Genomic DNA, 823,632 nt, shown 5'->3' with positions numbered 1-823,632 from the left:
CTATCGCTTCCGCTCGTGAAAACCGAATCTACGCGTGGTTCAGCAGTTGGGCCGTCTTAAATGAAACGGATTCCGACCTGGCCCAGGCCGCTTCCATGCCACCCCTTTCCCCCCGCTGCCGAGCAGCGCTGCTCGCCCCCGCCGCGTTGCTGTTGGTGGGATGCGGCCAGGGGCTGCCCGGCCTGCCAGGTCGCTCCAGCGCCCAGACCCCCATCAGTGACGCGGCCCCCAGCCCGCCCCTGCAGCAGGGCAGCACCCTGATCGTGGATGCGGTGGCCAAGGTGGGCCCAGCGGTGGTGCGGATCGACACCGTCAAGCGGATGGTGAACCCCCTGGGCGGTCTATTTGGGCGGGGCCCCACGATTGAGCAACAGCAGGGCCAGGGATCGGGCTTCATCACCCGCTCAGACGGGGTGCTGCTGACCAATGCCCATGTGGTGGAGGGGGCCAGCGAGGTGACCGTGACCCTGCCCGATGGCCGCAGCTTCAACGGCAAGGTGCTCGGCAGTGATCCCCTTACCGATGTGGCCGTGGTCAAAGTGGTGGCCTCGAAACTGCCGGTGGCCCCCCTGGGGGATTCCACCAGGGTGCGCCCTGGCGAAGTGGCGATCGCCATCGGCAATCCCCTCGGCCTGGACAACACGGTTACCGCTGGGATCATCAGTGCCATCCAGCGCACCAATGCGGTGGGTGAGGGCCAGCGGGTGCCCTACATCCAAACCGACGCCGCCGTGAATCCAGGCAACAGCGGCGGCCCGCTGATCAATGATCGCGGCCAGGTAATCGGCATCAACACCGCAATCCGCCAGGCACCGGGGGCGGGCCTCAGTTTTGCGATCCCGATCAATGTGGCCCGCCAGATCGCCGCCCAGATCCTGGAGCGCGGTTCGGCCAGCCATCCCTACATCGGCGTTCGCCTGCAGGCCCTCACTCCCCAACTTGCCCGGGAGATCAACGCCAGCACAGATGAATGCCGCCTGCCGGAGGTGAACGGGGTGGTGGTGGTCGAGGTGATGGCGGGCAGCCCCGCCGCCAGCGGTGGTCTCAAGCCCTGCGACCTGATCGAGCAGGTTGGTGGCAAGGCGGTGCGGAACCCCTCCGAGGTGCAGCTGGCGGTGGACCAGGGCAAGGTGGGCCACCCCCTGGCTGTGGCGCTGCGGCGCGGAGAGCAGCGCCTCAACCTGGAGCTCAAGCCCAAGGAACTGCCGCACCGCGGTTGAGCCGCTCGGATGCAAGCCAGCTGGTGGTGCTGGCCCGCTGGTCGGCTCCGGGGCGCTGCAAGCGGCGGTTGGCCTCCAGCCTCGGGGCGGAGGCGGCGGCACGGATCCAGGCCCGGCTCACCGGCCACACCCTGGCGGTGGCCCGCCAGCTGACCCGCCAGCTGGGCATTGAGCTGGTGCTGGCGGTCGATGGGCTCTCCCCCCGGGCCGCCAGGCGCCTGGGCGACCAGCTTGGGGTGGGCCGCATCGTGCTGCAGGGGGGAGGGGGGCTCGGGGTGCGCATGCAGCGCCAGTTCCAGCGGGCGGCCACCGAACGGGCCAGGCGGGTGGTGTTGATCGGCAGTGACCTGCCCCAGCTGGAGCGGGCCGATCTGGCCTCGGCCTTTGCCGCGTTGGATCACCAGCAAGCGGTGCTCGGCCCCGCCTGTGACGGGGGCTACTGGCTGATCGGTTTGCGCAGGCCCGAGCCGGCCCTGATGGAGGGGATTGCCTGGGGCAGCGAGCAGGTGCTGGAGCAAACCCTCGCCGCCCTGGCGCGCAGGGGTCTGGAGCCGGCCCTGCTGCCTCGGCGCAGGGACCTGGATAGGGGGGAGGACCTGGGGCCATGGCGCTGAGCCCGGCTGGGATTTCGGTGGTGATCGCGGCCCGCAATGAGGCGGCGCGGCTGCCGCTGCTGCTGGCCGATCTGGCGACGGCGCCCCAGCTGGTGGCCGAGGTGCTGGTGGTGGATGGGGCCAGTGGCGATGGCACACCTCGGCTGGCGGCCTTGGCGGGCGCACGGGTGCTGGCCTGCAGCCCGGGCCGGGGTGGGCAGCTGGCCCTAGGGGTATCCCGCAGCAGTGGGGCCTGGCTGCTGCTGCTCCACGCCGATGCCCGCCTGGGGGCCGGCTGGCAGGCAGCCCTGGCCACCGCCCTGGGGCGCGCGCCGGCGGCCTGGTATTTCAACCTGGCGATCGACGCCCCCAGCCCCGCCCTGCGGCTGGTGGAGCTGGGGGTGGCGCTGCGCAGCCGCTGGCGCCAGCTTCCCTATGGCGACCAGGGGTTGCTGCTGCCCCGCAGCCTGCTGGCCCTCGCCGGGGGTGTGGCACCCATCCCCCTGATGGAAGACCTGGAACTGGTGCAGCGCCTGCGCCAGTACACCCGCCTGCGCTCCCTGGGGGCAACGCTGCGGGTGGATGGGCGCCGCTGGCGGTCCCTGGGCATTTGGCAGACCACCCTGGCCAATGCCCGCCTGCGGCGTGCCTGGCGGCGGGGCTCCAGCGCCGAGCAGCTGGCTGCGGCCTATTACGGCATCGAGCAGACTCGCCGCCATGGTTCCTGCTTCCTTGCCCCCTCGCCTGGCCCGGCGTCAGATCCCTCGCGTTCTGAGCCAGCTGGTGCTGCGCATGAAGCTGGATCTGCTGCTTGTCGCCCTCACGTGCGCCATCACCCTTACCCTTGAACCGCAGGGGTTGATCAAGCGGATCGACATCATCGATGTGGGAGGGTTGGCAATCATGGGCACGGCCGTATCCATCCTGCTGGCCTTCCGCAATACCCAGGCGATCAGCCGCTGGTGGGAGGCCCGCACCCTCTGGGGAGCAGTTACCAATGTGAGCCGTCACTGGCGCGATTGTCTGCACACCCTGCTCTGCAGTGACAGTGTCTGGCGGGGAGAGGAAAACCGTCTGGTGGCACTGCAGGTGTTGCAGGTTTGGCTGCTGAATTTTGAGCTGCGTGGCTATTGGCGCCAGGATGCCCGCGAAGCGGTTAACCGCCTCTGCGCAAGCCTTGGTTTGCCAGCGGAGACCACCCTGAATCATTCCTACCGAGCTCGGGCTGCTGCCATCGGCCGCCTGCGCCAGCGGCGGGCCATCAGCCCCTGGGGCCGGGATGTGCTGCTGCGCTGCGCCGAATCCTTCACCGATGCAGTTGGGGGTTTGGAGAAGGTTCGCAATACACCACTGCCTCCGGTTTATGATGTCTTCATCAGGCTGATTAGTTGGCTATTTGGTTATGCCATCTTTCTGGATTTCAGCTCCAACCACTCGGCGATTACGGGAATTCTGTTGTTCCTTGCCTTTTTGGTAGCTGAACGCGTCGGTGCCTACGTGGAGGGACCATTTGATCGTGACGGCAGCAGTTTCAGCTTGCCGTTGGACCTGATCTGCTCTCGTATCAGCTCCGATCTGCTGGGCCCTGACCATCCCTTGGCCCGCCTGCCGCTCTCCCAGGATCCCAGCCTCTGGACCTAGGGCGCATACCAGAAGGCGCAGCGCCGCTGTTGGGGTTCGAGCTCCCAGCCCTGGGCTGCGTAGAACTTCACCACTTCGGGGTCGGCGAACAGGCTCACCCGATCCACCTCCATGGCCCGCAGTTGGTCGAGCACGTAGACCATCAGCTGTTTGCCCAGTCCCCCCCCCTGGTAAAGGGGATGGACTGCCACATCCCAGACGGTGGCCTCCACAATGCCGTCGCCGGTGCAGCGGGCGAAGCCCACCAGCTTGGGCAGGCGTGGGTCGTGGCGCCACAGGCCCACCCGCAGCAGGCTGTGCTCCAGTGCCTTGCGCACCCGGCGCAGGGGCCGGCGGCTCCAGCCCACCGCATCGCAGAGCTGCTCGAGTTCGATCAGGTCGATGGCCCGGTCGCAGCTGAGCACCAGGCTGAGCTGGGGATTGGGCGTCGGGCAAAGCCGGTGCCGTTCCCCGTAGAGGCTGGTGAGGAGCTCGGCGGAGGCCACGAGTGCCGCGTGCGACGCAATCAACGATCCTGCCCGATGGCCGCTTCGTGCTGGCTCAGAGGGCCGCCAGCCCCCGCTCCTGCAGGTCGGCCAGCTGGGCGTAGACACCCCCCTGCTGACGCAGCTGGCTGTGGGTGCCCTGCTCGATCAGGTGACCCTTGCGCAACACCAGGATGCGGTCGGAGGCCTCCACCGTTGCCAGGCGGTGGGCAATCACGATCGCGGTGCGGCCGTGCAGCAGCTTGTCGAGGTCGCGTTGCAGGGTGGCTTCGGTGGAGGGATCCATGAAGGCGGTGGCCTCATCCATCACCAGCACCGACGGATCGCGGATTGCCACCCGCGCCACTGAGAGCAACTGGCGCTCGCCGGAGGAGAGGTTGCCGCCCCGCTCCCGCAGCTCGGTGGCCAGGCCATCGGGCAGGCGGCGCAGCAGGGGATCGAGGCCCAGCTCGGCGCAGAGCCCTTGCAGCTGGTCGCTGCTGATCGGCGCATCGAGGCGCATGTTGTCGGCCACGTTGCCGCTGAACAGGAAGGTGTCCTGCAGCACCACGCCCAGGCGTTGCCGCAGGGTGGGAATGGGCAGTTGGCGGATGTCGATGCCATCCAGCAGGATGCGCCCCTGCTGGGGTTCATAGAGCCGGCAGAGCAGACGGATCACGGTGGTTTTGCCAGAGCCGGTCGGCCCGACCAGGGCCACGTGCTCGCCCGGGGCGATGCGGAAGGAGAGGTCGCTGAGGATCGGGTCGTCCGGGCGGTAGGAGAAACTGACCTGCTCAAAAATCACCTCGCCGGCGCTGGCTCGCTCGCCGCCGCTGCAGATGGCGGCGGCTGTGCGATCACTGGCGGGCAGGTCTGCGATTTCGATCGGCTGCTCGAGCAGTTCGCCGATGCGCTCAACGGCGGTGAGGCCGCCCTGGATCTGGGTGAAGCGTTCAGCCAGTTGGCGCAGTGGGTCGAATAGCCGCTGGGAATAGAGGATGAAGGTGGTGAGGGTGCCGAGCCCCATGGTGCTGCCGAGCACCATCCAGCCGCCTAGGGCCAGCACCACGGCGATGGCGCTGAGGGCAACCCACTCGATCAAGGCCGAGATCGAGCTTTCGTAGAGGATCGTGCCGGTCACGGCCTCCCGGTAGGCATTGGTTACTTGGGCGAAGCGGGCACTGTTTGTAGCCTCGCGCCGGAACATCTGCACCACCTCCAGCCCCTGGAGGTTCTCCTGGAGGTCGGCGTTGAGCTGGCTGAGTTCTTCCCTCACCCGGTAGTTGGCCTTGCGATAGCGCCCCTGCAGCCAGAGGATGCCGAACACCACCGGCACCTGGCTCACCAGCAGCAGCAGGCCCAGGCGCCACTCGATCGAGATCATTGTGACCGCGATCACCAGCAGGGTCACCAGGTCGGCCAGCACCCCCACGGCCCCACTGCCGAAGACCTCGGCCAGGGCATCGACATCGCTGGTCAGCCGGGTGAGCAGCTTGCCCACGGGGGTGCGGTCATGGAAGCGCAGCGACAGGGCCATCGCATGGGCGAAGAGGTCGTTGCGGATGCGGGCGGTGAGCCGTTGGCCGACGGCCTGGACGTTGAAGGTCTGGATGCCCTGCAGTCCAAGCCGCAGCATTACGGCCAGCAGCAGCAGCAGCACCAGCAAGCGCAGGGCGGCGGCCACGGGCATGCCGTCGAGCCAGCCCAGGGTCGGCTCGCGCCGCAGCACCGAGATCGCCTGGCCCACCAGCATGGGTTGCACAGCCGCGGCGAAGGCCACCGGGATCAGCAGCAGCAGGGTGAGGCCGAGGCGGCGGCGGTCCCTGCCCAGGTAGGGCAGCAGGCGGGCTAAGCGTTGCCGGTCGAGGCGGGCCATCAGCGGCCCCGCTGGGGCACGGCTACCCCGAGGCGATCGACTGTCCTCTGAAGTGAACCGTCGTCGAGCCGCAGGGCCAGGGGGTGACCCACCAGCCGGGCGGTGCTCAGAAAAAGATCCTCGATGGCAACCAGGCCGTTTTCTTCCAGGGTGCGGCCGGTGGCTACCAGGTCCACGATCGCCTCACTCATGCCGGTGATCGGCCCCAGCTCCACCGAGCCGGCCAGATGGATCAGCTCCACAGGTAGGTCCAGAGCATTGAAAAAGGCCTGGGCGCAGCCGGTGAACTTGCTTGCCACCCGGCAGTGGGCAGGCAGGTCAGTCGCCCGCCGGTAGCCGCTGCTGGCCTTGACGGCCACGCTCATGCGGCAGCTGCCGAAGCCGAGATCCAGCAACTGGGCCACCGGCAACTGGTGCTCGCGGATCACGTCGTAGCCCACCACACCCAGCTGGGCCTGCCCATAGGCCACGTACACCGGCACATCGGCATTGCGCACCAGCAGTGCCCTGGCCTGGCCACAGGCACTGGGCACCATCAGCTGGCGGTTGTCGGGGTCCAGCAGGGCTGAAAAGTCGAAACCGGCGGCGGCGAAGCGGGCCACCGAATCCTTCAGGAGCGCGCCTTTGGCCAGGGCGACGGTGATCATGGTTGTGCGCCTCAAGCTGGACTTTAACGATGCAGCAACTCAGCGTTGAACTGGTTCCGCTCCTGCGGGATAACTACGTCTTTGTGTTGCACCGCCAGGGCCTGGCGGCGGTGGTGGATCCGGCCCTTGCCGAGCCGGTGATCGCGGCGCTGGAGCGGCAGGGGCTGGAGCTGGTGGCGATCCTGCACACCCACCACCACAGCGACCACATCGGTGGTACGCCGGGCCTGCTGGCCCGTTGGCCCGGTGCCGCGGTGCTGGCCAGCCGCGAGGACCGGGCGCGCATTCCCCTGCAAACCAGGGGCGTTACCGGTGACGATCGCTTTGAGCTGCTGGGGGAGACGGTGCAGGTGATCGATGTGCCGGGCCACACCCGCGCCCACATCGCCTACTACCTGCCGGCTTCGGGGCACCTCTTCTGTGGCGACACGATGTTTGCCGGGGGCTGCGGACGCCTGTTTGAGGGCAGTGCGGCCCAGATGCGGGCTTCGCTGCAGCGGCTGGCCGAGCTGCCTCCTGCCACCCAGGTGTGGTGCGCCCACGAATACACCGAGGCAAACCTGCGCTGGGCTGCCGCCACCGTGGATGCCGAGGATGGCGCCGCTGGGCCGATTCGGGAGCGACTCGCGGCTGTGATCTCCACCCGCGCCCGGGGTGCCGCCACGATTCCCAGCACGGTTGGGATGGAGCGGGCCACCAACCTGTTTGTGCGTGCGACGAGTCCGGAGCAGCTGGCGGTGCTGCGCCGCAGTAAGGACCATTGGCAGGGCTAGCTGGATCAGTGCAGGGGACTGTTGGCAGGAGGCAGGATGCAGGGGGCAGGGGACCTCAGCCCAGGGCTTGGAGTGGTTGGCGGGATGGGAAGAGCATCGCCGGGGTTCCGGGCCGCAGCTGCAGCTGGCAGCGCTGACCCCGGCCGTATTCGGCTTCCAGTGGTAGGCGCAGTCGCAACTTGAGTTCGCCCAGCTGCACCTGGTAGAGCCACTCCCGACCCAGAAATTCCCGGCCCTGGAGCCAGGCTTCCCCCTGGGGATCAAGCTGGAGCTCGATCCCATCCGGGCTCACCAGCACCTCCAGGGGCTCGCTGTCGGCTGGGCTCGGGGGGTTAGGTGGGGCAGCGTTGGCATCGTCGGCAGGCGGAGCTGCTAGGCAGTCCAGGCTGCCGAGCGGGGTTTCGATCCGGTTGCCCTTGCGTTGGGCTGGCAACAGGTTGCCCTGCAAAACGAAGCGTCCCACAAAGGCGGTGGCGGGCTGCTGCACTAACTGGCGCGGGCTGGCGCACTGGTGCAGCACCCCCTGCCGCAAAACAGCTACCCGGTCGCAGATTGCCAGGGCCTCCTCGGGGTCGTGGGTGACGATCAGGCCGCTGGCGCCGCAGCGGGAGAGGACCGCCGGCAGCTCGCTGCGCAGGCGCAGGCGGACCTCCACATCGAGGTTGGAGAAGGGTTCATCCAGCAGTACTACCGAGGGGCCGGGGGCCAGGGCCCGGGCCAGGGCGAGGCGCTGGCGCTGGCCGCCTGAGAGTTCATGGGGGTAACGGCGTTCGAGGCCCTTCAGCCCGAGCAGCTCCAGCAACCAGCTTGCCCGACTGGTGTCCTGTCCCCTCCCCAGCCCGAAGCAGGTGTTTTGCCAGGCATTGAGGTGGGGGAACAGGGCGTAGTCCTGGAACACCATGCCCACGCCCCGGCGTTCTGGTTCCAGCCAGCGGCCCTCGCCGGCCACCAGGCGTCCGTCGATCAACACCGAGCCCCGCTCGGGCCGCTCAAAGCCGGCGATCAGGCGCAGCAGGGTGGTTTTGCCGCAGCCGGAGGGGCCGAGGAGCCCCACCAGCTCGCCCTGGTGCAGGGCCAGATCGATTCCTTCCAGGGTCCATTCGCCTGGCGCGGCGTTGGCGTAACGGTGCCAGAGGCCCCTGAGCTGAACGTGCTCGCGCAGCGGCAACTCGGCAGGCAATAGCTGGGTAAGGGTGCTGGCGATTGGCAAGGGCCATAAGCTCAACCCCCATCCTGACCTGATAAGAGTCGAGCAATGCAGCTGGAAGCCGTTATCACCGTCGCCGCTCCGGCTCCCGTGGGGCCCTACAGCCAGGCTGTGAAGGCTGGCGGGGTGCTCTATTGCTCCGGACAGATCGCCCTGGATCCGCAGACGGGGGCCATGGTCGGAGCCGGCGATGTGGAGGCCGAAACCCGCCAGGTGCTCAGCAATCTCAAGGCGGTTCTGGAGGCTGGTGGCAGCAGCCCCAGCCAAGTGCTGCGCACCACGGTTTTCCTGGCCGACCTGGGCGATTTCGCCCTGGTCAATGGGATCTACGCAGAGGTATTTGGCCAGGGGGTCTCGCCGGCCCGGGCCTGCGTGGAGGTGGCGGCCCTTCCCAAGGGGGCGCGGGTGGAGATCGACTGCATTGCGCTGGCGGCTGAGGCTTAGTCCAGCGGCAGGGACTGGAACAGGTCGCCCTGCACCAGGGTGCGGGCGCGCAGCTTTTTGCCGGCCGCAGGCTTGGTGGCGGGCATGGCTGCGATGGGCATGACGGATAGGGAGATGGCTTTGATGGGCATGGCGCTTATTGGTAGCCATTCTTCAGCTCGGAAGACGGCGTAGGGAGAGGAGACGGGCATCGGGCACAACCGAGTCGCTTGGCGTACGCCTGTACTAATTGAGAAAGTTGGTGGCGTCAAGTCTTTGGCAGCGGCCCTCGCCCGCTGGCGGAGTGCGCCGGTGCCAGCTGCCCCTTAAAGTCCTAATGACGGGGCGTGGCGCAGCTTGGTAGCGCGGGTGCTTTGGGAGTCCCGAATGCAGCAAGCCAAAACCCATTCATAGCCTTGATTTGGTACCCGCAACGCCTCCAGGAAAGTGACGGCGAGTGATAGAAGCCAAGGGTTGCCCAAGGTTGCCCGGCTCACACCTCCCCCTTGAGTCACTCCTCCAGCAGCTTGTGGCGGTCCTGGCCGTCGAGCAGCTCAGCCGGCACTGCCGACAACCTTCCCTGCGGGTGCTGGGCGCGGGCGATGTCCTGAGCATGGGCAGCGTCCAGCGCCTGCACCATCTCGATGCCAAAGCCGGCACCGTCAGCGAAGAACACGGCGAATTTGGGCATGGCGGTTAGGGCTGGCACCGTGATCCTGCCTCTGGGCCCGCAGCTAACCCTTGGGGTTATAGAACTCCAAGCCCTCGATGCCCTTGGCGTCGTTTTCGCTCATGCGTGCCCGCAATTCCAGCGTGGTGCGGTCCGGGTCGCGCACAAACACCGAGACATGCCCGTCGCCGAACGTCACCGGCCCCTGCGTAATGGTGATAATGTTTTCACGCAGTGCGGCAATGGTCTCCCGAATGTCTTTGACCCGCAGCGCCACGTGTGTCAGGCCAGGATGTTTTTCCGGCACGTCCATCAGCACGTTCTTCCCGCCGGTGGTGTCGACACCGTTGATGATCAGGTTGATCTCGACGCCAGCAGGGTTCTTGAGGATGGTCACCGGCTCGAAATCGGATTCGGCCTCGACCTTGAAGCCAAGAAGTGCGTAAAAGCGCAGCGCACATGCCTTATCGGTGACGCGTATACCGATATGGTCGACCTGTTCGATGCTGATCATGGTTTGGCTTCGATGCTGCTCATTCAACCTTGATTTCGGCCACTCCACCCCCAGCGCCCCTAACGCCACGATCTGCAGCCGCGCCCGCGCTGCTCAGGGCGTTGCTAGCCGTGTTGGGGCTGTGCAACGGTCAATCACAAGCTGCTCGTCCGGGGAACCAAATGGCCTGCAACCGGGTCGTGGCTTGCCAATTGGCAGACCTCGCGTCTAGGTGGCGAAACGTCCCACCCCTGCTTCGCCTTACCTTCCGAACAGCTCACCCCCGAGCTCATCGGCTTCCTGCTGGTGAAGCACCAACCCGATGGCGATCTTCTGTGGCTGGCGTGATCGTGGAAGCGGAGGCGTATTTCCAGGAGGACCGCGACACGCGGCCACCTCTGCTGTGCGCTTATGGCCCCTGCCGGGCTAGATCATGCAACCAGCTCCAGGTGGAACCAAATGGCTAGCAACCTGGCAAAACCGCCCTACGCACCTCCACCACGAGAGCCCGACTTCCCACCGCCAGCTCGGCCACCACGGCCAGACAGCCGAGGCACGGCTAGCGCCTATAGGGCTGACGATCTGGCGGATGCGAGCAGCCTGCGGCTGGGATGACCGGCGCAACGCTGATTACGGCAAACTGCCTAGGAACATGTAGATCAGCTCTTGAAGTTATTCAGGTTGATTGGGGGAGGGGAGGCCATCTCCAACCGAGTGCTGCGTCGCGTGTGTGTGAATACGGCGGCGCAATTTGCGGCTCCAGGCAAACGCGGCACCGAGCCCGAGTAAGGGCAAGGGGCCAGGTACCGACTGAGACAGAGTTGATGAACCGGAACTGTTGCTGGCGTAGAGATAGGCAGAGTCAACGCCTGTAATAGAGTTAGTTCCTCCGGTACCAATCAGAATGCTATTACCGCTAAGCGCTACCGAAGAGCCGAAATACTCGTAAGACGCGGGAGTGGGACTTGCAAAGGACTGCAGCAGATTGCCAGTTGTGGCATCAAAGAGATAGGCAACGCCTCTATATGTGTTATCACCTTCAGCACCAATCAGAGCGATATTATCGCTAAGCGCTACCGAAGAGCCGAAATTGTCGTAAGGCCCCGGAGTGGGATTTGCAAAGGACTGCTGCAGGTTGCCGGTGGTGACATCAAAGAGATAAGCAGCGCCGCTATATCTGTTATCCCCGCTTTTTTCCCCGTAGGCACCGACTAGAGCGCTATTGCCGCTAAGCGCTACCGAAGAGCCGAAAAAGTCGCCCGGAGCTGGAGCAGGACTTGTAAAGGTCTGCAGCAGGTTACCGGTTGCGACATCGAAGAGATAGGCAGCGGGGATACTGCCGTTAGCCCCGTAGGCACCAATCAGAGCGGTATTACCACTAAGTGCTACGGAAGCGCCGAACCTGGAGCGAGCGAAAGTGGGAGCTGCAAAGGACTGCAGAAGGTTGCCGGTGGTGGTATCAAAGAGATAGGCAGCGCCGGTAATGCTATCTGCGTAGGCACCAATCAGTGCGCTATTGCCGCTAAGCGCTACGGACGAGCCGAACCGACCAGCAACTGTGGGAGTGGGACTTGCAAATGACTGCAACAGGTTGCCGGTGGTGGCATCAAAGAGATAAGCAGCGCCGGTAGAGCCGGTATCTCCTTCAGCACCAATCAGGGCGCTATTACCGCTAAGTGCAACGGAACGACCAAATAAGTCGCCCCAAGTGGGAGTGGGATTTGCAAAGGACTGCTGCAGATTGCCAGTGGTGACATCAAAGAGATAAGAAACGCCGCTGTAGCCGTTCTTTCCGTAGTCACCAATTAGAGCGCTATTGCCGCTAAGTGCTACGGAAAAGGCGAAACCGTCGTAAGACGCCGGAGTGGGATTTGCGAAGGACCAGGCAGGTATCGGCGCGAATGTACTCGCGCGGGTAGGCAATACCCACAGGAGCGTAGCTATTGCTAAAGAACCAAGGAAAGTAGTTATAGGCAGCAAGCACTCTCGCCCTTGGTTGGCCGAAGAGTAGAAATTAACAGCATTCACTTCCCTGTGCTAGCAGAGCAGTCAGTCCTGCTGGAATATAACATAACTGTAGCTGCCTCTTGGAATTACTTGATTACCCAGCTCACTCCGCGACGGCCAACCAGGCCCTATATAGTGGTACACAAATACCAGCCCGGCCATGGCGCGCAGCGGCATCCAATTCCAGAAAGGCCTCTCGCTGCCTGAGTTCCAGCGGCTCTACAGCACTGAGGAGCAATGTGAGGCTGCTCTGGAGCAGGCGCGCTGGCCCGATGGGTTCCGCTGTCCCCGCTGCAATGGCCATGAGCATGGGCTCGTCTACGGCCGCCGCCTCAAGCGTTATCAGTGCCGCACCTGCAGCCATCAGGCCACACTCACGGCTGGCACGATCATGCAGGCCACAAAACTGCCGCTGACCACCTGGTTCCTGGCCTCCTATCTGATCGGCCAGGCCAAGACTGGCATCTCCTCTCTGGAGCTCAGCCGCCACCTGGGCGTGAAATACGACACGGCCTGGCTGCTGCACAACAAGATCCTGCGGGCATTGACTGAGCGGGAGGAGGCCTACCTGCTGCGGGGAAAGATCCAGATCGATGACTCCTACCTCGGCGGAGAACTCCTGGGTGGCAAGGCAGGTCGGGGATCAGAGAACAAGATCCCGATCGTTGCGGCCGTTTCCTTGAACGAGGCTGGCCATCCAATTCACGTCAGGATCACCGCCGTAAGTGGCTTCAGCTCAGAAGCGATCTCTGACTGGGCCAAACACCATCTGGCACCAGGCAGCCAGGTGCTCTCCGATGGCCTGGCCTGCTTCCGCGCCGTGACCACGGCCAACTGCCACCACAAGGCGGTTGTTACCGGTGGCAAGCACCCCAACGAGCTACCGCAGTTCCGTTGGATCAACACTGTGCTGGGCAACCTCAAGACCAGCTTCAACGGCACCTTCCATGCTTTCAACTTTGACAAGTACGCTCGGCGCTACCTGGGCGGCTTCTGCTTCCGCTTCAACCGACGCTTTGCAATGGCTGCGATGACAGAACGCATTGCCAATGCTGTTTGCTGCTGCAAGCCAGTCACAGAGGGGGCTCTCAGGATTGCGGAGGCTTATGGGTAATCAGGACACCTATTGAGGCACGGTGCCAGGTATTGGATTAGGCGCCGGGTGATGTAGGGACAGCGCTGATGCCTTTATGGAGCTTGATGCGCTTCCTTAGCTTGCGGCTGAAGCCGAAGGCAGCAGCAAGGCCAAGGATGGGGAGCGGGCCGGGGACGTTGGCTGTTCCGCCACCACCGCTAGGGCCAATTAATGTGGCTTGAGCCCAAGTGGATACGTCGTAGTTCGCGCGGACAGGAACGTAACCAAGTCCAGTTGGATAAGGATCGAAAGTGATAAAGACACCATCAGAACCAGAGGCACCGCCCCAAATTTGGTATCCAAAAAATGGCCCGCAATTGATCACGCCGGCCCAGCCACAATTGTTGGGAGTTCCAAGCGACGTTCCCACCACGTCGCGAAACGTCTCAGCATCGGCCAACGACCCGAACCAGGGCATTGCGCCACCGTTATCCAGAGTGTTGAATTTATTGACATTATCGTTGTACGAGCCGATAAAAGTAGTCACGTCATAATCAAAGCCACCTGCAGTCACGACAAGAGCTTTAGCTTGGCCGCCCGTAAGCGCCAACCCAGCCACTACCGTGCCGAGTGCAGCACCGAGGGCTTTTCTATAAAAGCGGGGATTAAATGTATTGACCGCTACCGAAATGCGAGGCTGACTTCTGGGGGGGTCACGACAGCCATCGCTTTCCATGCAGTGGCTAATGGTAGCAGCAAGTTTGCCGATCAGAACTATGCAGTTTCTGCATAGCCGCCTAACCCGGCGCCGCTGGCCTGTCGTTGTCCGCCTGGCGGCCCTGCTGCTGCGGGCACTAGGTACCAGGCTCTCCTTCCTTCAGCACCACCGTGACCCGATGGCCGGGGAACAGCTCTTTGCCGGCCTCCAGGGCCTCGGCCTTATCAGCAGCGAAGACCGGCACCACCGTGATGCCCTCGGGCAAGTCAACGATCACATCGAGCAGCAGGGCCATGCCTTGGCGGTCGGCTGATGGTGGTTTAGCCGGCAAGTTCCTACAAAGCTATCGCTTTGTGGGTATTTAATCAGGGGATTCAGCCACCAGGCTTAGCCATCGAATGCCACTGCTGGCTGTTCATACCTTTGTTTGTAGAGGGGTTGTGAAATCTCTGGGACGGCGGGCCCGCGGGCACCGACCCAGAGGCGGGCTCCTTACGGTTCACCCCAACCCCTCGCCAAGTTAAAGCCTGCTCACCTGACCCACCGGGAAGCTGGTGGCAGTCCCGTCCAGGATCACCCACGCACAGCTGCGCTGCCCCCTCTCAATGCGGTGGAGGGTCCCATGCCGGTGGTCCCAGCGGGTGCGCGGGGCATCGACCAGGACGACATCCCCAATCTGCAGCTCCGGATTATGCAGTTCCTGCATAGTCACCACACCCGGAAGTCGGTGCCGCCCGGCTGGAAGCTGTAGCGCCTGTCGTGGGTGGCCATCAGCAGATATCGACAGGAATCTGCTACATGATCTGGCTGGGTGGTGTCCAGGTCTTCTGGGTCGTGCTGGGCGTATTGCAGCCCCGGCACCGTCGCCCAGAACGACTCCACCTTGGGGGTTGCGTACAGACCCGGCGCAGTGGGGTCACCAGCAGCCTCCATCATCCGGGCCATGAGTTGCCAGCCTGGGGCACGTTTCCCTTTTGGCCCTGCCACAAAGCCGGCCCCGTGCCGCTTGAGCTGGGCACCGATGGATCCGCTGTCACCACCAATCTCAGCACCAATTGCCGCATCAGCCACTCGGTGCTTCTCTGCCACCCGCTCGATCGTGATGCCATTGCGCTGGCATAGCTCCCGGGCCGCCTTCGCCATCTTGCTGGTGGTCAACTCCCGATCACCCGTGCCCCACTGACGGGTGCCATCGGGGCTTGTCAGACATGTGTAGTGCTCGTCCACCAGCACCACCGAGCCGGCGCCAAGTCGCTTCCCCTTCCACCATGTGGCTATGGGGCAGCGGTAAGCCAGCAGCAGGGAACTGGGGGAGCGGGTGCCCCAGTCCAAACCCATCCAAACGTTCCAGTCGCTGTAGCCCTCTGCCCAGGTTGGTATTCCATCCCAGTCGGCGACCATGATCCGGTTCTTGTCCCAGACGTGAGAGAAGAACGACCCGCTGACCGCCCCCCAGCTGCCGTAGACCTCCGACTGGATTTTGGCCGCGTCGTAGTTGCAGCTGGCCTTGAGGTTGGCGATGTAGGCATCGCGGTTGGCCAGGTGCACGTTGTCGAACAAGGTGCTGTGCACCAGGACGCACTCCTTCTGGAACAGCTCGATGTGGGTGGGCTGCCAGGGCACCATCCGCCGGATGAAATTCTCGTAGTGCCAGTAGGAGCCTGCGTTGTTGGGGTTACAGGTCAGGATCATTCGCGGCGTGACACCTTCTGCTGTGCTGCGCATCGAGCTGCGCAACCTCAACAGCGGGGCAGGGTCAGCGATCTGGCCGCTCTCATCGACGTAGACGTGGCTCAGGTCTGTGCCTTGGAATCTGTTGAAACTGGCTTCGTCTTTTAGGTAGTGCAGATACAGGATTGCCCCGTTGGAGAAGCGGAACTCCTTGGCGCCAGTCAGATAGTTGCTGCCGGCCAGCTCGGGGCAACAAGCGATCTGATCGGTGATCTCTCGTTCGAGCTTGCGCAGCCCTGCCAGGTCACGCCGTACCAGTGCGCCGCAAAAGCCCCGGCCGAACCGGAGCACATCCCGCAGCAGCAGCAGCACCAGCCCTGTGGATTTGCCACCACCGCGGCCACCGCTTAGCAGGACGTCGTACTGGTCTGGGATTGATAGCAGGGCCCTCTGCCAGGGAAGTGGTTCGAGCCGCTTGGGGCCAGTTGGTGCCGGTATTTTTGCCTTGTTCTCCCGGTAGCGGCGATCATCTGGTTTCAGCGGACTGCGCTTCCTCACCAAAGTGCTGCCCTGCCGGGGCGCGGGTGCGGCTGTCATCGCACCCCCACCAGGTCCTGCCAGGCCAGCTCGGTGGATTTGCTGCGTCCAGCTCGCTCTGGGGGGCGAGTCAGCAGGCATTGCCGGGCCTGGCTGAACATGGCGTGCCAGTGCTTCAACTCTCTGCTCCCCTGCCATGAGGGATTGAGTTCGATGCTCCTGATCGTTGCGGTGATGGTGCCACTAAGGCTGTTGGCGGTTGTTTTTGCCGCACTGGCCAGAGTGTCGCAGGTGGGTTTGCCGGTAAATGCTCGGGTCATTGCTGCAGGCCCCGGTAGGCAAGATCACGACTGAGCGATATCTGCCTTTGCATTTCCGCGGGTGAGGGAGTCCTGGCCGCCCGGGCGGCACGTTCTGCTTCGTGGTTGGCGGCCATCGCTTCCAGGGCTGAATCCATTTCGGCCTGCATGCGCTCGGCGTGGTTATGGGGACGCTTGATCGCCAGCTCCGCCTGGAGATCCCCGGTCCAAGGGGTGGCTCCTTCCATGGCTGCCGCTAGCTCCAAGCTAATGGCTGAACCCCAGTGGATCTCTGCGTCCTGTGCCAGCACGGGTGAAAGCTGCCGGAGGGCTGACTGCCAGCTCCTGGCCCGCTGATCGTCCCAGGTCCAAGGATTGACGCTGGAGGGGATATCGCGTACGGCGATGCCGGCCATTGCTGCTGCCTTGAGTAATAAGCCAATCTCGAACTTGGGCTCCTGTCCTTGTGCTGCCATGTTTAATCACTGGTGAATACATCTATTATCGCCTACCGTGTCAAATCTAGTAGACAAGACGCATTAGCCAGGCAAGGAAAAAATCGGGCGCAAGTAGTTGCATCGCCGGCAAATCAAACCACTGCCCCAGGGGCTGTGTAACAGTAACAGCAGGGCGGGGCTGGAATGGTAGAGAGGACGTGTATATGCGGAGGGGCTAGGAATGCAGTCATGCCAACGGATCTTGAACCCTGCCCCCTTGCTTGGGCGTCGCAAGTTGTCGTTAATGTGATAGAGTAATGAGTGCAGGGGCTGAAATACCTGCACACCATTGCCTGTAAAACCAATGCAAACAGTCGCCGCATCCGCGGGTGAGCTGGTGGCCGCTGATCCCCGTTATTGGGATTGCCCATCTCTCAACACCGCTGAGCACATTGCCGCCTCACTGGGCAAGCCGATCGCCCTGCCGCCTCATCTGGCGGATGCCCTAACAACCGATTGGGCAAAAGATCACGAACCAGCGCTGCTGCGGTGGTTCGCCCGCATCAGCCACCAGGACTTTGAGCAAGTTCACCGCGACAACACCTACAACCAGGAGAACGACTTCTCGGAGAACTTCGTGTTCTCGATCTTCTCGCCAGTTGGCTGCTCCGATTGGTGTTGGGCGGATGATGTCTTCGTAGTTGTTGAGACTCACCTCGGTGGAGATGTCCGCGGTAACTACGGTCCCGCGGGTGTGTATCGCATCGATTCAATAGCCGACTCTGGATTCCTGGATTGGGTTTGCGGGTGGTTCGCCTCGCCCATCAGAACCGATTCGATCAACTATCTGGCTGACTGTGAGCACCCGGAATTGCAGGCGGCCAATGATCGACTCAGCATCGGTTACAGCAGCCATCCAACCAACGAGCTGCGGAATCTGTTGTGGCATGGGTGTGAGCCGATTTGGTCTGATCAGCTGAATTGCCACGTCGCCCGGTTGGCAGATGTGCCATTCGCCGTGCGGCTTGAGCCGACCGGGCCCAGCTATTGCTGAGTTGTCGTTTTTGCGTTGGGGGTGTTGCAGGCGCAGCGCCCCAGTTATTGCAGGCCAGTTGCCATTCGAGATGGAACGTCATTTCACCCACGCTAAAAGCAATGCCTAAAACCAACGGATCAGGACAGGCTCAGACACTCACACCAGCCCAACTTGACGATTTATTGGATGCAGCGCCAGGGCCGGATCATCGGGCGCTCTGGTCGATCATGCGCTTTACAGGCAGCCGGGTGAGTGAAACTCTGGCCCTGCGCTGGGGTGCCATCCACCAGGAACGGGTCGTGTTTATCAAGGCCACCACCAAAACCAAATCGACCCGGGAGGTATTGATTGCCCCGCGGCTACATCTGGAGCTGGGGACATATCGAGTTGAATGGGCAGGCCGCCACGGCAAGCAACCTGGCAACCGTGATTGGTTGTTCCCAGGGCGCTGGCCGAATGAGCCGTTAACCCGCCAGTCGGCCGATAAGGCGCTGAGACTGGCGATGAATGACCTGGCTATGCCAAGCGGGTGCTCTCTCCACACCTTCAGGCGATCACTGGCGACGACCATGGCCCGGAGCGGCACGAATCTCAAAGTGGTGGCCGCGTTCACTGGCCATCGCAGCCTGCAGCAGTTGGCCGGCTACATCGACGTCAACCAGGCCGATGAGCTGTGCGCCCTGGCCGCCCTGGGAGGTGGGGTATGACAGCCGCTAAGAGGTCCCGCAGCCGATCCAGCGTCACGGACCTCCAGAAGCGCCAAGGGGAGGCCGCTGATCTGTTGGCCGCCGGTTTTGCCTCCGCTGAGGTCAGCAGCCAGCTGGCCGCAAAACACCAGGTCTCACGGCGCACTGCCCAGCGGTGGGTGCTTGAGGGCCACAAGGCCCTAAGCCTGGCTGGCAATGGTGACAGTGCCTGGGATTGCTTCGAGCTTGCCCAGCTGCGGTTGCTGGCGATGCGGCTTTACCGGCAGTCGGTTGATGCCGGCAACTTCAACGCGGGTGTGGGTGCTCTCAAGGAGTTGCGCGAATTGGCAAAGCTGTCTGGCTACCAGTTCGGCCCCCAGCTATGGGATAAGGCCCTGGGCAGCGCAATGACCTCAGATCTACCAGTGGATTGGCCCGAATAGGGCCTTTTTTTTGGGCCCGATTGTGGCTATGTCGCTGCAAGGGAGTGAGGGGCCAAATTGCCCCAGTGGGGGAGAGGGTTCTCGGGTGCTATGTCGCGGTTATGGCGCGGTTATGGCGCGCCATACTCAGGTCAGTTGGTAGCTTGATGGCTGTGGGGAAGACTGCTAAAGGCGTTGGGTACGTCAGCGTCTGGGTGCTGATCTGGGGGACGGCGGCCTCGTTAGTTGATTACATCTTGCTCAAGCGAGAGGTTTACGCCTCCTTCTCCATCGGGCAAGGCTTCACGTTCGTGGGTTACGGAGTTGCTGCGGCGTACCTAGCTGTGAAGTTTGCTCCAAGGTTTCTCAAGCAGGAAGAACCTCCGGCTGCCGACTGACGGGTGGGACAGCGTTCAGTTCGCCCAGGCTGCCGCTTGCCAGCATCTCGGCATAATCAGCGACATCCAAGGGGGCCAGTGCAGCAGCGGTTGAGCTGCTGGCCCCGATGGCAATGTTGGTTTGGTTCAAGGTGAGATCGATTTGGAGGCCAAGCAGCTTGGTGAGGGTCTCAAGGTTGCGCCCTGCGGTGTCCAAGAGGCGGGGATTGGGCCGCCCACTTTTTTTGCTGGTTTCCCAAGCCTGGAATGCCTCTTTGAAAAGCAACTCGAACCGCTGAACCACTAGGGGGCGCCACCGCTCGGAGTGATCTCTGGCCTCCTCGTTCCAGATCTCAAACACGGCTTGAATGTCCTTCCCCGCCATTGCCCGACAGTAGTTGAGCGCCTCTGAGACCTCATCACAGGTAGCTCCACGCGCAACTAGCGGGGCCACTTCTGTGACGATCCTCAGACGCCGCTTTTTGGCCATCACACCGCGTTCCATTTCCTTATTGCGAAAGGTTCTCAATAAGAGTGTAGGGTCTATTTCACCGCATGAATGGCCACCAGGGCCTGCCAGGAACGGTTAAAAGCAGAGTCAGGCAAGCGCAGGCGGCTGAACGGGTGAAAGGCCGCTCTAGGCCCTCCTGCTGGCCCTGCAGCCTCCTTTCAGGGGGCACTCAGGGGCCGCTGTGGTCCGGATCATGCCGAACACGCTGGGCTGGCCGCCCGCTTGGGCTCGATCACCACGGTCAGTCGCCAGGGGGATGGTGGCGGCAGTTCATCGCCGGGTTGCACCATCAGCATCGACAGCGCCGGGGGGGCTTGAAGGATCGCGACGCGATTGGCCCTGCGGGGGAGACTGGCTAGTTCACGTGAGTTGTCCATGGCGGTTAGGCGTTTGCCTACAGGATGGCGGATTTCTGATGGGTCGATTTTTTAACTACAGCTTCGACCCTGCCAGGCTTACGTGGAACAAAAAATTTATGTCTTTTCTGTCTTTTCTGTCTTTCCAGTAAGTGCCTCTGCAGGGCTGAAAAGACAGAAAGGACAGGAAAGACACGCCTACGCCAGCGCAGCACGTACCTCCATGGCCCCCGAATCGGTGAGTGACCACACCAGTTGGTTGGCCGCTCCCGAGAAGCCGCCCGTCAACAAGTCGCACTTGATGACACCTTCTGTCCCGCGTCAACCCCCTTGGCCGATTGGCGTCAATCAAGTTGGCCGGTGAGGGGAACTGATCGCCCCCCAGTTGTCGCCGGCGACAACTGGGGGGCGATGACGCTGGAGGCGACACGAAAACTGAGCCACACATCAGTCCGAGCCATTGCCAGCACTGACTTCCTCTGATCGGCACCAGGCGACAACCACGTTGGCCGGTTAGGCGCCGAGACCTCTGCTGAGCCTTGCCCTGGAGCGCACGAGCCGGCGGACCGCACAGTCCGCCGGCAGCGCGGAGCTCCCCGCCGGGGTCTGGCACCATCGGCACCAGGTTGTCGCCGGACGACAATCTCCCGGGCTGTTCTCCGCTTCTCTACGGCTGCTGTGGCTATTTGCTGCCGCTGCGCCGGCTTGCTTGGGCGCGGCGGTGGCTGTCGCCGCTGATCTCGACGATGTGGCAGTGGTGCACCAGCCGGTCCACCGCCGCCACGGTCATTGAGCTGCTGGGGAAGATCTCATCCCAGGCGGTGAACGGCTGATTGGCGGTGATCAGCAGCGATCGGCGCTCGTAGCGGTGGCAGATCAGCTCAAACAGCACGCTGCTCTCCTGTTCATCCCGCCGCACATAGCCAATGTCATCGATCAGCAGCAGCGGGTAGCGATCCAGCCGCTCCAGCGCTGCCGGCAGGTTGTATTCGGCGCGGGCCTTCTGCAGCTCCTGCACCAGGCTCGTGGCGGGATAGAAGCGGCAGGCCTGATCCAGGCCGATCTGCGCCAAGGCGATGCCGACCGCCAGGTGCGTCTTGCCCACACCGCTGGGGCCGAACAGCAGCACGTTCTCGCCCCGCTGCAGCCACTCGCTCTGGCGGCTCAAGGCCTCCAGTTCCTGCCATCGGTGCGCCTCGATCCGGCCGCCATGGTCGTAGTCCGCCAGCGCTTTGCTCCAGGGCAGCTGGGCCGCGCGCAGCAGCCGGTGCTGGCGGGCCTGCTGGCGTTGCTCCATTTCCTGCTCGCACAGGGCATAGAGAAACTGACTGGGGCTCCAGCCCTCGCCCTCAGCCTGCGAGGCGATGCTCTGCCAGTGGCAGCGGATCCATGCCAACCGCAGCTGTCGCAGCAGGATCGGCAGGGCGGCTTCCGCCGCCTGGGGCCGCGGGATGGAGGGCAAGGAGGTCGTCATAGCTCTGCAGCGTGTGTTGGGAAATGCGTTGCGGCGGGTGGGGGCGATGGGGCGGCAGCCGGAAGCGTTGCTGCAGCGCCGCCAGCGACAGCCCCTGCCGTTGATGGGCCTTCTCGAGCCAACCCAGCACTGGCTCGTAGCCCGCCAGGCGGCAGCCCACATACAGCGCCTCGACCATCAATCGGGCGGCGGCGTCACGGTCACCGCCATTGCGCAGCTGCTGCCACAGCTGCCACCAGCGCTCATCGGGGAACAGCTCCCGCTGGTAACTGCAGTGCAGCAATGCCCGGGGTTTTCGCCTGAGCGCATCGATCAGGTGCTCCAGATCGATGCTCCACGCCCGCCCATGACGCTCGACACCGCCGTGGCGCCGCTCCAGTTCGCAGGCGATCTGCCGGCCCAGAAGCAGCTGCAGCCGGTCGTGGAAGATCCGCACCGTCAGCCGCTGGTCGATCAGCCGCGGCGGCACCGAATACACGACTCTGCGTACCTCGATCGTGCTGGTGCGCCGCACCGTGAGCTGTTCAATGTCGTAGTCGGCAAAACGAAACCGCGGTAGTGGCCGCAGCGCCGCCTGCTCCTGCTCCAGCCGGATCAGGCGCGGCCTGTTGTACTGGTCAATCACCGCGGCCAGAAAAGCCTGGTATTCAGCCAGCGACTCGAAATCACTGCTGCCGCGCAGCAGCAACGCCTGCTCGATCCGCCGCTTGAGATGGCCATGGGGACTCTCCACACGGCCGTTCTCATGCGCCACCCCCAGGTTGTTGCGGCTGTAGGCCAGGCTGTAGTGGCTGCAGAGGGCGTGATAACGGCGGGTGATGTCGGAGCTGAAACTGCCGTTGCGGTTACGGCACGCTGCTGATAACCGGTCGGTGCGCAGTTCACCTGGCACCCCGCCGCAGGCAGCCAGAGCGTTCTGCAGACCCTCGGAGAGGGCTGCAAAACTCTCGCCGCCCTGGACCACCTGCGCATAGCTCCAGCCGCTCCAGGCCAGGCGGTAGTGGAACAGCAGATGGGGGAACACCTGGCCGGCGATCGTCACCTCCACCCCCTTGAGCTGGGTGAAGTCACAGAAGGCAATTTCGCCAGGCTCATAGCTCAAAGGGAAGATCACCTCCGGCGCCGGGCCGTGCAGTGCCTTCCACTCCCGCACCCGGCGCTGCAGGGTGCGCTGTAGCGGAATCCAGTCCACATCAGGTTTCTGCTGCTGCAGATGCTCCAGGAGCGTGATCGGCGTCAGCGCGGGTGAGCGCTGCAGCAACGGCACCAGCTCCTCCTCCCATACCCCTACCAGCGGATCGGGGCGGGTGCGGCCACGGGGCTGGTTCGCCCGCGGCTGCAGCTGATTGCATTCAATCCGGCGAGCACTGCGCACTGAGATGCCCGCCGCCGCGGCAGCAGCCTCCTGGCTGCTGCCGCCTCGTCGTTTCGTCATGAACAGATTGCGTTGGTGGCTTGTCAGTGGTGCCGGCATCACCTGGTCCCTGCGCATCGGCACCAGGGTCTCCAGCACTCACCCCACCGGCCAACGAGCTTGTCGCCGACCGGCCAACTTCATTGTCGGCGGACAACCTTCCTTCTCGAAGGCCTTGAGTCTCCGTTCCAGGTGCTTGTGCTTGCTGTCGTTACCCAGGTCTGCCTTGATGCGAACCGACTCGTCGCACCCACCAGCCAGCCTGAGCAACTCCAAGGTGCCAATGGCCGGAAGGCGCTGGTCGCGCCTCTCCAGCAACTTGCAAAGCGCGTCCTGAACCAGCTGGCTCTGATCCGATAAACGCTTAGACCGGCTTACCTCTTCCTGTTTCCCGAGAAAGTCCTCATACGTCTGAATCCTTGTGAACTGCCCCGCAGGGCCGATCCTCACGACCAGATCGGGCGTCTCACTGCCTGAGCGACCTTCCCGAAACAGTCGACGCTCAGGGATGTCCTTCTGAACACTTTTACCGTCCTTGGCAGGCAGGTAGTGCAGGGTGACGACTGAGTTTCCGGCGCCTGGGATGGAGCTGTGACCGCTGAGTGCCTCCACACCCACCTCATTACTAGTTTTGGAGGCGTGGTGGATCATGAGCAGCGACCCACCTGCCGCCATAACTGCACTTTTCAGGTCGTAAAGAAGGACTCCGAGCGCAGCGTCGTTTTCGTTGGTGGTCAGACCACGGCTAATGCTGCGGAGGCTGTCGACCACAACAACTGCCCCGGGATTCGCCTTGATGTCATCCAGCAACTGATCGAGCTGTTGCTCGTCTAGCCGAAAGCTGCTCGACCACAACAGCCGCTCGTGATCCCAAAGGCCCTGCCGTGTCAACATCGCCTTGGTATCGCGATCACCCTGGTCATCAGTCACAAAGATGACCGCGTGTTTGACGCCGGTACTGGGAAAGCCCAGCCAACCTTCCCCGTTCAACAAGCACCGAATCAGATCGACAACCAACAAGGTCTTGCCGACCTTGGGGCGACCACCGACGAACGTCAGATCACCAGCTGGGATAACGCCGGGCACAAGCCACACCACTTCCGACAACTGCAGTGCTCTCCTCTGCTCAGCAGTCAACGCCTGGTAGCGCCCGCCCATCCGCTGAGACATCGCCGCAACTACCCGCTCGGGTAGGTCCTTCTCCTTCACGACCTGCCCAAGGTCAAGCTGCTTGACCACTGCACGCAGAAAGACCATCCGCCTGAACGGGTTGCGGTGCCGCCTCAGTGAACGCCGTAAGAACCGTTCGAACAGGTCCAGCCGGCTGTGCAACGGCAAGTGCTTACGGTCTTTGGGCCCAGTTCTGTCCCTGGAGACGTCAGCAGTTTTCTGCGAGGCAAACCCGCGTCCAGGACTCCACGTCGGCTTCCAACGCCATTGACCGGTTTCCTCCGCCCACGTCGCGATTGAGCGCTCCAGGGCCGACTTACTGAGTTGTCCGGTACCTACCTCATCTGGCCCTGCGAAGTGGCGCTCTACACAGAAGTCAAACCCTTCGTATCCACACCAGTCGCTGTTGCGGCAATAGACCTCGAACAGTTCGATCGGGTCTTCTTCTACCCGATAACCAAGGAACTCGATCATCGCCTTGGATTCCTGAAGGGACCGCGCGATGTCATAGGCAGATTTCGCGCGTACCCCCTCTTTGTCTCCGCGATGGATTCGTTCGTACGTCGCTCGGCTGAGCCCAAGGCGTAGTGGTATCGGCAGCGTCAGTTCGTCCGGCTCTGGGTACTCACCGGGTTTTGCTGGCTTCCCTTCTTCTGCCCTAAACAGCCCGCCATCGTCTTTGGCGGCCCTGGCTTTGACCGTAATTTCGGGGCACAGGCTCAGGATCTCCGACGCTTCGTACCAACGACCATCGGCGGCGTAGATGGTGCTCCTCTGCCGTGTTCCGGGATGGATGCCACCCGCCAACCGCATCGGCTGCGCAGGGCTCTCCATCTTTGGATCGAGCTTGACGCCCGGCGTGGCCTGCCGAATTGCCTCCTGTAACCGCTTCAACGCCACGATCCCTTCATCCAATGGCAGCGGTGTCTTCAGCCGCCACCAAAAGTGCAGCGACTTGCCGCCGGTGAAAAGCACCAACGTCGGCGGTGGCAGCCCTGCTCGACGCCACGTCTCGAACTGCTCCTCAAGGCTCATCGACGCATCGTCGATCTCGTATTTCAGAAACCGGACTTCGGTGATCTCTTTGCGTTTGTCATAAGCGATCCCTCCTCGCTCAGGCACAAACCCAAAGCTGTCGATCCCTGGCCGAAATTCAGCGGCAACAGCTTCATAGAACCGTTCGACCTGCAGGGCCGCCCAGTCGTACCCGTCCCCTGCGTTCTTTCGCGGGTAGTGGTTCATGTTTAGCCTGTCGCCGTCCTTCCACCAACGGCTGAGGATCACTGGCTCATCACGCGGCAATCCCAGGACGTCAAGCATGCGCTGGGCCTGCTCAACGTCGATCAACACAGGCTGCTCGGCAGCTTCCACCAGCGCCTGTAGCTCCTCTCCAAGTCTCAGCATCACTCCCCCAACGCCAGCAGTTTCTTGATCTGAGCGGTGATCCGCTCCCGCCGCTTGGCGTACATATCGGCTCGATGGCAGACCTCTGCCCAGCTCTCACTTCCCCAAAACGCCATCGGCGGATTGAAGAGCGCAAACGCCACGGCCCGGACCTGCCAGGTGGTGGGGTGTTCAGTCGTCTCCCCAAAAAGTCGCTTGAAAGTCCCCTGTAGGAGCTTCTCCGGCAGGGCCAACGTCCCCACCATCAGCCGCGATTCCGCAGTGATCGAGCGGTAGGGGTGCTGGTCGCGGTAACCAAATTCGGAGCGGGCGTAGCTCTCAGCGCGTTGGCGGATCTCCTCCCACGATTCGCAACGCCCCTGCATGGGCTCGGGCGGCATGACGTCTCGGAGATTCACCCCATCTGCCGGTAGGCGTGGATTGAGGTTTCCGAGCTTGAATGGACCTAGAACCAGGTCAAAGTCGATCGGTTCTGCCCAATCTTCCAGTAAGTCCGCAGTGGCGAGACTAGTAATCCTTTTCACGGTAAACTCCTAAGTGGTGGTGCTTGGTGGTGCCGCAACCTTTGGAGAGCCGCCTGTCACGGGGCGGCTTTCCTGTTTTCAGATGCCTGAGCGTGAATAACCCTGCGTGCTTGCCCACTCCTCGCAGGCGTACCGAATCAATGTCGACTCGGTAACGCCTTCGACCATGGCCGCAGACTTCAGGAAGACAGCAAGTGTCTTCGGAAATCTGGCGTGAAGCATCGTGTTTAACGGCGCTCCTCGGTATTCCATCTGGGCAAAATTGCGCAGGTTCATTGCACTCCGGTCTCTGGTGGCGTCACACATAGTATAGGCAAAAGTAGGGAATTGTAGGCATGGCTTGATAAGCGGTGCCTGCAAGTTTTTCTACTGTTTTACAGTAATTGCAGGTGGATGGATTCCTGTCCATCCAGCCATTGCGACCCGCACGGCAGCTATTGACCACAAGCGTGGACTGGTGCGATGTGGCCCTGCGGAGATGAAGTGTTCACCACCCCGGAGATACCCATCACGGCTACGGCGTAACAGCGTGTCGCGGCTAATGCCTAGCTCCGTGACTGCATCAGCAGTTCGAAGCCATGGTCCTCCAGCAAGGCATTGCTGCTGTAGCCACTCAAAATTAGTAGGGGGCATAGGTGCATTCCCAAAGAACGAGGGTCTGCTGCGTATGCCTGCTATGTGTGCACGCCTGATCAAAGGATCAGACATGTGGCATTGGCCCCGGCCATATCGGGTGTGCTGACTGCGGACGCCATCAGCAATTTAACTATACAGAAGCTTGCGCTTGCGTCAACTTGCGGTACTGCATGGCCGCTTCCAGCGCACTGTCGATGGTCGCTTCATCGGTCCACCTGCCGTAATGCCGAGAGTGGGTTTCGACCGAATGCCCCATCAGTGCTGCCGCCACCCGCGGGCTTAGGCCGTATGTCTGGTGCGCACGTAGGGCATACCCGTGCCGGAATCCGTAGCAGGTAGCTCCTGAGGTGGCCAGATCCATCCATGCCTGTTGCCGGCTTAGGTAACGACGAGCGGCATCAGCCACCCCGCCTCCGAACGGTGGCAACGGCTCACCCGCCTCGATTCGTTCGCGCAACCTCCATTCGACTTCCCACTCAGGGTGCAGGGCCCGGAGCTGGCGTGGCCTCGTCGATCCCCCGCCACTTCGTTTTATGTAGTCGCACCACAGGCCTCCGGCCGGTTCCATGCGCAGGTGCAGCAATTCGACTGGCCGTAGGCCGTAGGCAGCCATCAGCTGAATGGCGTAATTCCACCTCTGCCCTGCCGTGTCCTGCGGCAGACCATTGAGCAGGCCAAGGATCTGATCGTCGTTAAGGGGAATTCCATCCACTCGCCCGGCTCGTTTTTCACCGACGTAGCTCTTCAGGCTGGGGGGTGGGGTCCAGCGATCAGCCTGCAAGAGGTCGTTTTCGACTCCCCAGCGGCACATTGCGGCGAGATGCTGCAAAACCACCTGGCGACGGCGGGACCCCGGCGGCCAAGCCTCTCCGGCCAGGGTCAACAGTGACTTGGCGTCAACTGCCTTGCCAGCGACAACCTGAAGACGTTTAGCCGACTTGCCGTAGTCGACAATCCATGTGCTGGCTTTGATTTGGCCGGTCCGATGGACCTTGTGGACCCCGAAGGCTTCCCACGCGGCCAACAACTCCATACCTACGGGGGCGATGCCACGTTCAGGTGGGGGCACGGCCTTGCCACGGATCACCTCTAGTGCCTGGCGCAGGGTGAGGCCCATAGCAAGCTGTTGGGCTACGCGCTCCACAACCTCCTGTATGTGGCGAGCCTGGCCCGGCACCCACAAGACGGGAAGAACCGCTGTTCCTCTGGTGCCGTCGGCGTATCGGACGTCAAGCTTCGCCTTGCCGCTTTGTTCCCCCAATCGGTACGCAGGGCCAACGGTGCTCTTCAGCTGTGCCCTTAAGCCCTGCACCCATGGTGGGGCGTCGGATCGACGGGTCATGGGGCCCCTGCGGCGCTAGTGACAGAAAAGTGACGGGCTAGTGATATCCAAGTGATATCCAGCCACTACATGCTGCCATTTGCCCCTACCCGCTACAAGCCCCAAACCCGTTGGCACAGCAAGAATCCAGTGCTGGCCTGCACTCCACTACTATGACGAAGGAACGGGGCGTGGCGCAGCTTGGTAGCGCGGGTGCTTTGGGAGCACTAGGTCGCAGGTTCGAATCCTGTCGCCCCGATTGACTTTTTAGGGAATGGCCTAACACCCCGGTTGGACAGGGGTTGGACAGCAGCGGCTTGATTGGCGCTTGGCCAGGGATGCAGCGGCCTCGATAACTCCATGCAATTCGTGCTGAAGCGACTGGGCGTGGAATGAGCGGCAGTAGGCCCAGCGCCACCGCCTTGCCAAATCCGTTCACAATCCGTTACATTGCCCTTAACACTTCGTCACGCACATGACTGAGTCCACTCCCCGCTTCGGGTTCGTTGCCTTCGCCGAGACCTGGAATGGCCGTCTGGCCATGCTCGGCTTCGTAATCGGCCTGGGCACCGAGCTCCTTACCGGCCAGGGCATCCTTTCCCAAATCGGGCTGGGTTGAGCGCCATGCAAACCGACTACACCGCCGCAGTTACGGCCGTTGTCCTGATCACTGCCGTGCTTTCGGCAATGACGGTCTATGTGCTGAGCCGCCCCAGTGACCTGGCTAAGAGGGTTGGATGATTTCAGCCCTCACCTTCTTCCTGATCGGAGCCTGGCTGATCGGGTCTCTAAACCAACCCGATCTTGCTGATTGACACTGGCCTTCTTATCAATCAAGCGTTTCAAGAATTGCTCATCGCCCCAAATCCATGACGAACACTCCTGCAAACGACAAGTGGTTCCAGCATCGTGCTGAGCAACTGATCCACATGGAGCAGCTCAAGCGAGCTGAACTGTTTAACGGCCGCGCCGCCATGCTCGGCATTGTGATCGGCATCGTGGTGGAAGGCCTCACCGGCTTTGGCATCGCCCACCAGATCGGCCTCGGCGCATTGGTGGATGGGTATGCCGCCTGCCGCACCCAGTTTCTTCCCTTCTGCTTCTAAACTTCTCGAGGAATCTTGATCTCTGCCCCCTAGGCAATGCCTGGGGGTTTGCATAGCTCGACTTCTAGCTCATGGCTATCGGCCCCAAGTCAGATCTTTCTTTAACGCGGCTTATTGAGGTGATGCACCGCATGGACCACTACCCCAAACAGCCCTGAGCGATCAAAGACCTCCAGGTCCAAAGGAATTGCTACTTCTCCTGGCCGCACCGGCTCAAGCAGCCACTGCTCCCCCTGGCGCAGCAGCGGCCGCAGCAGGAAGCTGCCCTGATGGGCTACGACAACGACATGGCCGGAGCAGGGTTCAACACTGCGGTCGATCACCATCAGGTCGCCGTCGTTGATCCCGTGCTGGCGCAGGCGATTGCCGCTGACCCGCATGTAAAAGGTGCAGACCGGGTTGGGAACCAGAGCAGCATGGAGATCTAGGTCTTCACCTAATGAGTCCTGGCGGTAGGGGACAGGTTCGCCAATGGGCAGGTCGGCCAACATCCAAGCTTCGGCAGCAGTACGGCTGTTCTACTGCTGGTGCGGGTCGACATGGTGCTGATCTCGAGCCGCTAGAAAGCAGCGCGGACTGATATGCATTCCCGGAGCTTGCGCTGGTGCTATCGATGGCCGCGGTTGTGCCATTGGTTGCGCCGCCCTGTCGCCTTCTGCGCTGGCGGAGCGGGCCGGTCCGGTCAGGCTGGCGGGCAGCACTTTCAGCCAACGCCATGCTCCGCATCCACGGCGACCGCAATAGCCCCCCACTGGGTCGACCAGCAACTGCAGATCCCGCCGCAGCTCTAGCCGCAGGTGCGGCCGATCCGCCGCCTGCCATGGCCGCTGCGCTGAACTGCCCTGGCAGCATAGATGGATAGGGCCACACTCCACCCCGTTCAGCTGCTGGCGCAGCGACGGGACCGAACCCAGCGGAGGTCCGACGTCAGGAGGGCCTCAAAATGGAGAGGACCGGAGCAAGTCCCTTCATAGGCGAGTGATTCAGCTCAAGCCGCTGCACCGGTCGTGTCCGACTCGCTCAGCTGGCGGCGTTCGGCATAGCCAGCAGCCCACACTGCCGGGGCAATGCCCTCGGGTACACAGGGCAGATACGCTGCGCTGTTCAGGATCTCCTGAACCGACTCCCCCAGCAGCGCAACCGAGCGACTGCCGGCAAGGCGAGAAGAGAAGGTCTGCTGCAACCGCAGCAGGTACCAGGTCGAGCCCTCCAGACCCGCATTGAACTTGCTCCACATCGCGGGATCCCTGCGGGCATCGAGCACCATGTCGCGGGCGTTGTGGGCCTTGTCGGCCGCGCTCACCAGCAGTGAATCCAGCTGGGCGGTCTGCAGATGGTAGATGTAGCGGGTCTTGCGCACCAGCCAGGGTTCCTTCTCGCCACCGGCCTCCACCGCACCGCTGGTATCCGTGCAGTCGACGACGATCTGGGCAACACGCTTGCCAAAACGGGCGGCGATCTCCTCGGCCGTGATGCCGGCATCCTCGATCGCGTCATGGAGCAGACCGGCAATGGCCTGGTCTTCGTCGCCGCCGTCTTCCCAGATCAGGGCGCTGACGGCAATCAGGTGGGAGATGTAGGGCACAGGTTTGCCCTTGCGCTGCTGCCGCTGGTGCAGATCAGCGGCCCAACCAAGAGCATCGATATAGCTCTGGCTATGGGTGATAAGGCGGGATTCAGTGGTCATGGCCGCGGCGCATCAGCAGTAGGAGAGGACCAGGGCATGTGCCACGGCGCCAGAGTGGAGTATCGCGTCAGACGCTTTGCAGGATGTCCAGTCATAAGCACATCGGCTCCTGCATCGAAGAAGATCAAGGGGTTCTGGTCTTCTGGTCGCCGGAGGAGGACTTGCGGCGGCCAAGCGCCCGCGTTCAGATCATCGATGTCTTTGCGTTGCAGGTGGTCAGCGGTCATGGCCGTGATGGGCACGGCCAGGTGCGGCTGGCGGCACAGCCGGCAATGGCCGCGGGCCGGAGCTGGAAGCTCACCCGGGCGGCGCACCTGATTCGCAACGACGCCAATCCGCATCGCTGGGTGGCACTGCAGCTCGACCGGCGCGCATGGGGGCTGTTCTGGGCGGGTGGCGGGCTGCAGGAGTGCCGGCAACGACTGGCGGATCTGAGCCGAGAAGCGGAATCCACCCCAGCCGCGTTGCCGGCAACGCCGGAAGCCTTGCTGCGTTGGATCCTGGAAGGAGATCCGCAGCAGGGTTGGCTGTCGGCGACAGGGGATAAGACATGGCGCGTAGCGGCCTGGACCTCGCTGATCTGGTTGGGGCTACTTGGACTCACCATTGGGATTTTTCTCGGAATGCTCCAGCGCCAGGACCAGAAGCTGGAGGAGCTGGTGGAGCGAACCGCTCCAGCTACCCCTCAGGTAATGACGGACAGGTGACGCCGCCTCTGCCTAGCAAGTAGTGACTGACTAGGCTTCCTCCTATAGATCTGCAGAGCTGATGTCCGGCTCATTCACCCTGCTGCCCGGCGAGGAGGTCTACCTCGAGAGCTCGAAAGTGCCCCTGACCCTCACCAATTTCCGGGTCTGCCACCGTTACATCTTCTATCCCGATCCCCAGTACGACAGTATCACCCTGGAGGCCATCGCCTCCACTGGGCTGCGCACGATCTCCAGGCTGTGGCTGCTGATCAGCTCGGGGGTGCTGTTCCTGCTTGCTCTGGCGGCTGGCCAGCAGCCCTTCGGCACGGGCAACTCCGCTGCTGGTTTTCTGACGTTCGTTGCGGTGGTGCTGGTGTTGATCTACTTCCTTACCCGACGGCGCACCATCGTTGTTGAATCTGCAGGGGGCTTTCTGATGCAGGTGCCAGCGCGCGAACTGAGCCTCGATGAGTGCTACTTCATGCTCCAGGCGATCGATCGCGCCAAGCTGGAGTTTCTGGCGAAGTTGCCTCAGCAGCCATGACGTTCCCTGGCAACACTGGCTCGGGCCAACATTTCCGCGGTCGCTATTCGCCCGCGACGCCCCAGCCGGCTCCGGCACCACAGGAGTCGCCGCCGCCTGAATACAGCGTTGCCCAACCGGCGCCAGCCGTATGCCCTCAGCCGCTGCCGGAGCCCCCACCTCGGAGCACTGGCCAACCGTCCACCCCCGCTGCCCTGCTGGCGGTGGGGCTGCTGGCCGGCATGGTTGCCATCGTGTCCGTTCTGGTCACAAAGCAATCTTCCACGCCAACCCCTCTGAGCTGGCAATCCAGCTGCGGTTCAGCCCCTGTGAGTGGCAGCCGCTGGTGGCCCGTTCTCGGCCCGGCGGAAGCGGTGGACACGATCCGCAGCCGCTTCTGCGGTGATGCCTTCGTGACGGAGTATGGCTACGCCCAGGTGGCTAGCTTCTCGAGCTTTGAGGAGGCAACAGCCTTCGCCCAGCGGCTGTCCGGCGCCAGCGGATACAGCTTCCGTGTGGGCGAGCCCCGCACCCCCTGATTCCAGACCCTGCCCAACCCTGCGATGACCACTTACCTGATGAACACCACAATCGTCCCCTGTCCTGGGATGTGGGAGGTAACGCTGGTTGACAGCGACCAGCGCAGAGCGCTGGAGCAGGTGGTGAACGAAGACCTCTACGAACCGCCGGTTGATGGTGAGCCACGGCGCTTGCGGGCCGCCATGATCTCCGCCATCGGCCATGCCGACACCACCAACCTGATCAACCGGTTGATCCAGGAGCTGCCGGGGATGGCCGGGGGATTCGAGCCAGTGATCACCAACCGGATGGTGGTGGAGCCGGGTGGCCGGGGATCGCTTTGTGTGCATCAAGCTGCGCGGGCGTTTCCCTGAGGGGGTGCTGCTCAACGAAGAGCAGATCGAGCAGATCGGCTACGAGTGGATGCGGTTGGAACTGCTCAGCACCCCCGAGGCCTGAGCAGTCATCGCCCAGGCTGTTCGGAGACCAAGGACGCCTGCTGCGGACCGTTAGGGCCGCTGCGCTGCAGCGCGGCCATCAGGACGGCGCCGCCGATGCCACCCACGCTGAAGGTGAGGGCAGTGGTGACCACCAGCCGGCGGCACAGCTGGCTGTGCTGGAGCAGGCGATGCCGCTGGTTGTCAGCGAGTTGCTGCTCGAGCTGGCTGCACGCGAGCTGCCCCTGGCGCAGCTGCTGTTCCAGCCCCTGCTGGCGCTCGACCAGGGAGGTCTAATGCAAGGACAGCTGCTCCTTCTCCTGCAACGCTTCGCGCAGGTGAGTGTCCCGCTGGGCCAGGGTTTGCTCCAGTTTGTCGAGCTGGTGGCGACAGCCCTGGCGCCGCCGCAGCACCACTACCGAGCGGGGCGTGTTGGCGAAGCCGATCACCTGGCGGCGTGGATTGCCAAGGTGGTGCTGATGTGGATCACGGAACCCCTTGGTGGCCTGCTGCACCTTGGCGATGAACAGCACGGTGTCGCCGACGCGGATTCCGGCCTGGGTCCAGACCTCACGGAGCTGGAACCACCAGTGATCAGGCTCCACTGGCCAGCCGGTGTCGGCCAGGCGCAGGTAGCGCAGGCAGACGGTCTGCGCCGAATCCACCTTGGTGGGGCGGCTGCCGAAACGATCTACCACGCCGGTGAAGCGATGCACCTCGTTGTGCCGGCTGGCGAGGGGAGTGGGACGAATGATCATGGCGGTTTCCTTAACGAGACCTCATGGTCTGGTGACGAGAGCGCCTGGAAGCATCAGCTCGTGGGAACGACCAACTGCAGGCTGGCGCGGAGATGAGCGTGAGCTGCTGCTGCAGCGCCTGGTGGCACTCAAGCAGGGCGGCATATTGACAGCCCAGCTGCTCGTGATCGCGGCTGGATTCGGCCAGGTGCAACCTGCACTGGGCAAGCTCGTGCTGCAGAGCATTGAACTGCTGGCGGCTGCCCTCATGCCGCCTGAGCACCAGCACGGAGCGTGGTGCCGCCGCAAAGCCGATCACCTGCCTGCGGGGGTTGGCGTCGAACGACTGATCGGGGTCGTGCCAACCCTTGGTGACCCGCTGCACCTTGGCGGTGAACAACACGGTGTCGCCGATCTGGATGCTGGCCTGAAGCCAGATCTCGCGCAGCGGAAACCACCAGTGGCCCGGCTCGAGGCTCTGCCGGCAGGAGGCCTGGCAGAGGTCGCGCACGCAGACGGTGTGGATTGTGTCGCCGTTAACCACAAAGCTGCCGAAGCGATCGATCACACCGGTGAACCGATGTACCTTCTGCTGGAGTGCGATCAGCGGGGTGGGGCGTGACATGGCCACAAAAACGACGAGGCCCCATGGTGTGCCCAGTTGCCGATGGCCAGATTGAATCCCGTGGGACTGAGCAATCAGATCTGGTTGTACGGCTGGATTGTTTCCTTGTAGGCAAAAGCAGGCTCGGCAGCCTGCATCAGGGAGATTTGGGTCATCAGCAATTCCAGCCCATCCAGTAGATCGAGGATTTCAGTGATTTTCTTTGACCTCGCAACATCATTGGCCATGGCCTGAATCAAGTTGTCCTTGATTGCGTCTTGATCAAGCTGTGAATAAGTGGGCAAAAAGCCAAGGATCTGCTCGATAGCCAAGAGAGCCACATCAATCTTTTTTTGCATATCGGCCGACAAGTGCTTGTCCTGTTTAGTGGCATACTTCAAATTGCAGGACAGATCTTGCAGTTCCAGTTGAATCTCATGTAAAGTAGTCATGGAAACAAGAGCTGTGGAGTAGAGCTACGACAGAGGGAAGGAGAAAAAGATGATGCGAGCATCAACAACCAATAAATGACCGGCTCTTGGTAATCGATGTCAGCAGCAGGGACATCCACAACCATTTCGGTCACGGCATGGCTGTGGTGGCGGCTGATCGTAAAATCAATAGGTGTCACCAACGAGTGGTGACATTATTGTAAACATCGCCCTTAAGGGAATGATCATGTTTCCACTCAATAGGTGTCACCAACAAGTGGTGACTATATTTGTTTTCGTGAATCAATTTATGGAGTTCGTTCTCAGTTTCCAATCAATAGGTGTCACTAGCGAGTGGTGACGACAAGATAAATCTTGCAGCTGAAGCTGAATTGCCTCTAGATTTTCCATCATAAGGGTTAGGAAGGGATAGGTGTGTTGAGTAGCTTGGAATACTCTTCGGGGAACTTATGGATTAGTTCCTTATACACAACTCTCACATTAACTCTGACGACGTCTATCTCTAGAGCTCGTCTGACGAGTTCAGTTCTCGTCATGGGTTCTTTTTGACTGGTAAAAATAGCAGTCAATTCATCCAAGGTGATTTTTGTTGTGATCAGGATTTGGATTAATTCATCCATCCCCCGACCATGAATATCGGACATGTGTTCCAATCAATAGGTGTCACCAACGAGTGGTGACTGCACCGTACCCCTTTGTTATTACGGCATGTCCGGATGGGTTTCCAATTAATAGGTGTCGCCAACGAGTGGTGACTCTGCGGGACTCGTCCTGATTTGGACTGGACTCTTTGGTTTCCAATTAATAGGTGTCACCAACGAGTGGTGACGACCAGGTAATCACCATAGGTAACTCCCAATTGGCGTTTCCAATCAATAGGTGTCACCAACGAGTGATGACCATGTGCTCCGGGTCCAAACGGAGCCGCGGCTCCCGTCGTTTCCAATCAATAGGTGTCACCGACGAGTGGTGACCACTGTCAGTCAACCTTCACAGGAGTGACAGGTCAGTTTCCAATCAATAGGTGTCACCAACGAGTGGTGACAACTGGTGGGGTTCACATCCAGGGTGGAGGAAACTCCACGTTTCCAATCAATAGGTGTCACCAACGAGTGGTGACCCAGCAATACCACCAACCAACTCATCTCCTTCCCTGGAGGGTTTCCAATCAATAGGTGTCACCAACGAGTGGTGACTAAACTTTTCCTTTTCATGATGGCGGTAGCCATCAGTTTCCAATCAATAGGTGTCACCAACGAGTGGTGACAGCGGCCCCCGAGAGGGCCTGCGCGGCAGGCGATCCGGAGACCGTTTGCGCACCTCCCTACTTTGGCCGCGGCTGGCCGTGGCGTCAAGCCTGTGGAAAACGCTGAGATCCCCTGCGCCGCAGGGCAGCGCGCAGGAGGACACAAACACTGGGGTTTCGGCCGATCGCCGGGGGGTGCGCGGCGGATCGAAAGGGACCAAGCCTCTGAAGCCAGTCGTTCTGCACTGAAGGTCCTACGCGCACCCCCAGAGCGACACCGCGAGACAACGCTCGGGAACCTGGTCAGATCACCTTGTCCTGCCAGACCGTCACCTCCACATCCCGGCCCATCTGCTCAGCTGCCACAGCCCGCTGCGGCAGCGACCAGAGCCTGATGCTGTCGGCCGGCTCGGCGATGCGCTCCAGGCCATGCCTGAGGCGCTGCATCTGGTGGGGCCGCAGCCGGCACTCGAACACGCTCCACTGCATGCGCACCCCATAGCCCTCCAGCAACTTGGCCAGCTTGCGGCGTCGCTTGTTGCTGGGGCTGTCGTAGGCGATCACCCAGAGTTGCTCCTGGTTCATCGCCTCAGGGGCACCAGCAGGGGTTGCTCGGGATCGTCCACGAAACGGGCGAAGCTCTGTACCAGCTGATCGAGCACTTCCCAACGCGGCCCGGTGTTGCCATCACAGAGGATGATCGGCTCGGCCATGAAGGCCGACCAGGCCTGCAGCCACAGGCGCCGGCCGGTCTCGGAGAGGTACACACCGCCAGCGTTGGGCTCGAAGTGCTCCTCGGCCCGCAACTGACCGCTGCGAATCAGTTGTCCGTGGAAGGGATCAACCAGGTAGGTCCGCAGCGGTTCGATCAAATCCGACACCAACGCTGCATGGCGAGCCGAGCCCACATGCAGCACACCGACATAAGGATCAAGCCCACGCAGCTCCACTCGCAGCAGCAGCGCATTCCACAGCACCCCATAGCCGAAACCGCAGAGGGCATCGAATGGGGTGCCTGGCGGCCGCCGGCTGCGTACCGCGAAGCCGAAACCATCTCCTTCCAGCAGGTTGCCGAAGCTGCGGAAGTAGAGAGCTGCTGCAGCTCCCTCCAGCCCCCGCAGATGGTTGGAGCAGGGTGCCTTCGCCGTGAGCGCCTGCAGCTGAGCCAGCCGCCGCAACGCGGATTCCACAGCAGGCCGGCCGCCTCGGCGCGTGAACCGCTGCAGCACCACCCGGCTATTGGCGATCTTGCCAGCCACCAACCTGCGGGCCACCGCCAGCCTCTGGGCCGCGGACAGCTCCGCCTGACGGCGGGACCGGTGCCGGTAGCCGCTCTCCAAGGGCTGCAGGCGTCCCAGGCACTGGCCACCGCTGGTTAGGTAGGCGATCGGAATGCCGCGCCGCAGGCAGGCGCGGATCAGTTGGGTGGTGAGCTGTAAGTGGCCCAGCACCAGGATCTGGTCGAGCAGGGGCAGGGACATGCGGTCGAGCTCCTGCTCGCCGCTGCTCACCACCAGCTGCTCGCCCTCGATGCCGGCGGTGCCGTGGGGGCGCAGGAGATAAAGGGAGCGCATGGGGCATTGGTGAGGTCGACATCAGGATTGCCACGTTCATGGCCATGGCCAACGCCCTACGGGCAGCCAGCCCTGATGTGTTGCTCAATCCCACGAGAAACCAGTGCGTGTTGCAGGAAATCAATACGCTGAATCCAGTTCAGATTTGGAGAATTAAAAAATGGGCTGCTAATCAACGATCAGATCTCCAGCCCAAGCGCTGCTTGACTCTGGGTGGACGCGCTTAAACGTTGGATTGATTGATCCTAACGTTACAATGCCTACATCACTCCCCTGAGTTCATTGCCCGTCACGCTGGAGATCTATCAACAAGTAAGCCAGGCTGGTAGCTTTGCCAGCCGAGCCGGCCGGGGCACCATGGCGGTGGTGCGGGAGCTTGACGACGGCGTGGTGGAGAAATCCGACCGCCGCGACGAGCTACCGCTGGTGGCCAGGGAGTTCATCATCACCGAACATCTGCGCAGCACCGGTATGGTGCCGCTGATCAACGTGGATGAGGGGCTCTACGGCTACCCCTTGAGCTTCCAGATGGAGAAAATCAACAACGGCGGCACCCTACAGGATTGGCTTGAGTTTCACAGCCGCACCCCAATCTCCAGGGATGTGTGGGCAGAGATCTTCCAAGGCGTCAGCAAAGGCATACGGGCCGTGTGGGCGGCTGGAGTGTTGCAGGGAGACCTGCACGTCCGCAATGTGGTGGTCGGCACTGATTCGAGTGGCTGCCAACTCAAGCCCCACATCATCGACTTCGGTGTGGCCGTCATGGACGAGGAACCGTTCGAGGCCTTGGCCCATGGCCTCGGGCTACCCGATGTTGTGGCCGAATCACAGCAGTGGTTTGAGCGCCAGATCCAGCCCCGCTACGACGACCCGACGGATGAAAAGGCCTTCCTGATCAGCGATATCCAGGAGTGGATCAACACCCTCAATATCCAGGATCTCGATGGCCTGCTGGAGGACTTTCGGCGCGGCCTGCGCACCTGAGGTTTCTTTGAGCAGGCCAAGTTGCCTGCCCATTGCCATCACTCTATCGGCAGCGCAGCAGATGAGTCGTCTAACTCCTGTTGCTGTTCCAGTTGCTGCAGGCGATCCTGAAGCGCGCGCTTAGCGTTGGCGAGTTCATCGATCGTGCGCCTCGCTTCGTGAAGCAGTTTCCGCATACGGTTTGCATTTTGCACAGCCACTGTTTCCTTGGTCAGCAACAGCTCATTCCGGGCGATGAGTTCCTCGATTTCCGAGCGCAGGTCAAACCAGCTAAAGCTGTGGTAAGGATCACCCACATCTAACTGGCTGTTGGAATCGTTCGCAGGTGTGTAGTCCTTGAATTCGTCGAGGGGAAAGGCCCCTCTCTGCCGGTCGCGTTGTGGAATCAGACGGTCATAGGTGCTGTGCTGGGCAAACCAGCACAGATGAAACACTCCCGAGTCAGTGAAGCCACCAAAACGCCAAGTCGTAGTATGACCTTTTGGGTAGAATTCTAGATTGCTCGTCTTCTTGGTTGTCCCACGATGCTGGCTTCGCCACAGAGCACTTCTTAGCTTAGGCAGGTAGGGTTCGACTTCCCGACGCTCCGCTGGACTGAGATTGGTTAAATCGCGAAGCGCAGTCTCTGAGAGACGGAGCTGTGCGCCGCCATGTTCACGTTCAGCAAGCACGGCGGCCAATGGTGTCAATGATCCAAGCCTGCTTCCGTCTGCATCTGGCGTGATTTCAAGGAAGCTATCAAACAATGGAGCTTCATTTGGATTGAAGCCAGGGATTTTGCGGTAGAATTCATTGACGTCAAACACCTCCTCTTTGCTGGCCCAGTCCATCGCCGGAAAGGCACGGTCAAACAAATCAGCCGCGAACCCGATCGGCAGTGGTGGCAGCGAAATCACGGCCTCAGCGAATTCAAAGACGTACACCACCGGCGCACGGAAAATCATTCCCAGCACGGTCATGAAAGGCACCACGCCCTTGAATCCGCCGTTCGGGCACAGCACACAGCCTCCCGAGTATTGGCGCTGCGGGTCGTCGAGATAGCTGATAAGCAGGCGTGAGAGGTTGGTGAGTCCGGTGCTCCTGAGCATCGTGGCGTCACGCACCTGCAACCCTTGAACCCTCTCCACCTTTACCTTCACAACGCCCAGTTCACTCTCAATCACACGCCTGAGTTCCTCGGCGCAACAGCGCCCATCAGCGGTGTCTGTAGTGAAAAGCACCACCTCATCATCTGCATTTACGGGCAGCCTGTGCATGATATTGAGCTCTGCACTGGCGAGCACTCGACCAGATTCGCTGGTGAGGTCGAATGTCTGCAGTCGCTCGCGGATCTGTTGCTGCAGCTCTGCAGTGTCGTCGTCCCAGGCGGTGGCCCGTGCCTGATAGCTCCTCAGCGCAGCGGTGCCGTTAGCGATGGATGTGCCGGCGGTGAGAAGCAGGGTGCGGGGCATGGCGACAGGGCATGTGTAGAGGCGTCATTCACCAACGTATCCAAGGGCGGCCAGGGCCTTTCTGGAATAGTGTTGCCGCCGCCATGGGCATGGCAGCCCGGCGGCGGTTCGTTCGGCATGCGTAACGAGCGGTAAAGCATGCGGGTCACAGCGGTGCCCTGCAGCACCACCTGAGGGATCGCGTGCGCCTCGTGCGAGTGCCCAGGCAGGTCCACGAAGCAGGTGATTGCCCCTGTGCCACAGCAGCCTCGATGCCAGCACCAATGGCGACCCTTGCCTGCTCGGTCAGCTGGCCAGCCAAGAGCAAGAAGCAGACGGGCCCGCTGATGATCTGGCGCTGGAGCAGTTAGTAGATCAGCTGCCTGCAGCTCAAGCCGCGGCTCTGCGGCTCACTGTCCTCGAGGGTCTCTCGCTGAGGCTGCGGCAGAGCAGCTGCAAATCAGCGCCATGTGCGTACAGCGGGCCCTAACGAAAGCGCTTGAGGCTCTGCGGCAGCAGCTGGCGGGCGGGGGGTGAGGCCCTCCTCCCCAGTCACTGCTGCCAGGCGTGGTTTGCTCCAAGCCTATACAGACACCATCAAGCCGCTGACTTCCGAGGAGGCCTGCTGTTTCCTCGCGTGCATGGTGGTCGAGACCGGAGAGCCAGAGCTCGAGAACCTCGATGTGATCGGGGTGCAGGCAGTGGCCCCGGCCGCGGGGCAATCCAGTACACCGGCGTGCGGCGGACCGCCTACTAGGCAACCCTTGAGCAGGCGATCGCTGAGGGGATTGATCCCAACAGCAACCCCTGGCAGGAGCAGTACTTCGCCGATGAGTAGGTCGGTCTGCATGACCCGGCTTAGGGCTCGCTGATCGGCTGGACCCGCGTCTTTGAAGACCAGCCGCTTGGCATGGATCCAGCCGCGGCAGCTGCCTACTGGACCGGTCGGCTGCAGCGGCCGAGGGTTATTTCAGGCGCGGCACACTGTCAGGCGACATCGAAAGCTGAGCCAGAGGCGACACGAAAACTGAGCCACCTGGAGCTCGAGGAAGGGAGAGCAGCAACCGCAAGCCAGGGGCTATTGGTCCTGGCCGAGACGGCTGCGTCGACACGATCAACAGCCGGCGTCGGCTTTGGCGCGGGCCGTACCGGCCGATCTGGAGCACCACGGGGTCTGACAGCGCTGGAGGGCGCGATGCAGACACCGGAGGAGGTGCTGGTGATGCGCCAGCTGCTGGAGCGGGGCTGGAGCCGCCGGCGGATCGCGGCGGAGCTGGGGATCTCGCGCAACACGCTGGATCGCTACCTGCGGCTGGGTGAGTGGCAGACGTACTGCAGCGCCAATCGCTCCGGGCAGCTGGATGGGCACCGGGAGTGGCTGCAGCAGCAGTTCGAGCAGCACCACGGCAATGCCGAGGTGCTGCGGCAGGAGCTGCTGAAACAGAAGGGGATCCGAGTGAGTCTGCGGACGGTGGAGCGTGCGGTGCAGACCTGGCGGGAGGCGCTGCGGCAAAGCCGCCAGGCGACAGTGCGCTACGAGACACCACCGGGCAAGCAGCTGCAGGCCGATTTCGGTGAGCTGTGGGTGCCGATCGGCGGGGTGCGCACCAAGGTGCACATCTGCGTCCTGACCCTTGGGTACTCGAGGCGTCAGCTGATCCGGGTGTACCGGCACCAGCGGCAACGCCACTGGCTGCAGGCCCTGGAGGAGGCGTTCCGCGTCTGGGACGGCGTGCCTGAGCAGGTGCTGGTGGATAACGCCAAGGCGCTGATCACACACCACAACCCCCGGGCAGGGGAGCTGGTGATCAACCCCGTGTTCGCCGCCTTTGCCCGGCACTGGGGATTCACCGCCAAGGCCTGCTGGCCCAGCAGGCCCCAGACCAAGGGGAAGGATGAGCGCGGCGTGGGCTACGTGAAACGCAGCGGCATTGCTGGCCACGCTTTTGACACCTGGGGCCAGATGGAGAGCCATCTGGATTGGTGGAACCGCGAGATCGCCGATCTGCGCATCCACGGCACCACGGGCGAACGACCACTGGAGCGGTTCGAGCGTGCGGAGGCAGGAGCGCTGATGGCGTTGAACGACAGGCCGTCGTACCTGGCGGAGCAGGAGTTCAGTCGCCGTGTCGCCAAGGACTGCTGCGTGCAGGTGGAGGGCAACTGGTGCAGCGTCCCGGCGGCGATGGTGCGCCAGAACGTCACGGTTCAGATCCGTGACCAACAGGTGCTGATCCGCCAGGGCGGCCGGATCGTAGCGCGCCATACCCGCCAGGCGGCAAATCAGCGCAGCCGCCAGGTGATCGCAGGCCACTGGGCTGGGTTGGTACCGCAGCGGGCGATCGAGGCCGCCCAAGCAGGCAACGGCCCTGGTGCTGCGGTGGTGGAGCTGGAGTCGGTACGGCGCTCCTCACTGGCCCGGCCGCTGAGTGACTACGCGGCCGTGGTGGCGGAGGTGGGCTGATGGCACGCCAGAAGCAACCGGCAACAGCGACCGCAGGCACCACTTTTCCCGCCGCTGAGACTGTCGACATCGCGCAGCTGGTGGAGGATCTCGACGCCATGCTCACCCGCCTGCGGCTGGGGGCGATCCGCGAGCAGCTCGACGCTCTGCTGGAAGAGGCGGCCAGACGACAGCTGAATCTGCGCGAGGCCCTGGCCTGGCTCTGCGCCGCGGAGGTGGAGAGCAAGGAGCAGCGGCGGCTGTCGATGGCGATGACCATCGCCCACTTCCCGTTCGTGCGCACGCTGGAGGGATTCGAGTTCGAGGCGCAGCCCTCGATCGACCCGGGGAAGATCCGTGATCTGGCCACCTGTCGTTGGGTCGCCAACGGCGACAACGTCGTGCTGCTGGGCCCGCCCGGTGTAGGCAAAACGCACCTGGAGGTGGCGCTGGGCCGTGAGGCGGTCGCCCGTGGCTACACCGTGCAGTTCACCACGGCGATGGAGCTGCTCGGCTCACTGGTGAAAGGCCAGCAGCAGGGGACGCTGGAGGTGCGGCTGGCGCAGTACAGCAAGCCGAAACTGCTGATCATCGATGAGCTGGGCTACCTGCCGCTCGAACCCCAGGCGGGGCACCTGTTCTTCCAGCTGATCTCCCGCCGCTACGAACAGGGCAGCGTCCTGATCAGCTCCAACCGCCCCGTGGAGGAGTGGGACGAGGTGTTCGGCGACCAGGTGGTGGCGGCGGCGATCCTCGATCGGCTGCTGCACCACAGCCATGTGGTGACGATCCGCGGCGACAGCTACCGGCTGAGGGAGAAGCGCAGATCCGGGCTGTTCCGCCCGCCTGCGGGCGGTTCCTCCTCGGCTGGCATCGGCGGCGCGGGGCCACCGACGCCAACCAAGGAGGCCTGAGGGGAATAGCCAGAAGAGGCACAGCCCCAGCAACGACAGACAACAACCAACCCGACCGATCACGAAAACCATGGGCAAGCACCGATCCATCCGCCGGCCAAGCCAAGGCGGAACGACTCCGAGAACAGCCGCACCTCAGGCGTCAGGGGTGGCTCAGTTTTCGATGTCGGAAGTGGCTCAGTTTTCAGTGTCGCTTGACACACACCGAGCATCGAGCGGCGCCAGGGTGCACGGCAACAATTAGCTAGGCGCCCGCCTACGTAGTTGACACCGGGCAGCCAGGGGGTGGCGCGGTGGGTCTGGGGGTTGCTATAGGGCGGCGCGCTGGTGCTGTCGCAGAAGGGGGGGGAATGAAGAAGGGCTGTGGATCCACGACCACCGGCTGAAGCTCCAGAGCCAAAGCAGCAGCCCAAAGCGGCGTTTGACCTCGAGCGGTTTGTCCATAAAACCCTGTCGATGGTGATCGGCACCCAGCTGCTGATCTATTCCCTCGCCGCTGGGGTCTGCGGCGGCGGCCAGCGGGCACTGGCGGGCTCGCAGGCTGGCCAGATCTGTCCCGGCACGCTGGAGCAACTGCAGGGTGGCTTTTATTCGACCCTCAACCTGCTGCTGGCGCTGCTGGGTGGAGCGGCGTTGACGTGGATGGACAGGTAGCGATCCGAGCAATTGTGAGGGTGTATTGATTACCAGCATGCAAAGTGTGTGCACGCAATGCATTCCCCACTAAAGCCCAGGAAACCTATCGGAAATGTGCTGCCATTAAAAAGCAGGAATCAGGCGCCTCGGCACTTAATTGGATCACGCAATTAGGTCGTTATTCCAGGATAAGTTGTAGAGAGAAAGCCTGGTGCTGCAAGGGTATTGGGTGGGTAGAAACGTCCGGTCCCTTGAAGTGGATGAACTAGTTCCTCATCACAAGAAGAGAGATGACAATGATAAAACGATGGCCGAAACCAGGACTATTGGGTATAAGGTTATCAAAAGAAGGCGAGTGCTGGATCGATCGCTGTGATCCCCGCCGAACTAATCGCAAGCAATGGTGTTGATGTGGGTCATGGCGGGAGTAGCTGAATCGGAGGGCACCGGCTGCACCCCACAACCTAGATGATCAAGTGGATACACTTTGGTCGGGCCTACGGGTGAATCGATCGCGGAAGCTTAGTCCGGCCATGGTGATGGATCTTCAGCAAGCGGACCATGTATTCCCTTCTGTCAACCAACGAGACTTTCGCTCTGGTGCTACGACTGCTTTTTTTGGATTGCCATGGTATTCAGAAGCCTGCCTTTCTTAGTGCAAATGCACTGCTGCTGGCATGGGGTGTTCCTTGCCAGTGAATTCGCGCAGGAATGTCGTCGTCGGAGCAGGATTGCCTGCGCGAATTCCCGGCAGTAAGCCGGGGTGAAACCAGATCCAGAACCTCCAGCCTTTATCGCATCGTTTAGGTAGAAAAACTCATGTCACCACTCCGCTGTCACCTGCTGATCGGCCCACCTGCAAGCGGCAAAAGCACTCTGGCTATGACCCTCCAGGAATTGCTGAGCGGGTCTGGCTCGCAGCCAGTTGTGCTCTCTACCGATGCAATCCGCAAAGAGTTGTACGGTAATCCTGCCGCACAAGGCTCCTGGAATGAGATTGGCGTTGTTTTGTTTGATCGACTTAAGCGCGCTGTAGAGAGCGATATGCCGGCTATCATCGATGCCACCCATGCTCGTCGTCCTTGGCGACTGGGGATCACTCAGCAGCTTGAACTTCCCAGGCCGGTGGAATGGGTGGGCTGGTGGCTGAGGACCCCGCTAGAGATCTGCCAGAAGTGGAACAAGAACAATGATCGAGCACTCCAGGTATCTGATGATCAACTTAAACAATATTACGATGACTTGAAAGCTGGGGATTTTGGGCCATCGGATCACGAAGGCTTCGCCACACTTATAGAGCTCGACCCCAGTTCTTTTTCATCAGACTCATTGATGCATGAGATTTCCGAGATATTAAGCGGCCTTCCGAAAAGGATAAGTGGCGACCGAAATCATACGTCGAAATACAAGCTGCACCGCTACTCACGCCTGCTGGATCTGGAGCGACTGTTCTATCTGATTCGTTTGTTGAGCCGATTCCCAGGGCTGAAGGCTACAGATGATCAATCAGCTCAGGAGTTGCGCGAGCTCTACGGCACTTTTCCCCTCAGTGAAGATCCTGCCGAGCGAGCTGCCGGTCTACTGCGCCATCACGGGGTCTGCTACGCGGACGTGGAGCACCTACGCGAGGATCTGGCATGGCTGCAGCAGCAAGGCTTCATGGAGAGTATATCTATACGTTCAGAGGTGATTCCTCCGGAAGCAGATGAAAAAGTCAAAGCATGTCTTGGATGCAGGCCACCATCAGCAAATAGCAAGGTCTTCGTAAGGATTATGACTTTAATTCGTCATGTTCTTCAAAACCCACTAGACCATGATCGAGATGCTGCTCATGTAGAGCAGATTTATATAGGTGGCAAGCAGATTGGCGAGCGGGGCACCAGAATGCCACTCAACGTGCATCTTGTACAGCAATTGAAGGATGTCAAAGGTAGCTATGAGGCAGGGCGTATTCTGCGCGGAAAAGATAGAAGATGGGCGTCTGGGGAGAGCCAGACATTGCTTAAAGATCTTGCAAAGCTAAAGCCTTATGGCCTTTTCCCAGTCCGGCCAGCCCGCAATGGCTACGCGCTTGGAACAGCTCTACTCACCATGCCACGACTGTTGGAACTGCATGCACTCGTTAAACAGGTGGCGGATCGGCTGGCAGATCCTTCGGCTCAAGATCTGCTGAAGGATTTCACCACGCGCCTGCAGTGGGCAGGCTACGAGATTGACGATGAAACTCCACCGGTTCGTGCCTATGCTAACCGTTCGATCGTTGGACGTGACTATGCACCGCCAGGTTCGCTGGGAGTTGCACAGCACGCGGAACGACTGGAAGAAGCAATCTTGAAAGGGTATCGGGTGGAGTTGCAGCAGTATGAGGATGCCGCACTCTTTGAAGGCCAGTCTCAAGCAATCAATACCATCACCGCATGGCCTCTACAGCTGCTGTTTCATAATATTGGCTGGTACCTGGCGTATGAAGAGTATTGGCCGGATGATAAACCAGGCCTTATTACTACACAACGGCTTGATCGGTTGCATTTGCGAAAAGTGGTCACTCAAGTGGCTCCTCTTGGCAAGGAGCATCGCCAACAGTCGTGGAAACGGCTTGAGAGGTTGCTCGATTATTGTGGTGGCATCTTTTTTGGTCGTGACCGAGATGCGCAGCTCACTTTATGCAGTGACGACGAAGATACTCGCCGAAGTCAGCTGGTCAAACTTCGTTTCCGTTGTGAGGGCTGGGTATTCAAGTTTCTCAGGGAAGGAGTGGATCGTTTTCCTCTGGAATGCACCCGCTTTTCCAAGCCCCTGCCATCAGACACTTGGACACACCGCAAAATGATTAATGCCACACTGGAGCCTATTGAAGGTGATAGCCATCCCTATCCAGTGGAGTTTGATTTACCTGGATGGACGATTGGCACTGGCTTAAAGGATGGGGATGTGGACCTCAAGCGATGGTTGTTCGGTTTCGATGACGGTATCGTGATTGAGGAACCAAGGGCATTTCTGGAGCGCCGTCTTCGGTCAGCTCAAGAGGTACTCAGAGTTCATGGAGCCTACCACTGAGCTCAGGAGTTGGAGCCTCGGGCTTAGGCGACCTGGCGGGAAAAGGAGGTAGGTGCTGATGAGCCAGTGTCCAGTCGCACCAGGAACAGAATCAGGTGAATTGTTGACACTTTCAGCTGCGGTTGAGGTTTTCCCCAATGCCATTGCATTGGTAACAGAAGGATTAGGGCGCCTAATGACGCAGCAGCTCCAGGGTATGTTGGTTGAGCAACGTCGGGATATGGAGACATCTGTAAGCCCCGTCTGCGCCCAACCGCCCAATCGACTGAAGTTTGAATTCTGGCAGTGGGGAGCTGGGAGGATTTGCTGGTGGTGCGCGTTGTCAAATTTCCCAGCGCAATGGACGTGATTTACAGGATCTTGCTCTCCTTGAGGCTGGAGCAGGCAGGCAATAATCCAATCCGTTCCACTATGCGGTAGACACGATGCTTGCGCTAGGAGCGTGTCGCACATAACCACACCACCCGCTTCTCCACAGACGCCCTGAAATCTGCCCAGATCGCAGTGACAGCAATGGATCTGGGCGATATCATGGGGCATGAGAAAAGCCAAAACCTTCCGCCCCTGGAACCCGGAGCAGACGCTGCTGCTGCCGCCCTCGCCTGTGGATTGGCTGCCTGAGCACCACCTGGTGTTCTTCCTGCTGGACATGGCCGCCGAGCTGGATCTCTCGGCCATCTATGCGGTCTACGAGGCCAGAGATCCTCGCGGGGTCAAGGCCTATGAGCCGCGGATGATGGTGGTGCTGCTCTTGTACGCCTACTGCGTCGGCATCCCCTCCTCGCGCCGGATCGAGAGGGCCTGCTGGGAGGATGCTGCCTTCCGGGTGCTCACCGGCAACCAGCAGCCCGACCACAGCCGGATCAGTGATTTCCGCCTCGTCCATCTCGATGCATTGGCGGGCCTTTTTGTGCAGGTGCTGCGGCTGTGCCAGAAGGCGGGCCTGGTGAGCCTGGGCAACGTCGCCCTTGACGGCACCAAGGTCAAAGCCAATGCCTCCAAACACAAGGCCATGAGCCATGAGCGGATGCTCAAATCCGAGGCCCAGCTGGAAGCGGAGATTGCAGCACTGCTGCGTAAGGCCGAGCTGATCGATGCCCAGGAGGACGCGCGCTATGGCAAGGGCGAGCGTGGTGATGAACTACCCAAGGAACTGCAGCGCCGTCAGGATCGACTCGACGCCCTGCGCAAGGCCAAAGCGGAGCTGGAGGCGGAGGCCGCCGCCGACCACGCCCGCCGCCGCGAGCAGCATGCTCGCGCTGCAGAGGAGCAGGCTGCTGAGGCTGCTGCCCAGGCTGCCGCTGATACCGAGAGCGAGGTCGCTGCTCGGGCCCTTGCCAAAGAGGCTCAGCAGGCGGAGCGCAGGGCCCGCAGTGCCCGAAGGCGGGCGGAGCTGGCCAGCAAACTGGCGATCGACAAGGCCCAGGCCGCAGACCTCTCAACCCCGGATCCACTGATCAGCGTGGATCCTCTGGCGATGCCCAGCCGCAACCTGCCCACCACTGCCGCCGGTGATCCAAAAGGCAACGCCCAACGCAATTTCACCGATCCAGACAGCCACATCCTCAAAGGTGGGGACGGCTGGATTCAGGGCTACAACTGCCAGGCGGCGGTCGATGGTGACCACCAGATCATCGTGGCGGTAGGGGTAAGCAACCAGGCCTCGGACCAGCACCACTTCGTTCCGATGCTGGAGCGGATCGTGGCCAACACCGGCCAGCTGCCCGCGAACATGATCGCCGACGCGGGCTACTGCAGCACAAGCAACATCCAGGCGAGCGAGCAGCGCGGGTTGGATGCCTACCTCTCCACCAGCCGCCAGGAGCACGGCAAGCGGCCCCGGCCCGCGCGCGGGCCAGCTCCAAGAGATCTGGATGCACGGGGCCGGATGGATCGCAAACTCAGATCCAAGGCCGGCCAGGCGATCTACGCCCTGCGCAAGATCATCGCCGAACCGGTCTTTGGTCAGATCAAAGGGGCACGGGGCCTGGATCGCTTCCTATTACGGGGGCTGGAGAAGGTCGACGGTGAATGGACCCTGATGGCCATCACCCACAACATCGGCAAGCTGCATCGGGCGGCCCTGGCAGCTGCCTGAGGGGGGCCACTCCTCAGGGCCGCTCAGGCCCGGGGTCGAGAGCAGCTCTCCAATCTCACCCCCAAGCAACGGGGGAAGGGGAGGCTCTGCCTGCGGAAATGCGCGACAGGCTCCTAGGTATAATCAAGGGTTGGGAATTAGACTTGGTTGCCTGCCTAGGTATTTAGCTGAACATCGCACAGCGTCAGGTTGGTTTTACCCTGAGCTTCGGTAGCACTCTGGAGTTACCCCGATTCGGTGGTCAGGTTTCAAGGCTCCGCGGGTGAAAGTGTACGGGTGTTGATGGTCTGCTGCTCGTAGTCGCTCGGGCTGAGGTAGCCAATCGTTGAGTGACGACGCTCGCGGTTGTAGTAACCTTCGATCCAGAAGGTCATTTGCCTGATCAGTTGCTGGGGGCTGTTCAGTATCTCGGCATCTTCATCGAGAACCATCTCGTGTTTGAGGGTGGAGAAGAAGCTCTCCACCACGGCGTTGTCCCAGCAGCAGCCTTTGGCCGACATGATGCAGTTGATCTTGCGGCCTTCGAGCAGCTGCTGGTAGGCCGTTGCCCGGTACTGGCTGCCCTGATCGGTGTGGATCAGGAGCTGATCGGGTGCGATCTGGCGGTGTCCCAGAGCCCGGTTGAGGGCTTCCAGCACCAATGTGGTCTCCATGGTGGCGCCCATGGCCCAGCCGACCACGCGGCGGCTGTACAGGTCGATCAAGACCGCCAGGTACCGCCAGCCCGCTGTGGTGCGGATGTAGGTGATGTCACCGGCCCAGCAGCGGTTGGGTGCTGCTGGGCTGAACTCCTGCTGCAGCAGGTTCTCGGCTACACCACTGGCCCGTGCCCGGTGTCAACTACTTAGGGCTTGCTGAGGAACCAATATCCATTGCGCTGCAGTTGATTCCAGGGATGGTCTCACGTTAAAATGAGCCAAATGTAGCCATTCCTGGCTTAGAATAATCTGCTGACACGCCAATGTACGTTTTTCAGCACGCAGGTCAGCTATCGATCGAGGAGTTTTACACGCCCTTCGGCGGCAAGCTGGATGCCAATAATCGCTGGGTTCTGCTTCGTAACCTGATTCCATGGATGCCGCTGGAAGGCCAGTATGCACCCCAATTCAGTGCCAAGACAGGAGCACCGGCCAAGCCGTTTCAGATGGCGTTCGGTGCGCTGTACATCCAGCAACGCCTGGGAGTGACAGACCGCGAAACGGTTCAGCTGATCACGGAATCACCGTATCTACAATTTTTCATTGGCTTGAGTGCGTACCAGGCAATGCCACCGTTTGATCCATCGATGATGGTGCATTTTCGTAAGCGCATTGGCCCTGATCTGTTCAAGATCTGCAATGACATGACCAAGGCCAATGGCATTGCGATGATTAAAGAGATGCTGGTTTCGGCGGAGGAGGATGATAGCGAACAAGAAGAGGAGCAACAGCTTGCTGCCATCGACGAAGCGCTAGGGGTGAAGCCTGCAACGTTGGATCCTGAATGTAACTGGGGTACTCTGATTCTCGATGCAACCTGCGTGCCTGATGACATTCCCTACCCAGTAGATCTGAGGTTGCTGAACGAAGCGAGAGAGGCGACTGAGAAGATCATCGACGAACTGTTCAAGCAGTTGCAGGGAAAGATCAATCGTAAACCCCGCTGCAACCGGGATAAAGCTCGGAATCGGTTTCTGGCCATCATCAAGAAGAAAAGGCCCAAATGCGCAGAGATCCGGGAGGTCAAGCGCTTTCAGCTCAACGAGATCCGGAGAAACCTCAGAGCAATTGATCAGATGATCCATTGCGGTGCCATGCTTTTGGAGCTTGGAACCCAGCTCTACCGCAAGCTGCTGATCACCAGTGAACTGTACCAGCAGCAGCAGGAGATGTATGACGCTGATAGCCGGCGCATCGACGATCGGATTGTCAATTTGTCAAAACCACACGTGCGGCCGATCGTGAGGGGCAAGGCAGGAAGGCGAACAGAGTTCGGTGCGAAGATCTCAATATCAGATGATAATGGTTTTGTAGATGTGGATCGAATCAGCTGGGACAACTACAATGAAGCCAACGACCTGATCACACGTGCCAAGCAATACAAGGAAGAGCGAGGGTACTATCCAGCACGAATCTGTGCCGATTCAATCTATATGACATTAGGCAACAAGAAGTTCTGCGCAGAAAATAACATCAGGCTCAGTGGCCGTCCACGCAAGAAGCAGGTAGAGGCCGAGGTGCAGACAGCAGAGCAACAAGAGCTTTTTAAATCAGACTTGAGAAAGCGTTCCGTGATCGAAGGAAGAATCGGAACGAGCAAACGGAAATATGGACTGGATCGGATCATGACCAAGCTGATTGAAACATCAAGAACGGTGATCACGATGGCGTTCTTTGTGATGAATGCCGAGAAGGTTCTCAGGCTACTGCGCCTCTTATTCTCTATTCTTGTCTCTGTGTACATCCTGATGCTCTATTTGCTCGCCTCCTGGCGCCGTCCAGCGCTTCTGTGGGCTGCTTAGTCAGCTTCTAGGAGTAAAATTGAGGTCACCAGCGCTTGGCGCTGCAGGCTGAGATCGCGGCCCTTGACGCGGACGAAAAACCCGCGAATGAAATTCAGCAAGCCCTACTTAGGCGGGCGCTTAGCTAATTGTCGCCGCGCAGCCTGGCTCACCCACTTGGCCAGGCTGCTGACGGGGATGCCAATTCGCTGGGCTACAGCCGTGCAGCTGAGCCCCTCACTAAGGCAAAGCGCTACGGCCTCCTGCTTTTGCTGCACCGTGAACCGGCGCCTTGTCTTGGTCGGGTTGTTCCTTTGATGGACAGTCTGAGGGTCACGGGGTGACTCCTATCGACCTGTCCACGAAACCGTGGCAACCCCACTTTTCCTCGTTCCCACGGCAGGGAGTCGTGCATCGATGAAAGTAAGCCATGGTGTTTCTGTCCCGCTTCGGCTATCGCCATGCGCTCTTTTCTTCACTGTTCCAGCCGCCCTTCGGCACTCTGGGCAATGCCTTTTCTCCTTCTCTCGACTGTGATCAGCAGCCCCCAGCCTGCCCTGGCATACCGTCAGGTACACCTGGATGTGAATCGCTACTGTCGCGATACTTTCAGGTCCGGCAAGTTGGCTGACGGCCGTCTGTTCGTGCGGGATGGCCGCCACATCTACCGCGACGGTCTGCATGGCTGCCAGGTGCAGTTCCAGACGCGGATCAAGGGAGTGATGCCCGTTGAACGGATTGAATTCTGGGAGGTGTGGGCCAACAAAGCCTGCCGCGAGCAGAACAATAACTCTCGCGCTCTCAGCCGTTATGACGGCCCTGTGATCTGGTGCATGCTGCCCTGATCGCAGTGACATTTGGAATGGGGGCCGAAGGGCCCCCTCGCAAGTTTTTCAGGTCAAGCATGTCTCCGAAAGCGGTTTTCCATCCAAAAAAGCTCTCGTTCCAGTTCGATTACCAGCAGGAACAGACAGCCCATCAAGCTGGCAGTTCTGTTTTTGAATGAACAAGACGCGGATATGCGTGAAAGCTAGAAGCGCTCTGTGACTGCAGGGTGCCAAGGTAAAAGAGGGCCAGGGCAGTCGATTTTTACCGTTCAAGCACTAGACATCCGTTCAACAGAGCGCGTGCAATTGTCGACTCAATATTCATGCGTGGATCTAATAAGATTTACTGCTTAATGGTGTGACGACCTTCGCCATCATCGGCATAGTGCCTTCTCTTTGCCTGGTTAGGAACGTCATCGAGCTCACTTGCCCTCCCAGACCTTCAACTTCGCGTTGTTTTCAGCTTCGGCCTTCTTTCTGGTCATCTGAATTAGTCCATTGGCCAGGTTGATTTGCATCAACCGCAGCTCTTCTGGCTCTTCAATGTAAATGGCATTGCCAAAACCGAAAAGCCACCGCCGGAAATCGTAGTCTTCTTTTAAAGTCCACGGAGGAAGTTTGATTACAACGGGATAGGGATGGTCGTTGTCGTAGCCATTCGGCGCAAGCTGATGCAACCTTCTGGCATTAGCGCGATGGCGCCATGGATCATCGCTACGACGTTTCGATAGTCTCATCTGGCCCGCCGGAAACCTCGCGGAGCCCGCAGTGAAGAAGGGAAACACCTGAGCATTACAATGAAACCGAAGGGTCTCCATCTTCTTAAGTGCCGCTTGCGCACTCGATCCTCCAATCACGCCCTGCAGCTTGGCATCTCTACCAAAGTGGATGCCACCGCTACGTTCGATCAGCCTCTCCAACCGCATCACGCTGATTTTCTGGGTTTTGAAGTCTCGGTGAGATTTCAGAGCTCCTGGGGTTTTGCGCCATTCCAACCAATCGAGGCGATCCACCTTGATTAGGCCAAGTTTCTGACCCGGTTCGGGTTCCTTTTCATAGGCGAGATACCAGGCAATGTTGTGGAACATCAACTGCAATGGCCACACCTTCCAAGGCCCTCGATCTTCAGTGGTTCCTTGATTAGGATGGATGTCTTCAAACCTGCCTGCATGAATCAGCTTGGCGATCGTAATCTGCTCACGATTAACAATCGCCTGCTCTAGTTTTTTGGCATGCTTTGTGAGTGAGGTGTCAGCGACCAGTTCCGGATCAACGATGGATCGATTGGCGACGGCTCGCACGGCGAGCTGTTCATCAATAGCAAATCCGGCACGAGGCAGGTAGTCTCGCAGTTTTTTATACAGTCCTATGCCAGCTGGCGAGGGATCATTCTTTCGTGTTATGGCATCTAAAACGATTTTGTGCATCTCGATCACCTCAGGGCCTGTCAAGATAGCCGTTCCAATTGTAAACCCCTTGCGGGCATGGCCTATGGACAGGTTGTAGGGGCTAATCACGTCGGTGACAGCATTGTGCAGCTGATCGGCCACTCCACGCAAGCTAAATAGCTTTGGATATTGCAAGGCTAGTTGATTCGCTAGATGTTCATAAAGTATTTTTGGCTTATCTTTGGTTATTTGATCTGATTTTGGTCTGGTCTTTTGATTAATTTTTTGATTGGGCTCTGCAGGCTTGAATGTGGTCTGCGCAACTCCACTGTCCTCCGAAGGATACTCGAATGGATGGTGGAGGAGATAGCGGATAAAAGTGATGAGTTTGAGGAAGCTTTCTTTTTTTCCATAGGCACACCAAGCTCCTCTGTGTAGTTCGGCTACTCTGCAGTCGGGCAGCATGATCGGCGTGTATACCGGCATCGCACTGCAAAAACCATTAGCTTCCAACCAGATCAGATCAGATTTGATCGATCGCTGGTCGCCGTAACAGCGACCATGTCGTTCCTCCAGTATCTGAGCGGCTTCATCAACAGCTGGACCGCGGCCCTCGCTAAGCAACTGGAGAAGGTGCATCAACCGCTCAAAGTCAAGCAGTCTGGAGTAGCCGTGGAGATCCTCTGCTCTAGGCCAATTTGGGTTTTTTCTGGATTGTGAAATCGACAGATCAAGACCATTCAGCTTGGCCGCAACTACCTGGCCTAACTCCTCTTCTTCGTATTCGGAGGGATCGATCAGAACCAGAACGGTGAACCCCTCATATCGGCTGGGCGGAAACTCCTTAGGGCTGTTGAAAGCCTGGTGATGAGTGCTCAGCACATCTGCGGATATGGCCAGCTTGCCGCGCTTCTGATTCCAGCTGAGGCATGTTTTCAGTGGTGTGGTGAGCTTCCAGCCGATCCACTCCACCGGTGCGGGCAGATCGAGCGCTTGGATCAGTGCCAGACGCGAGGATCTTCGCACGTGAGTGCCATCCACGATCACCGGCTGGCCGCTTGCTACCGCTTGCCTTAGAAGATCATTCAATTGGGCTTCACTCGTCGGCAAGTCGACGTCAGTAGGTGTCTCTGGCTCCCTAAGCTCGCGGCGAGAGGTTTCGGTTGATATGACTAAGGGAGCTGGCTTATTAGGGGTGCTGATCAGGGCAGCAAGTTCATTGGCCAAACGACTCTTTCCACTGCCGGGCGGCCCCATCAACAAGTGACAGCGAAGTGGAGCATTGGTGCTTGTCTTTGTCATGGATATCGTGTTCGGCTAGGATTGCTATGGGAGAGGTTGGGAAATCCCTGTTGCGGAGATGGTTGGTTTTAAACCACCATCGAACAGAAACTCAATTGTGGCGTCATGGCTCTGAATTTTCAGGTCGTTCATGCGTTGCACCGAATGTCTGCTACGATTACAAATTCCTGATCTGCTTGGATCACGATCTTGAACCCTTGTCATTGAGGACTAGCTCCCTAACCCTCCGCCCTGGGGAAGGTACCAAGATGAGGAGCTCCATGTTCGCATTGCGCTTACATACTTCGGCGTTCGGCATCGATGGTTCTTCCTGGATGATCAGCATCTCGACAGCATCACCTTCGCCGCCGCTGCCTCGAGTAGGTGCGCACCTATTCTAAGCCAGCCAGGCTTTCTGCTCGCCCCAGCCGTTTTGATGGGGGTTGCCAATGTGGCTGCCAGCCTCCCTTCAGTGCATGAGAAGGCTAAGATGATCGTTAATTCCTAGTTCTGCGAAGACGTGCATGCCACGGCGGATGGGACTATCCAGGTAGCCAATTCCTCAAGCGAGGGTTGTGCGATTGATTTCGCTCTACGGCTTAGGGCTGCCAGCGGCTACCCCTTTGGAGTGGGGCAGCCGCATTTGCCATGAGCTGAGCTGATATGGACGCAAGGCTACTGTCCCTGGGCCAACGACGGATTGCCGGACCTGTCGTTGCGGTTGGGCCCTAATACCTCTTCGGCCGCGGGTGAGCCGCCCGGCGCCGCGCCGACACTGCCACTTCCAGCTAATCGCCAGCTGAGCACGCCGCCACCGGTGAAACCAATTCCCAGTGCACAGGCCATTGCAACCAAAGCCCTCCGTTTCTGGCGGCTGAGATCATGGGCCATATGGCCTATTCGCCGCTCCAGGCTACGGTACATCCGCTCTACTTCACAGATCCACTGCTCCTGCTCTTGGAGGTCCTGGTTCATCTGCAGCTCCCGCCTCTTGAGTTCCTGAGTCATTTGCCTCTCCTGCACATTCAGGCCCCGGATAAACTCCAGTTCACGCTTGCTGAGTTGCTGACTCAGCTGTTGCTCCCGCTCCTTGAGTTCCTTGCTCATTTGGAGCTCCCGCTCCTTGAGTTTGTGGCGTAGCTCCAGTTCTCGATCCAGTGGGCGTTGGGCGCGACGGATCAGCGCGACGCTGCGCAGGTTGCCGCCAAAGCCGGTCACCTTTTGCCGCACGCGACCCTCGTACTTTTTGCTGAGCACCTGATCAACGAAACCCTTGGTGCGGTGGTGCACTTTTGCCGTGAACAGAACCTCGTCGCCGGGTTGTAAGCCAAGCTCACTCCACTCCTGGCTGAGGCGGAACCACCAGTGGTCAGGGTCCACCGCTCGGCCAGTGGCGGCATGGCACAGCGAGCGTATGCAGAGCGTCGGCATGATCCCGCTTTGACCTTGCTTGCCGCCGAAGCGATCCACGAACCCACGGAACTGGTGCACCTGGCCATGGATACTGGACAGCTCCAAAGCTTCCTTTGATGGAAGCACCGCCGCTTTGTTGCGGGAGCGCCTGCTGCCGGGCTCCTCTTTGTGCCGGCGTTGTTGAGGCAGAGGCATCGCCGTCGGTGCGGACCGAGGTTCTGCGGGCCAAGGGGTTGACGTTGGTTGTGGTGTGGCCAGTGGTGTTGGTGTTGCTGCTTCCGCCAGACGGTGCCGGATGAGCGGATGTTTAGGCCGTGCGGACCGGCTAATCGGCTGCTTGGCTGCAGCGGCGCGGGGCTGGCTGGTTTGGGGCTGGTTGTTGCGGTTGAAGTCCGTCATGGTGGCTCCGGCATTGGGTACCCGCACACCATCTCGGTTTCCGTCCAAAAGATCCGCAATCTGGTGCGATGGACCTGCCGGGGATTTCATGCGCTCCACCGGGCGCTTTTTGGGTTGGCAGCTAAGACACACCACTACACCCACCAACCTGCCTGAACAAGCGGCGAGGCCAGTGGGTTGATTGTCGTGTTGGCAGATGGGCGCCGATGCATCGAATCCATCGCGATGCATACGGAGCCATTCAGCCTTTGGTGGCCGCCCGGTTGTTCTCGCTGGCCTTGATCCCAAGCCAGTGGCGTTCCACCTGGTTGGCGACGTAGGCGTAATCGATGTCGCCCGTTGCGTTGCTGCGGATGATGTAAAGATCAATCAGATGCTCCCAGTACTGCTCCTGCGCCTTTCGCCTCACCTCGCCATCCCCGGTTTTCATCAGGTGAGCTAACGTCTGGAAATCGGGCTTCAGCTGGGAAATCTGAGCGGCGGCGATGCCCTCTTCCGCTTCAGCGCCAAGGTGCGGTTGGGCCGATCTCAGGTGGCGGAACCAGGCATCGGCGTCTTCCGGCAGGCGCTCGCGAATGATGGCCAGCACCCCGCTGCGATGCTGGCCGCAGGCGCCGGAGAATGACATCTTCGTCTTGTCCGATCGTGCGAGGGCCAGCAGCGAGAGGAAGGCGGCGCTGCTGGTGAGGATGGAAAGACCCATGATCACGTAGCTGAGCAGCAGGTTGTTGCGCGCTCCCGGTGGCGGCGAGGAGAAGTACTCCACCGCTGCCCCGAAGGCCTCGGTCGCGCTTCTCATGGCCACGGAGCCATTGGGTTCCATCACGAAGTGCTGTTCGAACACCTTGGGCTGCTCCTGGCGCAGGAACGCCACCTTGTTGGGGGTGTTTTGCAGCTTCTTCTCGAGGCTCTCCAGCTCTCTCACCTCGGTGCTCAGCTGGGCCTGAATGGCACCCTCCTTGGCGGCGGCACGGGAACAGATCGGCCAGCGATCCAGGGGCGTCTGCTGCAGCACCCAACGCGGCTTGTTGGTGGGCGTCACCCGGCGATCGTCCCAGCGGCCGAACGTCTCCACCGACAGTTGCTGGTAGGCAGGGTTGCGCGACCCCATAGCCGAAAGACGAGCCGTGTTGGCTTCACAGGCCTTGGCATCGGCATGGAAAGCCGGATTCGTCGGATTCTGCAGTCCTTCGATCAGACGCCGCCGCCGATCCAGATCGCCATTGATCACCTGCTCCGCCTTGTGGTTCACCACCTGGTCCTGGCCACTGAATAGAAACACCCCCACCCCGGACAGGCCCATCTGGAACGCCGCCACCGACGCAAACACCACCGTCGCGACATTGGCCATCTTCTTGTTGTTGTGGCGATCGACCATGGCCCGGCCGGACTTGTTGCTCATGAGCAGCAAGATGCCAGCAGTGAACGGACCCCACAGCAAGGCACCACCTGGGGCCAGTCGGAACAGGAAGAAAAACAACCCCATTGAGGCTGTGCAATCAATCCAGGAGCTCAAGGTCAGCAGGACAGCCGTAATCCTGGAGCTACCCCGCAGGGACTCACTGACCGCATGCTTACCACGCACATCCTCCGGCAGTACGCCGACCAGGCCGTACACCTTTTTCCACGGCTTCTCCTGCTTCTGTACCGTGGTGGGCTGAAGGAAGTGGTGTTCACTGGCCTGCGACACAAGGTCCTGGCTGGATCCATGGGACTCCAGATACTGAACCAAAGCTAGGGCGCTCTCGGAGGCGAGATCATTCTCCAGGCTGCCGTTGCCTTGCCCATAAATAGTGTATTTCTGCTCAATCGAGCCACTGCCGGCCTGTAGGCCGGTAAAACGCTCCGCAAGGACTTCGGCCTGGTGAGCCGCCTGATCCGAGCGAGCATTGTTGGTGCCGAGGTTGATGTGGTTGGAAGCAGTCATGGGGTGGACCTGGTTGAGTGACCAAGCCAGTGTCAACACGGGGAGCATTGATGTGCGGGCATTTCATGCGAAGCACCGATCCTCAATTTCATGCGTTCAACCGAGGATGAAAACAACATCCCTTGGCAAGCCCTGTCACAAGCCGGACAACGAGGCTGTGAACAGGCAGCTCTGATGGATCAGAAGAGGAGTGGGATCAAGGATCCATGCTTGGCCGTTAGGCCGCATTGATGCGCAAGTAGGCCGTCACTGCCGTCCAGTCGGGAAAGCGCTCTGACCCGAATAGGATGTGTTCACCAGTGAATCTATCGGCACCATTCTTGGTTCGGTCGTCGACAAGATAATGACCAACATTGAGGTGTTTGTGATGGCTAAGAATCAGGCGTTTGTATGCCGGCTTTCCCAGGTGCATTTTCACCCAAAGCAACTTATCAGACCATGCTGATGGGTTGTCCCATGGTGATGTGGAAAGGATGTAGGTGTCGAAAATTATGGCCAGTTCTTCAAAGGCCTCAACCGCAGTCTCCACAGGCTTCATAAGGCTGAAGATTCCCGGAATGTCATAGAGATGTCCCTCAAACTCCCTCAGCTGTTTTGCTTCGATGAATTGGAAAGCGGATGGGAAATCAACAAGCACGTTGTCGAGATCGATGTAGAGCGTCTTTGCCATGGCGAAGAGGGGTTGTGATGTGGCCTTGCCTGCAGCCTCCGCGGCTCGGCCAGGAGGTGATTCAACAGTATGTATTAGGAGCCCTATTCATGGTTGCCACCTGCTGCTATGGGGGGGGGTAGAGGGACCTGGTCAGCTTGCTCACTGACCGCGGCCAGCTAGATTCAGCATCCATCTCTGCACCTGTGCGTCTCGTTGTGGCAGCGTTGGCTACGACCTACGGCCCTCTGAAATCCATGCGAGCCCACTGGTAGCCGATCGCCTCCAACTGCGCACAGGAAAGAATGGCTCCTTCTGGAGGCCGCTGTTTCAAGGAGAAGCAAAAGAAAGTATCACCCACCTTGGGCCTGACCGTGATGCGATTCGCGGTGATGGATTGGTTGGTGAGAGTGTTGATTATCTTTGCAGTATCACTATGGCCCACTGCCGAGATGGCACCGTCGGCGATGGCAGTCGCCACTTCTTCGATGGTGGCGGGAGCCATGGACCAGGTTCCCCAACTGCCGCTGGGGATGATGGTGGTAGACATGATGTAGAGCGTCATTGGAGTTGTCCTCTTTTGGGTTGAGCCATTCCGTCAATCAACTAACAGTCTGAGAGATTCTGCCGGCATGGGCTTCTGTTGTAACCAGCAACAGGGCAGATCCTCGTAACCGTTCAGGGGTCGGGACTGCTCAGTGCGAACATTGTCTCTGCTGAACCCTTGACGGCAGCTTTATTCCCGGTTGCATCTCGGGCAGAGACTGCTTGTGATGAGCACACCTCCGGCCGGAATTTCAGAAGCTGACTGGGAGACCTGGCCGGCTGGTGCAAGAGAGCTGATCCTTTCCCAGCATGAGGAGATTGAGCTGCTCCGCAGCCAACTCACCGCCCTGGCGAGCGAGCTGGCCAGCCTGCGGGAGCGGATTGGTCGCAGCTCCCGCAACTCCTCCAAACCTCCCTCCAGTGATGGTCTGGGTTTTAAGCCGCCAGAGCGGCGCAAGGGCAGTGGCCGCAAGCGGGGCGGCCAGCCGGGCCATCCCGGATCGGGGCCGGAGCTGCTGCCGATCGAGCGGGTGGATGAGGTGGTGGAACACCACCCCGATGCCTGCCGCCGCTGTGGCACGTTGCTGCAGGGAGTGGGGGAGGATCCAGATCCCTTGTGCCATCAGGTGATCGAGATCCCGCCGATCACCCCGCTGGTGATCGAGCATCGGCTGCATCGCCTGGTCTGCCCCTGCGGTTCCACCAGCACCTGCGCCTCGTTGCCGGCGGATGTGGAGGCCAGTCACTACGGCCCAAGGCTCAGTGCCCTGGTGGGCTTGCTGGGCAGTGCCTTTCCGTTGAGTTTCAGCAAGACCCAGGCCCTGCTCCAGCAGCTGGTAGGAGTGGAGATGAGCCGCGGCGCGATTGCACGGGTCCGCCAGCGCCTGAGTGCAGCATTGTCGGAACCGATGGACCAGGCGCTGGCGGCGGCCCGTCTGCAGCCGGTGGCCTACGTCGACGAAACTGGCGCTCCCACCGGCAATGCCGACGGCAACAATCCCACTGGAAAGCGGGGCTGGCAGTGGGTCATGGTCACACCGCTGGTGACGGTGTTTCTGCAGGGGCTGAGCCGTTCTACGGCCGCTGCGATTGAGCTGCTCGGCAGTGCCTTTGGCGGGATTGTCGTGAGCGATCGCTTCTCGGCCTACAACCACCTGCCGGTGATGCAAAGGCAGCTGTGTTGGGCGCACCTGATCCGCGATTTAACGGCCATCGCCGAACGCCCGGGCGCCAGCACTGAATTTGGAGCAAAGCTGCTGGGCCTGCAGCAGCAGCTGTTTGACCACTGGCACAACTACAAGCAGGGAAAGATTGACTGGCCCGCCTTGCAGCAAAGCTGCCTGCCGATTCGCCAGGCATTCGAGACCACGCTGCAGCGGGTAGTGGAGCTGGGCTACCAGCGCGGCGAGCGAACGCCGTGGGCCAGCACGGTGCGCACCTGCCAGCAGCTCCAGAAGGTGGCAGGTGGGTTGTGGACCTTCCTAGGAGTTTGCTGAAAAACCAAGCCTGCGCGAAAATGGACCAGCTGCCCAGTCCAGATGCGAGGTCACCGGGAGCGCAGCGGCTCCCTGTTCTCCTACGTGTCGATTGAGGAGCGGATCCCGGCCAGTCATCCGCTGCGGCGGATCCGGAAACTGGCGGATCAGGCCCTCGATCGGCTCAATCCCACCTTTTGCGCGCTCTACGCCGCAGAAGGCCGGCCCTCGGTGCCGCCAGAACAGCTGCTGCTGGCCTCGTTGCTGCAGGCGTTCTACGGGATTCGCTCGGAGCGGCTTTTGCTGGAGCAGCTGCACTACAACCTGCTGTACCGCTGGTTTGTGGGCCTGAGCCCGGATGATCCGATCTGGCACCCCACCACATTCACCAAAAATCGGGAGCGGTTGCTGAACGAGCAGGTCATGGGGCGCTTCCTGGAGAAGCTGATGGGTGCTCCGGAGGTCAAGCCGCTGCTCAGCGACGAACACTTCTCAGTGGATGGCACCCTGCTGCAGGCCTGGGCCTCCCATGCCTCACTGGAGCGGATTGATGGGCAGGACGATCCGCCACCGCCGCCATCCGGTCCTGGCGAGGGGTTTGGCGCTCCAAAGCCCGGCAGGAAGCGGGCCAAGGGTGATTTCCGCGGCGTCAAGCTCAGCAACAAGACCCATCGCTCCGGCAGTGATCCGGATGCGTTGCTGGCCCGCAAGTCCAACGCCCACCCGGCCCAACCGAGCTATCGGGGCCATGTGCTGATGGACAACCGCCATGCGCTGATCGTGGACTGCCGCGTCACCCAAGCAGTGGGTACCGGGGAGCGGGATGCCGCCAAAGCGATGGCGGCTGACATCCCCGGTGCCCACCAAAAAACCATCGGTGCCGACAAGAACTACGACACCAAGGGCTTTGTCGCCGAGATGCGTCGCATCGCCGTGACGCCGCACGTCGCTCAGAACACCGCCCGCTCTGGTGGCTCCGCCATCGATGGCCGCACCACCCGCCACGAGGGCTACGCCAAGTCGATCAATGCCCGCCGCGGCATCGAGAAGGTGTTTGGCTGGATCAAGCAGTGGGGCGGTCTGCGCCAGTTCAAGCTGCGCGGCACCGACAAGCTGAGTGCGGTGTTTGGCCTGCACGTGATCGCCTACAACCTGATCCGGCTGGGCAACCTGCTCAAACCGGCGATGGCGGCGGCATGAACAGGTGGTTGCCCAGAGGTGTGCCAATGAGGCGGCCTCCAGGAAGCCCCAACGGGGCAAAACGCCTGAAATCGGGCGTTCTGAACCGCTGAAACGCATCATTTCAGCCCGAACGGAGCACAATCAGCTCTCTGGAGGGAAAAACGCGGCCTTTCAGGCAGTTTTTCCGCAAACTCCTAGAAATCGAGGGAATCGAGCCCACCAACAACGCCGCAGAGCGTGCCCTGCGGCAGTCGGTGATTCAGCGCAAGATCAGTCAAGGAGTCCAATCCCGCCAAGGTGCGATCTGCCGCAGCCGCCTGCTCACGGTCACCACTACCCTGCGGCAACAGGGGCGGGATGTCTGGGAGTTCCTCGAGCAGGCCTGGATCGCCCATCACCGCGGTGGGGTGATGCCGTCACTGCTGAGCGATCCCTGAGGGAAGAACAACGAGCAAGGAAGAGTCTCTGATCGCTCAGCGGTGAGCGATCAGGCTTGCATTCGTGCGGCCGGGCGTCCCGACCCCTGAACGCATACAGATCCTCGGGCCTCTGCGGGTTGCTCGGGGGTCGCCGATCTGTGGTTGTCGTCACGAGGCCTCTGGACCCATCCAGCCACTCGAGGCCACCCGGCTGTTCTTGGTCGCCTTGAAGTCGTGCCAGAAACGCTCCAAACGGTTGGAGAGGTAGCCGTAGTCGATGTCGCCAGTTTCGCTGCTGCGCATGATGTACAAGTCAATCAGATGCTCCCAGTACTGCTCCTGCGCTTCGCACCTCACCTCCTCATTCCCGGTTTTGAGGAGACTGGCCAGCGTCTGAAACTCCGGGTTGAGGTTGCTGACCTGTGCAGCGGTATAGCCCTCCTTCTGAGCGGCACCACGCCGGCGCTGAACAGAACGCTGGCGCTGGAACCAGACATCGGCGTCCTCCGGCAAGCGTTCGCGGATCCTGGACAGCAGGAGACTGCGTTGTTGCCCACAGGCTGCCTCAAAGGACATCTTGGTCTTATCCGACCGCGCCTGGGTCAGCAGAGAGAAAAAGGCGGCGCTGCTGGTGAGGATGGACAGGCCCATGATCACGTAGCTGAGCAGCAGGTTGTTGCGTGCTCCCTCCGGCGGCCAGATGAAATAGACCACCGCTGCCCCGAAGGCCTCGGTCGCGCTTCTCATGGCCACAGAGCCATTGGGTTCCATCACGAAGTGCTGTTCGAACACCTTGGGCTGCTCCTGGCGCAGGAACGCCACCTTGTTGGGGGTGTTTTGCAGCTTCTTCTCGAGGCTCGCCAGCTCTCTCACCTCGGTGCTCAGCTGGGCCTGAATGGCACCCTCCTTGGCGGCGGCACGGGAACAGATCGGCCAGCGATCCAGGGGCGTCTGCTGCAGCACCCAACGCGGCTTGTTGGTGGGCGCCACCCGGCGATCGTCCCAGCGGCCGAACGTCTCCACCGACAGTTGCTGGTAGGCAGGGTTGCGCGACCCCATAGCCGAAAGACGAGCCGTGTTGGCTTCACAGGCCTTGGCATCGGCATGGAAAGCCGGATTCGTCGGATTCTGCAGTCCTTCGATCAGACGCCGCCGCCGGTCCAGATCGCCATTGATCACCTGCTCCGCCTTGTGGTTCACCACCTGGTCTTGGCCACTGAATAGGAACACCCCCACCCCGGACAGGCCCGTCTGGAACGCCGCCACCGACGCAAATACCACCGTCGCGACATTGGCCATCTTCTTGTTGTTGTGGCGATCGACCATGGCCCGGCCGGACTTGTTGCTCATGAGCAGCAAGATGCCGGCAGTGAACGGACCCCACAGCAAGGCACCACCTGGGGCCAGTCGGAACACGAAGGAAAACAACCCGACCGACGAGGTCAGATCGATCCAGGAGCTCAGGGTCAGCAGGACAGCCGTAATCCTGGAGCTACCCCGCAGGGACTCACTGACCGCATGCTTACCACGCACATCCTCCGGCAGTACGCCGACCAGGCCGTACACCTTTTTCCACGGCTTTTCCTGCTTCTGCACCGTGGTGGGCTGGCGGAAGTAGTGCTGACTGGCCTGCATTACCAGATCCTCGCTGGGGCCATGGGATTCCAGGAACTGCACCAATGCCAGAGCGTTCTCTGATGCGAGGTTGTCTTCTTTCCGATCCCCAGGACCGGGGCTCGCCGCCTGCGGGGGCTGGCCATTGCCGTTGACACCACCTCCCAATCCTGAAGGTGTCTGCCTGGTGGTGGTTGGGGCCTTGCCCAAACCCGAGCCGGCCTTCTGACCATCCAGACTCTTTAACAGGCTTTCTGCCTGACGGCTGGCTTGCTGCGAGCGCCCGTTGAGGTTGCCGAGGTTGATGTTGTTGGAAGCAGTCATGGGGTGGACCTGGTTGAGTGACCAAGCCAGTGTCAACAAGGGGAGCATTGATGTGCGGGTATTTCATGCGAAGCACCGATCCTCGATTTCATGCGTTCAACCGGCGCTTGCGGTTCCTATCAGCGAGCGAGGGGTTCGGCTCGAGTGGCAGCAAGGCTGGAGGGCAACTTCGGCAGTGGATCGAGGCCTTTCTGATCGCGAATTTCAGCAATGGCTTCCTGTACGAACAACCCGCAAGTGGACCACAGCGTCTGCCAACCGATTTAGCCGATCGCCTCAAAGCCATGGGCAAACTGGCTGGCATTGCGGAGCTTGAGGGCCCGTCTCAGATTTTCATCCCGTTGCTTCCAACGCAGGCCAACAGGATGGAGAAGTGCAGCGAGCAGTTCGTAACTCTCCACCAAGCCAAGTTTCAATGGTTGATCAACTCCCTTGCGCTCATGAAGGGATCGGTAGGTAGGTTGCAGGATCTCGGGCAGCCGCTCAGTGGCCACATCGCTTGTATCAATTCCTTCCTCGCCTACATAACCCGCAACTCCCGTACGCAACAACAGCTGTGCCGTGAGCTCCACCGCTCGGTAGAGACGCCCCACCGCATCGTCATAGCGATGCTGAGCAGCACGGCGTTCGGCGTTGCGCAGGAGATCTTCCGCCAGCTCCAGCCCATGGCCGGGCATCGAGGGCCAATCCTCCCCACGGGCCCTGGCATCCACCAATTTGCGGGAGGACACCACCCGCTTGAGCGGTAGCAGAAGGGCCAGAATCGCCGGTTCACGCCCCCTTCCATTGAGGAGCTGCACAGCTGTCCTGTGGTCAAAACGATCCCAGGCGTCGAGGGCCACCATCAGCGTTTCAAGCCGCGTAAGCGTTCGGAACGCCTCGCTTTCGGGCTGCAGACCACGCCGCACACGGCCAATGGCGCCTTCAGCAGCCGCGTAGTCAAAGCGTTGCAACAGGGTGGGGAGCTCCAACGACAACAGCCGGTGGGCATGGATCGCCTCTGTAGGCACGGGGACCGGGAAGCTGTGGCCTGTGATCACGGTCGATCCAGGCACACGCTGCTCAAGGGTGGTGAGCTGCAGGTTCGCCACCGGATCATCGATGGCCGCCATCGCCAGGCCCGCACCCATGGATTTGGTGCCACCGGTGTAGTCCACGGTGAGCCTGCAGCCAGGGTGTTCCTGGCCTAAGCGTTCCAACAACGCACTGGCCTGAACATAGACAGAATCGAGACGATCGAGCTCATTGGATGCCTCAGGGCTACTGCCAGGGCGTCGGTGCTGCAACACCATGACATCACGGTCCGCATCGAAATCGGGCACGGGCACCCGGGCCTGAATGGACCGGATCAGGTCTTGGCTTTCCTGGCTGCAGATAAACACCACCCGGTCGGGCCGCACGCCACGGATGGTCTGGATCGGGCCGTCTGGTTGCTTGCCGATAGACAGCACAAGAATGTGAATCATCCCGCCATGCCCAGCAGCACTTGGGACTCAGGGAGCTGCAGGAGGGCGGTGCCGGGAAGCTGCTGGGGAGGTGGTCCCTGGGAGAAGCCAGGTGAGTGGAGCACTGCATCAACCAGTTGTTCCACCCCATCTTGAAACGAGAGCCATTGAGCCCTCCTCACAGGAATGAGGCCATGTGCCATCAAGGACTGATTGCGCGCGTGCCGCAGCTGGGAGAGCCGATCTCGCTGGCGCAGATACTGCGGAGCAAGTATATTTTTGGTGTCGTTCCGCTCTAACCAGTCGTACAGCTCCTTCAGGCTCCCAGTTGGCACCTGCTCACCCGTCTTTAGGAAACATTGTCCTCGATTCCAGGTACTATTTTCCGTTATTCCCAATTCAAATTGCACGTAACTTTGCCCAAGAAGCTCAAGAGCTCGATAGATTCTGGCCACTGCATCGTCATACAAACCTCGGCTTCCTTTTCTGTCTGCATTGAGAAGAAGATCCTGTACCAGCTCATAGCCCGTTGCGACCCCAATATCAATGGATGATGTCTTGAGCCACGAGCGGGATACCCACACCCGCTCCCACCACTCGATCAGCTCAGGAAAGCAGGTGGCCAGTGTGGTTCGCTTGGCACGCACAAGAGCATCGTTCCAACGAAATCGCTCCCAGGTATCCATGATGTTCAGGCTCTCCAGCAACTGATCTGCAGCATCCGCCGCCCATGGAGGCAAGGATTCACCGAGACTCGTGCGCAGAATACCTATCGAGAGTGCTGCCTGATCGTAGGCATGGACGGCCAGCAGTTCAGGCAATCGCTCCTGAAGCACTCGGACTGCGCGAAGGGGGCCGATGTCGATCGCTCGCGTGCCTTCACTTTGATTGGTGACCTTGGAAAGATTGTCCCGTGGTCCCGTCACTAGGCTTAGCTCCGCATCAAGCTCCACGCAGGCCATCACCAGTGCCGTGCTCATTGTTTTGGTGCCTCCGGTGTAGTCGCCTATCAGGTGATGCCGGCCGCCAGATTCCTGAAGGTTCCGGCAGGCGCTGCGGATTCGCCTATAGCAATCACCCAGGTTGTCCGGATCAGGGATACCGATCAGATGTCGGTCCGGATCAAAACGCTCCTGCAAACCCAGCTGCACAACCAGATTCTTCCGGATCTCCACCACACCATTGGGGAGTTCATGCCTGCAGGGTATGCCTTCTCCTATCACCTGATCCAGGCTCGGCCTCAGGGTGGGCTTCACGCTGGGGATGAAGATTACCTCGTCGGGGTTGTGATTGCGAACCGTGTGAAGAACCGGTTCAGGACTCCCTCCCACAGTTACCAGCAGCATCTTGCTCATGGATTGGTGAATGGGATGCGGTGGAAATCGGCCCAGACGCCCTCAATCAGCTGTCGCAGCAAAGTGAGGCCGAGGCAATGGTGCGCGGAGCAGCCAAAAAATCAACCGATTCCAGAGAACACTCACGCCAGTCGATAATAGAATCGAGTGCTGCAAGTGGCTGTTCACAGGCGAGTAGCTGCATCATAGGAGCAGAACCTTACATTTAGTGTAACACACCTAGGGTGAGGCTAGAGGCGCTTTTACGTCCAGACCAACTTGCGCAAAAACTGCCGGAACAGCTACAAAAATGCAAATTATTGCAAAAAATACCTAGACGCCGCTCGCATCAATATCAATCACCCGCATCCATGCGCGTTGCACCACCCCGGTTTGCTGTCGGCTTTCTGCTTGGCGGATTGGTGGCGGCTAGCCCTGTGCGGCCGTTGGCCGCACAGCTGGATCCGACCCGGGTGCCCGGCATCGTGCCGTCAGATCGGGGCTTCGCGGTGAGCTATCTGCGGCAGGCGCCCTCAGGCTGGAGCTCACTCACACCCTGGGGAGAGGCGATCACCACGGGCGGCAGCGAGGGCTTCGTATATCTCCGGAACTGACGTACCATCTATTTGGTGGACGGCCAGCGCCGAACCGTGACCGATGGCTTGGCGGACATCGGTGGGGGTTATTAACGCTTCAACCCCTGGTATAATTCAACATAAGGTCGTCAATGGCGCCCTACGCCTACCCATCAGCCCGGAACGGGCGACCTCTGGTGGCTCACCCGTCGACCTTTGATCAGCGGGTCGGCCCAGTGAAAAGACACGGTGGAGGTGCGCTTCAGCACCGGTGTGCTGGTGTCGATCGGCTGGGACTATTTGATCAACCCAACAGCGCCCTACGCGGGCGAAATGGTGAACAACCGCTACCTGGGTCGTTCCGCGAGGTATGACCATAACGGAGGCGATCAGGTGATCGTGTTTCGCTGATGGCGCTCGCACACCACTCCCCACAAACCTTCCCACGCTCCTGGAGATGAGTATGCAACTAAATGATGTGCGCCAATCCTGCTTTTCAGCAGCCACGAAGTCACAGATGCTACTGGACTTGTGGAGTCAGCTTTATTACCAGGCCGACAGGCCTGAGAGCTCCGAGCACGACGTGGAAGAACTAAATGTGTACTTCAAGTACTATCGGGTACTGGGTATCGTTGAGAATCTAGATCGCATGGGTCAGAGAATCAGCCCAGAAATAGCCAAAGAGAAGGAGCTTTACCTCTATCGCAGTTTTCCCTTCACCGCCTGGCTGATCGGAGGCCGCTTCAATCAACCCCTGGATGATCCGGAGATGATCGTTCAGATGGATGACTTCAGTGTGGAAATCCTCCTGGACCCCGCAATACCGCCGCATCATTATGTCACCGACAAGCGCTTCGGAAGGTGGTGGGTGTATCCACGCAATCTCATCAACGATCAGAAGCCTCCAGAGCCCATCACTGAGGACTTTCTGATGAACCTCATGCCAAGTCCTGTGATGTTTGATCCAGATACCTTGCTGAGCATCCTGGCAGCCAGTAGCTGCGCAAAGTGGCTGTCCCGTGAAACGGATTACTGGTTGATGATGGAGATCGAAAACAATGCCATCAACCCCAGGCCACGGATCTCTTGGTGAGCGGCAAGTGCTCCCGCTATTCGGACGGCGGCACTGGGTACGCATCAATCGATCAAACTACTTGAGGAGGTGTCACTAACAGCCGCCCCCCCCCCATAACATCATGCCTGGCTAGACGCGAGTGCTGGGCCCAGCACGAATGGCCAGTGCCGGCATTCCCCTCATGTGCGCAGCCCGCGACGAAAATCATCCAGCAGGCCATCGAGATCCTGGATATTGAGGGTGTTGATCCACTCCTGGATATCGCTGATCAGGAAGGCCTTTTCATCCGTCGGGTCGTCGTAGCGGGGCTGGATCTGGCGCTCAAACCACTGCTGTGATTCGGCCACAACATCGGGTAGCCCGAGGCCATGGGCCAAGGCCTCGAACGGTTCCTCGTCCATGACGGCCACACCGAAGTCGATGATGTGGGGCTTGAGTTGGCAGCCACTCGAATCAGTGCCGACCACCACATTGCGGACGTGCAGGTCTCCCTGCAACACTCCAGCCGCCCACACGGCCCGTATGCCTTTGCTGACGCCTTGGAAGATCTCTGCCCACACATCCCTGGAGATTGGGGTGCGGCTGTGAAACTCAAGCCAATCCTGTAGGGTGCCGCCGTTGTTGATTTTCTCCATCTGGAAGCTCAAGGGGTAGCCGTAGAGCCCCTCATCCACGTTGATCAGCGGCACCATACCGGTGCTGCGCAGATGTTCGGTGATGATGAACTCCCTGGCCACCAGCGGTAGCTCGTCGCGGCGGTCGGATTTCTCCACCACGCCGTCGTCAAGCTCCCGCACCACCGCCATGGTGCCCCGGCCGGCTCGGCTGGCAAAGCTACCAGCCTGGCTTACTTGTTGATAGATCTCCAGCGTGACGGGCAATGAACTCAGGGGAGTGATGTAGGCATTGTAACGTTAGGATCAATCAATCCAACGTTTAAGCGCGTCCACCCAGAGTCAAGCAGCGCTTGGGCTGGAGATCTGATCGTTGATTAGCAGCCCATTTTTTAATTCTCCAAATCTGAACTGGATTCAGCGTATTGATTTCCTGCAACACGCACTGGTTTCTCGTGGGATTGAGCAACACATCAGGGCTGGCTGCCCGTAGGGCGTTGGCCATGGCCATGAACGTGGCAATCCTGATGTCGACCTCACCAATGCCCCATGCGCTCCCTTTATCTCCTGCGCCCCCACGGCACCGCCGGCATCGAGGGCGAGCAGCTGGTGGTGAGCAGCGGCGAGCAGGAGCTCGACCGCATGTCCCTGCCCCTGCTCGACCAGATCCTGGTGCTGGGCCACTTACAGCTCACCACCCAACTGATCCGCGCCTGCCTGCGGCGCGGCATTCCGATCGCCTACCTAACCAGCGGTGGCCAGTGCCTGGGACGCCTGCAGCCCTTGGAGAGCGGCTACCGGCACCGGTCCCGCCGTCAGGCGGAGCTGTCCGCGGCCCAGAGGCTGGCGGTGGCCCGCAGGTTGGTGGCTGGCAAGATCGCCAATAGCCGGGTGGTGCTGCAGCGGTTCACGCGCCGAGGCGGCCGGCCTGCTGTGGAATCCGCGTTGCGGCGGCTGGCTCAGCTGCAGGCGCTCACGGCGAAGGCACCCTGCTCCAACCATCTGCGGGGGCTGGAGGGAGCTGCAGCAGCTCTCTACTTCCGCAGCTTCGGCAACCTGCTGGAAGGAGATGGTTTCGGCTTCGCGGTACGCAGCCGGCGGCCGCCAGGCACCCCATTCGATGCCCTCTGCGGTTTCGGCTATGGGGTGCTGTGGAATGCGCTGCTGCTGCGAGTGGAGCTGCGTGGGCTTGATCCTTATGTCGGTGTGCTGCATGTGGGCTCGGCTCGCCATGCAGCGTTGGTGTCGGATTTGATCGAACCGCTGCGGACCTACCTGGTTGATCCCTTCCACGGACAACTGATTCGCAGCGGTCAGTTGCGGGCCGAGGAGCACTTCGAGCCCAACGCTGGCGGTGTGTACCTCTCCGAGACCGGCCGGCGCCTGTGGCTGCAGGCCTGGTCGGCCTTCATGGCCGAGCCGATCATCCTCTGTGATGGCAACACCGGGCCGCGTTGGGAAGTGCTCGATCAGCTGGTACAGAGCTTCGCCCGTTTCGTGGACGATCCCGAGCAACCCCTGCTGGTGCCCCTGAGGCGATGAACCAGGAGCAACTCTGGGTGATCGCCTACGACAGCCCCAGCAACAAGCGACGCCGCAAGCTGGCCAAGTTGCTGGAGGGCTATGGGGTGCGCATGCAGTGGAGCGTGTTCGAGTGCCGGCTGCGGCCCCACCAGATGCAGCGCCTCAGGCATGGCCTGGAGCGCATCGCCGAGCCGGCCGACAGCATCAGGCTCTGGTCGCTGCCGCAGCGGGCTGTGGCAGCTGAGCAGATGGGCCGGGATGTGGAGGTGACGGTCTGGCAGGACAAGGTGATCTGACCAGGTTCCCGAGCGTTGTCTCGCGGTGTCGCTCTGGGGGTGCGCGTAGGACCTTCAGTGCAGAACGACTGGCTTCAGAGGCTTGGTCCCTTTCGATCCGCCGCGCACCCCCCGGCGATCGGCCGAAACCCCAGTGTTTGTGTCCTCCTGCGCGCTGCCCTGCGGCGCAGGGGATCTCAGCGTTTTCCACAGGCTTGACGCCACGGCCAGCCGCGGCCAAAGTAGGGAGGTGCGCAAACGGTCTCCGGATCGCCTGCCGCGCAGGCCCTCTCGGGGGCCGCTGTCACCACTCGTTGGTGACACCTATTGATTGGAAACGCCGCCATCATGAGGAGAAGACTATTTTTCATCTTCCGGTCACCACTCGTTGGTGACACCTATTGATTGGAAACGCCCCCATCATGAGGAGAAGACTATTTTTCATCTTCCGGTCACCACTCGTTGGTGACACCTATTGATTGGAAACTAGCCTCCTTCGAAACCGTAGCCACCATGGGCCCCCGGTCACCACTCGTTGGTGACACCTATTGATTGGAAACTGGGCTCACAAGGGATTCATAAGCACTTAAGGGAACCTCGAAAAACCAAGAATCATACACCTACAGAAGCTTACAAAAAAACGCCTTGCGGCGCCAAATGGTCTAATAAATTGTACATCAAAATGACTGAATTGACTCAGGCGGCTACGTACTAATTATTACTCATGCGAGTGCAAGCCCACGATCCGCTCTTAGAAGATATCGCAGGAAGTTGAATGTCAGGTTCTTGAGAAGCACCGCCAGCTTTCGGGGTCGCTTACTGCAAGGGGTGTCGTAAGCCACCACCCACCGCATCACTCCACCCTCCTCAGCGTCGCTGTGGCACCGTGAGACCGCTGGCGGGGTCGTACACAAAGCGCACATAGGAGCGCACCAGCGCATCGAGCAATTCCCAGCGTGGTCCGCAGCGATCGTTCGCCAGTTGCACCTCCTCCGCCATATGCACCGCCCATGCCCCCATCCATTGGCGGCGCGTGACCGCGTTGAGAAAGACACCTCCTTTGCGCCGTTCAAATCCCGCCTCCGCGTTGATGCGGCCGGTGCGGATCATCCACACATTGAACGGGTCCACCAGCAGCGTTCGGAAAGGCTCAATCAGGTCTGAAACCAGTGCGGGGTGGCGTGCGGATCCCACATGCAGCACACCCTCGTAGGGGTCGAGGCCATGCAGCTCCAGCCGCGTTTGCATCGAGCTCGCCAGCACGCCATAGCCATAACTGCTGAGCGCATCGAACGGACTCGTTGGCGGCCGGAATTGTCGCCCCATCACTGGAAACCCGCTTTCTGCTAACAGCAGGCCCAGGGCCTGCTGTTATTCCAGCGCCGCATTGCCCTCCAGCCCCTGGATCCGCTCGGGCGGGTCACTGTTGCTCAGCTTGTTCAACAGCCAACTGAGCCTCTCCAGCGAGGCATTGATTTCCTGGCGGCGCTGGCGGCGAGTTAGCCGCAGCAAAAGCACCCGCCCATTGGCAATCTTGCCGCGGATCAGGCTCACCGCCGCCGTCTGACGCTCCTGCGTGCTGAGCATCTGCTGATGGCGCATCCGATGGCGATAGCCCTTGTCGATCGGCAGAAGACGCCCCTGGCACCAGCCAGACGAACTGAAATAGGCAATGCTCACCTGCCGCTCAAGGCAAGCGCGGATCAAGGGGGTGGTGAGCTGCAGGTTGCCATGCACCAGAATCTGATCGAGCTGAGGTAACGGAACCCTCTCCAGCTCTTCTTCGCCTTCGCGAACCACAACCTGTTCGCCCTCAAGGCCCACCTGGCCATGGCTGCGCAGCAGGTACAAACTTCTCATGGGTGCCTCCTGATCACTGAATCACACTCTTTCCGCGGTGTTATGGCAGAGCTCCATGCGCGGAACCTATGCATCTTGGGCGGATCGCCCGTCCAACAGCAGTTGCCTTGTGCGAACAACAGGACTTTGGCCTTGTTTTGCAAAAAGTGGGTCGCTGTCGCCCCAGGCTCGCATCAATTCGAGTGCTCACAGCAGGTGCGACCTGATGGTGCTCAGCCCACCAGGGATCCCAGATGCCGCTCATCGCGATGACTCTGGTGCGTTTCCGTGAATCGCATGAAAAGGATGACAGCAGGGGCCATAGCGCCCACAGTGACTCCGTAACCCACTAGCTGATCGTGCTTGTCCGCCCCAAAGCAATGCATCATGAAACGATGCAGTTCCTGCATAGGCCTGGGCTTCAACGTTCACCAGTATTTCTTGAAGCGTGTCAGCGGCGGCCAGAAAAGCCTTCTTGCCGCTACCAATAGGAGATGACCTACACAGCCGTCACCTTCGCGCCGGTGCAATCGTTCATCCAGGCGTCGCGGAAATTGCGGGATCTCTACGGCAGCTCCCTGCTCCTCTCTCACCTCGCCCGTGCCCTGGCGGACGACGCCCAGGGCCGCGGCCTCACTGTGATCAGTCCAGCCGAGGTGAGCAGTTCCCGCGGCGTGCCCAACGTGCTGGTGATCAAGGGCGACTACCGCAAGGGCCATGCTCGTGACACTTTGCTGGCCACCTGGAAGCAGCTGCTCCAGGAATGCCGCAGCTGGCTGGAGTGCAACCTGGCGGGTACCGCCCTGGAGCCGCTCGATTGGGAACGCAGCTGGGGAACGAGCTGGAAGGCCTGCGGTCAGCACAGTTGGGAGGTGTTCCATGGGGAGGGCGCCACGATCCAGGACGCCCGCCGCGCTCTGGCGGTGAACAAGCTGCAGCGCGACTGGAGCGCTCCCAACTGGACCGGAGAGAGCTCCACCCTCTCCTCGGCAGAAGCGGTGGTGCGCCCGGGAATGGGCCTGGTGCTCGACCCCCGCGAGCTCGATCCAGGCGCAGCCCGCGAAGAGACCCGCGCCTTTCTCGTGGTTCTGCGAGACAAGCTCGGCGAGGCCTTCGCTGGCGAGAACGAGGAGCTGTCGCTCAGCGAGCTGGTGAAGCGGTTGGTCACCTATGCCGATGTGGCCACTCGTGCTTTCGCCACCGCTGCCGACCCCACCCCGAACGTCACCGAACTGATCCCGGAGCGTTTCGCTCTCCTCAGTACCCGCGGGTCAGAGGAAGACAAGCCTGAATCAATCATCTGGTTCATGGCCGACGGAGATGGCATCGGCGACCATCTCCAGAGCCTCGGAACACGGCTGGGAGAAGAGCAGGCCCTGCAGTCGTTCAGCCGGCAGATGCGCCAATGGGCCGCCGGTCTTTACCAGAAGGTGCCACGACTCCTGAATAACAAGGCGATGGTGGTCTATGCAGGTGGGGACGATGTGTTCGGCGCCCTGCACGAAAGCAGTCCCGGTATGGGAGATCTGGTGCGAGCGGATCTGTGGCAATGGCTGAGGATATTTCCGGAGCTCTGGCAAGGCTGCGGCCAGCCTGCTCTCACGGTGTCGATGGGGCTGGTGTGGGCGGATTCCTCCGTACCCCAGCGGGAGGCACTGCAACATGCCCGCGATGCGGAAGCCAGCGCCAAGTTCCGCGGCAAGAACCGCTTTGCGCTGCGCCTTCTCTATGCCAGTGGCAACCACCTGGAGTGGACCTGCCCGTGGGAGTGGCTCACTCCGATCCTTGAACACTACCGCGATCGGGAGGGCCGCACGTTGCAGACCTCTCGAGATGGCAAGCCACCAAGCTGGCGCCATCTGGCCGACGATTTGGCCTGGCTGCGCGGTCGTCGCGCAATCGGTGACGGCAGCACCGGAGCCACTGCCATCGCTGAGACGCTGCTGCTTGCCTACTTCCCCGATTGGAAGCTGCCGGCGCCTCCTGAGCCCGAGCGCTCCCTCGACCAATGGCTCCTGGATCTTGGCCGGGTGATGGCCGGCCTGGAGAAAAGCAAGGGCGGCAAGCTTCAGGAGGTCAGCGCATGACAGCCATTCCCTTCCAGCATCTGATCTTGCTGGAGCCCCTCGGCCTGCTCTACGGCTCAAGCGGCCGGATGCTTTCGCCCCAGGCCCTCACCGGCCGTGCCGCCGAACACTTCCCACCCGATTCACCGGCGCTCGCTGGCCTGCTCGCCGGCCAGCTGGAGTCCGGCAGTCTGCGCGAACTTTTCACCGCTGGGCCGTTCTGGTTCGATTCTACAAGCGATCAGCTGATGTTGCCTGCGCCGTTAACCCTTTTGCAGGAGCGGGATGCCGAGCAGAAGCGCCAGAGCCGCCGGCGCCTGGCCTGGCGGGAGGGTGATGGTGCGTTGAGCCCGGCGGGCTGGTCCCCCCGTGATGGTGAGGATCCTCCGCGCAAGGCCCCCACCGGTGGCTGGGTTGCCCTGGCTCACTGGCCCCGGTTGATAGAAGACGTGGCGGTGCCGATCCACGAGAACCCCTGGCAAGCGCTACCGCACCTGCATCCGCGTCTACGCGACGACGAACGCGTCAGCGACGGCGATGGGGCCCTGTTTCTGGAATACGGGATCGCCCTGAAGGCTGGGGCCTGCCTCGCTTACCTGAGCAGCCACCAGGTGCCCGATGGCCTCTACCGCTTCGGAGGAGAAGGCCACCTCGTGGAGCTGCGAAGCAGCCCCCTGCCGTCGGAGCTACTTCGCTTGCTGCAACTGCCGCTCACGCCTCCCTTCGCGCTGATCACCCCTGGCCTGTGGGGCGGGCCGAAGCTGTCGCTGCGCGAACCGCTCGACACCACCTCAAGGCAGGGCGTGCATCCCTGGCACCGGAACGGCCAGCCCCCGGGGATTCTCACCGACAAGCCAAGGCCCTGGCGCCATCGCCTCGGTGCTGGCACGACCCGGGCTGATGGCACGCAGCCGGGCCGCCGGCGCCTCTCGCGTGGCCGCTGGGCCGTGCCCGCTGGCACCTGCTACTTGGTAACCGGAGAGCCGCTGCCGCCATGGGCGGTCTGGCCCGAAAGCTGGTTCCCGAGGGAGGGCTTCAGCTTCCGCCAGCTGGGCACCGCCCTGGCCCTGCCGCTCAAGGCTCCACCCCCCGGCTGAGCGTCACCAAGCAGTTCTCCCAGGCCTGCCACCACCCGCCGATCTTCCGCTCCTGCTTCCACGATGTACAAACGCCGATACGGCTTGATCCGCACCCTCGCCCCCCTGCATGTCGGCGCCTCCGCTGGCGAAGAGGCAGGCAACCTCAACCTGATTTTCCGCGACGCCTTCAGCCGCACCGGGATCATCCCAGGCAGCTCGATCCGTGGGCGGTTTCGAGCAGAGATGCGCCGCCAGGACAACAGCTCCTGTGAGGACTGGTATGGCAGTGCCGCTGGCAGCAGCGAGATCAGCGAAGCCAGGGTGAAATTCGAATACGCCTCGCTGGTGTGGCTGCCGGTGTTCTGCCCCGGCCAGCCGGTGGTGTGGGTGAGCTGCCCCCGCTTGCTGCGTCGTTACGCGTCAATCGTGGATGCCACCCTCACCCGCCGGATCCCCACGCCTTACAGCTGCAGCCCCAATCTTCGCGGCCGACAGGGGGACAAGGGGATAACCCTGTTCTTCAATCTCGGCTTCATGGAAGTAACTCCCGTGGATGGGCTCGCTGAACTGATCCCGGCCACCTTGGAGGACGAAATCCCAGCGGATCGGCTGGTAGTGGTGGATGACGCTGACATCGGCCTGATTCACGACATGGCCCTGTATCGGCAAAGCCGGGTGAAACTTGCCGACACCGAGAAGAAGGTCGATGGCGGTGCCTTCTTCAACGTGGAGGCATTGCCAGAGGGCAGTGTGCTGGTGTTCCCCTTGGCGATTAAACCTGAAGGTGCTGCTGACTGGAAGCCATTCGGCAGCACCGACAGTCAAGAGCTCTATTTCGGCGGCCTGGAGAGTGTGGGTTTCGGACGTTGTGACGTCACCCTCGCCTCCCCCTCTACCCAAGAGGCGGGCTGATGGGTTGGCATCCCTACAACCTGGATCACCTGGCCCAGGAAATCGTGCTCAAGGCGCGTCATCGCGATCCCGGCAGCCTCAATCAGTCGCACAAGATGCGCGCCAGTTGTGCCTATGGCCTAGAGCGCTTCTGGGGTGAACATCTGCGGCTCAAAGATAAAGAACCCGAGAAGGCTGCATTTGTGGGCGATGTCTGGAAGGCGCTCGTGGGCACCCTCAAGCAGGGAGGCGTGACACTACCGGCCACGCTGCTGTCCAGCTCAGACGCGGAAGCGACGATTCAGGGCGTGGCTGCACAGATCTGGAGCCTCAAACCTCAGGAGCAGCAGGTGGCTCTGGCGGTACTCAGAGCCTTGTGTGATGCCGTTGTGTGGTGGACCCAGCGGCTTAAGGCCGGTGTAACCGGAGACAACTGATGGGCAGGAAAGGCAAGAGACCCAGATTTCCAGGCGGTGCGGGTGGCCCGAACCAAAAACCTAAGCCGCCAAGCCAGGTGCAGCCACCCCCTAGTTCTCGTGCTGCAGCAGCTGTTGCAGGCCCTGTAACCTCGCCCCCCCTATCGGGGGGCCGCCCGGCAACACCGTTGCTGGATTCCATTTCCAAGGCTGATCAGGTTGCAGTGATTCAGCCGGTGGCTGCGGGCGATGCTGCTCGTGTACCGATGGAGTACCGGGCCCAGTTGCCGGGGCGCTGCCAGCGGCAGTACATCAACAAACCCAAGGACGCACCACCTGGCTGGCGTGCCCCGATTCAGGAGTGGATTGATCAGTGGGTGGAGCGCGTTGATCGAACGTCGCCCTTCACAACTGCAGGCCTTCACATCACAGAAGCCCAGATCGACTGGAGACTGATCAGTAACAGCGGTGTTGATGAAGGAGTGATCCGCCCTGTGATTGGGGCCGGTGGCTGGCCTCTTATTCCTGGCAGCGGAATCAAGGGGTTGTTCCGCCGCGCCTGCCCTTCAGCGCAACTTGAGCGCTGGTGCGGCAGCCCATGTGCCCCGGGGGAGCTGAGTCCAGGAATCCTGCGCTTTCATGGCGCCTGGCCTGTCGACGCAGGCTGGATGGGTGGCCTGCTCGATGTGGCTCACCCGCAACAGAATTGGCAGCTGGGCTTCAACAACGGCCACGAAAGCCATTCAGCCTTTGGCGTGGTCAGTCTCCACAGACCCAAGCTTCAGATCGCGCTCAGCTGCACTGATCCCGCTATTTCAGAAGCCGAATGGCAGGACATTGTAGCCACGCTGCGCACAGCCCTACAGCAGGGCATCGGCGGGCGCACTTGTGTGGGCTACGGCAGCAGCGGCACAATCAGCTGCACTGATCCCGCTATTTCAGAAGCCGAATGGCAGGACATTGTAGCCACGCTGCGCACAGCCCTACAGCAGGGCATCGGCGGGCGCACTTGTGTGGGCTACGGCAGCAGCGGCACAATCAGCGGTGATCTGCTTTTTCAATGCGAGCTGGCTGGCCAGGGGCCTGCCGCCAAGTTGCTCGATGGCACCGCCGAATTTCGCCCCACAATGTTTCGTGCGGCCATCCGTGGCATGGCCCTGCGTCTCTTTGGTGGGCTCTGCGATGACGTCACCGCACGTCAGGTGGTGGGGCGCCTGTTCGGCTCACTCAGCCGGGAGGAAGGGCAGAACGTGGGCCTGCTCGCTACCGCCTACACCGATGCCAACACTGAACTTGGCTCCTACGGAAGGGGGAGCTGGCAGCAGCCGACCTACGCCACCACTGGGCGCCTGCAGTGGCGCCTGATGCGACGCTTTCGTAATAACGAAAGCGAAACGCTGCTGACGGATCTGCTTGCAGCCCTGCACGGCCTCACCATGAGCCTGGGTGGATTTGGGAAAGGCTGGAGGCGGCCAGATCACAGCATCTTCTACAGCTCATACGGCAAAACGCCAATCGGTTGCCACTGGCAATGGTCAGCTCCTGAACAACTGCCCACTTGGGTTCATGTGCAGTCCTCCGCTGATCTGACGCAACTGCTGCAGCATGCCCGTGATCTGTCACGCCGATGGCTGGAGGCCACCGGTGTTCGCTCTGGCGGTCCGGCCCGCTGGCGGGAAGTGCTTCATCCCCAGACCATGCGGATCTGGGCCCGTCGGGCCAGTGACCCAGATAACGCTGAAGCCATTCTCTGGTTTCACAGGGATCTCAAAGGCACTGCCCTGGGTGGCAAGGTGAACCAGGTTGGGCGCCTCTGGAACCGCCTCCTGCCCCTGCTGGATGGACAGGGCTCAGGCTCTGCACCAGCTAATGCTCACCAGGCATCACCCATGGCCAGGCCAGCGGCCAATCCATTCACACGTCCCTCCGCAATGGCCCGGCCGACAGCGATGGCCCGCCCAGGGGCATCCAGGCAACTGCCGCCAGTTCCGCAGGGAGCTGTGTCGATTGCCGTACATCCCGGGCCCTTCCTTGAATCGCTTGTGCTGTTCCCTGAGCAGCGTGAATCAGCTGCCTTCATCAAGCAGATGGAGGAAGGCAACGGCGCGGAAGCCGGCTTCCGGCCGGTGACCTTCTGAGCCAAGCATGACCCGCGTGCTCCTGGTCACAGTGGGCGGCAGCCCCGAGCCGATTCTTCAGGCTTATCGCGCCCACCAACCGGACGAACTGATCTTCATCTGCAGCGGCCCACCCTGCCAGGCGCCCGGCCTGGAGCAGGTGATCGGGATAGGCAGCCCCTGCCTCCATCAAGGCGTCGATGACCTACAGGAAAGCAGACCCAATCTGGTGGTACAGCTTGGCCTGCAGGGTTTCCGGCCCGACCTGCAGATCGTTGTCCTGCCAGACCCGGATGACCTGACTGCGATATATCAACAGCTCCAGACCTTCTGCCGCAGCCTTGTGGCCCGCTTCAGCAATCTGGAGCTGATCGGTGATTACAGCGGGGGTACCAAATCGATGAGTGCTGCGCTGGCGATGGCCCTTGTGGATCAAGGGGCAGCCTTGAGCCTGGTGCAGGGAGAGCGCTCAAACCTGGTGCGCATCGAGCGCAGTGCAGGCACCCGCACCATGCCTGCTGGGGTGCTGCGCCTCAACCGCCTGCTGAAGGATCAACTGCCCCACCTGCTTCAGGGTCACTTTTACGACCGTGCCGGATTGGTGCTGCGCGAGTTGCGCGTCCTCCACCAAGACAGTTTTGATGACACCGATCTGGAGGCGATCACAGAGCTGGAATCCTGCCTGGAGGTGTTGATGCTGTGGGATCAATTCCGTTGGCAAACGGCGCTTGATCGTTCTGCTCACTGCCAGCTCAGCAGCCACTGCCCGGAGTTGATCGCCTGGTGGCAGCGGGTAGCGAAGGCTCGCCAATGGCTAGAGGATGGCAAACCTCAGCAAGGAGTGACGGGCTATGAGCTGATTCAGGATCTCCTCCTCAACGCCGCACGACGCGGCAGTCGTGGTTGGTGTGATGATGCCGTTGCACGCCTCTATCGAGCTCTGGAGTTATTAGCTCAGACCTATATCCAGCTGGAGAAGGAGTTTGATCACCGCAGCTTCTGGGATGATGACCAGATTCGTCGGGATTGCCGTAACTGGTCGATTCGTAGAGGTGTGGGAGGGCTCTATTGGTGGCTCAGACAAACGGAAGGCGATCAGGGACTGGGGGGGTCAGCTGGAAAGCAGTGGTATGAACTGCGAGAGCTGCTGAATGCGCGCAATCAATCCCTCCTGGGCCACGGCTTGCGGCCGGTGCAACAGTCCGAGTGGCAAAGCCTGCAGGAGCGTGTCAACAATTTGGTGACAATCACCCTCCATGAGGCGGGCTGCCAGCAGGGCCCCCTTCCTCAACAGCTTCCGGGCATCACCCTGCTGGAGTTGCCTGCTGCTCAGCACTTTCTCTCTGTCTCACGATGACCCACATTCTGATCGTCAGCTTAGGCAACAGTCCGGAGCCGATAGTGAACTGCATCAATAGCCTGCGCCCAGATCGAGTAATCTTCTTTTGCTCAGAATTGAGCAGGGAAAACGTTTCAGCAGTACTTGACAGGGTTCCACTACCTGATTACCAGGAAGCAGCGGATGTTGTCGTCTTGCAGCAGAGGCTTCACCGCAAGCAGAGCGATGATGTCATCAATGAACTCGACAAATTGGACCGTGTCTACATCCGTGCTTGCGAATTAATTTCCGCGGTGCGCATTCAGCACCCTGGCTGCAACATCACTGTCGATTACACCGGAGGCACCAAAACCATGACCACTGGACTGGCAATGGCAGCAATCGATGATGGTATTGCTCAGCTGAGTGTGACCATCACAGACCGTTCAAGCCAGATGGCACATGAATCGGGCTACAGCGTACCAGTCCTGGTCAGCACAGCTGTGATCCAATCTCGCCGGCTATTCGAGCAGGATCTTCCATCTTTGCTCAAGCGTTTTGATTACGAAGCAGCCCGCCAGGCTGTTCGTCGGATTTTACAGCTGCCCTCCCAGGACATGGAATCAAGTCTCCAGCTACGACGGCTAGAAGACCTCCTGGTGGTGGCCGATGCCTGGGACCGTTTTGACCATCGCAGGGCCTTGGAGGTGCTTGAGCGAATGGGTGATCGCAGCCTGGATCAACGCCTGTTATTTCCACTCAAGCGCGTGGTCGGCTCCAGGCGAATACTTGACACGGTTGCCGAGATTGAAAAGTGGTCTTACATGCCAGGTCACAACCTAGAAGCTGTGGAAGACCTGTTGCGCAATGCCGAACGCCGTGCCGCCCAGGATCGCTACGACGACGCGGTTGGTCGCTTATATCGGGCCATGGAGCTAACAGCACAAATTCTGCTCAAGAAAACAGCAGATATTGACACGGCAGATGTGGATATTAAGAAGCTTCCCGAGCACATTCAAGAGGTCTACCGGAGCAAGAAACAGGCCAGTGCAGATAGCGATAAACTCAAGCTGGCGCTGAGCAATGCCTACGATCTTCTCGCTGATCTGCAACATCCCGTCGGCTTGCACTGGCGGCAACAACGCTCCCGCATTCAGGACAGTCTCAAGACTCGAAACCATAGCCTTTTTGCCCATGGTTTTAGCCCAATCAGCTATAGTGATTGGAGGATTCTTGCAGGCACCCTGGTGCCATTTCTGCAACAAGCGATTGACGACACAATCCAGCAGACAAAGTTTTCACCACTAGCGCAGCTGCCTTCTTCAATTGCCGAACTTCTGCCCTAGTTACCGCTTCAGATTGCTTAATGAGGGAGCTGAGCGATCAGCTTGATCCGCTCTCGCCTGCTGGATTGGCCACACGCAGAACCCCTACTGCAGCAATCCCGCGCAACAGCGATCGATACCTCACGCTGCCGCTGACGGCGAGCAACACCAATGCCGGGAGCAGCAAGTGGAAAATCCCCAAGGCCGAACCGACCTCTATCTGTACCCTGGCCTTGATCAGCAGGGTGAACGGAAGCAGCACAGTTGCCCCTCAAGGCCAAAACCTTTGGAGTGCTGCATGGTCAGAAGGGATTCAGAAGCAAGGGGTGAACACGAGTATTCCCATGCTGGCGGGCCGATCCGGTAACGGCGGATTCACTTAAGCCCGGGGGGGGGGGGGGGGGGCCGTGGTCGGGTCTACTGAGATGGACAGCCTGTCAACCATGCTGCCGCATCTGGCTCCAGAGCTTGATGGCCTGTTCCCCAGGGATCAGCTCCCCCAGCGTCACCTCCAGCGCCTGGCTCCAGCAGTCGTAGTGCTGCGGCTGGATGTGCAGCACCTAGCTGCCGTCGCTGCCAGCCCTCCCGAGGCGAGAGGGGTGGGCGCTTCCTTTCCGATCACGCCACTCCAGTGCGAATAGGGCTTCTGGAGGTGGGGTGGCTCAGTTTTGGTGTCGCCGGCCAACTTCATTGAAGCCAAATGCCAAGTGGACAGTACGTCCTCATCGAGATAGGACCGACCACTCTTCAACTGGGATCTCAAGCCGGGTGACCAGGGCCGCTGGCCGAGGAAGGGGGACGCCCATGAACCACTCCTAATGCGTACACATGGACGGTCTCAAGGTGATGGCTGTCGCGGTCCTGGGGGCTGGATACGGTTCAAGCAAAGGAGGGAGACCGATGCTCTGCGAACTCGTACTGGCTATTGCCATTCCCCTGCTGGTGCTGCTGCTGGCAGTGCTGGCACTGGAGCAGTGGCGCGATCAGCTGCCGGGTTGGCTGCTGCGATTGAGGTTGGCTCAGAAGAGCGCCGACTGCATCCGGCAGGCGCATAACTTCCTTGCGGGAAGCCCCCGCCGGAGTCGTGCGCCGTTAACCATCAACCCATAAAAAAACCCCTCGCAAGAGGGGGCTTGGGGGGATTCCGTTAAGGCGTCAAGCTCAGCCGAGGTTGTTGGCCTTAGCCGATTGCCGGGGCGCTCAGCGCCACGGGGGTGGCAGTAGCAGCAGCCAGGTCAAGCGGGAAGTTGTGAGCATTGCGCTCGTGCATCACTTCCATACCCAGACCAGCGCGGTTCAGCACGTCTGCCCAGGTGTTCACCACACGGCCTTGGCCGTCGAGGATCGACTGGTTGAAGTTGAAACCGTTCAGGTTGAAGGCCATCGTGCTCACGCCCAGGCCCTCTCCCCATCCTTGGCCTTGCTGCTGCCTTCGGCTTCAGCCGCAAGCTAAGGAAGCGCATCAAGCTCCATCAAGGCACCAGCGCTATCTCTACCTCAGCCGGCGCCTGATCCAACACCTGGCACCTCGCCGTAACAAGTGTTGTGCTGGTCAATCTTGACGCAAGCTGCTCACATCCACTGGATTCGCGGCGCAATAGGCGCTAGCCGTGCCTCGGCTGTCTGGCCGTGGTGGCCGAGCTGGTGGTGGAAAGTCAGGCTCTCGTGGCGGGGGTGCGTAGGGCGGCTTTGCCAAGTATTTACCCATTTGATCTCCCCTTTAGCGGGGTGGCCATGATCTAGCCCGGCAGGGTCCACAAGCGCATAGCAGTAGAGGTAGCCGCGTGTGGCGGCCCTCCTGGGAATACGCCGTTTCCACTGCGCGGCGACAATTAGGTAGGCGGACGCCTACGTAGTTGACACCGGGCAGTTTCCACGATCACGCCAGCCGCAGTGGCTCGCCATCGGGTTGGTGCTTCACCAGCAGGCAGCCGATGAGCCCTGGGGTGACCTGCTCGGCGGGTCGGGCGAAGGAGGATTGGGAGAGGTGCTGGAGCTTGGTGGCTATGGGAGTGGCTTGGCGAGGAAGTTGTGAGAGGCGCTGGTTAATGGGCGATAATGGGGGCATCCACACTTCACAACTCAGGCGATGTCAGAAGAGAAATTCAAAGCCTTGGTGGAAGCTCTCAAGGCTGATGAGGGTCTTCAGGAGCAGATCAAGGCAGCAGCGGATCCTGATTTTTTAGAGCAAATCAGAGACTATGTGATATATGTCATGACTGATGAGGGTTGTATGAAGCAGATCAAGGCAGCAGCGGATGCTGATGCTGCAAAGGATGTCAATGCCTTTGTGGAAGCTCTCAATGCTAATGAGGGTCTTCAGGAGCAGGTCAAGGCAGCAGCGGATGCTGATGCTGTTGTGGCGATTGCCAAGGCATGGGTGTTTGCTAACAAATAGTTTAGCACCAACAATCGTGAGCCATGAGGAGGGCGAATAAGCTGGCACACTGTAACCAGAAGCGGGGCTGATCACGGAACGATCACACGAGATTCAACCAATCCAACCCTAAACGTTGGTGTTCGTGGCAGCGTGTTGGCCCGATGTCATTAGCGATGCGACAATGAGTGTTTTACGCCATTGCGGCGATAAGCAATTCAGAAACTGCCTTGCATCCCTAACCTGATTGTTGCTTAAGCAGCCGATCCATTTGCCCCTTGTGTTGCCGGCAGGTGGCCGGTGCACGCTGTCGGGCGGGTTGCACAGCCAGCTGCCGGCTCGATAGCTGCCAACCTCGTCGTGTAACACCCCTTCGGGCACCAGGATTTCCTCGCCGCCCGGATGGCCGTGGCGCCTAATGCGGCGGCCAAGGGCGGCGGTGAGTGTGCTCACTCCTTAGCTGGTGCCTGGGGCGGTCGCCACTGTGCCTTTGTGGGCTGCCAACCCTCTTTGCGCCTTTCGCTCCAGAGCTTGAGGGCCTCCTCGCGGCTGAGCTCCAGCCGCCGCTTGAGCAGCGGCACCGGTTGATCCGGCAACAGCTCACCGACCGTGACCTCCAATTGCTGACACCAACGGTCCCAGCGGGTCGGCCGGAAGTGCAGCACCTGTCGGCCATCGCTCAGCCAGGCCTCCTGGGGTGAGAGCGGCGGGCGATGCCGGTTACCTAAGTGCATGGGTGCCCGGCTTAGGCCACCTCTGGCGCCCAACCCCGTTGCCTCACCATGTCCTCGGTCCAGCCCTGGCAACGGTTGGTGAGGTGCTCGCCGTGGGTGATCAGGCCGTGATGCAGGTGGCAGGTGAGCAGCGGTATGTACTCGGGCCCTGGGTGGTGGCGGAAGAAGTGGCAGGTCATGCAGACCTGGCGGCTGCGGCTGGGGCGGAGCACCGCCTTATCAAGCCAGGGCCAGTCTTCGATCTCCTCCTTGCGGGAGGGCTCTAAGCGGGAGAGGAGGAGCGGCACCATGGCGACTGTTTCATGCGTACTCCTGTACTAGCACGGTATGGAACTTGGCGCCAGGGGCTCTGCTCTGGCCGCCACCCCTTGATGGGTGCCCTTGATGGGTGGCCTTGCGGGGCGACTGGGCCGGTCACCTCAGGCTGGCTCTTATCGGAAACACGCCGACCATTTCGCACCTGCCAATTAACAGAGGACGCACCACTGCAATAGGCCCTTAGTACTGAGTCGAAACAGGCTGCACTTATAGCAGTCGACCTAACTAATTCCCCCTCAATTTAGCCGCCAAATTATGGTTCATTTGCTTAATGGGTCCTTCCTGGGTGTATAGCATGCGAGGTAATTAGAACCGCACCTGCAGGCCAGGTACAGGGTAGATGTTTTGGGATGTCCACTCAAATCGGCTAGTATGGGTATAGAAAGTCCTACCCGCCTCCCCTGCGCCAGGAGCCCCCCTCATTTCTTATCAGGAGTACCCAATGGAAGTGAGCATCACAGAAGCATCGATAGCGCTTGGCTTTCGGAGCCGCAGCACGCTCTACAGGCTGCTCAAGAATGGATCGTTGAGTGCTTTTGAGCGCCCCAGCCCATCCGGTGCACGCTGCCTTGAACTCGACGGACTGGCGGACACGGTGAGACGATTGCTGAGGAGGCAGGTCAATAGCGCTACCCCGATGCCCAGCGCGGCTCCTGCTATGGACTGGTGGGGTGATGTGGCGTCTAGCTGTAACCGCTACCTCGATGTTGACTGCTGGGGCCCACCGCCATGGAGCCCTCTGCAGTGGTCAGTGCTGGTGGGGGTAGCCCAAATGGCTATTGAGGAGTTGGGCAATGCAGGCTGAAGTTCTCGGCCGCTCCAGGGCCCAGGGGTCCCTCCGCCTCCGCACCGCCCTACGCGCTGCCGATGCCGCCTACCGGGCGGGCCAGGCGTACCTCAGCGACGTTGAATTTGACGGGCTGGTGGCAGAGCTGCAGCAGCTCGACCCCAGTGCACCTGAGCTGCTTACTCCCGGCGGTGGTAGCAAGATGCTGAGCCTGGACAAACAGGAATTGAGCGAGTGGCTGGCGGGTCTTGGTACGGCCGCTGCTGGCCGCTTCTCGGTGACCCCCAAGCTCGACGGGTGCGCCATTGCGCTGGAGTACCGCCTTGGCCTGCTCACGGCCGCGTGGACACGCAGCGGCGCGGATGCCATGCACCTGTTGCCCCTGGTTGACACCGTGCCGCCCACGCTCAACGCACCGATAAGTGTGCAGATCCGTGGTGAGCTGTACGGCCTCGATGGACGCCAGAGCACACCCGCTGCCTCCCTGCGCCGCAAGGTGCCCAGCGGTGAGGGCCTGGTGTTTGCTGCATTTGAGGTGATGCAGAGTGCGGCCGATCACGCCACCCAGCTGTTGGCGCTGGAGCGCTGGGGTCTGCCCATCCCCCCATACCTGCTTTGTGGCGCCCCACAGCTGGCCCACCACCACCGCTCATGGCTGCAGGGCCAATTGTGGAGCGAATTGCCCACCGATGGGCTGGTAGTGCAGCTGGATGACGGCCAGCAGCGCCGTCGATTGGGTGTCACCACGGTGGCGCCGCGCTACGCCCTGGCTATGAAGCGCTGAGTCGGCCACCTTTTCAGGGGTAGGGGCCTAATTCAGGCGATCACGAGAATGCACCTCTAATCGCCAGATCCATTCTGGTGCGTGGGTTTTGCCCCGATCACGTCTCGACGTGGGGCGAGGCTGGTGGGATCGCCAACGCACCAGGTAAGAGATGTCCGGTATGTGTTGAGGTGCGGTCTTCTGGCTGTGGCCAATCCTCTCCAGTGCGTCGGCCTGGGACTCGCTGCCGGTTTCCACCCTTTGTCCACCAACATCTCCCGCCTGGTGACCACCCAACATCTTTGTCACTCCAGTGCATCTAAGCGAATCAGGTGGACCAATCGGTGTATAGCAGTGTGGTGCGCGTGCCAGCCTGCTTGATCGCTCCAGGTCGATGGAAGAAGGAGAGCAGAGGGGGGGGTGTCTCTTTGACCACCTCTGTACCTAAGAATCCAGTCCCTCACAGGTATGTAAGGGGGGATTATGAGGTGGACAACCGGGTGGTCCGAGAGTGGACAAGGGGGGGACAGCGTCACCGCACCACCCTGAGTTCCTTGCCGCCATCGAGCAGTTGAACCAACCCGCGGCTTTGCAGCATCGTTGCAATCTGCTTCAGCTCCTCCAATGTCGGACGGCTGCGGGATGGCCACCCCTTTCGGAGACTCGAGAGCGTAACCCCTTTCCCTCCAGCCTTCCCTTGAAGTTTTCTCGCGATCTCCATCATCCGATCAGCCCTGTCCAGCATTGGGTTGGCGGCCCGTTCATGTAGTTCAACCGCCCTTGTCTTACCAGCCATCACCAAATTGGCAGCCAGCTGGAGCGATCGGCTGCAGACCACCGTGGCCTTGTTCACGAGTCCGCGTTCAACTAAATCTTCCTGGCCGGTCGCCACTCGGATGAAGTGCACAGCTGCTGCCACTCTGAGCACCTGACCTGGTCCCTTTGCCCACAACGCCTCCACCTCTTCGCTGTTCGCCTGGAGCGATAGCTCCTCTAACTGATTGAACAGAGCCAGGAAAGTCTCCTCAGCTTCGCCCGACAGGACATAGAGAGGATTGCTATCTTCTAGTGCCGCCAGGTACAATTCACCAAGCTGATCAGTCAGTCTTTCACTCTGCTCATCCGGCTGTATCAATTCACGCTTATGGCGGGGCAAGTGAACAAACAGCGGCCTGCTGTTGAAGCCATTGGCATTCCCTGCTTCCAATTGCTCTAGGAACACCTTAGGCTGGATCCCACCAATCACTGCAAGTTTCCCATTACGCACCTCGCGTGATTTCTTGGCGTCGGCGAACACGTCGTTTGAATAAGCGCCGTCATAGCTCGATAGCCAGAACTCGACGTCGCCAACACTGGCACCGTCTTCCTTGGCCATCTGCTTCAACCATCCGCTTAACTCATCCCGAACTAAAAGCCCTGGCACTTCTTCACCGTGCTCTGCAAGATCTGCCCGAATCCCCTGAGTAGTTGGAGCAGTATAAATTAGGTTCCTCTTGCGGTACTGAGGCAATTCATCTCCAGCCTCACTAGCAGTTTGTCGGCGCTCCTTTTCTCGATCATTCCAGCTGTCTATCATAGCCATTGGCTTGGCCATCGGCTTGTTGATCAGCATGCTTAACAGGACCGATTTGGCGGTTCCGCTGGTCCCGATATGAAATAACCACACGATTGTAATTTCCACCATCGACCACCCTCTGATGCGGACACAAGGTGGCAACATTGCGGCCACCCCAGCCATCACTGTCATCACGATTGCTTCATCACTGAACTTTAGGCCTTTCCGGAGTATCCGAAACATTGGCAACCAATTTGCTGGTACGTAATCCGCAAGATTGATTGCAGGTGGTGCTCCACGAAGAAGAAGATCTTCCAGAGCATTGAGGAGGTCCTGGCGACGCTCGAGCTCAAGACGGCACTGGTCTGCGAACTTCGCCAAACCAGTTTGGTTATATCCACTAGCCTGCTGATTGATCAGCTCCTGGATTTCCGTCGCACTTGCGCCCACCTCAACCTTCGCGCGAATCTTGGTGTGCGGATCGTTTTGGTAAGCTTTCAGAGCCTCTGTTGTGCTAGCGTAACCAGACGCACTTAACCCTACGCGGATAAGCTCAATTCTATCAAGAAACTCTTGTAAAGATTCGTCATAGTTTCTACGGTTGTAGGGTCTTATTATTTTTGCCCATTCTTCTTTGCTGCATTTTTTGGGACGTACCCACTGGTCTTTAGGTAGCAACCAGAGGTCTGCGTGGTAGTGGTCCCCCTTCTTGCGTAGCTCGTTGGATCTCCTAATGTTCCGTTTTTTTACCCTGTCGTTGTGGAAGGCTCCATCAGGATCGATGTGACTCTCCAATTCAGCCCAAAGAAAGCGTACCTCCCAATAACGACTTCTATGAATTAAAGGATCGAGGCAAATGTAATCTCCCCATAGGGAGTTGCCTTCTGATGCTAGATCGCCGTCAATGTCTTTTCTTTTGGCAGCTTCGACGTACCCGAACTGGAAGCGGTCGAATTGCTGCCATCCTTCTATCAAAATATTAGTGACTTTGATGACCCACTCATTTACGTTTACTATCAGCGATTTTGGTATCGTATGCCTCTCAACCCATGGCCAAGTCTGCACCTTGCGATGTGGGTAAACCTGATCCCAAAGCCACACCCCGCGAGGATCGAATATCCCGATAGGATTGAGCTCTGGCGGCAGATTATCCTCAGGTAATATAATCGGGAGTTTTTCCCACTCCTTCGCTAGCTGTTCTGCTTCGGCGCGCTGGTCGATCCAATTTTCAATGTCCCCAAGCTGCTGGAGCTTCTCAATGGCAGCATAAATCTCTTCAGCAGATCGAGCCCCCTCATTGGGGGGTAAAATTTGTTGGTTCATGAGCGGCTTCCTCTTGGGAAATTGTTTGTGAAGGGCGGAAGCAGGGCTGAAGTTCTCTAGGCCCAAGCCCTGCTTCCGTGTGAGTAGCTGTCAGCAGACTGAATCAATATCTCCCCAGCCGAGTTCATTTGCCCCAGTTGAGATCATCAAGTGAACCCGGATAAGCTCCAGCAATCTCCCCCTGCATACCCCACAGGATTTCGTAACCCATCCCGCTTTGGCTAAGCGCATACGCCGGCCCAACGGGTAGAGAACGGACAAGCTTGGACAGTTCAGTGCTGGAGCTCATGGTCTGTGTTTGCGAATGATCGTGTGGATTTCTCCCCATTGACGCGATGGGGTCTTCGATTTTTTTCTGCATCACTTCAGCCCTCCTCTTTATCGAGGCCCTTGCGAACCAATGCGCGCATTTGGTTCAGCTGCTCGGCTACCTCATCGAGCAAGACGGCCAGCGCCTCAGCCCGAAGTAGCAATTGGTTGTGATTAGACCAAGCTTGTGGCCCTATTCCCAATCGAAAATTGACGGTCACTTTGACAGCTCCCCGTAGGTCTCGCCTTGCTGTGCTTCATGGCGCAACCGGGAATACCCGCGAAGCGCCTGCTCAGTGGCAGTGGGATCCCAAACGGTTCGACGACCTTGGGTGATGTAGTGAACGCCTGGCTCGAGAACACCGTTGTGGCGTAGCTCAATCAAACGATTTCGGCTGAACCTGAACCGCCGAGCGATCTCGGTGGAGGTAAGCCATTCTGTGATAGTGGACATAGAAGCTGAGGGATTCTCTGCCAGACATAAGGTCTGCAGTTGGATTGATCGCTCTCAGTGCCTATTGGGGTGTTTGCTCGGCTGGAAGGCCGGCTTGCATCGCGGTGCAAGCTCCGTATCGCGGCGAATTATCAGTGGCTGACCCACGTGGAGAACTTCCATTCACCAGTGCAGGTTTAGGGCGACTAGAGGAAGTCGCCTTATTGGAGCATCCTAGAGCATCTAGGTCACTTCTTGAGCTCTCCTTCGGTTATTACCCCACCAAATGCCGCATTAAAGGCTGCGGCCGCCGCTCCGTGACTTACGAACCGTGCGTACCGGCGCAGATGGGTCTCCAAGCTATGGCCCATTGCTTCAGCGATGAACTTTGGTGGAACGTTGTTGCGATGACAGGTGGCGGAGTAGCGGTGACGCAGGGAATAGGGCACCAGTTCCTCCCCAAGCTGCTGCGCTTCGGCGCTCAGCTCCTGCCAGATCGCCTGACGTCTTAGGAAGCGGCCCATACGGTCGCCGGCCAGACTTGGGTCAACAACCTGCGGTAGGGGCTCACCAGCTTGAAGTCGCTGCTCCAGTCGCCAATCCGTTGGTGCCCCGCCCATATCCAGCAGGGGAGCTGCAAGCAGTCGTCGCGGCTTTGTAGTGCCCCCTCCTGACTTCTTGCAATACATGCACCAGAGCTGTTCACCCTTGAACCGAAGGTGGAACAGCTCCGTTGGGCGTAGTCCATATTCCGCGCAAAGTTGGACCGCAAAAGCCCAACGCGATGCCTCCTCGCTGCCGATCACCTGGAGGCCCTCTACCAATCGGATTACTTGGGCGTTGCTGAGGGCGAACTGTTCGCGAGTAGGGGCGCGTCGCCCGACGACGTTTGCCAAGCTGTGCGGTGGCTCCCAAGTGCGTGAGCTCACCCCATGGCGCTCAACCGCGTACCTGAGGAAGGCGGCGCCGTTTTGAGTAGCGATTTGCCGACTCCTGCTGCCTAGGTCCCATTGACGGACTGCTGCTTCGAGAAGGTTCGGCCCGTTCATCGGCGCCCCTTGCCCCGACATCAGCTCGATCATTCGCGTCACCACTGGAGCGTACTTACTAGCCCAGGTGTTGGAGTTAATGCCCGCGCCGTGCTCTCGCTTGTGTTTCTCAAACGCCTCAGCGATGGCCGTCCAGTTGTGGCGGGAGACATCACTACTTGCTCCATTAGCGAGGTTTGCTGCTGCACGCAGATCCTCCCCCTGAACCATGAAATTCGCGATAACGCGTATTCGCTGAATCAGATCGTGCTCGTAACCCTCTGACCAGCTGTAGGGCAAGGCGACAGAAGCGCTGCTGATAGATCCATCAGCCTGCGCAAATCGCTGTTGCACTCGTGCACGGCCGGTCTTGTCGGGGCCGATGTTGCAACGCGACGGAAGGTGCTGGCGGAGATGCGCCCTCACCCGCTGTTCCCAGGTGGTTGAAGCATGGGAGCGGTTGGTCACCGGTTGGACAGCGGTTGGACAGGGGTTGGACAGGGCGGAGCAGAGGAGAGCACCGCGGATCATTCCAACCTTGAGATTGAAGCCCAAGAAGTGCTGATATGACAAGAGTTAGAGCAGTAGAGCGCGTTTTAGAGCAGAAGGGAGCTGACCAGTGCGCATAGGTTTCTGTCGCTTTGGGAGCACTAGGTCGCAGGTTCGAATCCTGTCGCCCCGATTGACTTTTCAGGGATTGGCTGAAACCAGGGCACCCAAAAGGCACCCAAGCCAATCCCTCCGCCAAGCCATACGCAGCGCAGACGGCGCCTACAGGGCCGGCCAGGCCGTGATGACCGATGCCGAGTTCGATGCGCTGGTGGTCGAGCTGCAGCGAGTTAGTCCCGATGCGCCTGAGCTCCATGCACCCGGCGGGGGCAGCAAGCTGCTGAGCCTGGACAAACAGGAATTGAGCGAGTGGCTTGCGGGTCTTGGTGCGGCCGCTGCTGGCCGCTTCTCGGTGACCCCGAAGCTCGACGGGTGCGCCATTGCGCTGGAGTACCGCCAGGGCCTGCTCACGGCCGCGTGGACACGCAGCGGCGCGGACGCGATGCACCTGCTGCCCCTGGTTGCCACCGTGCCGTCCAGGCTCAAGGCACCGATAAGTGTGCAGATCCGTGGTGAGCTGTACGGCCTCGATGGACGCCAGAGCACACCCGCTGCCGCCCTGCGCCGCAAGGTGCCCAGTGGTAAGGGCCTGGCCTTCCTGGCGTTTGAGGTGATGCAGAGTGCGGCCGATCACGCCACCCAGCTGTTGGCGCTGGATCGCTGGGGTCTGCCCATCCCCCCATACCTGCTTTGTCGCGCCCCACAGCTGGCACGCCACCACCGCTTATGGCTGCAGGGCCAGCTGTGGATCGAGTTGCCCACCGATGGGTTGGTAGTGCAGCTGGATGACGGCCAGCAGCGCCGGCGATTGGGTGTCACCACGGTGGCGCCGCGCTACGCCCTGGCTATGAAGCGCTGAGTCGGCCGGCTGTTCAGGGGTAGGGCCCCAACCGGCCAAGGGGCTTGACCCCGTTCACGTAATCGGCTTGGGTGAGACTGGTGGCGCCTTGCTCGCAGTCTCAAATTAGCCGAGGCCGAGATTGCCCCTTACAGGCACAAGATCCGTTGCACTACATGGGTTTTGCCCCGATGCCGCCGCAGTCTCAGTTCAGCCGTTGACGAGAATGCTCTCCCATGCGCCAGATCGCTTCTGCTGCAGAGGTTTAGCCCCGTTGACGTCTCGACGTTGGGTGAGACAGCTAGCGCCCCGAGCGCAGTCTCTAACCTGCTGCGGACGTGAATGCTCTTCCATGCCCCAGATCCTTTGTGGCACAAGTGTTTTACCCCGCGGACGTGAAAGGCTGAGTTGAGATGACTGGGTGCCCCGACCTCTCCAGGTACGAGGCCCAGGATGTGGTGGTGGGAAATCTCTTTGGTACCTGCCACCGGAGTTTTTGGTTTCCCCGGCCGCGACCTCCTCCGGCAATGCCAGCTGCTCTGCCTGGTGACTCAGCGGCTCCTCTGCGAGCCCCCCCCCCCCCCCCCCTTTTTTTTCTGAAGCAGTTGGCAACATGCTTAGGGGAGAACTTCGAGTTCGACCGGTCACAGTTCAAAATCCAGCCGGATGGCACCTTCCGCATCACCATCCGCGCCATGGCCGCAATGGCGGGGGTGGACCAAAGCGCTCTCACTCGCAGTCTCAAATCTGCTGAGGCCGAGAATGCCCTTCCATGCGCCAGATCGCTTGTGTTGCAAGGGTTTAGCCCCGAGGCCGTCTCGAGGTGGGGTGAGACGGGTGGGATTCCTGAGGATGCTGCCCCGTTCATCCTCGAGCACTACGGCATCCATGCCTCGACTCCGTCCAAAACAGCCAGGGGGGTGCTATTGGCACTCTGCCGAGTGGGCATCAACGCTTATCTGAAGGAGAAGCTGGGGTTGGGCCAGCAGCCGCAGGCCGGGCAGTTGGGTGGAGGGGATTTGATTGCCCTTGCCGATCGCACGGTGAATTTGCTCGAGCGCCTGGGTGGGGTCGATGCACGGGCCCAGCACCAGCTGCGTGACATGGCCTTGAACTACGTCGCCCGGCAGGCCGGTGGCGGTATTCTTGCTCGGTGTCAACTATGTACGCGCCCGCGTACCTAGTTGTCGCCGCGCAGTATTTTCTCCGGCCTCAGATCGAAATGCTGTCGCTGCAGGAGGGCTTCAGGGATCTGTTAAGGGCTCGGGGCTTCGTCACCGAGCTTTGTTGTGCAACCCAGAGCCATGGCTGACCTCTCCCGGATTCACCAGGCCCTGGTCGAGGACTATCGCGAGTCCTTTGTTCTTGCCGCCGGCCAGCTGCTCGCCCAGCCCAGCTGGAACTTGGAGGCCACCGTGGTGCTGATGCACCTGAACAGCGGAGCGGTCACGATCGGGCCGGTATGCAACCTTCCCCTATGGCTGGAGCACCTCCCGACTGAGCTCGATGTCTTCGTGCGGCTACAGGAGCAAGGTGTGAGCTTTGAGGAGGCCTATGCCCAATGCCTGGCCGAGCAGGGGCAGGAGTTTGTCGATGCTTGCGAAACCGCCAAACAGAAGAAGCCCCTGGTCACCCACGACAACCTGGCCGAGCTCACGGCCCTCTCCCAGAAGGGGTTTGTCCGGGAGCCCCGCGAGCTGCTGGCGCTAGCCCAATGGTCCGACCATGTCAGCGGCTTTTTGGTGTCTTGCGAGCCTTACCTGTAACCAAACAGTTAAAGCCCAGCAGGTATCAGGCTCACTCCTCTTCTGAGCTGCCAAGGGGAATAAACTTGATCTGCTTGCGGCCGAGCTTGATCTCGAACTCATCGCCGCTGGGCTGTAGCTAGGGCTAGGGCTGCTCCTTCTGCTGGCGGTGAGCTGCAGCTCGGCAGGCAGTGGAGCAGAACCTGGCGGTGGATCGCTGGGGAGTGAAGCTCGCTGAGCAGTGTTCGCAGGAGGCCTGGCGTTCAACCCGGTGGCGGCCCCTGTATCGCTTCTGGCGGGTGTTCTTCTGTTGCCGCAGGTATTCAGGCAGGCAGTCGCTGCAGCGGGATTGCTGCTTCCACTGGTAGCGGCCTGGGGTGCCAATGGCGTTGGTCTGCCTGGTGCCTGAGATGAAGTTGCGGCTGCAGGTAGGGCAGGTGCTGCAGCGTGCCTCCTTGTTGGTTGAGCCGCTTTGGCCACACCAGGCCCAGGGCTCGGAGATCCAACGCACCCGTCTGGGAACTGGATCACCCAGCGAGTAAGCAGCGGCCATGGTCAAGGTCAATACGCAAACCCAGGATAAGCGCAGCACCACGCCTTAGCGTTTATCTCAATGCAGCAATGGCCTGGTGAGTAAGTACTCAGCCAGAACTCCTCACCACGCTTTAGCGTTCACGATGCCATGGTGTCGGGGTCAGCAGCGATGGGCCCGGCCCACCAGCTGGCAACCACGACCGCCATCACGGCAATGCCTTCCCCAATAAGCCCTTCACGGCTCCTAGCCGCGGCCATTGCTGCGCCCATCCCCGCCCTGGCCCAGACCGAGCAGTAGCAGCGGCAACCGATGCAGTGGCAGCGCGTCACCACCCTTTGGTCGCTGGAAGTGGCTGGCGGACCTCCTATCCCCTGCGTGAAAACAGGGGGACCCGTGCCGCCCACGCCGCGACAGCAGGCATTGGCACCACCATGGTATGGGTTGGCAGCGTGATGCTGGCTTGTGGGCGAGCATTCTCCAAAGTGGGTTGACTAAACGGCGTAAGGCCCACAACCGCGCCCAATGCATTGTTGGTTGAGGTTTCATGGGCCATGGCGGGCTTGTCCGCAGTCTCAGGTCAGCCTCCTTGTGCACCCCAGGTGACAGCCTTGAGCTCGACCGGTCGCAGTTCAAGCTCCAACCAGACGGCACCTTCCGCATCTCGATAAGGGCCATAGCGGCAATGGCGGGGGTGGATCAAGGCGGTCTCACTCGCGGTCTTAAATCAGCCGATGACGAAAATCCCCTTCCATGCGCCAGATCGCTTGTGGCGTAAGGGTTTTGCCCCGATGGCGTCTCGAAGTGGGGCGAGACTGGTGGGATTCCCGACGATGCCGCTCCTTTCATCCTCGAGCACTACGGCATCCATGCCACGAAACCGTCGAGCACGGCCAGGGGTGTGCTTGTCCGGCGTCATGGCTTGTCTGGCGGGGGAGCGCCCAGTTGGCCTCTGCTGCAGTCTCAAATCAGCCGATGACCTGCCGCGTCCTCCTCCGGCAATGCCAGCTGGCTCAGCTGCTCCTCTGCGAGGGCAAACCACCAGCCTCCTTCTGAAGCGGAGGGTCCCTTGTCCAGCTGGATTTCGTAACGGCAGCCATCGGGGGACGGCGGAGACCCCACCCCCACCGACCGGCCGCAGCGCCGTGGCAAGGACGCCCCGCAGGGGCGCATGGCCTGATCCTTGACGCGGCGCGAGGACTGGCCGAGGGATTCAGGTGGCTGTTTGACGGCCTGGTGGCAAGCCAATCGCCGATAATGCTGCGGGGCAAACCAACCTTGAGCAGGCATCCCTCGGCTACAGCAGGGCAGAGCCGTGCTTGCGAGCCAACACGGCCGGGAACATGCGCTGCTCGTCGTAGTGCACGCTGATCACCTCCAAGCCGGCCTCGGCCAGCTGTCCACGGGTGGTGGCCTCATCCCGGTGGCACATCCAGCGCACCGGCACAACATCTTGGAATAGCAGGCGCTGCTGCTCTAGGTCGGCCCGCGAGTAGGGCTTCCAATGATCGGGCGGGGTGATGAAACTGACGATGAACACCCCCTCTGGTCGCAGGGCCTCGGCCACCTGGCGGTAAAAGGCTGTGCAGAGCTGGTCGTCGTCGACGTAGATGTTCAGGCCGTTGCTGGTGATCAGATCCCAGCGCCCCTGGCAGCTCAGTTGCCAGGCATCCCGTTGTTCGCACGCCATGGCCACGGGGGTGTGACGCTCGCTGTGGTTGCGCAGCGCAGCATCCAGCGCCTTGGCATCGAGATCAATGGCGGTGAGGCTGACGTCATGGCATGCCGCGTAGTCCAGTGTCAGCAGGTCGTCCATCAGCCCTGATGGCAGGGAGGCGAGTTGCATGCCGGATCGCAGCAACGGCTGGGTCAGCCCACGCATGAGAGAGAAGCGCTGCTGCGTCGCCAGCAGGAGCGGACAGCGCTCCAGCAACCAAGTCTCCAGCTCACCCAGGGGCGATCCATCACTGCTGAGCCGGGTTTGTGAGCCGCGTTCGGGGTACAGCAGCACGTAGGAGGTCCACTGACCGTTCAAGCCCAGATTGTTGAGCAGGTACCGGCCCAGCTCAAACTCGCTGAGCTCCGCCCGCAGCCGGGCCACGTCCGAGGGAGTCTCCCCGGCCGTCGAGGTGATGCTGTGACCGTGGGAAAGGATGTCCATGCGTACTGAGGCCTTGTCCAGCTGGAGGATGGAGGGTGGCTCCTGGCCATCAGAGCATTGAGCGCGCCCTCGGCGCCCGTGCTCGAGGCGGCGATTGTTCGCCTGGGCTACAACAGGTCAAACCCCAGCCACCATTGATGGCCTACTGGTGGGTCAACCACAAACAGACCTACCGGCAGGAAACCGACGGCGGCTATATCTGGTCGCCCAAGACCAATGCCAACGGCGCCCGAAATGTGAGCTACGACAACCTCACGCGCTGCGAGGGTGGGGATGTGGTGTTCAGCTACGCCAACGGCAGGATCAGCCAGATCGGGTTGGTGGAAACGGCGGCGATCACGGCACAGAAGCCGCCTGAATTTGGATCTGCAGGCGACAACTGGAGCCAGGATGGTTGGCTGGTGCGGGTGAACTGGCAGCCGCTGCAACAGCCGCTGGTGCCGCAGACATTTTTTGAGCTACTGCAACCGCTGCTGCCCGAGCGCCATAGCCCAATCAGCACCAGCTCAGGCCGGGGCAACCAGGGGGTGTATCTGGCGGGGCTTGGCGAAACCCTGGGTCTGCTGCTGCTCAAGCTGATAGAAGACCACGCCGATGCAGCGGTGCGGGTGCACCTGGTTGTGCTGGCGGAAGAAGGTGAGTACACCGCCGCGCTGCTCGATGACATGCAGCTGCTGCGCGACGTTCCAAGCAGCACCGAGCGGGATGCCCTCACCAAGGCACGGCTGGGGCAGGGGTTGTTCCGCCATCGGGTGTCGGAATTGGAGCCGGCCTGCCGGGTCACGGGGCTGGCGCGGCAGCAGTTTCTGGTGGCGAGCCATATCAAACCCTGGAGAGACTGCGACAACAGCGAACGGCTGAGCGGCGCCAATGGCCTGCTGCTTTCCCCCCATGTGGACAAGCTGTTTGACCGCCATTGGATCAGCTTTGATTCCGGTGGGCAGCTGATCTGGCAGCACGAGGCCGCTGGAGAGGCCCTGCGCTGCTGGGGTATTGGAGGGGCGAATCTGATCCGGCCGTTCAGCCGCGAGCAGGAGGCTTTCCTTGGTGCCCATCGGGAAGCCCTGCGAAGCTGACATGGCTCGACCCTTGACGCGGCGAGAGGGCTGGCCGAGGGATGCGGTGGGTGTGCGCCGGCCCGGAGGGACCCTGCTCCCCCATCCCTGCCCCCGATGCAGCAGCCCCTGCTCAGCCGCTGAGACACTGGGCCTGCCGCGCCCGATCGCTTGATGACCCCTTACCGCATCGTCCGCGATGACGGCCAGCCGGACACCATCGCCGGCCAGTCGTATCAGACGTACGACGCGGCCTACGCGGTGCTGGAGCGCTACTACAGCGACCTGTGCTGCTCGGATGAGCGGGAGTACTACAGCATCGAGGAAGAGAGCACCGGAGGGGTCAACGCCGCGGAGGACCTGGCCGATGGCCGGAGCGGCTGAGAGCAGGCAGCCGAACGGCAGCAGCGGAGCACTGGGCGCCGGCCAGCCCACCGAAGTGCTGGCCGGCTCAATCGAGCGCGTCACCTTCCACAACGCTGAAAACGGCTTCTGCGTGCTGCGCATCAAGGCCCGCGGCCATCGCGATCTGGTCACAGTGGTGGGCCATGCCGCCGAGATCAGTGCCGGCGAATGGGTCACCGTCTCCGGCACCTGGGTGAACAGCAGGGAGCACGGCCAGCAGTTCAAGGCCGCCTTCCTGCGTTCCTCCGCTCCGACCACTGCCGAGGGGATCGAGAAATACCTGGGCTCGGGGATGATCCGCGGCATCGGCCCGATCTACGCCAGCAAGCTCGTTGCCTCCTTTGGCTCTGAGGTGTTCGAGGTGATCGAGCAGGCCCCCGAACGCCTGCGAGAGGTGCCAGGCATCGGCAAGGTACGCGCCGGCCGCATCGCCCAGGCCTGGGCGGATCAGAAGGTGGTGCGCGAAATCATGGTGTTCCTGCACAGCCATGGCGTCGGCACCGCCCGGGCGGTGCGGATCTTCAAGACGTATGGGAACGACGCTGTGCAGGTGATGGCGGAGAACCCCTACCGCCTGGCCCGCGACATCCGCGGCATCGGCTTCCGCACCGCCGATGCCATCGCGGCGCGACTTGGCATCGAGCCCACCGCCACGATCCGCCTGCGGGCTGGGATCAACTACGCCCTGCTGGAGGCCAGCGGTGATGGCCACTGCGGCCTGCCCACCGCCGAACTGCTCAAGCTGGCCGGGGCGCTCTTGGCGGTGGAGCGGCCGGAGGAAACCGGCGCCACCACTCGCGTGCCGCTGGAGCCCGAGCAGATCCAGGCGGCCCTGGACCTGGAGCTCAGCGAGTGCTCCGTGGTGGCCGACAGCCTGGCCGGCGAGCCGGCCATCTTCCTGAGCCATCTGTACAAGGCCGAGCGCCAGATCGCCGAGGCGCTGCTGGAGCAGCTGCAGGGGTCACCACCCTGGGGCGTGATCGACGCGCTGCGGGCGATCGGTTGGGTGGAGCAGCGCCTGGGTCTGGAGCTGGCAGCAAGCCAGCGGGCGGCAGTGCAGCTGGCCCTGGCCAGCAAGGTGCTGGTGATCACCGGCGGACCGGGGGTGGGCAAAACCACCCTAATCAACGCCATCCTGCAGATCCTGGCGGCCAAGAAGCTGCGCATCCAGCTCTGCGCCCCCACCGGCCGTGCCGCCAAGCGCATGACTGAGGCCTCGGGGCTGGAGGCCAAGACCATCCACCGGCTGCTGGAGTTCGACCCAGCCAGCTACGGCTTCCGGCGTGGCGCCGACCTGCCGTTGGAATGCGACCTGCTGGTGGTGGATGAGACCTCGATGGTGGATGTGCCGTTGATGGCCTCCCTGCTGGCGGCGATTCCACCGGAGGCAGCGCTGCTGCTGGTGGGGGATGTGGACCAGCTGCCATCAGTGGGGCCCGGTCAGGTGCTGGCCGATGTGATCGCCAGCGGCGCAGTGCCGGTCACCCGTCTCACCGAGGTATTCCGTCAGGCAGCTTCCAGCCGGATCATCACCACCGCCCATGCCATCAACTCCGGCACCATCCCCGATCTGCGCTCCCCACCCGAGGGCAAGAGCAGCGACTTCTACTTCCTGTCGGCCGAGACGCCTGAGCAGGCGGTGGCCCTGATCCTCAAGGTGGTGGGCGAGCGTATCCCGACCCGCTTTGGCTTCGATCCGATCAGCCAGGTGCAGGTGCTCTGCCCGATGGCACGCGGTGGCTGTGGCTCAAGATCGCTGAACGTGGAGCTGCAGCAGCTGCTCAATCCCGATCCAGTCGAGCAGGTGGAGCGCTTTGGCTGGCGCTTTGCACCCGGCGACAAGGTGATGCAGATCGCCAACGACTACGAGAAGGAGGTGTTCAACGGCGATGTGGGCACGATCGATGCGATCGACTCAGACAACAGTGAACTGAGCGTGCTGTTCCCCACCAGCGAGGCAGGTGGCAATGCCGCTGCGGCCGGGAGCCGGGTGGTGGTCTACGGCTGGGGGGAGCTCGATCATCTGGTACCCGCCTATGCCTGCACGATCCACAAGAGCCAGGGCAGCGAATACCCGGCGGTGGTGATCCCATTGCTCACCCAGCACTACGCGATGCTGCAGCGCAACCTGGTATACACGGGCCTCACCCGCGGCAAGCAGCTGGTGGTGGTGGTGGGCCAGAAGAAGGCCCTGGCCATGGCGGTCAAGAACCACCTGGGCCGCAGGCGCTGCACCAAGTTGGCCGAGTGGCTCAGCTCACCATGACCCCTGAAAAGCCCATCACAACCGGTGGCTGGTAGGGCCGCAGCTGCTGGGCCATGGCCTCCAGAAACGCCACTAGAATCGTGATCAGAAGGATGTAATCGCGCAGGGCGGGATCCAGCATGCCGTGGGGTGTGGGTGGCTGGGTAGCAAGGACAGTTTCCAGTGGATCCCAGAGGGGATTGCTACGGGCCTGGGAGACCACTTCGGCCAGGCGAGCGCTGTGGGCGGGATCGGCTAGGGAGGCGGAATCAGCCGAGTGGGCGAAGGCGTTGCGCAGCTTGCGCAGCACCGCAAGCGCCTGCGCCACTGGGGCATCGATCAGACCCAGCCGGCTGGCCAGGGCCGCCTTGGCGCCCAGGGAACCCAGGGGGCGATCGGGCAGAAATAGGCCATCACCCTGGACGGGGCCCGGACCCATCACGGCCTGCAGCAGGTGCTCCAGGGCGGTGTCCACGCGAGCCACTCCTACCAGCACGGCGCCGCGGCCACGCTCTTCCAGCATCTGCAGGGCAATGGTCCTGGCCCCGTCAACAGCTGTCTTGCTCGAGTTGTCCGGGGAACCTGAAGCCATGGCTAAGGGGGCTGGGCTCAGCTCCGGCCGAGAAAAGGTGAAGCCTTGCCGCTGTAGCTCACCACCACCCGCTTCTTGGCTCGCGTGGCCGCCACATGCAGCAGTGAGCGCTCCTGCTGCTCGAAAAGCTCCCTGGAGAGGGCATCAGGCCGTTTGTTGACTTCCACCTGCAGGGGCATCTGGGAGGCATCGAGGCCCGGCAGAAAGACCTGGTCGAACTCCAGACCCTTGACCCGGTGCATGGTGGCGAGCCGCAGGGCTGGATCGCTGGGGTCGTCGGACTCCTCGGCGTTGATCACCCGGGTGGCAAAACCCTCGCCCTTGAGCAGGGCTTCGAGCTTCTCCACGGCCTTGTTGGTGCGGGCCGCCACGCAGGTGGAGGCCAGGGACTGTTGCTCGTCGCGCAGCTGCCGCAGGGTGCTCACCAGGAAACGCTGCTCCTCTGCGGGATCCTCGAAGCCCTGCACCAAGGGATGGTCACCATGGAGCAGAGAGCGATAGTCGCTGGCGGGATCGCTGCCCCCATCGAGATCATCGAAATCGAGGCCGTGGAGCACGGCGGTGGCCCAGGCGCGGGTTTCCTCAGTGGTGCGGTAATTGATGCGCAGCTTGCGGGCGCGGCCACGGATGTCGATGCCGCAGCGGCTGAGCACCACCGGCTTGCCGTAGATGCGCTGGTGGGGATCGCCGACGATGAACAGATCATTGGCGCGGGGCTCACCGACAAGGGCCCGCAGCAGCGAGAAGGAGGCCACGTCGAGATCCTGGGCCTCATCCACCACCACGGCGGCAAATAGCGGGGAGCCTGCTGACTTGTGGATCAGGTCGGCGGCGATCTGTTTGGCCTCCTCCGGCTCCCACAGGCCCCGCTGGCGGAATTCGGCGCGCACCGCGTCGAACACCGGCCAGATCTGGGCGCGCTGCGGGCGGCTGAGGCGGGTGCCGCGTCCGACGCGGCGGGCCATCAGGTACTCATCGCGGCTGCGGCAGCCCTGGGCGAGCACCACGTCTTTCCACTCCTCGCGGTAGAAGCGCTCATCAAGGCCGAGTGACGTGTCGGCCACATCCATGGCCAGGCTCCAGCAGCTGTCACGCGCCTCGTCGTTGAACACGCGCACCTGCAGGCCCTGAGCCTTGAGGAACGTCATCACCCAGCCATCAAGGTGAATCACCTCGATCCGCTGCAGCTCCTCAGGGCTGCAGATCTTGGTGAGGTTGGCGCGGATGTCGGTGGCCAGGTTGCGGGTGAAGGTGGTGAACAGCACCCGGCCGGGGGCGTCGGCTTTGATCAGCTCCTTGGCCAGCCAGCGGGCCCGGTGCATGGCCACCACGGTCTTGCCGGTCCCGGCTCCGCCCAGCACCCGCACAGCGCCACTCCACTGGCGCTCCACCAGACGGCGCTGGCTGGGGTGGAGAAACACGCGCCAGCGCTCCAGCGGTGCCGAAAGCATCGCTTCGAGCACGTCGTCGTCGGTGATCACCAGGAACTCGGCCTTGCTCTCGGGCGTCTCCAGTGCCGCCGCCACATCGGTGGGATCGATCGCGGCGGGGCGCTGCCGCTCCAGCTCCTCGATCACCACCTCAATCGGTTTGCCATCAGCCAGCAGGATCAGGCCATCGACGCAGTCCTGCGGCACCCATTCGATCAGGCGACTCAGTGCCTCCTCACTGCTGACGGCGCGTACGGCGGGCAGCAAGGCCTCGGGGACGCCGAGCAACATCAGCTGGTCGTCGCTGCAATGGGCAAACAGTGAGCCGACCTGGGTTTGGGCCGGAGCCGGCTGGGGTACGGGGGGCTGATTGGCCAGAGCCTCGCTCACAGCCGCAGCGATCGCGTCTCCTACGGCGAGCTCGGCGGCTTCCACATCCACCACCTGCAGGGCTCCAGATACCCGGTTCACATGGCAGGTGCGGCGACGGGCCCATTGGTAGGCATCGTCGTGCTTGTCGATCCAGAGCAGCACGTAGGTATCGCCTTCATCAGGGGCGCGCACGATGCAGCGGATGTCCTGATCCACCCGGATCGAGCGGATGAAGGGGTCCTTGCCGCCTTCGATGCGCTCGTAGTTCAGCCCCGGACTGCGGGGGTTGGCACGGAACTTGGAGATGAAGGTGGCCACCTTGCCGCGCGACTTCTCCGGCAACCGCCCGAACGCTTTGAAGAAATCGTTGGAGAGGGCAACGGTGAGGCGGGGCTCGCTCATGTCAGGTGCGGGGCGGGGTCGGTGATGGCTGAGGGGTCAGGCGGTGGCGGAGTGGATTGGACGTGGATCAGGACGGTGGAAGGGCCTCCATCAGGGCGGCGGCTGTGGCGGCAGGAGGATCCTCTACCGACCAGCAGCGCCAGCCCGCGGCAGTGAAGGCTTCCGCATCAACAGACTCGATCACCACCGCCAGCCGCTGATCCGGCCAGGCGAGTTCAGCCTGGGCGATCACATCACCCTTCGGCCCTTCCAGCTCAAAGGCCTGCTCAGGCAAGGGCCGATCGGTGCCTTGCCAGGCTGCCTCCAATGCCTGCAGCAGCGGCTGCACGTCGGCTGGCGCAAAGCGGCTGAGGGCCTGCCAGGCCTGTTGCGACGCAGCAACAGCGGTTTCTGGGGCGCCTGGGCCTTCCGGAGCTGCCTTGGCTGGCTCGGCCTCCACCCACACCTGGGGTGGGTCCACGGCGGCGGGTTGCTCGCTCCCACCCCAGCCCGGCGTGGAGATCAGCAGATGGGGCAGGAACTGGAAGAGGTTTCCCTGGCGTAACCATTCGCGCCAGGCCAGCTGCTGTTGTCGCTCAGAGCTGGAACGATCAGGTTCAAAATGAATGGCCCGAAAACTGGCGCAAGGATGCAGCCTGTCAGTTTTATGCAGACCCAGATCGACGAGATTGAGAATCTGCAGTTCTGGCACAGGAGCGAGGTGTTGACCCACTCGGGGAGATTCACCGCCCTGCCTCCACTCCTCGACATGTGAATTGAGATTCAGAGCCTCTCGTGGTGCCATTAAAGATGGATCATGGATCTGCACTGGAGGCATGGGCGGGCGCTGGGCAAGGCAAAACATTTGCGCGAGACCCTGCCAAAGTGCTTCGGAAGGATTGGCCAGGTAGGCCATCAGCAATTGCAGACTGTTAGCCAGCTGAACTTCGCGAGGAATTGGGACTGGTCGTTGTGAAAGGTCGTCTAAGACGCTTTGGGGCCACCAACGTTCAAGATAGTTTTCGCGATTTTTGGAAGCAAAGTCTGGCATCATCCCCACTGCAAGCCCGTTGGGCTCCAGTGGTGCCTGCGCCGTGGGAGGTGCCTCCACAACGTCATCCCAGCTGAGGGCCCAGAAGAGGTAGCGACAGCTGCGCTGCAAGGCCATGCGCTGTTCGGCATCTGTGGCCAGCCGGCCGCGGTGGTATTCCCAGCCATCGGTGTAGACAGCGATCGGTTTGCCGCCAGCCGTTGGTGTGAGCAGGAAATCGGCACGAGAAAAGGCGCGAACACCCTCGGCCTCACCGATCGGAACCTGCTGCTCCACCTTCCAGCTCACCACGCTGGAGCCACTGTTGAAGGTCAGCAGGTAGCCCTTGTTGCCCTTGATGAAGTCCTCGCGCAGGGTGACGGTGACCCCAGGTGGCTTGCCTTTGCCTTCTCGCAGCTTTTCGATGAAGCGCAGCTCCAGTTCGCTTTCGGCGCGGGTGTTGATCACCACCTCCGAGAGGCTGCGCTCTGAGGGCTGCAGTTCCTCCCAGCGGCTCAGGATCGTCTGCAATTGCTCGATCGCCCGCCGTTTGCTGGTGCGCTCGCGATCAAAGCGCTGCCGGTACATGAAGATGCAGCGGTAGCAGCCATCGCTGCAGCGGCAGGCCTGCAGATGCTGCAGCGACTGCTCGAACACGGCTCGTAGATCCTTGCCGCCCGCTTCGATCAGTTGGCGCACATAGCCCGTCCCACCGGGAACGGAATCAAAGAGATAGAGGAAGGTTTTGCGCTGCTGGCTGCCGGGCTGGGGTTCCTCGCCGAGGGCGGATTGCAGGTGGTCCACCTTGCCGCCGAAGCGCTGACGCAGGCCCAGGTGCAGGGCGCCGATAAAGGACGGCTGGCCCGCCTCATCCCAGAAGTTGGCGCCGGGCAGCAGGAAGCGCAGGGCCTCGGAGTTGAACTCCCGATACATGAACAGCAGCTGGCGCAGCTGGGCGTCGTCGGGCTTGTCGCGATACCGGCAGCCCCAGGTGTGGTTGCTGGCCTTGGCGAGGCCGCGCTGCACCTTGCCGCAGCTGCGGCAGAGCTCAAAACCCTTCACCTTGAGGGCCTTGCCGGCGATGGCGTGGCTGGCGCCGACCACGGCCTGCTCGCCGAAGTTGATCTCACGGAAGGTGGTGCTGGCCAGGTATTCAGCACCGAAGGGGAACTCCTCATCGGCGATCGCCAGCGAAATCTCGCGGCGGCTGTGGTCGGGCACGATCAGCAGCTCGCGGTGGAAGAACAGCGGATTGCGTTCGTCGCTGTCATCCCCGAAGCGGCTGCGGGCGTCCTCGGTGGTGGCCTGCACCTGGCGCAGGCGGGCCATCTCCTTCACCTGACCGTGGTCGGCATAGCCGCTGCTGCCGCAGCGGGGGCATTCCTTGCGGCCGAAGTCGTCGTCGGTCTCGCGGCTGGCGTAGGAGCAGGAGGGGCAGAAGCGCCAGCGCTCGGGTTGGTTGAGGTTGGGATCGACCTGATCAACCTTGACGCGGCGGCCCTGGGCATAGAACTGGCCATCGGGCACCAGCTCGCGGATGGCCACGTTGGCCGGGCGCTCGTAGCTCAGGGGCGGCAGTTCCTCGCTGCGGCGGCCATCGCCGGAGCGGCCTGGCAGCTTGCGCCAGAGCACCGACTTGAGCGTGACGCCCGCTTCCGGGAAGGCGTAGTTCGGCAGGAAGCCCTCGTCGGTGAGCATCGCCAGCAGTGGCCGAGCGTCGAGGTCTTTGCGCAGCTGGTTGTAGGCGAACTGCTCGCGGCGGATGGAGTCTTTGGCCTCCCGCTCTTCGGGGGTGAGGCCGTCGTCGGGCCGCTCGCAGAGCTTGTTGTAGCGCTCGCGCAGTTTGCGGGCCTCTGCACCCAACCGCTTCCGTTCAGCCACCAGATCGCGCAGGCGGGCCAGCAGTTCCTGCGCGAAGGGCGCATCGAAGGCGCCATCCCCACCGCTATCGGCGGGGGTGAGCAGGAACGCACGCAGATCAGCGGCACTGGCCGCCTGCAGCTCTTCTCCGAACAAGCCGCAGAAGCGCTCCAGCAGATCGGCCTGATGGGCCTGCACCCAGCCCAGCCAGGTGTAGGGGAACTCCTGGGGGATGCTGCCGCCGGCTGCCTTCTCCACGCCATCGAGCACCGGTTTGAGCTTGCGCGGCAACGCCTGTGGATCAAGCCCACCCGCGACCCAGCGATCGAGGCTGTAGGCGAGCAGCTGGCGACGCAGGATGGCGGCCGCATCGAGATAGCAGCCAGGGGGATTCACCTGCCCCTGCAGCATCTCGCGCGGGTCGGAGAAGAAATAGAGGTCGTGGGCTGTGCCCGTCACGAGCGTTCCCACCATGGCGTTGCCGTCGCGGCGGCCGGCGCGGCCGATGCGTTGCAGGTAGTTGGCCGGCTCCGGTGGCACCGACGCCAGCAGCACCGTGGAGAGATCGCCGATGTTGATGCCCATCTCCAGGGTGGAGGTGGCCGAGAGCAGGTTGGGGTCGCTGCGGTACTCGCCGCGGATGAACTGGGTTTCGAGCCGCTCGCGATCGGCCCGCTCCAGCAGGCCGGTGTGTTCGCGGGCGACGATGCGATGCACCTCGCCGCGTTGGTAGAGCCGCCGATAGAGCGGTAGCCCGCCGCGGGGATCAGAGCGGTAGCTGCCGGAGCAATGGCGCACCTGACAGGGCAGGCCATCCCAGAGGCTGAGCTGGTCGGTGGGCACGCTGTGCATGTCGCCGCAGTGCTCACAGCGCACGGGGTGTGCCTCATGGCTCACGCTCACCGCTGCGGGCGGGATCGCCCAGATGCGCTCACCCCGGCCGCCGCTGAGCTGCACCAACAGACCGGCCTGGCACAAGGCGTCGATGACGGCGTTCAGGGTTTCCTTCTGCTGTTCCGCATCTAGGGGGCTTGCAGCGATCGCCGTGCGCTGCAGCCAGTGCTGTGCCCAGGTGGGGCGGCCGAAGTCGCGCACCAGCTGCTCGAATCGCCCCTTGCCGCGGTAGCTGGTGAGAAAGATCGGTCGACTGGCGGTGCGTCCGAACTTCGGCGTGTGGGGGATCTGGTTGAAGGGATAGGTGTCTTCACCGCCGCTCTCCAGGTAGCGGCTGCCCTTGCCGTCTCGACCCACCAGCTCGCTCAGGGCCAGAGCGCCGCGTTGGCGCAGGTGCTGCAGCAGGCCCACCACGAGCTGCTGCAGTTGGCCGAGGCGCAGGCCGCGCAGGGGCTCCACCTCGTTCTGCAGCTGGCTGAGCAGGCCTGGCAGCAGCTTGTTCACCGCGGCAGGATCCACAGCGGCCGCCAACGCACCGGCTTGCTCCACCGAGGAGCCCAGGCGTGAGCGGTAGCCGAATTCGGCGGCCACCTCAAAGCGCAGCCGATCGCACACGAAGCGCATCAGGGTGCTGGTGGCCTCCAGGCTTGGTGTGAGCTGCTGCTGGAGGGCATCCCATTCGCGCAGCCACTCCAGGTCGTGGGGGATAAAGGTGGCGGCGAAGTCGACCGGGTTAGGCAAGCGCTGCTGCCACTCGCTGATCAGGCGCTCCTGCAGCTGATCGAGTGGCAGTGGCGCGTTCGCTTCTTGGACTGTTGTGGTGAGGGCGGTGCGGAAGGAGGTGCGATAAGCGCGGGCCGCGATGTAGCCGGCGCGGTGGGCAGCGTCCTGAACCGAATCGGAGAAGGCCAGCAGCTTCTTGTCGCCGTTGAAGGCGGAGGCAAACAGGGAGGCGCTCCAGGTACTGGTGAGGTTGGCGGCAGAAGAACCGATCAACAGCAAACTCTGCTGGGCGTTGCAGTAAGGACAGTCGCGGCTGACCCGCGGGTGGTTGTTGTCGTCAACGATGCTGCAGTCAGGAATATCGACCGGCACCAGCTCTCGGCTCTGGCAGGTGGGGCAGACGGGCACAGCGCCGGATGGCGTGGCGTCGGCTAGCTCCTTGGCGGGATGAAACGACAGGCAGCTGGCACACAGCTGGTGGCTGCAGGCTCCCTCATTGGAAGGGCCGCCTTGGGGGAAGAGGTAGCGGAGCTCCGGAGCACCGGAGAAGAAGGCTTTGTAGAAGTTGCGGAGGTTGTTGGCGCGGTCCAGCGTGTTGCTGGTGGAGTTGAGGGCTGTGGAGGTCCAGGCGGTGGCGCCGCAATCGCGGCAATGCACCACGGGGAGGTGGACGCTGTTGTCGCTGCCGGCCAGATCATCGGAATGGCGCAGCTGGGGTGTGGCCTCCACGGAAGCCACCATGCGTTTGAGCTCGCGCAACCAAAGCTGCACGCGCAGGTTGAGCCAGGGCACCACCACGGGGCTGCCATCGAGCTTGGTGGTGCGGCGGCGGGCGTGGGCGATGAGCGCGAGCAGGCTCTCGAGCAGCAGCACGCGGTAACGGCGTGGGTACTGATCGCCCAGGCCCAGCTGACGCGAGAAGCGTTCCAGCAACTCCTCGATCGAGCAGGTGCCTGCGGCCTGGCGCACCAGGTTGTGCACAGCCGGCAGGGTGCCGAGCTGGTTGCCCAATGCAAGACGCCAGCTGTCGTTTTGAACGTTGCCCTCAGGCGGTAGTGGCAGCGAATCCCCCAGCCAGAGCGATGCCTGGGCCGCGAGGTAGGTCTCCGCGCTGGCGGCGTGTTCAGGATCGAGTTGATCCAGGGCTTCAAGCCCGGGCAAGGGCAAGAGGCGGAGCCCCTCCTCGCCAAAGGCGGTGTGATCCCGGAAGAACTCCTCGGGGCTGAGGCGCTCTTCTTCAATGAGCGAGGCGGGCTCAAAGCTGCTGGCAAAGATCTGCCCCGCATAGCTGCGCATCGCCTCACGCGATTCCGGGCCGCCGAGGGTGGCGGAGGTGCCCACGCACACCAGTTCATCACCAGGGCACTGGAGACGATCGCGCAGGCGGCGGATCAGACAGGCCAGGTCGGTGCCCTGGGCGCCATCAAAGGTGTGGAACTCATCCACCACCAGATAACGCAACACACTGGTGCCATCGCTCAGACGGCCGTTGTGCTCCCACAGCCCCTGCACCTGGGGTTGGATCAGCAGGTAGTCGAGCTGCTTGTAGTTGGTGAGCAGGATGTCGGGCGGAGCCTTCTGCAGCGCCTCTTTGTTGGTGATCACGCTGGTGGCGGTCATCGCCACCGTTTGCTCCTCATCGCTGGAGCCGATGTAAAGGCCTGCTCGCAGGCCCGAAAGCGCAGGAATGGTGTGGATCAGATCAGCAATGCGCCTGGCCTGGTCTGTGGCCAGGGCATTCATCGGATAGATCAGGATCGCTTTGATGCCGCGGGTGCCCTGGGCCTGCTGCTGGCGGCAGTGCTCCAGGAGCGGCAGTAGGAAGCACTCCGTTTTGCCCGAACCGGTGCCGGTCGCCACCAGGGTGTTTCGGGGTGTGCCAGGCAATAGCCGATCAAAGGCTTTTTCCTGATGCCGATAGGGCGGGAAGGGCAGTGGGATCTGCGGGAACCAGTTGCGCCTTGTGCCCTGGTGAAAGGGCAGGGCCACCGACACGTAGGGGCCCTTGAGCAGCTGCTCGCGATCGGCCAGAAAGCGATCGATCAGCCCCGAGAAGCCCGGCGTGGTGGGGTGAAAAGCGGTGCGGATGGCATCAGCGGCCACCTGCTCCAGCTCGCTCGCAACAACGGAGGGGAGCAAGGGATACCGCGATTCTGCTGCTCCAGGCTAATCGAGATCCCAGTGCTGCCAATGGTTCTGATCCATGCATTCCATGCATAACCACCAGCCACTCGACAGCAGGCCCTTTCCTCCCATAATGGGAGGAGCTGCCATTTCAAGTGCGCGTCATCGCCAAGAAAGCCTTGGTGCAGTTCTGGGAGTCAGGCCATGGCGATGCTGAACAACCCCTCAAGGCCTGGCATGCCCTGGCCAAGGCGGCCAGCTGGAGCAATCCCCAGGAGATCAAAGACAAGTTTGCAAGTGCCAGTTTTCTTGCGAACAACAGGGTTGTCTTCAACATCAGCGGCAACAAATATCGCCTCGTCGTCAAGGTGGACTACGACTTCAAAGCGATCTTTATTCGATTCATTGGCAGCCACGCCGAGTACGACAAGATCGACGCTTCAATCATCTGAGACACTTCATGCAACCCATCAAGCCCATTCGCAACGAAGCCGATTACGAGCTTGCCCTTCAAGAGATTGATCGCTGCCTGGATGCATCATCAGGCAGTCCTGAACGGGATCGGCTTGAAGTGCTGACAGTTTTGGTTGATGACTATGAGGCCAAGCATCATCCCATCAGCCCACCTGAGCCTATTGCCGCGATTGAATTCGTACTGGAGCAACGCGGCCTGTCGCGCAAAGACCTGGAAGGCGTCATCGGGAGCAGCGGGCGTATCTCAGAGGTGATGAACAACCAGCGCTCGCTGACGTTGGCCATGATCCGAAAGCTGGTGGAGAAGTTTGACCTGCCAGCTGATGTGTTGATTCGTCGCACAGGCAGCACAGCGGCTCAGAGCTCCACAGCCCGCGTGGCGGTGTAGGCGTCGATAGGGCACAGACTCTGCGGGAACCAATCCCGCCCGGTGCCCTGATGACTGGCGTGGTGGGGTGGAACGCGGCGCTGAGGCATCAGCGCAGTCCTTCTTCCTGCTGAAAACAGGCCTCAAGCCCCTGCAGCTGTTCTGCGCGCTTGGCACCCTTCAGCTTTGCCAGGTTCTGAAGTTTCCAGCGGATGGCCGGAAGCTCCTTCAGATGGGCAAACGGCATGCACTCCCAGCGGGGTTGGTTCTGCACCAGCGAAAGCAGGAAAGTGCGGTGCTGATCGGTGAGGGCGCGGGGCAGGTCCTGCACCAGACCTTCTCGGGTCTGCTCCAGTGTGTCCAGGCTGATCTCAGCGCGGGTCATGCCATCGAACTGATTGGCGAACGTGGCTTCCAACGGATGCAGACGGGGCTTCAGCACCTCATGCACCGGCCTGTTATGGCTGGCCAGATAGACCACGAAGCAATCCACGATCTCTGGGGTCAGGCCCATGTCGTTGTAGAGAACATGAACATCAAAGAGATCGCCGGGATGCTGCCGGTCCATGGCGGCCACAAGCTTGCTGCCATAGAGCTCAGCGGTGGCGAGCAAGGGCAGGGTGACCGCCTGGGCAAATTCCTCCTCCGTGGCTGGTGAGAGGGATCGTTGCTGCAACGGGAGCAGGGTGCCGCGAAACACCTCATTTACCTCCACCTTCACTTCGGCCAGCGGGCTCATGACCTTCAACTTGCTTTCGTTGTTGGCGCTGTTTCTGTGCAGCAGCACCTCGTGGCCCATGGCCTCAAGCTTGTCGCTGATCACCCGCAATTCACTGGAGATGGCTTGCAACGCGGTTGCTCGATCAAGGGTGTGGTCGGTGAACACCACATCGATATCGACCGACAAACGGGGCAGGTCGTGCAGGAACAGGTTGAGGGCGGTGCCACCTTTGATGGCGAAGTTGGGTGACTCGAACACCACGGGTGCGATGTCCAGCAACTGGCGAACCGTGGCGGTGTAGACGCCGTTCATGGGGTTGCGGCCAGATCCAGCCGTTCACCCGTACGACCCACAGAAACCCAGCGGCGACCTCCGCCGAGGCGGCGGCTGTGCTGCTGGGCCAACGCTGCCCAGGGCAATTCCAGCTCGGTTGCAAGAAGAGCTGCGAGGCGCACAACTTTGATGCGGGTGAGGTAGCCAAGAAGCTCATCCAACAGCGGGAGCCGCAGGTTGCGCGTGCTCTCCACCAGGTGGCGAACCTCCTCCAGGCCTTCGGTGCTGCCGGTCTCGCTGAGCAGCTCCAGCAAAGCCCGCTCAGGAGTGGACACGGGCAGTTCGGGATGGCCGCCGGTCAGGGGTGCCAAGCCCAGACCCGCCGGCAGCTCCGGAGCAAAGATGTGGGCCACGCGGTAGCGCACACGCACGACGTCATCAAGCCAATCCGGAAGGCGCGCCGGCTGATCACCCCAGAGCACCACGGTTTCCCTGTAGGCCAGGTTGTGACGGACACCACGCCAGGCCAGGGCCGTTTTGCCGGCGACATGCAGGCCAGGCACCTGCTTCGCCAGGAAGGCCAGGCACTCATCCCGCTGGAGGGTGTCGCCGGGAAGCGCGTAGGCACCGCGGCCGAGGCGCAACAGCCAGCCCGAGTGCACCAGAGCGGAGGCCCGCTTGGCCGTGATGCCGTGGGCGGCCAGCAGATCCAGCCCCAAGGGGCCGCCGCGGGGAAGGTGTGCCAGGGCCTCCTTGAATGAATATCGCACCACACTTCGCATCATGACAGAACTGCAGCCTTTTTCCCATCCAGCTTCTGTAGGCATCCGCCCTGGGCCGCGTCAGGACATGCGCAGCACAGTGTATGAGTTTTAAGCGTCAATTCGCTTAGTAAAAGAACTGGTGCATGATTTTCATGCACAGGTCGTGGCCTGTGGTGGCGCACAAGAGGGGCTCGGCCGTGAATGGCTTAGCCGAACGCGTAAGCGAATGCGACCGATTGAACGGGATTGTGAGTAGACATCCCCCACTACCACCTCCCCCCTGTGGCCAACTCCAACCCAGCCGGCAATGGTGATGGCGGCTATGACCCTGAGGCGATAAAGGCCGGGATCCTGCAGGAATTCGCGGATCTGAAGCACACCGTCCAGTCCTTCGGGGTTCAGGCGATCAAGGACGGCACCTGGTTCAACAAGTTCCTCATGAGCTGCCTGGGCAGCTACGAGCGCAAGGTGATGGAACAGGGCGGGGCCGCCTACCTGCGGGGCAAGTACCCCGGCCTCCCCACCGATGCGATTGCCGGCAAGCTCTGCGAACTGGCAGAAAAAAACGCAGCCATTGCCGGTGGGCTCTCAGGGGCCACGGCCAGTGCAGCGGTGCTCACCGCCGGAGTGGGCTTGCCGGCCGCGATTACGGCGGTGATGGCGGAGGTGTTCTACACCGTGCGCCTGCAGCTGCGTTTGGCGTTTGACCTCCACCTTGTGTACGACATCCCCTTGGCTGCCGACGACCCGGAGGAGCTCACCAGGCTCTTCGCCGTGGTCTACGGGGTGAAGGTGGCTGAAGTGGGGGGCCTGTGTCTCAAGGCCTTGGGGCCGGAGGTGGCGCGGGCCCAGCTGTTTCGCCTGATCCACGGCAACACTCCGCTGATCCAGGCCGCAGCGGGCACGGTGCTCGGCCCCAGGATCGCCAAGCAGGTGACCCAGAAGGCGATCCTCAAGACGGCCGTGCCGATCGTGGGCGTGGGGATCTCAGCGGGTTGGAACTACGCCACCACACGGGTGATGGGAGCGCGGGTGCGCCATGGCGTGCGCGTGTCGGCTGCGTTGCGGGAGGAGACCCGGCGGCTGCAGGGGCAGATCGGCCGTAATGAACAGGCGGAGGTGGCGGTGCTCGAGGGCCTGATGGCCCTGGCTCTGGCCGACAGGAACTTCGATGACAAGGAACGGGAGGTGTATCTCACCTTCCTCAAGCAGCTGGCCCTGCCGGAGGAGGAGCTGCAGCGGCTGGCGGAGAAGGTCAACGCCGATCTCGATGGGGCCTGCGCGTCGTTGCGTTCGATACAGGTACCTGCCAACCGGGAATCCGTGGCGCGCTGCTTTTGCCTGATCGCGGCGGCCGATGGCGAGCTGCAGGCCGCTGAAGAGGGGGTACTGGCTCGGCTGTTGGAGGCCCTCGGCCATGAGCAGCTGCTGGAGGAACAGCCCGAGTTGGCCAAGCGGTTCCGCAGGGAGGATGGCACCTTTGATCAGGCGCTGTTTGCTGCCGGGGATTTTGCCAGTCGAGCCGGAGCGAAGGTGGGAGAAGCTCTGGGCTGGGCGGGCAAGCTCTTCAACAAGGACAAGCCAGCGGAGGCGGACGCCGCAGCGGTGGTCTTCGAGGCGACGGTGGAGGAGAAAACCAATGAGGTGATCCTGGCCGGGATGGAGCGGCTCACACAGCGGTTTGCGGCTGGGGAGCTGAGCCAGGATGAGTACAAGGTTCAATTCGCGGTGCTGGTGGAGCAGCTGAAGAAATGAAGTACGAACCGATCATCAAACTCTCACTCAAGAGCCACTCGGAGCTAACCGAGCGATGGGTCCAGGACCGCATTGCCGAAAACCCTCAGATCCTTGGGCTGGGGGATGTGGTGCTCAAGGACAAGGAGCGCATCCAGCCCAGGGCGGGCCGACTGGATTTGCTTCTCCAGGACGCGGAGGCCAGCCACCGCTACGAGGTGGAGGTACAGCTCGGGAAGACCGATGAATCTCACATCATCCGCACGATCGAATACTGGGACATCGAGCGAAAGCGCTATCCCCAGTACGAGCACACGGCGGTGATCGTGGCAGAGGAGATTACGGCCAGATTCCTCAATGTGATTTCCCTGTTCAACGGCACCATTCCCCTGATCGCGATCCAGATGAGTGCGGTGCAGCTCTCAGGCACAGTGTCTCTGCTGTTCACCACCGTGCTGGATGAGGCTCGCTTCGGGCTGGTGGATGAAGACGAAGAATTGCAGGAAGTGACCGATCGCGCTTACTGGGAAGCAAGAGGTTCAAAAGCAACAGTAGCAATGGCCGATGAAGTGTTGAAATTGGTAGCTGAGTTCGCTCCAGGGCTAGGAGTGTGTCGCTCGTAGCGCCGCCGCTCACGCCATCCAGCGCAGCTCGGCACTTCTTTCTTTACCGTCTTCCTTTGAATTTCGGACGCGGTTCGCTGACTTCTGCTCAGCCGTGGGGGTCTGCCCCCCTATCCCGTTGCCATCGCCTCCTGCAGCCTCTGTTTCTTCAGGTGGCGCCACAGCTTGTTGAGGTTGTGGGTTGTTCCCCAGAGCATCCATTCCCCATTCACCTTGGCCAGCCCGCGCAGCAGGAAGCGCCGCAGCCCTCGCACTTCTTTGGTTTGACCAAACACCGGCTCCACGATCGTTTTGCGCTTGGCGTAGATCTCTCGGCCTTCTTTCTTGCGTAGCTTGCGGGCCATCTTGCCTTTGGCATCCAGCCCCTTGGGGATCGGGCCATAGATCGGTGGTAATGGCTGACCGTGCGGCAGCCTGCCCGTCGCGATGTGGGGGTCGGTGCCTCGCTTTTCGCAGGCAGAAACGTTGTCCTCACTCCAGTAGCCCGCATCAGCAATGAACGTCCTGGGCACCTGGGTGGTGTTGGCCATGGTGCGCTCCAGCATGGGCACCAGGTGCTCTGGATCCGGCGGTTGGTTGCTGACGCCCATCGCCACGATCACCTGGTGATCGCCATCGACGGCCGCTTGGCAGTTGTAGCCCTGCAGCAGGTTGCCGTCGCTTTTCATGATGTGGCTGTCTGGATCCGTGTAGTTCCGCTGCGCAGCGGCTGTGGGGCTGCCATCGGCCCGATGGGCCAGGCCGCGATAAGGCATGGCGTCAGCCGGCTGAGGATCCAATCCTTCCGGCTCAAGGCCTGCCTCCTGGGCCTTCTCGATCGCTAGCTCCTTGGCGGCCTCTGCTTTCTCCTGCGCCTTGGCTGCTTTGCCAGCCAGCTTCTGCTGTTCGCTGGCATCCGCTACTGCGGCATCGGCAGCAGCAGCAGCATCCGCCACCGCAGCTTCTGCCTCTGCTGCCTGCTTGGCGCGATCACGGGCAGCGGCGGCCGCTGCTTCTGCCTCCAACGCTTGTCGGGCATGGCGGATCTTCTTCAGCCGGTCCTCGCGCCGCCGCAGCTCCTTGGGCAGATCACTGCCCAGCTTGCCTTTGCCGTACTTGCCGTCTTCCTGCGCATCAAGGATCTCGGCCCGGCGCATCAGCTCCTTGATCTCCTTCTCGAGCTGCGCCTCGGCTTTGAGCATCCGCTCGTGGCTCATCGCTTTGTGTTTGGAGGCATTGGCCTGCACCTTGGTGCCGTCCAGCGCCACATGGCCCAGGCTGACCATGCCGGCCGCCTGACAGAGGCGCAGGATCTGAACGAACAGCTCGCTCAGGGCCTCAAGGTTGCGGCGCCGGAACTCACTGATCCGGCTGTGGTCCGGCTGCTGGTTGCCGGTAAGCACCCGGAAGGCCAGATCCTCGTAGCAGGCCCGCTCAATCTTCCGGGAGGAGACCGTGCCCACGCAGTAGGCGTAAAGCAGCAATAGCGTCATCATCCTGGGGTCGAAACCCTTCTCGCCACGGGGATCTTTGCTCTGGGCAGGGATCACGATCGCCGACAGATCCAGCTCATCGACCAGATCGAGCAGGAAATACACCTGATGGTCAGCGGTCAGCCAGTCACTCGGTGAGGCCGGCAGCAAGGAGGTCTGCTCCGGCTGCCAGGGACGAAAGGTCTTGCGCTTCTGCATGCCCCATTTTATCGCCCAGATCCACTGCTGTCACTGGGATCAGGGCAGATTTGGATACGTCTGTGGAGTGTCGCTGGGTGATCTACGCGCAACAGCCTCCTAGAGCTGAAATACAACAAGTTTTATATCGGTTTGGCCACAAATGGTCAGCCCAATAACTTCGTCCAGTTCAGGCCACAGAAGAACGCCTTGAGAGTGGAGGTGCGATTGCCACAATCCCAGGAAACGGAAGCCGCTATCGAGGCCTCTGAGTTAGACGTGATGGACTATGACAAGCGGTGGGGGCGATACCGATTGCGGCTCAGTAAGGGAGAGATAGTCACATACTCTGAGGTTCTCAGCGAACTAGTTAAGAAGGCTTATCTCGCCGCGGGCAAAGCTGATGAGTAGCAGCCAGGTCGGACATTGCTCTGGCGAGGAACTAAGGCAAACCCATCGCTTCTTGAAAATCCAGCTAGTGACTCTGCACTCTCGTTGGCACGAGTACAAGAGTTTATTTGGACACTCCAAGGAGCGAGTTGACCTCCTTAATCAGTGCGCTGGTGGCTTTTTTCATGCTGTGCAGTTTGCCTTGCTCCAGCAGATCGAGCTATCCATAGTGCGACTGCTAGATCCTGCAAGGCAAGGCTATAGCAATATGAACATGACTTTTTCTCGGCTAGTTCAGTTGGCCGAAGCGATGTTCCAGGAGAATCAGACGATTCACCTGTATGGGAAGCTCCAACTTGCCCATGACTGCTCCAAGCGACTTAAGAGCCGCAGGAACAAAGCGGTTGCCCATCTTGATGTTGATGCAATCCAGAAAGAGGACCAATCAGTTCTTGAATGGCCTCGCATTGAGGAGGTTGATGCCTCCCTTAACGCATTAACCGGACTGGCTAATGCTTACGAGCAGCTGGCCGGTTTGCCAATCATGATTTACGACGCCGCAGACATTCGCGCTGGATCTGAGGCTTTGGTCGGTCACCTCGACAATTCACTTCGGCTTAAAGAGCTTGTTCGCGATGGGTTCCTAAGTCAGGAGCTGGCCTATCCGACGCGATTCCGTTCAAAGAACTCCCAAGCCACCCGATAGTCCTGCACCCGATCACAGAGATCAAACGGTGCCTCATAGGTGATCGTGCGCTCCACAGGCCCACCAGGCAGCGTGTCATCAACGATCGTGCGGGAAACCGTGCCGGTCTTCATGTCGGCGATGTCCTCCCAGCCGGTCGTTTTGTTGGCGCCACGGCCTGAACCCTTGCGGGGAAAACCGACGCCGGTGAGTCCCTTGCTGGCGGTGAACACGATGCGGCCATTGCGGTCGTACCAGGTGTCGCGTTCGTATTGCTGCATCACCGGAAACTGCACGCGATAGATGGTGATCAGTTCATCGAGCGTGAGCTTGAGGGCCTGGGCCACCAGCACATCGATCTCCACCAAGGCTTGGCGGCGGGCGTAATCGGTGCGCAGGGCACAATCACGCTGCCAGATGGGAGTGAGATTGCTGAAGAAGCTGTTAAGCAGGCGTGGATCGTCTTTGGCCCAGCGTTGCTGGCGGAAGAATTCGACCCAGCACTCGCTCCAGAGATCGGCGTAGTGGGTGGTGAGGCAGTTCAGAGTTAACATCCTGGCGTGCAATGCACTATCGCTAACCAATTCAAACTCGGGCATGGGTATCTGCCTGGCCAGTTCATTTCTGATATCACTCTTGCCGGTAGTCTTCACAAAGAAATCGACTGGAACTGATGCAGATACAGATGCAAGTCGTATTGACTGATTCACTCTGCACGTGGTCACGCTCAGTGCACCCGCGATGTGTGCAGCGCCACGGGGTATGAGTGTAGGGATCAGGGTCCTTTCCCCTGACTGGCTGAGTTGCCTCCGAAAAAAGATTCTTGGGTATTCCGTCACCGGCTTCTTCTCCCCCCACGGCACCCGAGGAGTGCGGGCGCGGTATTCAGCAGGCGAAACATCCCGCAAGTAGTTGGTGCGTGGGAGATAGTTGTCGGGCAGGGCAGCAAGATCAAGACAATCAAATGCTTGATTACTAGAGCAAACTGTCCTAGGTGTCTTGTACAGTGGAGAAGCCACATAAAATTGTGGGCCACACAAGATCAGCTCGGAAATAGTGTCGGGGAAGTTGGTGTCTCGCCGGATAGTGCCTTCTTTCTGAGCATTGGTTTCATGCCACATCTCCAGCGCGATGTATTCCCCATGGAGATCGCCAAGCCGCCTGGGTACACTTGCAAACTTTTCCAGCACGCTTATGAGCTGATGCGTATGAATTGACGGTAGTCGAGCCTCGTAAGCAGAAGTCCCAGCCTCATCATACAATTGGGCAAAAAGTTGAAGCTCGGCAATGCCGACAGAAACTGCACGCGATGGATGGCCACTTAGGATCCATTTGCCGCTCTCATCTTTGATTCCCGGAACGGACAAACCTGTCACCCCCTCTTGCATGCAGGCCTGAAGAGTCTTCGGATGCAATAGATTTGCAATTGTAATAAACTTACGGCTCTCATCAGCGCCTGAGCGCTTTTGATAAATGTTGATACTATAGCGAGTTTCATCATGCACTTCGGAAAATAAGAATAGCTTATTCTGAAATTGAAAATGCCAACGGAGCGATCGCAAAAGAGTGGCTCGAAGTGCTTTGCCTTTTGGGTCGTCATACACCCCCTCCGGATGCAAAAACCCCTGAACCCCCTGTTCGGAGGCCGCCCGCCAGGCTTGCGGCAGAAAGCACTTATAGAGATTCGTCTGGCTGCCCTTCAATAGCGGATAATTGCCCACCGCATTTAGAAATGCCTGACTACCGTTCTGCCCCTCAAACTCTTCCAGATAGGCCGCCCGCAGATCTGGATGGACGGCAAATGCGTCATTCCTCCGCTTCGCCAGTTCGCTGGCACTCACCTTGCGGATCAGCACCATCGGGTCGGCATCACCGATCACGCCTTTCTCCTCCCACTCCACCTTCAGCCAGGGTGGGTTGCCCACGATCAGATCAAAGCCACCGCCCTTGAGCAGATCGGCGAATTCCAGATCCCAGTGCAGCGGCCGGATGCGCTCGCGCACCGCTTCCACCTGGCGCAGGCGCTCAAACTCGGCCTTGAGCTTCTCCACATCCACAAAGCCGTGGCGGTCGGAAAAGTCCACCGCAAGTTGCCTGGGTTGCGTGTCGGCAAATAAATTCCCCTGGCCCAGCTCGGGCGTCACGCCCTGCTCTAGATCACCCAGGATCATGCTCAGCTCCAGCAGCCAGGTATCGCGGCTGGGTAATGAACCTGCCTCGTTGATTGGCCAGAACCAAAGCGCACTCCAGTAGTCCATCGCCCACTTCAGCCGCAGGCGGGCATTGGTGTTAGCCACATCACGGCCATTTACCTCCTGCTCTTGGATGCGGTCTTTGAGTTCCAGCGATGTCCAGGCAACGTCGTTTGCTCCAGTTGTTTCGCTCTCTGGCCATACCGGCAGCGGATCGGTAGTGCGCAGGCGTAACTGTTTCTGCTGCTCGGCCCAGGCCTTCCATAGGTCATCCACCAGCTTGCTAAGCCGCAGCAAGTGGGAAATCTGGGACTCACTGAACGCCTCACCCACAAACGCCTTGTTCCAGCGCTGGCAGCGCTCGATGGCCTCTGGCTCCAGCTCCTTAATCACCTTGCCTTTGTAGGCAGCCATGCCCGGATCGGGCAGCAGGAAGTGGAAGATTGCACCTTCCGGCAGTTCCACATCCCAGGCCAGCTCCTCTGGAGCGTGTTCATGCCAGAGCTTGCTGGGCTTCGCCTTCCGACCACTACCCGTGGGTAGCTGGTTCACCCGGTAGATCTGGCGCCTGGCACCGATCAACGAGTTGCCGCACACCAGCTGCTGGCTGAACCAAGGCACAAACGCACGCCCGTTCTCTGGCGTAAAGATGCTGTTGAGCCAGAGGCTCACCTCAGCCAGCTCAACCGCTACCGGGTTGAGGTCAATGCCGAAAACGTTCTGATCGGCCAGGCGCATCTTCACCTTTTGGAGTTCGGTGGCGAACTGCTCGTGGGGGATACTCCGTCCGGTTTCCTGCTGGCGCAGCTCTAGGTAGGCCTGGGCCAGCTGGTTCACCACTTCGTTCAAGAACGCGGCTGAACCCATTGCTGGCTCACATACCTTGAGCTGCAGAATCTCGGCTGCTGTTTTACCTGGCAGCAGCTCTTTGAGCGCATATTTCACCAGGCACTGGGTGAGCGATTCGGGCGTGTAGTAGCTGGCGCTTTTTTCGCGGTCGCGCCCGGCCAACCTGTAGATGAAGCTGCCCTTGGGGTGACACCTGGGTTTACCGGTGTCTTTCTCGGCCACTATCTCTTCTGCCATATAGGCCTTGAGCTGCTCGGCCGTTACGAAGTGACCCACTTCCAGCTCGTTGTGCTCCTGGCCGCTGGCAATGGCGCTGTCTGTGTCATCGCCTCCTTCTTCGTTGCTGTTTCCTGGTTCGTCGTCGTCATCGCTGGCGGCTGCTTTGTCCTTCTTGGGGGCGGGTTGCACTTCAAACAGGTCTTCTTCTGCAAAGAAGCCCCGAAAGCTCAGCAGCGCCTCATACACAGCACCCAATTGGTTGATGCCCAGCTGGGAGTAACTCACCCGGCCGCGCCTTTTGCCCTTGCCTTCCTTGGTGAGCGACATCAGCTCGATCACCTCGCGAAGCACCACGTTGCGGAAACGCACGCGGGTGAGCGCAGGCATGCGCTCGGGGTCAAACAGGTGCGCCTTCAGGGGTGTGAGGCGGAAGCTGTCGTGAAAGGGGTCGCCGGCATCGGCTATCGGCAGCTGGGCTGTGGCGTCCTCACGTTTGGGGTAGCCCTCCCAGATCATCTGGAACAGCCGATCCAGTGAGTCGCTGATGTAGGTGCCTTCTTTGTCTTCCTCGCTGCCGAGCTCGGCGGTGTCCATCTCGCGCAGGCTTTCGAGGCTGTAGCCGAGGCGATACACGTCACTGCCCATCGGCGCATAGCCCAGATCGGGCCGGCTCTCGATATAAAAGAGAAACAGCAGCCGGTACATGTACCGCAGGCACTCCAGCGTCAGCTGGTCGGCGTCGGTCTTGCCCTTGAACACGCCTTCGCTTTTGCTGCGGCGCCAGTGGATCGCCTCATTACCGAGCAGCTCGATCGATTTGCGCAGGGCGTACTTGAGATCGCCGCTTACCTCATAGGCGTGCTTATGGCTGTTCTCGTCCAGCTCATCAAGCAACGGTGTGCCGCCGCCTGTGGGGCAGGTGTGCTCGCGGTGCAGCAACGTGGCCGCCGCCAGCACCGCATCGGGGTTGTTCTCGCCCAGCAGCGTATCGAGCTCAAAGCGCAGCAGCCGTGAGGCCGCCCATTTCTGCCGGTCGATCAGCAGCAGCTGGTCGCGGCTCACCGCTAACACCCAGCGCGGCGGAATGTCCTGCGCGAAGATTCGCTCGGAGATCAGTTCCTCCCAGGTTTCCCCCTCCAGGACCATTCCGAGGGATGGGTCGTTGATCTGGCAGGCCCAGTTCGTCGCGATCGTGAGCTCGAGCGGGTCTGCGGGCTCATCGCTGGGGTTGAAGCACTCCACCACCCACAGCCAAGGCTCGCCCTTGGCGTTGTTCACCTCCGCCAGAAGAGGGATCTGGTAGGGCTCACCACCGATCAACACCGGTTCGGGCTTGGGGGCGTAGGGGTAGCCCAGGGCCTGCATCAGAGGCTGGAAGAACAGCTCACGCTGGAGCCGCAGGCGCTCGGCTGGGTCGTTTGCAATTCCCAGCTCGGCCTCGCGCAGTTTCTGCCAGGGTTTGCGCAGCCCCTTGAACAGCACCTCCGGTGTGGAGACATCTGAGGTGGGATCGGCCTGGAGCTGGGCCGTGGCCTCTTCAGCCCAGCGCTCGCGCACCTTCTTGATGTCGTTCGTCAGAACGCTCTCGAGGTAGTGGGCGGAATAGAACTCGTTGGCGTTGCTGATGCCTGGTAGTGCCATGGATCAAGCCTCCCGATGCAGCACGGCCACTACCTTCAGGTAGGGCGCGGGTTCGATGGTCATCACTTCATTCACAAAGCGTTCGTGGTCGTCGAAACGCACGTCGATCGCCTTCTGCTGGGCCAGGCGCCGCTTCTCCTTGATCTGCTGCGGGCGCTGATCATTGGCGTAGCTCAGCTCCAGCTGCTCCACCTGGCGGCCTCGCAATCGCTTCAGGCGTTCACGCTGGGCCTGAAGCTCCGGTTGCATGCGGGCGGTCCAGCGTTCGGCGCAGCGCATCAGATAGTCGTTGGCCTTGCCAACGGCATATGGCAACTGCTTGCGCAGATGCTCGGGGATGGCGTCATTGGGGTTGGCATAGGGCTTGCGGCCCAACTGCAACCGCTCGGCCACCGCCTCGAACGCCTCCACGTCCACCACGTTCAGGCCCGTTCCGGCGAAGCGCACCGCCACCCACTCCTGAACAACCGGCACCCCCTTCTGGTTGGGGATCGTGCCCTGAAACACCATCACCACCTCACCGGGCTCTAGGAGTGTGTCGCTCGTAGCGCCGCCGCTCACGCCATCCAGCGCAGCTCGGCACTTCTTTCTTTACCGTCTTCCTTTGAATTTCGGACGCGGTTCGCTGACTTCTGCTCAGCCGTGGGGGTCTGCCCCCCTATCCCGTTGCCATCGCCTCCTGCAGCCTCTGTTTCTTCAGGTGGCGCCACAGCTTGTTGAGGTTGTGGGTTGTTCCCCAGAGCATCCATTCCCCATTCACCTTGGCCAGCCCGCGCAGCAGGAAGCGCCGCAGCCCTCGCACTTCTTTGGTTTGACCAAACACCGGCTCCACGATCGTTTTGCGCTTGGCGTAGATCTCTCGGCCTTCTTTCTTGCGTAGCTTGCGGGCCATCTTGCCTTTGGCATCCAGCCCCTTGGGGATCGGGCCATAGATCGGTGGTAATGGCTGACCGTGCGGCAGCCTGCCCGTCGCGATGTGGGGGTCGGTGCCTCGCTTTTCGCAGGCAGAAACGTTGTCCTCACTCCAGTAGCCCGCATCAGCAATGAACGTCCTGGGCACCTGGGTGGTGTTGGCCATGGTGCGCTCCAGCATGGGCACCAGGTGCTCTGGATCCGGCGGTTGGTTGCTGACGCCCATCGCCACGATCACCTGGTGATCGCCATCGACGGCCGCTTGGCAGTTGTAGCCCTGCAGCAGGTTGCCGTCGCTTTTCATGATGTGGCTGTCTGGATCCGTGTAGTTCCGCTGCGCAGCGGCTGTGGGGCTGCCATCGGCCCGATGGGCCAGGCCGCGATAAGGCATGGCGTCAGCCGGCTGAGGATCCAATCCTTCCGGCTCAAGGCCTGCCTCCTGGGCCTTCTCGATCGCTAGCTCCTTGGCGGCCTCTGCTTTCTCCTGCGCCTTGGCTGCTTTGCCAGCCAGCTTCTGCTGTTCGCTGGCATCCGCTACTGCGGCATCGGCAGCAGCAGCAGCATCCGCCACCGCAGCTTCTGCCTCTGCTGCCTGCTTGGCGCGATCACGGGCAGCGGCGGCCGCTGCTTCTGCCTCCAACGCTTGTCGGGCATGGCGGATCTTCTTCAGCCGGTCCTCGCGCCGCCGCAGCTCCTTGGGCAGATCACTGCCCAGCTTGCCTTTGCCGTACTTGCCGTCTTCCTGCGCATCAAGGATCTCGGCCCGGCGCATCAGCTCCTTGATCTCCTTCTCGAGCTGCGCCTCGGCTTTGAGCATCCGCTCGTGGCTCATCGCTTTGTGTTTGGAGGCATTGGCCTGCACCTTGGTGCCGTCCAGCGCCACATGGCCCAGGCTGACCATGCCGGCCGCCTGACAGAGGCGCAGGATCTGAACGAACAGCTCGCTCAGGGCCTCAAGGTTGCGGCGCCGGAACTCACTGATCCGGCTGTGGTCCGGCTGCTGGTTGCCGGTAAGCACCCGGAAGGCCAGATCCTCGTAGCAGGCCCGCTCAATCTTCCGGGAGGAGACCGTGCCCACGCAGTAGGCGTAAAGCAGCAATAGCGTCATCATCCTGGGGTCGAAACCCTTCTCGCCACGGGGATCTTTGCTCTGGGCAGGGATCACGATCGCCGACAGATCCAGCTCATCGACCAGATCGAGCAGGAAATACACCTGATGGTCAGCGGTCAGCCAGTCACTCGGTGAGGCCGGCAGCAAGGAGGTCTGCTCCGGCTGCCAGGGACGAAAGGTCTTGCGCTTCTGCATGCCCCATTTTATCGCCCAGATCCACTGCTGTCACTGGGATCAGGGCAGATTTGGATACGTCTGTGGAGTGTCGCTGGGTGATCTACGCGCAACAGCCTCCTAGACCATCGCTCAGCTGGAGCACGGGTGCGCAGTGTCGCTGGAAGCTGATCTGGCCGCGGTCGGCGAGCCAATCCACCAGCGGGTGCAGATCCCAGAGATATTCCAGCTCCGGGCGGCTGGAATCCTGGCGGCGGCTCTGCTCGAGGGCTCGCTGCAGGGCGGCCACCTCCGTGGAGAGCACCAGGCGCTGGCCCCGGGGCGGCTGCAGCTCCCGTGGATAGCGGTCGTAGCGGCGCTGCAGATCGCTGGGCGGGGTGATCTCCAGACGCTGTTGATCGGCGTCGGCGCGGAGATCCAGCTTCTCGCCGCGGCGCTCCATCTGCTCGGCCACCGCCTCCAGTGCCGCATCCACGTAGTTCCACAGGCTGGAGAACAGGCTGAAGGGTTGGCGCTGCTGCACCTGGATGTCCGTGGAATCAGACTCGGAGTCCTGCCCATCCGTTCCATAGAACTCGTCGAAAATGCTGTCAGCGCTGCTCTTTGTCAGGAAGCGCTTCGCCTTCTCATCCATCCGCTGCTCAAGCGCATCCAGGGAGCCGCTCTCATACGCCCGGCTGATCTCCTCCTCCTCGCCAACAGGGTCGTAGACGCCCAGAAACACCGCCGGATCGCCGATGTTCTGCTGGGCCTGCTCGTCTTTGCGCTTGAGCAGGCGCAGCACCTTCTCGGCATCACCCATGCCCTCGCTGCGGGAGCAGCTGAGCAGGTAGCGGATCTGGGGTTGCTGAGTCTGCCCGTAGCGGTCGATGCGGCCATTGCGCTGTTGCAGCGTCATCAGCGACCAGGGGATATCCACGTGCACCAGCCGGTGGCTGAGGTAGTGCAGGTTGAGGCCCTCGGAAGCCACCTCGGTGGCCACCAGGATCCGCACGGCCTCTTTCTCCTGGGCGAACTGCTCGACCACACGCGTCTGCTCCACATCGGGCATGGCGCCATCGAGCCCCACCACCGCGCCGGTGGGCAGGCCCAGGTCGTCAGCCAGGTGCTCCACCAGGAAGCGCTGGGTTTCGCGCCTGCCGGTGAACAGCACGATCCGGTCCCTGGGGTCCTTGCCGCTCCACTTCCAGTCGGTGCGGATCAGCAGAAGCAGGCGCTGGTATTTGGAGAAGTCAGCCGGGCCGATCGCAGCCAGCAGGGGCTCCAACTCTTCCAGGGCCGCCTGGTCGGCAGGGGCCGGGCTGGCGGCGGCCGCCAGGCGCTTGAGCCGGTTGCGCACCGTCTCCAGGGCTGCCATCGGGCTGGAGAGCAAGCTCTTGGCCAGGGTGGTCTTGAAAAGCTGGCCGGCCTTGGCCTTGGCATCGCTGTCAGGGAGCTTGAGGTCTTTGAGCAGGGCGAACACCCGCTCCTCCCGCTCGCTTGCCGCACACTCCACATCGGCGGTGTCGCGCTCCTTGACGCTGCTGCGCAGGTCAGCGATCACGTCTTTGCGGAAGCGCCGCACATACAGATCCTTGATGTCGTCCTTGGTGTACTTGCTCGGATCAGCGATGGCCGTTGGATCGAGCATGTTCATCAGGCTCGCGAAGCTCTCCGGCTTGCCGTCATGGGGGGTCGCTGACAGCAGGATCAGGGTTTCCGATCGTGTCGCCAGCCGCTCCGCCAGCCGCGCCCGCTGGCTCTTCTGGGCGCCGCGGGCCCGCTCGGCCACGTTCTGACATTCATCGATGACGATGATGTCCCAGCTGGCGTTGTCGAGATAGAAGCGGTAGTCCCGGTCGTTCTTGAGCGTGTCGACCGAAACAATCGCCTTGTCGTAGTAGTGAAACGGATTCTGGTTCGTCGGGATCTGCTCGCGGATCCGCTGGATCCCCACCGAATCGAGCCGCACCAGTGGGATCGAGAAGCGCGTCCAGAATTCCTTCTGGAACTGCACCAGCATGCTCTTGGTGGTCACCACCAGCAACCGCTTGCCCCTCCCGCGCCGGATGAGCTCGCTGCAGAGAATGCCGCACTCCAGCGTCTTGCCCAGTCCCACTGCATCAGCAATCAGCAGCCGCCTGCGCGGCATGGCCAGGGCCTTGGCGGCCGGCTCCAGCTGGTAGGGCAATGCATCCATCGCTGCCCGCTGGCCCACCACCAGGGCGTTGTCGGTAGGGACGGAGCGCCGCAGGTGGGCCTCTATAAACAGAAGGCTGTCGCGGTAGCGGGGCGACGGGTCGCTCACCAGGGCCGTGTCTTCCGGCTGCAGCACTTTGAAGCTGCCGGCCGCCTTCTCAACCTCGACCAGAAAGCGGGCTTCCTTTTCGCGCAGGAACGGCGAGACCCCCACCACGTCCACCACCTGTTGGCCATCGGAGCTGCGGCCGAGACTGCGCACCAGCCACTCGGCGCTGCGGCACTCGATGCGGGCACCGGGAGCGAGGACGGCGTCGGGCATCAGTGGCAATGTGCAGCTGTGTGCATGACTTCAGCTGGCGAAACCGCTAGCGAGGCAGCATGAGAGCCCCAGTCTGCGTCGCCTTGACGGCATTCGCTGTTGTTCTGCTGCGTCTGAAACCCTCATCACGACTGGCTTCCATGCAGATCCTGCATGGTTTGTGCCCTGGCGATCTGAACCCGCAGCAACCGCAGGCACTGCCGGGCCGCCCTGCTGTTCACGGCCCCTTGGGGCAGCAGCAACCAGAGCTGCTCAATCAAGGCTGGCTGGTCGGCCAGGGGCGTCAGGCTATGGGCCTCGATCCACCCAGACCCCAGCAGCTCCCTGCACACCGGCAGCGCCAGCGCCCGATCCCGCGCCCGCTTGATCCAGGCGGCCGGTTCCTGGCAGGCCCTCGGTTGCCGTTGCACCGAGAAGCCATGCCACTCCACGGCTTGGTGCAGCAGGGGTAGGGCGTCCTTGCCCGGAAGCAACACTCGCTTCGTGGTGGGTGTGGTGGTCACCAACTGCAGCGCTAGCTGCCCCAGCGGCAGCGCTGCGACCCCGTCCCATTGGGGTATCGACCCCGTGGGCAGCCGCCGCTCCAGGCAGAAGGAGCTAACGATCGCCCCATCCAGCAGCCCATGGCGCACCAGCTCGGCCCAGTGCCTGCCGCCGCGAAATCGCGCCGGCACCTGCTGCACCCCATCGATGCCCACCAACAGGGCCTGGTGGAGCAGGTCGGTGCCGATGCGCAGCAAACCTCCCATCAGCCGGTGGGCCCGATAGGCCAACCGCAGGTGCTTTAAGCATTCGTTGTGGCCAAAGCGGCAGACCTTTCTGCCCGGATCAGGCAACAGCTGGAACTGCTGCTGCATCAACTGCACGCTGCGGCACACGGTGCTCTGATGCACGGCAAGAGCGGCACCGGCCTTGGCCTGGGAACCGCAGAGCTCAAGAAAATCGAGGTTGTGCAGATCTTGCAAGGGAGTGGGCGGGGCATAGGCGCCCGTTGCCCTCCGGGGGGAGGAGCGGGCTGCGCTGCTGCAGGAGTGGGCCACGGGCTGCATGGATGTTGCTGAATGCAGCGTCAACGCAGCGGAGCCTGACAGGAGTGTTTTACGTGCGAAATAGTGGAGGGTCTCGCCCTGCTGCTGGTTGCCCATGGCGTTGCGCTGCCACCTGCTGATCGGCCAGCCCGCCAGCGGCAAAACCACCCTCGCCAACGCGTTGGCGCCCTTGCTCACCGGCCCGGGCGATCCGCCGGCCCAGGTGCTCTCCACCGACGTGATCCGCGCCGAAGTCTTTGGTGATGCAGCAGTGCAGGGCCCCTGGACCGACATCCAGCAGCGGCTGCACCAGCGCATTCAAGAGGCCGTGGCTGCGGGCACTCCGGTGATCGTCGATGCCACCCATGCCCGCCGCCCCTGGCGCCTGGCCATCACCCAGGCATTGCCGCTACCTGCGTCAGTGGAGTGGATCGGCTGGTGGCTCTACACCGATCTGCCCACCTCGCTGGAGTGGAACGGCCGGCGCGAGCGGGCCGTGCCGGTGCCAGTGATCCAGGAGATGGCCGCTGCCCTTGCCGATCCCTATTTCGGGCCGTGCCGGGCGGAGGGTTTCGCGGCGATCTGCGCCGTGGTGCCCACCCATCACGACGACCTGACGCCGGTGCTGCAGGCCGAACTTGCCGGGCTGGACCGGCGCATCCGCTCCGCCACCAACCGCGAACGCAAGTTGCAGCGCCACGGCTACTCGCGCCTGCTTGATCTCGAGCGGTTGCTTTATCTGATCAAGCTGCTGAGCACCTGGCCCGATCTGGCCGCCACCGACCCCGCCAACGCAGAGGAGCTCGAGGCAATCCTCTCGCCCCTGCCAGAAGGAGACCTGGCGGATCGCGCTGCTGCCTTTCTGGGCCGCATCCATGGCGCCTGCTACGCCGATGCTGCTGCCATCAGGGCTGACCTGGCCTGGCTGGAGGCCAATGGCTTCTGCAGTGCGGTGCCCAGTGCGGCGCCGATTCAGCTGGCGCCGATCCCCACAGCTCAGCGCGCAGGGGGCGCCATCCATGGCGGTCTGCCGCCGATGGGTGATGGGCCGGTGTTTCTACGGGTGATGACCCTGCTGCGTCATCTGCTGCAGGTGCCCTTTGATCGGCCGGCAGAGCGCGGCGCCAACCTGCACCAGCACCTGATCGCTGCCACCGAAACCATCCCCGGCGCCTACCTGCCCGGTGAAACGGCATCCCTGCGCAAGGACCTCGAGAAGATCCTCACCCCCTACGGCTTTCGCAACCGCAACGACAACGTGCGCCACGGCTACTGCCTGGGCACCGCCGTGCTCTCCCCGGCCAGGCTGCGGGAGGTGCACAACGTGGTGCAGCAGGCGGCCGGCCGCCTGGCCGATCCATCGGCGCAGGACCTGTTGGCCGAGCTGGATGAACGGCTGGGCTGGGCCGGCATCAGCGCCGATGGGCTGCCGCCTGTGCGCAGCTACGCCCGCCATGCCGTGGTGGATGCGGCCCTGGTGCGCCGGGATTCCCTGGCCGCACCGCGGCGGGCAGAAGCCATTGAGGCGGCGATTGTGGAACACCGCCGCGTGCTGCTGCAGCGCTACCCCGGCGTTGGCAGCTTTGCCGATAGCCCTGCTGGTGAGCTGCGGGTGTGGCCGCTGCAGCTGATCTTCCACAACGTCGGCTGGTATCTCCTCTACGAGGAAGACCAGGTGGGCCATGGGCAGGGGCTGATCCGCAGCGAGCGGCTCGATCGCCTGGCTTTGCGCAGCGGCGATGGTGGCTTTCGTCGCAGCAGCGAGGAGCATTCCGCCGCCTTGGGCCGGCTGGAGCGGTTACTGCACCAGAGCGGCGGCATTTATTTCGGCGCTGATCTGGAGCAGCAGCTGGCGATTGCTAGCCCCTCGGCCCAGCGCCGCAGCCAGGCGCTGATCACCCTGCGATTTTGCTGCGCCCCCTGGGCGTTTGCCTTTATCCGCGAGGGGCTGCAGCGCTACCCGATCGAGCACATCCGCTTCTCCAAGCCGCTGCCTGGTGATAGCTGGTGGCAACACCCCAAGGCACCGCACCTGCTGGAGCCCGGCCCTACCGACTCCAGCCATCCCTATCCGGTGGAGCTGGATTTACCGCCGTGGACCGTGGCCGCCGACATCGACCTGCGCAGCTGGCTATTTGCCTTTGGCGGCGGCATCCGCATTGAAAGACCAGATGCGCTCAGGCAGGAGCTGCTGCAGCGTTGCCGGGAGGCGATTGGGGCCAATGGCGACGGGCCTGCCGATCAATCCCCAGAAGCACAGCAGATCAGCGGCAACCGCCGCTTCTTCCCGAGCCGACTGCGCCGCGACTGAAGAGTCGCTGTAACGACAGATCAATAGGTTCCGCCCGATACAGCCAGCCGTCCCTGGTTCTGGCCATGGTGCTGGGGACAGCAAGGGAAATATGCAGGCAACCGGATCCCCTACTCGGCGTAGCAACGCAAACCAGGCCATCGAGCGCAAATACCGCCTGATCGATGGCAGTTGCGAGCCCCACCGGCAGCTTGACGGCCAATACAGCTCCCTGGATGAAGCCATTGCCGATGCCATTGCCTGGATCGGCGATCTCAGTGAGCCCGACCATCCCGCCAGCCTGATCGGCGTGGAGGTAACCAGCGGCAATGGCGACTGGCGCACCTGCCGCGTGCCGGGCCCGTTGCTCTGTCCGCTGCACCGCTGAGCCACCGAGCCCCTGCTCAAGTCCCTAACGGCTTCCAACAGAAACCCCCCGGCATGTGCGGGGGGTCTCCGGAGCGGCCGGGCATGGGGAGGCTGGCGCTCATGCCGGCACCTGCATCGCTTGTGCCTTGAATTCACTTTGAAAGCAACACTGGGGCAAGGCTGCTGCTGCGCAACAAATGCACACAACCCTTGGCTGTGCTTTTCAGCTCACTCCTCTTCGTCGCTGCCACCAACCGGCACCAGGCGGATCTGCTTTTTACCCAGCTTGATCTCAAACTCATCGCCGGGCTTGAGATCCAGCATGGCCGTGTAGGCCTTGCCCACCAGCAGGTTGCCGTTGAACTGGATCTTGGTGGTGTAACTCAGCTTGCGGCCGCCTTTGCCCGTGCCTCGCCCCGAGCCATCGGTGCCCAGGCTGACGCCCTTGGCGCCGAGCAGGGCTTCATAGAACGCCGTGAAGTTAAGGCGTTCAGAGCCATCCTTCTTGGTGCTCACATAGCCGCACTCACGCACGAGCTCTGATTTGGAGACATCACCAAGCTCTTTGACTTTGGCGAGCAGGTCGGGTCCGGTCAGCATGATGAATCTCTTAAGTAGGTAGACCAACTCTAATTACCAGGCAGGCTCATGCCTCTGAAGTTTCCCAACCGCCAGTCGACTCAAATCAGCCGATCCACCCACGCGGTGCGGTATTCCGAACCCAGGTGATGAGGCCCGAATCGATCAGTACGGCTCGCCCCTCTCTGGTTCCTTGCAATAGCGGCAATAGTCATTGCACCGGGGGCGAGTAAGGCCCATGCCCTACACACCCCGCCAATGCAACCGTCGCGATCAAAACCATGTTGAACCTCCGCTCTTCCTCCGCCTTTGATCTGGCAAGTCGCCTCGAGCAGCAGCTCAGCCAACAACTCCACAACGCTGAACGTGTGCCCGCCGCCGAGGTGCATGAAACCGCCGAGGCCTACGAAGTGGTGCTCGAGCTCCCCGGCGTCGACAAGGCCGCCATTGATGTGAAAGCCACCGACCGCAACCTCGTCATCAGTGCCGAGCGCCTCAGCCAGCGCCAGCTGCCTGAGCAGTCCGCCGAGGGTGGAGAGGCTCCCGCCCAGGCTGAGAAGGCCCACGCTCCGCTGTTAAGCGAATTCCGCTACGGCACTTGGAGCCGCAGCTTCCGCTTCCCACAGCCCATTGAGCGCGAGCAGCTCCAGGCCAGCTACCGCGATGGCCTTCTTACCGTCACCGCCCCTAAGGCCAACAAGGTGAGCACCGTCACCGTGAAGGTGGAAGGCTGAGGCCCGACTCGTGACCACCCCTGCCCCTGGCTCCTGCCGGGGGCTTTTGCTGGCAAGCAATCAGGTCAGGGTCAGTGGCGCAAGCTTTCACAGGCTTCCCCATCGCTGTTGCTGTCCAGGTAGCTGTGCCCCTGGCGCAGCAGCTCCTGGGCACGGGCATAGGAGCCGATCTCGTTGCAGCGGTAGCGGCGCCCGCCGGGGGTGGTCCCATCGGGGATGGCGGCGGAGCGGCGACCACGGCGGAAGTCCCAGGGGCGTGTGATCCCGCCTTCCACCTGCCAGACGCCAAAACGGCGCCGGCTCGCCCGGTGCTCGGCTTCCAGGTACTCCTTGGCATCACAGCCGCCCAGGTACTGGCGGTAAGCAAAGGCCTGGCCGTCTTCCACCATCGCCAGGTTGATGTTGATGTCCGAGATCACCTCGGCCACCGAGCGGCTGTAGCGATCGGTGGTCTTGACGTCGAGCCTCACCTCGCGCCCGACAGGCAGCCGCTGCTGGAGGTAGCTGCGAGCCTGCTGGCCATGGGGGCTCTGGGCGGTTTCAGGGGCATCGATACAGGCCAGTCGCACGGTGATGGCCTTGCCCGCCTGGCGGACGCGGATGGTGTCGCCATCACCAATGGAGAGCACCGTGGCCGTAACTCCCTCGGCAGCCACACCAGCCGGCCAGGCTAGGGCCGTCAACGCTGCCACAATCAGCAGGAAACCTATGCTCATAGCTGAAGCTTGCCTGAGCAGCTCTTTTATGCAGCTGCTGCATGGAATGGGAACTGCTCCTACTGGTTTCCGCCTCCGACTTTGATGATCAAAGGCACCGCAGCTTCGGGCATGCACCCTTACCTACATCCCTGCACCACAGGACCACTGCCCCCTCAAAACCCATGAGGCCCGATTCAGACCTGAAGAAGACAGGTTGATTTAGTGGTTCACTAGGCAGGTCGGTTTAGAAACTGAATCAAAGGCTTTTCTCACTTGGCGCCGATCCTTCTTTTCGTTACCGGAGTTCTTGCTGGCCTAATCGCAGGTTTCGTACTGGCACGAACGGTCTTTCGTACACATAGTGGCGATGGTCATGCCGAGCGAAAGCTACTGGAGGAGCGTCTGTTGAAGGCTGACCAAGGATTGGAAAAGTTTGCTGATGAGCTCCAGTCGCAGAGGCAGGAAGCTAAGAGCTTGCAACTCGAGATCGTTGAAGCTCGAGAGAATGCTGTCGAGAGTCGTACACAGCTAGAGGCTGTGCAGCGAGAGCGTGATCAGCTCAAGAGCGAGTTTGTGGAATCTCAGCAATCACTTGAGCAGATCCGCTCTGATCGCGAGCAATTGGGCAAGCAGATGGCTGAGACAAAGGAGCAATTGCGTTCACAGGAAAGTCAGACCACTTTTTTAGAGCAAGCCCGAGTTGATCTACTTACCCAGTTTCGTTCGCTGAGTGGCCAGATGCTGGATAGCTCCCGAGATGCTTTACTCAAAACCACCAAGGAAACAGTGAGCGAACCGGTTAGCAAGCAATTCGAGCAGCTGCGAAACCAAGTAGAGGCATTACAGAAGGACTCCGCCGAGAAGTTGACGGTTTTGGCACAAACCACAATGGATCTTAGGCAGCGCAGCGAAGATGTTCAGGGTGCTGCGCAACAGCTGACAGCAGCCTTGCGCTCCCCCAATGTTAAAGGGCAATGGGGGGAGGTGAATCTGCGTCGCATCCTTGAATTTGTTGGCCTGATCAGCTACTGCGATTTCGATCAGCAGTTACATGTTGGGACAGACGAAGGCGCCTATCGACCTGACTGCGTGATCACTATCCCTGGTTCACGTCGATTAATCGTGGACTCTAAGGCTCCGATCGAAAGCTATTTGGATGCTCTAAAGGTTACAGACGAGACTTTGCGAGAGGCAGCGCTTAATGAGCATCTCCGCAAGGTGCGAAGCCACATAGATCTACTTAGCAAGAAGGACTACGCTAGCAAACTTGGCGCTCTTGGACAGATTGTCGACGCTGTTGTCCTTTTCATCCCGGTTGAAGGCGCTCTCTCCATGGCTCTTGAGCGTGATCCGCAGTTACTTGAATATGCCTTTAGCAAAAATATCATTCTAACCTTCCCTACTAGCTTGCTGGCAATCCTCAAGGGACTAGCAATGACAATCCAGCAAGCAGAGATCTCCAAGAACATAGAAGAGATTCAGAGCAATGCCATAGAGCTCCACAAGCGATTTCTTACATTTACTGATAAGTTCAATGCCATTGGCTCCAACCTCACACGCCTGAACAAGAGCTTCAACGACGCAGTGGGATCAGCGCAGAGTCGTTTGCTCCCTCAAGGTCGTCGCTTTTCAGAAATGGCTGGCCAACAGAGCGAGCCTCAATTCCCTGCAACTATCGAGGAGACCGTTCGAGAACTGATTTCGGGAGAGGAGTGACAAATGGCTTTCTTCTGGGGCGCCCACAATGATGCGTTCTGGCACGAAATTGGTAGTGGTTTCATCTGTTCGCTTAATGCCAAAGGGGGCGCATCTTGAGTTATTAACCCCTATCTACTGGCTCAGTGGTTAGCAGCAATTTTTTTGATAGACAATAAATAAATAAATGAGGACAAAGTTGATCACCCCCAGCAAGCTCTCCCTCTTCTCCCGCAGCCCGGTGATCGGCGCCTGGTGGGAGGAACTGGAAGCACGCAGCCTGTTTGAGGAGAGCAAGCCCGAGCCCAACGCGCTGGATCAGCAGCTGTTTGCTGATGGTCTCCGCCATGAGCAGGTGCTGCTCACCAAGCTGGAAGCCCAGGGCTATCGGATTGCCCGTCTGCCTGGCAAACAGAACGACGCCGACTACGCCGCCACCAAGGCCGCGATGGCAGATGGCTTTGATTTCATCCACCAGGCCTCGCTCTGCAACGACGAACTGCGGGGCTCGGCCGATCTGCTGCGCCGCATCGAGCAATCCTCATCCCTGGGGGCCTGGAGCTACATCCCGATCGAGTGCAAGCTCGCCTCCAAGCCCAAAACCACCTTCTTGGTGCAGGCTTCTGCCTACTGCGAGCTGCTGACGCCGCTGCTTGGCCAGCGACCCGATCACTTCGAGCTCTACCTCGGTGGTGGCCGCTTCCAGCGCTACGCCACCGACCAGTTCTGGGCCTGGTATCAACTGCTGCGCCAGCGCCACCGCACCTTCCGAGCAGCCTTTGACCCACAGGCCATCCCGGAGGACATGCCCGGCGACCACGGTGGCTGGACTGCCTTTATCGAGCAGCGGCTTGTCAATCAGCGCGACCTGATGCTGGTGGCGAACATGCGCCAGAGCCAGCGGCAGAAGCTGCGCGCTGCTGGCATCACCACCATTGATGCCCTTGGGGCATTTCCCGGCGGCATATCGGTACCCGGGTTGAACCCTGAAACGCTGCATGAACTGCGGCAACAGGCCGAACTGCAGCTCACCCCAGCTGGACCCGATGGCCGGCCGGCGTATCGCCTGCGGCCCGTCATCAACGGCAAAGGCCTGGCGGCACTGCCAGCGGCCGATGACGGTGACATCTGGTTCGACATGGAGGGCGTCCAGGACTCGGTGGCCGGCACCAAGCTCGAATACCTCTTTGGCGCCTGCTACCGCGACGCGCCTGGTGGCGAGCCGCAGTTCAAAGCCTGGTGGGCCCACAGCCCTGTGGAGGAGAAGCAGGCCTTTGAGCAGTGGGTGGACTGGGTGGAAGCGCGGCGTGCGCGTCATCCGGGCCTGCGGGTGTACCACTACGCCAGCTACGAGAAGACGGCGATGCGCCGTCTGGCCCAGCAGCACTGCACCCGAGAAGCGGTGATCGATGAGTGGCTGCGCTCTGGCCTGCTGGTGGACCTGCTGCCGGTGTTGACCAGCTCGATCGTGCTGGGTGAGCCCAGCTACTCGATCAAGAAGGTGGAGCACCTCTACATGGAGAAGCGCGAGGCAGAAGTGACCAATGCCGGCGACTCGGTGGTGGCCTACCTCAACTGGCAGAACTCTGGCGAACCCGATCGCCCCGGTCCGTTGCCCGAGGGCAGCCCCCTGCTCAAAGACATCGAGAACTACAACCGGGAGGACTGCGAGTCGACCGTCTTCCTGCATGACTGGATGCGCAATCTCAAGCGCGAGCAGGGGCTGCCGGAGGAACCCCTGCAGCTGAGCAGCGAGGGCCAGGAGCCCAAGGAACCCTGGCCGCTGGAGCAACTCAGCGCCCAGCTCCTGGCTGAACTGCCGGAGGAGCTGCAAAGCGATCCGCCGGCTAACGCCACAGATGCGCTCCTCGCCGCCCAGGAAGAAGGCGGACGCAGGGGAATGAGTTGGCGGGTGCAGCGCTTGCTGGCCCAGCTGCTGCCCTTCCACCACCGCGAGGCCAAGGTGGCCTGGTGGGCCTATTTCGACCGGCGCAACAGGGCCGAACTCAGCCCGGGTGATCTGGTTGACGACGGAGAAGCGATCGCCGAGGCCCGCTGGAAAAGTGTGGAACCGCGCGAAAGCAAGCTCACTGGGGCCGATTACCACACCTTTTCGTTTGATCCGGCCCAGCCGCTCAAGCTGCGGGCCGATAGCGGTGATCGGGGCCTCCAGCTGGAGATCCCCGAAACCGGCCTGAAGGTGAGTGTCGAGTCGCTCGATGCCGAACGCGGCCGTGTCACCTTGAAGCTGCCTTGGAAAAAGCGCGATCAGCGCCGCGCTGATGGGCTGGGCGATGGCATTCCCGATCGGCTCACCTCGCTGATCAAGGTGCCGGCCGACATCAGCGAGAAGCTGCGAGAGAGCCTGCTGGAGCAGGCCAATGCCTGGCTGGACGGCAACCAAGCGCTGCCGCCGGCGATGCTGCAGCTGCTGGAGCGCCAGCCCATTGCCGAGCTGGAGGCCCTCAATAGCGCCATTGCGGCTGAGCCAGGCTCTGTTGCAACCCGGCTGGCGAGCTTCCTTGCCAACTCCAGCGGCGTCACCCTGGCGCTGCAGGGCCCGCCAGGGACGGGCAAATCAACGGTGACAGGCCAGGTGATCGCCCAGCTGGTGGCCGACGGCAAGCGGGTAGCGATCAGCTCGAATAGCCATGCCGCCATCAACAACCTGCTGATCAAGGCACACACCACCTGCCAGGAGCAGGGCCTTGGGGATCAGGTGGTGAAGTGCAGCAGCAGCAGCAAGAAGGAGGAGGTTCTCGCTCGTGAGGGCATCCCCCTGGTGCATCCCGACGAGATCACAGAGGAGCAGGCTGTAGTGGGCGGTACTACCTGGATGTTCTGCCGAGATGAGCTCTCTGAGCAGTTCGACCTGCTGGTGATCGACGAGGCGGGGCAGATGTCGCTGGCCAACCTGCTGGTGATGGCGCGTTGCGCCAAAACAATCCTGCTGGTGGGCGATCAGCAGCAGCTGGCCCAGCCCACCCAGGCCGATCATCCAGGGGATTCCGGACTCTCCTGCCTGGAGTATTTGATGCAGGGGGCCCACGTGGTGCCAGACGATCGCGGCGTGTTCCTGGCCACCAGCTGGCGCATGGAACCCTCGCTCACGGCGATGGTGTCGCAGCTCTTCTATGACGGCCGGCTCAAGGCCAATCCGGCCAACGCCGTCAACGCGATCAGCTGGCACCAGCGCTATCTGGCGGCGACGGGTGAGCCGTTGCCAGAGCAGGGGTTGGTGTTTGAGCCCGTGGCCCACAGCGGCTGCAGCGTTGTCTGCGAAGCCGAGATCGATCGCATCGAGCAGATCGTTGATGCCCTGCTCAACGGCAGCTACTGCCATGCGCGTGCTGGCGGAGAGCAACGGGGCGTGCTCGGGCCGGAGCAGATCCTGGTGACCGCTCCCTACAACGTGCAGGTGAACCGGCTGCAGCTGCGCCTCGGCAAGCGGGCGCGGGTGGGCACGGTGGACAAATTCCAGGGCCAGGAAGCCCCAGTGGCCATCCACTCGCTCACCGCCAGTGATGGTGATGCCGCACCGCGGGGCCTGGGCTTTCTGCTGGAGCCCAACCGGCTCAACGTGGCGATCAGCCGCGCCCAGTGCCTATCGATCGTGGTGGGCTCACCCGGCCTGACCACCGGGATTGCCAACACGGTGGAGGAGGTCGAGCAGATCAATCGGCTGTGCCGAATCACCCAATCAGCCACGACCTGATCTCTGATGACAACCATGCCGAAATCAATCTGGCTTTCAGTTGCTGCTGCCCTGTCGTTGCTGTCTGTCATGGGCAGCACCGCCCTGGCCCAGCAACCTGTTCAGCCCTTGCCCAGGTCAGGTGGCTGTCCCCTCGGCTACTACAGCTCCGGCGGCTACTGCGTGCCCAGCTCCGGCGGCAACAACCGTGGCGCCATTGAAAAGGTGGGCGGTGGCTGCCCCCTGGGCTTTTATTCCTCTGGCAACTACTGCGTCAGCAGCCCCAGCAACGATCGCGAGGTGATTCAGAAGACGGGCAAGGGATGCCCGCTGGGTTGGTATTCATCAGGTGGGTACTGCGTCAAAAGCCGGTGAAATTTGCCCTGCCGGCAGTCCTATGTTGCAGGTTTTGCTGAGTGCCGTGTCCCAAAGTGAGTTGTTGCGGTTTCTGGCCCATGTGAGGGCTGATCCTGCCCTGCGGCAAATGATGGCGGATGCCCTTACGGCTGATCAGGTGTCGCTGCTTGCCCAGGAGAGGGGATTTCTGGTCTCTGGTAGCGACATCCTGCGCTTCCACGGCCAGTCGGCCTCAGGGATCCGCATCAGCCGCATCGACCACCCTGGCGAATATCCCGGCCGTTACTACTAAGTTCACTTTTGACCGCAATCAGCACTTGCAAAATAAAACCCCTGAGGTAACCCTCAGGGGCACTGGCCAAGAACATTCAATTGGCGGCCGATAGAAGCTGCTGGCGTTGGCGCCTGGGGCCATGCATTCCAGGTATGGGGCGGATGGTCCTCCTGTGGGCACCTGTGGCGGTGCGGCTGGAGTGTCGATCAGTCAGGCGCACAAGGTGAGCTGCAGTGGGGAATGCTGCTCTATTGCCCGGCTGAACGACCCGCCCACGAATAGGTAAAGACTGTTGGAGCAGGGGCCGGCAGTCAGCGTGCTTCTTGAACCTGGCCGGGTGGCGTGTCGTCCATCTTGGGCGCCTCCTGGGTTGATGAGCACAGCATCGCTGGGCCAGCGGCTCAGCACAATCGGCCTTTACACGCATTGCCTCTGGTTGCAGATCGGAGCAGGATGAAAGTGCTTTGTGCTCTGCAGCGGCTCAGGGCCTGCGCAATGGTGGCGGCTTCCACTAAGGCGTGCAGACCTGCCAGCCCGATCTGCGCTTCTTGGCCCAGAGCTTGATCGCCTCATCTCGCATCAGTTTCCTGCGATGTTTGAGCAGCGGTGGCTCCCCGCCGGGCATCACTTCCCCCAGCGACACCTCCAGCGCCTGACTCCAGCGGTCGTAGCGGCATGGCTTGAAATAGAGCACCTGGCGACCGCTGCTCAGCCAGCCCTCAGATCTTCACCGCAGATGGGATGTGGCCAAAGACTGGTGAGCACTTACCTCCCTACGTGGTCATGCATCTGAAACGCTCTTGGGCTGGGCATGGGCCCGTGCTGATCGCTGCTGTCGAACCGGATTGGCCACCGCGGCGATCAACGACTCGGGAATGTGGAGCCGGTCGGGCCACCATGGTCAGAACGACCTGAGGGCTACGGCATGGATCCAGCCACGGCCCTCGGCTGGGCGCTGCTGTCACTGGCCGCCGCCGCCGCCCTTGGCCTGCTGACCCTGATCGCCGGCCTGGCGCGGGTGTTTGCGCAGGCGCCCAGGCTGATGGAGCAGCCAGAGCCGGGAACTGAAGCGTCAGAGGCCCTGGCCAGCACCTCGCTCACGGTGGTGGTGCCCACCTACAACGAAGCGGCCAACATCGCCGCCTGCCTCACCAGCATGCTGCGCAGCGAGGCCCCCTGCGGCGACTGGCGGGTGTTGCTGGTGGACGATCGCTCCAGCGATGCCACGGTGGCGATCGCCGAGGAGTCGGCAGGAGCCTGCGGTGCCACGGAGCCCCGCTTCTCACTGCTCGACGCCGGGGCCCGGCCGGAGGACGAGCGCTGGGTGGGCAAGAACTGGGCCTGCAGCCGTGCCATGGAGCAGGTGAGCAGTGACTGGGTGCTGTTCGTCGATGCCGATGTGCGCCTGCAGCCAGCAACCCTGCGGCGCGCCCTGGCCCAGGCGAGCGCTGACGGGGCGGACCTGCTAAGCCTCGCGCCGCGACTGAGCTGCGGCTGCCTGGCGGAGTGGATGGTGCAGCCAATCATGGTCAGCCTGTTGGGGCTCGGCTTTTCGATTGAGGCCGCCAATGATCCCGCCAGTCCGGTGGCGTTCGCCGCCGGGCCGTTCATGCTGTTCCGACGCAGCGCCTACGCGGCTATCGGCGGCCACAGGGCCCTGGCGGCGGAGGTGGTGGAGGACCTGGCTCTGGCGCGGCGGATCAAGCAAGGCGGCCATCGCCTGCGTTACCTGCTGGGGTTAGATGCGCTCGAGCTGCGCATGTACAGCGATTTCGCCTCCCTGTGGGAGGGCTGGACCAAAAACTGGCTGCTGGGCCTCGATGGCGATGTGGCCAGAGCCCTGGCGGCCTCCTCGGTGGTGCTGCTGATGTTCAGCGGCCCCTGGCTAATGACCCCGGCTGCGGCCTTCGCCGCAGTGCTGCTGCCGGATCAGCGGCTGGTGCTGCTGGCCGCCCTGGCCTTCGCCCTGACGGGCATCTGCCTACAGCTGGTCCTGCGCCTGTGGACCCGCCGCCACTTCCAGGTGCCGCTGACCCTTTGGTGGCTTATGGGAGCCGGTGCCCTGGTGGTGGCCGCGATCGGCCCGGTGTCGGTATGGCGCACCCTCAGCGGCCGCGGTTGGACCTGGAAGGGGCGGCCGTTGGCGTGAACGGCGACTGGAAATCCAGTGTCGGCAAATCGGGCGGCAGGTGATGCCGTTGCCCAGGTGCTCGGCGGCGAGCGGTTCATGAACAGCCGCCCGCTTTGGCCCCTTCCCCCACCGCAATGCCGCCCTGAGGTGGGTGTCAAGCACTCAGGAGCTGGCCTTCATGCAGACGCCGGCCTCCCGGCCCACTCCTCCAGCGGCGCCATCGCTGCACGGAAGGCTGCGTCAACAACAGCGGCACCGGTTGATCCGGCAGCCATTCGCCGCTGGTGACCTCCAAGTGTTGGCTCCAGCAATGCCACATGGGGTCCAGGACTGGCGATGTCACTGATCAGCGGCTCTGATCAACCTTCATGCACCAAGGGTTGTCGCACCGATCCCAGTTGGAACGCCATGACGGCGGCACCTCTGGCTCAGGCCTTGCAGAAGCGGAAGGGCCTGGCGGGTTCACCACAGAGCAGGCCCGTCTACTGGCTGGTCTCAGCTGCCGATGAAATCGTGCAGCATCACGCGACAGCAACGGCTTCCCGCATGGCCAAGGTCCGGTTGATCTCCGTCGGTTCCAGGGGAGACCTGCAGCCCTACCTGGCGATCCTGCTGGAACTGCAGCGCCGCGGACATCAGGTGAGCCTGATCGGCAGCGTCAACTTCCAGGCCATGGCGGAAGCCCATGCGCTGCCGTTCGTGCCCCTGCCGGGTGACTTCACCTCGCTGCTGAGCTCGGAGGCGGGCCTGGCGTTGATGCAGGGCAAGCCCGTGCGCCTGATCTGCGATGCACTGCTGGGTGAGCTGCTGGAGACGGCTCGCGCCGCCATGGAGGGCACGGATTTGCTTTTGGTGTCGCCGCTGTGCCTGTGGGGTTACCACCTGGCAGAGGCCGCCGGCTGTCCCCTGGTGGTACTGAGCCCCATGCCGATCATGGCCACCGGGGATTTCCCCTTTCTGGGCTTCCCCGCCTCACCAACCAGCCGCAATGCCGGCAGCACAAGGCATCGAATCCGGCGCCGGCTCAACCGCAGCAGCTACCGGCTGGTCAGCCTGCTCAAGTGGCGTCAGGACGCCCGGGTGATCCAGGCCTTTCGCCGCGATCGCCTGGACCTGCAGCCCCTCCCCTGGGGCGGCGCCGAGAGCCGCCGCACCCCACCGGCCTATCTGGTGGATCCGCCGGTGCTGCATCTGATCAGTCCTCAGGTGTTGCCGCACCCGGCTGACTGGAAGGCGAGCGCCTCGCTCACCGGCTTCTGCTTCCTCGAGCCCCGCACGGCCGCTGGGGCCATCCTGCCTACGCCCTACAGCCCGGATCGGGAGCTGAGCGCCTTCCTTGAGGGCGGCCCTGCTCCCTTCTATGCCGGTTTCGGCAGCATGATTAGCCGCGATCCAGAAGCGCTGGCGGCTGCGGTAGTGGAAGCAGCGCAGCTGGCTGGCGTTCGACTGATCCTCTCGCCCGGTTGGGGCCGGGTTGTGCCCCGAGCGGCCCTGCCCGCTGATGTGCTTCTGCTGGAAGAGTGCCCGCACAGCTGGCTGTTTCCCAGGGTGCAGGCCGCGATTCATCACGGCGGTGCCGGCACCACCGCCACCACGCTGCGCTGCGGCATCCCGTCGACGGTGGTGGCGTTCTTTGCGGACCAGCCCGCCTGGGGACGCACGCTGGAGCAGCTCGGGGTCAGCCCGGCCACACACCGGTTGAGCAGTCTCAGCGCCGAGGCCCTGGCTGCCAGCATCCGAGCCCTGGCAGGCGAACCACGCTTCCGCCAGCGAGCCCGGGAGTTGCAGCAGTTGCTGGCCCGCGAGGACGGGGTGGCCTGCACCGCCAGTGCTATCGAAGCCCGCCTCGCCGGCATGGGGTAATCCTCAGCGCCTGCTTTCGCACCCCTGTACAGGCCCAACACGATCTTCCACTCGCCGAGCTGTTGACTTTGCTCGCGCAGAGCGCTCTATGCGGCTGCTGATCAATGGGCGCAGAAGCCCCAGCGATCGCCAACAGTCACCTGCTTAGCCCTCCAACTCCTTGATAGATCGGTCCGTCGCGGTCGGAGCGGAATTGCACCTGGGCACGGGGTACCTGCTCTAAGAGCTCCCTCAGCAATTGATCGAGAAGCTTTTTGCTTTGGGGTGCCCCGGCGCCCATCCCCTCCCGGCTGGAGACCAGAACCCCCAGGACATCGCCGCGCCGCAGCTCCAGCAGAAGCTTCACTGGCAGACCACCTGAAACAAGGTCCATCGAGGCGTTGCGGCGATCCAGCCAGGTGAGGGCCGCACCCCAGCTCTGGGCGATCTGCTCGAGTGCAGCGCGCAGCGCCTGGCCATCAGCTACCGGTGTAATCAGTGCCTCAAAGCGGGCCATGGCTACTTCCCTTCCCATCCACTCTGGCGGTTCACCGTAGTGATCAGGAGCCGGGCGTCACCCTCGAAATGGCTGCTCCTCCCAAGAGCGCCTGCAGCAGGTTGAGTGGGCTGCCAACCTTCTTTGCGTTTCTCGCTCCAGAGCTTGAGGGCCTCCTCGCGGCTGAGCTCCAGCCGCCGCTTGAGCAGCGGCACCGGTTGATCCGGCAACAGCTCACCGACCGTGACTTCTAGCTGCTGACACCAACGGTCCCAGCGGGTCGGCCGGAAGTGCAGCACCTGTCGGCCATCGCTCAGCCAGGCCTCCTGGGGTGAGAGCGGCGGGCGCTGCCGGCTACCTAAGTGCATGGGTGCCCGGCTTAGGCCGCCTCTGGCGCCCAGCCCCGCTGTCGATGCAGGTCTTCGGTCCAGCCCTGGCAACGGTAAGTGAGGTGCTCGCCGTGGGCGATAAGGCCCTGATGCAGGTGGCAGGTGAGCAGTGGGATGCACTCTGGCCCCGGGTGGTGGCGGAAGAAGTGGCAGGTCATGCAGACCTGGCGGCTGCGGCTGGAGCGGAGCACCGCCTGATCAAGCCAGGGCCAGTCTTCGATCTCCTCCTTGCGGGAGGGCTCTAAGCGGGAGAGGGGGATAGGCACCCTGGCGACTGTTGCATGCGTACGCCTGTACTAGCACGGTATGGGTCTTGGTGCCAGGGGTTCTGCTCTGGCCGCCGCCCTTGGTGGGTGTCCTTGATGGGGCCCCTTGCGGGGCGGCTGGGCTGGTCACCTCGGGCTGGCGCTTATTGGAAACATGCCGACCATTACGCGCCCACCCCTGAACAGCGAACGCACCACCGCAGCAGGCCTAAGTACTGCATAGAGACAGGGTCCACCCATGGTAGTTACTCTAGCTAATTGCCACCTAATTTTGCTGTCTAATTATGGCCAACCTGCTTAATGGGTCCTTCCTGGGTGTATGGCATGCGAGGTAATTAGAACCGCACCGGCAGGCCAGGTACAGGGTAGATGTTTTGGGACGTCCACCTAAATCGGCTAATGTGGCTATAGCAACCACTACCCGCCTCCCCCGCGCCAGGAGCACCCCTCATCGCTTATCAGGAGCACCCAATGGAAGTGAGCATCACAGAAGCATCGATAGCGCTTGGCTTTCGGAGCCGCAGCACGATCTACAGGCTGCTCAAGAACGGATTATTGACTGCTTTTGAGCGCACCAGCCCATCCGGTGCACGCTGCCTTGAACTCAACGGACTGGCGGACACGGTGAGACGATTGCTGAGGAGGCAGGTCAATAGCGCCACCCCGGTGCCAAGCGCGGCTCCTGCTCTGGACTGGTGGGGTGATGTGGCATCTAGCTGTAACCGCTACCTCGATGTTGACTGCTGGGGCCCACCGCCATGGAGCCCTCTGCAGTGGTCTGTGCTGGTGGGAGTAGCCCAAATGGCTATTGAGGAGTTGGGCAATTTCAAAGAATCAGGTTGAGCTCACAGGAACTTCGCTTTTGCTGCAGCATATTCATCACTAGATAGCAAACCCTATTACAAGTCACAACCAAAAGACTGCAGCCACCAGTGGACGATAGGATTCTTACTTCCAGTTGTGTAGGCCAAGCAAATCCCAAGAGGCTGGGCTTCTTGGTAGTGGTTCTGGCAAGGCCTGCATCATGTAAGGATTACTATAGGAAAGTGGATTCGTAGGTTCGCCGATCAAACGGGGCGGACGCCTGGCCCTTTTTGCGATGTTGGCCCCTTTTCTTGCGCTGAGGTGTCTTAACCCCCTCAGGTGTCACAACCTCTTCTAAGGGGGGTTGTGACACTGAAACCGACTGCGCCTCAATTGATTTGGGCGGGTGAAGGGGGGTGCCACAACCCCCCTCAGAAAAAAGCTGATTCGTATGTTCACCAGCGCCCCCTGTAGCGCTCTCCTCTACCTCCTCCCTTTTTCCTGAAATAGGTTGTGGCGGTTGGGACAAGGTGGACAGACCCGTTCCAGTGCAGTCAGTCTGGGGTGTCACAACCCCGGCGCCTTGTGGTTGTGGCGGTTGTGGCGGTTGGGACAGCTCCCACCGGCGGACCTTCCGCCCCCCTACCCGTTCTTGCTTGCGCTTCTGAAAGCTCATTTTCTTCAGCACAGCCGCGATCCTGTTTTCGTCGTATCTCTGGATTTGGTCTGGGCGTCGCAGGCCGGCTGAGTACAGCACCTCCGCGCTGGTGAAGGGCTGTTCTGGGTCGTAGCGCAGAGGGGCGGGGTCGCGTTCCCTGTCCCACCGCGCCAACGGATCGCCGTCCATCCAGGCGCGGACCATCTCGACCCATGGGTCCTGCTGGTTGAAGTCCTCGTTTTGTGTGGCGCTCAGGGTTTCCATGGTCGTGGAGAGTATGGGGAGCTCACCCGAGCGGTAGGCGATCACAGCCGCTTTCCAGATCGAATCCCTGGCGGCAGCGATGCCCGCCGGATCCAATGGGCGAGCACCCTCAACCGGAACGACCCAGTACCGGCGGTTGCCGGTGTCATCCCGCAGGAAAGTGTCCTCGTTGACAGTGGCGGCGAAAACCGACTGACGGGGAAGCCGTTCCGCTGTGCGCCCATACGGTGGACGCATGTTGTCGATACTGGTGGTTATTAGATTCTTCAATCGCCCGGATTCTTTGCGGTTGGTGACGCTCTCCAGCTCCGCCAGCTCATAGATCCAAGTGCTGTGAACATTCAGTATTAGATCCTTTTCGTTTTCGGGCACGCTGCAGCAATGCAAATCCTTTGAGGCGAGGGCCTCAATTGATCGAGACTTCTGCTGGCCTTGTCCGCCCTGTAGCACCAAGCAGTAGTCCATCTGGCAGCCGGGATGGAGCGCCCGCGCAACAGCACCAATCAGCCACTTGCGGATCATCTCAACGTGAAGCGGGTTGGTAGCGCGAAAGAAGCGCGGCCCGACCTGATCGAGATCAAACGGGGTGATGCTGGGGTTTACCTCGATCTGCTCCAGGTAATCGCGGACCGGGTGATGGGGGCATTGCCTAGCGGCATGGAGCACCGCCTTCACGACGGGCTCCGCCGTGATGCGCCAGCCCTTGGCGGTGAGCAGCACATAAGCGGAATCAAGGCAGGCGTCAGTGATCCGCTGCCACCGGCTGCTGGTCTGAATCTCAGCCCGTAGATCAAGCTCGTTGAATCTCAGCCAGTTGAGTGGAAGCATCTCGGCCAACTGGCCGGGACTCAGGGTTTGATGGTTGCCCTTCTCGCTCCAGCCATCTGGCAGCAGCTGGATCAATGCCTGGAACGATGCGGGTGGTGGTGACTGGTCGTCAAAACCGTTGACGATCCCGCCTGCATCATTTTGCCGGCCCGCGGGCCGTAAGTCCCGCTTGAGGTCGTGGCGCTGGATGTCGATGCCGTAGTGCTCGCGCAGAAATGGGTAAAGCGAGCCTGGGCTGATGCGGTCTGGTCCTTTGCGGAAATAGCCTGCAAGGTCTGTGACGGTGGGCGAATGCTGGGCCATCAACTCATGTGCCCGCTCGGTGCCCAGCTCAACCGACAGACGAAGCGCTAGCCCTAGCAACTCATCACGGCGGCCCTGGTCATGCTTGAACTCAGGCACCTGCCTCAAGGCATCAATCACAGAGCTTTCTGGCCGTGGTGGCAGGTCTGCTGCTGCCTTGCGAGCGCTACTGGCAAAGGGCCCTGACTGCTTGACGTTGAGCAACTGGGGCTCGGGCTCCGGCAGGCAGTCCAGGATCTGCTGGAGGGTGTAGCGGCTGCCGGTGTCGTGGATCAACTCAGCCCGCTGGCCGTTGGGCTTGCCTGTCTTTTTGTCGATATAGTCAAAGCCAGGCAGACGCATCAGCCTTGATGGGTTGCTGCAATGCTTGTCGCTGTCGCAATGCTTGATCAGGCGTTGGGTCACAACTCGCCATTCATCAGGCGACAGGGGCTCGGTTAGGGCCCAGTAGCAATGCACCGACTTGCCGCCGGTCTTGACCATGGCTGAGGGCTCAGGTAGGCCTAGCTCGCGCCATGCCCGCGACTGCCACTCGATGGGCTTGCAATCCCACTCGACAAACAGAGCCCGGCAGGCATGTACGTCGTGGTCTTCGACTGCGCCTGTTGGTTTGCCGTTCTTGTACTTGCCGGTTGCTTGATCTGCATCACCAGTGATGAAGTAAATCGACGCTCCCGCTTTGTTGTCCGTCTCAAGCGTGGCCAGGTCGAATCCCTGCAGGTCTGTACCGTTGAGGTGCCTTATTGGCCCCTGGTCAGGCAGGAGGCAGCGGTACCAAGTTTTGGCGGGGTCTTTGCCGAGTCGCTGTAGGAAGCGCTCTGCCTCGGTAGGTAGGCTGGTTTCAGGATTTAATCCACCAGCCACCGCTCCAACGGTGGCTTTTTCTTTCATCTGTCCCGCGTCAACCCCCTTGGCCGATTGGCGTCAATCAAGTTGGCCGGTGAGGGGAACTGATCGCCCCCCAGTTGTCGCCGGCGACAACTGGGGGGCGATGACGCTGGAGGCGACACGAAAACTGAGCCACACATCAGTCCGAGCCATTGCCAGCACTGACTTCCTCTGATCGGCACCAGGCGACAACCACGTTGGCCGGTTAGGCGCCGAGACCTCTGCTGAGCCTTGCCCTGGAGCGCACGAGCCGGCGGACCGCACAGTCCGCCGGCAGCGCGGAGCTCCCCGCCGGGGTCTGGCACCATCGGCACCAGGTTGTCGCCGGACGACAATCTCCCGGGCTGTTCTCCGCTTCTCTACGGCTGCTGTGGCTATTTGCTGCCGCTGCGCCGGCTTGCTTGGGCGCGGCGGTGGCTGTCGCCGCTGATCTCGACGATGTGGCAGTGGTGCACCAGCCGGTCCACCGCCGCCACGGTCATTGAGCTGCTGGGGAAGATCTCATCCCAGGCGGTGAACGGCTGATTGGCGGTGATCAGCAGCGATCGGCGCTCGTAGCGGTGGCAGATCAGCTCAAACAGCACGCTGCTCTCCTGTTCATCCCGCCGCACATAGCCAATGTCATCGATCAGCAGCAGCGGGTAGCGATCCAGCCGCTCCAGCGCTGCCGGCAGGTTGTATTCGGCGCGGGCCTTCTGCAGCTCCTGCACCAGGCTCGTGGCGGGATAGAAGCGGCAGGCCTGATCCAGGCCGATCTGCGCCAAGGCGATGCCGACCGCCAGGTGCGTCTTGCCCACACCGCTGGGGCCGAACAGCAGCACGTTCTCGCCCCGCTGCAGCCACTCGCTCTGGCGGCTCAAGGCCTCCAGTTCCTGCCATCGGTGCGCCTCGATCCGGCCGCCATGGTCGTAGTCCGCCAGCGCTTTGCTCCAGGGCAGCTGGGCCGCGCGCAGCAGCCGGTGCTGGCGGGCCTGCTGGCGTTGCTCCATTTCCTGCTCGCACAGGGCATAGAGAAACTGACTGGGGCTCCAGCCCTCGCCCTCAGCCTGCGAGGCGATGCTCTGCCAGTGGCAGCGGATCCATGCCAACCGCAGCTGTCGCAGCAGGATCGGCAGGGCGGCTTCCGCCGCCTGGGGCCGCGGGATGGAGGGCAAGGAGGTCGTCATAGCTCTGCAGCGTGTGTTGGGAAATGCGTTGCGGCGGGTGGGGGCGATGGGGCGGCAGCCGGAAGCGTTGCTGCAGCGCCGCCAGCGACAGCCCCTGCCGTTGATGGGCCTTCTCGAGCCAAACCAGCACTGGCTCGTAGCCCGCCAGGCGGCAGCCCACATACAGCGCCTCGACCATCAATCGGGCGGCGGCGTCACGGTCACCGCCATTGCGCAGCTGCTGCCACAGCTGCCACCAGCGCTCATCGGGGAACAGCTCCCGCTGGTAACTGCAGTGCAGCAATGCCCGGGGTTTTCGCCTGAGCGCATCGATCAGGTGCTCCAGATCGATGCTCCACGCCCGCCCATGACGCTCGACACCGCCGTGGCGCCGCTCCAGTTCGCAGGCGATCTGCCGGCCCAGAAGCAGCTGCAGCCGGTCGTGGAAGATCCGCACCGTCAGCCGCTGGTCGATCAGCCGCGGCGGCACCGAATACACGACTCTGCGTACCTCGATCGTGCTGGTGCGCCGCACCGTGAGCTGTTCAATGTCGTAGTCGGCAAAACGAAACCGCGGTAGTGGCCGCAGCGCCGCCTGCTCCTGCTCCAGCCGGATCAGGCGCGGCCTGTTGTACTGGTCAATCACCGCGGCCAGAAAAGCCTGGTATTCAGCCAGCGACTCGAAATCACTGCTGCCGCGCAGCAGCAACGCCTGCTCGATCCGCCGCTTGAGATGGCCATGGGGACTCTCCACACGGCCGTTCTCATGCGCCACCCCCAGGTTGTTGCGGCTGTAGGCCAGGCTGTAGTGGCTGCAGAGGGCGTGATAACGGCGGGTGATGTCGGAGCTGAAACTGCCGTTGCGGTTACGGCACGCTGCTGATAACCGGTCGGTGCGCAGTTCACCTGGCACCCCGCCGCAGGCAGCCAGAGCGTTCTGCAGACCCTCGGAGAGGGCTGCAAAACTCTCGCCGCCCTGGACCACCTGCGCATAGCTCCAGCCGCTCCAGGCCAGGCGGTAGTGGAACAGCAGATGGGGGAACACCTGGCCGGCGATCGTCACCTCCACCCCCTTGAGCTGGGTGAAGTCACAGAAGGCAATTTCGCCAGGCTCATAGCTCAAAGGGAAGATCACCTCCGGCGCCGGGCCGTGCAGTGCCTTCCACTCCCGCACCCGGCGCTGCAGGGTGCGCTGTAGCGGAATCCAGTCCACATCAGGTTTCTGCTGCTGCAGATGCTCCAGGAGCGTGATCGGCGTCAGCGCGGGTGAGCGCTGCAGCAACGGCACCAGCTCCTCCTCCCATACCCCTACCAGCGGATCGGGGCGGGTGCGGCCACGGGGCTGGTTCGCCCGCGGCTGCAGCTGATTGCATTCAATCCGGCGAGCACTGCGCACTGAGATGCCCGCCGCCGCGGCAGCAGCCTCCTGGCTGCTGCCGCCTCGTCGTTTCGTCATGAACAGATTGCGTTGGTGGCTTGTCAGTGGTGCCGGCATCACCTGGTCCCTGCGCATCGGCACCAGGGTCTCCAGCACTCACCCCACCGGCCAACGAGCTTGTCGCCGACCGGCCAACTTCATTGTCGGCGGACATTCATCGCTCAAGCCCCCACCAGTTCAAGGGTCCGGGCATCGCGTGCACAGGCTTGAATCATTGCCCGCTCACATAGCTCCAGCTGATAGAGCAGCGGGCTGTTCGGAGCGGGGAACTTGCGGCGATAGTGAACGCCGAGCTTTAGGAAACCAGCAGTACGCCAGCGCAGGAGGGTGCGCTCACTGATACCAAGTTGATCAGCGGCGGCACGTTGCGCCACCCATTTGGGATTGAGAGGGGTCAAGGTAGGGATTCTCATGAATCCCCATCGCGCTGAGGGCAGTGGCAACCGCTTTGCCTGCTAGCACCTTGCAATCCTGAGCCAGGACTGCTTGACCATCCAGGGATTCGCGCAGGATCTCTGGGGAGATTGCCCGCGCGAATGCGATGGCTTTGGGTGCGTTTGTGCCTCGCAGTTTTTGGCCTGAGAGGTAGCGGGATCGGGGTTGTCTCGCCATCAAACGATGAGGGGTTTGTGAATCACCGCTCCTTAGAGCCCTAACCCTTGTTCCAGCAGTTGGTGACACTGCGGCCCAGCAACCTTGAGAGGCAGTCAACGGCCTACCTTTCGGGCGCCCGTTGAATCAGTTGTCAGATACTAGCAGACTTAACGCGACAGTCATTGCCAACTGATTGGGGCCTTGTTGTAGCACAAAGTTAGTGCTCAGAGCTGCTTGGCTGTCACTTAAGGAACCGCCGCCCGTTCAAACGCAGCCGCCGCACCCGCCTCAGTTGCCCATGGGTAGCTACGGCAATGCACCTCGATGCTGTGCCCCATCGCCAGCGCCATAGAGCCGTTGTCGATGCCGCGCTGGTGACCGCGCACGCTGTAGCTGTGCCGGAAGCTGTAGCAGCTCAGCCGCTGGCTCTGGGCCTCAAGCTGGGCCCGCAGCGACTTCCACCCAGTGCGGCGGTTCAGATAGGTGGCGATGGCATCCGCTGCACCGTTGCCCGATCGCAGCGAGGGCAGCTCAATGGGCCACCGCTCCAGCAGGTGCCATTGCTGGGCGGCGCCTTCGGCGTCAACCAGTGGTAGCGGAAACAGCCGCCGCGGTTTGGTAATGCCGCCACCTGCTCTCTTTTCGTAGCTGCACCACCAGTAGCGCTCACCCGTTTTCGGATCTGCCTTGACGCTGAGGTGTAGTAGCTCGATTGGGCGCAAGCCGAGTTCACTCAACAGCCGCAGAACATCAGCCCAGCGCTGCCCTGCTGCGTCATCAGGCAGTGATGCGATCAGGTCGATGATCTGCTGATCGGTGATCGGGTCGCTGGCCTTGCTGGTGGCGGTGGGCGGGCGCCGGCCGATGTGTTCCTTGAGATCGGTTGGTGGTGCCCAGACCACCGGCACCTGCTCACGGGCAACGCAGTAGCGCATGAACTGGGCCAGGTTGCGGGCCCGCTCCTGCCGAGTGCGGCTCCCTGGCGGCCAGCTGCGGATGCAACGGTCGAGCAGGTCTGCTGGCGTGGTGGGTGGCTTGCGGCTGGTGAGCAGCTCCACCGCCTCAGTGAGCACTGGCTGGTATTTGGTGGCCCAGGTGCCGGGCTTGATCGCAGTGCCGTGCTCCAGTTTTTGCGCCTTGAACCGCTCAAGGGCCCCCGGCCAGTCGCGCTGCTCGGTCAGCTTGGGCGCCTTGCCTGCCGCGATCTCGGCGGCCTGGCGGAGGGTATTCCCCTCCTGCGTTAGTGCGTAGACGTTTCGGATGCGGATGTAGGCGTCGCCTGATTCAGATTTGGCCCAAGCGAAGGGCAAAGTGATCGCCTGCTCTGCCTCACCCCTGACCTTGAGCATGACTCGCCCGGATTTGGGTGACTCGCGCACCGTCCACCCCTCGCAGAGCTCGCGGACGTGCTCGCGGAAGGCAATGGCCCAGGGCTCCTGATTCCTGACGCGGGGCATCAAAGGCACCCAAAAGGCACCCAAAACTAGCGTAAGCTGACAGGACAAGGTCAGACAAATGTCGCCAAAACTGGGATTACAGCTGAAACCCCGCTCAGGCAGTGGCGCTGAAGAAGGCTTTGGGAGCACTAGGTCGCAGGTTCGAATCCTGTCGCCCCGACTGACTTTTCACCGATTAGCTAAGGGAGAGGGGAGAGATTTGGGGAGAGATTCCCAGTCACTCCGCTCTCCATGGCCTGGCCTGCTTAATGAGCCATTGCTGGAGTCAAGCCTCTTATTCGGCTTTGCGTTTTCAGTTCAGTACTGGTGTCCCGGCTCTTGATCCAAGGAGATTCCGTAAAAAGAGCAGTCGCCCATTGCGACGGATCTGGGCTTGAGCGACAAATTTCCATTGATCGATGCCGGATCTGCAAGCAGCCAAGAGCAGGCCATGGAAGGCGCCCAATACCCGGGAGATCTCTCCCCAGCGGGAGAGGTCTGACGAGGCGGTAAAGACTGGTTGGCAGCAACGACAAGGCTGGTCGAGGTTGTTGCCAAGCTACTCAGCACTTCGCTGACAGTTGCTCCGGTCGACGACGGCCGTCCTTGAGCGTGCCACGGCTGCGCCGTGGCCTGCATCGGCCAGCCGCCGCCGCCCTCCGCTCTGGGGCCGGTGATTTGGGGGTGGAAGGCAGGGCCACTTCCCCGCGGCTGCGGTGGCCGGGCACTCGCCCGCATTGATGGGGAAGGAGAAGGTTCCAAATTTCCTCGCGCGGCTGCGCGGCCTGTTAGCTATTCAGAGCTGAATCTGGTGGGCCTGCTTATCAATTGCAGATCCCTCCGAGCATGGCCAGGTTTTGCGTAGAGCCATTGCACTGCAGTGACTCAAGCAGTCCATAAGTGCACTTGTACTGCTAGAATAAGGGCTGCGCCAAAGGCCCTAAGCCCATCGCCTGCGGTAATCCGATTCCCTGATCTCGCCAGCACTGCCGCTCTTCTATTTGCGGTGTGTTGCCCCGATCAGTTGTCACTTCTGGCAGCTGATTCATGGATCTTTGTATTCCTTGTGGGCCCGCAGTGGCCCCATCCCACTCGCTTGTGATCGTGGCAGGCGGTGGCCGCGATCTGCTTTGGTTGCCCGCGCAGATCGCCGCTGTTCTTCTGGCCCGCAGCAGCGGTCAGCTCGTGCATGGGCTGCTCCATGGCGGAGCCCGCGGCGCTGATCGCACCATCGGTCGCGCCGCTTTTCAGCTGGGCTGGCCGGTTGAGGTGCTCCCCGCCGATTGGCGCCGCCATGGCCGCGCTGCCGGGCCAATCCGTAATCGGGAGCTACTCGAGCTGGCGATCAGCCGGGCCGATGCGCTCAGCTCCGCTGCTGCCCCGGTCTCGGTGCTGGTGGTGGCGTTCCCCGGTGGCGCTGGCACCGCCTCGCTGGTGAGAGAAGCCCGCCGCTTGGCAGCCCATGCGCCAGTGCCGCTCTCTGTGGCGCAGATCAGCCACGCCCCCAGCCTCAATTGATTCCTGGGCATTGCCCCCTCTTTTCCTATTCCCCCTTTCTCCTCATTGGTGCCATGGCTGTTCTCACTCCCATCCCCACCTGCTCCCTGCAGCGCTCTGGTTCCCTCTGGCAGCTGGGCATCGAGGCCCAGGAGCTCACCACCGCTATCTCCCAGCTGGCCGAGCAGCTGGAAGCCGACGACCCCGAGCAGCGCGCTTTGGCCCTCGCCGAGCTCGAGGCCGCCTTGCTCGCAGAAGAAGGCAATAAAGCTGCCCTCTTTGCCAAGGCCGATGCCACCTGCTGGGTGATCGAGCACCTGCGCGGTCAGGCCACCTACCGGAGCCAGCAGGCCAAGCGGCTCGCCGATCTGGCCCGCTCTGATGCCGGCCGGGCCGATGCCCTTGAGGAGTCGCTGGTCTTTGTCCTCACCCAGCTGCAGCCAGCTGCTACGCGCTTCTCCTTCCCCAATCACGAGCTGTCAAGCCGCAAGTCCCAGGCCGTGGTGATCGACGACGAAGAGGCCCTCGATTCCGAGTGGCTCACCTTCTCCACCACCAGCAAGCCGGACAAGAACGCCATCAAAGAGGCACTCAAAGCAGGGAGGGAGATCCCCGGCGCTCAGCTGCTCAACCGCCGCTCCTGGCGCATCCACTGAAAGGGGGGGGCAGAGGCCCCCTCGGCATGGCCCGCTGCAGTGGCGGGCCGCTTCTTACTGACCCGATTTCGCTCCTTTTTTCTTCTCGCTCCATTGCTTCCCATCGCCATGTGTCCCGCCGCTCCTTCCGCCAATGGGTCCAGCACCAGCAATCGTCCCGCAGCTCCTCGTCCGGCCCAGCGGCCGCCCTCCGCTCTGGAGGTGATCCGCTCCGCTGAGCGGTCCGATACGGAGACCTCAGCAAGCCCACCATCAGCCGCAGTGCCGCAAGTTCTCCAGACTCAGCACCTTGGCTTCTCCCCCGAGCAGCTCGCCGCTCTCTCCGCCCCGCTGGATCGGGCCAACGTCCGCCAGCGGGAGCAGGGCCGCAGCCGCGTGAGCTATTTGGAGGGTTGGCAGGTGATCGCAGAAGCAAACCGCATCTTTGGCTTTGATGGCTGGCAGCGCCAAACCATCGCCGTCCGCTGCGTTGCCCAGGCAGAACGAACCATCGGCAGAGATCAGAAGCCCGGCTGGGGCGTCACCTACACCGCCCGCGTCCGCATCACCGTCACAGCCGGAGGTCTTACGCCTCTGCTTCGGGAAGGCACTGGCGCCGGCCATGGCATCGACGTGGACCTGGGGCAGGCCCATGAGTCCGCCATCAAGGAGGCCGAAACCGATGCGATGAAGCGAGCGCTGATGACCTTTGGGAACCCATTTGGCCTCGCCCTGTACGACAAGGCGCAGCGGCAGGTCAGCAGCGCAGCGGGCCAGGGTGATGGAGCCCAGCGGCCTCCCGTGATTCGGCCGGCGGCTGGCGCACCCTCTTCCGCCGCAGCACCCCCGGCCCAAGCCCACCCCCAGGTCACGGCCTCGACGCCAGCGCCATCAGCTCCGGTCGATCCCGGCCAGGTGCCCCTCGATGCCCAGACCATCCAGCACCTCCACAGCAGCCTGCGGACCCTGCCCCGGCCCCTGCTGGAGAGCCTCACCAGTGCCTTCCGCAAACGATTTCAGGTGCCAGATGAGGCGGTGACGATCGCCGATCGGATCAACCAGAAGTGCCACCACGACTGGATTGAAGCGTTTCTGGTGCAGCACCAGCCGGGCGCCGACTGAGGCCCTGGCGCCAAGATCCATACCGTGCTAGTACAGGTGTACGCATGTTGTGTTTGCCATGGTGCCGGTCCCTCTCTCCCGCCTGGAGCCCTCCCGCAAGGAGGAGATAGAAGACTGGCCCTGGCTGGATCAGGCGGTGCTCTGCTCCAGCCGCAGCCGCCGTGTCTGCATGACCTGCCACTTCTTCCGCCACCACCCGGGGCCCGAGTGCATACCGCTGCTCACCTGCCACCTGCATCAGGGCCTCATCGCTCATGGCGAGCACCTGACAAGCCGCTGCAGCGGCTGGACCGAGGACGTTCATCGCCAGCGGGGCTGGGCGCCTGAGGTGGCCTGAGCGGTGCTGCTCTCTTGCAGCACTTCCTGATGTCGTGCCTTCACCAGCCGAGCTGTTTCGGCAGGGCCCCGATGCCGCTGATGACGGCGCAGCCCCTGGGCAACTGAGCTTCGTCGCCTGGGCGGTACTTGCCGGTCTGAACGAGCCAGGCCCTGAGACCTGCGGCCGCGGCGCCGCACACATCGGCCTCCACGTCGTCGCCCACCATCAGGCAGGCATCGGCCGGCAGCCCCAGTGAGCGCACCACCTCGGAGAAGAACTCCGCCGAGGGCTTGCCCATCACCAGAGCGGTGCAATCGGCGCCGTACTCCAGGGCCTGTAGGAAGGCCCCGGCATCCAACATCCAGCGCCCCGCCTCCCGGAAGCGGCGGTTGCGGCCGATGCCGATCAGCGGCGCCCCCTGCATCAGCAGCTCCAGAGCTCTGTTGAGGTTGGCGTAGCTGAGCAGATCACGGCCATCCCCCAGCAGAACGCAATCCGGCGGCTCGCCACTGCTGCCGGCGAACAGCGGCGCAATCGCCGGATGCACCAGGGCCAGGGGGTGACGGTGTTCTCGCTCCAGCCAGCTTCTGGCCGCCAGGGGAGCGGTGGCCAGTTCGGAGGGCTCCGCCGCCAAGCCCAGCTGCTGCAGATCCTGCAACAGGTCGTCGTGATGGCGGGTGGCGGTGTTGGTCACAAAGCGGATGGCGACCCCCCTGCGGCGGGCCAGGTTCACCGTGTCAACCGCCCCCGGCAGGGCGCGCTGATCCTCGATCAGAACCCCCTGCAGATCCAGGAGCAGGGCCGAGGGCCAGGCCTTGTCTGGAGCCATGGGGAGCCCTGATCAGAGTGCTGCAGACACCTTGATGGTCCTGGAGGGTTCGCTTCTGCTGCTGGTGAACAGCTCGATCGCCTCGCCGTAGCACCGTCACCCCATGGAGATCACCGTGAGCGAGGTCAGCTTCTCTTGAGGATCAGCGGCTCGTACGACCGCTCCGCGATCTGCTCAGTCAACTGAATCTGCTCGGTCACCTGATAGTGGACGTCCTCGCTTCGCTGACACAGCGACAGCACCTCCTGGCATGGAATCCCGCCAATCAGGTTGGTCTCCTGGGGGGTGACACCTTCCCCCCGATCAGGCTCCCTGGAGGCCTGGCTCGCCGCCATCGAGGAAGCGGCGCAGGTTGACGCCGGCCTCCATGGCGGCAGCCAGCAGCTCAGCGCGTTGCAGTTCATCGAGGCCATCCCAGAAGGCATGGAACAGATCCAGCGACGCCTTGCCCATTCCCACCAGCCCCAGCAGTGACAGCGGCATTGCCAGCCATGGGAACACCAGCAGCACCACCGCCAGCACCAGGCTCACGGCCGCCCCCTGCTTCACGGAGGCCCACACGGTGCTGCCGATCATCTGGATCTGCACCGCACGGTTGATCTCGCCCCGCTTGCGCAGCGCCTCGGTGCGCAGGCCGGTGAGTAGGGACTGGTAGATGGCAAACACCACAACGCCACCAAGGGTGGATTCGGTGATGAACTCCCCGCCGGTGAGGCTGCCGCCATTGAGGTTCACATCGATCGAGGCCAGACCCGCCAGTGGTGCCGCCTCGATGCCGGCCTGGGGAATACGGAAGGGGTCGCGCTCGCGGGTCATCGCTATACAGCAGCCTTCCATCAGCCTGGCAGCGGGATCAGCGCAATGGAAGGTTCAGTTCTCCGTACAGCACCGGATTGACGTCATACCCACGTCTCGGCGCCCTAAGCAGCAGCAGCTCAGGCAGCAGGTTGGATTGAGATCCCCGCGCTGTTCTCCCCTTCCACCCGATCGCAGAGTTCGCGGAACTGGCAGTTGCGGCAGTAGCCGAGGTTCTCCGTCAGCGGGAACGACTCCTTGGCCAGAGGGATATTCCGTTCACGGTCGCGGCAGAGGCTTTCCATCTCCTTGATCTCGGCGGCCACTTCCGCTGCCAGACCCTGCAGATCAGTGGCCGTGGGACGTTTCTCAATCTCCGCGTAGCTGTTCTGGAGGTAGGCCGCCACGCAGCGGATCTGCGTAGCCGGCAGCTTGAGGTGGTCTTCCGCCCAGGCCGCGTATCCCAGCAGCTGGCGCAGATGCTTGGCCGGATCCTGGCGGCCACTCTTCCAATCGAGGATCACCACCTCCCCGTCCACCTCAAAGAGGCAGTCGACCTTGGCGTAGATCTTCATTCCCTGCAGCCGGGCTTCCCCGTAGCCCGGTGGCTCGATCAGATAGCGCGGATCACCCTGGAGCACCTCCTGCAGCCAGGCGTAGCGCTCACTGGCCAGCAGCTGCTCCAGGCAGACCATCACCGGTTCAAGCAATTCAGCTGGCTCAGGCGCTGGGCGCTGGCGGTAGTGCACCTCCATCAGCTCGGTGCCGGCGAGCAGGCCGGTGATGGTCTGCTGCACATGGCGGGTGAACCGCTCGCGATCGATCGCTGCCGTGGTGCGCAGCAGCCGTGTGAGCAGGGCTGCCAGCACCTGGTGCACGGCATCCCCGGTCGTCATCGGGATGCTGCTGAGCCCCTTCAGCCGCTGGATCAACGCTGGCGGCAGTTCGTGGTCGTAGCGGCCGTAGTACTGGAAGAAGTAGCGCCGGCGGCAGCTGCGGAAGGTTTCCGAGCGCGTCGACGACCAGCCCAGCTGCGGCGTGTAGGGGTAATCCGGCAGGGTGATCGCAGGCATCGACCTTGGGCTCACCGCAGCTCTGGGCGCAGTCTGCACCGCATCTCGCCACGCCCTGTGGGATCCGCCTGGGCTGATGTCGATCCCCAGCGGCGTCGCGGCACTGAAGTGGCTGAGGGACGTTCACGCCAGGGGGGAGGATCAGATTGATCCCGAGCTTCTGCCTGTCGCAAGCCACCCTTTAGAGGCGGCCAACCGCGAGGCCTCCTGCATGGCCTCGATGCAGCGCTGGGTGCGGCGTTTGGCGTCGTCCTGGCTTTGGGCCCGCATGAGATAGCCCTCCATCGCCTCCGGTGTTTCGATCAGCGCCAGCAGCCCAGCGGTTCGTGGGCTCAAGGAGCCATCGCCCAGCAAACGACTCACGCTGCCGTTCTCCCAGAGCTGGGCACCTTCTGATCCCGCAGCGAACAACTCCTGTTGCAGCACCCCAAGCAGGGACTGCTTAAACGCATCGAGCTGGCCAGGCCGTAAGCGCCGGCTGTTGGGCAGCCCTGCTGCACTCCCTGCAGGGATCACAGCTGGCCGATCAGGCGAGTGCTCCACACTCCAGCTCAGCCCAGTTCCGGGTATTCCCACCGTGGTGCGCGGGCTGCCACTGCGGGCGACGGGGATATTGAACGAGGCGCCCCGCCCGCCCACCGAGATCGAGCTCAAGCCCCCCTTGGCGAAATTGAAGCGCAGGGGCCCGAGGCGGGCGGAGCGGCGGAATCGGAAACCCATGGTTCAGCGACTTTTGACGCAGTAGCCGCTCGAGCTGTACCAGCCCAGCGGGCAGGAGTTGCCGGTCTTCGGGATCGCCTCCTGGTCGTTGCTGGGGCTGCTGACGCAGTAGTTGCCAGACGAATAAAAGCCCAGCGGGCAGCCCCCGCCCACCTTTTCAATGGCGCCGCGGGTGTTACCACCAGAGCTCGGAACGCAGTAGCCGCCGGAGCTGTAGTAGCCGAGGGGGCAGCCACCTACCTTTGGCAGCGGTTCCACAGACTGCTGGGCCAGGGCCGATGCGCTGGCCACGGTGAATACCAGCATCAGCCATAGCTGAGGTGGCTGTATCGACACTCCGATACGACTGTCATTTTCTGAAGCCTTTTTAGGGAAGGAATCACTCGGCCGGGGTTGAAACGAGACGCTCAATGCAATGCGCTGATGATGGGCTGATGGCTTCCCGAGACGCGCTGGAATTAACGGCAAGGGCAACGGTGTCAGCCACCATCAGCCTCTTGCACGGTGCCGAGATGCTTTTCGGCGGCGGCAGGGCTCATGCCAACGAGGTTGCAGCAGCAATGTTTTGCGGCCGGATCCGTCACCTAGTGGTGGATCCGATCTACATGGGCCGCACGATCACGGGCCTGGAGCAGTGGGCGTGCGCCAGTTCCAGCGGGGTGAACGTGCGGCAGGCTCCCTATCCGGTAGTGGTCTGCAATGGCATCGGCCAGTGCTGGCAGGTGGCCTGGACGTATTAAAGGCAGTTTCGCGGCGAACGGAATCAGCCACCAGAACCTGAAACGAGAAGTGCCTGTGCACCAGTGCCGCGGTGCAGCCCCACCTCACGTCTGATTCCCATGGGCTACAAAACCAGTTACCTCGTCTCCGCTGCGATGCGCCTCGCCGTTGAGAGCGTGGTGATCCCCGCCCTCCAGCAGGTCCCCGCGGTCGTCGGTCGGGCAATGGCCAACCAACGCTGGACCGTCCACCTCTACGGGCTATGCCGGGCGAATCCCACTGAAAGCTTCTGCTGCGTTACGCCAGTGACAGAAAGCGGGAACCCCTTTGGCGGTGCTGATTGCAGCCTGGCTCCGTCGCTGCCCGTGCTGGTGGTTCCCAGCCGTTTTGTGGCCGACCCGATGGCAGTCGTGGGCATCAGGCCCAGCAGCACCGCCGCCGCCATCAGCTTTCAGGAGAGCTGGATGGGTTCAACATCCCAGCTGGTGGTGGATGGTGCCGACCAGTCAGCTGGCGTAACCCTGATCCGGTTTCACCGGCAATCCGATGGGATGGAGTTTCTCGGTGCTCGCTCCCTGGCTGCTGCTCAGGCAGCGGCTGCAGCCCTGGCCCAGACCATGCCCCTCTGGCATCAATTGGTGCATCAGCCCCAGGGGCTGAACAGGATGCTGGCCCAGCTCGCATTCTGAGCCTCAACCGTCTCTGCTTACAGCGCTACAGAGTGATTCTTCCCGATGACGACAATGAATTCAACAGACGATCAAACAAGAAGGGTGAGTTTTGAGCTGAGCATTCCTTTGCTCTCGGCAATCGAGGCTGCCCGAGAGAAGTGGGGGTTCGACAGCAGCGCAGCGGTGGTTGATCTCATCCTCAGCGAAATCCTGCTAAGGGGCATTACAGACGATAAAAAAAGAAGGCTGAGTATTGAGCTGAGCATTCCTTTGCTCTCGGCAATCGAGGGTGCCCGAGAGGAGATGGGGTTCGACAGCCGCGCAGCGGTGGTTGATTACATCCTCAGCGAAATCCTGCTAACGGGCATGGATGATGCCCCTGAAGCCTCGATGCCATTACCTACGGATCAAGGAGGAGGAGAAGTTGTTTGATCACCGCAGCCAAGGCCCCCACGCAGATCCGCTGGTGCATCCGGGCTGCTGAGCAGGGCGGCAGCCAAAGCACCTTGGCGGGGTGAAAGCTGAGCCAGAGCCCGGTCCCAGGCGGCCGGATCCGAACCAAGGGCGGCGATCTGCCGCTGGTTGGCGGCCAGCACCTCGGCACTGGCGACCTTGAACGGGAATGCCGCAAAATCGCCACCCGCGGCACCCCGGGGGCGGACCCTGATGGTGAATGCCTCTCCAGGGTTCAGCGGTTCGATGGGCCAGGCCACAGGCCCTTCGATCGGCTGGGTAGAGCTGGCCCGTTGCCGCCAGACGATCACACCAGCGCGCTCGATCCGCAGTTCATTGAGCGGGCCAACGGCCTGAAGCACCGGCCTGCTCAGCCCGACCGTTGCACCGGGCCAGGGGCTCACCAGACAGATCGGCGCCCCATCACAACTGCGGCTGCCGCCGACGGCCACCGGCGGGTTGAGGCCGAGAAAGGCACGCAACTTCTGGATCAAGCTCAGCGACGGAGGCTGGCGCTTGCTGGCAGGCGGGTTGGCCTGCGCCTGCACGGAACCCTGCCAGGGCGATGCCAGGGCCATGGCAACGGTGGCGGCGATGGAGAGAACGATCGAGCGGTTCATGGTGAGAGGGCGACGTTCAGTCATCACGGCAGGAGGCGGTGGCACTGAGGGCCAGCAGGGGCAGCAGCAACGGCACCAACCAGAGCTGCCAGATCGCCAGGCTCCAGGCCAGCGGGGAGCACACCAGCACGAGCAGAGCGACCGCAGTCCAGCGATGCTGACGCTTCTCCAGCAGCGCTGCCAACACCACCCCCAGGGCAGCGGCAGCTGCGGTGCACAGGGTCTGCGAGAGCGGGGTCAGCCAGTGCTGCAAGTTGAGCGATTGGATCAGCACCGCTTGCACCAGCACCCCTGGCACTTCGCGGGCATTTCCGTTCCATAGCGGTTGGTCGCCGCGCAACAGAGCGTCCTGCACTGTGGCGGGCGCTTCAAAGAGGTCTTCTGACTGGTTGCCGAGCCGGCCGCTGGTGCCCACCAACAGCACAGGTGCCTTGAGCTGTGGCAGCTCGGCCGGTTGCACCAGGCGGATCTGCTCGGCCCAGTTGAGCGACCAGTCGATCACCCGATCAGCCGGCAACACAGGGACGCTCTGCTTGCTCAAGGCACCGGCGAAGTTGTCGCTGGTGATCGCATACAGCAGATGCAGGGGCAGCGATTTGAGCACCCCGCAAGAGCCAGCCGTACCGACCGCCAGGCTCTTTCCGATCAACCCTGCCGCCGCCAGCGGTGAGCTCTCCAACCAGAAGTTGCCGCTCTGGCCCTGGCAGGGCGCACCCAGCTGGGGCACAAAACCTCCCACCACCTTGCGGCCAGGTTGACGGCGCAAAACAGCAGCCAGCAGATCAGTGCCGGGGCGGGGCTGATCGAACACCACATCCAGACCCACCACAGGCACTTGCGCTGGCGGGGTTTTATGGAGCACCTCAGCCAGAGCAACCCTTGAGGTGTGATCCACCACAGCTCCACCTCCCAGTTCCGGGAGAGTGGTGGCGGGATCCAGCAGCAGCACCGTGATGGGGCTGGCGGCCCCTGGCCCAGGCTGCCGGGTGAGCTGGCGCCAGAGCCGCTGCACCTCCAGCCGCCGATCCAGCAGGTAGCTATTGAGCGGGTTGGCGGGGGTGAACTCCATCACCAGGGCTGCCGCCACAAATGCTCCTGCGGCAATCGCCTGCTTCCGCTTGGTGCTGGCCAATCGCAGCAGCAGCTGCCGTCGCCGCTGCAGGGGCAGCTGGAAGGGCTTGGCGATGGGCGTGGCGACTGCCGCCAGCAGCAGCTCGCAGCCCTCACAACCCTTGCGTTCAGCCAGCATCTGCCGGGTGTGAATCACGGCGGCCTGCAGATCGCTGCCCGCCTCCAGCCGCTTCAGGAGCTGGGCAAAGGCCAACGCTGCTGCTGCTGATGGCACGGGCTCCAGGAAACACACCGCCCAGTCGATGCCTGCCCGGGCCGCGTGCTGAGCGAGCTGCAGACCGCTGCAGCTGTTGAACAGCAACACGCGCAGCCCATGGCTGGCCGCTACCGCCAGATCAGCTTCCAGGGCTTGGCCATCGAGCTGGCTGCCATCACCCAGGTGCAATACCCCTCCATTGGGCCCGCCGCTGCTGTGGCCCAGGTAGAGCAGCGCATCCCAGCCGGCACCCTGGGCCAATGCCGTCCGCAGGGCTGCTGGGTTAAAGCCCTGACCCCGCAGCACGCTGAGATGAATCCGGCCGCTGCGTTGCTGCGCCTGCAGCCGCCCCACTTCGCCATCGAGGTGGAGTCCGGCCTCTGACCCCACCAACAACAGGATGCGCGGCTTGCGGGCCCGTACCGGAGCCGAACTGCCCGCGACAGGAGCGTCGCCATCGAGCCGCCAAATAGGTCGCCCCAGCGCCAAGCTCTCCCAGGGCAGGCTGCCGAACGTCTCATCGACGCCCTCCAGCCGCAGGGACAACGGCAGATCCGGCAGATCCTTCAACAGCCGTTGCAAGGGCAGCCAGGCGGAGCTGTCGATCCACTGCTGCAGACCCTGGCGCAACTGTTCGCTGTAGCTGCGAACCACCGCCGCGCCTTCCGGCCAGGCAAAGGCCGGGTCATGGTGCTTCAAGAAGCGCTGCCGCCACACCCGCTGCAGGGTGAGCAACTCCCTGGGGATGGGCACGACAAAAGCATCCTGCCGGCCGGGAGCCGCCAGAAACACCTGCAATTGGCCGCTGCCATCCACCGCCTGGCGAATCAGCAGATCGATGCGGGCGCCCATCAGCCCGGAAGCTGCAGGGGGGGCAGCGCCAGATCGCTGCTGCCGGGGTAGCTCAGGCGCACCGTGATCAGCTCCGCTCCCCCGCCGAACACCAGCTCGATCTGGGTGCTGCTGTCGGCGCACTGGCGTTGCTCGTGGCTGCCTTGGTGCGCCGTGATCACCAGGCCATCGGGCAGCAGGTCGCCAGCCATCGCGGCGGTGAGCCGCAGCACCAAGCCATCGGGGCGGGCTGGATCAGCACCGGTGGCCACCATCTGCAGCACAAAACGCTCCACGCAACCTTCGGCCGCCTGCCCGCACACCAGCTGGCCGCCATCGAGCCCCAACGGAATCGCAACCAGCGCCAGGGCATCTGTTTCGGCCGCTGCGGCACCACCACTGAAAAAAGCACCCTGGGTGAGGGGTTGCCACTGGGCGCCGAACACCTGCTGCAGGGCTCCATCGAGCTGCCCGCCGAGCCAGTCGGCCACGGCCACCACCTGACGCTGCAGACTCGGCAAGGCCACCCGGGGTAGGGCCGCTGGTTCGAGCAGCTGCACCAGCGTCAGCAGTCGCTCCACCCCTCCCTTGAAGGCATCAGCATCGAGCCACAGCTGATCACCGCTGCGCTCGGCCTGGCGGGCCAACGCCACAAACTCGCAGCCGGTGAGCACCCCAGCAAAGGCCACCACGGCGTTTTCCTCATCAACCTGGGCCGCCAGCAACAGCTGTGGTGCTGTGCCCTCCTCCCCCCAGGGCTTGGCATCCACTGCAATCTGATCAGCCGCGATGCCGCTGGTGGCCAGCTGCAGCGCAAAGCGGTTCAGACTCAGCAGCCGGCCGTCGTCTTCTGCAGCGGTTTCCGGCCCCAACGGCAATGCCTTGGCCTGGCTTGCCAGCACCTGCCGGAGCGCCTCCACCGCCAGGGCCCGCTCGCTGGGCCAGGGCTCATCCACGGGCAGCTCGATCGCCCCTGCGGGCATCGGCAGCACGTCCATCGGAGGGGTCGGTTCGGTCATGACTGGCTCAGGTGGTGTTGCACCCAACGGCGCAGAGGAGCGATGTCTCCTTCTCGTTCTGGCTCAAGCAGGTGATTCCGCAAGGCACCCGCCAGCCGCTCGGCGGCCTCCACGCTCTGGCCGCAGCTGGCAAAGGCCGGGTGACGCTTGAGCTCCATGGCGGCTGCGGTGGCGATGGCTGATGCGTGCTCCGACGGGCGGAGCTTCTTGCTCACAGTTCCGCAACTTGTATTGCAGCGATCGGCAAGGGGGCGGTTGGTCAGGCCCTCTGCCCAGCCAGCCCACAGGCAGCGCAGCAGTTTTGCGTTCTTGCCCGCGGTGGCAAGCACCTGGGGCATGTGCTGATCCATGGCTCGCTGCAGGGCGGCATCGATCAGGGCTTTGAGCTCGCCCCCTGAGGGCCCTTGCTCCTGTTCAGAAGCAGCCAGATAACTGGGATCGATCGCTTCAAAACCCGCAGCGGCGGCTTCATCGAGGCTTTTGCTGGCCCTGATCGTCAACAGCTGCCGAATGGCCAGGGCGATCGCCTTGAGCTGATCGCTGGTGGTGAAGGGATCTTGATCCGGTGCAAGCGCCCGCAGAAAGGCCAGATCTGGCTGCCAGCCCGATGCCTTGCCCGTTGCCTGCTTGTAGCTGAGCTTGGCTGCTTCATAGGGCAGGCCGTAGCGGCCGTGCAGGGCGCACAGGGCTTCAATCGTTGCGCGGCTTCTGACGTGCTGCGCGCAGGCCTGCCGCACCCGGGTGGGGCTGCTGTTGCTCAGCAGGGCCCAATCGGAAATCAGCAGTAGGCCGTGCTGCCTGAAGTACGCCTTGAGCTCGTTGTGGGCCTGGATCTTGAGCCGTGACCAGTGGGGCAGCCCGCATAGAGCAGAGTCGTAGCTGCGCAGCACCTCGGCCGAAAACGGGCTGATCAGCCCCGCCGGCATTGAGGCGATCTGGGCATAGGTAAACGGCGCCGTCTCTGACGGGCCGGTACGGATGGTCAGCTCGCCGTCGTCGTCGAGGGCATAGCTGGCCATCACCTCCACCTCGATGCCATGCAAAGCCTTGTGGACCTTGTAGGTGGCCAGCAACCAGCCATGCAAGGCATGGCTGATACGGCAACGGAGGCAGAGAAGCGGCAGTGGATCGGCTTTGACCTGGCTGGCCTCAAGTAGGTCCAGATCCAGGCTGCGGCAGGGTTCAGCCGTCTCACATCCCAGCGCCGCCAGGGTGGACATCACCAGGGGCTGCTCACGGGAGCGGATGCCCTCCGGGGTCAGCTGTATGAGTTCCTGGTACTCGCCCATGGCAGTGCCGGCCAGCTGGGGTGCGCGGTGCGGCCAGTCTGTACTGCTCAGGCATGAATCAAGCCACCTCGGCTAGAACAAGTTGAGAACCGAGAAAGGAGTGGAGCATGCACACCAGCCTGGGGTTCGGACGATGAGAGTCAATCCGTTGAGCCCTATGAGCAGGTGGCTGGTCATCATGTTCTTGATGGCCGCAGGCTTGGGGTCAACGCAAGTTGGCTTTGCAGGACCAGTGCTGGCTTCTGAGGCTACCTCTAATCTTAACAGCAATCAACCAGACATCAAAGCGATATTTGAACAGGCTGAAAAACTAAGAACAGAAGGCAAATATGGAGCCGCAGTTAATATCTGGCGGCAGCTGATGCCGATAATAGAGAAAAACTTTGGCATCGAGTCACCAACGGCATCGGAGGCCCTTTACATGATTGCCAGTCTGCTTGACAAGTCCGGGAGAACAACAGACGCCGAAACCTACTATCGGCGCCATCTAAAGCTTCAAAAAAAACTTTTAGGATCTATACACCCCGAGGTCTCTAAGGCGCTGTTGATTTTGTCTTTTAATTTGGAAGATCAGTTAAAATATACGGCCGCAGAAAATGCTCGCCGCGAAGCTCTTTTTATTGACGAGAGCCTGCTGGGCAGCAATGACCTAGGCGTGGCAACAACCTTAACACTTTTGGCATACAACCTAAATAATCAGGGAAGATATAACGATGCAGAGCAAGTCTTTCGAAGGGCCTTGGCCATAGAAGATCTAGCACTCGGGCAAGACAGTCAAAAGTACGCCACAAGCCTCAATTATTTAGCTGGTCTGCTTAAGAGACAGGGAAGGCTAGACGAGGCAGATTATTATTACAGTCGCTCCCTCTCGACCAGGGAAAAGCTTCTTGGCCCAAGTCATCCTGATACCGCAACTACGCTTAATGATCTAACGTTAGTCAAGATTGGCAGGGGGCGGCATCTATTGGCGGAAGAGCTACTTCTTCAATCTCTTGAAATATTCCGCAAAGAGATAGGTGCGGAAAGCCAGCAGTTTGCAAATGCTCTTAGCAACCTGGCAGTTGTTAGTAATTACCTAGGGAAATATGCTGAGGCCGAAAAGATGCTGCGTCAATCTCTTTTAATAAATGAAAAAAACTTAGGCCCCGAGAACGCTGGCCTCGCCGCAACTATCAATAATTTGGGATTATTGATGCAGGAGCTTGGGCGATACCCTGAGGCAGAATCTCTCCTGAAGCGCTCCCTTATTATTAATGAAAAAAATCGAGGACCTAATCATCCAGAAACCGCTAATAGCCTTAATAACTTGGGCGTTCTTTTGAGCGACCAAGGTCGGCATGCGGCTGCTAACTTGCTCTACCGCAGGTCTCTAGCGATAGAAAGCAAGAGCTCGAATAATGATTATTTAAGAATGGGCTCGCTTTACGCCAATATGTCGCGCGAGCACGCCATAGCAGGGCAATATTCAGAAGCTCTGATGCTGATAACCAAGTCTCTAGCTATGGAGTTCACGTGGCTCACGCGTGAAGCGCCACCATTACCATCAGAGCTACGTTCGAAATTTCTTGATCAGCTCTCTCAAAACTGGCAAATTCCTTTTGGATGGATTGAAAGCCATCCACCCGCTGCCGAGCTTGCGCTAAATACCCGCCTCAACCGCCAGGGGCTGCTTCTGGAGATCGAGCAGCGTCAGGGCTTGCTTCTCAATTCACCCGGCGTCGATCAAGCCAAAGTGGAGCAGCTGCAGGCACTGACGCAGCAACTGGCCTCTGTTTCATTACCCCCTGAACACCGCGCTGCGGCACGCGACCAACGGGATCGCCTGCAGAGCGAGCTGTACCGCCAGATCCCAGAGCTCCAGATCCAGCTTGTCACTCCGCTTGAGGTGGCCAAGGCATTGCCTGCCGATGGTGTGCTGGTGGAGTTTCAGCGCTACCGGTCTTGGGACGGCCGCAAGCCGAAAAATCAACGCTGGGGTGAAGCCCAGTACATCGCCTTGGTGCTTAAGCCCAGCGGCAGCATCAGCTCAATGCCTCTGGGGCCAGCGGCGGCCATTGAAGCCACGGTTCACAAGGGGCTCAGTGCTTCAGCAGAGGATCTCACCGACGCGGAAGCGGTCTGGGCGCAGCTAAGCAACCAGGTGCTCAAGCCGCTGCTGCCCCAGCTCAGCGGCAGCCGGCAGTGGTTTCTCTCTCCAGACGGTGAACTGAACCGGGTGCCATTTGCGGCGCTGCCAGCTCCGCAGCAGCCCAGCACCCCCTTGGCCAAGGTCGTGCAGTTGCGGCTGCTCACGACGGGCCGGGAATTGGTGCGTCTACAGCAACCAGCGCCGCCGAGCACTGCGGCGCTGGTGATGGCCAACCCCAGCTACGACCGCGCCAACGCCAAACCAACTCCAGCAACAAGGCCTGATACGGACACCAATGGGGCCCAGCGGCGTTCGGCTGAACTAGGCAGCAGCCGGTGGAACCCCCTTCCTGCCACCCAACGGGAGGGCCAGCAAGTGGCCAGCCTGCTGGGCAGCGGATTGATCAGCGGAGCAGCTGCCACCACCACAAGCCTGCAGCGGCAGAAGGGGCCCGCGCTGCTCCATATCGCCAGCCATGGCTTCTTTGTGGCCGATAGCGAGAAGGAACCCGCCAGACCATTGCTGGCCTTGCAGGATCAATCCACCCTGTTGTGGCCTTTACGCGGTGAGGATCCCCAGCTGCGCAGCGGTCTCGTGTTTGCGGGTGCCAACCAGCCGGATGCCGATCCCAACGACGACGGCTATCTGACTGCTGCAGAAGCCGTGAATCTCAACCTCAAAGGCACCCAGCTGGTGGTGCTCTCCGCCTGCTCCACCGGCCAGGGCGATGTGCGCACCGGAGAAGGGGTCTACGGGCTGCAGCGTTCCCTCACCGTGGCTGGTGCTCGCAGCACCCTGCTGTCGCTCTGGAAGGTGGACGACGCCGCCACTGCCGAATTCATGAGCCGCTTCTACAAACGGCTCAAAGCAGGGGAAGGCCGTGCTGATGCCCTGGCGGCCGTGCAATCTGAGTTTCGCAGTGGCGCCGTCCGCGGCCCCGGCGGAGAAGACTGGAGCCCCCCCTACTACTGGGCCGCCTGGCAGCTGGTGGGCGACTGGAGGCCAATTCAGGGGCTTTGAGCTGCCCAGAGGTGCTGGCTTGGCATGACTCGGAATCAGCCTCTCCCGCCCAAAACGAGCAGGGGGTGTTCCGAGGCCCAGAAGCCTCTCCAATCCACCAAGCGTCATGCGTCGCCTCCTACTCGCTCTGCTTGCTGCAGCCCCGCTCGCCGCCCTCGGCAGTGCCCCTGCAGCCCAGGCCTATCCCTGGAGCTACTACGGCTACAGCTCCCCCTCCAGCAGCTACTACATGCTCAACGGTCCCAGTGGCTATTCGGGCTACGGCTGGGGCACCCGCAACATGAGCACCTACTCAGACAACTACGGCTCCACCACCTGCATGGCGATGGGCTCCAGCATCATGTGCTTCTGAGTCACCGATGGGCAGTTCGATGGGGACCCAGTCCAGTCACGGTGATCAAGTTCATGGTTCAAGCAATCCGCAGTGCAGAACGCCAGCGACAGCTGCTGAACTTGCCAGTATCCAGCGTAATGATGAAGCACGTCTTTGCTATGGGCTTGATCTGTCGACGAAAGCTCGTGCTGCGGTTTTCTACGCCGAAGAGCTTGAGCTCTCGATCTACGATCTGACCTGTGTGGCATACGCAGCACTGAGCAGTGCCGAGGGCGGCCTTGATGTGCTCGTCAAGCAGCAAGGCTCTGCTGCATCCGGACGCTGCGACATCGAAGCGCTTTACTTCTGGAGCGTGGCCACTGGTGGCCTGACGGGAGCACGCTTGACGCTTTGGGCGATGTTGGAGACGCCAACGGATCCTGGACTCTGGAAAACAGCTGCTCCCTGGGGGCACAATGCCACGCGCAAAGCGGCTGAATCTGCGGGGAGCCTTGAGCAGCGCCTGGTTGATCTGCAGAGATTAAAAGCTGAAAATCTCATCACGAATGAGGAGTATCGAAAACCGCGTTGCAGGGTCATCGATTCTATTTGAGTCCTGATCCTTGGCGATTTGTATGCCACAGGGTTTGGGAGATCCTTGAGAACCGCCTGGAATCAGCCGAGTGGTTCCAGAACGAGGAGCAGGGGACTTCTGCTTCCCGGCGCCATGCGTGTTTCGCCCCTATTGCTCCTTTCCCTTCTAATCACCAGTCCAGCATCAGCCTCATCCTATGACGCACTCTGTGGGAATGTTTCCTGCACGATAAGCCTCGATGCCAGTGGCATTTCCTCCCCAGCTGGCTTCATCCCCACACCCCGAATCGCGCAATGGTTCACCGGCGGCGATGAGAGCTTCAACGTTGGCAAAGGCACCGCCGGCGCACTTGGGGCGGCCACCCTGGGAGCCATCGGCGGAGGATTGCTGCTGGGCCCCATCGGGTTGATCGGTGGGTTGATCGGCGGCGGCATCGCCAGCTCCAAAGCAGGTCGCACGGCCGATCTCTTTTTCAACGTGGTGGGCTACGACCAGAGCGGTAAGAAGACAACCCTCAGCTTTCGCTTCGTGAATCCGAAGCCTGCCAACCGATTGAAGATGGAGTTGCCCATGTTCACCGGGCTGGCGATGGGGCAGAGCCGCTCCATCGAGGAGCTGCGAACCGCCGTGGCGGTTGGCTCCCAGGCCGGCTCGACGGCACCCTTGCCCGAAACTCTTGGCCCGAGCTCCGCGCCACAGCAAACCAAGGCAGGCATCCCTCTGCCGGAGTCGCTGAAACCTGAGGGGCCCGAACTCGTGCTTGTCGGATCGACCCGCGAAGATCAATGGCAGGCCTACCTCAAGCAAAGGGGCCTGGAGCAATGGGCCAGGAACAACCCCCAGCTTGCCCAGCAGCTCAAGCAACGTCTCTATCCGAATCCATGAGGCCTGAGGCCTTTTGGAATCACTTCTCACCAACCGGAACGAGAAGGGATCGAACACCACGCGGTCCAGAGCCGCCAGATCCATGAAAACCCTCCTCACCCTCCTCGCTGCTACCGCCACCATCGCCACCAGCACTGCCACTCTCGTTGAGCCCGCGGCTGCCCAGTGGAACTACTACGGTCCTAGCCAGCAGCAGCTGCGCCAACAGCGCAACAACGGCTGGAGCAGCGGCGACTACTTCGGTGCTCCCCAGCAGCCACGGATCCAGCAAAATCCATATGGTGGCTACACCCCCGGTCTCCAGCACAACACTCGCTACCGCCAGGGCAGCTGCGCCACGTACCTCAACTGCTGATTCTCATGAACAGCAACACGCCCCTGCGCACCACTGGAACACTTTTTGGCAGCCCAGCCGCCAACAGACCGTGGCCCCTGGGACCAAGCCCTGCGCGACTACATCCTGCTGGTCACGATCCTGGTTGCATTCCTGGAGGCCACCGCCCAGGATCTCAAGCCATTCCAGTCACCAGTACTGATGAGCAGCTAGTGGCAGCGGCCGTCTGCCACCTGGATGGGCTGCTCTCCTTCGCCTACCTAATTGTCGCCGTGCACCCAGGTCGGTGGTACCACCATCCTTTCGATCGGCGACGGCGACACCATTCGCGTCCGCCAGGCGGGCAAGGCCATCACCGTGCGACTGGCCTGTGTCGATGCCCCAGAAACAGCCCAGGGCCCCTATGGCCAGCAGGCCAGGGGCTACTTGCAGCAGCGGCTGCCTGTCGGGCGCGAGGTGAGGCTCGAGGTCAAGACCACCGATCGCTACGGCCGCTCGGTGGCCGAGGTGACCTCAGAGATCAACATCAACCTGGCGATGGTGGAAGACGGCCAGGCCTTTTCCTACCGCCAGTACTTGGGCGGCTGCGATGCCAAGGAGTACCTGGATGCCGAACACCGCGCCAGCAGGCGCCGCTATGGCGTCTGGCAGGTGCCGGGAGGCATCACTCGGCCCTGAGACTTCCGCCGCGGACGCGGCTCTGCGTCTATTCCCGATGGCACCACACCCGATGGGCGCCGCTACCTCTGCAACGAAATCGGCTCCTATGCCCGAGCCCAGGAGCTGCTGCGCCAGGGGCATAGCTACCTGGACAGCAACAGTGATAGGGAAGCCTGCGAATCCCTGCGCTGACTGAAGTTCAGGGGGTACGGGAACAGGAACCTCAGTCAGCCTCCACCACGGGCCAGAAGGCGTACTTTGAACTTGAGGGGAGGCGCGGTAGCCAACCCGTCCCTCACCCTCCAGAAGAGTCCGGCCCGGTCGATCGGAGCCGGTGCACACAACGGAGGTGCGATTGGATGAACCCACTCCAGTGAACTCGCTGGCGCTGCGTGAACGTCAGCCCGTAGCCGCAGACAGCCATATGCCACTTCTGATTTCCGCGTGTTGCCTCCCCGGGCTACATAAACCGGGCCGGGATCACATCCGAGAAGGTCAAGCCCCGAGCATCTCTTCTCCCAGACGTGATCTCCTTTCCTTCCCTGCCAGGCCCAAGACAGGTCATGCGTGAACCCACAGACACCTGACCGGCAGACCTTGTGTGAGGAGGTGACCGCCGCAACCGGTGCTAATGCGACCCCCACGGGGCGCCTTCTAAATGCTCTGCTGCTGAGATCTGCACTATGGCCTCATCGAACTGGGACCAGCGCTACCTCGAGGGCAGTGATCGCTGGGAGCTGGGCAGGCCGGCACCGCCGCTGGAAGCCTTTCTACGCACCGGCCGCCAAGCGCCCCAACCACCGGGCCGGGTGATGGTGCCCGGCTGCGGCCGGGGCCATGAGGCGGCCATGCTCGCTGAACTGGGCTACGAGGTGATCGGGCTGGACTTCAGCAGTGAGGCCATCCAGCGCGCCCAGGCGCTGCACGGTTCCGATCGCGCCCAGTTGCGCTGGCTACAGGCCGATCTCTTCGATGGGGGAGCGCTGGCGGCAGCCGGCATCACCACCGGCAGCCTGCAGGGCTTGCTGGAGCACACCTGCTTCTGCGCGATTGATCCAGCCCAGCGCGGCGCCTATCTCGACACCGCGCGGCGGTTGCTCGCCCCCGGTGGCTGGTTGCTGGGCCTGTTCTGGTGCCACGGGCGGCCGGATGGCCCCCCGTGGGGCAGCGACCCAGCGCTGCTGGAGCAGCAGCTAACGGCGGCCGGATTTTGCCAGGAGCTCTGGGAGCCGGCCCTGGGCTCGGCCCCCGAGCGCGACAACGAATGGCTGGGGCTCTGGCGATGCTGAGCTGCCGTACCAGCAGACCCTGCACACCAAAGCCGAAGGGGTAGCCCTGATGGCACCAAACGGGAAGACCTGCTGGTCAAGCGAGCAAGGAGTATGAGCAGCCCGCAATGACTATGGGACCTCAAATGTCAGACACTCTGAGTGTCGCTACATTGAACTCGTAAAGGATTTGAACCAACTTCCCATGCTCACCGGTACAGAGTTGCTCGCCAAAGTCAAAGAGCTTGGTGATGTCTCCAAATCAGAGCTCGTGCGTGAGTGCGGCTATGTGAGCACCAAGAAGGATGGCTCTGAACGCCTTAACTTCACGGCGTTCTATGAAGCCCTGCTCGGCGCCAAGGGCGTCAGCCTGGGCACCGATGGCTCGGGGCGAGGCACGGGCAAAGGCGGCCGCAAGCTGAGTTACACCACCAAGATCCAGTTCAACGGCAACCTGCTGGTGGGCAAGGCCTACACGGCCATGCTGGATCTCAAGCCCGGCGATGAGTTTGAGATCCAGCTGGGCAAAAAGCAGATCCGCCTGGTGCCGGTTGGTGGCCACGACGAAGAGGAGTGAGCTGAAAAGCACAGCTAAGGGTTGTGTGCATTTGTTGCGCAGCAGCAGCCTTGCCCCAGTGTTGCTTTCAAAGTGAAATCAAGGCACAAGCGATGCAGGTGCCGGCATGAGCGCCAGCCTCCCCATGCCCGGCCGCTCCGGAGACCCCCCGCACATGCCGGGGGGTTTTCTGTTGGGAGCCGTTAGGGACTTGAGCAGGGGCTCGGTGGCTCAGCGGTGCAGCGGACAGAGCAATGGCGCCGGCACGCGGCAGGTGCGCCAGTCGCCATTGCCGCTGGTTACCTCCACGCCGATCAGGCTGGCGGGATGGTCGGGCTCACTGAGATCGCCGATCCAGGCAATGGCATCGGCAATGGCTTCATCCAGGGAGCTGTATTGGCCGTCAAGCTGCCGGTGGGGCTCGCAACTGCCATCGATGAGGCGGTAACTGCGCTCGATGGGCTGGTTTGCGTTGCTACGCCGAGTAGGGGATCCGGTTGCCTGCATATTTCCCTTGCTGTCCCCAGCACCATGGCCAGAACCAGGGACGGCTGGCTGTATCGGGCGGAACCTATTGATCTGTCGTTACAGCGACTCTTCAGTCGCGGCGCAGTCGGCTCGGGAAGAAGCGGCGGTTGCCGCTGATCTGCTGTGCTTCTGGGGATTGATCGGCAGGCCCGTCGCCATTGGCCCCAATCGCCTCCCGGCAACGCTGCAGCAGCTCCTGCCTGAGCGCATCAGGGCTTTCAATGCGGATGCCGCCGCCAAAGGCAAACAGCCAGCTGCGTAGATCGATGTCGGCAGCCACGGTCCAGCTGGGTAGATCCAGCTCCACCGGGTAGGGATGGGTGTCGCTGGGGCTGCCAGGTTCGAGCACATGCGGTGCCTTGGGGTGGTGCCACCAGCTATCGCCGGCCAGCGGTTTGGAGAAGCGGGTGTGCTCGATCGGGTAGCGCTGCAGGCCCTCACGGATGAAGGAAAACGCCCAGGGAGCGCAGCTAAAGCGCAGGGTCACCAATGCCTGGGTGCGGCGCTGGGCTGAGCTGCTGGCCACCGCCAGCTGTTGGTCCAAATCGCCCCCGAAGAAGATGCCGCCGCAGTGGTGCAGCAAGCGCTCCAGCCGGTTCACCGCAGCAACATGCTCGTCACTGCTGCGGCGCAGGTCGCTATGGCTGTTGCGCAGGGCCAGGCGATCCAGCCGTTCGCTGCGGAGCAGCCCCTGCCCATAGCCCACCTGGTCTTCCTCGTAGAGGAGATACCAGCCCACGTTGTGGAAGATCAGCTGCAGCGGCCACACCCGCAGCTCGCCATCGGGGCTGCCTTCAAAGCTGCCCACGCCGGGGTAGCGCTGCAGCAGCACCCGCCGGTGTTCCACAATCGCCGCCTCAATGGCTTCTGCCCGCCTAGGTGCCGCCAGCGAATCGCGCCGCACCAGTTTGGTGTCGACCACCGCATGGCGGGCGTAGCTGCGCACCGGCGGCAGCCCGTCGGCGCTGATCCCCGACCAGCCCAACCGTTCGTCGAGTTCGGCCAGCAGGTTCTGGGCCGAGGGATCCGCCAGCCGGCCGGCGCTCTGGCGCACCACGTTGTATAGCTCCCGTAGACGGGTTGGTGAGAGCACGGCCGTGCCGAGGCAGTAGCCGTGGCGCACGTTGTCATTGCGGTTGCGGAAGCCGTATGGGGTGAGGATCTTTTCGAGGTCCTTACGCAACGTCGCCGTTTCGCCAGGTAGGTAGGCGCCGGGGATGGATTCGGTGGCGGCGATCAGGTGCTGGTGCAGGTTGGCGCCACGCCCTGCGGGTCGATCAAAGGGCACCTGCAGCAGGTGGCGCAGCAGGGTCATCACCCGCAGGAACACCGGCCCATCACCCATCGGCGGCAGGCCGCCATGGATGGCGCCCCCTGCGCGCTGAGCTGTGGGGATCGGCGCCAGCTGAATCGGCGCCGCACTGGGCACCGCACTGCAGAAGCCATTGGCCTCCAGCCAGGCCAGATCGCCACGGATGGCGGTGGCATCGGCGTAGCAGGCGCCATGGATGCGGCCCAGAAAGGCAGCAGCGCGATCCGCCAGGTCTCCTTCTGGCAGGGGCGAGAGGATCGCCTCCAGCTCCTCGGCGCTGGCCGGATCAGTGGCGGCCAGATCGGGCCAGGTGCTCAGCAGCTTGATCAGGAACAGCAGCCGCTCGAGATCGAGCAGGCGCGAGTAGCCATGGCGCTGCAGCTTGCGTTCGCGGTTGGTGGCGGAGCGGATGCGCCTATCCAGCCCGGCCAGTTCGGCCTGCAGCACCGGCATCAGCTCGCCGTGATGGGTTGGCACCACAGCGCAGATCGCCGCAAACCCCTCCGCCCGGCACGGCCCGAAATGGGGATCGGCAAGGGCAGCGGCCATCTCCTGGATCACTGGCACCGGCACGGCCCTCTGGCGCTGGCTGTTCCACTCCAAGGAGGTGGGCAGGTCGGTGTAGAGCCACCAGCCAATCCATTCCACTGGCGCAGGCAGCGGCAATGCTTGGGTGATCGCCAGCCGCCAGGGGCGGCGGGCATGGGTGGCATCGACGATCACCGGAGTGCGCGCAGCCACAGCCTCTTGAATGCGCTGATGCAGCCTCTGCTGGATGTCAAGCCAGGGACCCTGCACCGCCGCATCACCAAAGACTTCGGCGCGGATCACGTCGGTGGAGAGCACCAGCGCAGGGGCCTCACCGGGGCCAGTGAGCAAGGGCGCCAGGGCCTTGGCGAGGGTGGTTTTGCCGCTGGCGGGCTGGCCGATCAGCAGGTGGCAGCGCAGCGCCATGGGCAACCAGCAGCAGGGCGAGATCCTCCACTCTTTCGCACGAAAAACACTCTTACCAGGGTCCTGTGCGCTGACGCTGCATTCAGCAACATCCATACAGCCCGTGGCCCACTCCTGCAGCAGCGCAGCCCGCTCTTCCCCCCGGAGGGCAACGGGCACCTATGCCCCGCCCACTCCCTTGCAAGATCTGCACAACCTCGATTTTCTTGAGCTCTGCGGTTCCCAGGCCAAGGCCGGTGCCGCTCTTGCCGTGCATCAGAGCACCGTGTGCCGCAGCGTGCAGTTGATGCAGCAGCAGTTCCAGCTGTTGCCTGATCCGGGCAGAAAGGTATGCCGGCACGGGCACAGCGAGTGCCTCGACTACCTGCGGTTGGCCTATCGGGCCCACCGGCTGATGGGAGGTTTGCTGCGCATCGGCACCGACCTGCTCCACCAGGCCCTGTTGGTGGGCATCGATGGGGTGCAGCAGGTGCCGGCGCGATTTCGCAGCGGCGGGCACTGGGCCGAGCTGCTGCGCCATGGGCTGCTGGATGGGGCGATCGTGAGCTCCTTCTGCCTGGAGCGGCGGCTGCCCACGGGGGCGATACCCCAATGGGACGGGGTCGCAGCGCTGCCGCTGGGGCAGCTAGCGCTGCAGTTGCTCACCGCCAGCCCAGACACCCAGCGGGTGTTGCTGCCACGCCGCATGAGCATGCCCCTGCTGCACGAGGCAATCGAATGGCATGGCTACGGGGTAGACCAGCAGCCGGCGGCCTGCCCTGAACCTGCCGCCTGGCTGAAGCGAGCCCGGGACCGGAAGTTGGCGCTACCGGTATGCCCGGAGCTGTTGGGTGCTGGGTGGATTGACGCCCATGGCCTGACGCCCCTGGCCGACCAGCCAGCCTTGATTGAGCAGCTCTGGTTGTTGCTGCCCCAAGGGGCGGTGAACGGCTCAGCCCCGCGAAAATGTCTCAGGCGGCTGCGGAGTCAGATCGCCATGGCACAAACGCTGCAGGCGTGACAATCTCAAGTTCGTGGAACCTCCGTCGAGGGAGATTAACCGGCCATCAGGCCGTGAGCCAGATGGTCTCTTCGAGGATGTGGTTGCCGAAGCGATCCAGCGCCATGGCCACGCGGTGGAACGCCAGGTGGGTGCGGCGAACTGCTTCATTGATCTCGCGATCCGCCATCACGACAAGCCAGATGCCAAGCTCCTCGGCGTGAAGTGTGACGGTTCCACCAATTACTCAGCCGGGGGCAGCAAGAGGCTCGTCGCACACTTGAAGAGCAACGAGGCGTCGCTATTCCCCTCCCGAGAAGAAGTCAGCGTCAAGCATTGGAAATGCGGATGATTTCTTTGGTCTGCACGCCAACTCCGTGCTCAATCATGAGCTCTGCGAGTCGCTCGCCATCCACCAAGACAAGACGTGGATCCCTGATGCCCTCCGCAATCTTGATCGCATCAGCTGTAAAGCGGCTGGTTGTGACAAACACTCCTTTTCTGCAGCCGCCAGAGGTCATCGCCCCAACAAAGGCCTGAACCTTTTCACTTGAGACAGAGTTCTCCGCGTAGCGCTTGGCCTGCATGTAAATCTGATCAAGGCCAAGCTTGTCCTCATTGATTTTGCCGTCGATCCCGCCATCTGGGCCTCTTGGAACACCTTGCATGGCGATCCGAGAGCCACCTCCATAGCCCATGGCAGCCAGGACATCGAGGACAAGGCTCTCAAAGTCATGTGGGTCCATCTTGCGCATCTGTTCAAGAAGGTCAGACACCAGCTGCTCCTTGATCATCCGGACTCCGGCCTCGATTAAGTCTTCTGGAGTGCTGTCTTCAGTATTGATTTCACTGCTGACTTCTTGCTGCGCTTGGGATTTGGTTAGCTTTTCAACATGGTGTTCCTTCCATTGCTCAAAGCCGGTTAAGTCAGATTGCTTGAGTGGTCTTGCAAGATCCAGCAATTGCTTGGCATTGGGTCCTAAGGCGGTGACTTTCAGGAAAGTTGTCACTCCTTGGCTGCCATTCAGGCGGCCTTGATTAAGGGTAGCGCCAGGACCGGATCGGGCTCTTCTGTTGGCTTGTTTATCCACACTTCTGCCGGTTGACTCCAGCAGCGGGTGGCACCGCTCCAGCGCGTTGGATTGGCACGGCGGGCGGCCTCGTAGACATCAGTGCGCTGCTGGCAAATGGCCTTGGCAGCTCCACTGTGGCGCTGGTGGGGCGTCACGAATTTGATCGCGCTGTGGTGGTGCCGGTGGTTGTACCAATCCACAAATGCTGCCACCCATTCACAGGCCTCCTCTTTGTTGGCGAATGGCCGGCTGGGGTAGTCGGGGCGGTATTTGACCGTACGGAAAAGGGATTCCGAGTATGGGTTGTCGTTTGAGACCCTTGGCCGGGAGAAGGATCTGAGCACGCCCATCTCCTCGAGCCGTGATTCCAGCGTCGCCCCGCGCATTGCATTGCCGTTGTCGGCGTGGAGGATTAGTGGCTGCTGCTGGCACTGGCGGCGGCCAAAGCCGTTGGGGCGGTGGTAGCGCTCCTTGAGGCAGGCCCGCTGCACCAGATCCGCGGCGATCTGAGCCGACTCCACCTCGGCCACATCCCAGGCCACCACTTTGCGGCTCCAGACGTCGATCACCAGGTAGAGGTAGAGCCACACACCCCGCACCGTGGTCGGCAGGAAGCTGATGTCCCAGCTCCAAACCTGGTTCGGGCCATCCGCCCTGAGGCGCGGCACCGAGCGCGGTTCTTGAGGCAGCCTGGCCCTCCCCCGGCGGTGGCACTGACCCGCCTGGTGCAGCACCCGATAGAAGCTGCTCTCTGAACCAATAAAGAGCTTTTGATCGGACAGTGCCGGCACGATCTGCCCTGGCGGCAGCGCGGCGTACTCCGGCTGGTTGCACGTCAGCAGGATTCGCTGGCGCTCTTCCTCGCTCAGGCGGTGACCCACCAGCCGAGCACTGCCTTTACGGCGATCCACGCCGTCCCCATCACCCAGGAAGGCCTTCCGCCAGCGTTTGAGGGTGCGCAGGCAGATGCCGATCACACCACAGGCCCTCACCAGGCCGGCGCCCGCAGCATTGGCCTCCCCGATCAGCTCGATCACCTTCCGCCGGTGCACGGCGCTGGTCAGCCTTCCTCTTCCTCCGAACAGAAGGCATCCCACTTTTTTTGCAGCACCAGCAAAGCCGCCATCTCCGCCATGGCCTTCTCCTTGCGCTGCAGCTCCTTTCTGAGGGCTTTGATCTCCCGCTGGTCCTGGGCGCGGAGCTTCTCGAGCTCCTTCTGTTCGGCCATCGTCAGCACCGGCTTGGCGTTGGCATCCTGGGCCGCCTGCCGCCAACGGCTCACCTGCTCAGGGAACAGGCCCCGCTCGCGGCAGTAGGCGCTGAGTTCGGTGGCATTGAGCCCGGCGCTTTCCAGCACCACCGTGAACTTGTCGGCGGCGTTCCAGCCCTCTGGTTCCTTCTCGGATGCCGGCACCACCTCTCCCTGCAACCGCCAGGCCTTCCTCCATTTGTAGAGGGTCATCACGTGAATGCCCAGCTCCTCTGAAATCCGGGCCACGCTCTGCCTGTGGGGCGGGTGCATCCGTCTCCTCACATCAGCCTTAACGGCCTCGCTGTATCGGCGCATTGGTCATGTCCTCAAGCCCCCGGATGGATGGATCAAAGGGGTGACATCTTTCCTGAAACCGGGGGAGGCAAAGAATCCTCGCTTGGGACCCACAAGGGCCCCGGCAACCCGTAGGTAGGATGATGCCCAGCCGATTCGGCCTCGCACGAGAGGCTTGCCATTGCTCTCTTGTGTAATAGACATCTGTTCATCTGTGATGCCCATTTTTTCAATGACAGCTTCAATTGCATCAATGCGGGACAACTCTCCTTGCTCTTGAAGCACCTCAAGCAAAGGTCGCATGAACTCGTGAAATTTGGGAATTTCAGGCATAGCTAGCTATTCTATGGCTTTCGCCTTGGCGTACATCTGGTTGATGAACATCATGACTTCAGATGCCACTGGCGAAGAGTTGATGTCGGGGTGCCAACGCTTGCATAGGCTTCGCCATTCGGCGCGAATCTCATCTGGATTACTGACGCCTGCAGAAACGAAGACCCCTCGAGGAGGATTCGTTGGGTCAGGACATGTAGCCAAAAAGTCATCCAGACATGAGATCAGCTTTTCTTCTGGAACATTGTCCATTCGATCGCGCGGGAACATCGCGAAGACCTTGGCGTGTAGTGTATTGAGATTGATGGCGATCACGATATTCCCGTCACGCGAAACCACCTGATAGAGCCGGACGCCATGTTGGAATTGATGCCCTGGCACAAAGCGAACAAAGCTCGATTCCCACATGAATAGTGGAACGGCATCACGTGCAGCTCCGCTGACAAAGTTGACATCAGCACAAGCAGCCAAGAGGCGCTCGGACGCTTCTTGGACCTGCTCAGAATTGACAACCCGCTGCCTGGTCGCCAGCGGAACACCGGCTGACGTTGCCGGGCTTAGGACTAGATCGTAAAGGTAGAGCTTGTCCTTTGCCCTAGTAATAGCAACATAGACAAGATTCAGCTCTTGTTCAAACTCCCAGTCTTGTTGACCCGGCCAAACCAAAGGGAGAAGGCTAAAGTCAACTATCAGGACGTTATTGAATTCGGCACCCTTCTGCTTGTGAATTGTGCTGAGTAGCGGCCCCTCACTGGTTCCCTTGCAAACCTGATGCAACTGCTGACGCAGGCCAGAGAAGTCGCGAATACCCGGAAAGGCCTCTGATAGACCTTTTAAGGCAACCGAGAGGTCATAGAGTTCTACCTTCTCTGCTGAGCAGCCATTGAGATCAATGTCGGTTTCGATGACAATCGCAACCCTGCTTAATCGTTCGGGAACATTCAGCGCATCGTTTTGCTCTTCATAGATACGCTGCAGCAAGTCTAGGATATTTTCATCAAGAAGATTGTCAAATCCCTGGAACTTGCAGCCACCTCGGATCAGTCGAATCGCAATATTGATGAGCCCAGACTTGAGCCGGCTCAAGACGGCATCGCCTGCCTTCAGTTCAGGAAGGGGACCACCATTGGGATACTTGAGCACCTCACCCTTGAGGTTGCCCTCAAAGGGAGTGATCTTGGGAACATATTTCTGTGCCAACTCAGTAACGGCGAGGGAGCAACGAAAAGTTGATGTGAGCTCAAAGGTGGATGGCGAGAACTCGCTCTTGATCCTGTCAAAGCAGCGAGGATCCGCACCTGTCCATCCATAGATGCTCTGATCGTTATCTCCTACAAAGAGAAAGCGAGTCGTTGGAATGCTGAGCCGCCTAAGCAGGTCAATCCTTAGCGGGCTCAAGTCTTGGCATTCATCAACAAAGATCCAGTCCCACGGGAAGGGATCATGCAGATCCAAGGCCCAAGGCATGTAGATCTGCTCATCGAGCGTGATCTGATGGCTCTCGTTAAAGCGTGCAACTGTTTTGGTTTCGATCCTTTGCAAAGCCTGTACGGCCCAGTCGAGATCCAGCTGTACGTTGATCTCGATTCCGTAGAAAGCAATGATCTCTTTGAGGTCACTTCCGGGTTTGAGGTCACTTCCGGGTGGCTGCGTTGGCCGATAGAGACTGGCGCGGCTCAGGCGCAATAAACCAGTGACCGCTGAGTAACAGGGCCTGCGCTTGGGCTTGACGGGCGGCGTACCAAGCGGATAAAGCGCCGATCTCTTATATGCATCGAGCTGCTCAAGATACCGCTGAGTCCTCCGATCAAAGAGCTCATCGGTCAAGGCAGCAATGACGTCATCTATCTTCTCTTTGTTTTCATTGATGTCGCGAGGCGGGTTAATGCGGTACTTGTAGTGGTTGGCAATCAATCGCACACCGACACTGTTTAGCGTAGCGGCTTGCGTATGTTTCCAGTCGTTCTGATCTCCCGGAAAACGGTTGGGAATCCTGGTCTTCAGCTTCGATTTCATCTCCTGAGCAATCTTCTTGTTGAAGGAGAGAATTATCACCTTCTGGCTCAGTGGAATCTGGTTGGCGCACTGCGTGATCAGGGTCGACTTGCCCGATCCCGCAACGGATGAGACCAAAGCGTTGCCTTGGCCTTGAGCCACCCAATCAATAACCCTTTGTTGTTCTGGTGTAGCGGTTGGCATGGCTCATTAGACCTCCGTCCTCAACTGCCGAATAAAACTCACCTCACACCCCTTCGTCATTCGCGCCTCCTGAAGTGTGGTGGCGGCATTGAAGGCTGAGCTTTCGAACCACTGGAAGATGTCGAGCCCGCGGTCGAGTGTGATCTTCCAGCCGGTGTCGGTGCGAATGCTGCGGGCGTGGAAGTTTGGGCTGGCTGAAAACTCAAAGCTGAACGGCGTGGCCGTCTCCGCGAAGGAATCCTGCACCTGGCCTAAATTCTCCATCTGCTTCTCCAGCTTCTCCTTGCTTTCAGACTCGGCAGCCGTGATGAGGTGAACGGCCACCTCGTCACCTTCTGGGGTGAGCTCGTTCACCATCCGGAGAAACTCCACCAGGTTGCGGATCTGGTGGAAGGCGCGGATGTAGGGATCCACCACGGTGATCTGCGTGGCACCGACCAGGTAATCGCCAAAGAGACGCCGGTAGCTCCAGCCCTTGGCGTTTTCGGGCACCACCAGATGTCGCTCCTGCAGCAGTGGTTTCAATGGGGGTTCACTGAAGGCTGGTACCGGTGTGGCGTCGGCTTCAGCGGGGTGCGCAGCCTGCTGAGCGAAATCTGCCGCCACTGCGGGATCTGAAGCCTCCGGCTCAGCCGGCTGAGTCGCAGCTGTTGGGGGTCGATGCCCCGCGAACTGGGGATATTGGCGCTCCTCGGGCGTAAGCACGGTGACGGCTTCGCCGCCGGCAACAGGACGATAGGCAAAGTCGTTGGCCTTGAAGGTGTCGTCGATGCGCAGGATCTGCTCCCGCACCCGGCGGCGGCACTCCATGGCGAACTCCAGCAGCTCAGCGATCTCCTCGGGTGCGGCCTTGCCATCGGGGTGGATGATCTTCATCAGGCCGGAGAACGTCTTCTCAAAGCCCGTTAGATCGCGGGTTGATACCTCCGAGCTGATCTCGAAGTGGGCTTTGTAGAGGCCGGTGTAGTCCTCGGTGCGCAGGTGCTTGAGCACTTCGGCGATGTAATCCACCACAAAGCCATAGCCGGTGCAGAACAGCTCATGGCGCACCGGCTGCACCTCCCAGCCTGGATTGAAGGCGTGGATGCGATCGAGGAAGGCCGAATCGATGTACTTATCGGGCAGGGGCTCGTAGAAGTGGGAGTGCTTGAGCATGTAGGCAACCGACTTCTGGGTGTTGCCCATGAACACCATCGAGGCTTCCGCTGTGAGCTGCTCGATGCCCCGCGAGAAGGTGCGGTTGGCCATGTAGTTCTTCATGATGTCGACCAGCGTCTTGTCGACCTTCTTGTCCTTGCCGGCAAACTCGTCGAAACAGATGCAGTCCCAATAGCCCACCAGGCCAATCTTGCCGTTGGCATTGCTCACAAACAGCTTGGGGGCGGTGACCTCTGAGCCAGAGATCAACATGCCGTGGGGCGAGAACTCGGCGTAAACGTGCGACTTACCCGTGCCCTTCGGGCCCAGCTCCAGCAGGTTGTAGTTGCGCTCGCAGAAGGGGATCAGCCGGATCAAGGTGAGCAGCTTGCCCCGCCTCGTGAAGGGCTCGGGGTTGAAGCCCACGCTTTGCATTAGCACGTCCATCCACTCGTCGGTGCTGAACTTCGCTCTGGCGGCTAAGAATTCCTCTTGATCTACGCCGGCCACCTGGATCGGCTTGACCGATGAGATCTGCCAGGGGCTGGCCTTGGGGTCGGCCGGAAGCTCGTACTCCACATCGGTGATGGCCCAGATACCACCCACCAGCAACTTGGGGTAGCGCTTGATGAAGTCAACGTCGATTGGGACTTTCTTGAGCCCGAGGTTTGTGAACTCCACCTCGTAGAAGCCGCCCTTCTCGTTGAGCTCCACGGTGAGCTTGTCGATCACCTTGTGGGTACCGCGCTCTTTGATCGTGGATTTCACCAGTTCCGCCTGGTTGCGGTGCACGTAGTGCTTAGCGAGGATGCGTCGGACCGACTCCAGCCCTTCGCTGATCTGGGCCGGATCGTCGGTCGCGCAGTGCTGCCCAAGCAAGTACTCGAGCACGTAGGTGGGCACCACGGCGTTCTGCTTGAGCTCGGTGGTGAGGTCCTTGCGCACCACCAGGCCAGGGAAATGCTCAAGGATCTTCTGGTCCAGGGGGCTGGGTGCTTCAGGCGCCATCGGATCTCACCAGAGGGTTTGGCAGGGAAATTTGGAAAGCTGGGGATCGGCGCTGAGCAGCACCAGTCGATCTAGTTCGGCCTGGGCCGCCAGCATGCGATCAAAGGGATCGCGGTGGGGCTGGCTGTAACCGCCTGCCCGCAGCCCATGGGCCAGGGAGATCGGCAGCGCTTCAAAGCCATCGGCTTGCAGCAAGCCAGGTAGATCGGCGATCACACCGTTGAGCTCGGGCAGCTTGCCCTGGTGGTGTTTGAGGCTGAGCTCCCACACAGAAGCCGCACTCACCAGCACGGGAGTAGCTGGGTCGCTGAGCAGCTCGCGCACAGCGCCGGAAAGGCGATCGGGATCAAACCACCACCACAGCAAAGCGTGGCTGTCCAGTAGGTAGGCCTCCCCACTGCTCATCGCTGCGGCGCCTCAGCCAGCAGGGCGCCGGACTCCCATCTCTCCAGTTCACTGGGGTCCATGGGTTCAAGCAGCAGGTCGGGCTGGCTGAGGGGGCCCCGGCTGCGCAACCGGCCTGGGATGCGCTGGGGAACGGGCGGCGCCAGGGGCATCAGCCGCGCCCAGGGCTTGCCGGCCTTGGCCAGCACGATGGTTTCGCCCGCATGGGCCTCATCGATCAGGCGCGATAGGTGGGTTTTGGCCTGGTGGACGTTCACCATTCGCGTGGGATCACCTCCGCACGACGATTCCCGCATCGCGGCCTCTGCCAGTGACCTGATTAGTTTAGCCATGGACTAAGGCCATCAGAAGTCGTCGAAGTCGCTGCCAAAGGGCCGCTGCAGCTTCAGCTCCACAGTCTTGTAGGGAACCGGCGTGGCGACACCCGGTAGGAGTTGCTCCAAGCGCAGCTCCAGGGTCTTGTTGTTGTAGTCGCCAGCAGCGTTGGAGAGCTCCAGCACCACCTGCTGCTCCCGTTCGCGGGCCTCGCTGGCTGCGGAATCCAGCAACACGGTGCGGTGGGCGCAGAGCAGGGCGCCATCGGCCTTTGCGTAAAGGCCAATGCGCAGCTGCAAGGGCAGGCGCTTTTTGGGCTCCACCGCCTCCAGCTGGAAAAGACCAAATGAGAGCTTGCCGGTGGTGATCTTGGCGGGCACCCGCAGCAGCTCGGCCTCCACAACCCGGCTCTCGTCCTTACGTTCGCGCTTTAGCCGGATCACCGGCACCACCACCTCCTGCAAGGAGGTGCCGCCATGCACAAAGCGTGAACCTGAGCCTGAGCGGGGGAAGCGATCGAGCCCCAGGGGGAAGACTGCCTCCCAGCTGCCGCTCAAGCCCAACTCGCCAGCTGTGAAGACCTTTTGGCCAGCACTGGCCTTGATGCCGCTGCCCAGGGCAAAGCGCCGGTTCTTGAAACTGAGCTCGCTGGCAGGCGGGAACTCGGCGCGGTCGTTTGCATCGACTGGCTCCTGCTGAAACAGGAAGCCGTGGTCGGCGGTGATCACCGCCTGGCTGCCCTTGAGGCTGGCGATCTTGCGCAGGATCAGCTCCAGCTCATCAAAGGTCTGCTCCACTGCCTGGCAGGTGTCGGCCTCGCTTTCGCGCTTGTCGCCGATCCGGTCGATGCAGTTGTGGTAGATCACGATCAAGTCGTAGTCGCGGGTGAGTTCGGCACCCTCCTTGCTGGTGGCGAGGCTCAGGAAATCCTCCGCTTTGATCGCCGTGGCGCGGCCCTTGGCGTAGGCCTTGAGCAGCTTGTCGCGGTTCTCAGTGCCGGCGGCGCTTTGACCATCCACCAGGGCGTTGGAATCGCTGGGGTTGAGGCCCAGCTGAACACCGGGCAGCAGCGCGGCCATGCCCAACTGGGTGAAGCTGGGCAGCACGCCCAAAAGGGCCTCCACCTCGGCCTGCCAGCCCTTGCCAGCCTGGCTATTGAGGCGATCAGCGAAGTCGCGCGCTGCCTCGTAGCGCAGGGCATCGGAGATCACCACAAACAGGCGCTTGAGTCCTTTGGAGGAGAGCGGCGCATGGACGTAGCGCATGTGGAACTCCTTCTGCCTCGGCAGGGTGCTCGATCCCCAGTTACTGAGGCCAGCCACCCGATCGCTCCAGCGGTTGGTGAGCGGCAGCAGCACGTTGTTGACGTACTGGGCCTCGAGCCAGTCGCGCAGCGGTTTGAGCAGCCCGGGCTGCTGGTAGGTGCGGGCGTGGAAAATGCAGCGGCGGTAGGCCTGATCCAGGCGCCACCAGCCGTTGCAGTAGCGCTGCAGACCCTCCTCAAAGCTGGGCACCTGCAGATCAGCCTTGGCCAGCAAGCCGCGGAAGGTGATCGCCTGCTCCAAGGCGCGGTAGCCGTGCTGGTGCTTCTCAAACCAGCAGGAGCTGCTGCGGTTGCGGATCGTCTCCAGCAGCTCCGTATCTGAAGCGTCACCCTGAAAACGCTGCAGCAGGCGGCTGAGCACAAAGCGCTCGATCAGTTCATAGCTGTCGTCGTCATCTGGCTCGTAGCTCTCTGGCGCGTCGTTGAGCTGCTCCTCTACGCGCAGTACACCGGCCAGATGATCACTCCACTGCTCAAAGGCTGGCCGGGAGCTGAGGCTGTCTTTCCAGATGCTCAGGAACACCCGGGCGTGGGGCAGCAGCTCGCCAGAGGGGCCAATGCTGCTGACGCTGTTAAACAGACCAACAGCGAAGTCGCGCAGGTTGGGCTCCGGGCTGGCGTAGCCAAACTTCTCGCCCACTGCTTTCCAGAAGTGGCCGCTCAGCTGCTGGCTGCCATAAAGGGCCTCCACCGGGTCGTCGCCATCGGGGTTGGCCGGCTCCAGCTGACTGAAGACATGCAGCAGCAGCTTGTCGATATCGGGCGGCTGCTTGGCCAGCACCGCCAGCATCTTGAGCCGCACTGCCGCTTCGTTGTCGTTGGGACGCAGCAACTCCTTGAGCTTGGTGGTGCGCACCGGTGAGCGGAAAAAGGCCTTGTGCTGCTGGGCCAGCTCCTTGAACTCCAGCGTGAGCCCCGCTTCCTGGATGTCGAGCGAGGCACGATCGGCGGTGAACTCATGGCCCGCCAGCAGCAGGTCCAGCAGCCAGTTGTCCGGCTCTGGTGGTTTGGCTGTGGGTAGGTAGAGCAGGAAGCGCTTATCCAGGGGGGCGCGGCTGATCGCCACCTTCACGGAGAACTCGTTGCGCTCCACCCGCAGCTTCTCGGCCGCAGCGGGCTGGTAGTCGTCGAACTCAGAAGCCCACTCGCCATTGGGGTCGAACCAGAGCACCACCCGCTTGCGAGCAAGAGCGCTATCGAGGCTCTCGTGGATGCGGCTGGTGGTGACGGGGGTGGCTGGCATCACTGGAGTTGGCGCTGGAGCAGTTGGAGCTGAAGCTGGCTGGCGGAAGCTTGCAGTCCGGTTAATACCGGTTCGGCGACGGTCTGCGGAAATCCAGCAGGCAGCTGGGTCTGCACTGAACTAATTACAGCTGGAGTCTGGGCGATTAGATCATCGAGGATGGGTTGAGCCTCGCCCAGGCCAAGCCGTTTTGCGGTGAGCAGCATGCGGCGGCTGGTGATCTCCAGGGGTTTGGTATAGCGCCCTTTTTCACCATGCCAGGCCATCGCCATCCTGAGCTTTTGCTGGGGCCACTGGCCGCTGGCCCGTCCGATCACCGGCCAGGCCGAAAGCACGTCGTAGAGCGGGGTGAGCTGAAAGCGGCCGCCAGGATTGAGGAAAAGGCTGAAGTTTTTGGCGTGGCCATCAATGGCGCGCAGCATCCAAAAGAGCACCTGCGCCTTGAAAAAGCTGGGAAGGTCGCTGCGCTCTGAGGATTGGGCCAGCAGTGCGGCAATGGCCCCCATGCCGGGGCCGCCGTTGTTTTCGTATTTGCTTGCGGCTGGTATGGAGGTGGCCTGGCAAAAGTCTTCTGTGGGCAGGCGCAGCCAGTAGGCACCACTTGCATGCAGGCGGCGATCAAAACGCTGCACGATTAGGCAGCGCTCACCGTCGAAACTTGCCATCTCCGTGGAGGCCACAGGCAGGCCATAGGCCTTGAGCACCTGGCTGCAGAGCCACTCGTTTTCCACCGAGGAGCTGAAATCAATCTGCCCCTCGCCGATTACCCCCATCGGCAACTTGAAGAGGTGGGTGGTGGGGGTACTGCCCAGCGGCAGACACCATTGGTTCTTGTGCCAGAGGAAGGCGGTTTTCTCCTGGGCACCGGCCACCGAGAGCCGCAGCGCATCGGATTCGGGGTCCAGGGAGCCTGGAGCTGGCGCAGCGGTGACGGCGCGCAGGCGCTGGCCGATGTCCTGGTCTGTGAGAGGCCTGGCTTCAATGCGATCGATGCCGCTGGGCAGCTGATCTGGCGGCAGCAGCTGCACGGCACCGGCGCAATCGCGGCCGATGGCGGCGAGCAGATCAAAGGCGCTGGTGCTGGCGGTCTGAAAACGGGCCTGCGCTCGGCGCCGGATGGCGTCGCTATCGGGCAGGAGGTTGTCGAACCAACTCTCCACTGCGCTGCCTCGCAGCGCTGCGCTCCCGAGGCCGGTGGGCAGCGACAGCGATAGCGGCCGGTACTGGCTGGAGTGCAGCCAGGTTTCGGCGTAAGTGAAGGTCTGTGGCCCCCGAGCCGGCAAGCTCCAGTTGCCGACCTGTTCGCCATTCATCCAGACCGTCAGTTCCCGCGATTGCCTGGGCCGTCCCATCACCATTCCGCCACTGGCGCAGGTGCGCATCTGGGGCGGACCACCAGCTCGAGGTCGAGGGCGGCGGTGATCAGCAGCAGTCGATCCAAGGTGAGGCGCTCGGGGTGAAGCTCAAGGGCTGACATCCGCGCCTGGCTAATGCCGCCAGCGATCTGGGCCAACTCCCTTTGACTTAGGCACCGCTGACGCCTAAGGGCCTGCACCAGTTGACCCAGCTGAGCCGGCGAACGGATGACCGCTTCTTCCCCGCCCATGCCCACTCGGATTGCGAATAAACGCACGTTACTCGGTTTGCGAGTATTGGCTGAATACTTGCTTTCAGAGTGCCGAAGAGTCGGGGCTGGGTTGCTCATAAAGCTCACCCAGGCAACTCTTGAGCTCGGAGCGGTAACCGGAGAGGCCTTCCACTAGCTCCTTATTGCTGGCTTCACGGGCGAGAACCTCGTCGCGGGCTGCGTTGAGGCGCTCCACGATGACCCCGATCACTGGGAGGTCGTACTCCTGCTGATAGATCTCCTGGACTTGGGCAGCCATGGCCTCGGCAAGCTTGCGGATCTGCAACCGGGCCTCACTGAGCTGCTGATCTGCCTGGCGCTGCCGCTCCTCGGCCTTGGACTCCTCATTGACATGGTCATAAACCGAATAAGCAGCCATGGCGATGCTGAGAATCCCAACCACCTGTCCAAGACCCTTGGCGATGTTCACCGCTTCCCACGGCCGGAAATCTTTACCAAGAAACTTGCCAACGGTGTAAACAAGCTGATGTCCTGAACTGCCTGCGACCTGACTTGAAGTGGACATGATTCCACCAGGAAAAGAAAATTTTTCGGCTCCCTTACCAAGGAGGTCCTTTGCAATATCTTTGATGGGATTACCTTTCTCGCCAGTCTCTTTGCCTGGTTTAGGGGCAGACCCTGCCATCCCGGCTTCAACGCTGGCGAAATACTCGGCCACAAAAGATTCCCGGGCGAAGTCATCGAGCTTGGTCTGGAGTTGTTCATAGGCTTCTTGAAGAGTGCCATTAAGATCGTCAAACGCTGACTTATTGATCTCTTCACATCTGGTCTGGAAGCTAGATTCTGCTTGTTTCTCCTCTTCTCCCAGCTCACCACTGAGAAGCTGCTCGCCTAGCAACTGCACATGCTGCACCACACCAGTGGAGATTCTGCGCACTTCGGCGGCGGTGCGTCGTTGCTGACTCTGCACGATGCGCAGCTGCTGATTGAGTAGAAAGAGTTCCGGGTTCTGCTCAAAAGTTCCATCCGGCAGAGTGGCAAGAGCCTCGTCAATGGTGGATAGACCAAGGCGGATGGGTGGGTCCAATCGCGCCAGCAGGCCCTGCTGTTTCACCCAGCCATTGAGCTGCTGGATGAATCCCTCGAAACGGCTGAAGCGCAGCAAACTCTCGTCTCCATCTGCATCCCCCTCACGGAAGTCCTGGGCATCAATGAAGGCATGGTTAAAGCCACTGAGGCTGTGGGGGGCGAGGGTACGGTCGATGGAGATCGTGAGGTTGGTGATGTAGGCATCGATGTCCTCCACATCCACCATCGAAAGTTTGTTGACCACCAGGAAGATCTTGGGCGCAAAGCCATTCTCAAAGGCAAGCCGCCGAAAGTCGGCAGCGGTCACGGTGTCGAACAGGTTGGTGGTGAGGCAATAGACGATCAGATCAGCATCACGCAGTGCTTTTTCAGCCTTGGCGGTGTGATCTGGACGATCAGCAAACAGGCCTGGAGTGTCCCAGAGCTCGATGTCTCGCCAGCGATAGGCCTGCACCTCATCGGTGGCCACATCGGCGGAAATGTGGATGTCGCTACGGCCGGTGAGGGCCGAGATGATGGTGGATTTGCCGGAGCTGTACTGCCCGCCGAAGGCAAGGCTGAGCAGCGCCCTCTCGCCCAAGGTGCGGCGTTGGTGTTGCAGGGCGTTGGCCTTCTCTAGAAGAGCAACTTCGCCACGGGCTAGCAAAAAGCCTTGAAGGCCATCGAGGCCGAATTGGATCCGGCCTTGCAGTTCCGGCAGTTGGAAGGTGGCCATGGGAGAACAAGAGAAGGAAGAGTGGTCAGTCGAGAGAGGTGAGGCTCTGCAACAGCTCGGCTTGTGTGGTCAGAAGCTGATCACGAAAGGCCAGGAGGGCAGTTCTGCTGCCACCAAGCCCTTGAGCAATGGCTGCAGCCACCTGATCGCGCTGGCTCCTGATGGCATCATCAAACTGCTGGGCCATATTGAGCCTGGTGTTCTGGAGGCTTTCGAGGAGTTTTTCTTTCAGACCTTTCTGGGCCTCCCTCCGGCGTTGATCGCCGCCAGGAATGAGCCAATCAATCAGCATCGGCGCGAAGCCAGCCAGCAGACTGCCCAGCCATGCAAATGGCTGAATCGGGCTTGGGACAAACATGAAGACGGCAAAGATTCCGGTCAGAATCTTGAAACCCAGTTTGACGTTGCTGCGCAGGGCTTCTTCGAAGCCAATATCCAGATCAAACTCCAGGCGGCTGTGGAGAGTTGCCGCACCCACCTGAAACTGCAACCGGTCACGGATGTCGTCTTGAAGGGCATCGAGGCGAATGGCCAGTTCCTCTTTGAGCCAGGCCGCCAGATCATCCACCTGGCTGGCAAGGCCGAAGTGTTCCAGTTCTGCTTTCCAGAGGCGCTCGATTTCCTTGCCGTTACGGCGGTAGTTGTCGGCACTGAAGCTCGTGGCGCACACGTCGAGCGCCTGGAAGATGGCTTCGATGCGGTTGCGCACCTCACGCTGGAGGTCAGCAAAGATTTCTTGAACCTGCTTGGCCGTGCTGTTCTGGGTCTCCTGGAAAACTCGCGCCTGGTTCGCGAGGGACGCCTCCAATGCTCCAAGGTCCTGGGCAATGCGTTCCAGCTCGTGGCGCGGGTTGGCGCGAAGGGTTCGGCGCCGTAGCTCCGGTGCCTGTTGGGTGATTAACCCATCGAGGTGTTCGAGCACCTGATCGACACGGCTGAGCTCCCGCCAGGTCTCCGCTTGGATGGGGTCTGCGGTCTGACTGGCCTTTAAGGCCGCCTTGGCATGGATGGGAAGGATCGCAACCCTGGTGGCCTCTTCCTCCCCGATCGCCTGGGCGAGATCCCGCCGGATGGCGGCGATGTTTCCGCTGATCGACTGCTGACCTTCCTTGGCGAATTTGGCCTCCAGGCGGCTGCGCAACCGATCGATTCCCCCCTGAAGGCTCACCTTCACATTGAGCAGCACGAGAAAAGCCTTGCCGCGTCGATGGAGCTGCTGCATCAGCTCCCTGGTGCAGGGCACGGTGGAATCACTGTCGATCACGAAGCAGACGAGATCGGTTTCGGGAAAAATCGCCCTGGCCACCTCCGTATCGCGGAGGGCGGCTTGCTCGAAGTTTGCACCTTGGCCGCCGGCTGCACCGATGCCTGGCGTATCGATCAGACGGAGGCCATGGAAGTTGTAGGCGCGGTTGTAGCGGGTGAAGCCCTGCTGACCGTTGCCGATGGCTCCCTGATCCCGTCCCGTGAGGGAGGCGATCAGGGTGCTCTTGCCTGCCATGGTGCGACCGATGGTGGCCATGCAGAACTGTTTGAGGCTGCGCTGCTTGGCGAGAAGGTCGTTGCGGAGGACGTCGAGATCCTGCTGAACGATGCGCTCCAGGCGTTCCCGCACCGTGGTGAGCAAGGCTTCCAGTTGCTCCTGGCTGTCTTTCGGCAGCTCAGAGGCGAACAGAGCGCTGGTGATGTCCGCGAAACTCTCCTGCAGCGACTGCAGGGATTGCGCGGCGCTCTCCAGAGTTGTTTGGGTCTGGGGCATCAGCTCGGAGGTGAGCTGGCGCATCTGCTTCAGGCTGGCTGTGTAGCTGTGATGATTGAAAAGGGTCTGGCGGCGCCAGAGCTTCACCCGTTGCCCCTGGCCGGCCCTGGACGTGAGGGCATCCACAGCGGACAGGCCCAAAGCTCGATCCGCAAAACGGAGTAGTCGCACCCGTTTCCTCGGTAGAGGTTTGGGAAGGTTGAGCTTCTCCCGTAAAGCTGTGGTGCGGTTGCGCGCTTCGCTCAGCCGGGTTGCCACCGAGGGGGGGAGGCGCTGCAAGCCCTGGGCCAGGTGGGCAAGCACCCGCTCTTCGCGGGGATCAGTGTGGTCATCGATGGCGGCAAGGTCGGCCAACAGACACAGCAGGGATTCCTGCTCATCGCTGGTGAGGCGGCGCAGGGCCTCCAGTTCCACGGCGGGATCGTCGTGGGCCGTCATCAGCCGAGCGCTGAAAGCCTCGGGGGCGAGTTCGCGCTGCAGCTGGTAACTGCGGAACCAGGGGTGCTCTGTGAGGACTTCAAGCTCATGGACATCCACCAATTGATCGGCAAACACCATCTCGGCGATGGCTTCTTGTACGGGATCCGTTATGGCCTCAGTCCTCCTTCGCTGCCAGCCCCGGTGACTTTCAGGAAAGTTGTCACTCCTTGGCTGCCATTCAGGCGGCCTTGATTAAGGGTAGCGCCAGGACCGGATCGGGCTCTTCTGTTGGCTTGTTTATCCACACTTCTGCCGGTTGACTCCAGCAGCGGGTGGCACCGCTCCAGCGCGTTGGATTGGCACGGCGGGCGGCCTCGTAGACATCAGTGCGCTGCTGGCAAATGGCCTTGGCAGCTCCACTGTGGCGCTGGTGGGGCGTCACGAATTTGATCGCGCTGTGGTGGTGCCGGTGGTTGTACCAATCCACAAATGCTGCCACCCATTCACAGGCCTCCTCTTTGTTGGCGAATGGCCGGCTGGGGTAGTCGGGGCGGTATTTGACCGTACGGAAAAGGGATTCCGAGTACGGGTTGTCGTTTGAGACCCTTGGCCTGGAGAAGGATCTGAGCACGCCCATCTCCTCGAGCCGTGATTCCAGCGTCGCCCCGCGCATTGCATTGCCGTTGTCGGCGTGGAGGATTAGTGGCTGCTGCTGGCACTGGCGGCGGCCAAAGCCGTTGGGGCGGTGGTAGCGCTCCTTGAGGCAGGCCCGCTGCACCAGATCCGCGGCGATCTGAGCCGACTCCACCTCGGCCACATCCCAGGCCACCACTTTGCGGCTCCAGACGTCGATCACCAGGTAGAGGTAGAGCCACACACCCCGCACCGTGGTCGGCAGGAAGCTGATGTCCCAGCTCCAAACCTGGTTCGGGCCATCCGCCCTGAGGCGCGGCACCGAGCGCGGTTCTTGAGGCAGCCTGGCCCTCCCCCGGCGGTGGCACTGACCCGCCTGGTGCAGCACCCGATAGAAGCTGCTCTCTGAACCAATAAAGAGCTTTTGATCGGACAGTGCCGGCACGATCTGCCCTGGCGGCAGCGCGGCGTACTCCGGCTGGTTGCACGTCAGCAGGATTCGCTGGCGCTCTTCCTCGCTCAGGCGGTGACCCACCAGCCGAGCACTGCCTTTACGGCGATCCACGCCGTCCCCATCACCCAGGAAGGCCTTCCGCCAGCGTTTGAGGGTGCGCAGGCAGATGCCGATCACACCACAGGCCCTCACCAGGCCGGCGCCCGCAGCATTGGCCTCCCCGATCAGCTCGATCACCTTCCGCCGGTGCACGGCGCTGGTCAGCCTTCCTCTTCCTCCGAACAGAAGGCATCCCACTTTTTTTGCAGCACCAGCAAAGCCGCCATCTCCGCCATGGCCTTCTCCTTGCGCTGCAGCTCCTTTCTGAGGGCTTTGATCTCCCGCTGGTCCTGGGCGCGGAGCTTCTCGAGCTCCTTCTGTTCGGCCATCGTCAGCACCGGCTTGGCGTTGGCATCCTGGGCCGCCTGCCGCCAACGGCTCACCTGCTCAGGGAACAGGCCCCGCTCGCGGCAGTAGGCGCTGAGTTCGGTGGCATTGAGCCCGGCGCTTTCCAGCACCACCGTGAACTTGTCGGCGGCGTTCCAGCCCTCTGGTTCCTTCTCGGATGCCGGCACCACCTCTCCCTGCAACCGCCAGGCCTTCCTCCATTTGTAGAGGGTCATCACGTGAATGCCCAGCTCCTCTGAAATCCGGGCCACGCTCTGCCTGTGGGGCGGGTGCATCCGTCTCCTCACATCAGCCTTAACGGCCTCGCTGTATCGGCGCATTGGTCATGTCCTCAAGCCCCCGGATGGATGGATCAAAGGGGTGACATCTTTCCTGAAACCGGGGGCCCAGGAATCGGTGCCAGCACGTCCTGGAGCTTGAGGTAGTTCACCTTCACCCCGTCATCAAGGTCGAGCTCGATGCGCTGCTGGGCCAGGGGCAGCAGGGCGTCCTGCTCCCAGGCCTGACATTCCTTGAGGACCTTGGTGATTTTCTCAGCTTCCTTACGTGCGGCGGTTCGTTCGCGGGTGGGGAGGGAATCGTTGAGCTGATCGAGGCCGAGCTGGGCCAGGGGGGCTTCCAGCTTCTGCAGGTAGGGCCGGAAGTAGTTGTTGAGCACCTGGTTGAGGGTGTCTTTGGTGTAGCGGTGCAGGTAGATCAGGCAGGAGAAGCCCTTCTTGGGGCTCTGCACCAGCCAGTAGATCGGACGTTTTTTATATGTCTGCAGGTGATCCTTGTAGAACTCGCTACAGAAGTATTTGCGGATGTCTTTGCCTAGAGATTCTTCGATGAAGCGCAGATTTTCGCCGACGCTGCTCCCGGGAAAGGTGACGGTTAGGAACTCGCGGGTGCGGGCGACGATGTCGTCTTCGAACCACTCGCCGTCGAGGACGGGGATGATGCCGTCGCTGTCGGGCTTGAACTGGACTTCGCTTAGGGGCTTGCAGACTTTGTCATCATAGGCGGCAAGTTGTTCAGCCTGGCTGTTGCGGGAGTCAGCCAGAATCAGCCCAGGCTGATCGAGGCTGTACCGGCCCATCATGCAGCCGACGGCATAGGAGAGGAAGGCGGCCACATCCGTGTGGGCGTCGGCACGAGCGAGGGTAATTTGCTCCTCTGGCACTTCGGGCTGCAATTCGCCGTCGAGGCCGTAGGCTGAGATGAAGAGCTGATTATTCTCGGTCTCTAGCTGCTGCATACGGTGGATGGCGGCGGTGCTCTGTGCCTCCCAATTCCGCCAGCTCACCTTCAACTCAAGGCCCTTCAGCCCCGGCCGCAACAACGGCTGGTCTCGGAAGTCCCACGAGGTCTCGAAATTGTCCCAGTCGGTGCGGGATAGTGAAATGGCTTCGCCTACTAGATCCTTAATCTGGTGCTTGGACTCAAGAAGTAGCGATCTGCAAAGAGGCAAGCGGGCAATATCACTGGACTGGATGTTTAACGTTGGATTCTGAGCCTTTGAAAACAACCGAGTTAGAGTCGAACACAAGAATCCCAAAACCAACTCATAATCTCCTACCTCGGGAAACACAGACGATCCTGCAACATCGAACAGGAATCCCTCGCTCGCAGCACGAGCACCAAATTCCGCCGATGTAATCTTGGTGTAGCTAATTAACTTCTTGAAGTAGAGGCCGCGGTCTTTTACGACGTAATCGATATTTCCATTCAGATAGGGATACTTCTCGGTCACATACCTCTTGATTCGTCTTCCGTCGTCCTCCCAGTCAACGACTTGAGCCTGATTGCCATACCACTTTCTGAAGTCGCCACCCTTAAGATATGGATACCAGCGCATCTGTGCTTCACGAGCGCATTCGCTACTGGGGAAGCCGAACCCAATCCGACCAAGGCTTACCTCGGACCAATTCCGAACAAACAATGCATTGTTATTTGTCTGCAGTCCGGGCTGTCCATGGCAGTTATCACCCAACGATTCTCCTCGGGCATAAGCGTCAATCGCCTTTTGGGGAAGCCAGTATGCAATTGGCTGCCCGGGGATAACCTTGAAGCGTTCGGAGGATGCTCTGTAGAACCACCCGCAGCTTGGGTTATGAATCGCCTCAAGAGTTCTGGGTGCCTGTTGATCAGCCCCTCTAAAGTCGGACAGTCTTATGTATGCTCCAGAAAACCCTATTTCCTTCGCGTTCTTCAGGGTGAATGTGCAGATGGGAACCGTCGCGCCGTCAAACCCGGAATACTCAAGCTGAACGAGCGACGTGATGGTGCATTTGCCAAGAAGCTCTTGTCTCAATGCCTCGTAAGTTCCAATAAACATCCAGACAAAAGGAGACATGAAGCCCAAGTAGCCGTGGCGTAGTGCCAAGGATTGGGAGCGAGCAATAAAGGCCGAGAATAGGTCGGCTTTGAATTCCGCGAAGTTCTCTGCGAGATATAGCTTTAGTGTGCCGGTAAAACTCTTCGCGCCCATATACGGCGGATTGGCGACGACAATGTGATAACGCTTGGTGAGCGCCTCGGCTTGTTCGAGCACGCGCAGGACTTTAAGGTGGGTCTCGCGAAGAAGCATCTGGCCGGCAAGGTCCTTCGCCTCGATGGCTCGGCAGGCGGCGGCGATGCGCCGTTCGTCGAGGCACGGCTTAATCAGCGAGCCGAAGTTCTTCGCTTCCTCAAACTGGTGGAGCAACTTGAAAAGGTTTTGATCGAATAACTCTCCGAGATCCAGGGCCTCGATGTATTCATCGAGCTCGTCCCCATCAAACCGCACATTCCGCAGCTCGACGATGCTGGGTCGGAACAGCTGCTCCGGCTGAAAGAATCGACGGGACTTTTCCCTGGCCTTAAAGACGAGAGCCAGTTCGGCGAGCTGAGTGGCGCGAGGGCATATCTCCAGACCATGCAGATTCTGCTGGAGGATCAGTCCAGGGATTTCACTGGGCGCATAGCCTTCCTCCTCGTAGATGAGGGTGAGTAAGTCGAAGGCGTAGGTGAGCATGTGGCCGCTGCCGCAGGCCGGATCCAGTATCTTGATCTCTTCTGGCTTGTTGATCGTCAGAAAGTCTGTCTCGGCTTCGCCCTCGATGTAGTAGGGCATGTGCTCGCGCAGCCTTGATCCAGGTCTATTCAGCAGCCAGAGACGGCCCAGAGAGTTCTCCACCAGATAGCGCACAATCCAGTGGGGCGTGAACAGCTGCGTGACAGCCGGGATGTCTTCGGTGGGCACCGCCTTCTTGCGGGCCATCACCTCATCTTTCTTCTCGGCAATATAAAACTGATAGAGCCAGCCAAGGATCTCCACATCCTGGCAGTCGTCATCGCTGATCTCACGGCGGAAACCGCCTGCAATCGAGCCCTCACTCAATAGGTCGTCAGGCAACAACAACTCGCTGGCATCATCGAGACCCTCAAACAGGTTGGGCAGCAGCTCGTGATAGAAGCGACACGTCGCAAGCACCAGTTCGCGGTAGACCTCGCCCTGGGGATCAGCACCAAGGATCGCTGTTTGGATCTGACCATCGAGCAGCCCATGCAGCCGACTTTCATTGGTGTCGCCTTTCAGAGCCGCAGGCATACTCCCCGCCCGCATCAGCTTGAGCAGTTCCGGTTGGGTTTCACTCTCAGCCCCCGGCATCAACACCTTGCAGCCAAACGGGTGCCAGCCTGTCCCGCGTCAACCCCCTTGGCCGATTGGCGTCAATCAAGTTGGCCGGTGAGGGGAACTGATTTCCCCCCGGTTGTCGCCGGCGACAACCGGGGGGAAATGGCGCTGGAGGCGACACGAATACTGAGCCATCCATCGCTCAGAGCCATTGCCAGCACTGACTTCCTCTGATCGGCACCAGGCGACAACCACGTTGGCCGGTTAGGCGCCGAGACCTCCGCTGAACCTTGCCCTGGAGCGCACGAGCCGGCGGACCGCACAGTCCGCCGGCAGCGCGGAGCTCCCCGCCGGGGTCTGGCACCATCGGCACCAGGTTGTCGCCGGACGACAATCTCCCGGGCTGTTCTCCGCTTCTCTACGGCTGCTGTGGCTATTTGCTGCCGCTGCGCCGGCTTGCTTGGGCGCGGCGGTGGCTGTCGCCGCTGATCTCGACGATGTGGCAGTGGTGCACCAGCCGGTCCACCGCCGCCACGGTCATTGAGCTGCTGGGGAAGATCTCATCCCAGGCGGTGAACGGCTGATTGGCGGTGATCAGCAGCGATCGGCGCTCGTAGCGGTGGCAGATCAGCTCAAACAGCACGCTGCTCTCCTGTTCATCCCGCCGCACATAGCCAATGTCATCGATCAGCAGCAGCGGGTAGCGATCCAGCCGCTCCAGCGCTGCCGGCAAGTTGTAGTCGGCGCGGGCCTTCTGCAGCTCCTGCACCAGGCTCGTGGCGGGATAGAAGCGGCAGGCCTGATCCAGGCCGATCTGCGCCAGGGCGATGCCGATGGCCAGATGGGTTTTGCCCACACCGCTGGGGCCGAACAGAAGCACGTTCTCGCCCCGCTGCAGCCAATCGCTCTGGCGGCTCAGAGCCTCCAGCTCCTGCCATCGGCCGGCCTCGATTCGGCCGCTGTGGTCGTAATCCGCCAGCGCCTTGCTCCAGGGCAGCTGGGCTGATCGCAGCAACCGTTGCTGGCGGGCCTGCTGGCGCTGCTCCACCTCCTGCTCACAGAGGGCATAGAGAAACTGGCTGTGGCTCCAGCCCTCGGCCTCAGCCTGTAAGGCGAGGCTCTGCCAGTGGGAGCGGAATCGCGCCAGCCGTAGCTGCCGCAGCAGCATCGGCAGGGCCGCCTCCACCGCCTGGGGTCTGGGCACTGAGGACGAGGAGGTCGTCATAGCTCTGCAGGCTGTGTTGGGGAATGCGTTGCGGTGGGTGGGGGCGATGGGGCGGCAGCCGGAAGCGTTGCTGCAGCGCCGCCAGCGACAGCCCTTGCCGTTGATGGGCCTTCTCGAGCCAAACCAGCACTGGCTCGTAGCCCGCCAGGCGGCAGCCCACATACAGCGCCTCGACCATCAATCGGGCGGCGGCGTCACGGTCACCGCCATTGCGCAGCTGCTGCCACAGCTGCCACCAGCGCTCATCGGGGAACAGCTCCCGCTGGTAACTGCAGTGCAGCAATGCCCGGGGTTTGCGCCTGAGCGCATCGATCAGATGTTCCAGATCGATGCTCCATGCCCGCCCATGGCGCTCGACACCGCCGTGGCGCCGCTCCAGTTCGCAGGCGATCTGCCGGCCCAGAAGCAGCTGCAGCCGGTCGTGGAAGATCCGCACCGTCAGCCGCTGGTCGATCAGCCGCGGCGGCACCGAATACACGACTCTGCGTACCTCGATCGTGCTGGTGCGCCGCACCGTGAGCTGTTCAATGTCGTAGTCGGCAAAACGAAACCGCGGTAGTGGCCGCAGCGCCGCCTGCTCCTGCTCCAGCCGGATCAGGCGCGGCCTGTTGTACTGGTCAATCACCGCGGCCAGAAAAGCCTGGTATTCAGCCAGCGTCTCGAAATCACTGCTGCCGCGCAGCAGCAACGCCTGCTCGATCCGCCGTTTGAGATGGCCATGAGGACTCTCCACACGGCCGTTCTCATGCGCCACCCCCAGGTTGTTGCGGCTGTAGGCCAGGCTGTAGTGGCTGCAGAGGGCGTGATAACGGCGGGTGATGTCGGAGCTGAAACTGCCGTTGCGGTTACGGCACGCTGCTGATAACCGGTCGGTGCGCAGTTCACCTGGCACCCCGCCGCAGGCAGCCAGAGCGTTCTGCAGACCCTCGGAGAGGGCGGCAAAACTCTCGCCGCCCTGGACCACCTGCGCGTAGCTCCAGCCGCTCCAGGCCAGGCGGTAGTGGAACAGCAGATGGGGGAACACCTGGCCGGCGATCGTCACCTCCACCCCCTTGAGCTGGGTGAAGTCACAGAAGGCAATTTCGCCAGGCTCATAGCTCAAAGGGAAGATCACCTCCGGCGCCGGGCCGTGCAGTGCCTTCCACTCCCGCACCCGGCGCTGCAGGGTGCGCTGTAGCGGAATCCAGTCCACATCAGGTTTCTGCTGCTGCAGATGCTCCAGGAGCGTGATCGGCGTCAGCGCGGGTGAGCGCTGCAGCAACGGCACCAGCTCCTCCTCCCATACCCCTACCAGCGGATCGGGGCGGGTGCGGCCACGGGGCTGGTTCGCCCGCGGCTGCAGCTGATTGCATTCAATCCGGCGAGCACTGCGCACTGAGATGCCCGCCGCCGCGGCAGCAGCCTCCTGGCTGCTGCCGCCTCGTCGTTTCGTCATGAACAGATTGCGTTGGTGGCTTGTCAGTGGTGCCGGCATCACCTGGTCCCTGCGCATCGGCACCAGGGTCTCCAGCACTCACCCCACCGGCCAACGAGCTTGTCGCCGACCGGCCAACTTCATTGTCGGCGGACAAGCCTGGACAAACAGGAATTGAGCGAGTGGCTGGCGGGTCTTGGTACGGCCGCTGCTGGCCGCTTCTCGGTGACCCCCAAGCTCGACGGGTGCGCCATTGCGCTGGAGTACCGCCTTGGCCTGCTCACGGCCGCGTGGACACGCAGCGGCGCGGATGCCATGCACCTGTTGCCCCTGGTTGACACCGTGCCGCCCACGCTCAACGCACCGATAAGTGTGCAGATCCGTGGTGAGCTGTACGGCCTCGATGGACGCCAGAGCACACCCGCTGCCTCCCTGCGCCGCAAGGTGCCCAGCGGTGAGGGCCTGGTGTTTGCTGCATTTGAGGTGATGCAGAGTGCGGCCGATCACGCCACCCAGCTGTTGGCGCTGGAGCGCTGGGGTCTGCCCATCCCCCCATACCTGCTTTGTGGCGCCCCACAGCTGGCCCACCACCACCGCTCATGGCTGCAGGGCCAATTGTGGAGCGAATTGCCCACCGATGGGCTGGTAGTGCAGTTGGATGACGGCCAGCAGCGCCGTCGATTGGGTGTCACCACGGTGGCACCGCGCTACGCCCTGGCCCTGAAGCGCTGAGTCGGCGGCCTTTTTTTTGGCTAGGGCCTCAATCGGCCAAGGGGCTTGACGCCGGACAGAGGGCTGCGGGTCAGCCTCAAATTGGGTGTTCACGAAAAAGCCCTTCCAGTCGCCAGATCCCCTCTGGCGCATGGGTTTAACCCCGTTCACGTAAACGGCTGGGGTGAGACTGGTGGCGCTTTGCTCGCAGTCTCAAATTAGCCGAGGTCGAGATTGCCCTTACAGGCGCAAGATCCGCTGCACTACATGGGTTTTGTCCCGATGCCGCCGCAGTCTCAAATCAGCCGATGACGAGAATGCCCTTCCATGCGCCAGATCGCCTCTGGCACAGGGGTTTAGACCCGATGACGTGTCGACGTGGGGTGAGACAGCTAGCGCCCCATGCGCAGTCTCTATTCGGCTGCGGACGTGAATGCTCTTCCATGCCCCAGATCCTTTGTGGCACAAGTGTTTTACCCCGCGGACGTGAAAGGCTGAGTTGAGATGACTGAGTGCCCCGACCTCTCCAGGTACGAGGCCCAGGATGTGGTGGTGGGAAATCTCTTTGGTACCTGCCACCGGAGTTTTTGGCTTCCCCGGCCGCGACCTCCTCCGGCAATGCCAGCTGCTCTGCCTGGTGACTCAGCGGCTCCTCTGCGAGCCCCCCCCTTTTTTTCTGAAGCAGTTGGCAACATGCTTAGGGGAGAACTTCGAGTTCGACCGCTCGCAGTTCCGAATTCAGCCGGATGGCACCTTCCGCATCACCATCCGCGCCATGGCCGCAATGGCTGGGGTAGATCAGAGCGGCTTGACGCGCAGTCTCAATTCAGCCGAGGACGAGAATGCCCTTCCATGCGCCAGATCGCTTCTGGCACAAGGGTTTAGCCCCGAGGACGTCTCGAGGTGGGGTGAGACGGGTGGGATTCCTGAGGATGCTGCCCCGTTCATCCTCGAGCACTACGGCATCCATGCCACGAAACCGTCGAGCACGGCCAGGAGTGTGCTTGTCCGGCGTCATGGCTTGTCTGGCGGGGGAGCGCCCAGTTGGCCTTTGCTTCAGTCTCAAATCTGCCGATGACCTGGCCGCGTCCTCCTCCTCCCCCCGGTTTCAGGAAAGATGTCACCCCTTTGATCCATCCATCCGGGGGCTTGAGGACATGACCAATGCGCCGATACAGCGAGGCCGTTAAGGCTGATGTGAGGAGACGGATGCACCCGCCCCACAGGCAGAGCGTGGCCCGGATTTCAGAGGAGCTGGGCATTCACGTGATGACCCTCTACAAATGGAGGAAGGCCTGGCGGTTGCAGGGAGAGGTGGTGCCGGCATCCGAGAAGGAACCAGAGGGCTGGAACGCCGCCGACAAGTTCACGGTGGTGCTGGAAAGCGCCGGGCTCAATGCCACCGAACTCAGCGCCTACTGCCGCGAGCGGGGCCTGTTCCCTGAGCAGGTGAGCCGTTGGCGGCAGGCGGCCCAGGATGCCAACGCCAAGCCGGTGCTGACGATGGCCGAACAGAAGGAGCTCGAGAAGCTCCGCGCCCAGGACCAGCGGGAGATCAAAGCCCTCAGAAAGGAGCTGCAGCGCAAGGAGAAGGCCATGGCGGAGATGGCGGCTTTGCTGGTGCTGCAAAAAAAGTGGGATGCCTTCTGTTCGGAGGAAGAGGAAGGCTGACCAGCGCCGTGCACCGGCGGAAGGTGATCGAGCTGATCGGGGAGGCCAATGCTGCGGGCGCCGGCCTGGTGAGGGCCTGTGGTGTGATCGGCATCTGCCTGCGCACCCTCAAACGCTGGCGGAAGGCCTTCCTGGGTGATGGGGACGGCGTGGATCGCCGTAAAGGCAGTGCTCGGCTGGTGGGTCACCGCCTGAGCGAGGAAGAGCGCCAGCGAATCCTGCTGACGTGCAACCAGCCGGAGTACGCCGCGCTGCCGCCAGGGCAGATCGTGCCGGCACTGTCCGATCAAAAGCTCTTTATTGGTTCAGAGAGCAGCTTCTATCGGGTGCTGCACCAGGCGGGTCAGTGCCACCGCCGGGGGAGGGCCAGGCTGCCTCAAGAACCGCGCTCGGTGCCGCGCCTCAGGGCGGATGGCCCGAACCAGGTTTGGAGCTGGGACATCAGCTTCCTGCCGACCACGGTGCGGGGTGTGTGGCTCTACCTCTACCTGGTGATCGACGTCTGGAGCCGCAAAGTGGTGGCCTGGGATGTGGCCGAGGTGGAGTCGGCTCAGATCGCCGCGGATCTGGTGCAGCGGGCCTGCCTCAAGGAGCGCTACCACCGCCCCAACGGCTTTGGCCGCCGCCAGTGCCAGCAGCAGCCACTAATCCTCCACGCCGACAACGGCAATGCAATGCGCGGGGCGACGCTGGAATCACGGCTCGAGGAGATGGGCGTGCTCAGATCCTTCTCCAGGCCAAGGGTCTCAAACGACAACCCATACTCGGAATCCCTTTTCCGTACGGTCAAATACCGCCCCGACTACCCCAGCCGGCCATTCGCCAACAAAGAGGAGGCCTGTGAATGGGTGGCAGCATTTGTGGATTGGTACAACCACCGGCACCACCACAGCGCGATCAAATTCGTGACGCCCCACCAGCGCCACAGTGGAGCTGCCAAGGCCATTTGCCAGCAGCGCACTGATGTCTACGAGGCCGCCCGCCGTGCCAATCCAACGCGCTGGAGCGGTGCCACCCGCTGCTGGAGTCAACCGGCAGAAGTGTGGATAAACAAGCCAACAGAAGAGCCCGATCCGGTCCTGGCGCTACCCTTAATCAAGGCCGCCTGAATGGCAGCCAAGGAGTGACAACTTTCCTGAAAGTCACCGCTGCAGAACGGCGAGCGCGGCGGAAGTCCCACGGCCGGGTGATGCCGCCCGGCACCTGCCACACCCCTAGGCGAGCGCGAGAGGCCCGCTCTTCTGCTTCTAGATAGGGCTTGCTGAATTTCATTCGCGGGTTTTTCGTCCGCGTCAAGGGCCGCGATCTCAGCCTGCAGCGCCAAGCGCTGGTGACCTCAATTTTACTCCTAGAAGCTGACTAAGCAGCCCACAGAAGCGCTGGACGGCGCCAGGAGGCGAGCAAATAGAGCATCAGGATGTACACAGAGACAAGAATAGAGAATAAGAGGCGCAGTAGCCTGAGAACCTTCTCGGCATTCATCACAAAGAACGCCATCGTGATCACCGTTCTTGATGTTTCAATCAGCTTGGTCATGATCCGATCCAGTCCATATTTCCGTTTGCTCGTTCCGATTCTTCCTTCGATCACGGAACGCTTTCTCAAGTCTGATTTAAAAAGCTCTTGTTGCTCTGCTGTCTGCACCTCGGCCTCTACCTGCTTCTTGCGTGGACGGCCACTGAGCCTGATGTTATTTTCTGCGCAGAACTTCTTGTTGCCTAATGTCATATAGATTGAATCGGCACAGATTCGTGCTGGATAGTACCCTCGCTCTTCCTTGTATTGCTTGGTACGTGCGATCAGGTCGTTGGCTTCATTGTAGTTGTCCCAGCTGATTCGATCCACATCGACAAAGCCATTATCATCTGATATTGAGATCTTCGCACCGAACTCTGTTCGCCTTCCCGCCTTGCCCCTCACGATCGGCCGCACGTGTGGTTTTGACAAATTGACAATCCGATCGTCGATGCGCCGGCTATCAGCGTCATACATCTCCTGCTGCTGCCGGTACAGTTCACTGGTGATCAGCAGCTTGCGGTAGAGCTGGGTTCCAAGCTCCAAAAGCATGGCACCGCAATGGATCATCTGATCAATTGCTCTGAGGTTTCTCCGGATCTCGTTGAGCTGAAAGCGCTTGACTTCACGGATCTCGGCGCATTTGGGCTTTTTCTTCTTGATGATCGCCAGAAACCGATTCCGAGCTTTATCCCGGTTGCAGCGGGGTTTACGATTGATCTTTCCCTGCAACTGCTTGAACAGTTCGTCGATGATCTTCTCAGTGGCCTCTCTCGCTTCGTTGAGCAACCTCAGATCTACTGGGTAGGGAATGTCATCAGGCACGCAGGTTGCATCAAGAATCAGAGTACCCCAGTTACTTTCAGGATCCAACGTTGCAGGCTTCACCCCTAGCGCTTCGTCGATGGCAGCAAGCTGTTGCTCCTCTTCTTGTTCGCTATCATCCTCCTCCGCCGAAACCAGCATCTCTTTAATCATCGCAATGCCATTGGCCTTGGTCATGTCATTGCAGATCTTGATCAGATCAGGGCCAATGCGCTTACGAAAATGCACCATCATCGATGGATCAAACGGGGGCATTGCCTGGTATGCACTCAAGCCAATGAAAAATTGTAGATACGGTGATTCCGTGATCAGCTGAACTGTTTCGCGGTCTGTCACTCCCAGGCGTTGCTGGATGTACAGCGCACCGAACGCCATCTGAAACGGCTTGGCCGGTGCTCCTGTCTTGGCACTGAATTGGGGTGCATACTGGCTTTCCAGCGGCATCCATGGAATCAGGTTACGAAGCAGAAGCCAGCGATTATTAGGATCTAGTTTGCCGCCGAAGGGCGTGTAAAACTCCTCGATCGATAGCTGACCTGCGTGCTGAAAAACGTACATTGGCGTGTCAGCAGATTGTTCTAAGCCAGGAATGGCTCCATTAGGCTCATTTTAACGTGAGACCATCCCTGGAATCAACTGCGGCGCAATGGATATCGGTTCCTCAGCAAGCCCTAGATATGCCTTGGCATCACATCCGCGCAGGTATTGGCGGTAAGCAAAGGCCTGCCCGTCTTCCACCAGCGCCAGGTTGATATTCACGCCACTAACCACCTCTGCGACGCTGCGCCCGTAGCGATCGGTGGTCTTGACCTCAAGCGACACCTCGCGGCCAATCGGCAGCCGCTGCTGCAGGTAGGCGCGGGCATGCTGGCCATAGGGACTTTGGGCTGTCTCGGGAGCATCGATGCAGGCCAGCCGCACGGTGAGCATCTTGCCGCCCTGGCGGACGCGGATGGTGTCGCCATCGCCGATCGAGAGGATGGTGGTGCCAACCTGGGCGACTGCTAGGTCGGGCCACGACAGCGCCACCAATACGGCCGCAGCCAATAGAAACCGTCTAGCCATCGACGGAGTTTGCATCGGCAGCGCCAATCTGTGCATTCACATCAAAAGACGATGGCCCGAAACCTTCCGCTCTTTGGCTTTGCAGTCGCAGCTGCCTTGACTGCAGGCAATGCCCTGGCCCAGCAGCCGGTCCAACCCCTGCCCAAAGTGGGTAGCTGCCCGCTGGGCTACTACAGCTCCGGCGGCTACTGCGTGCCGAGTTCTGGTGGTAACAGCCGCGGCGCCATTGAAAAAAGGGAAGCTGGCTGCCCGCTGGGCTTCTACTCCTCCGGCAGCTACTGCGTCAGCAGTCCGAGTAACGACCGTGAGGCAATTCAAAAAACTGGCAAGGGATGCCCGCTGGGTTGGTATTCATCAAGTGGCTATTGCGTCAAGAGCCGGTGAAATCTGTCCTGCGGGCAGTCCTATGTTGCAGGTATTGCTGAACTGCCGTGCCCCATAGTGAGTTGTTGCGGTTTCTGGCCCATGTGCGGGCTGATCCAGCCCTGCGGCAAATGATGGCCGATGCTCTTACGGCTGATGAGGTGTCGCTGCTTGCCCAAGAGCGGGGATTTCTGGTCTCTGGCAGCGACATCCTGCGCTTCCACGGCCAGTCGGCCTCAGGGATCCGCATCAGTCGTATCGACCACCCTGGCGAATATCCCGGCCGTTACTACTAAGTTCACTTTTGACCGCAATCAGCACTTGCAAAATAAAACCCCTGAGGAAGACCCCAGGGGCGCTGGCTAAGAAATTCAATTGACGGCCGATAGAAGCTGCTGGCGTTGGCGCCTGGGGCCATGCATTCCAGGTGTGGGGCGGATGGTCCTCCTGAGGGCACCTGTGGCGGTGCGGCTGGAGTGTCGATCAGTCAGGCGCACAAGGTGAGCTGCAGTGGGGAATGCTGCTCTCTTGCCCGGCTGAACGACCCGCCTACAGATAAATAGGGCTTGCTGAATTTCATTCGCGGGTTTTTCGTCCGCGCCAAGGGCCGCGACTCAGCCTGCAGCGCCAAGCGCTGGTGACCTCAATTTTACTCCTAGAAGCTGACTAAGCAGCCCACAGAAGCGCTGGACGGCGCCAGGAGGCGAGCAAATAGAGCATCAGGATGTACACAGAGACAAGAATAGATAATAAGAGGCGCAGTAGCCTGAGAACCTTCTCGGCATTCATCACAAAGAACGCCATCGTGATCACCGTTCTTGATGTTTCAATCAGCTTGGTCATGATCCGATCCAGTCCATATTTCCGTTTGCTCGTTCCGATTCTTCCCTCGATCACGGAACGCTTTCTCAAGTCTGATTTAAAAAGCTCTTGTTGCTCTGCTGTCTGCACCTCGGCCTCTACCTGCTTCTTGCGTGGACGGCCACTGAGTCTGATGTTATTTTCTGCGCAGAACTTCTTGTTGCCTAATGTCATATAGATTGAATCGGCACAGATTCGTGCTGGATAGTACCCTCGCTCTTCCTTGTATTGCTTGGTACGTGCGATCAGGTCGTTGGCTTCATTGTAGTTGTCCCAGCTGATTCGATCCACATCGACAAAGCCATTATCATCTGATATTGAGATCTTCGCACCGAACTCTGTTCGCCTTCCCTCCTTGCCCCTCACGATCGGCCGCACGTGTGGTTTTGACAAATTGACAATCCGATCGTCGATGCGCCGGCTATCAGCGTCATACATCTCCTGCTGCTGCCGGTACAGTTCACTGGTGATCAGCAGCTTGCGGTAGAGCTGGGTTCCAAGCTCCAAAAGCATGGCACCGCAATGGATCATCTGATCAATTGCTCTGAGGTTTCTCCGGATCTCGTTGAGCTGAAAGCGCTTGACTTCACGGATCTCGGCGCATTTGGGCTTTTTCTTCTTGATGATCGCCAGAAACCGATTCCGAGCTTTATCCCGGTTGCAGCGGGGTTTACGATTGATCTTTCCCTGCAACTGCTTGAACAGTTCGTCGATGATCTTCTCAGTGGCCTCTCTCGCTTCGTTGAGCAACCTCAGATCTACTGGGTAGGGAATGTCATCAGGCACGCAGGTTGCATCAAGAATCAGAGTACCCCAGTTACTTTCAGGATCCAACGTTGCAGGCTTCACCCCTAGCGCTTCGTCGATGGCAGCAAGCTGTTGCTCCTCTTCTTGTTCGCTATCATCCTCCTCCGCCGAAACCAGCATCTCTTTAATCATCGCAATGCCATTGGCCTTGGTCATGTCATTGCAGATCTTGATCAGATCAGGGCCAATGCGCTTACGAAAATGCACCATCATCGATGGATCAAACGGGGGCATTGCCTGGTATGCACTCAAGCCAATGAAAAATTGTAGATACGGTGATTCCGTGATCAGCTGAACTGTTTCGCGGTCTGTCACTCCCAGGCGTTGCTGGATGTACAGCGCACCGAACGCCATCTGAAACGGCTTGGCCGGTGCTCCTGTCTTGGCACTGAATTGGGGTGCATACTGGCTTTCCAGCGGCATCCATGGAATCAGGTTACGAAGCAGAAGCCAGCGATTATTAGGATCTAGTTTGCCGCCGAAGGGCGTGTAAAACTCCTCGATCGATAGCTGACCTGCGTGCTGAAAAACGTACATTGGCGTGTCAGCAGATTGTTCTAAGCCAGGAATGGCTCCATTAGGCTCATTTTAACGTGAGACCATCCCTGGAATCAACTGCGGCGCAATGGATATCGGTTCCTCAGCAAGCCCTAAATAAAGACTGTTGGAGCAGGGGCCGGCAGTCAGCGTGCTTCTTGAACCTGGCGGGGTGGCGTGTCGTCCATGTTGGGCGCCTCCTGGGTTGATGAGCACAACATCGCTGCTCCAGCGGCTCAGCACAATCGGCCTTTACACGCATTGCCTCTGGCTGCAGATCGGACCAAGATGAAATTGCTTTGTGCTCTGCAGCGGCTCAGAGCCTGCGCAATGGTGGCAGGGTCCACAGCCTGTAGATAACCCTTGGCTTTGCTCGCGCCGAGCGCTCTTTGCGGCTGCTGATCAATGGGCGCGGAAGCCCCAGCGATCGCGATCAGTCACTTGCTTAGCCCTCAAACTCCTTGAAAAATCGGTCCGTCGCGGTCGGAGCGGAATTGCACCTGGGCACGGGGAACGTGCGCTAAGAGCTCCCGTAGCAATTGATCGAGAAGCTTTTTGCTTTGGGGTGCCCCGGCGCCCATCCCTTCCCGGCTGGAGACCAGAACGCCCAGGACATCGCCGCGCCGCAGCTCCAGCAGAAGCTTCACTGGCAGACCACCTGAAACAAGGTCCAACGAGGCATTGCGGCGATCCAGCCAGGTGAGGGCCGCACCCCAGCTCTGGGCGATCTGCTCAAGCGCAGCGCACAGCGCCTGGCCATCAGCGACCGGTGTGATCAGTGCCTCAAAGCGGGCCATGGCTACTTCCCCTCTCATCCACTCTGGCTGTTCACCGTAGTGATCAGGAGCCCGGAGTCACCCTTGAAATGGCTGCTCCCCCCAGGAGCGCCAGCAGCAGGTTGAGGGTCGAATCAAAGCCGCCCTGTAGTTGCTCCAGCGTGCCTGGGCAGATCTGACCAACTGGCCGGCCCGCCAGTGCCCGCTGGCCGCAGACCCCAGCAGCGAGCGCATAGATCAGCAGCTGGGTGCCGATCACCACCGCCAGGGTCTGGAAGACAAACCGCTGCCGATCAAAGGGCGGCTTGGGCACGTGGGGCGCACCTTGAGATGGGCCTGGCGTTACCGGCGGCAGTGCATCGCTCATGGTCTTTGCTCCTGTGGGTCAGTCTTCTGCCTGCTCAGGGGTGGCAGCTGAGCAGCCAGCCGGTCCCTGGACCATCGGCCTCCCAGCGGGGTTGCCAGTTTTTCCAGCTGTAGTGCTGGCCAGCGCCGTTGGCGTTGGCGGTGTAACCACCTGCCACCAGATCGGCTTCCCCATTGGGGTCGTTGTGAATGGCGACCGCCTCGGTGAAACCGATCACCACACTCCAATGGCCGCCGCCGGAGGGTGCTGACACTGGACCGTGATGCAGCCAGCCCACGGCCACTGGCCGGCCCAGGTTGATCTGCTGCTTCAGAGCTGCTCGATCACCATTGGTCGCGAAGTTGGCCGTAAGCCCCAGGGACCTCAAGGCCGAGAGCTGGGCCTCTGCACTGGTGCTGTCGCCGTATTTGGCACGGATGGCGTTGTACTCGTCGTCGGAGCCGACCTTGCCCCAAAAGCGGGCGAGCATGGCGCAGCTGCTGGAGAAGCACTCCCGGTAGCCAGTGCCAGAAGTGTTGTCGTTCTGGTTCTCCCAGGCCACCGCCAGGGGATTGGCATGGGCCGGGGCCTCAGGAGCCGGCGGAGACGACGAGAAGGTTTGCCGCCAGGGTGTCGCCTCGGTGAGGACCGCCGGGTCAGCGCTGATCACGGCGAGCCGCAACTGCTCGATGCCCTCCAGCTGCTGGGGCTGAGCCTTCCAGTTGTCCCAGAACTGACGCCAGCGCTCAGCGCTGAACGGCGCCTGTGCAGCAGGGGTGGCCGATCCGGTGGTGTTGGTCATTGCAGAAGAGCATTCTTCTGCTGTTGCCGCAGCAGGGCGTGCCTGGCGCCCCATGACCTCCCAGCAACGCCGCCCACCTGCAGCGTCCCCTGGCCCTGGAGAAGACCAAACGCGGAGGCACAGGATCCATCCACTGATCCAGGCCTGCCTGCCCGGCCTGCGTGTCACCTGTCAGGCTGCTGAAGGGCGCCGCGCTCGTGATCCTTGCGGTTCAGATTGCTTAGCCTGGGGCCATGACCAATCCCCAGCTCACTGAGAACCTGCTCGCCGTGATCCGTAGCCTGCCGGCTGACGATCGCCGCTGGCTGCTCAGGCAGCTGGAGCAGGACACCAGCGACCTGAGTCACGGTGCCCTGGCTGAGATGGCAATGGCCGGGGGAGCCTTTGACGACCTGGCCGCTGAATCTGACCTCTACAGCTTCTCCGACGGAGAAGCGATCGTTGCCGGCTGATGCTCAGTCGCTACGACATCGTGCTGGTCGCCTTCCCTTTCACGGATGGGCCGGCGGCTAAGCCTCGGCCGGCTTTGGTGATCACCACCAGTGATCGCCATGGGGATGTGCTGCTGGCCTTCATCAGCTCCAACATCAGCGGCCCAACTGCCAGCGATGAGCTCGACATCCCAGCCGAATATCCAGGCTTCTCAGGCACCGGCCTGAAGGTGAGCTCAAGGCTGCGGCTCAGCCGCATGACAACGCTGGCTTTGCCATTGGTGAAACGGCGCATCGGACAGCTTCCGCTGGCCTTGCAGACGACCTGCCAGCAGGTGCTGCAGCGGGTGATCGGCGGCCAAGGCTGAACGCTCTCCTGTGGGGCAGTTCGTCGCGCCTCGGCAATAGCCCCTGACCTCCTTGGGGCTGCGCCCCCTGTGCCATGGGCCTCACCCTGATCGAGGCAGCCAAATACGAAAACCGGCTCGAGCACCTCGCTGTGCTCAAGACGTTTTCAGAGGGCGAACTGCTCGCCCGGCTGCCGTTCATGAATATTGCCGGCAGCGGCCTGTTCTATTCCGCTGAGCAGGAGCTCCCCTCGGTGGGCTTCCGCGCCGTCAATGAGGGCTACACCCAGAGCTATGGCGTGGTGGACCAGCGCGCAGAAGCGGTGCACCTCTTTGGCGGTGACGTGGATGTGGACCGCTCGATCGTGGATCTGATGGGCCCTGAGGCCCGTGCCAGCCAGATCGAGATGAAGGTGCGCTCCATGCGGCTCACTTTGGAGGCAACGGTGATCAACGGCGACACCAGCGCCAACCCAAGGGCCTTTGACGGGCTGAGCAAGCGCCTGCAGCCAGGCGATGCGATGGCAATCGACAACGCCGGCAGTGGCAGCAGCAGCGGTGGCGGCACTGCTCCTGGTGCACCGCTTGATTTTGATCGCCTCGATGAGCTGATCGATTCGGTTAACGCCTACGGCGGCAGCAAGGTGCTGGTGATGAGTAAGGCAATGCGCCGCCAGCTCAATGCCCTGGCCCGCGCCTCTATTGGCGGCGGGGTCTATCAGACCAGCACCAACTCCTTTGGGATGACAGTGCACCGCTACCAGGACTGCGACCTTGTCACGGTCGACCGCGATGCCCAGGGCATTGAGGTGATGGGTTACGACGAGGCGGGCGGCACCAGCTCGATCTACTGCTGCACCTTTGGTGATCAGGGTGTCACCGGCCTGCAGGGCCCCTTCCAGGGTCGCTATGGCATCTCGGTGCGGGATCTGGGCGAGGTGCCTGATGCCCCGGTGTTTCGCACCCGCGTCGATTGGTACGTGGGCTTTGCCGTGCTGCAGAGCCGCGCTGCTGGCCGCCTCTTCAACATCACCCCTGCTAACTGAGCCATGAACGGCAATCCCTTGCTGGATGCGGAGACCACCCTGGTGGGTTGGACCAACCGCAGCGCAATTCGCAACCACGAGCGCACCTTCCTCTCTGGAGAAGAGGTGCTGCTCACCACCAAACTCGATGCGGCGTCACGCTTCTCGGTGGTGGCAAATAATCCTGGCTCTGCTGCTGCAGTTGAGATACAGGTTTCCTTTGCCCCAGTGCTGCGCGATGGCACGATTGGCAGCTGGGTTGTTGCAGCCACCGTTGCGCTGCCAGCAGAAGGCGGGCGGGTGGAGGCCTTCATCAGTGGACGGGACATCCAGCTCAATGCCGCTGATCTAGCCGATGTGGACCTGCCGGCGGTCTGCTTTGCCAAAGCGGAGGTGAGCCCCGAGACCCCTGAGGGGATGCACGTGGGCCTTACCGCCACCATTGCGGCTTGATGATGACCTCTGTGCGTCATGACCTGGGTGATCCGGCCATTCCTGAGGGGATGGTGCGGATCAGTGCTGGAGCAGAGCACCGCTACATCTGGCCGGTGCACCTAGGCGGCTGGCAAAGCCTGGGCTGGCAGCTGCAACCAGCTGCTGGTCTACCGGCGCCGGAACCAAAGCTGCCGGAGCTCGAGCTGGAACCCGAACTCGACCCAGAGCTGCCCCTAGACCCAGAGCCAGACCCAGAACTGGAGATGGCAGAGCTGGGTCGGCAGACATCACCTGCCGGGGTTGAGAGCGACCCCAGTTCTGAACCTGATTTGGCGGAGCCCGAACCGCTCCCAGCGAGCACCGACTTCCAGTCGATGACCAAGGCCCAGATCATTGAGCACTGCTCAAGCGTCTATGGGGTCGAGCTCGATGGCAGCCAGACTAAGGCGGAGCTGGTGGAGCAGGCCACCGCCCTGGAATACCAGGGCGTGACAGAGATCGATGGGCCACTCCCGGATGCGCTGGTGGATGACCCCTTGATCTGAGTTGCTCTTACACGATGACTGCTCAGGGGCACTGGTTCTTGGTGTGGCAGGGGCTCCCTAGAGTTGACGGGATGGTTCTCTGCTCCAGGGCCGCGTCATGGCTGACAGCACGCAACAGTTGATCAGTCGCATCCGCGAGCACAGCCCTCACTTGCAGGAACAATTTGGGGTGCGCCAGCTGCGGTTGTTTGGCTCCTGGGCGCGGGGTGCTGCTGGCATGGCGAGTGATGTGGATGTGCTGGTCGCCTTTGAGGGCCCTGCCAGCGCCAAGCGTTTTTACGGGCTGCAGTTCTTTCTGGAGGATCTGCTCGGCTGCTCCGTGGATCTCGTGAGTGAGAAGGCTCTGCGGGAGGAGTTGCGTCCCGCTGTGGAAGCCGATGCCATCACCATCTGAGCGGGGCCCCCAGAGGGACTGGCAGCTGTATCTCCACGATATGGAGACATTTGCGGCCCGTGCCATCAGCTATTGCGCTGATCTCAGCCTGGATGTCTTTGCAGCTGATCAGCTCCTGCAAGACGGGGTCCTTCGCAACATCGAGCTGATCGGAGAAGCGGCCACCCGTATTCCGCAGGAGGTGCGTGATGCCAACCCAGCTATCGCTTGGCGGCAGATCGTAGCCATGCGTAACCAGCTAATCCACGGTTACCTCGGCATTGACCTGGAGATTGTCTGGGATGTGGTGCAGGTGGAGCTTCCGGCTCTGCTGGAACAATGCGCGCAGGTGCGTGGCGATCGGCAATAGCGGTTGAGCTGGGGCACCGCGCACCGGCTCGCTGCCCATCCATGACCTCCTCGCTGACACAGCAGAGCGCACCTTTCGGTGCGACGCCACAGAGCGCACCTCTCGGTGCGACACGCACCCCAGCAATCAGCAGCAGTGGCATCAGCGCCCAGCTGGTCCGCCTGCTGCCGCCCAGCGGTTGCCCGGGTCAGCCGCTCTGGGTGCCGCCCAATGAGGTGCAGCGTTGGGAGCAGCTGGGGTTTGGCCGTGCGCCGATCCCTGCTGCCGACCTCGAGCTGAGCTGGCAGCCGGCTGTCCAGGAGTCAGGCGGCCTGATCCCGATCGAGCTGCTGCTCAACCCGCGCCTGACTCCCCCCAATGCGGTGACGCTGGACTGGGGTGATGGCCGTACGGAAACCCTGCCCTGGCCTGCAGCCGCTGACGGCAATGCTCGCTTGCAGCACAGCTACGCAGGCCGCAGCGATTACACGGTCCAGGTTGAACTCAGCGGCAATGGCATCACGGCGTCCTTGCTGGTGAGCCTGGCGGGCTGCCCGATCTGGCAGCCCGAACCCATCCCACCACCCCCAACAGGTGGTGGTGGCAGCCGCTGGTTCAACGGTGATGGCCCACCCGGGACCATCGCCGCAGCGGCCCCCGGTGACTACTACCTCGATGGGATCAGCGGCGCCTTCTACCTGCTGGAGGACTGAGCAATGCCCTGGAGCAAGACCCAGAACATCAGGGGACCTGCCGGTCCCCAAGGGGCGCCAGGTCCAACGACCCCTTCTACTGACGCCGGCAACATCACCGGTGCCGGCAGCGATGGCCTGCTCTACACCCCTGCCGCCTGGTTGCTGATAGCCGATCTCACCCTGCATGTCGCCACAACAGGCAGTGACACAACCGGTGATGGCAGCCAGACCGCTCCTTGGGCCAGCCCCCATCGGGCCATGGCCTTCCTCAGAGGGCTGCTGCTGGCCGATGGTGTCTTTGTCACCATCTCAATCGCCGATGGGGCCTACACCTTCTCCAAGGAGCTGAATCTCAACCATCCCCAGGGAACGCAGATCAGCATCGAGGGCACCAGCACCAGCGGCACCCGGCCAACCGGCACGAGCCTCAATGGCGGTGGTGGCAAGGGCTATTCCACAAGCTCCGAATCCTTCAATGACGCGAAACTCAAGGCGTATTACCGGAGCCAATGGCAGTTCAACGGCTGTGATGGGTTGCGCTGTGACCTCGGTGGCGGTGTCACCGTCGACAAGCTTTTGATCCGCGGCGATGGAACGGCCTACACCGATGGGGTGCTGGCCGGTGGTAAGGACCCACTGCGCATCCAGCAGAGCCTCTATATCGACAAAGCATCAAGCGGCTCAATCAATCTGGGCCAGACAGTGGCGGTCCATAACTTCGGGAGGCTTGGTATCGCCACCGGCTATGGCGGCTCCATCTGCGCAGAAGCCGTAACGGTGACCAATACCAAAAGCGATGGGATCAGGACCTATTTCGGCGGTTCGATCCAGGCCTACCAGGCCACGATTTCCAATTGCAATGGTGATGGCATTGCCAACTGCCATGGCGGCTCGATCAACGCCATGGATGCGATGGCAGCCAATAACTTCAACAATGGCATCATCTGCTTCTACGGCGGCTCGATTCTGGCTAAAGGAGCAACGGCAGCAAACAATCTCCAGAGCGGTGTGATCATCAGACACGGCGGAACGATTTTCGCCTCTGCCGCTAACGCCTCCAGTAATAACCAGAACGGCTTCTCGACAAATTATGGCGGCTCCATCTATGGCGGTGATCTGACGGCCGCCAACAACCAGAGAAATGGGATCTATATCGGTTACGGCGGCAACATCCTGGCCAGTGCTGCCACCTTGACAGGCAATGGGGAAAGCGCTGCCAAAGCAGAAGGTGATGGCTTTATGCGGTTGAATGGCGCGATCTATGACGGCATCCTCTCGCCGGCTGCCAACACGCTGGGCAACGGCAAGGCCTATATCCAGACCATTTGATTGGCAGGATCGTCATCACCAACCCATCAGCTGCTGTGATGCACTGCAGCGAAAGCCAGTGGCTACCGGCTGCCGCCGGCCAGCATCACGGCTCCGGTGCTGGGTAGCTCCAGCTATGGGCCAACCCCTCCTGATCGGCAATAGATCTGAGAATTCGCCGGGCCGCTGGCTCGCTTGACCATGGCCTGGGCAGCTGCCGGCTCCCTCAAGGGACCACAGGGCATTGAGGGTTCACAGGGTGTCGCTGGTCCGGCCGGCCCTGCTGGAGCCGATGGCCTCCAGGGCATTCAGGGCGCGCAGGGCATCCCCGGCCCGGAGGGTCCCCAGGGCATCCAGGGCCTCGAGGGTGCGGCCGGCACCGGCATCAACTTCCGCGGCCAGGTCGCAACGGTCGCTGAGCTGCCAGCAGGTGCGGCCCAGGGCGATGCCTACATCGTCCAGGCCGACGACAGCCTGCAGGTGTGGGACGCGCCCAGCAGCAGCTGGGTGAGTGGCGGCTCGATCCAGGGACCCCAGGGGATCGCCGGTGCCCAGGGCAGCCAGGGCCTGCAGGGGGAGATCGGTCCGGCCGGCCCCCAGGGCCAGCAGGGAATCGATGGGCCGGCCGGCAGTGCGGGCGAGCGGGGAACCGGCTGGTTCAACAGCACGGGTGCTCCTGCAGCTGACATCCCAGGTGCGATTACAGGTGATCTGTATCTGGACAACGCCACCGGCGATGTGTACACCCTGAGCTGAGCTCAGGAGCAGAGCGGTGGCGCAGGGGCGCATCGACAAGCGCGCTGGTGCGTGCTTCAGCGAACCACACGTTGCGGACAGATCTGCCACTGTGCCCCCCAGCCAATCGCAGCCAGATGAGTCGGTCCGATCTCGAGCGCTTGGTGGCTGATGCAGAAACCAGCCAGGAGCTCCAGCAGACCCTGAGCCAGTGCCGCAGCCGCGAGGAGCTGCTGCACACCGCCCGTTGCCTGGGCTATCGCGTCACCAGAAACGACCTGCAGAACGCCTGGCTGGAGCACCGCAATGCACCAGCCGCCCACAGAGCTGATCGTGCTGATCGATGGGCAGCAGGCGGCAGCTGAGCTGCCTGCTGCCAGGCCAACGGCCCCCGAGCAGAACGGTTCAGAGACGCAGTCCGGGTGCCAATTACTGAGCGCATGAGACCTTCTTCCTCCGGGCATGGTTTTACAAAAGCGAGGTTCGTTGGTGCACCAGCGGCCGGCTCGACTGGCAGGAGCTGAGCAACCTGCCTCCTAGTAGCCTCACGGCTCTGGGCCCCTCCGCCCTGGCGACTGGGGTAGCGGCGCTCGACAAGCTCAGTGTCGTCTTGATCGGGGTGTTGGCCTTGGTGTTTTTGGGCGAGCCGCTGGACCTCATGGCATGGCTCGGGGTGGTGTTAACGGCTGCCGGTGCCGCTTTGGTGGCCTGGGTCTGGCAAAGGGCTGTTGCAGCGGGGGAGCCTTTCCAGAAGGGACTGGATACAGTGACCCCAGGCTTGGGAAGCCCAATGCAACTCGCTGAACTCAAGGCCCTCGCACCTCAGATCGATGCTCTGCTGGCCCAGTACGGAGCCAGCAACCTGGCCGTCTTTGGCTCGGTGGCTCGTGACCTGGCCTGTGCCGGCAGCGATGTGGATTTGCTGGTGGACCTGCCCCAGGGCACCAGCCTGCTGGATCACTCCGCCCTGAAGCTGGAACTGGAGGAACTGCTGCAACAGAAGGTGGATCTGATACGCCGCCGCAACCTCAAGCCGTCCCTGCGACAGCGGGTGGAAGCGGAAGCCGTCGCACTGGGATGAGCGAGCGCGACCACGAGGCTCTCGGAGATATCCTTGGGGTGCTGGATCGAGCCTTGGGTTTTCCGATCACCGATCTGCAGACCCTGGAAGACACCGACTATCTGCAGGATGCCCTGATTCGCTGTCTGGAGGTGCTAGGCGAAGCAACCAAGCGCCTGAGCCAGGACTGCCGCGACCGCCATCCTGAGGTTCCCTGGCGGGCAATGGCAGGCATGCGTGACCTGTTGATCCACGCCTATGACCGAGTGGATCTGGAAGAGGTATGGGAGGCCTATCGCCAGTTCGCCTGGTTGCGGGACCAGATCGCTGCGATGGTTGATACCCCCACGGAGTGAGAGTGCCTGGGGGGGACTGCTGCCATCGCGGCACCGTGGAAAGCTCGGCCCGGCGGAGCCGGGCCGGCATATAAGCCTCAGGCCAAAGCAGGCCGCAGATCGCTCAAGGCGCTGCGCCCGGCTTCCAGCTCACATCGCAGCACTAGCAACTCCTGCTGGGCCTGCAGCCGCTCATCTAACTCATCCACCCGGGCCAGGCACTGGCGGATGGCGGGCAGCACCTCTTCTTCCAGGCGGGTGATCTCCTCCTCTCCATAGGGCTGCTCGCTCCAGGTGCGGCGCAGCGGCAGATCACGCCGCAGCAGCTGCTCGATGGAGCGTGAGGCGCGCTCTAGCAGTAGGAAGGGATCTTCTTCTGGCCGGCAGAACTTGGACTGGGCAGCTAGTGATGCCATGACTTTCGGCGCCAGGTGTGGCGCAGCGATGGGACCGATCCCAGCGGAGGTCCGACGTCAGGAGGGCCTCAAACTGGAGAGGACCCGGAGCAAGCACCACAGGGCTAGGCCCAGTCAGGGCAGGGCTTCTGCAAAAGTCAGGTCAAGGCAGGAGCGATCAAATCTTTCGCAAGCGCGGCTTGTTGAGGTGATGCACCGCATGCAACACCACGCCAAATAGCCCTGAGCGATCAAAGACATCCAGGTCCAAAGGAATTGCTACTTCTCCTGGCCGCACCGGCTCAAGCAACCACTGCTCCCCCTGGCGCAGCAGCGGCCGCATTAAGAAGCTGCCCTGGTGGGCAACGACGACGACATGGCCGGAGCAGGGTTCGACACTGCGGTCGATCACCATCAGGTCGCCGTCCTGAATCCCATGCTGGCGCAGGCGATTGCCGCTGACCCGCATGTAAAAAGTGCAGACCGGGTTGGGAACCAAAGCAGCATGGAGATCTAAGTCCTCACCTAAGAGTTTGCTGAAAAACCAAGCCTGCGCGAAAATGGATTAACCGCCCAGCCCAGATGCGAGGTCACCGGGAGCGCAGCGGCTCCCTGTTCTCCTACGTGTCGATTGAGGAGCGGATCCCGGCCAGTCATCCGCTGCGGCGGATCCGGAAACTGGCGGATCAGGCCCTCGATCGGCTCAATCCCACCTTTTGCGCGCTCTACGCCGCAGAAGGCCGGCCCTCGGTGCCGCCAGAACAGCTGCTGCTGGCCTCGTTGCTGCAGGCGTTCTACGGGATTCGCTCGGAGCGGCTGTTGCTGGAGCAGCTCCACTACAACCTGCTGTACCGCTGGTTTGTGGGCCTGAGCCCGGATGATCCGATCTGGCACCCCACCACATTCACCAAAAATCGGGAGCGGTTGCTGAACGAGCAGGTCATGGGGCGCTTCCTGGAGAAGCTGATGGGTGCTCCGGAGGTCAAGCCGCTACTCAGCGACGAACACTTCTCAGTGGATGGCACCCTGCTGCAGGCCTGGGCGTCCCATGCCTCACTGGAGCGGACCGATGGTCAGCAGGACCCACCGCCACCGTCGTCAGGCCCTGGCGAGGGCTTTGGCGCTCCAAAGCCCGGTAAGAAGCGGGCCAAGGGTGACTTCCGCGGCATCAAGCTCAGCAACAAGACCCACCGCTCCAGCGTCGATCCAGACGCCTTGCTGGCCCGCAAGTCCAATTCCCACCCGGCCCAACCCAGCTACCGGGGCCACGTGCTCATGGACAACCGCCATGCCCTGATCGTCGATTGCCGCGTTACCCAAGCAGTGGGTACCGGGGAGCGGGATGCCGCCAAAGCGATGGCGGCTGACATCCCCGGTGCCCACCAAAAAACCATCGGTGCCGACAAGAACTACGACACCAAGGGCTTTGTCGCCGAGATGCGTCGCATCGCCGTGACGCCGCACGTCGCTCAGAACACCGCCCGCTCTGGTGGCTCCGCCATTGATGGCCGCACCACGCGCCACGAGGGCTACGCCAAGTCGATCAATGCCCGCCGCGGTATCGAGAAGGTGTTTGGTTGGATCAAACAGTGGGGCGGTCTGCGCCAATTCAAACTGCGCGGCACCGACAAGGTGAGTGCGGTGTTTGGCCTGCACGTGATCGCCTACAACCTGATCCGGCTGGGCAACCTGCTCAAACCGGCGATGGCGGCGGCATGAACAGGTGGTTGCCCAGAGGTGTGCCAATGAGGCGGCCTCCAGGAAGCCCCAACGGGGCAAAACGCCTGAAATCGGGCGTTCTGAACCGCTGAAACGCATCATTTCAGCCCGAACGGAGCACAATCAGCTCTCTGGAGGGAAAAACGCGGCCTTTCAGGCAGTTTTTCCGCAAACTCCTAATGAGCCCTGGCGGTAGGGGACAGGTTCGCCAATGGGCAGGTCGGCGAGCATCTAAGCCTCAGCAGCAGTACGGCTGTTCTACTCCTGGTGAGGGTCGGCATGGCGCTGATCTGGAGCCGCTAGGAAGCAGCGCGGACTGACATACATTCCCGGAGCTTGCGCTGGTGCCATTGCTGGCCGCGGTTGTGCCATTGGTTGCGCGGCCCTGTCGCCTTCTGCGCTGGCGGAGGGGGCCGGCCCGATCAGGCTGGTGGGCAGCACCTTCAGCCAACGCCATGCTCCGCATCCACGGCGATCGCAACAGCCTGCTGGCAGCCCTTGCTGCCCACTGGGTCGACCAGCAACTGCAGATCCCGCCGCCGCTCAAGCCGCAGCTGCGGCCGATCCGCCGCCTGCCAGGGCCGCTGCGCTGAACGGCTCTTGCAGCAATAGACCGATAAGGCCTCAGCCCACCCCCGCCAGCTGCTGCCGCAGAGCCTCAAGCGCCTTCTTCTGGGCCCGCTGCACCAACATGGCGCTGATTTGCAGCTGCTCTGCTGCAGCCCGCAGGGACAGGCCCTCAAGGACGGTGAGCCGCAGGGCGGTGGCTTGAGCTGCAGGCAGCTGATCAACTAGCTGCTCCAGCGCCAGATCATCAGCGGGCCCGGCTACTTCTTGCTCGGGGCTGGCCAGCTGATCGAGCAGGCACGGCTCGCCAGCGGCGTGGCCATCAAGGCTGATATGACCCAGGGGGCACTGGCCCTGCTCATGCAGCCGGCGTGGAATGCGCACCAGCCGCACCCGATCGCGCAGGTGATGCTGCAGGGCACCGGAGATGCAGCGGCGCAGATACGGCTCTGCCGGCTGTCCCGCGTCAACCCCCTTGGCCGATTGGCGTCAATCAAGTTGGCCGGTGAGGGGAACTGATCGCCCCCCAGTTGTCGCCGGCGACAACTGGGGGGCGATGACGCTGGAGGCGACACGAAAACTGAGCCACACATCAGTCCGAGCCATTGCCAGCACTGACTTCCTCTGATCGGCACCAGGCGACAACCACGTTGGCCGGTTAGGCGCCGAGACCTCTGCTGAGCCTTGCCCTGGAGCGCACGAGCCGGCGGACCGCACAGTCCGCCGGCAGCGCGGAGCTCCCCGCCGGGGTCTGGCACCATCGGCACCAGGTTGTCGCCGGACGACAATCTCCCGGGCTGTTCTCCGCTTCTCTACGGCTGCTGTGGCTATTTGCTGCCGCTGCGCCGGCTTGCTTGGGCGCGGCGGTGGCTGTCGCCGCTGATCTCGACGATGTGGCAGTGGTGCACCAGCCGGTCCACCGCCGCCACGGTCATTGAGCTGCTGGGGAAGATCTCATCCCAGGCGGTGAACGGCTGATTGGCGGTGATCAGCAGCGATCGGCGCTCGTAGCGGTGGCAGATCAGCTCAAACAGCACGCTGCTCTCCTGTTCATCCCGCCGCACATAGCCAATGTCATCGATCAGCAGCAGCGGGTAGCGATCCAGCCGCTCCAGCGCTGCCGGCAGGTTGTATTCGGCGCGGGCCTTCTGCAGCTCCTGCACCAGGCTCGTGGCGGGATAGAAGCGGCAGGCCTGATCCAGGCCGATCTGCGCCAAGGCGATGCCGACCGCCAGGTGCGTCTTGCCCACACCGCTGGGGCCGAACAGCAGCACGTTCTCGCCCCGCTGCAGCCACTCGCTCTGGCGGCTCAAGGCCTCCAGTTCCTGCCATCGGTGCGCCTCGATCCGGCCGCCATGGTCGTAGTCCGCCAGCGCTTTGCTCCAGGGCAGCTGGGCCGCGCGCAGCAGCCGGTGCTGGCGGGCCTGCTGGCGTTGCTCCATTTCCTGCTCGCACAGGGCATAGAGAAACTGACTGGGGCTCCAGCCCTCGCCCTCAGCCTGCGAGGCGATGCTCTGCCAGTGGCAGCGGATCCATGCCAACCGCAGCTGTCGCAGCAGGATCGGCAGGGCGGCTTCCGCCGCCTGGGGCCGCGGGATGGAGGGCAAGGAGGTCGTCATAGCTCTGCAGGCTGTGTTGGGGAATGCGTTGCGGTGGGTGGGGGCGATGGGGCGGCAGCCGGAAGCGTTGCTGCAGCGCCGCCAGCGACAGCCCTTGCCGTTGATGGGCCTTCTCGAGCCAACCCAGCACTGGCTCGTAGCCCGCCAGGCGGCAGCCCACATACAGCGCCTCGACCATCAATCGGGCGGCGGCGTCACGGTCACCGCCATTGCGCAGCTGCTGCCACAGCTGCCACCAGCGCTCATCGGGGAACAGCTCCCGCTGGTAACTGCAGTGCAGCAATGCCCGGGGTTTTCGCCTGAGCGCATCGATCAGGTGCTCCAGATCGATGCTCCACGCCCGCCCATGACGCTCGACACCGCCGTGGCGCCGCTCCAGTTCGCAGGCGATCTGCCGGCCCAGAAGCAGCTGCAGCCGGTCGTGGAAGATCCGCACCGTCAGCCGCTGGTCGATCAGCCGCGGCGGCACCGAATACACGACTCTGCGTACCTCGATCGTGCTGGTGCGCCGCACCGTGAGCTGTTCAATGTCGTAGTCGGCAAAACGAAACCGCGGTAGTGGCCGCAGCGCCGCCTGCTCCTGCTCCAGCCGGATCAGGCGCGGCCTGTTGTACTGGTCAATCACCGCGGCCAGAAAAGCCTGGTATTCAGCCAGCGACTCGAAATCACTGCTGCCGCGCAGCAGCAACGCCTGCTCGATCCGCCGCTTGAGATGGCCATGGGGACTCTCCACACGGCCGTTCTCATGCGCCACCCCCAGGTTGTTGCGGCTGTAGGCCAGGCTGTAGTGGCTGCAGAGGGCGTGATAACGGCGGGTGATGTCGGAGCTGAAACTGCCGTTGCGGTTACGGCACGCTGCTGATAACCGGTCGGTGCGCAGTTCACCTGGCACCCCGCCGCAGGCAGCCAGAGCGTTCTGCAGACCCTCGGAGAGGGCTGCAAAACTCTCGCCGCCCTGGACCACCTGCGCATAGCTCCAGCCGCTCCAGGCCAGGCGGTAGTGGAACAGCAGATGGGGGAACACCTGGCCGGCGATCGTCACCTCCACCCCCTTGAGCTGGGTGAAGTCACAGAAGGCAATTTCGCCAGGCTCATAGCTCAAAGGGAAGATCACCTCCGGCGCCGGGCCGTGCAGTGCCTTCCACTCCCGCACCCGGCGCTGCAGGGTGCGCTGTAGCGGAATCCAGTCCACATCAGGTTTCTGCTGCTGCAGATGCTCCAGGAGCGTGATCGGCGTCAGCGCGGGTGAGCGCTGCAGCAACGGCACCAGCTCCTCCTCCCATACCCCTACCAGCGGATCGGGGCGGGTGCGGCCACGGGGCTGGTTCGCCCGCGGCTGCAGCTGATTGCATTCAATCCGGCGAGCACTGCGCACTGAGATGCCCGCCGCCGCGGCAGCAGCCTCCTGGCTGCTGCCGCCTCGTCGTTTCGTCATGAACAGATTGCGTTGGTGGCTTGTCAGTGGTGCCGGCATCACCTGGTCCCTGCGCATCGGCACCAGGGTCTCCAGCACTCACCCCACCGGCCAACGAGCTTGTCGCCGACCGGCCAACTTCATTGTCGGCGGACAGCCGGCTCACCTGCTTTGCAGCGCATCACAGTGCGGAGCAAGGCTTCTCTGGCTACCTGGATCAGATCCTCCCGCTCGACCAAAGGGAAGAAGCGGCGGGCTACAGCTGAGGCAACGGCATCAGCCAGGGAGAGGTGCTGGAGCACCAGGGCATCGCGGGCACGGAGGGCAGAGCGGGAAAGCGGGGCAGCCATCTGGGGACGGCAGAGAACCCCACCCCCAACGGCCAGCCGCAGGGATGTGACAAGGACGCCCCAACGGGGCGCATGGCCTGATCCTTGACGCGGCGCGAGGACTGGCCGAGGGATGAAGGTGGCTGTTTGACGGCCTGGTGGCAAGCCAATCGCCGCTAATGCTGCGGGGCAAACCAACCTTGAGCAGGCATCCCTCGGCTACAGCAGGGCAGAGCCGTGCTTGCGAGCCAACACGGCCGGGAACATGCGCTGCTCGTCGTAGTGCACGCTGATCACCTCCAAGCCGGCCTCGGCCAGCTGTGCACGGGTGGTGGTCTCATCCCGGTGGCACATCCAGCGCACCGGCACAACATCTTGGAACAGCAGGCGCTGCTGCTCTAGGTCGGCCCGCGAGTAGGGCTTCCAATGATCGGGCGGGGTGATGAAACTGACGATGAACACCCCCTCTGGCCGCAGGGCCTCGGCCACCTGGCGGTAAAAGGCTGTGCAGAGCTGGTCGTCGTCGACGTAGATGTTCAGGCCGTTGCTGGTGATCAGATCCCAGCGCCCCTGGCAGCCCAGTTGCCAGGCATCCCGCTGTTCGCACGCCATGGCCACGGGGGTGTGACGCTCGCTGTGGTTGCGCAGCGCAGCGTCCAGCGCCTTGGCATCGAGATCAATGGCGGTGAGGCTGACGTCATGGCATGCCGCGTAGTCCAGTGTCAGCAGGTCGTCCATCAGCCCCGATGGCAAGGAGGCGAGTTGCATGCCGGATCGCAGCAACGGCTGGGTCAGCCCACCCATGAGAGAGAAGCGCTGCTGCGTCGCCAGCAGGAGCGGACAGCGCTCCAGCAACCAAGTCTCCAGGTCACCCAGGGGCGATCCATCACTGCTGAGCCGGGTTTGTGAGCCGCGTTCGGGGTACAGCAGCACGTAGGAGGTCCACTGACCGTTCAGGCCCAGATTGTTGAGCAGGTACCGGCCCAGCTCAAACTCGCTGAGCTCCGCCCGCAGCCGGGCCACGTTCGAGGGAGTCTCCCCGGCCGTCGAGGTGATGCTGTGACCGTGGGAAAGGATGTCCATGCGTACTGAGGCCTTATCCAGCTGGAGGATGGAGGGTGGCTCCTGGCCATCAGAGCATTGAGCGCGCCCTCGGCGCCCGTGCTCGAGGCGGCGATTGTTCGCCTGGGCTACAACAGGTCAAACCCCAGCCACCATTGATGGCCTACTGGTGGGTCAACCACAAACAGACCTACCGGCAGGAAACCGACGGCGGCTATATCTGGTCGCCCAAGACCAATGCCAACGGCGCCCGCAATGTGAGCTACGACAACCTCACGCGCTGCGAGGGTGGGGATGTGGTGTTCAGCTACGCCAACGGCAGGATCAGCCAGATCGGGTTGGTGGAAACGGCGGCGATCACGGCACAGAAGCCGCCTGAATTTGGATCTGCAGGCGACAACTGGAGCCAGGATGGTTGGCTGGTGCGGGTGAACTGGCAGCCGCTGCAACAGCCGCTGGTGCCGCAGACATTTTTTGAGCTACTGCAACCGCTGCTGCCCGAGCGCCATAGCCCAATCAGCACCAGCTCAGGCCGGGGCAACCAGGGGGTGTATCTGGCGGGGCTTGGCGAAACCCTGGGTCTGCTGCTTCTCAAGCTGATAGAAGACCACGCCGATGCAGCGGTGCGGGTGCACCTGGTTGTGCTGGCGGAAGAAGGTGAGTACACCGCCGCGCTGCTCGATGACATGCAGCTGCTGCGCGACGTTCCAAGCAGCACCGAGCGGGATGCCCTCACCAAGGCACGGCTGGGGCAGGGGTTGTTCCGCCATCGGGTGTCGGAATTGGAGCCGGCCTGCCGGGTCACGGGGCTGGCGCGGCAGCAGTTTCTGGTGGCGAGCCATATCAAACCCTGGAGAGACTGCGACAACAGCGAACGGCTGAGCGGCGCCAATGGCCTGCTGCTTTCCCCCCATGTGGACAAGCTGTTTGACCGCCACTGGATCAGCTTTGATTCCGGTGGGCAGCTGATCTGGCAGCACGAGGCCGCTGGAGAGGCCCTGCGCTGCTGGGGTATTGGAGGGGCGAATCTGATCCGGCCGTTCAACCGCGAGCAGGAGGCTTTCCTTGGTGCCCATCGGGAAGCCCTGCGCAGCTGACATGGCTCGACCCTTGACGCGGCGAGAGGGCTGGCCGAGGGATGCGGTGGGTGTGCGCCGGCCCGGAGGGACCCTGCTCCCCCATCCCTGCCCCCGATGCAGCAGCCCCTGCTCAGCCGTTGAGACACTGGGCCTGCCGCGCCCAATCGCTTGATGACCCGTTACCGCATCGTCCGCGATGACGGCCAGCTGGACACCATCGCCGGCCAGTCGTATCAGACGTACGACGCGGCCTACGCGGTGCTGGAGCGCTACTACAGCGACCTGTGCTGCTCGGATGAGCGGGAGTACTACAGCATCGAGGAGGAGAGCACCGGAGGGGTCAACGCCGCGGAGGACCTGGCCGATGGCCGGAGCGGCTGAGAGCAGGCAGCCGAACGGCAGCAGCGGAGCACTGGGCGCCGGCCAGCCCACCGAAGTGCTGGCCGGCTCGATTGAGCGGGTCACCTTCCACAACTCCAGCAACGGCTTCTGCGTGCTGCGCATCAAGGCCCGCGGCCATCGCGATCTGGTCACAGTGGTGGGCCATGCCGCCGAGATCAGTGCCGGCGAATGGGTCACCGTCTCCGGCACCTGGGTGAACAGCAGGGAGCACGGCCAGCAGTTCAAGGCCGCCTTCCTGCGTTCCTCCGCTCCGACCACTGCCGAGGGGATCGAGAAATACCTGGGCTCGGGGATGATCCGCGGCATCGGCCCGATCTACGCCAGCAAGCTCGTTGCCTCCTTTGGCTCTGAGGTGTTCGAGGTGATCGAGCAGGCCCCCGAACGCCTGCGAGAGGTGCCAGGCATCGGCAAGGTACGCGCCGGCCGCATCGCCCAGGCCTGGGCGGATCAGAAGGTGGTGCGCGAAATCATGGTGTTCCTGCACAGCCATGGCGTCGGCACCGCCCGGGCGGTGCGGATCTTCAAGACGTATGGGAACGACGCCGTGCAGGTGATGGCGGAGAACCCCTACCGCCTGGCCCGCGACATCCGCGGCATCGGCTTCCGCACCGCCGATGCCATCGCGGCGCGACTTGGCATCGAGCCCACCGCCACGATCCGCCTGCGGGCGGGGATCAACTACGCCCTGCTGGAGGCCAGCGGTGAGGGGCATTGCGGCCTGCCCACCGCCGAACTGCTCAAGCTGGCCGGGGCGCTCTTGGCGGTGGAGCGGCCGGAGGAAACCGGCGCCACCACTCGCGTGCCGCTGGAGCCCGAGCAGATCCAGGCGGCCCTGGAGCTGGAGCTGGCCGAGGGTGCCGTGGTGGCCGACAGCCTGGCCGGCGAGCCGGCCATCTTCCTGAGCCATCTGTACAAGGCCGAGCGCCAGATCGCCGAGGCGCTGCTGGAGCAGCTGCAGGGGTCACCACCCTGGGGCGTGATCGACGCGCTGCGGGCGATCGGTTGGGTGGAGCAGCGCCTGGGTCTGGAGCTGGCAGCCAGCCAAAAGGCAGCGGTGGAGCAGGCCCTGTCCAGCAAGGTGCTGGTGATCACCGGCGGACCGGGGGTGGGCAAAACCTACCTGATCAACGCCATCCTGCAGATCCTGGCGGCCAAGAAGCTGCGCATCCTGCTCTGCGCCCCCACCGGCCGTGCCGCCAAGCGCATGACTGAGGCCACGGGGCTGGAGGCCAAGACCATCCACCGGCTGTTGGAGTTCGACCCCACCAGCTACGGCTTCCGGCGCAACAGCGACCTGCCGTTGGAATGCGACCTGCTGGTGGTGGATGAGACCTCGATGGTGGATGTGCCGTTGATGGCCTCCCTGCTGGCGGCGATTCCACCGGAGGCGGCGCTGCTGCTGGTGGGGGATGTGGACCAGCTGCCATCAGTGGGGCCCGGCCAGGTGCTGGCCGATGTGATCGCCAGCGGCGCAGTGCCGGTGACGCGGCTTACGGAGGTGTTCCGTCAGGCAGCTTCCAGCCGGATCATCACCACCGCCCATGCCATCAACGGCGGCACGATCCCCGATCTGCGCTCCCCACCCGAGGGCAAGAGCAGCGACTTCTACTTCCTGCCGGCCGAAACACCCGAGCAGGCGGTAGCCCTGATCCTCAAGGTGGTGGGCGAGCGTATCCCGGCCCGCTTTGGCTTCGATCCGATCAGCCAGGTGCAGGTGCTCTGCCCGATGGCACGCGGTGGCTGTGGCTCAAGATCGCTGAACGTGGAGCTGCAGCAGCTGCTCAATCCCGATCCAGTCGAGCAGGTGGAGCGCTTTGGCTGGCGCTTTGCACCCGGCGACAAGGTGATGCAGATCGCCAACGACTACGAGAAGGAGGTGTTCAACGGCGATGTGGGCACGATCGATGCGATCGACTCAGACAACAGTGAACTGAGCGTGCTGTTCCCCACCAGCGAGGCAGGTGGCAATGCCGCTGCGGCCGGGAGCCGGGTGGTGGTCTACGGCTGGGGGGAGCTCGATCATCTGGTACCCGCCTATGCCTGCACGATCCACAAGAGCCAGGGCAGCGAATACCCGGCGGTGGTGATCCCATTGCTCACCCAGCACTACGCGATGCTGCAGCGCAACCTGGTATACACGGGCCTCACCCGCGGCAAGCAGCTGGTGGTGGTGGTGGGCCAGAAGAAGGCCCTGGCCATGGCGGTCAAGAACCACCTGGGCCGCAGGCGCTGCACCAAGTTGGCCGAGTGGCTCAGCTCACCATGACCCCTGAAAAGCCCATCACAACCGGTGGCTGGTAGGGCCGCAGCTGCTGGGCCATGGCCTCCAGAAACGCCACTAGAATCGTGATCAGAAGGATGTAATCGCGCAGGGCGGGATCCAGCATGCCGTGGGGTGTGGGTGGCTGGGTAGCAAGGACAGTTTCCAGTGGATCCCAGAGGGGATTGCTACGGGCCTGGGAGACCACTTCGGCCAGGCGAGCGCTGTGGGCGGGATCGGCTAGGGAGGCGGAATCAGCCGAGTGGGCGAAGGCGTTGCGCAGCTTGCGCAGCACCGCAAGCGCCTGCGCCACTGGGGCATCGATCAGACCCAGCCGGCTGGCCAGGGCCGCCTTGGCGCCCAGGGAACCCAGGGGGCGATCGGGCAGAAATAGGCCATCACCCTGGACGGGGCCCGGACCCATCACGGCCTGCAGCAGGTGCTCCAGGGCGGTGTCCACGCGAGCCACTCCTACCAGCACGGCGCCGCGGCCACGCTCTTCCAGCATCTGCAGGGCAATGGTCCTGGCCCCGTCAACAGCTGTCTTGCTCGAGTTGTCCGGGGAACCTGAAGCCATGGCTAAGGGGGCTGGGCTCAGCTCCGGCCGAGAAAAGGTGAAGCCTTGCCGCTGTAGCTCACCACCACCCGCTTCTTGGCTCGCGTGGCCGCCACATGCAGCAGTGAGCGCTCCTGCTGCTCGAAAAGCTCCCTGGAGAGGGCATCAGGCCGTTTGTTGACTTCCACCTGCAGGGGCATCTGGGAGGCATCGAGGCCCGGCAGAAAGACCTGGTCGAACTCCAGACCCTTGACCCGGTGCATGGTGGCGAGCCGCAGGGCTGGATCGCTGGGGTCGTCGGACTCCTCGGCGTTGATCACCCGGGTGGCAAAACCCTCGCCCTTGAGCAGGGCTTCGAGCTTCTCCACGGCCTTGTTGGTGCGGGCCGCCACGCAGGTGGAGGCCAGGGACTGTTGCTCGTCGCGCAGCTGCCGCAGGGTGCTCACCAGGAAACGCTGCTCCTCTGCGGGATCCTCGAAGCCCTGCACCAAGGGATGGTCACCATGGAGCAGAGAGCGATAGTCGCTGGCGGGATCGCTGCCCCCATCGAGATCATCGAAATCGAGGCCGTGGAGCACGGCGGTGGCCCAGGCGCGGGTTTCCTCAGTGGTGCGGTAATTGATGCGCAGCTTGCGGGCGCGGCCACGGATGTCGATGCCGCAGCGGCTGAGCACCACCGGCTTGCCGTAGATGCGCTGGTGGGGATCGCCGACGATGAACAGATCATTGGCGCGGGGCTCACCGACAAGGGCCCGCAGCAGCGAGAAGGAGGCCACGTCGAGATCCTGGGCCTCATCCACCACCACGGCGGCAAATAGCGGGGAGCCTGCTGACTTGTGGATCAGGTCGGCGGCGATCTGTTTGGCCTCCTCCGGCTCCCACAGGCCCCGCTGGCGGAATTCGGCGCGCACCGCGTCGAACACCGGCCAGATCTGGGCGCGCTGCGGGCGGCTGAGGCGGGTGCCGCGTCCGACGCGGCGGGCCATCAGGTACTCATCGCGGCTGCGGCAGCCCTGGGCGAGCACCACGTCTTTCCACTCCTCGCGGTAGAAGCGCTCATCAAGGCCGAGTGACGTGTCGGCCACATCCATGGCCAGGCTCCAGCAGCTGTCACGCGCCTCGTCGTTGAACACGCGCACCTGCAGGCCCTGAGCCTTGAGGAACGTCATCACCCAGCCATCAAGGTGAATCACCTCGATCCGCTGCAGCTCCTCAGGGCTGCAGATCTTGGTGAGGTTGGCGCGGATGTCGGTGGCCAGGTTGCGGGTGAAGGTGGTGAACAGCACCCGGCCGGGGGCGTCGGCTTTGATCAGCTCCTTGGCCAGCCAGCGGGCCCGGTGCATGGCCACCACGGTCTTGCCGGTCCCGGCTCCGCCCAGCACCCGCACAGCGCCACTCCACTGGCGCTCCACCAGACGGCGCTGGCTGGGGTGGAGAAACACGCGCCAGCGCTCCAGCGGTGCCGAAAGCATCGCTTCGAGCACGTCGTCGTCGGTGATCACCAGGAACTCGGCCTTGCTCTCGGGCGTCTCCAGTGCCGCCGCCACATCGGTGGGATCGATCGCGGCGGGGCGCTGCCGCTCCAGCTCCTCGATCACCACCTCAATCGGTTTGCCATCAGCCAGCAGGATCAGGCCATCGACGCAGTCCTGCGGCACCCATTCGATCAGGCGACTCAGTGCCTCCTCACTGCTGACGGCGCGTACGGCGGGCAGCAAGGCCTCGGGGACGCCGAGCAACATCAGCTGGTCGTCGCTGCAATGGGCAAACAGTGAGCCGACCTGGGTTTGGGCCGGAGCCGGCTGGGGTACGGGGGGCTGATTGGCCAGAGCCTCGCTCACAGCCGCAGCGATCGCGTCTCCTACGGCGAGCTCGGCGGCTTCCACATCCACCACCTGCAGGGCTCCAGAGACCCGGTTCACATGGCAGGTGCGGCGACGGGCCCATTGGTAGGCATCGTCGTGCTTGTCGATCCAGAGCAGCACGTAGGTATCGCCTTCATCAGGGGCGCGCACGATGCAGCGGATGTCCTGATCCACCCGGATCGAGCGGATGAAGGGGTCCTTGCCGCCTTCGATGCGCTCGTAGTTCAGCCCCGGACTGCGGGGGTTGGCACGGAACTTGGAGATGAAGGTGGCCACCTTGCCGCGCGACTTCTCCGGCAACCGCCCGAACGCTTTGAAAAAGTCGTTGGAGAGGGCAACGGTGAGGCGGGACTCGCTCATGTCAGGTGCGGGGCGGGACGTGGATCAGGACGGTGGAAGGGCCTCCATCAGGGCGGCGGCTGTGGCGGCAGGAGGATCCTCCACCGACCAGCAGCGCCAGCCCGCGGCAGTGAAGGCTTCCGCATCAACGGGTTCGCTCACCAGCGCCAGACGCTGATCCGGCCATGCGAGTTCAGCCTGGGCGATCACATCACCCTTCGGCCCTTCCAGCTCAAAGGCCTGCTCAGGCAAGGGCCGATCGGTGCCTTGCCAGGCTGCCTCCAATGCCTGCAGCAGCGGCTGCACGTCGGCTGGCGCAAAGCGGCTGAGGGCCTGCCAGGCCTGTTGCGACGCAGCAACAGCGGTTTCTGGGGCGCCTGGGCCTTCCGGAGCTGCCTTGGCTGGCTCGGCCTCCACCCACACCTGGGGTGGGTCCACGGCGGCGGGTTGCTCGCTCCCACCCCAGCCCGGCGTGGAGATCAGCAGATGGGGCAGGAACTGGAAGAGGTTTCCCTGGCGTAACCATTCGCGCCAGGCCAGCTGCTGTTGTCGCTCAGAGCTGGAACGATCAGGTTCAAAATGAATGGCACGAAAACTCGCGCAGGGATGCAGTCTGTCAGTTTTATGCAGAGCCAGATCAACGAGATTGAGAATCTGCAGTCCTGGAACAGGAGCGAGGTGTTGACCCACTCGGGGAGATTCACCACCTTGCGTCCACTCCTCGACGTGTGAATTGAGATTCAGAGCCTCTCGTGGTGCCATTAGAGATGGATCATCGATCTGCACTGGAGGCATGGGCGGGCGCTGGGCAAGGCAAAACATTTGCGCCAGACCCTGCCAAAGTGCTCCCGAAGGATTGGCCAGGTAGGCCATCAGCAATTGCAGACTGTTAGCCAGCTGAACTTCGCGAGGAGTTGGAACTGGTCGCTGCGAAAGGTCGTCTAAAAAGCTCTTGGGCCACCAACGTTCAAGATAGTTTTCGCGATTTTTGGAAGCAAAATCTGGCATCATGCCCACTGCAAGCCCGTTGGGCTCCAGTGGTGCCTGCGCTGTGGGAGGAGCCTCCACAACGTCATCCCAGCTCAGGGCCCAGAAGAGGTAGCGACAGCTGCGCTGCAAGGCCATGCGCTGTTCGGCATCTGTGGCCAGCCGGCCGCGGTGGTATTCCCAGCCATCGGTGTAGACGGCGATTGGTTTGCCGCCAGCCGTGGGTGTGAGCAGGAAATCGGCGCGGGAAAAGGCGCCTACGCCCTCGGCCTCGCCGATCGGCACCTGCTGCTCCACCTTCCAGCTCACCATGCTGGAGCCGCTGTTGAAGGTGAGCAGATAGCCCTTGTTGCCCTTGATGAAGTCCTCGCGCAGGGTGACGGCGACTCCGGGCGGGGCTCCTTTGCCTACGCGCAGCTTTTCGATGAAGCGCAGCTCCAGTTCGCTTTCGGCGCGGGTGTTGATCACCACCTCCGAGAGGCTGCGCTCTGAGGGCTGCAGTTCCTCCCAGCGGCTCAGGATCGTCTGCAATTGCTCGATCGCCCGCCGTTTGCTGGTGCGTTCGCGATCGAAGCGCTGCCGATACATGAAGATGCAGCGGTAGCAGCCATCGCTGCAGCGGCAGGCCTGCAGATGCTGCAGCGACTGCTCGAACACGGCTCGTAGATCCTTGCCGCCCGCTTCGATCAGTTGGCGCACATAGCCCGTCCCACCGGGAACGGAATCAAAGAGATAGAGGAAGGTTTTGCGCTGCTGGCTGCCGGGCTGGGGTTCCTCGCCGAGGGCGGATTGCAGGTGGTCCACCTTGCCGCCGAAGCGCTGACGCAGGCCCAGGTGCAGGGCGCCGATAAAGGACGGCTGGCCCGCCTCATCCCAGAAGTTGGCGCCGGGCAGCAGGAAGCGCAGGGCCTCGGAGTTGAACTCCCGATACATGAACAGCAGCTGGCGCAGCTGGGCGTCGTCGGGCTTGTCGCGATACCGGCAGCCCCAGGTGTGGTTGCTGGCCTTGGCGAGGCCGCGCTGCACCTTGCCGCAGCTGCGGCAGAGCTCAAAACCCTTCACCTTGAGGGCCTTGCCGGCGATGGCGTGGCTGGCGCCGACCACGGCCTGCTCGCCGAAGTTGATCTCACGGAAGGTGGTGCTGGCCAGGTATTCAGCACCGAAGGGGAACTCCTCATCGGCGATCGCCAGCGAAATCTCGCGGCGGCTGTGGTCGGGCACGATCAGCAGCTCGCGGTGGAAAAACAGCGGGTTGCGTTCGTCGCTGTCATCCCCGAAGCGGCTGCGGGCGTCCTCCGTGGTGGCCTGCACCTGGCGCAGGCGAGCCATCTCCTTCACCTGACCGTGGTCGGCATAGCCGCTTGTCCGCCGACAATGAAGTTGGCCGGTCGGCGACAAGCTCGTTGGCCGGTGGGGTGAGTGCTGGAGACCCTGGTGCCGATGCGCAGGGACCAGGTGATGCCGGCACCACTGACAAGCCACCAACGCAATCTGTTCATGACGAAACGACGAGGCGGCAGCAGCCAGGAGGCTGCTGCCGCGGCGGCGGGCATCTCAGTGCGCAGTGCTCGCCGGATTGAATGCAATCAGCTGCAGCCGCGGGCGAACCAGCCCCGTGGCCGCACCCGCCCCGATCCGCTGGTAGGGGTATGGGAGGAGGAGCTGGTGCCGTTGCTGCAGCGCTCACCCGCGCTGACGCCGATCACGCTCCTGGAGCATCTGCAGCAGCAGAAACCTGATGTGGACTGGATTCCGCTACAGCGCACCCTGCAGCGCCGGGTGCGGGAGTGGAAGGCACTGCACGGCCCGGCGCCGGAGGTGATCTTCCCTTTGAGCTATGAGCCTGGCGAAATTGCCTTCTGTGACTTCACCCAGCTCAAGGGGGTGGAGGTGACGATCGCCGGCCAGGTGTTCCCCCATCTGCTGTTCCACTACCGCCTGGCCTGGAGCGGCTGGAGCTATGCGCAGGTGGTCCAGGGCGGCGAGAGTTTTGCAGCCCTCTCCGAGGGTCTGCAGAACGCTCTGGCTGCCTGCGGCGGGGTGCCAGGTGAACTGCGCACCGACCGGTTATCAGCAGCGTGCCGTAACCGCAACGGCAGTTTCAGCTCCGACATCACCCGCCGTTATCACGCCCTCTGCAGCCACTACAGCCTGGCCTACAGCCGCAACAACCTGGGGGTGGCGCATGAGAACGGCCGTGTGGAGAGTCCCCATGGCCATCTCAAGCGGCGGATCGAGCAGGCGTTGCTGCTGCGCGGCAGCAGTGATTTCGAGTCGCTGGCTGAATACCAGGCTTTTCTGGCCGCGGTGATTGACCAGTACAACAGGCCGCGCCTGATCCGGCTGGAGCAGGAGCAGGCGGCGCTGCGGCCACTACCGCGGTTTCGTTTTGCCGACTACGACATTGAACAGCTCACGGTGCGGCGCACCAGCACGATCGAGGTACGCAGAGTCGTGTATTCGGTGCCGCCGCGGCTGATCGACCAGCGGCTGACGGTGCGGATCTTCCACGACCGGCTGCAGCTGCTTCTGGGCCGGCAGATCGCCTGCGAACTGGAGCGGCGCCACGGCGGTGTCGAGCGTCATGGGCGGGCGTGGAGCATCGATCTGGAGCACCTGATCGATGCGCTCAGGCGAAAACCCCGGGCATTGCTGCACTGCAGTTACCAGCGGGAGCTGTTCCCCGATGAGCGCTGGTGGCAGCTGTGGCAGCAGCTGCGCAATGGCGGTGACCGTGACGCCGCCGCCCGATTGATGGTCGAGGCGCTGTATGTGGGCTGCCGCCTGGCGGGCTACGAGCCAGTGCTGGGTTGGCTCGAGAAGGCCCATCAACGGCAAGGGCTGTCGCTGGCGGCGCTGCAGCAACGCTTCCGGCTGCCGCCCCATCGCCCCCACCCACCGCAACGCATTCCCCAACACAGCCTGCAGAGCTATGACGACCTCCTTGCCCTCCATCCCGCGGCCCCAGGCGGCGGAAGCCGCCCTGCCGATCCTGCTGCGACAGCTGCGGTTGGCATGGATCCGCTGCCACTGGCAGAGCATCGCCTCGCAGGCTGAGGGCGAGGGCTGGAGCCCCAGTCAGTTTCTCTATGCCCTGTGCGAGCAGGAAATGGAGCAACGCCAGCAGGCCCGCCAGCACCGGCTGCTGCGCGCGGCCCAGCTGCCCTGGAGCAAAGCGCTGGCGGACTACGACCATGGCGGCCGGATCGAGGCGCACCGATGGCAGGAACTGGAGGCCTTGAGCCGCCAGAGCGAGTGGCTGCAGCGGGGCGAGAACGTGCTGCTGTTCGGCCCCAGCGGTGTGGGCAAGACGCACCTGGCGGTCGGCATCGCCTTGGCGCAGATCGGCCTGGATCAGGCCTGCCGCTTCTATCCCGCCACGAGCCTGGTGCAGGAGCTGCAGAAGGCCCGCGCCGAATACAACCTGCCGGCAGCGCTGGAGCGGCTGGATCGCTACCCGCTGCTGCTGATCGATGACATTGGCTATGTGCGGCGGGATGAACAGGAGAGCAGCGTGCTGTTTGAGCTGATCTGCCACCGCTACGAGCGCCGATCGCTGCTGATCACCGCCAATCAGCCGTTCACCGCCTGGGATGAGATCTTCCCCAGCAGCTCAATGACCGTGGCGGCGGTGGACCGGCTGGTGCACCACTGCCACATCGTCGAGATCAGCGGCGACAGCCACCGCCGCGCCCAAGCAAGCCGGCGCAGCGGCAGCAAATAGCCACAGCAGCCGTAGAGAAGCGGAGAACAGCCCGGGAGATTGTCGTCCGGCGACAACCTGGTGCCGATGGTGCCAGACCCCGGCGGGGAGCTCCGCGCTGCCGGCGGACTGTGCGGTCCGCCGGCTCGTGCGCTCCAGGGCAAGGCTCAGCAGAGGTCTCGGCGCCTAACCGGCCAACGTGGTTGTCGCCTGGTGCCGATCAGAGGAAGTCAGTGCTGGCAATGGCTCGGACTGATGTGTGGCTCAGTTTTCGTGTCGCCTCCAGCGTCATCGCCCCCCAGTTGTCGCCGGCGACAACTGGGGGGCGATCAGTTCCCCTCACCGGCCAACTTGATTGACGCCAATCGGCCAAGGGGGTTGACGCGGGACACAGGCTCAGCAGCTTGCTACCACCGCCGGGAGTAAGCAGCTCAGGTGCACTGGGGTCGAGCTGCTGCAGCTCTGCCACCAGCCCGTCAAATTCAACGTCGCTGAGGTACGCCTGGCCCGCCCGGTAGGCGGCATCTGCAGCGCGTATGGAACTGCGGAGGGACCCATTTGGGCGCGTTTTGGGCGCGCCCTGGGAGGCCAATCCCTGAAAAGTCAATCGGGGCGACAGGATTCGAACCTGCGACCTAGTGCTCCCAAAGCTCGTGACATTGGGTCCTTCAGACCAGTTGCAATAACTGGATTTACTGCCTCAAAACCATTGTTGTCACTGGCTTTTGCCCTGCCAGCCGATGGCGGGGAGTGGCGGAGCGTGCCAAGCTTAAAAGGTGATTCTCTTGCAGATTCTCTTGCAAGGGGTGTCGTGCGTGCCTGATTTCCTAGAGCTGTGCCAAAAGCCACCACTGCCTCTCGCCCAGCACGGGCAGCCAAAGACCGTGGCTGGGTAGCAGCGCTGCGCTTGTCGCTCACCTCTGATCTGGGACCTCGCAGTGGCTGGACTGTTTCTGAGATGCGTGGGCGGGTTCTGCTGAACGTCTCAGCTTCTGCCGCAGGTGGTGCACGCCAGCAGCGGGTTTTGCCATTTGATTGGGCAGCTTCTGAGCGGCAGGCCATCCATGCAGCCATTCTTGCTATTCATGCCGATTACAGCGATGGCGTACCCCTTGATCTAGCCATCGAAACACACGCGCGAATTCCTACGGAGGAATCGAGCCATGTCGGAATGACGGTTAGCGAAGCAATCAACTGGCCTCAATTAATTCAAGGATTCAAAGATCACAAGCTCAGCAGTGGGGCAATCAAGCAGAGCACCTGGGATCAGCTCTATTTGCGGCGAATGGGTGTGATCCTCGAGGCCGTTGGCGGAAAGCGTCGACCCATTTCACCTAAACAATTACTGGAGGGCGTGATTGAGTCCTGGAAGGACAGGCCCGGATCGCGTGGCCGTCAGTTACAGGTTCAATTCACGGCAGCACTTTTACGTTGGGGCGTCGATTCAGAACGCTTACCTTCATCCTGGGCACCGCCGCTTGATCTCTCTATCTATGTGGGCCGCAAGCGAGAAGAACGGGGGATTACAACACCCATTGAGGCCAGCCATGTGCTGGATTTGGCAGAGGCCATACCTGATCCGCGCTGGCGATTGGCGTTTCAGTTAATGGCTGCCTACGGTCTGCGGCCGGAAGAATTGCAACACCTGGAGATCCAGAAAGGGCAGCTCTGGACCACCTACCAGAAGGTTTCCAGTCGAGGTCGCACCCGATCAAGGGTTTTGCGACTGCTGCCATGTGACGAATGGGCCAAGCCCTGGCAGCTCGAGAAAGCATTTCGAGCTGACCGCATGCCGCCGATGCGACCAGGTCATGGCGCTGAGGACCTTGGCACCTATATACGGCGGCGTCCTCTCTGGCAACAGCTACGGCGCGAGTATGAAGAAAAGGGCGAAAAGCTGGTTCTCTATTCCTGCCGTCACGGCTATGCCCACCGCGCTCACATCACTTGCGAGCTACCGCCCAAGGTGGTTGCAGCAGCCATGGGCCACTCCGTGGAAACCCATCTTGCTGCTTACAGCCGCTGGTGCGGGGATGACGTGGTGGATGATGCCTTTGCGAAAGCAGCGCGCCGCTTAAGCGATGAAGCATTTTGACGCAGGTTGAGATGGGCAGGATCCTTGCATTGACCTAGAGGCCTAAAGCTTTTTGCCTGAGCCGGTTGTATTCCTGCTCATCAATCAGACCCTTCTCTCGCAGCTTCATGAGCTCGTTAAGCCTTTCTTCCACTGATTGAATAGATGAATCAATCATGCGTGGCGGTTCGATTTCATCATTTCGGTTGAGCACCGCGCCTAGCAGCTTCCGAGATTCATCCCCAACCCTATAATTGCGATACTTATCCCATGTCGTCTTAATAGTGACAGGGATGCCGTCACTAGCCACCATCGCCTGCCTTAGCGCAAGTGGCAAATAATATCGATACCGGCTCTCGTCGGTCATTACCACATCAAACTCTTGGCTCCCGACGCTGATCTTTATACGAGAGTCAGGCTTTGGGAAGGTGATTGTATTGCAGCCGCCAGCCAGTGCAAAACATGTGCTCTCGTATGGCTGTAGCTCCAAGTAATAACTACTCCACTTTGAAGTGTAGCCGTCATAGAAATGACAAGAGATGAAGCAAAGCCTGCCCCTGTAAGCCTGATCAAACAGCACCTTTTCGATGCCACCTTGACTCGCCGAGAGTACTTTTGAAAAAGGTAGAGCCTTTGCCTTGTAGTCCCTGATGTTCAAATCAAGGGGACCTCGAAAAATCAAGAATTTCACACCTACAGCCGCTTGCAAAAAAAACGCCTTGCGGCGCCAAACGATCTAATAATTTGCACAACAAAACGACTAAATTGAATCAGGCAGCCTCATGAAAATTATTACTCATGCGAGTGCAAATGCACGATTTGCTCTTAGAAGATATCGCAAGAAGTTAAATGTCAGATTCTTGAGACCCCACCATGCTTTGTTTTTCTCAAGCCCAATCTTTCTAGTCATCTTGCCACCCATAGACATGGTCATGCAGCCAAAAACATGTTCCACACAAGCTCTAATTGCTGATTTAATACGGTTACGCTCTTTGGCTGCGTCGCTTAGCGGGTGATTGCGGCTGCCTTTTTCGTGAATGCAACTTTCAAAACCGCCAAGATCCAGTAGGTCTTCAAAGCGCTCGCCTGCAAAGGCAGAATCTGCCCAAACATAATCATCTGTGTTCTCAGGATCGAGGAGCATCGGCAGCATCTGACTGTCATGGATATTGGCCGGTGTCACGGCATAGCGTCTGATAAATCCATGTTCAACGTCGATACAGATACTGTTCTTGTAGCCATAGTGATTGATGCCGTTCTTTTTAACCCATCGCGCATCTAAGTCCTTTTGCTGCAATCGATTTGGGTTTTCGTCCCATCCTTCAGGCATGCGATTCTCTTTAATCTCCTTGTTGTCTTCTCTGCTATTCCGCTGCCGTGGCACTGGAACCAACGTTGCATCAATTATCTGCCCGCCACGGGCTTCGAGGCCTTGGGACCGGAGATAGGCCTCAAACTTTTCAAACAGCTCTTCGATTACCCCAGCCTTACGAAGCCTTTCTCTAAAAAAGGCGATAGTAGTAGCATCGGGAATATCGTTCATTACGCCTAAGCCAACAAACTCTTCAAAAGAACGGCGATCATTTACCTGGAACTCAGTGTCATCATCGCTCAAATTGAAAAGCTGTTGGAGCACCAGCATTTTGAAGAGGATCAGAGGATCAATTCTCCGCCGACCAGCATTGCTTTTCCGCTCTTGCGCATAACCTCTTTCGAGCAGTGGGCGAAATGATTCCCAAGGAATCGACTGGGAAAGTCGCTCAAGAACAGGTTTTTTAGTTTTGAGCTTTTCAACCCTCTGCTGCTCGTCCCAGAAGCCTCTCTGGCCCATACCAGGTATGCAATTAACTATCCAAATTATAAGCTATTGTCGCCTCAACGCAAGGGCTGGTCGTATTTTTCGAGGTGCCCTCAAGGTAGTTGACAACTTCATTGCTGCTGGAAGGCCTGTTCTCGACCGCTATCCCAGGCAGTGCAATGTGAAAGCAGACGAGAGTTGCTATCAAGGCACTTCTTCTTATCCTCATCGGAGGGCCTAGCGCAACCCACTCCTAGCCGCTGCCGGCACGAGGGGATTCATTGCAGTGCATGAATCTTTGCGTAGAGAAACTCGGATCAGCGCTGGCCATTTGCTACATGATCTCTCCTGTAGCTGCAACTTCCTGGCTTGAGCTGCAAGACAAGCCACTCTTCGGTAGGAGCGTGAGCCTCTATTGAGGCTGCGCTTGCTGGCCATCGGGCTACGGGAGGGCGGACATTAGGCCCAGGGTCTGTGCCGCTTGCTGCATCCGAATATCGAAGCTGGCCAGCTGGGTGCAGCGGCTGTGCAGCGCCACAGCCAGATGCAGGGCATCACCGGCGCGCAGGCCGAGGGCAGGATCCTGGAGCAGCTCGGCCGCCTGGCGAAAGCGGCCCCGGTCCAGCGGACGCAGTTCAACGCCGCCCTGCAGCAATCTCTCGAACTGCTCCCCAGCGGCCAGTCGTGCCTCAGCACTGAGGCCGTGAAGACGCTGCTTCATCCCGAGGGCGCTGTGGGTTTCGGTGATCAGCCAGTCGCTGCTGATCAAGGGTTCACGAGACTGCGCAAACCAGTCGAGGGCGCGCGAGCTGCTCTGTTCTGGGGTCAGCAGAGCCACCACGACGCTGGTGTCGAGATAGATCATCGATGGGTCAGCGTCACCAGCGTTCACCGCCACGGCATTCCTCAATCACCGAAGGAGTGAGTGGCATGGTGGCCTGAAGTTGACGCAAATCACTGGCCAGGGCAGAGCGATCCAGCTTGCGCAGAGGCTCCAGGCTCAGGCGGCCGTCTGGTCCAATGACGATGTCGATCTCATCGCCTTCCTGCAGCCCGGCCTGACGCAAGCAATCCGCCGGGAGCCTGACCGCCAGGCTGTTCCCCCAGCGACGGATCGCCTGGGGGAAGTGCTGGCTGGCGTCGGCTGAACGACCTTGCGGCTTGGACTGTGTCAAGGAACGCCTTGGGCCGTTCCCGGCCACCTGTAGAGACATGACTCTACGTCCAGTTTATGGTTTTCAGTGCTGCAGATGCCGACGGCTCCACCCAGTGATGGTGGCCTCAACGTTTTCCAGGTGCCACTGCAGTGGTCCCCGGCCCTGGGTGCAGCCCCAACGCCTGTAGTGCTTGCCGGGGGTGAGCACCCCGCGTAGCCGCAGCCGGCGAAGGGTCTCCCGGCTCATCCCCAGGGCAGTGCAGGCCTCTGCCGTCGTGACCCAGACCCGCTGGCGAGTGGTCGTTACTTGGGTTTCCATCAGTTCCCTGCCACTTGGGCGCGGTAGCGCTTGAGGGTGTTGGCCAGCAAGAAGTGGCGATAGCTCTTGACCTGGCGGGACTCGACCAGGTCAAACATCCGAATTACGGAGGTTTCAGCCAAGGTGTCGAGATAGCTCTGGCAGAGGACGCTTTCCCGGTACTTCGGGCATTGCTTGCCGTTGGCTTTGCACATGGCTGTGGCATTGACATAGCCATCGCTGGCGCGCCGAGAAATTGATGTGCCGTTGCTTGAACGGGACACCAGGGTGTGCGTATTCATGGCAACTCCTCCCGCAGCACGGTCATCACCGCGGGATTCCAGAGGATTTGCTGGCAGCGTTGACCCCGCGTCCAGCTGGGCACGGTGTGGCCCCAGTCGCGGCCGACTGCAGTGAGCTGCCAGTCATCGAGGTCATTGCGCACCTGCAGGCCGCAGGCCGCCAACCGGCGGTTCATATCCCTGATCGTGCGGCCTAGCCGCTCGGCTAATTGCTCTGCATCCAGGCGTGCCTCGACTGACGCACCAACCGGCTGAGCGGGCCGATGAGCTGAGGCCGCAGAGTAGCTGTCGCGCAGAACCTGTTGCACTGGGGCCAGGCTGAGGCCGGTGCTGGCCTCGATGCCCTCAATGGCAGCGAGGAGCGCATCGGAGTACCCGACGCCGGTGAGCTCGATGATCTCCTCAGCAAGCCGCAGCACTGCTTGCACCGTCTGGGTCTTTTCCCCAGCCGGCCCTGATAAGTGGACCCTTGGTTTGACCTGGTGGGGTCGCAGGGCGGGCAGCAGCTCATGGGTGAGCCAGCGCCGCATTCGCCAGGCCGTCTGGCTTTTGCCCAACAGCAGAAGCCTCAGCAGGCCGCCTTCACTGATCAGGGCCAGAGTGCAGCCCTCGCTGCCGGGGCCTTCCTGGGAATAGAGGCAGTGCTCCTCCTCCCGCATGTTGGCCAGCCCCCTGGCGATCGGCTGCTGGCCAAGGGCGGCCGCGACATCAGCGGCGGCGAACCAGGCCTCACCGTGCTCATCGGTGCTCACCAGGATGCGGTGCCCCTCAAACCGATAGGGCACCAGAGCGGACGTGTTGCTCATGGCTGGGAAGGTGAGGGGACAGTGGGCGCAGCTGCGCCAGTTCGAGACGCGATCGCTTTATGGGCGAATCCCCCAAGGGGCGATTCCCCAGTGGCCGCGAAGGCCGCTCCTGCCTGCGGTCTCCGAGGAGCTGGCACCGGGCCGGAGAGCAGCAGGAGCAGGGTGCTCAGCTGAATGGCCAGCAGCAGCCACAGCAACCACTGCAGCTGCTGCAGGCTGCTCACCCGCACGTTGGTGGTGATCGTCCGGCGGCTGCGGCAGAAGGCTGGCAGCTGGGGGCTGCTTCCCCTTGCGCTGAGACGGATGTTGGTGTGGTGGGCCATCAGAAGGGCACCTCTTCAGCAGCGAACTCATCGCCGTAGTCCTCTGCATCGGCCAGGGGGATTGCCTGCTGCTGGCGGGCTGCCGCCTCATCGGCTCGGTAGGCCTGCTCGGCTGCTTCGATCCAGGCTGGATCTGTGCCCTCGCGGATGCTCAGCGGGCCATAAAAGCCGATCGTGACGTTGCGGGGCACCGCATCGGCAGACGCCTGGTCTTCGATCTTGGGGCCCTTGGGGTTGCCGTCCTGGTCGTACTGCTGCGCCCAGCGGGTCTCCAGCGTCAGCACATCCCCCACATTCAGCCGCCCGCGACGGTGCTGGCGCCGTGCCTCGATCCACTCGCCAAAACCCTTGGCCTTGAGGATCAACCGCACCCGATCGCCCGCTGCCGGCACGCCGCCCTCGTCACCGATGCGGGCCTCCATCGTTGTGCCCGGCATGGCGATCGCATGGACGACCATCTCCTGCTTCACCTTGGGCCGGCCCTGACGGTCGCTGCCGTTGGGGATCGGCTCCATCGCCCCGGTGCCTTGGTTTTTGCGTAGCCGGTCGCGCTGCTCGGGGCGCACGATCGCCAGATAAGCCACCTCAGCGAGGCGTTGCTGCCGAATCACCGGCGCCGCGTTGCGGCTGCCGTCGTTGAGTTCAATCGCCATGGGTGTCGCTCGATTTGCTGGAGGGGGAACAAGAGAGAGGCAGCAGGGGATCCAGCCCGGCGCCTAGCCGCAGCAGGTGATGGGCGGCGCCAGAGAGGCTCAGGTGGTGCTGGGCCGCCAGCTGCTGCACCTGCCGGTAGATATCGCTGTGCACGCAGACGCACAGGGTGTGGCGGCCGTGCTGCACCCGCGGCTGGGGCTTGGCGTAAGCGCGGCGGCAGACGCTCATGGCGTCACCCCCGCCAGCTCGCGCTCGAACACGTCGATGAAGGCCTTGTGGCGCTGCTGGGTGATGCGGTCCTTGATTGTCCGCGCCTCCTTGGGCACCTGAAAGTGATGGCGGAACTCGATCGTGAACCGCTTGCGGACCTCTGGCGGCATCGCCGCTAGGAACTTGTGCAAGGTGGCGACCTCCTCCTCCGTCAGGGGCTCGAGGTCTTGAGCAAGCGCAACTGGCTGCACTTCCAGCGGATTGGACCACTCGTCATCGGCGCTCTGCGGCAGCTCTGTTGCGGCAGGAGCGCCAGCAGAGCTGCTGTTGTCAAAAAGCGCAGTATTTTGCAATTCAGGCTCGTTAGCCTGAACAAGGGTGGTCACGGGAATGCCCAGCAGTCCCACCAGCAACGAGGCGGTCAGTGCCTGCCAGGCCTGACTCCCATCCACGGGCGCAAGCGCTTCGCTGAACTCCTCGGCCCCGCCGCGATGGCGCAGGGTCACCCGCAACAGCTGCTGATCCTCCTGAATCAGCTTCTGGGCACTGAATGAGAAGCCCAGGGCAAAGGCAGGCGCCGCCGCCAGGACGACCTCGGCCAGAGAAGGCTCCTGGATAGCGAGCATCTGGGCCTGGAACTGGGCCAGGCTTCCGGCCCACTGGGCACGGGCCTGATCCCGGCTTTGCAGCAGGGCGTGGTTGAAATCAAGGGCGGTTGTGGGACCTGGCGTCGGCTCCATCCGCCCGCTTTGGGTGGTGGTCATCGAAGGCACTGCGGGACCGGCGCCCGCTTGCACGAGATATTACTGACTCGCTAATCCGAATCTGTATCTCAGAACACGGGTCTATGGGTTATGCCGAATTCGCATTGCTTTGAGCGGTTCAGCTGGCGCTGGCCTTGCTTGCCCAGCTCTGGAGCCAGCGCTGCGGCAGCCACGCTTCACCGTCCCACAGCCCCTTCAGTTGCTCTGGTGCATAGCTCTCAAAGCCTGCCAGTACGGCCTGGAAGGCCTGCCGCTGCTTGGCCGGCGCCGCCTTAGCCGCCGAGCTGAGGGCATCCATAACGCCTATGCCGTTCTGCTTGGCGATCTGCACCAGCTGGGCTCGCCACTGCTCGCTCAAGCGTTGGGCTTCTGCCCCATCGAGCTCAGGCTGGGCCGGCAGCTCCGGCGTCTGGTATGCGCTTGGCACGGGCAGCAGACCCAGATGGCAGCTCCAAAACTCGGCCGGACCCCACATCAGACCTGCGTCATCCAGCAGCGGCTCGGCCTGGCTGATCAGCTCCTTGAGGTCGCTGGTGCGCACACCGCTGAAATCCTTGGCCGCCAGGCGGCGATTTACTTCGGCGAGTGCAAAGAAGCTCTCCGGCCGGGGCTTGGGCGCCTTGCCGTTCTCAAACACGCTGAGGGTGCTCGGGGCCATCATTTCAAAGCCGGCCTCCTTGGCCCACTTGTACGCCGTGTACTGGGTCCAGTGGTTCAGCTCCCGCCAGCGCCGCAGCATTCGCCCGAACTGCTGACCGGCTTCGAGCTGCTTGGCTTCGATGTACCGGTACTCAGACGGCATCAAGGCTGAAATCTGGCCATTAGCGAGAGGCTAAGCCAAGGTTGCACATGTGTAATCCAATCGCTGTCAGTGCAAAAATGGATTGGCATAAATCTGGCTTGGCGGTCGCCTCTGCTGCCGTTGCCGATGCGAGCACAGGCGACCTTCGGGTGGGATCAGCCAATCGCTTTTAACCAGAGGTGGCGGCCAGCAGCAGGCATGACGCAGCAAGCCTTCTAGCTCCAGACGTTGCGCTGCTGTCAGCAGCCCCAGCGGCTCCACAATGCGGCTGTCTGGCCCCAGGCTCCAGTCGTCCCGCTGACAGCCGTAGAGCCAATCACGGCCATCGGGAGCCAGTGCCCACAGCAAGGCACCGAGCTGATCGCGCTCGATTTCAATAGCCAGCTGCCAGCCGCTGGCCAGATCGAGGTGCAGGCGCCCCCACCAGATCTCCTGCCAGCTGCGCCTGGCCAGGAAGGCCTCGCGAGCCAGCAAGGCCAGCAGGGCAATTTTGATTTCGGCGGCGCAGCAGCGAGTCAACAGTGGCAGAGCAATTGCCCTAAGCCCTTGCCGCACAAGCAAAGCGACGACTCCTGCTAAAGGGCACTGGGCTCCGTCCTGCTCTGCCGCGCCGCAGCCCAGCCACCTTGCACTTTACGATTCGCCCTAGCGAGCCTGTGCCAGGCTCAATAGGATGGTTCGATATGCCGAGGCTTCATGGCCCCGATGATGACCCCGCTCTCCGTCCAGTTCACGCTTGAGCAGCAGGCCTGGTTGGACCAGCTCACCCGCGGCGGTCTGCTGTCTCGCTCCTCGGTGATTCGGCTGATCGTGGCCGAGGCGATGGAACGCGACCAATTCACCAGCAAGCCCCGTAAGCGCCAGGGGCTCGATGGCCAGCGCTGAACCGGCTGCTCCTCCGGCGCAGGCCTGCATCGACCGCGCCGCCGCCCAGCAGTTTCTCTCCCTGCTGGGCAAAGATTCCGCCAGCGCCCGGCTACGGGCCTTTCCCCATCGCGCCAACCCCGCCAAGGGGGTGATCGGCGCCCGCAAGGGTCCGTTCGATCTGGCCGTTGCCGAGCAATGGCAGCGGGAGGGGAGGGGTGTCTACCTGGTGATCAACGACGGCGGTGACCGCAAAAGCGAGATCACGGCCTGCCGGGCGTTCTTCGTGGAGTGGGACGACCGACCCATCGCCTGGCAGCTGACGGCCTGGCGGGAGCTGGGGCTGCCGGAGCCCTCGCTGATCGTGCTCAGCGGCGGCAAGTCGGCGCACTGCTACTGGCTGCTGGAGCAGCCCATCCCACCGCAGGAGTGGGCGCCGCTGCAGGCCGAGCTGATCGCCTATGCCGGCGGCGATCCCCACTGCAAGGACGCCTCGCGGGTGATGCGGTTGCCGGGCTGCTGGTACATCGATGCAGGCGGTGAGCCCACCGCTCTGGTGGAGCTGGTGCATGTGAGCGGTCAGCGCTACTCGGCAGAGGACATTGCCCTGGCGCTGCTCCCTGATGAGTTCGCCGAACCCGTTGCAGACCCCGCGCCGCAACCAGGAATCCCCCTAGAGCATCAAGGACTGGACTCGGCCACCGGCATCCCGCTGCCGAACCTTTACGACGAGGACTTCGGGCCGCCCCGCCCGCTGGAGGAGATCCGCAACGCCCTGGCTGCCATCCCCAGGCGCGTTGCTGGCAGCAACACCTACGGCGATTACCGCAACATCCTCTGGGGCCTGATGCCGGCCTGCGAGCAGGCCGGCCATGACCGCGAGCTAGCGATCGCTTTGATGGAGGCCCACAGCCCCTCAGCCAGCTGCGGCTGGGACATCCGCCAGGTGGCCAGCTCCGGCGGCGAGCAGATCAGCGCCGCCACCTTCTGGTTCCATGCCCGCCAGCACGGCTGGCTGCCGCCGGCACCTGTCCACAACCCCAGGCCTCCCGGAGTGCAGAGCTCATGCAGCCACCGGAGCCAGGGCGACGCCAGCGGGCGCCATCCCGGCGGCAAGAGCAGCGACCGCAACAACAGCAGCAGCAGTAACCCCAGGGGGACCAAGGCATCTGCGCCTGGAGCTGGTCCTCAGCGCTTCTCGCCTCGGCCCGACAGCCGGGTGCGCTGGGGAAAGGTGCACCTGCCGATCCCACGGCGGCTGCAGGCGCTGGAGCACTGCATCCGCTCCTTGGTGGCCCGGGAGCGCAACAGCCTTTGGCGTTACGCCCGCGTGCGCGAGGCCCATGCCGCCCTGCAACTCAAGACCGCCCTGCGGCTGCAGGAAATCAGCCAGCTCACCCTCGAGGCCCTCGACATGCGCAACGGCAACCGCTTCCGCGCCCTTACAGAAGACGAACGCTCTGCCATGCCCCCACCGGCGGTGCAGTGGGAAATCCCGCTCTGCATCCCAAAGCAGGACCTGACGATCGTGGGCGGTCGGGCCAAGGTGGGCAAGACCAGGCTGGTGCACGCCCTCGCCCGCTGCCTGCTCTGCGCTGAGGACTTTCTTGGTTTCGGGGCGCCGGAGTTGCCAAGGCCGGTGATCCTGGTGACAGATGACCAGGGCGACGGCGACACCGCCCAGATGCTGCAGCAGCTGGGGATCTGGGATCACCCGTTGCTGCTCTGGTCACGCAGGTTCAGGGTCACCGAGGCCAACCTCGATGCCCTGCTGGCCTGCCTGGCCGAACACCCTGGCGCGGTGGTGATCCTCGACTCGTTGCGCTCGATCACCCGCAGCTGCTGCTTTGGCGAGAACGACCCGGAGATGGGCTCGCTGATCTACGACCTCAAGCACCAGGTCATCGACGCCGGCGGCACCCTGCTGCTCATCCACCACTGCAACAAGGCCAACGACACCACCGGCACCGAGGCCCTCTCGGGCCACAACGCCATCGCCGGTGCGGCCAACACGATCCTCACCCTGCACTACCTGGCCAAGGGCAACCGGCTGATCAAGGACTCGCCCCAGCGACGCCTGGTGCGCGAGGCCCGTTCCGGTCCGCCAGCGGATCTGGTGATGGCGATTGACGGCAACAGCGGAACCTTCTCAAGGCTCGGCACCTACGACGACCTGCAGGTGCAGCAGGAGCAGGAGAGCGATCTTGATCGCGCCAGCCAGCGGGTCCGTAAAGCGAATGAGAAGCAGCAAGAGGCCTTGCGTTACCTCCAGGCACTGCATGCCAATGGACTTGCTGGTGTGGGACTGCTGGAGCTGGTGCAGGCGATCGGCGCAGCGCCTGCAGAAGCGCGCCTTAAACGGGATCTGGAGGGAGAGACGCTGAGCACCTACAACGCCCTCGGCCGTTTCCTCAGCCACCTGGACGGCCTGGTCATGGCCACCCGGGTGGGCACCAGCGGCCAGAGCTACTACCTGCGCTACGGACTAAGCGACGCAGGCGCGGAATGGCTGGCGCGTGAGTTCGATCTGTAGGGGTGCTTCTTTGAATTCTTTGCACTCTCCTGCCCCGCAACCGATCTGGCCGGTTCTGCGGCGTGAGATCGCCCCTGCATGCTTTCGATTCTTTGCTGCCATCCCACGGCCTGAGCAACGCAGCGCCTTTTGTCCCGACGCTCACCAGAACAGGGCTGAATTCATCGTTTTCTTTTCCCTCCACTGCGCTGCAGGCGGTCTCAGTGATTTTTGGGGTGTGATTTCTTGGCCATTCTTTGTGTTCTTTCAGGGGCTTGGTCTGTGGCCTCCTGGGGGCCAAAGAATGTCCAAGAATCGAAAGAATGCGCCGAGCCCAGACCACCCCAGATCCACTGCGCCAGAAGCGAATACAAAGAAAAGAACGAATTTAGTGTTTCATGTGAGGCTGTGGTGATCTGGTGTCCTCTCACCACAACCAGCTCTGCCATCGCTGCCCCCAGCGATTGGCTGCCACCGATCCGAGGCCTGCGGCGTACAGATCCAGAGCACCGCTACTGGCTGGGGGACCATCTGTTTCCGGTGTCGATCACCAGCGTTATCGGCTCGGCTAAGAGCGAGTGGGCGATGGCCCGCATCGAGGCCACCCGCCACCAGTGGGAACCCCGCGGTCACACCGTGCATCAGGCCCTGGAGTCCCTGCTCAAGGCCTGCTTTCATCCTCTGCCCCAGCTTCGCCACCAGGCCGGCCAGCACCTGCAGGATCTGCGGGCCTCTGACTACGGCGACTGGATCGAGCCGTTGCTGGCCCACCCCCATTGGCAGGAGGTGACGGTGATCGCCTCGGAGCGGCCCACCTGCTGCCTGATCCGCAACCTGGCCGGCATGTCCGCCGACAATGAAGTTGGCCGGTCGGCGACAAGCTCGTTGGCCGGTGGGGTGAGTGCTGGAGACCCTGGTGCCGATGCGCAGGGACCAGGTGATGCCGGCACCACTGACAAGCCACCAACGCAATCTGTTCATGACGAAACGACGAGGCGGCAGCAGCCAGGAGGCTGCTGCCGCGGCGGCGGGCATCTCAGTGCGCAGTGCTCGCCGGATTGAATGCAATCAGCTGCAGCCGCGGGCGAACCAGCCCCGTGGCCGCACCCGCCCCGATCCGCTGGTAGGGGTATGGGAGGAGGAGCTGGTGCCGTTGCTGCAGCGCTCACCCGCGCTGACGCCGATCACGCTCCTGGAGCATCTGCAGCAGCAGAAACCTGATGTGGACTGGATTCCGCTACAGCGCACCCTGCAGCGCCGGGTGCGGGAGTGGAAGGCACTGCACGGCCCGGCGCCGGAGGTGATCTTCCCTTTGAGCTATGAGCCTGGCGAAATTGCCTTCTGTGACTTCACCCAGCTCAAGGGGGTGGAGGTGACGATCGCCGGCCAGGTGTTCCCCCATCTGCTGTTCCACTACCGCCTGGCCTGGAGCGGCTGGAGCTATGCGCAGGTGGTCCAGGGCGGCGAGAGTTTTGCAGCCCTCTCCGAGGGTCTGCAGAACGCTCTGGCTGCCTGCGGCGGGGTGCCAGGTGAACTGCGCATCGACCGGTTATCAGCAGCGTGCCGTAACCGCAACGGCAGTTTCAGCTCCGACATCACCCGCCGTTATCACGCCCTCTGCAGCCACTACAGCCTGGCCTACAGCCGCAACAACCTGGGGGTGGCGCATGAGAACGGCCGTGTGGAGAGTCCCCATGGCCATCTCAAGCGGCGGATCGAGCAGGCGTTGCTGCTGCGCGGCAGCAGTGATTTCGAGTCGCTGGCTGAATACCAGGCTTTTCTGGCCGCGGTGATTGACCAGTACAACAGGCCGCGCCTGATCCGGCTGGAGCAGGAGCAGGCGGCGCTGCGGCCACTACCGCGGTTTCGTTTTGCCGACTACGACATTGAACAGCTCACGGTGCGGCGCACCAGCACGATCGAGGTACGCAGAGTCGTGTATTCGGTGCCGCCGCGGCTGATCGACCAGCGGCTGACGGTGCGGATCTTCCACGACCGGCTGCAGCTGCTTCTGGGCCGGCAGATCGCCTGCGAACTGGAGCGGCGCCACGGCGGTGTCGAGCGTCATGGGCGGGCGTGGAGCATCGATCTGGAGCACCTGATCGATGCGCTCAGGCGAAAACCCCGGGCATTGCTGCACTGCAGTTACCAGCGGGAGCTGTTCCCCGATGAGCGCTGGTGGCAGCTGTGGCAGCAGCTGCGCAATGGCGGTGACCGTGACGCCGCCGCCCGATTGATGGTCGAGGCGCTGTATGTGGGCTGCCGCCTGGCGGGCTACGAGCCAGTGCTGGGTTGGCTCGAGAAGGCCCATCAACGGCAAGGGCTGTCGCTGGCGGCGCTGCAGCAACGCTTCCGGCTGCCGCCCCATCGCCCCCACCCACCGCAACGCATTCCCCAACACAGCCTGCAGAGCTATGACGACCTCCTTGCCCTCCATCCCGCGGCCCCAGGCGGCGGAAGCCGCCCTGCCGATCCTGCTGCGACAGCTGCGGTTGGCATGGATCCGCTGCCACTGGCAGAGCATCGCCTCGCAGGCTGAGGGCGAGGGCTGGAGCCCCAGTCAGTTTCTCTATGCCCTGTGCGAGCAGGAAATGGAGCAACGCCAGCAGGCCCGCCAGCACCGGCTGCTGCGCGCGGCCCAGCTGCCCTGGAGCAAAGCGCTGGCGGACTACGACCATGGCGGCCGGATCGAGGCGCACCGATGGCAGGAACTGGAGGCCTTGAGCCGCCAGAGCGAGTGGCTGCAGCGGGGCGAGAACGTGCTGCTGTTCGGCCCCAGCGGTGTGGGCAAGACGCACCTGGCGGTCGGCATCGCCTTGGCGCAGATCGGCCTGGATCAGGCCTGCCGCTTCTATCCCGCCACGAGCCTGGTGCAGGAGCTGCAGAAGGCCCGCGCCGAATACAACCTGCCGGCAGCGCTGGAGCGGCTGGATCGCTACCCGCTGCTGCTGATCGATGACATTGGCTATGTGCGGCGGGATGAACAGGAGAGCAGCGTGCTGTTTGAGCTGATCTGCCACCGCTACGAGCGCCGATCGCTGCTGATCACCGCCAATCAGCCGTTCACCGCCTGGGATGAGATCTTCCCCAGCAGCTCAATGACCGTGGCGGCGGTGGACCGGCTGGTGCACCACTGCCACATCGTCGAGATCAGCGGCGACAGCCACCGCCGCGCCCAAGCAAGCCGGCGCAGCGGCAGCAAATAGCCACAGCAGCCGTAGAGAAGCGGAGAACAGCCCGGGAGATTGTCGTCCGGCGACAACCTGGTGCCGATGGTGCCAGACCCCGGCGGGGAGCTCCGCGCTGCCGGCGGACTGTGCGGTCCGCCGGCTCGTGCGCTCCAGGGCAAGGTTCAGCGGAGGTCTCGGCGCCTAACCGGCCAACGTGGTTGTCGCCTGGTGCCGATCAGAGGAAGTCAGTGCTGGCAATGGCTCTGAGCGATGGATGGCTCAGTATTCGTGTCGCCTCCAGCGTCATCGCCCCCCAGTTGTCGCCGGCGACAACTGGGGGGCGATCAGTTCCCCTCACCGGCCAACTTGATTGACGCCAATCGGCCAAGGGGGTTGACGCGGGACACCTGATTCACCAACCAGCCCATGGCGCTGCGCTCATCGCTCGTACCCTTCGCCAACAGCAGTTGCAGATGTTGGCGCTCCAATCCCCCCCTCTGCCAAGTAGACGGGGCGATCACGGCGGCCAGATCAGGCCGCAGCCCGGCTACGGTGAAACCCAGGCAGTAGCGAGACGCCCTCTGGGCTGCTTTCGCCAATGGACTGACCCTGCTTCCCTGCAGGGATCCAGGAACCGGCAGCGCTAATGGGGAACGGCAAACCAGAGTCTTCACGGGCATTCTCCCAAAAAAATCTCCCGAGAAGAACCGGAATCTATGCACTCACTCAATAGATCGAGAGGGCTTCATTCGCCACCTCCGCCCTGGCAGCGGAGCCTATGCTGGGTAATTGGGAATTTAGGAAAGTGAATAAGGAAGAAATCTTGCACGATTACAAGCAAAAGCCTGGTGCGTTCATCCCTGAATTTGTCGCCTTGGATGATCTCGCGGAGATTTATCTAAACAACCCTGGCTTCCACTCAAGCTTCGAGGACTTTATGGATGAATGGCAAGAAGAGGACAATGCTGTAGAATGCGAGTTCTAAGCGAGAATTGATTCCATTTGGATATCCCTCCTCAAGAACTTAGCCCAAAGTGGTTTAAAAGTCACCTGCTTGACCGCTCGGTTGAGCTCCAAGAGCTTTATGAGTTGCCTCAAGGGCAGCTAGATCTTGTAATGGCAGAGGCTGCCGAGGTCAGGACTGATGTAGTCAATCGCGACCGCAACCATGGCAGGTGGTGTACCGCTGGCTATTTCCTGGAACTTGCGAAGATCATTAGTGAACGGCGATTCGCTCAGCTTGATCGCAAGTAAGGCTGCACGGCAGAAGAAAAAAGATCACACAGTCTTTTTTGACTATGGATGCCATCGAGTTGGCAGTTGTGCATGTGTGCCCTGAATTGTCGCTAGCGCTGGCAGCATCACTAATTAGCAAAGGCTCTGCATCGATCGCCAGCAGAGCCGCCTCGGCAACAGGTATTGGCAGCGCCGCGACGGGCTGCCACTCCCACTGACAGCCGAGACGGGTCATGGCCACAAGCACCACATCCTCCAGCACCAACATCAACACTTCCCGCAGCGCGGGTGAAGGCAACGAGCTGCTGGACCTCCGCGACACGGACGCCAATGAGCAGGACAGTTCTTCTGATGACAACGGTGGCAGCACCGACGACCCTGCTCCCAGCGGCCACGACCTAGCCGCCCAAGGCAAGGACGGCCTCAGCGAGGCCCTCAAGGCCGAACGGCGCCGCACCAACCACCTTGAAAAAGAACTGCGTGGCGTACGGCAGCAGCTGACCCGCTTCTCCGAGATCAACCCGGAGGAATACTCCCGCCTGCAGGAGGCAGAACGGCAGAAGCAACTGCTGGAGCAGCAGGTGGAGCTACGCGAACGCCAGATGGAAGAAGCCTCTGCCAAGAAGGTGGCAACCGTTGCGGCTGAGCGCGATGGTGCCCAGGCATTGGTGCTGGCCTTGCGCAAGGAACGGCTGCTGGAGCGCGCTTTCTCAGAAGCCGAGGGCCGCACCGGCGGCGACGGGCGCGGCACCTTCTTTGATGTCTTTAAGGGGCAGCTGGGCGAGAGCTTTCGTCTCAGTGCCGGCAAGGACGGCATCGATGTGCTGGAACCACTGGACAGCCAGGGCCAGCCTCTGCTGGGCGATGACGGGCGGCCATTGAGCACCGCTGACTTCCTCGATCAGCTGCGCATTCATCCCGTCTACGGCTTCTTGTTCCAACAGCGCGGCGCCATGGGCGCAAGTGCCATCACCAGCACCCCGGGGCTGGGAACCGCTGCAACGGCCGGTGCCTTTGGCGAGGTGCTCAACCCCCAGGCGATGAGCGCCAGTGAGCTCTACCGGGCTGGTTTTGTGACCAACGGCCGCAGCCCACGCCGCTGAGCACAGCAGTCCAGCCGATGGCCAGCCGCTACTACCTGGTGTTCTGGAGCCGCCGCTCGACAGCCACCGTGGTGCCGGCGGCCACAGCTGCCCAGGCCCGTACTAGAGCCCGTGGCCGCCATAAAGCGGGCTACGGCACCCTGCTCTCAGCCCGTCACGCCAACGAAGCTGACAGTCGCTTGATTCGTAAAGGAGTATGGGTGCAGCGCCGCAAGGACGGCAGTAGCCCCCAGTTCGGCAGCGCTGCTGCACGAACAGCGGCCAGACGCCAGCGCAGCCGCTACCGCCACTGGTTGTGAGCACGCTTATCGGTGCGACGCTGCGACGACACCCCGCAATCCCGAGCAGGCGGGAGTGGGTGGAGAGGAGTCGGAAGCAGGAGACCTGGAACTGCCTGCCCCTATGGCTAGGCCGTTGACCAGTAGTGCCGAGACTTGTGTTTTTCAACCAGGCCGCGTCATCCTGAGGGTCGAGGTATTGCCATGACCACAGCTCCAGCCGCAACGATCAGCGAAATCCAGCTGCAGCAGATGGCAGCTGAAATCCGGGATGAGATTCCTGGCGCTGAAGTGCGGTTGTTTGGCTCCCACGCCCGGGGTGATGCGCGCCCTGATTCCGACATCGACCTGCTGATCACCGCCAGCGACAGCTGGCTACAGCAGCACAACCGCTTTGACACCCTCGGCAAGCTCTGGCGCCGGCTCGCCCACAACCGCATCCCCATTGACCTCTTGCTTTATTCCCAGAGCCAGGTGGCCGAGCGGCGCCAATGGCTCAGCCACGTGATCTCGAGGGCCTACCGAGAAGGACGGCTGCTGCATGACCAACCCTGAGGCCCAGGCCCTGCTGCGTATCGCTCGCCGCGATCTCAAAGCAGCCGAGGTTCTGCAGATCCCGTCCATCGATGAATCCAGCTGGGGCTTTCAGATTCAGCAGGCGGTGGAAAAGGCCCTGAAGGCCTGGTTGTTTAGCCTTGGCGAGGAGCCACCGCTGATCCATAACCTCACGGCCCTGCTGCAGCGGGTCGCCGATGCTGGCGGTGATGTTGAGCCCTTCCTGGCCCTGGAAGCGTTCACCGTCTTTGCCGTCCAGTTCCGTTACGACGCTGAGCCAGAGCCGATGGAACTGGACCGCAGGGACTGGCAACAGCGGGCTGTGGAGCTGGTCGATCACGTCGAGCTGATTGTGCGCAGAGGCTGCTGATTCACCAGCTGGGCGCTGCCAGTGGGTGATGAAAAGGGGGCCGATCAGGCCCCCTATGGGGCATCAGATCACCGAGACGGTGCAGCCCTTGGTGCCTTGCATCGCCTTGGCGATCGAGAAGGCCTTTTCAGCCGGAACAAAGCGCATCTTTTTGACGGGCTTGCCGCGACGACCAAAGAACTGCTGCTCGCAGGGATGGGCACCGCCTTTGATGCCTTCTGGATAGAAGTGCACCACCACGCGGCGGATTTCACAGCAGGGGAAAGAAATGACGGCCATGGGATTGGCGCGAGGGACCCAACCGATCCGCCCGACGTGCGCTGGGGAAGGCAGGGGCGGCGGCACGCCGCTTGCGTAGCCCTTGCCAATACAAGCCGTTCGGGCACGGTGCTGGGGTCCCTCGCTCCAACCCATCCGGTCAGCTCGGCACTGCTACTGAGCGCCTGCAGTGGTGCCTCTGCCGTTGGCTGGCATCAAAAAAGCTTGTTCGCCGACAATGAAGTTGGCCGGTCACAGCGAAACGCCTCAGGGCAGGCACGTAGATCTGGGCACCGTTACGCCTGTGGCTCGATCCGCTGGGGCTTTTGGGCGGTGTCGATCAGCAAGCTGTGCAGCAGCTCCTTGCTGCAGATCAGCAGGTGGGCCATCCAGCTTCCCGTCAGCTTTGGTTCGGCTACCGGGTCACCGCTGCAGCGGCGGATGACCTGCTTGATCTCGAGCAGTTCGCGGTCGATGTGGCGCACCATCGCTTCTGTGCTCTCACTTGGTGTTGCTGGCGGTGGCATCTCCATTCCGGCCACTCTGCTGCAGAAGTCGGGTGCCGGTGGGGCTGTCAAGCTCTCAACTGGAGGTCCTCTGGCGCTCCCAGGACAACCGTTGGGCTGCTGCTCAGCTGTTCTTGCTGCCTACCCCCGGGACACGGCGGAAGATTCCATCGAGATAGTGGCGCACAACCACTGGCTGCTTGCAGCCCTGCTGAAACAGGAAGCTCGCAACGGCTGCCTGCATCAATCGGTACTGGTCCATATCCTGCCGAGACCTGATGAACATCAGCATCGCCTCATAGAGATCCTCAGGAAACTGGTTTTCCACACTCACGTGGGCCGCCATCGCATCCGGGATCTCAGCCATGGCGTCGTCAACCTTCTCAACCCATCCATCACCCCACGGCATCCTCCCGCCCGTCAAAGGCAGGTCCTATTGCGGGACTCTGTCGGGTAATTGCAAGACCCATTGCTATGACGGGCAAGGCGTTCATGGTGAACACGCTGAGCCTGGAGCGACTGCCGCAGCCCTGCTGCTGTCAAGGCTCGCTGCGTTTTCCCACGGCAGGTGCTGGGAGCTTGCGCTCGGCATGAGTCTTGGCTGAAACGACTGGGGAATAGCTGGGGAGAACTCCTGCTCCAGGCAGCGAAACTCGCTCTTTACTGCTGCTGATCAATCGGCGCTACTAGCCCCAATAATCGCGATGTGTCGCTTGATAGCCCCTTCCTTGACTTGACGGATCGGGCCATCGCGGTCCGAGCGAAATGCCACCTGCGCCTTGGGCATGCGCTCAAGCAGCGCCTTCAGCAATTGATCCAGGAGCTTCTGGCTCTGGGGTGCTCCAGCACCCATCCCTTCCCGGCTGGTGACCAAGATGCCCAGGGCATCGCCGCCTTGAAGCTCCAGCAGCAATTTCACTGGCATTCCTGCCGAGACAAGGTCTATCGAGACATTGCGCCGATCCAGCCAGGTCAGCGCCCCGCCCCATAGCTGGGCAATCTGCTCAAGCTCACCGCGCAGCTCACTGCCAGCAGCAACAGGGGTGATCAGCGCCTCAAAGCGGGCCATGGCTACATCTGTTCCCCGCCACTTTGGCGGGGAGTGGCGGCACTGATGCCGATCGCAAGGCCATCGCCATCAGTTGATAAGTGCCGTGGCTCCCAGCTGGCTGATTGCACCAAACAAGGCCAGCAGAAGCCGCTTTCGTTGCGGCAGGCTGAACCCATGCCCTGGACGCCCCACGCCGACTGGATTTTCACGGTGGTGAGCACCAGCAGCATCCTGCTGATTGTTTGGCTGGTGCTGCGTCCCAGGCCGTAACGGTTGGCTGGGGTGGGGTCTGAGCTGCTCTGGCTCAAGACGGCGGCCCCACCCTGGAAATGGCCGCTCCCCCCAACAGCGCCAGCAGCAGGTTGAGGGTGGAATCAAAGCCGCTCTGCAGCTGCTGCAAAGTGCCTGGGCACACTTGGCCGACGGCCCGGCCAGCCATGGATCGCTGGCCGCAGATTCCGGCAGCCAGCCCGTAGACCAGCAGCTGCGCTGCGATCACCACCGCCAGGGTCTTCAAGACAAAACGCTCACGATCAAACGGTTGCTTGGGACCTTGCGGCCCTGGCGGCAGGGGTGTGAGCGGCTGCGGTGCTTCTGCCATGGTCAGCAGCTCAGGGATGACAGCTGAGCAGCCAGCCGGTGCCGGGGCCATCGGCCTCCCAGCGGGGTAGCCAGTTTTTCCAGCTGTAGTGTTGGCCGGCGCCGTTGGTGTTGCTCGTGTAGCCACCAGGCACGAGGTCGGCTTCCCCATTGGGGTCGTTGTGGATCGCGACCGCCTCGGTGAAACCGATCACCACACTCCAGTGGCCGCCACCAGAAGGTGCCGAGACCGAACCGTGATGCAGCCAGCCCACCGCCACCGGTCGGCCCAGGTTGATCTGCTCCTCCAGATCGCTGCGGTCGCCATTGGTGGCGAAATTCGCCGTCAGCCCCAGGGAGCGCAATGCGGCCAGTTGGGCCTGGGCATCGGTGCTGTCGCCATAACGGGCACGGATGACGTTGTAGGCGTCGTCGCCTGTGACCTTGCCCCAGTAGCGGGCGAGCATGGCGCAGCTGCTGGAGAAGCACTCGCGGTAGCCGGTGCCTGAGGCGTTGTCGTTCTGGTTCTCCCAGGCCACCGGCAGGGGATTGGCATGCGCCGCTGCTGGGGGAGCCGGTGGGGCCGAGGAGAAGGTCTGCCGCCAGGGTGTCGCCTCGGTGAGGACCTCCGGGTCAGCGCTGATCACGGCGAGCCGCAACTGCTCGATGCCCTCCAGCTGCTGGGGCTGAGCCTTCCAGTTGTCCCAGAACTGACGCCAGCGCTCAGCTGTGAACGGCGCCTGGGCGGCGGGGGAAGAGTCAGTCCCTACAGCTGGGGTGGTGGACATGGCAACAGGGCAGACATCTGCTGTTGCCGAACTGGTTGATCAGCGAAACGGACCAGTCCCATTCAGTGCTGGCAATCAAGCCGTGCCGAGCCTGAGCAACGCGCCTGAAGTGAATACACAAACCATGCATAATCTGCATAGACATCACAACTGTCCATCCATGAGTAGGATCCGCAAATTGGATAACGCCTATGAGATCAAGGGACCTTGCCACTAGCTTTTTGGCGACCGTGCTGAGCCTCACCGCAGCACAAGCCCAGAGTTTTCGCTCAACAAGCCTTGATTACAATATTGTCGCGCTGAAAGAATCCCGCAGCTTGGCTGCGCTTTGCGTTAAAGATCCTCAGATAAAGGAGTGTCACTTCGCGATTGGGGAATGGAAGCCAGAGGAACTTGAGCGGGTCAAGCTTGAGGTTCCAATATGCTTTGATCAATGCATGCTTGATGTGTTTGGATTTTACAAGGATCCGGAGACATCACGCGAGATACCAGCTGTTCGAACCAAGGATTTTGATAGCTCTGCACCCAGCCGAGGCTTTGAAGCCGTCTTCTATCCCGTTGCCCTCCGGCTCTTTCGCTACGAGGGTTGTGCTGGTTGTGCATTGATCTACCAATATCCCACCAAAGTCACAGCGCAGATCAACGGCCAGTCCTATGGACTGCCAATTCTTGCTCGAGGTGGTTATTATATTCCAAGCGGCCTGAGGAGGGCCATTATCAACGCACCCTCATCTCCACTCACCTTGCGGGCAACAACCAGCGAGGGTGACTTCATGGTCAACATTTCAACCAAAGCCGTGGGTGAATACGCCAAGATGCTTCGCCTGCTTCAGTATGATCAAGTTCTCTAAATCATGAAAAACGCATTTACTAAAATTGCTATCGGCCTTGCCCTGTCAGCTGTTGGCGGGCCAAGTCTTGCTCAAATCGGCAATGTAGGCAACGCGACAGGCACACCTGCCCAGAATGTCTTCTGTGAGAAAAGTCTCAAGTCAACAGTCACTCGTGTCAGCAAGACTGTGTTGCCAAGTGGCTACAGTGATCTTAAAGACGTCCAGCTGAACTCTGACTTTCGGTTCCCCAAAAACGACCTCCCCTTTTCGCAGGCGCTTGCCCTGAATGATCCGGTAACTGGTCAGTCAGTTGGGGTTTATGATCAGAACTTTGTGCCGGGTGGCTCTAAGGTATTTTCATCATGGGGTCGCTTTGGGATAACCATATGGGGGTATTGGCTGCTGAGTACGGGCGGCGGGTTTAGCGAAAAAGTTGCCACATTTGTGCCTTTCGAGGCAGACATTCTTTGGATCTCTGATGGCGATAGCTTTCTGATCATCAAAGGTTGCAATGGTCGATTTACGGTGACAAGCGAAGTCGCCGCTGCCCTGCGTAACTACCCGGCAGGCAAGAACGGCTACATCCGCTTCTCCACTGAGGGAACAGGGAGTGCGGTGCTCTCTGAGATTGGCAAAGACACCGTAGCGGCATGGAAAAAGGTCTACGCAAACTGGTCTCCAGAAGCCCCCCCGAAGATTGAATCTCTAGGCTTCTAGCAGTTGCGATCCAGTCCTGTCCTTGCTCTCAATCACTGAGCAGGGGCGGGTACTTACTATTGAACGTCCACCCCTGCTGCCATGGGAATCCTGCTGCTGGTCGTTGGTTTTGCCTGGTGCGGCAGTTGCCTGCTCAAGGCTTTGCTCGCGTCCAGCCAGCCAGTGACCAGGGCTGCTCTACCTGCCGGCAAGACGCGCCAGATCGATGGGGTAACCACTGAGAACGTCGTCCAGAAGCTTTCGGCCGACGCCGATTCCCTATCAGCGACTGAGCGGTTGGCGATTGATCGGGCACTGCTGCTCAGTGACGCCATCAACCAGTCCTTCCTGGTGCTGGATCAGTGCCGTGATCTCGATGGCCGTATCGCCCAGTTGGGGATGATCCGCGACAACCTCCAGCAGCTACGCGAGCTCTGCAAGCAGAACGCCTGCCTGACAGTGAACCTCGACCAGATCCAGAGTGAATTCGAACGTCGGATTCGTAGCGGCCTGCCGCCCCAGCTGACCAACAGCTGAGCCAGCCGCTATCGGCCCCGATGGCCCAGCTCGGCAATAGCCCCTGACCTCCCTGGGGCGCTGCCCCCTGAGCCATGGGCCTCACCCTGATCGAGGCAGCCAAATACGAAAACCGGCTCGAGCACCTCGCTGTGCTCAAGACGTTTTCAGAGGGCGAACTGCTCGCCCGGTTGCCGTTCATGAACATCGCCGGCAGCGGCCTCTTCTATTCCGCTGAGCAGGAACTGCCCTCGGTGGGCTTCCGCGCCGTCAATGAGGGCTACACCCAGAGCTACGGCGTTGTGGACCAGCGCGCAGAAGCGGTGCACCTCTTTGGCGGTGACGTGGATGTGGACCGCTCGATCGTGGATCTGATGGGCCCTGAGGCCCGTGCCAGCCAGATCGAGATGAAGGTGCGCTCCATGCGGCTCACCTTGGAGGCGACCGTGATCAACGGTGACACCGCTGCCAACCCGCGGGCCTTTGACGGTCTGAGCAAGCGCCTGCCGCCCGGTGACACCATGGCGATCGACAACAGCGCTGGCGCCGGATCTGCTGGTGCTCCGCTCGATTTCGATCGGCTCGATGAGCTGATCGATTCGGTGAATGCCTACGGCGGCAGCAAGGTGCTGGTGATGAGCAAGGCGATGCGCCGCCAGCTCAATGCCCTGGCCCGCAGCACCATGGGCGGCGGCGTGTACCAGACCAGCACCAACTCCTACGGGATGACGGTGCACCGTTACCAGGACTGCGACATCCTCACGGTGGACCGCGATGCCCAGGGCGTCGAGGTGATGGGTTACGACGAGGCGGCCGGCACCAGCTCGATCTACTGCTGCACCTTTGGTGATCAGGGCGTCACCGGTCTGCAGGGCCCGTTCCAGGGCCGGTATGGGATTTCGGTGCGGGACCTCGGTGAGGTGCCTGATGCACCTGTTTTCCGCACCCGCGTCGATTGGTACGTGGGCTTTGCCGTGCTGCATCCGCGTGCAAGCGGCCGTCTGTTCAACATCACCCCCGCTGGAGCCTGAGGAGGACAACCATGACCTACGGAAACGGCAACCCGTTGCTGGATGCGGAGACCACCCTGGTGGGCTGGACCAACCGCAGCGCTATCCGCAATAGCGAGCACACCTTCCTCTCAGGGGAGGAGGTGCTGCTGAACACCAAGCTCGATGCTGCATCGCGGTTCTCGCTGGTGGTGTCCCACCCTGGCGCCGATAGCCCGGTGGAGGTGGAGCTACTGCTGGCCCCGGTGCTGCGTGATGGCACCACCGGCAACTGGATCAGCGCTGCCACCGTCGCCCTGCCGGCAGAGGGCGGCCGGGTGGAGGCCTTCCTCAGCGGTCGTGACCTGCAGCTCAATGCCGCTGATCTGGCGGATGTGGATCTGCCGGCGGTCTGCTTTGCCAAGGCACTCGTCTCCCCCGCCACACCGGAGGGGATGCACGTGGGCCTGACCGCCACCATCCCCGCCTGATGGCCATGACGACTCTTGTTCGCCATGACCTCAGTGACCCCGCCACTCCCGAGGGGATGGTGCGGATCGTGCTGGGGGGCAGCTACCGGTTCATCTGGCCGGTGCATCTGGGCGGCTGGCAGAGCCTGGGCTGGCAACTGCAGGCGGCTGCTGGTCTACCGGCGCCGGAACCACGGCTGCCTGAGCTGGAGCTGGACCTCGAACTCGACCCAAATTTGCCTTCAGACCCAGACCCAGACCCAGATCCAGCCCCTGACCCAGAACTGGATATGGCAGTGCTGGACGTTCAGACATCACCTGCAGTGGACGAGAGCGACCCCAGTTCTGAACTTGACCCAGCCTTTGAACCGCAGGTGGGCCCTGACGCTGAAACAGCAGAGGTATTACCGGTGGAGAAGGCAAGCGACTTCCAGGCGATGACCAAGGCCCAGATCACTGAGTACTGCTCAAGTGTCTATGGGGTCGAGCTCGATGGCAGCCAGACCAAGGCGGAGCTGGTGGAGCAGGCCACCTCCCTGGAACTTCAGGCCGTGACAGCGATCGATGGGCCACACCCGGATGCGCTGTTGGATGACCCCCTGATCTGAGGAGGAGCACCGCATGTCGCTGACACAGCAGAGCGCACCGAAAGGTGCGACACGCACCCCAGCAATCAGCAGCAGCGGCATCAGCGCCCAGCTGGTCCGCCTGCTGCCGCCCTTGGGTTGCCCGGGTCAGCCGCTCTGGGTGCCGCCCAATGAGGTGCAGCGTTGGGAGCAGCTGGGTTTTGGCCGTGCGCCGATCCCCGCTGCCGACCTCGAGCTGAGCTGGCAGCCGGCTGGCCAGGAGTCAGGCGGCCTGATCCCGATTGAGCTGCTGCTCAACCCGCGCCTGACTCCCCCCAATGCGGTGACGCTGGACTGGGGTGATGGCCTTACCGAAACCCTGCCCTGGCCGGCAGCCGCTGACGGCAATGCTCGCTTGCGACACAGCTACGCAGGCCGCAGCGATTACACGCTCCAGGTTGAACTCAGCGGCAATGGCATCACGGCGTCCTTGCTGCTCAGCCTGGCGGGCTGTGTCCCGCGTCAACCCCCTTGGCCGATTGGCGTCAATCAAGTTGGCCGGTGAGGGGAACTGATCGCCCCCCAGTTGTCGCCGGCGACAACTGGGGGGCGATGACGCTGGAGGCGACACGAAAACTGAGCCACACATCAGTCCGAGCCATTGCCAGCACTGACTTCCTCTGATCGGCACCAGGCGACAACCACGTTGGCCGGTTAGGCGCCGAGACCTCTGCTGAGCCTTGCCCTGGAGCGCACGAGCCGGCGGACCGCACAGTCCGCCGGCAGCGCGGAGCTCCCCGCCGGGGTCTGGCACCATCGGCACCAGGTTGTCGCCGGACGACAATCTCCCGGGCTGTTCTCCGCTTCTCTACGGCTGCTGTGGCTATTTGCTGCCGCTGCGCCGGCTTGCTTGGGCGCGGCGGTGGCTGTCGCCGCTGATCTCGACGATGTGGCAGTGGTGCACCAGCCGGTCCACCGCCGCCACGGTCATTGAGCTGCTGGGGAAGATCTCATCCCAGGCGGTGAACGGCTGATTGGCGGTGATCAGCAGCGATCGGCGCTCGTAGCGGTGGCAGATCAGCTCAAACAGCACGCTGCTCTCCTGTTCATCCCGCCGCACATAGCCAATGTCATCGATCAGCAGCAGCGGGTAGCGATCCAGCCGCTCCAGCGCTGCCGGCAGGTTGTATTCGGCGCGGGCCTTCTGCAGCTCCTGCACCAGGCTCGTGGCGGGATAGAAGCGGCAGGCCTGATCCAGGCCGATCTGCGCCAAGGCGATGCCGACCGCCAGGTGCGTCTTGCCCACACCGCTGGGGCCGAACAGCAGCACGTTCTCGCCCCGCTGCAGCCACTCGCTCTGGCGGCTCAAGGCCTCCAGTTCCTGCCATCGGTGCGCCTCGATCCGGCCGCCATGGTCGTAGTCCGCCAGCGCTTTGCTCCAGGGCAGCTGGGCCGCGCGCAGCAGCCGGTGCTGGCGGGCCTGCTGGCGTTGCTCCATTTCCTGCTCGCACAGGGCATAGAGAAACTGACTGGGGCTCCAGCCCTCGCCCTCAGCCTGCGAGGCGATGCTCTGCCAGTGGCAGCGGATCCATGCCAACCGCAGCTGTCGCAGCAGGATCGGCAGGGCGGCTTCCGCCGCCTGGGGCCGCGGGATGGAGGGCAAGGAGGTCGTCATAGCTCTGCAGGCTGTGTTGGGGAATGCGTTGCGGTGGGTGGGGGCGATGGGGCGGCAGCCGGAAGCGTTGCTGCAGCGCCGCCAGCGACAGCCCTTGCCGTTGATGGGCCTTCTCGAGCCAACCCAGCACTGGCTCGTAGCCCGCCAGGCGGCAGCCCACATACAGCGCCTCGACCATCAATCGGGCGGCGGCGTCACGGTCACCGCCATTGCGCAGCTGCTGCCACAGCTGCCACCAGCGCTCATCGGGGAACAGCTCCCGCTGGTAACTGCAGTGCAGCAATGCCCGGGGTTTTCGCCTGAGCGCATCGATCAGGTGCTCCAGATCGATGCTCCACGCCCGCCCATGACGCTCGACACCGCCGTGGCGCCGCTCCAGTTCGCAGGCGATCTGCCGGCCCAGAAGCAGCTGCAGCCGGTCGTGGAAGATCCGCACCGTCAGCCGCTGGTCGATCAGCCGCGGCGGCACCGAATACACGACTCTGCGTACCTCGATCGTGCTGGTGCGCCGCACCGTGAGCTGTTCAATGTCGTAGTCGGCAAAACGAAACCGCGGTAGTGGCCGCAGCGCCGCCTGCTCCTGCTCCAGCCGGATCAGGCGCGGCCTGTTGTACTGGTCAATCACCGCGGCCAGAAAAGCCTGGTATTCAGCCAGCGACTCGAAATCACTGCTGCCGCGCAGCAGCAACGCCTGCTCGATCCGCCGCTTGAGATGGCCATGGGGACTCTCCACACGGCCGTTCTCATGCGCCACCCCCAGGTTGTTGCGGCTGTAGGCCAGGCTGTAGTGGCTGCAGAGGGCGTGATAACGGCGGGTGATGTCGGAGCTGAAACTGCCGTTGCGGTTACGGCACGCTGCTGATAACCGGTCGATGCGCAGTTCACCTGGCACCCCGCCGCAGGCAGCCAGAGCGTTCTGCAGACCCTCGGAGAGGGCTGCAAAACTCTCGCCGCCCTGGACCACCTGCGCATAGCTCCAGCCGCTCCAGGCCAGGCGGTAGTGGAACAGCAGATGGGGGAACACCTGGCCGGCGATCGTCACCTCCACCCCCTTGAGCTGGGTGAAGTCACAGAAGGCAATTTCGCCAGGCTCATAGCTCAAAGGGAAGATCACCTCCGGCGCCGGGCCGTGCAGTGCCTTCCACTCCCGCACCCGGCGCTGCAGGGTGCGCTGTAGCGGAATCCAGTCCACATCAGGTTTCTGCTGCTGCAGATGCTCCAGGAGCGTGATCGGCGTCAGCGCGGGTGAGCGCTGCAGCAACGGCACCAGCTCCTCCTCCCATACCCCTACCAGCGGATCGGGGCGGGTGCGGCCACGGGGCTGGTTCGCCCGCGGCTGCAGCTGATTGCATTCAATCCGGCGAGCACTGCGCACTGAGATGCCCGCCGCCGCGGCAGCAGCCTCCTGGCTGCTGCCGCCTCGTCGTTTCGTCATGAACAGATTGCGTTGGTGGCTTGTCAGTGGTGCCGGCATCACCTGGTCCCTGCGCATCGGCACCAGGGTCTCCAGCACTCACCCCACCGGCCAACGAGCTTGTCGCCGACCGGCCAACTTCATTGTCGGCGGACAGCTGACCTCGCTCACGGTGATCTCCATGGGGTGACGGTGCTACGGCGAGGCGATCGAGCTGTTCACCAGCAGCAGAAGCGAACCCTCCAGGACCATCAAGGTGTCTGCAGCACTCTGATCAGGGCTCCCCATGGCTCCAGACAAGGCCTGGCCCTCGGCCCTGCTCCTGGATCTGCAGGGGGTTCTGATCGAGGATCAGCGCGCCCTGCCGGGGGCGGTTGACACGGTGAACCTGGCCCGCCGCAGGGGGGTCGCCATCCGCTTTGTGACCAACACCGCCACCCGCCATCACGACGACCTGTTGCAGGATCTGCAGCAGCTGGGCTTGGCGGCGGAGCCCTCCGAACTGGCCACCGCTCCCCTGGCGGCCAGAAGCTGGCTGGAGCGAGAACACCGTCACCCCCTGGCCCTGGTGCATCCGGCGATTGCGCCGCTGTTCGCCGGCAGCAGTGGCGAGCCGCCGGATTGCGTTCTGCTGGGGGATGGCCGTGATCTGCTCAGCTACGCCAACCTCAACAGAGCTCTGGAGCTGCTGATGCAGGGGGCGCCGCTGATCGGCATCGGCCGCAACCGCCGCTTCCGGGAGGCGGGGCGCTGGATGTTGGATGCCGGGGCCTTCCTACAGGCCCTGGAGTACGGCGCCGATTGCACCGCTCTGGTGATGGGCAAGCCCTCGGCGGAGTTCTTCTCCGAGGTGGTGCGCTCACTGGGGCTGCCGGCCGATGCCTGCCTGATGGTGGGCGACGACGTGGAGGCCGATGTGTGCGGCGCCGCGGCCGCAGGTCTCAGGGCCTGGCTCGTTCAGACCGGCAAGTACCGCCCAGGCGACGAAGCTCAGTTGCCCAGGGGCTGCGCCGTCATCAGCGGCATCGGGGCCCTGCCGAAACAGCTCGGCTGGTGAAGGCACGACATCAGGAAGTGCTGCAAGAGAGCAGCACCGCTCAGGCCACCTCAGGCGCCCAGCCCTTCTGGCGGACCATGTCATTGGTCCAACCTTGGCAGCGGCTCGCTAGGTGCTCGCCGTGGACAATCAGGCCCTGGTGCAGCTGACAGGTCATCGCCGAGATGCAGTTCAACCCCGCGTGGTGGGGAAACTGTGACAGGTAATGCAGACCTCCTTGCGGCAGTATTTCCTGAGCAGCACGCTCTCATCGAGAAACGGCCACTCTTCAACTGGGGGTTCCAGTCGGGGCGCCAAGACCGCCGACAGGGGCAACGGGACACACATGAACCACTCCAGATGCGTACGCCTTTACTAGTACGGCTTCATTGGTCTGGTCACGGCTGCGCTTGGGGGTGGCCAGGCTGGCGCTGGCTGTGCTGACGACTCAGGCCAGTCGGTTTTCTGAGAGCTGGCGGAAGGCATCGTTCAGCAACACCACCTCGGACAACGACTGCTCCAGGACCGAGAAGCGCTGGGGATCGAACAGCTGATCGACATCGAAGTTGAGGATCGGCCGGATTCCCTCCGGGACGCTGAGGAAATCGTGCAGCTTGCGCAGCATCTCGCCGGCATTGTGGTTGGCCAACTGCAGCTTCTCCCGCTCCCCATTGAAGGCATCCAAGGCCTGCTGTAGCTGGGGGATGGCTCCTTCCAGCAACTCATTGCCCTTGGCTTTGGCCAGGGTGTCGATCACCGAGGAGCGCAGCCCATCGATCTTGCCCAGGGCTTTGTTGGTCCACGACCGCTCCCGCAGGCACTCCATCGCCACCTTGACGGCCTTGAACTCCACGGAGAGATCTTCCAACTGGGCGATGCCACCGCCGCTCAGCCAGTTGGCTACACCGCTGGCGGAGCGGAGCTGCATCCGCTCGGCCGGTGGGCTGAGGCTGATAAACACCTCCTCGGTGGTCAGCTTCTTGCTGTTGGAGGTAAGCGTGCGGCAGCGCACGTCAATCCGCGGGGTCTGCAAGTTGCCGGACAACTTGACCGACTGGATCACGCCAAAGCTTTCCTTGATGTGGCAAGGGGCCTGTCGAACGCGCCGATCCGCGGCTTCCACCAAGGCCTGGAGTTGCCGGTGGTTCTGCTGCAGCAGTGCATAGACCACAGCAACGGTGGCCAGGATCAAGAGCCCCGCCATCAGGAAGGCCTGCCAGTAGGCGAGCACAAAGCCCAGGGCCACCAGAGCCAGCAAGGTGCCGCAGCCTGTGGCGCATCCGTTGTTCTGCTGGGCCATCGACGAGCAGCATTGCGTTGGCGTTGCCGCCACTGCCATCAGCATCAGTCAGCCGCCATGCAGGCGCCACCGCCGCAGGTGCCAGCCATGCGGAACTCGCATGCCCAGCCGTTTTGGTGTTGCTTCCTGGCCCTCCGGTGGCTTTTGCTGGAGTGCCCGACCAGCCGCCATGAATCCGACTGAGGTTGTGGATGACCTCCCGGCGAGCTCTGACTCGGCCCTGGTGGCTGCTTCGCCGGAGTGCAAGGGAATCCGTGCCACCAGCGATTTTCCGCGCGATCTCAGTGGCCTTTCCCCGGAGCAAATCGCGCACACCTACAGCGCGATGCGCAACAGCCATGCCTCGCTGGCACGTGCCCGCGGCCAGCTGCAGCGCCGCTCCCGCGAGCTGCGCGAGGCCCGTGATCGCTTCCTGGCCACCCTCTATGGCTATGAGGAGCGACTGGTGGCCATCGGCAAGGAAAAAGCCGAGGCCCTTTCCCTGGCGCAGGAGCTGAACCGGGAACTGGAGCTCTTTGAAGGCAAGCAAGAGGCCCTCGATCGATTGCTCACCGACCTCGATGAGGCCAAGGAGCAGGCGGGCTTCTGGAGCATCCTGCGCATCACCGAACTGATCGCCAAGATGCGGGACCTGCTCCGCGGAGGAGCCTCCAGCAATGGCTGAATTAAGCGAGCGCTTTGCCGAGTTGATGGCCCGGCTGTCCAAAAGCGACGCCGAGTTGTTCCGCACCCTCGGAGAGCAGAACGCCAGCGTGCGACAGATAGTGGAGGACCTTACCGGCCCTGCGGCCGCTGCTGCGGGCACGGTCCCGCTAGCTACCACCGCGCTCGCGCCCCAGGCCCTGCTGGCTCCAGAGGCGTGCTCCCTCCACGCCTTGAAGACCCGATTCCGTCGGGTGGCCGATGCGCAGGTCTGGGCAGAAGAGCGCCTGGGCCCCGCTCCCAAGAAGCCCACCTGGGCGGAGCTGGAGCAGACTTTCCGCACCGGTGCCTGGCCCGTGAAGGCCAGCCGGCGCGCTTCCAGCACAGCAGGGCTCCAAGCCGCGCAGCTCGAAGAGCGGCTGCTACAGCGACTGAATCTGATGGAGCAAAAGTTGGTGCAGCGCATTGAAGGGCTCCAAGAGCTGATCCGTTCGCTGTTGGTCGGCTGATGACGGGGGCCGAGTCCTCACGCTTGGAGGTGCTGGGCCGTTTCCTGTTGCGCGGCCTGCGCGTTGGCGTCAGCACGGCGGCAATAGTGGAACTGCTGCGCAATGACTGGACCAGCGGCATCAGTGCAGGCGTGGCCTGGCTGGTGTTTCTGCAGGTGGAGCGGCGGCTGCCGCAACTCACCCCAGATCCCGAGGATGAATCCGCAGTTCGGCATAGCCGGTGGCCGGATCCAGCTGCCGGCAGAAGCGCCACTCCGGCAGCAGGCCAACCACGAGCTCAGCGGTGGTGCGCACCAGCGAGCCGGCGCAGAGATGGCCACCGATCACGGTGCCGCGGCTGTCGGCCACTGCCACATGTAGGTGAACCCCATCGGGCGAGAGCGTGCCCGCGAGGCTGAGGATCTCCAGGTCGCCCGTGATCGTGGTGCTCTTCTGCTGGCCGGCCAGCCGCAGCTGGAGCACCGACAAGCTGCCAACGGCGCTGATCACGCAGCCAGCCTGCTCCTGCTGCTGAGCCATCCAGGTTTCCAGCGCCAGGCGCAGGTCGTCGCCGGGGCTGAAGCGCATTGGCACCACCCTCATCGATTGGGCCCCTCCAGCAGGGACTGCACCATCACGAGGGCATCCACGTAACCCAACTGTCTGTGCCGGAACGCCCCCGGCAGGGTGCCGACCACCTGGAAGCCGTTGCGCTGCCAGCAGTGGATGGCTGCTGCGTTGGTGCTCACTACCAGGTTGAACTGCATTGAGCGAAAGCCCAGCCGCCGCGCCGCCTTAAGAGAGTGCTGGCAGAGCCGGCTACCGATGCCCTGGCGGCGGCAGTGCTCGGCCACCACGTAGCCCGCGTTGGCGACATGAGCGCCGAGGGCCAGGGAGTTAGGCCTCAGGTAGTAGGTGCCTACCAGGCTTCCAGCTGCATCGGCGGCCACCATCACCGCCTGGCTCTGCTCCACCCACGCCACCCGGGCTGCGGCCTCGGTGATGGCTGGGTCGTGGGGGAAGGTTTCACCGGCGCGGAACACCGGCTCCAGCAGCGTCCACACCGCTGGCCAGTCGGCCGCCTCATAGGGGCGGATCTGCAGGGGGGATGCCACTGGGGCCCAGCTGGACGAAGGTGCCGCTGCATCCTGGCGTCAGCCATGAAGCCCCCTTCATGAAGGCCCATTGCCTCCCGTGAAGAGCGGTGTCGATCGCCTTTCAGCCCTTGCTCAGCCCTGCCGCCAGATCCATGCTGATTGCAACGGGATTCGGAGGCTCCACAGATGAAAGACACCCCCCTGAGCAGCAGATAGGAGCGCGCTGACGATCCGGCCCCTGCTCCAACACTCTCAACGGATCTCTGATGTTCCTGGCTTGAACGGCCGTCCACTGCATCGCCTTAGGTGCCCCGGACCCAGTGGAACGTCACCCTCGACACCTGGCCCCAGGTGCCAGCGCCGGCAGCTCCGCCCACAACTGAAAAACACCTGATCTGACGATCAACCGACCGCACAGCTGAGCCCGCACCCCTTGGGACGGCACCACGGCTGAGCAGGCAAACGCCCGGGGCCAACGCTCCGGGCTTTGTTGTGGGGATAGAGCCAGTTCAGAGCATCCCACCAAGCCGGATCAGGGCACCCACCACCACAAAGGCGATCGCCAGGGCGGTGATGCTGCGGATGTGCCAGGCCAGGCTGCTCAGGTTGGCGTCGGTGAGGTGGGGGATCAGCCTCAGCCGGGCGTGAATGGCCAGGGCAGCTGTGGCGGCCAGCAGCAGCAGCTTGACGCCCACCAGCAGCCCGATCGAATTGGCCGGGTTGAACAGGCCCTGGAAGCCTGGCAGGTAGATCCAGCCCATCCACAGCCCGGTGACCACCTGGATGGCCAGGGCCGTGAGACCGAGCGGCTCAAACACCTCCTCGAAGGCGCGGACCTGGGCCGCGCTCTGTGCTCGCAAGGCCCCGGGGAGCACCCCCAGATCCAGCACCAAATGCCCGCCGGTCCACACCGTGGCGGCCAGGGCATGAACAATCACCAGCAGCGGGAACACAGGCACGGCAGCACCCGGGCATCTGCTTCCACGATGGGTGCAATCGAGCGGGCTGTGCTGTGAAGGTGATCGTGGATCTGTGCGTGGTGCCGATCGGGGTGGGCGTGCACCTGGCTCCCTACATCGCCGCCTGCGAGACGGTGCTCACAGAAGCAGGCCTCAAGATCCAGCTGCATCCCAACGGCACGGCGATCGAGGGCGAGTGGCAGCCGGTGTTCCAGGCGATTGATGCCTGCAACCAGGCGGTATACGGCATGGGCTGCCCTCGGATTTACACAACGGTGAAAGTCAACCCCCGCACGGACAAGGAGCAGATACTGGAAGACAAGGTGGCCAGCGTGCGGGCACTGCTTTGAGCGCGGGGTCGCCGTGATCTGGCGACATCGAAAAGTGAGCCAGTCGGTCGCTTTCTCATTGTCAATCCCTTGAACTCAGGGGCGGCGGCGGGTTCCACTGCGGCGTGCAGACCTGCCAGCCGGATCTGCGCTTCTTGGCCCAGAGCTTGATCGCCTCATCTCGCATCAGCTCCCTGCGATGTTTGAGCAGTGGTGGCTCCCCGCCGGGCATCACCTCTCCAAAAGTCCCTTCCAGGCTCTGACTCCAGCGGTCGTAGCGGCAGGGCTGGAAATGGAGCACCTGACGGCCATCGTTGAGCCAGCCCCCCTGCGGAGAGAGCGGCGGATGCTGCTTCCTGTCACTGACGTGCATGGGGAGCATTGGGGAGGGCTTTGCGATACGCCTGGATGAAGGCTTCGAGGAACAGCTCACGCCACTGGTCTCGCTTCAGTGCTCCAGGGCGAGATCGCCACCGCGGCCGCCCGCTTCTTCGGCCACGCCGATGCGGGCGAAGAGATCGGTACTATCTCGGTTGAGGTTCAGCACCTCCACGGCGCTGCCGCCGAGCTTGAGCCGGCGGATCACCTGGTCGAGGGCCGTGACGCCGCTCTGGTCCCAGATATGGGCCTCGGCCATATCGATCGTGACCCGGGCCGGGTGTTCGTGGAGCTCGAAACCCTGACGGAAATAGATGCTGCTCACGAAGAAAAGCTGGCCGCGCACCCGATAAAGGCGGTGATCAGGCGCCAGCTCCTCGCTGGACACCGCAATCACCTTGGCCACCTTGCGGCTGAACATGATTCCGGCCAGGGCCACGCCCGCCAGCAGACCCACCGCCAGGTTGTGGGTGAGCACGGTGACTACCACCGTCAGCAGCATCACGGCTGTGTCGCTCTTGGGAATGCGGCGGATGGCGCGGATCGAACTCCAGTTGGCGGTGTTGATGGCGATCATCACCATCACCCCCACCAGGGTGGCCATCGGAATCTGATTCACCCAGCGGCTGGCCAGCAGGATCATCGCCAGCAAGGCCACCCCGGAGCTGAGGGTCGAGAGGCGGGTGCGGCCGCCGTAGCCCACGTTCATCACCGACTGGCCCACCAGGGCGCAGCCGGCCATGCCGCCGAACAGAGAGCTGACGATGTTGCCGATGCCCTGGCCGCGCGCCTCGGAGTTCTTGGAGCTGGAGCTGTCGGTGAGGTCGTCGAGGATGTCCTGGGTGAGGAAGGTCTCCATCAGACCCACCAGCGAGATCGCCAGTGCCGTGGGCAGGATCAGCCCCAGGGTCTGCAGGTTGAATGGCACCTGGGGCAGGCCCAGTTGCGGCAGGCCTTCAGGGAGGGTGCCGAGGCTAGCCACAGTGGGGATCTTGAGCCCCAGCTGAATGGAGAGTCCGGTGGTGATCAGGATGGCCACCAGGGCCGAGGGTACGGCGGTGGTGAGCCGCGGCAGCAGATAGATGATCGCCAGGGTGAGCGCCATCAGGCCCCACACCACTGGCAGCTGACCAGCGATCAGCGTCACCGCCTCGGGATGAAACACATCGAGGCCCAGCTGCGGCAGCTGCGCCAGGATGATGAGGATTGCCAGCGCATTCACGAAGCCCGCCATCACTGGCTGGGGCACGAAGCGCATCTGATGGGCGAGGCGTAGGTAGCCCCAGGCGATCTGAAAGAGGCCGGTGAGGATGCCTGCGGCCAGCAGGTATTGCAACCCCAGACCCTGGCCGAGGGCATTGCCCTGCTGCACCAGCCCGGTCATCAGCAGGGCCGTGGAGCCGGTGGCCGACGTGATCATGGCCGTGCGACCACCCACCACAGCAAGGGTGACTGAGAGCAGAAAGGCCCCGAACAGGCCCACGCGCGGATCGACGCCGGCGATGCCGGAGAAGGCGATCGCCTCCGGAATCATCGCGAAGGCCACCACCAGGCCAGAGAGGATGTCGCGGTGGGGTCGGCCCCACCACTCCTTGAGGGAGAACGTCATCAGTTGGTACAGATCAGTCGTGGCGCCCACTTCAAGGGCGAAGTAGGGCAAGAAGACATCGGCCGGCCCGCTGGCCAGCACCAGAGCTCGACTGCCTTACGGGGGGCTGATCACCATCATCGAAATGTATGCCAGCGCGTCCGTGGCAGCCAGAACAGACCAGCTGCTCCTGAATCTTCAGGCCGCCTCCGGCGCCCAGCCCCGCTGGCGATGAACGTCCTCGGTCCAGCCGCTGCAGCTGCTGATGAGGTGCTCGCCGTGGGCGATTAGGCCCTGATTTAGGTGGCAGGTGAGCAGTGGGATGCACTCGGGCCCTGGGTGGTGGCGGAAGAAGTGGCAGGTCATGCAGACCTGGCGGCTGCGGCTGGAGCGGAGCACCGCCTGGTCCAGCCAGGGCCAGTCCTCGATCTCCTCCTTGCGGAAGGGCTCTAAGCGGGAGAGGGGGAGTGGCACCCTGGCGACTGCTGCATGCGTACGCCTGTACTAGCACGGTATGGGTCTTGGTGCCAGGGGTTCTGCTCTGGCCGCCGCCCTTGGTGGGTGCCCTTGATGGGGCCCCTTGCGGGGCGACTGGGCTGGTCGCCTCAAGCTGCCGCCTATCGGAACCACACTGACCATTACGCACCAACCCCTGAATAGAGAACGCACCCCTGAACTGGCGGCGCTACTCGATGGCAGCAGCGCCGGTGAGCTGATCCCCGAGCTGGCCCGCTACGGCCTGCAGCAGCTGATCGAACTGGAGGCCTCCGCTGTGGTCGGTGCCGATCGCCATGAGCGCAGCGAGGAGCGGGTCAACCAACGCAATGGCTACCGGCCTCGCACCCTGACCACCCAGGTGGGGGATCTCGCCCTGCAGATCCCCAAACTGCGAGCCGGCAGCTTCCTGCCCACGATCCTCGAGCCCCGCCGCAGGGTCGATCAGGCCCTGTACGCGGTGATCATGGAGGCCTACATCAGTGGCGTCTCGACCCGCAAGGTGGATTCCCTAGTGGCGGCGCTGGGTTCCCAGAGCGGCATCTCCAAGTCGCAGGTGAGCCGCATCTGTCAGGACATCGACCAGCAGGTGCAGGCGTTCCTGGGCCGGCCGCTGGAGAGCAGCAGCTACGCCTACGTCTACCTGGATGCCACCTACCTCAAGGGGCGCCTGGGCAAGGCCCAGCAGGTCTGCTCCCGCGCTGTCGTCGTCGCCATGGGGGTCAACGAGGACGGGCGCCGGGAGTTGCTGGGCCTCAAGGTGGGTAACAGTGAGAGCGAGCCCTTCTGGGCGGAGTTCATCTCCCACCTCAAAGAGCGGGGTCTGGGTGGCGTCAAGCTGGTGATCTCTGACGCCCACAGCGGCCTCACCAAGGCGATCCGCAGGCAATTGCAGGGCTGCGTCTGGCAGCGCTGCCGGGTGCATTTTGCCCGCAACCTGCTGCAGTGTGTTCCCAGGGCTCACCAAGGCATGGTCACCGCTGCCCTGCGCAGCGTGTTCGCCCAAGAAACCGCTGAGGAGATCGAGTCGCGCTGGGATGATCTGGCGGCCTCGCTGGCGGAGCGCTTCCCCAAGGCCGCTGCGCTCATGCACGAGGCCAAGGAGGACGTGCTGGCTTTCCGCCACTTCCCCAAGGACCACTGGCGCAAGATCTGGAGCACCAACCTGCTGGAGCGGGTGAACGAGGAGATCAAGCGCCGCACCAGGGTCGTGGGCATTTTTCCCAACGACCCTGCGATCATCCGCCTAGTCGGGGCGGTGTTGCTGGAGCAACACGAGCACTGGCAGCTGGAGGGCCGCCGCATGTTCTCCGCCGAGAGCATGGCGACCATCCCCGAACTGGGCGACACCCCTACCCTCCAGGCCGCCGGCGCCTGAGAGCTGCAGGAAACAGGCCCCAGGTGATCGAGGCTGCAGCGCCTCTACAGGGCGCAGCGGTCTTGATCGCCGCCCGGGGGCCGGGGCAACAACCTGTGGCTGGTGCCAGCCACTCCAGAACACAACACATCCGCGATCGGGCGAAAGACTTGACAAGTCAATCGCCCTTGATTCAAGGTGAAAAAACGAGGTGCATCTGCGCCTCCGGAATGACAGCCCGTCATTCCACCCTGTTCACCCTCTGATCAGGGCATTCGGGCCTCGGGTTTTACACCACGCAAAGGGACGCGGTCCACGCCCCAAATGGGTGCGCTTCCTCTTCCCCCTGCTGGCCGCTCTGCTGGCGACCCAGTTGCTGTTGGCGGCCCCCCTGAGCCGGGCGGATGAGGCCCCGACCCCGGCCTACATCGAACTTGATGGCCGCCGGGTACTTGAGATCCGTATCGCTGCCGGCGCCCAGAACCCAGCGCAGGTGGCGAGGATGGGCAGCCAGCGGCTGGCCGAGCTGGCCGCCAACTATTCGATCAAGCCCGAGCAGATCGTTCTGCAAGAGGACCCGCCATACACCTCCATCGGCGTAATGCGGGACGGCAAGTTTGAGCCCCGCCTCTCAGTGGATGACCGCAACGCGGCCCGCTTTCAGCTCAGCCGCCAGCAGCTGGCCCAGCGCTACCTAGAGCAGATCCGCGCGGCGATCGTGCGCCACCGCCAAACCCACCGGCGGTCGGACTGGTTGCGGGGAACCGCCCTGGCCCTGCTCGCTCTGGTTTTCTACATCCTTTGGCTGCGCGGCCAGATCGCCCTTAACCGGCGCCTGGAACGCTGGATCAACGATCCCACCAATGGCCGGATCCGGGGGCTGCAGGTGGGGGGTAACCAGTGGCTCACCGCCGATCAGGAGCGCAGCCTCCTCGACCCCTTGCGTCGGATCGTTCACGGAGCCTTGCTGCTGCTGGTCAGTTACCTCTCCATTCCCCTATTCCTTGGGCTGTTTCCCCCCACCCAGGCGCTGTCCGAAACCCTGCGGCGCCAGATCACTGACCTGGTGGTAGGCGGCGCCCAGGCCTTTTCGAGGGCCATTCCTGACCTCATCTCCGTGGTGGCGATCCTGGCCCTCAGCGTGCTGCTGATGCGGGCCAGCAACGCCTGGTTCCGGGCGGTGGAGTTGGGCAACCTGCGCCTGAGCTGGTTTTATCCGGAATGGGCCCGGCCCACGGCCCGGCTGGTGGGGATCGGCATTCTGCTGCTCGGCGTTGTGTTGGCCTACCCCTACATCCCAGGGGCCAACAGCAAGGCCTTCCAGGGCGCTGGTCTCTTCGTGGGGCTGCTGGCGGCCCTGGGCTCCAGTGCCGTGGCGGCCAACCTGATCGGGGGGTTGATGCTCACCTACACCCGGGCCTACCAGGAGGGCGACCGGGTCAGCATCAACGGCACCGTAGGCATCGTTCACGACTCCGCCCTGCTGGTGACCCGACTGCGCACACCTCGCAACGAGGTGGTGAGCATCCCCAACGCCACCGTGCTGGGGGCCTCGATCATCAATTACAGCCTGGCCCGCCGGGAGATCGCGGAGCCCGTGGTGATCGCCACCACCGTCACCATCGGCTACGACGTGCCCTGGCGCCAGGTTCACCGGCTGATGCTGGATGCGGCCGGCGCTACAGCAGGCATCAGCCAGGAGAGGCCCCCGTTCGTGCTCCAGACCTCACTGAACGACTTCCACATCAGCTACGAGCTCAACGCCTACGTGGAGGATGTGGACACCTACCGCAGCACCCTCTCAGATCTGCTGGGGGTCATCCAGGATCAGTTCGCCGGCGCTGGCGTCGAGATCCTCTCTCCCGGCTACCACGCCATGCGCAACGGCAACGGGAGCACGGTGCCCCCCTGGCCTGCCGAGTCCTTTGGCACCCCGCCCCCCACTCCGCCCCGCTGCTGAACAGCACCAGACTGGGCCTAATACCTAATGGGGGAGAGAACCCGTCATGCCCGAGCCTGCAGCGCCCACCCCTGGCCCCGAGCCGTTGGACCTGCCGGCTGGCGTGCACCAGCTCTGCAGCTGCGGCCGCAGCCATCACGGCTGGTTTTGCGATGGCACCCACCTGGGCACCGGCCGTGTCTCCTACGAGCTGCGGCTGAACAAGCCCGCCACGGTACCGATGTGCAGTTGCGGCCACTCCCGCCGCTACCCCCTCTGCGACGGCAGCCATGGGGCACCAGCACCCAGGCCCTGGTGGCGGCCATGGGGATGAGCGGCTCGAAGACCTCCGCTACGACCGCTGGATCCAGGCACAGGAGGTGATCCTCGGAGAGCTCATGCACGGCACGGAGCGCTGCAGGGAAGTGATGAGCGAGCAGGCGATCAAGCTCGGCACTCAGAAGCCCATGGCCTGAGCTACAGCAGGCCACAAAACATTTCCATTCTCCTCCGATCTGCAGCCAGAGGCAATGCGTGTAAAGGCCGATTGTGCTGAGCCGCTGGCCCAGCGATGCTGTGCTCATCAACCCAGGAGGCGCCCAACATGGACGACACGCCACCCCGCCAGGTTCAAGAAGCACGCTGACTGCCGGCCCCTGCTCCAACAGTCTTTATTTATCTTTGGGCGGGTCGTTCAGCCGGGCAAGAGAGCAGCATTCCCCACTGCAGCTCAACCTTGTGCGCCTGACTGATCGACACTCCAGCCGCACCGCCGCAGGTGCCCACAGGAGGAGCATCCGCCGCACACCTGGAATGCATGGCCCCAGGTGCCAACGCCAGCAGCTTCTATCGGCCGCCAATTGAATTTTCTTACCCAGCGCCCCTGAGGATTACCTCAGGGGTTTTGTTTTGTAGGTCGTCATAGGCCGGGTTGCCAGGTGTCAACTAGGCAACCGCCGCCGCGTACATAATTCTCGCCGCTGCGCCAGGGGGAACCAAATGACTAGACAAGTGGCAAAACCGCCCTACGCACCTCCACCACGAGAGCCCGGCTTCCCACCACCAGCTCGACCACCACGGCCAGATAGCCGAGGCATGGCCAGCGCCCTGTGTGGTCACAGATTCAACCGACGACATCAGCTTTAGGCTCTGGGCCCCCCGGCGCAACACCGATTACGGCAAGGTGCCAGGAATGGATCAGGCGGCAGGGGAGTTAGAGACAGCCCTGGCCCCACTGTGGCGCTTGATGAGTTTCTTAGGCTTGCGGCTGTATCAGAAGGCAGACGTGATGCAGAGAATGGGGAGAGGGGCCGGGACTGACTCCACGCTGTCAGCTCAGCTCCATTGGCTGCGGGTCAGTGAAAGGGCAGGATAGAAAACAAACAAGATCTTCCGTTAACGAAAACCAAGGGGCAACAATGTATCAGCCAAAGACCACTCGCCTGCTTAGCTGCACATCGCTCGTTGCAGCCTTTGGGCTGCTGCCAGCATTGATTCCGATTGCCCACGCCCAGGAAGTCGGGATCAAGAGGGTGATGCTGACACCGAGCGAGATGGAATGGAAGGCATTGCCAGCCCCAGCTGGCGCAAAAGCCTCAGACCTGATCGGTAGCAGAACACAGCCAGGGTTTTATGTCCAGAGAGTCAGCTATCCCGCCAACTTCATCAACTATCCACACTCCCATCCAGAGAATAGGACTTACACCGTGATCTCCGGAACCCTTTATGTGGGCTTCGGAAGTCACCTCGCCCCCTCTTAGCTGAAGGCCCTGCCGCCTGGCAGCTTCTGGACTGAGCCCGCCAATCTCAACCACTTTCTTGTAACCAGAGATGAACCGGTGGTCTTTCAGATCACAGGCATCGCCCCATCGGGTATAACCTATGGGGACCTCGAAAAATCAAGAATTTCACACCTACAGCCGCTTGCAAAAAAAAACGCCTTGCGGCGCCAAACGATCTAATAATTTGCACAACAAAACGACTAAATTGAATCAGGCAGCCTCATGAAAATTATTACTCATGCGAGTGCAAATGCACGATTTGCTCTTAGAATATATCGCAAGAAGTTAAATGTCAGATTCTTGAGACCCCACCATGCTTTGTTTTTCTCAAGCCCAATCTTTCTAGTCATCTTGCCACCCATAGACATGGTCATGCAGCCAAAAACATGTTCCACACAAGCTCTAATTGCTGATTTAATACGGTTACGCTCTTTGGCTGCGTCGCTTAGCGGGTGATTGCGGCTGCCTTTTTCGTGAATGCAACTTTCAAAACCGCCAAGATCCAGTAGGTCTTCAAAGCGCTCGCCTGCAAAGGCAGAATCTGCCCAAACATAATCATCTGTGTTCTCAGGATCGAGGAGCATCGGCAGCATCTGACTGTCATGGATATTGGCCGGTGTCACGGCATAGCGTCTGATAAATCCATGTTCAACGTCGATACAGATACTGTTCTTGTAGCCATAGTGATTGATGCCGTTCTTTTTAACCCATCGCGCATCTAAGTCCTTTTGCTGCAATCGATTTGGGTTTTCGTCCCATCCTTCAGGCATGCGATTCTCTTTAATCTCCTTGTTGTCTTCTCTGCTATTCCGCTGCCGTGGCACTGGAACCAACGTTGCATCAATTATCTGCCCGCCACGGGCTTCGAGGCCTTGGGACCGGAGATAGGCCTCAAACTTTTCAAACAGCTCTTCGATTACCCCAGCCTTACGAAGCCTTTCTCTAAAAAAGGCGATAGTAGTAGCATCGGGAATATCGTTCATTACGCCTAAGCCAACAAACTCTTCAAAAGAACGGCGATCATTTACCTGGAACTCAGTGTCATCATCGCTCAAATTGAAAAGCTGTTGGAGCACCAGCATTTTGAAGAGGATCAGAGGATCAATTCTCCGCCGACCAGCATTGCTTTTCCGCTCTTGCGCATAACCTCTTTCGAGCAGTGGGCGAAATGATTCCCAAGGAATCGACTGGGAAAGTCGCTCAAGAACAGGTTTTTTAGTTTTGAGCTTTTCAACCCTCTGCTGCTCGTCCCAGAAGCCTCTCTGGCCCATACCAGGTATGCAATTAACTATCCAAATTATAAGCTATTGTCGCCTCAACGCAAGGGCTGGTCGTATTTTTCGAGGTGCCCCTATGTAAGTCCAGCCCACGATCCTCGATTGACGCAGTCTTAGAACGAGCGAGGAGGGAAAAATATTGGCAATTTTAGTCACTAAGTCAAGTCATTTTTTGCCTTCTTATATCCAGCTTTAATCCCTATTGAGGTCACCCCTTAGAGCTCAGTCGGTGGGACATCACTGCCCAGCGGGAGCGGGTTCTGGCGGTAGCGCGGGCGAGGCATGGCACTCGCCGTATGACTACTGAGCATTGTCCAATGAGGGACTCCTGAAAAGTCGAACGGCCCGCAGGATCCGATTGCAGCCGAATAGCAGGTCGTAGTCGGCTCAAATGCACGGTTATCCAGTGGCCAGTGATCCGTTTGTTTCAAGCCGCCAAATGTTCCCGAGCCCCTCAAGAGGCAACTGGCCATTTCCAGGTGCATAACCAGGCAAAAATAGTGATAAAAAAATAGGCGGAGGGGCCTCCGGATCTTCTCTGCCCACATCACCACAAAAGCCATGGAGATGGAGTTCTCTGCAACTTTGCTCAGCCAAGCCATAATTAAACTTAGTGAATACTTTCTCTTCCCTGATCCAAAGCATCATTCCACTTCGTTTCGCCTCCGCTAGTCTGCGCTTAGCTGTAGCTTTTGAGGAGCGCTGTTCTCTCGCATCAAGGAGGAGAAGATCACCCAGCGGTTGTCCGTGTCCAGCGTGCCGCCAAAAGGCACATGAAAATCCTTGATTGAGAGCTGGCCGTTATGGAGTTTCCGGTACATCTGCATTGCTCAGCAACTTAGCAATCGTCGATTGCCTTCTCAAGGCAAGTTAATCGGGCCTTGATCGCTGAAACAAGCCGCGCTGCAGTCGATCTGGCTTTTTCAGGAGTCCCTAGCTGATTGTCGCCGCGCAGGTGCAGGTGGCCAATTGGCTCGGCGTGACTGAAGCGAGCGTGAAGCAGACCGAGCTCACCCCGGTTGTTGATGCAGTCACCATCGGACGGTCTCGGGGGCAGGCAAGCTTCTCCTCCCAGGCGGCCACCGCTTGTGATCTGCGGCTAAGGCTCTTCATGAACCGCTCGCCGCCGAGCACCTGGGCAACGGCATCACCTGCCGCCCGATTTGCCGACACTGGATTTCCAGTGGCCGTTCACGCCAACGGCCGCCCCTTCCAGGTCCAACCGCGGCCGCTGAGGGTGCGCCATACCGACACCGGGCCGATCGCGGCCACCACCAGGGCACCGGCTCCAATCAGCCACCAGAGGGTCAGCGGCACCTGGAAGTGGCGGCGGGTCCACAGGCGCAGGACCAGCTGTAGGCCGATTCCCGTCAGGGCGAGGGCCAGGGCGGCCAGCAGCACCAGCCGCTGATTCGGCAGCAGCACTGCGGCGAAGGCCGCAGCCGGTGTCATGAGCCAAGGGCCGCTGAACATCAGCAGCACCACCGAGGAGGCCGCCAGGGCTCTGGCCACATCACCATCGAGGCCCAGCAGCCAGTTCTTGGTCCAGCCCTCCCACAGGGAGGTGAAATCGCTGTACATGCGCAGCTCGAGCGCATCCAACCCCAGCAGGTAACGCAGGCGATGGCCGCCTTGCTTGATCCGCCGCGCCAGAGCCAGGTCCTCCACCACCTCCGCCGCCAGGGCCCTGTGGCCGCCGATAGCCGCGTAGGCGCTGCGGCGGAACAGCATGAACGGCCCGGCGGCGAACGCCACCGGACTGGCGGGATCATTGGCGGCCTCAATCGGAAAGCCGAGCCCCAACAGGCTGACCATGATTGGCTGCACCATCCACTCCGCCAGGCAGCCGCAGCTCAGTCGCGGCGCGAGGCTCAGCAGGTCCGCCCCGTCAGCACTCGCCTGGGCTAGGGCGCGCCGCAGGGTGGCTGGCTGCAGGCTCACATCGGCATCTACGAACAGCACCCAGTCACTGCTCACCTGCTCAATGGCACGGCTGCAGGCCCAGTTCTTGCCCACCCAGCGCTCGTCCTCCGGCCGGGCCCCGGCGTCGAGCAGTGAGAAGCGGGGCTCCGTGGCACCGCAGGCTCCTGCCGCCGCCTCGGCGATCGCCACCGTGGCATCGCTGGAGCGATCGTCCACCAGCAACACCCGCCAGTCGCCGCAGGGGTTCTCGCTGCGCAGTAGGCTGGTGAGGCAGGCGGCGATGTTGGTCGCTTCGTTGTAGGTGGGCACCACCACAGTGAGCGAGGTGCTGGCCAGGGCCTCTGACGCTTCAGTTCCCGGCTCTGGCTGCTCCATCAGCCTGGGCGCCTGCTCAAACCCCCGCGCCAGGCCGGCGATCAGAGTCAGCAGGCCAAGGGCGGCGGCGGCGGCTAGTGACAGCAGCGCCCAGGCGAGGGCCGTGGCTGGATCCATGCCATAGCCCTCAAGTCGTTCTGACCATGGTGGCCCGACCGGCTCCACATTTACGAGTCTTTGATCGCCGCCGTGGCCAATCTGGAATGTCAGCAGCGATCAGCACGGGCACATGCCCAGCCCAGAAGCATTTCAGAGGCATGACCACGTAGGGATATAAATGCTTACCAGTCTCTGGCCACATCCCATCTGCGGTGAAGATCTGAGGGCTTCTGGGCCCGTTCGCAGCGGCCATGGATTTCCCACCAAACCATCAGTGCTGCAGGAGCTTCTTAAGGGGACCTCGAAAAATCAAGAATTTCACACCTACAGCCGCTTGCAAAAAAAACGCCTTGCGGCGCCAAACGATCTAATAATTTGCACAACAAAACGACTAAATTGAATCAGGCAGCCTCATGAAAATTATTACTCATGCGAGTGCAAATGCACGATTTGCCTGCGTCCCCCGCAGTGGTGTAATTCCCCTGGGCCTCAGCCCCGGCGTAGCCGGGGCTGAGCGTCCGCACCTCAAGCGATCGGCTCAGCGGCTGGCGTTGCAAGGGGCGGGGCACCCCGCGAATTCAGCGCCTCGGGCGCTGGATTCGTGGGGACCCCGGGTGGGCAGGCCCGTTTCCCTGGTTCGAGTACCACCTCAACCAGACGAACCATGCCCAAGCACCATGCTGCCGTGCCTGAACTGGCGGCGCTACTCGATGGCAGCAGCGCCGGTGAGCTGATCCCCGAGCTGGCCCGCTACGGCCTGCAGCAGCTGATCGAACTGGAGGCCTCCGCTGTGGTCGGTGCCGATCGCCATGAGCGCAGCGAGGAGCGGGTCAACCAACGCAATGGCTACCGGCCTCGCACCCTGACCACCCAGGTGGGGGATCTCGCCCTGCAGATCCCCAAACTGCGAGCCGGCAGCTTCCTGCCCACGATCCTCGAGCCCCGCCGCAGGGTCGATCAGGCCCTGTACGCGGTGATCATGGAGGCCTACATCAGTGGCGTCTCGACCCGCAAGGTGGATTCCCTAGTGGCGGCGCTGGGTTCCCAGAGCGGCATCTCCAAGTCGCAGGTGAGCCGCATCTGTCAGGACATCGACCAGCAGGTGCAGGCGTTCCTGGGCCGGCCGCTGGAGAGCAGCAGCTACGCCTACGTCTACCTGGATGCCACCTACCTCAAGGGGCGCCTGGGCAAGGCCCAGCAGGTCTGCTCCCGCGCTGTCGTCGTCGCCATGGGGGTCAACGAGGACGGGCGCCGGGAGTTGCTGGGCCTCAAGGTGGGTAACAGTGAGAGCGAGCCCTTCTGGGCGGAGTTCATCTCCCACCTCAAAGAGCGGGGTCTGGGTGGCGTCAAGCTGGTGATCTCTGACGCCCACAGCGGCCTCACCAAGGCGATCCGCAGGCAATTGCAGGGCTGCGTCTGGCAGCGCTGCCGGGTGCATTTTGCCCGCAACCTGCTGCAGTGTGTTCCCAGGGCTCACCAAGGCATGGTCACCGCTGCCCTGCGCAGCGTGTTCGCCCAAGAAACCGCTGAGGAGATCGAGTCGCGCTGGGATGATCTGGCGGCCTCGCTGGCGGAGCGCTTCCCCAAGGCCGCTGCGCTCATGCACGAGGCCAAGGAGGACGTGCTGGCTTTCCGCCACTTCCCCAAGGACCACTGGCGCAAGATCTGGAGCACCAACCTGCTGGAGCGGGTGAACGAGGAGATCAAGCGCCGCACCAGGGTCGTGGGCATTTTTCCCAACGACCCTGCGATCATCCGCCTAGTCGGGGCGGTGTTGCTGGAGCAACACGAGCACTGGCAGCTGGAGGGCCGCCGCATGTTCTCCGCCGAGAGCATGGCGACCATCCCCGAACTGGGCGACACCCCTACCCTCCAGGCCGCCGGCGCCTGAGAGCTGCAGGAAACAGGCCCCAGGTGATCGAGGCTGCAGCGCCTCTACAGGGCGCAGCGGTCTTGATCGCCGCCCGGGGGCCGGGGCAACAACCTGTGGCTGGTGCCAGCCACTCCAGAACACAACACATCCGCGATCGGGCGAAAGACTTGACAAGTCAATCGCCCTTGATTCAAGGTGAAAAAACGAGGTGCATCTGCGCCTCCGGAATGACAGCCCGTCATTCCACCCTGTTCACCCTCTGATCAGGGCATTCGGGCCTCGGGTTTTACACCACGCAAAGGGACGCGGTCCACGATTTGCTCTTAGAAGATATCGCAAGAAGTTAAATGTCAGATTCTTGAGACCCCACCATGCTTTGTTTTTCTCAAGCCCAATCTTTCTAGTCATCTTGCCACCCATAGACATGGTCATGCAGCCAAAAACATGTTCCACACAAGCTCTAATTGCTGATTTAATACGGTTACGCTCTTTGGCTGCGTCGCTTAGCGGGTGATTGCGGCTGCCTTTTTCGTGAATGCAACTTTCAAAACCGCCAAGATCCAGTAGGTCTTCAAAGCGCTCGCCTGCAAAGGCAGAATCTGCCCAAACATAATCATCTGTGTTCTCAGGATCGAGGAGCATCGGCAGCATCTGACTGTCATGGATATTGGCCGGTGTCACGGCATAGCGTCTGATAAATCCATGTTCAACGTCGATACAGATACTGTTCTTGTAGCCATAGTGATTGATGCCGTTCTTTTTAACCCATCGCGCATCTAAGTCCTTTTGCTGCAATCGATTTGGGTTTTCGTCCCATCCTTCAGGCATGCGATTCTCTTTAATCTCCTTGTTGTCTTCTCTGCTATTCCGCTGCCGTGGCACTGGAACCAACGTTGCATCAATTATCTGCCCGCCACGGGCTTCGAGGCCTTGGGACCGGAGATAGGCCTCAAACTTTTCAAACAGCTCTTCGATTACCCCAGCCTTACGAAGCCTTTCTCTAAAAAAGGCGATAGTAGTAGCATCGGGAATATCGTTCATTACGCCTAAGCCAACAAACTCTTCAAAAGAACGGCGATCATTTACCTGGAACTCAGTGTCATCATCGCTCAAATTGAAAAGCTGTTGGAGCACCAGCATTTTGAAGAAGATCAGAGGATCAATTCTCCGCCGACCAGCATTGCTTTTCCGCTCTTGCGCATAACCTCTTTCGAGCAGTGGGCGAAATGATTCCCAAGGAATCGACTGGGAAAGTCGCTCAAGAACAGGTTTTTTAGTTTTGAGCTTTTCAACCCTCTGCTGCTCGTCCCAGAAGCCTCTCTGGCCCATACCAGGTATGCAATTAACTATCCAAATTATAAGCTATTGTCGCCTCAACGCAAGGGCTGGTCGTATTTTTCGAGGTGCCCTTAATGTCAGCTGGACCACTCACTCCCTGGCGGAAGCGAGTACAACTTCGATCGCATCCACCGCTCCATGGGCTCCACCGGCTTCAGTAGCTTCCTGGGCGAGAGCTGCGGCCGAGATACGAAACGATGGCTGCTCCAAAACTCTTCTGACAGCAGACCTAATGGCCGATGGTTCCGGAGTTGCCGTTCCCAGATCAATCGATGCACCGGTCAGCTGCAATCGCGCACAGACCTCAGGCTTGTCCTCGCTCTCACCAGCGGTGACCATCGGAATCCCATGGTGCAGTGCCGCCTGCACACCCTGAAACCCACCGTTGGTCACAACCACGGAGACTTTCGGCAGCAGTACGCCATAGGGGATGTAACCCGCCGCCCTGGCATTGGGCGGCAGTGGACCGAGGGCATCAAGTCCCCCATCAAGGCGGCCTGTGCTGGCCACAACCAGCACGGGCTCATCCGCAAGTGCCTCAAGCGTGGGGCGCAGGAGCTGAGCTGGATCATTGCTGATGGTGCCCTGACTGACATGAACCACCGTGGCGTGATCGAGTTCACCCCACCACGGCGGAGGTGTGAACGCCTCCTCATGGTTCTCCAGCAGAGGTCCTACAAAGAGCACCTGGCGTGGACAGTCTGCCCTTGGATACTCAAAGCTCCGCACCGTGCAGCTGAGAACGAGGTGCGGTGAGACAACATCAAACAGCCAGGGCCGCCTCGGTGGCAGCGACAGAGCTGCCCTGGCTTGATCAGCGCGGCGGCGCAGCGATCGGAACAGCACGTTGCGGACCAGACCCTGCAGCAGTCGGTTGCGGATCCGGCCCAGCCAGGAATCATTCGGAGGCAATGAAAGCCCGAACGGTGCCAGCGCGCGACTGGGCAACGTCAAGACCGTGCAACACAACTGAACCCAGGGACGCCCGGTGCATTCCGACCACCAGGCACCCGCCATCAGAAAGCTGTCGCACACCAGAAGGTCAACTGGAGACTCCTCGTGCAGGTGGATCAGATCCCTGCAGAAGCCCTCGGAGGGACCGATGAAGAACGCCCCTAAATCAAAGCGCAACTTGGCAAGACCGCGCAGTCGATCACGATCAGCCTGCAGGTTTTCGGGCACAAGATCAGGGCGGGAGTAATCAAAGCCCTGCTGGAAACCACAAAATTCAGCACCCGTACTCTCAACGCGGTCCCGAAAGGCCGCGCCAGCCAGCCAGCGCACTCGATGACCACGGCTAACAAGCTCCCGGGCAAGGGCCAGCATCGGCTTGACATGGCCTAATACAGGGACAGACAGAAGAAGGATTTCGGCCACAGGCTGTTCAGATCACGTCTTTGAATGATGGTTAATCGCTTCTTCCACCGCAGTAGTGGCATCTCGCTGCCGAACTCCAGCCGCTACCAAGCTGGATCAACTCGGCGCAGCCATGCACATCACCAATGGCCACCACGGGAACCGTGGTGATGGTGGGCAGAGTGGAATAAGCAGCGAGAGGCCGATGATCAGCCAGATGCCGGCGTTCCTCAGCCAGAACGGATGCTCGGCCAACCACTGCAGCCAACCCGGTAGTTGATCGCGCCACTGCTCCAGCATCGCCAGTTGCAGCAAAACCAGAAGGCGCTGATGGGCGCACAGGACCAAGGGCACACGTTCAACTACCACCGGATAGGGAGTGATCAGCCGGGCTTATCGGTGCCATCAGCCCTGCTGCTGGCCAATTGTGGCCCGGAAATGACTTGAAAGTGTGAACAGGTGTTAAGTTCAGATGAGCGGGCGGTTTCCTGCTCCGCACCTACCTACCGCTTTCCTGCTGAGCCTTCCGGCCCAGATCTGGCGAGCACTTCCCCATCCGTTCTCATGACAACCACTATTCAGCAGCGCCAAGGCGCTTCTGCGTGGAACCAGTTTTGCGACTGGGTCACCTCCACCAACAACCGCCTCTACGTGGGCTGGTTCGGTGTGCTGATGATCCCCTGCCTGCTGGCTGCCACCATCTGCTTCATCGTGGCCTTCATCGCCGCACCCCCTGTCGACATCGACGGCATCCGTGAGCCCGTAGCTGGCTCCCTGATGTATGGCAACAACATCATCTCCGGTGCCGTTGTGCCCTCCAGCAACGCCATCGGCCTGCACTTCTACCCCATCTGGGAAGCCGCCAGCCTCGATGAGTGGCTGTACAACGGTGGGCCTTTCCAGCTGGTGGTCTTCCACTTCCTGATCGGCATCTACGCCTACATGGGCCGCGAGTGGGAACTCTCCTACCGCTTGGGCATGCGCCCCTGGATCTGCGTTGCCTACAGCGCCCCTGTGGCAGCAGCGTCTGCTGTGTTCCTGGTGTATCCCTTCGGTCAGGGCTCCTTCTCGGATGCCATGCCCCTGGGTATCTCCGGCACCTTCAACTACATGTTGGTGTTCCAGGCTGAGCACAACATCCTGATGCACCCCTTCCACATGCTGGGTGTGGCTGGTGTCTTCGGTGGCAGCCTGTTCTCTGCCATGCACGGTTCGCTGGTTACTTCTTCGCTGGTTCGTGAGACCACCGAGAGCGAGAGCCAGAACTACGGCTACAAGTTTGGCCAAGAGGAAGAGACCTACAATATCGTGGCTGCCCACGGTTACTTCGGTCGCCTGATCTTCCAATACGCCTCGTTCAACAACAGCCGCAGCCTCCACTTCTTCCTGGCTGCCTGGCCCGTGGTTGGCATCTGGTTCACCGCCCTGGGCGTGAGCACGATGGCCTTCAACCTGAACGGTTTCAACTTCAACCAGTCGATCCTCGACGGCCAAGGCCGCGTGGTGAACACCTGGGCAGACGTGCTGAACCGCGCTGGTCTGGGTATGGAAGTGATGCACGAGCGCAACGCTCACAACTTCCCGCTTGACCTGGCTGCTGCCACCGCCACCCCCGTGGCACTGACCGCACCGGCTATTGGCTGAGGCTTTACAACCTGGCTAACGCCAACCCATAAACGGAATCCCCTCGGCCCCCTCGCAAGAAGGGGCTTTTTTATTGGCGGCCCTTTTTATAGCGGCCCTTTGATATTCCCACCAACAGATGGGCTACCGCCGCATAAGCAATGCCGCTTCAACAGTGAGGCCCGGCCCGAAGCCCAAGGCAAGACATGGTCCATGGCCGGCCGTGGCGCGTAGTCGCTCCAGAATGAACAGAATCGTGGCCGATGACATGTTGCCGAATTGGCGCAACACCGCGGCGGAAAGATCGATTTGAGCCGGTTCCAACCCGGCGCTCTTGAGCACCGCCCTGAGAATGCGGGGGCCGCCGGGATGCACGGCCCAGGTTTCCACCTGAGGCAAGGCCAGGCCCTGGGTCGCCAGCCAGCACTCCAGCCATGGAATCAGATCGGCCGCGATGCGACTGGGCACTTTGGGCGAGAGCACCATTGAAAAACCATGATCCCCAATGACCCATCCCATCAGCTCTTCGCTGCCAGGAAGCACCGTCGAGGCAGAGCTGACCAGCTGCAATCCCTTGTTCCTGCTCGAGCCGCCGCCACCGCCTGCCGAACCCACCGCCACCACAGCACCGGCCCCATCGGCGAACAGGGCATTGGCCACGATGTGGTCCGGGTCCCAGCCCTCCTGCAGGTGAAGGCTGCACAGTTCCACCGCACACAGCAGCACGCAGGCACTGGGATCGGCCTCTACAAAGGCCCGCGCCACCCTCAGTCCGTTGAACGCCCCGTGGCAGCCCATAAAACCCACATGGGTTCGGGCCACATCCATCGCCAGCGGCAGGCTGGCTATTAGGGCCAGGTCGAAACCAGGGGCGCCGAAGCCCGTGCACGACACGGTGATCAGGTGAGTGATCGCCCTTGGCTCGATGCCGGCATCCTCAAGGGCCAGGCGGGAAGCTCCCAGGGCCAGCTCCAGCGCCGCGGGCTGGTAGCGCCTCATTCGCTCGGCTGTGGAGGGGTTGGTGGCATCAGGCAGGGGGATGCAGTGGCGATGCGCCACGCCCGAGCGCTGGTAGATCCGCTCCAGCAGGAGTTGTTGGCGGGGGCTGGCATCGCGCATTTGCGGTGCCAGTTCCAGCGTTTCCCGCTGGCTGAGGCGCCTCTGCGGCACCGCTGTGCCAAGACCAATCAAGGACAGGGGCATGGGCGATCAGGCCGTCGAGCAGGGCAGGGCGGGCCTTTGCAGAAGCCCAATCATGGAGCCGGCGATCGAGGGAAAGGTCCCAGCCAGCCTGTGCAGCCCCCAGCTGGCTCCGGGGTGCCGCAACAGCTGCGCCAGAGCTCGGCAGAAGGTCTGCCGCTGCGTCACCCAGCGGTGGTGAAGGCGGCGCCAGTCTGACTCGATGGAGCTATCCCAGTGCTCCATTGCGCGCAGCACTAGGGGCAGTGCTGCCAGGGAGCAGGTCAGGGCCCAGCCCATGCCTTCGCCCGTAAAGGGCTCCACGTAGCCGGCGGCATCCCCCAGCAGCAGCAGGCGGTGGCTTGCGAGGGGGCGTGTGCGCCGGCTGAGCGCTGCGGTGAGCTGCCAGGCCGCTTCCTCCAGGGCGGGCAGTGGCGCAAAGCCCGCCTCCGCCAGGATCTGCTGGCAGGCCCCGGCCGCCCCGCCGCTGCGCTGCAGCAAGGCCCGATCGAAGGCACAGGCCAGGTTGATCGCGCCGCCCTCCACCCGCACCAGGCCCACATAGCCGCCCCGGCCCACGGCCATCTGCAGCACACCGCGCGTAAGGGCGGCAGCTTCCCCGGGCAGCTCACACCCGGCCCCCATCCGACTATGGGGTTCGATCTTGGTGTTTATCTCCGCCTCGCCCCCCAGGGCGCGGTGGGTGAGACCCGCCGCAATCAACACCACCTTGGCGTTGACACTCCGGCGAGCGTTGCCTTTTTGCAGCACCACCTCCCGCCATGGCCCTAAGCCAGCGGCTGGCGCGCCCAGCATGGCCCGGGTGCCCGTCAGCACCGTGGCGCCGGCAGCTTTAGCCGCTTGCAGCAGCGCCAGATCCAGGCGTGCGCGGGACAGAACCCGGCCTCCTCCTAGGGCGATCGGGTTCACCAGGCCAGCCAACCCCAACTGCAGTTGCTGCAGATGAATGCCCCCCTCTGCTGCCACCAGCTCGGCCAGGCCAGCGGCCCTAAGGGCAGCCAGGGCCTGGGGGCTGAGGCAGGCCCCACAGACCTTCCAGCGGGGGAAATTCCGCTGCTCCACCAGCAGTACCCTTACGCCGAGACTGGCCAGGCCATGGGCCGCCAGGGCGCCGGCCGGTCCAGCACCCACCACCACCACATCCCAGCAGGGCGCGATCTGCTCCAGCAGTGGCTCAGGAGCTGGGTGCATTGCGGCTCCAGGAGAGCAGGAAGCGCTCCGGCCAGAAACGGCTGATCCGCGCGTCAGTTAGTCCAGCTGCCCTCGCCAGCTGGGCCACTTCCTCGAGCTCAAAGGCCCCACCTACAGAGAGTGGTCCATCGATCCGCACGATCGGCGAGCGACTCAGCAGCCGGGTGCCGGCCCAGGTGAGCAGCAGGTCTAAATGGCTGCGGATTAGGTCGTGCACCAACAGCTGATCGAGCGTGGCTGCTGCCATGGAGCGCAGTAGGGCTTCCGCATCGGCCTCCCTGAGGTGATGCAGAAACAGGGACGTGGTGATTAGGTGATACCCGCCTGGGAGTGGGGCCCCGATCGCATCGGCCTGGAAGAAATGGGCCTCGAGGCCCTCCGCCTCGGCCGCTGCGCTGGCGAGGGCGACGGCTTCGGCGCTGATGTCGCAGCCGTGTACCTCCAGATCGAGACCCTCCCTGCGCCCCAGGCGAGCGATGGCCCGCACCGTGTCGCCCCCACCGCAGGCCACATCCAGGAGGCGCAACCGCTTCGATGGCAGCTGGCTCGCCAGGCGCCGGATGGCGGGGAAGAAGCAGGCGGCACTGCGGGTGAGTGCATTGATGCGGGCCAGGCCAAGCAGGGCTGCCTGATGGGCCTGGGGATCGAGGCCAGGCTGATCCATCAGCTCAGGCCTCAGCTGCCGTTGGCCCAGGCCACCCCACAACTGGGGCAGTGGCACCGCCAGGGCCGACTGGAGATCAGGGGACTTGCGCTCCAAACTCTCCAGGTGGGTTCCTGTCACGACCCAAGCCTATGAGCGCTGGCGCTGCAGGCGGTTCCGCCGATGGGGCAGCTGGGGATCAGGCGAGGTAAGGATCCAGGAAGCTGAGCGGCCTGGCCATGGTTGCCGAAAAGCCGAGGATGCCGCGGTCTTTAAAGCTGTAGAGCAAGGTGTCGTCCTTTTCCAGCAGGAAGGTGCCGCCGCGCTGGGTGAGGAAGTCGTCGCATGGCACGTAGGTGCGCCAGTGGCCCAGCACTTCGCCCATGTTGCGCAGTCGCACTGTGGCCAGCTCGAATGGGCGCTGGAATCCTGTCCCGCCCGCCCTGGCGAAAAACGAGCCCTTGATCGGCGGCAGGGGGCCGGCCTGGATGGTCTCATCGTCGGCGATTCGCTGGGGAGCTGCTCGATCGCCCGTGTAGCCGCGCAGCACCTCGGCCAGGGTGCCGGGGGAGCCGATGCCGGCGCACATCAACAGAAGGTTCGGCCAGGGGCCGCCGATCTGCTGCAGGCCTTCGTAGAGGCCCAGGGCACGGTGCAACTGCGGGTCTGCGTCTACCAGCAAGCGCTCGCGGGGAAAGCCTGTGAACTGGCAAAAGCGATCGGCTCCGGCGGCCTGGCCGATGCCGATCGCCAGCACGGTGATGGCGGCAGACGCCAGCTGTGGCAAGGCGGGGACCAGGGCCTGGGCGTATTCGATGCTGTCGAAATCCCCCAACTGGGGTAGTAGCACCACCAGGCGGCGCTGGCCCGGCCCCATCCCCGCCACGCCAGCCAGGCGCTCCAGCAGCTCTGCGGCAGCCCTGGGTCTTGCCTCGACGCCAGGCGTACTAGGGCTTGATTCGGTGCTGGTCACGGGGATTGGGGCGTTCAAGGAGCGTCCATCGTGGCGCGATGCCGGCTGCGATCCGACAACCTGGAGTTCCCCCTGGAGAAGCCTGGTTGTCGCCCGATCCCGCCGTCCTGCGGCCCTTGCCAACCACGCCTGCCGTGAGCGGAGTGCTCGAAACCCTCTCCTTCCTGCGTGATCCCGATTTCGCCCGCTCCCGCTTCGAGCGCTATGGCGATGTCTACGGCACCACCCTGCTGGGGCAGCGCACCGTATTCATCCGGGGGCAGAGGGCGATCAACGACCTGTTCGCCCAGGGAGATGCCCTTGAGGGCTGGTGGCCGGAGAGTGTGCGCAAGCTGCTGGGCCCCCTGTCCCTGGCAAACCGCAACGGTGCCGATCACAAAGCTCGTCGGCGGGTGGTGGGCCAGCTGTTCGCCGCAGCTGCCTTGAAGCGCTACAGCCCGGCGATCGTTGAGCTGGTCGATGATCTCAATCGGGAGCTGCTGGCTGAGCCAGCGCCCGTGGCCCTGGTGCCAAAGCTGAGACGCTTTGCCTTCAGCGTGATTGCCAGCACGGTGCTGGGGCTCGATGGTGTCGATCGCGAGGTTTTATTTGACGATTTCGAAACCTGGTGCCGGGGCCTCTTCTCCTTGCCCTTTGCCCTGCCTGGCAGCCCCTACGCGCGAGCTCTTCAGGCCCGCCAAGGCCTGCTGCGCCGCCTGGGTGCCGTGCTCGAGAAGGCCCAGGGCGCCGCGGCAGCCGGAGTACCCCTGGCAGCTGGCGGGCTCGATCTGCTATCTGGTGGCCTGGATGAAGCCGGTCTGCCCCTGGAAGACGACGACGTAGCCGAGCAGCTGCTCCTGCTGCTGTTCGCCGGCTACGAAACCACCGCATCTTCCCTGAGTTGTCTGCTGCTGAGCCTGCTGCAAAATCCCTCTGACTTGGTCTGGCTGCAGCAGGAGCTCGACGGCCTGGCTTGGCCCCCGGCCCAGGGGGAGGAACTAACCGCCTACGACGCCAGCCGCGCACCGCGTCTCGATGCGGTGCTCAAAGAAGTGATGCGTCTGGCTCCGCCGGTGGGTGGCTTCTTTCGTCGCACCCGGGAGCCGATTGTGCTGGCGGATGTGCAGATTCCGGCCGATCTGGTGGTGCAGGTGAGCATCACCGCCAGCCACCGCTATGGCAGCAAAGAAGAGGATCTGGAGGCCTTCCGGCCCCAGCGCCATCTCGGCGGAGAAAGCACAGCCGCCCTGCTGCCCTTCGGCGGTGGGGAGCGGGTTTGCCTGGGCAAGGCTCTGGCCGAGCTGGAGATACGCCTGCTGGCGGTGGGACTGCTCAAACAGCTGACCCTGGTGCTGGAGCCGGATCAAGACATGACGCTCAAGGTCATTCCCAGCCCATCCCCGCAGGATGGTCTTCTGGTGCGGCCGTGTCTGCGCTGAGCGAGTTGCTGGGCCAACAGCTGGGTCAACAAAATGAGATGGTGCCGGGAACAGGAGCCATGGCGGACAAGGAGCCCAGTGCCGAAGCGAGCCGCCACATCCTGCTCACCGGTGGCAGCTCCGGGATTGGTTTTCAGGCAGCGGCCCTGCTGCTTCAGGCCGGTCACCGCCTCACCTTGCCCTGCCGGGATGGGAGCAGCGCCTCAGGTCTGCGCGAGCGTCTGAGCGGCCCGATTGATACCCCCATCTGCGATCTGGCTGATCTGTCCAGCATCGAGCTCTGCGCCCAATCCCTGCTGGCAGCCGGGGAGCCGATCGACACATTGGTGCTCAACGCCGGCCTGCAGTACAGCGGCGAAGCCAAGCCCCGCTGGTCGGCCCAGGGGTTTGAACTCACCATCGCCGTGAACCACCTGGGCCACCAGGCTCTGCTGCAGCTGCTCTTGCCTTTGCTGCTGCGGGGCACAGCACCTCGGCTGGTGGTCACCTCCTCAGAGGTGCATGACCCCACTAGCGCCGGAGGGAAGGTGGGGCTGCCGGCCGGCCTAGGGGATCTTGCTGGTTTGCGCCAGGGCCCTGGCGCGCTGATGCTCGATGGCAGCAGCAGCTTTAATGCCGAGAAGGCCTACAAAGACAGCAAACTCTGCAACCTTCTGATGGCAAGGGAGGCGGAGCGGCTGCTCAGGGAGCAGGGCATGCTGCTGCCGGTGCTCGCCTGGAGCCCCGGGCTGGTGATCCCACGTAGCGACGGAGGCTTCTTTCGCTATAGCCGCAGCCACAACCCCTTTGGCCAGGCTCTCTTTGCCATGGTTGCCCGCGACCTGCTGCGGCTCACCGAAACCCCCCAGAGGGCCGGAGCCCTGCTGGCTGGGTTGGCCAGCAGGGTTCCACAGGCGAGTGGCTTCGAATATTGGAGCAACCGGGTGTTGGGCCCCGGTCGGCTGCGTTTTGAGGTAACTAAACCCAGTGCCGATGCCTGCTCAGACAGCCTGGCCCGGCAGCTATGGGATCTCAGCGCCCAGTGGACTCAGCCCCCAGTAAGACTCAGCGCATACCGCCACGGTTAGCCGGTCCGCCCATGTTTGGCCCGGCACCAAGGCCTGCCGCTGGCCGCATCCCAGCACCTGGGGCGCCCACACCTGGGGTGACGGCTCTAACCGCCGGCCTGCCCACGCAGCCCACTGGCACTCCAGGGGCCGTGCAGTAGATCCCTGCCGCTGGAACGGCTTGGGCCGGTGCAACAGCGGTTCCAGCGGCCAGGGCTCCGCCGCAACAGATGGCCAGCGCAGCCCATGCACCCGAGAGACGTGACATCAGAAAGGGAGCATCAATACTCCGCCATGTTGGCGGATCGATACCGTAAGAACAGCGATGCGGCAGCTTCCACCTGACCGTCATCTTGGCCATCATCCTGGTTGTCATCCTTTTCCTTGACCCACCGCTCCGTCGCCCGACTGCCAGCATGGGCTCAACAGAACACCTCCCCCGTGAAATTGATCCCCTTCTGTCCCTTCTGCGTCGCCAAGCTGCTAGCTCTCAAGGCCACGGTTCTGCTGCTGCTCACCCTCTTGATCAAGGCCCGGGTGCAGATCGTCGCCGGCTCGACCCTGGGTATCTTCCTGTTGCTGTTGCAAACCTTGGCCTTCCTTGCCGTTGGGGGTGGGCTGGTGCTCGCAGCCGCAGGAACAGCGATCTACAAAAACCAGCAGCGCCGCTCTTCAGTGGCTTGATCGTCAGATGGGTGATCACAACAGTCAACAGCTCACTGCCCGAGAGATGGTGCGGGCCCATGCTTATCCTGCACTGGCAGCGATTAGCAGCCTGAGCTTGGTTTGCATCGCTGTTCTACAGATTCCCGCAGCGGTCAAACACCATCGTTACAACCTATGCATTGATGAGCAGGTTAGCCTCAGACATACAAGCAACCTCGCTGGGCAGGGCGGCCCTGGCAAGTTGATCTACTTAAAAGCTGTCCAGCACTGCGAGGGCCGCTGATTCCCCTCTGTGGGCGCGCTAATTGCGTTGAGAAATTAAGGAACAGAAATTAAGAAACAGAAGGGCAGAAATTGGGTGCGGCAGGAGGTATTTAGGGCTTGCTGAATTTCATTCGCGGGTTTTTCGTCCGCGCCAAGGGCCGCGATCTCAGCCTGCAGCGCCAAGCGCTGGTGACCTCAATTTTCTCCTAGAAGCTGACTAAGCAGCCCACAGAAGCGCTGGACGGCGCCAGGAGGCGAGCAAATAGAGCATCAGGATGTACACAGAGACAAGAATAGAGAATAAGAGGCGCAGTAGCCTGAGAACCTTCTCGGCATTCATCACAAAGAACGCCATCGTGATCACCGTTCTTGATGTTTCAATCAGCTTGGTCATGATCCGATCCAGTCCATATTTCCGTTTGCTCGTTCCGATTCTTCCCTCGATCACGGAACGCTTTCTCAAGTCTGATTTAAAAAGCTCTTGTTGCTCTGCTGTCTGCACCTCGGCCTCTACCTGCTTCTTGCGTGGACGGCCACTGAGTCTGATGTTATTTTCTGCGCAGAACTTCTTGTTGCCTAATGTCATATAGATTGAATCGGCACAGATTCGTGCTGGATAGTACCCTCGCTCTTCCTTGTATTGCTTGGTACGTGCGATCAGGTCGTTGGCTTCATTGTAGTTGTCCCAGCTGATTCGATCCACATCGACAAAGCCATTATCATCTGATATTGAGATCTTCGCACCGAACTCTGTTCGCCTTCCCGCCTTGCCCCTCACGATCGGCCGCACGTGTGGTTTTGACAAATTGACAATCCGATCGTCGATGCGCCGGCTATCAGCGTCATACATCTCCTGCTGCTGCCGGTACAGTTCACTGGTGATCAGCAGCTTGCGGTAGAGCTGGGTTCCAAGCTCCAAAAGCATGGCACCGCAATGGATCATCTGATCAATTGCTCTGAGGTTTCTCCGGATCTCGTTGAGCTGAAAGCGCTTGACTTCACGGATCTCGGCGCATTTGGGCTTTTTCTTCTTGATGATCGCCAGAAACCGATTCCGAGCTTTATCCCGGTTGCAGCGGGGTTTACGATTGATCTTTCCCTGCAACTGCTTGAACAGTTCGTCGATGATCTTCTCAGTGGCCTCTCTCGCTTCGTTGAGCAACCTCAGATCTACTGGGTAGGGAATGTCATCAGGCACGCAGGTTGCATCAAGAATCAGAGTACCCCAGTTACTTTCAGGATCCAACGTTGCAGGCTTCACCCCTAGCGCTTCGTCGATGGCAGCAAGCTGTTGCTCCTCTTCTTGTTCGCTATCATCCTCCTCCGCCGAAACCAGCATCTCTTTAATCATCGCAACGCCATTGGCCTTGGTCATGTCATTGCAGATCTTGATCAGATCAGGGCCAATGCGCTTACGAAAATGCACCATCATCGATGGATCAAACGGGGGCATTGCCTGGTATGCACTCAAGCCAATGAAAAATTGTAGATACGGTGATTCCGTGATCAGCTGAACTGTTTCGCGGTCTGTCACTCCCAGGCGTTGCTGGATGTACAGCGCACCGAACGCCATCTGAAACGGCTTGGCCGGTGCTCCTGTCTTGGCACTGAATTGGGGTGCATACTGGCTTTCCAGCGGTATCCATGGAATCAGGTTACGAAGCAGAACCCAGCGATTATTAGGATCTAGTTTGCCGCCGAAGGGCGTGTAAAACTCCTCGATCGATAGCTGACCTGCGTGCTGAAAAACGTACATTGGCGTGTCAGCAGATTGTTCTAAGCCAGGAATGGCTCCATTAGGCTCATTTTAACGTGAGACCATCCCTGGAATCAACTGCGGCGCAATGGATATCGGTTCCTCAGCAAGCCCTATTTACCATCCACTAGGGCGCCAAGACCAATTTGATGGGCAGTACCAAAGCCGGTAAGGCCTTCAACTACGACGCCGCTTACGACCCCAACCATCGCGGCACGACCATTGAAGTGTTCAGCAGGCTTCTGAAATTGACCGTTGATGGCAGGCGTGTTGGTCAGCCCAGGCCAATTTGGGAGAGGATGCCCCCAGGCGGCCGTTCCAGTTCTCAGCGAATGCGACGAAACCGAAGCAAGAAGAGGAGTCAACCATCAATGTTTCGAAGTGTTACGGGAGATGCAACAGGATGTGAACAGTTTTGGCGGGGCCCGGGGTTGTGTGTTCCGCAGCCTCCCTAAGGAATCTGGGTCAAGGGCGCTCACCTTCCTGCACAGCTGGATCCGCGGAGTTGGGTGGCAATCGCCGCTCTACCTGTAGAAACACCAGCCAGGCCAGGGCGGCACTGATCCCACCGGTCCAGTCGTTCCGAACAAGCTCGACGATCGCAATAGTGCTGGCGCCGATGCGCAGGCCGCGCAGCAGAAAACGACCTAGCTTCTCCATGCGTATGGCTTAATTCATCAACCCTACCAGCGACTTTTGATGCTGCCGATCCGGCCAACCTTCTGCATGTCCCAAATCCAGAACGAAGACGATGACGAGCTCCCGGTCGATCGAGGCCGTGGCCTGGGGCTGCGTTTGTTGGCGCTATTAGGAGCTTTGTCGTTCCTCATGCTCGGAATCAGCAGCATCGCCCCGCTGCTGATTCCGGCTCCGCCGCCTGAGATGCCGGATCAGCGACCTAAATCGATGGGCTGAACAGCTGGTTCACTTTTGATTGAGCAGGATGGATGGATTAATTTCGCTTGCCTGGGTAGGCCGTTTCAATACCCCGACCCGTTTCAATAACCCGACCCGTACTGATATCAGATCAATTCAACTGGCGCCCAGGGTATGGCTAGCTTTTGATCGCAACAGGTTCGAATGGGCACCTTGTTCAATTCCCTCGCACCCAGCAAAGTCGTCAGCCAACCAATCATCATTGCTGGGAAGCTCGGCCTTCCCTTGCCGCGTGCTTCAGCTTCAGGATGACCAGCTGGCCCCGTGTTCCTCTGGCTGCTCTAGGGGGCCATTGAGCCGCTGGGGCTGGCGGTTAGCCGGTTCCAGGGTCGCCAGAGCTGCTGCTGTTGCCACTACAGCCAGTGCTACTAGGCGCCATGGGCTTCGCCGCCGTGATGGCAGGTTTTTACCCCCCTTGATGGGGGTACCGCAGCGGCCACAAACCATTCGACCTGCCAGGCTGCGGTCGGCGCGAATGGTCCAGCTGCCGCATTGGGAACAGGCCATGGTTTTGGCAATACTGATCTTCCCAGCTTGGCTTGGCCGCGCAGGGGCCGAAAGTGCTATGTCGCCCACTTTGCCCCTTGTGATTTTCCCCCTTGTGATTTGCCCCCTCCCAGGCCGTGATCCAACTGCTTAGCAAGCTTGGTTTTTTCGCCATCATTTTGGTGATGTTGGTGTCGGTTCCTACCGCGCTGGCCAGCAACGATCGAGCTAAGCACTACCTCTGTGGCGGTGAACCGCTGGAGGCAATCGCCTTCAATGGGCCGGTCGATGCGGAGGACATCCCTAACAGCAGCGGCGGCACCCTGCCCGGGGCCTTTCTGGTGCTTCGCTGGCGCAATCGGACCCTGCAGCTGCCGCGCACCAACAACGCCGGCGTACCCAGCTACACCGATGGCCGCTGGTGGTGGCAGGCCCTCGACCCCGATCACCCCGAATTCGCCCAGCTGCGCGGTGATGTGCAGCAATACCGCTGCGAGCCTGAGCCATGGGCCTGAGTGGCCCAACCCCGGGCGCCTTGCCCCCCTGGCGCCCCCTGCTCAAGGCGGCTCAAAGGCGCGAGGGTCGCTCCCCCCATGCCCGCTGGCTACAGCTCGCCAGCCTGGGCCTGGATGGGGCTCCACGGGTGCGCACCCTGGTTTTTCGCTGCTGGGTAGATGCCCACAGCCTGGATCTATTCACCGATGGCCGCAGCAATAAGGCCGCTGAACTACAGGCAGAACCACGGCTGGAGCTGTGTTGGTTGCTGCCCAAGGCCCGCTGCCAGTTTCGGCTGCGGGGCGATCGGCTCAGGCTGAATGCCGAGGCCGAAGCCCAGCAACGCCGGCGTCACTGGCACCAACTCAGCCCCGGAGCCCGGGCCCTTTGGGGTTGGCCCCCGCCAGGAGCTCCCTTCGAACCAGCAGCGGCCTTCCCCTCCGAACTGGCAGATGGCTCGCACCTACCGGAGTGCTTCGAACTGCTGAGGATCCAGATCAGCCAGGTGGAGCTGCTGGAACTCAAAGGCCATCCCCATCAGCGCCGCCGCTGGCGGGCCGATCAAGGCTGGGCAGAGCATTGGCTCAACCCTTGAGCTGATGACGCTTTCGGGGCTGGTTGTCCCTAGCCTGGACTTACCGAAGTAGCGGGCAGCGACATCGTCACATGCATCAGCAGCTTCATCAGCACTTGTATCGGCATATTCCAGGCCCCACCCAACCCTCGCCTTGGGCTTGAGGGGCCAGGGCACTTGTGGCTGGGCCATTCCTTTGGAGCCGACAGCCTCGCCCTATTTCTGATCATTCTGGCCCGCTATTTTCTTGCCGCCGGCGGATGTTGGTGGCTCGTACGTGTCTGTTGGCCCCACGCGAAAACGGGGTCTGCTGCGCGACAAGGCCAGCAGATTCGCGACGGGATACGCCATGACATTCGCCTGTCGGTGTTTTCGGCGGCGGTGTTTGCCCTGGCGGCCGCAGCGGTGCTGTGGCTGCAGGCCCACGGCATAACCCGGCTGTACACCGGAGCGGATGCAAACACCTGGTGGTATTTGGCTGTCAGTTATTTCTCGGTGCTGATCCTGCAGGACGGGATGTTCTACGCCACCCATCGCCTTTTCCATCACCCAGCCCTGTACGCCGCCTTCCACCGGGGCCACCACCGCTCCCTCCGGCCCACACCCTGGACCTCCTTCGCATTCGATCCGCTCGAGGCCCTGGTACAGGCGCTTTTTCTGGTGGGAATTGTGATGTTGATCCCCCTGCATCTGGCCACCCTGGTGGCCGTGCTCAGCACCATGACCGTATGGGCGATCGTCAACCACCTAGACCTCGAATGTCTGCCGCGCCAGTTTCCCCACCGCCTGTTGGGCCGCTGGGTGATCGGACCGTCTCACCACTCCCTGCATCACCGCCGAGTTTCGGTGCACTTCGGCCTCTACTTCACCTTCTGGGATAGGGTTTGCGGCACGCAAGATGGCGGCTATGCCAGTGGGCTCAAGTAATCGCCCTCGATCCGCAGCCAGGTTATTTCATTAGCGACCCGTAATAAATGTTCCTGCATGTTCATCACGATTGGCTTTGGCATCGGCGACTCTTTGATCTTCAGCCTTCAGCAATACGGGATGCCCGTCGGGCTAATTCATCATTATCCAATAGGGGAGCTCAGCTTGGCTTGAGGATTCGTTTGTAGGGCCCTTGTCGTGCTTCGCATGTCCCTAGCCTTGGATTCCCCCAGTCCAACGCATTAGGTCCCGTGCAGAACTGGCAGCTTTGGGCTTCGGCGGCGGCCTTTTTCGCGGCCCTCACTGCCTTGTTGATCAAGGTTGGGGTGCAGGGGGTTGATGCAGGTATGGCGACCCTATTCCGCACTCTGGCGGTGGCGATTGTGCTTGCCCTGGTGTTGCTGGCCACCGGCCGGCTGGACTGGCAGGAGCTGCGGCAACTGTCGCTCCCAGGCCTCGGCGCCCTCGCCCTCTCCGGTGTGGCCACCGGCTTGTCGTGGTTTTGCTATAGCCGTGCCTTGCAGCTGGGTCCGGTGGCAGGGGTTGCGGCTCTTGACAAGCTCAGCGTGGTGGTGATTGCCCTGCTAGCTCTTGTGCTGTTAGGCGAGCAGCTCGATCTCAGGGCCTGGCTGGGGGTGCTGTTAATGGCATTAGGCGCTGCCTTAGTTGCGTGGGTGTAGGCCCCATGCAGGTTTCCTGGGCATACCCTGGAGAAGAGCCCGAAGTTCCCTTTTGCTTGAAAAAGATCACCGCGCCCCTGCGCAGGGCCTTGATTTACGCAGCTGCCAGCTACGGGGGTCTTGTTCTGATCAACAATTCAGAGCTCAATCTCCCCAACATGTGGGTTGCCTACCTGCCCATGTTCATCGGGGTCTATGTGTTGACCCAGTGGCTGGATCGAAAAATTGGGGGCTGAATCCGCGCCTCTCCAGCGAGCGAGCGGCCACGGTTAACAGTTCTTCACACTAAGGTTGACAAAAGCGTTTCCACCCTTGGATGACCTCCTGGCTGCTATCTATCTGATCTGTTTTGCGGCCATCGCTGGTGGAGCCTTCGCCTTGATGACCCAAAACCTGCGTGGTGCCGCTGCCCTTGCCCCCGTACCGGTTCGTGGCTCCAGCCCCAAGCCCCATCCAGAAGCCCCAGATCCCGGCGAGGAGGTGCTTTACATCGATCTGAGCCGCGAGCGGCTAGAAGAGCTGTACAAGCAGGCCTCCTAATGCCCCTGGATGGGGTCTAGGTCGGCTAAACAGGGGCGACTCTGTTGGCCCTCCAGTCCCAGTTCATGACCCTGAAGCTCTATGGCGGCGCCCGCAGCCGCGCCTCAATTCCCCGTTGGTATCTGGAGGAAAGGGATATCCCCTACGAGTGGGTACAGCTCGATATGCAGGCTGGAGAGCACAAAACCGATGCTTTTGCCGCAATCAATCCCTTCGCCAAGGTGCCGGCCCTTGTTGATCAAACACTGAGGGCTCCAGGCGGAGAACCACTGCAGCTATTTGAAAGTGGCGCCATCCTGCTGCATCTGGCCGACCACCACGCCCACGAATTCACTGGCACTGCAGACCAGGTAGCTGCCCAGCGCGCGCTGGCAACCCAGTGGGTTCTATTTGCCAATTCCACTCTGGCTGTCGCCCTGTTTGTGCCGGCCAACCGGGAGAGGGAATTCCCCCAATTGATGACTGTGCTCGATGGCCTTCTGGCTGGTGGGAGTTCCTTGTTGGCAGGTCCCTGGGGAGATCCGCTCTGGAGCGTCGCCGATTGCGCCGTAAACGCCTATCTGGCCTATCTGCCGGTCTTCTTCCCCCAGATCGATCTCACCCCATACCCAAACGTGCAGGCTACGATCGCGGCCACCCAGGCAAGGGATGCCTATCAACGCGGCATGGGCAAAATTTGATGCCTGTCGCCACGGGTGGTGCCGTCCCAAGTGCCACCTTCGACTGGCAGGGCCACCCCCTCGAGCTGTTGGCTGCCAAGGCGGTGTGGGATCCCCAGCGCCAGGTTTTGTTCGTCGCCGATCTCCATCTGGGTAAGGCGGAAACCTTCCAGGTCCACGGCATTCCCATGCCCAGTGATGGCGATGCAGCCACCCTTAACGGCCTCCTGGACCTGGCCCATCAGCTGCTGCCCCAGCAGGTTGTCGTGCTAGGCGACCTGATCCACAGTCGCCTGGGGTTAACCGCTGAACTTCGCTCCAAGCTGGCGGCCCTGCCGGAGCTGCTGGGCTGCCAGCTGCGCCTGATCGGCGGGAACCACGAACAGGGCAGCTGGATCGAAGGACTGCCCCATGAACCCTCCCAGGAGCTGGGCCCTTGGTGGCTGAGCCACATGCCCGAGCCCCGGGCCGGCCTCCTCAACCTTTGCGGCCACCTCCATCCAGTGGCCCAGGTGGGGCGTGGGGCTGATCGGTTGCGCCTGCCCTGCTTCAGCTACTGCCAAACCAGCGGCCGGCTCGCCCTGCCCGCCTTCGGCCGCCTGACCGGAGGTCATCCCTGCTCCCGGCGGGAACGGCTCTGGCTGGTGGCCGAAGGGGCCGTGATTGCTTGGGCTGCGGGACGCCTGCCCGGTTTCTCTCAGCCAGACTGCTGCCATGGCCCTACCCCCCGGCAGCCTGCTTGAGCACACCCCCCAGGGGCTCTACTGCCGGGCGGCGGCAGCCTGGATCGACCCCGTGCGGCCCGTGCCCCGGGCTCTGATCACCCACGCCCACGCCGACCACGCCCGGCCCGGCTGCGGCGAATATTGGGCGGTGGGCGCCAGCGAGGCAATCCTGCGCCAGCGCCTGGGGGCCACGATCAACCTGATCCCGGTCGATTACGGCACCCTGCACCGCATCGGCGAGGCCCGCGTGTCTTTCCACAGCGCCGGTCACGTGCTCGGCAGCGCCCAGATCCGGCTGGAGGCCGGCGGCGAGAGCTGGCTGGTGAGCGGCGATTACAAACGCTGCGCCGACCCGAGTTGCGCTCCGTTTGAGCCGGTGCAGGCAGACGTATTTATCACTGAAGCCACCTTCGGCCTGCCGATCTACCGCTGGCAGAGCGGCGCCGAGGTGGCGCGGGAAATCCTGCAGTGGTGGCAGGCGGCGCCGGAGCGGCCCTCGCTCCTGTTTGCCTATGCCTTCGGCAAGGCCCAGCGGCTGCTGGCCGAACTCGCCGCCATCGGCGTGACCAACGAGGTGTTGCTGCACGGCGCCGTGGAAGCGCTGATGCCGGCCTACCGGGAGGCGGGGGTGCGGCTGCCGCCCACCCTGCCGGTGAGCGCCATTGCCAAGGGGGAATCGCTGGCAGGCCGCCTCGTGATCGCGCCGCCCTCAGCCCACCGCTCGCTGTGGATGAAGCGCTTCAAGCTGCCGCAAACGGCCTTCGTGAGCGGCTGGATGGCGGTGCGCGGCGCCCGCCGCCGCCGGGGCTATGAGCGCGGCTTTGTGATGAGCGACCACGCGGACTGGCCTGGCCTTATCCGCAGCGTCCAGCAGAGTGGCGCCCGCCAGGTGTATGTAACCCACGGCAACAGCGACGGTCTGGCCCGCTACCTGAACGAGGTGGAAGGGATCTGCGCCGAGCCGCTGGAGGGGCAAAGGGGGCCATGATCAGCGGCGAGCGCCCAATCCCCAACCGTGCTGCCGCAACTCCAAACAACAACAGCTCAGGGGCGAACTCTCAACCTCTGCAGCGGCCTCGGCTTCGCTTTGCTGACGCTGCTGGCCCCTGCCCCCGCCGCCCTGGCCCAGCCAGCCAGAACCATTCCCCTGCCGGAGCGCGAGGGCCAGGCCCTGCTGTTGCAGAGCGTCGACCGGGCCGACTACGGCCCCTTGGCCGAGCAGTTCCTCACCCAGGCCAACCTGGCCTACTGCGGCGTGGCCAGCATGGTGATGGTGCTCAACAGCCTGGCGGTGCCGGCCCCGGCGGCGGCGGGTTACGGCAGCTATCGCTTCTGGACCCAGCAGAACGTGTTCGAATCCGCCAGCACTCGGGCAGTGCTGGCTCCCCAGCTTGTAGCCCGCCAGGGCATGACCCTGGAGCAGCTGCGGGCCCTGCTGGCCAGCCATGGGCTACAGGCCCGGGCCATCCACGGCGACCGGCTCAGCCAGGCCCAGTTCCGCCTGCTGTTGCGCAGCAACCTCAGTGATCCATCGGATCGACTTTTAGTGAACTACGACCGCCAGTCCCTGGGGCAGGCCGGCGGCGGTCACATTTCGCCGATAGCCGCTTATCACGCGGCCACGGATCGGGTGCTGATCCTCGATGTAGCCCGCTATCGCTATCCCTCGGTGTGGGTGCCCCTGGCCGATCTCTGGCAGGCCATTCGAAGCACCGACAGCAGCTCCGGCCGCAGCCGCGGCTTGGTGGTGGTTAGACGCATCTGAGAGCCATGCGCCGTTTTGCCGCCCTCTACACAGCACTGGATGGCAGCAGCGGCTCCAACGCCAGGGTGCAGGCCCTTGTTGCTTACTTCAGCGAGGTGGATGCCCCCGATGCCGCCTGGGCCCTGCATGTGCTGCTGGGGAAGCAGGGCAAGCGCCTGATCACTGGCCGCCGCCTGCGACAGATCTGCCTGGAGGGCTCCCCCCTGCCGGAGTGGCTCTTCGACGACTGCTATGCCCAGGTGGGCGATTCGGCCGAAACCATCGCCCTGCTCTGGCGGCAGCTGGCGCCAGAGGCAGCGGAGGCCCCAGGGGGGAGTGATGTCGCCGCCGCTCCGCTGCACAGCTGGATGGAGCAGCTGCTACCCGCCGCCGCCGCCCTCGAAGGCGATGCCCAGGCCGATGCGGTGCGCCACCTCTGGCGGGGCCTGAGCCCGGCCGAACTGCTGGTGGCCAACAAGTTGCTCACCGGCGGCCTGCGGGTGGGGGTGGGACAGGGGCTGGTGCTGCGGGCCCTGGCCCAGTTCAGCGGGCTGGAGCAAGCGCTGCTGCAGCACCGGCTGATGGGTGGGTTCACCCCCAGCCCCTTTGCCTATGGGGCTTTGTTGGCCCCCGCCGACCAGGCCGCCACCGTGCCCAGCCGGCCCTATCCCTTCTTTTTGGCCTCACCCCTGGAGCAGCAACCGGCCGGCCCCGCCAGCGACTGGCAAGCGGAGTGGAAGTTCGACGGCATCCGCGGCCAGCTGATCCGCCGCGCCAACGAGTTTTATTTGTGGAGCCGCGGCGAAGAGTTGATAGGTGCAGCCTTCCCCGAATTGCTTGATGCGGCAAGGTGCCTGGCAAACGGCACCGTGCTCGACGGCGAGATCCTGGTGTGGCCAGCCGGTTCCGACCAGCCGGCCCCCTTCGCCCAGCTGCAGCGCCGCCTTGGCCGCAAGGCACCAGGGCGCAAGCTGCTGGCCGAGTGTCCGGCGACCTTTGTGGCCTACGACTTGCTCGAACTGGGGGGCGACGACCTGCGCCAACGACCCCTGAGCCAGCGCCGTTCAGCCCTGGAGGAGCTGCTCCAGTCACTGCCCCAGGCGGCTTCCGCTCCCGCAGCCGGGCTCCTGCGCCTTTCCCCCCGCCTGCACCTAACGGCCTGGGAGCAGCTGGAGCCGCTGCGCCAGCAGGCCGCCAGCGCCGCCGCCGAAGGGCTGATGCTCAAGGCCCTCGCTTCGCCCTACCTGGCGGGCCGCAGGCGGGGCCACTGGTGGAAGCACAAACGCGATCCATTTACGCTCGATGCGGTGCTGCTCTACGCCCAGGCCGGCAGTGGCCGCCGCGCAAACCTGTTCACCGATTACACCTTTGGGCTCTGGAATGCGGAGGGCGAGTTGGTGAGTTTCGCCAAGGCCTACTCCGGCCTCAACGATGGCGAGATCACGGCGCTGGATCGCTGGATCCGCAGCCACACCTCTGAGCGCTTCGGGCCGGTGCGGGCCGTGCAGCCCCTGCAGGTATTTGAGCTGGCCTTTGAGGGGCTGCAGCGCTCCAGCCGCCACAAGAGCGGCATCGCCGTGCGCTTCCCCCGCATCGCCCGATGGCGCCAGGACAAACCAGCCGCAGAGGCGGACACCCTGGCCAGCGCGCTGGAGTTACTGGAGCAGTAATTGGGGCAGGCTTGGCACTCGCAATATGTATAGCAATATGCAAGCTAATTGGGTCGGCGTCTGCCGCACCAAGACGTGTGTGCTTCAAGAATCAGGTGGTCATCGGATCCCTATAAGATCTGAGCATTCAGGAGCGAGCGGCTCTAAACCTGTAGACCAACAAAACTCACGGAGCCGGGGCCTGGATAGGAGTAGGCGTTGTGCGGATAAAACAGACTCCCAAAAATGGTTAACGGACCCGCCCAATAAGCGTTGGGCAGACCAAACGGCCGTTGCCTGCGCGTATCTCTTAGGATACAATGAGGCATGATCGAAATTCGGGAGGCGTCTGCCTATGCCGCGTGGTTCACTGGCCTGCGTGATCGGACTGCCAAAGCTCGCATCGATATTCGGCTTAGACGTCTCTCCTTGGGCAACTCAGGCGATATCCGCTCTGTCGGAGAGGGCGTATCAGAGCTGCAGATCTATTACGGCCCCGGTTATCGGATCTATCTGACAAGACAAGGAGATACCGTAGTCATTCTGCTCTCAGGTGGCGATAAGAATTCTCAAGACCAGGACATTCGTCTCGCCAAGGAACTTGCTCGAAATCTCTAGGAGAAGCCAATGACTAAAACCACCACGACAATCTGGGATCCAGCCGCACACCTCACCACGTCTGATGATGTCGCAGCTTATTTGGAGGCTGCACTTCAGGATGGCGATCCTCAGCTGGTTGCAGCTGCCTTAGGTGATATAGCCAGGGCCAAAGGTATGAGCCAAGTTGCACGTGATGCTGGCCTAGGCAGGGAGAGTCTGTATAAGTCTTTATCGCCTTCGGGAAATCCTGAGCTGGCAACAATATTGAAGGTGATCTCGGCGTTGGGTTTGGAACTGCATGTGACTGCTACTGACAAGGCGAAGATGGCTGTCTAACCGGCCCCTTGAGTGGACAGGCCCCCACTTGCAACTTTGCTTCGCCACCTCAAATTCCCTGCCTGCCACTCAAGGGCAGCGTTAGCTGGCGCGGAGTGAATGGATAGCTCCCCATGGCCTGAGCACAATGTAGATCTGCTTGCAGGAGGTAACTCCAGTGCGAGCCAAGCTTTTCAAAAATGGGGAATTCGCATGGCATCCGCCTCCCCAAGCTGCTGCTTGAGGTTGGGGGTCTGGCAGATGAGGTTGAAAGAGATGCTGCACCGGGCGTACTGATAATCAGACCTTCCATTCACCCAAGGGCAGGCTGGGCAGATGCAGCAGCAGCCTGCGACGCAAATGATCTTCTCGATGAAATGCCAGCCTGAGAACCCGCGTATCTCGTGACCATGCAAACCACCGCACCGGCGGACCATCCAGCCTCCACCGCCGCCGCCGGGCCGGAGGAGGCGCTGGCCCTGTTCGACCGGCTGCCGGCGGTGGAGCTCACCGAGCTGCTGGGTCGCTGGCTTGGCGGCAGCTTCGCCACGGGCCATCCCCTCGATGGGGTGCTGGAGACCTTTCACTGGTATGGCAAGGCCTTCCGCGGCCCCGATGACGTGGATCCGCTGCTGTTTCGCACCGCCGGTGGCGCCGTGGTGCCGCTGCGGGCCACGCTGCTGCCGGATCCTCGCTGGCTAGAGCGCTGGCCCTGGTTGGGCACCGCCGCCGCCGGGAACCTATTCCAGCGGCTGGCGCTGCCTCTGTGGATCACCCACCACCCGCAGGCCCGCCTGCGGGTGGTGAAGCACCGTGGCGTGGCCAGCGCGGCGATGCTGTATGACCACCTGCCGATTGTCGATGTCTTCCGCCGCCTCGATGAGCACACCCTGCTAGGGGTGATGGACGCGCGGGGAATATCCCAGCCCTTCTTCTTCATCCTGCGGCGCGAGGGCAGCGACGTCGCCTCGCGGTCGTGATCGCTCCAGCAGCTACGCGGCAGCAGCGAGGAGTTTGTTGTATCTAGATATATGCATACTTGGCCCAACCTTCTAGTCTCTATAGCCAAACAAGCTCCTCGAGTGGACAGGCCACCACCAGCTCGCTGCCTCGGCACCTCAAGTTCTTGCCTGCCTGTTGATGGCAAGCTTTCGACAAGTCACACTTGCGGCTGCCAGAACTAATCCCGTTTGGTATCCATTTGCAAGTAGATACTTCTGTCGTCCATTCTTTGTTGTCCCAATGCCCATCACTAACTTGCCGATCATTTCGCAATCCAAGCCTCAGCGCTTTGGTTCGCAGTGGGCAGCCCAACAGGCAAAGATCTCAATCGCGTTGCTCCCGTAATACCGGAGCAACTTATCATTTATTGGTCCAACTGGATTGCTTGCTGCTTTCATGTCGCGAGGCGAGTTGCTCTAAAGGCATACGCATTGAGCGGATACACCCCCTCGATTCCCAACTCATTCGCAGACTTAACGCAACGTTGAATGGCTGGGTCTTTGATTGATTTATCTGCGCATGATGGATTCAGTCCAGCGAATACGCCCATGTCGCGGCTTAGCCCAGCACTCCATCGACGTCAGTCTATTTCTGGCTTCAAATGCGCCCATCGTGCCTGCATATCCCTATGAGGCCACGCCAATCAGCAGCGAGTCACTCACCTTGCGACTCACCTCCATCATGGGGTGCACAAGAGCCGCAGCGGCAAGCAATCCCCCGCGCCAAGGGCGGCCCTCCCTGCGCCATCACCCCCCGGTGATTAGGTTTAGCGTGTGCATTGATGATTCCGGTGGGCCAGGTCAGGCGATCGGATCTCCCCGGCACGCTGCTCGCCCCGATCGAAGCCTGGTTTGAGCGTCAGGGCTGGACGCCCCTGCCGTTCCAACGCCAGTGCTGGCAGGCCTACCTGGCCGGCGAGAGCGGCCTGATCCAGGTGCCCACTGGCTCGGGCAAAACCTATGCCGCCGTGATGGGTCCGATTGCCGAGTTCCTGGCCGAGCCCAGCCCCGCCCTGCGGCTGCTCTATCTCACCCCCCTGCGGGCCCTGAGCAGGGATCTGGCCCTGGCGATCCAGCAGCCGATCGCGGCGATGGGCTGGCCGCTGCGGGTGGGTATCCGCAATGGCGACACCTCCAGCTACGAGCGCGGCAAGCAACTGCGCAGCCCGCCCGAAATCCTCATCACCACGCCGGAATCGCTCAGCCTGCTGCTGGCAAACCCCAAGGCGCCTGCCCTCTTTGCCGGCCTACGGGCGGTGGTGATAGATGAGTGGCACGAGTTGATGGGCAGCAAGCGGGGCAGCCAAACCGAGCTCTGCCTGAGCTGGCTGCGCAGCCAGCGGCCCGGTCTGCGCACCTGGGCGATCAGCGCCACCATCGGCAATCTCGACGAGGCGGCCCGCAGCGCCCTTGGCGCCGCCAGCGAACCCCGCCTGATCACCGCACCGATTGCCCGGGCCACGGAGATCCGCAGCCTGCTACCCGAGACGATCGATGGCTTTCCTTGGGCCGGCCACCTCGGGTTGCGCCGCTATGAGGATCTGGTGGCGGCCCTGGAGCCCGCCGTCTCGACCCTGCTGTTCACCAACACCCGCAACCAGGCCGAGCGCTGGCACCAGTGCCTTCGCTACGCCTGCCCTGAGATGGAGGGCGCCCTGGCCCTTCACCACAGCGCCATCGACCGGGCTGAGCGCGAGGCGATCGAAGCCGGGGTGAAAGCAGGCGATCTGCGTTGGGTGGTGTGCACCAGCTCCCTCGATCTAGGCGTGGATTTCCAGCCGGTGGAGCGGGTGGTGCAGATCGGCTCAGCTAAAAATGTGGCCCGGCTGCTGCAGCGAGCTGGCCGCAGCGCCCACATCCCCGGCGGCACCTCCCAGGTGCTGTTTATGCCCACCCATGCCCTCGAATTGCTGGAGCTCAGTGCCCTGCGGCGCGGCCTGGCGGCTGGCTTGGTGGAGGAAAGGCGCCAGCCGAACGCCCCGATCGACGTTCTGCTCCAGCACCTCACTAGCCTGGCCTGCGGGCCCGGCTTCCAGGCCGAAAGCGAACTGGCGGCGGTGCGCAGCGCCTGGAGTTACCGCCAGCTCAGCGATAGCGACTGGCAATGGTGCCTGCGCTTCCTCGAGCACGGCGGCGACTGCCTCGGCGCCTATCCGCGCTACCGCAAGCTCGAGCGTGAAGACGGCCGCCTGCTGGTGAAGGAAAAGGCGATCGCCCGGATGCATCGCCTGCACATCGGCACCATCACCGCCGACCGGGCCGTAACCGTGCGCTTTGTGCGCGGCGCCGTGCTCGGCCATGTGGAAGAGGCCTTCATCGGCCGGCTGAAGGCCGGCGATGTGTTTTTCTTCGCGGGCCGGCAGTTGGAGTTTGTGCGCCTGCGGGAAATGACGGCCCAGGTGAAGGCCAGCTCCAAAAAAAGCAACACCGTGCCCGCCTGGGCAGGCGGCCAGATGGCCCTCTCCGACCTGCTCAGCCGCCACCTGCGCGCCGAGGTGGATTGTTGTGCCCGCGCCCTGGCGGGGCAGGCCACACTCGACAGCCCCGAGCTTGTGGCGCTCGAGCCCCTGCTGCAGCGCCAGGTGCAGCTCTCCCGGCTGCCAAGGGAGCATGAATTGCTGGTGGAGGTTTGCAACAGCCGCGAGGGCAGCCACCTCTATGCCTATCCATTTGAAGGGCGCTTTGTGCACGAAGGGCTGGGTTTTCTCTGGGCCTGGCGCCTGGCCCGGCACCAAGCCAGCACGATCACGGTGTCGGTAAACGACTACGGCTTTGAACTGCTAGCCCCGAAAAACTACCCATTTGAAGAGTTGTTTGAACTGCACGCCGCAGAACTGCTCGCCGGCGCCGATCTCAAGGACGACCTGGAGCAGGCAATCAATCTTTCAGAACTCTGCCGGAGGCGTTTCCGCGCCATTGCCCAGATCAGTGGCTTGGTGCTGAACGGCTTTCCCGGCCAGGCCAAATCGGGCGGCCAACTCCAGATCAGTGCCGCCCTGCTCTACGACGTATTCAGTCGCCACGAACCCTCAAACCGCCTCTTGGCCCAGGCCAGATCGGAAGTGCTCAGCGAACAGCTGGATCTGCCCCGGATCACCGTCGCCCTGCAGCGCCTGCGGCGGTGCACCCTGCAGCTGGAGCGTACCCCCCGGCCTGGGCCCCTGGCCTTTCCCTTGCTGGCCGAGCGCCTCAACAACCGGATGAGCAATGAGTCCCTGCTGCAGCGCCTGGAGCGCCTGCGCCAGGAAGCTGAACGCGCCGAAGGGGGCCCTCCTGGCTCCTAGGAGGCTGTTGCGCGTAGATCACCCAGCGACACTCCACAGACGTATCCAAATCTGCCCTGATCCCAGTGACAGCAGTGGATCTGGGCGATAAAATGGGGCATGCAGAAGCGCAAGACCTTTCGTCCCTGGCAGCCGGAGCAGACCTCCTTGCTGCCGGCCTCACCGAGTGACTGGCTGACCGCTGACCATCAGGTGTATTTCCTGCTCGATCTGGTCGATGAGCTGGATCTGTCGGCGATCGTGATCCCTGCCCAGAGCAAAGATCCCCGTGGCGAGAAGGGTTTCGACCCCAGGATGATGACGCTATTGCTGCTTTACGCCTACTGCGTGGGCACGGTCTCCTCCCGGAAGATTGAGCGGGCCTGCTACGAGGATCTGGCCTTCCGGGTGCTTACCGGCAACCAGCAGCCGGACCACAGCCGGATCAGTGAGTTCCGGCGCCGCAACCTTGAGGCCCTGAGCGAGCTGTTCGTTCAGATCCTGCGCCTCTGTCAGGCGGCCGGCATGGTCAGCCTGGGCCATGTGGCGCTGGACGGCACCAAGGTGCAGGCCAATGCCTCCAAACACAAAGCGATGAGCCACGAGCGGATGCTCAAAGCCGAGGCGCAGCTCGAGAAGGAGATCAAGGAGCTGATGCGCCGGGCCGAGATCCTTGATGCGCAGGAAGACGGCAAGTACGGCAAAGGCAAGCTGGGCAGTGATCTGCCCAAGGAGCTGCGGCGGCGCGAGGACCGGCTGAAGAAGATCCGCCATGCCCGACAAGCGTTGGAGGCAGAAGCAGCGGCCGCCGCTGCCCGTGATCGCGCCAAGCAGGCAGCAGAGGCAGAAGCTGCGGTGGCGGATGCTGCTGCTGCTGCCGATGCCGCAGTAGCGGATGCCAGCGAACAGCAGAAGCTGGCTGGCAAAGCAGCCAAGGCGCAGGAGAAAGCAGAGGCCGCCAAGGAGCTAGCGATCGAGAAGGCCCAGGAGGCAGGCCTTGAGCCGGAAGGATTGGATCCTCAGCCGGCTGACGCCATGCCTTATCGCGGCCTGGCCCATCGGGCCGATGGCAGCCCCACAGCCGCTGCGCAGCGGAACTACACGGATCCAGACAGCCACATCATGAAAAGCGACGGCAACCTGCTGCAGGGCTACAACTGCCAAGCGGCCGTCGATGGCGATCACCAGGTGATCGTGGCGATGGGCGTCAGCAACCAACCGCCGGATCCAGAGCACCTGGTGCCCATGCTGGAGCGCACCATGGCCAACACCACCCAGGTGCCCAGGACGTTCATTGCTGATGCGGGCTACTGGAGTGAGGACAACGTTTCTGCCTGCGAAAAGCGAGGCACCGACCCCCACATCGCGACGGGCAGGCTGCCGCACGGTCAGCCATTACCACCGATCTATGGCCCGATCCCCAAGGGGCTGGATGCCAAAGGCAAGATGGCCCGCAAGCTACGCAAGAAAGAAGGCCGAGAGATCTACGCCAAGCGCAAAACGATCGTGGAGCCGGTGTTTGGTCAAACCAAAGAAGTGCGAGGGCTGCGGCGCTTCCTGCTGCGCGGGCTGGCCAAGGTGAATGGGGAATGGATGCTCTGGGGAACAACCCACAACCTCAACAAGCTGTGGCGCCACCTGAAGAAACAGAGGCTGCAGGAGGCGATGGCAACGGGATAGGGGGGCAGACCCCCACGGCTGAGCAGAAGTCAGCGAACCGCGTCCGAAATTCAAAGGAAGACGGTAAAGAAAGAAGTGCCGAGCTGCGCTGGATGGCGTGAGCGGCGGCGCTACGAGCGACACACTCCTAGCTAGGGAAACTCAGCCCCAACCAGCACCAGCAGGATCGCCAAATGGCGTTCTGGCGGCGGTCGACTAACGGGGTAGCGGGCAGAGCAGGGGGCCGGGTATGCGGCAGGTGCGCCATTCCCCTCTGGTGGTTGATACTTCCACGCCGATCAGCGGTCCCTGGTGATTGTTTTGAGCGATTGGTTCAACCCAGGCAATGGCATCTGCGATGGCCTCGTCAAGACTGCTGTAATAGGCATCGAGTTCCCGGTGCGGCTCACAGCTGCCATCAATCAGGCGGTAGCAGCGCCCAACCTGCAGGTCAGCGCCCAGGCTGGTTGAAATCTGCATCCACATAGCCGGCTATCTTTTGGATTCACCATGGCTAGCCCTTGGGCTGCTTGTCTGTAATGCGGCACACATATTAATTAGTCGTAATGGTCATTTCTGCGGCGCCCCCGGCGCCCTTGCGTCGGGGCGGGGTTAGGATGGATTATCGAATTTATCAACCAAGCCCATGTCTGAGATTGAAGAGATTAATAAGCTTGTGACTTTTGGCCTTGTGGATGGAAAACTGCGGATTTTGCAAGTCAATGCAAATGTATGGGGCGACGTTAAGGGGAATATCCAGGGCAGTGTTCAAGGTGATATCTACGGAGATGTGGAGGGGAGTGTGGAGGGTTATGTGGGTCGCGACGTCGGCGCCAACGTAGGACGCCACGTTTTAGGGAATGTCAATGGCAATATTGAGGGCAGTGTTTGGGGAGATGTAAAGGGCGACATATGGGGCCATGTCTTCGGCAAAGTGGAGGGCAGTGCCCAGGGCAGCGTTGATGAAAACGCCTGAGCTCATACCAATCCAGTCAACCAATCAATCCAGCCATTTGCTTTATTGCTGATAATCCAGCCGATCTTCCCTGCTGATGGCCAGACTCAGCGGCCCGGTGTTGCCACTGAGAAGTCTTTCCCCGCCACGCAGGCCCTGGGCAATTTCTACCCGGCCGCCCGACTGCTTGCCGATTACCACTGGCATCGGCTCTGCGCCGCCTCGCTGGTAACGGAACACCACCGGGGTGCCCTTGACCATCTGCACAGCCTCGGCCGGAACCGTGAAGCGCTGCTCTGCTGAAGCAACCAGCAAAAAGGCGGTTACCGCTGTTCCTGCCGGTGGCATGGGACCATCCACCGACTGGGCGCGCACCACGGTGAACCGCCTGCCGCCATCACCGTCGGCCGCCACTGCGACCACCCGGGCCCGCAGCTCCTGCGCACCTGCTTTCACCCGCAGCAACTGGCCGCTCTTCAGATTGGCGGCCAGCAGGGGAGACACCAGGAAACGCATTTCACTGCCACGGGCATCGCTGATCTGGGCCACTTCCTCCCCCTCCCGCAACACGGCGCCTGGGTAGGCCTTCACCACGGTGACCTGCCCGCTGCTGGGGCTCCTGATCAGCAGCCCTCCCCTGGCATCCGGTTGACCGATCGCTGCTGCCTTTGCCGCCGTCGCCCGGGCACTGCTGGCAGCAGTCACACTGGCAAGGCGGCGGCTCTCCAGTTCCTGCGCCGAGAGGGCACCCTGGCGGGCCATTGGTATTGCCAGGCGGTATTGATAGGCCAGCGATTGGGCCGTTGCCTGAGCCGCCCCAGCCTCCGCCTGCACCACAGCAGCTTCCGGGCTTCGCACCTCAGCGATCACCTCACCGGCGCGCACGGCCATCCCGGGAGCCACCAGCAGCCGCACCAACCTTCCCGCCACGGGTATGGCCACGCTCGAGCGGGCCCCAACAGCAGCTTCGACAAAGCCCGAAATCGGCCGTTCGGTTCCCGTGCTGAGTTCGGGGCGAATGATGCTTAGCCCGGAGCGCCGCAATTGCTCCTCACTGAGTGTGATCCTGTCTTTGGCTTCGATCCGCCCTGGGGGCACTTCAGGGGGAGCTGGCGAAAGCCGGCCGCTGAGGCGCCCCAGGCCAAGTCCCAGCAGCAAAGATCCGGCAATTGCCATACCAAGTAGCACTTTCATGGCTGGGACACGGCAGGGAAAGGGGCGTGGGTACTGACAGGGGGCAATAGCCAGCGGCCAAAGCGGGCGTACAGCGCCGGGATCACCAGCAGGGTGAGCGCGGTGGAGGTGATCAGGCCGCCGAGCACGACGATCGCCAGGGGTTGGAGGATTTCGTTGCCCGCCCCAAAAGCCAGTGCCAGGGGCAACGCCCCCAGGGCCGAGGAAAGGGCGGTCATCAGGATGGCGTTCAGGCGCTCCAGGCTTCCCTCGCGGATCACCTCGTCTAACGGCTGACCAGCGGCATGGCGGCGGTTGTAGTTGTCCACCAGCAGCAGACCGTTGCGCACGGCGATGCCGAACAGGGTGATGAAGCCGATCAGCGAGGCGATCGAGAGCACCCCGCCGGTGAGCAGCACCGCCACCACCCCGCCGATCAGGGCCAGCGGCAGGTTGAGCATGATCGCCACCGTGGCCGGCAGCGATTTGACGGAGGCCACCATCAGCACGCTGATCACGGCGGCGGCCACCAGGCTGTAAAACACGAGACTGGCGGTGGCCCGCTCCTCCGATTCGAACTGACCGCCGTAGCGAATCGTGTATCCCTGGGGCAGGCGCACCTGGCGGGCAATGGTGCGTTGGATGTCCTTCACCACGCTGCCGAGGGCCCGGCCGCTGACGTTGCTCGACACCACGATCAAGCGGGATACGTCTTCCCGATTGACGACATTGGAGCCCAGCCCTTCCTCGATCCAGGCGACGCTCCCCAGCGGCACCGTCATGCCGTCGGCAAAGGCCACCGGCACCGATCGAATTGCATCGAGGTTCTGGCGGGCGTTCTCTTGGAGCTGCACCAGCACATCGCTGCGCACTCCGCCGTCCACCACGTGGCCCACCACCTTGCCGTTGAGGGCGATTTCCACCGCCTCCGACAGCTCTTCCACCGTCAGCCCCAGGGCGGCCGCCAGAGGACGGTCGATTTGGATCTGCACCTGGGGGATGGGCAGCTGGGGCTCGAGCTGCAGATCCACCACCCCCTCGATCGGCTTGATCGCCCTCTCAACGGCCTCGCCGATGCGGCGCAATTCCCCCAGATCGGTGCCATAGATCTTGATGGCGATGGCGCTGCGCACACCCGAGAGCACCTCATCCATGCGGTGCGAGATGAATCCACCGATGTTGGGAGCCACCCCAGGCAGCTTGGCAAAGGCCTGGCGCAGTTCGGCAATGGCGGCGGGGCGATTGGCAAGAGCCAGTTCGCTCAGTTCCACATCCACGTGGGCCAGGTTCACGCCGGCCCCATCGGCGTCGCCGGGAGCGCGCCCGCTGCGCACCTGTACCCAGCTGAACAGGGGATTGTTCTGGAGCTCCCGGGTGAGCGCCAGGCCGGCCCGATTGGTCATCTCCAAGGACACCCCCGGGTAGAGCACCATCGAGTTGACCAGTGACTTTTCGCGGAATTCAGGCAGGAAGACCCGCCCCAACGCCGGCAGGATCAAACTGGTGGCCACCACCATGGCCAGAGCGATGACCAGCACACGCCGCGGTGCGTCCAGCGCAAGGTCGAGAATCGGCCGGTAAATGCGCTCGGCCTGATTGGTCAGCCAGGTGCTCTCCTCGGGCAGCTGCACCGGCGCCAACAAGATGGCGCAAAGAGCTGGAATCAGCGTGAGAGCAACCAGTGAAGAGGCTGCAATCGAAAATAGGTAGGCCAGCCCCATTGGCGCAAATATGCGCCCCTCTACGCCGGTAAGCGAAAAGATCGGTGCAAATACTACAATGATAATCAAGCTTGAAAAGAGCACCGGCTGGCGCACTTCCACGGAGGTTTCAAAGACAATCTGCAAAGGATTCCTTGGATTACCGGAGGCCTGGTTTTCGCGCAGGCCCCGATAGCAGTTCTCCATATCTACGATCGCATCGTCAACTACTGAGCCGATCGCCACCACCAGCCCTCCCAAGGTCATGGTGTTGATGCCGAGGCCCAAGGCATTCATCAGCATCAGGCCTATCAGGATTGACAGGGGAATCGCGCTGAGGCTGATCGCAGCTCCACGCCAGTTCATCAAAAACAGCACGATCACGGCCGAGACGATTACCACGCCTTCAACCATGGCTGAGCTGACATTGCGGATCGCGCTGTCGATGAAGTTGCTTTGGCGAAAGGTCTGCTGGATCTGCACATCAGTCGGCAGGGTGCGGTTGAGTTCGGCCAGGCGGTGCTCCACCGCCCGGGTCACCGTTGGGGTGTCGACATCCGGCTGTTTAGTCACCATCAGCACCACGGCCGGCATTCCGTTGAAGCTGGCGTCGCCCCGCTTAAGCGCCGCACCGAGCCTCACCTCGCCCAGCGTTGAGAGCAGCACCGGTTGACCCTGCTGATTGCGCACGGCCGCCTCGGCCAGATCTTTCACCTGCGTGATCTGGGTCAGGGGGCGAATCAGCCGTTCCTGGCCCCCACCGATCAGGAAGCCGCCTGGGCTGGTGGCCATGGCCGAACCAACGCCCTCCATCACCGCTTGGAGTGAAACGTTCTGAACCTGCAACTCCTGTGGGTCGAGCAGCACCTGAAATTGCTGCTCATCGCCGCCATAGATCGTTACCTGGGCCACCCCCGGCACCGCGAGGATTGACTGGCGGTAGGAGCGCAGCACCAACTGCTGCAGATCCATCAGCGAAGTGACGCCATCGCCGTTCACGGTGAAGGCGACCTGAAGGATCGTGCCCAGGGGGGAGACCAGCGGCGAGAGTTCGGGAGCACCAGCATTGGCGGGCAGCTGGGCACTGACCTGCTGGATCCGTTCGGCCACTATTTGGCGGGCGCGATAGATGTCGGCGTTCTGGTGGAACACCACCTGCACCATCGATAGGCCTGCCTTCGAGGAGGAGCGCACGGTCTCCACCCCCGGGATGCCATTCACGGCCGATTCGATCGGCAAGGTGATTCGGGTCTCTACCTCCTCGGGGGAAAGGCCGGGGGCGCTGGTCTGCACATCCACCTGGGGCGGGGCGAACGACGGAAACACATCCAGCGGCATCTGGCTCACTGCCAGCACACCCCAGAGGCTGATGACGATCGCTGCGGCCACGATCAGCCAGCGGCGGGCGATCGAGAAGCGGAGCGTGGTGTTGAGCAGCCGCTCAAGCATCTCTCTTTTGGCGGCGAGCCAGCCAGATGGCCCCGCCGCCAAGCAGCACTACAGCTCCAGCCGCCAGGGCTGGCACGGGCAGGCCGCCGCCTGCTTTCGAATTAGTTACTGCAACCGCCGCCGGGGTTTTGGTTTCAGCTGCCTGCTCGGCCGGCTGGGTTTTCAGCGACTCGGCGTAGAGCGAAAGGGCGCCGGAGATCACCACCTCATCGGTGGGATCGATTCCCTTGGTCACCACAACCCGGTCGCCCTGGCTGGCGCCGGTCTGCACAAATACAGGGTCGTAGGTCTTCTCCATCTGCACGAACAGCAGGGGCTTGCCGTTGGCATCCACCAGCGCCGTTGACGGCACCGTGAGGCCGTCGGAGCCCTGGGCGGGCCTGGCCGTTGCCACCCCCAGCAGTCCATCGCTCTCGGCCTGGCGCCGCACCTGGCGGGCATCCCCCTGGGGCTTGAACTCATCGCCGTGACCGGCGTGGCCCAGGGCCGCCGGAGCCGCCGTGGCGATGGCCAGCAGGGTTGCCGCCGAGAGGCTGACACGGGCGGTAAGTCGCAGGATTCGCACGGGCAAGATCTACAGGATCAACGGATGGGCGCAGGATGGCCCAACCGGGATGAAAACCAGGTGAAATCCCATGCCATTGCGGATCCTGCTGGTGGAAGACGAGGTACCCCTGGCCGCAGCCATCCAGGAGGTGCTGCAGCGTCAGGGCCATGTGGTGGATCACTGCCCAGGGGGCCAGGAGGGCTGGACACTATTGAGCGGTGAGCTGGCCAACTACGACCTGGCGATCCTCGATTGGATGCTGCCGGATCTGAGCGGCATCGAAATCTGCCGGCGTGCCCGGGCCGCTGGACTGGGCCTGCCCCTGCTGTTGCTCAGCGCCCGCTTTGCAACGACCGATCGGGTAGAGGGCCTCGATGCCGGTGCCGATGACTACCTCAGCAAACCCTTTGCCATGGAGGAGCTGCTGGCGCGGATCCGGGCCCTGCGGCGCCGTCCCCCGGGTTATCGCGAGCCCCAGCTGGAGGCCGGCTGTTACCGCCTCGACCCCGCCACTGGCAGCTTGCGGGTCCACACCGCAAGCGGTGACGTTTGGGTGGTGCTCTCGGCCAAGGAGCGCCAGTTGCTGGCCTATTTCCTTGAACACCCCGGTCAGATCATTCCGGGTTCGCGGCTGCGCAACCAACTCTGGAACCTGCATCAGGATCCGGTGAGCAATGTGGTGGCGGCCCAGGTGCGGCTGTTGCGGCGCAAGTTGGCAGCCCATGGCCTGCCCTCACCAATCGAAACCTTGCCGACCCGGGGCTATCGATTCGCGCATCCTCCAGCGAGCCAGCCAGCTCAGCAGCAAGCCCAGCAAACGTGATGCCTGAGCGTTCCCCAGTGCCCGGGTTGCTCTGGCGCGCGCGCCTGCGCTTGGCCGGCCTGTCACTGCTGGTGATGGGCAGCTTGCTCTACGGCGCTGGCTGGGCCATGGGGCGGCTGCTGCTGCAAACCAAGCAGGGGGCAATCCAGCGGGAGTTGGAGGCCATCGCCGGCACCCTGCATGACAGCCTCAGACCCTCCCTGCCCGAATACGGACCGGCCTCCCTCAACATCGCTGCGGTGCTGCCCGGCCTCTGTCCGGTGCGGGAGCCCTGCCGTCCACCGGCGGATCTGATCCATCGCCATGGCATCAGCGCCTCCGATCCAGATCGATTCAAGCTGCGGGTGCTGGATCTCCACGGCGGCCTTATTGCCCGCTCCCCCGGCACCCTGCCCCTGGAAACGACACCGGGCCAGACGGGCTGGGTTCTGGCCGGCGACCGGGCCGCCGGGCGCTGGGGCACCTACACGATCCATCTTCACCACGCCCAAGCTCCTGGTGAAGCGATCTGGGGCTATCTGCAGGTCTCTCGCAGCCTGGCCGAGCTCGATGCTGAGGCAGATCGGTTGTGGTTGCTTGGCCACGCTGTTTTCTCCCTGGCGATGCTGGTGATGGCCCTGGCCAGCTGGTGGCTGGCGGGGTTGGCCATGGCTCCGCTGGTAGAGGCCTACCGGCGCCAGGAGCAATTCAGTGCCGATGTGGCCCATGAGTTGCGCACTCCCCTCGCCAACCTGCTGGCCCTGGTGGAGGTCGAACGCAGCACCATCGCCGAGCTACCCCCGAGCCGAATAGCAAAAAGCCTGGATCGGGTCCTGGGCCAGGGCCGGCGCCTCCAACAGCTGATCGCTGACCTGCTTTTGCTGGCCAACCTGGAGCGACCCATTCCCCAGAGCCAGAAGCAGGTGTGCAGCCTGGCCGAAATCAGTGCCGACGTGCTGGAGGAGTGCGGCGAGGCGGCTGCCGCAGCCCAGGTAAGCCTGGAGCAGAACCGGTGGATTACCCCTGCCAGGGTGCACGGCAACGAGGCGGAATTGGGCCGTTTGCTGATCAACCTGGTCAGCAACGCGATTCAACACAGTCCGGTAGGCGGCCGAATCGAAGTAAGCCTGGAGCAACGGGGCCGGGAGATCAAGCTCTCCATCCACGACAGCGGCCCAGGTATTCCAGCGGCCCAGAGGCAACGCATTTTTGATCGTTTTACCCGCCTGGATCCAGCCCGCTCCCGCAGCCAGGGGGGGACGGGCCTGGGATTGGCGATTGCCCAGGCCATTGCTCGTCGCCACGGCGGTGGGATCAGTGTGCAATCCAAACCCGGGGCTGGGAGCTGCTTCTGTGTGACGCTGCCATGCGCTGATTGATTTGAGCTGGCTTGGCATCGGCTGTTAAACAGGTAAAAAAACCTGGCAAAAAGGCGTCAAAAAATGAATCAAGAAGACACCGGCCTTCCCCGTACAAGCGTACAGGCTTGGTCATAATTGGGCTTTGGTTACTGCCCGGCCCTATTGATTGGGGCTGTGCAGGTCGGCGATCAAATTGGCGCTATTGGCAAGCGCATCTCTTCTGCTAGGGCTAGCAGGATGCCAGTAATTTTTAAGGTCATAGCCTACGAGCCCGTCAGTTGACCTAGTTCACGATTATTTCAGGCGGCTTCAGGTCTGCCTATGAAATTGGTGTCAGTAACCGATCGGCCAACCCTCGCCCCGCCAGGCTGGGAAGACCTGCCACAAAATTGATGGTTGCCGCTCTGTTGATCCTTGTGGTGATGGTCGGGGTGGGACTGGTAATCAACCCCAGCAGGCAGCAGTTCGATTGGTTTCTGCGGCTAAGGCGCCCAGCCTGGCTCACTTTTGAGGGTTTGATCCCACTGATCTGGATCAGCATCTATGCATGTTTTTATGCTTCGGCCCTGTTGTGCTGGAACGCCAGCTGGAGCTGGGGTCTGATGGGGGGCTACCTGGGCCTGCTGCTGCTGGTTCAGAGCTACACCTGGTTGATCTGCTCCACCCGCTGCTTGGCCAATGGCACCGCCGTTGGCCTTATGGGCTGGGTCTGGGGGGTGGCACTGGCCGTGGTGATCTGGCCCCATTCAGTTGTCGCGGTGGGGTTGTTGATTCCCTATCTGCTCTGGAGTCCGGTTGGCACCCTGGTGACCTGGCAGATGCAGCGAATCAACCGCTGAATCCAGGAAACTTTCCCACTCCTTAACTAGACAGCTTTAACTGAAAAGCGTCAGCTGAGCAGGGGTTTGCCATCGAGACGTCGGATGGCGACAACCCCCGGCCTCGGTGGCCTGCCAGGCACGCCCGAGGGCCAGTTGGAGCCGATCGGCACCCAGCGCAACTGCTCAAAGCGCTGACCGCTGCGGTCTACCAGGCTGTGGGCCTGGGCTTCCATCGCCTTGCCCAGGCGCACTCCCTGGCCCTCGCCGGGGTGCTGCACCGCCAGAAACAACGTGTGGCCCCCGGCATCGAAGCAGGGCCCGCACAGCTCACACTCCATCGGCCCGATCGCAAAGCAGAGTGCCTGGCCGGCCTCCGGGCCGGCGCGGGGCAGTAGCCAGCAACTGTTGTTGCCGAACACATCCCCGCCAGAGCGATCGGTCACCAGCCACAGGTTGCCAGCCGGGTCAAAGGCCAGGTTGTCTGGGTTGCTGAAGCCCAGACCCCCCTCCCAAGGAGCGCCCCCAAGGGCCACCATGCGCCAGCGGAAACGGGCCCCCCGGCTGGCATCGCCATCGCTCAGTCGCATCACCCAGCCGTGGGGCCAGAGGGGCTGGCCCTTAGGACCGCTGAAGATCGCCGGATCGCTGCTGCCGCCGTCATCGCGGCCCGCCGCCGTGAAGGCGATCACCAGGTCACCATTGATTGGATCGATATCGGTGTCTTCGGGCCGAGGGCAGCCGCTGGCGCCCGCCGCGTTGGCAGCGAGGTGGGCATCGATCAAAATCGCCCCCTGCTGGCGTAGCCGCGCGGCTGCATCCTGGCCGCTGCTGGGGTAGAGATCGGCCAGCTTCTGGTAGCGCTTGCAATAGGCCTGCAGCTCGGCATCGCTGGCGAGCGCTTCACTGCCGCTGCGCTGGCGGTCGCTGTGGGGCAGCACGGTTGGTTGCTGCCAGCCAAAGCGCTCGAAGTCACTGGGGGGTTTGGGCTGCACCGGAGTGGCGGCCTCCAGCGCAATCCAGCGGCCGCTGCCATCGGCTTCAAGGCGGGCAGCCTCCAGCCGCCCAGTTTCAAAAAGCTTTGAATTGGCAGGGTCGCCTGGGTCGCGCACCAAACCCGCGCTGACGAATCGGTAAAGGTGGCCGCCGTGGCGATCGCAGCCGGAATACACCACCAGTGGTTCCCCCGGCCGCGCCACAACGGCGACGGCTTCGTGGCGAAAGCGGCCCAGCAGGCTGTGCTTGACCGCGGCCCGATGGGGCTGACGGGGATCGAATTCCACCATCCAGCCGTATTTGTTGCCGGCCAAGCCGAAGGGATTGCCGAGCCCATCGAGGCGGGAGCCATCCCAGCGGAACGGTCGCGCTGCTGGAGCGCTCGCCGACCCATCGGCAAATACGGCTTCGGGCACCTGGGATTGGAAGTTTTCCTCGGCGCTCAGCACCGTGCCCCAAGGGGTGGTGCCGCCACCGCAGTTGGCAAAGGTGCCAACGATTTGCTCACCCAGGCCATCGCGGTAGCCGAGCGGCTGGCTGTGGCTAAACACCGCCGCCGCCGGGCCGCTGCAGCGCAGGGCCTGACCTGGCTGGCTGAGCCCGCTGAGGCCATCAATGCGCCGCTCAAAGCGGCTGCCGCGGAGCTGCCGCCAGCCTTCGCTGCCCCGCTCGAGCTCGATTACGCCGATGCCCAAATCGGCCATCGCGGCCCGGGCCACGGCCTCGATCAGCTGGCGTAGCGGATCATCCGCCGCCAAGTTGGCAACATCGATACTGCCCCCGCGGCTCGCCAGGGCCTGCTGAAGGGGGTCCAGGGGCAGGGCCGTGCCGACCGCTTCGCCGTAGCCAGCCGCCCAGCTGCGCGGGCTGATGTATTCGAAGTTGACGCTCAGCAGGGCCCTGGTGTTGGTCAGCGGCAGCAAGGCCAGGTAATCGTTGTTGAAACCGAAGCGCCCTGCGGGGAGACGATCCCCCCAGCTGGCGATCAGGTCGGCCCGGTAGCCGTCGGGAACCAGCAGTTTGTCTTCGACGCTGAGTTCCCGATATACCTGCCTCTGCTCGGCCCCCCCCAGCTGGCGATCAGGTCGGCCCGGTAGCCGTCGGGAACCAGCAGTTTGTCTTCGACGCTGAGTTCCCGATATACCTGCCTCTGCTCGGCGGCGCTGAGGCCATCGCTTGGCAAAGGCAGGGGGGGCCCGTACAGGCACGAAAGGCAGGGCAGCCTTCCCTGCGCTGCCGCTGGCATGGGCCCCAAGCAGGGGGGAGATCAGGGCGGCGGCGCCACCGCCTGCCCCGATCCCCAGCAGCTGCAGCAACTTGCGACGCTTGAGCGAGGAGCGGTTCATGGTTCGCTTTTGAAACTGCGTTGGCCAGTGGAACGGCAGCCCGCAATCTGGCGTGGCACCAGCCGTGCCACCAGTGAACGTTGCCGGGGATTGAAGTTGTCATCAGTCGCCAGAAGTACGCTTGGGCGGCCATCGGGCATGGGGGGCGTTGCCAGCACCACCTCCCAGTTGTCGGCGGGCAGGCCGAGTTGCAGCAGATTCCAGCTGACCAGCGGCGTCACCGGTCTGCCAGCGGGGTCGCTGCTGGGCCCAGCGGCCATGGCTTCCGCGGGGTAGAGCACTAGGCGCGCCTGCCACTGATCTGGAGCTGTGAAGCGGCGCCACAGCCCGAGTAATTCCTGCTCGCTGGCCAGCAGATCGGTAAGCCCCCAGCCCTCTGCCGGCAGGGCCAGAGGGCGCAGGCTCCGGGGCTGCAGCGTGCCCCGGTCATCCCTCTGCCAACGCAGCAGTCGGACACGCTCAGGCGGATCCTGCAGCAGGGGCATCTCTGCCGCCATCAGCAGGTCGCCGCCAGTGGCCTAGGCGCGTGAGCGACTCGGGCCCGCCGTTGCTGCGCAGGCCCCGATTGGTCTGCAGCTGCCAGGCCGGCGGAAGGGCCTGGCTCTGCCTGAGCATCCCCGTACCGATGTCGTAGCGCAGCAGGCCCGCGGCATGGGCCGGCTGTAGTCGCCCCTCGCTTGCCACCCAGATGTTGGGCCCATCAAGCACGAGGCCTTCGCCATCCATCGGCTGGGGTTGATTCAGGCGGAGCGGCGGCAACGGCTCAAGCCCGCCGAGGCCGCGATCACGTAAGCCACGCCACCGGCTGATGCTGCCGCTGGTCGCATCGCTCAGCAGCCACAATTCATCGAGTTCTGGTCGGTAAGCTCCGGCCGAAAAGCCGCCCCCCTGGCTCGGCTCGATCTGCCGCTGCTCAACAACCTCCCAGCCGGCAGAAAGTGGGCAGGGAAGGATGTTGGCGGAAGGTAACTCCATGGTTAGTTATCAAATCGATTCAATGTCTACGCCGGTGGCCTTGACCCTGTAGAAACAGGTGATTACTTCTCCAGCACTCTGAAGCAAATCGAAGGCCCTTTGGTTAAGAAATAGCCAAAGGGGCTGTTCGCTGTGAGGTCCCCTGCTGACTGCTGTTTACTTGCCTAAAAGTTGATTTTTATCGGAGTTGGCAAGCTGTCTGCGGGTCCAACCCAACCGGTTTGATTTCCTGCTTGGATGCCTGTCTCTTGGGCTGGGGTGCCGGGCTCAAGCTCGGAGAGCATCTCCCCAGCCATGCCGGCGTCAAAGGAGAAACGCCCAGGACCATTGAGTAATAGCGCCAGGCTGCCGCCGAGATAGAGCACAACTAGCTCGAGAACGTAAATGTTGAGGCCAGCGGTGAGGATGTGTTGATAGGCCGCCGTGGCCATGGTGCCGGTCAGAGCTAGGGCTCCCAGGGGTGTGAACAGCCCGAAGATCACCAGCCAACTGCCGATCAGTTCGGAAAAGCCAGCTGCGTAGGCAAAGAAGAGGGGGAAGGGCAGGTGCAGGGACACAACGTAGGTATCGGCAAACTGCTGGGGATCGGCCAACTTCTCCTGGCCGTGGTGAATCATCATCACGCCGATGCTCAGGCGCAGCAGTAGCAGCCCAGCCGAAGCAACCACCCCTGGCCTCCGCAGATAGGCCAGCAGGAGGGGCTTAAGCCGCTGCAAGGGGGCGAGTATGGAGAAATTTGGGGAGGGCAGGCTCTGGGTTGCCAGCCAGAGCGCGAAGCATGCGCCTGCGAAGCCACCGAACAGCTCAAGCAGGAGGGGAGAGGTCATGGCGGAAGAGCCTTTATGAGATTTTGGCAGGCTGGATTAAGAAACGTGAAGCCAGGGGCGCAACCAGGCCTGGGCTGTTGCTCCAGGGACTCTCGGGCGGCGTGCCACGGAAGGTGGCTCGCGACAGGGGCGCCAGGGGTGCGGAATGTAACAATTTCGTTACATGCGTCATGGTGCCAGGCGAGCTTTTCCTTGAGGTTCTCAGTTCTGGAGTAATTACCCAGAACGAAATTGACTGGGTGCTGGCTGAGCAGGGCCACCTCCTCGATCAAGGAGGAATCAGGCTGGGCTGCCGCATCTAGCCCTCGCCTCCTAGAAAACCCATATTTGGGGAGCCAGGTGATGGCCAGTAAGCGCACCCTCAACCCCCAAAACCTTGCAGCCCTAGGCCCGGAGGTATTGGCCGAGCTGCTGATCGAGGTGAGTGCAGGCAACGCCGTGATCCAGCGACGGTTGCGCCTCGCCCTGGCCGCGGCGGAAGGGGTTGGCAGTGCCGCCCAGGAAGTGCGCAAACGGCTGGCAGCGATTGACCGCTCCAGCACTTTTTTGGATGCGGCCAAGCGCAAGGCGTTGCTCAGCGATCTCGAGGCCCAGCTGCAGGCCATCTCAGGCCCAATTGCAGCCGCTGATCCCAGCCAGGCCTGCGAGCTTTTGCTGCGCTTGCTCGAATTGTCAGAGGGGGTGCTGGGCCGCTGTTTTGACAGCAGTGGTGCACTGCTGGCCTTCTTTGGTCGCGCCGCCCAGGGCTGGGGCCCGATTTGCCAGGCTGCCCAGCTGGGGCCTGAAACCCTGGCCGAGCAGGCAGCCGAACTGCTGGCTGAGAACAGCTATGGGCAGTTTGATGGGCTGGTGCCAGCCCTTAAGGACGCCCTTGGGGATTGGGGATTGAAGTTGCTGGGTAGCTACATCCGCCAGCACGGCGCCGCCGATGGCAGCACCTATCTGTTGCAGGTTGCTGTCGCCCGGGGGGATGTGGATGGTTATCTGGCCCAGTTCAGTGCGGAAGACCTGCGCTGGCGCGAAACTGCCGCCAGCGTGGCCACGCACCTGCTGGCCTCTGGGCGGGCCGAGCAGGCCCTGGAGATCCTCGATGGAGCCACAGAAGACACGGACGGTTGGCCCCAGATCGATTCGCTTGACTGCCGCATTGCCGTGCTCGATGCCCTCAATCGCACCAGCGAGGCCCAGCAGCTGCGCTGGCAGTGGTTCAGCAAAAGCCTTTCCATTCCCCACCTGCGCGACTACCTAAAGCGTCTCGCTGCCTTTGAAGACGCAGAAGCTGAGGAGCGCGCCCTGCAGCAGGCCGAAGGCCATCCAGTCACACTGCTGGGGCTGCACTTTCTGGTGGGATGGCCTGCTTTGGCCAGAGCCGCAAGCCATGTGCTCGCCCATTGGCAGGAGTGGGATGGAGATGCTTTTGAAATCCACACGGCCGCAGCCGATCGCCTCAGCGCCAAATTCCCCCTGGCGGCGACGCTGCTGCTGCGGCCGATGGTCTTCTTTGCCCTATGGACTGGCAACGCCAGGCGCTATCGCCATGCGGCAGACCATCTGCGCAGTTGCGACCAATTGGCTTGCCGCATTGACGACTGGCAGGGCCATCAAGACCATGACGCCTTCGTGTTGCGCCTGGTCGAACTGTTTGGCACTAAGTGGGGGTTCTGGAAATTGGTAGATCATTGATTTGCTGGTATCCCTTTGATGGCCTTGTCATGCCAGCCCCTGCCCTCCCCTATTTCGACCAGGTGCTGCGGCGACTTGCGGCCGGCGATGCCCAGCTTGAGCGCTGCTTCGGCAACCATGTGCACTGGGGATACTGGCAAGATCCCCACACCTGCGCCCGCCGTGCCCGGCAGGAATTTCCCCAGGCCGCCGAAGCCCTGACCCATTTGCTCCTGGATCAGGCCCATCTCCAGGCCGGCCAGAGCGTGCTGGATGTGGGTTGTGGCTTCGGGGGAACCATTGCCAGCCTCAACCAGAACTGGGATGGCCTTGCCCTTACGGGCCTCAATCTCGATGGCCGCCAGATCGAGCGGGCTCGCCAGCTTGTGCAGCCGCGAGCGGCAAACACGATTGACTGGATAGTGGCTGACGCCTGTGCCCTGCCCCTGGCCCCAGCCAGTGTGGACCTGGTGCTGGCGGTGGAGTGCATCTTTCACTTCCCAAGCCGTCAGGCCTTTCTGCAGGAAGTCCAGCGGGTGCTGCGGCCGGGGGGGCGCCTGGTGCTGAGTGATTTTGTGCCTTGCCGTCCGCTGGCAATCCTGCTGCGGGTGCTGCAGAGCCTGCGGGGGGCGCCGTTTAGCAATGGCACCTACGGACCGATCGACTGCCGCTGGGATCAACGCCGCTATACCTCTCAAGCCAGGCTCCACGGCCTGGAGCTCCGCAAAGATGCGGATATCACCTCCCACACCCTGCCCACCTATGCGGTGGTGCGGGAACTGTTTGATGCCATGGGTGCGGCGAGTGCGGTGCGCGATACGGCCCGGATCGAGCAGCTGAGCCGCTGGGGCTGGCTGCGCTACAGGATTCTTAGCTTCAGCAAGCCGATTGCTGCTGGTCGCTGACACTGCGCCGGCGGCGGCAGCGTTCCGAGCAGTAGCGCACCTCCTGCCAGACGTCTTTCCACTTTTTGCGCCATTCAAAACGCCGCCCGCAGACGGCGCACAGCTTGCTGTCTCGATCGGCGTGGTGGGGCATGGCGGATAGGCTGGCTCAAGCGGACTGCAAAAGCTGCAGCTGTTGCTCCAGGCGTTGCCTGAGGCTCGTCTGCACCAGATTGCACAGTTGGGGCACCAGCGGATCTGCCACTGCGTAGGTGAGCCGCACCCCTTCCCGCTGGTTCCGCACCAGACCGGCACGCTGCAGCTGCCCCAACTGGCGGCTGATGTGGGACTGACTGAAGCCTGTGGCCTCGATCAGGGCTGCCACATCCATGGGCCCCTGATGCTCCAACTGGCACAACAGCTGCAGCCTGGCCGGCTCACTCAGCAACCGGAAGAACTGGCTGAGCTCATCGAGAAGCTCAGGGGTTGGTGGGGAGCCAGGTGTGGGGTAGTCCATTAAAAAACCTTATGACGTTAAAAGCATTCTGCCTGGTCGGAGTTGGCCTCCGCCAGGCCCATAGGGCTCGCCTTGCCTTTTATGCGCGTAAGCTCATAGTAGAAAGTAATCGGTTGCCATGCAGTCCGCCGCCCCATCTCACTTTTGCTTGGCTGCTGCCGCTGGGGGCGGCCCGCTTCTGTTTCGCCAGCTGTTCGATGGCGAGACAGGCACCTTCACCTATCTGCTCGCCGATGTCGCCAGCCGTTCAGGGGTGCTGATTGATTCGGTCTTCGAGCAGCACGGCCGCGACCTCTCCTTGATCCGCGAGCTGGGTATCGAACTGGTGGCCTCGATCGACACCCATGCCCACGCCGACCACGTCACCGGCAGCTGGCTGATGCACGAGGCCACAGGCTGCGCCATCGCTCTGGCCGCCGCCGCCGGCGCCGTCAACGTCAGCCTGCCCCTGCACCACGGCGATCGGTTGAACTTCGGTGCCCGCCACCTGGAAGTGCGCAGTACCCCTGGCCACACCAACGGCTGCCTCACCTTCGTGCTGGACGATCTGTCAATGGCCTTCACCGGGGACGCCCTGTTGGTGCGGGGCTGTGGCCGCTGTGACTTCCAGCAGGGCGATGCCCACACGCTTTGGACATCGATCACCGAGCAGATCTACTCCCTGCCTGGGCCCTGCCTGCTCTATCCCGGCCACGACTACTCGGGCCGCAACATCACCTCAGTTGCCGAGGAGCTCGCCTTCAATCCCCGTCTCGGCGCTGCTGCCACCGAGCGCGATTTTGTCGGCTACATGCAGAACATGAAGCTTCCCCACCCCCACAGAATTGCCGAGGCCCTGCCCGGCAACATGCGCTCCGGCAAGCCCCGATCAACCCAGGCGACGCCCTCCTGGGCTCCGGTGGAGCTCAGTTATGCCGGCCTGCCCGAGCTCGATCCGGCCTGGGTGGCCGCCCATGGCGGGGAGGTCACTCTCCTGGATGTGCGCTCCGCCGAGGAATACCAGGGCCCGGATGGTCGGCTGGCCGGCAGCCTGCTGATCCCCCTGCCCGAGTTGGAGGCCCGCTCCGGCGAGATACCCCTCGATCGCCCGCTGGTATTGGTGTGCCATTCCGGCAGTCGTTCGGCCCTGGCCACCCAGCAACTGCTCAAGGCGGGCCACTTACGCGTGGCCAATTTGCGCGGCGGGCTGAGTCAGTGGGCATCTGCCGGCTACCCGCTGGAGGGAGTAGCCGCAGCATGAAGGCCCCAGCTGGGCCCATGACCTGGAACAAGGTGGCCAAGTGATCGTCTCGCTGGTGTTGCTGCTGTGGGCAGGCGGGGCCCTGATCGGTTTTCTGCTCGCCGTACTCGGTGCCGGCGGCTCGATCCTGCTGATGCCCCTGTTGATCAGCGGCGCAGCCCTGTCGGTGCGGGAGGCCGTACCCCTTTCGTTGCTGGTGGTCACCCTGATGGCCCTGGGCAACCTGGGCCCCTACCTGCGGCGTGGCCAGGTGGCTGCCAAACCGGCCCTGATCCTCGGCTTGCCTGCCCTGGCCGGCAGCTGGATCGGCGGCAGTTTTGTCAAGGCAGGCCACCTGAGCGAACCGGTGCAGCTTGGGGTGTTCACCATTGCGGCGCTGCTGGCCGCCTGGCTGCTCACCCGGCCCGTCTCCAGCCACAAACCAGTGGTAAGGCACGGTGGGGTGTTACTCGGCGGCCAGGGGATACTGATTGGCCTACTTACGGGTATTGCCGGGGTGGGCGGCGGCTTTGCGATCGTGCCTGCCCTGGTGCTCCTGGCTGGTCTGCCCATGCAGCTGGCCAGCGGCACCAGCCTGCTGCTGATCGCCCTCAACAGTCTTGTGGCCATGGCAGCCCTGGGCAGCTGGCCCGCCGCCGGCCTGCCGCTGCTGTTCCCCCTGTTGATCGGGGGCTTCATGGGTGCCCTAATAGGCCAGCGGCTGGCACCAAAACTTTCCGACCGCCTGCTGCGTCGGGGCTTTGCGGCGCTGCTGATGGGATCGGCCCTGCTCACCGCCGGGGAAGCCTGGCGCCGCCACTCAGGCCTTGCCAATCATGCCGCTCAGCAGGCAGAAGACACCGATCAGCAAGAACAGCCAAGGGCTGAAACCCAGCACGAAGCCAAGGGCTACCCCGGCCAGGATCAGTAGCCAGGGGCAGCAGCGGGGCCAGGGGAGCAACATGCCAGATCCGAGCCAGGGGGATTTAGCTCCTAGCGCCTTGGCTTGATCGGCTGGATCGGGTCTATCTAGCGGCAAGAAATTGAAAGGCGAGAAATTGACAGGCGAGGAATCCTTCTTGGCCCATGGCGATTCTGGCGCAGTTCTGGGCTTATCAAAAACCAATGATCAAAAACCGAGCATCAGCCCAGCTCAAACAGCAGTAGGTCGGCTCCGCTGGACCCAGCCCTGAAGGCTTCCACGGTTCCGGCGCCGAAGCCGAGACCATCGCCCCGCTGGAGTGCCTGGCCATCGGCTAGTCCCGAGCCGTTGATCAGCTGAATCCAGCCCTGGCTGCCGGCAGCGATTGCCAGGCCCAGCTTGTCGCCAGCTTCTGGCTGGGCCCTCCATAGCCGCACCGGTCGGTGAATCGCCATGGCACCATCAACTCTGAGCGGATCGAGCAGGGCAGTCCAGGCCTTGCCAATTGGGTAGGGCCTCTGCTCGTAGGCCGGGGCGATGCCAGTGCTGCTGGGCTCAATCCAGATCTGTAACAACCGGCAGGGAACCCTGCCCCCATTTACTTCGCTGTGCCTCACCCCGCTGCCGGCGCTCATGCACTGCACCTCACCGGCCCGCAGCACCTCGGCATGGCCCAGGGAGTCGCGATGGTGGAGTTGGCCTTCCACCAGCACGGTGATGATTTCCATGTCGCTGTGGGGATGCATCCCAAAGCCGCGCCCAGCGGCAATCGTGTCGTCGTTGATCACCCGCAGGGGCCCAAACCCCAGCCAGGCCGGGTCGTAGTGGCTTGAGAAAGAGAAGGTGTGCCAGCTGTCGAGCCAGTCGAGCTGGCTGTGGAAACGCTCGGCGGCTGGCCGGAACACCCTGCCGCTCATGGCATTGGGGGCAAGTGATTTGCTCATGCTGAACCTCCAATTGGCTCGCCCTTGTCAATCGGTGCTGCCACCAACAGCAGCAGCCGATTGCCCTCCGGGTCCAGCAACCAGGCCTCCGCGCCAAAGGGTTCCAGTCGCGCTGGCGTCAGCAGGGTGGCGCCCAAGCCCAGGGTTGAAGCAATCCAGGCTTCGAGACTTGCCAGCGGCCCGGTGCCATCGCATTCGCGTTTTAGACAGAGGGCCAGCCTTCCCTGCTGGCGGGGTTGGGGCCGATTCCGGGCTGGGGCGTAGAGCTCAAGCCAACCGCCCCCAGGCCAGGCCACCAGCCAGTGGTTCCCAGCCAGCCCAGGCCGCGGCTCCACTGCCAGCAAGTTGCCATAGAACCGGGCCAGGCTCTCCGGGGCATCTGCAGCCAGCACGATCGAGCTGCCCATTGCCACCTGTGCCATCAATCCCCCAGAGGCCATTGCCATTTTGGCCCGGCGCCCAGGCGAGCGGAGCAGCAAGGAGCTCTTCACAATGTGTTATTGTATTTGAAACAAACCGCAACACCCATGGCTGAAACTACACCCCGCTTCGGTTTTGTCGCCTTCGCTGAAACCTGGAATGGCCGCTTGGCCATGCTCGGCTTTGTGATCGGGCTTGGTACCGAGTTGCTGACCGGCCAGGGCATCCTCTCCCAAATTGGCCTCGGTTGATCCATGGGTACCGACTACACCCTTGCCATTTCGGCCGTGATTGGTCTTGTTGTGCTGCTAACCGGCATGACTGCCTACGTCTTCAGTCGTCCGACTGATCTCTCCTCACCAAGCAACCGATAACCGCTTCCCCTTAATCGATGACGGGTAATCTTCAAGCAATCGGTTTTTTGATTACCTGGGTGCTCGGTTGGGGAATCCTTGGCTCCCTAATTGATGCTGGTTTTATCCGGGCTGGCCTCTATACCCTCGAGGATGGCCAGCTTGGAACCGCAATGACTTTTGTGATTTGGACCTTACTCTGGGGCGCTGGAGGTCTTCGCCTTTTCCAGCTCTGGATCAAAGCTGACAAGCCCAGTTGACCCCGCTGACCTCCTGAGCGCTCGTAGAAGGGTCGGGCTTGGATCCCACCAGTTCGGGTTGTTGGCAAATTTCGATTGAGTGCCTCAAAACTGCGTATCGCTGTACCATGGCAGCGTATTGGGGTGAGTGGTGGTACTTCTGCTCAAGTTGGCGGTAGTGCCTGTCCGCCGGCTGGCAGTCTTGCTGCTCACCAAATACCAAGCCTTGCTCAGGCTTCCCCAGCAGGTGGCTGTTGAAGGGTCTCTTAGGCATGGTGGGATCTCAAAGCAGGCAATTGCCCCGCAAACCTGCACTCTCTCTAGGTGCGGGCAGATTTGCAGCATCTGTCAGCGACAGCAGACGAAACTCCCCTCAGACATCAGCTCAATCCTGGGTTTTAATGAGCCTTTCTGGTGGGATCCCCTTTTGAAACGGCAACCAAAACGGATTTCACGTTGGCTGGGTCTCGGTTTTGCGATTTGTGCCGGCGCCATTGTCAACCTGATAGCCACGGCCCCTGCCCTGGCGGATTTAGTGCAGTGGAAAACCAATGGCCATTACTACGAGGTGGTCGTGGCTCCAGAGGGAATCACCTGGATAGATGCTCGGCTTGCTGCCCAAGCCAAGGGCGGTTATTTGGCCACTCTCACCTCCAGGCCTGAAAACCTGTTTGTGTGGTCATTAATTTCAGGCAGGCCCAACTTCTGGACGACTTCGAGCCACGCTGGCAAAACGGACGCGGTGGGCCCCTGGATCGGCCTCGTACAAGTGCGCCACCAGATCTAGGAGCCCGGTGGCGGTTGGGGTTGGGTGAGTGGTGAGCCCTTTTCCTACAGCAACTGGGCCCCGGGTAAACCCAACAATCTCGAGGAGATTGAAGATTATGGGCAGTATTTCATCGTCCAAGGCTCGAACGTTGAAGCCACCTGGAATGATCTGCCAAATGACTCCTTGCGTCTAACTAAGGTTCGGGCCAAGCGTCCCGTTGCCTACATTGTTGAGTACGACACCAAGCCAAAGCGCTAAGACCTCACCAGATCAACTGGCCTGGCGCGCCTTTTTCACCGCCAGGCCTGCCTCGGTGGCCGTCACCGCTGCCAGCGCCAGCAGACCGGCCAGGCCCACAAGCTGGTTCTGAGCTTCTGCGGCTGCTTCCGCTTGCTGGCCCAACACTGCTCCGGCCACAAACCAGGAAGTAGCAAGGGCTGAGGTGATCCAGTAAGCCCTCCAGCGCCGTTGATAGAGATAGCCGCTGCCCAGGCCAGGCACCAGGTTCAGCACCACCGCTACCCAACCGGCTGAAGCGGCAAGGATCTGCTCACGGGTAGTTGTCATGGCTGGGGGGATGGGTTTTTCAGTCTGGCGCCCCGGTTCGGCAACCCGCCCGCCAGACCCCCGCCTGATTGCGTAAAGTTTTATTGCTTCTCATGATTACCTGTGGCCGACCTCACCCTTAGCCGTCAGTTCAGCCTGGAATCCCACTCAAGGGCGATCGATTCCTGCGATGACGTGGCCGAACTGCGCCGCGTCGCCAAGACCCTTCTTTCCGCCTGGCACCTCCAGGCAGACATGACCCGCCACTACGGCGCCCAAGCTATGGGCATCGCTAGAGCAGCCCTGTGAATCCGCGTATTAGCTAAGACTTGTTAATTTTTTACATATAATATAGAAAATTCTTCTCCCTCCAGCTTAGAGTTGGTCTGCATGTTAGTTAACTGCTTTGCACTTCAGCTCAGATAGTCTGCCTCTTGCCTTTGCCTTTGGGCTCTTATCGTGAGCAAAAATCGATTGCCCCTCGGTGGGATCAGGCTGATCCGGCGCATCGGCAGGGTGTTATTTGCTGTATTTGTTTTTGCCGTTGTTTTCAACTTACTTCCCCTCAATCTAGGCTCACCGGATTGGGGTCTTGGCATATCCAACACCATTGTCAGCTCTGCCAGCCTGGCACTCGTTGGAGTGGCCCTGTTGCGAGTGTCAGGCTACCTGCAGCTTCAGGTCCATAGCCAGGAGGCTCCCAACCCTAAGGGTCAACGGTTGATCGCTCTTAAGAAATCAGAGCTGGGGATTCGCCGTCTGGCCCTGGCCGGCACCATCAGCTTGCTGCTGCTGGCTGGCTGGCAGGCCATTCTCTTTGCCAAGGGCATGGAGCTGATTACCGCCAAGGGCGCAGCAACCAGTAGCCAGGCCCAGGAGCAAATAAAGGCAGTCGAAACAAGAATAAAAAGTGCCCCCGATGCGGTAATTGAAGCCGAATGGACGAAGTCGCAAGCTAGCTTGCCTCCTGCTTTCTTCAAGCCTGAGCTAGATGCGCCGGCCAGACGAAAGGAGCTGCTGTCCTCGGTGGAAGCACGCAGTGCCCAGTTTCGTGTTGATCTAAACCGTCAAACTTCTGCTGCTGCCTGGAACCTCGGCCGCAATGCCCTCCGCATCTGCTTGATGGCAATTGCCTACGCCTGGGGATTTTATGGCCTTCACAAGCTCTAGTTATATGTTGATCCCGCGCGCCAACTGCCATGTTTGAGCTGCAGCATTGGGTATCTAGGCTATGCAATCGAAGGACCCTTTTTCTTCTACTGGCCGCTTTGATGTTCTGCTGGAATACCAGCATGCTTTGGCTCAGCGAGATAGACCTTAGTCTGCAGATCTTTCAGCTGTTGCTTTGGCTTGGTATCGCCATCTCCATAGAGGATAAATTGGCCAATCTCTGGCCAAAACCAAGCCGTTTCAGCTTCTTTGCTGGAGCAATCTTAATCGCCCTGCTTTTAACTCTATCGCCAGCACTGATCAGCTTCCAGGCTGGTTATATCAAGTATTTGCTCTTACCTGGATCTATCTGCGCCCTGGCCCTGCTCAGTCGGCCACTCCAGCAATGGCATCTCTTTGCGGCCCCCCTTCTCATTTCAATGCTGCTTTCTATTGGTGGTGCATTTGCGGTGTTGTCATCCCCCATCCAAAATCGGCTCACAGCCCTGCTCACCTGGGCCTTTCTCTACGGGCTCGGCTTTCAGGCGGGCCTCAGTGGCAAGGAGATCTCGATTGGCTCTGCCGGGGTAATAGTTCAGACAAATTGCAATGGCAACGAACAGCTGATCTTTTCGATCGGCATGGTAGTTATCTTCCAGCTCATTTTTCCGCTGAAGCAGCGCGGACACATCCTTGCAGCATTCGGCGGCGCCATAGTTTCTGCCTATGCAATCAATACAGTTCGCATTGCCCTTCTGGCCTACTTCACCACCTGGGAAGATCGCAGCGGCATGGCAGCTTTTGATTTCTTCCATGGCCACGGTGGCCTTATCTTCTCCCTGATTGCTGCCACCGTTGCCGGCTGGATTTTTTACAGGTTGCTCGATCAAGAGTTAACCGCATGAGCAATAGCAACCCTGCCCAGCTAGAGCGCGCTCAGCAGCGGTTCTGGTTGGCAGCCCTAGCTGCAGGTGTCGGCCTCGCCACCCTTCACCTGGTGGTTTTTCCCCAGTCACCGCCCCTTCCTCTGCCTCCCGCTTCTGCGCTCCTGCCACAGCCCTGGCAAGCCGCTGCCGCCTCGCTTGGACCCGCCACCAAGCACACCAGCTTGCTGCAGCGCAATGTTGCCATCGGCCCGAGTAAACGCTTTACCCATGGAAGGGATTGGTTGCTTCTCACACCACTTGCCTCTTGGCAGGAGGCTGCCCTGGATCCAGCAGCCATCACCACAACCATCCCCGCACTCCATCTACAGCAGGCACAGCTTCAGACCCTCTCCCAAGCCAAGCAGCAGATTGCCAGGGGCCGCATTCAGGGCCAAACCAGTTATCAAACCTGTCTGACCCGCACCGGCGCCTTCGCCTACACGGCTGCCGGGCTCGGCGGCACCAGCGGGGCCCCGAACCTAGATTTTTTGCGAACCCTGCTGCGGGGCCGCCTACCCCCTCTCCCCAGGCCCTCCTACTCCTGCCTGCTCGTCACCACAAACTCCCTCCAGACGCTGGCTGGGGGCGCCAACTCCAATCCTCTTCTCTTGGCCCTGGCAAGCCACACCCAGTGGCCCCGGTGATTTGCTAGAGCACGCCTCCGAGGGCGGCGATCACTTCACAGGAGCGGCAACTCGCATGGTGCAGGGCGCCGGCGCAGTCGTGGTCCGAGCGCAGGCCGGCTGCCGTTATCAAACGGAGGTGGCGTAGGGAGCTGGAGGTCCGTCAGGCTCCCCGGCGCATGGATGTACGATTTGTACAGGAGCTGGGCAGCCATGGGAGAAATCGCTGTGAGCCAGGCCCGTGAGAACCTCGCGGAGGTCATCGAATCCACGCAGCGCAGCGGGGAGCCCATCGTGCTCACCCGACACGGCCGGCCGGTGGCGGTGTTGCTGGAGCATGCGGCGTTTGAGCGTCTTGTGGCGGCAGCTGATGAGGCCAGCGACCGCGCAGCCCTGGCCCAGGCGCGCGCAGACGATGACAGCGTGCCGTGGGAGCAGGTCAAGGTTGACCTTGGCCTGGTTTGAACCCGGGTTCTGATCAGCCACTTCGGCGCTATGGGGTCCTCCTGTCTCGCCGTGCTGTGCGCTCCCTGGCGGACTTGCAACGGCGCGATCAGCAACGCATGCGCGCAGCCATTGATCTGCTGGCCGAGAATCCCCGACCTCCCAACTGCGTTGCTCTTCAGGGAGAAACCGGGGTCTACAGGGTGCGTGTGGGGGACTACCGGATCGTTTATGAGGTGTTTGATCGGGTACTTGTGGTGCAGGTGGTCCGAATTGGCCATCGGCGGGAGGTCTACCGCTGATCTGTTGCTTCCTCAGCCCAGCAACTTGATCTGGTAAAGCACGTCTTCGAGCGCGGCGGCGGCGCTGATGCCGCAATAGCGCTGGGGGTTGTCGGGGGTGCAGCAGCTTGCCAGGGGGGCCAGGCTTGTCCAGGGCCGGGCATGGCAGAACTGCACCACGCTCAGGCGCTCCTGCTGGCTGCCCGCCGGTGCCACCACCCGGTGCCAGCCCACCGGGATCAGGCCATTGCTGAGGCGCTCCAGCATGATGCCGGTGTTGAGGATCACCCGCCCCTCCGGCGGCTGGGCATCTAGCCATTTGCCTTCCACCTGCACCTGCAGGCCCGGCCCACTGGCCCGGGGCAGGGCCGTGATCAGGTTGATGTCGCCGTGGGCTTCAGCCCAAATGTGGCCACCATCCGGCGCCTCGGCCATGGGTGGGTAGCGGATCGCCCGGGTGAGGGTGGGTGCATCGCTGGTCATCTCGTCAAAGAAGGATTCGGCGCAGCCCAGACCCAGGGCAATGATCCGCAGGAAACGGCGCTGTAGATCGGCAATGGCGTTGTGAAAGGTTTCGAGAACGGCGCTGATCCCCGGCACCAAATGCTCAGGCAGCACCTGCTCGGGGTAGAGCAGGGGGTATCTGCGCCGCAAGGGGTGATTGGCCGGCAGGGGCAGGCCCCAATTGAGCATTTCCTTCCAATCGGCCTGGCTGCTGCCGGCGGCCGTTTCCACCAGCAGGCCGGTGTAGCCCGTTTGGCCGCCGCTGCCGGGTGCCACGCAGCCCTGCTTGCTCTCTGGGGCGAGGGCGAAGAATTCAGCCAGCAGGCCATAGGCCGTGTCCAGCAGGTCGGGCGAGAGATCGCTGCTGGTGTACACAAAGCCCGTTTCCAGGCTGCGTCTTACCCCATCCACCACCGCGGCCCGGGCCTGGTGGCTGCCCCGCTCAAAGGCCAGCAGATCAACGTCGCGAATCGCCTGACCCATCAAAGCGAGCCTAGTTGGCGGCTCCAGGAGCAGCCATCACCAGGCTCTTTTCATCCGGGTCGAGGGGCTCAAGCCACTGGTGTTGGCTCTGCAGCACTTCAACGGTGGCATCGGAGGGATCGCTGCCGGCGGTGGCTCGCTCGAGCAGTCTTTGGCGCAGCACCGGCTCCGGCGCCGTACAAACCACGATCTGAACCTGGATGCCGAGCTTTGCGGCAAGGGCGACCATGCGCTGGCGCTCGCTGCGCCTGAGGAAGCAGGCATCCACAATCACGGCCAGGCCCCCGGCGCTCGCCGCCTCCACCAGGGCCGGCAGGGTGGTTCCGTAGAGATGCTTGCTGGCTGCTGGGCCGTAGAGCTCCCCCTCCAGTTGCCGGGTGGGCCTGACGCCCCAGAGCCCGAACAGCCGTTTCCTCTCCACGTCGGAGCGAAATACCACGGCCCCGAGCTGCTGGCTGAGTGCCACCGCCACGGTCGACTTGCCACTGCCTGCCAGACCGTGCATCAGCACCAGGGGCTGGCTCTGGCGTTGGACCCAATCCATGGCCAGGCCCAGATAGCTGGCCAGCTCGGTCTGGATGCGGCTGCTCTCGGCTACTGCCAGGCCGCTTTGCTTCAGCCGCAGCCAGCTCACCTTGGCGCGCACCAGGGCTCGATAGACGCTGTACCAGGCCAAGCCGCGCAGGCCCTCCCCATCTCCGCTGGCCTCCACCCAACTGTTGAGCAGCAGCGTGCCGAGATCTGCCCGGCCCCTCACCGCCAGATCCATCACCAGGAAGGCCAGCTCACTGATCGGATCGATCCAGCGCAGGGTCTCGCTGAATTCGAGGGCGTCGAACACCTCGATGCCGGAAGCGCCCAGCAGCATGTTGCCCAGGTGCAGATCACCGTGGCACTCACGGATATGGCCCCCCCGTTGCCGCTGGCTAAACCAGGGCTGCAGGGCCCCTTCCTGGTGCCTCACCCAGGCTGTCAAAGGGCCCAGATGGGCCTGGGCCCCGGGGCAATCCGCCAGGGCGGTGAGGTTGTCGAGCACCGGTTGCAGCACTGCCTCGCTCTGGCCCCAAGGTGTCTCCGGGCCGGCGGTTGCGGCGTCCCGATGGAAACGGGCCAAGCGTTCAGCCAGCTCCCTGATCGCCCCTTCCCCCACCTGGCCTGCGGCAAGGGCGGCCGGCAGCAGTTGCTCTTGATCGAACTGCACCATCCGCACCGCCCAGGCCAATACCGCCGTCGGGGCTTTGGCACTTGCGGTGGCGGTGGCAGGCGGGATGAAACTGGCCGCTTCCAGGGGGCCATAGACCGGCACCACATCCAGGTAGCGCTCCGGGGAAAGGCGGCGGTTGAGGCGCAGCTCGTCCCTGCAGGCCTCCTCGCGCAGTTCAGCGGTGGAGAAATCAACAAAGCCGAAGGCCACCGGCTTTTTGAGCTTGTAGGCATAGGGTCCGCTCAGCAGCACCCAGGAGAGGTGGGTTTCAAGCAGCTGGGGGCCTCCAGCAGCAACCGGGTGTCCATAGGCCTCCGGACGCAGCAGTTGCCGGATCATCAGATCCCCTGCTGCAGGGTGAGTGGTTAGCTTCTGATCAGCTGGACCCGGCTCAATCATCAGAGCCAAGCAGGGAAACTCGATCGCCACGCTGGATGGCATCTGGCACCCCATCGCCATCAAAATCGATCAATATGGGCTCGGAATCTGGTAGCAAATCATTCGAAATGTGGCCGTAATCAGCCTGCGCAGCGAGCAGATCTGGGCCGTCAACACCCATCCCGGCAGCACGGGCAATTTTTATGGCTATGTCACAGAGACTGGGAGCTAACAGGGCTTTTTGGAGCTGGCTGTCTGCATGAATAATGGCCAGGAAGTTTTCCTTTAAAACTGGTGTCATTGTTGCGCTTAGGTGAGAATGGATGGAATTAATCATAATATTGATAGCTTTTATGTTTTATTGATTTTTTGTTTTATTCTCTCTTTTATTTTATTACTCTGCCGCTTGTCTGCCTAGTTCGCCAGTTCTGGCTCCTGGGTGCCCAGCAGCTCCTGCAGGTTGAGGTCTGGGCGACGCAGCAGGGCAAATAGGCTGCCGGCATTTCCACGGCACACCCTCAGCTCCCCATCGAGCACGGTGATATCAAGCCAGGCAGGAAAGGGTTGCTGCACACTGCGTAGCAGCTGGAGACGGCGGCTGCCGATGGATGGGCCCAGCCAGCCGCCGCGGCGGAAGCGCACCTGCACCCGCTGCAGCGGGGGGCCAGGCTCGCTAGCTGGGCTGTCCACAGAAACGCTCGCCTCCACCACGATGCTGGCCACGGGCGCCAGGGGGCCCGTTAGCCGCAGCAGGTTCATTCCCCGCCCCTGGGAGGGCGCCAGGAGTTGGAGGTTTTCCAGCCAGGGGGTCACAGCCAGATAGGGCTGGCTGCTGCTACTCCAGCGCAGTTCCCATACCCCCTCCAATTGGGCTAGGGCCGCCGGGTCGGCAAGATCGGCTGGTCTGGAGCGCTCCAGCTCCAGGATCAGCTTTTCCACCAGGGGGCTCTCTGCTTTGGCCGCGCCGCGGGGTTGCCTGCGTAGCAGGCCCAACAGGGCTTGGCGCCGCTGCTCGGGGGGCTGGGAACTCACCTGGGAGGAACTGGTTTCGATCAAAAGGGCGTCCCGGGGCGTTTAGTTCTGTTGAATCGGCAGGGGCATGGGCCCCTCACTGCGCAGGCCGGTGCGCAGTGAGCAACGGCCTGCCGAAGTCAGCCCCTCTTGGTCTAAGCAGGCCGAAAGGATCCTGGCGGCAAGCGCTTCCGGCTTGGTTCCCTCAACTGCGGCCTGGGCTGCGATGCACTCCACAAGCGACTGGGGGAGCTCCCAGTTCACCTGCTGCAGGGTCTGGGTTGGTTTGGGCATGGGACCACCCCTCAGGCGGAACGACATCGATCTCAAAATTAGTCCAGTTCCGGCTGCGGTAAGGGCGGCAGTGGCGGCGGCGGCAGCACCTCCAGATCGGCAGGATTTGGAGCTGTGGGGGGGCCGATCAGGTCTACGGCGGTGCGCTGCACCACCAAGCGGAAGCGCAGGGGTGCCTGGTCCGTATTGATGAAGGTCTGCACCTCTGCTACCTGGCGGGCACTGGGCAGCTCCGGATCTGTCACCCGCACCCGGGCGTTGATCAGAGGAGGGTTCTTTTGCCAGTCGATCGATAGGCCCACCAGATCAATGGCCGGATCGCTGCCCAGGGTGATCGTGCTGCTGCGCAGTCTCTGTTCAATCAGGCTCTCCAACTGAACTGCCTTGTTTTCCCTGATGGCTCGGCCCAGCAACTGCACAAAACTGCTGCCGAGCGGAATCACTAGCAGGCTGGTGAGCCCCAGGCTGGTGAGCCCTAATTTGCTGCGCAAAAGGCGGCTGCGGTAAACCGGCTCAAGGGCCGCCAGAGTTGCCATTGCACCCACCAGGATTCCGAGCAGGTTGGTGGTGAAGAGCAGCAGGGCCCCATAGGCCTGGCTCCAGTAGGCGGAGGCGAGCAGGATCCCCATCACGCAGATCGGCGGCACCAGGGCGACGGCGATCGCCAGCCCGGCCAGGGCCGAGAGGGCACCCTTCCTCAACTTGGCAAACATGGCCACCGCCCCAGCCACCAGGGCGATCCCCAGATCCAGCAGGTTCGGGCTGGTGCGGTTCATCACCTCGCTGCCGAAGCTGGGAAATGCCACCAGATGGCCCACCGCCATCGCCAGCAGCACGCAGATCGCCACCCCCACCAGGAGGGTGCGCAGGGCCCGACCAACCATGGCCAGGCGCCCCTGGGCGATCTCGAAGGCCATCGCCTGGAGGGGCATGATCCAGGGGGCCACCACCATGGCGCCGATCACCACACCGGGGCTGTTGGCCAGCAGGCCCAGAGTTGCAATCAGCGTGGCCCCCACGGTGAGCACCAGGAACACCTGATTGCAGCTGGCATCTCGCTCGAACTCCTCCTGCAGGGCCTCGAGCCGCCTCGCCTCGGGGGTGGCGCTGAAGGATGTCATGCCGGTAGCTAAGCGGAACCTCACCCCAGAATGGGGCCAACGGCGGCTCTGGAGCGCGAACCATGTCCCTCGACCAGCTGAAGGCCTTTCTGGGCGTCATGCAAAACAAAGCATCCCTGCGTGAAGCGGTGCTCGCCGCAGCCAAGGCCGACGATGTCGCCCAGATCGGCGCCTCCCTGGGCTATGAGTTCTCCGGCGATGAGCTGTTGCGGCTATCTGGCAAAAAGGTCGGTCGCGTCACGGTGACCAAGCAGGATATCCCCGGCGAATACAACTGATCTGTTGTTCTCCCTGCCAGCCCTTTGCCCCTGGGGTGACTTTATATGGTGACTTTATATTTTTACCCTGCCTCCTTGAATAATACGTTGAAACATGTAGCCCTTGCCCCGTGCCGTAAGAATTAGCTCCGGATTTTCCACGTCCACTTCCAGTTTTGCCCGCAGCCGGGAGATGTGCACGTCCACTACCCGGCTGTCGTTGGAACGGGTAGGCCGATAACCCCAGACCTGCTCGAGAATATCTAGCCGACTGACCGACTCACCCGCCTGGTTGATCAGTAATTCCAGCAGGCTGAATTCCATACCTGTTAAGCGGATGCGCTCTTCGTCTCGGTATGCTTTGCGCCGAGTTAAATCCACCCGCAGATTGCCAACAATTACCCAACTACAGCCTGAGCCATTTGTACTATCGCCTGGGTTATCGCCTTGTCCGCCGCGACGGGATGGGGCATTCCTGCGCATGACGCAGTGGATTCGCAGCTCAAGCTCTTTTGGGCTGAAGGGCTTGAGAATATAGTCATCGGCTCCGAGTTTTAGGCCTGTGATGCGGTCCTCCACATCACCCAGAGAAGTCAGCAGGATGATTGGCACCTCCGATTGGGCCCGGACTCGCTCCGTCACCGTGAAGCCATCTAGGCCTGGCATCATCACGTCTAGAACCAAAGCATCTGGCTCAAAGCTGCGAAATAGCTCAAGGGCTTGATTGCCGTCTACTGCCGCGGCCACTTCAAATCCCGCCATGCGCAGCCGTGTCTAAAGAATGCGCCGGATGCTCGCCTCGTCATCAGCGATCAGGATCCGTATTGGTTTAATGCCAGATTCCTGAGTCAAGACAATGCAACCACCGCAATATTTGCCAATGCATAGTCGGATAGGTGGTTGAGTTCGCCCCGCCGGAATGATTCTTTACAGAGGCGGTGACTTTCAGGAAAGTTGTCACTCCTTGGCTGCCATTCAGGCGGCCTTGATTAAGGGTAGCGCCAGGACCGGATCGGGCTCTTCTGTTGGCTTGTTTATCCACACTTCTGCCGGTTGATTCCAGCAGCGGGTGGCACCGCTCCAGCGCGTTGGATTGGCACGGCGGGCGGCCTCGTAGACATCAGTGCGCTGCTGGCAAATGGCCTTGGCAGCTCCACTGTGGCGCTGGTGGGGCGTCACGAATTTGATCGCGCTGTGGTGGTGCCGGTGGTTGTACCAATCCACAAATGCTGCCACCCATTCACAGGCCTCCTCTTTGTTGGCGAATGGCCGGCTGGGGTAGTCGGGGCGGTATTTGACCGTACGGAAAAGGGATTCCGAGTACGGGTTGTCGTTTGAGACCCTTGGCCGGGAGAAGGATCTGAGCACGCCCATCTCCTCGAGCCGTGATTCCAGCGTGGCCCCACGCATTGCATTGCCGTTGTCGGCGTGGAGGATTAGGGGCTGCTGCTGGCACTGGCGGCTGCCAAAGCCGCTGGGGCGGTGGTAGCGCTCCTTGAGGCAGGCCCGCTGCACCAGATCCGCGGCGATCTGAGCCGACTCCACCTCGGCCACATCCCAGGCCACCACTTTGCGGCTCCAGACATCGACCACCAGGTAGAGGTAGAGCCACACACCCCGCACCGTGGTCGGCAGGAAGCTGATGTCCCAGCTCCAAACCTGGTTCGGGCCATCTGCCCTGAGGCGCGGCACCGAGCGCGGTTCTTGAGGCAGCCTGGCCCTCCCCCGACGGTGGCACTGACCCGCCTGGTGCAGCACCCGATAGAAGCTGCTCTCTGAACCAATAAAGAGCTTTTGATCGGACAGTGCCGGCACGATCTGCCCTGGCGGCAGCGCGGCGTACTCCGGCTGGTTGCACGTCAGCAGGATTCGCTGGCGCTCTTCCTCGCTCAGGCGGTGACCCACCAGCCGAGCACTGCCTTTACGGCGATCCACGCCGTCCCCATCACCCAGGAAGGCCTTCCGCCAGCGTTTGAGGGTGCGCAGGCAGATGCCGATCACACCACAGGCCCTCACCAGGCCGGCGCCCGCAGCATTGGCCTCCCCGATCAGCTCGATCACCTTCCGCCGGTGCACGGCGCTGGTCAGCCTTCCTCTTCCTCCGAACAGAAGGCATCCCACTTTTTTTGCAGCACCAGCAAAGCCGCCATCTCCGCCATGGCCTTCTCCTTGCGCTGCAGCTCCTTTCTGAGGGCTTTGATCTCCCGCTGGTCCTGGGCGCGGAGCTTCTCGAGCTCCTTCTGTTCGGCCATCGTCAGCACCGGCTTGGCGTTGGCATCCTGGGCCGCCTGCCGCCAACGGCTCACCTGCTCAGGGAACAGGCCCCGCTCGCGGCAGTAGGCGCTGAGTTCGGTGGCATTGAGCCCGGCGCTTTCCAGCACCACCGTGAACTTGTCGGCGGCGTTCCAGCCCTCTGGTTCCTTCTCGGATGCCGGCACCACCTCTCCCTGCAACCGCCAGGCCTTCCTCCATTTGTAGAGGGTCATCACGTGAATGCCCAGCTCCTCTGAAATCCGGGCCACGCTCTGCCTGTGGGGCGGGTGCATCCGTCTCCTCACATCAGCCTTAACGGCCTCGCTGTATCGGCGCATTGGTCATGTCCTCAAGCCCCCGGATGGATGGATCAAAGGGGTGACATCTTTCCTGAAACCGGGGGGGTGCGCAAGCTCCATGCCCGCATCGGTCGTGCCCATCACCAAGCCGAGGGCATGCCATTTGCCAAAGCCTTGCTCGATGACCAGGTCAGCCCCTTGCAGTTGGCGGCGTTGGTTCGGGCCCTGGGGGCGCCCTATGCATTTTTAGAGCAACAGCTGCCTGAGGCGGCTGCGGCCCTCGGGGCCAGCGCAGCGCCTTGGCCGCACCTGGCCAGAACCGCAGTTTTGGCCCACGATTGTGCCCAGCTGGCGACGCTGCCAGCCACGCCTCCTTCGGCGGCGGCTGCCATCTGGCTGGAGCAGCTGCGGGTTCTGGCCCAGCAGGCCCCCCATCGCCTGATGGCCCATGTCTATGTGCGCTACGGCGGCGACCTCTCGGGCGGGCAACAGTTGGCCGCCCATGCCAACGCCATTCTTGAACGCCATCAGCTGCCCGCTCTGGACTTCTGGTGTTTTGATCGTTCCACAGCTGAACTCAAGCAATCCCTGCACGACGCTTTTGAGCAGCTCGATCTTTCGACAGCTGAAGAGGAGGAATTGTTGAGTGAAGCCGAATTGGCTTTCGCTGCTACTCAGCGCCTGTTGGCAGAACTGGCCGATTTGCCCCAACCCTGAATCTACGGGCTGCTGCGTCCTTCCAATCCTGGCTTGTATTTACAAATGTTGCCGCCCGCTCCTGACACCACGACGTCAACGCGGCTTACGCCGATTGAGTTACTTCTCAAGTACGACAAACCCGTTCCTCGCTACACCAGTTATCCCACAGCTGGAGCCTTCAGTTCAGCGGTGGGCAACGTTCAGCTAAAGGCACAGTTGGCAGAGCCCTGTAGCGAGCCCCTGTCGCTATATGTGCATGTGCCCTTCTGTCGCCACGCTTGCTGGTATTGCGGCTGCAATCGCGTCACCACCCAACTGGGTTCGAAGGTGGCCCCCGGTTTCAGGAAAGATGTCACCCCTTTGATCCATCCATCCGGGGGCTTGAGGACATGACCAATGCGCCGATACAGCGAGGCCGTTAAGGCTGATGTGAGGAGACGGATGCACCCGCCCCACAGGCAGAGCGTGGCCCGGATTTCAGAGGAGCTGGGCATTCACGTGATGACCCTCTACAAATGGAGGAAGGCCTGGCGGTTGCAGGGAGAGGTGGTGCCGGCATCCGAGAAGGAACCAGAGGGCTGGAACGCCGCCGACAAGTTCACGGTGGTGCTGGAAAGCGCCGGGCTCAATGCCACCGAACTCAGCGCCTACTGCCGCGAGCGGGGCCTGTTCCCTGAGCAGGTGAGCCGTTGGCGGCAGGCGGCCCAGGATGCCAACGCCAAGCCGGTGCTGACGATGGCCGAACAGAAGGAGCTCGAGAAGCTCCGCGCCCAGGACCAGCGGGAGATCAAAGCCCTCAGAAAGGAGCTGCAGCGCAAGGAGAAGGCCATGGCGGAGATGGCGGCTTTGCTGGTGCTGCAAAAAAAGTGGGATGCCTTCTGTTCGGAGGAAGAGGAAGGCTGACCAGCGCCGTGCACCGGCGGAAGGTGATCGAGCTGATCGGGGAGGCCAATGCTGCGGGCGCCGGCCTGGTGAGGGCCTGTGGTGTGATCGGCATCTGCCTGCGCACCCTCAAACGCTGGCGGAAGGCCTTCCTGGGTGATGGGGACGGCGTGGATCGCCGTAAAGGCAGTGCTCGGCTGGTGGGTCACCGCCTGAGCGAGGAAGAGCGCCAGCGAATCCTGCTGACGTGCAACCAGCCGGAGTACGCCGCGCTGCCGCCAGGGCAGATCGTGCCGGCACTGTCCGATCAAAAGCTCTTTATTGGTTCAGAGAGCAGCTTCTATCGGGTGCTGCACCAGGCGGGTCAGTGCCACCGCCGGGGGAGGGCCAGGCTGCCTCAAGAACCGCGCTCGGTGCCGCGCCTCAGGGCGGATGGCCCGAACCAGGTTTGGAGCTGGGACATCAGCTTCCTGCCGACCACGGTGCGGGGTGTGTGGCTCTACCTCTACCTGGTGATCGACGTCTGGAGCCGCAAAGTGGTGGCCTGGGATGTGGCCGAGGTGGAGTCGGCTCAGATCGCCGCGGATCTGGTGCAGCGGGCCTGCCTCAAGGAGCGCTACCACCGCCCCAACGGCTTTGGCCGCCGCCAGTGCCAGCAGCAGCCACTAATCCTCCACGCCGACAACGGCAATGCAATGCGCGGGGCGACGCTGGAATCACGGCTCGAGGAGATGGGCGTGCTCAGATCCTTCTCCAGGCCAAGGGTCTCAAACGACAACCCATACTCGGAATCCCTTTTCCGTACGGTCAAATACCGCCCCGACTACCCCAGCCGGCCATTCGCCAACAAAGAGGAGGCCTGTGAATGGGTGGCAGCATTTGTGGATTGGTACAACCACCGGCACCACCACAGCGCGATCAAATTCGTGACGCCCCACCAGCGCCACAGTGGAGCTGCCAAGGCCATTTGCCAGCAGCGCACTGATGTCTACGAGGCCGCCCGCCGTGCCAATCCAACGCGCTGGAGCGGTGCCACCCGCTGCTGGAGTCAACCGGCAGAAGTGTGGATAAACAAGCCAACAGAAGAGCCCGATCCGGTCCTGGCGCTACCCTTAATCAAGGCCGCCTGAATGGCAGCCAAGGAGTGACAACTTTCCTGAAAGTCACCGGTGGTTGCTCCCTATCTGGCGGCACTGGCCCAGGAGCTCCAGCTGGTGACTGCCGCCATGCCCCAGCGCCGAGCCCTGGCCCAGTTGCACCTAGGCGGGGGCACTCCCAATTACCTCAATGACGCGGAAATGGCGACGTTGTGGAGTTTGATTGAGCAGCACTTTGATCTCGCGCCCCAGCTGGAGGCATCGATCGAACTGAACCCCGAGTTAGTCTCTCGTGATCAGGCCATGGAGTTGCATAGGCTGGGCTTTAACCGCATCAGCTTTGGCATCCAGGATGCAGATCCAGAAGTTCAGAAGGCGGTCAATCGGGTGGTGCCAGTTGACCAGTTATGTCGGGTCATGGCCTGGTTGCGGGAGGCTGACTTTGACAGCATAAACGTAGATCTGATTTGTGGTTTGCCCTTGCAGACAATTAGCAGATTCCAGGCCACCCTGGATTTGGTTTGCAAGTTGGGGGCCGATCGGATTTCGATGTTTTCCTTTGCCTATTTACCGGAGCAGTTACCGCTCCAACGCAAAATAGAAGCGGCCGATCTGCCTAGCCCCCGGGAACGACTTGCCATGCTTCAGGTAGCCAGAGATCAGTTTTGCGCCAATGGCTATGAAGCGATTGCTCTGGACCATTACGCCCTTCGTGGCGACAGCTTGGCGGAGGCAGCCCGTGCAGGAACGTTGCATCGCAATTTTCAGGGCTACACAACAGGTGGTGACCTAGACCTTTTGGGGGTAGGACCTACAGCAATCAGTCAGTTTCCAGGTCTTTTTTCACAGAATCATCGCGACCTCAAGGCCTACTACTATCAAGCCTTAGGCTCGGGTTGCCTGCCTACGGAGCGGGGCCTGGTGGTGGATGATCCCGATCTACTTGAGCGTCGCTCATTGATCAAGCAGGTGATGTGTCAATTCCAGGTTGACCTCCCCTTACATCGCTATCCCCAGGAATGGCTAGACCTCCAGGCCCTGGCCCGCGATGGCTTGGTCAACCTGAGGGAATCCAAGGGGATTGGTACGGCTTCTGTGACCCCCGAAGGCCGCTGGCTCCTGCGCAGTATTGCTGCAGTGCTGGATCCGCTTCAGCGGCAGCAGGCCCGCGGCTCACGCCTGATCTGAAGCCCCATAAGGGCCAGCCCAGCCAGAAGAGACACTTTCAATTGGGCATTTTAATTGGGCATTTTAATTAGACATTGTCACGAATTCCTCTGCCACTGAGGGATGCAGGGCCATGGTGCGGTCGAAGTCGGCCTTGGTGGCTCCCATGCCAATGGCGATCGCTGCCATCTGGATAATTTCAGCGGCGTGTTCGCCCACCATGTGGCAGCCAAGCACCTTGTTGCTGGCGGTCTCCACGATCAGCTTGAGCAACACCTTGGGACCTCTGGCCGGCAGGGCCTGACTCATCGGGCGGAAGCGGGCACGGTGCAGCTTGATTCCATCGATGCCGCAGCGCTCGATTGCCTGTTCTTCGCTAAGCCCCACGCTGGCCAACTCCGGCTGGGCAAATACCGCGCTGGCCACCAGGCTGTGGTCCACCTGGCGTGGCCTGTGGCCGTATACCGTGTCGGCAAAGGCGCGGCCCTCATCCACCGCAACTGGGGTCAGGTTGATGCGGTCTGTGACATCTCCAACCGCATAGATGCCGGCCACGTTGGTGCACTGGTCGCCATCTACAGGGATGCGGTTGCCCTCCACTGCCACGCCGGCAGCCTCCAGATTGAGCCCATGCAGAAAAGGCCTGCGGCCGGTGGCCAGCAGCACGCCCCCACAGGCGATCGACTCGCCGCTCTGGGTGGTGACGCTGAGTTCCCCGGGGGCGCACTGGCCGGTGATCGCCGCTGGGGAGTGGGCGAAGCGGATCTCGACGCCCTCTGCCTCCATACCGGCGCGCACCGCTTCGCTGGCCTCGCGGTCGAAGCCGCGCAGCAGGTGATCGCCGCGCACCAGCTGGGTTACCTGCACGCCTAGGCCATTGAGGATGCCGGCGAATTCGCAGGCGATGAAGCCCGCACCCACCACAACCACCCGCTCGGGGAAGCGCTCAAGTTCAAATATATCGTCGCTGAGCCAGGCCAGTTCGGCGCCGGGAATCTCGGGGCGATGGGGCCGGCCGCCCACAGCAATCAGAATCCGCTTGGAGTGGAGCTCCTGCTCACTGCCATCGGCCGCCGTCACCACCAGGCTCGTGGGTCCGCTGAAACGTCCCCAGCCCCGCAGCAGTTCCACGCCGGCCTTCTCCAGCAAGCCGATGTGCAGTGTGTTGAGCCGATCCACCTCAGCTCGCACGTTGGCCAGGAGGGTGGCGCTATCAGGTTGCACCGCGTTGATTTTCCAGCCGTAGCTGGGTGCGTCAGCCAGCAGGTGCCTGTAGGACGAGCCGTACACGAGCAATTTCTTCGGCACACAGCCGCGGATTACGCAGGTGCCGCCCACCCGGTCACCCTCCACGATCGCCACCCGCGCACCGTGGAGCGCGGCGCGTTTGGCTGCCGCCAGGCCGCCGGAGCCGGCGCCGAGCACGATCAGGTCAAAAGGGACTTGCATGAATCAGGCCAGCGCGGAGCTCACGATCTATTCGCTGTAGGGGGATCTGCCTCTTATGGGCATTGGCATAAAGGTAGACGTACTGGCGGATCACCAGTGAAATTAAATAGAGCCGAAAGCCCGCTTGAGGCAAGGAATTCCACCACCAGGTTGCTGGTTTGGTATTCAGCAGCCATGGCGGCAATCGACAGGGTTGGTGGATGGGCAGGGCGGCTAGTTCTGTTTCTAGGCCCCTATCCGGTTCCATGGCATCACCGCCAGGAGCCTGGCCATGCCCCAGAAGCCGCTTACACCGGCAAATACCAGCCCTGCCCCCACGAACCAGCTGAGCAGGATCCAGGCCGGGGCAAGGGCATGGCTGAGAACCAGCCCCAGCAGCACCAGGGACCCGGCTGCGATCTGCACCTGGCGCATCAGGGGCAGGGGGGCGTTTTGGAGTTTTCGCACCGGCAGCCCGGCCTGCTGCCAGGCCGAAACTCCGCCTTCCAGGTCGACCAAGGGGTGGGGATAGCCCTGCTGCAGAAGCTGGGTCAGGGCCTTGGTGCTGCGGTTGCCGCTTTGGCACACCAGCACCAAGGGGCCCTGGGGCAGGTTGGCCTGGGTGATGCGCGAGAGGGGCACGTTCAGGCTGCCGGCGATATGGCCACCGGCGTATTCCATTGGTTCGCGCACGTCGACCACCTTCACCCGCTGCTCAGCCAACTGCTGGGCCAGGTCGTGAACGGTGATGCGCTGGCTGGTTGCTTGGGCCAAGGCTTGCTACTGCTCGCACTTATATGACTATAAGCGCATAAAGGGCAGAAATGCCCAAATGGGGCCTGGCGCGCCCAATTTATAGCTTGCGATGGTAGGTTGATTGATTCTGTCGCTTGAGAAATTGAAATTCTCGAATCTGGGATTGCTTGCGGATTCCTTGAACGCCGGTGCCGGAATGAGCGCCCATGCGCAACAAGTAAATCTCATGACCGCATATAGGGCACCTCGAAAAATACGACCAGCCCTTGCGTTGAGGCGACAATAGCTTATAATTTGGATAGTTAATTGCATACCTGGTATGGGTCAGAGAGGCTTCTGGGACGAGCAGCAGAGGGTTGAAAAGCTCAAAACTAAAAAACCTGTTCTTGAGCGACTTTCCCAGTCGATTCCTTGGGAATCATTTCGCCCACTGCTCGAAAGAGGTTATGCGCAAGAGCGGAAAAGCAATGCTGGTCGGCGGAGAATTGATCCTCTGATCCTCTTCAAAATGCTGGTGCTCCAACAGCTTTTCAATTTGAGCGATGATGACACTGAGTTCCAGGTAAATGATCGCCGTTCTTTTGAAGAGTTTGTTGGCTTAGGCGTAATGAACGATATTCCCGATGCTACTACTATCGCCTTTTTTAGAGAAAGGCTTCGTAAGGCTGGGGTAATCGAAGAGCTGTTTGAAAAGTTTGAGGCCTATCTCCGGTCCCAAGGCCTCGAAGCCCGTGGCGGGCAGATAATTGATGCAACGTTGGTTCCAGTGCCACGGCAGCGGAATAGCAGAGAAGACAACAAGGAGATTAAAGAGAATCGCATGCCTGAAGGATGGGACGAAAACCCAAATCGATTGCAGCAAAAGGACTTAGATGCGCGATGGGTTAAAAAGAACGGCATCAATCACTATGGCTACAAGAACAGTATCTGTATCGACGTTGAACATGGATTTATCAGACGCTATGCCGTGACACCGGCCAATATCCATGACAGTCAGATGCTGCCGATGCTCCTCGATCCTGAGAACACAGATGATTATGTTTGGGCAGATTCTGCCTTTGCAGGCGAGCGCTTTGAAGACCTACTGGATCTTGGCGGTTTTGAAAGTTGCATTCACGAAAAAGGCAGCCGCAATCACCCGCTAAGCGACGCAGCCAAAGAGCGTAACCGTATTAAATCAGCAATTAGAGCTTGTGTGGAACATGTTTTTGGCTGCATGACCATGTCTATGGGTGGCAAGATGACTAGAAAGATTGGGCTTGAGAAAAACAAAGCATGGTGGGGTCTCAAGAATCTGACATTTAACTTCTTGCGATATCTTCTAAGAGCAAATCGTGCATTTGCACTCGCATGAGTAATAATTTTCATGAGGCTGCCTGATTCAATTTAGTCGTTTTGTTGTGCAAATTATTAGATCGTTTGGCGCCGCAAGGCGTTTTTTTTGCAAGCGGCTGTAGGTGTGAAATTCTTGATTTTTCGAGGTCCCCTATAATCTTCAGCAGCTTACGCGTGCTGTTTGTATGGATGCTGGCACCACCAGCAAGATCATCATTGCCCCAATAAACCTTCTGAAAAGTACGCCATATGTGGAGTGTCCCAGCGGCAATGCAGCCATACGTTTCTCCGAAGACCCTAAAGACCCTGGACACGCGCTGGTAAATATTGACCCCCCAAAAGGAAGTACAAAAGGCTTGGACTGTGATTCCAAGGCGGACACTGGCCTGAGCTTTGTTGCCTTGAACTGCCTGGAAGCCAGCATGGAAGCCAAGCAGCACAAGAAGAATTACTGAGGATCCTTTTCGGGCGCTAGCCTTAGGACCTTTGAAAAATAGGAGTGGTCGAGGGCTGTTGCGCGAGCAGGCCAAGCTGCATTGCGGATCAACAACGGTTCTGCCACGATTCAGCAGGTAGCGGCGTGAATCGGCAAGCCCTTTCAAGTGTCCCAATTCACGACGCGAGATTCGCTCAGCCAAGCAGCACCAGGCGGTTGCTTATGGAAAAAATCAACCAAGTTGCACTCACATGCTGGGCATGGAAAGCTTGTGCTGGCTGTCCAGCTTCCGCAACTGCTTCACCATCCCTTAGCAGGTATCGGTGCCTTGGGACCCGGGAATTTGCCTGCTCAGCTGTGGTTTAGTCACAAGGGGTAGGGCCCAAGGGGTGGGGTGCAGCTGCGTTTGGGTTTTGCTTGGTGATCAGATCGTGGAATCTGAAGGCTGCAGTTGTGGTCGGAGCTGCCGGCGCCAGCACCTGGGGCCAGGTGTCTGAGGGTGACGTTCCGACCGTACAGGGCTGGATCGTCAGCGCGCTCCTGATGACTGCTCAGGGGGGGGGTGTCTTCCATCTGTGGAGTCTCCGAATCCCGTTGGAGCCACGATGGATCTGCCAGCACGGGCCGGCAATGGGTCTTCATGAAGGGAGCTTCATCGTGCCAGTCAGTCCGCTGGTGCGTAAGCATGTCCGTACTCCGCTGGCATCCCCATGCTCAGGCGGACCTGAATTGCCTGATCGAGCAAAGTCACAGCCGCAAAGGCAGGAGCTAGATTATTGAGAAGCCACCTACCTACAAGTAACCGCTATTATTGAAATAATGTTCTATTTTAAAGCAATCGGCTCTTGCCTTTCTGGGAATAAAATCGAATATCCACCTCCAGCTGCTGCTATTTGGCCTCCGCCCACTGTTCCGCAGCGGGGTTGGCCTCGCCTCCAAGCGCCACTGGGTCTGTTATGCCAACTAGCATTGGCGGCAATTTTTTCAGTTGGCCACCTGTTGCTGGCTGAACAACCCGCAGTGGCCTCCAGTTGTGTGGGCAAAGTCGGAGCACCCCGCTGGCGCGTAGGCGTGGTGCCCCAGCTGCCGCCACGCCAGACCATTGCTGCCTGGCAGCCCGTCCTCACCGCGGTGGGCCGGCGTTCGGGCCAGTGCTTTGAGCTGGTGGTAGCCGGTACGATTCCGGCCTTTGAGCAGCAGCTCCGCAGCGGCGCCCTGGATTTTGCCTTCCTGAACCCCTACCACCAGGTGTTGGCCAACCAGTGGCTGGGCTTTCTGCCTCTCGTGAGGGATCGCAAGGGTCTGGAGGGGTTGCTGATGGTGCGCCGCGATAGTCCCATCAGACGGATCAGTGAACTCCAGGGAGCGGTGGTGGCTTTCCCTTCACCAAACTCCTTTGCTGCCTCCCTGTTGCCCCGGGCGCTGTTGGCGCGCGATGGCATCACGATCAATCCCCGCTACGTGGAGACCCACTCCAATGTTTATCGGTCTGTCGTACTTGGCAGCAGCAAGGCCGGTGGGGGCGTCAACAACACCCTTGTCAGGGAGCGGAAGGAAGTGAAACAGCAGCTGCGTGTGCTCTGGCGCACGCCTGTCTTCCCTGCCCACCCTTTCTCTGCCGCCAGGCGCGTGCCGTTGGCGGTCCAGGCCAAGGTGCGAGCGGCTTTCCTGCAGCTGGCCTCTAATCCCGAGGGACGCACACTGCTGGAGACTGTGCAGATGCCCAATCCTGTTCGTGCAGACCACGCCAGGGATTACGCCCCGTTGAACCGGCTTGGATTGGGCCGTTTTGTGGTGCTGGGCGGTGACGGTGACTTTCAGGAAAGTTGTCACTCCTTGGCTGCCATTCAGGCGGCCTTGATTAAGGGTAGCGCCAGGACCGGATCGGGCTCTTCTGTTGGCTTGTTTATCCACACTTCTGCCGGTTGATTCCAGCAGCGGGTGGCACCGCTCCAGCGCGTTGGATTGGCACGGCGGGCGGCCTCGTAGACATCAGTGCGCTGCTGGCAAATTGCCGCGGCAGCCCCACTGTGGCGCTGGTGGGGCGTCACGAATTTGATCGCGCTGTGGTGGTGCCGGTGGTTGTACCAATCCACAAATGCTGCCACCCATTCACAGGCCTCGCCCTTGCTGGCAAAGGGCCGGCTCGGGTAATCAGGCCGGTATTTGACCGTACGGAACAGGGATTCCGAGTACGGGTTGTCGTTTGAGACCCTTGGCCGGGAGAAGGATCTGAGCACGCCCATCTCCTCGAGCCGTGATTCCAGCGTCGCCCCGCGCATTGCATTGCCGTTGTCGGCGTGGAGGATTAGTGGCTGCTGCTGGCACTGGCGGCGGCCAAAGCCGTTGGGGCGGTGGTAGCGCTCCTTGAGGCAGGCCCGCTGCACCAGATCCGCTGCGATCTGGGCCGACTCCACCTCGGCCACATCCCATGCCACCACTTTGCGGCTCCAGACGTCGATCACCAGGTAGAGGTAGAGCCACACACCCCGCACCGTGGTCGGCAGGAAGCTGATGTCCCAGCTCCAAACCTGGTTCGGGCCATCCGCCCTGAGGCGCGGCACCGAGCGCGGTTCTTGAGGCAGCCTGGCCCTCCCCCGGCGGTGGCACTGACCCGCCTGGTGCAGCACCCGATAGAAGCTGCTCTCTGAACCAATAAAGAGCTTTTGATCGGACAGTGCCGGCACGATCTGCCCTGGCGGCAGCGCGGCGTACTCCGGCTGGTTGCACGTCAGCAGGATTCGCTGGCGCTCTTCCTCGCTCAGGCGGTGACCCACCAGCCGAGCACTGCCTTTACGGCGATCCACGCCGTCCCCATCACCCAGGAAGGCCTTCCGCCAGCGTTTGAGGGTGCGCAGGCAGATGCCGATCACACCACAGGCCCTCACCAGGCCGGCGCCCGCAGCATTGGCCTCCCCGATCAGCTCGATCACCTTCCGCCGGTGCACGGCGCTGGTCAGCCTTCCTCTTCCTCCGAACAGAAGGCATCCCACTTTTTTTGCAGCACCAGCAAAGCCGCCATCTCCGCCATGGCCTTCTCCTTGCGCTGCAGCTCCTTTTTTAGGGCTTTGATCTCCCGCTGGTCCTGGGCGCGGAGCTTCTCGAGCTCCTTCTGTTCGGCCATCGTCAGCACCGGCTTGGCGTTGGCATCCTGGGCCGCCTGCCGCCAACGGCTCACCTGCTCAGGGAACAGGCCCCGCTCGCGGCAGTAGGCGCTGAGTTCGGTGGCATTGAGCCCGGCGCTTTCCAGCACCACCGTGAACTTGTCGGCGGCGTTCCAGCCCTCTGGTTCCTTCTCGGATGCCGGCACCACCTCTCCCTGCAACCGCCAGGCCTTCCTCCATTTGTAGAGGGTCATCACGTGGATGCCCAGCTCCTCTGAAATCCGGGCAACGCTCTGCCTGTGGGGCGGGTGCATCCGTCTCCTCACATCAGCCTTAACGGCCTCGCTGTATCGGCGCATTGGTCATGTCCTCAAGCCCCCGGATGGATGGATCAAAGGGGTGACATCTTTCCTGAAACCGGGGGTGACTGAGCATTCAGTTGTTGCCGGGGCGCATCCCCCACCGCTCCCGCGCTGGGGGATGCAGCGATCGCTGGTGGCCTTGGTGAGCGTGGGCCTTGTCACCGGAGGGGTGCTTGGCTGGATCTCTTACCAGGAGTCACGGAGCTTGATCGAACAGGCTCAGGAGCGGGCCCGCATGGCCCTGGCCCGTGGGCTGGCATTAGGTCTGGCTGATCAGTTGGCAATTGATGACTATGCGGGGATGGAATCCCGCCTCGAGCAGGCCATGACTGATGAAACAATCGCATCCGCCCTGGTTGTCGATACCGAAGGCAAGGTGTTGGTGCATCTGCAGCGCCGCAGACCTTCTGATGTTCCTGAATTGGTTTTTGTCCCCCAGCGAATCCTGCCGCCACGTTCTGGGCTGGAATCCCCTGTTACGACAAACGGGATCACCACCCGCTGGAGTCCAATAGTAGCCGGCTTGCCTGTTGGCTGGTTGAAGCTGCGCACTTGGTCCTCGAGCACCGATGCGGTGCTCAGACTGCTTGCCCAGCAATATCTTGTGCTGGGCAGCTTGACGGCCGCTCTGGTAGGGACCCTGCTGGTATCAGGAAACCGTCAGATGCGGCGCCAAGCTCAGCTGCGGGAGCAACAACTGAATGATGAGAAGGTCGATCTCGAGCGCATCGCCCTTACGGATCCACTCACAGGCCTTTACAACCGACGCGGCATTGAGCGAGCTCTGCTCGAGACCATGCAGAACCCGGCCAGCCGGGCTACCGCAGCCCTGGCGGTCTGCATGATCGATCTCGACGATTTCAAGACAGTGAACGACGTCCACGGCCATGGCATTGGCGACCTGTTGCTGACAGCCGTCGCCCAAAGGTTGAGGAGTTATCTCCGCGAGGGTGACTGCGTGGGGCGCATCGGCGGTGATGAGTTTATTGCGGTGTTTCGCGGCTGCTCGGAGCGGGAGCTGGCCTTAACCCTGGCTCAGCGCATCAGTGATGGCCTCAACCAACCCTTTCGGCTCGGCGATCATTTGATACGTATCGGTGCCAGTATCGGCGTTGTGCTGGATGCAGAGCAGTCTCTTGTGCCCAACCTCTGCGAGCACCCAAGTGACGCCGCTAGCAATGCCTCCTCGTGCCTGGAGAGCCTGGTGAAGCTGGCAGACCGCGCGATGTATCTGGTGAAGCAAAATGGAAAGCGCCAGGTGGCAATCGCACCCAAAGGATTCTGATGGCACAGGTTGGTTTCGTGCAGCGCTAGATCATGCGAAGTACCCCCAAGCGAGCAGAGCGGCGAAAGCAGAGAGCAATACGCCATTTGTGTTTCCCGTGTTCTTAAATTTTGGGCTCCATAACCCGAGTCAAGATCACCGCCGAGAAGCTCAAGTCTTGAGCAAATCTTCTCCCAGAAGAAATCCCTAACCCTTGCCTGCCAGGCCCCGGACAGGTGATCCGTGGAACCACAGACACCCGTTGGAGAGACAATCATCAGGGTCCGTTTGCCAACCACTCTGACAAACTCCCGACCACCCCTGGAGATCCGCCCCTTCGAGGCGGCCGGCTGGCCGGCGCTATGGGCTCTGCTGGAGCCGGTGTTCCGCTACGCCCTGGAGTGGCCTGGATCCTGTGGGTCTTGCCTTGGGCTTGCTCAGCGTTTTGGCCTTTTCTGCTTCCGGGGTTCTGAATCGGGTCGTGGTGGATAAGGGGTGGGGTGCAGGCCTGACCATTGGCCTGACAAATCTTTTGGCAGCGTTGGTCTTTGGGACGATTACACTTGTTTTTTACGGTCCAGAGCAGTTTCTCCACATGCGCTGGTGGTGGTTATTTGGTCTGCTTTTGGTGTACACCGCTTGTATTAATCTTGGCGGTGAACTGTTGCTTTTGATGAGTTACCGCGGGCCAGGGGCGATCACGGTAGCCCTTTGGGGTAACGGTGACTTTCAGGAAAGTTGTCACTCCTTGGCTGCCATTCAGGCGGCCTTGATTAAGGGTAGCGCCAGGACCGGATCGGGCTCTTCTGTTGGCTTGTTTATCCACACTTCTGCCGGTTGACTCCAGCAGCGGGTGGCACCGCTCCAGCGCGTTGGATTGGCACGGCGGGCGGCCTCGTAGACATCAGTGCGCTGCTGGCAAATGGCCTTGGCAGCTCCACTGTGGCGCTGGTGGGGCGTCACGAATTTGATCGCGCTGTGGTGGTGCCGGTGGTTGTACCAATCCACAAATGCTGCCACCCATTCACAGGCCTCCTCTTTGTTGGCGAATGGCCGGCTGGGGTAGTCGGGGCGGTATTTGACCGTACGGAAAAGGGATTCCGAGTGTCCCGCGTCAACCCCCTTGGCCGATTGGCGTCAATCAAGTTGGCCGGTGAGGGGAACTGATCGCCCCCCAGTTGTCGCCGGCGACAACTGGGGGGCGATGACGCTGGAGGCGACACGAAAACTGAGCCACACATCAGTCCGAGCCATTGCCAGCACTGACTTCCTCTGATCGGCACCAGGCGACAACCACGTTGGCCGGTTAGGCGCCGAGACCTCTGCTGAGCCTTGCCCTGGAGCGCACGAGCCGGCGGACCGCACAGTCCGCCGGCAGCGCGGAGCTCCCCGCCGGGGTCTGGCACCATCGGCACCAGGTTGTCGCCGGACGACAATCTCCCGGGCTGTTCTCCGCTTCTCTACGGCTGCTGTGGCTATTTGCTGCCGCTGCGCCGGCTTGCTTGGGCGCGGCGGTGGCTGTCGCCGCTGATCTCGACGATGTGGCAGTGGTGCACCAGCCGGTCCACCGCCGCCACGGTCATTGAGCTGCTGGGGAAGATCTCATCCCAGGCGGTGAACGGCTGATTGGCGGTGATCAGCAGCGATCGGCGCTCGTAGCGGTGGCAGATCAGCTCAAACAGCACGCTGCTCTCCTGTTCATCCCGCCGCACATAGCCAATGTCATCGATCAGCAGCAGCGGGTAGCGATCCAGCCGCTCCAGCGCTGCCGGCAGGTTGTATTCGGCGCGGGCCTTCTGCAGCTCCTGCACCAGGCTCGTGGCGGGATAGAAGCGGCAGGCCTGATCCAGGCCGATCTGCGCCAGGGCGATGCCGATGGCCAGATGGGTTTTGCCCACACCGCTGGGGCCGAACAAGAGCACGTTTTCACTCCGCTGCAGCCACTCGCTCTGGCGGCTCAAGGCCTCCAGCTCCTGCCATCGGTGCGCCTCGATTCGGCCGCCATGGTCGTAATCCGCCAGCACCTTGCTCCAGGGCAGCTGGGCTGATCGCAGCAACCGTTGCTGGCGGGCCTGCTGGCGCTGCTCCACCTCCTGCTCACAGAGGGCATAGAGAAACTGGCTGGGGCTCCAGCCCTCGCCCTCAGCCTGCGAGGCGATGCTCTGCCAGTGGCAGCGGATCCATGCCAACCGCAGCTGTCGCAGCAGGATCGGCAGGGCGGCTTCCGCCGCCTGGGGCCGCGGGATGGAGGGCAAGGAGGTCGTCATAGCTCTGCAGGCTGTGTTGGGGAATGCGTTGCGGTGGGTGGGGGCGATGGGGCGGCAGCCGGAAGCGTTGCTGCAGCGCCGCCAGCGACAGCCCTTGCCGTTGATGGGCCTTCTCGAGCCAACCCAGCACTGGCTCGTAGCCCGCCAGGCGGCAGCCCACATACAGCGCCTCGACCATCAATCGGGCGGCGGCGTCACGGTCACCGCCATTGCGCAGCTGCTGCCACAGCTGCCACCAGCGCTCATCGGGGAACAGCTCCCGCTGGTAACTGCAGTGCAGCAATGCCCGGGGTTTTCGCCTGAGCGCATCGATCAGGTGCTCCAGATCGATGCTCCACGCCCGCCCATGACGCTCGACACCGCCGTGGCGCCGCTCCAGTTCGCAGGCGATCTGCCGGCCCAGAAGCAGCTGCAGCCGGTCGTGGAAGATCCGCACCGTCAGCCGCTGGTCGATCAGCCGCGGCGGCACCGAATACACGACTCTGCGTACCTCGATCGTGCTGGTGCGCCGCACCGTGAGCTGTTCAATGTCGTAGTCGGCAAAACGAAACCGCGGTAGTGGCCGCAGCGCCGCCTGCTCCTGCTCCAGCCGGATCAGGCGCGGCCTGTTGTACTGGTCAATCACCGCGGCCAGAAAAGCCTGGTATTCAGCCAGCGACTCGAAATCACTGCTGCCGCGCAGCAGCAACGCCTGCTCGATCCGCCGCTTGAGATGGCCATGGGGACTCTCCACACGGCCGTTCTCATGCGCCACCCCCAGGTTGTTGCGGCTGTAGGCCAGGCTGTAGTGGCTGCAGAGGGCGTGATAACGGCGGGTGATGTCGGAGCTGAAACTGCCGTTGCGGTTACGGCACGCTGCTGATAACCGGTCGGTGCGCAGTTCACCTGGCACCCCGCCGCAGGCAGCCAGAGCGTTCTGCAGACCCTCGGAGAGGGCTGCAAAACTCTCGCCGCCCTGGACCACCTGCGCATAGCTCCAGCCGCTCCAGGCCAGGCGGTAGTGGAACAGCAGATGGGGGAACACCTGGCCGGCGATCGTCACCTCCACCCCCTTGAGCTGGGTGAAGTCACAGAAGGCAATTTCGCCAGGCTCATAGCTCAAAGGGAAGATCACCTCCGGCGCCGGGCCGTGCAGTGCCTTCCACTCCCGCACCCGGCGCTGCAGGGTGCGCTGTAGCGGAATCCAGTCCACATCAGGTTTCTGCTGCTGCAGATGCTCCAGGAGCGTGATCGGCGTCAGCGCGGGTGAGCGCTGCAGCAACGGCACCAGCTCCTCCTCCCATACCCCTACCAGCGGATCGGGGCGGGTGCGGCCACGGGGCTGGTTCGCCCGCGGCTGCAGCTGATTGCATTCAATCCGGCGAGCACTGCGCACTGAGATGCCCGCCGCCGCGGCAGCAGCCTCCTGGCTGCTGCCGCCTCGTCGTTTCGTCATGAACAGATTGCGTTGGTGGCTTGTCAGTGGTGCCGGCATCACCTGGTCCCTGCGCATCGGCACCAGGGTCTCCAGCACTCACCCCACCGGCCAACGAGCTTGTCGCCGACCGGCCAACTTCATTGTCGGCGGACATCCGAGTATGGGTTGTCGTTTGAGACCCTTGGCCGGGAGAAGGATCTGAGCACGCCCATCTCCTCGAGCCGTGATTCCAGCGTCGCCCCGCGCATTGCATTGCCGTTGTCGGCGTGGAGGATTAGTGGCTGCTGCTGGCACTGGCGGCGGCCAAAGCCGTTGGGGCGGTGGTAGCGCTCCTTGAGGCAGGCCCGCTGCACCAGATCCGCGGCGATCTGAGCCGACTCCACCTCGGCCACATCCCAGGCCACCACTTTGCGGCTCCAGACGTCGATCACCAGGTAGAGGTAGAGCCACACACCCCGCACCGTGGTCGGCAGGAAGCTGATGTCCCAGCTCCAAACCTGGTTCGGGCCATCCGCCCTGAGGCGCGGCACCGAGCGCGGTTCTTGAGGCAGCCTGGCCCTCCCCCGGCGGTGGCACTGACCCGCCTGGTGCAGCACCCGATAGAAGCTGCTCTCTGAACCAATAAAGAGCTTTTGATCGGACAGTGCCGGCACGATCTGCCCTGGCGGCAGCGCGGCGTACTCCGGCTGGTTGCACGTCAGCAGGATTCGCTGGCGCTCTTCCTCGCTCAGGCGGTGACCCACCAGCCGAGCACTGCCTTTACGGCGATCCACGCCGTCCCCATCACCCAGGAAGGCCTTCCGCCAGCGTTTGAGGGTGCGCAGGCAGATGCCGATCACACCACAGGCCCTCACCAGGCCGGCGCCCGCAGCATTGGCCTCCCCGATCAGCTCGATCACCTTCCGCCGGTGCACGGCGCTGGTCAGCCTTCCTCTTCCTCCGAACAGAAGGCATCCCACTTTTTTTGCAGCACCAGCAAAGCCGCCATCTCCGCCATGGCCTTCTCCTTGCGCTGCAGCTCCTTTCTGAGGGCTTTGATCTCCCGCTGGTCCTGGGCGCGGAGCTTCTCGAGCTCCTTCTGTTCGGCCATCGTCAGCACCGGCTTGGCGTTGGCATCCTGGGCCGCCTGCCGCCAACGGCTCACCTGCTCAGGGAACAGGCCCCGCTCGCGGCAGTAGGCGCTGAGTTCGGTGGCATTGAGCCCGGCGCTTTCCAGCACCACCGTGAACTTGTCGGCGGCGTTCCAGCCCTCTGGTTCCTTCTCGGATGCCGGCACCACCTCTCCCTGCAACCGCCAGGCCTTCCTCCATTTGTAGAGGGTCATCACGTGAATGCCCAGCTCCTCTGAAATCCGGGCCACGCTCTGCCTGTGGGGCGGGTGCATCCGTCTCCTCACATCAGCCTTAACGGCCTCGCTGTATCGGCGCATTGGTCATGTCCTCAAGCCCCCGGATGGATGGATCAAAGGGGTGACATCTTTCCTGAAACCGGGGGTAATGGCGGAATATTTGTGTCGTTTGTGAGTGCCTATCTGCTGCTTGGCGAAGCGCTCAGAGTGCACACATTGATAGCGGCTTTGTTGATCTTGGCGGCATTGCTGCTAGCTGGCGCGAAGCCAGTTAGCAATCTTGAGGTGGCCTAACGCACATAGCCAGCGCTACGCATCAGCTTTTGTGCCTCATCGGAGACCAGGAATTGAATGAAGGATGCGGCTTGTGGATCCGCAGAGGTCGATAGAGCAATATTCAGATCTCTCCAGATGTTTCGATTACTCGAAATGGGAATTGCCTGGAGGACGTTGGGATTGTCAACGGCCCATTCAGGCCAGGTGATCTAGGCGTCGGCATCAAGCTCCTTGAATGCCTTGAAGCTGGCGACGGAACCCGTGGAAAAAGCCACAATATTGCGGCGGAAGCGCTTGATATCCTCCAGATTTACTAGTCGCCCGGCTATGTCTTCCCAAGTGCCTGTGCCAGAGGTATTGGCAATGCCAGATCCTTCGGTGACGACGATGCGTATGCCTGGCTGGAGCAAATCCTCAAATCTTTGAATGCGGCGGGGGTTTCCAGTCTTAACCGCAATGATTGCAGGACGTAGATAGATAGGGACAACATCTGCCGATGGGAAGCTGGGAAATGATTGCAGAAATGCGGTCATTGATTGCTCTGGCGTTCCCCAGATGATGTCCGCGTCGACCTGCGCTTGTCGGCTCCAGGATGGTTCTGGTCCGCAGGTGATCCAGACAATCAGATCGTTGCTCCGTTCCCATGCATCTGCCACTTTGCGCAAGGCATTTTGCGGTCCGCAGGCACCATAAAGTCTGATCACACCATCTCGAGCCTGGGGGCGGTTTACTTCTGTGGGAGATGAATTTCTCTGAGCCATAGATGCAGCAGGGAACAGGGTGGTGGTAAGTGCCAAAAGGGTGTACAGGATTCTATGCATAGCAACCCAGTGTTTGAATTAGTGCTGATGTTACGATTTTATTGGCAACTTCAATGAAGACCTACCGGCGTTAGCAATGTTCCCCATGGAAGGCAGATTCTTTCAGCGAGTTGTCAAATTACAAGTATTATCAAATGTGTCCGTCTTTTCAAGTGAAATTCGGCTTTTGCGTCTCGCGCAGCAATATGCATTGCTGTCTGAAGCACAATCTTGTTGTTTCTCCTGGCTTGAATCATAGAGTCGCCGATTTCAAGAGTTTTAAAACCTGCCGAGAGCGATCGCGGCAGGTCGGCCGTATGATTGCAGATGGTTGCCTTGTTAACGCACTACTTGTTATTTTGCAAAGTCATCGCTGCGAGGTAGTAATATCAGCGCATAGCCACAATCCATCAAGCCGTCTTCCAGTTTTTATGTTCTAGCACCGGCTCTATTTAACAAGGTTTGGCGCCCTAGGCTATGCGCGGATAGTGGTGGAAATTTCTCTACCGAGCAGGTCTGTTGGGCAGCCCTCCATTGCAGAAGTTGGCTGCAATGGCCGTGCGGTCGCCGCCCTTGATGCTGGGACTGCTGCGCTCCAGCCATGCCAGCCCAGCGTCGTAGCACTTGTTCCACCGTGCGGCTTGCTCAGCGACGGGGGCAAGCGACATCGCAATCGAGATTGCGCTTGCCGTGGCGGCCAAGGCCAGTACCGGGAACAGGTGGGCGTTGATCATTTCGCGAATGCTGAGCTTCCGTTCGTCGTGATCTGGCATGAGAGGCATTGAGAGGGAAGCGTATCCATTGTGGATGCCCCGTGCTGGATCGCCTGGATCGCCTGGCTCCCCGGGTTCAAGACAGTTGTTAGCCCCGCTTATCAGCACAACAGTGGGGTTATCGGTTGGGGTTGCCCCGGCACGCTGGCGCTGCTGGGCGGTGCAGTGTTGCCGCGGATGGAGGGGTGAGGGTCTGGGAACCATCAAACTGAGGGTGTGCATCACGGCGGGGGCTGAAACGGATTCAGCAGCCGCACTCTGCAGCCGGCGAAGTCATCGATATTGCGCGTAACAACCATGAGGTCGTGCAGCAGGGCGATGGCGGCGATCTGCTTATCGATGGCGTTGTGGGGATTGGGGACCCGCAGTCGCCCCCAAATCTGGGCTGCATCGCCATCAAGGTCCAGCACCCGATCGCCGTAGGTCTGCAAAACCTCAGCCAGCCACTGCTCCAGCAGTTGAGCTTGCTGTTGATCCCCCCTATTGCGAATCAACTCCACCCCGTGGCGTAGCTCACCGATGGTGACCGCCGCCAGAAAAAGCGGGGTATTGTCTCGGGCTGCAGCAGCCCAAAAGTCCTGCACACCCGCATCAGCGCGGCGCCCCTTGCGGGCCTCGCTGATCACGTTGGTGTCAATCAAAAACATCACGGTCCCCTGCTTGATCCCCCGGGCGCTGGAAATCGGCATCCACACCGACATCCGGCATGGCAGCCAGTAATTCCGCCAGGTTGCACCGCGGTGGGCTCAGCAGCGCAGCGGACAGGATCGCCCGCAGTTCCGCTTCCTGGCTGCGGCCATGGGCGCCAGCGCGCTTCTTGAGCGCCTGGACCAGGGCGTCATCGACGCCGCGCACCAACAGATCAGGCATGGCTCCATCACAGCGTCGCTAGCAATGCTATCGCCATTGGCGCCTCTGGATCGGGATGGCCAGCAGGGTCAAGGCCAAGGCGACCGCTCGGTGGGAATTACTGAGTGCTCCTTTCGGTGCCACTCGGGCGGCCTTGACCCGGCGGCTCAGTGGGCGCGTGAGGGAGCGTTTTTTCTCCTGCCTGCGATGCACCCCACCTCCACCCTGCTCCGCTCCAGCAGCACCAAGCAGCCCAAGGCCGGCCAGGCCAGCACAGCAGTTCTGCAGCTGGTGCTCTTCTCCTTGCCCGAGCCAATCGGCAGCTGCTGGGATCTGATCTGCCCAGAGGAAGCCTGGGAGCAGCCCTTGAGCCCGGCCGTCTCAGGCCACCAGGATGCCCACTTCCTGTAGCAGCCGCCGCTGGCGAAGGGCGTCCACGAAGTGGTGGGCCGCCATGGCGCCGCTCACGGCCACCGGCGGCACGCCGATGCCGGGGAACACTCCGGCGCCGCAGAGCACCAGCCCCTGCACAGGAGTGCCGCCGGCGGGAAACGGCCCCCGATCGGCGGGCCAGGCCGGGCCGTAGCTGCCCTGGTGCAGCCGCAGGAAGTGGCGGTGGGTAAGGGGGGTGCCCTGCAGCTCGATCACCACCCGCTCGCGCCAATCGGGCAGAACGCCATCGAACACCTGGTGGAACACCGCGCAGCGCTCCTGCTTGAGGCGTTCGTAATCGGCACTGCCCCGCTCCAATTCCCTCCAGAGCTCCCAGGGTTCGTTGGCGGGGGTGTAGCCATGCAGCACCTGATGCCCCGTGGGCGCCAGGGAGGGATCCAGCAGCGACGGCATCGACAGCACCACCATGTTGCGCTCGGCGCCGATGCCCCGCTGCCAGTCGCCCACCCAGACGTGATGGATCGGCAGCTCAGTCAGGTCATCGCCGCGCAGGCCCAGGTGCCAGTGCAGGAAGCTGGCACAGGCCGGGGTGGCCTGCCGCCGCCGCCTCCAGCGCTCAGAAACGGAGCCCTCTGGGAGCAGGGCCAGCAGATCCCAGGGGCTGAGGTTGGCGATCACGCCCAACCGGGCACCAATGCGTTCGCCCCCGGTGAGCCGTACCCCGCAGGCCCTGCCACCTTCCACCAGGATCTCTGCCACCGGGGAGCGGCACTGAAGCCGGCCGCCGTGGCGCTCCAGGCCGCGCACCAGTGCCTCCACCACCGCGGGGCTGCCGCCGATCGGGTAGTCCAGAGCGGCATCGGGTTCGAACCACTCGCCGAACATGGTGGCCATCGCCGCGGCGCTGGTCTGCTCCATCCCCAGCCCGGAGATCAGGAAGCAGAGGAGCTCCACCCAGTGGAGCAGGAAGGGATCGCGCAGGTGGCGACGGGCGAGCGGTCCGAAGGCACCCCCCAGCTGGGCCAGCCTGCCCGCCTGGGCGAGCAGCCCCAAACCCTGGCTGCCAAGGACGGCCGCCGTGCCCAGACCAGGCCGCAGGGCCAGCAGCGGCAGGGAACGGGCAGCGGCGCAGAAGGGCTGCAGGACCTGCATGAAGCGGGCCCATTCGGCGGCGGCGGCAGCTCCGCGCAGGTCGCGCACCACGGCCAGGAAGGGCTCCAGGCCCACACCCACCCGCAGCTGGCCCTCGGGCAGCAGCAGGCCCCACTCGTGGTAGCGCTGGACCGGCACCTCCTCCCCGATCGCCCGCAGCACTTGGGCCAGCGGATTGCTGCTGGGCCAGCTCCCCAGACCGCTCCAGAGGGAGGGCCCGGATTCGAAGGCAAAGCCTTTGCGCTGGAAGCCATGGGCCGCGCCGCCGGGCTGGTCGTGGGCTTCGAGCACCAGCACCTCGAGGCCATGGCGGGCGGCCATGGCGGCGGCACAGAGACCCCCCAGCCCGCTGCCCACCACCAGCAGATGAGGCCCCGGGGCCGGCGGGATGCCTTTCAGATCCGGCACAGCTGCTCCAGGCCAGGGCAGAGGCGGTAAGCGGCCTTAGTTAGGGGGGCCAGCAGGGTTCCGTCGCTGAGGATCGCCATAGGGTGATGCTATGGAAAACTGCCTTGCCGATGCGGCGATGTTGAACCAGGGCAGTTTCAGACCAAGGGCTTCGATTGGATCCATTACGAGCTTGTTGAGAGCACGGCCTAGAACGACTTGTGGCTCGTCTGAGCGAATAGGCAGAACAGGATGGGAGTGATAAGCACCGTTGACAATCTTGCGTCTGATCAGGGAGTTCCCTGCCTCCAGCCCGCACACATAGGCTCGTTCCTGGCACAGACCCTTGGCTCCATGTTCTCGGTCGCCCATCCGCACCCAGTCGCCAGCGCAGACGATCGACTCCACTGAGGTTTCCAAGGGTGGCCGTTTTCTGAAACTGCCCGGAGAAAAGAGCGACACCGAGCCTGGATAGCGCCGTACTTCGGAATCAACAACCCTGGCATTGCTGAATTCTGGATGGGCGATGGGAAGCAGGAAGCAGGTCGCGCGTGAGCCGATCGATGATCTCTTGATCGCTCATCGCTGCGATAGCCGATGCGTTGTAAAAGTCGCTGGCGACCACCGAGCCCTGGGGCTGCTCATTACCCCAGAGAGCCTGTTGAGCATCCTTGTGCAGCTGATCCAGCATGAAAAAAGTGCCCCCAGAGCCCTTCAGGGATTCGAAGCGGGAGAACACGTTGGCTGGGTAAGCGATTGGAACATAACGATCTAGCCATAGACGTGCTGACACGACATCGATGGAACCAAGCGATGCAGCGCCAACAAGCTCTGGTGCTGCCTTGCTGAGTTCTGGAGATTGAGCCATCAGAGACTTGAGCCCTTTTGCACCAACGGCCATAACCACAGCATCCACATCCTCAATCACCTGAACTGATTTGGTCTCTACGTTCATAAGCTCAACCGAGCTGACGCGCAGCGAGTCGGGCGATACCTTCACCCGTCTCACCAACGTTCCCCCCATGACCTGCAAATGATGGCGGGAGATTAGCCTTCGACTCAGGGGCGCAAATAGATGTTCGGCAATGCTTTTCGACTTGATCCAGCGGACATCAAATGAGTCTTGGTGGGCCAGAGCGTAGTAATAAAGGAGCTCCATGGTGACCGCGGCCGAAAGCTCTTCGGGCGGCTTGAACAAGCCAACCAGTACGGTGGGATGCAAGAACTCATTGATGAGCCGATCGCTGATGCCGAGCTTGACAAAGAGTGATTGCGCGTCGAGATCGTCGTATTGCTGGAAAATCTTGTCGCTGCGATAGAGGTCAAGCATTGCATACAGAAGCCCTGCAATACTGAGCCGGTCTTGAATGGGTAGTCGGGTGAAGTTGGTGAATGTCGCCACCATCTGGCCAAGGGGACTTGGCCATTGGGGTGTCTCTCCAAAGACAGGCGCTGTTGCTTCTAACCCATCGGGCGACCAGAAGGCACTGGTTGTGAAGTCAGTGAAGATATCGCCAGCGCCGAGTTCATCGGTTAGGGCATTGATGTTGGGATAGTCTTTCCAAAAACCTCTGGTACCTGCCTCGAAAGGTTTGCCGCTTTTGGTTGTGATTGGTTGACTGCCTGTTGGATCGGGCATCCCATCAATCAAGGTGACACGAATACCGGCTTCACAGAGTGCCTTGGCTGCGCCCCAACCAGCCCAGCCAGCTCCGATGACGACTACATGGGATGGCCTTCCGCCGGGCATGGTCTCGTCTGGCATGGCAGCTACGGAGGTCGGCTCATCTTTTGCAAGTTACTCAATGAGTGATGGAGCTCGCCGACTGCAACCGCCGACACCCTCAACACAGAGCTGAATGAAATTTGGGATGGGTGGTGGTCTTAATCTTGGAGTGGCCTTTGAGTAAACTCGAGAGTGCATAAGTAGCGGGTGTATCCCCTTACCTCAATTTCCTGGCAACGTTTAGCGGAAACGACCGCACCTGCAGGCATCTGCTCTTGGGCTCTTGCAATGGCGTTGTTCTTGTCCCAGATCGAGGATGCGGTGATGCTGCCTGCTTGTGCGGCGGGATTAAGCAACGGCAAGGCGGCAACCATGACCGCTGCGCCAAACAATACCTGGTGATGAATGCCCGGAACATTTGGAACTGCCATTTTTGGTTACTGATGAATTCAGGAAGAGATCAAATTCCCATCGCGCCTGCAATCGCTTTGGCGAGCACTGACTGGTAGGTCAGGCGTAGGTATCCCCCATCTTAGCGGCCCGTATACTTGTTCCTCTGCCAGGGGGGCCTGCGCCTGACTTAGAGTCAATTCTGCTTAAGCACACATCTCAGACAGAAGAGTGTTTTCACCCATGAATGCGCAGGATTTGCTAGGTAAGCTTGTCGAAGAGCTCGCTTCCGAGCAAATCAAGGTGATCGACCTCACCCAGCCCTCTCCCCAGAGTTTCAAACCCTCGACCTGCCTCAGCAGTTCGGGCAATGCGAGCCGTTGCGCATCGAGAAGGTGTCCGAATACGACGAGCGCGGCCCTCTTTGGTACTGGAACAATTTCTCCTGAACGAACATACCGGTACCCATTTCGATGCTCCGATCCACTGGGTGACTGGCAAAGACCTAGTCAACAACTCGGTTGATACTTTGCTTGTTCAGGAATTGGTGGGGCCGGCCCTCGTCATCGATTGCTCTGCGGATTCTGCGGCAAACCCAGACTTCCTTCTCGACATCCCCTCCATCGAACGCTGGGAGGCCACCAATGGCAGTATCGACAAGGGTTCCTGGGTGCTGATGCGGACCGACTGGTCGAAGCATTCACGATCGGACCGCTTCAAAAATATGGATGAGACTTGCCAGCACACCCCGGGACCGACACCGGAGGCAGTGAGGTTCCTCGTTGAAGATCGGGGTATTCGGGGCTTCGGCACTGAGACCATTGGCACCGACGCAGGACAGGCACACTCGATGAACCCGCCTTATCCAGCCCACCACTATCTGCACGGAGCCGGACGTTACGGACTTCAGTGCCTGACGAACCTGGACCTACTACCCACCCGGGGCGCCGTCATCATCTGTCCGCCTCTGAAGCTGGAACGCGGCTCCGGCAGCCCGCTCAGGGTGCTTGCCCTGGTTTCTGCTTAGATCTGGCCTGCATACAACGAAAGCCCCAGGTCCCGAATACCCCGGGGCATCCAGGCTCCCCAAGCCGTGGGGTATTAATGGCCGGCCTTCCGGCGGTCTAAGCGGACTCCCGATCATCTGCAGAAACCCAGAGCGCTGCCAAGATGATCAGCATGAAACACGTCCTCCTTGCGACCGCCGTTGCAATAGCCCTGGCTACCAGCAACTCGATGTTGCCCGCCACCGCTCAGCCCATGAGTCAGGTCGACACCGTCACCACGGCTCTCAATTCCATGCCGGACATCATCTTCTACAAAGATACGCAAGGCATATACCGCGGTGGTAACACCGCATGGGCCGCCCTACTGGGCAAGCCGCTCGACCAATTAATTGGCAAATCCGACTTGGATCTCTTCCCAGTAGAGATGGCCAAATCTTTTCAGGCCTTTGACAAAGCCATGCTCGCCGGTGGTAAACCCACCCGAAACAAAGAATGGTTGGTCTATCCCAATGGGAAGAAGGTTTACGTTGAGACGTTGAAAACACCCTGGATTGGCAAGAACGGTCAAGTGCTGGGCGTGCTCGGTATTTCCCGCCTGATCAAGCCCTGACCACTACTCCATGCCGGCCATTGGACCTCTAGCGCTTTCGTGCTCCTGCAGGACGCGCTCCAGGCAGGCTCCGTAAGCCTCGGGCCTCTCCAGCAGCGCGTGATGGGCCGCTCCGGGGATGCTCTCCAGCCGATGCTGGGCCAGGTGTTGGCAACTCTCCATCGAACGAGGGGGTGACCTGGGGGGTAGGCAGCCAGTAGGTGGTGGTCGAGGCGTCGTTCTGCAGACGTGCCAGGGCGAACCACTTGGCCACCATCGCTTTCACCATCTCGCGGGAGCAGGCTATCTGAAGAGCTAGCAGCGCGGTGTTGCCCAGCCCAAAGGCGACAGCGAGCAGCACGAACCGGCAGAAACATGGAGTTCAAATCAGGAAGTATTTCTGACTCAGCCACTCTTACCCATCATCCGCTGCAACCATTTCGGTGAATTCGCCTGTGGTTTGTTGCTCTAAGCAGGGACCCCTGAAAAACAAATCGCCCGTCAGCTCGACTCCGGCCCAAGGCAAGGGAGGTAGGCAGCTCGAAAACTTGGATATGCACCGGCTCGCGATTCGGCTGTCTCAAGGCAGCAGATGTTCCTGAGTGCCTCCCAGAGCCAGCCAGGACACTCCCATGCACAAAACCAGGCAGAGATAGCGACAAAAAAGAGGCGGAGGAGCCTCAGGATCTTCTCAGCGCACATCACCAGGAACGCCATAGAGATCGAGGTCTCTGCACCCTTGGGCAGACGAGCCATGATCAGCCGAAGTGAATACTTCCGCTTCCCTGACCCAAAGACTCCCTCAACCTCGTTGCGCCTTCGCTGATCAGCGCTGAGCTGCTGCTTGTGCGCAGCGGTGACCGCGGGATCCTTTGGCGGCCTTCCCAATAGCTTGCCGGAGAGACGTATGTTATTCCTTGTGCAGAAGTTTCGATTCTTGGTGTTGATGTAGATGCGATCGGCGCAGATACGCTCGGGGTAGCAGCCGTGCTCTTGTTTATATTTCTTAGCCTGTGGGATCAGGTCTTCAGACTCATTGTACGGATCCCAACTGATCCTGTGCAGGAAGGCAAATCCATTCCGCACTGAGACACTGATCTTGGCTCCAAACTCAACAGCCGCTCTTGCCTTGCCGCGAACAATGGGGCGAACCTGTCGCTGAACCAGGTTGACGATGCGGTCGGGGATGCTGCGCGTCTTGGCGACCAGCAGGATCGTCTGTTGTCGCTGCAGCTCGCTGATCACGAGAAGCTTGCGCCACCAATGGGGCTTCAAGCCAGAAAGTCTTGCCCCAGAAGCGATCAGGGCGTCAATGGCATCAAGACTTCGCTGCAGATAGTCGAGCTGGCGGCGTATTGCGGCATTTATCTTCCGACGGCGTGGCTTCTTCTGTTTGGCGACTTTGAGGAAAGCAGCACGTGCTCTACCACGATCATATCTGGGCTTGTGTTTGCGAAGTGTTGAGCGCTGGCTGCACAGATCATCAATGATCCGCTCGGTTGACTCCCTCGCCTCGTTGAGCAACTTCAAGTCAGTCGGATAGGTGATGTCGGCTGGCGTGCAAGAAGCATCGATGCTGAGCGTTCCCCAGTTCTTGTCCTGTGGCCAATCTGCAGGCTTCACGAGGTCGTCAAGTGAAATCTGTTTATCTGTACCAGCATCTGGATCATCAGATTCGTCGTTATCTGGGAATGAGGCCACAGCCTCCATCACCATGGCTTTTCCCCGTTCGGCAATGAGTTCATTAATCCGATTGAGCTCTTGCTCTGAGAAGCGCTTACGAAAATGAACCATCATTGATGGGTCAAATGGTGTCTTACTGGAATAGCCACCAAATCCAAGGAAAAACTGCATGTAAGCGTTTTCTCGGATCTGCTCAACCGTCTCCTCGTCGCTCAGGCCAAGCCTCTGCTTGATGAACAATGCACCAAACGCCAGGCGTACAGGCTTTGCTGGGGCGCCAGTGGTGGGATTGAACTGAGGGGCATATGTTTCTTCCAACTCCTCCCATGGCATTAAGGAGGAGAAGATCACCCAGCGGTTGTCCGCATCCAACGTGCCACCAAAAGGCACATGAAAATCCTCGATTGAGAGCTGGCCGTTATGGAGTTTCCGGTACATCTGCGGTGCTCAGCAGTTGTAGCAATCGTCGATTGCCCTGATCAAGGCCAGTTTATCGGGTTTTAATCGCTGAAACAAGCTGCGCTGCAGTCGATCTGGGTTTTTCAGGAGTCCCTAAGCAGGAGGTCAAGCACCCCGCCAACACCAATGTTGCCGCCAATCATCAAGAATCACGTATTTATATCTGGACTAGGGTGTCAAAGCTCTCTGTCTTGTCGGGCTTGGCCCGTGGCCCTGTGATTCCTCCCCAGAAGCAAATGACCGGCATGCTCGGCCACCCGGTGGCGGAGAACCCGATCGATCGGATGTTTGACACGGTGTATGCCTACTACGGGCTGCCGTGGCAATTCTGGAAGAACGACATCGCCAGCGAGGCTGATCTGGCCCTGCACGATGCCGTTGACGATGACGTGGCGGCGATCGGCGCTGCCAACTACCTCACGATCGAGCAGGGCCGTCTGATCGGACACAACAACGATGGCAAAGGAGTGGTGAAGGCGATTGAGAAGGTGACGCCGCTGGCAAGCCAGCGGGTGGTAAAGCTTGGAGCCGGTGGTGCCGGCGGTGTGGCAACCGTGGCAGGGGGAAGTGGCGCTGCCCCAGGGCACCACCCTGCTGATGAATGCCACACATCTGGGCTGTGTTCCTGAGCTGGAACCTGTGCCCGTGACCTGGAGCAAGGTGGATCCGGCCTGCGTAGTGGTGGATGGGGTGGAGATGCTGGTGCAGTTGGCGATGCAGATGTTCCAGCGCTGGACCGGCGTGACTCCTGAGGAAGAGGTGTTCCAGCGGGCCGTGGCTGAAGCGCTGGGGGAATAAGTAGTGAGGCTCTTGGTTCTCATCCAGACAGCCATGGGCAGATGCATCACGGTCACCTCCAACCCGGATCAAACGCAGCTACAGAGCCTGGGGGGGACCAGTTGGCCCATCTGGGGCTGTGAGGTGAGCACCTTGACTTGGACCTACGACGAACAGGAAATCTGCCTGGTGCTGGAGGGCGATGTCACCGTCACCCCCGATGGTGGAGAGCCGGTGGTGGAGAGCCGGTGCGGTTTGGGGCCAGTGATCTGGTGGTATTTGACATCGGGCTGAGCTGTACTTGGGAGGCGCATACCCCTGTGCGCAAGCACTACCACTTTGGTTGAGGGGATTGGCAAAGTGGAACCGATGCTGAATCATCTCCGGCCCAGCCCCCGCTAGAGCACCGAGGCAATGGTGCGAAAGCCCCGCAGGGGCTCAAAAGCAGAAGGGCAAGAACTGGGTGCGACAGGCGGCGTAGCCATCCACCAAGGAGCCGAGGCCGATCTGGTGGGCGATGCCAAAGCCGGTCAGGCCTTCCACCACGATGCCAATCAAGATGCCAAGCATGGCGGCACGGCCGTTACAAAGTTCAGCTCGCTTGAGCTGCTCAATGAGGGTCAGCTGTTCGGCGCTCTTATTGAGCATTTTTTCGTTGGCGGGGGTGTTGGTCATGGGGATCTCCTGGGTCGTGTGAATCAAAGCGGAATCGCGATGGCGTCAGTCGGCGATATTTGGCTGGAGTAGCAGGGCACTGATCAGCCAGACACCAAACAGCAGCAGGGTCAGGGTGGTGTAGAAATCGTTGCCAATGGCGATCAACCGAGCCCGATCTGGGAAAGGATGCCCTGGCCGGTGAGCAGCTCGGTGCCCAGGCCGATCACAAAGCCGAGCATGGCCAGGCGGCCGTTCCAGGTTTCGGCGAAGGCGACAAAGCCAAAGCGGGAAGAGGAGTCAGTCACAGATGTTTCAGATTGTTACGCATATTGTAACGGCACGTGAAGGGTTAGGCCATAGCGGTTTCCCGCCTGGGGCACTGGTCTGTTTCATCACGATCATCGGCATCCCTGGCCGTTGAGTGTCTGAGGCCTCCGCCGGCAGGGTCGTGGAGAGCAGGAACCCCAGCGCGGACAGCGGTGGAGTGGTGCCAACGGCCCTGCTCTGCGGTGAACTGACCAGCTGCGACCAGCTCAGGTGTGTATCACAGGCCTAATCTCTACACATCGCCCCTAGGGCAGGCATGCGCACCAACATCGTCATCGACGACGCCCTGATGAAGCAGGCGATGCAGGCCAGCGGTGCCCGAAGCAAGCGGGAAGCCGTGGAGTTAGGGCTGCGCACCCTGGTCAAGCTGCAGCAGCAGAGAGAAATTTGCGCTTTCCGCGGGCGCCTGGCCTGGGAAGGGGATCAGGAGGCCCAACGCCTGGATGGGGAGCCTGAAGCCAAGCAGCCGTGATCGTTGTTGATTCCTTGGATTGGATCGATTTTTTCAATGGGGTCAGCACCCCCGAGGTGGATCGACTGGATGCGCTGCTCGGGGTGACGCCGCTAGCGATCGGCGACCTCATCTTGGTGGAGGTGCTGCAGGGCTTCCGGCAGGACCAGGATGTAGCAACAGCACGGCAACTCTTCCGTTCCCTAGCTGTGCTGCCGGGGCATCACGGTGCGCAAGACGGTCGACGGGATCATCGCCACCGCCTGCAACTGCTGCGCAGAAGCCTTCGGCTACTTGTGCCACGAGTCAAACGTTCACCATGAACACTGACGCAACTACACCAGGGATGGGAGTGTGGCCTCCCGGAGCCGGCCTGCAGGGGCAGGCTCCAAACCACCCCATGCTGCTGCGTTCAAAAGGCGCGGTGGGTGAGCGATGGGGAAAAGGCGGACGTGATCCGTCAGGTGAGTGATGGAAAGATGAGCGCAAGCGAATCGCCGCTGACGCAACCGCTGCGCGGAAGCCCAAGGGCTACGAAAAGGCTTTCAGTCGCTGTCAAAACGGGTGGAGGTAGCCGACACCCGGAACAGTGTGGACGTCACCTGCTTACGGTCCACATGGCAGCCGGTGTACCGCTTCGCGCAAGCCTTCGGCTACAGGCGACATGAGTCCATCACAGGCCTCGGTGTGGAACGTGGGAACCTGCCATGGGGTGTAAAGGGAAAGTCTCAAGTGGCCACAACCACGAGGGCGAATACCAAGACCCATGGCAGGGGCGGAGCAGCTCGTAGTAGTGATGAAGGGGCTGTAATGGCCCTGGAGCGAAGGGGCTGCGTCATTCGGTTCGAACACTCTCCACAACTGCCCCCGGCAGGAGGACGGAGGTGAGTTCGGACAAGTCGCTACCGATCACCAAAGCGATGGTCTGGAAGGCCTATCAGCTTGTGAAGCGGAACGGGAAGGCGGCTGGTGTGGATGGCCAGAGTCTCGATGACTTTGCCCAAGACCTGGAGAATAATCTCTATAAGCTCTGGAACCGGATGGCATCTGGGAGTTACTTCCCGCCAGCGGTTCGGCGTGTGGAGATTCCCAAGTCTGGAGGCGGTTCAAGGCCTCTGGGCATTCCCACGGTGGCTGATCGCGTTGCTCAGATGGTGGTCAAGCAGGTGCTGGAGCCCCAGTTGGAGCCGATCTTTGATCAGGGCTCCTATGGCTACAGACCGGGAAAGTCGGCCCACCAGGCCGTGGAGAGCTGCCGTAAGCGCTGCTGGAAGTATGACTGGGTAGTGGATCTCGATATCAAGGGGTTTTTCGACTCGATCGATCATGACCTCCTGATGCGGGCCCTCCGGTTTCATACCTCCGAGCGCTGGGTGCTGCTGTATCTGCGGCGATGGTTGGAGGCACCGGTGGAATTGCCGGATGGGTCTCTCCAGGAACGGACCAGTGGCACGCCCCAGGGTGGTGTCATCAGTCCATTGCTTGCCAATCTGTATCTGCATTATGCGTTTGACTCCTGGATGCGTGGAGTTTTCCGCACATCCCGTTTGAGCGCTATGCAGACGATGTGATCTGCCACTGCCACAGCCTCTCCGAGTGCGAACGGCTCATGGCGGCCTTGCAGGAGCGATTCGCATCCTGCGGGCTCACGCTGCATCCGCAGAAGACCCAGGTGGTCTATTGCAAGGACAGCAGCCGTCGTGGACAGTTTCCTCGGATTCAGTTCACGTTTCTGGGCTATTGCTTCCGGCCGCGTATGGCCATGAACCGGCATGGGGGGATCTTTACGAGCTTCCTGCCGGCGGTGAGTCCGCAGGCGCTGAAGCGCATGCGGGACAGGATCCGGCAGATTGATCTGCGTCGACAGACCTATCTGCCGTTGGAGGAGCTTGCCAGACGACTGAATCCGATCCTGCGGGGCTGGATCCAGTACTACGGCAGGTTCTATCCAACGGAGCTGAGGGCCAAGTTGTTCAGCTACCTAAATCAGGAGCTGAGCGCCTGGCTGCGGCAGAAGCACCAACGACTGCGGCGTAAGCATCGCCGCAGTCGTGAGCTCCTGACGCGGATTGCCCAACAGCGCCCTGGCCTGTTTGCCCATTGGCACGGTGAGCGGGCAGTGGCTGGATGACAGGAGCCGTATGACGCGAGAGTGTCACGTACGGATCTGTGGGGGCCTCGGGGGGAAGTTCCCCGGGGCTACCCGGCGAGGCCAACCTGCCGCTGCTATTCAGTGATCGCGATTTCATGCCCTACGTGGAGCACCTGGGCCTGGTGGCGGCATGAGTAGCTGCTCGCAGCATCACTCCATCTGATCAGGCAGCTCATCCAGCACTGGTGCAGAGCGCCGGGCCGTCAGATAGATCCACTCCCCCGCAGTAGTATCTCGGCCGGGATGGGCGTTTTTGAGCAATAGACGGGCAGCAGCACGGAGAGGCTGAGGTTCTGCTCGCGGAACTGCTGGGGAGTCAATCCGGCATCTCGGGCAATAGCCCCCATGGTGATGGCGTTGATCGGATCATGACGCGGGATCAGCAGCCGGCTTTCCCCATTGCTCAAAATCAAGTGGCCGGACTCCCGCACAATGCGGTAGCCCAGCTTCTGGAACACCCGAATCGCATCCTTTTGGCTGATGCCGGCAAGCGAGGCATTCAGATCGCCAGCTCAAGCGTCTCCACCTGCTTGATACCGGCTTCTTCTGCCTCCACCTCAAGCCAAAGACCGATGGCCTCACGGATGCTGGTAAGAGCTTCTTCCCTGGTCTCGCCCTGGGAGTGGCAGCCAGGTAGATCCAGGCAACTCACTGACCAGCCCTCCTCTGTCTCTAGTAAACGGATCCTGTACGACACCGCCGGTTCCTCGTTGTTCTTTGAACCTAGCCACATCCAGCCTCAGCGCTGCATCAACCAGCGCAGCATCAAAGTCTGGCTCGCTGAGCGACTGGAGCATCGCGCTGAACCAAACCTGGGCACAGCCACTGTCCACTGATGGGCCTCATCACCTATGGCCGATCGGATCTGCCAGCGACAGCACCACCGGCACTGGTTCGAGACGTTTCTGGTGTCGCACCGATAGGTGCGCTCGGCAAATCAGCACCAGCTGGAGATGGCCAAAGAGCTGCTTTGCAGCCAACTCCATGCTGTGGGGTAACTACCGGTAAAGAATCGGCCAGGATGGGGGCATGAGCGGTCAAAGCGCACTCGGCTGGGCTGGCTGCACCGCGGTGGAGCAAGATCCACGGCGCGTCAACGGCGCCTGGGTGTTCCTCGGCACCAGGGTGTCGGTGGCGGCTCTGTTCGAAAACCTGGAAGACGGGATCTCAGTGACGGACTTTGTTGAGCTCTTTCCTGGGGTGACGCAGGAGCAAGCCCGCTTAGTGCTGGAGCATGCCGCCCGAAGTACGACTGCGGCCGTGGCCTGAGTGCGGATCCTGTTTGACCAGGGAAAACAGGTTCCCCTACGGCGCTCACTTAATAACCACCTCGTGGCTACGGCCTACGAGCTGGGCTCGTCCACCGTCACAAAAGGGGAGCTGATCCGTCTTGCGGAGCAGGAGGGCTATGGGCTGCCGATCACTGCCGACACCAACCTCTGCTATCAGCAAAAGGGGAAGGAGGCAAAGCTCGCCAACCGTGCCAGTACAGGCGTAGGCACACGAGTTGTCTATGGGCATCCCTCTCCCCCGACCCGCAGCCGCAAGGTCTGCATGACCTGCCACTGGTTTAGGCACGACGCCGGGGTGAACTGCATCCCGGTGCTCACCAGCCGCTGCCAGGGCTGGAGCGATGACCTGGTGCGCAGGACGGCTGGGCTGGGCAGCTGATCGCGGCTGCCGCCCTCTTGCCGGGCCAAAGCCGACAGTCCTGACCAGGATCAGACAAAGCGCGATCCCGCTGTGCTGGAGCCCACCAACCTGCTGCTGCTGGCCTGCGCGCTGATCTACGGCCTGATCGGTGAACCGCAGGAGGCGGCGATTCTGCTGGTGTTCGTGGCGGGCATCAGCCTGCTGGATGCCTGGCAGCAGCGCCGCAGCCGCCGCGCCCTGGCGGAACTGGCGCGTCTCTCCGCCCCACTGGCTCATGTGCGCCGCGATGGGGTGGAGCTGGTGCTCCCTCCCGAGCAGCTAAGTCCTGGGGATCAGCTGCGGCTAGGAGGGTGACCGGGTGGCCGCCGATGCGCAGCTGCTAGAGGGGGTGGGCCTGTGGCTGGATGAATCGCTGCTCACGGGGGAATCGCTGCCGGTGGCCCGCGAGCAGCCAGGCGACCTGCTGCGGGCCGGCTCGCTGGTGGCCAGCGGTCGGGGCTGGGCGACGGTGGTGGCGGTGGGGGAGGCCACCGAACTCGGCCAGATCGGCCGCAGCTTGGCCGAGGTGGAGCCGCCCCCGACACGTCTCCAGCGCCACACCCGCCGGCTCACGGCCCGGCTCACCCTGCTGGCCCTGGCCCTATGCGCGGCGCTGGCCTTGGTGCAGGGGGCCCTCAGCGGCGACTGGAGCACGGCGCTGCTGGCGGCCCTGGCCCTGGCGCTGGCGGTGCTGCCCAATGAGATCCCGGTGGTGCTAGCCCTGTTTCTGGCGCTCGGTGCCCTGCGCCTGGCCCGCATCGGCGTGCTGGCGCGCTGGCCGGCGGCCGTCGAGAGTCTGGGCAGTGCCACGGTGCTGGCCGTCGACAAGACCGGCACACTCACTGAGAACCGCATGGCGGTGGCCCAGCTGCTCACCTGGCCAACAGGTGAGCGCTGGCGCCGCGGTGAACCGCTCGAGGAGCCCTGGCATGGGGTGCTGGAGCTAGCGGTGCTGGCCAGCCGCCACGATCCGGTGGATGCGATGGAGCTCGCCATCCAGCGCCTAGCGGATCAGGAGCTCGGCCGCAGCGAACACCTCCATCCCGATTGGCCCCTGGCGCGGGAATACCCGTTGCAGAGCGATCTGCTCGTCTACTCCCAGCTGTGGCACGACGGCGCCGGTCAGCCCCATCTGGCGGCCAAGGGGGCTCCGGAGGCCATCGCCCAGCTCTGCCACCTGGAACCAGGAGCCAGTGATGCCTTGCTCGCTGCGGTGGCTGAGCTGGCAGGCCAGGGGTTGCGGGTGCTGGCGGTCGCCCGCGGCCTCGATGGTGCTCCCCTGCACCCCCACCTCAACGGTTCTGGGATGGGGCCGCAGGCCGGTAGCCCGCCCGCGAATGTGCACGACTACATGTTTGAGCCTGCTGGGCTGATCGCCTTGGCCGATCCCTTGCGTTCAGAGGTTCCAGTCGCCATCGCCCGGGCCCATGGGGCCGGGGTACGGGTAGTGATGATCACTGGCGATGGGCCGCAGACCGCCAGGGCGATCGCCGATCAGGCCGGACTGCCTCCGGGGCCGGTGCTGAGCGGCGCCGATCTGGAGGCTCTTAGCCCCCGGGAGCTGGCCCGCCAGGTGGCGCAGGTGAGCGTGTTCGCGCGGGTGCTGCCGCAGCAGAAGCTGTCGCTGGTGCAGGCGTTGCAGGCGGGCGGTGAGGTGGTGGCGATGGGCGGCGACGGCGTCAATGACGCCCCGGCCCTCAAGGCCGCCGACATCGGCGTGGCGATGGGCAAGCGTGGCACCGCCGTGGCGCGCGAGTCGGCCGATCTGGTGCTGCTCCAGGACGACTTCAGCAGCCTGGTGGAGGCGCTGGCCCTGGGCCGCCGCATCGATGCCAACCTGCACCGCGCCCTGGGCTACACGTTGGCGATTCACCTGCCGATCGCCGCCATCAGCCTGTTGCCGCTTCTGGTTCCCGGTCAACCGCTGCTGCTGTTGCCGCTGCACATTGCCCTGCTGCACCTGGTGATTGATCCGGCCTGCACCGTGGTGTTCGAGGCACTGCCCGCCCGAGCCGGCCTGATGCAGCAGCCCCCGCGGTCGCCCGAGGCGCCCTTATTCGGTGCCGCCACCTGGCGACGGGCCTTATGGCAGGGGGGCGTCTTTGCCCTGCTGGCCCTGATCCTGGCCTGCTGGCCGGGCCTTGAAACGGTGGAGCGGCGCAGCCTGGTGTTCGCCATGCTCCTGCTCGGCGGCGGCGTGCTGGTGTGGCTCAACGGGGAACCCCGCAATCGCCTCACCCAACTGGGGGGCGCCATCGGTCTGGGGCTGTGGCTGCTGCTGCAGGCCATCCCAGGTCTACCGTCCCTGCTACTGCTGATGCCCCTGGGCCACCAGGCGACAGCGGTGCTGCTGGTGGTGGTGCTCGTCCTGGCGCTGCTGGCTGTGGCCAGCGAGCGACAGACCCTGTGGCGCAACTCAGAAGCGTGAGCCCGACCCAATGCAGCATTGCGATGCGGAAAACGCTGGAAGCGGGCGATCACATCCCGGTGCCTGCGAGCGAAATCAACGGTGCGGGGATCGGTGAACTGGTCAAATAGCGGCAGCGCCTCGTCCTGCACCGCCAGGTTTTCCGAGTGCATCAGCGGCATCAACCAAAACTGCCGCCGCGCCTGCTCAGGGCCAGCGCCTGGGGTTCGCCAGCGAAGGCCCTGGCGCTGTAGCGCCAGAAATGCCGCGGGAATTGATCCAGCAGCAGCACAAGCGCCAGGGCAAGGCACGGCTCAGCACTCCAGGAGTCGAGTTCACCGGCGATCGCTCGTCGGATCAGGCTGAGAAAGCGTTGCTGTACTAGGTCGTCAAAGGCCGGGTCCTTGGCGAACCACTGGTGCGGCGGGGTTTCGACAAACCAGAACTCGACAACCTCGCTGGCCTTTTCCCGCGGAGCATCCATCAGAGCAGTGCCCGCACACTGGCCACCTTGTCTTCCAGGGTCTGTTCCTTGTCAGTGCGGGTACTTACTTCCAAGTTGGTGTAAACGCGGGGGCAGCGAACACCGGCTGCCACTCCCCCTCGATCGGCACCACACACAGATCCACGATCACCCTCATGGTCAGACCCGGCACATTGCACCCATCGTGGAGGCACCTGCAAAGGAGCTGCCGTGTCTGTTTTTCCGCTGCTGGTGATTGTTCATGCCCTGGCCGCCACGGTGTGGACCGGTGGGCATTTGGTGCTGGATCTGGGGGTGCTGCCCAGGGCCTTGCGAGCACAGAGCGCGGCACAAGTCCGCGCTTTCGAGGAGGTCTTCGAGCCGCGGGACATCACGGCCCTGGCCATTCAGGTGCTTACCGGTCTGTGGATGGGCTGGATCTATCTCCCCGGCTTCCAGGGGCTGTTCAGCCCGGCTAACCCGATTGGGATGTTGGTGGGCGTCAAGCTGTTGCTGCTGGCTGGCACCGCCGCCCTAGCCCTGCACGCCCGGTTGCGGCTGATCCCCAACCTCACCGACGCCAACCTGAGCGGCCTGGCTTGGCACATCCGCAGCATCACCGCCCTGGCGATTGCCTTCGTGGTGGTGGGGGGCCTGATCCGGCTGAGCGGGCTGCTCTGAACAGGCGAGCATGGAGAGGGGAGCTCCTATTGGGATTGGGGTGTTGGTCCTGCCATCTCTGCAGGGCATCGGCCCTCCCCAACCCTCAGTTGATCGGCTTGCTCTCCTTCACCCCACCCATCAGCTGTTCAACAACCAGCTTCAGCAGCAACGAAACAAGACCAACTCCCCCCAGGATTAGGGCAGCGCCGTAGGCCAGTTCGGTGTCGTATTGCTTGCAGGCGTCTTCAATAAAAAGCGGCAGGGTTTGGGTTTGGCCGGCGATGTTGCCGCTAACTACGGCTACGGCGCCGAATTCACCGAGCGCACGGGCGGTAGTGAGGATTATGCCATAAACCACGGCCCAGCGCACCGAGGGCAGGGTGACTTTCCGAAACACTTGCCAGTCGCTGGCACCAAGGGTGCGGGCAGCTTCCTCCTGATCCCAGCCCTCCTCCTCCAGCAACGGAATCACTTCGCGGGCCATGAAGGGGAAGGTGACGATGACCGTTGCCAATGCCATGCCTGGCCAGGAAAAGATGATCTGCCAGCCGAGGCTGCTCACAATTCCTCCCAATAAGCCATTGGTTGGGCTGTAGAGCAGGACCAGCATCAAGCCCACCACCACGGGCGAGATCGAGAAGGGCAGGTCGATCACGCTCAACAGCAGCGCTTTGCCCGGAAACTGACGCCTGGCAATGGCGGTGGCAGCCGCTAGACCAAAGATGGTATTAGCCGGCACTGCAATCAAAGTGCAGCGCAGGGTTAGCAGCACGGCCAAGCGCAACTCCTCCGATTGAAAGTTCTCAATAAAAGGCTTCAGCCCCTTAGCAAGAGCTCCTGACACTACCCCTAAGGCTGTCAGCACAATAATCACACCCACATATAGGCAAGCGATCAGGGGAATCAGCACAGCCGCCGATGGGCGCGGCACGGCTTTTGAGAAGGAGCGCAGCAACGAACGCATGGATATTTGCGAAAAGAAGAGGAGTGGTGTTGATGTGGCGCAGTTAATTCAGCTCAAGCTAAATTCAGGCGCCCTTAGCCGGATTGGCTTCCCAGTTGCGTCCCCACACCTGCAGCCCGTTGATTACCAAAAGGCTCAGTAGTGAAAACATCAGCATCACCATGCCGATAACTGTGGCGGAAGCGAAGTCGTATTCCTCTGACTTCTGGATGATCAAAGTGGGGGTAATCAGGTCGCGGAACGGCACGTTGGAGGAGATCATCACCACCGAGCCGTATTCGCCTACGGCCCGGCTGTAGCCCTGGGCTACGCCCGCCAAGATCGCCGGCATCAACTGGGGCAGCACCACCTTGGTCAAGGTCTGACGCGGAGTGGCACCGAGGCACCAGGCGGCTTCTTCCTGATCGTGCTCTAACGCCTCGAGCACAGGCTCCACGCTGCGAACCACAAAGGGCAGAGAGATAAACACCATGGCGATGGCGACCCCCAGCCAGGTAAATGAAACTTTGATGCCGAACAGGGCCTGAAGCGGTGCACCCAGCCAGCCGTTGGTGCTGTAGATCGCGGCCAGGGCTAGGCCCGCCACCGCCGTGGGCAGGGCAAAGGGCAGATCGATCAGCGAATCCAGCCGCCGCCGCCCGGGAAAGGAGCAGCGCACTAGCGCCCAAGCGATCACGAGGCCAAACACACCATTGAGCAAAGCGGCCACAAACGCCAATCCGAAGCTGATTCGGTAAGTGGCCAGAGCTTCAGGGCTGGTGATCAGCTGCCAGAACTGAACCGGGCCCACCGCAGTGGCTTTGAGAGCCAGAGCGCCCAGCGGCAGAAACAGCACCAAGGCCAGATACAACCAGGTGATCCGCCAGGACCAGCTCAGCTGCAGCCAGCTAGGCCAGGTGAATCCCCGGCGTCGGGCCGAGAGCGCAGGAGCCATGGAGGAATAACCGGAAGTTGGCGGACCGTATCACCGTTTGGCGATTTATTCAACGGTTTGCCGGTGGGGAAATAGATGTTTGCTGTAGCGTTGCTGCCATCGTTCCGCTTGCTCCCCTGACATGGGCATCCGAGTTGCTGGTGTTTGCAAGGAATTCGGCTCCTTCCGGGCGATCGACAACGTCAGCCTTGATGTCGAAACCGGCTCCCTGGTGGCCCTGCTCGGACCATCCGGTTCCGGCAAAAGCACCCTGCTGCGGCTGATCGCTGGCCTGGAGGAGGCTGACGCCGGGCGGGTATGGATCACCGGCGAGGAGGCCACCACTCGCTCGGTGCAGGAGCGGCAGGTGGGCTTTGTGTTCCAGCACTTCGCCCTGTTCAAGCACCGCACCGTGCGCCATAACGTCGGCTTTGGTCTGGAGCTGCGCGGCTGGAAGCACGAGGCGATCCGCCGGCGGGTCGATGAGCTGCTGGAGCTGGTGCAGCTGCAGGGCTTTGGCAACCGCTACCCCTCCCAGCTCTCCGGCGGCCAGCGCCAGCGGGTGGCCCTGGCTGTGCAGCCTCGGGTGCTGCTGCTCGATGAGCCCTTCAGTGCCCTCGACGCCAAGGTGCGCAAGGAACTGCGGGCCTGTGTCCCGCAATCTCCACGACGAGATGCATGTCACCACCGTGATCGTCACCCACGACCAGGAAGAAGCCATGGAGGTGGCCGACAAGATCGTGGTGATGAACCAGGGGCGCGTTGAGCAGATCGGCACCCCCGCCGAGATCTACGACCAACCGGCCAGTCCGTTTGTGATGAGTTTCGTGGGGGCGGTGAATGTGCTGCCTTCCCATGTGGCCCTAGCGCCCCATCGGGAGCAGCCGGGCGATCTGTTCATCCGGCCCCACGACCTGGAGATACATCGCCAGCCCCAAGAGGGCAGCGTGCCGGCGGTGCTGCACCGCCTCACCCATCTGGGCCGTGACATCCAGGCCGAACTCACCCTTGCCAGCGGTGAGGTGGTGGTGGCCCAGCTGCCCCGCGAGCGGATTGATTACCACGAGCTCCAGGCCGGCGATGCCCTGCACATCACCAGCCGCGATTCCCGCACGTTTGTGCCGGACTTTGTGATCTGAAGCTCAGGGCCTGGCACCAATCGGTAGGCCCTGGGCGTCAAACACGTTTTCAAAGAGAGCGGTGCTGAGATAGCGCTCGCCGGAATCCGGCAGCACCACCACAATCAACTTCCCCTGGAATCGCTCATCACGAGCTAGACGCAAAGCCACCGTTGCCGCCGCTCCGCAGGAGATGCCGGCCAGAATGCCCTCCTCTTTCATCAACCGCTGGGCCATGGCGATGGCATCGGCATCGCTCACAGTCTCGACCCGGTCAATCAGTGATAGATCCAGATTGCCCGGCACAAAGCCCGCCCCGATGCCCTGGACGCGGTGGGCTCCTGGCTGGCCTGGGTGAGCATCAAGCGCGCCAGCCTTTTGTCTTCTAAGAGTTTGCTGAAAAACCAAGCCTGCGCGAAAATGGATTAACCGCCCAGCCCAGATGCGAGGTCACCGGGAGCGCAGCGGCTCCCTGTTCTCCTACGTGTCGATTGAGGAGCGGATCCCGGCCAGTCATCCGCTGCGGCGGATCCGGAAACTGGCGGATCAGGCCCTCGATCGGCTCAATCCCACCTTTTGCGCGCTCTACGCCGCAGAAGGCCGGCCCTCGGTGCCGCCAGAACAGCTGCTGCTGGCCTCGTTGCTGCAGGCGTTCTACGGGATTCGCTCGGAGCGGCTGTTGCTGGAGCAGCTGCACTACAACCTGCTGTACCGCTGGTTTGTGGGCCTGAGCCCGGATGATCCGATCTGGCACCCCACCACATTCACCAAAAATCGGGAGCGGTTGCTGAACGAGCAGGTCATGGGGCGCTTCCTGGAGAAGCTGATGGGTGCTCCGGAGGTCAAGCCGCTACTCAGCGACGAACACTTCTCAGTGGATGGCACCCTGCTGCAGGCCTGGGCGTCCCATGCCTCACTGGAGCGGACCGATGGTCAGCAGGACCCACCGCCACCGTCGTCAGGCCCTGGCGAGGGCTTTGGCGCTCCAAAGCCCGGTAAGAAGCGGGCCAAGGGTGACTTCCGCGGCATCAAGCTCAGCAACAAGACCCACCGCTCCAGCGTCGATCCAGACGCCTTGCTGGCCCGCAAGTCCAATTCCCACCCGGCTCAACCCAGCTACCGAGGCCACGTGCTCATGGACAACCGCCATGCCCTGATCGTCGATTGCCGCGTTACCCAAGCAGTGGGTACCGGGGATGTCAGCCGCCAAAGCGATGGCGGCTGACATCCCCGGTGCCCACCAAAAAACCATCGGTGCCGACAAGAACTACGACACCAAGGGCTTTGTCGCCGAGATGCGTCGCATCGCCGTGACGCCGCACGTCGCTCAGAACACCGCCCGCTCTGGTGGCTCCGCCATTGATGGCCGCACCACGCGCCACGAGGGCTACGCCAAGTCGATCAATGCCCGCCGCGGTATCGAGAAGGTGTTTGGTTGGATCAAACAGTGGGGCGGTCTGCGCCAATTCAAACTGCGCGGCACCGACAAGGTGAGTGCGGTGTTTGGCCTGCACGTGATCGCCTACAACCTGATCCGGCTGGGCAACCTGCTCAAACCGGCGATGGCGGCGGCATGAACAGGTGGTTGCCCAGAGGTGTGCCAATGAGGCGGCCTCCAGGAAGCCCCAACGGGGCAAAACGCCTGAAATCGGGCGTTCTGAACCGCTGAAACGCATCATTTCAGCCCGAACGGAGCACAATCAGCTCTCTGGAGGGAAAAACGCGGCCTTTCAGGCAGTTTTTCCGCAAACTCCTAAGACGAGCGACTGGAGCAGATCCTGGCGATCGCTCTGGGCCAGTTCCCCGTCGCGGCCCCATTGCAGGCACCAAGGAGAGATGGGGTGACTCATAGCTGGCTGGGGATCAAGAGATCGCTGTCGCCAATCGCCACCAGCCGCCCTTCCGCGCGAAGACGGCTCAGCAGCTTGGTCACCGTGACCCGAGTCAGGCCGCAGATGTCCGCCAGGGAGCGGTGGGTGAGGTTGAGCTCACTGAGCGATAGGCGGCAGCCGTGGCTGTTCACCTGCCCGTGGGCCTGACCGATCCAGCTGAGCAAGGTCAACAGGCGCAGGTCCCCGGAGCGAATCCGCTGAATGGTTAACAGTTCCGCCAGCATTTGCCGCTCACGCAGCAGATGCTTGAGCTGCTCGCTGGTATCAAGCTCAATGTGCTCCACCACCACGGTGGTGAGGCACTGCAGTTCCAGCGGATTGATAACTGGATCCTCTGATGTGATCAGATAGCCCGGGGCCCAGAGGCCCAGGGTGATGCTCTCCCCTTCCAGATCCCAGGTAGCAGAGCGCACGTAGCCCTCATGCAGCCGCCAACTCATCCCCTCTGGAAGCACGTCCTGGGGGTGGAGCGTGAGTTGCAAAGGGCGCTTGAGCAGAGAAGAAGTCATGGCGTGAGCGAGCGATGGGGCGGGTGATGACTGGGGCCGCGGAGGCGTGAATTCAGAGGGGAGCAAGGCATTCGCAGACAGCAGGCCATAGCCGGAGAACAACTGCTCAGGAGTATGCCTTATTTCCGATGGGCATACCGGTGTTTTTGGGCACACGGAGTAGATCGCATGCGTCTCGACCTGAGACTTCAGATGTAGAACATTGGCGTGGACTGCCTCAGGCCGTCCCGCTCCAGCAGCAGGTGGGCCAGCGTGGTCCCCTCCAGCACGGCAGTTCTAGCCTGTTGCGCCCGCTGGGCCAGCCCATCGAGCACCCGGAACTCGGCGTTGTCGCGATCGCCCTGGCGCTCCGCGCGCGACTCCCCTTCCAGGCATTCCTCTACCTCGGAGACAGTGATCAGCTCTGGCGAGCGGGTCAGCTGGTAGCCGCCCCTAGGCCCACGCACGCTGATTAGATACCCCCCTTTACGCAGGGATGTGAGCATCTGCTCCAGGTAGCGCTCTGGCATGCCATGCCGTCTGCTGATCTCGCCGGTCTGCACGCGCTCACCCGTTGCATAGACGGCGGCCAGATCGATCAGCGCAACCAGTCCGTACTCCGTCTTGGCACTGAAAACCATGGCTGGCTTTGGAACTTTTCCCATTCTGCCAGGCAAACAACGGCGTACAGGTCGGGAATTGCGCTGACGGGGCGTGTGCCCTGAGCCACAACGCCACAAGCCTTCGCGCCGTAACTTTCTCGAGTTCCCGATCGGTCTGCCGTAAATACGACGCTCTTTTCTGTTCGGCTTAGTCGCCGCCAGCTGTTGCTTACCGGCATCGCCTGCCTTCCTCTGGCTGTGGCTGCTGCCAACACACTTAATGCTCCGTTGGCGCAGGCCCAGCAGCCGGCCAAACCCCAAACCCTCACCCTGGTCTCCTACGCGGTTACCAAAAACGCCTACGACCAGATCTTCCGGCTGTTCGCCGACGACTGGAAAAAGAAAACCGGCCAGACCGTCACCTTCAAGGGCAGCTATGGCGGCTCCGGTTCCCAGACCCGAGCCGTGATCGATGGCCTCAATGCCGACATCGTCAATCTGGCCATGGCCGCCGACGTGTCCCGGATCGAGCAGGCCGGGCTAATTAAGACAGGCTGGGAAAGCCGTCTTCCGAACAAAGCCTCGCCCATCCACTCCACCGTTGTGGCCTTTGTGCGCCCCTGCAATCCCAAGAAGATCAACAGCTGGAAAGACCTCGCCAAGCCTAATGTGGACGTGGTCACCGCCAACCCCAAGACCTCCGGTGGTGCCCGCTGGAACTTCGTCGCCCTTTGGGGCGCTGTGACCCAGGCCGGAGGCTCGGAAGCTCAAGCCAGGCAATTCATCCGCGACGTCTACAAGAACGTCGAGGTGCTGCCCAAGGATGCCCGCGAGGCCTCCGACTTCTTCATCAAGCGCAAGCAGGGTGACGTACTACTCAACTGGGAAACCGAGGCGATTCTGGCCAAACGCAAGGGCGAGTGGACCGCTGGCTACAAGACCTTCAGCCCCAACGTGCTCACGTTCCAGCCGGTTGCGGTGGTTGACAAGAACGTGGAACGCAATGGCAGCCGCAAGGTGGCCGAGGCCTTTACCAAGTTTCTCTTTACCCCGGCTGCCCAGAAGGCATTTGCCGATAACGGCTTCCGGCCTGCCACGGCCGAGGGCAAGGCCTACGCCCGCGGCAAGTTTCCCGTGGTGAAGACCTACACGATCGAGGCCTTCGGTGGCTGGCCGGCCGTGACCGGCAAATTCTTCCGCGATGGGGCGATCTGGGACCAGATCTTCCGCGCCTCCCGCTGAGCGCAGCTCCCCCCATCCACTCAGCATCCACACGCGAACACCCCTCCAGCCCCGCGCCAGCCGGCCCGGGCTTTTTCTTGCCCAATTCCCGATTGGTACACCGTAGTATTGTATCTGCATATTTCCTACCGGTTTACGTAACTATCCAATCGCGGTGCCTGGCGGCCCTCTTCACCACGGGCTCGCTCGTGTTCCTGGCCGGTTGCGGCGGTCCATCGGCAACACCCCAGGGCGGCAGCTCGGGTGAACGCCAGCGGCTGCTGCTGGTGAGCTACGCCGTCACCAAAGGGGCCTACGACCGGATCCTGCCCACCTTCGAGGAGCAGTGGAAGCAGAAAACCGGCCAGGAGCTGGAGATCAAGACCAGCTACGGCGGCTCGGGCACCCAGACCCGGGCGGTGATCGACGGGCTCGACGCGGATGTGGTCACCCTGGCCCTCTCCGCCGACGTGCTCAAGCTGGAGGAGTCGGGGTCGATTCAGCCCGGTTGGGAGCAGGAGCTGCCCAACAACGGCATCGTCACCAACTCGGCTGTGGCGTTCCTCACCGGAGCCGGCAATCCCAAGCAGATCACCACCTGGAAGGACCTGGTGAAGCCCGGAGTCACGGTGGTGACCGCCAACCCCAAAACATCCGGCGGTGCCCGCTGGAACTTCCTGGGTCTTTGGGGTTCCATTACCCAGGCCGGCGGCACGCCCCAGCAGGCTGAGGCCTTTGTCACCAGCGTCTACAAGAACGTCGAAAACCTGCCCAAGGATGCGTGCGAAGCCTCAGATGTATTCCTCAAACGCGACCAGGGCGACGTGCTGCTCAACTATGAAAACGAGGCGATCCTGGCCACCAAAACTGGCGACCTCAAGGATCCCTTCGTGGTGCCGGAGCTGAACATCCGCATCGAAGGCCCCGTGGCGGTGGTCGACAAAAATGTGGACCGCAAGGGCACCCGCAAGGCCGCCGAGGCCCTGGCCGCCTATCTGTTTACCGATGAGGCGCAGCAGGTTTTTGCCGAGGAGGGTTTCCGGCCCACCAGCCCCACGGTGTGGGCGCGGGTGAAGGATCGCTTTGCGCCGGTGAAGACGTTCTTTTCGGTGAAAGACTTTGGCGGCTGGAGCCAGGTCAACAAGGAATTCTTTGGCAACGGCGGCATCTGGGATCGCCTCTTCGCCAACACCCGCTGATAGCGCACCTGCCAACTCGTCCATTTGTGAGCTGCTCGCCCTCAACGCCAATACCCCCACCGACATGGGCTTCTCCTTCCGGGGGCTCAGCCGGCGTGGTGGGGCTAGCGGCGAACATGCCGATGGCTGGGGGTTGGCCAGCTTCACCCCTGATGGCTCGGGGCTCAACCTGATCCGGGAGGACGCCCCGGCCGCCTTCTCGCTGCTGGCGGATCAACTGGCCGAACGCTCACCCAAGGCCCTCGTGAGCATCGCCCACATCCGCAAGGCCACCCGCGGCGTGGTGGCTCTGGAGAACTGCCATCCCTTTGCTCGCAGCTGGGGCGGGCAGACCTGGGTGTTTGCTCACAACGGCGACCTCCAAGGCGCCATTCCCTTGGGCGATCGCAATCGGCCCTTCGGCAGCACCGACAGCGAAGCAGCGTTTTGCTGGATCCTGGAGCAGCTCCATTCCAGCGGGGTCGATTCCAGCAACGCGGCTGAGGTGTTTGAGCAACTGCACCACTGCGCCGCCCAACTGGCCGAGCGGGGCACCTTTAATGCCCTGATCAGCAACGGCCAGTGGCTGTTTGTCACCGCCACCAGCCGGCTCCACAGGCTCACCCGCCGGGCGCCGTTCTGTAAGGCCACGCTCGCGGATCCGCCGCTGCAGGTGGATTTCTCCGCGCTCACCCCGTCCAACGATGTGGTGACCATTCTCAGCACTGAGCCGCTCACCACCGACGAGCACTGGCAGCCCTTTCAGGCCGGTGAATCGCTGCTGCTCCAGGCGGGCGAGGTGATCCAGCGCAGTCGCCACGGGGTCAGGCCGGCCCCTGCGCATTGATTGTGATGAAATCCGCCTCGTCAACGCCTGTGACAACAGGATCCGTCAGCCCTGTGAGCCTTGCTGAGGCCTCCCGCTTTTGGTTCCAGCTGGGCTGGGTGAGCTTCGGGGGGCCAGCCGGGCAGATCGCCCTGCTGCATCGCGAGCTGGTCGACCGGCGCCGCTGGCTCTCGGAGCGGCGCTACCTGCAGGCCCTCAACTACTGCATGCTGCTGCCGGGGCCGGAGGCCATGCAGCTGGCCACCTACCTGGGCTGGCTGATGCACGGCGTACCCGGCGGCCTGATCGCCGGGGGGCTATTCGTGATCCCCTCGGTGTTTGTGCTCACGGCCCTGGCCAGCATCTATGCGCTCTGGGGGCAGCTGCCGCTGCTGGCCTCGGTGTTCGCCTTGCTCAAACCGGCGGTGCTGGCGATCGTGCTGATGGCCGCCTGGCGCATCGGCCGCCGCACCTTGCACACGCCCCTGCTGGTGGCCCTGGCGATTGCCGGTTTCCTGGCCCTGGCCCTGCTGGATCTGCCCTATCCGCTCGTAGTGATCGCAGCGGGCGTGATCGGCCTGCTGGCCGCCCGCTGGCGACCGGCCCTGTTGCTCAGTGGTGGCATCCATGGATCAGCGGCGGCGAAGGCAGAAGCCAATCGGCCTGATGCCCTGCACGACGACCACACGGATAGTCCCGAGCACGCCCGCTTCTCCCGCCGGCGCCTGGACCTCACCCTGTTGATCTGGGCCCTGGCCCTGCTGCTGCCCCTCGCCGCCCTGGCGATCGCCGGCGGCTGGAGCGGCACTCTGGCGTTGATGGCGCGCTTCTTCACGCGGGTGGCGCTGCTCAGCTTTGGCGGGGCCTATGCCGTGCTGCCCTACGTGGCCCAGGGGGCGGTGGAGCAGTTCGGCTGGCTATCGGCTCCGCAGATGCTCGACGGCCTAGCCCTGGGCGAGACCACCCCAGGGCCTCTGATCATGGTGGTGGCCTTCGTGGGATTCATGGGCGGCTGGAATCAGTCCATCGCAGCTGGCTTGAGCCCCTGGCCCCTGGCCCTGGCGGCAGTGCTGGTGACGGTGTGGTTCACCTTCCTGCCTTCCTTTGGTTTCATCTTGGCCGGCGCACCGCTGGTGGAGGCCTCAAGAGGCGACCTGCGCTTTGGGGCTCCACTGAGCGCCATCACGGCTGTGGTTGTTGGGGTGATCGCCAGCCTGGCGCTGTTCTTTGCTGGCCCGGTGCTCTGGCCCGCCGGCGCCTTCAATCCCTGGGCGGCGCTGGTGGTAGCGGCGGCCTTGTTTGCCCAGCTGCGGCTGCGTTGGAGCGTGCTGCAGGTGATCGGTGCAGCGGCGGCCGTTGGTGCACTGCTGGCAGGGGTCGCGAAGCTCTCAGGCTGATCGCCAGCTCACACAACAAAGCCCGGAGCGTTAGCCCCGGGCATTTGCCTGCTCAGCCGTGGTGCGGTCCCAAGGGAGTCGGGCGCAGCTGTGCGAGGGCTGTTCTCTGGAAACAGCCTTGCTTGGCAACAGCCGTGATCGTTTTCAGATCAGGTGGTTTTCAGTTGTGGGCGGAGCTGCCGGCGCTGGCACCTGGGGCCAGGTGTCGAGTGGGACGTTCCGTTGGCTCCGGGGCACCTGAGGCTGGGCCGTGAACGGTGCGATGGAGGGCGCCTGGGCTGTTCAGAAGAAACAGCCACACCAGGAACGTCAGAGATCCGTCGAGAATGTTGGAGCAGGGGCCGGATCGTCAGCGCGCTCCTATCTGGTGCTCAGGGGGGGTGTCTTCCATCTGTGGAGCCTCCGAATCCCGTTGCAGCCACAATCGGCCGGAAAAGCAGAGCTGGCAACCAACTCCCGCCCACCGGACATGGGTCTTTACGGGGGGCAATGGGACTTCATGAAGGGGCCTTCATCAAGACCACTGGACACGGCGTACTGCAGCTCCGATGGGCTAGATGGGCTGTACGGAAAGAGGAACTCCACCCGAGCCCCCACCACGGGCCAGAAGGCGTACTTTGAACCTGAGGGGAGGCTCGGGAGCCAACCCGACCCTCGCCCTCCAAGAGAGTCCGGCCAGGGATCACCCGAGCCGGTGCCCACAGCGGAGGTGCGCCAACGATGCGACACACAGCAGGTGAACTCGATGACACCACGCGAGCGTCATCCCGTAGCCGCAGAGAGCGATATGCCAGTTCTGTTTTGCGCGTGTTGAATCCTCGGGCTGCACAACCTGAGCCGGGATCACAACCGAGAAGGTCAAGCCCCGAGCATCTCTTCTCCCAGACGTGATCCTTCCCTTTCCTGCCAGGCCCCAGACAGGTCATGCGTGAATCACAGACACCCGACCGGCAGTTCTTGGTGTGAGGAGGTGACCGCCGCAACCGGTGCTAAGGCGCCCCCCACGGGGCGCCTTCCTATTGGGCATGGGATCCACGCCGGCAGGCATGGGGCGAGACAATCAACGCCTCGATGCCGATCGGCACTGCCTGCGCCCTCCTCGCCACTACAGATCCGCCCCTATGAGCCCGCCGACTGGCCGGCGCTGTGGGCGCTGCTGGAGCCGATGTTCCGCGCTGGTGAAACCTTCCCCCACGACCTGGCCATCACGGAGGCAGAAGCCCAGCTGGCGTGGGTGGAGCAGAACCAGGCGGTGATGGTGGCCGTGGATGCGGCCGGGGCCGTGCTGGGCACGTATTACCTGAGGCCCAACTCCCTCGCCCTCGGCGCCCATGTGGCCAACGCTGGCTATGTGGTGGCTGAGCACTGCCGCCGCATGGGAATCGGCAGCCGGCTCTGCCAGCACTCCCTGCAGGCAGCGTGGCGGCTGGGGTTCCGGGCGATGCAGTTCAACCTGGTGGTGAGCACCAACAGCGCCGGCATCCGCTGCTGGCAGCGCAATCGGTTTCAGCTTGTCGGCACCCTGCCAGGGGCGTTCCGCCACAAGCAATTGGGTTACGTCGATGCGCTGGTGATGGTCCAGGGGCTGGTGGAGGGGCCGAAGCCATGAAGGTGGTGCCGCTGCGGCTGCAGCCTGGCGATGATCTGCGCCGGGCGCTGGAGGCCTGGATGAGCCAACAGCCGGAGCAGGCCGGCTTTGTGATCAGCGCCGTCGGTAGCCTGTCGGAGGCCCAGCTGCGATTGGCAGGGGCGTCAGAGGCCACGGCAATCCGTGGCGAGCTGGAGATCCTCAGCCTGGCCGGCACCCTCTCGCCCGATGGCACCCATCTGCACATCGCTGTGGCCGACAGCCTTGGCGCCGTGATCGGGGGGCACCTCTGCGCAGGCTCGCTGGTGCGCAGCACCGCCGAGCTGGTGATCGGCCTGCTGCCGGAGTGGCAGTTCCAGCGCGAGCTCGATGCAGCTACCGGCTACGCCGAGCTGGTGATCAATCCTGCCGCTCAGGGCTGAGGGGCGGCAGCCGCCGCTCCACCTGCAGAAACACCAGCCAGGCCACCCCTGCCGTGACGCCGCCGGTCCAGTCGTTGCGCAGCAGCTCGATGATCGAAATCGTGCTGGCGCCGATGCGCAGGCCGCGCAACAGAAAGCGGCCAAGCTGCTCCAGACGGGGGGCATCGCTCATTGTCATCGCCGGCTCTTGACGCAGTAGCTGCCGGATGAACACCACCCCATCGGGCAGATGTCAATTTTGGGCAGAGGGTGTACCTGTTGCTGCGCCAGGGCGGTGCCAGCAGGCAAAGCTGTGATTGCAAAGCCGAATGCGATTGCAAAGCCACCAACTAGGGGGGGGGTTGGCCCATGGACTTCTGAGTAGGGGCACAGATGAGTAGGGGCACAGATTGACGCGGCTCAGCCATCCGATGCATCAATCGCAACCCTGCACGGAGATCCGATAGCTGAAGCCCACGGCCGCGGGCCTGGTGGTGGAGCCCACCCGGAAGTTCATCAGATTGGTGCGCTTGCCGGGCACAGCCTGAAACGGGCCGAACTTCCGGCCGGTTCCGGGTTCGAAGGTGGGCGTTTCGTTTACCACCTGCAGGCTGGTGCCATCGGTGAAGCGCATGAACGCGGCCACCGGGAAGGTGGCACGCTCGGTCGAGGCCGACGTGAAGAAAAACTGATAGCTGCGGAAGTACCGGTCCACGATGAAATCCGTGTTCCAGTTCGGTGACTTTCAGGAAAGTTGTCACTCCTTGGCTGCCATTCAGGCGGCCTTGATTAAGGGTAGCGCCAGGACCGGATCGGGCTCTTCTGTTGGCTTGTTTATCCACACTTCTGCCGGTTGACTCCAGCAGCGGGTGGCACCGCTCCAGCGCGTTGGATTGGCACGGCGGGCGGCCTCGTAGACATCAGTGCGCTGCTGGCAAATTGCCTTGGCAGCTCCACTGTGGCGCTGGTGGGGCGTCACGAATTTGATCGCGCTGTGGTGGTGCCGGTGGTTGTACCAATCCACAAATGCTGCCACCCATTCACAGGCCTCGCCCTTGCTGGCAAAGGGCCGGCTGGGGTAGTCGGGGCGGTATTTGACCGTACGGAAAAGGGATTCCGAGTATGGGTTGTCGTTTGAGACCCTTGGCCGGGAGAAGGATCTGAGCACGCCCATCTCCTCGAGCCGTGATTCCAGCGTCGCCCCGCGCATTGCATTGCCGTTGTCGGCGTGGAGGATTAGTGGCTGCTGCTGGCACTGGCGGCGGCCAAAGCCGTTGGGGCGGTGGTAGCGCTCCTTGAGGCAGGCCCGCTGCACCAGATCCGCGGCGATCTGAGCCGACTCCACCTCGGCCACATCCCAGGCCACCACTTTGCGGCTCCAGACGTCGATCACCAGGTAGAGGTAGAGCCACACACCCCGCACCGTGGTCGGCAGGAAGCTGATGTCCCAGCTCCAAACCTGGTTCGGGCCATCCGCCCTGAGGCGCGGCACCGAGCGCGGTTCTTGAGGCAGCCTGGCCCTCCCCCGGCGGTGGCACTGACCCGCCTGGTGCAGCACCCGATAGAAGCTGCTCTCTGAACCAATAAAGAGCTTTTGATCGGACAGTGCCGGCACGATCTGCCCTGGCGGCAGCGCGGCGTACTCCGGCTGGTTGCACGTCAGCAGGATTCGCTGGCGCTCTTCCTCGCTCAGGCGGTGACCCACCAGCCGAGCACTGCCTTTACGGCGATCCACGCCGTCCCCATCACCCAGGAAGGCCTTCCGCCAGCGTTTGAGGGTGCGCAGGCAGATGCCGATCACACCACAGGCCCTCACCAGGCCGGCGCCCGCAGCATTGGCCTCCCCGATCAGCTCGATCACCTTCCGCCGGTGCACGGCGCTGGTCAGCCTTCCTCTTCCTCCGAACAGAAGGCATCCCACTTTTTTTGCAGCACCAGCAAAGCCGCCATCTCCGCCATGGCCTTCTCCTTGCGCTGCAGCTCCTTTCTGAGGGCTTTGATCTCCCGCTGGTCCTGGGCGCGGAGCTTCTCGAGCTCCTTCTGTTCGGCCATCGTCAGCACCGGCTTGGCGTTGGCATCCTGGGCCGCCTGCCGCCAACGGCTCACCTGCTCAGGGAACAGGCCCCGCTCGCGGCAGTAGGCGCTGAGTTCGGTGGCATTGAGCCCGGCGCTTTCCAGCACCACCGTGAACTTGTCGGCGGCGTTCCAGCCCTCTGGTTCCTTCTCGGATGCCGGCACCACCTCTCCCTGCAACCGCCAGGCCTTCCTCCATTTGTAGAGGGTCATCACGTGAATGCCCAGCTCCTCTGAAATCCGGGCCACGCTCTGCCTGTGGGGCGGGTGCATCCGTCTCCTCACATCAGCCTTAACGGCCTCGCTGTATCGGCGCATTGGTCATGTCCTCAAGCCCCCGGATGGATGGATCAAAGGGGTGACATCTTTCCTGAAACCGGGGGGTTGGTGCTGCCAAGCAGACGATCAGGGCCGATCCGTTTGGCAACCACCGGCTCGCCGCCGCCGCCGAGCGGCATCAGAAAGCGGCAACCGGCCTCAGCGCTGCTGCTGCCGGCGACGACGGCCAGCACCGCGGTGAGCACGATCGGCGGGATCAGGCGCATCGAAACCATCGGAAGCTTGTATCCAGTCAGCATGACAACCTCCAGCGGGGGGGCGAAGGCAGGTACGCACCGTCAAGCGCGGACCTGGTTCTTTTCCCAGAAGAAGCTCGGCAGCCGGTCCAGGGCTTCCCGCTGGGCGCTGCTCCAGGTGTCGATCATGGCTGTCAATTCAGGTGCCTCCGCCTCGAAGGTGGCGCGATGGGCCACCGTGTGCCGATCACGGGGCACGATCGCCAGCTCGAACGGCGGGCCAACGGTGAGGTTGGAGCGGTAGGTGAGCACTTCCGAAATCAAGCAGAGCCGGGCGGCATCCTCCAGCGACAAGTTGATGTTGCCCACATTGTCGAGCGGCGGCTTTCCGTATTTGGATTCACCGATCTGTAGATAGGGGGTCTGGGAGGTGGCCATCACCGCATTCCCCTGTGGATACAACATGAACAGACCATGAGGTTCGCTGCCGATCTGCCCCCCCAGGATGAAGCTGGCCTCTGCGCTGGTGCCCGCCTGCTTCAGGGCAGCGCAGTGTTTCTCCTGCACCGCCACGCTCACCGCGCCGACATAGGCGGCCGCTTCAAACAGGTAGTGACAGGAACGCAGATCCTCGTTAATGCTGGCCTGCTCGCCAATCTCCTGATCCAGATCCCGCTGGATATGGTTCACCACTGCCTGGGTGGTAGCGAGATTGCCAGCAGCCAGAAGCACGAACAGCCGGTCGGATGCCGGCTGAAATACATGCATCTTGCTGTAAGTTGAAATATAATCAACTCCTGCATTCGTGCGGGAGTCGGAGGCGAAAACCAGCCCTTTCTCCAGCCAGTAACCGATGCAATAGGTCACCTTGAATGGTTTGCAAGATCACTATAACTCTAGCAGCAAGGAGAATGTGAGCCCAAGCACTCCACCACCATTAACTGCAACAGCTTGGCCGCCTTCAGCATTGCCATCGTGATGTTGCCGTTCTCGCTGACAGCACGAGCCACAACAACGCGGAGCCCCGCGGGCAGTGCACCGGCACCATCGTCAGCTCCCCGTTTGGCTGCATGGCCGACCGTATCCGCCTGTCCACGTTTCCCTCTGGGGTGAATCAGATCCCGATCGCCATCCTGGCGCTCGATCTTCAGGATCAGCCAAATCCGCCACGTCCCAAGAAGCGAGATCAGCTCCTATTCCCGGGCTCAAGAGCTGCTACGCCAGGGGCACAGCTACCACGATGGAGATGCTAATGGCGATTCTAATGGCAATGGGGAAGGGTGTAAATCGCTGCGAAAAAACTACCATAAGTAACCACAACAGGAAGAGTTAGCTATTCACCTCATCAGTCTTTATGGCCAAAAGGCTGGGATGGCCGAGCTGCCCCGGGAGTCAGGAGCCAGATCAGTCCAGAAGCGATCCACATGGACTCAAACCGGAACGCTTGCCCAGCGGCTGCGCAGGAGTTGATGGACCCTGGATGCACAACCCCATGACAACAACAATCCAGAGCCACCATGGCCATAGTTGTGAAGGCCGGGGAGCCGCTCACCAGCCCAGTGATGCTCGCTCTCCCAAAGCGGTGCAGTGAGCCGGCGGTGCTGCAACACACGGCGCACCAGCTACGGGCCCAGGCGGCATTTCATGCAGCTTGTGCATAGCGATGTACAAGCTAGATCTCTTATCTGCCAGGAACCCGCTGCCTGGCGATGCCGGTATGCGCTGACTTGCTTGGACCTAAGGGTGGAGCAGCGCCGCAGCAACGAGAACCTCGATCAGCTGCTGCTCGATTTGGGAGGGAACAAGGAGGAACGCCGCCAGCTGGAAGACAACCGCAAGTACTGGGAGGTGCCCCTGCAGACAATCGACATCGACCTGTCACCCGAGCGCATCCTCCGCACCTTCGCGCTGCAGACCCACCGGGTGGAGCCGGCCGGGGGGATCTACGTCTGGCCTCAACAGGTAGTCATATGATGACGTCATCAGATAGCGGCATGGCCATGCGAACCATCGTGGACCTGCCTGATCGCGAGCGAGATCAGCTTGATTTGCTCTGCCGTCAGCAAGGCATGTCGCGGGCCGAGGCGATCCGCCAGGCGCTGCGCCTGTGGTTGCAGCAGCAGACGCCTTCCCATGCGGAGGTGTTCGGCCTCTGGCGCGACCGATCCGAGGGCGCCCTGGAGCTGCAGGAGGCGCTGCGCCAGGAATGGAGCGAGCATTGATGCTGCTGCTCGACACCAACATCCTGATCGACGTGCTGCGCGGCGAAGCGGTGGCTCTGGCCTGGCTGGAGCAGCAACAGCAGCCCCACATCAGCGTGATCACCTGGATCGAGGTGCTGGTGGGCTGTCGCAATGGCGAAGCCAGCCGCGTGCAGGGCTGGCTGGAGAGCTTCCCGCGCCTGCCGCTGGATGGGGCGATCGCGGCCCAAACGGTGCGGCTGCGCCAGCGGCACGGCCTCAAGATTCCCGACGCGATCATCCTGGCCACAGCCCACTGCGGCGATTTCAGCCTCGCCACCCGCAACGTGAAGGATTTCCCGCTGGCGCTGGGCGGGGTTGTGCATCCCTACCGGCTCGAACCCGCCCGATGACCGACAGCGCGATCTCCACCCCAGAACAGCCACGGGGGAGTCGCGCATCGAGGGATCAACACTCACCAGGGTGAGGTTTTCCTCAGCAGCCTGAGCGATCAACAGCCGATCAAACGGGTCTTTATGCGGAACCGGCAGCTGATCCAGACGCCGGATGTGGGGCCACTGGACTGGCAACAACAACCAACACTCTTGTTCAACAACCCACCGATGGATGTCCGGCAGGGTGCGCTGGTCAGAAGACAGGGACTCCAGCTGGTGCTGGAGCAACGGCTGACTTGATTACCCATAAGCCTCCGCAACCCTGAGATCCCGCTCCGTGCAGGGCATGCAGCAACAGACCGCATTGGCAATGCGATCAGTCATCGCAACCATCGAGAAGCGCCGGTTGAACCGGAAGCAGAAGCCGCCCAGGTAGCGCCTGGCGTACTTGTCGAAATTGAAAGCGTGGAAGGTGCCGTTGAAGCCGGTCTTGAGGTTGCCCAGCACGGTGTTGATCCAACGGAACTGCGGCAAGTCGTTTGGGTGCTTCCCACCGGTGACGATGGCGTGATGGCTGCAGCCTGCCGTGGTCACGGCACGAAAGCAGGCCAGGCCATCGGAGAGCACCTGACTGCCGGGCGCCAGATGGCGCTTGGCCCACTCAGCGATGGCCTCTGAGCTGAAGCCACTCACGGCTGTGATCCTGGCGTGAATCAGCCGGCCCGCCTCATTCAAGGAGACGGCCGCGACGATGGGGATCTTGTTCTCTGAACCCCGACCTGCCTTGCCGCCCGGCAGTTCTCCGCCGAGGTAGGAATCATCGATCTGGACTTTTCCCCGCAGCAGGTAAGCCTCCTCCCGATCAGCCATCGCCCGCAGAATCTTGTGGTGCAGCAGCCAGGCGGTGTCGTAGTTCACGCCCAGGTGGCGGCTGAGCTCCAGCGAGGAGATCCCTGTTTTGGCCTGCCCGATCATGTAAAAGGCCAGAAACCAGGTGGTCAGAGGCAATTTCGTGGCCTGCATGATCGTGCCAGCCGTGAGCGTGGCCTGATGGCCGCAGCTGCGGCACTGATAGCGCTTGAGCCTGCGGCCATAGACCAGCCCATGCTCATGGCCATTGCAGCGGGGACAGCGGAACCCACCGGGCCAGCGCGCCTTCTCCAAAGCAGCCTCACATTGCACCTCGGTGCCGTAGAGCCGCTGGAAGTCAGGCAGTGAAAGGCCTTTCTGGAACTGGATGACGTTGCGCGCCATGACTGAACTGGTATGTGCGTACCAGTCTACGGCCCAGGCTCGCGGTGCGCGGAGCGAGCTGGGTAATCAAGACGGCTGATGAAGGTCATGGGGACATCTCTCAATGCCAAACCCAAATTTAGGTGGCTTGAGCCTGCAAGACAGCATCCGTCAGACTCCACAAGCAACAGCATGGACCTGCAGCTCCGAAGTGACAGCCTGGGAGCAGAGCCTCAGGAGGTGGCCTGATGCAGCGACTGCGCGATCGCCGGGAACGCCTGCAGGATGGCCCTATCTTCCGTGATCAGTGGCACCTCCAGCTGCTGCGCCGCAGCGACGAACTCACAGTCGTAGGAGCTGCAGCTGCTGATGCCCACCAGATGAAGGACCCTCTCTGTGGCGACCATTTCCTCATGGGCCGAAAGGGTTTCTTCGGCCTCCAGCATCAGCGCAACGGCTCGAGATTGCTGCAGGAGCCCTCTCCGCAGGTAACCCGTGAGCACATTGCGAAACTCACTGCGCCACAGTGGTGGCGCTGCCCACTGGGGTTGGTGCTTCAAAAGCAGTTCAGCGAGCTCTGTCTTGGGACAGGGCAGCAGAAGGTAGACGAGCACATTGGTGTCGACAACAATCAAGGCCGCCCCTCGCGCTTGAACGCATCAATCTCATCGAGATCAAAGATGTGCGGTCCGAGGGTCTCACGCAATGCCCTGATCCTTGCCAATTGTTCCTCCACAGATGTGGAAGGCGCCCCGAGGCCCGCCTCCAGGCAGACGATCGCCTCGTTGTTGAGGCTGCGGCGGTGCCGCTTGGCGGCAGCGCTGAGCCGCGCGTGCAACGCGTCGGGCAGGTTTTTGAGGGTTAGGGTCTTGGCCATGGCAGCCATCCATCCAACGGCGGTGCCACCAGTATGGAACCGTTCTGGTTGTCTGTTCGTTCAGGAGGCTCCCTGATGCCCCCCGGGATCCCCAGCAAAGCGACCCACGAGCAATGGCTCGGCCTGCTGCATCCGGTGGGCCTGGTGTGGACGCCGGCGGTGCCCAGCAAGCTGGAGCTGTTTCCCAAACAGGGCACGGCCTACCTGGCGGCGCGACAGCGCCAGCTGGAAGCACTACTGGAAGAGCGCGAAACTCCTAAGGGTGAACCCATCCAGGTGGTGCCCGGGTTCACGCTGCTGGCCCGCGCAGGACTACGAGCGGCATGAACGTTGCTGAATGAAGCGTCAGCGCCGCAGCGTCGAACCCAGCTGTTTTTTTGTGCGAAAGAGTGGAGGTGCGGCTTCCACCTTCAGGGCGAGTTTTGGCAAGACAAGCCATTGCCCTGCCGTCGGGGCTAATGAAGCTCACCAGGGGTTTTTGCTGCTGATAAGGCCCAGGCCCTGGAAGCCGGCAAAGAGCTTTTCCCAGGCCATCGGGTCACGGTTGTGCTGAAAGAGGGCGAGCCGGCTACCTAGTGCCCGCAGCAGCATCGGCGGCAGCGAAGTGGTCGACCAATCTGCCAGTGATTTATGAATGGCTTGACCAGCATGGCGCCTAGTTTTTGCAACCAGAGTTGCGACTGCCTGAGGGAAAGAATTAGTAAGGATTGAAAAACTTGGATTATTATCCAAGTATGGTTTTAGAGACGTCATGGTCTCTTTTGAAATACTAACTTTGGTTTTGAGTTGGCGCAGACCGAGTGCCGTCAGGGTTGTACTGCAGCAGCACGGTTGGACCAGGCGTATTTCGGGCATTGAAAACCAATGGGCGATCAACACTGCAATTTATTTTGCAAGCATTTCCTTTATTCGCTTCGACTGGGAGCCAGCAACGCGGGCGGAACCATCGGGACTCAAGCTGGGCGCCGGCTGATAGCGGGAGGGCTGGACGTCCTTCACACGTACGGCGTAGACGTGTAAACCGATCGCCAGGCCCAGCAGGAGCAGCAGGCTGAGGGCTGAGCCGTGGCTGCCTTCACGGCTGGACATCGGCATCAGCAATGGTGCGCAGGAGTCGGCCCATGGCTAGGCAGCAGTGGCAGCCATTATCCCAGCCGAAACCTGCTCGCATCCGCCGGTGGGCCGTTTGCAGGCCAACGCCGTGGGCGCAAGAGAACGGCTGCAGATAGTGATGTGCGAGGTTGCTTAAAGTTTTCTGGGGGCTGGTTTCAGGCCTATTAGTCCCCCCCCCCCTTGCCAGGCTTGTCGTCGTCATCGTCATCCCGCTTGTCGTCGTAATCACCGAGGCTGCGGAACATCAGTCCGCCACCCGCCGCAATCATCACGATGTAGGTGGCCAAGGCCAAGAGGGTGGTGGGTATGAAGGTGAGGCGAATGCTGTTGAGCACCCCGACTCCTAATGCGGCCACAGATCCGCAGACAAGGAGGTTGGCCCAGCGCTTGTAGGTCCCGGTAAACAGCAGGCAGACGCCAATGCCCAGTGGGATCATCAGCAGTCCCATGCCAGGGGTGCCGAAGGGCACCATGGAGCCACCGCCGCCGTAACGCCCCCAGCCACCACCGCGGTAAGTGAAGGCTGAGCTGGCCATCACCTGATTGGCAAGTAAAAAGATGCCGCCGCCGAAGAGGGAGCTCCCGGTAATGAATTGGATGAAATCGTTGGTCGGATTACGGGACATGGCATGAGAGGGATGTTTCCAGGTTGCTGCAAGGTGAATCCACAAGCCATCATCACAGCGTCAGCCCTGACCGCCATACCCCAGTTCGCCGTGTTTTTCGCTACGGGGTGGAGTAGCGGCCCCGCAAGGGATTAAATGAAGAGAGCGGCTGCGCAGTCATTACCGCGAGGATCTGACGAAATGGCGGGGACTTAAGGATCGACGCGGATCTCCCAGCCTGAGAGCACGGTGGGCCGATCTCCAGGGCCGCGGGTGATCGTGTAGGCGAAGCGGCTGCCATCGGGGCTGATGAAGCTCACCAGGGTCTGACCGTAGGGATAGGCAGCCCTCCCGATGCAGTCGGGGCTCACGCTGTAGGTAGTGCGCATCGTGCCGGTGGCGCCCCCGGTCCCACGGTAGGTGAGTTCGACGCCACCTTTGCCGTCGTACACCTCACGGCCGGCTTCGGCGTAGGGCTTGCCATCAAGCATGCCGACTGAGCTGTAGAGGTAAGTGCCCTTCAGAGTGGCGTTGTTGCAACGGCTGGATGGAGCGGAAGGCTGTTCCGCCCATGCGGCCGGGGCCCAGACCAGGGTGAGCAGGGATATCAACAGGGCAGGCAGTGTTAGCAGACGCAAACGGGCAACCATGGAAATGGAGGGAGACTTCCTCCAGGCAGCATGAAGGACCGTGGGCGCTCTCCCTTGCATGCCTCATTAACAGCAAAGGAAGCAACGGAGAGGGTGGGATTCGAACCCACGGAGGCTTTCACCTCGCCGGTTTTCAAGACCGGAGCCATCGACCACTCGACCACCTCTCCAGGGGTTGGTTGCGGCAGTGCCGAAACCAACCCCATGATCCCATGGGCTGGCCTAGTTGGCGGGTTTAGCCAGCGGCAGTAAGCATTTGTCGGAGTCGCAGCCCGCCGGGCCCGCTTCCACCAGCTCACCACGGTCGTAGCGCTGCAGGGCTTCGAAGAAGCATTCCACCCGCCTCCGGGCGCATACCTCCTCATTCATCCGCAGGTAGGTGGCCTGATCAATCGGTTCGAAGGGGAGGCGTGGGAAGGTGGCGTTGGCATCGAAGCGGGCCAGCAGCGCTGCGGAGATGTAGCCCTGGCCCTGGGCGATCGCCTGGTGGATGGCATCGGCCAGGGGCTCGATCTCGTGCTCGCGAAATTCGACGGTTGCTGAGGTGTTGTGGGCGGTGTAGTGCTGCTGCACCTGCATGTAGAAGTCAAACTGGGCCAGGGCGGAGAAGTTGTTGATCTCCACCGCATCGGCGCCGGGGATGTTGGCCCAGCTCACCTCGGTGGGGATCTCCACCAGCCATTCGGTGCAGCGGGGATCAAATGGGTCATTCAGCAGGCGGCCCTGCTCGTCCTTGTCGCTCTGGGAAGGCACGATTGTGTAGCCATAGTCCATGCAGGCCAGCGCCACCGGATCGTTCTTGCGGAAGGTGATGCGGCGGATGAAGCGCTGGGCTTTGGGGGGGTGCCAGCCGGGGGAGGCGCCGGTGAGCAGGCTCTTGGTGCCTGCAGGCTGCACGGTGGTGCAGCGGTTGGGGCGGCGCAGGCCGTGGCGGTCGCAGTAGTCCCAGACCGCCGTATCGACAATCTGTTTCCAGCGACCCAGGTAGGCGGCCTCCTGGGCCTTGTAGGAGAGGCCCGCTTCGCTGTCGGGACGGCCCGCTTCCCACCACTTCAGCCAGGGCGTGCCGAAGGCGTGCACAAAGAAGTCAAATAGGCCCGTGAAGCTCACCCCCACGATCGGATCCCAGGCCCGACTCTGGCGATAGCGCTCCACCTCAAAGCGGTGGTTGAGCAGGCAGGCCACCGCCAGCCCGGCGGCGGTGAAGGCCTCCTCCTGGCCCGTCAGGTCGGCCGGATCGATCTGGTTGAGGTGGATTTCGGCCAGGTTGCAGTGAAAATCTGCGCCGAGGATTTCGCCGCAGGGATTGAGGCCATAGCGGCAGAGCCGGTGCTCTAGCTCGGCGGCGCTGATCTCCGGGTGGTGGGTGGTGAGCCAGCGGCCGGCCTGCTCCCGGCCCTGGTCGCAGTAGATATCGATGAATTCGGTCCGCAGCTCCGGGGTGCTGAGCAGGTCTGCGTTGGAGCGGGCGATCGCTTCAGGGGCGAACTGGATGGCGCCCTCCCCGCTCTGGAACTGCTTGTTGACTGCCTCCAGCACCGTGGCCCGATCGGGACGACTGTGGAAGACCCGGGTGTGGTTGGCCATGCGCAATGCATCGCGCTCGGGGTCGATGCTCCAGTTGCCCTCGCCATCCTGTTGCCAGAGGTTTTCCTTGGCGCCAGCGGCGGAATTGTCTTCGGCGCAGAACTGGCGCATGCCGGCACTGCGGCGGATGTTGCCGGCCACGATCGTGACGGCGGCCTCATCGATCAGCAGGCAGCACTCCACCGAGGTGAGTTGCCGGCCTTGGGCCCTGCCCAGGATCTGGGCTACGCGGCCGTAGAGGTCTTTGAGCTTCACCGGATTGGCCATGCCGCCAAAGCCCTTGAGGGTTTCGCCCACGGGCCGCACGTCGGAGAGATCGACACTGATCTCGATCGGGCTGGTGGCGTCGAACCGCTCGTCGCTGCAGAGGTCGAGCAGCAGCTGATAGCTATCCACCCAGCCGCGGCGGGTGTCGCCCACCTTGATCGCCACTTTGTTGCCGCTGATGCTGTGGCTGGTGTGTTCCTGGCGCTGGCCCGCGGGCGTGGCGCCGATGTCGGTGACGCCGGTGATGCTCAGCTGGTTGCGCACCGCCGGCAACCTATTAATCAGGTGGGGCTCAATGATGGCGCCGGTGCCGCAGCCCATCATCGCCAGGTCCATCATCAGCCCGAAGGCTTCCCAATCGACCAGGTTGGTGGAGGTGCAGTTATAGGCACCGGAGAAGTTCTGCTGCTGCTCGATCCACTCGGTGCCGCCGATCCACAGCCAGCGGCCCGAGGGCAGGGCTTTCTGCTGCTGCTGCATGCGGCGCAGCAGGGAAACCTCAGTCCCATCGAGATCGCCCAGGCGGCGCAAGCCCTCCAGGTTGCGCTCGGCCACCTGGTGCCAGCTCTCCCGGCCGCTCTCGGTCTTGCGGCTGTAGGTGCGATAGAAAACCGGATTGGCCGCCGGGGCGGTTGCCGGGAAGTCGTGGGCCTCTCCGGCCGGGCTGCCGGCAGCACCGGCAAAAGCCTTCTCAGCCGCGGCTTTATCCCTTGCCTCACTGGCGGCTGGAGGCGGTGTAGCGGAGAGGGTCACTGGCGGCACTGCCCAACTATGAGTCGAACCTTAACGCCACCGATGGGGTGTGCAAGCGGCCGATGCCACTACCGGCGGTGGCCTGCCAGGGCCGGCCACACTGGGCTCCTGTAGGTGCTGGGCTGGGTGGATGGCTTTGGAGCGAACCCCTGAGCCCGAGTTGATGGATGGCCTCGAGCAGGTGCGCTCCTATGCCGCAGCCGACTTCAACGACTCTGACCAGGCCATGTGCGAGCGGCTGGCGGAGCTCTGTGGCGGCGATCCCGGCCCGCAGCTGGTGGATCTGGGCTGCGGCCCTGGCAACATCACTTTCCGCCTGGCCCGGCGCTGGCCCGATGCCGCGGTGCTGGGGCTTGATGGGGCGCCGCAGATGTTGGCCGTGGCCCGCCAGCGGGCAGCTACCCAACCGGAGCTGGCCGGCCGATTGATGTTTGAGCAGGCCTTGTTGCCCCTCGTGGATCCGGGCGAGTGGGAGGGGGCCTTCTCAATGGTGGTGGGCAACAGCCTGTTGCACCACCTGCACGATCCGGCGGTGCTCTGGCAGGTGGTGGCCCAGCTGGCTGCCCCGGGGGCCTTTGTGTACATCCAAGACCTACGCCGCCCTGCCAGTGTCGAGGCGGTGGAGGCGCTGGTGGTTCCCCAAACGGAGGGGGCGCCCGAGGTGTTGCGCCGCGACTACCGGGCCTCGCTGCATGCAGCCTTCACTCTTGAGGAGGTGGAGCAGCAGCTGCTGGAGGCCGGACTGGCGGACAAGCTCCAGGTGGCGCCGCTGCAAGAGCGCTACCTGGAAGTTTGGGGGCGGCTGGGTTAGTCGGGAACCATGTGCCTGTCAGGCTGGGCCGATGACCACCAGCACCACCACCACCTCCCCCGAACTGCAGGCCCTGGCTGAGGCCGTGGCCCGCCGCCGCAATTTTGCGATCATCTCCCACCCGGACGCCGGCAAGACCACCCTTACCGAGAAGCTGCTGCTCTACGGCGGGGCGATTCAACAGGCCGGGGCGGTGAAGGCCAAGGGTGAGCAGCGCAAGGTGACCTCCGACTGGATGGAGCTCGAGAAGCAGCGGGGCATCTCGATCACCTCCACCGTGCTCCAGTTCGACTATTCGGGCAACACGATCAACCTGCTCGACACCCCCGGCCACCAGGACTTCTCGGAAGACACCTACCGCACCCTGGCCGCCGCCGACAACGCGGTGATGCTCGAGGACGCCGCCAAGGGCCTCGAACCCCAGACCCGCAAGCTCTTCGAGGTCTGCCGGATGCGCCAGATCCCGATCTTCACCTTCATCAACAAGATGGACCGGCCGGGGCGGGAGCCCCTCGAGCTGCTCGATGAGATCGAGCAACAGCTGGGCCTGGCCTGCTGGCCGGTCAACTGGCCGATCGGCAGTGGCGACCGCTTTCGCGGTGTGATCGATCGGCGCAGCCACAACCTGATCCTGTTTCAACGGGCCGAGCGCGGCCGGGCCAGTGAGGAGAAAATCCTTTCGGTGCAGCAAGCCCGCGACACCGGAGCCGTGGAGCCGGAGCTGTTGGATCAGGCCCTTGAGGAGCTGGAGTTGCTGGAGGGGGCCGGTGCCGACCTCGACCTGGAGCTGGTGCACGGCGGTGAACTTTCTCCTGTTTTCTTTGGTTCGGCGATGACCAATTTCGGCGTGCGGCCGTTCCTTGATGCCTTTCTGGAGCTGGCCCAGCGGCCCGCGGCCCGGCCCAGCAGCGCCGGGGTGATCGAGCCGATCCGGCCGGGATTCAGCGGTTTTGTGTTCAAGCTGCAGGCCAACATGGACCCCCGCCACCGCGACCGGGTGGCCTTCGTGCGGGTGTGTTCCGGCAAGTTTGAGAAGGACATGACGGTGCAGCACGCCCGCACCGGCAGGGCGATCCGCCTGTCGCGGCCGCAGAAACTCTTCGGCCAGGACAGGGAGGTGGTGGACGACGCCTACCCCGGCGATGTGATCGGCCTCAACAACCCAGGCATGTTCGCCATCGGTGACACCCTCTATGTGGGCCCCCGCATCGAATACGAGGGCATTCCCTGCTTCACCCCCGAACTGTTCGCCTGGTTGCGCAACCCCAACCCCTCGGCATTCAAGAGTTTCCGCAAGGGGGTCAATGAACTGCGGGAGGAGGGGGCAGTGCAGATCCTCTACGACATCGACGAGAGCAAGCGCGATCCGATCCTGGCGGCGGTGGGCCAGCTGCAGCTCGAGGTGGTCCAATACCGCCTCGAACATGAATATGGCGTGCAGACGCGCCTTGAGCCCCTCGGTTTCAGCGTTGCCCGCTGGGTGCAGGGAGGCTGGCCGGCGCTGGAGCAGGTGGGGCGGATCTTCAACTGCAAGACCGTGCGCGATGCCTGGAACCGGCCCGTGCTGCTGTTCAAGAACGACTGGAACCTGGGCCAGCTTCGCGACGACCACCCAGACCTGGAGCTCAGCGGTGTGGCCCCGGTGGTGAGTGGGGTTGAGCCGATCGCCCTCTAGCCACGCAGGGCAGCCGCGCGCGCCAGAATAAAAAGTAACGAACCATCACAGCGATGCCGAAGCCACTCTGGCTGGTGCGTCCCCGCCCGGACGGGGGCTGCGATTACGTTAATTTCCTGCCGGCCCAGGGGCCCATCGGCGCCACCACGGTGGAGATGCGGGAAGGCAGCCACATGCCGCCCCAGCTGCCCCTGCTCAAGCACCGCAAGCGACTGGGCGCTGAGGAGGCCGAACGCTGCCGCCGCAAGCTGCAACAGGAGGCGGGGTTTTACTGCAGTGAACCCCTGTTTTAGCCAGGCCTCGATACGCTTCCTACCGGGAACGTTCTGACCATTCCCCAGGCCTGTTATGTCCCAACGCTCCGATCAGCCCACCCCGGCCGCCGAACCCTCCGGCCCCTACGAGCGGCTGGGCGTTGCTGCCGATGCGAGCTTCGACGAGGTGCAGGCAGCCAAGCTGGCCCGACTCGATGAGGTGGGCGATGACTCCATGGCCCGCTCCCGGATTGAGGCCGCCTACGACTCCGTATTGATGGAGAGGCTCAAGGCCCGCCAACAGGGTCGGGTGAGCACGGCCGCCAAGACGGCCTCCCAGCGCGAACAGGTGGCGCCACCACCCCCGCGCCTGGCCGTGCCCTCCCTGCCCCAGCTGCAGTTGCCCCGGATGGCCGCCCCCAGGCTGGCCCTGCCAGGCCTGGCCCTGGCAAGTGGCCGGGAGCTCTGGTTTCCGTTAGCCAGCGCCGGGGTCCTGCTGCTGCTGTTGCTGCTGGTACCCAGCTTCCCTGCCGATCTCGTGCTGGCCTTGGCCACGGCCATGGCCGTGATCAACCTGCAGTGGCGCCATCGGCGCTTCCTGGCTGCCGTTGGCTGGGGATTTGGGCTGCTTTGCCTGGGCCTGCTGCTCGGCGCGATTCTCACCGCCGCCCTGCCGGCCAGCCTGCCCCTGGGTCTCCCCTTGAGCCCACTGCAGCTGCAGAGCCTGCCGGCCCTCCTGGTGTTGCTGCTAGGGGCCCTTTGGCTGGGTTGAGCTAGGCCAATTCGGCGATCAGTTTGCTGAGTTCAGCGCCTTCTACCGCGTAGACGGCGCTGCAGAAGTGGCAGGTGAGTTCGGCCCGGCCGTCCTCCGCCAGCATCTCGCTGAGCTCATCGCGGCCCAGCAGTTTCAGGGCGCTGACGCTGCGCTCGCGGCTGCAGCGGCAGTGGAACCGTACCGGCGTGCAGCCAGTGGCGGCGTTGAGGGGCTGGGGGTCGAGGTCGGGAAAGATCGCTTCCAGCAGGCCCTGCAGATTGCCCTGGCACTCCGCCAGCCGCTGACTGAAGTGGCGCACCTCCCGGCAGCGCTCCTCGAGCAGGGCCACCAGGGCCGGCTCGTGCGCCGCCTTAGGCAGCACCTGAACCAGCACGCCGCCGCAGCAGCGCACGCCGTTGCTGTCGATCTGCTCGCCGACGAACACCGCTGAGGGGGTCTGCTCGGAGTGCAGCAGGTAGGAGGCGAGATCGTCGCCGATGCCGCCGCTCACCAGTTCTACCGTGGAGCTGAATGGTTCGCCCTCGCCCAGGTCGCGCACCACGTGCAGGTAACCGGTGCCGCAGGCGCTGCGGAAGTCGAAGTGGGCCAGGCCGTCGGGGCCCGTCACCGGGTCCAGTTCCAGGGCCGGGTTGCCCACATAGCCGCGCACGGTGCCGTTGCGGCCTGCGTCCACCATCAGCCCCCGCAATGGGCCATCCGACTGGATGCGCAGGTTGACGCGGCCATGGGCCACCTTCATTGAGCTGGCCAGCAGGAGCCCGGCCGTCATGGCCCGGCCCAGCAGGGCACTGGTGAGGTAGGAGAGCCCATGGCGCTCGCGGGCGATGCGACTGGTGTGGCCGCTGCTCACCGCCACCAGCCGGATGCCGCCTCCGGCGGCGGTAGCCCGCAGCAGCTGGTCGCTCAAGGCTTGCCTCCCGGGGATGGAGCCATCGTAGGAATCCGGCAGAGCGGCTCCAGCACGCCCTGCTCCAGCTGCCAGCCGCCGTTGATCACCCCCCCGAACAACTCGGGTTCATGGGTCACCACCAGCACGGCCCTCTCCCGGGCGAGGCCTGCCAGCAACTGGAGGATTTCGCCCCGCACCGCCCAGTCGAGGCCTGCGGTGGGTTCATCCAGCAGCAGCACCCTGGGGTTGCGCAGCAGCTGCACCGCCAGAGCCAGCCGCCGCTGCTGGCCGCCGCTGAGTTGCTCAGGCGGCTGCTGCAGCGAAAGCCCCCCTAAGCCCACCTGCTCCAGGGTTTTTTCAGCCTCCTCAGCGGTGAGTCGCCGCTGGCCGAGTTTGAGCTCCTGGCCCACGCTCAGCCCGAGGAAGTGGCGCTCCGGGAATTGAAATACCAGCCCACAGAGCCAGCGTCGCTGGCGTGCATTGAGGGCTTCCCCCTCCCACAGCACCTGGCCGCTGCTGGGTTCGGCCAGGCCACCTATCAGTTCGAGCAGGGTGGTCTTGCCACTGCCACTGCTGCCGGCCACCAGGGCTGGCTGCCCCACCGCCAGCTGCAGGCTGACCCCGCGCAACACTGGCTGGTCGGCCGTGGCCGCCTGATAGCAGAGGTTGCGCAGTTCAAGCATCGACCCAGCATGCCGGCGGGCGTGTTTGATGGGGGCAGTTTTCTCGCCTTTTCCCCTTGCCATGGAGGTGCGCTTCCGCGAGTTCAATCCCTTCAACTGCTGGATCTGGATGCGCTTCCCCCACCCGGTGGGTGCCGGCGAGCGGGGTTACCTGGAAACCGCCTTCGACAGCTGGTTTTTTCTCGGCAAGCTGGGTGGCTTCAATGCCGAAAACCTCCAGGCCCACGAGGAGGGGGCCGAACTTGGCTGGATGGACTACAGCCACGAAGGGGCAGCGGCGGCCCTGCCGGCCCTGATGCACAACATGGGCCCGATCGAATACCAGGAGGAGTGGGCACGCTGCTGGGTTGATCTGGGCACCAGTGATGCCATCGCCCTCGATGTGCTGATCAATGCCCTGGGCCAACTCAACAACGACGTGCTCGAACTCGAGGAGCTGCTGATTGGTGGTCTCAACGATGACTGGCCGATTGAGGAGCAGCCCGAGGCGATGTTCGCCGGCCTCGACGCCATCGACGACTAGGCGAAGCTGTGGCACGGGAATTGCGGCGGCTGTTGATTCCCCCCGAGCGGCTGGCGGCCCAGGAAGTGGCCCTCGAGCCCGGCGAGGCCCACTACCTGGGCCGGGTATTGCGCTTGCGCCCGGGGGATCGCTTTGACCTGGTGGATGGGGCCGGCCGCCTCTGGAGCGCCAAGCTCAGCCAAGTAGATGGGGCCGTGCTCGAGCAACCGCTGCAGACCCCGCTGCAGCAGCAAAAGAAACCCGCCCCCCTGCTGGAGTTGGCCCTGGCCCTGCCCCGCCGGGACGCCGATGTGCTGCTGCGGATGGTGGTGGAACTGGGGATAGATCGCATCTTGCCCCTGCGGGCAGAGCGCAGTGTCGGGCCTGATGGGCCCAGGCCAGAGCGCGGGGCCGCCATCCTGCGGGAGGCTGTGGAGCAGTGTGAGCGCCTCTGGCAGCCCGAGCTGCGCTCCCCAGTGGCTGCCACCGCGCTGCTGGGGCTGCCGCCGCCCCATGGTGCCGGCCGGGGCCTGCTGGCCAGCAGCCGCAAGCTGGGCCTCCCCCTACTGCAGGAGCTCCTGGTGCCCCTCGCCCCAGGGCCCGCCAGTGCCGGCGAGGGGCTGGTGGTGGCGATCGGCCCTGAGGGTGGCTGGAGCCCGGCGGAGGAGGGGCTGGCGCTGGAGCAGGGCTGGCAGCCGGTGAGCCTGGGGCCGACGATCCTGCGTTGCAGCACCGCCGCCGTGGCGGCCGCCGCCCTGCTCAGCCATTGGCGCCAGAGCCTGGTCTCCTAGTTGCGAAACATGCCGGCGGCCATCGCCTTGTAACCGGCCAGGTTGGCTCCAGCCAGCCGCCGCCGGTTGGGCAGGGCATTGGCGGGATTGAGGCACTCCGGGGCGAAGGTGGCCAGGCTCGGAGCGGGCAGGGCTTCCTGGGCAGCGCGCAGCTCGGCGGCGATCGCCTCTGCGGTGGTGAGGCTGGGCTGGCTGCTGGGCTGGGCTGCAGGGGCCGGGGCCGGGGCCGGATTTGAAGCTAGAACCGCCGCTAATTTGCCCTCAGCCGCCTTGGCAGCGCTGGGTTTGGGCTCGGCGATCGCCACCTTGGCCGGGGTCGCACCCTCACTGCCCAGGTCTAGAAAAAAAGCGGGCTTGCGGTTGAACAACATTGCTGCAGCAGCGTTCTGCAACGATTATGGCCGGCCACTTTCCCCGATCCACCAGCACCTTGGCAGTCCAACACACTTTGGCTATGCGATCGCCCCTGCGTGCCCATTTCTGAGTTGGCCCTGGTTGCCCCCCAGAGCTGGGGCCACTGGTTAGGTGCCCTGGCCCTCAACGCCGGGCTGATTGCCCTGGCCCAGCGACTGCCGGTGCTGACCCGAGCCGGCTGGGTCCATGCCGGCTGCCTCGGCACCCTGCTGTGGGGCTGCCTTGGGCCACCGGGCTGGCTGGCGGTGGTGCTCTACCTGGTGCTGGGGTCGGCGGTGACCCGCCTGGGGTTTCGCGCCAAATTGGCCCGCGGTCTGGCGGAGGCCCGCGGCGGGGCCCGCGGCCCCGAGAACGTCTGGGGCTCGGCCGCCACCGGCACCCTGCTGGCGATGGCTGCCACCCTGGCACCGCCGGCTTGGCAGCCCCTGCTGCTGATCGGCTTTGCCGCCAGCTTCGCGGCCAAATTGGCGGACACCTTCGGCAGTGAGATCGGCAAGCGCTGGGGCCGCCACACCGTGTTGATCACCACCCTTCGCCCGGTCCCCCCCGGCAGCGAGGGGGCGATCAGCCTCGAGGGCACCGCCGCCAGCCTGGTCGGCAGTGCCCTGATGGCCCTGCTGATGCTGGCCCTGGGATTGTTGTCTGATGCTTCCACCTGGTTGCTGGTGACCCTGGTGGGGTTGGTGGCGACCCTGCTTGAGAGCCTGATTGGGGCCACCGCCCAGCAGCGTTGGCTCTGGCTGAGCAATGAGCTGGTCAATGGGATTCAGACGGCCATTGCCGCCTTGCTGGCAATGGCGCTTTGGATGGCGCTTTCAGAGGCGCTGGCTGGGATCTGGCCCGCGGCCGCCTGAAGCCAGCCCAGCAGGGTTTCGCCCCGCTGCTGGGTCTGGCGGCAGCTCAGGCGCAGCTCCAGTGCCAGTTCTTTCCAGCTCCGCCCTTCGAACCAGTGGCCCTCCAGCAGGCGTTTGTCCTGGGTGTCGAGTTGCTCCAGTTGCGTCAGCAACCACTGCTGAGGCCCCTGGGGGACATCGCCAGGATCCCCTGCCTCGGCGGTTGCCCAGCTTGGAGCGCCCTGGGCTGCCAGCTGATCGAGCAGGCAGCTGGGCTCTCCAGCGTCTTCACCGCCAAGTGGGGCATCGAGGCTGCACACCTGCAGCGCCCGCTGAACCGCGGCTGCCTCCTCTAGTTGGCCGCTGCGGCAGCCCAGCTCCGCGGCCAGGGCTTCGTTTGCCAGGGGTGCCTGGCCCCTGCTGCGCCGCTGCTCCTGCAGGCGCCTGGCCCGCTGCTGCAATTCCCGCAGTCGCCGGGGGGTACGCAGGGGCTGGCCGTTGTCTCGCACGTCGTGCAACATCGCCCCTTTGATGTAGGGAACGGCAAAGCTGCTGAGGTTGCAGCGCTGGCGCAGATCAAAGGCCTCCACTGCCCTGATCAGGCCCAAGTTGCCGGCCGACACCAGCTCATCGAAGGGTTGGCCACTGCGCAGGCTCTGGCGCTGGGCCACCATCCGCACCAGGCCAAGGTTCACTTCCACCAGGGCGTTACGCCAGCGCAGGCGGGTGTTTGCGTCGGGGCTGGCGGCCATGGCTTCCAGCCAGCTGCGGTTGCGCTCGTGGATCTGACAGGTGGACATGGGCATCGGGATGTCGGTGTTTCCACCGTCGCCGCGGCAGGGCCCCGCCCAGCTCCCCCCAGCGGGGGAACCGGGACCACCCCCCTGGGGGATTTACCGCTCACCCCATCGGCGTTAGGCCCGCCAGGGGCACCAGGTCGGCCCAGGCCAACAGGGCCGGCCAGCTACTGACCCGGCGGTAGACCTGCCGGTGCCCCTCGCTGTTGAAGTGCAGGCCATCGCCGGCCAGCCACTGGGGCCAGTCGGGGTCTGCCAGCAGCCCCTCCAGCAGGGGCAGGAAAGGCACATCCGCTTCCAGGCAGGCCTCCTCCAGCAAACCCTCATAGCGGCGGATGTCGTCCAGCCGATACCAGAGCACCCCTGCGTAGGGCATGGCCGCCTCGTCCACCGGGGTGAGGCCAATCACGTGCACGGGTGCGATCGCCTTGGCCTGGTGCAGCAACTGCTGCAGGCCAAATAGGAATCCCTCCCCGTCGAGCTGGGGCCGGCCATTGGCTCGCCCCACCCGGGCGGTGTCGTTCAGGCCTACTCCCAGCAGGATCCCCTGGGGTTGCTGGCGCCTTAGCTCGCCGCGGCAGCCCACCTCGGCCTTCAGCCGGGCCGCCAGCCGCTCCAGCCCGTCGCCGCGCACGCCCAGGTTGTAGAGCACCGGGCCGCCGGGCAGCTCCATCCAGTGGCGCCGCAATCGCTCGCACCAGCCCCCCTCCAGCGGGTCTCCCCAGCCGAAGATGCCGCTATCGCCAAGCGCCACCAGCTTCCTGGGGTGGGCCATCACCATGGGGGGTCTCCAGAAGCCAGAGGCGTGCGCGGTCGCTGAGATCTTCCCCCAGCAGGGTCAGCGCTGCATAGACCAGCACCAGAGCTAGCAGCTCGTCACCGGCAAAGGAACTGAGGGACTCCAGCAGTTGGCTGCCCAGGCCCGTGGCCCCCACCAGGCCCACCACCACCGATTCGCGCAGAATCACATCGCTCCGGTAGGCGCCATAGGCCAGGTAGGGGCGGGCCAGAGAGCTGAAGCGGCCGTAGAGCAGGGCCAGCCGGGGCCCTGCCCCCGCCGCCAGCAGGGCCTGCTGCTGGGGGGCTCCGCTGGTTTCGGCTGCCTCCAGCAAGAGTCGGCCCAGAATGGCGAGGTTGTGGAACCCCAGGGCCAGGGCGCCGGTGACCAGCCCGGGCTGCAGTACAAACAGCAGCAACAGGGCTGTCAGCGGTGGCGGCCAGAGCCTCCCCAGGGCCCACAGCCCTTGCACCAAAGCCAGCAGGGGCCGACAGGGCTGCACGACCAGCAGCATCAATGGCGCCAGACCCACGGCCAGGGCTGCGGCCAGCAGGGTGAGCAGCAGGGTGCTGCCAACCAGGCTCGCCCAGGGCAGGGCCAGCATCGCCCCCCAGTCGGCCGGGCCCAGGGGGGGCAGGCCCTGCCAGCGCAGCAGGCCGGCGGGGTCGATCCCAAGCTGCCAGGCCACCAGGCCCAGGGTAGGCAGCAGCACCAGGCCAACCGCCAGGATCTCCTGGCCCTGCCGGCCCACGCCCCGCTGGTTGAGTCCCAGCCGCACCGGCATGGCCCAGCGGCGCCGCAGCCAGCCCACCAGGGTCTCCAGCAGAAGCATCACCGCCAGCAGGAGCCACAGGCCGGTCCAGAGTTCCCTGAAGGCCAGCGACTGCAGGGTGAGGCGCAGCTCGGTGCCCAGGCCCCCCAGACCGAATACCCCCAGCATGGTGGCGCTGCGCAGGGCACATTCGAGCCGGTAGCCGCTGTAGCTGATCACCTGGGGCAGCAGCGGTGGCCCCAGGGCGGTAACCAGAGCTGCCGGTCCGGCTACGCCGCCACAGCGCAGGGCCTCCAGGTTGGCGGTTGGCAGGGCATCGAGCAGGTCGCTCACCACCCGGGCCACCAGGGCCCCGAAGGGAATGGCGATCGCCACCACCGCCACCACCGGCTGGAGTCCGACCACCTGCAGCAGCAGCAGTCCCCAGAGCAGTTCATGAATGGAGCGAGGCAGGGCCAGTAGGCGACGGATCCAGCTGGCTGGAGCGGCGCTGCCGTAGCAGGTTTGCCACACCACCCGGGAGCTGGCGATGCCGAGCAACAGTCCCAGGGCCAGGCTGGCGGCCCAGCCCAGCAGGGCGATGCCCGCCGTAACGCCCAGGCCCCCCAGCACCGATCCCACCACGAGCGGCTCCAGGGATGGCTGCAGGGCGGCGGCGGCAAACTGGCCCACCAGCTCCCAGCCGCCGCCATGGCTGATCCCGGGCAGCAGGGCCAGCACCGGCAGGAGCACCAGGGCGGGCAGCAGGACCCACAGCGGCGCCGCGGGCCTCATGGCCTCTCGGCACCGGCGTAGAGCGCCTTGAGCTGGCTTGTCTCGAGACTGGAGCCGGGCTGGTCAAATACCAGCTGGCCGGCCCGCAGCCCCACGACCCGGTCGAAACCGACCAGTAGGTCGGGGCGGTGCAGGCTGAGCAGTAGGGCCCTTGGCGGGCTCGCCAGCTCCAGCAGCAGGGCCAGCAGATCGGCGGCCAGGCGTGGATCCAGGCTGGCCAGGGGTTCATCGGCGAGCAGCAGTAAAGGCTCCTGCCGCAGCAGCCTGGCGAGGGCCACCCGTTGGCGCTGGCCCCCGGAGAGGGCCGAGACGGGCTGGTTAAGCAGGGCCGGATCTAGATCGAGCCGTTGCAGCACCGCCGCGCAGGCTGCGGTTTCCAAGGGCAGCAACAGGTTGAGCAGGGCCCGCGGCCAGCCCCATACCGCCAGCCGGGCGGCGTTGAGGTTTTGCTGCACCGTGAGCTCCTCGATCAGGCGCAGGTCCTGCCAAAGGGTGCCGATGCGTGCCTGCTGGCGCCGCCGGGCGCGGACTGTCCGGCCCCGGGGTTCCCCCTGCCACCGCACGTTGCCCTGGTCGGGGGCCAGCAGGCCATTGGCCACCGCCAGCAGGGTGCTCTTGCCGGCACCGCTGGGGCCCAGCAGGGCGACCCGTTCCCCCGGCTCCAGCTGCAGCGACACCCGATCCAGGCGAGGTTGACTGCGGCCCTTGACGGTGATGTCTTGGAGGATCAGTAGGGACGTCACATGCGGGCCTGGTTCATCTGGTGATCTGGCTTTTAGGCTTGCCGGCTGAGCATCTCTTGCAGTTTTGCCTGCAGGCTGTCGCGAACCTCCGGATCTCCCACCAATCGCAGGATTCCATCCCGGGGCCACCAGTTGAGTTTCAGATTGCTGACGCCATCTTCAAAAACGGCCAGCTCAAAAGCCCCCTTGTGTTGCCATTGACACGGCACCCCGAGTTGGGCAACCAACTCCTTGAGCTCGTCCAGGGATCCCTTGAACTCCACGGCGAACTGGGCGGCAGCAGCCTCGAGACTAGGCCCCTACAAACCGAAAACTTTCTGATTTCAGTAGCAATGGGCACGCTTGCTGAGGTCTTGAATTGCCCTTTGTGTAGGGTTTGAGGCAGGATTTCTGGGGTTAATTCTGGCCTCCTGTCCATTCATTTTGATTCTTTAATAGTGTCAATATCCTCTCGTTCAGATGAATTTGTCGGTATTTTTGGTCTATTTGATCAAGACGGCGATGGGAAAATATCTGCCGATGAAGTGGAGCATGTTCTTGCCAGCATGGCTGGAGTGATTGCCATTGAAGATCGCCAAGCTCTGCGTGATCTGGTTGGCTGCGATGGCGAGGTGGAGCTGGCCGCCTTCAGCCGCTGGGCCCAAGGCCGGCAGGGTTTGGCCGTTGCCTCATGCCTGCGCGAGATCTTTGAGTTAATAGATAGCGATGGCAGTGGCAGCCTCAATTTCCGGGAGCTGGAGGTGCTGCTCGCGGCCCTGGCGCCCGCCTGCGCAGATCTGCCAGCGGCAGAGCGGTTGCTGGCAGCCCTCGATCGAGATGGCGACAACTGCATCAGCGTTGAAGAATTTCTGCAGCTACTCGAAGCCGATGCGGTGATCGAGCTGTCGCTGGCAGATCTGAAGCGACTCAAAAAGACCCTGGCTCAGTATGTAAACGCCTCCAGCCGCTCCAGGGTTGCCTTGGTAGAGGTCGACTGCGACCTCGGTGCTGGCACGCCTGGAGCAGGTTCTGGCATTGATTTGCTCAAGCAGGCCGCTGCCCGTCAGCAGGAGCTACGCCAAATCAGCGATCGTTTAATTGAGGAAATAAAGGGTCAGACCAGGCCAGGCGCCCGAGCCGCGGAGCTGGGCCCCGCCACCTCCACCCCCCACGCACGCCATATCGAGACGATTGCCGGCGTGATGCGGGACGCGGCCGCCTTGGTGGCCTCCAGCCTGGAGCGCGGGCTGTTCCCAATCGTGATCGCTGGTGATCACTCCACGGCTGCCTCCACCATCGCCGGCATTCGCCGGGCCCATCCCGAGCGGCGCCTAGGTGTGGTGTGGATCGATGCCCATGCCGATATCCATTCCCCGTACACCACGCCCTCCGGCAACATGCACGGCATGCCTTTGGCCATTGCCTCGGCTCACGACAACACCATTGAGGCCATCAACGAGCCCGATTCCACGACCAGGTTGCTTTGGAAGGAGCTCCAATATCTCAATGGCACAGGATCGCCGTCGATCATTCTTGAAGACCTGATTTATGTGGCAGTTCGTGATACGGAGCCGGCGGAAAATATCACGATTGAGCATTTCTCCATACCGATCATTACGACGGATGATGTTCGGCGATTCGGACCAGAGCAGGCATCCCAGCGCTGCCTAGACCATCTCAGTCAGGTCGATTTGATCTATGTAGGGCTTGCTGAATTTCATTCGCGGGTTTTTCGTCCGCGCCAAGGGCCGCGACTCAGCCTGCAGCGCCAAGCGCTGGTGACCTCAATTTTACTCCTAGAAGCTGACTAAGCAGCCCACAGAAGCGCTGGACGGCGCCAGGAGGCGAGCAAATAGAGCATCAGGATGTACACAGAGACAAGAATAGATAATAAGAGGCGCAGTAGCCTGAGAACCTTCTCGGCATTCATCACAAAGAACGCCATCGTGATCACCGTTCTTGATGTTTCAATCAGCTTGGTCATGATCCGATCCAGTCCATATTTCCGTTTGCTCGTTCCGATTCTTCCCTCGATCACGGAACGCTTTCTCAAGTCTGATTTAAAAAGCTCTTGTTGCTCTGCTGTCTGCACCTCGGCCTCTACCTGCTTCTTGCGTGGACGGCCACTGAGTCTGATGTTATTTTCTGCGCAGAACTTCTTGTTGCCTAATGTCATATAGATTGAATCGGCACAGATTCGTGCTGGATAGTACCCTCGCTCTTCCTTGTATTGCTTGGTACGTGCGATCAGGTCGTTGGCTTCATTGTAGTTGTCCCAGCTGATTCGATCCACATCGACAAAGCCATTATCATCTGATATTGAGATCTTCGCACCGAACTCTGTTCGCCTTCCCGCCTTGCCCCTCACGATCGGCCGCACGTGTGGTTTTGACAAATTGACAATCCGATCGTCGATGCGCCGGCTATCAGCGTCATACATCTCCTGCTGCTGCCGGTACAGTTCACTGGTGATCAGCAGCTTGCGGTAGAGCTGGGTTCCAAGCTCCAAAAGCATGGCACCGCAATGGATCATCTGATCAATTGCTCTGAGGTTTCTCCGGATCTCGTTGAGCTGAAAGCGCTTGACTTCACGGATCTCGGCGCATTTGGGCTTTTTCTTCTTGATGATCGCCAGAAACCGATTCCGAGCTTTATCCCGGTTGCAGCGGGGTTTACGATTGATCTTTCCCTGCAACTGCTTGAACAGTTCGTCGATGATCTTCTCAGTGGCCTCTCTCGCTTCGTTGAGCAACCTCAGATCTACTGGGTAGGGAATGTCATCAGGCACGCAGGTTGCATCAAGAATCAGAGTACCCCAGTTACTTTCAGGATCCAACGTTGCAGGCTTCACCCCTAGCGCTTCGTCGATGGCAGCAAGCTGTTGCTCCTCTTCTTGTTCACTATCATCCTCCTCCGCCGAAACCAGCATCTCTTTAATCATCGCAATGCCATTGGCCTTGGTCATGTCATTGCAGATCTTGATCAGATCAGGGCCAATGCGCTTACGAAAATGCACCATCATCGATGGATCAAACGGGGGCATTGCCTGGTATGCACTCAAGCCAATGAAAAATTGTAGATACGGTGATTCCGTGATCAGCTGAACTGTTTCGCGGTCTGTCACTCCCAGGCGTTGCTGGATGTACAGCGCACCGAACGCCATCTGAAACGGCTTGGCCGGTGCTCCTGTCTTGGCACTGAATTGGGGTGCATACTGGCTTTCCAGCGGCATCCATGGAATCAGGTTACGAAGCAGAAGCCAGCGATTATTAGGATCTAGTTTGCCGCCGAAGGGCGTGTAAAACTCCTCGATCGATAGCTGACCTGCGTGCTGAAAAACGTACATTGGCGTGTCAGCAGATTGTTCTAAGCCAGGAATGGCTCCATTAGGCTCATTTTAACGTGAGACCATCCCTGGAATCAACTGCGGCGCAATGGATATCGGTTCCTCAGCAAGCCCTATGTAAGCTTTGATGTGGATTCCATGGACTCCACTATCTGTAAGGGCACCGGCACGCCCGTGCCTGGTGGCATTTGGGTTGATGAGGCTCGCCAGCTCACCCGGTGCCTACTGGCAGACCCCAGGGTCTGCTGCTGGGAAATCTGCGAGATCAATCCCCATCTAGATACTCTAAATACCTTGGCTGAAGTGTCACTGAGCCTTTATCAGGAGGTGTTAGAGGTGCTCGACGCCCGTCTCTAGGCCGATGGACAGGCCTGAGAAATCGGCTTTTGAGCTGCTTAGAGATTTGCTCGAGCCTGCTGTTGACCTGCCCTCCAGGCTTCAACGGCTGTTGCCCACTATGGGCACCCTGCATCAGCTGCATCGCCCAGTAGCACGACTCAACCCCGGCCTGGTTTCGCTGCTGGCGTGTTTGCGTGGCTTTGCCCAGGTGATCTTCATCAACAATCCCCTCAGCGGTCTGGTGTTGCTTCTCGCCTTCCTGGTGCAGTCGCCATGGTGTGCCCTCTTGGCCCTGCTGGGTACCGCAGCTTCCCATTGCACAGCTCGGCTTCTCGGCTTGGCTGAGGGGTTGCGGAGCGAGGGGATCTACGGCTTCAACGGCGCCCTGGTGGGCTGCGCCGTCGCCAATCTCGCCCAGTTCGATCGCCCCTTGTCCAGCTTGATTTGGGCTGTTTTGGTGCTGCTTGGTGGGGCGCTGACCACCTTGCTGCTTGAGGGGCTGGGCAGGGGAATCAACCGTTCCCTGGGGCTACCACCACTCACCCTGCCTTTCATTCTTGTTAGTTGGGGCTTGCTGGGGTTGGCTTCGCTTGCGCCGGCGGCGGCATTGGCGCTGGCCGAACCGACCCCGATGCCCGAGCTGGCCAGCACCTCCCAGGCCCTCGCCCATGGGCTGCTTCGATCCGCGGGTCAGGTTTTTCTCTGCCCAAACCCCTGGAGTGGCTTGCTGGTGTTAATTGCTACAGCCCTCGCCAGCCCCCTTGCCGCAGGCCTGGGTTTACTTGGTGCCCTAGCTGGCATGGCAACCGGCCTTCTGCTCGATGTCCCTTTGGGCGCGATCGCCCAGGGCCTCTGGGGATACAACGGCTTGCTGGTGGCGATTGCCTTGGGTGGGATTTTTTACGCCCCCAGCTGGGCCAGCTTGGCGGTGGGTCTGGGAGGGGCGGCTCTGGCGAGTCTGTTCCAGTTTGGCTGGGGCCTCACTCCAGCCCAGGGCTGGCCTTCGCTCACCTTGGCTTTTGTGCTTGCCACCTGGGTGATTCAGCTGCTGGTGCGTCGTGCCTTGCCGGCCCTGATTCCGGTTTCGCTGCACGCCATCTTGACTCCGGAGGAGCATCGCCAGCGCTATGTGTTGGCCCGCACCCTGCTTGCCGATTTTCGTCAAAACCTGCACCTGGCAATCAGCGGCCAGCGCCGCGCTTTTTTGGCTGGACGGGTTCCGGCGCTGCTGCGGCAACAAATGTCGGCCTTGTTTCAGCGACTCGATCAAGACGGCAATGGCGATATCAGTGCGGCGGAGCTGCTCGATGGTCTGGGGATTGATCCCCAGCAAGCCGGAGAGGCTGGAGTGCTGGCAGCCCAGTTGGCAAGTGTGCTGCAGGCCATGGACCTGGATGGGGATGGCCGGGTGGATGCCGAGGAGTTTGGTGAGCTGATGCTTCGCCTGCAGCGCTTGCGCCTTGGCGAGGCTCGCCTGCTCAACTATCTGCTGCCAGTCGATGCCAACGGCGATGACAGGCTTGATCCGGCCGAACTCAGGCGTCTGCTGGCCAGTGTGGGCGAACGTCCCCTTAATGCTGAGGAGGAGTCCTATCTCTTCAGCCACTCTGCCGATGGCCTCACCTGGCTCCAGTTTGTAGACCACCTGCTACTTACATGAACCTGCCATCCCAACCTGAGCGCGCCTTCAGGCCAGGGTGAGGCGGTAGACGATCAGGGCGAGGATCAGCGCCACCAGGGACATCTCAATTAGGTCAGGGCCTCGGGAGTTCATGGCCAGATCAGCGGCGGCGCTGTTCCAGCCTGGCGGCTGAAGGCAGCACCAGGGCCAGCGCCAGCAGGGGGATCTCAATCAGCAGCTGGCCATTGCCGAAGGCGATGAAGCCCAGATCCAGAAAGGCGATGCTGTGCAGAAATAGCGACCAGGCCTCATCGGATTCCGTACTGGCCCTGCTCCAGAGCGTCAGCCCTGCCAGCACCAACACCAGATCGATCAACCAAACCATGGACCCCATCCCCCCTGGCAACTGATTTTGGATCCGATCAACGAATTTTGCCGATCTGGCGGCCCACCTGCTCGATCTTCTTGTATTCAGCCGGGTTCACGGTGGTGAACTGCTGGGTCCCAAACAGGTTCAAGATCTGTTTCTGCTCGGGATCACTGGAGCGCCAACTGAGAATCGCCTGCTGCAGTTTGGTGCTGAAGCCCTTGCCGAAGCGTTGGTTGAGGTTGGGCTGGCCTAGCCACAGGTAGTCGGGGTAGCTGGGGGTGCGCCAGATCTGCACCACCTTGGCCCGGTTTGCCTTGCCGCTGCGCAGGCTGCTCTTCCATACCTGCTCATTAACCGCGCCGGCGTCGTAGGCCCCGCTTTGCACCAGAGCAATTGTGGCGTCGTGGCTGCCGCTGAAGCCTGGGGCGCCACCGGCGAAGTCGTCGAGGTTGACGCCAGCCTGGCGGAGAAAGTATTCGGGCATCAGCCGGCCAGAGGTGGAACTCTCCGAGCCGAAGGTGAAGCGCGTGTTTCTGAGTGCCACCAGGCCCTTCTGGTTCTGGATCGGCTTGAGGCCACTGCGGGTGTTGGCAATGAACACGCTGTAGAACTGGGCATCGATGTCTCGCTGGGCCAGCATCTGGGCCCCTGCTTTCTGCAGGCTGGCCTGCACGCCGGTGAGCCCGCCAAACCAGACCAGATCCAGGCTTCCGGTGCGGAATGCACTGACGGCGGCCGTGTAGTCGGTTACGGGCACGTAGGTAACCTTTACGCCTAGTTGCTGGCTGAGCTCGTTGGCCACCAGGGAGTAGAGGCGATTGAGTTTTTCGGGGTTCTGGTCGGGGATGGCGCCGATGCGCAGCTCAGGTTTGGAGTTGGCCTGCTGCACCAGGGCCGCCGGCACAAGCGCCAGACAGAAGCCAGCCAGGAGGGTCAGAAAACGTTTTCGGCTGGTCATCGCGGATCTACTGGCTTGGGCTGGGAATTGGGCTGGTGTTTTTTAGAGGGCTGCAAGGAAGCGCTTCAACCTTTCAAGCCCATCGGCCAGGGTGGAGGGATTGGCTGCGCAGGAGAGGCGGATGCAGCGATCTTCCCCAAAGGCCACGCCAGGTACAACCGCCAGCCCCACCTCATCGAGCAGGCGATTGCAGAAGGTCATCGAGTCGAGCCCATGGGCGCTCACATCGGGAAAGGCGTAGAAGGCACCCTGGGGCGGCTCGAGCTTGACCCCATCCATACCTGTCAGGCCTGCCGCGAGCAGGTTGCGGCGCTCGTCAAATTTGGCTGCCATGGCCCGCACGCAATCCCGCGGGCCGTTGATCGCCGCCAGGGCACCAAACTGGGCAAAGCTGCAGACGTTGCTTGTGCTCTGGCTCTGCAGGGCACTGGCGGCCGCCACCACCGTGCTGGGGCCGGCCAGCCAGCCCACGCGCCAGCCGGTCATCGCCCAGCCCTTGGCGAAACCGTTGACCGTAAATACCCGCCCGGCCAGGTCGGGGGCTACGGCGGCCAGGCTGTGGTGGCTGTGGCCTGGCGCCAGTAGGAATTCATAGATCTCATCGCACACCACCGCCACTTGGGGGTGGCGGCGCAGCACCGCGGCAATCGCCTCGAGTTCCGGCCGGCTCAGCACCATGCCTGTGGGATTGCCGGGGCTGTTAAGTACCAGCAATTTGCTGGCCGGGGTGATGGCTGCCTCCAGCTGGGCTGGATCGAGGCGGAACCCCTGGGCTGGGGAACAGGGGATCAGGGCCACCGAAGCCCCAGCCAGCTGGGCCATCTCCGGGTAGCTGAGCCAGTAGGGCGAGGGCAGCAGCAGCTCATCGCCGGGGCCGAGCAGCACCTGAAACAGGTTGTACAGAGCCTGTTTGCCGCCGTTGGTCACCAGCACCTGCTCGGGGCTGATGGCCAACTGATTTTCGCTGCAGAGCTTGGCGGCGATGGCGGAGCGCAGGGCGGGCTCACCGGCAGCGGGGCCGTAGCGGGTGTGGCCGGCCTCCAGGGCGTCGGCAGCGGCCTGGCGGATGAAGGCCGGGGTGTCGAAATCCGGTTCGCCGGCGCTGAGGCTGCAGACGTCCTTGCCCGCTGCCCGGAGGGCCTTGGCCCGGGCGGAGATGGCCAGGGTGAGGGAGGGCTTGAGGGCCCGGGCCCGGGCTGAAAGAATCGGAGTGGTGCAAGGCGCGGCGATCATCCCTGTGTCCGGCATCGGGACGCGCGGCATCAGCTGTGGCGGACATCTTGCCCTACCGATTTCCCGCCTAGGGTTCAGCCGGGCACGAAACGCAACGGGCATAAAACCCACCCCCTGCTCCATAGAGATGGCAGCCTCGCTTGAACTGGCCCCAGCCCTGCAGCAACTCACTGAAGCCTGCGCCGCCTGTCGCCGCTGTGGCCTGGCCGTAGAGAGGCAGCAGGTAGTGGTGAGCCGGGGCAATCCCGCCGCCCGGCTGATGCTGATCGGCGAGGGCCCCGGCGCTCAGGAAGACAGCACTGGCTTGCCCTTTGTGGGTCGCTCCGGCCAGCTGCTAGACCAGCTGCTGGCTGCCGCTGGCATCGACAGCAACCGAGACGCCTACGTGGCCAATGTGGTCAAGTGCCGCCCGCCGCAGAACCGCCGACCCACGGCGGCGGAGCTGGCGGCCTGCCGCCCCTGGCTCGATCGGCAGATCGCTTTGGTGAATCCGGCCGTGATCCTGCTGGTGGGGGCCTCGGCCCTGGAGGGGGTGCTGGGTATTAGGGGCGGCATCACCAACCTGCGGGGCCAGTGGCGCGCCAGCGAGATCGAAATTTTGCGGGGCCGGCGCCTGATGCCCGTCCTGCATCCCTCCTATCTAATGCGCTTTAACTCGCAGGCCGAGGGCTCGCCCCGCGCGCTCACTGCAGCCGACTTCCAGGAGGTTCGCCGATCCCTGCTGGCCCCTTGAAAGGATCGGCGGCCATCCTTTTCTTGCCCCCCCGCCTTGCCCAACTGCTCATTGCATTTGACACCCTCGCCGCTTGAGCTGGCTTTGTGACAGGCTTTGGCCACGCGCCCCTGCCCCGCGATGACCACCGCCCCGTCTCGCTACGACACCGTCGCCCGCTACGACACCCTGATTCACCGGCGCCAGACCCGCAGCGTGCGGGTGGGAAACATCTGGATCGGCAGCGACCATCCGGTGGTGGTGCAGTCGATGATCAACGAGGACACCCTCGATATCGAAGGGGCTACGGCCGGTATCCGGCGGCTGCATGAAGTCGGCTGTGAAATCGTGCGCCTCACGGTGCCGTCCCTGGCCCACGCCAAGGCGGTAAAGGAAATCCGCCAGCGCCTAGAAGACACCTACCAGCCGGTGCCCCTCGTAGCGGATGTGCACCACAACGGCATGAAGATTGCCCTGGAGGTGGCCCAGCACGTCGACAAAGTGCGGATCAATCCCGGCTTGTTTGTGTTCGATAAGCCCGACCCCAATCGCACCGAATTCAGCCCCGAGGAGGTCGCCGCCATCGGTGAGCGCATCTCTGAAACGTTTGAGCCGCTGGTGCAGCTGCTCAAGCAGCAGGACAAGGCCCTGCGCATTGGCGTCAACCATGGCTCCCTGGCCGAGCGGATGCTGTTTTGCTACGGCGACACGCCCCTGGGCATGGTGGAGAGCGCCCTGGAATTCATCCGCATCTGCGACCGCCTCGACTTCCACAACATCGTGGTTTCGATGAAGGCTTCTCGGGCCCCAGTGATGATGGCCGCCTACCGGATGATGGCGGACCGCATGGACGCCGAGGGCTTTCCCTACCCCCTGCACCTGGGCGTCACCGAGGCGGGCGATGGCGACTATGGCCGCATCAAGAGCACCGCCGGCATTGCGCCCTTGCTGGCCGAGGGCCTGGGCGACACGATCCGGGTTTCGCTTACCGAGGCACCGGAGAAGGAGATTCCTGTCTGCTATTCGATTTTGCAGGCCCTGGGCCTGCGCAAGACGATGGTGGAATACGTGGCCTGTCCCAGCTGCGGCCGCACCCTGTTCAACCTCGAGGAGGTGCTGCACAAGGTGCGCAACGCCACTTCCCACCTCACCGGTCTGGACATCGCCGTGATGGGCTGCATTGTCAATGGGCCAGGCGAAATGGCCGATGCCGACTACGGCTATGTGGGTAAGATCCCCGGCACCATTTCCCTCTACCGGGGCCGCCAGGAGATTCGGCGGGTGCCGGAAGCGGAGGGGGTCGGGGCCCTGATTGCTTTGATTCGGGAGGATGGTCGCTGGGTGGAGCCCTGAGGTCGGTTGCCGGCGCTAGTTTGAAAGCGTCTTTACCCGGCCTGTTCCGCTCTTACAGATGGCCAGCCCCCGCACCAGTTTGCTTGTGCTGGTAGGCATTGGTGCCTGTGCTGCCACCGCGGTCGTGGCCAGGGAAGTGGTGACATCTCCGGGAGCTTCGTCGCGGATCAGCGACAGTCCCAAGGAGGTGATCGACCAGACCTGGCAGATCGTCTTCCGCGACTACCTGGACATCAACGGCAAATACAAGCCGGAGCAATGGCGCCAGCTGCGCCGCGATGTGCTCGCCAAGAGCTACGGCAGCTCCAAGGAAGCCTATGAATCAATTCGGGGCATGCTCGCTAGCCTCGACGATCCCTACACCCGCTTTCTGGATCCGCGCGAATTCAAGGAGATGCAGATCGACACCTCCGGGGAACTATCCGGGGTGGGCATCCAGCTGAGCCTCGATAAGGAAACCAAAAACCTGGTGGTGGTTTCCCCCATTGATGGTTCACCTGCTTCTCGGGCCGGCGTGCAGCCCAAGGATGTGATCACGGCCATAGATGGCAAGAGCACCAAGGGCATGAGTACCGAAGATGCGGTCAAGTTGATCCGCGGCCAGGCTGGTACCTCCGTAACCCTCACCCTGCAGCGCAAGGGTCAGAGCCTGCAGGTGCCCCTTACCCGCGAACGCATCGAGCTCCACGCCGTAGATCATCAGATCAATACCAGCCCAGATGGCGTCAAGGTGGGTTACATCCGCCTGCGCCAGTTCAATGCCACCGCCACCAAGGACATGCGCCTGGCGGTAAAGGACCTCGAGGAGAAGGGGGCCCAGGGCTATGTGTTGGACCTGCGCAGCAACCCCGGCGGCCTGCTGATGGCCAGCGTGGAGATCGCCCGCCAGTGGCTCAATGAGGGCACGATCGTCTCCACCAAGACCCGCGACGGCATTCAGGACGTGAAGCGGGCCAATGGTCGCGCCCTTACGGCCAAGCCCCTGGTGGTGCTTGTCAATGAAGGCTCCGCCAGTGCCAGTGAAATTCTCTCCGGTGCCCTTCAGGACAACCAGCGGGCCGTCCTGGTGGGTCAGAAGACCTTTGGTAAAGGTCTGGTGCAGTCGGTGCGGGGCCTCTCCGATGGCTCTGGCATGACAGTGACTATCGCCAAATACCTCACTCCCAGTGGCCGGGACATCCACAAGCACGGGATTGATCCCGATGTGCAGGCCAAGATGAGCGAGCTGGAGGCCCAAAAGCTCAAGCTCGAAGACCTGGGCACCAAGAAGGACAGCCAATACCGGATAGCCGAGACAACCCTGGTCAAGCGACTCCGCAGCGCCAGCGGCCCCTCCCAGGCATACAAACCAGGCAGCGCCAACCTGCCAGCTGCCCTGGGTTCGAGCACTAAGCCTTGAGCTCCCAGCCATCGATCTGGAATGAAAAGCCCTGGTGGTGCCAGCCCTGGTCCATCATGCTGACTGGCATTACCCTGCCGACGGGCAGCTGGTTTCTGCTCCAGCGTTGGTGGATAACCGCCCCTGTGGCAGCGGCGGTACTGGTGTGGTGGTGGCTATTTCTGGTGCTGGTGCCGCGGGCCTACCTAGAGCAACAGGGCAGCCAGTAACGCTGGCCTGCTCAGGCCACCGGCTGCATCAGACCGCCGCCGGGGCTGGAATCGTCATCGTCGTTGTTGTTGCCCGTGTCGCCCTGCAGCAAGGCGTATACGGCTAGGGCCAGCAGGCTCACTACCCCAGATACCAGGCTGAGACCACCACCCAGGCCGCCAGCGAAGCCCGAAGATGCTTCGATAACTTCGCCCATGGGTCCTCTTCACACAACTTCTCATTAATGTAACGGATTTTTGCGGGACCTGGGCGTGCAGGTGGAGCCCATCCTTCAAGACGCCCCGGGCCACTGCCTGCGGTTGGTGAGTTCCTTGGATTGGCACCGCGATCTTCTGCGCCGGGCCAAGGTTTTGGCGGCTTAGCACGACACCTCGATCAGCGCCCTGCTCAATGCGGAGCTGCGCTATTTGGTGGAAACCTGCGAGCTGGCCGAGCGGCATGGCAACCGCAATGCCGCGTTGCTGCTGGGGTTTGCCCTCGGCCGCATGAGCGACCTCGAAGTGATGGAGCAGCTCCATCTCGAACACGAGGAAGACCTGTTCCTGTTGATGGCCCAGGCCCACTTGCCGCTGCCGCGCCTCGCCGATCAGGCCACTGAAGCCATGGTGAGCGCCCTGCAGCAGCTGGTCTGATGGGGGACGCCCCTTTTCTGATTCCTGATGCCGGGCAATGGTGGACATGGTGCTGGAGGAGCTCACCCGCAGCCATTCGCCCACAAGCCAGCAGATCGGAGCCTGGGTGAAGGATCAGTGCATTCCTGTGTGGTCAAGGGAGGTGTGCCGCAGGGCGGCAGGGCGTCGCCAACGCAACCTGGGTGAGATGGCGATTCAGGAAACGATGCAGGCTTTGGTGATGGAAGAGCCTCCCAGGCGGGGCGTGTTTCTCTTCGAAGACCACAAGATCTCCCGCGCCACGTTTTTACTGCTGCCCGGTTGTCTCAAGGTCACCACCCGAGCTATTCTGCTGTTTGTGGAGCGTGGGGGTTGGTTGGATTCAGCAGTTGCAATTGAGCGAAGGGCCATCGAGGCCGGGCGTAAGTTTTCGCGGCTGCGATTTCCGTCAAATTGACTACCCTCTTCCCGGCAGGTCTCACACCGCTAAGACCGCCTCGTTCTGGGCCCTGAGCTGCTCGGCCCGCTGGGCTTCGCTGAGACCATCGGCTCCGGGGAGCTGGGCGGCCATCTGGTTCAGCCAGCCCATCAGCTCCTTCAGCTGCTTCTCGGCGGGCAGCACCCCCAGGCCCCGAGCCAGCACCTTGGCGGTGCTGCCACTGCTGGCCTGAAATACCAGGCGGCCATGGAGATGCTGGGGCAGCCCCTGGCGCAGCAGGCGGAAGGCGGGCTCCTCCATGGGCGTTTCCAGGCAGATGTTGGGCTTCTCCGGCTTGATCCGCGAGAAGCCGCAGCGCCTGGCCACCAGCTTCAACTCCATCAGCTGCAGCAGCGATTGCACCGGCGCCGGAATGGGTCCGTAGCGGTCCACCCAGCCAGCTGCCAGTTCAACCAGGGCGGCAGCGCCACTGCAGTCGGCAGCGGCCCGGTAGGCCGCCATCTTCTCGTCGTTCTCGGTGATCCAGTCGCCGGGGATGAAGGCGGTGATCGGCAGATCGATCTGGGTGTCTTCCACCTTGGGGATGTCCTGGCCCTGGATCTCGGCGAGGCATTCCTGCAGCATCTCCATGTAGAGGTCAAAGCCGATCGCCTCCATCTGGCCGCTCTGCTCCACCCCCAGCAGGTTGCCCACGCCGCGGATCTCCATGTCGCGCATGGCCAGCTGGTAGCCACTGCCCAGCTGGGCAAACTCCTGGATTGCCCGCAGCCGCTGCCGCGCCGCCTCACTCAGGGAGGCATCGCCCGGATAGAACAGCCAGGCATGGGCCTGGATACCGCTGCGGCCCACCCGGCCCCGCAGCTGGTACAGCTGGGCCAGGCCAAATTTGTGGGCGTCCTCGATCAGGATCGTGTTCACCCGTGGGATGTCCAGGCCGCTCTCCACGATCGTGGTGCAGAGCATCAGGTCGGCCTCGCCGGCATTGAAGGCCACCATGGCGCTCTCCAGTTCCCCCTCGGCCATCTGGCCGTGGGCCACCAGTAGCCGCAGGCCCGGAACCATGACCCGCAGCTGGTCGGCCACCTCCTCGATCCCCTCCACCCTGGGCACCACGTAAAAGATCTGCCCGCCCCGGTCCAGCTCCTGCCGGATCGCGCTGCGCACTGCCTCCTCATCGAGGGCGGCCAGGTGGGTTTTGATCGGGCGGCGCAGCGGTGGCGGCGTGGTGATCAGGCTCATCTCCCGCACCCCCGAAAGGCTCATGTAGAGCGTGCGCGGAATGGGCGTTGCCGACAGGGTCAACACGTCCACGTCCTTGCGCAGGGCCTTGATCTTTTCCTTCTGGTTGACGCCGAAGCGCTGTTCCTCATCCACCACCAGCAGGCCCAGCTGCTTGAAGCCCGTGCCCTTGGAGAGCAGCTGGTGGGTGCCCACCACCACGTCCACATTGCCTGTGCTGAGTCCTTCGAGGATGGTCTTGCGTTCGCTTGCGGTGCGGAAGCGGTTGAGCAGGCTCACTTTGAGGGGATAGGGCGCAAAGCGTTCGCTCAGGGTGCGCCAGTGCTGTTGGGCCAAAACCGTGGTGGGGGCAAGCATGGCCACCTGCTTGCCCGCCGTCACCGCCTTGAAAATCGCCCGGATCGCCACCTCCGTTTTGCCGAAGCCCACATCGCCACACACCAGCCGATCCATGGGCTGGGGTTGTTCCATGTCCCGCTTCACATCGGCAATGGCCTTGGTCTGGTCTGGGGTGGGGTCATAGGGGAAGGAATCCTCCAGCTCCTGTTGCCAGGGGCCATCGGCCGGGTAGGCGAAGCCCGGGGCCTGGTGACGCTCCGCATAGAGCTTCACCAGATCCACCGCCACTTTGCGCACGGCCTTGATGGCCCGTTCCTTGGCTTTGGCCCAGGCCGTACCGCCCATGCGGTTGAGCTCAGGCGGGGCGTCGGTGCTGGCGCGGTAGCGGCCAAGACTGCCCAACTGGTCGGCAGCCACCCGCAGCAGGCCGTCGGCGTATTGCACCACCAGGTAATCCCGCGATTCGTCGCTGATCGCCAGTTTTTCGAGCTTGAGAAACTTGCCGATGCCGTGGTTGCGGTGCACCACGAAATCCCCCGGCTGCATCTTGCCCGGGTCGACCGTGCGGCTGGCTGCCTTGCGGCGGCGGCGCACATAGCCGCTGGCGGTGAGGGCATGTTGGCCAAAAAATTCCCTATCGGTGATCAGCACCAACTTCCAGGCCGGCAGCTGGAGCCCCTCCAGTTCGGCGGTGCTTCGATTTTTCAGGGCCACCGGCGTGGCCTGCTCCACCAGTCGATCGATGGCTGGGAAGTCGGAGGGATTGGGCACAAAGCGGGTGATGCAGTCGTGCTCCTCCAGCAGGGCCACCGCCCGCGAGGGCTGGGCAGAGATCAGCCATACCGTGGCTTTCTCAGCCACAAAGCCCTTCACCAGGGCGGCCAACTTGCCAAAGGCGTTCGGGTAGGCAGGCACCGAGCGGGCGGCCAGATCAAAGCTGTTGGGGTGGCTGTCGGTTTCCAGCAGCTCGGCCAGATCAAAGCCCCTGAAGGCTTCCGCCTGTTGGAGGGCGCCGGCTGGCTCCCGATGCAGCACCCCTGGCAGCGCGCCCCCCAGCTCGCCGCAGACCTCAGCGTGGTGTCCGGCGGCGTGGTCAAACCACTGCTGGGCATGGGAGAGACACTGGCTCCTGCCATCGACAGCCACCAGGGTGTCGGCGCCGAGGTAATCGAGCAGAGAGGCCGGCTCGTCCCAGGCCAGGCCCATCAACCGGCGCATCCCCTCGGGAGTGCCGCCCTCCAGCAGCTGGTCGAGGGCCTCCGGCTTGAGCAGCAGCTCCAGCCCATCAGGCATCGCCTGGCGCAGCGCCTCGGCAACCAGGGGGCCGTAGCCGCTGGGGGTCAGGCGCACCACCTCGATGGGATCGAGGGAGCGTTGGGATGCGGGGTCAAATTCCCGCAGCTTGTCGAGCTCCTCGCCAAAAAACTCCAGCCTCACGGGGAGTTCGCTGCTCACCGGGAAGACATCGACGATGTCGCCGCGGCGACTCCAGCTGCCCTCCTGCTCGATCGTGGGCACCCGCTCGTAACCAAGGCGGCTCAGGGTTTCGCCCAGCTGCTCGAGGCTGATGGTTTCGCCCTTGCGCAAACTCAGACATTGGGCCCGCAGGGCCTGGGGCGGGGGCAGGTGGGGCTGCAGGGCCCGCTCGGTGGCCACGATGGCGAGGCCTCCTGCTGGCCTATCGACCAGCTCGCTGAGCACCTGCAGCTGGCCCCAGGTGATCTCGCTGGTGGGATCGAAGGGCTCGTATGGGCTGGCCTCGCTGGTGGGGTAGAGCTGGCAGCTAGACCAACCCATCAGCTCCAGCAACGCCGCCCAGCGGCCCGCCTCCTCAAGGGTCGGCACGATCACCAGCAGCGGCGCCCCCGTGGCACGGGCCATGGCGCTGCTGATCAGTGCCCGGGCGGCCCGACCGCCCCCGGCCAGCCTCAATCGCTCGGGCCGCGCCAGCCGTGCCAGCACCTCGCCGGTGAGGGCTGCCTGCTGCAGCTGGCGCACCATGGCGGTGAGGGGCATGGGCGGATCTGGCAGCAGCTAGCTCCGATCTTCGCAACTGCCCATACTGAAATGGCGAACCCACCGTGGCGGCCATGTTTCTGATCCACAGCACGGTCGATCAGGCCCCGCTGCAAGCAGCTGCCCTGGTGGGCGCCTGCAGGGGCGACGGCTGGCAGACCCCTCTTCAGCCCCGCTTCCTGGGCGTGCTGTTCCACCAGCTCCTCGGCTACGAGGCCGATTTCGATCACTTGGCGGGCCTCTCCCCCGAAGCCGTGGCCGAGGCCCTGCCCACTGCCGAGCAGCGGCTGGAGTTAGTGGAGTTGATGGTGACCCTGGAGATGCTCTGCGATTCCATCCCTGCGGCGCTCGAGGCCTCCATTGGGCACTGGGCCGGCGTCCTGGGGGTGGAAGACCGCAGTCTTCGGCTTGCCCGCGACCTGGCGGCCCATGCCTCCGCCCAGGCCCTGCACGACTTCTACCGTTACAACTGGATCGGTGAGCAGGACATTCTCAGCCCAGCCTTCGAGGGCCTGCTGGCCCGCCATGGCGAGCAGGCCTACGCCCTCACCGTGGAGCCCGATCCCATCGAGGCGGCCCGCTGGCGCGCCCTGGAGCAGTGCCCTGCCGGCAGCATTGGCCGCAGCCTCTGGGATTTCTACCGGGAGCGCGGCTTCGGTTTCCCGGGGGAACCGGGTGCCGCTAACGCGGCCCTGGCCCATCACGACTGGATCCATGTGCTGGCGGATTTCGACACCACTCCGATGGGTGAAATGGAGGTGACCGCGTTCCAGGCCGCCGCCAGCACCTTGCCCGGGGCCACCCTTGGCTTTATCGGTGCCGTGAGCATCTTTCAGACGGGGCTGCTGCCCAGTCTGGTGGTGCCGCCGGGCTCCTACCATGCCCTTGAAGTGCCGGGGGGGCCTGAGCGGATCGCCGACGCCATCCAACGCGGCCGGGCCTGCGAAAGGGATGTGTTCCGCGAGAGCGATTTCTTTGCTGTGGCTGATCAAGCTCTACCTGATCTCCGCGACTGTTGGAGCATTCCCGGAAAAGCAAATCTCCCTTCGAGCTAATGGCTCGTAGGCACTGCCAGCTCTGCGCTGATAACGGCCCACCCACCGAAAAGGGGGCCGTTGAGGGAGTGCTCCCTCTCTTCGGTGCCCTGTTGCTGGGGGCAGGGGTAGCCCTGATGGTGTTGCCTCGCGGCAACCAGCCCCTAGCCTCGCGAACACCAGCGCCTGCGGCGATTAGGCCGGTTGGTGCCCCCGGTCCCCCGCCCAGATCCCCGCTAGGTTCCTCGCCAGACCAGCAGCTGCTGCTCAGCCAGCTGGCCGAGGCCGACCGGCAGTGGACCCCGCGCGCCGAACCCCTGGCCAACGGCGGCTACCGCTATGTCTACAAGCGCCGGGCAGGCGAGCCGCCACTCAACCTGGAGTCGATCCGCGCCCTGATCGCCAATCCGCCCAGCTTCGAGCGGGAAAGGCAGGCGATCGCCCAGCTCCTGCAGGCCCTGGAACAGGTCGGTGTGCGGGTGAACCTCTCTGTCCCCCACAAGAGCGGCGCTGCCGCTGAATGGGACCCGCAAGCCCGCACCCTGCGCATCCAGCCCACTGTGGTGAGCAAGGGCACGCTGGAGTTTGCCAAGGTGCTCAACCATGAGGCGATCCACGTGGCCCAGAGCTGCAGCAACCAGGGCCTGGGTTCGGACCCCCTCTTGCTTGGCCTGCCAACCCTGCTACCTGGCCATCTCTCGACGGTGCTGAATGAACCGATCTATCGCACGGCCCCAGAGCGGGTGCGTCAGCTCGAAAGGGAGGCCTTTGCCAACCAGGATCGCCTCACCCTGGGGGTCCAGTTGGTGCAAGCCCACTGCTGAGATCACTGCTGAGGTCCTCCAGCAGCATGTTGAACTGCAGTAGCTGGGCATCACTGAGCTGCTGGCGGCTGGTGAGGGAAAAGTGCCGCTCCAGCAAAGCCCGGCCCTGGCCAGGTTCCCATTGCAGCTGGGCCAGCAGTTGGTCGCACTGGCTCAGCAGTTCGCGCCGCCTCAGGGGTGCCGGAGCGCTGCTGGCCTGGGTGCCTGGGCTGAATCCCTGCAGTGCTGCCAGGTAGGCCTGCAGATCGGCGTAGTTGGTAAGGCGGTTGCGGTTGGGGTTGCCGAAAACCCGCTGCAGGTACACCGCCTCCTGGTCCCGATCCCAGCCGAGTCGCTGCAGCTCCAGCTCGAGTTGGGCCAATTCAGTTGACCAGTCCTCCGGATCCACCTGGGGCTCCTCCGGCGGCTGGGCTGGGGGCTGCCAAGATTCGGGTTGTGAAGGCTGTGTTGGTGAAGGCAGGGGCAGGGGGGCTGGGGTCGCAATGGGAGCTGGGGCCTTTTGCCTGGCCACTGGACCCCTGGCTACCTTTTCCCTAGCCAGCGATTCCATTGCCTCCAACTCGATCTGGGGCTGGGGGCGGCCCTGCAGCCGTTGGCGGGCCCGATCCTCTGCCAGCTCGGCCGTGGCTGCTTCGCCGAGGGCCGAATCGAGGATCTGCCCCGCCCGCCTGAGCTGCACCAGCACGATACGGCTGCCCGCCTCGACATGAACTAGCTGCACCTCCAGCTGCCAGCTCAGCTGACCATCCAGCTTTCCCTCTGGCACCTCTTCATCCCCCGAACTGGCCAACCCGACTTTCTAGAATTCCCACCATCCTGGCCCGCTGCAGCCCGTGGAAGCGGAGTCGATCCAATCAATTCAACCCCTGCTCAAGCAGGCGGACCAGTGGGGCGAGGTACTGCTGCTGTTGCCCTTGCTTGTGGCGCTCGAGGCCGTTTTGTCTGCTGACAACGCCATTGCCCTGGCCGCCATTGCCCGGGGCCTGGATGATCCGGCCCGCCAGCGCCAGGCGCTCAACCTAGGGCTGGGACTGGCCCTGGCGTTCCGCCTAGGTCTGATCGTTGCCGCCCGGTGGGTGCTCAATTTCTGGCCCCTGCAGCTCGCGGCCGCCGGCTACCTTCTCTGGCTCTCTGGCAGCCATCTGGTGCTGGTCTTCTCAAACCCGGCAGACGATTCCAATGCCGAAGGGCAGGACCCAGATCCAGACCAACAAGCGCCATCGCCCCAAGGATCCCTCCACCATTCAGGCCTGGGCTCGGTTGTCCTGACGCTTGCCCTCACCGATCTGGCCTTCTCCCTCGACAGCGTGGCTGCCGCTGTGGCGGTGACGGATCGGCTGGTTCTGGTGATGGCTGGCGGGGTAATTGGGGTGATTGCCCTGCGGCTCACGGCTGAACTCTTCATCCGTTGGCTGGCTGTCTTCCAGCACCTTGAGACGGCTGGTTATCTGGCGGTTGGACTGGTGGGGATTCGTTTACTACTGCGCCTAGGGCTGCCCCAGGTAGTGCCGCCGGAGTGGCTGCTGCTGCTTCTGGTGGCTGGCCTGTTTGCCTGGGGCTTTTCCGTTCGCCAGGTCCCGGCGGACCAGCCCCCCGTTTCATGAGGGTGGAGCTGCGGCAGATCGACACCGATCGATTGCTCGACGCCCTTGAAGTAGACGAAATCGGTGATGTGCCCCATCCAGGCCGCTGGCTGGAAAGTTCTGGTCGCAGCTTTTTGGTTCTGCAGCGCCGCCATTGCTACCAGTTGCGCAACGGTAAATACCAGCTCGCCAGCGTGGCGCTGCAGGTGAAGCCCCAACGCCAACCAGGCGATGCTCGCTGGTGGCACAACCAGTGGGTGATTGGCGATCCCAGTTGCCGCTACAACGCCCGAACTCCCCTGCTGCGCTGCGCCGTGCTGCCCGATGGGCCCTGCGAGCTCTGCGCCCATTACCGCCAGAGAGATCGCCCTCCTGATCACCCTCCCTGATCCCCTAACCAACGGCTCCTAGGCTGGGCTGACAACGCTTCTGCGGCGATTACCCAATCCATCCCATCTCCCAAGACTTCACCAGATTTCAAGATCTCTGCTGAGGCCTTGACTGCTTCCTTCGATTACTTCGGCCTGGGCGAACCCCTGCTCAAGGCGGTGGCTGAGAAGGGCTACACCAGTCCTTCGCCGATCCAGAGCCAGTGCATACCAGCCGTGCTGGCCGGCCACGATGTGATGGCTGCGGCCCAGACCGGCACCGGCAAAACCGCAGGCTTCACCCTGCCGATGCTGGAGCGGCTGCGCCACGGCCCCCCCGCCCGCGCTGGCATCGTGCGCTCTTTGGTGCTCACCCCCACCCGTGAGCTGGCGGCCCAGGTGGGAGAGAGCGTGCGGGCCTATGGCCGCTACCTCGACCTGCGCAGTGACGTGGTGTTTGGCGGGGTCAAGGTGAACCCCCAGATCAGTCGTCTGCAGAGGGGGGCCGACATCCTCGTGGCCACCCCGGGCCGGCTGATGGATCTCTACCAGCAGAAAGCTCTGCGGCTCGATCGGGTTGAGATCCTGGTTCTCGATGAGGCCGACCGGATGCTCGACATGGGCTTCATCCGCGACATCCAGAAAATCCTGGCTCTGCTGCCAGCCAAGCGTCAAAACCTGCTGTTTTCAGCCACTTTTTCCGGCGACATCCGGCGTCTGGCCACGGGGCTGCTGCATAATCCCGTCCAGCTCCAGGCCACCCCGGCAAACCAGGCGGCCCCCACCGTTGAGCACCTGCTCCATCCCTGCGACATGGACCGCAAGGGGGATCTGCTCAGCCACCTGATTCGCAGCAATGACTGGCAGCAAGTGCTGGTGTTTTCCCGTACCAAGCACGGCGCCAACCGCATGGCAGACCGGCTCATTCGCGAAGGTATTACCGCCGCCGCCATCCACGGCAACAAGAGCCAGGGGGCCCGCACCAGGGCCCTGGCCGATTTCAAAGCCGGTGCCCTGCGCGTGCTGGTGGCCACCGACCTTGCTGCCCGGGGCATCGACATCCACCAGCTGCCCCACGTGGTCAACCTCGACCTGCCGAACCAGGCGGAGGATTACGTGCATCGCATCGGCCGCACCGGTCGGGCCGGCCATAACGGCCACGCGATCTCCCTGGTGGCTGCTGAAGAAAGTGAGTTGCTGCGCGCGATTGAGCGGGTGATCGGGCTGAGCCTGCCGCGTCAGGAGGTGCTCGGTTTTGAACCCAAGGTGCTCTCGGCCGCTCCCCTCGATCTAAGTGGCGGCCGCGGTAAGGGGGGGCGCCGCTCCCCTGCCCCCCATGGCGCCCGCCCCCGGGGGGGGCGACGACCCTCCGGCTCCGATCGCTGAAGCCCGGCTTCGCGAACAGCAACAACCGACACATCAGCGGCGGCTCTGCTCCGCTGCGATGGGCGTGTTGAGAGTTGAGCAATGCCCTACGAGCCCGGATCTCCGCAATGCCGCGTGTTGATCGATTGCAAGAGCCAGATTGAGTCGATGCTGCTCTCCCTGGGCCGCATCGAAAACAGCCAACACATTCGCGACCAGCTGGTTTCCGTGCACAACCAGTTGGAGGGCCTGCATGCCCTGCACCGCAAGGAGGCGCTCGAGCTCAAGCAGGGTTAGCCCCACCTAGCAAACCCGCTGCGCTGCCGAACCGGTCGCCGGGCCCAGCGCCCAACTGTTGGATCAGGGCCTGGCCCAGGGCGGGGGCGCGGCCTTCCAACTGGGCTTCCCGCACCAGCAACGGGCCGGCACCAGTAGCTACCACCAGGCCTACCCCGGGCTCGATTGCCAGGACTGTGCCAGGTATTGCCCCCTCAAGCTTTATCCCTTCAAATCCGGCCACCAGGGGTTCGCTGGCCAGCAACTTCAGCCGTTTGCCCCGCCAGCTGGTGTGGGCATTGGGGTACAGGCCCATCACGCGCCGGTGGATCGCCACCGCTGCTGCGCTCCAGTCAATTACCGCGTCGGCTTTGGTCAGCAAGCGGGCCAGGCTGAGCCCCGCTTCCCCCTGGGGACGAACCCCCAGCCGGGCCAGCCGTTCAGCTTCCGGGCCCGTTCCGGCAGCCTCGATGCGGGGCAAGGCCTCGACCAGCAGCTCGGCGCTGAGCATGGCCAGCCGCTGCGCCAGCTGCCGGGCGTTCTCCAGCGGGCCAATGGTCAGGGAGCGCTCCAGTAAGACCGGCCCGGTGTCGAGCCCTGCCTCCATGGCCATGATCCCCACCCCGGTTTCGGTGTCGCCCTCGAGCAGGCACCACTGAATTGGGGCCGCTCCCCGCCAGCGCGGCAGCAGGGAGCCATGGGCGTTCCAGCAGCCCAGGGGCGGCTGGGCCAGCACCTCCGGCGGCAGAATTTGGCCGAACGCCACTACCACGGACAAATCGGCGCCGAGGGCCCCAAGCTGGGCCTGGAGCTCGGGCTCGCGCCGGATCCGCTCGGGCGTGAAAACCGGCAGACCCAACTCCAGGGCCCGGGCCTTGACGGCGCTGGGCTGCAGCTCCTTGCCGCGGCCGCGGCGGCGATCCGGCTGGCTCACGACCCCCACCACCGCATGACCGGCAGCCACAAGGGCCTCCAGGCTGGGCACGGCGTAGGCCGGCGTTCCCCAGAACAGGATCTTCACGCCTCGCCGGTGATCGAGAGGCCCTCAACCCACACGTAGGGGCAGAGACCATCGGGGGTCACCTTGGCCTCACCCTCAAAGCCAATGATTTCCCGGAGCAGCTTGCGGATGTCGCCTGCCACGGTGGCTGCTTCGATGGAGCGGCTGACCCCGCCGGCCAGCAGCCAGCCGTCGAAGGGCAGGGAGAAGGAGCCCTGGCTCGCCTTGACACCGGCATGCAGAGCAGAGAGGGAATCGATCACCACCAAGGGGCCCCCATGGATGAAACGATCCAGACCCTGCTGGCCGCCGCCGCTGCCGGGGGTAGGCCCGATCTCAAACCAGTCGGGGCCTACAGACACCTTGGCCCCCATACCGGCGTGGCCAGTGGGGTGCACCCCAAAGGCCCGGGCCGTGGCCTCCGAGTGCAGGAAGTTGCGGAGAATGCCGCCCTCCACCAATTCAAGCGGGGCGGTCGGCGTTCCCTCACCATCAAACAGCGAGGCGCCGATATTGCCGGGGTGCAGGCCGTTGTCCCGAATGCTCAGGAAGGGCACCGCCAGGCTCTGGCCGAGGGAGTCGCGCTGGCTGAGGCTGACCCCATCGAGCACCGATCTGGCGTTGAACAAACTGCTGAAGGCGCCGATCAGGTCGAGGAAGGCCTCCGGGCTGAACACGCAGGTGTAGGAGCCGGTTTCGATCGGGGCGTAGTCGAGGTGGGCGATGGTGCGCTCGGCCGCCTCTTCTATGCAGCCAGCGATGTCGAGGTCGGAGGTGCCGAAGGCCATCCGTACGGCGCCGGAGCTGCGGGGTTTGCGGCCAGCCTCTTCTGCCCTGGCATAGAGGTAGATGCTGGCGGTGGTGAGCAACTGGTGCCGGCGGGCCCCATCACTGTTGAGGTAGAGGCGCTCACTGCTGCGCTGGGCCAGGCCGTTGTAGGGCACCGTACCGATGGCGCCATGGCGGTCGAGCAGTTGGCGCTCGGCTTCCTTGAGGCTCTCCAGCAGGGTGAGGATCGGCTGGGGCTCGCGCAGGGGCTGATCCAGGCTGACCAGGGGTGCGGTGGCAAGGGGGGAGAAGGCGGGGGTTTCCTCGGAGTTGCCAAATGCGCTGGCGGCGTGGGCGCCGCCTAGGGCCCTCTCCAGGCCAGCGTCGCTGAGATCCGAGGTGCTGGTGATCCCCACCAGGCCTTTGTCGTTCCACACCCGCACGGTGATGGCGCTGCGCTGGGCACCTTTCATCAGTTTGGCTTCACCGCGGTCAACCTGCACGGAGGTGTCGGTGCTGCAGGAGGCCCCCAGGTCCCATTGGTGAATGGCGGCGGCCTGGGCCAGCTGCTGGAGCCTGGCGCTGAGGGCTTCGGGGTTGAGGCGGTTGTCAGCCATGGTCAGCGCCCCCCGACGGTGATTGATTCCACCTTGATGTGGGGTTGGCCCACGGTTACGTTGATACTGCCGCTGACCGAGCCGCAGAACCCGGCGGCCAGCTCCAGATCATTAGCACACATCGAGATGCGCGGCATCACCTCCTTGGCTTCGCCAATCAGGGTGGCTCCCTTCACCGGCTTAGTGAGTTGGCCGTTCTCGATCAGGTAGCCCTCCTCGACGGCGAAGTTGAACTGGCCCGTGGGGCCCACACTGCCCCCGCCCATTGATTTGCAATACAGCCCCTTGTCAACCGAGGCGATCAACTGGTCGGGGGTGTGGGGGCCTGCGGCGATAAAGGTATTGCGCATGCGGCTGGCGGCGGCAAAGGCATGGCTCTGGCGGCGACCGCTGCCGGTGCGGCCATGGCCGGTGCGCAGCTCGCCGGCGCGGTCGCTCAGGAAACCCTTCAACACACCCCTTTCGATCAGCACCGTCCGCTGGGGCTCCATACCTTCGTCATCCATCGAGAGGGAGCCGAAAGCACCATCACTGAGGCCCTCATCGATGGCGGTAACGGCTTCATGGGCGATTGATTCGCCCACCATGTCGGCAAAGGGGGTGGTGCCCCGCTCCACCTGGGTGGTTTCGAGCAGGTGGCCGCACGCCTCATGAAAAATCACACCGCCGAAGCGGTTGGCGAGCACCGCCGGCATCTGGCCGGCCTCCACGTAGTCGGCGTAGAGCATGGTGCCCACGCTGGTGCAAACATCCTGGGCTGCAGCATCGGCGTCCCAGTCGCGCAGGTCGTCGGGCCGATCGGAGGTGCCGTAGCGGCGGCCCAGGCCGGCGCGGTGGTCGCCGTCGGCAGCGAGCACGTTTAGACCCAAAGACTGGTGTAGGCGGATGTCGCGGGCAAAGGTGCCGTCGCTGGCGGCCACCAGCACGCTCTGCCAGTCGCGGGAATAGCTGCCCCGGCGGGCCTGCAGGTGCTCTCCATGTTTGGCCAGCCTGGAGGTGCCCTCCAGCAGTTTCGCCGTGGCTTCAGCCAGGGAAGGGCAGCGTTCCAGCCAGTCGCCCTTGACTGCGCTGAAGTCTCTGAGGGCACCCAGGCCCTCGAAACCCTTCGATGGAACGCTTGATGGGGCGCTGCTGAGCATCAGGCCGAGCATGCCCAGGGCCTGATCCAGGCCTTGGAGCAGGCCCTGGGCGCTCAGGTCGTTGGTGCTGACAAAGCCGTCGCGCTTGCCGCGGAATACCCGAATTCCAGCTCCCATGCCGAAGGATGGGCTGACATTGGTGATTGCCTCCTGCTCGGCCAAAACGCCCAGATGGTCGGTGCGCTCTAGGAAAATCTCCACCAGGTCGGCGCCGGCCCCCCGACCGGCGGCCAGCAGGGATTCGAGCCGCGGCAGCCAGCTGCTGTCAAAGCAAGCGGGGTTTGCGCCCGAAACGGGAGTGGAGGCAACCAAGGCAGATCGGCGAGGGGGCGGGGCAGGAGGTGTGGGCTCCGGGTAGGAGCCCGGTCAGGCTGGGCTCAGCGCACAGCGGCCTGGAAGTGCTCGCTGCGGATTGGGGCCATCAGGTAGAGCTTGGCCATTTCAGCTCCATTGGCGATCCACAAGGGCAGCTTGCGCAGCAGCTTCAGGGGCGCCGGCGCTGAGCTGGCATCGACTGCGCTCAGTCCGGCGTTGTTGCTCACCAGCCGCTCTAATCGTAAATAGAACTTGGGATGGTCGACGTTGAGTACCACGGGGAAGACCCGGGCTGAGGTCTCGTTGGTCTTGGCAATCACAACCTTGTCGTAGGCGCGGGCATCGAGGCCAAGGGCTTCGTAGAACTCCTTGCGAGCTACGTCGCGCACGTACATGGTGGCAAAGACGGCCAACAGGAAAAAGCGACACCACAGACGGGCCGTGAGGCCACGCACCGTGGCTGGTTGGGCCTTCATCAGGGCGTCAAAGAAGTCGCCATGGCGGTTTTCGTCCTGACACCAGTTTTCGAAGAAGTTGAAGATCGGGAAGATCTTGCTTTCAGGATGTTGCTCTAGGTGGCGATAAATAGCGATGTAACGCCAGTAACCGATCTTTTCGCTCAGGTAGGTGGCGTAAAAGATGAACTTGGGCTTGAAGAAGGTGTAGGCCTTATTAGCCGTGAGAAAGCCCAGATCGAGCTGCAGCCCGAAATCCCCCATTGCCTTGTTCAGGAAGCCGGCATGGCGGGCCTCATCCCTGGCCATGTGGGCGAAGCATTCGGCCAACAGGGGGTTTTTGCTTTTGATCCGGCGGCTCAGCTCCTTGTAGAGCAGGAAGCCGGAAAATTCCGAGGTGCAGCTCTGCTCAAGAAACTCAACAAACACCTGGCGGGTTTTGGGGTCGAGTTTGGCTGCCGCCCCGTCGAATTCGTCGTTGCGCACGAAATGGTGGCGGTTGTAGTCCTTGCGGAACTCCTCGCAGATGGCCTCCAGCTCCAACACGTTGGGCTGCAGATCCATCGCCGCCATGGCGTCGAAATCCGTGGTGTAGAAGCGGGGGGTCAGGATCGTGTCCCTGACCGGATCCTTGATAGTCGGTGCTTCTTGGGTGGCTGGGGAAGTGGCAATCGCGGCGGGAGGCACCATCTGGCGTTGCGGCTTACGGCTGTACTTGCATCGTAGGGGGCTTGGTCGTCAGTTCGGGCCGAGCCATTTCTGGCCGTTGAGACGCTGGACCAGGCGCGAGACCAGCAGCGCCAGCGTCATCTTCTTCTCATCAATCAGGAACGACTCGAGCAGGCTGGGTTCACTGCCCCCCTCTGCCACCGCCACCGTTTTGGCGGAATTGATGCTGGCTGCCGTGAAGCAGAGCCAGAAGCGTCGCTGGCCGGGCAGCTCGCCCTTAACCATCCAGCACTCTGAGCCCACCACCGGCATCGGGCCCTGCTCGAAGACCAGTTCCGGCGAGGGGCCGCCATAGCCCTGGATTTCTGCTGCCAATGCAGGCATGAGCAGCTTGGGTATGAAGCTGTCAAAGGGCTGGTCTTCCGGGCTCGGCGGCTTGGCCTTGGCGGCGGCGGCAGGCCGGGATTCCCCATTGGTGGCAGGTTGGGCGGATTCGCTCACCGGTGCAGGCCCCTTGCGGCATCTCACCCAACCTTACGCAGGTCTGGTATGGCCCTGCACCACCAGCTCACCAGTCGTCATTGCTGCTTGAGTCCCAACCATCGCCCACGGCCCTTGCCTGGGTCCCAACGGGTTCCGGATTGGCGTTGCTGCGACCCTTGCGGATCACCCGGAACGGCACTGCTACGGTGGGGGCTGGTTCCCCCGGTGGGCGCGGCGGTCCGGCTGCCGAGGCTGGTTGGGCACCCGGCCCATTCGCCTGGGTCTGCGGCCGCTCGGGGGCCGGGCGACCACCCTTGCGGCTCGGGGTGCCCGCTCCCGTGCCAAGGGCCAGGGCGGCTGCAGCGGCACTGAGGCCAGCGCCGCCGCCGCCAGCAAGGGCGATCCAGACGCCGATCGGCAGGGTGGGGGAAGTCCAGATCAGCAGGCGCAGGGAGAGGCTGGGCCTGGGATTGAGGGCGCCCACCAACAAGACCATCAGCAGCGGGGCCAGCAGGGGAAGCAGCAGCAGGCGTTGCAGCAGGGCCAACAAACAGGAACCGAATCAGGCGGAGGGGGCGTCTGGAGATCCTGGCTGGTGGGGTGGCCCCTGCCAACGGCGCATGCTGCCGAGTTCGTAGCCCAGAACATCGAAGACGCGGATCACCAGGAAATCGACCATGTCGTCAATGGTCTGGGGCTGGTGGTACCAGGCAGGCACCGGCGGGGCGATGCGGGCGCCCGCTTCGGCGAGGGCGGTGAGGTTGCGCAGGTGGATCAGGTTCCAGGGGGTCTCCCGCGGGCAGATCACCAGGGGCCTGCCCTCCTTGAGGTGGACATCGGCGGCCCGCTCAAGCAAATCGAGGGCCACCCCAGAGGCGATTCGCCCCACGGTGCCCATCGAGGCTGGCAGGATCACCATCCCCCGAGTGCGATAGCTGCCGCTGGCGATGCCGGCGGCCTGGTCATTCCAGCGGTGGCAGCGCAGCTGGCCTGTGCTGGTGCCGGTGCGCTCCCGCCAGAAACGCTCCTGGGCGACGGGCTCGGAGGGCACCCGCAGGCCCAGCTCCGCCTGCCACACGCCGATGGCGCCGCGGGAGGCCACCAGCTCCACCGCCTCGCCTGCTTCGAGCAGCAGTTGCAGGGCCCGCTGGGCCAGGGGCTGGGCCGAGGCGCCAGATACCGCCAGCACCACGGGAGCACTGCTGGCTGCGGCGTCCATGCTCAGGCCTCTTCCAAAACCGCTATCGGCGCAAATGGATCTGGCCCATCGTCACGGCTGTCTTCTCCCCGGTTGTCTACGTACCGGCTGGCTTCGTCCTGCCCGTCTGGGTAGGGCTCCTCCCCCTCTGGCAGCACCACCGCCAGGTCGATCTGATGGCGCAGCACATCCACCTTCTGGATCTCCACCTCCACCTGGTCCCCCAACATGTAGGTGCGACGGTTCTTGCGACCCACCAGGCGGTTCTGGCGGGAGCGGTATTCGTACCAATCGTCCTTCAGCGAGCTCACATGCACTAGCCCCTCCACCTGGGAAGGAGGCACCTCCACGAAGAAGCCATAGCTCTGCACCCCGCTGATCACTCCGGGAAGCACCTGGCCCACCAGCGGTTCGGCCTGGCGGGCCTGGAGCATGGCCAGCAGGTCTGCCTGGAGCTCGCTCAGGAAGCGCCGCCTGCCGATCAATCGCTGCACCAGCCCATGCTCCAGCACCTTCTGGTAAGGGCTGAGCTGGCTTGGGGCCAGCAGGGGCCAGTCTATGCTGCCCAGGCAGCCATCGGAGGCAAGGTCAACACTTGTTTTGTGGCGCACGCTGGGCCTGTCCTTGCCCTCGGTGAGCAGCAGCACCAGCTGCTGCTGGTTCCATAGATCGGCGTAGTGGAGAGTCGGGCAACACCAGGGAGCAATGGCGCTATCCCCGTGCACCAGCCCCGTCAGGGCGTGGACACCAGGCCCATCGCTGAGCAGCATCGGTTTGAGGATCGCCTTGAGCTGCTGTTGCAGGGACCGGCTGCGGTCTATGCCCGCAAATGCCCCAGCCAGTTCGGCGGCGCTGGCATTGCCTTCATCGCCCAGTTCCAGGGGGATGTCAAGGGCCAGGGCGGAGCGGGCCACGTCGTTGAGGTCGCTGGCATCGGCACTGGCGTTGGTGCTGTAGATCGCCGGCAGGCCCAGTCCGGCCAGATGCTGGCCGAGGGCCCGTTCCGCCACCAACACCGCTTCGCGCAGCAGGGCGATCGGGTGGTGGTCCGCCAGGGTCACCAGCCATCCCTCCAGGGGCAGATCCGGCCCCGGCACGGCCAGATCCCCCAGGCTGTCAATGGCGGGCTGGGGGAGGTTCAGGTCCAGAGAGCCGTTGGCCTGGCGCGCTTGACGCAGCAGAGCTGTCAGGGCAACCAGCTGTTCCAACAGGGGCAGTTGGTCCTTGAGGCCTTTGAGGGCCGCCGGCAGGGTGCGACTTTTGGGTTTGCGCTCGGCCAGGGCATTGAGGGCGTCGGCGGCCGCACTGGCAACCGGTTTGATCATGCTGCGGCTGAAGCGGTAGTGCTCCAACTGGCCTGCAGAGTTGAGCTCCAGGGCTACCGAGAGGGCCGCCTGGGCTTCGCCCACCTTGAAGGCGCTGGCCTTAGCCAGGGCAGGGCTGAGCAGGGGCAGCCATTCCCGCCCCACGCAGAGGGCATCGGCCTGCTCCCGCAGCCAGATGTCGAGGGCGCCGCCCGGGGTGTAGCGCTCGCTGATGGCCGGGCTGTGCAGCCACAGGGTCCAGCCCCCTTCCCTTTGCTCCAGGCCCAGGGCTGGCAGGCCGGGGGCCTCCTTACCTGTCCAGGGATCCAGTAGCAGGGTCTGCTGGTCAGTGAGGTCCGTGCGGTCTTTGGCCACCAGGGCCTTGAGGGTGGCCCGCGGTGCCTGGGTCCTGGTGTGGAGCCGGTGTTTGGTGAGCAGTAGGTCGAGATCGGCGGCTTCGCCCCCATTGACCGCCAGGCTCCGGGCCACATGGCCCTGGGGGCCGAACTGGCCCACGGGGTAGCGATCCACCAGCACCTCGACCACCGAGTTCTGCTCGCTATCAAGATAGCTGGCATCGCTGCCGGGCAATTCCACGGCGGTCAGCAGCCGGTCGTCCAGGGGGGTGGCCACCAACCTGTCCTCCAGCTGTTCCACCTGGGCCAGCAGGGACGGGGTATGGCGTTCAAGAATGCACTTTACACCGCCCTCTGGGGATCGGCGGCGGCCCCCTTCTCGGGTCACCTTGACCAGCACCCGATCGCCGTTCCAGGCGTGGTTGAGCTGGTGATCGCGGATATAGATGTCCTCGCCGCCGTCTTCCCGCAGGGCAAAGCAAAAGCCCTTGCTGCTGCAGCGCAACCTGGCAGGAATCAGCTCGGGATCCTGGAGCCGGACGACACCTGATTCCTGCAGGGTGATCAGGCCAAGCTTGCTGAGGCCTTGCAGGCCGATCTGGAGCTGCAACTTCTCAGCTTGCTGGCTCAGCCCCAGGGCTTTTTCCAGCTTTGGCAGCGGCAGGGCTTCATCGGCTGGAAGTTGGTCGAGCAGGTCGGCGACCGTGAACTTCATTGGAGGGAGTGTTGGTTGGCGGGGCCACCACAGGTATTACCCGGATATGGGCCGGTGGTGGATGGGGAGGCAGCTGATCGGGCTGGAGGATCGGGCTGGTTGATGGCGGGCTGGGCTCGGAGCGATGCCCACGGCCACCGTGGCCTGATGTCGTGATCTTAGTCGGCTGGCTGATCTGCGCTTTCGAGTTTTCCTGAGCGCCGGATCAGTTGCACGCCAATCACCAGAAAACCAACTGAGGCGGCCAATTGCAGGGCATTGGTGGGGATCACCGCAGACAGCGAGCCCCCCGCTGCCGCGCCGAGCAGGCTGGCTAGTACCAGGGCTGCCGAACTGCCGGCAAACACCGCCCCCGGCCGGGTGGAGGTGCCGCTGAGGCTGACGATGGCCAGCTGTGTCTTGTCCCCCAGTTCGGCCAGGAACACGGTGACGAAGGTGGAGGCAAGCAGGGCAAGGGTCATCGCTACGGGCCTATCAATTGAGGGGCAGGTCCGGGGTGGCTGGCACCAAGCCCAGCACCGCCTGCCGGCCAAGCCAGAGGCCCAGCGCCACCATCAGGATTCCGGCCAGGCGCTCCAGTTGTTGGGGAGCCATCAGCCGGGCGAGCCAGCGTCCGAGCAGCACTCCCACCAGGCTCGAGCAGATCAGGGCCAGGGAGGCGCCAATGAAGACCACCCCAGGCCGACCTGACTGGGCCGAGAGCAGCAGGGCTGCCAGTTGGGTTTTGTCGCCGAGCTCGGCCAGAAAAACCGTCGTGAAGGTGCTGGCAAAGGCGGCTCCCCAGCTCCCGGCGTGGTTTGGTGACGCCAGCTCCTCTAGCTCTGCGGAAGCCTGCCCAGAATCGATTTCCAATTCACCCGCGAGCTCGCCCGCCGATTCGGGCTCGTATTCGTTGCTCATCAATCGACTCGAATGGCGCGAAGAAAGCGCCCCATCACCCTGCCACGGCCGCCGTATTCACTGCGGATCTGCTGCTTGCAGCAGGCGATCGCCAGCCTGTCGCCAGCTCCGGGATCCCCGGCTGAGCCAAACAACTTGACCAGGTTGGCCACGTCGCAGAAATCCGGTCGATCGACGTAGATGCGGCAGTTGCGAGACCCGGTGTTGTAGTGAATACACCAGCCGTCAGCCCCCACCATCGCCAGATACTGCTCCTGCTGGCTGGGGCTGAGGGCGGCGATGGCCTCCTGGCGCTGGCTGGGGTCCAGGCGGCAGCAGGCTCCACAGCCACTGATGCAGCTCCAACTCCCCTCTCCCCTGATTTGCCCCATCCCTTTTGTGACCCATCGGCCATAGCTAGGCCATCCCACCCTGCTGTGACAAGCAATCGCTGTGACAAGCCTTGACAGTGGGGCCAGGGGCCAGCCGGCCGGTGACTACCACGTCTAAGGTGGTTGAGATCCGCTCCAGCGCAGTTATTTCCATGGGTATCGACTTCCACCTGATCGCCAATTTCGCCGCCCTGGCCCTGATCACCCTGGCGGGGCCTGCCGTGATCTTCGTTCTTTTCTACCGCCGCGGCGCCCTCTGATCGGGCAGTTGATCTGGGCTTCGGCCCGATTGCCATAGGGCGTGATAGATCGGCTCCGGCTGAATCTTGCGGCCAATGGCTGCTCCGATCACTGCGCTCAGGAGGATGCCAACGAGCCACTGCTGGTCGCCGGCCATGCGCAGTGCAAACAGTACGGTCATCAGGGGGAGCTGGGTGGCGCCAGCCAGTCCAGAGGCCATTCCCAAGGCCAGGCCAAGCTGGGCATCGGCGCCTAGGAGCTCCATGGTGCCGCTGCCGAATAGGGCCCCGATGGCAAAGGCTGGATCGATCAGGCCCCCAGGGATCCCAGCCGCCAAGGCCAGCACGGGCGGCCCGATCCGGGCCAGCAGCATCAGTAGCCAGCCGACGATGCTGAGCGGAGAGCCTGGAACCGGCAGGATGCCCTGGCCATCAAGCAGTTGAACCATCAGGGCTTCGCCGGCGCCGCCACTCCAGCCACCACTTGCCAGCGCCAACAAGCCAAGGGCCAGGCCGAGCCCCAGCCCCCAGGCAAGGGGCCGCTTGCGCAGTCGCGGGCGCAGAAGGGTGGTGCCCTGCCAGAGGATTCTGCTGAATAGACCACCAAGCAGTCCGCCGCCCACACCGAGGGGCAGGGCCCAGAGCAATTGCTGCCATTCCGGTCTGAGTGTCTGAACCATACCCAGGGTGAACAGCGGGATCCCGTCAAGATTGCTGACCAGGGCAGCGGCGCTGCACACCACAGCCGCAGGCCAGATCACCGACGGTTGGAAGCGGCCGGTGAGCTCCTCGAACACGAACACCGTGCCCATCAAGGGGCTGTTGAACCCGCCCGCCAAGCCGGCGCCGGCTCCGATTGCCATTAACGAAGAGGGGCTGATCCCAGCCAGCAGGTTGGGGAAGCGGCGCCGCATGGCGTGGGCCACCGCAGCGCCCACCTGCACTACCGGGCCCTCCCTACCCAGGGGCATCAGGGCCAGGCTGGCGGCACTCCAGAGGGCCAGGCGAGCCACCGTGGCAAAGGGTGCCATCAGCAGGGGGGCCTGGCTGGGGTTCTCGATGCTTTCGAGGGTCTGGGGAATGCCGGAGCCGGCCCCGCGGGCCAGCCTCCCTGACTGGAGCAGCAGCAGCAGGGGCATCACCCCAATGGGTGCCAGGGCGATCGCCAGGGTGCGGAGCGTCCAGGAGTCGCCACTGAAACCCGGCAACTGGTGCAACAGCAGGTCCTGGGCGTGGTCCATCAGGTTGAGGGGCCAGCAGGCCAGCCCCACCAGTAGGCCAAGCAGCAGCAGACCAGCCAGCTGGAGACCCCTCAGCTGCAGGGTTGGTCCGCTCATGCGACCAGGCCCAGGGCGATGGCCGCATCCTGGATCAGGGCGCGGACGTAGGGGTGGTCATGGCTGGCGGCCTCTTCGCTGCTGAGTTCGTGACCGGCCGCGTTGCGCACCACCAGGCCGGACCCTGCTCGCCGGCACCAGTAGGTGCGGTCGCGGCGCCGCAACACCACTTCCCCCTCGCAGTTAGCTTCGCTGGCACTGGGCCGCAGGCCCACCAGCTCCAGCTGCAGGCGCTCCTGGCCCTGCCAGTGATCCAGCCTGAGCCGGTAGGCCGCATCCACCCTGGCCGGCAGGTTGGCTGGGCCCTGCCAGCGCCAGCCCATGGCCCGTAGGCGATGCTCGCCCTGCACCAACTCCAGCTGGAGGTGGCCGCCCCGCAAGAGCTTCTGGGAGGCAACCTGGCAGCCCTGGCTCCAGAACACCGGATCTGGATGGCCGATACCGAAGGGCTCCAGCCGTTGCAGTTGGCCCAGGAAATCGCGGTCAACCTGGCCCAGGCCCAGCAGGGCTTCCGGTTCCACCGGGGTGCCCCTGCCGCTCTGTTGCAGCCAGCTCTGGGCGAGTCCCTCCAGTTCGGCATGCAGGGCCGCCACCTGATCAGCCCGCACCGTGAATCCCCCCGCTGCGGGATGGCCGCCAAATCGCTCCAGTAGGGGCGCACAGTGCTGCAGGGCTTGGTCCACCGCAAAGCCTCGCGGGGCCCGCACCGAGGCCCGCAGGCGACCATTGCCCTCCCCAGCCAGCAGGGCGGCGGGCAGGCCAAATCGCTCCACCAGCCTGGCGGCGACAATGCCGATCACCCCGTGGTGCCAATGGTTCTGGGCCAGCAGCAGGAAGGCCGGCCGGCGTGGACCATCTGCCTCCAGCAGGGCCAGGGCCTCGGCCTCAATGGCGCTGCAGAGCTCGCGTCGTTGCCGGTTGAGGGCTTCACACTCGCGGGCCAGGGCCAGGGCCCGATCCGGATCCTCCGTGGTGAGGAGCTCCACCACCAGCTGGGGATCGCCCAGCCGGCCCACGGCATTGATGCGAGGGGCGATCTGGAAGCCCACCGCCTGGGCGTTCAAGGGCCCATCGTCGAGACCCGCCAGCTGTTGGAGAGCCTGCAGGCCGACCAGGGGGCTGCGACCCAGTTCGGGCAAGCCATCGATCAACCAGCGCCGGTTGACCCCCACCAGGGGCGCCATGTCGGCGATGGTGCCGATGCAGAACAAGTCGAGCGCAATCTTCAGGCCATCGGCCCGACGCAGGCTCTTGCAAAGGGCCGAGGCGAGCACGTAGGCCAGGCCAACCCCGGCCAGGCCCCGATAGGGGGAGTCCGCCGGGGTTCGCTGGGGATGGAGCAGGGCCAGGTGGGGCGGCAGGGGATCTGGAATCGCGTGGTGGTCGGTGATGATCGCCTCGATGCCGAGGGCCTCGGCCCGCTCCAGGGCCTCGAGGGCCGAGACGCCGTTGTCCACCGTCACCAGCAGGGCCACACCCTGCTCGGCCAAGCGCTCGACCATTGCGGCGTTCAGGCCGTAGCCGTCATCCATGCGGCTGGGGATGGCGGCGATCGGCCGGGCTCCCAGTCTTTGGAGCACCCCCACCAGCAGGGCCGTGCTGGTCATGCCGTCGGCGTCGTAATCCCCGCAAATTGCCACTTGCTCGCCCTGGCCGCAGGCCCTTTTGAGCCGGGCCACGGCCTTGGCCAGATCGGCGAAGTGGCGACCGGCGGCCGGAGCGGCGGGCGGATCGAGCAGGGCCCCGATCTGCCCTGGACTGGTGAAGCCCCGTCGCCCCAGAACCGCCAATAGGGCCTCAGGCAGGGGGTTTGCAGCCGGCTCCTGGCTCAGACATCCAGGGGCCAGCGGGGCAGGCAGATGCCAGCGTTGCTCATCTAGGGCTGGCAGCAACGACAATTTCCAAGTTGATGCCATTGTGCTGGCCAAGACGCCGCCATGCACTCCCCCTAACCTGCCTTCGTCACGCGTTTCGGCTCGATGGCCTTGGGGGCCCTGTTATGGGATGTGGATGGCACCCTGGCTGAGACCGAAAGGGAAGGCCATCGCCGGGCGTTTAACCGGGCTTTTGCCGCTGCAGGTGTGCCCCTGCACTGGGATAGCGCTCGCTATGGCGAGCTACTGGCCATCAGCGGCGGTCAGGAACGGCTCGCCGTTGCCCTCCAGCAGTGGCAGGGCCACCCCGCCGACCCTGCCCTGGTAGCTGATCTGCAGGCCCGCAAGCAGGAGCACTACGCATCGCTTCTGGCCTCAGGCGAGCTGGGCCTCAGGCCTGGGGTGGCCGAGCTGATCCGGGAGGCAGCTGCAGCCGGGGTAGCCCAGGTCATCGTCACCACCAGCGGCCGCCGGGCCGTCGCCGCCCTCTCTGAGCACGTTCTGGGCGGCCTGGCCGACTGCTTCAGCTTCTGGGTGTGCGGTGAAGATGTGGCCCGCAAGAAACCCGATTGCGAGGCCTACCTGCTAGCCCTGCGGCAGTTGGGGCTTGGCGCCGAGCGGGGGCTGGCCCTGGAGGATTCAGGCCATGGCCTGGCTGCCGCCGATGGGGCCGGATTGGCCTGTCTGGTCACGGCCAGCCACTACGGCGCTGCTGAGGCTCCGGAGCGTTTTGCCCGGGCCCGGGCAGTGGTAAGTGAACTGGGCCCCCAGGTAAAGGTGTTGCGGGGACCCGCTTGCCAGGGCAGCCAGATAACGCTCTCCTATCTGCATGAGCTGCTGGAGGCCACCCTGCCGTGACGCGCCTGCCCCTCCAGCGCACCCGCTTCAACCGGGCCCTTGAGCGGCTCGCTGCCCTGCTGTTGGGCAACATGCGCGGCAGTTGGCGCTACCGCAGCACCGTGCTTTTGGCCTTGCTGCTGGGCTTCTACGGCGGCAGCAATGTCACCGCTTACTTTTTATTGGGGTTTCCAGGTGGTCGCCCCCTGGCTGTGGTGCTGATGCTGGTGATAGTGGAACTGCTCGTGCGGCTGCGCGGCCGGCTGGCCCCCACCCAGCCCGGGCTGGGCTGGGTGGTGCTAGACAACCTGCGCATTGGTGCGGTGTACGCAGTGGTGCTGGAAGCCTTCAAACTCGGCACTTGATGGCAACCGATCCGGGCCTTGAGCAGCACTTTGTGGCCCCCCTGCTGGCCCAGTTGGTAGCCCTGGGGTCCAGCGCGCAGAGAGCCGTCGTGGCCCTCAACGGCCCTGTTGGGGCCGGCAAAACCACCCTTGGCAGCCTTCTGCAGCAAAGGGCCACAGTCCAGGGGCTGACCCTGGCCGTTTGCTCCATCGATGATTTCTACCTGCCCTGGGAGCAGCGCTTACGGGCCTTGGCAGGCAATCCTTTTGGCGTCTCGCGGGTACTCCCCGGCTGCCATGACACCCAGCTGGCCCAGGCCTGTGTGGACAACTGGCAGCGGGGCGGAAAACTTCGACTGCCTCGCTTTGACAAGGCCCTACGGGCTGGCCAGGGCGACCGATGCGGCGACAGGCTCATGGAGGCCGATGTGCTGCTGCTGGAAGGCTGGTTGCTCGGTTGCCAGCCCCTGGCCAGCCAAAACCCTGGCAGCAGGCGGTCCCGCTGGGACCGGGCCCTGGAGGCCTACCAACCCCTCTGGCAAAGGTTTGACCAGCTCTGGCTGCTCAGGCCCCAGAGCTGGACCATGCCGAGGCGCTGGCGATTCCAGGCCGAAGCACGCCAGCGGCGACGGGGGGAAGGCTGGCTGCCGGCAGGGGAGCTCGACCGAATTGTGCGCTCCAGCCTCGAATCCCTGCCACCGGATTTATACCAGGATCCCCTGATTAAGCTGGCCACCGGTTACGCAACCCTCGACGGCCGCCGCCGTTGGCTGGCTGGATCCGGGCCCAGCTGAAGGTCAGCTCTCGATGGTCAGCTCTCGTCGGCGTCGGTCTCTTCAGCAACGGGATAAATAAAGCCTTGGGCGCGGCCACTTAGCACGGCTTTGCCGATCGAGAGGGCATTGCGAGCTGCCGCTGCAGCTTTCCCTTTCCAGGTGGCATGGCGCTGGTTGCGTTTGCCCTTGGATTTTTTCTTCTTTGGAACAGCCATTCCCGCGCACCGTCGGCCAAACGAAGATCCTCCGCTGCTGACTGCCCTTTCGTCAAATGGCTAAGCTGATCCCAAAGTATCAACTCTGTGAGCGCCAGCCTCCCTGCGGACAGGCCACCTCTCCAGCTGAGCCCTCTCGCCCCAGGGAAGCCAAGCCCTTCCTACAGCCAGCTGCTGGGCGATCTGCGCGCTGGACGGGTCAAAGACCTGGAGCTGTCCCTGCGCCAAAGGGAGGTCCGGGTCCGATTTGACGATGGCCGACAGGCGACCGTTCCGGTCTTCAGCAATGACCAGCTGCTACTGCGTACGGCCGAAGCAGCCAAGGTGCCCCTGACGGTGCGGGATGACCGCTCCGATGGCGCCGCTGCTGGCCTGGTGGCAAACGGCCTGCTGGTGCTGCTGCTGCTGGGGGGGCTGGCCCTTTTGATCCGCCGCTCTGCCCAGGTGGCCAACCGGGCCATGGGATTCGGCAGCAGCAAGCCCAGGTTGCAGGCCGAGGGTGAAGTAACAGTGCGCTTTGAGGATGTGGCCGGCATCGCCGAAGCCAAGGAGGAGCTCCAGGAGGTGGTCACCTTTCTGAAGGAGCCGGAGCGGTTCACCGCCGTCGGTGCCAAAATTCCCAAGGGTGTACTACTGATCGGCCCCCCCGGCACCGGTAAGACCCTCCTGGCTCGGGCCATTGCCGGGGAAGCGGGAGTTCCCTTTTTCTCGATGGCGGCGTCTGAGTTCGTCGAGATGTTTGTGGGGGTGGGGGCCAGCCGGGTGCGGGATCTGTTCCGTAAGGCCAAGACCAAGGCCCCCTGCATCATTTTTATCGATGAAATTGATGCGGTCGGTCGTCAACGGGGGGCTGGCATTGGCGGCGGGAACGATGAGCGGGAGCAGACCCTCAACCAGCTGCTCACCGAGATGGACGGCTTTGCAGACAATTCCGGCGTGATTCTGCTGGCGGCCACCAACCGCCCAGATGTGTTGGATACGGCCCTGATGCGGCCGGGGCGCTTCGACCGCCGCATCACTATTGACCTGCCTGACCGCCGCGGCCGGGAGGCCATTCTGGCGGTGCATGCCCGCAGCAGACCCCTGGCAGCAGCGGTTTCTCTTTCGGCCTGGGCCAGTCGCACGCCTGGCTTCTCCGGCGCAGATTTGGCAAACCTGCTCAACGAGGCCGCCATCCTCACGGCCCGCCATCACCTGGCTGAGATTGATGATGGGGCAATGGCTGGGGCCCTTGAGCGGATCACCATGGGCCTGGCCGCCGCCCCCCTGCAGGACAGCGCCAAGAAGCGACTGATCTCCTATCACGAGGTGGGCCATGCCCTGCTGGCCACCCTGGTGCCCCATGCCGACCCCCTCGACAAGGTCACCTTGTTGCCCAGAGCTGGCGGTGTAGGTGGTTTTGCCCGGATGGTGCCCGATGAGGAGATCCTGGATTCCGGGTTGATCAGCAAGGCCTACCTGCGAGCCCGACTGGTGGTCGCCCTTGGCGGCCGGGCAGCCGAGTTGGTGGTGTTTGGTGCGGGGGAGATTACCCAGGGGGCCAGCGGTGACCTGGACCTGGTTACCCGCATCAGCCGCGAAATGGTCACCCGCTACGGCTTCTCCAGCCTCGGACCGGTGGCCCTCGAGGGCGACGGTACGGAGGTATTCCTGGGCCGCGACTGGTTGCGCTCCGAGCCCCCGTACTCCCGGGAAACAGGTAACCGCATCGATGTTTTGGTTAGGGAGCTTGCAGCTACAGCCCTTGAGCATGCGGTGGCATTGCTGGAGCCCCGCCGACCCCTTATCGACGAACTGGTGGAGCTGCTGATCCGGGATGAAACGATTGAGGGGGATACATTCAGGGCCATCGTTGCCAGGGCCGATGGCACCAGCCCAGAGGCCGTCGCTTCAATCGCCAGTTTGGAGCCCACCGGCAAAGCGGATGTCCAGGCTACGCAGGTAGGTGTGTAGGCCCGAATCCTGAATGGGCAGCAGGCGGGCCTGGCGACCGCTGGTATTGACGTGGGCATGCCAATGGCCAGGGGGGGTGATGAAGGCTCCACCCGATTCCCACTCGATGCGCTGGGGATTGACAATCTGGCCTTTGGCGTCGATTTCGGTGCCCACCAGGGTGTGGCAGCCGGGGTCACAATCGATGATCAGATCGAGGGCCACCGACTGGTGCCGGTGGGGAGGCTGAATTACCCCGGCGGGCACGACTCCGAGCATGGCCCAGAGGGTGTGGGTGACCGTTCGGCTCTGGGGCAAGTCCCTGTTGGCCAGCAGCAGGCTGAGTCTGTTGCTGCGGGCGGAACTGGGGTCGGCCAGAAGTTGGGCGAGCTCCTTCTCCAGCAGGGCTGCGGGGTAATGGGTGGGATCGAAGCGGGTGCTTGTGGCAGTTACGCCGAGAAAATCCAACAGAGGCCCGTCATGCACCCAGTAGAGAACGCTGGTTTGCTCAGCCTGCAAAAGTGGGGTCTCACCGGCGGGGAGCACCAGTAGGTCGCCCGCTCCCCAATTCAGCCTCTGGCCTTCCCAGCGCAGCTCCCCCTTGCCCTGGAGCACAAAAAAGAGTGAGCTGGTGGCATTGGCAGCAGCCTTAAGCCCCTCTCCTGGAAGGATCCGCAGGAAATGGGCCGCCAGGGCTGGGCTGGTGGCCGGGCCATTGCAGCCCAGCTCCCCACTCAGGTCCAGAGGTAGAACGGCCGTGCCACCCGACTGGTGCAGGGCTGCACTCCATTGGTGGTAGCCAATTGGTTCGGTGAGACCCCTACGCACCGGATTGGCAGCCTGGCGGTAGTCGAACAGCAGGGCCTTGGTCTGCCAGTCGGCCTGGCCGGTGCAATCGCCAGGTTGAGTCTGAGCCTGGTTCATGGGTTGGGGCTGGGGCGGAAGTGAATCTCTGGCCCCATTCTGGGCTCATCCGCCGGCAACTGCTGGCACGATGCTCACCTCATCTCCGTCCTTGAGGGGCGTGGCCTGGTGGTCGAGGAAACGGATGTCCTCGCTATTTACATAGACATTGAGAAAACGACGCAGCTTGCCGGCCTCATCACAGAGGCGGCCCTTGATGCCTGGATAATGCAGCTCAAGGGCGTCGATCAGGCCGTCCACGCTTCTGGCTTCCAGATCAACGCTGGCCTCGTTGTTGGTGAATTTCTGCAGGGGGGTGGGGATTAGAACCTGAACGGCCATGGCGGAGATTGGGCGGGTATGGAAAAGGGTCAGCTGGGGCGGTCTGCCTGGGCCTGGGCCCAGGCGGATTTGAAGCTGTCGAGCTGGGCCTCGATCGTGTATGGGGCGCCGATGGAGTCGGCAATGGCCTCTGTTGTCTTGAGCCCATTGCCGGTGATGTAGGCAACAGTGGTTTCCTCCGGGTTGATCTTGCCGAGCTCCACCAGTTTCTTGAGCACCGCAATTGTGGTGCCGCCAGCTGTTTCGGTGAAAACTCCCTCGGTTTCTGCCAGCAGCTTGATGCCGTCGATGATCTCGGCATCACTCACGGCGGCGATGGTGCCGCCGGTTTTGTTGGCGATATCAATGGCGTAGGGGCCATCGGCGGGATTGCCAATGGCAATTGATTTGGCGATCGTATTGGGCTTAACCGGGGTGATGAAGTCGCGGCCGGCGGCGAAGGCCTGGGCGATCGGGCTGCAGCCTTCGGCCTGGGCGCCGCTGAAACGCACGGCCTTTTCTTCCACCAGGCCCACCTTGATGAATTCATCAAAGCCCTTGCGGATTTTGGTGAACAGGGAGCCCGAGGCCAGGGGCGCCACGATGTGGTCGGGCAGTTGCCAGCCCAGCTGTTCAATCACCTCATAGCCCAGGGTCTTGGAGCCCTCGGAGTAGTAGGGGCGCAGGTTGATGTTGACGAAGCCCCAGCCGAAGGTGTTGGCTACTTCCGAGCAGAGGCGGTTGACCTGGTCGTAGTTGCCATGCACCGCCATGAGGGTTGGGTTGTAGACCAACGTGCCGAGTACCTTGCCCAACTCCAGGTCACTGGGGATGAACACGCAGCACTCCAGGCCGGCGTGGGCGGCGATGGCGGCGGTGGAGTTGGCCAGGTTGCCGGTGGAGGCGCAGCTCACCGTGGTGAACCCGAGCTCGCGGGCCCTGGTGAGCGCCACACTCACCACCCGGTCTTTAAAGGAGAGCGTCGGCATGTTGACGCCGTCGTTCTTGATATGGAGGCTTTTGAGGCCCAGCCGCCGGGCCAGGTTGCCCGCCTTGAGCAGGGGGGTAAAACCCGTGCCCACGTCAATGGGATCCCCCTCGATCGGCAGGAATTCGCGATAGCGCCAGATGGAGGTGGGCCCAGCCTCAATGGTGGCGCGGCTCACCCGATTCTTGATGGCTTCGTAGTCGTAGACGACCTCCAGGGGCCCGAAACAGACGTCTTCACAGACGTGGCGGGCGCTGGCCTCATAGGGGTGGCCGCATTCTTTACAGCGCAGTCCGGTGAAGGTTGAGCGGGAGAGGGTGGCAGTCACGGGCACGCCCAGCAGTGTAAAGAGGCTAACAGCGCCAGATGGGGCTACTGATTAATCCCGATCACCGATGTCGGATATTTCCTGGCGCTGGTGGCTTGCTGTTGGGCCAGGGCTTCCTAGCCTCAGCAAGTAAGCCGATTGCTGATGTCAAGGCGAGCGTCGCCGTCTGCCTTCTTGCTGCTCGTCAGCGTGCCCCTTGGGTTGGCCCTGCTTGCCGCAGTTTTGATCCTGGTGTCCCGCCTCTGGGTGGAATGGCAGTGGTTTGAGCAATTTTCCAGGGGTGGGGTGCTGCTTCGCCGCTGGTTGCTGCAGATTGGCTTCTCCCTGCTAGGGCTGGCCTTGGGCCTGGCCCTGCAGCGCTGGATTACCAGCTTCTGGCGACAGGGATCGGCACCTGCCGAGCCCCGCCGTTTTGGGCTTGCGCCGCTCGCCTATGGCCTCAGCCTTGGGCTCCTGGCCACGATCCAGCTGCTGCCCCTGGCCCTGCTGCTCAATTTGGCGGAGCGATTGGTTCGCAATCCTTTTGACACCAGCCGGTTGCATGGGCTCGCCATGCTCGATGGCCTGCCCTTCCCTTTGCTGCTGTTGTTGGCGGCCTTGCTGGGGGCGTTGCTACTGCGCCCCAGCTTTGCGCCCCGGTTGGTGGCGGGGATGGCTTCCCTGGCTGCAGCCACCGCCATGGGCCGGGCCTGGGGGGTGTGGTCGCTGGCTCTGTTGGCTCCAGATAGCGGCATTAGGGAGCCCCTGCTTGATGCCGACATCAGTTTTGCACTGGTGCGCTTTCCCGCTCTGGCCTTTGGGCTCACCCTGCTGCTGGCCCTGCTGAGCTGCCATCTGGCGGCGGGGCTATGGGGGATCCTGGCCCGCCCGCCCCAGCTCAGCGATGGGCGCTTCCACGGCTTCACCGCCACCCAACTGGTGAGGCTGCGCGCACCCCTGGCCCTGCTGGCCCTTCTGGTTTCCTTTGGTTTCTTACTGGGGCGGCACCAGTTGCTGCTGAGCACCGCTGGCAGTGTGCCCGGGGCCGGCTGGTTGGATGTTCACTTTGTGCTCCCCCTGCGCACCACGGCCGTCGTCGTGGCCCTGCTGACCGCCGTGGCCCTGCTGTTGCCGCTGCCCCGCAAGGGTCTACGTGGCCCCCTGCTGGCGGCAGTATCCGCAGCCCTGCTCGTGGTGCCCCTGCTCGAGGCCCTGCTGACTCCACTTTTCCAGTTGATGCTGGTGCGCCCCCGGGAACTCCAGCTGGAGACCCCCTACCTGGCTCGCTCGATCGCGGCCACCAGGGCCGCCTTTCAGCTCGATGACATCAGAAGTCGCAACGTGAGGCCTCGCAACCGCCTCAGCCGTGCCGATGTCATCGCCGGCCAGGCGACTCTGCGCAACATCCGTCTCTGGGATAGCCAGCCCCTGCTATCGACCAACCGCCAGCTGCAGCAGCTGAGGGTCTATTACCGCTTTTCAGGGGCTGCGGTCGACCGCTACAGCCTGTCAGCCAATGCGGGCAGGGATCGCCGCCAGTTGGTGATGATCTCGGCTAGGGAGCTGGATCAGGCCTCCCTGCCCCCGGCGGCCCGCACCTGGCTCAATACCCATCTGGTGTTCACCCATGGATATGGCTTCACGGTTTCGCCGGTAAACACGAGCAGCCCCGATGGCTTGCCCGACTTCTTCATCAGCGATCTGGGAGCCTCCACCCGGGTGCAGGGCAATGCCAAGTTGGGCATCAGCTCTGCCCAGGTGAGGGCCGGCATTCCAATCGGCCAACCCAGTCTCTATTTCGGAGCTCTCAAGTCGCCCTATGCCCTAGCTCCCACCAAGGTGCAGGAATTTGACTATCCCCAGGGAGACGAAAATCTCTACACCCATTACTCAGGTAAGGCCGGTGTGCCGATCGGCTCAGCCTGGGGACGCCTGGCCGCTGCCCTCTACCTGGGTGAGCCGAAGTTGCTGGTGCAGGGTGCAATCACCCCTGCTACCCGGTTGCTGCTGCGGAGGGAGGTGAGGGAGAGGTTGCGCACCCTGGCGCCCTTCGTGCGATTTGAGGGAGATCCGGTGCTGGTATCGGTCCAGCTGGGCCAGAACGGCCCCTTCCCTCGCACCCAGCACCAGTACTGGCTGGTGGAGGGGTTTACCAGCAGCCGCAGCTATCCCTACAGCGCGGCGGTGCCGGGTGAGCCTGAGATCCGCTATCTGCGCAATTCGGTTAAGGCGGTTGTCGATGCCTACAACGGCACCGTGGTGATGTATGTCGCCTCCAGCAGCGATCCGATCATGGCTGGCTGGCAGCGTCTTTTTCCCGATCTGTTCGCGCCGATGTCGGCCATGCCTGCTGCCCTGCGGGCCCATATCCGCTACCCCCAATGGCAGTTTGAGTTGCAGACGGCCCAGCTGCTCAGATATCACGTCACCGATCCTCGGGTTTTCTACAGCGGGGATGACGTGTGGCAGGTGCCGAATGAGCTCTATGGCCGTAATCAGATTCCGGTGAAGCCGTATCACGTCAGCGCCCAGCTGACCCCAGACCATCCGCCGGAATTTCTGCTGTTGCAACCGCTCACCCCCCTGGCGCGCCCAAATCTCGCCGCCTGGGTGGCGGCCCGCAGTGACGACCCCAACTACGGCGAACTGGTTTTGCTGCGCTTCCCCACCCAAACGCCGATCTTCGGCCCCGAGCAGATCCAGGCCCTGATCAACCAGAACCCGAGCATCAGTCAACAGTTCGGCCTCTGGGACCGGGCCGGCTCGGAGGTGATCCAGGGCAACCTGCTGGTGGTGCCCTTGGGCAAAGCCCTCCTCTATGTAGAGCCCGTCTACCTCAAGGCCCGCAATGGCGGCCTGCCCACCCTCACCCGGGTGGTGGTGAGTGATGGCAGCCGGGTGGCGATGGAGACCAGCCTTGAGAAGGCTATAGAGGCCCTCCTGGATGACCGCCGCTCCCTGGCTGCGGTCAACAATTCAGCGCCAACCAGTCCAGCTGAACTCCTTCCAGCCCTCGCTCCGCCGTGAAGCTCCGGAGCATGGCGTCTCTGGGCAGAGGGACTCGTTCAGAATGATGCTCTGCAACCTTTATGGCATCCCCCAATGGCAAAAAGAATTCAGCGCCTTGCCGGTCGGACGCTCACCGCGGTTGTTTTGGCGGCCTCCACCAGCTTCAGTCCGATCGGTCCAGCTTTCGGCCAGCAGCGGGTTGGCGTGCCAACGGTGTCCGTTCCTGACTTCAAAAACAACGTGACCGGTACCTGGTGGTGGCAGGGACCCGTGGCCCAGGATCTCTCCAGCGCCCTGGCCAATGAGCTGGCGGCCACCGGTGAGATCAAGGTGGTAGAGCGGCGCCAGCTTGGCCAGGTTCTCTCCGAGCAGGAACTCGCCGAACTTGGCATCGTCCGTAAGGCCAGCCCAACGGCAGCAAAGAAGGGCCAGATGACCGGGGCCAGGTACATCGTGCTCGGCACGGTGACGTCCTACGACACCGCAACCGATCTGGAAAGCAAAGGCAGTGGCATGGGTTTTCTTGGGTTCGGTGGAGCCAAGCAGAACACCGTTACGAAGGACTACGTCGCCATTGATATTCGTGTCGTCGATAGCACCACCGGTGAGATTGTCGGTTCTCGCACGGTTGAGGGTCGCGCTACGAACACCATCGAGCAGAAGTCCAGCGGGGGCAGCTTGCTGCCTGCGGCTGTGATTCTGGGCGCTACGGTGCCAATGAGCTCAGGCGGCTATGCCGCCACTGCCGCTGCTGGCACGTTCAATTTCTCCAACAATTCAACAACGGCAAGCCGCACTCCAGCTGCCAAGGCGTTGCGGGCAGCCCTGATAGAAGCTTCTGGCTACGTCAGTTGCCTGCTGGTTCCGTCGGGCGATTGCATGGCCGCTTTCCAGGCCAAGGATCAGCAGCGTCGTCAGAAAACCCTGGGAACTCTGGAGCTCGAGTGACGCAGGGATCACCCTTAAAGGAACCTGTCGTGCAGTACCACCGCCATCATAAAAAGGGGGGCTCCAGCCCCCCATGATTGATCCTGGCTTGTCGACTCAAGCAGCCACGGCAGTTTTGGGGTCCAGTTCGCCCTTGGCGTAGAGGCCGGCGTAGTAGTTGATGTCGCGCTGCTTGATCTTGCTGGCGTTGCCGGCACACCAGAACTGCTGGTAGCGATCCAGGCACACCTGCTTCATGTACTGGCGGGCAGGCTTGTTGAAGTGGCGGGGATCAAAGTTGGTGGGATCCTTGAAGGCCGCTTCCCGAACAGCTGCGGTGAAGGCCAGCCGGTTGTCGGTGTCGATGTTCACCTTGCGCACGCCGTTGCGGATGCCCTCCTGGATTTCCTCCACGGGCACGCCGTAGGTCTCGGGGATGGCGCCGCCGTACTTATTGATCATGTCCAGCCACTCCTGGGGTACCGAGGAGGAGCCGTGCATCACCAGGTGGGTGTTGGGGATGGCTTTGTGGATCTCGGCGATGCGGCTGATGGCCAGCACTTCACCGGTGGGCTTGCGGGTGAACTTGTAGGCGCCGTGGCTGGTGCCGATGGCGATCGCCAATGCGTCGACTTTGGTTTTGGCGACGAAGTCGGCGGCCTCGGCCGGATCGGTGAGCAGCTGGCTGTGGTCGAGCTTGCCCTCAAAGCCGTGGCCGTCCTCGGCCTCACCCATGCCGGTTTCCAGGGAACCGAGGCAACCCAGTTCGCCCTCCACACTCACGCCGATGGCGTGGGCCACGTCAACCACTTCCTTGGTGACGGCCACGTTGTACTCGTAGCTGGCAGGGCTCTTGGCATCAGCCATCAGCGAGCCGTCCATCATCACCGAGGTGAAGCCGTTGGCGGCGGCGCCGAAGCAGGTGGCAGGACTGTTGCCGTGGTCCTGGTGCATCACCACCGGGATGTCCGGATAGGTTTCAACCGCAGCCAGGATCAGGTGGCGCAGGAAATTTTCACCGGCATACTGGCGCGCTCCGCGGGAGGCCTGCAGGATCACCGGAGAGTCGGTTTCACTGGCCGCCTCCATGATCGATTGCACCTGCTCGAGGTTGTTGACGTTGAAGGCAGGAATGCCATAGCCGTTCTCAGCGGCATGGTCGAGCAGCAGCCGAAGCGGAACGAGCGCCATGGGAAAAAACCTCTCGGATCGGAGTAGGGAACTGGCTGGGAGTCTAGGGGATGCCCCCGGGCTGGCCATGGCGGGCCCAATCGCAACAGCGCTGGCTACTCACCGCTTCGCCCAGGCCGGGCACCATCGGGCGTCCCTCGCGCACCGCCTCACTCCACCAGCTGTGCAGCCGCAGCACCGGGGCGATCCTCCCGTCGGCCCAGGTGCGACCAAACCCCCATTGGGCTTCAGCTTCCAGGGGCCTGAGCGGCTCCCCTCCGCGGGAGTGCCACAGACCAAAACCATGGACGTAGTCGGCCTGGTTGTCGGATCCGAGTACGGCGGTCCCATCCCGCCCGTAGAGCTCGAGCCAGCAGCCCCGCCCCCGGCGGGTCACGGAGGCCAGGTTCAACTGGGCCGGTACTACCTGACCCTGGGCGGTCTCCAGTTCCAGCTGCACCAGGGCGATGTCCTCGGCGTCGACGCCGGCCAGGCGGCCACTGCCATCTCCCAGGGGCCTTTCGCCAATGGCCGTGCTCAGCAGGGCCCGCAGGGAGCGGCTTGGTCCCACCAGCCAATGGAGGATGTCAAAGGCATGGGTGCCCAGGGCCCCCAGCACGCCGCCGCCTGCAGCGGCCTGGGAATACCAGTTCCAGGGCCTGGTGGGGTCGGCGCGGCTAGACATCAGCCAGTCGAATTTGACAAGCAGCAGTTCCCCCAGGTCGCCATTGGCAACAAGGGCGGCAAGCTGCTGGAAGAGGGGCACCGCCCGGTATTCGAAATCAACTGCCACCGTCAGCCCCCGCTGCAGAGCCAGCCTTTGCAGCTCTTCCACCTGCTCGGCGCAGAGGGCCACCGGCTTTTCCAGCAGCAGGTGCTTGCCGGCATGAAGGGCCCTCTCGGCCAGCTCGAAGCGGGGCGCCGGCGGGGTGGCGATCACCAGGGCCTCTACCGCCGGATCGGCCAGCAGGGCATCGAAGTCGCCGTAGCCGGGCAGTTCGGCGCTGCGGCAGGCGGCCTCCAACCGTTCGGGCCGGGGATGCCAGAGCGCTACCGGAGTGGTGCCGGCACAGGCCCGCAGGGCGGGCAGGTGGACCTTTTCACCGATCCCCAGGCCGGCGATGGCCACCCGCAATGGGCTGGTCATGGCAGGGTCTCACCGGCAACTGCGCACACCTCAGTTACCACCCTGGTGATCAGGTTGTCCCCGGCGGTGGGCTGCCACTGGGCCCCGAACTGGGGCAGGCCGTTGATCGAGGTGTCGCGGAATAGGGCCTGGTCGCAATCGAGTTCCATCACATAGAGATCGTTGCTAGGACGGGGCTTCTCCTCCGTGGTGGGGGCTTGGAACCGGGTCAGCACCGACACGTTGCCCTCGCGGCTACGGCGCAGGCTGCCCCCATCCCACCACTGGCGCCCCTCATCGCTGCTCGCCACCTCGTGCCAGTCAACCGGGCCGGCAAAGGCTGCCGAACCGGCGCCGCTGATAACTATCAGCAGCAGCAGCAGAATTGAAGCCAGCCTGCCCAGATTTCTGCTTAAGAATTTGCCCAGATTTCTGCCCATGATCTGCCTCACGCCGCCACCGTTTCGCGGCAGCCGTGCAGCTTGAGCAGGCTTGCCAGGGTGGGCTTGAGGCGGGTGCGATCCACGATGGCATCGACAAAGCCATGCTCGCGCAGGTATTCAGCGGTTTGAAAGCCTTCGGGGAGTTTTTCGCGCAGGGTCTGCTCAATCACCCGCCTGCCAGCAAAGCCGATCAGGGCCTTGGGTTCGGCCAATATTAGATCGCCCAGCATGGCAAAGCTGGCCGTCACACCCCCTGTGGTGGGGTAGGTCAGCAGGGGCAGGTAGAGCAATTCGGCCTGGCGGTGGCGTTCCAGGGCACCGGAGATCTTGGCCATCTGCATCAAGCTGAGCATGCCCTCCTGCATGCGGGCGCCGCCGGAGGCACACACGATCAGCACCGGGTAGCGGCGGGCAGTGGCGGTTTCGATCAGGCGGGTGAGCTTCTCGCCCACCACCGAGCCCATCGAGCCGCCCATGAAGCTGAAGTCCATCACCCCCAGGGCCAGGGGCAAGCCGCTGGTGCGGCAGAGGCCGGTGACGACGGCATCCAGCAGTCCGGTGCTCTGCTGGCTGTCCCGCAGCCGATCTGTGTAGCTGCGCCGATCCTTGAAGACCAATGGATCGGTGGGGGCCAGGCAGCTATCTAGCGGTTCGAAGCTGCCGGGGTCGGCGATCAGGGCGATGCGCTCCTCACTGTCAATCCTGTTGTGGTGGCCGCACCCCTTGCAGACGCTGGCATTGGCCACCAGATCTTTGCGGTAGACCACTAGGCCGCATTCGGGGCACTTGCTCCACAGCCCATCGCCCTCTTCCACGTCCTGGGTGACCCGCACGGTGGGGGCATTTTTCTGGCGATCCGCGAACCAGTCGAAAAGCGACATGCGATCTCAAGGCGACAGGGCCCGGCGGCTGAATCCATTTAAGGCGCCCGGCCCACCAGCCCAAGGAGTGGCAGCCAAAAGTCATGGCCCCATAGCCAGACGGCGGCCCCACCAGCTGCCAGAAATGGTCCGAAGGGAAAGGGCTGGTGCCTGCCCAGCCGCCCGCTGAGGCGGCCGATGCTGCCAATCACGGCACCGCCGAACACTGCCAGCACCACAGTTATGCCCAGGCCGGTGAGCCCCAGCCACGCTCCCAGCAGGGCAGCGAGCTTGGCGTCGCCCAGCCCCAGGGCGGGCTTGCCGATGAGCCTCTCGGCCAGGGCGCTGACGCCTTCAAACCCCACCAGGGCAACCCCGGCAGCCAGGAGGTGGTGGAACAGCAGGGCCCGGCCCACGGCTTCGCCCTGCTGAAAACCAATTATTGCCGTCATCCCCAGGCCCAGTAGCAGGCCTATCCGGCAGAGGGGCTCGGGCAGCCAGAGGTAATCGAGGTCGATCAGCAGCAAGGGCAGCAGCCAGCTGAGCAGCAGCCAGCCAGCCAGCACCACCAGCCAGGCCAGGGGCCGGGGGCCCATCGCTGCCGGGGTTGCCTGCAGGCAGGCCACCCAGAGCCCGGCGCTGAGCAGCTCTACCAGCGGATAGCGAATCGCGATCGGGGCGCCGCAGTGGCCGCAGCGGCCCCTCAGCCATAGCCATCCCAGCACGGGCACATCCTCATACCAGCGCAAACGGCTGCCGCACCGGGGGCAGTGGCTGGGCGGCAGCAGGATCGATTCCTCACGCGGCAGTCGCCAGGCAACCAGATTCAGGAAGCTGCCGAAACAGGCTCCGATCAGCGCGACCCCAATTGGCAGGTTCGGGAAGCTGGCGAGCAGTGGCGCTGGGACGCTCAAGCGGAACTCAGACGGTTGTCGGGGAGGGGGTGGTGCGGGGAAAGCGCAGCCGGGATGGGCCACTGCGGCTGCGCCGGGCCCGGATCAGGTCGATCGGTACAAACTGCTCGTCTGGCAGGAGCACCGGCATGGCTTGAACAATCCGACCTTGAAAATTGGCAGGGTTGGCCTTGAGCACCACACCACAGACATCTGCAGCCGGCGCGCAGTGGTCAAGGGCCTCAAACAGAACCCTGCGGGCGGCCTGAATGACCATCTGACTATTGATCTGATCAAGGCGCAAGACAGGGGCCACCTTGGTGGGGGCCCCTGAGATCAGAAACGAGGGGGGAATCGGCGTGGACGGGGAGACGGAAATCGGCCTCACCAAGTCGTATTGCGAACCCAGAGTAAGGGGTACGGCTGCAATCAGGCCAGCTTCTTCTTTTCTTCGATCATCCGATGGATGATCGGAGTGAGAATCAGCTCCATTGCAAAACCCATTTTGCCGCCATTCACCACAATCGAGGTGGGGGTTGACATGAACGAGTCGTGGATCATGTCGAGCAGGTAGGGGAAATCGATCCCCCACTTGTCGCGGGCCACCTTGCGGAAGTGGATGATCACGAAGCTTTCATCCGGGGTGGGAATGGTCTGGATGAAGAAGGGGTTCGAGGTATCCACCGTGGGCACCCGCTGGAAGTTGATGTCGGTGAGGCTGAACTGGGGACAGATGTGATTGATGTAATCGGGCATGCGGCGCAGGATCGTATCCACCGTGGCCTCGGCCGAGTAGCCCCGCTCCTGGTTGTCGCGGGCGATCTTCTGAATCCACTCCAGGTTGACGATCGGCACCACGCCGATCAGCAGATCCGCCAGATTGCGCAGGTTGTAGCCCTCGCCCACCACGCCCCCGTGCAGTCCTTCATAGAAGAGCAGGTCGGTGCCGGCAGGAATAGGTTCCCAGGGGGTGAACTGGCCAGGTTCAAGGTTTGTGCCCAAGCGGCCGTTGTGGTCTGCCGCTTCCTCCGCCGAGTGAAGGTAGTAACGCTTCTGGCCGCCGCCGGTTTCCCCGTAGGTGCGGAACAGCTCCTCGAGTTTGTCGAAGCGGTTTGCCGCTGGGCCGAAGTGGGAGAAGTTCTCTCCATTGGCAACGGCGGCAGCCATCGCTTCCTTCATCGCTGCCCGCTCGTAGCGGTGGTAGCTGTCGCCCTCCACCACGGCAGGGGTGATGCCCTCGCGCTTGAAGATGTACTCGAAGGCTCGCTTGACAGTGCTGGTCCCAGCGCCGGAAGAGCCGGTGACAGAAACAACCGGGTGACGCTTCGACATGCGCGAGGGGAGAAAACGGCTGCAATTTTGGCAGGTAGGTGGACCTCTAAGGCCAATCCCTGCCGGACCGTTACCAGCCGTGGTTCAGGCTTCCAGGGCTGCCAGCAGCTGGTCGCCCATGGCGCGGCAGCCCAGCTGGGTGCAACCTGCGGCCATCAGGTCACCGGTGCGGAAGCCTGCCGCCAGCACCCGATCCACGGCGCTCTCCAGGGCGGTGGCCGCCTCCTCCTGGCGTAGGCCCAGCCGCAGCAGCATGGCGGCGCTGAGCACCATCGCCAGGGGGTTGGCCCTGTCCTGGCCGGCGATGTCGGGAGCTGACCCGTGGATCGGCTCAAACAGGCCGGGGCCGCTGCTGCCCAGGGAGGCAGAGGGGAGCATGCCGATGGAGCCGGTGAGCATGGCCGCCTCGTCGCTGAGAATGTCACCGAACAGGTTGCTGGTCAGCAGCACGTCGAACTGACGGGGGTTGCGCACCAGTTGCATCGCCGCGTTGTCGACATACATATGGCTTAGCTCCACTGCGGGGTAGCCGCCGGCCATGGCGTTGACCCGATCCCGCCAGAGCTGGCTGACATCGAGCACGTTGGCTTTGTCGACGCTGCAGAGCCTGCCGCTCCGCGCTGCGGCCAGATCGAAGGCCACCTTGGCGATACGGTCGATTTCGTCGTCGAAGTAGGCCATGGTGTTGAAGGCCCGCACCCGGCCGTCAGCCTCCACCCGACCCCTCGGTGTGCCGAAATAGACCCCGCCGGTGAGCTCCCGCACAACCAGCAGATCCACCCCGGCAATCACCTCGGGTTTGAGGCTGGAGGCATCGATCAGGGCCGGGAAGATCTTCACCGGTCTCAGGTTTGCAAACAGGCCCAGTCCTGAGCGCAGGCCCAGCAGTCCCGTTTCCGGTCGCAGCTCCCGGGGCAGGTTGTCGTATTGGGGCGAACCGATCGCGGCCAGCAGCACCGCCTCGCTTTGCCGGCAGGCTGCCAGGGTGCTCTCAGGTAGGGGCACCCCGGTGGCATCGATGGCGCTGCCGCCCATCGGCTGCTCGTCGTAAACCAGCTCAAAGCCATGGCGGGCACTGACTGCATTGAGCAGTTGGCGCGTCACCGCTGTGATCTCCGGGCCGATGCCGTCGCCTGGCAGCAGGGTGATCCGGTGGCTGGAGGTCATGGTGGCTGAGCTGTCAGGCGCGAGGCTAGGGCTTGGCAGGTTGGGGATTAGGCGGTTCGGGTTCGCGGCGCTTCTCCAGCTGGCGCAGGGCTTTAGCCAGCTCCGGCAACTTGTTGAAGGTGGCGGAACAGCGCAGCCAGAGGCGATTGGGGATGGCCGGATAACCGCTGACCACTTCCCCGGCAGCCACCTCGCCGTGGATGCCCGACTTGGAGGAGGCAATTGAGCCATCCCCCATCACGGCCCTGTTGGCCAGGCCCACCTGGCCCGCCAGGATCACCCCTTTGCCCAGCTTCGCGCCGCCGGCGATGCCCACCTGGGCAGCCAGGGCACAGCCGCTGCCCAGGCTGACGCCGTGGCCGATGTGGACCAGGTTGTCGATTTTGCTGCCCGCGCCGATGCGGGTTTCGCCCACCGCAGGGCGGTCGATGGTGCTGCCGCAGCCCACTTCCACCCCTTCCTCAAGCACCACAAGGCCGGTCTGGGGCATCTTGCGCCAGCCGCCGGCGGTGGGCACAAAGCCAAAGCCCTCGCTGCCAATTACCGCATTGGAGTGGACCACGCAGGCCCCGGCCAGGCGGCTGCCGGGATGGAGCACGGCGCCGGAGTGGAGTTCACAGTCCGGGCCGATCTGGACGTCGGCGTAGATCACCACACCGGCATGGATGGTGCAGCTGGCTCCAATCTGCACATCAGCACCAATCACCACGAGGGGGCCCACATGGCAGCCCATGCCAACAACGGCGCCGGGGTCGATCACGGCGCTGGGGTGGATGCCAGGGGCAGGGCGCCGGCGCGGGTGGAGCACTTCGAGCGCCTCGGCGAAGCCAAGGCGGGGATCGGCCAGGGCAACCCAGGCCAGGCCCCGCTCGCTTGCCAGCTGCTGCAGCGCTTGCGCCCCCTCGCCGCGGGCCGGTATCAACACTGCGCTCGCGCCGGTATCGGCCAGGGCCGCCGCCAGGGCGTTGCCGGGCTCGAGAAAAGCCAGCTGCCCGGTCCCGGCTTGGTCTAGGGCTGCGCCGCCGTGGATGGCAGGGTCACTGGCCAGGTGGCGTGGACTCGCACCGGTAACCTCGCCCAGGCGGCCGAGCAGTTCGCTGAAACGCATTCCCAGGTCTATGGCCTGGCCGGATCGTAGGTCGCGCCTAGCAGCCGGTGAGCACCAGCTGATCGCGATGCACCACCTCCACGCCGGCACAGCCGATCAACTCCGCCAGCTCGACGCTGCCCAGGCTGGCCAGGCCCCGCCCGAGCTCCCGGCCATCACTGGCCACCAGCCGCACCGCCTCCCGCCGGCCGAACTGCCCTTCGACTGCCCGCACTCCTACGGCCAGCAGGGAGGCGCCCTGAAGGGTGAGGGCCCGTTCGGCCCCCGCATCCAGATGCAGGGTGCCCTTGGGGAGCAGGGCATGGGCAAGCCAGCCCTTGCGGTTGGCCAGGGGGGTTGGGCTCGGCTGAAAAATGGTGCCCACCCTTTCACCAGCCAGCAGGGCATCGAGCACGGCCGGGTCGCGGCCATCGGCCAGGCGCACCCGGATGCCGCTGGAGGTGGCAATGCGGGCGGCGGCCAATTTGGTGGTCATCCCGCCCGTGCCCCACTGGCCACCACCGCCGGCTGCCCCCTGCAGGCTGTTGAGTTCGGCCAGGTTTGACACCTCCTCGATCGGTCGGGCATCCCTATCGGTGCGGGGGTCACCCGAGTAGAGCCGGTCCACGTCGGTGAGCAGCACCAATTCGTCGGCGCCGATCGCCACCGCCACCAGGGCTGAGAGGGTGTCGTTGTCGCCGAAGCGCAGCTCATCGGTGGCCAGGGTGTCGTTCTCGTTGACCACGGGCACCACCCCCCAGGCGAGCAGCTGCTCCAGGGTGCGGCTGGCGTTTTGATAGCGGCGGCGGGAGGCCAGATCGCCGCGGGTGAGCAGCACCTGGGCCACGGCCACCCCTCGCAAGGCAAAGGCGTCCTGGTAAAGGGCCATCAGTCGGCCCTGGCCCACCGCAGCTGCGGCTTGCAGGGCCACCACCTCGCTGGGCCGCTGCTGCAGGGCCATGGCCGTGCAGCCCAGTCCAACGGCACCGCTTGTCACCAGGGTCAGGGCATCGCCGCTGCGTTGCCTGCGGCAGAGGCTGGCCGCCAGATCTGCGATCACCGCAGAGGTGGGCCGCTCAGGGCTGCCCCTCAGCAGGCTCGTGCCCACCTTGATCACCCGCCGCAGGGAGGGCTGGCCGGAGTCATGCCTGGCTGCCATCAGCCCAGGATCGTGCCCAGCCGGCGGGCGAGAAGTAGCTCGATTTTCTGGAGCCGATCCCGCTGGCAGGGCTGGCCGAGGGGATCGATCGGTTTGACCAACACCGTGAACAGCCCCAACCGGTTGCCGGCGATCACATCGGTAAAGAGGCGATCACCTATCAGGGCGACTTCGTGGTGGGGCAGTTTCAGCTCGGCCAAAACCCGCCGCAGGGCCCTGCGGCGGGGCTTACCAGCCGAAATTGTGTAGGGCAGGTTGAGCTGCTCAGCCACCGCCCCCACCCGCTTGCGGGAGGGGTTGTTGCTGAGCAGGTGGATGGGCATGCGCTGCTGGGCCCGTTGCAGCCAGTGCAGCACGCTCTCCGGCAAGACCGCCTGGCGGCGGGGCAGCAGGGTGCGGTCAACGTCCAGCACCAGGGCCCGGATCTGCTGGTCCAGCAATTCCTGTAGGGGCAGCTCGGCCAGGGTGCAATCCAGCAGCCAGTTGGGGCGCAGCAGCTGGCGCAGCATCAGCCCTCTGCCTCCCGTTCATCGAGTTCGGCCTCGATCCTGGGTTGGACCCTTTCGAATTCCTCTCCCTCCACAAGTACGGCGCCACCCCCCTCCATGCGGGCCACCACGAAGAAGGGGTCGAGGGGGATGTAGAGCCCGTATTCCTGTTCGTCGGCAAGGAAGCTCACCAGCAGCTCGTAGGTTTCCGAGTCGTCATCGTCGTCCTCGTCGTCATCGTCGTCGAGCTCATCGGGCTCAGGTTCGTCCAGCTCTCCACTCACCGTCAGGGTGACGGCGGAGCGCACCAGGGTGAGATCGTGCTCCTGGAGCACCACATCGGCAACCGAGAGAATCGGCTCGGTGGCATCGATGGTGTCGATCAGTTCCGGCTCCTCGTCGTCCTCAAGGCGGAACAGGCAGACCGGGGTATCCACCGGGGTGAGCAAGACGTAATCGTGGCCGTCCAGGGGTATCAGCTGCTCCAAAAAGCAGAGCAGTTGCCGCCCGTGGCTGTCCTGCACGAGCACCGTTGGCACATCTGCGAGCCCATCTGAGGGCAGATCAGCAGGGGGATTGGACGGGGTATCGGGGGTCATGTGCTCGGGATGGATCTCCTCAGAATGGAGCAACGCCCCCAGTCTGGCTGTAAGGGATGCTCGCCGGCAGCACCGGTTCTGGCCCTTCCTGCAGCCATTGCCGCAGTAGCAGGGCTGCGGCGGCGCTGTCGAGGGCACCGCTGCGATCGCCTTGCAGCCCGTGGAGCTCGGCGGCAGCCCAGCTGCTGGAGTGTTCATTCACCCAGGCAAGGGGCAGGGCCAGCTGGCGTGCCAAGCGTTGCCCGTAGCGCAGGCAGTGGCTGGCCTGGGCTGTGATCTCACCCTTGTCGTCCAGGGGGAGGCCCACCACCAGGGCCGTGACCTGCCTTTGGCGCACCAGCTCGCCCAGGTGGTCTTGATCGTGGGCGAACCGTCCCCGGGCCAGGGGGGGCAGGGGGGTAACCGTGAGCCCGAGCCGGTCGCAACCTGCCAGGCCGATGCGGCGGCGACCCACGTCGAGGGCCAGCACCGACTGGGGTTGTGGGGCCGACCTCCCCACTAGGGCGGTGCCAGGGGTGTCGGTGTGGGCAGGGGGCGGCGGCGAGGCTGCCACTGCTCCAGAATTGCTTCGAGGCCCCGGGCGGCCCTTGAGGGCGCCTGCAGCGCCTGGCGCCGCCAGACGCTGCGGGCCATCAGCACCCGCTCACCCCTTTCGCTGGCCCCGAGGCTCGCCAGCCAGTGCTGCAGTGCCTGCTGGCGCAGGTCGCAGCGCAGCCAGAGTGGGGATTGGCCTCCCAACCTGGTCTGGATCTGGCGCAGCAGCAGCTCACTGGCAGGGCCCACCAGTTGCTCCCAGCCTGGGTGCAAGCTCAGTTCCACGTCGTGGCCGCCGCCGGGATGGTCACCGATCCAGCGCACGGCAGCTACCGCCTGTTCCCGGCTGGCATCGACCAGCATCCAGCCCCTGCCATGGCTCTGATCGAGCAGATCTTCGACGCGCCTATCCAGCAGTTGCCTCAGCCGGGCCGGGCAGGCTGCCTGCTCCAGATGCCAGAGCAAGGTGGCGCTGCGGCGGTTCAGCGGGGTGAGTTGCAGGTCGGCCGGCAGGGCCCAGCTGGAGCTGCTCTGGCCGGGGGGGGGGCTCCAGCACCACAGTCGGTCGGTGCGCAGGGGCTGGAAGCCCTGCTCTCTCAACATGGCCAGGCGGTCGTCATCGAGGGTCGAGGCGGTGGCGATCCAGCTGACCGCTCCCTTGGCCTGCTGTATTGCCTGGCGCACCAGGGTGGCGGCTAGTTCCTCATGGCCGGGGCCGGGGGCAAGCCGCAGGTGCTCGATCTGCCAGCAGCTGCCGCTGCGGTTGAGACGCCGGGTGATGATCAGGCCAAGGGGGGTTTGGCCGCTCAGGGCCACCAACACCTCGGGGGCCAGGGAAGGCCTGGCCCGCAGGGCGTGCAGGACCCGCTCGGGTAGGCCCAACAGGATCGCCCGCTGCAGCAGCGGCTGCAGCGGCAAGAAGGTGGGACCGTTGAGCAGGGGCAGGTGCCAGCCGGCCAGGGGCTCAAGCCGCCAGCTCTCCGGTTCGGGGCGGGGCGGCAAAGCCGAACTGGCTGTGGGCGGCTGCAGAATCCCGAGCATGGGGGGCGGGCACTGACAACACCTTGACTCCCACTCTATCGGCGCTGGTGGGAAGGGGCCTCAGCTTGGCCGCACCAGCACCAGGGGAGTGCGCTCATTGGCATTGCCGGCCGGGTTGGGCCTCAGGGCCCGCTCCAGCAATGCCTCATCGCAATTCGGGCTGGAGGCGAGCACCTTGACCCGGCCCAGGTCGTTGACATCGACCACCGCTACAGCCACGCCGAGGCAGCGGGCCATGGCGGCGCAGAAGGCGGCGGGCTGCTGCGGGCCCAGCACAATCGTCTGGTCGTAGGGCGGGGTGGTGCCGGTGATGTCATCGATCAGGCGGGCCTGATATCCAGCCAGGCGATAAAACCAGCCCTTGCTGCCCACCAGCTTGAGCCCCAGGCCGACCATCCAGGCCCCTAGCACCTGGGCCGGGCCGACCACGTCGATCAGGCTTTGCAGGCCGCAGGCCGTCGCCAGGGAGCTGGTGGGATGGAACACCCGGCAGAGCAGGCGGGCCAACATGCTGGGTGCCAGGTTGGCCGGATGCTGGTAGCGCCCCTGCATCACCGCCAGGGGGGTTTCGCCAATGGTGAGCACGTCTCCGGGCTGAATCAGGCCGCCGGCATAACGGCGCAGCACGGCTTCGGGGTCGTCCAGCACACCGAGCAGGTGGGTGCCCACCGGCAATACCCGGCAGCGATCGCCCTCGCGCCAACGGGCTGCCTCAGCCGTTAGGGGTTCAGGCTGCTGCAGGGGAATCAAGATGGCATCGCGGCGCTGCAGCCGCCCGAATGGGCCGTAGTTGATCCAGAGAATCTCCAGCCACAGGGTGTCGAGCAGTGCCCGATCAAGGGCCTGGCCCCCGGCTCCGCCCAGGCTGATGCGGATGCGCGCCTGGGTGCTCTTGTTCCCCTTGACGATGTAAGCGGCCCAGTAGCCATCCGGGCGGGAATCCTCATCCGGATGGAGCGCCTCGATCCGAGTCCTGACCGTGATGCCGCTGAGGTCGCCCCGGCCCAGGAGGGTGGGCTTGAGCTCGATTTCGGGCACCATCACCTCCATACGGCGGTGGGGATTGCTGATCGTCACCGTGCCCTTGACCTCCAGGCCAGTGGCGCTGGCTTCCACGGCGAATGAACCCGCCTTCATCCGCAACGGGGAGGCAGGCCGCAGGCGGTGGCGCAACTCCAGCCACACCAGGCTCAGGCCCAGCAGCAGGGCCAGCACCAGCAGGAGGTTCAAGGTGAAGAGGACCATGGGCGTTGGAGCCAAATTGCGACTGGGCAAGAACCGCTGGAGCGTAAGTGCGCCATTGGCTTTAGCTTCGCGCCATAGCGATCTCCCTGCCCGGCATGCGCAAAACCTTCGTGCTCGACACCAACGTGTTGCTGCACGATCCCGCCGCCTTGACCCGCTTTGAAGACAACAACATCCTGATCCCGATTGAGGTGGTCGAGGAGATCGACCGGTTCAAGCGGGACCCAGCAGAGAAGGGCCGCAATGCTCGCCAGGTGTCGCGGTTGCTGGATGGGTTGCGCACCCAGGGCAACCTGGCAGATGGGGTGGCCAACGGCGATCAGGGGGGAACCCTCAAGGTGGTGTTCTGCCGCAGCGAAACCCTGAGCCAGCTGCCACCGGAGCTGAAGGGGGGCAATGGAGACAACAACATTTTGGCGGTGGCCCTTGAGGAGCAGCGCTTGCAGGCGGTGCTTGGCAGCCAGCCACCGGTGATCCTGGTCACCAAGGACACCAATCTGCGGATCAAGGCCGATGCGGTCGGCCTGATCGCCCAGGACTACACCAGTGATCGGGTGGATATCGGCGATCTGTACCCCGGCTTCTGCGAGCTGTGGGTGAGTGCCGAGCAGATGGATCAGGTCAAGCATCCGCCCGGGCTGGCGGTGGAGGGGCTGGCGGCCGAGAGCCCGCTGCTGGCCAATGAAGGGGTGACCCTGGTCAATCGGCTCCAACCCGCCCATACCTTGCTGGCTCGCTTCAACGCCAGAACCCAAACCCTGCAGCCCCTGCAACGGGCGCCGAAGGCCAAGCTCGGCCGGATCCAGCCCCGCAACCGGGAACAGACCTTTGCCTTGGATCTATTGCTGGATCCCGAGATTCAGCTAGTCACCCTGGTGGGCAAGGCGGGCACGGGCAAGACCCTGCTGGCCCTGGCGGCAGGACTGCACCAGGTGGCCGATGAACGGCTCTACGAGCGGCTACTGGTGACACGCCCGGTGATTTCGCTCGGCAAGGAGATCGGTTTTCTGCCCGGGGATCTCGAGGAGAAGATGGGCCCCTGGATGCAGCCGATCATCGACAACCTCGACTACCTGCTGGGTGGCGCTGGGGAGGAAGAGGGCCGCAGCGGCAGGGGCAGCAGCCACCACCGGGGCACCCGCAGCAACTGGACCGACCTCAAGGGCATGGGGCTGCTTGAGGTGGAGGCGATCAGCTATATCCGCGGCCGCTCAATCCCCCGCCAATACATGGTGGTGGATGAGGCCCAGAACCTTACCCCCCACGAAGTGAAGACGATTGTGACCCGGGTAGGCGAGGGCACCAAGATCGTGCTTACCGGCGACCCCTACCAGATCGACAATCCCTATGTGGACGCCGAGAGCAACGGCCTCACCTGGCTGGTGGAGCGCTTCAAGGGCCAGTACCTGGCTGGCCACGTCACCCTGTTGCGCGGTGAGCGCAGCGAACTTGCCGAGCTGGCGGCGAACCTGCTTTGAGCCCGCATGGCTAATCGTCCAGACCGGTGCGCCGCTGCCAGTGGCTCACTTCGGCACGCTGCTGCTCCCATTGGCGCCGCCGCAACCGTTCGTAGGACTGGCAGAACTCTTCCCCCAACCCCTGGCGCAGGGCCGTATCGGCGGCGAAGGCAGCTAGGGCCTCGCCCAGGTCGGCCGGCAGGCGCTGGCATTGATCCAGGCCGAGGGGCTGGGCGTAGTTGTCGTTGTCGTGGCGGGGGCCCGGGTCAAGTTGACGTTCGATTCCATCGAGACCGGCTGCCAGGATCGCTGCCTGCAAGAGATAGGGGTGGGCCGAGCCGTCGGGCAGGCGCAGCTCGAGCCGTTGGTTGTCGGGGATACGCGCCATATGGGTGCGGTTGTTGCCCGTGTAGCTGATGCCGCCGGGGCTCCAGGAGGCGCCGGAGCTGGTGGGTGCCGCTGCCAGGCGGCGATAGCTGTTGACCGTGGGATTGGTGATGCAGCTGAGGGCGGGGGCGTGGGCCAGCAGGCCACCAAGAAAGTGATAGGCCAGGGATGAGAGACCCAGCTCACCGCAGGGGTCGGGGAAGAGGGTGCTGCCGGCATTGGCGCTGCCGGCAGCACCCCACAGCGAGAGGTGGGTGTGGCAGCCGTTGCCGGTGAGGGCGGCGAAGGGCTTGGGCATGAAGCTCGCCCGCAGCCCCTGCTGCTCCGCCAGGGTTTTCACCATCACCTTGAAGAAGGCATGGCGATCGGCGGTGGTGAGGGCGGGCGCGAAGGTCCAGTTGAGCTCAAATTGGCCGTTGGCATCCTCGTGATCAGCCTGGTAAGGCCCCCAGCCCAGCTGTTCCATCGCCTCAAACAGTGGTGCGATCAGGGGGTAGCGGCGCATCAGCGCCAGTTGGTCGTAGCAGGGTTTCTCCTGGGTGTCAGATCTATCGGCGATCTGCTCGCCGCTGGGATCGAGCAGGAAAAACTCGGCCTCCACACCGCTGCGCAACTCAAATCCGCGCTCTGCTGCTCGCTGCTGCTGGAGGCGCAGCAGGCGGCGGGGGCATTGCTCCATGGGCTGGCCGTTGAGCACTAGCTCGGCCGCCACCCAGCCCACCTCCGGCTGCCAGGGCAGGGGCGTAAGACTGGCGGCCGCAGGGATCGCCATCACATCGCCATCGGCGGGGGAGAGATCCAGCCAGGCTGCAAAGCCGGCGAAGCCGGCCCCATCGCGGGCCATTTCCGCCACAGCCGAGGCTGGCACGAGCTTGGCCCGCTGGATGCCAAACAGGTCAGTGAAGGAGATCAGCAGGAACCGGAGGTTCAGCTCCTGCACCTGCTGGTAGAGGTCAGACATGGGATGGCTGCTGGAGGAGGGTGTCGACGATGCGGCTCAGCTGCCGCTGCTCGGCCGGGTTGCTGTGGGGGTTGCCCGCCCGGTGGCCAAGCTCTGAGTTGATCACGTGCAGTTCGGCGCCGGGGATGGCATCGGCGTCGGCGGCCAGATCGTCGAGGGGGAAGTAGAGGTCGTGGCTGCCGGCCACCACGGCGGTGCGGGCGGTGATGCGGCCCAGGCTTGCGGCCAGGTCGCCACCGCCGGCCACGTCGTGGGCCAGCCAGGTGTCGAGCATGGCGATCAGATCGCGGGGGTCGTGGCGCTTGTAGTGGGGCAGCCACTGGCTCTCAACATGCTCCTCCACCGGCTCTGCCAGCGTGCGAAAAAACTGCTGGCTGGCGGCCCAACTGGCGTAGATCAGGGCAAAGGTGCGCAGCCCCTGCTCCGGCGGCGCGTTGAAGCCCCCGCCGTTCCAGTGGCGATCGGCCGTGAGGGCCTGGCGCAGGCTGAGCAGGAACAGGTGGTTGTGGGGGGAGGTGCGGGCGGTGCCGCACACGCAGCAGATCCGCTCCACGGCCTCCGGGTGATCGACGGCCCACTGGTAGGCCTGCTGGGCCCCCATCGACCAACCGTAGATCAGGGGGAGCCGTACGACGCCGAACACCTCGGCGAGCAGTCGCCGTTGGGCGGCCACGTTGTCGCGGTGGCTCACCAGCCAGCCCTGTTCGGCCAGGCCCATGGAGCTGTTGCTGGGGCTGCTGGAGGCGCCGTTGCCGAACATGCCGGCAATGACAATGCACCACCGTTCCGGATCCAGCACTGGCCCCGCCAGCCAGGCCAGGTCGTCGGGGCGGGCGCCGTAGGAGGTGGGCACCAGGATCAGGTTGGAGCGATCGGCGTTGAGTTCGCCGATCGTGAGGTAGCTGAGCTGGGCCTCCGGCAGGGTGTGGCCGCAGGGCAGAGCAAGGTTGCCCAGGGGATGCTGGGCCCGATGGGCGACTGCGGTGGCTCTCATGCCGGTAGGCCCAGGGCCGGCAGGTTGGCCAGCAGCTGGCGGTGCACCGCCAGGTAGCCCCGATCGCAGTGGCTCAGATGGGGGGCGATGGGGCTGTGGGCGGCGGGCAGGGCGTGGAAGGGCAAGGAGGGGTAGAGGTGGTGCTCGGCGTGGAACGGCATGTTCCACATCAGCCAGCGCACGGCCGGGTTGGTGAGGGTGGTGCGGGTGTTTTCGGTGCCGTCGCTGCTGAAGCTGCAGCCGCTGTGCTCCGCCAGCAGCAGAAAGCGCAGCAGGGGTTGACCAACCGCCAGGGGCAGCAGCCAGAACCAGAACAGAAAGCCGGTGCCACTCACCAGGGACCCCAGGGCCAGGGCCAGATAGACGGCAAATTGGAGCCGCACCGAGCGGCGCACCTGGGGGATCAACTTTGGGCTGAGGTAGGGCAAGTCGCTGAGATCGCCCCACAACAGTTGGCGGTAGCCGGCCAATTTGGCGGTCCACCAGTTCCAGCCGCCCAGCTCGAGCAGGTAGGCCCAGACGGTAGTGGGAACGGGATCGTTGAGCTCGGGATCGCGCCCGGGTTGGTGGGTATAGCGGTGGTGCCACTGGTGGTAGCGCCGGTAGTAGGTGGAGTTGTAGAAGCTCAGTAGCCCCGCCATCCAGGCCACCGCGTCGTTCAGCTTTCTGCCGCGGAAGGCCGTGCGGTGGCAGCACTCATGCAGGGGCGCAAAGCTGGTGGCCAGGCCAACCCCACAGATCAGCAGGCCCGCCAGCCGCAGGGCAAGGGGCCAGCCCTGCTGGGCCCAGACCACCCCGCCTAGGACGACCGTCATCAAGTGGCTGACTAGGCGCAGGGCTCCGGGGCCATTACGCAACTGGTTGAGACTGGCAAGCGCATCGCGCTCCAGCAAGGGGGCGGAGGTTTGGGGCATCTAGCTATCCCACCAGTGGGGTTCACCTTGCTTCGGTAAGGGATGTAACAGTTGTGGGGCCTGCCCCGGGGCGGGGCTGACCCCAGCGCTTGTTTGGGACGGCCTGTGGAATAGGCCATGGCCCCATTGGCACCACTGTTTCTGCTCGAAAGCGCTAGCTGTGGGCCGAGCCATTCGGTAGAGGCAGCTCCGAGCCTTGGTCGAAAAGGATGCGCCTGGTCTGCCTCAGCAACTGACCCAAGTCAAACCCTCGCGGGCTAAGCCAAAGGACAGGGGCAGCTGTAGCAGCAGGCAAGCCCAGCAGGCGGCACGCAAAATCTTTTACAAATCAGGAATATGCTGCGGAAGGGTTGCCAGCAGAGTGTGTTGGCACTTAAAAGGTTAAGTGTAGGTAATGGGTTTTCAATGGCCAACCTGCTCTCGGCAAGGCGGTTATCCGTAGGCGTTGCAACTGCTTCGGTCGCATTCGCTTTTGGGTCCATGGCCCCGGCCCAAGCATTCATTCTTCCAGGTACAACCCCTACAAGCGCCTCCCCATACTCACAGTATCAAAGCTCAATATATAGTCAACCCAATCCCTGGATCAGCATAGACCAGGTGAGTTACGGCGTCGGGACTGGTATCGAAACTCCGAGTGTTAGCTATAGTGGTCAGTACGATTCCACTGTGACAGGAGTATTTGGATTGTGGCAGGTTGGCAACCCAGCTCAAACTGTGTCGGGGGGGGCTCAATTTCTGGTCTAATAATGGTAACAACCCTGTTATGAGCCTTTCGTTTGGGACGGGCACTAGCATGACAAGCTACTTGGGAGTTGTTAGTCGCAGAGTCACCTCTGGATCTGCAAAGAGGCTTTTATGTGGACGAGACTAGATGAAGATGCCTACTGGAATTCTTACAACCCCACAACCTATACGTCTAGCGCCATAACGGCAGATCCTGCACTCGAGCAATATCTACTTTGGATTACTAATACCCCTTCCGATCCGATCAATGGCACTCAGCAGGTCAATTCAGCACCCGTTCTGAGTTCCCTTCAAGCGGAGCTTGGGGTACAGATTGCAGCTGGAGGAGGAACTGCTTCCTCTGGTGGCGGCGGTGGGTCAACTGGTGGCGGAGGCTCAACAGGCGGCGGGGGGACTCAGAGTGTGCCAGGCCCTTTGCCTCTCCTTAGCCTGGTAGCGGCCTTCAGTTGGGCTAGACGTTTGCGCCGGGTCGTACGGGCTGCCAGGGAATAGAAGCTCTTGAGTTCTGCCCGCTGGTTGATACCTGCCAGCTCATCACGCTCCAGAAAAGGGGGGGAGTTTGGTGAATTGCGCTATTCCACCAGCCCGATGGCCCTTGACCCACCCGCCGGCAGAACTAAATCATCTTTTCGGGCTGCACCCAGTTGTCAAATTGCTCGGCGCTGATTTCCCCGAGCACAAGGGCTGCCTCCCTGAGGCTGAGTTGCTGGTTATGGGCGTGTTTGGCGATGGCGCAGGCCCGGTCGTAGCCGACCTGGGGGGTGAGGGCTGTTACCAGCATCAGGCTTTGATCCAGCAGGGTTTCGATGCGGCTCTCATTGGCCTGCAGCCCCTCGATGCAGTGCTCGCGGAAGCTGACGCAGCTGCCTGAGAGCAGCTCGATGCTCTCGAGCAGGTTGTGGGCGATCAGGGGCTTGAACACGTTCAGCTCAAAGTTGCCCTGGCTGGCCGCCAACTGCACGGCGGTGTTGTTACCCATCACCTGCACTGCCACCATGGTCAGGCTCTCAGCCTGGGTGGGATTCACCTTGCCGGGCATGATCGAACTGCCAGGTTCATTCTCGGGTAGTACCAGCTCGCCCAGGCCGCAGCGGGGGCCACTGGCCAGCCAGCGGATGTCGTTGGCGATCTTCAGCAGCGTGCCGGCAAGCACGGTGAGGGCGCCGTGGGCGGCGGCCAGGGGTTCGTGGCCCGCCAGGGCCTGAAATTTGTTTGGGGCGCTGCTGAAGGGCAGGCCGATCCGCGCTGCCAGCCGAGCCGCCACCGCCTCGCCGAAGCCGGCCGGGGCATTGAGGCCCGTGCCCACGGCCGTGCCGCCGATGGCCAGCTGGTGCACCTGGGGCAGGGCAGCGCGCAGGGTTTCGAGCCCCAACTCCAGCTGGGCCACGTAGCCGCCGAATTCCTGGCCCAGGCTCAGGGGCACCGCATCCTGCAGGTGGGTGCGGCCGATTTTGATGATGGTGGCGAAGGCCTCGGCTTTCTGGCCCAAGGCATCACGCAGGGCTTCCACAGCTGGGATCAGGCTGCGCTGCAGCTCGATCGCCACGGCCACGTGCAGGGCAGCCGGGAAGGTGTCGTTGCTCGACTGGCTGAGGTTGACATGGTCGTTGGGGTGGACCGGGCTCTTACTGCCCAACACCCCCCCCGAGGCCTGGATCGCCCGGTTGGCGATCACCTCATTGACATTCATGTTGGTTTGGGTGCCGGAGCCCGTCTGCCACACCTTGAGTGGAAATTCACTGTCCAGGGAGCCGCTTGCCACCTCGTCGGCTGCCGCCACGATCAGGGCCGCCAGCTCGGGGGCCAGCCTGCCCTTGGCCTGGTTCACTTCGGCGCAGGCGGCCTTGAGCGCACCGAAAGCATGCACCAGCTTCAGCGGCATGGCCTGGCCGAAGCGGAAATAGTGGATCGAGCGCTGGGTCTGGGCGCCCCAGTAGTGCTGGTCAGGAACCTCAATGGCTCCCATGCTGTCGGATTCGAGGCGAGCCATCAGCGGCTGACGACCTCCGAATTGAGTTCATTGAAACTCTCCGTGGAGCTCCTGGTGCCGCCCTCCGGCAAGGCAATGCCAGTGGCCTGGCTGAGTGAGGCGTTGATGGCATCGACACTCACGGCTCCCTGCTCATCGAAAATCACCTTCCCCTGGGAGTCGAATACCACCACCTGGGGCACCACCCCACGCCAGTAGTGGGCCGGGTCGCTGGGGCCGGTGTCGGCCCGGTTCTGGAGGGGGTCGGTGACGAGGGGAATCAGCTCGATGTTGCGGTTCCAGAGGCGCTGCAACTCAGATACCACCGCTGCAAACTGTTTGCTGGCCGCGTCATCGTCGAGGTAATAAATCACCACGGCGGGGCGCTGGTCGGCCATGGCCTGGGCCAGGCTGCTGCGGGGCGGCACAAGGGAGCCGTTGCCGGCATAGAGGGCGTAGATGTTGCCGTCATAGCTGTTGCTGGTGAGCGAAGCCTGGGCCGGGCCAGCCCCCAGCCCCAGCCCGAGCCCCACCATCAGGAGCAACACCAGGATCTGGCTCAGCAACTGGTTCATCCGGACCGCACAACCTGACTGTGGCCATTGTGGCTGGGAGCCCTGCAGGCAGGATTAGCTGCGACTGAGGCTGCGGCCCATCCCCTGGGCGATGCCCCGGCCCACCAAGCCGATGGCGCGGCCCAGCACGCGCGTGAGCAGCAACACCACCAGATCTCCCAGGCCCTTCAGCAGGCCCTGCACCTGGGGTGCGAGGGCGTCGCGGGTTTCCAGGCTCAGGGTGACAAGTTGCTGGAGCCAGCAGAGCTGGCGCAATTCGCCATCGCGGGGCTCGGTGAGCTCCTGGCAGCGGATAGCGCCATCACGCAGGCAGAAGAGCTGACGCCGGCTTTCATAGAGATTGATCGGCCTCAGCACCCAGCTGCTCCAGCGCTGCTGGGCGTTCAGCTGGTTGCGCAGCCGCTCCAGGTTGCGGGTTGCGAGCAGGTCGGGTTGGAGCAGGTAGCGGCGCAGTTCCGGCCAGCTGCCACAGCTAGCCAGCACTTCCGCACTCACCAGGTCGGCGGTGCGCACAAGCCAGTTGGCCAGAAGAAGCTCCAAGTGGAGTACGGCCCGCGGTTCATCGGCCGCCAGCAGTTGGCCGTCCACCAGCAGGGGCTGGGCGCGCACCAGGGAGGCGAGCATTGCTTGGGCATCGGGCAGTTCGGGGTCGCGGCTGACCAGGTCGCTAGTGCGGATCAGACTGTCTGCTACAGGTTCGAGGCTGCCCTCGCGGGGAAGTTGCACGTAGGGATTCACCAGGCTGCGCAGGGCCTGCTGACGCAGCTCCGGTTGCCACCGCTCCCAGCGTTCCTGCAGGGGTTGGAGGGGGGCGGGATCGGCCAGGAACCTTTGGCGAAGTTCATCCACCTGATGCAGCAGGGCCCGCAGCAGGTCACGGCGGCGCTCCCCACTTAGACCCTCCAGGGCCAGCAGCTGGCCGCTGTAATTGTTTAAGCCCCCCTCGGTGCCGGCCTCGAGGCGCTCGCGAATGGCGCGCCAGATTCCATCGGCACTGCGCTGCTGCAGGGTGATCGCCAGCACCGGCTGGCTCGGTTGCGGAGTTGGGGCCGGGGATGACCAGGCCACGCTTGTAGGCCCCCAGAGCAGCAGCAGCAATTGGCGGGCCACCACCAATTCCCGCAGGCGACCCTGCAGCACCAGCAGCTGCACCAGATTGGTGGGTGGTGGCATCAGCAGGCGCCTGATGGCGTCGATGTCGGCATCGATCTGCTGCAGACCACTGATCAGCAGCCACTGGCCGAGGCCCAAGGTTGGGCTGGTTATGGGGCCGGATGGGGGGCTTGGTCTGCCAATACCTGGGGCTTCGCCCATGGCCACGGCCAGCACCCTGCCGCCGGCCAGCAGGGTGGCGACAGCTTCAAGCAATTCCTGGGGATTGGGTGCCTCCAGTACCCCAGCTGCGGGGAGTTGGAGCAAAATTTCGTTGTCTAGCCCATGGCCAGTCGGTAGGAGCAGCAGCAGGGGTGCCGGCCGCCAACGCTCATGAAGGCTCTGCAGTTCCTGGGCAAGCACAGGCGGGTTGATGGGGCTGTTGACCTGCCAGATCACCAGCTGGGGCAGACCCTTCAGCTGCTGGGGCGATTCAACCGCCGAATACAGGTCTCCTTGGGCAGTGAGCAACCGGGCCAGCCCATCACGCAGGAGCGGTTCGGCAAACAGCAGCAGCTGCGAACTCACAGACCTTGCCAGGGGGTTACCTCAGGCTATCGAACCTGGCCGGGGTTCTCCAGTGTCCGGCGATGACCGGTTAGATGCAAGGTGTAGGTCTCAATCGTGAAGCCCGTATGACGCTCGATTTGGTCGAGCAGCTCCTGGGGCAGGATCACGTCCAGATCCTCAATTGCGCCTGTTACAGAGCAGGTGAGGTGGCTGTGGGGATCACTGCGGTAGCCGTAGAGCCTGCCGTTGGCGCGATCCAGGCACTCAATCACCCCTGCCGTCTGCAGGGCCTCGAGGTTTTGATACACCGAGGTATGGCCGATGTTGCGGCCAAGATTGTTCAGCTTTTCAAAAATATCTCGGGCACTCAAGTGGCTCTTTTCGGCCCAGAGCAAATCCAGCACCATGCGCCGCTGGCGGCTCAGTCGCATACCTAGGGCGCGACATCGCTGATAGACCTCCTCAACGCTGCCGAGCGGCAGGACGCCAGTGAAGGGGCTTGAAGGTGGAAGGGCGTCGGCAATCACTCGACACACCTCAGTTGTTGATTCTCCCTTATAGCCAAGCTGCAAGCGATCCGCTTCCGCAATGAGGGGAGCCGCTGGTTCAGGCCAGCATCGAGGCGCTGCTCGGATCCTGCAGGCGCCCATCGCCGATCGCCTGCAGGGCCTCGGCCAGCACCACCCGGCCGTCATAGAGGGCCCGGCCCACGATCACCCCCTCCACCCCAAGGGGCGCCAGGGCCAGCAGGGAGAGCAGGTGCTCGAGGGTGCCAATGCCGCCGGAGGCGATCACCGGCACGGCGCTGGCCTCGGCCATGGCCCGCAATGAATCCAGGTTTGGGCCCGCCAGGGTGCCATCGGTGGTGATGTCGGTGCTGATGATCGCGGCGATGCCGCTGGCGGCAAAGCGCTGGGCCAGTTCAGTGGCCTCGGTGCTACTGGCCTCAATCCAGCCGCGGGTGGCCACCTTGCCGTCTTTGGCGTCGATGCCCACCACGATGCGGCCGGGGTGACGGGCCGCCAGCTCGTCAACGAGCTCTGGCTGCTCAAGGGCCACCGTGCCAAGGATCACCCGATCCAGGCCGCAGGCCAGCAGCTCCTCGGCCCGCGCAGCCGTGCGCACGCCACCGCCCAGCTGTACGGGTATCACCAGGGCGGCGGTAATCGCCTTCACGGCGGCGTCATTCACCGCTTGGCCGCTGCGGGCCCCATCGAGATCCACCAGGTGCAGCCGCTGCGCCCCCTGCTGCTGCCAGCTGAGGGCCTGGGCCACGGGGTCGTCACTGAAGCGGGTCACCTGGTTGTAGTCGCCCTGGTGCAGCCGCACGCAGTGGCCGTCGAGCAGGTCAATGGCGGGAATGATCTGCATGGGCTGGCGCGGCGGCAACTGCTGCCAGCCAGGCTGCCAGAGCTGGCGGTTGCGCAGCTCCAGCAGCGGCACCACCAGGCGGTAGTCGGGCGCCAGCACGGCCTGGAGTTCCGCCGCCCGCTCGGCGCCCTGGCCCCGCTGCCCCAGCAGGGCGAAGTGGCGGTAGCCCCTGGTTTGGCCGAGCGCGGCAGGTTGGGCGCTCCAGTGGTTGCTGAGCCGCATGGGCACCGGTGCGTCTTGAATGGCTTCCAGTTTCGTGGGCAGCAGCATGAACATCCTGGTGATGGGCGGAACCCGCTTCGTGGGCAAGCCCCTGGTGGAACGGCTGCTGGCCCAGGGCCACTCGCTCACCCTGTTCAGCCGGGGCCGTAACCCCGTGCCAGCCGGAGTGGAGCACCTGGCGGGTGACCGCAGCAGCCCTGAGGGCCTGCAGCCGCTTGCCGGGCGCCGTTTCGATGTGATCGTCGACAGCTCGGGCCGCACGGTGGAGGATTCCCGCGCCGTGGTCGAGCGCACGGGAGCCCCGAGCCACCGGTTTGTGTATGTGAGTTCGGCCGGGGTATACGCCGACAGTGAGCTCTGGCCCCTGCGCGAAGACTCCCCCACCGATCCCCAGAGCCGCCACAGCGGCAAGCTCGACACCGAGACCTGGCTCAGCGCCGAGAAAATCCCCTTCACCAGTTTCCGGCCCACCTACATCGTCGGGCCCGGCAACTACAACCCGGTGGAGAGCTGGTTCTTCGATCGGATCGTGCATGGCCGGCCGGTTCCCCTGCCGGGGGACGGCAGCACGATCACCCAACTGGGCCACGTGAAAGATTTGGCAGCGGTTATGGACCGTTGCATCGGTGTCGATGCCGCCGCCAATCGCATTTACAACTGCAGCAGCTCTCAAGGCATCACTTTTGCTGGCCTGGTGGCCGCCGCCGCCCGCGCCTGCGGCAAAGACCCGGCCGCTGTGGAGATTCGCAGCTTTGACCCGGCCGGCCTCGACAAAAAGGCCCGTAAGGCCTTCCCGCTGCGCCTGGCCCACTTCCTCACGGACATCACCCGGGTGCAGAGCGAGCTGGCCTGGACCCCCGCCTACGACGTGGAGCGCGCCCTTGCCGATAGCTACGCCAATGACTACGCCCAACGCATGCCCACCAGCCCCGACTTCAGCGGGGACAGCGCCCTGATCGGCTGACTCCCCCATGCATGCCCGAACCACGCCCCACTTGGCCCTGGCGATCCTGTCGCTGACCCTGCCCCTGCTGGCCTTCAGCGGCCCCGCGTCCCATGCCCAAGCGGACCCAGCAGCAGGGCCCTATGGGCGACTGGGGGGCGGGATTGATTGGCCAGAGTCCACTGGCTTCGCCGATGACAACTGCGCCAGCCAGCGGCCAGCCGCCCTTTTTGGCTGTGGCGCCGGCAACAACGGCCGCCCGCTGGAAGCCTCCGGCAGTTTTGATCCGGCCCTGGTTGTGGAGGGAGCGGTTGGCTATCGCTTCAACCGCTGGATTCGGGTTGAGGCTCTGCTTAGTTGGCGGCCAGACCTTGACTTCTCAGGCCAGAGCAATTTTCTCGGTGCGGCAGGGCCCAACCAGCCGGTTGGAGCAAATGTGTCCTAGGTGGCGGGCTTCGGGGTGGCCTACGTGGATCTGCCCCGGCTAGGAGGCTGTTGCGCGTAGATCACCCAGCGACACTCCACAGACGTATCCAAATCTGCCCTGATCCCAGTGACAGCAGTGGATCTGGGCGATAAAATGGGGCATGCAGAAGCGCAAGACCTTTCGTCCCTGGCAGCCGGAGCAGACCTCCTTGCTGCCGGCCTCACCGAGTGACTGGCTGACCGCTGACCATCAGGTGTATTTCCTGCTCGATCTGGTCGATGAGCTGGATCTGTCGGCGATCGTGATCCCTGCCCAGAGCAAAGATCCCCGTGGCGAGAAGGGTTTCGACCCCAGGATGATGACGCTATTGCTGCTTTACGCCTACTGCGTGGGCACGGTCTCCTCCCGGAAGATTGAGCGGGCCTGCTACGAGGATCTGGCCTTCCGGGTGCTTACCGGCAACCAGCAGCCGGACCACAGCCGGATCAGTGAGTTCCGGCGCCGCAACCTTGAGGCCCTGAGCGAGCTGTTCGTTCAGATCCTGCGCCTCTGTCAGGCGGCCGGCATGGTCAGCCTGGGCCATGTGGCGCTGGACGGCACCAAGGTGCAGGCCAATGCCTCCAAACACAAAGCGATGAGCCACGAGCGGATGCTCAAAGCCGAGGCGCAGCTCGAGAAGGAGATCAAGGAGCTGATGCGCCGGGCCGAGATCCTTGATGCGCAGGAAGACGGCAAGTACGGCAAAGGCAAGCTGGGCAGTGATCTGCCCAAGGAGCTGCGGCGGCGCGAGGACCGGCTGAAGAAGATCCGCCATGCCCGACAAGCGTTGGAGGCAGAAGCAGCGGCCGCCGCTGCCCGTGATCGCGCCAAGCAGGCAGCAGAGGCAGAAGCTGCGGTGGCGGATGCTGCTGCTGCTGCCGATGCCGCAGTAGCGGATGCCAGCGAACAGCAGAAGCTGGCTGGCAAAGCAGCCAAGGCGCAGGAGAAAGCAGAGGCCGCCAAGGAGCTAGCGATCGAGAAGGCCCAGGAGGCAGGCCTTGAGCCGGAAGGATTGGATCCTCAGCCGGCTGACGCCATGCCTTATCGCGGCCTGGCCCATCGGGCCGATGGCAGCCCCACAGCCGCTGCGCAGCGGAACTACACGGATCCAGACAGCCACATCATGAAAAGCGACGGCAACCTGCTGCAGGGCTACAACTGCCAAGCGGCCGTCGATGGCGATCACCAGGTGATCGTGGCGATGGGCGTCAGCAACCAACCGCCGGATCCAGAGCACCTGGTGCCCATGCTGGAGCGCACCATGGCCAACACCACCCAGGTGCCCAGGACGTTCATTGCTGATGCGGGCTACTGGAGTGAGGACAACGTTTCTGCCTGCGAAAAGCGAGGCACCGACCCCCACATCGCGACGGGCAGGCTGCCGCACGGTCAGCCATTACCACCGATCTATGGCCCGATCCCCAAGGGGCTGGATGCCAAAGGCAAGATGGCCCGCAAGCTACGCAAGAAAGAAGGCCGAGAGATCTACGCCAAGCGCAAAACGATCGTGGAGCCGGTGTTTGGTCAAACCAAAGAAGTGCGAGGGCTGCGGCGCTTCCTGCTGCGCGGGCTGGCCAAGGTGAATGGGGAATGGATGCTCTGGGGAACAACCCACAACCTCAACAAGCTGTGGCGCCACCTGAAGAAACAGAGGCTGCAGGAGGCGATGGCAACGGGATAGGGGGGCAGACCCCCACGGCTGAGCAGAAGTCAGCGAACCGCGTCCGAAATTCAAAGGAAGACGGTAAAGAAAGAAGTGCCGAGCTGCGCTGGATGGCGTGAGCGGCGGCGCTACGAGCGACACACTCCTAGGCAAGGTGCGCCCCTTTCTGGGCGCGGGCCTTGGCGTTGCCCGTAGCCGGATCGACTCGCTCAATTTCACTTTTCCCGGGATTTCCCCCACTGCAACCACCACGACCCCCGCAGGCAGCTCCACCGGTATGGCCTATCTGCTTACCGCTGGCCTCAGCATTCCCTTGGGCGCCAAGCTAGATCTGGACTTTGCCTATCGCTTCAGCGACCTGGGCAGCATCACTACGGGCAGTGGCCAGGCCCAGATCGTCAGGCCCGCAGCCAGCTTTGCCTTGCCCATTGGCGGCACTAATGCCCCACTACAGACCCACGGGGTCACCTTGGGTCTGCGCTATGCCTTCTAAATGAATGAAGGCTCGTTAAGCTTCTACTTAGATCCAGACTTTCGATCCCAGTCGTTATACTTGGCGACAAAGATTTCAGCTGGAAGGCAGCACTGAATAATGTTCCACCACAGGGCCAATCCTCTGGGTGGGTCGGCCTTCCATCCCGCCGGGAATATCAATCTGGGGCATAAGGGTTGATTCCGCCCAGCTCTCATATTCAGACTTACCTTTCCACAGGGAGACAATCAACAGGCCCCCTTCCACCTCGGCTACCGAACGCATCAATTGGGTTTCAGGCTGGGACTTGCCTTCCAATTCGGCCAGTTCGGCCTGGAACTGCTCCAAGGTGGCACCGGGCCAGAAATTGGAAACCATGTACATAGGGCTTGCTGAATTTCATTCGCGGGTTTTTCGTCCGCGCCAAGGGCCGCGACTCAGCCTGCAGCGCCAAGCGCTGGTGACCTCAATTTTACTCCTAGAAGCTGACTAAGCAGCCCACAGAAGCGCTGGACGGCGCCAGGAGGCGAGCAAATAGAGCATCAGGATGTACACAGAGACAAGAATAGATAATAAGAGGCGCAGTAGCCTGAGAACCTTCTCGGCATTCATCACAAAGAACGCCATCGTGATCACCGTTCTTGATGTTTCAATCAGCTTGGTCATGATCCGATCCAGTCCATATTTCCGTTTGCTCGTTCCGATTCTTCCCTCGATCACGGAACGCTTTCTCAAGTCTGATTTAAAAAGCTCTTGTTGCTCTGCTGTCTGCACCTCGGCCTCTACCTGCTTCTTGCGTGGACGGCCACTGAGTCTGATGTTATTTTCTGCGCAGAACTTCTTGTTGCCTAATGTCATATAGATTGAATCGGCACAGATTCGTGCTGGATAGTACCCTCGCTCTTCCTTGTATTGCTTGGTACGTGCGATCAGGTCGTTGGCTTCATTGTAGTTGTCCCAGCTGATTCGATCCACATCGACAAAGCCATTATCATCTGATATTGAGATCTTCGCACCGAACTCTGTTCGCCTTCCCGCCTTGCCCCTCACGATCGGCCGCACGTGTGGTTTTGACAAATTGACAATCCGATCGTCGATGCGCCGGCTATCAGCGTCATACATCTCCTGCTGCTGCCGGTACAGTTCACTGGTGATCAGCAGCTTGCGGTAGAGCTGGGTTCCAAGCTCCAAAAGCATGGCACCGCAATGGATCATCTGATCAATTGCTCTGAGGTTTCTCCGGATCTCGTTGAGCTGAAAGCGCTTGACTTCACGGATCTCGGCGCATTTGGGCTTTTTCTTCTTGATGATCGCCAGAAACCGATTCCGAGCTTTATCCCGGTTGCAGCGGGGTTTACGATTGATCTTTCCCTGCAACTGCTTGAACAGTTCGTCGATGATCTTCTCAGTGGCCTCTCTCGCTTCGTTGAGCAACCTCAGATCTACTGGGTAGGGAATGTCATCAGGCACGCAGGTTGCATCAAGAATCAGAGTACCCCAGTTACTTTCAGGATCCAACGTTGCAGGCTTCACCCCTAGCGCTTCGTCGATGGCAGCAAGCTGTTGCTCCTCTTCTTGTTCGCTATCATCCTCCTCCGCCGAAACCAGCATCTCTTTAATCATCGCAATGCCATTGGCCTTGGTCATGTCATTGCAGATCTTGATCAGATCAGGGCCAATGCGCTTACGAAAATGCACCATCATCGATGGATCAAACGGGGGCATTGCCTGGTATGCACTCAAGCCAATGAAAAATTGTAGATACGGTGATTCCGTGATCAGCTGAACTGTTTCGCGGTCTGTCACTCCCAGGCGTTGCTGGATGTACAGCGCACCGAACGCCATCTGAAACGGCTTGGCCGGTGCTCCTGTCTTGGCACTGAATTGGGGTGCATACTGGCTTTCCAGCGGCATCCATGGAATCAGGTTACGAAGCAGAAGCCAGCGATTATTAGGATCTAGTTTGCCGCCGAAGGGCGTGTAAAACTCCTCGATCGATAGCTGACCTGCGTGCTGAAAAACGTACATTGGCGTGTCAGCAGATTGTTCTAAGCCAGGAATGGCTCCATTAGGCTCATTTTAACGTGAGACCATCCCTGGAATCAACTGCGGCGCAATGGATATCGGTTCCTCAGCAAGCCCTACATAACTATTAAGCCCGTAATGCTCCACCTTAATGCCTGATCCTGCCAGCCAGAGTGGGAGGCCAGTTGGAAATTGAAAGGGTTTGGCGGGATTGGCCGGCGCGCTCCAGCTATTCTCCCGGGCCATGCCGTTGGCCAGATGCCCATATTTTCGCGCCCAATTCGTGCCGCGTCCCTGGGGGTCTCCCTCCTGGCCGTCTCCCTGCTGGGACCCCTTCTGACAGGCTCCATGGCCGGCGCTGTTGCCAAACCGCTGCGCTTTGTGCTCGTGCCCAAGCTCGCCCACCCCTGGTTTGAGACGGTGCGCGAAGGCGCCGAGGCCGCTGCCCTGATGATCAACAAGCAGACGAAAAACGCGGCAGTAGTGGAGTACCGGCCGCCCGCCCGCTCTGAGCTGGCCCTACAGGCGGCAATCCTGGAGGCAGCGATTCGCTCGCGCCCCAGTGGCATCAGCATCGATCTGCTCGATGCCGAGGGCCTCCGCCCGCTGCTAGAGCAGGCCCGGCGCCAGGGCATCGCCGTGAACGTCTTCGATTCGGAGCCGCCTGCCTCATTGCCGCTCACCAGCATCGGCAACGACTACTGCCTGCAGGCACGCATCGCCTCCGAGCGCTTGGTGCAGCTGCTGGGGGGCAAGGGCGAGGTGGCGATCATGCAGGGGGTACCCACCGCACCGAACCATGCCATCCGCGCCCGCTGTCACCGGCAGGTTTTTGCCAGCCAGCCAGGCATCCAGGTGGTGGCCTCACCGGTAGACAACGACAGCATCAGCACCGCCGAAGAGCAGGCCAGGGCCACCATGGTCAACCATCCCCAGCTCAAGGGCTGGGTGGTGAGTGATGCGGGTGGCGGCATTGGCGTTGCCCGGGCGATCGCGGCCCTCGGCAAAACTGGCAGTGTGAAGGTTGTGGCCCTAGACGACCTGCCAGATCTGCTGCAGCTGATCAGGAGCGGCGCAGTTGATTCAACAGCCGCCACCAAGCCCTTCACCCAGGGCTATTGGGCGGTGCTCAACCTCTGGCAGCAGGGCCTGGGTGCGCCACCGATTGAGCGGATCGATACAGGTATAGGGGTGCAGGGTGGGGCGGCGAAGGCCCCCTGAGGGATGTCAAGGGTTCCTTTCAACTATCCGGGAGCGCCGTCTGGCCGTGCCTGATTGCCACAGCGCGGTAGTCGAGCTTCGGCGCTTCGGCTGGAAGGCCTGCCAATTCGCGGTACATCGGGCTGGCGGCCTTGCCTGAGGTGAAGGAGAGGAATTCTCCCTTTTGATTGCCAAAGCGATACCAGTGCCGCTCCCCCCCTGGTACATGCAGCAGGGTGCCTGCTTCGATCCACTGCTCCTGGTCTCCCACCCCGAAGGCCACAGGCCCCTGGAGCACAAAAAAGGTTTCGTCCCACTGGTGGCAGTGAGGTGCCGGCCCGGCTCCATCCAGCCCTGAGGTGAAAAACACTTCGAAATTCTGGGCCTCGTTGCCAGAAATCAGGGTCTGGATGTCAAACCCGGCGATCCGCATCGGGGCCGGTCGATTGGCAGGGGCAATGATGCGGGCGAATGACATGGAATTTTCTCTGAGCTAAAAGCTTAGGACCGGGTTTCGATTAGCCTTGTAGTTGACCCCATCCACCGCAACCAATAGAGCGATGCCTGCCGCCTTGACCGACGAATCCCAGAGTCAGGAATCAAAAGTTCGCCTTCCCGAGCCCGGCTGGATTGGTGAAGTTCTTGGAACTACGGTCACCAGCTTGGAGGCCAAGCGACTGGGGGAGGGGAAGGGGCTGCAGTCCACCGCCTGGCGGCTGGAGCTCAGCTGCGATCCGCCAGGCAGTGGCCCCTCCAGCGTGATCTTGAAGAGTGAGACAGCTAACCAAGATTTTAATGAGTTCAGCCGCCTCCACAATGCCTTTGGCCGCGAAGTGGGCGTCTATACCCACTGCACCCATAGGCTGAACGAACATAAACCTTCCATATTTGCCTGCCAGGGCAGTGCCCCATCTTGGCTGTTGATGGAAGATCTCACCCATCTGAATTCAGGTGATCAGGTGATTGGGCTGAGTTATCAGCAAACCCTTGTCACCATCGAACAGATGGCAGCAATCCACGCTGAATTCTGGATGGATCCAGGCCTGGAGGAGCACAGCTGGCTGCCGCCCCATGGCTTCTGGTTTGCGGATCCCAAAGCTGAGTTGCTGGATGATTTCTTTGCCACTTATGGGGTTCGTTTCGGCCCGGCCGCCTGCCAGCTGTATCGAGCTGTGCTGGAACAAAACAATGCCATCGATGCGGCCCTGGCCGATAGGCCCTGGACCCTCGTTCACGGTGACCTGCGCGCCGACAATGTCCTCTATGGCGGCACGGTTGAGGATCCAGCTTCGGTAATTATTGATTGGTCATGGGCCAGCCGCAGCATGGCCTCGATTGATATCGCCTTCCTGATTGGGGGGAGTACGCCCCACGTTCAACGGCTGGGTCGCCATGAGGAGCTGCTGCAGGTCTGGTACGGTGGCCTCGAGAAAGGCGGTGTTCGCGACTACTCAATTGCCGATGCCCGCCGAGACCTGCAACTGGGGGCGCTGCGCTGCATGACCACCGGCTTGGCCATGCATGGTTTCTCGATGGCCCCTGACACCCCGGTTCGAGTGGCCCTATTTATGGATGATGCGATCCAGCGCCACGCCGCCTACGCGGTGGAGATCGAAGCCTGGCAAGCCCTGCCAGACCCCGGAGTTTTCAAGGTGTGAATTAGGGCGGCAGAACTGCCATTGAAATACATCCCAATCCTTTACAGTTGACCCCAATGGACATTCGCTCTTCTGGCGCAATTCTAAGAATTCTAAATATCATAGCGTTAGCCGACGGCTACCTTTCGCCAAATGAAGAGCTCCTTCTTCAATCCCTGGAGAAGCAACATCGGCTACGGGCTAAGTTTGTTTCCTGGGAAGATGAATTGAAAGATCCCCAGAGCATTAGCTGCCTGGCCAAACTGATTGCTATTGACTATCACATGCTGGCCATGCGCACGGCCGTGATGGTTGCCAGTGTCTGCAGGGGAGGCGATGAGGATAGTTTTATCTGTGAGCAAGAAGAGCGGTTGCTTAATGAGCTGGACGGGGCCCTTTCTCTCCACGCTGATGACGTGAAACAGGCAAGGGAGGACGCCGCCAAGGAGCTTAATAAGCAACCCTCCCTTTGGCAGGTTCTGTATGATTGCTTTGGCTCCCAGTTTGAGCGCCCACTACTAATCTGAGGATGAATTCAATGCATGCAACCTTGCGCGAGTATGAAGGTATCGGCGATCCAATCGAGGCCCTGCAGCCCTTACGGGATGGATTATTAGCTGAGATGGAGGCCTTGCCTGGTTTCATTGCCTACTATTTCGTTGACGTAGGTGATGCGGGGGATCGAATGATTTCCCTGAGCGTATTTGAAAGCAGTGAGGCAGCCGCCGAGTCAAACCGCATAGCAGCCGAATGGGTGGAGCGCTGGATTGCAGCCCATCCCAACACCGCCCCGACGGCCAGTCGAGTCGATGCCGGCCCCGTGGTGGCGAGCGCAGTCAGGTCCCATTGACCCCGGCTGAAGACTTGACGCCAGCAGAAGCTGGGTCGCGCTGGGCAAGCCAGCTCACGGCAATCAACGCCGCCAAGCTGCTCACGATTGTGCTGCTCCTGGTGCTCGCAGCACTGGTTGGTGTTAACGATGGGCGCCAGGCCCTGTATCTGAGCCTGCACATCAGCTACTGCCTGTGGTGGTTATTGGAACAGTGGCTCTTCCCTGAGCGGCGCCGCCTGATGTTTCCCGAGCGTGTCGGCCCGGCTGGCTTTGTCTTTGCCCTGTTGTTCGTGGGGGTGCTTTACAGCCTGCCGGGGTTGCTGGCCTTTCTCAATCCCGTGCCGATTTCCCATGGCGCCGTTGCACTTGCCGTTGGCCTGTTCAGCTTTGGCAGCCTGATCAATGCCAGCGCTGATGTACAGAAGACCACCGCCAAGGCCATGGGCGCTGGCCTGGTTAGCGATGGCATCTGGCGGCGGGTGCGCCATGTCAACTATCTCGGCGACCTACTTCGCTACCTGAGCTTTGCCGTGGTGGCTGGCAACGGCTGGGCCTATCTGGTGCCTGCCCTGGTGCTGCTCCTCTACCTGCAACGAATTGGCCAGAAGGAAGCACTGATGGCCGCCAAGTATCCGGAGTTCAGGGCCTGGCAGCAACGCAGTTCTCGGCTGCTGCCCGGTATCTGGTGATGCCCCCCTCAGGGTGTCTCCACGGGCACGATGTCCACCACCAAGGCCCGGGCGGGGGTTGAGCCCTCGTTTCGCCACCAGTGGCTGATCCCGCTGCCCTCGAAGGCTGCCTCCCCGCTGCGAATCACCTGGGGGACGAACCCGGGGCCGCGCCGCTCGGTCATCTGCCCTTCGAGGATGTAGGCCACGCCGGGCCGCTGGTCGTGAAGGTGCAGGCCGATGCTGCCGCCGGGGGCGATCGTGATCTGGCGCAGCCTGAGTTCACGGCCAGCCAGGGCGGGGAAGTCTGGCCCGAGCGGCTGGCCTCCCAGCCGTTTCACCTCCAACACCCCCTGGGTCACGGTGACCTGCTGGCCCTGATTAAGCCGCTCTTCGGGTGGCACCACCGCCGGTTGGGGATGGCTTTCCGCTGGGAGGCTGCAGCTATGAAGCAGCAACATCGCGCCAGCACCACCGATCAGTTGCCTGAGCTGCTGGGGGCGGGCGGAGCGTAGGCACATGGGTGCGTTGGCAGGTCAGCTGACCACAACTGGTCCCTCTTCGGAGTTCGTGGCCGCGGGGATTAAGTTTGGGTGCTTGGCCACCCATGCTGCCGCACGCCGGTTCGATTCAACGGCCCCCTCCTCAGATGCGAAGACGCTGAGGGAAATCATGCGGCCGCCAGATTCGCCAACGTCGACAAAGTAGTAACTCACAAAGCCTGGAATTGTCTTCTGATCGGGCAGAAATGATGCAGCAACCTGCTTGATGATCTCAGCAGCATTTTCAATTCCCTCGTATTGCCGCAGGGTTGCATGCATCTTGATGTTTGGAAAAGTCATTTCAAACCTAGCACCCATTGTCCGAAGCCAAAGGCAGCCGACCCTGAGTGGCCACAGCAAGGGAGGGGGGCCTAGCCTTAGATTCGACCCAAGGGTATTAGGGGAATGGCTGGCTCAGGGCTCCGCCAACGAGTATGGGAGCTTCTCGATGTCAGCGAGGATCCGCAATGTGGCGTAGCTGATTGGGATTGGGTCGACGTGATCCTGCTCGTGCTGATCCTATTAAATGTGCTGGCGGTCATCCTGGAGACTGTGCAGAGTCTCCAGTTGCGCTTCGGCACGGCATTTTGGGCCTTCGAGGTTTTCTCGGTAGGCGTTTTCAGCGTTGAGTACGCAGCCAGAATTTGGTCCTGTACGGCTGATCCGCGATATCGGCAGCCAATCATCGGACGACTCCGCTTCGTGAGCAGCTTCGGTGGTGTGGTGGATCTGCTAGCCATATTGCCGTTTTACGTCTCACTTGCTGTCCCTTCAGCTGCTCTTGATCTGCGGATTCTCCGGGCCCTGCGGCTGTTGCGATTTGCGCGGGTGCTGAAATTGGCCCGTTACTCCGATTCGATCGGGCGCATGAAGCGCGTTATCGGTGCAAGGCGAGGCGATCTCGGCGTGGCACTGGCAGCGGTTGGGGTCGTACTAATTTTAGCTTCTAGCGCCATTTACTATGTTGAGGCTGACACCCAGCCAGATATTTTTACCAGCATTCCGGCGGCGATGTGGTGGGGCATATCGGCCCTAACAACCGTCGGTTATGGGGATATTGCTCCGGTCACACCACTTGGCAAGTTCCTGGGCGGCATCATCCAGCTGCTAGGTATCGCCATCTTCGCGCTCCCGGCTGGCATCATTGCAGCAGGCTACGAAGAGGAGTCCAGGCGAAACGCGGCTGGACCAGGTATTTGCAAGAGCTGCGGCCGCCCACTGGTCACGGAAAACACGCCCGAGCAATGTTCAGACAGCTTCTGAGGGGTCCTGTCGGAAGGTCGACTCCTGCAGGATCTCCGCCTCAGCGGTGCGCTTCGTCAAGAAGCTGAACATTGCGCCAGATCCAACCAGCTCAAAACCCGATAGACCAGTGTCCACAGCAGTGCCAACACGAGTGCCTACAACAGTGCCGATAACAAGCTTTGCGGAGTTTGCCCAACGGGCTGACTATTCGCTGCTGGATGGACTGAATGCCGATCCCCAGGCCAGCGCTGACGGCCGCGACCACCAGCCCCGCCAGGTCTTCTCGGGTCACTATGTGCCGGTGACGCCAACGCCGCTGCCAGCGCCGGAGTTTGTGGCCCACAGCAGTGCCCTGTTCCAGGAGCTGGGGCTGGACGAGGCCCTGGCCCACGATGAGTCTTTCCTCCGCCTGTTCTCCGGCGACATCAGCGTGGCCACCGGCTCGATGCGCCCCTATGGCTGGGCCACCGGCTATGCCCTGTCTATCTACGGCAGCGAATACATCCAGCAGTGCCCCTTCGGCACCGGCAATGGCTATGGCGATGGCCGGGCCATTTCCGTGTTCGAAGGCCTGTTCAACGGCCGGCGTTGGGAGCTGCAACTAAAAGGCGGCGGGCAAACGCCTTACTGCCGCGGCGCCGATGGCCGTGCCGTGCTGCGCTCGAGTGTGCGCGAATTTCTGGCCCAGGAATTCATGCATGCCCTGGGGGTTCCCACCTCCCGCTCGCTGACGCTCTATGTGTCCAGAGCTGAAACCGTGCGCCGGCCCTGGTACGCGCCGGGTTCCCAGTCCTTCGATCCCGACATCCTGGTCAACAACCCGGCGGCGATCACCACCCGGGTGGCACCGTCATTTCTGCGGGTGGGCCAGCTGGAGTTGTTTGCCCGCCGCCTCCGCCGCCAGGCCCATCCAGAGGCCCTCAAAGAGTTGCGCATGATCGTGGCGCACCTGATCGAGCGCAACTACCGCCAGGAGATTGATCCCGCACTGCCGTTCAGCGAGCAGGTGGTGCAGCTGGCTGGCTTGTTTCGTGCCCGGCTTATTGGGCTGGTGGCCCATTGGCTGCGTGTTGGCTATTGCCAGGGCAACTTCAACAGCGACAACTGCGCCGCCGGGGGCTACACGCTCGACTACGGACCCTTCGGCTTCTGCGAACTGTTCGATCCCCGCTTCCAGCCCTGGACGGGCGGCGGGGAGCATTTCAGCTTCTTCAACCAGCCGCAGGCAGCAGAAGCCAATTACCAGATGTTCTGGGCTGCCCTGCGGCCGCTGCTCGCGGGCAATAGCGAGGCATTAGCCCAGCTCGATCAGATCCGCGAGGGTTTTGCAGCTGCAATGCAGCAGGAACTGGAGGCCATGTGGGCCAGCAAGCTCGGCCTGGCCAGCTACAACGCCAACCTGGTGAACGAGCTGTTGGAGCTGATGGTGCGCTCCAAGCTGGATTACACGATCTTTTTCCGCAAGCTGTCTGCCATACCCGAGCACCTCTCAGTCCTAAAAGAAAGCTTCTACCAGCCCAGCTCCGAAGAGCTTGATTGGCAATGGGGCCAGTGGCTGGGGCGCTGGCGTGAGCAGATCATGGCCAACGGTGACCTCAGCGCGACATCGGCAGCGATGCAACGCGTGAACCCGGCCATCACCTGGCGCGAATGGTTGATCGCCCCGGCCTACGAACAGGCGGCGCAGGGCGACACCACAGCAATCCAGGAGCTGCAAGAGGTGTTCCGCCATCCCTACGAGTCGCCATCAGCGGAGCTGGCGGCCACCTACGACCGCCTGAAGCCCAGCGAATTTTTCAACGCTGGAGGCGTATCCCACTACAGCTGCTCTTCGTGATGTTGCGGCTTGCGGTCTCAGGGATCGATCAACCACAGGGCCTCGCGGCCCCCAGCCACTCCCTTGCAGCTGAGGCGGCGATAAAAGCTCACCAGCTGGCTGTTGTGGTTGACCGCCAGCGCCAGCAGCCGTGATACATCCACACCACTCTGGCCCAGCAGGCTGAGCGAATCGGCCAGAACTGATGCTGCGGGTGGCTTCATGGTGGACGTGGCGCCGATCCAGCAGGGCTATCAGCACGTTCACATCCAGTAGGCCCACCCTTAGGCAAGCTCGTTGCGCAGGCTGTTTATGAGCTCCAGATCCACCGGTGCCCCCTGCTCCTTCAAGGGCAGCAGGGGCAGGCCGTTGCGATGGTCGGACCTCCGATGTTCCGAGCAAGAGCCTGGTGCTGGTGCCACCAGGGCCTGGCGCGCCAGCTCGCTGATCACGGCCCCCAGGCTGGTGCGCTGTTGCCGGGCCAGCACCCGCGCCGCTGCCAGCACGTCATCGTCGAGTTGCAGGGTGGTGCGAATCTGATGTTGTCACATCAAGCATCAATTTAAGGGGGCTGTCCTCCTGTCTGCGCCATTCCCGCCAGAGGCTGTCAACTGCGGGGCAGAAGCCCTCGATGAACCGCATCAACACCTGCGTTCAGCGCCGCAGGGAGGTTGAGGTTTGTGCCGGGCTGGGATAACCAATCGGCTCTACATGTCCCATCCAGTCGATCGCGGAACTGTGCAGGTCGTAATAGCCCGCCACCACCGCCAAATGGCCAGCGCGCACCCGATCGGTCAGCAGCACGCTGGAGTGCACCAGATTGGCGGCGGCGCTGAGTGTGTGGCGCCGGCAGGATTCTTCCAGGGAGAGGTGCTCGCCATACTGCAACAGCTCCATGCGCAGCTGGCCCACCACCTGGGAAAGGCTGGGCGTGAGCAGCAATTGAGGGTTAAGGGCGGCAGATACGGCGCCACAGGCCTCATGCCCCAGCACCACAACCAGCGATACATCTAGATGGCCCACCGCATATTCGAGGGAAGCGATCGCTGCAGTGGTACTCATCGTGCCGGCATTGCGCACCACAAACAGGTCGCCGAAACCTGAGTCAAAGAGCAGCTCCACCGGCACCCGCGAATCGGCGCAGCCGAGCACCGCCGCTAGGGGATGCTGTCCTTCCACCACAGCCCGCATGCGTTCTCTGGTGGTGTGAGGATGTATGGAGTGGCCATCTAGAAAACGTTCGTGGCCCTCCTGAAGCCAGCGCAGCACTGCGTCCGGTCGCTCCAGGGGGATGGGTCTTGATCCGGGAGCTGGTTTGGTTCAGGGGGAGCGCTTGATTCGGCCATGGAGAGCAACAAAACTAACTGGCACTTTGAACTCTTTCTAAATCGCACCCCCACAGTCAGCGCAGATGTTCAATACGAACAGCTCGTGTTAACTGACATGGGAAGCGCAAATGGGCCTGTACCCAGGGGCGTGTAGCTCAGACAGTCGATTGGGTTCCCCTTGCGCTGGTGTCCTCTTCGATTCGGTAATATTCCCGATCGTCCGAGCAGCAGAGATCGGCGTAGTAGCGTTCGAGTTCCTGATGGGCCTCGTTGTAGCTGGCGTATAGCCGCTTGGTGATGGCATCGCTGACGCCGTCATCGCGTCGTATCCGGTACTGGGTCATGGTTCAGTAGTAACGGCTGGGGTATATACCCGGATGATCGATATGCTTCACCGCAAACCCGAGCACGGGTCTCGATTCATATTTGTAGTGAAACTTGCTTTAAATTAATCCACCAGGCCGCTATCACGGTGTGCAGGGTCCGTTGGCACTGATCACTACCTCATCGCCCAGCTTCACGGCCGAGAGTAGGGCCTGGAGTGCGGGCTCGGCCACGTTCACGCAGCCGCCGGTCACTTTTTGGCCGATGCGTTGGTCGTTGTTGCTGCCGTGGATGGCGAAGCTGTACCAGCGGAACCTGCCTTCGTAGGTGTTGAAGGCGAACGGCTGTTTGACGCTGCCCACCGGCGCCAGGCTCACGTAGCCGCTGCCGTATTCCCGAGTTTCACCATCGCCGTCAAAGTCGATGGCGTTCATGTTGCGGAAGAGCGTCCGGCGCAGTTCAGCTTCGCTCTTGCCTGATTGGGCGACCAGCGCCGGCTCCATCTCGAAGCGATCGTGGCTGAAGATCCCATTCACCCGGAAACGCCCCAGCGGCGTGTAGCCCTCCTCGAAGCGGCTGCCGGCGCAGGTGATGCCGTTTCGGCCGAAACCCACCTTGAAGACCTTGCGTTCTTGGCCGCGGGTAAGAATTCCATAGCTACTCGACGGCGCCTTCTGGTCGAGCTCGATCCGGATCGGTCCCGTTACAGCGGATGGGGCCTCCCGGGAGGGGTTCCCGCCGCAGCCCGCCAGAGCCAGGCAATACCCCGAAAGGGCCAGCGCAGGGAGACGGTGCATGGCGGGCGGCAAGCTCGCACCCCATGTTGCCGCCCCCCCCCCCGGGGCCTACCAGCCGTTGATCGCCTGACGGCGCAGCTGGCTCACCGCCCCATCTCGTTTCAGCCGGCCGAGGGCCACGTTGATCCGGCTGACACTTGCGTCGTTCAGGGTGGGGGACAAGGCGAAAGCCTGGCTCTGGGGATTGAGATCGCGTAGGGCTAGGCCGAAGCGCTTGTCGGAGAGCTGCTGCAGCAGGAAGTCCAGTTGGATGTCATCGGCCATCACCGCCTCCACTGCGCCAGCTGCCAGCAGGGAATCGGCATCCGGCACCCGCATCAACTTGCGTAACTGGATCGGCGGCTGCAGCCCGCTGCGGTTGAGGCCTCGCAGCAGCTCTTCGCTGACACTGCCTGGACGCACCGCCACCCGTTGGCCCGCTAGATCATTGAGGCTACGCACCGAGCGGCTTGCCAGGTCCTGATTGCCACGCACCACGTTGATTGTCACGTAGCTCACCAGCAGGGACGCGCTGACGATCCGCACCAGGTAGGCCAGAAACACCAGGGAGTGGCCGCGGGCTGTCACCACCACCGTGTTGGTGCCTGGCCCGGTTGTCAGCACCTGGAAGATCAGGGCAAAGCCGCGGCGACGTCCCACTTCCCAGGCTGCCGGTTTACTGCCGGAGCGCTCCACACGCCACACCGCCACGCTCAGCAGGCCGATCAGGCCCACATAGGCCAGTAGCAGGCGAATCAGGTCGGGGCCCAGCAGCGACTGCAGCAGCGATACCCCCAGATCCAGCCGGGAGCGCAGGGTCATCACCCCCAGTCCAGTCTCCTGGAACGGCAGGGAGAAACGGTTGCTCCCCAGCCGTTCCGGTGAGACGGTGATGCAGCCGATGGCCACATCCAGTTCGCCGCGGCGGGTGGCCTCCAGCAGGCTGGCGGTGCTCTCCCGTGCCACCAGCACGTAGGGCAGCCGCTCCTGGGCGGCGATGCGTTGCCACAGCTCCACGGCCATCCCACTCCAGCTGCCCTGCTTGCGGAACGAGCAGGGCTGGGAACCATCCGCCACCCCCACCCGGAGCACCGCTGCGGCCTGCAGCGGCATGGCCGCCAGGAGAAGACCGATCGCCAGCGCCCGCAGCAACGGTATTGGCAACGGGGGAATGGCTCTATGCACCGATCCTGGCAGGGGGGAGCGCCAGCTCGCTAGCTCCTTACCTCCGTCAGCCCACGAAGCGCCCATAGAGCCAGCGCACGAAGCCACCCAGTAGCGGTACCGGCCCGAAGGTGGGGCCAACGAAATCGAAGTAGTCGCGGTGGTCGCAGATCCTGCCCTCGCCGTTGAACAGCAGCCGGGTGGTGCCTGGATACACAAACTCGATTCCCTTGATCCTTAGCCCCATCTCCCACTCCACGAAGGCGCTGCTGCCTTCGATCGCGATGGCGCCGGGGGTGAGATAGGTGTCGTCGCAGCGCTTGAGCAGGCCCTCCTGGGCGGCGATATAGGCCGCGATTCCCTCGCGCTCCTGGGTGGGATCGCTGAAGTGCACATCCTCGGCGTAGAGCTCCCGCCACTGGGCTTGGCTCGGCCCGGGGGCGCCGTAGGGCTTGCTGAACAGGGCACGCAACTGGGCAGTGTCCACCACTGGGGCTATCGGAGGGTCAGGCTCAGGATGGCACTCTCGCCTGAGGGGTGGTCTCTGCAGAAGTGATGTTTGGATTGGGCAGCAGGGCAAAGCCATGAGAATCGCGATCAGTGGATCCCACAGCCTGGGCAAATCCACGCTGGTGCGGGATTTTCAGGCTGCACACCCAGACTTTCAGCTTTTTGATGAGCCCTACCGGGAGCTCGTCGCCCGCCAGGAGCGCATCCACTTCGGCGAGAGGGCCAGCCAGCGCTGCAACCGCTTGATGACCCAGCAGGCCATTGATCGCATCAACCAGGCACGGCTGCAGATGCCCGAGACCCCGGTGATCTGTGACCGCAGCTGTCTGGACTTCATCCCCTACTCCCTCTACGCCCGCGCCATGGGTAGCAACGAGGGTCTGCCCAGAGGGGAACGGCTCCGCACGGTGGAGGTGCGTCCAGACATGCAGGAGAAAAACGGGATGCCCTTTCCTTCGGACATAAACGCCGCCTTCATCGAGCAGCTGTGGTCAATGATCCTCGAGAGTCAGGCCCTGGCCAGTTATGACCTAATTGCGTTCCTGCCCCTCACGGGCGAGCCAGGCATCGACCCCTGCCTTGAGAACGACGGCATCCGCTCAGTGGAGGGGGCCTATCGCGCCTGGGTTGATGCCGCCTTCAAACAGCTGTATCGCCATGACCTGCCCGCCCGCAGCCCCCAGGCCTGCCAGGTTGTGGAGATCAGCGGTGGCAGGCCTGAGCGGGTCAAATCACTGGAGGAGGCGATAGGACTGGCCTGAATCTGACAGCCCTGAATCTGCCCTACCAGGGAAGCACCTCGCCATTGGCGTGCCAGAACGTACCGCTGGCCTCCAGAGTGAGGGAGTCAATGCGGGCCAGCAGACCTTGCACGGCCTGCTCGGGGCTGATGCCATTGGGGTTGAAGTTGATCATCCGGGTACGCACCAGGCCCGGATGCAGTATGGCCACGGCAATGCCCCGGGGGCGCAGGTCGATCGCCAGCGATTTACCCGCCATGTTCAGCGCCACCTTCGACATGCGGTAGCCGTAGGAACCGCCGGAGCCATTGTCGTCAATTGAGCCCATGCGGCTGGTCATCAGTGCCAGCTTCGAGCCGCTGGCCAGGTTCGGCAGCAGGGCGCGAACAAGGCGCAGGGGTGCCAGAGCGTTCACTTCAAACTGGCGCCGCAGGCTTTGGGCGTCGAGCTCCTCCAGCGAGGAGCGCTCGAGGATGCCCGCATTGAGGATCAGCCCTGCCAGCACCAGCCCATCGAGCCGCTGCACCAGTTCGGCGATGGCGGCTTCAGCGGTGAGATCGATCCCCGCCTCGATGCGCACCCCCAGGGCCTCCAGCTCCGGAGAGGCCCTGCGGCATACCGCTATCACTTGCTCACCCCGGGCCTGCAGCTGGCGGCAGTACTCCAGGCCGATGCCGCGGTTGGTGCCGGTCACCAGATAGTTCGCCATCAGTGGCCAGAACGCAGATAGCCCCATGCTGACGCCAAGGCCAGTCCCAACGACGGCCAGAACAGCCACCAGCCGGCCAGCTGGGCCCAGCCGGCCCCTGCCCAGGGCCAGAACAGGAGCAGCAAGCTGGTGAATTGCAGCACGGTTTTTGCCTTGCCGCTCCAGGAGGCGGGCCCGCCGCTGGTTTCGGCGGCGCGCCAACCCGAGATCAGCAATTCCCGGGCCAGCAGAAGCCAGATCGCCCAGAGGGGCACCATCCCCTTGGCCCCGAGCCAAAGCAAGGGCGCTGCTATCAAAATCTTGTCGGTGAGGGGGTCCAGACGGGCACCCCAAACAGAGCCACCGCCAGCCCGCCTGGCCAGCACCCCATCGACCCAGTCGCTCAAGCCACCCAGCAGCAGCAGCAGCCAGGCCAGGGCAAGCTGACCGCCGGTCAGAGCAAGAATCAGGGGCAGGCCCAGGGCGGCCCGGCCCAGGGTGAGGCCATCGGCCAGTTGGCGAGTTCTAGATGGTCTGCTGCCTTGGATTGCCATGCCCGCCGAGCTCGACCCCAGAATGGCTCAAGTCTTGTCTCTTCGCCCGTGGTGCAACAGCTGGTTTCTGCCGTGATGTCGGCCCCGGTGCTGAGCGTTGGCGCCGACAGCCCCCTGCAGGAGGCCGTGCAACTTATGAGTGAGCACCACATCAGCGGTCTGCCCGTGCTGGATCCAGCGGGGGCGCTGGTCGGCGAACTCACCGAACAGGACCTGATGGTGCGCGAAAGCGGGTTCCACAGCGGCCCCTACGTGATGCTGCTCGATGCGGTGATCTACCTGCGCAATCCTCTCAACTGGGACAAGGAGGTGCACCAGGTCTTGGGCAGCACCGTCGCTGATGTGATGAATGCCAAGGTGCACACCTGCAGCGCCGACCTGCCCCTGCCGGATGCGGCCAAGCTGCTGCATGAGCGCAGTACCCAGCGCCTTTTTGTGATTGATGCCGCCAAAAAGCCAGTGGGCGTAATCACCCGGGGGGATGTGGTGCGGGCCCTGGCGGCGGCAGGCTGATCAGCGAGCGCCCTGCCACCTGCCGCTGGCAACCAGTGGGGAGTGGCGAACCTGGCGCGGCCGACCCAGATAGACCCAGGCAAAGGGCCCTTGCCATAGTTCGAGCCAGTGGCGCTGGAACAGCCGGGGAGCCCCCTCAAAGCGGTCCAGTCGCTCCAGCATCGGGCCGCTCACGCGGTAGAGCTCCCCGTGGAGCAGGGACGCATCCCCGGGGCAGGCGACCGCCATCGGGAACGGCCCCAGGTCAAATAGCTTTACGCCGGCCAGTTGGGCTTCGCCAAGCCAGGCTGCGCCGTCAAGCCAGGCGTGGTTGGCCTGGTGGCGCTTAAGGCTGCCATAGACAAACACCCTGGTCGGCCCGGCCCCGTCAGTAATAATTGGAGTGCTTGCCCTGCCCTCATCCATGACTATCGCTTTGTTGGTCGCTCTGGCCGGCTCCTTGGTGCTGATGGCTGTGATCGTCAAGCGCCTGGAGCAGGCCTGAGACCTGAACAGACTTTCCCGAGCTACGCTTAGCCGCGTACATGGCGTTGTCTGCTGCTGATAAAAGCTGCTCGCGGCTCTCACCGTGGTCTGGGTAGCGGGCTATGCCCACGCTGGCCGAAATATTGATCGCCCGGTTCAGCTCCAAATAGGGGAGGCGACTTGAATCGACAAGCTTCCTGGCCATGGCCTCCAGTTCGGCACAATTGCCTGCCTCCGGCACCAGCACCACAAATTCATCGCCACCCTGACGGCAGAGCAGGTCGCCGTCGCGGATCACCTTGCTAAAGCGTTCGGCGACGATCTCTAGCACCTGGTCCCCCACCTTGTGGCCAAATTGGTCATTTACCAACTTGAACCCATCCAGGTCGAGATAGAGCAGGCCCAGGGCGTGGCCGTGGCGCTTTGCTAGGGCCAGGTGGCGCTCCAGCTGCTCCATCAACATTGAGCGGTTTGCAAGGCCGGTAAGGGTGTCGTGCATGGCCATGTAGCGCATAGTCTGTTCGGCCTGATGGCGCTCGGTTACGTCCTGGTACATCCCCACGAAGTATCGGGGTTGAAGCTTTTCATCTCGCACGGTTGTGATGCTGAGGTGATGACAGCGAATTTCCCCATTGCGCACCTTGTTCCACAAGTCCCCTTCCCAGTAGCTCTTTTCGTTGAGATCATTGCGCATCTGTTCGTAAAAAGCTGCATCATGTCTGCCCGATTTCAGCAGGTTGCTGCGTTGTCCTTTGATTTCCGAGAGGCGAAAGCCGGTAAGTTGGCTAAAGCTGTTGTTTGCCATCAAAATTTGGCCGTCTGGGTTTGTTACAACAATCCCCTGGCTGCTCTCTTCAAACACTGTGCTGGCAAGAGCCCGCTCCTGGCTGGCGGCCTCACTGATTGCCAGAGCCTCCCGGGTGGCCAGATGGTTGGCCACCAATATGTGGGTTACGAGAGCTGCCACAATGCTGATGCTGCCGCCGAGGAGCAGGTTTATCCAATAGGCACTGGTGATTCCATCTGGCCCCACCAGCCGCGGTGAAAGCTGAACACCGACCAACCAGGTGCGGCCGCCTATGTGGAGCGGCTCATAGGAAGGATGGCTGAGTTGCTGGCGAGAGACCAGCTTGAGGTTGTCGTAGAGCAGTTTACTGGCAAAGGGTCGATCGCCATCGAAAACCAGCACACCGGTGCCAGCCATATCGCTATTATCAATGCCTGCAATTGAACTGTTAACCAAATCGTTCATACGCAGCGGCGAGTAAGCCCAACCCAAGAGCTTGCGGGTATTGGCACCAGGCGATAGACCCCGGTCGGCGTAAACGGGCAAATAGATCAGTACTCCCCGCTGCATATCCTCTTGGGTTTCCTGCACCAATTTCACCTTGCCGCTGAGGCTGGCGGCACCGCTCTGCCAGGCCGCCTGCATCGCCTGGCGCCGTATTGGCTCGCTGTACATGTCAAAGCCGAAGGCCCGCTGATTACGCCAGTCGAAGGGCTCGAGGAATTCGATTGAGCTATAGAGAGCGCTTGGCCCTTGCGGCCAGACGTTAAAGTTGGGAAATCCTTCTGAGCGGATACGTTGCTCATAACCCTCGAGTAGATGGGCCGGAATCAAGCGCGCAAAGCCAACTCCTTGCACACCTTTCAGCTGGCCAGTGTTGAGGGCTACGGTTTGATAGTAGGTAACAAAATTATCGCGGTTAACCTCAACTGAAGAGTTAAACAAACCCACCACCCCAGCCAACATCGAAATGTTTATCTCCAGCTTGCTGCGCAGGGCATCGCCGACGTTGTCTAGTAGGGTGCTTTCAATGCGCAGATGTTCCTGCTTGCCAAAGCGCCTGGTCTGCTCGCTCACCGCCGCGGTAGCAGCCAGCCCGATCGCCAACACAAGCCAGGGCAGGAGAGCAATTGTGCGCTGCCTACCCCAGGAGTTGATTAGCCCCCCTATCAGTACCCGGGGAGAAATGCTCACATCAGGCCAGCTAAACCGAAGCCAATTCTAGGCTGTGCAGCAGATTTGGCTGCTGCTGGTCTGGAGCAGGGCAGCAGCAAATTCTGAGCAAACAAGCTTGGAAGGCGCAGGGTGACAGGAAAGGCACTATGGTGATTAGGGAAAAGGGGTCGAGGGTCGACACACCTAAAATACGCCTGTTGAAGTCAAATTTTTGGGCACTCATGCAGGTTATAAGCAATGGTGCTTCAAGTTAATAGAACCCATATCCAAATTAAGCCTGATCCTGCCCGGGTTTTTTTCAGGCCGTTTGAATCAAGTAGCAAGGAACGTAGCCAAAGGATTGTGGCCCGAGTAACGGCAATGTCCCGCTCCGAGGCAGAGCAAGAAGCTGCCATCATGCTGGAGCGATTTGAGGGCCGCCATGAAAAGCTCCAGGCTTTTCTGTTGAGTCGTTTCGAGCATGTGCGCGAACATCTGATCACGGATCAGCCACTAAATCGCTGTGAACGCTTGCTCATTGGTGCCTATTTCACGCTGGAATATTCCCTGGAAGCAGCTGCGCTCTTCAATCCATCAATCGTGCCCCACCCGGATCAGTCTGGACTGGAGTCAGGCTGCTTGCGCTTTCTGCTCAGTCTGAGGGCTACGGGCGAGGGCCATATCTCTTCGATTGTTTTTCGAACTGGTGTGATCAACCGCCAGGTTGGTATATCTCTAGATGAGCCGAGCCCCTTTGTAGCAGCTGCTGATGTGCATCCCAACCCAAGTTATGACAAACACCTATTCGAGCGCAAACTGCTCGAATTAGGCTTACTTTCGGCACTGACCCAGCTACTAATGGATCAACTGCCCGACCATTTTAGCTTCGAGCAACTCACCTTGCTGACCAGCCAAGCCCTGCGCCGCGATCGCCTGGGCAATGGGGATACCGTTCGCACGGTGGAGAGTGTGCTTTCGCTGGCCAGGGCAAATTACGAGATCAGCTTTAACACTGGTGATGATTGCTCGGAGCGCGCCATCTTCCCCACCTCTCCCACGGAAAGAAGAGGTATCGAGGATGCTCGTTTCGTCGCCTTTGAGGATGGGGGCCAAACAACATATTATGCAACCTATAGTGCCTATGATGGCCAACTTGTATTTCCCCAGTTGCTGGAAACCAAGGACTTTACTAAGTTCAAAATTAGCACTTTAAATGGTCCGGAAGTGGAGAATAAGGGCATGGCCCTGTTCCCACGCAAGCTAGGAGATTGTTATGCAATGCTCTCCAGACAAGATGGTGAGAATATCTACTTAATGTATTCTGACCAACTGCACTTCTGGCATGAGAAGAAAATCCTGATGCGCCCCACCTATCCATGGGAGTTCGTTCAGGTGGGCAATTGTGGCTCCCCGATAGAAACCGATGCCGGCTGGCTTGTATTAACCCATGGAGTCGGTCCAATGCGACGCTATACAGTTGGAGCTATCCTTTTAGATCTAAATAATCCAGGTCAGTTGATCGGCCGTCTCCGGCAGCCACTGCTAGAGCCAACTCAGGAGGAAAGGGAGGGATATGTGCCGAATGTTGTCTATAGTTGTGGCTCCCTTATCCATAACGGGACTCTGATTATTCCCTATGCCATGAGCGACCAGTCAAGCAGTTTTGCGACCGTGCCCGTTGATCAGTTGCTGAATGAATTAATGAGCAATCCTGTGGAGCAATGCTCATGAAGCCAAATCCGGTTCGCAAGATTGCAATTATTGGTGATTACCTACCAAGAAAGTGCGGAATCGCCACCTTTTCCCATTCGGTTTATCGAGCACTCAGCGAAGATACGGCTACTAATGAATGTTTCATTGTGGCGGTTAATGACCTGCCTGAGGGCTATGCCTATCCACCTGAAGTTCGCTTCGAGCTAGCAGAGCAGGACCTAGCCAGCTATCGCCGTGCGGCCGACTTTCTTAATCTCACGGACACAGACATCATCTGCCTGCAGCATGAATTCGGTATCTATGGCGGACCTGCTGGTAGCCATATCCTCACCTTGTTACGCCATGTTCATATACCGGTGGTTACCCAGCTCCACACGGTACTGGAGGAACCAAGCATTGAACAACTGCAGGTGATGAAGGAGCTAGCTGCCCGCTCTGCCCGAATCATTGTGATGAGCGAGCGGGGGCGCCAAATCCTCGTTGATATCTATGGATTGGAAGCTGACCACCTAGATGTCATCCCCCATGGGGTGCCAGATACGCCCTTCGTTGATCCCAACTACTACAAGGATCAGTTTGGTGTCGAGGGGAAACAGGTTCTGCTCACCTTTGGGCTAATTTCGCCTGCAAAGGGAATAGAGAATGTTATCCGCGCCTTGCCTGAAGTTATAAAGGCATTTCCAGAGATGGTTTACATCGTTCTGGGCGCCACCCACCCCCACCTCTTGCGCGAGCAGGGTGAAACCTACCGATTAAGCCTTGAGCGCCTTGCCCAAGAGTTGGGGGTAAGAAAGCAGGTTGTCTTTTATAACAGATTCGTCGGCTCTGAAGAGCTAAAGGATTTTCTTGGAGTGGCTGATATTTATATCACCCCCTATCTTAATCGCGATCAGATTACCTCCGGCACCCTCTCCTATGCCTTTGGCTGCGGCAAAGCGGTAATTTCCACTCCCTACTGGCATGCGGAGGAATTGCTTGCTGATGGCCGCGGTGTGCTGGTGCCTTTTCGAGACAGTGGGGCAATTGGTGTGGCCTTAATTGGTTTGCTAACTGACGATGTGCGGCGCCATGCCATGCGCAAGCAGGCCTACCTCCTCGGCAGGAGCATGATCTGGAGCCAGGTGGCGGCTCTCTATGCCAGCTCCTTTGAGCGAGCCCGTTTGGAACGCGGCAATGGAGTGGTGATCCACTCTCCACTGAAACCTTTGGAACAGGAGCCGCGGGAACTCCCAGCCCTAAGGCTGGAGCATCTGAAACGGATAACAGATTCAACAGGTATCTACCAGCACGCCAAATATACCCTTCCCAACTTCAAGGAAGGTTACTGCACCGATGACAATGTGCGTGCTTTGCAGCTGCTGGTAATGCTCGAGGAATCGGGTGACTTTACTCCAGAGCTTAAGTCGCTGGCCACCTATTATGCATCGTTCATTAACTATGCCTATATTCCAGAGACCTGCCGTTTTCATAATTTTATGAGCTTCGAGCGCACCTGGCTCGATGACGATGGCTCCGATGATTGTTTGGGGCGCACCTTGTTGGCCCTGGCCGCCTGCGTAGGCCGATCCCGCCGCGACGACCTGCGCCAGTGGGCTGTGGATCTGTTTCAGCTGGCTTTGCCTTCGGTCACCAAGACAACCAGCCCACGGGCCTGGGCCCTTGGACTCAAGGCCATCCATGAGTATCTGCGCAAGCTCAGTGGCGATCGAACCGTCGATTTAATGCGCGATACCCTCACCGATCAGTTGCTGGCAGCCTTCCACCAATCCAGTGCAGATGAATGGCCCTGGTTCGAGAACGTGCTCAGTTACGACAACGCATCCCTGCCCCATGCCCTGATCCTCAGCGGCCGCTGGTCTAAACGAAATGAAGCCCTGGATGTGGGCCTGCGCAGCTTGCGCTGGTTGATGGCGGAGCAAACCGCAGAGGCAGGCCATTTCAGGCCGATTGGCTCCAACGGCTTCTACCGTCGCGGCCAGCATCGTGCCACTTTTGACCAGCAACCCTTGGAGGCCTGTGCCTCGGTATCGGCCTGTGTGGAGGCCTGGTCTGCTACTGGAGATGGATTTTGGCTTGACGAGGCCTGGCGAGCCTTCGCCTGGTTCCTCGGGGATAACGACCTGCACCTGCCCCTCTATGACGCCCGAACCGGTGGCTGTTTTGACGGTCTTCAAGACGACAGCGTCAATATGAACCAGGGCGCCGAATCAACCCTGGCCTTCCTCCTGGCTCTGCAGGATATGCGACTACTCGAACTCGCTCGCCATTCCATCCCCAAACCATGAATAGTATCCGCATTGGTGCCATCGGAACAGGGGGCTTTGGTCTATTTGCCCTCCAGCAGTTTCTTCAGGTTGAGGGCGCTGAGCTTGTAGCCATGGCTGGCAGCCACCGCGAGGCGGCCCTAGCGGTGGCCCGCCGCTTCGGACTGGTCGAAAATATGGAGGTGGAGACGCTGATCAAACTCGATCAGGTAGATCTTGTTTACATCGCCACGCCTCCCTTCCTCCATTTCGCCCAGGTGCGGGCCGCCCTTGAGGCGGGTAAGCATGTGATCTGCGAAAAACCGCTGGCGCTGAGCCTGGCCCAGGCCGATGAGTTGCTCCAGTTGGCTAGAACCCGCAATCTACTCTGCGTTGCCAATTTGATGCAGCGCTATAACCCGCTGTTTGAAGCGGTACACCAACTCATCGACTCAAACGTGATTGGTGAGTGCCTGCATGGCTGGTTTGACAATGCCGCCGGCGATGAGGGGCTTTCAGCTGACCACTGGTTTTGGGATCGGGCCAAAAGCGGCGGGATCTTCATTGAACATGGAGTGCACTTCTTTGACCTATTTGAAGGTTGGCTGGGTAAGGGGCAGGTTCTCTCTTCCCAGCGCAGCCTGCGGCCCGGCTCCGGCCTCGAAGAACAGGTGCAGTGCGTGGTGCGCTATGGCAATGGGGCCCTGATTAATTTCTATCACGGCCTCACCCAACCGGCCCGGCTTGAGCGTCAGGAATTCAGGCTCCTGTTTGAGCGCGGCGAGCTGACCCTGGAAGAATGGGTGCCTACTCGGCTGCGGCTGCGGGCGGTGGTGGATGAGGAGCAGTCGCGCAGATTGATGCAGATTTTCCCTGGGGCCAGGCTCGATGTTCTCGAGGCCTACTCCGGAGCCAAACGGCTGGCCCGCGGACGCCACAAAGACTTTGACACCTACCAGAAGATCGATCTCCATGGTGGCTTGGACGTTGAAAAGATGCGCCGTTATTGTGAGCTTCTACGGGCCCTGTTTGCCGACCAGGTCGCCTGGATTGCAGACCGTTCCCATCAGCGCCTGATCACTGAGGAAAACGGGCGCAACTCCCTGGCCATGGCGTGCGCTGCTACCGAGCTGGCTGAGACCGGTAAGTGATCCCCCGCCTGTTCAGCAGCTGCCTGCTGACCCCGGGTCAACTCGCCCCATCCCAGCCGGATATGGACGTGGTGGGCGCCTTCAATCCAGGCGCAGTCGCCACCGCCGAGGGTGTCGTGCTGCTGATCAGGGTGGCCGAGACCCCGCGGCAGATCCGGCCGGGTCTTGTCGGACTGCCCCGCTGGGACCTGGCGGCCGGGGCCATCGTTATCGATTGGCTGCCAGAGCAGGAGCTGGTTGTTATAGATGCCCGGGTGGTGAAGATCAGGGAGACTGGCCTGCTGCGGCTCACCTCCACCTCCCATCTGCGCGTGGTTCGCAGCACCAACCCGCGCCAGCTCGATTCCAGCCACCAGACCATCCTCAGGCCCAGCCTCCCTTGGGAAACCTATGGCATCGAAGATCCCCGGATCACCCCAATCGAGGGCCGGTATTACATCACCTATGTGGCCGTATCCCCCCACGGGGCGGCTACAGCTTTGGCTTCCACCCTGGATTTCTGCACCTTCCAATTCCATGGGCTGATCTTCTGCCCGGAAAATAAGGATGTGGTGTTATTCCCTGAGCGTATCGGTGGCAGGTACTACGCCCTACACCGACCCACCACTGCACATGATTTCTGCCGCCCGGAGATCTGGCTGGCCTCATCCCCAGACCTGCTGCATTGGGGCAAGCACCAGCCCTTGCTGGGCTCCACTGCCAGCTGGGACCGGGGCCGCATCGGCGCCGGCACACCACCGATCCGCACGGATGGGGGGTGGTTAGTTCTGTATCACGGCAACGACAGGGCGGAAGGGGATGCTGGCATCGGCTCCTATGGGGCTGGCAAGTTAATGCTGGATCTCGACCAGCCCTGGCAAATCCGCAGCTCCGGGGAGCAGATCCTGGCGCCCGAGCTCGCTTACGAATGCGAGGGTTTTGTGCCCAATGTGGTGTTCCCCACCGGCATCATTCGGCAGGAGGGCTCCCTCTTGATTTACGCCGGAGCAGCAGACAGCTACACCTGCGTGGTGGAACTTGAGCTGGCAGACCTGCTGCTCAGCGGCTCATCGCCAGCATCCGCTCAATCGGTGCCAGGGCCCGGAGCCGCAGCTCCTCATCCATGCTGATTTCGGGCTCCATTCGTTCGAGGCACTGCCAGAGCTTCTCAAGGGTGTTCAGCCGCATGTAGGGGCAGGCGTTGCAGCTGCAGCCGTCGGCGCCGGGCACCTCAAAAAACTCCTTGTTGGGTACCTTTAGCCGCATCTGGTGCAGGATGCCCGGCTCGGTGAGCACGATGAAACTCTGCGCGGGGCTCGCCTCTGCGCGGCGCAGCAGGCTGCTGGTTGAGCCGATGAAGTCGGCCAGATCGAGCAGGTGCTGCTGACATTCAGGATGGGCCAGCACCTGGGCCTTTGGGTGCTCAAGTTTGAGCTGCAATAGGGCCTGCTCGCTGAAGGCCACATGCACCTGGCAGCTGCCGGGCCAGAGGGTGAGCTCCCTGCCGCTCTGGGCCTGTACCCAGCGACCCAGGTTTTGATCGGGGGCAAACAGGATCGGGCGGCCTTCCGGCAGCTGGCGCACCAGGTCTACGGCGTTGCTGCTGGTGCAGATCAGGTCGCTCTGGGCCTTCACCGCCGCCGAGCAATTGATGTAGCTCACCACGATGTGGTCCGGGTGCTCGGCACGGAAGCTGGCAAACGCATCGGCGGGGCAGGCGTCAGCTAACGAGCAGCCCGCCTCCAGATCCGGCAGCAGCACCCTTTTACCCGGATTGAGGATCTTGGCCGTTTCGGCCATGAAATGCACCCCGCAGAACACGATCACATCGGCGGAGGTGGCAGCGGCCTTGCGAGCCAACTCAAGGGAGTCGCCGATGAAGTCGGCGATGTCCTGGATGGCGTCTTCCTGGTAGTAGTGGGCCAGGATCACGGCGTTGCGCTGGCGCTTCAGCTCGCTGATCGAATTCACCAGGTCGGCGCTTGATCTGGTTTGGGAAGCAAATACCAATAGGAGGCCCCCAGCTGATGCAGGATGGCACGAGCCTAGGCAGCGGAGATGGCGGTAACCGGCGGGGTGAAAACGCTCCGCATCGCCATTGCCGGTGACCTACATGGGGCCTGGGACCACAGCGACCATGCCTTGCTGGAACTGCTGAAGCCCGATGCCCTGCTCGTGGTGGGTGATCTCAGCGACGGCCAGCAGCGCATCCCAGCCCTCTTGCGCCAGTTGCCCCTTCCCGTGGCCTGCGTTTTGGGTAACCACGACGCCGGCAAGGACGACTCTGGCCGCACCCTTCAACGCCAGATTGACCTGCTGGGGGAATTGCACTGCGGTTGGGCCCTGCGTCGCCTCGACCAGCCCGAACTTGCCGTAGTGGGTGGCCGGCCCGGCACCGCCGGTGGTGGTTTCCACCTGTCCCGGGCGGCCCAGGCAGCCTTCGGACCGGTGAGCCTGCAGGAGTCGGCTGATCGGATCACTGTCGCCGCCGCTGCCGCTCCCGCCCACTGGCCCCTGGTGCTGGTGGCTCACAGTGGTCCCTCCGGGCTCGGTAGCGACTCCGGCTCCCCCTGCGGCCGCGACTGGAAGCCCCCCGCCTGTGACTGGGGTGACCTCGACCTTGCCCTGGCCATCCAGCAAATCCGACGCCAGCGCCCTGTGCCCCTGGTGGTGTTTGGCCACATGCACCACGCCCTGCGCCGCGGCCAGGGGGAGCGCCAGAGCTTCTGCCGTGATCGGGCGGGAACCGCCTACCTCAATACCGCCTGCGTGCCCCGCCATGGCACCGATGGGGCGGGCCAGGCCCTGCGTCACTTCAGCTGGGTGGAGCTGGCGGGTATGGAACTGGTCAGTGCCAGCCATCGCTGGTATGGACTAGGAGCCGAACTCCTCTATGAAGAGCGGCTCTGGGCTGCCCCCAGCCCCGCTAACCACCTGGCACCTTGCTGATCTACGCCTGCGTCAGTGCCCATGGCTTCGGCCATGGCTCCCGAACCGCCGCCGTGCTGACGGCCCTCCATCAGCGCAATCCCACCTGGCGTCTGGTGCTCTCCACCACCCTGCCAGAAGCCTTCCTGCGCCTTGCCCTGGGGCCAATCCCGTTTGAGTATCGCCCCTGCCGCTGGGATGTGGGGGTGCTGCAGGCAGACGCCCTAGGCGCTGATGCCGATGCCACCCTCGCGGCCCTGGTGGCGCTGGAGGCCTGCCTCCCTGCCCTGTGGGCCGGGGAGCAGGCCTGGCTGGCAGAGCAGGGGTGCCCGCTGCTGGTGCTGGCCGATGTGCCGCCAGCAGCCGCTGAACTTGCCAGGCGGCTTAATTCGCCCTTGGTGTGGCTGGCCAACTTTGGCTGGGACTCGATCTACGCAGCGATGGGACCGGAATTTCGACCCTGGGCCCGCCAGTGCCACAACGCCTACCGCCAGGGCGATTTCCTGCTGCACTGTCCTTTGGCCATGCCGATGGACTGGGGTCTGCCCGAGCTGCGGCTGGGCCTGACCCCAGGCAGCCCTCGCCTCGATGCCACCAAGCTTGCCGACCAGCTCAAGTTGCCGGCCGACCGGGAACGCTGCGTGCTGGTTGGCTTTGGTGGGCTGGGCCTCAGCCTGGATCCTGGGGTTTTGGCGCGCTGGCCGGATCACGTATTCATCTGCGCCGATCCCCAGCTGGCCATTGCTGCCAATGCCCGGCTCCTGCCTGCGGGGGTGCGCCCCTTGGAGGTGCTCCCACTGTGCGGGCGGATGGTCACCAAACCTGGCTACAGCTCCTTTTGTGAGGCCCTGACCATGGGGGTCGGAATCCACCTTGTGCATCGCGATGGCTTTGCCGAGGCTCCGGTGCTGGAAGCGGCCCTTGTGCGCCACGGCTGGCATTACCTGCTCAGCAGGGCCCAGGCCCTGGCGGGGGATTGGCGCCTGGACCAACCCCTCATCCCCCCCAGTGATCCGCCACTGCCAGTTGACGGCTGCATGGCCGCCGCCAAAGCAATTGAATATGTGGCTGCAAATCGAGTGGTCCACAGTGATCTGAACCGTTCAGCGTGATTGTTCATACCGATGGACACTTCTGAGATTGGCACTAACACCATCGTGTTTCGGGGGATTCGTAGCCAAATTGGGCCGAACAAATATTTTCTTCGTTTTTCCAGATTCGGCCGCCTGCAGGCGGTTTTGCCGTTTGATTCGCTCCGGTATGACCTTGCCCAGCATCAACTCCCGATTCTTTTCCCTGCTCGCCATCACCAGCTTTGTTGCTGGCGCCTCCCTACTGAGTGCCCCATCGGCCCGGGCCCAGCAGGATGAGGTCCAGTCTCCTGAGGCCCAGTCTCTTGAAGCCCCCCGGCCCTTAGCGGCAACTGTTTCAGCATCCATAACCCTGCCTTCCCCTTCGCCGCGCATCTTCGCCATCACGCCCGAGCGCCGGGCCCTGCTCAACACGATCCGTTTTGCCGAGGGCACCTGGGCTGGTGGGGAGGACGTCGGTTACCGCATCATGTTTGGCGGTGGCCTGATGCCATCGCTGGACCGTCACCCAGACCGGGTTGTGCGAACCGCCCGCTACGCAAGCGCCGCAGCAGGGGCCTACCAGTTCATGCCATTTACTTGGGATCTGGTCACTCGTTCCCTTGGGGTTGCCCAATTCGGTCCCCATGTGCAAGACCAGGGAGCCCTCTTCCTGATCCGGCGTCGTGGTGCCCTGGCCTTGGCCGATCAGGGATTATTCACGCCCCTGCTGGCGGCCAAATTGGCACCGGAATGGGCCAGTTTTCCCACCTTGGCCGGCCGCAGCTACTACGGCCAGCCGGTGAAGCGCTTCCACGACCTCAGGCGCTTCTACGAGGACAACCTGTCCCGGCTCCGCGGCCAACTCAGTGCCGACCAAGCCGCCGCCAACTTGGCCTCAGCCAAGCCTGCCTGTATGCCGGCCGATTCCCTGCGTTGCAAGCTTGAAGCCCTCAAGGGCCTGGGCCCCCGGGCGAGCGGGAATTCAATCTGAATCCTGGGCGCGGGGTTTGCCGACCGTTGCTCCCGCTATCAGATAAGCCCCTAGGGCTGCACCCAGGAAGGCCAGGCTGTTGCGGGCAACCGGCAGCAGGTCACTGGTGCGGGTAACAATCGGCCCCAGGCCGAGGGCGCCAAACAGGATCAGCCAGAGGGGGGAGAGCAGCAGCACCCAGGCCCACTCCACCTTGCGTCCCTCCTTGCGGGGGTAGGCGGCGAAGCCGGCCACCAGGCCGCCCAGAACGGAGGTGGAAAGGGTGAGCAGCCATTGCTCCTGGGGCAGGCCTGGCACCACCTGACAACCACCCTGCTGCAGGCAGGTTTCCACCACGGCCAGGGCATCGACAATGGCGGCATCCTGGCCGTGGTCACGCACGTAGTACTGGTTGCCGAAGCGGGTCTGCAGTTCCACCCAGTAGGTGCGGGGCATCAGGGCGAATAGGGCATCGCCGACGTTGAAATTGAGCAGATTGCCGCCGCGCTCATCGGCCACCAGCAGCAGGCTGCGCTCATCAAGCTCCCAGAAGCTTTTAACCGCTTGGCCGGGGGTGCGGTCGTACTGGGTCAGCACCCGCAGCTTCCAGCCCGTGTCGGCCTCAAAGCGGTTGAGGTTGTCCTCCAGGCTGGTGCGCTGGCCATCGGTGAGGATCTTGGCCAGGTCGATCACCGGCGTGGGGTGGTCGGGCAGCAGGTCGGGGTTGTCGTAGGCGTGGGCCGGAGCAATGCCCACGCCCAGCCAGCAGGTCAACACCAGCAACAAGCTCGCCAAGACCGTTGTCATGGCAGTCAGAACGCGACCCATCCACCGGCCTCAGGGAAGATGCATTCTCCCTGAGCAGCCGTCTAAGCGTGACACTGCCCCCTAGCGATGCTTTGCCCGCCTGGCTTCTAGAGCGCCTGCAGGCAGCCGGCGGGGCGGTGCCCTTTCGCACTTATATGGAGTGGGTGTTGCACGATTCAGCGCATGGAGCCTATGGCTCCGGCCACCTGGGTATCGGCCCAGCAGGGGATTTCGCCACCGCCCCCTCACTGGGGCCGGACTTCGCCACCCTGCTGGCCCCCCAGATCGGTGACTGGCTCATTGCCCTGGCGGCCGTTCCCAGGCCCCTCGCCCTGGTTGAGGCAGGGCCAGGCGAAGGCAGCTTGGCCCTGCAGCTGGCCGAGGCCCTGGTGGCTGGTTGGCCCCAGCTGGCCCAGCGCCTGGAGCTGGTGCTGGTGGAGCCCAACGAGGGCATGGCGGCCCGTCAGCGAGCCCTGCTGCAGGACTGCCCCTTGCCCTGTCGCTGGGCCAGCTTTGCGGAGCTGGCGGCATCACCGCTGCGCGGTGTGGTGCTCGCCCATGAGGTGCTTGATGCCCTGGCGGTGGAGCGGATCGTGTGGGACGGGGCGCTCTGGCGCCAGCAGCTGGTGGCGCTGCACGAGGGTCCTGAGGCGGAGCTCTCGCTGCGGCTGGAGCCCGGCGCGCCCCTGGAGCCGGCAGCGGCCGCCCAGCTCGAGCCCCTTGGACTCCTGCCCCCCTTGCCCCAGCGCCCGCCCGGCTGGTGCACCGAACTGCATCCGGGCCTGGCCCCCTGGCTTGGCGAGTGCGCCGAGGCCGTGGCGGAGGGCCAGTTGCTGGTGATCGACTACGCCCTGGAGGCCTGGCGCTACTACGCCCCCCAGCGCTCTGACGGCACCTTGATGGCTTACCGGGGCCAGCAGGCCAGCGGTGATCCGCTTCTGGAGCCAGGCGCCTGGGATCTCACCGCCCACCTATGTATTGAGAGCGTCGATGCCGCTGCCGCCTTCAGCGGCTGGCAGCCCCTTGGCCAGTGCCGCCAGGGCCAGGCCCTGCTCGCCCTTGGCTTGGCCGAGCGGCTGCACGGCCTGCAGCAGCAGCCCCCAGCTGAGCTCGCCACCGTGTTGGCCCGCCGCGAGGCCCTGCTGCGGCTGGTGGATCCACGGGCGCTGGGGGAATTCCGCTGGCTGGCCTACGGGCGGGGCCTGGATCGCCAGGCCTTGCTGGCCCCGCCGCGGTTTCTGCAGGAGCCCGGTCTCTGACCCCAATGGCCCGGTGGTCTGCCTAATTTCCCAGCGATCAACGCGCCACCGGCCTTGGCAGATCCCTTTCGAGTGCTGGAAGCCTTGGTGCTGCTGGCCATGAATGTGATGGGCAGCGCCGTGGTGGCGTTGTTCGTGTTGCTGGCCTCCCGCGGCGGCCTGCGCACGCCGATCCTCGAAGCGCCCCAGTTGCCCAAACCAGCCCTGGCCTGGGCCGATCCCACCCCCCAGGCTGTGATCCTCACGGCGATCGTGATCGGCCTCTCGATCCAGGCGCTGTTGCTGGTGGTGCTCACCCGCCTGGCCCGGATCGATCCCCTGCTCGACACCGCCAGCTTCGAGCAGCTCAGCTCCAGCCGCGCCAGCGCCACTCCCCGCCATGGCTGAGCTCTCCCCCGCCCTGCTGACTGCCTCGCTGCTGCTGCCGTTGCTGGCAGCGTTCACGGCGCCGCTGCTGCCGTCGCTGGCGCGGCCCCTGGCCCTGCTGTCCGCCCTGCTCAGCGCTGGCCTGGGCCTGGCCCTGAGTGCCGGCCTGGGGCCCTGGAGCCTGGAGCTGGTCGGCCCGCTGGGCGTGCTGCTGCAGTTCGACGCCACCGCGGCGCCGTTCGTGCTGCTCAACGGCCTTGTGGTGCTGGCGGTGCTCTTGGACGGCTGGCAACAACCGCTGAACGGCCCGTTTCCGGTGTTGCTGATGGTGCTGCTGGCGGGCCTCAACTCCGCTTTCGTTGCGGTGGATCTGCTCAGCCTCTATGTGGCGCTGGAGGTGGTGGGCATCACCGCCTTCCTGCTGATGCTGGGTCAACGCAGCAGCCTGCAGCTGTGGATCGGCCTGCGCTACTTGCTGGTGGGCAACACCGTGATGGTGATCTACCTGCTGGGCGTGGCGCTGCTCTACCTGCGCAGCGGCAGCTTCCGGCTGCAGGCCCTGGCCGATCTCGCACCGGCCGATGGCGCCGCCACCAGCATCACGCTGGCGCTGTTGCTGGTGGCGCTGCTCACCAAGGCCGGCGTGTTCTTAAGTGGTCTTTGGCTGCCGCGCACCCATGCCGAGGCCCCGGCCAATGTCTCGGCCCTTCTCTCTGGAGTGGTGGTTGCCGGTGGGCTCTGTCCGCTGCTACGGCTCAGCCAGGCCCTGCCCCAGCTGCAGCCGCTGCTGGTGGTGATCGGCCTGGCCAGTGCCCTGCTGGGGGTGAGCTACGCCTTGGCTGAAACCGACCTCAAGCGTCTGTTGGCCTGGAGCACCCTCTCCCAGGTTGGTCTGGTGATCCTCGATCCCACAGTGGGCGGCGTCTATGCCCTGGCCCATGGCCTAGCCAAGGCGGGGCTGTTTCTGCTGGCCGGCCGGGTGGGGGAGCGCAACCTGGTGCGCTGGCGGCAGTCGGCCCTGCCGCTGCAACAGGCCCTGCCCCTGTGGCTGGGGGCGCTTTCCATCGCCGGAGCTCCGCCGCTGCTGGGGTTCTGGGCCAAGGAGGGGCTCAGCCGCGGCCTCAGCGGCCCGTCCAGCGGCGTGCTGCTGGTGGCGATGGTGGGCACGGCGGCGGTGTACGCCCGTCTGTTGCGGCGGCCCCTAGCTCCGGCCTCCGGCGCCTTGCCCCTGGGCCCGGCGCTGCTGGCTCTGCTGCTCCTGGCCGGCGGCATGTTGCTGGCGCCGTTGCCGGCCCAGGGCAGCCTCCTCAAGGCCGCAGCGGTCCTGGCGGCCGGCGCGGGTCTGGAGTTGCTGCTGGATTTGGGCCTTCGCGCTGCAGCCGGCCTGGGCTGGCTAGCTCTGCCCAGGTTGGAGCGTCTCGACGACCTGCTCGGGGGTATTGCCCTGGTGGGAGTGACTCTGATGGCGCTGTTGCTGGGGGGAGGGCTGCCATGGGCCGTGTGATCACCGTGACGTTGCGGCTGCTGATCTGGCTGCTGCTCACCGGCGACCTGAGCCAGGTGAATGTGCTGATCGGCGTGCTGGTGGCGGTGCTGCTGCCAATGTCCCGCCACAGCCGCCGCCTGCCCCTGCGCCCGCTGCTCGTGGCCCTGCGGGACAGCCTGCTGGCGATCCCCCAGGCCTTCGCCGAGGGGTTTGTACTGCTGCGTTCGGGACGCACCCTGACCGAGACGCTCGAAACCCAGGGCTTTAGCGATTCTGGCTCAGCCCTGCTGATCTTTCTGGAGGTGTTCCGCGTGACGCTCACCCCGTTCACGATCGCCCTTGGGATGGATGCTGATGGCCGGGCCTTTCGGGTACACCGGCTGGCCCGCCCGGAGGTGCGGCGATGACAGGGACCTGGCTGGAGCTGGTGCAGCTGGGCATGGTGGTGGCCCTGCTGCTGCCGATTGTGGTGGCCTGCCGCCGCAGCGACGTATGGCATCGTCTCGCAGCGCTGGCCAGCCTCTCCACGAAGGTGGCCTTGCTGATGCTGGTGGTGTCGGTGGTGCGCGACGACTGGATGGTGGGGGTTGTGGGCGTGATCGTGCTCAGCGTCGGCAACGCCGCGGTGATGCTGCTGGCCAACCTGCTGCGAGGGGTGGACCACTGATGCTCACCCTCCTTCCCCTCGCTGCCCAGCGCTTGCTGGAGGTGCTGAGCGACCTGCTGCTGGTGAGTGGTCTGGTGCTGTGGTTCACGGGAACCTGGCCGCTGCTGGGCCGCAGCAGCTTTCTGCACAAGCTCCATTTCCTGGGCATCGGCGACACCCTGGGCTCCGCGCTGATGCTGCTGGGGCTGCTGCTGAGGCTCAACCGCGAGTGGCCCCTGCTGCTGCTGGCGCTGATCTCGCTGGTGATCTGGAACACGATCTTCGGTTACGTGCTGGCCAGCTGCTCCCAGGTGAGCCGTTACGGAGACCTCGATCCGGAGGTGCGTCCATGACGCTCACCCAGGAGATCCAGTTGCTGCTGCCGCTCACGGCCCTGCTGCCGCTCATCGCGATCCTGCTGGTGGTCCAGAGCAACCCTTATCAGACCCTGGTGCTGCGGGGTCTGCTCGGGGCGGTGTCGGCCCTGATCTATGCCCTTCTGGGCGCGGCCGATGTGGCGCTCACCGAGGCCCTGGTCGGCACCCTGCTCTCCACCACCCTCTATGCGGTGGCGCTGCGCTCCTCGATGGTGGTGCGGGTGGCGGTGGCGACGGAGTTGCCACCCGAGCCGTTGTGCCAGCAGCTGTGCCGATGGCTCGATCCCCTGCATCTGCGCCTTGAGCTGCTTGGTCCGGCCGATGCCGACCTGCATGCCGTGCTCGAGCCCGCTGGGGCAGGCTCGTTCCGCCTGCTGCTGCACAACCGTCAGCTGCTGGAGCGGCTGGAGGGGCTGCCTGGAGCCCAGAGGTGGCGACAGGCCGGCCACCAGCTCGAGCATCGCTCCGCGCTGCCCCTGTCTCCCGATCCGGCCCAGCCCGATCAGGAGCACCTCCCATGAACCCGTCCCGTTCTGCAGCCGGTCTGCGGCCGGCCCAGCTGCTCTACGGCCTGGCGGCGGTGGTGCTCTGCCTGGCGCCTTTGGCTCTGGCGCTGCCGCAACCGCTGCCCCTGAGCAAATCACTGCAGCAGCTGCTAGACGCTGGCGGAGTGCCCAACCTGGTGTCCACGGTGATCCTCCACACCCGCCTCTACGACACGGTGGCGGAGGTGGTGGTGTTCACCCTGGCCTCGATCGGTGTGCGCTGGATTCTCAGCGGCGAGCCGCAGCAGCAGCGCATCCGTGCTCTGCAGGACGCCCCCTCGGTGTTGCTCTGCCAGCTGGGGGCCACGGTGTGTGCATTGGTGGCGGTGGAACTGGCTCTGCGCGGCCACCTCTCCCCTGGCGGTGGTTTTGCGGCCGGCGTGGCTGGTGGCACCGCCATCGGCCTGCTGCTGATCAGCGGCTCGGCGCGACTGGCCGATCGGCTGTTCCAGCACTACCGCGCCGACCTCTGGGAGAAGGCGGCGGTGGTGGGGTTCGTGCTGGTGGCCTCGCTGGCGCTGGCAGGCCTGGTGCCCGGCGTCTCGGGTGGCTTTGGCCAGATCGACAGCGGCGGCTGGATTCCCCTGCTCAATGCGCTGGTGGCCGTCAAGGTGACCCTGGGGTCCTGGGCAATGGTGCAGCTGCTGGTGCGCTACCGCGGCCTGCTCTAGGCTGGAGGCGGGCCTTCCCCCAGCGCCTCGGCCACGGCCTGCTGGAACACAGCCTCCTCGGGATGGATGCCGGTCCAGCGCTCGAAGATCTGCATGGCCAGCTGCACCAGCATCTCCACCCCATCAACGGTGGGGCAGCCCCGTTCCCTTGCCTGGGCCAGAAAGGGCGTGATGCGGGGATTGGTGATCACATCCACAGCCAGACAGCTGGGCGCGACGCTCTGCCAGTCCAGAGGCAGGGGCTCCAGCTCCGGCGCACAGCCCAGGTGAGTGGCATTCATAAGCAGCGTGGTGCCCTCCGGCAGGCGCAGCGGCTCCTGCCAGCGTTGCCATTCGCAGGCCAGGCCACTGGCCTGGCGAACCCGCTCTGCCACCTCGCGCCCTTGCTCCTCCCGCCGGGTGATCAAGGTGAGCTGGCTGGCCCCGGCCCAGGCGATCTCCACCGCCATCGCCCTACCGGCCCCCCCGGCCCCGAGCATCACCACCCGCTGCCCCTGCAGGGGGGCCACCTTCTCGATGGCCTTCACCACGCCTTTGCCGTCGTTGTTGTGCCCGATCAGGAGTCCCGCTTCAATCGTGATGTAATTGGCCGCACCGATGGCGCTCACGTCGTCATCGACGGCATCCAGCAGTGGAATCACGGCCACCTTGTAGGGCACGGTGATGCACATACCGCTGTAGCCCAGGGGCTGCAGAGCCGAAATCGCCTTGGCCAGGTCCGCCTCGTTGGCGATGTCGCTCTTCCAGAACTGCCAGTGGAGCCCGTGGTGGGCATACACGGCATCGAACATCCGGTCGATCGGGTTCTCCGCCACCGGATGGCCAAGCATGCCGGTCATCTGCTTCTGAGGGGGGATCAAGGGCGGGCTGCGAGGACCTCCAGCCTGGCTGGAACATCGCCTGTTGCCCACGCCCCCACGCCCAAGCCTCTACCCCCAAGCCTCCACGGCCAATCAGCTGCTTGCCAACCAGCCGGCCAGCGGCTGGGGCTCCTGATTCGCGCTGCTGGTGATCTCGATAATCTTGCCGATCGCCGCAGGCGTCTCGAGTGCATCCAGACAGGCCCGGGCCACCAGCAGGCGGGGCAGGCTGCTGCTCTCCTGCTGGTCGGCTCCGGAATACACCACCCCCTCCGATGCGGCGCGACTGTCGTCCTCACTGAGACCGCCGGGGCGGATCACCGTCCAGTCGAGCCCGCTCTGCTCCAGCCAGCGTTCGCCCAGCCGCTTCCACACCAGAATCAAGCCGAACAGGTTGAGCGGATGCAACCAGCGACCAGCGCAGAGGGAGCTCACCAGCACCACCCGCTTCAAGCCCACCGCCTGGCAGGCCTGGATCTGGTCGCGCACGCCGATCGCATCCACCTGCAAGGGGCCGGCCAGGTTTACCGATGGCCGCGCGCCGGTGGCGATCAACAGGGAATCGCAGCCCCTCAGGGCGCTTTGCAAAGCTTCGGTGGCACTGAAATCGAAGCGTCGCACTTCGAGCCGCCCCTGTTGCTCTGCTTCGGCCAGGGCCGGCGGCAGCACCGAGCCAGGCCGCAGGATCGCCCGCACCGCCAAGCCGCGATGCAGGGCTTGATCCACCACCCGCCAACCGGTTTTGCCGGAGGCACCGGTCACAGCCACCAGGGTCATCGCCACTCCCTCAACGTCCAACCATGCTGGTACCCAGCCGCTAGAACCGCGGCCCGGGCTTGGCTGACTGTGGCAGCGGGGACATGACGATCATTCAGGCCAGAAATCTCAGCAAGAGCTACCGAATCAGCGAGAAGCAGCCAGGGCTGGCAGGCAGTCTGCGCCACCTGGTGCGGCGGGTGCACCGGGATGTGGTGGCCGTCGACCGGATCAGTTTCAGCATCGAGCCCGGCGAATTTGTGGGCTTCCTCGGCCCGAATGGGGCCGGCAAGACCACCACCTTGAAGATGCTCACCGGCCTGATCCACCCCAGTGGCGGCGAGCTCCAGGTGGCCGGTCACCAGCCCTGGCGGCGCCAGCCCCGCTTCCTGCGTCAGATCACCCTGGTGATGGGCAACCGCCAGCAGCTGATCTGGGATCTGCCAGCCCTGGATTCCCTCCAGGTGAATGCGGCGGTGTACGGGCTGGAGCCCGTCGCAGCGGCTAGGCGAATCCGGGAGCTCGCCGAGATGCTGGAGCTGGGGCCAGAGCTGAATCGGCCGGTGCGCAAGCTCTCCCTCGGCCAGCGCATGAAGGCCGAGTTGCTGGCGGCCTTGCTGCACAGCCCCTCCGTGCTGTTTCTCGATGAACCCACCTTGGGGCTGGATGTGAATGCCCGGGTCCGGGTACGGGATTTTCTTGCCGACTACAACCGCCAGACCGGCGCGACCGTTCTGCTCACCAGCCATGACATGGGCGACATAACTGCCCTCTGTCCGCGGGTGTTGCTGATCCACGAGGGCCAGCTTTTCCACGACGGTTCTTTAGCCCTGCTTACCCAGCGGCTTGCCCCCTGCCGCCAGGTGCGCTTGGAGCTCGCCGATCTCCACCCGAGCGAGGCGTTTGCGGGCTTTGGCCAGATCGAGGAGCACCACGGCCACCTACTGCGGCTGCTGGTGCCGCGGGACCAGCTCACCGAGCGGGTTGCGGCCCTGCTCGAGCGCTTTTCGGTGCTGGATCTGGAGGTGGGGGATCCACCAATCGAGGATTTGATCGGCGTCCTGTTTCGCAGCCGAGAAGCAGCAGCCAGGGGGGATTCGCCATGAGGCTCCGGCACGGCTGGCGTGTGGCACGGGCGTTGCTGGTCAGCCAGTACGCCCTGATGCTCGAGTACCGGGCCGAGATCGTGCTGTGGGCTCTCTCCGGTGTGCTGCCCCTGATCATGCTCGGTGTGTGGAGTGGTTCCGGGGCCGGCGCTGGAGCAGGGCTCTCACCGCAGCAAATCAGCCGCTACTTCCTCTCGGCCTTTTTGGTGCGCCAGTTCACCGTGGTGTGGCTGATCCACGTGTTTGAGGAGGATGCGCTGCAGGGGCGGCTCTCTCCCTTTTTGTTGCAGCCGCTGGCCCCCCTCTGGCGCTATCTGGCGGCCCACTTCAGTGAGCAGGCCTCCCGGGTGCCAATCGTGGCGATCATGCTTTTGGCCCTCGGCCTGGTGGCGCCGGGGCTGCTCTGGCTGCCATCACCGCGCTCCCTGCTGCTGGGCCTGGTGGCGATTCAGGCAGCCTTCCTGCTCCGTTTCCTGCTTCAGGTGGTTGTCACAACCCTCTGTTTCTGGAGTGAGCGAGCGGCGGCGCTGGATCGGCTGCTGCTGATTCCCTATCTGTTCCTATCTGGCCTGGTGGCGCCGCTTGAGACCTTTCCCCCGGCTGTTCGCCGCCTGGCGATGGCCACACCTTTTCCCTGGATGGTGGATTTTCCCGCCCGACTCCTGGCCGGTGAGGAGGTGAATGCAACCCTGGGCTTCGCAGCCATCGCGGCCTGGTGCCTGCTGCTGCTGCCGATTGGCCGCTGGCTGTGGCTAGCCGGCCTGCGCCGCTATTCGGCGATGGGGGCCTGAGTCATGGCCAGCTGGCGCCACTACGGACGCAGCTTGCGCAGCTTTTGGAGCACGTCCCTGGCCGCCGAGCTCGAATATCCCCTCAACGCCGTCATTGAGCTGGTGTCGGTGTTCGGCAACTTGGCCGGCAGCCTGTTTGTGCTACAGCTGCTCTTCGCAGGGGGCTCCAGCCTGGGGGGCTGGAGCTGGGATGGGGCCCTGGTGGTGCTGGGTCTGTACACCCTGCTGGATGGGATCACCACCTGCTTGCTGCAGCCCAACCTGAGCCGGATCGTCAACCACGTGCAGACCGGCACCCTCGACTACGTGTTGCTCAAGCCAATCGACAGCCAGTTCTGGCTTTCAACCCGCACCGTTTCACCCTGGGGTCTGCCGGCGATTGGGGCCGCTCTGGCCCTGATTGCCTGGGCTTCGAGCCGGGCCGGACTGCCCTCCCCAGCGCTGCTATTGCTTGCTCTGGCCCTGCTGCTGGCCTCCCTGGTGATCCTCTACAGCCTTTGGTTCGTGCTGGCGGCCCTGAGCATCTGGTTCGTCAAGGTCTGGAATGCCACTGAGGTGTTGCGCCAGACCCTGGTGGCCGGTCGCTATCCGGTGAGTGCCTATCCGCCGGCGCTGCGGTTGGTGTTTACCCTCGTTTTGCCAGTTGCCTTCCTCACCACGGTGCCCGCCGAAGCGCTGCTCGGCAGGGGATCATTGGCCTGGGCAGGCGGCTCACTGCTGGCTGCCATTCTCTGTTTTGGCGGCAGCCGCTTGCTCTGGCTCCATGCCCAGCGCTTCTACACCTCAGCCTCGAGTTAGGTCCCATGGTTGCTTCCATTCCTCTCAACCCAGACCTGAACACAGAACCCAAAAGCGAGCTAGACGCCGAGGCCCAGCAACGCTGGCAGGAGCACTGGCAGCAGCGCTGGTATCCGGTGGCCTACCTGCAGGATCTAGACCCGCTGCGACCCACCCCTTTCACCCTGCTTGGCCAGGATCTCGTTCTGTGGTGGGAAGCAGAGTCGAGCCAGTGGCGCGCCTTCGCCGACATCTGCCCCCACCGCCAGGTGCCCCTCAGCGAGGGACGTATCAACGAACGGGGTGAGCTGGAGTGCCCCTACCACGGTTGGAGTTTTAACGGCGAGGGCCATTGCACCACCATTCCCCAGGCGGAACCGGAGGCCGCCGCCAGCGCCTGCCGCAATCCCCGCAGTGCCTGCCGCTCCCATGCCACAGCCACGGCCCAGGGTCTGCTGTTTGTTTTCGCCGGCCAGGGCGAGCAGGCCGAACTGGCTGAACTGCCTCGCGTGCCCCTGCTGGATGACCCCCTCTGGCTGGTGCAGGACACCTTCCGGGACCTGCCGATGGATGCGCTCACCCTGCTGGAGAACGTGCTCGATGTGAGCCACGTGCCCTTCACCCACCACCGCACGGTGGGTAAGCGCCAGAACGCCGCACCGGTCCAGGCCGAGCTCACAGCCTCCGATGCGGCGGGCTTCAGCGTCTCCTGGCCGGAGGGTCCACGCCGGGGAAAACTGGGCAGCCAATTCACCACCTTTGTCGCTCCGGCTCTGATGTGGCACGACCTCACGGCCAAGGGGTTCGCCCGTTTTCTCACCGTGGTTTACGCCACTCCCATTCGGCCGGGCGAATGTCGCCTGTTTGCCCGCTTCCCATTCCAGTTCCGCTCCCTGCTGCCGCGCCTGCTGCTGCGGGCCAGACCCCAGTGGCTGCAGCACCTGGGCAACCATGTCGTGCTGGAAGACGACCAGGTTTTCCTCCATTGGCAGGAAAGGGCCCAGGGCAAGAGCTACCTGCCCACCAGCGCCGATGTTTACGTAAGGGCCCTCAAAGACTGGGTGGCTGGCGTAGCCGGACCCCCATTCCCAGCCGCCACCCTGCCGCCGCGCCAGGGCCCTGCCCAGTTGATGGAGCGCTACGAGAGCCATACCCGCCATTGCCGCGCCTGCTCAGGAGCCCTGCAGGGGGTGAGTCGCTGGCGGCCGGTGCTGCTTGGTGCCCTGGCGGTAGAGCTGCTGCTGGCTGCCTGGCTGCCTGGCTTGGCCGCCCGGGTAACCCTGGTGCTGCTGCTTGGCCTGGGCGCCCTGCTGCTGCGCCAGCTAAACCGCTGGGAGGTGCTGCTGATGCGGGGAGATGGCCAGCCGCCGCGCAATCGGCTTTAGCGGTTCGGCCAGCATCGGCCGGCATCAGCCCAGGCGCTGCTCAAGGGGCTGGGCCCGGCAATCCAGCTGGCGGGCGCGCTGCAGGTCTACCCGGGTGATTCGGTAACCCAGTCGCCGGGCGGCGAGGACCAGCTCCTGCTGGGTGCGGCAGTGCTTCAGGGCCCGCTGCAGGCTCGTTTCGGCCTCCGCCTCTTCCACCAGCCGCTCCAGTTCGCTCCAGCTCATCGGCAAACCCTTTAGTGGTCACACCATGCCCAACCCCAGTTCAGGGCACAAGGTGGCAGTGCATCGGCCGGGCGAAACTTCACGAATTGCGGCCTTACTGCAGCAGCACCTGTCGGATGGTCGATTCGGCCACATCGCTGCGAATCTGCACGGAGCCAATTGCATTGGGCAGAACAAACCGCACCCGGCCATCCCGAACTTTTTTATCGCCCTGCAGGCAGGCGATCACCGCTCCAGCATCCAGGCTGGGCCAGTCGTGGGGCAGCCCGGCGGCGGCGATGACGGCCCGTTGCCGCTGCTGGTCCGCAGCGTTCCAAAGGCCCATGGCCAGCGCTATCTCACCGGCCGCCACCATGCCGATCGCCACCGCCTCGCCGTGCAGCCAGGTGCCATAACCACAGAGCGTTTCCACCACGTGGCCAAGGGTGTGGCCGTAATTGAGGATGGCCCGCAGGCCCCCCTCCCTTTCATCGGCAGCCACCACCTGCGCCTTGGCTGCAGCGGAGCGCTCCAGAATCTTCTGCAGCAATGGCCCTCCCACGGCCGCCATGCTGCTGAGTCCGCTGCTGGCCTCCAACTCGCTGAACAGCGTCCGGTCGCCAATCACCCCATATTTGATCACTTCGGCCATGCCGGCCCGAAACTCCCGCTCGGGCAGGGTGCTCAAGGTGCTGGGATCCACCAGCACCAACCTGGGCTGGTGGAAGGCGCCGATCAGGTTCTTACCGCCGGAATGGTTGACACCGGTCTTGCCGCCGATGGCCGCATCCACCATGGCCAGCAAGGTGGTGGGTACCTGCACCACGGCAATTCCCCGCAGCCAGGTGGCGGCTGCAAAACCGGCCATGTCGCCGACCACGCCGCCACCGAGGGCAACGATCAGCGAGCCGCGCTCCAGCCTGTGGGCGAAGGCGGCGTCGTGGATCTGGGCCACGGTGGCGAGTGTTTTCTGGTCTTCACCGGCGTCGATTACCAGGGTGGTGGCCTCGAAGCCGGCGGCCTGGAGGCTGGCCAGGGCCTTGGCGCCGTAATGCTCTTGCACCACGGGGTTGGTAACCATCAGCACCTTTGTACCTTCTTTGCTGCCGCGGGCACGGATCTGCTCGCCAAGGCTGGCCAAGGCACCGGTGCCTATTACCACCGGATAGGGGTTGGCGCTGAGCGCCACCTCGATGGTGCGGATGGCGGTGGGCGCAGCGGTCATGGGAGCGGGCGGGTTGGCTTGAGGCTACGGCCGCTCCGAGGTTTTGATCCGGCCCGCGGCGATCGCTTCCAGCAGGGTTTGGTGATCCTGTTCGACAAGGTCAGCATGGCGCAGCGCTTGCTCGAGCAGGCTTGCGCTGAAGAGCTTCAGATCGTTAATCGTGGCGCTGATCGCCCGGCGATCGCCGCTGCGGGCATGGGCCTTGGCCAGGGTCCAGCCGCAGAGCTTGCCGTAATCCTTCACCCCCTGGGCATCGAGCTGGGTCACATCCACCGAACCATTCCAGTTGCGAAATTGCCGCCAGTAGTAGGGCCTTCCTTCCGGCGAGGTGGTCCACCCAAGAAAACCATCACTGGCGGTCTGCATCAGTCGCTGGCCCTTCACCACCCGTTCGCCCTGGTGCTCGGGTGCCGGTTGGTCGACGTAGGGCGCCAACACGGAGGGCTCGGCCTGTTTGCTTTGCAGCACCAACACATCGTCGGGGTGGTCGCCGACAAAAACGTCGATGGCGCAGCGGGTGCCCACAGAGCCAACCCCCACCGGCTTGAGCGCGGCATCACTGAGGCGAAAGTGCGAGAGCAGGTGGCGCAGCTCGGGCCTCACGCTCTGCAGATAGTCGGCATACATGTGGTCAAACCGTTGGCGCCATTTCATGCCAAACAACACATCACTTGGTAGCTCGGCATAGCGCACGATCAGCGGCGGCTGATGACGAAACTGGAGGTCACCGCTGCTGTTTAGCTCGCACAGCTTGCGCACCGCCTGGCCGCTATCACGCTGTAGCGCAGTAGCCACCACCTGCTTGAGATGGGCTTGAAGGCAGGCACCGGCCTGCTGATCGATAAGCTCCTGCAAGGGCAGCTTGCTGACCCACATCTGCAGAAAAGGCATCTCCGCGAAGTTGGCCATCGCCTCGCCGTACGAGCGCACTCCACGGCGACATACCTTGCCCTGGTCCTTGTCGCTGAGGCCCAGGCTGCGGGCTGCCAGAATCAAGCTGGTGGCCAGACGGATCAGGTCCCACTCAAACGGCCCGGAGTGGGTTTCGTCGAAGTCGTTGATGTCGAAGAGCAGCTGTAGCTCCGGCGAGCCGTAGAAGCCAAAATTGAGCAGGTGGGCATCGCCGCAGAGCTGCACCATCACCCCGGAGTGGGGCTCGCGGGCCAGGTCGGCGGCCATCACCACGGCAGCGCCGCGAAAGAAGGCGAAGGGATTGGCAGCCATGCGGCTGCGACGCAAGGGGACCAGCCAGGGCAGCCTCTCGGCCTCCTGCTGTGCCAGCAGGTCGAGGGGGTTACGCGATTGTTCAGCCATTCGCTTCAGCATTGCTGAGGTCTGCAGTGGCAGGCCTGCAGCACCTGCCCTCACAATGATGGGACCCGGTGAAGTGCATGTCTCTCCCTGCCCCCCGCACCGCCACGGCCTGGGGTTTTCTGCTGCCAGCCCTGGTGCTGATCGGCCTTTCGGTGCTGATCCCGGCCGCGATGGCCCTGGTGATGAGTTTGAGCCAGGCTGGTCTGGATGTGAGCGAACCGCTGCGATTTGTGGGCCTGGCCAACGTGCGGCGGCTGCTGAGCGATCCGATGTTTTTCCAGGTCACCGGCACCACCTTTCTATATCTGGTGGGAGTGGTGCCCCCGATTGTGCTCGGGGCGCTGGCGCTGGCAGTGCTGGTCAACAGCCAGTTGCCCGGGATCCACTGCTTCCGAGGTGCCCTCTACACGCCCGTGCTGGTGTCGATCGTGGTGGCCGCAATCGCCTTTCGTTGGATCTACGCCGAGAACGGCCTGGTCAATGGCTGGCTTGGAGCCCTGCTGGGTCCAGCCTTTGAGCCCATCGGCTTTCTCACCTCCCCGGTGCTCGCCCTGCCCTCGGTAATGCTTGTCACCCTCTGGAAGGGCCTTGGTTACTACATGGTGATCTTCCTGGCCGGTCTCCAGGGCATCTCCCCCGACCTCTACGAGGCAGCCGCTCTCGATGGCAGTGAGGGTTTGCGCAAGCACCTCGACATCACCTTGCCCCTGCTCCGCCCATACATCACCTTAGTTGCCGTGATTTCGGCCATCGCCGCCACCAAGGTGTTTGAGGAGGTCTACCTGATGACCCAGGGGGGGCCCGCCGATTCCACCCGGACCCTGGTTTATTACGTCTACGACCAGGCCTTTGCGGAGCTAGAGATCAGCTACGCCTGCACCATCGGCCTGGCCCTGTTCCTGATCGTGCTGTTGCTCAGCCTGGTGCGCTTCCTTTTTGCTGCCGACAAAGGCCTGGCCTGACCGCTGGCCCCTTAGCCTGTCGGATTGGCAATAACTGGGTGATGGCTGATCCGGTGTCAGCACTGGCAGGCTCGGCCGTCGGGGTTGTAGGGGGCGGCCAGCTGGCCATGTTGCTGGCGGCAGCGGCCCGCAGGCTCGAGGTGCCGCTCCATGTCCAGACCCCATCGGCCCAGGATCCAGCCGCGGCCCTCGCCACTTCGGTGGTTTTGGCCAATCTCGACGACATCGCCGCCACCCGCGAGCTGGCCCGACGCTGCGGTGCGATCACCTTTGAAAATGAGTGGCTTGACCTGCCCGCCCTGGCCCCATTGGGTTTTGAAGGGGTGGTTTTCCTGCCGAGCCTGGAGGCCCTGTCTCCCCTGGTATGCAAACGCCGTCAGCGCCAGTTGCTGCAGGGTCTGGGCCTGCCCACCCCCCGGTGGTGTGAAATGCCCACCGATGGGGTTTTGCCAGCCGATTTTGCCTATCCCCTGATGGCGAAGCTCGCCAGTGGCGGCTACGACGGCAAGGGAACGGTTGTGCTTGGGGGGCCAGGGGAGCTGGCTTCTCTCCAGGCCAGGGTGCCCCAGGGCGACTGGATCCTGGAAGAAATGGTGCCGTTTGAACTGGAACTCTCCCAGCTGGCCTGTCGCGACAGGGATGGCAAGGTGCAATGCTACACCCTGGTGCAGACCCACCAGCACCAACAGGTGTGTGACTGGGTGCTTGCCCCAGCCCATGTGCCCCAGGCAGTGCAGGCCTACGCCCGCAACATCGCCGCGTCCCTGATCACGGCTATCAACTACGTGGGGGTGCTCACAATCGAGTTTTTCTACGGCCCCGGCGGATTGCAGGTAAATGAAATTGCCCCCCGTACCCACAATTCTGGACACCTCACCATCGAGGCCGCCCACACCAGCCAGTTTGAGCAGCAGGTGCGCATCGTCAGCGGCCTGCCGATGGGTTCGGTAGCCCTGCGGGTGCCTGGCGCCTTGATGGTGAATCTGCTCGGTTTCGAAAGTTCTGCCAACGAATACCCAAGCCAGCGGGAGGCCCTGGCTGCCCTCCCTGACGCCAGCGTGCACTGGTATGGCAAACAGGGCTCCAACGCCGGCCGCAAACTGGGCCACATCACCCTGTTGCTCAGTGGAGCCAGCCCCCAGGAGCGGGCGTTGGAAGCAGAGCAGCTGCTGGCTCGGGTGCGCAGCATCTGGCCATTGCCAAGCGCCTAGGATGGGGTCGGACTGCTTTGTTGGTGACTGCCTTTTACAGTTTTCTGATCTGACTCCCTTTTCGACATGGGGGTCTGCAGCGGAAGCAACGTAAGCCGGCCTTGTAGCTGGAAACGGCGCCCCGTCCTTGACCCCCCTTCTGGTATCACCAGGTCGAACGCTGGGGCAAAACGGCACGGTGGTCCACCCCCTTTTTAAGACCCTTTTAAAACCCTTTTAAGACCCTCAGCGCAGCTCGATCAACTCGCTGGCTGGGTAACGCACCTTGGCTGCGCTGGCGTACTTGTCAGCGGGGTCCCGATAGCCCGCTGCGCACACCACGCAGCTGCGGTATGGGGAATCCTCCAATTCCAGGATCCGGTCATAGGCCGCCGGGTCGAATCCTTCGATCGCACAGGTGTCCACCTCCAGCAAAGCTGCGGCCGTCATGAAGGTGCCCAGGGCGATGTACACCTGGTTGCTGGTCCAACGCCCAATCTGCTGGCTGCGGGGCCCCTCGATCAGGTCCACCTCGATCATGCGCCGGTAGGTGACCAGGGCCCCAGCATCGAGGCCCCGGGTGCTGGCCATGGCGCTCAGCAGCCGATCGACTTGTTCGGCCCCGATCTGGCGTTCGGCCAGAAACACCACCAGGTGGGAGGCATCGGTGATCTGGCTCTGGTTCCATGATTCAGGTCGCAGCTGCTGGCGGAGGGAAGGATCGCCGATCACCAGAAATTTCCAGGGCTGCAAGCCGTAGCTCGAGGGGCTCTGCACCAGGGCATTCTCCAGTGCGGACCAGGTTTCTGCATCGATGCGGCGACTCGGATCAAACAGCTTGGTGGCATACCGCCAGGCCATGGCCTGGTTGAGCTGGTCTGGGGAGATCGGCATCGGGAAGCTGGAAGAGGGGTGGGATCAGGCGCCATTCTGGGGGCCATCGAACCTGCTGCCTGATGTGCAGCCCCTGAGCCGATGAACAGCTTTAATCAGGCTTTCAATTCCCTACTCTCAATGGCGCCGGGGCCCCTGTTCCCCCGAGCCAGGCAGCTCTACCTGCGTAAATACTCGCTGGAGGGGCAGAATGGGCCCCAGCGTTTCCGCACCTATCTCTATCAAGAGCAGGTCGAGGAGCCGCCAGAAGGGCTTGTCAGGGTCCGGGCCCTGGCCTTCGCCGTGGTGCACTGGCAGGCACCCCAGACCACCCCAGACGACTACGCCACCTATCTGCATCAACGCTGGCAGCTCGAACCTTCCAGCCTGGGCCTGGAACTGGAAGATGGGAGTTGGTTTCGCGATGGTGGTGCCTTTGCCCGCTTTCAGGCGACGGCGCTCTACGAGCGCCTGCCCTCGGGTGCACTGCTGCTGGATGGGTCCTGATCGAGTAGGTGGTCCAGCGCCTGCTGGAGCTGTTCTTTGCTCCAATTAGTCACCACAAACACCTCCTGAACGCTGCTGCCCCGGCGCGCCACCAACTTGTGGCCACCGGTGATCGCGGTGGACACCCGCAACCGCAACTGGGGGCTGCGCCCCCGCACCCGGGAGATCACCGCGGGAGTGACCGTGGCAATTCCCGGCAAACCTGCCAGCCGCTGAAGCAGGGGGATCAGGCCCTCGATGTAGGTGCTGTGGGTGATCACCACCCGCCCCATCAGCCCTGCTCCAAAGGTGCCAGGGTCAGGCCCTCGGCGCCGAGTTGCTGGTGGTAGAGCTCAGCCTGCTCCTGGGGGCCGCACCAGACCACCGCGGAGCCCTCGCCGTCGATGCGGTGGGCCAGCTCCCAGGCCTGATTTGGCTGCATGGCGGGGATGTAGCGCACCAGGCACTCCACCACATGCTGAAAGGTGTTCACATCGTCGTCGAGCACCACCACCTTGAAGCTCGGGTAGCTCTGGCGAACCCGCTGTCGCTCCTGAACGGCGCCTGGGGAGATCGTTGCCACAACCAAAACTTGTCAGAAGCGGATGCCCCCAAGCCTAGGTAAACTGGCGGGAACATCGAATGGCAGCGCCATGTTGATTAGCTTTGGCTGGGCTTCGCTGGCGGCCCTGTTCAGTTTCTCGATAGCCATGGTTGTCTGGGGCCGTCATGGCGACAACAGCATCAAATTCTGATACCGAGCTGGCGACCTTAGGTGCCTGAGCTGCCCATCCCCTCCCAGGTGCTCTCTGCAATCGCAGTCCTGCTCCTGCTTTTCGTCAGCGGGGGGGTGATCTACCTCTCCACGGTCGAATGGCGTGATCGCCGCCGTCGCAGGGCAGTGCAAGCCAAGCGCCCTAGATGACCGAGCCCTTGCCCGCCGGGCTGGCTCCATGGGCCTGGCAGCTGGCCGCCCATCTGTTGGTGCCAGCCCCGGCGGCCCCTTGCCCCAGCACCAGCCCTGGGCGCACCCCCGCGTTGGCCCACCTGCTCGAAGCTATTGGGGCAGCCCATGCCGACGGGCTGGCTTCCAATGGTTATGCACCCCATGACCTGGCCCCCCTTGGTTTGGCCCTTTTGGGCCGCTTGCCGACCGAGGGGGACGACGAACAGTTGCGCCTGGCTGCCGATGCCCTCCGCGCCGAAATTGCCGGCGACACGGTCACCTATGTGGTGAACCGCAATCTCAACGTCTCCAACCACTGCGTCAAGCACTGCAGCTTCTGCGCTTTTCGTCGCGATGCCGGTGACCAAGGGGCCTACTGGCTCAGCGATGCCGAACTCGAAGCGCGGGCAGCGGAAGCCCAACAGCTCGGAGCTACGGAGCTCTGCATCCAGGGGGGGCTCAACCCCGCCGCGACGATCAATGGCAGCCAGCTGGCCTATGCCGAGCGCCTGCTGGAGATACTGCAGCGGGCAGCTCCGGGCATTCACCTGCATGCCTTCTCACCCCAGGAGCTCCTCTACTTCGCCCAAGAGGATGGGCTGGAGCTCGATGTGGTGCTCAAGCGACTACAGGCAGTGGGGTTGGCTTCCATTCCAGGCACGGCGGCCGAGGTGCTCAGCGAGACCGTGCGGAGGGTCCTATGCCCCGAGAAGCTCTCGGCTCGTGCCTGGGTTGCCGTGATGCTGCAAGTGCATCGGTGCGGTCTGGCCGCCACCAGCACCCTGATGGCGGGACACATCGAGTCGCCTGCGGATCTCGTCGCCCACCTGCTCACCCTGGTGGCCCTGCAACGCCATGCCAGGCAAAATCAACATGCTGGGTTCAGCGAATTTGTACTGCTGCCCTTCGTTGGTGCGGCGGCACCGGCCGCCCTGCGGGCCCGCGTCTCCCGGGACCAGCCCGACCGAGCGGCGATGTTGCGGCTGACCGCCCAGGCCAGGATCCTTTTGGGGCCATGGTTCCGCAACCACCAGCCCAGCTGGGTGAAGCTGACCTTGGCTGGGGCCACCGAAGCCCTGCGCTGGGGGTGCAATGACCTGGGCGGCACCCTGATGGAGGAGCACATCACCACCATGGCGGGCGCCACCGGCGGCACATTCCAGTCGCCGCTGGCCCTGGAGGCCGCTGCCGGCAGCCTGGGGCGTCCCGTGCGCCGGCGCACCACGCTCTATGGGGTGGGGCCATGAGGCGCACCGCAGCCCTGACTGCCCTGCTGGTACTGGTTCCTGGACTGCTGCTGTGGCGGTGGCCTCGCCCCCGGGCCCTGGGTTTGGCACGGCTGCTGCCCCAGACAGCCCTGTTGCAGAGTTTTCCCGCCTCGCCCCAGCGAACCATTCCCGCCCTGTGGAGCCAACGGCTCGGCAGCCCCTTGGCGGAGAGGAGCTGGCGCCAGCAGCGTCGTATCTGGTGGCAGTTTTGGGGGCGCGATGGGGATGGTGGCGCCTACCTGGCCTTTGCCGCCCCCAGCTCCCAGCCCCTGCCCCCCCTTGGCCTGCGGGTAGACGATCTGGTGGTGGTGGCGCCAGACCCCCTCTCCCAGCGACTGCTGCAGGACCAGCTGAAGTTGGCCCGACGCCAGCCCCGGGGACTGGAGCAGCGCTGCCTGCAGCGCCTCCAGCAAGAACAGGCGGTGTTCTGGTCGCCCCTGGGCCTGGGTTTACTGGCTGGGCCCATGGCCCCCTTGCTACAACGGTTCCAGGAGGGATGCTTGAGCCTCGACCTCCAGGGCTCGAACCTCACCATGGAGGGTGAGGCGAGCTCGACCAGCGGCATCCTGACCCGGCAGGGGAAGCTTGCTTCCCTGCCGGGGCTTGAGCCGCTGCCAGGGGACCTGCTGTTGGAGTGGCGGGGACCGGCCTTGGAGGGAGTTTTGCAGGGTCTGCTTAGCCGTCAGCTGATTCGGGAACCGTTGGCCGCCCGCTACGGGATCGGCGAAGTTCAGTTGGCCCTGCTTGGTTCGTCTCCTTTTGCCCTGCGGCTTCGGCCGGTGTCCAAGGGGCCCTTCCAGGCGAGCCTGGAGCTCGAACTTCAAGTTGGGGCAGACCGCAAGCCCTGGACCCAGCTGCTCAGTACCCTGGTGCCGGCGATCCAAACCCAGGGCCTGGAAGCTGCATCCTCCGGTTCCCCCACCCTGCCGGCCACTACCTGGCGCCGCCAGGACGGCCAGGTGGTGGGCGGCTGGCGCTGGCTGCTGCCCTCCAGCGGTCCACCCCGCTTGCTGCTGTTTCTTGGGCCCCAACCTCCGCTTCTGGCCCAACCGTTGCCCAAGGTCTCCCAGAGCGGCCCAGCCCTGACCAGCCCGACCCTGACCAGTCCAGAAATGGCTGCTGCGATGGTGCTAAGGGCCCGTCCCCAGGCGCTGGCTCGGCTTGGGCTGCTACCAGCGGAGCTGCCGATGCCGCTGCAGCAATCGGGCCAGCTCGATCTGGTGGCTTTTCAGGCGGCCGGCCGAGGCCGCGCCCTGGCCTCTCCCCTCAGCCAGCTGATGGGGCGGCTTCAGCTGCAGCAGGCTCGCCCGCCGGCTCGCTAGGGGCCCCATCGCCGGTGGAGGGCTGTTGTTGCCGCTCCCGTTTGCGCCGCTCGGCGGCAACGGTTTCTTCCATCAGCTCCACCGCCTGGACCATTTTTTCCAGATTTGCGGCATAGAGACTGAGATCTTTGTCAAGGCGATCCTTGAGCAGGCCCAGGGCACTGCCTAGGTCGTGGGCATAGCTGCGCAGCGCTGAGGGATCCATGGCATCGGCTCCCTTGGCTTGCTCCAGCAGGCTCAGCAAGCCCACGGCCATCAGCCGTGAATAGTGGAAGTCTGGGCGGCGGATACCGGCCAGGGCTGCCGCCACAGGTTCGGGAGCACCGGCACCGGCCTGCTCGATCCATTGCTGCACCTCCTCAACGCTGTGACTGCCCATGGCAGCAATGGCCTCATCGCGCTGCTGGCGCAGGAACTGGGAGTCAAAACCTGAGGCGCTGCAGATGGCGCTGAGCAGTAGCTCCCGGTGGGCATCCGGGCGATAGCCCTTCGAAAACCCGTCAAAAACCTGCACCAGCCCTGCAGCAAAGAGGGGATCGCTGCGGAAGCCAGCCTGGCGACTGAGCAGGTGGAGTTCGACCAGCAGCTCATCCACCATCCGCCTGTAGAGGGGCGCGATCACGTAGGGGAAGGCGCTGTGGAAGGCGCGCTTGCTGTCGGCAACGGTGAGGGCTGCGCTCACGCGAAATCAGGCTCGGGGTGGGTCGACCCTAGCTGCCCAAGCTCAGTAGGATCGGACCCTGTTTCAACAGCTGCTCCATGATCCCGATCGTGATTGAAGAGTCGGGCCGGGGAGAACGGGCGTTTGACATCTATTCCCGGCTACTGCGGGAGCGGATCATTTTCCTGGGCGAGCCCGTAACTTCTGAGTCGGCAAACAGGGTAGTGGCCCAGCTTCTATTTCTAGAGGCCGAAGATCCCGATAAGGACATATTTATGTACATCAACTCTCCCGGCGGTTCTGTATATGATGGCCTCGGAATATTTGACACAATGCAACATATCAAGCCAGATGTGCAAACAGTTTGTGTGGGCCTAGCCGCCTCCATGGGTGCCTTCCTGCTCTGTGCCGGCAGCAAGGGCAAGCGCAGCAGCCTTACCCATTCAAGGATCATGATCCACCAGCCCCTTGGCGGCGCCCGGGGCCAGGCCAGCGACATTCGCATCCAGGCCGACGAAATCCTCTTCCTTAAAAAGAAGCTCAACCAGGAGCTGGCCGACCGCACCGCCCAACCCCTGAGCCGAATCGAGGAAGATACCGACCGGGACTTTTTCATGTCACCGGCCGAGGCTGTCAGTTACGGGCTGATCGACAAGGTGATCGAAAAGCGCCCGGTGCGCCCGGCCTGAAGCCGAGTTAGGCCAGGCCAGGGGGCAGCTGGGATCTGAATTTGAACATCAACCCTGCCTCGGTAGCGAGGATCACCCCAATTCGGCAGCGATCCGTCTGGAATTGGGATTTGAGTTTGAACCCCATGGCGACCTACACGATCACGCTGAGCACCGGCGCGAGCTTTACCTGCGCCGATGACACCTACATTCTCGATGCGGCTGAGGAGCAGGGCATTGACCTGGCCTTCTCCTGCCGGGCTGGAGCCTGCAGCACCTGTGCAGGCAAGGTGAGCTCAGGCTCCGTAGATCAGAGCGATCAGAGTTTCCTAGATGACGACCAAATCGCCGCCGGCTACGCACTTTTGTGCGTGAGCTACCCCCTGGATGATTGCACGATCACGCCCGACGTTGAGGAGGATCTCTGATCTCTCTAGAGCACGGGCTCAGGCCTGGGCTGGTTCTTCCACTAGAGCGACCGGGGTGATGTCTGCGAGTAGGGGCGAGAAGCGTTCCTTCTCAGGTATTTGGGCAAATTCGGCCACGATGGATCGAAATTCATCGCCATCGAGGGTTTCCTTTTCGATCAGCAGCTCAACCATCCGATCCATGCAGCTGCGCTGGGCGGCAACTAGCTTCACGGTATCGATATAGCAAGATTGAACAATTTGCCGCACGGCATCATCAATCTTGCTGGCCAGCCGATCAGAGCCATCGCTGCGGGTCATCAGGTCCCGCCCCAGGAAAACCTCCTGGTTGCCGGCCTCAAAGGACACCTGACCCAGGTCACTCATGCCGAAGCGAGTCACCATCTGGCGGGCGATCGAGGCAACCTGCTGAATGTCCCCGCCGGCACCGGTTGTAACTTCAGCATGGCCGAAGACAACTTCTTCCGCCGCCCGACCACCCAGGGCTCCCATAATTCGGGCCCTGAGCTGGGCTCTGCTGACTAACATCTGCTCTTCATCTGGTGCAAACCAGGTGAGTCCTTGGGCCTGGCCGCGGGGAATCAGGGTGACCTTCTGAACAGGATCGTGGGCCTGAACCAGGGTGCCCACCAGGGCATGGCCCACTTCGTGATAGGCGATCAGACGCTTGCTGCGTCCATCGGTGAGGGGTTTACCCTCCATGCCGGCGATGACCCTGTCGACTGCATCGTCGATTTCGGCTAAACCGGTGGCCTCCTTGCGACGACGGGCGGTGAGAATTGCTGCCTCATTGAGCAAGTTGGCCAGATCCGCCCCGGAAAATCCAGGGGTTCGCCGGGCGATTGCCTCGAGGCTCACATCTGCCGCCAAAACCTTATTGCGGCTGTGCACTTTCAGCACTGAAAGCCGGCCCTTGATATCTGGCACGTCAACCTGCACCTGGCGATCGAAGCGACCCGGCCGCAGCAGGGCGGAATCCAGCACATCGGCCCGGTTCGTGGCCGCAATGATGATGATGCCGCTGTTGCCTTCAAAGCCATCCATCTCGGTCAGCAGCTGGTTGAGGGTCTGCTCCCGCTCGTCGTTTCCACCGCCCACACCGGCACCGCGCTGACGGCCGACCGCATCGATCTCATCGATGAAAATCAAGCAGGGACTGTTCTCCTTGGCTCGCTTGAACAGGTCCCTCACCCGGCTGGCGCCGACGCCCACAAACATCTCCACGAATTCCGATCCGGAGAGGGAGAAAAAGGGAACACCGGCTTCCCCTGCAATCGCTTTAGCCAGGAGAGTTTTGCCGGTGCCAGGGGGACCAACTAGCAGCACACCCTTGGGGATTTTGGCGCCCACGGAGGTGAATCTCTCAGGAGTCTTGAGGAAGGTCACCACTTCCTGCAGGTCCTGCTTGGCCTCCTCCACCCCGGCTACGTCGTCAAACTTGACGCCGGTCTCAGCCTCCATGGCGAAGCGGGCCTTGGTCTTACCAAACTGCATTGCCTGGCCGGGGCCACCGGGCATCCCGCTGCCCCGGCGGGCCAGGAACACCAGCGAGCCGATCAGCAGCAGGGGAAAGAGAAGGTTGCCGAGCAGGCCGAGCACCGGCGGGGCGCTCTTGGGAGGGTGGATGTCAAAACTGATCCCCTGTTCCTTGAGGTTGTTCACCAGTTCGGGGGCAACCCCGGGCAGATCTACCCGCAGCCGCTGCACCCTGTTGTCCAGGTCAGGATCCACCGCCTCGATCACAGCCGTGCGGCCGCCGTCATAGATGTCAACAGCGGTCACCCGGCCGGCATCGACATAATCGAGGAAGCGGCCGTAACTCATGCGGGCTACCGCCGCATTGCGAGGAGCCTCGTTTGGAGTGTTTGGGTTGAAGCGGGGCGTACCGCCGTTACCAAGCAGCTGCCAGCCGAGGAAGGCCACCACGGCCAAAGGCAGCAACCAGAGAGCAAATAGACGCCACCGCTGATTCATAACTGTCCTGCTTTCTTACCGAGTGTAACGGCGATGGGGTCCCCGATCGCTGACCCGCCCAGGGAGCTTCAGACAGCGTCAGACCAGCTGAACTCCCATGGGCTGGTGGATTGGACCAGGTCAACCTGGGGCGAAGCAGCTGGGATATCCATGCCGAGCTCTTCAGCCTGGAGTGTTTCCAGCAGTTCCGGCCCGCCCAGCCCATGGGTCCAGACCTTCACTTCGCTGGTGGGTGGGCACTCAAAACTGAGCAGCTCGAAGGGAAAGACCACCCGCTCCAGAAAAAACTCGCTGGGGCCAACACAACGCATGATCACCATGCGGGTACTGCTGTTTCTGTAGCTGCAGGCCAGGACAGTCAAAGTCGGTGCCGATTAACAGCCCCATCAAGCCACTGCTTATTTGGAGTTTTGGTGACCATGGGCACCCTTTCGTGCTCTTTATATTTGTTTCGGTTTGTCAGAGGCTGCGCAGGGCAACGATGGGATCGAGTTGGGCGGCCCGGCGAGCTGGCACCACGCCGAAGAAAAGGCCGATGGAGCCTGAAAGGGCCACCGTTCCCAGCACGGTGCTGGCGCCGATAGCCGCGGGCAGGGGAGTCACCAAGGCGACCAGAGCCACGGTGCCGATGCCCACCGCACTGCCGATCAAACCGCCCAGGCTGGCCAGCACCAGGGACTCCACCAGAAACTGCAGCAGCACATCGCCACTGCGGGCGCCTAGAGCTTTGCGCAAGCCGATTTCCTCGGTGCGCTCGCTCACTGACACCAACATGATGTTCATGATGCCGATACCACCTACGAGCAGGGATACGGCTCCAATGGCACCCAGCATCAAGGTGAGCCCGCCGGTGATGGTGCTCACAATGGTGAGGGCATCCTTCTGGGAGCGCACGGCAAAGTCGTCTTCCCGCAGGATTCGGTGCCGCTGGCGCAGCAGGTTGGTGATCTGGAAGCTGGCTGCCCCAGTGCTCTGCTCATCGCGGGCTTCGACACTGATGAAGTTGAGGTTGACGCCGTAGGTGGGATCCCGACCTGAAAGTTTGCTCACCATCGTGGTGAGGGGGATATAGCCGTTTTCATCCTGGTTTTGGCCGAATACGGCTCCCTTCGGCTCGAGCACCCCGATCACTTCAAACAGCTGGTTGCGGATGCGCAGCTGGCGACCCACAGCGGCCTTGCCCGGGAACATCTTGGTTCCCAGGTCAGGCCCGACCACCAGCACATTACGGGCCGCATTGAGGTCGCTCGTAGTAAAAAAACGCCCCTGGGCCATCTCGAATTGACGCACGGGCAGAAATTCAGGGGTCACCCCAGAAATAGAGGCGGTGCCACTGACCGCACCGGCCTGGAGAACTTCACTCAGGGTGATCTGGGGGGCAACCCGCTTTACGCTGGGCACCTGCTCGGCGATGGCCTGGGCGTCTTCGAACACCAGGGTCTTGGGAAAATCAATTCCCTGGCGGCGGGTGTCGTTGTTGCCTGGCACAACAAAAAGCACATTTGCGCCCAGGTTGCTCAGCTGACCCTCAGCAAGGTTCTGGGCGCCCTTGCCAACCCCCACCAGGGTTATCACCGAAGCATTGCCGATCACAATGCCGAGCATGGTGAGCAGGCTGCGCAGCTTGTTGGCGCGCAGGGTGGAAAGGGCCATCCCCACCGATTCGCGCACTGGGAGTTTGGATGTCATGGCTGCCGGAACCAGCTCTGCAGTGCTTAGACGATGGCGCCGTTGGGGTCACTGTTGTGGCTGCGGGCGCCTCGATGCACCTCTCCCCGTTGCAGATCGAGGGTGACGATTTCGCCCTGAAGCAGGCTGGCGATGGCATTGGCGACCCCCACAATCGTTGGGATCCCGGTGCTCTGAGCAATCACGGCAGCGTGGCTCTCCATCCCGCCGATTTCCGCGATGACCGCCTTTGCCTTGCGGATCGCCTCCACATACTCAACCGTCGTCTCCCGTACCACCAGGATCTCACCGGTCTGGATGGCGGCGGCGGCTACCGGGCTATCCACAAGCCGCACCCTGCCGCTCACAGAGCCGTTGCCGATGCCGACTCCCTTGGAGAGCACGGCCGAGACAGTGCCAACCTTGATGAAGTCGGTGGAGCCACTTACCCCGGAAAGGGTGCCGGCCGTTTGTACCACCAGATCGCCATCCTTGAGGAAGCCAAGCTCCCTGGCCTTGCCCATGGCGAGGCTGAAGGTGCTGGTGGAAGAGCTCTGCTCCGGCACCAGAAGGGGATTTACACCCCAGCAGAGCTGCAACTGGCGTGCCACCTGCACCTCACTGGTGATGGCCAGGATCGGCGTGCTGGGCCGGAACTTGCTGACGTTGCGGGCCGTGGAGCCCCCCTTCGTAAGTGGCAGAATCGCCGCCGCGTTGAGCTGGCGGGCGATGCTGCTGACCGCTTGGCAGATCGCATTGCCAATTGTGGGCGCCATGTTGCTGTCCTGGTGGCGCTGGGGGTAGTCGCGCTCGATCCGCCTGGCAATGGTGGCCATCGTGGCTACGGCATCCACCGGGAAGTCGCCGACAGCACTCTCATTGGAGAGCATCACCGCATCTGTGCCGTCGAGGATGGCATTGGCCACATCGCTCACTTCAGCCCTGGTGGGCCTTGGGCAACTCACCATCGAATCGAGCATCTGGGTGGCGGTGATAACCGGGATACCGAGGCTGTTGGCCTTGCGGATCAGCTCCTTCTGGAGCAAGGGCACTTCCTCGGCAGGCATTTCGACGCCGAGGTCGCCCCTTGCCACCATCACCCCGTCACAAAGGGGCAGGATGTCGTCGATCTGGTCGATCGCCTCAAATTTCTCAATCTTTGCCACCACTGGAGTCTGGTAGCCGTGGCTGCGGATCAACTCGCGGATCTCGACCATGTCGGAGGGATTGCGCACGAAGCTGAGGGCCACCCAGTCGACCCCCTGCTGCAGGCCAAAGGCGAGATCGGCCCGATCCTTGTCGGTAAGAGCCCGGATCGAAAGCTGCACATCGGGGAAGTTAACCCCCTTGTTATTGGAGAGCACCCCGCCGACGGTGACGCTGCAGTGGAGGGTCTGCTGGCCTTTGTCGACCTGTTCAACCACCATCTCCACCCTGCCGTCATCGAGCAGGATGCGGCTGCCGGGCACCACCTCGTCGGCCAATTTGGCGTAGGTGACGCTTGCCATCGTCAGGTTGCAGGCCACATCCCGGGATGTGAGTTCGAAGCGATCTCCCTTGGCCAGAGTTATGGGTCCATCAGCAAAGCGACCCAAGCGGATTTTTGGCCCCTGAAGATCCTGAAGAATGCCGATCTCGATGCCCAGCTCGGTTGCGACCTGGCGGATGGTGGCGATGCGAACCGCATGGTCGCTGTGGTCGCCGTGGGAAAAATTGAGACGAAAAGTAGTGGCGCCAGCGGCTATCAGCTCCCGCAACCGCTCTGGGGATTCCGTGGCGGGCCCGATGGTGGCCACGATCTTGGTGCGTCGCATGAGATCGGGCTGGGGCATGCAGGCGCCAACAGACTGCTGGAAACTACCATCCAGGCCCGCAACGGGCTGCCCTAGTTGGACTTTCACACCTATCAACAGCGATCCCGGGCCACCGCCTGCTACCCGGATGCGGGCGCCAACCCCATTTATCCCACCCTCGGACTCTGCGGCGAGGCCGGCGAGGTGGCCGATAAAATCAAAAAGGTGCTACGTGATCAAGGCGGTGAGTTTTCGGCCGAGGTGATCGCAGCTCTGCAGCTGGAGCTGGGGGATGTGCTCTGGTACGTCGCCCAGCTGGCCACCGAACTGGGCCTGGAGCTCGATCAGGTTGCCCAGGCCAACCTGGACAAATTGGCAAGCCGCTCTGCCCGTAACGTGATCTCAGGCAGTGGAGACAGCCGGTGAATAGTGGCAGACCCGGGCTGATAGCAATGTTTGCCCCAATTCTGCTGGCCCTGTGGCTGGTGGCTGCCCCCGCCTGGGCAAGCGATCTCCAGGTCTCCGAGGTCAGCCTTGAGCCTTGCCCCGCCGCAGACATAGGCGCCCAGCCGGAGCTGGGGCGGCCCGCTGGCGCCAGCTGCTACGCCCTGCGCGGGACGGTGATCAACACGGGCCAAAAACCTGTGGTGGATACGGATGTCTTTGCCCTGATTCTGGATTCGAGCGGTGAGCCGGTGCTCCAAAACCGCACCCGAGTAGGCAGCATCGGTGACGTGCCGCCAGGTTCCTCGACCTTTGGGCTGCGCCTGGCTGTTCCGGCAGGAACCCCAGGCCCCTTGAGGTTCCGCAATGTCAAGGCGCGCGGCTTCAGCGCACCCGTGCGCACCAGAGCCGGCAGCGACGATGAACTCCTGCCCCTTGAACAGGAGCTGGCGGAGCGAACCCTGGTTCAGTAGTAGTTCAGTAGTTGTTCACTAGTGGTTCAGTAGCCGGCGCCGAGCACAGAAACGCTGGCCCCCTGGAGCAGGCTCTGGACCAACTGCAGGGCCAGAAAGGCGAGAATCGCCGAGAGGTCGAGGCCGCCCAGGGGCGGAATCAGCCCCCGGAAGGCGTTGAGGTAGGGGTCTGTGATCGAGCTCACCGTCGAAAGTAGCGGATTGCTCCAGTCCAGGTTGGGGAACCAGCTGAGCAGCACCCGCACCAACAGCAGCAAGGTGTAGATGCTCAGGGTCTGGGCCAGCACCTGCAACAAGAAACTCAGAGCTTCCATGGATGGAGCAAACCTTCAATTGGGTGAACTCTAGGCAGCGGTTTGCCAACCTTTCGTTGTGGTGGGGGTTCGAGCTTGCAGGTCTTCGGCCCTGATGGCAAAGGTGCGATGGAATTTTTCGCCCAGGGTGAGCCAGTAGGAACGGCCGTCGCTCTGGCGCTTGCGCTCGATGAAGTTCTGGGCCAGCAGCTCTTTAATGTGGTCATAGGCCCCAGAGCCACGCAGCTCCACCAATTCAGATTGGAGAATGCGCTTTTTGAGGGCGATTGTGGCCAGGGTGCGCAGGGCGGCGGTGGAGAGGTCGACGGGTAAGAGGTTCTGAACCAGATCGCCCAGGCCCTCCCGCAACTGCAGGCTGTAGCACTTGCCTTCCTGGCGCACCTCCAGGGCGGTGTCGCGGTGGGCGTAGTCGGTGATCAGGGTGATCAGGCCGAGCTCAGCCTCCTCGCGGCTGACCATGGCAATGGCGGCCAGTTCGGCCAGGGTCAGGGGCCTGCCTTTTAGATAGAGAATCGCCTCAATCCGAGCAGGTAAGGAGAGGTTCTCAATCGCCTCAGCTGGGGCACCTGTCTGCATGGGCGCAGGGTACCCCAACCTGCCTGGCCCAGGCCAGTTCATGCCAGGGCCGGCAGGGGGCTGGTGCTGGGGCCGAGGAACAGCCGGTAGGCAGGATTGTCGGTTTCGTCCCAGTGCTGGTAGCCCAAACCGGCAAGGAAGTCCTGCCACTGCGGCCTCTCGCTGCGGGGCACCTGCACGCCCACCACGATCCGACCCACGTCAGCTCCGTGATTGCGGTAGTGAAAAATGCTGATATTCCAACTGGCGTGCAGGGCGTTGACGAAGGCCATCAGGGCGCCTGGTTTTTCCGGGAATTCGAAGCGGTAGAGCAGCTCCTCACCCAGCTCGAGGGCGGCCCCAGCACTGGCTGGTAGGCGTCCACCCACCATGTGGCGCAGGTGCAGCTTGGCGAGTTCGTCGTTGGAGAGGTCGAGACAGGGGAACCCCGCCCGGCGCACGTCGTGGATCAGGTCCTGTTCATCGGCCGAGCCGCTGGTCTGCACCCCAACGAAGATATGGGCCACCCGGGGATCGGCCAGGCGGTAGCTGAATTCGGTGAGGTTGCGCTGGCCCAGCACGGCACAGAAGCGCCTCAGGCTGCCGGTTTGCTCGGGAATTTCCACCGCCAACATCGCCTCACGGTCTTCGCCGATCTCCGTGCGTTCGGCCACGAAGCGCAGGCGATCAAAGTTCATGTTGGCGCCGCAGGCCACCGCCACCAGGGTTTTGCCATGCAATCCCTGCTGCTCCACGTCACGCTTCATGCCCGCCACCGCCAGGGCCCCGGCCGGCTCCAGGATCGAGCGGGTGTCTTCGAACACGTCCTTGATGGCGGCGCAGATGGCGTCGGTGTTCACCGTCACCATCCGATCCACTGTCTGCTGGGCCAGGGCAAAGGTGAGCTCCCCCACCCTGCGCACGGCCACTCCGTCGGCAAATAGACCCACTTGCTCCAGCTCCACCCGTTCGCCGGCGGCAAGGGAACGGGTCATGGCGTCCGCGTCCTCGGGCTCAACGCCAACGATCTGCACCTGGGGCCAGAGGGTCTTTACGTAAACACCGATGCCGGCAATCAGTCCGCCGCCCCCCACAGCCACGTAGATCACATCAGGTGGTGAGGAACACTGGCGCAGGATCTCCAGCCCAATCGTGCCCTGGCCGGCAATCACATCGGGATCGTCGAAGGGATGGATGAAACTGAGGCCCCGCTCCTGGGCCAGGCGAGTTGCCTCGGCGCAGGCCGCGTCGTAGTTATCGCCGTGCAGCACCACCTCGGCCCCCCGGGCGGCAACAGCCCTGACCTTCATCTCAGGCGTGGTGACAGGCATCACGATCACGGCCCGGCAGCCCAGCTTCTGGGCCCCCAGGGCAACCCCCTGGGCATGGTTGCCGGCGCTGGCGGCAATCACGCCGCGTTCCAGCTCGGCCGCGCTCAGGCCCACCATCTTGTTGTAGGCACCCCGCAGCTTGAAGCTGAAGACCGGCTGCAGGTCCTCCCGTTTGAGGAAAACCCGGTTGTGCAAGCGGGCTGAGAGGTTCGGGGCGGGATCGAGCGGCGACTCAATGGCCACGTCGTAGACCCGGGCCCGCAGGATTCGCTGGAGGTAGGTCTGGGGATCGGCGCTCATGGCACCAGTGTCGCAATTCGCACCTGCCAGTGGAAGCCAAGGCCTAGATTGCACTGCACCTCCAGGGCTGTGCATGCATCTCAGCGAGCTCAGTCATCCGAATCAGCTGCACGGCCTGAGCACGGCTGAGCTCGAAGCGATTGCCCGCCAGATCCGGGAGCGCCATCTGGAGGTGGTGAGCACTAGCGGCGGCCATCTCGGCCCAGGGCTAGGGGTGGTGGAGCTCACCCTTGCCCTCTACCAAACCCTCGACCTCGAGCGCGACAAGGTGGTTTGGGATGTGGGTCACCAGGCCTATCCCCACAAGTTGGTGACTGGGCGATACAAAAATTTTGACAGCCTGCGCCAGAAGAATGGGGTGGCGGGCTACCTCAAGCGGAGCGAGAGCCGTTTTGACCATTTCGGCGCCGGCCATGCCAGCACCTCCATCTCTGCTGCCCTGGGGATGGCCCTCGCCAGGGATCGCCGCGGCGAGGATTTCAAATGCGTAGCCGTGATCGGCGATGGGGCCCTCACCGGTGGCATGGCCCTGGAGGCGATCAACCATGCCGGCCACCTGCCGAAAACCAAGTTGCTGGTCGTGCTCAACGACAACGACATGTCGATCAGCCCGCCGGTGGGGGCCCTCTCCACCTATCTGAACCGCATGCGGCTGAGTCCGCCCCTGCAGTTCCTACAGGGCAATGCGGAGGAGGCGATCAAGCACCTGCCCTTCCTGCACGGCGAGCTGCCCAATGAACTCAAAACCCTCAAAGAGAGCATGAAGCGCCTGGCGGTCCCCAAGGTGGGAGCCGTGTTCGAGGAGTTGGGCTTCACCTACATCGGCCCGATCGATGGCCACGACATCGCCGGAATGGTGCGCACCTTTGAGCAGGCCCACCGCACTGAAGGTCCCGTGTTGGTGCATGTGGCCACCACCAAGGGCAAGGGTTACGCCTATGCGGAGGCCGATCAGGTCGGCTACCACGCCCAAAGTGCCTTCGACCTGGCCACCGGCAAGGCCTACCCCTCCAGCAAACCAAAACCGCCTGGCTACAGCAAGGTATTTGGCCAGACCCTGGTCAAGCTCTGTGAGCAGGACCCGACAGTGGTGGGCATCACCGCCGCCATGGCCACCGGCACCGGCCTCGACCTGCTCGAGAAGGCCCTGCCCGATCAGTATTTCGACGTTGGCATCGCCGAACAGCACGCCGTCACCATGGCAGCCGGCATGGCCTGTGAGGGTCTCAAGCCCGTGGTGGCGATCTACAGCACCTTCCTGCAGCGCGCCTTTGACCAGCTGATCCACGACGTGGGCATTCAGAATCTACCGGTCACCTTTGTTTTGGATCGGGCTGGCATCGTCGGGGCCGATGGTCCCACCCACCAAGGCCAATACGACATCAGCTATTTCCGCGCCATCCCCAATTTCACCGTGATGGCCCCCAAGGACGAGGCCGAGCTGCAGCGGATGCTGGTGACCTCTATCCACCACAGCGGCCCCTGTGCCCTGCGCATTCCCCGCGGGGAGGGTGAAGGGGTTCCCCTGGCCGAAGAGGGCTTTCTACCCCTGGAGATCGGTCGCGGCGAGCTGCTCACCGATGGCGATGACCTGCTGATCGTGGCCTACGGGGCCATGGTGGGTCCGGCCATGGCCACCGCCGGGCTGCTGCAGGAAAAGGGGATGCGAGCAGCGGTGATTAACGCCCGTTTTCTGCGACCCCTAGACGAGGCCCTAATTCTGCCGATGGCCCAACGTATCGGCCGGGTGGTGACCATGGAGGAAGCCGCCCTGGCCGGCGGCTTCGGCTCCGCCGTGGTCGAAGCGCTCGTAGACCACAACGTGCTCGTGCCGGTGCTGCGCATCGGCATTGCCGACGTGTTGGTTGACCACGCCAGCCCAGATCAAAGCAAGCAGAGCCTGGGCCTCACCCCACCCCAGATGGCCGATCGCATCTTGGAGCGCTACGGCTCTCCCCTGGCTTCGAACCTGGCAGGCGCCAGCCAGCCTGTAGCCGCCTGACGCCCCCTGGCTCTGGTGGCTCAGACCACCCCGCGGGAGGCCAGGCCAAGGATCGCGCCCATGCCGAGGATGTGACCGAGGCTGAGGGTGCCGAGCATGGCGCCGTGGCTGAAACCACCAAACAGGGTCGGGCTGGGTAGCTGCAGACCCACGTTGGGTTGCTTGATGGTGGCCTTGCCAATCGCAATGGCAATTACGTTGCAGACGATCATCACCAACGCCACCTTGGGCGACCAGGAGATGGAAGCAGGGGCCAAAGCTAGAAGGGGAGTAATCATGGAGCGAATGGCAACGCCCCATCTTCCGGGGCCGATCGCATTGCGCCCCCCCTGCTTAAGACTTGTTCATTGCCTCCGGCCCAGCGCGGCGCCGAAGCCGCTGAAGCCGAGCACCACCAGCAGGTTGGAGACAGTGAGCAGGGATTCGGCACCGCCATGGAGGGCATCGACGTTGGCCAGCAATTCGCCGTAGCGCAGTTGGGCAACGATGGCCGCCCCAATCGTCACGCCCACGAACAGGAGGGTGCACTGGAAACCCCGCAGGGCCAGTTTTGGAAATCCCTCCACCTGGCTCGCCCACCAGAGGAAGGCCAAATAGGGAAGCAGCGACAGCACGAACAGGGGGCTGGGATCGATCTTGGCCAGAGCGCTGAGCACGCCGCCCATGCCGCTCATGAATTGACCTGGCGCTGTTGACGCAGCAGGTTCCAGGCGGCCAGGGCCAGGGCAGCGTTGCCGATGGCGGTGAGACCAGCCTGGAAAACCACCAGGCCGAAGAGCTCGGGGCTGTTGTCAAACAGATGCCAGGTGCAGGCAGCCATGGCACTGACCAGGGCAGGCAGCATGGCCAGGCTCAACCAACGCCAGCCCCCCTCCCGCCGGTGCACCCCGAGCCGCTGCACAGCCAGCATGGCAACTACCCACTCCAGTACGGAGGTGATGTGGATCCACCAGGTGGGCAGGGAGAGCGCATGCATGGGCTCAATCTTCTCAGGGTGCGAAGCTGAAAGGTAGGAGTCGATCGGCTCGTGCGCGAGACCAGACAGGAGGGGGAAAAGGCCAGGCGGCAGCTCTTGCTGGTTGGCTATTACGGTGAGCACAACCTCGGTGATGACGCCCTGCTGGAAGTGCTGCTCGGCCACATGCCAGCGGGGTTTACGGCGACGGTCACCGCCTATGACACCGACCTGGTGCGGCAACGCTTCCGGGTGGATACGGTGCAGCGCCGCAGCCTGGCCCAGGTGCTGAAGGCCCTCAATCGCTGTGATGGGCTGGTACTGGGTGGCGGCAGCCTGCTGCAGGATTCCACCAGCTTCCGCAGCCTGCTTTACTACGCGGCCCTGATCTTTGCCGCCCGACTCGAGGCCAAGCCCGTCTTGCTCTGGGGCCAGGGATTGGGGCCACTGCGGCGGCGGCCCAGCCGGATCCTGGTTGGGCACCTGCTCAGCCTGGTCACGGCGGTGAGTTGGCGTGACCAGGAGTCGGCGGCTCTGGCCAGAAAGCTTGGCCGTGATGGCCCGGTGGGCAGCGATCCGGTTTGGGCCCTACCGGCCCAGCCTTGGCGTGGCAGCGGAGGCCCCCTGGTGCTCTGCCTACGTCCTACCAAAGAGCTGCAGGGATCGACCTGGCGCCCCTATCTCCAGGCTCTCGACCAACTGGCCCGCCTGCAGGACCGCGAGGTGATCTGGCTGCCCTTCCACGCCGCCCAGGACAGGGGCCTGCTGGAGCAGCTTGACCAGCAGCAGCTGTTGCCTGCGGGCCTGGCTGGCCGCAGCCGGGAGGTGCTGGCAGAGCGGCCCAGCGAAGCGATGGCGGTGGCCAGCGGCGCCGGGCTGGTGGTGGCCATGCGGCTCCATGGCCTCATCTTGGCTGCCCTCGCCGGAGCACCCTGTGCTGCCCTCAGCTACGACCCCAAGGTGCAAGCTGCCGCAGACGGCCTGGGCTGCCCCTGCCACAGCCTCGATGCGATGGCGGCCCCGGCCGAGCTGCTGGCGGCCTGGAGCGGCGCACTCGACAGCCCGCCTGCGGTGGCCCGACTGGCCGCCCTCCGCCAACAAACGGAGGTCCATCGCCAACAACTGCATGACCTGGCAAACCAAATTGCCGCTCGCTAGCGAGCTTTCTGGGTTTGACCGCTCAGCCGGCCTGGAGCCCCTGCAGGGTTGTAAGCACCTCGACGCTGTGGCCACTGGGCCGTACGGCCAGCCAGTTGGCCCGCAACACCCCGGCCGGATCGATCAAAAATGTGTGGCGTTGGGAGAAGGGCGCGATCCAGCTGCCGTAGGCCCTGCTGACCTTGCCGGCTGGATCGGACAGCAGGGGGAAGGCCAGGCCCTCACTGCTGCAGAACTCAGCATGGGAGTCGGCGTCATCGGCACTGACACCTACAACCGCTGTGCCAGCGGCCTTGAAGGCGGCAAGATCTTGCTGGAAGCCACGGGCCTCGATGGTGCAACCGCCGGTGAAATCCCGGGGATAGAAGTAGAGCACCAGCCAGCTGCCACCAAAATCGGCCAGTTGAAGCCTGGTCTCCACTACCTCCCCCTTGCCAGCTGGTGCGATGCCAGCCAGGCTGAAATCTGGCGCAGGCTGGTTCAACAGCGGCAAGGTTCCACCGATGGCCTCGGCCCGACGGGCGAACGAGATGATGCCTAAACCACCTGCGTAGAGGGGGGCAACCGCCGCCAATGCCTGCAAAAGTGCCCGGCGCCGCATGGTCGGCTCAGATTTTGGCGAGGTTCACGCCGAGTTCCTTGGCGTAGGCACCCAGACCTTTTTTCTGGATGGTTTTGAGGGCACGGGTAGAAACGCGCAAATTGACAAAACGGTTGCCTTCGGCCCACCAAAGCCTGCGCTCCTGCAGGTTCACCTGTTGGAGCTTCTTGGTGCGCACATGGGAGTGGGATACGGCCATGCCGTTGTTGGCTCGCTTGCCAGTGAGCTCACAGACGCGGGACATGACAATAAGCAGACTCCAACCAATCTTATCAAACGGGAGCCCGAGCGCCCTGGGAGCCGCCCGTCAGGTGGCCGTGCCTACCGAAAAAACAATTGGATGAGGTTATGTTCGGCCCAGTTGATTTTTGCGGTGTTCATCACCGTTTCTGGCCAGAAGGGTGGGGTAGCCAAAACCTGCACCAGCATTCACCTCGCCAGTGTGTGGGCCGGCAAGAGCTTATCCGTATGCGTCGTCGATGCCGATCGCAATCGCTCAGCCCTGGCCTATGCCATCCGCGGCGAACTGCCCTGCTCGGTGGTGCCTGTGGAGGCGGCCGCCAAAGCCACCCGCTCAGCTGATGTGGTCATCACAGACGGCCAGGCCAGCAGCGATGAAGAGGAATTGCGCCACCTGGCCCTCGGATCAGATCTGGTGCTGCTTCCCACCTCTCCCAAGGCCAGGGCCGTGGAGCTGACCGTGGAACTGGCCAGGGTGCTGCAGATCGTGAAGGTTCCCCATGCGGTGTTGTTGGTGAAGACCAGGGATTCTCCTGATGGCAGCCATGGCATGACTGTGATTGATGGGGGCTCCACTGGGATTTCTGGCCTTCGCCGGTGGCTTAATTGGTGCCCTGATCGGTACGGCCGGAGTCCAGTTTGCCCTGGCTAAGGGCTGGATCAGTTTTTAGACCCCGGCCTATGCCCTACAGGCCTCGCTGCATCAGTCGGCCCATCAGGTCCGCACTCCGCTGCTGGAAGCCGGCCAGCTGGTTTGGCTCCAGGCCGCCCACCGCCAGGCGCGCCATCTCGTAGAGGTGACGACCCAGGTCATCGGCCAGTTGCTGGCTGGGCGAGCTGCCCCCCCCTGCGCCGGTGATCACGGCGCCAGCCGAGAGCTTGAGCAGGCCCTCCACTAGGGCGTGTTTGCGATTTACAAGCAGCACATGGTGGTCGGGCAGGCCTGGCAGACGCTGCTCCATCAGGGCACCCATGTCGTTAAGGCGGCGCATCTGCTCCGGCAACAGGATCAGGGCCGCAGGGGCGTTGTCGCCTTTGAGGGCCTGCACCTGGATGGTCACCTTGTCGTTGGCCAGGGCAGATTTGAACAGGTCGCGCAGTTTCTCGGAGTTGTCCTTGCCGTCCGCATCGGTCAGTTCACCCTCCTTTTCCTGCAGGGACTCATCCAGTTCGCTGTCCACCCGCTGGAACTTGAGGTCTTCGTGGCGATATTCGAGCCAGGGGATGAACTGGGTATCGATGAAGGTGTCAGCAAGTAACACCTCGGCGCCCTGGCTTTTCCACAGGGCGAGGGCACCTGCCTGGCCGGCCTCATCGGTGCAGTAAAGAATGCGCTTGGCGTTGGCACCTTCGAGACGGTTGCGGTAGCCCGCCAGGGTGGTGTAAGCCTTGCCGCCCTCCCCCGGAATCGGATCGGGGCTTTCGCCTTCTGCAGCCGCAGCGCTCGTGCCGAAGAGCACCAGTTCGGCCACCTGGTCGGCAAACTTGTCATCCTCCATGGCACCGATCTTAATGAAAGGCGCCACCGACTCCCAGATCTCGGCGTAGCGCTTGGGGTCATCGCGGTACAGCTCCTTGAGACGATCGCCCACCTTCTTGGCCACGAAGCCGCCGATTGAGCGCACCCGCCGATCGGTCTGCAGGGCCGAGCGGCTCACGTTCAGCGGAATGTCGGGGGAATCGATCACACCGCGCAGGGGCAGGAGGTAGCGGGGCACCACCTCCTTGATCGAGTCGCTAACGAAGACGTTGTTGCAGTAGAGCTTGATTTCGCCCTTTTCCCAGTCAGCCCGACCGCTTGATTTGGGAAAATAGAGGATGCCCTGCAGGTTGTAGGGGTAGTCGGTATTGAGGTGTACCCAGAGCAGGGGGTCACCCTGGAAAGGGTAGAGGTAGCGATAGAGCTCGATGTAGTCGTTGTCGCTCAGCTCACGGGCGCTCTGGCGCCAGGGGGCTTGACGCTTGTTGACTGTTTCACCCTCGAGTTGAACCTCCACCGGCAGGAAGTCGCAATAGGTGGTGATCAGGGTGCGGATTCTGGAAGGCTCGATGTATTCAAGCTCCTCTTCCATCAGGTGCAAAATCACATCAGTGCCCGGCTCACTGCGCTCGGCTGCCTCCAGACTGAAGTTGGGTGAACCATCACAGCTCCAGCGCACCGCCTCGGAGTCACCCCGGGCGGAGAGGGTCACCAGTTCCACCTGCTTGGCCACCATGAAGCTGGAATAGAACCCCAGGCCAAAATGGCCAATGATTGCGTCGTTTTCACCCTTGTATTTCTCAAGGAAATCCTCCGCGCTTGAAAAGGCCACCTGGTTGATGTAGCGCTTGACCTCATCAGCGCTCATGCCGATGCCGTTATCTGAAATGGTGAGGGTGCTCTTCTCGCGATCAATACGAATCGCAATCCTGGCTTCTGGGCCCTCGCTGCAGTCGCCGGCCATGGCGGCCATGCGTCGCTTACTGATCGCATCGACCCCATTGCTCACCAATTCCCGCAGGAACACCTCGTGGCCGCTGTAGACGGCCTTCTTGATGATCGGGAAAATGTTTTCGGTGTGGATCTGGATCTGACCCTGTTCTGCCTGCAACACGATCCAACTTGATGGAGATAACCCAGATTCCAACGATTCGGGCCCTGCCGCCAAGGGGGGGCGATGGGCAGGTAACCGCCCCCTAGCTGTCGCCCCTGGGCCCTGCCTACGCTCTACGCCTCCCAAGCAGCCATCGTGATGACCAGCCAATGGCAGAATTTTCTGCGCAACCAGGGCGAGTGGCACGGATCCTTCGCCACCATCAACCTGGCTGGGGAAATCGAGAAGGAATTTGCCTCGGTGCTCTTGCTTGAGAGCGCAGAAGAAGATCGGCTGGTTCGCTTTCGCTTGCGCCGCTTTGGCCCTGATGGCAAAGGCACTGAGCCGATCAGTGATCACCAGCAGGACTACCGCAGCCTTGGACGCCAGGCGGTGTTCTTTGCCAACGGGACCTTCTGCAAGGGCTCACTGCAACTGGCACCCCAAACCCCATTCGGAGCTGAATACGGCTTTATCTGCGCCAACCGCCGTCATCGTCTGGTGCAGCTGTATGACGCCGCCGGCCGCCCCAGCAGCCTGGTGCTGATTCGGGAATTTCGTGCCGGTAGCGGGGCCAGTGAGCGGCCGCCACTTGCAGCCGAACAACTACTAGGCCGCTGGCGGGGAGTTCGGGCCATGGTTTCAGCCGACTGGGCCGAACCCGAGCTCAGCGACTGCAGCACCAGTTTTGCTGACAGCGATCTTGAAGCTGCGCAACTGTTGCCCGATGGTGGCTACAGCCGCCGTCCAGATCAGGTGAGTCACCGCGAGGCCTTCAGCGTGGAGGCCGGCTGGCTGAGCGGTCCCGATCGGCTGGAGCGCCTGGTTCGGTATTACGACGCCAGTGGGGCCTGGCTATCTGCCTGCCATGAGCAGCTCAAACGCCATGGGGGGTGATCAGGCGCCTGCGCCGGGCCGGGGGACCAGCTGGTCTGGATCCGCCGGTAGGCCCCCCAGCCCCAGGGCGACGCGACGGGCCAGCAGCAGCAGGGGATAGAGCCGCCGCGCTCGCGCCGGGCTAGCCAGTAGGGGGGCGAGCAGCTGCAGCAGGCTGGCGCTCGGGGCCATGCGGGCACAGAGCCACTGGATCGCTGCCGCACCGTGGAGCTGCTGGTCACCGACGATCAGAAAAGCCCCATCCCTCAGGTGCAGGCCGCCCTGCTGCAGCTGCCGGCGCAGCTCCGCATCGGCGCGGCCATCACGAATTTCCAGTCCTGCAATTCCACTGCGCAGCTCACTGAGCTCGGCGAAATGGCGGCAGAAGGGGCAGCCTCCATCGAAAACCAGCACCGCTTTAGCTTGGGGATTGGCGACCTTCACCCGCCCTGTTGCAGTTCGGGTTTTTCCTCGGCCAGAATTGCCCCTGCCACCGGGCACACCTGCAGGCAGATGCCGCAGTCAATGCAGGTGTCGAAATCAATCCAGTAATAGGGGGTGCCCTTGATGTTGGCGCCCTTGCCGGGATGGATACAGGCCACCGGGCAGGCATCCACGCAGTCCGCTACCCCCTCGCATACGGCCGTGACGATCGTGTGGGCCATGTAGACCAGCAAGTCGAGCAGGTCGAATCCTAGGGAGTGGGCCCCAACCAGCGGGTAGCTGTGCAGCCCCGTTGGATCGCAACGGCCTCAGCGCCGCTCCTGGTGGCACAGGGCTGGTGCAGAAGCTCGGCCCGTTCGCCCCGCTGATGGAACTCCTGCAATGCAGCCAGGGCAGCCTCGAGCTGGGAGGGCTCCTGGAAGCTCACAAGGGTTGTGTCGGGCGGCTGCGGGGCGGTGACTTCAGTGCCCAACAACTCCCGGATGGCCCCAACCTCAAAACTGAAGCCCATGCCGCCAGGCTCGCCCCCGAAGCGCCCCACCAGGGCGTCGTAGCGCCCGCCACTGGCGATGGCTACCGGAGCATCGGCACCATGACAGACAAGCTGGAGCACCAGGCCGTCATAGAGGTCGTAGTGGGGCTGAAAACTGGGATCCAGCTGCAGAGCGATACCGTGGAGCCGAGCCAACGGGGCGATCACCTTGATGGTGGCGGCCAGTGCGTTCAAGACTGGCGAGGGGCCCAACTGCTGCTCCAGTTGGTAGAGCACCTGTTCAGGCTCGCCCCGTAACCGCATCAATTGTTGAAGCGCCTGGCCCTGGTAGCCAGGCAACTGCAGCCTGCCCAGGGCCACGGGGTCAAAGCTGGTGAGGGCTTTGCGGGTAGCTGTGCGCTGCCTGTCGGGCACCTGGTCAAGCAGGGCCGAAAGCAGGCCATGGTGGCCGAGGAGCAGGCGGGGGCGTTGGGCTGCGGCAATCTTGAGTTGCTGTAGGCAGGCCAGCAACAGGGCAAGCAGTTCGACATCGCCTGCGCTGGACTCCGGACCTGCGGCCCCCAGCAGCTCGACACCACTCTGCAACCTCTCCTCAAGCCGATGCTGGCCCCCATCACCGCTGGCACAACGGAAGACCACCCCGCTGCTCCACAGCCGCAGCGGTCGCGGCCGAGCGGCCAGGCGGGTGCAGGCAGCCCTGGCAATTGAGGCAGTCATCTCCGGCCGCAGCCCCAGGGGTTCGGCTGCGGCCAGTCGCACCAGGTCCAGCTGGTTGATGCCACCGCCGGCGGCCAAAGTCTCCAGCCGTTCCACGGCGGGGGGAGCCACTTCCGCGTAACCCCAGAGGCGGTAAACCTGGGCCAGCTGCTCGCAGAGCCAGCGGTTGCTCTCCACCTCCCTGGGGTTCAGATCCCGGGCGCCAGCGGCGGGTTGCAGAGCCATGGCACGCCGGAGGCAAAAAGAAACGTCGATCCTATGGAGTTGCCATCTGGCAACCCCCATCCAGTTCAGGAGCGCCATAGCTGGCACCCCTGAGGGGGCGGCAGGCGGCCAGGCCAGCCACTAGAGCCTGGCGGAGAGCCGGGGTACAGGCGATCAGGCGACCGCTGGCCAGATCCACCGGGCTGCCGTCATAGGAGCAAACAACCCCGCCGGCCTGCTCCACCAGGGGGATACCCGCCGCCAAGTCCCATGGGGAGAGGCCCCTTTCCCAGTAGCCGTCTACACGGCCGTCGGCCACAAAAGCCAGATCCACCGCAGCAGCTCCCGCCCGCCTGACGCCCCTGGTTCGGTGGGTGAACCAGGCGAACTCGGCATAGTTGTTATCCAGGCGGGTGATGCGGTCGTAGGCAAAGCCCGTGACCAAAAGGGAGCTGGCCAGGTCCTGACAATCGCTGACCCGAATCGGACTGTCGTTATTCCAGGCCCCCAATCCTGGTGCCGCCCAATAAAACTGCTGGAGGGCAGGCGCCGCCAGGGCTCCCAGCAGGGGGCGACCGTTCCAGGTCAGACCGACCGAGGTGCCAAAAAATGGATACCGATGGGCGTAGTTGGTAGTGCCGTCGAGGGGATCAACGCACCATTCGAGGGGTGAACCCTGGCCGAGGCGACGACCACTTTCCTCAGCCAGAACGCCAAGCTCGGGTGTGGCCTCAGCCAGCACGGCCAGCACGGCCTTTTCTGCGGCGAAATCGGCCTCGGTGACCAGGTTGCCTGCGGAACCCTTTTCCTGGATGCGCTCCAGCCGGCCGAAGTGGTGCAGTAACTGGCGAGACCCGGCCGTCGCCGCCTGGCGGGCCAGCTCCGCAAAGCGCTCGATTTCCCACGCCGCCAGCCCCGAATCCCGCCAGGTCTGCTCGCTGACACTATTGGGACAGGCGCTCATTCCTCCTCCAACGGCAGGGCCGCACGCACCGTGCCACGGCCGAAATGGCGACCGAATTGGAGTTCGTAAACCTCATCCTCGTCCTGGGTTTCCACCTCCAGTGGTCCGGTGGCGCGGGCCACGCAGAGCAAGCCGTAACCGCGTCTACGCAGGTCGGGGGAGAGGCCAAGGGCTTCCCGCTGGTCAATTTCACCGTGGAGCACTCGCACGGCACAGGCCGTGCAGCAGCCATTGCGACAGCTGAAAGGCAGGGGATCACCCTGGCGCTCGAAACTGGCAAGGATGTAGTCGCCCTCGACCACCTCATGGCGAATCGAGCGACCGCTCTGGCGCCAGTGAACGATTATTGGATGGCTGACGCTGGGGCTGCTAGTCATGCTGCTATATTGCCATCTGGTTGCCCCATTTTGCCCCTGGAGAGGTGGCCGAGTGGTCGAAGGCGCAGCACTGGAAATGCTGTATAGGGGCAACTCTATCGAGGGTTCGAATCCCTCCCTCTCCGTATAAACAAGCCGGCCTTAGAGCCGGCTTTTTCCCATAAAGTTTTGGGCAACCTTTCCGCAGGCACGCTGGCTTGCGCAGGCAGATCACATGGGCAATTAGCCAAAGCGGCCGCTTACGTAATCCTGGGTGGCCTGCTGGCCGGGGGCGTTAAATATTCGTTCAGTGTCATTGAACTCAACCAGGTAGCCCACCTTGCCACTGCCCCCCTCCACCGCTTCGGCGTTAAAGAAAGCCGTTTGATCGGCGACCCGAACGGCTTGCTGCATGTTGTGGGTCACGATAATGATCGTATAGCTACGCTTGAGTTGGTGCATCGTTTCCTCGATCTTCAAGGTAGAGATCGGATCAAGGGCTGAGCAAGGTTCATCCATCAGGATGACTTCAGGCTCCGTGGCGATGGCCCTGGCGATGCAGAGGCGCTGCTGCTGACCGCCGGAGAGGGCCAGGCCACTCTCTCGCAATTTGTCCTTGCACTCATCCCATACCGCAGCCTTGCGGAGTGAGCGCTCCACCAGCTCATCCATATCGCCTTTGAAGCCATTGATACGGGCGCCGAAGGCAATATTTTCGTAGATGGTTTTAGGAAAGGGATTGGGTTTCTGGAAAACCATGCCGATTCGCCTGCGAACCTCTACCGGATCGACGCGGGGGTCGTAGAGGTCGTTGTTGTCAAACACAACCCGACCCTTCAGTTTGCAACCCGGGATCAAGTCGTTCATGCGGTTGAGAGCCCGCAGCACCGTGGACTTGCCACAACCGGACGGGCCAATAAAGGCTGTTACCTTGCCTTTCGGTAAATCCATATAGACATTTTTCACCGCCTCAAATTTCCCGTAGGAGATGGTGACGTTCTGCAGTGACATGCAGACATCCATTTTGCTTGCATCAACACTGGTTGGTTTTGCGTAGCTGCTTGTCATGGTTCTAAGGGGATAGGTTTGGGGTGAGAGCCGGGGTTCAGACCTTGGCAAAACGGCTGATCCAGCGGGCCAAAATATTTGCCGCAAGAATCATCATGACGAGAACAAAAGAGGCAGCCCATGCAAGTTCGTTCTGAGCTTCGTAAGGCATGATCGCGAAATTGAAGATCAAAACAGACATGGTGGCAATTGGGTTGAAAACACCCTCGGGCCAGAAGGGAGAGAAAAGGGCTGTGAAGATCAGAGGGGCCGTTTCACCGGCTGCCCTGGCAATTGCCAGAACCACGCCGGTGGCAATAGGAGTGAATGCAGAAGGGAGCGTTACCCGGGTGATAGTGACAAACCTGGAGGCACCAACTCCGTAGGCGCCCATACGTAACTCTTGGGGTACTAATTTAAGACCTTCGTCTGTGGTTTTGATAACCGTGGGTAGCATCAGCACTGAAAGTGCAATACCCCCAGCCATGGCGCTAAAGCTCTGATCAAAGAAGAAGCGAGTGGAAACAACGATTCCGTAAACGAAGACGCCACTGATGATCGAGGGAACACCTGCCAGCACGTCATTGCCAAAGCCAACAAATTGGGCAAACCAGCCCCGACTGGAATATTCACTTAGATATATCCCTCCCCCAACTCCCACAGGAATTGCAATCAGGGCCGCAATCGCCGTAACTAGGATCGTGCCGAGAACGGCATTGCCGATTCCACCACCCTCGAGGCCAGGGGGCGGGGGTAGTTCGGTGAACATGGTCAGAGAGATCAACTTGCCTCCCTGAACCAGCACATAGATCAGCACCAGGAAGAGGGGCAAAATCGCGATTGAGGCAAACAGGCCCGCAACCGTGGTGAAGAGCTGGTTGAGCCGATTGCGCTTCAGGTTTGGATCAAAATGAAGAGGCCTGCGATCGAACAACGAGCTGTTCGAGTAGCCGATAGGGGATGGATTTGTCATTTGGGTAGCCATTGGTGGGTTATCTCAGTAGCGAAGGCTCAGCCGCTTCACAATTAACTGGGCAGCCATATTCACCAAGAAGGTAAGCACCATCAATATCAAAGCCGCATACATCAGAGCCGATACCTGGATACCATCGGCTTCACCAAATTGATTCGCTAACATCGAAGCGATCGTATTGCCGGGTGCCAGCAGGGAGAGGTCAAAGTTTAGGGAATTGCCAATGATCATTGTGACAGCCATCGTTTCACCCATGGCCCTTCCTAAAGCGAGCATCACACCCCCAGTGATTGCAGAAATAGCTGCAGGCAGAATGACACTGAAGATGGCTCCCCAGCGGGTAGTTCCTACCCCGTAAGCTCCTTGGCGCAATTCAACCGGCACTTGATTTAGCGCATCCCTAGAGATGGCAGTGATAATTGGAAGAATCATCACCACCAGAATCAAAATTGCCGGAGCCATGCCAGGTCCCTGGGGAATTGTATTGAAAAATGGGCTCCAGCCCAGCAAGCTGTGGAGGAGGCCGAGGGCTGGCCTGATCGCAGGCTCCATCACAAATATTGCCCACAGGCCTAGAACTACTGAAGGGATGGCAGCCAGCAGTTCAACCATCAGGCCGATGGCATCTCTAACGACCGTCGGCATCAGATCTTCGGTGATGAAAATTGCCGTACCTACCCCAAGGGGCACGGCGATCAACAAAGAAAGAATCGAGGACACCAGGGTGCCGTAGATGGCGATGAAGGCTCCGTAGTCTTCGTTGACGGGATCCCAGCCGGAGGTAGTGAGGAAGTTCAGACCAAACTCGGCAATCGCTTCGCGGGCCCCCTGAAACACCGTCAGAAAAATGCCCAGCAGCACAATGGCCACCATGGAGGCGAGCACCAGGGTCAGTTGCCGAAAGCCCAGGTCGACGAGCCTTTCGCTTGGTGGCCGTCGCCTCAAGGTGAAGACATCCCGCTGGGATGGGCTGGGATCCGTAGCTCTGTGGTCCGTCAGCATGGGGGAAGTGGCTTTGCAGCGGACAGTCCGGGGGCGGTCGATCCAGCCAAAATCTACGAAGTGCCCCTCGCATGGGCGTTTAAGCAGTGATTAACGTCTTGTTGCCCGGTAGTTTTGGTGTTCCATCGCGCGGGGTCGCGCCAGCCGTTTTCATGGGTCGACAGGCTTCATCGCTCCCCAAATCCCATGGCGCCCGTTCATGTCACGCATAGTTGGTATCGATTTGGGCACCACCAATTCGGTGGTGGCAGTTCTCGAGGGTGGCCGTCCCCAGGTGATAGCCAGCGCTGAAGGCGGCCGCACGACACCTTCAGTGGTGGGGTTCAGCCGCGATCAGGAGCTTTTGGTGGGGCAGTTGGCCCGGCGCCAGCTGGTGCTCAACCCCCGCAATACCTTCGCCAACCTCAAGCGGTTCGTGGGCCGCCAGTGGGATGAATTGGAGGAGGGCAGCCTGACGGTGCCCTACACGGTGCGGGCCAACGACCAGGGCAGCGTGCGGATTGTCTGCCCGGCTACCCAGCGTGAATACGCCCCGGAAGAACTGGTGGCCAGCATCCTGCGCAAGCTTGTGGATGATGCCGCCACCTACCTGGGCGAGCCGGTCGAGGCTGCGGTAATAACCGTGCCGGCCTACTTCGACGACGCCCAGCGTCAGGCCACCCGCGATGCGGGGCGGCTGGCCGGGATCAGTGTGGAGCGAATCCTCAACGAACCCACAGCTGCGGCCCTGGCCTACGGCTTTGATCGCAGCACCGTCAAACGGGTGCTGGTATTCGACCTGGGGGGCGGCACCTTTGACGTTTCGGTGCTGCGGATTGCCCAGGGGGTCTTCGACGTCAAGGCCACCAGCGGCGACACCCAGCTGGGTGGTAATGACTGGGATCGCCGCATCGTCGACTGGCTGGCAGATGGCTTCCAAAGCGAGCACGGAGTCGATCTGCGCCGCGACCGCCAGGCCCTGCAGCGGCTCACCGAAGCGGCGGAAAAGGCCAAGATCGAACTTAGCGGGATGCCCAGTACCCCGATTTCTCTTCCTTTCATCGCCACCGGCCCGGATGGCCCCCTGCACGTTGAAACCACCCTCGAGCGCAGGGTGTTTGAGGGGCTTTGTCCCGATCTGCTCGACCGCCTGCTCCGCCCCGTGCAGGGGGCCCTGAGGGATTCAGGCCTGGCAGCGGATGACATCGACGATGTGGTTTTGGTGGGTGGCTCCAGTCGCATGCCGATGGTGCAGGAAATGGTGCGTACCCTCATCCCGCTGGAGCCATGCCAGTCGGTTAATCCCGATGAGGTGGTGGCGATTGGGGCTGCCGTGCAGGCGGGCATCCTCACCGGTGAGCTGCGCGACCTGATGCTTAACGACGTCACGCCCCTGTCGCTTGGTCTCGAGACCATCGGTGGGGTGATGAAGGTCTTGATCCCGCGCAATACACCGATCCCAGTCCGCAAAAGCGACCTGTTCAGCACCTCCGAGTCAAACCAGAGCTCTGTGGAGATCCATGTGCTGCAGGGCGAGCGACAGATGGCCGAGGGCAATAAAAGTCTCGGGCGCTTCCGCCTCTCCGGTATTCCGCCTGCTCCCCGCGGGGTCCCCCAGGTGCAGGTGTCCTTCGACATCGACGCCAATGGCCTTCTGCAGGTTTCGGCCACTGACCGAACCACGGGCCGTCAACAGAGCGTGAGCATCCAGGGGGGATCCAATCTCAGCGAGGAGGAGATCAAAACCCTGATCGAGGAGGCAGAGCTGAAGGCCGGGGAAGATCGGCGCAAGCGTTCAGAGATTGACCGTCGCAACCGGGCCCAGACCCTGGTGGCCCAGGCGGAGCGCCGGCTCCGCGATGCCTCCCTGGAGCTGGGCCCCTATGGCGCCGAGCGCCAGCAGCGCTCTGTGGAGATGGCCCTGCGCGACGTGCAGGACCTGCTCGCCGCCGATGACCTGGTGGAGCTGGAACTGGCGGTCAGCCAGCTCCAAGAGGCGCTGTTTGGCCTCAATCGCCGCCTGTTAAGTGAGCGCAAGGCCGAGCAGGGGCCCCTCCAGGGCCTCAAGAACACCCTGGGCTCGCTCAAGGATGAGCTGTTTGCCGATGATGACTGGGATGACTGGAACCGGCCAGGCAGTGACCCCTGGGCCATGGCGCCGCCCCGCTACAACCGGGAAAACAGCTATGGGGAACCCAATTACAGGGAACCCAGCTACCGGGAGCCTGAACCGATCGGCCGCGACCGTCCTCTGCGGCCAGATGAGGACCCCTGGGGGGATGGCTCCTACCGGTGACCCATAGTCCTGGCGCCCAGCCCGACTACTGGTCAGTGCTGGGTCTGGAGCCCGGTGCCGATGCCCCCAGCCTCAAGGCGGCCTTCCGGGCCCAGGCACGCCGCTGGCATCCGGATCTGAATGGCAACGACCCCCTCGCAGAGGAGCGCTTCAAAAGGGTCAACGAGGCCTATGCGGTGCTCTCCGATCCCCGGCGCCGCCAGGCGTGGGAGGCCGGTGGCCATTCGGCAGGGCCGGGTGGCTCAGGCTCAGGTGATCCCTTTGCCACGGGATTTCCAGACTTTGACGACTACCTCGACGCCCTGTTGGGCGAGCGCCGCAGGCCGACCCAGGAGGAAGAGCCGCCTGTGGAGCGGGAATACGACGCCGAGACCGAGACCCACGCCGAGACAGAGGGACAGACCGAGGTCGAGGCCGAATCTGCCGGCTCGGTGACCTCCGCTCCCGCCCCTCCCCCCCCGGTGCAGGCCAGCAGTGATCAGGAAAGTCTGGTGGAACTCAGCCCAGAGCAGGCCCTGCAGGGCGAGCGGGTGGAGTTGGTGCTCCCCGATGGCACGGTGGTGGAGGTCTGGACTCCCCCCTTTGCCGGCGACGGTTGGCGGCTGCGGCTTGTCGGGGTGACACCGGGCGGTGGTGACCACTTCCTCCAGCTGCGGGTGCGCACGGATGAAGGCCTGCGCATCGATGGCCTGCGGGTTCTCTACCCCCTGGAACTGAGCCCGGCCGAGGCGGCCCTGGGCTGTCAGGTGGTGGTGCCGACCCTGCGGGGGCCGGTCAAGTTGAGGGTGCCACCGTGCTCCTCCAGCGGCCGACTGCTGCGGCTGCGGGCCCGTGGCCAGGAGTGGGGCGAGCAACGGGGCGACCAGCTGGTGGAGGTACGCATCGTTGTGCCGGATGTGCTGGCTGACGATGAGGCGGCCCTCTACAGACGGCTTCAACAATTGGCCGATGACCCCGATGGCGGCAGCCGGTGACACACTGAAGGGCGGTGCCCCCCTGCCGCGATCCATGCCGGTGCATGTGCTGTTATTTGATGCCGGAAGCGACCAGGAAGGCATCCATTCCCTGGAAGTCAGTGGCCGCACTGTCGTGCTGCTGTTTGAAGACAGGGACGATGCCGAGCGCTATGCGGGACTGCTAGAGGCCCAGGATTTCCCCATGCCAACGGTCGAGCCCCTCGACCGGGAGGAGATGGAGCTGTTCTGCAGCCAGGCAGGCTATGAAGCTCGACTGGTGCCAGCCGGCTTCCTGCCCCAGAGCCCGGAAGATCGACTGCTGATCGCGCCACCGGAGCGCAACATGGATGTGACCCAGTGGCAGGAGGAGCAGCCGGAGGCTGGCGATGGCAGCCTGGAGGCGATTCGGCGTCAGCTGGAGGGGCTGCTGTGAGCCTGCCTGTGCCCGCAACCGACCGGGGCCACCTGCTCACCGAACAGGCCAATCCCCTCAGTGAAAAGCTCGACCAGCTCTCCACCGCCGAGCTGGTAGCCCTCTTCTGTGCCAACGACCTGGAGCCCCAGAGAGCCGTGGCAGAGGCGGCCCCAGCCCTCACCCGGGCGGTGGATGCCATCGCCAGCCGGCTGGCCCAGGGTGGTCGCCTCTTCTATCTCGGCGCAGGCACCTCAGGCCGACTTGGGGTGCTTGATGCGGCGGAGTGTCCGCCCACCTTCTGCACCCCACCAGAGCTCGTTCAGGGAGTTCTTGCAGGTGGGGCAGCTGCCCTGCTGCGCAGTTCGGAGGGGCTGGAAGACCTGGCCGAAGCCGGTCGCCAGGATCTGGAGCAGCGGGGCTTCGGCGCCGGCGACTGCCTGGTGGGGATTGCGGCAGGTGGCACCACCCCCTACGTGTTGGGCGGGCTGGCCCACGCCCAGGCGATCGGGGCCCTGGCGATAGCCATGGCCTGCGTGCCGGCAGCGCAGGTGCCAATGCCCTGTGAGATCGATATCCGCCTGCTCACGGGGCCGGAGTTGCTGGCCGGGTCTACCCGGCTCAAGGCAGGCACCGCCACCAAGATGGCCCTCAACCTGATCTCCACCGGCGTGATGGTGCGGCTTGGCAAGGTGTACGGCAACCGGATGGTGGATGTAGCCGTCAGCAATATCAAGCTGGAGGATCGGGCCCTGCGCATCCTGCGCGACCTGGCCGGGATCAGCCGGGAGGATGGGGTGGCCCTGTTGCAGGAAAGCCAAGGTTCGGTGAAATTAGCCCTGCTGATGGCCGCATCGGGGTTGGACCTGGATGGGGCCACCACCCAGCTGGAACGGCATGGACCCAGTTTGAGGGAGGCTCTAGCGGCTTGCGCTGCTCAGTTGAAGGATCCCCAGTAGGGCGCGGTGAACAGATCAAACTTGCGGCGGCTGGCAGCGGGCACCTGGTCAGGCGGGGTGATCAGGGCATTGCGCAGGGCGTGATGGGCGCTGCTGGTAGGCCGCTGGGCCGCCACCCGCTCTGCCGCCACCCGCACGATCCGCTGGGCCAATGCGGCATTGGTGCCGAGATTCTCGATCACCATCTCCATCGTCACCGAGGCATGGTCCTGGTGCCAGCAGTCGTAGTCGGTGACCATCGCCAATGTGGCATAGGCGATTTCGGCCTCCCGGGCCAGGCGAGCCTCGGTGTGGTTGGTCATGCCGATCACCGCGCATCCCCAGGAGCGGTAGAGCTCCGATTCGGCCCGGGTGGAGAAGGCGGGCCCCTCAATGCAGAGGTAGGTGCCACCTCGATGCAGTTGGTGGCCCTTTGGCATCAGGCTCTCGCCCACGTCGGCCAGTAGGCGGGCCAGGGCCGGGCAGAAGGGATCCCCGAATCCCACGTGAGCCACCAGCCCATCCCCGAAGAGGGTCGTGGGCCGCTGCTGGGTGCGGTCAATGAATTGGTCCGGCACCAGCATGTCCAGGGGGCGGATTTGCCCCTGGAGTGACCCCACCGCCGAGAGGGAGATAATCCAGCGCACCCCGAGGGAACGCAGGGCCCAGAGGTTGGCCCGATAGGGCACCTCAGTGGGGCTGAGGCTGTGGTGGCGACCATGGCGGGCCAGGAAAACCACCTCCAGCTCGCCGATACGCCCCAGCAGCAGGTCAGCCGAGGGATCGCCGTAGGGGGTCTCGATCCGCAGCTCCTGGACGTCCTCGAGGCCGTCCATGCCGTACAGCCCGCTGCCCCCCAGGATTCCCATGCGGGCCCGGCTGAGATCAATGCCGGCGCGGGGGACTGGGCTGGAGCTGGTCATCGGCAAGACGGTCATCGGCAAAGCGGTCATCGGCTTCCATTCTCAACATGGGGGGTGGGGGCAACCGCTTCCGCCGACCCCATAAAGTCGCTGTTTACCCCCATTTGTCATGACCAAAGCCCTGATGGAAACGGATGCCGGGAGCATCGAACTCGAACTTTTCGAGGTTGATGCGCCAAAAACCGTGGCCAACTTCACCAAGCTCGCCAAGGAGGGCTTCTACGACGGCCTCGCCTTCCATCGGGTAATTCCCGGTTTCATGGCCCAGGGGGGCTGTCCCAACAGCCGTGAAGGCGCCCGTGGCACCGCCGGCACCGGCGGCCCCGGCTACCAGATCGACTGTGAGATCAATGGCCAGAAGCACCAGGCGGGCACCCTGGCCATGGCCCATGCAGGCAAAAACACCGGCGGCTCCCAGTTTTATATCTGCCACGGAGCCCAGCCCCACCTCGATGGCGTCCACACCGTGTTTGGCCTCACAGGCAACATGGATGTGGTGCTGGCTCTCAAAACTGGCAGTCGCATTAACAAGCTGACGATCCAGGACTGAGGCCCGCAGCCGCACCGGTTCATATCAGGCAGGCTCAGGTCCAGACCAGGAAGGCTCCAGGCTGAACCCTCAGCCCGGAGCCCAACTCGACCAGAGAGCGCCGTTCCGGTTCAAGATCGGCACTGGGGTGGTTGCTGCGCTGGCTATCGGGGGCCAGCAACAAACTGAGCTGACGGGTTAGGGGCCAACCGCCCATCAACTGCAGGGCTGCTGCAACTGCAGCAACTCCCGTATTCGCCTGGTCGAGACCGCTGATCACAACGGTGAGGTGGGGCTGGTCAAGCAGGGCCAGCAGCCGGGGATGCTCCTCCAGCTTCACCTGCAGGCCCAGCTGGGTCGCCCAGTGTTCAAGTTGGACGATTTGCTCAACTAGAGACTCAGCCGTTGGGAGGAGCGCTGCCGCTGCTACTCCATGCCAGGCCAAAACGGCCGTGGGCCCAGCGATGGGGCAGGAGGGACCCTCCCCCAGCAGATGTCCCAGCTTGATCCGCTTGGTTTGCAGATAGGCGGCGTTGTAATTGCCGGGGTCGATAACCAGCGGCACCCGATCTTCCACACGCAGGCCATAGCCACCAAGGCCGGCGATCTTGCGCGGATTGTTGGTGATCAGGCGCAGGCGCTGCACACCCAGATCACTGAGGATCTGGGCCCCAACTCCGTAGTTGCGCAGGTCAGCGGCGAACCCCAACCGCTCATTGGCCTCCACGGTGTCCAGGCCGCCATCCTGAAGCGAATAGGCCTTCAGCTTGTTGATCAGACCAATGCCGCGCCCTTCTTGGCGGAGGTAGACCACCACGCCCTCACCTGCCGCCTCAACCATGCGCAGGGCGGCTTCGAGTTGGGGGCGGCAGTCACAGCGCAGGGAGCCGAAGGCATCGCCGGTAAGGCACTCCGAATGGACCCTCACCAACACCGGGCCCTGGGCCTGGGCTGGATGGCCTTTGACGATCGCCACATGTTCGCTGCCATCTAGCTCGTTGCGATAGCCGATGGCCCGGAAGCTGCCGAAGTCGCTGGGCAGGTCCGCCTCCGCCTGGCGGCGCACAAAGCGTTCGGTATCGAGCCGATAGCTGATCAGGTCGGCAATACTTATAAGCCGCAATCCGTGCAGCTGGGCATAGGCCGCCAGCTGGGGCAGCCGGGCCATGGAGCCATCGCTGTTCTGGATCTCACAGATCACCCCGGCCGGGTACAGGCCCGCCAGGCGCGCCAGATCAATGGCGGCTTCGGTGTGACCGGCGCGCTTGAGCACGCCTCCCTGCTTGGCACGCAGGGGAAAAATATGGCCCGGGCGGCGCAGGTCCCTGGCTCGGGTGTGGGGGTGGATCGCCACCTGGATGGTGCGGGCGCGATCGTCGGCGGAAATTCCCGTGCTGACGCCGTTCTCCGGACCCGCATCCACGCTCACCGTGAAGGCCGTCTGGTTGCTGTCGGTGTTGCGATCCACCATCAAGGGCAGATCCAGGGCGTCGAGCCGCTCGCCCTCCATGGCCAGGCAGATCAGGCCCCGGGCCTCGGTGGCCATGAAGTTGATCTGCTCGGGGGTGGCGAACTGGGCTGCGCAGATCAGATCCCCTTCGTTTTCGCGATTTTCATCGTCTACCACCACAACCGAATCCCCGTTGCGGATCGCCGCCAGGGCATCGGCAATTGAATCGAAGCGGATCCCATCGCCCAGGGAACCGGTGGATTGGGGCGAAACGGGCTGGTCGCGCAGGAGGGTCAAGGGCGTGCCGGTGGGCCCGGAGCCCTGGCGCAATCATCCTTTATAAATCCTGGAACGATCCGCCCACCTATCCCCCCATGGCCAGCAAGCGCGTAGCGGTGATCGGTGCCAGTGGCTACGGCGGTCTGCAGACCCTGCGGCTCTTGCACCAACACCCGGGGCTCGAGGTCAGTTTTTTAGGTGGCGAACGCAGCAGGGGTAAACGCTGGAGTGAACTTGTGCCGTTTCTGCCCCTGGCAGGGGACCCGGTGGTTCAAACCCCGGATCCAGCTGCCATCGCAGAACAGGCTGATTTCGCCCTGCTCAGCCTGCCGAATGGGCTGGCAGCCCAGTTGGTGCCTCCCCTGCTGGAGCGGGGGTTGCGGGTGGTGGATCTCTCTGCCGACTATCGCTACAGCTCCCTGGCCCAGTGGCAGGAGGTGTATGCAGCTGAGGCCGGCCAGCTGCCCCGGGCAGATGCCCACCTCTGCGCTGAGGCCGTCTATGGCCTGCCGGAATGGCAGGCGGAGCAGATTCGTAGCGCCCGCTTGGTTGCCGCTCCGGGCTGCTTCCCCACCGCCTCCCTGCTGGGTCTATTGCCCTTTCTCAAGCAGGGTCTGATCGACACCAGGGGCATCGTGATCGACGCCAAAACCGGTACCTCCGGTGGTGGTCGGGCCGCCAAGGAGCACTTGCTGCTGGCCGAATGCTCCGAAGCGGTTTCCCCCTATGGCGTGGTGGGCCATCGCCACACAAGCGAAATCGAGCAGCTGGCTACCCGGGTGGCGGGCCATGGGATCCAGCTCCAGTTCACCCCCCACCTGATGCCGATGGTGCGGGGACTGCTGGCCACAATCTATTGCCGCCTACGCGACCCGGGGCTGACCGCCGAGGACTGCGCCACCCTACTGGCCTCGGCCTATCGCCAGGCCCCCTGCGTTGAGGTGTTGCCTGTTGGCACCTATCCCTCCACCAAGTGGGTGCGCCAGACCAACCGGGCCCTGCTCTCGGTCCAACTCGATCCCCGCACCGACCAGCTGATCGTGATGGTCGCCATCGATAACCTGATCAAGGGCCAGGCGGGCCAGGGGGTGCAGTGTCTCAACCTGATGGCAGGCCTGGAAGCCACCACCGGGCTCCCGCTGCTGCCCTTTTACCCCTGAGCGGCGAGTGCTACCGCCACCGGCAGGATCCGATGCTCCTGCACCTGGATGCGTCGACTGAGGCTGGCGTGGTCATCGCCACTGAGCACGGGCACGGCCGCCTGCACGAGGATGCGGCCCGCATCCACCTCCTCGCTGACCAGGTGGGCCGTGCACCCCGCCAGGGTGACTCCCGCCGCCAGGGCCTGGCCCACCGCATCGAGGCCGCGAAAGCTCGGCAACAGGGAGGGGTGAATGTTAATCAGCCGGTTGGGGAAGGCGCCAATAAGGATCGGGGTGACGACCCGCATCCAGCCAGCCATCACCACCAAATCCACCGAGGCGATCCTGAAGGCCTGCACCAGAGCCTGATCGAGTTGTTCACGGTTTGGCTGGAGCCGGTGGTCGTGGAGTTCCCACGGAATGCCCAGCCGTTCGGCCCGCTTCTGGGCACCGCAATCGCGATTATTCACAACCAGCAGCGCCACCTCACCGCAAAGGCTGCCGTGACGGAAACAATCAACCAATGCCTCGAAATTGCTCCCGGCGCCGGAGGCCATCACCCCCAGCCGCAGGGGCATCGAGGCAAGAACCCCATCCGGTGGCAACGGCCACTGGACTGCCTGTCCATGATCGCTAGGTTCTAAGGAAGCGGTCATTGAGCCTTGTCCCACCTCTCCATCCTGCCAACCGTGCTGCGCGATGCCGAGGGACTTGCTTCCAGCCTGGAGGCCCTGAAGCTCTCGCCCCAGTGGGGTGGAACGGTTCCGGGATTTGCAGATGAGGCCCAACAGGTGCTGTTGCAGGTTTGCCTGGTTGGCGGGGAGAGACTGGGCTGGATGCGCCAGGGCGATGGTTCCCTCGCCCTGGTGGCCGACCTGCAGCGGCTCAGCCGCGCCCAGGAGTTGCAGCAGCTGCTGGGCCGCATCACCCGCCGCTACGCAGCTGAAATGGCCCTGCGGCAAGCCTCCACCCTCTGCGCCGGGACTCAAGTGAGCGTGAGCACCTGAGCCCCGCCCCGCCTGGAGCCCTGCCGTGCCAGAGCTGAATCTCGATCTCACCGCCTGCCACCAGCACCTGGTGCGGGTCCGGATCAGCCATCGGCCACGACAGGGCAGGCTCGTTTTTTCCCTGCCCAGCTGGACGCCAGGCTCTTACCTGATCCGCGACTACGTTCGCCAGCTGGAGGGGCTTGAGGTGAGGCAGGTTGGGCAGGGAGGGTCCGTCCTGCCGCTCAGGAGGCTCACGCCCAGTAGCTGGCAGCTGGAATTGTCCAGCCTCCAGCCCATCGAGATCAGCTACACGCTCCTGGCGGCAGAGTTGACGGTGCGTACCTGCCACCTCAACGGCGAGCACGGCTTCCTGGCGCTGGCGGCCGTGGCCCTGGAGATTGAGGGGGAGCGCTGGTCCTGCCATCGGCTCCAGCTCAACCTGCCGCCGAGTTGGCAGGCCTTCGTGCCCCTGGCCGAGGATCCGGGTGGCGGCTGGCTAGCCCAGAACTTCGACCAGCTGGTGGATACGCCGATCGAGGTGGGGCCACACCGCTGCCACTCCTTCAGTGTTGCCGGTGTGCCCCACCGCTGGGTGAGCTGGGGCCCGGTGCTGGAGGGCTGCGAACTGGTTGAGAGCGATCCCCACTGGCTCAAACACCTTGAATCGGTCTGCCTGGCCTGCTGCCGCCTGATGGGCGTGGACCGCCCTGCCGCCGCCCACTACCTGTTTGTGCTCCATCTCAGCGACGCTGGCTATGGCGGCCTGGAACATGACCTGAGCACGGTGCTGCAGTTCGGTCGCCGCGCCCTAGCCCGGCCGGAGGGGCGCCGCAAGTTGTTGCAGTTGGCCGCCCACGAATACCTGCACCAGTGGAACGTGCGTCGGCTGAGGCCCGCCGAACTCACTCCCTACCGCTACGACCAGGCCGTGGTGGTTCCCAGTCTCTGGTTTGCTGAAGGCATCACCAGCTATGTCGACCGGCTGCTGCCGCTCACTGCCGGTTGCTGTACCGAAGCCGAGGTCATCGAGGATCTGGGCGCAGACCTGAGCCGCTATCTGCTGAGCCCGGGCCGCCGCATCCAGAGCCTGCGTGCCAGCAGTGAGGAGGCCTGGGTGAAGCTCTATCGACCCGATGCCTTTTCCGCCAACAGTCAGATCAGTTATTACCTAAAGGGGGCAGTACTGGCTCTGGTTCTAGATCTGCACCTGCGCCGCGCCGGCAGCTGCCTGCCCGTGATTCTGCGGGAGCTCTGGAGCAGCCACGGTGCTGTGGGGCGGGGCTACCGCGAGGCCGACCTGATCGCAGCATTTACCCGCCATGCTCCCGATCTGGCCGAACTGCTGCCCACCTGGTTGGCCGGCGATGGGGACCCACCCCTGGCCAACTACCTGGCCGATGTGGGCCTGGGCCTGAAGGTCACGCTGGGCGCGAGCCAGGAGCTCGGCTGCCGGCTGGATTCAGGCACGGGTGCGCCCTGCGCCGGGGGGGTGCAGCGGGATGGGCCGGCCGCCCGGGCTGGCCTGACTGTTGGGGATGAATGGTTGGCACTCGATGGGATCAGGCTGCGAACCCCAGAGGATGCCCTTGCGATGGTGACGGCTGGGGAATCTCCGCGGGCCCGTCAACTGCTGTTCAGTCGCGATGGACTTGTACGCACGGCCACCATCACCCCAGATCCACCCGCCCCGGTGGCTTGGAGCCTCTTGCTAGACCCTGATGGGACTGAGACCATGGCGCAGCAACGTCTTCGTTGGTTGACCCTGGAAGCGCCGTGAGATCCGTGCCCAGGCCCCTGTTGGTTTGCGTTTCAGCAGCTGGCTTGGTGTTACTAGGCGGCCTGGGCTGGCTGGCCCGTGACATGACTCCCCAGACCGGGGAGCGCAGCGGCAATCCCAGCCTGCTTGAACTGCTGGAGGAGATGCGCCAACCCCCCGCCTCCCCTGAGCCAGGACGCAGGAGGGCCCCAGGGCCCCCGCCCCATCCCAGCTGGCAGTCCCCCCTGCGCTCCAGCTGCGCGATCACGGATCCAAGCCAAGGTAAGAAGCTGCACCAGCTGGTGGGTCAGGTGGAGACCTCGCCGGTACAGGTGCGAATTCACCCGACCAATTACGGCGAACGGTTCAGCCTTGATGCCTACGGCAACCCGGTTGACCCCACCCCCCAGTTGGTCGTCCTGCACGAGACGGTCTACGGGATCGGATCGGCCATTAACACCTTCACTACCCCCCATCCCCGCGATGAGGACCAGGTCAGCTACCACAGCCTGATTGGTGAGAATGGTGCGATCGTGCAGGTGCTCGATCCAGCCAAGCGGGCCTTTGGTGCGGGCAATTCTGCTTTTAATGGTCGCTGGGTCAAGACCAATGCCAAGGTGGGCGGCTCGGTCAACAATTTCGCCCTGCACATCAGCCTGGAAACGCCCCTCGACGGGGAGGACAGCGACCCATCCCACAGTGGCTATTCCGCCGTCCAGTACGACGCCCTCGCCGCCCAGCTGGCCAGTTGGATGCGGCGCTATGGGATCCCCGCCGCAAACATCACCACCCACCGAGCCGTGGATCTCGGTGGCGAGCGGGCGGACCCCCGTAGTTTCAACTGGCAGGCCCTGCAGCAGCGGCTTCAGAACCTCGGCCTGCTCTGTAGGCGTTGAAGCTTGGCGCGTTGAATCTGGGATCTGTGAAGTATTGGCTCAGATCAGTGGGGCAGGGGGTTGCTTGCGGCTGGCGTACATCAGGGCGTGCAACTCGGGGTCCTGCATCGTGCGCAGGATGCGTCTTGGATAGTCGAGTTTGCCGTTGTGCAGGTAGGCCAGGGTGGCGAGGGCCTTGGCATCCCGCTGGCTGCTGCTGGCCTCAAGGGTGCGCTCGGGCAGGTTGAGTTCGCGGCTGAGTCGCGCGAATTTTCCAACTAGCAAAATAACGTTCCGCTGCGGATCCAGCAGCTCAGTGCGGGCCTGGCTGATTTCTGCCTCGGATGCATTCTCTTTGAGCAGCCCCTGATGGACCAGCTCGCCAAGCCCTAGCTGGGCCGGGCCGTGGGTGCTGAAAAGGCCGGAATGGGCCGCCAGCGGAATGTCCTCGCCGGGCTTGGCATGGCGCATTTCGTCGAACAGCACGGCAGCAACCAACATCGGATTGACCCGCTGGCGGCGGCACTCGGCGATGATCAGCGGCCGCAGATCGGCAATCCGCCCGAGGGTGTGGGTGCGCAAGGGCTCCAGTTGGTCAATGCCGCTGGTGAAGAGCTGGGCCAGGCGGGGCTGGGGGCCATGCACGCCAAAGCGACGCTTCAACTCGAGCAGCTCGGCCGCTGAAAACCGCAGTGGATCGTAGGCTTCGCCCTCCCCTACAGGGGTGCTAATGCTGCCGCTAAGGCCTGGGTCGAGCAGCAGCAGCTGGCGTTTGGGGGTGACCGCAAAGGGGATGGCAGCCAGGCCAACCAGAAGGGCGACCAGGCCGAAGCGACGCTGATGGAGGGCTCTGGCGAATCGCACCCGTAACCAAATGAAGTAATTCGAGCATACGCAATTTTCCCTGACCCCTAAGTTGCAACAGAACGGCCCCCACTTCGGCCCATGGCTTGGTGTTGGGGGAGATTCAGCCCTAAGTTTTGGCATCGTGAGCGGCTTGAGCCGCAACGCCATGCTCGCCAATTTCAATGGCTCCAGCGCAGAAACCCAGTGGCAGCGGTTCTGCGAGCTGCTCTGGTACGAAGCCGACCTCGGTATCTGGCTGGACGTCAGTCGCATGGCTATCGGCCAGGCGGACCTCGACAGCCTTTCCCCCCGCTTCAACCAGGCCTTTGCAGCGATGGAGGCCCTGGAGGCCGGTGCCATAGCCAATGCTGATGAACAGCGGCAGGTGGGCCACTACTGGCTGCGCAAGCCTGAGCTGGCTCCGGAAGCGGCAATCAGCCATCACATTGAGGCTGAGCTGGAGCGGATTGAAGCCTTCGGCCAGGCCATTCTGGAGGGCAGCCTCCTGGCCCCCAACGGCCAGCCATTTACCGACGTGCTCTGGATCGGTATCGGGGGCTCGGGGCTGGGGCCCCTGCTGATGGTGAGGGCCCTGCAGGACGCAGGCGTGGGACTGCCCTTTCACTTCTTTGACAACGTCGACCCGGCGGGGATGAGCCGCACCCTGGCTTCCCTCGACAGTCACCTGAGTACCACCTTGGTAGTGGTGGTGAGCAAGTCGGGTGGCACTCCCGAGCCCCACATCAGCATGGAGCAGGCCCAGGCAAGGCTTGAGGCCCGCGGGGGTCAATGGGCGGGTCAAGCCGTGGCCGTGACCATGGTGGATAGCAAACTTGACAAACTGGCCGTCTCCGGTGAGTGGTTGCGCCGCTTCGACATGTTCGATTGGGTGGGAGGGCGCACGAGCATCACCAGTGCGGTTGGCCTGCTGCCCGGTGCCCTGATTGGGGCAGACATCCGCGGCTTCCTGGCAGGAGCAGCCCAGATGGATTGCGTCACCCGGGTCCCGGACCTGCGCCGCAATCCGGCAGCCCTGATGGCCGCCTCCTGGTATGTGGCAGGCCATGGCGAAGGCAAACGGGACATGGTGGTCCTGCCCTACCGGGACCGGCTCGAAGTGTTCAGTCGCTACCTCCAGCAACTGGTGATGGAGAGCCTGGGCAAGAAACTGGACCGCAATGGGAACGTTGTACACCAGGGCATCGCTGTCTACGGCAACAAGGGTTCCACCGACCAGCACGCCTATGTGCAACAGCTGCGCGATGGCATTGACAACTTCTTTGTGACCTTCATTGAAGCCCTCGAGGAACCCAGCGACATAGCCCCGATTGGCGATGAAATTCCAGGCGACTTCCTCGACGGTTTCCTCCAGGGCACCCGCTCCGCCCTGATGGAAGGAGGGCGCCAGAGCATGTCGATCACCCTGCGCCGCTTCGATGCAAGGGCGTTGGGCGCCCTGATCGCCCTGTTCGAGCGAGCGGTAGGCCTCTATGCCGAGCTGGTCAATGTCAATGCCTACGACCAGCCTGGGGTGGAAGCAGGCAAAAAGGCAGCCGCGGAGATTCTTGGCCTTCAGGAGCGCTTAGAAGCCCTGCTGGGTGATGGCAAAACCCGCAGCCTGCAGGAGCTACAGCACGCCCTCGGCACCAGTAGCCCAGAACCCCTGTTCTGGATCCTGCGCCATCTCTGCGCCAATCCAAGGGGTTACCGGGCAAGCGGCGATTGGTCCCAACCTGCGGCGATGAGCTTCGGCAGGGCCTGAGTAGGGCCGCCCCGATGTCGATGCCGAACCCGGAGGCCCTGCCGTCTCCGCAACAGGTATTGCGTCAGGTCTTTGGATACGACGCTTTCCGCGGTCCCCAGCAGGCGATCGTCGAACACGTGGTGGCCGGTGGGTCTGCCCTGGTGTTGATGCCAACTGGCGGTGGCAAGTCTCTTTGCTACCAGATCCCGGCCCTGTGTCGTGCTGGCCTTGCGGTGGTGGTCTCACCCCTGATCGCCCTGATGCAGGACCAGGTGGAGGCCCTGCTCCAGGCGGGTGTGCGTGCCGCGGCGATCCACTCGGGCTGTTCCGCCGCCGAAACCCGGGCCAGCTGGAGTGCCATCGAAGCTGGCCAACTCGACCTCCTCTACCTATCCCCTGAGCGCCTGCTTTCAGGCAGCACCCTGGGGCGCCTGGCCCAGCTTTCCCTGGCCCTATTTGCCATTGATGAGGCCCATTGTGTCTCCCAGTGGGGCCATGATTTTCGACCGGAATACCTGCAACTGGCCGTGTTGGCAGACCAGTTTCCGGCGGTGCCCAGGCTGGCCCTCACCGCCACAGCCGATCCGCGCACCAGGGAGGAGATCCGCAAACGACTCCAGCTGGAGCAGGGAGCCGTATTTCTGGCCAGCTTCGATCGGCCCAACATTCGCTACCTCCTGCGCGAGAAGGACAACCCCCGGCGCCAGCTGCTGGCCCTCCTGGCCGACCATCGGGGCGAGGCGGGCATTGTCTACGCCAGGTCGCGCAACCGGGTTGACCGCTTCGCCCTCGAGCTCCGCTCAGCTGGTTATGACGCGGTTGCATACCACGCAGGCCTGGATGCCGAGGTGAGGCACTCAGCCCTCGATCGCTTTCGCCGCGAGAGTGGCGTGGTGGTGGTGGCCACCATCGCCTTCGGCATGGGTATAGATAAGCCAGACGTACGCTTCGTCGCCCATCTGGACCTGCCCAAAAGTCTGGAGGCCTATTACCAGGAGACGGGGCGGGCTGGCCGGGATGGTCTGCCTGCGCTCGCCTGGATGGTTCATGGCAGCGGGGATGTGCCCCAGTTGAGACGGTTCATTGACGAATCCGATGCCGATCTGGCCCAGAAGCGGGTTGAACACGGCAAGCTGGATGCCCTAATTGGCTTCACGGAGGCTGGTACCTGCAGGCGCCAGCTGCTCCTGCAGCACCTGGGTGAGGTATTGGCAGACCCCTGCGGCAACTGCGACACCTGTCTTGAACCGTCTACGGCAGTGGATGTCACCGAAGCCGCCCGCAAGGCGCTCTCCGCCGTCTATCGCTGCGACAGTCGCTTCGGGGCGGCCCATCTCACCGATGTACTGCTCGGAGCTGATACGGCACGGATCAGGGAGCTGGGCCATGCCGCTCTGAGCGTGTATGGCGTTGGCAAAGAGCTGGATCGCGGCCAGTGGCGCAGTCTGTTTCGACAGCTGGTGGCGGTGAAATTGCTCCGCGCTGACCCGGAGCGCTACGGCGCCCTGGCCTTCGCAGAGGGAGAGCGGGTTAAACGCCTGTTGCGGGGGGACGAGAGGCTGGAGTTGCGCCTGCCGCCACAAACCAGCCGGGAGTGCAGCCAAGAGCGCAGCCGGGGTCGCCAATCCGACGGCGCAAGGGGCACCGCACCGGCCATACTCGAGCCTGGCGATAGCGAGCTGCTGAACCAGCTCAAGGCCTGGCGCAAACAGCAGGCCAGCAACCAGGGGGTCCCCCCCTATGTGGTCTTCCATGACCGCACCCTGGTAGAGGTGGCCCAACGGCGGCCAGGCTGCCTGGAGGAACTTGGCCAGATAGGCGGTGTGGGCCAGGTCAAACTCGAGCGCTACGGCCTGTCCCTACTCGAAGCCCTGGGCAAATGGCAGAACCCCCATCCCCCGGCGGCTACCTGATCGGCCTGTGTTTGGCACTCAGAGCCATTGGATACCGGGCTTCTCCAGCATCTCGGAGCTGGGCCAGGCCCCCAGGCCAGAGAGGGCGTCACCTATCAAACTCCATACATTGCGGCCGCTTGCCAATTCCTGTTCGGCGGCCCATTCCGCCTCCTGGATCTGGCTCTCACTGAGGCCCAGCCCCTCCACAAGCCCTCGATAGAGGGCCTTTTCCTGTGGGTTAATCAAGTCAGTGTCTTCGGCACGCTTGCTCACCCGGGCAACCATGTTTGCCAATTTCACCGCCAGCAGCCTGTCCTCCACAGAATCAAGTCGCTCCATCAGGTCTTCAAGCTTCAATCCGTTCTGGCTCCAGGAGGCCAGTTGGCTGGAAACAGAACTGCCGCCAGTTTCCTCCCCAGCCATGAAATAGCGGGCTTCAAGTTTTTCGAGTAGCCGCCTTTCCTCCCCAGAGACCTCCCCGTCAGCCCAGGCCACGCAGCAGACGATCCTGAGCAGGTCGAGCTGACGATCATGGGCACTGGCCATGGGCTTTTGGAGAGGGATCCCATTCTGCCCAGACTGGCCAGCAAAGGCAGCGGCCGTAACAGGAAAGGGGTGCAGAAATGGTGCCAATCCCCCCCGGATGGGGGCATCCGGGGGGGTGGCTACTCGCTGATAATAAATAAATCGGATATCACCAGCTCCATGGCCAACTCATCCCACCGCCCAATCCAGCAAAAGCCCTGGCCAGGCAACCTGGTACCGACCCAGCTCAATTGCCTTGGCCGCACCTGCCTGAAGTGGCAAGCCAATGGTGAACTGACCGACCTGGATCTACAACTGGTACTCGAGCGGCTTGCCCAGGCCGATCAGGCCGGCACTGCCCTTACCGGATAGGCCCCTATAGGGCATTGGCAAGGGAGCCAGCCTCAAATCGATCTAGCAGTTCTGCGCCAGATAGGCCATTGCTCCAGAGCTCCACATGGGCCTCAACCGGGGCGTCAAAATACCATTCCTCAAAGGGGAAGAGCACCTTTTCAAGCAGAATTTTATCTGCATAAATGAGTTTTAAAATTATCAAATACCTACTTTTGTTTAGGTAATGACAAAGGCAAGAGTAATGACAGAAATCCATCCATGGGCGCAAATATGTCGATCTGACCTTGGGCCATGGCAGACAGAAAGTCTGTGCCGAAGCACACCATTTGCGCGCAAATAGGTAGATCTGCTGCACTTATGCGGCAGATCTGCTGATCGTCACACCCTGGGATCTGGCAAATTCTGGCGAGCCACGGCCCAGGCCGCCAGCATCCCGCCCATAAAGCCACTGATGTGGCCGATCCAACTTACTCCAGGTGGCGAAAAGATCGGCAGCAGGCTCGGTAAAATCCCCGCGTAGGTCAGTAGCACTGTAAGGGAAAGAACAAGTGAAAGGATGCGACGCTCCAGCCAGCCGATTAATAGCAAATAACCGAGCAATCCATAAACAACTCCAGAGAGCCCATGGCTGCCAACAGGCCAGATCAACCACACTGGTATTGCCGCTGCATAGACCCCCAGCCAGACGGCCAGATAATCGCCGCGTCCGCGTAGCAATACTAACCAGGAAAGGGGTAGGAAGGTAAGTGAATTGGCCAGCAGATGGCCAAAGCCGCCATGGCTGAATGGGGCTGTCAAGACCCCCAGGAATGAACCTCCAGGAGCCATCGGCAAATTCCACTGACCGCCATAAAACAGCTGGTCGATAAGCTCCTGAACCCAGGGGATCAGCAGGATGAAAACTGGAATAAGGATATTCAGCCCAGTCCAATCGATCCAGCGCCGCAATTTCATAGGTAAATGCTTTAGCGGCAATGTTTAGGGGCGAAGTGCTTCGAGCTCGCCACGGCCATGGAGCTCGGCAAGGGCGTCGTAGCCACCGATTGCCACCCCATCAATGAACAACTGGGGAACCGGGCCTGCCCCATCAGGTTCAATCTCTAGGTATGGGATGGCCAGGGTTCGAAGCATTCGTAGGGCCCGAATCGAATAGGGGCAGCCAGGAAGAACTGCAATCTTCACCCTGGGCCCGGTCGTCGGTCTTGCCGCCTCTTCGAGCAGTCCCACCAGAAGGTCAGCCCCCCTCAATACCAGGGTGCCGGGTTCCAAATGCCCGCCCCAAACCTGACAGTCGACATCAGAGAAGCTGAGGTGCAAATGGACACCGTTGGGGCTGATAGTGCCTTGCAGGGTGATTATCTCCAGCTCACCGGAGATGATCGTGGCCGCTGGCCTGTCGGGACAGGCAAAGGCTGCCCGGGAAAGGTTGCCCACCACGCTCAGCACAAAACCAGTGGCCTTGCTCTGACGGGCAAACTGTTCGAGTGTGAGCCGCACATCGCTGCCAGCTTCGAGATGGAGCGGTGCAGCGCGCATGGCTCGCAAGGGTTGCTCGGCCATGCAGACTAAACCAGTCAAACGCAGGCCCCGCCCCGGTTGCCATGGGCTTCGATTCCGCACTGGAGGGCCTCTCCTTAGCGGTGGTTGGTCACGTTGAGTGGGTCAGCTTTTTGTCGGTCGCAGAGCTGCCGGGTCCGGGCTCGATCTGCCAGGCCCAGGCATTTCGGGAGGAGCCGGCTGGCGGCGGAGCCGTGGCTGCCGTGCAGCTGGCGAGGCTTAGCCGCCGGCCGGTCAAGTTCTACACAGCGCTTGGTATGGATGGCATCGGCGAGCAGGCGGCGGCCAGGCTCCGGGCCCTCGGCCTCGACCTGGAAGTGGCCTGGCGCGACGCCCCCACCAGGCGGGGCGTGAGTTTTGTCGATCCAGCCGGCGACCGGGCGATCACGGTGATCGGCCAGCGCCTTCAGCCCGAGGCCAGCGACCCCCTGCCTTGGGCGGATTTGGCACTCCGTGATGGGGTCTTCGTCACCGCAACTGACGCCCCCGGCCTACACCTCTGCCGTCAAGCCAGGCTGCTCACCGTCACGCCCCGGTTGTCCATGGCGCTGGTCGCGGCCAGCGGGGTCAGCTGTGATGCTTTGATCGGCAGTGCCCTCGATCCAGCCGAGCGGGTTGAGCCAGGGGAACTGCATCAGCCACCCCGTCTCCGCATTGCCACCGAAGGGGCAGCCGGGGGATGGAGTGAGCCGGGGGGACGCTACCCAGCCCAGGCGCTGCCGGGACTTTTGGTTGATAGCTACGGCTGTGGCGACAGCTTTGCCGCGGGGGTGACAGCTGGACTGGCAGCAGGTTGGTCATCTGCTGAGGCCATCTGCCTGGGAAGCCGCTGCGGCGCAGCCTGCGCAACCGTGTTTGGCCCCTATGCGCCCACTTAGGACCGGTTACGTCGCTCCGGATAATCGCCGGCTGACAAGGGTGCATTGTCCAGCAATTTGGCGATCTGGTTCTGACCGTTTCCCTGGGCAAGTGTCAGGGCCTTTTCAGCACGGTGCAAGAGGTCTTGGGGGCCCTGATCAGCCAGCGCCAATTGGGTCAAGCCCCCACTGATCCCGAGGCGATGGCCGCTGGCCGTAAACACCCCGGACATTTCGTTAATGCCGCAGCGGATTGCATCAGCGCGCTCCAGGGCTGCATCCACATCGGTATTGGCCATCAGCAGCGCGAACTGCTGCTCACCGATCTGGCCCAGCAGATCCTGGGGGCATTGCTGGGAGCTAAGCAGAGCCGCCACATCCAGCAGGGCCTGGTCGGAAGCCTGCTGGCCCCAGCGTTGGCGAAGCTGGTTGAAGTGGTCAAGCTCGATTACCAGCAGGGCCAGGGGGGAGTCCCCCTGACGAGCCCGGGCAAGTTCAGGTTCTGCCTGTTCCAGGAAGCTGGCGCGGATAGGAAATCCGCTGATCGGCTGCACCGTTGCCAAGCGGCGTAGCTCGAACTCCCGCAGCACCAATTTGGCGAGATCGTCGAGCAGGGCCACCTGGTTGTTACTGAAGTGGCGCGGCTGCCTGTCAATGACGCAGAGGGTGCCGAGGTTGTGGCCCTGGTTGCTCTGCAGGGGTATTCCTGCATAAAAACGCACGAAGGGATCACCGGTCACCAGGGGGTTGGTGCAAAAACGGGAATCCTGTCTTGCATCGGGCACGACAAGCGGTTCATCTCCGGCGATTGCGTGGGCACAGAAGGCCATCTGCCTTGGGGTTTGGGTTGCATCCAGGCCGTGGCGGGCCAGAAACCATTGCCTCTCCCCATCCACCAGGGAGATCAGGGCAATCGGCGTTTCCAGCACGGTGGCCGTCAACCGCACCAGACGGTCGAAGTGTTCATCCCTAGGGAGGTTGAGGATTCCCTGCCGCTCGAGGTCGCGCTGGCGCTCAAGCTCGTCTTGGGGGATGGGGAAATCGGGGTAAGGCATCTCCACCGCCCGAGAGTCACCAACCTAGGCCGGCCATGATGGGATGGTTGCATCCAGGCTTGGCCGATGACCCTTTCCCAGGAAACCTGCATCCCCTGTCGAGATGGCGCCCCCACGCTGAGCCAAGCAGAGCTTGATGAACTGATGCTGGAACTGCCTGGCTGGCAGGTGGTGGACGGCCATCACCTGCTGAAATCCTGGCCCTTCCCAGATTTCCAGCAGGCCCTCGAGTGGGTCAACAGGGCAGGCGCGATCTGCGAAGCCGAGGGCCATCACGCGGAGTTCACCCTGGGCTGGGGCCACGCCGAGGCCCTGATCTACACCCATAAGGTTGATGGACTGACCCGCGCCGATGCCGTGCTGGCTGCCCGCTTCGACGCCGCATCCGTTTAGCTTCAGAGCTTTAAACCCAATGGGACAGCGGCTAGCAGTGGGACCAGATAGAAGTGAGGTCAGGAGCAACCACCCTGGAGCTCTGCCCAAGCCTTCCCCAATGACCTGCGTGTTCCGCCACACCCTGCTGGCTGCCTCAGCTGCCACAGCCCTTTTCCTGCACTTGCCCTGGGAAGCTGAGGCACGGCCGGGCGGTGCCGGAGGCTTTGGCGGTGCCGGGGGCTTCGGCAGAGCAGGCTCGGGGGCAGGGGCTCGCCCGGGGGCAGGCTTTGGAGCTGCCGGGGCTGGCATCACCCCCCGGGCCGGGGTCGGCGCGGGCGGAATCGGTGGCCCAGCCGGTGTCGGCGTGAGGCCGGCTGCCGGGGCATATGGCGCCGGGGTATGGCATGGGGGCTGGGCCACGGGCGGCTACTTGGCCACCAGGCCCTGGCCCTACGGCTGGTATGGCACCGCTCCGCTGGCCTGGGGCGTGGCGGGCATGGCCAGCGCAGCCGCCATCACAAACTCGGTAAACGCCGCCGCCGCCCAGCAGTCCACCGTGATCGTGGTGCCGCAGACAGGCTTCCAGCTCAACTACGCCTCGGTGAAGGCGATCGAGCCCGATTCTGTGAGCTTCACCTGGACCAACGGCACCCTCAGCCAGGCCGCCAGCGGCAACTGCCGCCAAGGAAGCCTCAACGGCGCCCCTGCCACCGCCGCCAACGCCAACCTGCTCAACGCCGCCTGCGTGGTTGCCTACGGCAACGGCCAAACCATCTGATCCCGCTGACATCGGGGGCAGCCAGGGCTAGGCGGCCAAGAACCCCCATCTGACAGGAAAGGTGGAGCACCATTGCCCCGGTACCGATGGCAGGGTCGCCGCTGAGACCGGTTGGGAACTGCTGACAGACCCTCGAAAGTTAAGGGAATAGGCGGGATCCTTGTCCGAGACCTTCCAGCGAGTCCGTCATGGTGACGTCAGGCTTTCCCCTATCCAATCAAGACTTTGGCAATCAAGACGATGCCAATAGGCCTGACATTGGTCAGCTGAGCCTGCGCCAGCTGCGCCAGCTGGCCAGCGACCTGGGCATCGGCCGCTACAGCCGCATGCTCAAGGACCAGTTGCTGAGCGCCATTCAGCGCAGATCAGACGCCGGGGCCGACTCACCGGACCAGCCAGAGCAACTCCGTTCAATTGAGGCCGAGATGGTGCCCGCTCCCCGTCCGGAGCTGCAGACGACAGTCGTATTCCTCCCCCGTGATCCCCAGTGGGCCTATGTGTTTTGGGAGCTCTCAGACGTTGACCGGAGGCAGGCCATGGCCGACGGCTCGACCCAGCTGGTGTTGCGAGTAGCCGATGTAACGGGTCTGGGCGGTGGAGCGGCCCACCAGCACACCTTGATGGAAGTGGTTGTCAACAGCCATGCCACCGAGTGGTACCTGCCGGTGCCCCTCAGCGACCGCGATTACCGGGTGGAACTTGGCTATCGCGTGGCCAGCTCCAGCTGGCGCTCCCTTGCCTTCTCTGGAGTGGCCCGCGTTCCAGCCCTCCACCCCAGCGAGCAGGTGCTGGACCAATTTGTGCCATTCAGCCTCGATGCGGTGGCTCCGGTTTCAGATGAGAAATTCTCCGTACCCGCTGCCACCGCCGGCATCCACGAGCGGATCTATCAGGTTGCCACCTCAACCAGCCGCACCCTAGGTAGGGGATCTGAGGCCTTCCACACCAGCGATTCCTTTTCTTTGAATGACCAGGGCCTGCATGCTTCAGGCGTTGGCAGATGGGCAAGTGGGCGCAGTGAATCTGGATCTGGCCTTGTGGCAGCCCGCCCCAGATCCTTCTGGCTAGTTGCCGATGCTGAGTTGGTCGTCTACGGCGCCACCGATCCAGCCGCCACCTTGAGAATCGGCGATGAAATAGTACCCCTGGCTGAAGACGGCACCTTCCGCATCCAGGTGCCGTTTCGGGATGGCCAACAGCTCTATCCGATTACGGCAGTTGCGGCAGATGGGGAACAGACCAGGCACATAACGCTGAACTTCAACCGCACCACGCCCGAAGCCAATGTAAACAAAGCGGAGGAGGCTGAGCTGGCCGAATGGTTCTGAGCCGTCTAGCTGGTGCCTTCAGGGCACCAGATTGACCAATCTCCCCGGCACCACGATCACTCGGCTGGGAGGCTTTCCTTCCAGCCATTTAACTGCAATCTCACTTTGTAAAGCCAGCATTTCAAGCGTTGCCTGATCCACATCAGCAGGCACCTGAAGACTGCCCCGCACCTTGCCCTTCACCTGGATCACCACCGGGATCGTCTCTTTACTGAGGGCATCCCCATCGACGCTGGGCCAGGCTTGCAGGTGAATGCTGTTGGTGCCAGCAGGGTTTGCCCCCAAGCGCACCCAGAGCTCTTCGGCCAGGTGAGGGGCAAAGGGTGCAAGCAGAATCATCAAGTTGGCAAGGGCTTCACAGGCCACCGGCCTGGAGGAGGATTCCAGATGGGTGGCCATCGCATTGCTGAGCTTCATCAACTCCGAAATGGCGGTATTGAATTGATAGTCACCGCTGAGGTCTTCGCTGATCGCCGCGATCGCCGTATGCACGGCTCTGCGCAGCTCCACTTCTGGAGCCGATAGATTGCTGCGGTCTATGACTTGAGGCTCGAGTTCCAGCTGGAGGCCCCGTTCGCAAGCGCCGTCCACCAGACGCCAGATCCTATTTAAAAAGCGAAACTGTCCCTCCACGTCGGCGTCATCCCATTCCAGATCCTTCTCCGGTGGCGCTTTGAACAGGATGAACATGCGGGCAGTGTCGGCGCCGTATCTTTCGATCACCTGGGCCGGATCGACACCATTGTATTTCGATTTCGACATCTTTTCGTAGAAAGTGACAAGCCCTTCGCCACTTAGTGGATCCCGAGGGTCGCTGGGGTCGGCCACATCCGCAGGAGCGATGTACTTGCCGCTGTGAGGGTTTTTGTAGGTGATTGCCTGGACCATTCCCTGGGTGAGGAGGCGTTTGAAGGGCTCATCAAAGCCCAGCAAACCACGATCACGTAAAACTTTGGTGAAAAAGCGGGCGTAAAGTAGGTGCAAGATTGCATGCTCAATTCCGCCCACATACTGATCAACGGGCAGCCAGCGATCTACCAGTTCACGCTTAAATGGCAGATTTGTGTTGTGGGGATCGCTATAGCGAAGGAAATACCAGCTGGAACACATAAAAGTGTCCATGGTGTCCGTTTCCCGCCTAGCCGGTTTGCCGCAGCGGGGGCAATCGACCTTCCACCAGCTCTCCAGCTGGGCCAGGGGCGAACCTCCCTTCGCGGCCAAACTGGCAGCCTCGGGCAGCTTGACCGGCAGCTGCTCGGCTGGAACGGCCACGGTGCCACAGGCTTGGCAATGGATCACCGGAATTGGGCAGCCCCAGTAGCGCTGTCGTGAAATCAGCCAGTCCCGCAGCCGGTAACTGGTGCGCGCCTCTCCCCAGCCCTCCTGCGCTGCCGCTTTGGTGATCGCTGTTTTGGCAGCTCCGCTGGCCAGGCCACTGAAGCGGCCGGAATGGATCAGCACGCCCGCTTCGCTCCAGACTCCACCCCCATAGGCGTGCTCATCGCTGCCCTCTGGAATGATCACCTGCCGCACTGGCAGTTCGTATTGGCGGGCAAAGACAAAATCTCTCTGGTCGTGGGCAGGCACGCCCATGACCGCCCCCGTGCCGTAGTCGGCCAGCACGTAGTCGGCGATCCAGATCGGCATCAACTCCCCGCTGGCGGGGTTACGAACCTGGGAACCAAGGGCCACACCCCGCTTCGGTTTGTCCTCGGCTGTGCGTTCCTGCTCGCTCTGGCGACTCACCAAGTTGCAGAAGGCCTGCACCGGTAACTGCTGAGCGGCCGCAGTCAGCTCTGGCACCAGGGAGTTCTCAGGAGCGAGCACCAGGTAGGTGGCTCCATAAATGGTGTCTGGCCTGGTGGTGAAGATCGCAATCTTGCTGCCGCTGGGTCGGCCATCTCCGTCCACCACGTCAAACTGCAGCTCTGCCCCCGTGCTGCGTCCAATCCAGTTGGCCTGCATGGTGCGCACCCGCTCCGGCCAGCCATCGAGCTTGACAAGATCGTCGAGCAGCTGGTCAGCGTAAGCAGTGATCTTCAGAAACCATTGGCGCAGCTTCCGCTTTTCCACCAGAGCTCCGGAGCGCCAGGAGCGGCCAGCGCTGTCCACCTGTTCATTGGCCAGTACGGTCTGATCGATCGGGTCCCAATTCACGGTGGCATCCTTCTGGTAGGCCAGGCCCGCCTCAAGGAATTGAAGAAATAGCCACTGGGTCCATTGGTAGTAGTCGCTGTGACAGGTGGCGATTTCTCGGTCCCAGTCGATCGACAGGCCCAGCCGCTCCAACTGGGTCCGCATTGACGCAATGTTCTGGTCTGTCCAGAGGCCGGGGTCAATGCCCCTTTCAATGGCAGCATTTTCAGCCGGCAGCCCGAAGGCATCCCATCCCATCGGATGCAGCACCCGCTGGCCCCGCATCCGCTGAACCCTGGCTATGACATCAGTGATGACGTAGTTGCGCACATGGCCCATGTGCAGGTTCCCCGACGGGTAGGGAAACATCGAAAGGGCAAAAAAAGACTCGCCAGCTGCAGCGCCCTCTTCGGTGGCGTAGAGGCCGGAGTCGCTCCATTGCCGCTGCCAATGGGCTTCAAGGGCCTGGGGTTGGTACCGGGGTGATTCGCTCACGGCAGCCAGGCCAGGATCGGAGCGTTGATCGTGCCACAGCCCAGCAGAGCCAAGTTTCTCAACCCAGGGCCCGGATCGTGCTGGCAGCTGAGCGGTTGATCAGGGTCAGGGGACGGCCCTCCGCCTGGCTGAGGGCCAGGTAGCTGCCGTCCTGCCAGTGCAGGGTGCCTTCCAGTTCACCGATCCCCACCACCTGGATCGCCACGGGGGTGCGATGGCGAATCAAATCCTGCAGATGGCGAATGCTGGGCTGGGACGTATCGAGAGCGATCGAGTGCTTCTCGAAAAAGCTCTGCATAGGATTCTGCTGTGGCTGTGCTTGCCTCCATCGTGCTCCAGTTCAGCAAATATCAAGGCCTGGGAAACGATTTCCTCATCCTTGATGGGCGGCTCAGCCCCAGGGATCAGGACGATCTGGGGCTCACCCCGGAGCGGATTCAACGGCTATGCGAGCGGCGCTTTGGCGTTGGGGCTGATGGAGTGATCCTGGCCCTGCCCGCCCGGGGCGAGGGGGAGTTGCGGATGCGGATTTTCAATGCCGATGGCAGCGAGCCCGAAATGTGCGGCAACGGCATCCGCTGCCTGGCCAGGTTCCTGGCCGACAGCGATGGTGACCCTGCCGGACGCTGCTGGCAGATCGAGACCCTGGCAGGAAGGATCGTTCCGGAACTCCGTCAGGACGGCACCATCCGGGTGGACATGGGAGTTCCCTTCCTGGAACCTGCTGCCATCCCCACAACCCTGGAGCTCGGCCCAGCTGGGGTCGCCCAAGGGTGCCTGGAGATAGCTGGGAGCCAATTTGATGTTGGCTCCGTCGGCATGGGCAATCCCCATGTGGTGGTTCCCGTTGCGGATGTTGCTGCGATTGACCTGGAGCGGTTCGGCGCTGCCCTCGAGCTGCATCCGGCCTTTCCGGCCCGAACCAATGTTCATTTTGTGCAGGTGCTGAGCCCCAGCCATCTGGTCATGCGCGTGTGGGAGCGGGGGGCAGGTCCGACCCTGGCCTGTGGCACTGGCGCCTGCGCCACCTTGGTGGTGGCCCATCGCTTCGGCCTGGCCAACCGGATCGCCAGGCTCGATCTGCCTGGGGGCAGCCTCGAAATTGAGTGGGATGGCCGGACTGACCATCTGTTCATGACCGGCCCGGCCCTGGCCGTCTTTGACGGGGTGGTAACGCCCGAACTATGGGGCGGCAGCCATGGGGAGCCCAGTCCAAAGGCAGCCGAGGTCGACTGCGCCAGCGCCTGCATCCAAGGGTGTATCCAGCCTGAGGCCTGTGCATCTGCGGATGCCCGGGCGAGGGTGCAGGCCATGCTCGAGGCCAATTCCCTAGACGACCTGGTGGCGCTGGCAAGCAACTCGCTCGAATCCCGCATCCGGGCCAGGATCTCCAAAGCGAACGGGGCGCCAGGGGAGCAGGACGCTTTTGACTAGGGCGGTGGCTAGCTGCTGGGCCAACTATCTCGATGCCTGTGCCACCACACCACCGGCACCTGAAGTGCTTGAGGCCATGGCGGCGGTCCATGCCGGGGCCTGGGCCAACCCATCGAGCCTGCATGGTTTTGGTCTGGCTGCCGCCGAACAGCTGGAACGCTCCCGCCAAAGGATAGGGGAACTGCTCGGCTGCGCCAGCCACCAGGTGTTGTTCACCTCGGGCGGCAGCGAATCAATCCACACCGCCCTGCTGGGAGTGGCAACCGCTTTGCCTGCGGGTCGCCTGTTGATCTCAGCGGTGGAACACCCGGCCACCCTGGCTGCAGCAAAGCAGCTGCAAAGCCGCGGCTGGCAGGTTGAACGGTTGCCGGTGGATGGGCTCGGGCTGGTAGATCAGCAGCTGCTCGAGCAATTGCTGGTGCCGCCCACCCGGTTGGTGTCGCTGATCTGGGGCCAGAGCGAAGTGGGCACAATCCAGCCCCTGCAGGCCATTGGTAGCAAATGCAGGGCGGCTGGTGTGCTGCTGCACGTCGATGCGGTGCAGGTGATTGGCCACCAACAGCTCAACTTCAACGCCTTGCCCGTCGATCTGCTCAGCCTGGCTGGCCACAAGCTGCAGGGGCCCAGGGGGATTGGTGCCCTGCTGCTGCGCCCTGACCTCCAGCTCAGCCCCCTTATCGGCGGAGGCGGGCAGGAGGCGGGACGGCGGGGCGGAACGGAGCCCGTGGCCCTGGTGGCGGGCCTGACCAGGGCCCTGGAACTCTGTGCGGACCGATTGGTTGCCCATGGGGGCAGCGATCCGGTGGAGCCCCTGCGCAATGCCCTGCTGGAGCAGCTGCTGCAGCAGGAAGGCGTCAGGCTCTCGGGGCCCGATCCCCGCGATCTGGAGGCCCCTGAGCGCCTGCCCCACCACCTCAGCCTCCTGCTGGCAGGCCCGGGTGGCGAGCCCCTCTCGGGCCGTCGGCTGGTGCGCAACCTCTGGCAGCAGGGCTATGCCGTAGGCAGCGGCTCCGCCTGCAGCAGTAGTCAGACTGCCGGCCCTGATGGTCTGACACCGAGCCCAATCCTGCTGGCCATGGGGCACACCAGTGAGGTTGCGGCCAGCGGCCTGCGATTCAGCCTGGGGCCCTGGCACCGGGCTGCGGATTTGGCCGGGGTGGGGGCGGCCTTGGAACGGGCCCGTCAGCCCAGCCCCCCTAGGGTCATCTGAACGCCCTGGAATGGATGCTTCCCGCCGATCTGCGCAGTGCCGAAGCTGAAGCCCTCGGGGCCATCCAGGCTGCCCTGGAGTCAGGCCAAAGGGGGCTATGGACCGTGGAACTACGGTTTGAGGGGTTGCGGCTGCTCCCGCTGGCCCTGAGGCTGCATAGGGCACTCACAACCGTGCTGCCTGGCGCAAGGCTGCTCTGCGCCGATGCCGGTGCCACGGCCCTGGCCAGGCGCGACGCTCCGGACCTTGCCGCCAGCATTGCCAGCCTCAGAGACCAGATGCGCCTGCAACAGGCCGATGGCGGCAGTGAGGGCGTGCTGGTGCTGGTAGGGCCAGCCCCCTCCGACTACGACCAGGTGGAGCAGGTCTGCGCCCTCCACCGGGGAAGCGTCGTATTGCTGAATGCCAGCCTCGAAGATGGGGCTGTCGGCATCGGCAGCGTTGCCAGGGAGCGCCGTAAGGGCTTGTTGAACGAGCTGCAAACGGCCTACGCCCTTATCCCTACAGCCGATGGCGCCCTGCGCCGTGCCTTCCCCGACCAATGGCAGCTCTACCGCTCGGATCCAGATGGCTATCGCGCGGTGGCCAGCTTTGAGCAGAAACCCGACCTGGAAGAACAGGCCCTGGCCCTGGCAGGGGAGGCCGGCCTGGGCCTGGGCGCCAACCTCAGGGTGATCGACGCCTTCATTGAAGGGCTTCGTAACTAGCTAGGGCTTGCTGAGGAACCAATATCCATTGCGCTGCAGTTGATTCCAGGGGTGGTCTCACGTTAAAATGAGCCAAATGTAGCCATTCCTGGCTTAGAATAATCTGCTGACACGCCAATGTACGTTTTTCAGCACGCAGGTCAGCTATCGATCGAGGAGTTTTACACGCCCTTCGGCGGCAAGCTGGATGCCAATAATCGCTGGGTTCTGCTTCGTAACCTGATTCCATGGATGCCGCTGGAAGGCCAGTATGCACCCCAATTCAGTGCCAAGACAGGAGCACCGGCCAAGCCGTTTCAGATGGCGTTCGGTGCGCTGTACATCCAGCAACGCCTGGGAGTGACAGACCGCGAAACGGTTCAGCTGATCACGGAATCACCGTATCTACAATTTTTCATTGGCTTGAGTGCGTACCAGGCAATGCCACCGTTTGATCCATCGATGATGGTGCATTTTCGTAAGCGCATTGGCCCTGATCTGTTCAAGATCTGCAATGACATGACCAAGGCCAATGGCATTGCGATGATTAAAGAGATGCTGGTTTCGGCGGAGGAGGATGATAGCGAACAAGAAGAGGAGCAACAGCTTGCTGCCATCGACGAAGCGCTAGGGGTGAAGCCTGCAACGTTGGATCCTGAATGTAACTGGGGTACTCTGATTCTCGATGCAACCTGCGTGCCTGATGACATTCCCTACCCAGTAGATCTGAGGTTGCTGAACGAAGCGAGAGAGGCGACTGAGAAGATCATCGACGAACTGTTCAAGCAGTTGCAGGGAAAGATCAATCGTAAACCCCGCTGCAACCGGGATAAAGCTCGGAATCGGTTTCTGGCCATCATCAAGAAGAAAAGGCCCAAATGCGCAGAGATCCGGGAGGTCAAGCGCTTTCAGCTCAACGAGATCCGGAGAAACCTCAGAGCAATTGATCAGATGATCCATTGCGGTGCCATGCTTTTGGAGCTTGGAACCCAGCTCTACCGCAAGCTGCTGATCACCAGTGAACTGTACCGGCAGCAGCAGGAGATGTATGACGCTGATAGCCGGCGCATCGACGATCGGATTGTCAATTTGTCAAAACCACACGTGCGGCCGATCGTGAGGGGCAAGGCAGGAAGGCGAACAGAGTTCGGTGCGAAGATCTCAATATCAGATGATAATGGTTTTGTAGATGTGGATCGAATCAGCTGGGACAACTACAATGAAGCCAACGACCTGATCACACGTGCCAAGCAATACAAGGAAGAGCGAGGGTACTATCCAGCACGAATCTGTGCCGATTCAATCTATATGACATTAGGCAACAAGAAGTTCTGCGCAGAAAATAACATCAGGCTCAGTGGCCGTCCACGCAAGAAGCAGGTAGAGGCCGAGGTGCAGACAGCAGAGCAACAAGAGCTTTTTAAATCAGACTTGAGAAAGCGTTCCGTGATCGAAGGAAGAATCGGAACGAGCAAACGGAAATATGGACTGGATCGGATCATGACCAAGCTGATTGAAACATCAAGAACGGTGATCACGATGGCGTTCTTTGTGATGAATGCCGAGAAGGTTCTCAGGCTACTGCGCCTCTTATTCTCTATTCTTGTCTCTGTGTACATCCTGATGCTCTATTTGCTCGCCTCCTGGCGCCGTCCAGCGCTTCTGTGGGCTGCTTAGTCAGCTTCTAGGAGTAAAATTGAGGTCACCAGCGCTTGGCGCTGCAGGCTGAGATCGCGGCCCTTGACGCGGACGAAAAACCCGCGAATGAAATTCAGCAAGCCCTAGCTAGGTGGGCTCGCACCGACCTCCTTACACTGCCTCGAACGCCGCTGAGACCGATGGCCGCCAACAGTGACCTGCCTTCCGCCCCCAGCGGCCGCTCCTGGAGCCTGGTGGATGCAGCTGCCGCCGCCGCCGTAGTCCTAGCCGCCGTTGGGGTGATCTGGAGCCCCAAACTCAGCGGCGCCCTGGCCAGGGCCACCGGTGCCCTGACTCCGGTCACGGTGTTTGTGGATGTGCGTGGGGTGCCCGTGGCCAATCCCAGCGCCCTGATTGAGGCTGCCAAAGAGGAGGGGAGGGTAGCCATCGTGATCCGCAACCAGCCCCACGGCTCGGTGGTGGTCAAGCAGGTTCAGCCCCTGCAAAGGCTACTGGTGGCAGTCCAACCCAACGGCACTGTGGTCACAGCCACCGATCCAAACCAGTTCAGGCTGGGCAGTCTGGATGCCCGCTTTGTGCTTGAAGGCCAGGGCCGCAAGAGCGGCGGCGGCGTTGTGTTCGGCAACCAGAATCTCAAGATCGGTACTCCTGTTGAAATCGAGGGGCAGCAATACCGGCTCAGTGGCACGGTGAGCGGCCTTGAGATTGGAGCCAACTGAGATGGCTTATCCGAAGCCTGTCCGGTTACTTGCCGCGCTGCTTCTGCCAGCAGCAACCCTGCTGCCCGCCGCTGTCATTGCCCAGCAGGGGCCGGAGACCCTGGCCACCATGCCGGCAGCGCCACCGCCGATCGGCCTGCCCCAGCTGCAGAGCCAGTTGAGCTGTCCCGCCTTGCAACAACGCTTGCTGGCAGCGGTTGGCGGCCAAGCCTCCGTCTGGAGTATCACCATTGCCGATTCCCAGGGCCGGCTCCTGGCCGACCTCAATGGCAGCCGGCCCCGGATCCCTGCCTCCAACCAGAAGTTGGTGAGCACGGCCTATGCCCTCGACAGGCTCGGCACCGACTATCGCCTCAGCACCCAGTTGTGGCGGCTCAGTGATGGCAGCTTCCGGCTCACCGGCGAGGGAGACCCCGACCTAGCCCTGCCCCAGTTGCAGCGCTTCGCAAAGTTGGCGCTGGGCTCCGGTGGTGGCAGCGGCCAGCTGCCATCGCTGCTGAAACTGCAGATCGCCGAGGAACCGCGCCAGTCCTGGTGGCCCCAGGGTTGGCATCCCGATGATCGCTACTACGCCTATGGCGCGCCGATCACCCGGCTCGCGCTTACCTCCAATGCGATCCACGAGGCGGTGATGAATCCCCCCTCCCGGCTCCAGAACCTATTGCAGAAAACCATGCAGCAGCAGGGTGCCAAGGTGCAGGTATCGCTGATATCAGCCCGGGCGCCCCTGCCGGATGATGCGGTTTTGATGCACCAGGAAAACTCGGCTCCGATGCACAATCTGCTGAGCCTGGCCAACACGGAAAGCCACAATTTCACCGCCGAGGTGCTGCTGCGCCAGGGTGCGGGCAGCTGGGATCTTGGCCAGGCAGCCCAACGCGAAACCCTCTGGCTAGCCCAGCAAGGTTTGCCAATGCAGGGTGTGCGGGTGGTGGATGGCAGTGGCCTGGACCGGGCCAATCGCCTCACCAGTCGCTTCCTGGCGGCCCTGCTCCTGCGGATGGACCAGCATCCCTACGGCCGTGACTACCTGGCCTCAATGGCGGTGGCAGGAAAACGCGGCACCCTGCGCAATCTTTATGTAGGCACACCACTGCAGGGCAAGTTTTATGGAAAGACCGGCACCATCACTGGGGTCCGGGCCATCAGCGGCGTACTTGTCACAAGCGATGGGCCCCGCTATGTCAGTGCCATCAGCAACGGGGCAAGCTCCCCCAACGAGACCATCGGGCTGGTTCTGCGCGAGACCCAGGACACTAGGCTCTGCCCGCCCTAACCGGCCATCTGCTTGACCCCTTTGGCCAGGCGACGCCTACGGCTGACCGTCAGATCGGCGGCGGGGGGAGGGGTGATCGTTTCAGGGGACTGGAGCCGGACCAGCTCCCTGCGGCCTCCCAGGACTACTTGGCTGAGTTCCTTGAGGCGGCCTTCCAGTTCGCCCAACACCTGTTCAGCGTAGCGATTGGCACCCTCCTCAGTGGCGCCCGCTTCCTGACGGCTGCGTGCCAGGAGGGCGTCGCACTGCTGCTGGGTCTGTTGGCGGAATTGCAGGGCGTCATTTTGCAACCGCTCAGCCTCGGCCTGGCTATCCCGTTGGACCCGTACGCCCTCCTGGCGGATCTGCTCCAGCTCCCCCATCGCCTGCTGACGGTTGCGCTCATGTTGCTCCAGAAACTGGCGGTTGCGTTCAGCGCTTTCCTGCTCCAGCTGCTGGCGGCGGGAGGCAAACTGCTGCTCCATCTGGGCCATGCGGGCCTGGTGCTCCTGCTCTGTCTGGGCAACCTGATTGCGTGCCTGCAGCATCAGCTGTTCGCACTGCTGCCGGGCCTGCTCTCTCAATTCCGCCACATGGCGTTCGGCTTCCTGGCGGATCGAGGCACTGTTGATCAGCTGCTCCCTTTCCCGTTTCCCCGAAGCGATGATCTCCTCGCCCTGCTGGCGGGCCTGGTTGATGAATTCCTCCCGCTGACGGATCAGCTCCACGGCCTGGGCCAGTTGGACCGGCAGGGACTCGCGCAGGGTGTCGAGAACCTCGATGGCATCCTGTTCGTTCACCAGCCGACCACCGCTGAAGGGGATCCGGCTGCCTTCCAGCACTATCTCTTCGAGTTGGTCGAGCTGATCGAAGGCGGTGATGGTGGCCTCGGCCATGGGGAGGTGTTAGGCAGTTGCCCGATTAAAAAGCCTGGCAAGGTCTTCCGCCACTCCCGCGGGCACCATGTGACGCACATCGCCGCCGAAACGGGCGACTTCCTTCACCACCGAACTGCTCAGAAAGCTGTGCTGCACGGCTGTAGCCAGAAAGAGCGTTTCCACCAGCGGCGCCAGGCTCTTGTTTGTGTGGGCAATCTGCAACTCGAATTCGAAGTCGCTCAGGGCCCGCAGCCCCCGCAGGATCACCTCGGAGCCGCTGCGCACGGCGCAATCCACGGTCAAGCCATCAAAACTGCCCACTTCGACGTGGGGCAGGTGGCCCGTGGCGAGGCGGATCTGCTCCAACCTCTGCTCCAGGCTGAAGGCGGGCTGCTTGCTGGGGTTCTGCAGAACCGCGACTGTGAGGCCCTCAAACAACCGGGCGGCCCGTTCAATCAGGTCAAGATGCCCCAGGGTGAGCGGGTCAAAACTGCCTGGATAGAGGGCGCGCATGGGGAAGGTCGGTTTGGGGGTGCTGCATTTCTAGAGTTATCTGAGTTTCCCGCGCCCCAGGGTGCCCCTGCCACCATGGCCCAGAACGCCACTCTCAACGCCGAAGCCAAAAAGACCCTGCTGCGCAAGATCCCCCATGGCGTGTTCATCTGTGGCGTGGCCGAGGGCGATGAGGTGAACGGGTTCACCGCCAGCTGGGTCACCCAGGGGAGCTTTGAACCGCCCCTGGTGGTGATGGCCGTGCGGGCAGACAGCACCAGCAACGGCATGATCCAGCGCACGGGCAAATTTTGCCTCAATGTGCTCAAGGCAGATCAAAAAGACCTGGCCGCGGTCTTTTTCAAGCCCCAAAAGGGGGTGGGTGGGCGCTTCGATGCCGCACCGTTCAGCCTGGGGGCCCTGGGTCTGCCGATCCTCACCGACGCGATTGGCGCCGTGGAATGCGAGCTCGTAGGCCAGGTCGCCCATGGGGACCACACCGTCTTTGTCGGTGAGGTAAAAACCGCCACCCTGCATGGGGATGGCCCCGCCCTCGAGCTGGGCACTACGGGCTGGCAGTACGGCGGCTGAGTTGGCACTGCCCCTGCTGCAACAACCGGAACGGCTCAAGGCCCGGCTGGGCGAGGTGCCCTCTGAGCCGGGCTGCTACCTGCTGCGGGACAGTGAGGACCGCATCCTCTACATCGGCAAGGCCAAACTGCTGCGCCCCAGGGTGCGCAGCTATTTCCAAAGCGGCAGCGGCCATGGCCACAGCCCGCGCATCTCCCTGATGGTGCGCCAGGTGTGCGAGATCGAATTCATTGTCACCGACAGCGAAGCCGAGGCCCTGGCACTCGAATCCAACCTGATCAAGCAGAACCAGCCGCACTTCAATGTGCTGCTCAAGGACGACAAAAAATATCCCTATCTGTGTATCACTTGGAGTGAGCCCTATCCGCGCATCTTCATCACCCGCCGCCGCCGCTTCCGCTCACCCCTGGATCGCTTCTACGGACCCTATGTGGATGTGGGGCTGTTGCGCCGCACCCTCACTTTGGTGAAGCGGGTTTTTCCGCTGCGCCAGCGGCCCCAGCCGCTTTACAGGGAGCGCACCTGCCTCAACTACGACATCGGCCGCTGCCCAGGCGTCTGCCAGGAAAAGATCAGCTCCGAGGCATACCACCAAACCCTGCGCCAGGTAGCGATGGTGTTTCAAGGGCGCAACGAGGAGCTGCTCGAGCTGCTGACCGAGCAGATGGGCAAGTATGCCGAGCGCCTCGACTTTGAGAGTGCCGCTGGGGTGCGCGATCAGCTTCAGGGCATCGACACCCTCACTGCTGATCAGAAAATGAGCCTCGGTGACAGCTCAGTGAGCCGTGACGTGGTCGCCTTGGCCGCCGATGATCGGGTGGCGGCGGTCCAATTGTTCCAGATGCGGGCCGGCAAGTTGGTGGGCCGGCTCGGCTTCGCCGCCGATGCCGTCGGCGCCGATGGCCAGCTCCTGGAGCCCGGCCGCATCCTGCAGCGGGTGGTGGAAGAGCACTACAGCCAGGTGGAGCCGGTGGAGATTCCCCCCGAGCTGCTGCTGCAGCACGTCCTGCCCCAGCAGCCCCTGATCGAGGAGTGGCTGGCGGAGCGCCGCGGCCGCAAAGTGAAACTGGCCGTGCCCCAGCGACAGCAGAAAGCCGACCTGATCGAGCTGCTGGAGCGCAATGCCAGCTATGAGCTGCAGCGGGCCCAACGCGGCGCCGAGCAGCAACTGCTGGCCACCGAAGACCTGGCCCAGCTGCTGGAGCTGCCCAGCCCACCACGGCGCATCGAGGGTTACGACATCAGCCACATCCAGGGCAGCGACGCCGTGGCCTCCCAGGTGGTGTTCATCGATGGGCTGCCGGCCAAGCAGCACTACCGCAAGTACAAGATCCAGAGTAGCTCGATCCACTCCGGCCACTCCGACGACTTCATGGCCATGGCCGAGATCATGCGCCGCCGCTTCCGCCGCTGGGCCCAGGCCAAGGCCGAGGGTGCCGACCTGCGCCAGCTGCGCCGGGCTGCCAACAGCACGCTCCACACCGGCGGCCTCAACGACTGGCCAGATGTGGTGATGATCGACGGCGGCAAGGGTCAGCTCTCAGCCGTGATGGAGGCCCTGCGGGAGCTCAACCTCGATGAAGATCTGGTGGTCTGCTCCCTGGCCAAGCAGCGGGAGGAGGTTTTCGTGCCGGGGGCGAAGCTGCCGCTGGAGAGTGAACCCGACCAGCTGGGCGTCCAGCTGTTGCGGCGTCTGCGCGACGAAGCCCATCGCTTCGCCGTGAGCTTCCACCGCCAGCAACGGGGCGAGCGGATGAAGCGCTCCCGGCTCTCCGACATTCCCGGCCTAGGGCCCAAGCGGGTCAAGGAGCTGCTTGCCCACTTCCGTTCGATCGATGCCATCCAGCTGGCCAGTCCCGCCCAGATCGCTGCGGCACCAGGGGTTGGCCCGGCCCTGGCCCGCCAGGTGTGGGATTACTTTCATCCCAGTGACGACCCCGCCGGCGAGGAGTTGGCCAGTTGAAGCGCCTTGCAGGTTTACTGCTGCTTTCCCTATTGCTGTGGCTCCTGCAGGTGCTGCCGGTTGGTCCAGCCTGGGCTGCTCCCGGGGTCTGCGTCGGGCCGGTCTGTGCTGATGAGATCAGTCGCAGCGCCAAGCACCACTGGCAGCTGCGCCTGCGGGTGAGCGACCAGCAGGGACAGCATGAGCGCCTAGTGGTGGATTGCCGCAATGGTGGAGTCAGCCCCCTTGCTGGCCCCGTGGAGCGGGGCTATATCGCTGCCGTGGCGCGACGCGCCTGCCGCCTGGCCGGTGAGACCCCACGCGCCTAAGCGGCCGGTTCTCCGCCCATGGGCCGGCGTTGCCGCTGCAGCTGGAGCCCCAGAATTGACAATGATTTCAGCAAGGGTTGCCATGGCTCCGACCCAACCCCTCCGGGTTGCCAGCAGGAACGGCCCTCCGCCGGCCATCGTGGCCCCGATCCTGGGCCTGGCCGCCCTGGGAGCTCTGGTGGTCATTCCCCTGGTGGCCCTGGCAGCGATCCCCCTATTAGTGGCCACCTTGTTCGCCGTGGGCGGGGTGGTTGCATTCGTCCTCAGCGTCTGGGCACTGATCGAAGGGCTAGCCGCCTTCGAGCGCTGGATCGAGTCCGACCGCCGCTTCCGGCAGTGACGCCCAGGCATCGCAGCCCCTGGAGTGAGCCGTGAAGGGGGTCTGGGTGCTCGGCGACCAGCTCTCGCCAAGCCAGGCGGCCCTCGCCAGCCTCGCTGCGGCAGAAGCAAGAGTGCTGTTGATCGAAAGCACTTCGGTGCTGCAGAACCGCCGCTACCACCGCCAGAAGCTGGTGCTGGTGTGGAGTGCCATGCGCCACTTCGCCACCGAGCTGCGCCAGAGCGGCTGGAGCGTTGACCACCGCGAAGCCTCCACCTTTGCCGATGCTCTGCAGAGCTGGATCACGGAACAGGGCATCAGCGAACTGCATCTGATGGAGCCAGCCGAGCGCCCCTTCCGAATGGCGATCGAGCGGCTGGACCTGGCAGTGCCGTTGGTATGGCATCGCTCCAATGCCTTCCTCTGGAGCCGGGAGGAATTCGCGGCCTGGGCGCGGCCCTACAAGCAGCTGCGCATGGAGCTGTTTTACCGGCAGGGCCGCAAGCGTTTTGACGTGTTGATGGGCGACGACGGTCAACCCCTCGGCGGCCAGTGGAATTTTGATCACGACAACCGCAAGGCCCCGCCCAAGGGTTTGGCCGGCCCAGAACCCTTGGCCTTTGCGCCGGATGGGACCACCGGCGCAGTGATCGCCAAGGTGGAGCGCCTTGCCACGGAGCTGGAGGCGGATGGGGTGGGTCCTCTCCCTGGGCAGAGTGAACCCTTCGGCTGGGCCGTGACCCGCAGCCAGGCACTGGCGGTGTTGGAGCACTTCATCGCCACCCGCCTCGATGGCTTCGGACCTTTCCAGGACGCCATGGTGAGCGGCCAACCCAGCCTGTGGCACGCCCTGCTCTCCCCTTATCTCAACATTGGCCTGTTGCATCCGCTTGAGGTGATCCAGCGGCTGGAGCAGGCGGGCCTGGAGCAGGGCACCCCCCTGGCCTGCCTCGAAGGGGTGATCCGCCAGATCCTGGGTTGGCGCGAATACACCAACGGCCTCTACTGGTGGTTTGGCGCCGACTATCCCCAGCACAATCACTTCGCTGCCAATCTCCCCCTGCCCGAATGGCTGGAGCAGCTGGGCGGCAGTGGCATGGCCTGTATGGACACGGTACTGGCCGAGCTCAACGCCAGTGGCTACGCCCACCACATTCAAAGGTTGATGGTGCTGGCCAACTACGGCCTGATAGCTGGGCTGGATCCCCAGGCCTTCACCGCCTGGTTTCACCGGATGTTCATTGATGGCTATGACTGGGTGATGCAGACCAACGTGCTCGGCATGGGGCTGTTCGCCGATGGCGGCCTGCTGGCCAGCAAGCCCTACGCCGCCAGCGGCAACTACATCAACCGGATGAGCACCTACTGCAAGAGCTGCCGCTATAACCCCAAACAGCGCACGGGCCCGACGGCCTGCCCTTTCAATACCCTCTACTGGGACTTTTTAGCCCGTCATGCCCAGGAGCTGCGCCGCAACCCCCGCATGGCCCTGGTGATGAAGCAGCTCGAGCGGATCCCCGACGAAGAGCTGGCGGCGATCCGGGCTGCTGCTGCTGTCGCGGGTGCCAGGAACCTATCTTGATGGATGCCCAACCAACCCCTGCCATGCCCCTGCTGGCCATGAGTTGGCCCCCGGAGGCCTATCTCTGGTTCAAGACCCTCCACATCGTGGGGGTGGTGGTGTGGTTTGCCGGACTTTTCTACCTGGTGCGGCTGTTCATCTATCACCGCGAGGCTGGAGAGCTTGAAGCCCCCTTGCGGCAGGCCTTTCAAGACCAATACGCGCTGATGGAGCGCCGGCTGGCCAACATCATCACTACCCCGGGCATGGTGGTGGCCGTTGTCTGTGCGGCGGGGTTGCTGAGCGTCAACCCGACCTGGCTTCAGCAGGGCTGGATGCACGCCAAGCTGGCTTTCGTGGCGACACTGCTGGCCTATCACGCCTTTTGCTATCGGTTGATGGGCCAGCTCAACAGGGGAGCCTGCAGCTGGAGCCCCAAGCAATTGCGGGCGTTAAACGAGCTGCCCACCCTGCTGCTGGTGGTCGTGGTGATGCTGGTGGTGTTCAAGAACCAATTCCCCACTGGTGCCGCCACCTGGTTCATGGTGGCCCTGGTGGTGTTCATGGCCGCCTCAATTCAGTTTTATGCCCGCTGGCGGCGGTTGAGGGCTGAGGGGCTGGCTGCAAATGGCTGATGCTGGCTCGCCACTGCACCCCCTGCGCCCGGTGCTGGAGCAGATCACTCCCACCTGCTGCCCGGGCAGGGTGAACTTTCACTGCCACACCACCTTCAGCGATGGCAGTCTCAGTCCCGACCAACTTGCTCAGAGGGCCCTAGAGCTGGGCCTGGAACATCTGGCGATCACTGACCACCACAGCATCGCCGCCCATGCCCCCGTCACGTCGTTGTTTCGCGCCATAGCCGATAGAGGCGGGCCCGTACCCAGATTCTGGCGGGGAGTCGAGATCAGCTGCCTCCTGGAGGGCTGCCTGGTCCATGTGCTGGCACTTGGCTTCGGTGAAGACCATCCCAGCCTGGAGCCCTACCTGCAGGGCCATGCTGCGGTGGGGCCGGCGCTGCGGGCCGAGGCCGTCCTGCGGGCCGGCCAACACGCGGGAGCCCTGATGCTGCTTGCCCATCCCGCCCGTTACCGGATCCCTTTCAAGTGGCTCATCAGTGCAGCCGATCAGCTTGGCTTCGATGGGGCTGAGGCCTGGTACGACTACGAGCAAAACGACAATTGGACCCCTACTCCCATCGTCTGCGAAACAATCGCAGCCGAGCTGCGGGAGCGGGGCCTATTGATGAGTTGTGGCACCGATACCCATGGCTTGACCCTCCACGGCCGCTAGGGTTGTAGGGAGTCTTCACCTGCTGCACGATGGGTCTGTTCGATCGCCTGCTTGCACCTCGCGGCAGCACCCCTCCCGCCAACAACACTCCCGCCAAACCGAAAAAAGAAGTTGAAAGCTTCTTTCTCGACGCCGATGCCTCCAGCAGCATGGGCAACGTCGACTTCATGCGCCGCTCCAACACCATCCGGCACACCTTTCCAGGTACCGCTGACAGCCCTGGTAACAAGGAGATGATTGCCGAGGTGGCATCAATGGAATCCAAGCTGGAGATGATGTCTGAGGGTTTGGCCGGCATCAGCAGCCAGCCGGAAACCGTTGACCTCAGCGGCGGCATCCCCAAACCGGTCAAAAAGACCTTTGCCCAGACCATGTCTGCCGCGGAGCTCGAGCAACGCAAAAAGGGGTCGGCCTTTGGCGTCAATGTGCCTGGGGGGCCGGCGGCAATCAAACAGGAGCAGGAGCGCTCGGCCAGTGCCCAGGCTCCCAGCCAGCCCCAGATCAGCAAGCAGGCCTCCGGCAAGGCAGGCGAGATCGACCCCTTCAAGCAAATGGTGCGCGATCTGACCAGCTGAGCGGGGCCCAACCCGGCCGATCAGCCCTGCTCAATCTTCGCTTCACTTGTCAAAACCAGCTGGCGCAGGTGTTCCAGCTGGTTTTGGTTGGCCCCCTCCCACAGGCCCCGGTGATGGGCCTCCAGCAAGCGCTCAGCCATATCGCGCAGGGCCCAGGGGTTGGCTTGTTCCAGGAAACTCCGCACCGACCTATCCCCTAACCACTGATCGCAGATAGCGCCGTAACCCCAATCGGGAACACAACCGGTGCTGGCGTCATAGGCAAACAGGTAATCGAGGCTGGCGGCCATTTCGAAACCACCCTTGTAGCCGTGCTGCTGCATGGCCCCAATCCAGCGGGGATTGAGCACTCGGCTGCGCAAAACCTTGTCAAATTCCCGCTCCAGGCGGTGGAGCCTCGGCCGGGCCGAGCGGGAGTGGTCGCCAAACCAAAGGGCCGGCCGCTGGCCGGAGACTCGCTCCACGGCGGCGCTCAGGCCCCCCTGGAATTGGTAGTAGTCATCGGAGTCGAGCAGGTCATGTTCTCGGTTGTCCTGGTTGTGCAGCACCACCTGCACGGCGCCCAGCCGCTGCTCAAGTCCGGCCCGATCGGCCCGGGCCTCGATTCCAGCCTGGCCGTCATAACGCCAGCTGCTCCAGTTGAGAAAGGCGTCGCCGAGGTCGCCGCGGTCTTCCCAATGACCCCCATCGATTAAACCCTGCAGGCCGGCTCCGTAGGCACCTGGTGCAGAGCCGTATACCCGGGCGCTCTGGCCCTCCCGTCGCCAGGCGGCGGCAAGGGGATTTTCGGCATCTGCCTCCTCGAGGCGGGCCACCAGCTCGGTAGCCCTATTTACCCAGGCGACCAGCTGGGGAAAGGCATCCCGAAATAGGCCGGAGATACGCAGGGTCACATCCACCCGCGGACGGCCCAGCAGGGAAAGGGGAATCACCTCCAGATCCACCATCCGCCGGGTGGGACCATCCCAAACGGGTCGGACCCCGAGTAGGGCAAGGGTCTGGGCGATGTCCTCGCCGCCATTGCGCATGGTTGCCGTACCCCATACCGAGAGGGCAAGGTTCTGGAGGTGTTCGCCCTGCTCCTGGAGGTGGAGCTCGAGCAGCAACTCGGCACTGCGGCGGCCCAGGTCCCAGGCGGCCTCGGTGGGCAGGCCGCGCAGATCCACGCTGTAGAAATTGCGCCCTGTCGGCAACAGGTCAGGTCGTCCCCTGGTGGGCGCGCCGGAGGGCCCCGCCGCAATCCGTTTACCGCCAAGACCCCGCAGGAAGGCCCCGCGTTCGGCTGGAGCGCAGGCCAGAAGGCGGGGCAGTAACTCCTGGCGAAGATGCTCCAGGGCCTTTGCCTCGGCAGCGCCGCCGGGCTCCTGCCTTTGGCCTCCCAGCTCCAGCTGCACCAGGGCCAGGGCCCGAGATTCCAGCAGGGCCGTTCCGTCGCCAACCCGTCTGGGGCTCTGGCCACCGAATGCGGCCAGCAGGCGCTGCTGGTCTGCCGGATCGAGGGGCATGTCGTCCCCATCGGCCCAGGGATCAAAGCCCAGCTGGAGATCGGTGGCGAGGGCCTGGGTGAGCCCGGGTTGCTGGGCCAGTGGGCAGCGGGCCAGGCAGAGCAGAAGCTCGGCCAACTTCCCCTGCTCCGGCAGGGTGCCATAGGTGTGGAGCCCTAGCCGAATCTGGGCCTCCTTGAGTTCGCACAGGTAACCGTCGGCAGCATCGAGCCGCCCATCCAGCTCCAGGCCTGGCCCCAGGGGAAGCTGGAGGCTCTCAAGCCGCTGGGCCAGTTGCTTGCGCAGGGGACCAGCGCGCTCGCTACCCAACTGGGTGGCCTCCCAGTATTCATCCAGCAACACCTCGAGCAGTTGGAGCTCACCGTGGAGTCCAGCCCTGCCCAGGGGGGGGGTGAGGTGGTCGAGGATCACGGCCTGGCTGCGGCGCTTGGCCTGGGAACCCTCACCAGGGTCGTTGACAATGAATGGATAGAGATGGGGCATGGGGCCGAGGGCCAGCTCGGGGAAGCAGGCGCCGCTGAGGCCCAGCCCCTTACCTGGAAGCCATTCCAGGTTGCCGTGCTTGCCCACATGAACCACGGCGTGGCAACCGAAGCACTGGCGTAACCAGAGGTATTGGGCCAGGTAGGCGTGGGTGGGGGGCAGGTCGGGGCTGTGGTAACTGAGGCTGGGATCACGGTCGTAGCCCCGCTCGGGCTGGATCAACACGACCACGTTTTCGAACCGCAAGCCGCGAATTGGGAAAGCAGGCGTCCCCCCCGGGCCCGGCTGCAAGCCAGCATCCGTTTCTGGTGGCCCCCAAACAGACTCCAGAGCTGAGCGGGCAGCTACTGGCAACTGCCGGTACCAGCTCTGGTAGGCCGCCAAGGGCAGGTGGTCGAGGGCCTGGCGGTGGCCACTCTCTGGATCATTGGTAAGGCCAGCCAACAACGCCTGGATCAGGGCTTCTCCATCAGCGGGCAGACCATCACCGAGCGCGTATCCATCCTGCTGAAGCCACTGCAACATCAGGGCAGTCGAGGCCGGGGTATCGAGGCCGACCCCATTGGCGAGTCGACTGTTGCGGGTTGGATAGTTGGCCAGCACCAGGGCAATCTGCCGCTGGGCGGCTGGGGTCTGGCGCAAGCTGATCCAGTTGGCGGTGAGCTGGGCGATCCAGGCCAGCCGCTCAGGATCAGGCTGATAGCTCTGCAGGGCAGCCGCGAGGCGGCCACTGGCACCCACCGTTTCCTTGAAGGCCCCGATTCGGGTGGTCAAGCGGCCATCCAGCTCGGGCAGGGCCACCTGCAGGGTCAGGTCAATCGGGCCCAGGCCGATACTGCTGGCCTGCCACCGCTGCCGGGGCTGGCTGCTACAGAGCAATTGGAGCACCGGCACCCCCAACCGCTCCCAGAGAGGGGCACCGAGCCCCGCCTCCTCAAACTGCACCGAGGCAAATGAGGTGCTGCACAAAACCGTCTCGACGCCCTCACGCTGAAACAGATCGGCGACTCCGCTCTGGACGGCCGGCTCGCGCAGACCACTCACCCACAGGGCCCGGGGGCTGAGTCCCGCCCTGCGCAGAGCCAAGAGGGTGGCATCCATCAGGGCCAGATCACCGGCCTGCAGCAGGGCCCGATAGACAATCACCCCCACCCGGGGGCCAGGTTCCGGGCGCCAGTCATGGGGCAACGGATCGGCCAAATGCACGGCCACAGGCGGCTGCGGGGTGCCACCGGCCAGCAAGTCCTGCAGGGTCTCCAGCAGCACTCGCAGGTTGCGAGGCCCCCCTTCACGCAGACAGCGGGCCAGAGCGATCGAGAGCTCAACTGGGGCCGTACCCAGCTCTGCCAAAACGAGCTCCTCCTCCTCCGTTCCAGCCAGCACAAGCAACTGCCGATCTGGGTGATCCGCGGCCCAGTGCTGCAACCGCTCGAGCCCATAGTTCCAGTGGCCCCGGCCCCCCAAGAGGCGCACCAGCACAAGCCGGGAGTGACACACCGTGGAGCTGAGGTAGTGGTCAACCTGGGCCGGATGGGTCAGGGCGGCCAGGTTCAGACCCCGCAGTTCGACACCCAGCAGATCGGGCTCCCGCTCGAGCAGCTGGTCAACTGCCAGCAGGTCGGTATCGGCGCTGCTGAGCAGCAACACGGGGGCCGCCGGCTGTTCAACCAGCGCTCCGGCGTCAGCAGCCCCACTCCCCCCTGGTATCGAAGCCAAGCGATGCATGACTCCATCCTGCAGGGTGCGGTGAGAAGATCAAAGTCAACGTGACCCATTTGTGTCGCGACTGCTCTGCCAGCTCCGTTGTCACCATGCACCAGTTCCTGCCCTTCGCCTGGTTCGGTGGCAAATGTGTGCCCTTTGCAGAGGCAACCCTGTCAGTGGCAACCCACGCCCTTCACTACGGAACGGGCGCCTTCGGTGGCATGCGGGCCCTGCCCAATCCCAGAGATTCGGGCGAAATTCTCCTGTTTCGCGCCGATCGCCATGCCCGGCGACTGAGCCAGAGTGCCCGCCTGCTGCTGACCGAGCTCAGCGAGGACACAATCCACCAGGCGATCAGGGAGTTTCTGCGGGCCAACAAACCGACCTGTCCGGTCTATCTGAGGCCCTTCGTCTACACGAGCGATCTGGGCATCGCGCCGCGATTGCACGATATTGAGACCGACTTCCTCATCTACGGCCTGGAACTGGGCGACTACCTCTCCCCGGACGGCGTGAGTTGCCGCATCAGCTCCTGGACCCGCCAGGAGGATCGCTCCTTGCCCCTGCGCGGCAAGATAAGTGGGGCCTACATCACCAGCTCCCTTGCCAAAACCGAAGCCGTCAAAAGTGGCTTTGATGAGGCCCTGCTGCTGAACAGCCGCGGCAAGGTGAGCGAAGCCAGTGGCATGAATCTCTTTCTTGTCCGCGACGGCGTGCTGATCACCCCGAGCGTTGACCAGGACATCCTCGAAGGGATCACTCGAGCCAGCGTGATCGAGTTAGCCCGGGCCATGGGCATTGAGGTGCTGGAGCGGCCAGTGGACAAAAGTGAGCTGTTCATCGCCGACGAGGTGTTCCTGAGTGGAACTGCTGCGAAGGTCACCCCCGTGCGCCAGGTAGAGAGCACCGAGTTACCCTTGGAGCGGCCCCTAATGGCCGCAATCCGCGAAAGGCTCACGGCTATCACAGAAGGCCGCGATTCCGCCTATGACACATGGGTAACACGAATCCGGGTAGACGGGTAACAGACGTGAATTTTCTCGAACGGCTCCACAGCGTTGATAGGCCGGTGCTGGTGTTTGACGGCGCCACCGGCACCTCGCTCCAGCAGATGGGCCTGGGTCCTGAAGACTTCGGCGGGGCGGCCCTGGAAGGTTGTAACGAAAACCTCGTGTTCACCCGGCCCGACGCGGTGCAGGAAGTGCACAGGCAGTTTCTCGAGGCCGGTTGTGATGTGATCGAAACCGACACCTTCGGGGCCACCTCACTGGTGCTGGCGGAATACGACATTGCCGACCGGAGCTTTGCCATGAATCAGCGCGCCGCAGAGCTGGCCCGCGAGATGGCGGATCGCTACACCACCCCAGAAAAGCCCCGTTTCGTGGCCGGCTCCATGGGCCCGACCACAAAGTTGCCCACCTTGGGGCATGTCGACTTCGACACCATGAAGGCCTCCTTTGCCGAGCAGGCCGAAGGCCTGCTGGCCGGGAACGTGGATCTGCTGATCGTCGAAACCTGCCAGGATGTTCTCCAGATCAAGGCGGCGCTGCAAGGCATTGAGGCGGCCTTCAGCAAGACCGGCAAACGCCGGCCGCTGATGGTGAGTGTGACGATGGAAGCCACAGGCACCATGTTGGTGGGTTCCGACATCGCCGCGGTGGTGTCGATCCTGGAGCCCTTCCCGATTGATGTGCTCGGGCTGAACTGTGCAACGGGCCCGGAGCAGATGAAGGAACACATCCGCTACCTCAGCGGGTGTAGTCCATTTGTAATAAGCTGTATCCCTAACGCCGGATTGCCAGAGAACATCGGCGGCGTTGCCCACTATCGATTGACGCCGGTGGAGATGAAGATGCAGTTAATGCACTTTGTCGAAGACCTCGGGGTGCAGGTAATCGGTGGCTGCTGTGGCACCACCCCCGAGCACATCCATGCCCTGGCCGAGCTGACGGCTGAACTCAAGCCCGCAGCCAGGGCTGTGCGAACTCCGGAAAACCGGCACGCGCGCCCCTTGCTGCAGGGGGATCCATCGGCAGCGTCGCTCTACGGCACCACGCCCTACCACCAGGACAATTCCTTTCTGATCATCGGCGAGAGGCTGAATGCCAGCGGCAGCAAGAAAGTAAGAGACCTGCTGGCGGAGGAGGATTGGGATGGACTGGTGGGGGTGGCCAGAAGCCAGGTAAAGGAAAACGCCCATGTACTCGATGTCAATGTCGACTATGTCGGTCGAGATGGCGAACGGGACATGCACGAGCTGGTGAGTCGACTGGTGACCAATGTCAACCTGCCGCTGATGCTCGATTCAACCGAGTGGCAAAAAATGGAGGCGGGTCTGAAGGTGGCTGGCGGCAAGTGCATTCTCAATTCCACCAACTATGAGGATGGCGATGAACGCTTCTTAAAGGTGTTGGAACTGGCGAAAGCCTACGGCGCCGGTGTGGTGATCGGAACCATCGATGAAGAGGGCATGGCCCGCACGGCCGAGCGCAAGTTCGCCATAGCCCAAAGGGCCTATCGGGATGCGGTGGAATATGGCATCCCGGCCCACGAGATCTTCTACGACCCCCTCGCCCTGCCCATCTCCACAGGCATCGAGGAAGACCGCCTCAACGGCACGGCAACAATCGAAGCAATCCGGCGTATCCGCAGTGACCTACCCGGGGCCCATGTGGTGCTCGGTGTCAGCAATGTGAGCTTCGGACTCTCCCCAGCGGCACGGATTGTGCTGAATTCCGTCTTCCTGCATGACTGCTGTGAGGCCGGCATGGATGCCGCAATCATCAGCCCGGCCAAGATCCTGCCCCTCGTCAAGATCAGCAACGAGCACCAGCAGGTCTGCCGAGATCTGATCTACGACCGCAGACGCTTCGAGTCTGACCAACCAGGGGCGATCTGCACCTACGACCCCCTAACTGAGCTCACCACCCTGTTTGAGGGGGTGAGTGCCAAGGAAGCCCGGGCCTCCGGGCCTTCCCTGGCCGACCTGGCCGTAGAAGCACGGCTGAAGCAGCACATCATCGATGGGGAGCGGCTGGGGCTGGACGCATCGCTCGATGAAGCCCTGCACACCTATCCTCCCCTACAAATTATCAATACCTTCTTGCTTGATGGCATGAAGGTTGTGGGGGAACTGTTTGGTTCTGGCCAGATGCAGCTGCCCTTCGTGTTGCAAAGCGCCGAAACCATGAAAGCGGCCGTCGCCTACCTGGAACCCCATATGGAGGTAATCGAAGGGGAGAGCTCGGCCAAGGCAAAATTTCTAATAGCCACGGTCAAGGGGGATGTACATGACATCGGCAAAAATCTAGTTGACATTATTCTTACTAATAACGGCTACGAAGTTATCAACCTAGGCATCAAGCAGAGCTGTGAAGCCATCATTGAAGCCCAGCTCAAACATCAGGCCGATTGCATCGCGATGAGCGGTCTACTAGTTAAGTCCACTGCCTTCATGAAGGACAATCTGGAGGCTTTTAATCAGGCCAATATCACCGTTCCGGTGATCCTCGGCGGTGCGGCCCTCACGCCTCGCTTTGTAAATGGAGATTGTCGGGCTGCCTATCGAGGCCAGGTGGTTTACGGCCGGGATGCCTTTGCCGATCTGCGCTTCATGGATGCCCTGGTAGATGCCAAGGCAGCAGGAGAATGGGACGACCACAGGGGCTTCACCGGTGAAATTCCGGACGGGGTTGGTCTCAGCGTCCCAGACCCAGCCGAGAGCTCCATGTCTGCCCCAGCTCAGGCAAAGCAGGAGCTGGCAGAGGTCGACTCTCCCAGTCCAGCTGACAGCACGACTGACAGCCCAGCCGAAAACCAGACCAACGACCACCGTTCAGCCGCGGTGGCCGAGGAGCCTGCCCTGCAGCCGCCTTTCTGGGGCAGTCAGACACTGGTGGAAACCCAGATCGATCTCGAAGAGGTCTTCTCCTACCTCGATCGCAACGCCCTGTTTGCCGGCCAATGGCAGCTCCGTAAGACCCAGCAGCAAAGCCGCGAGAGCTATGAGGCCATGCTGGCTGAGAAAGCTGAACCGGTTCTGCGCCAATGGATGCAGCGCTGCCTGAGTGAAGATTTGCTGACACCTCGGGTGGCCTATGGCTACTTCCCATGCGGCCGCAGCGGTAACGCCGTTGTGGTGTTTGACCCGGCCAACCAGGAGCGCCAGCTGGGTCGATTCGAACTCCCCCGCCAGCGCTCTGGCAACCGCTACTGCGTTGCAGACTTTTATATGGACCTGGCAGAAGATGCCTCTGGCTCGCCATTGCCCACCGATGTTTTACCCATGCAGGCAGTAACAATGGGTGAAAAAGCAACCGAATTTGCCCAAAGCCTATTCAAGGCAGACAAGTATACCGACTATCTCTACTTCCATGGCCTTGGCGTCCAGATGGCCGAAGCCCTGGCCGAGTGGGTGCATGCCCGTATCCGCAAGGAGTTGGGCTATCCAGATCCGACCACGCTGGAGCTGCGCGATGTATTAGCCCAGCGCTATCGAGGCAGTCGTTACTCCTTCGGCTACCCAGCATGTCCGAACGTCGCCGACTCGCGTCAGCAGCTTGACTGGCTTGGCGCCCAGCGAATTGGCCTCACGATGGATGAGAGCGACCAGCTTGAGCCGGAACAGAGCACCACCGCCCTGGTGGCCCTGCACAGCCAGGCCCGCTACTTCTCAGCCTGAACCCCCAGGGCTGCATGGGCCTGCACCTATCGTGGAGGCCCCTTGCTGATTCGCCATGGCCATCGCTGGCCCGGGCGGCGTTGACGCCGCGATCGCTTCAGGCCTCGACCTTGACGGCACCCCGATTCCCGCCGCCATGGTCGAGCTCTACCAGGAGGTCATGGAGCTTGAAAGTCAGCGGGCCCGCAGTGGGGTGAAAAAGTCAATGCGCAATCGAGTTGTCAAGACTGGCTCAAAACACCTCGACCAGGCGAGCCTCGATGCCCGCCTGCAGGCAGCCGGCTGGGAAGGGCTGAAGCCGAAGGAAATCGCCTTCTACTACTCCTGAGCGCAACCGGTCTTGAGAGCAACCGGCCCTGAGCGCAACCGGTTCATAGCTCAACCGGTGCGAGCCCCTAGCTGCACATCTCCTCGAGGGCGTCGATAACCTCCTGCTGGAACTCCTCCAGGTTGGCTGAGTCGCTGAGATCAATGCCCTCACCGGCGGCATTCTGGGTGAGTTCCTGAAAATGGAAGGCCCCTTCGCCATGGGCGAGGAATTCCATGGCGGAGGGTTCACCGCTTTCCTTGTAGGCGTCGCAGAGGGCCAGAAAGGCCGCATCTTCGGGGAATTCCCAGCTCATGAAGGGGGCCGCGCTGAAAAACAAGAGAAACGCGCTCTCCGACCTTTAACGCCTACCCCCCGGAATCCGTCAACCACCAGGTGCCAGTTTGTGCCGGTGTGTTGCCTTTCCAAACTGCTCAAGGGCGCCCCTGAAAGGCCCGGCCCAAAGGCCGGATCCCCCAGCCAGACTTGCCATACCCCAATCGTCACCAGGCCAGTGAACCCATCCCCCAGCCCAAACAAGCCTGCTCTCAACGTGTTGGGGGATGCCCTGGTCATTTGTGGCTGCGTGCCGATGACCGGTTGGCATCGGGATGGCTTTTGCCGCACCAATGCCTCCGACCTCGGACGCCACAGCGTCTGCTGTGTGGTGACGGAAGCCTTCCTGCGTTACAGCCAAGCCCAGGGCAACGATTTGACCACCCCGGCCCCGGCCTACGACTTTCCTGGGCTTAAACCTGGAGACCACTGGTGTGTCTGCGCTCCCCGTTGGCTGGAGGCCCATGAAGATGGCATGGCCCCGCTGGTGAGGCTTGAAGCCACCGAGATCTCTAGCCTGGAGGTGATTCCCCTGGCCCTGCTGCAGGCAAGCGCCGCCTGAGTCAGCTCACCAGGGGATCTGCTGGCCGTCCCAGGCCCAGAAGTGGCCAGTCTGCTCAGCACCGAGGGCCTCCAGCACATCCAGGAGCTGGCATGCCGAACGCTCGGGGCTGAACAGGCGGTCTGGGGGGACACCGGCCTGGAAGGGGGCCGAGAGGGGCGTGGCGGTGGTGCCTGGATGGAGCAGGCTCACGCACCCCTGGGGCCGGCGGCGGCGCCATTCCAGGGCCAGGGTGCGCAACAGCTGGTTCTGGGCTGCCTTGGCTGCCCGGTAGGCATACCAGCCGCCAAGCTGGTTGTCGCCGATGCTGCCCACCCGGGCCGAGAGACTGGCGAAGTGGAAGGGTTGATCTGGGGGCAAGACGGCCTCGACCGCCTGGGCCACCAGGAGGGGCGCAAAGGCATTCACCGCAAAGCTGCGTTCCAGGGCTTGGCGATTCACCTGGCTGAGTCGTTTCTCCGGCAGCAGGCCCGGCCCATGCAGGATCCCGGCGGTGTGGATGACAAGGCGCAGCGGCTGCCAGGCCTCAAGGGTTGTGGCCAGGCTGGCCAGGCTGGCGTCGTTGCCCAGGTCAAGCGGCAGGTGAACGCTGCCTTGCCAGCGCTCTTGAGCACCCTGGCGCCAGTCCTGGCGGGAAGCTCCCAAGAGTGTCAACTGGGGAGCTCGCCGCTCGAGCTCCGCCAGCAGGGCCTGGCCGATGCCACCGCAGCCGACCACCAGGGCCGATCCCTGCCAGGAAGACCACTCTCCTGCCGCGCCAGGTCCCATCCGAATACCCCCTAGCTGGAGCGGCACAGCATCCTTGTCGCATGATGGCAGGGCTATCAGCCCACTGCTTTTGGTTCGATGGGCCTTCGCATTGCCGTACTGGGCCTGGGAGCCTGGGGAGAAACCCTTCTGGAGCGCTGGCAGGCCCAGGGCCACACCGTGGTGGGCTGGTCCAGGCGCACCGGCGGCAGCGCCCCCGACCTGCTGACCGATCAAGACCTGGTGGTCTCGGCAGTGGCAATGGCCGGTGTGCTCCCCCTGGCAGCGGAACTCGCACCCCACTGGCCTACGGGGCTGCCCCTGCTGAGCTGCAGCAAGGGTCTGGACCTTCGCCAGCTGGCGACAGCTACCCAGCTCTGGGCAGCGCACCTGGGGGATGCCCCCCTACTGGTTTTGAGCGGTCCGAATCTGGCTACGGAAGTGCGGCAGGGACTGCCGGCTGCATCGGTGCTGGCCTGCAGCGACCCCCAACTGGCCACTGCGATGCAGCTCCAACTCAGCGACCGTGGACTGAGGCTTTACACCAATACGGATCCAATCGGCACCGAGGCTGCCGGTGCCCTCAAGAACGTGATGGCCCTGGCTGCGGGCATCTCCGATGGCCTGGCCCTTGGTGCCAATGCCAAGGCCTCCCTGCTCTGTCGCGGGCTGGCGGAGATCGGGGTGGTGCTCGAGGGCCTCGGTGGCCTCACCAGCACCCTCTACGGCCTGGCTGGTCTCGGCGACCTGCTCGCCACGGCCAACAGCAGCTTGAGCCGCAACTACCGCTGCGGCCTGCTCCTGGCTCAGGGTTACAACGAAGAGCAGGCCAATGCCCAGATTGCGGCCACGGTTGAGGGCACCCGCACCGCCAGGGCTGCCCTGCAGCTGGCCGAACGCCATAGCTGGCACCTGCCGATCTGTGAACAGGTGGTGAGGGTTCTCGATGGGCTCACCACCCCGGCAGAGGCGGTGAAGGCCCTGATGGAGCGGGGCCTGCGGCCCGAAATGGTCGAGCCATGAACACGGCCCTGCCGGCCCTGCTGGTGGAGGCCTTCGCGACCGGCCCCTGCAGCGGCAATGGGGCCGCCGTGGTGCTGCTCGATCAGCCCCTGGGTAATGGCTGGCTGCAGGGCATAGCCCGCAGCCTTAACCAGTCGGAAACCGCCTTCCTGCTCCACCAACAGGGGCAGTGGTGCCTGCGCTGGTTTACCCCAACCTGCGAGGTGCCCCTTTGCGGCCATGGAACCCTGGCGGCCCTGCTCGCCCTGGGCCACTGGGGGCTTCTCCAGCCAGGCCAACGCTGCCACCTGCTCAGCCGCAGCGGCCCCCTGGAAGCGACCCTCGGCAACTCCGCCTGCACCGGGCAGATCGTCTTGCCAAGTGGGGGGCTGATCCCTGCTGAGGCCTCCAGCGGCCTGGTTGGCCTGCTGGAGGCCCGCTTGGGCGCCGGCCCAGTGTCCTACTGGAGATCAGAGCTTGGCTACCGGGTGGCCCTGCTGCCACCCGGTAGTCTCCTGGAGGCCATGGCAGGACTGGCTGGGGAGCTGGAGCCCCAGGATCGCGGCGGCCTGATCTTGATGCTCGATTGCGGTGACAGGCCCAAAGAACTACGCCCAACCGTGCTCGGCCAACCGGCCGATTACCAGCTGCGCTTTTTTGCCCCAGGCCTGGGCATTGCCGAGGATGCCGTTACCGGCTCGGCCCATGCGCTGGTGGCACCGTTCTGGCTCAACCATCACGGCCGCAGCTCCGTGGTGGGCTGGCAGTGTTCACACCGACCTGGCGGAATGGTCTGCGAATTGGCATCCTCAGGCATGATCCGTCTCAGCGGCTCGGGCCATCTTCTGTGGAACGGCACCTTGCATGGGCAAAGCGATGGCTCCGGGGCAGGCTCCTGGGCCTCCCTGCTGGCCGCCGGCTGATGCTGGTGGCGCCGATGGCCCTAGTGGCTGTTGCAGTTGGCTTTGCTGCCCAGGGGCTGGCGCCCCAGCCCTATGGCGCCGCCCACGGGGAGTTGCTCGACGCCCTGATCGACACCCCAGCCCCCGCCGCTGATACCGCCAGCGAAGCGGCCGAGTTGCGGCCGGTGGAGGCCCGCCGGGCCGCAGTGCCAGATCCACAAGCAGCCCCGGGCAAGCTGGGCCTGGTGGAGCCGGAAGCCGGCCCGCCGGTCGATCTGGAGATTCGCGTGGCCCTGCTCAATGCCGGTGCGACCCCCACCCTCTCGGCCAGCGGGGCCTGGCAACTTCTGAATCGACAAGGGATGGTTTTGCAGCAGGGAGGTCCTGGAGACCAGGTTTCCCTCACTGCCCTAGGCAGCTCCGAATCCGAAGCCTGGCTACAGACCAATGGCTCAGCCCTGCTGGTCAATGGCCAGCCCTATGGCGGCAGGCTGCGCCTTATCCGTGAGCAGGGAGGACTCAGGCTGGTGAACCATCTGGGGCTGGAGATGTACATAGCCGCAGTGGTAGGGGCCGAAATGCCGAGCAGCTGGTCGATGGAGGCCCTGCGGGCCCAAGCGGTGGCTGCTCGCTCCTATGCCCTGGCCCACATGGCCAGGCCAGCCAATCGCCATTGGCACCTCGGCAACACCACTCGCTGGCAGGCCTACAAGGGGCTGGAGCGCAGCAACACCAGAACCCGCTCAGCCACAGCCAGCACCGCCGGTCTGATCCTGAGTTACCAGGGAGGAATTGTCGAAAGCCTCTACGCGGCAAACCGCCAGATCAGCCTGGAAGCCCATGGTCACCTGGGGGCCAGCATGAGTCAGCACGGGGCCCAGGATCTTGCCCAGCAGGGCTACCGCTACAACCAGATCCTCGGCCACTACTACCAGGGCGCATCCTTAGCACGCCTCAAGGCCGGTGCGCTCTGAGCTCCTGTGGCGGCGGGCGCTGCAGCGCTCGGCTGAGGCAGAGCTGGCTGGCGCCCTAGTGCCCCTGGCCACCGAGCTGCTGGAGCACCCGAGGATCGGGCCATTTGTCCTGCGCCGCCTCTTGAGTTCCACGCCCAAGCATCTGCGCCAAGGCGGCCCCAAAGCCAACCCCTTCCTGCCCTGGGAAGGGGCTCTGGAGGTGGAGCGGCTCAGCACAGGTCATGTGGTGCTGCTCAACAAGTACCCGGTGCAACCTGGCCACCTGTTGCTGATAACCGCGGACTGGCAGCCCCAGGCGGGCTGGATCAGGCCAGAGGACTGGCAGGCCGTGGGCCATCTGGCAGGGGATACGGCTGGGCTGTGGTTTTTCAACAGTTCTGCCCCAGCTGGGGCAAGCCAGCCCCACCGCCATCTGCAGTTGCTGCCCAGGCGGGCAGGGGAGGCGAGCTGTCCCCTGGCGGCCCTGTGTGAAGCCCAGCTACAGCAGCGCCAGTGGCCATGGGCCTATCGAATCAGCAGGCGCCATGACCCGATTGGCTGCAGCGATCTGCCTGACCTCTACCGGCACCATGCCGAGCAACTGGGCTTTGGTTCGCCCCAGCAGGATTCCCAGCCCCTGCATCCCTACAACCTGCTGTTCGATGACCGTTGGTTGTTGACGGTGCGGCGCAGCCGCGAACATTGCGCTGGCTTCAGCATCAACGCCCTGGCCTTTGCGGGATACCTGCTTGCCACGGAAAAATCCGATCTCAGCTGGCTAGAGCAGCAGGGTCCCTGGCAGCTGCTGCAGGCGGTCGCCAGTCCAGCAACTGGGTAGATCTGGGGAGCATTCCGTAATTCCACGGTTGCAGCAGGGGCAGAGGTTGGGGCTGTTTGGAAAGGAAGGGGTCCACTCCCCTGCCTGATGCCCCACTATTTCGATGTCCGACAAGTCCAGAGCCACCGCCGCACCAACAGCTGCCCAGAGGAGCCAGGCTCACCTCCAGCGCAATCAAAGGGTCGACCAATACCGCAGTTTGGTGACTCCTATCGCGGTGCATTACGGCCGCCGCTGCCCCGAACCGATCGAAGATCTGATCCAAGTTGGTCTGCTGGGTCTGCTGCGGGCCGCCGAACTCTTTGACGCCCAGACCCGGACTCCCTTCGAGGCCTTTGCCAGACCCCACATTCGCGGAGCAATCCTCCACTACCTCAGGGATTCCGCCCTGGCCGTGCGCTTGCCACGCCGTCAGATGGAGCTCCACGACAAACTGCGTCAAGTGCAGGCGAACTGGCACAAAACCCATGGCCAAGAGGCCAACTCGGAGGATCTGCGCAGGGCCCTGGACCTGAGTATCCCGCAGTGGCAAGAGCTGCAAAGGGGTAAGGCCATGGCTCGGCCGATCGGTCTGGCAGATGGGGTGATCGAGGCCTGGGCCGAACAGGCTGTCGATCGAGAAGTCGGGTCAGCTCAACAAGGGTCAGCCGAACCAAATGGCGAGGGGGAGTACCAGTTGAGACTGAAGCGTCAGTGGGCCTGTCTTAAGCCCGAGCTTCGCCAAGTGGTCGACAAAGTAGTCATATCTGGGTGGACTTACCGGCGCACCGCAGCCCTGTTGAAGGTGAGTCCCATGACGGTGCAGAGGCGGCTCAAGCGCGGGTTGGCTGAGCTGCGCCAAGGGCTGGGCCGTTCGGCCAATCCACCTATCAGCAGCCAGCTCAGTAGCCCGGTCAGCTGCCCGAGCTGCCGCCATCGCGGACAATCTGTTGCTCCAGCGTGCTGATCGCCGCATTTACAGCGGCCAACTGACGTTCGACCCCGTCGCGCCAAAACTGAAGCATGCGCAGTTTGCGCTGCTGGTGGCGGCGCCAGTTGTCGTGGCCGCCTTCGTCGCCAACTGGACAGCAGCCAAAGGGGGGAAACATGAGAAAGTGGATCAAAGCCCAATGGTTCTAGCGAGCCAAAGCGGTGGGCCGAGTGCCTTGTTTCCCCCGGAAATGGCCATGAAACAGCCTTAGCGTGACTAATGCTTCAAGCTCAGCAGCGCTCACCAAATTGCCTCCAAGGGCAAATCCCTCGAAAAGCCCCACCAGCTCCTTCATTTGAGACCAGTCGACTGCCGCTCCCCAATGGGCCCGTTGCCCCTGCTCCTTGCCCTCGCCCTCGGCATGGGTGGCATCGGCTTCGAGGCGCGCCCGGCAGCTGCCTATGTGGCCTTGATGGCCGGCCAGAAAGCCCAGCCCCTCAATGGCAACTTCAACAAGGTGCCCGTTCTCCATTCCAACCAACCGGAGGAGGTTGAGGGACCCGGCATCTTGATCAACACCGCCCCTGGCTACGCCTATGCGGCCGAAACCGGCCAACCCCTACGCAACGCCCAATACAACTTCAACGGCGAATTTGGGGTGCACATGCACCACAAATACTTTCCACCTAACCGGGGCCAGCTCTCCCGCTCATCCCGCCGGCCTGAACTCACCCTTGCATTGATTCTGATCAATCCAGGTGGGCGCGCGGTCCATATCCGATTTGAGAATGGAGCCGTGCGTAACAGCTTTGAAGCACCTTATCTCCAGGAATACAAGATGGGGGTCAGGCCGCTTGGGCCCAGGCCCTGGAATACGGGCCCTGGTGATGCGACTGCCATCCAGGTGCTGCGGGGCAGGCTTGATCCAAAACTTGCCGACGAAATCACTATTCCAGCGCGCAGTCGCCTTGTTCTGTTTCAAACCCAGCTCCCCGCCCTGGGTATAGCTAATGCCCTGCTCAAGGGACGCAGTGACGGCCCCTTTCAAATGGCGGTGGTGGCGGCCAAGGAAGCCACCAGCGAGTGTGACCTGCTGACGGTTTTGGACCAGGGGAGACTGGCCCCAGGCAGGGTTTACCTCAACCGCATTGCTGACATCAACGGGCGTCGAGTCTTCTCCCGGGTAGGTGGCGTGGCGATTGGGGATGGGTACACGGCCAGCCTTACTTACGACCTGGATGCCAATGGCCCGCTGCATGTGCCCCTGACCAGCACCATTCGCCATAACTTCGGCACCCGTGAAGTGCAGGTCAATCCCCTGGCCAGTCGCATGATCGATTCCTCCCTAGACAACGTCGGCACCTACGGAGTGCGATTTGACGTCGACCTCAATCTCAAGGGTTCAGGGCCGTACGAGTTGGTGCTGAGCCACCCGGTAGCCAGTGGCGCTTCAAAACCATTCATAGCCTTTCGTGGCTCCCTGCAAATCCGTTCGGAGGAGGGCCTCCAGGAAGTCCACGTGGGAATGCGTTCAGGTCAGAGCCTTTCGCTCGCACAATTAAACCTGCGCGCTGGTCAACTGAACCCGGTGCGAGTCAGCCTGGTTTATCCGGCCGATGCAACCCCAGGCCATCTATTGAGCATTCTGCCTGCAAGTCAACATGCAATATTCCAGGCGCGGGAGCGCCAAATAGAGCTGGCACGTAACGCCGCAGGATCTGCCCCAGCCGCAGCGCCCATCAGCCCCCCTGAGTTGACGGAAGCAGACGGGTTGCTGGCACCCATCGAATTCACACCTGTGGCGCCCCTTACCCCGGTGCCCCCGCTGATTCCCCCCATGACACCACCCCCTAGTTACCGCGGGAGCCAGCCCAGCCCCATGAGCCAATCTCTCTACGATCGATATCAACAGGCGCTGGAAGCACAGCAGCAAATGTTGCGCGGCCTGATGGGCCGTTAGGGATGGCTCCAACCCATGAATCGCAGCGGCGCCGCTTCAGCCTGGAGCTACCGGTAGAACTGCTCGGCAAGATTGACGCGTTAAAAGCAGAATGGGGATTGCGCAGTCGCGGAGATATTGTTGAAAGGCTTTTGCATGAACTATTCACAGATACGTCAGTAGTTGAGCAAGCAACACCTCAACCAGACCAGCCAGAAGCCAGAGCAACCGATGACCTAACCGGAAGTGCAGGAGCCTCCACATTCAATGAACAGGGCGCCCTAGTACTGATGTCCAGTGGGGTAAATGGAGATCTTTGCCTCGAGTTGGGCGAAGTTGACTTGAACACCCCAGCTGCGCCAAGGCCCCAGGCCGAACCCCGCCAGGTCGGCATCGATCTACCGGGCTTTGTGCGTCGCCAGTCGGAGCAGCTGAAAAAGAGCTTGCAGCCCCGCAGGCCTATGGAGGAGTCACCGGTTGAACTGCTGCCCCAGCTCGAAAGGGATGCCCTCGAGCAGGCCCTGGCCAGAGCTCGCGACCACTGGTTTGAACTCTATGGCAAAAGAGCCAATGAAGCCGTGCTGGAAGCAGCCATGGTGTGGTTGGCCCAGGACATCTGGCCCCAGAGTGATCAGAGCGAAGGGCAACTATTCAGCTGGTCGCTGGCCTGTGACGTTGTGGTGCATATTGCCCCCAGCTGGGGCAATGAACCCGCCAGCTTTGAGCGCGTAATGGTGATGGCCGGTCTGCTGGAGGACCCGTTCAGTACGTCCACACTTCAACTTCGCCTGCCCACCCTGATCCATCGCTTTGTCAACCGGTTCCGCAAGAGACGCAAGGGAACCTCATTCCAGACCCTGGAGCACACGATGACCCTGCATGGGGCCCTGAAATTGCTCAAGCTGCCAACTGTCCATGGGCACCGACTGACCCTTGGCGAAATTCGGGATGCGTATCGAGAACTGGCCATGAGCCACCATCCAGATTCCGGTGGCAACGAAGAAACGATGCGAAGGCTCAATGAGGCCTACCAACTGCTCAAGGAGCTCTACCGCAATAACTAGTGTCTCACGAATTTCAACTTGGACGCATTAAAAGTCTATAATAAAATCCCAGATGAGATAGCTGATGGCGACGCGGAAGTCTATCCCTGCCAGGGAAAACTGTGTTCTCGTTGCTCGAGTGTGAGACCACTTAAGCGACCCAGTGCGAGACTCGGACGGGAAAACAAACCAGACGCTTGCGTCACGCTCCGTCCTGCGCTGCTTACCAAGGTCCACTTCTAAGACCTATTAGGCGTCCAGGCATAGACGCCTGAGATCATCATTTCCGCGGTTGAGTTGCGGGGTCATGGCAGAGGTTGATCAGAGACACCCCGTAGAAATCACGAAAATTGGCAAATTCCCCATGCGATAGCCAAAAATTTCTCCATAACTACAGAGCTGGAGCGCTCGAAAGCAGGGTCCACTTGGCATGGACTTCGGTCCAGAGGGAAATCCCTACCTCAAAAGCATTCCAGCCACTGGCCTATAGATCTTGCGTAACTGTGTCTTACGCAGGTACGCAAGCTTCAAGGGGCGGTGCCCTTCAATAGCCTGTCGAGATCGCAATCTTGCATCTCATTTGAGACCATTTGCGAGTCCAATAAAAAGGCCCAGATGGGACGCGCGGCCATCTGGGCAAGTTGTGTCAGTGGGGGAGGCGCTTCAGGTGCTGGTCTGCATTCCCTGGATCAAGAAGTCAAAGTAGGGTCCGGCCAAGGCGGCTTGCTCGGCGCTGAGCAGGGAGATGGCGGCATCCTTCATGGTTCGCATTGCTTCGACCATGCCCGGCATCGGCACCCCAAGGCTGTTGTACATCTCACGGGCGCCCACCAGACCAATTTGCTGGATCATCTCGGTGCTGCCGGCGAGCACGCCGTAGGTGACCAGCCGCAAATACCAGCTGTAATCACGCAGGCACTGGGCCCTTTGCTTCTGGCCGAAGGCATTGCCTCCGGGAGCCACGTAGTCAGGGTTGCGTTGGAAGAGTTGGCGTGCCGCCTCATCCACGATTTTCTTTTCGTTGTCTGTCAGCGACCTCACCACCGTGAGCCTCTCGGCTCCCCGGCTGAGGTACTCCACCATCGATCGCAGCTCGCCGCCACTGGGATAGCGCAGCTGATCGTCTGCTTGGAGGATCAGATCCCGAACGACGCTCATCGCAGCGACCACATGCGCCTCTAACTGTATCGACTCAGCCGCTCAACCAGGCCATGGGCGGCAAAGGTGTAACGCCCCTTCGCACGACGTAGGGTGAAGGATTGGCCAGCGCGCTTGGAAAGCCTCACCACCGGCAACAGCGTGGCGGTGACCATCACCGGCCTATCCCATGACGGCCAGGGTGTGGCCCGGTTGGACGATCGGGTCCTGTTTGTGGCGGGTGCCCTGCCGGGGGAGCAGGTTCAGGCTCGGCTGACCCATAGGGCCCGGCGCCACTGGCTGGCGGAGCTTCAGGAGGTGAAGACCCCAGCTCCGGAGCGGCGCAAGCCCCCCTGCATCCTTGCCGACAACTGCGGTGGCTGCAGCCTGCAGCACTTCGAGGATCGGGGCCAGCAGCACTGGAAGCACCAGAAAGTGGTGGATGCCATGCGGCGCATTGCCCACCTGGATCAGCCCGTGGCCCCTTTACTGGCCTCCGCCGATGGCCTGGGTTATCGCAATCGGGCCATCATCCCGCTGGAGCGCTGCGAAGACGGTCGACTGCGGGCGGGCTTCTACCGCAGGGGCAGCCACAGCATCGTCAATATGAACCACTGCCCGGTACTGGATCCGCGCCTAGATGGCCTGATCGCCCCTCTCAAGGCAGACCTGGAGGCAAGTGACTGGCCAGTTGACCGGGATTGCTGTGAGGGGGGTGGGCTGCGCCACCTGGCGCTTCGCATCGGCCACCACAGCGGCGAGCTGCTGATCACCTTGGTGAGCAGTCACGCCGATCTTGATGGGCTGGAGTTCCTGGCTGGCCAATGGCTGGGGCGCTGGCCGGAGCTGGTGGGGGTCTGCCTAAACCTCCAACCCCATCCCACCAACACCTTGATGGGAGAGGAGACCAGGGTGGTTGCCGGCCGGGGCTGGTTGCGGGAATCGTTCTGCAATCTCCAGTTGCGGATTGGGGCCGACACCTTTTTTCAGGTCCACACCCAGCAGGCGGAGCGGGTGGTGCCCCTGCTGTTATCGGCCCTGGCGGCCATCCCAGCCGGAGTGATGGTTGACGCCTACAGCGGCATTGGCACCTACAGCCTGCCGGTGGCCGCGGCGGGCTGGCATGTGCACGGCATCGAGCTCAGCCAGGAGGCGGTGAATCAGGCAAAAACCAATGCCAGCGAAAATGGCCTTAGCGGTCGGGCTTCCTTTGAAACCGGTGTGGTGGCCCAATGTCTGGCTGAGCACCTGGGCCACTGCGACGCCCTCTTCCTAGATCCCCCCCGCAAGGGGCTCGACCATGTGACGATTGGGGCGATCCGGGAACATCCCCCTGCCCACCTCATCTATCTCAGCTGCGATCCGGCCACCCTGGCCCGCGACCTGGCCATGCTTGTGGCCGAGGGGCTCTACCAGTTGGAGTCGCTGCAGCCGTTCGATTTCTTCCCCCAAACCAGCCACGTAGAGACCTTGGCAGTGCTGAGGCGGTGATCAACAGCGCAACTGGGCCCCGAACTGTTTTTCTAAGGCGGTCTGAATGCCTGCATGGGCCAGGTCCACCTCCTCGTCGGTGAGGGTGCGCTTGGCATCGCGGTAACGCAGCCGGAATGCCTGACTGCATTGGCCACTTGCCAGCTGTTCACCCACGTAACGATCCACCAGTTCAGCTTGCTCCAGCAGGGGTTTGCCGGCCTTGCGGATCAGCTTGAGCAGGTCGGCTGCACAGACATCGGCCGAAACCACAACCGCCAGGTCCCGATCCGATGCAGGCACGGTCGCAAAGGGCGCAAAGGCGGGCTGCCAGCGGTTGCGACGGGTGGCTGCGGTCAGCAGAGCGTCCAGTTCCAACTCGAACACGTAGGTGCCCAGAGGTAGATCCAAATCCCCGGCCTGCTGGGGGTGCAGTTGGCCAAACCAGCCACCGGGGCGACCCTCGACGACCAGCTGGGCAGCCCGGCCCGGGTGGAGCAGGGGATGGCTGGCCAGGGGCCGATCTTCCGTGGGAATCGCCAGCGCCCCTAGGGCCTGCTGCAACACCCCCCTGGCCTGGTAATAGGTCGGCGGCTGGGGCTTGGCACTGGTGCTCCAGCGCTCTGAACGACGTTCACCGCAGATCACCCCCACCAGCAACTGCCGAGCGGATTGGTTCGCATCGGAGCTGAAAACCTGGCCGATTTCAAAGGCCCAAAAGCCTGATTGGCCGCTTTGACAGTTGCGGCGGGCAGCGGCAAGCAGCTCGCCATGGAGGTTGTCTCGCAGGTAGCCGTAGTCGGCCAGGAGAGGATTGGCCAGCGGAATGCGCCCAGGACCCGCCGCCACCAGGGAGAGGCTGCAGGCCTCCTGCAACCCAGCAGCGCTCAAATGGCGCCTGAGCCGCCGCTCCGCCTGCTGGGCAGGATCGAGCCCACCGGGTTCGAGGGGGTCGGGCAGGTGGCAGGCGAATTGGTCGTAGCCCACTAGGCGGGCCACTTCCTCGATCAGGTCCACCTCCCGTTGCAGATCAATCGAACGGGCTGGGGGGACGCTCACCTGCCATCCCTCGCCGCTTTCGAGCTCCTCCATGCAGCAGCCCAAGGCGCTGAGGGTAGAAGTGATGCGTCCATCGCTGAGGTCAGCCCAGGAGCCGTCCTGCTGCACCGGCCCCAGCAGGTTGTGGAGCGCATCCCGACGCAGCTCGATTGGTTGAAAAGGGATCTGGGGACGCTGGTGCAGCCAGCGCCCGGTGACCTGGGCACCGCAGAGTTCCGTTAGGAGGGCAACGGCGCGGTCAGCAGCTGACAGGGTGTTTTCCGGTGGCAGACCTTTCTCAAAACGGCTGCTCGCCTCGGTGCGCAGCCCCACGCTCCGGGAGGAACGCCGCACTGCCTGGGGGGCAAACACGGCCGCTTCCAGCCAGATTGCTGTGGTGCCGCCATGGACGGCTGACTCCGCGCCGCCCATGACACCGGCCAGGGCAATTGGCTTGTCTCCATAGGTCACCACCAGGGCCTCAGCGCTGAGCAGGTGCTGGGTGCCATCCAATCCGGTGAAAGCTTCACCGCTGCTGGCTTGACGCAAGCCCATGCGGTCGACCTGGGCCAGGCCTGGACCAGTTATGGAAGCAAGCCGCTGGGCGTCGAAGGCATGCAGGGGTTGGCCGGTTTCGAGCATCACCAAATTGGTGATGTCGACCACATTGTTGATGGGACGGAGACCAGCCTTCTCCAGCCGCTGTTGCAGCCAGGGCGGGGAGGGGGCAACCACAAGGGAGTTGAGCCCGGTAATGCTGAACAGCCCCCCCTGCTCCATGGCGGCCCTGGTCGATTCCCCGACGCTGAGGGACGCGCTGGTTATGGGCTCGGCTGGGGCGCCGAAGTGGGTTTGGCCGCCCAGCAGGGCTGCCACTTCCCGGGCAATGCCCTGCATTGACATTCCATCGGGCCTGTTGGCGGTGATCGCCAGCTCCAACACCTGGTCGTCCAGACCCAGGCTGGGCCCCACCGCTGTGCCCAAAGACGGCAGGTCCGCCAGCAGATCATCGAGGATGGCAATGCCATCGGCTTCGGCCGGCAGCCCAAGTTCGGCGAGGGAGCAGATCATGCCGCTGCTGGCTACCCCGCGAAGCTCGGCCGGCTTGATTGTGAGCTTGACGGCAGGCAGGGTTGCCCCGACGAGGGCAACTGGCACGTGGATCCCTGCCCGCACGTTGGGCGCACCGCAGACGATTTGAAGGGGTTCGCTGGATCCCACATCCACTTGACAGACGCTGAGTTTGTCGGCGTTGGGATGGGCCTGGCGATCGCGCACAAAACCCACTACCACCCCCTCGGCACGGGCAGAGAGGTCTTCGATGGCGTCCACCTCAAAACCTGCAAGCGAGAGCCGCTCAGCCAGGGCATCTGCGGCAAGGGACTGGCCAGGGGCGCTCACCAGCTCCTGCAACCACTGGAGCGAGACGCGCATTAAGCCGTTGCTTCAAGTAGGTCGATCCTAGGGATCGGTCTGGGAGGGGTACGGGGAGGGGTACAGCGGGCAGGTAAGCTAGGCCCTTGTCCTTTCGCATCGCATTAGCGGCGCAACGTCCTTCATGGCTAAAAACAAGGGCGTCCGGATCGTGATCACTCTTGAGTGCACTGAATGCCGGTCCAACCCCGCCAAGCGTTCTCCAGGTGTGTCCCGCTACACCACCGAGAAGAACCGTCGTAACACCACCGAACGGCTGGAACTGAAGAAGTTCTGCACCCACTGCAACGCCACCACGGTGCACAAGGAAATCAAGTGAGTGCTTGACGCACTTCCGATTCTCGTCACCTGCCGTTCTCCCCAACCATGTCCAGTTCCTTCTTCAAAAAACGCCTTTCGCCGATCAAGCCGGGCGATCCCATCGATTACAAAGATGTGGATCTACTCAAGAAATTCATCACCGAAAGGGGCAAAATCCTGCCCCGCCGGCTCACCGGCCTCACCGCCAAGCAGCAGCGCGACCTCACCAACGCGGTCAAGCGGGCCCGGATCGTGGCCCTGCTGCCATTCGTGAATCCAGAGGGCTGATTCCCTGGCCTCCCCAACCCTCCACGACGGCGACCTGGTCGGCGTGCTGGAGTCCCACGCAGCCCAGCTGGCCGTCGTGGAGAGCCTGCAGGGCAGCAAGGCCCGCCTGAGGGTTGGCTTCGAGGCCAAATCCCAGCTGTTGCCGCAACGCCAGCTGGAGCTGCTCTGCCCCCTGCGCGGTGCCACTGCTCCGCCCCTGCGGCTTGGGGCAGAGCCCTGGGCCCTGGATCCGGCGGCCATCGAACGGGCCCGTCCCGAGCGTCGCGCCTGGGGCGCAGCCTGGCTCTTGTTGCTGGAATCGGATGAGACTATTGGGATAGGTGATTTCACCGACCTGGTGTGCGGTGGGGCCGGGCCGGCCCAGGTAGCGGCTTGCTGGCTGGCCCTGGTGGGAGGCCAAAGCTGGTTTCGTCTGCGCCAGGGGCAAATTGAAGCCCGCCGTGGTGCGGAATTGCGCAACCTGCGCCGTGATCGGCGCCGCAAGGCCCTGATCGAGCAGCAGGAGCGGACCTGGCTTGAGCTGCTGCGCCGCCGCCAGCCGCCTGGACCGGGCCTGAACCCAGATCATCGCCAGCGTCTGGAGCTGCTCAAACAGCTGGCCGGCGGCAGCATTGAGCTCAGCGAACTGGCTGCGCCCCTGCGCCAGAGCCTCACGGCCCTGCACCTGGGCAGCGACCACGGCGCCCTGCGCCATCTGCTGGTCGAGCTGGGCCAGTGGGATCCCCACCAGCTGCTCTCCATGGCGGGGACCCCCTGGAGCAGTGGCTTCAGCACTGCCCAAGAGGCTGAGGCCAGCCGCCTGCTTGCCCTTCACCTAGCCCCCCTGCCCAGCGATGGGGCCCGCCTGGATCTCAGCGGCCAGCGCTGCGTCACCATCGACGACGACGACACGCGCGACATCGACGATGGCCTGGGCCTGGAGCGCCGCAACGACGGCAGCCTGCGCCTCTGGATCCATGTGGCAGATCCCGACCGGCTGATCGAGGCCGGCTCGCCGCTCGATCTCGAGGCCTGCCGCCGCGGCAGCAGCCTCTACCTGGCACGCGGCAACCAGCCGATGTTTCCGGAGGCCCTCTCCACCGGCCCCTTGAGCCTGCGCCAGGGGGTGCGCTCGGCCGCTTGGAGCACCTGGGTAGAGCTCGACGACGACGGAGCCATCGCGGCCTATGGGATTACGCGCAGCTGGGTGAAACCCACCTTCAGGCTCAGCTACGCCGATGCCGACGAGCTGATTGAGCTGGCCCCCCCCCAGGAGCCAGACCTGGCCGATCTCGAGCGGCTCCTGCAGCGGCGCCGGACCTGGCGGCTAGGCCAGGGAGCCCTGCTGCTTGACCTGCCTGAAGGCCGCATTCGCTGCCGCGACGGCGAGCCGGTGCTGGAGGTCAGTGAAGTTTGCCCATCACGCCAGCTGGTGGCCGAGGCGATGGTGCTCGCCGGGGCCGTCGCCGCCCGCTTCGGCATCGAGCAGGGCCTGGCCCTGCCTTATCGCAGCCAGCCGACGGCAGACCTGCCACCGGCCGCTGAGCTCAAGGCCCTGCCCCAGGGGGCCGTGCGCTTCGCCGCTATCAAGCGCTGCCTCAGCCGTGGGCTGATGGGCACCAAGCCGGCCCCCCACTTCAGCCTGGGACTGCCGGCCTATGTGCAGGCCACCTCCCCGATTCGCCGCTACGGCGATCTGGTGGTGCAGCGCCAAATCGGTGCCCAGCTCAGCGGCGGGCCGGTGCTCGATGAGCCGGAGGTACGGGCCCTGATCGAGCAGTTTGATTGTGCCGTGCGCGAAGGAATCGGCATATCCCGCGAAGATCAGCGCCACTGGCAGCAGGTGTGGTTTGAAACCCACCGCACTGGCCAGTGGCAAGCGGAATTCCTGCGCTGGCTGCGGCCCCAGGACCGGCTGGGCCTGGTGCGCATCGACGAACTGGCAATGGATCTGGCCGCGGATTGTCCCCAGGGTGCCCAACCCGGTGCAGCGCTGCTGCTGCGGGTGCAGCAGGTGGATTCGCTGCGGGACCAGCTGCGGCTGGTGGCAGCTTCCGGATGAGCCCGGCTGGGTCCCTCAAGCCAGCCGCGACACCCGCAGCCACGGCCCCCAGGGATTGCAGCAGCCGATCAGGGCCACCAGCTGGCCGCTTTGCTGGGCCGCCAGCCAATGGTGCATGGCGGGCTCCAGGGTGATTAACTGCCAATCGCCTAAGCCGTCCTTGCGCTGCAGCCGGTAACCACCCTCACCGTCGCATCGCAACTCGCCCTCAAGCAGCTGCTCAGCCGGCTCGGCAGGAGCGACCGCAGGATCGAGGCGGGCTGGCCAGCCCTGCAGGCTGCCGCCTGCGCCCAGCAGGGCCGGATCCTGCAAGGCGGCCCGCTGGCGGGCCGCCCAATCCGGATGGTGCCAGGGGGTGTCCCACAGGGGCATCGGCCCGGCCGGGGCGAGGGCATCACCGATCAGGGTCTCCTGCAGCAGCCGGGGCGCCAATTCCGCCGGCAGGCAGCCAATCCGGATACAGAGCGCTGCTGCCGCACCAGCTGCCTGGCCCGTATTGAGGATCAGGGGCTGGAGGCGGGTGGCGCCGTTGGCCATGTGACTAGTGCTGGTGCCCTTATCGGCCGCCAACAGGTTGTCGACCCCGGCGCTCACCAGGGCTCCGTAGGGAATGGTGAAGGGCGTGCCGCTCCAGCGGCCACCCCAACGGCAACTCTTGGGGGCCAGAGGCCAATCGGGCCCGGGATAGTGGTGATCGTTGGCGTAGTTGCCCACCGCGATTGCACTGAGCTGGCCGTCATCGCCCCTGCTGGGGGGGGCAATCGACGCACCGGCAGCCTGGGGCAGCAGGTCCTGTTCGCGCACCAACTCCCGGCCCACCAGGCGACGGCCCTCTCGCCAGTAGGGCATCAGGGCAAGGGCCTCCGCTCCGCTGAGCTGGCCATCACTGGCGCCATGGCTGGGGAAGCAGGCTGCCGCCCGCAGCCAGCCGCCGCTGGCCGCTTGCAGCGCCGCTGAAAAAGCCTGGCTATGGGCCCGCATGGCCCCGTACACCGCCTGCCGCCGCTGGGGATCGGGACCAAATAGCTCGCCGAGCCCTTGATGCCAGTCATTGCCGTGCAGCGGCCAATTCAGCATCACCAAACCACCCGGCAGCCGCCCGTAGGTGATCGTGCGCTCGAGGCCGAAGGCGGCGGCGGCATCGGTGAATGGGGCTGGCAGGGGCGGATGGGGCCCGGCGCTATCGGGCCCTGGTGGCCTGTCAGCGGCCAGCTGGCCCATCACCACCCAGGTGGGCGACTGCACCGGCTGCTGGCGGAAAAATGGCTCCGTCTCGAGCCGCTGACGGCTGGGGGCGCTGGGTTCCCCCCACTGCTCCTGCGCCTCCCAGCCAAAGCGAAAGGGCACATCCGCCAGCGCAAAGGTGTCGCCGCGATCGCTGCCGTCGATCAGCAGTTGCAGATCCAGCCTTATGGTGCGCTCGCCGCGGCAGAGCTCGAGGGCCTCGATTCGGGCGCCCCGCCGCCGGAGCGCCGCCAGGGTGGTCGATGGCCACCAGCGCAGCCTGGGTTCGGCCCGGCACCAGTCACGCAGCACCGCCTCGGCCGTGGCGGGCCGGTAGCCGAAGCAACTCACCCAGTTGTGATCCAGCCCACCCGGCTCCCGCCGCTGCAGCTCCCGCAGAAAGGCCCCCCAGAGCCCGGTCTGCCAGGGGCTGAGCTCGTTGCCATCGGGGCAGCAGACCCCGGCGGCGCTCACCATGCCGCCGAGCCAGGCTCCGGGGGTGAGCAGCAGGGTGTCTGCCCCCCCGCGGGCGGCCTGCAGGGCTGCAGCCACGCCGCCCGTTCCACCGCCCCAAACCACCACATCAACCTGCTCGTGGGCGATCGCCATGGCTGCCAGGCAAGGGCTCAGTGCAGCCCAGCGTGGCAGGGTGGGGTGCATGGCTTTCACCCTCACTACCCCCCTCTATTACGTCAACGATCGCGCCCACTTAGGCAGCGCGTACACCACGTTGGCGTGCGATGCGATCGCTCGCTTTCAGCGCTTGAGAGGGGAGCAGGTTGTGTTCATCACCGGCTGCGATGAGCACGGCCAGAAGATCCAGCGCACCGCTGAAGCCTCCGGGCTCAGTCCCCAGGCCCACTGCGATGCCATCAGCGCCGGTTACCGCGATCTCTGGAGCCGCTGGCAAATCAGTCACGACAGCTTCATCCGCACCACCAGCCCCCAGCATCAGCAGTTGGTGCGGCAATTCTTTGCCCGGGTGGAGGCAAATGGCGATGTGGTGGAGGGGCGCCAGCAGGGCTGGTATTGCGTCGCCTGTGAGGAGTTCAAGGACGACGCCCCGGGCAGCCAGGACCCGGAATGCAGCATTCACCGCAAACCCCTGGAATGGCGCGACGAGGTCAATCTCTTCTTCCGGCTCTCCCGCTATCAGGCCGAGGTAGAGGCCCTGATCCAGAGGCCGGGTTTCATCCTGCCGGCCACTCGCCAGAAGGAGGTGGAAAATTTTGTTAACCAGGGGCTGCGCGATTTCTCGATCTCCCGGCTGGACCTCCCCTGGGGGATCCCGGTGCCCGGCCACCCGGGCCACACTTTTTATGTGTGGTTTGATGCCCTATTGGGCTATCTCACCGCCCTGCTTGATCCAGACAAGCCGGCCCTACTAGAGCAGGTACTCGAGCGGGGTTGGCCCGCCCAGCTGCACGTCATCGGCAAGGACATCTTGCGATTTCACGCTGTGTACTGGCCCGCCATGTTGCTTTCGGCAGGACTGCCGCTGCCGGAGCGGGTTTTTGGCCACGGCTTCCTCACCCGGGAAGGCCAGAAAATGGGCAAGTCGCTTGGCAACGTGCTCGATCCGGAGGTGTTGCTGGAGCGCTGTGGCCGGGATGCGGTGCGCTGGTATCTGCTGCGGGACATTGCCTTCGGCGACGATGGCGATTTCCAGCAGCAGCGCTTCGTCGACCTGGTGAACAACGATCTGGCCAATACGATCGGCAACCTGCTCAACCGCACCTCATCGATGGCACGGCGCTGGTTTGCCGATGCGGTGCCCCCGGCCGGCGGGGCCGCTGCAGCAAGCCATCCTCTGGCCCTTGTCGCCCTTGAGACGGCAGGCAAAGTCAACGAAGCACTTACAACGCTGGATTTTCGTGGGGCGGCGGAAGCCAGCCTGCAGCTAGCCATATCCGCCAACGGCTATCTCAACGACCAGGCCCCCTGGCAGCGGATGAAGCACGACGACCAGCGGGACCAGGTGGGATCAGACCTCTACGCGGTACTGGAGGCCAGCCGCTGGCTGGCGGTGTTGCTGGCCCCGATCGTGCCCGATCTCTCCAGTCGGATGTTGGTGCAACTCGGCCAGCAGCCCTTCAACAGCGATGCGCCAAAGGAGTCTGGCCCTCCCTCTGACGAACCCCAAGGCCAGTCCCCCTGGATTGCGGCCCAGCAGTGGGGGGTTCTCCAGCCTGGTCTGGCCCTGCCCGAGCCCGAGCCTGTGATGCGGCGGCTCGAGCTGGATTCACCCCTGTGATGGGGCGTTCAGCTGGCAAGCCTGGTTCAGCCCCATGGGCCAGCCCCCTTCTGCTCCTTGCCATGGGCAGTGCGGCCCTGCCCCTGCTGTTGCTCGGCTGTCGACCGCAGGACGCTAAGGAAGAGCCTCCCCAGCCCTTTGTGTTTCGCTCCCTAAACCTGCGCCAGAAGGGCACCGATGGACTGCCTCTCTGGGAGTTGAGCAGTCCGGAAGCCCGTTATGACCTCGGCCGCAGGGTGGCCCAGGCCCGTGATCTCAGCGGCACGATCTATGCCAAGGGCCAGCCCGCCTATCGCCTCAAGGCAACCAGTGGCACGGTGATCAATGACGGCGAAGTGGTGCAGCTCGAAGGCCTGACCAGGTTGGTCAAGCTGGGGCCCAAACCCCTGCTGATCACAGCCCAGAGGCTGCGCTGGTACCCGCGCCAGGAGCGCATGGTGATTGATCACAGCCCCCAGGCCAGCCAGGGGGATCTGCGCCTGAGATCGAGGCGAGCCCTGGTGTTGTTGCAGCAGGAAAAACTGGAACTGCGCGGCAAACCCGTGCTGGAACGCAGCGGCAGCGACCAGCTGAAACTGGCCCTGAAGGCTGTCGACTGGTATGCCCGCACTGGCCAGTTGGTAGGCATGGGCCCGGTTCGGGGGGAGCGGCGCCTCCCGGCCAACGTCGTACAGACCCTCACTGCACCACGCCTCAGCGGCAATTCCCTTACGCGGGTGATTGATCTGGCTGCCCCCGTGCAACTGCTCGACCCGAGCCGCAAGGCCCGCCTCGATGCCAGCGACACCCGCATTGAAATGGCCCTTGAGCGCATCAGCAGTCCCCACCCCTTCACTGCCCAACTCGACCAGTCCCGTTTGAGCGGCCAGGGCTTTGAGGTGTTGGGACGCAGCCACACCGTGCTGATTCCCCAGGTCTGCCGGATCCAGCAGCCCGGAGATTCCCTGGAGGCAAACAGGTGCAGCTGGAACTGGCAGACCAACGAGGTTGCCGCCGATGGGGGCGTGGTGTTGCGCCGCCAGAGCCTCAACCAGATCACCCGAGCCGAGCGGCTCACGGGTCTGCTGAGCAAAGAGGGACGAGCCGAATTCAGCAATCCGGGGAATCGGGTGCTGAGTCAGGTGAAGGTGCCACCCCGGTCTGGATCGGGGCCCCGTCGATCGGCCCAACCCCCTCCATTCGCCCCGTAAGGCGGCGGGTCCAGCCCTCCAGCCAGCTGAGGTCGCTGCGACTGAAGCAGCGCGGCGACCAGCCCCCGAGCACCACCAGACCCTGGGAGCCAAAGGGTTGGACCACCACGGCCGGTAAACCGGGGCTCAGGCGCTCAAATTCGGAACGCCCCGGATAGAGCCGCAGATCCACTAGAGAAACGACCCTGCCCCTGCTCTGGGCAAGCTCACAGGTCGCTCCGGGCACAAATGCGGTTTCTGCCAGCAGGCCCCGGCGCAGCAGACAGCGTCCCTGCCAGAACACGACGACCACTGCCGCAGCGCTGGCGGTGAGCAGCATCTGGCTGCCCCAGCCGAGCTCCTCGGCCAGCTCGGCGGGAAGTCCAGCGGCCAGCTCCAACCCCTGGCTGCCCTGGAGCTCCACCCGGGCCGCCGCCTCAGGTACCGCCCGGGTCCACACCACCCCCACCAGCATCAAACCAACGGCCAGCATGCTGGCGAGAACGGCTGCCCTCTCCAGGGCCGGATCAATCGAGGCGGCGGTGGTCTGGTTGAGCACCACCAATGCCAGAGCCAGCCCACCTGAGCAAAGACAGATCCGCGCGGGGATGGAGGCGGTCATGTCCACACAGCAGGAGGCGACAACAGGGTCAGCTAGAGGCAAACTAGGGCGAAGCGTGGCCTCTTCCGTTGCTGCATTCTTCGCAACCGAGCCGTTGGCTCCCCCTCCTGGGTCTGCTTGCTGCCCTGACCGGCAGCCTGCTCAGCCTTTTGCTCGCCACACCGGCCCTGGCCGTTTCAGCCAGCAACCTCCCCGCTGCTCCGCCCCAGGAGAGGGTCCTGGATTCGGCTGGGGTGCTCAGCCGGTCAGCCGTCGCAGAACTCGGCAAAACCCTGGAACGATTCAGCCCAGACCGGGTCGATGCCCACCTGGTCACAGTGAGTCGGCTGGATTACGGCCTCAGCCTCCCCCAGCTCGGAGCCCAGCTCGTCGAGCGGTGGCAGCAGGCGGCAGATGAACCGAACCAGCTTTTGTTCTTGATCGACAGCCAGACCAACAGCGCCACGGTGGCCGCCTCGCCTGAACTCGGCGGTCAACTGGATCCAAACCTGCTGCGCAGCACTGGCCGCACCACCATGACCCTGCCGATCCGGGAAGGCGGGCGTTACCGCCAGGGCAGTCTCGATGCCATGAATCGCCTGCTCAGCGTGCTTGAGGCTGGCCTGGATCCGGGTGAGCCGGTCCTGACGGAAGTTGTAAGCCAACCCACCAATATCCCAACCAAGGAGGAAACCGCCTCCAGCAACGCCTACACCTGGGTTGTTGTCCTACTGGTGGTAGGAACCCTGGTGCCGATGCTCACCTGGTGGGTTTTCTCTCGCTGAACCGATGGCACTCACCGATTGGATGGGAAGCTTCGGGCGCGCCCAGTCCCTAGACCTCAGCAACGATCTGGAGCGGGGTTACGAAGCTGCCCTGTTGATTCAGAGCATTGAACTTGAGCACTACAACGATCGCCCGGTCAGGCCCGAGCTCGACCTGCGCATCCCCCGGGCCTCCCAGTCCCAGTTACTACGGCGATTTAGGGCAGCCCTGGAGGTCTGCCGCCAGACCCTGGCCAGCCTGGAATCCCACCGGGGTGAAATCGCCGGTCAGGAAGTTCGCCAACTTCAGTTGATCCAGTCGGTGGTCGCTCGCTACAGCGATAGGCGAGATCCCCTGCCCACGATCAGCCGCTCGCCGGAGGTTTTACCGCGCAGCCTGATCGGCGTGGTTGACCAAGTCAGGCGCCAGCTGGACCCAGACGCAGAAGCCAACGTGGTGGCAGGTTTTCGCCGCCGCCGCGATTCCACCCTGGTTTCGCTGCGTATCCTGCTGCTGTTGATTCTGGTCCCCGTGCTGGTGCAGCAGGTCAGTCGCACCTACGTGATTTCGCCGCTGGTTGATCGCTTTGCTCCAGACAACTCTTTCCTCACCTACCCCAAACCACAGCTGGAGGAACAGGCGGTCGAGAAATTGCGCGTCTTCCAGGCCGAAATTGAGTTTGATGCCCTGCTTAAGGGCAAACCCCTGCCCAGCCGTGAAGAGCTGCAAACCCAACTTGCCCTGAAGGCGGATGAACTGAAGGAGGAGGCAGATCTACAGAGCACCCACGCCATCAAGAATGTGCTCTCCGACCTGGGCGGCCTAGTGGGTTTTGTGCTGGTCTGTCTCTTCGGCCAGCGGGATATCCAGGTGCTGAGGGGCTTTCTCGATGAACTGATTTATGGCCTCAGTGACAGCGCCAAGGCCTTCGCGATCATCCTTGCAACCGACATCTTTGTGGGCTTTCACAGTCCGGAAGGCTGGACTGTGCTGCTCGATGGGGTCGCACACCATCTCGGCCTGCCGGCCCGGGAAAATTTCATCATGCTTTTTATTGCCACCTTTCCTGTGGTACTGGCCACGGTCTTCAAGTATTGGATCTTCCGCTACCTCAACCGTGTTTCGCCCTCGTCGGTGGCAACCCTGCGCAATATGAATGGTGGAGGCTGAGGCCCTGCTGGGCTGCCATCTGGTTCTCGGACCTGCCCGCAGTGGCAAAAGTCGCTGGGCCGAATATCTGGCCCTTCGCTCCGGTCTGGCGGTCACATACCTGGCCACCGGACCTGGCGCCTCAGCTGAAGACCCTGCCTGGCTGGCCCGGGTCCTGGCCCATCGCCAACGGCGCCCGCCAAACTGGAGCACCAGGGAGGTGGGAGCAGCCCTGCCCGAGAGCCTGGCCAGCCTGAGCCCCCCGGGGCTGGCCCTGGTGGACTCCCTGGGCACCTGGGTGGCGGCCGGCCTCGAGCTCGACGCCGTGGACTGGCAGCAGCGCTGCTCCAACCTCTACGACTGCCTGCTTGCCCTGCCCATGCCGGCCGTGCTGGTCAGTGAGCAGACCGGTTGGGGGGTGGTGCCGCCAACGGCTATCGGTGGCCTGTTTCGAGATCGGCTTGGCAGCCTGGAACAGCAACTGGCTCCCCTATGCAGCGGCCTGTGGCTGGTGATCGCAGGCCGGGCCCTTGACCTCCGCAGCCATAGCCTTGCCGTTCCAGAGATCTGAGGGCAGCAGGGTCAAATCCATGCCGAGCATAGTTTTGTACCAGCCCCAGATCCCACCCAACACAGGCAACGTGGCTCGCACCTGTGCCGCCACAGACACCGAGCTGCACCTGGTGGAACCCCTGGGCTTCCAGATCAACGATCGCCAGCTCAAGCGAGCCGGCCTGGACTATTGGCCCCTGGTAAGCCTGGTGCGCCACGGGAGCTGGGACGCATTCCTGAACCATCGCAACAGCAAGGGCGGCAGGCTCATCGCCCTCAGCAGTCACGGGGGCGAGTCCTACTGCGACTGGCTTTTTGGCCCTGAAGACTGGCTGTTGTTCGGCCGCGAGAGCGACGGCCTTCCCGCCACCGTCCTCAGCGGCGCCGACGCCATCCTCGCCATTCCGATGGCCCGAACCGCCCGGGCGACCCAGCCAGGGGTGCGCAGCCTGAACCTCTCGGTGGCGGTGGGGGTGGTGCTGTTCGAAGCTCTGCGTCAACAGGATTTGCTGACGTTGCCGGGATCGCCAACCAGTACAGGGATCAGGGCTGCTCGCTGAGGGGGCTGCTGTCCGGCCCCCTTGTGCCCCCCAGCTTCGTCCGCTAACTTCTGGCCGACTTGTGGGTGCTGGCTTCTCCACAAGCCTGTCCAACGGAGAAATCTGGATGAAGCCTTTGAATTTTTGTCTGAGAATCCTGATTCCCTGCGCCGCAGCTGTGCCTGCGGTGGTGATGGCACTGGCTCCTGACGAAATTCAAGGTGGCTCCATCGACACCCTGGTGGCGGCCCTGCCGACCCCCAGCAGTGACCGAATTTGGGTCAAGGTGCGCGAGTCGATCAGCGTCGAGGAGCTCTCAGACTCCCTGAAAGTCGACGAAGAGCGGCTGGCCAAGCTCAATGAGGTCGATGAAGACCACAGCTTCCTCCGCGGTGACTGGCTGGTGCTGCCCAGCCAGCAGGCCCGGCAGATCAAGCAGTTGGCCTCGATTGACACCAGTGACCTGCGTCGCAGCCCCCCCCTCCATTCCCTGCCACCGGTCCAGGAGGGGACGGCGGTGCGCTACGGGGACACTCTGGCCAAAATTGCCCATCGCTACGGCCTAACCCTGCAGGAGTTGCTACGGCTCAACCCGGGCCTCGAGACGGCCAGGCTGGTGGTGGGCAGCCAGGTTCGCCTGGCCCAATCTGCTCCGGGTCGCACCCGGATGGTGCTGGGCCTCAAGCCCACGACTAGTGGCGGCGTCAGTTGGCCTGAGTTGCCCGGTTTCGAAGGTCTTACCAAGCCCTTTGATGGCCCCAGCTCAGCCCAGGGCTGGATATGGCCCACCAAGGGGGTTTTTAGCTCAGGTTACGGCTGGCGGTGGGGCCGGATGCACAAGGGTATCGATGTGGCCAACAACGTCGGCACGCCAATCGTGGCAGCCAAGGCCGGCCGGGTTGTGTTTTCGGGTTGGCACGATGGCGGCTATGGCTACCTGGTCACCCTGGCCCATGCGGATGGAAGCCGCTCCCTCTATGCCCACAACAGCCGCCTGTTGGTTCAGGTGGGCCAGGAAGTGGATCAGGGTTCTGTCATCTCCCAGATGGGCAGCACCGGCCGTAGCACCGGACCCCACCTCCACTTCGAAATTCATCCAGCCAGCTCTGGGGCGGTCAATCCCCTGCAGTTGCTGCCGCCTCGGGCCTGAGCTGAGCAGGCATCAGGGCCTGATAAAATCCAACTACCGCGGCTCGGTAGCTCAGCTGGTTAGAGCGTGGGATTCATAACCCCAAGGTCGGGAGTTCAAGTCTCCCCCGAGCCATAGTTTGCTGCCCCGCTCTGGCGGGGTTTTTTATGGGCTCCGGATCCCAGCGGGGCTCAGCGCAGCTCTACGCCGATGAGTCGTCCGCGCAAGGAGGGTGAATCCGGGCTCTCCTGCTGCGGGGCAGCAAGAGCTGGCTGCACAGGGGCTGGCAGCTGGCCTGAACCGCCGCGCCGGGACCTGCCGTAGCCCTGGGAGCGCCCCTCAATGGCCCGTATCAACGACTTGCTGCGATTCACCTCGCCGATGCTTTGGCCTTCCTTGGGACGGACGAGGGGGTTGGATTTCAGCTCGGAGCGCAGCTGGCTAAGCAGGCGGAAGTGGCCTGTGGTGTTGTACTTGCGCAATACGGTCGGCTCCCAGCCCATGCTGTCATTTCCTCAATGGGTTATTTACTGAGCCTATGGTGACGCCTGGCAGGAAAGCTGTGATAAATTGTTGAGCAACCAACTGGTAGTCGATCCGACTTTGCCTAAAGCTCCCTTGCCGGGGCAGGTGTGGTCTGCGACAAGTCCAGTGGCCCCCCCTTTGCCACCCACTCAGCATGTCCAGGCTCGTTGGCCTCCAGGCACCCGACTTCAGCGCCACTGCCGTGGTGGATCAGGAATTTAAGGAGATCACCCTTTCTCACTACCGCGGCAAATTCGTGGTGCTGTTCTTCTACCCCCTGGATTTCACCTTCGTCTGCCCCACCGAGATCACGGCATTCTCAGATCGCTACAGCGATTTCTCCAGCCGCAATTGTGAGGTGCTTGGGGTGTCGGTAGACAGTCAGTTCAGCCATCTTGCCTGGGTCCAGACCGACCGCAAAAATGGCGGCTTAGGCGACATCGCCTACCCGCTGCTGGCCGATCTCAAGAAGGACATCGCCCGGGCATACGAGGTGCTCGATGAGGAAGCCGGCGTGGCGCTCCGCGGCCTTTTCATAATCGATCCCGATGGTGTGATCATGCAGAGCACCATCAACAACCTACCCGTGGGCCGCAGCGTCGACGAAACCCTGCGCCTGCTTCAGGCCTTCCAGCACATTCGCAGCAACCCAGACGAGGTCTGCCCCGCCAACTGGACCCCTGGGGAAAAGACGATGAATCCAGACCCAATCAAGAGCAAGGAGTTTTTCGCCGCCGTCAACTGACCCAGGCCCTCAGGCTGGTCAACAAGCGCTGCCCATCTAGGCCGCCGGTGCTGGGATCTGTCGCCCTCTCAGGGTGAGGCATCAATCCCAGCACATTTCCCTCGGCATTGGCGATGCCCGCCACACCCCCCACCGAACCATTTGGGTTGCTGGCATAGCGCAGTACTACCTGACCATTGACTTCTAGGGCAGCTAGCTGGTCTGGCTCACACTGGTAGCGGCCTTCCCCATGGGCTATCGGTAGGACGATCCGCTCCCCCTCCCCGTAGGCCCCAAGCCAGCCGCAATTGCCTGGGTGAACCAGCAGGGGAGCAGGTTCACAGATGAAATGGAGGCGGGCGTTGCGGGTGAGCGCTCCAGGCAGCAGGCCCATTTCCGTAAGCACCTGGAAGCCGTTGCAAATTCCCAGCACGGGCCCGCCAGCGGCGGCGAATTCCCGCACGGCATCTAGGAGGGGCGCAAAGCGGGCGATGGCCCCGCAACGCAAGTAGTCGCCATAGCTGAATCCACCTGGGATCACCACGGCGTCGACATCGCCCAGGTATGCCTGCCCATGCCAGAGGAAGCGGGTTGGCAGGCCCAGGCAACCCTCCAGGGCCCAGCGCACGTCCCGATCACAGTTGGATCCGGGAAAGACCACGATCCCGATGCTCATGCGGGCCGCTCCCCGCGATCTTCCAGCAGTTCCAAAGACCAGTTCTCAATCACGGGGTTGGCAAACAGGCGATCGCTGAGCAATTCCAGCTGGCTTTGGGCCGTGGCGCGGTCGTCGGCCTCGAGTTCCAGATCAATGGCCTTGCCGATACGCAATTTGCGCAGGCCGCCAACCCCAAGGCGCGCTGCCGCAGCCCTGGTGGCTTCGCCCGCCGGGTCAAGCACCGATGGTCTGAGGGATACCTGAACACGGGCGCGAAAGAGGGGCACCAGAAGAGCTGGAGGTTTGTTAAATCTTGCCAGCTCGATGGTCCCCTTTCGCCGCCCCTGGCCAACTTGGAGGAAGCCCCCCCTGTAGGGCCGTGCCCCAGCTTGAACTTCTGAGTGGAATGGCGGCAAGGAAAGCCCCGTCGAGCCAGCCATTGCTGGTGGAAAGAGGCGTGCAAGCAGGCGTGCAGGCATGGCTGAAGGCGAGTGTGGCGATTGGGCTGGCGCTTGGCTGGCTCGGGCTGCCCGCGGCCCTAGTGTGCCGTCCCGGAGATTTGCGAGCAAAGTCTCTGGAGCTTCTCCAGGATTGAGTCCGCGGTGGCGGTCCACTTGAACGGCGCTGGGTCTTGTCGTAGGCCGCCACGAACAGCTCAAGGGGACCTCGAAAAATCAAGAATTTCACACCTACAGCCGCTTGCAAAAAAAACGCCTTGCGGCGCCAAACGATCTAATAATTTGCACAACAAAACGACTAAATTGAATCAGGCAGCCTCATGAAAATTATTACTCATGCGAGTGCAAATGCACGATTTGCTCTTAGAAGATATCGCAAGAAGTTAAATGTCAGATTCTTGAGACCCCACCATGCTTTGTTTTTCTCAAGCCCAATCTTTCTAGTCATCTTGCCACCCATAGACATGGTCATGCAGCCAAAAACATGTTCCACACAAGCTCTAATTGCTGATTTAATACGGTTACGCTCTTTGGCTGCGTCGCTTAGCGGGTGATTGCGGCTGCCTTTTTCGTGAATGCAACTTTCAAAACCGCCAAGATCCAGTAGGTCTTCAAAGCGCTCGCCTGCAAAGGCAGAATCTGCCCAAACATAATCATCTGTGTTCTCAGGATCGAGGAGCATCGGCAGCATCTGACTGTCATGGATATTGGCCGGTGTCACGGCATAGCGTCTGATAAATCCATGTTCAACGTCGATACAGATACTGTTCTTGTAGCCATAGTGATTGATGCCGTTCTTTTTAACCCATCGCGCATCTAAGTCCTTTTGCTGCAATCGATTTGGGTTTTCGTCCCATCCTTCAGGCATGCGATTCTCTTTAATCTCCTTGTTGTCTTCTCTGCTATTCCGCTGCCGTGGCACTGGAACCAACGTTGCATCAATTATCTGCCCGCCACGGGCTTCGAGGCCTTGGGACCGGAGATAGGCCTCAAACTTTTCAAACAGCTCTTCGATTACCCCAGCCTTACGAAGCCTTTCTCTAAAAAAGGCGATAGTAGTAGCATCGGGAATATCGTTCATTACGCCTAAGCCAACAAACTCTTCAAAAGAACGGCGATCATTTACCTGGAACTCAGTGTCATCATCGCTCAAATTGAAAAGCTGTTGGAGCACCAGCATTTTGAAGAGGATCAGAGGATCAATTCTCCGCCGACCAGCATTGCTTTTCCGCTCTTGCGCATAACCTCTTTCGAGCAGTGGGCGAAATGATTCCCAAGGAATCGACTGGGAAAGTCGCTCAAGAACAGGTTTTTTAGTTTTGAGCTTTTCAACCCTCTGCTGCTCGTCCCAGAAGCCTCTCTGGCCCATACCAGGTATGCAATTAACTATCCAAATTATAAGCTATTGTCGCCTCAACGCAAGGGCTGGTCGTATTTTTCGAGGTGCCCTCAATTTTGTTGATCAGCTCTTTAACGCTGGAGAAACTGCCACGTCGGATGGCCTTCTGGGTTATCAGTCCAAACCAGCGCTCCACCTGGTTAAGCCAGGAGGCATAGGTGGGTGTGTAGTGGACGTGAAAGCGCGGTCGCTGCACCAGCCAGGCCTTCACTTTTGCGTGCTTGTGGGTGCAGTAGTTGTCGACGATCAGGTGCAGCTCCAGATCCTTGGGCACCTCCTTGTAGATCCGCCGCAGGAAGCTCAGGAACTCCTGGTGCCGGTGCCTCGGCTTGCACTCGGCGATCACCGCACCGGTGGCCACATCCAGGGCTGCAAACAGGGTGGTGGTGCCGTGGCGGATGTAGTCATGCGTCACACCTTCCACGTAGCCCAATCCCATGGGCAGCAGCGGCTGCGTCCTGTCCAGAGCCTGAATCTGCGTCTTCTCGTCTACGCAGAGCACGACAGCGTTCTCGGGTGGATTGAGATACAGGCCGACGATGTCGCGAACCTTCTCGACAAAGAACGGATCGGTGGAGAGCTTGAAAGATTTCTGCCGGTGCGGCTGGACCGAGAAGGTTTGCAGCCAGCGGTGAACGGTGGTTTTTGAAATTCCTGTAGCGGCTGCGAGAGAACGCGCTGACCACTGGGTGCTGCCATCGGCGGGTTTGGTCTGCAGGGCTCGGTTGATCACCTCAGCAACCTTGTCGTCCTCGTAGGTGCGCGGCCGGCCGGGGCGGAGCTCGTCGTGCAGCCCTTCCAGACCGAGATCCCGGTAGCGCTTGCGCCACTTGCCGACGGTCATCCCCGTCAGGCCCATTCGCTTGGCGATAGCGGTGTTGCTTTCACCGGCGCCGCAGGCCAGGACGATCTGGGCGCGTTGAACGATCGAATGCGGCAGGGATCGGGAATGGGCAAGGGCCTGCAAATGCTGAACCTCTTCTTCGCTGAGAACCAGCGGAGGCATCGGACGTCCAAGCGCCAAGGGGCACCTCGGGTGACACTCCGAATTCTATCTGTTATTTCCGGGACGGCATACTAGCCGCCGAGCCCGTGCCCCTGCGCTGTCGCCTGGGGGATGGGCCGTGGCAAAACTGCACCATGGTCGTGGAAAGCCCCGGTGAACGTTGGGAAATTCGGGTGGCGGGGAGTCGGATTAGCTTTCGCCACGACGGCAGCGGCACCGTGACGATGAACAATCCGCCAGATGGTCCCCTGAGCAAGTTGCCCCGGGGTAAGGGCTGGATTCCGGTGCAAACCAGCTGGATTGCCGGCCCGGCCCTCTGTTGGAACGGGGTTTGTGCCCAGGGCGACATTCCCCTCGATTGAACTGGCTACCCCCCCCTCAGGGCGGTGTAACCCCCTCGAGCAGCAATGCTTCGATGGCTGGGCGATTGAGTTGGAAGCCCAGAAACACCAACTCCAGGCCGGGTAATCGCCCCGTCTGACCGGACTGGGAGCCTATGGCCCCAGCTTCATACCAGCACTCCAGGCGGGCGCCCACGGCCTGGATCTGCAGGGGACGGGCCTTGCCGGGGCTCCACAACAGGCCCTTGACCCTGATCAGTCCAGGCTGGAGCAGCAGGTGGTGCAACTTTTCTTCCAGGGCTGGGCGCTCAAATATTCCGCCTAGCTGCAGGGCCACCGATTCAATTGCAACGTGGCTGTGCACGTGGCTGTGCTCGTGGGTGTCGCCCCCGTGGCTGTGGTCGTGGCCCTCTCCAGCTGCTGGGCTGCTGGAGAGGGCCATGCCCAAAACCAGTTCGGGAGATACCTCCCCCCGCCCCATCGGAACCACGGCGGCGCCGGAGCGAAGACGGGGGGCTAGCTGCCGTTCGACCCCCTCAAGGGCATCCTTGGAGAGACAGTCCGCCCTGCTGATCAAAACCAGATCGGCCGCTTCCAGCTGTTCGCCGAAGAGTTCATCGATATCACTGGCGTGGTCCAGGCTGGGATCGGAGAGGCGCTGGGCCTCTAGGGCGGCCGGGTTGGCCACCACCGCACCAGCGGCCAGGGCCTCGCCGTCGACGACGGCCACCACCCCGTTGAGCCTGATCCGGGTACGGATGTCGGGCCAATTCAAGGCCGCGATCAGTGGTTCTGGAAGGGCTAAACCACTGGTTTCAACCACGATGCCGTCAAGGCTGTCAGCCCGCTCCAGCAGCCGTTCCATGGTGGGCAGGAACTCGTCTTGAACCGTGCAGCAGAGGCAGCCGTTGGCCAGTTCCACCAGCCTGGAATCGAGCTCCTCATCAGGACAAAAGCCACAGCTGCGCAGGAGTGCCCCATCGATGCCCACCTCCCCGAACTCATTGACCAGCACGGCCAGCCGCTGGCCGCCATGGAGAAGCAGGTGGCGCAGCAGGGTTGTTTTGCCAGCGCCCAAAAAGCCAGTCACCACGGTGACGGGAAGGCGTTTTGTTACTGCCTGCATCTCAGCCTGCCCAGGCTGAGAAAGCCCAGGTGGTTCCGCAGGCGGCCAGGGCCAGGGCCAGCCAGCGCAAATTCGCTGGGGAGAGGCGTTTGGCGATCGGGCGCAGCAACCAGAGGGCAACCAGTAGCAGGCTGCCCTGGCTAAGCAGCAGTCCGGCCCCATAGGCAGCCACCGGCATGGTTGACCAGCCGAACACCGGCACGCTCAGCACGTAGCCATGCAGAGCAATCGCAGGCAACAGCAACACTGGGGGCAGGCGGCGCAGTAGCACCAGGGCCTCCACAACCAGGGTGCAGGCCACCAGCGCCTCGGCCCCCGGCAGGCCAGGCCAGGCCAGACCTGCTGCCCCACCAAGCAAACCAACGAGGAGCAAACCCAGGGCCCAACCCCAACGACACTGCAGAGCCACCAGGGAGAGTGCCAGCAGGAAAAGGAGGTGATCTGGGCCCAGCAGGGGGTGGGCCAGCCCGCTCAGCACACCGTTGCTCAAGGTGGGCTTCATCTGGCCCAGATCGGCGAAGTGGTGGGCCAGAGCAGGCGAGCTGAACAGCAGCGGCGAAGCCACCAGGGCTGCTGCAAGCCAAAGGTAAGGCCTGAAAAGTGAGGGGCTGAAAAGTAAAGAACTGAAAAGTGAAGGACTGGGCAGCCCTGGGGCGCTCAGGCCGGAGGGCTGGTGCGTGGAAACTTTCATGGAGCCGGTCCGCGCCGTAGGAAGAACAAAACCGGCGGGCGTTCTGACTGGACGGTCCGGGGACACGCCTTCACAGCTGCGGGACAGTGCCGGATTCACACCGGACTTTCCCCCTTACCTCCGGTGGCTGTTCCCCACCGAAACCGGGATGTCAATGCTATCTGGCTTCATCCCTAGCGGCAGGCCAGGCTCTCTCGGGTGGCCACTCCGGAGACTGGATTGGTACCGGCCGCACGCAGGCAGAGGGCCTTTTTCTCCGGCATATCGAGCACGGCGTCGGTGAAATCCGCCCCTTCGATCGAAGCTCCTTTGAAATGGCTCTGCAGCATCATCGCGTTGCGCAGCAGCGCTCCGCGCAGATCCGCATCTTCAAAGTGGCTGGCGAAGGCGACGCTGTCATCGAGGTTTGCCTGCTGCAGATCGGCGCCGCGCAGGTCGCTGTTGTTGAAAACCGCGCCGCGCAGGTCGCTGTCACTGAAATCAAAGCCAGCCAGGGATGCCTTGAGAAATTCAGCTTGCTGGAGGTTGCGGCCATGCATGTTGGGCTGAAGATCCTGAAGCGATCTTTGGCTGCGCAGCTCAGGTGCCGTGATGGCCCAGGCAGGCGCCAGCACCAGCAGCCAGGCCATCACGGTGGCGAGGGCTGTCAAAAGAGGGGCCATGGGCGGGCTATTAGGCTGACACCTCAAGTTATGTCAACCATGGCCATGGCCCTGCGGGTGGTGGTTCCACCCCACCCCCTGATCGGCCACTGGCTGGCCGTGCTCCGGGACCGCCACACCCCTGGGCCGCTGTACGCGAGCGCCACCACCGAACTCGGACGCTGGCTCAGCTACGAAGCCCTCAGGGACTGGCTGCCCCATCGTTCCATCCAGGTGGACTCCCCCCTGGCCGCCACCCAGGCAGAGATCGTCGATGGGGACGTGCCCCTGCTGGCCCTTCCCCTACTCACCGCAGGCCTAGGGCTTTGGCAGGGGGCCCAAGCGGTGATTCCAAGCGCCCAGGTGCGGCATCTAGGGCTGCAGCAGCAGGGAATCAGGGGCCTGGAAAGGCCAATCCCCCCCCGCTCCGGGGTGCTGGTTTTCTGCGCAACTGTGGCCACGGGAGAAAGCCTGAACCAGGTGCTGGATCGCCTGGCCGAGCTTGGGGTGCGTGGGGATCGGCTGCGTGTTGTCACCGCCCTGGCCTCCGGGCCGGGCCTGCAGTTAGTGGGCGAACGCCACGGTGATCTCACCATTTACACCGCTGGCATCGATCCCGAACTAGACGGGGACGGCCAGATTGTCCCCGGCATTGGCGTTGTAGCCGAGCGTCTTTTCGTTGGCCCGCTGCTCGAAATGGCTGTTCCTACTCCCTAGGCTGGCACTAATCTGGATCAGGATGATGGGTGATCGCAACGGCAAATCCAATTCGGGAGCCAGCGGTTCGATGCTGATCCTGCTGGCCGGCGCCGCACTCGGTGCTGCCGGGCTGGGTTGGTGGTTGCTGGCCGAGGCGGAGCAGCGGCGCCAGGGCAAGCGCCAGGCCAGGCGCCAGGGGGCCAACCCGCCGCCGCCGCCCGCCGCCCTGGAAGCAGCTCCAGACCGGGAGCTCCATGACCGGGTGCATGAACTAAATCAGGCAATCGAGGATGTGCGCCGCCAGTTGGAAACCATGAATACCCGGGGCTGAATGCGGGCCTGGTTTGGTCCGGTCGGTAGGTTTTCTGAAGCCGACCCACTGCCATGCTCCGCTCCGCCGCGATTACCCAGGGGATCCAGCGCTCTCCCAACCGGGCCATGCTGCGTGCCGTGGGCTTCGGTGATGGCGATTTCAACAAGCCGATCATCGGCATCGCCAACGCTTACAGCACAATCACGCCCTGCAACCTGGGCCTCAACGACCTGGCTCACCGGGCCGAAGCGGCTGCCCATGGCGCCGGGGCCATGCCCCAGATGTTCGGCACCATCACGGTGAGCGATGGCATCTCGATGGGCACCGAGGGAATGAAGTATTCCCTGGTGAGCCGGGAGGTGATCGCGGATTCGATCGAAACCGCCTGCAGCGCCCAAAGCATGGATGGCTTGCTGGCTATCGGCGGCTGTGACAAGAACATGCCCGGCGCCATGCTGGCCATGGCACGCATGGACATCCCGTCGATCTTTGTGTATGGCGGCACGATCAAGCCGGGCAAGCTCGGCGCCTGCGACCTCACCGTAGTGAGTGCCTTTGAAGCGGTAGGCCAGTACAGCGGCGGCCGCATCGACGAGCAGGAGCTAACTGCGATCGAAAAGAATGCCTGCCCCGGCGCCGGCAGTTGCGGTGGCATGTTTACTGCCAACACGATGAGCGCGGCGTTTGAGGCGATGGGCCTGAGCCTCCCCTACAGCTCCACCATGGCCGCTGAGGATCCGGAGAAGGCCGATTCCGCCGCCCGCAGCGCCGAGGTACTGGCCGAGGCGATCCAAGCCAATATCTGCCCCCGGGATCTGATGACCCGCCAGGCCTTCGAAAATGCCATAACCGTGATCATGGCGGTGGGCGGCTCCACCAATTCGGTGCTGCACCTACTGGCGGCGGCCCGCACGGCCGGAGTCGAACTGACGATCGACGACTTTGAGACGATCCGCCAGCGGGTACCTGTGATCTGCGACCTCAAACCAAGCGGCCGCTATGTGACCGTGGATCTGCACCAGGCCGGCGGTATCCCCCAGGTGATGAAGCTGTTGCTGGATGCGGGACTGCTGCACGGGGATTGCCGCACGATCGAAGGCAAGTCCCTCCAGGAGGTCCTGGTCGATGTTCCGGCTGAGCCGCCAGCTGGCCAGGACGTGATCCGGCCCCTGAGCAATCCCCTCTATGCCAAGGGCCACTTGGCAATTCTCAAGGGCAACCTGGCGACCGAGGGTGCTGTGGCCAAGATCAGCGGTGTCAAAAATCCAGTCATTACCGGCCCGGCTCGGGTATTTGAGAGCGAAGAAACCTGCCTTGCCGCCATCCTCGACAAGCAGATCAAGCCCGGTGATGTGGTGGTGGTGCGCCAGGAGGGTCCGGTGGGCGGCCCAGGCATGCGGGAGATGCTCAGCCCCACCGCTGCAATCGTGGGCCAGGGGCTGCTCGATTCGGTGGCGCTGATCACCGATGGACGCTTCTCCGGTGGCTCCTTTGGCCTGGTGGTGGGCCATGTGGCTCCCGAAGCCGCCGTGGGCGGCACCATCGCCCTGGTGGAGGAAGGCGACAACATCACCGTAGATGCCAACAAGCTGCTGATCCAGCTGAACGTGGACGATATCGAGCTGGCCCGTCGCCGCTCCAGCTGGGTCCAGCCCGAACCGCGCTACAAAACCGGGGTGCTCGGTAAATACGCCCGCCAGGTGAGCAGCAGCAGCCTGGGGGCAGTCACAGACCAGGCATAAAGGCCAGCTGGGCCCTGAGACGTCGGGCCAGGCTTTCAAGCGGGGCCCCATCCTGGGGCCGCACACAGCGCAATCCCGTGCCAGCCTCCATCCACACCGGGTGACTGCCATGCCAGAGCAGGGGGCGATCGGGATCGTTGCTCCAGGCCAGGGTGAGGTTCAGGGCTTGGCCACTGGGATAGATCTCCAGCTCAAGGTCCTGCTCAGCGCAGCGCACACCGTCAAGGTTGCGGGCCTCCAGGCGCAGTATGAATTCCTGCTCTGCCGACTGGTCTGAGATGGGAACAACCGCATGTCTCAGGGGCTTGCGGCAAAGGTCGGCTGCCGCTGCCACCAGCTGGGGCAGGTTGGCGGCAAGGGGCTCAGACAAAGCCACGGATTGCATGCAATTCGAGATGGATCTCGCCGGCTCGAAAACCCGTATTCGGCCCCCCATCATCGGCGAAACGGGAATGCAGCACTTGCAGCCGGGTGATGCGGCTCGGATCGAAGCGCAACGGCAAACCCACGGGTTTGGCTCGCACCGAAGGCCGCAGATCGGCGAAGGGAATCCGGATCACACTGGAGCCAGTGGCCTCCGTAGCGAACTCAAACACCCAACGCAGGCCTCCTGGGATCAGGTTGGTCAATCCCGCCAGACCATCGGCGCAGGCCACGGCGAGCTTGAAACGCCGCCCCTCGCCCACCAGTTCCAGCTCCAGGCCGAGGCAGGCAGAAAGATCAAGCGGGGGGGAAAACAGGGGGGATCGGCAGCTGATGAAGCCACCACCCGCCTCGATCACGGTGCCCTCAAACACAAGTCCCCCAGGGCCTATGCGGCAGCTTCCCTGGCTGCGACCACCCATCACCGTGTCATTGAGGGCATGCCATCCGCTAAAGCCGTCCCCGCTGGCGATGGGTATCACGGCTCCAGGCCCCCAGCCGCTGCCCGGTCAGCCAGGATGAGCACTTCGCCGCTGGGGCGCACGAGCTTTGCAGGAGTGCGCTCCGGGGCCTCCAGGGGATCGAGTAAACGCCTGAGCGCCTGCACCTTGCCGCTGCCGCTCACCAGGAATATCACCTGCCGCGCCGCCGAGAGGGTCGGCGCGGTGAGGGTTACCCGGGGCAGCCCCTTGCCCTCACCGAGGGTCACATAGCGATCCACCACGGTGGGAGCGGCGGTTCCCGGAAACAGAGAAGCTGTGTGGCCATCGTCGCCGAGGCCCAGGAGCACCAAATCCAGGGCTGGCGGCTCGCCCCCACAGAGATAGTGCAGCAGCTCTGCGTAGGCCTGGGCCCCCTGCTCCGGGGTTGGCAGGCCAGTTGGCACCGCATGCAGGCAGGCATGGCTGCCGGGTTCGGCGGCCATCAGGGTTTCTCGCACCATGCGGGCGTTGCTGGAGGGATCGTCCGCTGGAACCCAGCGCTCATCACCCAACAGCACATCCACCCGCCCCCAGGGCAGATGCTGCTGGGCCAGAAGGCAATAGGCAGCTCGGGGGGTACCACCCCCCGCCAGGGCGATCTGGGCCCGATCCCGCTGCGACAGCACCAAATCCAGCGCCGAGCCGATCGTCTGGGCCGTGCGACGGGCCAGATCTTCAGTCGAATCGGCCACCACCACCCGGTAGCTCGGTGGCGGGGCGGGCGAGGAGGTCATGGACAAAAGGGCAAGGGGGATGGGGGGCAGTGCTTCAGTCAAGCCATTCGGTGTGGAAGCTGCCGGGTTTGTCGGTCCGCTCATAGGTGTGGGAGCCAAAGCAGTCGCGCATCGCCTGCACCAGGTTCTGGGGGAGGCGGCCGCTGCGGTAGCTGTCGATGTAGTCGAGGGTGCTACTCAGACAGGGCACGGGTATGCCCGCAAGGGCCGCTCCAGCCACCACCTGGCGCAGGCCGGGCAGGCGCCTGTTGATTTGCTCGGCAAACCAGGGATCAAGCACCAGGTTCGCCAGGGTGGGGTTGGCGCTGTAGGCATTTTGAATGCGTTGCAGCAATCGGGCCCGAATGATGCAGCCTCCCTTCCAGATCTGGCCGATCGCCGAGAAATTGAGGTTGTAATCGTGCAGCTTTGAAGCCTCCTGCAGCAGGGCCATGCCCTGGCCGTAGCTGACGATGCAGGCTGCGATGCAGGCATCCCGCAGGGGGGCCATACCATCGGCCGGCTCACCGAGGGAAAAGGAATGGGCTGGGGGCGCGGGCAGCATGGCGCCAGCGGCCAGCCTTTCGGGGCGCAGAGAGCTCAAGACTCTGGCATTGAGAGCTGCGTAGATCGTCGGTACGGGCACCCCCATCTCCAGGGCGCTGACCACGGTCCAAAGGCCCGTGCCTTTCTGGCCAGCCGCATCCACGATCGCCTCGACCAGATCGGCGCCGGTCTCCGGATCCTTGGTGCGCAGGCACACTTCGGTGATCTCCACCAGGAAGGAGGCGAGTTCTTCGGTGTCATTCCAGCCAGCCAACACATCGGCCATCTGGTCGCCGTTCATGCCGGCGATCCGCTTCATCAAGTCGTAGGCCTCAGCCAGGATCTGCTCGATGGCGTATTCGATGCCGTTGTGAACGGTTTTGACGAAATGGCCGGCACCGCCGGGGCCGATATAGGTGACACAGGGCCCATCACTAACCTGGGCGGCCATCTTGCGCACCAGGGGTTCAATGGCGTCGTAGGCGGCCATGGTGCCCCCGGGCATCATGCTTGGCCCTTCCAGGGCCCCTTTGGCTCCGCCGGATACACCCATGCCGATATAACCGAAGCTTTTGCGTTCCAGCTCCGCCACCCGACGTTCCGTATCGGCATAGAGGGAATTGCCCCCGTCGATCAGCAGGTCCCCTTCTTCCAGGTAGGGGGAGATCGCCTCAATGGTGTCGTCAACGGGCCGGCCGGCCTTGACCATCATCAGGATCCGCCGCGGGCGCTCCAGTGCCGCCACAAAATCCTGCAGGGTCGCTGCGCCGACGATGTCCTTGCCGGAACCTCGACCGGCCAGGAACTCTTCCGTTTTGGCGTAGGTGCGGTTGTAGACGACCGAGGAATAACCGTTGCGCTCGGCATTGAGCACCAGGTTTTCACCCATTACCCCGAGCCCGATCAGGCCGAAATGCGCCTTGCCCATGGCTGAAACTGAAACCGTTTGCGCTTCAGTGTGGCTAGGGGCGGCCTGGGGCCTGAGGTTCCGTCACAACTTGGTGGCAATCTTGTCAGCAACCCCTGGCATGGGCCAGGGTCGGCCTACTGGTATTGGTCCCTAGATAACGGTGCCATCGGCAATGGAGCCATTTTTCTCAACCACCACGATGCCGTTGCGGATGTAAAAGCTGTGCTCCGGCCGGTCGGCCTCCTCCAGGTGGTCCTTGTTGACGATAGTCACATTGTTCCCGATGCGAACGTTCTTGTCGAGGATGGCCCGCTTCACCGTGGTGCCCTTGCCCACCCCCACGGGTATCCCTCCCTGTTGACGCAGGGCGAGCCGTTGCTCGGCGGATTCGAAATAGTCCGCTCCCAGCAACAGGGTGTCTTGAAGCACCACCTCATCCTCAACCCGGGAGCGAACGCCCAGCACGCAGTGGTGGATGCTGCAGGCCTTCAGCAGGGAACCCTCGCCGATGATCGAGGCAGTTACTTGGGCGTCCTGGAGCTTGCTGGGTGGTAGGTAGCGGGGGCGGGTGTAGATGGGGAACTGCTCATCGTAGAAGGAGAATGCGGGGTTGGGCTGATCGGTGAGGGCAAGATTGGCCTCATAAAAGGCACCGATAGTACCAATGTCTTCCCAGTAGTCATCAAACAGGTAGCTCTGGAGCCGGTCACCGCGCTGTAATGAAGCCGGAATAATTTCCTTGCCAAAATCCGTTGAGGAAGGATGATTATTCAACAGATCAAACATCGTCTCCCGGCTGAACACATAAATACCCATCGAAGCCAGATAGGGTCTCTTGAGGGCTTCCTCGGCGGAGAGGCCCAGGGCCTGGGTATCGACTCGCATCTGGGCCAGGTCTTCACCCTTTGGCTTTTCCCTGAATTCCTGGATGCGTCCATCAGCGCTGGTGCGCATCAACCCAAATCCTTCTGCCTGGGCGGCATCCACTGGCAAGGCCCCCACGGTCAGCTGGGCGCCGGTATCAATGTGGTGCTGAACGAAGCGGCCGTAGTCCATCCTGTAGAGCTGATCCCCAGAGAGGATCAGGTAGTGGTCCACGTCCCATTCATGGAAGAGGGACTGGTACTTCCTGACGGCATCGGCGGTGCCTTCAAACCAGCTGGGGCTATCCGGGGTTTGTTGGGCCGCCAGCACTTCAACAAACCCCTGGCCGAACCCGGCCGAAAGGTTGTAGCTCATCGTCAGGTGACGGTTGAGCGAGGCGCTGTTGAACTGGGTTAACACATAAATTTTATTAATTTCTGAGTTAATGCAATTGCTGATGGGAATATCGATCAGTCGATACTTACCTGCCAGCGGCACGGCTGGCTTGGCACGCATTTTGGTGAGCGGAAAGAGGCGGGTTCCAGCGCCGCCACCGAGAATGATCGCCAGTACACGCTTCATAAACCTTGCTGCCGGCGGGTCTTGGGGCTGACCGTACTGGAGCAGATGTCCCGAGGGCGAGCCTTTTGGTCAGCGGTGGCACGAACTGTTGCAGAGGCGACCGAACCAGCCAAGCCGGCAGGGGAAAACGCCCGGCTCAGGCCTCGGAGGGATGGTCATTGAGTTCAAAGAGCTCCCGCAGCACCCGCATAGCACTGTGCCGTTGCTGGCGCGGCTGGGGCGCCCGCAGGTTGGTCACGGGGGTATGGAGGATCTTGTTGATGATTCCCTTGCTCAAAGCCTCAACCACCTTGCGTTCCCGCACCGAAAGGTCTGGGCCCATGCGGCTCAGAGCCTTCTGAAGTTCCTGCTCGCGGATGTCCTCCAGCTGGCATCTCAGCCGGTTCACAACGGGCACCGCCTCCAGGCCATCCCACCATTCCAGAAACAGCCTGGCCTCCTGCTCCAGCAGTACCTCTGCTTCAGCAGCCATCTCCCTGCGGGCTTCCTGGTTGCGGTTGACAACCTCCTGCAGATCATCCACGTCGTAGGACTGGACGCCCGCCAGTGCCGAGGTGTCAGCAGCGATGTTGCGGGGCACGCCGATGTCTATCAGCATCAAGCTGGATCGTCTGTTCAGGCCGCCGAGCCTGGCCGCCGTGATGATCGGGGTTTCGGCCGCGGTGCTTGTGAACACCAGTGAACAGGTGCTCAGGCAGTGGTCCAGGTCATCGAGGGGCCGGCACTGAACAGGTAGGGCCGGGATATCAGCTGCCAGTAGCTCAGCCCTGGCGACCGTGCGGTTGAGCAGGACCACGCCACGGCAACCCTTGGCCTGGAGGTGCTGGAGCAACAGTCGAGCCATTCGGCCAGCTCCCACCACCGCCACCTGCTCCTGGTCCAGGGGCACAAGTTCATCGATACCGCGGGCCTGGCCAAGCTTGAGTTGGGCAAGTTCCACAGCTGCGGAGCTGATCGATACCGCTCCGGTGCCCAGATTTGTTTCCGTACGAACCCGTTTGCCACTGCTCACCGCCTGGTTCAGCAGGCGATTGAGAATGGGGCCAACGGAATGGTGCTCCTGGCCCAGGCGCACCATCTTCTTTACCTGGGCAAGGATCTGGCCTTCACCCAGCACGAGGGAGTCCAGTCCCGCCGAGACCCGCAACAGGTGGGCGATCGCCTCCTCGTGATGGAAGGTGAAGAGGTGCGGAACGAGCTGGTCAACGGCGAGGCCGGAGTGCTGGCTCAGGAACGAACCGACCGAGGCGATGCCCTGCTCGGGGTTCCTGAGCAAGGTGTAGATCTCCAGCCGGTTGCAGGTGCTGAGGATTGAGGCCTCAAGCACCTGGTCGTCAGCCTTGAGCAATTGGAGCGAAGCCTCCATGCTCTGTTCCGGGATGCTGAGACGCTCCCGGATCTCCACTGGGGCCGTGCGATGACTGAGGCCTACGACGGCAATGTGCATGAAGGCTGGCGGCTGTGCTCGGTTGGCGTAGGTGTCAGCTCAGGGCGATGTTTGTGGCACCTGGCTTGATGTGGATGGTGTTGGTGAAGCGGGCGGAATTATCGAGGGTGCTGATCACCAGGGAGCTGGTGCGGGTGCAGTCCTTCTCAAACTTAACGCCATGGAAGAGCAGGCCGTCAGTGATGCCACTTCCAGCAAACACGACGTTTTCTCCGGAAGCCAGTTCCTCGGCTTCATAGATTTTATCGACATCGGTGATCCCCATTTCATTGAGGCGGGCGATATTGCCCTCTTTGGTGTAGTCGGCCCATTCCGAGGTTTGGGCGACGGCGGGGTCATAGACCAGCTGGCCCTGAAAGTGGCCACCGAGGGCGCGCATGGCAGCCGCAGAGATGACACCTTCAGGGGCCGCCCCAATGCCCATCAGGCAGTGGGTGCCGGTACCGGCAAAACCACAGGCAATGGCGGCCTGCACGTCCCCATCGGAAATCGGCTGCACCCGGGCACCAGTGGACCTGATCTCGGCAATCAAATCCTTGTGGCGGGCCCGGTCCATCACCACGATCGTGAGCTCGGTGGCGGCCAATCCGAGGCACTGGCTGAGGATGGCGATATTCTCCGTAGCAGACTTGCGTATATCAACTTTGCCCTTGGCCGCCGGCGGAGCTGCCAATTTCTTCATATAAAAGTCAGGGGCATTGAAAAGGCCACCCCGATCGGAGGCCGCCAGCACAGCCATGGAACCCCGCTGGCTGTTGGCGCACAGATTGGTGCCCTCGCAGGGATCCACCGCAAAGTCGACCCCAGGGCCAGTGCCACTGCCGACCTCCTCACCGATGTAGAGCATGGGAGCTTCATCGCGCTCTCCCTCGCCGATGACGATGCGGCCCTGCATTTGGATCTGGCCCATGCGCGTGCGCATGGCCTCCACAGCAGCAGCATCGGCTTCGTCTTTCTTGCCCAAGCCGGTCAGTTCGGCTGAGGCGATGGCGGCTTGCTCAACAACCTCGAGAATTTCCTGGATAAGGGTGCGATCCACGGTGATCCGGCAGGGGAATGGGCTTCAGGGAGTGGCTAGGGCCAGGCAGGAGAGGGGAGCAGAGTCCTGCTGCTGCCGGGCCTTTCAGACTTGAAGCGGCCGCAAGTGTATCAGTGCCGATGGCCCCTCCCAGCAACTACCTACAATCAAACGCGCCGCCTCGGTCACTTCAGCATGAGTACCAAGCCCCTGGTGATCTCTCCATCGATCCTCTCCGCCGATTTCTCCCGTCTTGGTGAAGACGTGCGTGCCGTCGACGAGGCAGGCGCTGACTGGATTCACGTTGACGTAATGGATGGCCGCTTCGTGCCCAACATTACGATCGGTCCCCTGATCGTGAAGGCCCTGCGACCGGTTACCAGCAAGACCCTCGACGTGCACCTGATGATCGTGGAGCCGGAGAATTACGTCGCCGACTTCGCCAATGCCGGCGCCGACATCATTTCCGTACAGGTGGAAGCCTGTCCCCACCTGCACCGCAACCTTGCCCAGATCAAGGATCTCGGCAAACTGGCCGGGGCCGTGCTCAACCCCAGCACACCCCTGGACAGCCTCGAGTATTGCCTGGAGCTCTGTGATCTGGTGTTGATCATGAGCGTCAACCCGGGCTTTGGCGGTCAGAGCTTCATCGAGAACCAGGTTCAGAAAATTCGCTCCCTGCGCCGAATCTGCGATGAACGCGGTCTGGATCCCTGGATCGAGGTGGATGGGGGCATCAAGGCAGAAAATGCCTGGAAGGTGATCGAGGCCGGTGCCAACGCGATCGTGAGCGGTTCGGGCATCTTCAACCAGCCGGACTATGGGGCTGCCATCACCGGCATTCGCAACAGCAAACGCCCCAGCGCCGTAGTCGCCTAGGAGACATGGCTGCTAGCTACGAGGTGGTTAGAAGCAGCTCTTAGCTGTCAAAAAACCATCCGTAGCTATGTAAACCGATACCCAATAGGTTTACGCCTATATAGCAAACCGCAATCACCACCAGGCCTGCTGCGGCAACAAGCGCAGGCTTGCGGCCCTGCCAGCCACGAATCAGGCGCGTGTGGAGGTAGGCGGCGTAGACGAGCCAACAAATCAGGGCCCAGGTTTCCTTGGGATCCCAGCTCCACCAGCTACCCCATGCCTCATTTGCCCACACGGCCCCACTCACCAGCCCAACTGAGAGCAACAGGAAACCCACGGTGATAGTGCGGTAACTGAGTGAATCAAGTTGCTCTACTACTGGCATGGCCACACTGCTTAGCTGGAGGGGAGCCACCCCTGCCCCGCTGCTGTCGGCTGCTGTGACCAGCTTGGCCTGGCGATAGCCGCCGCTGCCAATGGAACTGCTGCGCAGCTCGAAACTGTTGCCACGATCTGTGAAGAGCACCGCCAGCGACAACAGGGATCCCACCAGCAAAGCCGCATAGCTGACCATGATCACGCTGACGTGCATAACCAACCAGCTAGAGCGCAGCGCCGGCACCAAGGGAGAGGCCTCCTGCAGCCGATCCGGCAGGGCAAAACTGGCAAAAGCCACACAGCCAAGAGCCATTGGAGTCGCTGCAGCGGGTACCAAAGGGGAAGGCCAGTTCCTTTCCACAAGGAGCTGGGTCAGGGTGGAGGCCCAGGCCAGGAAACAGAGGGACTCATAGAGGTTGCTGATCGGGAAATGGCCCGAATCCCACCAGCGCAGCACCAGCTGGGCCGTCAAGCAGAGGTTGGCGGCAGCCACGAGCAGGCGGACCGCCTTGCTGGAGTTGCCACCACTCAAGGCCCAGAAGGCCCAGGGCAACACAAACAGCAACAGGGCAAAGGCCGTAAGGCCCAGGGCAATGACAGGATCCGGCAACATTAGAGAAAACCAATGTATTAACAGCTTAATCGAAACCAGGACCGGGGAGAGGCGTTTGGCTCATAAAATAATTAAAAAAGATACCATGTTGCACGCTAGATAAGCGAGCTATTGCGAGTACGTCAGGTGCCAACAGAGCGGCAAAGTCGCAAAACCTGCGAACAAGAAGTTGAGACCTTAATGCCTATCGACTGGAGCGATATAAAATAAATGATCCCGTGCCCAGCCCCAATAAAACCGGGGACCATGCAGCAACAAATGGGGGCAAAAAACCATTAACGCCGATCATACTAAAGATGTAGGCGCCAAGGTAATAGACGAAAAGGAAAATGACCGTCATGCCAAAACCCTTGCTGCTGCTCTGCCGAGAAGTTGGCCGGCTGCCCAGGGTGGAACCCAGCAAGCCAAAAACGAGACAGACGGCTGGAAAGGAAAATTTCTCCTGGATTCGCACCTGGAATTTGCGAGCCCGCTTTGTCTGTCCTGACTCCCTTAGCAGGCGCTCCGCAGTCATTGCTTGACCGACGGTGAGGGTATTGGAGAAAACATCAAAGTCTTTAGGCAGCTTCGCGGCCTGGATAGGCTCCATGCCGAGTTTAAAAATATATTTCTCAAAGGCTCCTGTTGTCAATTGCTTATCCTTACCCGAGGGCAAAACTGAAATAACTCCATCCCTGAATTCCCAACTTCCTTCTCTCTCAAGCCAACTTCCCGATTGGGCTTGGAGCAGAATTTGGCGATTGGTATCGGCGAAATCGAGAACGGTAATCCCGAACATATTGCCTTCCTTAAACTCCCGAGCAGCAAAAAAAGTGGTGAGCCCCCTAGAGCTCGGGGCCTCACCATTTTTGATCTCTCCAAATTTAGAATAGGTTATATTTTCAGCAGACTGGCCAATAACAGCCCTACCTAGGGAGCGGTCAAGCAGGGCCTTGGACTGGTACATAGTATTGGGGACGACCCACTCATTAAATGTCAAAGTCAAAAGCATCATGACTAATGCCAACGAAACCCCAGGTATCACCATGCGCCATTCCGATACCCCAACACTTCGCAAAGCGGTGAGCTCACTAGTTGAGGCTAGTTTGCCATAGCTAAGCAGAGCGGCCATTAATGTGGCCATCGGAAAAGAAATAACCATAAAAGACGGAAGCTGGAGCAAAAGTATCTTTACGACATCACTAAGCGGAACTGAGGTCTCCGAAATACGACGTAGAATCTCGAAAACAGCGCCCACCGAGAAACTTACGGCTGTGAACGCGCCGATACCAAACAATAGGGGAGGAATAAGCTCGGAAAGAATCCACCGATCCAATAGGGGGAACCTTGCCCATTGACGGCTAAATATTTTTGAAATGTTCAAATTTTAAAATCCTCACCAAGGTAGTGGCGGCGCACGAGGGGATCAGCCGCAATGGAATGAGATGTGCCAGAAGCTAATATACGCCCCTCAGATAGAATATAGGCACGATCAGTGATCGCCAAGGTTTCTCTGACATTATGATCGGTAATCAGCAATCCCATGCCACGAGAGCGCAACTGCTGAATTAAACTTTGCAGATCTCCAACAGCAATCGGATCAACCCCAGCGAAGGGTTCATCCAACAGCAGGTAGCGCGGGCCCTCCTCCCCGACTGCCAAGGCTCGGGCAACCTCACAGCGTCGGCGCTCGCCGCCTGACAATTGATAGCCGAGTCGATTTTGAAACTCGCTCAGATGAAAATCCTTGATCAGTGAGTCGATTCGATCCCTTCTCAGGCGGCGTGGGGCTCCGCTTTCCTGCAGGGCTAGATTTAAATTTTCTCGAACGGTTAACTGCCTGAAAACGCTAGGTTCCTGAGGGAGGTAACCAATCCCCAGCTGGGCGCGCCTAGGCATTGGTAGATGGGCGATCGACTTGCCATTCATCAACACCTTGCCGCTATCAGGACGCAGCAAACCCGTAACTAATCCGAAGGTGGTGGTTTTACCGGCTCCATTTGGACCAAGCAGGCCAACCACCTCTCCCTGCTCAAAATTCAGGGAAACATGGTTGACAAGGCAACGCTTACCAATGGCTAACACCACATCAAGTAACTCTAAACTCATGGGCGTGGAGCCTGTTGTCCATCAAGAAATCCCATTCCAGCACCCACCGGTGAATTAAGATAGTAGCGGATAATCACCTGCTGCCCCTCTGCCGGATCGGCGATAATTCTTTCGCGCTCTACCAGGTAAACAATGCGCTCGGCCCGCAGACTATTGCCGTTATCCTGAATAATATCAACATCACCACTGAGTACAACTCTGCCCTCCTTACTAAAATATTGGGCTTGCCTAGCCGTAGCAACAACTCCCCGATCAGGGTAGAGAATGCGGACGTTGCCGGTCGCAGTGACAACGCCAGTGCTATTATCAGCCTTTTGGAGATCAGATTCGATAGTAACTAAACCAGTTAGTGGTGTTACCTGACGACCCTCTGGGGAGAGACTTCCCCTGCTCAGCTCGGCTGGCTCGCCAACGTCAAGACCGGAAGTGATTGGCTGGGTCACAGGAGGCTCGATCTGAGCTGAAACAGGATAGGCAATATGGGCAGAGAGGAATAGAAGTAGGAGAAGCCTAAGCATGGGCCCAGAAATGGGATTCAAATGGGTCAAATACACCGGATGTCGAGCAATTAATCAGCCAATATGATGATATTTACGCCTGATTCTTAACTGCCAAATATGGCAAATCCAGGCCTCGCAGTGGTCGCTGCTGCTGCAGGGCCTGCAAACGCTCACCCACCTGGTGCCGCAGGCTGTCCAGGTCGAGGCCGAGGCCGCCTTCCAGGTTCCCCTGAAGGCGGCCAAGCCCCTCGCCCATGAGGATGGTGGCTCCGCGCAGGTTGCCGCGTTCATGGTGCAACTCTGCCACAGCAATCTGCAGGATTCCCTGCAGGAGGGGCCGCATCCTGCCAGCGGTCTCGTGCCACAGCTCCTCGAAGCCGTCGTGGCAGGCGTACCAGTCGCACGCATTGAAGAGGGCAATGGCCCTGGCCAGCCGAGGGTCGCCAACCAAGCCCTGCTCTTCTGGATCCTGGGACAGCAGCGGTGGCTCCGACAGGCTCACCAATCAGCGCTTGGCTGCCTTTTTGGAAGGCAGCTTGCGCAGACGAATCGATTCGGGAGTCACTTCAAGCATCTCATCGGGGCCGATGTACTCCAGGGCTCGTTCCAGGGTCATCTGGATCGGTGCCTGCAGGGTATCAAGAACCTCCGCTCCGGCTGAACGGATGTTGGTCACCTGCTTGGCCTTGCAGACGTTCAGCTCCAGATCAGGGGGGCGGTTGTGTTCACCGACAATCATGCCTTTGTAAACCTTAGTGCCAGGCGTAATGAAGAACTGGCCCCGATCCTCCGCACCCTTTAGGGCATAGAAAGTGGCCGTGCCCTCCTCAAAGGCAATCAGAACACCGTTGCGGCGATTGTCCATATCGCCCTGCATGGGCCGATAGTCCAGGAAGGAGTGGCTCATGATTCCCTCACCGCGGGTGGCGCGAATGAACTCGCCGCGGAAGCCGATCAGGCCCCGGGCCGGCACAACAAATTCCAGCTGGGTGCGGCCATCGTTGGTATTTTCCATGTTCTGCATCTCGGCCTTGCGGGTGCCGAGTTTTTCAATGCAGCCTCCCACCCCTTCCTCAGGGACATCGAGCACCAGGGTTTCATAGGGCTCCGATGGGGTGCCATCGATGGTGCGGAAAATCACCTGGGGCTGGGAAACCTGAAACTCATAGCCCTCCCGACGCATCGTTTCAATCAAAATGCCGAGGTGCAGCTCACCGCGGCCGCTTACTGACCAGCGATCGGGCGAATCGGTATCTTCAACCCGCAGAGCCACGTTGGTGAGCAGCTCTTTCTGGAGCCGATCACGCACCTGGCGACTGGTGACAAATTTGCCTTCCTTGCCGGCAAAGGGAGAATCGTTGATGACGAAGGTCATCTGCAGGGTTGGTTCATCAACCCGGATCAGGGGCAAGGCTTCTGGATGGTCCGGGCAGGCAATCGTCTCGCCGATATTCACCTCGTCAAAGCCAGCCACTGCAACCAAATCACCAGCTCGGGCCTCTTCGATCTCGACGCGCTGCAGACCGCGGAAGCCCAATAACTTGCTTATACGGCTACGTTTGATGCTGCCGTCATCACGGATTAACGCCGCCGGCTGGCCAGCTTTGATGGTGCCGTTGTGAATGCGGCCGATCATGATCCTGCCGAGAAAATCGCTGTAATCCAGGGTGGTCACCTGCAGCTGCAAGGGTTTCTCAGGATCGCCAACCGGGGGTGGAACGTGGCGCAAGATGGCATCAAAGAGCGGCTTCATGGTGGCGCTCTCCGTTTTCATGTCGGGCTTGGCATAGCCGCCCATGCCACTACCAAAGAGGTAGGGAAAGTCGCATTGATCGTCGTCAGCGCCAAGCTCAAGAAATAGGTCGAGCACCTTGTCGACGGCAACTTCCGGATCGACTCGGGCCCGGTCAATCTTGTTGACAAACACGATCGGACGGAGCCCTTTTTCGAGAGCCTTCTTGAGCACAAAGCGAGTTTGGGGCATGGGCCCCTCATTGGCATCAACGATCAAGAGACAGCCATCGACCATTCCCAAAACCCGCTCCACCTCACCACCGAAATCAGCGTGCCCAGGGGTATCAACGATATTGATCCGTATGCCTTCATAATCAACAGCGGTATTTTTTGAGAGAATGGTAATTCCCCGTTCCCTTTCTAGGTCGTTGGAATCCATCACACAGGTGGGCACCGCCTCTCCTTCACGGAAAATGCCCGACTGACCGAGCAGGGCGTCTACCAGGGTTGTTTTGCCATGGTCAACGTGGGCGATGATCGCAATGTTGCGAATCGGCGTGCCAGTGTGTGCGCCGCTACTCATAAATTTGAAAGCTTCTTTTAAAAGAATTGATGGCCCCGCCTCCAGATGAGGCAAATGTATGGCCAATGTTAATCCTAACCCACCTTGCCCTGTCCCGCACCCCTGACCAAGCCCCCAGCCCCATGGTCAGCGGGAAAGACGCTGGGCAGGCTCGAATACCTTGAGGGCCTCGGCACTGCCCTCGAATCGCCAGTGCCAGGGCTCATAACTCACCCCCTGGGGATTGTTCCGCGGAAATGAGAGGGTGAAGTGGTAGCGGGCCCCATGGGCCTGAAGCCAGGCAAATGCTGCTGTCTGGTCAAAGGAGGGAGCCAGGTTGGTTGCCGGCTCGCTCCCATCGCCCAGATCCACCGCATAGCCAGTGCTGTGTTCGGAAAAGCCGGGAGGAGCGCTAACCATGGCCCTTTCCCTGGCGCTCTGGCTGCGTTCCGCCTTGACGTCAAAGAACAACTCCTTCTGGAGTCCCACCGGACGGAAAGCACTCAGCACCACCAGACTCACCCCGTCCTGAGCGGCATCGCGCTGCATGGCCAGCAGGGGCCCGGCCGCATCGCGGTGCAGGGCCAACCCAGGGGCCACCGGAGCCAGCTCCGAGTCTGGAAGCTCCGCGTAGGGGAAATGGCCCAACAGACGACCATCCGGACCCATCCGGGCGTCGAGGCCAATGACCGGAGGCAAGCCGAGCAGGTCCACAAGAAACCTGGGTCGCAGAGCCAGCAATGCGCCAAGCCCAATCAGCAGGCTGGCACTGCCGAGGCTCAGGCGCAGAAGCCACCGGTTGGTTCGACTCGCCGGTGGGGCTGTCCTTCGGGCGACCGGTATATCATCCACTGCCCGGGGCCCCGCAGCCGAAGAGCGACCGAAACCACTGGGATTGCGAAGGTTCACGCGGCTCCCCCCACTGTCACCGAATTACCGCCCTATTTGAGACGGATCCTAGGTGGGCAGTGCCAGGGGGGCCGCCGGCGGACCAAGCAGCAGTGTTAGCTTCAAAGCAAGATCCATCCTGGCGGAGCGGTTTTCCGATGTTGCGTGTGGCAGTGGTGGGTGGCGGCCCCAGTGGTTCCTGTGCGGCTGAAGTGCTGGCCAAGGCCGGGATTCAAACCTGGATCTTTGAGCGCAAGCTCGATAACGCCAAACCCTGTGGGGGCGCCATTCCGCTCTGCATGGTCAGCGAATTTGACCTGCCCGAGTCGATTATCGATCGCAAGGTGCGTCACATGAAGATGATTTCCCCCTCAAACCGAGAGGTGGATATCAATCTTGAAAACGAAGATGAATACATCGGCATGTGCCGCCGCGAGGTTCTCGACGCCTACCTGCGTGAAAGGGCCTCCCAGCTTGGCGCCCAACTGGTGAACGGTCTGGTGACCAAGATTGAAACCGGCGCCAATCGCCAGGGTCCTTACACCCTCACCTACTCCGACTATTCCAGCGGCGAGGCCACTGGCGAGTCTAAAAGCCTGGAGGTGGACCTGATCGTTGGTGCTGATGGCGCCAACAGCCGCGTAGCCAAGGCCATGGATGCTGGCGACTACAACGTGGCGATCGCCTTTCAGGAACGTATCAGGTTGCCTATGGAGGAAATGAAGTATTACGAAGATCTCGCCGAGATGTACGTGGGTACGGACGTTTCCCCAGATTTTTATGCCTGGGTCTTCCCCAAGTACGATCATGTGGCCGTGGGCACCGGCACCATGCAACAAAACCAGGGCTTGATCAAGAGCCTCCAGGTAGGCATTCGCGAACGGGCCAAGAAGCGTCTGGTCAACGGCGAGGTAATCAAGGTGGAGGCCCACCCAATCCCCGAACATCCCAGGCCGCGGCGGGTTGTGGGTCGCATGGCCCTGGTTGGCGATGCGGCCGGCTACGTGACCAAGAGCTCCGGTGAAGGGATTTACTTTGCGGCCAAGAGCGGTCGTATGTGCGCAGAGCAAATTGTCGAAGCCAGCTCCGCTGGCAGCCGGATTCCAACAGAGCAGGACCTCAAAAAATATCTAAAGAAATGGGACCGGAAATACGGGGCCACCTACAAAGTACTGGAGATTCTTCAAAACATTTTCTATCGCAACGACGCAGCCCGCGAGGCTTTCGTCGAGATGTGCGATGACAAAGATGTTCAGCGGCTTACATTTGACAGCTACCTATATAAGCGCGTTGTCATGATGAATCCCTGGCAACAACTCAAGCTCACCCTCCTCACCCTGGGTTCGGTGTTCAGGGGCAATGCCCTGGCGCCCCAGGGCTATAAGCCTGTCAGCAGTGCAGTTCGGGAAGATGCCGAGGTCAACGCCATGTTGGCGGTGAGCAGCATCAAGGGAAGCATCAAGGTGACTGGCCAAGGGCCCCGGTCAGAACCGGGCAAGGCAGATCAGGAGGAGCGTGAACCTGCGCTGGCTGCCAAGTAGGCAGTCTGCCAGCGCCCCTCAGCCGCCTATTCGGCTGAAGTCGGCCAACACCGAGGCCTGATTGCGCAGCACTGCCAACAGATTGAGACGGTTGGTGCGCACTACCTGATCCTGGGCCATAACCATCACGCTCTGGGGGCCATCGAAAAATGCCGCCAGGGCGTCTGCCCCTGCGGCTAGGTCCCGGGCCAGCTGGCCATAGCGTTCAGGCGAGCCGGCCAGGGCTATCGGTTCAAGGGCGGAAAGAACGGCGAGCATGGCCGACTCGCTCTCCTTTTCGAACAGGTCGGCATTGACCACCCCGTCGGCACTGAGCACGGTGGTGCTGAGCTCAGAGTGCTCCGCCAGCCGGGTGGCCCTGGTAACTACCGCCTGAACGGCCGTCAGCTCCCCGCTGCGGCGCAACTGCACCAGCAGGGCAGCCCGCTGCCGCGCGTCCTCCGGGTCCCCCAGCACCCTTTCCAGCGCGACGGTCTCGCCTGCGGCGGCCTGCACCAGGTCGCCGTCCAGACCGTCCTCCTCCAGCAGGGTCAATAACCTCTGGCGCAGGAATTCAGCCAGATCGTTGGCGAGGGCCTGCGCGTCTACGCCAAGCTGCGGCAGCAGCTGGGCCCAGTGGAGGGAACAACGGTCCAGCAGGGCGTTAAGGTCCAGGCGCCAGCCCCTATCCCAGAGAATCTGCAGCAGTCCCTGGCCGGCGCGGCGAAGGGCGTAGGGGTCGGAGGAGCCCGTCGGTCGCTCTCCCATGGCATAGATGCTCAAGAGCAGCTCCAGTCGTTCAGCAAGGGCCAACACAGCGCCGGCAGGGGAGCTGGGCAGGCCATCTCCTGCTCCCCTGGGGAGGTAGTGCTCCAACACAGCCAGGGCGACCCCACGGGGCTCTCCCTCGGCCAGGAGGTACTTGCCGCCCATGGCGCCCTGGAGTTCCGGGAACTCGCCTACCATCTGGCTCACCAGGTCGTGTTTGCAGAGGTGGGCGGCCCGGCGGGCCAGCTCAGGCGAGCCGGCCGGGAGCTCCAGCTGCTGGAGCAGCACATCGGTGCACCATTCCAGCCGTTCAGTGCGCTCCAGCAGGCTGCCCAGACCAGCGGCGAAGGTGACGCGGGCGAGCTGGTCGCGGCGATCAATACTGGCCACGGCGCGGTCGGCACTGACAAAGAACTCGGCATCGGCAAGGCGGGCCCTCAAGACCCGCTCATTGCCGCGGGCCACGGTGGCCGCCGCCGCAGGCAGGCCATTGCCGATGCAGAGGAAGCGGGGCAGCAGGCTCTGGCGGGCATCTAGGCCGAGGGGGTCGTTGCTGCGCCCCTGGCGATAGAGCGGCACATAGCGCTGGTGGGACCGCATGACGGTGCACAGCACCTCGGCGGGGAGGTCGAGGTAGCGCTCAGCAAAGCGGCCTTCCAGCAGGGAGGGCGACTCGACCAGATCGACCAACTCGTCAAACAGGCTGTCGGGCAGGTCGGCATCTGCCTGGTGGGCGGCGGCGGCCTGGTCCACGGCCGCCCGGATCAGTTCGGCGCGGCGATCCCGATCCACCACGACCCCCGCAGCAGCCATGGCAGGGAAGTAGGCCTGGGCGCTGCCAATAGCTACGGCGGCGCTGTGGAGTCGATGGCCCCGGCTCACCGTAGTGGTGCTGATGCCCGGGTCGCTACCTACCAGGGAGACCGGTATCGGCATGGCATCCAGATAGGCCAAAAGCCAGCGGACGGGCCGGGAAAAGCGGATCTCCCCGGCGCCCCAGCGCATGAAACGGCGTCCCTGAAGGGCAGCGAGCCAGAGCGGGATCTGCTCTGCCAGCACGGTCACCGTCGGCAGACCCGCCGCGACGCAGCGGGCAAAGACAAAGGGACCCTTGGGGGTATCGCGGCTCCGCAAAGCCTCGGCGGCCACACCACATCGTCTGGCAAAACCCAGGGCCGCCGCGGTCGGCTGGCCGTCCTTCCAGCCCTGGGCCGAAGGAGGTCCCTTGCGCTCCTCTTCCAGGTCTGGCTGGCGCTCCGGCAGCCCATCCACCCAGACAACCAGCCGCCGGGGCGTGCTGGTGCAGCGAATCTGGCTGGAACACAGCCGCAGGCTGGCCAGATCGCGGCCCACCAGTTGCTGGAGCTGGGGCAGGGCCAGCCGGACAAAATCGGCGGGCATTTCCTCGGTGCCGATTTCGAGCAGGAAGGTCGACAAGGGGCCAGGGCAAACCAGCGCGACTGTATTGAACGCCGTTCGCTAACTTCAGGGTCGTCGAGCGTTGTGCCCAGGACCCGATGCCAGATGTCATGGACGGATCCAGTAGTAGCCAAGCTTCTACCAGTAAGCCCCCGTCAAAGCTTCCGTCAAAGACCCCGTCCAAATTTGAACAGCTCAAGACCAACAGCGGCCACCTGAAGGAGCCCCTGCTCGGGGAACTCGGCAACGAAGCTCCCAATTTCAGTGATGGCGCGATCCAGATCCTGAAATTTCACGGCAGCTACCAACAGGACAACCGTGACAATCGCCGCAAGGGGGAGGAAAAGGATTGGCAAATGATGTTGCGGCTGCGCAACCCCGGCGGCAGGGTTCCCGGCGGGCTCTATCTGGCAATCGACGAGCTGGCCGACAGGCTTGGCAATGGCACCCTGCGGGCCACCACCCGCCAGGCCTTCCAGATGCACGGCGTCCACAAGGAAAACCTCAAGGAGGTGATCGGCACGATCGTGCGCCAACTCGGCTCCACCCTCTCGGCCTGTGGGGACATCAACCGCAATGTGATGGCTCCGGCCGCACCCTTCGAGAAAGGTGCCTACCCGGCTGCCCGCCAGCTGGCCGATGACATCGCCGACCTGCTCACCCCGCAGGCAGCCGAAGGCTCCTACCTCGACATCTGGGTGGACGGCGAGCTCAGTTACCGGATCAAGCCCAGCAACAGCGTAAAAACAGCCAGGGCCCGCCAGCAGGAGGGCGGAGTATTCAGCGGCGACAGCAGCGAACCTCTCTATGGGGCCACCTATCTGCCGCGCAAATTCAAGGTGGCCGTCACCGTTCCCGGGGACAACTCGGTCGACCTACTCACCCAGGACATCGGCCTGGTGCTGTTCTGTGATCCCCAGTGCAGAGCCAAGGGCTGCAACGTCTACGTGGGAGGTGGCATGGGTCGCACCCACAACAAGGAGGAAACCTTCGCCCGCACGGCCGACCCCCTCGGCTACGTAGCCAGCGAACATCTGCTCGATCTGGTGCAGTCGATCCTGGCCCTGCAGCGCGACCACGGTGACCGGGAGCAGCGGCGCCATGCCCGGATGAAGTACCTGATCCACGACCGCGGCGTGGCCTGGTTCAAGCAGGAGCTCCAGGCCAGCTATTTCGGCCATCCGATCAAGCCCCTGCGGCCAGAGCCCAAGGGCAAGCTCGAGGATTACCTCGGCTGGCACCGCCAGTCCAAGGGCCTTTGGTTTGTCGGCTTGCCGGTGCTCAGCGGGCGGCTGGCCGGGGAGCTCAAAGCCGGCCTGCGTCAGCTGGTGGCCACCTACAAACTCGAGGTGCGGCTCACCCCAAACCAGGACGTGCTGCTCTGCAACATCGGCACGGCCCAGCGCTCAAGCGTGCGCGAGGCCCTGGCGGCTCTGGGTTACGAAACTCCGGAGCAGACCGCCCCCCTGGCGCGCCACGCTTTAGCCTGCCCCGCCCTGCCCCTCTGCGGCTTGGCGGTGACCGAGGCAGAGCGGATTCTTCCAGCGGTGCTGGAGCGACTCGACACGCTGCTGCAGCGCAATGGCATCTCCAAGTCGGTGCTGGTGCGCATGACCGGCTGCCCCAATGGCTGTGCCCGCCCCTACATGGCCGAGATCGGCCTGGTGGGCAGTGGAGTCGACCAATACCAACTGTGGCTCGGCGGCACCCCCAACCTCAGCCGTCTGGCGGAGCCCTACCTTGAAAAAATGGCGCTGGCCGATCTGGAAGTCACCCTGGAGCCCCTGCTGCAGGCCTGGCAAGGGGCCGGCGGGCGCAGCAGCCTGGGGGATTTCGTAACCAAGAGTGGCCGCTCGGCAGTTGATGCCTGGTTAGCTGCCGGGCTTCAAAGTTCCGACTCCTCGTCTTTGCCCACCCGACCGTAGCGGGCCTGGCTGGCACCACTGCGCCAGGCCCACAGCTGGTCTCCCCAGCTGAAGTGCCACCACTCGTTGGGATGCTGGACAAAGCCGGCGGCAGCCATCGCCTCGGCCAGCCAGTGCCGGTGCCGGTGCCAGCGAGCCGCCTCCCCACCAGGATCTAGCCGGGCGGCGGCGGCATGGAAGTCCGGCTCCGATATGGGCCCGATTGCATCGATGGCGCCACCCATGGGCAGGGGCGCTCCGCAGCCGGCGGCCAGGGTGAGGTCGACCGCCGCTCCAGTGCTGTGGGGGGGCGGCGTGGCGGGATCCCCGCTCGGGGGCGCCCAGAAACGCCCCACTTCAGCGGCCACCAGGGCCCGCTCCGGCGAATCGGCATCGGGATCAACGCCGAGGCGGCGGCATTCACCCACCAGGGCGTGGCGCACCATGAAGCGCTGCACTGCCAGGGGGCGCCAGCCATCAAAGATGGCCAGGCGCAGGTCTGGGTGCTCCTGCCGGAGCGAATGCTGCGCCTGGAGCAACCGATCCACCACCCCGGTGCGCAGCAAAAAGGGGTTGCCATCGGGGCCGTAGGGAGCTCCCAGGGCCAGGTAGGGATGGGGTTCCAGCCGCCACAGGGCCCCAGCCAGGGGCAGCAGCGGCTCACCGCAGTCGTGGATCGGAATCGGACTCCAGGGACGCAGAGGCATGGCGGTCAATTGAGGCGGGCGGCCTGGTCCATCTGGCGGCGCCGTTGCTCGGCCAGGGCCTGGGCCAGACCCGGATGGGCCTGCAGGTTGGGATCGGCCTGAGTGATTTCCTGGGCCACGGCCCGGGCCCGTTCCAGCACGTCGCCATCGTCGGTGAGGCTGGCCAGGGCGAGATCGGGCAGGCCCGACTGACGGGTTCCCAGCACCTGGCCCGGCCCCCTCAGGCGCAGGTCCATCTCGGCAATCTCGAAGCCGTCGCTGGAGCGCACCAGCAGTTCCAGCCGCTGGCGGGCCAGCACGTTGCTGCTCTCGTTGATCAGCAGACAGTGGGAGGCGGCCGCCCCCCGGCCCACCCGGCCGCGCAGCTGGTGCAACTGGGCTAGGCCGAAGCGCTCGGCATGGTCGATCAGCATCACACTGGCCTCGGGAACATCCACACCTACCTCCACCACCGTGGTGCTCACCAGCACCTGGGTGTCACCGGCGGCAAAGGCAGCGATGGCAGCCTGCTTGTCGGCGCTGTTGAGCCGACCATGCAACAGACCCACCCGCAGTTCGGCAAATACCTCTTCCTTGAGCTGGTGATAGACCTCCACGGCCGAGCGCAGGTCGAGTTTTTCCGATTCCTCCACTAGGGGCAGCACCACATAGGCCCGTTGGCCCAGGGCCACCTGTTCCCGGATCAACCCATAGGCCCGCTGCCGCTGGCTGCCCTTGAGCAGGAGGGTGCGGATCGGCTGGCGCCCGGGGGGCAGACCATCGATCTGGCTGACGTCGAGGTCTCCATGCAGGGAGAGGGCCAGGGTGCGGGGAATCGGCGTGGCCGTCATCGTCAGCAGGTGGGGCTGAAGCCCCTTGGCCAGCAGGCGATTGCGTTGGCGCACGCCGAAGCGATGCTGTTCATCCACCACCACCAGCCCCAGGCGGTCGAACTGCACCGGGTCTTCCAGCAGGGCGTGGGTACCCACCAGCAATTGCAACTGGCCATTGGCCAGGTCCTGCAGCAGGGCCCGGCGCCGGGGGGCGGGGGTTGAGCCGGTGAGCAGGGCCGAGCTGACATGGAGCTGGGGCAGCCACACGCCCAGCTTGCGGTAGTGCTGCTCAGCCAACACCTCGGTCGGGGCCATCAGGGCCCCCTGGCAACCGGCCTCGATGGCGCAGAGCAGGGAGGCCAGGGCGACGACGGTCTTACCGCTGCCCACATCGCCCTGCACCAGGCGGGCCATCGGCTGGGGGCGGGCCAGGTCGGCCCGGATTTCGGCCAAAACCCGCTCCTGGGCCCGCGTCAGTGCAAAGGGCAGGATGGCAAGGAAACGCTCCACCAAGCCCTCCCCACCGGGCAGCAACAGCAGGGGTGGGGCCGGCCGCTGACGGAGCTGGTGGCGGCGCTGGGCCAGAGAGAGCTGGAGCAGCAGGAATTCATCAAACACCAATCGCCGCCGGCTGGCCTGCAACTGCTCTTTGTTGGCCGGGGCATGGATCTGGGTGAGGGCATCGGCACGGCCTATCAGCCCCTGGCTGCGGCGGATCGGCTCCGGCAGGGGGTCAGGCCAATCCCGCAGCAAGGGCATCACAGCTTCCACCAGCTGGCGCAGACGGTCGGCCCCCAGGCCCTCGGTGAGTCCATAGACGGGCAGCATCCGGCCGATGGCGCCTGAGCGCACCGGCGCCTGGGCCGACTCGAGCACCTCGATCAGGGGATCCTGAAATGCCGGGCCGTAGGCAGTTTCCTTGACCAGCCCACTGACGGCGACGGTGGCCCCGGGCGGATACTGGCGCTGCTGGGTTTTCAGCCAGCCTGGGCTCGAAAAACGCTGGCCGGCAAAAAAACGGCTGACCCGGATGCGACCGGTGCAGTCGACAAGTTGCAACTCCAAAATCGAGAGGTTGGGATTGCGGGGGCTGGCAAAAGCGTGGCTGCGGCGCACCGTGGCCACGATCGTGGCGGTGCGCCCGGGCTCCAGGGCAGCGATCCGCACCAGATTGGCGTAGTCGAGGTAGTCGCGTGGGTAGTAGTGAAGGAGGTCGCGTGCCAGCAGCAGCCCCAGCTGGGCCAGCCGGCTGGCCGTCTTGGGGCCAACTCCGGGGATCTCGGCGAGGGGGGTATCGGCATTGAAGTTCCTGACTGCCCCAGCCTTGCCGCCTGGCTGGCTGCCTGGCTGACTGGCTGGCACCAGCCGCAACCGGGGTGGGGCCACGGCCAGCACGGGGCGATGGGCCTGGCGGAGGGCATGCAGGCGCTCGCGGCATTGGCGCACTAGCGACTGACGTCTGGCGAGGGAGAGCTCGTCATAGCGGAGGAAACCCTCGCGCAGGGCTAGCACCCGCTCCAACTCCGCTGCTGGCAGCCCCTGGGGGCCCTGCTGCAACTGCTGGGCCAGGAAGGCATTGAAGCAGCTCTGCCGCCCCTTGAGGTTGGCGAAGCCCCGGGTCGCCTCCAGCTCCAACGCCTGCTGCAGGGCCTGCAGCCAGGGATCTAGGGCGGCAGGCTCGGCGCTGGCGGGGCTGGGTTGATGTCCTGCAGCCACAACTGTTCCGCCTCGAGCGCCTGAACGCGCCGCTGGATACGGCGATAGTGCTGAGCCATTCTGCGCACTTCGTGGACATGCTGCTGGATGCGGGTGCGGCAGGTGCGCAGTTTGGCTAGCTCGAGTTCGAGATCCGCCGGCCGCAGCAAAACCGCCATCGCCTCAATGCGCCCCAGGTCGGGTTCTATCCCCAGGGGCAGGGGCAAGCGCAACAGGTTGGCTGGAGCTTCCACCAGCTCAAGCTCCCCGGCGAGGGCCGCATCCAGCAGGTTCAACGGCACCACGGTGCGGCTGATGCCAAGCCGCAGCAGCTCCCCATTGAGGGCATGGGAGAGGTTGCGCAGGCGACGACTGAGGGCCAGCTCGAAACCACCAATCCAGGCCAAAAGCATGTCTGGGGTGGCTGGCAGCCCCTCCCCATCCCATGGAGTTGGAGCGGGGGTAGGGGCCTTGCCCTGCCAATCCTGGAAGACCTCAGCCAAAACCGAAAGCATGGAATCCTGGCCGCCATCGCCATCGCTTTCCCCATCTCCATCGCCCTCCCTATCGTCATCGCCATCTCCCTCCCCATCGAATTTGACGGGCCCAGCTGGCTGGGGGCGCTCAACCCGGGGGGTAAGGAAATCTGAGGCTATCGGCAAGGCCATACCCAGGTGGACCGAGCCCTCTGGCCCTTGCTCGGGCCATTTCTCCGTGCCTTTCTCCGGCCCTTGCTCTGGCCCCTCCTCCTGCTCGGCCCCGAACTCGGCAATCGAGTCGAGCACCCGGCGCCGCTGGCTGCGCCGCTCCCGCTGCTGCTGCCGGGCGATCTGGGCGGCGTGACCCACGACCCGCTCCAAGCTGAGCAGGCCGTTGGTGCGCTGCACCAGCTGAACCAGCCGCCGGTGCAACAACAGGCGGCTGGAAGGCTCCAGGCCGCCGTAGCGGTCGGGGTAGACCTGGGTTGCCAGATGGAAGCAGGCCTGCTGGACTGCTGCCAGCAGGCCATCGCGCAACACCTGGAGGTAGAGGGCTAGGTGGTTTTCCAGCTTCGGATTGGATGCCAGCAGCTGGCCTTCCAGCTCCTTGAGCTGGCGGGCTGCGGCCTCCAGAACCAGCAAGGAGCGCCCGCTCAGCTGGCCTGGGACATCGCTGCCACCTCAGCGGCGAAATCAGCTTTCTCCACCTCAATGCCCTCACCAAGGGTGAAGCGGTTGAAGCGACGCACCTGGATGTTTTCGCCCACCTTGCCTGCCACCTGCTTCACCATTTCGGCCACGGTGACGGAACTGTCCTTAATGAAGGGTTGGTCCAGCAGAGCCAGTTCCTTGAGTCGTTTGCCAATTCGCCCCTCGACGATCTTGACCTTCATCTGGTCTGGCTTGCCCGCCAGGTCATCGCGACCCATCTCAATGGCCTTCTCACGATCGGAAACCGCCGCAGGAATCTGGTCAACGCTCACGTATTCGACGCTCGGGCAGGCCGCAATCTGCATGGCCACATTGCGCAGCAGCTCCTGGAAAACTTCGCCCCGGGCGACGAAGTCGGTTTCGCAGTTGACCTCCACCAGCACACCGACGCGGGCGCCCGTATGGATGTAGCTGCCGATGGCACCTTCGGCCGCAACGCGACCCGACTTCTTCTCAGCGGTGGCAATCCCTTTCTGGCGCAGCCATTCGACGGCCTTAGAGGCATCGCCGGAACATTCCGTGAGGGCCTTCTTGCAGTCCATCATTCCTGCGCCGGTTTGGTCGCGCAGTTCCTTGACGAGCTTTGCCGAAATCTCAGCCATGGGGGGATGGGGAACGGAAAAAATAGATAGGGGGTTGGAGGGATCAGCCCTCCTCTTCACGGCCCTGGTCATGGGCACCCTGACGACCTTCGTTGATCGCATCAGCCAGGCGCCCGAGCACCAGCTGCACCGAGCGCACGGCGTCGTCGTTGCAGGGAATCGGCACGTCGCAGAGATCGGGGTCGCAGTTGGTGTCAAGCATCGACACCAGCGGGATATCCAATTTACGCGCCTCGAGCACGGCGTTGGTTTCCCGGCGCTGATCCACCAGCACCACCACGTCGGGCAGGCGGCGCATGTTTTTGAGGCCGCCGAGATATTTTTGGAGCCTCTCCAGCTCGCGGCGCAGCACCGCCGCTTCCTTCTTGGGGCGCAGGGCGATGGCACCTGAGCTCTCCATCCGCTCCAGGTCTTTGAGACGGTCGATGCGGGCCCGCATGGTGGTCCAATTGGTGAGCATGCCGCCCAGCCAGCGCTGGTTGACGTAGGAGGCCCCGCAGCGGTTGGCCTCAAGGGCGATCACCTCAGAGGCCTGCTTCTTGGTGCCGACGAACAGGAAGCGTTTGCCACTGCGGGCGGCGCTGCGGGTCCATTTGTAGGCGTTGTTCATGCAGACGGCTGTCTGCACAAGATCAATGATGTGTACGCCATTGCGCGCGCAATAGATGTAGCGCGACATCTTCGGGTTCCAGCGACGGGTCTGGTGCCCGAAGTGGGCGCCCGCCTCCATCATTTCGGAGAGAGTGACGACAGCCATGGTGGGGTGTGGGGGGTTTCGGGTTTGCCTCCACCTGCCAGGGATCCGAAGCTGTCCATCCGGCACGGATGGCCGATGGGAGAACTCGCTCGGATCACCCGAAACACGCAGGTGTGCGGAGTGATTTGAACTTGATCACTCTATCAAATCGGGCTGCTTTGAACCTTGGTGGCAGCGAGGATCCGGGCCTCAGCAAACAGGCTCCTGACCCCGAGGCGGTTGAGTGGCAGTCGCAGCAATTCCATCGCCATGGCGGCCTGGCCGACGCGGATCAGCCAGGCGAGCAGGGGCCTCAAACTGCGCTCGTTGAGCAGGCCACCCAGGGTGAGAAGCTCCCAGAGCAGAAGATGCAACCAGGTGTACTGGACGATGAATCTCACCCGCAGGGTGGGGTGCTTGAGGAAAAACACCAGGCCCATTTTCGCCCGCTCCCGCTCCACCCGAATCAAATCGGGGATCTGCTCCAGTCGCAGGGCCGGATGCCAGTGGTAGCCAACCGCCTCGGGGCAGCGCACCAGCACAACGCCCAGCCGGCGCAGCCGTTCACCGAGTTCGAGGTCTTCCCAGCCATAGAGCCGGAAGCGGGTGTCGAACAGGCCCGCCCGCTCCAGCAGCTGGCGCTCGATGGCCACGTTGCCCGTGGCGAAATAGGCGAAGGAGAGATCGCGCAGCTTGTGGGGCTCGCCGGTGGGATGGTCAAAGTTGGCCGTGTTGATCACTGCGCCATAGGTGAAGCAAGGGCGATGACCGGGCCGGCTCCAGTGGCGTTGCAGGGCCTGGGCGTGGCAACTCAGGAAGCTGGGGGTAACCACCAGATCGCTGTCGATGAAGACGATTACATCGCCCCTTGCCCCTTGCACCCCCCGGTTGCGGGCTGCAGCTGGCCCCCCATGCTCCTGCCTGATCAGCCGTAGGTGGGGCAGCGCTGCTGCATGGTCAGCCAGCCAGCTCAAGGTGGCATCGGTGGAGCCGTCGTCCACCAACACCACCTCATAGCCCGTTATCGGGGCGGCCAGCTGCTGGTCTTCCAGGGCCAGCAGACACTTGCGCAGGATTGGCAGCCGGTTGTAGGTGGGGATGACGACGCTCAGGAACATGGCTCGCCAGGTGGGCTGAACAAGAAAAAAGGGATCCCTGCGGATCCCCCAAGCAAGGCGTTAGAGGCGCTGATCAATCAGCGGCGCCACCGTTGTTGGCGGTGCCAGTCACGCCATTACCGGCGCCCTCGCCCCGGCCGTCGTTGCGCAGCTTGCGCTTCTTGAACTTGCGGGCGTAGGCGCGGTTGCGCTCCTGCTTTTCCTTCTTGAGATTTCTGCGCTTGGACATGCGGAAGGCAACCTGGGGTGGGTCAGAACACAAGCCTAATCAATCGCATAGGCCCCCTGGCTGAGTCGGCCATCCTCCATCTGCACCAGGCGGTCGGCCACATCGAGAATGCGGGGATCGTGGGTGACCATCAGCACGCCGCAGCCCTGGTCCTTGGCCAGTCCCTTAAGCAGCTCCACCACCTCACGGCCGGTGCGGGAATCGAGCGAGGCAGTCGGTTCATCCGCCAGCAGCAGTTCGGGCCTGGCCGCCAGGGCCCGGGCTATGGCCACCCGCTGCTTCTGGCCTCCGGAGAGGTCATGGGGCAATTTGCCCAGGTGGTCCTGGAGGCCGACGGCGCGCAGCCATTCGCGGGAGCGGTCGCGCCGGGCCCGATAGCTGAGGCCCTCAAGCAGGTCGGCGCCCATCTGCACGTTCTGCTCGGCACTGAGGCAGCGCAGCAGGTTGTGCCCCTGGATGATCATGCCGATCCGGCGGCGCAGGCGCAGCCTGGCGGCAGCGCTGGCGCCCCGCAACTCCTCGCCGAACACCTGCACCGAACCCTCCTGAACCTGGCGCAGGGCACCGATCAAGGTCAGCAGGGTGGTCTTGCCGCAGCCGGAGGGGCCCGTCAGCAGCACCACCTCACCGGCCTCCACACTGAGACTGATATCAATGAGCACCTGGCGACGCATGGCGCCGCTGCCGAAGTGATGCTTGAGAGCGCAGAGGCGCACCATCGGTGCCATCAGAAGATCTCCGCCGGATCCGCATCGGCCAGCTTGCGCATGGCCAGCAGGGCCGAACCCATACACATCACCAGGATCATGATGAAAACGGTCATGGCCCTGGTGGTGTCCATCGTCACCGGCAGCTGGGTGGCATTGCGCACCACGAGATACAGCCCCTGACCGGCCGCGTAGGCCGGCAGGTAGCCGAAGGTGGCCAGCAGCAGGCCCTCGCGGGCCACCACCCCAAGCAGGCTGGTCAGCCGGTAGCCCATGGCCATCAAGGTGGCGTATTCGGGCAGGTGATCACTCACATCGGAGTAGAGGATCTGGTAGACGATCACGCAGCCCACCACAAAGCCCATGGCGGCGCCGAGGGTGAAGATGAAGCCGATCGAGGTACTGGAACGCCAGTAATCCTGCTCAAAGGCGATGAAGCCGTCCTTGGTGAGCACGGTGACGTCGGCGGGCAGCCGCTGTTTGAGCCGAGCCGCCACTTCAGCCGGATCTGAGCCGGGCGCAAGCCGGATAAGGCCCACCTCAATGCTGCCGGGCGGGGTGTTGGGCAACAGGCGCAGGTAGGTTTCGTGGCTGGTGAGCAGGTTGCCGTCGGCGCCGAAGGAGGTGCCAAGCGCCACCAGGCCCGCCACCCGCACCCGCTGACCACTGATTTCACTTTCCACGGTGCGGCCGGAGCGGAACCAAGCGGCCACCGGCCCGAATTCGGGCCGGGAGAGCTCGTCGAACAGCACCCGGCCCCGGTCTTGCAGCAACTTCGCCTTGCGGGCCAGGGAAGGATCGGTGAACAGGGGGTCGGCTGGCTCAAAGCCCAGGGTGAGGATTGAACGGGTGGCGCGGTTTTCAGGATTGCGCCAGAGCAGCAGGTTCCAATGCACCGGCGTGATGCCGACCACGGCGGGATCGGCCATGGCCTGCACCAGCCGGCGCCGGGGGAACCCCGCCATGCTCACCGAGCTGCTGGAGCGGGGGCTGATCAGCACCAGATCGGCATCGAGCAGGCGATGGATCGTCACGCTGGCATCGAAGAGGCCATCGCGGAAGCCCAGCTGCATGAACATCAAAATGCCGGCAAAGGCAATGCCGGCCAGGGCCACCAGCAGGCGCATCGGCTGACGGGTGAGCAACAACCAGGCCAAGGGGATGCGGCGGCCCTGCCACAGGCGGGCAAACATCAGCGACCTGGCGGGGAGCTGCCGGCCCCGAGGCGGGCAATCACCTTCAGGCCCGTCAGGGCGCGCACCCGCTGGCTATCGGCTGGGGCAAGGGCCACCCGCACCTCGACAATGCGGGCATCCGCGTCGCCGGTGGGGTCGGTGGAGAGCAAGGTGCGTTGCCTCACCTGGGGGCTGATCCGGATCACCCGACCCTGGAGCTCGCCCTGGAAACCTCCGTTTTCGCTGATCAAGGTGACCGGCTGGCCGGGACGCACCCGGCCCACATCGCTTTCGTAAACCTCAACCAGGGCCTGCATCCGGCTGCTGGCCCCAAGCTCGAGCACACCCCTGTCCCCAGGACGCTCCCCCACCCGGGCATGCAACTTCAATACGGTGCCGTCAATGGGGGCTCGCAGCTCGGTGAGCTCGAGTTCCCTGTAGACCTTCTGCAGTTCCAACCAGGCCTCCCGGCGCTCCCCCTGGAGGGCGAGCAGGGCCGTTTCCCGGGTGTCCAATTCGCCGCTGGGTATGGCCCCGGAGCGGCTCAGGCTGCGATAGCGGTGGATGTCTCGGGTCTGGACCGCCAGGCGCTGGTCGAGATTGCCAATTCGGGCGGCGAGCAACCCCTGCTGGGCCCGCAGGCTGGGGCCCGAATCAAAACTGGCCAGCAACTGGCCCTGGCGCACCTCATCGCCCTCCTCCACCAGCAACTGGCTGATCCGCGGACTGCTGCCAATGCCACTGATCGGCGCGGCCAGCACGCGCACATCCCCGTCGGGTTCCAGGCGGCCGAGGGCTGCTACCGGCTCCGGCCGACCAGGCTGGACCGGAACGGCCGGGGGGGGGGCCTGGGCAGGGCGCTGGTGGCGGGTGATGCCCACCACCAGCAACAGCAGCAGAACCCCGCCGCCAAGCCACCAGGCCCAGCTCGGCACGGCCGTGAGCGCCCTTTTCACGGAGCCGGCGGATCGTCGAAGAGCAGTTCCTCGATGTAGCGGTCCGCCCAGGCGGGGTTGAAAGCCTTCTCCAGCACCCTGCGGGTTTTGTCGTTTTGTTTCTGCTGCTTGCAATAGTGGAGCTGGCCCTGCCATCGCTCAACCGTAGCCGGATGCTGCGGCGGCTCGGCGCTGGCCGAATTGATTGCCGCCGTCAACACCTCCAGCAGGCCTGAGACCTCCGCGAGAAAGGCCGTTTCCTCCGCCGGGCTGGTGGGGCGCACAAAGCGCACAAAGGGGGAAAAAATCGACCCCCAGCCAGGCAGTTCTCGCTCCTGGCTGAAGCCAACCCGGGGCCGGGCGGCGAGGGCGGCGCTGATGCCAGCCGGCAGGGCTGGCCCTACCGGGGAGAGATCGACGATGGCGGCGGAAACTCCGGCCGGGCCAGCCACGATGTCTGCACCGAAGATGGGCAGATCAAAACGCGGATCGGGGAAGAGTACGCAGTGCAAGATCTGCAAACCAGAGCCGAGCCGGGCCGTCTCCAGGTGCAGCTTGCGCAGGCCGCGGCACTGGCGCAATTCATTGCGGATGAACAGGGCCTCCCCATCCAGGCTGCCGCTGATGGCCTCAAGTTCGGGGTTGACTGCCAGGGGGGCCAACTCGGGCAGTTCCAGCCAGGCCTGGCGGATCAGCCCTGCCAGGCGATCCACCAGGGGGTGGATCCCCCCGGGGCTGGCAATGGCTGGATCCTGACGGGATGGGGCAGCGGAACTCAAGGGGAGATGGCAGCCAGCAGAATGCAGATCCTGCCACGCATCTGAGCCTTGACATCGGCCCCGACCGCACCCCAGTTGCCAGGCCTGGCCGAGCCCACTGAGCTCCAGCTGGCCAACGGCGCCACGCTTGTCCAGCTGCAGCTGGCCGATTCTCCCCTGGTGTGTCTCGACTTCTGGTGCCGGGCCGGCAGCATCTTTGAGAAAGCCCCGGAAAGCGGTCTGGCTCACTTTCTCGAGCACATGGTTTTCAAGGGCAGCCAGCGGCTGGGTCCGGGCGAATTTGACCTCAAAATTGAAGCGATGGGCGGCAGCAGCAATGCCGCCACGGGCTTCGATGACGTGCACTACCACGTGCTGGTGCCCCCCGAGTCGGCAGCCCAGGCCCTGGAGCTGCTGCTGGATCTGGTGCTCCATCCCAGCCTCGAACCCCGGGCCTTTGAAATGGAGCGCCAGGTGGTGCTCGAAGAGCTGGCCCAAAGCGAGGACCAGCCCGACGAAATCGCCCTGCAACAGCTGCTGCGGCTGGGCTGTCCGGGCCATGCCTACGGCGAACCGATCCTGGGGCGCCGCGAGCTGCTGGCCGCCCAGACACCCGAGGCCATGGCCGATTTCCACCGGCGTCTCTACGGCGCCAATCGCTGCGTACTGGCCCTCTGTGGGGGCGCCGACTTCCTGCAGCTCAAAGAAGGGATCGGTGCGAGCGCCCTGGCCCAACTGGGCGCGATCGACGAACCGCCGCCGCCACCAGCCCTGGCGGTGCAGCCCGGGCTGCACCGGATCACGGTGCCTAGGCTGGAATCGGCCCGGCTGCTGATGCTCTGGGGCCTGCCCCCCGCCAGCGATCTCCACGGCGTGATGGGAGCAGACCTGCTCACCACCGTGCTGGCCGAGGGGCGGCGCAGCCTGCTGGTGGAGCGGCTGCGGGAGCAGCTGCGCATTGTCGAGAGCATCGATCTGGACCTGCACGTGATGGAGAGCGGCAGCTTCGCCCTGCTGGAGGCGATCTGCGAAGCCGATGAACTCGGCGCCGTGCACCGGGCGATCGCCCAGGTTTGGGCAGAGCTCCAGGAGCAGGGCTTAACCAAGCCGGAGTGGCTGCGGGCCCAGCGCCTGGTGGCCAACGGCTATCGCTTTGGCCTGGAGGCCGCGGGTGGACTGGCCGGCCTGATCGGCAACAACAGGCTTTGGGGGCGGCACCAGGCCCTGGCCCTGCCCTTGGCCGAGATCGAGAGCTGGAGCAGCCAGGAGCTGCTGGACCAGGTGGTGCCCCTGCTGGATCCGAGCCGGGCCTGCGTACTTGAAGCGGTGCCGGCATGACCAGTCAACTTGCCAGCTGGCAGAGCACGGACCTCTCGGGGGGGCTGCCCCTGGTCTGGCAACGCCGGCCCGGTCCGGAAATTGTGGCCAGCCGGCTCTGGATTCGGGGCGGCAGCAGCGCCGATCAGCCGGGGCAGCGGGGAGCGGCCCAGTTGCTGGCAGGGTTGATGACCAGGGGCTGTGGTGACTACGGCGCCGAAGCCCTGGCCGATCTGGTGGAGGGCAGAGGCGCGGCCCTGCGCTGCGAAGCCAGTGAAGACAGCCTGGTGCTGAGCCTCAAATGTGCCAGCAGTGACGCAGAGCAATTGTTGCCCCTTTTGGTGGCGATGGCGCGGGATCCCTGGCTGAGCCAGGACCAATTTGAGCTGGAGAGGGATCTCAACCTGCAGAACCTGCTGCGCCAGCGCGAGGATCCCTTCCAGTTGGCCCACGACCAGCTGCGCGGGCAACTGTTCGGCGGCGGCCCCTACGGCCACGACCCCCTGGGGGTGGAGCAGGAGTTGGCTGAACTGCAGAGGGACCAACTTGCAGCGCTGGTGGCGCCCCTGGGGGCTGGGGGCGCCCTGCTAGTGGCCTGCGGGGATCTGCCCGCCCAGCTAGCCGAGAGCTTCGATGGGGCCCTGGGGCACTTTCCCTGGACCACGGCAGCTCCGCGCTACGAGCCGGGACCGCTGGCCCCCGCCTGCGGCCAGCCCATCGCCCTGCTTGAACAGGACACCGAACAGCTGGTGCTGTTGCTCGGAGTTGCCACCGTGCCCCTGGGCGATCCCGATGCCCTGGCCCTGAGGGTGCTCCATGCCCACCTCGGCCTGGGGATGTCCAGCCGGCTGTTTATGGCCCTACGCGAAGAGCGTGGCCTGGCCTACGACGTGGGCGTTCACCTGCCGGCCCGGCGCGGCGCCACACCTTTCATCTGGCACCTCTCCACCTCTGCTGAGCGGGCGGGGGAAGCCACCACCGCAGTGCTCGAGGAGTGGCAAAGGCTGCTTGAAACGCCACTCAGCCAAGGCGAACTGGCCCTGGCCAAAGCCAAATACCGCGGCCAGGACGCCATGGGGCGCCAGACCTGCAGCCAGATCGCCGATCGCCAGGCCCTGGTGCTCGGCCATGGCCTGGGCGAGCACTTTGTATCCGAGTGCCTGGATCGGGCCGAGCGGCTCGACGCCGAAACCCTGATGGCCGTGGCCCAGCGGCACCTGGGGTCCCCGGCCCTCAGCCTCTGTGGTCCGGCCCAGGCCCTGGCTGCGGCCCAGCAGGCCTGGCAAAACCATCCGCTCAGCCGGGTCTTTAGCTGACCAATCTCAACTGACTCCTCTCAAACAAAAAAATGCCGCGGCGAAAGCGAACGGCCAGCTGGTTGCCGGCCTTGATCGCCATCACCTCACCCACCTCGGCCGGATCAACCAGGTCGGGCGGACGCAGCATCGGCATCGCGTCAGCGGTTTTGAGGTATCGGGGCTGGACCCTGAGCTGCACGCCTGCTCCCAAGTCGAACTGGTCCATGGGCATAAAAGCTGGTTTAAGGGTAGCGAGGCCGATGGCGCGACCCCCCAAAATGGATTGCAACCACGGGGTATGACTTGCGGGCCCTAGCCACCTGGAGCGGCTCAATCGCCGGTGTGCTGCTGATCCTGGTCGGTGGGCTGATTCAGGCCGCCGCCCCCCTGCCCGCCGGCAACGGCAGCTGGATGCTGGCAAACCTGCCGATCACCCTGCAGGTGCCCGCCCTGCTGGTTGCGGCCCTGGTGTGTGGCCCCCGCAGCGGCATGCTGGCGGCGGTCGCCTACCTGAGCCTGGGCCTGTTCCAGTTGCCGGTGTTCCAGGGCGGAGGGGGCACCGCCTACCTGCTCGACCCAGGCTTCGGCTACCTGGCTGGCTTCATCCCGGCCGCCTGGCTGAGCGGCAAGCTGGCCCGCCAGGCGGGCATGAACGACCTGGTCAACCTCTTTGGGGCAGCGGTGGTGGGGCTGGCGACGGTGCAGCTCTGCGGCCTCGCCAACCTCCTACTGGGGGCCCTGGCCGGCCGCTGGGGGGCAAACCTGGGCCACCTACTGATCAGTTACAGCCTCGCCCCCTTGCTGCCCCAGCTGCTGCTCTGCTGTGCCGTGGCCGTGGTGGCCCTGCTGCTGCGCCGGCTGCTGCTGGTGGAATCATGAGAAGGCCCCGAGCCCTGGCCTTCGCCATAGCTGCATTGGTGGTGCTGCTCGACCAGCTCAGCAAGGCCTGGGCGCTGGCCCAGCTGCCGGCCACCGGCACCACAACCCTGCTGCCGGGCCTGCTGGCCCTGCAGTTGACCCACAACACGGGAGCGGCCTTCAGCCTGTTCAGCGGCAACCCCCAGCTCCTCGGCCTGGTGAGTTTGCTGGTGGCCATCGGGGCGACCCTCTGGATCCGGCGCCAGGCGGCGATGCCCCTGGCCCGCTGCCTCGGGGTAGGGCTGCTGCTGGGCGGGGCGCTCGGCAATGGGCTCGATCGCTGGCGGCTGGGGGCGGTGGTGGATTTCCTGGCCCTGGTGCCGGTGTCCTTTCCGGTGTTCAACCTGGCCGATGTGTCAATCAACCTGGCGGTGCTGTGTTTCGCCATCGAACTGCTGGGGAGCCATGGCCAACGCCAGCCTTGAAGGCCTGCGCCGTCGCTGGCAGCGGTTTAGCCAGCCGGCGACGGCCCAGCTGCGCATCCACCTGCCCGGCCAGCCCACCCGCCTGCTCGCCCTGCACCCTGGCGCCTATCGCATCGGTCGGGACAGCGACTGTCAGATCTGCGTTGATCACCAGGCAGTTAGCCGCCACCACGCCCTGCTGGAGAGGCGCGGGCCCCACTGGCTGCTGAGCGACGAGAACTCAACCAATGGGCTCTGGTGGCAGGGTCGGCGGGTGGCACAACTGCTGCTGCGCGATGGCGACTGTCTGCGGTTTGGACCCAGCCAGGAGGCGGGCCTGCCCGAACTGGATTTCCAGATCCGGCCCCTGCCCCGCCTGCAGCGGCTGCTGCGGGGGGGCAGCCTGGCCCTGGCGGCCGTGGCATTTGGGGGGCTCAGCCTGCTGGGCCTGTCGCTGCTCCAGGTGCCGATCCGGGGCAGTCTCGCCACCGTGCGCGGCCCGCTGGTGCTCTACGACAGCAAGGGCAAACCCCTGACGACAGCAGATACCCTGGAGCACCGGGAGCGCCAGGGCCTACGCGACTACCCCGCGGTACTCATCGATGCACTGTTGGCCAGTGAGGACAGCCGCTTCTGGTGGCATCCCGGCGTTGATCCGGTGGGCACGGCGCGGGCCCTGGTGACCAACGTGCTGGGTGGGCGGGTGCTCGAAGGGGGCAGCACCCTCACCCAGCAGCTGGCCCGCAGCCTCTACCCCGACCAGGTGGGCCAGGGGGAAACCCTGGGGCGCAAGTGGCGCGAATTGCTGGTGGCCCTGCAGCTCGAAGCCCGTTTCAGCAAGCGCGACCTGCTGCTGAACTATCTCAACCGGGTGTATCTGGGGGTGGGCTGGGGATTTGAAGACGCCTCCCGCCACTACTTCGCCAAAGCCGCCAGCGGGCTCGAGCTTGAGGAGGCCGCCCTGCTGGTGGGTCTGCTGCCCTCGCCCAATGGCTACGACCCCTGTTTCGATCCCCAGGCGGCCCTGGAGGCCCGCAATGGGGTGTTGGCCAAAATGGCCGAAACCGGCCGCATCTCGGCGGATCGGGCCCGCCGCGCCAGACGCAGCCCCTTACGCCTTTCCCCCAAAGCCTGCGCCGCCAGGGCATCCCTGCGGGGGGCTCCCTTCTATTCAGACCAGGCGCGCCGCGATCTGATCGCCCTGGTGGGTGAGGAGGTGGCGGTGGAGGGGAACTTTTTGATCGACACCCACCTCGACCGGGGCCTGCAGGAACAGGTGGAACGGCTCCTGCGCCAGCGGCTCAACATCAGCAAGGGGCTGGGGGTGGGGGAAGGGGCCGTGGTGGTGATCGACTACCGCTCAGGCGGCATCCTGGCCATTGCCGGCGGGCGGGACTACCGCCAGAGCCAGTTCAACCGGGCCTCCATGGCCCTGAGGCAACCCGGCAGCACCTTCAAACTGATTCCTTACTTGGTGGCCCTGGAACGGGGCAGCAAACCCACAGACCGGATCAGCTGCGCTCCCCTGAACTGGCGGGGTCAGACCTTTGCCAGCAGCTGCCAGGGCAGCCAGAGCCTGATCTCAGCCTTTGCACTCAGCAGCAATACGGCCGCCCTGCGCCTGGCCCAAAGGGTAGGCCTGGAGGCCCTGGTGCAGAAGGCCCAGGATCTCGGCATCACCAGCCCGCTGGCGCCGGTTCCGGGACTCGCCCTCGGCCAGAGCGAGGTGACCCTGCTGGAGCTCACCGCTGCCTACGCCGCCATCGCCAACGGTGGCACCTGGCATATGCCCACCACGATCCGCCGCCTCACCGACGCCGAGGCCTGCGCCGGCCAGGCTTCGGCCCAGTGCCGTCAAACGGCCACCCTGGCGGCGGGCCGGCGAGTGACCAGTAGCCAAACCGCCCAGACAATGCAGCAGCTGCTGCGTGCCGTGGTGCAGCGGGGCACGGGCCAGATGGCCAGCCTGGGGGGAGCGGAGGGGGGCAAGACGGGCACCACCAACTCCAGCCGCGACTTGCTCTTCGTCGGCTACGAACCCAGGCGCCACTGGGTGGTGGGGATCTGGCTGGGCAACGATGACAACAGTCCCAGCCGGGCCAGCAGCGCCCTTGCTGCAGGTCTCTGGGGCGAGATCATCCGCTCAACGCGGCCCTGAATTGATGCAACCCCTCGCGTGAAAACCCGCATCCGCCTGTGGCTCCTGGCCGGCCTGGCCCTGGTGGCCCTGATCGCCGTGGGGCTGGTGCTGCAGGGCATCAACACCCTCTACCTGCAGCTGAGCTGGTATCTGCCCTACTGGATAGTCCAGCCGGTTTTTCTGCTGATTTTTGCGGCTGGGGCCCTGTTGCTGGTGCAGCTGGCCTGGCCCTGGCTGCGGAGCGCCTGGGAGGCCAGGGGCCGGCCGGCAGGAGGGGCCGAGAGGCCAGCGCCGACCAACCGCCGCCAGGCAGCCGCCCAGAACCTGGCGGGCATCGACCAGACCCTTGAGCGGGTCAGGGATGCGGTGGAGCGGGAAGCCCTGCAGCAGGAACGCAAACGGATGGCCGCCGAACTGGAGCGGGGCGACCTGGTGATCGTGCTGTTTGGGGTCGGTTCGGCCGGCAAGACCTCCCTGATCCGGGCCCTGCTGCAGGAGCTGGTGGGTCAGGTTGGCGCCGCCATGGGCTCCACCGTTCAGAGCCAGCGCTACCGCCTGCGACTCAAGGGCCTGCAGCGGGGGGTGTGGCTGGTGGATACCCCTGGCATCCTGGAGGCCGGGGCGGCGGGGTTGGAGCGCGAACTCCTGGCCCGGGAGCAGGCCAGCAAGGCCGACCTGCTGCTGCTGGTGGTGGATGGGGACCTGCGCGCCGCCGAACTGGAGGTGTTCGATGCCCTGGCCAGCCTGGGCAAGCGCCTGATGCTCGTTCTCAATAAATGCGACCTGCGCGGTGAGCAGGAAGAGGCCCGCCTGCTGCAGCTGCTGCGCCAGCGCAGCCGCGGCAGGGTGGCCGCCGAGGATGTGGTTGCAGCCAGTGCGGCCCCCCAGAGCGTGCCGATGCCGGGGGGCAGGCCCCTGCAGCCCGCCCCTGAGGTGGAGCCCCTGCTGCGCCGCATCGCCGTGGTGCTGCATGCCGATGGGGAGGAGTTGATCGCCGACAACCTGCTGCTCCAGTGCCGGCGCCTCAGCCAAGCGAGCCGCTCCCTGCTGGCGCGTCAACGCCGCAGCGACAGCGAGGCGATTGTCGATCGCCACATGTGGATAGGAGCTGGGGTGCTGGCAGTCACCCCCCTGCCGGGCCTGGATCTGCTCGGCGCGGCGGCGGTAAATGCCCAGATGGTGGTGGAGATTGCCCGGGTGTATGGCATCAGCCTCAGCCGCAAGAGCGCTCAAGACCTGGCCCTGTCGGTGGGGCGGACCATGGCCGGCCTAGGGCTGGTCAAGGGGGGAGTGGGGCTGCTCGCCACGGCCCTCAGCCTCAATGTGCCCGCCCTGGTGGTGAGTCGGGCCCTGCAGGCCGTCAGTGCCGCCTGGCTGACCCGGATTGCCGGGCTGAGTTTCATCACCTACTTCGAGCGAGACCAAGACTGGGGCGATGGCGGCCTGCAGGAAGTGGTGCAGCAGCAATACGACCTCAACCGGCGCGAGGGGGCCCTAAGCCGTTTCCTCGAGGCGGCCCTCAACCGGGTGGTGCAGCCCCTGCAGGCGAGGCAGCCGAGCTTGGCGCCCCGGCCTCCGAGCGAGTGAACTGCACCTCTGCCGCCCCCCCGCCCATCGCCTCCGGTGGCGGGGGTTGGAGTGGACCGCGGCTATCCAGCACTGCGATCAAGGCCAGATAGAGGACGCCGATCAGGATCGAAATCGCACCGGTCACGATCGCAACCCAGCGGCCCGGCTGGGGTTCGGGCCCGCTCATGGCAGGCCATCCAGGCTGGCTTGCACGAGGCTGGCGAGAGTTTCGAGGTGCTCGCTGCGGGTGTGGGGATTGCCCAGCACGGCCTTGAGATGGTGGCGGCCGACGTACTGGGGCCGCGAGAGCATCAATTGATGCTGGAGCAGGAGTTGGCGTGTCTGCTGGCTCCAGTGCGCCGCCGCCTCGACATCCAGCTGCCGGGGGGTAAAGGCCAGCAGGTGGAAGGAGCCGCAGCGCAACTGCAGACGCTCGCTGGCACCCAGCAGGGCCTGGAGCTGGCGGCGCCGAGCTATGGCCCCATCCAGCACCGCGCCGATGCCACTGAGACCTAGCTGACGCAAGCCCAACCAGAGCTTGAGCACCTCCGCCGGGCGGGTGCCCTGCAGGCCCGTTTCACCGCCATGGCCCCCGCCCCAGCTGGGCTCCATGTAGGGCAGGCCGGTTTGAAAGGCCTGGGCCAGGGCCTGGGGTTGGGCCAGCAACAGCAGGGAGGAGGTCTTGGTGATGCCCAGCACCTTCTGGGGATTGATCGTGATCGAATCAGCGCGCTCCAGCCCGGCCACCCGGAAACGGTGCGCTGGCACCAGGCCGAAAACGGCACCGATCGCCCCATCCACATGCAGCCACAAATCTCGCCTCACGCAGAGATCGGCGATCGCCTCCAAGGGGTCCACGGCGCCGCGCACGGTGGTGCCGGCCGTGGCCACCACGGCAATTACCGGCTGGCCGGCCCGCTCCAACCGGTCCACTTCCTGCTCGAGGGCGTGGGGAAGCAGGCGGCCGGCGCCATCCACCGCAATCGGGCAGAGGGCCTCGGGCGGCAGGCCCATCACCGCCAGCGCCTTGGCCATCGAGACATGGGCATCCGCACTGGCGACCACCACCGCCCGACTATCGGTGGCCAGACCCCGACTGCGCCGGGCGGCAACCAGGGCCATCAAGTTGGAGAGGGTGCCGCCACTGGCCCCCACGCCGCCACTGCCCGGGGGCATGCCCAGCTGGCCGGCCAACCAGGCGGTGAGGCTGCGCTCCAGCCGGGTAAGGCTCGGCGAGAGCTCCTCGGCGAGCAGGTTGTTGTTGAGGCCGGCGCAGATCAGATCGGCTGCAATGGAGGCCGCCAGGGGCGGGGGATCCAGGTGGGCCAGGGCGCCGGGATGGTTGGGGTTGTAGGCCCCATCCATCACCAGCTGCAGATCGGACAGGAGCAGCTCGGGGGCCAGGCCCTGGGCCTCGGGCTCCACCGCAGGCAGCACGCCCAGACCCGGCAGGGGGGAACGCTGGCTGGCACTGCCCAGCCAGGCGCACAGCTGGCGCGAGGCCAGCTCCAGGAAATCCTGAAGCTGGGGATCCAGATGCTCTGGGCTGGCAAAGGGCAGGGGCTGGATCGCCTGCGGGGCAGGTGGCGAGCTTGCCAACGGGTCAGCAACAGATCTCCCCATTCTCACCTGCGGGCCCCCTGGAGAGTGGACTACAAGGGGGGGGAACCGCGCCAGCAGTTGCCAGTGGCAGTTCCACCAGCAAACAAACCGCCTCCTGCCCTGCTGGAGCTCTGGATGGGGCGTGTGTTGCGCCAGGGCGCCAGGGCTGGGGAAAGGGGCGAAATTCCCGTGGCGGCAGTGCTGCTAGATGGATGCGGCAAGTGCATTGGCTGGGGCAGCAACCGCCGCTCAAACACAGGGGACCCCCTGGGCCATGCCGAACTGGTCGCCCTGGGGCAGGCTGCACGGCTTCGGCGCGACTGGCGTTTCAACGACTGCACCCTGGTGGTCAATCTGGAACCCTGCCCCATGTGTGCCGGGGCGCTGGTGCAGGCGCGGGTCGGCAGGGTGGTGTTCGGCGCAGCCGATACCAAGCGCGGGGCCCTGGGAAGTTGTCTGAACTTGGCCAGCCACGCCAGTGCCCACCACCGGCTGGAGGTGGTCGGCGGCCTACTGGCGGAGCAGGCCTCAGCCCAGCTGGGGGAGTGGTTTAAACGGCGGCGCCAGCAAGGGCGGCCCCGGGGCGGAACGCCGGCAACTCGCTTTCAAACAGATTGAGCAGGCGGTCAACATTTTCGGGCTGGCTGTTGTAGCCCATCAGACCGATGCGCCACACCTTGCCAGCGAGGGCGCCGAGGCCGCCGCCCACCTCGATGCCGTGGCTGTTGAGCAGGTGCGAAGTGAAGGCCTTGCCGTCCACTCCGGCGGGAATTCTCACGGTGGTGAGGGTGGGAAGGCGCAGGTGCTGGGGGGCATGGAGCTCCAGTCCCAGGCGCTCCATGCCAGCCCAGAGGCGCTCCGCATTGCTGCGGTGGCGGGCCCAGGCCGCCTCCAAGCCCTCCTCAGCAAGCAGTCGCAAGGCCTCGCGCAGACCGAAATTCATATTTACGGGCGCTGTGTGGTGGTAGACCCGATCGCTGCCCCAATACTTGTTGAGCAAGCTGACATCGAGGTACCAGTTGGGCACCTTGCCCTGCCGGGCCAGCATCTTGGCCTCCGCCCGCGGCCCCATGCTGAAGGGGCCCAGCCCCGGTGGGCAACTCAGGCCCTTCTGGGAGCAGCTGTAGGCCAGGTCCACCTTCCACTCATCCAGGTAGATGGGCACTGCCCCCAGGGAAGTCACCGTGTCCAGTAGCAGCAGGCAGTCGTACTTGCGACATAGATCGCCAATCCCCTCGACGGGCTGGCAAATACCGGTGGAGGTTTCGGCATGCACGATCGCCAGGATCTTGGGGCGGTGGCTTAAGAGGGCCTGCTCCAGCTCCTCGAGGCTGAAGGCCTCCCCCCAGGGCTTCTCGATCGTCACCACCTCGGCCCGGTAGCGACCAGCCATGTCGGCCAGGCGCAGGCCGAAATAGCCCTTCACTGCCACCAGAACCTTCTCACCGGGCTCAATCGTGTTGGCCAGGGTGGCCTCCATGGCGGCGCTGCCGGTGCCGCTCATAGGAATGGTGAGACGGTTGTCGGTTTGCCAGGCATAGCGCAGCAGCTCCTGCACCTCCCCCATCAGCTCGATGTAGAGGGGATCCAGGTGGCCGATCGGGGTGCGGGCCAGGGCCTCCAGCACGGTCGGATGGGCGTTGGATGGGCCCGGACCGAGCAGCAGCCGGTGGGGGGTGGCGATCGGGGCCAGCGCGAGGCGATGGGCGGAATTGACTGGAGGCAGCACAGGGAGGAAAGACGGGGCCTGGGTTAACAGCATGGAACCTGAAGCCCTAACGCGCCCGCAGGTTGGTGGCGCCAAGGCCGCGGCAGAGGTGCTCAAAGGGGGCGCGCACAGCCGTGGTGTCGCTCACACCGGTATCCAGCAGCAATTCGCAAACCACATCAGCCAGCAGGGCAATGCTGCGCACGGTTGGACCGGTCGGCACCCCCAAGCTCTTATAGGTGTCGTCGAGCCCGTTGAGCACCCGCTCATCGAGGATGGTTGAATCGCCGGCGATCAGGGCGTAGCTGGCGTAGCGGAGGAAATAGTCCATGTCCCGCAGGCAGGCGGAAAGCCTGCGCGTGGTGTAGGCGTTGCCCCCTGGCAGAATCAGCTCGGGATCGGCCAACCAGAGGCGCTGGGCGGCCTCACGCACGATCGCCGCCGCCTCCCGGTTGATCAGCTCCACCGCCGCCAGGCGCAAGCCAGACTCGGAGTAGTAGGAGGAGATCCGATCGATCGCGGAACGGTCGAGGTAGCGGCCCTGCTGGTCGTAACGACCAATCAGCCCAGTGATGGCATCGCGCATGGCGGGATCTAATCGACGCAGCTGGCCTGGACCGTAGCACTAGCAATCGGCCAAAACCCAGGCCAGGGGGTCGATCTTGGCAAGCTGACAGAAACGGTTACGCAAGCGGCTGCACGCTGCCGGAGTGATTACGAAATGTAAAATTAGTGAAGAGCCAGGGCAAATCGACAATTCAGAAGAAATGGAAGCCCTGATCTGATCCCTAGACCTCCTCGTCAAAGGATCAAGCGAAGTGAATCGGGGAATGGCCGCAGAATGCTCCAAACGGATCAGGAAGGTCTCGACAAGGTGTATCAAATCGACATACTGTTTGCAATGAAGGCGCGTCAGCACAGCCATAGCCTTAGCAACAAATGTGATGCAGGCACGAAAACAACTAAAGCTGGCCATGGCTGCCTTAATGACAGCAACACACATCCTGGGTGTCGCATTTATATTTTTTCAAAACAAGGCTATACGTGCTTATCAGATATTTGAGCAAGTTTACCAATCGGGATCATTTTGGTTTCCGACAATAGGGCGCCTCGAAAAATACGATTCGCCCTTGCGCTAAGGCGACAATAGCTTAAAATTTGAATAGTTGATTGCATGCCTTGTATGGGCCAGAGAGGCTTCTGAGACGAGCAGCACAGGCTGAAAAGCTCAAAACTAAAAGCCTGTTCTTGAGCGACTCTCCCAGTCGATTCCTTGGGAATCATTTCGCCCACTGCTCGAAAAAGGTTATGCGCAAAAGCAATGCTGATCGGCGGAGAATTGATCCGCTGATCCTCTTCAAAATGCTGGTACTTCAACAGCTTTTCAATTTGAGCGATGATGAAACTGAATTACAGGTAAATGATCGCCGTTCTTTTGAAGAGTTTGTTGGCCTAGGCGTAATCAACGATATTCCCGATGCTACTACTCTCGCCTTTTTTTGAGAAAGGCTTCGCAAGGCCGGAGTGATCGAAGAGCTATTTGAAAAGTTTGAGTCATACCTTCGGTCCCATGGTCTCGAAGCCCGTGGCGGTCAGATCATTGATGCAACGCTAGTACCAGTTCCAAGGCAGCGAAATAGCAGAGAAGACAACAAGGAGATCAAAGAGAATCGCATGCCTGAAGGTTTGGAAGAGAACCCAAATCGATTGCGGCAGAGGGACTTAGATGCGCGATGGATTAAAAAGAACGGCATCAATCGCTACGGCTACAAGAACAATATCTGTATCGACGTGGAACATGGATTAATCAGGCGCTATGCCGTGACACCGGCCAATATCCATAACAGTCAGATGCTGCCAATGCTTCTCGATCCTGAGAACACAAATGATTATGTTTGGGCAGATTCTGCCTATGCAGGCGAGTGCTTTGAAAACCTACTGAATCTTGGCGGTTTTTAAAGTTGCATTCACGAAAAAGGCAGCCGCAATCACCCGCCAAGCGACACAGCCAAAGAGCGTAACCGTATTAAATCAGCAATAAAAGCTTGTGTGGAACATGTTTTTGGCTGCATGACCATGTCTATGGGTGGCAAGATGACTAGAAAGATTGGGCTTGAGAGAAACAAAGCATGGTGGGATCTCAAGAACCTGACATTCAACTTCCTGCGATATCTTCTAAGAACAAATAGTGCATTTACGCTCGCATGAGCAATAATTTGCATGAGGCCGCCTGATTCAACTCAGCCGTATTGATGTGCAAATTATTAGATCCTTTGGCGCCGCAAGGCGTTTTTTGTAAGCGGGTGTAGGTGTGAAATTCTTGATTTTTCGAGGTCCCCAATATTCGATTATACAGAAACTACCTGTCCAAAGGACTCGATAGTTATGGGCTATTTTGGACAATCAAATTCAGCCAACTCTGTATTTCACCGGCACAGGTGGAAATACTCAACCATCTTTGTCAACTTGACTGGGAAACTGGTCGCTGTTATCGTTACAAAGAACCACTTTTGTCCGCGGATGGGATGGGCGGCAATAAAATTATAAGTTATGCGACTGAGCTGGCCAGGGGTGCTAGAGGGCCTATTTTGATTGTTGCTTTTGGTAAGGGTGGGTCAAGTGCCTTAAATTGGTCACATGGATATTTGGCAGACCGTCACGCAGCGGTTCTCGAAATTATAGTGCGTAAAAAGCTCAAGCCACATGTTTTATTTTGGCACCAGGGTAAAATGGTACGGGCTCTCAAACTGATATTCACTTGGAGGATTCTATAAAATGTAAAAATGAACAGGAAGAAAAAAACCTATGAAAATAGCTTATCAGGATCATTGATAAAACCCGAAAAAATTTCCGAGAGTTATTTTGGCATTACCCTTCTGAGTCTGCGCAAGGAACAATACTCGGAATCCATCCGTAAAGCCCAAAGAAATGTCGTTTAACAAATACAAGGAACTTTATAAGCGCAGATTCAGATAAGGAAATCACTCCGTCGTACATGTATGATGATTGCCACATTTCCCAAGAGGGGGCTAGAATTTTGGGGAGAGAATATTACAATTCGTTCTCAAAATATGCAAGGATAAATTCTGAAAAGATACGACAGCCTAGTAACTAGGCCAATGCCTTTGTTCGGCAATGTCAACTTGAAATCATTCATTGGCTTGCAATGAAATCTCCAACTCATGGTACCCAGGTGTCATTCAAAAGTGACTTGCTTCAAGCTAGCAAAGAAGCTAGAGGTAATGGATGAAAATACTTCTCTATGGCCTGAACTACTCACCCGAGCCAGTAGGCATAGGTAAATACAGCGGTGAGCTGGCTGAATGGCTGGCTGGCAGGGGTCATGAGGTGCGTGTCATAACCGCTCCACCTTACTTTCCTCAATGGCGAGCTGTCGCCAACCGCTACCGGAAAGAGTTAAGGCGGGAAGTTGCTATCTGGCGCTGCCCCCTATGGGTGCCAAGCCGCCCTAGTGGACTTAGCAGATTAATTCACTTGGCTAGCTTTGCGCTCAGTAGCCTGCCAGTACTGCTGGCCCAACGGATTTGGCGACCGGATGTAGTGATCACAGTGGCGCCTGCCTTCTTCTGTGCACCGGGAGCACTGCTGCTTGGGAAACTTTGTGGCGTGGCCACAACAACCTGGCTTCATATTCAAGACTTCGAGCTAGATGCAGCTTTTGAACTAGGGATGCTGAAGGGCAGATGGATCAGGAGACTCGCCGAAACCTGGGAAAGCAGCACCCTGCAAGCATTCAGCAAAGTCAGCACAATCAGTGAGGCGATGCGACAAAGGGTGATCGCCAAAGGGGTCCAACCAAAGAGGGCATACATGCTGCCTAATTGGGTTGATCTAAAAGCAATCCAACCACAGGAGGGGATACAGCGAGTAAGCAATCCCTACCGACGTGAGCTAAATATTAGCAATGAGACAATTGTGCTACTATACTCAGGCTCTATGAATAACAAGCAGGGTCTTGACGTACTGGCCAAAGCTATTCATATATTGGCCGATAATCCAGGCATAGTTTGGCTACTTGCAGGAGAAGGTCCCACTAAAGCATTGCTAAAAAGATACGTTGAGGGTCTAAGCAATGTAATGCTATTGCCCTTGCAGCCTGCAAAAAGAATAAATGACTGGCTAAACCTCGCCGATGTACATTTGCTACCACAAAAAGCAGATGCAGCAGACTTGGTAATGCCATCAAAGCTATTAGGGATACTTGCCAGTGGCCGGCCTGTGGTAGCCAGCTCCCCGGCCAGCAGTGAATTAGGAGGGCTGACTGAAGAAGCAGGGATTCGCGTCGAACCGGGGGATGCAAAAGGCTTTGCAACAGCGATTAGACGGCTGTCGAAGGATAGGGAACTAAGAACACGCTTAGGTCGCAAGGGGAGGCAGCTGGCTGAGGAGAGATATTGCCGCAAAACCTTACTGGAAAAAATGGAAGCTGATTTACTCGAGGGACTAGGCAAAATAAGTTAAGTAGCACATATGCAGATAATACCGACAAGAAACATTAGGCAAAGTTCAATTTTGCATGAATCCACATAGCACATTGGAGAAGAATGATGACATCAAGTGCAACATTTGACTGGGCTCCAGAAGATGATCAGAACCACTTCCAAAATTTCCCGTATCCATTCAGAAAGCGGAACTTGTCGCCGTTCAAATGCAAACTTTATAGCCTACCGCTGAGCCGTCAGAGACGACTCTTTGTTTGTTCATATGACCTAAGTAATAAGGTAACAAGTATGGCATCGACCAACCGTGGTGATGGGTACCCAGGCAGTTTCAAGGAACTGCCAGACATCGCGGCCCTGCTAGCGCAGGGTGAGGGTGACCGTGATTGATCTAGCACCGGATCTGCTTAGCTGGATTGTAGGTAGGGTCAATGCGCGCCGACAGCTCAAGCAATCACTACCCGAGACGCCGACTGAAATCAAACCGACAAGAGCTCTTCAAGGATTATGTTAGCGGCGCTCCGTACCGGCCCCTGGCGGTTAGAAGGTCCCAGACCGGAGTAGTGAGGGCTTGCCAATCTCCAGAAGTGCGCGAAAATAGGTGGCAAACTCTCGATAAGATGATCTTAACGACATTGCTAGCCTCTGGCAAAGCATACATGTACTTTTTAAGCATACTCTTTCTTTTTGTCCTAATAAACATAATTCCGCAGATATTTGACATATTTGATGAAACTTATCCCCTGCCCCCCTCAGGACGCAACACCCATTAAGTATCACTGTAAATTCACTCCAGCACATCCGGCCTGCGTCCCCCGCAGTGGTGTAATTCCCCTGGGCCTCAGCCCCGGCGTAGCCGGGGCTGAGCGTCCGCACCTCAAGCGATCGGCTCAGCGGCTGGCGTTGCAAGGGGCGGGGCACCCCGCGAATTCAGCGCCTCGGGCGCTGGATTCGTGGGGACCCCGGGTGGGCAGGCCCGTTTCCCTGGTTCGAGTACCACCTCAACCAGACGAACCATGCCCAAGCACCATGCTGCCGTGCCTGAACTGGCGGCGCTACTCGATGGCAGCAGCGCCGGTGAGCTGATCCCCGAGCTGGCCCGCTACGGCCTGCAGCAGCTGATCGAACTGGAGGCCTCCGCTGTGGTCGGTGCCGATCGCCATGAGCGCAGCGAGGAGCGGGTCAACCAACGCAATGGCTACCGGCCTCGCACCCTGACCACCCAGGTGGGGGATCTCGCCCTGCAGATCCCCAAACTGCGAGCCGGCAGCTTCCTGCCCACGATCCTCGAGCCCCGCCGCAGGGTCGATCAGGCCCTGTACGCGGTGATCATGGAGGCCTACATCAGTGGCGTCTCGACCCGCAAGGTGGATTCCCTAGTGGCGGCGCTGGGTTCCCAGAGCGGCATCTCCAAGTCGCAGGTGAGCCGCATCTGTCAGGACATCGACCAGCAGGTGCAGGCGTTCCTGGGCCGGCCGCTGGAGAGCAGCAGCTACGCCTACGTCTACCTGGATGCCACCTACCTCAAGGGGCGCCTGGGCAAGGCCCAGCAGGTCTGCTCCCGCGCTGTCGTCGTCGCCATGGGGGTCAACGAGGACGGGCGCCGGGAGTTGCTGGGCCTCAAGGTGGGTAACAGTGAGAGCGAGCCCTTCTGGGCGGAGTTCATCTCCCACCTCAAAGAGCGGGGTCTGGGTGGCGTCAAGCTGGTGATCTCTGACGCCCACAGCGGCCTCACCAAGGCGATCCGCAGGCAATTGCAGGGCTGCGTCTGGCAGCGCTGCCGGGTGCATTTTGCCCGCAACCTGCTGCAGTGTGTTCCCAGGGCTCACCAAGGCATGGTCACCGCTGCCCTGCGCAGCGTGTTCGCCCAAGAAACCGCTGAGGAGATCGAGTCGCGCTGGGATGATCTGGCGGCCTCGCTGGCGGAGCGCTTCCCCAAGGCCGCTGCGCTCATGCACGAGGCCAAGGAGGACGTGCTGGCTTTCCGCCACTTCCCCAAGGACCACTGGCGCAAGATCTGGAGCACCAACCTGCTGGAGCGGGTGAACGAGGAGATCAAGCGCCGCACCAGGGTCGTGGGCATTTTTCCCAACGACCCTGCGATCATCCGCCTAGTCGGGGCGGTGTTGCTGGAGCAACACGAGCACTGGCAGCTGGAGGGCCGCCGCATGTTCTCCGCCGAGAGCATGGCGACCATCCCCGAACTGGGCGACACCCCTACCCTCCAGGCCGCCGGCGCCTGAGAGCTGCAGGAAACAGGCCCCAGGTGATCGAGGCTGCAGCGCCTCTACAGGGCGCAGCGGTCTTGATCGCCGCCCGGGGGCCGGGGCAACAACCTGTGGCTGGTGCCAGCCACTCCAGAACACAACACATCCGCGATCGGGCGAAAGACTTGACAAGTCAATCGCCCTTGATTCAAGGTGAAAAAACGAGGTGCATCTGCGCCTCCGGAATGACAGCCCGTCATTCCACCCTGTTCACCCTCTGATCAGGGCATTCGGGCCTCGGGTTTTACACCACGCAAAGGGACGCGGTCCACATCCGAACAATACCGACGAAGGCGGCTTGAACTGAAAAAGGTCTCTGGCCTAATGAGTTGAAATAGTCACAGTCGCCGCATGGGCTTTCAGGTGATCTGTGATTGGCTCACCTATGGCCGTAAGGCACCGCATGAATGGAGCCATCGCGAACGCACGCGCGGCCTTGACCGGGGCTGGACGTTGCGGGGGGATTCCGGCACCGCCCTGGGTGATGGAGAACTGGCCGGGTAGCGCGACGATCCTGGCGGTGCGCTGCAAGGAGATCCGAGAGGGCAAGCCCGTCGATGAGACCCGTTACTACGTCTCGAGTTTGCGTACTGGAGCCGAGGCTCTGCTGAAGCACGTGCGTGATCGCTGGAGCATCGAGAACTCCTAGCATTGGCCCCGCGACACCTAGCTGCGGGAAGACGCGAACCGGTGCCGCGAGACAAACGGCGTGCAGATCATGGCCACGCTCCGCAGCCTGGCAATGTAGACGCAGTCGGCCGGGAGGCCATAGGCCCTGCCAAACGATAGCTTCTGGTCGATCAACGAGGGGCTGGGCGCCCTGGCTCATGACATTCCTGGTTTGCTGTCACTGCTGGGCTGGCAATAAACAGCTCAGGTACTGAATTCTGCCGTACATCTAATGAGCCCTGGCCGGTCGGTGACTTTCAGGAAATGTACCAGTACAGCTCTGCACGCCCTCGCGTCCGAAACACCCACGGCCAATCCAAAGCCCATGGCCACACTGAATTTGGGGAGGCCGGGCCATCACCGATGACATCTTTGGAGGTTCGACCCCGAAAGGAAACGTGGTTTGGGTTCCCACAGCGCTCCCTGCCCTGGCGACAACACTGCTGGATCCTTCTACTAGTGTTGATCCCGATTAGGAAATTGTTCACTTTTTTGCGTGGATCCTGCCAGGCCTCCCTTCATCATCAGAAGTCGCAAACCAATGCCAGATAACTCTCCATCACGTCGCCGACGTGCGCGCCTCAAAGTAGTCAACCCAAGATCTGCTGGAATTGATATTGAGAGTCGATTCCATGTTGTTGCCATACCCACAGAGCTCGATGACGAGCCAGTACGTAAGTTTCTGAGCTTTACCAGCGACCTGAAGCGAATGGTCGAGCGGTTACTCGCGGGCTCAACATCACGGCCGTAGCGATGGAGTCGACCGGAATCTATTGGGTCCCTTTACACGAAATACTTGTGGCTCACGGCATTGAAGTCTTTTTGGTCAATGCTCGAAACGCCAAAAATGTACCAGGCAGAAAGACTGATATCAATGATGCACAATGGCTCCAACAGCTCCACAGCTATGGCCTTGTCGGTGACTTTCAGGAAAGTTGTCACTCCTTGGCTGCCATTCAGGCGGCCTGGATTAAGGGTAGCGCCAGGAGCGGATCGTGCTCTTCCGGTGGCTTGTTTATCCACACTTCTGCCGGTTGATTCCAGCAGCGGGTGGCACCGCTCCAGCGCGTTGGATTGGCACGGCGGGCGGCCTCGTAGACATCAGTGCGCTGCTGGCAAATGGCCTTGGCAGCTCCACTGTGGCGCTGGTGGGGCGTCACGAATTTGATCGCGCTGTGGTGGTGCCGGTGGTTGTACCAATCCACAAATGCTGCCACCCATTCACAGGCCTCCTCTTTGTTGGCGAATGGCCGGCTGGGGTAGTCGGGGCGGTATTTGACCGTACGGAAAAGGGATTCCGAGTACGGGTTGTCGTTTGAGACCCTTGGCCGGGAGAAGGATCTGAGCACGCCCATCTCCTCGAGCCGTGATTCCAGCGTGGCCCCACGCATTGCATTGCCGTTGTCGGCGTGGAGTTATAGGAGTTTGCTGAAAAACCACGACTGCGCGAAAATGGACCAGCCGCCCAGTCCAGATGCGAGGTCACCGGGAGCGCAGCGGCTCCCTGTTCTCCTACGTGTCGATCGAGGAGCGGATCCCGGCCAGCCATCCGCTGCGGCGTACAGCCACACACCCCGCACCGTTGTCGGCAGGAAGCTGATGTCCCAGCTCCACACCTGGTTCGGGCCATCCGCCCTGAGGCGCGGCACCGAGCGCGGTTCTTGAGGCGGCCTGGCCCTCCCCCGGCGGTGGCACTGACCCGCCTGGTGCAGCACTCGATAGAAGCTGCTCTCTGAGCCGCCGGGTAGCCCCGGGGAACTTCCCCCCGAGGCCCCCACAGATCCGGACGTGACACTCTCGCGTCATCCGGCTCCTGTCATCCAGCCGCAACACCAACACCACGCCAGTGAGCAAAAAGATCCCGCCTCTCCTGAGCGATCCTCGCCAGAACTTGCCGGCTGCGGCGGTCATGCCGCAACAACGGGCTGTGTTTCTGACGCAGCCATGCGCTCAGGTGCTCATTGAGATAGCCAAATAGCTTGGCCCTCAGTTCGGTTGGATAAAAACGTCCGTAATACTGAATCCAACCCCCTAGGATCGGATTCAGGAGCCGGGCGATCTCCTCCAAAGGCAAAAACATCCGCCTACGCAGATGCATTTTCCTGATCCTCTCTCGCATGCGCTTAAGCGCCTGCGGACTAACCGCTGGGAGGAAGCTCGTAAAGATCTCCCCATAGCGGTTCTTGGCCATACGTGGTCGGAAGCAAAAGCCGAGAAACGTGAACTGGATCTGATCGAACTGACCACGGCGGCTGCTATCCTTGCAATAGACTACTTTGGTCTTCTCTGGATGCAGCTGTAACCCGCAGGAGGTAAATCGCTCCTGCAGGGCATCCATGAGCCGTTCAGCCTCAGCTCGGCAGTGACAGTGACAGATCACATCGTCTGCATAACGCTCAAACGGGACGCGTGGAAAACTCCGTCGCATCCATTTGTCGAACGTGTAGTGCAGAAACAGATTGGCCAGTAGCGGGCTAATGACACCGCCTTGAGGCGTGCCACTGGTCCGGGGCTGAAGGCGCCCATCCGGCAATTCCACCGGAGCCTCCAACCAGCGCCGCAGATACAGAACAACCCAGCGCTCGGACGTATGGAACTGGATGGCCCGCATCAGGAGGTCATGATCGATCGAATCGAAAAACCCCTTGATATCGAGATCCACAACCCAGTCATACTTCCAGCAGCGCTTACGGCAGCTCTCCACAGCCTGGTGGGCCGACTTGCCCGGTCTGTAGCCGTAGGAGTCCTGATCGAAGATCGGCTCCAACTGGGGCTCCAGCATCTGCTTGACCACCATCTGCGCGATGCGATCAGCCACCGTCGGAATGCCCAGAGGGCGAACTCCGCCGTTGGATTTGGGAATCTCAACACGCCGAACCGGCGGCGGGAAGTAACTCCCGGATGCCATCCGATTCCATAGCCTATAGAGATTGTTCTCCAGATCCTTGGCGAAGTCACCAGGCTCTGACCATCCACGCCGGCCGCATTCCCATTCCGTTTCACCTGCTGATAGGCCTTCCAGACCATCGCCTTGGTGATCGGTAGCGGCCTGTCCGGGCTCATCTCCTACCTCCTGCCAATGGCAGTTGTTGAGTTGATCCGGACGGGATAACACAGCCCCTTTGCTCCAGAGCCATTACAGCTCCTTCATCACTACTACGGGCTGATCCGCCCCTGTCATGGGTCTTGGTATTCGCCCTCGTGGTTGTGGCCACTTGTGGCTTTTCCTTTACACCCCATGCCAGGTTCCCACGTTCCACATCGAGGCCTGTGATGGGCTCATGCCGCCTGAACACCGGCTGCCGCGTGGACCGTAAGCAGGTAACGTCCACACTGATCCGGGTGCCGCCTACCTGCACCCGTTTTGACAGCATCTGGAAGACTTTTCGATGCGTCAGCGGCGATTCGCTGTTGCTCATCTTCCCATCACTCACCTGACAGCTCGAGGCCGCCTTTTCCCCATCGCTCACTACCGCAGCTCTTAACCGCAGCAGCATGGGGTGGTTTGGAGCCTGCCCCTGCAGGCCGGCTCCGGGAGGCCACACTCCCATCCTCGATGTAGTTGTGTCAGTGCTCATAAAGAACATTTGACTCGTGGCACAAATAGACGAAGTCTTCTCCGCAGGAGTAAAACAGCTTCTGATCCGCCTGTGCCGGCACAATCTGCCCTGGCGGCAGCGCGGCGTACTCCGGCTGGTTGCACGTCAGCAGGATTCGCTGGCGCTCTTCCTCGCTCAGGCGGTGACCCACCAGGCGAGCACTGCCTTTACGGCGATCCACGCCGTCCCCACCACCCATCAAAGGCTTCCGCCAGCGTTTGAGGGTGCGCAGGCAGATGCCGATCACACCACAGGCCCTCACCAGGCCGGCGCCGGCAGCATTGGCCTCCCCGATCATCTCGATCACCCTCCGCCGGTGCAAGGCACTGGTCAGCCTTCCTCTTCCTCCGAACAGTTGCCGCAGGCTTCTCCGCAGGAGTAGGCATCCCACTTTTCTGCAGCACCAGCAAAGCCGCCATCTCCGCCATGGCCTTCTCCTTGCGCTGCAGCTCTTTCCACTCCTTCGGAGAAGCCTGCGGCTAGAGGGCTTTGATCACCCGCTGGTCCTGGGTGAGGAGCTTCTCGAGCTCCTTCTGTTCGGCCATCGTCAGCACCGGCTTGGCGTTGGCATCCTGGGCCGCCTGCCGCCAACGGCTCACCTGCTCAGGGAACAGGCCCCGCTCGCGGCAGTAGGCGCTGAGTTCGGTGGCATTGAGCCCGGCGCTTTCCAGCACCACCGTGAACTTGTCGGCGGCGTTCCAGCCCTCTGGTTCCTTCTCGGATGCCGGCACCACCTCTCCCTGCAACCGCCAGGCCTTCCTCCATTTGTAGAGGGTCATCACGTGGATGCCCAGCTCCTCTGAAATCCGGGCCACGCTCTGCCTGTGGGGCGGGTGCATCCGTCTCCTCACATCAGCCTTAACGGCCTCGCTGTATCGGCGCATTGGTCATGTCCTCAAGCCCCCGGATGGATGGATCAAAGGGGTGACATCTTACTGAGCCGGGAGGTAGGCACTGGAAACTAATCGTGTAGGTCTAGGGAGCTAGCTTAGCACTTCTCTTAGGCATCATTTCGTGCTGTATTAAGCACTTTGTTGCTTACGTTGTGCAGCTAGCCAGACTTCCAAATCAAACTAACTCGGGCTTGCTGAATTTCGTTTTCGGGATTTTCGGGCGCGCCAATGACCGCGATCTCAGCCTCCAGCGCCAAGCGCTGGTGACCTCAGTTTTATTCCTATAAGCTGACTAGCCGCTTTAGACAGAAAGCACTGAGCAATAGAGACTATTGACTTTGCGATGTTATTCGAGGTTGATTTACAGCCGCAAGATTGAGGCCAGCTACGACTGCCACAAAACCAAGGGCGGTAGGCTGAGTAACCTGAGCAGTCAAAAGTGGCATGAATGTTGCGCCAACAAAGATCATAGGCAAAATATTATGCCGGAGCGCGGCGCTTAAGGAAACTCGGGTTATCCAAATGCCAAGTGATACTCTCCAAAAAAGAAGACTAAGACCAAGCAGGGGGCCAAGTTCACCGATTGTGATTTCCCAAGAGCCTTCCCCAAGAGGTTGCAGGCCACCTGGTAGTCGTTGTGAGGCCATGTTGGAGCCCATTCCAATACCATAACCAAGCAATGGAGCATCCCATGCGTGCGCCACAGGATCAGTAAATCCTGGAATAACTCGCCCAGTAACCTGGTCGCGTGCAACTCCAATATCCCCATCTGAGCTTCTGTCTGAGCCCATTGCAGACCCTGCATCTGTCCATCTAGCCACAAAAGCTTCAGATGTCACTTGGAATATTGGCAAAGTAGTAGCTATATAAGTTACAAGGGCTAATGCAACAAGACCGAACAATAAGCGACTTACGGGAATGCGAGCCAAGACAAGAGCAATTAAAGTAGAAACTAAAATCATAATTACCGCGGCCAACAAAGATCGACTAATTGAAACAGGAATTGCTACCACAATAGCAAAACCAGCACATGCGGCCAGAATTTTTGCATAAAGGCCAGGCTTAGAGCCATACAAAAGAGAGAACAGTGATGCTGTCGATAAGGAATAAAAGGAAACAATACCTGTAATAAATGAAAAAGTACCTGGGGGTCTTGAACGGCCCAAAGAGCCTTGGAAGGACGCAATACCCTCTCCTCCGGGTCCAATATTTAAAATATGGGTATCAGGGGAATTTGACTGAGCAACAATCAATAACGCCTGTGGAACAGACAGTATAAGCGTGACAACTCCAAACCTCAATACATCACTGCGGTCAAAAACAGAAGCATATAAAAAGATCAGAGGAAAATGTAATAGATAGATTCTTGCACCATAAAAAGCTACAATAAGATCACCATGACCAACGATCAGCGCCAAGATGAAACCCACAATAACTATGCAGAATAATGGCTTTAACCAATTTATCCATGGTTGTCTCCAAACTAGAGGCCAGCCGAGAAACAGGGCATACAGTGCGATTGGATCACGAATAATCGCAATTACAGATGATAAGCTTGGCAGGAACCACTTCCGCAACGCTCCCTCGAAAATCAGCATCAAAAAGTATATCCATAAAACTGAACGTATCCGCTGTACTGTTGCAGTGTTCATGAAGGCCAAAAAACGTAGATAATTTCTTCGAATAAAAATAAGAATTAAAAAAATCCCGAATTCTTGTCTCTTTTACCTAAGCATAATTGGGAATAGTTTGGAAAAATGCAGCAATAAAACTAACGCCTAGTAAGAATTTATTCTGCAAGCAAATCAATATGCTTGATGGGCATAATGAAAGAAACCACTGATAAAAGAATCGCCTTAGCTGAGTAGACAAGGACAAGAGTTTCATGGCTTGTATTTGGAGCTTATCGAGCTGTTTATGGAGTCCTATATACAAAGACAATACTGTAATGACATATAAATTTTAAAAGGCAACTAGAAGAAAGACGGTTGCATTAGTAGAATTTCAAAACAAAATAACTAAGTGGCCAGCATGTGTTATGGTCTGTGCAGTATCAAAATTTTTCGTGATGCACTACAGAAGACAATACGACAGCAACGTAAAAACAATGCAGAATCTTTTGGGTGGACTGGAGGCACTGCTAAATCGTTTTATGACATGTTTAATCTCCCGATAAAGGCCTAAGAATTTTATAATGTCAAACAAGCTCAGATAAGCTGTTAAAAATTGCAAGGGGAAGCAAAACGAGGGAAATCATAAATATGCTGACATACTTTAAAACCATTACACCTCTTGATTACCCTACTTGCTCCGCTCGCGGCGACCTACCCCCACAGACTTGAACGCATATTGCGGTCGGTTCACAGGGCTGCTTCTAAGTCTGGCACAGGCGGGCTCGCCGAGCATGCGTTGAGTTCGGCGGAACTGCCTCCTTCCTGTGCCCTAAAGCCGTTCAGCCGCAAGTGATCTCGATCTGATCAGCTACCTCAAAGCGACTCCGAATGCCCGTATTCGGCTGGGCGTTCGTATTCCGGCCTGGAATTTGCTGCTGGTAACGGTGCTTGACATCATGAGTGGCTGTCAGAGCCTGCGGGATCAGGAGCGTTTTGCCATCCGACACCACAGCGTGTTGAACGAGGCACTGGCCATCGAACTCAGCCGTCCGCCTTCCGATTCAGCCTCCCGCTACTTCTTCCGCCAGGTGGACGTGGCGGCTCTCAGCGCTGCCATTCGCAACTGGAAGATCGCGCAGATCCCAAGTGGTGCAGCGGATCTCGATCAGCTGATCTGTGAGGGCAAGACCTTGAGATGCTCGATTGAGCCCACGGCCGGTGGCCGATACGCGTTCATTACCCATGTGACGCTGTATTCAGCTGCCCTGTGGCTCGCTGCACGGCGACAATCAGGTAGGTGCAGTAAAGCCGCTGCTCAGCGATGAGCACTTTTCAGTAGATGGCTCCCTGCTGCAGGCCTGGGCCTCCCATGCCTCCCTGGAGCGGATCGATGGTCAGGACGAACCGCCACCACCGCCATCAGGCCCAGGTGAGGGTTTCGGGGTTCCCAAGGAGGGCAAGAAGCAGACACATACCGAGGCCAGAGGCCGAGCGTGGCGGAGCCACTGAGGCGATTTCCGCAGCATCAAGCTAAGTGTGATTTATCACCAGGTCATTCAGCGATCAGCAGCCGCTTGAGGCGCTGCTGATCGCTGAGGCCACCGAGAGCCATGTGGCACCTGATGCCGTTGTAGATCCCCAGATAGCGGGGTAGCCAGCAGTTGCGTTCAGCCGATGTCTGGTAGGTGTGTAGTCCCACCAGGTTGTTCAGCTGACAAAGGGGTGTGAGGTCGCCAGGGTCTGGGTGTCACCGCCCTTCCCAAGACCTCACATCCCATGCATAGCCACCCACTGGCCCGACTGACGCCGATCAGTCGGGAACGCCTGATTCGTCGGCACCTCGAGGAAGGCGTGCCGCTAAAGGCCCTTGCGGCGCAAGCCGGGATCAGCTTGCGCAGCGCCTACAAGTGGCTGGCGCGCTTCCGTGATGGCGGTGTAGCGGCACTGGCGGATCGACGGAGTGTTCGCCGCACCCAGCGGCGGACGCTCGATCCGCAGCAACTGAAACAGGCCGTGGATCTACGGCACCAGCGCTGCACGCTCCGCCGCATCGCCAGGGCCATCAAGGCGTCCCTCTCCACCGTCGGGAGGGTGATGAACTCGCTGGGGCTTGGCCGGCTCAAGAATCTGGAGCCCAAGAAACCAGTGCAGCGCTACCAGTGGGAGCGCCCGGGCGACATGATCCATGTCGACACAAAACAGCTGGCCCGTTTCGAGTGTGTCGGCCATCGGATCACCGGCGACCGCCGTCAAGGCTGCTCACCGGGTGCCGGCTACGAGAAAGTGCACGTCGCCATCGATGACGCCACCCGCCTGGCCTACGTCGAGGTGCTCGCCGACGAGCAGAAGGCGACGACTGTTGGGTTCCTGGCCCGGGCCGTCGGCTGGTTCTCGGAGCAGGGGATCACCTGCCGCCGAGTTCTCTCGGACAATGGTTCCGCCTACCGCTCCGGTGACTGGCGAAAAGCTTGTCAGGCACTGAGCCTGAAACCCATCCGCACCAAGGCATACACGCCGCAGACCAATGGTAAGGCCGAACGATTCATCAAGACACTGCTGGAGGAATGGGCCTACGTCATCGCCTACCTGTGTAGTCCCACCAGGTTGTTCAGCTGACAAAGGGCAGGGCCGCCTAAAAGTCTCTCCCGATAGCCCTTGGCGGTGCTGTCAGCATTGGGTTTGGTCGGCGGGTCTCAGTGCCCCCAATGCCAGAAACCCGTTTCTTGATTACCCATAAGCCTCCGCAACCCTGAGATCCCGCTCCGTGCAGGGCATGCAGCAACAGACCGCATTGGCAATGCGATCAGTCATCGCAACCATCGAGAAGCGCCGGTTGAACCGGAAGCAGAAGCCGCCCAGGTAGCGCCTGGCGTACTTGTCGAAATTGAAAGCGTGGAAGGTGCCGTTGAAGCCGGTCTTGAGGTTGCCCAGCACGGTGTTGATCCAACGGAACTGCGGCAAGTCGTTTGGGTGCTTCCCACCGGTGACGATGGCGTGATGGCTGCAGCCTGCCGTGGTCACGGCACGAAAGCAGGCCAGGCCATCGGAGAGCACCTGACTGCCGGGCGCCAGATGGCGCTTGGCCCACTCAGCGATGGCCTCTGAGCTGAAGCCACTCACGGCTGTGATCCTGGCGTGAATCAGCCGGCCCGCCTCATTCAAGGAGACGGCCGCGACGATGGGGATCTTGTTCTCTGAACCCCGACCTGCCTTGCCGCCCGGCAGTTCTCCGCCGAGGTAGGAATCATCGATCTGGACTTTTCCCCGCAGCAGGTAAGCCTCCTCCCGATCAGCCATCGCCCGCAGAATCTTGTGGTGCAGCAGCCAGGCGGTGTCGTAGTTCACGCCCAGGTGGCGGCTGAGCTCCAGCGAGGAGATCCCTGTTTTGGCCTGCCCGATCATGTAAAAGGCCAGAAACCAGGTGGTCAGAGGCAATTTCGTGGCCTGCATGATCGTGCCAGCCGTGAGCGTGGCCTGATGGCCGCAGCTGCGGCACTGATAGCGCTTGAGCCTGCGGCCATAGACCAGCCCATGCTCATGGCCATTGCAGCGGGGACAGCGGAACCCACCGGGCCAGCGCGCCTTCTCCAAAGCAGCCTCACATTGCACCTCGGTGCCGTAGAGCCGCTGGAAGTCAGGCAGTGAAAGGCCTTTCTGGAACTGGATGACGTTGCGCGCCATGACTGAACTGGTATGTGCGTACCAGTCTACGGCCCAGGCTCGCGGTGCGCGGAGCGAGCTGGGTAATCAAGACCCGTTTTGCTGCAGTAGATCAGCCCGCACCGGATGACCTGATCAGCTTCCTCAAGGCCATTCCCCCCGGTTTCAGGAAAGATGTCACCCCTTTGATCCATCCATCCGGGGGCTTGAGGACATGACCAATGCGCCGATACAGCGAGGCCGTTAAGGCTGATGTGAGGAGACGGATGCACCCGCCCCACAGGCAGAGCGTGGCCCGGATTTCAGAGGAGCTGGGCATTCACGTGATGACCCTCTACAAATGGAGGAAGGCCTGGCGGTTGCAGGGAGAGGTGGTGCCGGCATCCGAGAAGGAACCAGAGGGCTGGAACGCCGCCGACAAGTTCACGGTGGTGCTGGAAAGCGCCGGGCTCAATGCCACCGAACTCAGCGCCTACTGCCGCGAGCGGGGCCTGTTCCCTGAGCAGGTGAGCCGTTGGCGGCAGGCGGCCCAGGATGCCAACGCCAAGCCGGTGCTGACGATGGCCGAACAGAAGGAGCTCGAGAAGCTCCGCGCCCAGGACCAGCGGGAGATCAAAGCCCTCAGAAAGGAACTGCAGCGCAAGGAGAAGGCCATGGCGGAGATGGCGGCTTTGCTGGTGCTGCAAAAAAAGTGGGATGCCTTCTGTTCGGAGGACGCGGAAGGCTGACCAGCGCCGTGCACCGGCGGAAGGTGATCGAGCTGATCGGGGAGGCCAATGCTGCGGGCGCCGGCCTGGTGAGGGCCTGTGGTGTGATCGGCATCTGCCTGCGCACCCTCAAACGCTGGCGGAAGGCCTTCCTGGGTGATGGGGACGGCGTGGATCGCCGTAAAGGCAGTGCTCGGCTGGTGGGTCACCGCCTGAGCGAGGAAGAGCGCCAGCGAATCCTGCTGACGTGCAACCAGCCGGAGTACGCCGCGCTGCCGCCAGGGCAGATCGTGCCGGCACTGTCCGATCAAAAGCTCTTTATTGGTTCAGAGAGCAGCTTCTATCGGGTGCTGCACCAGGCGGGTCAGTGCCACCGCCGGGGGAGGGCCAGGCTGCCTCAAGAACCGCGCTCGGTGCCGCGCCTCAGGGCGGATGGCCCGAACCAGGTTTGGAGCTGGGACATCAGCTTCCTGCCGACCACGGTGCGGGGTGTGTGGCTCTACCTCTACCTGGTGATCGACGTCTGGAGCCGCAAAGTGGTGGCCTGGGATGTGGCCGAGGTGGAGTCGGCTCAGATCGCCGCGGATCTGGTGCAGCGGGCCTGCCTCAAGGAGCGCTACCACCGCCCCAACGGCTTTGGCCGCCGCCAGTGCCAGCAGCAGCCACTAATCCTCCACGCCGACAACGGCAATGCAATGCGCGGGGCGACGCTGGAATCACGGCTCGAGGAGATGGGCGTGCTCAGATCCTTCTCCCGGCCAAGGGTCTCAAACGACAACCCATACTCGGAATCCCTTTTCCGTACGGTCAAATACCGCCCCGACTACCCCAGCCGGCCATTCGCCAACAAAGAGGAGGCCTGTGAATGGGTGGCAGCATTTGTGGATTGGTACAACCACCGGCACCACCACAGCGCGATCAAATTCGTGACGCCCCACCAGCGCCACAGTGGAGCTGCCAAGGCCATTTGCCAGCAGCGCACTGATGTCTACGAGGCCGCCCGCCGTGCCAATCCAACGCGCTGGAGCGGTGCCACCCGCTGCTGGAGTCAACCGGCAGAAGTGTGGATAAACAAGCCAACAGAAGAGCCCGATCCGGTCCTGGCGCTACCCTTAATCAAGGCCGCCTGAATGGCAGCCAAGGAGTGACAACTTTCCTGAAAGTCACCGTTCCGGACGGGCGATACCGCCGTGGGGTTCGTTACCCGCAGTGGTTCCTGCTGCTGGTAGCCGTCCTCGGGATCCTGAGTGGCTGCCGCAGTTCCCGGGATCTGGAGGCGTTCGCCAGGAGGCACCGTGAGGCGTTGAATCAGGCGCTCGGCCTGGAGCTCAAGCGCTGGCCCTCGGATGCCACCTTTCTCTACCTCTTCAACAAGGCCCACCTGCAGGAATTTGGGCAGGTGCTGCAGGCCTGGATGATCAGCCAGATCCCAGGCGGGGCTGATGGTCTGGACCAGTTGGTGTGTGACGGCAAGACCCTGCGCGGCTCTGCCATCGAGACGGAGGAGGGCAGCCACCGTTTTGTGGCCAAGGTGACGGTCTATGCCCGGGCCCTTGGCGTCGCCATGGCCCAGAAGGCCTACGACACTCACGAATCCAGCGAGCGGGCTGCTCTCAAGGATCTGCTGAGCAGCCTTGACCTGGAAGGCGTGCTGATCCAGGCGGACGCGCTCCACACGACGCAGTCGTTTTTCACTGGTGCCTCTCCCAGGGGGCCGACGTGCTCCTGACCGTCTAGCCGAAGGCTTCTCCGAAGGAGTAGAGCAACCAGAAGAGCCTCTACCGCCAGATCGGCAGCCAGTTCCAGGGAAAGGGTCACATCCCGTTCACGGCAACCGACCGCGAGAAGCGCCACGGGCACGACACCGTCTGGGAGCTGCAGGCCCTAGCCGAAGGCTTCCGCGGAGCGGTAGGAGGCCCCGGAGCACATCAAGGCCAACTGGCCTGGCAGCGCCTGGATCGTGGAGGTGATCACCGACACGCTGACCCGCAAGGGCAAGCGCAGCGTGCGGCGGCATCTATTCCTCACCAGCGTGCGCACCACTCCAGAAGCCTTGCTGCGCCTGATCCGGCAGCGCTGGAGCATTGAGAACGAGTGGCACTGGGCCCGCGACGCCCAACTGGGTGAGGACGCCCATCGCTACGCCAACCGGATCGGTGCTCCAGTGTTCGCCTTCCTGCGCACCATCGTGATGAACTTGCTACGGCGCGGCGGTTACCGCTCGATCCGCCAAGGTCTGCGCGAGCTGGCCTACGACATCAAGGGAATGCTGGCGCTGGGAGGAGTGACAAAAGCCAGGAGCGCACCTTGAACATACTTTTAGTTCGCTGCACAACAAAAAGCTATGATCGGGAGTAGCACTGCAGTTGGCTTATGGGCCTTATTGACCTTAAAACAATACCTGCCGGACAGACCTTCAATGCTGATGTGGTCATTGTCGGCGCTGGAGTCGCTGGTCTTGTTCTTGCGGATGCACTGCGAGGCAGCGGAATGTCTGTTGACGTGTTGGAGGCAGGGGGGGCCTCGTTAGAGCCAGAGAGCCAGGCCCTTTATGAAGCTGAGATGGCCGGAGTTCTACATATGGGTACAACCGAGGGACGCTTCCGCGTATATGGAGGGTCATCCATTCGCTGGGGAGGGCAACTACTACCCTTGAGGGCTAGCGATTTCAATGTCAGGCAGCATATTTCCTTCAGTGGTTGGCCTATAGGCTTTAGTGATCTAGAGCCTTACATACGAACCTGTGAGGAGTTGCTTGGCGTTAACCATACACCGTACAATTCCGATCTACTACGGCAACTGCCTATGCCAAGGCCTAGCCTTACTGAACCTGATCTGCTGTTACGTTTTTCAAAATGGGCACCTTTTCGGTGTAGGAACCTAGCTCACACGCTGGGGAAGCGATGCCTGGCTGAACCAAAATTCCGAATCTTTCTACATGCTTGCGTCAGCGCAATAGAGTTGAACTCAGATGGACACCATGTTGAATATTTGAGAGCAGTTACACCGAATGGCAGCATCTATAGTTTTCATGGGAAGCAGATAGTGATTTCAGCCGGGAGCATCGAGACAAGTAGGCTCCTACTTGCTTCACGCAGCGTTCACACCAACGGGATATGCAACTTGACTGACCAATTGGGACGCTGGTTTCATGATCATCTCTCCGTCAAAGCTGCAACACTTATGCCATTCGGTAGACGCAAGTTTCTCAATATGTTCGCACCATGGTTTATTGGAGATACACGGCACACTATAAAGCTGGAAACCAGCGATGCCTGGCAGGAGAAACATTCATGCCTCAACGTGATGGGTCATTTGGTTTTTGAGTCAGCCGAAAACTCCGCTTTTGCCTGGCTTCGACAACAACTATTGGCTCAACAGAGCAATTTAGGAAGCAATGAAAAGCTTGCGAACCCGAGCCTTCAACAGTTACCCAAGGAAACTCTTGATTTGCTCTACCTAATTTGGAAAAGAGTAGTGCGTCAAAGACGCTGGTGTCCATCAAATGCAGAAATCAAATTATGCATTGATACCGAACAGCAACCAAACCCTGATAGTCGCATTCGATTATCGAAGACACTCGATGCAATCGGTATGCCCAAGGCTGTAGTGCAATGGCAATGGGGAGAATCTGAGCGCCATGCGTTTCAGTCATATAGGAACTTGTTTAACCGACAATGGAGCATATGGGACTTAGGTGAAATATACTGGAATGAAAGCTTTGAGGCTGGCAGTGGGTGGGAAAAGAGTGTTTCAGATATCTACCATTTGATGGGTGGAACCCGCATGTCTCTTGGCCCTAAAGACGGAATTGTCGACGCGGAATTGAGGGTACACGGGATTGATAATCTCTCTGTGGCTAGTCTTTCGGTGTTTCCAACAGGCGGTAGTTCAAATCCCACCTTTACCTTGATGATGCTGACTCTACGCTTGGCAGACCGTCTCTTGTCACGTAGACAATAATTCACAAAACGATAGATGCTCCACAGCACACGTTGTGAGACAATATCAATACGAAATTATTCCTAAGAGCTGCACCCAACCCCCTAAATGCTTAGATCATGAACCAGTAGTGTCTCAAATGCAATTGATCACGCCGCCCCATTGCTGCAATGACAACTATGTTGAAACATTACCTATTAATCCACAGGCGTGATCACGCCTGCAGTGTTTGCCCTGTTTAATTGTGTAAAGTTAATATATTTATATCATCAAGTGACCTGTTCAGTGCCAACCTCTTGGTCTGCTCCACTGCAGGAATGGCCTCCCGTCTCGGGTGGCAAAGCAAAGGTCGGAATATTGGCTAAGATTGGAAGAACGGGCATCCCCATGCCTTTTAGCCAACCCAAAAGCGACACTAATTATGAACTGGCTACATCAGCCTAAATGCTTTGTGCATAAAAGGGCTGATCTTGACAATCAATTTGGCCAACTTGCTTCCTGCCTATTATTCATGAGTACATTCCATGCTATCTATTCAAGTAACGCCTTCACAGACTTGCAAATATATCAAAACATTTGAGCAACACTGAGACAAACAATTATCACAATTACACACAATCACCATAGCTATAAGAATTTGAGAATCACTATCCTACAAGGTGCTTTCTTACCCGTACCCACCTTGCGTGGTGGTGCGGTTGAAAAAATGTGGTTTGAACTCGGCAAGCAATTTTGCTCGAAGGGCCATACGGTAACCCAGGTTTCCCGGCGATTCCCAGGGTTACCAGCATCGGAAACTATTGAAGGAGTCAAACACATACGCATAAAAGGCTATGATTGGCCGTCTAATCCCTTGATGCATAAACTTCTTGATTTTATCTATACGCTTAGATCATTAAAATCTCTGCCTAAGGCGGATATTTTAATAACAAATACTTTTTGGTCGCCAATACTGGCTACTCCTTTCCAGCATAGATTTGGACGAATTGTTGTTGACATACAAAGAATACCAAAGGGCCAAATTCGTTTTTACAGTTCGGTAGCATGCCTCAGAGCCAATAGTTCATCGGTACAACAAGCAATTATAGCCGAGGCCCCAAATCTTGCGAATAAAGTAGCAGTCATTCCAAACCCACTACCATACAACCCCCCTCCATTGTTATCAACTAAAACTGAGAAAGTTATTCTTTATTGTGGAAGACTCCATCCAGAGAAAGGAATTGACCTATTGCTTCACGCTTTCCAATTAGCCTGTCAGCGAGGATTATCTAATTGGTCACTCCGCTTGGTAGGCTCTGCAGACGTCTCAGCAGGCGGAGGAGGCTCTGTGTGGATAAAACGCCTAGTTAACTTGTATTCAAGCGACGGTTTGCCAGTTGAATGGCTCGGTCCATTATATAACGAGCATGAACTTCAAGAACAATATAGTCGGGCGACCATATTTGTCTATCCGTCTCTCGCCGATAACGGTGAAAGTTTTGGTATGGCTCCATTGGAAGCAATGGCGTTTGGGGCAGTGCCAATTGTGAGCTCTGTAGCATGCTTTCAAGACTTCATAAAGCCTGAAGTTAATGGTTTAATATTCAATCATAGGCACCTAGACGCAGTGACGATACTTTCTACTGCTATCATAAAATTGGCTAACAGTCCAGAGGTGTGCAGTATTCTCAGCAGAAATGCTCTTAAGGTACGGCAAACCCACCATCCATCTGCTATTGCAGAAGAATTTATAAACTGTTTCGCTGCTCAATTCAAAGACTAAGCTTCTTATGCCGGCCCATAAGTACAAATAGTAATTGATGTGTCAAAGCTGTTATAATGGTGAAATTTATAGATTATTGCGTTGTCAGTACTTGAAAGTATCGTATCGAAGGCGCGATGATTGACCCTTGCAAATCCTAACATGAATTATGTACTAGGTATCAGTTACTTACCATATAGCGCAAGACTCTTACATCAAAACTGAGTTGGAACTACTCAATTCACTAAATAATAAGAAAGCTACTATATTCCCTATGAAAGGGGTAGGAGAATAATTGCATTCTAGCAATATAGCGTTGCGAGTAGCCACGCACAGTTTTATGTCTGAATATGTCAACAATTCGCTCTCACAGATAAACACCAAATAAAGATTATGGATTTTTATACCATGTTAATACCAGATACTTTTTGGTTCAAAAAAATTGCAAAGACCCTATCAGAGATTGACGCTAGGGAAGTTCGACAGGCGGGGTTGCTACTCACTGATAATTGTAGGTGAATCCCTAGGCAGACACCAAACAGCGGTCGTGGTGGACACTTGATTGCTGGTGCCATCCGCTAGAATAGGAGATAGCTTGGAGATCCATAGATCTATTCAATTATCAACAATCCCCACCTACAATGAGATTCCATATAAGAAAGTATTTTATTGCTTCAGCTTTATTTGTTTTTGCGTCAATACTTAACTTTGCGTTTCCCTCCTTCGGCTTATATCCTATATACATAGTACCATTATGCTATACAGCAACGAATTGCAACCGACTCATAGCAATATTTTTGGCTATAGCTACGTCTACCATTACTGTTCTCCTTGCGTTACCGAATCACAACCTGGCAAATTTAAAAATAGACATCATTATAGTGCGCTCAATATTGATGCTTTCTGTGATTTTTTTGTATATTAATTATCATATAACTGTTTCCGCATCGAGAAAAAGAATTGAAGCTCTCCAATCACTGCTTCAAACCTGCGCAAATTGCGGCTCTATTCTATGCTCTGACAATAAGTGGCAATCGGTTCCTCCACTGAAAACATACCTTCAAGATCAAAAAATAAGTTTAGTTGAGTCCTGTTCACAGCCAAATTGCAAACAAATCTAGTACCGCTACAAATGAAGATCCTCCATGTGATCCAATCAGTAAATCCTCAACACGGTGGGCCTATTGAGGGAATCCGCCAACAGGCAAGACAACACAAACTCCAAGGAACCATTGTTGAGATAACGAGCCTTGACAGCGTAGACGACAACTTCCTTGCTTTTCCTAATACCCCAGTTTACCCCTGCAAGTTAACATTTTTCGACAACATATTTCCAGTGTCACTGCTGAAGTGGCTTAAACTGCATCATTCTAGATACGATGCAATAATTTTAGATGGAATTTGGGGCTTCCATCTACTTGCTAGCTGGTTAGCACTTAGGAAATCAACCACTCCTTACTACATATTTAGCCATGGCATGCTTGACCCTTGGTTTAAAAATACTTACCCGGTCAAACATTTAAAAAAATGGCTGATTTGGCCTTGGGCTATATACCCTGTAATACGCGACGCAGAAGCACTTTTATTCACCTGCGAGCAAGAAAAGTTATTAGCTCGCGAATCCTTTTGGCTCTATGATTGTCAAGAAGTTGTTATTGACTATGGTACAGAAGGAATTCCTAATCCCGAAGAAGACTTTTCACGTGAATTTTTAGACCAGCATCCTCAACTCGATCATAAGCAAGTTTTCCTATTTTTAGGGCGAGTCCATCCCAAAAAGGGGCCAGACTTGCTTATTAAATCTATTTCATTATTGCAAAAAGAAGGCCATTGGGATCCAGCAAAAATGCAAGTTGTAATGGCTGGCCCTGCCGACAGCAAATACGCTAGGCACCTTGTCAATATTGCAAATAAACTTGGTGTATATGATTCAATTTACTGGACTGGCATGATTACGGGGAATCAAAAGTGGGGTGCATTTCAAGCTGCTGATGCATTCATTCTACCATCCCACCAAGAAAACTTTGGTATTTCCGTTGCCGAGGCCCTTTCGTGCAGTCTTCCCGTCCTAATTTCATCTAAAATTAACATATACACTGAAATAGAAAAATGTCGAGCAGGTTTAGTTGAATTGGATGATCTTCATGGAACAGCAAATCTAATCAGGCGATGGCTTGCTCTTGATCAAAACCAAAAGTCTGTCATCAGGAGGGCCGCGAGGGATTGCTTTGAAAAACGATTCCATATATCAAAGACTTCTGAATCTATTAATAGGACATTATTAAGAGGGATGATTGCTAAGAAACGTACACATGATTTACCTGGGTAAGTTGATATCAAAGTATTGCTAATGCTATCCCTTATACCAGCAAAGCGGAGGGTGTTGTCAGTTATATATTATTATATTTGGCAATGGAGTCTTTAACTATTAGAACAGCACTTTGACTGGTCCGCGTTCAAATACCATTTAACCTGGAGTCTTGTCCAGGTTGTAGAAATTAGCTTGTTTCAGAGAAGATTATTTACTCATTATTAAGCTCTTGGAGGAAGTAGACTACATCTTTACACTAATGAAAGGCTTATTTGCCCGAAGCTAAAAATAAGGGGCTAGAAAGTTAAGATTTATTTCATAGTTACCAGTTTATGAGCTGCGTAGACTGCTTCGATGGGGTAGCTGAGCGGTACATAGAATTCTTGTAGCATTGATTTTACTCTAAAGCTGGTTCGTGATATTGCAATAAATATAGCATGCATGTGCTTACTATTTTAGATTAATGATATCGAGGCAAATTAGTGACAACCATTAGGCAAAAGCAATTATAGTCTTGGATAACGTTTGAGCATTTAATACGCCTTGTGCGAAAAAAGGCTGATAAAAGTACGTAATATTATTGCTAAATCAAGGGAAAATCTCCATTCCCGCTGATAGCGGAGATCTGCTTCTACTCGATTGGCCATGGATAACAGATCGCGGGTTTCTCCTCGCCATCCCTCTACCTGGGCCAATCCTGTAAGGCCAGGCTTAAAAGCATGGCGCTGCATGTAACCAGGAATCAGCTTTCTATAGCTTTCATTGTGATCGACTGCATGGGGCCTGGGCCCAACAATACTCATTTCACCTCTTAATACATTGATGAGTTGAGGAAGCTCATCTAGACTCCACCTGCGTATGAATTTTCCAACCTTTGTGACCCGCGGATCATCCTTACTTGCCTGACGAAGCCCCTTCGTCGTACCTGCTTCCATTACTCGCATGGACCTAAACTTTATCATTCGAAACTTTGAACCATTCATGCCGTAGCGGTCTTGGGCAAAAAATATGGGCCCAGGGCTGGAGACCTTCACCGCGATGGCGATGATGACCAGGAGTGGAGATAGCAGCAGTAGGGCAACGGCGGAAGTTATTAAGTCAAACATACGTTTTAAATTAGCAGTAAAACGTGAATGCTCGCCCCCCCAAAGACTGAGGCAGTGGGTATCGCCGAATTGCTCAACCTGGAAACGCATACCTTGGCCAGCCCAATGGGGTGCGTAAACTATTGGTAGACAAGTGTCACCGAAAAATTCGAGAATTTCATTCATATTGATTTCACTGCTGGGAAGGTGACTGAAAACAATTAGGTCCACAGTGTTGCTTGAAAGCCAGCGCCTCATATCACCAAGACTGCCTGAGCAAGGTATCAAATGCCCAGCTTGATAGTCTGGCCGAGGCGGATGGGGACTAAACCACTTCTCCATATAGAGGCCAAGCCAGGGGGCATTGATCAATTTACTGCTAAATTTGGCTGCTGCATCAGCAGAACCCCAGTAAAGGATTGAGCGACGATTGCCTCCTCGTATTCTGTGCAAGCGTAAATACTTACGCAAGCCAACGTGAGAAATTTCAAGCAAGACTAAGGTTATTGCTGCCCAAGCAACAAAACCAGTTCTGCCAAAGTATTCAGATGACCTAGTGAAGTAGGTTAATACCAGCAGCACCATTATTACAATGAACCACCGGTTAACTATCTTGAGAAAGAGATCCTTGAGACTTCCCTGCCGAAAACGGTGACTTTCAGGAAAGTTGTCACTCCTTGGCTGCCATTCAGGCGGCCTTGATTAAGGGTAGCGCCAGGACCGGATCGGGCTCTTCTGTTGGCTTGTTTATCCACACTTCTGCCGGTTGACTCCAGCAGCGGGTGGCACCGCTCCAGCGCGTTGGATTGGCACGGCGGGCGGCCTCGTAGACATCAGTGCGCTGCTGGCAAATGGCCTTGGCAGCTCCACTGTGGCGCTGGTGGGGCGTCACGAATTTGATCGCGCTGTGGTGGTGCCGGTGGTTGTACCAATCCACAAATGCTGCCACCCATTCACAGGCCTCCTCTTTGTTGGCGAATGGCCGGCTGGGGTAGTCGGGGCGGTATTTGACCGTACGGAAAAGGGATTCCGAGTATGGGTTGTCGTTTGAGACCCTTGGCCGGGAGAAGGATCTGAGCACGCCCATCTCCTCGAGCCGTGATTCCAGCGTCGCCCCGCGCATTGCATTGCCGTTGTCGGCGTGGAGGATTAGTGGCTGCTGCTGGCACTGGCGGCGGCCAAAGCCGTTGGGGCGGTGGTAGCGCTCCTTGAGGCAGGCCCGCTGCACCAGATCCGCGGCGATCTGAGCCGACTCCACCTCGGCCACATCCCAGGCCACCACTTTGCGGCTCCAGACGTCGATCACCAGGTAGAGGTAGAGCCACACACCCCGCACCGTGGTCGGCAGGAAGCTGATGTCCCAGCTCCAAACCTGGTTCGGGCCATCCGCCCTGAGGCGCGGCACCGAGCGCGGTTCTTGAGGCAGCCTGGCCCTCCCCCGGCGGTGGCACTGACCCGCCTGGTGCAGCACCCGATAGAAGCTGCTCTCTGAACCAATAAAGAGCTTTTGATCGGACAGTGCCGGCACGATCTGCCCTGGCGGCAGCGCGGCGTACTCCGGCTGGTTGCACGTCAGCAGGATTCGCTGGCGCTCTTCCTCGCTCAGGCGGTGACCCACCAGCCGAGCACTGCCTTTACGGCGATCCACGCCGTCCCCATCACCCAGGAAGGCCTTCCGCCAGCGTTTGAGGGTGCGCAGGCAGATGCCGATCACACCACAGGCCCTCACCAGGCCGGCGCCCGCAGCATTGGCCTCCCCGATCAGCTCGATCACCTTCCGCCGGTGCACGGCGCTGGTCAGCCTTCCTCTTCCTCCGAACAGAAGGCATCCCACTTTTTTTGCAGCACCAGCAAAGCCGCCATCTCCGCCATGGCCTTCTCCTTGCGCTGCAGCTCCTTTCTGAGGGCTTTGATCTCCCGCTGGTCCTGGGCGCGGAGCTTCTCGAGCTCCTTCTGTTCGGCCATCGTCAGCACCGGCTTGGCGTTGGCATCCTGGGCCGCCTGCCGCCAACGGCTCACCTGCTCAGGGAACAGGCCCCGCTCGCGGCAGTAGGCGCTGAGTTCGGTGGCATTGAGCCCGGCGCTTTCCAGCACCACCGTGAACTTGTCGGCGGCGTTCCAGCCCTCTGGTTCCTTCTCGGATGCCGGCACCACCTCTCCCTGCAACCGCCAGGCCTTCCTCCATTTGTAGAGGGTCATCACGTGAATGCCCAGCTCCTCTGAAATCCGGGCCACGCTCTGCCTGTGGGGCGGGTGCATCCGTCTCCTCACATCAGCCTTAACGGCCTCGCTGTATCGGCGCATTGGTCATGTCCTCAAGCCCCCGGATGGATGGATCAAAGGGGTGACATCTTTCCTGAAACCGGGGGAAACTTCCATACATGCCAGAGCCTGGAAGCAGCAAGGCCGTTAGGCCAAGCACCCATAGCCAGCTGGGGAGCAGCAGCGGTGACGGTTCGGGGATGTATTGGCCCACAAGTAGCTGGAATGTTCCCGCCGCTATGAGCGGATCGCCTATCCTCTGGAAGCGAGCTAAGTCGCCGCCGCTTTGCCGAAGTATTCCGTTGAAGGCAGATGACTGCATAGCCTATTATAAACTAAACATCATGCAGAAAACAATCTTGTCAGGTTACCCTGCGTCAGCCGCCAATCCACTTGCAAATCAGCTAACAAAAATAGCTTACAAGACTCTACAGCAGAGCAAGGTTCTAATGGGAGCGGCCCACAAGCAGGTGAGCTCTCGGTTGATGGAGATGGTTGGCCCCTCCGGCTTGCCGCCAACTTTACCTACTCCCCCAGAGTTGCTTGAGGCCCTAAGTCGATCGATGGATGCGCTGATCTCTCTAGATTGGTTTCAGGCTGAGACGGGCCTCTATCCCACATCGCTGCTGTTTGATGCTCCTTGGCTTGATTGGGCGAGCAGGTATCCATTGATTTGGCTGGACATGCCGTCCATCTGGAATCGCCGCAGCCAGCGTAACGTGCGTGACTTGCCCGCCCTTGCAAAAACCGGCATTTTTCCAGAATATTACCTCCAAAATTTCCACCATCAGACCGATGGCTATTTGAGCGACCACTCCGCAAACCTTTACGACCTCCAGGTTGAAATCCTCTTCAACGGCACCGCTGATCCGATGCGGCGCAGACTGCTGGCGCCGTTGCTCCGTGGTCTTAAAGCTTTTGTTGGCCGGCCAGCTTCTCGAATACGGGTTCTAGACCTAGCTACAGGTACAGGACGCACCCTACGCCAAATTCGCGGTGCCCTGCCCAAAGCCCAGCTCGTAGGCCTCGATCTTTCCTCAGCGTACCTGCGTCAGGCCAACAAGTGGCTCAGCCAGTTGCCTGGCGAACTTCCCCAGCTCGTACAGGGCAATGCAGAGGCTACGCTATTTGGCTCAGGTACTTTTCAGGCTATTACCTGTGTTTTTCTCTTCCATGAGTTGCCTGTCGAAGCCCGTCAGCAAGTTATTAAAGAGGCCTTCCGCCTGCTAGAGCCAGGCGGTGTGATGGTGCTAGCGGATTCAGTGCAGCTAGCTGATTCACCTCAGTTCAGCCCGGTTATGGAGAACTTCCGGCGGATTTTTCATGAGCCTTACTACCGTCATTATATCACCGATGACATCGTAGCCAAGCTCAGGGAGGGAGGCTTTGAGGAGATCTCCGCTGAATCCCACTTCATGACTAGGGTTTGGTCAGCTCGCAAACCTGCCTAATCGCGCAGCAACCAAGTCGCCAGCATACCAAAAGTGCCCCAACGTATCCCTCGCCAAAACAGCCCATCTACCCGGTTGCAGTGGTGGAGTTGGCCGGGCAAGGGGTTGAGCATGCGCTGCATTAGGGCGAGGCGCTGCCGCTGGCGCCGCTGAAATACACCGCTACCTTGGATGGCCATACCAGCCTGGCTGAGCAGGGCATCGAGCAGATGCAGAAGTCGAATTGGCCTCATAGTTGTCCCACCCTCACCCCAGCCATGGCGAACTGGCACCAAGATGGATCTACCTGTGTGCAAACATCCAGTGCCAAGTTCCTTGACCGGTCAATTGGCAAAGCCTAGTTTCCGCTGGCCCGAGGGCGCCCATGGGCAGGCCGTTGCTCTCCAGCGCCAGCTGGCCCTCGGGGATAGAGATTGGCATGCCCTCAAGGGCCAGCGATCCAGGCGTGCCGCCGAGCAGCTGGCGGCGGCCCTGGTACTGCTGCTGGCTGGGGACGAGCCCGCCGCTAACCAGAGCGGCCCTGCCAGGTTGGCGGCCATTGAACTTGTGGAAAACGGCCTTGGTTGGCTCAAGGGCGAGCTGGCCGATCCTGGCTGCCCCAGCCACCGGCCGGTGTCAGCAGTTCGGCCCGCTGCCGACTGACGGCCAGTTGCAGCCGGTTGCCCCGGCTGCTCCAGCGCACGTCGTCGAAGCAGTGGTGGATCAGATAGAGCCCCCTGCCGCTGGCAGCATCGGGCTGCAGGGGCAGGGCGGCGATGCGCGCTGCCGGCTCCACCCCCGGGCCCTGATCCTGCACCTGCCAGACCAGCCAGCGGGGGGTTTCAATCCGGCGTACCCTCAGATATTTGTCTGGATCACAGCCATTGCCGTGGCGCACCGCATTGACCAGGGCCTCATGCAAGCCGAGCTGCACCTGGCCCTGCATCTGGCGGCAGCACACCGGTTCGATCAGCACCTCCAACAGCGGTGCCAGCTGCAGGGTGGAAGGCAGGATGAAATCCGACCAGCGCAGGGCCATCGGGCGGGAATCCGCAGGTGCCGATTTGACCCTAGGCCGTTGCAGGCCCTCCAGCTCCGCCACCCATACGCCGTTGCACGGCCGGGTGACTCAGCAGGGCATCCATCAGGCGCACCCCGCGTAGCTGGTTGACCAGGGGCATGTGGCCTTCCGGGGCCCCAATTGTCCACTGGAAGGATCCGGGGTAGCGGGTCCACTGGCGACCCTGCTTCCAGGCCAGCTTGGGCCAGAGCTGGTCCCAGCGCCTATTGCAGCTAGCCAGCAGCCTCGCCTGCACCGAAAAGCCAAAGCGGCCCCGGGAGAAACACACCCAAAGCCGATCCAGGCTCTCGAGGTCGAGCTCGGGCATGGTCCCCACTTCGCTGTAGTACACGTAACCCCGCTGCTCGGCAGCGGGGCCCGCCAGCTGGCGCAACAGGGCGCTGGTGAGCCGGTCAGCCTGTTCAAACTGCTGCAACATCAGGGCCCGTTGCAGTGGCTCAAACGACAGGGCAGCGGCGCTGGCACTGGCCAGCCAGCCAGCGCCATAGCGGGCGAGAAAGGCCTCGCTGAGACCATCCTCCTCCGCCAGCAACAGCTGGATCAGGAAGCCGGCCGCCCAGTCATCACTGCTCGGATCGAGCCGCTCCAGATGGTTTGCAATCAGCGGGCGCAGAGCCTGGCTACTGGCTTCCAAGGAGCCAACCATGGCACGTCGTTGCCGCCCGTTAGCAGCCTGAAAGCGCTCAAGCAGGGCCTCAGGTGTGGATGCAGCGGTGACCGGGGCTCCGGAAAGCATGGATGGGGGATTGAGCCTGATGCGGTGCCACGTGGGCCCACTATGTCAGCAGAGAATCCTTTCAGCCATGCCAGGCGGCACCCTATCGCTGACCGTGGATGCCTTCCTGGCGTCCGGCGGCCCGCTGGTGGACGTTCGCAGCCCCGGCGAATTTGACCAGGGCCATATTCCCCAGGCGATCAACCTGCCCCTGTTTAGCGATGGGCAGCGGGCCCAGGTGGGCATCTGCTATGGGCAGCAGGGCAGACAGGCGGCCGTGTTGCTGGGGCTAGCCCTGGTGGCCCCCAGGCTCCAGGAGCTGGCCCAGGGGCTCAGCGCCCTTGCCCAGCCGGGCCAACCCCTGCGCCTGCATTGCTGGCGTGGGGGTATGCGCTCGAGCAGCATGGCTTGGCTGGCCAGCAGTCTTGAGCTCCCCGTAGTGCTCCTCCATGGTGGCTACAAGGCCTTCCGGCGCTGGGTGCTGGCCAGTTTTGAACGGCCCTTGCCGCTGCTGCTGCTGGCTGGGCGCACCGGCACGGGAAAGACCAACCTGCTCGAGGCCCTCGCCCAGCGGGGCCAGGCGGTGGTGGACCTGGAGGGCCTGGCTAACCACCGCGGCAGCAGTTTTGGTGGCCTGGGCATGGCCCCCCAGCCCAGCAGCGAACACTATGAAAATCTGTTGGCCGCAGCCCTGCTGGCCCTCCAGGGGCGCTCCCCCATCTGGCTCGAGGCTGAGAGCGCCCAGGTGGGGCGTTGCCGCATTCCCGCCGCACTCAGGCGGCAAATGGGGGAGGCGCCAGCAATTGAGATCCGGCGATCCCAGCAGGAACGGGTCAGGCAGCTGGTGGCGACCTACGGCCCCCATGGCCAGGAGGCCCTGAGGGCAGCCACAGCACGCATATCACGCCGCCTGGGCCCCCAGCGCAGCGCAGCCGCCCTCGCTGCGATTGAGGCCAGCGACTGGGCCGGAGCCTGCGCGCAGATGCTCGATTATTACGATCGCTGTTACGACCACGAACTCACCCGGCGCGAGCGACCCCTGCTGAGCAGCTTCGATCTGAGTGACCTGGACCCCGCGGCAGCTGCGGAGCTTCTGATCAGCAACTCAAACTGGCAGCAGTCGTCCGCCAAGAAGGGGTACAGGCCAAGCTCCTAAGGTAGGTGTTTGTTCCCGCTTGCCATGGGCGCTGTCATTCAATTCTTTCGGGGTGTAGCAGAGCGTGCTGTACCGGATATCCGTCTGACCCGCTCCCGTGACGGCCGCACCGGCCAAGCCCTGTTTGTGTTCGAAGAGCCCGATGCCCTGGCCCCGGAGAGCATGGGCGACATCACCGGCATGTTTTTGGTGGATGAGGAGGGAGAACTGGTGACGCGGGAGGTCAAGGCCCGCTTCGTCAACGGCAAGGCCACGGCCCTGGAATGCACCTTCACCTGGAAGAACACAGAAGACTTCGAGCGCTTCATGCGCTTTGCCCAGCGCTACGCCGAGGGCCACGATCTTGGCTTTTCAGGCAACCAGGGCGAGGAGGAGGCGGAGCCTCAGGGTCAGGTGCGGGGTCAGCAAGAAGAGCTCTGAGCCATGAAATTCGGCCAATGGCTGGGGCTAGTGTCGCTTTTGGCATCCCTGGTGCTGCTCTGGAGCCTGCGCCAGAGCATGCTCAATTTGTTTGGCGCCTTGGTACTGGCCATGGGCCTCTGCACACTTACTGGATCCGTAAGGGAACGACTAAACTGCTCGAGAGCGTTAGCCCTATTGCTGAGTATCGGCCTAATTGGCACGATCCTGGCCATATTGCTGATAGCTGTTGTCCCGCTGTTTGTGGATCAGTTCTTGCATTTGCTGATCCAAGTTCCGCATGCTGGTGCCTTCGTACTTGATCTACTGCGCAATGCGATTGAAGAATCAAGCTCGGTTTTTAATGGCAAAAATGTTGGCAGCTTGACATGGCTAAAAGAGCTGCGAATCGACTACGTAGCAGCCGGCAATGCCTTAGCTAGTAGTCTAATCAAGTTCGCGGAAGAAGCCGGTTCTGGAATTGTACAGCTGTTATTTGTGATTGCACTATCCTTGATGGTTGCAGTCCAGCCGAATGCCTATCGGGAGGTAGGAATTCAGCTAATACCCTCCTTCTATCGACGACGCTTTCGCCAAGTGTTGGTGCAATGCGGCAACTCCCTCAGCGCCTGGATGGTTGGAGTGCTGATAAGCTCAATCTGTGTAAGCGCACTGTCAGCAATCGGCCTGAGCCTGCTGGGAGTTAAACTTGTGGCCGCAAACGCATTACTAGCTGGTCTGCTGAACATAATTCCAAACATAGGGCCGACATTAAGTACAGTTTTTCCTATGTCAGTGGCAGTTTTCGATGGACCCTGGAAATCCTTGGCAGTACTGCTACTGTACATTGGAATTCAGAATCTTGAGTCTTATATAATTACACCTGCGGTGATGCATAAGCAACTTAAGCTTCTGCCCGGCCTCACTCTCACGGCTCAACTTGTTTTTACTGTAATTTTCGGACCACTTGGGCTGCTACTCGCTTTGCCCTTAGCTGTATGTATTCAGGTGCTGGTGCGTGAGGTATTGATTAGCGACATTCTGGATCCTATAGGTCACAAAAACGTTGAGTGTTAACGAATTGAGCGGTCGTACCCTATTGGGAGCCTTTGCTCTTCTGGTTCTGGGTCTGCTGACTTGGGAACTGCGCTGGGTGCTGCTCGTGTTGTTCGGAGCCGTGGTGTTGGCAGTAGCCCTGGATGTGCCCATCTCAGCGATACGCCGGCTATTACCCCTAAACAGGCCAACGACACTAGTGGTTGTGCTGTTGGTTCTGGTGCTAATGAGTGGACTACTTGCCCAGATGCTACTGCCGGAATTGATGCAGCAGCTAAAACAACTAACCGACCTACTACCAGCCCTAGCAGCTCGCCTGAGCAGCCTGGCCAGCCAAGTCACCTGGCTGCCAAATCTGGAAGCACAGCTGATCGAATTGGGCACCTGGGATCGGTTACAACCTCTTGGCAGCCAACTGTTGGGCTATGCGGGTGGTGCGGCCAGCGCCACGATCCAGTTGCTGCTAATGGCCCTACTTGCAATCCTGTTGGCACTTGATCCTCGCAGCCACCAGAGGTTGATTCTCGACTTAACACCGGCCTTTTGGCGACCGCAGATGGGCGCGCTGCTCAGCGAGTGCCGCGAGGGCTTAGGCGGTTGGCTGGCTGGTATGACAATATCTGCAATAAGTGTGTTTCTGCTCACCTGGGCAGGTCTGGCCCTGTTGGGGGTTCCATTGGCCCTAATAAGCGGTCTCCTGTGCGGTCTAATGACATTTGTCCCCACGGTCGGCCCAAGTGCTGCAACCCTTCTGCCATTATCAATTGCACTGCTGGGAACTCCAACCAAACTGATTCAGGTTTTGGTATTTCGTCTAACACTGCAAAATTTCGAAGCATTTTTGATAACGCCGATTATGCTGCGACGCACTGTTAATCTTCTTCCAACTGTGGCGCTCATCTCACAGCTTTGCCTTGGGGCCCTGCTGGGTCTTGCCGGGGTTCTCTTAGCACTTCCACTGGCGGTAGTTTTACAAGTGATATTTAAAGAAGTAATTGCTAAAGAATTAATGGATAGATGGACCTAGACAACCGATAGTTAACGCATATCAGATTTTAAACGATCAGCGAGTCGCAATGCAAGCATCATCAGTGTCAGCGTAGGGTTAGCGGAACCACCGGTAGGGAAAACCGAAAGGCTTGCAATTGACAAATTAGCAATTCCATGAACTGCCAAGTCCGAGTCAACGACACCAGAGTTAGGATTTTTAGACATACGAGTGCCGCCCATAATATGATAGCTGTCAATGGCATGCTTTTCCCAGTCACTACTTTCATCAAAATCAACAAGCCAGGTAAGCTCTCCAAGATTCCAAGCCTTCCACTGGGCGGCAAATAGCTGCTTGTAGGCAGCAAAAGATCTACGTTCGCATTCTCCCCAATGCCAATGAATAACGGCTTTTGGCATCCCCAAAACGTCAAAGTTACGAGAGAGGGTGATCCTGTTATCGGGGGTAGGACATTGCTCAGAATCAATCCTAAGCATAATATTTGCAGTTTTCGGACACCAAAGCCGCCGAGCAGCTAACCGCATCCAGATTAGGTAAAATATGTCAAATATTTCTGCAGAAGACGTAAGAAGCGGGACAGAGCGTAAGCAGTGGGGAGCAAAACCAAATTTATATGAATGCACCTGATGACTAAGCCAAGCAAAAAGCGATGAACTTTTATATTCAAACAAAATTTGTCCGCTAATATTTGTTACCTTATTGCGAGCCTGCCATGCAGCTGTGGTCGAAAATTTTAAATTATGGCGTGTATTTTCTAGGTACCAAGGAGAGATCATATTCAAGAACTTCTCTCGATCCTTAGGACATAGAATGGCCGCATTCACGGCTAGATGATCGTGAAACCAGCGGCCGAGGTGGCCTGATGAATTACCAATACCATTACTATGTACACTGCTAGATGCGAGTAGAAGTCTACATATTTCGATACTTCCAGCTGCGAGTACGACCTGCTTTCCGTGAAAGCGAAAAGCTTTTCCGTTGGCTGCTCGGACTTGTACATAGCTTACGCTAGAGCCAGATTCATCAGTGAAAATGTTGGTTGCTGTGGCATGCAAAAAGACCCGGGTATTTTTATCGTCAATACACTTTTTACCGAGAGTGCGGGCCATATTTCGATATCTATAACCAGCCCTTTTAGAAAAACGATACTGTAAGCCTGGTTCGCTCAAGGGTGGAACTGGGGAAGAAAGGTAGTTTTGTAAATCTGAACAATATGAGAGATGGTCGACCCCCAGCAAAAGTTCAGCTGCATGCAGATATGGAGATAAATCAGAAGAGCTAAGCGGCCAGCCAGTGTTTGGAATATGGGTCTTCAATTCAAAGTCGCTCGGCATCATGGTTAAAAGTTGAGCGCCCCAACGACTCGTGGAGCCACCATACATTCGGAAACGACCATCTTTAGTGCCTGCATGGTATTTACCAGCCATCTCAGCATCGTTCATATCATGACTTGTCTGTTCGTAGGTAAGTCCACCCGTTTCGAGAATATCAACAGTAAAACCAGCAAACCTAAAACGATCTGCAATAACTAACCCAGCAACACCAGCTCCAACTACAAGCAGATCACAATGAAACTCGGAGGTAGTATTAGCTTGCGCAAGGTCAATAATAGACATTAAAAATGGGGTAAGCTAGAGGGAAAGGTGCTAGATATATAAAAATCTAAATAAGACAAAATGCTAAGCTTTAGCCAATTAATACGTAATAACAAAGGGTGTGGATGCCGGCAAAAAATTACGAGGGGTGAGCTTGGTAAATGAATTTATACTAGCCCATCCCGTGCGCATGGGAAGAGATTAAAAAAAGGGACATGCTCATGGCAGCGAAAACACCATATCTGGAAAAATTATCAACGCAAAGAAGACAGGCGGATCTCCGTCATTTTGAGCTGAATAATAAGTTCATAATATGCTAACATTAAGCAATAACTCAATCCAGCTTGACCCTCAAGAAAACCGCCACGCAATACGTAAGTAAACAAAAAACGCCCCAGTGGCCAACCAGGTAGCTGCCCAAGCAGGAGCTTAAGGGTTTTGTTTCGATTAGTCGGGCTAGCTACAAAAATGTCGGAGAATCTTGCCTTGTGTAAAGATCGTTCATTTGCCTCTAGAGTTGCGTAACGGTTGTGCCTGTGAATCCAAGCAGACCAACCCTTACTGAAACCATAATGGAGATAGGGTTCCCTTAAAAACTGAAGCATCCCAATCACAGTCCCTTCTTTTTGACCATGCCCTACGTCAATAAACCGTACTCGTTGATTGCGTATTAAGCGAACTTGCCACTTAGGAAAATTGTCAGAGTTCTTAAGCCATACACCATTTAAGAGCATCTTACAGCAACAGAAAAAACCTGCGATTTCATTGGAAGCGGTGTCAATGGCTCTCTCAACAGCTGAACGGAAATTTATTGTGGCAACTTCATCAGCATCTAGAAACAAAATCCAATCATCCGGAGACTTAAGGTTCAATTGATCAAGTGCCCAGTTGCGCTGAGCGCCAAAAGCTTCGAAGGGATGCTCGAGTAGTAACGAACCATGATCAATCGCGATCTGCCTCGTTTGGTCTGTACTGCCGGAGTCAACTACAACCAGTCTACCAAAGCCTTCTAGCGATAAAAGACAACGGGGCAGGTCAGCCTCCTCATTCATAGTCAAAACAACAATAGTAAGGTCTTTCATAATACGCAATTAAAAAAACTCATAAATTATCAAAGAGTCTATGTTTTACTTAGGGGGCGGGCAGGATTACCAGCTACCACTGTATCTGGCGAAACATCACGTGTGACAACCGAACAAGCGCCTACAACTGAACGGCATCCAATTTTTACACCAGGCATAACAAAGACACGTGCGCCAATAAACGTATCATAATCTACAATTATAGGGGCGGTCACAAGAGGGAGCTCAACAGTGCTTAAGTCATGCGTTCCAGTGCACAAATAGGACTCCTGGCCGATAACAACGCGCCTTCCTATTATAACCTGATCAAGTGAATATATATTAGATCTATCACCTAAGCTAGCACCAGACCCTAGCGTTAAATTCCAAGGTACCTGTATTCGTGCACGCTGATGTACAAAGGGGGTACATTCGACCTTAGCACCAAATAAACGAAGGATGAGAAGGCGCCAGCGATTAAGAGGCTTTGGGGTCCAAGCGCAGAGGAGTGACCATGTGATCTCCCAAGTCAATAGACCTAGCCGCTGCTTCCTAGTCCAGGGGGATGTACCACGAGGTGGCAAGTTTAAATGAGCAGGCATAGTAATTAATCACAAACAATCAATGCAGCTCTAATATAACATATAATCTACAGTAGGGCACCTCGAAAAATACGATCAGCCCTTGCGTTGAGGCGACTATAGCTTATAATTTGGATAGTTAATTGCATCCCTGGTACGGTGACTTTCAGGAAAGTTGTCACTCCTTGGCTGCCATTCAGGCGGCCTTGATTAAGGGTAGCGCCAGGACCGGATCGGGCTCTTCTGTTGGCTTGTTTATCCACACTTCTGCCGGTTGACTCCAGCAGCGGGTGGCACCGCTCCAGCGCGTTGGATTGGCACGGCGGGCGGCCTCGTAGACATCAGTGCGCTGCTGGCAAATGGCCTTGGCAGCTCCACTGTGGCGCTGGTGGGGCGTCACGAATTTGATCGCGCTGTGGTGGTGCCGGTGGTTGTACCAATCCACAAATGCTGCCACCCATTCACAGGCCTCCTCTTTGTTGGCGAATGGCCGGCTGGGGTAGTCGGGGCGGTATTTGACCGTACGGAAAAGGGATTCCGAGTACGGGTTGTCGTTTGAGACCCTTGGCCTGGAGAAGGATCTGAGCACGCCCATCTCCTCGAGCCGTGATTCCAGCGTCGCCCCGCGCATTGCATTGCCGTTGTCGGCGTGGAGGATTAGTGGCTGCTGCTGGCACTGGCGGCGGCCAAAGCCGTTGGGGCGGTGGTAGCGCTCCTTGAGGCAGGCCCGCTGCACCAGATCCGCGGCGATCTGAGCCGACTCCACCTCGGCCACATCCCAGGCCACCACTTTGCGGCTCCAGACGTCGATCACCAGGTAGAGGTAGAGCCACACACCCCGCACCGTGGTCGGCAGGAAGCTGATGTCCCAGCTCCAAACCTGGTTCGGGCCATCCGCCCTGAGGCGCGGCACCGAGCGCGGTTCTTGAGGCAGCCTGGCCCTCCCCCGGCGGTGGCACTGACCCGCCTGGTGCAGCACCCGATAGAAGCTGCTCTCTGAACCAATAAAGAGCTTTCTTGATTACCCATAAGCCTCCGCAACCCTGAGATCCCGCTCCGTGCAGGGCATGCAGCAACAGACCGCATTGGCAATGCGATCAGTCATCGCAACCATCGAGAAGCGCCGGTTGAACCGGAAGCAGAAGCCGCCCAGGTAGCGCCTGGCGTACTTGTCGAAATTGAAAGCGTGGAAGGTGCCGTTGAAGCCGGTCTTGAGGTTGCCCAGCACGGTGTTGATCCAACGGAACTGCGGCAAGTCGTTTGGGTGCTTCCCACCGGTGACGATGGCGTGATGGCTGCAGCCTGCCGTGGTCACGGCACGAAAGCAGGCCAGGCCATCGGAGAGCACCTGACTGCCGGGCGCCAGATGGCGCTTGGCCCACTCAGCGATGGCCTCTGAGCTGAAGCCACTCACGGCTGTGATCCTGGCGTGAATCAGCCGGCCCGCCTCATTCAAGGAGACGGCCGCGACGATGGGGATCTTGTTCTCTGAACCCCGACCTGCCTTGCCGCCCGGCAGTTCTCCGCCGAGGTAGGAATCATCGATCTGGACTTTTCCCCGCAGCAGGTAAGCCTCCTCCCGATCAGCCATCGCCCGCAGAATCTTGTGGTGCAGCAGCCAGGCGGTGTCGTAGTTCACGCCCAGGTGGCGGCTGAGCTCCAGCGAGGAGATCCCTGTTTTGGCCTGCCCGATCATGTAAAAGGCCAGAAACCAGGTGGTCAGAGGCAATTTCGTGGCCTGCATGATCGTGCCAGCCGTGAGCGTGGCCTGATGGCCGCAGCTGCGGCACTGATAGCGCTTGAGCCTGCGGCCATAGACCAGCCCATGCTCATGGCCATTGCAGCGGGGACAGCGGAACCCACCGGGCCAGCGCGCCTTCTCCAAAGCAGCCTCACATTGCACCTCGGTGCCGTAGAGCCGCTGGAAGTCAGGCAGTGAAAGGCCTTTCTGGAACTGGATGACGTTGCGCGCCATGACTGAACTGGTATGTGCGTACCAGTCTACGGCCCAGGCTCGCGGTGCGCGGAGCGAGCTGGGTAATCAAGAGAGCTTTTGATCGGACAGTGCCGGCACGATCTGCCCTGGCGGCAGCGCGGCGTACTCCGGCTGGTTGCACGTCAGCAGGATTCGCTGGCGCTCTTCCTCGCTCAGGCGGTGACCCACCAGCCGAGCACTGCCTTTACGGCGATCCACGCCGTCCCCATCACCCAGGAAGGCCTTCCGCCAGCGTTTGAGGGTGCGCAGGCAGATGCCGATCACACCACAGGCCCTCACCAGGCCGGCGCCCGCAGCATTGGCCTCCCCGATCAGCTCGATCACCTTCCGCCGGTGCACGGCGCTGGTCAGCCTTCCTCTTCCTCCGAACAGAAGGCATCCCACTTTTTTTGCAGCACCAGCAAAGCCGCCATCTCCGCCATGGCCTTCTCCTTGCGCTGCAGCTCCTTTCTGAGGGCTTTGATCTCCCGCTGGTCCTGGGCGCGGAGCTTCTCGAGCTCCTTCTGTTCGGCCATCGTCAGCACCGGCTTGGCGTTGGCATCCTGGGCCGCCTGCCGCCAACGGCTCACCTGCTCAGGGAACAGGCCCCGCTCGCGGCAGTAGGCGCTGAGTTCGGTGGCATTGAGCCCGGCGCTTTCCAGCACCACCGTGAACTTGTCGGCGGCGTTCCAGCCCTCTGGTTCCTTCTCGGATGCCGGCACCACCTCTCCCTGCAACCGCCAGGCCTTCCTCCATTTGTAGAGGGTCATCACGTGAATGCCCAGCTCCTCTGAAATCCGGGCCACGCTCTGCCTGTGGGGCGGGTGCATCCGTCTCCTCACATCAGCCTTAACGGCCTCGCTGTATCGGCGCATTGGTCATGTCCTCAAGCCCCCGGATGGATGGATCAAAGGGGTGGCATCTTCCTGAAACCGGGGGAAGCACAACCGAAACGAACGGACAGATGAAAATTTAAACTATAGCCAGGAATTCAAGAAAACAATTTAGGCCTTACAGCACTAGCAGATAAAACAAGCAAGGAAATGATATAATAAGCCAAAAGACAATATTAAAATGCTAGACTTGCAATATGGTGGTGGGGGTGGTAGTGTACGTTGGGGCGTATAAGGTTAAAACAGTCAGACAGGTTGTGATAGTAAGTTTCCTACTGCTGATATTAATCCCTGCTCATAGACTGACCAGCTGAGCTCTGCAGCTCTACGTAGGCATGCCTCGCGCATCTCGATAAGTTGAGAACGATTGTCTGCAAGTTGTTGTAAGCATTCAGCGATAGCAAGGCTGTCCCGAATCGGTACAATAAAACCTTCCACGCCATTTCGAATGGTGACCGAGGCTCCGGAATTTGGTGTCGTTATCACGGGTAGTCCCTGGGAGAGAGCCTCACTGATCACGAGGGCATAACCCTCGAAAAGTGAAGGCAATACGAGTACATCGTGCTGACGCATCTGCTCCAGAACCTGATGGTGAGGCAATGAATCGATCCAGCGATGACGCCTGAGAGCCGCCAACAGAGGCCGGCATTCAGGCGGAGTCACCCTGCCTATAAGAGTTAGGCTAACCTGTGATCCCAGAGATTGAACTGCTTCAAGTGCGTAGGAAAGACCCTTGCGCTGGCCAAGAGAACCAACGTAGATAACTCGTAATGGGCCGCTGGTAGGAGTGTGTGGCGAGGCGGTCAATGGAGGCGGTGAACCGAACGGTACCACAACAACCGGCTTGGCGTTGATCTTATAATCTTGGAGGGTACTGCGCACAAATTCGCTGGGCACGACGACTAAGTCGGCGAGTTGCAACTCCTGATCCTTACGAGCCAGCTTAGCAGTGCTATCTTTCAGACCAGTAAGTGTACATGCCCATTCAGGCTGGAGCTCACTCTCTTCCTGAAAAATCCTTTGGCCGGCCTGCCAATAGCCAATGGGCAGGTCGTAGATACGTCGCAAACCAAGGCGTTCAGCCGCCTGGAAGGAGCTCAGGGCAGCATCTTCATAGGCATAAATAGCCTGGAGTCCTTTTTGGCTAGACAAGCGGGAGGCTACATGACGATCAAAGCTATAAAAAACTGCATCAATCGAAAGAGGGCCATGCTCATGGCGTTGCAACCAGAACAGGGACAGACTGGAGCTGAGCAAGCGTCCTAGTTCACGCCAATGGTGGCTGTGCTGAAGCGATAACGGCACATCGTAAAAAGTACGACGGCCAAGCTGGATTGCAACAGAAGCCGGCAAAAAACGGGCTAAAATAGAATCAGGATCCCAGCAGATACAGCTATCAAGCTCCTGCAGCCATCCTGCAGAATAAAAAGCACGGGATGCGGCACGGAAAAATGTATTTCCTAATGGATGAGCGAGCAACAACATAAGATTACTCAACAAAACCTATAGAACGACAAAAAAAGGCGCTATCCTTGTCAATTTGCTTTATTTTTTTTGCTGGGTGCCCGCCATAGAGAGTCCAGGGTTCATCAAACGAGTTATTAAGCAACGAGAGAGCTCCAAGTACACTGAAATCTGGTAAAGTACTGCCGCCGAGGATTATGCAATTTGTGCCAACAAAACAATATGAACCTATCGTGATTGGCTCAGAACTTTGACGGTTAAGTTTTAAATCAATAGAGTGGCTTAGCAACTGAGATTGATAGCCAGCTATGGTCGTGTAAGAGCCGATAGCAATGCTATTGGTGGCATCAATATGATGGTTTTTGGTAATAGCGGAGTGATCGCCAATAATTAGTTCAGCCCGACGATTGGGTTGATGTGCAAAGTGGGGAGAAGGCTTGCCGATTGGAAAACCTGTAATCCAGTTACTACGACCAATTGTGGCATGTTTGCCGAGAACAAGAGTTTTTAGGTTTACAACAACCGTGAAATCTCCAATACGGGAACCTGCATCCATAGTCAATTCATTGGGATATACCCAAGAAAACCCAATACGTGCGCTAGGATTAATATTATAGCGATAGAGGCCTTGAAGTATGGGGCGCTTCAGCGACCAATGCATCGGCACAATACAAACCTTAACCAGCGTGGACAACAAGCGGGTAAAATTCACTGCTGGTAAGCGAAGGAACGGTAGGCTTCGCCAATTAATACAGGATCGTAGCGTTGGGTGTTTGTGAGCCCCAAACGGATCAGCCTCTCCCGCTCATTTGGACACTCTAGGGCCAAAACGTGCGCAGCGAAAGTGTCCACATCTGTAGGCTCTGCATATAAAGCACCATCGCCAGCCACCTCGGGGATTGATGTGGTAGTGCTGGCGATCACGGGGCAACAGCAGGTTTGAGCTTCAACTAGAGGCCAGCCAAAACCTTCGGAGAAAGAAGGGAAAAGTAGGGCATGAGCTTGGCAATAAAGTATATTTAGCAATGCGTGGCTAGGTCTAGAGACAGAAATCAAACGTGATCCGAGCGTATGGGTTCTTTGGAAAGCCTGTTCCGATTCAGTAAGGGGGGCACCTGCGAATACAAGCCGATAATGGCTGTCTGCACCAAGTGCTATCAAAACCTTAATAGCAAGAGCTCGGTTTTTGCGAGGAAGGGCTGAACCGACCATAAGAAGGTAAGGCAGCTCTGGTACTTGGCCCTTCTCGGCTGATGAAAGGCGAAAGGCCTGGTGGTCGGGGGTAAATGGCGCGTTTAGAGGGATAGGAATTACCGCGTATTGCTTGCTGTCGCCGGCGATGCCAGTCAAACGCTGATAATCGTAGAAGGTTGCTTGGGAATCAAATACGACGGCATCAGCGCGGCGAAGCCCAGCCATAATAAGTCGTTGAAGCAAGATGCCGATAGGCGAAGACTCACATGAAGCTGCTGAATCACCCATGGCTCCACGCACTGCCAACAAGTCGTGGCAAGTGACAATGCATCGCTGTCTGGAAAAGCAGAACGCATAAAATGCGTTACTATGGTCTGCGATGTGGACCAGGTTAAAAGACCGGCTATTTAAAAGAAGCGAGAGAGGAAACAACAACAACTTATCTATGTACGCGAGATATTTGCGCACAATAGGTGGAAGCCCAGGAAGCAAGGAAATATAGGCTCGTGGAGATTTAAGAATTACATCCCCGCAATCCCCATAAACGCTCACCAGAAGTGAGGCGAATCGAATCATGCTTTGCTGTTGATCCGGAAGGTAATTACCAATAACTAGTATGCGCAACTGATGACTCAATTGGATTGTGTAAAAAAGCTAAAAGATGCCTGAGAATAAGATATTTTTGCAGTCCGGTTACAAAAAGAGACGCAGATCCCGGTCATTCGATAGATATTGTAATAAGGAGCGGCAGGGATGAATGTATTGCAAAATATTACTTTGTAATTTGATTAACATCAAATACAAAAGCTAGCTTACCCAAGGAGAAAAGCCAAAAAGGGCTTGATCTGCCTCAGGCCTAAATGCATCTGCAGGTGCAAACAAATTATAAAGGTATAGTGATTAAAGTGAAATTTGTGGACGGTCCAAGGCTTAGTGCTCTGGTGGGTCTGCTGGGCAGTGCCTTCCAGTTGAGTTTCAGCAAGACCCAGGCGCTGCTCGATCAGCTGTTAGGGCTGTAGATCAGCCGTGGAGCAATTGCCGTGATCCGCCATCGCCTGAGTGCAGTGTTGGCCGAACCGATGGCCCAAGCGCTGCGGCCCGCCCGTCAGTGCCGGTGGCCTACGTCGACGAAACTTGCGCCCCCACCGGCAACGCCGCCGGGTAGCCCCGGGGAACTTCCCCCCGAGGCCCCCACAGATCCGGACGTGACACTCTCGCGTCATCCGGCTCCTGTCATCCAGCCGCAACATCAACACCACGCCAGTGAGCAAAAAGGTCCCGCCTCTCCTGAGCGATCCTCGCCAGAACTTGCCGGCTGCGGCGGTCATGTCGCAACAGCCGGCTGTGTTTCTGACGCAGCCATGCGCTCAGGTGCTCATTGAGATAGCCAAATAGCTTGGCCCTCAGTTCGGTTGGATAAAAACGTCCGTAATACTGAATCCAACCCCCTAGGATCGGATTCAGGAGCCGGGCGATCTCCTCCAAAGGCAAAAACATCCGCCTACGCAGATGCATTTTCCTGATCCTCTCTCGCATGCGCTTAAGCGCCTGCGGACTAACCGCTGGGAGGAAGCTCGTAAAGATCTCCCCATAGCGGTTCTTGGCCATACGTGGTCGGAAGCAAAAGCCGAGAAACGTGAACTGGATCTGATCGAACTGACCACGGCGGCTGCTATCCTTGCAATAGACTACTTTGGTCTTCTCTGGATGCAGCTGTAACCCGCAGGAGGTAAATCGCTCCTGCAGGGCATCCATGAGCCGTTCAGCCTCAGCTCGGCAGTGACAGTGACAGATCACATCGTCTGCATAACGCTCAAACGGGACGCGTGGAAAACTCCGTCGCATCCATTTGTCGAACGTGTAGTGCAGAAACAGATTGGCCAGTAGCGGGCTAATGACACCGCCTTGAGGCGTGCCACTGGTCCGGGGCTGAAGGCGCCCATCCGGCAATTCCACCGGAGCCTCCAACCAGCGCCGCAGATACAGAACAACCCAGCGCTCGGACGTATGGAACTGGATGGCCCGCATCAGGAGGTCATGATCGATCGAATCGAAAAACCCCTTGATATCGAGATCCACAACCCAGTCATACTTCCAGCAGCGCTTACGGCAGCTCTCCACAGCCTGGTGGGCCGACTTGCCCGGTCTGTAGCCGTAGGAGTCCTGATCGAAGATCGGCTCCAACTGGGGCTCCAGCATCTGCTTGACCACCATCTGCGCGATGCGATCAGCCACCGTCGGAATGCCCAGAGGGCGAACTCCGCCGTTGGATTTGGGAATCTCAACACGCCGAACCGGCGGCGGGAAGTAACTCCCGGATGCCATCCGATTCCATAGCCTATAGAGATTGTTCTCCAGATCCTTGGCGAAGTCACCAGGCTCTGACCATCCACGCCGGCCGCATTCCCATTCCGTTTCACCTGCTGATAGGCCTTCCAGACCATCGCCTTGGTGATCGGTAGCGGCCTGTCCGGGCTCATCTCCTACCTCCTGCCAATGGCAGTTGTTGAGTTGATCCGGACGGGATAACACAGCCCCTTTGCTCCAGAGCCATTACAGCTCCTTCATCACTACTACGGGCTGATCCGCCCCTGTCATGGGTCTTGGTATTCGCCCTCGTGGTTGTGGCCACTTGTGGCTTTTCCTTTACACCCCATGCCAGGTTCCCACGTTCCACATCGAGGCCTGTGATGGGCTCATGCCGCCTGAACACCGGCTGCCGCGTGGACCGTAAGCAGGTAACGTCCACACTGATCCGGGTGCCGCCTACCTGCACCCGTTTTGACAGCATCTGGAAGACTTTTCGATGCGTCAGCGGCGATTCGCTGTTGCTCATCTTCCCATCACTCACCTGACAGCTCGAGGCCGCCTTTTCCCCATCGCTCACTACCGCAGCTCTTAACCGCAGCAGCATGGGGTGGTTTGGAGCCTGCCCCTGCAGGCCGGCTCCGGGAGGCCACACTCCCATCCTCGATGTAGTTGTGTCAGTGCTCATAAAGAACATTTGACTCGTGGCACAAGTAGACGCAGTCTTCCGCGAAGCGGAGGGCAACAATCCAACTGGAAAGCTCGGCTGGCAGTAGGTCATGGTCACCGCTGTGGTGACGGTATTTATCCAAGGTCTGAGTCGATCCACAGCCGCCGCCATCGAGTTGCTGGGGAGCTCCTTTGGAGTGATTGTGGTGAGCGATCGCTTCTCGGCCTACAACCACCTCCCTCTAGGAGCCTGTTGCGCATAGATCCACGTCCGACCTCTCCGTAGACGCCCATCAATCTGCCCAGATCACAGTGATAGCAATGGATCTGGCTGATAGAATGGTACATGCAGAAGCTCAAGTCCTTCCGTCCCTGGCAGCCGGACCAGACCACCCTGCTGCCACCATCACCCAGGGAGTGGCTTTCAGAAGACCACCAGGTGTATCTCCTGCTGGATCTGGTGGATGAGCTGGATCTCTCCGAGATCCTGATCCCCGCGCAGGCCAAGGATCCCCGTGGCGAGGTGGGGGTTTGACCCGCGGATGATGACGCTGCTGCTGCTCTACGCCTACTGCGTGGGCACGGTGTCATCCCGCAAGATTGAACGGGCCTGCCACAAGGACCTGGCCTTCCGGGTGCTGACGGGGAATCAGCAGCCGGACCACAGCCGCATCAGTGAGTTCCGGCGCCGGAATCTCGACGCTCTCAAGGATCTGTTTGTTCAGATTCTGCGCTGTGCCAGAAGGCGGGGATGGTGAGCTTGGGTCATGTCGCCCTGGATGGCACCAAGGTGCAGGCCAATGCCTCCAAGCGCAAAGCCATGAGCCACGAGCGGATGCTCAGGGCCGAGAAGCAATTGGAGCAGGAGATCAACGCCTTGATGCGCAAGGCTGAGATCCTGGATGCTCAGGAGGACAGGCGCTACGGCAAGGGGAACCGCGGCAGTGATCTTCCCGATGAACTCCGGCGCCGCTAGGAGTGTGTCGCTCGTAGCGCCGCCGCTCACGCCATCCAGCGCAGCTCGGCACTTCTTTCTTTACCGTCTTCCTTTGAATTTCGGACGCGGTTCGCTGACTTCTGCTCAGCCGTGGGGGTCTGCCCCCCTATCCCGTTGCCATCGCCTCCTGCAGCCTCTGTTTCTTCAGGTGGCGCCACAGCTTGTTGAGGTTGTGGGTTGTTCCCCAGAGCATCCATTCCCCATTCACCTTGGCCAGCCCGCGCAGCAGGAAGCGCCGCAGCCCTCGCACTTCTTTGGTTTGACCAAACACCGGCTCCACGATCGTTTTGCGCTTGGCGTAGATCTCTCGGCCTTCTTTCTTGCGTAGCTTGCGGGCCATCTTGCCTTTGGCATCCAGCCCCTTGGGGATCGGGCCATAGATCGGTGGTAATGGCTGACCGTGCGGCAGCCTGCCCGTCGCGATGTGGGGGTCGGTGCCTCGCTTTTCGCAGGCAGAAACGTTGTCCTCACTCCAGTAGCCCGCATCAGCAATGAACGTCCTGGGCACCTGGGTGGTGTTGGCCATGGTGCGCTCCAGCATGGGCACCAGGTGCTCTGGATCCGGCGGTTGGTTGCTGACGCCCATCGCCACGATCACCTGGTGATCGCCATCGACGGCCGCTTGGCAGTTGTAGCCCTGCAGCAGGTTGCCGTCGCTTTTCATGATGTGGCTGTCTGGATCCGTGTAGTTCCGCTGCGCAGCGGCTGTGGGGCTGCCATCGGCCCGATGGGCCAGGCCGCGATAAGGCATGGCGTCAGCCGGCTGAGGATCCAATCCTTCCGGCTCAAGGCCTGCCTCCTGGGCCTTCTCGATCGCTAGCTCCTTGGCGGCCTCTGCTTTCTCCTGCGCCTTGGCTGCTTTGCCAGCCAGCTTCTGCTGTTCGCTGGCATCCGCTACTGCGGCATCGGCAGCAGCAGCAGCATCCGCCACCGCAGCTTCTGCCTCTGCTGCCTGCTTGGCGCGATCACGGGCAGCGGCGGCCGCTGCTTCTGCCTCCAACGCTTGTCGGGCATGGCGGATCTTCTTCAGCCGGTCCTCGCGCCGCCGCAGCTCCTTGGGCAGATCACTGCCCAGCTTGCCTTTGCCGTACTTGCCGTCTTCCTGCGCATCAAGGATCTCGGCCCGGCGCATCAGCTCCTTGATCTCCTTCTCGAGCTGCGCCTCGGCTTTGAGCATCCGCTCGTGGCTCATCGCTTTGTGTTTGGAGGCATTGGCCTGCACCTTGGTGCCGTCCAGCGCCACATGGCCCAGGCTGACCATGCCGGCCGCCTGACAGAGGCGCAGGATCTGAACGAACAGCTCGCTCAGGGCCTCAAGGTTGCGGCGCCGGAACTCACTGATCCGGCTGTGGTCCGGCTGCTGGTTGCCGGTAAGCACCCGGAAGGCCAGATCCTCGTAGCAGGCCCGCTCAATCTTCCGGGAGGAGACCGTGCCCACGCAGTAGGCGTAAAGCAGCAATAGCGTCATCATCCTGGGGTCGAAACCCTTCTCGCCACGGGGATCTTTGCTCTGGGCAGGGATCACGATCGCCGACAGATCCAGCTCATCGACCAGATCGAGCAGGAAATACACCTGATGGTCAGCGGTCAGCCAGTCACTCGGTGAGGCCGGCAGCAAGGAGGTCTGCTCCGGCTGCCAGGGACGAAAGGTCTTGCGCTTCTGCATGCCCCATTTTATCGCCCAGATCCACTGCTGTCACTGGGATCAGGGCAGATTTGGATACGTCTGTGGAGTGTCGCTGGGTGATCTACGCGCAACAGCCTCCTAGGAGCGTCTGGCGCGCATCCGTCAGGCCCGCAAGGAGATGGAAGCCGAGACCGGAGCTGCTGCAGCGCGTCAGCGGCAACAGGCAGCTGAGGAGGCCAGGGCGAAAGCGGCGGCTGTGAATAAAGCCGATGCAATGGCCGCTGAGCAGGCCGAGCTGGCCAGAAAGGCCGAGAGAGCAGCGGCCAAGGCCAAGGCGGCACGGGAGAAGGCGAACGAAGCTGCCGAGGATGCAGGCCTGGAACCGCCAGATCTGGAGCCCGTGGCCTGTGATGCGATGCCCAGGCGTGGGCTGGCCCGGAAGGCCGATGGCGCGCCAACCAAGAAGACCCAGCGCAATTTCACCGATCTCGACAGCCACCTGATGCAGTCAGGTGGGTCGTACCTGCAGGGCTACAACTGCCAGCTGGCCGTCGACAGCGACCATCAGGTGATCGTGGCGGTGGGCGTGAGCAACCAGCCACCCGATGTCGAGCACCTCGAACCCATGCTGCAGCGCATCACAACCACAGCCGATGCACTGCCCGAGGTAATGACGCTGTGCGGCCTACTGGAGTGAGGACAACGCCAAGGCCTGCAACGATCAGGGCATTGATGCCTACATCGGCCACTGGTCGCCTGCCGCACGGGCAGCCACCGCCGCCGCAGCGAGGACCGCTGCCCAGAGACGCCGATGCCAAGACCCGCATGGCCCGCAAGATCAGAAGTAAGAAGGGATCCAAGATCTACGCCCAGCGCAAGGCGATCGTGGAGCCAGTGAACGGCCAGATCAAGGAAGGCCGAGGCCTGCGGCGCTTTCTGTTGCGGGGCTTGGAGAAGGTCGACGGTGAATGGCACCTGATCGCTGCCACGCACAACCTGCTCAAGTTGTTCCGGTTCAGGCGATCACAGCAGCAGGCGCTGCTGGCGGCGACGGGATGAGTTCAGTCAGCCCTGCACCTCTGGCCAGGGCCAGGGCTGACTGAACTCCACACAGATTGGGCCAACGAGGCATAAGAACAGAGCTGCTGCGGTCTTTGAGCTCGGGTGAAAATCGCCGACACCAGTGGGCTGGTGCCCTATCGGCAACAGACTCCTAGAGCAGCGCCAACTGTCTTGGGCGCACCTGCTCCGCGATCTGGCCGCCGTCATCGAACGCCCGAGCGCCAGCTCTGAGCTTGGAGCCCAGATACTGGGCCTGCAGCGGCAGCTGTTTGGCCACTGGCACCACTACAAGGAAGGAAAGATTGACTGGCCCGCCTTGCCAGGGCCGCCCAAAAGTAATTTTATCCCGTGCTCGCTGCTACTCCTCCCCGTGCGAGCATTCCCCTGATGTCGTGGCTCATTTCTGCTGGCCAGCGTGGACTGAGCGGTAGCCGCCGTTGCGCAGCAGATTTATCACCACCGTGCGCAGGAACGCAAACAGCGGCGCTCCGTTGCGGTTGGCGTAGCGGTGAGCGTCCTCGTACAGTTGCGTATCCCGCGTCCAGTGCCACTCATTTTCAATGCTCCAGCACTGGCGGATTAGTCTTAGCAGCGCTTCAGGCTTGGTCCACAGGCTCGTGAGGAAGTGGTGGGCCGTTGGCAGCTGATGGCCAAGGGTGATTTCAGGGGCATCAAGCTCAGCAACAAGACCCATCACTCCGGCAGTGATCCCGAAGCTTTTCTGGCGCGCAAGTCCAATACCCACCCGGCCCAGCCGAGCTACCGAGTCAGTGAGCGCACCTCTCGGTGCGACGCCATGTGCTCATGGACAACCGCCATGCCCTCATCGTCGATTGCACGATCACGCAAGCGACGGGCACCGGGGAGCGGGATGCCGCCAAGGCGATGGCGTCTGATCGTACCGGTGCCCACCAAAAGCCCATCGGCGCCGACAAGAACTACGACACCAAGGCCTTTGTCGCCGAGATGCGCCGCATCGCCGTCACGCCGCACGTAGCGCAGAACACCAGCCGCCTTGGTGGCTCCGCCATCGATGGCCGCACCACCCGCCACGAGAGCTACGCCAAGTCAATCAATGCCCGCCGGGATATCGAGAAGGTGTTTGGCTGGATCAAACAGTGGGATTGACTGCGCCAGTTCAAGCAGCGCGGCACCGACAAGGTGAGTGCGGTGTTGGGCCTGCACGTGATCGCCTACAACCTGATCCGGCTGGGCAACCTGCTCTTGGCGCAGCCTTCTCCGAAGGAGTGACCGCCGATGGCGGCGGCATGAACAGGTGGTTGCCAAGAGGTGTGCCCAAGCGGCAGCGATCAGGCAGCTCCACCGGGGCAAAACGCCTAAAATCGGGCGGTCTGAACCGCTGAAACATCATATCAACCCAAACGGAGCACAATCGGCTCTCTGGGGGGAAAAAACGGCCTTTCAGGCAGATTTTCCGCAACCTCTTAAGGCTTCAACAATTTTAGGCAGAATACACAACTTTGAGTTTAAGTAGAAATCAAAAAACATGTTGTTATTTAATGGCTTTCAGTAGGCCAACCACATGCGAGTTGTCTAGCCACGTCTGCTCTACCAGCTCAAAACTTCCTTGGAAACCGTAGCCAAGTTTTTTAGCCAAGTTAGCTGGCTCGCAAAAGTAAAGCGGAATTGTATCTTCGGTTATTATATTAGTGTGAGTTGGGTCTTGGAATGCTTGTTTTGAAGGGTAAGCTGGGGTTGAATGAAGGAATAATCCACCTGGCTTAAGAACTCTATGAATTTCATTCATCAGTTCTAAAAATGCCAGCCTAGATGTGCCGTTTCGCCATGCAACTCGTGGTATGTGTTCAAGCACGTCAAATGCCGTGCAGAAGTCGAAAAAATTTCCTTCATATGGTATCGGTTCCACTGAAAGGTCGGCTTGTAGTATTTCGTTAGCAAGGTCGCTTCTGATATCTACACCATGCGCCTTCGTTGCTGCAAAGGGGTTGCGGGGATTTCCTCCGCAGCCAAGATCCAATGAGATGGTTGATTTTCCTAAGGGAGCTTTATACTTGATGACGAGATCATCGACTGAATTTATAGAGGAATATATCTTTGAAAGGTTGCGTGCTTGAGCAACGAGAGTTGCACCGGAATTTGGGTCAAGATCTGATAAAGCTAAGACTATCTGAGAACGCCTAACTAATGACACTGCCCAAGTCGGAATAATCCTTTTGAGGATTAACTTTTGTTGATTATTCATTGATACTAAAGATAAGGAAAATGGCAGAATAAAAATTAGCTGTTATAAAAAACGAAATTTAATTTCACGGGTTAAGACTTGTAAAAAGTAAAGATTTACTTGCCGACTTAAATAGTTTTTCGAGGGGGCCAAAACCGAAAATACATGAGATTGCAAACAAAGTATGACAGCATGCTTGGCATCCGGATGAAGCGTAACACAAAAAAATAATTTGCAAGCTTTCAATCCTTCGATGCTTCAGAGATGAAGGAAACAAGGGAAACGGGGAGTGGACCGATTATGCTGCTGACATTTGCGATGAAATACATAGACGTCTGTTTATTTAAGTGAACAAGTGATGGCATCAATAAGGTGATCATTTTCAAAAACTATCGCCAATCATGAGCAGTCTAAAAAATTAAGAAAGTGTTTGAAAATATATAAATTTAGAGAGGTCTTCAGGAAGCGGGGTGTCAGGCATTTTTCAAGTTAAATAATGTACAAGTGATGTTACGACTTAGCTTAACCTATATGATAGTATTCAGAAAAGGGTTTTTAAATTAATATATGACATAAAAACCATCAAAACCAAGATTGCGGAGACCAACCAAGCTAGTTAGCCCAGACACCTCCTCGTCGTGACGAAGATCTGTTTAGTCCCTTGTACGTGCGAGCTGAGGAGAATCGGCACCAAGGAGGGCAACACCCCGGACCCGTAATAGCCTATACAGAGTAACACAATTACGGACAAACACTTAGCTGAGTTCGGATGGCATTAAATAAAGGGCCATAACTAGAAGGTTTTTATTGCTTGGCAGAAGATGCTCGTATAGATGTCAACTCCCCCCTAGCCTTCCGATTTGCCGACGTCGAGAGGATGCAGCGACCGGCTCTTAATCCGCCAAGCAGCCAGCCCGAAACTGGGGAGCGGGCGGGCTGGCTGCTTGGCGGGAGCCTGGGCTTCTGAGCGCCGGGTTTCTCAGGCCCCTCTGGTGCGTACCGGTGGACTGCCCAGCAGAATCCAGTAAACCTCCCGGGCAATGAACCGTTTGAGGCAGCGCAGATTTCGGGTTTTGAAAGGCCTTCCTCAGTGCGCCGTGCTGCGTAGGCCTGGGTCTGCTCATCCCAGCGGAGCCTCACTACGGCAATGCGATGCAGAGGCGCATTGGCTTGGCGGTTGCCTCCCCGGTTCAGGCGGTGCCGATTCGTCTTCCCCGAGCTGGCTGGTAGCGGACTGACTCCACAGAGAGCCGCAAACCCTGCATCGCTGCGAAATAGCTCCAGATTATCAGCGGCGGCGGTGAGCAGCGTGGCAGCGCTGTCGACGCCCACGCCGTAGGTCTGGCGCAGCCCCGGGCAGACAGCCTTGGTGAGGGAATCGAGGTCTCCGCGCAGCACCCCAATCTCCTGCTACAGGGATTGAATCCGGCGGGCCAGGGTCCTTAGTGCAAGCTTGGCCGCAGCCATGGGCCCATCAAGAACACCGGGGCGCAGAGCGGCACAGGCATCGATCAAAGGCCGCCGGGTGAGGTTTCCGAGTCGCTCCCGCAGGGCCGCCGGTGCCGTCACCAGGAGTGCCTTGATCTGGTTGATCGCACAGGTCTTGCCCTCCGTGGCCGAATCTTTGGCCAGCTACTGCTGCGCAGAAGCCAACGGCTAGAACATCCGGATCATCTCCACTTGGTCGGCGCCGGTTTTAGGTGTAGCAGTGGCTGTACCCGCCAGGTATGACCTTGCGGCCGGCTCCGCGTCGATGGCAACCGCTTCGCGGAAGACTGGCGTCTACGTCCTTGCCGAGCCGTCGCCTAATAGATCGATCCGTTCGGTTCACTTCGACGACGGGGAAACCAGCATCCAGAAGCTCGCGGGTCAGACCGGCCCTTAGGAGCTTGTACCTTCAATCGCGTAGACGGAGTTGGAGCCAAACTCCTCGGTCCAGACGATCAGATCGTCGTATCCGTGCGAGTAGAGGGGATACGGTGCTCTCCGAGCCTGCCGCCATTGGGGGGAAGTGCGACGGCCACGTGAATGTCTTTGTGGGTGTCGATGCCGATCACGACGTCAGGTTCTCGGCCCTTGCAGACCTGTGCCATGGTTAATGATGCCATCGCTTCTTGATGGTGGTGGGGAAGGAGCGATCAGCTGGGAAGCCGGACAGGACTGTATAGCCCTTGGCTTTCGCGCAGCGGTTGGGGCCTCTCGACCAGGCTCATATTAGGTCACTGGCTTCTTTGCTGATCGGCCCCATCAATCCAGGTCGACAGATCTTCCGGAAGACAACGACAGGAAGTCGTGTCGGCCTACGGAGGATCAGACCTGAACTTCTGGGGTTCCCCGGATCATCACAGCCTTGCGGCTAGATGGTGTTGGGGGAGCTGCGATCGATTTATTAACGCAGGTTTACCAGATTAGTGATCAGGGAAGGGAGGTGAGCCAAGTTTCGTTACCTAGTTCTGCTCCTAATAATACGAGAGAATCAGAAGGCATCCGTTCGCAGCCAACTGGTAGCAACCCAGTCAGCTTTTGAAATAGCAGCCGGTGTCTCTTCTACAAAGAAATCTCTAACTGGAACTAAGTAAGATATGAGCCCGATGTCAAAAGATAAGCAAAGATTATATTATAACGCGCATACTTGGGTCTTGCCCGCACAGGTAATGGATATATAATAGTAGAAAGACCTTGTATGAAGTTCGAGGGGCAAGATGAAGTCTTTAACAAAACTAACTATTCGCAGACGTTAAGCTCACAAATGTATTCTGTAGTTTACGCTTAACTTGATTAGCAGCCAACGCCAATGGCGTCAATGACTTAAGTTGATGGAACCTTACATCCTCTGGCAATGCATTTGTATCCTGCAAAGGTTGATGAAGTAGGGAGTTCCAATTGGCACGATATGATGAAAGGAAGTGAGCACCGATAGTCAAATTGGTGACACTTGCAGAAGGGTATAAGTTACATAGTTGGCGAGGGTCTACAGCATGGCCATCAGCACGCAAGGCTAGAGCCGCCCAGCAGGTAGGTTCAGTCCAAGCAGGTAAATAACGCCAGTCCAACTGTTTCAAAAACCAATCTACGTAATCGAGATCAAACAACTGTGGATCAAATAGAGTCAAGCCAGTATTTATACCAGAGGCAACCTGCAATCTCCGATTGTCAAGAAGATGCCAGGGTCGAATAGAATAAGCTTGCCAAACTGTATCGCGAAGAAATACAGAGCGACCTCTTGTAGCAGCATCTACAAACAACCCGCGAAACGGCCTAAAAAAACGAATATCAGAATCAAGGTAAAAACAAAGACCGCTCTCGGCTATAACTACATCCAGCAGTTTCAGCCCCCAAACAGAGCTCTGCCGAAAAGCTAACGCATTAGGACTAGAAGCAAGACGCACAGACATAATGCTATCCGCTTCGGAACGATCAAATATCCGTGAACCAGGAAGACCTTCTGCAAGCTTTATGCGATCAGAGGGTGTAAGGGACCCGTCTTCATGAATTACAAGTCGAACTGGATCAACAGAATACTTTAGTACCGAACCTAGACAATTGATTGCTAAATCCACATCTCTGTGGCAAAGAAGTGTACGAACACTCGTCGGGATAGGTTTTAGGTCTAAATCAGTGCCCATAAATTTTCAAATCATTTAAAAGTTTATCTACAACAAAATCGCGACGAGGAAACGGCTCTCGGCGGGGCGGCAGAAGATCTAGTTCTTCTAAGCGTTTATCGCCAAATAGCCAGAACTCCGGCGCAAGGTCAAGTTGCTGGAATGGTAAATCCGCTATAGCGGAGCCGGGATCCATGACGATCACAGGAATACCATGTTCGACAAATGCTATCGCAGAGCTACTCTTTTCGATGATGTTGAAGGGAGTGGTTGAAAAGCCACAGTCCGCACCAAGGATCCAGGAAGAAAGGGTTGAAGTGTCAAGTTTGCCAGTCGTATGAAAAAAGGGTGTACGTCGCTCTGAAAAACCTGCAGCTAATGCTTCAAAGGTGGATGATGCAGTAGGGGAATTACCCAAGCTTACCAATAATAGGCGCTTAGCTTGAGAACAACATCTGTCATTAAGCCAACTCAAGGCTCTTAGCAGATTTTGTGATGGATAGATAGATCCAAACATTGCTGCAACGACCCATTCAGATTTTTTACTTCCCGCAACAAGGCTTGTAAATAGCCTAGAGTACGGATCATGGCCATTATTAATAATAGGAATAGCTCCAAACAACGGCAGAATCTTGTTGGCTATACCTGCTCTGTTCAGCATAGCTGAATACAAGGGATTTGTACAATGAACAACATCTGGTCGCAATTCTTGCATTGCCTGCTGAATACCGAGCCGCTGAATCAGACCGGTAGCCCGCTGTCTCCATGGCGCGCCTCTATGTGCTCCTATCCAGATTTCGTGGAAAAGAATGTGGGTACCTAAACGGCCGCGAAGATCCCTCCATGGGAGAGTCCGCTTACCTACAAACCCGCGATGGGCATATGCATAAGGTACAAAGTGCAAACTCACCCAATCAGGTTTGGCTTGTCGCAAACGTTCAGCAAAGTCAGAATGGGAGTTGGAATAGGAAGGCCCCAACTTGTGAAAAAATACATTTATATTTCTAGCTTTAAGTGATTCTGCAAGAAGCAAAGCATAGTCGCCTACGCCGCTTGAACCAGCTTGATCAGAATCAGAAATAATTGAAAGATTCACTCTGCCAATACGAGAATTGAAAGATCACCTAAAAGCCGGGAACATAAATCTGGGTTACGAAAGAAGAGAAACTTTCGCAGCATTTGCAATCTTTTCTGCCCGTTACCACCAAGTTCTAAATGGACAGATGTAAAGAACCAGTCTTTAACAACTAAGCCAGCATGCTCCAAGGATGCAAGTGCTGTCTCACGGGTAAAATAATGGATATGTCCAACACCTTCACGAGCTTGCTGCAAATAGGATGGTCTATACATACTAATCATGCTCAGATCCAAGGGAATATGAAATATTTTCCAAGAACCGAGTGACTTCAACATTCGAATAAATCCAAGGTAATCCTCCACATGCTCTAATACGTCCATTGCTAGGACAACATCAAATGATGATGTATCTTGATCGGGAGATCCGAGTCGGAACTCCAATCCGGTGACTTGGCGTTTAGCTGCCAATGAATACGCTTGTGGTGAGACATCATACCCCAAACAGAAAGGCTGAGGCTGAATTGAGAGGTATAAATCCTCTAGTATACCTCCAGCACCACAGCCCACCTCTAATATTCTGCTTGGCAAAATACAATTATTTTTAAGTACCCGTTGTACAAGAGAAGACTTCCATTGTGAGTGATCTTGATGCCAGCCTGGATTTTTATTGAAGTATTCTCCAGAAGAATAAATACTAGACATGATATTAAGCAGGGTTTAAAGTTGGTTTAATAAATGAAAAAGAGACGAATAGAGAATCCATAGTGCATTAAATGCATAAAAGTCGATTCTGAACGCATAGAAGAGGGCTAAAGAGCAAGGCCTTTGGAGAAATTTACAACAGAATAGCGCAAAGAATAATAAGAGTTGAGTAAAGTTTTGTTTGCAAGAAGTTAATTCCTTATCGAAGGACGCTTACACAGAACAATAGGTATAAAGCTTTATTTACAAATTGCGATGATCTATAAAATAGTATTAATAAATTTGATAGCGAAAAGATAAAAGATGCTATACGGGCAAAATACTATTTAAAGCTAAAATGATTATATTTACGCTTATCAACAGTAGATCAGTTATCAACAGAGCAAAATTGTATTAATTTTCAAACTTGGATGCTACGGATAAAGTGGATACGCAAGATTATTACAAAACTAAACCGGTGCTTAGTTTATTGAAAACCACTTAAAGTACATTTTAAGTAGACAAAAAGGAATAGTTTAGGTGTATATAAAGAATAATAAGTTGACTTTTGATAATCCGGCAAAATATTGAGCATTAATATCGTATCTTATGGAATAATAGCTAACAAGAGATTCACACTTTGGAGATAAAAAGATTCATAGGTTGAATAATAATACTTGATATATATTACAATGAATAACTAAAGAGGTTATGCTCTAGGCGTGCTTACTGCCTAGTAGAAAGGACTATCCTCTCTAGGCAGCATTCAAAGTCACGTCGAACAATTAAGAATCCCGCTTCGTACCATAACATTCATATTCTTGATTGCTTTGGCTTGCCGAGCCCCCCTAGGAGGCTGTTGCGCGTAGATCACCCAGCGACACTCCACAGACGTATCCAAATCTGCCCTGATCCCAGTGACAGCAGTGGATCTGGGCGATAAAATGGGGCATGCAGAAGCGCAAGACCTTTCGTCCCTGGCAGCCGGAGCAGACCTCCTTGCTGCCGGCCTCACCGAGTGACTGGCTGACCGCTGACCATCAGGTGTATTTCCTGCTCGATCTGGTCGATGAGCTGGATCTGTCGGCGATCGTGATCCCTGCCCAGAGCAAAGATCCCCGTGGCGAGAAGGGTTTCGACCCCAGGATGATGACGCTATTGCTGCTTTACGCCTACTGCGTGGGCACGGTCTCCTCCCGGAAGATTGAGCGGGCCTGCTACGAGGATCTGGCCTTCCGGGTGCTTACCGGCAACCAGCAGCCGGACCACAGCCGGATCAGTGAGTTCCGGCGCCGCAACCTTGAGGCCCTGAGCGAGCTGTTCGTTCAGATCCTGCGCCTCTGTCAGGCGGCCGGCATGGTCAGCCTGGGCCATGTGGCGCTGGACGGCACCAAGGTGCAGGCCAATGCCTCCAAACACAAAGCGATGAGCCACGAGCGGATGCTCAAAGCCGAGGCGCAGCTCGAGAAGGAGATCAAGGAGCTGATGCGCCGGGCCGAGATCCTTGATGCGCAGGAAGACGGCAAGTACGGCAAAGGCAAGCTGGGCAGTGATCTGCCCAAGGAGCTGCGGCGGCGCGAGGACCGGCTGAAGAAGATCCGCCATGCCCGACAAGCGTTGGAGGCAGAAGCAGCGGCCGCCGCTGCCCGTGATCGCGCCAAGCAGGCAGCAGAGGCAGAAGCTGCGGTGGCGGATGCTGCTGCTGCTGCCGATGCCGCAGTAGCGGATGCCAGCGAACAGCAGAAGCTGGCTGGCAAAGCAGCCAAGGCGCAGGAGAAAGCAGAGGCCGCCAAGGAGCTAGCGATCGAGAAGGCCCAGGAGGCAGGCCTTGAGCCGGAAGGATTGGATCCTCAGCCGGCTGACGCCATGCCTTATCGCGGCCTGGCCCATCGGGCCGATGGCAGCCCCACAGCCGCTGCGCAGCGGAACTACACGGATCCAGACAGCCACATCATGAAAAGCGACGGCAACCTGCTGCAGGGCTACAACTGCCAAGCGGCCGTCGATGGCGATCACCAGGTGATCGTGGCGATGGGCGTCAGCAACCAACCGCCGGATCCAGAGCACCTGGTGCCCATGCTGGAGCGCACCATGGCCAACACCACCCAGGTGCCCAGGACGTTCATTGCTGATGCGGGCTACTGGAGTGAGGACAACGTTTCTGCCTGCGAAAAGCGAGGCACCGACCCCCACATCGCGACGGGCAGGCTGCCGCACGGTCAGCCATTACCACCGATCTATGGCCCGATCCCCAAGGGGCTGGATGCCAAAGGCAAGATGGCCCGCAAGCTACGCAAGAAAGAAGGCCGAGAGATCTACGCCAAGCGCAAAACGATCGTGGAGCCGGTGTTTGGTCAAACCAAAGAAGTGCGAGGGCTGCGGCGCTTCCTGCTGCGCGGGCTGGCCAAGGTGAATGGGGAATGGATGCTCTGGGGAACAACCCACAACCTCAACAAGCTGTGGCGCCACCTGAAGAAACAGAGGCTGCAGGAGGCGATGGCAACGGGATAGGGGGGCAGACCCCCACGGCTGAGCAGAAGTCAGCGAACCGCGTCCGAAATTCAAAGGAAGACGGTAAAGAAAGAAGTGCCGAGCTGCGCTGGATGGCGTGAGCGGCGGCGCTACGAGCGACACACTCCTAGGGCTGATTAAAAGTAAGGCAGAATTCTGTACCTGAGCTGGTTTTTGCCAGACCAGCAGTGACAGCAAACCAGAAATGTCATGAGCTAGGGCGCCCAGCCCCTCGGTGATCGACCAGAAGCTATCGATTCGCAGGGCCTATGGCCTCCCGGCCGACTGCGTCTGCATGGCCAGGCTGCGGAGCGTGGCCATGATCTGCATGCCGTTTGTCTCGCGGCACCGGTTCGCGTCTTCCCGCAGCTAGGTGTCGCGGGGCCAATGCTAGGAGTTCTCGATGCTCCAGCGATCACGCACGTGCTGCAGCAGAGACTCGGCTCCAGTACCCGCCGAGAGTTTCTGGGCCTCAAGGTGGGCGACAGTGAGACTGAGGGCTTCTGGAGTGAGTTCCTAGCCTCGCTCAGGGAGCGTGGCCTCACTGGGGTCAAACTGGTGATATCCGACGCCCACGTGGGGCTCACCAAGGCGATCCGCAGGCAGCTGCAGGGTTGCGTCTGGCAGCGCTGTCGCGTTCATTTAGCCAGAAACCTGTTGCAGCGCGTCCCCAAAGCCCACCAGGGCATGGTCACCGCTGCCCTGCGCAGTGTGTTCGCCCAGGAGAACGCCGGCGAGATCCTCAGCCGCTGGGATGACCTGGCCGCTTCGTTGATCGAGCGCTTTCCCAAAGCCGCTGAGCTGATGCACGAGGCCCGGGAGGACGTGCTGGCCTTCCGCCACTTCCCGCAGCAGCACTGGCGCAAGGTCTGGAGCTCCAACCTGCTGGAGCGGGCAGGGCCGCCTAAAAGTAATTTCATCCCGTGATTGCTGCCACGCCTCCCAGGGCGAGCATTCCCCTGATGTTGTGGCTCAGTTCCTGCTGGCCAGCGTGAACTGAGCGGTAGCCGCCGTTGCGCAGCAGATTCATCACCACCGTGCGCAGGAACGCAAACAGCGGCGCACCCTTGCGGTTGGCGTAACGGTGGGCGTCCTCGTGCAGTTGCGTATCCCGCGGCCAGTGCCACTCGTTTTCAATGCTCCAGCGCTGGCGGATTAGTCGTAGCAGCGCTTCTGGCTTGGTCCGCAGGCTCGTGAGGAACTAGTGGGCCTGTGGCGGCTGATGGCCTCTGCGGGTCACGGTGGTGCTGATCATCTCGATAATCCAGCTGACGCCAGGCCAGTTCTCTTTGATGTGTTCCGGGGCTTCCTACCGCTCCGCGGAAGCCGTCGGCTAGGGCCCGCATCTCCCATAAAGTCTCACGGCCATGTTTTTTGCTCTGAGCCGTTGCAGTGAAAGGGATCTGACGCTTACCTTGAAACCGGCACTGGATCTGGCGCAGCAGGGTTTTCTGGTTGCCTCACTCCTTCGGAGAAGCCTTCGGCTACACCGTCAAGAGCACGTCGGCCCCCTTGGCGAGGCACCAGCGAAAAACGCTTGCGTGGTGTGCAGAGCATCCGCCTGGATCAAGGTGCCCTCCAGCTCAAGGGTGCTCAGAAGCTCTTTGAGTGCAGCCCTCTCGCTGGATTCGTGGGTGTCGTAGGCCTTCTGGGCCAGGGCGACACCGAGGGCCCGGGCATAGACCGTGACCTGGGCCACAAACCGGTGAGCGCCGTCTTCCGTGTCCACCGCTGTGCATCTGAGCGTCTTTCCAACCGCTGCGCGGAAGCCGGGGCTACGCACACCAACTGCTTTAAACCCTCTGTCACGACTGGGATCTGGCTGATCATCCAGGCCTGAAAGACATCGCCAAAGGTCTGCAGGTGGACTTTGTTGTAGCCGTCAGGCTTCCGCGAAGCGGTACAGGTACAGGAATGTGGCGTCCGACGGCCAGCGTTTGAAATCCAGGCCCAGCGCCTGGTTGAACTCCTGCCGAAGCCGCTTGGCAAACGCCTCCAGATCACGGGAGCTCCTGCTGCCACTCAGGATGCCGAGCATCGCCACCAACAACAGGAACCACTGTGGGTAGCGCACACCACGGGGAAAACGTCCGTCGGGGATTGCCTTGAAAAAGCTGATTAAGTCGTTGGAATCAAGCTGATCAGCTGCTGCGTCAGGGATTTGGGGCATGGAGGTGGCCCATTCGCGCCGACCGAAGCCAATGCTGTCAGGCCCCGCCACCAGCACGTGGACACACATTTAGGCGGCCCTGCTGGAGAGTGTGAATGGTGAGATCAAACGCCGCACCCACGTCGTCGGCATCTTCCCCAATGATGCCGCCATCACCCGGCTGGTGGGCGCGGTGCTGCTGGAGCAGCACGAGCACTGGCAGCTGGAGGGCCGTCGCATTTTCTCCGCCGAGAGCATGGCCGCCATCCCGGATCTGGAGACACTCCCTGCCCTGCAAATATCCGATACCTGAGAAGGGCACACGCAGGTCCCAGGTGGTCGAGCCTGCAGCGCCCCCTCAGGGCGCAGCGGCCTCGATCGCCGCCTGGGGGCCGGTGCTGGAACCCCCTGGGCTGCAAAGAAAACTTCTGCCGCTCTCAACACATCCACGATTTAACGCAAACTTGACAAGTCAATCGTCCCGATTCATCGTGGATGAACTAGGCTTACTTGCGCTTCCGGAATGACAGCCAGTCATTCCACCCTGTTTACCCTCTAATCAGGGCATTCGGGCCTCAGAATTTAAACCACGCAAAGGGACGCAGCCCGGCGGGACGGGTCATGAAGGCCCTAGTGCTCGGGCGGCTGCGGAACCTGGAACCCAAGCGCTTGCGTTTGTGCGAAGCTGCCCTCGATGCAGCGGTAGCAGAGGGAGAAGCCGGGCGACATGATCCATGTCGACACCAAACAACTGACAGGTTCTAGCGGGTTGGCCACCGCATCACCGGCGACACGCGTAAAGGCTGTTCGAGGGGCGCTGGATACAAGAAGGTGCATGTCGCCATTGACGACACCATACGACTGCACAATGTCGAGGTGCTTCCGGATGGGCAGAAGGTCACGACTGTCGGCTTCCTGGCTCGGGCTGTCGACTGGTTCAGCGAGCAGGGAACCACCTGCCGGCGCGTCCTCTCAGACAAAGGCTCTGCCTACCGCTCGGGTGCCTAGCGCAAAGCCTGCAAGACCCTCGCTCTCAAGCCATCCGCACCAAGCCATACACGCCCCGCACCAACGGCAAGGCCGATCGTTCATCCAGACCCTTTGCCGGGAATGGTCCTGTGGGATGCCATTCCAGACCACGGAGGAGCGGAAGCGGTGGCTTCCTCGCACCTAGGGCTCTATAACCGGCGCAGCTGTCACATGGCCCTCGGTTTCCTAAGCCCTCAGCAGCGCCTTGTCGCGCTGCTTGCTGAATGACCTGCTGAAAGCACTGCTAGATAAACTGACTTAGTTGTTCTACACGCTTGGAGTATTATTATATTAACTGCGTACAGGGTTGAACACGAATATTTTATAAATGTCATTTAGTTGATTCATCTACCAGGAGGGTCAGGTAATTACAAGATACACACCCTTAAGTGTTAGCCATAATTCAGAAAGATTTCAACAGATTCTCGAATTTTTTACGAGATCGAAGTGAGAGAGTAGCAGTCGGAGGACGAGAAAGATGGTGGGGTGACCCCAAAGGTACTGCAGAGCTAATTGAATGTCTCGCGATAGCCCTTAGCAACACGCTCCATCCGAAGAAGCAAACTCTTGATAATCAAGACGAAAGGTTTCTCCGAAGAGCTAATTGGCCATGATAGCCGTCAAAAATCACAAGCCCTCGCGCGTAATGACGTGCAAATGCAGCCTGGCTTTCAGCTCCTTTTGAAAGCTGATCAGCTCGATTACAGCGACCCAGGTTTCGAGCGGAGATGCCAAGAGATTGTGGCGAGGCATGCGGACAAAACCAAAGCTAAATAATTCAACCCGGAGCAAATGGAAAACACACCTACTTAGCCGTGAGCTGATTATGCGTTAAAGATACATTTAGCCGGAAGTATTAACTCTAAAAGGAGACCAGCAGGATATACGAGGTAAATAGTAATTTGGAAGATTGCGGAATAGACGATGAATTGCGCATAGCAGCCCCAGACAAAGGCTTGCCCCGATATTAAACACTAGGTGACAACAAAGCAGAAAAGATCCATTTGAACTTAGCAAGGGAGTTAAAAGAAGGAAAGCGGCTAGCAGAATAGTTATATCACACGCAGATGAAAATGCTTCTTAGAAAATGGTATAAGTCTATGATGTCTGCTGGGACCATAAATTATAATACAATGCATGCTTTCTTAGTAGTTGCTCATGAGATCCACTCTCAATAACTCGACCACGATCAAGAACTAGAATTTCATTGGCGCGAGTAATAGTGCTAAGTCGATGGGCGATAACCAAAACCGTATGGGTGCGCTGAAATTTCTCAATTGCCTGTTGAACTAATAACTCGCTTTGGGAATCAAGTGCGCTCGTTGCCTCGTCAAGGATAAGCAGCTCTGGATCTCGAAGAATCGCCCGTGCCAGACTCAAACGTTGTCGCTGACCTCCACTCAAGCGGTACCCCCGTTCACCTACCACAGTATTGTAACCGAGTGGCAAACTTTCAATAAAGCCTGTTGCCTGGGCTGCATCACATGCTGCTTTAAGTTTGGTCATGGTTACGCCAGATGTACCGAATGAGATATTTTCAGCTATTGTAGCGTTAAAAAGAAAAGTATCCTGGCTAACAACCCCCAATCGCTGCTGCCAAGAATCTAGATCTAACTGATCTAAGGCGACATCATCGATAAGTATTTTTCCGCTGGTGGGTGCATAAAGACCGGTTATCATGTCAGCTATAGAGCTCTTACCTGCTCCACTTGGTCCCACGAGCGCTAACGTCTGTCCTTTAGGCAAGGAAAAGGAAATGTCAATAAGGGAAGCTGGCAAATCGGGTGAGTATTGTAAGCCAACCTGATTGAAGCTAATACTCTGACGAATCTCTACAAAAGGGATTCCGCCACTGCGACGGAATTGCTTGTCAATAGGAGAAAGTATTTGATTCAATCGCGTTAATTTGCCACTATTGTCAGCACTTTGATTTAAAGTACCAGCAATCATACTCAAGCGCTGGGTTAACCGTTGCAGCGCTAGGACAAATGTAACAAGGCTAGCCAACATACTTGTCTTGTCTCCTAGCAAGAAAACGCTAAAGCCAGCAATAAAGGCAATAGCCAAGATGGGAAGGAAACCTGAGATTGGTGCTACAACAGCTAAGCGTCTTGCTTGTTGCCGAAACTGCAACTCGAGCAAGGCCATTTTACTTCTTAGGCGATTGACTGCTACACCAAGTTGGCCACTGGTATGAAGTAGGCGAATCCCTTGAAAATCTTCAGTGAGACGGCTGCTAACATCAACTTGGGTGTGCACGAGATTAGAAGAACCTACGCGGATCCTTGGCAATAATTGACTTTGGATAAAAGAGATGCAAGTTGCCAACACCAAAACGGCTAATAACAGCCATGGCGACAATCTAACCAATACAAAGAGATATGTCGATGCAAGAAGGATGCCAACTATCAGGTTACTGATGACCTCGATCTGAATCCTTATTGCCTCGGGGCCTTCTCTGGTGTAGTCAGCAAGATCACCTATCTTGTATTTACTGACGCATGGAAAGTCGAAAGATAAAACACGAGAATGAATCTCTCCGGTAATCAAAGCTCTGCATCTTGCACTAAAGTAGGAAATACTAATATTGTTAAAATATTCAGAAAAACCCTGTATTGCCTTAAGAAGAACTGCAAGCACCAAAAGCAGTAGAAACAGAGATGTTCCCGGTATTTTATTCAGAAAAAAAACTGCTGGCGGCCAAGCCACCAAGGGGGTTGCGTTCCAATTGAAACCGCTTGAAGGCGCCGACAGAACCTCAACCGCCAAAAAAATAACCCCTAATGTGGATGCTTCACAAAAAGCTTGAGAAACAGAACTTATAAGGTTGGTAGAAATTAGACGCCACTGTTGTCGCGCAGTTTTCCTGATCAATGCGGCAGCAGGTTGATTACTAAAACAAGGCGACAATAAATCCTTGAAGAATTTAGTCTTGGCAAAAGATATATTTAACATGTTAATTAAATACCAGCAGTTACAGCAGGTTGGGCGTACAAAGTGGGCTGAACGATACTCACAATAAGAAAACGCGAAAAGGGTCTAGCTTTTTACCAAGCTTAAGGGGACCTCGAAAAATCAAGAATTTCACACCTACAGCCGCTTGCAAAAAAAACGCCTTGCGGCGCCAAACGATCTAATAATTTGCACAACAAAACGACTAAATTGAATCAGGCAGCCTCATGAAAATTATTACTCATGCGAGTGCAAATGCACGATTTGCTCTTAGAAGATATCGCAAGAAGTTAAATGTCAGATTCTTGAGACCCCACCATGCTTTGTTTTTCTCAAGCCCAATCTTTCTAGTCATCTTGCCACCCATAGACATGGTCATGCAGCCAAAAACATGTTCCACACAAGCTCTAATTGCTGATTTAATACGGTTTCGCTCTTTGGCTGCGTCGCTTAGCGGGTGATTGCGGCTGCCTTTTTCGTGAATGCAACTTTCAAAACCGCCAAGATCCAGTAGGTCTTCAAAGCGCTCGCCTGCAAAGGCAGAATCTGCCCAAACATAATCATCTGTGTTCTCAGGATCGAGGAGCATCGGCAGCATCTGACTGTCATGGATATTGGCCGGTGTCACGGCATAGCGTCTGATAAATCCATGTTCAACGTCGATACAGATACTGTTCTTGTAGCCATAGTGATTGATGCCGTTCTTTTTAACCCACGCGCATCTAAGTCCTTTTGCTGCAATCGATTTGGGTTTTCGTCCCATCCTTCAGGCATGCGATTCTCTTTAATCTCCTTGTTGTCTTCTCTGCTATTCCGCTGCCGTGGCACTGGAACCAACGTTGCATCAATTATCTGCCCGCCACGGGCTTCGAGGCCTTGGGACCGGAGATAGGCCTCAAACTTTTCAAACAGCTCTTCGATTACCCCAGCCTTACGAAGCCTTTCTCTAAAAAAGGCGATAGTAGTAGCATCGGGAATATCGTTCATTACGCCTAAGCCAACAAACTCTTCAAAAGAACGGCGATCATTTACCTGGAACTCAGTGTCATCATCGCTCAAATTGAAAAGCTGTTGGAGCACCAGCATTTTGAAGAGGATCAGAGGATCAATTCTCCGCCGACCAGCATTGCTTTTCCGCTCTTGCGCATAACCTCTTTCGAGCAGTGGGCGAAATGATTCCCAAGGAATCGACTGGGAAAGTCGCTCAAGAACAGGTTTTTTAGTTTTGAGCTTTTCAACCCTCTGCTGCTCGTCCCAGAAGCCTCTCTGGCCCATACCAGGTATGCAATTAACTATCCAAATTATAAGCTATTGTCGCCTCAACGCAAGGGCTGGTCGTATTTTTCGAGGTGCCCTTGAGAAGCGTTCAATGTGAGGGGTTAAAGCGTAGCAAACTAAACAAGTGTAAAATATATATTCGATATATCAAGAAAGATTTTCCAAGAGCTTGAGGAATACTAGATCTTGAGGTAGTGGATAAGAGAGTTTAGAGACATCAAATTGAAACAGGACATAGATGGTACAAGGTGAGTCAAGTGATCAACTTGTCTTACATAGCCATCTTAAGTAAAAGCAAATACTAGATCTCCAAGTTTTAGAATTATGAACTGAATATATAAATTACTAATAAACAATTTTGAGGACTTCTTCTGGAACTACTTTGCCATATTTGGTTAACTGACCAGCTTTGGACACATGCATTGCTGCGCAAAACAGAGGGACATCAGTTACCGGTGCTAGCTTTTCACGATTGACAAGAGCTGGCAAATGGCTTTGATTAGGGCCAATACTTCAGTGCGGAGACTCGAGACAATGGAATGGCACGTCTTGCGGTTAGACCTCTCGAATGCTTTAGCTTCGAAGGTAATTAGGGTGGTGCTGCCAAGCAAATACTCCAGTGATGTAATGGCACCGCTTAATCTCCGGCGTGCTGGTGCGCAAGGGGGGACCGTCGGCCGCAGGTGGCCCGAACAGTGTTCCACTTAGACTTTTTGAGGCGTCGATGTTTGACTGCAAACAAGAGGCAGGCGCAGCGCTTGGCAAGGTAGAAGAAAGGGCGGTTACTTGCAGTGTGACGGCCTACATCAGCACACAGTCAACCTCCACTCTCTCCACAAGCTGACAAAGTGCCTGGATCTCGCCACTGGCATCGATGGCGAAGATGGTCTGAGCAGTGGCTACGCAAAGGCTCAGGGTATAGAGACTAACGAGGGCAATGTAGACGCAGTAGCTCTGTAGCCATAGCGCGCTGTAAGAACAGTGATGGAAACTCGTAGAATCCTGCAGTCCCACACTAGAGTATCAAGTTACTCGGCAACACCGGGCAGAGCCGCCAACCAGTTCCCCAAAAAATAATTTTTCGCATGTACGCGCAACTGAGCCGGCAACAGCCGTAACCTTGAATCCATAGCGATTTGCCAAAAGCAATGCCTAGCTGTTCGCATGGCCTCAATCGGTAGCTATTGAAAAAGCGATCAACGCCCACCAGCAAGTCTTAGGCCGGGATTGAAAAGAACGTCTCGGGCAGCATCAAACACTGGTGAATCATATTGCCGCCTGATCTGGAAGTACGACTGCACAATGAGGAAGCTCAACAAATTGCCTGCAACAGAAACGTGCCGGCATGGATGGGGTCCAAGGGTTAGCTTCCCTTCCCGCTCAACTCAACGGAAGTGCGGTAACCATGTGAGGATACTGGGGCAGAGTTCTAAAAGGAACTGACCTAATGGAGTCCGTTGGCTCCTATTTGCATGGTAACAGTGGAGAGGTAGCTGTCGATAGCAACTTCCAAATGATCATAGCGGGCATGCTGAAACCACTAACCGGTCATTGAGCACGTCTTACTCATGCCGGATCAATTCATCTTTAGTGTGGGCAATCTACCGGATGTGATGATAAAAGACCTGCGCTACTGCGGTTAGAGAAATGTCAAAGTCTACGCGGATCATGGAGTTTACGCACTTACAGCCACCGACTGACGCCTGTATGGACAAGAATTACCGACAAATGGAAGCGCACCGGAAAGTAAACAACATGATCTGCATGGACAGCAAGTGCAGAGGCAATAAAAGATCCAAAAACGTAGACCCAGCGCAGATTGATTATGCAACTGGTGAACGGTCAAATCATTTAACCGCAGGGTTTGGGTACTATCTACTAAATGGAGTAAAGAAGGATAGGTAAATCCCGCAAACAACGGAAATCGTATTAATTGACAGCACAAGAACTTGATCTAGCCTCAGTAATCTAAAAGTAAAAATGGTTAGCCACCACAGTTAGAGCAATAGGTTCCAGTTGCAGCAACGGAATAATTGCTGTGAGCGCGGGCGAGAATGTCGGTATTGAAAACATGGAATAGATAGAGGCCACAAAACAACAAGCTTGGTTTCTTGAGCTCATCAAAAATTTCGCTATGGCTAGTGGGATAGGGCTATATAAGCGACGAACTCTGTAGGTTTAAATGCAAAGCAGCGCATGCTTTAGCGTATACTGGATAAAGAAATAGTCACTATCAATTCAAGAAAAGCTGACAAAGCACGACCGAGAAGTTAATATGCCAGCGTCATCGGATAAAGGCATGCCAGAATATAAATTTTAGATCGCAAACTAGGGACCTCAGAATAAATTATTAAAGTACATCTTGGTGACAATTTCATGGATTGAGCGCTTTGAAGACCAGCCCAGGTCGATCTCAATTTTCCGGGGATTTATTGCCGAATAGGCCAGATCAGCAGGTCTTTTGAGCGAATCTACTGATTCAAGGTGGTCATTAATATCAAGTTGAGCAATATTAAATGCTTCTTGGGCGAATTGACGAAGGGAAGTAGTAGTACCTGATGCAATCAAATAATCGCTAGGATGTTGCGGTTGTAGCATCAAGTGCATAGCTTGCACGTAATCCGGAGCCCAGCCCCAATCGCGCCAAACATCAAGATTTCCAAGTCGTATATGACTAGCATCGCCAGCCTTTATTTTCTGAACTCCTTCAATAATCTTCTGGGTGACAAAGCGTCTCGGGCGCAAGGGAGATTCATGGTTTGCAAGAATACCGGTGCAAGCATACATCCCGTAGGCGTCTCGGTAAGTCGCCACCTGCCAATATGCTGCTGCTTTAGCTACTGCATAGGGGCTGCGAGGTCTAAGCGGAGTATCCTCAGATGCAGGTGTCTTGCCGGTATCTCCGAAACACTCCGAGCTGCCCGCAGTGAAAAATCGGATTCCGCAACCTAGATAGCGAATTACTTCCAACAGGTTAAGTGCGGCTACAGAGATCGACTCAATACACTCAACTGGCTGATCAAATGAAAGACCAACACTGGTTTGGCCTGCTAGATTATAAATCTCCTGAGGTTGAACGCTACTCACGACTTTAAGTACGCTGCGGAAGTCGTTTGGTGCAAGTGAAATTAGCTCCACATCACCAAATATTCCCAACCTTTCCAGCCGGCTACTGTCAGCCATGTGGGCGTCGCGACTGGTACCCACCACTCTATAACCCAAGCTCAAAAGATGGTGGGCAAGGTATGCGCCATCTTGACCTGTAACGCCGGCAATCAGTGCAGTTATGGACATCTAGATGCCAAGCGGTGGGAATAGATACTTAATTAAGTAAATCAATTATTCCATTGCAAATATACCATACAACGTTATTCACCTATTGAGGAGCCTTTACAGGAAGCGGACTGAAGCACAAGGTCATTCTTCAAGCTGATTTTGATTTAACATACCACCAAAGCAGTAAGTATGCGTCCAGGGGTCGGGACGCCCCGCCGCACGAATGCAAGCCTGATCACTCACCGCTGAGCGATCAGAAACTCTTCCTTGCTCGTTCTTCTTCACTCAGGGGTCGCTCAGCAGTGACGGCATCACCCCACCGCGGTGATGGGCGATCCAGGCCTGCTCGAGGAACTCCCAGACATCGCGGCCCTGTTGCCTGAGGGTGGTGGTGACCGTGAGCAGGCGGCTGCGGCAGATGGCACCGCTGGCTGATTGGACGCCGTGACTGATCTTGCGCTGAATCACCGACTGGCGCAGGGCACGTTCTGCGGCGTTGTTGGTGGGCTCTATTCCCTCGTTCTCCAGGAAGGTCCACAACCCACCTGTCACCTTCTGGAGCTGCTGGCAGGTGCGCACTGTGCTGGCCCAAGGCGTTCGCTCGCCGCGCTGGTAGCCCAGCTCCACTACCCGCTGCAACGTGGCCTCAAAGGTCTGGCGAATCGGCAGGCAGCTTTGCTGCAAGGCGGGCCAGTCAATCTTTCCCTCCTTGTAGTTGTGCCAGTGGCCAAACAGCTGTTGCTGCAGGCCCAGCAGCTCCGCTCCAAATTCAGCACTGGCGCCCGGGCGTTCGGCGATGGCGACCAGATCGCGGATTGAGTGGGCCCAACACAGCTGGCGCTGCTTGGTGGGCAGGTGGTTGTAGGCGGAGAAACGATCGCTCACGACAATCCCGCCAAAGGCGTTCCCCAGCAGCTCGATGGCGGCGGCCGTCGATCGACTCAGGCCTTGGATGAATACCGTCACCACGGCGGTGACCATGACCCACTGCCAGCCCCGCTTTCCAGTGGGATTGTTGCCCACCGCTTCGCGGAAGACTGCGTCTACGGCGTTGCCGGTGGGGGCGCCGGTCTCATCCACGTAAGCCACCGGTTGCTGACGGGCGGCCGCAAGCGCCTGGGCCATCGGTTCCGCCAATGCTGAGCTCAGGCGCTGGCGGACCCGTGCGATTGCCCCACAGCTAATCTCCACTCCCACCAGCTGCTGGAGCAGGGCCTGGGTCTTGCTGAAACTCAAGGGGAAGGCACTGCCCAGCAGGCCCACCAGGGCACTGAGCCTTGGGCCGTAGTGACTGGCTTCCACATCAGCCGGCAACGTCGCGCAGGTGCTGGTGGAGCAGCAGGGGCACACCAAGCGATGCAACCGGTGCTCGATCACCAGCGGTGTGATCGGTGGTATCTCAATCACCTGATGGCGCAGGGGATCGAGATCCTCTCCCAAGGGCAAGGTACCATAGCGGCGGCAGGCATCGGGGGTCCACCACCTTATCCACCCGCTCGATCGGCAGCAGCTCCGGCCCCGATCCGGGATGGCCCGGCTGGCCGCCGCCGCGCTTGCGGCCACTGCCCTTGCGCCGCTCTGGCGGCTTCTAGCCCGAAGGGCTTCCGCGCAGCGGTAAACCCAGCCCATCACTGGAGGGAGGTTTGGAGGAGTTGCGCGAACTGCGGCCAATTCGCTCCCGCAGGTTTGCCAACTCGGTGGCAAAGGAGGTGAGTTGGCCGCGCAACAGCTCGATCTCCTGCTGCTGGGCGTTGATCAGCGCTCTGACGCTGGCGGAAGTTTCCAGCCAGTCCGCATCTGGAATTCCAGCCGGAAGTGCGCTCATCACAGGCGGCCTCTACCTGAGATGCAACCGGAAATCAAACTGCCGTCAAGGATTCAAGCAGGGGCGATGTTCGCCGCGAGCTGTCACGCCCGCTGAACGGATACAGCAGTAATTACAATTTACACCTCACTAGGCCTATTAAAAAGCTACATTATGGGCAATAGCTATAACCATATATTAATTATCCAAAAAGAATGTCAAAGGCTAGAATCTAAAACATAAATGTAGCATTACTAAATATTACATATAGACACTAAGGCAGATAATAAGAATCGAGGCAGCTGGCCAATAGACTCATGTTCTTGACCACTGCCGCTTGCCGATCTGGGATTTCAAAATACATTTGCTGGACCCGAATAGGAAATTTGCTAATAATCATAAAATTCAGTACAAGGACAACATGACCAATGTTATGTCAAAGCTGCTGGCTATGTCTAAAGCACCTGAGGAAGTAGTGGTTCGGTGGAGACTGTTTGTACTTGTTTTTAATGGATGTGCAGATTAGCTTGATGGTCTGGCTTACAAGACAGCATGACAATTCAACTCTCTGCTCCTTCAGTGAATACTGCTAATATCACCGTTAGCGCGACTTCGCCCCCATGGCTATACATTCAACTTACTCCTCATGAAAAGCACCAGGAAAAATAAATTGGCTCTTGAGGAGCGAAACTCCTTCGGAGAGGGGTGAGTCTCGATCATGATGCTATTTAGCTCCAAGGTGCTGAGATGCTCTTACTGCTGCGCAGACATCTGCGGCTAATGGGCAGCCTATTCACTGATCTAGCTCTTGTTGTAGCCTTAACTAATTTTATACTACTGATTGCCGGCAATACAACGTTAAATAAGGAATAATTAAAATGACAGAGTCCTGAACTCTACCTACCTAACTTGGTCTCGACCGCTGAGCCTTTGAACATGATTCAGTCGCAAATAAGCAGCTAAAAAACCAAATAGGCTGCCTAGTAATATGCTGATCAACTAGGCTTTAAATTCAACTTTAAAGAGCTGCAAATTAGCTTCTTTAAGTGGATAACGCACTATAATATTGGACTAATAGCATTCGAGTATTAGTCCCAGTGAATAATTGAACGAGCCGAAATCACGGGGACTCTTAACTTCATTCAAGACGATAAGAACCGGGATCATGAAAAAAGAACAACTGGGTGTAGCCACTTCCGGAACGATAGCGGCCATCTGGGATTGCTCTGAGACAACTGATTAAGTCGCTGGAATCAAGTTGTTCAGCATCCACGCACGATTTGGGGCAAAAAGGTGAGCAATTTCCGCTGAACAAAGGCAATACAGACACGCTTTGTCAGCAGGCCGTATACACAGAATCATACAGCTCTGGCTCCTAAAAATGGCTATGAGACATTGCCTGCGTAAAAGCACATCATGGGAAACTGCATATCGCTGCATTAAATCTGTCAAATCCTTAATTAGATATCAGCTAAAACGGGATACCTTTTCTACTTTTCAAGCTTTTTAACATATGATTATACCGGATTTCAATACTTAAGAGTCATGAAGAGGGGAGAATGATTCATTTGGCCAACACAAACGCTCGTGCGCATCGGCGCTAATCTTCTTTAGGAGTTGAAGCTCATCAAAATGAAAGAATTCAGGAGCTCACAAAAAACGGAGATAGATATAAGCCAAATTACTTATAAAGCAATCATGGGAGGAGAACTTTATAAAGCTAATGATTCTAGGTTAAATCTGACTAATTTAGTTGGAAAGAAATTACCCGTATTGGTAGTTTTAGTATTCAGTGCCGCGTTTAAGGAAGCTCTGATCAAGACGGCTTAACCAAAATAACCTAGTCTCATTCTAGTGAATGAGACCATACTGAGTAGATTTTGCCCTTTTTCGCTCACAGCAGTACTTTCAAAGTCGTTCAGGCAGTTTCCATAACGCGTTCTGTCTTGTTTTCTGGATGATAGTCGACCATAAGTCATAGTAAACCCTAGTACTACGCTGAGTCAGGTATCCGTTCCCGTACCATCCAGAGGTTTGCCAAGGCAAAGAGCAACTTCAGCTTGAGGTCGTTCTTGCGGATGCCTCGGTAGAAGACCTTCCGGAAGCCGAATTGACATTTGATGATCCGAAAGGGATGCTCCACTTTGGCGCGGAAGTGGGCTTTCGCCGTCTCAATCAGATCCAGAAGCCTGCCCTCTGGTGTCTCTGGAAGCACTCTGCGTTGGCCGGGTTTCATGGCAATTCTGAACTCAGCTTGGCAGTCCTGGAAATCGTCACGTTTCTCGATGCCGATGTGGCCTGCATCACCGTAGATGAGGCGTTCATCCCCATGAAGCCGCTCTGCTGCTGTGTTCAGCTCATGCACGTTGGCAGCGGTGCTCTCAACGGAGTGGACAAGACCAGATGCGGCATCAACTCCAATGTGGCAGCGCATTCCAAAGAACCATTGCTTGCCCTTGGCCACCGAGTGCATTTCGGGATCTCTCTCCTTGAGCTTGTTCCTGGTGGAACTGGGGGCATTGATGATCGTGGCATCAAGGATCGTGCCCTCCCTCAACATCACTCCCTTCTCGCGCAGCATCTGGTTCACACCCTCGAGGATCTGCTCAGCGATGCGGTGCTCTTCCAGCAGATGGCGGAAGTTGAGGATCGTGGTCTCATCAGGGATCCGGCCTTCCATCGTCTCGATCCCTGCGAAGCGGCGGAAGCAGGGCGTATCGATCAGCATCTCCTCCATCAGGGGATCTGAAAGCGTGAACCACTGCTGCAGCAGGTGGATCCGGAGCATCACCTCCAAAGGAATCGGCGGACGACCTCCTTTGCTGGACGGCTTGTGATACACGGGTTCAATCAAGGCCAGAAATGCCTCCCATGGAATCGTGATCTCCATCTCTTCCAAGAAGCGCTGGCGACGCGTCTTCTTTTTGGCGTAGATCTGCTCGTAGTCCGTGAAGCCCAGCTGGAGAGGGACAGCCATCCGGTCCAGTCTCAGTTCGAGAACTGGACTGATTTTAGCGGGTTTCTCAGAGGTTTCTTAAAATTAATCAATTGCGAGAACTACAATAACAGGAATAAATGAAAGGGTTATCAAGTAACGCAATAAAGCAACGTTTCAAGTACTTTAATATCGACGACTATATCATTTTCGGTATTAAATGAAGGGAAGACATAGTAAAAATATTTAAGCCCCTTGATTGAGGCCAGTTGAAAGTAATCAGCTCGAATTCCATGACCTTCTGCATGTAACTCAACCACAGTTGCATTTTCCGAAAATAGTAAATTCGTTAACCCAGCACCATGAACGGCAATAATGTGACTAGCTTTTTGAAACAAAGCAATCAATTGGGGCAAGGGCAACCCATCTAAAGTTACAGAAACATAACCATAACGTTCCAGAAAACATACTACTTCATCTTCATTTACAGTTCTTCGACACAGGGCATCTTTTCTAGAAATATACAATTTTTTTGGGGTTTCTAACTCAATTGTCGAATACAATGTACCAGAAGAAAGATTATCTGCTAGTTTTGTTATCACATTTGGAGACATACAATCGTACGGCGCACCAAGTAAACCTTGTGCTCTGCCGGCAGGGGATGATATGAGGCTACTGGTTAAAATTGATGTCCTTACGATATTCTGGTCAAGATTTATGAGACTAGAACTTGTAAATCCCAATAAACCAAGAGACGAGACTTGCCATTCCTTTAAGTGTAAAGGGACAAGTAAATAGACGAAGTTTCCGCTCTTTGCTTGATAGTCACAGACCGAAAGAAGCCTAGGCAGAATATCAATAAACCAATGAAAGTATGAGTAATGCCATTGATTTACATCAAGAAGAGAACAAAGTGGAACATCAAAATTTAGAGTAGAAGGCAGAAGTGATTGTGAACGGATTATTAGTCGATCGCGAAGCCGTGGATTGAAAAATGGATACGTATCAGGAAGCAGCCTCCAATGATGTGTTAGGCCATACAAGTTCAAAGAAACAAGTTGACCTGATTTAACAACATGATACTCAAAAGGTTTTGCAGTAAAAGGAGTTAAATAACTTTCCAATCTGCCAAGGGGGGAATTCAGTGGATTGCGTAAGGTATAACAACAAAAGGATGAAGAATAAAGGGTTGTCATTTTCCAAAAAATCTTGGCACAAAAAAATTTATATATGATTGCAAAGGAGTAATTTATAGTTTTTTTACAGGAAGCAGACCATTAAAAACAAACCTTTTTTTTGCCCCGTAAAATGCAGCCCATTCCGAGAAAGTACTCGGGGGGCCGACAATTACATCACATTTTGCTAAAGTATACAGATCATCCATTGTAGATCCATTTAGGAATACTCGGGATTTAAACTCAAGCAAATTATTTGGTACACGTTCGTTTGAACAGATTAGGAACTGGACATTATTTGAACCATACAAATCTTCAAAGCGCAACATTAACTCATTATATAATTCATATGAAAAAAAATATTTACCATTCTCCCAACTAATGTAATCACCTCGTCGGATATGTACGCCTATAGTTAGCTTTTGGGATGCTAGTCTACTGAAATTTTTATCAACAGTCTCCCTAATGAACTTTTGAGGTCTAAATATAGTAACTAAAGCATCTCTATATTTAGATCTTAGTTCTTCGCAATTTAATGCCCATGCAGCCCATACTAAGAAAAAATTATTGTAATCAATTAGCAGTTTTTCAATATCATGCATGTCTAATGTTTTTAGATCATTCACCTCAAACAATAAGTTAGTTCTTCGTAAGCAATTTAGTACCGGCTTTTTTGTCAGGAGTGTGTTAATGATTGACCAAAAAATTTTAGTATCAAAGATTACATCAACTATATTAGTAGATTTTTTTGCTTTATAACAGGGAACAAACTGAGGTTCAAAATACTCGAAGTATGACGAATAAATTTTAAATGAGGGATTATAAATAGACCAGTTTTTATGTAAACTTAACGCAATTAGGCTGCTAAAAGTAAGGAGTCTGTTGCCAAGTTGGCCATAGTCTTTCCAAACTACTAATTTCATGTCTATTTAAAAGCTTCCGAAGTTAATTGCAGATGGCTTGTAATATTTTTCTTAGAACACGGAATAGGGGAAAAAATTAAAACCTATACTTTTTTTTGATTGGGTGATCTAGACTCCATCCAAGGATCAAGGATAAGTTTAATTGTCTATAAGTTTAGCGAGTCTGAGATCCTCTTCTGTGAGCGGCATGCAGCAGCACATTGGATTGGTGATCCGGTCTGTCGCCCCAACAATTTAGAAGCGATGATTTAAGCGAAAGCATTAGCCGCTAAGATAGCCTTGGCCTATTTTTCATAGCCGAAGGCCAACAAAGCGACAGTTTAAGACGTGGGAGGTACCGCTGAATGGTCTTGCAACCGCAATATAGTGATCCGCCGGACTTGCGTTAGGTTATCTAGATGTTCGGTGCCGGTGACGTCAACCTTTGGGCGGCAGTTGACTGTGATCACGGCGTGGAAACTAGCCAGTGCATCGAAGAGAACATGGCTGCCGGAGGGGAGGTGGAGTTTGGTCTAGTCAGAGATCACGTCTGAGCTGAAGCCTTTCACTGTTGTGATCCTGGCGTGAATTTGATGGCCAGACTCGTTCAAGGTGGAGGCCGCAACAATGGTGATCTTGTTCTCTGATTTCAGGCTGGCTTGCCACCTAGGCGTTCTCAACCAAGGTAGGGATTATGGATCTGGATCTTTCTCCGCAGAAGGTAAACACCCTCTTGCTTTGTTATTGCATGCGGTATCTGGTTGTGCAGCAAGCAGGTGGTGTCGTAGTTGACGCCAGGCTGACGGCTGAGCTCCGTCTAGAAGATTCCAGTTTATCGCTGCGCGGAAGCCTTACGGCTAGGGGCTGGTCGATCAGATGGAGAGCTAGATGCCATGCGATCAGTGGGAGTTTGGTGTCTGCATGATCGTGCAGTCCGTGAGAGTGGTCTATTGCCAGCCACTACGGCACTGATAGCGCTTGAGCTGCCGGCTATAGACCAACCCAATCTCGTGGCTCTGGAAACTCGAACTCTGGAACCCATATCTGCCAACTGGGCTTCTACAGGGCAGTCCACATTAGAAGCCGATTCACCCACTAGGCACCAGAACACTTTAAGCAGGTAATGTGTAGCCTAAGAAAAACACCCCATTTACTCTACCAGTTGTTTAAGTGAGACCCCGGTGCTCGTTTGTGTGGCCATGATTTATCTATTGAGGTTGTACGGTTTTGATCATATTTATGACATTGGGAAGGTCGTATGGTGACAACTACACTAGCTCTACATTAGTGGCGATGCTTAAACGCTCTAATCAACTTATACAAGCAATTTGACCGTCTCGGCAGCTGCCCACACCCCGACATCTAAACTCAAGAAGTTGATGAGCAGATTGTTACTGTTTTGGTCTGTGACACTCGTCATTAGAGCTCCAGAGAACATGGGCAGGATATGCTTAGACTTGCTGAGTTTAGCTATCTCTGAAGGCCGGCATAGGGGCAATATAAGTTGGAACAGAACAAATAGCTTAGGTCGCCAAAGTCTGATGCCGTTACCTTCGTGATTTTATTGATCAGCAGCTCACTCTGAGTGGGAATGAACTGCAACTATCCTATAATGGAAAAGCGGTGAGCAATGGAAGCTAGGTTCGCCTTGTAGATAATATTCCAGTGCATTCCCTAAAATCCAGAGTCCACAGGCATAATGCGATTCAAGATGAATTTGTGAACTCAAAGTAGATAGTCTAAAAGTACAGCGTTGGAAAACATATGACCGCGAGGCGGATTGCTGGGTCTCTGCAAGCGCGCAGTAAACAATCACTGGTAACAACTGAGACGCGAGCAGCGCTCGAGCGTCACCAACTGAACCTAATTATCTTAGAAAGGGTTGAGCCTTAGCGCAAGAGGCAGGCATGTGAGTTTCTGAGGGTGGTCAGAAATACAGGCTGCTTGAATGGTTATGGACCTTTTGTTCAGGGCAGCTAGATTGCATTATTGGGACCGATCAGGGGGAAGGGCAAATGAATTCACTAAACGCAAAGCCTAGCGCGTCTTCCTTTTAGGAGCAAGAGCCTGTTGATCCTAAATTAACTAACCCAGGCAAATTAGGACGAGCCTATACCCACATCGGGAGAATCGTGCAACGCTTACTTTCGGTTCACTTTTGAAATGTATTAATTATTTGCGTAGACTTGGGTGGCATATTTTATGTTCTGAGGAGGCTGTCAATTTTGCAAGATGGATATACACATTCAAATATTGTTACGATAACTCACGCTTCGAATTTTTTGAATTACCGCAGTTACAGGCAAGGATCGTTGCTGTAACACGAGCAACTTAGATATATCAGCCAAGAGCTTTTGAACCCAGCGACTGGAGTATTAGGACGGCAGTCGTTATTGCTAAGTTTCACTATCCCGAATTGTCAAAGTCAATGCCATAAATCCCATAACTTTGTTAGTGAGAATCTTTGGGGAAAGATGCTCAGTGGGTAAATGAAAACATATTGAATGAATCGGAGCGACAGGATTTGAACCTGCGACCCCCACTACCCCAAAGTGGTGCGCTACCAAGCTGCGCTACGCCCCGGCTAGTGCAAATTACCACAGCGCTTTGCGGGGCTTCTGCTGGGGCTTTTGTTGCGGCTTCAACCGCCGGATCAACCTGGCGCTGAGCCGGTCTCGGCTTAGGCCGGCGTAGCCAGCGATGCCCTGCTCCTGCGCCAGCAGGCGCAGGTCGGCCAGGCCCATGGCAGCCAGGCGCAATTCCGGCAGTTTCTGCCACACGGTGGCTGCGGCCGGCAGGTCGGATCCCCTGCGATTGGCCCGGAAGCCCAGCAGGGCGCCCCCGGCCATCCATTCCGGCACCAGCACAAACAGCACTGCCAGTAGCCCATAGAGCTCCACTAGTCCCCGTGGCAGGGGGTGGAGCCGGCGGGGTGGCGTTTGCTCCGGTCCGGTCACAGCGGTTGCACCATGGCCTGGGGCGCCTGGCGGTCTCGCCATTGCAGCTGGGGTTCGGGGCTGGGATTGAGCCTCACACTCCAAAACACCAGGGCAAAACACAGCCCCAGCGTGATCAGCAGGGCGAGGATCACTGCCCGATCGGGCCAGGGAGTCATGGCTGCACCTGCATCAAACTTGCTGGGTGCGCAGGCATTCCAGTTTCTGGAACGACTGTTCCATGGTGAGCACGTCGCCCCGCAGAATCACGGTCATCTGTTCATTGCGGTAGCGCAGGCCAGGCAGGTTTGAGTCTTCCCTAAACAGGGTGGAGCGGAACCGGCCGGCGATCAGTGAGGCCTGGGCATCATTGCGCTCCAGGGTCACGGCGCGCTCATTGGGGCAGAGGAACTTCTCAGTGATGCCGTAGTCCTCCCACCAGGGCGAACCCATCGACAGCAGCGAGAGGAGCAGCATGGGCATGGGCAGCACCGGCATTATCTAGGCCAGCTGGATGGGGGCATTGTCACCCCGCAGCACGCAGTGGGCCACCGACCAGTCGTAGGAGTTCCACACCCGGGGGTTCAGCTTGTAGCTGGCGCCCTCAAAGGCGCCCAAGCGCAGCCCGCTGGGCTGGGCGGAGCAGTAGGGGCGGCTGCCGGGCTTGGCCAGATACTGCTGGTGGTAGGGCTCGGCGTACCAGAAGGTTTGGTTGCTGCGCAGTTCGGTGGTGATCGGCCCGAAGCCCGCCCCGCTCAACAGGAGCTGGTAGGCCTGGCGGCTGGCCTGGGCCAGCTCCATCAGCGCCGGATCATCCAGATAGATCACCGAGCGGTATTGGCTGCCGCGGTCATTCCCCTGCCGATCTCCCTGGGTGGGGTCGTGGCATTCCCAAAAGAGCTTTAGCAGGTCGCTGAAATCCACCAGAGCGGTGTCCCACACCACCCGCACCACCTCGCTGTGGCCGCTGCGGCCCGAACACACCTGGTTGTAGCTGGGCTTATCAGCCGAGCCCCCGGCATAGCCCACCGCCGTTGTCACCACCCCGGGCAGGCGCCAGAACCCCTTCTCCGCCCCCCAGAAACAGCCACAGCCAAAGATAGCCACGTTCTGACCTGGGCCCGGCTGGGCGTCAATCGGAGTGCCCAGCACCGCATGGGCTGCTTGGGTGGGGGTTGCGGTCTCAAACAGGCCAAACACTTGCAATAGGGCGATCGCAGTTCAGCCTAGGCAGCCCCTTTGGGGTCTGCGTCCGGCTCCAGGGCGATGTGGTTGAGCAGGGTGGTGGTGAAGGCGAAGAGCAGGAAGGGCAAGGACAGCACCAGGATCACCCCCACCCCCACCAGGGCAAAGATTGGCTTGCTGGCCCCCATCAGGGCCAGGCCGGCAGCCAGGCTGGCGAAGATCACCAGCATCCAGATCAGGATCTGGCCATAGATGTCGCCGAAGGTCAGGGTGCAGCGCAGCCGGTAGGGCAGGCCGGGGAAGGGGGCAGCGGGCTCCATGGCGACCTGGCAGGTGGAGGAATTCTCTCCCCACCTAAGCCTGAGCCTGGGATCTTTTCTGGGCTGCTCAACAAGTATTGAGATCAGCCCGCCGCCTGCAATTGCTCGCTGGCCTGCTGGCGGTCCCAGAGGCGCCGGTAGGTGCCGCCGGTTTCGGCCAGTAGCTCGAGGTGGGGGCCCTGTTGCACCAGCCGTCCCTGTTCCAGCACGAGCACCCGGTCGCAGGCGGCGGCGGCCGAGAGCTGGTGGCTGATCATCAAGATGGTGCGCCCCTGCTGGTCTCGCAGGCTGTGGAGGATCGCGGCGGCCGTGTTGTTGTCAACGCTGGCCAGGGCGTCGTCGAGCACCAGTAGGGGCGTCTGCACCAGCAGGGCCCGGCCCAGGGCCGTGCGTTGCCTTTGGCCGCCGCTGAGGGTGATGCCCCGCTCCCCCACCAGGGTCTGGTACCCATCTGGGAAGCCCTTGATATCCCCCTCCAGCCGGGCCTGGCAGGCGGCCTCCTCCACCTGCTCCAGCGGCGCTTCCGGTTTGCCGTAGCGCAGGTTGTCCGCCAGGGAGGCGGTGAACAGGTAGCCCTCCTGGGGCACCAGCCCCACCCGATCGCGCAGGGCTGAGAGCTCCAGCCTGGTGATATCGACCCCATCAAGCCAGAGCTGGCCTGGCTCCACCTCCACCATCCGCCCCAGGGCCCGGGCCAGGGTGGTTTTGCCGCAGCCCACCGGGCCGACCACCGCCACCAGCTCACCGGGCTTGAGGCTAAAACTCACGTCAACCAATGCTGGCCTGGGCGCCCCTGGGTAGCGCACGGTGAGGCCGCGGGCCTGAACCGCCCCGCGGCCTGGCAGGGCTGGGGCCTGGGGCCGCTCAGGCGAGACGATCAGAGGCTTGCGCTGCAGCAGCTCCTCCACCCGCTCGAGGCTCACCTGGCCTGTCTGGAAGGTGTTGAGGGTGAAGCCGAGCAGGGCGGTGGGGAAAACCAGCCGCTCGACAAACAGGATCAGGGCGACCAGGTCGCCGATCGTCAGCAGTCCGCTCTCGAGCTGGCCGCTGCCGAGGGCCAGCAGCAGCAGCAGGCTGATGGAGGCGATCCCCTCCAGCAGGGGGAACAGGGTGCTGCGGGTGCGGGCCAGGTTCAGGGCCGCATCCCGATAGGTGCGGTTGCGGCCGGCGAAGGCGGCCTGCTCCGTGCTCTCTTGCCCGTAGATCTTGATGGCACTGATGCCGGAGAGGTCTTCCTGGATCAGGTCGCTGAGCGAAGCTAGGGCCTCCTGCTGGCGGCGTTGCTGGCGCATCATCCGGCCGCCGAACAGGCGCACCACCACGAGCATCACCGGGTAGAGGCCCACCGCCGCCAGGCTCAGCCAGGGATCGATGGCGAGCATGGCCGGCAGGGTGAGGGCATAGGCCAGCACCGTGTTGGTGAGGCTGAGCACGGCAAAGCCCATCAGGCGGCGCACGTTTTCGACATCACTGGTGGCCCGGCTGATCAGCTCGCCACTGCCGGTGGTCTGCACCCAGCCCGGCTCCTGCAGCAGCAGGTGGTCAAAGATCTGCTGCTTGAGGTCTGCTTCTACCTGCCGGCCCACGCCGAAAACCAGCATGCGCGAGTAGAGGCGCACCGCCCCCATCACGCTGGCCAGGGCGACGATCAGGGCCGCCTGGGCCAGCACATCCCCCAGGGCGAAGCCGTCCTGCAGGTCATCGATCACCCGCCGCACTAGCAGTGGAATCGAGACGCTCAACAGGTTCACCACCACCAGGGCCGCTGCGCCCTGCAGCACCTGGCGGCGATGGGGGCGCAGGTAGCGCCGGATCAGGTCCAGCCGAAGTGCTCCCATCAGGGGCCAGGTGCACAAGTGGGCCCAACCTAGGCATGTGCTTTTGCGGCAGGCTGGGCGGGCCTGCTTTGCCCTGATGGAACCCAGCAGCAACGACCAGAGCCATCCCCTCTATGCCACCGACAGGGATGTGGTGGATCGCCTGCTGGCGGCCGAGCAACCCGCCGATGCCCACCTGGTGGATGCGGCGCGCTTGCTGATGCGCTACGAGAATTTTCCCGGCGCCCATGACCTCAGCGCCGATCTGGCCAAGGCCCTGCGGCTCTGGGGCCTCAGCCGCCAGCAGCTGCACAGCCGCACCAGGGCCATCTGGGAGGCGGGTTTTCGGCCCGCAGCCACGGCTACTCCCGGCGCCAGTGCGGCGGTTGGTTCGAGTTTCGACACCGCAGACCAGGAGCAGACCTAGATGAAATTGCCCTGGGGCATCGCCAATTCCCCCCTCTTCGGGTGATAGTGGGAGGGTCCCCATCACCCGGCCCGGCGTGCATTGCACCCGGGCTTTTTTCTGGCCGCACCCGATGGCACCCGCCCAACCCTGGCCAGTCCTTCTGGAAAAATTGCTAGATGGGCAGTCGCTCAGCTCCGCCGAGGCCACCGGCCTGATGCAGGGCTGGCTGGCCGAGCAGATCGATCCGGTGCTCACCGGCGCCCTGCTGGCGGCCCTGCGGGCCAAGGGGGCCAGCGGCGAGGAACTGGCCGCCATGGCCCAGGTGTTGCGGCAGGCCTGTGACCTCCCGGCGGCCCGCCCGGCCCTGCCCCTGGTCGATACCTGCGGCACCGGCGGCGACGGGGCGGACAGTTTCAACATTTCCACGGCCGTGGCCTTTGTGGCGGCCGCCTGCGGCGCCCATGTGGCCAAACACGGCAACCGCAGCGCCAGCGGCCGGGTGGGCTCGGCCGATGTGCTCGAAGCCGCCGGCATCCACCTGCAGGCTCCCCAGGCCCAGGTGATTGGCGCCTTGGCCCAGGCCGGCCTCACCTTTCTGTTTGCCCCTGGCTGGCATCCGGCCCTGGTGGGTCTGGCACCCCTGCGCCGCAGCCTGGGCGTGCGCACGGTGTTCAACCTGCTCGGTCCCCTGGTAAACCCGCTGCGGCCCGATGCCCAGGTGCTGGGCGTGGCCCGTGCCGACCTGCTCGATCCCATGGCCGATGCCCTGGCCCGGCTCGGCCTGCAGCGGGCGGTGGTGGTGTACGGCCAGGGGGGATTGGATGAGGCCTCCCTGGCCGGCGTCAATGAGCTGCGGCTGGTGGAGACCGGTGCGGTGCGCAGCGACCAGCTCGATCCAGAGCAGCTGGGCCTGCAGCGGGCCCCCCTGGCTGCCCTGGCCGGGGGCGATCTGGCCACCAACCGGGCCATTCTCGAAGCTGTGCTGCAGGGTCGGGGCAGCCGGGCCCAGAGCGATGTCGTGGCCCTGAATACTGCCCTGGTGCTCTGGGCCGCCGGGCAGGCCGCCAGCGTGGCGGAGGGGCTGGAGCAGGCCCAGGCGGCCCTCGCCTCGGGCGGCGGCTGGCAGACCCTGGAGCGGTTGCGCAAGGCCCTGCCCGCGCCGGCTGCGGGATGATCACTTCACTTGCATCGAACCCTTGAGCCAGGCCCCTGCCCTGTTGGTGCTGGCCGATGGCACTTTGCTGCGCGGTGAGGCCTTTGCCGCCCGGGGCACGGCCATCGGTGAGGTGGTGTTCAACACCGGCATGACCGGCTATCAGGAGGTGATCACCGACCCCAGCTATAGCGGCCAGCTGGTGACCTTCACCTACCCCGAGCTGGGCAACATCGGCGTCAACGGCGCCGATCAGGAGGCGGACCGCCCCCACGTGCGCGGCGTGATTGCCCGCCAGCTGGCACCCCGGGCCAGCAACTGGCGCTCCGAGGAGGAGCTGGAACCCTGGCTGGCCGGCCATGGGGTGGTGGGAATCCGGGCTGTCGACACCCGCGCCCTGGTTCGCCACCTGCGCGAGGGCGGAGCGATCAATGGGGCGATCAGCAGCGATGGCACCCCAGCCCTGGAGTTACTGGAGCAGGTGCGCAGAGCCCCGTCGATGCAGGGCCTCAACCTGGCGGCCCAGGTTTCCACCCAGCAGTCCTACCAGTGGCACCAGGCGTGTGGGGTGCCCTTCGATGCTCGCCTGCAACCTGCCCCAGAGCGCCCCTACCGCGTGGTGGCGATCGACTTCGGCATCAAGCGAGCCATCCTGGAGCGGCTGGTGGCCCACGGCTGCGAAGTCACCGTGCTGCCGGCCGATGCCCGGCTCGACCAGGTGCTCAGCCACCAGCCCAAGGGGGTGTTTCTCTCGAATGGGCCGGGCGATCCTGCTGCCGTCAGCGGCGGCATTGAGCTGGCCCGGGGCCTGATCGCCCAGGCCGATCTGCCCCTGTTCGGCATCTGCCTGGGCCACCAGATCCTCGGCCTGGCCCTGGGCGGACGCACCTACAAGCTCGGCTACGGCCACCGCGGCTTGAACCACCCCTGCGGCAGCCCCGGTCAGGTGGAAATCACAAGTCAAGTAGAGATCACCAGCCAGAATCACGGCTTTGCCCTCGATGCCAGCTCCCTGCCGGCGGGAAGGGTGCGGGTGAGTCACTTCAACCTCAACGACCACACCGTGGCGGGCCTGGAAATGGTCGATGCCCCGGTGTTTGGCATCCAATACCACCCGGAAGCCAGCCCTGGCCCCCATGACGCCGACCACCACTTCGCCCGCTTTGTCGCCCTGATGGCTGCGCGACGCTGAGGTCTGGCGCAGTTTTGTTGCGACTTCCGCACAGTCAAATCAACTCCCTACACTCCCGGCAGAACTGATCGGGGATTGGAGCCATCAACGACCTGCAGCGATTGACGGTGTCCCTACGCGGGGGCTTCGAGCAGCAGGCCCACTGCCAGCTGTTCCGCTTCACCGGCCAGCTCGATGCCTATTCCGATAAGCAGTTTGGCGATTTCATCGCCTCCCACCGCGGCAGCGGCCAACCCCTTGTTATTGACCTGAGTGCGATCGACTTCATCGATTCCTCCGGCCTCGGGGCCCTGGTTCAGCTGGCCAAGCAGTGCAATACGGGCAAGCAGAAGTTTCTGGTGGTGGGCAACGCCCGGGTGGTGCAGACCGTGAAGCTCGTGCGCCTGGAAGAGTTTTTGCATCTGCAACCAAACCTGGAAACCGCCCTTGGCAGCCTCGCCGCCTGATCGGGGCGAGCCCGATTCGGCGACGCCAGGGAGCTGGCTGGCTGGGTTGACGCCCCAGCCCCCCAAGGTTGAGCTGGGCCCCCTGCAGCTGGCCTGGCTGGGGGATGCGGTGTGGGAACTGCACCACCGGCTGCAACGCTGCCGCCGGCCGGCCCGCTCCCAGACGCTGCATCAGCAGGTGGTGCAGGTGGTGCGCGCCGGTGCCCAGGCCCGATGCCTGGAGTGCCTCGATGGCCTGCTCAGCGAGTCAGAGCTGGATCTGGTGCGTCGCGGCCGCAACCGGGCCGGGCGGGGGCCGCGCCTGGGCGATGCGGCGGCCTATGGCCAGGCCACCGGCTTCGAGACCCTCTTGGGCTGGCTGTTTCTCCACGATCCAGGCCGGTTGGCCGAGCTGCTAGATCACTTGCAGGAAAACGATCCATAACCAGCGAACGCCGCCATGAGTCCACGCTTTGAACCCCGTCGCGGCACTGGTCGCCCAACCCGTTTCAAAGGGGCCGGCGAGGGTCGGGAGGGTCGGGAAGCTCGTGAGGGTCGGGAGGGCCGAGGAACTGGGCCCCGTGATCTGCGTCGCCAACCCCGCCGGGAGGGAAGTTTAGATCGTCCCGCCAGCAGGGCTGAAAAACCCTATGAGAAGCCCTATGAAAAACCCTACGAAAAACCATACGAGCGCTCCTACGGGGAGAGAAAACCCTTTGGCGAAAGAAGGTCCCTAGGAGACAGGCGGCCCCTTGGTGAGAGGCGACCCATTGGTGACAGGAAGCCCTATGACCGCAGACCCGGCGCCCGCATCGAGGGCCGTTTTGGTCCGCGCCGGGCCGGGGCGCCACTGCGCTCCGCCGCCAGGCCCCTGATCGTTGACGCCGCTCCGCCGCTGGCTGCCGGCGAGGCCGAACGCCACAGCATCGACCCCAGCACCGATCTGATTTGGGGTCGCCATCCCGCCCAGGCGGCGCTCGAGGGCGGCCGGCCGATCCACCGCATCTGGTGCACGCCTGAGGTGCGCACCAGCACCAAGTTTCTGCAGCTCTTGCGCGAGGCCAAGGCCTCGGGTGTGCTGGTGGAGGAGGTCACCTGGGCCCGGCTGGGCCAGCTCACCGGCGGAGCGGTGCACCAGGGCATCACCCTGCAGACCGCCGCCGCCGACACCCTCGATCTGACCAGCCTGATCGAGGGCTGCGCCGCCATCGGCGAGCCACCCCTGCTGATTGCCCTCGATGGCCTCACCGATCCCCAAAACCTGGGGGCCATCGTGCGCAGTGCCGAAGCCCTCGGCGCCCACGGGTTGGTTTTGCCCCAGCGGCGCAGTGCCGGCCTCACCGGCTCAGTGGCCAAGGTTGCGGCGGGCGCCCTGGAGCACCTCCCCATCGCCCGGGTGGTGAATCTCAACCGGGCCCTCGACGCCCTCAAGCAGGAGGGCTACCGGGTGGTGGGACTGGCCAGCGAAGGCGCCCTCAGCCTGGAGGAGGTGGATCTGGAGGGTCCCCTGGTGGTTGTGACCGGCTCGGAGGGCGACGGTCTCTCGATGCTCACCCGCCGCAACTGTGACCAGCTGGTGCGCATTCCCCTGCGGGGGGTAACCCCCAGCCTCAATGCCTCGGTGGCCACGGCCCTGCTGCTCTACGAGGTTGCCCGGCGGGGCTGGATGAAGGGCTTGCGGGGCAGCCAGCCCGCCCCGCGCCTGGTACGCCCCCAGCTGCCCGTCGCAGCAGCAGTACCCGAGCCCGAGCTTCTGCCCGAGGCCCCGCCTGAGCCCGAGCTCCAGCCTGGGCCTCTGCCCGAACCCGAGGCTCTTGCCGAAGAAGCCCAGCCCGAGGCCCCTGCCGCAGAGGCGCCCGGCGAGGCTCCTGTGGTGGAGCTAGGGCTGACGCCGGCCCCGCCAGCTGGATTCAGCGGTGATATCCAGTTGTGATCACTGGTTTGATTTCCGGTTGTGATCTCTAGTTGTGATTAAGGCCGGGCTGGGGGGACCCGGCGCCGGGCAGAATGGAACCATTCCCGCCCCTGCCCCATGAATCCCCTGCTGTGGCCCCTGCGCAGCTGCGCTAATGGTCTGGGCCTGGCTTGGTGGGCACGGGTCGAAACCCATGGCCCCGACGCGATTTACTGGTTTGGCCCCTTCGTGCGCCGGCACACCCTCGAAGCCCGCCTGCCCGAATTCCTCTCGGATCTGCAGGCCGAAGCGCCCGCCTCCCTCGAGCACAGGTTGCTGCGCACCCGCAGGGGCGAGCCCCTGACGGAGATCAGCTAACGGAGATCGGCTGATAGCGTCCAGTTCAACTGGCAACTAGGTGGATGGGGATCGCCGCATGGCGTGAGCAACTGAGCAAGGGCGAGGTCTCGGCCCGGGAGCTCACGGATCACCACCTGGCCCGCATCGCCGCGGTAGATGCCAGCATCCACGCCTTTCTTGAGGTCACGGCCGAGCGGGCCAGGGACGACGCCGATCGCATCGATGCCCGGCGCGCTGCTGGCGAAGCCCTGCCTCCCCTGGCCGGCATCCCCCTGGGGATCAAGGACAACCTCTGCACCCAGGGCATTCCCACCACCTGCTCCAGCCGAATGCTGGAGCACTTCGTGCCCCCCTACGAGAGCACCGTCACCGAACGGCTCTGGCAGGCCGGCGCGGTGCTGCTGGGCAAAACCAATCTCGACGAGTTCGCCATGGGCAGCTCGACCGAAACCTCCGCCTTCGGGCCGAGCCGCAACCCCTGGAACCCCGAGCGCGTACCCGGCGGCAGTTCCGGTGGCAGTGCGGCGGCCGTGGCCGCCGGTGAATGTCTGGCGGCCCTGGGGTCAGATACCGGCGGCTCGATCCGCCAACCCGCCGCTTTCTGCGGTGTGGTGGGTCTCAAGCCCACCTACGGGCGGGTCAGCCGCTACGGGCTGGTGGCCTTCGCCAGCTCCCTCGACCAGGTGGGCCCCTTCAGCACCAGCGTGGCCGATGCGGCCGAACTGCTGCAGGTAATAGCCGGCGCCGATCCCCGCGATGCCACCTGCCTCAAAGCCCCGGTGCCCGACTACGTCGCCGCCCTTGACCAACCCGTCAAGGGGTTGCGGGTGGGCATCGTGCGCGAATGCTTTGCGGCGGAGGGGCTCGACCCCGCCGTGAAGGCCTCGGTGCTGGCCGCCGCCGCCCAGCTCGAGGCCCTGGGCTGTGAGCTGGTGGAGGTGAGCTGCCCCCGCTTCAACGACGGCATCGCCACCTACTACGTGATCGCCCCGTCGGAGGCATCGGCCAACCTGGCCCGCTACGACGGGGTCAAATACGGTTACCGCAGCCCCGCTGCCACCAGCCTGGCGGAGATGACCGCCCGCAGCCGGGCCGAGGGCTTCGGCGACGAGGTGCAGCGCCGCATCCTGATCGGCACCTATGCCCTCTCGGCCGGCTACGTGGATGCCTACTACAGGAAGGCCCAGCAGGTGCGCACCCTGATCCGCCGCGACTTCGACCGGGCTTTCGAGACCGTTGACGTGCTGCTCACCCCCACCTCGCCCACCACCGCCTTCGGCTTCGGCGCCCACAGCAACGACCCCCTGGCCATGTATCTGGCCGACCTGCTGACCATCCCCGCCAACATGGCGGGTCTGCCGGCCATCTCCGTGCCCTGTGGCTTCGACGCCCAGGGTCTGCCGATCGGTCTGCAATTGATCACCGGCGTGCTCGAGGAGCCGCGCCTGCTGCAGGTAGCCCACCAATACGAGCTGGCGGCCCGGGTGCTGCACAACCACCCGACTCCAGATCTGGTGGCCTATGCCCCAATAGGGCGGTGAGCCACGCTGGATCTTGCGTTGTCGCCTAACCTGAGCTCCGTTCTCGGGCCCCCGGCCGTCCCAGCACTTGGCCTTCGTACCGCTCCATAACCACAGCGACTACAGCCTCCTGGATGGGGCCAGCCAGCTGCCGGCGATGGTGGAGCGGGCCCTGGAGCTGGACATGCCGGCCCTGGCGCTGACCGACCACGGCGTCATGTATGGCGCCATCGAGCTGCTGAAGCTCTGCACCAAGGCGGGCATCAAGCCGATCATCGGCAATGAGATGTATGTCATCAATGGCTCCATTGATGACCCCCAGCAGAAAAAGGAGAAGCGATACCACCTGGTGGTGCTGGCCAAAAATGCCGTCGGCTATCGCAACCTGGTCAAGCTCACCAGCATCAGCCACCTGCGAGGCATGCGCGGCCGCGGCATCTTTGCCCGCGCCTGCATCGACAAGGCCACCCTGGCGGCCCACAGCGAGGGGCTGATCGTGGCCACCGCCTGCCTGGGCGGGGAGATTCCCCAGGCGATCCTGCAGGGGCGCCCCGAGGTGGCCCGGGAGGTGGCCAGCTGGTATCAGGGTGTCTTCGCCGGCGACTTCTACCTGGAGATCCAGGACCACGGCGGCATTGAAGATCGCATCGTCAACACCGGCATCGCCCGCATCGGCGCCGAGCTGGGCATCGAGCTGGTCGCAACCAACGACGCCCACTACCTCAGTGCCAACGATGTGGAGGCCCACGATGCCCTGCTGTGTGTGCTCACCGGCAAGTTGATCAGCGATGAGAAACGGCTGCGCTACACCGGCACCGAATACATCAAGGGCGAAGCGGAGATGCTCGCCCTCTTCGCCGACCACCTGTCCCAGGATGTAATAGAGCGGGCCGTAGCCAACACCGCCCGGGTGGCCGAGAAGGTGGAGGACTACGACATCCTCGGCCGCTACCAGATGCCCCGCTTCCCCATCCCCGAAGGTCACACCTCGGTGAGCTATCTCACCGAGGTGGCCGAGCAGGGCCTCAGGGAACGGCTCCAGCTTGAAGTCGATCGGCCGTTTGAGCCGCTCTATGGCGAGCGGCTGGCCTTCGAGCTGCAGGTGATGGAGCAGATGGGTTTTCCCACCTACTTCCTGGTGGTGTGGGATTACATCCGCTTCGCCCGCGACAGCGGCATTCCGGTGGGTCCCGGCCGCGGCTCAGCCGCCGGCTCCCTGGTGGCCTACGCCCTGGGGATCACCAACATCGATCCGGTGATCCATGGGCTGCTGTTTGAGCGCTTCCTCAACCCCGAGCGCAAGTCGATGCCGGATATTGACACCGACTTCTGCATCGAGCGCCGCGGCGAGGTGATCGATTACGTCACAAAGCGCTACGGCGAAGACAAGGTGGCCCAGATCATCACCTTCAACCGCATGACCTCCAAGGCGGTGCTCAAGGACGTGGCCCGGGTGCTGGATATTCCCTATGGCGACGCCGACCGGCTGGCCAAATTGATCCCGGTGGTGCGCGGCAAGCCCGCCAAGCTCAAGGAGATGATCGGCGCCGAGTCGCCAGCACCTGAGTTTCGTGAGAAGTATCAGAAAGACCCCGTCGTGCAGCGCTGGGTGGACATGGCCATGCGCATCGAGGGCACCAACAAGACCTTCGGTGTGCATGCCGCCGGGGTGGTGATCGCCGCCGAGCCGCTCGATGAGTTGGTGCCGCTGCAGCGCAACAACGACGGCCAGGTGATCACCCAATACTTCATGGAAGATGTGGAGTCGATGGGCCTGCTGAAGATGGACTTCCTGGGTCTGAAAAACCTCACCATGATCGACAAGACGGTCGATCTGGTGCAGCAGAGCACTGGCGAGCGGGTCGATCCCGATGCCCTGCCCCTGGATGATCCGGGCACCTACGCCCTGCTGGCCCGCGGTGATCTGGAGGGCATCTTCCAGCTCGAATCGAGCGGCATGCGCCAGATCGTGCGCGACCTCAAGCCCTCCTCCCTGGAGGACATCTCCTCGATCTTGGCCCTATACCGGCCTGGGCCGCTGGACGCCGGCCTGATCCCCAAGTTCATCAACCGCAAGCATGGCCGCGAAGCGATTGAATTCGCCCACGAAAAGCTGCGGCCGATCCTCAATGAGACCTACGGGATCATGGTGTATCAGGAGCAGATCATGAAGATCGCCCAAGACCTGGCCGGCTATTCCCTCGGCGAGGCCGACCTGCTGCGGCGGGCCATGGGCAAAAAGAAGAAGAGTGAGATGGAGAAGCACCAGGGCCTTTTTGTTCAGGGCGCCACCGAGCGAGGCGTGGAGGCCAGGATCGCCGAAGCTCTGTTCGAGCAGATGGTGCTGTTCGCCGAGTATTGCTTCAACAAGAGCCATTCCACCGCCTACGGCGCGGTGACCTATCAGACCGCCTACCTCAAGGCCCACTATCCGGTGGCCTATATGGCTGCCCTGCTCACGGTGAATGCCGGCGACAGCGCCAAGGTGCAGCGCTACATCGCCAACTGCAGCGCCATGGGCATCGAGGTGATGGCCCCCGATGTGAATGCCTCCGGCATCGACTTCACGCCCGTCGGCAATCGCATTCTGTTTGGGCTCTCGGCGGTGCGGAATCTGGGAGATGGGGCAATTCGTCAATTGCTTGAGGCCCGCAGCAGTGAGGGGGCCTTCGCCAACCTGGCCGAGCTCTGCGATCGCATCCCGGGCCACCAGCTCAACCGCCGGGCCCTCGAAGCATTGATCCACTCCGGCAGCCTCGATGCCCTCGAGCCCGGGGCCAACCGCGCCCAGCTGATGGCCGATCTGGATCTGCTGATCGACTGGGCCAGCTCTCGGGCCAAGGACCGGGCCAGCGGCCAGGGCAACTTGTTTGATCTACTGGCCGGAGCTGGAGCTAGTGCTGCTAGCGGCGCTGAGGTGGCCCCCAAGGCGGCCCCGGTGGCCGACTACCCACCCACCGAGAAACTGAGGTTGGAGAAGGAACTGGTGGGCTTCTACCTCTCCGATCACCCCCTCAAGCAGCTGGCCCGACCAGTGAAGCTGCTCTCCCCCATTGCCCTGGCCAACCTCGAAGAGCTGGCCGACAAGGCCAAGGTGAGTGCCGTGGTGATGGTGCCCGAAATCCGCCAGGTGACAACCCGCAAGGGTGATCGGATGGCGGTGCTGCAGCTGGAGGATCTCACCGGCAGCTGCGAGGCCGTGGTGTTTCCCAAGAGCTACGCCCGCCTCGCCGACCATTTGATGGTGGATGCCCGCCTGCTGGTGTGGGCCACGGTGGATCGCCGCGATGATCGGGTGCAGCTGATCGTGGACGATTGCCGCTGCATCGACGATCTCCAGCTGTTGATGGTGGACCTGCCGGCCGAGCAGGCCAGTGACATCGCCATCCAGCACCGGCTGCGGGAGTGCCTGCACCGCCACCGCCCCCCCCAGGATGAGGCGGGTCTGCGGGTGCCGGTGGTAGCCTTGGTGCGCCAAGAGGATCAGACCCGCTTTGTGCGGTTGGGTCTCCAGTTCTGCGTGGATGATGTGCAGGCCGCCCTACTTACCCTGACCGCCGCCGACTTCCAGGCCACGATCAGCTCACCGCTTCTTGCTTGTTGATTTTGGGGGACTTGATTTTGGAGACCTTGATTTAGGGGGGCTTGATTTAGGGGGGCTACTTGTAGGAGTGCTTTTCATTGAGCTACGCAGACGGCTGATGTTCAGGCCGATCTGCTCGGTGCCCAGCAGGCTGCCCGGCTGCTCCTCCCAACTGGCCGAGAGCACTCCGAAACTCAGGCCCAAGACCCCCAGAAAGAAGCAGGCCCCGGACGCCGCCAGGGTGGTGCTCGGGGCGATGTCGAGAATCTGCCGGCTGACCAGCAGATAGCTCCCCACAAAGACCCCCATGCCCATCAGGGTGGGGATGCCTGTGCCGATGGCGATCCGCCGGGCCATGCGGTTGGCGACCACATCGGGAACCCCCTGCCTGCCCTTGCTGGCCATTTCAGTAAGCCCCTATCAGCCGCGGATGCCCAGCTTGGCAATCAGCTGGCTGTAGCGCTCCTGGCTGAGCCCCTTGAGATAGCTGAGCAGGCGCTTGCGGCGGCCGATCATCTTCAGCAGCCCCTGGCGGGAGGAGAAGTCGTGCTTGTTTTTCTGCAGGTGTCCGGTCAGCTGGGTGATCCGCTCACTGAGCATGGCTACCTGCACTTCCACCGATCCGGTATCGGTGCCGTGGGTCTGGTGACCGTTGATCAGTTCCTGCTTTTTGGTGGTGGTGAGCGGCATGGGCTGGGGAGTGGAGCGCAGGCTGGGCCAGAGCTGGTATGCAAGGTCCCACCATACCGTCTGGGGGTCGGGGATCTGGGGGTAGAGGGCCTGGGCGCTTCAGGCCACCTGGCGGGAGAGCCAGCGCAGGCTCTCACGGATCCAGTCTTCGGCACCTGCCCCTTCCGCCAGCCCGCCGGCGGCCACGGCCCGCAGGGCCCGGTGGATCTCCAGGGCCTCATAGCCCAGGGCCGCCAGGGTGAGCTGCACCTCATCCCGTCCTGCGGCGGGAAGCATGACCCCTTCTGCCAGGGAGTCGGGGTCGCTGCTTGCTTCTAATTGGCCCAGGAATCTTTGCTGCAGCCGGGTACGCAGTTCTACGGCCAGCCGTTCGGCCGTGCGCTTGCCCACCCCAGGCGCCTGGCAGAGGCGGCGCAGGTCGGTCTGCACGATCGCCTGCACCAATTCGGCCGTATCCATGGCGCCCAGCAGGCCCAGCGCCATCTGGGGGCCGATGCCACTGACGGCCACCAGTTCGCGAAACAGATCCCGTTCAGGCCGCTCGGCGAAGCCGTAGAGCAGCCAGGCGTCATCTCGGATGGCGTGGTGGATGTGCAGGGCCATGGCACTGCCCGCCTCCGGCAGTTGCTGCCACTGCCGCTGGCTCACCTGCACGTCGTAGCCCACGCCTTGACACACCAGCATCAGGCCGAAGCGCTTCTCCTGCTGCCAGGGATGGGTGAGTTGCCCTTGCAGCCAGCCGATCATGGGATCACTAGAAGGTTCCCCATCGTGCCCGCCCTGCCCATTTCTGCCCAGTCCGGCCCGCCGTTGCGCAGGTGGTGGGGCTTGCTGCTCCCCCTGCTGCTGCTGCTGCTGCCCCTAGCGCTGACGGGCTGCAGTGGGGTCGGCCAGCCGCCGCGCTCCGCCTTGCTCGGGGCCCTTGAGCTGCAGATCCAGCTGACCCAGGGTGCCATCGCCGAGGCCCTGGCCCTGGAGGCCGGCGGGGCTCCGGAGGTGAGTCGGGTACGGGTGGCGGAGCAGGAGTCGCTGTCCATCGGTGAGGCCAAAGGTCTGCGCATCGTGGGCCAGTTTGATTGGCGCTTAGCCGGCGATCCAATTCGGGTTGACAGCCCCTTTGAGCTCTACCTGCAGCGCGGGGAAAAGGGCCAGAGCTGGCGGCTGGCCCGACCCAGCGGAGCGGCCGGCGAGAACGGGGGGCAGCTGTGGATCACCGACCCCCTACCGGCTGGCTGAGGCTGACCAGGGTGGCCGCCAGCACCAGCAGGGCTCCGCTGATCGTGGCGGCATCGATCTGCTCCCCAAACAGCAACCAGCCCCAGCCCGCGGCGAAGCCCACCTGCACGTAGCTGATCGCCGTGGCCCGCGCCGCCGGCAGGGCCATCAGGCTGCGGGTCAGATACACCTGGCCCAGCTGGGTGAACAGCCCCACCCCCACCAGCCACAGCAGCTCGGTGGAGGTGGGCAGCACGGGATTGAGGGCCACCAGCGGCAGGCTCAGGGGCAGGGCCACCAGGGGGAAATAAAAGATGATCACCAGCGGGTGCTCGCTCTGGCCCAGGGAACGCACGCTCACATAGGCCAGGGCCGTGAACAGGGCGCCGGCCACGGCCACCAGCACCGGCTGCCAGGCCAGGGCCAAGCTGCCGCCTGGCTGGGCCACCAGCAGCACCCCCAGCCAGCCCAGCGCCATGGCGGCCAACACCCTCTTGCCGATCCGCTCACCCAGCACCAGCCAGGCCAGCAGCGCCGTGAAGGGGGGGTAGAGGTATTGCAGCACCGTGGCCGAGGCCAGCGGCAGGGCGGCCAGGGCTGCGTAGACGCAGAGCAGGGCAGCGGTGCCGATAGCTCCGCGCCAGATCAGCAGGCCCCGCCGTCGCCCCCAGGGGTATACCCCGGCCCGCCGCAGCAGCAACCAGCTCAGCCCCAGGCTGATCAGGCTGCGAGCCAGCACCACCTCGGCGGCGGGGATCCGGCCCCCCACCTGCTTCACGCACACGCCCATCAAGGAAAAACTCAGGGCGCTGGCCACCATCCCCAGCACGGCTTGCCGGCTCCGGTCAGAATCGGGCCCTGCATCAGATCCCATCGCTCCCCCTTTGCTGCTTGAGCCTTCCCCGTCTCCACCCCCGCACGATTGAGGCCGTCAAGGAACGGGCCGACATCGTCGATGTGGTCGGCGAGCACGTGGTGCTCAAGAAGAAGGGCAGGGAATACGTCGGCATCTGTCCCTTTCACGACGACAAATCGCCGTCGATGACGGTTTCCCCCGCCAAGCAGTTCTACTACTGCTTCTCCTGCGGGGCCGGTGGCAATGCGATCAAGTTCCTGATGGAACACCAGCGCCAGAGTTTCAGCGATGTGGTGCTGGAGCTGGCGCGCAAGTACCAGCTGCCGATCGAAACCCTCGATGGGCCCCAGCAGGAGCGCCTGCGCAAGCAGCTCTCCCGCCGCGAGCAGCTCCACAAGGTGCTCACCCTGGCGGCCGGCTGGTTTCGCAGCCAGCTGCGCAGCCCCGCTGGCGCCGCTGCCCTGGCCTACCTGCGCGATGGCCGGGGCCTGAGTGAAGCCACCCTGGAGGCCTTTGAGCTCGGCTACGCCCCCGAGCAGTGGGATGGCCTGCTGGGCCACCTGCAGCAGGTGGAGGGGCTGGGCCCGGAGCTGCTGGAAGCCGCCGGGCTGGTGGTGCCCCGCAAGGGGGGGGATGGTTTCTACGACCGCTTCCGCCATCGGGTGATGGTGCCGATCAAGGACCGCCAGGGGCGGGTGATCGGTTTCGGTGGCCGCAGCCTCGATGGCGGCGAGCCCAAATACCTCAACTCCCCCGAAACGGAGCTGTTCGAGAAGGGCAAGCACCTCTTTGGCCTTGATAAAGCCAGCACCGCCATCCGCAAGGACGACCGGGCGGTGGTGGTAGAGGGCTACTTCGATGTGATTGCCCTCCATGCCGCCGGCATCACCAACGCGGTGGCAGCCCTGGGCACGGCCCTGAGCAGCCAGCAGATCACCCAGCTCTGCCGCTGCTGTGAGAGCCGCCGCCTGATCCTCAATTTCGACAGCGATGGCGCCGGCGTGCGGGCCGCCCAGCGGGCCATCGGCGAGGTGGAGCAGCTGGCCCTGCAGGGCCAGCTGGAGCTGCGGGTGCTGCACCTGCCGGCCGGCAAGGACCCCGACGAATTCCTCAAAACCCAGGGGGCCGGCGACTACCGCGCCCTGCTGGATCAGGCTCCCCTCTGGCTCGACTGGCAGATCGAGCAGGTGCTGGAGGGCCGCGACCTGGCTCGCCCTGACCAGTTCCAGCAGGCGGTGTCGGCCCTGGTGGCCCTGCTGGGCAAGTTGCCCCAGAGCGCCGTGCGCAGCCACTACCTGCAGCGGGTGGCCGAGCGGCTCAGTGGCGGCCAGGCCCGCCTGGCGATCCAGCTGGAGGACGACCTGCGCCAGCAGGTGAAGGGCCAGCGCTGGCACGGCCGCTCCCAGAAATGGGAGCAACCCGGCGAGGCGGGCCTGCGGGAACGGGCCGAAGCCGAGTTGTTGCGGCTCTATCTGCATTGCCCCAGTCACCGCTCCGCCATCCGGGTGGAACTGCGCCAGCGGGAACTCGACGACTTTGCCCTCCAACCCCACCGCCTGCTCTGGGCTGCGATCAGCTCCCTGGAGGAGGACAACCTCGGCGCCGGCCGCCTCGAGGCGATCAACCGGGGCAAGGATCCCGGCCTCGACCTGGGGGATCTGGACCTGCCCCGGCTGTTGGCCGATCAGCTGGTGGTGGAGCAGAGCGCCCTGCTTGGTCGGCTGACCCCGCTGCTGGAGCCCAATGAACTGCAGCGCATGGCCCTGGGCCAGCCCCTGCTGCAACTGCGCGGCGCCGCTGCTGCCCTGGAACGGCAGAAGAGCCTCAAGCGGTGTCGCCATCTGCTCGATGCCTGGAGCAGCCAGCGGCTCGAAACCCTCGAGCGCTGCATCTCCCGCCTGCTGGAGGAGGAACGGCAGGAGGCCCAGGCGGCCGCCTCAGGTTTGGCGCCGATCAGCGACATGGAAGTGCGAATCGAGGCCCTCTTCGCCGAGCTCAATGGCGATGCCCTGCGCTTCCAGGAGCTCTATTACAACGAGCGCAAACACCTGGAGCACCTTGATTTCCAGCGCCGGGCCGCCTACGGGGAGGTGCTGGCCCAGCCGGCGGCCTAATCCGGCGTTCTGCCCAACATGTCGTTCCCCTACTCAATCCCCTTCCCCCCAGCTTTGCCCTGATGTCCGTGCCTCCGCTGCCGTCCCGCCTCGCCACTTTCTCCTGGGGCAGCCTCTCCTGGTTCAGCTTGCTGAGCCTGGTGGGTTGCCTGTTGCCGCTCCCCCAACCGGCCCTCGCCCAGAGCCAGACCCAGCTTCAGGCCCAGACCTGCCCCTGCAGTTGCGCCCAGCCGAGCCTGGGGCTGATCGGTCCCGATGGCCTGTGTCAGTGTTCCTGCGCCTCAGTGCCGATTCCAGGCATCAGCGAGGAAACCCTGGCCGGGCCACCCAAGCCCCCCAAGGCAGGTGGCCCCGAGCCCACCTGGAACGTGGAACCGGGCTTTGATGACGGCTTCGGTGATGGTTTCGGCGGGCCTTTTGGGGGTGGCTGGTGGTGAGCTCACCAGAGCTCCAGCAGGTGGGGCAGCATGCCCGCACTGCGGAAACCCTCCATCAGCTCAATGATCGCTGCAATCCAGATAAACCAGATGTCGCTCATGATATGGCGCCTAAATAGGCGTGGATTGCTGCTCCAGCTGGTCGGCTCGCTGTAGAGCTCCAGCCGCGGCCAGAACCGCGGCACCCTTTGCCGGTATTGCCGGTAGGCCTCACCAAACAGCTCCTCGAGCCGACGCTCTTCCCTGCCCATGATCCCCGGGTAATAGAGCCCGAAAATCGCCAGAAACAGCAGCGGGTAGGTGAGCGTTTCGGTGGTGAGTCCCACCCCCAGCAGGCCGATGCAGCTGAACACGTAGAGGGGATTGCGGCTGATCGAGTATGGGCCTTCGCTCACCAGCTGACCGTCCTTGCGGCCCGAGATGAAGAAGGAGCACCAGATCCTGCCTGCGGCTCCGACGGCAGCCAGGGCCAGACCGAGGCTGAAGAAAAATATGGCAACGGGCTCCTGATGGAGCTCCCAGCGGCTCTCGGTCAGTGCCACCACCAGAAAGGCCAGCACCGCTATCAATCGCGACAGTCCGGTGCGCTGCTGCTCCCACCAGGTCTTACCTGCGGGTTGGGCTTTAGATCCCATGGCACATCCACGCCTCTCCCGTTCCTACTCCCCCCTTGAGAGCCCCTGGGGCCCCTGGCCAGCCCCGATACGCTGGCCTTGCTGCTCTGCTGACGCCTGGGGCCATGGGGTTTTTCGAAGTGTTCTGGCACGGCGAAGCCATCGGCGATGGCAGCGATCTCGATGAAGCCCTCACCGCCTATCTCTCCGTTAAGCCGGAGGAGGGCAGCTGGGCCGCTGCCTGTGCTGACGCCCAAGCCCAGCCCTGCATGCGGCGTTACGCCTCCTTTGAGGCCTATCTCGACAATGCCGACGAACTGGAAACCATTACGGTGACTGCCGTCATGATCGAGGCGGCGCTGCATGAGCTCGCCTGAGCCCCCATTTTGGACTTTTCACCCTGCAGGTCGCTCAGGCATGGACCACCGGGATGGCCTCCAGCCGCGTGGTGGCGGCCCCCGACAGCTGGGAACGCCGCATTTGCCAGGGGGTGTGCAGGCCGGCAGCGGCCCATTGGATCGTGCCGCTGCCGTAATGCCGATTGAGGCGGTCGATGGTGGCCATCAGGGCCGCGCGCCGCCGCTGCTGCTCTGGCGGCAACGGCACCAGCAGGTGGTGTTGCAGGGTCGCTTCATCCTGCAGCTCCTGCATCAGCACGCCGGCTTTCTGCAGCGGTTTATGGGGCCGGAACAGCTGCTGCACCAAGGGCAGGGCCGCCTGCAGCAGCACGGTCGTGTCGTTGCTGGCAACCGGCAGGATCACGGTGGCGCCGTTGCTGTAGAGACTGGTGCCGTTGAAGGGGCTGCTGCGCACGAACACCGTGACGGCCCCAGTCCGTTGCCGCTGGCGTCGTAACTTCTCCGCCGCCCGGCTCAGGTAGGTGGCGATCGCCTCCTTTAGCTGGGCCTGGCTGGTGATCGGCTGGCTGAAGCTGCGGCTCACGCAGGTTTCCCGCTTGGCGGGCGGCACCAGCTCCAGGGGCAAACAGGCGTGGCCGCGCAACTCCTGCTGCAGGCGCACACCCACAACGCCGCAGCGGCGCCGCAGTTCGCCGCTGGGCATGTCGCGCAGGGCGCGGGCATGGCTGATGCCCCGCAGCCGGCACCAGCGGGAGAGCTGGCGGCCGATGCCCCAGACGTCTTCGATGGCGATCGCTTCGAGCTGGCGATCTGGATCGGCGCTGCTGCTGAAGTCGAAGACGCCCCCTTCCGCTGGGCTGGTTTTGGCGATTTTGTTGGCCAGCTTGGCCAGCACCTTGGTGGGGGCGATGCCCACCGCCACCGGCAGCCCCAGCCGGCGTTGCACGTCGAGGCGCAGCTGCCGGCCCCAGTCGCCCAGGTCAGCATTGCCCGCCGGCCGCTTCAGGCGGCCGAAGGCCTCATCGATTGAATAGATCTCCAGCACCTCCACCCACTCCTCCAGCACGGCCATCAGCCGCTGGCTCAGGTCGGCATAGAGGGCGTAATTGGAGCTGCGCACCACCACGCCCTGGCGTTCCAGTTCCCGCCGCACCTGGAAGTAGGGCTGGCCCATGCGAATCCCCAGGGCCCGGGCTTCGGCGCTGCGCGACACGACGCAGCCGTCGTTGTTGGAGAGCACCACCAGGGGCCGGCCGAGCACGGCCGGATCCAGCAACGCCTCGCAGGAGGCGTAGAAATTGTTGCCGTCGATCAGCACGATCGCGTCACGCCCCATGGGTGCGGATCACATGCAGGGCCACCCCCCAGATATGCGGGCGGCCAGAGGGGGCCAGCTCCAGGGGCGGATAGGCGGGATGGGCGGCCTCCAGGCGCCACCGGCCCCGGTGCCGCACCAGGCGCTTGAGGGTGAAGCCTCCCTCAAGCCAGGCCACCACCACCTGGCCCGCCCGGGCCTCCAGGCCCCGATCCACGATCAGCAGGTCGCCGTGGCTGATGCCGGCCCCCTGCATCGACTCACCACTCACCCGCAGCAAGACGGTGCTGGCCGGACAGCGGATCAGCTGGGCGGTGAAGCTGGCGGCTGGGCTGCCGGGGGCCAAGGGAACGCCGCAAAGGCGATTATTTTAGTTCACGCGTACCAGCCTCTCGCGGCCGGCAGATGCCAAGGGCGATACTGGCCTTCTGGCCCCAGCCTGATGGCTTGATCCGCAGTGCCCCCGTCCGCCGTTGCAGCTTGGATCGCCGGATCAGGCTCGCTGCTGGTGTTATTTCTACTGCTGCACCTGGCCGGGGTAAGCCTGGTCCTGCTGCAACCGCCGGCGTTTGAAGCCTATGCCACCGCCCTGCACCAAAGCCCCTGGTTGCTTCCGGCTGAAGGGCTGCTCGGTGCGACCCTGGTGGGTCACCTGGGGCTGACCGCCTGGAAGCTGGTGGCCAATCGCCAGGCGGGCAATCGATCGGCGTTGGTCTCGCGGCGGGCCGATCGCTGGGGGGCCTGGGCGGCCCGCAGCCTGCCCCTCAGCGCCGCAATCCTGCTGCTGTTCCTGGCGGTGCACCTGGCGCAGTTGCGCTGGCCCCGGCCCCCGGCTGGGCTGGAGCTGGCCCGACTGCTAGAAGTGCTGGGCCAGCCTTGGTGGGCCCTGCTCTATGGGGCAGCAGGCCTGGCGGCGGGCCTGCACCTGCTGCATGGAGCGGAGGCTGCCCATCGCAGCCTGGGCCTGCTGAATCGAGCCAATGGCGGGGCCATCCGCACGGCTGGGCGGGCGGTGGCACTGCTGCTGGGCAGCGGCTTTCTGCTGGTGGCGCTGCTGCTGAACGGGCGGGCTGTGGGGTGGCTGGCATGAGCTGCCTGCCCGATCCGCGCCTGCCCACCGGGCCCCTGGCCACGGCCTGGCGCCGCACTAGAGACGGGTTGCCCCTGATCAGCCCGCTGCGCAAGCGCCAATTGCGGATCGTGGTGGTGGGCAGCGGGCTGGCCGGATCGGCCGCGGCGGCCAGCCTGGCGGAGCAGGGCTACCAGGTGCAGCTGGTCACCTTCCACGACAGCCCGCGGCGGGCCCATTCGGTGGCCGCCCAGGGGGGTATCAATGCCGCCAAGAACTACGCCAACGACGGTGACAGCGTCGAGCGCCTGTTTGCCGACACGCTCAAGGGGGGAGACTTTCGGGCCCGGGAGGCCGGTTGTTACCGCCTGGCCGAAATCAGTGGCGCGATCATCGACCAGTGCGTCGCCCAGGGGGTGCCCTTTGCCCGGGAATATGGCGGCACCCTGGCCAACCGCAATTTCGGCGGCTCCCAGGTGAGCCGCACCTTCTACGCCCGCGGCCAGACCGGCCAGCAGCTGCTCTATGGCGCCTACCAGGCCCTGATGCGCCAGGTGGCGGCGGGGCGGGTCGAGTTGCTCACCCGGCGCGAGATGTTGGAGCTGGTCACCCTGGATGGGGTGGCCCGCGGGGTGGTGTGCCGCAACCTGCTCAGCGGCGAGCTCGAGACCTACACCGCCAATGCCGTGGTGCTGGCCAGTGGGGGCTACACCAACGTCTACTACCTCTCCACCAACGCCCTCAAATCGAATGCGAGTGCGATCTGGCGAGCCCACCTGGAGGGGGCGTTGTTTGCCAACCCCTGTTTCACCCAGATCCATCCCACCTGCATTCCCAGCGGCGATGCCTACCAGAGCAAGCTCACCTTGATGAGCGAGAGCCTGCGCAACGACGGCCGGGTCTGGTTACCGCTCAAAGCTGGCGACCGCCGCCCGCCGGATCAGATTCCGGAAGCCGAGCGCGATTATTTCCTCGAGCGCCAATATCCCAGCTACGGCAACATGGTGCCTAGGGATGTGGCCTCCAGACGGGCCCGGGAGCTCTGCGATGGAGGCCATGGGGTGGGGCAGGGCGGCCGCTCGGTCTATCTCGATTTCCATGACGCCATTGCCAGCCAGGGCTCCGAAATCATTGAAACCCGCTACGGCAATTTGTTTGAGATGTATCAGCGGATTACCGGGGTAGATCCGATGGCCGCACCGATGCGCATCTACCCCGCGCCGCATTACACCATGGGCGGTCTGTGGGTGGACTATCACCTGATGAGTTCGATCCCGGGCCTGTTTGTGCTCGGTGAGGCCAACTTCTCCGAGCATGGGGCCAACCGGCTCGGTGCCAGTGCCCTGATGCAGGGCCTGGCTGATGGCTACTTCATTGCTCCAGCCACCGTGACAGCCTGGCTCGCCGAGCAGGGGGCCACGGCGATTGGCCCAGATGATCCCGCTGTCCGGGAGGCCTGCCTGGAAGCGGGCCAGCGGGCCCAAGGGCGGATCGAGGCCCTGCTGGCGGTGGCTGGCACCAGGCCGGTGGACAGCTTCCATCGGGCACTGGGCCAGCTGATGCTGGAGCACTGCGGCATCATTCGCAGTGCCGCCGGCCTGCAGGCCGGCCTGGCAGCGGTGGCCGAGCTGGAAGCCCAGTTCCAGCGCGACCTGCGGGTGCCAGGCGGCGCCCATGAGCCCAATGGGGAACTGGAGAAGGCCCTGAGGCTCAGTGATTTCTTCGGCCTGGCCCAGCTGATGCTGCGCGATGCCCTGGCCCGGGAGGAATCCTGCGGGGCCCATTTCCGCGAGGAGCACCAGAGCTCCGGGGGCGAGGCCGTCCGCGACGATCAACACTTCGCCCACATCGCAGCCTGGGAACACCGGCCGGGCGCTGCTCCGATCCGGCACCAAGAACCCCTGAGCTTCAGCCTGCTCCAGCCGAGCACCCGCAACTACCAATGAGTGGTCTGATTTCCCTGACCCTGCGGATCTGGCGCCAGCGCAGCCCCGAATCGCCCGGTGCCTACGCAAGCTACCGGCTGGAGCGGGTTTCAGCCGATCTCTCCCTGCTCGAGGCGCTGGATCTGCTCAATGAACAGCTGATCAGCGCCGGGGAGAGGCCGGTGGGCTTTGAGCACGATTGCCGCGAAGGGATATGCGGCAGCTGTGGCTTTCTGGTCAACGGTCAGGCCCACGGCCCCCAGGCAGCCACCACGGTGTGCCAGCTGTATCTGCGCCGCTTCAACGATGGCGACACCCTGGTGCTCGCGCCCTGGCAGGCGAAAGCCTTTCCCCCGATTCAGGATCTGGTCGTGGATCGCAGTGCCCTTGATCGCCTGATCGAAGCGGGGGGCTTCTGCTCGGTGAACACCGGCAATGCCCCGGATGCCAATGCCATTTTGGTCGGCCGCGACCAGGCGGCTTCAGCCTTTGAGACCGCCACCTGCATCGGCTGCGGCGCCTGCGTGGCCAGTTGCCGCAACGCCTCGGCCAGTTTGTTTGTGGCCGCCAAACTCGCCCATCTGGCCCAGCTGCCCCAGGGCCAGCCCGAGCGGGCCGCCAGGGCAGAAGCGATGCAGCAGCAGATGGGGCGCGAAGGCTTCGGCAGCTGCAGCAGCCAGCTTGAGTGTGAGGCGGTGTGCCCCAAGCAGATTTCCGCCGATTGGATCAGCTGGATGCACGGCGAGCGGCGGCGGGCTGCTGGAAGCGGCGGATGAACTGGGCCAGGGGCATGGGCCCGCAGCGCCGCTGCCAGCCCAGCCCTTCCGGATAGCGCCGCCAGCAGGAGATGCGGCTGCCGCGCCGGTCTAGGCAGAGCAGGTAGCGATAGCTGGCGGCAGGGGCATCGGGGCTGGCCAGGGGCCCCAGGGGCTCGAACACTGCCTGGAGGTCGTGCCAGCTCCTGGGCGGCCGGCCGCTGGCCCGCAGCGGTGAGCCCAGCAAGCTGGCCAGGTGCTGGGGGAAGCCCCCATCGGGGAGCCACCAGTTGCCCTGGCGGCTGTGCTGGGTGTCGAGCAGGGAGATCAGGGCGCTGCAGGCCATGGGCAGGGAAGGGGTTGGCCCTTCTCCAGTGCCCGGCCTGTCTCACTCGCGGGTCTCCATCCGTCTCAGACGGTGGTCTCCATGTGGCGCATCAGGTCGAGACACTTGCAGCTGTAGGCCCACTCGTTGTCATACCAGGCCACCAGCTTCACGAAGGTGTCGCTCAGGGCGATACCCGCATGGGCATCAAATACGGAGGTGCAGCTTTCGCCAACGAAATCAGTGCTCACCAGCTGGTCTTCGGTGTAGCCCAGGATGCCGGCCATGGCCCCCACGGAGGCGGCCTTCATGGCGGCCTTGATCTGGTCATAGCTGGCCGCAGTGGCCAGGTTCACGGTCAGGTCCACCACCGATACATCCGGCGTGGGCACCCGGAAGGCCATGCCGGTGAGCTTGCCGTTGAGCTCGGGAATAACCCGGCCCACGGCCCTGGCCGCACCGGTGGAACTGGGGATGATGTTCTGGGCTGCGCCGCGGCCGCCGCGCCAGTCCTTCACCGAAGGGCTATCGACGGTTTTCTGGGTGGCAGTGGTGGCGTGCACCGTGGTCATCAAGCCACTGACGATGCCGAAGTTGTCGTGCACCACCTTGGCCATCGGCGCCAGGCAGTTGGTGGTGCAGCTGGCGTTGGAAACCACGTCTTGGCCGGCATAGGTGCTGTGGTTAACGCCCATCACAAACATCGGCGTGTCGTCCTGGGAGGGGGCACTCATCACCACCCGCCTGGCACCGGCGTTGATGTGGGCGCGGGCGGAGGCGTCGGTGAGGAAGAAGCCGGTGCTCTCCAGCACGTAGTTGGCCCCCACATCGCCCCAGTTGAGGTTGTTGGGGTCCCTTTCGGCACTGATCCGGATTGGCCGGCCATTGACCATCAACTGGTCGTTCTCCACCCGCACATCCCCTTGGAAGCGGCCGTGGCTGGAGTCGTAGCGAAGCATGTAGGCGAGGTAGTCGCGATCAATCAGGTCGTTGATACCCACCACCTCCACATCCGCCAGGGTGACCGCCCGGCGGAAGGCCAGCCGGCCGATGCGGCCGAAACCATTGATGCCGATGCGGATAGTCATGATTGGAGTGTCATCGCGGTGCTCCTGAAACCCTGGGGCGAATGGTTGCTGGTCACCTTACGGGGCCCGTCAGCCCAGGGCCTGCTTCAGGGCTGCTAAGCCAAACACCAGAAACAGGCCGCCACTGAGCCGGTAGAGCAGCCGCTCATCAACCCGCTGGCCAATCCACTTGCCGGCCCCCACCGCCAGCCAGGTCACCAGGGCATGGCCCAGCAGGGTGCCGGCCAGCAGGCCGGCAAAGCTGAACACCTGGGCCGGTGCGGTGGCCAGGAAAATCGTGGCGAACTGGGTGCGGTCACCCAGCTCGGCCACAAACACCAGTACAAAGGCTTCCCAGATCACCGCCCAGGCGGTGACGCCCACCCCGTTGGTTTCGGCCGCGTTGATCGCCTCCTCCGCCTGCTCGGCTTCGGCGCTGGCCGCATTCGCCGCCATGGCCTGGGCATCGATCAGCAGCTTGAGGCCGAAGCCCAGAAACAGGGCGGCCGCCAGCCAGGGCACCACGGTCTGGGGTAGCAATTTCCGCAGGCCGTAGCCCAGGGCCAGGGAGATCAGGGTGACGGCTGTCAGGGCGGAGAAGGCCCCCACAAACACCCAGCGGGCCCGGTGGCGCACCGCCAGGATCAGCGCCATGAAGAAGGTCTTGTCCCCCAGCTCCGCCAGGGAGATGGCGGCGAGGCTGGAGCCGAAGGCCGCCAGGCCGGGATCTGCGCTGAGGGGATTAGCCATCCCCCACCCCTAGCCCAGCACGCGGCCAAACCTGCCCTCTCACTCGAGGGACTCGTCTTCCAGCAGCAGCTGCTGGAAGGCCGTATAGAGGTCGCCGTGGTCTATGCCGGGCCCCCTGCGAGGGCCACCTCGGCCGGGCGATGGCTGGGCGGGAGCCTGGGCAGGACCCTTGGCGGCACCCTTGGCGGGAACCTGGGCGGCTGGCTGCCGGCGCCCTTCGAGCTGCTTCAAGCGATCCAGCAGGTGGGGCGGCACACTGCCATCGGGGCTCACCTGCATCAGCTCGCGGAACAGGGCCTCGGGGTTTTCCTCTACTTCCACCCGGTGGCGCTTCTCCGTTGCTCTAGGCGAGGAGCCAGCGCCAGCTGCTGGTTGGGGCTGGGGTAGGGGCAGGGTGCGACCAAGGGCCTCGAGGCGTTCGCGGCTGTGGGCGTCAAAGCTCATCGATCCAGAGGGGTTTAGCCACAGCCCAGGCTGGCGCGGGTATCGCGGCCTGTCACCGGATTGGTGCCGGTGGCCAAGCCGCAGAGGGTTTTGAGGGCATCGCCGCGCAGGGGCACGTTGGTGAAGTCGGCCCCCTCAATCACCACGTTGGTGAACTTGGTATTGAAGGCAAAGGCATCCTCGAGCACCGCATTGGTGAGGTTGGTGCCATCGAAGATCGCCGAATCGAGGGTGGCCTCGCGCAGGTTGGTGTTGCTCAGGTCGGCATCCTGCAGCTTGGCGGCGAACAGGCTCGCTCCCTGCAGATCGGAGCCAGCGAAGCTGGCATCGCGCAGGTTGGTGAGGTTGAAGGTGGCTCCCCGCAGGTCCTGGGCGGAGAAGTCGGCGCCGATCAGCACCTGCTTGGCCACATCCATGGCGGCCAGGGCCGGAGCAGCGGGGATGAACCAGCTCGCAGCCAGGCTCAGCAGCAGGGCCAGCGCCAGCTTGGCGAAGGAACGCCAGTACAAGGGCATGTCGGCGGGGCAGGTGAAGCAAGCCTAGGAACCAGTTGCCCCTCGACCCCAAGATAGAACCACCCAGCGGCGAACTAAGCTGAAACACCGATATTCCGAAGTATGTCACCCATGCGTCCCGATGGTTTGCGGGAAGTGCTCATGGATTCCAGCCGCGGCCAGGTAACCCTGCCTGCCGAGATGCGCAGACATCTAGGCATTGAGCCTGGCGGTGCTGTGATCGTGCAGGAGTGCGAGGGTAAACTGCTCATCAAGCCAGTTGCCTTAATCGAGGTGGAAACCTACAGCGACGATCAGATTGCTGCCTGGGATCGGGCTGATGTTATTGCCCCAAAGTAGCGAGGTCAGATCCTTACTCGCCTTCAACAGGCTTGGGCGCATTAACAGGCTTGATGCTTATCCTCCTCGACGCCAATGTTTTGTTCACCGCTGCTCATAATCCCAGGGGTAAGGCTGCATTCTTGATCACTCTGGGCAATGGGGGCATATTCAAGCTCACTACAAGCACTTATGCCAGGGAGGAAGTTCGTCGCAACCTTGAGTGCAAATTTCCTGAAGTATTGCCTGAGTTCAAGCGGTTGGTTGCTACAATTTGCATTGTGCCTGAAAACCTATCCCTGCCTTGCCCGGAGCGGCTTGCAGAAAAAGATAGGTCCATTTTTAGAGCTGCCTATGGCTGTAAGGCGGATGTATTGCTCACAGGCGATCTTCGTGATTTTGGCTTCCTGATGAATGCCCCAAAACTTGCCAGCGGCATCTTGATTCAGACCGTTGCCGATTTTCTAGCTGCAATCGGCTGACCCATCCCCGTTGCCGCCAGGCCCCGGTGGGAAAGCTGAAGGACATCAACACCAATTCGCCCGGAGCCTGCCCATGCCCCGCACCGCTGAGCGCCGCCAGGGGGACTGGGCTGAGCAGCGGGTTCTGCGCCTGTTGCAGCAGCGGGGCTGGCGCCTGCTGGCGCGCCAGTGGACCTGCCGCTGGGGCGAGCTGGATCTGGTGCTGGAAAAAGCCGGCCGGCTGCTGCTGGTGGAGGTGAAGGGCCGCCGCCGCTGCGGACCCGATGGCTGGGGCGTGGCGGCCACCTCAGAACTAAAAGACATCCGAGGCCTGCTAATCTCCAGCGCCTGAGTAGTACAGAAAAGGGCCCCCCATGCGTTTTGTCCTCTTGACGATAGTGACCCCCGTAAGCTCACACCAGAAGCACTAATTGACAAAACCTTGACAGGAAGGTTGTTTTGACCTAGAGTCTATATTTTGCAAATCCCCATGGTCAGTGAATTTGAATTTAATTAGTTCCATCGCTTAAATCACGCAGCCTCCTCTACTTTGCATTTTCTTAAATCCATGAACTCTGATAATGACAAGCAGCCAGTGGGAGCCAGGCTCACAGCAGCCCTAGCTCAATTTCCTTCGCAGAACTCACAAGCTCTTGATTATGCTCATGCCCATTTAATTGCTGGGCTTGTGTTGGCTCACAAACCTCTCGAGGTGTTGGAACTTGGCGTTGGCTCAGCTTACCTGACATCCGTCGTCTTGGAAGCATTGCGCGAAAACGGTCGTGGGCGCTTGACCTCCGTAGACAACTTTTTCGACTGGAATGGAAAGAAGCCTTTTCATATTACATACTTGCAAGAAAATAATCCCGATTGGAACTTGATAGTAGAAGATGAAAGTATTTTTTTGCAACGTTCTCCGTCAGAGGCTTTTACCTTCATTATTTCTGATGGAGACCACACTCGTGGATACCAGACGGCACCCGATCTCTTTCGCACGGCCGCCCCTGGCAGCGTGCTGGTTTTCCACGACACATCAAGCGAAATTTTCCGACTCCTAGCTCGCCTACCCAAGCGTTGTCGGCAGCTTGGATTCGACAACTTCCATTTTAACTCGAAATCAAAACCAGAAGAGAACACAGACCGAGGTCTGTTGGTTGTAGGAAAACAAGATCGCCGTCGATTCTCCCTAGATCCAATCGTCCGACTTTATCTCTTCTGGCGCGATAAACTTCGTCCGCTGTTGAAGCCAAGCAACCGACTAAACTGTCAAAATTAACTACCATTAAGTTCATTGGTATCCGGCAATAGGTTGGGAGGCTCTGATCGAATAACGGCCCTGTCAGGACTGCCTTAAGAGTTTGCGGAAAACCCCTGCGGGAAGCGCGTTTTCCCCAGGCAAAAGCTGATTTCTTGCTGATTTCAGCCCTCAGCGCAGCTCAGACGGTTGGATGAGGCCTTTTTGGGCTGTTTCTGAGGGTTTTGGCCGTCCGTCTGGCCACACCTCTGGGCAATGCGCCGCTCATGCCGCCGCCAGCGCCGCGGGACGGAGCAGATTGCCAAGGCGGATCAGGTTGTAGTCGATCATGTGCAGACCAAACACCGCATCGACCTTTTCGGTGCCGCGCAGTTTGAACTGACGCAGTCCGACCCACTGTTTGATCCAGGCAAATACCTTCTCGATGCCCCAGCGGGCATTGATCAACTTGGCATAGCCCTCATGGCGGGTAGTGCGGCCATCAATCGCAGAGCCGCCTGGACGGCTGGTGTTTTGTGCCACGTGCGGCGTGACACCGATGCATCGCATCTCAGCCACGAAACCCTTGGTGTCATAACCCTTATCCCCTTATCGGCACAGAGGGTTTTCTGGTGGGCACCGGGACGATCAGCCGCCATTGCTTGGGCAGCATCCCGTTCCCCGGTGCCCGTCGCTTGCGTGATCGTGCAGTCCACGATCAGCGCATGGCGGTTGTCCATGAGCACATGGCGTCGCACCGAGAGGTGCGCTCACTGACTCGGTAGCTCGGAAGAGCCTGGTGGGCGTTGGACTTGCGCGCCAGTAAGTCTTCTGGGTCAGTCTTTGAGCGGTGGGTCTTGTTGCAGAGCTTGATGCCGCGGAAGTCACCCTTGGCCCGCTTCTTGCCGGGCTTTGGAGCCCCAAAGCCCTGTCCAGGCCCTGATGGCGGCGGTGGTGGATCCTGCTGACCATCGGTCCGCTCCAGGGAGGCATGCGACGCCCAGGCCTGCAGCAGGGTGCCATCCAAAGAGAAGTGCTCATCGCTGAGCAACGGCTTGACTTCCGGCGCGCCCATCAGCTTCTCCAGAAAGCTGCCCATGACCTGGTCATTGAGCAGCCGCTCGCGGTTCTTGGTAAAGGTGGTGGGGTGCCAAATGGGATCGTCGGGGCTCAGGCCCGGTGACTTTCAGGAAAGTTGTCACTCCTTGGCTGCCATTCAGGCGGCCTTGATTAAGGGTAGCGCCAGGACCGGATCGGGCTCTTCTGTTGGCTTGTTTATCCACACTTCTGCCGGTTGACTCCAGCAGCGGGTGGCACCGCTCCAGCGCGTTGGATTGGCACGGCGGGCGGCCTCGTAGACATCAGTGCGCTGCTGGCAAATGGCCTTGGCAGCTCCACTGTGGCGCTGGTGGGGCGTCACGAATTTGATCGCGCTGTGGTGGTGCCGGTGGTTGTACCAATCCACAAATGCTGCCACCCATTCACAGGCCTCCTCTTTGTTGGCGAATGGCCGGCTGGGGTAGTCGGGGCGGTATTTGACCGTACGGAAAAGGGATTCCGAGTATGGGTTGTCGTTTGAGACCCTTGGCCTGGAGAAGGATCTGAGCACGCCCATCTCCTCGAGCCGTGATTCCAGCGTCGCCCCGCGCATTGCATTGCCGTTGTCGGCGTGGAGGATTAGTGGCTGCTGCTGGCACTGGCGGCGGCCAAAGCCGTTGGGGCGGTGGTAGCGCTCCTTGAGGCAGGCCCGCTGCACCAGATCCGCGGCGATCTGAGCCGACTCCACCTCGGCCACATCCCAGGCCACCACTTTGCGGCTCCAGACGTCGATCACCAGGTAGAGGTAGAGCCACACACCCCGCACCGTGGTCGGCAGGAAGCTGATGTCCCAGCTCCAAACCTGGTTCGGGCCATCCGCCCTGAGGCGCGGCACCGAGCGCGGTTCTTGAGGCAGCCTGGCCCTCCCCCGGCGGTGGCACTGACCCGCCTGGTGCAGCACCCGATAGAAGCTGCTCTCTGAACCAATAAAGAGCTTTTGATCGGACAGTGCCGGCACGATCTGCCCTGGCGGCAGCGCGGCGTACTCCGGCTGGTTGCACGTCAGCAGGATTCGCTGGCGCTCTTCCTCGCTCAGGCGGTGACCCACCAGCCGAGCACTGCCTTTACGGCGATCCACGCCGTCCCCATCACCCAGGAAGGCCTTCCGCCAGCGTTTGAGGGTGCGCAGGCAGATGCCGATCACACCACAGGCCCTCACCAGGCCGGCGCCCGCAGCATTGGCCTCCCCGATCAGCTCGATCACCTTCCGCCGGTGCACGGCGCTGGTCAGCCTTCCTCTTCCTCCGAACAGAAGGCATCCCACTTTTTTTGCAGCACCAGCAAAGCCGCCATCTCCGCCATGGCCTTCTCCTTGCGCTGCAGCTCCTTTCTGAGGGCTTTGATCTCCCGCTGGTCCTGGGCGCGGAGCTTCTCGAGCTCCTTCTGTTCGGCCATCGTCAGCACCGGCTTGGCGTTGGCATCCTGGGCCGCCTGCCGCCAACGGCTCACCTGCTCAGGGAACAGGCCCCGCTCGCGGCAGTAGGCGCTGAGTTCGGTGGCATTGAGCCCGGCGCTTTCCAGCACCACCGTGAACTTGTCGGCGGCGTTCCAGCCCTCTGGTTCCTTCTCGGATGCCGGCACCACCTCTCCCTGCAACCGCCAGGCCTTCCTCCATTTGTAGAGGGTCATCACGTGAATGCCCAGCTCCTCTGAAATCCGGGCCACGCTCTGCCTGTGGGGCGGGTGCATCCGTCTCCTCACATCAGCCTTAACGGCCTCGCTGTATCGGCGCATTGGTCATGTCCTCAAGCCCCCGGATGGATGGATCAAAGGGGTGACATCTTTCCTGAAACCGGGGGGCCCACAAACCAGCGGTACAGCAGGTAGTAGTGGAGCTGCTCTAGCAACAACCGCTCGGAGCGGGTTCCGTAGAACGCCTGCAGCAGCGAGGCCAGCAACAGCTGCTCCGGCGGCACCGATGGCCGGCCTTCTGCGGCATACAGCGCGAAAAAGGTGGGGTTCAATCGATCAAGGGCCTGATCCGCCAGTTTCCGGATCCACCGCAGCGGATGACTGGCCGGGATCCGCGCCTCGATCGCCACGTAGGAGAACAGGGAGCCGCTGCTCTCCCGGTGACCTCGAATCTGGACTGGGCGGTTGCGCAATTTTTGCGCAGGTAGGGTTTTTCAGCAAACTCTTAAGGTAAAATTTAGACATACGACTCGCTTGCTCTCCAGCGCGGGAATGTCTTTTATGTCGCAGACAATCTGAAATAGGAACTAGTGTGCCGTCCCGGAGATTTGCGAGCAAAGTCTCTGGAGCTTCTCCAGGATTGAGTCCGCGGTGGCGGTCCACTTGAACGGCGCCTTGGTCTTGTCGTAGGCCGCCACGAACAGCTCAATTTTGTTGATCAGCTCTTGAACGCTGGAGAAACTGCCACGTCGGATGGCCTTCTGGGTTATCAGTCCAAACCAGCGCTCCACCTGGTTAAGCCAGGAGGCATAGGTGGGTGTGTAGTGGACGTGAAAGCGCGGTCGCTGCACCAGCCAGGCCTTCACTTTTGCGTGCTTGTGGGTGCAGTAGTTGTCGACGATCAGGTGCAGCTCCAGATCCTTGGGCACCTCCTTGTCGATCCGCCGCAGGAAGCTCAGGAACTCCTGGTGCCGGTGCCTCGGCTAGCACTCGGCGATCACCGCACCGGTGGCCACATCCAGGGCTGCAAACAGGGTGGTGGTGCCGTGGCGGATGTAGTCATGCGTCACACCTTCCACGTAGCCCAATCCCATGGGCAGCAGCGGCTGCGTCCTGTCCAGAGCCTGAATCTGCGTCTTCTCGTCTACGCAGAGCACGACAGCGATCTCGGGTGGATTGAGATACAGGCCGACGATGCCCGTGACCTTCTCGACAAAGAACGGATCGGTGGAGAGCTTGCCGGGTAGCCCCGGGGAACTTCCCCCCGAGGCCCCCACAGATCCGTACGTGACACTCTCGCGTCATACGGCTCCTGTCATCCAGCCACTGCCCGCTCACCGTGCCAATGGGCAAACAGGCCAGGGCGCTGTTGGCCAATCCGCGTCAGGAGCTCACGGCTGCGGCGATGCTTACGCCGCAGTCGTTGGTGCTTCTGCCGCAGCCAGGCGCTCAGCTCCTGATTTAGGTAGCTGAACAACTTGGCCCTCAGCTCCGTTGGATAGAACCTGCCGTAGTACTGGATCCAGCCCCGCAGGATCGGATTCAGTCGTCTGGCAAGCTCCTCCAACGGCAGATAGGTCTGTCGACGCAGATCAATCTGCCGGATCCTGTCCCGCATGCGCTTAAGCGCCTGCGGACTCACCGCCGGCAGGAAGCTCGTAAAGATCTCCCCATGCCGGTTCTTGGCCATACGCGGCCGGAAGCAATAGCCCAGAAACGTGAACTGAATCCGAGGAAACTGACCACGACGGCTGCTGTCCTTGCAATAGACCACCTGGGTCTTCTGCGGATGCAGCGTGAGCCCGCAGGATGCGAATCGCTCCTGCAAGGCCGCCATGAGCCGTTCGCACTCGGAGAGGCTGTGGCAGTGGCAGATCACATCGTCTGCATAGCGCTCAAACGGGATGTGCGGAAAACTCCACGCATCCAGGAGTCAAACGCATAATGCAGATACAGATTGGCAAGCAATGGACTGATGACACCACCCTGGGGCGTGCCACTGGTCCGTTCCTGGAGAGACCCATCCGGCAATTCCACCGGTGCCTCCAACCATCGCCGCAGATACAGCAGCACCCAGCGCTCGGAGGTATGAAACCGGAGGGCCCGCATCAGGAGGTCATGATCGATCGAGTCGAAAAACCCCTTGATATCGAGATCCACTACCCAGTCATACTTCCAACAGCGCTTACGGCAGCTCTCCACGGCCTGGTGGGCCGACTTTCCCGGTCTGTAGCCATAGGAGTCCTGATCAAAGATCGGCTCCAACTGGGGCTCCAGCACCTGCTTGACCACCATCTGAGCAACGCGATCAGCCACCGTGGGAATGCCCAGAGGCCTTGAACCGCCTCCAGACTTGGGAATCTCCACACGCCGAACCGCTGGCGGGAAGTAACTCCCAGATGCCATCCGGTTCCAGAGCTTATAGAGATTATTCTCCAGGTCTTGGGCAAAGTCATCGAGACTCTGGCCATCCACACCAGCCGCCTTCCCGTTCCGCTTCACAAGCTGATAGGCCTTCCAGACCATCGCTTTGGTGATCGGTAGCGACTTGTCCGAACTCACCTCCGTCCTCCTGCCGGGGGCAGTTGTGGAGAGTGTTCGAACCGAATGACGCAGCCCCTTCGCTCCAGGGCCATTACAGCCCCTTCATCACTACTACGAGCTGCTCCGCCCCTGCCATGGGTCTTGGTAGTCGCCCTCGTGGTTGTGGCCACTTGAGACTTTCCCTTTACACCCCATGGCAGGTTCCCACGTTCCACACCGAGGCCTGTGATGGACTCATGTCGCCTGTAGCCGAAGGCTTGCGCGAAGCGGTACACCGGCTGCCATGTGGACCGTAAGCAGGTGACGTCCACACTGTTCCGGGTGTCGGCTACCTCCACCCGTTTTGACAGCGACTGAAAGCCTTTTCGTAGCCCTTGGGCTTCCGCGCAGCGGTTGCGTCAGCGGCGATTCGCTTGCGCTCATCTTTCCATCACTCACCTGACGGATCACGTCCGCCTTTTCCCCATCGCTCACCCACCGCGCCTTTTGAACGCAGCAGCATGGGGTGGTTTGGAGCCTGCCCCTGCAGGCCGGCTCCGGGAGGCCACACTCCCATCCCTGGTGTAGTTGCGTCAGTGTTCATGGTGAACGTTTGACTCGTGGCACAAGTAGCCGAAGGCTTCTCCGAAGGAGTACAGGATTACTTTCTCCGGGGCAAACCGCTCCGCCAGCTGCTGCGTGAAGGCTTGGAGCGCCTCACGGGTGACGAGCGGAACTGGGGTAACCATGACCATTCCCCCATTCTGGCCCGCAATGCATCCCGGCTAATACCGTTACGCACGCCTGGGGTGCGGGCAGAGATTTAAAGGCCACGGATCGCGCGGCCGCCAACGGTTGAGACTGGCCCTGGCCCTTGCGGTTGTGGATGTCCAGCTCTTCCCCCGAGGCACCTACCTGCCCCAACCCCAGCTTGGAGCAGCTGGAGCAGGAGGCCCGAGTGCGGGGCCTGTTGCTGCGCCTGCAAGTGAGCCGGCCGGCGGGGCTGGCCTGGGGGCTGCGGGTAGGGGTGGCGCGGCGGGATGGGGAGAGGCTGCTGCTGCTGGGCGAGCTCAAGGGCTGGGCCCTGCCGAGCGCCAGCGGCCTGCGGCTCGACACGATGCGAGTGCAGGCTGGGGACTCGGCCGCCATCGGCCCGCTGATCTGGGCGGCCACCTTTGCCTGGGCCCTGGAAGCCACCCCCTGCCGCCAGGCCACGATCCTGGCGATCCGCGACAGCGACGCCCAGCACCCCCGCCTGGTGCGCTATTTCCGCGCCCTGGGCTTTGCGCCCCTGCGGGAGCTCGCTGCGGGCCCCGCCGATCTGGCTCCCCGCTTGCTCTGGGGTGGCTCGGGCCTGTTGATGCGGGCGGACTGCGCCGAGGTGCTGCGGCGCAGCGCCCGCCGCCTGGGTGGGCTGGATGGGCTTTGATCCCCGCCGCTGGCGGCCAGCCCCGGGCAGCCCGCCGGTCACCAGCAACGTCGATGCCCTGCTGGCCGAAAATGATGCCCTGCGCCGCGAAGTGCAGACCCTGCGCCGCCGGCTGGAGCAATTTTCGGCGCAGGCCCCCCAGCCTGGCGCCGATAGCCCCACGGGTAGCCAGACCTATGGCCATGGCCTCAGCCCGGATCAGCTGGAGCGCTGGGGTCAGGCGATGGCCGCCCACCCCCAGTGGCAGGCGCTGCGGATCGGTCCACCGGGCGGATTGCGGGGGGTAATCGAGGAGCTGCGACGCCACTGGGTCAACCCGGCGCTCAGCCTGGAGGAGGAGCTCGACCGCCGCTCCCCTGGCCTGGGCACCGCACTGGCCGAAGCGCTCCGGGGCCCCCACAGTCGGGCCCGCTGGGCCGTGCGGGCGGCCTTTGCCCTCTATGGCCCCCGAGCGCCGGAGTGGCTCACTGAAGCGCCGCTCCAGGTGGTGGTGGAGTTGGGGCGCCGCCAAGCCCAACTGGGCCAGCGCCGCCGCGGCACCCGCACCGAGAACCACTCCCGGGGCCCGACCACCTCCCAGAGCTCAGCCCAGAACTCCTCCCAGAGCTGGGCCCCAGACCCCCGCGGCGAGGCCCTGCGGGAGCTGGGGCTAGAGGCCGGGGCGAGCCCGCAGATGGTCAAGCGGGCCTATCGGCGCTTGGCCAAGGCCCACCACCCCGATCTGGGCGGCGATCCCCAGGCCTTTCACCGGCTGGAGGCGGCCTATCGGTTGCTGATGGACTGATTCACATGGACTGATTCAGAACTGCAGCTGTAGTTGCAGGCCGGCGGCCAGGATGTCATCGACCTGGCCCGATCCACCCGGGTTGAGCACCAACTGCAGCACCGGTTGCAGCGACAGGTTTGCATTCAGGTTGAAGGTGTAGTTAAGCTCCAGCATGGCTTCGGCTGTCAGGCCTGGGGTCAGCTGGCTGTTGAAGCTGCTGCGGCCGTAGCCTAGGGCCAGCACATCGAGGGGGCGGCCGGGTAACAGCCCCTGGCCCAGCCAGCCGCCGGCCAGAAACAGGGGCAGAGGGTTGGTGTCTCCGCTCACCGCAGTTTTGACACCGAGCCAGAAGCGGTTATCGAGGCCCCAGCGACAGGGGGGACGCCAGCGTGATCGTGCCATAAAGGGACCCATCGGACTCGCCCAAGCTGCACTTGGCCAAATAGACCCCGCCCAGCTGAACCTGGGGGGAAGGAAGCTGGCGGGAGATGGTCTGACCCTGCCGCCGGATCGGTGCGGCCAGGGCGCTGGCTCCGGGGAGCTGGGTGAAGGTCCACTGCAGAAGGTGCAGGCTGCCCTCGCTTGAGCTCAGGTCGGGATTGACCCCGAACAGACCCGCCAGGGCGACTTGGGAATCGAGCCAAAAGGCGCCATAGCGCCATTCGCCATAGCGACCCTGGGGACCCTGGCGACCGGGGGTCCAGCTCAGCTGTAGCCCCGGGGCCACGTAGGGATTGATCGGCAGGCCATCGATTGCGAAGTTGAGCGTGTCATTGAGGGCGGAGTGCACGTATTGATCGAGCACCGGCGCCCTCACAAGACCCGGATTGAGGGAGAACACCCCAGCTTTCAGCGCCAGTTCCCCCAGGCCAGCCCGGCGCTCAATGGTCGCCTCCGTAAGCCACAGGCCAGTCGGATGGGCCGCGTTTTGCAGGGGGTAGGCGGCTCCGATTGCGG

General features: G+C 61.9%; 834 protein-coding genes, 5 tRNA genes, 1 other RNA gene, 37 pseudogenes, 1 CRISPR repeat array and 1 riboswitch. Of the genes and pseudogenes, 412 read left to right on the top strand and 465 right to left on the bottom strand.

Going from position 1 to position 823,632, the window contains the following annotated elements:
* Positions 1-95: 95 nt before the first annotated feature.
* From H8F27_RS17340 to H8F27_RS17325, 4 genes are read left to right on the top strand one after another with little or no spacing between them, the layout of a single operon-like run.
* Positions 96-1,220 carry a trypsin-like peptidase domain-containing protein gene (locus tag H8F27_RS17340; RefSeq protein ID WP_197149916.1) on the top strand — a complete coding sequence of 375 codons (1,125 nt, stop codon included), beginning with the start codon at positions 96-98 and terminating at the stop codon, positions 1,218-1,220.
* Positions 1,217-1,834: a TIGR04282 family arsenosugar biosynthesis glycosyltransferase gene (locus H8F27_RS17335; RefSeq protein ID WP_231596404.1), complete on the top strand. Its 618-nt coding sequence runs from the start codon at positions 1,217-1,219 to the stop codon at positions 1,832-1,834. The genes H8F27_RS17340 and H8F27_RS17335 overlap by 4 nt, the downstream gene beginning before the upstream one ends.
* Entirely contained in the window at positions 1,825-2,661 is an 837-nt protein-coding gene (locus tag H8F27_RS17330) for a TIGR04283 family arsenosugar biosynthesis glycosyltransferase (protein ID WP_197149915.1), read from the top strand. Before H8F27_RS17335 ends, H8F27_RS17330 begins: the two co-directional genes overlap by 10 nt.
* A complete protein-coding gene (locus tag H8F27_RS17325; protein WP_197153678.1) occupies positions 2,546-3,454 on the top strand; it encodes a bestrophin family ion channel in 909 nt (302 codons plus the stop codon). Before H8F27_RS17330 ends, H8F27_RS17325 begins: the two co-directional genes overlap by 116 nt.
* On the opposite strand, the gene H8F27_RS17320 is transcribed toward H8F27_RS17325, so the two are convergent.
* Genes H8F27_RS17320 through hisG form a run of 3 tightly spaced genes read right to left on the bottom strand, consistent with a single transcriptional unit; the run spans position 3,451 to position 6,441 of the window.
* Positions 3,451-3,939 carry a GNAT family N-acetyltransferase gene (locus tag H8F27_RS17320; RefSeq protein WP_197149914.1) on the bottom strand — a complete coding sequence of 163 codons (489 nt, stop codon included), beginning with the start codon at positions 3,937-3,939 and terminating at the stop codon, positions 3,451-3,453. The two genes, H8F27_RS17325 and H8F27_RS17320, sit on opposite strands and share 4 nt — an antisense overlap.
* A gap of 55 nt (positions 3,940-3,994) precedes the next feature.
* Entirely contained in the window at positions 3,995-5,794 is a 1,800-nt protein-coding gene (locus tag H8F27_RS17315; RefSeq protein WP_197149913.1) for an ABC transporter ATP-binding protein, read from the bottom strand.
* Positions 5,794-6,441 carry an ATP phosphoribosyltransferase gene (hisG, locus tag H8F27_RS17310; RefSeq protein WP_197149912.1) on the bottom strand — a complete coding sequence of 216 codons (648 nt, stop codon included), beginning with the start codon at positions 6,439-6,441 and terminating at the stop codon, positions 5,794-5,796. Before hisG ends, H8F27_RS17315 begins: the two co-directional genes overlap by 1 nt.
* Positions 6,442-6,470: 29 nt before the next feature.
* Here hisG and gloB point away from each other — a divergent pair, with 29 nt between their 5' ends.
* Positions 6,471-7,214 carry a hydroxyacylglutathione hydrolase gene (gloB, locus tag H8F27_RS17305; RefSeq protein WP_197149898.1) on the top strand — a complete coding sequence of 248 codons (744 nt, stop codon included), beginning with the start codon at positions 6,471-6,473 and terminating at the stop codon, positions 7,212-7,214.
* Positions 7,215-7,269: 55 nt separating this feature from the next.
* Here gloB and H8F27_RS17300 read toward each other — a convergent pair whose 3' ends face one another.
* Positions 7,270-8,424, bottom strand: coding sequence for an ABC transporter ATP-binding protein (locus tag H8F27_RS17300; protein ID WP_231596403.1), 1,155 nt, complete (start codon positions 8,422-8,424; stop codon positions 7,270-7,272).
* A gap of 45 nt (positions 8,425-8,469) precedes the next feature.
* Here H8F27_RS17300 and H8F27_RS17295 point away from each other — a divergent pair, with 45 nt between their 5' ends.
* Complete coding sequence (locus tag H8F27_RS17295; RefSeq protein ID WP_197149889.1) at positions 8,470-8,865, top strand: Rid family detoxifying hydrolase; 396 nt, start codon at positions 8,470-8,472, stop codon at positions 8,863-8,865.
* Here the strand turns inward: H8F27_RS17295 and H8F27_RS17290 are convergent.
* From H8F27_RS17290 to H8F27_RS17275, 4 genes are all read right to left on the bottom strand, one after another.
* Complete coding sequence (locus H8F27_RS17290; protein WP_197149888.1) at positions 8,862-9,056, bottom strand: hypothetical protein; 195 nt, start codon at positions 9,054-9,056, stop codon at positions 8,862-8,864. The genes H8F27_RS17295 and H8F27_RS17290 overlap by 4 nt on opposite strands.
* 299 nt (positions 9,057-9,355) lie before the next feature.
* A complete protein-coding gene (locus tag H8F27_RS17285) occupies positions 9,356-9,553 on the bottom strand; it encodes a hypothetical protein (protein WP_197149887.1) in 198 nt (65 codons plus the stop codon).
* Positions 9,554-9,578: 25 nt separating this feature from the next.
* Positions 9,579-10,028, bottom strand: a complete 450-nt coding sequence (locus tag H8F27_RS17280; protein ID WP_197149886.1) for a VOC family protein — start codon at positions 10,026-10,028, stop codon at positions 9,579-9,581.
* 651 nt (positions 10,029-10,679) lie between these two features.
* Entirely contained in the window at positions 10,680-12,035 is a 1,356-nt protein-coding gene (locus H8F27_RS17275; protein ID WP_197149885.1) for a WD40 repeat domain-containing protein, read from the bottom strand.
* A gap of 139 nt (positions 12,036-12,174) precedes the next feature.
* On the opposite strand from H8F27_RS17275, the gene H8F27_RS17270 reads away from it, so the two are divergent.
* A complete protein-coding gene (locus tag H8F27_RS17270; RefSeq protein ID WP_197149884.1) occupies positions 12,175-13,128 on the top strand; it encodes an IS1595 family transposase in 954 nt (317 codons plus the stop codon).
* Positions 13,129-13,165: 37 nt separating this feature from the next.
* On the opposite strand, the gene H8F27_RS17265 is transcribed toward H8F27_RS17270, so the two are convergent.
* The 6 genes from H8F27_RS17265 to H8F27_RS17240 all read right to left on the bottom strand — a co-directional run bounded on the left by H8F27_RS17265 (position 13,166) and on the right by H8F27_RS17240 (position 16,790).
* Complete coding sequence (locus tag H8F27_RS17265; RefSeq protein WP_197149883.1) at positions 13,166-13,825, bottom strand: hypothetical protein; 660 nt, start codon at positions 13,823-13,825, stop codon at positions 13,166-13,168.
* A gap of 118 nt (positions 13,826-13,943) precedes the next feature.
* Positions 13,944-14,102, bottom strand: a complete 159-nt coding sequence (locus H8F27_RS17260; RefSeq protein WP_197149882.1) for a hypothetical protein — start codon at positions 14,100-14,102, stop codon at positions 13,944-13,946.
* A gap of 225 nt (positions 14,103-14,327) precedes the next feature.
* The gene (locus H8F27_RS17255) at positions 14,328-14,513 is read right to left on the bottom strand and encodes a hypothetical protein (protein ID WP_197149880.1); all 186 of its coding nucleotides are present in this window, start codon (positions 14,511-14,513) and stop codon (positions 14,328-14,330) included.
* A 2-nt stretch (positions 14,514-14,515) separates the two neighbouring features.
* On the bottom strand, positions 14,516-16,075 hold the full coding sequence (locus H8F27_RS17250; RefSeq protein WP_197149877.1) for a terminase large subunit domain-containing protein: 1,560 nt from the start codon (positions 16,073-16,075) through the stop codon (positions 14,516-14,518).
* Positions 16,072-16,335: a hypothetical protein gene (locus H8F27_RS17245; RefSeq protein ID WP_197149875.1), complete on the bottom strand. Its 264-nt coding sequence runs from the start codon at positions 16,333-16,335 to the stop codon at positions 16,072-16,074. Before H8F27_RS17245 ends, H8F27_RS17250 begins: the two co-directional genes overlap by 4 nt.
* On the bottom strand, positions 16,332-16,790 hold the full coding sequence (locus H8F27_RS17240) for a hypothetical protein (protein ID WP_197149872.1): 459 nt from the start codon (positions 16,788-16,790) through the stop codon (positions 16,332-16,334). The genes H8F27_RS17245 and H8F27_RS17240 overlap by 4 nt, the downstream gene beginning before the upstream one ends.
* Before the next feature lie 325 nt (positions 16,791-17,115).
* Here H8F27_RS17240 and H8F27_RS17235 point away from each other — a divergent pair, with 325 nt between their 5' ends.
* Genes H8F27_RS17235 through H8F27_RS17225 form a run of 3 tightly spaced genes read left to right on the top strand, consistent with a single transcriptional unit; the run spans position 17,116 to position 18,916 of the window.
* Positions 17,116-17,805 (top strand): hypothetical protein, encoded by a 690-nt coding sequence (locus H8F27_RS17235; RefSeq protein ID WP_197149870.1) that lies wholly within the window; start codon positions 17,116-17,118, stop codon positions 17,803-17,805.
* 47 nt (positions 17,806-17,852) lie between these two features.
* Entirely contained in the window at positions 17,853-18,494 is a 642-nt protein-coding gene (locus H8F27_RS17230; protein WP_231596402.1) for a tyrosine-type recombinase/integrase, read from the top strand.
* Positions 18,491-18,916, top strand: a complete 426-nt coding sequence (locus H8F27_RS17225; RefSeq protein WP_197149867.1) for a hypothetical protein — start codon at positions 18,491-18,493, stop codon at positions 18,914-18,916. The genes H8F27_RS17230 and H8F27_RS17225 overlap by 4 nt, the downstream gene beginning before the upstream one ends.
* Before the next feature lie 345 nt (positions 18,917-19,261).
* On the opposite strand, the gene H8F27_RS17220 is transcribed toward H8F27_RS17225, so the two are convergent.
* The 8 genes from H8F27_RS17220 to H8F27_RS17190 all read right to left on the bottom strand — a co-directional run bounded on the left by H8F27_RS17220 (position 19,262) and on the right by H8F27_RS17190 (position 27,878).
* On the bottom strand, positions 19,262-19,777 hold the full coding sequence (locus H8F27_RS17220; RefSeq protein WP_197149865.1) for a hypothetical protein: 516 nt from the start codon (positions 19,775-19,777) through the stop codon (positions 19,262-19,264).
* A gap of 197 nt (positions 19,778-19,974) precedes the next feature.
* Entirely contained in the window at positions 19,975-20,160 is a 186-nt protein-coding gene (locus H8F27_RS17215) for a hypothetical protein (RefSeq protein WP_197149863.1), read from the bottom strand.
* Between the two features lie 661 nt (positions 20,161-20,821).
* The gene (gene istB, locus H8F27_RS17210) at positions 20,822-21,535 is read right to left on the bottom strand and encodes an IS21-like element helper ATPase IstB (protein WP_231596186.1); all 714 of its coding nucleotides are present in this window, start codon (positions 21,533-21,535) and stop codon (positions 20,822-20,824) included.
* Positions 21,489-23,126: an IS21 family transposase gene (istA, locus tag H8F27_RS17865; RefSeq protein ID WP_231596400.1), complete on the bottom strand. Its 1,638-nt coding sequence runs from the start codon at positions 23,124-23,126 to the stop codon at positions 21,489-21,491. Before istA (H8F27_RS17865) ends, istB (H8F27_RS17210) begins: the two co-directional genes overlap by 47 nt.
* Entirely contained in the window at positions 23,127-25,568 is a 2,442-nt protein-coding gene (locus H8F27_RS17205) for an AAA family ATPase (protein ID WP_197149861.1), read from the bottom strand.
* 32 nt (positions 25,569-25,600) lie between these two features.
* Positions 25,601-25,981, bottom strand: a complete 381-nt coding sequence (locus tag H8F27_RS17200; protein ID WP_197149860.1) for a hypothetical protein — start codon at positions 25,979-25,981, stop codon at positions 25,601-25,603.
* Positions 25,982-26,203: 222 nt separating this feature from the next.
* Positions 26,204-26,401: a hypothetical protein gene (locus H8F27_RS17195; protein WP_197149858.1), complete on the bottom strand. Its 198-nt coding sequence runs from the start codon at positions 26,399-26,401 to the stop codon at positions 26,204-26,206.
* 490 nt (positions 26,402-26,891) lie between these two features.
* Positions 26,892-27,878 carry a hypothetical protein gene (locus tag H8F27_RS17190; RefSeq protein WP_197149856.1) on the bottom strand — a complete coding sequence of 329 codons (987 nt, stop codon included), beginning with the start codon at positions 27,876-27,878 and terminating at the stop codon, positions 26,892-26,894.
* Positions 27,879-28,267: 389 nt separating this feature from the next.
* Between H8F27_RS17190 and H8F27_RS17185 the strand changes: the two genes are divergently transcribed.
* The 3 genes from H8F27_RS17185 to H8F27_RS17175 all read left to right on the top strand — a co-directional run bounded on the left by H8F27_RS17185 (position 28,268) and on the right by H8F27_RS17175 (position 29,188).
* Positions 28,268-28,341 (top strand) — tRNA-Pro (locus H8F27_RS17185).
* A 216-nt stretch (positions 28,342-28,557) separates the two neighbouring features.
* Complete coding sequence (locus H8F27_RS17180; RefSeq protein ID WP_197149855.1) at positions 28,558-28,701, top strand: chlorophyll a/b-binding protein; 144 nt, start codon at positions 28,558-28,560, stop codon at positions 28,699-28,701.
* 250 nt (positions 28,702-28,951) lie between these two features.
* Complete coding sequence (locus tag H8F27_RS17175) at positions 28,952-29,188, top strand: chlorophyll a/b-binding protein (protein WP_197149853.1); 237 nt, start codon at positions 28,952-28,954, stop codon at positions 29,186-29,188.
* 101 nt (positions 29,189-29,289) lie between these two features.
* Here H8F27_RS17175 and H8F27_RS17170 read toward each other — a convergent pair whose 3' ends face one another.
* The gene (locus H8F27_RS17170) at positions 29,290-29,676 is read right to left on the bottom strand and encodes a LexA family transcriptional regulator (protein ID WP_197149851.1); all 387 of its coding nucleotides are present in this window, start codon (positions 29,674-29,676) and stop codon (positions 29,290-29,292) included.
* Between the two features lie 500 nt (positions 29,677-30,176).
* Positions 30,177-30,875 carry an HD domain-containing protein gene (locus tag H8F27_RS17165; RefSeq protein WP_197149848.1) on the bottom strand — a complete coding sequence of 233 codons (699 nt, stop codon included), beginning with the start codon at positions 30,873-30,875 and terminating at the stop codon, positions 30,177-30,179.
* Between the two features lie 83 nt (positions 30,876-30,958).
* Between H8F27_RS17165 and H8F27_RS17160 the strand changes: the two genes are divergently transcribed.
* From H8F27_RS17160 to H8F27_RS17145, 4 genes are all read left to right on the top strand, one after another.
* Positions 30,959-31,582 (top strand): hypothetical protein, encoded by a 624-nt coding sequence (locus H8F27_RS17160; RefSeq protein ID WP_197149846.1) that lies wholly within the window; start codon positions 30,959-30,961, stop codon positions 31,580-31,582.
* A 61-nt stretch (positions 31,583-31,643) separates the two neighbouring features.
* Positions 31,644-32,108: a hypothetical protein gene (locus H8F27_RS17155; RefSeq protein WP_197149843.1), complete on the top strand. Its 465-nt coding sequence runs from the start codon at positions 31,644-31,646 to the stop codon at positions 32,106-32,108.
* Entirely contained in the window at positions 32,105-32,626 is a 522-nt protein-coding gene (locus H8F27_RS17150; RefSeq protein WP_197149841.1) for a hypothetical protein, read from the top strand. Before H8F27_RS17155 ends, H8F27_RS17150 begins: the two co-directional genes overlap by 4 nt.
* A 24-nt stretch (positions 32,627-32,650) precedes the next feature.
* Positions 32,651-32,980 carry a hypothetical protein gene (locus H8F27_RS17145; protein ID WP_197149839.1) on the top strand — a complete coding sequence of 110 codons (330 nt, stop codon included), beginning with the start codon at positions 32,651-32,653 and terminating at the stop codon, positions 32,978-32,980.
* 89 nt (positions 32,981-33,069) lie between these two features.
* Here H8F27_RS17145 and H8F27_RS18095 read toward each other — a convergent pair whose 3' ends face one another.
* From H8F27_RS18095 to cas1 (H8F27_RS17110), 7 genes are all read right to left on the bottom strand, one after another.
* Positions 33,070-33,198 carry a hypothetical protein gene (locus tag H8F27_RS18095; protein WP_255517711.1) on the bottom strand — a complete coding sequence of 43 codons (129 nt, stop codon included), beginning with the start codon at positions 33,196-33,198 and terminating at the stop codon, positions 33,070-33,072.
* A 138-nt stretch (positions 33,199-33,336) separates the two neighbouring features.
* A complete protein-coding gene (locus tag H8F27_RS17135; protein ID WP_197149835.1) occupies positions 33,337-33,801 on the bottom strand; it encodes a hypothetical protein in 465 nt (154 codons plus the stop codon).
* Positions 33,802-33,811: 10 nt separating this feature from the next.
* Complete coding sequence (locus tag H8F27_RS17130) at positions 33,812-34,405, bottom strand: hypothetical protein (RefSeq protein ID WP_197149832.1); 594 nt, start codon at positions 34,403-34,405, stop codon at positions 33,812-33,814.
* A 74-nt stretch (positions 34,406-34,479) separates the two neighbouring features.
* The gene (locus H8F27_RS17125; protein WP_197149829.1) at positions 34,480-34,836 is read right to left on the bottom strand and encodes a hypothetical protein; all 357 of its coding nucleotides are present in this window, start codon (positions 34,834-34,836) and stop codon (positions 34,480-34,482) included.
* A complete protein-coding gene (locus H8F27_RS17120) occupies positions 34,833-35,015 on the bottom strand; it encodes a hypothetical protein (protein WP_197149828.1) in 183 nt (60 codons plus the stop codon). The genes H8F27_RS17125 and H8F27_RS17120 overlap by 4 nt, the downstream gene beginning before the upstream one ends.
* A gap of 466 nt (positions 35,016-35,481) precedes the next feature.
* Positions 35,482-36,103: direct repeats of the CRISPR family, unit length 36 nt; unit sequence GTTTCCAATCAATAGGTGTCACCAACGAGTGGTGAC.
* Between the two features lie 282 nt (positions 36,104-36,385).
* Complete coding sequence (gene cas2 / locus H8F27_RS17115; protein WP_197149754.1) at positions 36,386-36,667, bottom strand: CRISPR-associated endonuclease Cas2; 282 nt, start codon at positions 36,665-36,667, stop codon at positions 36,386-36,388.
* Positions 36,664-37,656 (bottom strand): CRISPR-associated endonuclease Cas1, encoded by a 993-nt coding sequence (cas1, locus tag H8F27_RS17110; RefSeq protein WP_197149763.1) that lies wholly within the window; start codon positions 37,654-37,656, stop codon positions 36,664-36,666. The genes cas2 (H8F27_RS17115) and cas1 (H8F27_RS17110) overlap by 4 nt, the downstream gene beginning before the upstream one ends.
* Before the next feature lie 282 nt (positions 37,657-37,938).
* Here cas1 (H8F27_RS17110) and H8F27_RS17105 point away from each other — a divergent pair, with 282 nt between their 5' ends.
* Positions 37,939-38,640, top strand: coding sequence for a protein kinase family protein (locus H8F27_RS17105; RefSeq protein WP_197149825.1), 702 nt, complete (start codon positions 37,939-37,941; stop codon positions 38,638-38,640).
* A gap of 38 nt (positions 38,641-38,678) precedes the next feature.
* On the opposite strand, the gene H8F27_RS17100 is transcribed toward H8F27_RS17105, so the two are convergent.
* Positions 38,679-40,091, bottom strand: coding sequence for a putative CRISPR-associated protein (locus tag H8F27_RS17100; RefSeq protein WP_197149822.1), 1,413 nt, complete (start codon positions 40,089-40,091; stop codon positions 38,679-38,681).
* Between the two features lie 1,174 nt (positions 40,092-41,265).
* Here H8F27_RS17100 and istA (H8F27_RS17095) point away from each other — a divergent pair.
* The 5 genes from istA (H8F27_RS17095) to H8F27_RS17075 all read left to right on the top strand — a co-directional run bounded on the left by istA (H8F27_RS17095) (position 41,266) and on the right by H8F27_RS17075 (position 49,218).
* Positions 41,266-42,534: an IS21 family transposase gene (istA, locus tag H8F27_RS17095; RefSeq protein ID WP_197149820.1), complete on the top strand. Its 1,269-nt coding sequence runs from the start codon at positions 41,266-41,268 to the stop codon at positions 42,532-42,534.
* Positions 42,534-43,427, top strand: coding sequence for an IS21-like element helper ATPase IstB (gene istB, locus H8F27_RS17090; RefSeq protein WP_304623215.1), 894 nt, complete (start codon positions 42,534-42,536; stop codon positions 43,425-43,427). The genes istA (H8F27_RS17095) and istB (H8F27_RS17090) overlap by 1 nt, the downstream gene beginning before the upstream one ends.
* A 363-nt stretch (positions 43,428-43,790) precedes the next feature.
* Positions 43,791-44,081 carry a hypothetical protein gene (locus tag H8F27_RS17085; protein ID WP_197149818.1) on the top strand — a complete coding sequence of 97 codons (291 nt, stop codon included), beginning with the start codon at positions 43,791-43,793 and terminating at the stop codon, positions 44,079-44,081.
* Between the two features lie 801 nt (positions 44,082-44,882).
* On the top strand, positions 44,883-47,120 hold the full coding sequence (locus tag H8F27_RS17080) for an AAA family ATPase (protein WP_197149816.1): 2,238 nt from the start codon (positions 44,883-44,885) through the stop codon (positions 47,118-47,120).
* A 538-nt stretch (positions 47,121-47,658) separates the two neighbouring features.
* A complete protein-coding gene (locus H8F27_RS17075) occupies positions 47,659-49,218 on the top strand; it encodes an IS1182 family transposase (RefSeq protein ID WP_197149815.1) in 1,560 nt (519 codons plus the stop codon).
* A gap of 248 nt (positions 49,219-49,466) precedes the next feature.
* On the opposite strand, the pseudogene H8F27_RS17070 reads toward H8F27_RS17075, so the two are convergent.
* A pseudogene (locus H8F27_RS17070) lies at positions 49,467-50,033 on the bottom strand (IS3 family transposase); the annotation flags it as partial.
* A 146-nt stretch (positions 50,034-50,179) separates the two neighbouring features.
* Between H8F27_RS17070 and H8F27_RS17065 the strand changes: the two are divergent.
* The gene (locus H8F27_RS17065; protein WP_197149814.1) at positions 50,180-51,718 is read left to right on the top strand and encodes an IS5 family transposase; all 1,539 of its coding nucleotides are present in this window, start codon (positions 50,180-50,182) and stop codon (positions 51,716-51,718) included.
* A gap of 104 nt (positions 51,719-51,822) precedes the next feature.
* On the opposite strand, the pseudogene H8F27_RS17060 reads toward H8F27_RS17065, so the two are convergent.
* Positions 51,823-51,984, bottom strand: a pseudogene (locus tag H8F27_RS17060) (transposase); the annotation flags it as partial.
* A 336-nt stretch (positions 51,985-52,320) separates the two neighbouring features.
* On the opposite strand from H8F27_RS17060, the gene H8F27_RS17055 reads away from it, so the two are divergent.
* Positions 52,321-52,542: a hypothetical protein gene (locus H8F27_RS17055; protein WP_197149813.1), complete on the top strand. Its 222-nt coding sequence runs from the start codon at positions 52,321-52,323 to the stop codon at positions 52,540-52,542.
* Between the two features lie 404 nt (positions 52,543-52,946).
* On the opposite strand, the gene H8F27_RS17050 is transcribed toward H8F27_RS17055, so the two are convergent.
* The 5 genes from H8F27_RS17050 to H8F27_RS17030 all read right to left on the bottom strand — a co-directional run bounded on the left by H8F27_RS17050 (position 52,947) and on the right by H8F27_RS17030 (position 60,146).
* Positions 52,947-55,169 (bottom strand): ATP-binding protein, encoded by a 2,223-nt coding sequence (locus H8F27_RS17050; RefSeq protein WP_197149811.1) that lies wholly within the window; start codon positions 55,167-55,169, stop codon positions 52,947-52,949.
* Positions 55,170-55,868: 699 nt separating this feature from the next.
* Positions 55,869-57,095: a hypothetical protein gene (locus tag H8F27_RS17045; protein ID WP_197149810.1), complete on the bottom strand. Its 1,227-nt coding sequence runs from the start codon at positions 57,093-57,095 to the stop codon at positions 55,869-55,871.
* Between the two features lie 151 nt (positions 57,096-57,246).
* Positions 57,247-58,932 carry a hypothetical protein gene (locus H8F27_RS17040; RefSeq protein WP_197149808.1) on the bottom strand — a complete coding sequence of 562 codons (1,686 nt, stop codon included), beginning with the start codon at positions 58,930-58,932 and terminating at the stop codon, positions 57,247-57,249.
* 217 nt (positions 58,933-59,149) lie between these two features.
* Positions 59,150-59,602: a hypothetical protein gene (locus H8F27_RS17035; protein WP_197149806.1), complete on the bottom strand. Its 453-nt coding sequence runs from the start codon at positions 59,600-59,602 to the stop codon at positions 59,150-59,152.
* 217 nt (positions 59,603-59,819) lie between these two features.
* A complete protein-coding gene (locus tag H8F27_RS17030; RefSeq protein WP_197149805.1) occupies positions 59,820-60,146 on the bottom strand; it encodes an STIV orfB116 family protein in 327 nt (108 codons plus the stop codon).
* Positions 60,147-60,354: 208 nt separating this feature from the next.
* On the opposite strand from H8F27_RS17030, the gene H8F27_RS17025 reads away from it, so the two are divergent.
* The 3 genes from H8F27_RS17025 to H8F27_RS17015 all read left to right on the top strand — a co-directional run bounded on the left by H8F27_RS17025 (position 60,355) and on the right by H8F27_RS17015 (position 63,221).
* On the top strand, positions 60,355-61,623 hold the full coding sequence (locus H8F27_RS17025) for an IS66 family transposase (protein WP_197149802.1): 1,269 nt from the start codon (positions 60,355-60,357) through the stop codon (positions 61,621-61,623).
* 42 nt (positions 61,624-61,665) lie between these two features.
* Positions 61,666-62,802 (top strand): IS5 family transposase, encoded by a 1,137-nt coding sequence (locus H8F27_RS17020; protein ID WP_197149789.1) that lies wholly within the window; start codon positions 61,666-61,668, stop codon positions 62,800-62,802.
* 122 nt (positions 62,803-62,924) lie between these two features.
* Positions 62,925-63,221 carry a transposase gene (locus tag H8F27_RS17015; protein ID WP_197153667.1) on the top strand — a complete coding sequence of 99 codons (297 nt, stop codon included), beginning with the start codon at positions 62,925-62,927 and terminating at the stop codon, positions 63,219-63,221.
* A 150-nt stretch (positions 63,222-63,371) separates the two neighbouring features.
* Here H8F27_RS17015 and H8F27_RS17010 read toward each other — a convergent pair whose 3' ends face one another.
* The 3 genes from H8F27_RS17010 to H8F27_RS17000 all read right to left on the bottom strand — a co-directional run bounded on the left by H8F27_RS17010 (position 63,372) and on the right by H8F27_RS17000 (position 67,941).
* Entirely contained in the window at positions 63,372-65,141 is a 1,770-nt protein-coding gene (locus H8F27_RS17010) for a hypothetical protein (protein ID WP_197149786.1), read from the bottom strand.
* Between the two features lie 263 nt (positions 65,142-65,404).
* The gene (locus H8F27_RS17005; protein WP_197149783.1) at positions 65,405-66,607 is read right to left on the bottom strand and encodes a TIGR02710 family CRISPR-associated CARF protein; all 1,203 of its coding nucleotides are present in this window, start codon (positions 66,605-66,607) and stop codon (positions 65,405-65,407) included.
* Positions 66,604-67,941 (bottom strand): TIGR02710 family CRISPR-associated CARF protein, encoded by a 1,338-nt coding sequence (locus tag H8F27_RS17000; RefSeq protein WP_197149780.1) that lies wholly within the window; start codon positions 67,939-67,941, stop codon positions 66,604-66,606. Before H8F27_RS17000 ends, H8F27_RS17005 begins: the two co-directional genes overlap by 4 nt.
* A 425-nt stretch (positions 67,942-68,366) precedes the next feature.
* Here H8F27_RS17000 and H8F27_RS16995 point away from each other — a divergent pair, with 425 nt between their 5' ends.
* The 3 genes from H8F27_RS16995 to H8F27_RS16985 all read left to right on the top strand — a co-directional run bounded on the left by H8F27_RS16995 (position 68,367) and on the right by H8F27_RS16985 (position 69,588).
* Entirely contained in the window at positions 68,367-68,534 is a 168-nt protein-coding gene (locus H8F27_RS16995; RefSeq protein WP_197149777.1) for a hypothetical protein, read from the top strand.
* 216 nt (positions 68,535-68,750) lie between these two features.
* Complete coding sequence (locus H8F27_RS16990) at positions 68,751-68,906, top strand: hypothetical protein (RefSeq protein ID WP_197149774.1); 156 nt, start codon at positions 68,751-68,753, stop codon at positions 68,904-68,906.
* A gap of 46 nt (positions 68,907-68,952) precedes the next feature.
* Positions 68,953-69,588, top strand: coding sequence for a hypothetical protein (locus tag H8F27_RS16985; protein ID WP_197149771.1), 636 nt, complete (start codon positions 68,953-68,955; stop codon positions 69,586-69,588).
* A gap of 161 nt (positions 69,589-69,749) precedes the next feature.
* Here the strand turns inward: H8F27_RS16985 and H8F27_RS16980 are convergent, their stop codons facing one another.
* Positions 69,750-70,451 carry a protein kinase family protein gene (locus H8F27_RS16980; protein WP_197149765.1) on the bottom strand — a complete coding sequence of 234 codons (702 nt, stop codon included), beginning with the start codon at positions 70,449-70,451 and terminating at the stop codon, positions 69,750-69,752.
* 282 nt (positions 70,452-70,733) lie between these two features.
* Here H8F27_RS16980 and cas1 (H8F27_RS16975) point away from each other — a divergent pair, with 282 nt between their 5' ends.
* Together cas1 (H8F27_RS16975) and cas2 (H8F27_RS16970) are read left to right on the top strand one after the other, a co-directional pair.
* Complete coding sequence (cas1, locus tag H8F27_RS16975; RefSeq protein WP_197149763.1) at positions 70,734-71,726, top strand: CRISPR-associated endonuclease Cas1; 993 nt, start codon at positions 70,734-70,736, stop codon at positions 71,724-71,726.
* Complete coding sequence (cas2, locus tag H8F27_RS16970; RefSeq protein WP_197149754.1) at positions 71,723-72,004, top strand: CRISPR-associated endonuclease Cas2; 282 nt, start codon at positions 71,723-71,725, stop codon at positions 72,002-72,004. The genes cas1 (H8F27_RS16975) and cas2 (H8F27_RS16970) overlap by 4 nt, the downstream gene beginning before the upstream one ends.
* Positions 72,005-72,850: 846 nt before the next feature.
* Here cas2 (H8F27_RS16970) and cas1 (H8F27_RS17860) read toward each other — a convergent pair.
* Positions 72,851-73,843, bottom strand: a pseudogene (cas1, locus tag H8F27_RS17860) (CRISPR-associated endonuclease Cas1).
* 473 nt (positions 73,844-74,316) lie between these two features.
* Between cas1 (H8F27_RS17860) and H8F27_RS16955 the strand changes: the two are divergent.
* The 9 genes from H8F27_RS16955 (at position 74,317) to H8F27_RS16915 (ending at position 84,144) form a co-directional block, all read left to right on the top strand.
* The gene (locus H8F27_RS16955) at positions 74,317-75,909 is read left to right on the top strand and encodes a type III-B CRISPR-associated protein Cas10/Cmr2 (protein ID WP_197149733.1); all 1,593 of its coding nucleotides are present in this window, start codon (positions 74,317-74,319) and stop codon (positions 75,907-75,909) included.
* On the top strand, positions 75,906-76,985 hold the full coding sequence (locus H8F27_RS16950; protein WP_197149731.1) for a hypothetical protein: 1,080 nt from the start codon (positions 75,906-75,908) through the stop codon (positions 76,983-76,985). Before H8F27_RS16955 ends, H8F27_RS16950 begins: the two co-directional genes overlap by 4 nt.
* Before the next feature lie 63 nt (positions 76,986-77,048).
* Entirely contained in the window at positions 77,049-77,879 is an 831-nt protein-coding gene (locus H8F27_RS16945; RefSeq protein WP_197149729.1) for an RAMP superfamily CRISPR-associated protein, read from the top strand.
* Entirely contained in the window at positions 77,879-78,295 is a 417-nt protein-coding gene (locus tag H8F27_RS16940; RefSeq protein ID WP_197149727.1) for a hypothetical protein, read from the top strand. The genes H8F27_RS16945 and H8F27_RS16940 overlap by 1 nt, the downstream gene beginning before the upstream one ends.
* A gap of 167 nt (positions 78,296-78,462) precedes the next feature.
* Positions 78,463-80,412 carry a hypothetical protein gene (locus tag H8F27_RS16935; RefSeq protein ID WP_197149725.1) on the top strand — a complete coding sequence of 650 codons (1,950 nt, stop codon included), beginning with the start codon at positions 78,463-78,465 and terminating at the stop codon, positions 80,410-80,412.
* 7 nt (positions 80,413-80,419) lie between these two features.
* Complete coding sequence (locus H8F27_RS16930) at positions 80,420-81,748, top strand: TIGR02710 family CRISPR-associated CARF protein (protein WP_197149723.1); 1,329 nt, start codon at positions 80,420-80,422, stop codon at positions 81,746-81,748.
* Entirely contained in the window at positions 81,745-83,055 is a 1,311-nt protein-coding gene (locus tag H8F27_RS16925; protein ID WP_197149721.1) for a TIGR02710 family CRISPR-associated CARF protein, read from the top strand. Before H8F27_RS16930 ends, H8F27_RS16925 begins: the two co-directional genes overlap by 4 nt.
* A 404-nt stretch (positions 83,056-83,459) precedes the next feature.
* Positions 83,460-83,675 carry a hypothetical protein gene (locus tag H8F27_RS16920; RefSeq protein WP_197149719.1) on the top strand — a complete coding sequence of 72 codons (216 nt, stop codon included), beginning with the start codon at positions 83,460-83,462 and terminating at the stop codon, positions 83,673-83,675.
* 259 nt (positions 83,676-83,934) lie between these two features.
* A complete protein-coding gene (locus H8F27_RS16915) occupies positions 83,935-84,144 on the top strand; it encodes a hypothetical protein (RefSeq protein ID WP_197149718.1) in 210 nt (69 codons plus the stop codon).
* A gap of 70 nt (positions 84,145-84,214) precedes the next feature.
* On the opposite strand, the pseudogene H8F27_RS16910 reads toward H8F27_RS16915, so the two are convergent.
* Together H8F27_RS16910 and H8F27_RS16905 are read right to left on the bottom strand one after the other, a co-directional pair.
* Positions 84,215-84,445 (bottom strand): annotated as a pseudogene (locus H8F27_RS16910) (photosystem II q(b) protein); the annotation flags it as partial.
* A gap of 468 nt (positions 84,446-84,913) precedes the next feature.
* Entirely contained in the window at positions 84,914-85,102 is a 189-nt protein-coding gene (locus H8F27_RS16905; protein ID WP_197149716.1) for a hypothetical protein, read from the bottom strand.
* A 21-nt stretch (positions 85,103-85,123) separates the two neighbouring features.
* Here H8F27_RS16905 and H8F27_RS17855 point away from each other — a divergent pair, with 21 nt between their 5' ends.
* A complete protein-coding gene (locus tag H8F27_RS17855) occupies positions 85,124-85,432 on the top strand; it encodes a Nif11-like leader peptide family natural product precursor (RefSeq protein ID WP_231596398.1) in 309 nt (102 codons plus the stop codon).
* Positions 85,433-85,540: 108 nt separating this feature from the next.
* Here the strand turns inward: H8F27_RS17855 and H8F27_RS16895 are convergent, their stop codons facing one another.
* Genes H8F27_RS16895 through H8F27_RS16885 form a run of 3 tightly spaced genes read right to left on the bottom strand, consistent with a single transcriptional unit; the run spans position 85,541 to position 86,435 of the window.
* Positions 85,541-85,864, bottom strand: coding sequence for a cupin domain-containing protein (locus H8F27_RS16895; RefSeq protein ID WP_197149714.1), 324 nt, complete (start codon positions 85,862-85,864; stop codon positions 85,541-85,543).
* Entirely contained in the window at positions 85,861-86,145 is a 285-nt protein-coding gene (locus H8F27_RS16890; RefSeq protein WP_197149713.1) for a DUF1651 domain-containing protein, read from the bottom strand. The genes H8F27_RS16895 and H8F27_RS16890 overlap by 4 nt, the downstream gene beginning before the upstream one ends.
* Positions 86,146-86,156: 11 nt before the next feature.
* Entirely contained in the window at positions 86,157-86,435 is a 279-nt protein-coding gene (locus H8F27_RS16885) for a galactose oxidase (protein WP_197149712.1), read from the bottom strand.
* An 822-nt stretch (positions 86,436-87,257) separates the two neighbouring features.
* On the opposite strand from H8F27_RS16885, the gene H8F27_RS16880 reads away from it, so the two are divergent.
* Positions 87,258-88,034, top strand: a complete 777-nt coding sequence (locus tag H8F27_RS16880) for a hypothetical protein (RefSeq protein ID WP_197149711.1) — start codon at positions 87,258-87,260, stop codon at positions 88,032-88,034.
* Between the two features lie 511 nt (positions 88,035-88,545).
* Here the strand turns inward: H8F27_RS16880 and H8F27_RS16875 are convergent.
* The 3 genes from H8F27_RS16875 to H8F27_RS16865 all read right to left on the bottom strand — a co-directional run bounded on the left by H8F27_RS16875 (position 88,546) and on the right by H8F27_RS16865 (position 93,015).
* Positions 88,546-90,957 carry a DUF3987 domain-containing protein gene (locus H8F27_RS16875; protein WP_197149710.1) on the bottom strand — a complete coding sequence of 804 codons (2,412 nt, stop codon included), beginning with the start codon at positions 90,955-90,957 and terminating at the stop codon, positions 88,546-88,548.
* A 58-nt stretch (positions 90,958-91,015) separates the two neighbouring features.
* Complete coding sequence (locus tag H8F27_RS16870) at positions 91,016-91,252, bottom strand: hypothetical protein (RefSeq protein ID WP_197149704.1); 237 nt, start codon at positions 91,250-91,252, stop codon at positions 91,016-91,018.
* A 629-nt stretch (positions 91,253-91,881) separates the two neighbouring features.
* Positions 91,882-93,015 carry a tyrosine-type recombinase/integrase gene (locus tag H8F27_RS16865; RefSeq protein WP_197149702.1) on the bottom strand — a complete coding sequence of 378 codons (1,134 nt, stop codon included), beginning with the start codon at positions 93,013-93,015 and terminating at the stop codon, positions 91,882-91,884.
* 439 nt (positions 93,016-93,454) lie between these two features.
* On the opposite strand from H8F27_RS16865, the gene H8F27_RS16860 reads away from it, so the two are divergent.
* The 3 genes from H8F27_RS16860 (at position 93,455) to H8F27_RS16850 (ending at position 95,874) form a co-directional block, all read left to right on the top strand.
* Positions 93,455-94,129 (top strand): hypothetical protein, encoded by a 675-nt coding sequence (locus H8F27_RS16860; RefSeq protein WP_197149701.1) that lies wholly within the window; start codon positions 93,455-93,457, stop codon positions 94,127-94,129.
* Positions 94,130-94,713: 584 nt separating this feature from the next.
* Complete coding sequence (locus H8F27_RS17850) at positions 94,714-95,292, top strand: hypothetical protein (protein WP_231596397.1); 579 nt, start codon at positions 94,714-94,716, stop codon at positions 95,290-95,292.
* A 120-nt stretch (positions 95,293-95,412) separates the two neighbouring features.
* Positions 95,413-95,874, top strand: a complete 462-nt coding sequence (locus tag H8F27_RS16850; RefSeq protein WP_197149699.1) for a hypothetical protein — start codon at positions 95,413-95,415, stop codon at positions 95,872-95,874.
* 31 nt (positions 95,875-95,905) lie between these two features.
* Here the strand turns inward: H8F27_RS16850 and H8F27_RS17845 are convergent.
* The 4 genes and pseudogenes from H8F27_RS17845 to H8F27_RS16835 form a co-directional block, all read right to left on the bottom strand.
* Positions 95,906-95,992 (bottom strand): annotated as a pseudogene (locus tag H8F27_RS17845) (AbrB family transcriptional regulator); the annotation flags it as partial.
* 6 nt (positions 95,993-95,998) lie between these two features.
* Entirely contained in the window at positions 95,999-96,406 is a 408-nt protein-coding gene (locus H8F27_RS16845; protein WP_197149697.1) for a hypothetical protein, read from the bottom strand.
* 942 nt (positions 96,407-97,348) lie between these two features.
* The gene (locus H8F27_RS16840; protein WP_197149696.1) at positions 97,349-97,633 is read right to left on the bottom strand and encodes a hypothetical protein; all 285 of its coding nucleotides are present in this window, start codon (positions 97,631-97,633) and stop codon (positions 97,349-97,351) included.
* 49 nt (positions 97,634-97,682) lie between these two features.
* Positions 97,683-98,546, bottom strand: a complete 864-nt coding sequence (locus H8F27_RS16835) for a trans-aconitate 2-methyltransferase (protein ID WP_197149694.1) — start codon at positions 98,544-98,546, stop codon at positions 97,683-97,685.
* A 35-nt stretch (positions 98,547-98,581) separates the two neighbouring features.
* Here H8F27_RS16835 and H8F27_RS16830 point away from each other — a divergent pair, with 35 nt between their 5' ends.
* From H8F27_RS16830 to H8F27_RS16820, 3 genes are all read left to right on the top strand, one after another.
* Complete coding sequence (locus tag H8F27_RS16830) at positions 98,582-99,622, top strand: HNH endonuclease (RefSeq protein WP_197149692.1); 1,041 nt, start codon at positions 98,582-98,584, stop codon at positions 99,620-99,622.
* A gap of 153 nt (positions 99,623-99,775) precedes the next feature.
* Positions 99,776-99,985: a hypothetical protein gene (locus tag H8F27_RS16825; protein WP_197149691.1), complete on the top strand. Its 210-nt coding sequence runs from the start codon at positions 99,776-99,778 to the stop codon at positions 99,983-99,985.
* Positions 99,969-102,272 (top strand): ATP-dependent RecD-like DNA helicase, encoded by a 2,304-nt coding sequence (locus tag H8F27_RS16820; RefSeq protein ID WP_197149690.1) that lies wholly within the window; start codon positions 99,969-99,971, stop codon positions 102,270-102,272. The genes H8F27_RS16825 and H8F27_RS16820 overlap by 17 nt, the downstream gene beginning before the upstream one ends.
* Here the strand turns inward: H8F27_RS16820 and H8F27_RS16815 are convergent.
* From H8F27_RS16815 to H8F27_RS16805, 3 genes are all read right to left on the bottom strand, one after another.
* Positions 102,259-102,843, bottom strand: coding sequence for a hypothetical protein (locus H8F27_RS16815; RefSeq protein ID WP_197149490.1), 585 nt, complete (start codon positions 102,841-102,843; stop codon positions 102,259-102,261). The two genes, H8F27_RS16820 and H8F27_RS16815, sit on opposite strands and share 14 nt — an antisense overlap.
* Positions 102,844-102,860: 17 nt before the next feature.
* Positions 102,861-105,047: a 3'-5' exonuclease gene (locus H8F27_RS16810; RefSeq protein WP_197149689.1), complete on the bottom strand. Its 2,187-nt coding sequence runs from the start codon at positions 105,045-105,047 to the stop codon at positions 102,861-102,863.
* Between the two features lie 67 nt (positions 105,048-105,114).
* Positions 105,115-111,672 (bottom strand): DEAD/DEAH box helicase, encoded by a 6,558-nt coding sequence (locus H8F27_RS16805; RefSeq protein ID WP_197149688.1) that lies wholly within the window; start codon positions 111,670-111,672, stop codon positions 105,115-105,117.
* 140 nt (positions 111,673-111,812) lie between these two features.
* On the opposite strand from H8F27_RS16805, the gene H8F27_RS16800 reads away from it, so the two are divergent.
* Together H8F27_RS16800 and H8F27_RS16795 are read left to right on the top strand one after the other, a co-directional pair.
* Positions 111,813-112,109: a type II toxin-antitoxin system HigB family toxin gene (locus tag H8F27_RS16800; RefSeq protein ID WP_197149682.1), complete on the top strand. Its 297-nt coding sequence runs from the start codon at positions 111,813-111,815 to the stop codon at positions 112,107-112,109.
* A gap of 8 nt (positions 112,110-112,117) precedes the next feature.
* A complete protein-coding gene (locus H8F27_RS16795) occupies positions 112,118-112,519 on the top strand; it encodes a type II toxin-antitoxin system HigA family antitoxin (RefSeq protein ID WP_197149681.1) in 402 nt (133 codons plus the stop codon).
* Positions 112,520-112,607: 88 nt separating this feature from the next.
* Here the strand turns inward: H8F27_RS16795 and H8F27_RS16790 are convergent, their stop codons facing one another.
* Entirely contained in the window at positions 112,608-113,531 is a 924-nt protein-coding gene (locus tag H8F27_RS16790; RefSeq protein WP_197149679.1) for a nucleotidyl transferase AbiEii/AbiGii toxin family protein, read from the bottom strand.
* Entirely contained in the window at positions 113,528-114,262 is a 735-nt protein-coding gene (locus H8F27_RS16785; protein ID WP_197149677.1) for a type IV toxin-antitoxin system AbiEi family antitoxin domain-containing protein, read from the bottom strand. Before H8F27_RS16785 ends, H8F27_RS16790 begins: the two co-directional genes overlap by 4 nt.
* Before the next feature lie 276 nt (positions 114,263-114,538).
* Between H8F27_RS16785 and H8F27_RS16780 the strand changes: the two genes are divergently transcribed.
* A complete protein-coding gene (locus H8F27_RS16780; protein WP_197149676.1) occupies positions 114,539-116,011 on the top strand; it encodes a TerB family tellurite resistance protein in 1,473 nt (490 codons plus the stop codon).
* Positions 116,008-116,613, top strand: a complete 606-nt coding sequence (locus tag H8F27_RS16775; RefSeq protein WP_197149669.1) for a hypothetical protein — start codon at positions 116,008-116,010, stop codon at positions 116,611-116,613. The genes H8F27_RS16780 and H8F27_RS16775 overlap by 4 nt, the downstream gene beginning before the upstream one ends.
* A gap of 110 nt (positions 116,614-116,723) precedes the next feature.
* On the opposite strand, the gene H8F27_RS16770 is transcribed toward H8F27_RS16775, so the two are convergent.
* Positions 116,724-118,283: an IS1182 family transposase gene (locus tag H8F27_RS16770; protein WP_197148363.1), complete on the bottom strand. Its 1,560-nt coding sequence runs from the start codon at positions 118,281-118,283 to the stop codon at positions 116,724-116,726.
* Between the two features lie 382 nt (positions 118,284-118,665).
* Here H8F27_RS16770 and H8F27_RS16765 point away from each other — a divergent pair, with 382 nt between their 5' ends.
* Entirely contained in the window at positions 118,666-119,358 is a 693-nt protein-coding gene (locus tag H8F27_RS16765) for a hypothetical protein (protein ID WP_197149667.1), read from the top strand.
* Here the strand turns inward: H8F27_RS16765 and H8F27_RS16760 are convergent.
* From H8F27_RS16760 to H8F27_RS16740, 5 genes are all read right to left on the bottom strand, one after another.
* A complete protein-coding gene (locus tag H8F27_RS16760; protein WP_197149665.1) occupies positions 119,313-124,238 on the bottom strand; it encodes a hypothetical protein in 4,926 nt (1,641 codons plus the stop codon). The two genes, H8F27_RS16765 and H8F27_RS16760, sit on opposite strands and share 46 nt — an antisense overlap.
* Positions 124,239-124,241: 3 nt before the next feature.
* Positions 124,242-124,799, bottom strand: coding sequence for a hypothetical protein (locus tag H8F27_RS16755; RefSeq protein WP_197149663.1), 558 nt, complete (start codon positions 124,797-124,799; stop codon positions 124,242-124,244).
* A 97-nt stretch (positions 124,800-124,896) separates the two neighbouring features.
* On the bottom strand, positions 124,897-126,456 hold the full coding sequence (locus H8F27_RS16750; protein ID WP_197148363.1) for an IS1182 family transposase: 1,560 nt from the start codon (positions 126,454-126,456) through the stop codon (positions 124,897-124,899).
* 82 nt (positions 126,457-126,538) lie between these two features.
* Positions 126,539-128,935: a DEAD/DEAH box helicase gene (locus tag H8F27_RS16745; RefSeq protein ID WP_231596396.1), complete on the bottom strand. Its 2,397-nt coding sequence runs from the start codon at positions 128,933-128,935 to the stop codon at positions 126,539-126,541.
* Between the two features lie 125 nt (positions 128,936-129,060).
* Positions 129,061-129,975, bottom strand: coding sequence for a hypothetical protein (locus tag H8F27_RS16740; RefSeq protein ID WP_231596395.1), 915 nt, complete (start codon positions 129,973-129,975; stop codon positions 129,061-129,063).
* Positions 129,976-130,078: 103 nt separating this feature from the next.
* Between H8F27_RS16740 and H8F27_RS16735 the strand changes: the two genes are divergently transcribed.
* Both H8F27_RS16735 and H8F27_RS16730 read left to right on the top strand, forming a co-directional pair.
* Positions 130,079-132,274, top strand: a complete 2,196-nt coding sequence (locus H8F27_RS16735; RefSeq protein ID WP_197149660.1) for an AAA family ATPase — start codon at positions 130,079-130,081, stop codon at positions 132,272-132,274.
* A 91-nt stretch (positions 132,275-132,365) separates the two neighbouring features.
* Complete coding sequence (locus tag H8F27_RS16730) at positions 132,366-132,641, top strand: hypothetical protein (RefSeq protein ID WP_197149659.1); 276 nt, start codon at positions 132,366-132,368, stop codon at positions 132,639-132,641.
* A 209-nt stretch (positions 132,642-132,850) separates the two neighbouring features.
* Here H8F27_RS16730 and H8F27_RS16725 read toward each other — a convergent pair whose 3' ends face one another.
* Positions 132,851-133,222 carry an AbrB family transcriptional regulator gene (locus H8F27_RS16725; protein WP_197149658.1) on the bottom strand — a complete coding sequence of 124 codons (372 nt, stop codon included), beginning with the start codon at positions 133,220-133,222 and terminating at the stop codon, positions 132,851-132,853.
* A gap of 260 nt (positions 133,223-133,482) precedes the next feature.
* Here H8F27_RS16725 and H8F27_RS16720 point away from each other — a divergent pair, with 260 nt between their 5' ends.
* The gene (locus tag H8F27_RS16720) at positions 133,483-133,935 is read left to right on the top strand and encodes an Hsp20/alpha crystallin family protein (RefSeq protein WP_197149657.1); all 453 of its coding nucleotides are present in this window, start codon (positions 133,483-133,485) and stop codon (positions 133,933-133,935) included.
* A gap of 71 nt (positions 133,936-134,006) precedes the next feature.
* On the opposite strand, the gene H8F27_RS16715 is transcribed toward H8F27_RS16720, so the two are convergent.
* Positions 134,007-134,651 (bottom strand): thermonuclease family protein, encoded by a 645-nt coding sequence (locus H8F27_RS16715; protein WP_197149656.1) that lies wholly within the window; start codon positions 134,649-134,651, stop codon positions 134,007-134,009.
* A gap of 255 nt (positions 134,652-134,906) precedes the next feature.
* On the opposite strand from H8F27_RS16715, the gene rmuC reads away from it, so the two are divergent.
* The 4 genes from rmuC to H8F27_RS16695 all read left to right on the top strand — a co-directional run bounded on the left by rmuC (position 134,907) and on the right by H8F27_RS16695 (position 140,671).
* Positions 134,907-136,349: a DNA recombination protein RmuC gene (rmuC, locus tag H8F27_RS16710; RefSeq protein WP_197149655.1), complete on the top strand. Its 1,443-nt coding sequence runs from the start codon at positions 134,907-134,909 to the stop codon at positions 136,347-136,349.
* A gap of 178 nt (positions 136,350-136,527) precedes the next feature.
* Complete coding sequence (locus H8F27_RS16705; protein WP_231596394.1) at positions 136,528-140,043, top strand: TM0106 family RecB-like putative nuclease; 3,516 nt, start codon at positions 136,528-136,530, stop codon at positions 140,041-140,043.
* A gap of 15 nt (positions 140,044-140,058) precedes the next feature.
* Entirely contained in the window at positions 140,059-140,397 is a 339-nt protein-coding gene (locus H8F27_RS16700) for a hypothetical protein (RefSeq protein ID WP_197149647.1), read from the top strand.
* Positions 140,398-140,443: 46 nt separating this feature from the next.
* Positions 140,444-140,671 (top strand): Nif11-like leader peptide family natural product precursor, encoded by a 228-nt coding sequence (locus tag H8F27_RS16695; protein ID WP_197149645.1) that lies wholly within the window; start codon positions 140,444-140,446, stop codon positions 140,669-140,671.
* Positions 140,672-141,164: 493 nt separating this feature from the next.
* Here H8F27_RS16695 and H8F27_RS16690 read toward each other — a convergent pair whose 3' ends face one another.
* Positions 141,165-141,365, bottom strand: coding sequence for a DUF1651 domain-containing protein (locus H8F27_RS16690; protein WP_197153666.1), 201 nt, complete (start codon positions 141,363-141,365; stop codon positions 141,165-141,167).
* A gap of 213 nt (positions 141,366-141,578) precedes the next feature.
* Between H8F27_RS16690 and H8F27_RS16685 the strand changes: the two genes are divergently transcribed.
* The gene (locus H8F27_RS16685) at positions 141,579-142,802 is read left to right on the top strand and encodes a glycosyltransferase family 2 protein (RefSeq protein ID WP_197149638.1); all 1,224 of its coding nucleotides are present in this window, start codon (positions 141,579-141,581) and stop codon (positions 142,800-142,802) included.
* 390 nt (positions 142,803-143,192) lie between these two features.
* Positions 143,193-144,647 (top strand): glycosyltransferase, encoded by a 1,455-nt coding sequence (locus H8F27_RS16675; protein ID WP_197149636.1) that lies wholly within the window; start codon positions 143,193-143,195, stop codon positions 144,645-144,647.
* A 136-nt stretch (positions 144,648-144,783) separates the two neighbouring features.
* On the opposite strand, the gene H8F27_RS16670 is transcribed toward H8F27_RS16675, so the two are convergent.
* The 4 genes from H8F27_RS16670 to H8F27_RS16655 form a co-directional block, all read right to left on the bottom strand.
* Positions 144,784-145,161, bottom strand: coding sequence for a hypothetical protein (locus H8F27_RS16670; RefSeq protein WP_231596392.1), 378 nt, complete (start codon positions 145,159-145,161; stop codon positions 144,784-144,786).
* The gene (locus H8F27_RS16665) at positions 145,146-145,490 is read right to left on the bottom strand and encodes a DUF1651 domain-containing protein (RefSeq protein WP_197149632.1); all 345 of its coding nucleotides are present in this window, start codon (positions 145,488-145,490) and stop codon (positions 145,146-145,148) included. Before H8F27_RS16665 ends, H8F27_RS16670 begins: the two co-directional genes overlap by 16 nt.
* 11 nt (positions 145,491-145,501) lie before the next feature.
* The gene (locus tag H8F27_RS16660) at positions 145,502-145,777 is read right to left on the bottom strand and encodes a galactose oxidase (RefSeq protein WP_197149630.1); all 276 of its coding nucleotides are present in this window, start codon (positions 145,775-145,777) and stop codon (positions 145,502-145,504) included.
* A gap of 1,036 nt (positions 145,778-146,813) precedes the next feature.
* Positions 146,814-148,910, bottom strand: coding sequence for a virulence-associated E family protein (locus H8F27_RS16655; protein ID WP_197149628.1), 2,097 nt, complete (start codon positions 148,908-148,910; stop codon positions 146,814-146,816).
* 300 nt (positions 148,911-149,210) lie between these two features.
* Between H8F27_RS16655 and H8F27_RS16650 the strand changes: the two genes are divergently transcribed.
* A complete protein-coding gene (locus H8F27_RS16650; protein WP_197149627.1) occupies positions 149,211-149,444 on the top strand; it encodes a hypothetical protein in 234 nt (77 codons plus the stop codon).
* 452 nt (positions 149,445-149,896) lie between these two features.
* On the opposite strand, the gene istB (H8F27_RS16645) is transcribed toward H8F27_RS16650, so the two are convergent.
* The 4 genes from istB (H8F27_RS16645) to H8F27_RS16635 form a co-directional block, all read right to left on the bottom strand.
* Positions 149,897-150,610: an IS21-like element helper ATPase IstB gene (gene istB / locus H8F27_RS16645; RefSeq protein WP_231596186.1), complete on the bottom strand. Its 714-nt coding sequence runs from the start codon at positions 150,608-150,610 to the stop codon at positions 149,897-149,899.
* The gene (gene istA, locus H8F27_RS17840; protein ID WP_231596227.1) at positions 150,564-152,201 is read right to left on the bottom strand and encodes an IS21 family transposase; all 1,638 of its coding nucleotides are present in this window, start codon (positions 152,199-152,201) and stop codon (positions 150,564-150,566) included. Before istA (H8F27_RS17840) ends, istB (H8F27_RS16645) begins: the two co-directional genes overlap by 47 nt.
* A 65-nt stretch (positions 152,202-152,266) precedes the next feature.
* Positions 152,267-152,479 (bottom strand): hypothetical protein, encoded by a 213-nt coding sequence (locus H8F27_RS16640; RefSeq protein ID WP_231596391.1) that lies wholly within the window; start codon positions 152,477-152,479, stop codon positions 152,267-152,269.
* Positions 152,480-152,944: 465 nt separating this feature from the next.
* Positions 152,945-154,156: a site-specific integrase gene (locus H8F27_RS16635; protein ID WP_197149617.1), complete on the bottom strand. Its 1,212-nt coding sequence runs from the start codon at positions 154,154-154,156 to the stop codon at positions 152,945-152,947.
* Positions 154,157-155,212: 1,056 nt separating this feature from the next.
* Here H8F27_RS16635 and H8F27_RS16630 point away from each other — a divergent pair.
* The 4 genes from H8F27_RS16630 to H8F27_RS16615 all read left to right on the top strand — a co-directional run bounded on the left by H8F27_RS16630 (position 155,213) and on the right by H8F27_RS16615 (position 157,726).
* Positions 155,213-155,653 (top strand): SLOG family protein, encoded by a 441-nt coding sequence (locus tag H8F27_RS16630; protein ID WP_231596390.1) that lies wholly within the window; start codon positions 155,213-155,215, stop codon positions 155,651-155,653.
* Between the two features lie 53 nt (positions 155,654-155,706).
* Positions 155,707-156,288 (top strand): siphovirus Gp157 family protein, encoded by a 582-nt coding sequence (locus tag H8F27_RS16625; protein ID WP_197149613.1) that lies wholly within the window; start codon positions 155,707-155,709, stop codon positions 156,286-156,288.
* Positions 156,289-156,489: 201 nt separating this feature from the next.
* Positions 156,490-157,389: an RAD52 family DNA repair protein gene (locus H8F27_RS16620; RefSeq protein WP_231596389.1), complete on the top strand. Its 900-nt coding sequence runs from the start codon at positions 156,490-156,492 to the stop codon at positions 157,387-157,389.
* Positions 157,390-157,447: 58 nt separating this feature from the next.
* Positions 157,448-157,726 carry a galactose oxidase gene (locus tag H8F27_RS16615; protein ID WP_197149604.1) on the top strand — a complete coding sequence of 93 codons (279 nt, stop codon included), beginning with the start codon at positions 157,448-157,450 and terminating at the stop codon, positions 157,724-157,726.
* A gap of 40 nt (positions 157,727-157,766) precedes the next feature.
* Here H8F27_RS16615 and H8F27_RS16610 read toward each other — a convergent pair whose 3' ends face one another.
* From H8F27_RS16610 to H8F27_RS16585, 6 genes are all read right to left on the bottom strand, one after another.
* Positions 157,767-158,537 carry a TIGR01458 family HAD-type hydrolase gene (locus H8F27_RS16610; RefSeq protein ID WP_197149416.1) on the bottom strand — a complete coding sequence of 257 codons (771 nt, stop codon included), beginning with the start codon at positions 158,535-158,537 and terminating at the stop codon, positions 157,767-157,769.
* 125 nt (positions 158,538-158,662) lie between these two features.
* A complete protein-coding gene (locus tag H8F27_RS16605; protein WP_197149602.1) occupies positions 158,663-158,872 on the bottom strand; it encodes a hypothetical protein in 210 nt (69 codons plus the stop codon).
* On the bottom strand, positions 158,841-159,353 hold the full coding sequence (locus tag H8F27_RS16600; protein ID WP_197149601.1) for a hypothetical protein: 513 nt from the start codon (positions 159,351-159,353) through the stop codon (positions 158,841-158,843). The genes H8F27_RS16605 and H8F27_RS16600 overlap by 32 nt, the downstream gene beginning before the upstream one ends.
* 119 nt (positions 159,354-159,472) lie before the next feature.
* Positions 159,473-160,405, bottom strand: coding sequence for a PD-(D/E)XK nuclease family protein (locus H8F27_RS16595; RefSeq protein WP_197149600.1), 933 nt, complete (start codon positions 160,403-160,405; stop codon positions 159,473-159,475).
* Positions 160,406-160,546: 141 nt separating this feature from the next.
* Positions 160,547-161,125, bottom strand: coding sequence for a DUF4236 domain-containing protein (locus tag H8F27_RS16590; RefSeq protein WP_197149599.1), 579 nt, complete (start codon positions 161,123-161,125; stop codon positions 160,547-160,549).
* A gap of 3 nt (positions 161,126-161,128) precedes the next feature.
* A complete protein-coding gene (locus tag H8F27_RS16585; protein ID WP_197149598.1) occupies positions 161,129-161,431 on the bottom strand; it encodes a hypothetical protein in 303 nt (100 codons plus the stop codon).
* A gap of 128 nt (positions 161,432-161,559) precedes the next feature.
* Here H8F27_RS16585 and H8F27_RS16580 point away from each other — a divergent pair, with 128 nt between their 5' ends.
* The 3 genes from H8F27_RS16580 to H8F27_RS16570 all read left to right on the top strand — a co-directional run bounded on the left by H8F27_RS16580 (position 161,560) and on the right by H8F27_RS16570 (position 162,948).
* Positions 161,560-161,865, top strand: a complete 306-nt coding sequence (locus H8F27_RS16580; protein WP_197149597.1) for a hypothetical protein — start codon at positions 161,560-161,562, stop codon at positions 161,863-161,865.
* A gap of 99 nt (positions 161,866-161,964) precedes the next feature.
* The gene (locus tag H8F27_RS16575; protein WP_197149596.1) at positions 161,965-162,534 is read left to right on the top strand and encodes a hypothetical protein; all 570 of its coding nucleotides are present in this window, start codon (positions 161,965-161,967) and stop codon (positions 162,532-162,534) included.
* An 84-nt stretch (positions 162,535-162,618) separates the two neighbouring features.
* Positions 162,619-162,948 (top strand): hypothetical protein, encoded by a 330-nt coding sequence (locus H8F27_RS16570; RefSeq protein WP_197149595.1) that lies wholly within the window; start codon positions 162,619-162,621, stop codon positions 162,946-162,948.
* Here the strand turns inward: H8F27_RS16570 and H8F27_RS16565 are convergent.
* From H8F27_RS16565 to H8F27_RS16550, 4 genes are read right to left on the bottom strand one after another with little or no spacing between them, the layout of a single operon-like run.
* A complete protein-coding gene (locus H8F27_RS16565) occupies positions 162,924-163,613 on the bottom strand; it encodes a hypothetical protein (protein ID WP_197149594.1) in 690 nt (229 codons plus the stop codon). The genes H8F27_RS16570 and H8F27_RS16565 overlap by 25 nt on opposite strands.
* Positions 163,606-165,768, bottom strand: a complete 2,163-nt coding sequence (locus tag H8F27_RS16560; RefSeq protein ID WP_197149593.1) for a CHASE2 domain-containing protein — start codon at positions 165,766-165,768, stop codon at positions 163,606-163,608. The genes H8F27_RS16565 and H8F27_RS16560 overlap by 8 nt, the downstream gene beginning before the upstream one ends.
* A complete protein-coding gene (locus tag H8F27_RS16555; protein WP_197149592.1) occupies positions 165,768-166,766 on the bottom strand; it encodes a hypothetical protein in 999 nt (332 codons plus the stop codon). The genes H8F27_RS16560 and H8F27_RS16555 overlap by 1 nt, the downstream gene beginning before the upstream one ends.
* Complete coding sequence (locus H8F27_RS16550; protein ID WP_197149587.1) at positions 166,763-168,055, bottom strand: hypothetical protein; 1,293 nt, start codon at positions 168,053-168,055, stop codon at positions 166,763-166,765. Before H8F27_RS16550 ends, H8F27_RS16555 begins: the two co-directional genes overlap by 4 nt.
* 187 nt (positions 168,056-168,242) lie before the next feature.
* Here H8F27_RS16550 and H8F27_RS16545 point away from each other — a divergent pair, with 187 nt between their 5' ends.
* From H8F27_RS16545 to H8F27_RS16505, 9 genes are all read left to right on the top strand, one after another.
* The gene (locus tag H8F27_RS16545; RefSeq protein WP_197149586.1) at positions 168,243-171,203 is read left to right on the top strand and encodes a CHAT domain-containing tetratricopeptide repeat protein; all 2,961 of its coding nucleotides are present in this window, start codon (positions 168,243-168,245) and stop codon (positions 171,201-171,203) included.
* A 106-nt stretch (positions 171,204-171,309) separates the two neighbouring features.
* A complete protein-coding gene (locus H8F27_RS16540) occupies positions 171,310-171,555 on the top strand; it encodes a hypothetical protein (RefSeq protein WP_197149585.1) in 246 nt (81 codons plus the stop codon).
* A 7-nt stretch (positions 171,556-171,562) separates the two neighbouring features.
* The gene (locus tag H8F27_RS16535) at positions 171,563-172,129 is read left to right on the top strand and encodes a hypothetical protein (RefSeq protein WP_197149584.1); all 567 of its coding nucleotides are present in this window, start codon (positions 171,563-171,565) and stop codon (positions 172,127-172,129) included.
* A gap of 387 nt (positions 172,130-172,516) precedes the next feature.
* Complete coding sequence (locus H8F27_RS16530) at positions 172,517-172,996, top strand: hypothetical protein (RefSeq protein WP_197149583.1); 480 nt, start codon at positions 172,517-172,519, stop codon at positions 172,994-172,996.
* A gap of 82 nt (positions 172,997-173,078) precedes the next feature.
* Positions 173,079-173,351 (top strand): hypothetical protein, encoded by a 273-nt coding sequence (locus tag H8F27_RS16525; RefSeq protein ID WP_197149582.1) that lies wholly within the window; start codon positions 173,079-173,081, stop codon positions 173,349-173,351.
* A gap of 45 nt (positions 173,352-173,396) precedes the next feature.
* Positions 173,397-173,543, top strand: a complete 147-nt coding sequence (locus H8F27_RS16520; protein WP_197149580.1) for a hypothetical protein — start codon at positions 173,397-173,399, stop codon at positions 173,541-173,543.
* Between the two features lie 51 nt (positions 173,544-173,594).
* Positions 173,595-174,008: a thermonuclease family protein gene (locus H8F27_RS16515; RefSeq protein ID WP_231596388.1), complete on the top strand. Its 414-nt coding sequence runs from the start codon at positions 173,595-173,597 to the stop codon at positions 174,006-174,008.
* Between the two features lie 665 nt (positions 174,009-174,673).
* A complete protein-coding gene (locus H8F27_RS16510; RefSeq protein ID WP_197149578.1) occupies positions 174,674-175,279 on the top strand; it encodes a methyltransferase domain-containing protein in 606 nt (201 codons plus the stop codon).
* A gap of 184 nt (positions 175,280-175,463) precedes the next feature.
* Positions 175,464-175,835 (top strand): AbrB family transcriptional regulator, encoded by a 372-nt coding sequence (locus H8F27_RS16505; protein ID WP_197149576.1) that lies wholly within the window; start codon positions 175,464-175,466, stop codon positions 175,833-175,835.
* Between the two features lie 210 nt (positions 175,836-176,045).
* Here the strand turns inward: H8F27_RS16505 and H8F27_RS16500 are convergent, their stop codons facing one another.
* Positions 176,046-176,321, bottom strand: a complete 276-nt coding sequence (locus tag H8F27_RS16500; RefSeq protein WP_197149575.1) for a hypothetical protein — start codon at positions 176,319-176,321, stop codon at positions 176,046-176,048.
* A gap of 91 nt (positions 176,322-176,412) precedes the next feature.
* Positions 176,413-178,608 carry an AAA family ATPase gene (locus H8F27_RS16495; protein WP_197149574.1) on the bottom strand — a complete coding sequence of 732 codons (2,196 nt, stop codon included), beginning with the start codon at positions 178,606-178,608 and terminating at the stop codon, positions 176,413-176,415.
* Between the two features lie 103 nt (positions 178,609-178,711).
* Between H8F27_RS16495 and H8F27_RS16490 the strand changes: the two genes are divergently transcribed.
* Positions 178,712-179,608 (top strand): hypothetical protein, encoded by an 897-nt coding sequence (locus tag H8F27_RS16490; RefSeq protein ID WP_197149573.1) that lies wholly within the window; start codon positions 178,712-178,714, stop codon positions 179,606-179,608.
* 46 nt (positions 179,609-179,654) lie between these two features.
* On the opposite strand, the gene H8F27_RS18090 is transcribed toward H8F27_RS16490, so the two are convergent.
* Complete coding sequence (locus H8F27_RS18090) at positions 179,655-179,777, bottom strand: hypothetical protein (protein WP_255517710.1); 123 nt, start codon at positions 179,775-179,777, stop codon at positions 179,655-179,657.
* Between H8F27_RS18090 and H8F27_RS18380 the strand changes: the two genes are divergently transcribed.
* Positions 179,724-179,939, top strand: a complete 216-nt coding sequence (locus tag H8F27_RS18380; RefSeq protein WP_370594527.1) for a hypothetical protein — start codon at positions 179,724-179,726, stop codon at positions 179,937-179,939. The two genes, H8F27_RS18090 and H8F27_RS18380, sit on opposite strands and share 54 nt — an antisense overlap.
* Here H8F27_RS18380 and H8F27_RS16480 read toward each other — a convergent pair.
* From H8F27_RS16480 to istA (H8F27_RS17835), 16 genes and pseudogenes are all read right to left on the bottom strand, one after another.
* Entirely contained in the window at positions 179,917-180,597 is a 681-nt protein-coding gene (locus tag H8F27_RS16480; RefSeq protein ID WP_197149571.1) for a restriction endonuclease, read from the bottom strand. The genes H8F27_RS18380 and H8F27_RS16480 overlap by 23 nt on opposite strands.
* Before the next feature lie 14 nt (positions 180,598-180,611).
* Positions 180,612-182,227 (bottom strand): annotated as a pseudogene (locus tag H8F27_RS16475) (IS3 family transposase).
* A gap of 3 nt (positions 182,228-182,230) precedes the next feature.
* A complete protein-coding gene (locus H8F27_RS16470; protein WP_197149570.1) occupies positions 182,231-182,539 on the bottom strand; it encodes a winged helix-turn-helix domain-containing protein in 309 nt (102 codons plus the stop codon).
* A gap of 6 nt (positions 182,540-182,545) precedes the next feature.
* Entirely contained in the window at positions 182,546-184,738 is a 2,193-nt protein-coding gene (locus H8F27_RS16465; protein WP_197149569.1) for a UvrD-helicase domain-containing protein, read from the bottom strand.
* Positions 184,739-184,744: 6 nt separating this feature from the next.
* Complete coding sequence (brxL, locus tag H8F27_RS16460; protein WP_197149567.1) at positions 184,745-186,883, bottom strand: BREX system Lon protease-like protein BrxL; 2,139 nt, start codon at positions 186,881-186,883, stop codon at positions 184,745-184,747.
* 6 nt (positions 186,884-186,889) lie between these two features.
* Positions 186,890-187,288 (bottom strand): type II toxin-antitoxin system VapC family toxin, encoded by a 399-nt coding sequence (locus H8F27_RS16455; protein ID WP_197149566.1) that lies wholly within the window; start codon positions 187,286-187,288, stop codon positions 186,890-186,892.
* Positions 187,285-187,548, bottom strand: coding sequence for a type II toxin-antitoxin system Phd/YefM family antitoxin (locus H8F27_RS16450; RefSeq protein ID WP_231596387.1), 264 nt, complete (start codon positions 187,546-187,548; stop codon positions 187,285-187,287). The genes H8F27_RS16455 and H8F27_RS16450 overlap by 4 nt, the downstream gene beginning before the upstream one ends.
* Before the next feature lie 84 nt (positions 187,549-187,632).
* Positions 187,633-190,170 (bottom strand): BREX-1 system phosphatase PglZ type A, encoded by a 2,538-nt coding sequence (gene pglZ / locus H8F27_RS16445; RefSeq protein WP_197149564.1) that lies wholly within the window; start codon positions 190,168-190,170, stop codon positions 187,633-187,635.
* The gene (locus H8F27_RS16440; RefSeq protein WP_231596386.1) at positions 190,170-191,552 is read right to left on the bottom strand and encodes a type II toxin-antitoxin system HipA family toxin; all 1,383 of its coding nucleotides are present in this window, start codon (positions 191,550-191,552) and stop codon (positions 190,170-190,172) included. The genes pglZ and H8F27_RS16440 overlap by 1 nt, the downstream gene beginning before the upstream one ends.
* A complete protein-coding gene (locus tag H8F27_RS16435) occupies positions 191,522-191,776 on the bottom strand; it encodes an XRE family transcriptional regulator (protein WP_197153663.1) in 255 nt (84 codons plus the stop codon). The genes H8F27_RS16440 and H8F27_RS16435 overlap by 31 nt, the downstream gene beginning before the upstream one ends.
* A gap of 64 nt (positions 191,777-191,840) precedes the next feature.
* A complete protein-coding gene (locus tag H8F27_RS16430; protein WP_197149561.1) occupies positions 191,841-193,562 on the bottom strand; it encodes a GTPase domain-containing protein in 1,722 nt (573 codons plus the stop codon).
* Positions 193,563-193,587: 25 nt separating this feature from the next.
* Entirely contained in the window at positions 193,588-195,879 is a 2,292-nt protein-coding gene (locus H8F27_RS16425) for a GTPase (RefSeq protein WP_197149554.1), read from the bottom strand.
* Between the two features lie 100 nt (positions 195,880-195,979).
* Positions 195,980-197,595 (bottom strand): annotated as a pseudogene (locus H8F27_RS16420) (IS3 family transposase).
* Between the two features lie 32 nt (positions 197,596-197,627).
* Complete coding sequence (pglX, locus tag H8F27_RS16415) at positions 197,628-200,906, bottom strand: BREX-1 system adenine-specific DNA-methyltransferase PglX (protein WP_197149550.1); 3,279 nt, start codon at positions 200,904-200,906, stop codon at positions 197,628-197,630.
* Positions 200,907-201,306: 400 nt separating this feature from the next.
* Positions 201,307-202,077: an IS21-like element helper ATPase IstB gene (gene istB / locus H8F27_RS16410; RefSeq protein ID WP_231596385.1), complete on the bottom strand. Its 771-nt coding sequence runs from the start codon at positions 202,075-202,077 to the stop codon at positions 201,307-201,309.
* Complete coding sequence (gene istA, locus H8F27_RS17835) at positions 201,974-203,611, bottom strand: IS21 family transposase (protein WP_231596384.1); 1,638 nt, start codon at positions 203,609-203,611, stop codon at positions 201,974-201,976. The genes istB (H8F27_RS16410) and istA (H8F27_RS17835) overlap by 104 nt, the downstream gene beginning before the upstream one ends.
* 75 nt (positions 203,612-203,686) lie before the next feature.
* On the opposite strand from istA (H8F27_RS17835), the gene H8F27_RS16405 reads away from it, so the two are divergent.
* Positions 203,687-204,244, top strand: coding sequence for a hypothetical protein (locus H8F27_RS16405; protein ID WP_197149539.1), 558 nt, complete (start codon positions 203,687-203,689; stop codon positions 204,242-204,244).
* Between the two features lie 1,143 nt (positions 204,245-205,387).
* Positions 205,388-207,003 (top strand): annotated as a pseudogene (locus H8F27_RS16400) (IS3 family transposase).
* A gap of 250 nt (positions 207,004-207,253) precedes the next feature.
* Here H8F27_RS16400 and H8F27_RS16395 read toward each other — a convergent pair.
* Both H8F27_RS16395 and H8F27_RS16390 read right to left on the bottom strand, forming a co-directional pair.
* Positions 207,254-208,792 carry an IS5 family transposase gene (locus H8F27_RS16395; protein ID WP_197149537.1) on the bottom strand — a complete coding sequence of 513 codons (1,539 nt, stop codon included), beginning with the start codon at positions 208,790-208,792 and terminating at the stop codon, positions 207,254-207,256.
* Positions 208,793-208,843: 51 nt separating this feature from the next.
* Complete coding sequence (locus tag H8F27_RS16390) at positions 208,844-209,299, bottom strand: thermonuclease family protein (RefSeq protein WP_197149535.1); 456 nt, start codon at positions 209,297-209,299, stop codon at positions 208,844-208,846.
* A gap of 96 nt (positions 209,300-209,395) precedes the next feature.
* Here H8F27_RS16390 and H8F27_RS16385 point away from each other — a divergent pair, with 96 nt between their 5' ends.
* Positions 209,396-209,683, top strand: a complete 288-nt coding sequence (locus tag H8F27_RS16385) for a hypothetical protein (RefSeq protein ID WP_231596383.1) — start codon at positions 209,396-209,398, stop codon at positions 209,681-209,683.
* A 47-nt stretch (positions 209,684-209,730) separates the two neighbouring features.
* A complete protein-coding gene (locus H8F27_RS16380) occupies positions 209,731-209,958 on the top strand; it encodes a Nif11-like leader peptide family natural product precursor (protein WP_197149530.1) in 228 nt (75 codons plus the stop codon).
* 370 nt (positions 209,959-210,328) lie between these two features.
* Here H8F27_RS16380 and H8F27_RS16375 read toward each other — a convergent pair whose 3' ends face one another.
* From H8F27_RS16375 to H8F27_RS16360, 4 genes are all read right to left on the bottom strand, one after another.
* Positions 210,329-211,867 carry an IS5 family transposase gene (locus H8F27_RS16375; RefSeq protein ID WP_197149529.1) on the bottom strand — a complete coding sequence of 513 codons (1,539 nt, stop codon included), beginning with the start codon at positions 211,865-211,867 and terminating at the stop codon, positions 210,329-210,331.
* Between the two features lie 452 nt (positions 211,868-212,319).
* Positions 212,320-212,664, bottom strand: a complete 345-nt coding sequence (locus tag H8F27_RS16370; RefSeq protein ID WP_231596382.1) for a hypothetical protein — start codon at positions 212,662-212,664, stop codon at positions 212,320-212,322.
* A gap of 43 nt (positions 212,665-212,707) precedes the next feature.
* Positions 212,708-213,010 carry a hypothetical protein gene (locus tag H8F27_RS16365; protein ID WP_197149527.1) on the bottom strand — a complete coding sequence of 101 codons (303 nt, stop codon included), beginning with the start codon at positions 213,008-213,010 and terminating at the stop codon, positions 212,708-212,710.
* A gap of 34 nt (positions 213,011-213,044) precedes the next feature.
* Positions 213,045-213,791 (bottom strand): C39 family peptidase, encoded by a 747-nt coding sequence (locus H8F27_RS16360; RefSeq protein WP_197149525.1) that lies wholly within the window; start codon positions 213,789-213,791, stop codon positions 213,045-213,047.
* 233 nt (positions 213,792-214,024) lie between these two features.
* Between H8F27_RS16360 and H8F27_RS16355 the strand changes: the two genes are divergently transcribed.
* The 13 genes from H8F27_RS16355 (at position 214,025) to H8F27_RS16295 (ending at position 221,450) form a co-directional block, all read left to right on the top strand.
* Positions 214,025-214,243, top strand: coding sequence for a hypothetical protein (locus tag H8F27_RS16355; RefSeq protein WP_197149523.1), 219 nt, complete (start codon positions 214,025-214,027; stop codon positions 214,241-214,243).
* Positions 214,243-214,590 (top strand): type II toxin-antitoxin system PemK/MazF family toxin, encoded by a 348-nt coding sequence (locus H8F27_RS16350; protein ID WP_197149522.1) that lies wholly within the window; start codon positions 214,243-214,245, stop codon positions 214,588-214,590. Before H8F27_RS16355 ends, H8F27_RS16350 begins: the two co-directional genes overlap by 1 nt.
* A gap of 74 nt (positions 214,591-214,664) precedes the next feature.
* On the top strand, positions 214,665-215,615 hold the full coding sequence (locus H8F27_RS16345; RefSeq protein WP_197149520.1) for a major capsid protein: 951 nt from the start codon (positions 214,665-214,667) through the stop codon (positions 215,613-215,615).
* A 3-nt stretch (positions 215,616-215,618) separates the two neighbouring features.
* Positions 215,619-216,047 carry a hypothetical protein gene (locus H8F27_RS16340; protein ID WP_197149518.1) on the top strand — a complete coding sequence of 143 codons (429 nt, stop codon included), beginning with the start codon at positions 215,619-215,621 and terminating at the stop codon, positions 216,045-216,047.
* 2 nt (positions 216,048-216,049) lie between these two features.
* Positions 216,050-216,574, top strand: a complete 525-nt coding sequence (locus H8F27_RS16335) for a hypothetical protein (RefSeq protein WP_197149516.1) — start codon at positions 216,050-216,052, stop codon at positions 216,572-216,574.
* 97 nt (positions 216,575-216,671) lie between these two features.
* Entirely contained in the window at positions 216,672-216,968 is a 297-nt protein-coding gene (locus H8F27_RS16330) for a nucleotidyltransferase family protein (protein WP_197149514.1), read from the top strand.
* A gap of 40 nt (positions 216,969-217,008) precedes the next feature.
* A complete protein-coding gene (locus H8F27_RS16325; RefSeq protein ID WP_197149512.1) occupies positions 217,009-217,317 on the top strand; it encodes a DUF86 domain-containing protein in 309 nt (102 codons plus the stop codon).
* A gap of 41 nt (positions 217,318-217,358) precedes the next feature.
* Positions 217,359-218,009, top strand: a complete 651-nt coding sequence (locus H8F27_RS16320; RefSeq protein WP_197149511.1) for a hypothetical protein — start codon at positions 217,359-217,361, stop codon at positions 218,007-218,009.
* A gap of 3 nt (positions 218,010-218,012) precedes the next feature.
* On the top strand, positions 218,013-219,320 hold the full coding sequence (locus tag H8F27_RS16315) for a right-handed parallel beta-helix repeat-containing protein (protein ID WP_197149509.1): 1,308 nt from the start codon (positions 218,013-218,015) through the stop codon (positions 219,318-219,320).
* Positions 219,321-219,500: 180 nt separating this feature from the next.
* Positions 219,501-220,055 (top strand): collagen-like protein, encoded by a 555-nt coding sequence (locus H8F27_RS16310; RefSeq protein ID WP_197149508.1) that lies wholly within the window; start codon positions 219,501-219,503, stop codon positions 220,053-220,055.
* A 116-nt stretch (positions 220,056-220,171) separates the two neighbouring features.
* Positions 220,172-220,399 (top strand): Nif11-like leader peptide family natural product precursor, encoded by a 228-nt coding sequence (locus H8F27_RS16305; protein WP_197149506.1) that lies wholly within the window; start codon positions 220,172-220,174, stop codon positions 220,397-220,399.
* Positions 220,400-220,824: 425 nt separating this feature from the next.
* Positions 220,825-221,115 (top strand): nucleotidyltransferase family protein, encoded by a 291-nt coding sequence (locus H8F27_RS16300; protein ID WP_197149504.1) that lies wholly within the window; start codon positions 220,825-220,827, stop codon positions 221,113-221,115.
* Positions 221,112-221,450, top strand: coding sequence for a DUF86 domain-containing protein (locus tag H8F27_RS16295; RefSeq protein WP_197149501.1), 339 nt, complete (start codon positions 221,112-221,114; stop codon positions 221,448-221,450). Before H8F27_RS16300 ends, H8F27_RS16295 begins: the two co-directional genes overlap by 4 nt.
* A 77-nt stretch (positions 221,451-221,527) precedes the next feature.
* On the opposite strand, the gene H8F27_RS16290 is transcribed toward H8F27_RS16295, so the two are convergent.
* Positions 221,528-221,845, bottom strand: coding sequence for a hypothetical protein (locus tag H8F27_RS16290; RefSeq protein ID WP_197149500.1), 318 nt, complete (start codon positions 221,843-221,845; stop codon positions 221,528-221,530).
* A 157-nt stretch (positions 221,846-222,002) separates the two neighbouring features.
* The gene (locus H8F27_RS16285) at positions 222,003-222,386 is read right to left on the bottom strand and encodes a LexA family transcriptional regulator (RefSeq protein WP_255517770.1); all 384 of its coding nucleotides are present in this window, start codon (positions 222,384-222,386) and stop codon (positions 222,003-222,005) included.
* A gap of 20 nt (positions 222,387-222,406) precedes the next feature.
* On the opposite strand from H8F27_RS16285, the gene H8F27_RS16280 reads away from it, so the two are divergent.
* Together H8F27_RS16280 and H8F27_RS16275 are read left to right on the top strand one after the other, a co-directional pair.
* Complete coding sequence (locus H8F27_RS16280; RefSeq protein ID WP_197149497.1) at positions 222,407-223,543, top strand: IS5 family transposase; 1,137 nt, start codon at positions 222,407-222,409, stop codon at positions 223,541-223,543.
* A gap of 455 nt (positions 223,544-223,998) precedes the next feature.
* Positions 223,999-224,136, top strand: coding sequence for a hypothetical protein (locus tag H8F27_RS16275; RefSeq protein WP_197149496.1), 138 nt, complete (start codon positions 223,999-224,001; stop codon positions 224,134-224,136).
* 31 nt (positions 224,137-224,167) lie between these two features.
* On the opposite strand, the gene H8F27_RS16270 is transcribed toward H8F27_RS16275, so the two are convergent.
* From H8F27_RS16270 to H8F27_RS16255, 5 genes are all read right to left on the bottom strand, one after another.
* Complete coding sequence (locus tag H8F27_RS16270; RefSeq protein ID WP_197153662.1) at positions 224,168-224,551, bottom strand: sigma-70 family RNA polymerase sigma factor; 384 nt, start codon at positions 224,549-224,551, stop codon at positions 224,168-224,170.
* Positions 224,552-224,937: 386 nt separating this feature from the next.
* The gene (gene istB / locus H8F27_RS16265) at positions 224,938-225,651 is read right to left on the bottom strand and encodes an IS21-like element helper ATPase IstB (protein WP_231596186.1); all 714 of its coding nucleotides are present in this window, start codon (positions 225,649-225,651) and stop codon (positions 224,938-224,940) included.
* Positions 225,605-227,242, bottom strand: a complete 1,638-nt coding sequence (istA, locus tag H8F27_RS17830; RefSeq protein ID WP_231596353.1) for an IS21 family transposase — start codon at positions 227,240-227,242, stop codon at positions 225,605-225,607. The genes istB (H8F27_RS16265) and istA (H8F27_RS17830) overlap by 47 nt, the downstream gene beginning before the upstream one ends.
* Positions 227,243-227,283: 41 nt before the next feature.
* On the bottom strand, positions 227,284-227,493 hold the full coding sequence (locus H8F27_RS16260) for a hypothetical protein (RefSeq protein WP_197149495.1): 210 nt from the start codon (positions 227,491-227,493) through the stop codon (positions 227,284-227,286).
* A 198-nt stretch (positions 227,494-227,691) separates the two neighbouring features.
* Complete coding sequence (locus tag H8F27_RS16255; protein WP_197149494.1) at positions 227,692-228,555, bottom strand: cyclopropane-fatty-acyl-phospholipid synthase family protein; 864 nt, start codon at positions 228,553-228,555, stop codon at positions 227,692-227,694.
* A 35-nt stretch (positions 228,556-228,590) separates the two neighbouring features.
* Between H8F27_RS16255 and H8F27_RS16250 the strand changes: the two genes are divergently transcribed.
* The 3 genes from H8F27_RS16250 to H8F27_RS16240 all read left to right on the top strand — a co-directional run bounded on the left by H8F27_RS16250 (position 228,591) and on the right by H8F27_RS16240 (position 232,281).
* Positions 228,591-229,631, top strand: coding sequence for an HNH endonuclease (locus H8F27_RS16250; RefSeq protein ID WP_197149493.1), 1,041 nt, complete (start codon positions 228,591-228,593; stop codon positions 229,629-229,631).
* Between the two features lie 153 nt (positions 229,632-229,784).
* Complete coding sequence (locus H8F27_RS16245) at positions 229,785-229,994, top strand: hypothetical protein (RefSeq protein WP_197149492.1); 210 nt, start codon at positions 229,785-229,787, stop codon at positions 229,992-229,994.
* Positions 229,978-232,281: an ATP-dependent RecD-like DNA helicase gene (locus tag H8F27_RS16240; protein WP_197149491.1), complete on the top strand. Its 2,304-nt coding sequence runs from the start codon at positions 229,978-229,980 to the stop codon at positions 232,279-232,281. The genes H8F27_RS16245 and H8F27_RS16240 overlap by 17 nt, the downstream gene beginning before the upstream one ends.
* Here the strand turns inward: H8F27_RS16240 and H8F27_RS16235 are convergent.
* The 3 genes from H8F27_RS16235 to H8F27_RS16225 are packed head-to-tail and all read right to left on the bottom strand — an operon-like array spanning position 232,268 to position 237,351.
* Positions 232,268-232,852 carry a hypothetical protein gene (locus tag H8F27_RS16235; protein ID WP_197149490.1) on the bottom strand — a complete coding sequence of 195 codons (585 nt, stop codon included), beginning with the start codon at positions 232,850-232,852 and terminating at the stop codon, positions 232,268-232,270. The two genes, H8F27_RS16240 and H8F27_RS16235, sit on opposite strands and share 14 nt — an antisense overlap.
* A gap of 17 nt (positions 232,853-232,869) precedes the next feature.
* The gene (locus H8F27_RS16230; protein WP_197149489.1) at positions 232,870-235,056 is read right to left on the bottom strand and encodes a 3'-5' exonuclease; all 2,187 of its coding nucleotides are present in this window, start codon (positions 235,054-235,056) and stop codon (positions 232,870-232,872) included.
* Between the two features lie 24 nt (positions 235,057-235,080).
* A complete protein-coding gene (locus H8F27_RS16225) occupies positions 235,081-237,351 on the bottom strand; it encodes a DUF1998 domain-containing protein (RefSeq protein ID WP_197149487.1) in 2,271 nt (756 codons plus the stop codon).
* Positions 237,352-237,441: 90 nt separating this feature from the next.
* Here H8F27_RS16225 and istA (H8F27_RS17825) point away from each other — a divergent pair, with 90 nt between their 5' ends.
* On the top strand, positions 237,442-239,079 hold the full coding sequence (gene istA, locus H8F27_RS17825; protein WP_231596353.1) for an IS21 family transposase: 1,638 nt from the start codon (positions 237,442-237,444) through the stop codon (positions 239,077-239,079).
* Entirely contained in the window at positions 239,033-239,746 is a 714-nt protein-coding gene (istB, locus tag H8F27_RS16220; RefSeq protein ID WP_231596186.1) for an IS21-like element helper ATPase IstB, read from the top strand. Before istA (H8F27_RS17825) ends, istB (H8F27_RS16220) begins: the two co-directional genes overlap by 47 nt.
* 199 nt (positions 239,747-239,945) lie before the next feature.
* On the opposite strand, the gene H8F27_RS16215 is transcribed toward istB (H8F27_RS16220), so the two are convergent.
* On the bottom strand, positions 239,946-240,317 hold the full coding sequence (locus tag H8F27_RS16215; RefSeq protein WP_197149486.1) for a hypothetical protein: 372 nt from the start codon (positions 240,315-240,317) through the stop codon (positions 239,946-239,948).
* Positions 240,318-240,632: 315 nt separating this feature from the next.
* On the opposite strand from H8F27_RS16215, the gene H8F27_RS16210 reads away from it, so the two are divergent.
* Positions 240,633-241,820: a hypothetical protein gene (locus H8F27_RS16210; protein ID WP_197149484.1), complete on the top strand. Its 1,188-nt coding sequence runs from the start codon at positions 240,633-240,635 to the stop codon at positions 241,818-241,820.
* Between the two features lie 34 nt (positions 241,821-241,854).
* Here H8F27_RS16210 and H8F27_RS16205 read toward each other — a convergent pair whose 3' ends face one another.
* The 13 genes from H8F27_RS16205 to H8F27_RS16145 all read right to left on the bottom strand — a co-directional run bounded on the left by H8F27_RS16205 (position 241,855) and on the right by H8F27_RS16145 (position 249,431).
* A complete protein-coding gene (locus H8F27_RS16205; protein WP_197149482.1) occupies positions 241,855-242,490 on the bottom strand; it encodes an SHOCT domain-containing protein in 636 nt (211 codons plus the stop codon).
* A 105-nt stretch (positions 242,491-242,595) separates the two neighbouring features.
* Positions 242,596-243,630 carry an IS5 family transposase gene (locus H8F27_RS16200; protein ID WP_197148811.1) on the bottom strand — a complete coding sequence of 345 codons (1,035 nt, stop codon included), beginning with the start codon at positions 243,628-243,630 and terminating at the stop codon, positions 242,596-242,598.
* A 409-nt stretch (positions 243,631-244,039) separates the two neighbouring features.
* Complete coding sequence (locus tag H8F27_RS16195; protein WP_231596380.1) at positions 244,040-244,495, bottom strand: type II toxin-antitoxin system VapC family toxin; 456 nt, start codon at positions 244,493-244,495, stop codon at positions 244,040-244,042.
* The gene (locus H8F27_RS16190; RefSeq protein ID WP_231596379.1) at positions 244,476-244,772 is read right to left on the bottom strand and encodes an AbrB/MazE/SpoVT family DNA-binding domain-containing protein; all 297 of its coding nucleotides are present in this window, start codon (positions 244,770-244,772) and stop codon (positions 244,476-244,478) included. Before H8F27_RS16190 ends, H8F27_RS16195 begins: the two co-directional genes overlap by 20 nt.
* A 63-nt stretch (positions 244,773-244,835) precedes the next feature.
* On the bottom strand, positions 244,836-245,072 hold the full coding sequence (locus tag H8F27_RS16185) for a helix-turn-helix domain-containing protein (protein ID WP_197149478.1): 237 nt from the start codon (positions 245,070-245,072) through the stop codon (positions 244,836-244,838).
* A complete protein-coding gene (locus tag H8F27_RS16180) occupies positions 245,072-245,353 on the bottom strand; it encodes a KilA-N domain-containing protein (RefSeq protein WP_197149476.1) in 282 nt (93 codons plus the stop codon). Before H8F27_RS16180 ends, H8F27_RS16185 begins: the two co-directional genes overlap by 1 nt.
* A complete protein-coding gene (locus H8F27_RS16175; RefSeq protein ID WP_197149469.1) occupies positions 245,350-246,159 on the bottom strand; it encodes a BRO family protein in 810 nt (269 codons plus the stop codon). Before H8F27_RS16175 ends, H8F27_RS16180 begins: the two co-directional genes overlap by 4 nt.
* Entirely contained in the window at positions 246,156-246,482 is a 327-nt protein-coding gene (locus H8F27_RS16170) for a hypothetical protein (protein ID WP_197149467.1), read from the bottom strand. The genes H8F27_RS16175 and H8F27_RS16170 overlap by 4 nt, the downstream gene beginning before the upstream one ends.
* Positions 246,482-247,135, bottom strand: a complete 654-nt coding sequence (locus tag H8F27_RS16165) for a hypothetical protein (protein ID WP_197149465.1) — start codon at positions 247,133-247,135, stop codon at positions 246,482-246,484. Before H8F27_RS16165 ends, H8F27_RS16170 begins: the two co-directional genes overlap by 1 nt.
* Positions 247,125-247,364 carry a hypothetical protein gene (locus tag H8F27_RS16160; RefSeq protein WP_197149463.1) on the bottom strand — a complete coding sequence of 80 codons (240 nt, stop codon included), beginning with the start codon at positions 247,362-247,364 and terminating at the stop codon, positions 247,125-247,127. Before H8F27_RS16160 ends, H8F27_RS16165 begins: the two co-directional genes overlap by 11 nt.
* A complete protein-coding gene (locus tag H8F27_RS16155; protein WP_231596377.1) occupies positions 247,361-248,110 on the bottom strand; it encodes a hypothetical protein in 750 nt (249 codons plus the stop codon). Before H8F27_RS16155 ends, H8F27_RS16160 begins: the two co-directional genes overlap by 4 nt.
* A gap of 118 nt (positions 248,111-248,228) precedes the next feature.
* The gene (locus tag H8F27_RS16150; RefSeq protein ID WP_197149461.1) at positions 248,229-248,912 is read right to left on the bottom strand and encodes a helix-turn-helix transcriptional regulator; all 684 of its coding nucleotides are present in this window, start codon (positions 248,910-248,912) and stop codon (positions 248,229-248,231) included.
* 66 nt (positions 248,913-248,978) lie between these two features.
* Complete coding sequence (locus H8F27_RS16145) at positions 248,979-249,431, bottom strand: hypothetical protein (RefSeq protein ID WP_197149460.1); 453 nt, start codon at positions 249,429-249,431, stop codon at positions 248,979-248,981.
* A gap of 189 nt (positions 249,432-249,620) precedes the next feature.
* Here H8F27_RS16145 and H8F27_RS16140 point away from each other — a divergent pair, with 189 nt between their 5' ends.
* From H8F27_RS16140 to istB (H8F27_RS16125), 5 genes are all read left to right on the top strand, one after another.
* Positions 249,621-249,797 (top strand): hypothetical protein, encoded by a 177-nt coding sequence (locus H8F27_RS16140; RefSeq protein ID WP_231596376.1) that lies wholly within the window; start codon positions 249,621-249,623, stop codon positions 249,795-249,797.
* The gene (locus H8F27_RS16135; protein WP_197149458.1) at positions 249,784-252,309 is read left to right on the top strand and encodes an AAA family ATPase; all 2,526 of its coding nucleotides are present in this window, start codon (positions 249,784-249,786) and stop codon (positions 252,307-252,309) included. The genes H8F27_RS16140 and H8F27_RS16135 overlap by 14 nt, the downstream gene beginning before the upstream one ends.
* A gap of 390 nt (positions 252,310-252,699) precedes the next feature.
* Entirely contained in the window at positions 252,700-253,350 is a 651-nt protein-coding gene (locus H8F27_RS16130) for a hypothetical protein (RefSeq protein WP_231596375.1), read from the top strand.
* Entirely contained in the window at positions 253,268-254,827 is a 1,560-nt protein-coding gene (istA, locus tag H8F27_RS17820; protein ID WP_231596701.1) for an IS21 family transposase, read from the top strand. Before H8F27_RS16130 ends, istA (H8F27_RS17820) begins: the two co-directional genes overlap by 83 nt.
* Positions 254,781-255,494: an IS21-like element helper ATPase IstB gene (istB, locus tag H8F27_RS16125; RefSeq protein WP_231596186.1), complete on the top strand. Its 714-nt coding sequence runs from the start codon at positions 254,781-254,783 to the stop codon at positions 255,492-255,494. Before istA (H8F27_RS17820) ends, istB (H8F27_RS16125) begins: the two co-directional genes overlap by 47 nt.
* Before the next feature lie 308 nt (positions 255,495-255,802).
* On the opposite strand, the gene H8F27_RS16120 is transcribed toward istB (H8F27_RS16125), so the two are convergent.
* Positions 255,803-256,057, bottom strand: coding sequence for a hypothetical protein (locus tag H8F27_RS16120; RefSeq protein WP_197149453.1), 255 nt, complete (start codon positions 256,055-256,057; stop codon positions 255,803-255,805).
* Positions 256,058-256,263: 206 nt separating this feature from the next.
* On the opposite strand from H8F27_RS16120, the gene H8F27_RS16115 reads away from it, so the two are divergent.
* From H8F27_RS16115 to H8F27_RS16095, 6 genes are all read left to right on the top strand, one after another.
* The gene (locus H8F27_RS16115) at positions 256,264-256,443 is read left to right on the top strand and encodes a hypothetical protein (RefSeq protein ID WP_197149451.1); all 180 of its coding nucleotides are present in this window, start codon (positions 256,264-256,266) and stop codon (positions 256,441-256,443) included.
* 17 nt (positions 256,444-256,460) lie between these two features.
* Positions 256,461-256,712 carry a hypothetical protein gene (locus tag H8F27_RS17815; RefSeq protein WP_231596374.1) on the top strand — a complete coding sequence of 84 codons (252 nt, stop codon included), beginning with the start codon at positions 256,461-256,463 and terminating at the stop codon, positions 256,710-256,712.
* A 215-nt stretch (positions 256,713-256,927) separates the two neighbouring features.
* Positions 256,928-257,797 (top strand): hypothetical protein, encoded by an 870-nt coding sequence (locus tag H8F27_RS16110; RefSeq protein WP_197149446.1) that lies wholly within the window; start codon positions 256,928-256,930, stop codon positions 257,795-257,797.
* Positions 257,798-257,814: 17 nt separating this feature from the next.
* Positions 257,815-258,096, top strand: coding sequence for a hypothetical protein (locus tag H8F27_RS16105; protein ID WP_197149445.1), 282 nt, complete (start codon positions 257,815-257,817; stop codon positions 258,094-258,096).
* A gap of 183 nt (positions 258,097-258,279) precedes the next feature.
* On the top strand, positions 258,280-258,630 hold the full coding sequence (locus tag H8F27_RS16100; protein WP_197149444.1) for a nucleotidyltransferase domain-containing protein: 351 nt from the start codon (positions 258,280-258,282) through the stop codon (positions 258,628-258,630).
* On the top strand, positions 258,617-259,000 hold the full coding sequence (locus H8F27_RS16095; RefSeq protein WP_197149443.1) for a HEPN domain-containing protein: 384 nt from the start codon (positions 258,617-258,619) through the stop codon (positions 258,998-259,000). Before H8F27_RS16100 ends, H8F27_RS16095 begins: the two co-directional genes overlap by 14 nt.
* A 63-nt stretch (positions 259,001-259,063) precedes the next feature.
* Here the strand turns inward: H8F27_RS16095 and H8F27_RS16090 are convergent, their stop codons facing one another.
* From H8F27_RS16090 to H8F27_RS16065, 6 genes are all read right to left on the bottom strand, one after another.
* Positions 259,064-259,279, bottom strand: coding sequence for a hypothetical protein (locus tag H8F27_RS16090; RefSeq protein WP_197149434.1), 216 nt, complete (start codon positions 259,277-259,279; stop codon positions 259,064-259,066).
* Between the two features lie 275 nt (positions 259,280-259,554).
* A complete protein-coding gene (locus tag H8F27_RS16085) occupies positions 259,555-259,785 on the bottom strand; it encodes a hypothetical protein (RefSeq protein ID WP_197149432.1) in 231 nt (76 codons plus the stop codon).
* Positions 259,786-259,888: 103 nt separating this feature from the next.
* Positions 259,889-260,131 (bottom strand): DUF2811 domain-containing protein, encoded by a 243-nt coding sequence (locus tag H8F27_RS16080; RefSeq protein WP_231596373.1) that lies wholly within the window; start codon positions 260,129-260,131, stop codon positions 259,889-259,891.
* Between the two features lie 306 nt (positions 260,132-260,437).
* Positions 260,438-260,833 (bottom strand): hypothetical protein, encoded by a 396-nt coding sequence (locus H8F27_RS16075; protein WP_197149430.1) that lies wholly within the window; start codon positions 260,831-260,833, stop codon positions 260,438-260,440.
* Positions 260,834-261,119: 286 nt separating this feature from the next.
* Complete coding sequence (locus H8F27_RS16070) at positions 261,120-261,416, bottom strand: hypothetical protein (RefSeq protein WP_197149429.1); 297 nt, start codon at positions 261,414-261,416, stop codon at positions 261,120-261,122.
* A 10-nt stretch (positions 261,417-261,426) separates the two neighbouring features.
* Positions 261,427-262,182 carry a C39 family peptidase gene (locus H8F27_RS16065; protein ID WP_197149428.1) on the bottom strand — a complete coding sequence of 252 codons (756 nt, stop codon included), beginning with the start codon at positions 262,180-262,182 and terminating at the stop codon, positions 261,427-261,429.
* Positions 262,183-262,412: 230 nt separating this feature from the next.
* On the opposite strand from H8F27_RS16065, the gene H8F27_RS16060 reads away from it, so the two are divergent.
* From H8F27_RS16060 to H8F27_RS16030, 7 genes are all read left to right on the top strand, one after another.
* Positions 262,413-263,033 (top strand): hypothetical protein, encoded by a 621-nt coding sequence (locus tag H8F27_RS16060; RefSeq protein ID WP_231596372.1) that lies wholly within the window; start codon positions 262,413-262,415, stop codon positions 263,031-263,033.
* 3 nt (positions 263,034-263,036) lie between these two features.
* Positions 263,037-263,732, top strand: a complete 696-nt coding sequence (locus tag H8F27_RS16055) for a hypothetical protein (RefSeq protein WP_197149426.1) — start codon at positions 263,037-263,039, stop codon at positions 263,730-263,732.
* A gap of 81 nt (positions 263,733-263,813) precedes the next feature.
* A complete protein-coding gene (locus H8F27_RS16050) occupies positions 263,814-264,248 on the top strand; it encodes a hypothetical protein (protein WP_197149425.1) in 435 nt (144 codons plus the stop codon).
* A gap of 74 nt (positions 264,249-264,322) precedes the next feature.
* Entirely contained in the window at positions 264,323-265,258 is a 936-nt protein-coding gene (locus tag H8F27_RS16045) for a major capsid protein (protein ID WP_197149424.1), read from the top strand.
* Between the two features lie 11 nt (positions 265,259-265,269).
* On the top strand, positions 265,270-265,707 hold the full coding sequence (locus H8F27_RS16040; protein WP_197149422.1) for a hypothetical protein: 438 nt from the start codon (positions 265,270-265,272) through the stop codon (positions 265,705-265,707).
* A gap of 5 nt (positions 265,708-265,712) precedes the next feature.
* Positions 265,713-266,294 (top strand): hypothetical protein, encoded by a 582-nt coding sequence (locus tag H8F27_RS16035; protein ID WP_197149421.1) that lies wholly within the window; start codon positions 265,713-265,715, stop codon positions 266,292-266,294.
* Positions 266,295-266,307: 13 nt separating this feature from the next.
* Positions 266,308-266,817, top strand: coding sequence for a hypothetical protein (locus H8F27_RS16030; RefSeq protein WP_197149418.1), 510 nt, complete (start codon positions 266,308-266,310; stop codon positions 266,815-266,817).
* Positions 266,818-267,135: 318 nt separating this feature from the next.
* Here H8F27_RS16030 and istB (H8F27_RS16025) read toward each other — a convergent pair whose 3' ends face one another.
* Complete coding sequence (gene istB, locus H8F27_RS16025) at positions 267,136-267,849, bottom strand: IS21-like element helper ATPase IstB (RefSeq protein ID WP_231596186.1); 714 nt, start codon at positions 267,847-267,849, stop codon at positions 267,136-267,138.
* Positions 267,803-269,440: an IS21 family transposase gene (gene istA, locus H8F27_RS17810; protein WP_231596371.1), complete on the bottom strand. Its 1,638-nt coding sequence runs from the start codon at positions 269,438-269,440 to the stop codon at positions 267,803-267,805. Before istA (H8F27_RS17810) ends, istB (H8F27_RS16025) begins: the two co-directional genes overlap by 47 nt.
* Positions 269,441-269,627: 187 nt before the next feature.
* On the opposite strand from istA (H8F27_RS17810), the gene H8F27_RS16020 reads away from it, so the two are divergent.
* Positions 269,628-270,398, top strand: coding sequence for a TIGR01458 family HAD-type hydrolase (locus tag H8F27_RS16020; RefSeq protein ID WP_197149416.1), 771 nt, complete (start codon positions 269,628-269,630; stop codon positions 270,396-270,398).
* A 427-nt stretch (positions 270,399-270,825) separates the two neighbouring features.
* Here the strand turns inward: H8F27_RS16020 and H8F27_RS16015 are convergent, their stop codons facing one another.
* Positions 270,826-271,677: a hypothetical protein gene (locus H8F27_RS16015; RefSeq protein WP_197149414.1), complete on the bottom strand. Its 852-nt coding sequence runs from the start codon at positions 271,675-271,677 to the stop codon at positions 270,826-270,828.
* A 187-nt stretch (positions 271,678-271,864) separates the two neighbouring features.
* On the opposite strand from H8F27_RS16015, the gene H8F27_RS16010 reads away from it, so the two are divergent.
* Both H8F27_RS16010 and H8F27_RS16005 read left to right on the top strand, forming a co-directional pair.
* Positions 271,865-272,341: a hypothetical protein gene (locus H8F27_RS16010; RefSeq protein WP_231596370.1), complete on the top strand. Its 477-nt coding sequence runs from the start codon at positions 271,865-271,867 to the stop codon at positions 272,339-272,341.
* Complete coding sequence (locus H8F27_RS16005) at positions 272,334-272,828, top strand: hypothetical protein (RefSeq protein WP_197149410.1); 495 nt, start codon at positions 272,334-272,336, stop codon at positions 272,826-272,828. The genes H8F27_RS16010 and H8F27_RS16005 overlap by 8 nt, the downstream gene beginning before the upstream one ends.
* 177 nt (positions 272,829-273,005) lie before the next feature.
* Here the strand turns inward: H8F27_RS16005 and H8F27_RS16000 are convergent, their stop codons facing one another.
* The 3 genes from H8F27_RS16000 to H8F27_RS15990 form a co-directional block, all read right to left on the bottom strand.
* Complete coding sequence (locus H8F27_RS16000; RefSeq protein ID WP_197149408.1) at positions 273,006-273,410, bottom strand: PPC domain-containing DNA-binding protein; 405 nt, start codon at positions 273,408-273,410, stop codon at positions 273,006-273,008.
* Complete coding sequence (locus H8F27_RS15995) at positions 273,407-273,922, bottom strand: GNAT family N-acetyltransferase (protein WP_231596369.1); 516 nt, start codon at positions 273,920-273,922, stop codon at positions 273,407-273,409. Before H8F27_RS15995 ends, H8F27_RS16000 begins: the two co-directional genes overlap by 4 nt.
* A 491-nt stretch (positions 273,923-274,413) precedes the next feature.
* Positions 274,414-274,863: a CopD family protein gene (locus H8F27_RS15990; protein ID WP_231596368.1), complete on the bottom strand. Its 450-nt coding sequence runs from the start codon at positions 274,861-274,863 to the stop codon at positions 274,414-274,416.
* Positions 274,864-274,916: 53 nt separating this feature from the next.
* On the opposite strand from H8F27_RS15990, the gene H8F27_RS15985 reads away from it, so the two are divergent.
* Positions 274,917-275,213, top strand: coding sequence for an MTH1187 family thiamine-binding protein (locus H8F27_RS15985; protein ID WP_197149406.1), 297 nt, complete (start codon positions 274,917-274,919; stop codon positions 275,211-275,213).
* Positions 275,214-275,274: 61 nt separating this feature from the next.
* On the opposite strand, the gene H8F27_RS15980 is transcribed toward H8F27_RS15985, so the two are convergent.
* From H8F27_RS15980 to H8F27_RS15970, 3 genes are all read right to left on the bottom strand, one after another.
* Positions 275,275-275,574, bottom strand: coding sequence for a DUF1651 domain-containing protein (locus H8F27_RS15980; RefSeq protein WP_231596367.1), 300 nt, complete (start codon positions 275,572-275,574; stop codon positions 275,275-275,277).
* A gap of 66 nt (positions 275,575-275,640) precedes the next feature.
* On the bottom strand, positions 275,641-277,179 hold the full coding sequence (locus H8F27_RS15975; RefSeq protein WP_197153655.1) for a SulP family inorganic anion transporter: 1,539 nt from the start codon (positions 277,177-277,179) through the stop codon (positions 275,641-275,643).
* A 177-nt stretch (positions 277,180-277,356) separates the two neighbouring features.
* On the bottom strand, positions 277,357-277,632 hold the full coding sequence (locus H8F27_RS15970) for a galactose oxidase (RefSeq protein ID WP_197149403.1): 276 nt from the start codon (positions 277,630-277,632) through the stop codon (positions 277,357-277,359).
* Between the two features lie 178 nt (positions 277,633-277,810).
* On the opposite strand from H8F27_RS15970, the gene H8F27_RS15965 reads away from it, so the two are divergent.
* The 4 genes from H8F27_RS15965 to H8F27_RS15950 all read left to right on the top strand — a co-directional run bounded on the left by H8F27_RS15965 (position 277,811) and on the right by H8F27_RS15950 (position 281,425).
* Entirely contained in the window at positions 277,811-279,031 is a 1,221-nt protein-coding gene (locus H8F27_RS15965; protein ID WP_370594526.1) for an IS256 family transposase, read from the top strand.
* Positions 279,032-279,338: 307 nt separating this feature from the next.
* Positions 279,339-280,970 carry a mechanosensitive ion channel family protein gene (locus H8F27_RS15960; RefSeq protein WP_231596366.1) on the top strand — a complete coding sequence of 544 codons (1,632 nt, stop codon included), beginning with the start codon at positions 279,339-279,341 and terminating at the stop codon, positions 280,968-280,970.
* Positions 280,971-281,016: 46 nt separating this feature from the next.
* Positions 281,017-281,283 carry a CDGSH iron-sulfur domain-containing protein gene (locus H8F27_RS15955; protein WP_197149402.1) on the top strand — a complete coding sequence of 89 codons (267 nt, stop codon included), beginning with the start codon at positions 281,017-281,019 and terminating at the stop codon, positions 281,281-281,283.
* Complete coding sequence (locus H8F27_RS15950; RefSeq protein ID WP_197149400.1) at positions 281,240-281,425, top strand: hypothetical protein; 186 nt, start codon at positions 281,240-281,242, stop codon at positions 281,423-281,425. The genes H8F27_RS15955 and H8F27_RS15950 overlap by 44 nt, the downstream gene beginning before the upstream one ends.
* Positions 281,426-282,966: 1,541 nt before the next feature.
* Here H8F27_RS15950 and H8F27_RS15945 read toward each other — a convergent pair.
* The 3 genes from H8F27_RS15945 to H8F27_RS15935 form a co-directional block, all read right to left on the bottom strand.
* Entirely contained in the window at positions 282,967-284,001 is a 1,035-nt protein-coding gene (locus H8F27_RS15945) for an IS5 family transposase (RefSeq protein ID WP_197149399.1), read from the bottom strand.
* Between the two features lie 674 nt (positions 284,002-284,675).
* A complete protein-coding gene (locus H8F27_RS15940; protein WP_197149398.1) occupies positions 284,676-284,828 on the bottom strand; it encodes a hypothetical protein in 153 nt (50 codons plus the stop codon).
* 370 nt (positions 284,829-285,198) lie between these two features.
* A complete protein-coding gene (locus H8F27_RS15935; protein ID WP_197149397.1) occupies positions 285,199-286,422 on the bottom strand; it encodes a glycosyltransferase family 2 protein in 1,224 nt (407 codons plus the stop codon).
* 646 nt (positions 286,423-287,068) lie between these two features.
* Here H8F27_RS15935 and H8F27_RS15930 point away from each other — a divergent pair.
* Positions 287,069-288,295 (top strand): IS256 family transposase, encoded by a 1,227-nt coding sequence (locus tag H8F27_RS15930; protein WP_197147971.1) that lies wholly within the window; start codon positions 287,069-287,071, stop codon positions 288,293-288,295.
* 234 nt (positions 288,296-288,529) lie between these two features.
* Here the strand turns inward: H8F27_RS15930 and H8F27_RS15925 are convergent, their stop codons facing one another.
* From H8F27_RS15925 to H8F27_RS17805, 4 genes and pseudogenes are all read right to left on the bottom strand, one after another.
* Positions 288,530-289,606 (bottom strand): IS5 family transposase, encoded by a 1,077-nt coding sequence (locus H8F27_RS15925; RefSeq protein ID WP_231596365.1) that lies wholly within the window; start codon positions 289,604-289,606, stop codon positions 288,530-288,532.
* Positions 289,607-289,705: 99 nt separating this feature from the next.
* Positions 289,706-290,797 carry a glycosyltransferase gene (locus H8F27_RS15920; RefSeq protein WP_370594525.1) on the bottom strand — a complete coding sequence of 364 codons (1,092 nt, stop codon included), beginning with the start codon at positions 290,795-290,797 and terminating at the stop codon, positions 289,706-289,708.
* A gap of 27 nt (positions 290,798-290,824) precedes the next feature.
* A pseudogene (locus H8F27_RS18375) lies at positions 290,825-290,992 on the bottom strand (glycosyltransferase); the annotation flags it as partial.
* 96 nt (positions 290,993-291,088) lie between these two features.
* Positions 291,089-291,319: a hypothetical protein gene (locus tag H8F27_RS17805; RefSeq protein ID WP_231596364.1), complete on the bottom strand. Its 231-nt coding sequence runs from the start codon at positions 291,317-291,319 to the stop codon at positions 291,089-291,091.
* A 216-nt stretch (positions 291,320-291,535) separates the two neighbouring features.
* Here H8F27_RS17805 and psbA point away from each other — a divergent pair, with 216 nt between their 5' ends.
* The gene (gene psbA, locus H8F27_RS15910) at positions 291,536-292,615 is read left to right on the top strand and encodes a photosystem II q(b) protein (RefSeq protein ID WP_197147936.1); all 1,080 of its coding nucleotides are present in this window, start codon (positions 291,536-291,538) and stop codon (positions 292,613-292,615) included.
* A gap of 123 nt (positions 292,616-292,738) precedes the next feature.
* On the opposite strand, the gene H8F27_RS15905 is transcribed toward psbA, so the two are convergent.
* The 4 genes from H8F27_RS15905 to H8F27_RS15890 are packed head-to-tail and all read right to left on the bottom strand — an operon-like array spanning position 292,739 to position 296,505.
* Entirely contained in the window at positions 292,739-293,797 is a 1,059-nt protein-coding gene (locus H8F27_RS15905) for a type III polyketide synthase (protein WP_197149392.1), read from the bottom strand.
* A 6-nt stretch (positions 293,798-293,803) separates the two neighbouring features.
* Complete coding sequence (locus tag H8F27_RS15900) at positions 293,804-294,985, bottom strand: NAD(P)/FAD-dependent oxidoreductase (protein ID WP_197149390.1); 1,182 nt, start codon at positions 294,983-294,985, stop codon at positions 293,804-293,806.
* Positions 294,969-295,769 (bottom strand): methyltransferase domain-containing protein, encoded by an 801-nt coding sequence (locus H8F27_RS15895; protein WP_197149388.1) that lies wholly within the window; start codon positions 295,767-295,769, stop codon positions 294,969-294,971. The genes H8F27_RS15900 and H8F27_RS15895 overlap by 17 nt, the downstream gene beginning before the upstream one ends.
* 58 nt (positions 295,770-295,827) lie before the next feature.
* Entirely contained in the window at positions 295,828-296,505 is a 678-nt protein-coding gene (locus H8F27_RS15890; protein WP_197153652.1) for a peroxiredoxin-like family protein, read from the bottom strand.
* Positions 296,506-296,687: 182 nt separating this feature from the next.
* Here H8F27_RS15890 and H8F27_RS15885 point away from each other — a divergent pair, with 182 nt between their 5' ends.
* From H8F27_RS15885 to H8F27_RS15875, 3 genes are all read left to right on the top strand, one after another.
* The gene (locus tag H8F27_RS15885; protein ID WP_231596363.1) at positions 296,688-298,019 is read left to right on the top strand and encodes a cytochrome P450; all 1,332 of its coding nucleotides are present in this window, start codon (positions 296,688-296,690) and stop codon (positions 298,017-298,019) included.
* Positions 298,007-299,086 (top strand): SDR family NAD(P)-dependent oxidoreductase, encoded by a 1,080-nt coding sequence (locus H8F27_RS15880; protein WP_370594437.1) that lies wholly within the window; start codon positions 298,007-298,009, stop codon positions 299,084-299,086. Before H8F27_RS15885 ends, H8F27_RS15880 begins: the two co-directional genes overlap by 13 nt.
* Positions 299,087-299,506: 420 nt before the next feature.
* Positions 299,507-299,749 (top strand): hypothetical protein, encoded by a 243-nt coding sequence (locus tag H8F27_RS15875; RefSeq protein WP_197149386.1) that lies wholly within the window; start codon positions 299,507-299,509, stop codon positions 299,747-299,749.
* 463 nt (positions 299,750-300,212) lie between these two features.
* Here the strand turns inward: H8F27_RS15875 and H8F27_RS15870 are convergent, their stop codons facing one another.
* Positions 300,213-301,751, bottom strand: a complete 1,539-nt coding sequence (locus H8F27_RS15870) for an IS5 family transposase (RefSeq protein WP_197149385.1) — start codon at positions 301,749-301,751, stop codon at positions 300,213-300,215.
* Positions 301,752-302,216: 465 nt separating this feature from the next.
* A complete protein-coding gene (locus H8F27_RS15865) occupies positions 302,217-302,411 on the bottom strand; it encodes a hypothetical protein (RefSeq protein ID WP_197149383.1) in 195 nt (64 codons plus the stop codon).
* A gap of 39 nt (positions 302,412-302,450) precedes the next feature.
* Here H8F27_RS15865 and H8F27_RS15860 point away from each other — a divergent pair, with 39 nt between their 5' ends.
* From H8F27_RS15860 to H8F27_RS15790, 15 genes are all read left to right on the top strand, one after another.
* Positions 302,451-302,666, top strand: coding sequence for a hypothetical protein (locus H8F27_RS15860; RefSeq protein WP_197149382.1), 216 nt, complete (start codon positions 302,451-302,453; stop codon positions 302,664-302,666).
* Between the two features lie 692 nt (positions 302,667-303,358).
* Positions 303,359-303,688, top strand: coding sequence for a hypothetical protein (locus H8F27_RS15855; RefSeq protein ID WP_197153650.1), 330 nt, complete (start codon positions 303,359-303,361; stop codon positions 303,686-303,688).
* 20 nt (positions 303,689-303,708) lie between these two features.
* Positions 303,709-304,263: a pyridoxamine 5'-phosphate oxidase family protein gene (locus tag H8F27_RS15850; protein WP_370594436.1), complete on the top strand. Its 555-nt coding sequence runs from the start codon at positions 303,709-303,711 to the stop codon at positions 304,261-304,263.
* Between the two features lie 345 nt (positions 304,264-304,608).
* A complete protein-coding gene (locus H8F27_RS15845) occupies positions 304,609-305,169 on the top strand; it encodes a sterol desaturase family protein (RefSeq protein ID WP_231596361.1) in 561 nt (186 codons plus the stop codon).
* A 251-nt stretch (positions 305,170-305,420) separates the two neighbouring features.
* Positions 305,421-305,849: an EamA family transporter gene (locus tag H8F27_RS15840; protein ID WP_197149378.1), complete on the top strand. Its 429-nt coding sequence runs from the start codon at positions 305,421-305,423 to the stop codon at positions 305,847-305,849.
* A 56-nt stretch (positions 305,850-305,905) separates the two neighbouring features.
* On the top strand, positions 305,906-306,085 hold the full coding sequence (locus tag H8F27_RS15835; protein WP_197149377.1) for a hypothetical protein: 180 nt from the start codon (positions 305,906-305,908) through the stop codon (positions 306,083-306,085).
* Positions 306,086-306,161: 76 nt separating this feature from the next.
* Complete coding sequence (locus H8F27_RS15830) at positions 306,162-306,389, top strand: hypothetical protein (RefSeq protein WP_197149375.1); 228 nt, start codon at positions 306,162-306,164, stop codon at positions 306,387-306,389.
* 65 nt (positions 306,390-306,454) lie between these two features.
* The gene (locus tag H8F27_RS15825) at positions 306,455-307,069 is read left to right on the top strand and encodes a glutathione S-transferase family protein (RefSeq protein WP_197153648.1); all 615 of its coding nucleotides are present in this window, start codon (positions 306,455-306,457) and stop codon (positions 307,067-307,069) included.
* Positions 307,069-307,791, top strand: coding sequence for a ligase-associated DNA damage response endonuclease PdeM (gene pdeM / locus H8F27_RS15820; protein WP_197149373.1), 723 nt, complete (start codon positions 307,069-307,071; stop codon positions 307,789-307,791). The genes H8F27_RS15825 and pdeM overlap by 1 nt, the downstream gene beginning before the upstream one ends.
* Positions 307,763-308,761, top strand: coding sequence for a ligase-associated DNA damage response exonuclease (locus H8F27_RS15815; protein WP_197149372.1), 999 nt, complete (start codon positions 307,763-307,765; stop codon positions 308,759-308,761). The genes pdeM and H8F27_RS15815 overlap by 29 nt, the downstream gene beginning before the upstream one ends.
* A gap of 27 nt (positions 308,762-308,788) precedes the next feature.
* Positions 308,789-309,538, top strand: coding sequence for a phytochelatin synthase family protein (locus tag H8F27_RS15810; protein WP_197149368.1), 750 nt, complete (start codon positions 308,789-308,791; stop codon positions 309,536-309,538).
* Between the two features lie 5 nt (positions 309,539-309,543).
* Positions 309,544-311,187 (top strand): ATP-dependent DNA ligase, encoded by a 1,644-nt coding sequence (locus H8F27_RS15805; protein ID WP_197149367.1) that lies wholly within the window; start codon positions 309,544-309,546, stop codon positions 311,185-311,187.
* Between the two features lie 306 nt (positions 311,188-311,493).
* The gene (locus H8F27_RS15800) at positions 311,494-311,784 is read left to right on the top strand and encodes a type II toxin-antitoxin system RelE/ParE family toxin (RefSeq protein WP_197149366.1); all 291 of its coding nucleotides are present in this window, start codon (positions 311,494-311,496) and stop codon (positions 311,782-311,784) included.
* Positions 311,785-311,793: 9 nt separating this feature from the next.
* Positions 311,794-312,102: an addiction module antidote protein gene (locus tag H8F27_RS15795; RefSeq protein WP_197149365.1), complete on the top strand. Its 309-nt coding sequence runs from the start codon at positions 311,794-311,796 to the stop codon at positions 312,100-312,102.
* Between the two features lie 389 nt (positions 312,103-312,491).
* Positions 312,492-313,061 (top strand): DUF4334 domain-containing protein, encoded by a 570-nt coding sequence (locus H8F27_RS15790; RefSeq protein WP_197149364.1) that lies wholly within the window; start codon positions 312,492-312,494, stop codon positions 313,059-313,061.
* A 416-nt stretch (positions 313,062-313,477) separates the two neighbouring features.
* Here H8F27_RS15790 and H8F27_RS18370 read toward each other — a convergent pair.
* Positions 313,478-313,645: pseudogene (locus H8F27_RS18370) on the bottom strand (DUF1643 domain-containing protein); the annotation flags it as partial.
* Between the two features lie 219 nt (positions 313,646-313,864).
* Here H8F27_RS18370 and H8F27_RS15780 point away from each other — a divergent pair.
* Both H8F27_RS15780 and H8F27_RS15775 read left to right on the top strand, forming a co-directional pair.
* On the top strand, positions 313,865-316,366 hold the full coding sequence (locus tag H8F27_RS15780; protein WP_197149360.1) for a ligase-associated DNA damage response DEXH box helicase: 2,502 nt from the start codon (positions 313,865-313,867) through the stop codon (positions 316,364-316,366).
* A 99-nt stretch (positions 316,367-316,465) separates the two neighbouring features.
* The gene (locus H8F27_RS15775) at positions 316,466-318,025 is read left to right on the top strand and encodes an IS1182 family transposase (RefSeq protein ID WP_197148363.1); all 1,560 of its coding nucleotides are present in this window, start codon (positions 316,466-316,468) and stop codon (positions 318,023-318,025) included.
* Between the two features lie 195 nt (positions 318,026-318,220).
* Here the strand turns inward: H8F27_RS15775 and H8F27_RS15770 are convergent, their stop codons facing one another.
* Positions 318,221-318,484, bottom strand: a complete 264-nt coding sequence (locus tag H8F27_RS15770) for a hypothetical protein (protein WP_197149359.1) — start codon at positions 318,482-318,484, stop codon at positions 318,221-318,223.
* 166 nt (positions 318,485-318,650) lie between these two features.
* On the opposite strand from H8F27_RS15770, the gene H8F27_RS15765 reads away from it, so the two are divergent.
* On the top strand, positions 318,651-318,980 hold the full coding sequence (locus H8F27_RS15765; RefSeq protein WP_197149357.1) for a hypothetical protein: 330 nt from the start codon (positions 318,651-318,653) through the stop codon (positions 318,978-318,980).
* A 42-nt stretch (positions 318,981-319,022) separates the two neighbouring features.
* On the opposite strand, the gene H8F27_RS15760 is transcribed toward H8F27_RS15765, so the two are convergent.
* Genes H8F27_RS15760 through H8F27_RS15750 form a run of 3 tightly spaced genes read right to left on the bottom strand, consistent with a single transcriptional unit; the run spans position 319,023 to position 323,846 of the window.
* Positions 319,023-320,153 carry an efflux RND transporter periplasmic adaptor subunit gene (locus H8F27_RS15760; RefSeq protein ID WP_197149355.1) on the bottom strand — a complete coding sequence of 377 codons (1,131 nt, stop codon included), beginning with the start codon at positions 320,151-320,153 and terminating at the stop codon, positions 319,023-319,025.
* Positions 320,150-323,281, bottom strand: a complete 3,132-nt coding sequence (locus H8F27_RS15755; RefSeq protein WP_197149353.1) for an efflux RND transporter permease subunit — start codon at positions 323,279-323,281, stop codon at positions 320,150-320,152. Before H8F27_RS15755 ends, H8F27_RS15760 begins: the two co-directional genes overlap by 4 nt.
* Positions 323,274-323,846 (bottom strand): hypothetical protein, encoded by a 573-nt coding sequence (locus tag H8F27_RS15750; protein WP_231596700.1) that lies wholly within the window; start codon positions 323,844-323,846, stop codon positions 323,274-323,276. Before H8F27_RS15750 ends, H8F27_RS15755 begins: the two co-directional genes overlap by 8 nt.
* Before the next feature lie 76 nt (positions 323,847-323,922).
* Between H8F27_RS15750 and rppA the strand changes: the two genes are divergently transcribed.
* The 3 genes from rppA (at position 323,923) to H8F27_RS15735 (ending at position 326,830) form a co-directional block, all read left to right on the top strand.
* A complete protein-coding gene (gene rppA / locus H8F27_RS15745) occupies positions 323,923-324,651 on the top strand; it encodes a two-component system response regulator RppA (protein WP_231596699.1) in 729 nt (242 codons plus the stop codon).
* A complete protein-coding gene (gene rppB, locus H8F27_RS15740) occupies positions 324,651-326,009 on the top strand; it encodes a two-component system sensor histidine kinase RppB (protein WP_197149349.1) in 1,359 nt (452 codons plus the stop codon). The genes rppA and rppB overlap by 1 nt, the downstream gene beginning before the upstream one ends.
* Positions 326,010-326,383: 374 nt before the next feature.
* The gene (locus H8F27_RS15735) at positions 326,384-326,830 is read left to right on the top strand and encodes a TspO/MBR family protein (protein ID WP_197149347.1); all 447 of its coding nucleotides are present in this window, start codon (positions 326,384-326,386) and stop codon (positions 326,828-326,830) included.
* A gap of 50 nt (positions 326,831-326,880) precedes the next feature.
* Here the strand turns inward: H8F27_RS15735 and H8F27_RS15730 are convergent, their stop codons facing one another.
* The 4 genes from H8F27_RS15730 to H8F27_RS15715 all read right to left on the bottom strand — a co-directional run bounded on the left by H8F27_RS15730 (position 326,881) and on the right by H8F27_RS15715 (position 330,953).
* Positions 326,881-329,151: a PhoX family phosphatase gene (locus H8F27_RS15730; RefSeq protein WP_197149339.1), complete on the bottom strand. Its 2,271-nt coding sequence runs from the start codon at positions 329,149-329,151 to the stop codon at positions 326,881-326,883.
* On the bottom strand, positions 329,148-329,636 hold the full coding sequence (locus H8F27_RS18085) for an esterase-like activity of phytase family protein (RefSeq protein ID WP_197149337.1): 489 nt from the start codon (positions 329,634-329,636) through the stop codon (positions 329,148-329,150). The genes H8F27_RS15730 and H8F27_RS18085 overlap by 4 nt, the downstream gene beginning before the upstream one ends.
* A complete protein-coding gene (locus tag H8F27_RS18080; protein ID WP_197149336.1) occupies positions 329,611-330,126 on the bottom strand; it encodes an esterase-like activity of phytase family protein in 516 nt (171 codons plus the stop codon). Before H8F27_RS18080 ends, H8F27_RS18085 begins: the two co-directional genes overlap by 26 nt.
* 164 nt (positions 330,127-330,290) lie before the next feature.
* Positions 330,291-330,953 (bottom strand): DoxX family protein, encoded by a 663-nt coding sequence (locus H8F27_RS15715; RefSeq protein ID WP_197149334.1) that lies wholly within the window; start codon positions 330,951-330,953, stop codon positions 330,291-330,293.
* 342 nt (positions 330,954-331,295) lie between these two features.
* On the opposite strand from H8F27_RS15715, the gene H8F27_RS15710 reads away from it, so the two are divergent.
* Both H8F27_RS15710 and H8F27_RS15705 read left to right on the top strand, forming a co-directional pair.
* A complete protein-coding gene (locus H8F27_RS15710; protein WP_197149332.1) occupies positions 331,296-332,636 on the top strand; it encodes a DUF6880 family protein in 1,341 nt (446 codons plus the stop codon).
* Positions 332,637-332,665: 29 nt separating this feature from the next.
* Positions 332,666-333,520, top strand: coding sequence for a class I SAM-dependent methyltransferase (locus H8F27_RS15705; protein WP_197149330.1), 855 nt, complete (start codon positions 332,666-332,668; stop codon positions 333,518-333,520).
* On the opposite strand, the gene H8F27_RS15700 is transcribed toward H8F27_RS15705, so the two are convergent.
* Both H8F27_RS15700 and H8F27_RS15695 read right to left on the bottom strand, forming a co-directional pair.
* Entirely contained in the window at positions 333,492-333,653 is a 162-nt protein-coding gene (locus H8F27_RS15700) for a DUF2256 domain-containing protein (protein WP_197149328.1), read from the bottom strand. The genes H8F27_RS15705 and H8F27_RS15700 overlap by 29 nt on opposite strands.
* A gap of 15 nt (positions 333,654-333,668) precedes the next feature.
* Positions 333,669-334,016, bottom strand: a complete 348-nt coding sequence (locus H8F27_RS15695) for a metalloregulator ArsR/SmtB family transcription factor (protein WP_197149326.1) — start codon at positions 334,014-334,016, stop codon at positions 333,669-333,671.
* A 118-nt stretch (positions 334,017-334,134) separates the two neighbouring features.
* On the opposite strand from H8F27_RS15695, the gene H8F27_RS15690 reads away from it, so the two are divergent.
* On the top strand, positions 334,135-335,256 hold the full coding sequence (locus tag H8F27_RS15690; RefSeq protein ID WP_197149324.1) for a rhodanese-like domain-containing protein: 1,122 nt from the start codon (positions 334,135-334,137) through the stop codon (positions 335,254-335,256).
* A gap of 40 nt (positions 335,257-335,296) precedes the next feature.
* A complete protein-coding gene (locus H8F27_RS15685; protein ID WP_197149320.1) occupies positions 335,297-336,166 on the top strand; it encodes a sulfite exporter TauE/SafE family protein in 870 nt (289 codons plus the stop codon).
* A 212-nt stretch (positions 336,167-336,378) separates the two neighbouring features.
* On the opposite strand, the gene H8F27_RS15680 is transcribed toward H8F27_RS15685, so the two are convergent.
* Positions 336,379-337,101 (bottom strand): pirin-like bicupin family protein, encoded by a 723-nt coding sequence (locus H8F27_RS15680; protein WP_231596359.1) that lies wholly within the window; start codon positions 337,099-337,101, stop codon positions 336,379-336,381.
* Entirely contained in the window at positions 337,098-337,523 is a 426-nt protein-coding gene (locus tag H8F27_RS15675; RefSeq protein WP_197149319.1) for a VOC family protein, read from the bottom strand. The genes H8F27_RS15680 and H8F27_RS15675 overlap by 4 nt, the downstream gene beginning before the upstream one ends.
* Positions 337,524-337,628: 105 nt before the next feature.
* Between H8F27_RS15675 and H8F27_RS15670 the strand changes: the two genes are divergently transcribed.
* Positions 337,629-337,772, top strand: a complete 144-nt coding sequence (locus H8F27_RS15670) for a chlorophyll a/b-binding protein (RefSeq protein ID WP_197149318.1) — start codon at positions 337,629-337,631, stop codon at positions 337,770-337,772.
* Between the two features lie 489 nt (positions 337,773-338,261).
* Positions 338,262-338,900, top strand: a complete 639-nt coding sequence (locus tag H8F27_RS15665; RefSeq protein ID WP_231596358.1) for a hypothetical protein — start codon at positions 338,262-338,264, stop codon at positions 338,898-338,900.
* A 252-nt stretch (positions 338,901-339,152) separates the two neighbouring features.
* On the opposite strand, the gene H8F27_RS15660 is transcribed toward H8F27_RS15665, so the two are convergent.
* The gene (locus tag H8F27_RS15660) at positions 339,153-339,449 is read right to left on the bottom strand and encodes a hypothetical protein (protein WP_197149314.1); all 297 of its coding nucleotides are present in this window, start codon (positions 339,447-339,449) and stop codon (positions 339,153-339,155) included.
* A gap of 102 nt (positions 339,450-339,551) precedes the next feature.
* Between H8F27_RS15660 and H8F27_RS15655 the strand changes: the two genes are divergently transcribed.
* From H8F27_RS15655 to H8F27_RS15630, 6 genes are all read left to right on the top strand, one after another.
* On the top strand, positions 339,552-339,737 hold the full coding sequence (locus H8F27_RS15655) for a hypothetical protein (protein WP_197149312.1): 186 nt from the start codon (positions 339,552-339,554) through the stop codon (positions 339,735-339,737).
* 150 nt (positions 339,738-339,887) lie between these two features.
* Complete coding sequence (locus tag H8F27_RS15650) at positions 339,888-340,598, top strand: hypothetical protein (protein WP_197149311.1); 711 nt, start codon at positions 339,888-339,890, stop codon at positions 340,596-340,598.
* 29 nt (positions 340,599-340,627) lie between these two features.
* A complete protein-coding gene (locus H8F27_RS15645; RefSeq protein WP_197149310.1) occupies positions 340,628-341,482 on the top strand; it encodes an archaeosortase/exosortase family protein in 855 nt (284 codons plus the stop codon).
* Positions 341,479-342,147, top strand: coding sequence for a hypothetical protein (locus H8F27_RS15640; RefSeq protein ID WP_197149309.1), 669 nt, complete (start codon positions 341,479-341,481; stop codon positions 342,145-342,147). Before H8F27_RS15645 ends, H8F27_RS15640 begins: the two co-directional genes overlap by 4 nt.
* Positions 342,148-342,339: 192 nt before the next feature.
* Entirely contained in the window at positions 342,340-342,591 is a 252-nt protein-coding gene (locus H8F27_RS15635) for a type II toxin-antitoxin system Phd/YefM family antitoxin (RefSeq protein ID WP_197149308.1), read from the top strand.
* Positions 342,588-342,872, top strand: coding sequence for a type II toxin-antitoxin system RelE/ParE family toxin (locus H8F27_RS15630; RefSeq protein ID WP_197149307.1), 285 nt, complete (start codon positions 342,588-342,590; stop codon positions 342,870-342,872). Before H8F27_RS15635 ends, H8F27_RS15630 begins: the two co-directional genes overlap by 4 nt.
* Positions 342,873-342,884: 12 nt before the next feature.
* On the opposite strand, the gene H8F27_RS15625 is transcribed toward H8F27_RS15630, so the two are convergent.
* From H8F27_RS15625 to H8F27_RS15600, 6 genes are all read right to left on the bottom strand, one after another.
* Complete coding sequence (locus H8F27_RS15625) at positions 342,885-343,838, bottom strand: isopenicillin N synthase family oxygenase (protein WP_197149306.1); 954 nt, start codon at positions 343,836-343,838, stop codon at positions 342,885-342,887.
* A 10-nt stretch (positions 343,839-343,848) separates the two neighbouring features.
* Entirely contained in the window at positions 343,849-345,381 is a 1,533-nt protein-coding gene (locus H8F27_RS15620; RefSeq protein ID WP_197149305.1) for a bifunctional aminoglycoside phosphotransferase/ATP-binding protein, read from the bottom strand.
* A 52-nt stretch (positions 345,382-345,433) separates the two neighbouring features.
* On the bottom strand, positions 345,434-345,721 hold the full coding sequence (locus tag H8F27_RS15615) for a hypothetical protein (protein ID WP_197149304.1): 288 nt from the start codon (positions 345,719-345,721) through the stop codon (positions 345,434-345,436).
* A 113-nt stretch (positions 345,722-345,834) separates the two neighbouring features.
* Positions 345,835-346,452: a PAP/fibrillin family protein gene (locus tag H8F27_RS15610; RefSeq protein WP_197149302.1), complete on the bottom strand. Its 618-nt coding sequence runs from the start codon at positions 346,450-346,452 to the stop codon at positions 345,835-345,837.
* Between the two features lie 42 nt (positions 346,453-346,494).
* Positions 346,495-346,725, bottom strand: coding sequence for a hypothetical protein (locus tag H8F27_RS15605; protein WP_197149301.1), 231 nt, complete (start codon positions 346,723-346,725; stop codon positions 346,495-346,497).
* A gap of 38 nt (positions 346,726-346,763) precedes the next feature.
* Positions 346,764-347,846 carry a DUF389 domain-containing protein gene (locus H8F27_RS15600; protein ID WP_197149299.1) on the bottom strand — a complete coding sequence of 361 codons (1,083 nt, stop codon included), beginning with the start codon at positions 347,844-347,846 and terminating at the stop codon, positions 346,764-346,766.
* A gap of 62 nt (positions 347,847-347,908) precedes the next feature.
* Here H8F27_RS15600 and H8F27_RS15595 point away from each other — a divergent pair, with 62 nt between their 5' ends.
* A complete protein-coding gene (locus tag H8F27_RS15595) occupies positions 347,909-348,124 on the top strand; it encodes a Nif11-like leader peptide family natural product precursor (RefSeq protein WP_197149297.1) in 216 nt (71 codons plus the stop codon).
* A 54-nt stretch (positions 348,125-348,178) separates the two neighbouring features.
* Here the strand turns inward: H8F27_RS15595 and H8F27_RS15590 are convergent, their stop codons facing one another.
* Positions 348,179-348,865, bottom strand: coding sequence for a winged helix-turn-helix domain-containing protein (locus tag H8F27_RS15590; RefSeq protein ID WP_197149295.1), 687 nt, complete (start codon positions 348,863-348,865; stop codon positions 348,179-348,181).
* Between the two features lie 213 nt (positions 348,866-349,078).
* Positions 349,079-350,694: pseudogene (locus tag H8F27_RS15585) on the bottom strand (IS3 family transposase).
* Positions 350,695-350,760: 66 nt separating this feature from the next.
* On the opposite strand from H8F27_RS15585, the gene H8F27_RS15580 reads away from it, so the two are divergent.
* The 3 genes and pseudogenes from H8F27_RS15580 to hemN all read left to right on the top strand — a co-directional run bounded on the left by H8F27_RS15580 (position 350,761) and on the right by hemN (position 354,521).
* A complete protein-coding gene (locus H8F27_RS15580) occupies positions 350,761-351,372 on the top strand; it encodes a biliverdin-producing heme oxygenase (protein ID WP_231596356.1) in 612 nt (203 codons plus the stop codon).
* Between the two features lie 378 nt (positions 351,373-351,750).
* A pseudogene (locus tag H8F27_RS15575) lies at positions 351,751-353,366 on the top strand (IS3 family transposase).
* A gap of 39 nt (positions 353,367-353,405) precedes the next feature.
* A complete protein-coding gene (gene hemN, locus H8F27_RS15570) occupies positions 353,406-354,521 on the top strand; it encodes an oxygen-independent coproporphyrinogen III oxidase (RefSeq protein ID WP_197149291.1) in 1,116 nt (371 codons plus the stop codon).
* Between the two features lie 63 nt (positions 354,522-354,584).
* Here hemN and gorA read toward each other — a convergent pair whose 3' ends face one another.
* Together gorA and H8F27_RS15560 are read right to left on the bottom strand one after the other, a co-directional pair.
* Entirely contained in the window at positions 354,585-355,949 is a 1,365-nt protein-coding gene (gene gorA / locus H8F27_RS15565) for a glutathione-disulfide reductase (RefSeq protein WP_197149290.1), read from the bottom strand.
* A 225-nt stretch (positions 355,950-356,174) separates the two neighbouring features.
* A complete protein-coding gene (locus tag H8F27_RS15560; RefSeq protein WP_197149289.1) occupies positions 356,175-356,702 on the bottom strand; it encodes a rhodanese-like domain-containing protein in 528 nt (175 codons plus the stop codon).
* A 301-nt stretch (positions 356,703-357,003) separates the two neighbouring features.
* Here H8F27_RS15560 and H8F27_RS15555 point away from each other — a divergent pair, with 301 nt between their 5' ends.
* Complete coding sequence (locus H8F27_RS15555) at positions 357,004-358,038, top strand: IS5 family transposase (protein WP_197148811.1); 1,035 nt, start codon at positions 357,004-357,006, stop codon at positions 358,036-358,038.
* A 10-nt stretch (positions 358,039-358,048) separates the two neighbouring features.
* Here H8F27_RS15555 and H8F27_RS15550 read toward each other — a convergent pair whose 3' ends face one another.
* Entirely contained in the window at positions 358,049-358,657 is a 609-nt protein-coding gene (locus H8F27_RS15550) for a hypothetical protein (RefSeq protein WP_197149288.1), read from the bottom strand.
* Positions 358,658-359,454: 797 nt separating this feature from the next.
* Between H8F27_RS15550 and H8F27_RS15545 the strand changes: the two genes are divergently transcribed.
* On the top strand, positions 359,455-360,384 hold the full coding sequence (locus tag H8F27_RS15545) for a phosphate/phosphite/phosphonate ABC transporter substrate-binding protein (protein WP_231596355.1): 930 nt from the start codon (positions 359,455-359,457) through the stop codon (positions 360,382-360,384).
* On the opposite strand, the pseudogene H8F27_RS15540 reads toward H8F27_RS15545, so the two are convergent.
* Positions 360,303-361,918 (bottom strand): annotated as a pseudogene (locus H8F27_RS15540) (IS3 family transposase). The gene H8F27_RS15545 and the pseudogene H8F27_RS15540 sit on opposite strands and share 82 nt — an antisense overlap.
* Before the next feature lie 121 nt (positions 361,919-362,039).
* On the opposite strand from H8F27_RS15540, the gene H8F27_RS15535 reads away from it, so the two are divergent.
* Positions 362,040-363,206, top strand: coding sequence for a diguanylate cyclase (locus H8F27_RS15535; RefSeq protein ID WP_197149286.1), 1,167 nt, complete (start codon positions 362,040-362,042; stop codon positions 363,204-363,206).
* A gap of 738 nt (positions 363,207-363,944) precedes the next feature.
* Here the strand turns inward: H8F27_RS15535 and H8F27_RS15530 are convergent.
* The 9 genes and pseudogenes from H8F27_RS15530 to H8F27_RS15500 form a co-directional block, all read right to left on the bottom strand.
* Positions 363,945-364,286 (bottom strand): annotated as a pseudogene (locus H8F27_RS15530) (integrase core domain-containing protein); the annotation flags it as partial.
* A gap of 374 nt (positions 364,287-364,660) precedes the next feature.
* Complete coding sequence (gene istB / locus H8F27_RS15525; protein ID WP_231596354.1) at positions 364,661-365,374, bottom strand: IS21-like element helper ATPase IstB; 714 nt, start codon at positions 365,372-365,374, stop codon at positions 364,661-364,663.
* Positions 365,328-366,965, bottom strand: a complete 1,638-nt coding sequence (gene istA, locus H8F27_RS17790; protein WP_231596353.1) for an IS21 family transposase — start codon at positions 366,963-366,965, stop codon at positions 365,328-365,330. The genes istB (H8F27_RS15525) and istA (H8F27_RS17790) overlap by 47 nt, the downstream gene beginning before the upstream one ends.
* 41 nt (positions 366,966-367,006) lie before the next feature.
* On the bottom strand, positions 367,007-367,768 hold the full coding sequence (locus tag H8F27_RS17785; RefSeq protein ID WP_231596352.1) for a DDE-type integrase/transposase/recombinase: 762 nt from the start codon (positions 367,766-367,768) through the stop codon (positions 367,007-367,009).
* Between the two features lie 23 nt (positions 367,769-367,791).
* Positions 367,792-368,253: a helix-turn-helix domain-containing protein gene (locus tag H8F27_RS17780; RefSeq protein ID WP_231596284.1), complete on the bottom strand. Its 462-nt coding sequence runs from the start codon at positions 368,251-368,253 to the stop codon at positions 367,792-367,794.
* A gap of 254 nt (positions 368,254-368,507) precedes the next feature.
* Positions 368,508-369,254: pseudogene (locus H8F27_RS15515) on the bottom strand (substrate-binding domain-containing protein).
* Positions 369,255-369,796: 542 nt separating this feature from the next.
* Positions 369,797-370,066, bottom strand: a complete 270-nt coding sequence (locus H8F27_RS15510; RefSeq protein WP_197149275.1) for a hypothetical protein — start codon at positions 370,064-370,066, stop codon at positions 369,797-369,799.
* Between the two features lie 221 nt (positions 370,067-370,287).
* Positions 370,288-370,755 (bottom strand): type II toxin-antitoxin system VapC family toxin, encoded by a 468-nt coding sequence (locus H8F27_RS15505; protein WP_231596351.1) that lies wholly within the window; start codon positions 370,753-370,755, stop codon positions 370,288-370,290.
* The gene (locus H8F27_RS15500) at positions 370,700-370,936 is read right to left on the bottom strand and encodes a DNA-binding protein (RefSeq protein ID WP_197149273.1); all 237 of its coding nucleotides are present in this window, start codon (positions 370,934-370,936) and stop codon (positions 370,700-370,702) included. Before H8F27_RS15500 ends, H8F27_RS15505 begins: the two co-directional genes overlap by 56 nt.
* A gap of 186 nt (positions 370,937-371,122) precedes the next feature.
* Here H8F27_RS15500 and H8F27_RS15495 point away from each other — a divergent pair, with 186 nt between their 5' ends.
* Positions 371,123-371,326 carry a hypothetical protein gene (locus tag H8F27_RS15495; RefSeq protein ID WP_197149271.1) on the top strand — a complete coding sequence of 68 codons (204 nt, stop codon included), beginning with the start codon at positions 371,123-371,125 and terminating at the stop codon, positions 371,324-371,326.
* Here the strand turns inward: H8F27_RS15495 and H8F27_RS15490 are convergent.
* The 3 genes and pseudogenes from H8F27_RS15490 to H8F27_RS15480 all read right to left on the bottom strand — a co-directional run bounded on the left by H8F27_RS15490 (position 371,297) and on the right by H8F27_RS15480 (position 375,004).
* Positions 371,297-372,868: an NAD(P)/FAD-dependent oxidoreductase gene (locus H8F27_RS15490; RefSeq protein ID WP_255517708.1), complete on the bottom strand. Its 1,572-nt coding sequence runs from the start codon at positions 372,866-372,868 to the stop codon at positions 371,297-371,299. The two genes, H8F27_RS15495 and H8F27_RS15490, sit on opposite strands and share 30 nt — an antisense overlap.
* Positions 372,869-372,988: 120 nt before the next feature.
* Positions 372,989-374,612, bottom strand: a pseudogene (locus H8F27_RS15485) (FAD-dependent oxidoreductase); the annotation flags it as partial.
* A gap of 119 nt (positions 374,613-374,731) precedes the next feature.
* A complete protein-coding gene (locus H8F27_RS15480) occupies positions 374,732-375,004 on the bottom strand; it encodes a hypothetical protein (RefSeq protein ID WP_231596350.1) in 273 nt (90 codons plus the stop codon).
* Positions 375,005-375,333: 329 nt separating this feature from the next.
* On the opposite strand from H8F27_RS15480, the gene H8F27_RS15475 reads away from it, so the two are divergent.
* The gene (locus H8F27_RS15475) at positions 375,334-375,990 is read left to right on the top strand and encodes a cyclase family protein (RefSeq protein WP_197149270.1); all 657 of its coding nucleotides are present in this window, start codon (positions 375,334-375,336) and stop codon (positions 375,988-375,990) included.
* A gap of 143 nt (positions 375,991-376,133) precedes the next feature.
* Entirely contained in the window at positions 376,134-376,580 is a 447-nt protein-coding gene (locus tag H8F27_RS15470) for a PAS domain-containing protein (RefSeq protein ID WP_197149268.1), read from the top strand.
* A 3-nt stretch (positions 376,581-376,583) separates the two neighbouring features.
* Here H8F27_RS15470 and H8F27_RS15465 read toward each other — a convergent pair whose 3' ends face one another.
* The gene (locus tag H8F27_RS15465) at positions 376,584-376,742 is read right to left on the bottom strand and encodes a hypothetical protein (protein WP_197149266.1); all 159 of its coding nucleotides are present in this window, start codon (positions 376,740-376,742) and stop codon (positions 376,584-376,586) included.
* Between the two features lie 318 nt (positions 376,743-377,060).
* Positions 377,061-378,680, bottom strand: a complete 1,620-nt coding sequence (locus tag H8F27_RS15460; RefSeq protein WP_197149264.1) for an IS5 family transposase — start codon at positions 378,678-378,680, stop codon at positions 377,061-377,063.
* A gap of 257 nt (positions 378,681-378,937) precedes the next feature.
* Between H8F27_RS15460 and H8F27_RS15455 the strand changes: the two genes are divergently transcribed.
* The 4 genes from H8F27_RS15455 (at position 378,938) to H8F27_RS18360 (ending at position 379,825) form a co-directional block, all read left to right on the top strand.
* Positions 378,938-379,330 carry a hypothetical protein gene (locus tag H8F27_RS15455; RefSeq protein ID WP_197149263.1) on the top strand — a complete coding sequence of 131 codons (393 nt, stop codon included), beginning with the start codon at positions 378,938-378,940 and terminating at the stop codon, positions 379,328-379,330.
* Between the two features lie 16 nt (positions 379,331-379,346).
* Positions 379,347-379,499 (top strand): hypothetical protein, encoded by a 153-nt coding sequence (locus H8F27_RS15450; RefSeq protein ID WP_197149261.1) that lies wholly within the window; start codon positions 379,347-379,349, stop codon positions 379,497-379,499.
* Between the two features lie 123 nt (positions 379,500-379,622).
* Positions 379,623-379,772 carry a cupin domain-containing protein gene (locus tag H8F27_RS18365; RefSeq protein ID WP_370594435.1) on the top strand — a complete coding sequence of 50 codons (150 nt, stop codon included), beginning with the start codon at positions 379,623-379,625 and terminating at the stop codon, positions 379,770-379,772.
* Positions 379,727-379,825: a cupin domain-containing protein gene (locus tag H8F27_RS18360; protein ID WP_370594434.1), complete on the top strand. Its 99-nt coding sequence runs from the start codon at positions 379,727-379,729 to the stop codon at positions 379,823-379,825. Before H8F27_RS18365 ends, H8F27_RS18360 begins: the two co-directional genes overlap by 46 nt.
* Positions 379,826-379,916: 91 nt before the next feature.
* Here H8F27_RS18360 and H8F27_RS15440 read toward each other — a convergent pair whose 3' ends face one another.
* Both H8F27_RS15440 and H8F27_RS15435 read right to left on the bottom strand, forming a co-directional pair.
* Positions 379,917-380,153 (bottom strand): chlorophyll a/b-binding protein, encoded by a 237-nt coding sequence (locus H8F27_RS15440; protein WP_197149259.1) that lies wholly within the window; start codon positions 380,151-380,153, stop codon positions 379,917-379,919.
* A 143-nt stretch (positions 380,154-380,296) separates the two neighbouring features.
* Positions 380,297-380,440, bottom strand: coding sequence for a chlorophyll a/b-binding protein (locus tag H8F27_RS15435; RefSeq protein WP_197149257.1), 144 nt, complete (start codon positions 380,438-380,440; stop codon positions 380,297-380,299).
* Positions 380,441-380,718: 278 nt separating this feature from the next.
* On the opposite strand from H8F27_RS15435, the gene H8F27_RS15430 reads away from it, so the two are divergent.
* From H8F27_RS15430 to H8F27_RS18075, 4 genes are all read left to right on the top strand, one after another.
* Complete coding sequence (locus H8F27_RS15430) at positions 380,719-380,934, top strand: type II toxin-antitoxin system VapB family antitoxin (protein ID WP_197149255.1); 216 nt, start codon at positions 380,719-380,721, stop codon at positions 380,932-380,934.
* A complete protein-coding gene (locus tag H8F27_RS15425) occupies positions 380,931-381,236 on the top strand; it encodes a hypothetical protein (protein WP_231596349.1) in 306 nt (101 codons plus the stop codon). The genes H8F27_RS15430 and H8F27_RS15425 overlap by 4 nt, the downstream gene beginning before the upstream one ends.
* 561 nt (positions 381,237-381,797) lie before the next feature.
* Complete coding sequence (ltrA, locus tag H8F27_RS17775) at positions 381,798-382,484, top strand: group II intron reverse transcriptase/maturase (protein ID WP_255517707.1); 687 nt, start codon at positions 381,798-381,800, stop codon at positions 382,482-382,484.
* Positions 382,481-383,044, top strand: a complete 564-nt coding sequence (locus tag H8F27_RS18075) for a group II intron maturase-specific domain-containing protein (RefSeq protein ID WP_255517706.1) — start codon at positions 382,481-382,483, stop codon at positions 383,042-383,044. The genes ltrA (H8F27_RS17775) and H8F27_RS18075 overlap by 4 nt, the downstream gene beginning before the upstream one ends.
* A gap of 224 nt (positions 383,045-383,268) precedes the next feature.
* On the opposite strand, the gene H8F27_RS15410 is transcribed toward H8F27_RS18075, so the two are convergent.
* On the bottom strand, positions 383,269-383,523 hold the full coding sequence (locus H8F27_RS15410; protein WP_231596348.1) for a type II toxin-antitoxin system HicA family toxin: 255 nt from the start codon (positions 383,521-383,523) through the stop codon (positions 383,269-383,271).
* A gap of 41 nt (positions 383,524-383,564) precedes the next feature.
* Positions 383,565-383,798 carry a type II toxin-antitoxin system HicB family antitoxin gene (locus H8F27_RS15405; protein WP_231596347.1) on the bottom strand — a complete coding sequence of 78 codons (234 nt, stop codon included), beginning with the start codon at positions 383,796-383,798 and terminating at the stop codon, positions 383,565-383,567.
* 296 nt (positions 383,799-384,094) lie between these two features.
* Between H8F27_RS15405 and H8F27_RS15395 the strand changes: the two genes are divergently transcribed.
* The 4 genes from H8F27_RS15395 to H8F27_RS15385 all read left to right on the top strand — a co-directional run bounded on the left by H8F27_RS15395 (position 384,095) and on the right by H8F27_RS15385 (position 387,185).
* Entirely contained in the window at positions 384,095-384,334 is a 240-nt protein-coding gene (locus tag H8F27_RS15395) for a DUF433 domain-containing protein (protein ID WP_197149253.1), read from the top strand.
* Complete coding sequence (locus tag H8F27_RS15390) at positions 384,335-384,736, top strand: hypothetical protein (protein ID WP_197153677.1); 402 nt, start codon at positions 384,335-384,337, stop codon at positions 384,734-384,736.
* 72 nt (positions 384,737-384,808) lie between these two features.
* Positions 384,809-385,072, top strand: a complete 264-nt coding sequence (locus H8F27_RS17765) for a hypothetical protein (RefSeq protein WP_231596346.1) — start codon at positions 384,809-384,811, stop codon at positions 385,070-385,072.
* A 4-nt stretch (positions 385,073-385,076) separates the two neighbouring features.
* Entirely contained in the window at positions 385,077-387,185 is a 2,109-nt protein-coding gene (locus tag H8F27_RS15385) for an HAD-IC family P-type ATPase (protein WP_231596345.1), read from the top strand.
* Between the two features lie 47 nt (positions 387,186-387,232).
* Here the strand turns inward: H8F27_RS15385 and H8F27_RS15380 are convergent.
* Both H8F27_RS15380 and H8F27_RS15375 read right to left on the bottom strand, forming a co-directional pair.
* Positions 387,233-387,648 (bottom strand): annotated as a pseudogene (locus H8F27_RS15380) (DUF924 family protein); the annotation flags it as partial.
* On the bottom strand, positions 387,648-387,761 hold the full coding sequence (locus tag H8F27_RS15375; protein WP_370594432.1) for a thiamine-binding protein: 114 nt from the start codon (positions 387,759-387,761) through the stop codon (positions 387,648-387,650). The pseudogene H8F27_RS15380 and the gene H8F27_RS15375, both read right to left, overlap by 1 nt.
* 97 nt (positions 387,762-387,858) lie before the next feature.
* Here H8F27_RS15375 and H8F27_RS15370 point away from each other — a divergent pair, with 97 nt between their 5' ends.
* Entirely contained in the window at positions 387,859-388,308 is a 450-nt protein-coding gene (locus H8F27_RS15370) for a CopD family protein (protein ID WP_197149252.1), read from the top strand.
* Positions 388,309-388,393: 85 nt separating this feature from the next.
* Here H8F27_RS15370 and H8F27_RS15365 read toward each other — a convergent pair whose 3' ends face one another.
* Positions 388,394-389,254, bottom strand: a complete 861-nt coding sequence (locus tag H8F27_RS15365; RefSeq protein WP_197149251.1) for a sulfate ABC transporter permease — start codon at positions 389,252-389,254, stop codon at positions 388,394-388,396.
* 64 nt (positions 389,255-389,318) lie between these two features.
* Positions 389,319-390,188, bottom strand: coding sequence for a sulfate ABC transporter permease subunit CysT (cysT, locus tag H8F27_RS15360; RefSeq protein WP_197149250.1), 870 nt, complete (start codon positions 390,186-390,188; stop codon positions 389,319-389,321).
* A 121-nt stretch (positions 390,189-390,309) separates the two neighbouring features.
* On the opposite strand from cysT, the pseudogene H8F27_RS15355 reads away from it, so the two are divergent.
* A pseudogene (locus tag H8F27_RS15355) lies at positions 390,310-391,306 on the top strand (sulfate/molybdate ABC transporter ATP-binding protein).
* Between the two features lie 3 nt (positions 391,307-391,309).
* Here H8F27_RS15355 and H8F27_RS15350 read toward each other — a convergent pair.
* Positions 391,310-391,639: pseudogene (locus H8F27_RS15350) on the bottom strand (pyridoxal-phosphate dependent enzyme); the annotation flags it as partial.
* An 88-nt stretch (positions 391,640-391,727) separates the two neighbouring features.
* Between H8F27_RS15350 and H8F27_RS15345 the strand changes: the two are divergent.
* Positions 391,728-392,862, top strand: a pseudogene (locus H8F27_RS15345) (IS5 family transposase).
* 269 nt (positions 392,863-393,131) lie between these two features.
* Here the strand turns inward: H8F27_RS15345 and H8F27_RS15340 are convergent.
* Both H8F27_RS15340 and H8F27_RS15335 read right to left on the bottom strand, forming a co-directional pair.
* Complete coding sequence (locus H8F27_RS15340; protein WP_197149249.1) at positions 393,132-393,686, bottom strand: Crp/Fnr family transcriptional regulator; 555 nt, start codon at positions 393,684-393,686, stop codon at positions 393,132-393,134.
* A 188-nt stretch (positions 393,687-393,874) separates the two neighbouring features.
* Positions 393,875-394,306, bottom strand: a complete 432-nt coding sequence (locus H8F27_RS15335; RefSeq protein ID WP_197149248.1) for an Rrf2 family transcriptional regulator — start codon at positions 394,304-394,306, stop codon at positions 393,875-393,877.
* A 249-nt stretch (positions 394,307-394,555) separates the two neighbouring features.
* On the opposite strand from H8F27_RS15335, the gene H8F27_RS15330 reads away from it, so the two are divergent.
* From H8F27_RS15330 to H8F27_RS15305, 6 genes are all read left to right on the top strand, one after another.
* Positions 394,556-395,509 (top strand): sulfate ABC transporter substrate-binding protein, encoded by a 954-nt coding sequence (locus H8F27_RS15330; RefSeq protein ID WP_197149246.1) that lies wholly within the window; start codon positions 394,556-394,558, stop codon positions 395,507-395,509.
* Positions 395,510-395,697: 188 nt separating this feature from the next.
* The gene (locus H8F27_RS15325) at positions 395,698-396,687 is read left to right on the top strand and encodes a sulfate ABC transporter substrate-binding protein (protein WP_231596344.1); all 990 of its coding nucleotides are present in this window, start codon (positions 395,698-395,700) and stop codon (positions 396,685-396,687) included.
* Complete coding sequence (locus H8F27_RS15320) at positions 396,608-397,513, top strand: class II glutamine amidotransferase (protein ID WP_370594430.1); 906 nt, start codon at positions 396,608-396,610, stop codon at positions 397,511-397,513. Before H8F27_RS15325 ends, H8F27_RS15320 begins: the two co-directional genes overlap by 80 nt.
* A 29-nt stretch (positions 397,514-397,542) precedes the next feature.
* Entirely contained in the window at positions 397,543-398,889 is a 1,347-nt protein-coding gene (gene chrA, locus H8F27_RS15315; RefSeq protein ID WP_231596342.1) for a chromate efflux transporter, read from the top strand.
* A gap of 1,084 nt (positions 398,890-399,973) precedes the next feature.
* A complete protein-coding gene (locus H8F27_RS15310) occupies positions 399,974-400,498 on the top strand; it encodes an N-acetyltransferase family protein (RefSeq protein WP_370594524.1) in 525 nt (174 codons plus the stop codon).
* Positions 400,495-400,899 (top strand): PPC domain-containing DNA-binding protein, encoded by a 405-nt coding sequence (locus H8F27_RS15305; protein ID WP_197149235.1) that lies wholly within the window; start codon positions 400,495-400,497, stop codon positions 400,897-400,899. The genes H8F27_RS15310 and H8F27_RS15305 overlap by 4 nt, the downstream gene beginning before the upstream one ends.
* Here the strand turns inward: H8F27_RS15305 and H8F27_RS15300 are convergent.
* The 5 genes and pseudogenes from H8F27_RS15300 to H8F27_RS15280 all read right to left on the bottom strand — a co-directional run bounded on the left by H8F27_RS15300 (position 400,877) and on the right by H8F27_RS15280 (position 404,234).
* A complete protein-coding gene (locus H8F27_RS15300; protein WP_370594523.1) occupies positions 400,877-401,071 on the bottom strand; it encodes a hypothetical protein in 195 nt (64 codons plus the stop codon). The genes H8F27_RS15305 and H8F27_RS15300 overlap by 23 nt on opposite strands.
* Before the next feature lie 243 nt (positions 401,072-401,314).
* Positions 401,315-401,593 carry a hypothetical protein gene (locus H8F27_RS15295; protein WP_197149233.1) on the bottom strand — a complete coding sequence of 93 codons (279 nt, stop codon included), beginning with the start codon at positions 401,591-401,593 and terminating at the stop codon, positions 401,315-401,317.
* Positions 401,594-401,653: 60 nt separating this feature from the next.
* Positions 401,654-403,269 (bottom strand): annotated as a pseudogene (locus tag H8F27_RS15290) (IS3 family transposase).
* Between the two features lie 32 nt (positions 403,270-403,301).
* Complete coding sequence (locus H8F27_RS15285; RefSeq protein WP_197149231.1) at positions 403,302-403,496, bottom strand: hypothetical protein; 195 nt, start codon at positions 403,494-403,496, stop codon at positions 403,302-403,304.
* 72 nt (positions 403,497-403,568) lie between these two features.
* On the bottom strand, positions 403,569-404,234 hold the full coding sequence (locus H8F27_RS15280) for a 20S proteasome subunit A/B (protein WP_231596340.1): 666 nt from the start codon (positions 404,232-404,234) through the stop codon (positions 403,569-403,571).
* 963 nt (positions 404,235-405,197) lie between these two features.
* On the opposite strand from H8F27_RS15280, the gene H8F27_RS15275 reads away from it, so the two are divergent.
* The 4 genes from H8F27_RS15275 to H8F27_RS15260 all read left to right on the top strand — a co-directional run bounded on the left by H8F27_RS15275 (position 405,198) and on the right by H8F27_RS15260 (position 406,341).
* A complete protein-coding gene (locus H8F27_RS15275) occupies positions 405,198-405,440 on the top strand; it encodes a hypothetical protein (RefSeq protein ID WP_197149227.1) in 243 nt (80 codons plus the stop codon).
* 26 nt (positions 405,441-405,466) lie between these two features.
* Positions 405,467-405,688, top strand: coding sequence for a ribbon-helix-helix domain-containing protein (locus H8F27_RS15270; RefSeq protein ID WP_197149225.1), 222 nt, complete (start codon positions 405,467-405,469; stop codon positions 405,686-405,688).
* A complete protein-coding gene (locus tag H8F27_RS15265) occupies positions 405,673-406,059 on the top strand; it encodes a type II toxin-antitoxin system VapC family toxin (RefSeq protein WP_231596339.1) in 387 nt (128 codons plus the stop codon). Before H8F27_RS15270 ends, H8F27_RS15265 begins: the two co-directional genes overlap by 16 nt.
* Before the next feature lie 123 nt (positions 406,060-406,182).
* Positions 406,183-406,341, top strand: a complete 159-nt coding sequence (locus H8F27_RS15260) for a hypothetical protein (protein WP_197149223.1) — start codon at positions 406,183-406,185, stop codon at positions 406,339-406,341.
* Here H8F27_RS15260 and H8F27_RS15255 read toward each other — a convergent pair whose 3' ends face one another.
* The 3 genes from H8F27_RS15255 to H8F27_RS15245 form a co-directional block, all read right to left on the bottom strand.
* Complete coding sequence (locus H8F27_RS15255; protein ID WP_197147974.1) at positions 406,342-407,295, bottom strand: IS1595 family transposase; 954 nt, start codon at positions 407,293-407,295, stop codon at positions 406,342-406,344.
* Positions 407,296-407,507: 212 nt separating this feature from the next.
* A complete protein-coding gene (locus H8F27_RS15250) occupies positions 407,508-407,909 on the bottom strand; it encodes a type II toxin-antitoxin system VapC family toxin (protein WP_197149222.1) in 402 nt (133 codons plus the stop codon).
* Positions 407,906-408,151, bottom strand: a complete 246-nt coding sequence (locus tag H8F27_RS15245; protein WP_197149220.1) for a plasmid stability protein — start codon at positions 408,149-408,151, stop codon at positions 407,906-407,908. Before H8F27_RS15245 ends, H8F27_RS15250 begins: the two co-directional genes overlap by 4 nt.
* Positions 408,152-408,226: 75 nt before the next feature.
* On the opposite strand from H8F27_RS15245, the gene H8F27_RS15240 reads away from it, so the two are divergent.
* Positions 408,227-408,478, top strand: coding sequence for a hypothetical protein (locus tag H8F27_RS15240; protein WP_197149218.1), 252 nt, complete (start codon positions 408,227-408,229; stop codon positions 408,476-408,478).
* Between the two features lie 138 nt (positions 408,479-408,616).
* Here the strand turns inward: H8F27_RS15240 and H8F27_RS15235 are convergent, their stop codons facing one another.
* The 6 genes from H8F27_RS15235 to nrdJ all read right to left on the bottom strand — a co-directional run bounded on the left by H8F27_RS15235 (position 408,617) and on the right by nrdJ (position 413,126).
* On the bottom strand, positions 408,617-409,027 hold the full coding sequence (locus H8F27_RS15235; protein ID WP_197149216.1) for a hypothetical protein: 411 nt from the start codon (positions 409,025-409,027) through the stop codon (positions 408,617-408,619).
* A 9-nt stretch (positions 409,028-409,036) separates the two neighbouring features.
* A complete protein-coding gene (locus H8F27_RS15230) occupies positions 409,037-409,240 on the bottom strand; it encodes a hypothetical protein (RefSeq protein WP_197149214.1) in 204 nt (67 codons plus the stop codon).
* A 188-nt stretch (positions 409,241-409,428) separates the two neighbouring features.
* Positions 409,429-409,890, bottom strand: a complete 462-nt coding sequence (locus tag H8F27_RS15225; protein ID WP_197149212.1) for a hypothetical protein — start codon at positions 409,888-409,890, stop codon at positions 409,429-409,431.
* Between the two features lie 191 nt (positions 409,891-410,081).
* The gene (locus H8F27_RS15220; RefSeq protein WP_197149210.1) at positions 410,082-410,519 is read right to left on the bottom strand and encodes a hypothetical protein; all 438 of its coding nucleotides are present in this window, start codon (positions 410,517-410,519) and stop codon (positions 410,082-410,084) included.
* Positions 410,520-410,604: 85 nt separating this feature from the next.
* A tRNA-Ser gene (locus H8F27_RS15215) sits at positions 410,605-410,689 on the bottom strand.
* Between the two features lie 52 nt (positions 410,690-410,741).
* Positions 410,742-413,126, bottom strand: coding sequence for a ribonucleoside-triphosphate reductase, adenosylcobalamin-dependent (nrdJ, locus tag H8F27_RS15210; protein WP_197149208.1), 2,385 nt, complete (start codon positions 413,124-413,126; stop codon positions 410,742-410,744).
* A 130-nt stretch (positions 413,127-413,256) separates the two neighbouring features.
* On the opposite strand from nrdJ, the gene H8F27_RS15205 reads away from it, so the two are divergent.
* The 4 genes from H8F27_RS15205 to H8F27_RS15190 are packed head-to-tail and all read left to right on the top strand — an operon-like array spanning position 413,257 to position 416,638.
* Positions 413,257-413,937: a trans-aconitate 2-methyltransferase gene (locus tag H8F27_RS15205; protein ID WP_231596338.1), complete on the top strand. Its 681-nt coding sequence runs from the start codon at positions 413,257-413,259 to the stop codon at positions 413,935-413,937.
* Between the two features lie 31 nt (positions 413,938-413,968).
* Positions 413,969-415,612 (top strand): peptide chain release factor 3, encoded by a 1,644-nt coding sequence (locus H8F27_RS15200; protein ID WP_197149206.1) that lies wholly within the window; start codon positions 413,969-413,971, stop codon positions 415,610-415,612.
* Positions 415,613-415,665: 53 nt separating this feature from the next.
* Positions 415,666-415,905, top strand: coding sequence for a DUF1651 domain-containing protein (locus H8F27_RS15195; RefSeq protein ID WP_197149204.1), 240 nt, complete (start codon positions 415,666-415,668; stop codon positions 415,903-415,905).
* Between the two features lie 55 nt (positions 415,906-415,960).
* Positions 415,961-416,638 (top strand): CPP1-like family protein, encoded by a 678-nt coding sequence (locus H8F27_RS15190; RefSeq protein WP_197149203.1) that lies wholly within the window; start codon positions 415,961-415,963, stop codon positions 416,636-416,638.
* A 1-nt stretch (position 416,639) separates the two neighbouring features.
* On the opposite strand, the gene hslO is transcribed toward H8F27_RS15190, so the two are convergent.
* Together hslO and H8F27_RS15180 are read right to left on the bottom strand one after the other, a co-directional pair.
* Positions 416,640-417,548, bottom strand: coding sequence for an Hsp33 family molecular chaperone HslO (hslO, locus tag H8F27_RS15185; protein WP_197149201.1), 909 nt, complete (start codon positions 417,546-417,548; stop codon positions 416,640-416,642).
* Positions 417,545-418,213 (bottom strand): ABC transporter ATP-binding protein, encoded by a 669-nt coding sequence (locus H8F27_RS15180; RefSeq protein ID WP_197149187.1) that lies wholly within the window; start codon positions 418,211-418,213, stop codon positions 417,545-417,547. Before H8F27_RS15180 ends, hslO begins: the two co-directional genes overlap by 4 nt.
* Before the next feature lie 61 nt (positions 418,214-418,274).
* Between H8F27_RS15180 and H8F27_RS15175 the strand changes: the two genes are divergently transcribed.
* On the top strand, positions 418,275-418,736 hold the full coding sequence (locus tag H8F27_RS15175; protein ID WP_197153634.1) for a DUF3531 family protein: 462 nt from the start codon (positions 418,275-418,277) through the stop codon (positions 418,734-418,736).
* Between the two features lie 8 nt (positions 418,737-418,744).
* On the top strand, positions 418,745-419,506 hold the full coding sequence (locus H8F27_RS15170; RefSeq protein ID WP_197149186.1) for a 16S rRNA (uracil(1498)-N(3))-methyltransferase: 762 nt from the start codon (positions 418,745-418,747) through the stop codon (positions 419,504-419,506).
* Here H8F27_RS15170 and H8F27_RS15165 read toward each other — a convergent pair.
* Positions 419,503-419,898 (bottom strand): hypothetical protein, encoded by a 396-nt coding sequence (locus tag H8F27_RS15165; protein ID WP_231596337.1) that lies wholly within the window; start codon positions 419,896-419,898, stop codon positions 419,503-419,505. The two genes, H8F27_RS15170 and H8F27_RS15165, sit on opposite strands and share 4 nt — an antisense overlap.
* A gap of 84 nt (positions 419,899-419,982) precedes the next feature.
* Between H8F27_RS15165 and H8F27_RS15160 the strand changes: the two genes are divergently transcribed.
* On the top strand, positions 419,983-420,774 hold the full coding sequence (locus tag H8F27_RS15160; protein ID WP_370594522.1) for a TIGR00297 family protein: 792 nt from the start codon (positions 419,983-419,985) through the stop codon (positions 420,772-420,774).
* Here H8F27_RS15160 and H8F27_RS15155 read toward each other — a convergent pair.
* The 5 genes from H8F27_RS15155 to H8F27_RS15135 form a co-directional block, all read right to left on the bottom strand.
* On the bottom strand, positions 420,687-421,553 hold the full coding sequence (locus tag H8F27_RS15155) for a sigma factor (protein ID WP_197149182.1): 867 nt from the start codon (positions 421,551-421,553) through the stop codon (positions 420,687-420,689). The genes H8F27_RS15160 and H8F27_RS15155 overlap by 88 nt on opposite strands.
* Positions 421,554-421,653: 100 nt before the next feature.
* Positions 421,654-422,331 (bottom strand): GDSL-type esterase/lipase family protein, encoded by a 678-nt coding sequence (locus tag H8F27_RS15150; protein WP_197149181.1) that lies wholly within the window; start codon positions 422,329-422,331, stop codon positions 421,654-421,656.
* The gene (locus H8F27_RS15145) at positions 422,288-423,874 is read right to left on the bottom strand and encodes a phosphonate ABC transporter (protein ID WP_197149179.1); all 1,587 of its coding nucleotides are present in this window, start codon (positions 423,872-423,874) and stop codon (positions 422,288-422,290) included. Before H8F27_RS15145 ends, H8F27_RS15150 begins: the two co-directional genes overlap by 44 nt.
* Positions 423,871-424,617, bottom strand: coding sequence for an ATP-binding cassette domain-containing protein (locus H8F27_RS15140; protein WP_197149177.1), 747 nt, complete (start codon positions 424,615-424,617; stop codon positions 423,871-423,873). The genes H8F27_RS15145 and H8F27_RS15140 overlap by 4 nt, the downstream gene beginning before the upstream one ends.
* A 32-nt stretch (positions 424,618-424,649) precedes the next feature.
* Positions 424,650-424,880, bottom strand: coding sequence for a hypothetical protein (locus tag H8F27_RS15135; protein WP_197149174.1), 231 nt, complete (start codon positions 424,878-424,880; stop codon positions 424,650-424,652).
* A gap of 174 nt (positions 424,881-425,054) precedes the next feature.
* Between H8F27_RS15135 and H8F27_RS18355 the strand changes: the two are divergent.
* Positions 425,055-425,150: pseudogene (locus H8F27_RS18355) on the top strand (hypothetical protein); the annotation flags it as partial.
* Between the two features lie 12 nt (positions 425,151-425,162).
* Positions 425,163-426,407 (top strand): arginase family protein, encoded by a 1,245-nt coding sequence (locus tag H8F27_RS15130; RefSeq protein WP_231596336.1) that lies wholly within the window; start codon positions 425,163-425,165, stop codon positions 426,405-426,407.
* Here the strand turns inward: H8F27_RS15130 and H8F27_RS15125 are convergent.
* Entirely contained in the window at positions 426,404-427,942 is a 1,539-nt protein-coding gene (locus tag H8F27_RS15125; protein ID WP_197149060.1) for an IS5 family transposase, read from the bottom strand. The two genes, H8F27_RS15130 and H8F27_RS15125, sit on opposite strands and share 4 nt — an antisense overlap.
* Before the next feature lie 78 nt (positions 427,943-428,020).
* Here H8F27_RS15125 and H8F27_RS15120 point away from each other — a divergent pair, with 78 nt between their 5' ends.
* Both H8F27_RS15120 and H8F27_RS15115 read left to right on the top strand, forming a co-directional pair.
* Positions 428,021-428,299, top strand: a complete 279-nt coding sequence (locus H8F27_RS15120; protein ID WP_255517768.1) for an arginase family protein — start codon at positions 428,021-428,023, stop codon at positions 428,297-428,299.
* A 46-nt stretch (positions 428,300-428,345) separates the two neighbouring features.
* Entirely contained in the window at positions 428,346-429,941 is a 1,596-nt protein-coding gene (locus H8F27_RS15115) for an urea transporter (RefSeq protein ID WP_197149171.1), read from the top strand.
* Positions 429,942-430,062: 121 nt separating this feature from the next.
* Here H8F27_RS15115 and H8F27_RS15110 read toward each other — a convergent pair whose 3' ends face one another.
* The 3 genes from H8F27_RS15110 to H8F27_RS15100 are packed head-to-tail and all read right to left on the bottom strand — an operon-like array spanning position 430,063 to position 432,463.
* Positions 430,063-430,287 (bottom strand): hypothetical protein, encoded by a 225-nt coding sequence (locus H8F27_RS15110; protein ID WP_197153632.1) that lies wholly within the window; start codon positions 430,285-430,287, stop codon positions 430,063-430,065.
* Between the two features lie 37 nt (positions 430,288-430,324).
* Positions 430,325-431,230 (bottom strand): putative selenate ABC transporter substrate-binding protein, encoded by a 906-nt coding sequence (locus H8F27_RS15105; RefSeq protein WP_197149169.1) that lies wholly within the window; start codon positions 431,228-431,230, stop codon positions 430,325-430,327.
* A 42-nt stretch (positions 431,231-431,272) separates the two neighbouring features.
* Entirely contained in the window at positions 431,273-432,463 is a 1,191-nt protein-coding gene (locus H8F27_RS15100) for a pyridoxal phosphate-dependent aminotransferase (RefSeq protein ID WP_231596335.1), read from the bottom strand.
* Between the two features lie 127 nt (positions 432,464-432,590).
* Here H8F27_RS15100 and H8F27_RS15095 point away from each other — a divergent pair, with 127 nt between their 5' ends.
* The 4 genes from H8F27_RS15095 to H8F27_RS15080 all read left to right on the top strand — a co-directional run bounded on the left by H8F27_RS15095 (position 432,591) and on the right by H8F27_RS15080 (position 436,136).
* Positions 432,591-433,196, top strand: coding sequence for a uracil-DNA glycosylase (locus H8F27_RS15095; protein ID WP_197149165.1), 606 nt, complete (start codon positions 432,591-432,593; stop codon positions 433,194-433,196).
* A 120-nt stretch (positions 433,197-433,316) separates the two neighbouring features.
* On the top strand, positions 433,317-434,528 hold the full coding sequence (gene ispG, locus H8F27_RS15090; protein ID WP_197149163.1) for a (E)-4-hydroxy-3-methylbut-2-enyl-diphosphate synthase: 1,212 nt from the start codon (positions 433,317-433,319) through the stop codon (positions 434,526-434,528).
* Between the two features lie 58 nt (positions 434,529-434,586).
* On the top strand, positions 434,587-435,927 hold the full coding sequence (locus H8F27_RS15085) for a S41 family peptidase (protein WP_197149161.1): 1,341 nt from the start codon (positions 434,587-434,589) through the stop codon (positions 435,925-435,927).
* Between the two features lie 56 nt (positions 435,928-435,983).
* The gene (locus tag H8F27_RS15080; RefSeq protein WP_231596334.1) at positions 435,984-436,136 is read left to right on the top strand and encodes a DUF6737 family protein; all 153 of its coding nucleotides are present in this window, start codon (positions 435,984-435,986) and stop codon (positions 436,134-436,136) included.
* Positions 436,137-436,147: 11 nt separating this feature from the next.
* Here the strand turns inward: H8F27_RS15080 and H8F27_RS15075 are convergent, their stop codons facing one another.
* Positions 436,148-436,333, bottom strand: a complete 186-nt coding sequence (locus tag H8F27_RS15075; protein WP_197149157.1) for a hypothetical protein — start codon at positions 436,331-436,333, stop codon at positions 436,148-436,150.
* Positions 436,334-436,547: 214 nt separating this feature from the next.
* Between H8F27_RS15075 and H8F27_RS15070 the strand changes: the two genes are divergently transcribed.
* Positions 436,548-436,769 (top strand): hypothetical protein, encoded by a 222-nt coding sequence (locus H8F27_RS15070; RefSeq protein WP_197149155.1) that lies wholly within the window; start codon positions 436,548-436,550, stop codon positions 436,767-436,769.
* A 37-nt stretch (positions 436,770-436,806) separates the two neighbouring features.
* On the top strand, positions 436,807-437,205 hold the full coding sequence (locus H8F27_RS15065) for a hypothetical protein (RefSeq protein WP_197149154.1): 399 nt from the start codon (positions 436,807-436,809) through the stop codon (positions 437,203-437,205).
* A gap of 21 nt (positions 437,206-437,226) precedes the next feature.
* Here H8F27_RS15065 and mfd read toward each other — a convergent pair whose 3' ends face one another.
* Complete coding sequence (gene mfd / locus H8F27_RS15060; protein WP_197149152.1) at positions 437,227-440,781, bottom strand: transcription-repair coupling factor; 3,555 nt, start codon at positions 440,779-440,781, stop codon at positions 437,227-437,229.
* 74 nt (positions 440,782-440,855) lie between these two features.
* Between mfd and H8F27_RS15055 the strand changes: the two genes are divergently transcribed.
* Positions 440,856-441,836 carry a hypothetical protein gene (locus H8F27_RS15055; RefSeq protein ID WP_197149150.1) on the top strand — a complete coding sequence of 327 codons (981 nt, stop codon included), beginning with the start codon at positions 440,856-440,858 and terminating at the stop codon, positions 441,834-441,836.
* Positions 441,837-441,904: 68 nt separating this feature from the next.
* A complete protein-coding gene (locus tag H8F27_RS15050) occupies positions 441,905-442,639 on the top strand; it encodes a hypothetical protein (protein WP_197149148.1) in 735 nt (244 codons plus the stop codon).
* Here H8F27_RS15050 and H8F27_RS15045 read toward each other — a convergent pair.
* Positions 442,602-443,429: a hypothetical protein gene (locus H8F27_RS15045; RefSeq protein ID WP_231596333.1), complete on the bottom strand. Its 828-nt coding sequence runs from the start codon at positions 443,427-443,429 to the stop codon at positions 442,602-442,604. The two genes, H8F27_RS15050 and H8F27_RS15045, sit on opposite strands and share 38 nt — an antisense overlap.
* A 43-nt stretch (positions 443,430-443,472) precedes the next feature.
* Here H8F27_RS15045 and H8F27_RS15040 point away from each other — a divergent pair, with 43 nt between their 5' ends.
* From H8F27_RS15040 to H8F27_RS15025, 4 genes are all read left to right on the top strand, one after another.
* Positions 443,473-444,243: a DUF475 domain-containing protein gene (locus H8F27_RS15040; RefSeq protein WP_197149147.1), complete on the top strand. Its 771-nt coding sequence runs from the start codon at positions 443,473-443,475 to the stop codon at positions 444,241-444,243.
* Positions 444,240-444,611 (top strand): DUF6464 family protein, encoded by a 372-nt coding sequence (locus H8F27_RS15035; protein ID WP_197149145.1) that lies wholly within the window; start codon positions 444,240-444,242, stop codon positions 444,609-444,611. The genes H8F27_RS15040 and H8F27_RS15035 overlap by 4 nt, the downstream gene beginning before the upstream one ends.
* Before the next feature lie 108 nt (positions 444,612-444,719).
* The gene (locus tag H8F27_RS15030) at positions 444,720-445,976 is read left to right on the top strand and encodes a DEAD/DEAH box helicase (protein ID WP_231596332.1); all 1,257 of its coding nucleotides are present in this window, start codon (positions 444,720-444,722) and stop codon (positions 445,974-445,976) included.
* A gap of 147 nt (positions 445,977-446,123) precedes the next feature.
* The gene (locus H8F27_RS15025) at positions 446,124-446,252 is read left to right on the top strand and encodes a hypothetical protein (protein WP_311133661.1); all 129 of its coding nucleotides are present in this window, start codon (positions 446,124-446,126) and stop codon (positions 446,250-446,252) included.
* Here H8F27_RS15025 and fmt read toward each other — a convergent pair.
* From fmt to H8F27_RS14970, 11 genes are all read right to left on the bottom strand, one after another.
* The gene (fmt, locus tag H8F27_RS15020; RefSeq protein ID WP_197149142.1) at positions 446,239-447,252 is read right to left on the bottom strand and encodes a methionyl-tRNA formyltransferase; all 1,014 of its coding nucleotides are present in this window, start codon (positions 447,250-447,252) and stop codon (positions 446,239-446,241) included. The two genes, H8F27_RS15025 and fmt, sit on opposite strands and share 14 nt — an antisense overlap.
* Positions 447,249-448,616, bottom strand: a complete 1,368-nt coding sequence (locus tag H8F27_RS15015) for a TldD/PmbA family protein (RefSeq protein ID WP_197149141.1) — start codon at positions 448,614-448,616, stop codon at positions 447,249-447,251. Before H8F27_RS15015 ends, fmt begins: the two co-directional genes overlap by 4 nt.
* A 2-nt stretch (positions 448,617-448,618) precedes the next feature.
* Positions 448,619-450,067: a TldD/PmbA family protein gene (locus H8F27_RS15010; protein WP_197149140.1), complete on the bottom strand. Its 1,449-nt coding sequence runs from the start codon at positions 450,065-450,067 to the stop codon at positions 448,619-448,621.
* A 65-nt stretch (positions 450,068-450,132) separates the two neighbouring features.
* A complete protein-coding gene (gene acsF, locus H8F27_RS15005) occupies positions 450,133-451,215 on the bottom strand; it encodes a magnesium-protoporphyrin IX monomethyl ester (oxidative) cyclase (RefSeq protein ID WP_197149139.1) in 1,083 nt (360 codons plus the stop codon).
* A gap of 48 nt (positions 451,216-451,263) precedes the next feature.
* Positions 451,264-451,695 carry a DUF2996 domain-containing protein gene (locus H8F27_RS15000; protein WP_197149135.1) on the bottom strand — a complete coding sequence of 144 codons (432 nt, stop codon included), beginning with the start codon at positions 451,693-451,695 and terminating at the stop codon, positions 451,264-451,266.
* Between the two features lie 67 nt (positions 451,696-451,762).
* Positions 451,763-452,224 carry a hypothetical protein gene (locus H8F27_RS14995; RefSeq protein ID WP_197149133.1) on the bottom strand — a complete coding sequence of 154 codons (462 nt, stop codon included), beginning with the start codon at positions 452,222-452,224 and terminating at the stop codon, positions 451,763-451,765.
* A 15-nt stretch (positions 452,225-452,239) separates the two neighbouring features.
* Positions 452,240-452,896 (bottom strand): flavin prenyltransferase UbiX, encoded by a 657-nt coding sequence (locus H8F27_RS14990; protein ID WP_197149131.1) that lies wholly within the window; start codon positions 452,894-452,896, stop codon positions 452,240-452,242.
* A gap of 2 nt (positions 452,897-452,898) precedes the next feature.
* On the bottom strand, positions 452,899-455,250 hold the full coding sequence (locus H8F27_RS14985; protein ID WP_197149129.1) for an RNB domain-containing ribonuclease: 2,352 nt from the start codon (positions 455,248-455,250) through the stop codon (positions 452,899-452,901).
* A 158-nt stretch (positions 455,251-455,408) separates the two neighbouring features.
* A complete protein-coding gene (locus tag H8F27_RS14980; RefSeq protein ID WP_197149127.1) occupies positions 455,409-455,711 on the bottom strand; it encodes a TMEM165/GDT1 family protein in 303 nt (100 codons plus the stop codon).
* Between the two features lie 13 nt (positions 455,712-455,724).
* Entirely contained in the window at positions 455,725-456,150 is a 426-nt protein-coding gene (locus tag H8F27_RS14975) for a TMEM165/GDT1 family protein (RefSeq protein ID WP_197149125.1), read from the bottom strand.
* Entirely contained in the window at positions 456,150-456,521 is a 372-nt protein-coding gene (locus H8F27_RS14970; protein ID WP_197149123.1) for a YkgJ family cysteine cluster protein, read from the bottom strand. The genes H8F27_RS14975 and H8F27_RS14970 overlap by 1 nt, the downstream gene beginning before the upstream one ends.
* A 101-nt stretch (positions 456,522-456,622) precedes the next feature.
* On the opposite strand from H8F27_RS14970, the gene psb30 reads away from it, so the two are divergent.
* Positions 456,623-456,781, top strand: coding sequence for a photosystem II reaction center protein Ycf12/Psb30 (gene psb30, locus H8F27_RS14965; protein ID WP_231596331.1), 159 nt, complete (start codon positions 456,623-456,625; stop codon positions 456,779-456,781).
* Here psb30 and H8F27_RS14960 read toward each other — a convergent pair.
* Both H8F27_RS14960 and recJ read right to left on the bottom strand, forming a co-directional pair.
* Positions 456,760-458,097 carry a chloride channel protein gene (locus H8F27_RS14960; RefSeq protein WP_197149121.1) on the bottom strand — a complete coding sequence of 446 codons (1,338 nt, stop codon included), beginning with the start codon at positions 458,095-458,097 and terminating at the stop codon, positions 456,760-456,762. The genes psb30 and H8F27_RS14960 overlap by 22 nt on opposite strands.
* Entirely contained in the window at positions 458,094-460,013 is a 1,920-nt protein-coding gene (gene recJ / locus H8F27_RS14955) for a single-stranded-DNA-specific exonuclease RecJ (RefSeq protein ID WP_197149118.1), read from the bottom strand. The genes H8F27_RS14960 and recJ overlap by 4 nt, the downstream gene beginning before the upstream one ends.
* A gap of 63 nt (positions 460,014-460,076) precedes the next feature.
* Here recJ and H8F27_RS14950 point away from each other — a divergent pair, with 63 nt between their 5' ends.
* Genes H8F27_RS14950 through H8F27_RS14940 form a run of 3 tightly spaced genes read left to right on the top strand, consistent with a single transcriptional unit; the run spans position 460,077 to position 461,946 of the window.
* Positions 460,077-460,829, top strand: coding sequence for an HAD-IA family hydrolase (locus H8F27_RS14950; RefSeq protein WP_197149116.1), 753 nt, complete (start codon positions 460,077-460,079; stop codon positions 460,827-460,829).
* Complete coding sequence (locus H8F27_RS14945; RefSeq protein WP_231596330.1) at positions 460,826-461,173, top strand: DUF565 domain-containing protein; 348 nt, start codon at positions 460,826-460,828, stop codon at positions 461,171-461,173. Before H8F27_RS14950 ends, H8F27_RS14945 begins: the two co-directional genes overlap by 4 nt.
* A complete protein-coding gene (locus H8F27_RS14940) occupies positions 461,173-461,946 on the top strand; it encodes a hypothetical protein (RefSeq protein ID WP_197149114.1) in 774 nt (257 codons plus the stop codon). Before H8F27_RS14945 ends, H8F27_RS14940 begins: the two co-directional genes overlap by 1 nt.
* A gap of 17 nt (positions 461,947-461,963) precedes the next feature.
* Here the strand turns inward: H8F27_RS14940 and H8F27_RS14935 are convergent, their stop codons facing one another.
* Entirely contained in the window at positions 461,964-462,143 is a 180-nt protein-coding gene (locus H8F27_RS14935) for a 50S ribosomal protein L32 (RefSeq protein WP_197149113.1), read from the bottom strand.
* Between the two features lie 87 nt (positions 462,144-462,230).
* Here H8F27_RS14935 and ftsH (H8F27_RS14930) point away from each other — a divergent pair, with 87 nt between their 5' ends.
* The gene (gene ftsH, locus H8F27_RS14930) at positions 462,231-464,096 is read left to right on the top strand and encodes an ATP-dependent zinc metalloprotease FtsH (RefSeq protein ID WP_370594429.1); all 1,866 of its coding nucleotides are present in this window, start codon (positions 462,231-462,233) and stop codon (positions 464,094-464,096) included.
* Here ftsH (H8F27_RS14930) and H8F27_RS14925 read toward each other — a convergent pair.
* Genes H8F27_RS14925 through thrC form a run of 3 tightly spaced genes read right to left on the bottom strand, consistent with a single transcriptional unit; the run spans position 464,034 to position 466,615 of the window.
* Positions 464,034-464,999 (bottom strand): cupin, encoded by a 966-nt coding sequence (locus H8F27_RS14925; protein ID WP_197149111.1) that lies wholly within the window; start codon positions 464,997-464,999, stop codon positions 464,034-464,036. The genes ftsH (H8F27_RS14930) and H8F27_RS14925 overlap by 63 nt on opposite strands.
* Before the next feature lie 45 nt (positions 465,000-465,044).
* The gene (locus tag H8F27_RS14920; RefSeq protein ID WP_197149109.1) at positions 465,045-465,320 is read right to left on the bottom strand and encodes a MoaD/ThiS family protein; all 276 of its coding nucleotides are present in this window, start codon (positions 465,318-465,320) and stop codon (positions 465,045-465,047) included.
* Positions 465,321-465,349: 29 nt separating this feature from the next.
* Entirely contained in the window at positions 465,350-466,615 is a 1,266-nt protein-coding gene (gene thrC / locus H8F27_RS14915) for a threonine synthase (protein WP_197149107.1), read from the bottom strand.
* 144 nt (positions 466,616-466,759) lie between these two features.
* Between thrC and H8F27_RS14910 the strand changes: the two genes are divergently transcribed.
* Together H8F27_RS14910 and H8F27_RS14905 are read left to right on the top strand one after the other, a co-directional pair.
* Entirely contained in the window at positions 466,760-469,621 is a 2,862-nt protein-coding gene (locus H8F27_RS14910; RefSeq protein ID WP_197149105.1) for a UPF0182 family protein, read from the top strand.
* 75 nt (positions 469,622-469,696) lie between these two features.
* On the top strand, positions 469,697-470,551 hold the full coding sequence (locus tag H8F27_RS14905; RefSeq protein ID WP_197149103.1) for a CsgG/HfaB family protein: 855 nt from the start codon (positions 469,697-469,699) through the stop codon (positions 470,549-470,551).
* Between the two features lie 96 nt (positions 470,552-470,647).
* On the opposite strand, the gene fba is transcribed toward H8F27_RS14905, so the two are convergent.
* From fba to H8F27_RS14830, 15 genes are all read right to left on the bottom strand, one after another.
* The gene (gene fba / locus H8F27_RS14900; RefSeq protein ID WP_197149101.1) at positions 470,648-471,721 is read right to left on the bottom strand and encodes a class II fructose-bisphosphate aldolase; all 1,074 of its coding nucleotides are present in this window, start codon (positions 471,719-471,721) and stop codon (positions 470,648-470,650) included.
* Between the two features lie 43 nt (positions 471,722-471,764).
* Complete coding sequence (locus H8F27_RS14895; protein ID WP_197149100.1) at positions 471,765-472,847, bottom strand: Gfo/Idh/MocA family protein; 1,083 nt, start codon at positions 472,845-472,847, stop codon at positions 471,765-471,767.
* Entirely contained in the window at positions 472,844-473,266 is a 423-nt protein-coding gene (locus H8F27_RS14890) for a hypothetical protein (RefSeq protein WP_231596328.1), read from the bottom strand. Before H8F27_RS14890 ends, H8F27_RS14895 begins: the two co-directional genes overlap by 4 nt.
* A gap of 8 nt (positions 473,267-473,274) precedes the next feature.
* Positions 473,275-474,150: an acetyl-CoA carboxylase, carboxyltransferase subunit beta gene (gene accD / locus H8F27_RS14885; protein ID WP_197149098.1), complete on the bottom strand. Its 876-nt coding sequence runs from the start codon at positions 474,148-474,150 to the stop codon at positions 473,275-473,277.
* 38 nt (positions 474,151-474,188) lie between these two features.
* The gene (locus tag H8F27_RS14880) at positions 474,189-475,043 is read right to left on the bottom strand and encodes an A24 family peptidase (protein ID WP_231596327.1); all 855 of its coding nucleotides are present in this window, start codon (positions 475,041-475,043) and stop codon (positions 474,189-474,191) included.
* Positions 475,044-475,050: 7 nt separating this feature from the next.
* Positions 475,051-475,338 carry a hypothetical protein gene (locus H8F27_RS14875; RefSeq protein WP_231596326.1) on the bottom strand — a complete coding sequence of 96 codons (288 nt, stop codon included), beginning with the start codon at positions 475,336-475,338 and terminating at the stop codon, positions 475,051-475,053.
* 113 nt (positions 475,339-475,451) lie between these two features.
* The gene (locus H8F27_RS14870; protein WP_197149097.1) at positions 475,452-476,354 is read right to left on the bottom strand and encodes a phosphoribulokinase; all 903 of its coding nucleotides are present in this window, start codon (positions 476,352-476,354) and stop codon (positions 475,452-475,454) included.
* 84 nt (positions 476,355-476,438) lie between these two features.
* On the bottom strand, positions 476,439-477,521 hold the full coding sequence (leuB, locus tag H8F27_RS14865; protein WP_197149095.1) for a 3-isopropylmalate dehydrogenase: 1,083 nt from the start codon (positions 477,519-477,521) through the stop codon (positions 476,439-476,441).
* A gap of 25 nt (positions 477,522-477,546) precedes the next feature.
* Positions 477,547-478,629: a UDP-3-O-(3-hydroxymyristoyl)glucosamine N-acyltransferase gene (gene lpxD / locus H8F27_RS14860; RefSeq protein ID WP_197149093.1), complete on the bottom strand. Its 1,083-nt coding sequence runs from the start codon at positions 478,627-478,629 to the stop codon at positions 477,547-477,549.
* A gap of 37 nt (positions 478,630-478,666) precedes the next feature.
* The gene (proB, locus tag H8F27_RS14855) at positions 478,667-479,767 is read right to left on the bottom strand and encodes a glutamate 5-kinase (protein ID WP_197149091.1); all 1,101 of its coding nucleotides are present in this window, start codon (positions 479,765-479,767) and stop codon (positions 478,667-478,669) included.
* Positions 479,767-480,276, bottom strand: a complete 510-nt coding sequence (locus tag H8F27_RS14850) for a YqeG family HAD IIIA-type phosphatase (RefSeq protein ID WP_197149089.1) — start codon at positions 480,274-480,276, stop codon at positions 479,767-479,769. Before H8F27_RS14850 ends, proB begins: the two co-directional genes overlap by 1 nt.
* A complete protein-coding gene (locus H8F27_RS14845; protein WP_197153624.1) occupies positions 480,276-480,854 on the bottom strand; it encodes a DUF3727 domain-containing protein in 579 nt (192 codons plus the stop codon). Before H8F27_RS14845 ends, H8F27_RS14850 begins: the two co-directional genes overlap by 1 nt.
* A gap of 19 nt (positions 480,855-480,873) precedes the next feature.
* Positions 480,874-481,323 (bottom strand): Holliday junction resolvase RuvX, encoded by a 450-nt coding sequence (gene ruvX / locus H8F27_RS14840; RefSeq protein ID WP_197153622.1) that lies wholly within the window; start codon positions 481,321-481,323, stop codon positions 480,874-480,876.
* A gap of 29 nt (positions 481,324-481,352) precedes the next feature.
* Positions 481,353-482,429 (bottom strand): hypothetical protein, encoded by a 1,077-nt coding sequence (locus H8F27_RS14835; RefSeq protein ID WP_231596325.1) that lies wholly within the window; start codon positions 482,427-482,429, stop codon positions 481,353-481,355.
* 60 nt (positions 482,430-482,489) lie between these two features.
* A complete protein-coding gene (locus H8F27_RS14830; protein ID WP_231596324.1) occupies positions 482,490-483,659 on the bottom strand; it encodes a F420-0:Gamma-glutamyl ligase in 1,170 nt (389 codons plus the stop codon).
* 110 nt (positions 483,660-483,769) lie between these two features.
* On the opposite strand from H8F27_RS14830, the gene H8F27_RS14825 reads away from it, so the two are divergent.
* The gene (locus H8F27_RS14825; protein ID WP_197149085.1) at positions 483,770-485,152 is read left to right on the top strand and encodes a PhoH family protein; all 1,383 of its coding nucleotides are present in this window, start codon (positions 483,770-483,772) and stop codon (positions 485,150-485,152) included.
* A gap of 10 nt (positions 485,153-485,162) precedes the next feature.
* On the opposite strand, the gene glnT is transcribed toward H8F27_RS14825, so the two are convergent.
* From glnT to H8F27_RS17760, 9 genes and pseudogenes are all read right to left on the bottom strand, one after another.
* Positions 485,163-486,479, bottom strand: a complete 1,317-nt coding sequence (gene glnT, locus H8F27_RS14820) for a type III glutamate--ammonia ligase (protein ID WP_197149083.1) — start codon at positions 486,477-486,479, stop codon at positions 485,163-485,165.
* The gene (locus tag H8F27_RS14815) at positions 486,472-487,473 is read right to left on the bottom strand and encodes an alpha/beta fold hydrolase (protein WP_197149081.1); all 1,002 of its coding nucleotides are present in this window, start codon (positions 487,471-487,473) and stop codon (positions 486,472-486,474) included. Before H8F27_RS14815 ends, glnT begins: the two co-directional genes overlap by 8 nt.
* On the bottom strand, positions 487,470-488,387 hold the full coding sequence (locus H8F27_RS14810; protein WP_197149080.1) for a fatty acid desaturase: 918 nt from the start codon (positions 488,385-488,387) through the stop codon (positions 487,470-487,472). The genes H8F27_RS14815 and H8F27_RS14810 overlap by 4 nt, the downstream gene beginning before the upstream one ends.
* A gap of 1,360 nt (positions 488,388-489,747) precedes the next feature.
* The gene (fumC, locus tag H8F27_RS14805) at positions 489,748-491,121 is read right to left on the bottom strand and encodes a class II fumarate hydratase (protein WP_197149079.1); all 1,374 of its coding nucleotides are present in this window, start codon (positions 491,119-491,121) and stop codon (positions 489,748-489,750) included.
* Complete coding sequence (locus H8F27_RS14800) at positions 491,121-491,675, bottom strand: thylakoid membrane photosystem I accumulation factor (protein ID WP_197149069.1); 555 nt, start codon at positions 491,673-491,675, stop codon at positions 491,121-491,123. Before H8F27_RS14800 ends, fumC begins: the two co-directional genes overlap by 1 nt.
* Before the next feature lie 54 nt (positions 491,676-491,729).
* On the bottom strand, positions 491,730-493,355 hold the full coding sequence (locus H8F27_RS14795; protein WP_197149067.1) for a DUF3685 domain-containing protein: 1,626 nt from the start codon (positions 493,353-493,355) through the stop codon (positions 491,730-491,732).
* A gap of 26 nt (positions 493,356-493,381) precedes the next feature.
* The gene (locus H8F27_RS14790; protein ID WP_197153621.1) at positions 493,382-493,768 is read right to left on the bottom strand and encodes a Fur family transcriptional regulator; all 387 of its coding nucleotides are present in this window, start codon (positions 493,766-493,768) and stop codon (positions 493,382-493,384) included.
* Positions 493,769-493,943: 175 nt separating this feature from the next.
* On the bottom strand, positions 493,944-494,708 hold the full coding sequence (hisA, locus tag H8F27_RS14785) for a 1-(5-phosphoribosyl)-5-[(5-phosphoribosylamino)methylideneamino]imidazole-4-carboxamide isomerase (protein ID WP_231596695.1): 765 nt from the start codon (positions 494,706-494,708) through the stop codon (positions 493,944-493,946).
* Between the two features lie 33 nt (positions 494,709-494,741).
* Positions 494,742-494,930, bottom strand: a pseudogene (locus H8F27_RS17760) (TIGR02450 family Trp-rich protein); the annotation flags it as partial.
* Positions 494,931-494,976: 46 nt separating this feature from the next.
* On the opposite strand from H8F27_RS17760, the gene H8F27_RS14780 reads away from it, so the two are divergent.
* From H8F27_RS14780 to H8F27_RS14765, 4 genes are all read left to right on the top strand, one after another.
* Positions 494,977-495,894: an NAD-dependent epimerase/dehydratase family protein gene (locus tag H8F27_RS14780; RefSeq protein ID WP_197153619.1), complete on the top strand. Its 918-nt coding sequence runs from the start codon at positions 494,977-494,979 to the stop codon at positions 495,892-495,894.
* Between the two features lie 7 nt (positions 495,895-495,901).
* On the top strand, positions 495,902-496,318 hold the full coding sequence (locus H8F27_RS14775; RefSeq protein WP_197149066.1) for a hypothetical protein: 417 nt from the start codon (positions 495,902-495,904) through the stop codon (positions 496,316-496,318).
* Between the two features lie 142 nt (positions 496,319-496,460).
* On the top strand, positions 496,461-498,020 hold the full coding sequence (locus H8F27_RS14770; RefSeq protein ID WP_197148363.1) for an IS1182 family transposase: 1,560 nt from the start codon (positions 496,461-496,463) through the stop codon (positions 498,018-498,020).
* Between the two features lie 97 nt (positions 498,021-498,117).
* Positions 498,118-498,495 carry an outer membrane protein gene (locus tag H8F27_RS14765; protein ID WP_197149064.1) on the top strand — a complete coding sequence of 126 codons (378 nt, stop codon included), beginning with the start codon at positions 498,118-498,120 and terminating at the stop codon, positions 498,493-498,495.
* Positions 498,496-498,570: 75 nt separating this feature from the next.
* Here the strand turns inward: H8F27_RS14765 and H8F27_RS14760 are convergent, their stop codons facing one another.
* Positions 498,571-498,852, bottom strand: a complete 282-nt coding sequence (locus tag H8F27_RS14760; protein WP_197149062.1) for a hypothetical protein — start codon at positions 498,850-498,852, stop codon at positions 498,571-498,573.
* Positions 498,853-498,963: 111 nt separating this feature from the next.
* Positions 498,964-500,502, bottom strand: a complete 1,539-nt coding sequence (locus H8F27_RS14755; protein WP_197149060.1) for an IS5 family transposase — start codon at positions 500,500-500,502, stop codon at positions 498,964-498,966.
* A 345-nt stretch (positions 500,503-500,847) separates the two neighbouring features.
* Between H8F27_RS14755 and H8F27_RS14750 the strand changes: the two genes are divergently transcribed.
* Positions 500,848-501,720, top strand: a complete 873-nt coding sequence (locus H8F27_RS14750) for a substrate-binding domain-containing protein (protein ID WP_197149058.1) — start codon at positions 500,848-500,850, stop codon at positions 501,718-501,720.
* A gap of 19 nt (positions 501,721-501,739) precedes the next feature.
* On the opposite strand, the gene H8F27_RS14745 is transcribed toward H8F27_RS14750, so the two are convergent.
* Complete coding sequence (locus tag H8F27_RS14745; protein ID WP_197149056.1) at positions 501,740-502,177, bottom strand: cupin domain-containing protein; 438 nt, start codon at positions 502,175-502,177, stop codon at positions 501,740-501,742.
* An 82-nt stretch (positions 502,178-502,259) separates the two neighbouring features.
* Here H8F27_RS14745 and H8F27_RS14740 point away from each other — a divergent pair, with 82 nt between their 5' ends.
* The 4 genes from H8F27_RS14740 to H8F27_RS14725 are packed head-to-tail and all read left to right on the top strand — an operon-like array spanning position 502,260 to position 504,857.
* Positions 502,260-503,357, top strand: coding sequence for a phosphotransferase (locus H8F27_RS14740; RefSeq protein ID WP_197149054.1), 1,098 nt, complete (start codon positions 502,260-502,262; stop codon positions 503,355-503,357).
* Positions 503,358-503,413: 56 nt separating this feature from the next.
* A complete protein-coding gene (locus tag H8F27_RS14735; protein ID WP_197149052.1) occupies positions 503,414-503,863 on the top strand; it encodes a hypothetical protein in 450 nt (149 codons plus the stop codon).
* An 11-nt stretch (positions 503,864-503,874) separates the two neighbouring features.
* A complete protein-coding gene (locus H8F27_RS14730; RefSeq protein ID WP_231596323.1) occupies positions 503,875-504,186 on the top strand; it encodes a hypothetical protein in 312 nt (103 codons plus the stop codon).
* Between the two features lie 14 nt (positions 504,187-504,200).
* The gene (locus tag H8F27_RS14725) at positions 504,201-504,857 is read left to right on the top strand and encodes an isoprenylcysteine carboxylmethyltransferase family protein (RefSeq protein WP_231596322.1); all 657 of its coding nucleotides are present in this window, start codon (positions 504,201-504,203) and stop codon (positions 504,855-504,857) included.
* Positions 504,858-504,865: 8 nt separating this feature from the next.
* Here H8F27_RS14725 and H8F27_RS14720 read toward each other — a convergent pair whose 3' ends face one another.
* Positions 504,866-505,357: a cupin domain-containing protein gene (locus H8F27_RS14720; protein WP_197149041.1), complete on the bottom strand. Its 492-nt coding sequence runs from the start codon at positions 505,355-505,357 to the stop codon at positions 504,866-504,868.
* A gap of 15 nt (positions 505,358-505,372) precedes the next feature.
* A complete protein-coding gene (locus tag H8F27_RS14715; protein WP_231596321.1) occupies positions 505,373-505,657 on the bottom strand; it encodes a hypothetical protein in 285 nt (94 codons plus the stop codon).
* Between the two features lie 126 nt (positions 505,658-505,783).
* On the opposite strand from H8F27_RS14715, the gene H8F27_RS14710 reads away from it, so the two are divergent.
* Complete coding sequence (locus H8F27_RS14710) at positions 505,784-506,641, top strand: ion transporter (RefSeq protein WP_197149039.1); 858 nt, start codon at positions 505,784-505,786, stop codon at positions 506,639-506,641.
* A 145-nt stretch (positions 506,642-506,786) separates the two neighbouring features.
* Positions 506,787-508,460, top strand: a complete 1,674-nt coding sequence (locus tag H8F27_RS14705; protein ID WP_231596320.1) for a YdiU family protein — start codon at positions 506,787-506,789, stop codon at positions 508,458-508,460.
* Between the two features lie 17 nt (positions 508,461-508,477).
* Here the strand turns inward: H8F27_RS14705 and H8F27_RS14700 are convergent, their stop codons facing one another.
* From H8F27_RS14700 to H8F27_RS14670, 7 genes are all read right to left on the bottom strand, one after another.
* The gene (locus H8F27_RS14700; RefSeq protein WP_231596319.1) at positions 508,478-508,663 is read right to left on the bottom strand and encodes a hypothetical protein; all 186 of its coding nucleotides are present in this window, start codon (positions 508,661-508,663) and stop codon (positions 508,478-508,480) included.
* Between the two features lie 60 nt (positions 508,664-508,723).
* A complete protein-coding gene (locus H8F27_RS14695; RefSeq protein WP_304623214.1) occupies positions 508,724-508,945 on the bottom strand; it encodes a CopG family transcriptional regulator in 222 nt (73 codons plus the stop codon).
* A gap of 148 nt (positions 508,946-509,093) precedes the next feature.
* Positions 509,094-509,630, bottom strand: a complete 537-nt coding sequence (locus H8F27_RS14690) for a carbonic anhydrase (RefSeq protein ID WP_197149037.1) — start codon at positions 509,628-509,630, stop codon at positions 509,094-509,096.
* Positions 509,631-509,922: 292 nt separating this feature from the next.
* Positions 509,923-510,111, bottom strand: coding sequence for a hypothetical protein (locus H8F27_RS14685; protein WP_197149036.1), 189 nt, complete (start codon positions 510,109-510,111; stop codon positions 509,923-509,925).
* A gap of 123 nt (positions 510,112-510,234) precedes the next feature.
* Entirely contained in the window at positions 510,235-510,888 is a 654-nt protein-coding gene (locus H8F27_RS14680) for a L,D-transpeptidase (RefSeq protein ID WP_197149032.1), read from the bottom strand.
* A 48-nt stretch (positions 510,889-510,936) separates the two neighbouring features.
* Positions 510,937-512,031 carry an ABC transporter substrate-binding protein gene (locus tag H8F27_RS14675; protein WP_231596318.1) on the bottom strand — a complete coding sequence of 365 codons (1,095 nt, stop codon included), beginning with the start codon at positions 512,029-512,031 and terminating at the stop codon, positions 510,937-510,939.
* 67 nt (positions 512,032-512,098) lie between these two features.
* Positions 512,099-512,518 carry a nuclear transport factor 2 family protein gene (locus tag H8F27_RS14670; protein WP_231596317.1) on the bottom strand — a complete coding sequence of 140 codons (420 nt, stop codon included), beginning with the start codon at positions 512,516-512,518 and terminating at the stop codon, positions 512,099-512,101.
* Positions 512,519-512,615: 97 nt separating this feature from the next.
* Between H8F27_RS14670 and H8F27_RS14665 the strand changes: the two genes are divergently transcribed.
* Positions 512,616-513,302: an AAA family ATPase gene (locus tag H8F27_RS14665; RefSeq protein WP_197149026.1), complete on the top strand. Its 687-nt coding sequence runs from the start codon at positions 512,616-512,618 to the stop codon at positions 513,300-513,302.
* Between the two features lie 22 nt (positions 513,303-513,324).
* Here the strand turns inward: H8F27_RS14665 and H8F27_RS14660 are convergent, their stop codons facing one another.
* Together H8F27_RS14660 and H8F27_RS14655 are read right to left on the bottom strand one after the other, a co-directional pair.
* Complete coding sequence (locus tag H8F27_RS14660; protein ID WP_197149024.1) at positions 513,325-513,990, bottom strand: SDR family oxidoreductase; 666 nt, start codon at positions 513,988-513,990, stop codon at positions 513,325-513,327.
* Positions 513,990-514,523, bottom strand: coding sequence for a CDP-alcohol phosphatidyltransferase family protein (locus H8F27_RS14655; protein WP_197149022.1), 534 nt, complete (start codon positions 514,521-514,523; stop codon positions 513,990-513,992). The genes H8F27_RS14660 and H8F27_RS14655 overlap by 1 nt, the downstream gene beginning before the upstream one ends.
* Positions 514,524-514,598: 75 nt before the next feature.
* Between H8F27_RS14655 and H8F27_RS14650 the strand changes: the two genes are divergently transcribed.
* Complete coding sequence (locus H8F27_RS14650) at positions 514,599-515,036, top strand: CBS domain-containing protein (protein ID WP_197153616.1); 438 nt, start codon at positions 514,599-514,601, stop codon at positions 515,034-515,036.
* Here the strand turns inward: H8F27_RS14650 and H8F27_RS14645 are convergent, their stop codons facing one another.
* Together H8F27_RS14645 and H8F27_RS14640 are read right to left on the bottom strand one after the other, a co-directional pair.
* Positions 515,037-515,384: a gamma-glutamylcyclotransferase gene (locus tag H8F27_RS14645; protein WP_231596316.1), complete on the bottom strand. Its 348-nt coding sequence runs from the start codon at positions 515,382-515,384 to the stop codon at positions 515,037-515,039.
* A gap of 49 nt (positions 515,385-515,433) precedes the next feature.
* Positions 515,434-517,242 carry a CHASE domain-containing protein gene (locus H8F27_RS14640; protein WP_231596694.1) on the bottom strand — a complete coding sequence of 603 codons (1,809 nt, stop codon included), beginning with the start codon at positions 517,240-517,242 and terminating at the stop codon, positions 515,434-515,436.
* 582 nt (positions 517,243-517,824) lie between these two features.
* Here H8F27_RS14640 and H8F27_RS14635 point away from each other — a divergent pair.
* From H8F27_RS14635 to H8F27_RS14620, 4 genes are read left to right on the top strand one after another with little or no spacing between them, the layout of a single operon-like run.
* The gene (locus H8F27_RS14635) at positions 517,825-519,174 is read left to right on the top strand and encodes a glycoside hydrolase family 130 protein (RefSeq protein WP_197149016.1); all 1,350 of its coding nucleotides are present in this window, start codon (positions 517,825-517,827) and stop codon (positions 519,172-519,174) included.
* Positions 519,171-521,441, top strand: a complete 2,271-nt coding sequence (locus tag H8F27_RS14630) for a glycosyltransferase family 4 protein (protein WP_197149014.1) — start codon at positions 519,171-519,173, stop codon at positions 521,439-521,441. Before H8F27_RS14635 ends, H8F27_RS14630 begins: the two co-directional genes overlap by 4 nt.
* Positions 521,438-522,550 (top strand): Gfo/Idh/MocA family protein, encoded by a 1,113-nt coding sequence (locus tag H8F27_RS14625; protein WP_197149012.1) that lies wholly within the window; start codon positions 521,438-521,440, stop codon positions 522,548-522,550. Before H8F27_RS14630 ends, H8F27_RS14625 begins: the two co-directional genes overlap by 4 nt.
* Entirely contained in the window at positions 522,547-523,659 is a 1,113-nt protein-coding gene (locus H8F27_RS14620) for a glycoside hydrolase family 130 protein (protein WP_197149010.1), read from the top strand. The genes H8F27_RS14625 and H8F27_RS14620 overlap by 4 nt, the downstream gene beginning before the upstream one ends.
* On the opposite strand, the gene nadA is transcribed toward H8F27_RS14620, so the two are convergent.
* Complete coding sequence (nadA, locus tag H8F27_RS14615) at positions 523,589-524,539, bottom strand: quinolinate synthase NadA (RefSeq protein WP_197149008.1); 951 nt, start codon at positions 524,537-524,539, stop codon at positions 523,589-523,591. The two genes, H8F27_RS14620 and nadA, sit on opposite strands and share 71 nt — an antisense overlap.
* 48 nt (positions 524,540-524,587) lie before the next feature.
* Here nadA and H8F27_RS14610 point away from each other — a divergent pair, with 48 nt between their 5' ends.
* The 3 genes from H8F27_RS14610 (at position 524,588) to H8F27_RS14600 (ending at position 527,521) form a co-directional block, all read left to right on the top strand.
* Entirely contained in the window at positions 524,588-525,478 is an 891-nt protein-coding gene (locus H8F27_RS14610) for a TIGR04168 family protein (RefSeq protein WP_197149006.1), read from the top strand.
* Positions 525,472-526,569 (top strand): hypothetical protein, encoded by a 1,098-nt coding sequence (locus H8F27_RS14605; protein ID WP_197149005.1) that lies wholly within the window; start codon positions 525,472-525,474, stop codon positions 526,567-526,569. Before H8F27_RS14610 ends, H8F27_RS14605 begins: the two co-directional genes overlap by 7 nt.
* A 148-nt stretch (positions 526,570-526,717) precedes the next feature.
* Positions 526,718-527,521, top strand: a complete 804-nt coding sequence (locus tag H8F27_RS14600; protein ID WP_231596315.1) for a glycoside hydrolase family 104 protein — start codon at positions 526,718-526,720, stop codon at positions 527,519-527,521.
* Here H8F27_RS14600 and H8F27_RS14595 read toward each other — a convergent pair.
* Entirely contained in the window at positions 527,513-528,307 is a 795-nt protein-coding gene (locus H8F27_RS14595; RefSeq protein ID WP_231596314.1) for a TPM domain-containing protein, read from the bottom strand. The genes H8F27_RS14600 and H8F27_RS14595 overlap by 9 nt on opposite strands.
* 68 nt (positions 528,308-528,375) lie before the next feature.
* On the opposite strand from H8F27_RS14595, the gene H8F27_RS14590 reads away from it, so the two are divergent.
* The 8 genes from H8F27_RS14590 to H8F27_RS14555 all read left to right on the top strand — a co-directional run bounded on the left by H8F27_RS14590 (position 528,376) and on the right by H8F27_RS14555 (position 533,657).
* On the top strand, positions 528,376-529,566 hold the full coding sequence (locus H8F27_RS14590) for a class I SAM-dependent methyltransferase (protein WP_231596313.1): 1,191 nt from the start codon (positions 528,376-528,378) through the stop codon (positions 529,564-529,566).
* 72 nt (positions 529,567-529,638) lie between these two features.
* Positions 529,639-529,953 (top strand): cation:proton antiporter subunit C, encoded by a 315-nt coding sequence (locus H8F27_RS14585; protein ID WP_370594428.1) that lies wholly within the window; start codon positions 529,639-529,641, stop codon positions 529,951-529,953.
* Positions 529,946-531,436, top strand: a complete 1,491-nt coding sequence (locus H8F27_RS14580; protein ID WP_197149003.1) for a proton-conducting transporter membrane subunit — start codon at positions 529,946-529,948, stop codon at positions 531,434-531,436. Before H8F27_RS14585 ends, H8F27_RS14580 begins: the two co-directional genes overlap by 8 nt.
* Positions 531,424-531,825, top strand: a complete 402-nt coding sequence (locus tag H8F27_RS14575; RefSeq protein WP_197149002.1) for a sodium:proton antiporter — start codon at positions 531,424-531,426, stop codon at positions 531,823-531,825. Before H8F27_RS14580 ends, H8F27_RS14575 begins: the two co-directional genes overlap by 13 nt.
* The gene (locus H8F27_RS14570) at positions 531,822-532,085 is read left to right on the top strand and encodes a hypothetical protein (RefSeq protein WP_370594427.1); all 264 of its coding nucleotides are present in this window, start codon (positions 531,822-531,824) and stop codon (positions 532,083-532,085) included. The genes H8F27_RS14575 and H8F27_RS14570 overlap by 4 nt, the downstream gene beginning before the upstream one ends.
* Entirely contained in the window at positions 532,085-532,417 is a 333-nt protein-coding gene (locus tag H8F27_RS14565; protein ID WP_197149001.1) for a monovalent cation/H(+) antiporter subunit G, read from the top strand. The genes H8F27_RS14570 and H8F27_RS14565 overlap by 1 nt, the downstream gene beginning before the upstream one ends.
* Positions 532,414-532,962, top strand: coding sequence for a hydrogenase subunit MbhD domain-containing protein (locus tag H8F27_RS14560; RefSeq protein ID WP_197149000.1), 549 nt, complete (start codon positions 532,414-532,416; stop codon positions 532,960-532,962). Before H8F27_RS14565 ends, H8F27_RS14560 begins: the two co-directional genes overlap by 4 nt.
* Positions 532,959-533,657: an MnhB domain-containing protein gene (locus H8F27_RS14555; protein WP_197148998.1), complete on the top strand. Its 699-nt coding sequence runs from the start codon at positions 532,959-532,961 to the stop codon at positions 533,655-533,657. Before H8F27_RS14560 ends, H8F27_RS14555 begins: the two co-directional genes overlap by 4 nt.
* Here the strand turns inward: H8F27_RS14555 and H8F27_RS14550 are convergent.
* Positions 533,654-534,496 carry a shikimate dehydrogenase gene (locus tag H8F27_RS14550; protein ID WP_197153612.1) on the bottom strand — a complete coding sequence of 281 codons (843 nt, stop codon included), beginning with the start codon at positions 534,494-534,496 and terminating at the stop codon, positions 533,654-533,656. The two genes, H8F27_RS14555 and H8F27_RS14550, sit on opposite strands and share 4 nt — an antisense overlap.
* 114 nt (positions 534,497-534,610) lie before the next feature.
* Positions 534,611-535,294, bottom strand: a complete 684-nt coding sequence (locus tag H8F27_RS14545; protein WP_197153611.1) for an SDR family oxidoreductase — start codon at positions 535,292-535,294, stop codon at positions 534,611-534,613.
* 83 nt (positions 535,295-535,377) lie between these two features.
* On the opposite strand from H8F27_RS14545, the gene H8F27_RS14540 reads away from it, so the two are divergent.
* From H8F27_RS14540 to H8F27_RS14525, 4 genes are read left to right on the top strand one after another with little or no spacing between them, the layout of a single operon-like run.
* On the top strand, positions 535,378-536,379 hold the full coding sequence (locus H8F27_RS14540; protein WP_197148992.1) for an ATP-binding cassette domain-containing protein: 1,002 nt from the start codon (positions 535,378-535,380) through the stop codon (positions 536,377-536,379).
* Positions 536,376-537,170, top strand: coding sequence for an ABC-2 family transporter protein (locus H8F27_RS14535; RefSeq protein WP_197148991.1), 795 nt, complete (start codon positions 536,376-536,378; stop codon positions 537,168-537,170). The genes H8F27_RS14540 and H8F27_RS14535 overlap by 4 nt, the downstream gene beginning before the upstream one ends.
* A 3-nt stretch (positions 537,171-537,173) precedes the next feature.
* Complete coding sequence (locus H8F27_RS14530) at positions 537,174-537,968, top strand: ABC transporter permease (protein ID WP_197148990.1); 795 nt, start codon at positions 537,174-537,176, stop codon at positions 537,966-537,968.
* 5 nt (positions 537,969-537,973) lie between these two features.
* Positions 537,974-539,332, top strand: coding sequence for a Rieske 2Fe-2S domain-containing protein (locus H8F27_RS14525; protein ID WP_197148989.1), 1,359 nt, complete (start codon positions 537,974-537,976; stop codon positions 539,330-539,332).
* Between the two features lie 24 nt (positions 539,333-539,356).
* Here H8F27_RS14525 and H8F27_RS14520 read toward each other — a convergent pair whose 3' ends face one another.
* The 3 genes from H8F27_RS14520 to H8F27_RS14510 form a co-directional block, all read right to left on the bottom strand.
* Positions 539,357-539,557 carry a Nif11 family protein gene (locus H8F27_RS14520; protein WP_197148985.1) on the bottom strand — a complete coding sequence of 67 codons (201 nt, stop codon included), beginning with the start codon at positions 539,555-539,557 and terminating at the stop codon, positions 539,357-539,359.
* Positions 539,558-539,651: 94 nt separating this feature from the next.
* Positions 539,652-540,761, bottom strand: a complete 1,110-nt coding sequence (aroB, locus tag H8F27_RS14515) for a 3-dehydroquinate synthase (protein ID WP_197148984.1) — start codon at positions 540,759-540,761, stop codon at positions 539,652-539,654.
* Between the two features lie 24 nt (positions 540,762-540,785).
* Entirely contained in the window at positions 540,786-542,075 is a 1,290-nt protein-coding gene (locus H8F27_RS14510; RefSeq protein ID WP_197148983.1) for a DUF2252 domain-containing protein, read from the bottom strand.
* Between the two features lie 77 nt (positions 542,076-542,152).
* Between H8F27_RS14510 and H8F27_RS14505 the strand changes: the two genes are divergently transcribed.
* From H8F27_RS14505 to ssrS, 3 genes are all read left to right on the top strand, one after another.
* Positions 542,153-543,037 carry a carbohydrate ABC transporter permease gene (locus H8F27_RS14505; protein ID WP_197148982.1) on the top strand — a complete coding sequence of 295 codons (885 nt, stop codon included), beginning with the start codon at positions 542,153-542,155 and terminating at the stop codon, positions 543,035-543,037.
* A gap of 41 nt (positions 543,038-543,078) precedes the next feature.
* Positions 543,079-544,248: a 5-(carboxyamino)imidazole ribonucleotide synthase gene (locus H8F27_RS14500; protein ID WP_197148981.1), complete on the top strand. Its 1,170-nt coding sequence runs from the start codon at positions 543,079-543,081 to the stop codon at positions 544,246-544,248.
* Positions 544,249-544,254: 6 nt separating this feature from the next.
* Positions 544,255-544,437: non-coding RNA, 6S RNA (gene ssrS, locus H8F27_RS14495), on the top strand.
* Between the two features lie 36 nt (positions 544,438-544,473).
* Here the strand turns inward: ssrS and H8F27_RS14490 are convergent.
* Positions 544,474-545,121 carry an NAD(P)H-dependent oxidoreductase gene (locus tag H8F27_RS14490; RefSeq protein WP_197148980.1) on the bottom strand — a complete coding sequence of 216 codons (648 nt, stop codon included), beginning with the start codon at positions 545,119-545,121 and terminating at the stop codon, positions 544,474-544,476.
* An 81-nt stretch (positions 545,122-545,202) separates the two neighbouring features.
* On the opposite strand from H8F27_RS14490, the gene H8F27_RS14485 reads away from it, so the two are divergent.
* Positions 545,203-545,607, top strand: coding sequence for a hypothetical protein (locus H8F27_RS14485; RefSeq protein WP_197148978.1), 405 nt, complete (start codon positions 545,203-545,205; stop codon positions 545,605-545,607).
* On the opposite strand, the gene H8F27_RS14480 is transcribed toward H8F27_RS14485, so the two are convergent.
* Positions 545,562-545,879 carry a DUF2103 domain-containing protein gene (locus H8F27_RS14480; protein WP_197148976.1) on the bottom strand — a complete coding sequence of 106 codons (318 nt, stop codon included), beginning with the start codon at positions 545,877-545,879 and terminating at the stop codon, positions 545,562-545,564. The genes H8F27_RS14485 and H8F27_RS14480 overlap by 46 nt on opposite strands.
* Positions 545,879-546,169, bottom strand: a complete 291-nt coding sequence (clpS, locus tag H8F27_RS14475) for an ATP-dependent Clp protease adapter ClpS (protein ID WP_197148975.1) — start codon at positions 546,167-546,169, stop codon at positions 545,879-545,881. The genes H8F27_RS14480 and clpS overlap by 1 nt, the downstream gene beginning before the upstream one ends.
* 70 nt (positions 546,170-546,239) lie before the next feature.
* Here clpS and petN point away from each other — a divergent pair, with 70 nt between their 5' ends.
* The 4 genes from petN to H8F27_RS14455 are packed head-to-tail and all read left to right on the top strand — an operon-like array spanning position 546,240 to position 549,122.
* Entirely contained in the window at positions 546,240-546,341 is a 102-nt protein-coding gene (petN, locus tag H8F27_RS14470) for a cytochrome b6-f complex subunit PetN (protein ID WP_197153610.1), read from the top strand.
* Positions 546,342-546,361: 20 nt separating this feature from the next.
* Positions 546,362-546,511: a hypothetical protein gene (locus H8F27_RS14465; RefSeq protein WP_197148973.1), complete on the top strand. Its 150-nt coding sequence runs from the start codon at positions 546,362-546,364 to the stop codon at positions 546,509-546,511.
* Entirely contained in the window at positions 546,508-547,779 is a 1,272-nt protein-coding gene (locus H8F27_RS14460) for a CofH family radical SAM protein (protein WP_197148971.1), read from the top strand. The genes H8F27_RS14465 and H8F27_RS14460 overlap by 4 nt, the downstream gene beginning before the upstream one ends.
* Positions 547,776-549,122, top strand: a complete 1,347-nt coding sequence (locus tag H8F27_RS14455; protein WP_197148969.1) for a hypothetical protein — start codon at positions 547,776-547,778, stop codon at positions 549,120-549,122. The genes H8F27_RS14460 and H8F27_RS14455 overlap by 4 nt, the downstream gene beginning before the upstream one ends.
* Here the strand turns inward: H8F27_RS14455 and psb29 are convergent.
* Complete coding sequence (psb29, locus tag H8F27_RS14450; RefSeq protein ID WP_197148967.1) at positions 549,067-549,804, bottom strand: photosystem II biogenesis protein Psp29; 738 nt, start codon at positions 549,802-549,804, stop codon at positions 549,067-549,069. The two genes, H8F27_RS14455 and psb29, sit on opposite strands and share 56 nt — an antisense overlap.
* Before the next feature lie 77 nt (positions 549,805-549,881).
* Between psb29 and clpP the strand changes: the two genes are divergently transcribed.
* Both clpP and H8F27_RS14440 read left to right on the top strand, forming a co-directional pair.
* Positions 549,882-550,472 carry an ATP-dependent Clp endopeptidase proteolytic subunit ClpP gene (gene clpP / locus H8F27_RS14445; protein WP_197148965.1) on the top strand — a complete coding sequence of 197 codons (591 nt, stop codon included), beginning with the start codon at positions 549,882-549,884 and terminating at the stop codon, positions 550,470-550,472.
* Between the two features lie 125 nt (positions 550,473-550,597).
* Complete coding sequence (locus tag H8F27_RS14440) at positions 550,598-550,879, top strand: 2Fe-2S iron-sulfur cluster-binding protein (protein ID WP_197148964.1); 282 nt, start codon at positions 550,598-550,600, stop codon at positions 550,877-550,879.
* 18 nt (positions 550,880-550,897) lie between these two features.
* Here H8F27_RS14440 and ftsH (H8F27_RS14435) read toward each other — a convergent pair whose 3' ends face one another.
* The 4 genes from ftsH (H8F27_RS14435) to pyk form a co-directional block, all read right to left on the bottom strand.
* Positions 550,898-552,853: an ATP-dependent zinc metalloprotease FtsH gene (gene ftsH / locus H8F27_RS14435; RefSeq protein ID WP_197148963.1), complete on the bottom strand. Its 1,956-nt coding sequence runs from the start codon at positions 552,851-552,853 to the stop codon at positions 550,898-550,900.
* Positions 552,854-552,921: 68 nt separating this feature from the next.
* Complete coding sequence (locus H8F27_RS14430; RefSeq protein WP_197148960.1) at positions 552,922-553,215, bottom strand: DUF1830 domain-containing protein; 294 nt, start codon at positions 553,213-553,215, stop codon at positions 552,922-552,924.
* Positions 553,216-553,312: 97 nt separating this feature from the next.
* Entirely contained in the window at positions 553,313-554,542 is a 1,230-nt protein-coding gene (locus H8F27_RS14425; protein ID WP_197148959.1) for an ABC transporter permease, read from the bottom strand.
* Between the two features lie 26 nt (positions 554,543-554,568).
* On the bottom strand, positions 554,569-556,353 hold the full coding sequence (pyk, locus tag H8F27_RS14420) for a pyruvate kinase (protein ID WP_197148958.1): 1,785 nt from the start codon (positions 556,351-556,353) through the stop codon (positions 554,569-554,571).
* 57 nt (positions 556,354-556,410) lie between these two features.
* Here pyk and H8F27_RS14415 point away from each other — a divergent pair, with 57 nt between their 5' ends.
* Positions 556,411-556,740, top strand: a complete 330-nt coding sequence (locus H8F27_RS14415; RefSeq protein ID WP_197148956.1) for a nucleoside triphosphate pyrophosphohydrolase family protein — start codon at positions 556,411-556,413, stop codon at positions 556,738-556,740.
* 26 nt (positions 556,741-556,766) lie between these two features.
* The gene (locus tag H8F27_RS14410) at positions 556,767-557,231 is read left to right on the top strand and encodes a hypothetical protein (protein WP_197148954.1); all 465 of its coding nucleotides are present in this window, start codon (positions 556,767-556,769) and stop codon (positions 557,229-557,231) included.
* A gap of 26 nt (positions 557,232-557,257) precedes the next feature.
* On the opposite strand, the gene H8F27_RS14405 is transcribed toward H8F27_RS14410, so the two are convergent.
* From H8F27_RS14405 to ilvA, 3 genes are read right to left on the bottom strand one after another with little or no spacing between them, the layout of a single operon-like run.
* Positions 557,258-557,545, bottom strand: coding sequence for a YggT family protein (locus H8F27_RS14405; RefSeq protein WP_197148953.1), 288 nt, complete (start codon positions 557,543-557,545; stop codon positions 557,258-557,260).
* 30 nt (positions 557,546-557,575) lie between these two features.
* Positions 557,576-558,121, bottom strand: a complete 546-nt coding sequence (gene scpB / locus H8F27_RS14400) for an SMC-Scp complex subunit ScpB (RefSeq protein ID WP_197148951.1) — start codon at positions 558,119-558,121, stop codon at positions 557,576-557,578.
* 38 nt (positions 558,122-558,159) lie between these two features.
* On the bottom strand, positions 558,160-559,731 hold the full coding sequence (gene ilvA, locus H8F27_RS14395; RefSeq protein WP_197148943.1) for a threonine ammonia-lyase, biosynthetic: 1,572 nt from the start codon (positions 559,729-559,731) through the stop codon (positions 558,160-558,162).
* A 73-nt stretch (positions 559,732-559,804) separates the two neighbouring features.
* On the opposite strand from ilvA, the gene dxs reads away from it, so the two are divergent.
* Positions 559,805-561,733, top strand: a complete 1,929-nt coding sequence (dxs, locus tag H8F27_RS14390; RefSeq protein WP_197148942.1) for a 1-deoxy-D-xylulose-5-phosphate synthase — start codon at positions 559,805-559,807, stop codon at positions 561,731-561,733.
* Positions 561,734-561,753: 20 nt separating this feature from the next.
* On the opposite strand, the gene psaK is transcribed toward dxs, so the two are convergent.
* The 3 genes from psaK to H8F27_RS14375 all read right to left on the bottom strand — a co-directional run bounded on the left by psaK (position 561,754) and on the right by H8F27_RS14375 (position 562,709).
* Positions 561,754-562,011, bottom strand: coding sequence for a photosystem I reaction center subunit PsaK (gene psaK, locus H8F27_RS14385; protein ID WP_197148941.1), 258 nt, complete (start codon positions 562,009-562,011; stop codon positions 561,754-561,756).
* Positions 562,012-562,077: 66 nt separating this feature from the next.
* Positions 562,078-562,407, bottom strand: coding sequence for a DUF3593 domain-containing protein (locus H8F27_RS14380; protein WP_197148940.1), 330 nt, complete (start codon positions 562,405-562,407; stop codon positions 562,078-562,080).
* Positions 562,404-562,709: a DUF2499 domain-containing protein gene (locus tag H8F27_RS14375; protein WP_197148939.1), complete on the bottom strand. Its 306-nt coding sequence runs from the start codon at positions 562,707-562,709 to the stop codon at positions 562,404-562,406. The genes H8F27_RS14380 and H8F27_RS14375 overlap by 4 nt, the downstream gene beginning before the upstream one ends.
* A 51-nt stretch (positions 562,710-562,760) precedes the next feature.
* Here H8F27_RS14375 and csaB point away from each other — a divergent pair, with 51 nt between their 5' ends.
* Complete coding sequence (gene csaB / locus H8F27_RS14370) at positions 562,761-563,846, top strand: polysaccharide pyruvyl transferase CsaB (RefSeq protein WP_197148938.1); 1,086 nt, start codon at positions 562,761-562,763, stop codon at positions 563,844-563,846.
* Positions 563,847-563,868: 22 nt separating this feature from the next.
* On the opposite strand, the gene H8F27_RS14365 is transcribed toward csaB, so the two are convergent.
* Both H8F27_RS14365 and rpmB read right to left on the bottom strand, forming a co-directional pair.
* The gene (locus H8F27_RS14365) at positions 563,869-564,447 is read right to left on the bottom strand and encodes a peroxiredoxin (RefSeq protein ID WP_197148936.1); all 579 of its coding nucleotides are present in this window, start codon (positions 564,445-564,447) and stop codon (positions 563,869-563,871) included.
* Between the two features lie 7 nt (positions 564,448-564,454).
* Positions 564,455-564,691: a 50S ribosomal protein L28 gene (gene rpmB / locus H8F27_RS14360; RefSeq protein ID WP_197148930.1), complete on the bottom strand. Its 237-nt coding sequence runs from the start codon at positions 564,689-564,691 to the stop codon at positions 564,455-564,457.
* Between the two features lie 129 nt (positions 564,692-564,820).
* Here rpmB and H8F27_RS14355 point away from each other — a divergent pair.
* Positions 564,821-565,207 (top strand): annotated as a pseudogene (locus H8F27_RS14355) (ParA family protein); the annotation flags it as partial.
* Positions 565,208-565,373: 166 nt separating this feature from the next.
* Here the strand turns inward: H8F27_RS14355 and htpG are convergent.
* On the bottom strand, positions 565,374-567,281 hold the full coding sequence (gene htpG, locus H8F27_RS14350) for a molecular chaperone HtpG (protein ID WP_370594521.1): 1,908 nt from the start codon (positions 567,279-567,281) through the stop codon (positions 565,374-565,376).
* Between the two features lie 138 nt (positions 567,282-567,419).
* On the opposite strand from htpG, the gene H8F27_RS14345 reads away from it, so the two are divergent.
* Positions 567,420-568,157: a DUF3598 family protein gene (locus H8F27_RS14345; protein ID WP_197148928.1), complete on the top strand. Its 738-nt coding sequence runs from the start codon at positions 567,420-567,422 to the stop codon at positions 568,155-568,157.
* Here H8F27_RS14345 and H8F27_RS14340 read toward each other — a convergent pair whose 3' ends face one another.
* The 5 genes from H8F27_RS14340 to H8F27_RS14320 are packed head-to-tail and all read right to left on the bottom strand — an operon-like array spanning position 568,158 to position 571,335.
* Positions 568,158-568,580, bottom strand: a complete 423-nt coding sequence (locus H8F27_RS14340; protein ID WP_231596311.1) for a DUF393 domain-containing protein — start codon at positions 568,578-568,580, stop codon at positions 568,158-568,160.
* Positions 568,577-568,801, bottom strand: a complete 225-nt coding sequence (locus tag H8F27_RS14335) for a ferredoxin family protein (RefSeq protein ID WP_197148926.1) — start codon at positions 568,799-568,801, stop codon at positions 568,577-568,579. The genes H8F27_RS14340 and H8F27_RS14335 overlap by 4 nt, the downstream gene beginning before the upstream one ends.
* A gap of 29 nt (positions 568,802-568,830) precedes the next feature.
* On the bottom strand, positions 568,831-570,015 hold the full coding sequence (locus H8F27_RS14330) for an ATP phosphoribosyltransferase regulatory subunit (protein ID WP_197148924.1): 1,185 nt from the start codon (positions 570,013-570,015) through the stop codon (positions 568,831-568,833).
* 31 nt (positions 570,016-570,046) lie between these two features.
* Positions 570,047-570,958: an inositol monophosphatase family protein gene (locus H8F27_RS14325; protein ID WP_197148922.1), complete on the bottom strand. Its 912-nt coding sequence runs from the start codon at positions 570,956-570,958 to the stop codon at positions 570,047-570,049.
* A complete protein-coding gene (locus tag H8F27_RS14320) occupies positions 570,955-571,335 on the bottom strand; it encodes a 2Fe-2S iron-sulfur cluster-binding protein (RefSeq protein ID WP_197148921.1) in 381 nt (126 codons plus the stop codon). Before H8F27_RS14320 ends, H8F27_RS14325 begins: the two co-directional genes overlap by 4 nt.
* A 38-nt stretch (positions 571,336-571,373) precedes the next feature.
* On the opposite strand from H8F27_RS14320, the gene H8F27_RS14315 reads away from it, so the two are divergent.
* Positions 571,374-571,460, top strand: a tRNA-Ser gene (locus H8F27_RS14315).
* Between the two features lie 97 nt (positions 571,461-571,557).
* Here H8F27_RS14315 and pstB read toward each other — a convergent pair.
* Genes pstB through pstC form a run of 3 tightly spaced genes read right to left on the bottom strand, consistent with a single transcriptional unit; the run spans position 571,558 to position 574,336 of the window.
* A complete protein-coding gene (gene pstB / locus H8F27_RS14310; RefSeq protein ID WP_197148920.1) occupies positions 571,558-572,382 on the bottom strand; it encodes a phosphate ABC transporter ATP-binding protein PstB in 825 nt (274 codons plus the stop codon).
* A gap of 37 nt (positions 572,383-572,419) precedes the next feature.
* Positions 572,420-573,334: a phosphate ABC transporter permease PstA gene (pstA, locus tag H8F27_RS14305; protein ID WP_197148919.1), complete on the bottom strand. Its 915-nt coding sequence runs from the start codon at positions 573,332-573,334 to the stop codon at positions 572,420-572,422.
* A 24-nt stretch (positions 573,335-573,358) separates the two neighbouring features.
* Positions 573,359-574,336 (bottom strand): phosphate ABC transporter permease subunit PstC, encoded by a 978-nt coding sequence (gene pstC / locus H8F27_RS14300; protein WP_197148918.1) that lies wholly within the window; start codon positions 574,334-574,336, stop codon positions 573,359-573,361.
* Positions 574,337-574,535: 199 nt separating this feature from the next.
* On the opposite strand from pstC, the gene dnaK reads away from it, so the two are divergent.
* From dnaK to murQ, 4 genes are read left to right on the top strand one after another with little or no spacing between them, the layout of a single operon-like run.
* Positions 574,536-576,611 carry a molecular chaperone DnaK gene (dnaK, locus tag H8F27_RS14295; protein ID WP_231596310.1) on the top strand — a complete coding sequence of 692 codons (2,076 nt, stop codon included), beginning with the start codon at positions 574,536-574,538 and terminating at the stop codon, positions 576,609-576,611.
* On the top strand, positions 576,608-577,585 hold the full coding sequence (locus tag H8F27_RS14290; protein WP_231596309.1) for a DnaJ domain-containing protein: 978 nt from the start codon (positions 576,608-576,610) through the stop codon (positions 577,583-577,585). Before dnaK ends, H8F27_RS14290 begins: the two co-directional genes overlap by 4 nt.
* Before the next feature lie 34 nt (positions 577,586-577,619).
* Positions 577,620-578,000, top strand: a complete 381-nt coding sequence (locus H8F27_RS14285; RefSeq protein ID WP_197153605.1) for a DUF3110 domain-containing protein — start codon at positions 577,620-577,622, stop codon at positions 577,998-578,000.
* Positions 577,997-578,938: an N-acetylmuramic acid 6-phosphate etherase gene (gene murQ / locus H8F27_RS14280; protein ID WP_197148917.1), complete on the top strand. Its 942-nt coding sequence runs from the start codon at positions 577,997-577,999 to the stop codon at positions 578,936-578,938. The genes H8F27_RS14285 and murQ overlap by 4 nt, the downstream gene beginning before the upstream one ends.
* Here murQ and mtnP read toward each other — a convergent pair.
* Complete coding sequence (mtnP, locus tag H8F27_RS14275) at positions 578,917-579,855, bottom strand: S-methyl-5'-thioadenosine phosphorylase (protein WP_370594426.1); 939 nt, start codon at positions 579,853-579,855, stop codon at positions 578,917-578,919. The two genes, murQ and mtnP, sit on opposite strands and share 22 nt — an antisense overlap.
* Before the next feature lie 94 nt (positions 579,856-579,949).
* Between mtnP and H8F27_RS14270 the strand changes: the two genes are divergently transcribed.
* Positions 579,950-580,390, top strand: a complete 441-nt coding sequence (locus H8F27_RS14270) for a peptidylprolyl isomerase (RefSeq protein ID WP_197148916.1) — start codon at positions 579,950-579,952, stop codon at positions 580,388-580,390.
* Between the two features lie 34 nt (positions 580,391-580,424).
* Here the strand turns inward: H8F27_RS14270 and ribBA are convergent, their stop codons facing one another.
* Entirely contained in the window at positions 580,425-582,056 is a 1,632-nt protein-coding gene (gene ribBA, locus H8F27_RS14265; protein ID WP_197153603.1) for a bifunctional 3,4-dihydroxy-2-butanone-4-phosphate synthase/GTP cyclohydrolase II, read from the bottom strand.
* Positions 582,057-582,193: 137 nt separating this feature from the next.
* Between ribBA and argC the strand changes: the two genes are divergently transcribed.
* The gene (gene argC, locus H8F27_RS14260; protein ID WP_197148915.1) at positions 582,194-583,258 is read left to right on the top strand and encodes an N-acetyl-gamma-glutamyl-phosphate reductase; all 1,065 of its coding nucleotides are present in this window, start codon (positions 582,194-582,196) and stop codon (positions 583,256-583,258) included.
* On the opposite strand, the gene purN is transcribed toward argC, so the two are convergent.
* The gene (gene purN, locus H8F27_RS14255; protein WP_231596308.1) at positions 583,249-583,818 is read right to left on the bottom strand and encodes a phosphoribosylglycinamide formyltransferase; all 570 of its coding nucleotides are present in this window, start codon (positions 583,816-583,818) and stop codon (positions 583,249-583,251) included. The genes argC and purN overlap by 10 nt on opposite strands.
* An 84-nt stretch (positions 583,819-583,902) precedes the next feature.
* Between purN and H8F27_RS14250 the strand changes: the two genes are divergently transcribed.
* From H8F27_RS14250 to H8F27_RS14240, 3 genes are read left to right on the top strand one after another with little or no spacing between them, the layout of a single operon-like run.
* Complete coding sequence (locus H8F27_RS14250; protein WP_197148912.1) at positions 583,903-584,247, top strand: DUF1257 domain-containing protein; 345 nt, start codon at positions 583,903-583,905, stop codon at positions 584,245-584,247.
* A gap of 25 nt (positions 584,248-584,272) precedes the next feature.
* Complete coding sequence (locus tag H8F27_RS14245; protein ID WP_197148910.1) at positions 584,273-586,006, top strand: M61 family metallopeptidase; 1,734 nt, start codon at positions 584,273-584,275, stop codon at positions 586,004-586,006.
* Positions 586,007-586,053: 47 nt separating this feature from the next.
* Positions 586,054-586,881 (top strand): N-acetylmuramoyl-L-alanine amidase, encoded by an 828-nt coding sequence (locus H8F27_RS14240; protein ID WP_370594520.1) that lies wholly within the window; start codon positions 586,054-586,056, stop codon positions 586,879-586,881.
* A 39-nt stretch (positions 586,882-586,920) separates the two neighbouring features.
* On the opposite strand, the gene H8F27_RS14235 is transcribed toward H8F27_RS14240, so the two are convergent.
* Positions 586,921-587,724 (bottom strand): helicase DnaB, encoded by an 804-nt coding sequence (locus H8F27_RS14235; protein ID WP_370594425.1) that lies wholly within the window; start codon positions 587,722-587,724, stop codon positions 586,921-586,923.
* 148 nt (positions 587,725-587,872) lie between these two features.
* On the opposite strand from H8F27_RS14235, the gene H8F27_RS14230 reads away from it, so the two are divergent.
* Together H8F27_RS14230 and recQ are read left to right on the top strand one after the other, a co-directional pair.
* The gene (locus H8F27_RS14230; protein WP_197153600.1) at positions 587,873-589,468 is read left to right on the top strand and encodes a glucose-6-phosphate isomerase; all 1,596 of its coding nucleotides are present in this window, start codon (positions 587,873-587,875) and stop codon (positions 589,466-589,468) included.
* 14 nt (positions 589,469-589,482) lie between these two features.
* Positions 589,483-591,363 (top strand): DNA helicase RecQ, encoded by a 1,881-nt coding sequence (gene recQ / locus H8F27_RS14225; protein ID WP_231596306.1) that lies wholly within the window; start codon positions 589,483-589,485, stop codon positions 591,361-591,363.
* Positions 591,364-591,381: 18 nt separating this feature from the next.
* On the opposite strand, the gene H8F27_RS14220 is transcribed toward recQ, so the two are convergent.
* A complete protein-coding gene (locus H8F27_RS14220; protein WP_197148908.1) occupies positions 591,382-591,891 on the bottom strand; it encodes a hypothetical protein in 510 nt (169 codons plus the stop codon).
* A 159-nt stretch (positions 591,892-592,050) separates the two neighbouring features.
* Between H8F27_RS14220 and H8F27_RS14215 the strand changes: the two genes are divergently transcribed.
* Positions 592,051-592,242, top strand: a complete 192-nt coding sequence (locus tag H8F27_RS14215) for a hypothetical protein (RefSeq protein WP_197148906.1) — start codon at positions 592,051-592,053, stop codon at positions 592,240-592,242.
* A gap of 4 nt (positions 592,243-592,246) precedes the next feature.
* Here H8F27_RS14215 and H8F27_RS18350 read toward each other — a convergent pair whose 3' ends face one another.
* The 3 genes from H8F27_RS18350 to H8F27_RS14200 form a co-directional block, all read right to left on the bottom strand.
* Positions 592,247-592,480 carry a DUF1830 domain-containing protein gene (locus H8F27_RS18350; RefSeq protein ID WP_370594519.1) on the bottom strand — a complete coding sequence of 78 codons (234 nt, stop codon included), beginning with the start codon at positions 592,478-592,480 and terminating at the stop codon, positions 592,247-592,249.
* A gap of 122 nt (positions 592,481-592,602) precedes the next feature.
* Positions 592,603-593,178: a rhomboid family intramembrane serine protease gene (locus tag H8F27_RS14205; RefSeq protein WP_197148902.1), complete on the bottom strand. Its 576-nt coding sequence runs from the start codon at positions 593,176-593,178 to the stop codon at positions 592,603-592,605.
* 24 nt (positions 593,179-593,202) lie between these two features.
* Entirely contained in the window at positions 593,203-593,760 is a 558-nt protein-coding gene (locus H8F27_RS14200) for a PCC domain-containing protein (RefSeq protein ID WP_197153598.1), read from the bottom strand.
* Between the two features lie 65 nt (positions 593,761-593,825).
* Between H8F27_RS14200 and H8F27_RS14195 the strand changes: the two genes are divergently transcribed.
* Positions 593,826-594,659: a PfkB family carbohydrate kinase gene (locus H8F27_RS14195; RefSeq protein ID WP_197148896.1), complete on the top strand. Its 834-nt coding sequence runs from the start codon at positions 593,826-593,828 to the stop codon at positions 594,657-594,659.
* On the opposite strand, the gene H8F27_RS14190 is transcribed toward H8F27_RS14195, so the two are convergent.
* A complete protein-coding gene (locus H8F27_RS14190; protein WP_197148894.1) occupies positions 594,656-595,693 on the bottom strand; it encodes a sensor domain-containing diguanylate cyclase in 1,038 nt (345 codons plus the stop codon). The two genes, H8F27_RS14195 and H8F27_RS14190, sit on opposite strands and share 4 nt — an antisense overlap.
* Positions 595,694-595,759: 66 nt before the next feature.
* Here H8F27_RS14190 and H8F27_RS14185 point away from each other — a divergent pair, with 66 nt between their 5' ends.
* The 3 genes from H8F27_RS14185 to H8F27_RS14175 all read left to right on the top strand — a co-directional run bounded on the left by H8F27_RS14185 (position 595,760) and on the right by H8F27_RS14175 (position 598,174).
* On the top strand, positions 595,760-596,086 hold the full coding sequence (locus tag H8F27_RS14185) for a 4a-hydroxytetrahydrobiopterin dehydratase (RefSeq protein ID WP_197148892.1): 327 nt from the start codon (positions 595,760-595,762) through the stop codon (positions 596,084-596,086).
* A gap of 100 nt (positions 596,087-596,186) precedes the next feature.
* Positions 596,187-596,846 carry a hypothetical protein gene (locus H8F27_RS14180; protein WP_197148891.1) on the top strand — a complete coding sequence of 220 codons (660 nt, stop codon included), beginning with the start codon at positions 596,187-596,189 and terminating at the stop codon, positions 596,844-596,846.
* A 188-nt stretch (positions 596,847-597,034) separates the two neighbouring features.
* Positions 597,035-598,174, top strand: coding sequence for a DUF4912 domain-containing protein (locus tag H8F27_RS14175; protein WP_197148890.1), 1,140 nt, complete (start codon positions 597,035-597,037; stop codon positions 598,172-598,174).
* Between the two features lie 18 nt (positions 598,175-598,192).
* On the opposite strand, the gene leuS is transcribed toward H8F27_RS14175, so the two are convergent.
* Both leuS and H8F27_RS14165 read right to left on the bottom strand, forming a co-directional pair.
* Complete coding sequence (gene leuS, locus H8F27_RS14170; RefSeq protein ID WP_370594518.1) at positions 598,193-600,844, bottom strand: leucine--tRNA ligase; 2,652 nt, start codon at positions 600,842-600,844, stop codon at positions 598,193-598,195.
* Between the two features lie 19 nt (positions 600,845-600,863).
* A complete protein-coding gene (locus H8F27_RS14165; RefSeq protein WP_197148884.1) occupies positions 600,864-601,103 on the bottom strand; it encodes a hypothetical protein in 240 nt (79 codons plus the stop codon).
* Between the two features lie 32 nt (positions 601,104-601,135).
* Here H8F27_RS14165 and dapF point away from each other — a divergent pair, with 32 nt between their 5' ends.
* The 6 genes from dapF (at position 601,136) to dacB (ending at position 607,789) form a co-directional block, all read left to right on the top strand.
* Positions 601,136-602,239, top strand: coding sequence for a diaminopimelate epimerase (dapF, locus tag H8F27_RS14160; protein WP_197153597.1), 1,104 nt, complete (start codon positions 601,136-601,138; stop codon positions 602,237-602,239).
* A gap of 4 nt (positions 602,240-602,243) precedes the next feature.
* Positions 602,244-603,449: a cysteine desulfurase family protein gene (locus tag H8F27_RS14155; protein WP_197148882.1), complete on the top strand. Its 1,206-nt coding sequence runs from the start codon at positions 602,244-602,246 to the stop codon at positions 603,447-603,449.
* 14 nt (positions 603,450-603,463) lie between these two features.
* Positions 603,464-604,156: a DUF1995 family protein gene (locus H8F27_RS14150; RefSeq protein WP_197148880.1), complete on the top strand. Its 693-nt coding sequence runs from the start codon at positions 603,464-603,466 to the stop codon at positions 604,154-604,156.
* A gap of 117 nt (positions 604,157-604,273) precedes the next feature.
* The gene (locus H8F27_RS14145) at positions 604,274-605,812 is read left to right on the top strand and encodes an IS5 family transposase (RefSeq protein WP_197148878.1); all 1,539 of its coding nucleotides are present in this window, start codon (positions 604,274-604,276) and stop codon (positions 605,810-605,812) included.
* Positions 605,813-605,973: 161 nt separating this feature from the next.
* Positions 605,974-606,513: a DUF4330 domain-containing protein gene (locus tag H8F27_RS14140; protein ID WP_197148876.1), complete on the top strand. Its 540-nt coding sequence runs from the start codon at positions 605,974-605,976 to the stop codon at positions 606,511-606,513.
* A 1-nt stretch (position 606,514) separates the two neighbouring features.
* Positions 606,515-607,789, top strand: coding sequence for a D-alanyl-D-alanine carboxypeptidase/D-alanyl-D-alanine-endopeptidase (gene dacB, locus H8F27_RS14135; protein ID WP_197148875.1), 1,275 nt, complete (start codon positions 606,515-606,517; stop codon positions 607,787-607,789).
* On the opposite strand, the gene H8F27_RS14130 is transcribed toward dacB, so the two are convergent.
* Complete coding sequence (locus tag H8F27_RS14130) at positions 607,786-608,664, bottom strand: hypothetical protein (protein WP_197148867.1); 879 nt, start codon at positions 608,662-608,664, stop codon at positions 607,786-607,788. The two genes, dacB and H8F27_RS14130, sit on opposite strands and share 4 nt — an antisense overlap.
* Positions 608,665-608,673: 9 nt before the next feature.
* Positions 608,674-609,159 (bottom strand): pantetheine-phosphate adenylyltransferase, encoded by a 486-nt coding sequence (gene coaD / locus H8F27_RS14125; RefSeq protein WP_197148865.1) that lies wholly within the window; start codon positions 609,157-609,159, stop codon positions 608,674-608,676.
* A 75-nt stretch (positions 609,160-609,234) separates the two neighbouring features.
* On the opposite strand from coaD, the gene H8F27_RS14120 reads away from it, so the two are divergent.
* The 8 genes from H8F27_RS14120 (at position 609,235) to H8F27_RS14085 (ending at position 615,748) form a co-directional block, all read left to right on the top strand.
* A complete protein-coding gene (locus H8F27_RS14120) occupies positions 609,235-609,729 on the top strand; it encodes a flavin reductase family protein (RefSeq protein WP_197148863.1) in 495 nt (164 codons plus the stop codon).
* Complete coding sequence (uvrC, locus tag H8F27_RS14115; RefSeq protein WP_197148861.1) at positions 609,680-611,692, top strand: excinuclease ABC subunit UvrC; 2,013 nt, start codon at positions 609,680-609,682, stop codon at positions 611,690-611,692. The genes H8F27_RS14120 and uvrC overlap by 50 nt, the downstream gene beginning before the upstream one ends.
* Before the next feature lie 20 nt (positions 611,693-611,712).
* Complete coding sequence (locus H8F27_RS14110; protein ID WP_197153596.1) at positions 611,713-612,000, top strand: hypothetical protein; 288 nt, start codon at positions 611,713-611,715, stop codon at positions 611,998-612,000.
* An 82-nt stretch (positions 612,001-612,082) separates the two neighbouring features.
* A complete protein-coding gene (locus H8F27_RS14105) occupies positions 612,083-612,340 on the top strand; it encodes a glypican (protein ID WP_231596305.1) in 258 nt (85 codons plus the stop codon).
* Between the two features lie 31 nt (positions 612,341-612,371).
* The gene (locus tag H8F27_RS14100) at positions 612,372-613,901 is read left to right on the top strand and encodes a cryptochrome/photolyase family protein (RefSeq protein WP_197148859.1); all 1,530 of its coding nucleotides are present in this window, start codon (positions 612,372-612,374) and stop codon (positions 613,899-613,901) included.
* A 38-nt stretch (positions 613,902-613,939) separates the two neighbouring features.
* Positions 613,940-614,515 carry a protoporphyrinogen oxidase HemJ gene (gene hemJ / locus H8F27_RS14095; RefSeq protein ID WP_197153594.1) on the top strand — a complete coding sequence of 192 codons (576 nt, stop codon included), beginning with the start codon at positions 613,940-613,942 and terminating at the stop codon, positions 614,513-614,515.
* Positions 614,508-615,173, top strand: coding sequence for a PHP domain-containing protein (locus H8F27_RS14090; protein WP_197148858.1), 666 nt, complete (start codon positions 614,508-614,510; stop codon positions 615,171-615,173). Before hemJ ends, H8F27_RS14090 begins: the two co-directional genes overlap by 8 nt.
* Before the next feature lie 29 nt (positions 615,174-615,202).
* Entirely contained in the window at positions 615,203-615,748 is a 546-nt protein-coding gene (locus tag H8F27_RS14085; RefSeq protein WP_197148857.1) for a hypothetical protein, read from the top strand.
* Positions 615,749-615,768: 20 nt separating this feature from the next.
* On the opposite strand, the gene cobN is transcribed toward H8F27_RS14085, so the two are convergent.
* Positions 615,769-619,461, bottom strand: a complete 3,693-nt coding sequence (gene cobN / locus H8F27_RS14080; RefSeq protein WP_197148856.1) for a cobaltochelatase subunit CobN — start codon at positions 619,459-619,461, stop codon at positions 615,769-615,771.
* A gap of 86 nt (positions 619,462-619,547) precedes the next feature.
* Here cobN and H8F27_RS14075 point away from each other — a divergent pair, with 86 nt between their 5' ends.
* Genes H8F27_RS14075 through H8F27_RS14065 form a run of 3 tightly spaced genes read left to right on the top strand, consistent with a single transcriptional unit; the run spans position 619,548 to position 624,449 of the window.
* A complete protein-coding gene (locus H8F27_RS14075; RefSeq protein ID WP_197148854.1) occupies positions 619,548-620,465 on the top strand; it encodes a branched-chain amino acid transaminase in 918 nt (305 codons plus the stop codon).
* Positions 620,435-624,121: a methionine synthase gene (metH, locus tag H8F27_RS14070; protein ID WP_197148847.1), complete on the top strand. Its 3,687-nt coding sequence runs from the start codon at positions 620,435-620,437 to the stop codon at positions 624,119-624,121. Before H8F27_RS14075 ends, metH begins: the two co-directional genes overlap by 31 nt.
* 55 nt (positions 624,122-624,176) lie before the next feature.
* On the top strand, positions 624,177-624,449 hold the full coding sequence (locus tag H8F27_RS14065; protein ID WP_197148846.1) for a DUF4090 family protein: 273 nt from the start codon (positions 624,177-624,179) through the stop codon (positions 624,447-624,449).
* Positions 624,450-624,516: 67 nt separating this feature from the next.
* Here H8F27_RS14065 and H8F27_RS14060 read toward each other — a convergent pair whose 3' ends face one another.
* Complete coding sequence (locus tag H8F27_RS14060; protein ID WP_197148845.1) at positions 624,517-624,744, bottom strand: hypothetical protein; 228 nt, start codon at positions 624,742-624,744, stop codon at positions 624,517-624,519.
* 198 nt (positions 624,745-624,942) lie between these two features.
* On the opposite strand from H8F27_RS14060, the gene H8F27_RS17755 reads away from it, so the two are divergent.
* Complete coding sequence (locus H8F27_RS17755) at positions 624,943-625,326, top strand: DUF2237 family protein (protein ID WP_255517704.1); 384 nt, start codon at positions 624,943-624,945, stop codon at positions 625,324-625,326.
* 6 nt (positions 625,327-625,332) lie between these two features.
* Here H8F27_RS17755 and H8F27_RS14050 read toward each other — a convergent pair whose 3' ends face one another.
* Positions 625,333-626,094 carry an SDR family NAD(P)-dependent oxidoreductase gene (locus H8F27_RS14050; protein WP_197148843.1) on the bottom strand — a complete coding sequence of 254 codons (762 nt, stop codon included), beginning with the start codon at positions 626,092-626,094 and terminating at the stop codon, positions 625,333-625,335.
* 78 nt (positions 626,095-626,172) lie between these two features.
* Here H8F27_RS14050 and H8F27_RS14045 point away from each other — a divergent pair, with 78 nt between their 5' ends.
* The 9 genes and pseudogenes from H8F27_RS14045 to H8F27_RS14010 all read left to right on the top strand — a co-directional run bounded on the left by H8F27_RS14045 (position 626,173) and on the right by H8F27_RS14010 (position 633,681).
* Entirely contained in the window at positions 626,173-627,096 is a 924-nt protein-coding gene (locus H8F27_RS14045) for an NAD(P)H-dependent glycerol-3-phosphate dehydrogenase (protein ID WP_197148842.1), read from the top strand.
* Positions 627,093-627,998 carry a PhzF family phenazine biosynthesis protein gene (locus H8F27_RS14040; RefSeq protein WP_197148841.1) on the top strand — a complete coding sequence of 302 codons (906 nt, stop codon included), beginning with the start codon at positions 627,093-627,095 and terminating at the stop codon, positions 627,996-627,998. Before H8F27_RS14045 ends, H8F27_RS14040 begins: the two co-directional genes overlap by 4 nt.
* The gene (locus tag H8F27_RS14035; protein WP_231596304.1) at positions 627,998-628,951 is read left to right on the top strand and encodes a SpoIID/LytB domain-containing protein; all 954 of its coding nucleotides are present in this window, start codon (positions 627,998-628,000) and stop codon (positions 628,949-628,951) included. Before H8F27_RS14040 ends, H8F27_RS14035 begins: the two co-directional genes overlap by 1 nt.
* Complete coding sequence (locus tag H8F27_RS14030) at positions 628,941-629,768, top strand: ATP adenylyltransferase (RefSeq protein ID WP_197148840.1); 828 nt, start codon at positions 628,941-628,943, stop codon at positions 629,766-629,768. The genes H8F27_RS14035 and H8F27_RS14030 overlap by 11 nt, the downstream gene beginning before the upstream one ends.
* 103 nt (positions 629,769-629,871) lie before the next feature.
* Positions 629,872-630,714, top strand: coding sequence for a sigma-70 family RNA polymerase sigma factor (locus H8F27_RS14025; protein ID WP_197148838.1), 843 nt, complete (start codon positions 629,872-629,874; stop codon positions 630,712-630,714).
* Entirely contained in the window at positions 630,698-630,949 is a 252-nt protein-coding gene (locus H8F27_RS14020) for a hypothetical protein (protein ID WP_197148837.1), read from the top strand. The genes H8F27_RS14025 and H8F27_RS14020 overlap by 17 nt, the downstream gene beginning before the upstream one ends.
* Before the next feature lie 111 nt (positions 630,950-631,060).
* The gene (locus H8F27_RS14015) at positions 631,061-632,638 is read left to right on the top strand and encodes a DUF3370 family protein (RefSeq protein ID WP_197148836.1); all 1,578 of its coding nucleotides are present in this window, start codon (positions 631,061-631,063) and stop codon (positions 632,636-632,638) included.
* A gap of 2 nt (positions 632,639-632,640) precedes the next feature.
* A pseudogene (locus H8F27_RS17750) lies at positions 632,641-632,769 on the top strand (ribbon-helix-helix protein, CopG family); the annotation flags it as partial.
* Positions 632,770-632,958: 189 nt separating this feature from the next.
* Positions 632,959-633,681 carry a J domain-containing protein gene (locus H8F27_RS14010; protein ID WP_231596690.1) on the top strand — a complete coding sequence of 241 codons (723 nt, stop codon included), beginning with the start codon at positions 632,959-632,961 and terminating at the stop codon, positions 633,679-633,681.
* A 642-nt stretch (positions 633,682-634,323) separates the two neighbouring features.
* Here the strand turns inward: H8F27_RS14010 and H8F27_RS14005 are convergent.
* Positions 634,324-634,818 (bottom strand): allophycocyanin subunit alpha-B, encoded by a 495-nt coding sequence (locus H8F27_RS14005; RefSeq protein ID WP_197148834.1) that lies wholly within the window; start codon positions 634,816-634,818, stop codon positions 634,324-634,326.
* Between the two features lie 114 nt (positions 634,819-634,932).
* On the opposite strand from H8F27_RS14005, the gene rlmD reads away from it, so the two are divergent.
* On the top strand, positions 634,933-636,288 hold the full coding sequence (gene rlmD / locus H8F27_RS14000; RefSeq protein WP_197148833.1) for a 23S rRNA (uracil(1939)-C(5))-methyltransferase RlmD: 1,356 nt from the start codon (positions 634,933-634,935) through the stop codon (positions 636,286-636,288).
* Here the strand turns inward: rlmD and pheT are convergent, their stop codons facing one another.
* Positions 636,289-638,739 (bottom strand): phenylalanine--tRNA ligase subunit beta, encoded by a 2,451-nt coding sequence (gene pheT, locus H8F27_RS13995; RefSeq protein ID WP_197148832.1) that lies wholly within the window; start codon positions 638,737-638,739, stop codon positions 636,289-636,291.
* Between the two features lie 124 nt (positions 638,740-638,863).
* Here pheT and rpmG point away from each other — a divergent pair, with 124 nt between their 5' ends.
* From rpmG to H8F27_RS13980, 3 genes are read left to right on the top strand one after another with little or no spacing between them, the layout of a single operon-like run.
* Positions 638,864-639,058 (top strand): 50S ribosomal protein L33, encoded by a 195-nt coding sequence (gene rpmG, locus H8F27_RS13990; protein ID WP_197148830.1) that lies wholly within the window; start codon positions 638,864-638,866, stop codon positions 639,056-639,058.
* A 47-nt stretch (positions 639,059-639,105) separates the two neighbouring features.
* Positions 639,106-639,327, top strand: coding sequence for a 30S ribosomal protein S18 (gene rpsR / locus H8F27_RS13985; RefSeq protein ID WP_006041316.1), 222 nt, complete (start codon positions 639,106-639,108; stop codon positions 639,325-639,327).
* Positions 639,328-639,373: 46 nt separating this feature from the next.
* The gene (locus H8F27_RS13980) at positions 639,374-641,368 is read left to right on the top strand and encodes a ribonuclease catalytic domain-containing protein (RefSeq protein ID WP_231596689.1); all 1,995 of its coding nucleotides are present in this window, start codon (positions 639,374-639,376) and stop codon (positions 641,366-641,368) included.
* 15 nt (positions 641,369-641,383) lie between these two features.
* Here H8F27_RS13980 and H8F27_RS13975 read toward each other — a convergent pair whose 3' ends face one another.
* Positions 641,384-643,201 carry an FAD-dependent oxidoreductase gene (locus H8F27_RS13975; RefSeq protein ID WP_197148828.1) on the bottom strand — a complete coding sequence of 606 codons (1,818 nt, stop codon included), beginning with the start codon at positions 643,199-643,201 and terminating at the stop codon, positions 641,384-641,386.
* Between the two features lie 49 nt (positions 643,202-643,250).
* On the opposite strand from H8F27_RS13975, the gene metG reads away from it, so the two are divergent.
* A complete protein-coding gene (gene metG / locus H8F27_RS13970; RefSeq protein ID WP_197148827.1) occupies positions 643,251-644,846 on the top strand; it encodes a methionine--tRNA ligase in 1,596 nt (531 codons plus the stop codon).
* Complete coding sequence (locus H8F27_RS13965; RefSeq protein ID WP_197148826.1) at positions 644,846-646,036, top strand: LPS export ABC transporter periplasmic protein LptC; 1,191 nt, start codon at positions 644,846-644,848, stop codon at positions 646,034-646,036. Before metG ends, H8F27_RS13965 begins: the two co-directional genes overlap by 1 nt.
* On the opposite strand, the gene H8F27_RS13960 is transcribed toward H8F27_RS13965, so the two are convergent.
* The gene (locus tag H8F27_RS13960) at positions 645,936-646,637 is read right to left on the bottom strand and encodes a cofactor assembly of complex C subunit B (RefSeq protein WP_197148825.1); all 702 of its coding nucleotides are present in this window, start codon (positions 646,635-646,637) and stop codon (positions 645,936-645,938) included. The genes H8F27_RS13965 and H8F27_RS13960 overlap by 101 nt on opposite strands.
* 68 nt (positions 646,638-646,705) lie before the next feature.
* Here H8F27_RS13960 and psb32 point away from each other — a divergent pair, with 68 nt between their 5' ends.
* The 6 genes from psb32 to H8F27_RS13930 all read left to right on the top strand — a co-directional run bounded on the left by psb32 (position 646,706) and on the right by H8F27_RS13930 (position 650,885).
* Positions 646,706-647,401, top strand: coding sequence for a photosystem II repair protein Psb32 (gene psb32 / locus H8F27_RS13955; protein ID WP_231596303.1), 696 nt, complete (start codon positions 646,706-646,708; stop codon positions 647,399-647,401).
* Between the two features lie 4 nt (positions 647,402-647,405).
* Positions 647,406-648,551 (top strand): proton extrusion protein PcxA, encoded by a 1,146-nt coding sequence (gene pxcA, locus H8F27_RS13950; RefSeq protein ID WP_197148824.1) that lies wholly within the window; start codon positions 647,406-647,408, stop codon positions 648,549-648,551.
* On the top strand, positions 648,538-649,101 hold the full coding sequence (cobU, locus tag H8F27_RS13945; protein ID WP_197148822.1) for a bifunctional adenosylcobinamide kinase/adenosylcobinamide-phosphate guanylyltransferase: 564 nt from the start codon (positions 648,538-648,540) through the stop codon (positions 649,099-649,101). Before pxcA ends, cobU begins: the two co-directional genes overlap by 14 nt.
* Before the next feature lie 19 nt (positions 649,102-649,120).
* Complete coding sequence (locus tag H8F27_RS13940; protein WP_197148820.1) at positions 649,121-649,642, top strand: tRNA (cytidine(34)-2'-O)-methyltransferase; 522 nt, start codon at positions 649,121-649,123, stop codon at positions 649,640-649,642.
* Between the two features lie 172 nt (positions 649,643-649,814).
* Complete coding sequence (locus H8F27_RS13935) at positions 649,815-650,771, top strand: M23 family metallopeptidase (protein WP_231596302.1); 957 nt, start codon at positions 649,815-649,817, stop codon at positions 650,769-650,771.
* Between the two features lie 40 nt (positions 650,772-650,811).
* Positions 650,812-650,885: transfer RNA gene (locus H8F27_RS13930), tRNA-Met, on the top strand.
* Between the two features lie 56 nt (positions 650,886-650,941).
* Here H8F27_RS13930 and H8F27_RS13925 read toward each other — a convergent pair.
* Complete coding sequence (locus H8F27_RS13925; RefSeq protein ID WP_197148817.1) at positions 650,942-651,253, bottom strand: hypothetical protein; 312 nt, start codon at positions 651,251-651,253, stop codon at positions 650,942-650,944.
* 176 nt (positions 651,254-651,429) lie between these two features.
* On the opposite strand from H8F27_RS13925, the gene H8F27_RS13920 reads away from it, so the two are divergent.
* The gene (locus H8F27_RS13920; protein WP_197148815.1) at positions 651,430-652,020 is read left to right on the top strand and encodes a peroxiredoxin; all 591 of its coding nucleotides are present in this window, start codon (positions 651,430-651,432) and stop codon (positions 652,018-652,020) included.
* Here H8F27_RS13920 and purQ read toward each other — a convergent pair.
* The 4 genes from purQ to H8F27_RS13900 all read right to left on the bottom strand — a co-directional run bounded on the left by purQ (position 652,013) and on the right by H8F27_RS13900 (position 655,538).
* Positions 652,013-652,675, bottom strand: coding sequence for a phosphoribosylformylglycinamidine synthase subunit PurQ (gene purQ / locus H8F27_RS13915; RefSeq protein WP_197148814.1), 663 nt, complete (start codon positions 652,673-652,675; stop codon positions 652,013-652,015). The two genes, H8F27_RS13920 and purQ, sit on opposite strands and share 8 nt — an antisense overlap.
* On the bottom strand, positions 652,672-652,944 hold the full coding sequence (purS, locus tag H8F27_RS13910) for a phosphoribosylformylglycinamidine synthase subunit PurS (protein WP_197148813.1): 273 nt from the start codon (positions 652,942-652,944) through the stop codon (positions 652,672-652,674). The genes purQ and purS overlap by 4 nt, the downstream gene beginning before the upstream one ends.
* A gap of 505 nt (positions 652,945-653,449) precedes the next feature.
* A complete protein-coding gene (locus tag H8F27_RS13905) occupies positions 653,450-654,484 on the bottom strand; it encodes an IS5 family transposase (RefSeq protein ID WP_197148811.1) in 1,035 nt (344 codons plus the stop codon).
* Positions 654,485-654,497: 13 nt separating this feature from the next.
* On the bottom strand, positions 654,498-655,538 hold the full coding sequence (locus H8F27_RS13900) for an IS630 family transposase (protein ID WP_370594424.1): 1,041 nt from the start codon (positions 655,536-655,538) through the stop codon (positions 654,498-654,500).
* A gap of 116 nt (positions 655,539-655,654) precedes the next feature.
* On the opposite strand from H8F27_RS13900, the gene H8F27_RS13895 reads away from it, so the two are divergent.
* Complete coding sequence (locus H8F27_RS13895) at positions 655,655-655,882, top strand: hypothetical protein (protein WP_197148809.1); 228 nt, start codon at positions 655,655-655,657, stop codon at positions 655,880-655,882.
* A 16-nt stretch (positions 655,883-655,898) separates the two neighbouring features.
* On the opposite strand, the gene cobW is transcribed toward H8F27_RS13895, so the two are convergent.
* The 3 genes from cobW to H8F27_RS13880 form a co-directional block, all read right to left on the bottom strand.
* Positions 655,899-656,987 (bottom strand): cobalamin biosynthesis protein CobW, encoded by a 1,089-nt coding sequence (cobW, locus tag H8F27_RS13890; RefSeq protein ID WP_197148807.1) that lies wholly within the window; start codon positions 656,985-656,987, stop codon positions 655,899-655,901.
* Between the two features lies 1 nt (position 656,988).
* Positions 656,989-657,552, bottom strand: a complete 564-nt coding sequence (locus tag H8F27_RS13885) for a HupE/UreJ family protein (protein WP_231596301.1) — start codon at positions 657,550-657,552, stop codon at positions 656,989-656,991.
* A 141-nt stretch (positions 657,553-657,693) separates the two neighbouring features.
* Positions 657,694-657,841, bottom strand: a riboswitch (cobalamin riboswitch).
* A gap of 10 nt (positions 657,842-657,851) precedes the next feature.
* Entirely contained in the window at positions 657,852-658,340 is a 489-nt protein-coding gene (locus H8F27_RS13880) for a pentapeptide repeat-containing protein (protein WP_197148804.1), read from the bottom strand.
* A 39-nt stretch (positions 658,341-658,379) separates the two neighbouring features.
* Between H8F27_RS13880 and upp the strand changes: the two genes are divergently transcribed.
* Genes upp through ilvD form a run of 3 tightly spaced genes read left to right on the top strand, consistent with a single transcriptional unit; the run spans position 658,380 to position 661,073 of the window.
* A complete protein-coding gene (gene upp / locus H8F27_RS13875; RefSeq protein WP_197148802.1) occupies positions 658,380-659,036 on the top strand; it encodes a uracil phosphoribosyltransferase in 657 nt (218 codons plus the stop codon).
* Between the two features lie 25 nt (positions 659,037-659,061).
* Complete coding sequence (locus H8F27_RS13870; RefSeq protein ID WP_197148800.1) at positions 659,062-659,349, top strand: hypothetical protein; 288 nt, start codon at positions 659,062-659,064, stop codon at positions 659,347-659,349.
* A 53-nt stretch (positions 659,350-659,402) separates the two neighbouring features.
* Complete coding sequence (gene ilvD / locus H8F27_RS13865) at positions 659,403-661,073, top strand: dihydroxy-acid dehydratase (protein WP_197148799.1); 1,671 nt, start codon at positions 659,403-659,405, stop codon at positions 661,071-661,073.
* Here ilvD and H8F27_RS13860 read toward each other — a convergent pair.
* From H8F27_RS13860 to glpX, 7 genes are all read right to left on the bottom strand, one after another.
* Entirely contained in the window at positions 661,057-661,449 is a 393-nt protein-coding gene (locus H8F27_RS13860) for a hypothetical protein (protein ID WP_370594423.1), read from the bottom strand. The genes ilvD and H8F27_RS13860 overlap by 17 nt on opposite strands.
* Positions 661,436-661,978 (bottom strand): CIA30 family protein, encoded by a 543-nt coding sequence (locus tag H8F27_RS13855; RefSeq protein ID WP_197148796.1) that lies wholly within the window; start codon positions 661,976-661,978, stop codon positions 661,436-661,438. The genes H8F27_RS13860 and H8F27_RS13855 overlap by 14 nt, the downstream gene beginning before the upstream one ends.
* Positions 661,975-662,712: a 6-phosphogluconolactonase gene (gene pgl, locus H8F27_RS13850; RefSeq protein WP_197148795.1), complete on the bottom strand. Its 738-nt coding sequence runs from the start codon at positions 662,710-662,712 to the stop codon at positions 661,975-661,977. Before pgl ends, H8F27_RS13855 begins: the two co-directional genes overlap by 4 nt.
* Positions 662,713-662,746: 34 nt before the next feature.
* A complete protein-coding gene (gndA, locus tag H8F27_RS13845; RefSeq protein WP_197148791.1) occupies positions 662,747-664,165 on the bottom strand; it encodes an NADP-dependent phosphogluconate dehydrogenase in 1,419 nt (472 codons plus the stop codon).
* A gap of 132 nt (positions 664,166-664,297) precedes the next feature.
* On the bottom strand, positions 664,298-665,593 hold the full coding sequence (locus H8F27_RS13840) for a glucose-1-phosphate adenylyltransferase (RefSeq protein WP_197148789.1): 1,296 nt from the start codon (positions 665,591-665,593) through the stop codon (positions 664,298-664,300).
* Positions 665,594-665,729: 136 nt separating this feature from the next.
* On the bottom strand, positions 665,730-667,040 hold the full coding sequence (locus tag H8F27_RS13835) for a glutamyl-tRNA reductase (protein ID WP_197148787.1): 1,311 nt from the start codon (positions 667,038-667,040) through the stop codon (positions 665,730-665,732).
* Between the two features lie 34 nt (positions 667,041-667,074).
* Positions 667,075-668,079, bottom strand: coding sequence for a class II fructose-bisphosphatase (gene glpX, locus H8F27_RS13830; protein ID WP_197148785.1), 1,005 nt, complete (start codon positions 668,077-668,079; stop codon positions 667,075-667,077).
* A gap of 174 nt (positions 668,080-668,253) precedes the next feature.
* On the opposite strand from glpX, the gene rpe reads away from it, so the two are divergent.
* On the top strand, positions 668,254-668,937 hold the full coding sequence (gene rpe, locus H8F27_RS13825) for a ribulose-phosphate 3-epimerase (RefSeq protein WP_197148784.1): 684 nt from the start codon (positions 668,254-668,256) through the stop codon (positions 668,935-668,937).
* A gap of 40 nt (positions 668,938-668,977) precedes the next feature.
* Here the strand turns inward: rpe and ccsB are convergent, their stop codons facing one another.
* From ccsB to H8F27_RS13790, 7 genes are all read right to left on the bottom strand, one after another.
* On the bottom strand, positions 668,978-669,910 hold the full coding sequence (gene ccsB, locus H8F27_RS13820; protein WP_197148783.1) for a c-type cytochrome biogenesis protein CcsB: 933 nt from the start codon (positions 669,908-669,910) through the stop codon (positions 668,978-668,980).
* A 184-nt stretch (positions 669,911-670,094) separates the two neighbouring features.
* Complete coding sequence (locus H8F27_RS13815; protein WP_231596300.1) at positions 670,095-671,273, bottom strand: LptF/LptG family permease; 1,179 nt, start codon at positions 671,271-671,273, stop codon at positions 670,095-670,097.
* Positions 671,270-671,998, bottom strand: coding sequence for an LPS export ABC transporter ATP-binding protein (gene lptB, locus H8F27_RS13810; protein WP_197148782.1), 729 nt, complete (start codon positions 671,996-671,998; stop codon positions 671,270-671,272). The genes H8F27_RS13815 and lptB overlap by 4 nt, the downstream gene beginning before the upstream one ends.
* Complete coding sequence (locus tag H8F27_RS13805) at positions 671,995-672,441, bottom strand: LptA/OstA family protein (protein WP_370594422.1); 447 nt, start codon at positions 672,439-672,441, stop codon at positions 671,995-671,997. Before H8F27_RS13805 ends, lptB begins: the two co-directional genes overlap by 4 nt.
* Before the next feature lie 148 nt (positions 672,442-672,589).
* The gene (locus tag H8F27_RS13800) at positions 672,590-673,000 is read right to left on the bottom strand and encodes a DUF309 domain-containing protein (RefSeq protein ID WP_231596299.1); all 411 of its coding nucleotides are present in this window, start codon (positions 672,998-673,000) and stop codon (positions 672,590-672,592) included.
* 3 nt (positions 673,001-673,003) lie between these two features.
* On the bottom strand, positions 673,004-674,815 hold the full coding sequence (gene typA / locus H8F27_RS13795; protein WP_197153588.1) for a translational GTPase TypA: 1,812 nt from the start codon (positions 674,813-674,815) through the stop codon (positions 673,004-673,006).
* A gap of 126 nt (positions 674,816-674,941) precedes the next feature.
* Positions 674,942-675,493: a D-alanyl-D-alanine carboxypeptidase family protein gene (locus H8F27_RS13790; protein WP_370594421.1), complete on the bottom strand. Its 552-nt coding sequence runs from the start codon at positions 675,491-675,493 to the stop codon at positions 674,942-674,944.
* A gap of 347 nt (positions 675,494-675,840) precedes the next feature.
* Here H8F27_RS13790 and chlP point away from each other — a divergent pair, with 347 nt between their 5' ends.
* Positions 675,841-677,223 carry a geranylgeranyl reductase gene (chlP, locus tag H8F27_RS13785; protein WP_197148781.1) on the top strand — a complete coding sequence of 461 codons (1,383 nt, stop codon included), beginning with the start codon at positions 675,841-675,843 and terminating at the stop codon, positions 677,221-677,223.
* Positions 677,224-677,241: 18 nt separating this feature from the next.
* Here chlP and glyS read toward each other — a convergent pair whose 3' ends face one another.
* Positions 677,242-679,407, bottom strand: coding sequence for a glycine--tRNA ligase subunit beta (glyS, locus tag H8F27_RS13780; RefSeq protein WP_197148780.1), 2,166 nt, complete (start codon positions 679,405-679,407; stop codon positions 677,242-677,244).
* 92 nt (positions 679,408-679,499) lie between these two features.
* On the opposite strand from glyS, the gene sir reads away from it, so the two are divergent.
* On the top strand, positions 679,500-681,314 hold the full coding sequence (gene sir, locus H8F27_RS13775) for a sulfite reductase, ferredoxin dependent (protein ID WP_231596298.1): 1,815 nt from the start codon (positions 679,500-679,502) through the stop codon (positions 681,312-681,314).
* Here sir and H8F27_RS13770 read toward each other — a convergent pair.
* From H8F27_RS13770 to H8F27_RS13720, 11 genes are all read right to left on the bottom strand, one after another.
* Positions 681,275-682,000, bottom strand: a complete 726-nt coding sequence (locus tag H8F27_RS13770) for a M15 family metallopeptidase (protein ID WP_197148773.1) — start codon at positions 681,998-682,000, stop codon at positions 681,275-681,277. The two genes, sir and H8F27_RS13770, sit on opposite strands and share 40 nt — an antisense overlap.
* Before the next feature lie 5 nt (positions 682,001-682,005).
* Positions 682,006-684,528, bottom strand: a complete 2,523-nt coding sequence (recG, locus tag H8F27_RS13765; protein WP_231596297.1) for an ATP-dependent DNA helicase RecG — start codon at positions 684,526-684,528, stop codon at positions 682,006-682,008.
* Positions 684,477-685,628, bottom strand: a complete 1,152-nt coding sequence (locus H8F27_RS13760; RefSeq protein ID WP_197148772.1) for a hypothetical protein — start codon at positions 685,626-685,628, stop codon at positions 684,477-684,479. The genes recG and H8F27_RS13760 overlap by 52 nt, the downstream gene beginning before the upstream one ends.
* An 11-nt stretch (positions 685,629-685,639) precedes the next feature.
* Positions 685,640-686,299 (bottom strand): translation elongation factor Ts, encoded by a 660-nt coding sequence (gene tsf / locus H8F27_RS13755; RefSeq protein WP_197148771.1) that lies wholly within the window; start codon positions 686,297-686,299, stop codon positions 685,640-685,642.
* 43 nt (positions 686,300-686,342) lie between these two features.
* A complete protein-coding gene (gene rpsB / locus H8F27_RS13750; protein WP_197148770.1) occupies positions 686,343-687,056 on the bottom strand; it encodes a 30S ribosomal protein S2 in 714 nt (237 codons plus the stop codon).
* A gap of 143 nt (positions 687,057-687,199) precedes the next feature.
* The gene (locus H8F27_RS13745; protein WP_197148769.1) at positions 687,200-688,153 is read right to left on the bottom strand and encodes a glycosyltransferase family 2 protein; all 954 of its coding nucleotides are present in this window, start codon (positions 688,151-688,153) and stop codon (positions 687,200-687,202) included.
* 73 nt (positions 688,154-688,226) lie between these two features.
* A complete protein-coding gene (locus H8F27_RS13740) occupies positions 688,227-688,382 on the bottom strand; it encodes a hypothetical protein (RefSeq protein WP_011293689.1) in 156 nt (51 codons plus the stop codon).
* Positions 688,383-688,417: 35 nt separating this feature from the next.
* On the bottom strand, positions 688,418-689,110 hold the full coding sequence (locus H8F27_RS13735) for an ATP-binding cassette domain-containing protein (protein ID WP_197148768.1): 693 nt from the start codon (positions 689,108-689,110) through the stop codon (positions 688,418-688,420).
* Complete coding sequence (gene devC / locus H8F27_RS13730; protein ID WP_197148765.1) at positions 689,110-690,282, bottom strand: ABC transporter permease DevC; 1,173 nt, start codon at positions 690,280-690,282, stop codon at positions 689,110-689,112. Before devC ends, H8F27_RS13735 begins: the two co-directional genes overlap by 1 nt.
* Positions 690,282-691,220, bottom strand: coding sequence for an HlyD family efflux transporter periplasmic adaptor subunit (locus tag H8F27_RS13725; RefSeq protein WP_231596296.1), 939 nt, complete (start codon positions 691,218-691,220; stop codon positions 690,282-690,284). The genes devC and H8F27_RS13725 overlap by 1 nt, the downstream gene beginning before the upstream one ends.
* On the bottom strand, positions 691,217-691,978 hold the full coding sequence (locus H8F27_RS13720; RefSeq protein WP_231596295.1) for a phycocyanobilin:ferredoxin oxidoreductase: 762 nt from the start codon (positions 691,976-691,978) through the stop codon (positions 691,217-691,219). The genes H8F27_RS13725 and H8F27_RS13720 overlap by 4 nt, the downstream gene beginning before the upstream one ends.
* Positions 691,979-692,026: 48 nt before the next feature.
* On the opposite strand from H8F27_RS13720, the gene H8F27_RS13715 reads away from it, so the two are divergent.
* Together H8F27_RS13715 and H8F27_RS13710 are read left to right on the top strand one after the other, a co-directional pair.
* Entirely contained in the window at positions 692,027-693,295 is a 1,269-nt protein-coding gene (locus H8F27_RS13715) for a pitrilysin family protein (protein ID WP_197148764.1), read from the top strand.
* Complete coding sequence (locus tag H8F27_RS13710; protein WP_197148763.1) at positions 693,292-694,590, top strand: pitrilysin family protein; 1,299 nt, start codon at positions 693,292-693,294, stop codon at positions 694,588-694,590. The genes H8F27_RS13715 and H8F27_RS13710 overlap by 4 nt, the downstream gene beginning before the upstream one ends.
* Here the strand turns inward: H8F27_RS13710 and H8F27_RS13705 are convergent.
* Positions 694,583-694,798, bottom strand: coding sequence for an NAD(P)H dehydrogenase assembly family protein (locus H8F27_RS13705; RefSeq protein WP_197148762.1), 216 nt, complete (start codon positions 694,796-694,798; stop codon positions 694,583-694,585). The two genes, H8F27_RS13710 and H8F27_RS13705, sit on opposite strands and share 8 nt — an antisense overlap.
* A gap of 77 nt (positions 694,799-694,875) precedes the next feature.
* Here H8F27_RS13705 and H8F27_RS13700 point away from each other — a divergent pair, with 77 nt between their 5' ends.
* Genes H8F27_RS13700 through H8F27_RS13685 form a run of 4 tightly spaced genes read left to right on the top strand, consistent with a single transcriptional unit; the run spans position 694,876 to position 699,621 of the window.
* Positions 694,876-695,451, top strand: coding sequence for a biotin transporter BioY (locus H8F27_RS13700; RefSeq protein ID WP_197148760.1), 576 nt, complete (start codon positions 694,876-694,878; stop codon positions 695,449-695,451).
* Positions 695,448-695,915, top strand: a complete 468-nt coding sequence (lspA, locus tag H8F27_RS13695; protein ID WP_197148758.1) for a signal peptidase II — start codon at positions 695,448-695,450, stop codon at positions 695,913-695,915. The genes H8F27_RS13700 and lspA overlap by 4 nt, the downstream gene beginning before the upstream one ends.
* A complete protein-coding gene (locus H8F27_RS13690) occupies positions 695,896-698,052 on the top strand; it encodes a transglycosylase domain-containing protein (protein WP_197148756.1) in 2,157 nt (718 codons plus the stop codon). The genes lspA and H8F27_RS13690 overlap by 20 nt, the downstream gene beginning before the upstream one ends.
* A gap of 18 nt (positions 698,053-698,070) precedes the next feature.
* A complete protein-coding gene (locus H8F27_RS13685) occupies positions 698,071-699,621 on the top strand; it encodes a YcjF family protein (RefSeq protein WP_197148748.1) in 1,551 nt (516 codons plus the stop codon).
* Between the two features lie 165 nt (positions 699,622-699,786).
* On the opposite strand, the gene H8F27_RS13680 is transcribed toward H8F27_RS13685, so the two are convergent.
* A complete protein-coding gene (locus tag H8F27_RS13680) occupies positions 699,787-701,202 on the bottom strand; it encodes a pyridoxal-dependent decarboxylase (RefSeq protein ID WP_231596294.1) in 1,416 nt (471 codons plus the stop codon).
* A gap of 87 nt (positions 701,203-701,289) precedes the next feature.
* Between H8F27_RS13680 and H8F27_RS13675 the strand changes: the two genes are divergently transcribed.
* Positions 701,290-701,823, top strand: coding sequence for a nucleoside deaminase (locus tag H8F27_RS13675; RefSeq protein WP_370594420.1), 534 nt, complete (start codon positions 701,290-701,292; stop codon positions 701,821-701,823).
* On the opposite strand, the gene H8F27_RS13670 is transcribed toward H8F27_RS13675, so the two are convergent.
* Positions 701,756-702,967, bottom strand: coding sequence for an alanine--glyoxylate aminotransferase family protein (locus H8F27_RS13670; protein ID WP_197148746.1), 1,212 nt, complete (start codon positions 702,965-702,967; stop codon positions 701,756-701,758). The genes H8F27_RS13675 and H8F27_RS13670 overlap by 68 nt on opposite strands.
* Before the next feature lie 13 nt (positions 702,968-702,980).
* Positions 702,981-703,499: an allophycocyanin subunit beta gene (locus tag H8F27_RS13665; protein ID WP_197148745.1), complete on the bottom strand. Its 519-nt coding sequence runs from the start codon at positions 703,497-703,499 to the stop codon at positions 702,981-702,983.
* Positions 703,500-704,161: 662 nt separating this feature from the next.
* Here H8F27_RS13665 and H8F27_RS17745 point away from each other — a divergent pair.
* The 6 genes from H8F27_RS17745 (at position 704,162) to H8F27_RS18345 (ending at position 711,347) form a co-directional block, all read left to right on the top strand.
* Positions 704,162-704,416, top strand: a complete 255-nt coding sequence (locus tag H8F27_RS17745; RefSeq protein WP_231596293.1) for a transposase — start codon at positions 704,162-704,164, stop codon at positions 704,414-704,416.
* A 21-nt stretch (positions 704,417-704,437) separates the two neighbouring features.
* A complete protein-coding gene (locus tag H8F27_RS17740; protein WP_231596292.1) occupies positions 704,438-704,872 on the top strand; it encodes a transposase in 435 nt (144 codons plus the stop codon).
* A gap of 1,287 nt (positions 704,873-706,159) precedes the next feature.
* A complete protein-coding gene (locus H8F27_RS13655; RefSeq protein WP_197148744.1) occupies positions 706,160-707,395 on the top strand; it encodes a glycosyltransferase WbuB in 1,236 nt (411 codons plus the stop codon).
* Between the two features lie 994 nt (positions 707,396-708,389).
* The gene (locus H8F27_RS13650) at positions 708,390-709,616 is read left to right on the top strand and encodes an IS256 family transposase (RefSeq protein WP_197147971.1); all 1,227 of its coding nucleotides are present in this window, start codon (positions 708,390-708,392) and stop codon (positions 709,614-709,616) included.
* A gap of 460 nt (positions 709,617-710,076) precedes the next feature.
* On the top strand, positions 710,077-710,289 hold the full coding sequence (locus tag H8F27_RS13645; RefSeq protein ID WP_231596291.1) for a hypothetical protein: 213 nt from the start codon (positions 710,077-710,079) through the stop codon (positions 710,287-710,289).
* Positions 710,290-711,062: 773 nt separating this feature from the next.
* Positions 711,063-711,347 carry a transposase gene (locus H8F27_RS18345; RefSeq protein ID WP_197148742.1) on the top strand — a complete coding sequence of 95 codons (285 nt, stop codon included), beginning with the start codon at positions 711,063-711,065 and terminating at the stop codon, positions 711,345-711,347.
* Here the strand turns inward: H8F27_RS18345 and H8F27_RS13635 are convergent.
* Positions 711,266-711,700, bottom strand: coding sequence for an integrase core domain-containing protein (locus tag H8F27_RS13635; protein WP_197148741.1), 435 nt, complete (start codon positions 711,698-711,700; stop codon positions 711,266-711,268). The two genes, H8F27_RS18345 and H8F27_RS13635, sit on opposite strands and share 82 nt — an antisense overlap.
* A gap of 83 nt (positions 711,701-711,783) precedes the next feature.
* Between H8F27_RS13635 and H8F27_RS18070 the strand changes: the two genes are divergently transcribed.
* On the top strand, positions 711,784-711,909 hold the full coding sequence (locus H8F27_RS18070; protein WP_255517772.1) for a hypothetical protein: 126 nt from the start codon (positions 711,784-711,786) through the stop codon (positions 711,907-711,909).
* Between the two features lie 216 nt (positions 711,910-712,125).
* Here the strand turns inward: H8F27_RS18070 and ltrA (H8F27_RS13630) are convergent, their stop codons facing one another.
* From ltrA (H8F27_RS13630) to H8F27_RS13615, 4 genes are all read right to left on the bottom strand, one after another.
* Positions 712,126-713,424 (bottom strand): group II intron reverse transcriptase/maturase, encoded by a 1,299-nt coding sequence (gene ltrA, locus H8F27_RS13630; protein ID WP_197148739.1) that lies wholly within the window; start codon positions 713,422-713,424, stop codon positions 712,126-712,128.
* A 452-nt stretch (positions 713,425-713,876) separates the two neighbouring features.
* Positions 713,877-714,215: a helix-turn-helix domain-containing protein gene (locus tag H8F27_RS13625; protein WP_197148737.1), complete on the bottom strand. Its 339-nt coding sequence runs from the start codon at positions 714,213-714,215 to the stop codon at positions 713,877-713,879.
* Between the two features lie 172 nt (positions 714,216-714,387).
* Positions 714,388-714,747 carry a helix-turn-helix domain-containing protein gene (locus H8F27_RS13620; protein WP_231596290.1) on the bottom strand — a complete coding sequence of 120 codons (360 nt, stop codon included), beginning with the start codon at positions 714,745-714,747 and terminating at the stop codon, positions 714,388-714,390.
* Positions 714,748-715,130: 383 nt separating this feature from the next.
* Positions 715,131-716,399 (bottom strand): hypothetical protein, encoded by a 1,269-nt coding sequence (locus tag H8F27_RS13615; protein WP_197148733.1) that lies wholly within the window; start codon positions 716,397-716,399, stop codon positions 715,131-715,133.
* 875 nt (positions 716,400-717,274) lie between these two features.
* On the opposite strand from H8F27_RS13615, the gene H8F27_RS13610 reads away from it, so the two are divergent.
* Together H8F27_RS13610 and H8F27_RS18340 are read left to right on the top strand one after the other, a co-directional pair.
* The gene (locus tag H8F27_RS13610; protein WP_197153582.1) at positions 717,275-717,739 is read left to right on the top strand and encodes a transposase family protein; all 465 of its coding nucleotides are present in this window, start codon (positions 717,275-717,277) and stop codon (positions 717,737-717,739) included.
* Positions 717,717-717,902 (top strand): annotated as a pseudogene (locus H8F27_RS18340) (IS5/IS1182 family transposase); the annotation flags it as partial. The gene H8F27_RS13610 and the pseudogene H8F27_RS18340, both read left to right, overlap by 23 nt.
* A 64-nt stretch (positions 717,903-717,966) precedes the next feature.
* On the opposite strand, the gene H8F27_RS13600 reads toward H8F27_RS18340, so the two are convergent.
* Positions 717,967-718,113 (bottom strand): hypothetical protein, encoded by a 147-nt coding sequence (locus tag H8F27_RS13600; RefSeq protein ID WP_231596289.1) that lies wholly within the window; start codon positions 718,111-718,113, stop codon positions 717,967-717,969.
* Between the two features lie 77 nt (positions 718,114-718,190).
* Here H8F27_RS13600 and H8F27_RS13595 point away from each other — a divergent pair, with 77 nt between their 5' ends.
* On the top strand, positions 718,191-719,030 hold the full coding sequence (locus H8F27_RS13595; protein ID WP_231596288.1) for an IS481 family transposase: 840 nt from the start codon (positions 718,191-718,193) through the stop codon (positions 719,028-719,030).
* A 111-nt stretch (positions 719,031-719,141) separates the two neighbouring features.
* Here H8F27_RS13595 and H8F27_RS13590 read toward each other — a convergent pair whose 3' ends face one another.
* Positions 719,142-720,095, bottom strand: a complete 954-nt coding sequence (locus H8F27_RS13590; RefSeq protein ID WP_197147974.1) for an IS1595 family transposase — start codon at positions 720,093-720,095, stop codon at positions 719,142-719,144.
* A gap of 200 nt (positions 720,096-720,295) precedes the next feature.
* Between H8F27_RS13590 and H8F27_RS13585 the strand changes: the two are divergent.
* From H8F27_RS13585 to H8F27_RS13560, 6 genes and pseudogenes are all read left to right on the top strand, one after another.
* Positions 720,296-721,911, top strand: a pseudogene (locus H8F27_RS13585) (IS3 family transposase).
* A 14-nt stretch (positions 721,912-721,925) separates the two neighbouring features.
* Positions 721,926-722,510: an ISAs1 family transposase gene (locus H8F27_RS13580; RefSeq protein ID WP_197148732.1), complete on the top strand. Its 585-nt coding sequence runs from the start codon at positions 721,926-721,928 to the stop codon at positions 722,508-722,510.
* Positions 722,511-722,747: 237 nt separating this feature from the next.
* The gene (locus tag H8F27_RS13575) at positions 722,748-723,092 is read left to right on the top strand and encodes a transposase (protein ID WP_231596287.1); all 345 of its coding nucleotides are present in this window, start codon (positions 722,748-722,750) and stop codon (positions 723,090-723,092) included.
* Positions 723,093-723,904: 812 nt separating this feature from the next.
* A complete protein-coding gene (locus H8F27_RS13570; RefSeq protein ID WP_197148730.1) occupies positions 723,905-724,744 on the top strand; it encodes a GMC family oxidoreductase in 840 nt (279 codons plus the stop codon).
* A 616-nt stretch (positions 724,745-725,360) separates the two neighbouring features.
* Positions 725,361-726,485 carry a glycosyltransferase family 4 protein gene (locus H8F27_RS13565; protein WP_197148728.1) on the top strand — a complete coding sequence of 375 codons (1,125 nt, stop codon included), beginning with the start codon at positions 725,361-725,363 and terminating at the stop codon, positions 726,483-726,485.
* Positions 726,486-727,596: 1,111 nt separating this feature from the next.
* A complete protein-coding gene (locus H8F27_RS13560) occupies positions 727,597-728,793 on the top strand; it encodes a glycosyltransferase (RefSeq protein ID WP_197148726.1) in 1,197 nt (398 codons plus the stop codon).
* A 515-nt stretch (positions 728,794-729,308) separates the two neighbouring features.
* On the opposite strand, the pseudogene H8F27_RS13555 reads toward H8F27_RS13560, so the two are convergent.
* Positions 729,309-730,502 (bottom strand): annotated as a pseudogene (locus H8F27_RS13555) (exopolysaccharide biosynthesis polyprenyl glycosylphosphotransferase); the annotation flags it as partial.
* Between the two features lie 46 nt (positions 730,503-730,548).
* Positions 730,549-732,164 (bottom strand): annotated as a pseudogene (locus H8F27_RS13550) (IS3 family transposase).
* A 407-nt stretch (positions 732,165-732,571) separates the two neighbouring features.
* Between H8F27_RS13550 and H8F27_RS13545 the strand changes: the two are divergent.
* Positions 732,572-733,573: a class I SAM-dependent methyltransferase gene (locus tag H8F27_RS13545; RefSeq protein WP_231596683.1), complete on the top strand. Its 1,002-nt coding sequence runs from the start codon at positions 732,572-732,574 to the stop codon at positions 733,571-733,573.
* On the opposite strand, the gene H8F27_RS13540 is transcribed toward H8F27_RS13545, so the two are convergent.
* On the bottom strand, positions 733,570-733,806 hold the full coding sequence (locus tag H8F27_RS13540) for a hypothetical protein (protein ID WP_197148724.1): 237 nt from the start codon (positions 733,804-733,806) through the stop codon (positions 733,570-733,572). The genes H8F27_RS13545 and H8F27_RS13540 overlap by 4 nt on opposite strands.
* Before the next feature lie 94 nt (positions 733,807-733,900).
* Here H8F27_RS13540 and H8F27_RS13535 point away from each other — a divergent pair, with 94 nt between their 5' ends.
* Positions 733,901-734,215, top strand: a complete 315-nt coding sequence (locus H8F27_RS13535) for a DUF6439 family protein (protein WP_197153579.1) — start codon at positions 733,901-733,903, stop codon at positions 734,213-734,215.
* Here H8F27_RS13535 and H8F27_RS13530 read toward each other — a convergent pair.
* Together H8F27_RS13530 and H8F27_RS13525 are read right to left on the bottom strand one after the other, a co-directional pair.
* The gene (locus tag H8F27_RS13530) at positions 734,142-734,591 is read right to left on the bottom strand and encodes an ATP-binding protein (RefSeq protein ID WP_197148723.1); all 450 of its coding nucleotides are present in this window, start codon (positions 734,589-734,591) and stop codon (positions 734,142-734,144) included. The genes H8F27_RS13535 and H8F27_RS13530 overlap by 74 nt on opposite strands.
* Before the next feature lie 31 nt (positions 734,592-734,622).
* Entirely contained in the window at positions 734,623-735,369 is a 747-nt protein-coding gene (locus H8F27_RS13525; protein WP_197148721.1) for a GUN4 domain-containing protein, read from the bottom strand.
* Positions 735,370-735,436: 67 nt separating this feature from the next.
* Here H8F27_RS13525 and mnmH point away from each other — a divergent pair, with 67 nt between their 5' ends.
* From mnmH to H8F27_RS13505, 4 genes are read left to right on the top strand one after another with little or no spacing between them, the layout of a single operon-like run.
* Positions 735,437-736,504, top strand: coding sequence for a tRNA 2-selenouridine(34) synthase MnmH (mnmH, locus tag H8F27_RS13520; RefSeq protein WP_197148719.1), 1,068 nt, complete (start codon positions 735,437-735,439; stop codon positions 736,502-736,504).
* A gap of 24 nt (positions 736,505-736,528) precedes the next feature.
* Entirely contained in the window at positions 736,529-736,924 is a 396-nt protein-coding gene (gene psb28, locus H8F27_RS13515; protein WP_197148717.1) for a photosystem II reaction center protein Psb28, read from the top strand.
* 3 nt (positions 736,925-736,927) lie between these two features.
* On the top strand, positions 736,928-737,980 hold the full coding sequence (locus tag H8F27_RS13510; RefSeq protein ID WP_197148716.1) for an AI-2E family transporter: 1,053 nt from the start codon (positions 736,928-736,930) through the stop codon (positions 737,978-737,980).
* Between the two features lie 4 nt (positions 737,981-737,984).
* The gene (locus tag H8F27_RS13505) at positions 737,985-738,986 is read left to right on the top strand and encodes an AI-2E family transporter (protein ID WP_197153578.1); all 1,002 of its coding nucleotides are present in this window, start codon (positions 737,985-737,987) and stop codon (positions 738,984-738,986) included.
* An 11-nt stretch (positions 738,987-738,997) separates the two neighbouring features.
* On the opposite strand, the gene H8F27_RS13500 is transcribed toward H8F27_RS13505, so the two are convergent.
* From H8F27_RS13500 to H8F27_RS13460, 10 genes are all read right to left on the bottom strand, one after another.
* Complete coding sequence (locus tag H8F27_RS13500) at positions 738,998-740,584, bottom strand: GMC oxidoreductase (RefSeq protein ID WP_197148714.1); 1,587 nt, start codon at positions 740,582-740,584, stop codon at positions 738,998-739,000.
* A gap of 233 nt (positions 740,585-740,817) precedes the next feature.
* Positions 740,818-741,645, bottom strand: coding sequence for a glycosyltransferase family 2 protein (locus H8F27_RS13495; protein ID WP_197148712.1), 828 nt, complete (start codon positions 741,643-741,645; stop codon positions 740,818-740,820).
* Positions 741,646-741,683: 38 nt separating this feature from the next.
* Positions 741,684-742,226, bottom strand: a complete 543-nt coding sequence (locus tag H8F27_RS18335) for a DapH/DapD/GlmU-related protein (RefSeq protein ID WP_197148710.1) — start codon at positions 742,224-742,226, stop codon at positions 741,684-741,686.
* A 175-nt stretch (positions 742,227-742,401) separates the two neighbouring features.
* On the bottom strand, positions 742,402-743,184 hold the full coding sequence (locus H8F27_RS13485) for a DDE-type integrase/transposase/recombinase (protein ID WP_231596286.1): 783 nt from the start codon (positions 743,182-743,184) through the stop codon (positions 742,402-742,404).
* A 42-nt stretch (positions 743,185-743,226) separates the two neighbouring features.
* On the bottom strand, positions 743,227-744,180 hold the full coding sequence (locus H8F27_RS13480) for an IS1595 family transposase (protein WP_197147974.1): 954 nt from the start codon (positions 744,178-744,180) through the stop codon (positions 743,227-743,229).
* Between the two features lie 66 nt (positions 744,181-744,246).
* Positions 744,247-744,525, bottom strand: a complete 279-nt coding sequence (locus H8F27_RS17720; RefSeq protein WP_231596285.1) for a helix-turn-helix domain-containing protein — start codon at positions 744,523-744,525, stop codon at positions 744,247-744,249.
* 23 nt (positions 744,526-744,548) lie between these two features.
* A complete protein-coding gene (locus H8F27_RS17715) occupies positions 744,549-745,010 on the bottom strand; it encodes a helix-turn-helix domain-containing protein (protein ID WP_231596284.1) in 462 nt (153 codons plus the stop codon).
* Between the two features lie 309 nt (positions 745,011-745,319).
* A complete protein-coding gene (locus H8F27_RS13470; RefSeq protein ID WP_231596283.1) occupies positions 745,320-746,570 on the bottom strand; it encodes a glycosyltransferase family 4 protein in 1,251 nt (416 codons plus the stop codon).
* On the bottom strand, positions 746,563-747,231 hold the full coding sequence (locus H8F27_RS13465; protein ID WP_231596282.1) for an acyltransferase: 669 nt from the start codon (positions 747,229-747,231) through the stop codon (positions 746,563-746,565). Before H8F27_RS13465 ends, H8F27_RS13470 begins: the two co-directional genes overlap by 8 nt.
* A 14-nt stretch (positions 747,232-747,245) precedes the next feature.
* The gene (locus tag H8F27_RS13460) at positions 747,246-748,283 is read right to left on the bottom strand and encodes a glycosyltransferase family 1 protein (protein WP_197148706.1); all 1,038 of its coding nucleotides are present in this window, start codon (positions 748,281-748,283) and stop codon (positions 747,246-747,248) included.
* 308 nt (positions 748,284-748,591) lie between these two features.
* On the opposite strand from H8F27_RS13460, the gene H8F27_RS13455 reads away from it, so the two are divergent.
* Positions 748,592-748,750: a hypothetical protein gene (locus H8F27_RS13455; protein WP_197148704.1), complete on the top strand. Its 159-nt coding sequence runs from the start codon at positions 748,592-748,594 to the stop codon at positions 748,748-748,750.
* 214 nt (positions 748,751-748,964) lie between these two features.
* On the opposite strand, the gene ltrA (H8F27_RS13450) is transcribed toward H8F27_RS13455, so the two are convergent.
* Positions 748,965-750,263 carry a group II intron reverse transcriptase/maturase gene (gene ltrA / locus H8F27_RS13450; RefSeq protein ID WP_197148703.1) on the bottom strand — a complete coding sequence of 433 codons (1,299 nt, stop codon included), beginning with the start codon at positions 750,261-750,263 and terminating at the stop codon, positions 748,965-748,967.
* A gap of 790 nt (positions 750,264-751,053) precedes the next feature.
* Between ltrA (H8F27_RS13450) and H8F27_RS13440 the strand changes: the two genes are divergently transcribed.
* Genes H8F27_RS13440 through H8F27_RS13430 form a run of 3 tightly spaced genes read left to right on the top strand, consistent with a single transcriptional unit; the run spans position 751,054 to position 751,683 of the window.
* On the top strand, positions 751,054-751,242 hold the full coding sequence (locus tag H8F27_RS13440) for a hypothetical protein (protein WP_197148697.1): 189 nt from the start codon (positions 751,054-751,056) through the stop codon (positions 751,240-751,242).
* Positions 751,243-751,252: 10 nt separating this feature from the next.
* On the top strand, positions 751,253-751,465 hold the full coding sequence (locus tag H8F27_RS13435) for a transposase (protein ID WP_197148695.1): 213 nt from the start codon (positions 751,253-751,255) through the stop codon (positions 751,463-751,465).
* Complete coding sequence (locus tag H8F27_RS13430; RefSeq protein ID WP_231596281.1) at positions 751,459-751,683, top strand: hypothetical protein; 225 nt, start codon at positions 751,459-751,461, stop codon at positions 751,681-751,683. The genes H8F27_RS13435 and H8F27_RS13430 overlap by 7 nt, the downstream gene beginning before the upstream one ends.
* A gap of 127 nt (positions 751,684-751,810) precedes the next feature.
* On the opposite strand, the gene H8F27_RS13425 is transcribed toward H8F27_RS13430, so the two are convergent.
* Positions 751,811-753,370, bottom strand: a complete 1,560-nt coding sequence (locus H8F27_RS13425; protein WP_197148363.1) for an IS1182 family transposase — start codon at positions 753,368-753,370, stop codon at positions 751,811-751,813.
* A gap of 139 nt (positions 753,371-753,509) precedes the next feature.
* On the opposite strand from H8F27_RS13425, the gene H8F27_RS13420 reads away from it, so the two are divergent.
* The gene (locus H8F27_RS13420) at positions 753,510-754,028 is read left to right on the top strand and encodes a hypothetical protein (protein WP_197148692.1); all 519 of its coding nucleotides are present in this window, start codon (positions 753,510-753,512) and stop codon (positions 754,026-754,028) included.
* 35 nt (positions 754,029-754,063) lie between these two features.
* Positions 754,064-754,390 (top strand): transposase, encoded by a 327-nt coding sequence (locus H8F27_RS13415; protein WP_197148690.1) that lies wholly within the window; start codon positions 754,064-754,066, stop codon positions 754,388-754,390.
* A 154-nt stretch (positions 754,391-754,544) separates the two neighbouring features.
* Here the strand turns inward: H8F27_RS13415 and H8F27_RS18060 are convergent, their stop codons facing one another.
* The gene (locus H8F27_RS18060) at positions 754,545-754,670 is read right to left on the bottom strand and encodes a hypothetical protein (protein WP_255517702.1); all 126 of its coding nucleotides are present in this window, start codon (positions 754,668-754,670) and stop codon (positions 754,545-754,547) included.
* Positions 754,671-754,790: 120 nt separating this feature from the next.
* Positions 754,791-755,138 carry a hypothetical protein gene (locus H8F27_RS13410; protein ID WP_197153675.1) on the bottom strand — a complete coding sequence of 116 codons (348 nt, stop codon included), beginning with the start codon at positions 755,136-755,138 and terminating at the stop codon, positions 754,791-754,793.
* Here H8F27_RS13410 and H8F27_RS13405 point away from each other — a divergent pair.
* Positions 755,043-755,644 (top strand): annotated as a pseudogene (locus tag H8F27_RS13405) (transposase); the annotation flags it as partial. The gene H8F27_RS13410 and the pseudogene H8F27_RS13405 sit on opposite strands and share 96 nt — an antisense overlap.
* Positions 755,645-755,906: 262 nt before the next feature.
* Here the strand turns inward: H8F27_RS13405 and H8F27_RS13400 are convergent.
* The 6 genes from H8F27_RS13400 to H8F27_RS13375 all read right to left on the bottom strand — a co-directional run bounded on the left by H8F27_RS13400 (position 755,907) and on the right by H8F27_RS13375 (position 761,980).
* Positions 755,907-756,617 carry a class I SAM-dependent methyltransferase gene (locus tag H8F27_RS13400; protein ID WP_197148688.1) on the bottom strand — a complete coding sequence of 237 codons (711 nt, stop codon included), beginning with the start codon at positions 756,615-756,617 and terminating at the stop codon, positions 755,907-755,909.
* Positions 756,618-757,400: 783 nt separating this feature from the next.
* Positions 757,401-757,928 carry a transposase gene (locus tag H8F27_RS18330; protein WP_370594517.1) on the bottom strand — a complete coding sequence of 176 codons (528 nt, stop codon included), beginning with the start codon at positions 757,926-757,928 and terminating at the stop codon, positions 757,401-757,403.
* Between the two features lie 78 nt (positions 757,929-758,006).
* The gene (locus H8F27_RS13390) at positions 758,007-758,165 is read right to left on the bottom strand and encodes a hypothetical protein (RefSeq protein WP_197148684.1); all 159 of its coding nucleotides are present in this window, start codon (positions 758,163-758,165) and stop codon (positions 758,007-758,009) included.
* Between the two features lie 1,151 nt (positions 758,166-759,316).
* A complete protein-coding gene (locus tag H8F27_RS13385) occupies positions 759,317-760,156 on the bottom strand; it encodes a hypothetical protein (protein ID WP_231596280.1) in 840 nt (279 codons plus the stop codon).
* Between the two features lie 55 nt (positions 760,157-760,211).
* A complete protein-coding gene (locus tag H8F27_RS13380) occupies positions 760,212-761,297 on the bottom strand; it encodes a glycosyltransferase (protein WP_197148680.1) in 1,086 nt (361 codons plus the stop codon).
* A complete protein-coding gene (locus H8F27_RS13375) occupies positions 761,294-761,980 on the bottom strand; it encodes a class I SAM-dependent methyltransferase (protein WP_197148678.1) in 687 nt (228 codons plus the stop codon). The genes H8F27_RS13380 and H8F27_RS13375 overlap by 4 nt, the downstream gene beginning before the upstream one ends.
* Before the next feature lie 930 nt (positions 761,981-762,910).
* Between H8F27_RS13375 and H8F27_RS13370 the strand changes: the two genes are divergently transcribed.
* Both H8F27_RS13370 and H8F27_RS13365 read left to right on the top strand, forming a co-directional pair.
* Positions 762,911-764,470: an IS1182 family transposase gene (locus H8F27_RS13370; RefSeq protein WP_197148363.1), complete on the top strand. Its 1,560-nt coding sequence runs from the start codon at positions 762,911-762,913 to the stop codon at positions 764,468-764,470.
* A gap of 456 nt (positions 764,471-764,926) precedes the next feature.
* Positions 764,927-765,364: pseudogene (locus H8F27_RS13365) on the top strand (transposase); the annotation flags it as partial.
* A 187-nt stretch (positions 765,365-765,551) separates the two neighbouring features.
* Here the strand turns inward: H8F27_RS13365 and H8F27_RS18325 are convergent.
* From H8F27_RS18325 to H8F27_RS13350, 3 genes and pseudogenes are all read right to left on the bottom strand, one after another.
* Positions 765,552-765,608 (bottom strand): annotated as a pseudogene (locus H8F27_RS18325) (transposase); the annotation flags it as partial.
* 354 nt (positions 765,609-765,962) lie between these two features.
* The gene (locus H8F27_RS13355; RefSeq protein WP_197148676.1) at positions 765,963-766,199 is read right to left on the bottom strand and encodes a hypothetical protein; all 237 of its coding nucleotides are present in this window, start codon (positions 766,197-766,199) and stop codon (positions 765,963-765,965) included.
* 153 nt (positions 766,200-766,352) lie between these two features.
* A complete protein-coding gene (locus H8F27_RS13350) occupies positions 766,353-766,697 on the bottom strand; it encodes a transposase family protein (protein WP_197148674.1) in 345 nt (114 codons plus the stop codon).
* A 25-nt stretch (positions 766,698-766,722) separates the two neighbouring features.
* On the opposite strand from H8F27_RS13350, the pseudogene H8F27_RS13345 reads away from it, so the two are divergent.
* Positions 766,723-766,932 (top strand): annotated as a pseudogene (locus tag H8F27_RS13345) (transposase); the annotation flags it as partial.
* Positions 766,933-768,746: 1,814 nt separating this feature from the next.
* Here the strand turns inward: H8F27_RS13345 and H8F27_RS13335 are convergent.
* The 17 genes from H8F27_RS13335 to H8F27_RS13260 all read right to left on the bottom strand — a co-directional run bounded on the left by H8F27_RS13335 (position 768,747) and on the right by H8F27_RS13260 (position 788,249).
* Positions 768,747-770,603, bottom strand: coding sequence for an ABC transporter ATP-binding protein (locus H8F27_RS13335; protein WP_197148672.1), 1,857 nt, complete (start codon positions 770,601-770,603; stop codon positions 768,747-768,749).
* Between the two features lie 238 nt (positions 770,604-770,841).
* Positions 770,842-771,264 carry a transposase gene (locus tag H8F27_RS17705; RefSeq protein WP_231596682.1) on the bottom strand — a complete coding sequence of 141 codons (423 nt, stop codon included), beginning with the start codon at positions 771,262-771,264 and terminating at the stop codon, positions 770,842-770,844.
* On the bottom strand, positions 771,225-771,875 hold the full coding sequence (locus H8F27_RS17700) for a transposase (RefSeq protein ID WP_231596278.1): 651 nt from the start codon (positions 771,873-771,875) through the stop codon (positions 771,225-771,227). Before H8F27_RS17700 ends, H8F27_RS17705 begins: the two co-directional genes overlap by 40 nt.
* A gap of 2,340 nt (positions 771,876-774,215) precedes the next feature.
* Positions 774,216-775,172: a GDP-mannose 4,6-dehydratase gene (locus H8F27_RS13325; RefSeq protein WP_197148670.1), complete on the bottom strand. Its 957-nt coding sequence runs from the start codon at positions 775,170-775,172 to the stop codon at positions 774,216-774,218.
* Between the two features lie 123 nt (positions 775,173-775,295).
* The gene (locus tag H8F27_RS13320; RefSeq protein WP_197148668.1) at positions 775,296-775,439 is read right to left on the bottom strand and encodes a hypothetical protein; all 144 of its coding nucleotides are present in this window, start codon (positions 775,437-775,439) and stop codon (positions 775,296-775,298) included.
* The gene (locus H8F27_RS13315) at positions 775,440-776,783 is read right to left on the bottom strand and encodes an IS66 family transposase (protein WP_255517701.1); all 1,344 of its coding nucleotides are present in this window, start codon (positions 776,781-776,783) and stop codon (positions 775,440-775,442) included.
* Positions 776,743-776,979, bottom strand: coding sequence for a DUF6444 domain-containing protein (locus H8F27_RS13310; RefSeq protein ID WP_197148661.1), 237 nt, complete (start codon positions 776,977-776,979; stop codon positions 776,743-776,745). Before H8F27_RS13310 ends, H8F27_RS13315 begins: the two co-directional genes overlap by 41 nt.
* Positions 776,980-778,951: 1,972 nt before the next feature.
* Complete coding sequence (locus H8F27_RS13305) at positions 778,952-779,935, bottom strand: IS5 family transposase (protein ID WP_197148660.1); 984 nt, start codon at positions 779,933-779,935, stop codon at positions 778,952-778,954.
* A gap of 110 nt (positions 779,936-780,045) precedes the next feature.
* Complete coding sequence (locus H8F27_RS13300; protein ID WP_197148659.1) at positions 780,046-781,089, bottom strand: DUF563 domain-containing protein; 1,044 nt, start codon at positions 781,087-781,089, stop codon at positions 780,046-780,048.
* Between the two features lie 53 nt (positions 781,090-781,142).
* The gene (locus tag H8F27_RS13295; RefSeq protein WP_197148658.1) at positions 781,143-781,991 is read right to left on the bottom strand and encodes an alpha-1,2-fucosyltransferase; all 849 of its coding nucleotides are present in this window, start codon (positions 781,989-781,991) and stop codon (positions 781,143-781,145) included.
* 2,488 nt (positions 781,992-784,479) lie between these two features.
* A tRNA-Pro gene (locus H8F27_RS13290) sits at positions 784,480-784,553 on the bottom strand.
* An 11-nt stretch (positions 784,554-784,564) separates the two neighbouring features.
* On the bottom strand, positions 784,565-784,927 hold the full coding sequence (locus H8F27_RS13285) for a hypothetical protein (protein ID WP_231596277.1): 363 nt from the start codon (positions 784,925-784,927) through the stop codon (positions 784,565-784,567).
* Positions 784,924-785,085 carry a hypothetical protein gene (locus tag H8F27_RS13280; protein WP_197148657.1) on the bottom strand — a complete coding sequence of 54 codons (162 nt, stop codon included), beginning with the start codon at positions 785,083-785,085 and terminating at the stop codon, positions 784,924-784,926. Before H8F27_RS13280 ends, H8F27_RS13285 begins: the two co-directional genes overlap by 4 nt.
* A gap of 13 nt (positions 785,086-785,098) precedes the next feature.
* Entirely contained in the window at positions 785,099-785,404 is a 306-nt protein-coding gene (locus H8F27_RS13275; RefSeq protein WP_197148654.1) for a hypothetical protein, read from the bottom strand.
* Positions 785,405-785,407: 3 nt separating this feature from the next.
* Positions 785,408-786,106, bottom strand: coding sequence for a peptide-methionine (S)-S-oxide reductase MsrA (gene msrA / locus H8F27_RS13270; RefSeq protein WP_197148647.1), 699 nt, complete (start codon positions 786,104-786,106; stop codon positions 785,408-785,410).
* Between the two features lie 26 nt (positions 786,107-786,132).
* Positions 786,133-786,411, bottom strand: coding sequence for a hypothetical protein (locus H8F27_RS13265; protein ID WP_197148645.1), 279 nt, complete (start codon positions 786,409-786,411; stop codon positions 786,133-786,135).
* A gap of 83 nt (positions 786,412-786,494) precedes the next feature.
* Positions 786,495-788,249, bottom strand: coding sequence for an ABC transporter ATP-binding protein (locus H8F27_RS13260; protein ID WP_197148644.1), 1,755 nt, complete (start codon positions 788,247-788,249; stop codon positions 786,495-786,497).
* 76 nt (positions 788,250-788,325) lie between these two features.
* Between H8F27_RS13260 and H8F27_RS13255 the strand changes: the two genes are divergently transcribed.
* From H8F27_RS13255 to H8F27_RS13215, 9 genes are all read left to right on the top strand, one after another.
* Positions 788,326-788,655, top strand: coding sequence for a DUF3288 family protein (locus H8F27_RS13255; RefSeq protein ID WP_197148643.1), 330 nt, complete (start codon positions 788,326-788,328; stop codon positions 788,653-788,655).
* Positions 788,656-788,767: 112 nt separating this feature from the next.
* Positions 788,768-789,811 carry an anthranilate phosphoribosyltransferase gene (gene trpD, locus H8F27_RS13250; protein ID WP_197148642.1) on the top strand — a complete coding sequence of 348 codons (1,044 nt, stop codon included), beginning with the start codon at positions 788,768-788,770 and terminating at the stop codon, positions 789,809-789,811.
* A 22-nt stretch (positions 789,812-789,833) separates the two neighbouring features.
* Complete coding sequence (gene carA / locus H8F27_RS13245) at positions 789,834-790,982, top strand: glutamine-hydrolyzing carbamoyl-phosphate synthase small subunit (RefSeq protein ID WP_231596276.1); 1,149 nt, start codon at positions 789,834-789,836, stop codon at positions 790,980-790,982.
* Between the two features lie 101 nt (positions 790,983-791,083).
* Entirely contained in the window at positions 791,084-791,428 is a 345-nt protein-coding gene (locus H8F27_RS13240; RefSeq protein WP_197148641.1) for an STAS domain-containing protein, read from the top strand.
* 37 nt (positions 791,429-791,465) lie between these two features.
* Complete coding sequence (locus tag H8F27_RS13235) at positions 791,466-791,852, top strand: ribonuclease III domain-containing protein (RefSeq protein WP_197153574.1); 387 nt, start codon at positions 791,466-791,468, stop codon at positions 791,850-791,852.
* Between the two features lie 15 nt (positions 791,853-791,867).
* A complete protein-coding gene (rlmB, locus tag H8F27_RS13230; protein ID WP_197148640.1) occupies positions 791,868-793,340 on the top strand; it encodes a 23S rRNA (guanosine(2251)-2'-O)-methyltransferase RlmB in 1,473 nt (490 codons plus the stop codon).
* A gap of 99 nt (positions 793,341-793,439) precedes the next feature.
* Positions 793,440-793,679, top strand: a complete 240-nt coding sequence (locus H8F27_RS13225) for a DUF1816 domain-containing protein (RefSeq protein ID WP_197148639.1) — start codon at positions 793,440-793,442, stop codon at positions 793,677-793,679.
* Between the two features lie 44 nt (positions 793,680-793,723).
* Positions 793,724-795,202 carry an Asp-tRNA(Asn)/Glu-tRNA(Gln) amidotransferase subunit GatA gene (gene gatA / locus H8F27_RS13220; protein WP_197148638.1) on the top strand — a complete coding sequence of 493 codons (1,479 nt, stop codon included), beginning with the start codon at positions 793,724-793,726 and terminating at the stop codon, positions 795,200-795,202.
* 67 nt (positions 795,203-795,269) lie between these two features.
* On the top strand, positions 795,270-798,785 hold the full coding sequence (locus H8F27_RS13215) for a DNA polymerase III subunit alpha (RefSeq protein ID WP_197148637.1): 3,516 nt from the start codon (positions 795,270-795,272) through the stop codon (positions 798,783-798,785).
* Here the strand turns inward: H8F27_RS13215 and H8F27_RS13210 are convergent.
* The 3 genes from H8F27_RS13210 to ruvA all read right to left on the bottom strand — a co-directional run bounded on the left by H8F27_RS13210 (position 798,765) and on the right by ruvA (position 800,201).
* On the bottom strand, positions 798,765-799,169 hold the full coding sequence (locus H8F27_RS13210) for a PAM68 family protein (RefSeq protein WP_197148635.1): 405 nt from the start codon (positions 799,167-799,169) through the stop codon (positions 798,765-798,767). The two genes, H8F27_RS13215 and H8F27_RS13210, sit on opposite strands and share 21 nt — an antisense overlap.
* Positions 799,170-799,184: 15 nt before the next feature.
* A complete protein-coding gene (gene rpsO, locus H8F27_RS13205) occupies positions 799,185-799,454 on the bottom strand; it encodes a 30S ribosomal protein S15 (RefSeq protein ID WP_197148634.1) in 270 nt (89 codons plus the stop codon).
* 99 nt (positions 799,455-799,553) lie between these two features.
* On the bottom strand, positions 799,554-800,201 hold the full coding sequence (gene ruvA / locus H8F27_RS13200) for a Holliday junction branch migration protein RuvA (protein WP_197148629.1): 648 nt from the start codon (positions 800,199-800,201) through the stop codon (positions 799,554-799,556).
* Between the two features lie 24 nt (positions 800,202-800,225).
* Here ruvA and H8F27_RS13195 point away from each other — a divergent pair, with 24 nt between their 5' ends.
* Positions 800,226-800,690 (top strand): hypothetical protein, encoded by a 465-nt coding sequence (locus H8F27_RS13195; protein ID WP_231596275.1) that lies wholly within the window; start codon positions 800,226-800,228, stop codon positions 800,688-800,690.
* Here the strand turns inward: H8F27_RS13195 and H8F27_RS13190 are convergent.
* Positions 800,665-801,489: a DMT family transporter gene (locus tag H8F27_RS13190; protein ID WP_197148628.1), complete on the bottom strand. Its 825-nt coding sequence runs from the start codon at positions 801,487-801,489 to the stop codon at positions 800,665-800,667. The genes H8F27_RS13195 and H8F27_RS13190 overlap by 26 nt on opposite strands.
* A gap of 71 nt (positions 801,490-801,560) precedes the next feature.
* Between H8F27_RS13190 and dnaG the strand changes: the two genes are divergently transcribed.
* Entirely contained in the window at positions 801,561-803,639 is a 2,079-nt protein-coding gene (gene dnaG / locus H8F27_RS13185) for a DNA primase (protein ID WP_197148627.1), read from the top strand.
* 62 nt (positions 803,640-803,701) lie between these two features.
* Positions 803,702-804,076, top strand: coding sequence for a hypothetical protein (locus tag H8F27_RS13180; RefSeq protein WP_197148625.1), 375 nt, complete (start codon positions 803,702-803,704; stop codon positions 804,074-804,076).
* A gap of 2 nt (positions 804,077-804,078) precedes the next feature.
* Here H8F27_RS13180 and H8F27_RS13175 read toward each other — a convergent pair whose 3' ends face one another.
* Positions 804,079-804,711, bottom strand: coding sequence for an isoprenylcysteine carboxylmethyltransferase family protein (locus H8F27_RS13175; RefSeq protein ID WP_197148624.1), 633 nt, complete (start codon positions 804,709-804,711; stop codon positions 804,079-804,081).
* A gap of 104 nt (positions 804,712-804,815) precedes the next feature.
* On the opposite strand from H8F27_RS13175, the gene H8F27_RS13170 reads away from it, so the two are divergent.
* Positions 804,816-805,067 carry a hypothetical protein gene (locus H8F27_RS13170; RefSeq protein ID WP_197148622.1) on the top strand — a complete coding sequence of 84 codons (252 nt, stop codon included), beginning with the start codon at positions 804,816-804,818 and terminating at the stop codon, positions 805,065-805,067.
* A 34-nt stretch (positions 805,068-805,101) separates the two neighbouring features.
* Here the strand turns inward: H8F27_RS13170 and H8F27_RS13165 are convergent, their stop codons facing one another.
* Positions 805,102-806,385, bottom strand: a complete 1,284-nt coding sequence (locus H8F27_RS13165; RefSeq protein ID WP_197148620.1) for a Y-family DNA polymerase — start codon at positions 806,383-806,385, stop codon at positions 805,102-805,104.
* Complete coding sequence (locus H8F27_RS13160; RefSeq protein ID WP_197148618.1) at positions 806,375-806,710, bottom strand: LexA family transcriptional regulator; 336 nt, start codon at positions 806,708-806,710, stop codon at positions 806,375-806,377. The genes H8F27_RS13165 and H8F27_RS13160 overlap by 11 nt, the downstream gene beginning before the upstream one ends.
* A gap of 162 nt (positions 806,711-806,872) precedes the next feature.
* Here H8F27_RS13160 and H8F27_RS13155 point away from each other — a divergent pair, with 162 nt between their 5' ends.
* Genes H8F27_RS13155 through H8F27_RS13145 form a run of 3 tightly spaced genes read left to right on the top strand, consistent with a single transcriptional unit; the run spans position 806,873 to position 810,134 of the window.
* Positions 806,873-807,454, top strand: coding sequence for a succinate dehydrogenase cytochrome b subunit (locus H8F27_RS13155; protein WP_231596274.1), 582 nt, complete (start codon positions 806,873-806,875; stop codon positions 807,452-807,454).
* Positions 807,451-809,379, top strand: coding sequence for a fumarate reductase/succinate dehydrogenase flavoprotein subunit (locus H8F27_RS13150; protein WP_197148615.1), 1,929 nt, complete (start codon positions 807,451-807,453; stop codon positions 809,377-809,379). Before H8F27_RS13155 ends, H8F27_RS13150 begins: the two co-directional genes overlap by 4 nt.
* Positions 809,376-810,134 (top strand): succinate dehydrogenase/fumarate reductase iron-sulfur subunit, encoded by a 759-nt coding sequence (locus H8F27_RS13145; protein WP_197148613.1) that lies wholly within the window; start codon positions 809,376-809,378, stop codon positions 810,132-810,134. Before H8F27_RS13150 ends, H8F27_RS13145 begins: the two co-directional genes overlap by 4 nt.
* Here the strand turns inward: H8F27_RS13145 and H8F27_RS13140 are convergent.
* The 5 genes from H8F27_RS13140 to H8F27_RS13120 form a co-directional block, all read right to left on the bottom strand.
* The gene (locus tag H8F27_RS13140) at positions 810,085-810,459 is read right to left on the bottom strand and encodes a hypothetical protein (RefSeq protein ID WP_197148611.1); all 375 of its coding nucleotides are present in this window, start codon (positions 810,457-810,459) and stop codon (positions 810,085-810,087) included. The two genes, H8F27_RS13145 and H8F27_RS13140, sit on opposite strands and share 50 nt — an antisense overlap.
* Positions 810,460-810,524: 65 nt before the next feature.
* Positions 810,525-811,526 carry a type I glyceraldehyde-3-phosphate dehydrogenase gene (gene gap / locus H8F27_RS13135; protein ID WP_197148610.1) on the bottom strand — a complete coding sequence of 334 codons (1,002 nt, stop codon included), beginning with the start codon at positions 811,524-811,526 and terminating at the stop codon, positions 810,525-810,527.
* Between the two features lie 69 nt (positions 811,527-811,595).
* Positions 811,596-812,255 (bottom strand): TMEM165/GDT1 family protein, encoded by a 660-nt coding sequence (locus H8F27_RS13130; protein ID WP_197148603.1) that lies wholly within the window; start codon positions 812,253-812,255, stop codon positions 811,596-811,598.
* 39 nt (positions 812,256-812,294) lie between these two features.
* On the bottom strand, positions 812,295-812,699 hold the full coding sequence (locus tag H8F27_RS13125; RefSeq protein WP_197148602.1) for a hypothetical protein: 405 nt from the start codon (positions 812,697-812,699) through the stop codon (positions 812,295-812,297).
* Between the two features lie 14 nt (positions 812,700-812,713).
* Complete coding sequence (locus H8F27_RS13120) at positions 812,714-813,214, bottom strand: pentapeptide repeat-containing protein (RefSeq protein ID WP_197148601.1); 501 nt, start codon at positions 813,212-813,214, stop codon at positions 812,714-812,716.
* Between the two features lie 111 nt (positions 813,215-813,325).
* On the opposite strand from H8F27_RS13120, the gene H8F27_RS13115 reads away from it, so the two are divergent.
* The 4 genes from H8F27_RS13115 to H8F27_RS13100 all read left to right on the top strand — a co-directional run bounded on the left by H8F27_RS13115 (position 813,326) and on the right by H8F27_RS13100 (position 815,269).
* Complete coding sequence (locus tag H8F27_RS13115; protein ID WP_197148600.1) at positions 813,326-813,553, top strand: AbrB/MazE/SpoVT family DNA-binding domain-containing protein; 228 nt, start codon at positions 813,326-813,328, stop codon at positions 813,551-813,553.
* 53 nt (positions 813,554-813,606) lie between these two features.
* Positions 813,607-814,014 carry a hypothetical protein gene (locus H8F27_RS13110; RefSeq protein WP_197148599.1) on the top strand — a complete coding sequence of 136 codons (408 nt, stop codon included), beginning with the start codon at positions 813,607-813,609 and terminating at the stop codon, positions 814,012-814,014.
* Between the two features lie 73 nt (positions 814,015-814,087).
* Positions 814,088-814,345, top strand: a complete 258-nt coding sequence (locus H8F27_RS13105; protein WP_197148597.1) for a YraN family protein — start codon at positions 814,088-814,090, stop codon at positions 814,343-814,345.
* 216 nt (positions 814,346-814,561) lie between these two features.
* Positions 814,562-815,269 carry a class I SAM-dependent methyltransferase gene (locus H8F27_RS13100; protein WP_197148596.1) on the top strand — a complete coding sequence of 236 codons (708 nt, stop codon included), beginning with the start codon at positions 814,562-814,564 and terminating at the stop codon, positions 815,267-815,269.
* A 243-nt stretch (positions 815,270-815,512) separates the two neighbouring features.
* Here the strand turns inward: H8F27_RS13100 and H8F27_RS13095 are convergent.
* The 6 genes and pseudogenes from H8F27_RS13095 to ltrA (H8F27_RS17690) form a co-directional block, all read right to left on the bottom strand.
* Positions 815,513-816,404 (bottom strand): annotated as a pseudogene (locus H8F27_RS13095) (transposase); the annotation flags it as partial.
* A gap of 39 nt (positions 816,405-816,443) precedes the next feature.
* Positions 816,444-818,059: pseudogene (locus tag H8F27_RS13090) on the bottom strand (IS3 family transposase).
* A 65-nt stretch (positions 818,060-818,124) separates the two neighbouring features.
* Positions 818,125-818,409: pseudogene (locus H8F27_RS13085) on the bottom strand (transposase); the annotation flags it as partial.
* Positions 818,410-818,544: 135 nt separating this feature from the next.
* A pseudogene (locus tag H8F27_RS13080) lies at positions 818,545-819,195 on the bottom strand (IS630 family transposase); the annotation flags it as partial.
* A gap of 77 nt (positions 819,196-819,272) precedes the next feature.
* Complete coding sequence (locus tag H8F27_RS18055; protein ID WP_255517700.1) at positions 819,273-819,836, bottom strand: group II intron maturase-specific domain-containing protein; 564 nt, start codon at positions 819,834-819,836, stop codon at positions 819,273-819,275.
* Positions 819,833-820,519: a group II intron reverse transcriptase/maturase gene (gene ltrA, locus H8F27_RS17690; protein WP_255517699.1), complete on the bottom strand. Its 687-nt coding sequence runs from the start codon at positions 820,517-820,519 to the stop codon at positions 819,833-819,835. Before ltrA (H8F27_RS17690) ends, H8F27_RS18055 begins: the two co-directional genes overlap by 4 nt.
* Before the next feature lie 847 nt (positions 820,520-821,366).
* On the opposite strand from ltrA (H8F27_RS17690), the gene H8F27_RS13070 reads away from it, so the two are divergent.
* Entirely contained in the window at positions 821,367-821,909 is a 543-nt protein-coding gene (locus tag H8F27_RS13070) for a hypothetical protein (RefSeq protein WP_197148595.1), read from the top strand.
* Positions 821,899-822,693: a DnaJ domain-containing protein gene (locus H8F27_RS13065; protein WP_197148587.1), complete on the top strand. Its 795-nt coding sequence runs from the start codon at positions 821,899-821,901 to the stop codon at positions 822,691-822,693. Before H8F27_RS13070 ends, H8F27_RS13065 begins: the two co-directional genes overlap by 11 nt.
* 15 nt (positions 822,694-822,708) lie before the next feature.
* Here H8F27_RS13065 and H8F27_RS13060 read toward each other — a convergent pair whose 3' ends face one another.
* Together H8F27_RS13060 and H8F27_RS13055 are read right to left on the bottom strand one after the other, a co-directional pair.
* Positions 822,709-823,077, bottom strand: coding sequence for a carbohydrate porin (locus H8F27_RS13060; RefSeq protein WP_197148581.1), 369 nt, complete (start codon positions 823,075-823,077; stop codon positions 822,709-822,711).
* A complete protein-coding gene (locus H8F27_RS13055) occupies positions 823,031-823,516 on the bottom strand; it encodes a hypothetical protein (RefSeq protein ID WP_197148575.1) in 486 nt (161 codons plus the stop codon). Before H8F27_RS13055 ends, H8F27_RS13060 begins: the two co-directional genes overlap by 47 nt.
* Positions 823,517-823,632 lie beyond the last annotated feature (116 nt).

Origin of the sequence: Synechococcus sp. CBW1108, assembly GCF_015840335.1 — a bacterium.
Lineage (GTDB): Bacteria > Cyanobacteriota > Cyanobacteriia > PCC-6307 > Cyanobiaceae > Cyanobium_A.
This window is presented reverse-complemented; position numbering and strand designations above follow the sequence as displayed.

Coding starts and splice junctions, on each gene's coding strand:
- H8F27_RS16845 (WP_197149697.1), bottom strand. CDS start 96,406: ATGGCCGCTGCTTACTCGCTGGGTGATCCAGTTCCCAGACGGGTGCGT.
- H8F27_RS16440 (WP_231596386.1), bottom strand. CDS start 191,552: ATGCGCACCTGCGCCAGTGGCGGAATGGTGATGGGACGGCCCAGGCAA.
- H8F27_RS16345 (WP_197149520.1), top strand. CDS start 214,665: ATGGGCCTCACCCTGATCGAGGCAGCCAAATACGAAAACCGGCTCGAG.
- leuB (WP_197149095.1), bottom strand. CDS start 477,521: ATGACCTCCAGCCACCGGATCACCCTGCTGCCAGGCGACGGCATCGGC.
- H8F27_RS16625 (WP_197149613.1), top strand. CDS start 155,707: ATGGCTGTTCTCACTCCCATCCCCACCTGCTCCCTGCAGCGCTCTGGT.
- H8F27_RS14685 (WP_197149036.1), bottom strand. CDS start 510,111: ATGACCCAGTACCGGATACGACGCGATGACGGCGTCAGCGATGCCATC.
- H8F27_RS15455 (WP_197149263.1), top strand. CDS start 378,938: ATGACCGGCATGCTCGGCCACCCGGTGGCGGAGAACCCGATCGATCGG.
- H8F27_RS17175 (WP_197149853.1), top strand. CDS start 28,952: ATGACGAACACTCCTGCAAACGACAAGTGGTTCCAGCATCGTGCTGAG.
- H8F27_RS16340 (WP_197149518.1), top strand. CDS start 215,619: ATGAACGGCAATCCCTTGCTGGATGCGGAGACCACCCTGGTGGGTTGG.
- H8F27_RS14850 (WP_197149089.1), bottom strand. CDS start 480,276: ATGCTGCGCCAGCTGCTGCGCCCCAACTGGCTGCTGGATTGCACCCTG.
- istB (WP_304623215.1), top strand. CDS start 42,534: ATGGCACGCCAGAAGCAACCGGCAACAGCGACCGCAGGCACCACTTTT.
- metH (WP_197148847.1), top strand. CDS start 620,435: ATGGGTAACACGAATCCGGGTAGACGGGTAACAGACGTGAATTTTCTC.
- H8F27_RS13540 (WP_197148724.1), bottom strand. CDS start 733,806: ATGAGGCCAATTCGACTTCTGCATCTGCTCGATGCCCTGCTCAGCCAG.
- H8F27_RS16580 (WP_197149597.1), top strand. CDS start 161,560: ATGGCTTCCCGAGACGCGCTGGAATTAACGGCAAGGGCAACGGTGTCA.
- H8F27_RS16700 (WP_197149647.1), top strand. CDS start 140,059: ATGCCGAAATCAATCTGGCTTTCAGTTGCTGCTGCCCTGTCGTTGCTG.
- H8F27_RS15015 (WP_197149141.1), bottom strand. CDS start 448,616: ATGGCTGACAACCGCCTCAACCCCGAAGCCCTCAGCGCCAGGCTCCAG.
- H8F27_RS13655 (WP_197148744.1), top strand. CDS start 706,160: ATGAAAATACTTCTCTATGGCCTGAACTACTCACCCGAGCCAGTAGGC.
- H8F27_RS17125 (WP_197149829.1), bottom strand. CDS start 34,836: ATGACTACTTTACATGAGATTCAACTGGAACTGCAAGATCTGTCCTGC.
- H8F27_RS16315 (WP_197149509.1), top strand. CDS start 218,013: ATGCCCTGGAGCAAGACCCAGAACATCAGGGGACCTGCCGGTCCCCAA.
- H8F27_RS16080 (WP_231596373.1), bottom strand. CDS start 260,131: ATGGCTGAGATCCCGGATGCGATGGCGGCCCACGTGAGTGTGGAAAAC.
- H8F27_RS13420 (WP_197148692.1), top strand. CDS start 753,510: ATGGAAGCCGAGACCGGAGCTGCTGCAGCGCGTCAGCGGCAACAGGCA.
- H8F27_RS13305 (WP_197148660.1), bottom strand. CDS start 779,935: ATGGCTGTCCCTCTCCAGCTGGGCTTCACGGACTACGAGCAGATCTAC.
- H8F27_RS14455 (WP_197148969.1), top strand. CDS start 547,776: ATGAGGCGCACCGCAGCCCTGACTGCCCTGCTGGTACTGGTTCCTGGA.
- H8F27_RS15980 (WP_231596367.1), bottom strand. CDS start 275,574: ATGCTCCCCATGCACGTCAGTGACAGGAAGCAGCATCCGCCGCTCTCT.
- pheT (WP_197148832.1), bottom strand. CDS start 638,739: ATGCGCGTCTCGCTCCAGTGGTTGCAGGAGCTGGTGAGCGCCCCTGGC.
- H8F27_RS17715 (WP_231596284.1), bottom strand. CDS start 745,010: ATGCACCCGCCCCACAGGCAGAGCGTGGCCCGGATTTCAGAGGAGCTG.
- H8F27_RS16170 (WP_197149467.1), bottom strand. CDS start 246,482: ATGGCCCACCACACCAACATCCGTCTCAGCGCAAGGGGAAGCAGCCCC.
- H8F27_RS13595 (WP_231596288.1), top strand. CDS start 718,191: ATGCATAGCCACCCACTGGCCCGACTGACGCCGATCAGTCGGGAACGC.
- H8F27_RS15305 (WP_197149235.1), top strand. CDS start 400,495: ATGAAGGTGGTGCCGCTGCGGCTGCAGCCTGGCGATGATCTGCGCCGG.
- H8F27_RS14750 (WP_197149058.1), top strand. CDS start 500,848: ATGGCCGGCGCTGTTGCCAAACCGCTGCGCTTTGTGCTCGTGCCCAAG.
- clpP (WP_197148965.1), top strand. CDS start 549,882: ATGATCCCGATCGTGATTGAAGAGTCGGGCCGGGGAGAACGGGCGTTT.
- H8F27_RS17030 (WP_197149805.1), bottom strand. CDS start 60,146: ATGACGCTCTACATCATGTCTACCACCATCATCCCCAGCGGCAGTTGG.
- H8F27_RS14325 (WP_197148922.1), bottom strand. CDS start 570,958: ATGAGCGCCTGTCCCAATAGTGTCAGCGAGCAGACCTGGCGGGATTCG.
- H8F27_RS14190 (WP_197148894.1), bottom strand. CDS start 595,693: ATGCCTTACCCCGATTTCCCCATCCCCCAAGACGAGCTTGAGCGCCAG.
- H8F27_RS15555 (WP_197148811.1), top strand. CDS start 357,004: ATGGGTCAGAGAGGCTTCTGGGACGAGCAGCAGAGGGTTGAAAAGCTC.
- H8F27_RS17240 (WP_197149872.1), bottom strand. CDS start 16,790: ATGGCAGCACAAGGACAGGAGCCCAAGTTCGAGATTGGCTTATTACTC.
- H8F27_RS17160 (WP_197149846.1), top strand. CDS start 30,959: ATGTCCAGTCATAAGCACATCGGCTCCTGCATCGAAGAAGATCAAGGG.
- H8F27_RS14205 (WP_197148902.1), bottom strand. CDS start 593,178: ATGAAATTGCGGCGCTGGATCGATTGGACTGGGCTGAATATCCTTATT.
- H8F27_RS14780 (WP_197153619.1), top strand. CDS start 494,977: ATGAACATCCTGGTGATGGGCGGAACCCGCTTCGTGGGCAAGCCCCTG.
- lpxD (WP_197149093.1), bottom strand. CDS start 478,629: ATGCGTTTCAGCGAACTGCTCGGCCGCCTGGGCGAGGTTACCGGTGCG.
- H8F27_RS15365 (WP_197149251.1), bottom strand. CDS start 389,254: ATGCGTTCGTTGCTGCGCTCCTTCTCAAAAGCCGTGCCGCGCCCATCG.
- H8F27_RS16685 (WP_197149638.1), top strand. CDS start 141,579: ATGGATCCAGCCACGGCCCTCGGCTGGGCGCTGCTGTCACTGGCCGCC.
- gndA (WP_197148791.1), bottom strand. CDS start 664,165: ATGGGCAAGGCGCATTTCGGCCTGATCGGGCTCGGGGTAATGGGTGAA.
- H8F27_RS16505 (WP_197149576.1), top strand. CDS start 175,464: ATGCTCACCGGTACAGAGTTGCTCGCCAAAGTCAAAGAGCTTGGTGAT.
- H8F27_RS14485 (WP_197148978.1), top strand. CDS start 545,203: ATGAACAGCTTTAATCAGGCTTTCAATTCCCTACTCTCAATGGCGCCG.
- H8F27_RS15075 (WP_197149157.1), bottom strand. CDS start 436,333: ATGGGCGAAGTTATCGAAGCATCTTCGGGCTTCGCTGGCGGCCTGGGT.
- H8F27_RS16000 (WP_197149408.1), bottom strand. CDS start 273,410: ATGAGGGTGGTGCCAATGCGCTTCAGCCCCGGCGACGACCTGCGCCTG.
- H8F27_RS15860 (WP_197149382.1), top strand. CDS start 302,451: ATGCTGCCGATCCGGCCAACCTTCTGCATGTCCCAAATCCAGAACGAA.
- H8F27_RS15690 (WP_197149324.1), top strand. CDS start 334,135: ATGCAGTCCGCCGCCCCATCTCACTTTTGCTTGGCTGCTGCCGCTGGG.
- H8F27_RS16295 (WP_197149501.1), top strand. CDS start 221,112: ATGAGCGAGCGCGACCACGAGGCTCTCGGAGATATCCTTGGGGTGCTG.
- devC (WP_197148765.1), bottom strand. CDS start 690,282: ATGTTTGCCCGCCTGTGGCAGGGCCGCCGCATCCCCTTGGCCTGGTTG.
- pgl (WP_197148795.1), bottom strand. CDS start 662,712: ATGACCTCCTCGCCCGCCCCGCCACCGAGCTACCGGGTGGTGGTGGCC.
- H8F27_RS15590 (WP_197149295.1), bottom strand. CDS start 348,865: ATGGCGGGATTTGAAGTGGCCGCGGCAGTAGACGGCAATCAAGCCCTT.
- H8F27_RS16370 (WP_231596382.1), bottom strand. CDS start 212,664: ATGGCCCGCTTTGAGGCACTGATCACACCGGTCGCTGATGGCCAGGCG.
- pstB (WP_197148920.1), bottom strand. CDS start 572,382: ATGACAAGCAGCTACGCAAAACCAACCAGTGTTGATGCAAGCAAAATG.
- H8F27_RS13840 (WP_197148789.1), bottom strand. CDS start 665,593: ATGAAGCGTGTACTGGCGATCATTCTCGGTGGCGGCGCTGGAACCCGC.
- H8F27_RS15505 (WP_231596351.1), bottom strand. CDS start 370,755: ATGCCGATTTCCAGCGCCCGGGGGATCAAGCAGGGGACCGTGATGTTT.
- H8F27_RS16715 (WP_197149656.1), bottom strand. CDS start 134,651: ATGAGCATAGGTTTCCTGCTGATTGTGGCAGCGTTGACGGCCCTAGCC.
- H8F27_RS14550 (WP_197153612.1), bottom strand. CDS start 534,496: ATGACCGGCATGCTTGGCCATCCGGTGGCGGAGAACCCGATCGACCGG.
- H8F27_RS15230 (WP_197149214.1), bottom strand. CDS start 409,240: ATGTCCAGCCGTGAAGGCAGCCACGGCTCAGCCCTCAGCCTGCTGCTC.
- gorA (WP_197149290.1), bottom strand. CDS start 355,949: ATGCAAGTCCCTTTTGACCTGATCGTGCTCGGCGCCGGCTCCGGCGGC.
- H8F27_RS15460 (WP_197149264.1), bottom strand. CDS start 378,680: ATGTACCGGAAACTCCATAACGGCCAGCTCTCAATCGAGGATTTTCAT.
- H8F27_RS13745 (WP_197148769.1), bottom strand. CDS start 688,153: ATGTTCCTGAGCGTCGTCATCCCCACCTACAACCGGCTGCCAATCCTG.
- H8F27_RS13125 (WP_197148602.1), bottom strand. CDS start 812,699: ATGAGCTTTGACGCCCACAGCCGCGAACGCCTCGAGGCCCTTGGTCGC.
- H8F27_RS15470 (WP_197149268.1), top strand. CDS start 376,134: ATGATCAGCATGAAACACGTCCTCCTTGCGACCGCCGTTGCAATAGCC.
- scpB (WP_197148951.1), bottom strand. CDS start 558,121: ATGCAGACAGGTGCCCCAGCTGAGGCGATTGAGAACCTCTCCTTACCT.
- H8F27_RS16925 (WP_197149721.1), top strand. CDS start 81,745: ATGACCCACATTCTGATCGTCAGCTTAGGCAACAGTCCGGAGCCGATA.
- H8F27_RS15155 (WP_197149182.1), bottom strand. CDS start 421,553: ATGTCCACCTGTCAGATCCACGAGCGCAACCGCAGCTGGCTGGAAGCC.
- typA (WP_197153588.1), bottom strand. CDS start 674,815: ATGAGTAGCGGCGCACACACTGGCACGCCGATTCGCAACATTGCGATC.
- H8F27_RS17045 (WP_197149810.1), bottom strand. CDS start 57,095: ATGAAATCCCCGGCAGGTCCATCGCACCAGATTGCGGATCTTTTGGAC.
- H8F27_RS16735 (WP_197149660.1), top strand. CDS start 130,079: ATGGCGTTGCGCTGCCACCTGCTGATCGGCCAGCCCGCCAGCGGCAAA.
- H8F27_RS13210 (WP_197148635.1), bottom strand. CDS start 799,169: ATGGCCAGCAAGGGCAGGCAGGGGGTTCCCGATGTGGTCGCCAACCGC.
- H8F27_RS17290 (WP_197149888.1), bottom strand. CDS start 9,056: ATGCCCGTCTCCTCTCCCTACGCCGTCTTCCGAGCTGAAGAATGGCTA.
- H8F27_RS15195 (WP_197149204.1), top strand. CDS start 415,666: ATGCCGAAGCCACTCTGGCTGGTGCGTCCCCGCCCGGACGGGGGCTGC.
- H8F27_RS15500 (WP_197149273.1), bottom strand. CDS start 370,936: ATGCCTGATCTGTTGGTGCGCGGCGTCGATGACGCCCTGGTCCAGGCG.
- H8F27_RS17135 (WP_197149835.1), bottom strand. CDS start 33,801: ATGATCATTCGTCCCACTCCCCTCGCCAGCCGGCACAACGAGGTGCAT.
- H8F27_RS16035 (WP_197149421.1), top strand. CDS start 265,713: ATGACGACTCTTGTTCGCCATGACCTCAGTGACCCCGCCACTCCCGAG.
- H8F27_RS17700 (WP_231596278.1), bottom strand. CDS start 771,875: ATGGGCCAGAGAGGCTTCTGGGACGAGCAGCAGAGGGTTGAAAAGCTC.
- H8F27_RS16765 (WP_197149667.1), top strand. CDS start 118,666: ATGAGTAGCAGCCAGGTCGGACATTGCTCTGGCGAGGAACTAAGGCAA.
- H8F27_RS13495 (WP_197148712.1), bottom strand. CDS start 741,645: ATGAAAGACCTTACTATTGTTGTTTTGACTATGAATGAGGAGGCTGAC.
- H8F27_RS16930 (WP_197149723.1), top strand. CDS start 80,420: ATGACCCGCGTGCTCCTGGTCACAGTGGGCGGCAGCCCCGAGCCGATT.
- H8F27_RS15890 (WP_197153652.1), bottom strand. CDS start 296,505: ATGGGGCCGGGCCAGCGCCGCCTGGTGGTGCTACTACCCCAGTTGGGG.
- H8F27_RS14425 (WP_197148959.1), bottom strand. CDS start 554,542: ATGACATCCAAACTCCCAGTGCGCGAATCGGTGGGGATGGCCCTTTCC.
- H8F27_RS14025 (WP_197148838.1), top strand. CDS start 629,872: ATGTCCGACAAGTCCAGAGCCACCGCCGCACCAACAGCTGCCCAGAGG.
- cobW (WP_197148807.1), bottom strand. CDS start 656,987: ATGCAGGCAGTAACAAAACGCCTTCCCGTCACCGTGGTGACTGGCTTT.
- H8F27_RS14120 (WP_197148863.1), top strand. CDS start 609,235: ATGGCCCAGAACGCCACTCTCAACGCCGAAGCCAAAAAGACCCTGCTG.
- chlP (WP_197148781.1), top strand. CDS start 675,841: ATGTTGCGTGTGGCAGTGGTGGGTGGCGGCCCCAGTGGTTCCTGTGCG.
- H8F27_RS14540 (WP_197148992.1), top strand. CDS start 535,378: ATGACGATCATTCAGGCCAGAAATCTCAGCAAGAGCTACCGAATCAGC.
- cobU (WP_197148822.1), top strand. CDS start 648,538: ATGGTGGAGGCTGAGGCCCTGCTGGGCTGCCATCTGGTTCTCGGACCT.
- H8F27_RS13620 (WP_231596290.1), bottom strand. CDS start 714,747: ATGCACCCGCCCCACAGGCAGAGCGTGGCCCGGATTTCAGAGGAGCTG.
- H8F27_RS16615 (WP_197149604.1), top strand. CDS start 157,448: ATGGTGCCGGTCCCTCTCTCCCGCCTGGAGCCCTCCCGCAAGGAGGAG.
- H8F27_RS16245 (WP_197149492.1), top strand. CDS start 229,785: ATGACCCGTTACCGCATCGTCCGCGATGACGGCCAGCTGGACACCATC.
- H8F27_RS14935 (WP_197149113.1), bottom strand. CDS start 462,143: ATGGCTGTTCCAAAGAAGAAAAAATCCAAGGGCAAACGCAACCAGCGC.
- H8F27_RS15440 (WP_197149259.1), bottom strand. CDS start 380,153: ATGACCAACACCCCCGCCAACGAAAAAATGCTCAATAAGAGCGCCGAA.
- pglX (WP_197149550.1), bottom strand. CDS start 200,906: ATGCCGGGGGCTGAGAGTGAAACCCAACCGGAACTGCTCAAGCTGATG.
- cas1 (WP_197149763.1), top strand. CDS start 70,734: ATGCGCTCCCTTTATCTCCTGCGCCCCCACGGCACCGCCGGCATCGAG.
- H8F27_RS14895 (WP_197149100.1), bottom strand. CDS start 472,847: ATGACCAGCCCATTGCGGGTGGCCATCGCCGGCCTGGGGATCGGTGAA.
- H8F27_RS13150 (WP_197148615.1), top strand. CDS start 807,451: ATGAGCTGCCTGCCCGATCCGCGCCTGCCCACCGGGCCCCTGGCCACG.
- H8F27_RS15105 (WP_197149169.1), bottom strand. CDS start 431,230: ATGACCAGCCGAAAACGTTTTCTGACCCTCCTGGCTGGCTTCTGTCTG.
- recQ (WP_231596306.1), top strand. CDS start 589,483: ATGTCGATGCCGAACCCGGAGGCCCTGCCGTCTCCGCAACAGGTATTG.
- H8F27_RS16550 (WP_197149587.1), bottom strand. CDS start 168,055: ATGGGCGAGTACCAGGAACTCATACAGCTGACCCCGGAGGGCATCCGC.
- H8F27_RS13530 (WP_197148723.1), bottom strand. CDS start 734,591: ATGGCCCTGCGCTGGTCGGATTTCATCCTGCCTTCCACCCTGCAGCTG.
- H8F27_RS14335 (WP_197148926.1), bottom strand. CDS start 568,801: ATGGCCCACACGATCGTCACGGCCGTATGCGAGGGGGTAGCGGACTGC.
- H8F27_RS16665 (WP_197149632.1), bottom strand. CDS start 145,490: ATGCACTTAGGTAGCCGGCAGCGCCCGCCGCTCTCACCCCAGGAGGCC.
- H8F27_RS17255 (WP_197149880.1), bottom strand. CDS start 14,513: ATGCAGGAACTGCATAATCCGGAGCTGCAGATTGGGGATGTCGTCCTG.
- H8F27_RS16605 (WP_197149602.1), bottom strand. CDS start 158,872: ATGGCGGCGAGCCAGGCCTCCAGGGAGCCTGATCGGGGGGAAGGTGTC.
- H8F27_RS14195 (WP_197148896.1), top strand. CDS start 593,826: ATGGGCTTCGATTCCGCACTGGAGGGCCTCTCCTTAGCGGTGGTTGGT.
- H8F27_RS17330 (WP_197149915.1), top strand. CDS start 1,825: ATGGCGCTGAGCCCGGCTGGGATTTCGGTGGTGATCGCGGCCCGCAAT.
- proB (WP_197149091.1), bottom strand. CDS start 479,767: ATGGCAGCCAGGCATGACTCCGGCCAGCCCTCCCTGCGGCGGGTGATC.
- H8F27_RS14535 (WP_197148991.1), top strand. CDS start 536,376: ATGAGGCTCCGGCACGGCTGGCGTGTGGCACGGGCGTTGCTGGTCAGC.
- H8F27_RS16045 (WP_197149424.1), top strand. CDS start 264,323: ATGGGCCTCACCCTGATCGAGGCAGCCAAATACGAAAACCGGCTCGAG.
- H8F27_RS16600 (WP_197149601.1), bottom strand. CDS start 159,353: ATGACCCGCGAGCGCGACCCCTTCCGTATTCCCCAGGCCGGCATCGAG.
- H8F27_RS14920 (WP_197149109.1), bottom strand. CDS start 465,320: ATGGCCGTTCAGGTTCTAATCCCCACCCCCCTGCAGAAATTCACCAAC.
- H8F27_RS14525 (WP_197148989.1), top strand. CDS start 537,974: ATGGTTGCTTCCATTCCTCTCAACCCAGACCTGAACACAGAACCCAAA.
- H8F27_RS16435 (WP_197153663.1), bottom strand. CDS start 191,776: ATGGGCGGGGAAGAAGCGGTCATCCGTTCGCCGGCTCAGCTGGGTCAA.
- H8F27_RS16535 (WP_197149584.1), top strand. CDS start 171,563: ATGGGCAGTTCGATGGGGACCCAGTCCAGTCACGGTGATCAAGTTCAT.
- H8F27_RS15660 (WP_197149314.1), bottom strand. CDS start 339,449: ATGACAACTACCCGTGAGCAGATCCTTGCCGCTTCAGCCGGTTGGGTA.
- H8F27_RS14910 (WP_197149105.1), top strand. CDS start 466,760: ATGTCAAGGCGAGCGTCGCCGTCTGCCTTCTTGCTGCTCGTCAGCGTG.
- H8F27_RS16075 (WP_197149430.1), bottom strand. CDS start 260,833: ATGGCCCGCTTTGAGGCGCTGATCACCCCTGTTGCTGCTGGCAGTGAG.
- H8F27_RS16465 (WP_197149569.1), bottom strand. CDS start 184,738: ATGCCAACCGCTACACCAGAACAACAAAGGGTTATTGATTGGGTGGCT.
- H8F27_RS16565 (WP_197149594.1), bottom strand. CDS start 163,613: ATGACTGAACGTCGCCCTCTCACCATGAACCGCTCGATCGTTCTCTCC.
- H8F27_RS18070 (WP_255517772.1), top strand. CDS start 711,784: ATGCGAGGTCACCGGGAGCGCAGCGGCTCCCTGTTCTCCTACGTGTCG.
- H8F27_RS13310 (WP_197148661.1), bottom strand. CDS start 776,979: ATGAGCGCACTTCCGGCTGGAATTCCAGATGCGGACTGGCTGGAAACT.
- H8F27_RS15710 (WP_197149332.1), top strand. CDS start 331,296: ATGGCCAGTAAGCGCACCCTCAACCCCCAAAACCTTGCAGCCCTAGGC.
- H8F27_RS16455 (WP_197149566.1), bottom strand. CDS start 187,288: ATGAGCAGTGGGGAGGCCTACCTACTGGACAGCCACGCTTTGCTGTGG.
- H8F27_RS15825 (WP_197153648.1), top strand. CDS start 306,455: ATGACCCTGAAGCTCTATGGCGGCGCCCGCAGCCGCGCCTCAATTCCC.
- H8F27_RS15430 (WP_197149255.1), top strand. CDS start 380,719: ATGCGCACCAACATCGTCATCGACGACGCCCTGATGAAGCAGGCGATG.
- H8F27_RS16355 (WP_197149523.1), top strand. CDS start 214,025: ATGACCAATCCCCAGCTCACTGAGAACCTGCTCGCCGTGATCCGTAGC.
- H8F27_RS16310 (WP_197149508.1), top strand. CDS start 219,501: ATGGCCTGGGCAGCTGCCGGCTCCCTCAAGGGACCACAGGGCATTGAG.
- H8F27_RS16850 (WP_197149699.1), top strand. CDS start 95,413: ATGGCTGACCTCTCCCGGATTCACCAGGCCCTGGTCGAGGACTATCGC.
- H8F27_RS14175 (WP_197148890.1), top strand. CDS start 597,035: ATGGTGACGTCAGGCTTTCCCCTATCCAATCAAGACTTTGGCAATCAA.
- H8F27_RS15670 (WP_197149318.1), top strand. CDS start 337,629: ATGGCTGAAACTACACCCCGCTTCGGTTTTGTCGCCTTCGCTGAAACC.
- H8F27_RS13425 (WP_197148363.1), bottom strand. CDS start 753,370: ATGCAGAAGCGCAAGACCTTTCGTCCCTGGCAGCCGGAGCAGACCTCC.
- H8F27_RS13965 (WP_197148826.1), top strand. CDS start 644,846: ATGGGGCGTTCAGCTGGCAAGCCTGGTTCAGCCCCATGGGCCAGCCCC.
- H8F27_RS16525 (WP_197149582.1), top strand. CDS start 173,079: ATGAAAACCCTCCTCACCCTCCTCGCTGCTACCGCCACCATCGCCACC.
- tsf (WP_197148771.1), bottom strand. CDS start 686,299: ATGGCTGAGATTTCGGCAAAGCTCGTCAAGGAACTGCGCGACCAAACC.
- dnaK (WP_231596310.1), top strand. CDS start 574,536: ATGTCACGCATAGTTGGTATCGATTTGGGCACCACCAATTCGGTGGTG.
- cysT (WP_197149250.1), bottom strand. CDS start 390,188: ATGGCTCCTGCGCTCTCGGCCCGACGCCGGGGATTCACCTGGCCTAGC.
- H8F27_RS16745 (WP_231596396.1), bottom strand. CDS start 128,935: ATGCCCGACGCCGTCCTCGCTCCCGGTGCCCGCATCGAGTGCCGCAGC.
- H8F27_RS13400 (WP_197148688.1), bottom strand. CDS start 756,617: ATGAATAATCAACAAAAGTTAATCCTCAAAAGGATTATTCCGACTTGG.
- coaD (WP_197148865.1), bottom strand. CDS start 609,159: ATGCGCGCCCTCTATCCAGGCAGTTTTGACCCGCTCACCCTGGGGCAT.
- H8F27_RS16985 (WP_197149771.1), top strand. CDS start 68,953: ATGAGTATGCAACTAAATGATGTGCGCCAATCCTGCTTTTCAGCAGCC.
- lspA (WP_197148758.1), top strand. CDS start 695,448: ATGAGAAGGCCCCGAGCCCTGGCCTTCGCCATAGCTGCATTGGTGGTG.
- H8F27_RS13370 (WP_197148363.1), top strand. CDS start 762,911: ATGCAGAAGCGCAAGACCTTTCGTCCCTGGCAGCCGGAGCAGACCTCC.
- H8F27_RS14200 (WP_197153598.1), bottom strand. CDS start 593,760: ATGCGCGCTGCACCGCTCCATCTCGAAGCTGGCAGCGATGTGCGGCTC.
- accD (WP_197149098.1), bottom strand. CDS start 474,150: ATGTCGCTTTTCGACTGGTTCGCGGATCGCCAGAAAAATGCCCCCACC.
- H8F27_RS16320 (WP_197149511.1), top strand. CDS start 217,359: ATGACCTCCTCGCTGACACAGCAGAGCGCACCTTTCGGTGCGACGCCA.
- H8F27_RS16905 (WP_197149716.1), bottom strand. CDS start 85,102: ATGCCCCCATTATCGCCCATTAACCAGCGCCTCTCACAACTTCCTCGC.
- H8F27_RS16180 (WP_197149476.1), bottom strand. CDS start 245,353: ATGAATACGCACACCCTGGTGTCCCGTTCAAGCAACGGCACATCAATT.
- H8F27_RS13590 (WP_197147974.1), bottom strand. CDS start 720,095: ATGGCGCGCAACGTCATCCAGTTCCAGAAAGGCCTTTCACTGCCTGAC.
- H8F27_RS14140 (WP_197148876.1), top strand. CDS start 605,974: ATGGCCGCCAACAGTGACCTGCCTTCCGCCCCCAGCGGCCGCTCCTGG.
- H8F27_RS17080 (WP_197149816.1), top strand. CDS start 44,883: ATGTCACCACTCCGCTGTCACCTGCTGATCGGCCCACCTGCAAGCGGC.
- dacB (WP_197148875.1), top strand. CDS start 606,515: ATGGCTTATCCGAAGCCTGTCCGGTTACTTGCCGCGCTGCTTCTGCCA.
- H8F27_RS13165 (WP_197148620.1), bottom strand. CDS start 806,385: ATGGGGCGTGACGCGATCGTGCTGATCGACGGCAACAATTTCTACGCC.
- H8F27_RS13175 (WP_197148624.1), bottom strand. CDS start 804,711: ATGGGATCTAAAGCCCAACCCGCAGGTAAGACCTGGTGGGAGCAGCAG.
- mnmH (WP_197148719.1), top strand. CDS start 735,437: ATGCCAGGCGGCACCCTATCGCTGACCGTGGATGCCTTCCTGGCGTCC.
- H8F27_RS14365 (WP_197148936.1), bottom strand. CDS start 564,447: ATGCGGCGCCGGGCACTTTTGCAGGCATTGGCGGCGGTTGCCCCCCTC.
- H8F27_RS16555 (WP_197149592.1), bottom strand. CDS start 166,766: ATGACCGAACCGACCCCTCCGATGGACGTGCTGCCGATGCCCGCAGGG.
- H8F27_RS15335 (WP_197149248.1), bottom strand. CDS start 394,306: ATGGTTTTCAGTGCCAAGACGGAGTACGGACTGGTTGCGCTGATCGAT.
- pdeM (WP_197149373.1), top strand. CDS start 307,069: ATGCCTGTCGCCACGGGTGGTGCCGTCCCAAGTGCCACCTTCGACTGG.
- dxs (WP_197148942.1), top strand. CDS start 559,805: ATGCATCTCAGCGAGCTCAGTCATCCGAATCAGCTGCACGGCCTGAGC.
- H8F27_RS16090 (WP_197149434.1), bottom strand. CDS start 259,279: ATGGCCGTCATTTCTTTCCCCTGCTGTGAAATCCGCCGCGTGGTGGTG.
- cas1 (WP_197149763.1), bottom strand. CDS start 37,656: ATGCGCTCCCTTTATCTCCTGCGCCCCCACGGCACCGCCGGCATCGAG.
- H8F27_RS13650 (WP_197147971.1), top strand. CDS start 708,390: ATGCCCAAGCACCATGCTGCCGTGCCTGAACTGGCGGCGCTACTCGAT.
- H8F27_RS15285 (WP_197149231.1), bottom strand. CDS start 403,496: ATGCGCCTGATCCCGCCGATCGTGCTCACCGCGGTGCTGGCCGTCGTC.
- H8F27_RS15065 (WP_197149154.1), top strand. CDS start 436,807: ATGGTGGACATGGTGCTGGAGGAGCTCACCCGCAGCCATTCGCCCACA.
- pyk (WP_197148958.1), bottom strand. CDS start 556,353: ATGCCCCAGCCCGATCTCATGCGACGCACCAAGATCGTGGCCACCATC.
- H8F27_RS14460 (WP_197148971.1), top strand. CDS start 546,508: ATGACCGAGCCCTTGCCCGCCGGGCTGGCTCCATGGGCCTGGCAGCTG.
- H8F27_RS16360 (WP_197149525.1), bottom strand. CDS start 213,791: ATGACCAACACCACCGGATCGGCCACCCCTGCTGCACAGGCGCCGTTC.
- H8F27_RS13455 (WP_197148704.1), top strand. CDS start 748,592: ATGCATCTGCAGGTGCAAACAAATTATAAAGGTATAGTGATTAAAGTG.
- mfd (WP_197149152.1), bottom strand. CDS start 440,781: ATGCCCCTCACCGCCATGGTGCGCCAGCTGCAGCAGGCAGCCCTCACC.
- H8F27_RS13260 (WP_197148644.1), bottom strand. CDS start 788,249: ATGGGAGCACTTCGGCTGGACCTGATCCGGCGCTACCTGCGCCCCCAT.
- H8F27_RS15935 (WP_197149397.1), bottom strand. CDS start 286,422: ATGGATCCAGCCACGGCCCTCGCCTGGGCGCTGCTGTCACTAGCCGCC.
- hisG (WP_197149912.1), bottom strand. CDS start 6,441: ATGATCACCGTCGCCCTGGCCAAAGGCGCGCTCCTGAAGGATTCGGTG.
- H8F27_RS13280 (WP_197148657.1), bottom strand. CDS start 785,085: ATGACTCCCTGGCCCGATCGGGCAGTGATCCTCGCCCTGCTGATCACG.
- istA (WP_197149820.1), top strand. CDS start 41,266: ATGCAGACACCGGAGGAGGTGCTGGTGATGCGCCAGCTGCTGGAGCGG.
- H8F27_RS13170 (WP_197148622.1), top strand. CDS start 804,816: ATGGGGTTTTTCGAAGTGTTCTGGCACGGCGAAGCCATCGGCGATGGC.
- H8F27_RS16040 (WP_197149422.1), top strand. CDS start 265,270: ATGACCTACGGAAACGGCAACCCGTTGCTGGATGCGGAGACCACCCTG.
- H8F27_RS13870 (WP_197148800.1), top strand. CDS start 659,062: ATGGGTGATCGCAACGGCAAATCCAATTCGGGAGCCAGCGGTTCGATG.
- H8F27_RS13925 (WP_197148817.1), bottom strand. CDS start 651,253: ATGGGCTGGGAGCCGACCGTATTGCGCAAGTACAACACCACAGGCCAC.
- H8F27_RS14800 (WP_197149069.1), bottom strand. CDS start 491,675: ATGAACCAGTTGCTGAGCCAGATCCTGGTGTTGCTCCTGATGGTGGGG.
- H8F27_RS13105 (WP_197148597.1), top strand. CDS start 814,088: ATGCCCCGCACCGCTGAGCGCCGCCAGGGGGACTGGGCTGAGCAGCGG.
- rpe (WP_197148784.1), top strand. CDS start 668,254: ATGAGTACCAAGCCCCTGGTGATCTCTCCATCGATCCTCTCCGCCGAT.
- H8F27_RS13130 (WP_197148603.1), bottom strand. CDS start 812,255: ATGGCTAATCCCCTCAGCGCAGATCCCGGCCTGGCGGCCTTCGGCTCC.
- H8F27_RS16200 (WP_197148811.1), bottom strand. CDS start 243,630: ATGGGCCAGAGAGGCTTCTGGGACGAGCAGCAGAGGGTTGAAAAGCTC.
- H8F27_RS13440 (WP_197148697.1), top strand. CDS start 751,054: ATGCAGAAGCTCAAGTCCTTCCGTCCCTGGCAGCCGGACCAGACCACC.
- H8F27_RS14520 (WP_197148985.1), bottom strand. CDS start 539,557: ATGAGCTGGAGCGAACTGGAGCGGCTGGTGGAAGAGGCGGAGGCCGAA.
- H8F27_RS16365 (WP_197149527.1), bottom strand. CDS start 213,010: ATGAGCGATGCACTGCCGCCGGTAACGCCAGGCCCATCTCAAGGTGCG.
- H8F27_RS14580 (WP_197149003.1), top strand. CDS start 529,946: ATGGCTGAGCTCTCCCCCGCCCTGCTGACTGCCTCGCTGCTGCTGCCG.
- H8F27_RS15100 (WP_231596335.1), bottom strand. CDS start 432,463: ATGATCGCCGCGCCTTGCACCACTCCGATTCTTTCAGCCCGGGCCCGG.
- lptB (WP_197148782.1), bottom strand. CDS start 671,998: ATGAGTTTAGAGTTACTTGATGTGGTGTTAGCCATTGGTAAGCGTTGC.
- H8F27_RS16105 (WP_197149445.1), top strand. CDS start 257,815: ATGGCCAGCCGCTACTACCTGGTGTTCTGGAGCCGCCGCTCGACAGCC.
- H8F27_RS14060 (WP_197148845.1), bottom strand. CDS start 624,744: ATGAGCTGGGAATTCCCCGAAGATGCGGCCTTTCTGGCCCTCTGCGAC.
- H8F27_RS17220 (WP_197149865.1), bottom strand. CDS start 19,777: ATGGAACGCGGTGTGATGGCCAAAAAGCGGCGTCTGAGGATCGTCACA.
- H8F27_RS17340 (WP_197149916.1), top strand. CDS start 96: ATGCCACCCCTTTCCCCCCGCTGCCGAGCAGCGCTGCTCGCCCCCGCC.
- H8F27_RS15255 (WP_197147974.1), bottom strand. CDS start 407,295: ATGGCGCGCAACGTCATCCAGTTCCAGAAAGGCCTTTCACTGCCTGAC.
- H8F27_RS15715 (WP_197149334.1), bottom strand. CDS start 330,953: ATGACCTCTCCCCTCCTGCTTGAGCTGTTCGGTGGCTTCGCAGGCGCA.
- H8F27_RS14730 (WP_231596323.1), top strand. CDS start 503,875: ATGCATGCAACCTTGCGCGAGTATGAAGGTATCGGCGATCCAATCGAG.
- H8F27_RS13690 (WP_197148756.1), top strand. CDS start 695,896: ATGGCCAACGCCAGCCTTGAAGGCCTGCGCCGTCGCTGGCAGCGGTTT.
- H8F27_RS13545 (WP_231596683.1), top strand. CDS start 732,572: ATGGGAGCGGCCCACAAGCAGGTGAGCTCTCGGTTGATGGAGATGGTT.
- H8F27_RS14565 (WP_197149001.1), top strand. CDS start 532,085: ATGCTCACCCTCCTTCCCCTCGCTGCCCAGCGCTTGCTGGAGGTGCTG.
- H8F27_RS14380 (WP_197148940.1), bottom strand. CDS start 562,407: ATGAGCGGCATGGGCGGCGTGCTCAGCGCTCTGGCCAAGATCGATCCC.
- H8F27_RS14375 (WP_197148939.1), bottom strand. CDS start 562,709: ATGCATGCGCTCTCCCTGCCCACCTGGTGGATCCACATCACCTCCGTA.
- cas2 (WP_197149754.1), top strand. CDS start 71,723: ATGAACCAGGAGCAACTCTGGGTGATCGCCTACGACAGCCCCAGCAAC.
- H8F27_RS15510 (WP_197149275.1), bottom strand. CDS start 370,066: ATGCCAGATCACGACGAACGGAAGCTCAGCATTCGCGAAATGATCAAC.
- H8F27_RS17050 (WP_197149811.1), bottom strand. CDS start 55,169: ATGGGGCCGCCCGGCAGTGGAAAGAGTCGTTTGGCCAATGAACTTGCT.
- H8F27_RS14075 (WP_197148854.1), top strand. CDS start 619,548: ATGCACCAGTTCCTGCCCTTCGCCTGGTTCGGTGGCAAATGTGTGCCC.
- H8F27_RS16100 (WP_197149444.1), top strand. CDS start 258,280: ATGACCACAGCTCCAGCCGCAACGATCAGCGAAATCCAGCTGCAGCAG.
- H8F27_RS16235 (WP_197149490.1), bottom strand. CDS start 232,852: ATGGCTTCAGGTTCCCCGGACAACTCGAGCAAGACAGCTGTTGACGGG.
- H8F27_RS13435 (WP_197148695.1), top strand. CDS start 751,253: ATGACGCTGCTGCTGCTCTACGCCTACTGCGTGGGCACGGTGTCATCC.
- H8F27_RS15405 (WP_231596347.1), bottom strand. CDS start 383,798: ATGTGGCTAGGTTCAAAGAACAACGAGGAACCGGCGGTGTCGTACAGG.
- H8F27_RS16110 (WP_197149446.1), top strand. CDS start 256,928: ATGGCCACAAGCACCACATCCTCCAGCACCAACATCAACACTTCCCGC.
- H8F27_RS16760 (WP_197149665.1), bottom strand. CDS start 124,238: ATGGCACTACCAGGCATCAGCAACGCCAACGAGTTCTATTCCGCCCAC.
- H8F27_RS15700 (WP_197149328.1), bottom strand. CDS start 333,653: ATGCCCCACCACGCCGATCGAGACAGCAAGCTGTGCGCCGTCTGCGGG.
- H8F27_RS17165 (WP_197149848.1), bottom strand. CDS start 30,875: ATGACCACTGAATCCCGCCTTATCACCCATAGCCAGAGCTATATCGAT.
- H8F27_RS13110 (WP_197148599.1), top strand. CDS start 813,607: ATGCTTATCCTCCTCGACGCCAATGTTTTGTTCACCGCTGCTCATAAT.
- H8F27_RS14740 (WP_197149054.1), top strand. CDS start 502,260: ATGCCTGCCGCCTTGACCGACGAATCCCAGAGTCAGGAATCAAAAGTT.
- H8F27_RS15600 (WP_197149299.1), bottom strand. CDS start 347,846: ATGACATCCTTCAGCGCCACCCCCGAGGCGAGGCGGCTCGAGGCCCTG.
- H8F27_RS15645 (WP_197149310.1), top strand. CDS start 340,628: ATGTTTGAGCTGCAGCATTGGGTATCTAGGCTATGCAATCGAAGGACC.
- argC (WP_197148915.1), top strand. CDS start 582,194: ATGGCCAGCAAGCGCGTAGCGGTGATCGGTGCCAGTGGCTACGGCGGT.
- H8F27_RS16495 (WP_197149574.1), bottom strand. CDS start 178,608: ATGGCGCTGCGCTGCCACCTGCTGATCGGCCAGCCCGCCAGCGGCAAA.
- H8F27_RS15640 (WP_197149309.1), top strand. CDS start 341,479: ATGAGCAATAGCAACCCTGCCCAGCTAGAGCGCGCTCAGCAGCGGTTC.
- H8F27_RS15095 (WP_197149165.1), top strand. CDS start 432,591: ATGGCAGCCTCGCTTGAACTGGCCCCAGCCCTGCAGCAACTCACTGAA.
- H8F27_RS14230 (WP_197153600.1), top strand. CDS start 587,873: ATGCTCGCCAATTTCAATGGCTCCAGCGCAGAAACCCAGTGGCAGCGG.
- H8F27_RS14285 (WP_197153605.1), top strand. CDS start 577,620: ATGCCGGTGCATGTGCTGTTATTTGATGCCGGAAGCGACCAGGAAGGC.
- H8F27_RS15950 (WP_197149400.1), top strand. CDS start 281,240: ATGGGGCACCAGCACCCAGGCCCTGGTGGCGGCCATGGGGATGAGCGG.
- H8F27_RS15495 (WP_197149271.1), top strand. CDS start 371,123: ATGCACCCCACCTCCACCCTGCTCCGCTCCAGCAGCACCAAGCAGCCC.
- H8F27_RS15940 (WP_197149398.1), bottom strand. CDS start 284,828: ATGTACCGGAAACTCCATAACGGCCAGCTCTCAATCAAGGATTTTCAT.
- H8F27_RS13265 (WP_197148645.1), bottom strand. CDS start 786,411: ATGGAGCCCGCTGCCCCCTTCCCCGGCCTGCCCTACCGGCTGCGCTGC.
- H8F27_RS15955 (WP_197149402.1), top strand. CDS start 281,017: ATGCCCGAGCCTGCAGCGCCCACCCCTGGCCCCGAGCCGTTGGACCTG.
- H8F27_RS15870 (WP_197149385.1), bottom strand. CDS start 301,751: ATGTACGTTTTTCAGCACGCAGGTCAGCTATCGATCGAGGAGTTTTAC.
- H8F27_RS13770 (WP_197148773.1), bottom strand. CDS start 682,000: ATGCCTCTGCGTCCCTGGAGTCCGATTCCGATCCACGACTGCGGTGAG.
- H8F27_RS14180 (WP_197148891.1), top strand. CDS start 596,187: ATGACCTGCGTGTTCCGCCACACCCTGCTGGCTGCCTCAGCTGCCACA.
- H8F27_RS14825 (WP_197149085.1), top strand. CDS start 483,770: ATGCGCAAAACCTTCGTGCTCGACACCAACGTGTTGCTGCACGATCCC.
- H8F27_RS14545 (WP_197153611.1), bottom strand. CDS start 535,294: ATGACCCTGGTGGCTGTGACCGGTGCCTCCGGCAAAACCGGTTGGCGG.
- H8F27_RS14650 (WP_197153616.1), top strand. CDS start 514,599: ATGTCGGCCCCGGTGCTGAGCGTTGGCGCCGACAGCCCCCTGCAGGAG.
- H8F27_RS16350 (WP_197149522.1), top strand. CDS start 214,243: ATGCTCAGTCGCTACGACATCGTGCTGGTCGCCTTCCCTTTCACGGAT.
- H8F27_RS15475 (WP_197149270.1), top strand. CDS start 375,334: ATGCGAGCCGTTGCGCATCGAGAAGGTGTCCGAATACGACGAGCGCGG.
- H8F27_RS14405 (WP_197148953.1), bottom strand. CDS start 557,545: ATGGAAGCTCTGAGTTTCTTGTTGCAGGTGCTGGCCCAGACCCTGAGC.
- H8F27_RS13140 (WP_197148611.1), bottom strand. CDS start 810,459: ATGGCCTGCAGCGCCCTGATCTCCCTGCTCGACACCCAGCACAGCCGC.
- H8F27_RS14165 (WP_197148884.1), bottom strand. CDS start 601,103: ATGCAGAGCTTTTTCGAGAAGCACTCGATCGCTCTCGATACGTCCCAG.
- H8F27_RS15780 (WP_197149360.1), top strand. CDS start 313,865: ATGATTCCGGTGGGCCAGGTCAGGCGATCGGATCTCCCCGGCACGCTG.
- purQ (WP_197148814.1), bottom strand. CDS start 652,675: ATGAGCATCGGGATCGTGGTCTTTCCCGGATCCAACTGTGATCGGGAC.
- H8F27_RS15800 (WP_197149366.1), top strand. CDS start 311,494: ATGATCGAAATTCGGGAGGCGTCTGCCTATGCCGCGTGGTTCACTGGC.
- rpsB (WP_197148770.1), bottom strand. CDS start 687,056: ATGGCTGTCGTCACTCTCTCCGAAATGATGGAGGCGGGCGCCCACTTC.
- H8F27_RS14835 (WP_231596325.1), bottom strand. CDS start 482,429: ATGCTCGGGATTCTGCAGCCGCCCACAGCCAGTTCGGCTTTGCCGCCC.
- H8F27_RS13255 (WP_197148643.1), top strand. CDS start 788,326: ATGGAACCCAGCAGCAACGACCAGAGCCATCCCCTCTATGCCACCGAC.
- H8F27_RS15635 (WP_197149308.1), top strand. CDS start 342,340: ATGGGAGAAATCGCTGTGAGCCAGGCCCGTGAGAACCTCGCGGAGGTC.
- H8F27_RS14985 (WP_197149129.1), bottom strand. CDS start 455,250: ATGAAGTTCACGGTCGCCGACCTGCTCGACCAACTTCCAGCCGATGAA.
- H8F27_RS15930 (WP_197147971.1), top strand. CDS start 287,069: ATGCCCAAGCACCATGCTGCCGTGCCTGAACTGGCGGCGCTACTCGAT.
- H8F27_RS17780 (WP_231596284.1), bottom strand. CDS start 368,253: ATGCACCCGCCCCACAGGCAGAGCGTGGCCCGGATTTCAGAGGAGCTG.
- H8F27_RS15125 (WP_197149060.1), bottom strand. CDS start 427,942: ATGTACGTTTTTCAGCACGCAGGTCAGCTATCGATCGAGGAGTTTTAC.
- H8F27_RS16335 (WP_197149516.1), top strand. CDS start 216,050: ATGACCTCTGTGCGTCATGACCTGGGTGATCCGGCCATTCCTGAGGGG.
- H8F27_RS13525 (WP_197148721.1), bottom strand. CDS start 735,369: ATGCTTTCCGGAGCCCCGGTCACCGCTGCATCCACACCTGAGGCCCTG.
- H8F27_RS15340 (WP_197149249.1), bottom strand. CDS start 393,686: ATGACTTCTTCTCTGCTCAAGCGCCCTTTGCAACTCACGCTCCACCCC.
- H8F27_RS16610 (WP_197149416.1), bottom strand. CDS start 158,537: ATGGCTCCAGACAAGGCCTGGCCCTCGGCCCTGCTCCTGGATCTGCAG.
- H8F27_RS14410 (WP_197148954.1), top strand. CDS start 556,767: ATGTTTGCCCCAATTCTGCTGGCCCTGTGGCTGGTGGCTGCCCCCGCC.
- ilvA (WP_197148943.1), bottom strand. CDS start 559,731: ATGAGCGCCGATCCCCAGACCTACCTCCAGCGAATCCTGCGGGCCCGG.
- H8F27_RS16950 (WP_197149731.1), top strand. CDS start 75,906: ATGACAGCCATTCCCTTCCAGCATCTGATCTTGCTGGAGCCCCTCGGC.
- H8F27_RS17855 (WP_231596398.1), top strand. CDS start 85,124: ATGTCAGAAGAGAAATTCAAAGCCTTGGTGGAAGCTCTCAAGGCTGAT.
- H8F27_RS14960 (WP_197149121.1), bottom strand. CDS start 458,097: ATGAGCGGACCAACCCTGCAGCTGAGGGGTCTCCAGCTGGCTGGTCTG.
- H8F27_RS15220 (WP_197149210.1), bottom strand. CDS start 410,519: ATGGTTGCCCGTTTGCGTCTGCTAACACTGCCTGCCCTGTTGATATCC.
- H8F27_RS17075 (WP_197149815.1), top strand. CDS start 47,659: ATGAGAAAAGCCAAAACCTTCCGCCCCTGGAACCCGGAGCAGACGCTG.
- H8F27_RS14990 (WP_197149131.1), bottom strand. CDS start 452,896: ATGGACGCCGCAGCCAGCAGTGCTCCCGTGGTGCTGGCGGTATCTGGC.
- istA (WP_231596701.1), top strand. CDS start 253,268: ATGACGAAACGACGAGGCGGCAGCAGCCAGGAGGCTGCTGCCGCGGCG.
- H8F27_RS16775 (WP_197149669.1), top strand. CDS start 116,008: ATGAAGTACGAACCGATCATCAAACTCTCACTCAAGAGCCACTCGGAG.
- rppB (WP_197149349.1), top strand. CDS start 324,651: ATGCCTGAGCGTTCCCCAGTGCCCGGGTTGCTCTGGCGCGCGCGCCTG.
- H8F27_RS16730 (WP_197149659.1), top strand. CDS start 132,366: ATGCAGGCAACCGGATCCCCTACTCGGCGTAGCAACGCAAACCAGGCC.
- H8F27_RS14220 (WP_197148908.1), bottom strand. CDS start 591,891: ATGGCCAGTGCCCATGATCGTCAGCTCGACCTGCTCAGGATCGTCTGC.
- H8F27_RS15775 (WP_197148363.1), top strand. CDS start 316,466: ATGCAGAAGCGCAAGACCTTTCGTCCCTGGCAGCCGGAGCAGACCTCC.
- H8F27_RS14700 (WP_231596319.1), bottom strand. CDS start 508,663: ATGAAGCCACCCGCAGCATCAGTTCTGGCCGATTCGCTCAGCCTGCTG.
- psb28 (WP_197148717.1), top strand. CDS start 736,529: ATGGGCGCTGTCATTCAATTCTTTCGGGGTGTAGCAGAGCGTGCTGTA.
- H8F27_RS13190 (WP_197148628.1), bottom strand. CDS start 801,489: ATGGTGGCCAGCGCCCTGAGTTTTTCCTTGATGGGCGTGTGCGTGAAG.
- H8F27_RS15245 (WP_197149220.1), bottom strand. CDS start 408,151: ATGGCCAAGACCCTAACCCTCAAAAACCTGCCCGACGCGTTGCACGCG.
- H8F27_RS16835 (WP_197149694.1), bottom strand. CDS start 98,546: ATGGACATCCTTTCCCACGGTCACAGCATCACCTCGACGGCCGGGGAG.
- petN (WP_197153610.1), top strand. CDS start 546,240: ATGTTGATTAGCTTTGGCTGGGCTTCGCTGGCGGCCCTGTTCAGTTTC.
- sir (WP_231596298.1), top strand. CDS start 679,500: ATGGACGGATCCAGTAGTAGCCAAGCTTCTACCAGTAAGCCCCCGTCA.
- H8F27_RS15675 (WP_197149319.1), bottom strand. CDS start 337,523: ATGGCACAGGTGGCAATGGGCAGCTCGATCGTGCTGGCTGCAGATGCC.
- fumC (WP_197149079.1), bottom strand. CDS start 491,121: ATGGCTCGCCTCGAATCCGACAGCATGGGAGCCATTGAGGTTCCTGAC.
- hisA (WP_231596695.1), bottom strand. CDS start 494,708: ATGCAGATCATTCCCGCCATTGACCTGCTCGACGGCCACTGCGTGCGG.
- H8F27_RS13145 (WP_197148613.1), top strand. CDS start 809,376: ATGAGTGGTCTGATTTCCCTGACCCTGCGGATCTGGCGCCAGCGCAGC.
- H8F27_RS13835 (WP_197148787.1), bottom strand. CDS start 667,040: ATGCACATTGCCGTCGTAGGCCTCAGTCATCGCACGGCCCCAGTGGAG.
- H8F27_RS16260 (WP_197149495.1), bottom strand. CDS start 227,493: ATGGCTGCCCCGCTTTCCCGCTCTGCCCTCCGTGCCCGCGATGCCCTG.
- H8F27_RS15755 (WP_197149353.1), bottom strand. CDS start 323,281: ATGCTTGAGCGGCTGCTCAACACCACGCTCCGCTTCTCGATCGCCCGC.
- H8F27_RS17155 (WP_197149843.1), top strand. CDS start 31,644: ATGTCCGGCTCATTCACCCTGCTGCCCGGCGAGGAGGTCTACCTCGAG.
- metG (WP_197148827.1), top strand. CDS start 643,251: ATGGCTTTCACCCTCACTACCCCCCTCTATTACGTCAACGATCGCGCC.
- H8F27_RS16770 (WP_197148363.1), bottom strand. CDS start 118,283: ATGCAGAAGCGCAAGACCTTTCGTCCCTGGCAGCCGGAGCAGACCTCC.
- H8F27_RS16670 (WP_231596392.1), bottom strand. CDS start 145,161: ATGGGAAGGGAAGTAGCCATGGCCCGCTTTGAGGCACTGATTACACCG.
- H8F27_RS14555 (WP_197148998.1), top strand. CDS start 532,959: ATGAACCCGTCCCGTTCTGCAGCCGGTCTGCGGCCGGCCCAGCTGCTC.
- H8F27_RS14215 (WP_197148906.1), top strand. CDS start 592,051: ATGGCCAACTCATCCCACCGCCCAATCCAGCAAAAGCCCTGGCCAGGC.
- cas2 (WP_197149754.1), bottom strand. CDS start 36,667: ATGAACCAGGAGCAACTCTGGGTGATCGCCTACGACAGCCCCAGCAAC.
- H8F27_RS14715 (WP_231596321.1), bottom strand. CDS start 505,657: ATGCATGCAACCCTGCGGCAATACGAGGGAATTGAAAATGCTGCTGAG.
- H8F27_RS17195 (WP_197149858.1), bottom strand. CDS start 26,401: ATGAACCTGCGCAATTTTGCCCAGATGGAATACCGAGGAGCGCCGTTA.
- H8F27_RS15905 (WP_197149392.1), bottom strand. CDS start 293,797: ATGCCCCTGTCCTTGATTGGTCTTGGCACAGCGGTGCCGCAGAGGCGC.
- brxL (WP_197149567.1), bottom strand. CDS start 186,883: ATGGCGCCTGAAGCACCCAGCCCCCTGGACCAGAAGATCCTTGAGCAT.
- H8F27_RS16240 (WP_197149491.1), top strand. CDS start 229,978: ATGGCCGGAGCGGCTGAGAGCAGGCAGCCGAACGGCAGCAGCGGAGCA.
- H8F27_RS13960 (WP_197148825.1), bottom strand. CDS start 646,637: ATGACCGCCTCCATCCCCGCGCGGATCTGTCTTTGCTCAGGTGGGCTG.
- H8F27_RS15900 (WP_197149390.1), bottom strand. CDS start 294,985: ATGCACCCAGCTCCTGAGCCACTGCTGGAGCAGATCGCGCCCTGCTGG.
- H8F27_RS16225 (WP_197149487.1), bottom strand. CDS start 237,351: ATGGCTCGCCTGCGCCAGGTGCAGGCCACCACGGAGGACGCCCGCAGC.
- H8F27_RS14925 (WP_197149111.1), bottom strand. CDS start 464,999: ATGAACCAGGCTCAGACTCAACCTGGCGATTGCACCGGCCAGGCCGAC.
- H8F27_RS16595 (WP_197149600.1), bottom strand. CDS start 160,405: ATGCCTGCGATCACCCTGCCGGATTACCCCTACACGCCGCAGCTGGGC.
- H8F27_RS16160 (WP_197149463.1), bottom strand. CDS start 247,364: ATGAGCGTCTGCCGCCGCGCTTACGCCAAGCCCCAGCCGCGGGTGCAG.
- H8F27_RS17005 (WP_197149783.1), bottom strand. CDS start 66,607: ATGATTCACATTCTTGTGCTGTCTATCGGCAAGCAACCAGACGGCCCG.
- H8F27_RS15300 (WP_370594523.1), bottom strand. CDS start 401,071: ATGAGCGATGCCCCCCGTCTGGAGCAGCTTGGCCGCTTTCTGTTGCGC.
- H8F27_RS14480 (WP_197148976.1), bottom strand. CDS start 545,879: ATGGGGCGGGTGGTGATCACCCACAGCACCTACATCGAGGGCCTGATC.
- H8F27_RS15225 (WP_197149212.1), bottom strand. CDS start 409,890: ATGTCCCGTAATCCGACCAACGATTTCATCCAATTCATTACCGGGAGC.
- H8F27_RS16540 (WP_197149585.1), top strand. CDS start 171,310: ATGCGTCGCCTCCTACTCGCTCTGCTTGCTGCAGCCCCGCTCGCCGCC.
- gap (WP_197148610.1), bottom strand. CDS start 811,526: ATGACTATCCGCATCGGCATCAATGGTTTCGGCCGCATCGGCCGGCTG.
- H8F27_RS16945 (WP_197149729.1), top strand. CDS start 77,049: ATGTACAAACGCCGATACGGCTTGATCCGCACCCTCGCCCCCCTGCAT.
- H8F27_RS17190 (WP_197149856.1), bottom strand. CDS start 27,878: ATGGGCCTCACCCTGCGCCAGGCACTAGAGGTGATCCGTGGCAAGGCC.
- H8F27_RS13480 (WP_197147974.1), bottom strand. CDS start 744,180: ATGGCGCGCAACGTCATCCAGTTCCAGAAAGGCCTTTCACTGCCTGAC.
- H8F27_RS14610 (WP_197149006.1), top strand. CDS start 524,588: ATGGCGGTAACCGGCGGGGTGAAAACGCTCCGCATCGCCATTGCCGGT.
- H8F27_RS17315 (WP_197149913.1), bottom strand. CDS start 5,794: ATGGCCCGCCTCGACCGGCAACGCTTAGCCCGCCTGCTGCCCTACCTG.
- fba (WP_197149101.1), bottom strand. CDS start 471,721: ATGGCGCTCGTTCCGCTTCGGCTGCTGCTCGACCATGCCGCTGAGAAC.
- H8F27_RS16650 (WP_197149627.1), top strand. CDS start 149,211: ATGTACGTCGTGGTCTTCGACTGCGCCTGTTGGTTTGCCGTTCTTGTA.
- H8F27_RS14775 (WP_197149066.1), top strand. CDS start 495,902: ATGCATGCCCGAACCACGCCCCACTTGGCCCTGGCGATCCTGTCGCTG.
- H8F27_RS16230 (WP_197149489.1), bottom strand. CDS start 235,056: ATGAGCGAGTCCCGCCTCACCGTTGCCCTCTCCAACGACTTTTTCAAA.
- H8F27_RS15790 (WP_197149364.1), top strand. CDS start 312,492: ATGCAAACCACCGCACCGGCGGACCATCCAGCCTCCACCGCCGCCGCC.
- H8F27_RS15205 (WP_231596338.1), top strand. CDS start 413,257: ATGGCTTTGGAGCGAACCCCTGAGCCCGAGTTGATGGATGGCCTCGAG.
- H8F27_RS17250 (WP_197149877.1), bottom strand. CDS start 16,075: ATGACAGCCGCACCCGCGCCCCGGCAGGGCAGCACTTTGGTGAGGAAG.
- H8F27_RS18090 (WP_255517710.1), bottom strand. CDS start 179,777: ATGGCGGATCGCGAGATCAATGAAGCAGTTCGCCGCACCCACCTGGCG.
- H8F27_RS16545 (WP_197149586.1), top strand. CDS start 168,243: ATGGCCGCAGGCTTGGGGTCAACGCAAGTTGGCTTTGCAGGACCAGTG.
- H8F27_RS14870 (WP_197149097.1), bottom strand. CDS start 476,354: ATGTCGAAGCGTCACCCGGTTGTTTCTGTCACCGGCTCTTCCGGCGCT.
- H8F27_RS15760 (WP_197149355.1), bottom strand. CDS start 320,153: ATGAAAGTGCTACTTGGTATGGCAATTGCCGGATCTTTGCTGCTGGGA.
- H8F27_RS14950 (WP_197149116.1), top strand. CDS start 460,077: ATGGCCTTGGGGGCCCTGTTATGGGATGTGGATGGCACCCTGGCTGAG.
- H8F27_RS13315 (WP_255517701.1), bottom strand. CDS start 776,783: ATGGGCTGGGTTTACCGCTGCGCGGAAGCCCTTCGGGCTAGAAGCCGC.
- H8F27_RS14815 (WP_197149081.1), bottom strand. CDS start 487,473: ATGAGAGCCACCGCAGTCGCCCATCGGGCCCAGCATCCCCTGGGCAAC.
- H8F27_RS17010 (WP_197149786.1), bottom strand. CDS start 65,141: ATGACTGCTTCCAACAACATCAACCTCGGCAACCTCAACGGGCGCTCG.
- H8F27_RS16890 (WP_197149713.1), bottom strand. CDS start 86,145: ATGCACTTAGGTAACCGGCATCGCCCGCCGCTCTCACCCCAGGAGGCC.
- H8F27_RS14665 (WP_197149026.1), top strand. CDS start 512,616: ATGAGAATCGCGATCAGTGGATCCCACAGCCTGGGCAAATCCACGCTG.
- H8F27_RS15925 (WP_231596365.1), bottom strand. CDS start 289,606: ATGGGCCAGAGAGGCTTCTGGGACGAGCAGCAGAGGGTTGAAAAGCTC.
- upp (WP_197148802.1), top strand. CDS start 658,380: ATGGCCATGGCCCTGCGGGTGGTGGTTCCACCCCACCCCCTGATCGGC.
- H8F27_RS15130 (WP_231596336.1), top strand. CDS start 425,163: ATGGCTGGAGTGATTGCCATTGAAGATCGCCAAGCTCTGCGTGATCTG.
- H8F27_RS13120 (WP_197148601.1), bottom strand. CDS start 813,214: ATGCCCTTGTACTGGCGTTCCTTCGCCAAGCTGGCGCTGGCCCTGCTG.
- H8F27_RS14635 (WP_197149016.1), top strand. CDS start 517,825: ATGTCCCGCTCCGAGGCAGAGCAAGAAGCTGCCATCATGCTGGAGCGA.
- H8F27_RS16635 (WP_197149617.1), bottom strand. CDS start 154,156: ATGCCCCGCGTCAGGAATCAGGAGCCCTGGGCCATTGCCTTCCGCGAG.
- H8F27_RS14625 (WP_197149012.1), top strand. CDS start 521,438: ATGAATAGTATCCGCATTGGTGCCATCGGAACAGGGGGCTTTGGTCTA.
- H8F27_RS14975 (WP_197149125.1), bottom strand. CDS start 456,150: ATGAGCAACGAATACGAGCCCGAATCGGCGGGCGAGCTCGCGGGTGAA.
- H8F27_RS15605 (WP_197149301.1), bottom strand. CDS start 346,725: ATGCCCAAACCAACCCAGACCCTGCAGCAGGTGAACTGGGAGCTCCCC.
- H8F27_RS16050 (WP_197149425.1), top strand. CDS start 263,814: ATGGGAATCCTGCTGCTGGTCGTTGGTTTTGCCTGGTGCGGCAGTTGC.
- H8F27_RS16790 (WP_197149679.1), bottom strand. CDS start 113,531: ATGAACGGCGTCTACACCGCCACGGTTCGCCAGTTGCTGGACATCGCA.
- H8F27_RS16585 (WP_197149598.1), bottom strand. CDS start 161,431: ATGCTGGTATTCACCGTGGCCAGCGCATCGGCCCTGGCCCAGCAGTCT.
- H8F27_RS15680 (WP_231596359.1), bottom strand. CDS start 337,101: ATGAGCAAATCACTTGCCCCCAATGCCATGAGCGGCAGGGTGTTCCGG.
- H8F27_RS15240 (WP_197149218.1), top strand. CDS start 408,227: ATGCCCCCCGGGATCCCCAGCAAAGCGACCCACGAGCAATGGCTCGGC.
- rpmB (WP_197148930.1), bottom strand. CDS start 564,691: ATGTCCCGCGTCTGTGAGCTCACTGGCAAGCGAGCCAACAACGGCATG.
- H8F27_RS16070 (WP_197149429.1), bottom strand. CDS start 261,416: ATGGCAGAAGCACCGCAGCCGCTCACACCCCTGCCGCCAGGGCCGCAA.
- H8F27_RS15705 (WP_197149330.1), top strand. CDS start 332,666: ATGCCAGCCCCTGCCCTCCCCTATTTCGACCAGGTGCTGCGGCGACTT.
- H8F27_RS14655 (WP_197149022.1), bottom strand. CDS start 514,523: ATGGCAATCCAAGGCAGCAGACCATCTAGAACTCGCCAACTGGCCGAT.
- H8F27_RS15190 (WP_197149203.1), top strand. CDS start 415,961: ATGTCCCAACGCTCCGATCAGCCCACCCCGGCCGCCGAACCCTCCGGC.
- H8F27_RS17260 (WP_197149882.1), bottom strand. CDS start 14,102: ATGGCCCTGCTGCTCGATGTGATCGTTGACTTGCCCGAGGGCATCACG.
- H8F27_RS16425 (WP_197149554.1), bottom strand. CDS start 195,879: ATGGTGTTTGCCGATCAATTGGTGGATGTCCATGAGCTTGAAGTCCTC.
- H8F27_RS15535 (WP_197149286.1), top strand. CDS start 362,040: ATGCAGCGATCGCTGGTGGCCTTGGTGAGCGTGGGCCTTGTCACCGGA.
- H8F27_RS13615 (WP_197148733.1), bottom strand. CDS start 716,399: ATGCTGATTTTCGAGGGAGCGTTGCGGAAGTGGTTCCTGCCAAGCTTA.
- H8F27_RS14345 (WP_197148928.1), top strand. CDS start 567,420: ATGACCAGCCAATGGCAGAATTTTCTGCGCAACCAGGGCGAGTGGCAC.
- H8F27_RS16590 (WP_197149599.1), bottom strand. CDS start 161,125: ATGGGTTTCCGATTCCGCCGCTCCGCCCGCCTCGGGCCCCTGCGCTTC.
- H8F27_RS14710 (WP_197149039.1), top strand. CDS start 505,784: ATGGCTGGCTCAGGGCTCCGCCAACGAGTATGGGAGCTTCTCGATGTC.
- H8F27_RS16510 (WP_197149578.1), top strand. CDS start 174,674: ATGGCCTCATCGAACTGGGACCAGCGCTACCTCGAGGGCAGTGATCGC.
- H8F27_RS16920 (WP_197149719.1), top strand. CDS start 83,460: ATGGACAGCCTGTCAACCATGCTGCCGCATCTGGCTCCAGAGCTTGAT.
- H8F27_RS13560 (WP_197148726.1), top strand. CDS start 727,597: ATGAAGATCCTCCATGTGATCCAATCAGTAAATCCTCAACACGGTGGG.
- H8F27_RS14035 (WP_231596304.1), top strand. CDS start 627,998: ATGCTGGTGGCGCCGATGGCCCTAGTGGCTGTTGCAGTTGGCTTTGCT.
- H8F27_RS14905 (WP_197149103.1), top strand. CDS start 469,697: ATGGCAAAAAGAATTCAGCGCCTTGCCGGTCGGACGCTCACCGCGGTT.
- H8F27_RS13325 (WP_197148670.1), bottom strand. CDS start 775,172: ATGTCCATAACTGCACTGATTGCCGGCGTTACAGGTCAAGATGGCGCA.
- H8F27_RS16140 (WP_231596376.1), top strand. CDS start 249,621: ATGACCCCGCTCTCCGTCCAGTTCACGCTTGAGCAGCAGGCCTGGTTG.
- H8F27_RS17200 (WP_197149860.1), bottom strand. CDS start 25,981: ATGCCGCCCGAGCCCATGCAGGGGCGTTGCGAATCGTGGGAGGAGATC.
- H8F27_RS14570 (WP_370594427.1), top strand. CDS start 531,822: ATGACAGGGACCTGGCTGGAGCTGGTGCAGCTGGGCATGGTGGTGGCC.
- H8F27_RS13975 (WP_197148828.1), bottom strand. CDS start 643,201: ATGGCGATCGCCCACGAGCAGGTTGATGTGGTGGTTTGGGGCGGTGGA.
- H8F27_RS15625 (WP_197149306.1), bottom strand. CDS start 343,838: ATGGGTCAGGCGATTCGCGACGTTGATCTGCTGGCCTTTGAGCGGGGC.
- H8F27_RS16290 (WP_197149500.1), bottom strand. CDS start 221,845: ATGGCATCACTAGCTGCCCAGTCCAAGTTCTGCCGGCCAGAAGAAGAT.
- H8F27_RS16055 (WP_197149426.1), top strand. CDS start 263,037: ATGAAAAACGCATTTACTAAAATTGCTATCGGCCTTGCCCTGTCAGCT.
- H8F27_RS16720 (WP_197149657.1), top strand. CDS start 133,483: ATGTTGAACCTCCGCTCTTCCTCCGCCTTTGATCTGGCAAGTCGCCTC.
- H8F27_RS16560 (WP_197149593.1), bottom strand. CDS start 165,768: ATGGGCGCCCGCATCGATCTGCTGATTCGCCAGGCGGTGGATGGCAGC.
- H8F27_RS14185 (WP_197148892.1), top strand. CDS start 595,760: ATGACCCTTTCCCAGGAAACCTGCATCCCCTGTCGAGATGGCGCCCCC.
- H8F27_RS13415 (WP_197148690.1), top strand. CDS start 754,064: ATGCCTACATCGGCCACTGGTCGCCTGCCGCACGGGCAGCCACCGCCG.
- H8F27_RS16885 (WP_197149712.1), bottom strand. CDS start 86,435: ATGGTGCCGCTCCTCCTCTCCCGCTTAGAGCCCTCCCGCAAGGAGGAG.
- H8F27_RS14810 (WP_197149080.1), bottom strand. CDS start 488,387: ATGCCCCAAACCTCCGCCCCCTTGCTGGAGCGCGATGCGCTTGCCAGT.
- H8F27_RS14130 (WP_197148867.1), bottom strand. CDS start 608,664: ATGGCCGAGGCCACCATCACCGCCTTCGATCAGCTCGACCAACTCGAA.
- H8F27_RS14090 (WP_197148858.1), top strand. CDS start 614,508: ATGGCTGATGCTGGCTCGCCACTGCACCCCCTGCGCCCGGTGCTGGAG.
- H8F27_RS15395 (WP_197149253.1), top strand. CDS start 384,095: ATGAGCGGTCAAAGCGCACTCGGCTGGGCTGGCTGCACCGCGGTGGAG.
- H8F27_RS14660 (WP_197149024.1), bottom strand. CDS start 513,990: ATGGCGAACTATCTGGTGACCGGCACCAACCGCGGCATCGGCCTGGAG.
- H8F27_RS15765 (WP_197149357.1), top strand. CDS start 318,651: ATGTCTGAGATTGAAGAGATTAATAAGCTTGTGACTTTTGGCCTTGTG.
- ccsB (WP_197148783.1), bottom strand. CDS start 669,910: ATGTTGCCGGATCCTGTCATTGCCCTGGGCCTTACGGCCTTTGCCCTG.
- H8F27_RS15055 (WP_197149150.1), top strand. CDS start 440,856: ATGTTTCTGATCCACAGCACGGTCGATCAGGCCCCGCTGCAAGCAGCT.
- H8F27_RS15805 (WP_197149367.1), top strand. CDS start 309,544: ATGCGCCGTTTTGCCGCCCTCTACACAGCACTGGATGGCAGCAGCGGC.
- H8F27_RS14720 (WP_197149041.1), bottom strand. CDS start 505,357: ATGTGCCTACGCTCCGCCCGCCCCCAGCAGCTCAGGCAACTGATCGGT.
- H8F27_RS15815 (WP_197149372.1), top strand. CDS start 307,763: ATGGCCCTACCCCCCGGCAGCCTGCTTGAGCACACCCCCCAGGGGCTC.
- H8F27_RS15085 (WP_197149161.1), top strand. CDS start 434,587: ATGGCCAGCCCCCGCACCAGTTTGCTTGTGCTGGTAGGCATTGGTGCC.
- rlmB (WP_197148640.1), top strand. CDS start 791,868: ATGAGTCCACGCTTTGAACCCCGTCGCGGCACTGGTCGCCCAACCCGT.
- H8F27_RS16500 (WP_197149575.1), bottom strand. CDS start 176,321: ATGCAGGCAACCGGATCCCCTACTCGGCGTAGCAACGCAAACCAGCCC.
- H8F27_RS14575 (WP_197149002.1), top strand. CDS start 531,424: ATGGGCCGTGTGATCACCGTGACGTTGCGGCTGCTGATCTGGCTGCTG.
- H8F27_RS16020 (WP_197149416.1), top strand. CDS start 269,628: ATGGCTCCAGACAAGGCCTGGCCCTCGGCCCTGCTCCTGGATCTGCAG.
- H8F27_RS15595 (WP_197149297.1), top strand. CDS start 347,909: ATGTCCCTCGACCAGCTGAAGGCCTTTCTGGGCGTCATGCAAAACAAA.
- H8F27_RS13940 (WP_197148820.1), top strand. CDS start 649,121: ATGCCGAGCATAGTTTTGTACCAGCCCCAGATCCCACCCAACACAGGC.
- cobN (WP_197148856.1), bottom strand. CDS start 619,461: ATGCATCGCTTGGCTTCGATACCAGGGGGGAGTGGGGCTGCTGACGCC.
- H8F27_RS15945 (WP_197149399.1), bottom strand. CDS start 284,001: ATGGGCCAGAGAGGCTTCTGGGACGAGCAGCAGAGGGTTGAAAAGCTC.
- H8F27_RS16330 (WP_197149514.1), top strand. CDS start 216,672: ATGGCTGACAGCACGCAACAGTTGATCAGTCGCATCCGCGAGCACAGC.
- H8F27_RS18080 (WP_197149336.1), bottom strand. CDS start 330,126: ATGGAGTTACCTTCCGCCAACATCCTTCCCTGCCCACTTTCTGCCGGC.
- H8F27_RS16005 (WP_197149410.1), top strand. CDS start 272,334: ATGGCTGAATTAAGCGAGCGCTTTGCCGAGTTGATGGCCCGGCTGTCC.
- H8F27_RS15080 (WP_231596334.1), top strand. CDS start 435,984: ATGCTGACTGGCATTACCCTGCCGACGGGCAGCTGGTTTCTGCTCCAG.
- H8F27_RS15480 (WP_231596350.1), bottom strand. CDS start 375,004: ATGGCAGTTCCAAATGTTCCGGGCATTCATCACCAGGTATTGTTTGGC.
- H8F27_RS13670 (WP_197148746.1), bottom strand. CDS start 702,967: ATGCTGTTAACCCAGGCCCCGTCTTTCCTCCCTGTGCTGCCTCCAGTC.
- H8F27_RS13920 (WP_197148815.1), top strand. CDS start 651,430: ATGTCCAGGCTCGTTGGCCTCCAGGCACCCGACTTCAGCGCCACTGCC.
- H8F27_RS17130 (WP_197149832.1), bottom strand. CDS start 34,405: ATGTCACGCCCCACCCCGCTGATCGCACTCCAGCAGAAGGTACATCGG.
- H8F27_RS15975 (WP_197153655.1), bottom strand. CDS start 277,179: ATGACGTTCTCCCTCAAGGAGTGGTGGGGCCGACCCCACCGCGACATC.
- H8F27_RS13500 (WP_197148714.1), bottom strand. CDS start 740,584: ATGTCTATTATTGACCTTGCGCAAGCTAATACTACCTCCGAGTTTCAT.
- H8F27_RS15770 (WP_197149359.1), bottom strand. CDS start 318,484: ATGCAGATTTCAACCAGCCTGGGCGCTGACCTGCAGGTTGGGCGCTGC.
- H8F27_RS15180 (WP_197149187.1), bottom strand. CDS start 418,213: ATGCTTGAACTGCGCAACCTCTGCTATCAGGCGGCCACGGCCGACCAG.
- H8F27_RS16155 (WP_231596377.1), bottom strand. CDS start 248,110: ATGACCACCACCCAAAGCGGGCGGATGGAGCCGACGCCAGGTCCCACA.
- H8F27_RS14690 (WP_197149037.1), bottom strand. CDS start 509,630: ATGCGGGCTGTGGTGGAAGGACAGCATCCCCTAGCGGCGGTGCTCGGC.
- gloB (WP_197149898.1), top strand. CDS start 6,471: ATGCAGCAACTCAGCGTTGAACTGGTTCCGCTCCTGCGGGATAACTAC.
- H8F27_RS16750 (WP_197148363.1), bottom strand. CDS start 126,456: ATGCAGAAGCGCAAGACCTTTCGTCCCTGGCAGCCGGAGCAGACCTCC.
- H8F27_RS16430 (WP_197149561.1), bottom strand. CDS start 193,562: ATGGCCACCTTCCAACTGCCGGAACTGCAAGGCCGGATCCAATTCGGC.
- H8F27_RS16810 (WP_197149689.1), bottom strand. CDS start 105,047: ATGAGCGAGCCCCGCCTCACCGTTGCCCTCTCCAACGATTTCTTCAAA.
- H8F27_RS16795 (WP_197149681.1), top strand. CDS start 112,118: ATGCAACCCATCAAGCCCATTCGCAACGAAGCCGATTACGAGCTTGCC.
- H8F27_RS15025 (WP_311133661.1), top strand. CDS start 446,124: ATGCTGCTCTCCCTGGGCCGCATCGAAAACAGCCAACACATTCGCGAC.
- H8F27_RS16300 (WP_197149504.1), top strand. CDS start 220,825: ATGCAACTCGCTGAACTCAAGGCCCTCGCACCTCAGATCGATGCTCTG.
- H8F27_RS13935 (WP_231596302.1), top strand. CDS start 649,815: ATGGCACTGGCTCCTGACGAAATTCAAGGTGGCTCCATCGACACCCTG.
- H8F27_RS15615 (WP_197149304.1), bottom strand. CDS start 345,721: ATGACACCAGTTTTAAAGGAAAACTTCCTGGCCATTATTCATGCAGAC.
- H8F27_RS13100 (WP_197148596.1), top strand. CDS start 814,562: ATGAACTCTGATAATGACAAGCAGCCAGTGGGAGCCAGGCTCACAGCA.
- H8F27_RS14630 (WP_197149014.1), top strand. CDS start 519,171: ATGAAGCCAAATCCGGTTCGCAAGATTGCAATTATTGGTGATTACCTA.
- H8F27_RS14105 (WP_231596305.1), top strand. CDS start 612,083: ATGGCTCCGACCCAACCCCTCCGGGTTGCCAGCAGGAACGGCCCTCCG.
- H8F27_RS14085 (WP_197148857.1), top strand. CDS start 615,203: ATGGGTCTGTTCGATCGCCTGCTTGCACCTCGCGGCAGCACCCCTCCC.
- H8F27_RS16325 (WP_197149512.1), top strand. CDS start 217,009: ATGGAGACATTTGCGGCCCGTGCCATCAGCTATTGCGCTGATCTCAGC.
- H8F27_RS15265 (WP_231596339.1), top strand. CDS start 405,673: ATGGAGCGAGCATTGATGCTGCTGCTCGACACCAACATCCTGATCGAC.
- H8F27_RS14680 (WP_197149032.1), bottom strand. CDS start 510,888: ATGCACCGTCTCCCTGCGCTGGCCCTTTCGGGGTATTGCCTGGCTCTG.
- recJ (WP_197149118.1), bottom strand. CDS start 460,013: ATGGCATCAACTTGGAAATTGTCGTTGCTGCCAGCCCTAGATGAGCAA.
- H8F27_RS15620 (WP_197149305.1), bottom strand. CDS start 345,381: ATGATCCGGCAACTGCTGCGTCCGGAGGCCTATGGACACCCGGTTGCT.
- H8F27_RS14045 (WP_197148842.1), top strand. CDS start 626,173: ATGGGCCTTCGCATTGCCGTACTGGGCCTGGGAGCCTGGGGAGAAACC.
- H8F27_RS14735 (WP_197149052.1), top strand. CDS start 503,414: ATGGACATTCGCTCTTCTGGCGCAATTCTAAGAATTCTAAATATCATA.
- H8F27_RS14595 (WP_231596314.1), bottom strand. CDS start 528,307: ATGACAACGGTCTTGGCGAGCTTGTTGCTGGTGTTGACCTGCTGGCTG.
- rpsR (WP_006041316.1), top strand. CDS start 639,106: ATGTCCAGTTCCTTCTTCAAAAAACGCCTTTCGCCGATCAAGCCGGGC.
- H8F27_RS15735 (WP_197149347.1), top strand. CDS start 326,384: ATGGTTGCCGCTCTGTTGATCCTTGTGGTGATGGTCGGGGTGGGACTG.
- ispG (WP_197149163.1), top strand. CDS start 433,317: ATGACCACCGCCCCGTCTCGCTACGACACCGTCGCCCGCTACGACACC.
- H8F27_RS13665 (WP_197148745.1), bottom strand. CDS start 703,499: ATGCGCGATGCCATCACTGGGCTGATTGGTCGTTACGACCAGCAGGGC.
- H8F27_RS17225 (WP_197149867.1), top strand. CDS start 18,491: ATGACAGCCGCTAAGAGGTCCCGCAGCCGATCCAGCGTCACGGACCTC.
- H8F27_RS14745 (WP_197149056.1), bottom strand. CDS start 502,177: ATGTCATTCGCCCGCATCATTGCCCCTGCCAATCGACCGGCCCCGATG.
- uvrC (WP_197148861.1), top strand. CDS start 609,680: ATGGCCCCGCCCTCGAGCTGGGCACTACGGGCTGGCAGTACGGCGGCT.
- H8F27_RS14005 (WP_197148834.1), bottom strand. CDS start 634,818: ATGAGCGTCGTTCGGGATCTGATCCTCCAAGCAGACGATCAGCTGCGC.
- H8F27_RS13335 (WP_197148672.1), bottom strand. CDS start 770,603: ATGTTAAATATATCTTTTGCCAAGACTAAATTCTTCAAGGATTTATTG.
- H8F27_RS13295 (WP_197148658.1), bottom strand. CDS start 781,991: ATGAAATTAGTAGTTTGGAAAGACTATGGCCAACTTGGCAACAGACTC.
- H8F27_RS14755 (WP_197149060.1), bottom strand. CDS start 500,502: ATGTACGTTTTTCAGCACGCAGGTCAGCTATCGATCGAGGAGTTTTAC.
- aroB (WP_197148984.1), bottom strand. CDS start 540,761: ATGACCGCTGCGCCCACCGCCATCCGCACCATCGAGGTGGCGCTCAGC.
- H8F27_RS13300 (WP_197148659.1), bottom strand. CDS start 781,089: ATGACAACCCTTTATTCTTCATCCTTTTGTTGTTATACCTTACGCAAT.
- H8F27_RS13070 (WP_197148595.1), top strand. CDS start 821,367: ATGTCCAGCTCTTCCCCCGAGGCACCTACCTGCCCCAACCCCAGCTTG.
- H8F27_RS16940 (WP_197149727.1), top strand. CDS start 77,879: ATGGGTTGGCATCCCTACAACCTGGATCACCTGGCCCAGGAAATCGTG.
- H8F27_RS14500 (WP_197148981.1), top strand. CDS start 543,079: ATGGCTGATCCGGTGTCAGCACTGGCAGGCTCGGCCGTCGGGGTTGTA.
- H8F27_RS13180 (WP_197148625.1), top strand. CDS start 803,702: ATGTCCGTGCCTCCGCTGCCGTCCCGCCTCGCCACTTTCTCCTGGGGC.
- H8F27_RS14560 (WP_197149000.1), top strand. CDS start 532,414: ATGACGCTCACCCAGGAGATCCAGTTGCTGCTGCCGCTCACGGCCCTG.
- H8F27_RS15730 (WP_197149339.1), bottom strand. CDS start 329,151: ATGAACCGCTCCTCGCTCAAGCGTCGCAAGTTGCTGCAGCTGCTGGGG.
- H8F27_RS16880 (WP_197149711.1), top strand. CDS start 87,258: ATGCAGGCTGAAGTTCTCGGCCGCTCCAGGGCCCAGGGGTCCCTCCGC.
- H8F27_RS17245 (WP_197149875.1), bottom strand. CDS start 16,335: ATGACCCGAGCATTTACCGGCAAACCCACCTGCGACACTCTGGCCAGT.
- H8F27_RS14890 (WP_231596328.1), bottom strand. CDS start 473,266: ATGGGCAGAAATCTGGGCAAATTCTTAAGCAGAAATCTGGGCAGGCTG.
- H8F27_RS17280 (WP_197149886.1), bottom strand. CDS start 10,028: ATGATCAGCATCGAACAGGTCGACCATATCGGTATACGCGTCACCGAT.
- H8F27_RS17215 (WP_197149863.1), bottom strand. CDS start 20,160: ATGGACAACTCACGTGAACTAGCCAGTCTCCCCCGCAGGGCCAATCGC.
- psaK (WP_197148941.1), bottom strand. CDS start 562,011: ATGATTACTCCCCTTCTAGCTTTGGCCCCTGCTTCCATCTCCTGGTCG.
- H8F27_RS18085 (WP_197149337.1), bottom strand. CDS start 329,636: ATGCCCCTGCTGCAGGATCCGCCTGAGCGTGTCCGACTGCTGCGTTGG.
- H8F27_RS16015 (WP_197149414.1), bottom strand. CDS start 271,677: ATGGCCCAGCAGAACAACGGATGCGCCACAGGCTGCGGCACCTTGCTG.
- H8F27_RS15150 (WP_197149181.1), bottom strand. CDS start 422,331: ATGGTGATGGCCCACCCCAGGAAGCTGGTGGCGCTTGGCGATAGCGGC.
- H8F27_RS17265 (WP_197149883.1), bottom strand. CDS start 13,825: ATGGAAAGCGATGGCTGTCGTGACCCCCCCAGAAGTCAGCCTCGCATT.
- H8F27_RS16870 (WP_197149704.1), bottom strand. CDS start 91,252: ATGCAGAAAAAAATCGAAGACCCCATCGCGTCAATGGGGAGAAATCCA.
- H8F27_RS14510 (WP_197148983.1), bottom strand. CDS start 542,075: ATGGCTGAACAATCGCGTAACCCCCTCGACCTGCTGGCACAGCAGGAG.
- H8F27_RS18350 (WP_370594519.1), bottom strand. CDS start 592,480: ATGGATTTCTGTCATTACTCTTGCCTTTGTCATTACCTAAACAAAAGT.
- H8F27_RS16150 (WP_197149461.1), bottom strand. CDS start 248,912: ATGCCGTCTGAGTACCGGTACATCGAAGCCAAGCAGCTCGAAGCCGGT.
- H8F27_RS13510 (WP_197148716.1), top strand. CDS start 736,928: ATGAAATTCGGCCAATGGCTGGGGCTAGTGTCGCTTTTGGCATCCCTG.
- H8F27_RS17040 (WP_197149808.1), bottom strand. CDS start 58,932: ATGACTGCTTCCAACCACATCAACCTCGGCACCAACAATGCTCGCTCG.
- H8F27_RS16175 (WP_197149469.1), bottom strand. CDS start 246,159: ATGAGCAACACGTCCGCTCTGGTGCCCTATCGGTTTGAGGGGCACCGC.
- H8F27_RS13375 (WP_197148678.1), bottom strand. CDS start 761,980: ATGTCTAGTATTTATTCTTCTGGAGAATACTTCAATAAAAATCCAGGC.
- H8F27_RS14015 (WP_197148836.1), top strand. CDS start 631,061: ATGGGCCCGTTGCCCCTGCTCCTTGCCCTCGCCCTCGGCATGGGTGGC.
- H8F27_RS13060 (WP_197148581.1), bottom strand. CDS start 823,077: ATGGCACGATCACGCTGGCGTCCCCCCTGTCGCTGGGGCCTCGATAAC.
- H8F27_RS16135 (WP_197149458.1), top strand. CDS start 249,784: ATGGCCAGCGCTGAACCGGCTGCTCCTCCGGCGCAGGCCTGCATCGAC.
- H8F27_RS16030 (WP_197149418.1), top strand. CDS start 266,308: ATGTCGCTGACACAGCAGAGCGCACCGAAAGGTGCGACACGCACCCCA.
- psbA (WP_197147936.1), top strand. CDS start 291,536: ATGACAACCACTATTCAGCAGCGCCAAGGCGCTTCTGCGTGGAACCAG.
- H8F27_RS13430 (WP_231596281.1), top strand. CDS start 751,459: ATGGTGAGCTTGGGTCATGTCGCCCTGGATGGCACCAAGGTGCAGGCC.
- H8F27_RS15865 (WP_197149383.1), bottom strand. CDS start 302,411: ATGGAGAAGCTAGGTCGTTTTCTGCTGCGCGGCCTGCGCATCGGCGCC.
- H8F27_RS15270 (WP_197149225.1), top strand. CDS start 405,467: ATGCGAACCATCGTGGACCTGCCTGATCGCGAGCGAGATCAGCTTGAT.
- pxcA (WP_197148824.1), top strand. CDS start 647,406: ATGGCACTCACCGATTGGATGGGAAGCTTCGGGCGCGCCCAGTCCCTA.
- H8F27_RS18345 (WP_197148742.1), top strand. CDS start 711,063: ATGGAGTCGACCGGAATCTATTGGGTCCCTTTACACGAAATACTTGTG.
- H8F27_RS14790 (WP_197153621.1), bottom strand. CDS start 493,768: ATGCGACTGAGCCGCCAGCGGCGCATGGTGCTGGATTTGCTCTGGGCC.
- H8F27_RS13740 (WP_011293689.1), bottom strand. CDS start 688,382: ATGTCCAAGCGCAGAAATCTCAAGAAGGAAAAGCAGGAGCGCAACCGC.
- H8F27_RS14760 (WP_197149062.1), bottom strand. CDS start 498,852: ATGGTTTCCAATTTCTGGCCCGGTGCCACCTTGGAGCAGTTCCAGGCC.
- H8F27_RS15110 (WP_197153632.1), bottom strand. CDS start 430,287: ATGGTTTGGTTGATCGATCTGGTGTTGGTGCTGGCAGGGCTGACGCTC.
- H8F27_RS13710 (WP_197148763.1), top strand. CDS start 693,292: ATGACCAGTCAACTTGCCAGCTGGCAGAGCACGGACCTCTCGGGGGGG.
- H8F27_RS16085 (WP_197149432.1), bottom strand. CDS start 259,785: ATGCCACCGCCAGCAACACCAAGTGAGAGCACAGAAGCGATGGTGCGC.
- H8F27_RS13880 (WP_197148804.1), bottom strand. CDS start 658,340: ATGGCCCCTCTTTTGACAGCCCTCGCCACCGTGATGGCCTGGCTGCTG.
- H8F27_RS14065 (WP_197148846.1), top strand. CDS start 624,177: ATGGCCATCGCTGGCCCGGGCGGCGTTGACGCCGCGATCGCTTCAGGC.
- H8F27_RS13705 (WP_197148762.1), bottom strand. CDS start 694,798: ATGGACCAGTTCGACTTGGGAGCAGGCGTGCAGCTCAGGGTCCAGCCC.
- H8F27_RS16725 (WP_197149658.1), bottom strand. CDS start 133,222: ATGCTGACCGGACCCGACCTGCTCGCCAAAGTCAAAGAGCTTGGTGAT.
- H8F27_RS14980 (WP_197149127.1), bottom strand. CDS start 455,711: ATGACCCTTGCCCTGCTTGCCTCCACCTTCGTCACCGTGTTCCTGGCC.
- H8F27_RS17150 (WP_197149841.1), top strand. CDS start 32,105: ATGACGTTCCCTGGCAACACTGGCTCGGGCCAACATTTCCGCGGTCGC.
- H8F27_RS14490 (WP_197148980.1), bottom strand. CDS start 545,121: ATGCCGATCTCCCCAGACCAGCTCAACCAGGCCATGGCCTGGCGGTAT.
- H8F27_RS16955 (WP_197149733.1), top strand. CDS start 74,317: ATGACCTACACAGCCGTCACCTTCGCGCCGGTGCAATCGTTCATCCAG.
- H8F27_RS17270 (WP_197149884.1), top strand. CDS start 12,175: ATGGCGCGCAGCGGCATCCAATTCCAGAAAGGCCTCTCGCTGCCTGAG.
- H8F27_RS15280 (WP_231596340.1), bottom strand. CDS start 404,234: ATGCATGTATTTCAGCCGGCATCCGACCGGCTGTTCGTGCTTCTGGCT.
- ruvA (WP_197148629.1), bottom strand. CDS start 800,201: ATGATCGGCTGGCTGCAAGGGCAACTCACCCATCCCTGGCAGCAGGAG.
- H8F27_RS16065 (WP_197149428.1), bottom strand. CDS start 262,182: ATGTCCACCACCCCAGCTGTAGGGACTGACTCTTCCCCCGCCGCCCAG.
- H8F27_RS16305 (WP_197149506.1), top strand. CDS start 220,172: ATGAGTCGGTCCGATCTCGAGCGCTTGGTGGCTGATGCAGAAACCAGC.
- rpmG (WP_197148830.1), top strand. CDS start 638,864: ATGGCTAAAAACAAGGGCGTCCGGATCGTGATCACTCTTGAGTGCACT.
- H8F27_RS13115 (WP_197148600.1), top strand. CDS start 813,326: ATGCGTCCCGATGGTTTGCGGGAAGTGCTCATGGATTCCAGCCGCGGC.
- H8F27_RS14320 (WP_197148921.1), bottom strand. CDS start 571,335: ATGACTAGCAGCCCCAGCGTCAGCCATCCAATAATCGTTCACTGGCGC.
- H8F27_RS15465 (WP_197149266.1), bottom strand. CDS start 376,742: ATGGAGAGTTGCCAACACCTGGCCCAGCATCGGCTGGAGAGCATCCCC.
- ilvD (WP_197148799.1), top strand. CDS start 659,403: ATGCTCCGCTCCGCCGCGATTACCCAGGGGATCCAGCGCTCTCCCAAC.
- H8F27_RS14845 (WP_197153624.1), bottom strand. CDS start 480,854: ATGACCCCCGATACCCCGTCCAATCCCCCTGCTGATCTGCCCTCAGAT.
- H8F27_RS16395 (WP_197149537.1), bottom strand. CDS start 208,792: ATGTACGTTTTTCAGCACGCAGGTCAGCTATCGATCGAGGAGTTTTAC.
- H8F27_RS16815 (WP_197149490.1), bottom strand. CDS start 102,843: ATGGCTTCAGGTTCCCCGGACAACTCGAGCAAGACAGCTGTTGACGGG.
- H8F27_RS17100 (WP_197149822.1), bottom strand. CDS start 40,091: ATGCCCCGCACCCTGCTTCTCACCGCCGGCACATCCATCGCTAACGGC.
- pglZ (WP_197149564.1), bottom strand. CDS start 190,170: ATGCCAGCCACCCCCGTCACCACCAGCCGCATCCACGAGAGCCTCGAT.
- H8F27_RS17020 (WP_197149789.1), top strand. CDS start 61,666: ATGCGAGGTCACCGGGAGCGCAGCGGCTCCCTGTTCTCCTACGTGTCG.
- trpD (WP_197148642.1), top strand. CDS start 788,768: ATGGCACCCGCCCAACCCTGGCCAGTCCTTCTGGAAAAATTGCTAGAT.
- H8F27_RS15035 (WP_197149145.1), top strand. CDS start 444,240: ATGAGGGTGGAGCTGCGGCAGATCGACACCGATCGATTGCTCGACGCC.
- H8F27_RS16275 (WP_197149496.1), top strand. CDS start 223,999: ATGCTCCGCATCCACGGCGATCGCAACAGCCTGCTGGCAGCCCTTGCT.
- mtnP (WP_370594426.1), bottom strand. CDS start 579,855: ATGACCGTCTTGCCGATGACCAGCTCCAGCCCAGTCCCCCGCGCCGGC.
- ftsH (WP_197148963.1), bottom strand. CDS start 552,853: ATGAATCAGCGGTGGCGTCTATTTGCTCTCTGGTTGCTGCCTTTGGCC.
- H8F27_RS16450 (WP_231596387.1), bottom strand. CDS start 187,548: ATGGTGAACGTCCACCAGGCCAAAACCCACCTATCGCGCCTGATCGAT.
- H8F27_RS17000 (WP_197149780.1), bottom strand. CDS start 67,941: ATGAGCAAGATGCTGCTGGTAACTGTGGGAGGGAGTCCTGAACCGGTT.
- H8F27_RS13225 (WP_197148639.1), top strand. CDS start 793,440: ATGAATCCCCTGCTGTGGCCCCTGCGCAGCTGCGCTAATGGTCTGGGC.
- H8F27_RS18335 (WP_197148710.1), bottom strand. CDS start 742,226: ATGCCTGCTCATTTAAACTTGCCACCTCGTGGTACATCCCCCTGGACT.
- H8F27_RS13735 (WP_197148768.1), bottom strand. CDS start 689,110: ATGGCACCGATGGTGCGCCTCTGCGCTCTCAAGCATCACTTCGGCAGC.
- H8F27_RS17235 (WP_197149870.1), top strand. CDS start 17,116: ATGCAAACAGTCGCCGCATCCGCGGGTGAGCTGGTGGCCGCTGATCCC.
- H8F27_RS14505 (WP_197148982.1), top strand. CDS start 542,153: ATGTCTCTCCCTGCCCCCCGCACCGCCACGGCCTGGGGTTTTCTGCTG.
- H8F27_RS15855 (WP_197153650.1), top strand. CDS start 303,359: ATGTTGGTGTCGGTTCCTACCGCGCTGGCCAGCAACGATCGAGCTAAG.
- H8F27_RS14440 (WP_197148964.1), top strand. CDS start 550,598: ATGGCGACCTACACGATCACGCTGAGCACCGGCGCGAGCTTTACCTGC.
- H8F27_RS16095 (WP_197149443.1), top strand. CDS start 258,617: ATGACCAACCCTGAGGCCCAGGCCCTGCTGCGTATCGCTCGCCGCGAT.
- H8F27_RS16860 (WP_197149701.1), top strand. CDS start 93,455: ATGACCGATGCCGAGTTCGATGCGCTGGTGGTCGAGCTGCAGCGAGTT.
- H8F27_RS17065 (WP_197149814.1), top strand. CDS start 50,180: ATGTACGTTTTTCAGCACGCAGGTCAGCTATCGATCGAGGAGTTTTAC.
- H8F27_RS17180 (WP_197149855.1), top strand. CDS start 28,558: ATGACTGAGTCCACTCCCCGCTTCGGGTTCGTTGCCTTCGCCGAGACC.
- H8F27_RS14600 (WP_231596315.1), top strand. CDS start 526,718: ATGACCTTGCCCAGCATCAACTCCCGATTCTTTTCCCTGCTCGCCATC.
- H8F27_RS16255 (WP_197149494.1), bottom strand. CDS start 228,555: ATGGACATCCTTTCCCACGGTCACAGCATCACCTCGACGGCCGGGGAG.
- H8F27_RS15200 (WP_197149206.1), top strand. CDS start 413,969: ATGACCACCAGCACCACCACCACCTCCCCCGAACTGCAGGCCCTGGCT.
- H8F27_RS14530 (WP_197148990.1), top strand. CDS start 537,174: ATGGCCAGCTGGCGCCACTACGGACGCAGCTTGCGCAGCTTTTGGAGC.
- hemJ (WP_197153594.1), top strand. CDS start 613,940: ATGAGTTGGCCCCCGGAGGCCTATCTCTGGTTCAAGACCCTCCACATC.
- H8F27_RS13635 (WP_197148741.1), bottom strand. CDS start 711,700: ATGCGTGGGGCCACGCTGGAATCACGGCTCGAGGAGATGGGCGTGCTC.
- H8F27_RS14770 (WP_197148363.1), top strand. CDS start 496,461: ATGCAGAAGCGCAAGACCTTTCGTCCCTGGCAGCCGGAGCAGACCTCC.
- H8F27_RS16375 (WP_197149529.1), bottom strand. CDS start 211,867: ATGTACGTTTTTCAGCACGCAGGTCAGCTATCGATCGAGGAGTTTTAC.
- H8F27_RS13895 (WP_197148809.1), top strand. CDS start 655,655: ATGGTCGTGGAAAGCCCCGGTGAACGTTGGGAAATTCGGGTGGCGGGG.
- H8F27_RS14970 (WP_197149123.1), bottom strand. CDS start 456,521: ATGGGGCAAATCAGGGGAGAGGGGAGTTGGAGCTGCATCAGTGGCTGT.
- H8F27_RS17025 (WP_197149802.1), top strand. CDS start 60,355: ATGAGCACACCTCCGGCCGGAATTTCAGAAGCTGACTGGGAGACCTGG.
- purN (WP_231596308.1), bottom strand. CDS start 583,818: ATGCCCCTGCGGCTGGGGGTGATGGCCTCCGGCGCCGGGAGCAATTTC.
- H8F27_RS14040 (WP_197148841.1), top strand. CDS start 627,093: ATGAACACGGCCCTGCCGGCCCTGCTGGTGGAGGCCTTCGCGACCGGC.
- H8F27_RS16185 (WP_197149478.1), bottom strand. CDS start 245,072: ATGGAAACCCAAGTAACGACCACTCGCCAGCGGGTCTGGGTCACGACG.
- H8F27_RS13275 (WP_197148654.1), bottom strand. CDS start 785,404: ATGCCGGTGCTGCCCATGCCCATGCTGCTCCTCTCGCTGCTGTCGATG.
- H8F27_RS16575 (WP_197149596.1), top strand. CDS start 161,965: ATGGGCTACAAAACCAGTTACCTCGTCTCCGCTGCGATGCGCCTCGCC.
- acsF (WP_197149139.1), bottom strand. CDS start 451,215: ATGGTGCCTCCCGCCGCGATTGCCACTTCCCCAGCCACCCAAGAAGCA.
- H8F27_RS14145 (WP_197148878.1), top strand. CDS start 604,274: ATGTACGTTTTTCAGCACGCAGGTCAGCTATCGATCGAGGAGTTTTAC.
- H8F27_RS15175 (WP_197153634.1), top strand. CDS start 418,275: ATGGAGGTGCGCTTCCGCGAGTTCAATCCCTTCAACTGCTGGATCTGG.
- H8F27_RS13065 (WP_197148587.1), top strand. CDS start 821,899: ATGGGCTTTGATCCCCGCCGCTGGCGGCCAGCCCCGGGCAGCCCGCCG.
- H8F27_RS17295 (WP_197149889.1), top strand. CDS start 8,470: ATGCAGCTGGAAGCCGTTATCACCGTCGCCGCTCCGGCTCCCGTGGGG.
- pstA (WP_197148919.1), bottom strand. CDS start 573,334: ATGACAAATCCATCCCCTATCGGCTACTCGAACAGCTCGTTGTTCGAT.
- H8F27_RS16825 (WP_197149691.1), top strand. CDS start 99,776: ATGACCCCTTACCGCATCGTCCGCGATGACGGCCAGCCGGACACCATC.
- H8F27_RS14270 (WP_197148916.1), top strand. CDS start 579,950: ATGACCAAAGCCCTGATGGAAACGGATGCCGGGAGCATCGAACTCGAA.
- H8F27_RS16820 (WP_197149690.1), top strand. CDS start 99,969: ATGGCCGGAGCGGCTGAGAGCAGGCAGCCGAACGGCAGCAGCGGAGCA.
- H8F27_RS15795 (WP_197149365.1), top strand. CDS start 311,794: ATGACTAAAACCACCACGACAATCTGGGATCCAGCCGCACACCTCACC.
- H8F27_RS16675 (WP_197149636.1), top strand. CDS start 143,193: ATGACGGCGGCACCTCTGGCTCAGGCCTTGCAGAAGCGGAAGGGCCTG.
- H8F27_RS14150 (WP_197148880.1), top strand. CDS start 603,464: ATGCTTCCCGCCGATCTGCGCAGTGCCGAAGCTGAAGCCCTCGGGGCC.
- glnT (WP_197149083.1), bottom strand. CDS start 486,479: ATGTCTGACCTCTACCAGCAGGTGCAGGAGCTGAACCTCCGGTTCCTG.
- H8F27_RS14940 (WP_197149114.1), top strand. CDS start 461,173: ATGGCAACCGATCCGGGCCTTGAGCAGCACTTTGTGGCCCCCCTGCTG.
- H8F27_RS16915 (WP_197149718.1), top strand. CDS start 83,935: ATGCTCTGCGAACTCGTACTGGCTATTGCCATTCCCCTGCTGGTGCTG.
- H8F27_RS16280 (WP_197149497.1), top strand. CDS start 222,407: ATGCGAGGTCACCGGGAGCGCAGCGGCTCCCTGTTCTCCTACGTGTCG.
- H8F27_RS15145 (WP_197149179.1), bottom strand. CDS start 423,874: ATGAGGCCCGCGGCGCCGCTGTGGGTCCTGCTGCCCGCCCTGGTGCTC.
- gatA (WP_197148638.1), top strand. CDS start 793,724: ATGGGGATCGCCGCATGGCGTGAGCAACTGAGCAAGGGCGAGGTCTCG.
- H8F27_RS16390 (WP_197149535.1), bottom strand. CDS start 209,299: ATGGCTAGACGGTTTCTATTGGCTGCGGCCGTATTGGTGGCGCTGTCG.
- H8F27_RS15695 (WP_197149326.1), bottom strand. CDS start 334,016: ATGGACTACCCCACACCTGGCTCCCCACCAACCCCTGAGCTTCTCGAT.
- H8F27_RS14330 (WP_197148924.1), bottom strand. CDS start 570,015: ATGGCTCTGCAACCCGCCGCTGGCGCCCGGGATCTGAACCCCAGGGAG.
- H8F27_RS16470 (WP_197149570.1), bottom strand. CDS start 182,539: ATGCCTGAAATTCCCAAATTTCACGAGTTCATGCGACCTTTGCTTGAG.
- H8F27_RS17035 (WP_197149806.1), bottom strand. CDS start 59,602: ATGGCAAAGACGCTCTACATCGATCTCGACAACGTGCTTGTTGATTTC.
- pstC (WP_197148918.1), bottom strand. CDS start 574,336: ATGCTGACGGACCACAGAGCTACGGATCCCAGCCCATCCCAGCGGGAT.
- H8F27_RS13905 (WP_197148811.1), bottom strand. CDS start 654,484: ATGGGCCAGAGAGGCTTCTGGGACGAGCAGCAGAGGGTTGAAAAGCTC.
- rpsO (WP_197148634.1), bottom strand. CDS start 799,454: ATGCCGCTCACCACCACCAAAAAGCAGGAACTGATCAACGGTCACCAG.
- H8F27_RS16165 (WP_197149465.1), bottom strand. CDS start 247,135: ATGGCGATTGAACTCAACGACGGCAGCCGCAACGCGGCGCCGGTGATT.
- H8F27_RS14050 (WP_197148843.1), bottom strand. CDS start 626,094: ATGGGACCTGGCGCGGCAGGAGAGTGGTCTTCCTGGCAGGGATCGGCC.
- H8F27_RS17145 (WP_197149839.1), top strand. CDS start 32,651: ATGACCACTTACCTGATGAACACCACAATCGTCCCCTGTCCTGGGATG.
- H8F27_RS15260 (WP_197149223.1), top strand. CDS start 406,183: ATGCGGAACCGGCAGCTGATCCAGACGCCGGATGTGGGGCCACTGGAC.